Here is a 922,746-nt window from a genome sequence, read left to right as displayed (position 1 = left end):
GGTGCGTGGTCGGAGTTTTCGGTCGGTCAAGACCTGCCCCACACCCCCTCTCCCGGAAGCGCTTCCGTTCGCTCTTGAGCATGCGCAGCTTGAGCGTACGCAGCATCGCCGGGCAGGTTTTCGCTGTTCAAGTACTGCTTGTCGGCCTCCTCATCGTCGCGGCGACGACGGCGCTCATCCTCCAGGCACGTAGCGACAGTGAGCAGGAGGCCGTCCGCCGCGCGACCGCCGTCGCCCAGACCTTCGCCACCTCCCCGGGGATCGCGTCCGCGATGGGGACGGAGAATCCGACCGCCCAGCTGCAGCCGCGGGCCGAGGAGACCCGTAAGCGGGCGCATCTGGACTTCGTGGTCGTGGCGAACGCCAAGGGCATCCGCTACACCCACCCCAAGCCGGAGTTCATCGGCAAGGAACTCGTCGCCGACTGGCGGCCCGTGGTGAAGGGCAAGATCGTCACCGAGTCCGTGCAGGGGCCCCTCGGCCGCGAGGTTCAGGCCACTGTCCCGATCCCCCGGGGCAACGGCACCGTGGCCGGTGTGGTGTGCGCCGGAATGACCGCCGCGGATGTGAGCGGCCGGGTCGAGCGCCAGCTGCCGCTGGTCTTCGGCTCCGCCGCCGGTGCGCTCGCGCTCGCCACCGGCGGGACCGCGCTGGTCGGCGGTCGGCTGCGACGCCAGACGCGAGGGCTCGGCCCCGCCCAGATGACCCGCATGTACGAGCACCACGACGCCGTCCTGCACTCCGTGCGCGAAGGCGTGCTCATCGTCGACAGCCACGGCCGCCTCGTCCTCGCCAACGACGAGGCCGGCCGGCTCCTCGATCTGCCCCGGGACGCCGAGGGCCGCCCCATCACCGAGCTCGGCCTCGAGCCGCGCACCGCCGAGCTGCTCGCCTCGGGCCGGGTCGCCACCGACGAGGTGCATCTGGCCGGGGACCGGCTGCTCGCCGTCAACCAGCGCCCCACCCGGTGGGACGGCGGGATGTCGGGAAGCGTCGCCACGCTCCGTGACTCCACCGAACTGCGCGCGCTGTCCGGCAAGGCCGAAGTGGCGGAGCGGCGGCTGAGGCTGCTCTTCGAGGCGGGCTCGAAGATCGGCACCACCCTCGACATCGTGCGGACCGCCGAGGAGCTGACCCAGTTCGGCGTCCCGTGGTTCGCCGACTTCGCCACCGTCGACCTCGTGGACCCCGTGCTGCGCGGCGACGATCCCGCGGGCAGCGCCATGCGCCGCACCGCCACCAGTGGCATCCGGGCCGACCATCCGCTGTGGCGGGTCGGCAAGATGATCACCTACGCCGGAGGCGTGCCCCAGGCGCTGGGCTTCGGCGCGGGCCGGCCGGTGCTCGATGCGGATCTGCGGGCCTATGAGGGATGGCAGGAGCAGGATCCCGAACAGGCGACGAAGATCGTCAAGTACGGCATCCACTCGATGATCACCATCCCGCTGCGGGCCCGGGACGTCACCCTGGGCATCGCCACCTTCTGGCGCTCCGAGCAGTCCGAGCCGTTCGACGAGGACGACGTGGCGCTCACCGAGGAGCTGGTCGCCCGCGCCGCGGTCGCCATCGACAACGCCCGCCGCTACACCCGCGAACACGCCATGGCGGCCACCCTCCAGCGCAGTCTGCTGCCCCAGGGCCTGCCCGAACAGGACGCCCTGGACGTGGCCCACCGCTATCTGCCCGCCCAGGCCGGGGTCGGCGGTGACTGGTTCGACGTCATCTCCCTGCCCGGCGGCCGGGTCGCCCTCGCCGTCGGCGATGTCGTCGGCCACGGACTGCACGCCGCCGCCACCATGGGCCGGCTGCGCACCGCCGTGCACAACTTCTCCGCCCTCGACCTGCCGCCCGATGAGCTCATCGCCCATCTCGACGAGCTGGCCAGCCGGTTCGACCAGGACCAGGCCGCAGCGGGCACCGACGCCCCGGGCATCAGCGGCGCCAGCTGTCTGTACGCCATCTACGACCCGGTCTCCGGCCGCTGCACGGTGGCGGGCGCCGGCCACCCGGGCCCGGCGGTGGTCCTCCCGGACTCCACCGTGACCTTCCCCGACGTCCCCCTCGCCCCGCCGCTGGGCCTGGGCGGCGAACCCATCGAGACCGTCGAGCTGGAGCTGCCCGAGGGCAGCCGGCTGGCCCTGTTCACCGACGGGCTGATCCGGGACCACGGCCGGGACTTCGACGAGGGCCTCGGCGTCCTGCGCACCACCCTCGCCGGACTGCCCGACGGCACACCGGAGGAGACCTGCCAGGCCGTCTTCGACACCATGGTCACCGCCCACCCCGGCGACGACATCGCCCTCCTGGTCGCCCGCACCCACCTGCTGGATCCCGGGCATGTCGCCGAATGGGAGCTGCCCTCCGACCCCGCCGCGGTCGCCCGCATCCGCAACGAGGCCGCCGAGCAACTCACCGCATGGGGGCTGGAGGAGATCGCCTTCACCACCGAACTCATCCTCAGCGAGCTGATGACCAACGCCATCCGCTACGGATGCGCCCCCAGCCGCGTCCGGTTGCTGCGCGCCCGCACCCTCATCTGCGAAGTGGCCGACGGCTCCAGCACCTCCCCGCATCTGCGGCGCGCCGCCACCACCGACGAAGGCGGCCGAGGGCTCTTCCTCGTCGCCCAGTACGCGCTGCGCTGGGGGACCCGCTACACCCCCAACGGCAAGATCATCTGGGCCGAGCAGCCCCTGACCGACCCGATGCTCCCGCTGGCCGACGCCGAGGACCTCCTCGACCAGTGGGACGACCTCCCCGGCTGACCCCGCCGCCCCATATGGTCGCAACGGGAGCGCCGGACGGACGCTCCGCTGGTCACCGGCGGCGCCCGATTGGCGCTGAGGCGGGGTCAGACGACACCCTCATGGCGTAAAGCGCCGCTCACCACGGGCCGTTGGGCCCGGCGGCGTGATGGGCTATGGAGGAATGCGGCATGCGGAAGAGGCTGCGGGAGCGGCTGCGGTACTGGTTCGACGGGACGATGGACCGTGGTACCCCGGCGCTGATCGGCTGGCTGGGGCTGGCCTCCCTGGCGTTGATCACCCTGGTCTCCGCGGTGGTGGTCGCCTTCGCCCACAAGGACACCGAGGACAACGGCGGTTGGCTCGGCGTCGTCTGGATGAGCCTGCTGCGGACCCTCGATCCGGGCACGATGGGCGGGGACACGGGCCGGCCGCTGTTCCTGGTCCTCATGCTCACGGTGACCATCGGCGGAATCTTCATCGTCAGCGCGCTGATCGGTGTGATGACCACTGGCCTGGAGGCCCGGATCCAGCAGCTTCGCAAGGGCACCTCACGGCTGATCGAGCACGGCCACACCATAGTGCTGGGCTGGTCGGAGCAGGTCTTCACGGTGATAGCGGAGCTGGCGGAGGCCAACCAGAGCGAGCGGCGCTCGTGTGTGGTGATCCTCGCCGACCGGGACAAGGTCGACATGGAGGACGAGATCCGGCGCCGCATCCCGGACACCGGGAAGACCCGGGTGGTCTGCCGCTCCGGCAATCCGCTCCAGCGCGGCGACCTGGAGCTGGTGAGCCCGGACAGCGCCAAGGCCATCATGGTGCTCTCTCCCGTCGGGGATGACAGCGATATCGACGTCATCAAGACGCTGTTGCTGCTCAACGGCCGCACCTGGACCGGGACGCGGCCCAATGTGGTGGCCGCCGTGCAGAGTTCGGCGAACCTGGCGGCCGCCCGGCTGGCCGCGGGGGACGCCGCGCTGGTGATCGACGCCGATGACATCGCGGTCGGGCTGATCGTGCAGTCCCACCGCCAGTCCGGTCTGTCCACCGTCTTCAACGAACTGCTCAGCTTCATCGGCAACGAGATCTACCCCTGGCACGCGCCGGCACTGGCCGGCTCCACCTACGGGGAGTCGCTGAACGCCTTCGAGCTCGGTGTGCCCATCGGTGTGCAGCGCGCGGACGGCGAGGCGCTGGTCAACCCCGCCATGGACACCGTGATCGAGCGCGGGGACCGGCTGCTGATGATCGCGGAGGACGATCTGCTCATCAAGGTGGCGGCCACCCGGCCCCGGATCGCGCGCTCGGCGATGGCCGTGGCCGCGTTCCGCCCGCCGGTACCGGACCGGACCCTGCTGATCGGCTGGAACTCCCGCGCGGAGAAGATCATCGCGCAGCTCGACCTCCTGGTGAAATCCGGTTCGGTGGTGGACATCGCCGCCCCGCGCCCGCCCCGGGAGGAGGCGAACCGGGAGCTGAAGAACCTCACGGTCGGCTTCAAGCACTGCGAACCCACCCGCCGCCCGTCGCTGGAGGCACTCGGGCTGGACGGCTACCGCCATATCGTGGTGCTGACGGACGACGGGATCGACCCCGGGCGGTCCGACGACCGCACCCTGGTCACCCTGCTCCACCTGCGCGACATCGAGATCCAGCTCGGCGATCCGTACTCGATCGTCACCGAGATGCATGACGACGCCAACCGCGAGGTCGCGCAGGTCACCAAGGCCGACGACTTCATCGTCTCCACCAAGGTGATCAGCCTGCTGCTGACCCAGCTCACCGAGAACCGCCATCTGTACACGGTCTTCGCCGACCTCTTCGACCCAGAGGGTTCCGAGATCTATCTCAAACCCGCGGCCGGCTATCTGATACCCGGCGCGGAGGCCAACTTCGCCACCGTCATCGAGGCCGCCCGCCAGCGCGGTGAGACGGCCATCGGCTACCGGCTGGCCCGGCAGAGCGATGAGCCACCGCTCTACGGCGTCCACCTCAACCCGTCCAAGACAGCGCCGCTGACCCTGGAGGAGGGCGATACGGTCGTGGTCCTGGCCGAGGACTGAACCAGCGAAGGAGTCAGCCGAGCGCGCGGTGGGCGCCGGGGGTGTGGCCGAAGGCCCGGCGGAAGACGTCGATGAAGGCGCTGCTGGACGCCCAGCCGCACCGATGGGCGACGGCCGTGACCGGGGCGCCCTCGGCCAGCAGCCGCAGGGCGTGATGCAGGCGCAGTTGGGTGCGCCACTGCGGAAAGGTCATCCCCAGCTCGGCCGCGCACAGCCGGGTCAGGGTGCGCTCGCCGACCCCGACCGCGGCCCCGAGCTGCCGCAGGGTCCGGTTGTCCGCCGGGTCGTCGTGGAGGAGGGCGCACACCGCCGCCAGGCGCGGGTCCCTGGCGGCGGGCACATGCACCGGCTGCTCGGCACAGCGGCGGAGCTGATCGAGCAGTACGGCCCGAAGCCGGCGCCGTTCGGCGCCGAGGTCCGCCGGCCGCGCGGTGTATTCGATGATCAGCTCGCGCAGCAGCGGGCCGACGCCGAGGACCGCGGGCTGCTCCAGCCGCAGCGGATTGTCCGCCACCGCCAGCCCCACCATATGGAGGTCGGTGGCGCCGTACGCGCGCGGCTCATGGACGGTCCCGGCCGGTATCCACAGCGCCCGGTTGGCGGGCGCGATCCAGGTGCCCGCGTCGGTGGTGACGGCCAGCACCCCGCGCCCGGCGTAGACGATCTGGTGCTCGTCATGCCGATGCGCGTCAATGCCGCCACCGGCGGGCAGCGGGCGCAGACCCGTCGTCGCCTGGGGAGTGTGGCGGATTCTCGGCATCGGAGGCCATTCTATCGGCCGCCGGGCTCTTACGAAGGTGGTCAGCGGACGGTCAGCCCGCCGTCCACGTTCATGATGGTGCCGGTGGTCCACCCCGCCTGCGGGGAGGCGAGGAAGGCCGCCGCGGCGGCCACCTCGTGGGGTTCGCCGACGCGGCCCAGGGGATAGGCGTCCCGGGTGCGGCGGTCGTGCCCGTCGCGCTCCTCGGCGCTCATCGGGCCGAGATAGTCCCGTTCGTAGGTGGGGGTGCGTACGGCGCCGGGGGCGATGCCGTTGACCCGGACGCCGGAGGGGCCCAGCTCATTGGCGAGGGCCCGGGTCATCGCGTTGATGGCGCCGCGGGTGGCGGAGTAGGCCGCGGACGGGCGGTCGGCGACCATCTTGTCCGCCCAGTAGCTGCTGATGTTGATGATGCTGCCGCGGCCCTCGACGAGCGCGGGCAGCAGCGCCTGGGCGAGGAGGAAGGGCACCCGGACATTGAGGTGGAGCATGGCGTCGAAGGAGTCGGCCGAGGTCTGGGCGAGCGGGCTGAAGTGTGCCGTGCCCGCGTTGTTGACCAGGGTGTCCACCCGTTCGGTGAGCGCGAGCACCTGACGCGCGGCGGTGGTCACGGCGCCGGGGTCGGCCAGGTCGACGGAGAGGGTGCGTACGGTGGTGCCGCGTCCGGCCAGGGTGTGCCGGGCCCGGTCGAGCTTCTCCTGGTCGCGGGCGAGCAGCACCAGGTCGGCGCCCTCGGTGGCGAAGGCGTCGGCGATGGCGTAGCCGAGGCCCTCGCTGCCCCCGGTGATCACCGCGGTGATGCCGTCGAGATGGCTCATGCCCGTGGCTCCTGTTCGGTCGTGCGGGTGGGACGTGTGGCGAGAGGCCGGTGGGGTAGGCGGGCGTGGTGCCGCTCGCTAAATGGACAGATCTTGTCCGCTTAGAGTTCAGCGTACGGAGGTGGACAGCTTCTGTCCACTTCTGACTAGGCTGGGGACATGACGGGCATGCCCTCCGCTCAGCGGCCCCCCAGACCGCCGCGCGCGGACGCGCGGCGCAACGCCGCCCGCGTCCTGACCGCCGCACGCCAGGCGGTGGCCGCCCATGGCTTCGACGTCAGCTATCACGAGATCGCGCGGCTGGCCGGTGTCGGCGTCGGCACCGTCTACCGCCGCTTCCCCGAGCGGGCCCAACTGCTGGAAGCCGTCCTCCTCGATGTGCTCGGCGAACTCGCCGACAGCGCCGAACAGGCCCTGGGCGAGGACGACTCCTGGCCGGCCTTCACCCGGTTCTTCACCGGCCTCGCCCTGCGCACCGGCGAGAACGCGGGGCTGTCGGACTCCCTCGACGACCGCGGCGGACCCCAGGTGGCCGCCGCCCGCCGCACCCTGCTCGATCGCCTACGGCGCCTGACCGAACGCGCCCAGCGGGACGGTGTGCTGCGCGCCGATCTGTCCTGGCGGGACATTCCGTTCCTGGCCAGGGCGGCCGCCGCCGGAGCCTGTGTGCTGGACATCCCGGCCGACCCGCTCCAGGTCGAACGGTGTGTCACGGTCGTCCTCGACGGAATGCGCGCACCGGCGAGTACCCCACTGCCCGACCGGCTCTGATCACACCTCCGTACCGCACACTGGGGTGTCATGGAGCTGCAGATCACCGCCACCTCGCCCGAGCATCCGGCGTCGCTGCTCGATCTGCCGTGGAACATCCCGCTGGAGGAGTGGCCCAAGGAGCACCTGGTCGCACTGCCCCGGGGCATCTCCCGCCATGTCGTCCGCTTCGCGCAGGCGGGCGGCGAGATCGTCGCGGTCAAGGAGGTCGGCGAGTGGGCGGCGGTACGCGAGTACGGGCTGCTGCGCGACCTGGACCGGCTCGCGGTCCCCGCGGTGGACGCGCTCGCGGTGGTGACCGGGCGCACCGACGAGCACGGCGAACCGCTGGAGCCTGCGCTGATCACCCGCCATCTGGTGGGCTCGCAGCCATACCGCTCGATGTTCCAGACGACCATGCGGCCGAGCACCATCCGACGGCTGCTCGACGCGCTCGCCGTGCTGCTGGTGCGGCTGCATCTGGCCGGGTTCGCCTGGGGCGACTGCTCGCTGTCCAACACCCTCTTCCGGCGCGACGCGGGCGCGTACGCCGCCTATCTGGTCGACGCCGAGACCGGGCAGATCCAGCCGAAGCTCACCAGCGGACAGCGGGATTACGACGTCGAGGTGGCGCGGGTGAACATCGCGGGCGAGCTGATGGACCTGGAGGCCAGCGGTTCCCTGCACCCCTCGGTCGACCCGGTGCTCTTCGGCGAGGCCATCGCCGAGCGCTACCGCGACCTGTGGCATGAGCTGACCCGCCAGTCGGTCTATCCGCTCGCCCAGCGCCACGCCATCGACCAGCGCGTCCGGCGCCTGAACGACCTCGGGTTCGACGTGGCGGAGATGCAGATCGAGCGCTCACCCGACGGCGACACCGTCACCTTCGTGCCCAAGGTCGTCGACGCGGGCCACCACCAGCGGCAGTTGCTGCGGCTTACCGGACTCGACGCGGAGGAGAACCAGGCCCGCAGCCTGCTGAACGATCTGGAGACCTGGATGGCCACACAGGACGACTACGCGCCCGGCGATCCGCTCGGCGCACGCCCGGAGGTGCTCGCCCACCGGTGGGTCCGCGATGTCTTCCGGCCCACCGTGCGGACCGTTCCCAAGGATCTGCGCGGTGCCACCGACACCGCCCAGATCTACTACGAACTGCTCGAACACCGCTGGCTGTTGTCCGAGCGGGCCGGGCGTGACGTGGGCCTGGAAGCCACCGTCGGGGACTACATACGAACCGTCCTGGCGGACCGGCCGCACGGCTGACCGCCCCGCGCCCCGGGCTCGGCCACCTCGGACCTGCCGGGCCGCCGTGGGTCCCGCGGCGCCGCCCGCACACCCCTGCCGGGCCCTGTCCGCCGAAGGTCCGCCGGACCGGGCCCGGGCGCTGGCCTGCTGTTCACCAACCGGCGCCGCGCCGCGCCCGAGGCAGCCGCCATCAAACTGGTGAGCCGGGTCGTCGCCGCCGACCGGCCCCACGAGGAGGCCCTGCGGGCGGCGGGGTTACTGCGGGACGGGTCCACCGCGGCCCTTGCGCGCGCCCGCCGGCTCGTCGCCGCGGCCTGGCCGAATGGCCCCGCCCATCGTGCCCGCCCCGGGCGGGCTATCCCGCGGCGGCCGGCCGCGGCGGGAGCTCGAAGCGCAGCAGGGCCCCGGTCAGATGGGTGCGCAGCTCCGTCTCCGGCTCGATATGGCGGATCTCGCCCCCGTCGTCGATGACGGTTTCGGCCAGCGCATCGATGATGTCGGGGACCTCGCGCAGCGGATCGCCGCACAGCGGACAGCTCTCGCCCGAGCGCGCGAGAAGCCCGTCCCGGTCACAGACGACCCCGGGGGCGGCGGCCTCCTCGTCCGCCGCCAGTGTGCCGACCGCGGCCAGCGACGCCGCCCACAGCGTCTCGTCCAGCCCCACGGCACTCGGCGGCCGCCCGGCCGCCTTCGCCTCCAGGATGTCGCCCACGAGCTGCCGTTGTTCCTGGTGGGCGTGGTCGGAGACGATCTTCTGCACCCGGTTCCTGATGTCCGCGGGGCTCGCGGTCTCACGGTCGACGGTGAAGTCGCCGATCAGCCGCTCCCGCAGGTCACGCGGGAGGAACTGAAGGAAGTGCGGCACCTCGTAGGAGTGCCCGCCGACCACGAGCACATCGAAGGCCCGCCTCCCGAACAGCTGCTTGAGCTCGCCGATGAGCTTCCGGAAGTGGCGTTTGCTCAGCTCATCGGCCTTGTTGCGGACCCTGTCCTCGGCGAGCCCCGCAGCGTAGTCGGGCTTGCGCAGCGTACGGTCGCGGATTGCCTCCAGCTGCCGGGCCTGGTCGAGGTAGTGCTCCCAGATCTGGCCGGTGCCCCGGTCCACGATGACGGCGCAGGCGCGGTCGTACTCATCCAGCACGGCCAGCATGGGGCGGACGTACGGATCGGAGTCCACCACGATGCGCTCGCGGGTGGGGCGTGGCAGCCACACCTCCTCGTACACATCCTTGCCGCTGCAGGCGAAGACGGCGACGGCGCCGGGCTGGTGCGGCTCGAAGGCCAGCGACTTCTCCAGCTTCACGATGTCCTCGCGGAGCGAGAGCCGCGCGGCATGATCGAGCGAGCTGTCCAGTGAGAGCGGCCGGATGCCGTCCAGCAGACTGGCCACCCGGGTCATGAATGTGCTGCGGCCGGGCTGCTCGGGCAGCACGGGGACGTAGAGGGACACACACGGAAGACCGTTCCCGTTCAACCGCAGGACCCGGTCGACCTGCTCTTGCGTGATCATGGCCGCTCCTCGCCGCGACGGTGTGCCTCACTGCGCCTCATTCCAGGTAACGCGGTGGTCGCGGGAGAGGCAAACGCAACCCGGGGATCGACTCGCGACCGAGTTCAGGTTGGGGCTACGCTCAAGGGAATGGGACACGGTGTGACCGCGATTCCCTGCGAGGCTTCCCGTCCGAATTGAACTGAACTCGCATCGGTCCCTGGTTGACGACACCATGCTCGGCACGATGGAGCGGCCGATCGAGGACAACACCGCCGCCGTCGCCGGTACGGACGGCGCGGGAGAACCTCCGCCGGGCCGTGGAGGCGCATATCCGCTGCCACGCCCGGCATCGGCTGGAGGTGTTCGACGGCAACCGCGAGGATCGGCAGCCTGGAAGAGCCCGGCCAGGAGCGGGGCCGCGCCGCCGTGGCAGCTACGAGCGCGGGTTCCGCGAACCACCTACGGCGGCGCGTCGGCGGGGCGGCCACCCCGTGACCCTGGCCAGGCGGGCGCTCAGGACTGCGCGGTCAGCACCTTCCGGATGGACGCGATGACCCGCGGGGCCTCGTCGTTGAGGTAGAAGTGGCCGCCGGGGTAGACCTGGAGGTCGAAGCCACCGGTGGTGTGCTCGCCCCAGGCGCGGGCCTCCTCGACGCTCGCCTTGGGGTCGTCGTCCCCCACATGCGCGTGGATCGGCGTCGCCAGCCGCGGGCCGGAGGTGTAGCGGTAGGTCTCGGCCGCCTTGTAGTCGCTGCGGATGGCGGGCAGCACCATCCGCAGGATCTCGTCGTCGCCCAGGAGCTGGGTGTCGGTCCCGGCGAGCGCCTTCACCTCGGTGATCAGCCCGTCGTCGTCGCGGAGGTGGACGGACTCGTCACGGTGGCAGGAGGGGGCGCGCCGCCCCGAGGCGAACAGCGCCACCGGCACCACGCCCTTCTGCTCCAGACGCAGGGCGACCTCGAAGGCGAGGGTGGCGCCCATGCTGTGGCCGAAAAGCGCCACCGGCTTGTCCGTGAAGGGCAGCAGCTCCGGCACCAGCGCGTCGGCCAGCTCGGGGATATTGTCTATGCACTTCTCGTTGCGCCGGTCCTGGCGCCCCGGGTACTGCACGGCGAGCACATCGACCGTGGGCGAGAGCGCCTTGGAGACCGGGAAGTAGTAGGAGGCGGACCCGCCGGCGTGGGGCAGGCAGATGAGTCGCGTCGCCGCGGCCGGCGCGGGGTGGAACTGCCTGATCCACAGGCTTGTGCCGGTGGGGTTTGCGGTCACGTGATGTCCTTTCGCGCCGTTCGTTCTACGGCGGCTGTCGTGTGGCTGTCGCGCGCGTGCCTCGGGTCGCGCGGAGACCAGTAGACCACCCTGCCGGACCGGTCCTACCTGCGACCACCCCTATTTCGGACCGGAGTCCCCTAGTATTTCCCTCGTGTCGGTCATGTGCGGGGCGCGGTGAGTCCGCCCCGTTCGGCGGTCCGCAGTGCCAGGGCCGCCAGCGCCTCGGGGGCACCGGCCTGACCGCGGATGCCCGGGAAGGCGTTGATGTCCACGATCAGCGGGGCGCCGCGGCCCGCGTCGATCAGATCCACGCCGTAGACGTCCAGCGAGAACACCGGACCGACGCGGCGCACCGGATCCAGCCAGCCGGGTGGCAGCGCGTCCAGGGCGAGCGGCAGGCTCGGACCGCGGCCGCCGGCCGCCAGCTCCGACCGGCGCAGCGCGGCGAACACCCGGCCCGCGATCACCCACAGCTTGTGGTCCCAGCCGTCGTTCGGGGTGAAGTCCTGCACCACCACGGGCTCATCCGCCCAGTCGGCGCTCAGGGCGCGCAGCCGTGCGGTGTCGTCGACACGGGCCACCAGATCATGGCGGCGGCTGTGGCGGCTCTTGACGACGACGGGGCGAGGCAGCCGCTCCGCCGTCAGCCCGGCGAGTGAGGCCACGGTACGGGTGGGGGCGAACGGCAGACCGGCGCGGAGCGCCAGTTCGGCCATCGCCGTCCGGTCCTGGCACAGCGCGGTGGCCGCGGCGGAGTTCACCACCGGGGCGCCGCGCCGCTCCAGGGACCGGGCGAGCGCCAGCGCACGCGGCGTCCGGGCCTTCAGCAGATACACATCGGCGAGCTTCCCGGGGTCGGCCGGGTCTTCCCCGGGGGAGACCCGGGCCCGCGCCCCGGCCCCGCGGCCGCCAGGGTCGAGCGCCACCACCTCATGGCGGGGCGTCAGCAACTCCGCCGTGTCGGCGAGGAGTTGATGACCGGGGTCGGCGGTGATCAGACCGATCCTCATCGGCCGCCGCTCACCGTCGCGCTCATGACCGGCCTGTGGCCACGGCCCGCGGTCATATCCGGCCCGTGGCCACGGCCGGGAGCGGCTCCGGAGCCGGCACCGGCTCGGTGAGGGCACCGACGAGCGCCGCCCCGGACCGGGCGCCGCCCCTGCGCGCCAACTCCAGCACCGCACGCCCCACCCGGGCCGCCGCGTCCGGCACCTCCTTGAAGCTGGGGAAGTCGTTCACATCGACGACCACCGGCCCGTCCGGGCCCAGCAGCACGTCCACCCCGTACAGATCGAGGCCGTAGACCGCACCCACCTCGGCGGCGATGGCCGCCACTTCGGCGGACAGCCGCACCCGACGGCCGCGTGCGCCCCCGTCGGGGCTGAGTGGTGAGCTCCGCTCGGTCGCGTGCAACTCCCCGTCCACGCAGTACACCTTGAGGTCGATGCCCGAATTCGGCACGTAGGGCTGGGCGATGAGCATGCCCTCCGCGGCCAGTTCGGCGCGCAGCGCCCGCAGCCGGTCCGGCGTCGGCACCAGCCGTACGGCCCGCCCGGAGCTGCCGTCCGCGGGCTTGACCACCAGCGGGAACTCGGCCTCCGGTATCTCCTCCAGCGCCTCGGGCCGGGCCGCCGCGTAGGTGGGCGGCAACGGCAGCCCCCGGCCGCGCCCGATGGCGGCCGCCAGCGCCTTGTCCCGTACGCCGCGGATGGCGCGGGCGTCGTTGACGGTGGTCAGCCCGACCGCCGACGCGGCCTCCAGCAGCGTCAGCCCGGGGCCCCCGGACACCGTCTTGAGCACCCAGGCGTCATGGCTGCCCGCCCGCACCGCATCGGACATCCGCAGCAGGGAAGTGCCCGGCCGGACCACGTCCACCTGGTGGCCCCAGGCGGAGAGCTGACGGATCACCTCACGGGGCATCCCGTCATGGCGATAGCGCTCCTCCACCAGAAAGCAGAGTCTCATCGGCCTTCTTCCTCGTCACCGGACAGGTTCCCGGGCCGCTGCCGAGAGTGTCCGGCGCGCCATGGCTTCCCAGGATGTCATCCGTCGTTCTTTTACGATCTCCTGGGCCAACCCATGAGTGTCGGTGGCCTGTTTATCAAGCTAAGGGTCCTTTACTCTGCTGAGCATGATGCTGACGCGCAGGGAACGGGAGATTCTCGCGCTGCTGCGGCGGGACCCGCTGGCCGGGGCCCAGTCCATCGCCGACGCCCTCGGGACCACCCGGGCCGCGGTCAACGTCCATCTCTCCAACCTGGGCAAGAAGGGCGCCATCCTGGGACGCGGCTACATCCTGCGCCAGGAGCACGCGGTGGTGGTCATCGGCGGGGCCAACGTGGACATCAAGGTGCGCAGCCTCGCACCCGTCGCGTACCGCACCAGCAATCCGGGCCGGTCCCACACCGGCCCCGGCGGGGTGGCCCGCAACGTCGCCGAGAACCTCGCCCGGCTGGGCACCCCCACCCATCTCATCTCCGCGGTGGGTCAGGACGCGGCGGGGGAGCGGCTGTTGACCGAGACCCAGGCCGCGGGCGTGCGCATCGACCATGTGCACCGCGGCCCGCACCCCACCGGCACCTATACGGCGGTGCTGGACGCCGACGGCGATCTGGTCGTGGCCATCGCCGACATGGCCGCCACCGACGCGCTCAGCCCCGAGCATCTGCACGCCGCGCGTGAGCTCATCGGCCACGCCGGTCTGCTGGTGCTGGACGGGAACCTCTCCCCACGAGTGCTCTCGTACGTCCTGGACATCGCCGCCGCCACCGGCGTCCAGACGCTGATCGACCCGGTGAGCGTCCCCAAGGCGGCGCTGCTCGCCCCGCTGTTCGCCACCGGGCGGCCGGTCTTCGCCGTCACGCCGAACGTGGCGGAGTTGGGCGCGCTCACCGGCCGGGACCTCGACGGGGACGCCGACGCGGAGGATCCGGAACTGCTCGGGGCCGTGGCCGTCCTCCACGAGCGCGGCGTGCGGCATGTGTGGGTGCGGCTCGGTGCGCGCGGCTCCCTGCTGAGCACCCTCGACGAGGGCCGGGTGCCGCTGGAGGCGCCACCGGCCGAGGTGCACGACGTCACCGGGGCCGGCGACGCGATGCTCGGCGCGTTCGCCCACGCCCTGCTCGGTGGCGCCGACCCGGTCGACGCCGCCCGCTACGGCCACGCCGCCGCCGCGCTGACCGTGGCCACCCCCGCCACCGTACGACCCGACCTGACCTCGCGTCTGATCGAGGACGCGCTCAACGCACCGCCGCGGAGGACCACATGACCACGCCCCACCCCCGGCTGACCCTCACCGAGGAGGTCGCGGAGGCCCTGCGCGACGGCCGTCCCGTGGTCGCGCTGGAGTCCACGATCATCAGCCACGGCATGCCGTATCCGCAGAACGTCGAGATGGCCACCGAGGTCGAGGAGATCATCCGCGCCGAGGGGGCGGTCCCCGCCACCATCGCCGTCCTCCACGGCACGCCACGTGCCGGTCTGGACCGGGCCGCTCTCGAACTGCTCGCCACCAGCCCCGACGTCGGCAAGGTCAGCGTGCGCGATCTCGCCCATGTCATCGCGCGCGGCGGCCACGGCGCCACCACCGTGGCGTCCACGATGCGGCTCGCCGCGCTCGCCGGGATCCGGGTCTTCGTCACCGGTGGCATCGGCGGCGTGCACCGGGGAGCGGAGCACTCCTTCGACATCAGCGCGGATCTCACCGAACTCGCCACCACCCCGGTGGCCGTCATCAGCGCCGGGGTCAAGAGCATCCTCGACATCGGACTGACCCTGGAGAAGCTGGAGACCCTGGGCGTTCCGGTGCTCACCTACGGCACCGACGACTTCCCCGCCTTCTACTCGCGGGTGAGCGGCTTCCGCTCTCCGCTGCGCGTCGACTCGTCCGAGGAGATCGCCGCCACCATGCGCGCCCAGTGGGAGCTGGGTATGACGGCGGGGCTGAGCATCGCCAATCCGGTGCCCGAGGCCGAGGAGATCCCCGCCGAGCGGATCGACGGCATCATCGAGCAGGCCCTCGCCGAGATGGCGGAGGCGGGAATCGGCGGCAAGGACGCGACCCCGTATCTGCTGGGCCGGATCGTCGAGTTGACCAAGGGGGAGAGCCTGCGGACCAATATCGCCCTCGTCAAGAACAACGCGCGCCTCGGGGCGCGGATCGCGATCCACTACGCCCGTACGGACTGACCACGACGGCCCGGACTTCCGCCGGGCCGTCGTGGTCAGGACGGCCGCCGGGCCGGCACGTCTCCGCGAGGGGCCTACAGCGAGCGGACCTCGGCGAGCTCGACCCGGCCACCGATCTCGATGGAGCCGTCCGGCAGGGGGCCGGTCAGGATCTGCGACCCCACGCCCTGGGTGATGTTGAGGGCACGGCCCAGCTCGCCCGAGAGAATCAGGGCGGCGGCGCCGGTGGCCTCGTCCTCGACGATCCCGTCACCGCGGCGGGGAAACGCGCGCGCCCGCACCCGGCCCGCCGCCTCGTCCTGCCACGCCCAGGCGTAGAGCCAGCCTTCGCCCTCGGGAGGGGTGGGCAGCGCCTCGACCTCCTCCGGGGAGGCGTACCGCTGGGTGCGCCGCCCGGCCGCCCACGCGGGCCGGCCGGTGATCCAGGTGAACTCGCCGTCCTGGCGCGTGGGGACCTCACCGGCGGGCGGCAGCAGCTCGGGCAGGTCCAGCAGCCAGGCGGTGCCCACCAGCGGATGGCCCGCGAAGGGCAGCCGGACGCTCGGGGTGTAGATGTCGACGACGCCGCGCTCCGGGTCGTCCACGAACACGGTCTCGCTGAACCCCAGCCGGGCGGCGACCCGCTGCCGCTCCGCCTCGCCGACCACGGCGGCGCCGTCCCGCACCACGCCGAGTTCATTGCCACCGCGGCCGTAGGGCCCGCAGAACACCTTGAGCACGTCCAGATCCGTCACCTGGGCATTCAAGCACGGGCACGCTTGTCGGTGGGGTGTTCTACGGTCGGGCCATGACCACCTCCGACGATGTCCGTGCCGTCGCCCTGTCGCTGCCGGAGACCACAGAGAAGATCGCCTGGTCGATGCCCACCTTCCGGGTCGCCGGGAAGATGTTCGCCACCTTGCCCGAGGACGAGACCTCGATGGCCGTCAGATGTCCCAAGGAGGAGCGGAAGGAGTTGGTGCTGGCGGAGCCGGAGAAGTTCTGGGTCGCCGCCCATGAGGCGAGTTCGGCCTGGGTGCGGGTGCGGCTCGCCGCGCTGGAGGACGTCGATGAGCTGCGGGACATCCTGCTGGACTCCTGGCGGCAGGCCGCACCGGCCACGCTGCTCGAATGATCACACCACGGCGGCCGGTGATTCCTCGAAATGCGGCGATATGTGTGTTCGAGGAGATAACCGACACGGGTGAAAGTATAGACTTTTCCCGGTAATCGGAGTGTCGTCTTCCGCTGTGCGGGGTTCCCTGGAGGGGGATCGGCGAGGGAGGCCGCATGGTGCACGGCCGCGACACGAACCGCCCCGCGGTGTGCGGCGGCCCGTGCACGGCCGCCGTCCTTCTGCTGCTGGCGGTCACGCTGCTGCATGCCGTGCTGGCACTGGGGGTCGTCCGCGACTCGCCGTCCACCGGGCCGGACCAGTGCGCGGCCGGGCCTCCGAGCCCGGCCACGGCCCTGGTCCCGGCCACGTCCACGCCCGGTGACGCCGGTGCCCCCGCCCCCGCCCCGGCCCTGGGCCTCGCCGCGTCCGCCCCCGTGGGTGCTCCCGTCGTCCCAGCGCCTGTTCCGGTGGCGCCGGAGACCGAGGACGAGCGCTCCCCCGCTTCGGCGTCGGCCAAGCTCTTCGCCCGGGACGGTGCCGGGCATCCGGCGCGGCATGCCGGGCGGGTGGTCCACGGCGCCTCGTTCGGCGCCCATCGATCCCTCTCGACGTCCCTCGGCCCCCTCGTGCTCGTCGCGGTCCGCGGTCGCCCCGCCGACCCCGCGCCGGGCGTCGCCCCGTTCGCCGCCGGTGGCGGCATCCCGGCCGATCGGCTCTCCTCACGGTCCGTCGTCCTGCGCTGCTGACCGGGCCCGGGCACGTCCGTCATCCCGATTCCGCGGCTGCCGCGCGGATCCCGGATGCGGTGTGCCCTGCCCGCTCAGCCATCGGACGTCCGAGACCGCAGGAGTATCCGCATGCCCATCGATGTCTATGCCGCCATGCGCGCGATGATGCGCGCAGAAGCCACCCGGCGCCCCGTCACCCCGCAGGCCCTGACCACCGATCCGTCGCCGCCCCCGGCCGATCCGGCCGCTCCCGATCCGGTGGACGCCACCGCTCAGGACGTGTCCGTAGCCGAGGCCGTACCGGCTCCGGCGTCCGCACCGGCCCCGTCGGCCGTACCGGCTCCATCGGCCACAGCGCGCCCGGTCCGCCGGTCCCGCCCGGCCCGGTATCTGTCGCGCTGCCGTGCCGTGCTGCGCGCAGTACGCCACGCCGTGTCGTCCTGCATCACCCGGGGCGTGTCACGACAGGGCCGGTGACCGGCCGCGGAGGGAGAGGAGCCGGAAGCGCGGGTGCCGGGAGGTCACACCGGTCCGTCGTTCCGTCCGCCCTCCGGTGAATCCCCGCCGAGCAGCAAACGCTCGCGCTGCGCCACGGCCCAGGCGTAGCCGGGATTCAGTTCCACCGCCCGGTCCAGGTCCGCCAGCGCCTCCGCGCGTCTGCCCAGGGCCTCGTTGGCCATCGCGCGGCTCCCCAGGGCCCAGGCGTAGCCCGGGTCGAGGGCCAGCGCCCGGTCGTACGCCGCGATGGCCTCCTCGTAGCGGCCCGCGAAGCGGTGGACATCGCCGCGCTCGCCCAGCGTTCCCGGGACGCCCGGCTCCAGCGCCTCCGCCCGGTCCAGGTCCTCCAGCGCGCCCGCCGCGTCCCCCAGGGTGCTGCGGACACGGGCCCGCCGGACCAGCGCCCAGGTGTAGTCGCCGTGCCGCTCGATGGCCCGGTCGAAGTCCGCCAGGGCCTCCTGGATCCGGCCGAGCGCCATCATGGTCTGGCCGCGGCTGCCCAGGGCCACATGGTCCGCCGGATCGGCCTCGACCACCGGGTCGAGCAGGGCCAGCGCCTCCTCGTACCGGCCCGCCCGGCGGCAGGTCTCCCCGCGCTCCCGCTGAACCCAGGTCGAGCCCGGCTCCAGCGCCTCCACGCCGTCCAGCGCGTCCATCGCCGCGGTGAAGTCCCCGGTCGCCCGGTGGACCACGGCACGCCCGAAGTGCGCGCGTACGTTCCCGGGGTCCAGCTCGATCGCCCGGCGGAAGTCCTCCAGCGCCGCGTCGTACTCCTCGACCGACCGGCGGTGCCACCCCCGTACGACGAGTGCCGCGACCCGGTCGGCGGCGTCCAGCCCGGCCCGTGCCAGCAGCAGCCCCAGCGCCTCGATACCGCGCCGCCGTTCGTCCGCCAGCGCCTCCACCAGGCGCCGCCCCCAGGTGCGCACCGCGTCCGAGTCGGCGTCCTCGCCCGCCTCGACCAGGGTGGACGCCCAGCGCCGGGCCACCGCCGGACCCGCGTCGCAGGCGTCGATCCCGTCCCGCAGCGCCCCGGGCAGCGCCGCCGGCGGCCGTGCGCACAGCAGGTGGTACCACTCCTCCAGACGCGGTCCGCTCCAGGCGTCCAGCCGCCACCCGTCGCGCGCGTCGAGCCCCCCGGCGGCCGACTCCCGCCACCCGGCGAAGGTCTCCGCCAGCCGGGTGTGCGCCGCGCTCCACCGCTGCGGTGAGGTGCTCCACTGAAGCCGCAGCATCGGGGCGCGGACCACATCGTGGTAGCGGGCCGCCCCGTTACGGTCGCCGATGAAGGGCAGCGACCGCAGCCAGCCGAACAGCTCGGCGCCGTCCTCGTCCGCCGCCGCCCTGAACACGTCCTCGTTCAGCCGCCGGGGCAGCGCGCCCGCCAGGGCGGCGGAGCGGCGCACCGGATCGCGCTCCCACTTCAGGAACCGGTCGACGGCGGTGGCGCTGGGATCGTCCAGGTCGCCGCTGGTTCCGGGATTCTCGGCGAGGGTGGACACCAGCACCGGCAGCCGGCCGGAGAGCCGCAGCACCTCCCGCACCACCGGCTCATCGGTGATCCCCTTGGCGGTGAGCAGTTGCCGGGCCTCCGCGTCGGTGAACGGCTCCAGCGGCAACTCCGCGACCACATCGGCCAGGTCGCCCCAGCAGCCGGGGTCCGGGCGGGTCTGCCCGGCCAGCACCAGCACGGTGTTGGCGGGGAGGGTGCCAAGGCGTTCGCTGGTCAGCAGGGTGCGCAGCCAGGGGTCGAGCAGCGGGCCGAGGCGCTCGTAGGTGTCGAAGAGCAGCACCAGCCACGGCACCGCCGCTGCCGCCTCCGACAACTCCCTGACCAGCAGCGGGGTCAGCGTCTCCACCGGGTCCAGCACGAGCTGGACGTCCTTGTGGTCGCGGAACCGCGAGCTGAGTGCCGCGCGCAGCCGGTCGGTGCCCTCGGCGATCGGCACCGGGTCGACGGCGCCCGCCAGTGCCCCGACCCCCGGCACCAGGCCGAGGCCGGTGAGCCCGGCTCGCGCGGCGACCATGCTGCCGGTGCTGGGCCCGGTCCGCTCGCCCTCCACCGGTACCGACTCCGCCTCATGGCGGCGCTGCCGATACGTGGCGAGCCGCCGGTCGAACGCCGTGAACTCCCGCCCCTGGCGGGCGAATTGCTCGCTGATCGCGGCCATCGCCTCGGGGACGGAGCCCGCCGCCTCGTCGACGCGGGCGGTGAGCGCGCCGTACTCCTGGCGGGCGGTCTGTTCCAGCCGGCGCGTCAGCCAGGTCTTGCCCACGCCCGCGTGGCCGTGCACATGGAAGACGAAGCGATGCCGCCCGTCCTCCGGCGGCAGCCCGAAGTTGTCCCGGAACGCGTCCAGTTCCCGGTGCCGCCCCACGAATCCGGCGTTCCTGCGCCGCTGGATCAGCTCCTGCATCGACGGCCGTCCCCGCCCCATCGGCCCCCTCCTCCGGTCCCGGACCAGTCTGCCAGTACGATCAGCGCGTAGGCTTATTGCGTACGATGCGCAGGTGCCCAGCTATCGCATCAGAACCGCGACCCCCGATGACCTCGACGCCGTCCGCAGCGTGATGCTCGACACCGTCTATCGCGACTTCGGAACCGGCTATGTGCCTCGTTGGCACGCCGACGTCATCGATCCCGCCGCCGCGTATCTGGACGGTGCGCGCCACACGCTGCTGGTGGCGGTGGACGAGAGCGACGGGGCGGTCGTGGCGACCGCCGCGCTCGACTCCCGGGGCCCGGCCCATCCGCCCAACCCGTCGTGGCTGGCCGCGCGGTACCCGTCGGGGGAGACCGCCCAGTTGCGCCGGGTCTATGTGCGATCCGAACATCGGCGCAATGGGCTGGCCCGGCGGCTGGTGCATGCGCTGCTGGACTTCGCCGTGGCGGACGGCGGCTATCGCGCGGTCTATCTGCACACCGATCCGGGGGTGGCGGGCGCCGAGCCGTTCTGGCGGTCCCTGGGGAAGGTCGTCTGCGATGAGCGGGAGGCGCCCGGGGGCGGCCAGGGCATCGTCCACTTCGAGGTCCCCATGGGGCCGGGGATGCCATGAGTTGATGGAAATGATTATCATCTAGCATTGGTGTTTCGCCGTCCCCGCGCAGCCCCTGGAGAACCACGCCCATGCACTCTGTCCGCCGCCGGTGGGCCGCCGCGCTGCTGCTCGTCCCGCTGCTCGCCGGATGTTTCGCGGCCCGTGACGGTTCGCCGTACGACGCCGGGGCCGGTGCGGGCGGCGGACGCCTCCGGGTCGCGATGGCCTTCCCGCCCGCCGAGCGCTTCTCCCCGTACGGCGCCGACGCCACCCTGCTCAGCCGGCTCGGGGTCACCGAGGGGCTGACCCGGCTGGACGGCAACGGCGGCGCGGTGCCCGCCCTCGCCGAGTCCTGGACCCGGGAGAGCGGCGGCGGCTGGGTGTTCACCCTGCGCGAGGCGCGGTTCCAGGACGGCACCGAGGTCACCCCGGAGGCGGTGGCGGGCGCCCTCACCCATGCCACCCACGCCGATCCCGGGCCCGCCGCGCTCACCGGGGTCACGCTCACCGCCGAGGCGGTGGGGGAGCGGCGGGTCCGGGTCACCACCGCCACCGCCGACTCCGCTCTGCCGCTCCGACTGTCCAGCCCTAGCCTGGCCGTCCTCGCGCCCAAGGCGTATCGCACGAAGGCCGGTACGAGGACGGCCGGTACGGATAAGTCCGGTTCGGCGAAGGCGCGTTCGGAAGCGGCGGACGGGAAAGCGGCCGTCGATCCGGCCGGCACCGCAACCGGTCCCTTCACCCTGGCCAGGACGGGCGGCGCCACCCGCGCCACCCTCCACCGTTTCGACGACTACTGGGGCGGCCTCGCCCACGCCTCCGGTCTCGATGTCCGCTTCATAGCCGACGGCACGGCCCGCACCAACGCGCTGCGCAGCGGCGAGGTGGACATGGCCGAGGCGGTCCCGGTATCCCAGGCGGCCACCCTCGACCAGCCGACCGTCCGCGAGGTGCCCACCGCCCGCACCACCGCCCTCTTCCTCAACACCCGCTCCGGCCCCTTCGCCGACCCCGCCGTCCGCGCCGCAGCCCGCGAGGCCGTCGACGCCTCCGCCCTCGCTGAGGACGTGTACGAGGGGCATGCCGACACCGGCCGCGGCCTGTTCGGCCCGGCCCTCACCTGGGCCGCGGGTGAGCGCCCCCGGCCGTCCGGCCGCCCCGCCGCCAAGCGCGCCGGGAACACCGCGCTCACCCTCGCCACCTACGACAACCGGCCCGAGCTGCCCGAGGTCGCCCAGGTGCTGCAACAGCAGCTACGCGAGGCCGGGTTCAGTGTGCAGCTGGAGGTGCGGGAGTACTCCCGGCTCGAAGGCGACGCCCTGGCCGGGAAGTTCGACGCCGTGGTGGCCGCCCGTAACACCATGCTCGACACCGGCGACCCGGTCTCCTATCTCGCCGACGACTTCACCTGCGACGGCGGCTACAACCTGGCCCGGGTGTGCGACAAGGCCGTGGACCGCGCGGTCGCCGAGGCCGGGTCCCGCGCCGAGGGGGCCGCGCGTCATCGCGCCGCCCTGGCCGCGCAGACCGCCGTGCTGCGCACGGACGGGGTCGTCCCGCTGGTCCATCAGCGGATCATCCACGGCGTCGGCGCCTCGGTGCGGGGTGTGATCCTCGATCCGTACGAGCGCACGCTCGTCGGCACCGGTACGCGGCGTTGAGCGGCGCGCGGACCAGGGCGCGGTCCACCGGGCCGAGCGCGGGCGGGCGGTCCACCGGACTGGGCGCCGGGCGGTCCACCGGGCCGAGCACGGCGCGGTTCACCCGCCTGAGCGCCGGGCGGTCCACCGGCCTGAGTGCGCTGTGGCGCCTCGCGCTCGCGGGGGCGCTGCTGTGCGGCATCGGGCTGCTGCCCTGGCTGTCCCGCACCGACCCCGCCCGCACCGTCCTCAAGGCGCGCGAGGCCGACCGCGAGCCCAGCCCCGAGCTCCTGGAGTCCCTGCGCTCCCAACTCGGCCTCGACGCCGGGCCGTTGACGCTGCTCGGCCGGTGGCTCGCCGGACTGCCGCACGGTGACGCGGGCCGGTCCTGGATCTCGGGGACGGCCGTGGCCCCCTCGGTCGCCGAGGCGCTCGGCGTCTCGCTGCTGCTCATGGGCGGGGCGCTGGTGGTCGCGGCGGTCACCGCGGGCGCGGTGTGCGGGCGCACGCTGTGGCTCGGGCCCAGGGTCCTTCTGACGGATCTGCGTGGGCGAAGGAGCGGCGTCCGGTGCGTGCTCTCGGCGTGCCGCGCGGAGGCCCTCGTAGCGGAGCTACTTGGGTTTTCGCGCGGTGCGGCGAGAAGGCATGCCGGGCGTCGCGACGCCGCGGAGATCCGCCAGAAGGGCCCTGGGCGGCGGGCAGCCCGGCGCGGGGCCGGTGCGGGAAGTGGTGGCGCGCTGTTCGCCGCGCTGCCCGAGTTCCTGCTGGCGTCCGTGCTGGCCGCCGTGGTCGGGGTGCGGCTCGGCTGGCTGCCCGCGGTCGGCTGGTACGGGCCTCGGTGGATGGTGCTGCCCTCGCTCGCCCTCGGCCTGCCCGCGGGCGCCCTGCTGGGCCGGGTCCTGGACGACGCCCTGCCCGGCGCGTTCGCCGAGCCCTGGGCCCGGGCCGCCGCCGCGCGCGGGCTGCCCGCCGGGCGGATCGCTCGCCACGCGCTGCGGCGTGCCGTGCCCGGAGTGCTGCCGAACATCGGGCTGTTCGTGGTCGGGCTCACCGGCGGGGCGGTCGCCGTCGAGCAGGTCTTCGACATCCCCGGGCTCGGCCGGCTCACCCTGCAGGCGGCCATCGCCCAGGACCTGCCGATGCTTCAGGCGGGCACCCTCGTCCTCGTCCTGCTCGCGGCCGCAGCCGGAGGTCTCGCGGGGCTCGCGTCCCGGCTGTTGCTCGGGCCCGCGCTGCGCGACGGGGCGCTGCCCTCGCTCCACCGGCCGTCCGCGCCGTCCGCCCGCTCCGTTCCGCTGCTCTACGGCGCGCTCCTGCTCGCCGTCGTGGCGCTCGGTGCCCTCCGGGACCCCCTCGCGGTGGACACCTCCGCCCGGCTCACCTCCCCGTCCTGGGCGCATCCGTTCGGCACCGACGCGCTGGGCCGCGATCTGCTGGCCCGGGTGGGGCACGGCGCGCTGTCCACGCTCGCGCTCGCGGTGGCGGTGAGCGCCGCCGCGCTGGTGGCGGGGGTGCTGCTCGGCCTGGTGCCCCGGCTGTCCGGCGGACTCGTCGAGATCGTGAACGCGGTGCCGCCCGTGCTCGCCGGGCTCCTGGTCGCCGGAGCGGCCGGCCGTGGCCCGTACACCCCCGCGCTCGCCGTGGCCGCCGTCGCCTGGGCACCGCTGGCCGCGCACACCTCCGCCCTGCTGCGGCAGCAGCGCGCCGCCACGCATCTCGCCGCCACCCGCGCACTGGGCGCCTCCCGACGCCATCTGCTGCGCCGCCACGTCCTGCCCGCGGTCCTGCCCCCGGTCGTCCGGCACGCCCTGCTGCGCCTGCCCGCCGTGGCGCTCGCCCTGGCCTCGCTGGGCTTCCTCGGGCTGGGCGCGCAGCCGCCGTCCCCGGAGTGGGGGCGGCTGCTGGCCGAGAACCACCCCTACGCCGAGCGCGCCCCGTGGACGGTCCTCGCCCCCGCCGCGGCACTGGCCCTCCTGGGCGTCCTGGCGGTGACGGCGTCCGGCGGGGTGCGGTGGCCCCGCCGCCGCCTCCGCATTGACGACGGCCCGGGGCGCGGCGGAGACTGACGTCCGCCATGGTGAACTGAAGTTCATTCCGCGAACACGCCCTTGGGGCGAGGGACCGCAAAGGACATCCGACATGACCCTTCACCGCGACCTGTTGATCGATGGCAAGGACACCCCGGCCACCTCGGGGCGCACCGCCGAGGACCTCAACCCCTACACCGGTGAGGTGTTCGCCACCGTCGCGGCGGCGGGGGCCGAGGACGTGGCGCGGGCGGTGGCCGCCGCCGACGCCGCCTTCCCGGCCTGGGCCGAGCTGGCCCCGTTCGAGCGCCGTAGGATCTTCCTGACCGCGGCGGACCTGCTGGAGTCGCGCGCCGACCGGGCCGCGGAGATCATGGCCCAGGAGACCGGGGGCACCGCGCCCTGGGCGCACTTCAACGTGGGCCTGGCCGCGGCCATCCTCCGCGAGGCCGCCGCCGCGATCACCGCCCCGCGCGGTGAAGTGCTCAGCGCCCAGGAGGCGGGCGCGCTCGGCCTCGCCGTCCGCGAACCGGCCGGTGTCGTCGCGGCCTTCGCCCCCTGGAACGCGCCGGTCATCCTCGGTGTCCGCGCCGTCGCGGCGCCCCTGGCGGCAGGCAATACGGTCGTACTGAAGCCCAGCGAGGACGCCCCGCTCGCCTGCGGGCTCTTCGTCGCCGATGTGCTGCGCGACGCCGGGCTGCCCGACGGGGTGCTCAACGTGGTCACCAACGCCCGAGAGGACGCCGCCGAGGTGGCCGAGGCGCTCATCACCGATCCCCGCGTACGGATCGTCAACTTCACCGGCTCCACCGGAGTCGGCAGGACCATCGGCTCACTGGCCGCGCAGCACCTCAAGCCGGCGGTGCTGGAGCTGGGTGGCAAGAACGCCATCATCGTCCTGGACGACGCCGATGTGGACCACGCGGTGGACGCCGCCACCTTCGGCGTGTTCATGAACTCCGGTCAGATCTGCATGTCGGGCGACCGGATACTCGTCCACGAGAGCCTCGCCGAGGAGTTCACCGCGAAATTCGCCGCCAAGGTGGCCGCCCTGCCGTGCGGCGACCCGGCCGACCCGTCCACCGTGGTCGGCCCGCTGGTCGCGACCACCTCGGCGCGCCGGGTGGCGGCCCTGGTGAAGGACGCGGTGGACAAGGGCGCCACGGTGCTCACCGGCGGTGGCGAACCGGACGGCGCGGTCCACCCGGCGACGGTGCTCAGTGGTGTCACCCCGGACATGGACATCCACCACGCCGAGGCGTTCGGGCCGGTCTGCGTGGTCGCCACCTTCGCCGACGACGATCGGGCCGTGGCCCTGGCCAACGCCACCGACCACGGCCTGACCTGCGGCATCATCACCGAGAACGGGACCCATGGGCTCAAGGTCGCCCGCCGTATCCGGACCGGCATCGTGCACATCAACGATCAGTCGGTGGCGGACGAGCCACAGGCCCCGTTCGGTGGCATCAAGCACTCGGGCTACGGGCGGTTCGGTGGCCGCTGGGGCATCGAGGCGTTCAGCGACACCCGGTGGATCACCCTCGCCACCCAGCACGCGCACTACCCCTTCTAGCGGCTGGGCGGCCCCTCGGCCCATTCCGGGGATTCAGCCCGTCCCCGGGATTCAGCCCGTCCCCGGGATTCAACTCATCCCGGGGACTCAACTCAGCCCAGGGATTCAGCTCATCCCGGGGATGCGGGGCACGGCTCCGGGGCGGCGCGCCGCCAGCCGCAGCATGCTGACCGTGGAGCGCACGACCCGCTCCTTGGCGCGTGCGGCCAGGCCACCGCGCAGCACCCGCTCGCGCGGGGAGTCGTCCGCCCGCACCATCTGGATCAGCCCGTCCCGGCGGCCCAGGCTCACGCACTGCACCACAAACCGGAAGCGCAGCGGCTCCGGCTGCCGCCCCCGCGTCTCGGCGATGATCGAGGAGGCGGCATGCGAACCGGCCGGGAGCGCGGTGGCACAGGCCATGCGCAGGGCACCGGCGGCCGGGGTGGTCATGGCCGCCGAGTCGCCCACCGCGTAGATCTCCGGATGGGACACCGAGCGCAGGGCGCCGTCGACGCTGATGCCGCCGGTGGGGTCAAGGCTGATCCCGGCGGCCTCGGCCAGGGCGGTGTTCGCGGTCATCGCGGTGGCCCAGACCACCGCGTCGGTGTCGATGTCCTCGGGGCCCGCCACCCGGCGGCCCTCCTCGATCCGGACACCGAGCCCGGTGAGCGTCGCCCGGACATGGGCGCGGCCCTTCGCCGACAGCCCCGTGCCGACCTCGTCGCCCGTGATCAGCCGGACCTTCCAGGTGTGCTGGGACTCGGCGATCTCGGCCGCGAGCTCGATGCCGGTGAGTCCCCCGCCGACCACCGTCAGCTCACCCGGGCCGTCCAGCAGCCTCTTGTGCAGTTCAGCCGCCGTCTCCGGGGTGTAGGCCCGCTCACCGGGGTCGGGGGTGCGGCTGCCGAGCGCGTACACCAGCCGGTCGTACGGAAACCGTCGGCCGTCGTCGGTGGTGACCTGCCGGGCGGCCGGGTCGATCCGGGTGGCGCGGGCGGCCACGTGGACGATGCCGGCCCGCCGCGTCAGCGCGTCGAGCGGATGCGTGATGTCGGGCCGTCCGGCGGCCCGCTCGTGCAGCCGGACGCGTTCGGTGAAAGCGGTGCTCGGATCGACCAGGGTGACGCGGGTGTGCGGGGCCAGCCGCAGAGCGGCCATCAGCCCCGCATAGCCCGCGCCGAGTACTAGGACCTGCTGCTTCTCCATACCGGCGGCCTCCTTCTCGGGTGGTGTTCACGAGGAGGACGACATAGCGGCTCCAGATGTGACGGTGATGCCGGTCACAGGTTCGGCAGGTCGAGATGGCGGAGCTTGTCGGGGTTGACGACCACGTCGATCTCGGTGATCAGACCCTGGTGCACGGAGAACGCGAAGACCACGGCCTGGCCGGCCGTGTGGTCGGCGATGACCAGGCCCGGGGCGTCGTTGACCGCGCAACGGTGCACCACCATCGTGGCCGGGTCGAAGCCCCGGGCGAGACCCTGGGCGAAGCGGGCCACCTTCTCGTTGCCCAGCACCGGGACCCGGGCCGCCGCCACCTTGCCGCCACCGTCCGAACGCCAGACGACGTCCGGGTCCAGGATCTCCAGCAGCCCGTCCATGTCACCGCCCAGGACCGCCTGGAGAAACGCGTCCACGGCCCGCCGGTGCTCCCCGCGGTCCACCGAGCGCCGCGGCGCCTCCTCCCGGACCCGCTTGCGTGCCCGGGAGGCCAGCTGCCGTACGGACTCCGGGCTGCGGCCCACGACCTCGGCGATCTCGGGGAACGGCACCGAGAAGACATCGTGCAGGATGAAAGCGGTCCGCTCCGCCGGGGTCAGCCGCTCCAGCACGGTGAGCAGCGCCAGCCCCACCGACTCGTCGAGCGTCACCCGGTCCTCAGGACCGCCGGTCGCCACCACCGGCTCGGGCAGCCAGGGGCCGACGTACGCCTCGCGCCGCACCCGCGCCGAACCCAGCAGGTCGTAGCAGATCCGGCTGATGACGGTGGTCAGATACGCGCGGGGGTCGGCGACCTCGTCCGCGGGCAGCGCCTGCCAGCGCAGCCAGGTCTCCTGCACCGCGTCATCGGCGTCGGCGACCGAGCCGGTGATGCGATAGGCGACGGCCCACAGCCGGTCGCGCTGCTGTTCGAAGTCGGTCAGCTCTGCCATGTCCTGATCCTCTCGTCGGCCTGAGAGGGAGGACGAGATGGCGGCCGGAAGTGTGACAGCCGCCTCCCGGGTGCGGCGGGGGTCTCCCTGGCGAGGCCGCGGCCTCGTGGGAGGTCCGGGCCCCTTCCGGTGGAACGTTGTGCCCTGCCGGGCGGGGCGGGGCTGGCGCGGGGGCAAGGGCAGGCGTAAGCAGTAGATGTGCACATACGGCAGGGTTATTCGGATCTGCGTCGGCCAAGATGGCGTGCCCGCGTCCTGGTCGTGATCCCCCTGCTGCTCATCGGGCTGATCACGCTCGGCGATGTGCTGTCCCCGGCGAGCGTCCGGCTCAGCCCGCTGCTGATCGCGGCACCCGCCATGACCGCCTCGTTCGCCGGCCCCCTGCTCACCGCGTGCGTCGGGCTCCTGGCCGTCGCCGCACAGATCGCGGTGAACGCCTCGGAGGGCCTCCTCGGCCATCCCAGCCGTCTGACCGAGGTGATCACTCTGGCCCTGGTCTCGGCGATGATCGTGCTGTTCCGCGCGGTCCTCGACCGGCATATGCGCGAGCTGAACCGGGTGCGGGCGGTGGCCGATGTGGCGCAGCGGGTCCTGTTGCGTCCGCTTCCCGCCCGGGTCGGCCCGCTGCTGATCGCCTCGGTCTACCTCGCGGCCGAGCCGGGGGCGGAGATCGGCGGTGATCTGTACGCGGCGGCGCGCACCTCGAACTCCACCCGCCTGATCATCGGCGATGTCCGGGGCAGCGGGCTGACCGCCGTCGCGGACGCCTCCCTGGTGCTCGGTGCCTTCCGCGCGATGGCCCACTGGCCCGTACCCCTGACTGATCTGGCGGCCCACTTGGACACCGCCCTGTCCGCCGAGCGCACCGAACCCCCCGACAAGGCGCCCGGGGCGGGGGAGTCGTTCGTCACCGCCGCCGTGCTGGAGATCCCCGACGACCAGCCGGTGGTCCGCCTCGTCAACTGCGGACATCCACCGCCGATCGTGCTGCGCGACTCGGGTGTGAAGACGCTGGAGGGCCATGCGCCCGCCCTGCCGCTGGGCCTTGGCCATCTGGTGGCCGACCGGTACCACAGCGAGGTCTTCCCCTTCGGCGAGGGCGATCAGTTGCTGCTCTACACCGACGGGGTCATCGAGGCGCGCAACAGCGAGGGCACCTTCTACCCGCTCGCCGAACGGCTCCCCGGATGGAACGGCGCCGGACCCCAGCACCTCGTCGACCGAGTGCACCGCGATCTGCTCTCCCACACAGGCGGCCACCAGGGCGATGACGCCGCCCTGGTCGTCCTCGAACGCCACCGGATGGAGCCCTGACCCCGCCGGACGGAGAGCCGAGGCGGCCTGGCGGAGAGCTGGGCGGGGTCTGGCGTCGCCGAGGCCCGCCGCCCACGAAACCGCCCACGAACGGACATCAGTGTCAATCGCCCTTAAACTGGTCGCATGGGTAGCGGGAATGAGGGCCCGAACCAGGGCCCCGAGGACTTCGGGCCGGATCCACTCGGCGACTTCCTCGCACGCTTCCTCGGGACCGGGCCTGCCGGGCAGCGTCCCGATTCACGACATGTCGACTTCGGCCGGCTGATGAGTGAGAACGCGCGGCATCTCGTCTCGGCCGCCGCCTCCTACGCCGCCGAACACGGCAGCACCGACCTCGACACCGAACATCTGCTGCGGGCCGCGCTCTTCTCCGAGCCCACCCGGACGATGGTCTCGCGTGCCGGAGCCGACCCCGACCGGATCGCCGCGGATATCGACCGGGAGGCGGGGGGCGGTCCGCCGCGCAACTCGGTCGCCGTCACCCCGGCCGTCAAGCGGGCGTTGCTCGACGCCCATGAGATAGCCCGCTCACGCGGCTCCTCGTACATCGGCCCCGAACACGTACTGATCGCGCTCGCCGCCAACCGCGAGTCCACCGCCGGGCAGATCCTGGGCGCCGCCCGCTTCGAACCCCGGGCCCCCGGGCCGCCCCAGACCGGCGGCCTCACGCCGAGCGCCCCCACCACCGACCAGCGGCCCGTCGTGGACCAGCGGAAGACCCCGAACCTCGACCGGTTCGGCCGAGATCTGACCGAACTGGCCCGCGAGGGGCGGATCGACCCGGTGATCGGCCGCGATGAGGAGATCGAGCAGAGCATCGAGGTGCTCGCCCGGCGCGGCAAGAACAACCCCGTGCTCATCGGCGAGGCCGGAGTCGGCAAGACGGCCGTCGTCGAAGGGCTCGCCCAGCGGATCACCGACGCCGATGTGCCGGACATCCTGCTCGGCCGCCGGGTCGTCCAGCTCGACATCGCGAGCGTCGTGGCCGGCACCCGCTTCCGCGGCGACTTCGAGCAGCGGGTCACCGGCATCGTCGATGAGATCCGTGCCAACACCGACGAGTTGATCATCTTCATCGACGAGCTGCACACGGTCGTCGGCGCCGGCGGCGGTGGCTCCGAGGGCGGCCAGATGGACGCGAGCAATCTCCTCAAGCCCGCGCTGGCCCGCGGCGAACTGCATGTGATGGGCGCGTCCACGCTCCGGGAGTACCGCCAGTACATCGAGAAGGACGCCGCGCTCGCCCGCCGCTTCCAGCCCATCATGGTCCCCGAGCCCACCCCCTCGGACGCCGTCGCGATCCTGCACGGTCTCCGGGACCGGTACGAGGCCCATCACCAGGTCCGCTACACCGACGAGGCGCTGCTCGCCGCCGTCGAGCTCTCCGACCGCTATCTGACCGACCGTTTCCTGCCCGACAAGGCCATCGACCTCATGGACCAGGCCGGGGCCCGGGTCCGGCTGCGCTCCAGCGGCCGCGGCACCGATCTGCGCGCCCTGGAGCGTGAGGTCGAGCAGCTCACCCGGGACAAGGACCAGGCCGTCGCGTCCGAGAGCTACGAACACGCCACCTCCCTGCGGGACCGCATCGCCGAACTGAACACCCGGATCGCACAGGCATCCGGTACGCAGTACCACGGCGGGCGCGTCGCCGAGGTCACCGTCGAGGACATCGCCGAAATCGTCTCCCGGCAGACCGGAATCCCCGTCGCCAGCCTCACCCAGGAGGAGCGCGAACGCCTGCTGGGCCTGGAGGAACACCTCCATCGCCGGGTCGTCGGGCAGGAGGAGGCCGTGGCCGCCGTGGCCGACGCGGTCCTGCGCGCCCGCGCCGGACTCGCCGACCCCAACCGCCCGAGCGGCAGCTTCCTCTTCCTCGGCCCCACCGGCGTCGGCAAGACCGAACTGGCCCGCGCACTGGCCGAGGCGCTCTTCGGCAGCGAGGACCGCATGGTCCGCCTCGACATGAGCGAGTACCAGGAGAAGCACACCGTCAGCCGGCTGGTCGGCGCGCCCCCCGGATACGTCGGGCACGAGGAGGCCGGGCAGCTCACCGAGGCGGTCCGCCGCCAGCCCTACTCCCTGCTGCTCCTGGACGAGGTGGAGAAGGGGCACCCCGATGTCTTCAACATCCTGCTCCAGGTCCTCGAAGACGGCAGGCTGACGGACGCCCAGGGCCGCACCATCGACTTCAAGAACACCGTCATCGTGATGACCAGCAACCTCGGCTCGGAGGCCATCACCGGACGCGGCGGCCCCCTGGGCTTCGGTGGCGGTGACGACGAGGCCGACGAGGCGGCGCGCCGGGAGCGGGTGCTGCGCCCGCTGCGCGAGCACTTCCGGCCGGAGTTCCTCAACCGCATCGACGAGGTCGTCATCTTCCGCCGGCTCGCCGACGACCAGCTCCGGCAGATCGCCGATGTGCTGCTGGAGGAGACCCGGCGCCGGCTGCGCGCCCAGGACGTCAGCGTGGAGTTCACCCCGCCCGCCGTCGAGTGGCTGGCCCGGCACGGACACCAGCCGGAGTACGGCGCCAGGCCGCTGCGCCGCGTCATCCAGCGCGAGGTCGACAATCCGCTCTCCCGGATGCTGCTCGGCGGCACGCTGCCGGCCCACAGCCATGTCCGCGTCGATGTGGAGAACGAAAACCTGGCCTTCCACACGCAGGAGGCGGAGCGGACGGGGCAGCCCGGCCCGCCGGGGCAGGCGGAGCAGGCCGGGGGTCAGGCGGAGCGGCCGGGCCGAACGGAGCAGCGGGACGAGCCGGGCGGGCCGGACCAGCGCGAGTGGTAGCGCCAGGTGGCACGGGGAGCGGGTCGGGTCAACGGCCCATCGTCAGGCCGTCCTTCTTGGCCCCCCGGCTGAGCACCGCCTCCTGGATGGTGCTCAGGGCGCTGGTGTAACCCGCGTTGCCGGGGCTCTTCTCCAGGGCCCGGGGAAGGTTCACCAGGGAGATCGGATCGTTGTCCACGGCGTGCGGGATGTACTCCGCCTTCTTCACCTCCCACGCCTTGCCCTGGGCGGTGGGCGGGGTGAAGGTGAAGCGCGCCGCCGAGCCCATCTGACCGCGCTTGTCGGGCATGACCCCCGCGATCTGGTCCCCCATGCCGTAGACCACCCAGGTGCCGTTGACCTTCTCGTACGCCTGGGGGATATGGGCGTGGGTGCCGATGATCAGGTCGATGTCGCGGCGGCCCCCGTCCTTGGAGGCGGTCAGCTTCTTGGCGAGCGCGAGCTGCAGCTTGTCCGGCGCCTGCTGCCATTCGGTGCCCCAGTGCACGCTGACGACGACCACATCGGCCCCGGCGCGCCGCGCGGCCCGCGCGTCCTTGATGATCCGCGCCGGGTTGATGAGGTTGACCAGCCACGCCTTCCCCTTGGGGACCGGGATGCCGTTGGTGCCGTAGGCGTAGGCGAGCTGGGCGACCTTGGCGCCACCGGCCTCCATCATCGTGGGACGGGCGCTCTCCGCGGCGGAACGGGCCGATCCGGCGTGCTTGAGCCCGGCCTTGTCCATGGCGTCGAGGGTGCGGACCACTCCCTCGGGACCGGCGTCGAGGGTGTGGTTGGAGGCGGTGGAGCAGGAGTCGTAGCCGAGCCTCTTCACGGCCGAGGCGAGCTGCGGAGGCGTTTTGAAGGTCGGATAGCCGGTGAACGGTCCATGGGCGGCCCCGTAGACGGTCTCCATATGGCAGATGGCCAGGTTGGCCTGGGCGACGACGGGCGCGGCCGCCCGGATCATGCGCTGGAAGTCATAGCCGTCACCGCCCGCGTCCGCCTGTGCCTGCCGGATGACCGAGGCGTGCACCAGCAGATCGCCGGTGGCCACCAGGGTGAAGCCCTTCATTGCCCCGCTCCTGGCCGGTGCGGTTCTCGACGGCTTCTCCTCGGCCTTGGGGGGTGCCCCGCTGCCGCACGCGGTGGCGGCACCGAGCAGGGCGACGGCGAGCAGCGCCGTCCGATGGCGTGGGTGATGGGACACGGTGTACTCCGCACTGGTCCGGGCCATGCCGGACCCTTTTGTTCTAATTGTCGGATTGTCATATTTATATGCACGACATCCGGAGGGGCTGCGGAGTGATGGGGAGCTTCACCGGTTCGGCCGATCGGATGTACCCGATGGGCCCGGCTGCCCCCTGTTCGGCGCCCATCGATGGGACAATGCGCGGCTGCCGAGCGGCGCCGCGGCCCGGGCGGTCCCCAGGCCGCCGTCCATCGCGTAACTCCCTTGTGAACATGGACGATTGGCGATGCGCGGGGTGCGGAGCTGACACCATAGGGTGTGCCGCCCGCGACATACGGCGGGACCTCGGGGGAGGACGCTCCATGCAGATCGGCCGGCCCAGCATCACCGCCCGCGGCGCCGCCGCGTTCCGCGCGGCCCACCAGGAGCTGGAGGGCGGCCGGGTGTTTCACGATCCGCTGGCGCTCCGTATCCTCGCCGCCGACGCGGACGACCCCCTCCTCGAGGCGGCCTTCCGGCCCGAGCGCGAAGATGTGCGGCTGTCCGTGGCCGCCCGCGCGCGGTTCGCCGAGGACGCCGTAGCCGCCGCTGTGACGCGCGGGGTGCGGCAGGCGGTGGCGCTGGGGGCGGGGCTGGACACCTTCGGCTGCCGCGATCCGTACGAGGCGGCGGGCTTGCGGGTGTTCGAGGTGGACCATCCCGCGACCCAGGAGTGGAAGCGCGGCCGGCTGGCCGCCACGGAGATCCCCGTACCGCCCTCACTGACCTTCGCACCGGTCGACTTCGAGCGGCAGAGCCTGGCCGACGGGCTGACGGCGGCGGGCTTCGACCCGGCCCGCCCGGCGTTCTTCATCTGGCTCGGGGTGGTGCCGTATCTGACACACACCGCCGTGCTGGACACGCTCGGCTTCATCGCGGGCCTGCCGGGCGGCTCCGGAGCCGTCTTCGACTACGGCGAGCCGCCGGACACACTGTCACCGGAGCACCGCGCCGTGCACGAGGCCCGCGCGGCATGGGCCGCCGAGGCCGGTGAGCCCTTCCTCAGCTTTTTCACCCCGGAGGAACTCGCCGGTGACCTGCACCGGCTGGGCTTCTCCGCGCGGGAGGACATCCGCTACGGCGACCTCACGGCCCGGTACGAGAGCGGCCACCGCATGGCCGACGGGTACGCGGACCTGGGCGCCCATGTGATCCACACCTGGATCCAGGGCTGAGCCCGGACCGCCGGTGGACGGCCCGGGAATCGCCAACGTGCCTATGAGCGAAGGGACTTGGTGATTCCACCGGTGGCGGTCACCGGTACGGTGACACGGCTGCCGCCCAGGTCAACCGTCACCTTCGACCCGGTCGGATCCTCGAAGTAGAGGAAGTCGGCGTCGGTGCCGCCGAGGACCAGCCCCAGCCGATGGCCCGGCTTGATCTCGTAGTCGTTCGGCAGTGTCTTCCAGGTGATCCGGTAGGACCGGCCGGGGGTCATCGGCTCGGGGGTGGTGACCGAGTGGCGGTTCTGGGCGTCCATCCAGCCGCGGGCGATCACCTCCGAGGATTTGCGCGCCGTCACATTGGCGGTCTTCTGGTAGCAGGCGTCGTCCTGGGTGGTGCTCTCCCCGTGGCAGGATTCCTCGTCCAGCCCCCGCAGACCGTCGTGGATCCTGTTCTGGGGCTCGTTGCGGTTCCAGTCGATCCGTTCGTCCTCGCCGTAGTCCACGAGCAGCGCGGTGAGGTTCGAGGTCGGTTTGTCGAGCGTGACCCGCAGATCCGCGGTGGGCGTGCCGGAGAGCCGTACCCCGGTGCGCAGCGGTGGGGTGAGGAACGCCAGCCGGCCCGGACGGCTCGCCGACGGGTCGGCCGTGAGATCCGCCTCGCTCAGCTTGGTGTCGGTGAAGGTCCCGGTGCCGCTCGCGGGGCTCAGCGCCAGCGAGCCGTCGGGCCCGGGGTGCAGAGGCACCGAGGAGGTGCGCGCGGGCCAGTCGGCCTGGGTCGTCCAGGTGGTCGGGCCGGTCTGCAGATCGACCCGGGGCTCGTCCATGATTCCGTTCTGGACGCCGTACAGCCAGTGGTCGAACCACCGGTGCACGGTGTCGACCCACTGTGCGCGCCGACCGGGCCAGTCGAACGGATCGGTGTGCCCGTAGCGGCCCAGCCACAGCTTGCGCGGCACATCGCGCTCGGCCAGCGGGGCCCACCAGTTCGCGAACTGGTCGATCCGGACGTTGTAGTCGCTGAGGTCGTGTGCCGCGAGGACGCTCGCGCGCACCTTGCTCACCTCGGGCGCCGGCCGCGCGAGGTAATTGCGCTCATGCCAGTGGGCGTTGTAGTTGCCGGTGGCGTCGTCCTCGCCGGCCTGCAGCCGGTCGCGCACCGCCTGGCACTTCTGGGGTGGGTCGGTGTCCAGCGCCGTCGTCAGATAGGAGGCGAAACCATTCCAGTGCTTGGCGCCGTTGGTGCGGGCGAAGTCGTACCACGAGCTCATCCCGGAGATCGGGACGATGGTCTCCAGCCCCTCCACACCGGTGCCGGCCACGGCGTTGGCCAGCATGCCCTCGTACGAGTGGCCGATCATGCCGACCTTGCCGGTGGACCAGGAGGCTTTCACCTCGCTGCCGTCGGCCGCGTACGCCGTGGCCCGGCCGCCCAGCCAGTCGATCGTCGCCTTGGCTGCCGCCACGTCGGAGGCGCCGCCGACCGTCAGACAGCCGTCGGATCTGCCGGTCCCGGTCACATCCACATCGACCACGGCGTAGCCGCGCGGCACGAAGTAATTGTCGTAGAAGAGAGGGAACTTGGCCGGGGCGCCCTGGGCGTCGTAGCTCTTCCGCTCCGACTCGAACCCGCGGCCCACGGTGTCGTTGTAGGGGCTGGCCGACATGATGACCGGCACCTTGAGACCCTGCTGGGTCTCCTTGGGCCGGATGATGTCCACCGCGACCCGGTCCTTGTGTCCATCGCCGTCACTGTCTACGGGCGTCTGGACCATGAGGTGCTCGCGCACGGCATCCGGATACGAGAACACCGGCTGGGTACGGCCGTCCACCACCCGGGCACCGGGCTGGGCGGACGTCCGGGCCGAGGCGGGCCCGGCGGGCAGTGCGGCAAGGGCTGTCGATATCGCGACCGCGGCGATCACGGCGCCGCGCCATCGTGAGGTGAGCATACGGACCTCCTGGCCACGGCCCCCGCCCCGGGATCAGGAGTCGGCGGCGACCGGTCGGCGATCCCGGGGTTCCGGGGCCATGGAGGCTACTCGGCGATTTTCGTACGCATGGTCCAGCGAAAGATCGCTGTGGTGATGTCAGCGGAATCGCTGACGAGTTCGAAGTGCTCGTATCCATCGCGATGCTGGATTTTGAGCTTTTTGCTGGTGAGGGTCGATCGCCCGGTCTGGAATGCCCGGGGCAGATCGTCCGGTCCGCCTTCGAGGACGACCTCGATCGGGCTGCCGTCGCACAGATAACTGACGTGATCGCTCATATGTCCACCTCCTTACGCGGTCTTCCTCATGCGGGAACATGCAGTTCCAGCCGGTCATCCGAGGTGAGGATGGCTCGCTGCATGTCCTGCAGGGCCCGGCACGGTTCGAGCCCGAGTTCCTCATTGAGCGTCTTGCGCGCCGCTTGATACACATGCAATGCGTCCGCCCGGCGGCCACAGCGGTAGAGCGCCAGCATCAACTGACGGTGGAGTGCCTCCCGCAAAGGATGCTCGGTGGTCAACTGGTACAGGTCGCTCACCAGTTCACGATGGCGGCCGAGCATGAGGCGGGAATCGGTCAGCATCTCGATGCATTCCAGCCGGGCTTCCTTCAGCCAGGTCTGAAAGCCTTCGAGGATCGGCCCATGGCATACATCATCCAGCAACGGATCGCGCCAGAGATCGAGTGCGCTTTCGAAAGTGTCCGTGGCCTGCTGGTAGCGCCGCTCCCTGAGATGATCCCGGCCCTCGCACACCAGTCGTTCGAAGCAGTGGAAGTCGAGGCGATCGGGGCCCAGCCGCAGGACATATCCCGGGGGGCGGGTGAGAACGGGGCTTTCGCTCTGGCCGGGCCGGCGCAGGAACTTACGGATCTGGGAGACGTACACATGGAGCCCGGCGATCGCCCGGCGCGGCGGATACTCCCCCCAGATCTCCGCGATGAGCTGGTCGATCGGGACCACTTGATCGGCGCGGACGAGAAGAACGGTCAACAGGACCTCGATCTTCCGCGCCCTGATGGTTAATTTCCGCTCTCCTTCTACCACCCGGAGAGGTCCCATGATCTCATATCGCACGATGTGCCCCATCCGAGTCGCCGACGTGTGCGGTCATGGGACAGTCGGCGCCTTTGCCGGAAGTGCCCGTGGTGTTTTCTGGGTGTTTCCTCGATTTCGAGGGCGATGCCCGTCTGCTTCCGGAGGCGCACACATGTGCGGGGCGGGCTCTGGTGGCTCTGGTGGTCCGCGCGGATCGCCGCCCCGGGCCGTCCGGGTGGCGCGCGGCAATTGTCACGTCCCCGGAGTCCGGCGACCCCGGAGGGGATGGGAAGTGGGCGCTTGCTGAGCCGCTTGCGTGTGGAAAGTGGTCCGGTCGCGCCCCTCTGCGCGGGGACGGGCGGTGCCGCCGGATCCACTGACGCACGCCGTTCGCGACTGCCATTACTCACCCCTCTTTTATCGCGGGCCCTGCCGAGGAATCAGAGAACGGACAAGATCGGACGCCTTCGGCGGGTGCCCCACATCGTAAGCAAGTCCTATGACTACCCACCTCACCTAGAATCCGGATATACGCGCCCTCGAGGCGGCGTCCTCGACGGTGCGGAGCGGGTATTCGCAATACGTCCGGAAGATCGGAGTCCGGATACCCCGCACTTGAGGTGGTGCAGTCCGCGAATGAGAATACGCGGATCGCATCGGCCGGGACAAGCGAATCTTGCGAGATCATGGGCCCCTTGTCGCCGCTTTGATGAGGAGCGAGGAATTCCGGCTCCGCGGGACCCATGAAGGGGATGTCGAATAACCGTCAGGTTTGTTGGTGATTCAGGGCTTGTGGGCCACCACGATGGCGCAGCCGGCGCTCGGCACGGTGGGGAGCGCCGACTTGGCGGTGTCCAGCACCTCCTGGACGCTGACCCCGTGCCGCGCCTCGAACTCCCGGCGGCAGCGCAGGATGCCGTCGATCATCCGGTTGGCGGTGTCCTTCGTGTTCTCGGTGACATCGGTCAACTCGTCGAGCACCAGCCCCGCGTCATCGATCAGACCGGGCCAGTCCTCCAGCCGGGTCAGCGAGGTGACCACATCGGGATCGGCGTCCGGCTGATAACTGCCGTCGCTCGGCGGGGTGACATCCGTGAGCACCACCCGGCCCCCGGATCCCAGCACACGGGCCATCTCCCGCAGCGCCGTCGGGCGGTCCATGTGATTGATCGATTCGAATGCGAGTACGGCATCGAAAGCCGCGTCGTCGAAAGGCATGGCCATGGCATCGGCGTATTGGAATGCCACCTGGTGGGACAGGCCGGCCAGCCGGGCGGATTCGGTCGCCTGTTTGACCTGGAGCTCGCTGATCGTGATGCCCAGGACATCGGCACCGGTGGCGGTCGCCACGCGCATCGCGGGTTTCCCGATACCGCAGCCGACATCCAGTACTCGGTCCCCCGCCCCCACCCGCAGCCGTTCGATCAGCAGATCCGTGAAGCGATCGGTGGCCTCCTGGACCGAACGGGTATCGGACGGGCCGTCCCAGTAGCCGAAGTGGAAGTTGTCGTCCCACGCCATCTGCAGAAGCGGTCCCAGCGAGCTGTAGTAGTCCGACACCGTGCCGCCTGGCGGCACGGCCGATGGAGATGTCATGGCACTCCTCCTGTGTGCTCGGAGATCGGGTCGGCCAAGGGCACATAAAGGGCTCACCCGCTCAGCGATGGTCATGGGTTCCGGTAACGCGTCTCTAAAGTCACCGGCCGCGGCCTATTTGGTCTTGCTTTAGAGCCGCGCCCCACGATGGGCCACGTGCTCGCACCGATCATCAATCCGGAGCGGGAGTGCCGCCCATGACCCAGAACACGCAGATGTTCTCCCAGCGCCATATGGGGTGCGATGGATAGCGCCGCGCCCACCCGGACACCTCAGCAAGCGGAGCCCATCGCCGTGGTGGGAATGGCCTGCCGCCTGCCGCACGCACCCAGTCCGTCAGTCTTCTGGCGGCTGCTGCGGCAGGGCGGGAACGCCGTCACCACCATGCCGGACGACCGCCGCTGGACCGGCACCGCGGCCACCGGCACCGCGGCCACCGGCGGCCCCGACCGGCCCGCCCCGACCTGGTACGGCGGCTTCCTGGACCGCGTCGACACCTTCGACGCCTCCTTCTTCGGTATCTCGCCCCGCGAGGCGACGGCCATGGACCCCCAGCAGCGGCTGATGCTCGAACTCGCCTGGGAGTCCTTCGAGGACGCGGGAATCCGCCCCGGAACACTGAAGGACACCCCGACCGGTGTGTTCGTCGGCGCCATCTGGGACGAATACGCCACCCTGCTGCGCCGGGACACCACCGCGGCCACCCGGCACGCCATGACCGGTGTCCACCGCAGCATCATCGCCAACCGGGTCTCCTACGGATACGGTCTACACGGCCCGAGCCTCACCGTGGACACCGCACAGTCGTCCTCGCTGGTGGCCGTCCACACGGCCTGCGAGAGCCTGCGGCGCGGGGAGTGCGCTCTGGCGCTGGCCGGCGGTGTCAACCTCATCCTCACCGAGGACAGCATGACGGCCGCGGCCGCCCAGTTCGGCGGGCTCTCCCCGGACGGGCGCTGCCACACCTTCGATGCCCGCGCCAACGGCTTCGTCCGTGGTGAGGGCGGCGCGGCGGTCCTCCTCAAACCACTCGCCGCGGCCGTACGCGACGGCGACCCGGTGTACTGCGTCATCCACGCGGGCGCCGTCAACAACGACGGCGCCACCGACGGGCTGACGGCCCCCAGCCCGGCGGCCCAGGAGGACGTGGTGCGCACCGCCCACCGGCGGGCCGGCGTCGCACCCGACGACGTCCAGTACGTCGAACTGCACGGCACCGGAACCCCCGTCGGCGACCCCGTCGAAGCGGCGGCACTCGGCGCCGCGCTCGGCACCGCCCGGACGGACGGCACACCCCTGCTCGTCGGCTCCGCCAAGACCAACGTGGGCCACCTCGAAGGCGCCGCCGGCATCGTCGGCCTCCTCAAGACCGCCCTCGGCATCCAGCACCGACTGCTCCCGGCCAGCCTCCACTTCACCACTCCGAACCCGCGGATCCCGCTGACCGACCTCGGACTGCGGGTCCATGACCGGCTCGGCGACTGGCCCCGCCCGGACCGGCCGCTGCTCGCCGGGGTCAGCTCCTTCGGCATGGGCGGCACCAACTGCCATCTCGTCCTCGGCGAAGCGCCCGCCCCAGTGCCCACGCCCGCCCCCTCGTCCGCACCGGCCGACACCCCCGCGCCCCCTGTGCCCCCCGTGGTGGCCTGGCCGATCTCCGCCAAGACCCCCGCGGCGCTGCGCGCCCAGGCCGGGCGGCTTCGTGACCATCTGGCGGACCACCCCGACCTCTCCCCGGCCGACATCGCACACTCCCTGGCCACCACCCGGACCGCCTTCGACCACCGCGCCGTGCTCCTCGGCGAGGACACCGACGAGCTGCTGAGCGGGCTGGACGCGCTGGCCGATGGCGCGGAGACCGCCGGAGCGGTGCGGGGCAGCGCCGTGGACGGCGGCCTCGCCTTCCTCTTCAGCGGCCAGGGCAGCCAGCGAGCGGCCATGGGCCGTGAGCTGTATGCCGCCTATCCGGTCTTCGCCGCGGCGCTGGACGAGGTGTGCGACTGCCTGGACGCACGGCTGGCGGAGCCGCTGTACGAGGTGATGTCCGCCCAAGCCCCCTCCCCGCGGGCGGCGTTGCTCGACCGGACCTCGTACACCCAGCCCGCGCTGTTCGCCATCGAAGTGGCCCTGTACCGGCTGGCCGAATCCTGGGGACTCACCCCCGGCCATGTGATGGGCCACTCGGTCGGCGAGATCGCCGCGGCCCATGTGGCCGGTGTGCTCACCCTGCCCGACGCCTGCGCTCTGGTGGCCGCACGCGGTCGGCTGATGCAGTCGGTCACGGCGAAGGGGGCCATGGCCGCGCTGCAGGCCGACGCGGACGAGGCCGCCGGACTGCTCGCCGGATGGGAAGACCGGCTGGACATCGCCGCCGTCAACGGGCCCTCGTCCGTAGTGATTTCGGGCGACCACGACGCCGTCCACGCGGCCGCCGCCGTCTGGCGTGAGCGTGGCCGCAAGGCCCGGCTGCTGAAGGTCAGCCATGCCTTCCACTCGCCGCATATGGACGGCATGCTCGACGAATTGCGTGCGCTCGCCTCGGAACTGACCTTCTCCGCACCGGCCATCCCCGTCGTCTCCAATGTGACGGGACGGCTCGCCACCGCCTCACAACTCGCCTCACCCGAGTACTGGGCCCGTCACGCCCGCCACGCGGTGCGCTTCATGGACGGTGTGCACACCCTCCTGGACGCCGGTGTCACCACCTTTCTCGAACTCGGACCGGACGCCCCGCTCACCGCCATGACCCGCGAATGCCTCACCGCACTGCCGGGACCGGCCCCCGGGAGGCCGCGCCCGGCCGCCGTGGCCGCGCTGCGCCGCGACCGCCCCGAGGCGCGCACCTTCGCCACCGCCATGGCCCAGGCGTATGTCCGCGGCGCCGAAGTGGCCTGGGACCGGGCCTGCGCCGGGCATCCCCGGAAGCGGGTCGACCTGCCGACGTACGCCTTCCAGCGGGACCGCTACTGGCCCGGCGCCCCACCCGAATCCACCGCGCCGGCCACCCACGCCACCGGGACGGACGGCGCCCCGGACCCGGCACCGCCCACAGGTGAGTCGGCCGAGCCTGCCAACGCGGCGTGGCACCGCGATCCGCTGGACACCGTGCGGACGCACGTAGCCCTCGTCCTCGGGCACTCCGCGCCGGGCGCCATCGATCCCAGCCTCACCTTCAAGGAGCTGGGCTTCGACTCCCTCGCGGCGACCGAACTGAGCGAGCGGCTCGGCGCGGCCACCGGGCTGCCCTTGACCGCCACGCTCACCTTCGACCACCCCACGCCGCTGGCCGTCGCCGACCACCTGAGGGCCCACACCACCCCCGCCACCGGCCCCTCCGCCACCCCACCCGCGGCCACGGCCACCACACCGGGCGACGCCGGGGAGCCGATCGCGGTGGTCGCCATGGGCTGCCGCTTCCCGGGCGGGGTCGACTCGCCCGAGGCGCTGTGGCGGCTGGTGGCCGAAGGCGCCGACGCGATCGGGGAGTTCCCCCGGGACCGCGGCTGGGACCTGGCCGGACTCTTCGACCCCGACCAGGACCGCCCCGGCACCAGCTACGCCCACGAGGGCGGCTTCCTCTACGACGCACCGGAATTCGACGCGGAGTTCTTCGGCATCAGCCCCCGCGAGGCGCTGGCCACCGACCCCCAGCAGCGGCTGCTGCTGGAAACCGCGTGGGAGACCTTCGAACGGGCGGGCATCCGCTCCACCGCCCTCCAGGCCAGTCCGACCGGGGTGTTCGTCGGCGTGACGGCCCAGGACTACGGCCCCCGGCTGCACGAGGCGCCCAAGGGGCTCGACGGCCATCTGCTGACCGGCGGCACCCCGAGCGTGGTGTCCGGCCGGGTGGCGTTCACCTTCGGCCTGGAGGGGCCCGCGGTCTCGGTGGACACGGCGTGTTCGTCGTCGCTCGTGGCCGTCCATCTGGCGGTACGGGCACTGCGGCAGGGCGAGTGTGCGCTGGCCCTGGCCGGAGGGGTGACGGTGATGGCCGCACCCGGCATGTTCACCGGCTTCTCCCGCCAGCGGGGGCTGGCCCCCGACGGGCGGTGCAAGCCGTTCGCGGCGGCGGCCGACGGCACCGGATGGGGCGAGGGCGTCGGCCTGCTGCTCCTGGAACGGCTCTCCGACGCGCGGCGGGAGGGCCACCGGGTACTGGCGGTGATCCGGGGCTCGGCCGTCAACCAGGACGGCGCCTCCAATGGGCTGACCGCGCCCAACGGCCCCTCCCAGCAGCGGGTGATCCGCCAAGCCCTCGCCGACGCCCGGCTGTCGCCCTTCGAGGTGGACGCCGTCGAGGCCCATGGCACCGGAACCACCCTCGGCGACCCGATCGAGGCCCAGGCCCTGCTCGCCACCTACGGGCAGGAGCGGACCGGAGACCGGCCCCTGTGGCTGGGCTCGCTGAAGTCCAACATCGGCCACACCCAAGCCGCCGCCGGCGTGGCGGGCGTCATCAAGATGGTGATGGCCATGCGACGCGGACTGCTGCCCGCCACTTTGCACATCGACGCGCCCAGCCCGCATGTCCACTGGGACAGCGGCGCGGTGCGCCTGCTGACCGGGCCGGTGGAGTGGCCGCGTGACGAACGCCCCCGCCGCGCGGGCGTGTCCTCCTTCGGCATCAGCGGCACCAACGCGCATCTGATCGTGGAACAGTCGCCCGAGCCGGAACCCGCACCCGCCGAGGCGCGGACGGACGAGGACGACTGGCCGGTGCCCTGGGTGCTCTCCGCCCGGAGCGCCGAGGCCCTTCGAGGACAGGCCCGGGAGCTGGCCTCCCGCATGGCCGCCGACAACACGCCGTCACCCCGGGAGGTGGGCTGGTCACTGATCACCACCCGGACGGCGTTCGAGCACCGCGCGGTGATGGTCGGCGACGACAGCGACGAACTCACCGCCGCCCTCCAGGCGTTGGCGTCCGAGGGCACCCACCCGGGCGTGGTGCACACGGGCACGGCGGCCACCACAGGCGGCGCGGGTCCGGTGCTGGTCTTCCCCGGGCAGGGCTCGCAGTGGGCCGGGATGGGTGCCAACCTGCTGGACTCCTCGCCGGTGTTCGCCGCCCGGGTGGCGGAGTGCGAACGAGCGCTCGCACCCCACGTCGACTGGTCGCTGACGGATGTCCTGCGGGGGGCCGAAGGCGCCGCCGAGCTGAGCCGGGTGGACGTGGTGCAGCCGGTGCTCTGGGCGGCGATGGTGTCCCTGGCCGCCGTATGGGCCGAGTACGGTGTGCGGCCCGCCGCCGTGGTGGGCCACAGCCAGGGCGAGATCGCGGCGGCAGTGGTGGCGGGAGCGCTGTCCCTGGAGGACGGCGCGAAGGTCGTGGCGCTGCGCAGCCGGGCCCTGCGGCGACTCGCCGGCGGCGGGGCCATGGCCTCCCTCGGCGTAGGTGAGGAACAGGCCGCGGAGCTGCTGTCCGGGCTCGGCGACCTGGCCGCCGCGGTAGTGGTGGCGGTGGTGAACGGGCCCGAGTCCACTGTGGTGTCCGGGCCGCCGGAGCACGTGGCCGCTGCCGTGGCCGCCTGCCGGGAGGCGGGCGAGCGGGCGCGGATGATCGAGGTGGACTACGCCTCGCACAGTCCCCAGGTCGACGAGATCGCCGAGGAACTCACCGAGCTGCTCGGGGGAGTTGAGCCGGTCGGGGCGTCCGGGTCCGGCGTTGTCTTCTACTCCACCGTGACCGGTGGCCGGGCCGACGCCTCCGTGCTGGACACGGGCTATTGGGTGCGGAATCTGCGGGAGCGGGTGCGGTTCGCCGAGGCGGTTCAGGCGCTGCTGGCCGATGGGCACCGGGTGTTCATCGAGGCCAGCACCCATCCCGTCCTCACCATGGCGATGCGGGAGAGTTTCGAGCACGCGGAGAGCGGCGCCGCCGCGGTGCCCACCCTGCGGCGTGACCACGGGGACCTGGCACAGCTCACGAAGTCGGTCGCGCGGGCATTCATCGCCGGGGCCGAGGTGGACTGGTCGGCTGCCTTCCCGGCCGACCCCACGCCTCGTACGGTCGATCTGCCCACGTACGCCTTCCAGCGCCGGCGCTACTGGCTGGACACCCCCGGCGGGACCGGCGGGGACCCCGGCGCCCTCGGTCTGGTCGCCGCGGACCACCCTCTGCTGGGCGCTGCGCTGCGACTCGCCGACGGCAGTGGCCATGTGCTGACCGGACGTCTCTCCCCGCAGACGCACGGCTGGCTCGCCGACCATGTGGTGGCGGGCGTGGCCCTGGTCCCCGGAACCGTGCTGATGGAGTGGGCGCTGCGGGCGGCCGACGAGGCGGGCTGCGGTGCGGTGGAGGAACTGGCGCTGCGGCTGCCGCTGGTGATGCCCGCGACGGGCGGCCGGTGCGTCCAGGTGGTGGTGGGCCCGTCCGCCGACGACGGACGCCGCGACCTCGCGGTCTACTCCCTCCCCGACGACGCCCTTCGCAAGGGTGGGGACACCGACTGGATGTGCCATGCCGTGGGCGTACTCGGCGCCGCCGTACCGGAGAGCCGAGCGGGGGAGCTGCCCGGGACATGGCCGCCGCCCGGAGCGCGGCCGGTGGACACCGACGGCTTCTACGAACGGATCGCCGCATCCGGATACGCCTACGGAGCCGCGTTCCAGGGGCTGCGCGCGGTATGGCGGGACGGCGCCGATCTGCTGGCCGATGTGGAACTGCCCAAGGCCGCGGGAGAGCCCAACGGGTTCGGTATTCACCCCGCCCTGCTGGACGCGGTGCTCCATCCGACGCTGCTGCCCGGCCCTCCCGATTCCGGGCCGGAGCCGGACAGGGAGCGGATGTGGCTGCCGTTCACCGCGAGTGGCGTGTCCCTGTGGGCGGCCGAGGCCACCGCCGTACGGGTCAGACTCACCGCCCGTCCCCAGGCCGCCGAGGGCGAGCGGGAACTGCGGGTCGTCGTCGCCGACGCCGTGGGCGCCCCGGTGCTGACGATCGACGCGCTGCTGCTGCGCCCCGCCGAGGCCGATCAGTTGCGAGCCCTGAACACCGGCCGGGTGGCCACCGACAGCGGCGGTGGCGGAAGCGTACGGCGGCGCACCGCTGCCGCCGCCGAAGCGCCGTCCGTCGACTGGGCCGCCCGGCTGGCGCGGCTGTCGGCCCTCGACCGGTATCGCACGCTTCTCGGCCTGGTGCGCGACCACGCCGCCACCGTGCTGGGGCACACCGATGCCGAGGCGGTGCGCGCCGACGCCAGCTTCAAGGAGCTGGGCTTCGAGTCCCTGACCGCTGTCGAACTGCGCGATCGCCTCGCGGCCGCCACGGGTCTGCGGCTGCCCGCGGCCCTGATCTTCCGGCATCCCACCCCGGAAGGCATCGCCCACCACCTTGTACGACGGCTGACCTCGGACGGCACCGCCGCCACCCCCACCGCGATCGTCCCGCCGAGCACGCAGGTGCCACGGCAGCCGACGGATGAGATGAGCGCGGCCCAAAGGCTGGAGTCCGCCTCGGCGGATCAGGTCCTTGAGTTTATTGACAACGAGCTTGGAGTGTCCTGAATGTGCCGGGCGCGACGATCGCTGAAGGCCGGGTGACCCTCATGGCGAACGAAGAGAAGCTGGTCGAGTACCTCAAGCGTGTTTCCGCCGATCTGCACGATACGCGTCTGCGTTTGCGCGAGATGGAGGAGCGTTCCCACGAGCCGGTGGCCGTGGTCGGCATGGCCTGTCGCTTTCCCGGCGGGGTCACCTCCCCGGAGGAGCTGTGGGACCTGCTCGTCTCGGGTGTCGACGCGATCGGGGACTTCCCGACGGACCGAGGCTGGGACCTCGAGAACCTCTACCACCCCGATCCGGAGCACTACGGCACCAGCTGTGTCCGGCAGGGCGGATTCGTCGAAGCGGACCGGTTCGACGCGGCGTTCTTCGGCATCAGCCCCAGGGAAGCGCTCGCCATGGACCCGCAGCAGCGGCTGGTGCTGGAGATGGCCTGGGAATCCCTTGAACGGGCCGGTATCGATCCGGTGTCGCTCAAGGGGACCCGCACCGGTGTCTACGCCGGTGTGTCCAGCCAGGACTATCTGTCCCGGGCCCCGCGCATCCCCGAGGGGTTCGAGGGCTACGCCACCACGGGCGGACTCACCAGCGTGATCTCGGGCCGGGTGGCCTACACCTTCGGTCTGGAAGGCCCGGCGGTGACGGTGGACACCGCATGCTCGGCCTCACTGGTGGCCATGCATCTGGCGGTACAGGCGCTGCGGCAGGGGGAGTGCACCCTGGCCCTGGCGGGCGGTGTCACCTCGCTCGCCACCCCCATCATGTTCACCGAGTTCTCCCGGCAGCGCGCGCTGGCCCCGGACGGCCGGTGCAAGTCCTTCGCCGCCGACGCGGACGGCACCGGCTTCTCCGAAGGCGTCGGCCTGGTGGTGCTGGAGCGGCTGTCGGAGGCGCGGCGCAACGGCCATCGGGTGCTGGCGGTGATCCGGGGCTCGGCGATCAACCAGGACGGCGCCAGCAACGGCCTCACCGCGCCCAACGACGTGGCCCAGGAACGCGTCATCGGCCAGGCGCTCGCCAACGCCCGGCTGACGCCGGGCGATGTGGACGCCCTAGAGGCACACGGCACCGGCACCAAACTCGGCGACCCGATCGAGGCCGAGGCCCTGACCGCCACGTACGGCCAGAACCGCCCCGCCGACAGACCACTGCTGTTGGGCTCGCTGAAGTCCAACATCGGCCATACGCATGCGGCGGCCGGTGTGGCAGGCGTGATCAAGATGGTGATGGCGCTCCAGCACCCACAACTGCCCGCGAATCTGCACCTCGACGTCCCCACCCCGCATGTGGACTGGGAGGACAGCGGGCTGCGGCTGCTGAACGAACCGGTGGAGTGGCCCCACCTGGAACGACCCCGCCGGGCGGCGGTCTCCTCGTTCGGCATCTCCGGTACGAACGCCCATCTGATCCTGGAGCAGGCGGCTGAGGACGATGCGCCAACGGACCCGGGCTGCTCCGACGTGAGCACGGTTCCGTGGGTGCTCTCGGGGCGGAGTGTGGAGGCGTTGCGGGGGCAGGCGGCGGCGTTGGCTGAGCGGGTGGGTGGCGTGTCCGAGTTGTCGTCCGTTGATGTGGGGTGGTCGTTGGCCACGACGCGGTCGGTGTTTGAGCATCGGGCGGTGGTGGTGGGCGGTGACCGGGCCGAGTTGTCGGCTGCTGTGGGGGCGTTGGCGGGGGGTGTGTCTCATCTGGGTGTGGTGGAGTCGGGTGGGGCGGCGTTGGTGGGTGATGTGGGTCCGGTGTTGGTGTTTCCGGGTCAGGGTTCGCAGTGGGTGGGGATGGGTGCGGAGTTGCTGGAGGTGTCGGCGGTGTTCGCGGCGCGGGTGGGGGAGTGTGAGCGGGCGCTTTCGGCGTATGTGGACTGGTCGCTGATGGATGTGTTGCGTGGTGTGGAGGGTGCGGCGGATTTGGGGCGGGTGGATGTGGTGCAGCCGGTGTTGTGGGCGGTGATGGTGTCGTTGGCTGCGGTGTGGGCGGGGTATGGGGTGTGTCCTGTGGCGGTGGTGGGTCATAGCCAGGGTGAGATCGCGGCTGCGGTGGTGGCGGGTGCGCTGTCGTTGGAGGACGGCGCCAAGGTGGTGGCTTTGCGGAGTAAGGCGTTGCGACAGCTGGCTGGGGGTGGGGCGATGGCGTCGCTCGGTGTGGGTCAGGAGCGGGCTGGGCAGTTGCTGTCGGAGCTTGGCGGTCAGGCGGCTGGTGTGGGCGTGGCGGCTGTCAATGGGCCCTTTTCCACGGTGGTTTCGGGTCCGCCGGAGCAGGTGGCCGCTGTCGTCGTGGCGTGTCAGGAGGTGGGGGAGCGGGCGCGGTTGATCGAGGTGGATTATGCCTCGCATGGTCCTCAGGTGGAGGAGATCCGTGGGGAGTTGAATGAGGTTCTGGGTGGTGTTCGTCCGGTTGGTGGTGGGGCGGATGAGGTGGCGTTCTATTCGACGGTGACCGGTGGGCGGGCGGACGTTTCCGTCCTGGACGCGGGTTATTGGGTGTCGAATTTGCGGGAGCGGGTGCGGTTTGCCGATGCGGTCGAGGCGTTGTTGGCGGATGGGCATCGGGTGTTTATCGAGGCCAGCAGTCACCCTGTGCTGACTCTCGGTTTGCAGGAGACGTTCGAGCAGGTGGGTGTGGACGCGGTTGCGGTGCCCACTTTGCGTCGTGATCACGGTGGGCAGGCTCAGCTTCTGCAGTCGCTGGGTCAGGCGTTCGTTGCTGGGGTCGAGGTGGACTGGAGGGCCGCGTTCCCGGCCGATCCCACGCCTCGTACCGTCGACCTGCCCACGTACGCCTTCCAGCACCAGCGCTATTGGCTCGATGGCCTCAGCAGCGGCCGGGGTGCCGATCCCACCGACCTCGGCCTGGTCGCGGCGGGGCATCCGTTGCTGGGTGCCGCCGTGGAGCTCGCCGACGGCCAGGGCCATCTGCTGACGGGACGGCTCTCGGCACAGTCCCATGGCTGGCTCGCCGACCATGTCGTGGCGGGCGCGGCCCTGGTGCCCGGGACGGCCCTGGTGGAGTGGGCGTTGCGGGCCGCCGATGAGGTCGGCTGCGGTGGTGTGGAGGAGCTGGCGCTTCAGGTACCGCTCGTGCTGCCGCCCCACGGCGGGGTGCGTCTGCAAGTGGTCGTCGGCGGGCCGGGTGCCGATGGCCGACGCGATGTGCGGATGTACTCGCGTCCCGACGACAGTGGCGACACGGTGGCCGGGTGGGTGTGCCATGCGGAGGGCGTACTGAGCCCGCCTCCCGAGGGCCCCGGGCCGGTGGAGGAGTTGGGCGGGGCGTGGCCACCGGCGGGCGCGAAGCCGGTGGACCCCGTGGACTTCTACGAGCACATCGCGGCGTCGGGGTATGCGTACGGCCCGGCCTTCCAGGGGCTGCGCGCCGTGTGGCGGGACGGCGCTGACCTGCTGGCCGAGGTGGCGCTGCCCGAAGCGGCGGGGGAGCGGACGGGGTTCGGCATCCACCCCGCGCTGCTCGACGCCGCGCTGCATCCCGTTCTGCTGACCGAGGGGTCCACGAGCGACGACGCCGAGTCGGCCGGTGGCCGGGTGTGGTTGCCGTTCACCTGGAACGGAGTGTGGCTGTGGGCGGCCGGGGCGACCACGGTACGGGTGCGGATCTCTCCGTACGAGCCGAGCGCGGAGGGAGAGCGCACGCTGCGGGTGACGGTGGCGGACGCTCTCGGTGCCCCGGTGCTCAGTGCCGACGCGGTGGTGTTGCGATCCGCTGACCCTGATCAGCTGCGTACGGCCCAACACCCGGGCACGGATGGGCTGTTCGTCATGGAATGGGTTCCCTTGCCCGTTCCCGCGCTGACTGACGACGCCGGGCAGTCCACGGAGCACACGGCCGATGACGCCGGCTGGGCGATCCTTGGGCCCGGGGACAGGGTTCCGGCCGGGGCCACCGCCGTATGCCATCCGGGTCCGCAGGCGTTGATCAGCGCACTCGACGCGGGCGTGCCCGCCCCCGTGGTCGTATTGGCACTTGAGCCCGCCAAGTCAGTGGACGCGCGGGGTGGCGGCATCGCGGCCGACGGTCTGGCCTCGGCGGAACGGGTCCTGGCGCTGCTGCAGGACTGGCTGGCCGAGCCGCGCTTGGCGGAGGCCCGGTTGGTGGTGACGACGCGTGGCGCCGTCGCGACGGGTGACGCGGATGGCGTTGACCCCACGGCCGAGGGTGTGGATGCGGCGGGGGCCGCGGTATGGGGTCTGGTGCGCAGCGCGCAGGCCGAGAACCCCGGCCGTTTCCTGCTGCTCGATCTCGACCCGCACTCCGAGGTGTCCGCCCGCCTCGTGGCCGAGGCCGTGGCGCACGCCGTGGAGATGGACGAGTCGCAGCTGGCGCTGCGCGCGGGGCGGGCGCTGATGCCCCGGCTGGTGCGCGCCGCGCGAAGCGGGGGCCTGGCGGCCCCGGTGGGGCGGTCCGCGTGGCGGCTCGGGCTGGAGGGCGCCGGGACGGTGGACGGCGTGCGGCCGGTGGCGTGCCCGGAAGTGCTGGAACCTCTGCGGGCGGGCCAGGTGCGGATCGACGTCCACGCGGCGGGCCTCAACTTCCGTGATGCGCTGATCGTGTTGGGGATGTACCCCGGGGACGCGGTGTTCGGGGGCAGCGAGGGCGCCGGTGTGGTGCGGGAGATCGGCCCCGAGGTGACCCATGTGTCGGTGGGCGACCGGATGATGGGCCTGTTCGAGGGCGCGTTCGGCCCGCTGGCCGTGGCGGACGCCCGTACGGTCGTGCCCATCCCTGACGGCTGGACCTTCCGGCAGGCAGCCGCGGCCCCCGTCGTGTTCCTCACCGCCTGGTACGGGCTCGTGGAGCTGGGCGGGCTCCAGGCGGGTGAACGGGTGCTGATCCATGCCGCGACCGGTGGTGTGGGGACGGCCGCGGTGCGGATCGCGCGGCATCTGGGTGCGGAGGTCTACGCCACGGCGAGTCCGGGGAAGCATGCGGTGCTGGAGTCGATGGGCATCGACGAGGCGCATCGGGCCTCCTCACGCGATCTGGACTTCGAGGAGACGCTCCGGGGAGCCACCGGCGGCCAGGGTGTGGACGTGGTGCTCAACAGCCTCGCCGGGCCGTTCGTGGACGCCTCGCTCCGCCTCCTCCGCGAGGGCGGCCGGTTGCTGGAGATGGGCAAGACCGATGTCCGCGACCCGGAGCGCATCGCGGCGGACTATCCCGGGGTCCGCTATCACGCGTACGACCTGATCGCTGATGCCGGTCCGGATCGCATCGGCCAAATGCTGCGGGAGCTGGGCGAGTTGTTCGCCTCCGGACTGCTGGAGCCTCCTCCGGTGCGGGCGTGGCCGCTGAGCCGGGCGCGTGAGGCGCTGCGGTATCTGAGTCAGGCCAAGCACACCGGCAAGCTGGTGCTGGACGTCCCTGCCCCCGTGGATCCTGAGGGCACCGTGCTCATCACGGGTGGCACCGGCACCCTCGGCCGACACGTCGCCGAGCACCTCGTCCGCGCCTGGAAGATCCGCCATCTGCTGCTGGTGAGCCGCAGCGGGCCCGAGGCCCCCGGCGCACCGGAGCTGCTGGCCCACCTCACCGACCTGGGCGCCGACGTACGTATCGCCGCCTGCGACATCGGCGACGCCGCCCAAGTGGCCGAGGCCCTCGCGGGCATCGACCCGGCGCACCCCCTGACCGGTGTCGTGCACGCGGCGGGGGCGCTGGACGACGCCATGCTGCCCTCGCAGGATCCGAAGCGGCTGGCGCGAGCCTGGGCGGCGAAGGCCGCGGCGGCGGCCCAACTGCACACCGCCACCGCGCATCTGCGGCTGGGCATGTTCGTCCTGTTCTCCTCCTTCGCCTCCGATCTCGGCACCCCCGGCCAGGCCAACTACGCCGCCGCCAACGCCTTCTGCGACGCCCTGGCCACCCGCCGTCAGGCGGCCGGGCTCCCCGGGCTGTCGGTGGCATGGGGACTCTGGGCGGCCACCAGTGGTCTCACCGCGCGGCTGGCCGAGGCCGATCTGGCCCGGATCGGCCGTCTGGGCATCAAGGCCAACAGCACCGAGGAGGGGCTGGCGCTGCTGGACGCGGCCTGCCACCACGGCCATCCGCATCTGCTGGCGCTCCACCTGGACACCGGCTCCCTCGCCGCGCAGACTCCCGGCGCCCTCCCCGCCCCCTGCGGGCCCTCGCCACCGTCGGCGGCAGCGGGCGGGCCCGGCCCACGGCGGCCGCCGGTGGACAGACCACCGACTGGGCCGGCCGACTCCGAGGGTTGCCGTCCACCGAACAACACCGACTGCTGCTCAACCTGGTGCGTACCCAGGCGGCCACGGTGCTCGGCCACGCCGATCCGGGTGTGGTGCAGCCGGACGCGTCGTTCAAGGACCTCGGCTTCGACTCGCTGACCGCCGTGGAGCTGCGCAACCGGCTGGCCGCGGCCACCGGACTGCGGCTGCCCGCGGCCCTCGTCTTCGACCACCCGGAGGCGGCGGTGCTGGCCGAGCATCTGCGCCAGGAGCTCTCACCGGACGGTGAGCCGGGCGCCCAGGGCCCCGGCGTACCCCGGCCCCACCCCGTCCTCAACGAGCTGGTCAGGCTGGAGAACAGCCTGTCGGCCGTCGTCGTCGAGGATGTGGACTCCGGCGCGGTCACCGCCCGGCTGGAGACCTTGCTGTCGAAGTGGAAGGCGATGTGCTCGCCGGCGGAGGCGGACGACGGCAATGCCGTGGAGCGGTTGCAGGTGGCGACCGCCGATCAGGTTCTGGAATTCATCGACAACGAACTTGGCCTGTCATGAACAACGTGGCGCGCCCTTCGCTGAAGGCCGGGTGACCCTCTGTGACGCACGCTAATGAAGAGAAGCTGGTCGACTATCTGAGGCGAGTGGCAGGCGATCTGCACGAAACGCGTCAGCGGCTGCGCGAGTTGGAGGACCGCTCCCAGGAGCCGGTGGCCGTGGTCGGCATGGCCTGCCGCTACCCGGGCGGGGCCGACTCGCCCGAGAAGCTGTGGCGGCTTCTCGCCTCCGGCGCGCACGCCATGGGGGAGTTCCCGGCCGACCGCGGCTGGGACCTGGAGGGACTCTTCCACCCGGACCCGGACCACCCCGGCACCAGCCATGCCCGCGAGGGCGGTTTCCTCTACGACGCCGATCAGTTCGACCCCGAGTTCTTCGGGATCAGCCCGCGCGAGGCGCTGGCCATCGACCCGCAGCAGCGGCTGCTGCTGGAGGTGTCCTGGGAGCTGCTCGAACGCGCCGGAATCGACCCGCTCTCGCTGAAGGGCACCTCGACGGGCGTATACGCCGGGACCGCGCTTCCCGGCTTCGGCACCCCGCACATCGAGAAGAGCGCCGAGGGCTATCTGGTCACGGGCAACGCGCCCAGTGTGCTCTCCGGCCGGGTGGCGTACACCCTCGGTCTGGAGGGACCCGCGGTCACGGTGGACACCGCGTGCTCGTCCTCGCTGGTGTCGATGCATCTGGCCGGTCAGGCGCTGCGGCAGGGCGAGTGCACCCTGGCGCTGGCCGGCGGGGTGACGGTGATGGCCATCCCGAACGTCTTCACCGAGTTCTCCCGGCAGCGCGGGCTGGCTCCCGACGGCCGGTGCAAGGCGTTCTCCGCCGACGCCGACGGCACCGCCTTCTCCGAGGGCGTCGGCCTGGTGCTGCTGGAGCGGCTGTCCGACGCACGCCGCAACGGCCATCAGGTGCTCGCGGTGATCCGGGGCTCGGCCATCAACCAGGACGGCGCCTCCAACGGCCTGACCGCGCCCAACGGCCCCTCCCAACAGCGCGTCATCCTGCAGGCGTTGGCGAACGCACGGCTGTCTCCGGCCGAGGTGGACGTGGTGGAGGCACATGGCACCGGAACCCGCCTCGGCGATCCCATCGAAGCCCACGCACTGCTCACCACCTACGGCCGGGACCGGTCCGAGGACCGGCCGCTGTGGCTGGGATCGGTCAAGTCCAACATCGGGCACACCCAGGGCGCCGCGGGCGTGGCCGGCGTCATCAAGATGATCACGGCGATGCGGCAGGAGACGCTGCCCGCCACTTTGCACGTCGACCAGCCCACGCCCCATGTCGCCTGGGACACCGGCACCGTGCGCCTGCTCACCGAAGCCGTCGACTGGCCGCGTGGCGAGCGGCCCCGCCGGGCGGCGGTGTCCTCCTTCGGCATCTCCGGGACCAACGCCCATCTCCTGCTCGAACAGCCCCCCGCCGACGAGCCCTCCGCCCCGGACCGGACCCCCGACCCGACCGCCGTGGACACCGCGGCAGCGGTCGGCCGCGTGGTGCCGTGGGTGGTGCCCTGGGTGGTGTCCGCCCGAACCGACCAGGCGTTACGGGACCAGGCCGAGGCACTCGCCGCACATCTCACCGCCCACCCCGGGCTGCCCGTGGCCGATGTGGGCTGGTCGCTCGCCCGGACCCGCTCGGCCTTCGAACACCGGGCCGTGGCCATCGGCGAGGACCGTGACGAACTGCTGGCCGCCGTGCGGGCCCTGGCCGAGGACCGGAGCCACCCCGGGCTGACCAGGGCCACGGTGGCGGCCCGCTCCGGCGGGACCGCCTTCATGTTCACCGGGCAGGGCAGCCAGCGGCCCGGTATGGGCCGTGAGCTGTACCGGACCTTCGATGTGTTCGCCGCCGCCCTCGACGACGCCTGCGCCCATCTGGACCCGCTGCTCGGCCGCTCGCTGCGCGACACCCTCTTCGCGGCCGAGGACACCGACCAGGCGCGGGCGCTGCACGACACCGGTGTGACCCAGGCGGCCCTCTTCGCCCTGGAGACCGCGCTCTTCCGGCTCGTCGAGTCGTTCGGCCTCACCCCGTCGTTCCTCACCGGCCACTCCGTCGGCGAGTTGGTGGCCGCGCAGGTGGCGGGCGTGCTGTCCCTCCCCGACGCCTGCGAGCTGGTGGCCGCCCGCGGCCGGCTGATGCAGGCGCTGCCGTCCGGTGGCGCCATGACGGCCGTCGAAGCCACCGAGGAACAGGTCCTCCCCCTGCTCACGGGCCGTGCGGACCGCGTGGCGCTCGCCGCGGTCAACGGCCCCACCTCGGTCGTCGTGTCCGGAGCCGCGCAAGACGTCGACGAGATCGCCCGCAGCCTGAAGGAGCGAGGGCACCGCACCAAGCGGCTCCGCGTCAGCCACGCCTTCCACTCGCCCCTGCTCCATCCCATGCTCGACGACTTCCGCGACGTGGCGCGGCGGCTCACCTACCACGTACCGCGCATCCCGGTGATCTCCAACGTCACGGGCCGGCCGGCCGACCCCGAGCAGCTCCGCGACCCCGAGTACTGGGTACGCCACGTCAGCGAGCCCGTACGGTTCCACGACGGTCTGCGCACCCTGCACGGCGAAGGCGTGACGCGCTATCTCGAACTCGGCCCGGACGCCGTCCTCACCACCATGGCCCAGGACGCCCTCGCCGCCACGACATCCACCGCCGATGCCTCCGACGCGCCCGATACTCCCGACGCCGCGCCCGTGTTCGCCACCGCCCTGCGCCCGGGCCGCGACGAGCCCCGTACGCTGCTGACCGCGCTCGCCCTGACGCACATCGACGGCGCCGCGGTCGACTTCGCCGCCGCCCTCCCCAAGGACGCGGGCCGTGTCGACCTGCCCACCTACCGGTTTCAGCGGCAGCGATACTGGCGGCCCATCCCGAACGCCACCGCCGACGTACGCGCCGTGGGCCTCGGCCCGACCGGTCATCCCCTGCTCCAGGCCGCCGTGGAGACACCCGACGGCGGGCTGCTGCTCACCGGCCGGCTGTCCTCGCACACCGACGCCTGGCTCGCCGACCACACCATCGCGGACAGCGTGCCCCTGCCCGGTACGGCCCTGCTGGAGCTGGCCCTCCTCGCCGCCGCGCACACCGGCTGCGAGCTGCTCGACGACCTCACCCTGGAGGCGCCGCTGATCCTGCCCGCCTCCGGTGCGGTGCGGATCCAGCTCGCCGTCACCGCGCCCGACGAGACCGGACGACGGACCGTCACCGTCGCCTCGCGCCCCGCCGACGAGGGCTGCGACGCACTGGACGCCCCGGCCACTTGGCGCCACCACGCCACCGGCGTACTGGCCGACCAGGTCACGCCACCGCCCGACGACGAACCGCGGGCCACGGTCTGGCCACCCGCCGGGGCCGCCCCGGTCGACGTGGCGGACCTGTACGAGCGGCTGACCGCGCAGGGATACGCCTACGGGCCCGCCTTCCGCGGCCTGCACACCGCGTGGCGGCTCGGCGAGGAGATGTTCGCCGAGGTACGCCTGGCCCCGGAACAGCGCGGCGAGGCCGAGGGCTACGGACTGCACCCCGCCCTGCTCGACAGCGCCCTGCACCCGGTGGAAGAGCTCTTCGGCGGCGACCACGCGCCGGACGGCACCGAGGGGACCGTCAGACTGCCGTTCTCCTTCAGCGGGGTACGGCTCTTCGCCACCGGCGCCACCCGGTTGCGCGTGCGCATCACCCCCACCGCCCCGGACACCGTCACGCTGCGGCTGACCGACGACCACGGCGCGCCCGTGGCCACCATCGACGCCCTCGGGCTGCGGGAGGTCTCCGCCGACCGCTGGCGCTCCGCCCGCGCCGCCACGGCCGACACCCCGCTGTACCGCCTGGACTGGCAGCCGTATCCGGTCTCCGCCGACTCGGCCCCGCCCAAGGCGAGTTGGGCGCTCGTCGGATCCCAGGACCCGGACTCAGCCCTCCCGGCACATCCGGACTTCGCGGCACACCCGGACCTCCCGGCATATCCGGACCTGGCCGCCCTGCGGGCCGCCCTCGACGGCGGACAGCCCGCCCCCGACGTCGTCGTCCTCGCATGCCCCGGCGCACCGGACACCGCAACGCCCCCGGACGAGACGCCCGCCCGTGTACGCGCGGCGGTCCACCACGTCCTCGGCGTACTGCGCACCTGGCTGACGGACGAGCGGTTCAGCGGGGCCCGGCTGGTCATCGCCACCCGTGGCGCGGTCGCCACCGGCCCCGGGGACGCCCCCGCCGACCTGGCCACCGCGCCCGTATGGGGCCTGGTCCGCGCCGCCCAGGCCGAACACCCGGAGCGCATCCTGCTGCTCGACCTGGACGACGACACCGCGTCGCGCGATGTCCTGCGCACCGCCCTTCCGGCCGTCGTCGCCGGTGCCGAATCCGAGGTGGCGGTACGGGCGGGAACGGCCCATGTGCCCCGTCTGGTCAAGGTCCGCCCCGACCAGGACACCCCGCCCCGCGCCCCCCATCAGGACACCCCGCCCCGCGCCCTCGACCCGGACGGCACGGCGCTGATCACCGGTGGCACCGGAGCGCTGGGACGGCTGGTCGCCCGGCATCTGGTCACCGCACACGGCGTCCGCCATCTGCTGCTGGTCAGCCGGCGCGGGGGCATCACGGAGGAGATCGACGCCTTCGCGGACGAACTGACCGCGCTGGGCGCCGCGGACGTACGCATCGCCGCGTGTGACGCCGCCGACCCCGAGGCGCTGGCCGCGCTGCTCGCCGCCCTCCCCTCGGCGCATCCGCTGACGGCCGTCGTCCACGCCGCGGGGGTGCTCGACGACGGCGTGGTCACCGCCATGACGCCCGAGCAACTCGACGCCGTACTGGCCCCGAAGCTGGACGCGGCATGGCATCTGCACCGGCTGACCCGGGACATGGCTCCGGCCGCGTTCGTGATGTTCTCCTCCGCCGCCTCCATCATGGGCAACGGCGGCCAAGCCAACTACGCCGCGGCCAACATGTTCCTCAACGCCCTCGCCGAGCACCGCCGCGCCGAGGGGCGGACGGCCCATACGCTGGCCTGGGGCTGCTGGCGTCCGCCGGTGGCATGACCGGCCACCTGGACGACGCGGACCTCGCCCGGATGGCCCGCTCCGGGATCGCCCCCGTCTCCAACGAGCAGGCGCTCACGCTGCTCGACACGGCGCTCACCACCGACCACCCCACGCTCGTCCCCGCGCGCTTCGACCTCGCGGCGCTGCGCAACCGGGCGGCTGCCGGACCACTTCCGCCCGTCCTGCGGCGGCTGGTGCACGTCCCCACGAAGGCCGCGCGGAACACTGGGACGGCATCCTTGTCCGGGCGGCTCGCCGGGCTGTCCACCGAGGAGCAGGACCGGCTCATCGGAGAGCTGGTACGCGACCAGGTCGCCACCGTGCTGGCCCATCCCGCGCCGGAGGCCATCGAACTGGGCCGGGCCTTCCAGGACCTCGGCTTCGACTCGCTGACGGCGCTGGACCTGCGCAACCGGCTCAACGCGGCCACCGGCACCCGGATCCCGGCCACCGTCATCTTCGACTATCCGACCCCCGACGCCCTGGTGCGCTTCCTGCGCGAGCGGCTGGTCGGGAACGCGGCCGAGACACCGCTCCCGCCGACGGCCACCCTCGTGGCCGCCGACGACGACCCGATCGCCATCGTCGGCATGGCCTGCCGCTATCCGGGCGGCGTCGGCTCCCCCGAGGAGCTGTGGCGGCTGGTGGCCGAGGGTGTGGACGCGATCGGGGAGTTCCCCGCGGACCGCGGCTGGGACCTCGCGGGCCTCTTCGACCCCGACCCGGACCACACCGGCACCAGCTACGCCCGCGAGGGCGGCTTCCTCTACGGGGCCCCGCGGTTCGACGCCGAGTTCTTCGGGATCTCCCCGCGCGAGGCGCTGGCCACCGACCCCCAGCAGCGGCTGCTGCTGGAGACCGCGTGGCAGGCGTTCGAGAGCGCGGGCATCGACCCGGTCAGTCTCCGGGGCAGCCGTAGCGCGGTGATCACCGGGGTCATGTACGACGACTACGGCAGCCGCTTCCTGGGCCGCACCCCGGAGGGCGTCGAGGGCCGTCTGATGACCGGCAGCACACCGAGCATCGCCTCCGGCCGGGTGGCGTTCACCTTCGGCCTGGAGGGGCCGGCGGTGACGGTGGACACGGCGTGTTCCTCATCGCTGGTGGCCATGCACTTCGCGGCGCAGGCCCTGCGGCAGGGGGAGTGCACCCTGGCCCTGGCCGGCGGGGTGACGGTGATGGCCACCCCGAACACCTTCGTGGAATTCTCGCGGCAGCGCGGACTGGCCCCGGACGGCCGCTGCAAGCCGTTCGCCGCGGCGGCCGACGGCACCGGCTGGGGCGAGGGCATCGGCCTGCTCGTCCTGGAGCGGCTGTCGGACGCGCGCCGCAACGGCCGTGAGGTGCTGGCGGTGATCCGTGGATCGGCCGTCAACCAGGACGGCGCCTCCAACGGCCTCACCGCCCCGAACGGGCCCTCCCAGCAGCGGGTGATCCGCCAGGCCCTGGCCACCGCACGGCTCTCCCCGGCGGACATCGATGTGGTGGAGGCCCATGGCACAGGCACCACGCTCGGCGACCCCATCGAGGCCCAGGCGCTGCTGGCCACGTACGGGCAGGAGCGGCCGGAGGGACGTCCGCTGTGGCTCGGCTCCATCAAGTCCAACATCGGGCACACGCAGGCCGCCGCGGGCGTGGCGGGTGTGATCAAGATGGTGATGGCCATGCGCCACGGCCTGTTGCCCGCCTCCCTCCACATCGACGCACCCAGCCCGCATGTGGAATGGGACGACGACGGAGTGCGGCTGCTGACCGAGGCGGTCGAGTGGCCACGGGCCGAACGGCCCCGGCGCGCGGGTGTCTCCTCCTTCGGTATCAGCGGCACCAACGCCCATGTGATCCTCGAACAGGCCCGACACACCGGGCGCGAGCCCGGGCCCGACGGCCCCCGGGTGGTGCCCTGGGTGCTGTCCGCGCGGGGCGCCGAGGCACTGCGGGACCAGGCGCGGGCCCTGTCAGCGCGGTCGGCCACCGACCCCACGGCCTCGCCGGTCGAGGTGGGCTGGTCCCTCATCCGCTCCCGCACCCTCTTCGACCACCGCGCCGTGGTGGTCGGCGAGAGCCACGCCGAACTGATGGCGGCTGTAGAGGCGTTGGCGGCTGACGAGACCCACCCGGGCGTGGTGCACACGGGCACGGCGGCCACCCCGGGTGGCGCGGGCCCGGTGCTGGTCTTCCCCGGCCAGGGCTCCCAATGGATCGGGATGGGCGCCGGACTGCTGGACGCCTCGCCGGTGTTCGCCGCCTGGGTGGCGGAGTGCGAACGAGCGCTCGCACCCCACGTCGACTGGTCGCTCACCGACGTGCTGCGCGGCGTGGACGGCGCGGGCGATCTGAGCCGGGTGGATGTGGTGCAGCCCGTCCTGTGGGCGGTGATGGTATCCCTGGCCGCCGTCTGGGCTGGCCACGGAGTGCGGCCCGCCGCCGTCGTGGGTCACAGCCAGGGCGAGATCGCCGCCGCCTGCGTGGCCGGGGCGCTAACGGTGGAGGACGGCGCCCGTATCGTGGCCCTTCGCAGCCGTGCGCTGCGCCAACTGGCCGGAGGCGGGGCCATGGCCTCCCTCGGCGTAGGTGAGGAACAGGCCACGGAGCTGCTGTCCGGGCTCGGCGACCGCGCCGCCGCCGTGGTCGTGGCCGCCGTGAACGGCCCCGCCTCCACTGTGGTGTCCGGGCCGCCGGAGCACGTGGCCGCCGCCGTGGCCGCCTGCCGTGACATCGGGGAACGCGCCCGGACGATCGAGGTGGACTACGCCTCGCACAGTCCCCAGGTCGACGAGATCGCCGAGGAACTCACCGAACTGCTCAGGGGAGTTGAGCCGGTCGGCGCGTCCGGGACCGGCGTTGTCTTCTACTCTACCGTGACCGGTGGCCGGGCCGACGCCTCCGTGCTGGACACGGGCTATTGGGTACGGAATCTGCGCGAGCGGGTGCGGTTCGCCGAGACGATTCAGGCGCTGCTGGCCGATGGGCACCGGGTGTTCATCGAGGCCAGCACTCACCCCGTCCTCACGGTGGGCATGCAGGAGAGCTTCGAGGAGGCGGGCGTTCCCGCCGCCACCGTACCGACCCTGCGCCGGGACCACGGCGATCTCGCCCAGCTGGTGCGATCGCTGGCCCAGGCGTTCACCGCGGGGGCCGAGGTCGACTGGACCACCCTGTTCCCCGGCGACCCCGCGCCCCGCACGGTGCCGCTGCCCACCTACGCCTTCCAGCGCGAGCGCTACTGGCTCGAAGGCACCGCCGGCCGGGGCGGCGACCCCGCTGACCTCGGCCTGGTTTCCGCCGATCACCCGTTGCTCGGCGCGGCCGTGGAGCTCGCCGACGGCAGCACCCATCTGCTCACCGGACGGCTGACGGCCGGTGGCGGCGAGGGCTGGCTCGGCGAACACGTGGTGGCGGGCGCCCGGCTGGTGCCGGGCGCGGCCCAGGTCGAATGGGCGCTGCGGGCCGCCGACGAGGCGGGCTGCGGCGCGGTCGAGGAACTCGCCCTGCAGGTCCCGCTCGTCCTGCCCGACACCGGCGGGCTGCGCGTCCAGGTGGTGGTGGGCGAGGCCGCCGACGACGGCCGCCGCGACGTACGGGTGTACTCCCGGCCCGACCGCGACGCCGAAACCACCGCGGACCCGGTCTGGGTATGCCATGCGGTCGGCGTACTCGGCCCCCACGGAGAACCGGCACCCCAGCCCGCCGGAGCCTGGCCCCCGGCGGGCGCGGAGCCGGTGGACACGGACGGCTTCTACGAGCGTGCCGAGGCCGCCGGATACGGATACGGGCCCGCGTTCCAGGGCGTACGGAAGCTGTGGCGCGACGGCGCGGATGTGCTGGCCGAGGTGGCGCTGCCCGAAGCGGCGGGCGACCGGGCCGGATTCGGCATCCACCCGGCGCTGCTGGACGCCGCGCTGCACCCGGCGGGCATGCTCACCGCCGGGACCGAGCAGGAGCGCGACACCGGCCAGGTGTGGCTGCCGTTCGCCTGGAACGGGGTGTCGCTGTGGGCCGCCGGAGCGACCACCGTACGCGTCCGGCTGTCCCCGCGTGAGCAGGGCACGGACGGCGAGCGGGCGCTGCGGCTGACCGTGGCCGACGCCGTCGGCGACCCGGTCCTGACGGTCGACTCGCTGGTGCTGCGCCCCGCCCGTACGGATCAGTTGCGGACCGCCGGCCGAGGCGCCGTGGACGGACTGTTCACCCTCGACTGGATCCCGCTCCCCGAGGCGGCGCCCGGCGCCGACACGGGGCTGCGTGAGCCGGTGGCCGGGGACGGCGGCTGGGTGGTGCTCGGCGCCGAGGACGCGGCGTTGGGCCTGCCGGGTGTGGTCCGCCATCCGGACCTGGAGGCGCTGGTCGCCGCGCTCGACGCCGGAACACCCGCGCCCTCGGTGGCGCTGACCGCCGTACCGCCCTCGACGACGGCCGTGGACATGGGGGCCACCGAAGCCGATGCCCTGGCGGCCGTGGGGCGGACCCTGGACCTGCTGCGGGGCTGGCTGGCCGAACCCCGGCTGGCCGACAGCCGCCTGGTCGTGGTGACACACGGCGCGGTCACCGCCGGTGGCCCGGTGGCGGAGGACTCCTACGCCGGGGCCGTGGACGCGGCCGGTGCCGCGGTGTGGGGGCTGCTGCGCAGCGCGCAGGCGGAGAACCCGGAGCGGTTCGTCCTGCTCGACCGCGATCCGCAGGGCGTGCCCGACGCCGACGAGAACGGCGCTGCGGTGCTGGACGGTGTGCTGAGGGCCGTTGCCCTGGACGAACCGCAGGTGGCGGTGGGCTCCGGCCGGGTGTGGGCGCCCCGTCTGATCCGTGCGGGCGGCCCCGGCAGCGGCGGCCTGGTGGGCCCGGTGGGACAGCCCGCGTGGCGACTCGCCGTGCGGGGCGCGTCCACCGTTGACAATGTGGCGCCCGTGCCGTGCCCCGAGGCGCTGGCGCCGCTGGGGCCGGGAGAGGTCCGGATCGCGGTGCACGCGGCGGGCATGAACTTCCGCGATGCGCTGATCGTCGTCGGGATGTACCCCGGAGGCGGGGTGTTCCGCGGCAGCGAGGGCGCGGGCATCGTCGTGGACATCGGCCCGGAGGTGACCGGGCTCGCGGTGGGCGACCGGGTCATGGGCCTGTTCGAGGGCGCGTTCGGCCCGTGGGCGGTGGCGGACGCCCGCATGGTCGTGCCGATGCCCGCCGGCTGGAGCTTCCGGCAGGCGGCCGCCGTACCGGTGGTGTTCCTCACCGCCTGGTACGGGCTGGTGGACCTGGCCGGGCTGCGGGACGGCGAAACGGTGCTGATCCACGCCGCGACCGGCGGTGTAGGCATGGCGGCCGTCCAGATCGCCCGCCACTTGGGCGCCGAGGTCTATGCCACGGCCGGCCCCGGCAAGCACGGGGTGCTCGAGGAGATGGGCATCGACCAAGCGCATCGTGCCTCGTCGCGCGACCTGGACTTCGAGGAGGTGTTCCGCGAGGCCACCGGCGGGCGTGGCCTCGATGTGGTGCTCAACAGCCTCGCCGGGCCGTATGTCGACGCCTCCCTGCGGCTGCTGGCCGACGGCGGACGGCTCTCCGAGATGGGCAAGACCGACATCCGCGACCCGGAACACCTCGCGGCCACGCATCCGGGCGTCCGCTACCGCGCCTTCGATCTGGTTCCCGACGCCGGTCCGGACCGCATCGGGGAGATGCTGCGCGAGTTGAGCGAGCTGTTCGCGGCCGGAGTGCTGCGGCCCGCCCCCGTACGGCCCTGGCCGCTCAGCCGGGCGCGGGACGCGCTACGGCGGCTGAGCCAGGCCCGGCACACCGGCAAGCTGGTGCTCGACGTACCCGCAGCGGTCGACCCGGACGGCACGGTGCTGATCACGGGCGGCACCGGCACTCTCGGCGCCTATATCGCCGAACACCTCGTGCGCACCTGGGGGATCGGCCACCTCCTGCTGGTGAGCAGGCGGGGGCCGGACGCTCCCGGCGCCCGCGACCTGGCCGCCCGGCTGGAGGAGCTGGGCGCGCGGGTGCGCCTCGCGGCGGCGGATGTCACCGACGCCACTGCGGTGGCGGATCTGGTGGCGGGCATCGACCCCGAGCATCCGCTGACCGGAGTCATCCACGCCACCGGTGTGCTGGACGACGCGGTGGTCACCTCACAGACCCCTGAGCGGCTGGCGCGGGTCTGGACGGCCAAGGCCACGGCCGCGGCCCAGCTGCACACGGCGACGGCCCATCTGCGGCTCGGCATGTTCGTCCTCTTCTCCTCCGCCGCAGGCACACTCGGCAGTCCCGGCCAGGCCAACTACGCTGCGGCCAACGCCTTTTGCGACGCACTCGCCGCCCATCGGCGGGCCGCCGGGCTGCCCGGCGTATCGGTCGCCTGGGGCCTGTGGGCCGACGCCAGCGGGATGACCGGACACCTGGCCGAGGCGGATCTGGCCCGGATGTCCCGTACCGGCGTCGCCGCCCTGAGCACCCGGCACGGCCTGGCCCTGCTCGACGCCGCCGTCCAGCACGGCGGTGTCCATCTGGTCGCCGCCCAGGTGGACACCCGCACCCTCGCCGGACTGCCCGCCGACAGCCTGCCCGCCACGCTGCGCGCCCTGGCCGCCACGGGCGGCGGCGGTATCGGTGCCGGGCGGCGCACCGCGGCGGCGGCCGGGGAAGGCCGCCAGGTCGACTGGGGCGCCCGGCTCGCGGGCCTGTCCACGGCCGAACGGCACCGACTCGTGCTCAACCTGGTCCGTGGCCACGCCGCCACGGTCCTCGGACACGCCGATGTGGACGCGGTGCAGGCCGAGGCCAGCTTCAAGGAGCTGGGCTTCGACTCCCTGACCGCCGTCGAACTGCGCAACCGACTCGCCGCCGCCACGGGTCTGCGGCTGCCCGCCGCCCTCGTCTTCGACTATCCGGAGGCGGCCGTGCTCGCCGACTACCTGCTGGAACGGCTGGCACCGGGCGACGGAGCCGCGCCGGGCCGGGACGCCGTCGACCCGGTCCTGGGCGAATTGGCCAGGCTGGACACCACCTTGGCCACCCTCGTCACGGACGACGAAGGCCGGCAGCGGATCGCCAAACGGCTGGGCGCCTTGCTGGCGACATGGAACGGCGGCGGGTCCGGCGCCCCGGCCGACACGACCGACTTCGACGCCCTCGAAGCCGCCTCTGACGACGAGATGTTCGAGCTCATTGACCGTGAACTGCCCTGATGGAGGCGCGGAACTGATGTCGGGTACCGAAGAGAAGCTCCGCCAGTACCTCAAGAAGGTCACGGCCGATCTGGGGCAGACACGTCGGCGGCTTCGCGAGATGGAGGAGCGGTCGCAGGAGCCGGTGGCCATCGTGAGCATGGCCTGCCGGTTCCCCGGCGGGGTCGCCTCGCCCGAGGACCTGTGGGAGCTGGTCGCCTCGCGCGGGGACGCGATCGGGGAGTTTCCGACCAACCGCGGCTGGCGTCCCGAGGCCCTCTACCACCCGGACCCCGATCACTCCGGCACCAGCTACGTCCGCCACGGCGGATTCCTGGACCGGGCCGACGGCTTCGACGCCGCCTTCTTCGGCATCAGCCCGCGCGAGGCCCTGGCGGCCGAACCCCAGCAGCGCCAACTGCTCGAAGTCTCCTGGGAGTTGCTCGAACGCGCCGGAATCGACCCCACCTCACTGAAGGGCACCCCCACCGGGGTCTACGCGGGCGCCGGAATTCTCGGCTTCGGCACCCCGCAGATCGAAAAGAGCGCGGAAGGATATCTGCTCACCGGAAACACCCTGAGCGTCGTCTCCGGCCGAGTGGCCTTCACCCTCGGCCTGGAGGGGCCCGCGGTGACGGTGGACACCGCATGCTCGTCCTCGCTAGTCGCGATGCATCTCGCCTGCCAGGCGCTGCGCCAGGGCGAATGCACCCTGGCCCTGGCCGGTGGCGTGACCGTGATGACCACCCCGAACACCTTTGTGGAATTCTCCCGCCAGCGCGGCCTTGCCCCCGACGGCCGCTGCAAGCCCTTCGCGGCCGCCGCCGACGGCACCGGCTTCTCGGAGGGCGTCGGGCTCCTGCTGCTGGAGCGGCTCTCCGACGCACGCCGCAATGGCCACCAGGTACTCGCCGTGCTCCGGGGCTCGGCCATCAACCAGGACGGCGCGTCCAACGGGCTGACCGCGCCCAACGGCCCGTCCCAGCAGCGGGTGATCCGCCAGGCCCTGATCAACGCCCAGCTCTCCTCCGCCGAGGTGGACGCGGTGGAGGCACATGGCACGGGCACCACGCTCGGCGACCCGATCGAAGCCGAGGCCCTGCTCGCCGCGTACGGCCAGGACCGGCCGGAGGACCGGCCGCTATGGCTCGGGTCGCTGAAGTCCAACATCGGCCATACGCAAGGTGCTGCGGGTGTGGCCGGTGTGATCAAGATGGTGATGGCGCTGCGCCATGAACTTCTGCCCGCCACGCTGTACGTCGATGAGCCGACCCCGCACGCGGACTGGTCCGGCGGTGCGGTGCGGCTGCTCACGGAGCCGGTGGAGTGGCCGAGGAACGAGCAGCCGCGCCGGGCCGGGGTCTCCGCGTTCGGGATCAGCGGCACCAATGCGCATGTGATTGTGGAGCAGGCGCCTGAGAGGGTGGTGCCGGGGGTGGGTTCCTCTGGTGTGGGTGGGTTGGTGCCGTGGGTGGTGTCGGGGCGGAGTGTGGAGGCGTTGCGGGGGCAGGCGGCGGCGTTGGCTGAGCGGGTGGGTGGCGTGTCCGAGTTGTCGTCCGTTGATGTGGGGTGGTCGTTGGCCACGACGCGGTCGGTGTTTGAGCATCGGGCGGTGGTGGTGGGTGAGGGCTGTGGTGAGTTGGTTGCGGCGGTGGGGGCGTTGGCGGGGGGTGTGTCGCATTCGGGTGTGGTGGAGTCGGGTGGGGCGGCGTTGGTGGGTGATGTGGGTCCGGTGTTGGTGTTTCCGGGTCAGGGTTCGCAGTGGGTGGGGATGGGTGCGGAGTTGCTGGAGGTGTCGGCGGTGTTCGCGGCGCGGGTGGGGGAGTGTGAGCGGGCGCTTTCGGCGTATGTGGACTGGTCGCTGATGGATGTGTTGCGTGGTGTGGAGGGTGCGGCGGATCTGGGGCGGGTGGATGTGGTGCAGCCGGTGTTGTGGGCGGTGATGGTGTCGTTGGCTGCGGTGTGGGCGGGGTATGGGGTGTGTCCTGTGGCGGTGGTGGGTCATAGCCAGGGTGAGATCGCGGCTGCGGTGGTGGCGGGTGCGCTGTCGTTGGAGGACGGCGCCAAGGTGGTGGCTTTGCGGAGTAAGGCGTTGCGACAGCTGGCTGGGGGTGGGGCGATGGCGTCGCTCGGTGTGGGTCAGGAGCGGGCTGGGCAGTTGCTGTCGGAGCTTGGCGGTCAGGCGGCTGGTGTGGGCGTGGCGGCTGTCAATGGGCCCTTTTCCACGGTGGTTTCGGGTCCGCCGGAGCAGGTGGCCGCTGTCGTCGTGGCGTGTCAGGAGGTGGGGGAGCGGGCGCGGTTGATCGAGGTGGATTATGCCTCGCATGGTCCTCAGGTGGAGGAGATCCGTGGGGAGTTGAATGAGGTTCTGGGTGGTGTTCGTCCGGTTGGTGGTGGGGCGGATGAGGTGGCGTTCTATTCGACGGTGACCGGTGGGCGGGCGGACGTTTCCGTCCTGGACGCGGGTTATTGGGTGTCGAATTTGCGGGAGCGGGTGCGGTTTGCCGATGCGGTCGAGGCGTTGTTGGCGGATGGGCATCGGGTGTTTATCGAGGCCAGCAGTCACCCTGTGCTGACTCTCGGTTTGCAGGAGACGTTCGAGCAGGTGGGTGTGGACGCGGTTGCGGTGCCCACTTTGCGTCGTGATCACGGTGGGCAGGCTCAGCTTCTGCAGTCGCTGGGTCAGGCGTTCGTTGCTGGGGTCGAGGTGGACTGGAGGGCCGCGTTCCCGGCCGATCCCACGCCTCGTACCGTCGACCTGCCCACGTACGCCTTCCAGCACCAGCGCTATTGGATGAACGGCTCGGGCGCTGTCGGCGACCCCAGCGGCCTCGGCCTCGTCGATGCGGACCATCCCTTGCTTGGCGCCGCCGTGGAGCTGGCCGATGGAAGCACCCACCTGCTCACCGGGCGTATCGCGGCCGGTGGCGATGACGACTGGCTCGGCGAACACATCGTGGCGGACGCCGTCCTGGCCCCGGGCGCGGCGCTGGTGGAGTGGGCGCTGCGGGCGGCCGACGAGGTCGGCTGCGATGGGATCGAGGAATTGGCGCTACAGGTGCCGTTGGTGCTGCCGGAGTCGGGCGGGTTGCGCGTCCAGGTGGTGGTGGGCGCCGCGGCCGAGGACGGGCGGCGCGATGTGCGGATCTACTCCCGTCCGGACGGCGAGGCCGACTCGGGCGCCGATGTGGGCTGGGTGTGCCACGCCGAAGGGGTGCTGAGCCCGGCACCGGAAGGTGCGGGCCCGTCGGCCGAGGGGCTGGGCGGAACATGGCCTCCGGCGGGTGCGCAACCGGTGGATCTGGAGGGGTTTTACGAGCGTTCCGAGGCGTCCGGCTATGCGTACGGGCCGTCGTTCCAGGGGCTGCGTGCCGTGTGGCGGGACGGCGCTGACCTGGTGGCCGAGGTGGCGCTGCCCGAAGCGGCGGGGGAGCGGACGGGGTTCGGCATCCACCCCGCGCTGCTCGACGCGGCCCTGCATCCGGCTCTTCTGCTCGACACCGGATCCGAGCGGGAGCGGGACGGCGGCCAGGTGCTGCTGCCGTTCGCGTGGAACGGGGTGTCGTTGTGGGCCGCTGGAGCGACCACTGTACGCGTACGGCTCACCCCGCATCGGGATGGCGCCGAGGGCGAGCGCGGGCTGCGACTGGTGGTGGCCGATGCCGTGGGCGACCCCGTTCTGACGGTCGACTCCCTGGTGACGCGACCGGCATCCGTAGAGCAGTTGCGGGAGGCCGCGGCGGCACGTGGTGTGGACGGCCTGTTCGTTCTGGACTGGACCCCACTGCCGCAGTCGACGGGGGCTGAAGGGCCGGTGGCCGATCGCGACACCTGGGCGGTGCTGGCGACCGAGGGGGCACATCCGGATCTGGAGGCGTTTCTCGCCGGGCTCGATGACGGGAAGCCGGTTCCGGCCGTGGTTCTCGCCGAGTTCCCGCGCTCGGACGCCGACTCCGCGACCGACATGGCGGCCGCTGGTCTGGCGGTGGCGCAACGCGCCCTGGAGCTGGTGCAGAAGTGGCTGGCCGAGCCGCGACTGGCCGATGCCCGGTTGGTCGTGGTGACACGTGGCGCGGTCGCCGTCGCCGATGCCGAGGGCGGTACGGATGTGGCCGCCGCCGCGCTGTGGGGTCTCTTGCGGAGCGCTCAGGCGGAGAACCCGGGGCGCTTCCTTCTGCTCGACCTCGAACTGGATGTAGATCGAGACCTCGCCCTTCACCTGCGGGACGCCATCACACAGGCGGTGGACCTGGAGGAGCCGCAGTTGGCCGTACGGGATGGCCGGGCGTGGGTGCCACGGCTGATCCGTGTATCCGCCGACAGCGGTCCGGAGGAGCGGGACACCCCGGCGGCGATTGCCCCTGACGGCACCGTGCTGGTGACGGGCGGCACCGGCACCCTGGGCGGCCTGGTGGCCGAACATCTGGTGCGCACGTGGCAGGTCGGCCATCTGCTCCTGGTGAGCCGTCGCGGGCCGGACGCGCCGGGCGCCCGCGACCTGGCCGCCCGCCTGGAAGGGCTGGGTGCGCGGGTGCGGATCGCCGCCGTGGACGTCACGGACGCGTCGGCGGTGGCCGAGCTCGTGGCGGGGGTCGAGGCCGAGCACCCGCTGACCGGTGTCATCCATGCCACGGGGCTGCTCGACGACGCGGTGATGACCTCGCAGACACCCGAACGGCTGGCCCGGGTGTGGGCGGCCAAGGCCACGGGCGCGGCGCATCTGCACACCGCCACCGCCGACCTTCCGCTGTCCCTGTTCGCGATGTTCTCATCGGCCGCCGGGGTCATGGGCAGCCCGGGGCAGGCCAACTACGCGGCGGCGAACGCCTTTTGTGACGCCCTCGCCGCACACCGTCAGGCCCGTGGCCTTCCCGGGCTGTCGGTGGCCTGGGGGCTGTGGGCCCAGTCCAGCGAGATGACCGGAAAACTCGCCGCCACGGACCGAGCACGGATGTCCCGCTCGGGCATCGCCGCGATGTCCAGCGAGAAGGCACTGGGCCTGCTCGACGCCGCCTGTGCACAGGGCGCCCCCCTGTGTGTCGCCGCCGCCGTCGATCCGGCCGGAGTGCCCCGTGGGGACCTTCCGGCGGTGTTGCGGGGGTTGGTGGCCGGTCGTGCCGGTCGGCGGTTGGCGGCTGGTGAGGTGGGGGTTTCGGGGTTGGCGGGGCGGTTGGTGGGGTTGGGGGTTGGTGCTCGGTTGGATGTGGTGGTGGAGGTGGTGCGGGGTGGTGTGGCGGTGGTGTTGGGGTTTGGTTCTGCGAGTGAGGTGCGGGTGGATGCTGCGTTTAAGGAGTTGGGTTTTGATTCGTTGACGGCGGTGGAGTTGCGTAATCGGTTGTCGGTGGTGACGGGGTTGCGGTTGCCGGCGACGATGGTGTTCGACTATCCGACGCCTCGGGTGCTGGCGGAGTATCTGTGCACCCGGCTGACCGGCGAGACCGCCGGTTCCCGTGCACCTGTCGCGGCGAGGGCCGATACGGACGATCCCGTGGCGATCATCGGCATGACCTGCCGTTTCCCGGGAGGCGCGAACTCCCCTGAAGCGCTGTGGGACCTGGTCGCCTCGGGGAAGGACGTCATCGGGGAGTTTCCGACCGGCCGAGGCTGGGATCTGGACGGGCTGTTCCATCCGGACCCCGATCACCCGGGCACCAGCTATGCCCACGAGGGCGCCTTCCTGTATGACGCCGATGCGTTCGACGCGGCGTTCTTCGGGATCAATCCGCGGGAGGCGCTGGCCACTGATCCACAGCAGCGGTTGCTGTTGGAGGCGTCGTGGGAGGTGCTGGAGCGGGCGGGGATCGACCCGGTGTCGTTGAAGGGCAGTCCGACCGGTGTGTACGCGGGCGTGATGTACCACGACTACGCGGCCGGGCTGAGCGGTGCCGCTGATGTGAAGCTCGAGGGCTACGCGATGCTCGCGGGTTCGGGCAGCGTGGTCTCGGGCCGGGTGGCGTACACGCTGGGCTTTGAGGGTCCTGCGGTGACGGTGGATACGGCGTGTTCGTCGTCGTTGGTGGCGATGCATTTGGCGGCGCAGGCGTTGCGGCAGGGGGAGTGCACGCTGGCGTTGGCCGGTGGGGTGACGGTGATGGCCACTCCGGATGTGTTCACCGGTTTCTCCCGTCAGCGTGGTCTGGCCCCCGATGGCCGGTGCAAGCCCTTCGCGGCGGCCGCCGACGGGACGGGCTGGGGCGAAGGCGTGGGCGTACTGCTGCTGGAGCGGCTGTCGGACGCCCGGCGCAACGGTCACGACGTCCTGGCCGTGATCCGTGGCTCCGCCGTCAATCAGGACGGTGCGTCGAACGGACTCACCGCGCCGAACGGACCCTCACAGCAACGAGTCATCCGACAGGCGCTTGCGAGTGCGGGGCTGTCGGTCTCGGATGTCGATGCGGTGGAGGCGCATGGTACGGGTACGACGCTGGGTGATCCGATCGAGGCGCAGGCGCTGCTGGCCACCTATGGTCAGGATCGCCCTGACGGGCAGCCGCTGTTGCTCGGCTCCATCAAGTCCAATATCGGGCATACGCAGGCGGCGGCGGGTGTGGCGGGCGTCATCAAGATGGTGCAGGCCATGCGTCATGGAACGCTGCCCGCCTCTCTGCACATCGATGAGCCGAGCCCGCATGTGGACTGGGACAGCGGTGCGGTGCGGCTGCTGACCGAGGCGGTGGAGTGGCCGAACGGTGAGCGGCCGCGCCGGGCCGGTGTGTCCTCGTTCGGCGCCTCCGGCACCAACGCCCATCTCCTTCTGGAGCAGGCCCCCGAGCCGGTCGAGCGTGTCACCACCGAACCCGTGATCTCCCCCGACACGCGGGCGGTGCCATGGACGCTGTCCGCGCGGAGTGCGGAGGCGCTGCGCGGCCAAGCCGCCGCGCTGGCCGAACGCGTCGCCAGCTGCCCGGAGCTGCCGACGGTCGAGGTGGGCTGGTCACTTGCCACCACGCGATCGCTGTTCGAGCACCGGGCGGTGGCGTTGGGCGATGACCGCGCCGAGCTGTTGGCCGCCGTGGCGGCACTGGCGAGCGGTGAACCACATCCGGGTGTAGTGCTCCCCGCCAGTGGCGCGGCGACGGGCAAGACCGTGTGGCTTTTCAGCGGTCAGGGCAGCCAGCGCCAGGGGATGGGGGCCGGGCTGTACGAACGGTTCCAGGTGTTCGCCACGGCCTTCGACGAGGTCTGCGGCCTGCTCGACCCCCACCTGGAACATCCGCTCCGCGACGTGGTCTTCCACGGGGTGGCCGAGCGGCCGGGGCTGCTGGACCACACCACCTACGCCCAGGCGGGGCTGTTCGCCCTGCACATCGCCCTGGCCCGGCTGCTCGACTCGGTCGGAGTACGCCCCGACGCCGTCATCGGTCATTCGATCGGCGAGATCGCCGCCGCCCACATCGCCGGAGTCTTCGACCTCCCCGACGCCTGCCATCTCGTCGCCACCCGCGCCACCCTGATGGGAGGGCTTCCCGAAGGCGGAGGCATGGTCACCATCGCGGCCACCGCCGATGAACTCGCCGAGGACCTGGCCCGATACGAAGGCCAGGTGGGCATCGCCGCCCTCAACACCCCTGGCAACACCGTTGTCTCCGGTCCGATCGAGCTGGTCGCCGATATCGGCGCCAACTGGGCGGCCAAGGGCCGCAAGACCAGGACCCTGACCGTCAGCCACGCCTTCCACTCCCCGCTGATGGACCCCATCCTGGAGCCGTTCGCGCAGGCCATCGACGGCCTGACCTTCCACCGGCCCACCCTCCCAGTGCTCAGCAACCTCACCGGTGAGCCGGCCGACGAGGAGATGGCCACACCGGGCTACTGGGTGTGCCACATCCGCCAACCTGTCCGTTTCCACCCCGCCGTCGCTCATATCGCGCCCGAAACCGGCCTCTTCCTCGAACTCGGCCCCGACCCCGTCCTCGCCACCGCGACCCAGCACACCCTTCAGCACCTCACCCCCGACGAGGCGACGACCGACGCCGACGCCGACGCCGATGAGGGCGAGGCCGGGGCCGGGGCCGGCGCCGAGCGGCCGACTCCGCTGGTGACGGCCACCCTGAGCCGTAAACGACCCGATGTGCACGCACTCGGCCACGCCCTCGCCCAACTGCACACCCATGGGACCGATGTCGACTGGGCCCACTGGTTCCCGGCCGGCCCGGCGCCTCGGACGGTCGACCTGCCCACGTACGCCTTCCAGCGCGAGCGCTACTGGCTGGCCCAGGGCGGTGGCGTGGGGGATGTGGGGGCCGCCGGGCTGCAGCGGGTGGAGCATGCGCATCTCCCGGCGGTCGTCGGGCTCGCCGACGGCGGGCTGGTGCTCACCGGCCGGATCTCGACCGGTGGCGGCACCGGGGGCTGGCTGGCCGAGCATGTGATGGCTGGCGCCGTGCTGGCGCCGGGCGCGGCGCTGGTGGAGTGGGCGCTGCGGGCCGCCGATGAGGCGGGCTGCGGCGGGGTGGAGGAGCTGGCGCTCCAGGTCCCGCTCGTGCTGCCCGCGTCCGGTGGGCTGCGCGTTCAGGTGGTGGTCGGCGTGGCCACCGAGGACGGGCGGCGTGATGTGCGGGTGTACTCCCGGCCCGACCGCGATGTCGAGCCCGGTGCCGAACCGGGCTGGGTATGCCATGCCGAGGGCGTCCTGAGTCCGCCGTCCCCGCAGAGCCCCGCGCGGGAGCCGGTGGACGAGCCGGGCCGGGCGTGGCCCCCGGTGGGCGCGGAGCCCGTACGGCTGGACGGGTTCTACGAGCGCGCCGCGGCGTCGGGATACGCCTACGGACCGTCGTTCCGTGGCCTGCGGGCCGTGTGGCGGGACGGCGAGGACCTCCTGGCCGCAGTGGCGCTGCCCGAGGCCGCCGGAGACCCGGACGGATTTGGTATCCATCCGGCACTGCTGGATGCCGCGGTCCATCCGGCGTTCCTCCTCGACCGGCCCGGGCAGGAGCACGACGACGGCCGGGTGTGGCTGCCGTTCGCCTGGAACGGGGTGTCGCTGTCGGCGGGCGGTGCCACGACGGTACGAGTCCGGCTCTCGCCCCAGGAGCAGGAGGCGGGTGGCGCCGAGGGCGAGCGCGGTCTGCGGGTCGCGGTGGCCGACGCACTGGGCGGTCCGGTGCTGACCGTCGACTCGCTGGTGATGCGACCGGCCGCCGTCGACCAACTGCGCACCTCCGGCGGGCCCGAGGTGGAGGGGCTGTTCACCCTGGAGTGGACGTCCCTGCCCGTCCCCGCACCGGACACCGGCGCCGGACACCAGGGGCCGGATCCGGCGGACGGCGGCGAGTGGGTGGTTCTGAGCCCGCAGGAGTGCGGGCCGATCGTGCCGGGCGCGGTACACCATCCGCATCTGGAGGCGTTGGTGTCCGCCCTCGACGGTGACGGCCCCGCCCCCTCGGTGGCCGTCGCGTATCTGCCCGCGCTCGGCGGCTCGTCCGGCGGGGACGCGGGTACGGACCTGGCGGCCGCCGGTCTGGCGGCCTCGGAGCGGGCGCTGGAACTGGTGCGGGGCTGGCTGGCCGAACCGCGGCTGGCCGAGACCCGGCTGGTGATGGTCACGCGGGGCGCGGTCGCGGTCGACACCTTCGAGGCGGTCGACACCTTCGAGGCGGAAGGCGCCTCCGAGGCGGACGGCGCCGGAGACGGCGGCCTGGACGTGGCCGGGGCCGCCGTGTGCGGACTGGTGCGCAGTGCGCAGGCGGAGAACCCGGGGCGATTCCTTCTGGTCGATCTCGACCCGGACTCCAAGCCGCTCGAAGAGAGTGTGCGCAGCGCCGTGGCCTGGGCGGCGCACCTGGACGAGCCGCAGGTCGCGCTGCGGGCGGGGCGGCTCCGGGTGCCCCGGCTGATGCGTACCGGTGGTGTGAGCAGTGGGGGTGTGGCCGCACTGGTGGGACAGCCCGCATGGCGGTTGGAGCTGACCGGCGCGGCCACGGTGGAGAACGTGAAGCCGGTGCCGTGTCCGGAGGTGCTCGAGCCCCTCGGACCGCGTCAGGTGCGGGTCGCGGTGCACGCGGCCGGTATCAACTTCCGCGACGCGCTCATCAGTTTGGGCATGGTCCCCGGCCAGACCGGGCTCGGTGGCGAAGGCTCCGGTGTGGTGCTGGACGTCGGCTCCGAGGTAACCGGGGTCGCGGTGGGCGACCTGGTCATGGGGGTCTTCGACCGCGCGTTCGGCCCGACGGCGGTGACCGACGCCCGCATGGTGGCGCCCGTTCCCGCCGGGTGGACCTATCCGCAGGCGGCCTCGGTGCCGGTGGCGTTCCTGACCGCCTGGTACGGACTCGTGGAACTGGCCCGGCTCCGGGCCGGGGAGACGGTCCTGATCCATGCCGCGACCGGCGGTGTGGGCATGGCGGCCGTACGGATCGCCCGGCATCTCGGGGCGGAGGTCTACGCGACGGCGAGCCCCGGCAAGCATGAGGTGCTGGAGGCGATGGGCATCGACGAGGCACACCGGGCCTCCTCACGCGATCTGGACTTCGAGGAGGCGTTCCGCGAGGCCACCGGCGGGCGTGGTGTCGATGTGGTGCTCAACAGCCTCGCCGGACCCTTCGTCGACGCCTCCCTGCGGCTGCTGGGCGAGGGTGGCCGGCTGATGGAGATGGGCAAGACCGACCTCCGTGACCCCGAGCGCGTCGCGGAGGAGTACCCCGGGGTGACGTACCAGGTCTACGACCTGATCACCGACGCCGGGCCCGAACACATCGGCCGGATGCTGGGCGAACTGGGCGAGCTGTTCACCACCGGAGCCCTGCGGCCACTGCCGGTGCGGACGTGGCCGCTCAGCCGGACACGTGAGGCGCTGCGCCATCTCAGCCAGGCCAAGCACACCGGCAAGCTGGTCCTGGACGTCCCCGCCCCGGTGGACCCGGACGGCACCGTCCTCATCACCGGTGGCACCGGCACCCTGGGCGCGCTGGTCGCCGAACACCTCGTACGCGTCTGGCGGATCGGGCATCTGCTGCTGGTGAGCCGCCGTGGCCCGGAAGCGCCGGGCGCCCGGGACCTCGCCGACCGGCTGGCCGCCCTGGGCGCGCGGGTACGGATCGTCGCCGCCGATGTCACCGACGCGGCAGCCGTGGCGGAGCTGGTGGCGGGGGTCGACCCCGGGCATCCGCTGACCGGAGTCATCCATGCGGCGGGTGTGCTGGACGACGCGGTCGTCACCGCGCAGACTCCCGAGCGGCTGGCGCGGGTCTGGGCGGCGAAGGCCACCGCCGCGGCGCATCTGCACGCCGCGACGGCACATCTGCGCCTGGGCGCGTTCGTGCTGTTCTCGTCGGCCGCCGGGGTCATGGGCAGCCCGGGACAGGCCAACTACGCGGCGGCCAACGCCTTCTGCGACGCGCTGGCGGCCCACCGTCAGGCCCTTGGCCTGCCGACGGTCTCGGTGGCCTGGGGCCTGTGGGCCGAATCCAGCGAGATGACCGGCGGCCTCGCCGACGCGGACCTGGCCCGGATGTCCCGCTCGGGGGTCACCGAGATGGCCGCCGACCATGCCCTGCGGCTGCTCGACGCGGCGGCCGAGCACGGCGGCCACCAGCTGATCGCGGCGGACATGAACACCAGTGTCCTGGCCGCCCAGCCCGTCGACGGCCTCCCCGCCACGCTCCGTGCCCTCGCCGCATCGGGCGCCGGTGGCGCGGCGGCGCGGCGTACGGCGGCGGCAGCCGATGCGCGGCCGGACGGCTGGGCCGGGCGGCTGGCGGGCCTGTCCGCGGCGGAACAGCACCGCACGGTACTCCAGTTGGTCCGTGGCCATGTGGCCACCGTGCTCGGGCATGCCGACGCCGAAGCGGTACAGGCCGACACCAACTTCAAGGAGCTCGGTTTCGACTCCCTGACCGCCGTCGAACTGCGCAACCGGCTCGCCGCCGCCACCGGTCTGCGGCTGCCCGCCGCCCTCGTCTTCGACTATCCGGAGGCGGCCGTGCTCGCCGACTACCTGCTGGAACGCATCGCCCCGGCGGTCGGCGCCGCCACGGGCCGGGACGGCGCCGATCCGGTCCTCAACGAACTGGCCAGGCTCGAAGCCACCCTGATCGGCCTCGAGATGGAAGACGACGATTCGGGGGCGGTCACGGCACGGCTCGAAAGCCTGCTGGCGAAGTGGAAAGCGACACGAAAGCCGGCGGAGGAAGAAATGACCGCCGCGGAGAGGCTGGAGTCCGCGTCCGCGGCCCAGGTTCTCGACTTCATCGACAACGAACTGGGTGTGTCCTGAATGTGCCGGGCGCGACGATCGCTGAGGCCGGGTGAAACCTCATGGTGAACGTGAATGAAGAGAAACTGGTCGAGTATCTCAAGCGCGTTTCCGCGGATCTGCACGATACGCGCCTGCGTTTGCGCGAGGTGGAGGAGCGATACCAGGAGCCGATCGCGGTCGTGAGCATCGCGTGCCGGTTCCCGGGCGGGGTGAACACGCCCGAGGACCTGTGGCGGCTGGTCACCGGCGGTGTGGACGCGATCGGGGACTTTCCCACCGACCGCGGCTGGGATCTCGACAGCCTCTATCACCCGGACCCGGACCACCCCGGCACCACGTATGTCCGCCGGGGCGGATTCCTCTACGACGCCGACCGATTCGACCCCCAGTTCTTCGGCATCAGCCCACGCGAGGCGCTCGCCACCAGCCCTCAGCAGCGACTCCTGCTGGAAACCGCCTGGGAGGCATGCGAACGGGTGGGAATCGACCCGGTGTCCCTCAAGGGCTCCCGGACGGGCGTCTACGCCGGTACGGCGACCACCGGCGGCGCCACATCGGGTGACCTTCCGCAGAAGGGATCCGAGGGATACGCGGGCAACGCACCGAGCCTGCTGTCGGGCCGGGTCTCCTACACCTTCGGCCTGGAAGGACCGGCCGTCACGGTGGAGACGGCGTGCTCGTCATCCCTGGTCGCGATCCATCTGGCCTGCCAGGCACTGCGGCAGGAGGAGTGCACCCTGGCCCTGGCCGGCGGGGTGACGGTGATGGCCACTCCCGAGGTGTTCACCGGCTTCTCCCGGCAACGGGGGCTGTCCCCGGACGGGCGGTGCAAGGCGTTCTCGGTGCACGCGGATGGCACGGGATGGGGCGAAGGCGTCGGACTCGTCCTGCTGGAGCGGCTGTCCGACGCCCGGCGCAACGGGCATGAGGTGCTCGCCCTGATCCGTGGCTCGGCCATCAACCAGGACGGCGCCAGCAACGGATTCACCGCGCCGAACGGCCCCTCCCAGCAGCGGGTGATCCGCCAGGCCCTCGCCAGCGCCCGGCTGGCCCCGTCCGAGGTGGACGCGGTGGAGGCGCATGGCACGGGCACCAAGCTGGGCGACCCGATCGAGGCCGACGCGCTGATCGCCACCTACGGCCGGGACCGGCCTGAGGACCGGCCGCTGTGGCTCGGCTCGCTGAAGTCCAACATTGGCCATACGCAGGGCGCGGCGGGTGTGGCCGGTGTGATCAAGATGGTCATGGCCCTGCGATACGGCGTACTCCCCGCCACCCTCCATGCCGAGGAACTGACGCCCCATGTGGAGTGGGACGGCGGCGGTGTGCGGCTGCTCACGGAGGCGGTCGAGTGGCCGACGGGCGAGCGCCCGCGCCGGGCCGGTGTGTCGTCCTTCGGGATCAGCGGCACCAATGCGCATGTGATCGTGGAGCAGGCTCCAGAGGGGGATGTGGAGTCGGCGTCCTCCGAGGTGGGCGGGGTGGTGCCGTGGGTGGTGTCGGGGCGCAGTGCGGAGGCGTTGCGGGGGCAGGCGGCGGCGTTGGCTGAGCGGGTGGGTGGCGCGGCCGAGTTCTCGTCTGTGGATGTGGGGTGGTCGTTGGTGACGACGCGGTCGGTGTTTGAGCATCGGGCGGTGGTGGTGGGCGCTGATCGGGCCGAGTTGGTGGCGGCGGTGGAGGCGTTGGCGGGGGGTGTGTCGCATTCGAGTGTGGTGCAGTCGGGGGTGGCGGCGTTGGCGGGGGACTCCGGTCCGGTGTTGGTCTTCCCCGGTCAGGGTTCGCAGTGGGTGGGGATGGGTGCGGAGTTGCTGGAGGTGTCGCCGGTGTTCGCGGCGCGGGTGGGGGAGTGTGAGCGGGCGCTTTCGGCGTATGTGGACTGGTCGCTGATGGATGTGTTGCGGGGGGCTGATGGTGCGGCGGATCTGGGGCGGGTGGATGTGGTGCAGCCGGTGTTGTGGGCGGTGATGGTGTCGTTGGCTGCGGTGTGGGCGGGGTATGGGGTGTGTCCTGTGGCGGTGGTGGGTCATAGCCAGGGTGAGATCGCGGCGGCGGTGGTGGCGGGTGCGCTGTCTTTGGAGGATGGCGCCAAGGTGGTGGCTCTGCGCAGCAAGGCGTTGCGGCGGTTGGCCGGTGGTGGGGCGATGGCTTCCCTCGGAGTCGGCCAGGAACAGGCGGGCCAACTGCTCTCCGACCTGGGAGACCAGGCCGCTGGTGTGGGCGTGGCAGCCGTCAATGGGCCTTCGTCCACGGTGGTTTCGGGTCCGCCGGAGCAGGTGGCCGCTGTCGTCGTGGCGTGTCAGGAGGTGGGGGAGCGGGCGCGGTTGATCGAGGTGGATTATGCCTCGCACGGTCCTCAGGTGGAGGAGATCCGTGAGGAGTTGAACGAAGTTCTGGCCGGTGTCTGCCCGCTCGATACGTCCGGTTCGGGCACGGCGTTCTACTCGACCGTGACCGGTGGTCGTACCGCTACCACCGACTTGGACACCGGCTACTGGGTGACCAATCTCCGTGAGCGGGTGCGGTTCACCGATGCCGTTGAGGCGTTGCTGGCGGACGGGCATCGGGTGTTCATCGAGGCCAGTACCCACCCGGTGCTTACGCTCGGCCTGCAAGAGACCTTCGAGGAAGCCGATATCCCGGCCGTCACAGTGCCCACCCTGCGCCGTGACCATGGCGGACAGGCTCAGCTCCTCCATTCGCTCGCCCAGGCGTTCACCGCCGGGGTCGATGTCGACTGGTCGGCCGCGTTCCCGGCCGACCCCACCCCTCGTACCGTCGATCTGCCCACGTATGCCTTCCAGCGCCAGCGCTACTGGGCCACCGCCACCGGCGGGGTCGGCGATGTGGGTGCCGCGGGGCTGCAGCGGTTGGAGCACCCGTTGTTGCGGGCGGCGGTGGGCCTCGCCGATGGCGGGTTGGTGCTGACCGGACGGGTGTCGGCCACCGGCGGCGACGGCTGGCTCGGTGACCATGTGGTCGCCGGAGTGCCACTGGCGCCGGGTGCGGCGTTGGTGGAGTGGGCGTTACGGGCGGCCGACGAGGCGGGCTGTGGCGGCATCGAGGAACTGGCGCTGCAGGTCCCGTTGGTGCTGCCGCCGTCGGGTGGGCTGCGGGTGCAGATCGTCGTAGGCGAGGCTGCCGAGGACGGGCGGCGCGATGTGCGGATGCACTCCCGGCCCGACCGCGATGCCGAACCCGGCGCGGATCCGGACTGGGTGACCCATGCGGAGGGCGTCCTGAGCCCGCCGGCCGCGCCGGGTGCGGCCGAGGAGCTGGGGGGAGTCTGGCCTCCCGAGGGCGCGAAGCCGATGGATGTCGAGGGGTTCTACGAGCATGCCGTGGCGTCGGGGTATGCGTATGGGCCGTCGTTCCAGGGGCTGCGTGCCGTGTGGCGGGACGGCGCTGATCTGGTGGCCGAGGTGGCGCTGCCCGAGGCGGCGGGGGACGCGGACGGCTTCGGTATCCACCCGGCACTGCTCGACGCCGCCCTGCATCCGATGCTGCTCGCCGCCGACATCGAGGCGGCGGACGACGGGGGCATGAGACTGCCGTTCGCCTGGAACGGCGTCTCCCTGTGGGCCGCGGAGGCGACCACGGTCCGGGTCCGGCTCTCGCCCCGCCAGCCCTCTCCCCATCAGGACGGTGCGGTGGGAGAGCGTGGGGTGCGGGTGGTCGTGGCCGATGCCATGGGCGCCCCGGTGCTGACGGTCGACTCCCTGACGATGCGCCCCGCCGACCCCCATCAGCTGAGGGCCGGGGACGGACGTGGCGTCGATGGGCTGTTCACGCTGGATTGGATCCCGATGCCCGGCGTGTCGGAGGCGGAGACCTCCGACGCCATGGGCTGGGTCGTGCTGGGTGAGGACGCCCTGCACCTGGCCGAGGAGCCGGGACTCGGTGATGGGGGAGTGGTGTGTCATCCGGGTCTCGAAGCGTTGGCCGCCACGCTCGACGAGGGGGCGTCGCCTCCCGCCTTCGCCGTGACCCACCTGCCCGCAGGCGGTGGCCTGCCGGGGGCCGGAGCTGCGGCGACGGCCGCTGATGGCTTGGCTGCCGTCGGTCGAGCGCTGGAGCTGCTGCAGGGGTGGCTGACCGAACCGCGGCTGGCCGAAATCCGGTTGGTGGTGGTGACACGCGGCGCGGTGTCGACCGTCGGCCCTGAAGACGGGGATTTCGGCGACGAAGAGCTGAATGTGGCCGCGGCGGGGCTGTGGGGCCTGCTGCGGAGTGCGCAGGCGGAACACCCCGACCGGTTTGTCCTCCTCGACCTTCACCAGGGCACCGAATCGGCCGCGGGTGATGTGGCGAATGCCGTCGTCCGTGCGGTACGGGCTGATGAATCACAGGCGGCCCTGCGCGCCGGGGGGCTGATGGTGCCCCGACTGACGCGCGCACGCGACACTGGCGGCGCCGACGAGCCGGATTCCGGAGGGCTGGCCCCTGGTGGGCTCGACCCCGACGGTACGGTGCTGATCACCGGTGGTACGGGCCTGCTGGGCGGTCTGGTGGCCGAGCATCTGGTGCGTACGTGGCAGGTCAAGCATCTGGTCCTGGTCAGCCGCCGTGGCTCGGACGCGCCCGGCGCACCGGAGTTGGCCGAGCGGCTGGGCGACCTGGGCGCGCAGGTGCGGATCGCCGCGGTGGATGTGACGGACGGCGACGCGGTCGCCGACGCGGTGGCCGGTATTGACCCGGCGCATCCGCTGACCGGTGTCATTCATGCGGCGGGGCTGCTGGATGACGCGGTGGTCACCTCGCAGACCCGGGAACAGGTGGCGCGGGTATGGGCGGCGAAGGCCGCGGCGGCCGCCCATCTGCACACCGCCACGGCGGACCTTCCGCTCCGCATGTTCGTGATGTACTCCTCGGCTGCCGGAGTCGTGGGCAACGCGGGTCAGGCCGGATACGCGGCGGCGAACGCGTTTGTCGATGCCCTGGTCACCTATCGGCGGGCGCTGGGACTGCCGGGGCTGGCGGTGGCCTGGGGGCTGTGGGCCCAGTCCAGCGAGATGACCGGGCATGTGGGCCGGGCAGACCTGACGCGACTGCGCGGGATGAGGCCGTTGTCGTCCGAGCGCGGGCTGGCCCTGCTGGACGCCGCATGCCGGTTCGCGAGTCCACTGATGGTGGCCGTGGACCTCGATCCGGCCGGGGCGGCCGGTGAGGATCTTCCGGCGGTGTTGCGGGGGTTGGTGGCCGGTCGTGCCGGTCGGCGGTTGGCGGCTGGTGAGGTGGGGGTTTCGGGGTTGGCGGGGCGGTTGGTGGGGTTGGGGGTTGGTGCTCGGTTGGATGTGGTGGTGGAGGTGGTGCGGGGTGGTGTGGCGGTGGTGTTGGGGTTTGGTTCTGCGAGTGAGGTGCGGGTGGATGCTGCGTTTAAGGAGTTGGGTTTTGATTCGTTGACGGCGGTGGAGTTGCGTAATCGGTTGTCGGTGGTGACGGGGTTGCGGTTGCCGGCGACGATGGTGTTCGACTATCCGACGCCTCGGGTGCTGGCGGAGTATCTGTGCACCCGGCTGACCGGCGAGACCGCCGGTTCCCGTGCACCTGTCGCGGCGAGGGCCGATACGGACGATCCCGTGGCGATCATCGGCATGACCTGCCGTTTCCCGGGAGGCGCGAACTCCCCTGAAGCGCTGTGGGACCTGGTCGCCTCGGGGAAGGACGTCATCGGGGAGTTTCCGACCGGCCGAGGCTGGGATCTGGACGGGCTGTTCCATCCGGACCCCGATCACCCGGGCACCAGCTATGCCCACGAGGGCGCCTTCCTGTATGACGCCGATGCGTTCGACGCGGCGTTCTTCGGGATCAATCCGCGGGAGGCGCTGGCCACTGATCCACAGCAGCGGTTGCTGTTGGAGGCGTCGTGGGAGGTGCTGGAGCGGGCGGGGATCGACCCGGTGTCGTTGAAGGGCAGTCCGACCGGTGTGTACGCGGGCGTGATGTACCACGACTACGCGGCCGGGCTGAGCGGTGCCGCTGATGTGAAGCTCGAGGGCTACGCGATGCTCGCGGGTTCGGGCAGCGTGGTCTCGGGCCGGGTGGCGTACACGCTGGGCTTTGAGGGTCCTGCGGTGACGGTGGATACGGCGTGTTCGTCGTCGTTGGTGGCGATGCATTTGGCGGCGCAGGCGTTGCGGCAGGGGGAGTGCACGCTGGCGTTGGCCGGTGGGGTGACGGTGATGGCCACGCCGGATGTGTTCACCGGTTTCTCCCGTCAGCGTGGTCTGGCCCCCGATGGCCGGTGCAAGCCCTTCGCGGCGGCCGCCGACGGGACGGGCTGGGGCGAAGGCGTGGGCGTACTGCTGCTGGAGCGGCTGTCGGACGCCCGGCGCAACGGTCACGACGTCCTGGCCGTGATCCGTGGCTCCGCCGTCAATCAGGACGGTGCGTCGAACGGACTCACCGCGCCGAACGGACCCTCACAGCAACGAGTCATCCGCCAAGCGCTGACGAGCGCCGGGCTGTCGCCGTCCGACATCGACGCGGTGGAGGCGCATGGTACGGGTACGACGCTGGGTGATCCGATCGAGGCGCAGGCGCTGCTGGCCACCTATGGTCAGGATCGCCCTGACGGGCAGCCGCTGTTGCTCGGCTCCATCAAGTCCAATATCGGGCATACGCAGGCGGCGGCGGGTGTGGCGGGCGTCATCAAGATGGTGCAGGCCATGCGTCATGGAACGCTGCCCGCCTCTCTGCACATCGATGAGCCGAGCCCGCATGTGGACTGGGACAGCGGTGCGGTGCGGCTGCTGACCGAGGCGGTGGAGTGGCCGAACGGTGAGCGGCCGCGCCGGGCCGGTGTGTCCTCGTTCGGCGCCTCCGGCACCAACGCCCATGTCATCCTCGAACAGGCGCCCGCCACGCCTGAGGAGGATGGACAGACGGAGCCGGTCTCCTCCGACATGGGCACGGTCTCGTGGGTGCTCTCGGCGCGGAGTGCGGAGGCGCTGCGCGGCCAGGCCGCCGCCCTGGCTGAACGTGTGGGCGGCGCGTCCGAGCTGTCGTCCGGTGATGTGGGGTGGTCGTTGGCCACCACGCGGTCGGTGTTCGAGCATCGGGCGGTGGCGTTGGGTGATGACCGCGCCGAGCTGTTGGCCGCCGTGGAGGCGTTGGCGGCGGATGTGTCGCATCCGGGTGTGGTGCAGTCGGGTGCGGCGGCGCTGGCGGGTGATGTGGGTCCGGTGCTGGTTTTCCCCGGCCAGGGTTCGCAGTGGGCCGGTATGGGCGCCGAGCTGCTGGAGGTGTCGCCGGTGTTCGCGGCACGAGTGGAGGAGTGCGAGCGGGCGCTGGCGCCGTACGTGGACTGGTCGCTGACGGATGTGCTGCGCGGCGCGGAGGGTGCGGCGGATCTGGGGCGGGTGGATGTGGTGCAGCCGGTGTTGTGGGCGGTGATGGTGTCGTTGGCTGCGGTGTGGGCGGGGTATGGGGTGCGTCCTGTGGCGGTGGTGGGTCATAGCCAGGGTGAGATCGCGGCTGCGGTGGTCGCGGGAGTGCTGTCCCTGGAGGACGGTGCCAAGGTGGTGGCTCTGCGCAGCAAGGCGTTGCGGCGGTTGGCCGGGGGCGGGGCGATGGCCTCCCTCGGTGTGGGTCAGGAACGGGTGGGTGAGTTGCTCTCCGGTCTGGGCGATCAGGCCGCTGGGGTAGGCGTAGCCGCAGTCAACGGGCCTTCGTCGACCGTGGTTTCGGGTCCGCCGGAGCAGGTGGCAGCCGCCGTCGCAGCGTGCCAGGAGGTGGGGGAGCGGGCGCGGCTGATCGAGGTGGATTATGCCTCGCACGGTCCTCAGGTGGAGGAGATCCGTGAGGAGTTGAACGAGGTTCTGGCCGGTGTCTGCCCGCTCGATACGTCCGGCTCGGGCACGGCGTTCTACTCGACCGTGACCGGCGGTCGTGCCGTCACCACCGACCTGGACACCGGTTATTGGGTGGCGAACCTGCGGGAGCGGGTGCGGTTCACCGATGCCGTTCGGGCGTTGCTGGCGGACGGGCATCGGGTGTTCATCGAGGCCAGTACGCATCCCGTGCTCACCCTCGGCCTGCAGGAGACCTTCGAGGAAGCGGAGGTCACGGCCGTCACCGTGCCGACCCTGCGCCGCGATCACGGTGGCCAGGCCCAGCTCCTCCACTCGCTCGCCCAGGCGTTCACCGCCGGGGTCGACGTCGACTGGACCACGCTGTACCCGAGTTCCCCGGCACCCCGTGTGGTCGCACTGCCCACCTACGCGTTCCAACGCGAGCGCTACTGGCTCGACGGCCACGGTGGACGCGCCGGCGACCCGGCCGACCTCGGGCTCGTCTCCGCCGGACATCCGCTGCTGGGTGCCGCTGTGGAGCTCGCCGATGGCCGTGGCCATGTGCTGACGGGCCGGATTTCGGCGCGTACGCATACCTGGCTCGGTGAGCATGTGGTGGCGGACGCGGTGCTGGTCCCGGGCGCGGCGCTGGCCGAGTGGGTGCTGCGGGCGGCCGATGAGGTCGGCTGTGGCGGAGTGGATGAACTGGCGTTGCGGGTGCCGCTGGTCCTGCCGTCGTCGGGCGCCCTGCGGGTGCAGGTCGTCGTGGGCGAGGCCGCCGAGGACGGGCGTCGTGATGTGCGGGTGTACTCCCGGCCCGCTGGTGAAGGAGACTCCGCCACGGGATGGGTCTGTCATGCGGAGGGCGTGTTGAGCGCACCCGCGGACCGTTCCGACGAGGGGCTGGGACTGGGCGGGGCGTGGCCCCCGGCCGGTGCGGCTCCGCTCGGCGTCGAGGGGTTCTACGACCGGGTCGCGGCCTCGGGATATGCCTACGGACCGTCGTTCCAGGGACTGCGGGCCGTATGGCGGGACGGCGCGGATGTGTGCGCGGAGGTGGCCCTGCCCGAGGCCGCCGGGGAGCAGGCCGGGTTCGGCATCCACCCAGCACTGCTGGACGCCGCGCTGCATCCCGCACTGCTGATCGACCAGCTCGACGCGGACGACACCGACACCGACACCGAGCCCGGTACCGAAGCCACCGACGGCCAGATCTGGCTGCCGTTCGCCTGGAACGGCGTGACGTTGTGGGCGGCCGGGGCCACCACGGTCCGGGTTCGGCTCTCTCCCCAGCCGGAGAACGCCGAGGGCGAGCGCGCACTACGGCTGACCATGGCCGATGCCGTCGGCGCTCCGGTGCTGACCGTGGACTCCGTGGCGATGCGGCCCGCGAGCGTCGAGCAGTTGCGGGCGGCGGTGGCTCACGGCAGCCACGGCACGGACAGCCTGTTCACCGTCGATTGGACGCCCCTGCCGCTCGCGGCCGGGGCCGAAGGGGCAGCGGCCGGGGACGACGGCTGGGCCGTCCTGGGCGCCGACGGCCACCCGGATCCTGCCGCGCTGATCGCGGCACTCGGCGATGAGAAACCCGTCCCGCCGGTCGTTCTCGCCGATATGACCGCCCTGGCCAGCCCCACCGGTGCGGGCGCCGAGGAGGCGTCGACCGAGGCGCTGTCGGCGACGGAACGGGCGCTGGAACTGGTGCGAAACTGGCTCGCCGAACCGCGGTTGACGGACGCCCGGTTGGTGGTGGTCACGCGAGGCGCGGTCGCGGTCGACGGTCCCGAGAGCACCACCCGGGTGGACCTGGCCGCGGCCGCCGTGTGGGGCCTCGTACGCAGCGCACAGTCGGAGAATCCCGGCCGGTTCGTCCTCCTCGACCGCGACGACGACCTCGATGCCAACCCCAACCCCAACGCCAACGCCAACCGCAACCCTCACACCGAAGCCGTGCGCATCGCCGTGGCGCGCGCCGTGGAGATGGACGAGCCCCAGCTGGCCTTGCGTGCCGGCCGGGCGCTGGTGCCCCGTCTGGTCCATGCCGGTACCGGGGGCGCGGGGCTGGTGGGCCCCGTGGAGCAGCCGGAGGCATGGCGGTTGGACACGGCGGGCACGGCGACCCTCGAGAACGTCGTCCCCGTGCCCTGCCCCGAGGTGCTGGAGCCCCTGGGCGCCGGCCAGGTACGGATCGCCGTACGCGCCGCCGGTGTCAACTTCCGTGATGTGCTGGTCGGTTTGGGCATGGTGCCCGGCCAGACCGGACTCGGCGGTGAGGGCGCCGGAGTGGTGGTGGACATCGGCCCCGAGGTGACCCACGTGTCCGTGGGCGATCGCGTCATGGGTGTCCTCGACCAGTCGTTCGGACCGCTGGCGGTCACCGACGCGCGGTTGCTGGCGCCGATCCCGGACGGCTGGAGCTTCCGGCAGGCGGCGGCCGTACCGGTGGCCTACCTCACCGCCTGGTACGGACTGACCGACCTCGCCGGGCTCCGGCCAGGGGAGTCGGTGCTGATCCATGCCGCGACCGGTGGTGTGGGGACGGCCGCGGTGCGGATCGCGCGGCATCTGGGCGCGGAGGTCTACGCCACGGCCAGCCCGGGGAAGCATGCGGTGCTGGAGTCGATGGGCATCGACGAGGCGCATCGGGCCTCCTCACGCGATCTGGACTTCGAGGAGACGCTCCGGGCAGCCACCGGCGGCCAGGGTGTGGACGTGGTGCTCAACAGCCTCGCCGGGCCGTTCGTGGACGCCTCGCTCCGCCTCCTCCGTGAAGGCGGCCGGTTGCTGGAAATGGGCAAGACCGATGTCCGCGACCCGGAGCTGATCACCGCCGAATACCCCGGGGTGACCTACCGGGTCTACGACCTGATCACGGACGCCGGTCCGGATCGTATCGGCCAAATGCTGCGGGAGCTGGACGAGTTGTTCGCCTCCGGTGTGCTGGAGCCTCCTCCGGTACGGGCGTGGCCGTTGAGCCGGGCGCGTGAGGCGCTGCGGTATTTCAGTCAGGCCAAGCACACCGGCAAGCTGGTGCTGGACGTCCCCGCCCCCGTGGATCCTGAGGGCACCGTGCTCATCACGGGTGGCACCGGCACCCTCGGCCGACATGTCGCCGAGCACCTCGTCCGCGCCTGGAAGATCCGCCATCTGCTGCTGGTGAGCCGCAGCGGGCCCGAGGCCCCCGGCGCACCGGAGCTGCTGGCCCACCTCACCGACCTGGGCGCCGAGGCCCGGATCGTGGCCGTGGACGTCACCGACGGCGCCGCGGTGAACGACCTCGTCGCGGGCGTCGACCCGGCGCACCCCCTGACCGGTGTCGTCCACGCGGCGGGGGCGCTGGACGACGCGGTGGTCACCTCGCAGACCCCGGAACGTCTGGCGCGGGTGTGGGCGCCCAAGGCCACGGCCGCGGCCCATCTCCATGCCGCCACCGCCCATCTGCGGCTCGGCATGTTCGTGATGTTCTCCTCGGCCGCGGGGGTGATGGGCAGCCCGGGCCAGGCCAACTACGCGGCGGCCAACGCCTATTGCGACGCCCTGGCCACCCACCGCCAGGCCATGGGCCTCCCGGCGGTCTCGGTGGCCTGGGGGCTGTGGGCCGATGCCAGCGGGATGACCGGGCATCTGGACGAGGCGGACCTGGCCAGGATGTCCCGTTCCGGCATCGCCGCGATGTCCGGCGAGCAGGCGCTGGGGCTGATGGACGCCGCCTGCTGGCACGGTGCCCCGCAGCCCGCGGCCGTCCAGCTCGACCTCCGGGCGCTGGCCGCTCAGCCCGCGGACACCCTGCCCGCCCTGCTGCGCACGCTCCTCGACAACGGAACGACCACACGTCGTACCGCCGCCACCGGGGCGCCCGCCGCCGGTCTGGTCGCCCAGCTCGCGGCGGTGCCCGTGGAGGAACAGCACCGGATCCTGCTCGCGCTGGTGCGCACGCAGGCCGCGGCGGTCCTGGGCCACACCGACGCCGGGGCGGTGTCCGCTGACACCCCCTTCAAGGATCTGGGCTTCGACTCACTGACCGGTGTCGAACTGCGCAACCGGCTCGCCGCCGCCACCGGGCTGCGGCTCCCCGCCACCGTCGTCTTCAGGCATCCGACGCCCTCGGCCATCGCCGCCGAACTGCGCGAAAAGCTGTGCCCCGCGCAGGCGGACAGCTCGGCGCCCGTCTTCGGCGAGCTGGAGAGGCTGGAGGCGGCGATGGCACGCCTCGTGCCCCACGACGAGGTCCGCGACCGGCTGGCGAAGCGCCTGGAGGCGCTGCTGTGGCGCCTGACCGACGACACGTCGGCCGAGGCCACCGGCCGGCACCACCCCACCGTGGACGACGGCGCCCTCGACTCCGCGTCGGACGACGAGTTGTTCGAGTTCATCGACAGGGAACTGCCCTCTTGATCGTGAGTGAGGACTGATGTCGGGTACGGAAGAGAAACTCCGCCAGTATCTGAAGCGGGTCACGGTGGATCTCGGGCAGGCTCGTCAGCGGCTGCGCGAGATGGAGGAGCGATCCCAGGAGCCGGTGGCCATCGTGAGCATGGCCTGCCGCTATCCGGGTGGTGTCGGCTGCCCCGAGGAGCTGTGGGAGCTGGTGGCTTCCGGTGGCGACGGCATCACCGCGTTCCCCACCGACCGCGGTTGGGATCTGGAGGGCCTCTACCACCCCGACCCCGACCACCCCGGCACCAGCTACGTCCGGCACGGCGGATTCCTGGACGGCGCCGACCGCTTCGACGCGGACTTCTTCGGGATCAGCCCGCGCGAGGCCCTGGCGATGGATCCGCAGCAGCGGTTGCTGCTGGAGGTGGCCTGGGAGCTGTTCGAGCGCGCGGGCGTCGACCCGGTGACGGTGAAGGGCAGCCGGACCGGTGTGTACGCGGGCGTGTCCAGCCAGGACTACATGTCCCGGATGCCCCGGGTCCCCGAGGGCTTCGAGGGCTATGCCACCACCGGCAGCCTCACCAGTGTGGTCTCCGGCCGGGTGGCGTACACCTTGGGTCTGGAGGGCCCGGCGGTGACCGTCGACACGGCGTGCTCGTCGTCGCTGGTGGCGATGCATCTGGCGAGCCAGGCGCTGCGTCAGGGCGAATGCGATCTGGCGCTCGCGGGCGGGGTCACCGCGCTCACCACTCCGACCGCCTTCGCCGAGTTCTCCCGGCAGCGCGGGCTGGCCCCGGACGGCCGCTGCAAGTCCTTCGCATCGGCCGCGGACGGCACCGGGTTCTCCGAGGGCGTCGGGTTGGTGCTGCTGGAGCGGCTGTCCGACGCACGCCGCAACGGGCATCGAGTGCTGGCCCTGATCCGGGGCTCGGCCGTCAACCAGGACGGTGCCAGCAACGGTCTGACCGCGCCCAACGACGTATCGCAGGAACGGGTGATCCGTCAGGCGCTGGCCGACGCGCGCCTCGCCGCCGACCAGGTCGACGCGGTGGAGGCGCACGGTACGGGGACCTCCCTCGGCGACCCGATCGAGGCACACGCGCTGCTGGCCACCTACGGACGGGACCGGCCCGGTGAACGGCCCCTGTGGCTGGGGTCGCTCAAGTCGAACATCGGCCATGCCCAGGCGGCCGCCGGAGTGGCCGGTGTCATCAAGATGGTGATGGCGCTCCGGCACGAGACGCTGCCGGTCACCCTGCACATCGATGAGCCGTCCCCTCATGTGGAGTGGGAAGGCGGCGGGGTACGGCTGCTGACCGAACCGGTGGCGTGGCCGAGGAGTGAGCGAGCCCGCAGGGCCGGGGTGTCCTCCTTCGGGATCAGCGGCACCAACGCCCATCTGATCCTGGAACAGGCCCCCGAGCCCAGCCCCCCTGACCAGCCGGAGCCCGCCGACCCCGCTCCCGAGGCAGCGGCGACGGCGACGGCGGTGGTGCCCTGGGCGCTGTCCGCCCGTGGCGCCCAGGCCCTGCGGGGACAGGCGGCGGCGCTCGCCCGGCGGATGGCCGCCGATCCGGGGCTGTCCATCGCCGATGTGAGCTGGTCGCTGGTCACCACCCGGTCGGTGTTCGACCACCGGGCCGTGGCCGTCGGCGAGACCCGCGAGGAGCTGATGGCGGCCGTGGAGGCACTGGCCACCGGCGGAACACACCCGGGCCTCGTCCACCCCGGTGGCGCCGTCGTGGCCGGGGACCTGGGCCCGGTGCTGGTGTTCCCCGGCCAGGGCTCGCAGTGGGCGGGCATGGGCGCCGAACTGCTCGACGCCGCACCCGTGTTCGCGGCCCGTGTGGCGGAGTGCGAACGGGCGCTTGCGCCGTACGTCGACTGGTCCCTCACCGATGTGCTGCGGGGCGCCGACGGGGCGGCCGACCTGGGCCGTGTCGATGTGGTGCAGCCCGTCCTGTGGGCCGTGATGGTGTCGCTCGCCGCGGTGTGGGCAGGCCACGGCGTACGTCCCGGGGCGGTGATCGGGCACAGCCAGGGCGAGATCGCGGCGGCCGTGGTGGCCGGGGCCCTGTCGCTGGAGGACGGCGCCAAGGTGGTGGCGCTGCGCAGCAAGGCGTTGCGGCGGCTCGCCGGTGGCGGGGCGATGGCCTCCCTGGGAGTGAGCCGGGAGCGGGCCGGGAAGCTGCTGGCCGCTCTGGGCGACCAGGCGGCGGCCGTCGGCGTGGCGGCCGTCAACGGCCCCTCCTCCACGGTGATTTCCGGTCCGCCCGAGCAGGTGGCGCACGCCGTGGCGGCGTGTCAGGAGGCGGGCGACCGGGCGCGGCCGATCGAGGTGGACTACGCCTCGCACAGCCCCCAGATGGACGAGATCGCCGACGAGCTGGCGGAGGCACTGGCGGGCGTCCGGCCGGTCGCGTCCCAGGTGGCGTTCTACTCCACGGTCACCGCCCGGCGGATCGACACCACCGGGCTGGACACCGCGTACTGGGTGACCAACCTCCGTGAGCCGGTGCGGTTCGCCGACACCGTCCAGGCGCTGCTGGCCGACGGCCACCGCGTGTTCATCGAGAGCAGTACCCATCCCGTACTGACCGTGGGAATGCAGGAGAGCTTCGAGGAAGCCGGGGCCGACGCGGTCACCGTGCCCACGCTCCGGCGCGACCACGGCGGCCCGGCGCGGTTGATCGAGTCCCTCGCGCTGGCCTTCACCGTGGGCGTCGCCGTCGACTGGACCACCCTCCACCCCACCGGCCCCGCCGCCCCGCACACCGTCGCACTGCCCACCTACGCCTTCCAGCGGGAGCGGTACTGGCTGGCCGACTCGGTGTCCTTCGCCACCGAGTCCCCGGCGGACGAGGAGGAGTCCCGGTTCTGGGCCGCGGTGGAGGGAGAGGACCTCAGCGCGCTCTCCGAGACGCTGAGCCTCCCGGACGGCACCGGCCACCGGACCTCGCTGGGCACCGTGCTCCCCGCGCTCTCGACATGGCGTCGCGGCCGTCGTGAGCGCTCCGCCGTGGACTCCTGGCGCTACCGCGTCGAGTGGCGGCCCATCACCGATGCCGCCCCCGCCACCGCGGGCTCCTGGCTCGTGGTCCACCCGAAGGGCGCCGCCGACGGCTGGACGGATGCCTGCGTACGGGCGCTGGGCGCGGACGGCGGCCAGGTGCGCAGGCTGGAGCTGGCCGAGGACACCGACCGGGAGGTGCTCGCCGAACTGCTGCGCTCCCGGTGCGCCGAGGAGACGCCACCGACGGGCGTACTGTCGCTGCTGGCCCTGGACGACGACGCGCGGCCGCTCCCCGGCGTGGCCCCCGGCCTGACCGGCACGCTCACCCTGCTCCAGGCCCTGGTGGACGCCGCCGTCACCGGGCCCCTGTGGTGTGCCACCCGCGGCGCGGTCGCCATCGACGACTCCGACCCCCTGAGCGCTCCCCACCAGGCCCAGCTGTGGGGGCTCGGCAGGGTGGCCGCCCTGGAACACCCCGATCGGTGGGGCGGGTTGGTGGACCTGCCCGCGAGCCCGGACACCCTGGAGGCGGGGCGGCTGCGCGCCGTGCTCACCGGGGCCTGTGGCGAGGACGAGGCGGCGCTGCGCCCGACCGGTGCGTACGGCCGACGGCTGGTCCCCGACCCGATCGGTGGCCGTGCCCCGCGGCGCACCTGGAAGCCCCGGGGCACCGTGCTCATCACCGGAACCGCCGACGGACCAGCCGCCCATGTCGCCCGCCGGCTGGCCGCCGACGGCGCCGAACACATCCTGATGCTGAGCCCCGGAGGTGGCGACGCCCCCGGCGCCGTGGAGCTGAAGGCCGAAGTGGAGCTGAAGGCCGAACTGGACGCGCTCGGCACCGGACTCACCGTGGCGGACCACTCACCCGCCGACCGGGACGGCACCGCACGCCTCGTCGAGCGGGTGGCGGAGGCGAGTGGACGCATCGGGACGATCATCCACACCTCGGCCTCCGGAGAACTGGCCCCGCTGATGGACCTCACCCCACAGCGGCTGACCGAGGAGATCCGCGCCCATCTGGACGACACCGGGCGCCGGTTGGACGAACTCTGCGGTATGGGCCCCGAGGACACCGTGGTCTACTTCTCCACCGTCGCCGCGTCCTGGGGCAGCAAGGACCACGGCTCCTACGCGGCCGCCACCGCCTGCCTCGACGCGCTGGCGCGGCGCGACCGGGCCGACGGCCGCCCCACCGTCTCGATCGCGTGGGGGCTGTGGGATCTGCCGTACGGCGGTGACACCCCGGACGGGCCGGTGGCCGCGCACACCGAGCGCTCCCGGCGGCAGGGCCTGTCCCCGCTGGACCCACGGCCGGCGCTGACCGCACTGCGCCAGGTGCTCGACCACGACGATCCGCGCGTCACGATCGCCGATGTGGAATGGGAGCGCTTCGCGCCGCTGTTCACCCTCGCCCGCCCCAGCAGGCTCCTCGACGACATCCCGGCCGCCCGCCGGGCCATCGAGGCCGCGCGGGGAGCCGCGGAGGACACCGGCACCGATGAGGCGTCGGCGCTGCGGCGGGAGCTGGGCCCCTTGGCCGAGGACGAGCGGGTCGAACGGCTGCTGGCGCTGGTACGCGCCCATGTGGCCGCCGTACTGCACTATCCGGCGCCGGAAGCGGTCGAGCCGGACCGCCCGTTCAAGGAGCTGGGGTTCGACTCCATCGCGGCCGTCGAGCTCAGGAACCGGCTGCGCGCCACCACGGGGCTGAGCCTGCCGATGACGGTGGTCTTCGACTATCCGACCCCCCGGGCGCTGGCGGGCCATCTGCTGGCCGAGGTGGACCCGGGGGAGACCGGTGCGGCACATCCGCTGTCCGGACACCTCGACGAACTCGAGGCCGCGCTGGCCGGGCTGCCGACCGGCGACCCGCGGCGAGCCGGCCTGGTGAACCGGTTGCAGGCCCTGGTGTGGAAGTACACCGCCACCGAGCAGGAGGCCGGCGGACCGGCGGACGAGCAGGACCTGACGGCGGCCACCGCCGACGAGGTGTTCGCCCTCATCGACCGCGAACTCGGAGTCTGACCGGTGGTCGCGGGCCCCGCGCCCGCGACCACCGAGCACACGAACTCCCCGTACGGAGACCGTACGGGGAGTTCGTGTGCGGGGAGTCAGTGAGCGCCGCGGGCCGGCTGGACGCCGCGGGCCAGGTCGAGCAGATCGTCGGCCACCCGCCGGGGACGCTGGGCGTGCAGATCGTGCTCGGAGTCGAGATATTCCCGCATCGTGGCGTGGCGCAGGTTGGCCGTGGTCTCCCTGATACGGGAGCGGATGCGGTCCGCCCACTTCCCGTCCGCGCCCTTGGGAATGGCGGGCATCAGCAGGGTGGGCACCGTGATGGCCGCGTACCACGGCCTCGGCGGCTCGTTCCAGATGCTGTGCAGGATCGACATGTGCTGCTCGGTGGACATGCGCCGGGACAGCGACCCGTCCGGGTTCACCAGCATCGTGTCCACCGCGGCCTCGATCGCCGCCGGGGACCAGTCCGGGTGGATGGCGCGGAAGTAGTCGCGCACGCTTTGCACGGTGGCGCCCTCCAGGGACGCGGGCCGCAACGCCCCGACGAACGCGTCCCAGGAGGCGAACGCCTTGGCCGGCTCCAGCCAGCCGCCGTCCACGAGCGCCAGCGCGGCCACCAGTTCGGGGTGTTCGGCGGTCAGCCGCACCGAGACATTGCCGCCCCAGGAGTGACCGGCCACCACCACCCGGTCCAGCCCGAGGGCGGCGGCCGACGCCACCAGATCCGCGACCGCGGTCGGGGTGTCGTAGCCGGTCTCCGGTGTGTCGGAGTCCCCGTGGCCGCGCAGATCCACCGCGTACACCGCATGGCCCGCGGCTGCCAGATGGTCGGCGACCTCGTCCCACAGCCGGGCGCTGGAGGCCATGCCATGGACCAGGAGAAAGGGAAGCGACGCCGTTCCCGGCCGGTGCCGGAAATGCAATTTCACATCGTCGGTTACGGGCACGGAAAGATCCATGCCGGAATTCTAGCCGGGCCGCCCAATCCGATTCGACCGCTGGGGATGTGATGTATGCGCAGATTAGCGGCGCTTAAGCGGGGCGCGAGATGCTGGACCGCCGGGCGATTTATGCTCTCATGCCGATCCAACTCTTTTGCCGACCGTAGACTCCGAGCTGAAGTGAGGCGCTGTGTATCCCCCGGAATCGAGGCTCGCCCATGTCGACAACATCGACCTCACCGACTTGTCCTTCTGGGCCCAGCCCTACGGCGACCGTGACGCCGCCTTCGCGGCGCTGCGCCGGCGGCCGGAGCCCATGCTCTTCCGCGAACCGGTCATGCCCGGGTTCGGGCGTGGGTCCGGCTATTACGCGATGGTCAGGCATGCCGATATCGCCGAGGTGAGCCGGCGTCCGCAGGACTTCGGCTCGCTGCCCACCGCGATCAGCATCATCGATCTGCCGGAGGAGTTCAACAGCTTCTTCGGATCGATGATCAATATGGACAATCCCCAGCACGCCCGGCTGCGCCGGCTGGTGTCCCGCGCCTTCGGCCGGGGAATGGCCGCCGAGTTCGAGGTGGCCTCCCAAAAGGCGGCCCGAAAGATTGTCGACGACCTCATCGCGGACGGCCCGGGCGACTTCGTCCGGAACGTCGCGGCGATCATGCCGATCGCGGTGCTCAGCGGCATGATGGGGATTCCCGGCGACGACTACGAGTTCATTTACGACCGGTCCAATGTCATCGTCGGCACCTTCGACCCCGAATACGTTCCCCGGGCCGATCAGGCCACCGCCGCCCTGCTGAAGACCTCACATGAACTCGCCGACTACATCTCACGGCTCGCCGCCGACCGCACCCGTAACCCCACCGGAGATCTGGTCACCCGGCTGGTACAGGCGCAGATCGACGGTGAGCGGCTGAGCCCCGAAGAGCTCTCCTCCTTCTTCATCCTGCTCGTCGTCGCCGGAATGGAGACCACCCGTAACGCGATCTCACGTGGTCTGGTGCTGCTCACCGAACATCCGGAGCAGCGGAAGCTGCTGCTCTCCGACTTCGAGACCTACGCGCCGGGCGCGGTCGAGGAGATTCTGCGGGTCGCGACCCCCATCAACTGGATGCGCCGAACCGTCAAGCGGGACTGCGAGGTGAACGGCCACCGCTTCCAGGAGGGCGACAAGCTGCTGCTCTTCTACTGGTCCGCCAACCGGGACGAGGACGTCTTCACCGACCCCTATCAGTTCGACATCACCCGGGACCCCAATCCGCATATGACCTTCGGGTCGGTCGGCCCGCACTTCTGCCTGGGTGCCCATCTCGCCCGCATGGAGGTCACGGTGCTCTTCCGGGAGCTGTTCAGCCGGCTGCCGGAGATCCGCACGGTGGGGGAGCCCCGGCGGCTGGTGGCCAGCTTCGTCGAGGCCATCAAACACGTGGACTGCGCGTTCTGACGCACAGGCGGAACCGCGTACCACCGACAGGAAAACGCCGCGCGGGAGGGGGTTTGTCCCCCTCCCGCGCGGCGTTGTGCCCTGCGGCCCGGACTAGGCCGTGGCGCCGTCACCGGAGTTGACCGCGGCGTACGCCTCGGCGAGGTAGTGGCCGAGCTGGGCGGGGGTGGGGTACTCCAGAATGGCGACGAGGGGGATCTCCACGTCGGTGAGCGTCATGAGATTGCGGGTGAGTTCGAGAGCGGTCAGCGAAGTCAGCCCGTTCTCCAGGAAGTTGCTGTCGTCGTCCACCACGGCGGGTGCCAGGATGTCGGCGAGCTGCGTCCGTACGGTCTCCCGCAGGATGTCCTCGCGCTCCTCGGCCGTGGCGATGGCGAGCGCCTGGTGCAGCGCCGCCCCGTCCAGTGCGGTCTCGCTCTTCTCCGTCTGCATCGCGGATCCGTCTCCTTGAGGGCCGGCGTCGCCGGGGGTGTGGTTGTTGACGGTGGTGTGTGCGTTCATCGGTACTCCCGCCTGGTTGGGGCCGGTCGGCGTGATCACCGACCGCGGTGCGTATACGCCGTGGCCGAAGGGCCGGAAAGGTCATCGAAGAGCCGATGTCTTCCCAGCTCGGAGGCGTGTGCGGTCATCCAGCTCCAGTCGATGTCCGCGATGACCACGGCCGCCGTGTCCGCCATGACCGCCTGCCGCAGCAGGCCGGCGGCCGAGCGCTGGGGCAGTGCGGGCATCCCGTTGGTCCGGAGCTGCTTGGCGGCGCCGACGGCCGTGTCGGGGTCGTCGATCGAACCCCAGCACACCGAGGTCGCCGGAACGCCCCGTGCCCGGCACTCCTGGGCGAGCGCGCTCAGATAGGCGTGGGCCGGTGCCTGGTTGCCCAGACCCGGGCTGGGCAGGACGCCCACGATCGAGCACCCGAGCACCAGGGCCGACAGCTCATGGCTGCTGCCGAGGGCGCAGAGGCTCACCGCGCCCGCCACCGTCGCCGCCCACTCGCGCTCGATCCGCGCCGTCTCCAGCTGCCCCGCCTCGGCGGCCAGCGGTGCCGTGAGATGCAGAACGGCCGTCAGGGGGAACTCCGCGGGGAGGCCCGCGACCGTCGTGGCGAGCGCCTCCGGGTCCGCCACATCGACGGTGGCCGCGGACACTCGTACGCCCATGGCGCTCAGCTCGGCCACCAGGTCGGCGGCCGGTGGTGCGGTGTCGACCAGCAGCAGGTGTTCGGCGCCACCCTCGGCCGCCCAGCGGGCGGTATGCGCGGCCAGAGTGGTGGCCGCGCCCGTGACGAGGACCGTTCCCCGGAGCCGCCGGGCAGGGCTGGTCAGGGCCGTGGGGATGTCGCGCACCAGGCGCCGGGCGAAGCAGCTGTCGCCGCGTACGGCCACCTCCACTTCGCCGTACGCCCCGGCCAGGACCCCCGCGAGCCGCCGTCCCGCCCGGTCGTCGAACCGCTCCGGCAGGTCGACCAGCCCGCCCCACCAGCGCGGACGCTCCATCGCCAGCGCACCGCCCAGACCCCAGAACCGGGCCTGCTCCGGACGGGACACCGGATCGCCCAGGTCGACGCCGACGCCACCACGGGTGGCCAGCCACACCGGGGCCTCGATCCCGGCCCGCCGCAGCGTCTCGAACAGGTCGAGGGTCGGGGCGAGCGCCGGGCCGCGCCCGTCGTCGGCCGGTGTCTCCACCGCCAGCAGGGAGAGCACCCCCACGACCGGCCGCCCCCCGACGGCCTCGGACATCCGCCGGGCCCGCGCCTCGTCGTCCGGTGATGTGGTGTCCGGGGCGAACACGACGGTCTCGGCGCCATGGTGGCGCAGCGCGTTGGTCACGGCGGCCACCGTGGCGTCGCCGCTGCTGTCACCGGAGCTGCTGTCTCCGGACCCGTTGTCACCGGACCCGCTGTGGCCGGCCGTCACGACCAGCCAGGTGCCGGTCAGCCGTGGCGCCGACGGGTCGGCGAGGGGCTTCCAGGCGATGCGGTAGCGCCACTCCCGCTGCCGCCGCCAGGTGGCCAGGGCGGGCAGGATCTCCGCGAGCACCTCCCGCCGGCCGGCGGGGACCTCGAGAGCCCGGGTCAGGGCCGCCGTGTCCGTACGGGCCACGGCATCCCAGAACTCGGCGTCCGCCCAGGTCTCCACCCGGGACTCGGCATCCGCCGGAGCCTCGTCCTCCAGCCAGAAGCGCTGTCGTTGAAAGGCGTAGGTGGGCAGGGCGACGGTGCGGGGAGCCGGATCGCCGTCGAACAGCGCGGCCCAGTCCACGGTGGCGCCCATGGTGTGCACACGGGCCAGGCCGCACATCAGCCCCCGCACCTCGGACCTCTCGGACCCCTCGCCCCGGAAGGGCGACAGCACCAGCGCCGCCGGGGCGGAGGCCGGCATCGCCTCCGGCCCCAGCTCCCACACCGCACCGGCCTCGTCCAGCGAGGGCAGGGACGGCCGCTCGTACTCCACCGTGCTCGGGTCGGTGCCGGTGGCCACCATGCGGCAGGCGTGGGCGAGGTCGAGAGCACCGGCGATGTGCGCCGCGGCGATCTCACCGACCCCACAGCCCACCACCGCGTCGGGGCGCACCCCCACCGAGGCCAGCAGCCGGGCCAGTGCGACGTAGAGGGCGAACAGCCCCTCCCGGGAGGACGCGTCACGGTCCCCCTTCATGCCCAGCAACTCACCGGCCTCGTCGAAGGCCGTGGCGAAGACGGGGAACCGGTCGTACAGCTCGGAACCGGTCTGCGGCAGGTGGCCACCCTCGCCGCCGAAGACGAACACCGTCCTGCCCGCCGAGGCCGCCGCCGTGCCGGTACGGGCCGCCTCGGGCCCCACCACCGAGGGATGTGGCTCACCGGCCGCCAGCGCCGCCAGCCCCGCGCTCAGCTCGTCCGGTCCCCGGCCGACCACGACCGCCCGGTGGTCGAAGGCCGACCGTGTGGTCACCAGCGACCATCCCACATCGGCGGGGGACAGCCCCGGACCGGCCGCCGCCGTATGCGCGGCCAGCGCACGGGCCTGTCCGCGCAGCGCCGCCGCGCCCCGCGCGGACAGCACCCACGGCACCACCCCCGCATCGCGGGCGCCGCTGTCGTCGGCAGCGGCCTCCACCGATTCGGTGAACTCCTCGAGAATCACATGGGCGTTGGTGCCGCTGGCGCTGAACGAGGACACCCCGGCCCGCCGGGGCCGGTCCATCCGCGGCCAGTCCATCCGCTCGGTCAGCAGCCGCACCGCGCCCTTGCGCCAGTGCACCAGCCGGGTCGGCCGGTCGATGTGGAGCGAACGCGGCAGCACGCCCCGGCGCATCGCCATCACCATCTTGATCACACCGGCCATTCCGGCGGCGGCCTGCGTATGACCGAGGTTCGACTTGATGGATCCCAGCAGCAGCGGCCGGTCGTCCGGACGGTCCTGGCCGTACGTGGCGAGCAGCGCCTGGAGCTCGATGGAGTCGCCGAACGCGGTACCGGTGCCATGCGCCTCCACCGCGTCCACGTCCCCCGTGGAGAGCCGGGCGTCCGCCAGGGCGTCGCGGATGAGCTGCTGCTGGGCGGGACCGTTGGGAGCGGCCATGCCCGTACTGGCACCGTCCTGGTTGATCGCCGAGCCGCGGATCACGGCCAGCACCGGGTGCCCGTTGCGCCGCGCGTCCGAAAGCCGTTCCAGCAGCACCAGACCGGCGCCCTCCCCGTACACCATGCCGTCGGCGGCGTCCGCGAACGACCGGCACCGGACATCGGGGGACAACTGCCGCTGGCTGGAGGCCACTTGGAAGACGCTCGCGGTGTACATGATGGCGGCGCCACCGGCCAGCGCCAGCGTGCACTCGCCCCGCCGCAGCGATCCGGCCGCCAGATGCATCGCCACCAGCGACGACGAACACGCGGTGTCCAAGGAGACCGCCGCGCCCTGCAGACCGAGGGTGAACGCCACCCGGCCCGAGGACACACTGCCCGCGTTGCCGTTGCCCACATGGCCCAGCAGGCCCTCGGGGATCTCCTCCAGACGCGAGGCGTAGTCGTGGTACATCACCCCCGTATAGACGCCGGTCCGGCTGCCTCGCAGGGTGTGCGGATCGATGCCCGCGCTCTCCGTCGCCTCCCAGGCCAGCTCCAGCAGCATCCGCTGCTGCGGTTCGATGGCCGCCGCCTCCCGGGCGCCGATGTCGAAGAACTCCGCGTCGAAGTCGGCCGCGTCATAGATGAAGCCGCCGGCCCGGACGTATGAGGTGCCGTGGTGCTCCGGATCGGGGTGATAGAGGTTCTCCAGGTCCCAGCCCCGGTCGGTGGGGAAGCTGGAGACCGCGTCCCGCTCGTCGGCCACCAGGTCCCACAGCTGTGCCGGGGTGCGCACTCCGCCGGGAAAGCGGCAGGCCATGCCGACGACGGCGATCGGCTCCGCCAGTTCCGCCCGGACCTCCCGCAGCCGCTGCCGGGTCTCATGGAGCTCGGCCGTGGTCCACTTGAGGTAGTCGACGAGCTTTTCCTCGTTGCTCATGAGCCGCCCGCACTCACCGTGCTGCGCGGAGTCAGATTCACCAGGGCGAGCTCATCGGCGGTCAGCGGCGGCTCGGTGAGCTCCGGAAGGACCCGGTCCTTGTGCATGAGCGACAGAAAGCGGCTGGACGCCAGCTCGGACTGCGGGGCGGTCAGGCTGATGACATCGGTCACCACATCACACACCGCCGAGGAACGGATCGACCGGTCGGCGATCAGATCGGAGAAGCGCTGCCGGGCCACGGCCCCGCCCGTCAGCCGCGGATCCGTCGTGCTCATCCGGCAGTTGACGTACTCCACATCCTTGGACGCGGCCATGATCCAGGGATCGTCCACGGTGGCACTGATCGCCTGCTGAGCCCGGCGGGTCGCCCCCGCGCCGGCCCCGGACCGCTGCAGCGCGGTGTCCAGCGCGGCGGCCGCACGAGCCGCGGAGCTCATCCCATGGCCGTAGATGGGGTTGAACGCGGCCAGTGCGTCGCCGAGCACCAGCAGCCCCTCCGGCCAGATGTCCAGTCGCTCCGGATACAGCCGCCGGTTGGCGCCGACACGCGAGACGGCCACCGAGGTCAGCGGCTTCGCGAGGTCGATGAGATCGGCGACCAGCGGATGGCGCAGCGTCCGGGCGTAGGGCAGGAAGTCGTCGTCGTGCGCGGGCAGTCCGGCGCCCCGGGTGCACGACAGGGTCACCATCCAGGTGCCGTCCTCCTGCGGATACACCACCCCGAACCGGCCCGGCTCGCGCAGCCGGTGGTCGGCGGCCACATTGACGGCGGGGAATCCGGCGGCGGCACCCGGCGGCGCCTGGTACACGCGGGTGGCGTACGCGATGCCCGCGTCGACGATGTCCTCCTCGAGCGGCGGCACCTCCAGCGCCGACAGCCAGTGCCGGAGCCGGGAACCGCGCCCGGAGGCGTCGATCACCAGATCGGCCTCCAGCGTTTCCTGCGCACCGGTGTCCATGTCGCGCACCCGGACCCCGGTGACCCGTTCGGCGTCGCCGACCAGATCGAGGATCTCGGCGCGCTGGCGTAAGGTGATCCGCCCGGTGGCCAGAACGCGGTCGCGGACCTTCCAGTCCAGGAACGGGCGGGTGCACATCAGGGCGTACTGCCGTGGTGGAAAGCGGTGTTGCCAGCCGTGGGACGTCAAGGTCACCAGGTCCTGATGGAATCCGATCCGGCGGGCGCCCGCGTCGAGCAGTTGGTCGATCATGCCCGGCAGCAGCGTGTCCACGATGCGCGCACCGCTGGACCACAGCACATGGACATGGCGTCCCTGCGGCGATCCCTTACGGTGCCGGGGGCCGTCCGGCAGCACATCGCGCTCCACGACGGTGACGCGCTCCAGATGGCGGGCCAGCACATGGGCAGCCAGCATTCCCGCCCAGCCTCCGCCCAGAACGATTCCGTGCTTGGGTTCGGTCATGGTTCTGCTTTCGTCCCTTCACCGCTTACGGCCTTTTACATCGGACTGGGGCTGCCCTTGGCCTGGACCATCTTGGCGAGGTTCTGGGTGACCGCCATGAAATGCGCGACACCGCTGAGTTCGGGGCCGTCGCCCACTTTCGTATCCGTGATGCCCCAGAACGCCTGGGCGTGATGGACCAGACCGTCATCACCGAGTTCGATCACGCCGATGATGCTGAAGGTGAGTTTCGCCGGTGCGTACACCGTGACCGTGGTCGGCACCGCCACCCTGCGGCCGTCCATCGAGGTGACCGGACGGCCCGGGGTCTCATGCACCTGGCATTCGATGGACCAGGCGATGTGTCCGCGAAGGGCGTCCTTTCCGATGAGCGGGGGCGCGCCGACCGGGTCTTCGAAGACGATGTCGTCCGAGAACAGCTCCAATACGGCCTCGACATCACCGGCGTTCATCCGCCGCGCGTATTCCAGGGCCATCTTCTTGAGGGTTGCCTCATCGGCCATGAACGCCTCCTGTGCGGTGCCGGGGTCGTGGGGGATCAGCCGGTGATGTCAATGTCCGACCTCCCCCAGAACATCTGCAGTTCCTGAATGAGACCGCCGGCCCCCGCGCGCATCATCAGGACGTAGTCCCAGGTGATGCGGGAGTCCTCCGGGGTGTCCGGGGCCGTCAGCCAGCCGCGCTCGGCGAATCCGGGGCCTTTGGGCAGATAGTTCATGGTGGCCGTCACCGGCACCAGGACATGCACACCGTCCTGTCCCGCGACCGGCTCACCGGGAATCTCGCTGATATCCGCCGCGGCGAGCTCCTCGAAATGCTCACGAAGGGCGTCCCGCCCGGTCCTCCGCCCCGATCCGACCGGATCCTCGAAAGTGACCTCGTCCGCGTAGAGTTCGAGAAGCCCGTCGATATCCGCGGCGTTCATCCGGCGGCTGTGCTCGAGGATGAGCTTCTTCCGGCTTCGCTCATCAATCACCGTGTGCCCCCATGTGCATGCTCTCCGTTGCTGTCGCTTCGGCCAAGGTCCTGGTCGATGAACTGGAAGATCTCGTCGGCCGTGGCGTCCTGAATGCGGCCGGCCGCGGGCCCTTCCTCCGTTCCGCCGCCGTGCAGGGCGCCCAATTTCGACAGCGTGCCCTGAAGGCGCTTGAGCAGCGCTTCCTGCGCCGCCTCGTCCTGGGCCACGGAAAGCAGCGCGCTTTCCATCCTGTCGATTTCGCCCAGCATCGGGGCGAGCGGATCCACGTCCTCGGGCGCCAGTTCCGTATGCAGATGCGCGGCGAGCGCGGCCGGATTCGGATGGTCGAAAATCAGGGTGGTGGCCAGCCGCAGCCCGGTCACGGCGGTCAGCCTGTTCCGCAGTTCGATCGCGGTCAGCGAGTCGAAGCCGAGCTCCAGGAAGCCGCGCTCGGTCTGGATCCGCCCGGGGTCGGAGTGGCCCAGCGCCGCCGCGGCATGGGTGAGGACCAGACTGAGCAGCGTGCGGCGCTGCTCCTCCAGCGGCAGCGCGGCCAGATGACCGGCCCAGTCGGTGTGCGGCCGGGCGGTGGCCGCGGTGCGCCGGGCCGTGCCGCCACCGGTGAGCGCCCGCAGCGGAGCGGGCAGGGTGAGCGCCGGCTGTCCCGTCAGGGCCCGTACGTCCAGATCGATGGCGATCAGATGGTGGTGGCCGTGGCGCACGGCGGCGTCCAGCAGCCCCAACGCCCGCTCGCCGGACATCGCCCCGATGCCCGACTGGGCCATCCTGGCCCGGTCCGCCTCCCCGAGGTGCCCGGTCATCCCGCTGGCGTCCGCCCACAGGCCCCACGCCACCGAGAGACCCGGCAGGCCGAGGGCACGGCGCCGGGCGGCCAGGGCGTCGCAGTAGGCGTTCGCCGCAGCGTAGTTGGACTGCCCGGAGGCGCCCAGCGTGCCCGCCGCGGAGGAGAACATCACAAACAGGGACAGCGGCAACTCTGCCGTCGCAGCGTGCAGATGGGCCGCGGCCGTGGCCTTCGGACGCCACACCCGCGCCAGCCGCTCCGGGGTCTGGGTGGTGAGGACGGCGTCGTCCAGCACCCCGGCCGCATGGACGACACCGGTCAGCGGATGCGCGGGATCGACCCCGGCCACCAGAGCGGCCACCGCGTCCGGGTCGGTGACATCGACTGCGGCGATCCGCACCTGAGCGCCCAACTCCGCCAACTTGGCGGTGAGTTCATCGGCACCGGCGGCCTCCGGACCGCTCCGGCTCACCAGCAGCAGATGCCCGACTCCCCAGGTGCGCACCAGGTGCTCGGCGACCAGAGCGCCCAGGGTGCCGGTGCCACCCGTGATCAGCACGGTGCCGTCGGCGCCGAGTCCGGGGGTCTTCTCCTGCTCGTCCTGGTCGTCGACGGCCGGGCCCGGTGTGGCCGTCGCTGCCGTCGCGCGGACCATACGGGGCACCAGCACCCGTCCGTCCCGCAGCGCCACCTGGGGCTCATGCGACTCGATCGCACGCACCACGGCCGCCACGAGGCCCTCGGGACCCTCATCGAGGTCGAGCAGGACGAACCGGCCCGGGTTCTCCGACTGGGCGCTGCGGATCAGCCCCCACGTCCCGGCACCGGACGGATCCGGCGCGGTGACACCGGTGTCGTCGATGTGATCGCCGGGACGGCCCGCCGCCATCGCACCCCGTGTGACGACCACCAGCCGCGCATCGGCCAGGGCCGGCCGCCTCAGCCAGGACTGCACCAGCCCCAGCAGCTCCTCGGTCGCCCCCAGCCCGTCCCCGTGGCCGCCCTCAGCGGCGTACGGATGGGCAAGGACGACGGCAGGGGCGGGCTCACCCGCGTCCACAGCCGCGATCAGTGCCTCCAGGTCGGGATGGCACACCGTGGCATCGGGGCCCACCCCGGCCGCGACCGGCTCCGCCAGCCCCAGCCGGTCCTCGCCCAGCACCACCCAGCCGCCCTCGCCGACCACCGACGTGGGGAGCGGTGCGGTGGCCGGAACGGGCAGCGGCGTCCAGTCCAGGGTGAACAGCCCGTCCACGGTACGGGCGGCCCCGGCCGCGCGCAGCCGGTCCGTCGCGGCCGGACGGGTCACCAGCGAATCGACCGTGAGCACCGGAGCGCCCACCGTGTCCGCCACCGTCAGCCGCAGCGACTGCCGCTCCTCGTCCCGCGACAGCCGCACCCGTACCGTGGCCGCCTCGGTGGCCCACAGGGACACGCCGTTCCAGGCGAACGGCAACCACACCTGGCCGTCGTCCTCCTGACCCTCGGGCCGGTCCATCAGCAGCGACGGATGCAGCGCCGCGTCCAGCAGCGCCGGATGGATGCCGAAACCGTCCCGGCCACCCGCGGCATCGGGCAGTGCCACCTCGGCGAGGACATCCCGGCCATGACGCCACGCGGCCGTCAGCCCCTGGTACGCCGGGCCGTATCCGTAACCCGCCGCCATCACCTGTTCGTAGAAGGCGCCGACGTCCAGCGGCTCGGCGCCCCGTGGCGGCCACACCCCGCCCAGGCCCTCCACCGGTGCGGGTTCCTCGGCAGCGGGCGCGAGCACGCCCACCGCATGACACACCCACCCCGCGTCCGGACCGGAATCGAGGGCCAGGGCCTGGCCGGGGCCGTCGAGCCGGTCGGGGCGGGAGTACATCCGCACCTCGCGCCGCCCGTCCTCGGCCGCGGCACCCACCACCACCTGTACCCGCAGCGCACCGGACTCGGGCAGCGCCAGCGGAACCTGCAGCGCGAGCTCCTCCACCTCGCCGCAGCCGACCTCGTCGGCCGCTCGCAGCGCCCACTCCACCAGCACCGCGCCCGGTGCCAGCACCGTATCCGCCACCACATGCTCGGCGAGCCACGGGTGGGACCGTGCGGAGAGGCGGCCGGTGAGCACATGGGTGGTGCCGTCGGCGAGTTCCACGGCGGCGCCGAGCAGCGGATGGCCTGCGGACGTCAGACCCAGATCGGCCGGATCGCCACCCGGCCCGCCCGCTCCGTCCAGCCAGTACCGCTCACGCTGGAAGGCGTAGGTGGGCAGGTCGATGGCGCGGGGTGCGGGGTCGGCGGGGAACCAGCGGGTCCAGTCGACCGCGACTCCCGCGGTGAACGCCTGTGCCACCGACCGCGCCAGCTGGTCCGGGCCACCGTGGTCGCGCCGCAGGGTCGGGACGGTCACCGCGTCGACCCCCGCCTCCTCGATGCACTCCTGCATGCCGATGGTGAGGACGGGGTGGGTGCTGGCTTCGATGAATACGCGGTGGCCGTCGTTGAGGAGTGCTTGTACGGCGTCGGCGAACCGTACTTGTTCGCGGAGGTTGGTGACCCAGTAGTCGGTGTCGAGTCCGCTGGTGTCCATGCGGGCGCCGGTCACGGTCGAGTAGAACGCCACGTGGCCGGGCACCGGCTTGACCCCGGCCAGAAGCTGATGCAACTCCATGGCGATTTCGTCCACTTGGGCGCTGTGGGAGGCGTAGTCGACGTCGATGAGCCGGGCCCGGCGGCCCGCCTCTTCACACGCGGACACGGCGTGGGCGACCTGCTCCGGCGGTCCGGAGACCACCACGGACCCCGGCCCGTTGACGGCGGCCACGCCCACCCCTTCGGCGCGTTCGCCGAGCCCGGTCAGGAATTCCTTCGCCTGGTGGTGGTTCATGGTGAGGGAGGCCATGGCGCCGTGGCCGGTGAGGCGGCGGAGGGCGTGGGCGCGGAGGGCGACGATGCGGGCGCCTTCGTCGAGGGAGAGTGCTCCGGCGACGCAGGCGGCGGCGATTTCGCCTTGGCTGTGTCCGACGACGGCGGTGGGGGTGAGGCCGTGGTGGTCCCATACGGCGGCGAGGGAGACCATGACGGCCCATAGGACGGGTTGGACGACGTCGACGCGGGCGAGGTCGGCGGCGTTGACTCCGCCGCGTAGGACGTCGGTGAGGGACCAGTCGACGTGGGGGGTGAGGGCTTGTTCGCATTCGGTGATGCGGGTGGCGAAGGGGGGTGAGGTGTCGAGGAGTCCGGCGCCCATGCCGAGCCACTGTGAGCCTTGGCCGGGGAAGACCAGGACCGGTCCCGTACTGCCCGGGGTGGCGGTGGTGTCGGGTTGGATGAGGGTGGGGTGGGTGTCGCCGGTGGCCAGGGCGTGGAGTCCGGCCAGGAGTTGGTCGCGGTGTTGGCCGATGATGACGGCGCGGTGGTCGAAGACGGACCGGGTGCTGATCAGCGACCAGCCGATGTCCGACGGTGTGACTTGGGGGTTGGCGGTCACTCGTTCGGCCAGTGCCGCGGCCTGGCCGCGTAACGCCTCACGGCCACGTCCGGACACCACCCATGGCACCACACCACCCGCCGCAACACCGCCCGGTGAGGTGTCCGGTGCGGGGGTGGCCTCGGCCGGTTCGGGGGCCTGCTCAAGGATCAGATGAGCGTTCGTACCGCTGATGCCGAACGACGACACACCCGCACGGCACGGCCGTCCGTTCGCCGCCCACCCGACCGGCTCGGTCAGCAGCCGCACCGCGCCCGCGCCCCAGTCCACATGCGGTGTCGGCTCGTCGATGTGCAGTGAAGCGGGGAGCACCCCGTGTCGCAGGGCCTCCACCATCTTGATGATGCTCGCCACTCCGGCGGCGGCCTGGGTGTGCCCGATGTTGGACTTGACGGAGCCCAGCCATAGCGGATGTCCCTCCGGCCGGTCCTGGCCGTACGTGGCCAGCAGCGCCTGTGCCTCGATCGGATCGCCCAGCGTCGTGCCCGTTCCGTGCGCCTCCACCGCGTCCACCTCGGACGGCGACAGCCCCGCGTTGGCCAGCGCCTGCCGGATCACCCTTTGCTGGGAGGGCCCGTTGGGCGCCGTAAGACCGTTGCTTGCGCCGTCCTGATTGACCGCCGAACCCCGGATCACCGCCAGCACCCGATGCCCGTTGCGCCGTGCGTCGGACAGCCGCTCCAGAAGCACCAGACCGACGCCCTCGGAGAAGCCCGTGCCGTCCGCCGCCGCGGCGAACGCCTTGCATCGCCCGTCCGGGGACAGTGCGCGCTGACGCGAGAACTCGGTGAACCCACCGGGCGTGGCCATCACCGTCACCCCGCCCGCCAGAGCCAGCGAACACTCGTCCTGCCGCAGCGCCTGCACCGCCAGATGCGTGGCCACCAGGGACGACGAGCACGCCGTGTCCACCGTGACCGCGGGCCCCTCCAGGCCGAACGAGTACGACACCCGGCCCGAGACCACGCTGCCGAGGTTCCCGGTGGCCACATAGCCCGCCGAGTCGCCGGTCGTCTGGCCGATGAGCGACAGATAGTGGTACGAGTCCACCCCGGCGAACACCCCGGTGGCGCTGCCGCTCAGCGCCTCCCGCGTCAGCCCCGCGCGCTCGAACGCCTCCCACGCCGACTCCAGCAGAAGCCGCTGCTGCGGATCCATCGCCGCGGCCTCTCGCGGGTTGATCCCGAAGAACTCGGCGTCGAAATCGGCCACATCGCGCAGAAACCCGCCCTCGCGGGCGCTGCTGGTACCGGCATGCTCGGGATCCGGGTCGTAGAGGTTCTCCAGGTCCCAGCCACGGTCCTCGGGAAACGAGGAGATGACATCCACGCCCTCGTCCACCACCCGCCACAGGTCCTCGGGGGTCGCCACATCGCCGGGGAAGTGGCAGGCCATCCCGATGATGGCGATGGGCTCCCGGGCGCGGTCCTCGACCTCGCGCAACTGCCGCCTGGCCAGACGCAGATCGGCGGTCGCCCGCTTGAGATAGCTGCGGAGCTTCTCGTCATCCGTCATATCGCATCAACCCGATCGTCACGGCGGTCCTGATTTCACGTCCTGTTAGGGGCCCTGTTCGGGGTCCTGATTCAGCGGTCCTGATTCAGCGGTTCATCGGAGACTGTCGTCGGAGGGGACGGTCAGCTCGTTGTCGAGCGCCTGGAACAACTCCTCGTCGCTGGCCGACGCCAGATCCTCCTCGGCGGGGTCGTCGCCGTCGTCGCCCTGCCACGGGCCGTCCACCTTGCGCAGCAGTTCCCGTAGCCGCACCGCGATCCGGGCCCGCTGCTCGCGGTCGGCGATTCCACCAGTCAAGGCGGCGTCGAGGGCGTCGAGGCGGGTGAGGAGCGAGCCCCCCGGCGCCACTCCGGCCGGGACCAGGAGCTCCCGCAGCAGCCGTACCACCGCGCTGGGCGTGGGGTGGTCGAAGACCAGCGTGGCGGGCAGCCGCAGACCGGTGGCGGCTCCCAGCCGGTTCCGCAGCTCCACGGCGGTCAGCGAGTCGAAGCCCAGCTCCCGGAAGTTCTGGGCGGGGTGGATGGCATCCGCCGTGTCATGGCCCAGCACCGTCGCCGTGGCGTTGCGCACCAGCTTGAGCAGCGCCTGCTGCCGGTCCTCCTCGGACAGGGTGGCGAACGCCTCCGCCGGTGCCGCTCCGCCCGGGCCGGCGGCTCCGGTGGCCGCCTGCGGGGCGGCGCCGCGCACCAGGCTCCTGAAGAGGGGCGGCAGATCGTCGGCGTGGGCCTCCCGCCGCAGGGTGGCCAGGTCGAGCCGGATGGGCGCCAGGGCCGGAAGACCGCTGTCGAGGGCGATGTCGAGCAGTGCGAGACCCTGTTCGGTCTCCAGGCCCATCATCCCGGCCCGCGCCAGCCGCGCCCGGTCGGCGTCGGTCATCCCTCCGGTCATCCCGGTGGCCTGCGCCCAGTATCCCCAGGCCAGGGAGGTGGCGGGCAGGCCCTGGGCGTGACGGTGCGCGGCGAGCGCGTCCAGGAAGGCGTTGGCCGCCGCGTAGTTGCCCTGTCCCGCGGCGCCGAGCAGCCCGGCGGCCGCGGAGAACAACACGAACACCGACAGCCCCGCGTCGCGGGTGAGCTCATGCAGATTCCACGCCGCGTCGGCCTTGGCCCACAACACCTCATCGAGCTGATCGGGCGTGAGCGCCTCGACCGTGGCATCGCGCAGCAGCCCGGCGGCGTGGACGACGGCGGTGAGCGGATGGTGGTCGGGAACGGTCTCCAGCAGCTTGGCCAGGGCGGCCCGGTCGGCCGCGTCACACGCCGCGATGGAGACCCGCGCGCCGAGCCCGGTCAGTTCGGCCGCCAACTCTGTGGCCCCCGGGGCGTCGAGGCCCCGGCGGCTGATGAGCAGCAGCCGCCGTACGCCGTGCTGGGCCACCAGATGGCGGGCGGTGGCGGCGCCCAGGGTGCCCGTGCCACCGGTGATGAGCACGGTGCCCTCCGGGTCGAGGGCGGTGGGGAGCGTCAGCACGATCTTGCCGATATGGCGCGCCTGGCTGAAGTGGCGGAATGCCTCGGGAGCCCGGCGGATGTCCCACAGGGTGGTGGGCAACGGCCGCAGCGTCCCGTCCTCGAACAGGGCCGACAACTCGGCCAGCATCCGCTGGATACGGTCCGGGCCCGCGCCGCCGACCAGGTCGAACGCGCGGTAGACGACCCCCGGATAGCGGGCGCCGACCTCCTCGGGGTCGCGGACGTCGGTCCGGCCCATGTCGATGAAGCGACCGCCGGGCGCCAGCAGCCGCAAGGACGCGTCCACGAAGTCACCGGCCAGCGAATTGAGCACCACATCGATGGAACCCGCGGCGGCGCGGAACCCCTCCTCGAAGTCGAGAGTGCGAGAGGAGGCGATGTGACGGTCGTCGAATCCGCGCTCCCGCAGAGCATGCCACTTGGTGGGGCCCGCCGTGGCATACACATCGGCCCGCCAGTGGCGTGCCAACTGCAGGGCCGCCAGGCCCACCCCGCCGGTGGCCGCGTGCAACAGCAGCTTCTCCCCGGCCCGCAGCCCCGCGAGATCGGCGAGACCGTAGTAGGCCGTGAGAAAGGCGGACGGTGTGGTCGACGCCTGGGCGTACGACCACCCCGCCGGGATCCTGGTGATCATCCGGACATCGGTGACGACCAGCGGCCCGGTGCCGTTGAACAGACCCATCACCCGGTCGTCCACCGCGAACGCGTCCGTTTCCGGACCCACCTCGACGACCATGCCCGCACCGTCGCCACCCAGCGGCCTGGGATCCTCCACCATGCCCAGCGCCACGACGACGTCATGGAAGTTCACCCCGCCCGCCCGCAGCGCCACCCGGACCTCGCCACGGCCCAGCGGCCGGGTGTTGTCCGGGCAGTCGACCAGCGCGAGCTGGTCCAGGCTGCCGTGGCCGGTCAGCCCCAGACGCCACGCGGCCGACCCCTCCGGCGGGGTGAGTCGCTTGGCCGCGTCGTCGTGGACCAGCCGCGGGACGTACGCCACACCGTCGCGCAGCGCCAGTTGGGGCTCGCCCGAAGCCACGACGTCGGCCAAGGCGCCGAGCGAGGCGTCCCGTTCGTCGAGGTCGAGCAGCAGGACCCGGCCGGGGTTCTCCGACTGGGCGCTGCGCACCAGACCCCACACGGCCGAGGCGGGCAGATCGTGGACATCGTCATGGCTCTGTGGGGCGACCGCTCCACGGGTGACCACGGCCAGCCGGGCGTCGGCGAGTTCGGGGGCGGCGAGGAACTCGCGCAGCACCCCGAGGGCCTGCTTGCCGAGGTCATGGGTGTGCTCCACCGGATCGCCGCGCCCATCGGCGGGAGAGCCGAAGAAGGCGAACACCACATCGGGGGCCGGGGCCCCGTCCGCCACGGCCGCCCGCACGGCGGCGAGATCCGGAAGGCCAGTGGCGCCGGGCAGCGCATCGGCCAGGGGGCCGCCGTCCGGACCGATCACGGCCGAACGGCACGTGGGGGCGGACTCGGCCGGTGTCAGCCGTGTCCAGGCGACCTGGAACAGCGCGTTCCTGCTCGCCGCACGGGCCCGTCCCAACTGCCCGTCCGGCACCGGGCGCAGGATCAGATCGTCCACGACGGCCACCGCGGCGCCGGTCGGATCGGCCGCGAACAGCGTGAGCCGGTCCGGTGCCGTCGGGGTGATGCGGATCCGCAGGGTGTCCGCCCCGGTGGCGCGCAGCCGCAGCCCGCTCCAGGTGAACGGGAGCAGGACCCGGTGCGCGTCCTCGGAGTCGGGGGCGACGTCCAGGGCCCGGGCGTGCAGCGCGGCGTCGAAGAGGGCGGGATGGATGCCGTACGCCGCCGCGCCGTCGCGCTCCCCTTCGGGCAGGGACACCTCGGCGTAGACGGCGCCGTCCAGCCGCCAGGCGGCGATGAGGCCCTGGAAGGACGGTCCGTAGTGGTAGCCGTGGTCGGCGAGCTGCCGGTAGAAGTCCTCGACGGGGAGCGGTGTGGCCCCGGGAGGTGGCCAGGCGCCCTCCAGGGCCGGGGAGTCGGCCGCGGACGAGATGGCGAGCGCCCCGGTGGCATGCCGGATCCAGGCCGCGTCGCCCGTGTCGGCCGCCGGACGGGAATGCACGGTGATCGGACGCTCCCCGGTGTGATCGGGAGCGGACACGGCGATCTGCACATCGACCGCCTCACCCTGCGGAATCACCAGGGGCGCGTGCAGGGTCAGCTCCGACACCTGGTCACAGCCGGTCCGCGCGGCGGCGTGCAGGGCGAGCTCGGCGAAGGCGGTGCCCGGTAGCAGGACGGTGTCCAGGACGCGGTGGTCGTTCAGCCAGGGGTGGGTCCGCGGCGACAGCCGGCCGGTCAGCACATGCGCTCCGCCCTCCGCGAGTTCCACGGCGGCGCCGAGCAGCGGATGACCGGCGGGCCCCAGCCCGAGGTCGCCCGGGTCACCGCTGTGGCCACCCCGCCCGTCCAGCCAGTAGCGCCGTCGCTGGAAGGCGTAGGTGGGCAGGTCGATGGCGCGGGGTGCGGGGTCGGCGGGGAACCAGCGGGTCCAGTCGACCGCGACTCCCGCGGTGAACGCCTGTGCCACCGATCGCATCAACTGGGCATGGTCGCCGTGGTCCCGTCGCAGAGTCGGCACCGCGGCCGCGGGAACACCGGCTTCCTCGAAGGTCTCCTGCATGCCGATGGTGAGGACGGGGTGGGTGCTGGCTTCGATGAATACGCGGTGGCCGTCGTTGAGGAGTGCTTGTACGGCGTCGGCGAACCGTACTTGTTCGCGGAGGTTGGTGACCCAGTAGTCGGTGTCGAGTCCGCTGGTGTCCATGCGGGCGCCGGTGACGGTCGAGTAGAACGTCACCTCGGCCTGGACGGGTTCAATCCCCGACAGCACCACCCTCAGCTCATCCGCGATCTCGTCCACCTGGGCGCTGTGGGAGGCGTAGTCGACGTCGATGAGACGGGCCCGGCGGCCTGTCTTCTCGCATGCGGCAACCGCGTGGGCGACCTGCTCCGGTGGTCCGGATACGACGACGGATCCGGGGCCGTTGACGGCGGCGATGCCGACTTGGTGGGCTGCTTCGCCGAGGCCGGTGAGGAACTCTCGGGCGTGGTGGTGGTTCATGGTGAGGGAGGCCATGGCGCCGTGGCCGGTGAGGCGGCGGAGGGCGTGGGCGCGGAGGGCGACGATGCGGGCGCCTTCGTCGAGGGAGAGTGCTCCGGCGACGCAGGCGGCGGCGATTTCGCCTTGGCTGTGGCCGACGACGGCGGTGGGGGTGAGGCCGTGGTGGTCCCATACGGCGGCGAGGGAGACCATGACGGCCCATAGGACGGGTTGGACGACGTCGACGCGGGCGAGGTCGGCGGCGTTGACGCCGCCGCGTAGGACGTCGGTGAGGGACCAGTCGACGTGGGGGGTGAGGGCTTGTTCGCATTCGGTGATGCGGGTGGCGAAGGGGGGTGAGGTGTCGAGGAGTCCGGCGCCCATGCCGAGCCATTGTGAGCCTTGGCCGGGGAAGACCAGGACCGGTCCCATGGTGCCTGGGGTGGCGGTGGTGTCGGGTTCGATGAGGGTGGGGTGGGTGTGGCCGGTGGCCAGGGCGTTGAGTCCGGCCAGGAGTTGGTCGCGGTGTTGGCCGATGATGACGGCGCGGTGGTCGAAGACGGACCGGGTGCTGATCAGCGACCAGCCGATGTCCGACGGTGTGACTTCGGGGTTGGCGGTCACTCGTTCGGCCAGTGCCGCGGCCTGGCCGCGTAACGCCTCACGGCCACGTCCGGACACCACCCATGGCACTACACCACCCGCCGCAACACCGCCCGGTGAGGTGTCCGGTGCGAGGGTGGCCTCGGCCGGTTCGGGGGCCTGCTCAAGGATCAGATGGGCGTTCGTACCGGAGATACCGAACGCCGACACACCGGCCCGGCGCGGACGCTCCCCACGTGGCCAGGGCACCGGCTCGGTCAGCAGCCGCACCGCACCCGACGCCCAGTCGGCATGGGGCGTCGGCTCGTCGATGTGCAGCGAGGCGGGCAGCAGCTCATGCCGCATCGCCATCACCATCTTGATCACACTGGCCGCACCGGCGGCGGCCTGGGTGTGCCCCAGGTTGGACTTGATCGAGCCGAGCCACAGCGGCCCGTCCTCCGGCCTGCCCTGGCCGTATGTGGCCAGCAGCGCCTGCGCCTCGATCGGATCGCCGAGCGTGGTCCCGGTGCCGTGTCCGTCGACCGCGTCCACCTCGGCGGCGGACAGCCGCGCGTTGGCCAGCGCCTGCCGGATCACCCTTTGCTGGGAGGGCCCGTTGGGCGCCGTAAGACCGTTGCTTGCGCCGTCCTGATTGACCGCCGAACCCCGGATCACCCCGAGAATACGGCGGTTGCGGCGCTGCGCCTCACACAGGCGCTCCAGGACGATCAACCCGGCGCCCTCGCCCCATCCGGTGCCGTCGGCGGCCGCCGCGAACGGCTTGCAACGGCCGTCCGGGGCCATGCCACGCTGACGGGAGAACTCGATGAACGCGCCGGGCGTCGCCATCACGGCCACCCCGCCGGCCAGGGCCAGATCGCATTCGCCGTGGCGCAACGCCTGAGAGGCCAGGTGGATGGCGACCAGCGATGAGGAACACGCGGTGTCCACCGTGACCGCCGGACCCTCGAGGCCGAGCGAGTACGCGACGCGGCCGGACACCACACTGCCGAGGTTCCCGGCGCCGACGTAGCCTTCCACCTCGCTGGTGATGTTGCCGATGACCGACAGATAGTCATGCGAACCCACCCCGGCGAACACCCCGGTGTTACTGCCGCTCAGCGACTTCCGATTGAGCCCGGCGCGTTCGAACGCCTCCCACGCGGTCTCCAGCAGCAGCCGCTGCTGAGGGTCCATGGCCTGGGCCTCGCGGGGGCTGATGTCGAAGAAGGCCGCGTCGAATTCGGTCGCGTCGTAGCAGAATCCGCCCTGGTCCACATAAGACTTCCCATAGCTTTCGGGGTCCGGGTCGAACAGCTCCTCGGTGCCCCACCCCCGGTCCGTGGGAAAGCCGGAGACGGCGTCCTCCCCGTCCCGCACCAGTCGCCACAGCTCCTCCGGCGACCGCACGCCCCCCGGATAGCGGCAGGCCATGCCCACGATCGCGAGGGGCTCCGGCTCGGCGGACTCGGCCTCCCGCAGACGCTCACGGGTCTGGCGCAACTCGGCCGTGACCCACTTGAGGTGGTCGAGCAGCTTCTCTTCGTTCGACATCTAGCGGAGGCTCCTTGGCGCGTCGCGGAGGATGGGGGTCATCGGGCTCACGACTTTCCGAACTCGTCGGAGATGAGGTCGAAGATGTCTTCTGCCGTCGCCGTCTCGAGCTCGCTGTGGGCCGCGGAACGCTCCGTTTCCCGTTCCGTGTCGCTCCACTTGGCCAGCAGCAGCCGAAGTCGCCCCGTGATCCGCCGACGGGCCGCCTCGTCCACCGTCGAGGGCGCCGAGACCGCGTCCCACCGGTCGAGCTCCGACAGCAGATGTCCCTCGGAGCTCAGCTCCCCCTCGACGAGCCGCTCGCGCAGAAAGTCGGCCAGCTCCTTGGGGGTGGGGTGGTCGAAGACCAGGGTGGGCGGAAGATCGAGACCGGTGGCGGCGGAGAGCCGATGCCCGAACTCGACGGCCGTGAGGGAGTCGAATCCCAGCTCCTGGAACGGCTGGGCGGGTGGAACGGCATCGATGGTGGGGTGGCCGAGGATCGCCGCGGCATGCGTCTGGATGTGATGGAGGAGAAGCTGATGCTGCTGGGTGGGGGTGCCGGTGGCCAGCTGCCGCTGAAGCGAGCTGCTCACGACCGCGGCGTCGTCCGGGGCGGCATCGGCGCCTGGCGACGCGGCGGCGGCCAGGTCGGACAGCAGCGGGCTGGGCCGCTGTGCGGTGAAACCGGCCGGGAACCTCTCCCAGTCGATGTCCGCGATGGTGACCGTGGTGTCGCCGTGGTCGAGGGAGTGCTGGAGCGAGGCGATGGCCAGATCGGTGTCCAGGGGACGCATCCCGCGCCGGCGGTAGTACTCGACGACGGCCTCGTCGGCGGCCATGCCCGCATCGCTCCACGGTGCCCAGGCGAGGCTGGTGGCGGGGAGTCCCCGGGCGCGGCGGTGCTCGGCGAGGGCGTCGAGATAGGCGTTGGCGGCGGCGTAGGAGGGCTGTCGGCTCCCGCCCCACGCGGCCGCGCCGGACGAGAAGAGCACGAAGGCGCTGAGGTCGAGATCCTCGGTGAGTTCATGGAGAAGGGCGGCCGCGAGCGCCTTGGGCCGCAGCACCGCCTCGATCCCCGGCAGATCCACCTCGGCGAGCGGGGTGTTCTCCGCGACCCCGGCGGCGTGGATGACGGCGGTGAGGGGGTGTTGGTCGGGGATGGTGTCGAGGAGGTGTTGGAGTGCGGTGCGGTCGGTGACGTCGCATGCGGTGATGGTGACGGTGGTGCCCAGGGTGGTGAGTTCTTGGGCGAGTTGGGTGGCGCCGGGGGCGTCGGGTCCGGAGCGGCTGATGAGGTGGAGGTGGGGTGCGCCGTGGCGGGCGAGCCAGCGGGCGACATGGGCGCCGAGACCGCCGGTGCCGCCGGTGATCAGGGTCGTCCCGGTGGGGCGCCATGCGGTGGGTGCGGTGTCCGGGCAGGCGGCGCGATCAAGGCGGCGGGCCAGGGCGGTGGAGCGGATCGCGACCTGATCCTCGGGCTGCCCGGGCACCAGCACGGCGGCGATACGGGCGGCGGTGCGGGTGTCCACGACGGCCGGGAGGTCGATGAGACCGCCCCAGAGATGCGGGTGTTCCAGCGCCGCGACCCGGCCCATACCCCAGATCTGGGCCTGGTGCGGATGGGGGAGCGGATCGGTGGCGACGGCGGCCACCGCACCCTGAGTGACGCACCACAGGGGCGCGCCCAGCGCCGTCCGGCTGAGGGCCTGGACAAGCGCGGCCGTCGCGGCCAGGCCGAGAGGGACGGCCGGGTGGTCGGGGTGGGGCGTCTGGTCGAGTGCGAGCAGACTCAGAACGCCCTCGGGTGTGCTGCCGTCGGGCAGATGCGAGACCAGTGGGGCAAGGGCATCGCGCCGGGCGTCCGCGCCATCGACCGACAGAAGCTCATGGGCCGCGCCATGGGCGTCGAGCGCCTGGACGGCGGCGTGGACGGCAGGGTGGTCCTCCAGCCCTGAGGGGACGAGCAGCAGCCAGGTCCCGCTGAGCGTTGGCGCGGTGGCGGGGTCCTGCAACTGCCTCCACGCGACGCGATAGCGCCAGGAGTCGATGGTGGATCGTTCGCGGTGTCGACGCCGCCAGGTCGACAGTACGGGGAGCGCGGGCAGCAGGGCGTCGACGCCGGGGCTGTCCTTCTCCAGCCGGAGTGTGCTGGTGAGGGCATCGACGTCGAGCTCCTCGATGGCGTCCCAGAGCCTGGCCTCGGCCGGGTCATGGCCGTTGGCATGAGCGTTGGCGCGCGGAGCGGGCGGGGCGAGCCAGTAGTGCTGGTGTTGGAAGGCGTAGGTGGGGAGGTCGATGGTGCGGGGGGTGGGGGTGGCGGGGTACCAACTGGTCCAGTCGACTTCGACACCGGCGGTGTGGAGTTGGGCGAGGGTGTGGGTGAGGGCCTGTGTGTCGGGCCGCTTATGGGTGAGGGTGGATGTGGTCAGGGGTGTTGGGCGGGCGGTGGGGTTTTCGGTGGTGTGGTGGTGGAGGGTGTGGTGGGTTGCGGTGGTGAGAATGGGGTCGGGGCCGAGTTCGAGGTAGGTGTTGGTGTGGGGTGCGGTGTGGGTGATGGCGGGGTGGAAGTGGACGGGTTGGCGGATGTGTTGGGTCCAGTAGTCGGGGGTGGTGATGTGGTTGTCGGCTGGTTGTCCGGTGAGGTTGCTGATGAGGGGGATGGTGGGTGGGTGGTAGGTGAGCCTGCTGATTGCCTCCTTGAAGGGCTCGAGGATGGGTTCCATCAAGGGGGAGTGGAAGGCGTGGCTGACTGTCAGTGTCTTGGTCTTACGGCCCTTGGCTGCCCAGGAGTTGCTGATGTCGGTGACGAGGTCGATCGGTCCGGAGATGACGGTGTTGCCGGGGGTGTTGAGGGCGGCGATGCCCATTTGGCCGTCGTATCGGGCTAGGTCTTCGGTGAGTTCGTCGGGGGTGGCGGCGATGGTGGCCATGCCTCCGCCCTCTGGGAGTCCTCCCATGAGGGTGGCGCGGGCGGCGACGAGGTGGCAGGCGTCGGGGAGGTCGAAGACTCCGGCGATGTGGGCGGCGGCGATCTCGCCGATGGAGTGTCCGATGACGGCGTCGGGGCGTACGCCGACCGAGTCGAGCAGTCGTGCCAGGGCGATGTGCAGGGCGAACAGTCCGGCCTGGGCGTAGGTGGTGTGGTCCAGCAGTGCCGCCTCTGCGGGGTTTTGGCTGAAGACCAGCTCCCGCAGTGGGTGCTCCAGATGCGGATCGAGAAGGCCGCAGACCTCGTCGAAGGCTTCGGCGAAGACGGGGAAGCGGTCGTAGAGTTCGGCGCCCATGCCGGGGCGCTGGCTGCCCTGCCCGCTGAAGAGGAACACCGTTTGGCCGGTCGCCTCGGGGGTCTCTCCGGGGTGCACCAGACTCTGATGTGGTTCCCCGGCGGCCAGTGCCTCCAGCCCCGCCACCAGTTCGTCGCGATCCTGGCCGATGACCACAGCCCTCTGGTCGAAGAGCGTCCTCGTCCGCAGCAGTGACCAGCCCACCTCGGCCGGTGTCACCTCGGGGTCGCTGCTGATGTGCCCGGTCAAGGCTCGCGCCTGGCCCCGCAGAGCCGCCTCGCTCTGTGCGGAGATCACCCACGGAGCCACCCCGGCGACGTTCGATACCGGGGCGGGCTCGATCGGCTCTGGGGCCTGCTCAAGGATGAGATGGGCGTTCGTACCGGAGATGCCGAAGGAGGAGACCCCCGCCCGCCGGGGCCGTTCGCCCTGGGGCCATGGGACGGGTTCGGTGAGCAGGCTCAGGTCGCCCGCGTTCCAGTCGACATGGGGTGTCGGTTCGTCGATGTGCAGTGAGGCGGGCAGCACTCCATGCCGCATCGCCATCACCATCTTGATGACCCCGGCCACGCCGGCGGCGGCCTGGGTGTGGCCGATGTTGGACTTGATGGAGCCGAGCCACAGCGGACGTCCCTCGTCCCGCTCCTGCCCGTACGTGGCCAGCAGCGCCTGCGCCTCGATCGGGTCACCCAGCGTCGTGCCCGTTCCGTGCGCCTCCACCGCGTCCACCTCGGACGGTGACAGCCGGGCGTTGGCGAGCGCCTGCCGGATCACCCGCTGCTGCGACGGCCCGTTCGGCGCGGTCAGGCCGTTGCTGGTGCCATCCTGGTTGACCGCCGAGCCACGGACGACAGCCATCACCCGGTGGCCGTTGCGCCGCGCGTCCGACAGCCGTTCCAGCAGTACGAGACCGGCGCCCTCGCCCCACACCATGCCGTCCGCCGCTGCCGCGAACGGCTTGCAGCGCGCGTCGGGCGCCAGACCGCGCTGGCGGGAGAACTCGATGAACGCGCCCGGGGTGGCCATCACCGTCACGCCGCCCGCCAGGGCCATCGTGCATTCGCCCTGCCGCAGCGACTGGGCCGCCAGATGCATGGCCACCAGCGAGGACGAGCACGCCGTGTCCACCGTCACCGCAGGGCCCTCGAGACCGAACGAGTACGCCACCCGGCCGGATACCACGCTGCCGATATTGCCCGTGGCGACATAGCCTTCGACGTCGCTCGCCGTATCGCCGGTGAGGGACAGATAGTCCTGCGATGTCACCCCCGCGAACACTCCCGTGTTGCTGCCCGCGAGGGTGTCCCGGTCCAGGCCCGCGTTCTCGAAGGTCTCCCAGGCGGTTTCCAGAAGCAGGCGCTGCTGGGGGTCCATGGCGACCGCCTCGCGCGGGCTGATGCCGAAGAACCCGGGATCGAACTCGGCCGCCTGATAGAGGAAACCGCCCTCCCGGACATAGCTCGTCCCCGCGCGGTCGGGGTCGGGGTCGTAGAGCGCGTTCAGATCCCAGTTGCGGTCGGTGGGCATCTCCGCGATGGCATCGCGATGGGCGGCGACCAGGTCCCACAGGTCCTTCGGGGAGTGCGCGTCGCCGGGGTAGCGGCAGGCCATGCCGACGATCGCGATCGGCTCGTCCTGGGCGGCCGTGGTGGGGCTGTGAGCGGCGACGGCGATCTGCTGGCCCGTGAGTTCGGCGCGCAGGTACGTCGCGAGGGCGTTGGGTGTGGGGTGGTCGAAGACGAGCGCGGGCGCGAGATCGATTCCGGTGGCGGTGGCGAGCTGGTTGCGCAGCTCCACGGCGGTCAGGGAGTCGAACCCGAGCTCCTGGAACGGCTGGCCGGGCGGAATGGCGTCCGGCCCGGAATGGCCCAGGATCGCGGCCGCGAGGGACTGGATTCGTTCGAGCAGGAGTTGGTGCTGCTGCTCGGGGGTGCCGGCCGAGAGCCGCTGCTGGAGGGAGGTGCCGGTGGAGGGGTCCGTGGACGCGCTGCTGGTTCGCTCGGTCGGGTTCTCGGCGGCCGTAGTCAGGTCGTCGAGCAGCGGACTGGGCCGCTGGGCGGTGAAGGCCGCCGGGAACTTCTCCCAGTCGATGTCCGCCACGGTGATCGTGGTGTCACGGTGGTCCAGGGCGTGTTGCAGCGATGCCACGGCCAGTTCGGGGCTCAGCGGAGACAGCCCACGTCGGCCGTAGAACGCGAGCGCCGTCTCGTCGGCGGCCATGCCCGCGTCGCCCCATGGGCCCCAGGCGAGGCTCGTGGCGGGGAGCCCCCGGGCGCGGCGGTGCTCGGCGAGGGCGTCGAGATAGGTGTTCGCGGCGGCGTAGGCGCCTTGCCGACTGCCGCCCCACGCGGCCGCGCCGGACGAGAAGAGCACGAAAGCGCTGAGGTCGAACCCCTGCGTCAGCTCATGCAGATGAGCGGCGGCCAGGGCCTTGGGCCCGAGCACATGCTGCAGTCGCTCCGGCCCCAGATCGGCGATGAGCTCGGTGTCCGACGTTCCGGCGGCGTGGATGACGGCGGTGAGGGGGTGTTGGTCGGGGATGGTGTCGAGGAGGTGTTGGAGTGCGGTGCGGTCGGAGGCGTCGCATGCGGTGATGGTGACGGTGGTGCCCAGGGTGGTGAGTTCTTGGGCGAGTTGGGTGGCGCCGGGGGCGTCGGGTCCGGAGCGGCTGATGAGGTGGAGGTGGGGTGCGCCGTGGCGGGCGAGCCAGCGGGCGACATGGGCGCCGAGACCGCCGGTGCCGCCGGTGATGAGTGTGGTACCCGTGGGCTGCCAGGTAATGGGGGCAGCGGTGGGGGCAACGGCCCTCCGGAGGCGCCGGGCGTAGCTGCCGGTGGCGCGGATGGCGGACTGGTCCTCCGGTCGGCCGGGGGTGAGCAGGGCGGCCAGACGGTCGGAGGTGTGGTGGTCGATGACGGTCGGGAGGTCGATCAGGCCACCCCAGCGGCGAGGGTGTTCCAGGGCCGCGGCGCGGCCCAGTCCCCATGTCTGAGCCTGCCGCGGGCTCGGGAGCGGATCGCCGGGACCGGTGGCGACGGCGCCCTGGGTGAGGCACCACAGGGGTGCCGGGATCTCGGCGTCGCCGAGGGCCTGGACGAGCACGGTGGTCGCGGCCAGCCCGGAGGGCACGGCGGCGTATGTGGGGTGCGGCTCCTCGTCGAGGGCGAGCAGGCTCAGCACTCCGGAGGGTTCGCCCTCCGCGGTCAGGCGGGTGAGGTGGTCCGCCAACGCGTCGCGATCGACGGTGTGGGAGTCGAGCACATGGCGGCGCGGGGTGGCGCCGTGGGCGGTCAGGGCCTCCTCGGCGGTTGCCACGGCAGGATGGTCGGATTGACCGGCGGGGACGATCAGCAGCCAGGCGCCGGCGAGGGCCGGAGGCGCGGACGGCGCGGAGAGGCGCTTCCAGGTGGTCTGATATCGCCAGGAGTTGATGACCGACTGCTCCCGGTGATGCCGCCGCCAAGCGGAGAGCGTCGGGAGAACAGCGCCCAGCATGGGCTGCTGGTCCGCCGGTGAATCAATGGTCGCCGCCAGGGCTTCCAGATCCTCGCGCTCCACTGCCTCCCAGAACTTCCTGTCGACCAGAGCCGCCTCGGTGGGCGTCGGGTCCGAGGAGGAAGCCGACGACAGCCAGTAGTGCTGGTGTTGGAAGGCGTAGGTGGGGAGGTCGATGGTGCGGGGGGTGGGGGTGGCGGGGTACCAGCTGGTCCAGTCGACTTCGACACCGGCGGTGTGGAGTTGGGCGAGGGTGTGGGTGAGGGCCTGTGTGTCGGGTTGCTTGCGGGTGAGGGTGGATGTGGTCAGGGGTGTTGGGCGGGCGGTGGGGTTTTCGGTGGTGTGGTGGTGGAGGGTGTGGTGGGTTGCGGTGGTGAGAATGGGGTCGGGGCCGAGTTCGAGGTAGGTGTTGGTGTGGGGTGCGGTGTGGGTGATGGCGGGGTGGAAGTGGACGGGTTGGCGGATGTGTTGGGTCCAGTAGTCGGGGGTGGTGATGTGGTTGTCGGCTGGTTGTCCGGTGAGGTTGCTGATGAGGGGGATGGTGGGTGGGTGGTAGGTGAGCCTGCTGATTGCCTCCTTGAAGGGCTCGAGGATGGGTTCCATCAAGGGGGAGTGGAAGGCGTGGCTGACTGTCAGTGTCTTGGTCTTACGGCCCTTGGCTGCCCAGGAGTTGCTGATGTCGGTGACGAGGTCGATCGGTCCGGAGATGACGGTGTTGCCGGGGGTGTTGAGGGCGGCGATGCCCATTTGGCCGTCGTATCGGGCTAGGTCTTCGGTGAGTTCGTCGGGGGTGGCGGCGATGGTGGCCATGCCTCCGCCCTCTGGGAGTCCTCCCATGAGGGTGGCGCGGGCGGCGACGAGGTGGCAGGCGTCGGGGAGGTCGAAGACTCCGGCGATGTGGGCGGCGGCGATCTCGCCGATGGAGTGTCCGATGACGGCGTCGGGGCGTACGCCGACCGAGTCGAGCAGTCGTGCCAGGGCGATGTGCAGGGCGAACAGTCCGGCCTGGGCGTAGGTGGTGTGGTCCAGCAACCCGGCACGCTCCGCGTCGGGGTCGAAGACCACCTGCCGTAGGGGGTGTTCCAGGTGGGGATCGAGAAGGCCGCAGACCTCGTCGAAGGCTTCGGCGAAGACGGGGAGGTGGTCGTACAGTTCGGCGCCCATGCCGGGGCGCTGGCTGCCCTGTCCGCTGAAGAGGAACACTGTCTGCCCGGTCGCATCGCCAGTCGTCTCCCCTGGCCCCACCAGGCCCGGATGCGGCTCTCCGGCGGCCAGTGCCTCAAGTCCCGCCACCAGCTCCGCACGGTCCTGGCCGATCACCACGGCCCGCTGGTCGAAGAGTGTTCTGGTCCGCAGCAGGGACCAGCCCACCTCCGCAGCGCTCACCCCCGGGTCGGCGTTCACGCGTGTGGCCAGCGCCCGGGCCTGGCCCCGTAGTGCCTCCGTACCGCGCGCCGACACCACCCACGGCACCGGCCCGCCCACCGGCTCCACCGCGACGGCTTCGACCGCCACCGGCTCCTCGGGGGCCTGCTCCACGATGACATGCGCATTGGTCCCACTGATGCCGAAGGAGGAGACCCCTGCCCGGCGTGGATGTTCGTCCCGTGGCCACTCCCGCGCCTCGGTCAGCAGGTGGACATCGCCCGCGTTCCAGTCCACATGGGGTGTCGGTTCGTCGATGTGCAGTGAGACGGGCAGCACCCCGTGGCGCATCGCCATCACCATCTTGATGACACCGGCCACGCCGGCGGCGGCCTGGGTGTGGCCGATGTTGGACTTGATGGAGCCGAGCCACAGCGGACGTCCCTCGTCCCGTTCCTGCCCGTACGTGGCCAGCAGCGCCTGCGCCTCGATCGGATCGCCGAGCGTGGTCCCGGTGCCGTGCCCCTCCACCACATCGACCTCTGCTGGCGACAGCCGGGCGTTGGCGAGCGCCTGGCCGATGACCCGCTGCTGTGAGGGTCCGTTCGGTGCGGTCAGGCCGTTGCTGGTGCCGTCCTGGTTGACCGCGGAGCCCCGGAGGACGGCCAGCACGCGGTGGCCGTTGCGCCGCGCGTCCGAGAGCCGCTCCAGCAGCAGCAGCCCGGCACCCTCGCCCCAGCCGGTGCCGTCGGCCGCCGATGCGAACGGCTTGCACCGGCCGTCGGCCGCCAGACCGCGCTGGCGGGAGAACTCGATGAAGGTGGTCGGCGTGGCCATCACCGTCACGCCACCCGCCAGGGCCATCGTGCATTCGCCCTGCCGCAGCGACTGAGCCGCCAGATGCATGGCCACCAGCGAGGACGAGCACGCCGTGTCCACCGTCACCGCAGGGCCCTCGAGGCCGAACGCGTATGCCACCCGGCCGGACATGACACTCGGTGTACCGCCCGCGAGCAGATACCCCTCGACCTCCCGTGCCGAGGAGCTTCCGGAGGCGCCGTAGCCCTGATAGGTGCCGCCCGCGAAGACGCCGGTGACGCTTCCGGCGAGCGTGTCCCGGTCCAGGCCCGCGTTCTCGAAGGTCTCCCAGGCGGTTTCGAGGAGCAGGCGCTGCTGGGGGTCCATGGCGAGCGCTTCGCGCGGACTGATGCCGAAGAACGCCGCGTCGAACCCGGCCGCGTCGTGGAGGAAGCCGCCCTCGCGCGCATAGCTGGTGCCCAGACGCTCGGGGTCGGGGTCGAAGAGGGTGTTCAGATCCCAGTTACGGTCGGTGGGCATCTCCCCGACGGCGTCCCGACCCGCGGCGACCAGCTCCCACAGCTCCTCCGGTGAGCGCACGCCGCCCGGGTAGCGGCAGGCCATGCCGACGATCGCGATCGGCTCGTCGTCGGCGGCCGCGGACGCCGTATGGCTGGTGATGGCGGCCTTCTGACCCGTCAGTTCGGTGCCCAGATAGGTGGCGAGCGCATTCGGCGTCGGATGGTCGAAGACCAGCGCCGGGGCGAGCGGGAGGCCCGTGGTGGCGGCGAGCTGATTGCGCAGCTCAACCGCGGTGAGGGAGTCGAAACCCAGCTCCTGGAAGGGCTGCGCCGGGGGAATCGCGTCCAGACCGGAGTGGCCGAGGATCGTCGCGGCCAGGGTCTGGATATGGCGGACCAGGATCTGGTGCCGCTGTGCGGCCGGCGCCGCGCTGAGCTGCTGCCGCAACGGATTGTCGTCGGCGGTGTCCGTGGGCGTGGCGGGCTCCGCGCTCGACGGCATCAGACGGGCGAGGAACGGGCTCGGGCGCTGCGCGGTGAACGTACCGCCGAACCTCGCCCAGTCGACATCCGCGATCGTGACGGCGGTGTCGTGGTGTGTCAGGGCGTGATGCAACGACGCGATGGCGAGGTCGGTGGGGAGCGGCGAGAGACCGCGCCGCTTGAGGTGGGAGAGCGTGTGCTGGTCGGCCGCCATGCCCGCCTCGCCCCACGGGCCCCAGGCGAGGCTGGTGGCGGGCAGGCCCCGGGTGTGGCGGTGTTCGGCGAGCGCGTCCAGGTAGGTGTTCGCGGCGGCGTAGGCGGCCTGTTGTCCGCTGCCCCAGGTGGCGGCGTTCGACGAGAAGAGAACGAAGGCCGTCAGATCGAGGTGCTGGGTGAGGTCGTGCAGATGAGCGGCGGCCAGGGCCTTGGACCGCAGAACGGACTGCAACCGCCCGGGGTCCAGCTCGCTGATCTGCCCGAGTTCCATCGTGCCGGCGGTGTGGAAGACGGCGGTGAGGGGGTGTTCGGCGGGGACGGTGTCGATGAGCTGCCGGACCGCGTCGCGGTCGGAGGCGTCGCAGGCGGTGATGGTGACGTCTGTCCCCAGAGCGCTGAGCTCCTCGCTGAGCTCGGACGCGCCGGGCGCGTCGGGTCCGGAACGGCTGATGAGGTGGAGATGGGGCGCGCCCCGGTGGGCCAGCCAGCGGGCGATCTGGGCGCCGAGCCCCCCGGTGCCACCCGTGATGAGCGTGGTACCCGACGGCTCCCAGGGGGCGGGGGCGGGGGCGGGGTCGACGGCGGGCACACGGGTGAGGCGGCGCGCGTACGTTCCGGTGGTGCGGATGGCGGCCTGGTCCTCGGGCTGCCCGGATACGAGAAGGGCTGCCAGCCGACCCGCGGTGTGGTGGGTCATGGTGGCGGGCAGATCGATGAGTCCGCCCCAGCGCTGCGGATGTTCCAGCGCGGCCACGCGGCCGAACCCCCAGATCTGCGACTGCTCGGGATGGGGGAGGAGGTCGCTGCGACCGGTGGCCACGGCGCCCTGCGTAACGCACCACAGGGGCGCGCTGATGTCGGCGTCACCGAGAGCCTGGAGGAGAGCGACGGTGGCGCCGAGCCCGGCGGACACCGCGGAGTGGCCGACGAGCGGTTCCTGGTCGAGGGCGAGCAGACTGATGACTCCGGCGGGCTGGGACTCCTCGGTCAGCCGACCGAGGCGCTCGCGGAGCGCGGCGCGGTCGACGTCATGAGCGTCGACCGCCAACGGGAGCGCCGTGGCGCCGTGCGCCCGCAGCGCCTGGACGGTGACCCGGACCGTCGCGTGCTCCTCCTGCCCGGCAGGGACGACCATCAGCCAGGTGCCCGTCAGGGCCGGTGTGGCCGCGTCGGGGAGCTGTTGCCAAGTGGCCCGGTAGCGCCAGGAGTCGATGGTGGAGCGTTCACGGTGCTGACGCCGCCAGGCGGACAGCACGGGGAGCGCGGGCAGCAGGGCGTCGATGCCGGGGCTGCCCTTCTCCAGTTGGAGCGTGCTGGTGAGGGTGTCGACGTCGAGCTCTTCGATGGCATGCCAGAGCTGCGCCTCGGCCGGGTCCTCCGCAGTCCCCTCGAAGCTCGTACGGGCGGCGGGCGGGGCCAGCCAGAAGCGCTGGTGCTGGAAGGCATACGTCGGCAACCCGACCACCTGGGGCGCCGGTTCGACGGGGAACCGACTGGTCCAGTCGACTTCGACACCGGCGGTGTGCAGCCGGGCGAGGGCGTGGGTGAGGGCCTGTCCCTCGGGCTGCTTGCGGGTGAGGGCGGACGTGATCAGCGGTGTCGGCCGGTCGGTGGCGTTGTTCTGCTCGCTATTGGTCGTGGTGTGGTGGTGGAGGGTGTGCTGGGTTGCCGTGGCGAGAACGGGGTCGGGGCCGAGTTCGAGGTAGGTGCTGGTGTGGGGTGCGGTGTGGGTGATGGCGGGGTGGAAGTGGACGGGTTGGCGGATGTGCTGGGTCCAGTAGTCGGGCGTCGCGATGTGGTTGTCGGCTGGTTGTCCGGTGAGGTTGCTGATGAGGGGGATGGTGGGCGGGTGGTAGGTCAGCCTGCTGATTGCCTCCTTGAAGGGCTCGAGGATGGGGTCCATCAAGGGGGAGTGGAAGGCGTGGCTGACCGTGAGGGTGCGCGTTTTGCGGCCACGTTCGGCCCAGGAGTTGCTGATGTCGGTGACGAGGTCGATCGGGCCGGAGATGACGGTGTTGCCGGGGGTGTTGAGGGCGGCGATGCCCACGTGGCCGTCGTATCGGGCCAGGTCTTCGGTGAGTTCGTCGGGGGTGGCGGCGATGGTGGCCATGCCTCCGCCCTCGGGAAGCCCACCCATCAGGGTGGCGCGGGTGGCGACGAGGTGGCAGGCGTCGGGGAGGTCGAAGACTCCGGCGATGTGGGCGGCGGCGATCTCGCCGATGGAGTGTCCGATGACGGCGTCGGGGCGTACTCCGACCGAGTCGAGCAGTCGTGCCAGGGCGATGTGCAGGGCGAACAGTCCGGCCTGGGCGTAGGTGGTGTGGTCCAGCAGCGCCGCGTCTGCGGGGTCGCGGCTGAAAACCAGCTCCCGCAGCGGGTGCTCCAGATGCGGATCAAGAAGACCGCAGACCTCATCGAAAGCCGCCGCGAAGACGGGGAAGCGGTCGTAGAGTTCGGCGCCCATCCCGGGGCGCTGACTGCCCTGCCCGCTGAAGAGGAACACGGTCTGCCCGACGACGGCCTCGGCGGCCTGTCCGGAGTGCACCAGGCCCGGATGCGGCTTTCCGGCGGCCAGTGCCTCCAGTCCCGCCACCAGCTCCGCACGGTCCTGGCCGATCACCACGGCCCGGTGGTCGAAGAGTGTTCTGGTCCGCAGCAGGGACCAGCCCACCTCCGCAGCGCTCACCCCCGGGTCGGCGTTCACGCGTGTGGCCAGCGCCCGGGCCTGGCCCCGTAGCGCCTCCGTACCGCGCGCCGACACCACCCACGGCACCGGCCCGCCCACCGGCTCCACCGCGACCGCAACCGGCTCCACCGCGACCGCAACGGGCTCCGCCTCTGCGGCCACCGGTTCCACCGCCACCGGCTCCGCCTCGGCGGCCACCAGTACCCCCGCCACCGGCTCCGCCCCGGCGGCCACCGGCTCCGCCCCGAGGCCCCCGAGCGCCGTCTCGGCCTCCTCGGGGGCCTGCTCCAGGATCAGATGGGCGTTCGTCCCGCTGATGCCGAACGAGGAGACCCCCGCCCGGCGTGGATGTTCGCCCTGCGGCCACTCCCGCGCCTCGGTCAGCAGATGGACATCGCCCGCGTTCCAGTCCACATGGGGTGTCGGCTCGTCGATATGCAGCGAGGCGGGCAGCACCCCATGCCGCATCGCCATCACCATCTTGATGACCCCGGCCGCACCCGCCGCCATCTGCGCATGCCCGATGTTGGACTTGATGGACCCCAGCCACAGCGGACGTCCCTCGTCCCGCTCCTGCCCGTAGGTGGCCAGCAGCGCCTGCGCCTCGATCGGGTCACCCAGCGTGGTCCCCGTGCCATGCGCCTCGACCGCGTCCACCTCGGACGGTGACAGCCGGGCGTTGGCGAGCGCCTGCCGGATCACCCGCTGCTGCGACGGCCCGTTCGGCGCGGTCAGGCCGTTACTGGCGCCGTCCTGGTTGACCGCCGTGCCCCGGATCACGGCCAGCACCTGGTGGCCGTTGCGGCGCGCGTCCGACAGCCGCTCCAGCAGCAGGACGCCCACGCCTTCGGCCAGTGTCATACCGTCGCTGTTGGCCGAGAACGCCTTGGACCTGCCGTCCGGGGCGAGCCCTCGTAGCTCGCTGAAGCCGATGAACGGCGCCGTGGAGGACATCACGGCGACGCCCCCGGCCAGCGCCATATCGCATTCGCCCTGCCGGATCGCCTGGCAGGCCAGATGCATGGCGACCAGGGAGGAGGAGCACGCGGTGTCCACCGTCACCGCGGCGCCCTCCAGACCGAGGGTGTACGCCACCCGGCCGGACACCACACTGGCGGAGTTGCCGATGGTGAAGTAGCCGGCCGAGCCCTCGGGCACCTGGGAGGCGTCGGAGCAGTAGTCGAGGTGATCGCAGCCGATGAAGGTGCCCGTCCGGCTGCCACGCAGCGACTCCGGATCGACACCGGCGTGCTCGATGGCCTCCCAGGACGCCTCCAGGGCCAGCCGCTGCTGCGGGGCCATCCCGAGAGCCTCGCGGGGGCTGATGCCGAAGAACGTGGCGTCGAATCCCGCGGGGTCGTCGATGAAGCCGCCCTCACGCGTATAACTCGTCCCCGGGTGCTCCGGGTCGGGATGGAAGAGATTCTCCAGATCCCAATTGCGGTCGGTGGGGAGCTCCGAGATGGCGTCCCGCTCGGTGGCGACCAGTTCCCACAGCTCTTCGGGGGACCGTACGCCTCCGGGAAAGCGGCAGGACATTCCCACGATCGCGACCGGCTCATGCCCCGCGGACTCGACATCCTTGAGACGGCGCTGGGTCTGACGGAGATCCGCCGTCACCCGCTTCAGATAGTCGAGCAGCTTCTCTTCATTGCTCGCCATGGTCGGCCACCCCCACTTCCCTCGGTCCGGAACGCTGAACGCTATTGGCGGCGGCAGTCGTAACTGCCGTGCAAGACACTTCCGTCGGGGAAGGTGAAGCTCGTGGAGTTCTTGAAATGCCCTCGACCGAGCACCTGGTAGTCATCCATGAGGTCCAGCTTCACGCCCGATGTCTGTCCCGTGGCATTCGGTGTGATCACCTGGGTGAGGGGACCCTTGAATATCAGGTGGCCGTCCTTCCAACCGGACGAGGTGTAGTTTCCGGACGAACCCCAGTTGTCGTGGTACTGGTTGATGAATTTCCCGTCGACGGGATTCCAGCCGAAGGTCGAACGGCCGACCACGTTTCCGGGTTCGAGGGTGGCGTCCGTGTAGAAGTAATGTCCGCCCATCGCCCGCTTGGTGGTCAGCTTCAGCACCGCCGCCGTGCCACCCGGCGGCGGGGTGTACTCGCAGGTGTAGGAGCCGAGCAGAAAGTCGAGATCGCGGATCTGCGGAGGAGCGGGCAGCGGATTCCTGTCGCGCGGCGGTTTGGCTCTGGTATCGGGCTCGGCGTTCACCGGGGAGACGGTGAGCGCGATCAGGCTCACGGCGGCCACGCCCACGACACCGGCCGGGACACGCCGGATCCACTTCCTCCGCCGGGCCGTGCCATCCGGTTCCCGTTCCTCTGACTTCTCGGTGCGCACACTCGACTCCCAACCGTCAATCGGGCGCTGACCTGCGGCTGAATCACCTGCCAGGCGGCCAGTCCGGATACGGCGACCATCATTTGCGCCGTCACCAAAGTGGGCCTAACGCCCGGCTTGGCCTCCTCCCTGATACGACCCGATCGATACGAACCGATACGGAAAGAGGGGGACCCGCGAAAAGAGGCGCACTGGGCTCGCGTTAGCCCAGCTTTAGCCCGCCCGTCGAGCATGAATCCGGACCGTGGCGATGAGGAGGATGACGATGAGCGGCTGGCCGGCGCTGGAGAAGTACCTCGATCGGGCACCCACGTCGAAGGAGATGATGGCCTGGATCGAACTGATCGTCGGCCAGGGCATTCGCCGGGCGGGCTATCCGGCCGACGGCTGGACCGAGGAGTGGGCCGCGGAACAGTTCCGGGAGACCGGGCTGGCGGACGTACGGCTGGAGCCGCTGGACACGCCTATCTGGCGGCCGCGGTCCGCCGCCTTCGAGATCTGGCCCACCGGCCGCCCCGATGAGGTCATCCGCTTCGAGGGGCTCGCCCTGCCGTACACCACCCCGACCGAGGGCACCGAGGGTCGGCTGGTGCGGATGGAGGACGGGGAGGTGCGGGGCTCCATCGCGGTCCAGGAGATCGGCTTCACGCGGCTGCCGCAGACCGAGGTGCAGGCCCGGGCCACCGGTTCCTACGACCCCGAGGGCGTGTTCCCCGACCTGGTCCAGACCGTGCCGTTCGACCTTCCCCATGTGCTGGACTTCGACATCGCCATCAAGGACGGTGCCACGGCCTACGTCGGCCTGCTCACCGGACTGCCCTGGGAGACCAGCGACTTCTACTGGCCCTATGACGCCGAACGGCGCCCCATCCCCGGCATCTGGCTGAGTGGCCAGGACGGGCAGCGGGTCCGCGAGCTGATGGCATCGGGGGAGTGCGAGGGCCGGATCGTCTCCGACGCCACCATCACCGAGGAGACCACCCACAATGTGGTGGGCACACTGCCCGGCGCCTCCGACCACTGGTTGATCATCGGCTCACACCACGACGGCCCCTGGGCATCGGCCGTGGAGGACGCCTCCGGGGTCGCGCTCGTCCTGGCGCAGGCCAAGTTCTGGGCGTCGGTGCCCCAGGACCTGCGACCGCACAACATGCTGTTCGTGCTGACGTCCGGCCATATGGCGGGCGCCGCGGGCACACAGGCGTTCATCGCGGCGCATCCCGAGCTGTTTCCCCAGGTCGTCCTCGAAATGCATCTGGAACACGCCGCACGCCAGGCGGTGGTGGTCGACGGGGAGGTGGTGCCCACCGACGACCCCGAGGTGCGCTGGTGGTTCACCACCCAGGCGCCCGAGCTGGAGCAGCTGGTGGCCGAGTCCCTCGCGGCGGAGGACCTGCGCCGCTCGTGGATCCTGTCGCCGACCGCCTTCGCGCCGAACCCGGCCACCGACGGCGCCTACTTCTACTACACGGGTGTGCCGCTGGTGCAGCTGATCACCACGCCCATGTACATCTTCGATCCGCGGGACACCCCGGACAAGGTGGACGAGCAGAGCCTGGTGCCGCTCACCAAGGGGGCGGCGCGGATCATCGCCGGTACGGCCGGCTGCGAGCCCGACACCCTCCGGGTGCCGATCCAGACCGCGGCCGACGAGACGGAGTAGGGCCACCGAGCACCGACGGCCCGCAGAGCAGGGACGGCCCGCCGTATGCCGGCGGGCCGTCACCCGTTTCACACGTTCACCTGTCACCCATCGCCCTACCGGCGGTTCGTCAGCCGGCACAGCGCCTTGGCGGTGCGGTGCGGATCGCTTTCGGAGCGGGCACTGAGCACGACCGCCCCCTGCCGCGTGGCGCCCTTCTTCGCGGCCACGGCCACCTCGACATCCACCGATCCACCGGCCCTGGCGGTGGCGAGCCGGTTGGGCAGCCAGGCGGACCAGCCCCGGCCCACGGCCTTCGCCGACAGCCGGTAGACATCCGAGTCCACCGAAGTGGCCGCCGCATCGGCCCGGTCGCCCGTAGCGCGCCCGGTGTTGTCGAGGCCGAAGGTGCACACGGCCCGGGAGCGGGTGGCGTCCCCCTTGGCCTCGCCACGGTGGAGGGCCAGTCCGCGGCGCTGCGGTCCCGCGCCGTCGAGGGACTTCACGGCGATGGTGTACGAGAGCACTCCGGACCGGTCGCGCTTGAGGCCGAGCACATAGAAGTGCAGCCGGTTGGCCCGGTCGAGGTACTCGTACTGGCTGCCGGAGTCGGCTCCGGCGTGGAAGAGCGCATCGCTGAGCTGCCGGTAGTCGCCCATGGTGATCTTCTGGGTGGTGCCGTCGGGGCGCCGGAAGTCCACCAGGTCGATGTCCTCGGGGTGCGCGTCGACCACCCAGGCGAACGGGGCCCGGTCCTTGTTCTTCGTCTTGGTGAGCAGTACCCCGTGATCCGGGGTGAACGAGTCCATGCCCATGCGGTCGACGATCTCGACGGTGTAGTTGTCGTAGCCACCGCCGTCGCACAGCGGGTCGGTGGCGTTGTCGCAGGACGGCGAGAGATCGTGGCCCAGGGCGATGTTGACCCCGGAGAGCCCCTTCTCACCCGGTGGCGCCGAGCGTGCGGTGACCCGGGCGACGACGAGGCCGGAGCTCTTCAGGGCGTCGCGGTCCAGCCGCAGGACGTTCTTCTCGTCGACGATGCCGAGCTTCAGCTTGTCGCGCAGCACATGCTGGGAGCCCATCGAGCCACCGGCGGTGGCGGGGATCTGCCAGCGGGTGTGCGGCCCGCCGGGGCCGTTGAACGAACCGCGGGAGAGCATGCCCCAGATACCGGTGTACGAACGGCTGAGGGGGGTGCCGTACGGGTTGTTGTAGTTGTCCCCGATGCCCAGGATATGGCTGAGTTCATGGGCGTACACGGCCATGCCGGAGCTCTCGGCCTGCACCGACGACCCGTCGGCGGCGTTGGGCCAGATACGGGCGGCGGACTGCCAGGACGTCCACGGTACGTAGCGGGTCCGGGCGGAGTTGTCGCCCGCGGTGGCCGGCGGCCCCCAGGCGGCGGGTATGTCCGCCGCGCTCGGGAACTTCATCTGGCCGAACTCCTGCCAGGTGGACGACTCGTCCTGCCCGGCGGTGAGATAGAAGACGAAGTCGAACGAGTCCGCCTTGTCGGCGCCGGCATCGGCCACCCAGGCGGCCTTGCCGTCGGCCCGGATGTCCTGGTCGCAGGTGTCCCCGGCCGGGCAGGCGCCCGGGTTCATCGAGTCCTCGATGCCGTACTGATAGGACTTGCCCGGCATGCGGTACACACCGAAGGCGGTCAGATCGACACCGATGCGGCCGCCGGAGTCCTCCATCCAGTACTCGTTGATGGTGTGACCGTTGTTCAGCGGCCCCGGTGTGTTGAGGAAGTCCTGGTAGAAGCGCGGGAGGCGAGCGCGGGGGATATCGGAGGCACTGGCCTGCGGATTGCCGAACAGGGTGGATCCGGCCGGGCGGCTGACCGTGAACTCCTCGTCCGGATAGTCCAGGAGCACCAGCGCGCCCTTGAAGGTGCGCTGTGTGGGCTTGACGTCGGGGTCCGCCCAGCGTGTTCCGGGGACCGCACGGTAGTCGGCCCAGGTCATGTCGTCGGGGTTGCGCCACTGCTGCGGGTCGATCGGCCGCACCAGCGACGGCCGGGCGGGACCGGCCGCCGGTAAGTCATCGGGGGTGGCCCGCGCGGGTCCGGCGGCGATGGCCGCCGCGGTGGCGAGGACCGCGGCGACGACGGTCAACCGGCCGACGGGTCTTCGGGGGAGTAACAAGGCTCACCTCGTGTCGGGCGTCTCGGACTTCAGACATGACAAGCCGTACGAGCGGTATGCCTACCGCTGCCCCAAGGTAAGGCGGGGAAAGAGGGGGCGCCAGAGTGCGTCGGTGACGGCCGGGACCGCCGCCCGCCGGTCCCGCCCCGGGTTCCGCTCCGGGCCCCGCATCGGCTCCGCTCCGGCTCGCGGAGGTCGTCCCGGTCCCGGTACCGGAGGACGGCTGCCGGACCGGTGGGAAAGCGCGATAGCGTGTACAGGCCAACGGGAGCTGCCGCCTGGGACTACGGCTCAGCGCAACCCGGGAACAGCCCACCCCGGAAGGCGAGATGCGTCCGCGCCCCCGAGGTGCGTCCGCGCTCGCCCGAAGCCGGGCACCGACCCTGGCTCCCGTCCGGCGCGATTCGTGGATACCAGCACTAGGAGCCCTCTTGACCAGCCCGGAACAGCGCATGGCTGACCTGCTCAAGACCTTCGGTGAGCCTGCGGCGAACACCGCGTACCTGCTGTGCGACAGGCACCCGGACGACGCCGTCGCGTTCACGGTGGTGGGCAAGGACCTGACCGGCCACGACATGACGTACGGGGAGCTGAGGGACCGTTCGTCGCGGATGGCCGGTGCCCTGGCCGCCCTGGGAGTCGGAGTGGGCGACCGCGTCGCCACCTTGATGGGCAAATCCGCCGACCTGCTGGTCGCGAGCCTTGCGATCTGGCGGCTCGGGGCCGTCCAGGTGCCGCTGTTCACCGCGTTCGCCCCGCCGGCCATCGCGCTGCGGATCGCGGGCAACGCCACCAAGGTCGTGATCAGCGACGCCGACCAACGCCCCAAGCTGGACCCGGAGTCGGGCTTCCCCGGCGAGCGCCCCTGGCGGATCGTCACCACCGGGCCCGTCACCGGGTCGGACCTGTCCTTCGCGGAACTGGCCGAGGGAGACGCCACGCTGCCCGAACCGGTGGCCGTGGGCGGCGACGGGCTCATCGTGGAGCTGTTCACCTCGGGTACCGCGGGCACCCCCAAGGCCGTCCCGATCCCGCTGCGGGCTGTCGCGGGCTTCTCGATGTACCAGCAGTTCGGCCTGGACCACCGGCCCACCGACGTCTTCTGGAACGCCGCCGACCCAGGCTGGGCGTACGGCCTGTACTACGCGCTCATCGGGCCGCTCGCCCTCGGGCAGCGCGCACTGCTGTTGAACGGCCTGTTCTCCGCGGAGTCCACCTGGGAGGTGCTCTCCCGCTTCGGGGTCACCAACTTCGCCGCCGGGCCCACCGTCTACCGCAAGCTGCGCGCCTCCGGCATCCCCGCCCCCGGCGACCTGCGGCTGCGCTGCTGCTCCGCGGCGGGCGAACCGCTGCCCCCGGACGTCGTCGACTGGGCGCTCGAGACGCTCGGTGTTCCCGTGCGCGACCACTACGGCTCGACCGAACTGGGCATGGTGATCGCCCACGCCTGGCACCCGGCCCTGCGCGACGACATCAAGCCCGGCTCCATGGGCCGTCCGTTGCCCGGCTGGGGGATGAAGGTGCTGCGCGAGGACACCAACTCCGCGCTGGCCCGCGTGGACATCCCCGGCCGGGTCGTGGTGGACATCGAGAACAGCCCGCTGATGTGGTTCAAGGGCTACCGCGACGCCCCCGAGCAGACCGCCGAGAAGTTCAGCCCCGACGGACACTGGTTCTACACCGGTGACACCGCCTCCCGCGACGAGGAGGGCGATCTGTTCTTCTCCGGGCGCGGCGACGACATCATCCTGATGGCGGGCTACCGCATCGGCCCCTTCGAGGTGGAGACCGTGCTGCTGGAGCACGCCGCGGTGGCGGAGGCCGCCGTGGTCGGCGTACCGGACGAGGAGTACGGCGAGGTCGTGGAGGCGTTCATCGTGCCGCGGCCCGGGACGGAGGCGGACGACGCGCTCGCGGCCGAGCTGCAGCAGCTGGTCAGGGAGCGGTACGCCAAGCACGCCTATCCGCGGAACGTCCACTTCGTGGCCGAGCTGCCGAAGACCTCCAGCGGTAAGACGCAGCGGTTCCTGCTGCGCCCGCAGGAGCACTCGCCCCGGAGCCGCTGAGCGGCTCCCGCGCCCAGGAGGCGTCCACAGGGGCATCGCGCACGCCCCGGAGCCGTACCGCGCACGCCCGGCGTCCCGTGTCGTCACACGGGGCGCCGGGGGCGTCGTGCCCCTGGCCTTGAGGTCACTCGCGGGACCGGGACAGCGCCTCCCGTACCGCCTCCTCCGTGCGCCCCACCACCGCCGTACCGTCGTCCGCCGTGATGATGGGCCGCTGGATGAGCTTGGGGTGCTCGGCGAGCGCCGCGATCCAGCGATCCCGAGCGCTCTTCTCACGCGGCCAGTCCTTCAGCCCCAGCTCCTTCGCGGCCGCCTCCTGGGTCCGGGTGATGTCCCACGGCTCCAGCCCGAGCCGGCCGAGCACCTCGCGGATCTCGTCCTGGCTCGGCACGTCTTCGAGATAGCGGCGGACGGTGTAACCCGCCCCCTCCGCGTCGAGCAGGGTGAGCGCGCCACGGCACTTCGAGCATGCCGGATTGATCCAGATCTCCATGCCGCACACGGTATCGCGGGACCGCTTCGGAATGGCGCCTGACCAGGGGCCTTTGTCAGTGCCCGGCCGTAGAATGGAGGCAGTTGAAGGGAAGGTTTCCCGACCATCTCAGGAGGCTGCCGATGGCCGTTGCCGCACCCCCTCTCCAGGAGCTGCCGAGCTTCCCGACCCTGCCGAAGAAGCGGATGCCCGCCGGGCGTCCGCGTGAGTGGTACGAGTCCCACAACCGCCGTCTGAAGGCCATGCGCCTGGCTATCGCGCTGCTCAACTCCGGTGTCTACCGCCCCGAGCAGGCGCCCAACCGCAAGATACGCTCCACGGCCGCCCGGATCGGGGTGCATCCGCCCTCCGACACCACCTGCCGGATGGTGCGTTCCCTCATCCGCACCGATCACACCGACCGCCCCGACCGCCCCGCCCGCCGCTGAAACCGCCGGCCCGCCGCGCCTCCTCGGAGCGCGGCGGGCCCGGCCCGTCGGCGCGCGGTCACCGCGTCAGCGTCAGCCGTTCCCACGGCCACGACCGCTGTCAACGGTTAACCGAAAGAGGGAGCGGGCCCATGCACCGACAGCGCGAAAGGAAGCGGCCCCTTCCGGGAATGGCGCGGTCTCGTGCCCGGGTGGGAAATGAGGGGCGAAGAGTGGCAGGGAGAAGAGCGAAGAGGGCCGGGGAAATGTTCCGCGGATAGCCGCGCCGGCGTTCCGGATATCCGGCCGCGCGGACCATCTATCGGAGGTTCCGCCGCTTTCCCCGCGCCTCTCCCGTTGCGAGGGGACAGGCGCGGGCGCACGCTCTCCTTGACGGAGGGAGACGGCGATGACCCAGCAACCGCCGTCGGAGATGGTCGACCGCCCGGTCGTCGGCTCGTTTCCGACCTACGCCGGCGCCCAGCGCGCGGTCGACTTCCTGTCCGACAACAAGTTCCCGGTGGAACACATGGCGATCATCGGCTCGGACCTCCGCATGGTCGAGACGGTGCTCGGGCGGATGACCAGGGGTCGTGCGGCGCTGGCGGGGGCGGGTACGGGGGCCTGGTTCGGGCTGCTGGTCGGGCTGCTGCTGTCCGTGTTCGCCGCCGGGGCCAACAACGTGATCGTGCTGCTGGTGAGCGGTCTCGTCTACGGCGCGGTGTTCGGCGCGATCTTCGGTTTCGTCGGGCATGCCATGACCCGGGGGCAGCGCGATTTCTCGTCCCGCAGCCAGATCGTGGCCGCGCGCTATGACGTGGTCGCGGACGCCGAGGTCGCCGATGAGGCGAAGAACATGCTGGCCAGGATCGCGATGCGGGAGGGCTGAGCGGCTTCCGAGGGTCTTCCGGGGGTCCGTGCACATACTAACGGCATTAGGAGTAGGGTGTGGCTCCGAGAGATCACACCGACCCCCGAGGAGCGACGGTGACCACCGGCAGGAGTGTGCGCGCGGACGGAGTCCTTCCGCGGGTCCTGCTCGTCGTCGTGCTCGCGCTCGGTGTCTTCGTCATGCACACCCTGGGTCATCCCGACGGCGGATCCGGTGCGGGTGGGAGCCACTCGGCACACCACGCCTCCGGTGAGCCGCGCCCCGCGCCGTACGGCGGCGAGCCGTACGGCGGCGACCGCGACGGCCGTACGGCCGCCACCGGCTCCGGGTCGCACCGGGCCGCGCCCGCCCCGTCCGGCGAGGCCGAGCATGCGCCGGCCGCGCCCGAGACGAAGCCGCGCGCGCCCATGACCGGTATGGACATGGCCTCGCTGTGCGTCGCGGTGCTCGGCGTCTGGATGCTCGGGGCGCTCCTGAGCGCGGCCCTCACCCGCCGGGGCGGTCCCCCGCTGAGGCTCCCCGTGGCGTCGGCCGCCGTCGCGCGGCCCGACCCGCCGTCGCGCGGACCCGACCTCACTGCCCTGTCTGTTCTGCGGATTTAGGCCGAACCGCGCGTAAAGCGCCGGTACGCCCCACGGAACAGTCAACACTTGGCAAAAGAGGTATATCGACATGACCGCATTGACGCATGCCCCGCGTCGGCCGCTCCATCGCCGTCTCGCGCTTGTGGCCGCCGTCGCCGCCGCCGGGCTGCTGCTCGCCGGTTGCGGCGGGAGCGACGACATGAAGGACATGGACCACACGGGCGCGAAGGAGTCCACCGCCTCCGAGGCCACCGCGGCCTCCTCGGCGGGCGCGTTCAATGACGCGGACGTCCGCTTCGCGCAGATGATGATCCCGCATCATGAGCAGGCTCTGACGATGGCCGCACTGGCCGAGGACCGGGCCTCGGACTCGCGGATCACGAGCCTGGCGGGGCAGATCGAGAAGGCGCAGGACCCGGAGATCGCCACCCTGAAGTCCTGGCTCAAGGGCTGGGGTAAGCCGGAGAAGGCGTCATCGGGCGGTATGGACGGCATGGATGGCATGGACCACGGTTCGAGCGGTAAGGGCGATATGGGCGGAATGATGTCCAAGGAGGACATGCGGAAGCTCGAGGTCGCCAAGGGGCCCGCCTTCGACCGTGCCTTCGCGAGCCTGATGATCGACCATCACCAGGGCGCGATCGCCATGGCGAAGGACGAGAAGAAGAACGGCCGTAACGCCAAGGCCAAGAAGCTCGCCGACGACGTCGTCAAGAACCAGTCCACCGAGGTCGCCACTCTGCGGACCCTCCTCGACCGGCTCTGATCCGCCTCCCGCCCCGCCGCCCCGGGTCCCGCGGTCCCTCCGTGTGGCCCCGGGGCGGCCCCCGAGGCGTGCCGGGGCGTTATCCCATCCCGGGGGCGCAGCCGAGCAGAGGGGGCAGCAGCGGTACGGCCACCGCGGCCGCCACCACCAGGCCACGCAGCGCCGGATGTGGACGCCGCCGGGCGTCCAGCATCCGCCGCAACCGGACCAGGACGTCCGGTCCGCCGACGCTGAAGGCCCCGCCGGGAGCATGGCCCGCCGCCATCGCGTACAGGGCTGAGACGAGCGCTTCGCGCGGATGGCGGCGCAGGGCCCGGTCGTCCGCGGCCATCTCCAGCAGAAGTGCCGTCTGTGCCTTGGCTTCGCGCGCCAGCGGCAGCCACCGGAACACCCGGGCGAACGCCTCGGTGGCCGCCAGTGCCAGATGGTGGCGGCCCGCGATATGCGCGCGCTCATGCTCCAGTACGGACTCCAGTTGGGCGGGGGAGAGGAGTCTCAGCGCGCCCGCGCTCACGACGATCCGCGGCCTGCGGCCGGGCAGGCAGTATGCCGCGGGCGTGTCATGGTCCAGCACGGTGGCGCGCCAGTGCGCCGAGCGCCGGCCGACCATGTCCAGCACGCTCCGGTGCCGGGCGCGAACGCGCCGGGCCCGCAGCAGCTCATGGCCGAAGCGGATGAGCGGAAGCAGTACCACCAAGGCCGGTGCGGCGATGGCCGGAACGCCGACCGGGCCCGGGATGCGGGCGTCCAACGTCAACCCACAGAACCGGAGCAAGCCGGACATTCCATTATGAAGATGCCAAGTTGGGGTGACGAGGTGATAAGTGGTCATAGCCAGCGCGATGGTGAACGACAGGACCAATCCATGCCAAACGGCAACCGCCAGGCCGGGTGCGCGATGCGGCCAGGCGCTGCGCGCCAGCGCCTTCGGGGCCAGCGAGCCGACCGCGGCGGCGTAGCAGCCCAGGGCGAGGGCGGCCGTCACGCCCGGGTCCGCCGCCCCGTGGCCCGCAGTGCCTTGCGCAGCGCGCTGACCTCCTCCGGGCCCATCTGCTGGACGAAGTGGGCGAGGGCGGCGGAGCGGTCCTCGCTGGTGCCGAGCGCGTCCTCCATCAGGGCGGCGGTGTACTCCTCGCGGCTGCGGACCGGTGAGTACACCCACGCCCGGCCCTCCTTGGCGCGCAGCAGCCAGCCCTTGTTGTAGAGGATGGAAGCGACGGTCATCACCGTGGTATAGGCGACCGGGCGGTGCTCATTGATGTCGTCCACGATCTCCCGCACTGTGGTGGGACGCTGCCAAGCCCAGAGGCGGTCCATGATCTCCGCCTCGAGCTCCCCCAACCGTCGCATGGACGCTTCCTTCCGCCGTTAGTACGGAGGCCCATAGTAGAGACCCCTCAGGGAGGCCCCGCACGCGGCCGTCGGGAAATCCTCAACTCGCCCTGCCCGCGATACGCTTGACGCCACGCGCATTCAACATCCGCACGGTTCTAGGGAAGGGAAGTCCGGGTGACTGGTCTCAACAAGGGGCTTCGGAAAATCGAGGTGGCGCTCAAGTGGGATCCGAGTCCCGCTGGTGAGCCGCCCCATGATCTCGACATCGTGGCGGGGACGTACCGCGCTGCCGATCCGTACGGTGAGCCCGCGTATCTCGTCCACTTCGACAGCCGCTCACCGGACGGCACCATCAACCTCAACAGGGACAGCCGCACCGGTCAGGGCTTTGGCGTCGACGAGTCCATGACCCTCGAACTCGAACGGCTGTCGTCCGAATACTCGCGGGTGGTCGTCGGGATAGTCATCCAGCGGAGCTCGGGACGGAAGACGTTCGGAGATGTCCCGAACACCAGCGTCCGGATTCTCAACGGATACACCGAGCTGATTACGAGCGACTTCACCGGTGTCTCTGGAGCCACTGCCGCCACGGTGGCGGTATTCACCCGGGACGACTCGGGGGAATGGGGAATGCGGAGCGCTATTCGTGGATTCGACACGGATCCCGAAGACTTTGGGCGGCTCATGGGCCAGGACTATTCCTGAGGGTCCGGGCGGCCGGGGTCCGGTGTGGCGCGCGGCCCGCACGGTGAAGGTGCGGGCCGCGCGCCGATTCCGGATATCAGGTCAGATATCGGGTCAGGCGTCGCTCGGCGGACGGCCGGGGAAGCGCGGCCCCCGGGTGAGGGTGTAGCCGCCCACCCCGGCGAGCGCCGCCAGCGCCGCGCCGATCACGGTCCACACCCACCGGTCCGACCACCAGCCGGAGCCCCAGTCGTCCTCCGGCTCGGCGACCGCGTGCGGGATGTCCCCGCTCTTGTCGTCCGCGGAGTCCGAGGACGTGTCGCCCGGTGGCTCGGAGCCCGTGCCCGGGGCCGTTCCGGACCGCAGCACCGGATTGAGCGGGGTCACGTCCCCGCCGTCGGCGTGCGCCCCGCCCGCGTCCGGTACGGACGCCTCCACTTCAGCGTCGATCGGCAGCCCGAGGTCCTCGGCGGGCAGATCGACGACGGTGAGCCGCACGTAATAGGCGCCCTGCAGCGGGTCATTGGCCCAGCGCTCGGACCAGGACCGCACCTGGCGCAGGGTGCAGCTCACGGTGACCGACCGGTCCTGCCGGCCCGCCCGGCGCGCCGGGGTGCCCGAGGCGCACGCCTGGTGGCGGCGCAGACCGTCGTAGACATCGAGCTGCCAGGTGGCGCTGCCGTGCCGGCTCGAACCGTCGGGCAGCCTCAGCTCCGCCTCGACCTTGGGGATCTGCCCGGCGGCGGCCGGGAACACCCAGTACAGATAGTCGCCGGTGGAGGCCGCCGCGGTGGCCTTCTGGCCGGGCTTGATCTCGGTGGCGGTACGGAAGTTCGTGCCCGCCTCGGTGGGGGCGCCGTCCTTCTTGTCGTCCGTGCCGTCAGCGGCGGCCGGGGCGGCGGCGGTCAGCCAGGCGGCGGCACACAGGGCGAGCGCGGCGCCCACGGTACGCAGGGCTCGCATCAGTTGGACCTCCAGACGGTGACACGCCAGCGGGCCAGCCAGCCCCACAGCAACCCCGCGAGCAGCCCGCCCACGGTGAGCGCGCCCAGCAGCATCCAGCCGCGGCCCAGGCCGAAGGCGGCCACATCGGCGGGCGGATCGTCGTTGCCGACCACATCGACGGCGAGCTCCACCGGAAGGCCCGGAGCGCGCTTGACGGAAGCGGGCGCGGAGAAGGACTGGCTCAGCTCCAGGCACACCGTCCGCGCGGTCTCGTCCTCGTCGTCGTCCACATCGGCGACCGGATAGCGCAGCCCGCTGGACATGACGTCCGTACGGCCGCTGCCCGCCTCGCTGCCGCGCACCAGCTCCCGGCCGCCCGGGGTCATCGCCCGCAGCAGAACGCCGTAGTCCGGGTCGACGGCGCGGTCCACGGCCACGCTCGCCGAGGCCCGCAGTTCCTGACCGGGCGCCACCTGCATCCGGTACCAGCGGTGTTCGCCGAAGCTCTCCCGGTCGCTGTAGAGGCCGGAGCCCAGGTAGGGGGCCTTCGCGCACTGTGCGGCGCCTCGCACCGGCGTGGGCGTCTGCACGGGGGTGTCGGCGGAGCGCCGGACCAGTTGCTTGATACGGCTGGAGAGCTGGTCCCGGTGCTGGATCGCCGTATAGGTGCCACCGGTGGCCTCGGCGATGCAGCTGAGCTGCTCGCGGACCTTGCGGTCCAGCGTCAGCCCGAGCGTGTCGACGACCAGATGGGTTCCCTGGGCGGCCAGTTCACGGGCCACATCACACGGGTCGGGCTGACCGCAGGAGTCCTCGCCGTCCGTGATCAGCACGATCCGGCGGGTCCCCTCGCCACTGGAGAGGTCCTTGGACGCGCCGCGCAGCGCGAGCCCGATGGGCGTCCAGCCGGTGGGGCGCAGCGTGGCGACGGCCGCCTTGGCCTCGGTGCGGTCCACCTGGCCCACCGGGTAGAGCTGCTCGCTGTCCCGGCAGCCGGCCACGCGGTCCTTGCCCGGGTAATTGGCGCCGAGGGTGCGGATGCCCAGCCGCACCTCTTCGGGCGTGGCGTCCAGCACCTCGTTGAACGCCTGTTTCGCTGCCGCCATCCGGGTGTCGCCGTCGACGTCGCGGGCCCGCATGGAGCCGCTGACGTCGAGCACCAGCTCGACCTTCGGGGAATCGGGAGCCGGTTCGCCGGCCATGGCGGAGGGAGGGGATATCAGGCCGCAGGCGAGGGCCGCGAGCAGCCCCAACGCGCCTGTCGCCAGACGTTTCTTTATGATCACCGGCGCATCTTATGGAGCTTCATCTGACTGATCCAAAAGCCCGGCCGCCGCGGCCGGTGGCATACCGCGCCGGGTGTACGGCAGGTGTCGGGGTACTCCCCCGGGAGGGGACGAGAATCCGTCTGGTGTCAGCTCCGGCGTTTGCATCCTCCTCTTAGGGTTGCGGGTATGGATCTCCGAAAGACCCGGCTGCGAGGCCGGCGCCTGGCCGCCGCCGTGGCCGCCGCGGCCGTCCTCGCGGGCGCGGGCACCTGGGCGGCCGCCGCCTCCGACGACCGGCCGGCCGTGCACCGCCAGGACCGCGTGCTGGACATGCCGGGCGCGCGTATCGACACCTCCTACTTCACCTCGGGCACCGGCCGCAGGCCCGCGGTCCTGCTCGCCCACGGCTTCGGGGGCAGCAAGGACGACGTACGCGACCGGGCGGAGGAGCTGGCCCGCGACGGATACGCCGTGCTCACCTGGTCGGCGCGTGGATTCGGCAGGTCCACGGGGAAGATCGGGCTGAACGACCCGGAGCATGAGGTGGCCGATGCCCGGCGGCTGATCGACTGGCTGGCGAAACGCCCCGAGGTGCGGCTCGACGGCCAGGGCGACCCCCGGGTGGGCGTCGCCGGCGCCTCCTACGGCGGGGCGATCTCCCTGCTCGCCGCCGGATACGACCGCCGGGTGGATGCCATCGCGCCCGAGATCACCTACTGGAACCTCGCCGACGCGCTCTTCCCGAACGGTGTCTACAAAAAGCTCTGGACCGGGCTGTTCTTCACCACCGGCTCGGCCGACCTCACCCAGGCCCAGGGCGGCCAGGAGGATGCGAACGGCGGGGGAGGAGCGGGCGGCGGAATGGGCCAGTCGGGCCCGGGAGGCGAGAACGGCGGGGCGGGCCAGGGAGCCCAGGCGGACCCGGGAGACGCGAACGGCGCGGGGGACGAGAACGGCGGGAAGACCCTGGGAGGCCAGGGCTGCGGTCGCTTCGAGAAGCGGCTGTGCGAGATGTACGAGCGGGTCGCGGTCGCCGGAAAGCCCGACGCCGCCGCCCGCCGGCTGCTCGAGGCCCGCAGCCCCTCCGCCGTGGCCGGCCGGATCAAGGTCCCCACGCTGATCCTCCAGGGACAGGCCGACTCCCTCTTCCCCCTCGGCCAGGCCGATGAGATGGCGAAGTCGATCCGAGCCGCCGGGGCGCCGGTCGCCGTCGACTGGACGGCCGGAGGACATGACGGCGGCGACCGCGAGACCTCGCGGGTGGCGGCGCGCACCCGCGCCTGGTTCGACCGCTACCTCAAGGGCGACAAGGGCACCGACACCGGGCCCGCCTTCCGGATCAGCCGCACCGGCGGCATCGACACCACCAACGGCGCGGTCCAGCTGCGCGGCGCCACCGGCGACCGCTACCCGGGCCTGGGCGACGGCACCCGGAAGGTGGCACTGCCCGGACGCGAGCAGTCGTTCGCCAACCCGCCCGGGGCGGGGCCGCCCTCCATCTCCACGGTGCCGGGCGTGGCCGGGCTGTCCCAGGCGTCCTCGCTCGGCGTCGGCCTCTCCCTCGACGTCCCGGGCCAGTTCGCGCGGTTCGACTCGGCGCGGCTGGACCGCCCCCTGCGGATCACCGGATCGCCCGAGGTGAAGGTGCGGGTCAAGGCCGACACGGACGACGCCGTCCTGTTCGCCAAGGTCTACGACGTGGGGCCGGACGGACAGCAGGTGCTGCCCGAGCAACTGGTCACGCCACTGCGCGTCACCGGCGCGAAGCAGGGCCGTACCGTCACCGTCCGGCTGCCCGCCGTCGACCACGAGCTCATCGCGGGCCATCGGCTGCGGCTCGTCCTCGCCTCCACCGATCTCGGCTACGCCTCCCCGACCGAGCCCGCCACCTACACGGTCGGGCTCGTGGACGGCGGCCTGACGGTTCCCACCGCACCCGCGGCGCACACCCAGCCCGCCCCGCTGCCCGCCTGGGTGTGGGGGCTGCCGCTCGCCGCGGCCGTGGTGGCGCTCGCGCTGGTGCTGACCGGCAGGCGGCGTGCGGCCACTCCCGCGCCCGACCCCGAACTGGCCGAGGTGCCCCTGCAGATCACCGGTCTCAGCAAGCGCTACGCCAAGTCCGCCGACCGCTACGCGGTACGCGAGCTGTCCTTCCGCGTCGAGAAGGGGCAGGTGCTCGGGCTCCTCGGGCCCAACGGCGCGGGCAAGACCACCACCTTGCGCATGCTGATGGGGCTCATCGCCCCCGACGAGGGCGAGATCCGGGTCTTCGGCCAGGCCATCAGGCCCGGCGCCCCCGTGCTCTCCCGCGTCGGCGCCTTCGTCGAGGGGGCGGGCTTCCTGCCGCATCTGACCGGCAGCGCCAACCTGGAGCTGTACTGGCGGGCCACCGGCCGCCCCGCCGCCGACGCCCATATCGAGGAGGCCCTGGAGATCGCGGGCCTGGGCAGCGCGCTGGAGCGTGCGGTGCGCACCTACTCCCAGGGCATGCGGCAGCGGCTCGCCATCGCCCAGGCCATGCTGGGCCTGCCCGATCTGCTGATCCTCGACGAACCGACCAACGGCCTCGACCCGCCACAGATCCGCGAGATGCGCGAGGTGATGATCCGGTACGCCGCCGAGGGACGCACGGTGATCGTTTCCAGCCATCTCCTGGCGGAGGTCGAGCAGTCCTGCACCCATCTGGTCGTCATGGACCGCGGCCGGCTCATCCAGGCGGGCCCGGTCGGCGAGATCACCGGCAACGGCGGCAGTGTGCTGGTGGGCCACGACGGCGAGCTGAGCGAGGCCCACATCGACAAGGTGAACACGCTGCCCGGTATCGTCTCCGCCGCCCGCACCGCCGACGGACTGCTCGTCCAGCTCGACGGGACCACCCCGGCGCGGCTGCTCGCCGAACTGGTGCGGCTGGAGATCCCGGTGACCAGCTTCGGGCCCAACCGGCGCCTGGAAGACGCCTTCTTGACGCTGATTGCAGGAGGATCCGCGTGAGCTCCCTGTCCCAGGTCGCGCCCGGCTACCGGGCCCATCACACCCTGCCGCTGCGGGTCGAGGCCGTACGACAGCTACGCCGCCGCCGGACCCTGGTCATGGCGCTGGTGCTGGCGCTGCTGCCGTTCGTCCTCGTCGCCGCCTTCGCCATCGGCGGCACCCCCGAGGGGCGGGAGGACCGGGTCACTCTGATGGCCACGGCCACCGCCTCCGGCGCGAACCTCGCCGCCACCGCGCTGTTCGTCTCGGCCGCCTTTTTGCTGGTGGTGCCGGTGGCGCTGTTCTGCGGTGACACCGTGGCCTCCGAGGCGAGCTGGTCCTCGCTGCGCTATCTGCTGGCCGCGCCCGTGCCCCGGGCCCGGCTGCTGGGGAGCAAGCTGGCGGTGGCCCTCGCCTTCAGCGCCGCCGCCATGGTGCTGCTGCCGCTGGTCGCGCTCGCGGTGGGCGGCGTCGCGTACGGCTGGGGGCCGCTGCGGATGCCCACGGGCGGTGAACTGCCGATCGGGGACGCCCTCGTCCGGCTCGCCCTCGTGGTGCTGTACATCTTCCTGTCCCAGCTGGTCACGGCCGCTCTGGCGTTCTGGCTCTCGACCGTCACCGACGCGCCGCTGGGCGCGGTGGGCGGCGCGGTGGGGCTCACCATCGTGGGCAATGTGCTGGACGCGGTCACGGCGCTCGGCTCCTGGCGCGACTTCCTGCCCGCGCACTGGCAGTTCGCGTGGGCGGACGCACTCCAGCCTCATATGGAGTGGGGCGGAATGGTGAAGGGCGTCTCGGTGTCCGTCGCCTACGCGCTGGTGTTCCTCGCGTTCGCCTTCCGTGGTTTCGGCCGCAAGGACGTGGTGTCCTAGACGGCCACGAGGCCACGAGGCCACGAGGCCACGGCCACGGCCGTCGGGCGGCCCGGTCAGTAGTCCTTGAGGGTGTAGGAATTGACCACTTCGTAGAAGCCGTCACCGATATCGGTCGGGTTGGTGTCGGGCTCCTGCCCGCGCGATGTGGTCTCCGCGTCCTTCCGTGCCTTGTTGTCCAGCGCGAGCTGCTGGTTGGCCGCCGCATAGCCCCGCAGCTCGCGCTCATAGGCGGCGAAGGCCGCGGTGTGGTCACCGCCGGCGGCCTTGAGCTCGCCCGCCAGGACATAGGCGCCGACCATGGCCACACTGGTGCTCTGCCCGGACATCGGCGAGCCGCAGTAACCGGCGTCGCCGACCAGGGCCACCCGGCCACGGGACCAGGAGTCCATATGGATCTGGGCCGCCACGTCGAGGTGGAAGTCGGGCGCCCCCCACATGTACTCCAGCAGCCGTGGCATCTCCCAGCGCGCGTCCCGGTACCGCTCGGCCACCAGCCGCTTCTGTTCCGAGACGGTCCGGGAGCCGAGGAGTTCGGCGGGCGGTTCGTCCGAGTCGATGCCGATGTAGACCCGTGCCTCGGTGTTCTCGCGGACACTCATCACCATGCCGCCCCAGACGTCGCCGGGCATCTGGTAGATGACCTCCCAGCGGTCGAGGCCCAGATAGTTCGGCACCGTCCACACGCCCAGATAGCCCCCCATATGGTGAAGGAATTTCTCCTCCGGGCCGAAGACCAGCGCCCGGGTGGAGGAGTGCACCCCGTCGGCCGCCACCACGATGTCGAAGGCGCGCGAACCGCCCCGGTGGAAGGTGACCGCCACCTCATCGGGTCCCTGGGCGAGCGAGGCGATCGAATCGTTGAAGAGGTACTCGATCCCGTCGCCGCCCGCGGCCAGCAGAACCGAGGACAGATCGTCCCGGAGAATCTCCACGTCGGGGCTGTCGAGCTGTCCGCCACTCGCGGTGCGCTCGGTGGTGCTGAACAGCTCCTTTCCGTCGCCGTCGACCATCGACATACCGCGCAGCCCGGTGCGGCGCGCCCGGATCTCCGCCAGCACACCCATGCGCGCGCACACTTCCAGCGCCGGACCTCGTACGTCGATCGCCTGTCCGCCCGGGCGCGGCCCCGCGGCGCGCTCCACCACGGTGACCTGGCAGCCATAGCGGTCCAGCCAGTAGGCGAGGGCGGGCCCGGCGATACTGGCGCCGGAAATCAGGACCCGGGTATTGCGCATGGTGTTGTCCCTTCCGAATTCAACCACCGAATGTGGTGCCTGGAAAAAGACTGGCCGGAGGTACCGACACCGCACCGACGTGGCCGATGCCGGGTCGATGGCGCACCGACGCCGTACCGACAGGGCTCCGACACCGGCCCGCCGTAGGCAAGTTGAGACCGGTGGCGATCGGCCCGCAGGAACGCGGAACTCTCTCATCGGTTAATGAGAGTGTTACTTCGATGTGTTGTGTGGTTCCGTAGTGATCGATGAGACTAAGGATTCCGACCGGTCAGCCCAAAAGATCGGTCGACCCGCACTGGTGACGTTCGGTCCGCCCCCCACGATCCGAACAGGATGGGACCTTATGCGCAATTCGCTGGAGCACGTTCGCGTGTCCCCCGCCGCCGTCGCGTCCGTCTGCCCGAGACCCCGCCGGAGACCTCACCTCTCCCCGCGCGGATCGGCCACGGTCGCGGCGTAGCCGCCTCTCACCACTCACCGAACGGCGGATCGCCCCGGCCTTCCCGGCGACGCCGTCCTCCGGCCTGCCCGTAGACGCATGCCCATGCGCGCATGCCCGCGGGCCACGCGGTCTGCCCTGACCCCGGCCGGAACGTCCGCGCGCCCACGGCCCGTTCGGTGACGCATGTCTTTCAGAAAGGAACCCCTCAGGTGCTTACTTCGCACCACCCACGATCACGCGAATACCAGCAACCCGTGCCCGCCGCTCGCGGCGATGTGGCGGGACCGAGCGGGCATGTGCTGGCGGTCGGCACACCGGGCCCCAGACTCGATGAGCTGACCCGGACACTCGTCTCGACCGGGCATGAGGTGAGCCATGCGGAGCCCGGCGACGTCAGCCGTCAGATGCGGCAATCCCCTCCGGACGCGATCGTCGCCCTGGACGACGCCGACGACGGGCTGGACCTGATACGCGAGGTCCGCGCCGTGCCCGCGGGACGGGCGCTTCCCCTGCTCATGGTCACCTCCGACCCCGGCCCCGCCGGCGTCGCCGACATGCTGCGCGGCGGCGCCGACGACTGCCTGCCGGACAGCTCCGACCCCGTCGAGCTCTCCGCCCGGATCGAGGCCAAGCTGCGCCGGGTCCCGGTCCCCGTCGAGAACCTGCTGCTCGACCCGCGCACCGGCCTGTACTCCCAGCCCCACTTCCTGGGCGAACTCGACCGGGAACTCAAGCGGGTCGACGACAGCCGCGTCGGTGGTGTCGTCGCCATGGTCGGCGTCGCCGAGATAGCCGCCCTCGAAGCCCGGCTCGGGCCGCGGGTGCGCCGTGAGGTCGCCGAACGTCTCGCCGGAGTGGCGGAGAAGCTGGGCGGTGTCTGCGACCGGCTCGGCTGGGACGACGACGGCCACCTGCTGATGCTGATGCCCGGTGTGGACGAGGACACCGCGCGCGGTGAACTGCAGAGGTTCGCCAACGCCGTGGCCGGGACCCGCTTCGTGGTCGCCGATGAGAACGTACGGCTGACCCCGGCGATCGGATGGACCCCGCTGGCCGACTGCCCGGACCGCGCCCAGGCCGTCGCCAACTCCCGCAACGCGGTGGACGAATCGATCCGCCACCGGGATCTGCGGCCGGTCAAGTACGCGGCGTGGATGCGCGGCAGCGACCGCCGCCGTCGCCGTCCGCTGGCCACCGCGCTCCGCACCCTGCTGTCGGCGCTCTCGCCCATCCTGGTGCTTCTCTTCGGCGTGGGCATCCCCTTCGTCTTCTACCAGCAGATGTACGAGCTGGGCTGGGACGTCGGCTCGGCCGCCTACTGGGTCGTGGTGTCCGGGCTGGTGCTCTCCGCCGCGATGATCGTGCTGGAGTGCCTCTTCTCGCTCGACGCCAAACCCCGGCCCGAACAGCCCGCACAGCCGTATCCGCCGGCCAGTGCCGTCATCGCCGCGTATCTGCCCAATGAGGCGGCGACCATCGTCGACACCATCGAGTCCTTTCTGCGCCTGGACTACCCCAACGAGCTGGAGATCGTGCTCGCGTACAACACGCCGCACCCCATGCCCGTCGAGGAGACCCTGCGGGAGATGGCCCGCCGCGACCCGCGGCTGGTGCTGATGCCGGTGGCGGGCAGCACCTCCAAGGCGCAGAACGTCAACGCCGCCGTCACCCGGGTGCGCGGTGAGTTCGTCGGCATCTTCGACGCCGACCACCACCCGGTGCCCGACGCCTTCCAGCACGCCTGGCACTGGCTCTCCCATGGCTACGACGTGGTCCAGGGCCACTGTGTGATCCGCAACGGTGAGAGCTCCTGGGTCTCCAAGCTGGTGGGCGTGGAGTTCGAGGCCATCTACGCCGTCAGCCACCCCGGCCGGACCCGGCTCTACACCTTCGGCGTCTTCGGCGGCTCCAACGGCTTCTGGCGCACCGATCTGCTCGCCAGGACCCGGATGCACGGCACGATGCTCACCGAGGACATCGACTCCTCGATGCGCGCCCTGCACGAGGGGGCCAGGATCGCCACCGACCGCACGCTCATCTCGCGCGAACTGGCGCCCACCACCCTCAAGGCGCTGTGGAACCAGCGGTCGCGCTGGGCCCAGGGCTGGCTCCAGGTGTCGCTGAAATACCTGTGGCGCGGGCTGCGCTCCCCGGCCTTCACCGTCCGCCAGAAGGCGGGGCTGCTGGTGCTGCTGGGCTGGCGTGAGATCCAGCCGTGGCTGACCCTGCAGATCCTGCCCGTGCTGCTGTACTCGGCGTGGCGGGCGGGCGGAGTGGACCAGCTCGACTGGGCGGTGCCGGTCTGCCTGCTGGCCACCTTGTTCACCCTGTCCGCCGGGCTGGTCCAGGCGCTGTTCGCATGGCGGCTCGCGGTGCCCGAACTGCGCCGCCGCAGGGCGTGGTTCTGGCGGTATCTGCTGGTGTCCACCTTCTTCTACAGCCACTTCAAGAACATCGTGGCCCGTCAGTCGCTCCTCAAGGAGGTGCTGCGGGACCGCCAGTGGCGGGTCACCCCGCGGCCCGGCGAGAAGGCGGTGAAGCGGACATGAGCACGGTGTCCACGACCCTCACCACCGCGCCCGCCACCGTTCGCCGGCCGGTCAACGGCACGCCCGCCAAGGGCGCGCCCGCCCGGAACCGGCGGAACGCGGAGATCCAGGGCTTCCGGGGAATGGCGGCGCTCCTCACGGTCGTCTTCCACGTCTGGCAGCAGTACTTCACCTACGACCGGGACGGCGCCCACTCACCGGTGCCCAACCGGTACGCGAACGCGCTGGTGTCGCTGGAGGTCATCGACTTCTTCTTCGTCCTGTCCGCGTATCTGCTGACGCTGTCCTACGCACGGGCGGCGATCGACGGGGGCTCGACCCGCCCCGGCCGGGTGTTCCTCTTCCGGCGCGCCATCCGGATCATCCCGCTGTACTTCCTGGCGGTCCTGTGCGTCTGGGCCACCCGCAACCCCACCCTGCCCGGCGAGTGGTCCGATCTGGTGCACCATCTCACCTTCACCCAGGTCTTCGACCAGGAGCAGATCTTCTACACCATCGGCCCCACCTGGTCGTTGTCGCTGGAAATCATGTTCTATCTGGCGCTGGTGGGACTCGGCCCCCTGGCCGCCCGGGCGTGCCGTCCGCTGCGCCGGCGGGCCTCCCGGGTGGCGGTGTGCGCCGCGGGATGTGCCCTGCTGTACATCGGGCCGTTCATCTGGATCGCGGTCGCCCGCTATGTGCTGGAGATCCCGCACACCGAATGGCCGGTGTACTTCGGACCGCAGGCCCGCTTCGGAGGGTTCGCGGCGGGCATGGGCCTGGCCGTGATGATGGTCGCCCTCGGCGACCGGGGCCGGCTCCACGCGAAGGTGGCGATCCCGCTGCGGGTGGCCGCGCTCCTGGGGCTGTATCTGCTGTCCTGGTCCGGTACGGAGGCGGAGGACTTCCCCACCACCTTCTACCATCCGCTGTCCGCCCTGCTGTGGACGGTGCTGCTGTACAGCACCATCCATGTGCGGCGGCAGGGGCGGTGGCACACGTGGCTCACGGCCCGCTGGCTCACCGGCGCCGGGCTGGCCAGCTACAGCCTCTTCGTCTGGCATGAGCCGATCATGCTGGGCCTGTACAACGCCGGGCTGCTGCCCCCCGACGGCCAGGCGGGCTTCCCGCTGGCCGTGGTCATCGTGCTGGTGGTGGCCGTGGCCGCCGCCGCGGTGAGCTACTGGCTCATCGAGTACCCGGCGAGCCTGCTCGGCAAGCTCAAGGACGGTAAGGGCGGTTCACGCGACTTCTACCCGGAGGCCGCGCGCTAGCCATGGACAAACGTTCCCCGGTGTACGGGTGGCCGTACACCGGGGGGCCGTGGTTATCATCTGGCTCATTCTTTACTCTGTAACACGTGTGCGTCGGACATCAGTTCCACTCGGAACCGGGCCTTCCGGTGCACTGCACCCAACCCATGCCATAACGGGGAGACCAGCGAAATGGGTCGACACAGCCGACCGACCGCCGCTCAGCAGGCGCGTACCACGACGCTCAAGGCGGCTACCGCCCTCGGCGTGGCCGGAACCATAGCCTTCGGCCTCCACTCGACGGCCGGCGGTGACAAGTCCGTGCAGGCCCGCTCCGATGTGAACACACAGCAGGAACAGGCGCCGCACATCGATCCCGCCGTCGACCACTCGCCCTCGCAGAGCCATGTCTCGCCCAGCGAGTCCACGAAGCCGAAGCTGATCTCCGACGACACGGACGCCGCCACTCCCGGTGGCGGGGCGACGGACCGGGGCGCCGGCGCGCAGCGGCCCACCACCCCGGCCACCCCCGACGCGGCACCCTCCAAGGCCGCGACCACCCACGCGGCCCCCACCCCGGCGCAGCGGGACGACCAGGTCCCCTCGGGGCACTCCTCGCCGAGTGAGACGACCCCGAGCGCCGATCCGACCACCCCCTCGCAGCAGCCCAGCCAGCCGCCGCAGTCCACCCCCGGTGAGGGCGGTCACCACGGCAAGGGTCTGGTGGGCGGTCTGGTGGACGGTGTCGGGGACACGCTCGACGGTGTGCTCGGCGGTGTGCTCGGCGGCTGAGCGCCGCCGCCTCACCCCGTGGCCAGCGCCTTGAGGCCCGCCAGGCTCCCGTTGAACCTGTTGTGGTCGCCCACCAGCGGACCGGTGGAGGTGTACTGCCACAGGGTGTGGGCCTCCCAGCCGGCCGGCAGGGCCCCGGGGGTGGTGGCGTACCGCGCCAGCCACAGGGGGTTCCGCTCGGCGAAGGCGGCGCTGTTACCGGTGCACGTCTTCCACCAGCCGGTGGCCGTGTAGATCACCGGCTGACGTCCGGTGCGCTCCTTGACCCGCGCGGTGAAGTCGCCGATCCAGTCCACGATCTGGGATGCGGTCAGGCCGTAGCAGGTTGCTCCGTACGGGTTGTACTCGAGGTCCAGGACGGGCGGCAGCGTCTTGCCGTCGTCCGACCAGTCGCCTCCGTTGCTCACGAAGAAGTCGGCCTGGCGGGTGCCGCTGGAACGATCCGGCAGGGCGAAGTGGTAGGCGCCGCGGATCATGCCCTGCTGGTAGGAGCCGTTGTACTGCGCGGAGAACGAGGGGTTTCTGTAGGTCGTGCTCTCGGTGGCCTTCACATAGGCGAATCGGACGTTGTCGTCCCACAGGGCCGCCCAGTCGACCGAACCCTGATGGTCGCTGACGTCCACACCCTCCACGGAGGCCGCTCCGGCGGCCCTGGGTGAGACGCCGGGGTCGGCCTTCTCGTGGCGGGCGATCGTCGAGCCCATCCAGTCCCGCTCGGGGTGCGGGACGGACGATGCGGGGGCCGGGTCGGTACCGGCGTCGTGGTCGGGGTCGGTCGTCCCGGCCGTGGCCGGGACGAGGGTGGCGAGGACGGCGGCGGTGACCGCCACCCCCAGTGCGCCGATGGCGTGCGGCGAGCGCAGACGCGAAGGCGCCCGGTGGGCGCCCTTACCGGATTTCAGGGACATCTGTTCCTCCGATCCGTTCCGCATCGACGGTATGCGCGCCGAACGAAGAACGTGAAGCGGAACGGGAAATTCTGTCCCTCCGTCAGCGGTCCCGTGCCACCTCACCGACGGGCCCCGAAGGCACGCCGTAGCCCGCCACCAGCGCCCGCGCGGCCTGGGTCGCACGGGTGGCGACCCCCTCGACCACGTCATCCGGATCGCCGAACTTCCCTTCCAGCAATTGGGCGACATACCCCCGGGCGAGTGCGTGCAGCGCGTCGAGCAGCGCCACGGCCGTCGCAGGTCCCTCGCCCGGAGCGATCACCGCGAAGGCGCTCGGCAGCAGCAGATCGACGAACTCCCTGGTGCTGTCCCGTAGCTCCGGATGGGTGGCCCGCAACCCCGGGGCGAACAGGATGTCCAGCCCGCCGCGGTAGCGGGCGGCCGCGCGCACGAAGCTGCCCGCCACCGTCGCCAGCCGCTCCTGAGCGGACCCGGTCTCGGCCGCGGTCTCCAGGTAGATGGCCCGCAGCCGCCGCGAGACCTCCAGCGCGGCGGCGGCGAGCAGCGCGTCACGGTCGGCGAAGTGGCGGTACGGGGCACCGGGGCTGACACAGGTGCGGCGCGCGGCCTCCGCGACGGAGAAGCCGCGCACCCCGACCTCGTCGATGATCTGCAGGGTTACCTCCACCAGCGCGGCGGCCAGGTCGCCGTGGTGGTAGGTGGCGCGTCCCTTCGGGGTGGCTGCCATTCGGGTGACCCTACCCGACCCGAGGTTCCGGCTTGCCCGCCCCTGGCCTGCGCTTTTCGGCGGACCTGGCCGCCCGCAGCGCCTCCCGCGAGCGCTCGATGCGGATCGGCAGATCCCGCACCCGTTCTCCGGTGGCATGGTGGAAGGCGTTGCCGATGGCCGCCGCCGCGCCCACGATGCCCAGTTCGCCGATGCCCTTGGCACCCACCGGGTTGGAGGTGTTGTCGGTCTCCTCCAGGCACACCACGTCCAGCCGCGGGACATCGGCGTGGGCGGCGATGTGATAGCCCGCGAAGTCATGGTTGGCGAAGTCGCCGAAGACCGGATCGACCTCCCCGATCTCCAGCAGCGCCATCGACAGACCCATCGTCATGGCTCCCAGGAACTGCGAGCGCGCGGTGTGCGGATTGACGATCCGCCCGGCCGCGAACACGCCCAGCATCCGGTCCACCCGGATCTCACCGGTGTCGGCGTCCACCCGCACCTGGGCGAACTGCGCCCCGAAGGTGTGCCGCGACAGATCCGCCCGCTGCCCCAGGTCCTCGGTGGTGTCGGCCACCACCTCGAGACCGCCGTCCGGGACCACACCCGCGTAGCCGTCCAGCTCCTTCAGCAGCGCACGGCACGCCTTGTCCACCGCCCAGCCCCAGGAGGCGGTGCCCAGCGAACCGCCCGCGAACGGCGCCATGCCCAGGGACGCGCGGCCGATCTCCAGCCGCAGCCGCGACACCGGAATGCCCAGCGCGTCCGCCGCCACCTGGGTGAGGGCGGTGCGGGCACCCGTGCCGAGGTCGGCCGCCCCGATGCGCACCCGGTACGTGCCGTCCTCCTCGGCGCGCGCCACCGCGGAGGAGGGGAAGGTGTAGTCCGGGTGGTGCGAGGCGGCCACACCGGTGCCGACCAGCCAGCGCCCCTCGCGCCGGATCCCCGGCGTCGGATCGCGGTGTTCCCAGCCGAAGCGCGCCGCGCCCTCGCGCAGGCAGGCGACCAGGTTGCGGCTGCTGAACGGCTTACCGCTCTCCGGGTCGTTCTCCGGCTCGTTGCGGATCCGCAGCTCGATCGGGTCCATGCCCAGCGCCTCGGCCAGTTCGTCGACGGCCGACTCCAGCGCGAACATCCCCGGCGTGTGGCCGGGTGCGCGGAACCAGGCGGGCGTCATCACATCCAGCGGCGCCACCTTCACCGTCGTACGGGCGTTGGGCGCCGTGTACATCATCCGCGTCGAGGACACCGTCTGGTCGGCGAACGGCACCAGGGCCGAGCGCTGCTGCACCGAGTCGTGCTGGATCACCGTCAGCCGGCCGTCGCGTCCGGCCCCCAGCCGCACCCGCTGGATCGTGGGGGAGCGGTAGGGGATCAGCTGGAACATCTGCTGCCGGGTCAGGGAGATCTTCACCGGCCGTCCGACGGCCCGTGCGGCCAGCGCCGCCAGCACCGTCGGCGAGCGCGGAATGCCCTTGGACCCGAAGCCCCCGCCGATGTTCTCGGCGACGACCTCCACCGCACTCAGCTCGATCCCGAACAGCGCGGACAGCAGCTGCGCGCTCATGTACGGGCCCTGGTCGGAGTTGAACAGCGTCAGCCGCTCCTCGTCCCACACCGCGATGGTGGCATGCGGCTCCATCGGGCTCACATGCTCGACCGGGGTGGTGTACGTGTTGTCCACCCGCACCGGAGCGGCGGCCCACGCCGCGTCGGCGTCACCGCGCTCGACCAGGCCAGGGCTGCCGTCGGTCACCGTCTCGGCGATCTCCAGCCGCTCGTCGTCGGCGCGCAGCACCACATCGTGCGGCTCCCGCTCATAGCTCACCCGGACCGCCGCCGCACCCTCGCGCGCCGCCTCCAGCGAGGTGGCCACCACGGCGGCCACCATCTGGCCGTGGTAGGCCACCTGAGGGGACTGCAGCACGAAGAGGTCCGCGCTCGCCTGTGCCTCGGCGTTCAGCCGCGGGGCGTTGGTGTGGTCGAGCACCGTCAGCACACCGGGCAGGGCCAGCGCCGGGGCGGGATCCACCTCCGTCACCCGGCCGCGGGCGACGGTCGCCTGCACCGGCCACACGTAGCTGACGCCCTGAGTGGGGTACTCATAGGCGTAGCGCGCCGCGCCGGTCACCTTGTCCAGGCCGTCGACCCGGGTCATCGGGGCGCCGACGCATCGCTCGACGGTGGTCATGCGCGATCCTTCCTCGCGACGAGGTCGCGGACGCCCGCGACGATCAGATCAATGGCCAGGTCGACCTTGAAGGCGTTGTCCGGCAGCGGCCGCGCCTCGGCCAGCTCGGCCCGGGCCGCCTCCCGCAGCGTCTCCTCGTCCGGCCGGCCGCCGCGCAGCCGCTCCTCGGCGATCCGGGCCCGCCACGGCCGGGGCGCCACCCCGCCGAGCGCGATCCGTACGTCCCGGAGCGAGCCGTCCTCGGCCACGGACACCGCGGTGGCGGCGCTCACCAGCGCGAAGGCGTACGACCAGCGGTCCCGCACCTTGCGGTAGCGCATCCGGGCACCGTGCGGCGGCGGGGGCAGCTCCACGGCGGTGATGAGGTCGCCGTGGTCCAGGACGGTCTCCCGGTGCGGTGTGCCGCCGGGCAGCAGATACAGCTCCGCCACCGGAACGGTGCGCGAGCCGCCGTCCACGGACCGCAGATGCGCCACCGCGTCGAGCGCCACCAGCGCCACCGCCATGTCGGAGGGGTGGGAGGCCACGCACTGGTCGGAGGTGCCCAGCACGGCCAGATCGCGGTGCGCGCCCTGGATCGCCGGACACCCGGTGCCCGGTTCGCGCTTGTTGCATGGCTTGGTCACATCCTGGAAGTACCCGCAACGGGTGCGTTGCAGCAGATTGCCGCCCACCGTGGCCACCGTGCGCAGCTGCCCGGACGCCCCGGCCAGCAGTGCCTGGGACAGCAGCGGGAAGCGCTCGCGGATGCCCGGATCGCCCGCCAGAGCGCCGTTGCGCACGGTGGCGCCGATGAGCACGGAGCCGTCGGCGCGGTACTCGATCCGGTCGTACGGCAGCCGGGAGACGTCGATGAGCAGCCCGGGGCCGGTGACGCCGAGCTTCATCAGATCCACCAGATTGGTGCCCCCGCCGAGATAAGCGGCATCGGGGCGCTCGGCGATCAGCGCGGCCGCCTCGTCGGCGTCGCCCGCGCGGGCGTAGGCGAACTCCTTCATCGGGCGCCTCCGACCGTGGCAGTGTCCTGGGCGCCCTGCGTGCCCGCGGCGTCCAGCACGGCCTCCACGATGCCGTTGTACGCACCGCAGCGGCACAGATTGCCGCTCATGCGCTCGCGCACCTCACGCGCGTCCAGCTCCGAGACATCGGCCACCCCGGCGGCGGTGTCCTCGGTGACATGGCTGGGCCAGCCGCGCCCGGCCTCGCCCAGCGCCCCGATGGCGGAACAGATCTGGCCCGGGGTGCAGTAGCCGCACTGCAGCCCGTCGTGGTCGAGGAAGGCGCGCTGCACCGGGTGCAGTTCCGCGCCGTCCGACAGCGCCGCCACGCCCTCGATGGAGACGATCTCGCGCTCCTCGGCGGTCACCGCGAACACCAGGCAGCTGTTCACCCGCTCACCGTCGACCAGCACCGTGCAGGCCCCGCACTGACCGTGGTCGCAGCCCTTCTTGGTGCCCGTGAGTCCCAGCCGCTCGCGCAACACATCGAGCAGGGTCGTCCGGTTGTCGATCGTCATCGAGTGGGACGTGCCGTTGATCCGCAAGATGATGTCGCTACTCGGTGATTGATGTGAGAGGCTCATACATTGAATGTATCAACCTCTTACATGGGTCGGCGAGGAGATTTGGATTCCATGCGAGACGTCGTAGCGCAGATGCACCGATGGTGGGGCGAGGGCGAGCCGTTCGCCCGTGCCACGGTGGTGGCGACCTGGCACTCCTCCCCGCTGCCGCCCGGGACGAGCATGCTGGTCGGGCCCGATGGCGCCGCGATCGGCAGCGTCTCCGGCGGCTGCGTCGAGGGCGCCGTCTACGAACTGGCCCAGGAGGTGACCGACAGCGGCACGCCCGTGCTGGAGCGCTACGGCGTCAGCGACGACGACGCCTTCGCGGTCGGGCTGACCTGCGGCGGAATCATCGATGTGTATGTGGAGCGGGTCGACCCCGAAGGCTTCCCCGAACTGGGCGAGGTGGCCACCGCGGTGGCCGCCGGGGAGCCGGTGGCCGAGGTGATCTGCGTGGCCGTCGACGGTCCCGACCCGGAGGGGCGGCTGGGCCGCCGGCTGGTCGTACGGCCCGAGGGCACCTCGGGATCCCTCGGCTCCGGACGGCTGGACGCGGCCATCGCCGAGGACGCGCGCGGACTGCTGGCCGGCGGGCGCACCGAAACCCTGCGCTACGGCTACGACGGCACGCGCATGGACGAGGAGCTCACCCTGTTCGTCTCCGTCCACGCCACCCCGCCGAGGATGCTGGTCTTCGGCGCCGTCGACTTCGCGGCGGCCATGGCCCGGATCGGCGCGTACCTCGGCTACCACGTCACCGTGTGCGACGCCCGGCCGGTCTTCGCCACCGCGCGCCGCTTCCCCGATGCGCATGAGGTGGTGACCGACTGGCCGCACCGCTACCTGCGCACCGAGGCGGAGGCGGGCCGGATCGACGAACGCACGGTGGTCTGTGTCCTCACCCACGACCCGAAATTCGATGTGCCGCTGCTGGACGTCGCCCTGCGCCTGCCGCTGGCCTACGTCGGCGCCATGGGCTCCCGCCGCACCCACGACGACCGGCTGCGCCGGCTGCGCGCCACCGGTCTCGGCGAGGAGGCGCTGACCCGGCTCGCCTCGCCGATCGGCCTGGACCTCGGCGCCCGTACCCCGGAGGAGACCGCCGTCAGCATCGCGGCCGAGATCATCGCCGACCGCGGGGGCGGCAGCGGCACCCGGCTGACCTCCCTGAGCGGCAGCATCCACGGCCGGCGGTCGATGCGGCCCGCGGCCGGAGACTGAGCCGGGGCCACGGCGCGGGCCGGGGGTCGTCACAATGGTTCCCGGCCCGAATGGATGTAGGAGGAATCGAACCAGCCGTGGAGACCGCCAGAAGCAGCGACGACGAGATAGAACCCACCGCCCGGGACGACGACACGCCCCCCGGAGCCGGGGACGGCGCCCCCGCCCCGCCGCCGAAACCCGGCTGGCGCCGCTGGGTGATGGACACCCGGCCGCTGCGCCACCGCCCCTTCCGACGGCTGTGGACCTCCACCACCGTCACGGCCGTCGGCAGCCAGCTCACCGCCGTGGCCGTCCCCAAGCAGATCTACGACATCACCGGCTCATCGGCGTGGGTCGGCTACGCCAGCTTCGCGGGGCTCCTCCCGCTGGTGGTCTTCGCGCTGTGGGGCGGGGTGGTCGCCGACCGGATGGACCGGCGCACCCTGATGCTTGTCACCAACGTGGGCATCGCCGTCACCTCGCTGCTGTTCTGGGCGCAGTCCTTCGCCGGTCTGGACTCGGTGGCGGTGCTCATGGTGCTGCTCGCCGCCCAGCAGGGCTTCTTCGGCATGAACTCCCCGGCCCGCAGCGCCTCCGTCGCCCGCCTCGTCCCCGCCGACGAACTGCCCGCCGCGGGCGCCCTGCAGTCCACCGTCGCCCAGACGGGCATGATCATCGGCCCGCTGCTCGCGGGCGCCCTGATCCCCGTCCTCGGCCTGCCCACGCTCTATCTCCTCGACGCCGTGGCGCTGTGCATCACTCTGTGGGCCGTCTGGCGGCTGCCGTCCCTCCCGCCCCTCACCGAGGGCGCCGCGGGCGGCGGGCGGCGGGCCGGATGGCGCGATGTGGTCGAGGGCTTCCGGTACATCGCCGCCCACCGCATCCTGCTGATGTCCTTTCTCGCGGACATCATCGCCATGGTCTTCGGCATGCCCCGCGCGCTCTTCCCCCAGCTCGCCTCGCACACCTACGCGCCCTGGGGGAGGGGTTCGCGCTCGGCCTGCTCTTCGCGGCGATCCCGATCGGCGCGGTGGCCGGCGGTCTGCTGTCCGGCACCTTCTCCCGCGCCCGCCGCCACGGTCTGATGGTCATCGCCGCCGTAGTGGCCTGGGGCGTGGCCATCGCCGGGTTCGGGCTCAGCCCGAACCTGTGGTGGGCGGTGGCCTTCCTCGCCCTCGCGGGCGTCGCCGACATGGTCTCGATGGTCTTCCGCGGGGCGATCCTCCAGTCGGCCGCCACCGACGACATGCGCGGCCGGATGCAGGGCGTGTTCACCGTGGTGGTGGCGGGCGGCCCGCGCATCGCCGACCTGCTGCACGGCACCGCGGGCTCCCTCCTCGGAGCCCGCGCGGCGGTCGCCGCGGGCGGGCTGCTGGTGGCCGTCAGCACGCTCGGGCTGGCCGCCGCGGTGCCCGCCTTCCGCCGCTACACACCCTGACGACGCGGCGGCGGCGCGACGGCACGAGGGGCGTGGCACAGTCGCACGACGGGCGCGCCCGCGGCATACAACGTCACGAGGGCCGTGTCCCCCCGCCGGAATCCGGCGCGGGGACACGGCCCTCGTGACGTCGCGACGTCAGGCCGTACGCTCGTCGCGGTCGGCGCCCCACATCGTGTGGAACGAACCCTCGCGGTCCACCCGCCGGTAGGTGTGCGCGCCGAAGAAGTCCCGCTGCCCCTGGACCAGCGCGGCGGGCAGCCGCTCCGAGCGCAGCGCGTCGTAGTACGCCAGCGCCGCCGAGAAGCCCGGTGCCGGCACGCCCAGCTCGACCGAGGTGGACACCACTCGCCGCCAGGCGTCCTGCGCCGCGCCCAGCGCCTCCGCGAAGTGGGCGTCGGTCAGCAGCGTCACGGGCTTGCGGTCCTTGGCGTACGCCTCGGTGATCCGGTTCAGGAACCGCGCCCGGATGATGCAGCCGCCGCGCCAGATCTTCGCGACCGCCCCCGGGTCGATGTCCCAGCCGTACTCCTGGCTGCCCGCCTCGATCTGGTGGATGCCCTGCGCGTACGCCACGATCTTCGAGGCGTACAGCGCCTGCTCGACATCGTCGGCGAACCGCTCCGCCGCCTCGCCCGTGAGCTTCTTGCCGGACGGCCCCGGCAGCCCCTGCGAGGCGTCCCGCAGATCCGCGTGGCCGGACAGCGAACGGGCGAACACCGCCTCGGCGATCCCGCTCACCGGCACGCCCAGGTCCAGCGCGGTCTGGACGGTCCAGCGGCCGGTGCCCTTCTGCTCGGCCTGGTCCTGCACCACGTCCACGAACGGCTTGCCGGTCGCGGCGTCGGTGTGCCCGAGCACCTCGGCGGTGATCTCGATCAGATACGACTCGAGCCGGCCGCCGTTCCAGGTGCGGAAGACCTCCGCGATCTCACCCGGCGTCATGCCCAGCGCCCGCCGCAGCAGGTCGTAGGACTCCGCGATGAGCTGCATGTCCGCGTACTCGATGCCGTTGTGGACCATCTTCACGAAGTGGCCGGCCCCATCCGGGCCGATATAGGTGCAGCAGGGGACGCCGTCCACCTTGGCGGAGATGTCCTCCAGCAGCGGGCCGAGCGACTTGTAGGATTCCGCCGATCCGCCGGGCATGATGCTGGGCCCGTTGAGCGCGCCTTCCTCGCCGCCGGAGATGCCGGTGCCCACGAAGTGCAGCCCGCGCTCGCGCAGGGACTTCTCCCGGCGCCGGGTGTCATCGAAGTGGGCGTTGCCCCCGTCGATGATCACATCGCCCTCTTCGAGGAGGGGTGCGAACTCCTCGATGACGGCGTCGGTGGGCGCACCCGCCTTGACCATGATGACAAGCCGCCGGGGCCGCTGCAGGGCTGCGACGAACTCCGCGGCGCTCTCGGCCGGCACGAAGCTCCCCTCGTGGCCGTGCTCCTCCATCAGCGCCTTGGTCTTGGCGAACGTGCGGTTGTGGAGAGCGACGGTGTGCCCGTGCCGGGCGAAGTTGCGGGCGAGGTTGCTACCCATGACGGCGAGCCCGGTGACGCCGATCTGGGCGGTCGCCTGGGCGGTGGAAGAGCTGGGCATACGGTGTTCCACTCCTGTCACGCGCATCGAAAGCTTATGCGAGGTGGCAACGACGAGGGGAGCGGGGATCTTCCCTCACGGTCAGCCGGGCATCGCCCGGCCATAGTTGCACGATGTTCCCGACGGCGGACGCGTGTCCGAAGAAAGCGGCCGAGGTGTGTCATTTTTCTCCCACCCGGACGGTGTATCGGTTTGTGGGGTATCCACAAGGCGGTTGGTGGACAGGTGGTGAGCGTGCGATGGGTGCGTGAGCAGCGCTCTGCCGTCCTCGCCGGGCAGTTCGGCGTCCACGGCGATGCTGCGCGGTACTGGCGCGGAGCAGTTGTTCCGCAGGTGTCGTATGCCTGGTCTCTGAGCGCGGGTGAATCCTCAACTCGCTGAGCGATGCCCTGGGTTGAAGCGGACTGCCGAGCCGGTGGGGTCCATCGAGTCGGCGTCTTGATCGCTGCCGAGCCGCTGGCTAACTTGACTGGCGTGACCGACCTCAGACCCCTCGCCTGGCCACCTGCCCCGATAAAGACCGAGCGGCTCGTACTCCGCGAGTCCGAGGCCCGGGACCGCGCAGCGGTCATCGAGCTGAACGCCTCGCCAGAGGTGGGCACCTACCTCGGTGGTCCTCGACCGCGTGCCGAGCTCGAACGCACGGTGCCCGAGGTGCCCGGGCGGCGCCCTGGCTTCTTCGTGGTCGAGCTCGATGGAGCGACGATCGGCACCATCCAGCTCGACCCGCAAGACCTCGAGCGTCCGGATAACCGCCTGGAGGCAGGGGAGACCGAGCTCGGCTACCTGTTCCTGCCGGAGGCGTGGGGACGCGGGTACGCCACCGAGGCGTGCACGGCGGCACTCGACTGGTTTGCGGGCGTGCTCCCCGGTGAGCCGGTGGTGCTCTACACCCAGACCGCCAACGTCCGCTCGATGCGCCTCGCGGCGAAGCTCGGGTTCAGCGAGCTGGAGCGATTCGAGGCGTACGGCGCCGAGCAGTGGTTCGGCGTGTGGTCTTCGGCCGCGCCGCTCGCTTGAGCCCGTGCTCGACGGCGCGGATCTACGAGGCCACGGCCCGAGGGGCGGCTGCCGGTTTTCCAAACCGCCAAGGGCCACGAGCGTGCGCAACATTCCGTGTCCGCCCGGACTGCGGCCGCTGTGAGACCGACCACAGGGTCGGGGCCCGCCGGGTGGCCGCCGCCGGGCCGCGAGCGAGACCAGAGAATCCGCCTCCTACCAGGCACGATACGAGAGGGACGGCGGCGGTTGGGAACGGCGTGCCACCGTGCCGCGCGGCCACGGGCTCGGGCCACCGACGCCTCGGAAGCCGACGGGCTCCTGTTAACACTGGGTAAACTGCCTGTTCGGCGTATGCGGGCGTCGGTTCGACCGGAGGGGCGGAACATGCCCGCCCGGCCACCGGTGCCCGCGATTCGAGCCGGCCGCTGGACGGCCGCGCCGAGTGGTCGCCCTCGCGGAAACCATCAGCCGCGAGCGGGTGTTCGGGACCCGGCTCAGTGTGGAGCCGGATGGCAGAGGCCGATGGTCCGGGTTGACCGGGCGGTGTCGCCGAACATTCGGTCCACCGACTGCGGAGAGGCCGAATGGCCGTAATAGACGAGTCCCAAGCACTGATCGACCCGCTGCCGGCACCCGCCGAGGAGGAGCCCGCGGTACCGCCCGCCCTGTTCCCCGGACGCGGCGCCCACGCCGAGCGCACCCTCATGGACGTCCTCGCAGAGACGGCCCGGCGCCACCCGAACGCCCCTGCCGTCGACGACGGTACGGCGGCACTCAGCTACCGTGCGCTCCTTGCCGAGGTGGAGAGGGTGCGGCTGCGGCTGGTCGAGGCGGGCCTCGGTGTCGGTGACCGGGTGGGCATCCGCGTCCCGTCCGGGACCGCCGACCTGTACGTCGGGATCCTTGCCGTGCTGGCCGCCGGCGCGGCCTATGTGCCGGTGGACGCGGAGGACCCGGACGAGCGGGCCGAGCTGGTCTTCTCCGAGGCCGGGGTGAGCGTGGTCCTCGGCGACGGGCTCGAGATGACGGTGCGCGCCGAGCCGCACGGCGTCCCCGGCCGCCCGGGGCCCGGCGACGACGCGTGGATCATCTTCACCTCAGGGTCGACCGGCAAGCCCAAGGGCGTCGCCGTCACCCACCGCAGCGCGGCCGCGTTCGTGGACGCCGAGGCCGGGCTGTTCCTGGCCGATGAGCCCATGGGGCCGGGCGACCGGGTGCTGGCCGGCCTGTCGGTGGCCTTCGACGCGTCATGCGAAGAGATGTGGCTCGCCTGGCGCGGGGGCGCCTGCCTGGTGCCCGCGCCCCGGTCGCTGGTGCGCACGGGCGTCGACCTCGGCCCCTGGCTGGTCGAGCAGGAGATCACCGTGGTCTCCACGGTCCCCACGCTGGCGGCGCTGTGGCCGGTGGAGGCGCTGGACGACGTACGGCTGCTGATCTTCGGCGGCGAGGCGTGCCCGCCGGAACTGGCCGACCGGATGGCGGTCGAGGGCCGCGAGGTGTGGAACACCTACGGTCCGACCGAGGCCACTGTCGTCGCGTGCGCCGCGCAGCTGACCGGCGAGGGCCCGGTGCGGATCGGGCTGCCGCTCGACGGCTGGGAGCTGGCGGTCGTGAACTCCCGGGGTGAGGCCGTGCCCATGGGCGAGGTCGGCGAGCTGGTGATCGGCGGGGTCGGGCTGGCCCGGTATCTCGACCCGGCGAAGGACGCCGAGAAGTACGCCCCGCTGCCGTCGCTGGGCTGGTCGCGGGCGTACCGCAGCGGTGACCTGGTACGCGCCGAGGAGGAGGGGCTGCTGTTCGTCGGCCGAGCCGACGAACAGATCAAGCTGGGCGGCCGCCGGATCGAGCTGGGGGAGGTGGACGCCGCGCTGCAGGCGCTGCCGGGCGTGGCGGGCGCCGCGGCGGCGGTGCGGACGACCAAGGCGGGCCACCAGTTGCTGGTGGGCTATGTCGTACCCGAGGAGAGCGCGGCGGAGGACGGCGGCTTCGACCAGGCGGACGCGCTGCACCGGCTGCGGCAGGCGCTGCCCGCCGCGCTGGTGCCGCTGCTCGCGGTGGTCGGCACGCTGCCCACCCGTACCTCCGGCAAGGTGGACCGGGCGGCGCTGCCCTGGCCGCTGCCGGGTGTCGGCACGGACGGACCGGCGGACGAGCTGACCGAGACCGAGAGCTGGCTCGCCGAGCTGTGGGGCGAGGTGCTGGGCACCCCGGCGAGCGGGCCGGACGCCGACTTCTTCGCGGCGGGCGGCGGCAGCCTCGCCGCCGCCCAGCTCGTCTCGCGGATCCGGGACCGCTACCCCAGCGGATCGGTCAGCGACATCTACCAGAACCCGCGGCTGGACGCGCTCGCCCGGACGCTGGAGGCGTCGGGCGGCGAGACGACGGCACCGCGCACCGTACGGCCCGTACCCGGGCGTACCGGTGTCGCGCAGACGCTGCTGATGCTGCCGCTGCTGACGGTCGCCGGGCTGCGCTGGGGCGTGGCGGCGGCCGCGGTCATCAACGTGCTGAACCTCTGCGGTGCCGCCCCTTACGCGCCCACCGTCTCTTGGTGGTGGATCCTGCTCGGCTGGCTGCTCTGCGTCTCGCCGCCCGGCCGGATCGCGATCGCCGCGGGTGGTGCGCGGCTGCTGCTGCGGGGTCTGAAACCGGGGACGTACCCGCGCGGCGGTGGCGTCCACCTGCGGCTGTGGACGGCCGAGCGGCTGGCCGAACTGAGCGGTGCCACCGGCCTGTCCGGCAGCTGGCTCACCCACTACGCCAGGGCGCTGGGCGTGCGCGTCGGCGACGATGTCGATCTGCACGCGCTGCCGCCGGTGACCGGGATGCTCAAGCTCGGCAAGGGCAGCGCGGTCGAGCCCGAGGTCGATCTGTCCGGCCACTGGCTGGACGGCGACCGGCTGCGGATCGGCCGGATCCGGATCGGCGCGGGCGCCACGGTCGGCGCCCGCAGCACGCTCTTCCCCGGCGCCCGGATCGGCAAGCGCGCCGAGATCGCCCCGGGGTCCGGGGTGACCGGTGCGGTGCCCGCGGGGCGCCGCTGGGCGGGCGTGCCGGCGGCCAAGTCCGGCAAGGCGGCGGACCGTCGGCCCGAGGGCCGGCCGGCCCGCACCCGCCGCTGGGCGTTCGTGTACGGGCTCACCTCGCTGGGGCTGACCCTGTTGCCCGCACTGGCGCTGCTGCCCGCGCTCGCCGTCATCACGCTGTTCGTGCGGGGCACCCGCGACGCGGGCACGGCGCTGCTCCACGCGCTGGCCGCCGTGCCGCTTGCGACGGTGGCCGGAATGGCCTGCTACGCACTGTTTGTCCTGGCTGGGGTGCGGACGCTCGGCCTCGGCCTGCGCGCGGGTCACCATCCCGTCCACGGGCGGATCGCCTGGCAGGCATGGGCCACCGAGCGGTTGATGGACATGGCGCGGGTGCATCTGTTCCCGCTGTACGCCAGCCTGTTCACCCCGGTGTGGCTGCGGGCGCTCGGGATGAAGGTCGGGCGCGGGGTCGAGGCGTCCACCGTGCTGGCCCTGCCGTCGATGACAACCGTCGGCGACGGCGCGTTTCTCGCCGACGACACCATGGTCGCCTCCTACGAACTGGGCGGCGGCCGGCTGCGGATCGCGGAGTCGCGGGTCGGCAAGATGGCGTTCCTCGGCAACTCGGGGATGGCCGTGGGCGGCAGTTCGGTGCCCAAGCGCGGTCTGGTCGGCGTGCTGTCCGCCGCGCCCAGGGGTGCCAAGGCGGGCAGCTCGTGGCTCGGGATGCCGCCGATGAAGCTGCCGCGGGCGGCCGAGGAGGGCGACCAGAGCCGTACGTACCGTCCGGCGCGGCGGCTGAAGTGGGCCCGCGGCGTGGTCGAGCTGTGCCGGATCGTCCCCGTGATGGGTGGTGCGGCGCTCGCGGTGCTGGTGCTGGCCGCCTTCGGGACGGTCGCCGCACGGTGGGGATTCGCGGCGGCCATGGCGGCCGGCGGGGTGCTGCTGCTCGCGGGCGGTCTGGTCGCGTGCGCCGTGGCGGTGCTGGCCAAGTGGCTGCTGGTGGGCCGGTTCAGGGCAGCCGAACGCCCGCTGTGGAGCTCGTTCGTGTGGCGCAACGAGCTGGCGGACACCTTCGTGGAGGTGCTGGCCGTACCGTGGCTGATCGGGGCCGTGTCCGGTACGCCGCTGATGAACTGGTGGCTGCGGGGCCTCGGCGCGCGCATCGGGCGCGGGGTGTGGTGCGAGACGTACTGGCTGCCGGAGGCCGACCTGGTACGGATCGGCTCGGGCGCGAGCGTGAACCGGGGGTGTGTGGTGCAGACCCATCTCTTCCACGACCGGATCATGCGCATGGACCAGGTGGTGCTGGAGGAGGGCGCCACCCTGGGCCCGCACGGCATCGTGCTGCCGGGCGCCACGGTCGGCACCTGTGCCACGGTGGGTCCGGCGTCGCTGGTGATGCGCGGCGAGACGCTGCCCGCGGGCACGCGGTGGCTCGGCAACCCGATCGCGGCGTGGAAGACGGAGAAGGTGCGGGACATGCGGAAGACGGAGGGTACGGCGAAGTGAGCAGGGGCAAGAGCGGCCGGGCGCAGGCCGCGCCCGGCGGCGGCGCCGGGGCGGCCCGGTCCGGGGACTCCTATCTGCCCGAGCACGGCAACGCCGGCTACCGGGTGACCCATTACGACCTGGAGCTGACCTACCGTCCGAACACCGGCCGGCTCTCGGGCCGCGCGCGGATCTCGGCGGTCGCCGAGCCGGGCGCCGCCGGCGAGCCGCTGTCCGGGTTCAGCCTCGACCTCGGCGCGTTCCGGGTCGACGGGGTGCTGGTCGACGGGGCCCGCGCGGCCCGCTACACCCACCGGGCGGACAAGCTGCGCATCCGCCCGGCGCGCCCGCTGGCCGCCGGGGCCCCGTTCACCGTGGAGGTGCGGTACGTCGGGGTGCCCCGGCCGGTGAAGACCCGGCATTGGGGCGACCTGGGCTGGGAGCAGTTGGAGGACGGGGCGCTGGTGGCGGGCCAGCCGATCGGCGCGCCGTCCTGGTTCCCGTGCAACGACCACCCCGCCGACAAGGCGTCGTACCGGATCGAGGTGACCGCGCCGTCGCCGTACGCGGTGGTCGCCGCCGGGACCCTGGACTCGCGCACGGTCAGCGCCTCCACCACGACCTGGGTGTACGAGCACCCGGCGCCGATGTCCACCTATCTCGCCACCGTCCAGATCGGCCTGTACGACCTGGTCGAGCTGACCGATCCGGCCGTGAGCCCGGTGCCCCAGCGGGCGGCGGTACCGCCGCGGCTGCGCGACCGCTTCGACCACGACTTCGCCCGCCAGCCCCGGATGATGGCCGCCTTCGAGGACCTCTTCGGCCGGTATCCATTCGACGAGTACGCCGTGGTGGTGACGGACGACGAGCTGGAGGTGCCGGTCGAGGCACAGACGCTCGCCATCTTCGGCGCCAACCATGTCGACGGGCACCGCGGCTGTGAGCGGCTGGTCGCCCATGAGCTGGCCCACCAGTGGTTCGGCAACAGTCTGAGCGTCGCCGACTGGCGCCACATCTGGCTGAACGAGGGCTTCGCCAAGTATGCCGAGTGGCTGTGGTCGGAAGCCTCCGGCAGCGTCCCCGCCGCCGTCATCGCGGCCCGCACCAGGGCCAAACTGGCGGATCAGCCGCAGGACCTGCTGGTCGCGGACCCGGGCATGCCGCGGATGTTCGACGACCGGGTCTACCAGCGGGGCGCACTGACGCTGCACGCGCTCCGTACGGTCCTCGGCGACGACAGCTTCTTCGCGGTGCTGCGGGAATGGACGGCCACGTACCGCCACGCCACCGTCACCACCGAGGAGTTCACCGCTCTCGCCCGGCGCCGCGCCGCACAGCCTCTCGACGCGCTGTTCACCGCCTGGCTCCACGCCCCGCGTCTGCCGGAACTCCCCGCCCCCAGGTGATCGGCTCCCACGCCCCGGGCGGGGCCGTGGTGCGCATGGTCACCTGGGTGCGCTGGCTCCTCGGTGATCAACGGCGCCAGGGCCTCGGCCGCCGCGGCGACGTCCGGTGCGCGGGCCGGTGCGGTGGCCGTGGTGGAGATCGTGGAGTGGCGCAGGGTCTTGGACACGCATCGAGGAGGAATAGTGTGCCAAGCTGCGGCAGTATCCCGGGGCGTCCCTCCGGTCGCGAGCGTCCCTCGGCAACCGGTCACCGCCTTGTTCCTCGGAGCGGGGGAGGCGAGGACGGTGTGACAGCCACCGCTCTCCACGAGGTGCCCGTGTCGAGGCCAACGCCGTCGTCGTGCGCCCCGGCGATGGGTGATCACGCCCGGGCGGCACCCGCGCTCGTCCGCGCCAGTGTTGATGTGGGCCGCCGAACGCGTTCCGGACTGTGCGGTCACGCTCCGTCGCCGCCGGAGCTGGGCGTGCCGGACCACGCGGCGGGCAGGACCTCGTCGACGGGCCCGCGGCGCACACAGCGGCCACCCTCGAACAGCGCGGCCTCCTGGGTCAGCGCACGGACTGCGGGCAGGTCGTGGCTGATGAAGAGCAGGGCGGTCCGGGCCGGGGCGAGGAGGCGGGGCAGCGCGTCGAGGACCTGCTGGCGGGAGACGGTGTCCGCGCTCGCGGGGCTTCAGGCCGTCGGGGTAGCCACGCAGGCCCAAGCCGAACAGGTCGTTCCCCGGCTCGCCGTGCCCGGCGAGGGCGACGCGCACCAGCGCCTGACGGTCGAGCCCGAGCTGCACGGCGCGCACCAGCCGCGGGTCGTCGAACGGCTTGCGGCCGGTGCGCAGCAGCAACTGCTGGGCGGTGGCCCGTTTCACGGTCAGCAGCCGCGTCGAGCCCTCCACCTTCAGCCGGTTCACAGAGGCGCCGGCCATGTCGGCGGCGTAGTGGACCTGTCCGGACAGCAGGGCGTTGAGGCCCGCGGCGTCTTCGGTGCGCGGGCACCGGGTGGTCAGCCCTCGGGGCTCAGCAGTCCGCGCCGGTAGGCGGGGACGAGGTTGCGCGGCACCCGGTGTTCGCGGCCGTCGAGGGCGATCGTCACCAGTTCCGGCTGCTCGCCTTCCACTGCGCGCGGCGGTGGCGGGTGTTGCTCCGGGACATCTTCCGCTTGGGCACGGCCATGACGTAAGGGTCCTTTCCTGTTCGGCGGGTGGTCGCCTGCACCGTATATGAAAATGGGTACCGTTTCCATGTAGTCTCCGTGGTGACACTGTGGCGTCGTCACGCTGCTCCGGCCATCGGCGGCGACGGGCGCACCGTGCTTGGCGGACGGCTGGGGAGGCGGGGGATCGGCGTGCCGGGCGAAACTCCCCGAGTTCTCCCCAGGGCTTATGGCAGCGGATTCCACGGTTTGTTCCTGCCCGAAGTCCATCGTGGATTGCAAGGTCAGTAAGTCGGATAGCCTGGGAAAATGTTGACCGAAGTCACCGCGATCCGCTATGTCACGCCATTGCGTGAAGGCGGATCGCTGCCGGGCATCGTCGAGGCCGATGATCTGGGCACCTATGTCATGAAGTTCACCGGCGCCGGGCAGGGCCGCAAGACCCTCGTCGCCGAGGTCGTCTGCGGTCAGCTGGGCCGTCGTCTGGGGCTGCGGGTCCCGGATCTGGTGCGGATCCAGCTGGACCCGGTGATCGGTCTGAGCGAGCCCGACCAGGAGGTGCAGGAGCTACTCAAGGCCAGTGGCGGGCTCAACCTGGGCATGGACTACCTCCCCGGGTCGCTCGGCTTCGACCCGCTCGCCTTCGAGGTGGGCGCGGAGGAGGCCGGCCGGGTCGTGTGGTTCGACGCGCTCATCGGCAATGTGGACCGCTCCTGGCGCAACCCCAACATGCTGGTCTGGCACGGGCAGTTGTGGCTCATCGACCACGGCGCCACGATGATCTGGCACCACGGCTGGCGCGGCCTGGACAAGGCCGCCACCAAGCCGTACGACGCCTCCGAGCACGTTCTCGCGCCGTTCGCACCGGACGTCGCCGCGGCGGCCGAGGCCCTGGCGCCGTTGATCACCGAAAAGCTGCTCACCGAGGTGGTGGCGGACATCCCCGACGAGTGGCTGACCGACGAGCCGGGCTTCGACGGCCCGGACGCGGTGCGCCGCGCGTATGTCGAGGTGCTGCTGGAGCGGGCGGCCACGGTCGGGGCGAGGATCACGCTCGGCGAGCGCGCCGGTGAGGAGCCGTCCAGGGCCCCGGAGTGGCTGCGGGTGTGGGTCGATGGAAAGGCGTCGAAGTGAGCGGGTTCCACAACGGCCGGGATGTCTTCGAATACGCCGTGCTGCGGGTCGTCCCTAGGGTCGAGCGCGGTGAGCAGATCAACGCGGGTGTCGTCGTCTACTGCCGCGCCACCTCCTTCGTGGCGGCCCGGGTCCATCTGGACGAGGACCGGCTGCGCGCCCTCGACCCCTCGGCGGACGTGCGGGCGGTACGGGCCGCGCTGCGCGCGGTGGAGTGCGTCTGCTGCGGGGGAGAGCAGGCCGGTCAGGCGGCGGAGGACGACCCGGGACGGCGCTTCCGCTGGCTGGTCGCGCCGCGCTCCACGGTCGTCCAGCCGGGGCCGGTGCACACGGGGCTGACGGCGGACGCGGAGGCGGAGGTCGAGCGGTTGCTCGAGCTGCTGGTGCGGTGACACACCGGGTGAAAGCGCCCGGAGGTGAGCGAGTACATAAGGGCGGTCGTTGACAGGCGGTGGCGGGCCTCATAGCGTCTCGTGCGCAGGAGAGACTAAGCGGTTGCTCACTCCCGGGGCCGGGACGGTGAGCCGCCATCGATGCGAGGGAGAACCCGCATGTCCACCACCGAGCAGCGCGTTGCCATCGTGACGGGCGCGGCCCGCGGCATCGGCGCGGCGACCGCCGTGCGCCTGGCCGAGGAGGGTCGCGTCGTCGCCGTGCTCGACCTCGACGAGGGGTCCTGCGCGGACACCGTGGAGAAGATCACCGAGGCGGGCGGCAAGGCCATCGCCGTGGGCTGCGATGTGTCGGACGCCGAGCAGGTCGAGGCCGCCGTCGCGCGGGTCGCCGAGGAGCTCGGCGCGCCGACGATCCTGGTCAACAACGCGGGCGTGCTCCGCGACAATCTGCTCTTCAAGATGAGCGAGTCCGACTGGGACACCGTGATGAACGTGCATCTGCGGGGCGCGTTCCTGATGTCGCGCGCCTGCCAGAAGCACATGGTGGACGCCGGCTTCGGCCGGATCGTCAACCTCTCCAGCAGCTCGGCGCTGGGCAACCGCGGCCAGGTCAACTACTCCGCGGCCAAGGCCGGAATGCAGGGCTTCACCAAGACCCTCGCCATCGAGCTCGGCAAGTTCGGCGTCACCGCCAACGCAGTGGCCCCCGGGTTCATCGCCACCGACATGACCGCCGCGACCGCCCAGCGCGTCGGCATGGGCTTCGACGACTTCCAGAAGGCCGCCGCGAGCCAGATCCCGGTGCAGCGGGTCGGCGAGCCCGGCGACATCGCCAACGCGGTCGCCTTCTTCACCGGCGAGGCCGCCGGTTTCGTCTCCGGCCAGGTCCTGTACGTGGCCGGCGGCCCGCTCAACTGATCAGGAGTCACCCACCAGATGACCGCGCAGATACAGGACAGCGGCAAGACCGCGCTCATCACCGGGGCGAGCCGGGGAATCGGCTACGCCATCGCCGAGGTGATGGTGGCCCGCGGCGACCGGGTGTGCATCACCGGGCGCAACGAGGACGCGCTCAAGGAGGCCGTGGAGCGGCTCGGGCCCGACCGTGCGATCTACGCCGCCGGGAAGGCCCATGACCAGGCGCACCAGGCGGCCGCCGTCGAGCGGACGATGGAGGCGTTCGGGCGGATCGACCACCTGGTCAACAACGCCGGCACCAACCCGGTGTACTCGCCCATCGCCGATCTCGACCTCGATGTGATCCGTAAGGTCTTCGAGACCAACGTCGTCTCGGCACTGGGCTTCGCCCAGCGGACCTGGAAGGCATGGCAGCAGGAGAACGGCGGCACGATCGTCAACATCGCCTCGCTCGCCGGGATGTCGTCCTCGCCGTTCATCGCGGCGTACGGCATCAGCAAGGCCGCCATGATCAACCTCACGGTGCAGCTCGCCCAGGAGTTCGCCCCGCGGGTCCGTGTCAACGCCATCTCGCCGGCGGTGGTGAAGACCAAGTTCGCCACCGCCCTGTACGAGGGGCGGGAGGAGGAGGCCGCCGCGGCCTATCCGCTGAAGCGGCTCGGCGCGCCGGAGGACATCGGGGGCGCTGCCGCGTTCCTCACCTCCGACCAGGCGGCGTGGGTCACCGGCCAGACGCTCGTCGTGGACGGCGGCATCCTCCTGGGTGCCGGGATCGGCTGACCGGCGCCCGGTCCGACCCCGCGCCATGGGCAGGCAGGTCGGTGCCCGGGTCCACATGAGGCCGGGCACCGCGGGCCGGTGCCCGGTCCACATGAGGCGTTGTCAGTAGCCGCCGGTAGGTTTCTGTGCCGTAGACGGAACACGACCGGAGGTTGTAGACGTGCCCTATGTGCTGCCCGAGTCCTGGCGCGGGGTCCTCGGCGAGGAGCTGGAGAAGCCCTATTTCAAGGAGCTCCACGAGTTCGTCGAGGAGGAGCGGGACAAGGGGCCGGTGTACCCGCCGCGCGAGGAGGTGTTCGCCGCCCTGGAGGCCACGCCGTTCGACCAGGTGAAGGTGCTCGTCCTCGGGCAGGACCCGTACCACGGCGAGGGTCAGGGCCACGGTCTGTGCTTCTCGGTGCGGCCGGGCGTCAAGACCCCGCCGTCGCTGCGGAACATCTTCAAGGAGATGAAGGAGGAGCTCGGCCACCCGGTGCCCGACAACGGCTATCTGATGCCATGGGCGCGGCAGGGTGTGCTGCTGCTCAACGCGGTGCTGACGGTCCGGGGCGGCGAGGCCAACTCCCACAAGGGCAAGGGGTGGGAGAAGTTCACCGACGCGGTGATCCGCGCGGTGGCCTCGCGCCCCGATCCGGCCGTCTTCGTGCTCTGGGGGAACTACGCCCAGAAGAAGCTGCCGCTGATCGACGAGTCGCGGCATGCGGTGGTGAAGGGGGCGCACCCGTCCCCCTTGTCGGCGAAGAAGTTCTTCGGCTCGCGCCCCTTCACCCACATCGACGAGGCGGTCAAGGCCCAGGGGCACACCCCGATCGACTGGCGGATCCCGGACCTCGGCGCCTGACCGGACCTCGGCGCCTGACCGGACCACACGGCTAGAGCGTGTAGTCGAAGCTGTAGGGGATCTCGGTCTCCCCGCGTACTGCGGCGAAGGTGCCCGATCCGGTGAGCCCGGTCAGCTCGCCGGTGCCGGATCCGGGCACCACCTCGAAGGTGCAGTGGACGGTGGCGTCCTCGCCCCAGCTGCCGTGCTGCAACACGACGAAGCTGCCCGCGCGCCCGTCGAGGGTGCCGGTCAGCAGCTCGTAGCCGCAGCAGACGCCGGTCTTCTCGGACAGATAGGTGATCGCGTAATCGCAGCTCGTCCGCGGTGCCTCGATGCCGCCCGAGAAGGCGTTCGTCACCACGGCCTGGGCCAGCTTCGCGCCGCCGTCCGGGGCCTCTTCGAGGGCGGTCTCCTTCCAGTCGGCGTAGGTGAAGTGGCCGGTGGTGTGCGTGGTCATGGCGGGTCCTTTCAGGGGCCGGTCAGGGCTGATCAGGGGCCGGATCGGCTGTCGATCGGCTGTGGAAGCCACTCTGGCCGCCGTACCTGACATCTTTTGTCAGGTACGGCGGCCACAATGGACCGCATGCGCGCCGACCGCCTTCTCTCGCTGCTTCTGCTGCTGCAGAACCGGGGCCGGATGACCGCGCCCGAACTCGCCGCCGAGCTGGAGGTCTCGGTGCGCACCGTTTACCGCGATGTGGAGGCGCTGAGCGCGTCCGGTGTGCCGGTGTACGCAGACCGCGGCCCGGCCGGGGGCTACCGGCTGCTCGACGGCTACCGCACCCGGCTGACCGGGCTCACCGGCGACGAGGCCGACTCGCTCTTCCTCGCCGGGATGCCGGGCCCGGCCGCCGAGCTGGGCCTGGGCGCCGACCTCACCACCGCCCAGCTCAAGCTGCGGGCCGCGCTCCCGGCCGAGCTGGGGGAGCGCTCCCGCCGCATCCAGGAGCGCTTCCACCTCGACGCGCCGGGCTGGTTCCGGGACGCCGAGCCGGTGCCCCATCTGGCGGCGGCCGCCGAGGCCGTATGGGAGCTGCGGGTCCTGCGGGTGCACTACCGCCGCTGGCGCGGCGAGGTGCGGCGGGAGCTGTGCCCGCTGGGCCTCGTCCTCAAGGGCGGCATCTGGTACCTGGTGGCGAGGGTCGAGGACACGGTGCGCAGCTACCGGGTCTCCCGGATCCTTGCCGCCGAGGTGCTGGAGGAGGTCTTCGAACGGCCCGCCGGGTTCGACCTCGCCGCCTACTGGGAGGAGTCGTCCCGCCGCCTGGAGTCCTCGCGCTTCCAGGGCGAGGCCGAACTCCTGCTCTCCGAACGCGGGGCGAAGCTGCTCCCGATGCAGTTCGGGGCGGTGGGCGCGGAGGCGGTGGCCGCGGCGGGCCCGCCCGACGACCGGGGGCGCCGGCGTGTCGTCCTCCCCGTGGAGTCGCTGCCGGTCGCGGTCCACGACATGCTGCGGCTGGGCACCGACGCCGAGGTGCTGGGGCCGCCCGAGCTGCGGTCGGCCGTGGCCGGCGCCGTCGCCGAACTGGCCCGCCGCTACGGCGCGCCGAAGGACGACACCCCCGGGGCCCCGCCGAACCACGACACGCCGAACGGGGCCGGGCGAACGGTGCATGATCCGCAGGACACCCCCAAGCTTCGCTCGAAGGACGGGAGGCCGCGATGACGGAAGCGCAGCGGGAGGCGCCCCAGGGCGATGCCGTACTGACCCGGATCGGGCAGGCGGTCATGCTGCACCGGGGCGGTGACCGGGAGGAGGCACGCAATCGCCTCGCCGCGCTGTGGCAGGAGATCGAACGGGACGGCGCCCCCTTCCACCGCTGCGCCCTCGCCCACTATCTGGCCGACACCCAGGACGATCCGCTCGACGAGCTGATCTGGAACCTGCGGGCGCTCGCCGCCGCCGACGGACTCACCGGGGCCCTGGCGCCGCGTGCGTTCTTCCCCTCCCTCCACCTCAATGTGGCCACCGGCCATCTGAAGCTGGGCCAGGAGGAGGCGGCCCGGGGCCAGTTGGCGCTGGCGCGGGCGGCCGCCGGTGCGCTCGGCGAGGACCCGTACGGCGACGGGGTACGGGCCGCCATCCTGCGGCTGACGCTGGCTCTGGAAGGCGCCGTCGAGGACTAGAGGCCGACCAGAGGCCGACCACAGGCCAGAGGCTCCGGCTGCTGCTGCTGCTGCTGCCGCCGCTGCCGTGGCGACGGCTACTCGGCCGCTCCGTCGCGGGTGCGCTGGTAGTGGCGCCTGGCCTTCATCCTGTTGCCGCAGACCGCCATCGAGCGCCAGCGGGCCTTGTTGGTCTTGCCGCGGTCGAGGAGGAAGCGCCGGCACTCCGGGTTGGCGCACGGCCGCAGCCGCCCGGATATCGTCTCCCGCAGCGCGCTCCAGGCCATCACCGGTCCAGCAGTGCTTCCGCGACTCCCGGGTCCCGCTGCTGGCGGTCTGGGGTGCCAATGACGAGATCTTCGGCCCGGCGGGCGCGGAGGCGTTCGGCCAGGACCTGCCCGACGCCGAGGTCCACCTGCTCGACTCCGGGCACTTCGCCCTCGAAAGCCATCTGCGGCCCATCACCGACTACATCCGCGACTCCCTCGGGCGCGTCCTGGTCTGACCCTCCCGGGTGCCGGGGTCGCGGCGTTCGGGTGCGGTCCCGGGGCGTTCGCGGCGCCGTCAGCGCTGCCCGGATGACACTCGTCGCATACGCTTCAGGTGCATAGTTCCGTTATGTGGCCATGTGGGGAGGTGTGCCATGGATGGCATCGCTGATCTGGGCGGCACCCCGGGATGGGGTCCCGTTCATCCGCCGAGGCGCGACGAACCGGTCTTCGAGGAGCCCTGGCAGGGCCGGGCCTTCGCGCTGACCAGTCTCTCCGGCCGTATCGCCTTCGGCGGCGTCAACCTGGACGCCTTCCGGCACGCGCTCGAGCGCCTGGATCGCGCCGCCTACCTGGACGACGGCTACTACGGGCGTTGGCTGAACGGCGCGGAGCTGATGCTCACCGACAGTGCCGTCCTCGCGCCGGGCGCGATCCACGCCCGCGCCCGCAACCTGCGGGGCGAACACGTGGAGGAGCCGCCGATCCCCGAGCCCGCCGTGCCCGACTACGCGCCCACGGCCGAGGGCTCGCTGCGTTCGGTGGACACCGCGCCCGCCTTCGCTGTCGGCGAGCGGGTGCGGACCAAGTCGATGTCGGTGCCCGGGCACACCCGGCTGCCGGGCTACGCACGGGGACACACCGGAATCGTCGAGGCCGTCCAGCCCGCCTTCGTACTGCCGGACACCAACGCCCACTTCCAGGGTGAGAACCCGCAGTACGTCTACTCGGTGCGCTTCGACTCACGCGAGTTGTGGGGCGCCGACGCCGAGCCCTTCGCGGTCACCGCCGAGCTGTTCGAGAACTACCTGGAGACCACCTCATGACCCCGACCCATGGCGGACCGGGCGAGGCCCCTCCCGTGGCCCTGCGCACCGAGGCGCTCGAGCAACTGCTCACCGAGCGGGGCCTGATCGACCCGAAGGCGATGAACGAGGTCATCACCACCTACGAGACCAACGTGGGCCCGCTCAACGGCGCCAAGGTCGTCGCCAGGGCGTGGACCGACCCGGAGTACCGGCGGCGGCTGCTCCGGGACGGCACCGCGGCCATCGATGAACTCGGCTTCTCGGGGCGGCAGGGCGAGCACATCGTCGTCGTGGAGAACACCGCGACCACCCACCATGTGGTGGTGTGCACGCTGTGCTCCTGCTACCCGTGGCCGGTCCTCGGCCTGCCGCCGAGCTGGTACAAGGACCCCGCCTACCGCGCACGCGTGGTCAAGGAGCCCCGTACGGTGCTGTCCGAGATGGGACTCGAACTTGGCGACGACGTACGGATCACCGTCCACGACTCCACCAGCGAGGTGCGCTGGCTGGTGCTGCCCGAGCGTCCGGCCGGCACCGAGCACCTCTCCGAGGAACAGCTCGTGCCGCTGGTGACCCGGGAGGCGATGGTCGGCGTGGCCAAGGCGGCGGCACCATGACCGCACCACTGGACATCGAGGGCCCGGCCGCACCACCGCGCTCCAACGGCGAGTTGGTGTTCGCCGAGCCCTGGGAGAGCCGCGCCTTCGGCATGGCCGTCAGCCTGTACGAGGCGGGCGCGTTCACCTGGCCGGAGTTCCAGGCCGCGCTGATCGCCCGGATCGCGGCCTGGGAGGCCGCGGCGGCACCCGACGAGCCGTATCACTACTACCGGCTCTGGCTGGTCGCCCTGGAGGACACGCTCGCCGGCCGGTGCGGCGTGACCGCGGACGAAGTCACCGCCCGCACCCTCGCCCTGGCCCAGCGCCCCCCGGGCCACGACCACCGCGACGGTCACGACCACGGCCACGATCACGCGCACCACCACGCCCACTGACCCCGGGGCGCCCTCGATACGTGCCTATTCGCCGGTGACGCCGTCGATCCGCTCGCGTATGAGGTCGGCGTGGCCGTTGTGGCGGGCGTACTCCTCGATCATGTGCAGATAGATCCAGCGCAGGTTGTAGTCCCCACGGCCGGGACGGGTGACGACATCGTCCAGGGAGCGGCCCGCGGCGGCCCCCTTCGCCTTGGCGATCTCGTCCCGCCAGATGGCGAAGGCACTCTCCGCGGCGTCCCCGTCGCTGAGGTGGAAATCCCCGTCCGGGTCCTCCTCGCTGTACCAGATCGGCGGCGTGTCCTCGTGGGCGAACACCCGCCGGAACCAGCTCCGCTCGACCTCGGCCATATGCCGTACGAGGCCGAGCAGGGTCAGTTCGGACGGCGGCGCCGACGCCTCGCGCAGTTGCTTGTCGTCCAGCCCCTCGCATTTGAGGGCGAGGGTCGCGCGGTGGAAGTCCAGCCACCCCTCCAGGCTGGTGCGTTCATCCGCGGTCCGGGGCGCTTCATGGCGTTCTGTGGTCGTCATGGCGGTCATGATGGCCGTCCGGTCGCCCGGCCCGCCACGCGTTATTCGTTCAGCATCCCGCGCAGCAGCTCCGTGAAGCCGGTGCGCAGCGTCGCGCGGTCGGGTACGGCGTCGTGGTCGGCGCCCGCGGCGCAGCTGAACATCAGCCCCTCGCACCAGGCGACCAGCGACCGCGCGTGCCGCCGGGGCTCGGTGGAGCCCAGCGCCGTCATCATCGCCTCGAGCGGCTCCCGGAAGCCGCGCCCCGTCGCGTCGTAGAACTCCCGCAGCTCGGGGCGGCGGGTCGCCTCCAGCGCGAGCTCGTAGCGGGCGATCAGCAGCTCGCGCTGGGCGGTGAGCGAGCGGTGCAGGGCGAGCGAGAGCGCGTCGGCCAGCTCGGCGACCGGATCGGCCCCGTCCGGCGCCGCCTCGGCCGAACGCGGCATCTCGTCCGGCGTCAGCACCTCCGCCTCCCGCTGGGCCAGCCGCCGGACCGCCGCCTTGAGCAGGGCGGCGCGGGTCCGGGCGTGGTTCGAGGTCGAGCCGAGCGGCAGCCCGGCCGCCTCGTCCACCGCACGGTGCGTCAGCCCCCGCATCCCGCGCTCGGCCAGCAGCCCCAGAGCGGTGTCGGCGATCAGCTCGGCACGGGAGGCGGCGGACGCGGCCGGTGCGGAGACGGACGCGGCCGATGCGGAGGCGGCGGTTCGATCAGCGGTCATGGGGCCAACCTAAGCCCATCCGCCGCCCGCACTACAAATGTAGTAACGTAATGAGTACTACACCTGTAGTTGCCTTGGAGGAGTCATGCAGCAGCCCCGTGCCGTCGTCATCGGTGCCGGAGTCGGCGGGCTCACCGCCGCCGCGGCCCTGCACCGCCGCGGCTGGTCGCTCACCGTCCTGGAGCGGGCCGCCCGCCTCGAGCCCGTCGGCGCCGGTATCTCGCTTGCCCCCAACTCCCAGCGCGCCCTGGACGCCATCGACCTCGGCGACGACGTCCGCGCGCTCGCCGCCTGGCAGGGCGGCGGCGGACTGCGCACCCCCGGCGGGCGCCGGCTCTCCCGGATGGACAGCGCGGCGACGGCCGAGCGCTTCGGCGGTCCGCTGGTCCTCCTCCACCGGGCCACCCTCGTCGACCTGCTCGTCTCCCGGCTCCCCGAGGGCGTGGTCCGCACCGGGGCCGCCGCCCGGCTGGCCGACCCCGGCGGCGCCGGCCGCCCGGCCCGGGTCACCACCGAGGACGGCGCGTACGAGGCGGATCTCGTCATCGGCGCCGACGGCATCGACTCGGCCGTCCGCCGCACGCTCTTCCCCGACCACCCCGGGCCCCGCTACGCCGGATTCACCACCTGGCGTGTCGTCATCCCCGCCCCCGAGCGGCCGTTCGAGCCCCATGAGACCTGGGGGAGGGGCCGGATCTGGGGCACCCAGCCCCTCAAGGACGGCCGGGTCTACGCCTACGCGGCGGCCGTCGCCCCGCCCGGCGGCCACGCCCCCGACGACGAGAGGTCCGAACTGCTGCGGCTCTACGGCGACTGGCACCGGCCCGTCCCCGACGTCCTGGCCGCCGCCGCGCCCCAGGACGTGCTGCGCCATGACATCCGGTACATGGCCGAGCCCCTGCCCGCCTACCACCGGGGCCGGGCCGCCCTCCTCGGCGACGCCGCCCACGCGATGGCTCCCACGATGGGGCAGGGCGGCAACCAGGCCATCGAGGACGCCGTCGTCCTCGCCCACCATCTGGCCCCCGACACCGCCGACCCCTCCGCCGCCCTGGCCGCCTACACCCGCGACCGGCTGCCCCGCACGATGGACGTGGTGCGCCGCTCGGCGCGCACCGCCCGCATGGTCACCCTCACCAGCGCCCCGGCCGTCGCCCTCCGCGATGCCGCGATCGCCGCCGTCGGCCGCCTCGTCCCCGGTCTGGCCCTCCGCTCCTTCGACGGCATCGCCGACTGGCATCCGCCCGCCCGCACGTATCCTTCGGGGGGCACAGCTCCTTCGAGGGGCACAGCCGAAGGCATGACCGAGGATTGCGGGGAGCACATATGAGGGTCGGCTGCGTCGGGCTCGGCGACATCGCGCAAAAGGCGTATCTGCCCGTGCTCATGGCCCGCCCCGGCCTGGAGCCGCATCTGCACACCCGCACCCCCGCCACCCTCCAGCGGGTCGCCGACATCTATCGCGTCCCGGACGCCCAGCGCCACGCCGACCTCGACTCGCTGCTCGCGGCCGGGCTCGACGCCGCCTTCGTGCACGCCCCGACCGACGCCCATGCCGACCTCGTCACCCGGCTGATCGAGGCCGGGGTGCCCACCTACGTCGACAAGCCGCTCGCGTACCACCTCGCCGACAGCGAGCGGATCGTGCGGCTCGCCGAGGAGCGCGGGGTGAGCCTGATGGTCGGCTTCAACCGGCGTTACGCGCCCGGCTACGCGCAGTGCCTTGACCATCCGCGCGATCTGATCCTGCTGCAGAAGAACCGCGTCGGCCTCGCCGAGGACCCGCGCACCCTGGTGCTGGACGACTTCATCCACGTCGTCGACACGCTGCGCTTCCTCGCGCCCGGGCCGGTGGACCACATCGATGTGCGCGCCAGGATCCGCGACGGGCTGATACACCATGTGCTGCTGCAGCTGTCCGGGGACGGTTTCACCGCGCTCGGCGTGATGAACCGGATGAGCGGCTCCACCGAGGAGGTCCTTGAGGTCTCCGGCCAGGACACCAAGCGGCAGGTGCTCAACCTCGCCGAGGTCATCGACCACAAGGGCCAGCCGAGCGTGCGCCGCCGGGGCGACTGGGTGCCGGTGGCGCGGCAGCGCGGGATCGAGCAGATCACCGACGCCTTCCTGGACGCGGTGCGCTCCGGGCGGCGGATCGGCGCCGAGGACGCGCTGCGCACCCATGAGCTGTGCGAACGGGTCGTCAGGGACGCCCTGGAGTCGGCTGGTCTGTCCGCTGGTCCGACGGCCGGTCCGTCCCCTGATCCGACGGCCGGTCCGTCCGCCGTCTGAGCACCCGGCCCCCCTCGGCCGCGCAGAAGACGGCGAGCGCCGCCATCGCCCCGTACACCGGCCAGGGCCCGATCCGCACATACGGGCTCGTGCCCTGCCCCAGCGGCACCGTGTAGACGGTGGCCGCGCTGGTGTTGGTGGACATCCGCGGCCCCACCGGCTCGCCGCGCGGCCCGAATACCGCGCTCTCCCCGGTCAGCGTGGCATGCACCATCGGCCGCCAGGTCTCGGCGGCGCGCAGCGCGGCCAGCGAGGCGTGCTGCGCCGGCGCCCAGCTCTTCTGGAAGGTCGAGGTCGAGGACTGGACGACGAGCACCTGCGCCCCGTCCCGCGCCAGGTTCCGGCTCATATCCGGGAACGCCGACTCGAAGCACACCAGCGGCCCGATCCGCAGGGCGTCCGGGAGCTTCATCACCACCGGCTCGGTACCCCGGTGGCGGTCCTCACCGGCCGCCTTGCCCACCGAGGTGGCCCAGCCCAGCAGCGGCCGGGCCGGGATGTACTCCCCGAAGGGGACCAGCCGCATCTTGTCGTAGCGCTGCCCCGTCGGGCCGTTCGGCCCGATCAGCACCGAGCTCTTGTAGATCCCGGGCATATCGCCGCGCCGCGCGTCCACGTTGACCAGCAGATCCGCGCCGACCGTCCGGGACAGCCCGGCCAGCCGCCGGCCCAACTCCGGATGGGTGGTCAGATCCTGGGCCACGCTGCTCTCGCCCCACACCACCAGATCGACATGGCGGTCGGCCAGCTGCCGGGTCAGCGCCGCGCTGCGCTCGAAGCGCGGCCCCGGCCCCTGGATGACCCCCGGCTGCACCACCGCGATCCGTACCGTCCCGGGCTCCTGGGCCTGTGGCACCCAGGCCCACACCCCGGCCGCCGCCGCGCCGCACGCGGTGAGCCCGGCCAGCGCCACCGTACGGGCCCGGGCCACCGCGATCAGCACGGTCACCGCGACATTCACCACGACCAGCAGATAGCCGAGCAGCCATACCCCGCCCACCGAGGCCAGCCGCAGCGCGGGCGCCACCTGCCACTGGCTCGCGCCCAGCAGCCCCCAGGGCCCGCCGAGGTACTGCCAGGACCGGACCAGCTCGGCCATCAGCCATACGGACGGCAGCAGCACCAGCGCCGCCGTCATCCGCCCGGGACCCGGACGGCCGTGCAGCAGCCGGTGTGTCAGCCACCCCCAGGGCACCCACAACAGCCCCAGCAGCAGCGCCAGTATCACGATGAACACATGCAGGCTCGGGATCAGCCAGTGGTGCACCGCGAGCAGGAACCCGGCGCCGCCGAGCCAGCCGTCCAGCATCGCGCGGCGGGCGGTGGGCGCCGCGCGCATCAGCAGCAGCCAGGGCACCAGGGCGACATACGCCCACCACCACAGCGAGGGCTCGGGAAAGGCCGGCGCGGGCAGCGCGCCGGCCAGCAGCGCCATCGCGCCGCGCCACCACGGGGAGGCGAGCCGCCGCCCCCACAGATTCCCGCCGCCGACCGGCCTCCGCACCTCGGGCGCCCCCCTCCTGTTGGCACAGGGCCAGTGTGCGGGAGTCAGCCGATCATGAATAGGGCGGGGGTGCGCCGGAGCGTGGTTCATGCCGGTTCCGGGAGGTCTTGTTCGGCCCAGATGAGCTTGCCGCCCTCGGTGTAGCGGGTCCCCCAGCGGCGGGTCAGCTGGGCGACGAGGAACAGCCCGCGGCCGCCCTCGTCGGTGGTGCGGGCGTGGCGCAGCCGCGGTGAGGTGCTGCTGGTGTCGGCGACCTCGCAGATCAGCACGTCGTGCCGGATCAGCCGCAGCCGGATGGGGCCGATGCCATGGCGGATGGCGTTGGTGACCAGTTCGCTGACGATCAGTTCCGTGGTCGTCATCACCTCCTCCAGACCCCATTCGGCGAGCTGGCGCATCGCCAGGGAGCGGGCGCTGGCGACGACGGCCGGATCGCAGGGCAGGTCCCAGGAGACGACGTGTCCGGTGCCCAGAGCGCGCGTACGGGCCAGCAGCAGGGCCACATCGTCGGTCTGCGGGGAGGTCAGCAGGGTGTCGATCACCATGGAGCAGAGCTCCTCCAGCGGCAGCGCGGCCTGGCCGAGGGCGTTGCTCAGCCGGCCGAGACCGACGTCGATGTCCTGGTTGCAGGTCACGATGAGCCCGTCGGTGTAGAGGGCGATCAGGCTTCCGGCGGGCAGCGCCAGCTCCGCCGACTCGAACGGCAGCGACCCGAGGCCCAGCGGGGGACCGGCGGGCAGCGCGGGGAAGGAGACCTCGCCCGAGGGGTCCACGATCGCGGGGGTCGGGTGTCCGGCCCGCGCCATCGTGCACCGCTGGGTGACCGGGTCGTAGATCGCGTACAGACACGTGGCGCCCAGCACCGCGGCCGCCACGCCCTCCTGTCCGGTCTCCTCGTCGGTGAGCCGGATGACCAGGTCGTCGAGGTGGGCCAGCAACTCCTCGGGCGGCAGGTCCATATCGGCGAGCGTGTGTACGGCGGTGCGCAGACGCCCCATGGTGGCGGCGGCGTTGATGCCGTGCCCGACCACATCGCCGACCACCAGCGCCACCCGGGCACCGGACAGCGGGATCACATCGAACCAGTCGCCGCCGACTCCGTTGCGCGCGTCCGTGGGGAGGTAGCGCGAGGCCACCTCGACGGCCTGGCCGCCGCTCAGGGCGTGCGGCAGCAGACTGCGCTGCAGGGCCAGCGCGGCGGCGTGCTCACGGCTGTAGCGGCGGGCGTTGTCGATGTTCAGCGCGGCCCGGGCGACCAGCTCCTCGGCGAGCAGCAGATCGTCCTCCTCGAACGGGTCCGGATGGCGGGAGCGGACGAACGAGGCCACGCCCAGGAGGGCGCCGCGCGCCCCGATCGGCGCCACCATCAGCGACCGCATCCCGAACTCGCGCGCCTTCGCCGTCCGCGCCGGATCGTCCCCGGACCAGGCGCTGATGGAGCTGTACATCACGGGGTCGAGCAGGGCCTCCCCGGAGAAGAAGCAGCAGGCGAAGGGGGATGTGGCGGAGATGGCGACCGCGTCCCCGGGCCTCGCGATGGACTCCGGGCAGCCCTCCCGGATCGATGCCTGACCGGTGCGGCGGAAGGCGGGCAGGGTGTCGCCGGTGGGCTCCATGGGCTCCTCGCCGCGCAGTACGGAGTCCAGCAGATCGACGGTGACGAAGTCGGCGAGCCGCGGCACCGCGAAGTCGGCCAGCTCCTGGGCGGTGCGCATGACGTCCAGGGTGCTGCCGATGTTCGCGCTGGCCTCGTTGAGCAGCGCCAGCCGCTCCCGGGCCCGCCAGCGGTCGGTGACGTCGATGCCCATGTAGCACACGCCCACCGGACGGCCCTCGGCGTTGTCCAGGCGGAAGAAGGAGGTCGAGTACGCGTGCTCGCGGTGCGGCTGGGCCATCGTCCAGCCCCGGTATTCGTAGTCGATCACCGGCTTGCCGGTCTTCAGCACCTGCCGCATCTGCGCTTCGAGCGCCTCGGTGTCCAGCCCCGGCAGGCACTCCGCCATCCGGCGCCCCATCCGCTGCTCGCGCGGCAGCCCGCCGTAGCGCTCCAGCGTGTCGTTGATCCACACATATCGCAGATCCGGGCTGAGCACGGCCATCCCGATCGGCGACCGGGTGAGGAACGCCTGGAGCAGCGAGCCGCTGAGCGCCCAGGCCGGGACGGAGCCCACATCGATCCCGGAGACCAGCCAGGAGACATCGCCACCCGGATTGCGCATGGCGCCCACCCGCAGCCCCACCTCGATCCGGCGGCCGTCCCGGTGCCGGAGCCGCCCCAGGCCGCCCCAGCCGTCGTGCGCCTGGCACCAGGAGCCGATGGCCTTGGCCTGCGCCGCGTCCTCGGGCGCCACCAGCAGCATCCTGGCCGGCTGCTTCATCGCGTCGGCCGCCGGATAGCCGAGCAGTCTCTCCGCCGCCGGGGTCCAGCCGATGATGATCCCCGTGGCGTCGATCAGCGCCGAGGCCGCATCCGCCATGTCGAACGGGACATGCGTCTCGGTCGGCGCGATTCCCTCGGGGATGGCCATCGCACCCGTCCCATCTGCGGATATATTTCTCTTAATACTATGACTTCTGTGCCTCCCCGGTGGTGAGCCGTGCGACGACGAGTGCGCTGATCCCGCGCGCCTCGGCCGGCGGGGGCGGCTCCTCGGTCATGCCTGGTTGCCCCACAGGGAGCGGTTGTCGACATTGGCCCGGGTCACCAGCGGGGCGGGCAGCTGATCCTCCAGATTGCCGCCGGGCAGCCGGACGATGGTGCTGTCGTGGCGGGTCGGCCCCACCTTGAAGGGCTTCTTGGCCATGGCCTGCTTGATGTAGCGCATGGCGTAGACGGCGTAGAGGTTCGCCGGCTGGGAGACGGTGGCGTCGATGAGGCCCTTGCGGATCGCGGCCAGCTCCTGCGGGATCCCGTCGTTGGACACGATGGTGATGTGGCCGCGGCGGCCCACCGGGACCAGGGCATGGTGGCTCTGGAGGGTGCGCAGGGTGGGCGCCAGATAGACGCCGCCGGCCTGGAGGTAGATGCCCTTGATGCCGGGGTGGGCGCTGTAGAGGGCCTCCAGCCCGGCCGCCGCCCGTTCCGCCTGCCAGGCCGCGGGGACGTCCAGGACCTTGATGTCCGGGTAGTGCCGCGCCATGCAGCGGTCGAAGGCGGCCGTGCGGTCCCGGCCGTTGACCGAGGCCAGATCGCCCTGGATCTGCACCACCGTGCCCCGTCGCACGGCGCTGCCGAGGCTCCGGCACGCCTTGACGCCGTACGCGCGGTTGTCGGCCCGTACCACGATGGCGACCTTGCCCCGGTCGGGGGCCACATCGACGGCGACGACCGGCACATGGGCACGCTGGGCGGCGTTCAGACCAGGGCCGATGGCGGCGGAGTCGATCGGGGAGACGACCAGGCCCTCGACCTCCTGGGCCAGCAGATTGTCGATATCGGTGATCTGTTTGCTCGGATCGTTATTGGAGTTGACCGTCGGCAGGATCCGCACGCCCGCCTTGGCGGCCTGCTTCGGGATGTCGTTGTTGTACGCCTCCCAGAAGGGCGAGGTCAGCAGCGGCAGCACCACGCCGACCCGGTCCGGGTCCGCCTCGCCGCCGCAGCCCGCGGCGGCCGGGCCGCACAGCAGGAGAAGGGCCGCGGTGGCGGTGGTGAGGCGGTGGCGCATGGTGCTCTCGGCTCCTGAATCCGGCTCGGTGGAACGGTCCCGGACACCGCGCCTTGGTCGTCGGCCGCGGGCTCAACGGTCTTCGGCGTTCGGGATGAATACCCCATATCAACACAGAACGGTCGGCGGGGAGGGGAAAGCCGACCCTTGACAACCCTCCGGTGTACGCCCGAGGATCACCGCGTGAACTTGTCAGACAGCCAGACAGGTGGTTCAGGGGTCGACTTCCCTCGCCGCATCAGCGCGATGGAAGCGGTCCTCACCCATCTCCGCGAGGCGATCGAGCGCGGCGACTACGCGGTGGGGGACAAACTCCCCTCCGAGGCGGAGCTGTGCCGTCGCCTGGAAGTCAGCCGGCCGGTGCTCCGCGAGGCCCTGCGGGCCCTGCAGACCATGGGGCTGACCGCCTCACGCACCGGCAAGGGCACCTTCGTCATCTCCAGCGGGCCGGTGGAGGATCCCACCTTCGGCGACTACGCCGCAAGTGACCTCCTGGAGGTGCGCCGGCACGTCGAGATCCCGGTGGCGGGCTACGCAGCCCTGCGCCGCTCCGCCGAGGACCTCGACCACCTGTCCCATCTGCTGGAGCGGATGGAGCGGGAGACCGACACCACCGCATGGGTGGCGATGGACACGCTGTTCCATCTCGCCGTCGCCCAGGCGGCCCGGAACCCGGTCTTCCGTCGGGTCATCGAGGAGATCCGCGATGCCCTGGCCCGGCAGTCGGCATTTCTCAATGAGCTCGGCGGCCGCCGAGAGCAGTCGAACCGAGAACACCGGGCGATCGTCGAGGCGCTCGCCGACGGGTCCGAGCACGACGCGGTGGAAGCGATGACCCACCACCTCGAACGCGTGGAGACCACCCTGACCTCCATCGTGCGGCCCGCCACGGCGGACGACCGGACGACAGTACCGACGGAAGGCGGACAGCAGGCGTGAGCGAGCAGTCCCTCCGGCAAGAAGACCGCCAACAGCAGCAGGCCGGGCACCCCGCGCATGTGGACGCGGGCGACGCCGGTTACAGCAAGTCCCTCAAGGCCCGGCATGTCAACATGATCGCCATCGGCGGCGCGATCGGCACCGGCCTCTTCCTCGGCGCCGGCGGGCGGCTCAAGGACGCCGGGCCGTCACTGGCCGTGGCGTACGCGGTCTGCGGCATCTTCGCCTTTCTGGTGGTGCGTGCCCTGGGCGAGCTGGTGCTGCACCGGCCGTCCTCCGGCGCGTTCGTCTCCTACGCCCGTGAGTTCCTCGGCGAGAAGGGCGCCTTCGTCGCGGGCTGGATGTACTTCCTGAACTGGGCCACCACCGGGGTCGCCGACATCACGGCCGTGGCGACCTACACCCACTACTGGGGGATGTTCACCGAGATCCCCCAGTGGGTGATCGCCCTGATCGCGCTCGCCGTGGTGCTCACGGTCAACCTGATCTCGGTGAAGATCTTCGGTGAGCTGGAGTTCTGGTTCGCGATCATCAAGGTCGGCGCGCTCGTCGTCTTCATGGCGATCGGCATCTTCCTGCTGGTCACCCGCGAGCAGGTGGCCGGCACCAGCACCGGGCCCAGCCTGATCACCGACCACGGCGGCGTCTTCCCGCACGGTACGCTGCCGATGCTGCTGGTCATCCAGGGCGTCGTCTTCGCCTACGCCTCCGTGGAGCTGGTCGGCGTGGCCGCCGGTGAGACCGAGAACCCCGAGAAGATCATGCCCAAGGCGATCAACTCCATCATGTGGCGCGTGGGCCTGTTCTACGTCGGCTCCGTGGTGCTGCTCTCGATGCTGCTGCCCTCCGACTCCTACTCGAGCGACCAGAGCCCCTTCGTCACCGTGCTGTCCAAGATCGGCGTCCCGGCGGCCGGCGGCGTGATGAACCTCGTCGTGCTCACCGCCGCGATGTCCAGCCTCAACTCCGGTCTCTACTCCACCGGCCGGATCCTGCGCTCGATGGCGATGTCCGGCTCCGCGCCCAAGTTCACCGGCGCCATGAGCCGCACCCAGGTGCCCTACGGAGGCATCCTCCTCACCGCCTTCTTCTGTGTGCTGGGCGTGGGCCTGAACTATGTGGTGCCGGACAAGGCGTTCGAGATCGTGCTCAACTTCGCCGCGATCGGCATCCTCTCGACCTGGGCCGTGATCATGCTCTGTCATCTGCTGTTCTGGCGGCGCGCCCAGGCCGGCCAGCTCACCCGCCCCGGCTACCGGCTTCCCGGTTCCCCGTACACCGAGATCGTCACCTTGGGCTTCCTGGCCTCCGTCCTCGTCCTGATGTGGGCGGACGGCGGACCCAGCCGGCTCACCGTGATGGCGCTGCCGGCGATCCTGGCGGCGCTGGTCATCGGCTGGTTCGCGTCCCGCGGCCGGGCGAAGGACCCCCGGTGAGCCCCCGCCGGTGAACCTGTGCCGGTGAACGCACACTGAGGAATCGTTTCTCCGGGCGGCCGTGGCCACCCCTCGGCCGCCCTGCCCCTCCACCACCTCCTGGAGGAATCCCACCCCGTGAACACCCCCGACCACGAGAGCACCACCATGAACACCCCCCTCGGACGGACCCTCGACGCGACCCGCCGCACCCCGGCCGAGCCCCCCGCCCTCCGTGAACCCCGCCATGTGCCGCTCGCCCATGTCGTACGCGGCGGGGTCATCGAGGGCGTCCACCACGGCTCGGTCGTCGTCCTGGCCGCCGACGGCCGGGTCGAGTTCCAGGCCGGCGACATCGACGTGGCCTTCTACCCGCGCTCCGCGCTCAAGCCCGTCCAGGCCGTCGCCCTGCTGCGGGCCGGGCTGCCGCTGGACGGGGAGCTGCTGTCGCTCACCGCCGCCAGCCACTCCGGCCTGCGGCGCCATCTGGACGGAGCGCGCCGCATCCTCGACCAGGCCGGGCTCACCGAGGCCGATCTGCGCAACGTCCCCGACCTGCCGTACGGCGCCGCCGAGCGCGACGCCTGGCTGCGGGACGGCGGCGAGCCCACCCGGCTCGCCCAGAACTGCTCCGGCAAGCACGCCGCGATGCTGCTCACGGCCCAGCTTCGTGGCTGGCCACTCGAGGACTACCTGGACCCGGCCCATCCGCTGCAGCGGCTGATCGCCGAGACCGTGGAGGACCTCACCGGACAGCGCGTCGCCCAGGTCTCGGTCGACGGCTGCGGCGCGCCGCTGTTCCCCGTCTCCCTGCGCGGGCTCGCGACGGCCGCCGCCCGGATCGCCTCGGGCGCCATGGACACCCCCGAGGGCCGGGTCGCGGCCGCCCTGCGCGCCCACCCGGACATGGCGTCCGGCCCCGACCGCGACGTGGCCCGGCTGATGCGCGCCGTACCGGGCCTGATCGCCAAGGACGGCTTCGAGGGCGTACAGATCGCGGCGCTGCCCGACGGCCGCGCCGTCGGGGTGAAGATCGCCGACGGCGCGGACCGCGCCCGGATGCCGGTGACCGCCGCGGCCCTCGCCCACTGCGGGATCGACCCCGGTGTCCTCACCGAATTCGCCACCACGCCCGTGTACGGCGGTGGAGTCACCGTCGGCGGTGTGCACCCCACCGACGCCCTCGCCCCGCCCGCCGCCTGACCCTCCCACCCTCCCCGAGGAACCAAGGAAGACCGCACGCCATGACTGCCACCGGCTATCGCCGCGAACACGATCTGCTCGGCGACCGCGACGTCCCCGCCGACGCCTACTGGGGCATCCACACCCTGCGCGCCGGCGAGAACTTCCCCATCACCGGCACCTCCATCTCCGCCTATCCGCACCTGATCAGCGCCCTGGCCGCGGTCAAGGAGGCCGCCGCCCGCGCCAATGAGGACCTCGGGCTGCTCACCTCCGCCAAGGCCGACGCCATCGCCGCCGCCTGCCAGGAGATACGCCGGGGCGCCCTGCACGACCAGTTCACCGTCGATGTGATCCAGGGCGGCGCCGGGACCTCGACCAACATGAACGCCAACGAGGTGATCGCCAACCGGGCGCTGGAACTCCTCGGCCAGGAGAAGGGCGACTACGCCCACCTCCACCCCAACGAGGACGTCAACCTCAGCCAGTCCACCAACGACGTCTACCCGACCGCCGTCAACGTCTCCACGATCATCGCCGTCCGTGAACTCCATACAGCCATGGAGACGCTGCGCCAGGCGTTCGCCGCCAAGGCCGAGGAGTTCCGCGACGTCCTCAAGATGGGGCGCACCCAACTGCAGGACGCGGTGCCCATGACGCTGGGCCAGGAGTTCTCGGCGTACGCCGTAATGCTGGAGGAGGACCAGAGCCGGCTGCTGGAAGCCGCCACTTTGGTGCATGAGATCAACCTCGGGGCGACCGCCATCGGCACCGGCCTCAACGCCCCCAAGGGCTACGCCGAGGCCGCCCGCCGCCACCTCGAGGCCATCACCGGACTGCCGCTGGTCACCGCCGCCAACCTGGTCGAGGCCACGCAGGACTGCGGCGCCTTCGTCCATCTGTCGGGCGTCCTCAAGCGCATCGCCGTCAAGCTCTCCAAGAGCTGCAACGACCTGCGGCTGCTCTCCTCCGGCCCGCGGGCCGGGCTCAACGAGATCAACCTGCCCCCGGTGCAGGCCGGTTCCAGCATCATGCCCGGCAAGGTCAACCCGGTGATCCCCGAGGTGGTCAACCAGGTCGCCTTCGAAGTGATCGGCAACGACGTCGCCATCACGATGGCCGCCGAGGCCGGACAGCTCCAGCTCAACGCCTTCGAGCCGATCATCCTGCACTCCCTCTCCGAGAGCGTCACCCATCTGCGCGCCGCCTGCCTGGTGCTGGCCGAACGGTGCGTCGCGGGCATCACCGCCAACACCGAGCGGCTGCGCACCTCCGTGGAGAACTCCATCGGCCTGGTCACCGCGCTCAACCCGTACATCGGCTACAGCGCGGCCACCAGCATCGCCAAGGAGGCGCTCGCCACGGGGCGCGGCGTGGCCGAACTCGTCCTGGAGAAGGGCCTGCTGCCGCCCGACCGGCTGGCCCAGGTGCTGCGCCCTGAAGAGATCGCCGGCAGTCGCTGAACCACGTGGAGGCGGATGAAACCGCTATATCAGGGGGTTGCTGCGCAACTGGGCGATGGCCGGGGCCGAGCTGAAGGGGAGCAGTTCGGCGGGGTGGTCCGGGCTCGCCACCTCGATGCGGACGCTGTCGGCGATCCGGTAGGGGCGGTGCGCCAGCACCGCCCCGATGCGCCCGCGCAGCCGGGACAGCGCGGCCCGCACGGTCACCGTCCGGGTCGGGTCCCCGAACAGGTCCTCGGCCAGCTGCGCGGCCGTACGCCCCTCGGGGTGCGCGGCGAGCAGCAGCAGCACCTCGGCCTGGCGGGCGCTGAGTTCATGCGTCCAGGCGCCCGACGGGCCCGAGAAGGTCAGGGTCCAGCGGTGCGGATGGCGTACGTCCAGCAGCAGATCGCCCCAGCCGGCCGGACCGCCCCCCTCGGCGGGCTCGCCGTCCAGCACCCGCAGCAGATGGCCGCCGGGCAGCGGCTCCACCGCGCACGCGCCGAGCGCCGGCAGCCAGACCGGCCCCTCGTACGGCGCCTTCGGCAGCAACAGCCGGCGCTCGCGTGGGGTCACCCCGGTCACCCCGGCGATCCAGCCGTGGTGATCGACCACGACGGCCTTGCCGCGAATCCGCGCCAGGAGCGGGGCGGCGACGGCGCGCAGGCCCTCCAGATCCTGGCTGTGGGCGAGGCGCAGTTCGCCTTCGGCCCACCGGGCGGTCGCGGTGACCAGGGAGAGCACCGTCGGATGGGCGGTCCCGGCGGGGCCGCTGACGTCGATGACACCCAGCAGCCGTCCGTCCCGCGGGTCTTGGACGGGGGCGGCGGCGCAGCTCCAGGTGTGGAAGGCGCTCACGAAATGCTCCGCGGAATGCACCCGCACGGGGGACTTCACAGCCAGCGCGGTGCCGATTCCGCTGGTCCCGGCGACGTCCTCGGCCCAGTGTGAACCCTCCACGAGCGCGATGCCGTCGGCCTGCCGGCGGACGCCCCGATGGCCGTCGAGCCACAGGATCCGGCCCTCCGCATCGGCGATGATCATGATGTGGCCGGCCGCCTCCGCCGCCTCCAGCAGCCCGTTGTGCAGGGCGGGCAGCACCTCGGCGAGCCGGGTCTGCCGCCTCCGCAGCTCCAGTTCGTCCAGGCCCAGCGGCCGCGGGGCGCGGCCGCGATCCGGGTCGAGCCCCAGGCGCAGCATCCGGTCCCAGGAGGCGCCGATCACGGGGCGGGCGGGCAGCGGAAGCCGTCCCCGGCTCAGCGCCGCCTCGCGGATCACCGCCATGAGGCGGGCCGATTCGGCGGGGCTCAGCGCGGCCAGGGGACCGGCGTCGCGTGGGTGCTGGGAACGCATGGATGGCAGCCTTCAGCCTCTGCTGAGCGGGGCTTCGTTGCTCCGCGATTGTAGTGAAGCCGTGCGGCGGGAGCTGCTGCCGGGAAACAGTTCAGTGGCGGCCGCTGTCGTGAAGCCTCAGGGCATGGGCCCCTATGGGACCCCCGTACACGACCTCCGTACCCGACGCCCCTACAGAGTGGGCACGGCCAGCTCGGCCCAGATGGTCTTGCCCGTGGCCGTCTGCCGGGTGCCCCAGCTCTCGGTCAGCTGGGCCACCAGCAGCAGTCCGCGGCCGCCCTCGTCGAAGGCGCGGGCCCGGCGCAGATGCGGTGAGGTACCGCTGCCGTCGGAGACCTCGCAGATCAGCGCCCGGTCGTGGATCAGGCGCAGCCTGATGGGCGGCGTGGCATGCCGGATGGCGTTGGTGACCAGCTCGCTGACCACCAACTCCACGGTGAACGCGGCCTCTTCGAAACCCCACGCGGCCAGCCGCTCGGCGGCCTCCCGGCGGGCCCGGGCCACCACGGCCGGGTCGTCCGGCAGCTCCCAGGTGGCCACGTGGTCCGCGCCCAGCCCCCGGGTGCGGGCCAGGAGCAGGGCGACGTCATCGGTGGGGTGGCCCGGAAGCAGCTTGGCCAGCACCGTCCGGCACAGGCCGTCCAGCGAGTCGGCGGGCCGGGCGAGCGTGCGGCGCAGCGTGTCGATCGCCTTGTCGACGTCCTGGCCGCGGGCCTCGATCAGACCGTCGGTGTAGAGGGCCAGCAGGCTGCCCTCCGGCAGTTCGAGGTCGACCGCCTCGAACGGCAAGCTCCCCAGCCCCAGTGGCGGTCCGCTGGGCAGGTCGAGGAGGGTGGCGGTGCCGTCGGGCGTGACCAGCACGGGCGGCGGATGCCCGGCTCGGGCCAGGGAGCAGCGGCGGGAGACCGGGTCGTAGACCGCGTACAGACAGGTGGCGCCGAGCTGTGCGTAGGCCGCCTCCGCCGCGTCCGGATCGCCGGCGCCGCTCTCCGTCTCGGCGGTGAGATGGTTGACAAGATCGTCCAGATGGGTGAGCAGCTCGTCGGGGGGCAGATCGACGTCGGCGAGGGTGCGCACCGCCGTCCGCAGCCGCCCCATGGCCGCCGACGCCCGGACGCCATGGCCCACCACATCGCCGACGACCAGGGCCACCCGCGCGCCCGCCAGCCGGATGACGTCGAACCAGTCGCCGCCCACCCCGGACCGGGAGTCGGCCGGCCGATAGCTGGACGCCAAGTCCACCGCTGCGCTCGGGGGCAGGGTACGCGGCAGCAGACTGCGCTGCAGGGCCAGCGCGGTGTGCCGTTCATGGGTGTACCGCCGGGCGTTGTCGACGCAGACGGCGGCCCTGGCCGTCATCTCCTCGGCGAGCAGCAGATCGTCGTGCTCGAACGGCTCGGGGCGGCGGTGCCGGGAAAAGGCGGCCACGCCGAGGGTGATGCCGCGCGCCCGCAGGGGAACGGCCATCGTCGAATGGAACCCGAACCGGCGGATCATGGCGGCCCGGTCCGGGTCCTCGTCGGCCCACCGGGCGACGGCGGGGTCGGTGTCCCGGTGCAGCATCGCCCGCTCGGCCTTCAGACATTCGGCCGCGGGGGAGAAGTCGGGGTAGGCGGTCACCTGCCCCGGCCGCAGCACGGCCTCCGGGCAGCCCGCGAAGACCGACTGGGCGGCGACCCGGCGCAGCAGCACATGGCCGCCCGGCGAGCCGGGGCGCGGTTCGCCCCCGTCGTGCACGGTGGGCAGCAGATCGACCGTCACGAAGTCGGCGAGCGCCGGGACGGCCACTTCGGCCAGCTCCTGCGCGGTCCGGTCGATGTCCAGCGTGCTGCCGATCCGGACGCTGGCCTCGTTGAGCAGCGTCAGCCGCTGCCGGGCGGTCCGCGGGCCGGTCATGTCGTGAGCGGACAGCATCACGCCCGCCACCCGGCTCTCGTCGTCGAGCAGCGGGGCGAAGACGACGGACCAGGCGAGGGGGCGGGGGTGGCCGGGTATGAGCGTGGTCAGATCCAGATCCCGCCGCTCGCCCGTCTCCAGCACCCGCCGCATCATCCGCTCGGCGGCCTCGGATTCGGGGCCGGGCAGGAGTTCCGGCAGCCGCAGTCCGCGCATCTCCTCCTGGTCCAGGCCCATCACCCGCTCCAGGTCGTGATTGGCCCAGCGCAGCCGCGGCCCGGTGTCGTAGACCGCCATCGTGCAGGGCCCCTGGAGGAAGGCGCGCCGCACCAGCTCCTCGTCCTCGACGGCGTGCACGGGGCGCGGCAGGGCGGAGACGACCAGCCACTCGGGGGCCCCGGCGGCCGAGGTGCGGTGGTGCGCCAGCAGCCCCAGCTCCACGGCGGAGCCATCGCGGCGCAGCAGGGTGGCCCGCCCGTTCAGCCGGGTGGGCGGGGAGGGGGAGCGCAGCGCGGCCAGCACCTCGGCGCGGGTGGGCGAGGCGTCGTGGAGCAGATCGGCCGCGGGCCTGCCCACGATCTCGGCGGGGCGGTAACCGAGCAGCCCCCGGGCCGCCTCGTTCCACCGGGTGACGATGCCGTACCCGTCGACCGTGGCCTTGGCGGTGGCCCCCTTGCCGGGGAGATCGCCCGACCGGACGGACCGCTCGTCCCGCGGGGTGTCCGGTCGCGTCATGGTGTCATCTCAACCCTTGCCCCGGGTCTTCCGCCATCGGCGTATGAGCGGGGTGACGGATCCACTGTGGCGCCCTTGGCGGAGAGTGAACCAATGGTCGCGCCTTCAAGTATGCCCACGGTGAGAGGGGTCGGCACACGCTGCGCGGTGTGCGGATCCCGGCCGGGAGCCGCCGGTCAGGAGTCGACCGGGAACTCGTACACCAGCTGATACCGCCCGGCCGGGACGACGATGTCCGCCGTCTCCACGGCCCGATCGCCGCTGTAGTACGTGCGCTCCAGCGCCTCGACCACCGAACCCGTCGTGATCTCCAGCAGCGATGCCTCCTCCGCCGACGCCGTGCGCGCCACTACCGCCTCCACCGCCCGGTCCACCGGCAGCCCGATGTGCGCCATCCGCGCCACCACTCCGCGCCCCGCCAGCGGGCCCGCCTCCGGGAGCGCGACCGGCGTGCCGCCCGTCAGCTCCAGCGGCTCCCAGCTCGTCGAGATCATGGTGGGCTCACCCGCGGTCCCCGCAGCGCTCCCGCCGCCGCTCCGGAACACATACGCACTGCGCACCACCTGCGCTCCGGGCGCCAGTCCCAGCCGCTCGGCGATCCCCGGCGGCGCGGCCACCGTGGTCGAACTCCCCATGCGCCGGCCGTCGCCGCCGTGCCCCGGCAGATCCAGCACATACGGCGTGCCGCTGAGCCGTCCGTCGTGCCATGAGCGCAGCATCCGGCGCAGCGCCCTGGGCTCGCGCACGTACACCCCGCTGCCGGCCCGGCCGTGCACCAGCCCCTCGGCCATCAGCACCCGCACCGCGGAGTTCGCCACATTCGGGCCGACGCCGTAGCTCCGGGCCAGCTGGGCACGGGAGGGCAGCTGGGCGCCCGCCGGGAGCCGGCCGTCCTCGATCCGGCGGCGCAGGTCCCGGGCCAGGCTCAGATAGGCGGGTGGCTCGGGTGGTTCGGATGCGGTCATGGTCCTGTCGTCCGCTTCTTCGTCTCTCGTGCTTCCGGTGGCCGCGCGGGGCTCCGGCGGCTCCCGGGTGGGTAACTGTGACGGATGCCACAGCGCCGGCCTGATGCACCAGGTGCGCATCGCGCCGGGTTCGCGACGGGCCAACCGGCAGGGGCAACACCCTATTCCCGTCGGCCGGGAAACCTGATGCAACAGATCCGCCCCAGTCCCTTCCGCTCTTCCCGCCCGGAATCAAAGTCAGCATTTGAGATCCCCCAAAGAACCGTTTGACGTGCGAGGACGTCGCCCGCAAGATTTCTTTCCGCCGCTTTCCCGTGCCGCGTAAGAAATGTGACATCTTTATGAACGATTCCGCCGTGCCCGCGCCGGGGCCCGACCGCCGACCGGTCGACGCCGTGGTCGTGGGGGCCGGTCCGCGCGGGGTGTCGGTGCTGGAACGGCTGGTGGCGAGGGCGGTCCCGGGCGACCGTCCGCTCCGTACGGTGCTGGTCGACCCGTATCCGCCGGGCGCCGGACGGGTGTGGCGGCGTGATCAGCCGCCGCAGTTGCTGATGAACACGATGGTGGCCGACAACACCGTTTTCCCCGATGGATCGGTGCGCCTGGACGCGCCCGTCGACACCGGTCCCACGTTCTCGGAATGGCTGCGGGGTATCGCCGGGAAGGGCCATCCCGATTCCACCGCCGGGGAATTCGCCGCCCACGCCGATGACCGCGACTACGCCCCGCGCCGCGTCTACGGGGCGTATCTCACCGACGCGCTGGACCGGATACGGGCGGCCGCGGGGGACCGGATGCGGATAGCGGTCCGCACGGCGGCCGTGGTGCGGGTGATACCCCTGACGGCCCCGGCGGGCTCCTCCGGCACACCCGCCGGATACCAGGTCGTCCTGGACGACGGGGACCGGCTGGAGGCCCGGGCCGTCGTCCTCGCCACCGGCCACCTCGACGCGCCCGCCGCCCCGCCGCGGCGTGAGCCGCTCCACCTCCCCGGCGGCCACCCCACCGACTACGCCCTGGACGCCATCGCCCCCCGCGCCCAGGTGCTGCTGCGGGGCGGCGGGCTCAACGCCTTCGACGTACTCGCCCTGCTCACCCTCGGCCGGGGCGGCCGCTTCGGCGAGCACGGCTACACGCCAAGCGGCCGGGAGCCGCGCATCTGGATCACCAGTCGGCGCGGTGTCCCGTTCCACGCCCGGGTGGACACTCCCGGGGTCGGGGCACCCGTCGCCTTCCTCACCCCCGGGCGGGTCGCCGCGCTCGCCGCCCGCGAACGGCTCGACTTCCGCGCCGATGTGCTGCCCTGGCTGGTCGCCGACCTCGAACTCGCCTGGTACGACCGGGTGCTGAAGCTCCACGCCGGTCAACTGCCCGACCCCGGCGCGCTGCGCCGCGCCCTCGCCGAGCCGCCCGGCCCCGGCCGCGACACCGCCCTGCGCGCCGCCGCCCCCGCCGCCCTCCGGCTGGACCTGGACGCGATCGCCGAACCGTTGCGGGGGCGGAGCTTCGCCCACCACGCGGAGCTGGACGCCTGGTGGGCCGGGCACCTCGACGCCGACGCGGCCGCGGCCACCGATCCCCGGGTGCCCCCGCCCGCCGCGCTCGCCGTCGCCGTACGCCAGGCCCGCCCCGCGCTGCGCACGCTCATCACGGCGGGCGGCCTCAGCGGCGAGTCGTACCGGCGGGACATCCTCGGCTGGTTCAACGGCTTCGCCAACTTCGTCTCCGGCGGCCCGCCCGCGCTGCGGGTCCGCCAGCTTCGGGCGCTGCTGGACGCGGGCGTGGTGCGCCTGCTGGGGCCGGTCCGCCCGGGGACGCGGGCGGAGTCCGCGGTCGTGCCGGGGCTTTCGGTACGGCCCGACGCGGTGATCGACGCCTGGCTGCCCGGAACGGATGTCACCACCGACGGCCCCGGCGTCGTCCGCGGGCTCCTCACCGACGGCGTGGCCCGCCCCCACCGGCTGGCCTCGGCCGGGACCGACGCCGAACCGCTGCCCACCGGCGCGCTCGACGTCCGCCCCGCCGACGGCCGGGTCCGCCGCCCCGACGGCACGGCGCACCGGGCGCTTTTCGCCGTGGGCGTCCCCCTGGAAGGCGTCCGCTGGACCACCGCCATCGGAGCCCGGCCCGGTACGAACGCGGACTTCTTCCACGAGACCGACCGCGTCGCCGCCGAACTGCTCCGCGCCGTCGGCCCACCGGAGTGCCGCCACGTCCCCGTCCCCCGCCGTCCCCTGACCGAGGAGCGTCAGCAGTGACCGTCGCAGAACCCGTCCGGGCCGCCCATCCCAGCCGCTGGCAGGAGTGGGGCCTGGCCCCGGGGTCGGCCGGGGAGTCGGCCGACCCCGCCTATCTCGACCTCTGCGGCGACCCCGCCGAACAGGGCCGGCAGCACGGCCGCGCCGCCCGTGCGGCGATCGCCGCCAATATCGCCGCCGTGCGCCGCGACATCGGCGAACTGTGCACCGACGAGGCGTCGGTGAGCCGCTACCGCCAGTGCCTCACCGCCAACGCCGGCTTCGTGCGCCGCGCGGACCCCGGGCAGTGGGCCGAGCTGTGCGGTATCGCCGAGGGCGCGGACGCGCCCCTGGACGACATCCTCGCGCTCAACCTGCCCGCCCATATGGTGCTGCGCTGGGTTCCGCAGGAGTGCAGCCAGCTCCTGGCCTCCGGCGACCGCGCCGCCGCCGGGCACACCCTGCTCGCCAAGACCCGTGACATGGCCGGGCACTTCGCCGAGCATGTCGTGCTGCGCCGCCGCTACCCCGACGGGCGGCGGATGACCGAGGTCACCGTCGCGGGCAGTGTGCTGTGGCCGGGCAGCGGTATCAACGACTCCGGGCTGGCGATGTCCACCTCCGGCGTCTGGAGCGAGCGCACCGGAGTGGACTGGCGGGCCTCCGGCACCGGATGGATCCTCATCAACTCGCACGATCTGCTGCGTCGCGCCCGCACCGCGGGGGAGTTCGCCGACCTGTTGCGCGGGCAGCCCCGGCTGAGCGGTCTGAACATCGCGCTCGCCGACCCGGGTGAGCGGCTCGCCGTGGAGGCCACCGCCTCCGAGGTGACCGTCCGCGACCGGGCCGACCACCATGTGCTCACCAACCACTACGAGTGCCCGGCCACCGCCCCGCTCGCGCCCGGCCCGGACCAGAACGCCTCCTCGTACCACCGCGCCGCCACCGCGGGCCGCGCCCTGGGCACCTCCCACGGGCTCACCCCGGGGGCGCTCGCCGAACTGCTCGCCGACCACACCGGCTATCCGCAGGACTCGCTCTGCCGCCACCAGGTCGAGGGGGCCGGCTCCGAGACGACCTACGCTTCCATCGCCGTGCTCCCCGAGGGCGCCTTCTACGTGACCCTCGGCAACCCCTGCGCCTCCGACCGGACGGTCTTCACCGATCCACCGGCAGCGGTGGAAACAGGGGGAGCGGCCGGATGAACGGCACACCACGGCTGACCCGGCGCGGCCTCCTCGGCCTCGGCGCCGGGCTCGCGCTCACCCCGGCACTGGCCGGCTGCCTGCCCGGAGACACCCCGCGGGACCGGGCGGACGCCTCGCATGTGGTGATCGGGCTGTCCGCGGCCGTCACCACCCTCGACCCGATGAACACCACCTCGGTCGGCACCGATCTGTCCGTGCTGTCCTCGGCCTACTCCTCGCTGGTCACCCGCGGGCCCGACCTGAGCATCGGCCCGGACGCCGCCACCTCCTGGCGGCGGGTGGAGCCCACCCGCTGGCGGTTCCACCTCCATCCCGGGGCGGCGTTCGCCGACGGCACCCCGCTGGACGCCGACGTCGTCGTCTGGAACGTCCGGCGGCTGCTCGACCCGGACAACGCGCTGCGCATGACCCCCAACTTCCCCGATCTCACCCGGGCGGAGAAGGTGGACCGGCGCACCGTCGACCTCATCACCTCCCGCCCCGACGCCGATCTGCTCGGCGCGCTGTCCTTCCTGTATCTGCTGGAGCCCCACTGGGCGGCGCGCCACAAGCCCGCCACCGAGGCGATGGGATCCGGCCCGTACACGATCACGAGCTACAGCCCCGGTGGCAACGTCGAGCTGCGTGCCCGCGACGACTACTGGGGCCCCGCGCCCGCCATCCGCCGGGTCACCTTCCGGATCACCCCCTCCGAGGCCGCCCGCGTCTCCGGGCTGCTCTCCGGTGAACTCGACGCCGTCGCCGGGCTCGACCCGCAGGACCTGAACCGGCTGCGCGCCGACCGGGCGCTGCGGATCCAGCGGCTGGACACCACCCGGATGGCGTTCATCAAGCTCAACACCCTCAAGGGCCCGATGCGCGACGTACGGGTGCGGCGCGCGGTCAACTACGCGGTCGACAAGCGGGCCATCACCTCCAGCCTGCTGAAGAACACCGTCGACCCCAGCCCCGGCCAGCTGATGACCGACCACTACTCCGGCTACACCCGGGGTCTCACGGGCTACCCGCACGACCCGGACCGGGCCAGGGCGCTGCTGCGCCAAGCCGGTTACGGCACGGGCCGGCCGCTGAGCCTGGAGCTGACCGTCCCCAGCGGCCAGTACGTGGCGGGCGAGCTCGTCGTGCAGGCCGTCGCCCAGCAGCTCCGCGAGATCGGCGTGAACGTGAGGATCAACAGCCTGCCGTTCGCCGTCTACATGCAGAAGTATCTGCAGCAGAAGGCGATGCCCGATATGCAGTACATCACCCAGGCCTGGCCCACCCTCGCCGCCGGCGGGCTCTACGGGCTGTTCGTCGCCGACAGCCCCTACGCCTACTGGGACGACGAGGAGTTCACCGACGCGGTCACCCGGGCGCGCGGCACCGAAGACCGGGCCGAGCGCGACACGCTCTACGGCCGCGCGGCGCGGCGCGCCCGCGACCAGGCCCCGGTGCTCTTCCTCTTCCCGCAGCCCGGTCTCCACGCCACCGCCGAGGACCTGAACTGGCGGGCCAGGCCCGACGACTGGGTCCGCCCCGCCGAGATGTCCTGGAAGGGGGCCGCGGGATGATCCGCTTCCTGATCCGCCGCCTCGTGCTGACCGCGCTGACCGTCTGGGGCGCCCTTTCGGCGGTCTTCTGCGTGCTGCACTCCTCCGGCAACCCCGCCGTGCTGATGGCCCCCATCGGCTCCCCGCCCGAGAAGGTGGCCCAGCTCAGCCACGCCCTCGGCTACGACCGTCCGCTGGCCGAGCAGTACGCGTCGTTCTTCGGTGACGCCCTGCGCGGCCACTTCCCCGACTCGCTCACCTTTCAGCAGCCCGCCATCGACGTGGTGCTGCAACGGCTCGGCGCCACCGTGCTGCTGGCCGCCGTCGCCCTCGCCGGGGCCGCCGCCGCGGCGCTCGTGGTCGGGCTGTGGACCGGGTCGCGCGAGGGCGGCGGGGCGGGCCGCGAATGGCCCATGTGGCTGGTGTTCCTCACCCAATCGGTGCCCGGCTTCTACATCGGTGTCCTGCTGGTGTGGGTCTTCGGTGTCGAGCTGGCCTGGCTGCCCACCTCCGGCGCCACCACCGCCACCTCCATCCTGCTGCCAGCGGTCACCCTCGCCTGCGGGGTGCTGCCGCCGCTGGCCCGGGTGTTCCGCAACAACCTCCGCGGTGAGCTGGCCCGCCCGTACTCCCGCACCGGGACGGCGCTCGGCATGAGCCGCGCCCGGGTGGCGCGGCACGCCGCGTACGGATCGATGCTGCCCACCGTCACCGTCCTCGGGCTGGAGGCGGGCACGCTGCTCGGCGGCACCGTGATCGTGGAGTCGGTGTTCTCCTGGCCCGGCGTCGGCCAGCTCGCCATCACCGCCCTGCAGAACCAGGACTATCCGCTGGTCCTCGCCGACCTGACCTTCCTGATCACCGCCTTCGTCGTGGTCAACCTCGTCGTGGACCTGCTCTATGGGGTGCTCGACCCGCGCGTCCGCCACCAGGGAGGAGAGAGCCGATGAGCCATCCCATGAAGCATGGCCGGCGGTTCCGGCCGGGCGCGGCCGGCGCCACCGGTGCCGTGCTGCTCGCCCTCGTGGTGCTGCTCGCGCTGCTCGCGCCCGTGCTGGCCCCGCACGATCCGCTCGCCCAGGACCTCGCCCACACCGACGCGGCGCCCGGCGTCCCGGGCCATCCGCTCGGGACCGACCAGCTCGGCCGCGATCTGCTCAGCCGGCTGCTGTACGGCGCCCGTACCCCACTGCTGGTGGGAGCACTCGCCATGGTCTGCGGCGGCCTCGCGGGGACGCTGCTCGGGCTGCTGTCCGGGTTCGCCCGCGGCTGGCTGGACCAGGTGCTCTCCCGGCTCGCCGATGTGCAACTGGCCCTGCCGTCCATCCTGCTGGCGCTGCTGGTGCTGACCTTCGGCGGACAGTCCACCGCCGTCCTGGTGCTGGTGATCGCGCTGACCGGCTGGCCCGCGTACTTCCGCCTCGTCCGCTCACGGGTGTTCGCCCTGCGCACCATGGCGTACGTCGAGGCGTCGCTGACCCAGGGCGTCCCCACCTGGCGGGTGCTGCTGTACGACCTGCTGCCCGGGGTGCGCGGTCTGGTCGCCGTCACCGCCACCCTCGATCTGTCCCGCGCCGTGCTGATGGAGGCCGGGCTCACCTATCTGGGCCTCGGCGCCCAGGCGCCCGCCCCCGACTGGGGGCTGATGGTGGCCGAGGGGCAGGGACAGCTGCTCGGCGCCTGGTGGATCGCCGTACTGCCGGGCCTCGGCCTGGTGGCGCTGGTGATCGGCGCCAATCTGCTGGGGGAGCGGCTCGCCGAGCGCGGCGAGGGACGCCGCGCGGCCCGCAGCACCGTGAAGAAGACCGTGACCGCGAGGAGCACCACCGCATGATCCCCGACACCGATACCGTCCGCGCCCGCTGGGCCCGCGTCCAGAACAACCTGCGGGCCGACGGCGTGGACGCCATGGTCGTCGTCAAGCCGCAGAACACCTTCTACCTCTCCGGCTACACGCCGATGATCTACTCACACCCGGTACTGGTGGTGCTGCCCGCCGAGGGCGAGCCGGTGTTCATCCTGCACGCGCTGCGCGCCCACAGCTCCCGCACGGTCTCCCGGATCTCCGACATCCGCCCCTACGGGCGCTGGGCCAAGGAGATCGGCCCCGACCAGTGGTGGCAGGTGCTCGCCGAGGTGATGGCCGAACGGGGGCTGAGCGACGCCAGGATCGGCATCGAGGGCGAGTTCCTGCCCGTCAACTACCAGCGCAGGCTCGAACTCGCCCTGCCCGAGGCGGCCTTCACCGACACCGGCCAGGCCCTGATGCGCGCCCGCTACGTCAAGGACGCCGCCGAGCTCGAATCGCTCCGCGTCGCCTGCGAGATCGCGGACGCGGGCATGGACGCGGCGCTGGAGGCGGTCGCCGCGCGGCGCAGCGAGGTCGAGGTGTCCTCGGTCGCCATGCGCACCATGCAGGAGGTGTGGTCCAGCCTCCACCCCGACCGGCTCGCCATGGACTTCGGCAACCTCGAGGGCGGCGTCTTCAACGCCCTGTGGGCCTACTCCCTGGTCGGCGACCGGGTGCCGATGAACTCCGCACCGCCCACCTCCCGCCGCCCGGTCAACGGCGAGATCCAGTGGACCGTCATCTGGACCGCCATCGACGGCATGCACGCCGAGAACGAGCGCAGCGTCGCCGTCGGCCCGCTGCCCGCCGAGCGGCAGCGCGCCTTCGAGGCGCTGCTGGCCATCCGCGAGGAGGTCCAGCCGTATCTGAGGCCCGGACTGACCTGCGCCGAGGTCTACGAGGCGGCCCGGACAAGCTATGTGCGCCACGGATACGGCGACTACCTCCCCGGCCGCATCGGCCACGGCCTTGGCCTCGGCCCGCATGAGCAGCCGAGCCTGGGCCCGCACGACGACCTGGTGCTGGAGCCCGGGATGACGCTCACCTTCGAGCCGAACCTGCGCATCCCCAGCTTCGGCGGCCTCCAGCACTCCGACAGCCTGGTGATCACCGAAGCCGGTCATGAGCTGCTGACCCAGACCCGACGCGACCTGATCCAGGTCTGAGCGCGCTGAGAGGATGGAACCGGTGACGGATCCGGTGACGGAACGGGCGAAGAGCCCGCTGCTGGAGGTGTCCGGCCTGAGCGTCGCCTTCCCGGACGCCGGCGTCGAGGCCGTACGCGAGGTGTCCTGGCAGGTCCGGCCGGGCGAGACGGTCGGCCTGGTGGGGGAGTCGGGCTCGGGCAAGAGCGCCACCGGACTCGCGGTCCTCGGCCTGCACGGGCCGCGGACGCGGATCACCGGATCCATCCGGCTCGACGGCCAGGAGCTGGTCGGCGCCGGGGAACGCACCCTGCGCGGGCTGCGCGGCCGCCGCGTCTCGATGGTCTTCCAGGACGCTCTCGACGCGCTCAACCCGTACCGCACGGTCGGCGCGCAGATAGCCGAGGCGTACCGGCTGCACCACGATGTGAAGCGGTCCCAGGCCCGCACCCGCGCCGTGGAACTGCTGGAACGCGTCGGCATCGACCGGCCGGAGCGGCGCGCCGGGGAATATCCGCACCAGTTCTCCGGCGGGATGCGACAGCGTGTGATGATCGCCGCCGCGCTGGTCAACGAACCGGAACTGGTGATCGCCGACGAGCCCACCACGGCGCTGGACGCCACCGTCCAGGCCCAGGTCCTGGAACTCCTCGCGGAGCTGCGGCGCGAGATGGGCATGGCGGTGGTGCTGATCACCCATGACTTCGGGGTGGTCGGGCAGATGTGCTCGCGCGTGGTCGTCATGTACCGCGGCCGGGTCGTCGAACAGGGCCCGACCGAGCGCATCCTGACCGCCGCCCAACACCCCTACACCCGTGCCCTGGTGACATCCGTCCCCCGTATGGACGATGTCCCGGGCACCCGCCTCGCCACGGTCCCCGAAACCGTCGCCGCCCTGGTGGGCCCCATGGACGAGGAGTCCCTCGCGGACCCCTCCCTGCGCATCGCCTCCGGCGGCCCGTCGGAGCCCGCGACATCGCCCGCGGCACCGAGCGCTCCGGCCTCGGCCGAGGGGACGTTCCCCGCGCCGGGTTCGCCCTCGTCGGCCGTCGGGACAGCGGACGTGGCGTCTCCCGGGACGCCCTCGGGCGCGGCGCCCAACGCGGGCTCGGGCGGTGGCCAGGAGCCGGTGCCCGCCACCGTGGCGGCTTCGGCGGCCGACGCCACGGCTGGCTCAGGCGATCCGGAGGCCGACGGGCCGCCGTCCGGCGTGGCGGCGGCCGATGGAGCCCGTCCGGCGATTGAGGACCGGGGTCCGGGGCGGAGCCCCGGTGGGGGTGTGGGGGCGAAGCCCCCGGCGGGGTCCGGGGCGGAGTCCCGGTTCGGGAAGGGGCGGGGAGCGGGAGAAACCACCCTGCTCCAGGTCCGTGGGCTCACCGTCACCTACCCCGGCGCCCTCGCCCGCCCCCCGCTCCGGGCTGTCGACGGCGTCGACTTCGCCATCGCACCCGGCGAATCCTTCGGCCTCGTCGGCGAGTCCGGCTCCGGCAAGAGCACCATCTCCCGTGTGCTGCTCGGCCTCCAGCGGGCGGGCTCCGGAAGCGTGCTCTTCGACGGGGAGGACATCACCCACGCCACCCGGCGCCGCCGCCGTGAGCTGGCCGCCGGGATCCAGATGGTGTTCCAGGACCCGTACGGTTCGCTCAACCCCGACCGCCGCATCGGCGACACCATCGGCGCCGCCCTCCCCCGGGGAGCGGCCCGCCGCGAACGTGTCGCCGCGCTGCTCACCGAGGTCGGCCTGGACCCGGAGCTGGCCGGCGCCTACCCGGACCGGCTCTCCGGCGGGATGCGCCAGCGTGTCGGCATCGCCCGCGCCCTCGCGCCGGAACCCCGGCTGCTGGTGGCCGACGAACCGGTGTCCGCGCTCGACGTCTCCGTCCAGGCGCAGGTGCTCAACCTCCTCGCCCAGCTGCGCCGGGACCGAGGTCTGGCCATGCTCTTCATCTCCCATGACCTCACCGTCGTACGGCACATGTGCTCGCGGATCGCCGTACTGCGCCACGGCCGGATCATCGAAACCGGGGACCGCGAGCAGATCATGGACCGCCCGGACAGCGACTACACCCGTGCGCTGATCGAGGCCACCCCGTCCCTGCGCCGCCCGGCATGAAAGGCCCCGCCGTGCACGAAGCCGTGCCGAAGACCGACCACCCCCTCGACGTCCTGGATCACTTCGCGGGTGCCACGCAGGAGCTGGCCCGGCTGCGCGCGCTGCGCCCGGAGCTGATCGAGCTGGAGCAGCGCGCGTACGACGTGCTGTTCCAGACCGCCACCGGCCACGTCACCAGCCCCCGCACCGCCCCCGCGACGGCCACCGGCACGGGCGTCAGTGCCGCCGAACGCGCCGCGGCCGCCCTCGCCGTGGCCGTAGAGCACCGCCGTGGCCCGGCCGTCGACCACTACCGCACCCTGCTCGACACCGCCGCGGGGGACACCACCACCGCGGACCGGATCATCACCCGCGCCCCGCTCGACGGCGATACGGCGACGGCGACGGCGGCGGCGACACCACGCCGTATCGCCGCCGCCGTCGCCCACGCCCGGCTGCTCACCCACACCCCGGCCGAAGGCGGACCGGACGCGCTGCGCGCCGCCGGATTCACCGATCCGCAGATCGTGACGCTCGCCCAGACCATCGCCTTCGCCAACCACCAGATGCAACTGGCCGCCGGACTGGCGCTGCTGGCCACCGGTGACTCCGGTACCGGCACCGACCCCGGCACGCCCTCGACCACCGTGGCCGGGGGGCCGCGGTACACCACCGACGTCCTCACCTGGCGCCCCGCCGTCCGCCCGCTCGCCCCCGAGGAGCTGAGCGAGGAACACCGCACCGCGCTCGCCGGCAAGGCCCGCGTCGACACGCCGTACTTCCGCACCCTCGGCCATGACCTCGGCATCCTCGCCGTACGGACCGCCATCGACCTGGCCGCCTTCACCGCCGAAGGCGGACTGCCGCGCGCCGAACGGGAGTTGGCCGCCACCGCCGTATCCCTGTACAACGGGTGCGTCTACTGCGCCTCGGTGCACGCGCGGCTCACCGCACGGCTGCACGGCGACCCCGCACCGGTGCGCCGCTTCCTGGCGTACGGCTCCACGGCCGTCCTCGGCCGCCGCTGGAAGCTGATCGCCCGGTTCGCCGCGGGGCTCGCCCCGGTCCCGGCCACCGCCGCCGAAGCCGATGTGGAGGCGCTGCGCGCGCTGGGCCTGACCGAACTCGCGCTGGTCGACCTCGTCCACTGTGCGGCGTTCTTCGGCTGGGCCAACCGCCTGATGCTGAGCCTCGGTTCGGTCGAGGGGGAGGCTCAGGAGAACGCGGAGCGGAAGGCCACCGGATGACCCCGGAAACGCCGCCCGCCACCCCCCGCCCCCACAGCTCGCACTGGGGCACCTTCAGCGCCACCCCCCTCCCCGGTGGCGGCCTCGAGGTGATCCCGGACCCCGGCGACCCCGACCCGTCGCCGCTGCTGCGCAACATTCCCGCCGCGCTCGGCCCGCGCGGCCGGGTCCTCGCCCCGCATGTCCGCCGCGGCTGGCTGGAGCGCGGCCCCGGGCCCGACCCGAAGCGCGGTACGGACACCTATGTACGAGTGTCCTGGGACGAGGCGATCTCCCTCCTGGCCCGGGAGTTCGACCGGGTCCGCACCGCCCACGGCAACCGCGCCGTCTTCGGCGGTTCGTACGGCTGGGGCAGTGCGGGCCGCTTCCACCACGCGCAGAGCCAGATACACCGCTTCCTCAACTGCTTCGGCGGATACACCCGTTCGGTGAACACCTACAGCCTGGGCGCCTCCCGTACCCTGCTGCGCCATGTCGTCGGTGACGACTCACCGATCAGTGCCCCCACCACCCTGTCGGTGCTGGCCGAGCACACCGGCCTCTTTCTCTGCTTCGGCGGTATGCCGGCCAAGAACTTCCAGGTCAACGCGGGCGGCCTCAGCCGTCATCGCACCGCGGCGCAGCTGGCCGCGGCCCGCGCCCGCGGTGCCCGGTTCATCCTGGTCAGCCCGGTGCGCGATGACCTCGCGGCCGAGCTCGACGCCGAGTGGCTGGCCATCGTCCCCGGCACCGACACCGCCCTGATGCTGGCCCTCAGCCATGTCCTCATCGAGGAGGGGCGCCACGACGCGGACTTCTGCCGCAGCCACTGCGCGGGCTTCGACACCTTCGCCCGCCATGTCCTCGGCCAGGACGGCTCCGCCCCCAAGACCCCGCGGTGGGCCGAGGGGATCTGCGGCATCCCCGCCGCCCGGATCGCCGAACTCGCCCGTGAGCTGACCCGGCACCGGACCATGATCTCCCTGAGCTGGTCCCTGCAGCGCGCCCACCGCGGTGAGCAGCCCCTGTGGGCCGGGATCGCCCTGGCCTGCCTGCTCGGCCAGATCGGACTGCCCGGCGGCGGCTTCGGCCACGGGTACGGGGCCACCGCCGGTATCGGCGCCGGCACCCTCCCGTACCGGCTGCCCACCCTCGACCAGGGCCGCAACCCCGTCCCCGACTTCATCCCCTGCGCCAGGATCGCCGATCTGCTGCTGCGCCCGGGGGAAACCTTCGACTACGACGGCGGCCGGTACACCTACCCCGACATCCGCCTCGTCCACTGGGCCGGTGGCAACCCCTTCCACCACCACCAGGACCTGGCCCGGCTGCGCCGCGCCTTCGGCCGCCCGGACACGGTCGTCGTCCATGAGCCCCACTGGACGGCCACCGCCCGTCACGCCGATGTGGTCCTGCCCGCCACCACCACCCTGGAACGCAACGACATCGGCGGCGCGAGGCAGGACGCGGCGCTCATCGCCATGCACCGCGTCGCCGACCCGGTCGGCGAGGCCCGCGACGACTTCCACGCCCTCTCCGATCTCGCCGACGGGCTCGGCATCGGCCATGACTTCTCACGCGGCCGCGACGAACGCGGCTGGCTGGAACACCTCTACGAGAGCTGGCGCGCGATGCTCGACCCGCGGTACGCCCCCGAGGAGGACTTCGGCACCTTCTGGCGGGCCGGCCGCATCCCCCTGCGCGGCCTGCGTGAACACCACACCCTCTACGCCGGTTTCCGCGCCGACCCCGACGCCCGTCCACTGGCCACCCCGAGCGGCCGCATCGAGCTGGCCTCGGCCACCATCGCCTCGTTCCGCTACGACGACTGCCCGGGCCACCCGGCCTGGCTGCCCCCGGACCCGGACCCGGGGCCGGACGCCGAGCACTCCCACCCCTACCCCTTCCATCTCGTCGCCAACAACCCCGCCACCCGGCTGCACAGCCAGCTCGACCACGGCGAGCTGAGCGCGTCGTCGAAGGTCGCGGGCCGCGAGCCGGTCCGGCTGCACCCGCGGGACGCCGCGACGCTGGGGCTGCGGGACGGCGACGTGGCGCGGATCCGCAGCGCCGTCGGCAGTAGCCTGGCCGGAGTGGTGATCAGCGACGCGGTACGGCCCGGAGTGGTCCAGCTCGCCACCGGCGCCTGGTGGGACCCCTCCGCCCCCGAGGTGGCCACCTGCGTCCACGGCAACCCCAACGCCGTCACCCATGACATCGGAACCTCGCGGCTCACCCAGGGGTGCACCGGCCAGCTCACCCGCGTCGCCCTCGAACGCCACGACGGCCCCTTGCCCCCGGTCCACGCCCACGGGTAGCTGTCGCCCACTGCTGATACTGTCCCGGATCACAGAGAAACGAACAGAAGTTCTGCAAGGGGTGGGGTATATGGCCATGGTCGTATATAGGGGACATGGCAGAGGCACTCGCGCGGCCGGTGCCGTGCTCGCCGCCGTGCTGCTCTGTGGCGGTGCGGTCGGCTGTGGTTCGTCCGGGGCGGACGGGAAGCCGGAGGGCAAGGCGGGGGAGAAGTCCTCGGAGCAGGTGCGGATGGCCCCGGCCGCGGCCGTGCGGGCGGCCGCGAAGAAGAGCGAGAAGCTCACCTCGTTCCGCTACCGGATGACCGGGCGCACCCCCGAGGACGGGCGGATCGAGGGCGAGGCGGCGATGAGCACCAAGCCCGTCGCGGTCCGGATGACGATGCGCGCGGTCGGCCAGGGCACCGACGCGGCGGTGGAGATCCGGATGGTCGACGGGGCGATGTACCTCGACGGGGGCAAGGAAGCCGCCGGCGAGCTGAACGGCAAGACCTGGCTCAAGCTGGACCTCTCGGCCCTGGGTGAGAAGGCGACCGGCGCGCTGGGCGGCGGTTCGCTCTCCCGCCAGGCCGACAAGAATCCGGCCGACGACTCGGCCTTCCTCTCCGGCGCCGACGATGTGAAGCGGGTCGGTGAGGAGACCATCGACGGGGTGCGCACGACGCACTACCGGGGCACCATCACCGTCCCCCAGATGCGCGAGAGCCTCAAGGACGAGGACGCGGCGACCCGCAAGCGCCGCGAGAAGAACCTCAAGGCGTACGAGGAGATGGGGGTCGACCGGCTGTCCATGGACATGTGGATCGACCCGGACGGCCACACCAAGCGGTTCCGCATGCGCGGCGAGGGGGACAAGGGCCCGCTCGACATGACCATCACCTTCTCCGGCCTCAATGAGCCGGTCACGGTGAAGGCGCCGCCCGCGAACCAGACCATGGACCTCGCCGAGCTGGCTCAGGGGATCGAGGGCTGATCCGGCGGCGGCGCCTCCACCGTGGGTGGCGCGGGGGACTCAGCCGCCCGATGTGCCCGCCCCGGCCGTGAGGGCCGAGTCGTCCTCCACGCGGGCGCCGGGCAGCTGGTGCCGGGCGGCGATGAGGGCGGCGTCCACATCCCGCGTCCCGGTGGAGACGCACAGGGTGTAGGCGAGGTCGTCCATCCGCTGTCGTACCTCGGTGCCGCCCGATTCGGCGTGCAGCATCCGCAGCGTCTCGTACTGCTCGATGAGGTTCTGAAGTACGACCGGGTGGGCCATCAGCACGGCAGTGGTCCTTTCTCAGCCGGAGAGGTGACGCCAGCGCGTATACCCCCATGGCCCGAGGCCATGTGCGTCTTTTCATCGGACGTCGCCGGGCGGACGGCCCGGGGTCAGGCGTCGCGACGAGGCAGCCCAGATGGGTGCGGCGGGCCGAGACCGCGTGGGCCGGCCCGTCCTCGTCCCGGTGGACGGCGCAGTGGCGTCCGTTCACACGGGCCAGGGCCCCGGGTCCGGCCGCCGAGGGGCGGCTTCGGGGTCCGACGCCCGGGGCGCCGCTTCGGGCTCCGCGCCCTGGGCGCGCTGATGCAGATCTTCGAGCGCGTCGAGCACGACAGTGCGCTCATGCCACTCCAGCCACAGCCCCGCCCGGGTGGCGAGCTGGTGGAGTATTCCGGCCTCGGCGTTGGTCAGGCTGCGCCCCGCCTGGGAGACGTGGACCGAGAACACCCCGACGACCCGCCGGGAGGCGCCGGTCATGGGGATGCTGTGCGCGGTGCGGGAGCCGGTCGCCAGGATCACCTCGCGGGCGGTGTCGGAGAAGACGCGGTCGGTGGCGATGTCCGACATCACCGGCCGGGCACGGGCCGCCGCCGTCGCACACGAGGTCTCGCCCTCGCCGACATGGGCGAAGAAGTCGAGGAACTCCCTGCCGAATCCGTGGTGCTGTTCCATCCGCAGCCCGCCCACCGGGTCCGCCAGCTGCACATCGCCCATGTCGGAGCCCAGCACCTCCAGGGCTTGGCTCAGCACCCCCTTCACGACTGTGCCGCGGTTGACCTCGCCGGTCCGCACACCCGGCAGAAACGGCAGCGCGGGGGCCTCCTCGGGGGCGCGCTCCGGAAACCACAGCGGGCTGTCCGGATCGGGCCGTTCCATGCGCAGCAGCGCGGCCGCCAGGGTCCGCAGTTTGACGTTGTGCGTCTGTGAACTGCGCTGGAGCAGGGTGAACGCCGTCTGCGGATCGGGCAGCCGGTAGCGCTCCCGCAGTACGCCCTGCGCCTGTGCGATCAGAGGGTGCGAGCGCAGTCTGGCGCGCAGATCGACGGTCTCCCGGCGCAGCCGTATCACCTCGGGCACCGCCGTTCGGCCACCGTCCCGCGCGGCGGTGTCCGCCCTCGCCGCCGCGCCGCAGGCGGCGACGGCCGCCTCGACGGTGTCGTGGATCCGGATCGTGCCGTCCACCAGCGCCACACGCAGCAGCCGCGCCACGGGTTCGTCGGTCCCGGCGAGGAGCAGTGCGGCACCGGCTTCGGCCAGGGCCCGCGCGCAGTGCAGCAGCCCCCGCACCCCGTCCGCCGTGATCTCCCGGACCCGTGAGAGATCCACGATCACGGCGGCGGTGGGTCTGTCCCGGCCGACCTGCCACGCGCCGGTGAACAGGGGATGGTCCGGCCGGTCGAGGCCCCCGTCGGGGCGCAGCACCCACACCGCGCCCGACGATCCCTCACCCGCCGCCATGTGCGCCCGCACGCCCGGCGCATCCTTCCGTACGGCCTGGCCCTCGGCCCTGCCCGTCGCATCGATTTCGCGCATCTCAGCCTCGTTCCGCAGTCCGCCCGCAAGGGGGCCCTGGTCCATCCCGGGGGCTGCCCCGGACCAGCGCCCACCCTTTCAGAACGGCGGAACGCGTCAACGCGGCCTGGGCGCGCGCATGGCGTGCAGCGGGGCCCGGTGCAGCGGAACCGTGCGCCACCGCGCGGTGAAGACACGGTCCGCGAGGGAGCAGGTGACCACGAGGTGATGCGGGGTCTCCAGGAACGCCACGTCCACGGTGAGGGTGTCCGGGTCCGTCCAGCCCCCGCTCACCGCCGTGGGGACGGGCGCCCGCGGCCCGTCGTCAACCCGCCACCCCGCGCCGTCGAACCCCAGGTTCAGCCGGGATGCCTCCTCGGCCAGCGAGACGGTCCACCCGCCGGAGCCGTCCTCGGCGACGGTGACCCCCGCCAGGGTCGGCTGATCCGCGCAGGCGCCGCCTTCGGGGCCGAACTCCGCGCCCGACCAGGCGCCGGGGTCCGTGAGCGGCGCGGGCTTCGCCGCGAGGGGCGGCAGCGCGAGCCGGGACAGCCGCCGCTCCAGCGCGGCGTCCTCGTCCTCGCGGCCGGTCAGCGGCGCCTCGCCGAACGCGGGCAGCAGATGCTCCCACACCGCGTCCAGAACGGCCTGCATCCGCTCGGTGTCCGCCGTCGTGGCGATCACCACGTCATGCTCGGGCAGCACCAGGCAGAACTGCCCGAACGCCCCGTCGCCCCGGTACCCGTGCCGGGACATCCAGAACTGGAATCCGTACCCCCGCCGCCAGTCCGGGCCCGAGCCATTGACCATGGCCTCCTCGGTCGCGATGTGCTCCCGCGTCGCCTCGGCGACCCAGGACTCCGGAAGCAGCCGCCGGCCCTCCCACTCGCCGCCCCGCAGATACAGCAGCCCCAGCCGGGCGATCGCGTCGGTGGCGGCGAACAGCCCGCTGAAGCCGAGGTCACGCCCGGCCGGCATCTGCAGCCAGGCGGTCTCGCCGATGCCCAGCGGATCGAAGAGGCGCGGCCGCAGATACTCCGTCAGCGACTGCCCGGTCACCCGCTGGACGATCGCGGCGAGGGTGTACGTGACGGGCTGGTTGTAGGCGAAGACGGTGCCCGGCGCGTGATCCGGCGGAATCCGCAGGAAGCCGCGCACGGGTTCCTCCGGGTCCCCGCCGAACGCCCGCTCCACGGTCTCCTCGGCATGTCCGCTGGCCATGGACGCGACATGGCGGACGAGCATGGCCCGGCTGCCCGGGTCGGTGATCTCCGCCTCGAACTCGGGGAAGTACGAGATCACGGGATCGTCGAGGTTCAGCAGCCCCTCGGCGGCGGCCAGCCCCGCCGCCGTGGAGGTGAAGCTCTTGCTGAGGGAGTAGAGCAGATGCGGCCGCTCGGCGGTGTACGGCGCCCACCAGCCGGAGGCGATGAGCCGGCCGTGGCGCAGGATCATCAGACTGTGCGGCTCGATGTCCGGCGCACCCTCGACGGCGTCGAGGAAGGCGTGGACGCCCCGCGCGTCCACGCCCTCGGCGGCGGGGGTGCTGGTGGTCAGCGGATGAGCAGTCATCAGACGGGTCCTCGGGGGTCAGTGATGGGCCGCGCCCACCCTCCCCGGCGGGGCGGCGCGTGTCCAGAGCGTTTTGTGCCGCGGCGCTCGCGGTGCGGGAACGGGGCTCAGCCGCGGCCGGTGTCGATGACGCAGAAGCGGTTTCCGTCCGGGTCGGCCAGGACGATGAAATCGGCGTCCGGCGGATACAGCTCCCAGCGGACCCGCCGGGCGCCGAGCGAGACCAGCCGCTCGACCTCGGCGGCCTGATCGGCCGCGTCCCCCGCGTAGAGATCCAGATGGACGCGTGGGCGCCCCTGGACCGGGGTCTCGCTGCGGCCGAGCGACAGCCGGACCCCGGTGCGCCCGTCCGCGGGGACCAGCACCGCCCAGTCGTCCTCGATCTCCCCGCGCGGGACGTATCCCAGGGCCCGCGTCCAGAACGCCGCCGCGCGCCGGACGTCCGAGACCCCCAGCACCACGGAACCGATCGACAGCATGTGCCCAGTCAAGCAGAGGAGCGGCTGTCCGGGGCCGATGGCCCGTTGAGAGGATCGGCGGTGACGGATCGGTGATGATCCGCGAACGCACCAGACGCCGGAAGGACCCGAACACCCCGTGACCGACTCCGTGACCGACCGCGTGACCGACTCCGTGATCGACGACGACGCCGTGCTGACGCGCACCGAGGGCCGCGCCGGACATCTCACCCTCAACCGCCCCCGCGCCCTCAACGCCCTCACCCCTCCGATGGTGGCCCGGATCGCCGAGGCCCTCACCGCCTGGGAGCGGGATCCGGCCGTCCAGGCCGTGGTGATCGGCGGGGCCGGGGAGCGCGGGCTGTGCGCGGGCGGCGACATCCGCATGATCCATCGGGATGTGACCTCGGGCGGCGGCGCGGCCTCGAGGACGTTCTGGCGCGACGAGTACACGCTCAACGCCCGGATCGCCCGCTACCCCAAGCCGTATGTGGCCCTGATGGACGGCATCGTGATGGGCGGGGGCGTCGGGGTCTCGGCCCATGGCAGCGTGCGGATCGTCACCGAGCGCTCCCGGGTGGCCATGCCCGAGACCACGATCGGCTTCGTACCGGACGTCGGCGGCACCTATCTGCTGTCCCGCGCACCGGGCGAACTGGGGACGCATCTGGCGCTCACGGGAGCGTCGGTGGGCGCCGCCGACGCGCTGCGGTGCGGGCTGGCCGACCATGTCGTCCCCTCCGAGCTGCTGCCCGCGCTGACCCGGGATCTGGCCGCGGACCCGGTGCCGGACGTCCTTCCCCGGTACGCGGTGGACGCCCCGGCCGGGACCCTGGACGGCCGGCGGGAGTGGATCGACCACTGCTACGCGGCGGAGACCGTCGAGGAGATCGTGGACCGGCTGATGGCCGTCGGGGAACCGGCCGCCAAGGAGACCGCCGAGACCCTTCTCGCCAAGTCCCCCACGGCGCTTAAGGTCACGCTGGCCGCCGTGCGCGGGGCCCGCGCGCTCGATTCGCTGGAGCGCGTCCTGGAGCAGGAGTACCGCGTCTCGTGTGCGGCCCTGTCCCGCCCGGACTTCGTCGAGGGCGTCCGCGCCCAGGTGATCGACAAGGACCGCCGTCCCCGCTGGACCCCGGCCGCTCTGGCCGAGGTCACCGACGCGGAGGTGGCCGGCTTCTTCGCGCCGCCCGCCGACGGCGACCTCCGCCTCGCCGACGCCCCGTAGCCGGACGCCCTGTCGGCGCCGGCGGGCGAGAGCCGTCGGCGCCGATGGGCGGACCGTCGGCGTCGGCACAGGGTTAATAGTGTGCCAAGCGGCCACCTCGGCGGCGTGGGCCGGAACGGTCGGGCATCACCAGCTGCTCTTGGTCACCCCCGGGAGTTCGCCCGCGTGTGCCATTTCGCGCAGCCGGATGCGGGAGAGGCCGAAGGCGCGCAGGTGACCGCGGGGGCGGCCGTCGATGGAGTCGCGGTTCCGTACGCGGGTGGCGCTGGCGTCGCGGGGCTGGCGGCGCAGTTCCCGCTGGGCGTCGAGTCGTTCCTGCTCCGAGGCGCGGGAGTCGGCGATGAGTGCCTTCAGTTCGGCGCGGCGCTTGGCGTAACGCGCCACGATCACGCGCCGCCGCTCATTCTTTGCGATCTTGCTCTTCTTCGCCATCAGACCTTCCCTCCCCGGGCGCGGATACGGGCCACGGCCGCTTCGATGCCGATCACGTCGACGGTCCTGATGGCCTTGGCGCTGAGGGTGAGCCGGATGTGGCGGCCCTCGCTCGGCAGCCAGTAGCGCTTGTGCTGGATGTTGGGGTCGAACCGGCGCTTGGTGCGGCGGTGGGAGTGGGAGATGTGGTGGCCGAAGCCGGGCTGCCGGCCGGTGAGTTGGCAGTGGGCGGACATGGTTCCTCCGTTCGGTGGTGTGGTGTGGATGTCGCGGCAGCGTAGCAGCTAGATGAAAATGAAAACCACTATCGTGTATGCTGTGGCTCATGGCACGCAATGAACTACGCCCGATCATCAAGCTGAGGTCCACCGCGGGCACCGGCTACACGTATGTGACCCGCAAGAACCGGCGGAACGACCCCGACCGGATGACCCTCCGCAAGTACGACCCGGTCGCCGGCCGCCACGTCGACTTCCGTGAGGAGCGCTGACCGCCATGAAGCCCGGCATCCACCCCGCGTACCGGCCCGTCGTCTTCCGCGACCGGTCCGCCGACTTCGCCTTCCTCACCCGCTCCACCGCCACCAGCGACAAGACCGTGGAGTGGCAGGACGGCAACACCTACCCGGTCATCGATGTCGAGATCTCCTCGGCGAGCCACCCCTTCTACACCGGCAACCAGCGCGTCGTGGACACCGCAGGCCGCGTCGAGCGGTTCGAGCGGCGCTACGGACGCGGGCGGAGGGGCCGGTGATCGCGGACGAGAACCGGCTGGCCGTCGCGGTCGTGGGCGGACTGCACGCCGATGCCCGCCGCGCCGCCGTCGAGGAGATCCTGCGCACGGTGCCCGGCTCGGTGGCGCTGCACCACGACCTGTCCGCCGCCACCGACCGCGCCGTGCGCCGCACCGTGCGCGATGCCTCGGGCCTGCTGGGCAGTGGCGAGGCGCCGCTGGTGAACGACTGCGCGTGCTGTGCGCTGCGCGAGGACATGGTCCCCGAACTGCTGCGCCTGGCAACGGGCGGCGGGCACCGGCTCGCCGTCGTGGAACTGTGGGACTCGGTCGAGCTTCAGGCCATGGCCGCCGTCATCGCGGCCGAGGGCGCGCCGCTGGAGCTGACCGGGGTGGCCACCGCGGTCGACCCGGCCCTGATGGTGCCGTACCTCGCCAATGGCGACGACCTCGCCGAGGCCGGTCTCGCCGCCGCCCCGACCGACCAGCGCACCATCGCGGACACCTTCGCCCGGCAGCTGGAGTACCCCACCGTGATCGCCGTCGCCGAGGACGAGACGTCCGAGGAGTCCCCGGACGACGGCGACCTGGCTCTGCTCACCCACCTCACCCCGGGCGCACGGCAGAAGCGGCTCGGCGAGGGGGCTCTGGGGCCCGCGCTTCTCCAGGGCTTCGACATCGCGGCGGCGGCCGCCCGGCAGCATCCGGCGTGCGCGCTGCTGCCGCAGGAGGGCGACGACCACGGGGTGGCCACCCTCGTCTGGCGGCGCGAGCGGCCCTTCCACCCGGGGCGGCTCTACGCCGCGCTGGAGGACCTGACCTGCGCCGCGGCCCGCAGCCGGGGCCGGTTCTGGCTGGCGGACCGGGGCGACACCCTGCTGTCGTGGGACGCGGCGGGCGGGGCGCTGTGTGTGGAGTCGGCCGGGCCGTGGCTGGCCGCGCTGCCGGACGCCGCCTGGGAGATGGTCCCGGCCGAACGGCGGGTGGCCGCCGCGCTCGACTGGCATTCCGACCACGGCGACCGCTGTCAGCACCTCACCTTCACCTCGCCCGGTCTCGACCGTGACGGGCTGCTGGCCCTGCTCGACTCGTGTCTGCTGACCGACTCCGAGTACGCGGCCGGGCCGGACGTCTGGCGTCGGCTGCCGCACGCCTTCGACGAACTGCTCGACCAGGTGTCCTGACCGGAGCACGGACACCGCACGCACCACACAGACAAGGACCCGATGATGGCCCGACGCCTCGACCCCACCCGCCGGGACGCCCGGCGCAACCGCGTGAACCCGCTGGACAAGGCGGGGATCACCTATATCGACTACAAGGACACCGAGCTGCTGCGGAAGTTCATCTCCGACCGCGGCAAGATACGCAGCCGCCGGGTGACCCGGGTGAGCGCGCGGCAGCAGCGCCAACTGGCCCGCGCCATCAAGAACGCGCGTGAGATGGCGCTGCTGCCTTACGGGTCGCGTTAGGACCTCACCGGTTCACCGGTTCACCGGCGCGGTGCTGTCGGCCGCGGTGTTCAGATCGCGGTCGAGGGTCTCCGGGGCCATCCGGGTGGCGACGAGGCTGACCGCCGTGACCACCGTCATATAGACGGCGACCGGTATCCAGGAGCCGGAGAACGCGGTGACGAGCGCACTGCAGACCAGTGGCGCGACCCCGCCTCCGATCACCGAGGAGAACTCCCGGCCCAGCGTGACGCCCGCGTAGCGGTAGCGCTTGCCGAACAGCTCGGGGAAGTAGCTCATCTGGACGCCGACCGAGCCATGGCAGGCCAGGATGAAGCCGACGACGATGGCCACGGTGATCGCCACATGGGATCCGGTGTTCAGCGCGATGAAGGTCGGGGCCGGCAGCAGCACCAGCGCGCCCGCGATCGTGGAGTACACCGGGCGCCGCCCGAGGCGGTCGGAGAGGGTGCCGAAGCAGATGGCCGCGAGACCGCCGCACACGGCCCCGATCAGCAGCACCTGCGGGACGAAGTCCTTGTCGACGCCGACGCTGGACACCAGATAGGAGGCCATGAAGACCTGGTAGGTGTAGGACTGAGTGCTGATGCCGAAGTTCATGAACAGCACCAGGAGCATGGGCTTCCGGCCGTGCTGGAAGACCTCCTTCACTGGTGAGGCGGGTCGCTCTCGCTGTTCCTTGAGCTCGGTGAAGACCGGGCTCTCGTGCAGCTTGCGGCGCAGGACCATGGCGATCACGGTCACGAAGAGGCTGCTGCCGAAGATCAGTCGCCAGCCCCAGCTCATCAGGGCGTCCTCGGGCAGGCGTTGGGCGAGGATCCAGGCCACCGCGCCCAGAGCGGTGCCCAGTGCCGCGCCGGTCATGACGAGGGAGGACAGTCTGCCGCGGCGTCCGGTGGCGGCCGTCTCGGTGAGCAGGGTGGCGCCGCCGGACTGCTCGGCCCCGGCCCCGAAGCCCTGCCCCATACGGCAGATCAGCAGCAGGATCGGGGCGAGCACGCCCACCTCGTTGTAGGTCGGCAGCAGTCCGATGGCGAGGGTGGAGCCGCCCATCAGGAGCAGGGTCGCGACCAGGACCCACTTGCGGCCCAGGCGGTCGCCGTAGCGGGAGAAGAAGAGTCCGCCGAGCGGGCGGGCGGCGAAGCCCACCGCGTAGGTGCTGAAGCTGGCCAGGATGCCCACGGACGGTGAGGCGTTGGGGAAGAACAGATCGCTGAAGATCAGCGCCGAGGCGGTGCCGTAGATGACGAAGTCGTACTGCTCGAGCGCGGTGCCGATGAGACCGGCCCAGGCGGCGCGGCGCACCGCGCCGGGGTCGGCGGGTGGCTCGGCGGGGGTGGTGGCCGGCGACGGGGGACGCGCCGTGGCGGGGGTGGAATTGCTGTCCATGATCCATGCCTCCTTGAACGGATCGATGCAGCGGAGCGGGGGAAGGGAGAGCGGGTGGAGGGGAATGGGGAGAAATGGGGACGGGGAACGGAGAGAAAGGGGACGGGGGAACGGGGAGAAAGGGGGCGTACGGGGCCGGTGGCCGTGGAGGGTCAGCGGTGTGCGGGGGCCTGGAGGGCCCCGGCGGCGTCGGCGGCCGCGGCGGCCGGCCCGTGGCGGACGATGAGGTCGATCAGCTCGGAGACCCGGGTGGTGAAGTCCGGGTGGTCCGTCAGTCCGTCGCCGAGCAGCCCGCTGTCCAGGACGGCCTCGACGAAGGACGGCCCGGATGAGGTGGCGCCGCGGCCGGTGATCGTGGCGAGGGTTTCACGGGCGGGGTCAGCCATCGCGGTGGCGTGGGGACCGGGGGAGAAGCCGGGGCGCGGTGCCACGCAGCACAGATAGGCGGCGAGGGTGAGCGCCAGGTGGTGGGGCATGCGGCCGGCTCGCAGGTGGAACAGGGCGGGTTCGGGGACCCGTTGGCGCAGTTTGACCGAGCCGTCCGAGCCGACCTGCCGGGTGCGGTGGCCCAGGGCGGTGTTGGCCCAGCGGTCGAAGAGCTGCCCTGTGTAGTGGTCGAGGTCGATGTCGGCGGGCACGGTGAGGGTCGGCAGATACTCGTCGTGGAGCACCGCGCGGGCGGCTTCGGCGATGAATGGCTGTGCGGTCGCGTCCGGGATGGTCTCCCGTCCGTCCAGCGCGCCGAGGTAGGCGATGAGGGAGTGGGTGCCGTTGAGCAGGCGCAGCTTCAGCAGTTCGTAGGGTTCGACGTCGTCGGTGAAGAGCGCCCCGCCCGTCTCCCAGCGCGGGCGCCCGGCGGCGAAGCGGTCCTCCATCACCCACATGCTGAAGGGTTCGGCCGGTACCGGGACGGTGTCCCGTACGCCGAGGTGGGCGGCGACCGCCTCGCGGTAGGCGTCGGTGGTGGCGGGGACGATCCGGTCGACCATGGAGTTGGGGAAGGTCACCGCGGACTGCAGCCAGGGCGCGAGGTCGTCGCGTTCGGCCGCCGGGAGGGCCTGGGTGAACTCGTGGACCAGCCGCCTGGTCTGTGTTCCGTTGCCGACGAGGTTGTCGCAGCTGAGCACGGTGACGGGCCGGGCGTGGGAGAGCCTGCGGCGCTGCAGGCCGCGGACGAGCTGTCCGATGGTGGTCCGTGGTGGCGCGTCGCCCCGCAGGTCGGCCTGGACGGCGGGCGCGTCGAGGTCGAGGCCGCCGGTGCGCGGGGAGAAGGTGTAGCCGTGTTCGGTGACGGTCAGGGTGATGACGGCCGTGGCGGGTGCCGCGAGGGCGTCGAGGACGTCGTCGGGCTGTTCGGCGGCCACCAGGGCGCCGGTGTGCACGGCGGGGACGGTGACGCGGGTGTCGTCGGGGGAGATCTCCACGACCGCGTAGGCCATCTCCTGGTCGCGCATCGCCCGCACCACGGTGGCGGAGCGGCTGGCGACACCGAGGATGCCCCAGGGGCCGTCGGTGTGGCGTAGTGCCGCCGCGGTGTGGACGGCCTGGTGGGCGCGGTGGAAGTTGCCGAGGCCCAGGTGCACGATGCCGGTCTCGGCGGGCGGGTGCGGGAGGGTGAGGGCGGTTGCGGGGGCGGTGGCGCGGCGGAGGCGGGGGAGGCTGTGCGGCATTGGTGTCACCAGTCCGTCATCGAGCCGTCGAGCCGTCGCGCGACCGGCAGATAGGCGGGTTCGTAGGGGTGGCGGGCGGCGAGTTCCTCGTCGATCTCGACGCCGATGCCGGGTGTGTCGCCGGGGTGGAGGTGTCCGTCGGCGTAGGACCAGGCGTGCCGGAACACCTCATGGACCAGGGGTTCGTAGCCCATGTACTCCTGGATGGCGAAGTTGGGGGTGGCCAGGCCCAGGTGGAGTGAGGCGCCCAGGGCGACGGGTGAGATGTCCGAGGGGCCGTGCGGTCCGAGCCGCACCTGCCAGAGGTCGGCGAGGGTGGCGATGCGCCGCAGATGGCTGATGCCGCCCGCGTGGCTCACACAGGTCCGGATGAAGTCGATCAGCTGCTCGGTGATCACCGTCTGGCACTCCCAGACGGTGTTGAACACCTCGCCGATCGCCAGCGGGACGGTGGTGTGGTGCCGGACGTGCCGCAGCACCTCCTGGTTCTCGGCGGGGGTGACGTCCTCCAGCCAGAAGAGGTCGACCGGTTCCAGGGCTCGGCCGAGCCGGGCGGCCTGGCCGGGGGTGAGCCGGTGGTGCACGTCGTGGAGCAGTTTCAGCTCGGGGCCGACGTGTTCGCGGACCTGTGTGAGGACGCGGGGGGCGTGGCGGAGGTAGGCGTCGGTGTCCCAGGTCTCTTCGACGGGGGCGGCGCCCCGGCCGGCCGGTTCGTATCCGGTGCCGCTTCGGCTGACCCCGTAGACCATCTCCAGTCCGGGGACGCCGCTTTGGGCCCGTACGGCGCGGAAGCCGCGGTCCCGGCGCTCCTCGATGGAGTCCAGCAGCTGGGGGAGGTCCCAGCCGGTGGCGTGGGTGTAGGTGAGGATCCGGTCACGGACCGCGCCGCCGAGCAGCTGGTAGACGGGCTGTCCGGTGGTCCGGCCCTTGATGTCCCACAGCGCGATGTCCACCGCGCCGATGGCGGTCATGGTCACCGGCCCGCGCCGCCAGTAGGCGCCTCGGTAGAGGTACTGCCAGGTGTCCTCGATCCGTGCCGGGTCGCGGCCGATGAGGAGGGGGGCGAGATGGTCGCGCAGATAGGAGGCGACGGCGAGTTCACGTCCGTTGAGGGTGGCGTCGCCCCAGCCGGTGACCCCGTCCGCGGTGGTGATCTTCAGGAGGACGAAGTTGCGTCCGGGGCTGGTGACCAGCACATCGACGGCGGTGATGGTGTCGGTCTTCACGGGGCCACCGCCACCACGTTGTGGAGCGCTTCGCCCGCGGCGAGCCGGCGGATGTTGGCGGTGATGTCGGCGGTGCGGTGGGCGAAGGTCTGGCGGGTGAGGCCCGAGGAGTGAGGGGTCATCAAGACGTTGTCCAGCGTGTCGAAGGGGTGCTTGCTGGGGGAGCCGGTGTGCCCGTCGGCCGGGTACCGGTACCAGACGTCGATCGCGGCGCCGCCGATGGTGCGGTCGCTCAGCGCCTGGTAGAGCGCGTCCTCGTCCACGACGGGGCCACGGCCGACGTTGACGAGGACGGCGCCCGGCCGCATCCGGGACAGTTCGGCCGCACCGATCAGCCCGGTGGTGTCGTCGGTGAGCGGCACGGACACCACCACGGCGTCGGAGCTCTCCAGCAGGCTGCCGAGGTCCTTGACGGCCCCGGACCACAGCAGTCCGTGGGCGGCCGCGTCCACGTTCCCGCCGCGGGTGACGGCGATGCCCCGCGCGCCGAACGCCTGGAACAGCCGCCAGCAGCGGGCTCCGATGTGTCCGAAGCCGATGAACCCGACGGTGGCGGCGGTCAGGTCCTCGGCCCAGGGGGCCCGTGGGTCATGGGCGGGGGTGTCCCAGTGCGCCTCGCGGCGCAGCGCGGTGTGCTGGCGCAGGAAGCCGCGGCGCATCAGGATCGTGGCGGACACCGCGTATTCGGCGATGGCGTTCTCGTGGTGGAAGGTGTTGGCCACTTGGGTGCCCGGCGGCAGCGCGGCGATACCGATGTTGTCCGTCCCGGCTCCGGCGGCATGGACCAGCCGGAGCCGGGTGGCGGCGGCGGCCATGGTGGCGGTGCACCGGCCCGACACCAGGACGTCCGCGCTTTTCATGGCGGCTTCGACCGCCTCGGTGTGCTGGGGGTCGGGCCAGTGGACGACCGTGCCGTGGGGGAGGGCGGCCTCGAACTCGGCGCGCAGCGGGGTGAGATTGGGGTCGGCGACCACCACGGTCAGCGGGCCGGCGGTCATGAGGCGTCCTTCGTAGCGGGTATGGCGGGTATGGCGGGTATGGCGGGCGCGGCGGGCTCGTGCCGGGGGGCGCGGGTGGCGGGGCCGGTGGAGTCGCGCACGATGAGCTGGGTGGGCAGCCGGTGGGTACGGGGGATCTGCCGTTCGCCCGCGAGGACCTGTCCCAGCATCTGCAGGCTGAGCGCCCCGGCGCGGGCCATCGGCACGGAGATGCTCGTCAGGGACGGCTGTGATACCTCGGTGAAGGGGATGTCGTCGACTCCGATGACGCTGAGGTCCTCGGGCACGCTCAGCCCCAGCGCCCGGGCGCCGGTCAGCACGCCGAACGCCATCAGGTCGTTGTGGGTGACGACGGCGGAGGCGCCCGAGGCCATGACGCTCGCGGCGGCGGCGGTGCCGCCCGCCACCGTCTCGGACTGCCATCCGAGCAACTCCAGGTCCAGCCCGGCTCGTTCGGCCTCGGTGCGGATGAGGTCGACGCGGTGGGCGTTGGACCAGGAGCGCCGCATGCCCTGGACGTAGGCGATCCGCCGGTGCCCGAGGGCGGCCAGGTATTCCACGGCCTGGCGCATCCCGTGGGCGGCGTCGGCGATCACACAGTCGGTGCCGGCCGTTTCGCGGTTGACCAGGACGGCGGGGGTGTGGCCGCAGATGTCGAGCACATCGTCCGCTTCGAGCCGGGGAGAGCACACGACCAGGCCGTCCGCCCGCTCCTTCAGGTGCGCGATGACCTCGCGCTCACGGTCCGGGTCGAGGTCGGTGTCGGCGAGGACGACGGTCTGCTTGCGGTGCCGGCACTCGCCCTGTGCGGCCTTGACGAAGGCCCCGAAGACGGGGTTGGCGATATCGGGGACGACGAGCGCGACGGTGGCGGTCTCGGCTCCGGCCGCGGTGGCGGTCTCGGTGGCACGCGCCACGGGCGGTTCGTATCCCAGCTCTTGCGCGACGGTCAGCACCTTGCGCAAGGTCTGGGGACCGAGTCGGCCGGGGTCGCTGAATGCCCGGGACGCCGTGGACAGTGCGACATTGGCGCCCTTGGCGACGTCGGTCAGGGTGGGGGCCATGGCAGCCCGCTACCGGTGCGATGAAGTGGGGTGGATGAACGGCATGTGGCATGGTCTTCACCGTTGCGCAAACTTGTCAATGCTTGCCGAAACATTGGCAAGGCCGGTCGGGCCCGGAAGCTCGATGTGATCCGGGGGAGCCTTCCACGGTCCAATAGGTGCACGCGTGCATGGGTATGCACATAGTGGCGTCATGGAGTCCTGTCATCACGGACGCTGGTCCCATCGTCGGCACCAGCTCGCGCATCTGCTGAAACCGCACTCCCACGAGTCGGCGCGGAAGGTCGACTCCGCGCTGGAGCCATCAGCCGAGGGCGGCATGCGAGCCCTGTGGCTCTCCCTCGCCGCCCTGATGCACACCGACCCGGCCCCTGGACCGGGCGCGCAGGACCCGCATCACCTGCTGGCGCATCACACCGGGCGAGGAGATCCGGCGGCGCGGGGAGCCGGTGCGGTCGGCGTCCACCGCGCCCCCGGCGCTCAGTCGTGCGGCGGGGCCCCGGTGACCATGTGGTCCGCGTGGTTGACGGCCTCGACGACCAGCCGTCGCAGATGGCCGTCGTGAAGGGAGTACACCGAGCGGCGGCCTTCCTTGCGCACCTGGACCAGCCCGGCCAGCCGCAGCTTGGCCAGATGCTGGCTCACCGCCGGGCGGGCCGCCCCGCTGGCCTCGGTGAGGGTGTTCACATCGGCCTCGCCACGGGCGAGGGACCACACCAGATGCAGCCGGGTCGGGTCGGAGAGCAGCGAGAAGACATTGGCGGCCGTGGAGAACTGCGCCGCGCCGCTGTGATGCGCATGCGAACGGGTCGCAGTTGAGGAGGGTTCGCTGACCGGCATGTCCCCATCGTAGAGCGGCGGGCCGAGAGGAGACCCCGCTCGGCCCGCACGGCCCTCAGCTCACGGCGGCCCGGCGGTGGGCCCGCGCCGCCCCCGGCCAGGCGGAGGCGCGCAGCAGCCGCAGACCGTTGAGGCCCACCAGGACGGTGGAGCCCTCATGACCCGCCACGCCGAGCGGCAGCGGCAGATGCCCGAACAGATCCCACACCACCAGCGCACCGATGCACACACACGCGATGACCAGGTTCTGCGCCACCAGGCGGCGGGCGCGCCGGGACAGGGTCACGAGCGACGGTACGGCGGCCAGTTCGTCGCGGACGACGACGGCGTCGGCGGTCTCCAGCGTCAGCGCGGAACCCGCCCGCCCCATGGCGACACCGGTGTGCGCGGCCGCCAGCGCCGGGGCGTCGTTGACCCCGTCGCCGACCATCAGCACCCGCTCCCCGGCGTCCTCCCACCCCCGTACGGTGGCCACCTTGTCCTGCGGCAGCAGCCCGGCCCGTACGTCGGCGATGCCGACCTCCTCGCCCAGCCGGGCGGCGGCACGCTTGTTGTCGCCGGTCAGCAACACCGGTGGTGTGCCGGTGAGCCGGCCCAGCGCGGCGACGGCTTCGGCGGCTCCGTCGCGCAGCGGAGCGGCGATGGCGAGGACGGCGACGGGGCGGCCGTCGACGAGGACGGCGACGGCGGTGGCTCCGCTGTGCTCGACCTCCGCGACGGCCGTGCGGACCGGGCAGTCGTCCGTGGCGGCCGTACGGACCGAGTCGTCCCCGATGTCTGTACGGACCAGGGCGTCCCCGCCGGTGAGCGGTGCCGGGTCGCCGGGGCCCTCCGGATGTGCCGCCACGCCGTCCAGCAGTGCCGTGGGGCTGCCCACCTGGACGGTGTGGCCCGTGACCACCGCCCGTACGCCCCGCCCCGGCGCCGAGGCGAAGTCGGCCGGGGGCTCCAGGCGCAGATCGCGTTCCCGCGCGGCGGCGACCACCGCGCGGGCCAGCGGATGTTCGCTGGGCCGCTCGGCCGCGGCGGCCAGGGCCAGGGCCTGGTGCTCGGTGAGGCCACTGCCCGGGAGGACCTGGATCCCGCGGACCCGCGCCGACTCCTCGGTGAGCGTTCCGGTCTTGTCCAGCGCCACCCGCGTGACGGCTCCCAGGCGCTCCATGGCCGCGGCGGACTTGACCAGCACGCCGTGGCGTCCGCAGGTGGCGATGGCGGACAGCAGCGGCGGCATGGTGGCGAGCACCACCGCACACGGCGATGCCACGATCATGAAGGTCATGGCCCGCAGCAGGGTTGCGGTGAGGTCCGCGCCGAAGGCGAGCGGCACCGCGAACAGCGCGAGGGTGGCGGCCACCACGCCGATGGCGTAGCGCTGCTCGATCCTCTCGATGAACAGCTGGCCGGGGGCCTTGCGCTCGCTCGCCTCCTCGACCATGGTCACGATCCGGGCGATGACCGAGGCGGAGGCGTCCCGGTCCACCGTGACGCGCAGCGCGCCCGTCCCGTTCAGCGTGCCCGCGAACACCTCGTCCCCGGGCCCCTTGTCCACCGGCAGCGGCTCGCCGGTGATCCCGGCCTGCTGGACGTCGCTCGCTCCCTCGCGCACGGTGCCGTCGGCGGGCAGCCGCTCACCGGGCCGGACGAGCACGGTGTCGCCGACGCGCAGCGCGCTGACGGCCACCCGCTCCTCGGCGCCGCCGGGGGTGATCCGCGCGGCGGTGTCGGGTGCCAGGTCCAGCAGTCCGCGTACGGAGTCGGCGGTGCGCCGGGTGGCGAACGCCTCCAGCGCGCCCGAGACCGCGAAGATGACGATCAGCAGGGCGCCGTCGAGGAACTGCCCGATCGCCGCCGCCCCGATCGCGGCCACGACCATCAGCAGATCGACGTCGAGGGCCCGTTCCCGGATGGCGCGCAGCCCCGCCAGGCCCGGCTCCCAGCCCCCGGCGGCGTAGCAGACCACGTAGAGCGGGCCCCACAGCCATGCGGGGGCACCCGCCAGGTCGAGCGGGAAGGCGGGCAGGAACGCGGCGGTGGCCAGTGCGGCCCACCGCACCTCGGGCAGCTCGCGGACGCGGGTCCGGCGCGGCTGTACGGGCGGCGGAGCGTCGGCGGGCGGCCGTTCCTCGATGAGCTCGGCGGACACCGGGGCACACCTCTTCCTCGGGAAATGGGGCGACGGTCGAACCCTGCCACCATACTGGAACACATGAAGACCTCTTCAAGTATGGCTGTGGATACGATGACGCCATGGGACATGGAGCCGACAGTCAGACCACCCCGGCAGCGCATCTGGACGCGGATTCCGCCGCCACCATCGCCGCCACCCTCCAGGCCCTGGCCACGCCCTCGCGGCTGATGATCCTCACCCGCCTCCGCCAGGCCCCCTGCGCGGTCACCGAACTGGCCGAGGCGGTCGGCATGGAGCAATCCGCGGTCTCCCACCAACTCCGGCTGCTGCGCGCCCTCGGGCTGGTCACCGGTTCACGCCAGGGCCGCCGGATCGTCTACAGCCTCTACGACAACCACGTCGCCCAGCTCCTCGACGAGGCCGTCTACCACATCGAGCATCTGCGCCTCGGCGCACGCGATCTGCCGACGAAGGCCGACGTCGACACGGTCGATCTCGACACGGCCGATCTCGACACGGACCGGGACTGAGTGGTGGGCGACACTGCGAACACCCCGGCCGGACCGGGGGAGTTGCGGCGCCGTCTGGGGGTCTTCGACGCGGTCGTGGTCGGCCTGGGGGCGATGATCGGCGCGGGCATCTTCGGGGCGCTGGCGCCCGCGGCGCGGGAGGCGGGGTCGGGGCTGCTGCTCGGTCTGGTCGCCGCCGGAGCGGTGGCGTACTGCAACGCCACCTCCTCCGCGCGGCTGGCCGCCCGCTATCCGCGCTCGGGCGGCACCTATGTCTACGGCCGCGAGCGGCTGGGTGACTTCTGGGGGTATCTGGCCGGCTGGGGGTTCGTGGTCGGCAAGACCGCCTCCTGCGCGGCGATGGCCCTGACGGTCGGCACTTATGTCTGGCCCGATCAGGCACATGCGGTGGCGGTGGCGGCCGTGGTGGCGCTGACGGCCGTCAACTACGTGGGGGTGCACAAGGCCGCCTGGCTGACGCGGGCCATCGTGGCCGTCGTGCTCGCGGTCCTGGCCGCCGTGGTCGTCGCCCTCCTCACCTCCGGGGAGGCGGACGCGGCACGGCTGGAGATCGGTCAGGACGCCACCCTCGGCGGGGTGCTGCGCGCGGGCGGCCTGCTGTTCTTCGCCTTCGCCGGATACGCCCGTATCGCCACCCTCGGCGAGGAGGTCCGCGACCCGGCACGCACCATTCCGCGCGCCATCCCCCTCGCGCTCGGCATCACCCTGGCCGTCTACGCTGCGGTCGCGATCGCCGTACTGACCGTGCTGGGCAGCGGCGGGCTGGCCGCCGCGGGCGCCCCGCTGGCCGAGGCCGTGCGCGCCGCCGGGCTCGCGTGGCTGGCGCCGGTGGTGCGGGCGGGCGCGGCGGTGGCCGCGCTCGGGTCGCTGCTCGCGCTGATCCTGGGTGTTTCCCGGACCACCCTGGCCATGGCCCGCGACCGGCACCTTCCGCCCGCGCTGGCCGCCGTGCACCCCCGGTTCGCGGTGCCGCACCGCGCCGAACTGGCCGTGGGCGCGGTGGTGGCGGTCCTGGCGGCGACGGCGGATCTGCGCGGTGCGATCGGGTTCTCCTCGTTCGGGGTGCTGGCCTACTACGCCGTCGCCAACGCCTCCGCCTGGACCCTCACCCCGGCCGAGGGCCGCCCACCGCGGATCGTGCCGGGGCTCGGCCTGGCCGGCTGTCTGCTGCTGGCCTTCGCCCTGCCCGTCTCCTCGGTGGTCTCCGGCGCGGCGGTGCTGGCCCTGGGCGCCGCGGCCTACGGCGTGCGGCGCGTGGCCACCAGGTAGGCGGCATCGCTGCCGGTGTGCCGCTGGTCGGCCGCCCGTGCGTCCCCGGTCCGGTCCGCTGTCAGGTGACGAGCACGGGCGGCAACTCGGGCGTTCGGCTGACCGGTTCAGGGTGTGCGGCAGCTACGCCCGCCGGTCGCGGGTGGTGATGGCGACTGTCGTGCGGCCGGCAGCGGTTCCGGACTGCGGCTGCCGCGCCGCCGTCTCCAGGGCCTGCCGCGCCTCGGGCGTCGCCGGGCGCGTCGCCCGGCGGTCCGGTCATCCGTCATGGGTGGGCGGTCCGGTCATCCGTCATGGGTGGCGACCTGCCTCTCGTCCCGCCGGAGCTCCTCGTCCGCGCGCTGCCCGTCCACCCGCCGGACGGCCTCCTCGATCCACGGCGGCAGTGGGCGGCGCAGCCACAGTGCGGCCGGCAGCCGGGCGAGCAGATCGCGCAGCGCGGCCCGCGCCACCGGGTCCCTCCCGGCCTCGGTGAGGAGTGCGCCGGTGCGGCGGGCCGCGAGGGGCAGCGGGCGGCGCAGCCAGCAGCCGATCAGCTCGTTGGACCGCATCGCGGCGGTGTGCTCTTCGGCCGGCGAGGGGGCCGGTTCGTGGTGGGCGACCACCTCGGGGCAGTACGAGATGCCCCAGCCCATCGCCGCGAGGTCGTAGGCGAGCAGGGTTTCCTCGCCGCCGGAGAGGATCAGCGGATGGAAGCCGCCCGCCTCCAGGAAGGCGCCGCGGCGCACCACGGCCGCACAGGCGAGGAAGTCGTACACCTCCGGTCCGGGGAGGTCCTCGGCACGGCCGACGGGGGAGGCGGCCAGCGCGGCGCCCCGCGGATCGGGCCGCTCCGCCGGGCCGATCCGCAGCTGGCCGGCCAGCGCCCCCAGCCGCGGATGGCCGTTGAGCAGGGTGGCCGCCCGGGCCAGGGCGCCGGGGTGCCACCAGGAGTCGTCGTCGCTGAAGGCCACGTAGGGGGTGCCGATGGCGCGTACGCCGTCGTTGCGGGCGAGCGCCCCGCGGTCGTCACCCTGGGCAAGGACCCGCACATGGGGATACCGTTCGGCGACCATGGCCCTGGTGCGGTCCGTCGAGCCGTTGTCCACGACGACGACCGGTGGCCGCTCCGGCAGGGCGGTGAGGTGTTCCAGAGCCGTGGCGAGCCGCTCCGCGCGGTCGCGGGTGGCGACGACCACGCCGACGGCGGGGCCTGGGGCGTTCATGGGCCCCGAGTACCCGGTCAACCAGCCACTATGCGGTGCGCGCCCGGCGTCGCAGGGGCTCGGCGCGCCGACGTACGGCGTGATCTGTGTCATGCCGGAGCCCGTCAACGTGATCTACGTCATGTTAGACATCGCCGTCCCGAGGGTACGGTGCTGACACTGATCGCGTACGAGGAGCGGCTTCGTTTGTCCCTGGACCTGGCATCCGTCATAGCGGCGACCACGCGGTGGCTAGTCAGGGCCTATCCGGCGGCCGACGGAGCGACGAACGCGGCGCTCGCCGAGGCCCAGGCGCGGCAGGCCGTGACGGTGGCCGCCTGGCTGCGCTACCCGACCTCCACCGACGGCGCCCCGCTGGCCTTGGCCGGGCCGGATGGGTCCTTCCGGCTGGACTGGCTCGCGGACGCGGAGCCGTACGAGATCAACGGCCCCGATGGCATCTGGCGCACCTATGTGGACGAGGTCGTGGCGAGCTGGGCGGCGGCCCTGCTCACCTGCTCCACGCTGGCGTCCCAGGCCGTGGCGGCGCTCGATGACTGTGAGCACGGCGCCGGGACCCCCGGGGAGTTCCGGCGGCTCACGGCGCCCGACGCGCATGACTGCCGGGCCGCACCGCTGCTGCGCCATCCGGATCTGATGGCGCTCGTCGTGGACCTGCACCGTCCGCAGCTGGTGGAACGTCTGCGGCGGCTGCACAGCGACGACCAGACCCCCACCAGCGCGGTCTGACCGCGACTGACGGCGGTTTCACGGCGTCGCAAGCACCCCTTCCGGGCCTTCACTGTGCCGCAAGCACCCCTTGCGCGTTCACCGTGACGCGCTCCCCGCGGGCGCAGTGGACCACCGTGGACGGGAAGTCCGGGCGCCGGCTCTCCTCCAGGAACGCGGAGAGCGGGCTGCTGAAGGCGGCGTAGTCGTCGTAGTGCACCGGGAGTACCCGTTCTGGCCGTATGGCCTTGACCAGACCGGCCCCCTGGAGCGCGTCCATGGTCACGATGAGCCCGCCCGGAAGCCGGGTGCCGCCCAGGTGGACCACCGCGAGGTGCACCTCCGGGTAGCGCCGGGCGATCTCATGGATGCCCGGGAACATCAGCGTGTCGCCGGTGATGTACACCCGCAGCCGAGGAGGCTGCCCCGGCGCGCCGAAGTCCAGCAGGCTCCCCATCACCGGTGGCAGTAGCTTCTGCCACCGGCCGGGGGCGTGTCTGCCCGGCAGCGCGGTGACCCGCACCTGGCTGTGCTCCTTCACCAGGACCTGATCGTGCCAGGTGGGCAGCCCGGTCGCCCGGCTGAACCCATGGACGCCCTGCAGCCGCCGGGAGGCGTGCGGGGTGGTGATGATGGGCAGTGAGCGGTCCAGCCTCCGGCGCGCCACCCGGTCCCAGTGGTCGCCGTGCAGATGCGAGAGCACCACGGCGTCCAGGTCGGACGGTATGCCGGAGGCGGCCAGGGCGGGCTCGGTCAGCCGCCGGGACATCAGCCCCTTGCCCAGATAGGCGTACTGGCCCCAGTGCAGGAAGTTCGGATCGGTGAGCAACGTCAGCGCGCCGTAGCGGATGAGGAGCGTGGCGTTGCCGATGAAGAGGAACTCGGCGGCGCCGTCCGGCGGAGGCGTCATGTCCCGACCACCGCCTCTCGCGACTCCGCCCGATCGGGGGTGAGCATCGTGCCGGCCGTGGTGTCGTGCAGCGACTCCAGCACCGCGCGCTGCCGCCGCGCCCGGTTCAGCAGCTCGGTGAGCCGATCGGGGTCCAGTCTGGCGTCCTGGCCGGTTACGGCCAGCAGCGACTGCCACAGCAGCGCCTTCCCCTCCACCCCGATCCGCAGCGACTCCAGCTCGACGACTGTGCTGAGCCCGGAACGGCGCCGCAGATTGCCGTTGGGCTTCAGCCGCCCGGCCTTCTCGCCCAGCCAGCCCCCGTAGATCTTGTAGCGGCGTACGGGCACCCCGAGGTCGGCCATGACGGACAGCAGCGCCGCACGGTCCTCCATGATCTGTACGGCGAGGTCCTCCAGCTCGCCGCCGAAGGGCGACCGCCGGTGCTCGCGGGCCGTGCGGCGGGCCAGCTCCACTCCGGCCGTAGCTCCGGCCAGGTGGTCATTGAGGTAGATGCCGAGCATGCGGGGGGATGTCCTGGGCTCGCTCATGATCGTCCTTCCGGCTTCGGCAAGGTCGTATCAGGCCACGCGCCCCCGGAGTGCCCAGCCCCGACCGCCTCAACCAGCTCCCGGGGCCGCGCGGTCCCAGCTCTCCGGGACCACCTGCCGGCGGTAGTGCGGGCACCGGGTGAGGTCGTCGTGCTCGCAGCCGAGGGCGCATTCGACAAGCGCCAGCGAGTCCCGCGCGGCGGCGATGCGGGAGCGCAGCGTCTCGGCCTCGTGCCGCAGGATGTCGCGGCGGGCGGCCGGCTCGGTGGCCGCGGTCAGGGCGCGGATGGTGTCCAGGCCGAGCCCGGCTTCCTTGGCGCGCAGGACGACGGCCACCCGGACGAGGTCGTCCTCGCCGTAGCGGCGGCGCCCGGCGCTGTCGCGCGCGGGGTGCAGCAGGCCCACGGTCTCCCAGTGCCGCAGCACATGGGTGGCCAGTCCGAACCGCTCCGCGATCTCGCCGATGGCCATGACGCCACTTGACTTCATGTCGACGTCAAGTCGCATTCTCGCGGTCATGTCCAAGGAGAAGCACAACGAGCGGGAAGCACGGGAACACGCCACCGATGGCCTTGTCGCGCGGCTCGACCACGCCGAGCGGTCCCCCGGGGCGGAGAGGTTGCGCACCAGGACCTACGAGCTCCTCGCGGCCGAGCCGGGCACCCGGGTGGTCGACGTGGGCTGCGGCGCCGGGCGGGCCGTCGCCGAACTGGCCGAGCGCGGGGCGCGGGTGACGGGTGTGGACGCCGACGCGCGGATGGTGGCCGTGGCCCGCGAGCGGTGGCCCGGCGCCGATTTCCGGGTCGCGGACGCGGGTCGGTTGCCGTTCGGCGACGGCACGGTGCACGGTTATCGGGCCGACAAGGTCCTCCATGAACTCCCCGACCCCGCCGCGGCGTTGGCCGAGGCCCGCCGGGTGCTGGCACCGGGCGGGCGGGTGGTGCTGGTGGGACAGGACTGGGAGGCGCTGGTCCTCGACGCCGCCGACGCGGCCCTGACCCGCACCATCGTGCACGCACGCGCGAGCCTCATCCCCTCGCCCCGTGCCGCCCGCCGCCAGCGCGGTCTGCTGCTGGACGCCGGGCTGAGCGCGGTCACCGCGGAGGCGCACACCATCGTGCTCACCGGGCCCGAGGCGCTGCCGTTGCTCACCGGCCTGGCCGAGGGGGCGTGCGCGGCCGGTGCGATCACCGGGGACCAGGCCGGGGCGTGGTGCGCCGAACAGCGTGAACGCGCCCGCACCGATCGGCTCTTCCTCGCCGTGCCCATGTTCCTCGCGGCCGGAACGGCGGAGTGAGCCAGGGGCCGATGGACCGCCTTTCCCCCCGCAACCGGCCACTTGGGGCGCGCGGTTCCTCCGGCCTCCCGAGCGAGGGGCTCAGGCCCCCACGACCCCGTCCACGCCCTCGCGCAGGAAGTCCGCGTGCCCGTTGTGGCGGCCGTACTCCAGCAGCACATGCACCAGCACCATGCGCAGCGACACCTCCTCCTCCCACCGCGGCTGGTAGCCCACCAGGTCGAGCGATTCCGCCTCCCGTTCGATCCGGCGGGAGGTCTCGACCTCCGCCTCCCAGGCCGCGAACGCCTCGGCCCTGGACGACTCGCTCACGTCGTACGCCGCCTGGAAGTCGATCGTCGGCGACCAGACCATCGGCGCTTCGTGATCCTCGAACACCCGCCGGAACCAGGCCCGTTCCACCTCGGCCAGGTGCCGTACCAGGCCCAGCAGCGTCAGCGTCGAGGGCGGCATCGAACGCTGCCGCAACTCCTCGTCGGTGAGCCCCTCGCACTTCATGGCGAGCGTCGCCCGCTGGTAGTCGAGGAAAGCGCGCAAGGTCGCGCGTTCGTCGCCGAGGAGGGGCGGCTCTGGGCGGCTGTCGGCGGTCATGGTGGTTCGTCCTCCTCGACGGCAGGTCCGGGCGCCGGCTGGCGATGTGACCCCATAGGAGCACGGCCGTTGGGCCGCGGCCGCGCCGGGGAGGCCCAAACGCCACGAAGGGGACCGGAGTTCCCGGCCCGGGAACGCCCCGGGCCGGGGGAGGCGGTCAGTCCTCGTCCTCCTCGTCCTCGAAGGCGTCGCCGATCTCGTCGACGACCTCCGCTGCCACCATTCCGCCGACGACGCCGACCGCGACGCCCGCCGCGACGCCTCCGACGATCGCCGCGGTGCTCGGGCCGGAGCGCCGCCCGCCGTCATGGTGGCGGTCCGCATGGCCGTAGCCGTGGCCGTCGTGGTGGCCGTGACCGGGCGCGCCGTACTCGCCGTGGCCATAGGAGTCGTGGGAGCCGTACGAGCCGTGGGCGGCGCGCCGCTCGACGAGGTGGCGGATCCAGGCGTCGACCTCGGTGTTCCAGTCGCGGTGCTCGACGCCCTCATGGCCGACGGTGAAGAGCGCGAGGGCGTCGTCTCCCGAGGAGAAGGGCCCGCCGCGCTTGTCGGCCTCCAGGACGACGTCCATACCGCCCGGGCTCGCCAGGAAGGTCACCTCGAGCTCGTTGATGGCGTGGGCGTACTGGGGGGCCGGGGTGAGCTCGATCTCCTGGTAGAACGGCAGCCGCTGCCCGGTGCCGCCCACATGGCCCAGCTCCAGATCGGCGGACTTGAAGCCGAAGCCGAGCTGTCCCAGCGCCTCCAGAACGGCCTCCTGGACCGGCAGCGGATCCACGGTCAGCTGATCGAGGTCGCCCTTGTCCTTCGCGCCCGCGATCTCCAGCCCGGTGCGGACGCCGAGGATGATGCCCAGCGGCTGCCCGTACAGCTCGGTGACCGGCGTCTCCCAGGGGAGGTGGGCCGTGAACGGGAGGCTGCGCTGCTCGCCCTCCGCGAGCCGGAAGCCGCCGCCGACGGTGAAGCGGTCGAAGAGGACGACCCCTTCCCGCTCCTCCTCGCCGCGCTCGTCCTCCACCCGGGCCACCAGCTCCAGCGTGATCTGCTCGATCTCGAAGTCCGCCGTGCCGCCACGGAGATGGACCTGACCGGTCAGCGGCCCGCCGGGGCGTGCCGGGCCGGGGTCCAGCACCGTGTCCACGGTGGGCCCGCCGACACCGAGCGAGCCGAGCAGTCGTTTGAACACCATCGTGGCGTTCACTCCTTCGCTATGCCTACTGCACGCGTGAGCGTGGGGGGTTACGGGTGCGTGCGATGGAGGACGGCGGTCGCGCGACAACGGGCGATGGGCCGCGGAACGTTCGCGGCCCATCGCACGTTCACCGTGCGTCCGCCCTCCGTGCTTCTACACGCATGTAGAAGCATAGGGGTGTGCGCCTCCTTGAGATGGCCATCTCCGTGCGTTGGCGGCGGAAGTCTGAAAATGATCACTCGGCGGGCGGGGCGGAGGGCCGTTCGGGGGAGGCGTCTTCGCTCAGGGTGCGGGCCACTGTGTCCGCGAAGGCCCGGGCCAGCGGCGGCAGCGCGTCCCAGCGGCGTGCGGCCCAGCCGACCGGCAGCGGCGGCAGCGCGGGGATCGGGACGAGCCGCAGCGGCCCCTCGCCACCGGGCACCGGCAGCCCCGGCAGGGCGGGCACCACGGCGCGCCCCAGGCCGAGTTCGGCCAGCAGCAGGGCCGTGTCCCAGTCGGCGACGCCGGTATCGGAGCCGGCCCGGATGCCCAGCTCGGCCAGTGCCGCGTGGAGGCGCCCGCCGGAGGTGGAGTTCGGCGGCAGCCGTAAGAGCCGGACGTCGGCGAGGTCGGACACCTCCACGCGCGACCGGGCCGCGAGCGGATCCCCGGCCCGCATGGCGAGCACCCAGGGCAGCTCGGCCACGGGCCGCTGCTCGACACCGCGCACCGGGGCGCCGAGGGTGATCCAGGCCAGATCCAGCCGGCCGGCGATGAGCGCGTCGAGGCAGCCGCGGCTGGAGCTCTCGGTCTGGAACTCCAGGTTCACGTTCGGATAGCGACGGCGGAAGGAGACGATCGCCTCGGCCATGAAGTGCCGCACGGTGGTGCTGCCGGTGGTGATCCGCACGGAACCGCTCTCCCCGTGCACGAGGTCGCTCAGGCGGCGCAGCGCCAGATCGAGCCCGGCGATCCCGTCGGCGGCGGCCTCGCACAGAATGCGCCCGGCCGGGGTGGGCACGACACCGCGCGGCTGGCGCTCCAGCAGGCTGACGCCGGTCTCGCGTTCCAGCCGCTTCACCCGCTGGCTCACCGCCGACTGTGTGCAGGTCAGCTCCCGGGCCACGGCGCTGAGGCTTCCGGCGCGGCACACGGCCACGAACACCCGCAGATCATCCAGAGTCATAACCTCCAAGTTAGAACTTGGAGGTGGCGAGCAATCCCCAGGATTGACTGGGGTGGCACATGGTCGCGACGATCGTTGTAGGGCTCAGGCGGCAACCCGTACGGCGCTCGCACGAGGATCCGGACCGGGTGCCGGTGCGGTACGGGTGCCGACCTGCCCAGCACCGAAAGGACCCGACCTGTGCCTGCTGCTCCCCCACCTGCCGCCGCCGACCGGGCCGTCACACTTCTGCGCCGCCTGGGCGCCGCGCGCATCGCCCACCCCGGCGGCACCCTCCTCGCCCACCTCCAGCGCGTACGGGCCCGGCTCGCCGCCTGGGGAGCCCGTCCGGAACTCCAACTCGCCGGGCTGTGCCACGCGTTCTACGGAACCGACGGCTTTCCCGTCACCCTGCTGCCACTCGGGCGTCGCGGCGAACTCGTGGCGGTGATCGGCGCGGAAGCCGAAGCCATCGTGTACCTCTACGCGAGCTGCGACCGTAAGGCCACGTGTCGGGCGCTCGGGGACGCCGACGTGGTCTTCCACGACCGTTTCACCGGCCGTACGCACACCCCGGAACCCCGGCTGCTCCGGGACTTCGCCGAGCTGTCGGCCGCCAATGAACTCGACCTCGCCCGCCGGGACCCCGCCCTCCGGGAGCGGTGTGGCCCCGAACTCCTGGCCCTGTTCACCCACTTCCGCCCGCTGCTCAGCCGGCCGGCCTGGCTGGACGGGCGCGCGGTCCTCGCGCCGTCGCCCCTCGCCCGCGACTGAGGACCTCGCGCACGGCCGAGAGCCTCGCGCACGACTGACGCCCTGGTCACCAGGCGTGCGGCCCGCGGGCGCGGGTGTGATAACGCCCGGAGCGGGGGACCGCAAAACGGCGCGCCGCACCGTTCACCTTTTCGGCTCGTTCTCGTCGTCCGCGCGCTCCGGACGGAATTTCGTGATCACGAATTGCCGGGAGCGTTCGCGCACGGTAATGGCTTGGTCAACTTTGTGGAGGCCACAAAACGATCTAGTAATTCACCGTGAAAGAGATGACCGGATCAATGCCTTGACCGGAATCATGCTCGGCGCGGAGACTCAAAGCGCACTCACGCATCAGGAGCCGCAAGCGACGTTCCGATTCCTGCGATACCGGTTTCGCGGGGGCGTGCGACCGGGGGAAGTGTACGGAGATAGTGTGTACACGGCGGGAAATCCGTGCGTGTGATCTTCACTTCCCCTCCTCATCTCTTGATGCGCTGAAGAGAATGGAGGGGGAATGCCGACGCCCGCGGGCTATCCCGGTGTCTACATCGAAGAGCTTCCCAGCAGTGTCCGTACCATCGCCTCGGTCACCACCTCGGTGACCGCGTTCGTGGGCCACACCCGGCGGGGCCCGCTGAACACCCCGGTGCGCATCACCAGTTTCGCCGACTTCGAGCGCCGCTTCGGGGGGCTGACCTCGCAGAGCGCGGTCGGCTACGCGGTGCACCAGTTCTTCGGCAACGGCGGCGCCGTGGCGGTCGTCGTCCGCGTGACCAAGGCCGGCACCGGCAAGGCCGCCTGCGTCACCCTCGACTCCACCGAGGGCCACAGCGAATGCCCCGTGCTGGAGGTGCACGCCAAGGAGCCCGGCCACTGGGGCTCGGGCCTGCGGCTGGCCGTCGACTACGACACGCCGTGCCCGGAGGAGACCTTCAACCTCCATGTGCTCGACGCCCGGGGCACCTCCCGGGAGTCCTTCACCAACCTGTCCATGGACCCCGCCCACGGCCGCCACGCCGAGACCGTGATCAACGCCGGGTCGGCGCTGATCCGGGTCAAGGCCGTCGGCGAGGGCCGGCCGGACCCCTCCGGCACGGTCTCCAAGCCGTTCGCGGGCGAACTCCCCGATCTGGGCGTCGAGCTGACGGTCAAGATCGGCGAGGTGGAGCGGTCGTTCACGCTGTACGACCCGGACTGCGACGGCGAGGCTCCGTGCGACGTCACCGAGCTGGCCCTGCTCCTGGAGCGCAAGCTGCGCGCACTGCCCGACGCGCCCGGCAAACACGCCTTCGCGGGCACCGAGGTCACCGCGTTCGGCCGCCGCCTCCAGGTCGTCGCCGGCTCCATCGACCCCGACGACGTGGTGCGCTTCCTGGGCGAATGCGCCAATGACCTCGGCCTGGAGGCATCGGTCAACCCGCCCGTCTTCCCGCTGTCCGGCGGCGAGGACGGCGCCCCGCCCGGCCCCCGCGACCTCATCGGCAGCGAGGCGGACAAGACCGGCCTGCAGGCGCTGCGCGACATCGAGGACGTCAATCTGCTGTCGCTGCCCGAGCTCGCCGGGTACGAGTCCGTCGGCGACATGGTCACCGTGCTGTCGGCGGCCGACCGGCTGTGCCGGGAGCGGCGGATCTTCCTGCTCGTCGACGCGCCCTCCGCCTGGGGCAGCGTGGACGCGGCCCGCGCCGGGATCGGCGCCTTCGAGCCGGTCCGCAGCGACCACGCCGCGCTGTACTTCCCGCAGTTGCGGCTCACCGACCCGCTCACCGGGCGGCTGCGCGCCTTCCCGCCCTCCGGAGCACTCGCGGGCGTCATCGCCCGTACGGACGGCGAGCGCGGCGTGTGGAAGGCACCGGCCGGGACCGAGGCGCGGCTGGCCGGGGTGTACTCGCTCGGCGTCCAGCTCACCGACCGCGAGAACGGACTGCTCAACCCGCTGGGCATCAACTGCCTGCGCACCTTCCCGGTGGTGGGCCCGCTGGTCTGGGGCGCCCGTACGCTGCGGGGCGCCGACGCGCTCGACAGCGAATGGAAGTACGTCCCGGTACGGCGGCTGGCGCTGCATATCGAGGAGAGCCTGCGGCGCGGACTGCAATGGGTCGTTTTCGAACCCAATACCGAGCAGTTGTGGCAGCAGATCCGGCTGAACGCCTCCGGCTATCTGCACACGCTGTTCGAGAAGGGCGCGTTCAAGGGCGGCACTCCGCGTCAGGCGTACTTCGTCAAGTGTGACAAGGACACGACGACGGACGAGGACATCGCCAACGGCATCGTGAATGTCGTGGTCGGTATTGCGCCGGTCAAGCCCGCGGAGTTCGTGATCGTCAAGATCCAGCAGATGGCCGGACAGTTCGAGATTTAGGAATGTGATGGCTGAGTTCCAGGTCAACGCCCATCGCTTCGACCCGTACAAGAACTTTAAGTTTCTGGTCCTCTGGGACGGTCGTACGGTCGCGGGCATCAGCAAAATCAGTCCGCTCAAGCGCACCACCGAGGTTGTCAAGCACCGCAACGGCGGCGACCCCAGCTCGCCCCGCAAGTCCCCGGGCCGGTCCGAGTTCGAGGGGATCACCCTGGAGCGCGGCGTCACCCACGACCCCGAGTTCGACCGCTGGGCCAACAAGGTCTGGCAGGTCGGCGCGGGGCTCGGCGCCGAGGTCTCGCTCGCCGACTTCCGCAAGGACCTCGTCATCCAGGTCCTCAACGAGGCGGGCCAGGTCGCCGTCTCGCACAAGCTCTACCGGACCTGGCCGAGCGAGTACCAGGTGCTCGGCGAGCTGGACGCCAACGCCAACGCGGTCGCGATCCAGAGCCTGAAGCTGGAGTGCGAGGGCTGGGAGCGGGACTACGAGGTGCCGGAGCCGGAAGAGCCCTCGTTCACCCACCCCGCGTAGGCGCGGGACGCGGGACGGGGGACGGCGACGGTTACGGCTACGGCGTGGCGACGGTCACGGGTACGGGAAGCGGACGGCCTGAGACATGGGGAACACGGGGCCCGCGGAGCTGCTGGCCATCTGGGAGGCGGGGCTGGCGCACCACGGCCCCGGCCGCGCCCTGCTGCTGCACCGGGCGGCCCGCCCGGAGTCCGCCGCGGACGAACTGCGGTCGCTGCCGGTGGGCGAGCGCGAGGCGGACCTGTACGCCCTGCGGCGCGCGCTCTTCGGCGAGCGGATGCAGATCCGGGCCGAGTGCGGTGCGTGCGGCGAGGCCATGGAGTTCGACCTCGACGCCCGCGACCTGGGGGTGCGCCCGCGGGAGCGGGACGGGCCGCTCCGGGTGGAAGAGGGCGAGTGGACGGTCGAGTTCCGGCTGCCCACCGTCGCCGACCTCGAAGCGGCCGCGCGTGCGGTGGCCGGAGCGGGCGGTCGTGCGACGGGCGACTGGGGCGGGCCCGGGGACGGACTCCTGGGTGCGGACATGGGCGGGGGCGGGCCCGTGGACGCGGACGGCGGCGAGGCGGCCGAGGCGTCCACGGCCGCGGTCCGCGCCCGGCGGGCCCTGCTCGCCCGTTGTCTGGTCTCCGCACACCGTGCGGGGCAGCCCGTCCCGGCCGACCGCCTCCCGATGGCCGAACTGCCCGAGCCGGTGCAGCGGAAGCTCGCCGAGGCCGCCGAACACGCCGACCCGGCGGCCGACGTGACGCTCAACGTCGCCTGCCCCGAATGCGGTGAGGCCACCCGGGCCGAGCTGGATATCGCCTCCTACCTGTGGGCCGAACTCGACCACTGGGCACGGGACCTGCTCCTCGATGTCCACCTGCTCGCCACCGCATACGGCTGGAGCGAGCCTCAGATCCTGGCGCTCAGCCCGCTGCGGCGCCGTTACTACCTGGAGCTGTGCGCAGATGGCTGACTTCTTCGACCGGCTGCTCGCGCGGCACGCCCCCGTGCCCGCGCCCGGGCCGGCGGCGGGCGGCGGCGCCGGGGACAGCCCGGTCCGGGCCCGGCCGCGGCTGCCCGGCCCGTACGAGCGGATCGAGGCGCTGGGCGGAGAACAGCCGCTGCCGGAGGAGCCCGCACCCGCTCGGGTGGCCCCGCCACCCGGAGCCGACCGCCACCAGGAGGTGGTCCGGTACGAGCGCGAGGTCAGGACCGACCGGCACACCGTCGTCCGCGCCGAGCGCACACCGTACGAGGACGTGGAGCGGTACGCCGAACCCCCGGCCCCGGCACCGCTGTTGCTCCCCAGCACCCAGATCACCGTCAGGCCGCAACCGGCCGCCCCCGACACCCCGGCCACCCGGCGGGGCGACACGGCGTCCCCGGCGCCCGACGCCGCACCGGCCGCCGCCGGGCCCCGGCCCGGCCCGCCGTCCGGAGGCGGGTGGCCCGCGGTGGCCGCCGCGCCACTGCCGCCCCGCGCGGCCGACGCCGCCATGAGCCGGGATGCCGCGCGGCTCCCCGCCGGGCGGCGCCGCGGCCGAACCGCCCAGCGCACGGTGCATGTCCAGATCGGGCGGCTGGAGGTCACCGCCGCCGCCCCGCCCGGCGCCGACCGCGCCGCTGCCGCCCGCCCAGGACCGACGGGACGGCGCGCACCCGCGCTGAGCCTGGACGACTACCTGGCACGCGGCGAGAGGAGGGACTGACACCATGAGCAACGGACTCGCGTTCGCCACCGTCACCCAGGCCCTCGCGCTGCTGATCGCGAACAATCTGCGGCCCGAGATCGATATCGCGGTCACGGTGGACACCCGTAGGCCCCCGACGGAGCCGCCCACCGAACCGACCATCAACATCTTCCTCTACCAGGTCACCCCGAACGCCTCCATGCGCGCCACCGACCTGCCCACCCGGGCCTCGGACGGCACGCTGCTCAAGCGACCGGCCGCGGCGATGGATCTGCACTACCTGATCAGCGCGTACGGGGAGGAGTCCGAGCTGGTCGGGCAGCGCCTGATCGGCAGTGTGGTGCGCACCCTGCACGAGATACCGATGCTGCCGAAGGACGTGATCGAGGAGGCCGCCCGGCGCCCGTATCTGGCGGGCAGCGACCTGGCCGAGTCGCTGCAGCGGGTGCGCTTCACACCGACGCAGATGGACGTGGACGAGACCTCCAAGCTCTGGGGGATGCTCTACCAGACCCCGTATGTGCTGTCGGTCTGCTACCAGGGCTCGTTGGTCCTGATCGAGGGGCGCGAGCAGCCGGTCCCGGCGAAGCCGGTGGAACGGCCCACGGTGCGGGTGCTGCCCTTCGGCGCGCCGGGAGCGCCGGAGCCACCCACCTTGCCGGGGGCCGATCCGGAGCGGCCCGAGGAACCCGCCCGGGCGGAGGCGGCGACGGAGAACGAGACGGCGGCACCCGCCAAGCCCACCAAGAAGCGTTCCGCCGCCGCGAAGACGGCCGCTGCCAAGACACCCGCCGCCAAAACCGCTGCCGCCAAGACCGCCAAGGCCGCCGCCACCAAGTCCGCCGCGGCCAACACCACCAAGACCGCTGCCGCCAAGTCTTCCGCCTCGCCCGCCCGTACGCGCAAGGCCACGCCCCGGCGCCACGGCGGGCGCTCCGAGGACACGGAGAGCTGAGGCACGCGATGGGGGAGAAGGGGGTGGACGACAGCATGGGTACGCGGAACGGCCGCGCATCGGCGACCGCCGATGCCGTCGCGGGTGGGGACGCCATCGTGGACGGGGACTCTGTCGCGGGTGAAGACTCCAGCACGCGCGGGGGCGCCATCGCGGGTGGGGACTCCGGCGCGGCCGAGGACGGTCAGGCCCTGGCCGCCGCCGTTCAGGCCGTGCTGGCCCGCGTCGACGCCCACGCCCGCCGCCCCACCTCCAACGGCTCCCGGCCCGGCGCCGCCCGTTCCGGCGGCACCGCACCCCGCGATGCCACCACCGACGAGCCCACCACCCCCGCCGACGACGGCCATACGCCTCAACGGACCAGGTCCCGGACGACGACCGCCGGGCCCGCACCCCACAGCTCCCGTTCCGACGGGCACCGTACGCACAGCCCCTCCGCGGCCTCGGACGACGCCCTCGCCACGGCTGCAAAGCCGCCCCCCACAGGAGCCCGCGAGCAGCACCCCGCCACCCACCCCGCCCCCACCCGGAAGGCGATATCCGGCCCCGCCACCCTCGACGCGCTCGTGGCCTGCTTCGGCCTCAGCACCTTCGAGCGCCAGCTCGTCCTGCTGGCGGCGGCGGCCGAACTGGACCCCACCGCCGCCGCGCGGTGCGCCGCCGCCAGCGGCGACCCGACGCGTACCTACCCCACCTTCTCGCTCGCCCTCGCCGCGCTCGACGAGCCGCACTGGAGCGCGCTCACCCCCGTGTCCCCGCTCCGCCGCTGGCGGTTGACGGAGCTCGACGACGAGACCCGGCTCACCACCTCCCGGCTGCGGATCGACGAGCGCATCCTGCACTTCCTGGCCGGATCGCCCTACCTCGACGCCCGGCTGCACGGGCTGCTGCGCCGTGCGCAGGCCCCGCGGACCCTGCCCGCCTCCTACGGCCGGGCGGCGGACCGGGTGGCAGCGGGCTGGAACGAGTCCCGCCCGGAGGCCCCGCTGCGCGTCGAACTCGTCGGCGGCGACCTCACCACCCGTACCGACATCGCCGCCACGGCCGCCCGCCGCACCGGACTCGCCCTGTACGTCATGGCCTCGGACGACGTCCCCACCGACGCGGCCGAGCGCGACCGCCTCGCCCGCCTCTGGCAGCGCGAGGCCGTCCTGCTGCCCGCCGCGCTCCTGCTGGAGGTCGGCGAGATGGACCGGGAACAGACTGCCGCCACCGACGCGTTCATCGACGCCGCCGCCGTGCCCCTCGTCGTCTCCAGCCCGGACCCGCGCCCGACCGGCCGCCCGCGCGGCGAGCGCGTCACCGTGCCCGGGCTGGACGACACCGAACAACTCGCCCTCTGGGCGGACGCCTTCGCCGACATCCCGCGGATCCAGGAGGGCCATCTGCGGTCGCTGGTCGCCCAGTTCCAGCTGCCGCCCCATGTCATCCGCTCCGCGGCCGCCGCCGTACGCCGTGACCTCCCCGACGCGGACACCGACGCACTCGACCCCACCGAACTGGCCTGGCGCGCCGGGCTCATCGAGGCGCGCATCGGCCTGGACGAGCTGGGCCGGCGGATCGAACCCGAGGCCGCCTGGGACGATCTGGTGCTCGCCGACCACCAGTCGCGGATCCTGCGCGAGGTCGTCGCCCATGTGCGGCAGCGCGCCACTGTCCACCAGGAGTGGGGCTTCGCCGCGACACTCCGCCGCGGCCTCGGCGTCACCGCCCTCTTCGCGGGCGGCTCCGGCACCGGCAAGACCCTCGCCGCCGAGGTGATGGCCAAGGAGCTGGGCCTGGATCTCTTCATCATCGACCTCTCCCAGGTGGTCAGCAAATACATCGGCGAGACCGAGAAGAACCTGCGCAGGGTCTTCGACGCCGCCGAGCGCGGTGGCGCACTGCTCCTCTTCGACGAGGCGGACGCGCTGTTCGGCAAGCGCAGCGAGGTCAAGGACAGCCACGACCGGTACGCCAACCTGGAGGTCAGCTATCTGCTGATGCGCATGGAGGCGTACCGGGGCCTGGCCATCCTCACCACCAACATGAAGAAGGCCCTCGACCCGGCCTTCATGCGCCGGATCCGCTTCGTCGTCGATTTCCCCTTCCCCGGTGAGAGCGAGCGCGCCGAGATCTGGCGCCGGGTGCTCCCCGCCCAGGCGCCGATGAAGGACATCGATCCCCAGCGCCTCGCTCAACTCACCGTGGCGGGCGGCTCGATCCGCAACATCGCGCTCTCGGGCGCCTTCCTGGCCGCCGAGGAGGGCGATCGCCTTCAGATGCGCCACATGCTGGCGGCGGCGCGCACCGAGTACCAGAAGCTGGACCGTTCGCTCACGCCCTCGGAGGTCCACGGATGGGTCTGAACGATGAACCGCGTGCGGTCCGTGTGGACATCGGCGAGCTGGCGCTGTCCGGCTTCGGTGCCGGGATCGACCCGGACCGGGTCTCGGCGGCGTTCCAGACGGAGCTGGCCCGGCTGGTGCGGGAGCGCGGCGTACCGCTGGCGGCGGCCGGGGACGGCACGGCGATCGAGGCCCTGTCCGACCTGCCCCCGCTCCCCGCCACCACCTCTCCCGCCCGGCTGGGCGAGGCCCTGGCCCGGGCCGTGCACGCGGGCCTGTCCGGAAGGGGGCGGGAGGGGACATGAGCAACACACCATCCGCCGCCCAGGACGACCGCGCGTCCCAGTCCGCCAAGCGCCGCAAGCGCAAGGAGCGGACCGGCAAGGCCCGTGCGCCCGAGCCCAAGGACATCGTCAGCGGTGCGGGGCAGCCGCTCGACCCGAGCGTCCGGCGTGACCTCGAGGAACAGCTCGGCCACGACCTCGGCCAGGTCCGCCTGCACACCGACCGCGACGCCGGCCACCTCACCGAACTGCTGGGCGCGGACGCGGTGGCGGTCGGCCAGGACATCTTCTTCCGCGAGAACACCTACCGCCCCGGTACGGCGGAGGGCCGGCGTCTCCTCGCCCACGAACTGCTGCACACCGTCCAGAACCCCCACGGCCTCGGCACCCTGCGCGCGGGCCGCGACCTGGGCGCGGTGAGCCTCCCGCAGGACGCGATGGAGCGCGAGGCGGAGGGCAAGGCGCAGGAACTGGTCCGCGGTGGGCAACCGGAAGCGGGCGTGGCGCCGGAGAAGTCCACGACCCCGGGCTGGCTCCGCTACGCCACGGTCGACGCCGACCGCAACCGCATGGAGAAGCTCGACCCGGCGACGCTGGTCGACCGCCTCGCGGGCGGCGTGATCCGCTCCCTGCGCGGCGACCCCGAGGACCGCTCCAAGCGCACCCGTATGCAACTGGCACGGATGCCGGACGAGGTGCAGGACGCCGTCCTCGACCGCCTGGAGACCAGGCTGCTCAGCTCGGAGCACGAGCGGGTGCTCGACTTCGTCGACGAGATCGAGGCGGACGACGACCTGGAGCGGGAGTCGCCGGCCGCCCCGGACGTCGAGCCGGATCCGGTCGAGGAGCTGCTGCTCGAGCGCGAGACGGGGCGGCGGAGGGCGGAAGAGCGGCGCGAGGAGGAGCAGCGCCCCGCGCCCGCGCCGGGTCCGGAGAAGGACGAGCCCGCGGCGGAGGGCGCGCCGGGCAGTACGCCGCAGAACGGTGGGGGTGCGCCCGAGCAGGAGGGCCAGGGCGGGAGCGAGGGGCAGCGGCCGGGCGCCAACGGGGGGCGAGAGGGTGGAAGCCCTGCGTCGGGTGGGAAGTCCGGCGGTTCGGCCTCGGCGGCACCGGCCGCCGCGCCCCAGTCCCCGTCCCAGCAGCCGTCGTCGTCCTCTTCCTCGTCCTCGGGCGGGAAGTCCGAGGGCTCCGAGAAGGGCAAGGACGCCAAGGACGGCAAGGCAGGGGGCGAGGGGAAGGAAGGGCAGGACCAGCAGGGCGTCGCGACGTCGAGCAAGGAGGAGTCGGCGGCCAAGAACCGTCCGGGCGCGGCCGATGCGCTCGTGGCGGGCCAGCAGCTGAAACAGCAGGACAAGCGGGGCGCGGACAAACCCACGGGTTCGCCGACGGTGTCCGGCAAGGACACCCAGTCGCCCGGCGCGTTCTCCACGCTCGACGGCGTGCGTGCCCAGGATCTGGATGGCCCGGAGGAGCGGGCCGAGGAGGATCCGTTCGGCTCCGGCAGTGAGTCGGAGGTCGAGGTCGGGGGCGAGGAGAAGAGCGCCTGGGACATCAAGCTCCAGCCGGAGGACTTCCTGCCGGAGCAGGACCTCGATGTGTCCGGTGTACCGACCGCGGACACGCTCGACCCCTCCTCGTCCGCCACCCCTCCCGCCCCGTCGTTCCCCGCCCCACCGGTGACCAAGGCCGACAAGGTGCAGGCCGAACGGGACGCGGAGGACGCCGAGGACGAGGCGGCGGACGCCGAACCCGATGAGGACACCGCGGACTCGGCCGCCGACACCGAGCCGTCGGCGGAGGCGGACGAAGGCGCTCCCGGAGCCGGTGGGCTCGGCGGCCTCGACGTGGAACAGGCCACCGAGAGTCGGCCGGGACCGGGCGCGACGCGTGATCCTAAGAACGGCACCGACCCGAAGGAGGGGCCCGTCGTCGCCCAGACGACGGTGCAGGAGGCCGCGGGCAAGTCCGAGGGCGGCAGCGACGTCCAGGAACAGGCCGCCAAGGAGGAGAAGGGCACTCCTGCGGCGGGCGACAAGTCGGGCGGTGCGCCGGAGAAGGCGTCCCAACAGGCCGCGGGGAGCCAGGCGGCGGCGCAGGAGCCCGCGGCCAAGGAGGAACAGAAGAAGGCGGACGCGGCTCCGGCGGGCAAGAGCGAACCCACGGCGGACGCCCAATCCCCTTCACCCGCGCGGGACACGCAGGTCACGGGCGGGTCTAACGCGGATACGCCCGGCGGGGCGAGCAGCGGGGCGCAGAGCGAGCAGAGCGCGCCGGCGGAGCGTACGGAGGCCCCGGCGGCGGAGGCTGCACCGCCCGCCCCGGAACCCAAGAAGACCGCCGAGCCTGCGGCCGCGCCCCCGAAGGAGACGCCCGCGCCCAAGGCCGCCTCCGGGGCAAAGGCCGCGGCGCCCAAGTCGGCACCGGCCGCCAAGACACCGCGCGGCGGCGGTGGCGGAGCCGGTGCTGGCGGTGGTGGTGGCGGTAAGGCGTCCGCCCCCGCCAAGGGCAAGAAGAAGGGCTCCGGCCCGGCCCCGAACCTCTCCCAGGTGTCCCCGGAAGCGGGCCTGTCCACCGCCTCGAAGCTCAAGCCCCATGTGGCGCTGCAGGCCATGACCGGCGTGAGCGGCTCGGTGGACCGTACCGTCGGCGACGAACACAAGTCGCTGGCCTCCGCCCCGCCGTCGATGCAGCGCCCGGCGGGCGCCCCGCAGACCCTCCAGGGCCAGCCGAACACCGACGCCCCGGCCCAGTACTCGCAGGATCCGGCCCAGAAGTCCGAGGCCCCGGAGAAGGAAGACGCCAAGGTCACGGGCGACAAGCCGCCCGAGGGCCAGATCGAGGCGGAGAAGGCTGAGGAGCCCGGCGGCTGGGACACCTTCAAGATGGCCCTGGGCTTCATCGGCGGCAAGATCGTGAATGGGATCGCGAGCGTCTTCGGCGCCGACAAACCCGTAGTGGACCCGCAGGAGCTGGCCGCGAAGTTCGCCGGCCTGCCGACCAAGGACGAAGCGCTCAAGAAGGCCCAGGCGGGCAACGCGCCGGGCGTGCAGATGCAGGGTGCCGCCGACCAGACGGCCGGTGAGCAGGGTTCCGCCGTCGACACCAAGGGCCAGGAGACCGTCAACACGGGCCGTGACGACGCCGGCCGTGGGATGGGCGAGGACCAGGTCTATCCGAACGCTCCCAAGGAGCAGATGGAGGCGAAGGTCCCCGGCCAGCAGGGCGGTGGAGGCGGCGGCGCGCCAGGGGGCGGCGCGTCGACGGGGGCCGTCCCTCCCGAAGCCGCGTCGGAAGTGGCCGAGCACGAACGCGGACCGCAGTTCCAGGCGGCGTTCACCGATGGCCAGAAGGGCATGTCCGAGGGGCGGCAGACCAAGGACCGCGACTTCCGGGACGGTCAGCAGAAGCACAAGCAGCAGGTCGACGCCGAGGTCGCGGGCAATACGAAGAGTCAGGCGAGCGAGCGCGAGAAGGCGATGACGGAGGTCACCGCCAAGCGCGCGGACTGGCGCACGGAGCAGGACAAGGAGCTCCAGTCCCTCGGCGACAAGAAGACCGAGCGCCACGAGAAGATCCGCAAGGACGTCAAGGACAAGGAAGAGCAGACCGACAAGGACGTCGACAAGGAGAAGGACGACAGCGACAAGAAGATCCAGGACAAGGGCGACCAGGCCGAACGGGACGCCGAGAAGAAGCGCGACGACAGCGCCCAGGAGTCGGGCAACTGGGTCTCCAAGGCCTTCGACTGGATCAAAGACAAAGTCATCGAGATCAAGAACGCGATCGTCCGCGTCATCAAGGAGGCGCGTGACGCGGTCGTTGGCTTCATCAAGAACTTCAAGGAGACCGTCGAGCGCTGGATCAACGATGCCCGCAAGGCGATCGTCGACGCGATCAAGAACTTCATCAACGACCTGATCGAGTTCGCCAAGGCGATGGTGCGGGCCGTCATCGACCTGGCCAAGCGCATCCGGAACTTCATCACGGGCCTGATCAACGCTGCGATCGCCCTCGTCAACAAGCTCGCCACGATGCTCAAGCAGGCCATCACCGATCTGCTGAACGCCCTCGGCAAGCTGCTCAGCAGCATCTTGGACGTCCTGAAGAAGATGCTGATGGACGTCGTCAAGGCCGTCGTGGACGCGGTCAAGGCGGTCCTGGACTTCGCGTCCAAGCTGCTGGGCGCGCTCGGCGACTTCATGCTCATCGCTGTCGACTTCCTCACCGACCCGGGCGGCTGGCTGAGCGGTGCGAAGAACTCGGCGGTGGACGGTGCGAAGAACCACCTGTTCCGTGAGGTCAAGTCGGCCGTCAAGGAGTGGTTCCAGTCCAAGATCCAGGAGATTATCGGCGTCCCCAAGGCCATCCTGGACAAGCTGTTCAAGGGCGGCTTCACGCTGGAGCAGATCGTCAAGGAGACGTGGGACGCGATCGTCCCCCAACTCCCGTTCATCATCGGCGAGATCGTCATCACTAAGGTCATCGCCAAGCTGATCCCGGGCGCGGGCTGGGTGATGGCCGTCATCGACGCGATCCGCACGGCCATCGGCTCGCTCGGGGCGATCCTACGCGCGATGGGCGCGGTCCTCGACTGGCTGAAGGTCGTCCGCATGGGCGGCGCGGGCATCCTCTTCGCGAAGGCGGTCGCGGCGGGCATCGTGGCGCTCCTCGAATTGGCCTACCAGGCGCTGCTGTCGGGGATCGGCAAGTACGTGGCGAAGGTGGGCCGGCGCTTCAAGAACATCGCCGCGAAGCTGGGCCAGGGGAAGGGTGGGAAGGACGGAGCGGGGGGCAAGGGCGGTGCGGACGGGGAGGGCTCGGACGGTCGGGGCGGCAAGCCGAAGCCCGACGAGAAGCCCGAACAACCGGCCTCACCGAAAACAACGACGCGCCCGACGCCAACGGTCACGAAGCCGAAACCGGGTGCCGAACCGACGCCCAAGAAGCCCACAACGCAATCGCACCCACAAACCAAACCCACCAGGCCGGACGCCCCCGGAAAACCCAAGCCCACACCTGATTCCAAGGCCCCTGCCCCCACGACGAAGGACAAGAACGGCAAGCCCAAGCCCGAGGAAGACCGCCCGGACACCCGCCCGACCCCGACGGTAAAGCCCAAGCCCAAGCCGGAACCCCCGGCCAAGCCGAAGCCCGAGCCGCAGACAAAGCCCAACCCCAAGGACGACAAAACCCCGGGCAGCCCCAAGGACGACAAGGGCTCCGAGGACAGGCCGAAGAACGACGACAAGCCCTCGACCAAGGATCCCAAGGACCAGGACCCCACCAAGCCCAAGCCGGACAAGGACGGCGACAAGCCCACCAGGCCGAAGGAAGACGACGGCAAGAAGCCCAAGCCGGACAAGGACGGCGACAAGCCAGGTACCCGAAAGCCCAAACCCGACAAGGACGGTCCTGGCAGGCGGCCGAACAAGAATGGCCCCAACAAGCGCAAGCCCCATCCCGACAAGAGCGGGCCGGGCAGGCCCAAGTCCAAGCCGGACAAGGACAGGCACAAGAAGGAAGAGGAGCAGTCCAAGGACAAGCGGCTAGACGAGATTGTCGGGAGAATTCGCCGAATCCTGAAGGATCGCCTTGAGCCGGGAATTCCGCGAGATTCTCACGCGCGACTACGTGATGCCCTTCGTCGGCACTACAGACTCACGGGTCTGATCACGGCGGGTAGTCCCGACCCCGAGATCACGGCCATATTGAACCCGAAGAAGCACGTGATCGACTACAGCGAGGAGGGCTTGAACGACTATCTGCACAAGCACAAGCTCCCGCGGCCCGACGCGAACAATTTCGCAGACGGAGTTGACCCCAAGGGTTTCAAACGGGACTTCATCAACCCGGGATGGGCGGAGATCAACGGAAAGCCGGCCCCAGGAACCGGGAAACGCCAGGGCATAGTGGGGTGGAGTCATATTGATGCGGCCAATCTCCAGGATTATAGGGGATCGTACTTCCAGTGGGACGCAATGCACCTGCTCCCCAGGGAACTCGGTGGGCCGCAGGAAGGGTCAAACTTCATACCCGCCTACAATCACATCAACAAGCCGTTCTATAGCGATTTCGAATCGACGCCGGCCAAGAAATTCGGGATACCCTTCGCTGGTACCGAGCATGTTCCCGGCTGGTACGAGGTGACCCTGACTTTGTACAAAGGTGCCGCGCCGGGGATGGGATACAACGATGACGTGTACCCCCGGGGATTCCCCGAGACCATGAGTGCCGAATGGGGTGTCTACAAGCGGAAAGAACGGGCTTCGGGAGAGGAGAGGGGCGACTGGACGGTTGACGAAAAAGACTCCAAGGCACTGCCCACGTTCGACCCTCCCCCCTCGGTCCGCAGACAGATACCGAACATCAACACATGTAGCAGGAAAGAAGTGGCCGGCCTGGGATGGCTTCCCTCGGAGTGGGTGGATGCAATCCTTTACGAGCGGGCACGGAGCGATTTCGGTGACATGGCAGATGTCGGCAAGAGACTCCGCGCCTATCGCGTTCCTGGGCAAGGTGCGGGACAAGGGCTCGCCGATCTGGATAAATACCTCGAAAGAATGACCAAGCATAACAAGAAGGGGCGCTTCACCTTCCAGTAGACAAGGTAGAGGAAATGAGTTACTCAAATGAGCTGGAGTCCAGCTACAGGGATTTGATCGGCCAGCTCACCCGAAACAGGAAGCTGAATGTCGCAAACGTGACTTACGGTGAGCCTTCGCTGTCCTTCAAGAATCTCCAAGATCTTTCTCACTTCAATTCCGATTGGGAAGAAGTTGAACTGGATGGACGGATGATCGATGAAGCCCTATCGCTTACCAGTGTGTCCGCTTACTGGGAATCATCGGACCCACTTCCGGGAATTTGTGGTGAATTCTACATGCCGTCACCGGTTGAAATCTTGGGCATGGGGCCGGACCCAGCCGCCGAAATGATGGAGGACTCGTTTCATCGAGAGTTTGTCTCGCAACTTCGCCCCTTCGATATGGCTCAGGTGTCGACCCCCCGCTACATGTCCAGTATTCGAATGACTCCGGTGAGGAAGTCGCTGGAGGTTTGGTTCCATGACCTTACGATCATGGAGACCCCGCCTTATCCGGTTGCATATACGAAACTCGACTTGGCGTTCGTTGAATACCAGGAAGCAGTGCTCCTGACCAAAGGGCTACGTGGCTGGCAGTATCTATTTGCGGACGTCTCGCTCGCCGACCCAGGAATGAGCGATATCGGGGAGACCCTCGAACAGGGTTTTGAGGTGCTCCCGGCTATTTTTCCCGACGATGATTTCTCCCCGTTGATTGAGCGCTTGGAGGCCCGCCTGTGACCCGCTACCCCGACATACCCAAGCCCATCCGCTCCGGAATCGTCCTCGTCGATCCCGACCGCGGCACCCCCCAACGCATCATCGTGCTGCAGTTCAACCCCGACACCCTAGAACGTTCCCTCTCCCCCCAATCCGCCGGAGACCAAGCCGACAGCGGCGGAGGTGGCAGCGGAAGCGGGGACAAGAACGAGGCGCTCCGCCTCAAGGGCCCCGCCCAGGAGACGTGGAAGTTCACGGCGGAGATCGACGCGACCGATCAGTTCGAGGTGGCCGCGCCCGACGGGATACACCCGCAGCTCGCGACGCTCGAAATGCTCGTGCAGCCGACCACCGCCAAATTGCGGGAGGCCATGCGGCTGTCCAAGAAGGGGACCATCGAGATCAGCCCGATCGAGATGCCGTTGACCCTCTTCACCTGGGGTAGCAAGCGCGTCATGCCGGTCCGCATCACCGAGCTGTCCATCAACGAATCGGCATTCGACGTCAACCTCAACCCCATTCGCGCATCCCTCAGCATCGGGCTGAAGGTGCTCACCGTGAGCGACCTGCCCGCCGGCCACCGCGGGGCCGAGCTCTATCTCGCGCATCTCGCGCAGAAGGAGCGGCTCGCCGCGGCGGCGCGTGGGGGAGCGCTCAGTGCGTTGGGGTTGAACAGCGGGGACATCGGGCTGGGGAGGGTCTAGCAGATGGCAGAGCCACAGCCGTACGAAAGCGCGCTCGACGCGATTCCGGGGGCGCACCCTTACCCCCGCTCCAGCCACTACCACGACGCCGAGGTCGGGATCCACACCCAACCCGACGGCACCGCCGTCCGGTACGTCAAGCGTCGGCTGCTGCCGCCCCTCGGCGAGGCGGACGAGGACACCGCCACCCACACCGTCAGCAGCGGCGAACGCCCCGACCACCTCGGTCAGCGCTACTTCGGCGACCCCGCCGCCTGGTGGCGGATCGCCGACGCCAACCCCGTCCTCGACCCCCGCGAGCTGACCGCCGAGCCGGGCGAGGAGATTGCGATCCCGGACGGGTTCCCGGGAGGGGGTGGGCGCTTTGGCTGATGAGCCCGTCGGGCAGGGGCCCATCCACCTCGAATTACGGATGGGGCCCAAGCTCACCCGCCCCGTGCCCCCCGAGGTCACCGAGGCGCTGCTGTCCGCGCAGATCACCACGACCGCGGGCGAACGCAGCGGCTTCCAGATGGCGTTCGACCTCACCAAAAGGGGCGCGATCATCGACCGGCTGCTCCCCGAGGGGTTCTTCGACCCCCGCACCCGCGTGATCGTCACGGCCGCCGTCAAGGGCACGCCGATCGTCCTCCTCGACGGCCTCATCGTGCGCCATGAAATAGGGGCCAGCAATCAGCCGGGGCAGACGACGCTCACCGTCACCGGCGAAGACCTCACCCTCCTCATGGACCTCGAAGAGCGGACCGACCGTTATCCCAACCTCCCGCCTTTCAAGCGCGTCAGCCGTGTCCTCTCGAAGTACACCGACTACGGGATCGAGGCCGACGTCATCGAGGAGAAGATCCTCCAGCCGCCCAACGCGCAACGCCGCGTCGACTACCAGACCGGCACCGACCTCCAGTACGTCACCGACCTCGCCCAGGCCAACGGCTACGTCTTCTACCTCATCCCCGGGCCCGTCCCCGGGGTCTCCACCGCCTACTGGGGACCCGAAAAGCGGATAGGGACACCCCAGCACGCCCTCAGCGTCAACATGGACGTCAACTCCACCGTCGATCAGCTGACGTTCGCCTACGACGGGACCGCACGCGAGGAGCCCCAGGCCCGCTGGCAGGACCCGGCCACCCGCACCTCCACCCTCCTCGCCCAGCCCGACATCAGCCCGCTCCGGCCGCCGCTGGGCAAACGAGCCACGCCTGCCCTCAAGCGCAAGACCCTCTCCGGTACCGCCAAGAAGGACCGGGCGCAGGCGGAGGCCGAAGCCCTGGCGCGGGCCGCCGTTTCCGCCGACGCCATCTCCGGTTCCGGCTCGCTCGACGTCAATCGGCACGGGTACATCCTCCAGCCGCGCCAGCTCGTCGGCGTCCGGGGCGCCGGACGCACATACGACGGCGACTACTACGTCAAGTCCGTCACCCACCATCTCCGGCCCGGCTCTTTCCAGCAGAACTTCACGCTCACCCGCGAAGGGCTGATCGCCCGGAGCGACACCGTTCGGCCCTAGGCCGCAGAAGACGACAGAGCAGGAGCCCCTATGGCGGCCACGCCCAACAACCGCTACCTCGGGAAATTCCGGGGCCGGGTGCGGGACAACCAGGACCCGCTCGGAATAGGCCGGATCACCGTCGAGGTGCCCGATGTCCTCGGCGATGAGCCGTCGACCTGGGCCATGCCCTGCTTTCCCTTCACGGGGGATCAGCTACGGCCCGCCGGGCAGTACGTCGTGCCGTCCGTCGGGGCCGGAGTGTGGGTGGAGTTCGAGCAGGGGGATCCCAGCTTCCCCATCTGGACGGGGTGCTGGTTCGGGGCCAGGGAGCAGCTCCCGGAAGACGCGCGGACCGATCCGGCGACCGCGCACCCCGTGGTGATCCAGACACCGGGGAAGCACAAGATCGTGATGTCCGACGTTCCGGCCGAAGGCATTTTGCTGCAGGCGCCCGGCGGCGCGTTCGTAAAGATCGACGCGACCGGAGTGCATATGGACAACGGCCAGGGGGCGTCGGTTTCCCTGGTGGGGGATCAAGTCGATCTGAACGAGGGCCGGTTGACCGTGCCCAAGAAGCGATAACCAGCCAGAGCACGAGAACGGGGAGGGACAAGGGACGTGTCCGGGAATTCCGGCAATCTCGTCAGCCATACCGCCGTGATCAGTTGCCCGCACGGCGGACGCGTACGGGCGGCATCCGTTCCGTCGTCCGGTGTGCGGCTCGACGGGCAGCCCATGCCATCCGCCGACGACGTCTTCACGGTCGTCGGCTGCCCGCACACCGTCGACCGTGTCCCGCTGCCGTGCACCACCGTCCGGTGGCTTCCGGACCGCGACGCGGTGCTGATCGACGGCGTGCCCGTACTGCTCGACACCTCCTCGGCACAGTGCTTCAGCGCGGGGCTCGTGCCGCAGGGGCCACCCGTCGTCTCCGCCGCGCGGCAAGGGGTGAGGTGCGGATGAGGACACGGACCGGCAGGACCCGCACGGTACGGACCGACATCGCCTTCCCATTCCGGATCGACCGGCGCGGACGCACCGCGCACGCGGACCACGACGACCACATACGCGATCTGATCGAGCAGCTGCTCTTCACCAGCCCCGGCGAGCGTGTCATGCGGCCCGACTTCGGATGCGGCCTCCTCGACCTCGTCTTCACGCCCAACAGCCCCGAACTGGCCTCCGCCGTCGAGCTGTCCGTCCAGGCGTCGCTGCAGCGCTGGCTCGGCGAGCTGATCGAGGTGGAGTCCCTGGACGTGGTCAGCGAGGAGAACGTCGTGCGTGTCCATCTGCGGTATGTGGTGCGCGCCACCGCCAGTCTGCGCGACGAGGTGTTCGAGGGGAGGGGGTCCGCATGAGCGTGTCTTGGCGCGCTGCGCGGGCCGGACTGAGGAGCCGCGCAGTGACGAAGGGGCGACCAGTGACGAAGGAAGCCCGCGCGGGGAAGCGGGCCAGGACTGAGCGGGAGGGAGGGGCATGAGCCAGCGGACCGCCGGGTCACGGCGCGACCTCATCAGGGCCGCCCATCTCAACGGGGTCGACGCCGTCGAGGTCGGGGACAGTACTGAACAGGGCACCACCCTCACCGTCACCTTCCTCGGCAAGGCCCCGCACGGCCTGTGCCTGGAGAACGTACGCATCGACGGTGGCCGCCGGATCACCGGCATCGAGGTCCTCGAGATCTCCGTCGAGCGCGAGGAGGACCCGGAGCTCGACGACAAGCTGTACGTCACCGTCGACCGGGCCGGGGACACCTCCGCCTACCGGCTCTCCATCGTGGACACCGATCCCTACGGGCGGCCGGGCACCGAGCCCTTCCCCGGCTTCGACCAGCGGTATTTCTCCGCCGAGTTCACCTTCCGGCCCGACTGCCCCACCCCCTTCGACTGCAAGGAAGAGGGCGGCGACCTCCCCGCCACCTTCCGGACCGCGCCCGCCCCCGTCATCGACTACACCGCACGCGACTACGACACCCTCCGCCAGGTCGTCCTGGACCGGCTCCGCCTGACCACCCCCGACTGGATCGAGCGCAACGCCGCCGACCTTGGGACCACCCTGGTCGAGCTGCTCGCCTACACCGCCGACCAGATCAGCTACCAGCAGGACGCGGTCGCCACCGAGGCGTATCTCGACACGGCCCGCCGCCGGGTGTCCGTACGCCGCCACGCACGGCTCATCGACTACGCGATGCACGACGGCTGCAACGCCCGCGCCTTCGTCACCGTGGAGACGGTCGAGCCGCTGACCCTGGACGCGGGGGAGTACCGCTTCGCCGCCGTCGACGTCCGTACGCTCGGCCCGCTGGACCGGCCGGACATCGGGGCGGTGCTGGACGACCGGGAGCTGGCCGTGCTCGATGAGCGCGGATCGGTGGAGGTGTTCGAGCCCGTCGTCACCGATCAGCCCCTGCACCTGCGGCCGGAACACCACCGCATCCGCCTGTGGACCTGGGGTGGCGAGGTCTGCTCGCTGCCCGCGGGCGCCACCTCCGCCACGCTGCGCGACGCGTGGGCCGACGAGGAGTGCGCGACCCGCACGATCGACCTGCGCCCGGGCGATCTGCTGCTCTTCGAGGAGGTGCGGGGGCCGCGCTCCGGAACGCCCGGCGACGCCGACCCGTCGCACCGGCAGGCCGTGCGCCTCACCTCCGTCACCCCCGCCGTCGACCGGCTCGCCGAACAGCCGGTGCTGGAGGTCACCTGGGCGCGGGAGGACGCGCTGGCCTTCCCGCTGTGCCTGGCCACCCGGGGCGGTAGGGACTGCGAGCCCATCGAGGACGTCAGCGTGGCACGCGGCAATGTGGTGCTCGTCGACCACGGGCGCTCGTTGACCTTCTGCTGCGGCACACCGGAGACCTTCACCGTGCCGCCCGTCCCCGCCGTCGTCGGCTCCTGCGAGCCGCCCGCCTTCGGCTGCTTCGACAAGGACGCAGGGAACGCGCCCGCACGGCTCATCGACGCCCTGCTGGACCGGACCCGCCACGGGCGGCCACTGACCGCCGACGACGTACGGGAGCTGTTCACCACCGTCGGCCTCGAGGCGACCGGCCGGGCCGGGATCGGCCTGGAGTCGGCCGGGCAGCGGCGCGAGAAGGTCGTGCCCGGCACCGCGTACGCCCAGGCCGAAGCCCTGCGGACACTTCTCGCCCAGTCCGTCTACCCGGGGATCGTGCCGCGCTTCAGGCCCGTACTGCACCAGGCGCCCGTCACCCAGGCCGTGCCCTTCCCCGAACCACGCCATATCGCCGCCGGACAGGCCGAGCACCTGGCCGCCATCCCGGGGCGGGTGCGGCAGCGGCTCACCGAGCTGTGGCGCAGCGCCCGCGACCGCGACGGGCTCTCGGACGAGGAGATCGCCGAGCTCACCGTCCTGTTCGGGCTGCGCGTCCTGGAGCGCCTCCAACTGGCCCGCCACCCCGTCCGCGCGCTGCGCGAGCTGCTGCACCGCCGCGACCGGCCGCTCGACACCAAGCTGAGGCGCCTTCGCGCACTGACCGCCAGGGCCCGGGCGGGCACCGTCCTGGACGGGCACATCGCCTGGGAGATCGCGCACAGTTGGGGCCGGGCGTACGCGGCCGGGCTGCGCCCCGGGGACCCGGTGCTGCACGGGCCGGCGGCCGCCCTCGTCCAGGATCCACGGGCCGCGCTCCCCGCCGTACGGATCGAAGCCGACGGCGAGACCTGGACACCGCGCCGCGATCTGCTGGGCTCCGGCCCCCGGGACCGCCACTTCGTCGGGGAGCTGGAGGACGACGGCCGCATCGCGCTGCGCTTCGGCGACGGCCGGTACGGCGCCGAACCGGCGCCCGGGGCGCGGCTCGCGGTCCACTACCGGGTCGGCGGCGGCACGGCGGGCAACGTCGGCCCCGAGGCCATCAACCACCTGGTGCTGTGCCGGGATCCGGAATCGCGAGGAAAAGCCGCCACCGGGCAGCCCATGCCCGTGGCGGGTGTACGCAATCCGCTGCCCGCCGTCGGCGGCACCGAGCCCGAGCCGGTCGAGCAGGTCCGCCAGCTCGCCCCGCTCGATCTGAAGCGCACCCGGCACCGGGCCATCACCGCCGAGGACTACGCGGCGCTCGCCTCCGGGCTGCCCGGAGTGCAGCGCGCGGCGGCGGAGATCCGCTGGACCGGCAGCGTGCAGGAGGCGCACATCGCCATCGACGCGTACGGGACCGGGGAACCGCCCCCCGCCCTCCTCGACTCGGTCGCGCACACCCTGGAGGGCTACCGCCGGATCGGACACGACCTGGTGGTCGGTCCGGCCCGCGCCGTGCCGTTGGACATCGCGCTCGCGGTGTGCGCCGCGCCCGGGCATCAGCACGGGCAGATCCTCGCCGAGCTCTACCGGGCGCTGGGCAGCCGCCGGGTTTCCGGCGGGCGGCTCGGCTTCTTCCACCCCGACGCCCTGACGTTCGGCGAACCGGTGCGGCTCAGCCGGTTGGTGGCCGTCGCCGCGGCGGTGCCGGGGGTACTGAGCGTCGAGGTCACCCGGTTGCGACGGCTGTGGCACGAGGGGCTGGAGGGACCGAAGGGGCCCGATGGCGGTACCTCGTACGAGACCACGCACGGCGAGGCGCTGGAGGACGGCATCCTGCGCCTCGGCCCCCTGGAGATCGCCCAATGCGACAACGACCCCGACCGGCCCGAGAACGGCCGCCTGGTCATCGAGCTGAAGGGGGCCCGATGAGCGACCACCCCGACCACCCCGGCCACCACCCCGGCCACGTCCGCTCCGACGCCTGTGCCTGCGGCTGCGGCGGCCACGACGAGCGCCGGGCCCCCGCGGCCCCGCACAACCCGCCCGGCCGCACCGCCCTGGACTATCGCGTCGGCGACTACGGCACCTTCCTGGCCGCCATGCTCGACCGGCTCGCCTCGCCCGCCTACCCCGCGCTGCGTGGCCTGACGGTGCGCACCCCGGACGACCCGGCCATCGGACTGCTGGACGCCTGGGCGGTCCTGGGCGACCTGCTGACCTTCCACTCCGAGCGGATCGCCGACGAGGGCTATCTGCGCACCGCCCATGACTACCGCTCGCTCGCCCTCCTTGGGCGGCTGGTCGGGCATGTGCCACGGCCTGGCGTGGCCGCCGACACCCACCTCGCGTACACCCTGGACCGGGATCCGCGTGCCGAGGACGTGGTGGTGACGATTCCGCGCGGGGCCATCAGCCACAGCGTCCCGGCGGCCTCCGACGAGGAGTCGCAGACCTTCGAGACGAGCGAGGACCTGGCCGCCCGCTGGGCCTGGAACGAACTGGCGGTGCGCCGCCGCCGACCGGCCCTGATCGGCGGCGGCGACCTGCGGCGCCGTTCGGAGCTGCTGGTCTCGGGGACCTCGCTCGGGCTGACCGTCGGGGACAAGCTGCTCTTCGTCTTCGGCGGGACGGCGGAGTCCGGGAGTGGCGGTCAGCAGCTGCTGCCGGTCGCTCGCGTGACCGTCGACCGCGATGAGGACGTGACGGCGATCGGGCTGCCGGATTCCGCCCCGCCGTCCCTCAAGGAGCTGGTGGACGAGGTACGCCGGTGGATCACCGACCCGGAGGCGGGCGAGGACCCGGACGACCGGGGGGACGCCGAGCCCGCGCCCGACCACCCCAATCCGCGTCCCGTCAGCCGTCTGATCGAGGAGTTCGACGCGCAGGTGCTGGCACCGCTGCGAGCCGACCTGGACGGGATCACCACGCCCGCGCAGCTCGCCCGGCGGCTCGCCGAACCGCATGACCGGCTGGCGGAGGCGCAGGTGCTGGCCGCCCCGTACGAGGAGGTCGCGGCCTGGTTCGAGCGGCTGGAGGCGGTGATCGGCCAACTGCGCGAGCAGGCGGGGGAGTTGGACTCCTCCGGGCCCGGCGAGGTGCGGCTGAGGTCTCAGCTCGCCGAGGACCGGCCCGCGGCCGACAGCGCCCCCGGGACCCCCGGCTTCGCCCCCGGGAGCGACGGCTTCGGGGCCAGGACCTACGCCACCGGTGCCGCTCACGGTTCCGCAGCCGTACGCGCGCTCGGCGCCGTTCTCCCCGCCCTGCGCACCCGCGTCGTACGGCCCCCGTCCGGCGCCCGCTCCACGGCGGCGCACGATCCGCGGCGGCTCTTCGGGCCGGGCTCCGACCTGGCCGCCGGGCTGCTGTCCGCCCTCGACCCGAGGGTGGCGAGCGGGATGTACGCGGCCTGGCGCCGGGCCGCCCCGGCCGTCACCGCCGCGCCGGGGACCGTCCCGCTCCTGCGCGAGCTGCTGGCGATGCGGGTGACGGCCGCGCCCTTCGGGGCGATGGCGCCGCTCAAGCCGGTGCAGGACGACCGGGGCCGGGTCATCCGGCAGACCGACTGGCCGCTGACCGGCGGTGAGCTGACCGCCGTACGGATCGTGTACGACACGGCGGGCAAGGTGCCGGTGAAGGCGGAGTTCCAGCACATCGAGACCGGGACGTCGTGGCAGCGTAGCGAAAACCTGCCGCAGAGCGCCGAGTTCGACCTCGGCCCCGGGAAGGTCCAGCTCTCCACTCGCCTCGGCCAGGACCATGACCTGGGCTGGCTCAGAAGCCGTCCCACCGACTCGCAGGAGCCCGGTGTCACCGCCACCCTGCTGCCCGGACTGCCCGCGCTCACCCTGTTCGTGTCCCGGCCCGCCGAGGACGGCCGGGTGCATGTGGTCGTGGACAACGGAGAGACCCAGCAGTGGATGCTGAGCCGTGGCGAACCCCCGAAGCAGATCACCTACGGCTCCTACGAACTGACGCTGCGGTTCACCCCCGGCAGTGAGCCCCCGGCCGTCGAGATCGGCATCGCCACCGTGCCGGAGCCCGCCAACCGCTATGTCCTGCCGCTGGATTCGGTCCAGAACTCCATCACCGTCGGGAGCTGGGTGGCCGTCGAGCGCCCCCGCAAGGGCTCCGGCGAGCCGGACGGCATCCCGGGCGACAAGAACCTCGCCTTCGTCACCACCCGCGTCGTCGCCGTGCGCACCGCCGCGTACACCAACTACGGCATCACCGGCCGCGGCACCCAGCTCACGCTCGCCGACCCGTGGCTCGACGAACACGATGTGGTGCTCTCCGCGATCCGCGACACCACCGTGCACGCGGGCGGTGAGCCGCTGCGTCCGGCGGACGAGCCGCTGGGCGAGGACGTGCACGGCAACGAGATCGAGCTCGCCGAGCTGTACGACGGGCTGCGGCCCGGCCGCCGGATCATCGTCTCCGGTGAGCGCACCGACATCCCGGGTCCGGCCGGTCCGGGCGGCCCGACGGGGGTCCGGGGCACGGAGCTGGCGGTGATCGCCGCCGTGGACCAGCGCGTCGACCCAGAACTGCCCGGCGACCACGTCCACACCACCCTCACCCTCACCGCCGACCTGGCCTACCGCTACCGCCGGGAGACGGTCCGCGTCCAGGGCAACGTGGTGCCCGCCACCCACGGCGAGAGCCGTGACGAGGCCATCGGCAGTGGCGACCCCGCCCTGGCCAACCAGACCTTCGCGCTGTGGCAGTCGCCACTGACCTGGCTCCCCGCGGACAACCCGCTGGGCGCCACCCCCGCCCTCGACATACGGGTCGACGGGCTGCTGTGGCACCGGGTGGACAGCCTCGCCGGACGCGGACCGCACGAGCGCGTCTACGTCACCGGGACCACCGGCGACGGGCGCACCACGGTGACCTTCGGCGACGGGGTGCACGGCGCCCGGCTGCCCAGCGGCCACGAGAACGTACGGGCCCGCTACCGCTTCGGTACCGGCAAGGCCGCCAACGTCCCCGCGGACCGCGTCACCCAGGCCCTGACCCGGCCCCTCGGTGTCACCGCCGTCACCAACCCGCAGCCCGCCACCGGCGGCGCGGACGGCGACGGCCCGGGGATGACCCGGCGCACCATCCCGCTCGCGGTCTCCGCGCTCGACCGGCTGGTCTCCCTCCAGGACTACGAGGACTTCGCCCGATCCCGCGCGGGCATCGGCCGGGCCCTGGCCCGCGAACTGTTCGACGGGCGGCGCAAGGTGCTCCAGGTGACCGTGGCCGGGGTGGACGACGCGCCGATCGGCGAGGACGCGGAGGTGCTGCGCGCCCTGCGCACCTCGCTGGCCGCCTACGGGGACACCCGGCTGCCGGTCCGGGTGGACGTGCGCGAGCTCGTGCTGCTGGTGCTGGTGGCGCGGGTGAAGGTGGCGCCGGACCACTCCTGGGAGCTGGTCGAACCCCGGCTGCGCCAGGCCCTGCTGCGCGAACTCGGTTATCCAGGGCGCGAGTTGGGGCAGCCCGCCGTGCTCTCCGAGGTCCTGGCCACCGCGCAGTCGGTGCCCGGTGTGGACTATGTGGACGTGGACGCCTTCACCGGCGTCCCGGCCTCCAGCACCCCGCAGAAGCTGGCCGACCTGGCCGGCCGGCTCACCGAGCCCAGCGCGGTGGTCCCGGCCCGGCCCGCCGAGTACGCGGAGGACACCTACCGGGTCACCGCCACGGACGGCGAGACGCTCACCGACATCGCCGCACGCCATGGCATTCCGCTCGCCGAACTGCTGCGCCTCAACCCCGACATCACCGACACCCGTCGGCTCGCCAAGGGCCGCTCGGTGTCCGTCTTCCGTGGCATCCGCCCGGCGCGGCTCGCGCTGCTCTCACCCGATGTCCCGGACACGCTGATCCTTACGGAGGTCACCTCATGAGCAGGGAGCCGGACGGGCTCGCCGAGCTGCTTCCGCAGTGGCATCGCCTCAGGGACGCCGAGGCGGGCGAGCCCCTGCGCGCCCTGCTCGCCGTGCTCGCCGAGCAGGTCGATCGCGTACGCGAGGGGGCCGAGCGACAGTACGACGACTGGTTCGTGGAGACCGCCAGCGCATGGGTGCTGCCCTACCTCGGCGATCTGGTGGGCTACCGCCCGCTGCCCGGCTACGAACGGGTCCTGGCCACCGGGCTGCGCGACGGCGGACCGCCGGACGCGTCCCGGGCGCGGCTGGCCGAGGCACTGGCGCCGCGCGGCGACGTCGCCGCCACCGTGGCGGCCCGGCGGCGCAAGGGCACGCTCGCGCTGCTGGAGGAGCTCTCCGCCTCGGTGGCCGGATGGCCCGCCCGCGCCGTGGAGTTCTCCCGGCTCACCGCGCACCAGCAGCCGGTCAAGCTCTACGGCGGGACGGGCGGCGCGGCGGCGGACCTGCGCAGGCTCTCCCGGGGCCGGCTCGCCGATCTGCGGGACGGGGCGGCGCTGGACCTGGCGGGCGGGCCGTTCGGGACGGTGGCGCGCTCGGCGGACGTACGGCGCGCGGGCTCCCGCCGCAGGCAGGGCGGCCACACCCCGGCCGGGGTCGGGCTGTTCGTCTGGCGGCTGAAGCCGTACCAGGTGACCAAGGCGCCCGCGTACTGCATCGACCGGGCCCGCAACCTCTACACCTTCTCGATCCTCGGCAATGACATCCCGCTGGTGACCCGGCCCGAACCCGAGCCGTCCGCGGCCCACATCGCCGCCCTCGACAATGTGCCCGCGTACATCGGCCGCCGGCAGCTCGCGGACCATCTCCTCGACTATTACGGGCCCGGCAAGAGCTTCACCATCTGGCGGGACGGCCACGACGAGCCCGTGCCGCCGTCGGACATCGTGGTGGCCGATCTGACGGACTGGCGCTACCGGGCCAAGCGCGGCCAGGTGGTCATCGACCCCGAGCGCGGCCGGATCGTCTTCGGCTCGCGCGCGGCGCCGCGCCATGGCGTCTGGGTCACCTACCACTACGCGTACGCCGACGACATGGGCGGCGGGGAGTACGAGCGGGACGACCGCGAGACCTCCCCGGCCGCGGAGGTCTACCGGGTCGGGCCGGGCTGCGCCCATCAGCGGATCATGGACGCCTACCGGCAGTGGCAGCACGACCGGCGGGGCGGGCGTTGCGGCCCCGAGGGCATCATCGAGATCACCCACAGCGGCGCCTACCAGGAGCAGCTCGACTTCGACCTGGACCCGGGCGACCGTCTCGAACTGCGCGCCGCCGAGGGCACCCGGCCGGTGATCCGGCTGCTGGACTGGTACAGCAACCGTCCCGACGCGCTCAACATCCGGGCGCGGGAGGAGACCGAGCACACCGGTGGCCAGGCGCCGCGCATCGTCCTGGACGGGCTGCTGATCGCGGGGCGCGGCCTCAATGTCACCGGGCCGGTCGGCGCCGTGGTGCTGCGCCACTGCACCCTCGTGCCCGGCTGGTCCCTGGAGCCGGAGTGCGAGCCGCGCTCGCCCGACGAGCCCAGCCTGGTGCTGGAGCGCACCACCGCATGCGTCCAGATCGAGCGCAGCATCCTCGGCACCATCGAGGTCATCGGCGAGGAGGTGCACACCGACCCGCTCGCCCTCCACATCCGCGACTCCATCCTGGACGCCACCGGACACGACCGCCCGGCGCTGTCCGCCCCGGACTGCCGCCACGCCCACGCCGTACTGCACGCCCACCGCACCACCGTCATCGGCGAAGTGCACACCCACGCCGTACAGATCGGCGAGAACAGCCTCTTCGCCGGGCGGATGCACGTGGCCCGGCGCGGTGTCGGGTGTCTGCGGTTCAGCTATGTGCCGCCGGGCTCGCGCACCCCGCGCCGCTACCGCTGCCAGCCGGATCTGGTGGGGGCCGAGGAGGCGTGGCGGGTGCGGCCGCTGTTCAGCGGCGAGCGGTACGGCACACCGGTCTACGGGCAGTTGGCGGCCGGATGCGCGGAGGAGATCCGCCGGGGCGCCGAGGACGGCGCCGAGTTGGGCGCCTTCCACGATCTGTACCAGCCGCAGCGCGAGGACAGCCTGCGGGCGCGGCTCGCGGAGTACGCCCCGGCGGGCACGGACGCGGGAGTCATCGCCGTGACATGACCCGACGTGACACCGACACCCCGGCCCGCTCGTCCGGGCCCCCGCCCGCCAGACTTCCGAACCTTTCGAGGGGGACCCCTTCCATGCACGCCGATCTCTCCCGTCTCACCTTCCGGCCCGACCGGCGCTACTCCGCCGTCGTCGCCCAGCAGGGCCGCGTACAGCTCGACGCCGACGCCAACGAGCAGACCGCGATCCAGCTCCACCAGGCCCGTACGCTGGCCGCCGACCTGATCGGGCAGCACGGCGGCCCGGCCGGGGACGCCGGATTCCACATCACCTTCAAGGGCGGCAGCCGCGATCTGGACGACCTGATCATCGAGGGCGGCCGCTACTACGTCGACGGCATCCTGTGCGACGCGACCCGGCCGCTGCCCGGTGTGCCGGTCGACGACGAGGCGACGGACGGGGCCACCGGCAAGGAGGGCGAGGCCGACGCGCCCGAGCCGGACGAGCCGCCCGCCACCTGGACCTACTGGGACCAGCCCGACGCCTACCGGGACCCGGAGCGGCCGGGCGACCGGCTGCCGGAGCAGCGTCCGTTCCTGGTCTGCCTCAAGGTGTGGGAGCGGTCGGTCACCGCGGCCGAGGACCCGGCGCTGCGCGAGGTGGCCCTCGGCTCGGCGATGCCGGACACGGCGGCGCGGGTCAAGGTGGTCTGGCAGGTGCTGCCGCTGGCGGGCTCGGCCCTGGAGCTGGAGAACCCGGAAGGGGCGAGCAAGGACCAGGTGGGCAAGGCGTTCGAGGCGTGGGCGCGGAAGGCGTCGGCGCCCGGGTCCCGGCTGGCGGCCCGTGGCGAGCGGCCGGAACACGCGGATGAGGACCCCTGCCTGGTGCGGCCGGACGCCCGCTACCGGGGGCCGGAGAACCAGCTTTACCGGGTGGAGATCCACGAGGGCGGTACGGCGAAGGAGGCTACCTTCAAATGGTCCCGGGAGAACGGCTCGGTGGTCTTCCCGGTCGATGAACTCGACGGCACCTGGGTGGAGTTGGCGTCGCTGGGCGGCGACGACAAGCTGGATCTGGGCGTCGGGGACCTGGTGGAGTTCGTGGACACGGCCTACACCAGCCGGGGTGAACCGCTGCCGCTGCTGCGGGTGGAGGAGGTCGACCTGCCGGGGCGGCGGGTGCGGCTGTCCGGTGAGCCGGAGCCGGGCGTCGGACGCCGCCCGGAGCTGCGGCCGTTCCTGCGCCGCTGGGACCACCGGGAGAGCGCCCGGCGCCCGCGCAAGGGCGCTGCGGCGCGGCTCAAGCGCGGTGCGCTCAAGGTCGTGGAGGGCCGCTGGCTGTCGCTGGAGGACGGTGTCGAGGTGTACTTCGCCGCCGATGGCGCCTACCGCTCCGGGGACCACTGGCTGATCCCGGCCCGTACCGCCACCGGCACCGTGGAGTGGCCGGTGAACGCGGCCCGCACCCCGCTGCTCCAGGCCCCGGCCGGGATCCAGGTGCACTACGCGCCGCTGGCGTGGGTGACGGCCGAGCAGGCGGAGCTGGACCTGCGGATGGTGTTCGGGCCGCTGGCCACGCCCGCCCCGGCCGCGGACGCGCGGGCGCTCGCGGCGGAGGCCGAAGCGGAGGCCGAGACCAGGGCCGGCGAGGACGCCGAGCCGGAAGCGTAGGCCCGGTCCGGAGCCGATTGAGTTCCGTGACCGTGGCATCCGTACATCACCATGCCGCATCCCTGAGGAGCATATCCATGGCCACGCCGCTCACCGCCGACCGTCTGCTCAAGGCGCTTCGCGACGAGGGACTGGAAGTTCATGAGTACCGCGACTGGCGCACTCACAACCGCAACTCCAAGGGCCCCTGGGGCCCGGTCAACGGGGTGATGATCCATCACACCGTCACCAAGGGCACGGACTCCTCCGTGGAGCTGTGCTACGACGGACACTCCTCGCTGCCGGGGCCGCTGTGCCACGGCGTCATCGACAAGGCGGGCGCGGTCCACATGGTCGGCCACGGCCGCGCCAACCACGCGGGTCTGGGCGACAGCGATGTGCTCAGAGCCGTCGTCGACGAATCCGCGCTGCCGCCCGACAACGAGGCGGACACCGACGGCAACCGCCACTTCTACGGCTTCGAGTGCATCAACCTCGGCGATGGCGAGGACCCGTGGCCGGAGGCGCAGAAGCTGGCGATCGAGAAGGTGTCCGCGGCCATCTGCCGCGCCCACGGCTGGACCCAGCGGTCGGTGATCGGCCATCTGGAGTGGCAGCCGGGCAAGATCGACCCGCGTGGTTTCACGATGGACTCCATGCGCGGCCGCGTCGCCAAGCGGCTCGGCGCCAAGCCGGACGGCCCGGCCCCCAAGCCGCCCGCGACCTACGAGCCGTTCCCGGGCGCCGACTTCTTCCGCACCGGCCGCGAGAGCAAGATCATCACGGCGATGGGCAAGCGGCTGGTGGCCGAGGGCTGCGGACGCTACGAGGAGGGCCCGAGCCCCGAGTGGACCGAGGCGGACCGCAAGTCCTACGCGGCCTGGCAGCGCAAACTGGGCTACTCCGGCGATGACGCGGACGGCGTCCCCGGCAAGACCAGCTGGGACAAGCTGCGCGTGCCGAACGTCTAGCCGCGGCGCCGGTTTCCCCTGCCCCGGGGGCGGAGCGAGGAGAGGGTCAGCGGTCCTCGCTTCCGCGCCCGGGGCAGTCCGCGTCCAGCAGCGGATCGATACCGGCCCGCAGGAAGCGCAGCAGGGTGTCGTCCGGCGCGGCGGCCAGCGCCGGTGAGCGGATGGCCAGCCGCAGCAGGGTGATGCCCATCAGCCACGCGGCCAGCAACTCCGCCCGCAGCTCGGCGTCCTCGCCCTCCAGGCGCCGCGCGAACCCTTGCGAGAACACCTCGGTGATCTCCTCGCGCAGCCGCCCCACGGTCTCCTCCCGGCTGGAGGAGCGGAGCTTGGTCAGCAGCGGATGCGGGGCCTCTTCCTCGGTGGGCCCCATCGAGACAACATCGCAGATCCACGCCGACACCTCGTCCAGCGGCAGATGGCGCAGCGGTTCGAACAGGCCGGTGCTGGCCGACACGGCGTCGAACAGCGCCTCCTTTGAGCCGAAATAGCGGTAGACCAGGGCGGCGTCCACCCCCGCGTCCTTGGCGATGTCGCGCACGCTGCAGCGGTCGTAGCCGTACCTGGCGAAACGCAGCGCGGCGGCCCCCAGCAGAGCGCTGCGCGTGCCCGCCGCGTCGTATTTGCGGGCCCGCGGGGGGAGATCGTCGCACCCTCGCGGGTCGCTTGCCCGGTTCACCTGTCGTACCTCCGCCTGGACCGTGCCGTACATGCTGCCGGTTCAGCCTCGCATGTCCAGAAGTCATCCACTGTTGTCATCACTTGTTGACCAAGATCGGGGTCAACGCGTTATGTTTTGTCAACGCGTGGTGACTTTGGTCGCCGGCTCGCGCGGTCCCGGCCGGACGAGGGTGTCCGGCCTGCTCGTCTCCCGAGCGGGCGGCCGCCGGGCCGACCCTTGCCACGTGCCCGCATCTGACCCCCAGCAGAAGTGGTGAACCCCTGTGCAGATACGACGCGTGGCCGTGGTGGGCACCGGATACGTCGGACTGACCACCGGCGCCTGTCTGGCCACCCTCGGCCATCGAGTGGTGTGCGCGGACACCGACCGCCACAAGGTGGAGCGGCTCCGGCGGGGCGAGGTCGACATCCTCGAGCCCCGCCTGCCCGAACTCGTCCGCGAGGGACTGGACTCCGGTCGGCTGGAGTTCACCCCCGACACCCGGGCCGCGGTCGCCGACGCCGACGTGGTGTTCCTGTGCCTGCCGACCCCGATGGGCGTCGGCGGCGCCGCCGACCTGGCCGCCGTCGAGGCCGTGGCGGACCAGATCCGCGACGAACTGCCGCACGGCAGCGTGGTGGTCAACAAGTCCACCGTGCCCGTCGGCACCGCCGAGCGCGTCGCCGCGCTGCTGGACCGTCCGGACGTGGCCGTGGTGAGCAACCCGGAGTTCCTCCGGGAGGGTTACGCGGTGCGCGACTTCCTCCACCCCGACCGCATCGTGGTCGGCGCCGCGGACCAGGACGCGGCACGGCGGGTGGCCGGCCTCTACGCCGGGCTCGACGCCCCGCTGGTGCTCACCGACGCCGCGGGCGCCGAACTCGCCAAGTACGCGGCCAACTTCTTCCTGGCCATGAAGCTCTCCTTCGCCAACAACCTCGCCACGCTGTGCGAGCACTTCGGCGCGGATGTGGACGATGTGCTCGCGGGCATCGGCCACGACCCCCGCATCGGCTCGGCGTTCCTCCGGCCGGGCCCGGGCTGGGGCGGCTCCTGCCTGCCCAAGGACACTCATGCCCTGCTGACGATCTGTCAGGAGTCGGGCGTGGACTTCCCGCTGCTGGGCGCCACCATCGAGACCAACGTCGAGCACCAGCGTCGGCTCGTCGAGCGCGTGGTGGCCGGGTGCACACCGGGCGACGGCTCGCTGCACGGCGTACGGCTGGCCGTGCTGGGCCTGGCCTTCAAGGCGGGCACCTCCGATCTGCGCGACTCACCGGCCCTGGCCATCGCCCGGCTGCTCAAGGAGCGGGGCGCCGAGCTCCACGCCTACGACCCCGCCCTCAGCGAGACCCGCCCCGACCTCAGCGATCTGCTCACCCTCGCCGACACCCCCGAGGAGGCCCTGAGGGGAGCGCGCGCCTGTCTCGTCCTCACCGAGTGGCCGGAGTTCCGCGACCTCGACTGGGAGCAGATCGCCGGACTGCTCGGCTCCCCGCACGTCTACGACTTCCGCAATCTGCTCGACCCGGACCGGCTCCGCCGCGCCGGGCTGACCTGCGAGGGCATCGGCCGCACGCTCGCGATGTCGCGCTGACCGCCCCACCGACCCCCTCTCGCCGTACGAGACCCTTCCCACAGAAAGGCCCCTGCGTTGCGGGTTATGTTCACCACGCTCGGCAGCCCCTCCCACGGCCGGGCCCAGCTTCCCCTCGCCCGGTCCCTCGCGGCCGCCGGCCATGAAGTGCTGGTCGTCACCACTCCGGCCCTCGCCTTCGTCTTCGAACGGGAGGAGGTGCGGGTGACGAGCGCCATCGGCGACTTCAGCCCGTCCGCCTTCCTCGGCACCGTACTGGCCGAGGAGAACCCCCAGGGCGGTCCGCCGGAGATGGCCGGCGAGGAGCTGCAGGCGCGCATGCTGCGCCTCATGGCCAAGGCCGTGTCCGGTCCGATGGCCACGATGCTGCTGGACACCCTGCTCCCCGTGGCACACGACTTCCGCCCCGACCTCATCCTGCGCGACGGCATGGACCTCGCCTCCTGCGTCATCGCCGAAACGCTCGGCATCCCCCAGCTCTCCACCCCCTCCGGGGCCTCCAACACCTTCGACCCGGCCGGAATACTGCCGGGCCTCAACGCCCTGCGGAAACGGCGGGGACTGTCCACCCTCGAGGATCCGCTGTCGCTCATCCCGCACGGGCGCATCGACTACGTACCACCGGCCTTCTCCTTCGCCCGCCATCTGCCGGCCTCCTGGTCCTACCGGCAGACGGTGGACGTGGACCGCGGCGCCGCGCTGCCGCGCTGGGTCGCCGAACTGCCCACCGACCGGCCCCTGGTGTTCTCCGCCATCGGCACCGCGATCCCCATGTTCCACGGCAACAATGAGGCGGACGTCCCCGCGTCGCCCCTGCCGGTGCCGGATCCGGTGGACACGCTGCACGCCATGATCCAGGGGCTGTCGCGGCTGGAGGAGTGCACCGTCGTCCTCGCCACCTCCGGCATCCCCGTGGACACCGACGGGTTGCCGCCGCATGTGCACATCACCAAGCGGCTGCCACAGCCCCTGCTGCTGGAATCCGTGGACCTCTTCCTCACCCACGGCGGCTTCAACAGCATCCGCGAATCGATGCGCACCGCGACACCGATGGCCGTGCTGCCCCAGTTCGGCGATCAGCCCGGCAACGCACAGCGGGTCGAGGAACTCGGCCTCGGCCGGCACATCACCGACCCCACGCCGGACGGCATCACCACCGTCTGCCGTGAGCTGCTGGCCGACGACGACTGCCGCGCTGTGGCCCGCCGGGCGCGGCTGGAGATGCTGGCGCTGCCGGAGATCGACAGTGCCGTCGCCGACCTGGAGAAGATCGCCGGATAACACCCGGCTTCCGGAGCCCGGGCCCCGCGCCCGGGCTCCGGGCCCCACTCTTCCCCGGCCTCCGGCCTCCGCACTTCGCCCGGTCTCCGGCCTCCGCACCTCCCCGGCCTCCGGCTTCGAGTCCCCGCTCCGGGCTTCGAGCCCTGGCTTTCCCCGGCCCCCCACGCGCGGCAGAGAAGGTTCGCAGGTACGTATGTCGTCCTCATCCACCACCACCGAGCCCACCGAGCCCCAGAGCCCCGCCCGGCTGTCCCACCGCCAGGTCGTCACCGTGCTGTCCGGGCTGATGCTCGGCATGTTCCTCGCCGCGCTCGACCAGACCGTGGTCTCCTCGGCGCTGCGCACCATCGCCGACGATCTGCACGGCCTCACCGCCCAGGCGTGGGTGACCACCGCCTATCTCGTCACCGGCACCATCGTCACCCCGCTGTACGGCAAGCTCTCCGACATCTACGGCCGCCGGCCGGTCTATCTGACCGCCATCGTGCTGTTCACCTTCGGGTCGCTGCTGTGCGGATTCGCCACGTCCATCCACCAGCTCGCGGCCTTCCGGGCGGTCCAGGGCCTCGGCGGTGGCGGACTGATGTCGCTGGCCATGACGATCATCGCCGACATCACCTCGCCCCGGGAGCGCGGCCGCTACCAGGGCTACATCACGGCGGTGTTCGCCGGTTCCAGCGTCGTCGGCCCCCTGGTGGGCGGGGTGTTCGCCGGGCGCGCCACCCTGCTGGGGCTCGACGGATGGCGCTGGATCTTCCTGGTCAACATCCCGCTGGCGGCCCTCGCCATCGTGGTGATCCTGCGCGTGCTGCACGTGCCCCACCAGCCCGTACGGCACCGTCTGGACTACGGCGGGGCGCTGACGCTGGCGGTCGGGATCGTGCCCCTGCTCATCGTCGCCGAACAGGGGCGGAGCTGGGGCTGGGGCTCTCCCCGGGCGCTGGTGATGTACGCGGTGGGGGTGGTCGGGCTGGTCTCCTTCGTGCTGCTGGAGCGGCGGATGGCGGACGCCGCGCTGCTGCCGGTCAAACTGTTCCGCATCCGCGCGTTCCGGCTGGGCACCGTGCTGCACTTCACCGTGGGCATCACCATGTTCGGCGCCATGACCACGCTTCCGCTGTATCTGCAGCTGGCCAAGGGCATGAGCCCGATGAAGGCGGGCCTGGCCACGCTGCCGACCATGGCGGCGAATGTGACGGTGACCCTGGTGGTGGGCCGGCTGATGTCACGGACGGGCCGGTTCAAGGTCCATCTGGTGGCGGGGGTCGGCTCCCTCACCGTCGCCATGCTGGTGTTCGCCACGCTGAGGGACGACAGCCCGCTGTGGTACGTCGCCATCGGCATGGTGTTCATGGGGGCGGGCCTGGGCGCGGCGATGCAGACGATCACCACGCTCGCCCAGTCCGAGGTGCCCGGACGCGACATGGGGGCGGCCACCGCGTCGGTGAACTTCTTCCGCTCCAACGGCGGCACGGTGGGCGCCGCCGCCTTCCTGTCCATCCTCTTCTCCCTGGCCGGTTCGCGGATCAGCGAACGCCTGGCGGTGGCCTCCGAGGACGCGTCGTTCCGCCGACTGGCCGAGGAACCGGCGAACGCGGAGGCGCTGAAGGGCGTCCTGCGGCCCGACGGCGGGGTGAACCTGGAGGACTCGGTGTTCCTCCGCCACCTCGATCCGGGCGTGGCGCAGCCGTTCCTGGAGGGCTATGTCAGCGCCCTGCGCGTGGTGTTCCTCACCGGGGCCGCGGTGGGCCTGATCGCCTTCGTGATCGCCGCCTGGCGAGTGCCGAACACCCAGCTCTCCGCCGACTGACCCGGTCGGCGGGAGCGGGCGGACCGAGGCGACGGGCGGGGGCGCCACGGCACGGCCCGTACGAAACCCGGGGCCCACCAGGGCACCGGAGCGATCTACCAGGGCACCGGTGTGCCGTCCCAGGAGAAGAACCCGCCGGTGGGCCCGGTGTCCGGCAGGAGGGCGAGCCGGACCGCGCCCGCCGCCGCCTCGGCCGGATCCCCGTCGCTCTCGGCGGCGCGGGCGTTCAGATCGGTCCTGCGCAGCCCGGGGGCCAGCGCGTTGACCTTGAAGCCCTCGGACGCCAGGGCCTGGGCGGTGTAGACGGTCAGGGCGTTCAGGGCCGTCTTGGAGGAGCGATAGGCCGCGCCCGATCCGACGGCGAACTGGTGCTCCGGGTCCGCGCTCCAGGTCAGCGAACCGGTGCCGCTGGAGATATTCACGATCCGGGGGGCGGGCGAGCGGCGCAGGGCCGGAAGAAAGGCGTTGGTGACGGCGAGAACACCGAAGACGTTGGTCTCGTACGTCCGGCGGAAGCTGTCGAGATCCGCCTCGGGCGCCGTGTGGCCGTCCACCATGATGCCCGCGTTGTTGACCAGGATGTCCAGCCGGTCCAGTCGCGCGGCGGCCGTGGCGATACTGCCGGGGTCGGTCACGTCGAGCACCATCGGCCGGGCGCCGCCGCCGATCTCCTCGACGGCCCGCCGCCCCCGCTCGGCGTCGCGCGAGCCCACGTACACGGTGAGCCCCTCGGCGGCGAGCTGATGTGCGATGTCCTTGCCGATGCCCTTGTTGGCACCGGTGACCAGTGCTGTGCGATTGTTCATGACATCAAGGATTCCCCGGCCCCGGCCACCCTGCCAGGGACAACCTGTACCAGGCAGCCGAAGGAGGCAGCATGGCGAGGCACGAACTGGCCCGCTTCCTGCGGGACCGCCGCGAGGCGCTGCGCCCCCACGACATCGGTCTGCCCGCCGACCCCCACCGCCGTACGCCGGGTCTGCGGCGGGAGGAGGTGGCGGAGCTGGCCCATATGTCGGTCGACTACTACACCCGCCTCGAACAGGCCCGGGGCCCCCGGCCCTCGCCGCGCATCCTGGACGGGCTGGCGGGGGCGCTGCGGCTCGCGCCAGCCGAGCGCAGCCATCTGTTCCGGCTCGCGGGGACCAGCGCGCCCCCGGGTGTGCGGGCGGTGCGGCGGGTCCGTCCGCATATCGCCCAGATGCTGCGGCGGCTGCCCGACACCGGGGCGATCGTCACCGACGCGGCCTACGACGTGGTCGCCTGGAACCCGCTGGCGCAGGCCCTGCTCGGCGACGACCTCTGTCGGCACAGCAACCTCGCCCGCCGCCGTTTCCTGGCCCGGGGCCACGCGTACGAGAGCTCCAGCGCCGAGGAATTCGGCCACGTCGTGGTCGCACGGCTGCGCCGGGCCGCCGACCGCTACCCCCGTGACACGGCGCTCACCGCGCTGCTGGGCGAACTGCGCACCGGCAGCGAGGAGTTCCGGCAGATCTGGGACGAGCGTCCGGTCCACGCGCCCGGCCACCGGACCAAGACCATCGACCACCCCACGGCCGGAACACTCAAGCTGAACTGTGACGTCCTGCTGGTACCCGAGGACGACCAGGAGCTGGTCCTGATCACGGCCGACCCCGGGTCGCCCTCCGCCCGTACGATCCGCGGGCTCGCGGGCGCGGCGGCGCCCTGAGGCGTGGCCCGCGCGCCGTCAGTTCCGTGAATTGCCGAACAGCAGGCGGTACACGACGAGGAGAACGAACGCGCCGCCGATCGCCGCGCCCCAGGTGGCGGGGTCGAAGAACTCCTTCTGGACCTCCCGGTCGAAGAACTGCGCGGAGATCCAGCCGCCCACGAAGGCCCCCGCGATGCCGATGACCGTGGTGCCGATCAGCCCGCCCGGGTCACGCCCGGGGAGAAGGACCTTGGCGATGACTCCGGCCAGCAGGCCGAGGATGATCCAGCTCACGATACCCACGTTGTAGTCCCCTTCGTTGTGCTCTGGTGCGGTCGTGCCGTGCCGGGGTGAGCGGCTTGATCTCCGGATGCCCAGGGGAGCGGGCGCCATGCCTGAACAGTGCGTGAAGAACGCCGGTCAGCCATAGGACAGATTGGAGCAGGGGTCGTCGTCGGCGGAGCGGGCGTCCTCGGCCACCTTCGAGGGCAGCGCGGAGGGCGTGGTGGCGCCGGGAGAGGGCGCGGTGAGATACGTCTGCCCCAGGGTGAGGCTGATACCCGGGGTGGTGGCGGGCCGCAGTCCGGCGCCGGGGAAGAGCTGGGCCACGGTCCGGGCCTTGTCCCGCTCGCCGGGGCCGTAGCCGATCACGGTGGTGGCGTGGTCCTGGCTGTCGGCGTTCGTGGCGCCTGCCACGGTGAAGCCATGCGTCGTGAGGGTGTCCGCGGCGCGTGCGGCGAGCCCCGGGGTGGTGGTGCCGTTGTACACGGTGACGCTGATGCCCGCGCCCGCTACGGTGGACGTGGCGCTCGGGGTGCCGCTCGGGGTGGCGGAGGCCCGATGCCCGCCCTTCTTCCCACCGGCCGCCTTCCCGTCGATGGTGCGGTCGGCCCTGATGTCGGCCCACAGCGCATCGGCGTCGGGCTGGACCACGGCCACGCGTTCGCCCTGGTAGCGCCAGGGGATGGTGAGGAACTTGGTGTTGTGCAGATCGATGTCCTTCAGCGACATGGCGAAGGACATCAGCTTCTTGGCCGACCCGAGCCCCGGGTCCACGGTCATGGACTTGGTGGCCGCGTCCGCCAGCGGATACAGCGCGGTCGGGTCGAATCCCTGGCTCTTCACCTTCTTGAACAGACTGGAGATGAACGCCTGCTGCCGCTGTATGCGCCCGATGTCGGAGCCGTCGCCGATGCCGTGGCGGATGCGGACGTAGTCCAGCGCCTTCTGCCCGGAGACCGTCTGCACCCCCTTGCTGAAGATGCGCTTGCCGCGGGTGCCGCGGTTGGGGCTCAGATCGCGTTCATAGACGTTCTGGGGCACGCAGACCTGCACCCCGCCGACCGCGGAGGTCATCCGCGCGAAGCCTTCGAAGTCGATGACGACGGTGTGGTCCATACGCAGCCCGGTCAGCTTCTCGACGGTGTTCTGGGTGCAGGCCGGATTGCCCTGCGCCGTCTCGCCCACGGAGAACGCCGAGTTGAACATGGTGTTCCGCTGCGTCCTGGTCCATTTGCCGTCGGGCAGCCGGCACGGCGGGATGTCGACCAGGGTGTCGCGGGGTATCGACACCCCGACCGCGTGCTTGCCATCGGAGTAGACATGCAGCAGGAGGGCGGTGTCCGAACGGCCCACGTCTCCGGTGCCGCCGCCCAGCTTGCTGTTGTCGCCCGACCGGGTGTCCGATCCGATGACCAGCACGTTCTGGCCGGCGGCATTGCCTTCGGGGCGATTGTCCGAGAGGCCGTCCGCCCCGAAGGTGGTGATGTTGCCGTTCAGCTTGAAGTAGAGCCAGCCCACCCCGCCGCCGAGCAGCACCAGGAACGACACCACGATCAGCAGAGCGATCCGCAGCGGGCGGCGCCCCTTGCGCTGCCCGCCCGCGTCGGCGGGCCCCGTGGTGGCGCTTCCCGTCGTCTCCCCGTCTCTGCCTGTCATGCGCGTCCTTCGTCCGGCGGCTGTTCGCAGGAGAAGACGAACGATGTTGGCTTCAGGTTCTGCGGTTGGTGCGCGGAGGTTCAGCGGGCCAGGGAGACGGCGAACGGCCGGAGTCCGTGGCGGCGCAGCACATGGGGCACGAGCAGGACGAGGGCTTCGGTGGCGCGCGCGGTGGTGATGTCCCCGAGGTCCTCGATCCACTCGGGCTTCCAGCCGAGGCCGGCGAGGAGGTCCGAGGTGATGGCCTTGGCGTCCGCGTCGTCGCCGGAGAGGTAGGCGGTGGGCGCGGTGGACAGGTCGGCGGGGGCGGTCATGACCGGGAAGAGCATGGTGTTGAGGGTCTTGACCACCCGGGTCGCGGGCAGGGCCCGCTGAAGCTGCTCGGCCAGACTGCCGCCGGGATAGCACAGGTCGGAGGGAAGCCCGTCGGCGGTGTGCCGGGTGGCGTTGGAGACATCGATGAGGATCTTGCCCGCCAGCTCGGTGTGCAGGGCGGAGAGGCGTTCCAGGGCGGTGTCGCCCGGGGTGGCGTTGATGACGACCTCGGCGGTGGCGGTGGTGTTGCGCTGGTCGGCGTGGCGGATCGCCGGGACGGTGGTGCCGGTCTCGTCGGCCGCGGTCACCTGGGACGGTTGCCGGTGGCCGAGGGTGATCTGGTGTCCGGCGGTGGCGAGGGCGCGGGCGAGACCGCTTCCGACGCGTCCGGTGCCGAGGATGCCGATGCTGGTCATGCGAGGGTGCTCCTTGCTGGGTGCGAGTGGTCAGGCGAGGTCCGACGGACCTGCTGGGTGCGGGTGGTCAGGCGCGGGAGGACAGGACAGCGATGGCCGCGGCGTGGATACCGGGGGCGGTGGCCAGGAAGTCACGGCCGGCCAGGTCCCATGGATTGCCCCGGGTGTCGGTGACGGTGCCCCCGGCCTCGGCGACCAGCAGGGCCCCGGCCACCAGACCCGAGCGCACATCGGAGAACTGCCAGAACGCGTCCATGCGTCCGGCGGCGACCTGGATCAGCTGCAGGGTGGCGGGCACCGAGACACGGACGACCAGGCCGTGGATCAGCATCTGCGTGACGGAGGCGCCGATCCGGCGGAACGTGCGCTCGTCCTCTCCGGGACGGGCCTGGCCCGTGCCGACCAGGGCCGCGCCCAGGTCCGTCTTGGCCGACACCCGCAGTGGCGCCCCGTTCAGATGGGCGCCCTGACCGGCCACCGCGGTGTACCAGTCGCCGGTCAGCGGAAGGTGGACGACGGTGAGGACCGGGTGGTTGTCGCGGACGAGGGTGGCGGTCACGGCCCAGTCGTCCATGCCGTGCACATGGTTGATATTGCCCTCGGCCGGGTCGACGATCCACCACTCGCCCGGAGGCAGCGCACCACCTTCCAACTCGTCCTCGGCCCAGCGCGCGCCGGGCCTCGCGGCCATCAGCGGCGCCTTCAGGACGTCGAGTACGGCGTCGTCATTGGCGTGGATCTCCGTGACGATCTCGTCGAGGGCCACACCGCGGGCCTGTGGGGTGTGGCGCTGCCGCAGCAGTTCGCCGGCGGTGCGTACGGCGGCGGTGACCCGGTTGAGCAAGGTGGCGTCGAGGCCGGTGTCGGGGTTGGTGCCGGTGGCAGTGGACATGAGGTGCTCCCGCGAGTGGTGAAGAGAGGGGAGGCTCGGCGCGCGCTTCGCCGTCTGCGCCTCGACGGTAGGCAACCTCATCGATGAACGGCAATTGCACATCTGGCACTGCTGGTGTTACCCGCGTGCAAGGGAAGGTGGAGGGCCGCGCGAAGGGCCCGAACCTGGTCCGCCAGGTTGTGCCGCCAAGGCCGGTCTGGGCAGCGGAACGGACCTACGGCAACACATGCGGATCGCCCTGCGCACCACCCCCTCCGCCTATCGGCGGGCATTCCGCTCGACCACCGTCACGCACCGCCCTCGATCAGCTCGCTCCGGCTCATGACGGCGGGCTCTCAGAGCGCGGAGATCACCCGCCTGCGGTCCTCCATGGCCCGGCGGGCGAGCCGGGAGGCGGGGGCGAGCCGGTCGTACTCGTGGATGGCCCCGCTGTGGACATGCAGTTCGGTGGAGACATCGGCCTCGGCGAGCCGCTGTGCGTAGGTGACGGCCTCGGCGCGGAAGATGTCGAGCTCTCCGACCTCGACATAGGCGGGTGCCAGGTCCGCGACGGTGGCGACGCGCGCGGGCGCCGCCTCCGGCGGGACGGCGTCGGTGCCGAATGCCGTGCCCAGCAGGGCGTGCCAGCCCGTCCAGTTGTCGTCCCAGGTCCAGGCGACATACGGGGTCAGCCGTGGATCCGGGGTGAGAGTGCGATCGTCCAGCATGGGATACAGAAGCGCCTGGCGAGCGAGGGGAACTCCCCGCTCACGGGCGAGGATCGCCGTGCCCGCGGCGAGCCCGCCCCCGGCGCTGTCGCCCATGACGGCGACGCGGCTGGGGTCGACCCTCAGCTCGGCCGCCTGGCCGCCCAACCAGGTCAGCGCGGCGAACACGTCCTCGACGGGGCCGGTGCCGGTGGCCGCGTCGGGGGCCAGACGGTAGTCCACGGACAGGAACGGCACCCCGGTCGCCTGGACGTACCCGGCGACGACGGAGTCGTAGAGGTCGACACTGCCGGCGATCATCCCTCCACCATGGGCGTAGACGACCGCGGAACCCGGCGCGGAGTCGGCCTTCTCGTACCAGCGGACGAGGATCTCCGCCCCGTCCGCCGACCGCACCTTGTGCGAGTCCGCCTTCACCAGGGGAAAGCCGGAGGGGTAGGCCGGAAGCAGGGAGGCCAGCCACCGCATCGAGGCCATGCCCCTGGCGCGCAGCGTCCGCCAGTCGTCGCGTGCGGGCGGGGGAGTGGGGCCACCCTGCTCGGCGAGGGCCTGCAGCACCGCGGCGAGCTCAGGGTCGAGGGTGAAGGCCATGGTCGACTCCGTTCGAGGACGGGGGGCGGCGGGGCGGCTACCCCAACTGTCCTCAAAGACTGCTGTGTTGCGCTTGAGAGCCGGTACAGAAACCCGGTGGCGGCAGCGGAAGGCCGGCCGTGGCACGGCGGGAACCCCCGGGGCGGGCGCGCCTTCCCTTCGGTGCGCCCGCCCCTGACCCTCGGCTCTCCCGACCAGCGCCTTCCCCGCGTCCGCTCCCGTACTCCAAGGAAACCCGAGAGTCCGGGCGCCCAAGCACCGGTGCCCCGGCCGGAACGAGTCCGGCCGGGGCACCGCGCTGTCGCCTCACGGGTCTTATGGATCAGTCCCGCTGGGCGCCCTTGGGAAGCTGGCGCCACTTCACCTCGGTGGTGGTGTCGTACGTCCAGTCGAGCATCTTCTTCGCGTCCGGGTAGCGGTCCGCGTCGTTGAGCACGACTCCCACGACCTCCTTGTCACCGCGCTTGGCGGCGAACACCAGACAGGGTCCGGCGGGGGTGGTGCTCCCGGTCTTGACGCCGATCGCGCCCTGGTACGAGCCCAGCAACTGGTTGGTGTTGTCCCAGGAGTAGTACCGGGTGTTGCCGTTGGCCGCCGGTGCCTCCTGCTTGGTGGACACCGACTTGACAACCGTGTCGAACGTCGCGTTGTCCATGGCGCGGCGGGTCAGCTGCGCCAGGTCACGGGGCGTCGAGTAGTTGTCGCTGTCGGCCGAGACGCCGTCGAAGGAGTCGTAGTTGGTGTTGGCCAGCCCCAGGTCCTTCGCCTTCGCGTTCATCTTGGAGATGAAGGACTTGGTGCGCTCGGCGGTGGTGTCGCCGGTGCCGAAGGTGTCGGCCAGCGCCATCGCCGCGTCACAGCCGGACGGCAGCATCAACGCGTACAGCAACTGGTTGACGGTGAGTTTGTCACCGGTCTGCAGGTCCGCCGTGCTGGCGCCCGCCTTGGTGACATAGTCGCGGTATTCCTGCTTGACGGTGACCTGCTGGTTGAGGTCCAGACCTCGGGTCTCGAGCACCACGAGGGCAGTCATGATCTTGGTGGTGCTCGCCATCGGACGCTTGGTGTTGGCGTCCTTGGCCATCAGCTCCTTGTTGGAACCGGTGTCGAGCAGGTAGGCGCCCTGGGCGCTGACCTCCGGTGGCGGCTCGGCCGAAGCCTGGGCCATCGCCACCGGGACCGCGATCGCTACGGCCACCGTGGACGCGACCGCCGCGACTTTCCAGCGGGGGGTCACGATTCCACGACGTTTATGCATCCGCCCTCCTTTTCGGTTGTTGACGATTGGGCGAGCGCATCGTCTCACCAGGCGAAACGCGGCCACGCTTCGGGGTATCGGCCAAGCGATGGCATCGGGGACGCAACTACTCCCCGGACCAGCACGGTTGATCCGCCACGGCCGTGCGGTCCGGTGCGTGCGCCCGTCGGTCTGCGACACTCATCGGATGAGCCGGACACTCGATCACGATGCACTGCGCGGACGTGTCGCCGTCGTCGCCGGGGCGACCCGCGGTGCCGGGCGCGGGATCGCCGCCGCGCTGGGCGAGGCCGGCGCCACCGTCGTCTGCACCGGGCGCAGCAGCGTATCGGGCAGGGGCGGGTCGGACTACGACCGGCCCGAGACGATCGAGGAGACGGCCGAGCTCGTCACGCGGCTCGGTGGCACCGGCATCGCCATCCGCACCGACCATCTCGACCCCGGGCAGGTCGGGCGGCTGGCCCAGCGCATCCGCCACGATCACGGCGGCATCGACGTCCTGGTCAACGACATCTGGGGCGCCGAGCGGCTCAAGGGCGGGCCCGCCGACTGGAACACCCCGATCTGGGAACACAGCCTCGACGACGGGCTGCGCATTCTCCGGCTCGGTCTAGACACCCACCTGATCACCTCGCATCACCTGCTGCCGCTGCTGATCGGCGAGCCGGGTGGTCTGCTCGTCGAGATGACCGACGGCACCGCCGCGTACAACGCCGACCGGTATCGCATCTCGGTCTTCTACGACCTGGTGAAGACCGCGGTGAACCGGCTGGCCTTCTCCCAGGGCCATGAGCTGGCGCCGTACGGGGCGACGGCGGTCGCCATCACACCGGGCCGGCTGCGCTCGGAGATGATGCTCGACGCCTACGGAGTCGGCGAGGACAACTGGCGTGACGCCCTGCTGCCGGACAGGGGCGAGGGCCGCCCGACGGCCCCCGGAGGCTTCGCGTCCTCCGAGTCCCCTCGCTACGTCGGCCGCGCCGTCGCCGCGCTGGCCGCCGATCCCGACCGGGCGAGGTGGAATCAGCGGTCGGTGAGCTCCGCCGAGCTCGCCGGGGAGTACGGATTCACCGACATCGACGGGGCGCGGCCCGACGGCTGGACCGCGACCTGACAGAGACCCCGTCAGGGCTGATCAACGCGTGACGCACGTGGCGCCGGGTGTTCTGGCCGCTCTGCCACCGCCCGGGGCGGCTCGGCGCCACGCCGCGGCTCGGCGCCACGCCGTCGCGCGGCCCGTCGGCACACCGCGAAACCGGCAATGGCCAGCAGCAGATAGGCGGGGACGAGCAGCACCGCGTCCGGCGTCGTCTGCTCGGTGTGCCAGCCCGCACCGCGCCGGTCGCCCTCCAGCACGATCCGGTTGACGGTCAGGAAGGTCAGATGGGTGCCGATGGCGGCCCACAGCGGAGCCCGGCCCACGGCCGTCCGGGCCGCCACGAGCGTCAGTCCGAACACGGTCAGGAGGATGAGGTAGTCGACGGGGTTCTGCCCGTCCGGTGCGAACCCGATCGGTTCCGGATCGCCGCCGACCAGATGCGCGGTCGCGGCCCCGACCACGGTCGATGCCCCCGGCACCAGCAGGAACACCGCCGTCGTGCCGAGGGCCGACACGGCAGCGCCGAACCGTGTGCGGAGTGAGGTCCACGCGTAGCCGCGCAGGGTCGTCTCCTCCGGCAGCGCTTCGAGCAGGAAGGCGACCACCCCGTTCGAGAGGACGAACTCGGCGAGGGTGGCGGGCTCGATACGCGACCAGCGCAGCATGCCCGCGGCGGTACCCGCGCCGAGAACGAGGGCGGCCGCGGCCGCCGTCACCCCCACCCCGGTCAGCAGCGCACGCAGGCTCGTGCCCGCCCCGCCGAACCCGAGCCACGCCGGGGACCGGCGCCCCCGGCGTACGAGGAGGAGTACGAGTGGCACGGTCAGCGCCGTGACCAGCGCGCCCGGTAGCACCCGGGCCGCGAAGCCGGTGAGGCCGAGGGCGTCGGCGCCGACCGGACCCAGGGCCGTGCCGACACCGAGTGCCGTGGCCATCACCAGACCACCGGTCAGTGCCCGGAGCAGGGTGGCGGTGGTCGAGGGGGCGGGCGTACCGGTGTGCGGCTCGGTCATGGGGAGGTCCTCCGGGAAGCGCGATTACTTCCGCCATCCTCACGTCCCACATCGCCACGAAGCTCGTAGCTACTGATGAAACCGCCCATACATCCTTCGACGTACCGCGCGTCCGTGGTCTGAGCCCATCGGCCGGGGCGGACCGCCCACGAAGCCGACCGTCCGCGCACCGGTGCCACTTGGCGCCGCGCCGGTCAGCGGGGGCGGGCGGTAGCGCAGCGTACGCAGGTGTCCGCCGCCGGGCGCACCTCCAGGCGTTCCGCCGGGATCGGCTCGCCACACACCGCGCACCGCCCGTAGTCGTCGCGGTCCAGCCGCTCCAGCGCCTCTTCCAGCGCGGTCAGATGATCGCGTGCCTGGGCCAGCAAGGCGGCGACATGGGCCCGCTCGAAGGCGGTGCTCGACCCCTCCGGGTCGTGCTCGTCGTCGACCGCCACCAGGGCGTTCGACGCGACGATCCCGTCGAATTCACGGTTCAGGGCCGTGATCCGCTCCCTGGTGCCGGCGTGCTCGGCCACCAGCCGTTCACGGATGGACGCACGCTCGGCCCGAGACAGAGCGCCATTACGGGATGAATCGGTCATGTCGTCATAACCTCCGCGCCCCCGTCCGCATTCCGGTTCGCACCGGAAGTCTTGACGTCTCTGGGGTGCGATGCAATGGATGGGAGCGCTCCCAAATTCGCTGGTGCGGATAACGTCACGCGCCCACTCCTTGGAGTCATGATGAGACGGAAGAGATCTCTGGCCGCCTTACTGGCCTTTTTGGTCAGCCTTCTCGGGATCGCGGGTCTCGGCCGGACCGCCCATGCCGAGCCCGCCCGCCCGCAGACCCCCCTGGCTACGGGGCTGCACATCAGCGACGGCCGCCTGCTGGAGGGCAACGGCAACGACTTCGTCATGCGCGGTGTCAACCACGCGCACACCTGGTATCCGGGCGAGACGCGGTCGCTGGCCGACATCAAGGCCCTGGGCGCCAACACCGTCCGGGTCGTCCTCTCCAACGGCCACCGCTGGGCCAAGAACAGCCCCGAGGACGTGGCCGCCATCGTCGCCCAGTGCAAGGCCAATCGGCTCATCTGTGTACTGGAAGTGCACGACACCACCGGCTATGGCGAGGACGCCGCGGCCGCCTCGCTCGACCAGGCGGCCGACTACTGGATCGGCCTCAAGAGCGTGCTCACCGGCCAGGAGGACTACGTCGTCATCAACATCGGCAACGAACCCTGGGGCAACACCGACCCGGCCGGCTGGACCGCCCCCACCGTCGCCGCCGTCCAGAAGCTGCGCAATGCCGGGTTCCAGCACACCATCATGGTGGACGCGCCCAACTGGGGACAGGACCTGCAGAACGTGATGCGCACCAACGCGCGGACCGTCTACGACGCCGACTCCACGGGCAACCTGATCTTCTCGATCCACATGTACAGCGTCTATGACACGGCGCAGGAGATCACCGACTATCTGAACGCCTTCGTGGCCGCCAGGCTGCCCATCCTCATCGGCGAGTTCGGCGGGCCCGCCGACCAGTGGGGCGATCCGGACGAGAACACCATGATGGCCGCCGCCCAGCGGCTGAAGCTGGGCTACCTGGCCTGGTCCTGGAGCGGCAACACCGATCCCATCCTGGACCTGGCCACCGACTTCGACCCCACCAAGCTCACCGACTGGGGCAAGCGCGTCTTCAACGGCCCCGACGGCATCGCCGAGACCTCCCGCGAGGCCACCATCTACGGCGGCGGCTCCGATGCCGGTTGCACGGTCGGCTACCGGGTGGCCAATGAATGGGGCAACGGCTTCCAGGGCGAGATCACCATCCGCAACACCGGCGCCGCCGCCATCACCGGCTGGACCCTGGGGTTCACCTTCGCCAACGGCCAGGCCATCACCAATATGTGGGGCGGTACACCCCGGCAGGCCGGCGCCGCGGTGACCGTCACCCCGGCCTCCTACACCGCCACCATCCCCGCCCGTGGCGCGGTCACCCTCGGCTTCACCGCCGACAAGGGCGGCATCAACTCCGCGCCGACCGCCTTCACCCTCGACGGCGGCGCCTGCGCCACCGGCTAGTACCGGGAATGCGGGGCGGTGGTGAAATGTTAAACTACCTACACACCCCGTGCTCGGCGCCGGCCGGACTCCCCCGTGCCGGCCGGCGCCGATTCCCTCCTCGCCGCGTCACCCGAGCGGGGGCTCGGCTCAGTACAGGGACGCCACCGAGTCCTGGCTGAACGGAATGAGCTCGCTCATCCGGTCGTTCAGGACCTTGTCGGCCCACTGGGGGTCGGCGAGCAGTGCGCGTCCGACGGCGACGAGGTCGAACTCGTCCCGCTCGAGACGGTCCAGGAGCCGCTCGATGGTGTCCACGGCCGCGTTCGCACCGGAGAGGGAGCCGGGTTGGAAGACGGTGTCCAGGCCGACCGAGCCGACGGTGATGACCGGCTTGCCGGTGACCTTCTTCGCCCATCCGGCGATGTTCAGGTCCGATCCCGTGTCGGGGAACTCGGCCTGCCAGTGGCGGCGTCCGGAGGCGTGGAACGCGTCGACCCCGGCCTCCGCCAGCGGGGTGAGCACGGCTTCCAGTTCCTTGGGGTCCTCGGCGAGCCGGGCGTCGTAGTGTTCGGACTTCCACTGGGAGAACCGGAGCACGACGGGGAAGTCGGGCGCGACCTGTTCGCGGATGGCCGCCACCAGGTCGGCGGCGAACGTGGTACGCGAGGCCGGGTCGCCGCCGTAGCCGTCGGTGCGCCGGTTGGTGCGCTCCCAGAGGAACTGGTCGATGAGATAGCCGTGCGCGCCATGCAGTTCCACGCCGTCGAAACCGATCCGCTCGGCCTCCCGTGCGGCCTTGGCGAAGGCGCCGATGACGTCGTCGATGTCGGCGAGGGTCATCGTCCCGCCCGCTCCGGGCGTGCCGTCCAGCGCGATCCCGGACGGTCCCACGGACGGGGCGTCGGGGAACGGCGGGGCTCCCGCGGGCCGCTGTATTCCCACGTGCCAGAGCTGGGGCATGATCGCGCCACCGTGGGTGTGTACGGCGTCAACGACCTTTTGCCATCCGGTGAGTTGTGCCTCGCCGTGGAACCGGGGGATGCCGTCGCGAAAACCGGCGGACCGGTGGTCGACGGTGGTGCCCTCGGTGATGATCAGGCCGGTCCCCGCCGCGGCCCGGCGCGCGTAGTAGGCGGCGACGTCCTCACCGGGAATGCCGTCGGGGGATTGTCCGCGGGTCATGGGTGCCATGACGATCCTGTTCGGCAGCTTGGCCGAGCCCAGTGCGAACGGGCGGGACAGTGCCGTGGCCACGCGGGTGTTCACCGTGTCGCTCTCCTGCCGTGTCGTTCCGGGGTGGTTTCCCCGGAGTTCGAAAGTATGAATCTGAAAGGTACAGTTTTTATGCCGCAAACTGCAACTGTATCGATTGCACTTTAGGGAAACGGTGAAACGGCACAGTCGAGTAGGCTGTGCCACGATCTGTGCGCGGAGGTGGAGACCTTGTTGGACATCCGGTTCTCCCGTGCGCTGCAGCTGATGCTCTTCCTCGCGGTCGCCGCCGAGGACGACGGCGCACCGCTGAGCTCCGCCGAGTTGGCCCGCGTGCTGAACACCAACCCGAGCCTGGTCCGCAAGCTCCTCGTCCCGCTGACGGAGGAGGGGCTGGTCGTCTGCGTCATGGGCCGCACCGGTGGGGCCAGGCTGGGGCGGCCGGCCGACCGGATCACCCTGGCGGAGATCTACCGCTGCGCCGTCGGTGACAAGCCTCTGTGGGCCTGCTCGCCCGGGGTGGAGCCCGTGTGCCAGGTGACCGCGCACGCCGGTGAGTATTTCGCCGCGCTCACCGCGGAGGCCGAGGAAGCGGTGCTCGACTCGCTGGGCGACCGCACACTCGCGGACAGTGTGCGTGAACTGCGCCGCCTCGATACGGGACGCGCGCGACAGCGCTGATTCGCCTCCCCCGAGCCTCGCCTCCTCCGAGCCCCGCGTTCACATCGCCGGAACGCCAGTGCCCCCGTCCGGCTCGGACACGGCCGCCTGGCGCAGGTGTTCGGCGAGTGCCGCGGTGGCGGTGGACGAGGTCCGCGACGCCTTCTCGCCCCAGGCCAGCAGATGGGTGCGGCGTGCCCAGGGATCCTGGAGCTCGCACACGTCGAGTGGCCGGCCGGGGGCGATGGCGCGGCGTGGCACGACCGCGAGTCCCACACCGGCGGCCGCGAGGGAGACAAGGGTGGGGAGGTGGGCGACGGTGGTGCGGTACCGCACCGCTGGAGCGTGCGGACCCAGGTGCTTCTCGATCGAGCGCCGCAGCGAGGAGCCGGCGTCGAGCCCCACGAGCGGGTGCTCGGCGACCTCGCGGTAGGCCACCGCGGTGCGCCCCGCGAGGATGCCGCCGGACTGGCCGATCACCACCAGGGAGTCATCGCAGAGGGGTTCCATGGTGAGACCGCAGTCGCGGGCCTCGGTGTCGAGAACGACGCCCAGGTCCGCCTCGCCGTCCGCGAGCAGCCGCACGGTCCGTGGGGTGCGGCTCTCGGACGCCGTGACGTCGACGTCCGGGTGTGCGCGGAGGAACGAGACCAGGGCCCTAGGCACGAGGTGATGCATCGCCGAGCCGCCGCCCAGCAGGGTCAGTGGCGCGGTCGGGGGCCGGGCGTAGCTCGCCACGGCGCTTTCGAGGCGCGCCGTCTGGGCGAGCACATCCCGTGCGTGGCGGGCCAGCGCCGTCCCCGCCGGGGTGGGGCGCACCCCCCGCCGACCACGGATCAGCAGGGCCACGCCCGCGTGGTGTTCGAGCGAGCGCACCCTGGCGCTGGCCGACGGGAGGCTCAGATGCATCCGGCGGGCGCCCGCCGTGATCGAGCCCTCCGCCACGATGTGAAGGAAGAGCCGCAGGTCGTCCAGGTCATAACGCACCCTGACGAGCCTATGGCACAGCCTTGCGCAGGCTACGTGGATCACGCATTGTGCGCCCACGGGCCGTGGGGCGATGCTCGGCGGGTGTCCGAGATGGTGATTGTCCTGCTGGCGGGTGTGGCCGCCGGGGCGTTGAACGCCGTCGGCGGCGGGGGCACGTTCGTGGCGCTTCCCGCCCTGGTCGCGGCCGGTCTGTCCCCCGTGACGGCGAACGCCTCCTCGACCGTGGCCCTCGTACCCGGGACCGTGGCGAGCGCGTGGGTCTACCGGCGCGACCTCGCCCCCCTCGGGGGCACGTCCACGCGGGCGCTGACCGTGGTCAGTGTGATCGGCGGCGGGCTCGGTGCCGGTCTGCTGCTGACGCTGCCCGCGGTGTCGTTCGACGCCGCGGTGCCCTGGCTGCTCGCCTTCGCCACGGTGATCCTCGCCTTCGGGCGCCATGTCTCCCGTGCGGTGAGCGACGCGAAGGGCCATGCGGTCGGCATGAGCCCCCGGACCGTCCTGACCGGCCAGTTCCTCCTCGCCGTGTACGGCGGCTACTTCGGCGGTGCCGTCGGCATCATGATGCTGGCCGTGTGGAGCATCGGCCTCGGGCTCGACACCTCGGCCGGCAACCCGATGCGAGTCGCCCAGCTCGCGGCCATCTATCTCAGCGCGACCGGACTGTTCCTCATCGCCTCGGACGCGCTGAGCGCACCGTCTGTGCTCATCACCATGCTGGTCGGCGCGGTGGCCGGCGGGGTGGCCGGAGCGCACATCGCCCGTCGTCTCCCCGCGTGGCTGCTGCGCGGCGTCGTTCTGACCACCGCCGTCACCATGACCGTCCTGTACTTCCTCCGGGGCTGAGCAGGTGACTCAGCCCCGCAGGGGAGCGGATGAGCAGGGGAGGGGTGCTACGACAGCGTGTCGGCCACGACATGCGCCGCGTCCGCGATCAGCTTGTCGTCGGACTTGGCGTCCTTGTCAGCGCGGTTCGACATGATCGCCACGACGATGGGAGCGGAGTCGGGCGGCCACACCACCGCGATGTCATTGCGGCCACCGTAGTAGCTGCCGCTTCCGGTCTTGTCGCCGACCTGCCAGTCCTTGGGCACCCCGGCCCTGATGAGCGCGTCCCCGGTGGTGTTGGTCCGCAGCCACTTCGTGAGCTGTGCGCGCTCTCCGTCGCCGAGGACATCGCCGAGCACGAACGCGCGCAGATCCTTTGCCATCGCCCGCGGGGTGCTCGTGTCCTGTGTGGAACCGGGGACCCAGCGACTCAACTCCGGCTCGCGGCGCTCCATCTGGATGACGTCGTCGCCCATCTTCTCGAGCATGGCGTCGAGGCCCTTGGGTCCGCCGAGCTCGTCGAAGAGCAGGTTGGCCGCCGCGTTGTCGCTGTAGCGGACGGCGGCGTCACACAGCGCGCCCACGCTCATCCCGGTGTCGACGTGCTTCTCGGTCACGGGGGAGTTGTCGACGAGATCGTCCTTGGAGTACTTGATCACCCGGTCCAGCCCGCCCAGTTTGACCTTCTGCAGCACTGCACCGGCTTCCAGCGCCTTGAACGTGGAGGCGTAGCCGAACCGCTCACCGTCGCGATAGGCCACCTCGTGTCCGGTGCCGGTGTCGATGGCGTAGACGCCCAGCCGCGCGTCGTAGGAGCGCTCCAGCTTCTTGAACTCGCCGGTGAACGACGCCGGATCCGTGCCCGCCTTCGCCGCCAGATCCGTGGACGTGGACGACGCGCTCGATGTGCTCGACGACCCCGATGAGTCCGAGGATCCGTCCTGGCCGCAGGCCGTCAGCGGGACGAGAAGCGTGAGCGCGGTGAGCGCGCCGAGGGCGGTGTGCCGGGCACGGGGGAATCGCATGATCCTGACCTCCGGTTGGGCCCCCGTCACGCAGGGGGCACAGGGGATGGAACGACCGGGCCCCTCGCCGGGGCGCGGCCGTGGGCATCGGGATCACCTTCGCCGTCGGGCGGCTATGCGGTCCAATACGCTCCTGCGCTTCTTCATGCTGATCTGGCATAGAGTGCGGATGTGGATCTGGTGGGAGCGTGCCGTGCGTTCGTCAGCGTGAGCGAGCGTGGAAGCTTCACCGTCGGGGCGGCCGCTGCCCGGATGTCCCAGTCGGTGGCCAGCCGTCGGGTGGCCGCTCTGGAGGAGCGCTTCGGTGAGCAGCTCTTCGAGCGCACCTCACGGCGGGCCGTACTCACCCCGTTCGGGCGGGAGATGCTGCCGGTGGCCAGACAGCTCGTACAGGCGGCCGATGTGCTGCTGCACGAGGCCGAGGCCGCCAAGCGCAAGCCGTGGCGGCTCGCGATGCCCGGCATCTGTTCCACGGCCGATCTCGCCCGCCTCGTCGCCGAGGCACGCGGGCACGGGATCACGCTCGATCTCCGCGTGGCGGCGCCGGCACGGCGCCTGGAGCTCATCCACGCGCAGCAGGTGCGGGCCGCCCTGCTCGCGGTGCCCGCGGACGAGGCCACGTGGTCCGTGCCGCTCGGGCTCGCCGGAGTCCGGGATCCCGGTGTGCGGCGGGTCTATCTCGAAACGCTGCGGGTCGGCCGGGCCGCTCCGGGCTCGGCCCGCCGTATCTGGATCCAGCCGGAGGACGATGTGCCGCATATCCGCGATCCGCTGACCCGGCTGCGCGACGCGGTCGGTCTGCGGCCCGCCCAGCTCGTGGCCGCCACCGACCTGACGACCGCCGCCGCCGAAGTCCTGTGCACCCGCGACCTGTTGCTGTGCTCTCCCGCGCAGGCGGCGGAACTCGCCTTGAAGTGGCGGCCCATCGGCGAGATCACGCTCGGCCGGGGGTTCGCTCTCGCCGCCGCCGCGGACGGCAATCCGCAGCCCATCGAAGGGCGCCTGGGCGGCGCCATCGCCCGCTGCCTCGGCGCGGACACCCCGGCGGACACCGAGGAAGGAACGGAAGCGTGAGCACCGAGACACTGCTGCGCGATCTGCGCGAGCAGTTGCGCGACGGAGGACTGCACGGCTGCCTGCTCGTACGGGATCTCCACACGGGGGACGAGCTGGGGATCGACCCGGACACCCAGCTGCCGTCCGCCTCCCTGGTCAAGGTCCCGCTCGCGCTGGCGACGGCGGAGCGCATCCGGCGCGGCGAACTCGACGGAGGGACGCTGCTCGACGTACCCCCGGGGCGGATCACCACGCCCGGTCCCACCGGGCTGAGCCGGTTCCGCCACCCCGCCCGGATCGCGATCGAGGATCTGCTCTACCTGAGCACGTGTGTAAGTGACGGAACGGCGGCCGATGCGCTGTTCGACCTCACCCCGCCCGCCCAGGTCGCCGAGATCCTCCAGGAACTCGGGCTGCGCGGCATCACCGTCCGGCACGGTATGCGCGAACTGACCGAAACCCCCGTGGAGCGTTTCGACGCCGAGCAGGTGCATCTCGCCCACGCCCTCGCCATCGACGCGGGCACCAGCGGCCGTGGCCACCGGGTGCCGCAACTCGACACCACCCGCGCCAACACCGGCAGCGCACGAGCCTGGGTGGACCTGCTCGGGGCTCTGTGGACACCGTCGAAAATCCACCCCGACGTGGCGCTGCACGTGCGCGATCTCATGGCCCACAACATGCTGCGGCACCGGCTCGCCCCGGACTTCAGCTCCGACGCCACCACCTGGTCCTCCAAGACCGGCACCCTCCTCAACCTCCGCCATGAGATCGGCATCGTCGAGCACTCCGACGGTCAGGCGTTCGCCATCGCCGTGCTCACCGAGTCACTCGTGCCCGCGAGCACCCAGCCCGGCGCCGACGCCCTCATGGCGCAGGTGGCCCGCACCCTGCGTGACCACCTCCGGCAGCTCTAGGCCCGGTCGCAGGAGGGTGGTGACCAGCGCCGGAAGGTGGTGACCAGCCCGAGGCGGCTGGTCACCGGCCCATGGTCAGAGAGTGCGGCCGAAGAGCTCGAGCAGGGCCTCCCAGTGGCGTTCGGCGGCCTCGGCGTTGTAGGAGACGGTGTCGGCCTGGGTGTAGCCGTGCTGCGCGCCCGTGTAGACCTCGGCGCGGTGGCGGACACCGGCCTCGGTGAGGGCCTTGTCCAGGCGCTCCATCTGCTCGGGCGGAAGGGAGTGGTCCTGGTCCGCGTGTCCGAAGTACAGCTCGGCGGTGACCTGTCCGGCCACCGTGTGCGGGCTGTCCGGTGCCTCGGTGGCCAGGTTGCCGCCGTGGAAACCGGCCGCCGCGGCAACGCGGTCGGGGTAGCTTCCGGCGGTACGCAGGGCCAGCCCGGCGCCCAGGCAGTAGCCGGTGATGCCCACGGGTCCGTCGGTGGCCTGCGGGCAGGAGGCCAGCCAGTCCAGATAGGTGCCGGCGTCGTTCATCGCGCGCTCGGGGGTGAGCTCCTGTGCGATCGGGAGGATGTCCTGGAAGATCTCCGGACGCGCCGCGAAGTCGAGGAAGTCGGGCAACTCCACCACGGGAGCACGCCCGTGGCGGTAGAAGACGTTGGGCGCCAGCACGGTGTAACCGGCCGCGGCCAGGCGGTCGGCCATCCCCCGCAGGTGGGGCCGGAGGCCGAAGGCGTCCATGTACAGCAGAACGGCCGGGTGGCGGTCGGTGTCGTCGGGATGGACCAGATAGGCATCGGCGATGCCGTCCCGGGTGGGGATGTCGACGGCTGTTCCGCGCACTGCGGTCATAAGGGGGTTCCTTTCTTGCATACCGGACGACGCGCATGAGCGCCGCCGACCAAGATCTCCGGGCCATCGTGCCACTCGCCAACAGCGCGTCGTACGACACGCCCGCGATGGCCGATTCGCTCCACCGCTAGAGCCAGCCCTCGGGCAGGGCGGCCCCACCGGCGTATACGTGTCTGATCGCCGCGGCGATCGAATAACAGTCGAAGAGCGCTGAATGCTCCCTGCCGGCCACGGGTTTGGGCAGATTGAGTGCTTCCCATAGCCGACCGGAGTTGGCCGATGCCGTTATCGGTGCGACGCTGTTCAGCCATGGGCGGATATTCAGGAAGCCGGCGCTGAGAAAGCCGTTCTTGATCTCCTCCCCGCGGGCCCGGGCCCATCCCACGTTCTCCCCGAGGACGACCATGTCGTTGCCGTAGGAGAGCACGGACTGGCCCCGGCAGAACGCCAGGAAGTCACTGAGCGCCTCGGCGGGGGCGACTCCCTCGCGGTCCACGGTTTCCTGGTCGATGCCCGTGAGGCCGGTGAAGAAAGGGGACAGCCGCGGGTTGACCACCGGCCTGACCAGCGCCTCGTATTCCTCGACAACCGAGTGGTCGTCAGCGGAATGACCGGTGCTGATGCGCAAGGCGCCGATCTGGACGATTTCGCGAAGCTGCCCCGGCTCCGACCAATCCTGCTCGAGCGATCCCGACCATGAGGTGAACTCAAGGTCGAACACGACAAACGTCGACAACCGGTCTCTCCTCGTTTCGGTGTGGGGCGAACGAACCGTATGAGCCGCTGCGCAGGAGACTACTCCTCTCCGAATACCTTCCCGGGCCGGGATCCCGGTGGGCCGCCGAGCGATGTCGGGGCCGAAGACGGCGGCGGGCTTGGCACCCAATGGCGTCCGAACGCCGGATGGCATGGCGGTGCGGAAACTGCCCCGCCGTCCCGTGCCGGGAGCGGCCAAGTCGTCCACGGCCATTGACGCCGACGGTCGCCGGTTCTACCGTCAGGTTCGATTTCACGGTCAACGTACGAAATATCGAACCAGAATCATGACATGCACCTGACACTCGGCATGCACGGGGAAGGGCACCCCCATGAAGGTTCCTTCAGGTCTCACGCGTCTCGCGAGGGTGAGAAAAGCGCTGCTGTCGGCGGGTACGACAGCGGCCCTCGTCTTCGGGTTCCTGGCCGGCGGCGCGGGCACGTCCCGGGCCGCGGCGTCCCTGCCGTGCGACATCTACGCCTCGGCCGGTACGCCCTGCGTGGCCGCGCACAGCACCACACGCGCCCTCTACGCATCCTTCAACGGCCCGCTCTACCAGCTGAAACGCGCCTCCGACGGCGGCGTGGCCGACGTGGGAACGCTGACGGCGGGCGGATACGCCGACGCCGCCCGGCAGGGCTCCTTCTGTGCCGGAACGACCTGCGTCATCAACGTCATCTATGACCAGTCACCGCGCCACAACCACATGCCCATCGAACCGGCCGGGACCGCGGGTCCCGCCAACTCCGGTGTGCCCGCCGACGCGTTACCGGTGACCGCGGGTGGTCATCAGGTTTACGGCGCGTCCTTCTCCGGCCGCATGGGTTACCGGCACACCGCGGCCTCCGGTGTCGCCGTCAACGGCCAGCCCGAGGGTATGTACATGGTCACGTCCGGCACCCACGTCAATGGACTGTGCTGCTTCGACTACGGCAACGCCGAAGTGCAGATCGCCGACACCGGCAACGGCCACATGGACGCCATCAACTTCGGCACGGAGTGCTGGTTCCCGCCGTGCAGCGGATCCGGGCCCTGGGTGCAGGCGGACCTGGAGAACGGCCTGTTCCAGTCGGACAGCGGCTACAGCGAGAACCCCTCGAACACCGGCAACCCGGCGCCCTTCGTCACCGCCCTGCTGAAGAACAACGGGCAGAACCACTTCGCCCTCAGGGACGGCAATGCCCAGTCCGGCAAGCTCACCACCCAGTACGCGGGGCCGGAGCCGTCCAGGCCGGGCTACTCGCCGATGCACCAGGAGGGCTCCATCGTCCTCGGGACCGGCGGTGACAACAGCAACGGGTCCATCGGGTCCTTCTTCGAAGGCGTGATGACCAGCGGCGTTCCGACCGACGCGGCCGACGACGCGGTGCAGGCCAACATCGTCTCCGTGGGCTACGGCGCGCCCAGCCCGGTCGCGGGCGGCACCCTCAACGCGGGCTCGACGATGTCCCTGCGGGCGACCACCCCCGGCTACACCGACCGCTACATCCGCCACCAGGCCAACAGCGCCGTCACCTCCGTGGTGTCCTCCGGAAGCTCCGCACTCGACAAGGGCGACGCGTCCTGGATCGTGCGGCGCGGCCTCGCCAACGCCTCGTGCGTGTCGTTCGAGTCGCGCAACTACCCCGGTGACTTCCTGCGGCACTACAACTACCAGTTGCTCCGGCAGCCGATGGACGGCACCGCGGTCTTCCGGGCCGACGCGACGTTCTGCCCCCAGACCGGCAAGAGCGGCCAGGGCACCTCGTTCGCTTCGTACAACTACCCCGACCGGTTCATCCGCCACTACGAGAACAAGGCGTACATCGCCTCCAACGGAGGATCCAACGTCTTCGACAGCGCCACGTCGTGGGCCGATGACGTGAGCTGGCAGGTGTCCGCGCCCTGGACGCCGTAGGTCGCCGTAGAGCGCCCTGGCCGAGACCGGCTCTGAGGGAGTCTCAGTCGCGCAGGCTCATGCCGCCACAGACCGACCACACCTGGCCGTTGACCCACTCGGCGTCGTCCGAGAGGAGAAAGGCCACGGTGCCGGCCACGTCCGCGGGCTCGCCCAGCCGCGGACTACGGGCGATCTTCAGCGCCATGGCCTGCAGCCGCTGGTCGTCCCGCTGCTTCTGGGTGTCGCCCATGACCAGCCCGGGCGCCACGGCGTTGCAGCGGATGCCCTCCTTGCCCCACCGGGAGGCGATATGGCGGGTCAGCGCGTTGATCCCGGCCTTGGAGGCGGCATACGCGGGACGCCGGGGCTCCCCACCCCAGGCCGCGCCGGAGGAGGTGTTGACGATGACGCCGCCGCCCTGGGCCAGCAGCCGTGGGATGACCGCCCGGCAGGTGAGGGCGTAGCCGAGCAGGTTCACCTCGTGGGTGCGCCGCCACAGGGCCGGGTCCATCTCCAGCAGGTCGGTGTCCCGGCCCAGGTGGTCGTCCGAGAGGTCGGCGCCGACGTTGTAGAGCCCGTCGACCCCGCCGAACTCGGCGGCGGCCCGGTCGACCAGCGCACCGATCGACTCCTCGTCGGCGAGGTCGAACTCGACGGCGACCGCGGTGCCGCCGGCCTCGGCGATGCGCTGGGAGGTGGCCTTCGCACCCACGAGGTTGATGTCGCCGACGACGACCGAGGCGCCCTCCTCGGCGAGCCGCTCGGCCGTGGCGGCGCCGATCCCGGTGGCGCCGCCCGCGACGACGATCCTCTTGCCCTGAAGTCCTCGCATGCCGCTCTCCCGCTCACAGAGGTCTGGAACCGAAGAATCACCGTGAATCAGCATTCCTAGCATGGAACCCGGTGTCACAACAGGGCTCGGATCTCATGACTGCGATCGTGGTTCAGCCCACCGGTAGAATCGCGGGGTGAACGGAACGGCGCGTACGAGCACGAGAGACATCGCGCGAGCGGCCATCCGGGCCGAGCTGGCCGAGGTGGCGTCCGGCCTGTTCCGGAGCAAGGGCTTCGAGAAGGTCACCATCAACGACCTGGCCGCGGCCGCCGGTGTCTCGCGCAGCACCTTCCTGCGCTACGTCGGCAGCAAGGAAGAGGCCGTCCTCAGCGCCTTCGACGCCTACGGCGAGCGGGCCGCCGACGCCCTGCGGGCCAGGCCCGCCGAAGAGGACGACTGGACGGCTCTGCGGCGCGCGCTGGACGTCGTCCTCGCCTACCACCGCCGGGACCCGGTCAGCGCCCTCGCGACGACCCGTCTGGTCCGGAACACCCCCGCCCTGTGTGCCCGGCTGCTGGAGAAGCAGAACGGCTGGCGGCCCGTGCTGGCCCAGGCCCTCGCCGAGCGGCCCGGCGACGATCCGCGTCCCACCCCCCTGGCCCTGTCGGTGAAGGCCGCCGCCGCACTGGGCTGCCTGAACATCGCCCTCGACCACTGGACGGCCTCCGACGGCCGCCCCGACCTCACCGCCCTCCTGGACGAGGCGTTCGCCGCCCTCGCCGGGTGACCTCCCGCTCGGCATACTGGTCGGTGGGGCATCGTTCGCCGGCCGCCCAGGGCGGAGGGTTATCTCCCTGGTTGCTTTCCTCCCGAGATGGAATTCTCCCCTTTCGGTTACTCGTGAAGGAGGCAGACGATGACGACATGGACCAGCGACGAACTCAACCGGATCGCGACGACGGACGAGCTGGAAATGGCGCCGCTGCAAGGCGACGGCACACCGCGTACGGCGGTGCCGATCTGGGTCGTGCGTGACGGCGACGACCTCTACGTCCGCTCCTACCGGGGCACCGGCGGCTCCTGGTGGCGCACCGCCCACGGGAGCCACGAGGGCCACATCCGCTCCGGCGGCGTGGACCGGGACGTCACCTTGATCGAGGAGGGCGACCCCGGTGTCAACGACCGGGTCGACAACGCGTACCGCTCCAAGTACGGCCGCTACAGCGAAACCTATGTCGAGCCCATGGTCGCGGACACGGCGCGCGCCACGACGCTGAGGCTCGTGCCCCGGTGACGGCGAGTGAGCGGGTCACCGACGACCGCCTTCACCACACCCCGCCATCGCGACACCCCGGCCCCTGAGGCGCCCGAGCACCCGGAGAACCCATGACCACCCTTGCCATCATCGGAGCCGGCCCCGGTCTCGGCGCCGCCGTCGCGCGGCGCTTCGGCCGTGGCCCTGGGGCCGATCGAGGTTCTGCAGTACAGCCCGGTGCCGCAGCGGGAATTCATGCTGCCGGTCCTGGACACCACCGCCGATGACCTCGTGGGCCCGGTGGAGTTCTCCGTGTACGGCCCCGTCACCGCCGTACGGCAGGTGCTCCCCGGTATGCGCGCCCTGGGCCGGGGCACGGTGCTCTTCGTCAACGGAGGCACCGCCGTGGTGCCGCACTCCGAGCGCGCGGGCACCTCCGTCGCCTTCGCCGCCGAGAGCGCGTACGGCCGGCTGCTGCACGACACCCTCGCCGACGAGGGCATCCACGTGGCGCAACTGATCATCCCGGGCGCGATCGTTCCCGGACACGAGAAGAAGGACCCGGCCGTGCTGGCGGACACCCTGTGGACCCTGCACCAGGATCGGCACGGCTTCCGGCACTTCGCCGACGATCTGGAGTCCTGACCCGGTCCGGGGGAGGTGTTCCCGTGAGCTGTGCGGGGCGGCCCGGTGGCCGCCCCGCGCGGTGTCTCAGGAGAAGGTGCCGGGCCCGACGTGGTCGGGGTCGGGACCGCCGCGCGCTCCGGTGTCGAGCGCGTCGATGGCGGCCACCTCGTGGGGGGTGAGGGAGAAGTCGAAGATCGCGATGTTCTCCGCGATGCGGTGTGGTTTGACGGACTTCGGGATCGCGCACAGGTCGTGCTCGATGTGCCAGCGGAGGATGATCTGGGCCGGGGATTTGCCGTATTTCTCGGCGAGGCCGGTGATGGTGGGTTCCTTGAGCGGGTCCCTGACCTTGTCCGGGCTCTCGCCCCCGTAGCGGTTCACTCCGCCGATGGGCGACCAGGACTGGGTGAGGATGCCCTGGCGGACGTCGAAGGCGCGCAGCTCGGGCTGGCTGAAGAACGGATGCAGTTCCACCTGGTTCACGGCGGGCACGACGTCGGTGCGCGCCATGAGATCGGTCAGGTGCGCGGGAGTGTGGTTGCACACGCCGATGGCCCGCACCCGGCCGTCGGCGAGCAGCTTCTCGGCCGCCTTGTACGAGGCCACCGTGGTGTCGAACGCGGACGGGGCCGGCCAGTGCAGCAGATACAGGTCGAGCCGGTCCAGGCCCAGCTTGGTGAGGCTGGTGTCGAAGGCGCGGAGGGTGGCGTCGTAGCCGTAGTCGGTCATCCACACCTTGGTGATGACGAAGATGTCCTCGCGGCCGATGCCCGAGCGGGCGATGCCCTCGCCGACCTCCTTCTCGTTGCCGTAGGCGGCCGCGGTGTCGATGAGGCGGTAGCCGTTCTCGATCGCGGTCGTCACCGCGGGGATGGTCTCGTCGGGCGGGCTCTGGTAGACGCCGAGGCCCAGAGCGGGCATCCGCACGCCGTTGTTCAGGGTCAGAAGGGGGGCTGGTCCATTCATACGGGATCCTTGTGTGCGTCGGAGACCGGCGGGCCCGCCCGGTGCCGTGCCCCGGCATGGGTTGAAGCCCGCTCGTACTGCGACAGGGGTTCCCGATGACGGGCCGTGTGCTCGCTCCGTACCCCGAACGTCACCACGTTGGCGCGATCAGGGCGCTGTGCCCGGCCCCGGAGGCCGCCGCCCCGGCGCCGAATGACAGGGGATCACGGTGAGGTGCTGTTCTCGTCGGCCGTCATGTCCTGTGTGCCGATGACCGAGAGAAGTTCCAGCTGGGCGGCGCCTTCGGTGCCGGGCGGGGCGCTGAACCACAACAGGCGCTGGCGGCCGTCCTCGCTGAACAGGGAGTGGCAGTCCAGCTCGATGACGCCCAGCACGGGGTGGACGATGCGCTTGTGGTCGGTCCGCCGGAGGGCGACGTCGTGGGTGTCCCAGAGGGTGGCGAACTCCTCGCTGTGGCGTCGGAGCGCGGCCACCATCCGCCGTACCTCGGTGTCGCCGCCACGCCGGGCGGCGACGGCCTGCAGGTCGGCGACGAAGACCCGGGAGTGGTGGGGGTGGTCCTCGGGCGGGTAGAGCGCACGGGCGTCCGGATCGGTGAACCAGCGGTGGACGAGGCTCGCCGCGGGCCCGCGGACCGCACGGGGACGGCCGACCAGCGCGGCGGCCAGCTCGTTCTGCACCAGGGTCTGATGCAAGTCGGTGATGACCTGGGCGGGGGTGGTGGCCAGCCGGTCCAGCAGGCCGAGCAGGGCCGGCTGGACCTGCGCGGCCGGGCCGTGCGTCACCGGGGGAACGGGGCGGTCGGCGAGGTGGAACAGATGGTCGCGCTCGTCGCCGTTCAGCCGCAGCGCCCGGGCGAGGGCGGTCAGCACCTGGGCCGAGGGCTGAGCGCCGCGTCCGCGCTCCAGCTCGGTGTAGTAGTCCGCGGACAGCCCGGCCAGCTGGGCGACCTCCTCGCGCCGCAGCCCGGGCACCCGGCGCCGCGGACCGGTGGGCAGGCCCACGTCGGCCGGGCGGATGCGGTCGCGCCGGGACTTCAGGAACGCGGCGAATTCGGAGTGGTTCACACCCCCCATGGTCGCCTGTGCCGGTGGGCTGAGCCAGGGGCTGACAACCCCTGGGTGGGGACAGCCCTGGCTGGCACGGAAACCCCGGCCCAGAGTGGAAGCACCGAAGGGGAACGGCGGCGACACCGCCGACGCCCCGGGGCACGGCCACACCATGTGGCATCCGCCAGTCAGCACCCTGTTCCAGGAGTCTCCATGTCACCCCAGGCAACCGCGCCCCCGCACTCCACCGACCGGCCCCGCGTCGCCATCGTCACCGGCGGCTCCCGTGGTATCGGCCAGGAGGCGGTGAAGCGGCTGGCCGCCGACGGATACGCCGTCGTGGTCGGATACGCGGGCCACCGGGAGCCGGCCGAAGCCGCCGCCCATGACATCGCCGCCGCCGGTGGCCGGGCCGTCGCCGCCCAGGCCGACGTGGCCGACGAGCAGCAGGTGGCCGCGCTCTTCGACACCGCGGAGTCCGAGTACGGCGGGGTCGACGTCGTCGTCCACGCGGCCGGCCGGCTGTACCTGGCCCCCATCGCCGAGCTGGACCTGGCGGAGCTGGACGCGCTGCACCGCACCAACATCCGCGGAACCTTCGTCGTCGCCCAGCAGGCCGCCCGCAGGATCCGCGGCGGCGGGGCGCTCATCACCTTCTCCACGTCCATTGTGGGCCTGGCCCTCCCCGCCTACGGCGCCTACAGCGCCAGCAAGGGAGCGACCGAGGCGCTCACGATGATCCTGGCGCGCGAGCTGCGCGGCCGGGACGTCACCGTCAACACCGTCGCCCCCGGCCCCACCGCCACCGATCTGTTCCTGGAGGGCAAGGACGAGGAGACCATCACCCGGATGGCGGCCCAGCCCCCGCTGGAGCGCCTCGGCACCCCCACCGACATCGCCGAGGTCGTCGCCTTCCTCGCCTCCCCGGCCGGCCACTGGGTCAACGGCCAGGTCATCCGCGCCAACGGCGGCATCGTCTGACCGCCACGGCGCCCCCGCACGACTGCTTTCCACCCCGTTTCCCCGCCAGGAGAGAGAACGACCATGCCCTTCGCGAACTTCAAGGTCCCCGCCGGATCCCTCGACGAGAAGCAGAAGCAGGAGATCGTCACCCGCACCACCGAGCTGTACGTCGACATCTACGGTGAGCGCGCCCGCGCCAACACCCTCGTCGTGGTCGAGGAGGTCACCGACGGCGGCTGGGGCATCGGCGGCAACGTCCTGACCCTCGCCATGCTCCAGCAGCCGCCAGGCCACTGATGCCACCACACACCCACGGCCCCCGGCGCCGCTCGGCGCCGGGGGAGTCCCGGGTGCTAGCCCGCGGTGACCGCCGTGGGGCTGAACGTGACGGGCAGCGATTCCAGGCAGCGGTACCAGAAGGAGTCCACCCACTTCAGCTCCTCGGGCGCGACCGCCAGCGTCAGGTCCGGAACGCGGTCCAGCAGCACCTCGATCGCCGTCTCCGCGATGATCCTGGCCGTCTCGGGGCCGCCCACCGGGCAGCCGTAGTCACCGCCGCTGAAGCTGACGTGCGAGTGGTTCCCGCCGTGGCCGACGGGGGTGTCGGGCCACAGCAGCGGATCGGCGTTGGCGGCGGCCAGGCCGAGGACGACGAGGTCGCCGGTGCGGATGCGCCGGCCTCCGAGGGCGGTGTCCCGGGTGGCGTACCGCCCGATGAGGTTCTGCAGCGGGGAGTCCGCCCACAGCACCTCGTTCATGGCCTCGCCGATGCTGCGGCGGTTGCCCGAGAGGGTCATGGCGAAGCGCTCGTCGGTGAGCATCAGCCGCAGGGTGTTGCCGATCCAGTACGAGGTGAGCGGCAGCGCGGCGGCCATCAGCACCATCAGGTCGGCGGTCTGCTGCTCCTCGGTCAGGTCCGGGGTGTTCAGGATGAACTGCGAGGTGAGGTCGGGGCCCGGCGCCTCTCGCTTGGCCTTCACCAGCTCCGCCACGTACGCGGCGACCTGCTGCTTGCCGGTGATGGCTTCCTCGTTGGAGAGGAACGATACGGTCAGCCCTCCCGCCAGGGCCTCCAGCCCGGCCTCGTCGTCGGCCAGGCCGAACAGCTCGGCCGCGGCGAGGGTGGGCACCGAGTAGATGTAGTCGTACACCAGATCCGCCTTGCCGCTCACGGCGAACTTGTCGATGAGCTGGTCGGCGAAGCGCTCGCAGTGCCCGCGCAGCACGAAGGGGTCGACCGTGGCGAGGGCCTCGCTGGCGGCCGTCGCACGCTGCCGGTGCTCCTCGCCCTCCGTGAAGGGCATCATCGGGCTGTACGCCACCCACGGCATGAGCGGCCAGTCCGGCGGCACGCTGTCCCAGCCGTTCCAGCGGCGCGGGTCCCGGCCGAAGGTCTCGACGTCGGACAGCACCTGGCGCGTCTCGCGGTAGCCGAGGACGAACCAGGCGTCGATGTCGCCTTCGAGCAGGACGGGGGCGACCTGTCCGCTGTCGTGCCGTATCCGCTGGTAGGTCTCGGTCGGCCGGCGCCGGAAATCCGGCCCGTACAGTCGTGCGGCGTGGGCGGGGCAGCCCGGGGGTGGTGCCTCCGGTGTGGGGTGCGGGGCCTGCGTGTCCTGGTCGTCCTGGGGGTTCGTCACTGCATTGTCTTCCTCGGGAGCGGCGGATCTGCGGGGCTGCCGGGAGGCTAACGAAGTGATCGCGTCAGGCCAACTTCCCTGCGGTGACGATGCCTCGGCGGATCCCCGTGGTGCGCCGGGCGAGTCGTGGACGAGATGGGGCGGCGGGCGGTCCGTCGTGCTCCCGTATCCGCTGCGGCGGGCGGTGCATATCGCACTGCGCGGGGCTGCTGTGCATACATGAATGGCCCCTCCATGAATTCAGACGGATAAATGCGAATGCGAATTCCGGACACTGTGGGAGTGGGGTGGACGTCGCCACGGAGGCGGTGGTGGGACGTGTCGTGCGTTGACGCGCGTCGACGCGTCGGAATTCCTCGTTCAATGCGGCACAAGACCCATTCCGCTTTTGCCGGGTAGGGCAGCCCAGGAGCCGGGAGGCGATTTTCCGTACCGCCCGGGCTGTAATACCTGGCCGGATACCGTTCTCGCCGCCCGCAGTCCCTTGCCGTGCGCACTTCACCGCGCGATACCGTGCGGCCGGGATTTCACCGGGGGCATCCGCTCCCTGTCCCGATCAAAATTTGGGGGGACTGGTGCAGATACGCAAGGTCGTTTTAGCGGCGAGCGGAGTGGTTTTCGCGTTCGCCCTGACGATTCCGGCGGCCGCGTCCGCCGACTCGCACAGCACCGTCACACATACCGCGGACACCGCGGTATCCACACACAAGAGTGCGGCGTCCCGCTCATCCGCTGAGTCCGCCCAGAATTACTGGACTCCACAGCGCATGCGCAGAGCCGTCGAGGCCGACACGCCCGCCGATGCCAAGGCGTCCCGGAAGGCGGCCATCGACGCGGCGGCCAAACCCTCTCAGCTCGCGAAACCGCAGAAGGCGACCACTTCGAAGAAGGCCCGCGGGGTCCGGATCGCGACCTCGATCGTGCAGGGGAAGGTCTTCTTCCACAACCCGACCAACGGCGGCGACTACGCCTGCTCCGCCGCGGCGGTCAACAATCCGACGAAGAACATGGTGTTCACCGCCGGGCACTGCGTCCACGGTGGCGCCGGCGGCACCTGGGCAACCAACTGGGTGTTCGTTCCCGCCTACTACAACGGCTCACGGCCGTACGGAACCTGGTCCGCCAAGACGCTCACCTCGTTCAACGGCTGGATCAACAGCAGTGACCTGAACTACGACATCGGCGTGGCCAACGTCTGGGACAACGGCTCCAGCAAGCTGGTCAACACCGTCGGCGGCATGGGGCTCGGCTACAACTACGGGTACGCCAACACCGTGACCGTCTGGGGCTACCCGGCCGCCTTCGGCTATGACGGCGAGGTGCCCTACGTGTGCCAGAACATCGGCACGTGGCAGGACGGCTCCCGGGTGCAGAACGGGTGCACCATGGTCGAGGGCGCCAGCGGCGGCCCCTGGCTGCGGGACTACAACGAGACCACGGGCCTGGGGACCGAGATCGGGGTCACCAGCACCCGGACCGATCCGCCCGCCTACATCGACAGCCCCTACTTCGACAACAAGATCCAAACGATCTACAACAACACCGCCAACGGCTGAGCACCACACCGCCAACGGCTCAGTACCACACCGCACTCGGCCGGGGCCCCGCAGCCAGGGGTCCCGGCCTCCGGCATCGGGAGAGAACGCCATGCGCCCGCTCACTGCAGCCCTCCTCACCGCGGCGATCGCGGCAACCGGCATCGTCGCGGCCCTCGCCGTCACCGCCCGGGGCCAGGACACCGGCGATCCCCCCGTCCCGGACACCCCACGGAGCGCCCCGGACACCCCGCGGAGCCACCGGGCGGATCCGCCGGACCCCTCGTACTGGACCCCGGAGCGGGTGCGCGACGCCCGGCCCGCTCCCATGCCCACCGATCCGCGCACGGGAGGCGGGCGGCAATCGCCGCCATAGGTGCGTAAGGTGGCGCGGGTGCGAATAGCTGTGTCCTCCGGCCGCCGTGCCGGATACCGACCTTGGCCGGGGCGGATCCTGATCTCGGCGCTGGTGCTGTTGTCCCTCTTCTCCGTCTATGGGGACGTGACGGAGCGGATCGTCTTCGACCCGACCTTCGACACGGAGGCATTCGTCGGGGACTGGGTGCCGGTCTGCTCCGGAGCCCTGGCCGGGGGGATGGCCGTGCTGGCCGTGATGCGCGATTCCCGCTGGGTCCCGCGGGCCGCGCTGGTGGCTTGCGCCGGCACCTTCGTGGCCACGGTTGCCTACCACCTGCTGCCGGTGAACATGGTGACCAGCGAGAGCAGCGGCAGCGAACTCATGGGCCTGCTGGTCCTCCTCGCCGTGGCGGTGCGCCGCTGCACGCCCAGGTGGGCACCGGTGGTCGTGGCGGCCCTGGGCATCAGCGTGTTCTCCGTCCCGCTGCTGCGGGACTCGGATCCCGGCGACTTCTCCGGCAGCACCGTGCTGGCCCTGGCCCTGGCCTTCGTCTGCGGCCTGGTACTGCGCCTCTACGACATCCAGCAGGAACGCACCGGACAGCTCGTCCGGCAGGAGGAACGGCTCGCGCTCGCCCGCGACCTGCACGACACCGTGGCCCATCAGGTGACCGCGATCGTGGTGCAGCTACAGGCCGTGCGCCATGTCACCGGCCGGGGCACCCCCGACCCGCGGATGCTGAACGAGATGCTCGAGGCCGTCGAGAACGCGGGCGGCGAGGCGCTGACGTCGATGCGGCGTCTGGTCGGTTCGATGCGCGGTGACGAGACCCCGAGGCATCCCGAGAACCTCGGCGAGGTGCTGACCCGCATCGTGGACGAGGCACGGGCGACGGGGCTGCCGATCCGGCTGGACCTCGGGCGGGACCTGCCGGAGGACGTCCCCACGGAGGTCACCGGCGGGCTGAGCCGCGTCTTGCAGGAAGCCCTGACCAACGCCCAGCGCTATGCGCGCGGAGCGCGGTCGGTGGACGTGTCCGCCCGGGTCGCGGCGCGCCACGCCGAACTGGTCGTCGAGGACGACGGACAAGGCTCCCCGTCCGGACACCGCGGCAGCCTCGGCCGGCTCGGCGGCGGCTTCGGCATCATGGGCATGCGGGAGCGGATCGAGCTGCTCGGCGGCGCCTTCGAAGCGGGGCACCGCCCCGAAGGCGGGTGGCGTGTCCACGCCTCCGTACCGCTGCACCCCGACGAGGCGTCACGGAACGCCCGGGCACGCGGGCGGCACGCCGTACGATCCGGGTTGCGGCTACGGGAGGGCAGGACGGCATGACCATACGCATCCTGGTCGCGGACGATCAGCACCTGGTGCGGGCCGGGTTCCGCATGGTGCTGTCGGCCGAGTCCGACATGGAAGTGGTGGCCGAGGCCGCCGACGGGGCCTCGGCCCTGTCGCTGGCCCGCGAGAGGAGGCCGGACGTCTGCCTCGTGGACATCCGGATGCCTCCGCCCGACGGTCTGGAGGTCACCCGCCGACTGGCCGGCGGCGGTCATCCCGGAGCGCCGAAAGTGGTCGTGGTCACCACCTTCGACCTCGACGAATATGTGTACACGGCGCTGTCGAACGGAGCGTCGGGCTTCCTCCTCAAGGACGCCGGTCCTGCGCTGCTGACCGAGGCCGTCCGGGCGGCCGTCCGCGGGGACGCCATGGTCGCCCCGCAGATCACCCTCCGTCTGCTGCAGCACTTCACCAAGGCGCGGCGACGCGGCGCAGCCGAGCCGGCCGAGCCGCTGACCGACCGCGAGGAGGAGGTCGTCCAGGGCATCGCCCGCGGACTGACCAACCCGGAGATCGCCGCCGAGCTGTACATCGCGCCCAGCACCGTCAAGACGCATCTGGGGTCGGTCCAGGCGAAGCTGGGCCTGCGCAACAGGGTCGAGGTCGCGGCCTGGGCCTTCCGCTCGGGGCGTGCCGAATAGCGGTCCGGCCGGAATAGCGATCTCGCCGAAACAGCGGTCCGGCCGTCATTGCGGTCGGGCCGGAATGGCGGTCCCGCGGCGATCTCCCCCGATCGGGGGATGCGGTGCCGGATGTTCGGGGGATCCGCCGGCGGGTGGCCGAGCGGGAGGCTCATGGAGGTCGCCATCCGCGGCGACTCCCTCTGCTGCGAGGGCATCCACCGAGCGTCCACCGAGGATCGGCATGCACGCGAACCTGCCCCCTTCCGCCCCCGAGAGCTACGCGGCCCACGCCACCGACCTGACGAAGGTGTACGGCACGGGGGACACCCGTGTGGTGGCCCTCGACACGGTCACGGTCGGCTTCGTCCGGAGCCAGTTCACCGCGATCATGGGTCCGTCCGGGTCGGGGAAGTCCACCTTGATGCACTGCATGGCTGGTCTCGACTCGCTGTCCTTCGGATCGGTCCGCCTCGGCGACACGGAGATCGGCTCCCTGAACGACCGTCAGCTCACCCGGCTGCGCCGCGACCGCATCGGCTTCGTCTTCCAGGCGTTCAACCTGCTGCCCACCCTGAGCGCCGAGGAGAACATCACCCTCCCCATGGACATCGCCGGCCGCAAGCCGGAGCGGGCCTGGCTGGAGAGCATCATCCAGACCGTCGGCCTGGCCGACCGGCTCGACCACCGGCCCGGCCAGCTCTCCGGCGGCCAGCAGCAGCGCGTCGCCGTCGCCCGCGCGCTGGCCGGGCGGCCCGACATCGTCTTCGCCGACGAGCCCACCGGCAACCTGGACTCCCGCAGCGGGGCCGAGATCCTCGAGTTCCTGCGTGGCTCCACGAGCGCGCTGGGTCAGACCGTCGTCATGGTCACCCACGACCCCGTCGCCGCCTCCTACGCGGACCGTGTCGTCTTCCTCGCCGACGGGCGCATCGTCGACGAACTCCGCGCGCCCACCGCCGAGGCCGTCCTGGAGCGCATGGGACGCCTGACGCCCGCGTACCAGGTCTGACGCCCAATGCCCCGCGCCTGACGGCCGCTCGCCACGTCTGACGTACGCCCTGCTCCCGAGCACCCCTCACCCGGCACCCTCCCGGAAGGCCGCCCGTGTTCCGCACCGCCTTGCGCAACGTCCTCGCGCACAAAGCCCGCCTGCTGATGACCATGCTCGCCGTGCTGCTCGGCGTCGCCTTCGTCGTGGGCACCCTCGTCTTCACCGACACCGTCGGCAACGCCTACAAGGAGCGCTACCTCACCACCCTGCGCAATGTCTCGGTCCAGGCCACCCCGCCGTTCGACGAGAAGGCCGGCGAGCCCGGAACCGTGGGGGAGGACACGCTGCGGCGTCTGCAACGGCTGCCCGGCGTGGCGTCCGTGACCGGTTCCGTCGAAGGGTTCGCCGCCGTGGCCGCGAAGGACGGCCATCCGCTCGGCGAGGACGACGTGACCATGGCGGGCAACTACTTCCCCCAGGCCGACGGTAAGGACAACCGCCACCCGCTGACCGCCGGACGCGCTCCCACCGGGCCCGACGAGGTGCTGGTGGACACCAGCACCGCCGACCAGGGCGGTTACAAGGTCGGCGACACCGTCCGGCTGGCCGTCGACGGACCGGTGCTGCACAAGAAACTCGTCGGCATCGTCCGCACCGACGACACCTCCGGCTCCGGCGGCACCTTGGTGCTCTTCGACGACGCCACCGCTCAGAAGCTGCTGCTGAAGCCCGGTCACTACGACGCGGTCTCGCTCGAGGCCGACCGCGGCACCTCCGAGCAGCGGCTCGCGGCCGAGGCGCGCGACCTGCTGCCCGAGAACTCCGAGATCAACACGGGGGCCCAACTGCGCGCGCAGCAGCAGGCCGATGCCGCCGAGGGGGCCAAAGGGCTCAGCCAGGTGCTGCTCGTCTTCGCGGCCATCGCCCTGTTCGTCGGCATCTTCGTCATCGGCAACACCTTCACCATGCTGGTCACCCAGCGTTCGCAGGAGATGGCCCTGATGCGGGCCGTCGGCGCCGAGCGCCGCCAGGTGACCCGCTCCGTCCTCATCGAGGCCGCCCTGCTGGGGCTGTGCGCAGGGGCCGCGGGGTTCCTCCTCGGTATCGGCGTGGCCATGGGCATCCGGCAGCTGTTCGCGTCCACCGGATCCGGCTTCCCCGACGGGCCGTTGGTCGTCGCCCCGGGCACCGTACTGGTCTCGTTCCTGGTGGGCGTCGTCGTCACCATGCTCGCCGCCTATCTGCCCGCCCGCCGCGCCGCCGCCGTGCCTCCCGTGGCCGCCATGTCCGCGCTCCACACACCCCCGCCGGTCCGCAGCCTCCGCAGGCGCAACGCCATCGGTGTCGCCCTGATCGTGATCGGTGTGCTCGGCGTGGTGTACTCGGCGTCCAGCGGCGAGCAGGGCCGGACCATCGTCCTCTTCCCGGCCGTCCTGCTGCTCATCGGCATCATCGTGATGACCCCGGCGCTCTCCGGCCCGGCCATCGCCCTGGCCGGCCCCCTCCTGCGCCGCTTCGGTGTCCCGGGCACGCTGGCCCCGCGCAACGCCCTGCGCAACCCCCGGCGCACCGCCTCGACGGCCTCGGCCCTGATGATCGGGCTGTCCATGGTCACCGGCCTCACGGTGGTCGCGGTGTCCGCCACGACATCGCTGCGCCAGCGGGCGGAGAACACCGTCACGGCCGACTTCGAGATCTCGTCGAGGAGCAGCGGTCACCTGCCCGCGTCGGTCCATGACACCCTGGCGAAGTCCACGGCCGTGACCTCCTCGAGCCCGCGGCGCGAGAGCGCCGTCCGGATCGGCGGCGACGAGGTGAACCTGACCGGTGTGGACGCCCGGAGCATCGGCGACCTCCTCGATCCGAGCTTCGTATCGGGGTCGCTCGCGGCACTGGGCGCGGACGGCGGCAAGAACCTGCTGATCGACACCTCCACGGCCGACATCTACGGATGGACCATGGGACAGCGGGTGCCGGTGGTCTACGGCGACGGCAGCCGGGGCACCCTGCGGATCGGCGGCATCTACCGCAACGACGAATTCCTCCCGGCCACCATGATGCCGCTGGCCACCCTCCAGCCCCATCTGAAGGAGATCGAGGACACCTCGGTCCTGGTGCACACCAAGGACGGTGACGGCGAAACGGTACGTCGGTCCCTGCAGCGCGCCCTCGACCAGAACCCCCTCATCCGGCTGCGGAACACCGACGACCTGGCCGAGTCCGCCGGCGGCGAGTCCATCACCCTGCTCCTCAACGTCCTGTACGGGCTGCTGGCCATGGCCGTGGTGATCGCCGTCCTGGGAGTCGTCAACACCCTCGCGATGTCCGTGTTCGAGCGCACCCGTGAGATCGGGATGCTGCGCGCGGTGGGGCTCCAGCCCGAGCAGACCAAGCGGATGATCCACCTGGAGTCCGTCCTCATCTCGTTGTTCGGGGCCCTGCTGGGCATCGGCGCGGGCATCTTCCTCGGCTGGGCCGCGGGCAGGCTCGCCTCCGACAGCATCCAGGGCTACGAGATGGTCATCCCCTGGGGCCGCATCGCCGTGGCCCTCGCGGGCGCCGCACTCGTCGGCGTGGTGGCGGGACTCTGGCCCGCCCGCCGGGCGGCCCGGCTGAACGTCCTCACGGCCCTCAAGGCGGACTGAGGCGCGTGCGGGACGGTTTGGACCCGGGCGGCGGTCGGACTGGTTCCACCGCCGCCACGCGTGCCACCCGGCGCTTTCCCCCGAGCGTTCCGGGGTTGCCCGCCCGAGCGCTCAGGGGTTGCCGTAGGCGGCCACCATGATGTTCCGCACCACCTCGTTCATCTCCTGGCCTTTGGCGTCCGTGGAGTTGACGCTGTAGACCAGGGTGCGCGAGCCGTCGCGGGTGGAGGCGATGGCGGTGTTGTAGCCCCAGCGGCTGCCCGACTTTCCCCACACCTCACGGCCGCCCAGCTTCTTCATCGAGAGGCCGACCGAGTACGAGGCCGGGTCGCCGGTCTTGAAATCCGCCACCTTCGGCAGGGTGAACATCTCCCGCAGCAGCGGGCCGCCCACCACCCGCCCCTGGAACAGCGCCTTGGTGAACCGCTCCAGGTCCGCCGTGGTCGAGACGATGTCACCGGCCGCCCAGCCGTCCGTCGGCCCCCACACCGACACATCGCGCAGACCGGTCGTGCCGTCGTCCAGCCGCATCGTCTGGTACCCGTGGTTGTGCGGGCCGAGGATGCGCGGATCGGTCCCGGGGAGATAAGTGTCGCGCAGCCCCAGCGGCTTCAGGATCCGGCGGGTCACCTGGTGTTCGTACGAGTCGCCCGAGATCCGCTCGATGATCAGACCGGCGATGGCGTAGCCGATGTTCAGATAGTGCTGTTTCTCGCCGGGCGGGAACTCGCGGTTCTTCGACGTCGCCGAGCGGACCATGTCCTCGGGGTCATGGATCCGGAAGCGGTAGGCGTACCACTCCTCGACCGTGTCCCCGGGGAGGTCGGGGGCCGGGATGCCGTGCGTGTGATTGAGCAACTGCCGGACGGTGACCTTCCCGTACGACGCCGGGATCAGCTCCGGGAGATACGAACGAGCGCTGCGGTCCAGGTCGAGCGTGCCCTCGGCGGCCAGCTGCAGGGCGACCGCGGCCGTGAAGACCTTGGTCACGGAACCGGCGCGGAAGCGGCCCGCCGGATCGGCCGGCCGGTTGGTCCTCAGGTCGTGCACGCCCGAACTGCCTCTCCAGACGCCCTCGGAGCCCCCGACCCGTACCAGCGCGGCCGTCGCGTCGCTCGTCGGCAGACCCGCGATGGCGGCTTCCAGCTCGGGAATCCCGGATGGCGTGGGGACCGCCGCGGACGAGGTGGCCGCGAGGGCCGGCGGCACCGCCGGACCCGCCACGACGCCCAGGACGAGCGCCGCGGCCAGCAGCGTGCGTCTGGTGCTCTGCATGGTCAACTCCAGTGATAGGGGCGCGATATGAGCGCCGTATGAGCCGTTGCTCCCGATGGCTCCATCCTGGTGACCGGCGGTCTGTCGCGGATCGCCCGCGCGAGCCTGTTCCGGGTGTCAGTTCCTCGCCGACGCGGGGGAGGAACCGGGCCGGGACGCTCCCCCGGGCGGGGGATCCCCGGCCGTGATCAGGCCCGTCTCGTACGCGCAGATCACCGCCTGAATCCGGTCCCGCAGCCCCAGCTTGGCGAGCACATTGCCGACATGCGTCTTGACCGTGTGATCGCTGACCACCAGCTCCGCCGCGATCTCGGCGTTCGACAGGCCGCGCGCGAGCAGCAGCAGTGTCTCCCGCTCCCGTGCGGTCAGCATGTCCAGGCGGGGATCGGGCCGCCGTGGCCGGACGGTCGCCCGGGTGTACTGCTCCACCAGACGCCGGGCCACCGACGGCGCGAGCAGCGAGTCGCCCCGCGCCACCACCCGTACCGCGTGCACCAGATCGTCCCTGCGCACATCCTTCAGCAGGAAGCCGCTCGCGCCCGCGTGCAGCGCTTCGTACACATACTCATCGGAGTCGAAGGTCGTCAGCATCACCGTCCGGCAGGCGCCCTCCGCGCCGATCTCGCGGCATGCCTCGATACCGTCCATACCCGGCATCCGGATGTCGAGCAGCGCCACATCGGGCGCGTGCCGCCGCACCGCCTCGACGGCCTCGGCCCCGTCGCCCGCCTCCGCGATCACCTCGATGTCCGGCTGGGCGTCAAGGATCATGGAGAAGCCGCTGCGCACCAGCTCCTGGTCGTCGGCCACCACCACACGGATCGTCAACGCGCCACCTCTGCCGAGGAGAGTACGGGGAGGCGGACCCGTACCTCGAAGCCCCGGCCGTCCGGGCCCGGCCCGGTGACCGCCGTACCGCCGTGCGCCGCGGCCCGCTCGCGGACCCCGATCAGGCCGTGGCCGCCGCCGGTACCGGACTGCGGTCCGCGCCCGTCGTCCAGCACCCGGATGTCCAAGGCGCCCTCACCATACGTGAGTTGAACGGAGACGGTACGGGCTCCCGCGTGCTTGACCACGTTGGTCAGCGCCTCCTGGACGATCCGGAACACGGTCGCCCCGGTGGCGTCCGGCAGTGGCCGCACGGCCCCCGCCGACTCGTACGCGACCTCGAGGCCACTTGCCCGTACCCGGTCGAGAAGACCGGACAGACCGGCCAGGCCCGGCTGCGGCTCCCGCGGGGCGGGGCCCGGCTCGTCGCCCGTGCGCAGCACTCCCAGCATCCGGCGCAGCTGGACCATCGCCTCCCGGCCCGTCGTGGAGATGGCGTCGAAGGCGGCCTCGGCCCGCTCCGGAGCCGTCCGCACCGCCACCGGACCGGCCTCCGCCTGCACGATCATCAGGCTCACCGCATGGGAGAGGATGTCGTGCATCTCCCGTGCGATCCTGGCCCGTTCGCGGGCGGCGGCCCGCTCCGCCTCGATCCGGTTCGCCCGCTGCCGGGCATCGGTCAGCCGACCGAAGACATAGGCCGCCGCGAACACGAAGAGGGAGAAGGTGAGCTCGCGCGCCGTCCGGGTGTTCAGCCACACCGAAACCGGCACGGCAACCGCCAGCAGCCCCCCGGTGACCAGCCGCTTCCACGGCGGTGAACCGGCGGCGAGCGTGTAGACGATGACGAGCCCGGTGTACGGCAGCGGCTGCCCGGGGCCCTCCACGGCCGGCTTGTACAACGCGCTCGTCGCGATGATGGCGATCAGCACGGCAAGGGGAGCGCGCCGACGCCAGATCAGGGGGACGACGGTGAGCGTGGTCAGCCCGTAGGCGGGCCAGGTCGCCGGCTCCAGATCGGGTGACCGCGGCACCACGAACGGCATCGTCATGGCCGCCTGGACCAGGAGCGCGATCCACAGGTCAACGGCCTGGGGATGGGCTGCTCCCAGCGCCCGGCCCCGCTCCCACCACCCCCGCACAAGACAGGATGGTATCCGTTATGCCGCCTCCAGCAGGAGGCGCGCGGCCTCTTTCGCCCGGTGCGCGGGTTCGGCGCTGCCGGTGATGGCCGCGGTGGTGATGGCGCCTTCGGCGAGGAGGCCCAAGTGCTGGGCCAGCGAGGCCGGTTTGCCCGCGGCCGCCGTCAGCTCGGCGAGGTACCCGAAGAACGCCTCCTTATGGGCGCGTGCCGTCTCGGCCACGGGCGAGGAGGTGGCGCCGAGTTCCCCGAAGGAGTTGCTGAAGGCGCAACCCCGGAAGTCCGGCTCGCCGAACCACTCGTGGAGCCAGTCGAAGACCGCGAGGACGCGCTCCTCGGGGGTGTCCTGGGCATCGGCGTACGCGGCCAGCCTCTGGCGCCAGCGGATGTCGCGCCGCCGCAGATACGCCTGTATGAGCTCTCCTTTGGACGGGAAGAGCTGGTAGAGCCGTTTGAGGGAGACGCCGGAGGCGGCGCGGATCTCGTCCATGCCCACCGCCTGGAGCCCCCGTCCGTAGAACAGGGTCTCGGCCGCGTCGAGGATCCGGAGTTCCGCGGTCTCGGGACTGATCATTTCGCCGTTCTCCTGGTGCCGGGCGGTCAGAGGCCGAGGTCGCTCAGCCCGGGGTGGTCGTCGGGGCGGCGTCCGAGCGGCCAGTGGTAGCGACGCTCCGACTCCTCGATGGGGAGGTCGTTGATGCACGCGTAGCGCAGGCGCATCAGACCGGCGTCGTCGAATTCCCAGTTCTCGTTGCCGTAGGAGCGGAACCAGTTGCCGGAGTCGTCGTGGCATTCGTAGGCGAAGCGCACGGCGATGCGGTCGCCGTCGAAGGCCCACAGCTCCTTGATGAGCCGGTAGTCCAGCTCGCGCGCCCATTTGCGGGTGAGGAAGGCGATGATCTCGTCGCGCCCGGTGGCGAACTCCGCGCGGTTCCGCCAGCGGGAGTCGACGGTGTAGGCCAGGGCGACCTTCTCCGGGTCGCGGGAGTTCCAGCCGTCTTCCGCCAGACGGACCTTCTGGATGGCGGTCTCCCGGGTGAACGGGGGGAACGGAGGGCGTGGAGCGTCGGTCACAGCGTCTCCTTATGAGCGGTGGAAGCGGGACGGGGAGGGGAGAACGAGCATTCTCCCCTTCCAGGTGCGAGCGTAGGAGAACGATGGTTCTCGCGCAAGGACCGGCCCGCGGCCGTCCTGGTGGCGGGGGTGGTGGGCACGGCTTATCGGGGTGGTGGGTACCGTGCGAGCGGAATGACCGTGCTCGACGACAAGGCAGGGGACCGGGCGTGTTGATCGATGATCTGCGGCAGGAGCTGCCGGACGGCCGGATGGTCGAGGACCCCGGCGTCGCCGCCGGTTTCGTCCACGACGAGGCGGAGTGGGCGCCGTACGGCACGCCCCTGGTGGTGGTGCGGCCACGTACGGCGCTGGAAGTGCGTTCCGTGGTGCGGGCCTGTGTACGGCACGGCGTTCCGCTGGTCACCCGGGGTGCGGGCACCGGTCTCTCCGGTGGCGCCAACGCCGTCGAGGGCTGTGTGGTGCTCTCCACCGAGGCCATGGACACCATCCACGAGATCGACCCTGTGGAGCGCCTCGCGGTCGTCGGACCCGGTGTGGTCAACGACGATCTGCGGGCCGCCTGTGCCGAGCAGGGCCTCTGGTACCCGCCGGACCCGGCGAGCGCGCCCTGGTCCACCATCGGCGGCAATGTGGCGACCAACGCGGGCGGGCTGTGCTGTGTGAAGTACGGCGTCACCCGCGACTATGTGCTCGGCCTGGAGATGGTGACCGGCACCGGTGAGCTCGTGCGGCTCGGCCGCAGGACCGCCAAGGGGGTCGCCGGGTTTGACCTGGCGGGGCTGATGGTCGGCTCCGAAGGCACCCTGGGAGTGATCACCGAGGTCACGGTGCGGCTGCGACCGCGGCGTGAGGCCGAGCGCACGGTCGCCGGATACTTCTCCTCGGTCGTGGCGGCGGGACGCGCGGTCGCCGCGATCGGAGCCGCGGGCCTCACCCCGTCCGCGCTGGAGCTGATCGACCGGCACTGCCTGGCGGCGGTCGACAAGTGGAAGAACATGGGCCTGTCGGTCGACGCGGACGTGGTGCTCCTCGGCCGTACGGACGCCCCGGGCCCGGCCGGTGCGCAGGAGGCCGAGCGCATGCTCGCCTGTTTCGAGGAGGCGGGGGCGACCTGGGCCGCGCAGTCCACGGACCAGGAGGAGGCCGACGCGCTGTTCTCGGCCAGGCGGCTCGCCTATCCGGCGCTGGAGCGGCTGGGCCCGGTGCTCACCGAGGACGTCTGCGTGCCCAAGGCCGCCGTACCCGAGATGCTGGCGCGGATCGAGCGCGCCGCCACCCGCCATGACACGCTCATCGCCAACATCGCCCACGCCGGTGACGGCAACCTCCACCCGCTGCTGATCACCCAGCCCGGCGACACGGCGGCCCGGGAGCGGGCCCAGGCCGCCTTCCACGACATCATCGCGGACGCCATCGACCTCGGCGGCACGGTCACCGGTGAACACGGGGTGGGTCTGCTGAAGCGGGACGGTCTGGAGCGGGAGCTCACACCGGCCGTTCTGGAGATGCACCGTGCCGTCAAGGCGGCGCTCGACCCGCACGGGATTCTCAACCCGGGCAAGGTCATCGCAGGCGGCTGAGCGCGCGGCGGCCGGGCGGACGTCACCCCGGCCCGCCTCACTCCACTCCGCCTCACTCCAGTCCGCCTCGCTTCACGAGCTGAGCCGCGATCACATTGCGCTGGATCTCATTGGTGCCCTCACCGACGATCATCAGGGGCGCGTCGCGGAAGTAGCGCTCCACGTCGAACTCGGTGGAATAGCCGTAACCGCCGTGGATGCGGACGGCGTTGAGCGCGATCTCCATGGCGGTCTCGGAGGCGAACAGCTTCGCCATGCCCGCCTCCATGTCCACGCGCCGCCCCGCGTCGGCCTCCCGCGCGGCGTACAGGGTGAGCTGGCGGGCCGCGGCCAGCGAGGTGGCCATGTCGGCGAGGTAGTTGCCGATCGACTGGTGTTGCCAGATCGGCTTGCCGAACGACTCGCGTTCCTGGGCGTAGGCCAGCGCGTCCTCCAGCGCCGCCCGGCCGACGCCGAGCGCACGGGAGGCGACCTGCAGCCGGCCGGTCTCCAGCCCCTTCATCATCTGGGCGAACCCCTTGCCCTCCACACCGCCCAGGACGGCGTCGGCCGGGGCACGGTAGCCGTCGAACGACAACTCGCAGCTCTCGACGCCCTTGTAGCCGAGCTTGGGCAGATCGCGGGAGACCGTCAGACCGGGCCCGTGCTCGACCAGCAGGATGGAGATGCCCTGGTGCGCGGGGGTGGCGTCGGGGTCGGTCTTGCAGAGCAGGGCGATCAGCCGGGAGCGGCGGGAGTTGGTGATCCAGGTCTTGGAGCCGTCCACCACATAGCCGTCCGTGTCCTTACGGGCGACCGTGCGCATCGCCTGGAGGTCGGAGCCGCCGCCCGGTTCGGTCAGCGCCATGGTGGCCCGGATCTCGCCGGTGGCCATCTTCGGCAGATAGCGGCGCTTCTGTTCCTCGGTGCCGAAGCGCAGCAGGAGGGTGGCGACCACGGTGTGGCCGCCCATCGCACCGGCCAGGCTCATCCAGCCACGGGCCAGTTCCTCGGTGATCAGGACATAACACGGGGTGGAGACGGGGGTGCCGCCGTACTCCTCCGGGATGGCGAGTCCGAAGACACCGAGCTGTTTCATCCGCTCGATCAGGGCCTCGGGGTAGGTGTTGGCGTGCTCCAGCTCCTGGACGACCGGTTTGACGTCGTTGTCCACGAAGTCGCGCACCGTCCTGACGATGAACCGCTCGTCCTCGGACACGATGTCGAGAGTGCTCATGCTCTGACGCTCCTGCGAGACGGGAAGACGGGGGAGACGGGATTGGCTTCCGAGCTCAGTGCCATCATGGACACTCATGGACGTGCCAGTGAAATAGCGATACGTGATACATTCATGCCGGGCGCGGATGGCTGGAGAGCGAGCGTTGGACGTCAGACAACTCAAGGCACTCGTCACGGTCGCCGAGGTCGGCAGCGTCACCCGGGCCGCGGAGTTGCTCCATCTGGTCCAGCCCGCGGTCACCCGGCAGATCCGCACCCTGGAGCAGGAGCTGGGCGTCCCCCTCTTCGAGCGGACCCGGCAGGGCATGCGGCCCACCGAGGCCGGCGCGATCATGGCCGACCGCGCTCGCCGCGCCCACGAGCTGGAGCGCGCCCGTGCCGAGGTCCAGCCGACCCCGGGCGTGGTGACCGGCATCGTCACCGTGGGCCTGCTGGAGAGCACCACCGATCTGCTGGCGGAGCCGCTGGTGTCCGCGCTCGCCCGGGACCACCCCGGAATCGAGCTGCGCCTGATGACGGCGTACTCCGGGCACCTCCAGCAATGGCTGGACGACGGCGACCTGGACCTCACGCTGCTCTACAACCTGGCGGGCACACCGTCGCTGAACCTCCGCCCCCTGGTGCGCGAGCGGCTGTGGGCGGTCGCGCCGCCGTCCGAGGGGCTGCGTGGCGATCAGCCCGTCCCCTTCGTGCGGGCCGCCGAGCATCCGCTGGTCATGCCCGCGGCCGGGCACGCCCTGCGCAGCCTGATCGACGGGGCCGCCGGACGGGCCGCGGTCGAGATGGACGTCGTCGTGCAGACCAACTCCATGCGGGTGCAGAAGCAACTCGTCCGGGCCGGGCACGGCTGGACGATCCTGCCGGGGCTGGGCATCGCCGAGGACGTGGCCGATGGCACACTCAGCGCGGCACCGCTGTGCGCACCCGACGTATGGCGCTCGATCGTCCTCGGGACGTCGAGAGCCGGGCGGACACCACCCGCGGTGGACGCCGTCGCCCGGGAACTGCTCCACCAGATCACCTCGGCCGTGGACCAGGAGAGGTGGCCCTCCGCCCAGCTGCACACGCGGGCCGCACCCATCGAAGAGACCTGAAGCCCGAAACCCGAAAATCGACCCGTGAAGCCCGAAAGGCCAGAGACACCCATGGCAAGCACCGACGTCCATCAACAGGTCAGCGGCCACGCCCGTGCGCTGGACGGCACCCTCCTCGCCTATCAGCACCACGGCACCGGACGACCCCCGCTGGTGCTCCTGGCGGGCCAGGCCAACAACCACCACTGGTGGGACGGCATACGGGCGGACTTCCACGCCACCCACACCACCCTCACCATGGACTGGCGTGGCACGGGGGAGAGCGAAAAGCCCGACCACCCCTACTCGACGCCGGGCTTCGCCGACGATGTGATCGCCGTCCTCGACCAGTTGGGCATCGAGCGCGCCGATCTGTACGGGACCTCCATGGGAGGGCGGGTCGCCCAGTGGGTCGCCGCCCGCCATCCGCACCGGATCCGGCGGCTCGTCCTCGGCTGCACCTCGCCCGGCGGGCCCCATGCGACGGAGCGCGACATGGCGGTGCGGCGCTCCCTGGCCCAGACCGACGCGCGGGCGGCGAACGAAGCGCTGATCGACCTGATGTACACCCCGGCCTGGCGGTCCGCACACCCCGGGCCCTATACGACCCTCGGCGCCCCCGGCATGCCCCCGCACGCCCGGCGAGGCCACCTGGTGGCCAGCAATCAGCACGACGCCTGGGACGCCCTCCCGCTGATCACCGCGCCCACCCTGATCCTGCACGGCGCGGACGACCGGCTCACCCCGGCGGCCAACGCGCCGCTGCTCGCCTCGCGCATCCCCCAGGCGCGTACGCACATCTTCGAGGGCGCGCGGCACGGCTATTTCCAGGAGTGCCGCCCGGCGGCGGCGACGATCGTGTCGTCGTTCCTGGCGGAGGAGCCCTTCCTGGTCTGACCACCTACTCACGAATGAGGAGGGACAGAAGAACCATGCGACCCACCCCGCCCCCGCTCAGCTCGTACGTCGCGTCCTGGGCCCCGGGACCGGTCACGGCCGAGGACGCCCTGCCCGTCGGCCCCGTCGCGGCCCTGTCGGCCGCCCTCGACGAGTCCGCCGCCCCCGACCCCGACGGGACGTGGCAGCTCCCGCTGCACCCGGATCCGACACTGCTGTTCCGGTTCAGCGCGCTCACCGCCAACGCCCACCGCATCCATACGACACGCCGTACGCGCAAGGGGAGGAGGGCTACCCGGGTACCGTCGTCCACGGTCCGCTGCTGGCCCTGCTCATGCTCGAACTCGTCCGCCGCCACGCCCCGGCGCGGCAGGTGGCCTCGCTGTCCTACCGTCTGCGGCGCCCGCTGTTCGCCGGGGAACACCTCCTGGCGTCCGGCACACCCTCCGGCAGCGGCACCGACCTGCGCATCGCCACCCACCGGGAGGCCCGGCACGCCACGGCGGAGGTGACATTCGCGTGAGGGCGTGCCGGGACCGTACGGCCGGGACGTCGCTCAGGGGGCGTCCGCCGTCTGGAGCGACCCGTTGTGCGTGTCGGCGGTGCGCCGCTCATGGCGTATCGCCGTGGAGACGCCGCGCGGTGCGATCCGGGCGCGCAGGGACACCACCGTCAGCAGGGCCAGTGCCGTGCCGACCAGCGGCACCGTGAAGGCGGCGCTCGCGCCGAAACCGTCCGTCAGCTGTCCGGCTGCCGTCACCGCCGCGGCCTGCCCCAGCGCGACCGAGCCGGTCAGCCAGGTGAACGCCTCGGTCCGGGACGTGGCCGGGACCAGGGCCTCCACCAGGGTGTATCCGGTGATCAGCGCCGGTGCGATGCACAGGCCCGCCAGCAGCCCCAGCCCGCCCAGCGGCAGTGGCGCGGGCACCGCCCACAGCGTTGAGCAGATCAGCGTCAGCGCGGCGTAGGAGGTCAGCAGCCGCCGCCGGGGGGAGGTGCGCCAGGCGATGGCGCCACAGGCCACGCCCGCGAGCATGTTGCCCGCCGCGAAGACGCCGTACAGCACACCGTTGAGGGCCGGTTGGCCGTGTTCCTGGGCGAAGGCGGTCAGGGCGACCTGCATCCCGCCGAAGACCGAGCCGACGCCCAGGAAGGCCACGGCCAGGACCCGCACGCCCGGTACGGACAGGGCCGAGGCGGGCCGCTCCCGGGTGTCCGCCCGCGCCGCGCTCAGCGGCGGCGCGGTACGGCGCTGGGCCGCGAAGAACAGTCCGCCCACCAGCGTCAGCGCCGCCTCCGCGATCAGGCCGGACGCCGGGTGCACACCGGTGCTCAAACCGGTCGCGAGCACGGGGCCGATGACGAACGTCAGCTCGTCCGTCACGGACTCGAACGCGGCCGCGGTCGCCAGCAGCGGCCGGCGTCCCGAACGCGGCTCGGGCCCGCCCGGGGCGCCGTCCCCGAGGGCAGCCGCCCAGCGGGCCCGCACCATGGGCCCGACCTGCGGGACGGAAGCGCCCGTCGGCACCGCGGCGGCGATCAGCGCCCACAGTGGCGCGTGGGCCAGGGCGAGCGCCGTCAGCAGGGCGACGGCCGCCGCGTGGAGCAGCACACCCGGCACCAGGACCGCGCTCTGCCCGTGGCGGTCGGCCAGCTTGCCGCTCTGGGGCGCGAACAGCGCCATGGACACGCCGGTGACGGCCGCGACCGCACCGGCGAGCCCGTACGACCCGGTGGTGTGGCGCAGCAGCAGCACGATGCTGATCGTCAGCATCGCGAACGGCTGCCGGGCGGCGAAGCCGGGCAGCAGGAAGGTCCATGCGCCCGGTGTGCGCAGCAGGTGCCGGTAGCCGGCGCGCTGTGCGGGGGGAGGGGTGGTGCTGGAGACCGCGGATGCCACGGCCGACGCCTTTCCGCCGCCTGGTAGCGCACCCGGGCCGGCATGGCGGAGTGCGCCGAGAGCTGTCCTCTCGCGCTGGACCGGGGTAGATACCGGGTCCGCGCCGATGAGGAGGCAGAGGGACCGTGGCCGCCGAGCGGTCGCGCCAGCTCTGCGTCAGGCAGAGTGGTTCGTTGCTTGCCGCGTCATCCTACAGGGAGGCCGCCACCTCGCCGGTGGCGGCAGGTGTCGTACGAGGTCAGGCGCCGGGCAGGGGGCGGACGGTGAGGATCTGCTGGGCGTGTCCGATCGGACCGCGCAGGTCGTGCAGCACGGTGCTGGTGATGCCCTGGCCGGTGGGACCGAAGGTGACCGTGGTGTCCAGCCCGGCCCAGCCGCCCTCGGGCTGGCGGTGGAGGTGGAGGGTCAGGTCGACGTTGGGGAACATCCAGGCGGTGGGCGGCTGTCGTACGGCGATCCCGTTGGCGGTGTCGACGAGCCCGATGTACGAGGCCAGCGGGGTGCTGGTCTGCCCGGCCACGAGGGTGAGCGGGGTGGAGACCCAGACGGTCGCCCGGCCCGGCCGGGGTGGCGCGAGCGGACGGGAGTCCAGGGAGGCGATGTACCCGCCGGGCCACAGGGAGCCCATCGACCAGGGGGCGAGCTTCTCGGGAGGGGTGAGCCGGTCCCCGGCGCCACCGGCGACGGCCGCGGTGTCCACGGCGGCGAGGAGCCACGCACGGGCCCGGACCACGGGGCGGTCGGCGATGAGCACGACGGCCTCGATGAGTTCGATGGTGCGGCCGGGCCGGACGGTCTCCACCCGGATCTCGCACTCGTCGAGGGCGAGGCGCCCGAGGATGTCGAAGCTGATCCGGCTGAGCAGCAGCCCGGTGTGCGGCCGGGTGGAGAGATGGCGGTCGATGGCGTGGACGATGAGACCGCCGAGCGGGCTGAAGTGCTGTTCGTCGGTGTTCCAGGCGCCACTGACGTGTGCGGTGGGCTTGTAGCGGTGCTCATCGATCGGCTCGTAGTAGCTGTCGGTCGTCAACGGGGACTTCTCCTCGGGCGGGAACATCGTGGTGATCAGGGGGCGTTGACCAGGATGACGTATACAGCCGTGTGGACGCCGCCCCGCGTCGAGTGCGGGCGTCCTCGCGCGGGCCACTGACGAGCGCGATCGGAGGGCACCCGGAGGTAGTTACTCAAGATCCTTGAGTAACTGCTCTTGATCAAGGGTTGCGTAACCCCCTAAGTTGAAAGTAACAACAGGTGGCATGAACCTGTTCAGCCGCAGTACCTCCCGTCGCGCGGTCGCCAACGCCGCACCGGCGGTCTCCCCTGCCCGGGCGGCGTCCGGCGCCGTCGCCGTGCCGGATACCGGCCTCGCGGCTCTCACCGGAGAGTGGATCGTCGATCCGGCCCACAGCCGGATCGGTTTCTCCGTCCGGCACGCCATGGTGAGCACGGTACGTGGCGCCTTCACGGAATTCGAAAGCCGCCTCTACTTCGACGGCCGTGACCCGCGCCGTTCCCGGGCCGAGGTCCTGCTGTCCACCGCCAGTGTCCAGACCGGTGTCGAGCAGCGCGACGACCACTTGATGGGCCGCGACTTCCTGGACGCCAGAACCTACCCCCACATCCGGTTCGTGAGTACCGCCGTGGACGTCGCGGGCCCGGACGTCTACCGCATGATCGGGGACCTCACGATCAGAGACATCACCCGCCCCGTCGTCCTGGAACTCACCTATATCGGGTACGTCACGGACCCCTTCGGCTACCAGCGGGCGGGCTTCGACGGCACCACCACCATCAACCGCTCCGAATGGGGCCTGACCTACAACGCCCGACTGGCCGAGGGCGGCGCGCTGGTGAGCGAGAAGGTCCGCCTCCAGTTCGACATCGCCGCCATCCGCACCGTCCCCGCCGCCTGAGGAGCCCCGGACCCGGAAAGGGCGCTCTCCGTCTGCCGTCTGCGGAGGAGGGTGCTGAGGGGGGCGGGCGGCGTCGGAAGGGGACCGGCGCCGTCACATCGGCTTCGCGAGCGCGGTGGTGAGGTCCAGGTTGTCCTCGACCCACAGGCGCAGGCTCCTGAGCGGGACGGACGCGCTGTGGCCCAGGGGAGAGAGCTCGTACTCCACGTGGAGCGGGACGGCGGGGTAGACCGTCCGCTCGATGAGACCGGCGTCTTCGAGGCGGCGCAGCGTCTGGGTGAGCACCTTGGGGCTGATCCCCTGAAGGCGGCGCTGCAGTGCGCCGAACCGGAGAGGGCCGTCCTCCAGAGCCCCGATGGCAAGCGCCGACCACTTGTTCGCGAGCAGATCGAGCATGGCACGGCACGGGCATTGGGCCTCGTACACATCATGATGGTCGTGCTGGCCTGTGTGGCATCGCGTGCTCATGGAGGACCTTCCGGGCGCTGTTACTACCCAAAAGGTAGCAGTGTCCCTTGTGGGTAACCAGGCCCCTGCGGTTAGCGTGCGAGCGCGCCCGGAAGAGCGGGCGTGACGAGAACGATGAGCTCAGGAGGCACACGTGGCCAGGTCCATGATGCGTGCGGTGGTGCAGGACGCGCTCGGCGGCCCGGAGGTGCTGCGGGTCGCGGAGGTCCCGCGGCCGGAGCCGCTGCCCACCGAGGTGCTGGTGCGAGTGCACGCCGCCGGTATCAACCCGGTCGACTGGAAGACCCGTCAGGGCGGCGGTATGGCGGGTGTGCTCGGCGAGCCGCCGTTCACCCTGGGCTGGGATGTCTCCGGTGTGGTCGAGGAAGTCGGATTCGGGGTGACCACGCTGGCTCCCGGCGACGAGGTGTACGGCATGCCTTGGTTCCCCCGTCAGGCCGGTGGCTACGCCGAGTTCGTCACGGCTCCGGCCCGCCAGTTCGCCCGTAAGCCGGCCACCTTGAGCCATGAGGAGGCGGCCGCCGTGCCGCTGGCGGCGCTGACGGCCTGGCAGATCGTGGTGGACACCGCGCATGTGACGGCCGGGCAGCGGGTTCTGGTGCACGCCGCCGCCGGTGGCGTCGGGCACTTCGCCGTCCAGTTCGCACGGCACCTGGGGGCGCGGGTGGTGGGGACCGCCCGGGAGAGCCGGCACGCATGGCTCGGCCGGCTCGGGGCGGCGGAGCTGGTCGACTACACCGCGCAGCGCTTCGAGGACACGGTCGAGGACGTCGATGTGGTGATCGACCTCCTGGGCGAGGAGCACGACGCCACCAGCACCCGTTCCCTGAAGGTGCTCAGGAAGGGCGGACTGCTGGTGGCCGTCCCCAGTGGCGTCAGCCCCGAGGTGCAGCAGGCCGCCGACGCCCGTGGGATGCGCACCAGCGCCTTCCTCGTCGAGCCGGACGGTGCCGCCCTCGCCACGATCGCCGCACTCATCGACAAGGGCGAGGTCGCGGTCGAGGTCGAGGAGGTCTTCCCGCTGGAGGAGGCCGCTCGCGCCCACCGCCAGGGGGAGGACGGCCACACCCGCGGCAAGCTGGTCCTCCGCGTCGGCGCCTGACCCGCTGCGTGCCGACGGCGGACGCCCGAGGCCCTCTCGCACCACCCATCACATCAGCTCGAAGGAGACGCGCATGTTCTACGAGATCCGCCGCTACCAGATCAGGCCCGGCCACCGGGAGGAATGGGTCAGCTTCTTCGAAGAGGTGATCGTCCCCTTCCAGGAGTCGAAGGGGATGAACGTCATCGCCTCGTTCATCGACGAGGAGGATCCCGACGGCTACGTGTGGATGCGGCGCTTCGCCGACGAGGCGGAGCGGGAGCGGCTGTACGCGGCGGTCTACCAGAGCGAGCGGTGGCAGCAGGAGATCGGCCCCCGGGTCGAGGAACTGATGTTCCGAGAGAAGATCCAGGTCACCCGTGCCGTGCCCACGTCGGCTTCCGGACTTCGCTGACCGCGTCGGCCGCACCGATGAGCGCATCATGACGGCCACGGCCACGGCTGTCCGCCGGTGACGCTCGACGGTCCCGTCCCGCCCGGAACCACACGGTTCCGGGCGGGCGCGCCGGGGTCACCCGGAGACGGTCCGGGCGGGGACGGGGGTGGCGGCTTCGGCGTCGCCCTGGCCGCTGCCGCGGCGCAGGAAGTACACGCCGACGGTGGCGAGCAGCGAGGCCGCGGAGAGCGCGTAGAGGCCGCCGTTGGTGCTGCCCGTCGTCTCCTCCAGGTAGCCGAAGAGGGTCGGGGAGACGAACCCCCCGAGGTTGCCGAGGGAGTTGACGACGGCGAGCCCCGCGGCCGTGACCCTGAGGTCGAGCGTGGACTGGGCCAGCGGCCAGAAGAGGTTGGCGGCGCATTTGCTGCCGATGGCGGCCAGGGTGACGGCCGCGAGGCCGAACCACGGGGAGCCGAGAGTGGCGAGGAAGGTGCCGATGGCGGACAGCACCAGGACGACGGCGAGGTAGGGCCGCCGGTCCGGCATGCGGTCGGTGTAGCGGCTCATCGTGTACATCGCGATCACCGCGCAGATCCACGGGATGGCCGTGAGCAGCCCGATCTGGAAGGACGAGAGCCCGCCGATGTCGTCGACCAGGCTCGGCAGCCAGAACGTGATCGCGTATCCGGTCAGCGCCATGGCGAAGAACACGCCGGTCAGCAGCGCCACCTGGGGGTGGACCACCAGGCGCAGCCGGGACACCTGCGGCTCGCGGCTGCGCGCCTCGCGGTCCCGGCCGACCGCCGCGCCGAGGGCGGCCTTCTCCTCGCCGGTCAGCCAGCGGGCGTCCTGGATCCGTGAGACGAGGAAGAAGGCGGCGACGATGCCCACGATGATCGAGATGGCGCCTTCCAGCGCGAACATCCAGCGCCAGCCGGCGAATCCGCCCAGGCCGTGCATTTCCAGCAGTGCGCCGCTGATGGGGCCGGTGACGATGTAGGCGGTCGCGGAGCCACCGAGGAAGAGGGCGCTGGCCCGGCCGCGGGCGGAGTCCGGCAGCCAGGTGGTGAGGTAGTACATGACACCGGGGAAGAACCCCGCCTCCGCGATGCCCAGCAGGAACCGCAGCACGTAGAAGGAGGTGGCCCCGGACATGAAGCACATGGCGAGGGTCACCGCGCCCCAGCTGATCATGATCCGGGTGAGCCAGACGCGGGCGCCGAAGCGCTCCATCAGCATGTTGCTGGGGACTTCGAGCAGGGCGTAGCCGATGAAGAACAGACCGGCGCCGAGTCCGTAGGCGGCGCTTCCGATGCCGATGTCGGCCTTGAGGTCGTCCTGGACGAAGCCGACGTTGGTGCGGTCCATCTGGTTGACCACCAGCATGAGGACCAAGATGGGCATCACACGCCGCAGAAACTTGGTCACGGCCCGTTCGACGAGCTCCGAGGAGGCGGCCGGATCAGGGTCGGGGGCGGGTGGATTCACCATGCCGGCTCTCCTCGCATCGTTCATAAACTTGAACACTCATGAAGTGTGTGCAGACTTTACGATCACCCGTTCCTGCCGGTCAATGACTCCGGAAGCAACAATTCCGTGGGACTGCACATGAGTTATGGCTGGTGGTTTGCCTTCTCCTGACCCGGGCAAGCCCCTTGGTAGGGTTCACACACCTACCATCTGTTCAACCATATGAATGGACGTCGATGTTTGACGGAGCACCCCTGCGCATCACGGATGTCACCATCACCCCCGTCGCCTTCCGCGACCCGGCCCTGCTCAACTCCGTCGGCGTCCACGAGCCCTTCGCGCTCCGCTCGATCGTGCAGATCCACACCGACGCGGGTCTGACCGGGCTCGGCGAGACCTACGCGGACGAGCTCCACCTGGAGCGCCTCGCGGCCGTCCGGCACGAGATCGTCGGGCTCGACGCCTTCGCCACCGAGGAGCTGCACCAGCGCGTCCAGCGGGTCATCGAGCGGGTGGGCGGCGCCGGTGGCTCCGGGCTCACCGGCATGATCACCACCAGCAGCACCGTCGACCGGGTCGCCTCCCCGTTCGAGGTGGCACTCCTGGACATCCAGGGCAAGGCCGTCGGGCGCCCGGTGTGCGACCTGCTCGGCGGCGCCGTGCGGTCCGCGGTCCCGTTCAGCGCCTACCTCTTCTACAAGTGGGCCGCCCACCCCGGCCAGGAGCCGGACTCCTGGGGCGAGGCCCTCGACCCCGACGCCATCGTGGCGCAGGCCCGGCAGATGGTGGACGACTACGGCTTCACCGCGATCAAGCTGAAGGGCGGCGTCAGGCCCCCGGAGGAGGAGATCGAGGCGATACGGGCGCTGCGCCGCGCCTTCCCCGACCATCCGCTGCGCCTGGACCCCAATGCCGTCTGGACGACACAGACGTCGGTGAAGGTCGGGCGCGCGCTCGACGGCGTGCTGGAGTACCTGGAGGATCCCACCCCCGGGATCGACGGCATGGCCGCGGTCGCCCGCGAGGTCCCCATGCCACTGGCCACCAACATGTGCGTGGTCGCCTTCGACGAGCTGGCCCCCGCGGTGGCCGCCGACGCCGTCCAGGTCGTCCTCTCCGACCACCACTACTGGGGCGGCCTGCGCCGTTCCAAGCTGCTCTCCGGTATCTGCGACACCTTCGGCATGGGCCTGTCCATGCACTCGAACTCGCATCTGGGGATTAGTCTGGCCGCGATGACCCACCTGGCCGCGGCCACCCCGAACCTCACCTACGCCTGCGACACCCACTGGCCCTGGAAGACCGAGGACGTGATCGTGGACGGCGCGCTGACGTTCACCGACGGCTCGGTGCCCGTGCCGACCGCCCCCGGCCTCGGTGTGGAACTGGACCCCGACGCCCTGGCGCGGCTGCACGAGCAGTACGTCCACTGCGGACAGCGCAACCGCGATGACACCGGGTACATGCGGCGCTTCGACCCGTCCTTCCAGGCCGACCTCGCCCGCTGGTAGGCGCCCGCTGGTAGCCCGCCGCCACCCCTGCTCACCTGCCCGAATACCTCGATTGAAGGAGGCGGGCCTCGGCCACCTGGTGTACCCGGATTTCGGCTAAGCGTACGAAGCTGCAGGCCAGGACGTTTTCTTAGCCTCTGAGGGACGGAAAAAGACGCCGAAACCCTCGGAAGTGCTGAGACTTGTCTTCTGCTCCTCGCGTACGTACCGCCCCTGATCGGACCGATCGCCGCCGCCGGCGCATGCTGAGCGCGGCGATCGCGGCCGGCCTCGCCGTCGGCGCGCTGACCGCACCCGCGGCAGGCGCCGTGGGCCACCACGCACGGCACGGCTCCGGGACGGCCGCCCCCAAGGCCGACACCGGCTCGCCGGTGCGGGTGAACCAGGTCGGCTATCTGACCCACGGCCCCAAGAAGGGCACCGTCGTCACGACTGCCACCAAGCCGCTGACCTGGACGCTCCGGGCCGCCGACGGCACCAAGCGGGCGAGCGGGACCACCCACCCCGCGGGCGTCGACCCGAGCTCCCGGCAGAACGTCCAGACCTTCGACTTCGGCAAGGTCACCGACGCGGGCGAGGGGTACACCGTCACCATCGGCGGGAAGAAGAGCGAGCCGTTCACCATCGGTGACCACCTCTACCGCTCGCTGCGCAGCGACGCGCTGGCGTACTTCTACCACAACCGCAGCGGCATCAAGATCGACGCGGACCTCGTGGGCCCGAAGTACGCCCGTCCCGCGGGCCATGACAAGGCGGCCCCGCACCGGGGCGACACCGACGTCCCGTGCCAGAAGGGCGTGTGCGACTACCGCCGGAATGTCTCCGGTGGCTGGTATGACGCCGGTGACCAGGGCAAATACGTCGTCAACGGCGGTATCTCGGTGGCCCAGCTGATGTCCGCGTACGAGCGCACCCACACCACCAAGGGCGTCGACCCCGCGCCGCTCGGCGACGGCCGGCTCCGGGTGCCCGAGCGCGGCAACGGCGTCCCGGACATCCTGGACGAGGCCCGCTGGGAGATGGAATTCCTCCTGCGCATGCAGGTGCCCCAGGGCAAGCCGCTCGCCGGGATGGCGTTCCACAAGGTGCACGACAAGCAGTGGACCGGGTTCCCGACCCGGCCCGACCAGGACAAGCAGCAGCGTGAGCTGCACAAGCCGTCCACCGCGGCCACGCTCAACCTGGCCGCCTCCGCCGCGCAGAGCGCCCGCGTCTTCAAGTCCTACGACCCGGAGTTCGCCGCCCGCTGCCTGCACGCGGCCCGGACCGCGTGGGACGCGGCCAAGGCACATCCGAAGATCTTCGCCAGCGACAAGGACTCCACGGGCGGCGGCGCCTACGGCGACCGGTACGTGGGCGACGAGTTCTACTGGGCCGCGGCCGAGCTGTTCCTGAGCACCGGCGATCACGCCTATGCCAAGGCGGTGCTCGACTCGCCGCTGCACCACGACGTCGACGCCCTCTTCCCGCGCGGTGGCGGCATGTCGTGGGCCTCGACCGCGGGCCTCGGCGCGCTCGACCTGGCCACCGTCCCCAACAAGCTCACCGCGAAGCAGCGCGCCGAGGTGCGCACGATGGTGACGAAGGCCGCCGACCGCTACGCCGCGGACTCCGCGAAGTCGGCCTACGGGGTTCCGTACGCGCCGAAGGACGGCAAGTACGAGTGGGGCTCCAACAGTCAGGTGCTGAACAACATGATCGTGCTCGCCACCGCGCACGACCTGACGGGCAAGCCCCGCTACCTCGACGCGGTGCTCCGTGGCATGGACTACGTGCTGGGCGGAAATCCGCTCAACCAGTCCTATGTCACCGGCTACGGCGAGCGGAACTCGCACAACCAGCACCACCGCTTCTGGGCGCACCAGCGTGACCACAAGCTGCCGCATCCGGCGCCCGGTTCGCTGGCCGGTGGCCCGAACTCCGGGCTGCAGGACGAGGTCGCCAAGAAGAAGCTGAAGGGCTGCGCCCCGGCGATGTGCTACACCGACAGCCTGATGGCGTACTCCACCAACGAGATCACCATCAACTGGAACGCTCCGCTGGCCTGGATCGCCTGGTATGTCGATGGCCTGGGCGACGGTGCGACGGGCAAGCCCGTGGGCTGACCCGGCCCGCGCCCGGCCCCTCCGGCGGCGCGGCACCTCCCGAGCGGGGGTGTCGCGCCGCTTGGCGTATGCGGGAGTGGTCAGCAGGTGGCGTTCGTCTGGGTGAGCAGTCCCAGCCGCCAGGGGAGTTGCGAGTTGCTGTCGTGCTGGGTGCGTACGGCGCGTGCGTTCGATATGTCGAATGCTGCCCGGTCTTTCGGACGCCCTGGGTGATAGAGGACTCACCCGGGGCGTCAATACCTCTCGTGCCACCAGGGAAAGCGCACGGCCAGGACGCCCCGTCGAGGGGTGTCCTGGCCGTTGTCGCGCGCTGGAGCGAAGACCTAGTCGGCGCCGAACTCCATCGCGGCGCGGTCGAGCAGCGTGTCCTGCCCGGACACAGGTCCGTCCGAGGCGATCGCCTCGGAGGCGCCCTGTGGCATCGCGCCGATCAGCCCGGTCGAGGCCGCCTGCGCGGCGCCGATCAGCGCCGGATGCGCGTTGCCGACCATGCCAAGACCGGCGTACTGCTCCAGCTTGGCGCGCGAGTCGGCGATGTCGAGATTGCGCATGGTCAGCTGGCCGATCCGGTCCACCGGCCCGAAGGCCGAGTCCTCGGTCCGCTCCATGGAGAGCTTGTCCGGGTGGTAGCTGAACGCCGGTCCGGAGGTGTCCAGGATGGAGTAGTCCTCGCCGCGCCGCAGCCGCAGGGTCACCTCGCCGGTGATCGCCGCACCGACCCAGCGCTGCAGCGACTCGCGCACCATCAGCGCCTGCGGGTCCAGCCAGCGGCCCTCGTACATCAGCCGGCCGAGCCGCCGTCCCTCGCTGTGGTAGGTGGTGACGGTGTCCTCGTTGTGGATCGCGTTGACCAGCCGCTCGTACGCCGCGTGCAGCAGCGCCATACCCGGTGCCTCGTAGATGCCCCGGCTCTTGGCCTCGATGACGCGGTTCTCGATCTGGTCGGACATGCCCATGCCGTGCCGGCCGCCGACGGCGTTGGCCTCCAGCACCAGATCGACGGCGGAGGCGAACTCCTTGCCGTTGATCGTCACGGGGCGGCCCTGCTCGAAGCCGATCGTGACGTCCTCGGCCGCTATCTCGACCGCCGGGTCCCAGAACCGTACGCCCATGATCGGCTCGACGAGCTCGATGCCCGTGTCGAGGTGCTCGAGCGACTTGGCCTCGTGGGTCGCGCCCCAGATGTTGGCGTCGGTGGAGTAGGCCTTCTCGGTGCTGTCCCGGTAGGGCAGGTCATGGGCGACCAGCCACTCCGACATCTCCTTGCGGCCGCCGAGCTCGCTGACGAAGTCGGCGTCCAGCCACGGCTTGTAGATCCGCAGGGAGGGGTTGGCCAGCAGGCCGTAGCGGTAGAACCGCTCGATGTCGTTGCCCTTGAAGGTGGAGCCGTCGCCCCAGATCTGCACATTGTCCTCGAGCATGGCGCGCACCAGCAGAGTGCCGGTGACCGCCCGCCCGAGCGGGGTGGTGTTGAAGTAGCTGCGGCCGCCGGAGCGGATGTGGAACGCCCCGCAGGCAAGGGCCGCGAGCCCCTCCTCCACCAGGGCCGCCCGGCAGTCGACCAGCCGGGCGACCTCCGCGCCGTACGTCGTGGCGCGCCCGGGGACCGAGGCGATGTCGGGCTCGTCGTACTGGCCGATGTCGGCGGTATAGGTGCAGGGCACCGCGCCCTTGTCGCGCATCCACGCGACCGCTACCGAGGTGTCGAGGCCGCCGGAGAAGGCGATCCCGACGCGTTCGCCGACAGGGAGGGAGGTGAGAACTTTGGACACAGCAGGAGTATGCAGTCTTATGCATGATCATGCAAGCGCCCCTGGTAATGCTCGTGATCCAGCGCCGCGTCTCGCGCTTCGCCGGGCCGGGAACCGGGGCGTCCGAGTGGCTCCGGGCGGCTTCGGGCGGCGAAGCGCGGGGGCGAGGGTCACGAGGTCAGGTACGCCTCCACCTCACTGAGCTGGGCCGCCGGCCAGCCCGTGTTGCCGGTGACATTGAGCTTCAGGTAGCGCACCTGCGTGGTGCCGGGCAGGTCGACGGTGACCTTGTTGCCGGTCGCCGGGTCGAAGCGGTAGCCCTGCGAGCCCACCACCGTCGAGTACGCGGAGCCATCGGCGCCGCCCAGCACGGACAGGGTCTGGGTACGGGCACCCCACGCCGAGGAGGGCGGCAGCTTCAGCACCAGCCGGCGGACGGCCTGGCTGGAGCCCAGGTCCACGGTCAGGGCCTGCGGAAAGGCGTTGTTGGCCGACTCCCAGTAGGTCCCGGCGTCGCCGTCGACCACCTTGCCGGGGGTGTAGACGTCCTGGGAGCCGGTCGCGGTGGCCGGGCGGCCCTTGGCGAGGTTGCGGCCCGGGTCGGGGTCCGGGTTGCCCTGGCCGGGCTGGGGCCAGGTGGAGCAGTCCGACCAGGTGCTGCTCCAGCCGGAGTTGCCGCCGCCGTCGGCCACCTCGAAGGTGCCCGAACCGGCCGGGAACGGGCAGTTGTAGACGCCCGCCACGCCGACGCTGGAGGCGGTGACATTGCTGAACTTCGCCGCTCCCTGCGCCTCGGCCTGGACGACGACCGTTCCGGGGTTGGTCACGGTCGCGCCGGTCACATTGACGTTCTTGACCGCGTAGCCCCGGCCGCCGCCGGAGACGAACTCGAAGGCGCTGTACGGGCTGTCCGTGATGGTCGTGTTGGTGATGTTGACGGTGGCGTCGATCGCGCTGTCGTAGGAGTCGACGCGCAGGGCGCCCATCGGGTGGTTCCAGTTGGGGTTCATGGCGCCCGCGCGCACGAGCGTGTTGCCGTCGACCGTGATGGTGCCGGCCAGCGGGTGGAACGGGTCCAGGAACTTCTGGTTGGAGATGGCGATGCCGCTGCCCAGCGCGTTGGTGTCGGAGATCAGGTTGTTCTTGACCGTGATGTCCCTGCCGCCGTAGATCGCGATGCCATTGGCGAGGTTCGGCTGCGAGATGGTGTTGTTCTCGAAGCTGCTGCTCACGTCCGGGGAGTTCAGCGACCACATGGCGAGCGAGTCGTCGCCCTGGTTGCGCAGGAAGTTATTCCGGACCCTCACCTCCTTGGCGCTGCCGTTGAGGTTGAGGCCGTCGGCGGTGGTGTCCAGGATGCGGTTGTTCTCGATCACGAGGTTGTCGTTGTTGCCGGTCAGCCAGAGACCGACCTTCAGATGCTGGATCCACATGCCCGACACACTGGAGCCCGGGCCGAGCGAGCCGTTGACGAAGTTGTCCGGGTTGAAGTCGACGCGCTCGGTGACCTCGCCGATGACCGCGAAGTCCTTGATGTGGACGTTGCCGGAGGAACTGGTCTGGTCGATGAACCGCGAGCTGTGCACGACGGAGTGCCAGCCGCCGGCGCCCTGCAGGGTGACGTTCTGGACACCGCTCAGGGAGGAGGTCAGCTTGTAGTCACCCGGCGGGATCCAGACCACGCCGCCCTGGGCGGCGGCGATGGCGTCCCGGAACGCCTGGGTGGAGTCGCCCTGCCCGCTGGGGTCGGCGCCCTTGGAGGTGACCGAGACCGATCCGGCGGGCTGGCTCGCCGCCGCCGCGACCTGCTCGAAATCGGCCACATCGACGGTGACCTGGGCATTCGTCGCTGCCTCGAAGGCGATCTTGTCACCGGCCTGGACGTTCTGGCCGAGCAGCAGCCGGGCGTTGTCGTAGAAGTGGTGGGTCTTCGAGCCCATGATCCAGCCGGTGTCCACATACGAGTACTTGGACGTGACCGTGAGGGTCTTGGCCAGCTTGGTGCCGTTGACATAGACGTTGAGCGCGCCCGACTGGCCGTCGGGCACGCTGTAGGAGACGTTCACCGCGTTGGCGGCGCGCGGTGCGGTGAACTCGACACGCTGGCCGGTGGCGAGGCGGACGGCCTGGCGACCGGACGCCTCGGAGGCGAGGGTGCCCTGGGTGAAGTCGGGGCCGATCTTCGTACCCGTGGTGGTGGCCGACTCGGCCTCGACCGAGGTGAAGGGCAGGGCGGCGCCCGCCGCCGCGTGTGCGGCCGTGGGGGTCAGGGTGACGAGCATGCCGGCCGCCAGGGCGACGGCCACGCCGATCGCCGACAAGCGCCTGGCGGATGCCGATGCGATGCTGCTGCTGTGCATGTGCTGATCCCTTCGTGGTGGGGGTGGGGATAGCGCGGTGCGGTGGGGGTGGTTCAGGCGAGCAGCCAGGCCGCCGTGTCCTGCGGAAGGCGGCCCTGGTCGTCCAGCGGGCCGCTGCTGAGCAGCAGCCGGGAGGTGCCGTGCAGCTCGGCGGGGGTGTCCGCGAGGTTGACCATGCAGATCAGGCCGTTGTCACGGGCGAAGGCCAGGACACCGTCGGCCGAGGGGAGCCAGGTCAGCGGCCCGTCGCCGAAACCGGGGGTGGCGCGGCGGATGCGGATCGCCTCGCGGTAGAGGGCGAGCATCGACCCCGGGTCCGCCTCCTGCGCATCGGCCGCGTACGCCGGCCAGTGCGCGGGCTGCGGCAGCCACGGCTCCTGGTGCGAGCCGAAACCGGCGTACGGCGCCTTGGACCCCCACGGCAGCGGCACCCGGCAGCCGTCGCGGCCCGGGTCGATGCCGCCGGAGCGGAAGTGCATCGGGTCCTGGATGCGGTCGCGGGGGATGTCGGCCTCGGGCAGGCCCAGTTCCTCCCCCTGGTAGACGTAGACGGCGCCGGGCAGGGCCAGCGACAGCAGGGCGGCGGCCCGCGCCCGCCGGGTGCCGAGGGCGAGGTCGGTGGGGGTGCCGAAGACCTTGGTGGCGAAGTCGAAACCGGTGTCCTCGCGCCCGTAGCGGGTGACCGTGCGGGTCACATCGTGGTTGCACAGCACCCACGTGGCGGGCGCGCCCACCGGAGCGTGTTCGGCGAGCGTCTCGTCGATCGACGCCCGCAGCCGCCGGGGCTCCCAGGGGCACGCCAGAAAGGAGAAGTTGAAGGCGGTGTGCAGCTCGTCCGGGCGCAGATAGCGGGCGAAGCGCTCGCTGTCGGGCAGCCACACCTCACCGACGAACACACCTCCGTGCTCATCGGCCACCCCGCGCCAGGAGCGGTAGATGTCATGGAGTTCGTCGCGGTCGACGTACGGATGCGGATCGCGGCCCTCGACGAAGTCGGGCAGCCGGGGATCCTTGGCCAGGAGGGCGGCCGAGTCGATGCGGACGCCCGCGACGCCCCGCTCGAACCAGAAGCGCAGGATGTCCTCGTGTTCCTGGCGTACGGCAGGGTGCGCCCAGTTGAGGTCCGGCTGCTCGGGGGCGAACAGATGCAGATACCAGTGGCCGTCGGGCAGCCGGGTCCACGCCGGGCCGCCGAACTCCGACTTCCAATCGTTCGGCGGCAGTTCACCGTGGTCGCCGCGGCCCGGGCGGAAGTGGAAGAGCTCGCGCTCGGGGCCGCCGGCGAGGGCGGCACGCCACCAGGGGTGCTGGTCGGAGACGTGGTTCGGCACGATGTCGACGATCGTGCGGATGCCCAGCTCCCGGGCCTCGGCGATGAGCTTCTCCGCCTCGGCCAGGGTGCCGAAGGCCGGGTCGATGGCGCGGTAGTCGGCGACGTCATAGCCGCCGTCCTTCATGGGCGACTGGTACCAGGGGCTGAACCACAGCGCGTCGACGCCGAGTTCGGCGAGGTACGGCAGCCTGGCGCGGACGCCCGCGAGGTCGCCGGTGCCGTCGCCGTCCCCGTCGGCGAAGCTGCGCACATACACCTGGTAGATGACGGCGGAGCGCCACCAGTCGTGGGGCGTCCGGGCAGGGGTGGGCTGGGCCACGGTGGATGCCTTTCTGTCGAGGGGGCGATATCAGCCCTTCGTGCTGCCCGCGCTGATCCCGGCGATGATGTGCCGCTGGAAGACGAGGAACAGCGCGACCATCGGGATGCTGGCGATGACCATCGCGGCGATGAGCACGGTCAGCTGGATGTTCTGCGACAGCTGGACGAGTGCGACGCTGATCGGCTGCTTGCCGGTGTCGGAGAAGACCATCAGCGGCCACAGGAAGTCCTGCCACACCGCGACCAGCGCGAAGATCGACACGACGCCGAGCACCGGACGCGACATGGGCAGCACGATCGACCACAGGGTGCGCAGCTTTCCGGCGCCGTCGATCTCGGCGGCCTCCAGGACGTCGCGCGGGATCTGGTCGAAGAACCGCTTGAGGAGATAGAGGTTGAAGGCGTTGGCCACGGCCGGCAGCCAGATCGCGAGCGGGTCGTTGAGCAGGCTGGTGTGGATCAGCGGCAGATCGGCGACGGTCAGATACTTCGGCACGACCAGCGCCTGGGCCGGGACCATCAGCGTGGCGAGGATGCCACCGAGGATCACCTTGCCGAAGGCGGGCTTCAGTTTGGACAGGGCGTAGGCGGCGGCCGTACAGAAGACGAGCTGGAACAGCCAGGCACCGGTCGCCTGCACCACCGTGTTCCACAGATGCTGCGGAAGCTGCATCAGGTCCCAGGCGTCGGTGTAGCCGGTGGAGTGCCACTGCTTCGGGACGAGGCTGGGCGGGGTCTGCGCCACCTCGTCCGGCGACTTCATCGCACCGGTCACCATCCAGTAGACGGGGAAGAGGAAGGCGATCGCGAACAGCACCACCACGGCCGTGAAGACCGTCCAGTAGACGGCCCGGCCGCGGGGGCGGGCCAGGGCGGCGGGGGAGACGAGGGTCCGGGTGCTCACGCTTCGTCCTCCCCTGAGCGGGTCAGCCGCAGATAGAGGGCGGAGAAGGCGCCGAGCAGCACGAGCAGCATCACGCTCAGCGCACACGCGCCACCGAAGTCGTTGTAGAGGAAGGCGTACTTGTAGATGAGGTAGAGGACGGTGACCGTGGCGTTCTCCGGGCCGCCGCCGGTGATCACGAAGGGCTCGGTGAAGACCTGCATCGTCGCGATGATCTGCAGCAGCATCAGCATCAGGATGACGAACCGCGTCTGGGGGATCGTGACATGGCGGACGCGCTGCAGCAGGCTCGCGCCGTCCAGCTCGGCCGCCTCGTACAGCTCACCGGGGATGGACTGCAGGGCCGCCAGATAGATCAGGACGGTGCCGCCCATATTGGCCCAGGTGGCGACGATGACGAGGGAGACCAGGGCGGTGTCGGCGCCGTTGGACCAGTTCGAGGTGGGCAGATGCGCGAAGCGCAGCGCCTCGTTGGCCAGCCCGGCGCCGGGGTCGTAGAACCACTTCCACAGCAGGGCGCTGACCACCGGCGGGATCATCACCGGCAGATAGACCACGACCCGGAAGAACGCCTTGGCGTGCCGGAGTTCATTGAGGACGAGGGCGAGCAGGAACGGGATCGCGAAGCCGATGACCAGCGCCAGCAGCGTGAAGGTGAGGGTGTTCCGCCACGCCGCGGTGAACTCCGGATCGTGCAGGACCCGGGTGAAGTTGGCGGTGCCCACCCATTCGGGGGACGAGCCGGGCGTGTACTTCTGGAAGGCGATCACGACCGCGCGGATCGCCGGGTACCAGGAGAACAGCGCGAAGCAGACGAGACCGCCGAGGAGGAAGCCGTAGGCGCGGGCCTGGTCGGCGAGGCGGCGCCGCCCCCGACCCCCGCCGGGGGCGGCGCCTGCACTGGGTGGACGGCGATCGCCTCGGCGGGCGGCCGCGCAGCGGTCTTGGTCATCGGGTCAGCCCCGGGCCAGGATGCTGTCGATCTTTCCGGAGGCGTCCTCGATGAGCTGGTCGATGTCGGCGTCCTTCTTGGTCAGGACGGCGGAGACGGCTCCGTCGAGCACGGAGTAGATCTGCTGGGCGTGCGGCGGCTCGATCTTCATCCGCAGCTTCTGATTGCCGTCCAGGAAGGTCTGGTAGTTGTCCACGGGGACATTGGCGTTGGCCTTCTTGACCTGCTGGTCCTTGGCGTCGGCGGCGCCGGTGAACAGCCGCGGCTCGGGCAGGCCCACCGGGGCGTCGTTCTTCTTGGCGCGGACGTAGTCGCCGAGGAAACCCTTGCCGGGGGTCAGGAACATATGGTCGAGCCACTTGAGGCCGGCCCGGATCTGGGCGGGGGTGTCCTTCTTCTGGAACATATAGCCGTCGCCGCCGATGAGCGTGCCCTTGCCACCGGGCATGGGGGCGATGGCGAGGTCCTTGTAGCTGCCGCCCTTCTCCTTCACCAGGATCGGGATGTTGTCGGGCGCGGCGAGGTACATGCCCAGCTTGCCCGAGCCCATCATCTGCTGGGCGTCGTTGATGACGAGGAGCTGCTTGCTGCCCATCGAGTCGTCCACCCAGCGCATGTCATGCAGATTCCGCAGGACGGCGCGCGCCTCGGGGGTGTCGATGGTGGCCTTCTTGCCGTCGGCGCTGATGACGTCGCCGCCCTGTGCGTACAGCTCCGCCGTGAAGTGCCAGCCGCCCTGGTTCTGTGCGCTGTAGTCCGCGTAGCCGACCGTGCCGGCGCCCAGCGCGGCGATCTTCTTGGCATCGGCGCGGACCTCTTCCCAGGTCATCGGCGGCTTGTCGGGGTCGAGTCCGGCCTTCTCGAAGAGCTCGCGGTTGTAGATCAGGCCCATCGAGTAGCCGGTGCGCGGGATGCCGTAGACCTTGCCGTCGACCGTGTAGATGTCGCGTAACTGCTTCTGGAGGGTGGGGTAGCTCTTCAACTCCTTGACGTACGGAGTGAGATCGGCCGCCTGGTTGATGTCGACGACGTGCCGGGCGTCGGTGAAGTACGTGTAGAACACGTTCTCCATCTGGCCGCCGGCCAGCTTGGCGTCGAAGGTCTTCGGGTCCTGGCAGGGGAACGCGTCATGCGCGACGACGTCGATGTCCGGGTTCTGCTTCTCGAAGGAGGCGATGTCCTCCTCGAAGAACTTGCGGTCGACCTTGGCGCTCTTGGGCGGCATGCAGTTGACGGTGATACGCGTCTTTCCGCCCGCCGAGTCGCCGTTCGACCCTCCGCAGGCGGTGAGGGCGAGGGAGCAGGCGCTGAGCGCGATGAGCGTACGGCGGAACCCGGTGCTTCTCATGGGTGGACCCCTCTGTACAGGAGCAGGGAAGCCCCCACGGCCGCGAGCGGGGCGCACACAACCGTGAGTGCGCCGCACACTCAAGCACCGTCGACAACGGGCCGCAAGATGTCGCGTAGATTCTGTAATTATTCAACTGGACTGTGGATCAAGTGGATTGAGCCTGTCGCGCGCCTGCCGACCACCTGTCGCCCCCCTGTCGACCGCATCTCGACAGGCCCCGCGCTCACTCCCGTGGCGCCTGCGCGGTGGAGCCGCGCACCACCAGCTCCGGCTCGAACAACAGTTCCTCGGACGGTACGGCCGCGCCGCCGATCTGTGCGTTCAGCAGCTCCACGGCCGCCCTGCCCATGGCCTCGATGGGCTGGCGGACGGTGGTCAGTGGCGGCTCGGTGCAGTTCATGAACGCGGAGTCGTCGTAGCCGACCACGGACACCTGCGACGGCACGCCGAACCCCTTGCGCCGCGCCGCCCGGATCGCCCCCAGAGCCAGCGGGTCACTGGCACAGATGATGCCCGTGACCCCCCGGTCGATCAGCCGGGAGGCCGCGGCGTGGCCGCCCTCGATCGAGAAGATCGCCCGGGCCACGAACTCGTCCGGCAGCCGGCCGGCGACCGTGCGCGCGGCGGCCAGCTTGCGCGCCGACGGCATATGGTCACCGGGGCCGAGCACGAGCCCGATCCGCTCGTGGCCGAGGGAGGCCAGATGCCGCCACGCCTGCTCCACGGCCACGGCGTCGTCGCAGGAAACGCCAGGGAAGCCGAGATGCTCTATGGCCGCGTTGATCAGCACCACCGGGATATTGCGCTCGGCGAGCAGCCGGTAGTGGTCATGCGGCGCGTCGGCCTGCGCGAAGAGCCCGCCCGCGAACACCACCCCGGAAACCTGCTGTTGCAGCAGCAGGTCCACGTAATCGGCCTCGGAGACCCCGCCCTTGGTCTGCGTGCACAGCACCGGAGTCAGCCCCAGTTGCGCCAGCGCCCCGCCGATGACCTCGGCGAACGCGGGGAAGATGGGGTTCTGCAGCTCGGGCAGGACCAGCCCGACCAGCCGCGCCCGGTCGCCCCGCAGCTGGGTGGGCCGCTCGTAGCCGAGGACGTCCAGCGCGGACAGCACCGCCTGCCGGGTGGCTTCGGAGACTCCGGGCTTGCCATTGAGCACCCGGCTGACCGTGGCCTCGCTGACACCGACCTTCTTCGCCACTTCAGCAAGTCGTCGCGTCATGCACGCAAGCGTAGCGCAAGAATTGCAAGTCGCTTGCGTAATGGGGGAGTAGATCGTACGACCCCGGTGGTGGCCCGGCTCATGTCGCCCGGGTGACGGCCACCGCCGCTTTGAGATCCGCCCAGAACTCGGGCCGGATGCCGATACGGTAGCCCAGCCGGTAGACCGTGGTCCTGGCCCGGCCACGCACCAGCAGATGTACCTCGGTCGGTCCCGGGTGGGCCTGGAGGATCTCCTTGAGCTGCTGGACGGAGCGCGGTGTCACCCGCGCTTCGAGCATCTCCAGGCGCAGCGGGGCATGGCGGGCGCTCAGGTCGGGGACCGCCAGTTCCATCGCCACCAGCCGGGGCACGTCCTCGCGTCTGTCGAGACGGCCCTTGACGAACACCACCGTGTCCTCGACGAGTTGGGCCGACACGAGCTGGTAGGTGGCCGGGAAGACCATGCATTCGATGGAGCCGGCCAGGTCCTCCACGGTGGCGATGGCCCAGGCGTTGCCCTGTTTGGTCATCTTGCGCTGCAGACCGGAGATGATCCCGCCGACCGTGACGACCGCGCCGTCCGCGAAGTCACCGCCGGTGAGCTGCGCGACGGTGGCGTCCGCCGTGCCGGCCAGCAACCGCTCCAGACCGAGGAGCGGGTGGTCGGAGACGTAGAGACCGAGCATCTCCCGCTCCTGGGCGAGCAGATACGGCTTGTCCCATTCGATGTCCGAGAACTCGACGTCGAGGCCGAAGCCCGGCCCTTCGCCGTCCGCGCCGTCACCGGCCATGCCGCCGAAGAGGTCGAACTGCCCCTCGGCCTCCTTGCGCTTGACCGCGACCACATTGTCGATCAGCGCCTCGTAGTGCGCCGTGAGCCCCTTACGGGTGTGGCCCATCTCGTCGAACGCGCCCGCCTTGATCAGCGATTCCGTGGTGCGCTTGTTGCACACGACCGCCTCGACCTTGTCCAGGTAGTCCGGGAACGAGGCGTACTTCCCCTTGGCCTTACGGCCACGGATGATCGCTTCCACCACGTTCTGACCGACGTTCCGGACCGCCGTGAGGCCGAAGAGGATCACATCATCACCCTGAGCGGTGAAGTTGGCCTCGGACTCATTGACGTTCGGCGGCAGCACCTTGATGCCCATACGACGGCACTCGTTCAGATAGACCGCCGACTTGTCCTTGTCGTCACGCACCGAGGTGAGCAGCGCCGCCATGTACTCGGCGGGGTAGTTGGCCTTGAGATACGCGGTCCAGTACGAGACGAGCGCGTAGGCGGCCGCATGCGCCTTGTTGTAGGCGTAGCCCGCGAAGGGCACCAGTACGTCCCAGACCGCCCGCACGGCCTCGTCGGAGTAGCCGCGCTCCCGGCAGCCGTCCCGGAACGGGATGAACTCCTTGTCCAGGACCTCCTGCTTCTTCTTGCCCATGGCGCGGCGGAGCAGGTCGGCCTGGCCGAGTGAGTAGCCCGCGAGGGCCTGGGCGGCCTTCTGTACCTGCTCCTGGTAGACGACCAGGCCGTAGGTGATGTCGAGGACCTCCCGGAGCGGCTCCGCCAGCTCCGGGTGGATCGGGGTGATCTCCTGCTGGCCGTTCTTCCGCAGCGCGTAGTTGATATGCGAGTTCATGCCCATCGGGCCGGGCCGGTACAGGGCGGTGACGGCGGTGATGTCCTCGAACTGGTTGGGTTTCATCAGCCGCAGGAGCGAGCGCATCGCGCTGCCGTCGAACTGGAACACGCCGAGGGTGTGGCCACCGCCGAGCATCTCGAAGGTCCTGCGGTCGTCCAGTGGCAGATCGAGCAGCTTCAGGTCGACGCCCTTGTTGGCGCGCACCATCGTGACGGCGTCGTCCATGATGGTGAGGTTGCGCAGGCCCAGGAAGTCCATCTTCAGCAGGCCCAGCGACTCACAGGTGGGGTAGTCCCACTGCGTGATCGTGACGCCGTCGGTGTGCCGCACCCAGACCGGGACATGGTCCACGATCGGCTCGCTCGACATGATCACACCGGCGGCGTGCACACCCATCTGCCGCACCAGGCCCTCGACACCCTTGGCGGTGTCGATGACCTTCCGCGCATCCGGCTCGTTCTCATACATCGCCCGCACCTCGCCCGCCTCGGAGTGCCGCGGGTGTTCCGGGTCGGTGATGCCGGCCAGCGGGATGCCCTTGCCGCCGACGTCGGCGGGCATGGCCTTGGTGATGCGGTCGCCCATCGCGTACGGATAGCCCAGCACCCGGGCGGAGTCCTTGATGGCGTTCTTGGCCTTGATGGTGCCGTAGGTGCCGATCATGGCGACCTTGTCGGCGCCGTACTTCTCCGTCACATAGCGGATCACCTCGACCCGCCGGCGCTCGTCGAAGTCGATGTCGACGTCCGGCATGGACACGCGCTCGGGGTTGAGGAACCGCTCGAAGATCAGCCCGTGCTCGACCGGGTCGAGGTCGGTGATGCCCATCGCGTACGAGACGATCGAACCGGCCGCCGAGCCACGGCCCGGCCCGACGGCGATGCCCTGCTGCTTGGCCCACATGATGAAGTCGGCGACCACGAGGAAGTAGCCCGGGAACCCCATCTGGATGACGATGTCCATCTCGTACTCGGCCAGCTTCTGGCGGTCCTGCGGTACGCCACCCGGATAGCGCCGGGCCATCCCGCGCCGGACCTCCTCGCGGAACCACGTGACCTCGGTGTGGCCCTCGGGCACCTCGAACCGCGGCATGAGGTCGCGCTTGTCGAACATGCCGGTGGTGTCGATCTGCTCGGCGACCAGCAGGGTGTTGCGGCAGCCCTCCTGCCAGGCGTCCGAGGAGTCGATGGCGTACATCTCCTCCGTGGACTTCAGGTAGTAGCCGGTGCCGTCGAAGCGGAAGCGGTCCAGGTCGGAGAGGCTCTTGCCGGTCTGGATGCACAGCAGCGCATCGTGTGCCGCGGCCTCGTCCGCATAGGTGTAGTGCGAGTCGTTCGTCACCAGCGGCGGGATGTCCAGCTTCTTGCCGATCTCCAGCAGCCCGTCCCGGACCCGGCGCTCGATCTCGATGCCGTGGTCCATCAACTCCAGGAAGTACCGGTCCTTGCCGAAGATGTCCTGGTACTCGGAGGCGGCCTTCAGTGCCTCGTCGAACTGGCCCAGGCGCAGCCGGGTCTGCAGCTCACCGGACGGGCAGCCGGTCGACGCGATCAGCCCCTCGGCGTGCTCGGCGATGACCTCCTTGTCCATCCGCGGCCACTTCTGCAGCCAGCCGTGCGCATACGCGTCCGACGACAGCCGGAACAGATGGTGCAGCCCGGTGGTGTCCGCCGCCCAGATCGTCTTGTGGGTGTAGCCGCCCGAGCCGGAGACGTCATCGCGCTTCTGGTGGGGCTGCCCCCACTGGATCTTGCGCTTGGTGCGCCGCGACTCCGGGGCGACATACGCCTCGATCCCGATGATCGGCGTCACGCCCGAGGCCATGGCCTGCTGGAAGAAGTCGTACGCGCCGTGCAGATTGCCGTGGTCCGTCAGGGCGAGGTGCGACATGCCCATCTCCTGGCAGGCCGCGAAGAGATCCTTCAGCCGGGCCGCGCCGTCCAGGAGCGAGTACTGCGTGTGCACATGCAGATGAGTGAAAGGCGGTGCCACTCCTTCCCCCGGATCAGGCGTCGGACTCGAGGGCCTGGGCGATCCTCCGCAGGCCCGTGGCCACCTCCCGCGCCGAGGGGGCGCGCTCGGGATCGACCAGCCACTGCTGGGTCAGCCCGGCGACCAGGGCCATGTGCACCGACCCGACCGCACGGGCCACTTCGCCCTCCTCCGTGCCCTCGATGCCGTGCAGATCGGCCGCCAGCGCCGTACGGGCCCGTTCGAACGCCTCGGCGAGCTGCTGCCGGACGTCGGCGGAACGTTCGGCCTGCGCGAGGGCTTCCACGCCGGCCACCACCAGCGGCCGGTCCGTGGTCCCGGACTCGATGATCCGGGCCCACATCGACTCCGCTCGCGTTCCGGCATCGGAGTCCGGGGCGGCCTCCGTCGACCCGGACCGCACCTTCTCGCTCCACTCGTCGAGCGATTCCAGGAGCGCCGCGTTGAGCAGCCGCTCCTTCGAGCCGTAGTGGTAATTGATCGTGCCGAGCGGTGCGTTGGCGGCGGCGGCGATGTCACGCGAGGTCGTACGGGCGAATCCCCGCTCCTCCAGGCACCGCTTCGCCCCGGCCATCAACTGTTCCCGATGTCCCATGCCGATCACCCTACCCCAATCTTGAACGCTCGTTCAGAACGATCGTTCAGGACGGATGTTCAGAAGGTTTGAGTCCGAACACTCGCCCAGCCCGCGGATCAGGTGTGGCTCGGCGCCGGTTCCTGCTCGGGACGGGGCGCGCCGTGCTCGTGCCGGGGGAGGAGGAGCGGGGTCGCCAGGCTGAGGAGTCCGGCTGTGGCGATCGCGATCCGGGGGCCGGTGACAGCGGCCAGCAGGCCCCACAGGGCGGTCAGGGTCGCGACGGTGGCCTTGCTGGAGACCGACCACGCGGAGAGGGTGCGGGCGACCCGGTCCGCCGGGGTCCGGTCGAGCCGATAGGTGGCGTACAGCGGGGTGAACACGCCCATGCAGCAGATCAGCCCCAGCTCGACCGCCATGACCAGCACCAGTCCCGCCGTACCCGGGCGGACGAAGGCCAACCCCGGCAACCAGCACGCCCGCAGCGCCCCCGAGATCAGCATGACCCGGTGCCGCCCGAACCGTTCCGCAAGCCGGGGAGCCAGCCGGGAGCCGATCAGACCGCCGATGCAGGGCAGTGTGAAGGCCATGGCGTACTGCCAGGGCGCGAACCCCAGGCTGCCCAGCATGAGGACGGCGAGCAGCGGCGCGGTCGCCATGATCAGCCCGCCCACCAGGACCTGGTTGAAGAACAGCGGACGCAGCGCCGGGTTGGTCAGAATGCACCGCCAGCCCTCCAGCAGCTCACCGGCCCGGAGCCGTGGCGGCGGGCCGGTGCGCGCGGGGCGTGGCTCCGTGCCGCCGATCGCACGGATCCCCGCCGCCGAGAGCAGAAAGCTGACCGCATTGGCCGCCACGGTCATCACCGGACCGAAGAGCCCGATCGCGGCCCCGCCGATCTGCGGTCCGAGCATGGTGGCGGTCCAGGCCGTGGACTCGAACCGCGCGTTCGCCACCAGCAGGTCCTCCCGCGGCACCAGCGCCTTCAGGCACGCCCCACTGGCCGCGGTGAAGGCGATGTCGGCCGCGGAGACGACGATCGACACGATCACGAGCTGGGCGAAGGTGAGCCGGCCGAGCAGAAACAGGACGGGGACGGTCATCAGGGCCGCGAACCGGACCACATCCATCGCGATCATCACCGGCCGCTTGCGGCGGAACTCCATCCATGGCCCGAGCGGCAGCGCCACCGCCGCGCCCACCGCGAGCCCCGCGGCCGCCAGCAGCGACACCTGGGCCGCCCCGGCATGGAGAACAATGATCGCGATCATCGGGAACGCGTCGAACGCGAGCCAGGTGCCGAACGCGCTGACCGCGTACGCCCCCCAGAGCCATCCGAACTGCCGCCCCAGCTTCCGCCTCGCCCCCATGCGCAGCGCACCCCTCCTCGCCGTCCCGCCCGAAGAACCTCACATAGAACGGGCGATATCCAAGCGAGCCTGGGCGGGCGGTTCAAACAACGCCCTCGACATGCCACAACCAGACGTTGTGCGACTAAGGTGGCCGACGTGGACCTCAAGGCCGTGCGCACCTTCGTCGCCGTCGCGGGCGCGGGCCAGTTCCAGGAGGCGGCGGGCGATCTGTCCATCACCCAGCAGGCCGTCTCCAAGCGCATCGCCGCGCTGGAGAAGGAACTCGGCGTGCGGCTGTTCACCCGTACCGCGCGCGGAGCCCTGCTCACCATCGACGGGCAGGCGTTCCTGCCCCACGCCCGCGAACTTCTGCGGGCCGAGGAACGGGCCGCCGCCTCCGTACGCCCCGGCCGCCGCGCGCTGCGCGTCGATGTGATCGGGCGGCGGCTCGCACCGGCCGATCTGCTCCGCGGCTTCCACCGGGCGCACCCCGAGGTCGAACTCGATGTGGTGACGCTCTTCGACGCCGACGCGGCCATCGCCGCCGTGCGCACCGGCACGATCGACGCGTCGTTCCGGGCGGTCACCGTGCCCGCCCGGCGGCTCCCCGGCGGCATCGAAGCCACCCGGGTCCACGACGAGCCCATCCAGCTCCTCACCGGACCGTCCCATGAGCTCGCCGCCGCCCGCGAGGTCACCCCCGCCGAGCTCGCCGGGCACCGGATCTGGATGCCGGGCATCGTCCCCGGTACCGAATGGGCCGCCTACTACGACGACCTCGCCGCCGCGTTCGGGATCACCATCGACGCGATCGGCCCGTACTTCGGGCCCGAGCCGCTCCTCGACACGATCGCCGACTCCTCGACGCTGGCGACCTTCGTCGGCGAACGGACCCGCCTGGTCTGGCCCGCCGACTACGGGCTGCGGCGCATCGAGGTGCACCACCCGACCCCGGTCTACCCGCATTCGCTGATCTGGCACCGCGACAACCCGCACCCCGCCCTCACCGCGCTCCGCGACCACCTCGCCGCCGCGCCGCCCGGCCACCGCGACGCCGGTGCCTGGACGCCGAAATGGGCGTGGTGACCGAAATCACCGCGTCACCGCCGACTGGCGGATCATGCGGGCCGGTGAGTTCGCGCAGGTCGGCAACTCCCGCTATTTATCGCCGAAAAGGTGCGGGTTGACAGCGGATCAGCCAACGATCTAGGTTCACCTCAGGGGACTCGCTGGACGGCGAACGGGGGCTGTGGTGAGTGTTTTGGCGTTGCGCGCATCCGATATCACCGGGATCGCGCGACTGGTCGCGCGTGATGTCTTAATGGACCGAATGACCGACCGGTCGACCTCAGGAAATGCTGTCTTGGATCGCGAGGATCGCGAGGAAAGCGACATCTCACCGCAGCGTGGCGGATTTCGCGGAAATTCCCTTTCCGGCCCTGGCGTCACCGCATGGCTGCCGCCTTATGAATCCGGTAAGAGCCTGGTGGGCGCCGGTGCGCGGGCTGTCGCTCAACCGGCTGTCCGCTCGGAAGAGTTCGAAGTGCGCCGGATGTTCGTCTCGGATATCGACGCCGCTCACCCGGTGAGTTTCAGCCGACGGGTCGGCTTCTCCGGACTCCGGATCCCCATGTGCCGCGCGTCGAATACCGGCGCGGGCCGGGGCGATGGTGCGCCGGTCCTGACTTGTGCACCGTGCTGAGTTCCCTTTAAACGGCGTCCGCGCCATAGCTGGGCAAGCATCAGTGGCAGTATCAGCGAAATAATCGCGCAAAACCATTTCCATCAGTCGTCGGGGAAGGCTGTGTTGTGGGGCAATCAGGCGCGCCCAAATCCCAAGGTCTCAGCGCGGCCATGAGCAATCTCTTCGAGCGCACCAGGCGAAAGGAATCCACGGGTGTGGTGCCGGTCGCCAGGGACCGGGAGCTGAGGGCGTCATTCGCCCAGCGACGACTGTGGTTTCTGGACCAGTTGGAGCCCGGCAACGCCTCGTACAACCTCCCCTTCGCGGTGCGGGTGCGCGGCCGCCTGGACGTCGCCCATCTCTCCCGGGCCCTTTCGCTGGTGGTCGCCCGGCACGAGGCGCTGCGCACCACCTTCACCGAGACCGGCGGACAACCGGTGCAGTCGATCCAGCCCCCCGCCCCCGTCCCGGTGCGGATCGAATCGGTGCCCGAAGGCCCGGAGGAGGAGCGGCTCGCCGCGGTCCGGCGGCTGGCCGGAGCGGAGATCACCGAGCCCTTCGACCTGAGCACCGGCCCCTTGCTGCGGGCCAAGGTGCTGCGGCTGGACGACCACGACCACGTCCTGCTGCTGACGGTGCACCATGTGGCCACGGACGCCTGGTCACAGGGCATTCTGGTGGGTGAGCTGTCCGCCGCGTACGAGGCGTTCGACGCCGGGCGGGAGCCCGTACTGCCGCCGCTGCCCGTGCAGTACGCCGACTACGCGGAGTGGGAGCGCGACTGGCTGTCCGGTCCGACCCTGCGCCGCCAGTTGGACTACTGGACGAAGCGGCTCGACGGTATGGCCCCCGCGCTGGAGCTGCCCACCGACCGGCCCCGGCCCTCGGTCGCCCGCCAGGAAGGCGACGCGGTGCGCTGGGAGCTGCCCGCCGAACTGATCCAGGCCGCCCGCCGGCTGGGCGCCGGTGAGAACGCGACCCTCTACATGACCTTGCTGGCCGCCTTCCAACTGGTCCTGGGCCGGTATGTGGACAGCGACGACATCACGGTGGGCACCCCCGTGGCCAACCGGGGGCGCGCCGAGGTCGAGGGCCTCATCGGGTTCTTCGTCAATACCGTGGTGCTGCGGACCGACCTGTCCGGCGACCCCACCTTCCGCCAACTGCTGGCACGGGTCCGGGACATGGCGGCCGGTGCCTTCGCCCATGGCGACCTGCCCTTCGAGTATCTGGTGGAGCAGGTGCACCCCGAGCGGGACCTGTCCCGGAACCCGCTGGTACAGGTGCTCTTCCAGATGATCAACGTGCCGGGGGAGCGGCTCGCCCTGCCCGGCGCGGAGACCGAGCCCTACGACCACGGCCGGATCCTCACGCGGATGGACCTGGAGGTCCATCTCGTCGAGGCCGAGGACGGAGTGCTCGGTCATATCGTCTTCAGCAAGGCCCTGTTCGACAGGAGCACCGTCGAACGGCTGCTGCACCATGTCACCGTCGTCCTGCGAGGTGTTCTGGCCGAGCCGGACCGGCCCCTCTCCGAGATCTCCCCGCTCGACGACGCCGAGCGGGCGAAGGTCCTGGAGGAGTTCAACCACACCACGGGCCCCGTACCGGCCGGATCGCTGCCCGCGCTCTTCACCGCCCAGGCCGAACGCCGCCCCGGCGCGGTGGCCGTGATCAGCGGCGCCGACCGCATCACCTACGCCGAGCTCGACCAGCGCTCGAACCAGCTCGCCCACCTCCTGGAGAGCCGGGGGATCGGCCCCGAGACCCTGGTCGGGCTGTGTGTCGACCGCGGCGCCGAGATGATCGTGGCGATTCTCGCGATCCTCAAGCTCGGAGCGGCCTATGTGCCGATCGACCCGAACCACCCCCGGGACCGTATCCAGTTCGTACTGGCCGATGCCGGGGTGACCGTCGCCGTCACCCAGCAGCGCTTCAGCAGCCTGCTCGAAAAACCCTCCGAAGCGGAGGAGCCCGCCGGGACATCGCGGATCACCGAAGGGCCGGAGACACCCGGGACAGCCGGGGCACTTGAGACATCCAGGGAGAGCGAGCCATCCGGGACGGCCGGGGTCCGGCTCATCCTGCTCGACGCCGAGCGCGAATCGCTCACCAGCCGGCCCCGGACCCCGCCCACGGCACGGCCCAGCGCCCAGAACCTCGCCTATGTCATCTACACCTCCGGCTCCACCGGAGTCCCCAAGGGCATCCTCATGCCCGCCTCCTGTGTGCTCAACCTGGTGGCCTGGCAGAAGAAGGCCCTGCCGATCGGCCCCGACGCAAAGACGGCCCAATTCGCCACGCTGACCTTCGACATCTCGCTCCAGGAGATCTTCTCGGCGCTGCTGTACGGCGAGACGATCGTCATCCCCGGCGAGGAACTGCGCATGGACCCCGTCGAGTTCGCCCGATGGATCCACGCCCACGAGATCGACCAGCTCTTCGTACCGAATGTGATGCTGCGGGCGATCTCCGAGGAAGTGGATCCGCATGGCACCGAGCTGGCCGCGCTGCGCCATCTCTCACAGGCCGGTGAACCCCTCTCCCTCCACCACGATCTGCGCGAGCTGTGTGCCCGCCGCCCCGAGCTGCGGCTGCACAACCACTACGGTCCCAGCGAAGCCCATGTGGTGACCTCCTACTCGCTCCCCGCCGAGGTGGCCGAGTGGCCGCTCACCGCCCCCATCGGCCGCCCGATCGGCAACACCCGGGTGTACGTCGTCGACCGGCGGCTCCGGCCCGTCCCCGTGGGGGTGCCCGGTGAGCTGTGCGTGGCCGGAGCGGGCCTGGCCAGAGGCTATCTCGGCCGTCCGGATCTGACCGCCTCCCGGTTCGTGGCGAACCCGTTCCACGGCGATGGATCGCGGATGTACCGATCCGGCGACCTGGTGCGCTGGCTGCCCGACGGCAACCTGGAATACCTCGGCCGGATCGACGACCAGGTGAAGATCCGTGGCTTCCGGATCGAACCGGGCGAGATCGAGGCGATTCTCGCCAGGCACCAGGATGTGCTGCACACGGCCGTGATGGTGCGTGAGGACACCCCGGGGGACAAGCGGCTGGTGGCCTATGCGGTGGCCGATGCCACCGCCGCGGACCGGCACGACCAGCTGACCGAAACCCTGCGCCGGCACGTCGAGTCCGCGGTGCCCGAATACATGGTGCCCTCCGCTTTCGTCCTGCTGGACACCATGCCCCTGACCTCCGGCGGCAAGATCGACCGGAAGGCGCTGCCCGCCCCCGACCTGCGCACCGTGCTCGAGGTCGGCTACGTCGCCCCCCGCACCCCCGAGGAGGAGGCCGTCTGCCGGGTCTACGCGGATCTGCTCGGCGCCACCAGGGTCGGTATCGACGACGACTTCTTCGCACTGGGCGGCCATTCCCTCATCGCCACCAGGGTGGTCGCCAGGCTCCGGACCGCCCTTGGCGTCGACGTACCGCTGAAGACCGTTTTCCAGCAACGCACCCCCAGGGAGCTGGCGGCCACCCTCAGCGCCGCCCGGTCCGTTCCCGGACCCGAGCTGCCGCCGCTGGTCCCCACGCGGCGCGATCAGCCCGTACCCCTCACCTTCGCACAGCAGCAGACGGACCTCTTCTTCGGCGATGTCCTCGACGCCGGGCACTGGAACATCCCCATGGCCGTGCGGGTCTCGGGCGAACTGGACCTCGACTGCCTGCGGCGGGCGATGGCCCTGCTGATCGACCGGCACGAGGCCCTGCGCACCACCTTCGTCAGGGAAGCCGACGGATACGTCCAGGTGATCCGGCCGAATGTGCCGGTCCAGGTGGAGGTGGCCGAGGCGGACGACGAGGCCCAAGCCTCCGTACTGGCCGGACAGGAGGCGGCACGGCCCTTCGACCTCACGAGCGGCCCACTGGCGAGGCTGCGCGTGCTGCGCCTGGCCGAGCTCGACCATGTGCTGGTGCTCACCCTGCACCATCTGGTCACCGACGGCTGGTCCCAAGGTGTGCTGGTCCGCGATCTGTCCCTCGTGTACTCGGCCCTGCTGCGCGGCGCCGAACCCGATCTGCCGCCCGTGCCCGTCCAGTACGCCGATGTCGCGAACTGGGAGCGCGAGTGGTTGCGCGGGGATGTGCTGCGACGCCAACTCGACCACTGGCAGCGGCACTTCGATGGAATGACACCCGCCGAACTGCCCACTGACCGGCCCCGCGCCACGTCGGCCCGATACGACAGCGGCATCTACCACTGGCGACTGCCGAAGGACGCCGTGGAGGCGGCCCGGCGGCTGGGCGAATCGTCCAGCGCCACCTTGTACATGACGCTGCTGACCGCGCTGAAGGTGGTCATGTCCGCCCGCTCGGACAACCAGGACGTCCTCGTCGGCGTGCCCATGGCCAACCGTGGCCGGGACGAACTGGAGAACGTGGTGGGCCTCGTCTCCAAGATGCTGGCGCTGCGCACCGAGGTCTCCGGCGCCACGGACTTCGGCACACTGCTGGCCACGGTGCGCGATGCGATGTCGGACGCCTTTACCCACCAGGACGTGCCGTTCGTCTCCGTTCTCAAGCGCTCGGTTCTCAAGCGCTCGGTTCTCAAGCGCTCGGATCTCAAGCACTCGGACGAACCCACCGTCGGCCACGCCGGGACACGGCTGTCGGACGATCCGCCGGTAAAGGTGATCTTCCAGATCGTCAACACCCCACAGCGGCCCCTCATGCTCACCGGGCTTACCGCCGAGCCGTTCCTGATGACCCACCCACCGGTGACCGTCAACGTGGACATGGAGATCGACCTGTACGAGAACGCGGAGGACGGCGGCCTCGCCGGCACCGTGCTGTTCAGCACGTCCCTCTTCGACCGTGCCACCATCGAGCGGTTCTGCGACGACGTGGTGGCGGTGGTCTCCACAGCCGCCGGGGACCCCGGTCGGTCGGTCTCGCAGGTGTGGCAGGTCCGAGGCCGCGATCAGTGAACGACGATCCCGCCCCGAGGAACAGCATGGAACCGGACGAGGCCATCGCCGTTGTCGGAATGTCCTGCCGCTTTCCGCAGGCACCCGACCCCGAGGCGTTCTGGCGGCTGCTGAGCGGGGGCGTCTCGGCGATCGGCGAGGTGCCCGCCGGGCGGTGGGCCGACGACCCGTCCATGCCGCCCGCCATCCGCCACGGCGGCTTCATCGACGACGTCGACCGTTTCGACCCCGCGTTCTTCGGTATCTCGCCACGCGAGGCCGTGACGATGGACCCCCAGCAGCGGCTGATACTGGAGCTGGGATGGGAAGGGCTGGAGGACGCGGGCGTCGTGCCCGCCACTCTGCGGGGAGCCACCGTCGGCGCGTTCATCGGCGCCGGGTCCGCCGACTACGCCTCGCTGATCAGCGCCCGCGGCCGCTCGCACCACACGCTGACCGGCACCCAGCGCGCCATGATCGCGAACCGGCTCTCCCATGTGCTCGGCCTGAGCGGTCCCAGCGTGACCGTCGACGCGGCCCAGGCGTCCTCTCTGGTCGCGGTGCATATGGCCGTGGAGAGCCTGCGGCGCGGCGAGTCGAGGCTCGCGCTGGCGGGCGGAGTGAACCTGAACCTCTCCGCGGAGACCGCCGCCGATATCGCCGCGTTCGGCGCGCTCTCCCCGGACGGCCGCTGCTTCACCTTCGACGCCCGCGCCAATGGCTATGTGCGGGGCGAGGGCGGTGGAATCGTCGTCCTGAAACCGCTGTCCGACGCCCTCGCCGACGGCGACACCGTCTACTGCGTGATCGAGGGCAGCGCGGTCAACAACGACGGCGGCGGTACGTCGCTCACCGCCCCCGACTCCCGCGGTCAGCAAGAGGTCCTCCGGCTGGCCCAGCGGCGGGCCGCGGTCTCACCCGGCTCCGTGCAGTACGTGGAGCTGCACGGCACCGGAACGGCGCTCGGCGACCCGGCCGAGGCGGCGGCCCTGGGTGCCGTCTTCGGCCGGACCGGCACGGGGCCGGTGCAGCTTGGTTCGGTGAAGACCAACATCGGTCACCTTGAAGCCGCCGCCGGTATCGCCGGACTGCTGAAGACGGCACTGGCCATCCACCACCGTCAGCTACCGGCCAGTCTCCATCACCGTACGCCGAATCCCCGCATCCCCCTGGGCGAGCTCAACCTGGAAATGCGCCTGGCACCGGGGGAGTGGCCGAAGGCGGACAAGCGCCTGGTCGCCGGCGTCAGCTCGTTCGGGATGGGCGGCACCAACTGCCATGTGGTGCTTGCGGAACCACCCGCCCAGGTCCCCTCCCACGCCTCCGCACACCCGGAGCCCGGGGCCCTCCCGGTCCCGGCCCCGGCCCCGCTCCCTGTCTCCATCCCGGTCCCGCTCGCGCTGTCGGCGACGACCGCGGCCGGGCTCCGGGGCCAGGCGATGCGGCTACGGCCGTATGTGGAGCGGTCGCCGAACCTCACCGACCTCGCCTTCTCCCTCGCCACCACCCGAACCACCTTCGAACACCGCGCGGTGCTCATCGCCGGGGCGGCCACCGACGCGGCACCCGGCCTGGACACCCTCGCCGAAGGCGGCACGGCACCCCGCCTGGTGACCGGCACGGCGAGGGGGGGAAGGCTCGCCTTCGCCTTCGCCGGCCAGGGATCCCAGCGTCTCGGCATGGGACGCGAACTCAGCGCCGCCTTCCCCGTGTTCGCCGACGCTCTCGACACCGTGTGCACGGCGCTGGACGCACACCTGGACCGGCCCCTTCGGGACGTCATCCACGGCGACGACGCCGAGCTGCTCGATCAGACGGTGTACGCCCAGGCCGGACTCTTCGCGGTGGAGGTGGCGCTCTTCCGGCTGCTCGAGGACTTCGGGCTCGTACCGGACGTGCTGATCGGCCACTCCCTCGGCGAAGTGAGCGCCGCCCATGTCGCCGGTGTGCTGTCGCTGGCGGACGCCGCCGCCTTCGTCGCCGCCCGCGGCCGGCTGATGCAGGCCGTGACGGAACCGGGCGCCATGGTCCTGCTCGAAGCGAGCGAGGACGAGGTCACCCGGACGCTCATGACGGGCGCGGCAGCGGACGACAGCGCTCGGATCTGCGTGGCGGCGGTCAACGGGCCGACCGCCACGGTGATCTCGGGGGATGAGCGGGCCGTACTCGACCTCGCGGCGCAGTGGACCCACCGCGGACGCAGAACGAAGCGGCTCCGGACCAGCCACGCCTTCCATTCACCGCATCTGGACCCCGTCCTCGACGAGCTTCGGCATATCGCCGAGAGCCTCACGTACCGGCCGCCGCGGATACCGCTCATATCGAATGTGACCGGCAGCCGTGCCACGGCGGAAGAGCTGTGTTCCCCGGAGTACTGGGTGCGGCATGTCCGTCGGACCGTACGGTTCCTGGACGGCATTCGGGCTCTGGAAGGCGAAGGCGTCACCACCATCGTGGAGCTGGGCCCGGACAAGGCGCTCACCACCCTGGCCCGCGACTGCCTGACCAGGCCCGGGACGCTGGTGGGCACGCTCCGCCGCGACCGGTCCGAGCCACTGGCCCTGGTCACCGCACTGGCCGAGCTGTATGTCTCGGGCGCCGAGGTGGTATGGGACCCGCTGGTGTCCGGTGGACGGCGGATTCCGCTGCCCACGTACGCCTTCCAGCGGCAGTCGTACTGGATCTCCGCGTCCGGCCCCGAGGGCCGGGCCACGCTCGGACCTGCGGTCACCTCCGGACCTGCGGTTGTCTCCGAGCCTGAGGATACTTCAGGGCCTGAGGACACCTCCGGGCCTGAGGGTTCGGACCTGGGCCGGAGCGGTGGCGAGGTGCTCGGCATGGTCCGGGCGCACGCGGCCGTCGTGCTCGGGTACGAGTCGGTGGCGGCCATCGGCGCCGAGCGAACCTTCAAGGAACTGGGGTTCGACTCGATCACCGCCGTCGAGCTGTGCGAACGGCTCGGCGAGGCGACCGCCCTCCCTCTGCCCAGCACCTTGTTGTTCGACTATCCGACGCCCGCCGCACTCGCCGAGCATCTGCACCGCAGGCTCCACGGCGGGGTGGATGAGCGGACCGTGCCCGCGACGGAGTCGGCGCCCGACAGTGGCGATCCGGTGGTGATCGTGGGGATGGGCTGCCGGTTCCCCGGCCGGGTGCACTCGCCGGAGGATCTCTGGCGAATGGTGGCCGACGGCGAAGACGCCATCTCTGGATTTCCGTCCGACCGGGGTTGGGACCTCGATGGCCTCTACCATCCCGACCCCGACCACCCCGGTACCTCGTACGCACGCGACGGCGGATTCCTTTACGACGCCGCCGAGTTCGACGCGGGGTTCTTCGGCATCTCCCCGCGCGAGGCCGCGGCGATGGACCCGCAGCAGCGGCTGCTGCTGGAGACAGCCTGGGAGGCGTTGGAACAGGCGGGGATTCCCGCGGGGCACCTCAAGGGCAGTGGCACAGGTGTGTTCATCGGAGCCTCGTCGGCCGGCTACGCGGCGGATGCCGGAGAGGCGGCCGAGGGCTATCGGCTGACCGGCACCGCGGCGAGCGTGGCCTCGGGCCGGGTGTCCTACACCCTGGGCCTGGAAGGTCCGGCGGTCACCGTGGACACGGCATGCTCATCGTCGCTGGTGGCATTGCATCTGGCAGCGCAGTCGCTGAGGGCGGGCGAGTGCTCGCTTGCCTTGGCGGGCGGAGTGACGGTGATGGCCACACCGGCGATGTTCGTGGAGTTCTCCCGTCAGCGGGGGCTGGCCGCGGACGGGCGGTGCAAGGCGTTCGCGGCGGCGGCGGACGGCACAGGGTGGGCCGAAGGCGTCGGGATGCTGGTGGTCGAGCGGTTGTCCGATGCTGAGCGCAATGGGCATCGGGTGTTGGCAGTGGTGCGGGGTTCGGCGGTGAATCAGGATGGTGCGTCGAATGGGTTGACGGCGCCGAATGGTCCCTCGCAGCAGCGAGTGATCCGCCAGGCGCTGGCCGGCGCGGGGCTTGTGGCGTCGGATGTGGACGCCGTGGAGGCGCACGGTACGGGGACGACGCTGGGTGACCCGATCGAGGCGCAGGCGTTGCTGGCCACCTACGGCCAGGATCGGGTGCCGGAGCGGCCGCTGCTGCTGGGCTCGGTGAAGTCCAATATCGGTCATACGCAGGCGGCGGCTGGTGTGGCCGGTGTGATCAAGATGGTGATGGCGATCCGGCATGCCGCACTGCCCAAGACGCTGCATGTGGATGCGCCGTCGCCACACGTCGACTGGTCCGGCGGCCGGGTCGAACTGCTCACGGAGGCAATGCCGTGGCCCACGACCGGTGGTCTGCGCCGCGCGGGCGTCTCGTCGTTCGGAGTGAGTGGCACCAACGCGCACGTCATCCTGGAACAAGCCCCGGAGACGGCCCGGCCGACCGATCCCATCGGGGAAGGTGGCCCCGAAGCCACGGCGGTCGCCTGGGTGTTGTCGGGTCAGGGCGAGGCGGGGCTACGGGCGCAGGCCGAGCGCCTCCGCGCCTTCCTGGCGCGCAGTCCCCGTCCCACCCCGGCAGAGGTGGGATGGTCGCTGGCATCGACACGTACGACGTTGTCGCACCGTGCGGTGGTCGTGGGCGCTGACTGCGACGAGTTGCTGCGCGGTCTGGACGCGGTGGCCGATGGGATACCCGCGTCCGGAGTGGTACGGGGTACCGGAGCACCCGGAGACGTGGTGTTCGTCTTCCCGGGTCAGGGGTCGCAGTGGGTCGGGATGGCGTTGGAGTTGATGGAGTCCTCGCCGGTGTTCGCGGGGCGGATGCGTGAATGTGCTGATGCGTTGGCCCCGTTGGTGGAGTGGTCGCTGTCGGATGTGCTGGCGGATGAGCGGGCGCTGGGCCATGTCGATGTGGTGCAGCCGGTGTTGTGGGCGGTGATGGTGTCGTTGGCGGAGTTGTGGCGTTCGTTTGGTGTGGTGCCGTCTGCGGTGGTGGGTCATTCGCAGGGTGAGATCGCGGCGGCGTGTGTGGCGGGTGGTCTGTCGTTGGCGGATGGGGCGCGGGTGGTGGTGCTGCGGAGTAAGGCGCTGCTGGCTCTGTCGGGCCAGGGCGGGATGGTGTCGGTTCCGGTGTCTGCTGATCGGTTGCGGGATCGTCCGGGGTTGTCGGTGGCGGCGGTGAATGGTCCGGCGTCGACGGTGGTGTCCGGTGCGGTTGAGGTGCTGGATGCGGTGTTGGCGGAGTTTCCGGAGGCCAAGCGGATTCTGGTGGATTACGCCTCGCACTCGGTGCAAGTGGAGGAGATTCGGGGCGAGTTGGCGGAGGCTCTGGCGGGTGTGGAGCCGCGTGGCGGGGAGGTTCCGTTCTATTCGACGGTGACCGGGCGGCTGATGGACACGGCGGAGCTGGATGCCGGGTACTGGTATCGGAATCTGCGCGAGACCGTGGAGTTCCAGGGCACCGTTGAGACCCTCATTCGCCGGGGTCACACGGTGTTTGTCGAGGCCAGTCCGCATCCGGTGCTGACCATCGGCATTCAGGACACCGCTGACGCCACCACCACTGATACCGCCGCCGACACCGTCGTCACGGGGTCCCTTCGTCGTGACGACGGCACGATCCAGCGTTTTCTGAGCCACCTGGCCGAGCTCCATGTGCGCGGTGTCCGGATCGACTGGCGACCGCTCTTCGCCGGTGTCTCGGCCGTCGAGCTGCCGACGTACGCCTTCCAGCGGGAACGGTTCTGGCTTGGAGCGGACACGGCCGAGTCCGCCGTGGCCGCGTGGCGATACCGGATCGCCTGGAAGCCACTGTCCGGCGTGGACACCCCGACCCTGCAGGGCACATGGCTGGCGGTGGTCCCCGAAGGAGACGAATGGGCCGTGGCCGGCGCCCGGGCTCTGGCCGAGCAGGGCGGCGCGCGAGTCCGTACCCTTCAGGTGCCGTACGACGCGGAGCGTCAGGGCCTGACCGGGCTGCTGACGGATGTGGTGGGAGCCGATGACATCTCCGGTGTCGTCTCGTTCCTGGCCCTCGACGAGCGTCCGCATCCGACCCATCGGGCCCTGTCCCAGGGGATGGCGCACACCGTCGAGCTGCTGTGTGCGGTCACCGCCGCCGAGGTCGAGGCTCCGGTGTGGTGTGTCACCCGGTCGGCCGTCGCGGCCCTGCCGGGGGATCCGGAACCGAACCCCACCCAGGCGGCGGTCTGGGGATTCGGACGGGTGGCCGGACTGGAGCGATCCGGGCACTGGGGCGGGCTGATCGACCTGCCCACACACTGGGACGCACAGGTACTGCGGAGGTTCGTCGCCGTGCTCGCCGAGACGGTCGGCGAGGACCAGGTCGCTGTGCGGCCTTCGGCGACCCTGGGCCGACGGCTGGAACCGGCGTCCACGACCGGACCGGCCGACGCATGGCGCCCGCACGGCACGGTTCTGATCACCGGAGGTACCGGTGCGCTGGGCGCACACGTGGCACGGTGGCTGGCCCAGGCCGGCGCGGAGCACCTGGTGCTGCTGGGCCGCCGCGGCCCGCAGGCCCCGGGGGCGGCCGCGCTGGAAGGCGAACTGACCGCGCTCGGCATCCGAGTGACCATGACGGCCTGCGATGTGACCGACCGGGCCGCTCTCGCCGAAGTGCTGGCGTCGGTGCCGGACCTCACCGCCGTGGTCCATCTCGCGGGAACCGTGCGGTTCGGCGGTTCGATCGACGCGGAACTCGACGAGTACGCCGCCGTCTTCGACGCCAAGGTCACCGGCGCCCTGCACCTGGACGAGCTGCTCGACCACGCGTCGCTGGAGGCGTTCGTCCTCTTCTCCTCGGCAGCGGCGGTCTGGGGCGGCGCCGGCCAGGCCGGTTACGCGGCGGCGAACGCCCTGCTCGACGGTCTGGCACAGCGGCGCCGGGCACGCGGTCTACCGGCTACCTCGATCGGATGGGGCACCTGGGGCGGCAGCCTCGCGCCCGAGGACGAGGAACGGCTGAGCCGTATCGGCCTGCGCCCGATGCGGCCGGAGTCGGCCATCACCGCGCTGCGTCACGTCGTCGGATCGGACGAGCCCTGCCCGGTCATCGCGGACGTGGACTGGGAGGCCTTCGGCCCGGCCTTCACGGCCGGTCGGCCCAGCCCCCTGCTGAGCGAACTGCCACAGCTGCGAAAGGACTCCGGCGCCCTGGCCCTGCCGGGCGACCGCGCCGGATTGCGGAGGCGACTGGCCGGGGTGCCCGCGGCCGATCAGGACCGGATGCTGGTGGATCTGGTACGGGAACAAGCGGCCGAACTCCTGGGGCATCGCGACCCGGCGGCCATCGACCCGACGGTGCCCTTCCGGCAACTGGGCTTCGACTCGCTGACGGCGGTCGAGCTGCGGACCCGGCTGAACACGAGCACGGGACTGCGTCTCCCGACCACCTTGTTGTTCGACCACCCGAGCTGTCGGGCCGTTGCCGACCTGCTGTGCTCGGAACTGCTCGGCGACCGGTCGGGCTCCCTCGCGGTGCCCTCCGCCGAGGCGGCTGTGCCCGTCGGCGCGGTGGCCTTCGACGAACCGATCGCCATCATCGCGATGAGCTGCCGCTTCCCGGGAGACATCCAGTCCCCCGAGGACTTGTGGCGGATCGTCAGCGAGGGCCGGGAAGTGCTCTGCGACTTCCCCGACGACCGCGGCTGGAACACGGACGCGCTGTACGACCCGGATCCGGACCGCCCAGGCACCAGCTATGCGCGTACCGGCGGATTCCTCTACGACGCCGCGGAGTTCGACCCGGAACTCTTCGGCATCTCCCCGCGTGAGGCGCTGGCGATGGACCCCCAGCAGCGACTGCTGTTGGAGTCGGCGTGGCAGGTCCTCGAGCGCGCCAGGATGGCGCCGACCTCCCTGCGATCCAGCAGGACCGGCGTCTTCATCGGCGGCTGGGCCCAGGGCTATCCCTCGGCATCGGACGAGGGCTATGCCCTGACCGGTGCCGCGACCAGCGTGATGTCCGGTCGTATCGCCTACGCGCTGGGTCTGGAGGGCCCCGCCCTGACCGTGGACACGGCGTGTTCGTCCTCGCTGGTGGCGTTGCATCTGGCGAGTGAGGCGCTGCGGCGGGGCGAGTGCTCGCTGGCGCTCGCGGGCGGCGTGACGGTGATGGCGACGCCCAGCACTTTCGTGGAATTCTCGCGCCAGCGCGGGCTGGCCCCGGACGGGCGGTGCAAGGCGTTCGCCGGGGCGGCGGACGGCACGGGGTGGGGCGAGGGCGTGGGCATGCTGCTGGTGGAGCGGCTGTCCGACGCGGAGCGCAATGGGCATCGGGCGTTGGCTGTGGTGCGGGGTTCGGCGGTGAATCAGGATGGTGCGTCGAATGGGTTGACGGCGCCGAATGGTCCGTCGCAGCAGCGGGTGATCCGGCAGGCGCTGGCGAACGCCCGTTTGTCGGCGGTGGATGTGGATGCGGTGGAGGCGCACGGTACGGGGACGACGCTGGGTGATCCGATCGAGGCGCAGGCGTTGTTGGCCACCTACGGTCAGGACCGGGATCCGGAGCGCCCCCTGTGGTTGGGGTCGTTGAAGTCGAACATTGGTCATACGCAGGCGGCGGCTGGTGTGGCCGGTGTGATCAAGATGGTGATGGCGCTGCGGCACGGGGTGCTGCCGCGAACGCTGCATGTGGATGAGCCGACACCGAAGGTGGATTGGTCCACCGGCGCGGTGGAGTTGCTCACCGAGTCGGCCGAGTGGCCGTGGGAAGACCGACCGCGTCGCGCCGCGGTGTCGGCGTTCGGAGTGAGTGGCACCAACGCCCATGTCATCCTGGAGCAGGCACCGGAGGCGCCTGCCGAGAGCAGGCAGGATCGCGTGGCGCCGGTGGCGGTGCCCTGGGTGCTTTCGGGCGCGAGCGAGGCGGGTCTGCGGGCGCAGATCGAACAATTGCGGGCCTTCGTCGACGACAATCCCGCGCTTGCCCCGGCGGACGTGGGCTGGTCGCTGGCATCTACGCGTGCGCTGCTGCCACATCGCACCGTCGTCGTGGGCACGGACCTCGCCGCACTGCGAAGTGGGTTGGACGCGGTGGAGGTCACGGGCGCGGTCGGGGCGGATCGTGGCGTGGTGTTCGTCTTCCCGGGTCAGGGGTCGCAGTGGGTGGGGATGGCGCTGGAGTTGGCTGAGTCTTCGGCGGTGTTCGCGGGGCGGTTGGGTGAGTGTGCGGATGTGTTGGCGCCGTTGGTGGAGTGGTCGTTGTGGGATGTGTTGGGTGATGAGGTGGCGTTGGGTCGGGTGGATGTGGTGCAGTCGGTGTTGTGGGCGGTGATGGTGTCGCTGGCCGAGTTGTGGCGTTCGTACGGTGTGGTGCCGTCTGCGGTGGTGGGTCATTCGCAGGGTGAGATTGCGGCGGCGTGTGTGGCGGGTGGTTTGTCGTTGGCGGACGGCGCGCGGGTGGTGGCTTTGCGGAGTAAGGCGTTGCTGGCCTTGTCGGGTCGGGGTGGGATGGTGTCCGTCCCGGTGCCCGCCGACCGGCTTCGTGACCGTCCGGGGTTGTCGGTGGCGGCGGTGAATGGTCCGGCGTCGACGGTGGTGTCGGGGGCGGTTGAGGTGCTGGATGCGGTGTTGGCGGAGTTCCCGGAGGCCAAGCGGATTCCGGTGGATTACGCCTCGCATTCGGTGCAGGTGGAGGAGATCCGGGGGGAGCTGGCGGAGGCGCTGGCGGGTGTGGAGCCGCGTGGCGGGGAGGTTCCGTTCTATTCGACGGTGACCGGGCGGCTGATGGACACCGCGGAGCTTGATGCCGGGTACTGGTTCCGGAATCTGCGCGAGACCGTGGAGTTCCAGGGCGCGATCGAGGGGCTGCTGGAGCTTGGGCATACGGCGTTTGTCGAGGCCAGTCCGCATCCGGTGCTGACCATCGGCATTCAGGACACTGCCGACGTCGTTGACACCGACATCGTGTTGACCGGATCGCTGCGCCGCGATGACGGCGGCCTGGTCTCCTTCCTCACCGCGCTGGCCCGGTTGCATGTCCGGGGCGTCGCGGTCGAGTGGCCGGCGGCGTTCACCGGGCTCGACGCGCGCGCGATCGACCTGCCGACCTATGCCTTCCAGCGTCGGCGCTTCTGGGCGGCCTCCCTCCGGTCGACACCCGGCTCGGCCGAGGTTGACCACCCTCTCGTGGGTGCGGTGGTGCCCTTGCCCGATTCGGGAGGTGCTCTGCTCACCGGCGTGCTCTCGCCGGCCGGTCAGCCGTGGCTGGCCGAACACTCGGTATCCGGTGTGGTCCTGTTCCCGGGGACGGGGTTTGTGGAGTTGGTGTTGCAGGCGGGGTTGCGGTTGGGGTGTGGGGTGGTTGAGGAGTTGACGTTGGAGGGGCCGTTGGTGTTTCCGGAGCGGGGTGAGGTGGAGGTTCAGGTTTCGGTGGGCGGTGCTGGTGAGGGGGGTCGTCGGTCGGTGTCGGTGTTTTCGTGTCGGGAGGGTGAGTGGGTCCGGCATGCGGTGGGTGTGGTGGGGGTGGCGGATGGTGGGGTGTCGGCTGTGGAGGTGTGGCCGCCGGTGGGTGCGGAGCGGGTTGGGGTGGAGGGGGTTTATGCGGCGTTGGCGGAGCGGGGGTATGCGTATGGGCCGGTGTTCCAGGGGTTGCGGGATGCCTGGCGCCGGGGAGACGAGGTCTTCGTCGAGGCGGTGCTACCGGAGGAGGCGAGAGGTGATGCGGCTCGCTGCGCGATACATCCGGCTCTGCTCGACGCCGGGCTGCACGGGGTCGGACTGGGTGGCCTGATCACCGACGACGGCGGGGCGTATCTCCCGTTCTCCTGGAGCGGAGTCAGGCTGCACGCGGTCGGCGCGTCCGCTGTCCGGATGGCGCTGGCACCCGCGGGTCCCGACGCGGTGTCGCTGAGGGTGACCGATGAGACGGGTGAGGCGGTCCTGTCGGTGGACTCCCTGGTACTCCGACCCGTCCCGGAGGGACAGCTCGCTGACGCCCGGGTAGGCAGCCGCGATGCGTTGTATCGGGTGGAGTGGGTGGATGCGGGTGTGTGTGGGGTGGGGTCGTTTGTGGAGTGGGGTGAGGTGGTTTCGGGTGGTGTGGTGCCGGGGTGTGTGGTGTTGTCGGGGGTTGATGTGGTGGGTGTGTTGGAGGTTTTGCGGTTGTGGGTGGGGGAGGAGCGGTTTGGGGGTTCGCGGTTGGTGGTGGTGACGCGGGGTGCGGTGTCTGTGGGTGGTGAGGGTGTGGAGGATGTGGGTGGTGGTGCGGTGTGGGGGTTGGTGCGGTCGGCGCAGTCGGAGCATCCGGGGCGGTTTGTGTTGGTGGATGTTGATGGGGATGTGGGTGTTGGTGGGGTTGGGGGTGTGGTTCCGGATGTGGTGGGGCTGGGTGAGTCGGAGGTTGCGGTGCGTGGGGGTCGGGTGTGGGTGCCGCGGTTGGTGGGTGTGAGTGGTGGTGGTACGGCCGGTGGTGGTGTGGTGGCCGGTTTGGGTGGTGGTGTGGCGTTGGTGACGGGTGGTACGGGGTTGTTGGGTGGTTTGGTGGCGCGTCATTTGGTGTCGGTGTATGGGGTGGGTGAGGTGGTGTTGGTGAGTCGTCGGGGGTGGGGTGCGCCGGGTGTTGGGGGTTTGGTTGGGGAGTTGGAGGGGTTGGGTGCGCGGGTGCGGGTGGTGGCGTGTGATGTGGGGGATCGGGGTGCGGTGGCGGAGTTGGTGGGGTCGGTTGAGGGGTTGGGTGTGGTGGTGCATGCGGCGGGTGTGGTGGATGACGGGGTGGTTGGTTCTTTGGATGGGGGGCGGTTGGTTGGGGTGTTGGGGCCGAAGGCGTTGGGGGCTTGGTATTTGCATGAGTTGACGTGTGGGTTGGATCTGTCGGCGTTTGTGTTGTTTTCGTCGGCGGCGGGTGTGTTGGGGAATGCGGGTCAGGGGAGTTATGCGGCGGCGAATGGGTTTCTGGATGCGTTGGCTGCTCATCGGCGGGCGCAGGGGCTGCCGGGGGTGTCGATCGCGTGGGGGTTCTGGGAAGAACGCAGCGAACTGACCACCGATCTGGCCGAGGTGCAACTGTCGAGGATCTCCCGGTCCGTGGGGACGAGCATCAGCAGCCAACAAGGACTGGAACTGTTCGATGCGGCGCTCGTCGCCGATGAGGCGATGGTGCTGGCCACGCCCCTGAACATGCCGGCGTTGCGGGAACAGGCTGCCGCGGGCACATTGCCGTCGATCCTGAGCGGCCTGGTCACCGCCCCCGTCCGTAGGGCAGTCGGGACCGGAGGCACTCCGGCCGGACTGCGGCACCAACTCGCCGGAGCGACGGAGGCCGAAAGGGAACACCGGGTCGTCGGCCTGGTGCAGGAACATGTCGCCGGTGTCCTCGGCCACGTCTCCGCGGAGTCCATCGATACCTCGAGGACCTTCCAGGAAATCGGCTTCGACTCGCTCACCGCGGTGGAACTGCGCAACCGGATCAGCGCGGCCACCGGTGTACGGCTGCCCGCCACCGCCGTCTTCGATCACCCCACCCCCCGGCTGCTGGCCGAGCGTGTGCTGGCGGAGGTATGGGGCGCCCTGCCCGCCGTCGCACCGACCGCGCCCGTGTCGGCCGTCGACGACGATCCGATTGTGATCGTGGGCATGAGCTGCCGCTTCCCCGGGGGTGTCGAGTCTCCCGAGGATCTGTGGCGCCTGGTCGACTCGGCCACTGACGCGGTCTCCGCGTTGCCCACGGACCGGGGTTGGGATCTGGCGACCTTGGCCGGAGCCAAGGACGGCGCCGGTGCCTCGTACGCCCGAGACGGCGGATTCCTCTATGACGCCACTGAGTTCGACGCCGGGTTCTTCGGCATCTCGCCGCGTGAGGCGTTGGCGATGGATCCCCAGCAGCGGCTGCTGCTGGAGGCGGCCTGGGAGGTGTTCGAGCGGGCCGGAATCGCCCCCGACACGCTCAAAGGCAGCCGGACCGGGGTCTTCACGGGCGTGATGTACCACGACTACGGCTCGTGGCTCGCCGATGTCCCGGAGGACATCGAGGGCTATCGGGGCACGGGCATCGCGGGCAGCGTGGCGTCGGGGCGGCTGGCCTATACGTTCGGTCTGGAGGGACCTGCCCTGACGGTGGACACGGCGTGTTCGTCGTCGCTGGTGGCGCTGCATCTGGCAAGCGAGTCGCTACGGCGTGGGGAGTGCTCGCTGGCGCTCGCGGGCGGAGTCACCGTATTGGCGACTCCGCAGGTCTTTGTGGAGTTCACGCGCCAGGGCGGGCTGGCTGCCGATGGCCGGTGCAAGTCCTTTGCCGCTGGTGCGGATGGGACGGGTTGGTCCGAGGGTGTGGGGCTGTTGTTGGTGGAGCGGTTGTCTGATGCTGAGCGCAATGGGCATCGGGTGTTGGCTGTGGTGCGGGGTTCGGCGGTGAATCAGGATGGTGCGTCGAATGGGTTGACGGCGCCGAATGGTCCGTCGCAGCAGCGGGTGATCCGCCAGGCGTTGGCGAGCGCCGGGCTTGCTGCTCGGGATGTGGACGCGGTGGAGGCGCACGGTACGGGGACGACGCTGGGCGACCCGATTGAGGCGCAGGCCCTGTTGGCCACCTACGGTCAGGATCGCGATCCGAGTCGGCCGTTGCTGCTTGGCTCGGTGAAGTCGAACATTGGTCATACGCAGGCGGCGGCGGGTGTGGCCGGTGTGATCAAGATGGTGATGGCGATGCGCCACGGTGTGCTGCCGCAGAGCCTGCACATCGATGAGCCCACACCGCATGTGGACTGGTCCACCGGCGCGGTGGAACTCCTGGGCGAGCAGACGGCGTGGCCGGAGGCCGGGCGGGCCCGTCGCGCCGGAGTCTCCTCGTTCGGGGCGAGCGGTACCAACGCCCATGTGATTCTGGAGCAGGCCCCCGACACGACGGGCGAACCTGAGCACGGGCCGGAGCGGATCGAACTCCCAGCCATTCCCTGGGTGTTCTCGGCCCGGGACGAGGCGGGCGTGCAGGCGCAGGCCGTACGGCTACGGGCCTTCGCGGAGCGGAATCCCGATCTGGATCTCGTGGATGTGGGGTGGTCGTTGGTGGCTGCTCGTTCTGCGTTGTCGCATCGTGCGGTGGTGGTGGGTGCGGATCGTGCGGGGTTGCTCGGGGCTTTGGAGGGTTCGGTGGTTGTGGGGGTTCCTGTTGGTGGTGGGTTGGGTGTGGTGTTTGCGGGTCAGGGGTCGCAGCGGTTGGGGATGGGGCGTGGGTTGTATGAGGCGTATCCGGTGTTTGCCGGGGTGTGGGATGAGGTGTGTGGGGAGCTGGACCGGTATTTGGAGCGGTCTTTGGGTGAGGTGGTGTGGGGTGATGACGCGGGCCTGATTGGGGAGACGGCGTATACGCAGGCGGGTTTGTTCGCGCTTGAGGTGTCGTTGTTCGCGTTGGTGTCGTCCTGGGGTGTGAAGCCGGACTATCTGCTGGGTCATTCGATTGGTGAGTTGGCTGCTGCGTATGTGGCGGGTGTGTGGTCGTTGGAGGATGCGGCGCGGGTGGTGGCTGCTCGGGGTCGTTTGATGCAGGCGTTGCCGTCGGGTGGGGTGATGGTTTCCCTCCAGGCTGCGGAGGCCGAGGTGCTTCCGCATCTGGCCGGTTACGAGGACCGGGTGAGCGTGGCGGCGATCAACGGCCCGGCGGCGATCGTCATCTCCGGTGATGAAGAGGCGGTTCGTGCCGTCGAGGAGGTGTTCAGCGGTCGGGGGGTGCGGACGCGGTGGTTGCGGGTGAGTCATGCGTTTCATTCGTCGCGTATGGACGGAATGTTGGCGGAGTTTGGTGAGGTGCTGGGGTCGGTGGAGTTCCGGGCTCCGAGTGTGCCGGTGGTGTCGAATGTGTCGGGTGTGGTGGCGGGTGAGGAGTTGTGTTCGCCGGAGTATTGGGTGCGTCATGTGCGGGAGACCGTGCGTTTTGCCGATGGGCTGGAGACGCTTCGTGGGCTGGGTGTCGGTTCTTTCCTGGAGCTGGGTCCCGATGGCACGCTGTCCGCTCTGGCCGGTGGCGACGGACTGGCTGTACTGCGTCCGGATCGTCCGGAGCCCCTTACCGCGATGGCCGCTCTGGGCGGGCTGTATGTGCGGGGCGTCCAGGTCGATTGGGCGGCGGTGTTTCCGGGTGCTCGGCAGGTTGATTTGCCGACGTACGCGTTCCAGCGTGAGCGGTTCTGGCTGGAGCCGTCCTCGGTCCAGCCCGCGACCAGTGCCGTTGACGCGGCGTTCTGGGACGCCGTCGAGCGCGGGGATTTCGGTTCGTTCGGTATCGACGCCGGGCAGCCGCTCAACGCGGCTCTGCCCGCCCTGGCGGCATGGCGAAGGGTGAGGCAGGAGCAATCGGTCATCGACGGCTGGCGCTACCGGCTCGGGTGGGCGCCGATTCCGGGGGTCTCCGAGGAGTCCGTCCTCACCGGCACATGGCTGCTGGTGGTCGAGCCGGGCGGCGGCGCCGATGACCTGATAGGTGTGATGCGCGCGGCAGGGGCCGAGGTGCGGATGGTGACGGTGGCAGAGGTCGCGGAGCTCGCAGAGGTCGCGGAGCCGGAGACCGTCCCTGCCACGGCGGGTGTGGTGTCGCTGCTGCCCGTTGAGGAGACCGTCCTCTTGTTGCAGACGCTTCGTACGACTGCACCGTTGTGGTGTGTTACTCGGGGTGCGGTCTCGGTGGTCGACGGGGATGTGGTCGATCCGGATCAGGCGGGCGTGTGGGGGCTTGGTCGGGTGATCGGTTTGGAGCATCCGGATCGTTGGGGTGGATTGATCGATCTGCCACCGGTTGTGGATGAGGGTGTCGGGGCCTGGTTGTGTCGGGTTCTGAGTGGGGGGACGGGGGAGGACCAGGTGGCGGTCCGAGCCGCTGGGGCCTGGGGTGCCCGGCTGACCCGGGTGACACCGGCGGCGGACACGTCCGCCGAGTGGCGCGGTCGTGGGGCTGCTTTGGTCACCGGGGGCACGGGTGCGCTGGGCGGTCATGTGGCGCGTTGGCTTGCGGGAGTCGGCGTGGAGCGGATTGTGTTGGCGAGTCGTCGGGGGGCCGAGGCACCCGGCGTGGCGGAGTTGGTGGCGCCGTTGGAGGCGCTGGGTGTGGTGGTGTCGGTAGTGGGCTGTGATGTGGCTGATCGGCGCGAGGTTGCGGCGTTGGTGGAGGGGATTGCGGATTTGCGTGTGGTGGTTCATGCGGCGGGTGTGCTGGATGACGGTGTGTTGGAGTCGTTGACGTCTGAGCGCATTCGGGAGGTGATGCGGGTCAAGGTTGCGGCGGCGCGGTATCTGGATGAGCTGACGCGGGGTCGGGAACTGGACGCCTTTGTGTTGTTCTCGTCGGCTGCGGGGACGATGGGTAACGCGGGCCAGGGGAGCTATGCGGCGGCCAACGCCGTCCTGGACGGACTGGCCCAGCGGCGCCGAGCCGAGGGACTGGTGGCCACGTCTCTGGCCTGGGGTGCCTGGGCCGACAGTGGCATGGGGGCGGCTCAGCGACAGCTCCCCGGTATGCCCCCGGATCTGGCGATCGCCGCGCTTCAGCAGTCACTGGTCGCGGACGAGACCACGATGATGATCGCGGACGTGGAGTGGTCGAGCTTTGGCTCCCGGTTCACCGCCGTACGGCCGAGCCCGCTGCTGAGTGAACTGCTCACGATCGCCACCCCTCCTATGGAACCGGTCGAGGAATTCGCCACCCGGCTGCGGGGCATGTCGCGGATCGAGCGCGATCGGACGGTGCTGGAACTGGTCCGTACCCACGTGGCGGCCGTGCTGGGACATGCGAAGCCCGCCTCCGTAGACCCCTCGCGGACCTTCCAGGAGGTCGGCTTCGACTCGCTCACCGCGGTGGAGCTGCGGAACCGGCTGGCCACCGCCACCGGCGTACCGTTCCCGGCGTCGGTCATCTTCGACTATCCGACCACCGCGGCGCTCGCCGACCATGTCCGGGCCCAACTCGTCCAGGGCGAGACCGAGGACGATACGACGTCCGTGCTCGACGAGCTGAGCCGACTGGAAGCGGTGTTGTCCGACCTGTCCCCGAGCGACGTGGCCGGCGCCGAGGTCGCCGCGAAGATCAAGAGCCTGCTGTCCCACTGGGGCGCGGCCACCGACCGTGACATTGAACTGGATTCCGCGACGGACGAGGAGATGTTCGACCTCCTCGGCAAGGAATTCGGTATCTCGTGAACCTGCCGTCGAGTTCGACTCCGAGTGAGTCCGGCACCGCGTTGAGAGGGTCGTCCTGTGGAGAATGAAGAGAAACTTCGTCATTATCTCAAAGAGGTCACGAAGGATCTGCGGCAGACCCGCCAGCGCCTGCAGGACATCGAGGCGAAGAGCCACGAGCCCATTGCGATCATCGGCATGAGCTGCCGTTTCCCCGGTGGCATCGCAACGCCGGAAGCGTTGTGGGACCTGGTGCGCGACGGTGGCGACGCGGTGTCGGAATTCCCGGTCGACCGTGGCTGGAAGACGGAAGGTCTCTACGACCCCGAGGGCGGGGCCGGGAAGTCGGTCACCCGCTACGGCGGATTCCTGCACGGCATCGCCGATTTCGACGCGGCGCTCTTCGGGATATCCCCCCGGGAGGCCATCGCGATGGACCCGCAGCAGCGGTTGATGCTGGAGACTTCCTGGGAAGCCTTCGAGCGGGCCGGCGTCAACCGTGACGCCGTGCGGGGCAGCCTGACCGGGGTGTTCATCGGTACCAACGGCCAGGACTACGCGACGCTGCTCAGCGCGGCGCGGGACGATGTGCAAGGCCACCTCGGCACGGGCAGCGCGGCGAGCGTTCTCTCGGGACGGGTGGCCTACGCCTTCGGTCTCGAAGGGCCGACGGTCACCGTGGACACCGCGTGCTCGTCCTCTCTGATCGCGCTGCATCTGGCCGTCCGGGCGCTGCGCAACGGGGAGTGCGAACTGGCGCTGGCGGGCGGCGTCACGGTGATGACGACGACGAACACCTTCGTCGAGCTGTCCAAGCAGGGCGGGCTGGCGCCGGACGGCCGGTCCAAGGCGTTCGCCGCGGGCGCGGACGGCACCGGCTGGGGTGAGGGCGCCGGGATGCTGCTGGTGGAGCGGCTGTCCGACGCTGAACGGCACGGCCACCCGGTGCTGGCGGTGGTGCGTGGTACCGCTGCCAACCAGGACGGCGCGTCGAACGGGCTGACCGCGCCCAACGGGCCCTCCCAGCGCCGGGTCATCCGCGCGGCACTGTCCGACGCCCAGCTGTCCACCGGCGATGTCGACGTGGTGGAGGCGCACGGCACCGGCACCAGGCTCGGGGACCCGATCGAGGCACAGGCCCTGCTGGACACCTACGGTCAGGATCGGGACCTGCCGTTGTGGCTCGGATCGGTCAAGTCGAACCTGGGCCACACCCAGGCCGCCGCCGGCGTCGCCGGGGTCATCAAGACGGTGCTCGCCATGCGGCACGGTGTGCTGCCGCGCACCCTGCACGTGGACGAGCCGACCCCGCATGTGGACTGGTCCGCGGGCGCGGTACGCCTGCTCACGGAGCGGACTCCCTGGCCGGAGAACGACCGGCCGCGCAGGGCGGGAGTCTCCGCCTTCGGCGTGAGCGGCACCAACGCCCACGCGATTCTGGAGCAGGCACCGGAGGCCGAGCGCACTGATCCGCCCCGGACCGAGCCGGTGGCGGTGCCCTGGGTGCTCTCGGGCCAGGGCGAGGCCGGTCTGCGCGCGTTCGCGGCGCGGCTCGCCACCATGGCCACGGAAGCGGACCCCAGCGACCTCGGATGGACCCTTGCCACCACCCGCTCGGCGCTGTCACACCGCGCGGTGGTGATCGGATCCACCCCATCGGACCTGCTGAACGGTCTTGCCGCGGTGGCCGCCGGAGAGCCGGCCCCGAACGTGGTGGAGGGAGTGGCCGGTCCCGACACCGGCGTGGTGTTCGTCTTTCCGGGACAGGGCTCGCAGTGGGCCGGTATGGCCGTGGAACTGCTGGACTCCTCCCCGGCTTTCGCCCGCCGGTTCGCCCAGTGCGCCCGTGCACTGGAGACCCATCTCGACTGGTCCATCGAGGACGTGGTGCGATCCGCGCCCGGTGCGCCCTCGCTCGACCTCATCGAGGTCGTCCAGCCGGTTCTGTTCACCGTGATGGTGTCCCTCGCCGAGCTGTGGTCCTCCTACGGGATCACCCCCTCCGCCGTGGTCGGCCACTCCCAGGGCGAGATCGCGGCCGCCTGCGTGGCCGGGGCGCTGTCGCTGGAGGACGCGGCCAAGGTGGTGGTGTTGCGCAGCCGTCTGTTCGCCGAAGCGCTGGTGGGCAACGGCGCGATCGCCTCGGTCGCCCTGCCGGCGGAACAACTGGCCACCCGGATCGAGTGGTGGGGCGAACGCCTCGCGGTGGCCGGGGTGAACGGGCCCGCGGCGGCCACAGTGGCCGGCGACCCGCAAAGTCTCCAAGAGTTCGTGGCCGCATGCCAGACGGACGGCGTACGCGCCCGTGTCGTGCCCGCCACCGTGGCGTCCCACGGCCCTCAGGTGGAACCGCTGCGCGAACGACTGCTCACCCTGCTGGCCGACGTGGCGCCCCGCCAGTCCACCGTTCCGTTCTACTCCACGGTGACCGGCGGACTCCTGGACACCACCGAACTCGACGCGGACTACTGGTTCTGGAACGCCCGCAAGCCCATCGACTTCCTGGGCGCGCTCCAGGCCCTCTTCTCCGACGGCCACCGCGTCTTCGTGGAATCGAGCACCCACCCCGCCCTGACCATGGGCATCCAGGACACGGCGGACGCCTCCGGCGAGTCCGTGGTGGTCACCGGCTCGCTGCGCCGTGGCCAGGGCGGGCTCGCCCAGTTCTTCTCGGCCATGGCGCGGCTGCAGGTGCACGGCGTACGGGTGGACTGGCCCGCGGCCTTCGGCGAGGCGCGTCGGGTGGAACTGCCGACCTACCCGTTCCAGCGGGAGCGTTACTGGCTGACGCCCCGGCCCGGCCAGGGTGACGCCTCCGCGCTGGGACTGGGCGCGCTCGACCACCCCCTCCTCGGGGCCACGGTCGCGCTGCCCGAGTCCGGCGGCTGCCTGCTGACCGGTCGGCTGTCCCTGGCCACCCACTCCTGGCTGGCTGATCACGCCCTCTCCGGTGTGGTGTTGCTGCCGGGGACGGGGTTTGTGGAGTTGGTGTTGCAGGCGGGGTTGCGGTTGGGGTGTGGGGTGGTTGAGGAGTTGACGTTGGAGGGGCCGTTGGTGCTTCCGGAGCGGGGTGAGGTGGAGGTTCAGGTTTCGGTGGGCGGTGCTGGTGAGGGGGGTCGTCGGTCGGTGTCGGTGTTTTCGTGTCGGGAGGGTGAGTGGGTCCGGCATGCGGTGGGTGTGGTGGGGGTGGCGGATGGTGGGGTGTCGGCTGTGGAGGTGTGGCCGCCGGTGGGTGCGGAGCGGGTTGGGGTGGAGGGGGTTTATGCGGCGTTGGCGGAGCGGGGGTATGCGTATGGGCCGGTGTTCCAGGGGTTGCGGGATGCCTGGCGCCGGGGAGACGAGGTCTTCGTCGAGGTGGCGGTGGCTCAGGAGGCTCAGGGGGACGCGGCCCGGTGCGCGGTCCATCCGGCGCTGCTCGATGCCGCGCTCCACGGGGTGCGATTCGGCGATTTCGTAACCGACGACGGCCAGGCCTATGTGCCGTTCTCCTGGAGCGGCGTCACGTTGCACGCGGTCGGTGCGACGGTCCTGCGCGTCACCCTGACCCCGGCCGGCCGCGACGCGATCGCCCTCCGGGCCACGGACGTCACAGGCGCGCCCGTCCTGTCGGCACGCTCACTGGCTCTGCGGCCGGTCTCCGCCCAGCAGCTGAACGACGGGCGGGGCAACAGGACCGATGCGTTGTATCGGGTGGAGTGGGTGGATGCGGGTGTGTGTGGGGTGGGGTCGTTTGTGGAGTGGGGTGAGGTGGTTTCGGGTGGTGTGGTGCCGGGGTGTGTGGTGTTGTCGGGGGTTGATGTGGTGGGTGTGTTGGAGGTTTTGCGGTTGTGGGTGGGGGAGGAGCGGTTTGGGGGTTCGCGGTTGGTGGTGGTGACGCGGGGTGCGGTGTCTGTGGGTGGTGAGGGTGTGGAGGATGTGGGTGGTGGTGCGGTGTGGGGGTTGGTGCGGTCGGCGCAGTCGGAGCATCCGGGGCGGTTTGTGTTGGTGGATGTTGGTGGGGAGGCGGGTGTTGATGGGGGTGTGGTTCCGGATGTGGTGGGGCTGGGTGAGTCGGAGGTTGCGGTGCGTGGGGGTCGGGTGTGGGTGCCGCGGTTGGTGGGTGTGAGTGGTGGTGGTACGGCCGGTGGTGGTGTGGTGGCCGGTTTGGGTGGTGGTGTGGCGTTGGTGACGGGTGGTACGGGGTTGTTGGGTGGTTTGGTGGCGCGTCATTTGGTGTCGGTGTATGGGGTGGGTGAGGTGGTGTTGGTGAGTCGTCGGGGGTGGGGTGCGCCGGGTGTTGGGGGTTTGGTTGGGGAGTTGGAGGGGTTGGGTGCGCGGGTGCGGGTGGTGGCGTGTGATGTGGGGGATCGGGGTGCGGTGGCGGAGTTGGTGGGGTCGGTTGAGGGGTTGGGTGTGGTGGTGCATGCGGCGGGTGTGGTGGATGACGGGGTGGTTGGTTCTTTGGATGGGGGGCGGTTGGTTGGGGTGTTGGGGCCGAAGGCGTTGGGGGCTTGGTATTTGCATGAGTTGACGTGTGGGTTGGATCTGTCGGCGTTTGTGTTGTTTTCGTCGGCGGCGGGTGTGTTGGGGAATGCGGGTCAGGGGAGTTATGCGGCGGCGAATGGGTTTCTGGATGCGTTGGCTGCTCATCGGCGGGCGCAGGGGCTGCCGGGGGTGTCGATCGCGTGGGGGTTCTGGGAAGAACGCAGCGAGCAGACCGAGCACCTGTCGGTCGACGATCTGGCGCGTTCCCACGCGGTGCCGATGCCCACCTCTCAGGCACTGGAACTGTTCGATGCGGCGCTCGTCGCCGATGAGGCGATGGTGCTGGCCGCGCCGCTGGACCCGCAGGCATGGGCGGGCGCCGACAACCTGCCCGCCGTCCTGCGCGACCTGGTCCGCCCCCGGATCCGGCGCGCTGCCCAGGCAGTCGACGCCCCTGACTCGGCCTCCGCGCTCGGACACCGGCTGGCCGCCGTGGACCGTGCCGAGTGGGATCAGGCCGTACTCGACCTCGTGCGCAATCACATCGCGGCGGTGCTGCGCCACGCGTCCACGGAATCGGTCGACACCGCGCGGACCTTCCAGGAAATCGGCTTCGACTCGCTGACCGCGGTGGAACTGCGCAACCGGATCAGCGCGGCCACCGGCGTACGGCTGCCCGCCACCGCCGTGTTCGACTATCCGACACCGCGTGCGCTCGCCGAGCACCTGCTGGCCGAAGTCCTCGGCACGGACAGCGGCGCCGTCGTCACACCGGCCGGAGGCTCCCTCGTCGCCGACGATCCGATCGTGATCGTCGGAATGAGCTGCCGCTTCCCCGGCGGGGTCACGTCACCGGAAGCGCTGTGGGACCTGGTGCGCTCGGGCGGTGACGCGATATCGGTCCTGCCGACCGACCGTGGCTGGGATCTGGACGGTCTCTACGATCCGGATCCGGATCGTCCCGGTACGTCGTATGCCCGCAGTGGTGGATTCGTCTACGACGCGGCCGAGTTCGACGCCGGGTTCTTCGGGATCTCGCCGCGTGAGGCCGCGGCCATGGACCCGCAGCAGCGGCTGCTCCTGGAGACATCATGGGAGGTGTTCGAGCGCGCGGGGATCCCCGCCACCTCCGTCAAGGGCGAGCGGATCGGTGTGTTCACCGGCGTGATGCACCACGACTACCTCACCCGCCTGTCGACCACTCCCGACGGTGTCGAGGGATATCTGGGCACGGGGGCGGCGGCCGGTGTCGCCTCGGGCCGCGTGGCCTACACCTTCGGACTCGAGGGCCCGGCGGTCACCGTGGACACGGCCTGCTCGTCGTCGCTGGTGGCACTGCACCTCGCCATACAGGCGTTGCGCCTCGGTGAGTGCTCGCTCGCGCTGGCCGGTGGCGTGACGGTGATGTCGACCCCCACCGTCTTCGTGGAATTCTCCCGTCAGCGTGGGCTCGCACCGGACGGCACCTGCAAGCCGTTCGCGGGAGCGGCGGACGGCACCGGCTTTGCGGAAGGCATCGGCATGCTCCTGGTGGAGCGGCTGTCGGACGCGCGGCGCAACGGGCACCCCATCCTGGCTGTGGTGCGGGGTTCGGCGGTGAATCAGGATGGTGCGTCGAATGGGTTGACGGCGCCGAATGGTCCGTCGCAGCAGCGGGTGATCCGCCAGGCGCTGGCCAGCGCCGGACTCACCACCCAGGACGTCGATGCGGTGGAGGCGCACGGTACGGGGACGACGCTGGGCGACCCGATCGAGGCGCAGGCCCTGTTGGCCACCTACGGTCAGGACCGGGCCCCGGAGCGGCCGTTGTTGCTGGGTTCGGTGAAGTCGAACATTGGTCATACGCAGGCGGCGGCGGGTGTGGCCGGTGTGATCAAGATGGTGATGGCGATGCGCCACGGAGTGCTGCCGCAGAGCCTCCACATCGATGAGCCCACTCCCCACGTGGACTGGTCCACCGGCGCGGTGGAACTCCTGGGCGAGCAGAAGGCGTGGCCGGAGGCCGGACGGCCCCGCCGCGCCGGAGTCTCATCGTTCGGCATCAGTGGAACGAACGCACACCTGATTATCGAGCAGGCGCCGATGCCGACGGCCGCGGAGGCGCCCGACGACGCCGAACCAGGCGCGGCGGTCCCGTGGATCATCTCGGGCCGGGACCGGCGCACCGTTCGCGCACAGGCGGAACGGCTGCGCGCACACCTGATGAGCCACCCTGACGGGAGCGTGGCGGACATCGGCTTCTCGCTGTTCACCAGCCGCGCGATGCTGGAACATCGGGCGGTGGTGCTCGGCGGCGATCACACCGCACTGCTGGCCGGGCTGACGGCCCTGGCACAGGACGAACCGGCACCGGGCGTGGTGGAGGCAGCGGATGCGGCCGAGCCGGGACGCTCGGTGGTGTTCGTCTTCCCGGGGCAGGGGTCGCAGTGGGTCGGGATGGCGTTGGAGTTGATGGAGTCCTCGCCGGTGTTCGTGCGGCGGATGGGCGAGTGCGCGGATGCGTTGGCTCCGTTGGTGGAGTGGTCGCTGTCGGATGTGCTGGCGGATGAGCGGGCGCTGGGTCGGGTGGATGTGGTGCAGCCGGTGTTGTGGGCGGTGATGGTGTCGTTGGCCGAGTTGTGGCGTTCGTTTGGTGTGGTGCCGTCGGCGGTGGTGGGTCATTCACAGGGCGAGATCGCGGCGGCGTGTGTGGCGGGTGGTCTGTCGTTGGCGGATGGCGCGCGGGTGGTGGTGCTGCGCAGCAAGGCGCTGCTTGCCTTGTCGGGGCAGGGCGGGATGGTGTCCGTCCCGATGTCCGCCGACCAGTTGCGGGACCGCCCGGGGTTGTCGGTGGCGGCGGTGAATGGTCCGGCGTCGACGGTGGTGTCCGGGGCGGATGAGGTGCTGGACGCGGTGCTGGCGGAGTTCCCGGAGGCCAAGCGGATTCCGGTGGACTACGCCTCCCACTCGCCCCAGATCGACGGGATCCGTGATGAGCTGCTGAACGCCCTGGCGTCCATCGAGCCGCGCACCGGAACGACCCCCTTCCACTCCACGGTGACCGGACGGCCCATCGACACCGCGCAACTGGACGCGGACTACTGGTATCGCAATCTGCGCGAGACAGTGGAGCTCGAGCAGGTCACCCGTGCGGCGCTGGAGGGCGGCCACCACACCTTCATCGAAATCAGCCCCCACCCGGTCCTGACCACGGGCCTGCGCGAAACGCTCGACGACGCGGGCACGAGCGGCGGACTCGTACTGGCCTCACTGCGCCGGGACGACGGTGGCCTCGTCCGCTTCCTCAGCGCGTTGGCCGAGGCGTACGCACATGGCGTCGTGGTCGACTGGCTGCCGCTGTTCCCCGCCGCCCGCCGGGTGGACCTGCCGACGTACGCCTTCCAGCGGGAGCGCTACTGGCTGGACGCCACGCTGCCCGAGCCCTCCACCGGCACGGTCGACCCGGACTTCTGGGACACCGTCGAGCGTGAGGACCTCGAGTCGCTCGCCGGGGCGCTGCGCGTCGACGGGCAGTCGCTGCGCGAAGTGGTGCCCGCCCTGTCCCAGTGGCGGCGCGAACGCCGTGAGGTCTCCACCATCGACTCATGGCGGTACAAGATCCGCTGGAAGCCGCTCACCGCGCCCGCCACGTCGCCGGCCGGCACCTGGCTCGTGGCGGTCTCCCATGCGGAGGCCGAGCACGAGTGGGTCGCGGGGGTGACCGGTGCGCTGATCCGGCACGGTGCCGAGCCGATCATGGTCGTTCTCGGCGAGCCCGAACTGGACCGTGCCACGCTGGCCGACCGGCTGGGCGCCGTCCTGGCCGATACCCCCCGGATCAGCGGTGTGGTGTCGCTGACCGCGCTGGACGAAAGGCCGCACCCCGCGTACCCCTCGGTCCCCCAGGGTTACGCGATGACGCTGTTGCTTTCGCAGGCGCTCGGAGACGCCGGTCTGGAAGCGCCGATGTGGTGCCTCACCCAGCGTGGCGTCTCGCTCGGCTACGGCGACGGCGTCGGTGGCGATGCCCAAAGCGGTGCCAATAGCGGTGCCAATATCGATGCTGAGACCGGTGGCGAAGGCGGTGGCGAAGCCGACCTGGCCGTCCGCCGAAAGCAGGCCCTGACCTGGGGCCTCGGCAAGGTGATCGCCCTGGAACAGCCGTTGCGCTGGGGCGGGTTGATCGACCTGCCGGAGGGCGTGGACCCGCGTACCCAGGACTACCTGGCCGGTGTGCTGGCCGGCACCTCGGGCGAGGACCAGGTGGCGATCCGCCCGAGTGGGCTCTTCGGCCGGAGGCTGGCGCATGCGCCAGCCCGCGAGCGCGGCGGGGCCTGGCAACCGCGCGGCACCGTACTGGTCACCGGCGGCACCGGAGCGTTGGGTGGCCATGTCGCCCGGTGGCTGGCCGACCGGGGTGCCGAACATGTGGTGCTGACCAGCCGCCGGGGCATGGCCGCGCCGGGCGCCGAGCGGCTGGCCGGAGAGCTGGAGACGCTCGGTGCCCGGGTGACGGTGGCGGCGTGTGACGTCGGGGACCGGGAAGCCCTGGCCGCGTTGCTGGCCGAGGTCGGACCGCTGACCGCGGTGGTGCACACCGCGGCGGTGCTCGATGACGGCACCCTGAACTCGCTCACCACCGAGCAACTGCAACGAGTGCTGCGCGTCAAGACCGATGGCGCGGTGCATCTGCACGAACTGACCCGGGACATGGACCTGTCCGCCTTCGTCCTCTTCTCCTCGCTGTCGGGCACACTGGGCGCACCCGGACAGGGCAACTACGCACCCGGCCACGTCTTCGTGGACACGCTGGCCGAGCAGCGCCGGGCCGAGGGCCTGGTCGCCACCTCCATCGCCTGGGGTCTGTGGGCCGGTGACGGCATGGGCGAGGGCGGGGTGGGCGAGGTGGCCCGCCGCCACGGCGTACCGGAGATGGCGCCGGAGATGGCGGTCGCGGCCATGGCACGCGCCGTCGAGCAGGACGACACCGTCGTCACGGTCGCCGAGATCGACTGGGACCGGCACTATGTGGCCTTCACCGCGACCCGCCCCAGCCCGCTGCTGTCCGAACTCCCCGAGGTGCGGGCGCTGATCGACGCCGGAGTCGGTCAGGAGAGCGCCGAACCGGGCCAAGAGCGCTCGGAATTCGCGGAGCGGATCGCCGGGATGGCCGACGCCGACCGGGATCGCGCGGTGCTGGATCTGGTCCGTCGCCATGTCGCGGTCGTGCTCGGGCACACCGGCCCGGACGCGATCGACCCCGGCCGGGCCTTCCAGGAGAGCGGCTTCGACTCGGTCACCGCGGTCGAACTGCGCAACCGGCTCAACCGGGCCACCGGCCTTCGGCTGCCGGCCACTCTGACGTATGACCATCCCACCCCGCTGGCGATGGCGGAGTACCTCCGCGGCGAACTGCTGCACGGTGGCCAGGACCGCTCGGCCCCGGCCGTCCCGGTCCAGGCGATCGGCGCGGTGGACGACGAGCCCATCGCGATCGTGGGGATGAGCTGCCGCTTCCCGGGGGACGTCAGGTCTCCCGAGGATCTGTGGCGCCTGCTCGCCGACGGCTCCGACGCCATCGGCCCGTTTCCCGAGAACCGGGGCTGGGACACCGCGAACCTCTTCCACCCGGACCCCGACCACCGAGGCACCTCCTCCACCCGAGCGGCCGCGTTCGTGGCCGGAGCTGGTGAGTTCGACGCCGGATTCTTCGGGATCTCCCCGCGTGAAGCGGTGGCGATGGACCCGCAGCAGCGCCTGCTGCTCGAGGTGTCGTGGGAAGCGCTGGAACGGGCCGGTATCGACCCCACGACGCTGCGGGGCAGCGAGACCGGCGTGTTCACGGGGACGAACGGCCAGGACTACGCGGCCCTGTTGAAGGCGGACGAGACGGGCGACTTCGAGGGCCGGGTGGGCACGGGCAACTCGGCATCGGTCATGTCCGGCCGGGTCTCCTACGTCCTCGGTCTCGAAGGCCCCGCACTGACCGTGGATACGGCGTGTTCGTCGTCGCTGGTGGCCTTGCACCTGGCGGTACGGGCCCTGCGGTCCGGCGAGTGCTCGCTGGCCCTGGCGGGTGGCGCGAGCGTCATGACGACCGCCGGTATCTTCGTGGAATTCTCCCGCCAGCGCGCACTGGCGGCCGATGGACGCTGCAAGGCGTTCGCGGCGGGGGCGGACGGCACCGGCTGGGGTGAGGGTGCCGGAATGCTGGTGGTGGAGCGGCTGTCCGATGCCGAGCGCCATGGGCATCCGATCCTGGCTGTGGTGCGGGGTTCGGCGGTGAACCAGGATGGTGCGTCGAATGGGCTGACGGCGCCGAATGGTCCCTCGCAGCAGCGGGTGATCCGGCAGGCGCTGGCGAACGCCCGTTTGTCCACGGTGGATGTGGATGCGGTGGAGGCGCACGGTACGGGGACGACGCTGGGTGATCCGATCGAGGCGCAGGCCCTGTTGGCCACTTACGGTCAGGACCGGGATCCGGAGCGGCCGGTGCTCCTGGGTTCCATCAAGTCGAATATCGGTCATACGCAGGCGGCGGCGGGTGTGGCCGGTGTGATCAAGATGGTGATGGCGATGCGCCACGGTGTGTTGCCGCAGAGCCTGCACATCGATGAGCCGACACCGCATGTGGACTGGTCCACCGGCGCGGTGGAACTCCTCAGCGCACGGACGGCATGGCCGGAGACCGCACGGCCCCGCCGCGCCGGAGTGTCCGCCTTCGGAGTGAGCGGCACGAACGCGCATGTGATTTTGGAGCAGGCCCCCGAGCCGGTCGCCGAGCCCGAGGGCTCGCCGGAACGCGACCACTCTGGGGTCGTCCCGTGGGTGGTGTCGGGTGCGAGCGAAGCCGGTGTCCGCGCACAGGCCGAGCGCCTCATGGCCTTTGTCGGCGACCGGCCGGACCTGAGGCCGGTGGATGTCGGCTGGTCGCTGGCGTCGACCCGCGCCGCCTTGCCACACCGAGCCGTGGTCGTCGGCGCTGACCGCGATGACCTCCTCCGTGAGCTGGCGGCCGTGGCCAGTGGCAGCGCCGCGATCGGCGAGGCCCGAACGCACTCCGGAGCGGTGTTCGTCTTCCCGGGGCAGGGGTCGCAGTGGGTCGGGATGGCGTTGGAGTTGATGGAGTCCTCGCCGGTGTTCGTGCGGCGGATGGGCGAGTGCGCGGATGCGTTGGCTCCGTTGGTGGAGTGGTCGCTGTCGGATGTGCTGGCGGATGAGCGGGCGCTGGCTCGTGTCGATGTGGTGCAGCCGGTGTTGTGGGCGGTGATGGTGTCGTTGGCCGAGTTGTGGCGTTCGTTTGGTGTGGTGCCGTCGGCGGTGGTGGGTCATTCACAGGGCGAGATCGCGGCGGCGTGTGTGGCGGGTGGTCTGTCGTTGGCGGATGGCGCGCGGGTGGTGGTGCTGCGCAGCAAGGCGCTGCTTGCCTTGTCGGGGCAGGGCGGGATGGTGTCCGTCCCGATGTCCGCCGACCAGTTGCGGGACCGCCCGGGGTTGTCGGTGGCGGCGGTGAATGGTCCGGCGTCGACGGTGGTGTCCGGGGCGGATGAGGTGCTGGACGCGGTGCTGGCGGAGTTCCCGGAGGCCAAGCGGATCCCGGTGGACTACGCCTCGCACTCCCCGCAGGTGGAGGAGATCCGGGCAGAGCTGGCGGAGGCGCTGGCGGGCGTGGAGCCGCGTGGCGGACAGGTTCCGTTCTATTCGACGGTGACCGGGCGGCTGATGGACACCGCGGAGCTGGACGCCGGGTACTGGTACCGCAATCTGCGCGAGACCGTGGAGTTCCGGTCCACGATCGAGGGACTGCTGGAGCTCGGACACACGGTGTTCGTCGAGGCCGGCCCGCACCCGGTGCTGACCATCGGCATCCAGGACACCGCCGACGCCACCGACACCCCCATCATCACCACCGGATCGCTGCGCCGCGATGACGGCGGACTTGCCCGCTTCCTCAGCACCGTCGGCCGGCTGTTCACCGAGGGTGTGCCGGTGGACTGGCAGCCGCTGTTCGCCGAGGCCGGGGCGCGGAGGGCCGATCTCCCGACCTATGCGTTCCAGCATGAGTGGTTCTGGCTGGATCCGGTGCGCGGCGCGACCGATGTCGGAGGCGCTGGCCTTGTCGGTCTCGATCACCCGTTGGTGAGCGCGGTGTTGCCACTGCCCGAATCCGGCGGTTGTGTGCTGACCGGCTCGCTCTCCACGGCCACCCACCCCTGGCTGCGCGATCACGCCGTGCTGGGCAAGGTGTTGCTGCCGGGCACCGGATTCGTGGAACTGGCCGTGCAAGCGGGGCTGCACGTGGACTGCCGCACGCTGGACGAGCTGACTCTGCAGGCGCCGCTCGTGCTGCCCGCGCACGGAGACGTACAGATCCAGGTGGCGGTCGGCGGACCGGACGGGAGCGGTCGCCGGTCGGTCACGGTGTACTCCAGGCCGGGCCGGGACCGGGCCTGGGTACGGCACGCCACCGGCAGCGTCAGCCCTGGTGACGACACGGTTACCGTGGCCCGGATGGCGTGGCCGCCGGAGGGCGCCACACGGGTCGACCTCACCGATGTCTACGCCGAGATGAGCACCCGCGGTTACGCGTACGGGCCCGTCTTCCAGGGACTGCACACCGCATGGCGGCGCGGCGACGAGGTGTTCGCCGAGGTGGCCTTGGACGAGACGGCCGCGCGCGACGCGGGCCGCTTCGGCGTCCATCCCGCCCTGCTGGACGCCGCTCTGCACGGCGCCGGACTGGGCGCGTTCGTGGCCGAACCAGGCCGACCGCACCTTCCGTTCGCCTGGACCGGTGTCACCCTGCACGCCGTCGGTGCCGGCACCTTGCGGGTCGCGCTGTCACCGGCCGGCCCGGACGCCCTCTCGCTCCTGGTCATGGACGGCACGGGGGCACCGGTGCTGTCGGCGGAGTCTCTGGTCCTGCGTCCGGTGTCCGAGGGCGGGCTGGGCGATGCCCACGACGATTCGCTGTTCCGAGTGGACTGGACCGAGCTCGACCTGCCCGGCTCGCCCGACGGCTCGGCTGAAGAGGACTTCCCCGTCATCGAGTCCGCGGCCCAACTGGCCGGGCCGGCGGCGGTCCAGCCCCAAGCCAGGGCGGTGGTGTTCAGGCTTTCCCCCGCTGAGGAGAGCCCGGAGGGCGTGTACGCGCTCAGCAGCCACGTCCTCGAGGTCGCGCAGGCGTGGCTGGCGGACGACCGGTACGGGGACGCCCGCCTCGTTGTGGTGACGCGGGGCGCGGTCGCGACCATGGCCGGTGAGAATCCGGAGAGCCTCGCCGCTGCCGCGGTCTGGGGCCTCATACGCACCGCACAGACCGAGAACCCCGGCCGCTTCGTGCTCGTGGACACGGCGGACGAGGATCCGTCCACATGGTCCGCGCTCCCGGCATTGCTCACCACCGACGAACCGCAGGTGGCCATCAGGGCCGGGAAGGCGCTGGTGCCCAGGCTGGTACGGGCCACCTCGCCGGCGCTGCCGATCCCCGCGGAAACGGACACCTGGCGGCTGGAGGCCGACGGCGAGGGCACTTTGGAGCACCTGGTCCTCGCGCCCTGCGCGGAGGTGTCCAGGCCACTGGCCGCAGGCGAGGTCCGGGTGGCCATGCACGCGGCCGGGGTCAACTTCCGTGACGTCCTCCTGGCCTTGGGGATGTACCCGGACAAGGCCGGTCTGCTGGGCAGCGAAGGCGCCGGAACGGTGCTGGAGATCGGCTCCGGAGTAGCCGGAATGGCGCCCGGAGACCGGGTGATGGGTCTGTTCTCCGGAGCCTTCGGGCCGGTGGCGATCACCGATCACCGGCTGGTGGCCCCGATCCCGGCCGACTGGTCCTTCCCACGGGCCGCCGCCACCCCGATCGCCTTCCTCACCGCGATGTACGCGTTGGTCGACCTGGCGGATGTGCGGAGCGGCGAGTCGGTGCTGGTGCACGCGGCAGCAGGTGGCGTCGGGATGGCGGCAGTGCAGGTGGCCCACTGGCTGGGCGCCGAGGTGTTCGCCACCGCGAGCCCGGCCAAATGGGATGCGGTGCGCGAATGCGGTGTCGCTCCGCAGCGGATCGCGTCCTCCCGCTCGACGGAGTTCGCGGAACACTTCCGCTCGGGCGCACCGGACGGGGTGGATGTCGTACTCAACTCGCTGACCGGCGAACTCCTCGACTCCTCACTCGGACTGCTGCGCCCCGGCGGGCGGCTGATCGAGATGGGCAGGACCGATCTCCGGGACGCCGAGCAGGTGCTGGCGCGCCACGGCGTGGCGTACCGGGCCTTTGAACTCCTCGACGCCGGCTCCGACCGGATCCACCGACTGCTCACCGAACTGCTCTCCCTGTTCCAACAGGGCGTGTTCACCCCGCTGCCGCTGCGGATCCAGGACGTACGTCAGGCGGATGACGCCTTCCGCTATCTCTCCCAGGCGCGGCACATCGGCAAGCTGGCCCTCACCATCCCGCGACCGCTCTCCGGCGGCACCGTACTGATCACCGGCGGCACCGGGACTCTGGGTGGCCTGGTGGCTCGCCATCTGGTGCGCGAGCACGGAGTGACGGAGCTGGTGCTGGCCGGCCGTCGCGGCAACACCGCCCCGGACGTGGCGGAGCTGGTCGCCGACCTGGAGGCCGCAGGGGCGCGCGTACGCGTGGCCGCATGCGATGTGTCGGACCGGGACGCCACCGCCGCGTTGGTCGACTCGCTGCCGAATCTGCGGGGCGTGGTGCACACGGCCGGTGTCCTCGACGACGCCGTGATCGGGTCGCTCACCCCGGAGCGGCTGCGGACGGTGCTGCGCCCCAAGGCGGACGCCGCATGGCATCTGCACGAACTGACCCGGGACCGGGACCTGGCCGAGTTCGTGTTGTTCTCCTCGGCGGCCGGGGTGCTCGGTGGCCCGGGACAGGGCAATTACGCGGCGGCCAACGCCTTCCTGGACGCGCTGGCCGCACACCGCCGGGCACAAGGACTGCCCGCGACCTCTCTGGCCTGGGGCTTCTGGGAGCAGCGCAGCGGGCTGACCGAACACCTGACCATCGACCGGCTCGCCCGGTCCGGCGTCCGGCCGCTGTCCACCGATGAGGGGCTGGCCCTCTTCGACGCCGCCCGGGCGACCGGCGACACCCTGCTGGTGCCGATGCGGTACGAACCGTCCTCACCGGCCGCCGAGCCGGTGCCCGCTCTGCTGCGCGGCCTCGTACGCGCTCCGCTCGCCCGCGCCCTTCCGGGCCCGGCCGACGCGGTGGACAACGGTGGGTACGACGGTCTCGCGGGGCTGGCGGAGGACGAACGCCTCGGCGCTCTGCTCGACCTGGTCCGCCGGCAGGCGGCGGCCGTGCTCGGCCACGGCGGTCCGGAGTCGGTGACCCCGCAGCGGCCGTTCAAGGAACTCGGCTTCGACTCGCTCTCCGCCGTGGAACTGCGCAACAGGCTGCGCACGGCGACCGGACGACGGTTGCAGGCCACCCTGATATTCGACCATCCCACTCCGGCCGCGCTCGCCCGCCATCTCGACACCGAGCTGTTCGGCTCCACTGATGTGGCGGTGTCCGTACCGGCACCTGCGATTGCGCACCCGGCCGACGAACCGATCGCCATCGTCGGCATGAGCTGTCGGCTCCCGGGCGGTGTGGACTCCCCGGAGTCGCTGTGGCGCCTGCTGGAGAGCGGCGCGGACGCGATATCGGAGCTCCCGACCGACCGCGGCTGGGACCTTGACGCGCTCTACGATCAGGACCGGAGCCGGCCCGGCACGACCTACGCCAGGACCGGCGGCTTCCTTGAGAACGCGGCGGACTTCGACGCGGGATTCTTCACCATCTCCCCCCGAGAGGCGCTGGCCGCCGATCCCCAGCAACGGCTGTGGCTCGAGGCGTGCTGGGAAGCCTTCGAACGCGCCGGTATCGATCCCCTCGCCCTGAAGGGCACCCGCACCGGGGTGTTCGCGGGCGCCGCTTCGACGACGTACGGCGCGGGCCAGGCCGCCACTCCGGACGGCTCCGAGGGGTACCTGCTCACCGGGAACTCCACCTCCGTGATCTCCGGCCGGGTGGCCTACACTCTCGGCCTCGAGGGCCCCGCCGTCACCGTGGACACCGCGTGCTCCTCCTCGCTGGTCAGCGTGCACTGGGCCTGCGAATCCCTGCGCCGTGGCGAAAGCACACTGGCGCTGGCGGGTGGTGTGGCCGTGATGACGACACCGGACCTGCTGGTCGAGTTCTCCCGCCAGCGCGGACTCGCACCGGACGGGCGGTGCAAGGCATTCGCCGCCGCCGCCGACGGCACCGGGTTCGCCGAAGGCGCCGGGGTGCTCGTCCTGGAGCGGCTGTCCGACGCCGAGCGGAACGGCCACCGGGTGCTGGCGGTGGTGCGGGGTTCCGCGGTCAACCAGGACGGTGCCTCGAACGGCCTGACGGCGCCGAATGGTCCGTCGCAGCAGCGGGTGATCCGGCAGGCGCTGGCGGATGCCCGTTTGTCGGCGGCGGATGTGGATGCGGTCGAGGCACACGGCACGGGCACCACGTTGGGTGATCCGATTGAGGCGCAGGCCCTGTTGGCCACTTACGGTCAGGACCGGGATCCGGAGCGGCCGCTGCTGCTGGGCTCGGTGAAGTCCAACATCGGACACACCCAGGCCGCCGCGGGTGCCGCCGGACTCATCAAGATGGTTCTGGCCCTGCGCAACGGTGTGCTGCCACGAACCCTGCACGTCGATGAGCCCTCCCCGCACGTCGACTGGAACGCCGGGGCCGTCGAGCTGCTGACCGAGCAGACCATGTGGCCCGACCAGGGCCGCCCACGCCGCGCCGGGGTGTCCGCGTTCGGAGTGAGCGGCACCAACGCCCATGTGATTCTCGAACAGGCACCGAAGCTTGACGAGAGCCGTGAGCCGGACACCGGCCGGGCGGGGCTGCCCGTGGTGCCATGGGTGCTGTCGGGCGCTGGGGCGGCCGGGCTACGGGCGCAGGCCCAGCGGTTGTCATCCTTCGTGCGGCAGAACCCCGAGCTGGACCCGGTGGATGTGGGATGGTCCCTGGTCGCCACCCGCGCGGCCCTGTCGCACCGGGCCGTCGTCGTGGGCGCGGACCGCGCGGACCTGCTGCGCGAGCTGGACGCCATCGAGACCGGCGGCGCCGCCCAGTCCGGGCGCGAGGTGGTGTTCGTCTTCCCGGGTCAGGGGTCGCAGTGGGTCGGGATGGCGTTGGAGCTGATGGAGTCCTCGCCGGTGTTCGCGCGGCGGATGCGTGAATGTGCCGATGCGTTGGCGCCGTTCGCTGAGTGGTCGCTGTTCGATGTGCTGGGTGATGAGGCGGCGCTGGGTCGGGTGGATGTGGTGCAGCCGGTGTTGTGGGCGGTGATGGTGTCGCTGGCCGAGTTGTGGCGTTCGTACGGTGTGGTGCCGTCTGCGGTGGTGGGTCACTCACAGGGCGAGATCGCGGCGGCGTGTGTGGCGGGTGGTCTGTCGTTGGCGGACGGCGCGCGGGTGGTGGCTTTGCGGAGTAAGGCGCTGCTGGCCTTGTCGGGTCGGGGTGGGATGGTGTCCGTCCCGGTGCCTGCTGACCGGCTTCGTGACCGCCCGGGGTTGTCGGTGGCGGCGGTGAATGGTCCGGCGTCGACGGTGGTGTCCGGTGCGGTTGAGGTGCTGGATGCGGTGCTTGCGGAGTTCCCCGAGGCCAAGCGGATTCCGGTGGACTACGCCTCGCACTCGGTGCAAGTGGAGGAGATTCAGGGCGAGTTGGCGGAGGCTCTGGCGGGTGTGGAGCCGCGTGGCGGGGAGGTTCCGTTCTATTCGACGGTGACCGGGCGGCTGATGGACACGGCGGAGCTGGATGCCGGGTACTGGTATCGGAATCTGCGCGAGACCGTGGAGTTCCAGGGCACCGTTGAGACCCTCATTCGCCAGGGTCACACGGTGTTCGTGGAGGCCAGCCCGCACCCGGTGCTGACCATCGGCATCCAGGACACCGCCGACGCGATGGGCACCCCCATCGTGACCGCCGGTTCCCTCCGCCGTGACGAGGGAGGCGTGGATCGGTTCCTGACGTCACTGGCCGAGGTGTCCATCGGCGGTGCCGAGGTGAACTGGCAGACGGTCTTCGCCGACACCGGTGCTCGGCGCGTCGACTTGCCCACGTATGCCTTCCAGCGTGAGCGGTTCTGGCTGACGCCATCCACACGCACCGGCGACGCATCCGGATTGGGCCTGGGAGCCGTTGACCATCCGCTGCTGGGCGCGGCGGTGCCGCTCCCGGACGCGGACGGCTGTGTGCTGACCGGTGCGCTGTCGCTGGCCGGGCAGCCGTGGCTGGCCGACCACGCCGTCCTGGGCATGGTGCTTCTTCCGGGCACCGCGTTCGTGGAGCTCGCGCTCCAGGCGGGAGCGCGGTTCGGCTGCGACACACTGGAAGAGCTGACGCTGCACGAACCGCTCGTCGTGCCCGACCAGGAAACCGTGCAGCTCCAGGTGTCGGTCGGAGGCCCGGACCACCTCGGCAACCGGCCCCTCACGGTGTTCTCCCGTCGTGAGGGCGACTGGATACGCCACGCGGGCGGCACGCTGCGCGCGGGCGAGCATGGCGATCCGCCCGCGAACCTGTCGATCTGGCCACCGGCCGGTGCCCAGCCGGTCGACGTCACCGAGCTGTACTCGGCGATGGCCGAGCGGGGCTACCAGTACGGCCCGGCCTTCCACGGTCTGCGGGCGGCGTGGATCCATGACAGCGAGGTGTTCCTGGACGTCGCATTGCCCGAGCAGACAGCGGGCGACGCCGCCCGCTGCGGAGTGCATCCCGCGCTCCTGGACGCGGCCCTGCAGGGCATCGGCCTGGGCGCCTTCGTGAGCGAGCCGGGTCAGGCCCATCTCCCCTTCTCCTGGAGCGGAGTGACCCTGCACGCGGTGGGTGCGACCACCCTCCGGGTGGCGATCAGCCCGGCGGGTCCGGATACGGTGGCCATTCGGATGGCGGACACCACCGGGGCTCCCGTGCTGTCCATCGACACGCTGGCGATGCGTCCGGTGGCGGAGAGCCGGCTGCTCGAAGTGGCCGACGGCAGCCGGAGCGATGCGCTGTTCCGGCTGGACTGGAAGGAGCTTCCCCTCCCCACGGAGGCCGTCGGCCCGCAGGCGCTGTCCTGGGCACTGCTGGGCGGCCACGACGAGCCGCGGCTGACCGCCGCGCTGACCGCGGCCGGTGTGTCGCCACAACGCCATCGGGACCTCGCCTCCGTCGGCCAGGTGCCGGATGTGCTGGTCCTGCCGTCTCGGTCCGAGACGGATGACGGTCCGGCGCCGGAAGCGATCTCGTCCGCCCTGCGCCGAGTGCTGGAGGTGGTGCGGGATTGGCTCGGGGACGCGCGATTCACCGATACCCGCCTGGTGGTGCTCACCCGCCGCGCGGTGGCCACATCCACCGGAGACGACGTGGAGGATCTGGCGGCAGCCTCCGTACGAGGGCTCCTGCGCACCGCACAGCAGGAGAACCCCGACCGGTTCGTCGTGATCGACCACGACGATTCTGACCTTGGGGTGCTGCCCGCGGTGCTCGCGACAGGGGAACCCGAAGCGGCCATCCGGACCGGGACGGTACTGGTGCCCAGGCTGGTCAAGGCGCCCGTACCGGACGGGAAGGCCCCCGCCTGGGACACCGGCACCGTACTGATCACCGGCGGGACGGGAACCCTCGGCGGTCTGGTCGCACGCCACCTGGTGACCGCCCATGGCGCGAGTGACCTGGTGTTGGCCGGCCGCGGCGGTGCCACCGCGGCCGGCGCCGCCGACCTGGCCGCCGAACTGGAGGCGCTCGGCGCCCGAATCCGCATCGCCGCCTGTGATGTGGCCGATCGTGCCCAGCTGACCGCGCTGCTTGCCACCATTCCGGCGTTGCGCGCGGTCGTTCACACCGCCGGGGTGCTGGACGACGGTGTCATCGGCTCGATGACCGCCGAACGCGTGGACACCGTCCTACGGCCGAAGGCGAACGCGGCCTGGCACCTGCACGAGCTGACACGTCGGCTGGACCTGGACGCGTTCGTGCTGTTCTCCTCCGCCGCCGGAGTGCTGGGCAGCGCCGGGCAGGGCAACTACGCCGCGGCCAACGCCTTCCTCGATGCGCTGGCCGCCCACCGGCGGGCCCAGGGACTCGCCGCGGTATCGGTGGCGTGGGGCCTGTGGCAGCAGCGCAGTGGCCTGACCGCACACCTGTCGGAGGAGGACGTGGCCCGGATGACCCGTACGGGCGCCGTTCCCTTGTCCGACGAGCGTGGTCTCGAGCTGTTCGACGCCGCGTGCCGGAGCGGCGAAGCCACCCTCGTGGCCACCCCGCTGCACCTGCGGGCGGTGGTGGCCACCGGTACGGTGCCGCCCGTGCTGAGCCTGCTGGCACCGACTCCGCCGCGCCGGGCCGCCGAGGCAGGTGACGGCGGGGTGGCCCTGCGGCAGAGCCTGGCCGAGATGGCGGATGCGGAACGGAGCCAGACCGTACTGGAGTTGGTACGCGGGCAGGTCGCCGCGGTGCTGCGGCACCCGGACGCGTCGGCGATCGATCCGGCGCGGACCTTCCAGGAGATCGGCTTCGACTCCCTGACCGCGGTGGAACTGCGCAACCGGCTGGGTGCCACCACCGGAATCAGGCTGGCCGCGACCGCGATCTTCGACTATCCGACCCCGGCGGCGCTGGCGGAGCATGTGCTCGCCGAGATTGCGCCGGAGACCGCCGACCCGATCGCGGCCCGGCTCAGGGAGCTGGACAAGGTCGCCGCCATGATTTCGGTGATGGCGGAGGACGACACCATGCGCGAGCAGTTGTCCTCGCGAATGGAGACCATCGTTTCGATGTGGGCTGACCTGCACCGATCGGAGCGGTCGAGCAACGTTGAGGGAGACCTGGAATCGGCCTCGCTCGACGACATGTTCGGAATCATCGACCAGGAACTCGATGGGTCATGAGCAGCGAGAACGTCCGACCGGGGATCGAGGGGACTGGCACGGGGATGTCGAACGACGAAAAGGTACTCGAGTACCTCAAGAAGCTCACCGCCGATCTGCGCCAGACGCGTCAGCGCCTGGCGGATGTCGAGGCCAAGAGCCGCGAGCCCATCGCGATCGTTGGTATGAGCTGTCGTTTTCCGGGTGGAGTCAGCTCGCCGGAAGACTTGTGGCGGCTGACGGAGTCGGCGGTGGACGCCGTCTCCGGTTTCCCCACCGACCGCGGCTGGGATCTGGACGGCCTGTACGACCCGGATCCGGATCGCGCGGGCCGGTCGTACGCCCGAGAGGGTGCGTTTCTCCCTGACGCCGGCCACTTCGACCCCGGCCTGTTCGGTATCTCGCCGCGTGAGGCGCTGGCGATGGATCCGCAGCAGCGGCTGCTGCTGGAGGCGTCATGGGAGGCTCTGGAGCGGGCGGGTATTCCGACCGACTCCCTGAAAGGCAGCCGGACCGGAGTGTTCGCCGGACTGATGTCTTCCGACTATGTCTCGCGGCTGTCGGCTGTTCCGGACGAGCTTGAGGGATATGTCGGAATCGGCAGCGCGGCGAGCGTCGCGTCCGGCCGGGTGTCGTACACGCTGGGGCTTGAGGGTCCGGCGGTGACGGTGGATACGGCGTGTTCGTCGTCGCTGGTGGCGTTGCATTTGGCGGTGCAGGCGCTGCGGAACGGTGAGTGTTCGCTGGCGCTTGCGGGCGGTGTCACGGTGATGGCGACACCGGGCACCTTTGTCCAGTTCTCCCGTCAGCGCGGCCTGGCCGTCGATGGGCGGTGCAAGGCGTTCGCGGCGGCGGCGGACGGCACCGGCTGGGGCGAGGGTGTGGGGATGCTGGTGGTGGAGCGGTTGTCTGATGCTGAGCGCAATGGGCATCGGGTGTTGGCGGTGGTGCGGGGTTCGGCGGTGAATCAGGATGGTGCGTCGAATGGGTTGACGGCGCCGAATGGTCCGTCGCAGCAGCGGGTGATCCGGCAGGCGCTGGCGAATGCTCGTTTGTCGGCGGTGGATGTGGATGCGGTGGAGGCGCACGGTACGGGTACGGCATTGGGCGACCCGATTGAGGCGCAGGCGTTGTTGGCCACGTATGGCCAGGATCGGGATCCGGGTCGTCCGTTGTGGTTGGGGTCGGTGAAGTCGAATATCGGTCATACGCAGGCGGCGGCGGGTGTGGCTGGTGTGATCAAGATGGTGATGGCGTTGCGGTATGGGGTGTTGCCGCGGACGTTGCATGTGGATGAGCCGTCGCCGCATGTGGACTGGTCGGCTGGTGGGGTGGAGTTGCTGACTGAGCAGGTGGTGTGGCCGGATGTGGATCGGCCGCGGCGGGTGGGTGTGTCGGCGTTCGGGGTGAGTGGGACGAATGCGCATGTGATTGTGGAGCAGGCGCCTGTGGTGGTGGGGGTGGAGGCTGGGGGCGAGCGTGTGGGGCTGCCTGCTGTGCCGTGGGTGGTTTCGGGTGTGGGTGAGGCGGCGGTGCGGGCGCAGGCGGAGCGGTTGCGGGGGTTTGTGGTGGGCGATGCTGGGTTGGATCCGGTGGATGTGGGGTGGTCGTTGGTGGCTGCTCGTTCTGCGTTGTCGCATCGTGTGGTGGTGGTGGGTGCGGGTCGTGATGAGTTGTTGGGTGGGTTGGGTTCGGTGGTTGTGGGGGTTCCTGTTGGTGGTGGGTTGGGTGTGGTGTTTGCGGGTCAGGGGTCGCAGCGGTTGGGGATGGGGCGTGGGTTGTATGAGGCGTATCCGGTGTTCGCGGGGGTGTGGGATGAGGTGTGTGGGGAGCTGGACCGGTATTTGGAGCGGTCTTTGGGTGAGGTGGTGTGGGGTGATGACGCTGAGTTGATTGGGGAGACGGCGTATACGCAGGCGGGTTTGTTTGCGCTTGAGGTGTCGTTGTTCGCGTTGGTGTCGTCCTGGGGTGTGAAGCCGGACTATCTGCTGGGTCATTCGATTGGTGAGTTGGCGGCGGCGTATGTGGCGGGTGTGTGGTCGTTGGAGGATGCGGCGAGGGTGGTGGCTGCTCGGGGTCGTTTGATGCAGGCGTTGCCGTCGGGTGGGGTGATGGTTTCGGTGGCGGCGTCGGAGGATGAGGTACGGCCGTTGCTGACCGGGGGTGTGGCGGTTGCGGCGGTGAATGGTCCCGAGTCGGTGGTGTTGTCCGGTGATGAGGAGGCGCTACGCGCTGTCGAGGAGGTGTTCAGCGGTCGGGGGGTGCGGACGCGGTGGTTGCGGGTGAGTCATGCGTTTCATTCGTCGCGTATGGAGGGGATGTTGGCGGAGTTTGGTGAGGTGCTGGGGTCGGTGGAGTTCCGGGCTCCGAGTGTGCCGGTGGTGTCGAATGTGTCGGGTGTGGTGGCGGGTGAGGAGTTGTGTTCGCCGGAGTATTGGGTGCGTCATGTGCGGGAGACCGTGCGTTTTGCCGATGGGCTGGAGACGCTTCGTGGGCTGGGTGTCGGTTCTTTCCTGGAGCTGGGTCCCGATGGGACGTTGACCGCTCTGGCCGGTGGCGATGGTGTGTCGGTGCTGCGTCCGGATCGTTCGGAGCCCCTTACCGCGATGGCTGCTCTGGGCGGGCTGTTTGTCCGGGGTGTGGCGGTGGACTGGGCGGCGGTGTTTCCGGGTGCTCGGCGGGTTGATTTGCCGACGTATGCGTTCCAGCATGAGCGGTTCTGGCTGGAATCGGCGGCGGCCCAGCCCGCGACCAGCGCCGTTGACGCGGCGTTCTGGGACGCGGTCGAGCGTGGTGATACGCAGGCGCTGGGCGTTGACGAGGAACAGTCGTTGAGTGCCGCGTTGCCTGCATTGGCGTCGTGGCGGCGGGCGCGGCGGGAAGAGTCGGCGGTCGACGCATGGCGGTATCGGGTGACCTGGACCCCGGTTGTGGGTCCCTCTTCACAGCTATCTGGGCTGTGGTTGGTGGTCATCGAGCCCGACGGAGCGGAGATGGACGTTGTCGCCGCGCTGCGGGCCGCCGGCGCCGAGGTGTGCGTTGTCACGGTCGAGGAGCTGGACGCGGGCCCGGTTGCGGGTGTGGTGTCGCTGCTGTCGGTCGAGGCGACGGTGTCGCTGGTGCAGGCCCTAGGGGTGGCTGAGATCGATGCGCCGTTGTGGTGCGTCACCCGGGGTGCGGTCTCCGTGGCGGACGGGGATGTGGTGGATCCGTACGCGTCGGCGGTCTGGGGGCTGGGGCGTGTTATCGGTCTGGAGCATCCGGAGCGTTGGGGCGGGCTGGTCGACCTGCCCGCCTCATGGGATGAGCGGACCTCCGGTCTGTTGTGCTCGGTGCTTTCAGGCGCCATGCGCGAGGATCACACAGCGATCCGTGGCAACGACGTCTTCGGCAGTCGTCTGAGCCGTGTGACGACGTCGGGTCGGGGGCAGTCCGCTGCCTGGGAAGCGTCGGGGACCGCACTGATCACCGGTGGAACGGGGGCCCTGGGGAGCCATGTCGCCCGATGGCTCGCAGGTACCGGCGTCGCGGAGATCGTGCTGACGAGTCGGCGAGGTTCGGATGCTCCCGGAGCCGGGGAACTGGTCGCCGAACTATCGACCATGGGTGTGTCGGCCCGGATCGTGGCGTGTGATGTGGCCGATCGGGACGCGGTTGCGGAGCTGCTCGGAACAATCCCGGATCTTCGCGTGGTCGTCCATGCTGCGGGAGTACCAAGCTGGGGCCCGTTGAGCGCCCTTACCGCCGAGGACCTTGAGGTCGGGATGCGGCCGAAGGTCATGGGAGCCATCCACCTGGATGAGCTGACGCGCCACATGTCCTTGGATGCCTTTGTTCTGTTTTCGTCGGTGGCGGGGGTGTGGGGGAGTGGTCGTCAGTCGGCGTATGCGGCGGCGAATGCGTTTTTGGATGGGTTGGCGTGGCGGCGTCGTGGTGTTGGGTTGGTGGCGACTTCGGTGGCGTGGGGTATGTGGGATGGGGGTGGTATGGCTGTTGGGGGTGAGGAGTTCCTGGTTGAGCGTGGTGTGTCGGGGATGGCTCCGGGGGCGGCGGTGGTGGCGTTGCGGCGGGCGTTGTGTGATGGCGAGACGGCGATCGTGGTGGCGGATGTGGACTGGGAGCGGTTCGGGCCGAGGTTCACGGCCCTGCGTCCGAGTCCACTGCTGAGCGAGCTGATAGCCGACACCGTCGAATTGGGGACTGGAGCGGGCGAATTCGCGGCCGGCCTCCACACCATGTCCGAGGGCGAGCGTATGCGCGCGGCCGTCGAGCTGGTGCGCGTCTCTGCCGCGGCGGTGCTGGGGCACCCGGGCCCTGAGGCCATCGACCCCGGCAGGACGTTCCAGGAGATCGGCTTCGACTCATTGACCGCGGTGGAGCTGCGCGATCGGGTTGCCACAGCCACCGGTATTCGACCGCCGGCCACCATGATCTTCGACTATCCGACTCCTGCGGCCCTCGCCGAATATCTGAACGTGGAATTGCTCGGCGCGCCGCGGGAGAGTGTGCCGCCGTTGCCGGTGGTCGCACCGGATGACCAAGACCCCATCGTCATTGTCGGCATGAGCTGCCGCTTCCCCGGGGATGTCGAGTCTCCCGAGGACCTGTGGCGGCTGGTCGATTCCGACGGCGACGCCATAACGGCCTTCCCGGCGGACCGTGGGTGGGATCTGACCAGCCTCTTCGACGCGGCTGCGGGGGAGTCGGGCACGTCGTATGCGCGTGTCGGTGGATTCGTTCACGATGCGGGCGAGTTCGATCCGGGCCTCTTCGGGATCTCGCCGCGTGAGGCGCTGGCAATGGACCCGCAGCAGCGGCTGCTGCTGCACGCGGCATGGGAGGCGTTCGAACGGGCGGGTGTCCCGGTCGACTCGGTCCGGGGCAGTCGGACGGGAGTGTTCGTGGGAGCCTCCCCGCAGGGCTATGGCGCCGCCGACGCATCGGAAGGCTACTTCCTCACCGGCAGTTCGGGCAGTGTCATTTCGGGTCGGGTGTCGTACACGCTCGGGCTTGAGGGTCCGGCGGTGACGGTGGACACGGCGTGTTCGTCGTCGCTGGTGGCGTTGCATCTGGCGGTGCAGGCGTTGCGGTCGGGTGAGTGCTCGCTGGCGCTTGCGGGCGGTGTCACAGTGATGGCGACCCCCACCGCTTTCGTGGAGTTCTCGCGACAGCGTGGGCTGGCCGCCGATGGCCGCTGCAAGTCCTTCGCCGCTGGTGCGGATGGGACGGGCTGGTCCGAGGGTGTGGGGCTGCTGTTGGTGGAGCGGCTGTCGGACGCGCGGCGCAACGGGCACCCCATCCTGGCTGTGGTGCGGGGTTCGGCGGTGAATCAGGATGGTGCGTCGAATGGGTTGACGGCGCCGAATGGTCCGTCGCAGCAGCGGGTGATCCGCCAGGCGCTGGCGAGCGCCGGACTTTCGGCGTCGGAGATCGACGCTGTCGAGGCGCACGGCACGGGCACGGCGTTGGGTGATCCGATTGAGGCGCAGGCCCTGTTGGCCACCTACGGTCAGGATCGCGATCCGAGTCGGCCGTTGCTGCTTGGCTCGGTGAAGTCGAATATTGGTCATACGCAGGCGGCGGCGGGTGTGGCCGGTGTGATCAAGATGGTGATGGCGATGCGCCACGGCGTGCTGCCCCGGACCCTGCACCTGGACGAGCCGTCTACCCATGTGGAGTGGTCGGCCGGTGCGGTGGAGTTGCTGACCGAGCAGGTGGTGTGGCCGGATATGGATCGGCCGCGTCGGGTGGGTGTGTCGTCGTTCGGAGTGAGCGGGACGAATGCCCATGTGATCGTGGAACAGGCGCCTGTGGCGGTGAGGGAGGAGGCTGGGGGCGAGCGTGTGGGGCTGCCTGCTGTGCCGTGGGTGGTTTCGGGTGTGGGTGAGGCGGCGGTGCGGGCGCAGGCGGAGCGGTTGCGGGGGTTTGTGGCGCGTGATGCTGGGTTGGATCTCGCGGATGTGGGGTGGTCGTTGGTGGCTGCTCGTTCTGCGTTGTCGCATCGTGCGGTGGTGGTGGGTGCGGGTCGTGATGAGTTGTTGGGTGGGTTGGGTTCGGTGGTTGTGGGGGTTCCTGTTGGTGGTGGGTTGGGTGTGGTGTTTGCGGGTCAGGGGTCGCAGCGGTTGGGGATGGGGCGTGGGTTGTATGAGGCGTATCCGGTGTTCGCGGGGGTGTGGGATGAGGTGTGTGGGGAGCTGGATCGGTATTTGGAGCGGTCTTTGGGTGAGGTGGTGTGGGGTGATGACGCTGAGTTGATTGGGGAGACGGCGTATACGCAGGCGGGTTTGTTTGCGCTTGAGGTGTCGTTGTTCGCGTTGGTGTCGTCGTGGGGTGTGAAGCCGGACTATCTGCTGGGTCATTCGATTGGTGAGTTGGCTGCTGCGTATGTGGCGGGTGTGTGGTCGTTGGAGGATGCGGCGCGGGTGGTGGCTGCTCGGGGTCGTTTGATGCAGGCGTTGCCGTCGGGTGGGGTGATGGTTTCGGTGGCGGCGTCGGAGGATGAGGTACGGCCGTTGCTGACCGGGAGTGTGGCGGTTGCGGCGGTGAATGGTCCCGAGTCGGTGGTGTTGTCCGGTGATGAGCAGGTGGTTCGTGCCGTCGCGGATGTCTTGGCTGGTCAAGGGGTGCGGACGCGGTGGTTGCGGGTGAGTCATGCGTTTCATTCGTCGCGTATGGAGGGGATGCTGGCGGAGTTTGGTGAGGTGCTGGGGTCGGTGGAGTTCCGGGCTCCGAGTGTGCCGGTGGTGTCGAATGTGTCGGGTGTGGTGGCGGGTGAGGAGTTGTGTTCGCCGGAGTATTGGGTGCGTCATGTGCGGGAGACCGTCCGGTTCGCCGATGGACTGGACACACTCCGTGGGCTGGGCGTTGCTTCCTTCCTGGAGCTGGGTCCCGATGGGACGTTGACCGCTCTGGCCGGTGGCGACGGACTGGCTGTACTGCGTCCGGATCGTCCGGAGCCGATCGCGGTCATGGAGGCTTTGGGCGGGCTGTATGTGCGGGGCGTCCAGCTCGATTGGGCGGCGGTGTTTCCGGGTGCTCGGCGTGTTGATTTGCCGACGTATGCGTTCCAGCGTGAGCGGTTCTGGCTGGAGTCGTCCTCGGTCCAGCCCGCGACCAGTGCCGTTGACGCGGCGTTCTGGGACGCGGTCGAGCATGGAGATTTCGGTTCGTTCGGTATCGATGCCGGGCAGCCGCTCAGTGCGGCTCTGCCCGCCCTGGCGGCATGGCGCCACCGTCGCCGGGAGAGGTCGCTGGTCGAGTCGTGGCGGTACCGCCTCGACTGGTCCCCGATCGAGGATGTTCCTCAGCAGCCGCGTCTGCGTGGCACGTGGCTGGTGGTGGGCGCTGCCGGAGACGATGTGGCCGCTGTGCTGCGGGCCGCTGGGGCGGATGTCCGGGTCGTGATGGCGGTGGAGCCGGGCGATGTGGCGGTCGCGGGTGTGGTGTCGCTGCTGTCGGTCGAGGCGACGGTGTCGCTGGTGCAGGTCCTCGTGGCTGCCGGGGTCGATGCGCCGTTGTGGTGTGTCACTCGGGGTGCGGTCTCCGTGGCGGACGGGGATGTGGTGGAGCCTGACCAGGCCGGAGTCTGGGGGTTGGGCCGCGTGATCGGTCTGGAGCATCCGGACCGTTGGGGCGGGCTGATCGATCTGCCGGTGGTCATGGACGATCACGCGGGGGAGGCGCTGGCCGCCATCCTTGCCGGGCACGCCGGTGAGGATCAGATCGCCATCCGTGCCTCCGGGACGTGGGCTGCCCGTCTGACGCGGGCGGAACCGACCGCCGCGGTGTCAGCCGCGTGGCGGGGTCGTGGCACCGCGCTGGTCACGGGTGGTACGGGGGCGCTGGGTCGGCATGTGGCGCGTTGGTTGGCGGATACCGGTGTGGAGCGGATCGTGCTGACGAGCCGTCGGGGGGCCGGGGCACCTGGTGTCGCGGAGTTGGTGGCCGAGCTGGGGGATCGAGTGCGCGTGGTGGCGTGCGATGTCGCCGATCGCGAGGCGCTCGCGGCGCTGCTGGAGACGATTCCCGGTCTGCGTACCGTGGTGCATGCGGCGGGTGTCCTCGACGACGGTGTGCTCGAATCGCTGACCCCGGAGCGGATCCGGGAGGTGCTGCGGGCCAAGGTGGCGGGGGCGCGGTATCTGGATGAGCTGACGCGAGGTCGGGATCTGGATGCTTTTGTGTTGTTCTCGTCGGCTGCGGCGACGGTGGGCAATGCGGGCCAGGGAAGTTATGCCGCGGCCAATGCGGCGTTGGACGGGTTGGCTTGGCGGCGTCGGGCGGAGGGGTTGGTAGCCACGTCTGTGGCCTGGGGTGCCTGGGCCGACAGCGGCATGGGGGCCGGGCACGCACGGGCCATGGCGCCACCACTGGCGCTGGCCGCCCTTCAGGGAGCTTTGGACGACGACGAGACCGTACTGATGGTCGCGGACATCGATTGGGAGCACTTCGCCTCGCGGTTCGTCGGGGCGCGGCCCAACCCGCTGCTTGGTGAATTGCTGGGTGGCGCCGCTCGCCGCGCGCCCGCGGCGGACGAGTTCGTCGACCGACTGCGGGGCCTCCCCCCGATCGAGCGGGAACGGGGGGTCCTTGAGCTCGTACGCGGCCAGGTGGCTGCCGTTCTGGGACATGCCACCCCGGCGGCAATCGACCCCGCGGCCACATTCCAGGCAGCCGGGTTCGACTCTCTGACCGCGATCGAACTCCGCAATCGACTCATGGCGGCCACCGGCGTGCAGACACCTGCCTCGATCGTGTTCGACTACCCCACGCCGGAACTCCTCGCCGGCCACCTGCGGGAGCAGCTGCTAGGGGTGGGATCGGCAGCTCTCTCGGCGACAGTCGCCACGGCTCCGGTGGATGACGACCCGATTGCGATCATCGGCATGAGCTGCCGGTTCCCCGGTGGGGTCGACTCGCCCGAAGAACTGTGGCGGCTCCTGGAATCGGGTACGGACGCCATATCCGCCTTTCCGCTGGATCGGGGCTGGGACCTCGTCGGCGGAACCGATGGTGTCTCGGTCGGGGCGGGTGGTTTCCTCTACACGGCTGCTGACTTCGACCCCGCCTTCTTCGGGATCTCGCCGCGTGAGGCCGTCGCGATGGATCCGCAGCAGCGGCTGTTGCTGGAGGTCTCGTGGGAGGTCTTCGAGCGAGCCGGGATCGCCGCGGACGCGCTGCGGGGGAGCTCCACCGGAGTGTTCGTCGGCACCAACGGTCAGGATTACGCCGCCCTCGTCGGTAGCGCGCCACAGCGTACCGACGGCCATCTGGCCACCGGCAGCGCGGCGAGCGTGGCGTCCGGCCGGCTGTCCTACACCTTCGGGCTCGAGGGCCCGGCCGTCACCGTGGACACCGCGTGTTCTTCGTCGTTGGTCGCCATGCACCTGGCCGCGCAGGCGCTGCGCGCAGGCGAATGCGGTATGGCGCTCGCGGGCGGCGCGACGGTGATGGCCACCTCCACCGCGTTCGCTGAGTTCTCCCGCCAGGGGGCGTTGGCTTCCGATGGCCGGTGCAAGGCGTTCGCGGCGGGTGCGGACGGCACCGGCTGGGGCGAAGGCGTGGGCATCCTGCTGCTGGAGCGGCTGTCCGACGCCGAGCGGAACGGACACCGGGTGCTGGCAGTCATGCGTGGCTCCGCCGTCAACCAGGATGGTGCGTCGAATGGGTTGACGGCGCCGAACGGTCCGTCGCAGCAGCGGGTGATTCGGCAGGCGCTGGCGAACGCCCGTTTGTCGGCGGCGGACGTCGATGCGGTGGAGGCGCACGGTACGGGGACGACACTGGGCGACCCGATTGAGGCGCAGGCCCTGTTGGCCACCTACGGTCAGGACCGGGCGTCGGATCGGCCCCTGTTGCTGGGTTCGATCAAGTCGAATATCGGTCATACGCAGGCGGCGGCGGGTGTGGCCGGTGTGATCAAGATGGTGATGGCGATGCGCCACGGTGTGTTGCCGCAGAGCCTGCACATCGACGAGCCCACGCCACACGTGGACTGGACGGCCGGACGGATCGCACTGCTCACGGAACCGTCCCGCTGGCCTCAGAGGGGAGTGCCGCGACGGGCCGGGGTCTCCTCGTTCGGCGTAAGTGGCACCAACGCGCATGTCATCCTCGAACAGGCATCTGTGGCGGCCGAATCCGAGACAGTGCGAACGACCGCACCCTCAGCCGTTCCGTGGGTGCTCTCGGCACGGAGCGAGGCGGGGTTGCGGGCCCACGCCGCCAGGCTTCGGTCCTTCGTGACCGCCGATGGTGCAGTGCATCCGGCCGATGTCGGCTGGTCGCTGGCATCGACCCGAGCGATGCTGTCTCACCGTGCGGTGGTTGTGGGGGCCGACCGCGCTGAGCTGCTGCGTGCTCTGGACGCGGTGGCGAACGGAACTCCCGACCAAGGAGTGGTGACCGGTGAGGCCGGATCGCCTACCGGAGTGGTGTTCGTCTTCCCGGGGCAGGGGTCGCAGTGGGTCGGGATGGCGTTGGAGCTGATGGGGTCCTCGCCGGTGTTCGCGGGGCGGATGCGTGAATGTGCCGATGCGTTGGCGCCGTTCGCTGAGTGGTCGCTGTTCGATGTGCTGGGTGATGAGGTGGCGTTGGGTCGGGTGGATGTGGTGCAGCCGGTGTTGTGGGCGGTGATGGTGTCGCTGGCCGAGTTGTGGCGTTCGTTTGGTGTGGTGCCGTCTGCGGTGGTGGGTCACTCACAGGGCGAGATCGCGGCGGCGTGTGTGGCGGGTGGTCTGTCGTTGGCGGACGGCGCGCGGGTGGTGGCTTTGCGGAGTAAGGCGCTGCTGGCCTTGTCGGGTCGGGGTGGGATGGTGTCCGTCCCGGTGCCTGCTGATCGGTTGCGGGACCGTCCGGGGTTGTCGGTGGCGGCGGTGAATGGTCCGGCGTCGACGGTGGTGTCCGGGTCGGTTGAGGTGCTGGATGCGGTGCTGGCGGAGTTCCCGGAGGCCAAGCGGATTCCGGTGGATTACGCCTCGCATTCGGTGCAGGTGGAGGAGATCCAAGGAGAGCTGGCGGAGGCGCTGGCGGGGGTGGAGCCGCGTGGCGGGGAGGTTCCGTTCTATTCGACGGTGACCGGGCGGCTGATGGACACCGCGGAGCTGGACGCCGGGTACTGGTACCGCAATCTGCGCGAGACCGTGGAGTTCCGGTCCACGATCGAGGGACTGCTGGAGCTCGGACACACGGTGTTCGTCGAGGCCAGCCCGCACCCGGTACTGACCGTCGGCGTCCAGGACACCGCCGACGCCACCGACACCCCCATCATCACCACCGGATCGCTACGCCGCGACGACGGCGGACCTGCCCGCTTCCTGACCGCGCTGGCTGAACTGTCCGTACGAGGAGTGACGGCGGACTGGCGGCAGGCGTTCGGAGAGAGCGGCGCCCGGCATGTCGACTTGCCGACCTACCCGTTCCAGCGGGAGCGCTTCTGGGTCGAGCCCACCGCCCCGAGCGTGGTCCGAGACGGGGACACCACCGGGGACAGCGAGTTCTGGGCAGCCATCGAGCGCGAAGACGCCGCATCGCTGGCGACCGTTCTGCAGGTCGATGACGCGTCGCTGGGTGACGTGCTGCCCGCCTTGTCGGCCTGGCGCCGACGGCGGCACGAGAGGTCCGCGCTCGAGGCGCTTCGGTACCAGGTCAACTGGAAGCCGCTCGCCGAGGACCGGGCCGCTATGCTGTCGGGCTCTTGGTTGGTTGTGGTTTCCCAGGCCGATGCCCAGCATGAGTGGGTCTCCGGCGTCTGCGAGGCACTCGCTCACCACGGGGCCGAGCCAGTGGTGTGTTCGGTGGATGAGCGACACATGGATCGCGCCGTGCTGTCCGCTCACCTGACGAGCATGACCACTGCGACCAGCACGACCGGCACGACCAGCACGACCGGCACAAGCAGCGCGACGAATGTCAGGGGCGTGGTGTCGCTGGTCGCCCTGGACCAGCGACCGCACCCGGACTTCGCCTCCGTTCCCGTCGGTTTCGCGATGACGGTGCTGTTGACTCAGGCTTTGGGCGACGCGGGTGTGGAGGCCCCGCTGTGGAGCCTGACCCAACGAGCCGTGTCGACCGGCCCCGGGGACACCCTCGTCGCGCCCGCACTGGCATCGGCGCTGGTGTGGGGCGTCGGCCGAGTGATCGCGCTCGAGCAGCCACTGCGCTGGGGCGGTCTGATCGACCTGCCGACCGAGGTGAACCCGAGGGCATGCGCGCAGCTGGCAAGGGTCCTGTCAGGTGCTTCGGGCGAGGACCAGGTCGCGATCCGGGCGGTGGGGACCTTTGGGCGCAGGCTCGCCCATGCCCCCGCGTTGCGGACCGACCTGCCGGCCTGGAATCCGAGCGGGACCGTACTGGTCACCGGAGGCACCGGAGCACTGGGCGGCCATATCGCGCGGTGGCTGGCGCAGCAGGGCGCGGAACACCTCGTGCTGACCAGCCGACGCGGCATGGCCGCGCCCGGGGCCTCCGAGCTCGTCGCTGACCTGGAGGTGGCCGGAACGTCGGTGACGGTGGCCGAGTGCGATGTGGCCGAGCGCGCCCAACTGGCCGCGCTGATAGCCGAGGTCGGCCCGCTGACGGCCGTGGTGCATACGGCCGCCCTGCTGGACGACGCGACGGTCGAGTCCCTGACCACCGAGCAACTGCACCGGGTGCTGCGCGTCAAGGCCGACGGTGCGATCCATCTGCACGAGCTGACCCGCGACATGGAGCTGTCCGCGTTCGTGCTCTTCTCCTCCTTGTCCGGGACCGTCGGTACACCGGGGCAGGGCAATTACGCACCGGGCAACGCCTTCCTCGACGCGCTGGCCGAGTGCCGCAGGGCTCAGGGCCTGGTGGCGACCTCCGTGGCCTGGGGCCTGTGGGCCGGTGGCGGTATGGGGGAGGCCGAAGCCGGTGAGGTGGCCCGGCGGCATGGCGTTCCGGCACTGTCCCCCGAACTGGCGGTGGCCGCTCTCCGTACGGCCGTCGAGCAGGGCGACACGGTGGTCACCGTCGCCGACATCGAGTGGGAACGCCATTACGCCGCCTTCACCGCGACCAGGCCCAGTCCCCTGCTCGCCGACCTTCCGGAAGTACGGCGACTCGTCGACGCGGGGGCCGCTTCCGCCGTCGAGGAGACGGGCGTTGACCGATCCGGACTCGGTGAGCGTTTGGCCGGACTCGACGGGGCCGGGCAGCGGCGACTGCTGCTCGACTTGGTGCGCCGCAACGTCGCGGTGGTGCTCGGGCATACCGACCCGGAGAGCGTGCCGTCCCATCGCGCTTTCCAGGAACTCGGCTTCGACTCCGTGACAGCGGTCGAATTCCGCAACCGGCTGGGTGCCGCGACCGGTCTGCGGCTGCCGGCCACTGCCGTATTCGACTACCCGACCCCGCTCGCCCTGGCGGAATACGCTTGCTCCGAACTGCTGGGGACGGCCGCGGAGCCCGTGCACACCGAGCCGAGCGGGTCCCTCGTGGACGACGATCCGATCGTGATCGTAGGAATGAGCTGCCGCTACCCCGGCGGGGTGAGCTCGCCGGAGGACCTGTGGCGTCTTCTCACCGAGGGCGGGGACGCGATGTCGGCCTTCCCCGCGGACCGTGGCTGGGACCTGTCCGGGCTCTTCCACAGCGAGCCTGGCCACCCGGGAACCTCGTACACGCGGACAGGTGGCTTCGTACATGACGCGACCACGTTCGACGCCGGGTTCTTCGGTATCTCGCCGCGTGAGGCGACCGCGATGGATCCGCAGCAGCGGCTGTTGCTGGAGGCGTCGTGGGAGGCGTTCGAGCGGGCGGGGATCGATCCTCGGTCGCTGAGGGGCAGCACGACGGGAGTGTTCGCCGGTACCAACGGCCAGGACTACGTCAGCCTTTTGGGCGGAGATCAGCCGCACGATTTCGAGGGCCACGTCGGAACGGGCAATTCGGCGTCGGTGATGTCCGGCCGGATCGCCTATGTCCTGGGCCTTGAGGGACCGGCACTGACGGTGGATACGGCATGTTCGTCGTCGCTGGTGGCGTTGCATCTGGCGGTGCAGGCGCTGCGGTCGGGTGAGTGCTCGCTGGCGCTTGCCGGCGGCGTCACGGTGATGGCGACACCGAGTCTGTTCGTGGAGTTCTCCCGTCAGCGCGGCTTGGCCGTCGATGGGCGGTGCAAGGCGTTCGCCGGGGCGGCGGACGGCACCGGTTTCTCCGAGGGTGTGGGGATGCTGGTGGTGGAGCGGTTGTCCGATGCTGAGCGTCTTGGGCATCGGGTGTTGGCTGTGGTGCGGGGTTCGGCGGTGAATCAGGATGGTGCGTCGAATGGGTTGACGGCGCCGAATGGTCCGTCGCAGCAGCGGGTGATCCGCCAGGCGCTGGCGAGCGCCGGGCTTGCTGCTCGTGATGTGGACGCGGTGGAGGCGCACGGTACGGGTACGACGCTGGGTGACCCGATCGAGGCGCAGGCGTTGCTGGCCACCTACGGCCAGGATCGGGACCCGGAGCGGCCGTTGCTGCTGGGCTCGGTGAAGTCCAACATCGGACACACCCAGGCGGCGGCAGGTGTCGCCGGACTCATCAAGATGGTTCTGGCTCTGAGCAACGGTGTGTTGCCGCGGACGTTGCATGTGGATGAGCCGTCGCCGCATGTGGACTGGTCGGCTGGTGCGGTGGAGTTGCTGACTGAGCAGGTGGTGTGGCCGGATGTGGATCGGCCGCGGCGGGTGGGTGTGTCGGCGTTCGGGGTGAGTGGGACGAATGCGCATGTGATTGTGGAGCAGGCGCCTGTGGTGGTGGGGGTGGAGGCTGGGGGCGAGCGTGTGGGGCTGCCTGCTGTGCCGTGGGTGGTTTCGGGTGTGGGTGAGGCGGCGGTGCGGGCGCAGGCGGAGCGGTTGCGGGGGTTTGTGGCGCGTGATGCTGGGTTGGATCTCGCGGATGTGGGGTGGTCGTTGGTGGCTGCTCGTTCTGCGTTGTCGCATCGTGCGGTGGTGGTGGGTGCGGATCGTGCGGGGTTGCTCGGGGCTTTGGAGGGTTCGGTGGTTGTGGGGGTTCCTGTTGGTGGTGGGTTGGGTGTGGTGTTTGCGGGTCAGGGGTCGCAGCGGTTGGGGATGGGGCGTGGGTTGTATGAGGCGTATCCGGTGTTTGCCGGGGTGTGGGATGAGGTGTGTGGGGAGCTGGATCGGTATTTGGAGCGGTCTTTGGGTGAGGTGGTGTGGGGTGATGACGCGGGCCTGATTGGGGAGACGGCGTATACGCAGGCGGGTTTGTTCGCGCTTGAGGTGTCGTTGTTCGCGTTGGTGTCGTCGTGGGGTGTGAAGCCGGACTATCTGTTGGGTCATTCGATTGGTGAGTTGGCTGCTGCGTGTGTGGCGGGTGTGTGGTCGTTGGAGGATGCGGCGAGGGTGGTGGCTGCTCGGGGTCGTTTGATGCAGGCGTTGCCGTCGGGTGGGGTGATGGTTTCGGTGGCGGCGTCGGAGGATGAGGTACGGCCGTTGCTGACCGGGGGTGTGGCGGTTGCGGCGGTGAATGGTCCCGAGTCGGTGGTGATTTCGGGGGATAAGGACGAGGTTGCTGAGATCGCGGGTGTGTTGGCTGGTCGGGGGGTGCGGACGCGGTGGTTGCGGGTGAGTCATGCGTTTCATTCGTCGCGTATGGAGGGGATGCTGGCGGAGTTCGGTGAGGTGTTGCGGGGGGTGGAGTTCCGGGCTCCGAGTGTGCCGGTGGTGTCGAATGTGTCGGGTGTGGTGGCGGGTGAGGAGTTGTGTTCGCCGGAGTATTGGGTGCGTCATGTGCGGGAGACCGTGCGTTTTGCCGATGGGCTGGAGACGCTTCGTGGGCTGGGTGTCGGTTCTTTCCTGGAGCTGGGTCCCGATGGCACGCTGTCCGCTCTGGCCGGTGGCGACGGACTGGCTGTACTGCGTCCGGATCGTCCAGAGCCCCTTACCGCGATGGCCGCTCTGGGCGGGCTGTATGTGCGGGGCGTCCAGGTCGATTGGGCGGCGGTGTTTCCGGGTGCTCGGCAGGTTGATTTGCCGACGTACGCGTTCCAGCGTGAGCGGTTCTGGCTGGAGCCGTCCTCGGTCCAGCCCGCGACCAGTGCCGTTGACACGGCGTTCTGGGACGCGGTCGAGCGTGGCGATGCGGAGGTTCTGGGGGTCGATGCTGAGCAGTCGTTGAGTGCCGCGTTGCCTGCATTGGCGTCGTGGCGGCGGGCGCGGCGGGAACAGTCGGTGGTCGACGGTTGGCGTTACCGGCTGGGCTGGACGCCGGTCACGGGTGTGTCGTCCGGGGAGGTGCTGACGGGTACCTGGCTGGTCGTGGTCGAGCCGGGTGCTGAGGGTACTGACGGTGCCGATGTGGCCGTCGCGCTGCGGTCGGCCGGGGCGGATGCGCGGGTCGTGACGGCGGTGGAGCCGGGCGATGTGGCGGTTGCGGGTGTGGTGTCGCTGCTGTCGGTCGAGGCGACGGTGTCGCTGTTGCAGGTCCTCGTGGCTGCCGGGGTCGATGCGCCCTTGTGGTGTGTCACCCGGGGTGCGGTCTCCGTGGCGGACGGGGATGTGGTGGATCCGTACGCGTCGGCTGTCTGGGGGCTGGGCCGCGTGATCGGTCTGGAGCATCCGGACCGTTGGGGCGGGCTGATCGACCTGCCCACGGAGGTGGATGCGCGTGCGGGCTCCTTGCTGGCCGGGGTTCTCGCCGGGCACACCGGGGAGGATCAGGTGGCAATCCGTGCCGCTGAGGCGTGGGGTGCCCGGCTGACCCGGGTGACACCGGCGGCGGACACGTCCGCCGGGTGGCATGGCCGGGGAGCCGCCTTGATCACCGGGGGTACGGGTGCGCTGGGCGGACATGTGGCGCGCTGGCTGGCCGGGACCGGTGTGGAACGCATCGTGCTGACGAGCCGACGGGGGATCGAGGCCCCCGGTGCGACCGAGTTGGTGACCGAGCTGGAGGAGCTCGGGGTCCAGGTGACTGTGGCCGCGTGTGATGTCGCCGATCGGGACGCGGTCGCGGCGCTGCTGGCCGCCATTCCTGATCTCCGGGTCGTCGTGCACGCCGCGGGGGTGCCAAGTTGGGGTGCGGTGGACAGCCTGACATCCGATGAGTTCGAGGAGAGCGTGCGGTCGAAGGTTGCCGGAGCGGCGCACCTGGACGCACTACTGACGGACGCCGATCTGGATGCCTTTGTTCTGTTTTCGTCGGTGGCGGGGGTGTGGGGGAGTGGTCGTCAGTCGGCGTATGCGGCGGCGAATGCGTTTTTGGATGGGTTGGCGTGGCGGCGTCGTGGTGTTGGGTTGGTGGCGACTTCGGTGGCGTGGGGTATGTGGGATGGGGGTGGTATGGCTGTTGGGGGTGAGGAGTTCCTGGTTGAGCGTGGTGTGTCGGGGATGGCTCCGGGGGCGGCGGTGGTGGCGTTGCGGCGGGCGTTGTGTGATGGCGAGACGGCGATCGTGGTGGCGGATGTGGACTGGGAGCGGTTCGGGCCGAGGTTCACGGCCCTGCGTCCGAGCCCACTGCTGAGCGAGCTGATAGCCGACACGTCCGAGCCGATCGCATCGACGGCGGGTGAATTCGCCGCCACGCTCAGCGGGTTGTCGCCGCAGGAGCGGGATCGTACGGTCGCGGAGCTCGTACGGACCCATGCCGCCGAGGTGTTGGGTCACCCGAACCCCACCGCGGTCGACCTCGACCGGACGTTCCAGGAGCTGGGCTTCGACTCGCTGACTGCCGTGGAACTGCGGGACCGGCTGAGTACGGCTACCCAGCTACGATTCCCGGCTTCCGTGATCTTCGACTACCCGACCCCGGCGGCGCTCGCCGAGCATGTGTGCGGGGAGGCGCTCGGGCTGGCCGAAGAGATACAGATACCGCACACGCCGAGTGCCGTGGACGACGATCCGATCGTGATCGTCGGGATGAGCTGCCGCTTCCCGGGTGGTGTGGACTCGCCGGAGGCGCTGTGGCGGCTGGTCAGCGCCGGCGACGACGCTGTATCGCACTTCCCCTCCGACCGTGGCTGGGATCTGGCCGGTGTCTACGACGCCGACGCCACTCGCTCGGGCCGGTCGTACGTCCGCTCGGGTGGCTTCCTCCATGACGCGGCCGAGTTCGACGCGGGGTTCTTCGGGATCTCGCCGCGTGAGGCGCTCGCGATGGACCCGCAGCAGCGGCTGCTGCTGGAGGCGTCATGGGAGGCATTCGAACGGGCCGGAATACCGGCGTCGACGCTCAAGGGCAGCCAGACCGGTGTCTTCGTGGGCGCGTCCGCGCAGGGTTACGGCGGCGGAGACGGCCAGGCCCCCGAAGGTTCCGAGGGATATCGACTGACCGGCAACGCGAGCAGTGTGGTGTCCGGTCGGGTGGCTTACACGTTCGGGTTGGAAGGCCCAGCGGTCACGGTGGACACGGCGTGTTCTTCCTCGCTGGTGGCGCTGCACTGGGCGGTGCGGGCGCTGCGGTCGGGCGAGTGCTCCCTCGCCCTGGCAGGCGGGGTGACGGTGATGGCGACACCCGCCACCTTTGTGGAGTTCTCGCGTCAGCGTGGGCTGGCCGCCGATGGTCGCTGCAAGTCCTTCGCCGCTGGCGCGGATGGGACGGGCTGGTCCGAGGGGGTCGGCATGCTGCTGGTCGAGCGGCTGTCGGACGCCGAGCGGAACGGCCACCCGGTGCTGGCCGTGGTGTCCGGCTCCGCGGTGAATCAGGATGGTGCGTCGAATGGGTTGACGGCGCCGAATGGTCCGTCGCAGCAGCGGGTGATCCGGCAGGCGTTGGCGAGCGCCGGGGTTGCTGCTCGTGATGTGGACGCGGTGGAGGCGCACGGTACTGGTACGACGCTGGGTGATCCGATTGAGGCGCAGGCGCTGTTGGCCGCCTACGGTCAGGATCGGGATCCGGGTCGGCCGTTGTGGTTGGGGTCGGTGAAGTCGAATATCGGTCATACGCAGGCTGCGGCGGGTGTGGCTGGTGTGATCAAGATGGTGATGGCGTTGCGGTATGGGGTGTTGCCGCGGACGTTGCATGTGGATGAGCCGTCGCCGCATGTGGACTGGTCGGTCGGTGCGGTGGAGCTGCTGACTGAGCAGGTGGTGTGGCCGGATGTGGATCGGCCGCGGCGGGTGGGTGTGTCGGCGTTCGGGGTGAGTGGGACGAATGCGCATGTGATTGTGGAGCAGGCGCCCAGGGTGGTGGAGGCTGGGGGCGAGCGTGTGGGGCTGCCCGCTGTGCCGTGGGTGGTGTCCGGTCAGAGCGAGGCCGCGGTGTACGCGCAGGTGGAGCGGTTGCGCGGGTCTGTGGCGGACAACCCCGAATGGGATCTCGCGGATGTGGGGTGGTCGTTGGTGGCTGCTCGTTCTGCGTTGTCGCATCGTGCGGTGGTGGTGGGTGCGGATCGTGCGGGGTTGCTCGGGGCTTTGGAGGGTTCGGTGGTTGTGGGGGCTCCTGTTGGTGGTGGGTTGGGTGTGGTGTTTGCGGGTCAGGGGTCGCAGCGGTTGGGGATGGGGCGTGGGTTGTATGAGGCGTATCCGGTGTTCGCGGGGTGTGGGATGAGGTGTGTGGGGAGCTGGATCGGTATTTGGAGCGGTCTTTGGGTGAGGTGGTGTGGGGTGATGACGCGGGCCTGATCGGGGAGACGGCGTATACGCAGGCGGGTTTGTTCGCGCTTGAGGTGTCGTTGTATCGGCTGATGGTCTCGTGGGGTGTGAAGCCGGACTATCTGCTGGGTCATTCGATTGGTGAGTTGGCTGCTGCGTATGTGGCGGGTGTGTGGTCGTTGGAGGATGCGGCGCGGGTGGTGGCTGCACGCGGTCGCTTGATGCAGGCGTTGCCGTCGGGTGGGGTGATGATTTCTGTGGCGGCGTCGGAGGATGAGGTACGGCCGCTGCTGACGGAGGGTATGGCTATCGCGGCGGTGAATGGTCCCGAGTCGGTGGTGTTGTCCGGTGATGAGCAGGTGGTTCGTGCCGTCGCGGATGTCTTGGCTGGTCAAGGGGTGCGGACGCGGTGGTTGCGGGTGAGTCATGCGTTTCATTCGTCGCGTATGGAGGGGATGCTGGCGGAGTTTGGTGAGGTGCTGGGGTCGGTGGAGTTCCGGGCTCCGAGTGTGCCGGTGGTGTCGAATGTGTCGGGTGTGGTGGCGGGTGAGGAGTTGTGTTCGCCGGAGTATTGGGTGCGTCATGTGCGGGAGACCGTCCGGTTCGCCGATGGACTGGACACACTCCGTGGGCTGGGCGTTGCTTCCTTCCTGGAGCTGGGTCCCGATGGGACGTTGACCGCTCTGGCCGGTGGCGACGGACTGGCTGTACTGCGTCCGGATCGTCCGGAGCCGATCGCGGTCATGGAGGCTTTGGGCGGGCTGTACGTGCGGGGCATCCAGGTCGATTGGGCGGGGGTGTTCCCCGGTGGTCGGCGGGTCGATCTCCCCACCTATGCCTTCCAACGGCAGCGGTTCTGGCTGGAGTCGTCCTCGGTCCAGCCCGCGAGCAGCGCCGTTGACGCGGCGTTCTGGGACGCGGTCGAGCGCGGGGATGCGCAGGCGCTGGGCGTTGACGAGGAACAGTCGTTGAGTGCCGCGTTGCCTGCCTTGGCGTCGTGGCGGCGGGCGCAGCGGGAACAGTCGGCGGTCGACGCATGGCGCTACCGGCTGGGCTGGACGCCGGTCACGGGTGTGCCGTCCGGGGAGGTGCTGACGGGTACCTGGCTGGTCGTGGTCGAGCCGGGTGCTGAGGGTACTGACGGTGCCGATGTGGCCGTCGCGCTGCGGGCCGCTGGGGCTGATGCGCGGGTCGTGACGGCGGTGGAGCCGGGCGATGTGGCGGTCGCGGGTGTGGTGTCGCTGCTGTCGGTCGAGGCGACGGTGTCGCTGTTGCAGGCCCTCTTGGCCGCCGGGGTCGACGCGCCGTTGTGGTGTGTCACTCGGGGTGCGGTCTCCGTGGCGGACGGGGATGTGGTGGAGCCTGACCAGGCCGGAGTCTGGGGGCTGGGCCGCGTGATCGGTCTGGAGCATCCGGACCGTTGGGGCGGGCTGATCGATCTGCCGGTGGTCATGGACGATCACGCGGGGGAGGCGCTGGCCGCCATCCTTGCCGGGCACACCGGTGAGGATCAGATCGCCATCCGTGCCACCGGGACGTGGGCTGCCCGTCTGACGCGGGCGGAACCGACCGCCGCGGTGTCAGCCGCGTGGCGGGGTCGTGGCACCGCGCTGGTCACGGGTGGTACGGGGGCGCTGGGTCGGCATGTGGCGCGTTGGTTGGCGGATACCGGTGTGGAGCGGATCGTGCTGACGAGCCGTCGGGGGGCCGGGGCACCTGGTGTCGCGGAGTTGGTGGCCGAGCTGGGGGATCGAGTGCGCGTGGTGGCGTGCGATGTCGCCGATCGCGAGGCGCTCGCGGCGCTCCTGGAGACGATTCCCGGTCTGCGTACCGTGGTGCATGCGGCGGGTGTCCTCGACGACGGTGTGCTCGAATCGCTGACCCCGGAGCGGATCCGCGACGTGATGCGCACCAAGGCCGACGGCGCACGCCATCTTCACGAGTTGACCCGTGACACCGGTCTCGACGCCTTCGTGTTGTTCTCCTCGGCCGCCGGGACCGTGGGCAATGCGGGCCAGGGGAGCTATGCGGCGGCCAATGCGGCGTTGGACGGACTGGCCCAGCGGCGCCGGGCCGAGGGACTGGTGGCCACATCGGTGGCCTGGGGAGCCTGGGCCGATTCCGGTATGGCCGCGGGAGTGGCGCGGTCGCAGGGCATGGATCCAAAGTCGGCGCTCTCCGCCCTGGGGCTGGTGCTGGCCGCTGATGAAACCACGGTGATGGTGGCCGATATCGACTGGGCGACCTTCGGGGCGCGGCTCACCGCCTCACGGCCGAGCCCACTGCTGAGGGAGTTGCTCAGGGACGTATCCGTGCCGACCGGTCCGGCCGGCAGCGGGGCGGCCGACGCGTTCGCCACCCGCTTGGAGGCCATGGCCGAGCGGGAACGGACTGCCACCGTGCTGGACCTCGTCCGCACGCATGTGGCCGCCGTACTGGGCCACGCGGCATCCGAGGCGATCGACCCGGCCCGGCCCTTCCAGGAAATCGGCTTCGATTCGCTCACCGCGGTGGAGCTGCGGAACCGGCTCGCCGTGGCCACCGGGGCACGCTTCCCGGCTTCCGTGATCTACGACTATCCGACCCCGGCGGCGCTCGCCGAGCATGTGTGCCGGGAGGCGCTGGGCCTGGCCGGCCGGACACCGGTCCCGGTGGCGCCACGCCCGGTGGACGACGAACCGATCGCCATCATCGGGATGAGCTGTCGCTTCCCCGGCGGGGTGAGCTCGCCCGAAGACCTGTGGGGGCTGCTGGCCGACGGCCGCGACGCCGTATCGGAGTTCCCGGCGGACCGTGGCTGGGACCTGGCCGAGCTGTACGACCCGGATCCCGGCCACCCTGGCTCCTCCTACGTCCGGGCGGGCGGCTTCCTCGATGACGCGGCCGCGTTCGACCCGGGGTTCTTCGGGATCTCGCCGCGTGAGGCGATCGCCATGGATCCGCAGCAGCGGCTGCTGCTGGAGGTCGCCTGGGAGGCGTTCGAGCGCGCCCATATGTCCCCCGCCACGCTCAAGGGCAGCCGGACCGGTGTGTTCATCGGGACCAACGGCCAGGACTACGCCGCTCTGGCGAGCGGGGCCCCGCAGAGCGCGGAAGGCTATCTGGGCACGGGCAGCGCCGCCAGCGTCGCCTCGGGCCGGCTGGCGTACACCTTCGGCCTCGAGGGCCCGGCGGTCACCGTGGACACCGCCTGCTCGTCGTCTCTGGTCGCACTGCATCTCGCCGCGCAGGCCCTGCGCTCCGGCGAATGCTCCTTGGCCCTGGCCGGTGGCGCGACCGTCATGGCCACCCCGGCGGCCTTCCTGGAATTCTCCCGCCAGCGCGCACTGGCGGCCGATGGACGCTGCAAGGCGTTCGCGGCGGCGGCGGACGGCACCGGCTGGGGCGAAGGCGCCGGCATGCTCCTCGTGGAGCGGCTGTCCGACGCCGAGCGGAACGGACACCGGGTGCTGGCGGTGGTGCGTGGTTCCGCCGTCAACCAGGACGGTGCCTCCAACGGCCTGACGGCGCCGAACGGCCCGTCGCAGCAGCGGGTGATCCGCCAGGCGCTGGCGAACGCCCGCATGTCCGCCACCGACATCGACGTAGTGGAGGCGCACGGTACCGGCACCAGCCTCGGCGACCCGATCGAGGCACACGCGCTGCTTGCCACGTACGGTCAGGAACGGCCCGAGGACAAGCCACTGTGGCTCGGTTCGGTGAAGTCGAACATCGGGCACACGCAGGCGGCCGCCGGTGTGGCCGGTGTGATCAAGATGGTCATGGCCATGCGACACGGCGTACTGCCGCGAACCCTGCATGTCGACGAGCCCTCGCCCCATGTGGACTGGACGGCGGGCCAGGTCGCGTTGCTCGTCGAAGCGAGGGAGTGGCCACGGGACGGCGCTCCGCGCCGGGCGGGCGTGTCCTCGTTCGGGGTCAGCGGCACCAATGCCCATGTGATCGTCGAGCAGGGGCCGGTGGCGGCCCGGCCCGATGCGGTGGACGGGCCGGAGCCGGTGCCCGGGTCGTTGCCGGAGTCGGCGTCCGAGCTGTTGCCGGAGTCGGCGCCCGAGTCGCTGCCCGACCAGCACCGGAGGGCGCTGCCCCTGCCGTGGGTGCTGTCAGGCGCCGGAGAAGCCGGGCTGAGGGGCCAGGTCGAACGCCTCACGTCCTTCATCGATGCCCATCCGGAGCTGGATCCCGCCGATGTCGGATGGACGTTGGTGGCCGGCCGTTCGCTTCAGTCGCACCGTGCCGTGGTGGTGGGCGCGGACCTCGCGGAGCTACGACGGGGGCTGGACGCCATCGAGACCGGCGGCGCCGCCCAGCCCGGAAGCTCGGTGGTGTTCGTTTTCCCGGGGCAGGGGTCGCAGTGGGTCGGGATGGCGTTGGAGCTGATGGGGTCCTCGCCGGTGTTCGCGCGGCGGATGCGTGAATGTGCCGATGCGCTGGCGCCGTTCGCTGACTGGTCGCTGTTCGATGTGCTGGCGGATGAACGAGCACTGGGCCGTGTCGATGTGGTGCAGCCGGTGTTGTGGGCGGTGATGGTGTCGCTGGCGGAGTTGTGGCGTTCGTACGGTGTGGTGCCGTCGGCGGTGGTGGGTCATTCACAGGGAGAGATCGCGGCGGCGTGCGTGGCGGGTGGTCTGTCCTTGGCGGACGGAGCGCGGGTGGTGGCCTTGCGGAGCAAGGCGCTGCTGGCCCTGTCGGGCCAGGGCGGGATGGTGTCCGTCCCCGTGCCCGCCGACCGGCTTCGTGACCGCCCGGGGCTGTCGGTGGCGGCGGTGAACGGCCCGGCGTCCACAGTGGTGTCCGGTGCGGTCGAGGAACTGGACGTGGTGCTCGCGGAGTTCCCGGAGGCCAAGCGGATTCCGGTGGACTACGCCTCGCACTCCCCACAGGTGGAGCAGATCCGAGGGGAGTTGGCGGAAGCCCTGGCGCCGGTCCGGCCGGGCGCCGGGCAGATCGCGTTCCACTCGACGGTGACCGGACGGCTCACCGACCCCCGCGCACTCGACGCCGACTACTGGTACCGCAACCTTCGGCACACGGTGGAATTCCAGAGCACCCTCGAAACCCTGATGGACCAGGGCCACACCGTGTTCGTCGAGGTGAGCCCGCACCCCGTGCTGACCGTCGGCATCCAGGACACCGCCGACGCCGTCGACACCGACATCGTGGTGACCGGATCGCTGCGCCGCGACGACGGCGGTCCCGCCCGTTTCCTCACCGCCCTCGCCGACCTCCACACTCACGGCGTCGACGTGGATTGGCGTCCGCTCTTCGCCGGCGCCCGGACGGTCGACCTCCCCACCTACGCCTTCCAGCGGGAACGCTTCTGGCTCGAACCCGTGCGGGCGGTGACCCAGGCGTCCGGTCTGGGGCTCGGCGATATCGAGCACCCGCTGCTGGGCGCGGTGCTGCCGCTGCCCGGGACCGAGGGCGGTGTGCTGACCGGACTGCTTTCCCTGGCCGGACAGCCCTGGCTGGCGGACCACAGGGTGCGGGGCACGGTGGTCTTCCCCGGCACGGGCTTCGTCGAGCTCGCGCTGCAGGCCGGTCAGCACTTCGGCCACCCGGTGGTGGAGGAGCTGACCCTCCAGGCCCCGCTGGTGGTGCCGGAGCAGGGCGGTGTCCAGGTGCAGGTGGCCGTCTCCGCGGCGGACGAGTCGGGCCGCAAGCCGGTCACGGTGCACTCGTGCCGCGCCGGGGAGTGGCTGCTGCACGCCGCGGGCACCCTCGGCGTCACAGACGCCTCGGACGCCACCGCGCCGACTCGATCCCTGGAGGTGTGGCCACCCGAGGGCGCGCGGCCCGTCGACGTCTCGGGGATGTACGAGGCGATGGCGGAGCGCGGTCACGGATACGGCCCCGCCTTCCAAGGGCTGCGTGCCGCGTGGACACGCGAGGACGAGATATACGCCGAGGTGACGTTGGAGCCGACGGCGCAGGACGTGGCGGCCCGGTGCGGTGCGCATCCGGCCCTGCTCGACGCCGCACTGCACGGAGTCGGGCTCGGCCGGTTCCTCACCGACCCCGGCCAGGCGTATCTGCCGTTCTCCTGGAGCAAAGTGGCCTTGCACGCGGTCGGCGCCTCCGCCATCCGCGTGGTGCTGTCCCCGGCCGGTCCGGACGCGGTGTCGCTGGAGGTGGCCGATCCGGCGGGCGCGCCGGTGCTGTCCGTGGCGTCGCTGGCGCTGCGTCCGCTGTCCGGCCGCCAGATCGCGGACACCCGGGGCATGGACCAGGACGCGCTGTACCGCGTGGACTGGGCCGAGACGCCGCTGCCGACCACGACGGCCGCCCAGGCGCCGGTGGAGTTCGACGCTCTGGGAGACGACCTGGGAGACGACCTGGGCCCGGACACCGCCGTCCCCGACGTCGTGGTGCTGCGCTGCGAGTCGGCCGGTGAAGCGGTGTCCACCGTCGTCGGCCGGGCGCTGACGGCGATACGGCGGTGGCTCGCCGACGAGCGCCGCGCCCGCTCGCGGCTGGCCGTGCTGACACGTGGCGCGGTGTCGACCGCTCCCGGCGAGAACGTCGAAGACCTCGGCGCGGCGGCGGTCTGGGGCCTGCTCCGCAGCGCACAGGCCGAGCATCCGGACCGCTTCGTCCTGGTCGACCACGACGGCCACCAGGATTCCGGTACGGTGCTGGCCGCCGCGGTGGCAGCCGGCCATCCGCATCTCGCGCTGCGCCGTGGCCGTGCCCTGACGCCTCGGCTGGCTCCGCTCACCCCTTCGGCCACCACCCCGGCCGCCGAGGACGGGACGCCGTGGCGGATGGACGTCACCAGCCAGGGCACGCTGGAGAATCTGGCCGCCGTCCCCTGTCCGGAAGCCGCCGGTGTCCTCGGCGCCGGACAGGTGCGGGTGGCGATGCACGCGGCCGGGGTGAACTTCCGGGACGTCGTGGTCGCCCTCGGCATGATCCCCGGCCAGGACGTCATCGGCAGCGAGGGCGCCGGAGTGGTGCTCGACATCGGTCCCGGCGTGTCCGGCCTGACGCCCGGTGACCGGGTGATGGGCCTGTTCTCCGGCGCGTTCGGCCCCGTGGCGCTGACCGATCACCGGTTGCTGGCGCGGCTGCCGGAAAGCTGGTCGTTCGCCGACGCGGCGGCCACGCCGGTGGTGTTCCTGACGGCCCTGTACGGCCTGATGGACCTGGCCGGTCTCCGGTCCGGTGAATCGGTGCTGGTGCACTCGGCCGCGGGCGGGGTGGGCATGGCCGCGACGCAGGTGGCCCGCTGGCTCGGCGCGGAGGTGTACGCCACCGCGAGCCCGGGGAAGTGGGACACGCTGCGCGCCGGGGGAGTGGCCGACGACCGGATCGCCTCCTCTCGTACGCTGGAGTTCGCCGAGCGCTTCGACCGGGTGGACGTGGTGCTGAACTCGCTCGCGGGCGAGTACGTGGACGCGTCGCTCGGTCTGCTCGCCGACGGCGGACGTTTCCTGGAGATGGGAAAGACCGACATCCGCGACGGTGAGCGCGTCGCCGCCGAACACGGGGTGCGCTACCAGGCGTTCGATCTCATGGACGCGGGCCCCGACCGGATCGGGGAACTGCTCCAGTTGCTGGTGTCGCTCTTCGAGCAGGGGGTCTTCACCGCGCTGCCGACCCGGTCCTGGGACGTCCGGCAGGCGGGCGACGCGCTGCGTTACCTCTCGCAGGCGCGCCATATCGGCAAGCTGGTGCTGTCCGTTCCGCAGCCGCTGCGGGAGCGGGACACCGTGCTCATCACGGGCGGCACCGGCACCCTGGGCGGGCTGGTCGCCCGTCACCTGGTCGAACGGCACGGGGTACGGGACGTCGTCCTGGCCGGACGGCGGGGGCCGGACGCCCCGGGCGCGGCCGAACTCACCGCCGCCCTAAGGGAATCGGGTGCCCAGGTGCGGGTGGTGGCCTGTGACGTGGCCGACCGGGACGAGCTGGCCCGGCTGCTGGACACCGTGCCCGGTCTGCGGATGGTGGTGCACACCGCGGGCGTGCTCGACGACGGGGTGGTGGAGTCGCTCACCGCGGAGCGGGTGCGCGAGGTCCTGCGGCCGAAGGTGGACGCCGCATGGCATCTGCACGAGCTGACGGCCGGTCGTGAGCTGGCGGAATTCGTGGTGTTCTCCTCGGCCGCGGGCGTCCTGGGCAGCCCGGGACAGGGCGCCTACGCGGCGGCGAACGCCTGGCTGGACGCGCTGATGGCGCATCGCCGGGCCGCCGGGCTGCCGGGTGTCTCCGTGGCATGGGGACTGTGGGCCGAGCGCAGCGGGATGACCGGCCATCTGTCGGACCGGGATCTCGCCCGGATGGCCAGGGCCGGTGCCACGCCCCTCGCCACCGATCAGGGGCTCCGCCTCCTGGACAGTGCCAGGGCGGCCACCGAGGCGGTCGTGCTGGCGACACCGCTGGACGCCGCGGCGCTGCGAGCGCAGGCCGACGCCGGTGCGCTGCCCGCGCTCTTCCACGGTCTGGTCCGCGCGCCGATCCGCCGCGCGACCGGCGCGGGCTCGGGCGAAGACGCGTCGTCACTGCGCGACCGGATGACCGCGATACCGGTCGCCGAGCGCGAACAGCATGTGCTCGACCTGGTCCGTACGCATGTGGCGACCGTGCTGGGGCACGGCACCCCCGCCGATGTCGACACGGCGCGTACCTTCGCGGAGACCGGATTCGACTCGCTCACGGCTGTCGAGTTGCGCAACCGGCTGCGCACCGCCACCGGGGTCAGGCTGCCGGCCACCGCGATCTTCGACTACCCGACACCGGCGGTCCTTGCCGGTCATCTCCTCCGGGAACTGGACGGCACCGTCGACGAGGCCGTGCCGCCGCCCGCCGCCCCGGCGGCCACCGACCACGACCCGGTCGTGATCGTCGGGATGGCCTGCCGCTATCCGGGCGGGGTGACCTCGCCCGAGGAACTGTGGGAACTGCTCGACACCGGGCGTGACGCGGTCTCGGATCTGCCCGACGACCGCGGCTGGGACCTGGACGGCCTGTACAGCGCCGATCCGGACAGCACGGGCACCTCGTATGTCCGCGCCGGTGGCTTCGTCTACGACGCGGGGGAGTTCGACGCCGGGTTCTTCGGGATCTCGCCGCGTGAGGCGCTCGCGATGGACCCGCAGCAGCGGCTGCTGCTGGAGGTGGCCTGGGAGGCGGTGGAGCGGGCCGGTATCCCGGCGGCGTCGCTGAAGGGAAGCCCGACCGGGGTGTTCGTCGGCGCCGCGTCGCAGGGCTACGGAACGGGAGCCGGCCAGGCGGCCGAGGGGTCCGAGGGCTATTTCCTGACCGGTGGCGCCGGCAGCGTGGTCTCCGGCCGGCTCTCGTACACCTTCGGTCTGGAAGGACCGGCGGTCACCGTGGACACCGCCTGCTCGTCGTCGCTGGTCGCGTTGCACCTGGCGGCGCAGGCGCTGCGGTCCGGCGAGTGCTCCCTCGCCCTGGCCGGCGGGGTGACGGTGATGGCGAACCCGGGCATCTTCGTGGAGTTCTCCCGGCAGCGCGGACTGGCCGCCGACGGACGCTGCAAGGCGTTCGCCGACGCGGCGGACGGCACCGGCTGGGGCGAAGGCGTCGGCCTGCTGCTGCTGGAACGGCTGTCCGACGCCCGCCGCAACGGCCATCGCGTCCTGGCGGTCGTACGGGGCTCCGCCGTCAACCAGGACGGCGCCTCGAACGGCCTGACCGCGCCGAACGGACCCTCGCAGCAGCGAGTGATCCGCGCCGCGCTGGCCGGCGCCGGGCTGGCCGCCTCGGACGTGGACGCGGTGGAGGCACACGGCACCGGCACCAGCCTGGGCGACCCGATCGAGGCACAGGCGCTGCTGGCCACCTACGGGCAGGAGCGCGAACGCCCGCTGCTGCTGGGTTCGGTCAAGTCGAACATCGGGCACACCCAGTCGGCCGCGGGGGTGGCCGGTGTGATCAAGATGGTGCTGGCGATGCGGCACGAGGTGCTGCCCCGGACCCTCCACCTGGACCAGCCGTCGACCCATGTGGACTGGTCGGCCGGTGCGGTGGAGCTGCTGACCGAGCCCGTGGAGTGGCCGTCGGCCTCCCGTGCCCGCCGGGCCGGGGTGTCCTCGTTCGGAGTGAGCGGGACCAACGCCCATGTGATCCTCGAACAGCCCCCCGCGGAGTCGGGGACCGATCCGGAGTCGGCACCTGAGCCCGCCCCGGCGGTGCTGCCATGGGTGCTGTCCGGCCGGGGCGAGCACGGACTGCGGGCGCAGGCAGCCCGGTTGCGGTCCTTCCTGGCCGCGCACCCCGGACTCGACCCGGTGGACGTGGGCTGGTCGCTGGCCACCACCCGTTCGGCACTCTCGCACCGCGCCGCGGTGGTCGGCGCGGACCGGGCGGAACTGCTGGACGCACTGGCCGCGCTGGCGGCCGGCGAGCCCACGCCGGGCGTGGTCCTGGGCACCGCCGGCCCCGGCCGGGTGGGCCTGCTCTTCGCGGGCCAGGGTGCGCAACGGGCCGGTATGGGAAGGGAGTTGTACGAGACGTTCCCGGTGTTCGCGGCGGCGTGGGACGAGGTCCGCACCGCGCTCGACCCGTATCTGGACCGTCCGCTCGACGAGGTGGTGTCCGACGCCACCGGCGCGCTGGACGCCACCGCGTATGCGCAGGCGGGCCTGTTCGCCCTCGAAGTGGCGCTGTTCCGGTTGGTGACCTCCTGGGGTGTGCGCCCTGACTATCTGCTGGGGCACTCCGTCGGCGAGCTGGCCGCCGCGCATGTGGCCGGCCTCTGGTCGCTGGAGGACGCCGCCAAGGTGGTCGCGGCCCGGGGCCGCCTCATGGGCGCGCTGCCCGCGGGCGGGACGATGGTGGCGCTGGCCGTACCGGAGGACCAGGTACGGCCGTTCCTGACCGACCGGGTCGCCCTCGCGGCAGTGAACGGACTGTCGTCGGTCGTGGTGTCCGGGGACGAGGACGCGGTGAACGGTGTGGCCGACGCCATGGCCGCCCGTGGGGTGAAGACGCGGTGGCTGCGGGTCAGCCATGCCTTCCACTCGCCGCTGATGGACGAGATGCTCACCGCGTTCGCCGAGGCGCTCGGCACCGTGGACTTCCGTACCCCGCGGATACCGGTGGTCTCCAACCTCACGGGTTCGGTGGCGGGGGAGGAGCTGTGCTCTCCCGCGTACTGGGTGCGGCAGGTGCGTGAGACGGTGCGGTTCTCCGACGGGCTGGACCGGCTGCGGAAGCTCGGCACCGGCACCTTCCTCGAACTCGGACCGGACGGCACCCTCACCGCCCTGGCGCAGGCCCAGGTCACCGGGGCCGACGCCGAGTTCATCCCCACCCTGCGCGCCGACCGGCCCGAGCCGGTCACGGTCACCACCGCCCTCGCCCAGCTGCACACCCACGGGGTGGAGCTGGACTGGGCGGCCGTCTTCCCCGGCGCCCGGCGCGTCGAGCTGCCGACCTACGCGTTCCAGCGCTCCCGCTTCTGGCTGGAGCCCTCCCGTACCCCCGGCGACGCGGCCGGTCTCGGGCTCGGCGCGCTGGACCATCCGCTGGTCGGTGCGACGGTGCCGCTGCCGGACGCGGACGGTGTCCTCCTCACCGGCCGAATCTCCGCCGACGCGCACTCCTGGCCGACCGGTCAGCGGGCCCTGGGCGTGCCCCTGTTCCCGGCGACCGGCTTCCTGGAGCTGGTGCTCCAGGCGGGGCTTCAGTTCGACTGCCGGACGGTGGACGAACTCACCCTCCATGAACCCCTTGTCCTCCCCGAACGGGGCGGGGCCGAGGTGCAGGTGTCCGTCCGCGACGCGGACGAGTCCGGCCGCCGCCCGGTCACCGTCTACTGCCGCCGGGACCGGCGGTGGGTCCGCCACGCCACCGCCGTCCTCGGCGCCGGCCGGCCGCCCGCGCCGGCGCCGCACACCGAGAGCTGGCCGCCCACCGGCGCCCGCCCGCTGGAGTCCACCGCGACACCGGCGTGGCGCCGCGGCGACGAGGTCTTCCTCGACATCGAGCTGCCGGAGACCTCCGGGGCCGAGGCCGGGCGATGGACCCTGCATCCCGCCCTGCTCGACCGGGCCTTGTGCGCGGAGGCGCTGGCCGGGCTGGTCACCGAGCCCGAGCGGACCCATCTGCCGTTCTCCTGGACGGGGATCACCCTGCACACGGAGGGCGCCACGAGACTGCGGGTCACCCTCGCGCCCACCGGACCGGACACGGTCTCGCTCCAGGTGGCCGACACCGCCGGTGCGCCCGTGCTGTCGGTGGACTCGCTGGTGCTGCGCCCGGTGTCCGGGCAGCGGCTGCGGCAGGCCAACGCGTCGCTGTTCAGGACGGCGTGGACGGTGTGTCCTACGCCGTCCGAACCGGACCTCGGCCTTGTCCGGTGGGGGCTCGTCGGCGACCCGGACGCCTGGAAACCGGACACGCTCGGCGCGCCGGTCACGGTCTATCCGGAGCTGTCGGCCATCGAGGACGTGCCGGACATCGTGCTCCTCCCGTGCGTGTCCGAGGGCGCGACGGCGTCCGAGGCGGCCCTCCGCGCCGCCGCTGCCGTACGGACGTGGCTGGACGAGGAACGCTTCACCCCCGCACATCTGGTGCTGGTGACCCGGCGCGCGCTCGCCGTGGCGTCCGGTGAGGAGGTCGGGGACCTGGCCGCGGCCGCGGTGTGGTCGCTGGTCGAGGGCGTCCAGGCGGCCCACGCGGGACGGATCACACTCGTCGACACCGATGCGTCCGATCTGCGTCTGCTGCCCGCCGCGGTGGCCGTGGGGAGGGGCCGGATCGCGGTCCGGGCGTCGGCGGTGCTGGTACCCGAGCTGGCCGCGGCGGCGGTCACCGAGCAGAACCCGTCCGCCTGGGGCCCGGGCACGGTGCTGGTGACCGGCGGGTCGGCCACGGACGTGGCCCGGCACCTGATCGTCGAGCGAGGCGTGAACGACCTGGTCCTGGCCGGGGATGGCGGCGCAGTCGGGGACGGCGACACGGCCGGGCTGGAAGCCCTCGGAGCGACGGTCCGGATCGCCCCGTGCGATCCGGCGGACCGTCAGGCGCTGGCAGCGCTGCTGGAGACGATTCCGCGACTGCGGAGCGTGGTGCACACCGCGGCCGAGGACCTGGAGCGGACCCCGGCCCACGCGCTCTCCCCGGAAACCCTGCGGGCACGGCTGCGGTCGGGGCTGGAGGCGGCGTGGAATCTGCACATCGCCACGCGGAACCTGGAGCTGGACCGCCTTGTGCTGCTCACCTCCGCCGACGGGACGCTGACCCCCGCGTACGCGGACGCGCTGGCCGCATACCGGCGGGCCCTCGGACTGCCCGCGGTCTCCGTCTCCACCGACCTGGGCCTCGCCCTGTTCGACGCGGCATGCGCCGGGCCCGGGGAGGCGGTCCGGGTCACCACCGCGGCAGCGGCCCCGGCCCGCACTGAACCGGCCCAGCGGCCGGTGGATCAACCCGTGGCGGCCGAGGTGTCCGCGACCACGCTGCTGGAGCGGCTGGCCGGGCGGTCGGAGGACGAGCAGGAGGAGATCCTGCTGGAGCTGGTCCGCGACCAGGTCGCGATGGTCCTCGGCCATCCGGAGCCCGCCATGGTCGACCCGGACCGGGGCTTCGTCGACATGGGCTTCGACTCGGTGGCGGCCGTGAAACTGCGAAACCAGCTGGCCCGGGCCACCCGGCTCGAACTGCCCGCCAGCCTCACCTTCGACCACCCCACGGCCGTCGAGCTCGCCCGCCATCTGCGCACCGAAATGCTGCCGGACGACGCGGCGGCCGCCATTCTCGTGCTCGAAGAGCTCAACAAACTCGACGAGTCGATCCTCGACCTCGACCCGGCAAGCGCGGCACGGGTGCGGATCTCGACCCTGCTCCAGGATCTGTCCGCGAAATGGATCGAGCGGACGGATCATCCATGACCACATACGAGCGGACACACCGCATCGTCCCTGACGCACCATCCGCCCCTGAGGCACATACGAGGGAGTCAACAGTGAGCGAGACCTTGCCCCTTCCCGGGACCGTGAAGGCCGAACGGCGTTGTCCGTACGACCCTCCGGAGAACCACCGCCGCCTGCGGGACGCGGGTGAACTGGGCAAACTGGAGCTGCCCGGCGGCCTGGTGATGTGGTTCCTGACCAAGCACGACGACATCAGGGCCATGCTGGCGGACTCCCGGTTCAGCGGCTCCAGGGTGCCGTTCCCGGCGATGAGCCCGGAGATACCGGCGGGCTTCTTCTTCTCCATGGACCCGCCGGACCACACCCGCTACCGCCGCACGCTCACCGCCGAGTTCTCGGTGCGTGGTGCGCGCGAACTGACCGGCCGGATCGAGCGGCTGGCCGACCAGCACCTCGACGCGATGGAGGCGATGGGCACGAGCGCCGATCTCGTGTCGGCCTATGCCAACCCGGTGCCCGCGATGGTGATCTCCGAAATTCTCGGAGTGCCGTACACGTACCACCAGAAGTTCGACCACGAGGTACGCACGCTCAGGGAGACCGGCGGCGACGACCAGGCCGTCGGCGCGATGGCGACCGCGTGGTGGGACGAGATGCGGGGATTCGTACGCGCCAAGCGGGCCGAGCCCGCGGACGACATGATCAGCAGGCTGCTGCACGGCGAGGTCGAGGGCGGGGCGCTGACCGACGAGGAGGTGGTCGGCATCGCCATGACCATCATTTTCGCCGGTCATGAACCCGTGGAGAACCTGATCGGCCTCGGCATGCTGGCGCTGTTCCAGGACCGTGAGCAGCTGACCCGGTTGCGTGAGAACCCCGACCTGCTCGACGACGCCGTGGAGGAGTTCCTCCGCTACTTCCCCGTCAACAACTTCGGCACCGTGCGCACCGCCACCGAGGACGCCGTGATCAACGGTCATCCCATCGCGAAGGGCGAGATGGTGGCCGGTCTGGTGTCCACCGCCAATCGGGACCCCGAGCGCTTCGCCGACCCCGACCGCCTCGCCCTCGACCGGCCGCACGCCTCCCATCTCGCGTTCGGACACGGTGTGCATCAGTGCCTGGGCCAGCAACTGGCGAGGGTGGAACTGAAGGTGCTCCTGCAGCGGTTGCTCGCCAGGTTCCCCAGCCTGCGTCTGGCGGTGGCCCCGGAGGAGATCCGATACCGGGAGAACACCTCGTTCTACGGTGTCCACGAGCTGCCGGTGACCTGGGCGGCCGAGTAGCCCCAGCCGGTGGCCGGAAGGCCGGCGGCGGGCGGCGGTGGCCGGCGCGTGGGGAAAGAGGCCGCGTACGCCGAGGGCGGACCTCAGACCCCGAGCCGGCCACCGGTCAGCCGTGCGAGCGGGCGGCGGCGACGTGCGGCACGCCTGCGCAGGACCACCGCGGTGGCGCCCGCCGCGGCGGCCCCCGCACCGGCGACGGCTGCCTGGACCTTCCGCGCCTTGAGCGCCATCCAGGCCGAACCCGCCGCCGCGGCAGCCTTCTTGGGGGCCTCAGCCGCCACGGTACGACCGGTGGCCACGGCCTTCTCGGCAGCCACATGGGCCTTGTCGGCGGCGACATGAGCGGTGTGCGCGGCCGTCGTCGCGGCGCTCGCGGCGGCGGTCTTCGCCGTCGTCTCCGCCTCGCCCGCGGTGTCCTTGGCCTTTGCCGTCGTCTCCTTGGCCTTGGTGGTGGTGGCCTTCGCGTGCGCGTTGGCGCTCCTGACACTTGTGTGTGCGTTCTTCTTCTCGGTCATGTCCACCGCGTTACCACTCGGCCCGACAGCAAACCCGGGGCGCCGGACCGTCGGCGCGGCGGGACGCCGCCTCGGCTCATTCCGTGCCCGAGCCGCGCCGCTGCTGGAACAGCACGAAACCTCCGGCCAGAGCGACCAGACAGACGCCGATGATGACTCCCACGGCGGGCCACGGGGACCCGTTGTCCGACGTCGCCGCCTTCGAGGGCGACTCGCCGTCCGGGTCCGGCGCCTCGCTCTCCGGCCGTGTAGAAGCCGAGGGTGAGGCGGACGGGGCGGCGCCGGCGGCCACGGGCTCGAGCTTCAGCAGTGAGGCGGCATTCCCCGGCTCCGACTCGAACGTCAGTGCCACTTTCTTCGCCAGGGTGTGCGAGTCGGAGGCTTTCGCTTCGGTGTGGGCCAGGGCGGGGGAGGCCGTGGCGAGGACGAGCGCCGACGCGGCGATGGCCAGGGCGCCGGACCGCCGCGTCCGCGGGCGGGACGGCAAATGATGTGCGTTCACGGTATCTCTCCTCGTCATGGGGGCACCCGAGCTCTCCGCACCCGGCGCCGGGTGCGTTCATCAGGTGCGCCACCCTTCCCGATACGTACGGCCCGGACACGATGTTCACCGTGTCCGGGCAGGGGTTCGTCCAGGCGTCGTTCGTCGGGCTCGTGGTCTCGGTCGACGCCATGAGGGCGCACCCTTCGCGCGGAATGGGGAGACGAGGGGGTCAGGCGGTGGTGACGGGTACGGCGGGCGGGTTGGCCTCCCGTGGCGCGTCGGGGCGCTTCGGCGCGGGTCCTCGCAGCACGGTGAACGCCACGGCGAAGGCGGCCACGATGAGCCCCGCTCCGACGGCGAAGGCCAGGTGGTAGCCGCCGGTCAGTGCCTCGGCCCGGCCGTTGCCCCGGGCGAGCAGCGCGTCGGTGCGGGAGGCCGCCAGGGTGGACAGCACCGCGACGCCCAGCGCCATGCCGATCTGCTGAGTGGTGTTGAACAGCCCGGAGACGAGCCCGGCCTCGTCCTCCTTCGCACCGGACATCCCGAGGCTGGTCAACGCGGGGAGAGCCAGCCCGAAACCGGCGGCGAGCAGCATGACCGGGAGGAGGTCGGGGAGGTACCGGGCGTGCACGGGGACGCGGATGAGCAGCCCGAGGACCCCGGCCAGCAGCGCCAGCCCGGCCAGCAGCACCGCGCGATCGCCGAAGCGGGCGCTGAGCCGCGCGGAGACGCCGAGTGACACCGCGCCGATGGCGAGGGCGGCCGGGAGCATGGCCAGACCGGTCCTGGTGGCGCCGTATCCCAGGACGTTCCGCAGATAGAGGGCGACGAGGATCTGGAACGAGAAGAGCGCGGCCACCATCAGGACCTGGACCAGATTGGCCCCCGCGACACCGCGCGACCGCAGGATCCGCAGGGGCATCAATGGGGTGCGGGCGGTGGCCTGGCGGACCAGGAACAGGGCGAGCAGGAGGAGCGAGACGGCGCCGAGGCCGAGCGTATGCGCCGCCGTCCAGCCGTAGTCCGCCACCTTGACGACGGTGTAGATGCCCAGCATCAGTCCGGCCGTGACGAGCAGGGCGCCGAGGACATCGGCACCGGCCGCGAGACCGGGCCCGCGGTCGGCGGGCAGGACGGATAGGGCGACCGCGAGGGTCAGCAGTCCGATCGGCAGATTGATCAGGAAGATCCAGTGCCAGCTGAGCGCGTCGGTGAGAAGGCCCCCGAGCACCTGGCCGATTGACGCTCCGGCGGCGCCGGTGAAGCTGAACACGGCGATGGCCTTCGCGCGTTCGGCGGGCTCGGTGAAGAGCGTGACGAGCATGCCCAGGCTGACCGCGGACGCCAGCGCGCTGCCGACCCCCTGCAGAAACCGGGCGGCGATCAATGCCGCGGGGGAGGTGGCCACGGCCGCCAGAAGCGAGGCCGCGGTGAACACCGCGGTGCCGGCCAGGAACATGCGCTTACGGCCGATGAGATCGCCGATGCGGCCCGCGAGCAGCAGCAGACCGCCGAACGCGATCAGATAGGCGTTGACGACCCAGCTCAGCCCGGCGGCGGAGAACCGCAGATCGCTCTGGATGGCGGGCATGGCCACGGTCACGATGCTGCCGTCGAGGATGACCATCAGCATCCCGGTGGCGATGACCCCGAGGGCCAGTTGGCGTGATGGAGGGACGCGGGAAGAGGGCGGGGCGGACTCGGACGCGGTGGCGGACATGCGGTCACTCCTGTCGGTAGACGCGACAGGAGTGACCGTAGCAGATGGTTTCGTTGCAGACTATTTGTTTCGGCTCTACTTTCAGCTCCAGGTGTGGTTCCAGGTGTGGCTCTGGGTGCGGCGCTACTTCTCGCTCTGGCGCGCCCGCCGGGCCGGGCGGGGGCTCTCGGCGGGCGCGGCCAGATGTCCCTCGGTCAGCCGGGTCAAGGCCCGTAGCAGGGCGGCGCGTTGGGTCTCGGGCAGCGCCGTCAGCGCCTCCCGGTGAACGCGGTCCACGATGTCCTGGCTCTGCTCGGCGATCCGCGCGCCCTCCTCGGTCACCGCGATGATCCGGGCCCGGCGATCCCGGGTCGAGGCGCGCCGCTCCGCGAGACCCGCCTTCTCCAACGCGTCCACCGTCACCACCATCGTGGTCTTGTCCATGTCGCCGATCTCGGCGAGCTGTGCCTGGGTGCGCTCCTCCTCCAGAGCGTGGACCAGTACGCAGTGCATCCGTGCCGTCAGTCCGATCTCGGCGAGCGCGGCCGACATCTGGGTGCGCAGGACGTGGCTGGTGTGGTCGAGGAGGAACGACAGGTCCGGTTCGTTCTGGGTGGGCGCCATCGCGGTCATATGGCCCAGGGTAACAATTCGATCCGTACTGGATTATCCGGAACAGTCCATACCTGGCGGAGTCAGCCGTTGCGGTAGAGGGCGGTGAGCAGCTCGATCGCGGTTTGGGTGGCGGGGTGCGGGTCGTCCCGCCACCAGGCGAGGCGTACCGCGATCGGCTCGGCGTCGCGGACCGGCCGGTAGGCGATTCCGGGCCTCGGGTACTGGTTGGCGGTGGACTCCGCCGTCATGCCGACGCAGCGGCCCGCGGAGATCAATGTGAGCCAGTCCTCCACGTCGTGGGTCTCCTCGGTGGCCGGCCGGGAGTCGGGCGGCCACAGCTCCGCGGTGGTGGTCCCGGTCCGCCGGTCGACCAGCAGGGTGCGTCCGCTGAGGTCGGCCAGCCGGACCGAGCGGCGCCTGGCGAGGGGGTCGTCGGCGGCCACGGCGCACAGCCGCCTCTCCAGTCCGACGATGGCGGAGTCGAAGCGGCGCTCGTCGAGGGGTCTGCGTACGACGGCCAGGTCACAGGCGCCCTCCGCCAGCCCGGCGGTGGCGGAATGCACACGGACGAGGTGCAGATCCGTCTCGGGATATGCCTGGGCCCAGCGGCGCTGGAAGGCGGGGGTGTGGCGGCCGAGCGCGGACCAGGCGTAGCCGATCCGCAGATGCGCGTGGCCCGATATGGCCTCCCGGATCAGGCCGTCCACCTCGGCCAGCACCCGCCGGGCGTGTGCCACCACGCGCAGCCCGGTGCCCGTAGGGGTCACCTCGCGGGAGGTCCGCCGCAACAGCCGTGTCCCCAGGGCGCGTTCGAGCGAGGCCAGGGTCCGGGACACGGCCGCCTGGGAGACGCCGAGCGCGATGGCGGCGTCGGTGAAGGTGCCCTCGTCGACGATCGCCACGAGGCAGCGCAGTTGCCGCAGCTCCACATCCATACGTCCAGCGTATAGATAAGGCGCCGAACGCATTATGTGCATGCGTGTGCCCGGCGCACGATCGACACATGCGACCAGCTCCCGCGTCACGTATCGCCACCGCACGATCGACGGGAACCGCACACCGGATCCCACCGACCCCCGCCGACTCCGACCCGGGCCCCGGCCTGGATTCGGTCCCCGGCCCGGGTCCGCGCCCGGGACCGAGCCCGGACCCGGACCCGGCCTCGGACCCCGATCGGCAGCCGACCGCGCGTCGCTTCGCCGGTGTGGCCACGATGATCGGCAGCGGGCTGTCCAACCAGACCGGCGCCGCGATCGGATCCCACGCCTTCCCCGTCCTCGGCCCGATCGGGGTCGTCGCCGTCCGCCAGTACGTCGCCGCGATCGTCCTGCTGGCCGTCGGCCGGCCCCGGCTGCGGAGCTTCACCTGGTGGCAGTGGCGGCCGGTGGTGGGTCTTGCCGTGGTGTTCGGCACCATGAATCTCTCCCTGTACACCGCCATCGACCGCATCGGCCTCGGGCTCGCGGTGACGCTGGAGTTCCTCGGCCCGCTGTGCATCGCGCTGGCCACCTCACGGCGCCGGGCGGACGCGTGCTGTGCGCTGGTCGCGGCCGCCGCCGTGGTGACACTGATGCGTCCGCGGCCCTCGGCCGACTACCTGGGCATGGGGCTGGGGCTGCTGGCCGCCGTGTGCTGGGCGTCGTACATCCTGCTCAACCGCACCGTGGGCCGACGGGTCCCCGGCGCTCAGGGGTCGGCGGTGGCCGCGGGGCTCTCCGCCCTGATGTTCCTGCCGGTCGGGATCGCCGTCGCCGTCCATCAGCCGCCGACCGCGAGCGCCGTGGCGTACGCCGTCACCGCGGGCGTCCTCTCCTCGGCCGTGCCGTACCTCGCGGACCTGTTCACCCTGCGCCGCGTGCCCGCCCAGGCGTTCGGGCTCTTCATGAGCGTCAACCCCGTCCTCGCCGCCCTGGTCGGCTGGGTCGGCCTGGGGCAGAACCTGGGGTGGACGGAATGGACGAGCGTAGGCGCCATCGTCGCGGCCAACACACTGAGCATCCTCACCCGGCGCGGCTGAAGGACCGCATACCGCCGCGCACGGCCGGTGCGCGACACCGCTGACGGTCCCGTCCAGGCGGGTACGACGCCACCGCTCACAGCGCGGTGCTCGGGTGTGGGTGGAGGCTCAGGTCCACCCGGGGTGGACCTGTGGGTTGACGTGTGCGGCGGGGGCTGCGGCCGAGCATGGCGGCATGGATATCAAGGACTGGCTGATCGATATCGCCCTCGTGGGCATGGTGCTGCTGCAACTGCGCGGCCGACGGTTGACGGCGAAGGCGCTGCTGCTGCCGGTGGCGCTCGTCGCATGGGTGGCGACGAAGTACCTGCACGAGATCCCGACGTCGGGCAACGATCTCCTTCTGATCGTGGCCACGACGCTGACCGGGCTCGCTCTGGGCGCGGGGGCCGGGGCGCTGACCCGGGTGTACCACAACGACGCCGGTGAGGTCATCGCGCGCGCCACGGCCACGGCGGCCGTGCTGTGGGTGGTGGGCTGCGGCTTCCGTATGGCCTTCCAGCTGTTCGCCACGCAGGGTGGCGACGAAGCGATCGGCCGCTTCTCCACCGACTACCACCTCGATCCGACGGCCTGGGCCCCGGCGATTCTCCTGATGGCGCTCGCCGAGGTGATCGCCCGCACCGTCATCGTGGCCTGGCGCGGACGGGAGGCGCTCCTCGGGTCGGACCGGGGCCGGCTGGGCGTCCGGTGAGCGACGGGCCACGATGCGAGCGGTGGCCCCTGGGGCTGGGCAGGTCACGGGCACGGCATGCTGGTCGGATGAGTACAGGTGATCTCCGGTCGGGCCCCGGCGGACCGTCCGTCCGGCCGGACGGCAATGAGCCGACCGCGGAATGGGCCGTGGGCCTGCTCGCCCTGGGCGGCTTGATCTACGGGGCGGTGCGGGCGACACATCCTGGGCTCGACGCCCGCGGCCTGGTCGCGCTGGTGGTCACCGTGGGCCTGGGCCTGGGCTGGGTCGGCTGGCTGGTGGGCATGCGGAGAGGCCGGCCGACGGTCGGTGTGTGCGCGGTGGCCCTGGTGGCGGTCTGTGGCGGGGTGGCGGGGGCGTGGGCGTCGTTCGGCGCGGTGGTCGTGGGGGTGGCCGCGATGTGCGCCGTCATGCTGGTGGGGCTGCTCCCCGCCACGGCCCTGGCCGGCCTCGGCATCGCGGCCGACGCCGTCGCCCTCGCCATCGACGGACAGGACGTCGCGAAGCTCGCCGCCGTGGGGGTGGCCGCGCTGCTCGGCCTGCTGCTGGGCGTCGTACGCCGCCAGCGCCGGGAACGGCTGCGGTCCGAGGCCGAGCTGGCGGTGGCGTGGGAACGTGGCGCCGTCGAGCACGAGCGCGCGGAGCTGTTCGCCGAGCGCAACCGGATCGCCCGGGAGGTGCACGACGTGCTGGCCCACACGCTGTCGGCGCTGTCGGTGCAGATCACCGCTCTTGATTCCATCGTTGAGGACGGCGCCGGCACCGACGAGGTGCGGGCCGCGATCGGCCGGTCCCGCCGGCTGGTCGTCGAGGGCCTGGACGAGACCCGCCGGGCGGTGCGGGCGCTGCGCGAGGAGCCGGTCGCCCTCGACGAACAGCTCACCGCCCTCGCCACGGACGAAGGCGCCGACTTCCGGATCGCCGGTTCCGTACGGCCGCTGCCACCGGCGGCCGGAATAGCCCTGCTGCGGGTCGCCCAGGAGGCACTCACCAACGCGCGCAAGCACGCACCGGGCGCCGCCGTCACGGTCACCCTGGCCTTCGGCGAATCGTCCACCCGTCTGACGGTCACCAATGAGGCGACGGTACGATCTGGCGTCGATCCGGCCGGAGAGCTTGCCGAGACCGGCGGTGGTTTTGGCCTCACCGGCATGCGCGAGCGCGTGGAACTGCTCGGCGGCACACTCGACGCAGGTCCCGAAGACGCAGGTCCCGAAGACGCAGGTCCCGGAGACGTGGGCCCCAAGGACGCAGGTGCCCAAGCCGGTGGCTGGAGTGTGGAAGCGGAGGTCCCGGCGTGAAGGTGATCATCGTGGACGACCAGACCATCGTCCGCGACGGACTGGTCACCATCTGCGAGCGCCTGCCCGACGTCGAGGTGGTCGCCGCTGTCGGCGACGGTCGGCAGGCCCTGGCCGCGGTCGCCGAACATTCCCCGGACGTGGTGCTGATGGACCTGCGCATGCCGCACATGGACGGCATCGAAGCCACGCGGCACATCACCATGGACCATCCCGCGACGCATGTCGTCGTGCTGACCACCTTCATCGACGACGAATCGATCAACGCGGCACTCACCGCCGGAGCACTGGGCTACCTCACCAAGGAAGCCGGGCGCGAGGACGTCGATCGGGCGCTGCGGGCGGCCGCCCGCGGGCAGGCCCTCCTGGACCCCGCCGTACACGCCCGCCTCGTCGCACTCGCCCGGCAGCAGCCCGCCGCCGGGTCGGGGGAACTGCCCGCCGGGCTGACCGCACGCGAGGCCGAAGTGCTCATCTGCATGGCCAAGGGCCTCTCCAACCGCGAGATCGCCCGATCGCTGTTCGTCAGCGAAGCCACCGTCAAAACCCATGTCAACCGCGTCTTCGCCAAGACCGGCAGCCGTGACCGCGGCCAGGCCATCGCCTACGCGCACCGGCACGGACTCGGTTGAGCCCGGGTGAGTCGTTCGCCCTCACCGCGAGCCTTCGACCTGGCGTGGGGGTAGCAGCGGATGCCTGTGTCGAGGCCGCCGGTGTGCGGGTGCAGCGCGGCGTTGCCGAGGCGCCGCGCTGCCAACGCGCCCAGGCCACCGCTCAGTCGGCGGCTGCGAACAACGCCTCCGCGTCGGCGACCGCCTCGGCCAGGGCGGCGGGCTCCGGCCGCAGCCCTGCCACGATCGTGTCGATGCCGCGCAGGCCCGCCCGCTGCAGGAGGCGTTTCTCGTTGGTGGCCCACTCGCCCCGCGCCGCCAGCACCGCGTGCGCCGTCTGCAGGGCGGCGGTCGCCACCGCCCCCGCCACCTCGGTGGCCTGGCCACGTCCGACGTACGCGGCCGAGGCGTACCGCAGTGTCAGAGCCGCGCGCCCGCGCCACATCGGGGGCGCCGCCTCGCGCAGCGCCGCCGGGTAATCGGGGCGGGGCAGGGCGCCCCGCAGCACCTGGTTGAGGGCGAGTTCGGCCACCACCAGATAACTGGGGATGCCTGCCAGGTGGAACATCAGCGGCTCCCAGCGGAAGCGGCCCAGCCGCGACTCGGCGAGTTCGTGTTCCACCACCTCGAGGTCGCGGTAGTGGACGTCCACGCGCCGTCCGTCGATCGTCAGCCAGGCGCCCCCGTTGAAGACACCACCGCCCCACTCGCCGATCTCGGAGACCTCGCCCTCCCAGCCGACGGCCCGCAGGTCGGCCGGGTCGAAGCCGTCCCGGTAGTACACGGCCAGGTCCCAGTCGCTCTCCGGGGTGTGGGTGCCTTGCGCACGCGAGCCCCCGAGGGTGACGGCGCGTACGGCGGGCAGGGCGGCGAGCCGCCCGGCGACATCGTCGAGGAACATGGCGTCGGGCATGCGGGGAACCACGTCGTCGGTCATTCGGATCCGATCGTGTGAAGTGGATGATGGATGCTGCGGGCACACCACGCGGACGCCGGAGCACGGGCTCGGACGGCGTTCGCGCGGATCGGTGTGCCGGGTCATCACTCCATGACGGCGACCTTACCGCCCCCACCGGGACATGAGCCGGTGGGGGCGGAACAGCCGACGGACGGCGGGCGTACCCGCCAGAGGGCGGGTCAGCCCTTCACCAGGCCCAGGCGGAACAGACTCTCCGCGGTGTCGAGGAAGGTCGTCACCGTGTCACGCGGGCTCCAGCCGAAGACGGAACGCGCCTTCGCGGTGCGCAGGATCGGTACGCTCCCCGCCTGCCCCGCCGCTTCCCGCACCGACGGGTCGGAGCCGGCGGCCACCCGCGTCTCTTCGTCACTCAGCTCCCGCGTGGGCACTCGGGCGGCGCGCTCGCCGAGGTGCTCGGCCAGCACCCCGGCGATCCACAGGAAGCTGACGGCCCGGTCGCCGCTGGCGAGGAAGCGCTGTCCCGTCGCCGCGGGATGTGTCATGGCCCGCAGATGGAGGTCGGCCACATCGCGCACGTCCACCACGCCGAAGTGGGTACGGGGGACGGCGGGCATCTCTCCCGCCAGCATCGCCCGCACGAGCTCTGCCGAGGCGGACAGCCGGGGGCTGAGTGTCGGGCCGAAGATCCCGGTCGGGTTGATCACCGTGAATTCGAGGCCGTCCCCCTCCTTCTCCGCGAATTCCCAGGCGGCGAGCTCAGCGATGGTCTTCGACCGGATGTAGGGCGCGTTGTCGTCCGCGGGGTCGGTCCAGTCGCTCTCGTCGTACTCGTCCCCGTCCTTCGCGCTATATCCCACCGCCGCGAACGAGGACGTCATCACGACCCTCTTCACACCGTGGTCCCGTGCCGCCCTCAGCACACGAAGGGTGCCGTCCCGAGCGGGGACGATCAGGTCGTCCGCGTTCTCCGGCTGGACGGAGGGGAACGGCGACGCGACATGAAGGACGCGGGCGCACCCCACCATCGCGTCGTCCCAGCCGTCATCCGCGGTCAGATCGGCGCTGACGACATCGAGCCGCCCGCCGGGATCGACACCGGAGGCCGCGATGGCCGACCGTACGCTCGCTTCGGCGCTCGTGGCCCGGCCGTGCGAACGGACGGTGGTGCGGACCCGATGGCCGCTCCGCAGCAGGCCGCTGATCACATGGGTGCCGACATAGCCATTGCCGCCGGTCACCAGGACGAGTTCGCCACCACCGGTGTCGGTGTCGGTGTCGGTGTCAGCGGACACGGGGACAGGCTTGCCTTCCATGAATTTCTTGCATCCTTCCCAAACGCATTTCTCACAGCGCGTCGATGAGGCCCGTGACCTCTTCGATCGCCCGGCGCTCCGCATCGGCGTCGGCGCGCTCCCTCGCGTCCCACATCTCCGCCTTGAGTCGCAGATAGCGCAGGCGGACCTCCATGAGCGCCATCTCCCGCTCCAGACGCTCCGCGTTGCGCCGGAAGAGGTCGCGCAGGGGAGCGGCGCCCTGCGTGCCCTCGTCGAGGTGGCGGAGGTAGGCACGCATGTCCTGCACGCTCATGCCGGTCGATCTCAGACACCCCAGCGCCTTGATCGTCTCCACCACGGTCGGGTGGTAGCGCCGGTGGCCACTGTCCCGGTCGCGGTCCACCGCGGGGATCAGGCCGATCTTCTCGTAGTAGCGCAGCGTCGGCTCCGAGAGGCCGCTCAGCCTCGACACCTGCTGGATGGTCATCGGGGAGCCCCGGGCCTCTGTCCCTGTCGTTGTCATATGTCGAGCATCCGACACTTGAAGCGCTTGAGGTCAAGTGCGATCGACAGGCCGTCCCGCAAGCGGCCGGCCGGTGGCTACCGGGACGTCCTGGGCGTGGCGACGGCGGAGGGGGCAGCGGGCGCGCCGGGGCGCCGTCCGGGCGTGGAGATGGGGATGTCGCGCATGAGGAGCAGCGCCCCGAGGGCGAGGAGCCCGGCGGCGCTTCCGCTCCAGGCGATGGTGGAGCCGATGGCCGTCGCGGTGGGCGCGGCCGTGCCGGAGTGGCCGATCAGGGACTGGGCGCAGGCCAGGCCGACCGCGCCACCGAGCTGCTTGGTGAGGGCGGAGCCCGCGGTGGCGGTGCCCATGTCGGCACGCGGGACGGAGTTCTGGGTGGCGATGGTGAGCCCGCCCATGGCCGGTCCGGTGCCGAGCCCGACGAGTAGCAGCAGAACGGACGTCAGCGCGAGCGGTGTGGTGGCCCTCAGGGCGAGGAAGGCGGCGGTGCCAGTGGTGAGCAGCCCCGCTCCGGTCAGCAGGACCGGTTTGACGTGTCCGCTGCGCAGCACGGTGGCGGCGGTGAGCCGGTTGCCCAGGGTCATGCCGATGAGCAGGGGGAGCAGCAGCAGACCGGAGGCGGTGGCCGAGTGGCCGCGGATGTGCTGGAAGTACAGCGGCAGGAAGATCCCCACCGGCAGAGCGGCGACCTGGAAGAAGAAACCGGCGGTCAGCAGGGCCGTGTAGGTGCGGTGCCGGAACAGCCGCAGGGGCAGGACGGGGACGGCGGCCCGCCGCTCGACCGGTACGAGCGAGGCGAGCAGCGCCAGACCGCCGAGCAGGCAGCCCATGACGGCCGGATCCGTCCAGGAGGGCGCGTACCCAGCGGTCGCGTTGCCTTTGAGGCTGAGGCCGGTCAGCGCGAGGGAGAGCCCGGCGGCGAGGAGGAGGATCCCCGCCGCGTCGAGCCGTCCGGACGGCGGGGTGGCGGGACGGCGGTCGGGCAGGGCCAGGGCGATGACGGCGATGGCGGCCAGCCCGAGGGGGAGATTGAGCCAGAACGCCCAGCGCCAGCCGACATGATCGGCGAGCAGCCCACCGAGGAGCGGGCCGCCGACCATGCCCGTGATCATCATGGTGGCCATCGCCGTCTGCATCCGGATCAGGCCCTGGGGGCGGGACGGTGGGTGAAGGTCGCGGACCAGGGCCATGCCGAGGGTCAGCAGGGCTCCGGCGCCCAGGCCCTGGAGCGCGCGGGAAAGGATCAGCGTCGGCATGGAGGCGGACAGGCCGCAGGCGATGGAGCCGATCAGAAAGACGGTGAGCCCGCCGATCAGCAGCCGGCGGCGGCCGTAGAGGTCGGAGAAGCGGCCGTAGACCGGCACGCTGACGGAGGAGGTCAGCAGATAGGCGGTGACCAGCCAGATATACCAGGCGTCCCCTCCGCCGATCTGCTCGACGATGCGGGGCAGCGCGGTGCCGACCACGGTGCCGTCCAGCATGGCCAGGAAGGCGCACCCCAGCAGGGCGAGGGTGGCCAGGGTCCGGCGGCGGGGCGGGAGTTCCTCGTACGCGTCGGGTCCGCTCACCTGGCCTCCCCGGACGCGGCGAGCGCGCCGTGCAGGAAGAGGTCCACGACTTCCTCGGTGGTCAGCGGGTCGGGGGCGCCCAGCCGCCCGGCCGACATCAGCGTCAGCTGGAAGGCGTCCGCGAGCCGTTCCGGGGCGATCCGCAGGCGGTCCCGGTCGGGTTCGAACAGCGCGGCCAGCGCCGCGCGCGGCCGGGCCAGGCTCGCCTCGCGGTCCGGGAGGCGTCCGTCCTTACCGGGCTTGGGGGCGACGCGTTCCAGCCGCCCGGCCGCCGCGAGCGCTCCGGCGACCGCGCCGATACGCGCCATGTGCCCGCGCACCACATCGGCCGCCTCGGCGAGCCGGTCCGCCAGCGGCTGGTCCAGGGCGATCGACTCCAGATGGGCCACGGTGTCATCGGGCCGCACGGCCTCGGCCATACAGGCCGCGAGCAGGGCGTCCTTGTCCTCGAAGACGCGGAAGATGGTGCCTTCCCCGATGCCCGCGGCCCGGGCGATCTTCGCCGTCGTCACGGAGGCGCCGTATTCGACGACGAGGGGGAGCGCGGCGGCGACGATCATCGCGCGGCGCTGGTCGGGATCCATGGCCGGCGCACGGCGCCGGGGCGGGGTGGAGGAGTTCTCTGCCATGCCGGTACCGTACGGAGTGAGTACTCACTCCGTCAATGCGTTTGTGGGGAGCCACGAGGGGAGTGCCTGCGGGGGGGTACCCGGCGCTGAGCGCAGGGCGGGCGGAGATGCCACGGCGCCGGGCACGGCCCGGCGCCGATGGCCTCATCCGTTGACGTCGTGCCGACACCTTCCAACGGAGTGTCGCCGCGGCCGCGACGTCATGTTCCGGGCCCGATCACACGAGCCGCCACAGATGGTCATCGGTTCCGTTGTCGTCGTACTGCACCACCTGGGCGCTGTTGGCGGTGGACATGCCGTCGACGCCCAGCACCTTCTGGCTGTTCTTGTTGAGGACGCGGAACCAGCCGTCGCCGTTGTCCACCCTCCTCCAGAGGTGATCGGCCGTGCCGTTGTCCTCGTACTGGACGACGATGGCGCTGTTGGCGGTCGACATCCGGTCGACGCCCAGGACCTTGCCGCTGTGGCCGTTGCGGATCAGGAACCAGCCGTCGCCCCGGTCGATCCACTGCCAGGCGTGGTCTCCCGTCGGCGTGTTGTCGAACTGCACCACGCGGGCGCTGTTGGCCGTGGACATCTCGTCGACCGCCAGCACCTTGCCGCTGTGCTTGTTCCGCAGCCGGCGGAAGGGCGGCTCCGGGGTCCATGTCCGGCCGTCCGGCGAGGCCGTCGGAAAGCAGGTGATGCGCAGCCGGGCCGCGCCCATGGGGATGAGGGTGACCGTCTCGGCCGGTGTGTCGGCCCGGGCCGGGCTCTGCTGCAGCGGGGTGACCACCTGCTCGTCGTCGGAGACCCACTCGGGGATGCGACGCGCCTGGGCGGTCATGCGGACCGGGGTGCCCTCGTGAGTGAAGGGATTGGCGGCGAGCGGACCGTCGTCGCGGGTGAGGACGGGAAGGGCTCCGGGGGTGAGGCCGTAGTTCCACGGCGTGGTGGCGTGCACTTCGTACTCGGGAAAGGCGTCGGTACCGGCATAGCGCACGAAGTCCTCGCCGATGCGCAGGGAGTACGTCAGCGGGCCGTGGTCGACGCTGACCGCGTCGTGCTGCCCGGACCACGTCCGCAGGGTGGTGCGCTGCGGCAGGCGGATCGTCACCACATCACCGTCCGACCAGCTCCGGTCGACCTTGACGAAGGCCGGACCGCCGCCCGCGGCCACCGCCCGGCCGTTGACCTCGATGCTCGGGTTCTCGCACCAGCCGGGGACGCGCAGATGGAGCGGGAAGGCCACCTTCTCGCGGGTGGACAGGGTGAGCCTGATGGTCTCGTCGAACGGATAGTCGGTGTCCTCGGTGAAGGAGACCGTCGTACCTCCGGCCACCTTCGCGCTCACCTGGCACGCGGCGTAGAGGGAGGCGGCGAGTCCCTTGTCGGGAGTGGCCAGCCACAGCTCCTCGGCGAAGTACGGCCAGCCCATGCCGTAGTTGTGCGGACAGCAGCGGTACTGGTCGACGCCCGGCTGGTACGACTGCATCGCGAAGCCGTTCTGGAACTGCCCCTGGGACTTCACCGCGTTGTTCAGATCGATGCTGTTCGCGCTGGTGATGTAGTGGGTGCCGGTGCCCTGGGGGTCGAGGGCGGCGGGCAGCATATTGAAGGCCAGATCTTCGCAGCGGTCCGCCCAGACCGGGTCGCCGGTGATCCGGGTCAGCAGTTCATGGCTGGCCATGAACTCGACGATGCCGCAGGTCTCGAACCCCTGCCGGGGGTCCGCGAAACCCGGGCGGTAGTTCTCGTCGCCGGCGATGCCACCGCCCGGGAACTGGCCGTATGCGCCGAGCACCGACGCGTAGGTGCGGTAGGTCGCCTGTCTGAGCTCGGCGGAGCCGGTCACCTGCGCGTACTGGGCGGGCTCGCGGAAGCCCTGGGCGATATTGACGTTGTGCGGACTCGGGAGATTGTCGACCCAGTTGGCGCCGTACGTATGCATCTTGCGGACGAGGTCGAGGAGGAACGCCTCGCCGGTGCGCCGGTACAGCCACATCGCGGTGTCGAGCCCGTCGCCCCAGCGGTAGGAGACCCAGCTGGAGTCGAAGGCGCCCGGCCCCTGCGCGTTCATGAAGCTCAGGAAGCGGGTCAGGAAGGGGACGACGCGCTGGTCGCCGGTGAACTCCTCATGGGTGCGCAGGGCCATGAGAAGGGGGAGGAACGGCCAGAAGTCGGGGCCGCCGTTCAGCTTTGTCCGCAGGGAGCGCGGCCCGAAGAAGCCGTCGCTCTGCTGGGTGGCGAGGATGGCGTCGATCCACCTACGGGAGTTCGCGAGCGCTGCCTGGTCACGGGTGGCCACGGCCAGCGGGACATAGCCACGCAGCCAGTAGGGCACCTCCTCCCAGCCGTCCTGGTCCGGACGGGTCCACCCGGTGGCGTTGACATCGAGGAAGTGCGAGCGCTCCTCGTACCGGCCGCAGAGCCCGAGGAGTTGGAGACGAAGCTGCTCGGCCAGCCATCCGCGCGGGGTGATGCTCCCGGACGGGAGCCGGTCGAAGGCGTCGGCCAGCGGGGCCCTCGGCCGCTGGGCCGGGGATGCCACGGCGGCCGGGGCCAGGTGGGCGGCGAGCGCGGGGGCGCCGAGGGTGAGGGCGCTGGTGCGGAGGAAGCGACGTCGGTCGAGGGGCATCGTGCGGCTCCTGTCGGTGGGGTGCCGAGGAAGTGCCGAAGAATTGCCGAGGGATGTCAAGGTGGACGCGTCGTGCCTGACATCGTTGTCGGGCATCACAGCACGCCACCGGCGCCCTGTCCAGGTGCATGACAGGCCGGGAGCGCGACAAGCCGGGAGTACGGCAGGCCGCGAGTGTGACAAGCCGGGAGTACGGCAGGCCGCGAGTGTGACAAGCCGGGAGTACGACAAGCCGGAGTACGACCGCCCTGCCCCGGTGGGGCTCTATGCTGAGCGTGATGTCCGCACCCCAGGGCCCCACCTTCCGTGAGCTCGTCGTCCAGGCGCTGTCCTCCGTCGAGCACGGCTACGATCTGCTGGCCCCGAAGTTCGACCACACCGGGTACCGGACCCCGGCGTCGGTGCTGGACTCGGTGGCCGGCGCACTGCGCGGGCTCGGGCCCTTCGACAGCGGCCTCGACGTGTGCTGCGGAACCGGCGCGGGCATGGGCGTGCTGCGGCAGGTGTGCCGGAAGCGGATCACCGGCGTCGACTTCAGCGCGGGCATGCTGGCCGCGGGCCGGGCCCGTACCCCGGTGGTGCCGGAGGCACCGCGCACGGGCTGGGTACGCGCCGACGTGCGCGCCCTTCCGTTCGGGCCGGTGTTCGATCTGGCGGTGAGCTTCGGGGCGTTCGGCCACTTCCTGCCGCGGGAGCTGCCGGGGCTTTTCGCCCAGGTCCACTCCGTGCTCCGCCCGGGCGGCCGGTTCGCCTTCCCGATCGGGGCACCGGCCCGTCCGGGATCCCGGCAGTACTGGGAGCTCCTGGCGTTCGACACCGCGATGCGGGTGCGCAACGCGGTATGGCGGCCGCGCTTTGTGATGTACTACCGGACCTTCCGGCTCGCGGAGGTGCGGGAAGAGCTGGTCCGGGCCGGGTTCGAAATCGAACTGCGGGCACTGGAGGAGCTCGGCCGACGGGCGGACGGCAGCCCTCGCTGCCGACTGGTCGTGGCCACCCGGCCCGGCTGAGCGGGCCCGTTGGCCACCGGCCGGTCTAGCGGGCCCGTTGGCCACCGGCTGGTCCGGAGCGCGCCCCACACGGTACGCGGCGGATCGCAGGCACGGCGGCAACCCAAGCGGCGGTGGCGGCGACCTGAGGCTGACAACTTGTCAGCTACTCAAGGGAGTTCACAGTGCGCTCATTCCTCGCGCGCCTGGCCACCGTGCTGGCCGCCCTGGCCGCGCTGGTCGCCGCGCCCGGCGTCGCGACGGCCGCCCCGTCGCGGGTCGCCGACGACTGGAACCCGCCCGCCAACCTGGTGCAGCCGCTGGGCGAGGTGTGGAACCACGTCGAGTCGACCTACCCGGATCTCTACGGCTTCCGCAACTACGGCTGGGACCAGGTCATGGCCAACAGGGGAAGCGTCAACTACTGCGTCCGCTGGGAGTCCGACGCTCCCGTCAGCGCCGCGCTGCGCGACCAGATCCACGCCGCGGTCAAGAAGCAGTACGCCAAGTGGATGGCGGCCATGGTGGAGAACGGCAAGGGACACAACGCCTGGCCCTACACCAACGTCCCGGTCAACATCGTCGGCTGGGCCGTGAAGAACCGCTCGACACTCCAGTGGACCGACAACTCGGTCGACATCTACGCCGGGAACCTCGACAGTGGCGGCGCCCCGCAGTGCTCACCCGACTGTGGACGCTTCTTCCACCAGGACGGTAACTACTCGCGCTGCCCGGGCGGTGCGGCCCGCCACTACGACCAGTCGCTGTGGCTGACGAAGGGCTTCCAGGGCGGTGCCGGCGGAGACTGGGGCCAGCGTGTGGGACAGGAGTACTTCACCGGTGCGCTGAACCAGGACAACATCCACATCTACCTGCATGAAGTCGGCCACACCTTCGGCCTCGACGACTTCTACGACTGGACGCCGACCGGCCAGTGCTGCTTCCTCATGAAGGCGGGAAGCGCCACGCAGATCACGGAGTTCGACAAGTGGATGCTCCGTGACTTCTGGCGCCATCTGAAGAGCCGCTACGGCCTCTGAGCGGACGGTGTCCGCACCCGCTCACCATGCCCCTGGCCTCGTCAGCCGAGCCGTACCGGGCCTTCGGCGACGTCCCCTGTCCGGCCGGCAGGGGACGTCGGCCCGTTCAGTCGTCACATTCGCCGCGCCAGGTGAGGCTGGTCAGGGTGGCCCTGGAACCGATGATCAACTTGTAGTCGCCGGGGCCGGGGTTGAAGTGGAGGCACCTGCCAAACGTCTGTCCGTTGAAGACCCAGGTGGCCTGGATGTGATCGTGGCCCGGCTGACGGGTGCCGTTGTTGAAGATCGTGCTGCCGACGATGCCGGTCGGGTGGGAGCCCCTCCAGTTGCCGGTCGTCTTGATCACGGCCGGACCGTCGGTGCCCACGTTGCTGTCGAAGACACAGACGTTCCCTGAGGGACAGTCGGGCGGACTGGGCTCGGCCGACGCGGTGGGCGCACTGGCGAGCACGGCGACGAGGGCCGCGGACAGGGCTGCCGTGACGGCGATGCGCTGGTGCATGGTGTTCCTCCCGGCTACCGCTGGGGGCGCCCTCCTGGGTGCCCCTTCCGCCGACAGGGCATCACGAACCGGCGGGGACTGGTCCCGAAGGCCCGTCCCCGGCCGGCTACGAGGAAAACGGTCCCACCCGGAACCAGTCGAACTCCGCCACACCGCCCCTGCCGCCGGTCGCCGGACCGGTGGCGAAGAGTCCCACGGTCGCCCCGATCCACTTGCCCGCGGTCGCCGGGAACGGCTCCCCGAGCGGTGTGAACCCCCGCCCGTCCACCTCGGCCGCGAACTGGCACACCGCCCCCGGCCGCACAGTCACCCGGAGCCGTACGGCAGAGCGCCCCCTCCGCAACGGCACCGGCGTGACGGCGTCCACCTCGGCGGCGTCCTGGGCCGCGGTGCGACATACGAGGACGATCCGGTCGCCGTCGTGACGCAGGCCCACCCAGGCGTAGGTCTCACCCAGGACCACCAGCCCGGCCCGGGACCCCTCCGTCATGGCCGACAGGCTCATCGAGGTCGTCGCGGTGAACGATTCGGCGGGCAACCGCTGGGTCAGCACATGGGGCAGCAGCCGTAAGTCACCGGCGACCGGGCTCGGTTGGCAGACCAGGGCGAGCCGGCCCGGGGAGCGGCGCAGCGACCACCACGCCGGGTCGGCGTTCGCCTGCCACATCCACTGCCCGCCCAGCTCCGCCCCGGTGAACTCGTCGCTACTGGCCGGCGCGGTGACCTCCGTCCGGCCGTTCACCCGGGGCTTGGTGTGCACCAGCACCGGCGTACCCCGGCCACTGCCGTCGTCGGTGCCCATCACCGGCCAGCCATCGGTGCGCCACCGCATCGGCTGGAGGTGCACCACCCGTCCGTAGGCATCGCGGTCCTGGAAGTGCAGGAACCAGTCCTCACCGCTCTCCGTGGTCACCCACGCTCCCTGATGCGGCCCGTTGACGGGGCTGTCGCCCTGGGCGAGGACGATGCGGTCCTCGTACGGGCCCCAGATGGAGCGGGAGCGGAACGCCGACTGCCAGCCGTTGGTGACGCCTCCGGCGGGTGCGAAGATCCAGTACCAGCCGTCCCGCTTGTAGAGTTTCGGGCCCTCCAGCGTGGTGTAGCCGGGGAGGTCATCGCCGTTGATCACGATCCGGCCCGCGTCGAGCAGCTCGGTCCCGTCCGGGCTCATACGGTGCAGCGTGAGCCGGTTGTTGATGCCGCTGCGGCTCTTCGCCCACGCGTGGACCAGATACGCCTGCCCGTCGTCGTCCCACAGCGGACACGGGTCGATCAGCCCCTTGCCCGGTTTGACCGGACGCGGTGCGCTCCATGGCCCTCGCGGATCGGTGGCGGTCACCATGAAGATGCCGAAGTCGGGGTCGGGATAGAAGATCCAGAACCTGCCGTCGTGATGGCGCAGGGCCGGAGCCCACACCCCTTCGCCGTGCCTCGGCTCGCTGAAGTGGTCCTTTGGCTCCAGCTCGGTCAGGGCATGACCGATGACGCTCCAGTTGACCAGGTCGACCGACCGCAGCACGGGCAGTCCGGGAACGCGGTTGAAGGTGGAGGCGACCAGATAGAAGTACGGGCCCACCCGGATCACATCGGGGTCGGACCAGTCGGCGTTGAGCACCGGGTTCTGATAGCGGCCGTCCCCCAGGTCGGCCACCCATGGCAGATGTGTCCGGGCCGAGGCCGGTTCACTTGCCGTCACCGCGCCACCTGCCTCGATCGGCCCGCCTGGCCGTGGCGTCGCCGAGGCCGGGGTGGTGGCGCCGACTCCGCCGAGCACCGTCGATCCGGCGACCGCGCCGAGGCCGGTCCGTAATACCTGCCTGCGACCGTGTTCGCTCACTGTTCCCTCCGGGGCGACTCATGGGGGTGCGTCCGTCGGTTGGGTGGTGCGTCCGTTGGTAAGCGCTTTCCGTCTTCCGCCGGAGTCTGTCAGCGCGCCATGGCCCGGGCAAGACCGGCGAGAATCCGCCACCGGACAATCGGCGGACCCGGCAACCTCCTGCCGCGCGGTGGCGACAGTCGCACGGCAGATGTCGTCGAGCAGTGGGAGTGGTGGGCCATGGAAGCCGAACGTCGGGTGGTGGGGCGCGGCAGGCGTCGTGGGCCGGCAGTGGTCGTCGGGGCCCTGATGCTGGCGGGCGCGGTCGCTCTGCCGGGGGCGGGGGCATTCGCCGAGGGCGCGCGCGGACCGGCCGCCGCGTCCTGGAGCGCCGATGTCGCCGACGGGTTCGCATCCGTCAGCGCGCTGGGGCAGAACGGTACGTACGGGGGCCGGGACGGCCGTACGGTCACCGTGCGCACCCTCGCCGATCTCGAGAAGTACGCGACGGCGGCCGAGCCGTACGTCATCGTCGTGGCCGCGGCGATCACGATGGATCCCAAGGGCAAGGAGATCAAGGTCGCCTCCGACAAGACCATCGTGGGCTCGGGCACCTCGGGTCAGATCGTCGGTGGCGGCTTCTTCCTGGGCCAGGGCGTGCACAACGTCATCATCAGGAACCTGACGATCCGTGATTCCTACGAGGGCACCTGGAACGACAAGGAGCACGACTGGGACGCCATCCAGATGGACGGTGCCCACCATGTGTGGATCGATCACAACGAACTGCGGCATATGGCCGACGGGCTGATCGACAGCCGTAAGGACACCACCTACCTCACGGTGTCCTGGAACCGGCTGCAGCAGAACAACAAGAGCTTCGGGATCGGCTGGACGGAGAACACCACGGCCGACATCACGATCCACCACAACTGGTTCCGCGAGAGTGAGCAGCGCAACCCGTCCGCCGACAACATCGCCCATGCGCATCTCTACAACAACTACCTGCAGGACGACCCCGGGACGGACATCAACTCCTCCTACGGCAACTACGCCCGGGGGAACACCAAGATGGTGCTGGAGAACAGCTACTTCCAGGGCTTCGAGAACCCCGTCATCAAGGACGCCACCGCCACCCTGATTCAGCGCGGCAATGTCTTCGTCAACACCACCGGCCGCAACGAGAGCGGCGGCACCGCGTTCGACCCGAAGGCGTATTACTCCTACTCCCTCGACCCCGCCGACCGGGTGCCGTCCATCGTGACCTCCGGCTCGGGCCCCACCCGGGCCATCGGCACCACCGGCTGACCCGGCTGGCGCCGATATCGGCGTGACCTGCCCTTACGCTGCGTCGTAGCCGGGGAGAGCCAGCGCCGAGTGCGCCTTCCGGCCCGTGCTGTTGAGCACGGGGGACGGGTCGCGCAGCGCCTCGTTGCGCCGTGCCAGATCCTCGGGAGTGCGGGGGGACACACTCGCGCTCCCTTCGGTGGCGAGTGCCTGGTTCATCTCCACGAACGACCGCACGGTGCGCTCGTACCTCTCGTAGGCGTCGGCGTGGTCGGGGCCCGTGGCCAGCTCGCCGGCGAGGACGTACGCGCCGACCAGCGCCAGGCTCGAGCCCTGGCCGGAGAAGAACGACGGCGCGTAGGCGGCGTCGCCGACCAGGGCGACCCGGCCGGTGGACCACCGTGGCATATGGATCTGGCTGACCACGTCGAAGAAGAGGTCGTCGCTGTCGCGCATGGCGGCGACCATGCGCGGGATCTCCCAGGCGTATCCGGCGAACGTCCCGGCCACGAGGTCGCGCTGGGCGGCGGGGTCGCGGAAGGCGTCGAGGGGCGGGTCGGGGCGCAGGAAGCTGAGGAAGGCGTGCACCCGGTCGCCGTCGCGGGGTGCGTAGAGGACGGCGGTCCTGCCCGGCACGTTCCAGGTGAGACCCTCGTGGGCGAGCCCGAGGTGGTTGGGCATGGTGAATCCGGCGAAGCTGTGGCCGAGATAGCGGTGGTAGGGCTCCTCGGGGCCGAAGGCCAGGCCCCTGGTGCGCGAGTGGATGCCGTCGGCGCCGATGACCAGGTCGAAGGTGCGCCGGGCGCCGCCGCGGAAGGTCACGTCCACCCCGCCGTCGTGGTCGTGGAGGGTGGCGATGGAGTCGTTGAAGAGGAGTTCGGCGTCGTCGCGGATCGCCCCGTAGAGGATCTCGGCCAGCTCTCCGCGAGGGATTTCGAGGTCGTGGCCTTCCTCGCCGCCGGAGATGGCTTCGGGCCGGAGGGCGGCTATCGGACGGCCTTCCACGTCGACGAAGGAGATCCGGCGGATGGCGACGTGGGCGTCCTGGAGCCGGGGGAGCACCCCCATGCGCCGGACGACCTCGACCGCGGTGCCGCGGATGTCGATGGGGTAGCCGCCACCGCGTAGTGCGGCCGCCTTCTCGACGAGTGTGACCGCGAAACCGTACCGGTGGAGCCAGTAGGCCAGCGCGGGGCCGGCGATGCTGGCCCCGGAGACCAGGACCGTGCGCTTCGGCGCGGTGTTCATGCCGCTCATGGGCACTCCTCTCCGGCCCTCCTGCGGGGAGGGCCTGGCGTATACCTAACTCAGGTATCCTTTTTAGTGGCGTGAAAGGGCCCTGGATGCGGGGCCGATGGGATGACTATATACCTAACTTAGGTAGATGTGGAGGGCGGGCATGACCGCCGAGGAACCGGAGGCCGGGCAGGGCGGCGACGGTGAACACGACCTGCTGGCCATGCTGCCCCGTCTGACGCAGCTCAGCGGTGCCGTGAACCGGGGCCGCCTGACCGAACGCGCCATGGAGGCCGCCGGTGTATCCGTGGACCGGCCCGCGATGTCGGTGCTGATCTCCCTGCATGTGGCGGGCGGTCCACTGCGCGTGGGGGAGATCGCCGCACGGATGCAGGTCGTCGGGCCCCATGTGACCCGGCAGGTGAACGAGCTGGCGCGGCGCGGACTGGTCCACCGGGTCACCGATCCGGACGATCAGCGCGCTCGGCTCATCGAGCCGACCGCCGAGGGAGCGGCGGCGACCGACCGCTATATGCGGACCGTCCTCGGATGGTTCGGCGACGCCCTCGCGGGCTGGAGTCCGCACGACCGCGAGGTCTTCGGCCGGCTTCTGGCGCGCTTCGTCGACGACCTCACCGCCCATCTGGACTCCCTCGACGACGATCGGCCCGCATAAGCGGACACGCGCCCGGCCGGAGGTCCTCCTACCCGGACGCCCGGCCCGTCTCGACGAGGTCGGCCAGCTTGTCCAGGCTCATACGGGTGCCCAGCTCGTTGTCGGCGGCCGGTACGGCGTCGGGGAGCCCCTCGTGCAGGATGTGGACGTCCGTGCCGCCGCCCTCCGCGTCGGTGAGCGTGGTCGTGATCGTCATCGTGGTGCGCAGGGCGGGATCCGTGGTCTCGAACTCGGACACCTCGACCACCTGCTCGTCCGGCACCAGCCGGCTGAAGCGGCCGTGGTAAGTGTCCGTATGGCCGCCCGACTTGCCGGTGCTCGCCGGGTCGTCGTAGATGAGCGAGATGCGGAAGGTCCCGCCTTCGTGGGGGTCGAACTCATGCACCCGGCAGGTCATGCCGTCGGGCACCCGCCAGGCCGCGACGGCGCTCGCGTCGAGGAGCGCCCGGTAGACGGCCGAGCGCGGAGCGTTCATGCGTCGGGAGACTCGCGTGGCATACATGCGCCCAACCTAGCGGCCGGGTGGCGGGCACATAAGCCGGTGGCCCGGTGCCCGGCCGCTGGGTTGGGCGGCGGCGGAGGTCTAGCGTCCGGAAAGACCTCCGCCGCCGGGACACCCCATCCACGGAGCGCTGTCGAGGGGTGCCGTTTTCGGGGGAGTGCGGGTCAGCGCTTGACCTTGCGGGTCGCCCGCAGCCACTCCTTGTTCATCGCGGTGATGGAGAACAGGGGGATGCCCTTGGGGCAGGCGGTGGCGCACTCACCGGTGAGGGTGCAGCCGCCGAAGCCCTCGGCGTCCATCTGGGACACCATGTCCAGCACCCGGGTCTCCCGCTCGGGAGAGCCCTGGGGCAGCACATTGAGGTGGTTGACCTTGGCCGAGGTGAACAGCATCGCCGCACCGTTGGGACAGGCCGCCACGCAGGCGCCGCACCCGATGCACTCGGCGTGCTCGAACGCGAAGTCCGCGTCCGCCTTGGGCACCGCGGTCGCGTGTGCCTCCGGCGCGGCCCCGGTCGGGGCGGTGATGAAGCCACCGGCCTGGATCACCCGGTCGAAGGCGGAGCGGTCCACCACCAGGTCCTTGATGACCGGGAAGGCGGAGGCACGCCACGGCTCGATGTCGATGGTGTCGCCGTCCTGGAAGGACCGCATATGGAGCTGGCAGGTGGTGGTGCGCTCGGGACCGTGGGCGTCACCGTTGATCACCAGGCTGCACGCACCGCAGATGCCCTCACGGCAGTCGTGGTCGAAGGCCACCGGCTCCTCACCCTTGACGATGAGTTCCTCGTTGAGGATGTCGAGCATCTCCAGGAAGGACATGTCCTGGGAGACGCCGTCGAGCTGGTAAGTGGCCATGGCACCGGGGGTGTCGGCGTTCTTCTGGCGCCAGACGCGCAGGGTGAGCTTCATGCGTAGCTCCGCTGAGTGGGGTGGACGTACTCGAAGGTCAGGTGCTCCTTGTGGAGCACGGGGGCGGCGCCGGTGTCGGTGAACTCCCAGGCCGCGGCGTAGGTGAACTCCTCGTCCCTACGGGCGGCCTCGCCGTCGGGGGTCTGGGACTCCTCGCGGAAGTGGCCACCGCAGGACTCGGCCCGGTGCAGGGCGTCCAGGCACATCAGCTCGGCCAGCTCCAGATAGTCCACGACCCGGTTGGCCTTCTCCAGCGACTGGTTGAACTCCTCGCCGGTGCCCGGCACCTTGATCCGCCGCCAGAACTCCTCGCGGATCTGCGGGATGCGGTCCAGCGCCTTGCGCAGCCCCTCGTCGGTGCGGGCCATGCCGCAGAACTCCCACACCAGCTCGCCGATCTCGCGGTGGAAGGAGTCGGGGGTGCGGTCGCCGTCGACGGCCAGCAGCTTGGCCAGCCGGTCCTCGGTCTCCCGCACCGCCTCCACGGCCGCGGGGTGCCCGGCGTCGACCTCTTCCTTGTGCGGGTGGCGGGCCAGATAGTCGTTGATCGTCGACGGCAGGACGAAGTAGCCGTCGGCCAGGCCCTGCATCAGCGCGGAGGCGCCGAGCCGGTTGGCACCGTGGTCGGAGAAGTTGGCCTCGCCGATCGCGAACAGCCCCGGCACGGTGGTCTGCAGGTCGTAGTCGACCCACAGCCCGCCCATCGTGTAGTGGATCGCGGGGTAGATGCGCATCGGGACCTCGTACGGGTTCTCCGCCGTGATCCGCTCGTACATGTCGAAGAGGTTGCCGTACTTCTCCTCGACCGCCTTGCGGCCCATCCGGGCGATGGCGTCGGCGAAGTCCAGATACACGCCCTGGCCGCCGGGTCCGACGCCGCGGCCCTCGTCACAGACGTTCTTCGCGGCGCGGGAGGCGATGTCGCGCGGCACCAGATTGCCGAACGACGGATAGATCCGCTCCAGGTAGTAGTCGCGCTCGTCCTCGGGGATCTCGGCCGCGGGACGGGTGTCGCCCTTCGCCTTGGGCACCCAGATCCGGCCGTCGTTGCGCAGCGACTCGCTCATCAGGGTCAGCTTGGACTGGTGGTCCCCGGAGCGCGGAATGCAGGTCGGGTGGATCTGGGTGAAGCAGGGGTTGGCGAAGTACGCGCCGCGCCGGTGCGCCCGCCAGATGGCGGTCGCGTTGGAGTTCATGGCGTTCGTCGACAGATAGAAGACGTTGCCGTAGCCGCCGCTGGCCAGCACCACCGCGTCGGCGAAGTACGTGGAGATCTTGCCGGTCACCAGATCGCGGGCGACGATGCCACGCGCCCGCCCGTCGACCACGATCAGGTCCAGCATCTCGGTGCGGGCGTGCATCTCCACATTGCCCGCCGCGATCTGGCGGGACAGCGCCTGATAGGCGCCGAGCAGCAACTGCTGGCCCGTCTGACCGCGGGCGTAGAAGGTGCGGGAGACCTGCACACCGCCGAACGAGCGGGTGTCCAGCAGACCGCCGTACTCCCGGGCGAAGGGCACGCCCTGGGCCACGCACTGGTCGATGATCTCCACCGAGATCTGCGCCAGGCGGTGGACATTGGACTCGCGGGCGCGGAAGTCGCCGCCCTTGACGGTGTCGTAGAACAGCCGGTGGATCGAGTCGCCGTCATTGCGGTAGTTCTTCGCCGCGTTGATCCCGCCCTGGGCGGCGATGGAGTGGGCCCGGCGCGGCGAGTCCTGGTAGCAGAACTGCACCACGTGGTAGCCCTGCTCGGCCAGGGTGGCGCCGGCGGCGCCACCGGCCAGGCCGGTGCCCACCACGATGATGGTGTGCTTGCGGCGGTTGGCGGGGTTGACCAGCTTGGCCTGGAAGCGGCGGGTGTCCCAGCGCTCGCTGACCGGCCCGGAGGGGGCCAGCTCGTCCTCGATCGGCTCGCCGACGGTGTACTCGGTGTATTCGCTGTACGAGGTCATGGTCAGCTCACCACTCCGGTCATGACACCGACGGGTATCGAGATGAACCCGGCGGTGAGGACGATCGCCAGCCCATTGGCAGTGGCCTTGAGGGCACGGTCACGGGTGCGGCTGCCCGCGCCCAGGGTCTGCGCGGCGCTCCAGAAGCCGTGCTGGACGTGCATGCCCATGGCCAGCATCGCCACGATGTAGATGACGTTCCCGTACCAGGTGGAGAAGGTGTCCACCACGTTCTGGTACGGATGGCCCTCTTGGAATCCGCCGCTGTGCGTGGTGCCGGTGGTGAGGTCCAGGATGTGCCACACGATGAACAGGGCCAGGATCACCCCGCCCCAGCGCATGGTCCGGGTGGCATAGCTCATCCGTGGCTTGGCATGGACGTAGCTCTGCGGGCGGGCCTTGATGTCGCGCCTGCTCAGCTGGTAGGCGGACACACCGTGCAGGATCACCGCGGCGACGAGGACGATACGGGCGATCCACAGGCCCCATTCATGGTGCAGGACGGGCGCCCCCATGACACGCAGCCAGTGTCCGTAGCCGTTGAACTCCCCGGGACCGAAGAAGATCTTCATGTTTCCGAGCAGGTGGGCACAGAGGTAGCCGATCATGATCAGACCGGTCACGCCCATGACGATCTTCTTGCCGAGGGTCGATTGCCAGAATGTGAGCGCCATGGACGGCCGTCGCTCCGCCCGCGTCGGACGCTGCTCCGGCCGCGTTGTCAATGCCATGGACACGACGGTAGAACCCGGCGGGTCGAAAGGGCCAAGATATGATTCTGATCATCTCGATAGTCAGCGTCTATCGAGGGCCGCTCAGATCCGGCCACGCTTGGCCCGGCCGTCCCCCTGGCCGTCTCCCGGCCGGGTGAAAACGGTCAGCGGAAGCCCTCGCGGGTGATGCCGATGGCCTGCCGGAGCAGGTCCACGACATCGCGCTCACGGCGTTCGAGAGCCGTCTGCCCGACGACGCGGAAGGCGGCGAGCAGGGTCGCGGCGAGGACCTGGGCCCGCAGCGGGGTGTCCGGTCCGGCGGGGAGGCGCTCTTCGGCGGCCTCGGCGAGATCGCGCTCGGCGGTGGCGTAGGTGGCGACCAGCTCCGGGAGCAGCGCCGGATGCAGGCGCAGGGTCCGGTAGTGCTCCTCCTGCGCCGGGTCGGCGGCGAACTCGGTGGAGTGCTGCTCGGCGGCGTGGATGACCGCCGTCATCAGGGATTCCCCCGCCGGGCGGGCCCGGATCAGCTCGACCAGCCGGACCGTACGCGCACTGTCGTGATGCAGCAGCGCCTGTTCCTTGCTGGCGAAGTAGTTGGAGAAGGTGCGCCGGGAGACGGTGGCGGCATCGGCGATGGCCTCCACCGTGAGGTGCTCGACGCCGTGCTCGGCGGCGAGGCGCACGGCGGCATCGTGCAGCGACTGGCGGGTCGCCGCCTTCTTGCGCTCGCGCAGGCCGGTAGTCATCGCCGAGGAGCATACGCGAGAAGGCCGATTCTTGCCCACTGGGAAATCTTGCGCAATGAGAACGTTTTCTGTGAGGCTGAGCCCGCGCCGCCGATCAACGGACCCCGGGCAGTGCCCGAGCCCCGCAGACCTTCCGACGACAGAGGCACGAGGACCCCCTATGTCCACCCCCCACCATCCGCCCACCGCCACCACGTCCATGGACGCCGAGGAGCTGGGATTCGACCCGGACGCCCTGCGAGCGAAGTACCGGGCCGAGCGTGACCGCCGCATCCGCCCCGACGGCAGGAAGCAGTACCGGCGCATCGCCGGCGACTTCGACTCCTACGCCCAGGACCCGTACGTGGAACCGGAATTCACCCGGGAGCCACTGCACGACCGGGTCGAGGTGCTGATCATCGGGGGCGGATTCGGCGGACTGCTCGCCGGTGCGCGGCTGCGGCAGGCCGGTGTGCGGGAGATCCGCATGATCGAACAGGGCGGGGACTTCGGCGGCACCTGGTACTGGAACCGCTATCCGGGTGTCCAGTGCGACATCGAGTCCTATGTCTATCTGCCCCTGCTCGAGGAGATCGGCTACGTACCGCGGTGGCGCTACGCGCCGGGCGAGGAGATCAGACAGCACGCGCGGGCGATCGGGCGCCACTTCGACCTCTACCGCGATGTCCGCTTCCGGACCCAGGTGACAGAACTCCGCTGGGACGACACCGAGTTGGAGTGGACCGTCCACACCGACCGGGACGACCGCATCCGGGCCCGCCATGTGGTGATCTCCAGCGGAACACTCAGCCGGGCGAAACTCCCCGGCATCCCCGGGATCGAGACCTTCAAGGGGCATACGTTCCACACCAGCCGCTGGGACTACGACTACACCGGCGGCGACGCGAGCGGCGGACTGCACGGGCTCGCCGACAAGCGCGTGGCCCTCATCGGCACCGGCGCCACCGCCATCCAGGTCGTGCCACATCTGGGACGGGACGCCGAGCACCTGTATGTGTTCCAGCGCACGCCCTCCTCGGTCGATGTGCGTGGCAACCGCCCCACCGATCCGGGGTGGGCCGCATCGCTGACGCCCGGCTGGCAGCGGCGCCGCAGGGACAACTTCCTCGCCGTCGTCACCGGCGGCCAGGCGGCCGAGGACCTGGTGGACGACGGCTGGACGAGCACCGCGCGGCTGCAGCAGAAACTCATCCCGACCGACAGCTACGCGGGCCTGCCATCCCAGGAGCGCGAACGCCTCTACGAAATCGCGGACTTCCAGAAGATGAACGGGATCCGCGACCGCGTGGACTCCATCGTCGAGAACACGGCGACGGCCGAGGCGCTCAAGCCCTGGTACCGCTACATGTGCAAGCGCCCCACGTTCAGCGACACCTATCTGGACACCTTCAACCGGGCCAACGTCACACTCGTGGACACGGCCGACCACGGGGGCGTCGAGCGCATCACCGAGAACGCCGTCGTGGTCGACGGGGTCGAGTACGAGGTCGACTGCGTCATCTTCGCCACCGGCTTCGAGGTCGGCGTCTCCGGCGTCACCTCCGGACTCCTGCCGGTGCACGGCCGGGGCGGTGTCACCCTGACCGAAGCCTGGCGCGACGGCCCGAAGACACTCCACGGCTTCTACAGCCACGGCTTCCCCAACCTCTTCCAGCTCGGCCCGCTGCAGAACGCCAGCGCCGTCAACTATGTGCACATCCTCGATGAGCAGGCGATCCATGTCGCCGAGGTGCTCGCCGAGGCGCGCAAGCGCCGGGCCCGGTATGTCGAGCCGACCGCCGAGGCCGAGGCGGCCTGGCGCGCCACCATCCGTGAGAAGGCGGCGGACCTGTACGCCTTCCAGGCCGAGTGCACCCCCGGCTACTACAACAACGAGGGCATGCCCAGGGAGCGCAGCGAGTCCTTCGGCGACGGGCCGATCGCCTTCCATGAGCTGCTCAGGCGCTGGCGCGCGGACGGCGGCATGAACGACGTGCTGGTGGACTGACACCGATGGATATCACCCACTCCCAAGGAGCGACGATGCACCCCAGCCGGTTCGACGACACCGGCCGCGGCCGGGCCACGAGCGACCGTATGGAGGTGCGTCGACTCACCAGGGCGAACCGGCTGTGGGGATCCAACGGCGTCACGTTCGGCCCCGACGGGCGGCTGTACGTGGCGCAGTTCCTCGCCGGGCAGATCAGCGCCGTGGACCCCGCCTCGGGCGATGTCGAGGTGGTGGTGCCGCTCGACGGCCCGGTGGAGGCGCCGGACGACCTGGCCTTCGGGGCGGACGGCTCGATGTACATCGCCGATCTGACCCCCGGCCGGGTATGGCGGCGCAGCTCGGAGGGCGCGTACACCCTGGTCTCCGACCAGGTGTCGGTGCCCAACGGCATCACCTGCGTCGGCGACCGCCTCTTCGTCAACGAGATGAAGATGAACGGCCGGCTGATGGAGCTGTTCCCCGGCGGCGGCGACCCGGCGGTGCTGACCGACGGGCTGGCCCTGGGCAACGCCATGCAACTCGGCCCCGACGGCTGCCTGTACTACCCTCAGATGATGCGCAACCAGGTCTGGCGGATCCCGCCCGACGGCGGGGTGCCCGAACTGGTCGCCGAGGAGGTGGACGACCCCGTCGCGGTGCGGTTCGACCGGGGCGGCGTGCTCGTCGTGCTGTCCCGTGGCATGGCCGGTCTGGTGACCCGGATCGATCTGAACACCGGGGCCCGGGCGGTCGTGGCAAGCGGCATCGTGGGGCTGGACAACGCCGCGTTCGACCACGAGAACCGGATGTTCGTCTCCAGCTTCGCCAGTGGCGGGATCGCGGAGGTGCACACGGACGGCAGGACGCGGGTGGTGGTCCCCCAGGGGTTCGACGGGCCGTTCGGCATCACGGTCGACCTCGGTGGCACGGTGTACGCGGCCGACCACTTCCGCCTGGCGAGCCCGGACGTCTCCGGCTCCGGTCCTGGTCTCGGTCCCGACTTCCGTCCCGGCTCCGGTCCCGGCGCCGGTGAGGACGGAGGCGAGCCCGGTGTCGTCACCCACGAGCTGATATACGCCGTGCACAACGTCACCGCCGACGACGGCCTGCTGCACCTCACCTCTCAGCTCGGCGATGTACGCACCCACGACCCCGTCAGGAAGACCACGCGGGTACGGGCCACCGGGCTGGACCAGCCCACCGGAATCGCCGTCGCACCGGACGGCTCCCTCGTGGTCGCCGAGACCGGTGCGGGCCGCATCCTGCGCATCGACGACACCGACACGGTGAGCGTGCTCGCCGAGGGACTCGACCACCCCCTGGACGTCGCCTTCGACGGCGAACGGCGCTGCTACGTCAGCGACGACCGGCGCGGCGCGGTGCTCCGGCTGGAGGACGGCGCGGCGGTGGTCGTCGCGGACGGGCTCGGCGCACCGCAGGGCCTGGCCGTGCGCGGTGACGAGCTGTTCACGGTGGAGGTCGCGCAACGGCGGCTGCGGGCGATCTCGCCGGACACGGGTGAGAGCAGGATCGAGGCCGAGAACCTGGCGGTCGGCCTGCCGCTCGGGATCACGCGCACCGAACCCGAGCCGATCCCCGGAGTCCCCGGCCGCCCGCGTCAGTTCGCCGGACTCGCCGTCGCCCCGGACGGGGCCCTCCTCGTATCGGCCAATGGGGAGGGGAGTGTGCTGCGTCTGATCGAGCCGGCCGAATGAGGTTCGCCGCCTGAGCGGCTGCGCCGGAGCCGTCGCTCAGGTGAGGTCGACCCACACCTCAGGAGAGGTCGACCCACACCTTTCCCGCCGCGGTGTACGCCGCGGTGAACGCCTCCTGGACGTCCTCCAGGGCATAGCCGTCGCTGACCACCGCCCCGAGCCGGGGTGGTGTCCGCGACTCCAGGGCGCTGACGGTCTGTGCGAAGTCCACCGGATGGTCGTAGATCATGCTGCCGATGAGGGTGATCTGCCCCGCCACCAGATCGCGGGGCGAAACCCCGAGAGGAGAGGTGTTCATCCCGATCAGAACCGCGGTGCCGGGTTTGGTGAGCCGCCGCAGCCCCTGCTCGATGACTCCGGGGGCGCCGGAGGTCTCGAAGAGACAGGGGAGCCCGTCCGTGTCCGGTGGCAGGGGCGTCGCGCCCAGCGAACACGCGCGGTCGAGCCGGGCCTCGTTGGGCTCCTGGACGAACACCGTCACACCGTGGTCGACCAGCGCCTGACACAGCAGCAGACCCTGGGAACCGGCCCCGATCACCAGGCAGCTCTGCCCCGGCGCGATGCCCGAGCGCCGCATCGCCGCCCGTGCCACGGTCGCCGGTTCCACACAGACCAGGTCCTCGAGCGACAGCCGCGGGGCGACCGGCCAGACGAACGCGGCCGGCGCGACGACGTAGTCACTCAGCAGACCGGGAACGGTCAGTCCCACAGCGGCCCGGCCGGCGCAGGCCGACGTCCGCCCGGCCCGGCAGGGGGCGCACGCCAGACAGCAGTAGTCCGGTTCGATGACCACGTCCTGGCCGGTGCGCAGACCGCTGACCGCACTGCCCAGCTCGACGATCCGCCCCGTCCCCTCGTGGCCCAGGATCCAGGGCAGACGCGGTGGCCGCCGGTGTCCCGCGTGCACCGCGAGATCGGAGCCGCACAGCCCCGTGCCCCGCATCCGGATCAGCACGTCCCCGGGGCCGCAGGACGGCTCCGGCACGGACACCACGGACAGCACACCGGGCTCCGTCAGCACGGCGGCCCTCAAGGGATCGCCTGCTTTCCGGAAAGACGCGCCGCCAGCATCATGCCAAGAGCGTGCCACACATGATCCGCGCGGCGGTAGACCACGTCACCGGCGCACCTGACCAAGTCTCAGCCGCCGCACACCACCTACGCGTACGCTGAGGACGCGACTTGCCATACCGTGAGCAAGGAGTGGAACGGCCATGTCGGACAGCACCCTGGCCCCCGATATCGATCAGGCCCTGTACGCACTTTCCCCCGAGGGGCGGAAACTTCTCTTCACCGAAGCCAAGACGGCCTATGACTTCAGCGACAAGCCGGTGGGCGACGACCGCGCGAAGTGGTCGCCACGGCCCGGACGATGCTGATCGCCGGATACGAGCTGACCGGCAGCTTCATCAGCAACGCGGTCTTCTCCCTGCTGTCCCGGCCGGACCAGCTGGAGCTGCTGCGCAAGGACCCCGAACTGGCCGGGCGCGGCCTGGAGGAACTGCTCCGGCACGCCGGGCCGGGCATCTCCTCGTCGTGCGCTTCGCCAACGAGGACGTGGAGATCGGCCCCGTACAGATCCGCGCCGGCGACCAGGTGCTTCTGGACATGGACGCCGCACACTCCGACCCGGCCCACTTCACCGACGGCGAGCGGCTGGACCTGACGAGGGATTCCGGCATGCATCTCCAGTTCGGCCACGGCATCCACTGCTGCATCGGTGCGCCACTGGCCAGGGTGGAGGGGCAGATCGCCCTGGAGAGCCTGGTCCGGCGGTTCCCCGGCCTGCGGTTGAGCGTTCCCGCCTCTGAGATCAGCCACAGCAAGAACCCGTTCATCCGCTCGCTGACCGCGCTCCCCGTCGAGTTCGAGGCTCAGCGGCCAGAGGGGTGATCGCTGGACGACGTCGGATCGGCCAGGCCGGTGACCCGCATGGTGATGTTCAGCCGTCCGGACCTCAGTCCGGTGGCCGGGTCGCCGGTTCCGGGCAGGATCTTGGGGACGGCATGGTAGGCGTAGCGGGAGGGGCCTCCGAAGACGAACAGATCCCCGGAGCCGAGTTCGAGATCGGTGTACGGCTTGGTACGGGTCTCGGTGTTGCCGAAGCGGAAGACGCAGCTGTCGCCGATGGTGAGCGAGACCACCGGGGCGGATGACCTCTCGTCCTTGTCCTGGTGCATGCCGAGTTTCGCCTGGGCGTCGTAGAAGTTGATGAGCGCGGTGTCGGGGGTGTACCCCTCACCGGCCGTCTCGTCGTCGTATGCGTCGGCCAGGGCGCGACGGCCCAACTCGACCATCCAGTGCGGGAATTCGGCGACCCGGGCGCAGTTCACATCGTCGGCGGTGCGGGTGTACGCATAGGGCTGCCAGTGCCACCCGATGCACACCGTCCGCACCGACATGACGCCCCCGCGCGGCAGCTTCGTGTGCCGGATCGGGACCGGGCCGGTGGCCCAGCCCCGGCAGGCGATGACCAGCTCCCGCTGCTGTTCGAGGGTGAGCCAGCCCGGCACGTGGACGGCGCCGGGGGCCACCTCGAGGCGTGGGCGGGGGATCAGGGCGTTCATACGGCGTTCTCCGCGGGCGGGTTGGCGATGTCGGGCCGCGATGTGGGGGCGGTGGTCTCGGGCCGCGACGTGAGGCGGTGGGTCCGGCCGCGATGTCGGCGGCGGCGGTGTTCCGGCCGCCGCGTCAGGCCGCGTCGTGGAAGACCAGGCCAAGTGCGTGGCGGCGCCCGGAGCGCACCGTGCTGACCCCGTGCCGCATGACACCGGCCGACCAGCCGCGCTTGGTGGCCACGGGGCGGTCACGGGTGGTGAAGATCAGCCCGTGGCCCTGCTGGAGTACGGCCGTGGTGCCCCGGGACTGGGCGCGAGGCCGCTGCTCGACCAGCAGGAACTCCCCGCCCGTGTAGTCCGTGCCGTACGCGTCCAGCCCGATCACCACCTGAAGCGGAAAGAGCATGTCGCCGAACACGTCTCGGTGCAGGGCGTTCCAGTCGCCGGGGCCGTATCGCAGCAGGATCTGCGCGGAGCGGTCCTGTCCGGCCTCATGGCACATGGCCAGCCACTTCTCCAGGCTGTCCGGCCAGGGCGCCGGGCGGCCGAGCCGCTCCGCCCAGTCACGGGCGATGGTCAGCAGCCGCGGGTAGAGCGCGGCGCGCAGCTCGGCGACCGGCTCGGGCAGGTCATGGGTGAAGTAGCGGTACTGACCGGAGCCGAAGCGGTGGCGGGCCATGTCGATCGTGCTCCTGAACCGCTCCTCCCGCTCATAGAGCCCGGCGATACGGGCGCACTGGGCAGGGGTCAGCAGCCGTGGAGTGAGCGCGCACCCGTGGGTGTCCAGCTCTTCGGCCAGCTCTGGCCAGTCGGCCGCGGCCACGCGCTGGTGGAGGCGTGCGGTGTCGGTCGTGGTGCTCATCGGTGTTTCTCCGGGATCGTGCTCATCGGTGTTCTCCGGGATCCGGGAAGGATGCGGTGCGGGCCCCGACCGGTGGGCGCGAGGCCCGGTGGGTGCGAGGCCCAGTGGGTGCGAGGCCCGCGCTCAGGCGTTCTGGAGGGCGCCTTCGTGGACGAGGAGTCGCTGCTTGCGCTCCAGCCCGCCCGCGTAGCCGGTCAGCGCGCCGGTGGCGCCGATGACACGGTGGCAAGGCCGTACGACCAGCAGCGGATTGCGGCCGATCGCGGTGCCGACGGAGCGAACCGCCGTGCGCGGGGCGCCGATCTGCCGGGCGATGTCGCCGTAGCTCACCGTCGTGCCGTACGGAATGGTCTCCAGCGCCTGCCACACCCTGCGCTGGAAGTCCGTACCGCCCTCGACGCACTGGATGTCGAACCGGATGCGCTCGCCGTCGAAGTACGCGCGTAGCTGGGAGATGATCTCGGTGAATGCCTCGGCATCCTCGTTCCAGCCGTCCTGGACGACGGCCCCGCCCTTCTGGCCGGGCACGGACAGGGAAACCAGCGCGGTGCCCCCGGGCGCGGTGGCGGACCTCTCGCCCACCAGCAGCAGCTCGCCGAGCGGGCTGTCGATCGTCGTGTGGACCGTCATGGCTGTGGTCCCTCTCTTCTTCTCGCTGTTCTGTCGTGCGCTGCTCCCAGCATGAGTCTTCAGGCAGCGGAAAGCTGGCGGGATTCGGACATGGTGTTTCCGGTGCCGGGCACCGGGCGCGCGGCGCGCGGCTCTTCGGCGTCAGTGGCCGTCCAGGGCCGTCTCGGCCCAGATGACCTTGCCGTACGGGGTGTAGCGGGTACCCCAGCGCTGGGCGAACTGGGCGACGAGGAACAGCCCGCGCCCGCCCACGTCGGTGGTCGCGGCCCGCCGCAGATGAGGCGAGGTGCTGCTGCCGTCGGAGACCTCGCAGATCAGGTCGCGGTCGCGCAGCAGCCGTATGCGCACGGGAGGTGTGCCGTACCGCAGGGCATTGGTGATCAGTTCACTGATGACCAGCTCGACGGTGCACACGGCGTCCTCCAGGCCCCACGCCCGTAGTGTCCGGGCGCAGGTGGCGCGGGCCGGGGCGACCGCCGCCGGGTCGAACGGCACATCCCACTCGGCCACGTCCTCCGGGTCGAGCAGGCGCGTGCGGGCCACCAGCAGTGCGACATCGTCGCTCGGACGGTCCGGAAGCACGGTGTGGAACAGGCTGCGGCAGGTCTCGTCCGGGCCGAGGTCCGGCTCGGCCTTGAGGGTGTGGCGCAGCAGGTCCAGGCCGGGGCCGGCGGTTCGGCCGTGGCCTTGGAGGAGACCGTTGGTGTACAGCACCAGGCGGCTCGCGGCGGGCAGCGAGAGGCTGACCGCCTCGAAGGGCTCTCCACCCCGGCCCAGGGGCGGGGAGGCGGGCATCGCGGGGATGTCCACAGAACCGTCCGGGCGGGTCAGAACGATGCCCGGATCGCCGGCCCGGGCCAGGGTGCAACGGCCCGACACCGAGTCGTAGATCGCGTACAGGCACCCGGCGCCGGTGGTCCGGCTGCCCTGCGAGTCGGCGTCATGCTCCAGGTCGAGACGGGTGACCAGCTCGTCCAGATGCGAGATGAGCTCGTCCGGGGACACGTCCAGGGCCGAGAAGTTCTGCACCGCGGTGCGCAGACGGCCCATGGTGGCCGCGGCGTGCACACCCTGCCCGGGCACCTTCCCGACGACCAGCGCGACCCGGGCGCCGGAAAGGGGGATCACATCGAACCAGCTTCCGCCCACCGCGCCCTGCGCGGGCAGATAGCGGGACGCCACCTCCACGGCGTCCTGATCGGGCAGACCGCTGGGCAGGAGGGTGCGCTGCAGGGCGGCGACCATGGCGTGTTCGCGGGCATAGCGGCGGGCGTTGTCGACGCACACGGCGGTGCGCACGGCCAGCTCCCCGGCGATCGCCAGATCCGCTTCGTCGAACGGCTCGGCGCGCCGGGTCCGCCAGAAGCTGGCCAGGCCGAGGGTGACGCCGCGGAACCGCAGGGGGACGGTGATCAGCGAGTGGACCCCGCGATCGAGGAGGTGCCGGGCCTCGGCACCGTCTCCGGCCGACCACTCGGCGGTGCCGGTCAGATCGGCCTGGAGGACGGCGGCTCCGGCCTGCACGGCCCGGCTCTGCGGTGTGGCGGATGCGTAGACGACCCGCTCGCCCACGCGGAAGACGGGGGCTTCGGGGGGAACCCCGCCGACGGCGGTCCGATGCGGTGCCAGGGGCTCGTACGGCGGCTCGGGCTCTTCGCCGCGCAGGACGGGTTCCAGCAGCTCGACGGTGACGATGTCGGCGAACCGGGGGACGGCCACGTCCACCAGCTGCTCGGCGGTACCCGTCAGCTCCAGGGAGGAGCTGATCCGCACCCCGGCGTCGGACAGCAGCTTCAGCCGCTCACGGGCCTCCTCGGCCCGGCCGGACAGCACCCGCAGTGCGGTGGTGTCCCTCAGCGTCACCACGCTTCCGGCGGGATCGCCCGCACGGTCCGTGGACCGCATATTGACCACCAGTAGCCGGTCCCCGCAGGGGTGCACCTCGTCCGTGACGCGCCGTCCCGACGTCAGCAGCTCTGCCAGGTGCGGTTCCAGGCCGAGCTCGCCGATATGCCGCTCCTCCGCGTCCGGAGCCAGCCGGAGCAGCCCCCGGGCCTCGTCATTGACCAGCAGCAGCCGCCCGTCCTCCGCCAGGACCAGCACCCCTTCGCGGACCGAGTGCAACACCGCGTCATGGTGTTCGTACATCCGCCCCATTTCCGCGGTGCCCAGGCCGTGGGTCTGCCGCCGCACCCGCCCGCTCAGCAGCGCCGTCCCGCCCGTGGCCAGGGCCAGCGCCCCGGCGCCACTGCCGAGCAGCAGCGGCAGCCGGTGGTCCACCGCGCTGTTCACGCTCTGGACCCTGACCCCGACCGACACGCCGCCGATGAAGGCCCCGTCGGCCTTGGTGACGGGGACCGCCGAGACGACGGACGGGCCCTGGCTGGCCCGGAAGGTCTCCGTGATCGTCTTTCCGCTCAGCTCGTCCCGCACCAGCCCGGCCGGTCCGACGATCCGCTTGCCGATCAAGGGCGTCTCGGGGTGGGTGAGGCGGATGCCATGAGTGTTGAACACCACCACGCTGTCGACGCCGGAGCCCTTCCGCGCCGCCTCCGCATGGGACTCCAGCTGCGCCGTCGGCTTGTCGTTGCTGATGGCCCGGGCTATTCCGGGGGAGTGCGCGAATGTCTCGGCCACCGCGAGGGAGCGTCGGCGAGCGTCGAGTGCGCTGTGTTTATGGGCATCCGCCGCGACGGCCACCACTGCGGCGGCCACGAGAACCAGGGTCAGCAGAAGCTGCAGGATGAACGCCTGCCCGGCGACGCTCCGCACCTTCGACCGGGGCCCCAGCCGACTCCGGGTCGCACGAGCATATCGGCTCATATCGGCATTTATAACATCCTTCTCGTCGTAGGCGAGAAGCAGAGTGCGGCATCGTTTTGATCGATCAATGTGCTGATCAAGGCCGGTTTTCGACGCCCCGGGAAGGTGGGTTACGCGTCCGCCCGTACGCGGGCACAATGAGGCGGCTGGACCAACTGACGGCCTTTTCAAGGAGGTTCGGGTGAGAACAGCAGGCCGTACCAGGAGACGTGGTCGGCTGATCGCCGCGATGTCCGGTCTGTTCGCCACGGCAGCCCTCGCGACAGTCGGCACGAGTGCGGCCGCTTCCTCCGCGTCCACCGCCCCGTCCACGCCCCCATCCCCGTCCACGTCTGTCTCGACGCCGTCCGTGTCCGCTGCCGCCTCGGCCGTGGAATCCCTGGATGTCCCGGACACCGCCTGGACCGTGGACGAGCGCACCGGAACGCTGCGTGTTCTCGTCGGCTCCACGGTCCGGGGAGCCGACCTGGCCAGGCTCGACCGCACCGCCGAGCGATTCCGCGGCGCCGTCACCGTCGAGCGGCTGGAGGGTCCGCTGCGGACCCTTCTCTCGGGTGGCGACGGGATCTACTCCTCCATGGGGATCCGCTGTTCCGCGGGGGTCAATGTGCAGAGTGGCGCCACGTATTACTTCATCACGGCCGGCCACTGCACCGATGGCAGCCCCACCTGGTACGCCGACTCCGGTGCGACCACCCCGGTCGGCCCGACGACCGGCACCAGCTTCCCGGGTAATGACTACGGCGTCGTCCGGTACACCAACACGGCGGTTCCGCACCCCGGGACCGTGGGAACGGTCGACGTCACCGGGACCGCCACCGCCTACGTCGGCCAGCAGGTCTGCCGCCGGGGGGCCACGACCGGTGTCCGGTGCGGTCAGGTCACCGCGCTCAACGCGACCGTCAACTACGGCGGCGGTGACGTCGTCTCCGGCCTGATCCAAACCAATATCTGCGCCGAACCAGGTGACAGCGGCGGTCCGCTCTACGCGGGCGACAAGATCATCGGCATTCTCTCGGGCGGCTCCGGGGACTGCTCCTCCGGTGGCACCACCTTCTACCAGCCGATCCAGGAAGTGCTGAGCGCCTACGGCCTCACCGTCTACTGACACCGGCCACCGCCTACCGGCCGCGGCGGCCCTGTGGCGCGTCGCCGGGCCGGGACCGCCCGCCAGAGGTCCCGGCCCGGGCGACGGAGGTAGCCGGTGGCCCGTGAAAACCGCCGTCACAGGCCGTGGCGGCGGTCACCCAACACCGCTTCGCAGACCCGCGATTCCATCTCCGGAGAGAACGGCACCTCGCCGCGGGCCCGGGCGGCGACGGCCTGGCGGGTCTCCTCGGCGATCAGATCCGCGTTGATCTGGGCCGCCGCGGCCGCGCCCGCCGCCGCGGCGCCACCGACCTGGGCGGCCAGATCGGTGACATTGCCCGCGGCCCACACCCCGGGCACCTCGGTGCGGCCGGTCGCGTCGGACGCGATGTGCTCACCGCCACCACTCGGATGTTCCACCGCCCGCAGCCCGAGCGCGGACAGAAGGCCGGTGCGCGCCACCATCCGCGACGCGACGGCCAGTGCCTCGCGCTTGACCACGCTGCCGTCGGTCAGCCGCACGCCGACAAGGCGGTCATCGACGATCTCCAGGGACGCCACCTCGCCGTCCACCACGCGGATGCCACGAGCGGCCAGCTGCTCCGCCTCCTCGCCGGCCGGCGACGGCAGGGTGTGGGAGAAGAAGGTGACATCGTCGCTCCACTGACGGAACAGCAGCGCCTGGTGCACCGACAGCGGCCCGCTCCCCAGGACGCCGATGGCCTGGTCACGGATCTCCCAGCCGTGGCAGTACGGACAGTGCACCACATCCCGGCCCCACCGGGACCGCAGCCCCGGGACGTCCGGCAACTCGTCGACCAGCCCGGTGGCCAGCAGCAGCCGGCGCGCACGGACGCTCCGGCCGTCGGTCAGGGCCACCTGGAACCCGGTCTCTTCCCGGGCGACGATGCCGACCTCGCCGGACACCACGTGACCGCCATAGCCGCGGACCTCGGCCCGGCCCCGCTCCACCAGCTCGGCCGGTCCGATCCCTTCCCGGGCCAGCAGTCCGTGCACCCCCGAAGCGGGGGCGTTGCGCGGGGCGCCCGCGTCGATCACCACCACCGACCGCCGCGCCCGAGTCAGCATCAGCGCCCCGCTCAGCCCCGCGGCGCCACCGCCGATCACCACCACGTCATAGGTGTTCTTCAGCTCATCGGTCACTTCGACCACCTCCACGGCCACCATGCGAGCTCGCCCACCGTGAGCGCAAAGCTTGTTGCCGAGATGGCAAAGCGATGGTCAGGCGGCGGAGGCGGCGCGGCGCCGGCGGGCGATCTCGCCCGCGACGATGTCGACGGCCAGGAAGGCGGCCAGTGGGATACCGAGGAGGGGCAGGTAGTAGCCGATCACGGCGGTGGCCGCGGCCAGGGGGACGAGGACGTACAGCGGTACCCGCCGCCACGCGCCGCGGGGGATCGGGCGGCCGAGGGCGGAGGCGCGACCGCGCTGCCACCACATGCGATAGCCCCAGACGATCAGAAGGATCAGCGCGAGCGCGAGAGCGGCCAGGGCGATCTGATTGACGAGGCCGAAGAGGTTTCCGGTGTGGAGGTCGATGCCCCAGCGGGTGAGCTTGGCGAGCACCGGGTAGTCGGCGAACCGCTGGACGTCGGTCACCTCGCCCGTGGCCGGGTCGACGGCCACCGAGTCCTGCTTCTCGGGCCAGCTCCGCTGGATCTGGCTGACGACATACGCACTGCCCGGCTCCGCGGGCGCCACGATCTCGACGGGGTTGTCCAGGTCCTTGGCGCGGGCGGCCGCCAGCACGGTGTCCAGGCCCACATCGGCGGTGTGCCCGGCCGCCTCGTCCGTACCGCCCATGTCCATGCCCGGCATGGAACCGGAACCCATGTGGTGTCCGGCGTGTTCACCGCCGCCGACGGTGGCCGACACGGTCGGGGTGGTCTGGCCGAGGGCGGTGCGCAGGTCCTCCACGTTGGCCCCCGCGTAGGTGGACCAGGTCAGGCCGGTGGCGGACAGGAACAGCAGCCCCAGCGCCACCCACAGCCCGACCGCGCCATGGAAGGACATGGTGCGCTTGCGGCCGGTGGCGGCGCGGTCGGGCAGCGCGACCGCCCGCAGCGTGCTCTCCTTACGGCGACGGCTGAGCCAGAGCACCACACCGCCGAGGGCGATGACCCACAGCCAGCTGGCGGCGAGTTCGCTGTAGAGGCGGCCGGTCTGCCCGAGGTGCAGATCGCGGTGGAACTCATCGATCCAGGTGCGCAGCGGGAGGGCGCCGGTGGAGCCGTACTGCTCCAGCGCCCCGCGCACCTTCCCGGTGTACGGGTCGACGAACACGGCCAATGTGTGGTCGGGATCGACGCCCTTGACGCCGGAGAGCAGCACCCGGGTGGTGGCGCCGTCCTCGGGGGAGGGCCGTACGGCGCTGATCTCACCCTCGGGATGGGCCTTGCGCGCGGCTGCCACCTGTGCGGAGATCGGCAGTTCACGGTCGCCGACGGGGACGCGCAACTCGTGGGCGTAGACCAGCTTCTCGGCCTGGAACGATCCGGCGTACAGCAGTCCGGTCACCGTTGCGACCAGCAGGAACGGCGCGACCAGCACCCCCGCGTAGAAGTGCAGCCGCAGCACCAGCGGCCGCAGGCCAGCCCATACGGACCCGCCGGACCCGGACCCGCCGGACTCGGCCTCGGCGAGGGAGTGTGGCTCCCTGTCGGCGACATCATCCGGGGAATCGCCCGTGGCCGGGGCGAGCGGTTCAGCGGACATGGACGACTCCTGGCTCGGGGCAACGGCGGGAGGCGGACGCATATCGGGCCGCCGGTTGAGTTGTCGGCCGCACGCACGGCTGAGTTCCGGGCATCATCTGTGAACTGGCTCACATGGACACATTCGGGGGCGGCCCACACGCCACGCTTGTCACCGGCGTGATGAAGATTGAGCCGTCGTCACGCGCACCGGTGACGGCTGGCACCATGGCTGCCATGTCCGCCGGGCCACCCTTCCGTCTCGCACGAGCCGCCGTGTTCGCGGCGGTGTGCGTCGTGGTGACCGCGCTCGGGCACACGCTGATGTCCAGCGACGCCCTGCCGGTGTGGGCCGTGGCCGCCGCGTTCGCCGGGACGACGGCCGCCGCGTGGTGGGTCGCCGGGCGCGAGCGCGGAGCGCTGGTCGTGACCGGTGCGACGGTGGTCGCGCAACTCGGCCTGCACATGGCGTTCCGGTTCGCGGAGATGACCGTCGCTCCCGCCGCGGGAAGCGCCATGGGCCACCGGATGCCCGGTATGCGGGACATGGGCACCGCCCCGATGAGCGGCGGCGCCATGGGCCATATGCACCATGGCGCGGACGCGATGTCCTCCGCCGCGCCGTCGATGGGCCATCTGCCGTGGCCCTGGGCGGGCCCCGGCGGGGCGGGCATGGCCACGGCCCACCTGCTCGCCGCGCTGGTCTGCGGACTGTGGCTGTGGCGCGGCGAGCGCGCGGCCTTCCGCCTCGGCCGCGCGCTCGCGGCCCTGCTGTTCGTCCCGCTCGTCCTCGCCCTGCGCATCCTCGGCGCGGGCGCCACTCCGCTGCCCGCATGGCCGTCCGCACCGGCCTTCGCCCGCAGGCCGCGCGGAGTTCTGCTACGGCACGCCATTCTCCGCAGAGGGCCACCGAGGCGGTTCGCCGTCCGCTGAACCGCCCGTCCTTCCCCCGCCCCGACCTGGGGTGAGTGCCGGTTGACGGGCGGAGTACCGGCGCCTGCCCGGCGTCGGCCCCATCCGTCGGCACCGCCGGCTCCTCGCCGCCCCGCCGCGCCCGCGCGCGGCCGGTGGCGCATGCCGGTGTGCCGTTCACCGCCACCCGAAGGACGTGTGACGATGCCTTCCGCCACGCTGCCCGCCGCACCGATGAGAGCCATGCACGGCTTCACCACCGCGGCGAACGACCGCCAGGTCACCGCATGGGCGCTGGCCGCCCGTGACGGCGACCGCGACGCGGTCGACCACTTCATCCGCGCCACCTACCGCGATGTGCGCCGCTTCGTACTCCATCTCAGCGCCGACCCCCACGGCTGTGAGGACCTCGCCCAGGAGACGTATCTGCGGGCGCTGACCGGACTCTCGCGCTTCGCCGGCCGCTCATCGGCCCGCACCTGGCTGCTGTCGATCGCCCGCCGGGTGGTCGTCGACCGCTACCGCATGACCGCCGCCCGCCCCCGCACCCTGGAGTCGGACGACTGGCAGGAGGTGGCCGAACGGGCGCAGCCCGTCGGGCTCCCCGGGTTCGACGAGGGGGTGGCGCTGATGGACCTGCTGGCTGGGCTCGCCCCGGCGCGCCGCGAGATGTTCCTCCTCACCACGGTGCTCGGCCTGCCGTACGCGGACGCCGCCACCGCGACCGGCTGCCCCATCGGCACCGTGCGCTCCCGTGTGGCCCGCGCCCGTGAGGAGATCACCGCACTGCTGGCCGCGGCCGAGAAGGCCGCGGAACCCGTGCGGCTGGCGGGCTGAGCCCAACGACGATGCGGGACACGGCGGGTGGCGGGCCATCGGTGGCCGCCACCTGCTGCGTCCCGTACGTCACCACTGTCACCCCCCGCCCGGCCGGTGACGTACGGGGGCGCGCGTCTTGATCAGTGGCCGGCCACACCGCCGGGAGACGGCGGGGAGGCGAACGCCGGCCGGGCGCACCGGCGGCAGGCGCGGGCCGGGGGAGCCACCACGGCGTGTGACACGGCGGCGAAGGCCCCGGCGGAGGTACCTGCACGGACGTGGCGCGCGGAGCTACGGAGCCGTCACCTCGGGGCAGAGCGCCAGCAGTTCGGCGGGTTTGTGAAGGATCACATCGGGCTCCGCCGCGAGCAGGGTCTTCTCGTCGGTCTCACCCCACATCGCCGCCACGGCGGTGATCCCGGCCCCCCGCGCGCTGGCCAGGTCGGTCACCGCGTCCCCGACCATCACGGTTCGGTCGGGGTCGGCGTCCATCAGGTCCATCGCCTTCAGCACGATGTCCGGCGCGGGCTTGGGCCGCGCCACCTCGTCGGAGCCGAGGACCACGTGGAACTGGCCACGGATGCCCAGCGTGTCGAGCAGCGAACGCGCCCGGGGTCCGCTCTTCCCGGTGGCCACGGCGAGCCGCAGCCCGCGGTGGCGTAACTCCGACAGCAGCTCGGGTACACCGTCGAACATCTCCACCAGGTGGGCGAGCCGGTAGCTCTCGCGGACGAACGGGGCCTCCATCTCCAGCGGAAGGCCCATGATCCGCATGATGTCGGGGAAGTAGCGGCCCAGATGCCGGTTGTACTCCTCGAAGGGTGGCTCACCCTCGCCGACGACCTCGGCGTAGGCGAGCGTGAACGCCTCGCGCATCACCGCGAAGCTGTTGACGAGGACACCGTCGAGGTCGAAGACCACCGAGGTGACCGGGGCGATACCCGCGCCGGAGAGCGGGGCGCCGTGACTGATCGGATGGCTGGTCATTGAAGACTCCCGTGGTGCGGGCCGGTTCGGCGGACCGCCGGTCCGGGTCTCGGGCCGGTCCGGGTCTCAGGGCGGTCCGGAGAAGGGGTTGACGACGCCGAGCAGGGCGAGACGGCAGGGGTTGACGACGGCGAGCAGGGCGAGACGGCAGGGGATGACGACGCCGAGCGGGATGGGGCGGCAAGGGATGACGAAGGCGAGCGGGTGAGGCGACAGCCGCCCGGTGCGGTCACACCGGCGCCGACACCGACTCCCGGACCTCCTGGGGGATCCGGGCCGAGGTGTAGACCCGTTCGATGGCGCCGATGGTCCGTCGGACCTCCTCGATCACCCGGCCCCGCCCCGCCGGGTCGCGCAGCTGCGCGGGAACCATGTCGAGCTGCCGGTCGTACTCGGTGCCGATCGGTTCGGTGGGTACCGCCACCGGACGGGTCGTACCGTCGAGGGTGCGGGTCAGGGTGGACTTCTCGAGGCGGTTCGGGCTGAATCCGAAGGTGCAGTGCAAGGTCGCGCTGCCCGCGCTGCCGTCGATCGTGACCCGCGTGGTGTCCAGCGCCTCGTGCGAGGCCCAACTCGCGTGCAGCACGACCGAACGGCCGTCGTCGGTGATGAGGAATCCGCGCGCGGTGTCCTCCACATCGGTGCCGCCCGAGAGCACCGGGCCGCCGTCGTCGCCCCGCCACGCGGCCCGCGAGGACCGCTGGGTGATGAAGTCGGACGACACGGTGCCGATGGCATGCCGGAACGCGGCGGTGCCCAGCAGCGGAACCGCGATGTCGAACAGATGCCAGCCCAGGTCGACCAGCGCCCCGCCGCCCGCGAGCGACCGCTGGGTGAACCAGCCGCCCCGGTCGGGTACGCCGCGCGCCCGTACCCAGGCGAGTTCGACATGGCGGATACGGCCCAGCCGGGCGGCGATCCGGTACAGCCCGCGCACATCGGCGCGGTAGCGCGCCGCGCTCCCGGCCAGCAGCACCGCGCCACCGGAGCGCTCCGCGGCGGCCAGCCGCTCGGCCTCCTCGGAGGTCAGGCACACCGGCTTCTCCAGGAACACCGGAATACCCTTGGCCAGCAGCTCGGTGGCGACATCGCAGTGCAGATGGTTGGGCACCGCGACCACCGCCAGGTCCACCTCCGCGGGGTCGAGGTCGTGGACCGCCGCCAGCACCGGCAGCCGGTCCGCGCCCTCCGTCTCGGCGACGGCCGCGCGGCCGCGCTCGTCGGGATCCACCGCGGCGATCACGGTGAAGGCGGGGTTGCGGCGGAGCCGGGGCAGCCAGATCGAGCGGGCCGCCCACCCCAGCCCCACCACGGCGGTCCGGATCGGCGTCCCGTCGGCGGGCGGGGCGCTCATGAGCTCGCGAGCACGTCGGCGACGACGGCGGCCACTTCGTGCATCTGCTCCTCGCTTCCCAGCAGCACCCGGTGGTGCAGCCATAGGCAGTCGCGGGTGAGCGCCTCGGAGTGCGGGCAGCGGCGGGCGAGCTCGTCCACCGTCAGATCCGGCGCCGCGATCTCCCAGAATGCGTCCGTACGGTAGACCGCGCGGAAGGCGACGAACGCGGGCACCCCGCGCTCGATGAGCAGGTCGACGATCTTCGCGCGGCGCTCCTCGGTGAGGCCCGGCACCCGGAACATCGCCATGTAGTGCGGGTTGCGGTCACCGCGGTCGTCGCGCGACTGCGGTACGACACCGGGGATCTCGGCGAGCAGTCGGCTCAGCACCGGCCAGCGCTGCTCACGCGTGGTGATCTGGTCCTCCAGGCGGCCGAGTTGGGCGCGCAGCACCGAGGCGGAGAACTCGTTCAGCCGGAAGTTGGAGCCCGAGGTGCGGTGGAAGTAGCCGCGGTCGGAGGGCGGACGTCCGCAGCTGTGCCGGACGAAGCCCCGCTCGTACATCTCGGCGTCGGGGAAGAGCACGGCGCCGCCCTCACCGGCGGTCATCAGCTTCCCGTTCTGAAAACTGAACGCGGCGACCGAGCCCAGCTCACCGACCTTCTTGCCGCGCCACTGAGCTCCGTGGGCGTGGGCCGCGTCCTGGATCAGCGGCACCCCCGAGTCGGCGGACAGCTTGCCCAGCGCGTCCATGTCGCACATCTGACCCGCCATGTGCACCGGCATGATCGCGCGGGTCCTCGGGCCGATGGCCGCCTCGACCGCCGACGGATCGATGCAGTAGGTGTCCGGGTCCACGTCCACGGGAACGGCCACCGCGCCCAGCCGCTGCGCGGCCTGCGAGGACGAGATGAAGGTGAACGCGGGAACGATCACCTCGGTGCCGGCTCCGATGCCGAGCACCTCGAGGGCGAGCTCCAGTGCGTGCGTTCCGTTGGTGACCGCGAGGGCGTGCTCGCTGCCGTGGGCCGCGGCGAACTCCGCCTCGAAGGCGTCGACCTCACCGCCCCCGATGCGCCACCACTGCCCCTGATCCAGGGCCCGAATGAGCCCCTCGCGCTCCTCGTCGCCATACTGAGGCCATACGGGCAGCTCGGATCCCAGGCGCACATCATTGCTCATGATTTCCCTACTCCCTTAATGCGTTATGGAGGCAGGTCCGCGGCGGACGCATTAGCACGCTAACCGGCCGACGGGGCAATCGTCATTCCCCCTCAGGGCCCCCCTACAGCCCCCTTAAAAACGGAGTTGACCAAGCTCTCGGGCCGAGGTCAAGGGGGCCGTGCTATAAATGCACTTCCGTGATGAGCCGCTGTAATTCAGTCGACCCCACATGGCGAGGTGCGCATTGAGCAGGCTGTTGTTGGTGAACGGACCGAATCTCGGCATACTCGGGAAGCGACAGCCCGAGATCTACGGCACGGATACGCTGCAGGACATCGAGCGCTGGGTCGGAGAAGAGGTCGCGGAGCGCGGCTGGAAAGTGGATTCCTACCAGTTCGACGGCGAAGCGGAGATCATCCGCACCATTCAGGGGAACTACGACACGGTCGGCGCCATCATCAATCCGGCCGCGCTCATGATGGCCGGCTGGGGCCTTCGGGACGCACTGGCCAACTATCCGCGGCCCTGGATAGAAGTGCATCTGTCGAATGTCTGGGCCCGCGAGCAGTTCCGCCATGAGTCGGTGACGGGCCCGCTGGCCGCGGGTGTCATCTTCGGGCTCGGCGCCCTGGGGTACCGGCTCGCCGCACGCGCCCTGCTCGAGAAGGTGCCGGACTGAGCGGCCACTCCGCCGTCACTCCACACCGCCGTCACTCCACACCGCCAAAGCCGACGAGCCGGGAGGCGACCATCAGTCATCTGGGAATCGACGTCGGCGGCACCAAAGTGGCGCTGCGCCTCGAACACGACGACCTGAGCATCAGCGAATCCTCCTTCCGCTGGGCCGAGCCGGACGGTACGGACGCCATGACGTCCGGCGACCCCACCCTCGACCTGGACCTGCTGGCGCATCACGTCACGGAGTTATGCACCGGCGCCCCCGAGCGGCTCACCGGCGTCGGGGTCGCGATGCCCGCCACCCTCGATGCCACCGGCACGGTCACCGCCTGGCCCGGCCGCCCCGGCTGGGCCGGAGTGGACCTGGGTGGCGCGCTGTCCGTGCTTTTCGGCGACGCCGAGGTGCGCTGTGCCGACGACGGCGATCTGGCCGCCCTCGCCGAAGCACACGAGGCCGGCTGCCCCGATCTGCTCTACCTCGGCGTCGGCACCGGGATCGGTGGTGGCATCGTGCTGAACGGAAAACCCGTCCCCGGCCTGGGCCGCGGCTCCTGCGAAGTCGGCCACCTGGTCGTGGACCGCGACGGACCGCTGTGCGACTGCGGCCGGCGCGGCTGCGTCCAGGCGGCGGCCTCGGGCCCGGCGACCCTGCGCCGGGCGGCGCGGCGGCGGGGCGAGGACGTGACCTTCGCCGCGCTGCGCCAGGCCGTCGCCGACGGGAAGCCATGGGCCATGGCGGCGCTGCGGGAGAGCGGCAGGGCCCTGGCCGCTGCCGTGACCGGCGTATGCGAACTGGTCCATCCCGCGCTCGTGTTGATCGGCGGAGGGTTCGCCGCGGCGATGCCGGAGCTCGTGGCGATGGTGGCCGAGCGGACGGCGGCGCTGGGGCGCCCGGGGCATCCGCTGCCACCGGTCCGGCCCGCGCAACTGGGCGGGCTGTCCTCACTGCACGGCGCCGTTCTGCTGGCCAGGGGGCTGCCGGACTGAGCCGCGTCCGGTTCTACCGGCGGTTGTCCGAGCCGGCCCGGTCCATCCCGGCCAGCGCCGTGGCGACCGTCTCCTCCGCGAGGCCCGAGACCAGCTCGGGACCGCCGGGACCGTCCAGGACGAAGGTGAGCCCATCCGTCGCCTTCTTGTCCAGCCGCATCACCTCGATCAGACGACCCGGATCGGCATCGGCGGGCAGCGCGAACGGCAGCCCGTAACCCCGCACCACCTCCAGATGCTCCGCCGCCCGCGCCTCGTCGATCCGGCCCAGGGCCAGCGCCAGACGGCCGGCGAAAACCGTGCCGATCGCCACCCCCTCACCATGCCGCAGCCGGAAATCGGTCACGATTTCCAGCGCATGGCCCAAGGTGTGGCCGTAATTGAGCACATGACGCAGCCCGGAGTCCCGCTCATCCGCGGAGACCACCGACGCCTTCAGGGCCACGCTCGCCGCGATCTGCTCCGCCAGCGGCAGCCCGCGCAGATCACCGGCGCCGATGAAGTGGCAGCGGGCGATCTCCCCATATCCATTGAGCATTTCCGCCGCGGGCAGCGTCTCCAGATAGTCGGTGTCGCACAACACGGCGGACGGCTGCCAGAAAGCACCCACCAGATTCTTCCCCTCGGGGAGATTCACCGCCGTCTTCCCGCCCACGCTGGCGTCCACCTGGGCCAGCAGCGAGGTCGGCAGATGCACCACGGGCACACCCCGGTGGTACAGCGCCGCCGCGAGACCCACGACATCGGTGGTGGTCCCGCCACCGCAGGAGACAACCGCATCCGACCGGGTCAGCCCGAAACGGACGAACTCCCGGCACAGCTCCTCCACCGTGGCCAGCGACTTGTCCGCCTCCCCGTCACGGGCCCGCAGCACCACCGAGGGCACGCCCGGGTCGGGCAGCCAGCCGTCCGGCCGGGCGGAGACCATCGCCACCCGCTGAGCACCGAGCCCCGCGACGACCCCGGACAGCGCATGCCGGACACCCGGCCCGATGTCGACGGGATAGGAACGGTCGCCGAGTTCCACCATGACGCGGGTATGCGGATGAGCCGACGCCGTCATGCGCTGTCCGTCCCTCCATGGGCGATGACCGGGAATTCTCTATTGTCGAATGTAGTGCCTGAGTCGAGGGTTGACCCTCACACCGTGTGAGGCGCTGGACTCGGAGACATCATGTTCACCATCGGAGACTTCGCCCGGCACGGCCGCGTATCGGTCCGGATGCTGCGCCACTACGACGCCACCGGACTGCTGCGCCCGGCCCATGTCGACCCCGCCACCGGCTACCGCTACTACGCGGCCGCCCAGCTCAGCCGCCTGAACCGGGTCATCGCGCTCAAAGAGCTCGGCTTCACCCTCCAGCAGGTGCGGGACATCGTGGACGAGAAGGTCGGCACCGAGGAACTGCGCGGCATGCTGCGGTTGCGGCGGGCCGAGCTGGAAGCCACCGTGGCCGCCGTGGCGGCACGGCTGGTGCAGGTCGAGGCGAGGCTCCGGTCGATCGAAAGCGAAGGACACATGCCCACGAACGACGTCGTCATCAAGGAGATCCGGGCAGTGCGGGTGGCGGAGCTCACCGCGACCGCCACCGGCTTCGACCCTCGGGACATCGGCCCGGTCATCACACCCCTCTACGACGAGCTGTTCCGGCGCCTCGATGCGGCGGGCATCACCCCGACGGGCCCCGGTGTCGCGTACTACGAGGACGCCCCGGAAGGCGGCGGCGCCATCACCGTCCACGCCGCCGTCCAGGTCTCCGCCCCGCTCCGGGACGGTGAGGACCTCCGGATCCTCGATCTGCCGCCCGTCGACCGGGCCGCGACCATCGTCCACCGCGGCCCGATGGACGCCGTGGTGCCCACGGCCCAGGCCCTGGCCCATTGGATCGACGGCAACGGCTACCGGTCGTCCGGCTACCCCCGGGAGGTCAACCTGGAGTGCCCGGAGAACCGCGAGGAGTGGGTCACGGAACTCCAGACACCGGTGGTCGAGGTCTGACGGCCGGGCCGTAGCGGGACGGCGAGCCCCCTCGCTCGGCAGTACGAGGTGTTCAGGGAGCCTGTGCGCGGTTCCTTCTGCGGGACCGGCCGGGCCCCGGTGGTTCGGCGCGCGGGGTCACCCCCAGCTGTTTGAGCCGTTCGAAGTCGGCTGTGTCGATCTTCTCCAGGATCTCCAACTGCCGTGCCAGTGCCTGAGATTGCCCGTCGACATCGTCATGCCGCCGGAGCGAGGTCGCCGTGGTGATGTGGAACCGAGCCAGCGCCACCTTCAGACTGCGGCTCTCCAGGATCATCCGGTAGATGGTCTCCTCCGCCAGCGCGTCCTGCACGGATCTGACCGGCCGGGTGAAGAACAACGTGACGATCTGCCCCACACCGAGTGCGCCGAGCACGGCGGGGCCCTGCCACCCGACACGGCCCGGGAGGAAGACCCCGACGAGCGACAGCACAAGCGCGGTGAGCAGCAGACACGCGCCCAGTCCCAGCAGGAACTTGCTGGCGAAACCGACCGTGTGCTGTGCCCGCCGGAGGCGTTCGGAGGTCTGGATGCGGTAGTCCCGCAGCCTGGCGTCCTCGTACGACAGGATGCCCTGCTTGTCCTGGATGTACGAGGAGTAGCCCGCGAACTCCGCGTCCCCGCCGCGGGACAGCCGCCGGTCGTCGTCCGGCCGGGAACCCAGGAAACGGGCCAGCTCCGCCAGACCGGTCATCACCTCGGTGCGCAGCACACGCTGGCAGAAGTCCAGGGCCGTCAGATGGCGCTCCAGGGTCCTGCTGGCGGTGAGCGCGTCGGAGACCACGAGCTGCCGGACGTCGTAGCGGGAGCGGATACCGGTCAGCAGCAGCTGGACCTTGATGTCGGTGAGAACACCGATCACCACGACATGCGCCGTCTCCTGCCGTCCGTCGCCCAGCAGACCGTCCAGCAGCGTCGTCAGCGGCGCCGGTTCGCTGAGGTCGGGACGTCCTCCGGAGCTGTGCTGGAAGTCGAAGAGCGTGTTGGACCGCACATGGTGGACGCGGAGTCTCCCGCCCCAGCCGTCCTCGCTGTCCGCCGGGGCGCACCGATCCGGGGCCAGCAGATCCGTGAGCCCGTCGACGTACGCCGCTCCCCAGGTGCCGGCCTCGCAGTGTGCCCCGTACTGCCTGCGCTCCAGGTCGTACGCCTCTCCCGGGACATGCCAGTCACGGATGTTGATCAGATGCAGAACCCCGTCCCCGTGTCCGCGCGTCCGGGAGCCGACGGTGGCGTCCAGGAAACGGGCCAGCGGTGAACGGTGCAGCTCCGCCTCGGACAGGACCCTGCGGTGGCCCTCCGTGCGGAGGGCCGCGCCGCTCTCGCTGTCCAGCAGCAGCTTGGAGACCGCGCTGTCCGGCAGGGACAACTGGCAGTCCAGGTTGAGGAAGAAGTCGTTCTGCAGACACTGCGTGATGAGTATGTACTGCGCCGGTGTCGTCGGATCCATCGCCACCCCCGTGGGTTTCCACCTGCGTTCGGTGTGCCGCACGCACTCAGTGCGGCAGCAGCGGCCACTGTCGGGACAGCCGCATGGCGGCCTCGGTCACCGCCGGATCGCCGGACTCCATGGCCACCCCGTCCAGATAGGCGTGCGCCGCGGCTTCGTACAGGTCGTCGACCGCGTACAGCCGCGCCTCATGGGCCGCGCGGCGGGCGCCCCCGCGGGCGCCCATGGTGGCCTCGGCCTCCTTGGCGCGCTCCGAGCCGGCCAGATCCGTCTCGATCTCCTGCTCCAGCTCCCGCAGCCGCTCGGCCGTGGTCCGGTACGCCGCGAGATACGGGTGCTCCTCGCCCAGCCCGATCAGGAAGGCGATACCGCCGGAGAGCAGCAGCAGCGCCACGAACATCCAGGTCACGCTCTGCGGGTCCAGATGCAGCGACTCGATGAGGCTCGGCGGATTGCGCACGTCGTCCCCCACGTCCGCGGCCACATCGGGGGGCAGATCCAGCGGAGGCTCCTCCCGGAACGCCACCTTGGCCCGCAGATCGCCCAACGCCCAGGCGCCGTACGCCCAGACGCCCAGCAGGGCGAGGGCGGGCACGGCCGACAGCCGGACCGCACCGGTGGCGGAGCGCCGCCGCATGATCCAGCCCGCGATATGCGGGGCGAGGATCATCGCCACGGCCACGGCCACCATGAGGCTGTAGGAGAGCAGATCGGCGAAGCGCCCGACGCCGTGCAGATTCTCGAACACCGAGTAGTAGACGGGCAGTTCCACCACGATCAGCGCGGCCAGCACCCCGAGCTTCATCCAGCGCGGCATGCCGGGGCGCGCCGCAGCGCCCTCCCATGCCGCTCTGGTGGACAGTGCCCGGTCGGCCGCGTCCGCCTCCGCCACCGGATCGTGGTCGGACACCGCCTGCCAGCCGGCGTGGCCGCCGGCGGTCTCCGGCTCGTCCTCGCGCCGCGTGGTGCCAGGCCGCCCGGGGTCGGCGCCGTCGTTCCAGCCGGCGGGCATACGGGCGCGCAGCCACCGGCGCTCGAAACCGCCTCGTACCGTGTCACGGAAGGTCTGCCACCGGTCGGCCCGCCGCGCCAGCCGGTCCAACTGGGCGGTGGTGACCATCTGCTGCTGCTCCAGGACGGCCCGCCGGCGGCCCGCCCGCTCCAGCCGCTCACCGGCGGCGGTGGCGGCCGCCCTGACCCGGCTCGCCTCCAGCGCGCCGTCCTCCTCGGCCCGCGCCTGTTCCTCGGCGAGCCGGTGCCTGACCCGGTCGCGCAGGCTGGCCAGCTCGGCGAAGTAGGGCACCCGGTCAGGGGTGGCCAGGACCCAGGGGTCGAAGACCTTCCGGCCGGCCGCCGAGGCGCCGTGCTTGCGCGCCCGGTCCAGAAGCCAGGCGCTGTCCCCGGCCCGGATGACATCCGATGCGACGGGGTCGGGCTGGGGCAGCGCGCCGTCGGGGAACCGCCGTGCGGCGGCCCGCCCTCCCCGGCGCCCGCGGTCGGCGTCGGCCCTGCGGCGGCGCAGCCTCAGCCGACGCGGCGTCTGGTCGTCACCGGCGGTAGGTGGTGTCGACATGTGCCTTCACCCTCCCCTCCAGAAGCTCGGTCCAGAAGGCGTTGAACTGCTCGTAGTGGGAGGTGTTGGTGTGGTACTTCATGCCGTAGCCCACCGGATAGATGTCCGCGCCGGACAGCTTCGGCGCGCCGTGCGACTTGAGGAAACCGTCGATGACGGTCCGGCGGCTCGCGGCGGTGGAAAGGTCCTGCCGCCCCAGCCGGAAGTCGGTGTCGCCCTGGTCGAAGTCGCTCACCACGAGAACGTCGAACGACGCGTCGCCGCCGGACGGCTTGGACAGTGCGATGCGCGACAGCCCCCCGAGCACATCGGAGCCGGGCTCCTCCTTCTGGGCGCAGCGCAGCAGCTTCAGGGCGTTGGAGAGGGCGATCGCGCGCATGGCGGTGCGGGCCCGCTCGCGGTTGGCGGTCTTCGAGGTGTCCGGGTCCAGGTCGAGCGGGCTGACCTGGCACTTGGACGCCTTGGAAACCTTGGTGATGGGGGCGAAGGACGTCTTACGGCACTTGTGGTCCGACAGGAACGTCTGCAGGGTCGCCCTGAGCTTGGCCTCCGCGTCGAAGCCGGTCCGGGAGGCGGCGGCCGAGCCCGAGCCGTCGACCACGACGCCGCACGTCCGGGAGTAGCGTGACGGCTCGTCGGAGCCGCAGGCCGTGATGGCGGCCGCCAGGGCGAGCACCAGCGCGGCGGGCAGGGCGCGCCGCGGGTTCCGGCGCCGCCGGGCGCCGGGGTGCTCCGGAGCGGGACTGTGGACGGTCATCGCGCGGTCCTCCCGTCGAGGCGGTCGGTGTTCTGCCGTTCGAGTAGCTGCAGCGCCCGGGAGGTGGCCGTGCGGGCACTGTCGTCGTCGGCCAGCAGCCAGACGTCGGGCTGCTGCCAGGACCGGTCCAGCTCCACCCGGCCCGGCAGCCAGTCCCCGGGCGGGCGCCGGGGGAGGCGGGAGAGCTGGGGGTGGGTCTCGCGCACCGCGTCCCAGTAGCAGGCGAGTCGCTGATTGGCCTGGTCGACGACGGCCTGGGCATGCGACCGGCAGCGGTCCACGCTGGTGCGCCACTGGCCCACCCAGTGGCCGTACCGCGCGAGCGCGGCGGGCCGGGGGTCCTCGCGGACGTCGTACTGGGTGACGACGCGCACCGACTCGGCGCGCACCCGGCTGAGCAGGGCGTGCTCCCGTCCGATGAGGGCGGAGCGCATCTGCTCGGTGGCCCGGCGGACGCCGGTCCGCACCTCCATCACATACGGCGTGATGAGCAGCTCGGGAGCCGGTGGCTCGATGGGCGGCGGCGGTATCTCGCCCCGCTGCTCCTCGGGCGGCTCCGGGAGCGGGATGCGCGGTACGCCGCGCGCGCCGTCGCGCTTGCCCCGCCGGCGGGCCGCGAAGCGGGCGGTACGGCCGAGCCGGCCCCGGCGCACCACCCCGTTGACACTGTCAGATGTGATCATGGAAATGGATCCCCCGTTTTCCCCGGTGCGCAATTCCCGCACCGGACAGCCGCATTGCGGACAGCGGAATTCCGCTTTCCCCGCGAACGGCTCGCAGTCGATGTCGATGACGTTGTCGATTCGATTCCTTGTCAGACCGTATCGGTGAGGTCGTACCCGGGAATGCTCCCCATAGGGCCCGCTCCCGAAAACGCCCGGAAGTCGACCGGAGAACGCCCTCGTCGATGCCTGACGCCGGGTCATACTGGAACGGTTCCGGGGCCACGCCTTTTTGATCATGGATCTTGGAAACACGACCTCGGGGGAATAGGAGACGGGTCGGTGGAGAACGTCCCAGAGTGCGCGGAGCCCACGCTCCGGATCAGTCAGACCCACTTCCCGGTGGAGACCCTGGGCCCGGGGCGGCGCCTGGGCATCTGGTCCCAGGGCTGCGGCCTGGCCTGCGCCGGCTGTATGTCACGGCACACCTGGGATCCGCTGGGCGGCGCCTCCCGTACGGTGTCGTCCCTGCTCGGGCTGTGGCGCGAGGCGTTGGCGCGGGGCGCCGACGGGCTGACGGTCAGCGGCGGCGAGCCGCTCGACCAGCCCGCCGCGCTGGGGGCCCTGCTGGCCGGGGCGGCGCGGGCCCGTGCGGAGGCGACGGCACCGGGCGGCCCGGCGGCGGGCCGCGAGATCGACATCCTCCTCTACACGGGATACGAGCAGGAGGAAGTGGAGGGCGACGCGGCGCGCTCCGCCGCCGTCCGCCACGCCGATGTGCTGGTGACCGGGCGCTTCCGGGCGGCCGAGCCCACCGCCCTGGTGTGGCGCGGCTCGGCGAACCAGCGCATGCGGCCACGTACGGCGCGGGGGCGGGCGCGCTATCAGGAGCATCTGGCCCGGACGGAGAGCGGGCCGCGTCTGCAGATGGTCGAGGGGGAGGGCGATGTGCGGCTCTACGGAGTGCCGGGGCGGGGCGAACTGGCCGCGCTGGAGCGTCGGTTGCGGCGGGCGGGGATCGCCCTCACCGGTGCGAGCTGGCGCCCCTGAGCGGGCGCGCCCGCCCGGACGGCATGGCGCGCGGCGGCCCCGGCGGGCGTGGTCACCGAGGGCCGACGGTCTCGGTCGGTGGTGGTCACGGAGCCCGGACCGTCTCAGCCGTTGGCGGTCACAGAGCCCCGACGGCCTCGGCTATCTTCCGGCTGCGGACCACCAGGTGCACCCGCCAGCGGGAGTCCCGGGCGAGTTCGTCGCGGATCGCCCAGCGCAGCCAGGTCGCGCTGACCGCCGGTGCCAGACCGCCCCGGCCCGCACCGAGCAGCGGAAAGCAGATGGAGGACAGAGCGGGCTCGTACCGGTCACGCTCCGCCCGGGCGAGCGCGAAGCACGCACTGACCGCGCGGGCGATGCTCTCCGGGCGGACCTCGTACGTATCGTCCCGTGGGGTGGCGACCGCGGCGTGGTAGATCCGCCGGACGCCGCGCGCGGCGAGCGCTCCCGGCGCGGTGGGCACCACCGTGCCCGGCCGGATCGGCAGCCCCGGGCGGCCGTGGGCGCGCAGCCACCCGGCCAGTTCACGGGCCAGCACATCGTCGACGATCTCCCCGGCGGGGTCGCGTACGGCGGCGGCCAGGCGCAGCGCGCCGGATACGGTGGGGCGGAAGGTCTTGGACATCTCCAGGTAGACGTTCTCCGAGGAGACCAGCACTTCGATGTCCCGCAGCAGTTCGATGGGCGAGACATGCAGGGTGAAGGTGCTCCGCGCGTCCACCGGCACGCTGTCGACGCGCAGTGGAGGCTCCTGGCCGGCCCGGCCGCTCCGTGCGATGGTGCTCTGCCCGGTCGGGCTCGGTCCGCCGGAGTTCTGCGGCCCGGCGCCCGGCCCGGTGCTCTGTTCCGTCGCGCCCGGTTTCCCGGGGAAGGGCGGCGGCTCCCGCAGGATGGTCAGCACGGCCTCGGCGAGCTGCTGGATGACCTGCGGTTCCTGCTGCTTGCGGAACCGCTCGGGGGTGACTCCGTACACGGCGGCGGCCATCTTACGGCGGTCATGGGCGGGCGCGCCCCGGCGGTCGGGGAGCAGTCCGAAGGTGTGGGCCGCGGCCTGGCCGAGCAGATCCCGCTCGCCGAGCCGCCGTACCGCCTCCCTGAGCAGCGCCTCGATACCGGCCGGGGCGTCGTCGGAGCCATCGCAGAAGCCGCCCGCCACGGCCGCGGCGCGCAGCGCCGGCCGATCGGTCCTGCGCAGATCCGGCAGTCCGGGTCTGCGTATGCCTTTCAGTTCTTCGAGGAGTTGATCGTATGTGGGCGAATTTGATGCAAATGGCTCCTGACTCATGGTCACCAGGCTAGCGACCGGCCGGGAAAGAGGAAATCGTTCTCTCAGCGGCCGTACCGCGCCGGGCTTTGTACCGCCGGTAATTACGCCGTGCTGGAACAGATTTCCGATTTCCGAGGTTCCGCTTTCTTGATCCATGGTGCGGCGGTCACCGGCCGCCCCTGTCGCCGCCATTGAATCCGAGACCGCCCACCCGTTCACGAGGTGACCTTTGTGACCCATCCGCACGAGCAACCGCCCCCCACGGAATCCGAGGACGACGAGGACTACGGGGCTTACGGGGACGACGAGCAATACGCAGCCCACGGGGACCACGGATACCACCGGGACCAAGGGAAGCCCGAAGAGCACCGCGCGCATGACGCCGGGCCGCCGCCCACCGAGTACGAGGAGCCCCCTCCGTCTGCGGCGACCACGGCGGTCGGGCTCACCGAACACGAGGAGCCGCCCCCATCGGTCGGCGCCACGGCGGTCGGGCTCACCGAACACGAGGAGCCGCCCCAATCAGCAGCCGCCACGATGGCCGGGCCCACCGAGGACGAGATCCCCTCGGCGGCGCCCGCGCAGGTCGCGCACGGGGGTCGCGACCTGCGCGGGGACACCGGAGCGCTGCCGGTCTCGCTGCGCGGCCGGTTCCGCCTGAGGGCCGTGCTGCGCCGCCCCGACCATCCGCACCAGGCGGCCGTCTACCGCGTCGAGGACGAGCGCGGCAGCCACATCCTCAAGTGGTACCACCTCGGCCACGCCCCGGACCGCCGGGTGTGGGAGCTGCTGGGAGACCGGCCGCGCCGGCATCTCACCCACTTCACCGAGAACGGCGACACCGGGGCCGACGGCCATCCGTACGACCTCGCGCCCTCCTACGGCGAGACCGACCTGGCCGGATATCTGAGGGACAGCCCCGGCCCGGCCGACCCCGTGCTCATCCACAGCGTCGTACGGCAGCTGCACGAGGCCCTCACCACCCTGCACGAACTGAACATCGTCCACCGGGACATCAGCCCGGCCAACATCGTGCTCGGCAGCCTCGACCCGGCCGCCCCGGACCTCGTCCTCGTCGACTTCGCCGTCTCCGCCCACGAACCCGCCGAGCGTTACACCCGGGACGAGCGCTGGGTCGGCACCGCCCTCTACATGTCCCCGCAGGCGTCGCTGCGCCACCAGCTGATCCACCCGCCCGCCGACTGGTGGTCGCTCGGCATGATCGTCGCCGAGATGGCCGGTGGACGCCATCCCGTCCGGTTCACCGACAACGACTTCGTCCGCGAGGAGATCAGCTCCCGCGCCCCCGATCTGTCCCTGGTCACCGACCACCGGCTGCGGCTGCTGTGCATGGGGCTGCTCACCCGCGACCCCGACCACCGCTGGGGAACCGACGAGGTGGCGCAGTGGCTGGTGGGCGGCTCGCCGCCGATCGCCCCCTGGGAGGCGGGCACGGCCCCCGGCGCCTCGGACCCGGAAGACGCCCCGGACATTGAGCCGTTCGCCTTCCTCGATGAGCGCTACACCAGGCCGAAGCAGCTGGCCAGGGCGTTCAGCGAGAACTGGCGGCCCGCCCGGCAGCTCCTCTCCCGACGGCGCGGCCGGGGCGAATTCACCCGCTGGCTACGGCAGTTCGAGGGCGCCCCGGGCCGCGACACCGGTGAACTGGCGGCGCTGCTGGACCTCCTGGAGCCGCAGCACCCCGCGGCTCCGCCGCGTGAGCCGAAGCCGGTCACGATGGTGCGGCTGATCTCCTGGCTCGGCCCCACCCTCGACGCGTCCTACCGCGGGGTGCCGCTGGACCACGCGGGGCTGGGGGAGTTGCTGCGGGAGGCCGGGCGCGGTGATGAGTTCGCCCTCTCCGTCGTGGCGGACCTGCGGGACCACACCATCCTGCCGCTGCTGGACTCACGGCCAGGCGGCGATGGGCTCGCCGAGGTGCAGCAGCGCTGGCTGACGGCCCGCTCCCGCTGGCAGCACACCGTCGACGAGGTGCTCCACGAGTCGCCCCGGCTGCGTGACCGCCGTGCCGAGGTGCGCGCCGCCGCCCGGCTCGACCGCTCCCGGCTCGCCGCCCTCCTGTCGCTCGCCGCCGCTCCCACCGCGCACCGGCGCAGGCTCCAGGAGCGGACCGCCGGCATCCAGGCCGCGTTGCCGCAGCCGGTGGCCTGGTACGGGCGGCTGGTGCGCGACCCCGAGGATCTGGTGCGGCTGCAACTGGCCGAGTGGCTGGCCGGATTCGCCGAGCAGGAGTCCTCGGAGACGCAAGGGAGGCTCGACGGCGAGCGGGCCCTCCTCCGCCAGGAGCGCGACCTGGACGTGGCCACACTGTGGGTGCGCAGACAGGACATGCTGCCCACACTCGGCTGGGCCCTCGGCGGAGCCGTCGCCTTCGTCTTCCCGTGGATCTTCGTGATCGGCCTGGGCGATCTGGTGGGATGGCCCGCCCAGCGCGCGGTGGTGACGGCGTGGATGCTGGCCGTCCCGGCGGCCGCCGCCGTCCTGGCCCTGGAGCTGTGGACGGCGTACCGCATCGGCAGCCCCGGCTACCATCCGGACCGGTCCCTGGCCGGGCTGCTGATCGACCGTGCGCTGCCCGTGGCCCGGTTCATCCGCCGCCCCGGCTCCCGCTTCCCCGTCCAGGGCCTGCTGATCCTCCCGGTCATCGCCCTGTTGTGGGCCACCGTGGCCTACGCCCCCTGGGTGTGGCCGCTGGCCACCGTGGCCGTCCTCGTCTGGTGGACCTGGCACCGGCTGCGGTGCTGGCGCCGCTATGTGGCGGAGCTGCGCGGCCGGGACGAACGGCACGGCCCCGGCCGCCCGAGGGCGGTCGCCCCGCCGACGTCAGGGAGGCTCACATGAGTTCGGGACAGGCGATTGCCAGCATCGGCGATGTGATGCCGGATGTGTACTTCCCCCAGCCGCCGGTCGCCGAGACCCTCCAGCACACCGTCCAGGACACGTTCCACGACACCGTCACCAACACCTTCCCGAACGCCGGAGTGCCGCACAACGCGGTCCAGGGCACCGGGCTGTCGGACCACGTCGGCACCCAGGCCGGGCAGCACATCGCCGCCGCCGTGCACAACACCACCGGCCATGCGCTGAACGCCGCCATGGACCAGCTGCACGACCTGATGGTGCCCGCCCTGATCGGCCTCGGCTCGCTCAGCGGGGCGCTGCTCGTCGGCCGCGCCACCATGGCCGGGGCGCAGGTGCTCGCGGCCGCCGCCATCCGCGCCGCCGAGGACCAGGCCGAGCTGCGTCAGCGGCAGTTGGACGCCCGGCAGGCCGCCGCGTGCTGGCGGGACGCCGCCTTCGCCGCCGTCCGGGCCAACGCCCGCATCGACACACTGCGCGCGCGGATACGGCGGGCCGGCCCCGACGGGCCACCGGAACCGCCCGACCTGCCACCGCCGCTGACCCTGGCAGGCAAGAATCTGGACGAGGCATGGCGACAACTGGCCGACATCGACCGCGGGTTGCGCCACGCGGAGGCCGCCTACGCACGGGCCACCATGGAGGCAGCCGCCCGCCCGGCGGCCGGAGCGCATCCCGAGGACACCGGCTGGCACGCCACCCTGCGCGCCCGCCGCCGCCAGACGCTGGAGGCGTACGAGGAGGCCGCCACCGAAACCGAGGCGCGCGGTTCGCTGCCGCAGCCGCCGCCCGCCGCCACCGCGGCCCCCACCGAGGAGGAGGTGCTGCGGCTGGGCGGGGACCTGCTGGCCATGCTTCCGCAGAACGTGTCGGTGGCCGACTACCGGCTGGTGGAGGAGATGGTCACCGTCGCCGCGGAAGTCGCCGCCCGGCGGCCCGCCGCGGCCAAGCGTCATCTGCGGGAGGCCGCCGGGTTCGCCGAGCGGATGACGCGCGACGCCGAGCGGCGGCAGGAGACCGAGGAGTGGGCCGCCCAGCAGCTCGCCTTCCTCCGCGACGACCACCCCGGCACACCCGCTGACGGCCACTCCGGCACACCTGTTCCGCTGCCCGATGCCAGGGCGGAGATCGCGGTCCTGGAGCGCTTTCTGTACCAGGGCGGGACGCTGGCGGAGGCCGAGCGCGTGCGCGTCGCGGTCCGCGTCGGAGAGCGGGTCGACGCGTATCAGCGGATGTACGCCACGGAGGTGATCCGCGCGGCGGTCCGGCGGTCGGAGCCCGAGACGGCCGGATACACCACCTCCGGAGCGGCGCAGATCATCGACTGGACCCCGCCGGGCTGGGGGGAGGAGCACTGGCTCCGCGTCAGCGTGGACGCCGGGGGCACCGCCCGGGTCGCCACCATGCACCGCGAGCGCGACCCCGCCGAGGAGACCGACGACGATCTGGAGCTCGACTGGCAGCGGTGCGACGAGGCCCCCGAGCATCTGGAGAAGCTGCGCGAGCTGGCCGAACGGGCCGGGCTCAGCGTGCCGTTCGCCTTCGGCAAGCCACCAGCGCGGCCGGTCCGGCGCACGGCGGACCCGCCCGCTCGACGCAGCCGCACCGGACCTCAGGCCCGCCACCATGACCAGGAGAGGCAGTCATGACCGAGCCAGTGACGTCCCCGGGCCGCGACGACCGCAGCCTCCCGGCCTTCGCCGAGGAACTGGTCGGCACGCTCAGCGTCCAGTCCCAGTACGTACTGCACGGCAGCATCCGGGACATCCACCTCGTCCGCCACGACAAGGACCCCGACGAGGGCGGTCCCGAGGCGACCTACGACGCCCACCACACCCTCACCGAGGTCCTGTGGAACGCCCTGTGGCAGGAGGGGTACGAGGCACTGATCCGCTTCGACATCGCGGACGGCTTCACCGTCGTCGTGGGCCCGGCGGCCAAGGAGATCCGCGAGCTGCTGCACGGGCGGGACGCCGCCAGGCCCGGGCGCGCCCGGCGCGCCGACACCCCCGTCCACCTGGCCGACGCGGAGCGGACGCTGCGCGACATCGTCACCGGCTGGAAGCAGCAGGGGCGGCAGCCGAAGACACCGGACGGCCGGCCCCGCCCGGACCCGGCACCGCGCCAACAGCCCTACCGGGTGGTGCTGTTGATCGACTACGCCGCCCGGATCCCCACCGATGTCACCCGGCTCAGCGATCCGGAGCGGGACTTCTTCCTCAACTGCCTCAAGCTGGCCGAGGACGCACGGCCGATCTCCTCCCCGGGAAGCGGACGGCGGCTGTTCAACCCCGTGATCTGGCTCGCCGACGGGGAGCGCGATCTGCCCACCTGGCTGGTCGCGGGCAGCGAACGGGTCCGTACCATCGGCATTCCGCTGCCCGACCTGGGCAGCAGGCGGCGCATGGCCGAGCTGCTGGCCGAGGAGCACACCGCCGCGTCCGCGTCCGAGGGCGAAGACGACGACGGGCCGGTCCGGCTCGACAAGCGACGGCCGCTGGACGAGCACGACATCGACACCTTCGCCCGGGCCACCGCCGGGCTGACCCTGCGCGCGATGCGGGAGAGCGCCCGTATGGCGCTCGATCGCGGGCTGTCGTTCGCCGAGATGCGGGACGCGGTCCGGGTCTACCAGCTCGGCGTCAAGGACAACCCGTGGCAGGCGGACTACATCCGCAAGCAGATCAAGAAGGGCGAGGCGGACCTGCGGGCGCGGGTGAAGGGCCAGGAGAAGGCGGTCGGCAAGACCCTCGACATCCTCAAGCGCGCCGCGCTCAGCCTGTCCGGCGCCCAGGCGTCCCACCCCGGCAGCCGGCCGCGCGGTGTGCTGTTCTTCGCCGGGCCGACCGGCACCGGCAAGACCGAGCTGGCCAAGTCGGTGGCCAAGCTGCTGTTCGGCACCGAGGACGCCTGTCTGCGCTTCGACATGAGCGAGTTCTCCGCACCGCATTCGGTGGACCGGTTGCTCGGCGCACCGCCGGGATATGTGGGCTACGAGGCTGGTGGCGAGCTGACCACGGCGGTGCGCAACGACCCCTTCCGGGTGGTGCTGTTCGACGAGATCGAAAAGGCCGACAAGGGTGTGCTCGACAAGTTCCTCCAGGTGCTGGAGGACGGTCGGCTCACCGACGGGCAGGGGGTCACCACGTACTTCAGCGAATGTGTGCTCATCTTCACCTCCAATCTCGGGGTCAGGAAACGGACCGGTGAGGGCGGACGCGGACACGAAGGGCGGGTGGCCGAGCCCGGGATGCCGTACCACCAGTTGGAGGAGATCATCCTGGCCAATGTGAAGGAACACTTCGTCGAGGAGATCGGCCGCCCGGAGCTGATGAACCGGCTCGGTGGCAATGTGGTGGTCTTCGACTACATCGACGCCAAGGTGGCCGCCGAGATCTTCGACTCGCAGGTGGGCAACATCCAGCGGGTGCTGCGGGAGGAGCAGGGGGTGCATCTGCGCCTCTCCGACGAGGCGCATCAGGCGCTGTCCGCCTACTGCACGGCGGATGTCGACAACGGCGGCCGGGGGATCGGCATGCTGCTGGAAACGCATCTGATCAACCCGCTGGCACGGGCGCTGTTCGACCAGGAGCGGCCGGCGGGCACGGCGGTCACCGTCACCGGTGTGCGGCCCGCCGGGGACGGAACGGTGGCCCTGGACCTGCGGGTGGTGCACACGGGGGCCGCGGATCCCGGTCCCGGCGGCGGCCGATGAGCGAGCGGGACACTCCCCGGGGGTGGGTTCGCCTGCCGGACGACGACGAACTGGAAGCACCGGCGGAAGGGGAGACAGCGGAGAAGCCGGGCGAGGCGCCGGAGCCGGAGCCGACGGCAGAGCCCGCACCCCGGCCCGCGGCGGGCCCGGCCGGTGTCGAGGTGTCCGCGCCCTGCTGGAACTGCCGTGCGCCGGTGGCCCACCGGGACGCCCGCTGCCCGTCCTGCGACCGTACGCGCACCCATGTGCTGCTGGTCTGCGCCGAGCCCTGTCTGGAGCTCCGCCACGGCCCGGGCCCTCCGTTGCACATCGGCCGCCACCCGGACTGGGCGCCGCGGACCGCCGCCGCGTTCGCCGACTGGAACAAGGTCTCCCGGCGTCATGCCTCGCTCACCGTGGAGCCGGACGGAAGCGCCTGGGTCGAGGAGCCCGAGGCGGGCACCCGCAATGGCACGTATCTCAACGGCGCCCGGATCGCGGCGGGCGTGCGCACCCCCGTCCGCGACGGCGACCAGCTCCGGCTCGGGCTGCGGGTCGGCTTCGCCGTACGGCTGTACGGGCCGGGGCCCGGCACCGGCTGAGCCGGTGCCGGGCGGTGTCGCGGGGCGGCGACCCCCGGACCGCCCCGCGTGCTCATGCCCGCGTACCGGGCGGAATGACGATCGCCCGCAGCGGCGCCAGCAGCCGGTTGGCCTCGCCCGCCCCCTCGAACGTGCCCAGGTTGTGGGCCTGGCCGGGCACCGCCTTCAGCGGCTCCTCGCCGCAGCGGTCGCCGAACAGCACCATGGCGGGGTGCGGGCGGTGCCGCCGCGACTGCCACACCAGCCCCTGGGCGTCCGGCACCTGGCGCCGGATCTCCCGCGCCCAGGCGCGGGTCTGCGCGTACTCGTCGGTCTCCAGCAGCCAGGAGGTCTGGAACACCGCGGCCAGATCCTCCTCCTGGATCAGCCGCACCAGGACCAGATCCTCGGTCACCCGCACCTTGGACAGCGAGCGGGCGGCCGCCAGCGCCCACGGCACCTGACGCCGGGCCTCCGGCCCGGTGAACTCCATGTCCCGCAGCATCACTTCGGCGAGGGTGGTGGCCGGTTCCACGGCCGCGTACAGATACGGATACCGGTCCTCGGCGGTGGCGTCGAAACGGTTGCCACCGAAGAACGAATGCGCGGGCTTCGGGTTGAACTCGGTGCAGGCGTAGGCGGTTTCATGGCACCTCCACAGCTCGGTGCCCGCGCTCAGGGTGCACAGATTGGGGCTCATGCGCGCGCCCTCGGGGGGCGCCTGCCTCACCATCCGCCGTCTCCCAACAGCGCGGCGGCGGCCTCGGTCAGCCGAGTGTCCGGCACCTGCCCCACCAGGGCGGCCGGCGCGTCGCGCAGCCAGGTGTTGCCGCCGAGCCACCAGTCCGCGGCGCCCCAGGGGTCCTGGTCCGACAGCAGCATTCTGTTGATCCGCTGCACCACCGGCCGTGGCTCACCGGTGTCCGGGTCGAACTGGAAGTCCGGGTAGCGATCGCCGTGCTCCGGGTCGGAGAGGCGGATGAGCCCGGCCCCGGCGGGATTCTCGGCGGCGGTGCCGGTGAGCTGCTCCGGTCCGCGCGCGGGGACGGTCAGCAGCCGGTTCCGTACGGCCCGGGCGATCTCGGCGCTCGCGGGGTCCAGCGTCGGCCAGTCCACGGACTCCAGCAGCCGGATCAGGTCGGCCAGCCGGTCGGCGTCCGGCAGGACCGCTGAGGGAGCGGCGCCCCGGACCTGGTCCAGCTTTCTGCGCAGTTCGTTCTCGCGGGGGAGGGGCCGCAGTGCCAGCCGCACCTCCCGCAGCGCGGCGCGCACGGCCCTGGCGTCGTCTCCGGCGGCCCGCAGCCGCAGCACGCTGTCCTGGAATCCGCTGAACTGCGCGGGGGTCAGCGAGGCGCGGATCTCCGGCAGATGCCGGCGCAGCAGCTCCAGGAGATCGTCGGTGGTCATGGCTGTCGTCCTTCCGCGGGTGCGTGGGGAGCGGGATTGCCCTGGTGGATGAATCCGGCCCAGGAGACGATCCGGGCCAGGCCCCCCGTATCGCTCTGCGTCTCGGCCAGCAGAAGGCCGGTCAGCCCGGGGACGGGGTGGCGGTCGTGGTCGAGCATCCACAGCTGGGCGGCGCGCAGGGCGTCCGGCGGGGCCAGTCCGGCGACGGTCAGATGGTGGTGGAAGACCACCATCAGGGCGGCGGACGCGCTGTCCGACACCTTCCACCGCGAGCCGACCACATCCGTGGCGCCACGCGCCAGCAGTGCTGTGGTCGGGGTCAGCGCCTCGTCGTGGTCGCGGCTGCTGAGGTCCGTCTCGCAGGCGCTGAGCACGATCAGCGGCCCGGTGGCGGCCCGTTCCCCGGCGGGCACGTCGAGAATGCGCGTCACCGTCAGCCTGCCCGGGTCCGGGGCGCCTTCGGGCTCCGGGGCGTCTTCGGGGTCCGGACCCGCCAGGTGGAGGGCCGAATCGGTGGGCCGCAGCCCGGCCAGGCCGTGCACCACCAGATGCAGCAGCGAGGCGGCGGGCGCGGCCGGGCCTCCGGGGAGGTGGGAGAGCACATCCTCGGGGGTGCCCAGCGCGTTCTCGGGCGCGTCCTGGTGCCAGCCGTAGAGCAGGGCCGTGGTGTAGTACGCGGTGCGAAGGGCCGACACCTCGTCCTGCGCCCACGTCAGATCCCCGCTCGGGTCGGCCACCAGCACCGCGCGCTCGCTCGCGGGCACCCGGCCGCGCCGCGCGGCCCGCACAAACTCGCCGCCGGACGCGGCGTACGAGATGACCGCGTCTTCGCAGGCGTAGGTGTACGGACGCCGCGCACCGGCCCGTGGCCCGGGGAGGCGGGCGGCGTGCCAGGGAACGGCACCGAGGTTGCCGCACGGCACGAGGACCAGCCGGACCGGTGTGTTGTGCTGCGGGGACCCGTCCTTCCCCGGACGCCCAGCGCGTCCAGTACGGGGGCGAGGACGGCCGGGCCCGCCCAGTCGCACAGCCCCTCCAGCGCCGCCTCCCAGTGCCGATGGGCCTCGGCGTAGGCGTCCATGCCGTGCCCGGACACGGCGGACCGCCGGGCGCCCGCGTCCAGATAGCGCTCCAGCGGCTCCCGGCCGGGCGAGCCTAGCCCCGGCAGCGCCAGCGCCGTCGGCTCACCGGCGTTCGGCACCAGGACGGCCACGCCGTCGACGGTGTCCTGCCCGGGCACCAGATACACCAGGGCGTCGGTGCCAGTGGCGCGCAGCCCCTCCCGCAACTCCCCGATGCCGGGGGCGCCGAGCAGCCCGCGCAGCGGCGCCGCGCCGCTGTCCCGCCGCAGCACGTCCAGCGCGCGACGGCGCAGCCTGCTGGGGATCTCGACACCGGGGGCGGCCCTGACCCGCGCGAGCGCGCTCCGGACCTCGTCCGGGGTACCGCCGCCGATGCCGGGCGCGAGTCCGCCGCCGCTCGGCGCGGCCTGGGGCGGGAGGTCCCGTACGGCGGTCCGCCACTGCTCGGCCAGCTCCGCCTCGCCCCTGGCGGCCAGCTGCTCGGGGACCCCGGCGGCCGCGGCCGCGGCCCGCAGCACCAGGCCACGCCCGTTCTCCAGCGACGCCACGGCCTCCTCGATCCGGCCGTCCACGGCGGCCCAGTGGGCGGCCAGCAGCCCACGGCTGGCCCCCGACCTGGCCACCTCCAGGCCGTGCTCGGCGCCCAGTTGCAGCAGCACATCCTCGGCCAGCACCCACAGCGAGGCATGGGCGGTCGCGACGGCCGCCCCTGTGTCATCGCGCTCACGGTCGTCGCGCAGCCGGTACGCCTCGGCCAGCTCCCACAGCAGCTTCTGCCGGATGGCCGGGCTGGTGCGCTCGGTGAGTTCCCGCCTGGCCTGTTCCAGCTCCCCGACCGCCTCTTCCAGGTCGGAGTGGTCGCCGGTCGACCTGTGGATGGTGAGCAGCGCCATCCCGATGCCTTGCCGGATCCACACCCGCTGGTCGGGGGTCGAGGCGGGGCCGTCGAGGGCCCGGCGGGCCCGGGTCACGGCCTCGGAGACACGTACGGGATCCGGTTCGATCATGGAGAAGAGGGCCAGCAGGGGCGCGCATTGCGCGTCCATGAGGGGCTGTGCGAAGGCCGGGAGCCTCGGGTGGTTCGCCGCCTCCTCGAAGTAGGCCACGCCGGCCCGCAGCGCGGGGATCCCGCCGTCCAGCGTGGCCAGGCTCAACTGCGCCTGGCCGAGCAGGAAGAGCACCAGGAACTGCCATTCGCTGCTCTCGCCTGCCTCCTCCAACAGGTCGAGCAGCTCGTCCAGCAGCTCCTCCAGCCTTTCGGCGTCCCGCTCGTCCAGTGCTTCGTTGAGGCGCAGCTGGAGGTGCATGCTCCGGGTGCACAGCCTCAGCCCCTCGGCGCCGGGCCCGGTCGCGTGGGCGGAGTCGAACACCGCGGAGGCGGGGCCGAAGAGCGCGTCGAGGCGGGCACGCGCCTGGTCGCGGTCCGTGAGGTTGCCGCCCAGGGTGTTGGCCGCGGCGAGCAGTCCGGGCGAGATGACCCCGGCCATCCAGTCCACCCGTCCGGATCCCGTACCGGCGGCTGTGCCGATCAACTCGGCCGCCTCGGCCAGCCGGTCGGCGTCACCGGTGCGCACACCGTGGGCCATGCGGCTCATCGCGGCGCGCATCGCGGTCTCCGCCTCTTCACCGGCCGGCCCCTTGCTCACCTGATTGACCAGGGCCTCCAGATCCTCGGTCCGGACGGTGCCGGGCACTTCGAGCTCCAGCATGAGGGCGGCCTGTGCGTAGGTGAGGGCGGTCTCCTCCGCGGTGAGCTCCTCCAGCAGATCCGTCTCATCGCCTCGGCCCGCCCCGGCCGTGGCGAACTCGGTGATCAGCCCGCTCAGGGCCCGCAGCAGCGGGGAGTCGCGGTTCGGCATCCGCTCCGCCAGCTGCGCGGCCAGGTCGGCCATCTGCTCGAAGTCCCCGGAGCGCGCGGCGGCGGGCACCCGCTCCAGGGCCTCGGCCGCCCACGACAGGGATTCGGTCATTCCCTCGGGCAGGGTCGGCGCCAGGTCGGTCAGCAGCCCGTGCAGCTCGGTCAGATCGGCGGTGAGTTCGGGGTCCCCCACCATCACCTGGCGGCCCACATCGAAGGATTCGAGGAGGCGGGGCAGCGTGCCGTCCCATCCGGCCGTCATGCCGGGCGTCAGCAGCAACCGCACCAGGTGGACGGCGGAGGCCCGCTCGTCCGGTGGGTCGAGCGTCCCAGGGGCGCGCGCCGCCCTCAGCACCCGCAGGCCCCGACTCCGGTCGTCGTCCGTGGGGTTGCGCCGGTAGCGCTCGGCGTACAGGCCGCCGAGCCGGGCGCGCAGGGTGCACAGCAGCGCGTCCCCGTCCGGCACGGCCGTCGCCAACGCGGCCTCCAGCTCGTCCAGTTCGGCGATGAAGCGGTCGAGTGACGCGGGGTCGGCGTCGGCGGGCGGCCGAGTGCCGCCGGACGATCCCTCTGCCCCGATGCCGTCGGACGGTCCCTCGGCCGCCGGGCCGTCCGGTGGGGGCGGGGGCGGGGCGAGCCACGCTGGCGTGTCGGCCGCGGCTCGTTCGGCTCGGTCACGTAATGCCGCGAGATCCCTGCTGTGCATGAAACGTCCCCCTTCGTCATGCCCCACTCATCATCAGCCCGTCCGCGCGAGCACAGGAGCCCTTTGATCGCTCTTTCCGGAAACCGCCCGGAAGACGTCCGCGAATCGCCCAGTCGGATACGCGTGTTCGGGGTCGCGCGGGAACTCCCGCCCCGTGGCCGAGGCGAAAACGGACATGAGGTGAATGATGCGACATCCTGTCACGCCAGGTGAGACACCTTTATCGATGCGTGACCAAATGTGTGGGTGGCGTGCTTGCGCGCGCCCTACCCTCGCCGGTGAATCAACGTTTCTGCACAGAATCCCCGCGACGAGAAGGACGGAACATACATGTACGGCACGATCGACGGGTTCAACTACGGGGCCACCACCCCGCTGGTGGCCTACCTCATGGCCTGTCTCGGGGGAGCCCTCGGCTTACGCTGCACCGCCCGTTCGGTGCGTACTCAGCGTTCCTGGAAGCCGGGCTGGCTCGCGCTCGGATCCGCGTCGATCGGCTCGGGCATCTGGACGATGCACTTCATCGCCATGATGGGGTTCCATGTGAAGGAAACCCCGGTCGGCTTCGACATACCGATCACCCTTCTCAGCCTTCTGGTGGCGATCGTCGTCGTCGGCATCGGTGTCTTCATGGTCGGCTACCGGGGCGCTTCCCGAGGGGTGCTGCTCTCGGCCGGTGTGTTCACCGGACTCGGCGTCGCGGGCATGCACTACATCGGGATGTCCGCGATGCGCATGCAGGGGCATCTGGAGTACTCCGTGCCGACCGTCCTGCTCTCCGTCCTGATCGCGGTCGTGGCCGCGACCGCCGCCCTCTGGGCCGCCGTGACCATCCACGGTTTCCGCGCCAGCCTGGGATCGAGCATGGTGATGGGGGTCGCGGTGACCGGCATGCACTACACGGGCATGGCCGCGGTCAGTGTGCGGCTGGACGATGTGCTCGGCGCCTCCGTGGGCGGTAACGCGCCGGCTTCGCTGATCCTCCCCATGCTGATCGGCCCGGTGATCTTTCTGGTGGTCGCGGGGACCATCATCATGTTCGATCCGCTGCTGGTCCTGGGCGAGGGGGAGTGGAACGAAAAGAAGGCGGACAGCTCGCGCCTGCCCCCGCCGCCACCGCCTCGGCCGGTCTGGCCGGCCCGGCCGCCGGAAGACCCCATGCGGGCCCCGGCGAGCCGCCCGGCTCCGCCCCACAGCGGTCAGGAATACGGCGGTTGGTGAACCCGCGGCCGGCCGGTCCGGGGTGCGACGAGGCGGGCCGTGACCGTGGGCGCCGGAGCGGACACCGATCCGCCGCCGACGGCCACTCCGCCGCACCCCGTGGGACCTAGTGGAACCTGCGCGTCCCCGACCAGCCCGGATCCCCGGTGGTGGCGAACCGGACCCACGCGCCGTGCATCTCCGTGGCCAGCGACGGCGGGATGTCCGGTCCGAGCAGTCCGTTCGCCGTACGGAGCGCGGGCAGAGCGGTGTTGTCGAAGACGAACGGGAGTTCCGCGGTGTGGCACGCGCCGAACGGCCCGCCCCGCCAGTCGAAGTCGTAGCTGAACACCTTGTCGTAGCGGGACACCAGCCGCTCACGGGCGTCGCGGAACATGGCGTCGATGCCCGCGCTGTGTTCCGGCCGCTGGTAGAGCAGCGACTCCTGGGTGTTCGTGCCCACCAGCAGGTCCACCGGATGCGGCGGGGCCACCTCGTCGGGCTCATCGAGCACCACACCGAGCGGCGAGAGCCTCGGACCCAATCCGGGCAGGTCGGCGAGCGCGGACACCAGGCGCTCGTCGGGGACGGCGGCGAACGCCTCGGCCGTGGCGGGTACGCCCAGCCGGTCGGCCAGGGCCCGGGTCGTCTCCGCCGCCTCCGCGCCGGTCAGGGTGTGCAGCCCACCGCTCTGGCTGATCGCACCCCGGAACAGCCCGGCGGCCTCGGGCGTCACCAGCAGCGCGCTGACGATCATTCCTCCCGCCGACTGCCCGAACACCGTGACCCGGTCCGGGTCCCCGCCGTAGTCCGCGATGTGCTCGCGCACCCACCGCAGCGCCGCGAGCACGTCCAGCAGACCCCGGTTGCGCGGGGCGCCCGGCAGGTCCAGCCAACCCGGCGCGCCGAGACGGTAGTTGAGGGTGACCAGGACCACGCCGTCGCGGGCGAAGGACGTTCCGTCGTACAGCGGCGCCTGGCCGGTGCCGGAGAGGAAACCGCCGCCGTGCACGAAGACCATCACCGGGGCGTCGCCATCGGTCCGGGGCGTCCAGACGTTGACCGTCAGATAGTCCTCGCCACGCACCCAGCCCTGGCCCAGCACCGGGCTGAGGTCCGCCGCGAACCGCCGCTCGGGCACCGGAGCCGTCGGCCCCGGCCCATCGGCGCCGGGCGCACCGTGTACGGGGATCGGCGCGGCGAACCGCGCGGCGCCGGTGAGTGCGGCCGCGTACGGGATGTTCCGGAACACGCTCACCGCCATGCCGCCCACTCCTTCACCGCGAACCGCTCGCCGTCCCGCCGCACTTCGGCCGCTCCCGCGCCGGGGAGGTGCGCGGGGAAGAGCAGCGCGCCCTGGTCCGCGGCCTCGCCCAGCACCCGGCGCCGGGCGACCCGTGCCCGGGCCTCGTCCTCGTCGAAGCAGGGGCAGAGGTCCGGCTCCACGATCTGCAGCGGGCTGTGGAGCAGATCGCCCGCGAAGATCGCCCGATCCGTACCGGACCGCAGCCGCACCACGCAGGATCCGGGGGTGTGGCCGGGGGCGGGCTCGAGGCGAAGCTGGGCGTCGACGTCGTAGTGGTCGCCCTCCCAGAGCACGGTCTGCCCGGCCTGGTGGACGGGGGCGACGCTGTCCTCGAACACGTTCGCCATCCGGGGGCCGGAGCGGGTCCGGTGTCCGTTCTCCGGGTTCCAGTAGTCGAAGTCGGTCCGGGGGAGCACATACTCCGCGTTGGGGAAGGTCGGCCGCCACTCACCGTCCGTCCACGAGGTGTTCCATCCGACGTGGTCCCCGTGCACATGGGTGCAGATCACCAGGTCCACGTCGGCCGGGCGGATCCCTGCCGCGGCCAGTTTCCCGAGGTAGTCCGTGCGCAGATGGTGGAAGTGCGGCACATCCGGCCGCTCCCGGTCGTTGCCGATGCCGGTATCGATCAGGATCGTCCGGCCCTCGCTGCGAAGCAGCCAGGTCTGGATCATCGTGCGTACCTCATCGGCGGCCGGATCCAGGAATTCGGGGGTCAGCCAGCCCTCGTGCGCGCGCCAGTGCTCCATGGCCACGTCGGGAAAGATGAAGTCGCGCGGCAGGCCCCTTGGGGCCACCTCTACCACGCGGGTGATCTCGACGTTTCCAAGCGTGATGGTGTCCATGATTCCAGCCTGCGCTTCGGCGGGCGCCGGCGGTATCCGTCATATGACTGCACCACGGGCTACCGCACCACGGGCTAGAGTCGAGGGATGACCATGGTCGGGCGGGAGAGTGAGAGCGCGGCCGTACTCGGTCTGACCAGCGGTGTGCTGATCCTTACGGGTGAACCGGGTGCGGGCAAGAGCACTCTGCTCGGCCTCGCGGCGGATCGTCACCCGGGCCGGGTGCTGCGGATGACGGGCAGCGAGAGCGAGGCGAACCTGACGTTCGCGGGGCTGCACCAGCTGCTGCGGCCGGTGCTGGGGGAGACCGCCGGGCTGTCGGCGCGGCAGCGGTCGGCCCTGCTCGGCGCCATCGGCCTGGCGGACGCCGAGTCCCACGACACCGGCCTTGTGGGGGCCGAGCCCCAGGCCACCGGCCTTGCGCTCACCAATCCCCACGACATCGACCTCGCGGAGGCCGGGCCCGGCGGTGTCGACAGCGGACACGGTGGCCCGCCCGACCGGCTCCTGCTCGGCGTCGCGCTGCTCACCCTGCTGTCGGACCTCGCCCGGCGATCGCCCGTCCTGGTGGTCGCCGACGATCTGCAGTGGATCGACGCCGGTTCGCTGGAGCTGCTCGCCTTCGCCGCCCGGCGCATCGACGACGAACCCCTCGCCGTGCTGGCCGCGGCCAGGGACACGGCGGGCGAGGGCGCCCAGGGCGGGGCCACGGCGCCGCTCTCCGGCTTTCCCCTGCTCACGCTGGGCCCGCTGGACGCGACCGCCGCGGGCCTCCTGCTGGACCGGCAGCCGCATCCGCCGACCGGCCGCGGTCGGCTGCGCATCCTCGACCAGGCCGCCGGGAATCCGCTGGCGCTGGTCGAACTGGCCCGGGCGAACGGCGCCTGCGGCGCGGACTCGGCCGACTCCGCCGAAGGGGAGCTCCTGCCGCCCACCGACCGTCTGATGCGGGTCTTCGCCGCCGACCTCGAAGCCCTGCCCGAGACCACCCGGCAGGCGCTGCTCCTGGTCGCGGCGGACGACCGGGCGGTGGCGGGCCGGGTCGAGGCGCTGGCCCCGGCCGAGGCCGCCGGACTGCTGCGGCTCACCGGTGGCGGCCACGACGGCTGGCGGGCCCGCTTCCGGCATCCCCTGATCAGGTCCGCGATCTACCACTCCGCACCGCTGGCGGCCCGCCGTCAGGCCCACCGCGACCTCGCCGCGCTGCTCAGCGCCGAACCCGACCGCCGCGCGTGGCATCTCGCCGCCGCCGCGGAGGGGCCGGACGAGGAGATCGCCGCCGCCCTGGAGGAGTCGGCGGCCAGGGCCCGGGAGCGTGGCGGATACACCGCCGCCACCACCGCGCTGGAACGTGCCGCCGAGCTGAGCCCCGGGCGCCGCGACCGCGCCCGCCGCATGGTGGCCGCGGCGGGTGCGGCGGTGTCCACCGGACAGCCGCACTGGGTGCGCCGGCTCGCCGCGCGGGCCGCGGAGCTCACCGACGACCCGGCGCTGTCGGCCGAGGCATCGCTGCGGGTGGGCCAGGTGCTCACGCTGAGCACCGAGCACGACACCGCGCTGTCCCTGCTGCTGAGGGCGGCGGAGGATCCCGGGCTGCGCCGGGTCGCGCTCGCCTCCGCGTCGGTGGCGGGCTTCTACTCGGGCGACGAGGAATACCGCCTCGCCGTACGGGCCCGGGCACAGGACGACCCCTGGACGCTCGCGGTGACCGACCCCACCGCGCACCGGTCCGAGCGGGTGGCGGCGATCCCGGCGCTGGTCGAGCGGGCGGACGGCGACCCCGCCCGGCTCATCTCGCTCGGCGCCATGGCCTGGCTGCTCGACGAGACCGCACTCGCGGTACGGATCTTCGATGACGCCCTCCACCGCTGGCGGCTCGGCGGCACTCTGCCCATCGGTCTCGGCTGCTCGGCCGGGTGGGCGTATCTGGACCACGGGCTGTGGGCGCAGGCCCGTACCGCCGCCGTGAACAGCAACTCCGCGGGCGCCGGGCTGCCCCACCTCGACGCCGCCGCAAGGTCGCTCGAAGCCGCCGCCCTGGCGCTGACCGGCCGGACTGACGAGGCCCGCACCGCGGGCTCCGCCGCGCTGGCCCTCGTCGACCCGCACCGCAGCCGCGCCGTCGCCGTCCGGGCCCGGTGGGCGCTGGGCATGGCCGCGGTGGCCGACGGCGACCACGTCGGCGCGTACGAGCAGTTCCGTCTGCTGTTCACGGCCGACGGCGACCCCGTCCACTACGCGTGCTCCTTCCCCGGGGTCGCGGAACTGGCCGCCGCGGCCGTCCGCACCGGCCACGGCGCCGAGGCCGCCGCCATCGTGGAGCGCACCGCCGACCGGCTCGCCGAGGACCCCTCGCCCCGGATCCGCATCCTGATCCACCGCGCCCGTGCGCTGCTCGAACCGTCCCGGGCCGAGGCGCACTTCGCGGCGGGCCTCGCCGAACCCACGGGCGGCCAATGGCCCTTCGAACGCGCGCAGCTCCTGCTGGACCACGCCGAATGGCTGCGCCGCCGCCACCGCATCACCGAGGCCCGCCACCAGCTGAACACCGCGCTCGAGACCTTCCGCCGCCTCGGCGCCCGCCCCTGGATCGACCGCACCCAGGCCGAACTGCGCGCCGCCGGGATCGAATCCGCCCCCACCAGCCCCGACGCCCTCACCTCCCTGTCCCCGCAGCAGCAGCACATCATCCGCCTGGCCGCGCAGGGCCTGAGCAACCGTGAGATCGGCGAACGGCTCTTTCTCTCCCCCCGCACCGTCGGCTCGCACCTCTACCGCAGCTTCCCCAAACTCGGTGTCACCGCCCGCTCCCAGCTGCGCGATCTGATCGAGGCTTCCTGCCCGTCGTAGTGGCGGTGGCCACGCGGGCTCCCGGCGATCGCCACCGGCAGGGCAGCTCCACCGCGACGGCCGTGGGCCCGCCCCGCGGGCTCGTCACCGTCACAGTTCCATCGAGCGCGGCGACGCGGCGACGTATCCCGAGCAGTCCGGAGCCACCTCCGGAGCTGCCGGAACCACCGCTCTCCGCGGCGCCGGACACGCCCGCGACCACCTCGGCGCCACCTCGTCCCTCGTCACGCACCGAGACCCGCAACCCGCTCGGTGTACGGGCCAGCCGGGCCTCGGCCCGGTCGGCGCCACTGTGCCTCGCCACGTTCGCCAGCGCCTCCGCCACGACGAAGTACGCGCCCGCCTCGACCGCCGCCGGGGCCCGTGTCCCGTCCTCCAGACCGTCCACCCGCACGGTGACATCGAGCCCGCTGCTCGCGGCGAGCGCCCGTACCGCCCCGGCCAGGCCACGGTCGGTGAGGACCGGCGGATGCATGCCACGCACCACCTGGCGCAGCTCGGCCAGCGCCGCTTCGGCCAGGTCCTGCGCGTCGTCCAGCATCCTGCGCGCCGCCGTCGGATCCCGGTCGTACGCCCGCTTCGCCAGGCCGATCCGCAAGGACAGGGAGACCAGCCGCGCCTGGGTGCCGTCGTGCAGCTCCCGTTCGATCCGCCGTAGTTCGGCACCGTGCGCGGCGATGGCACCCGCCCGGGTTTCCGCCAGCTCCGCCACCCGCTCGGTCAGCCGCGCCGTGTCCGTTGCCGTGTCCGTCGGGCCGGGCCGCCGACGGCGCAGGTACGAGCCGAACGCCAAGGCGAGCACGGACACCAGCAGGGCCATGGCCCGCACCGCGTGCCGCATCGTTCTCCCCATGCCGACGAGGCTAGAAGACCGGCCGGACACACGCGGGAGAGCGAGCCGCCCCATCGACGGTGGAGCCCGCTACACCCCCGGCCCGGCGGCGAGCCCACGCCCGCCCGCGCGGTCCGGGATTCACCGGCATGGACGCATCAGGGTGCGGTAGCGTGCCGAGGAAGCCATGGTGGACGGACCGGTCCGCCGAGAAGGGCACCCGATGACGGATCTTCAGGATGTGGACCGCATCGCCACGGCCGACCACCACTTGGCGGTCGTGACGACGACGCGCGCCGACGGCTCGGTCCAGGCATCAGTGGTCAACGCCGGGATCATCGACCATCCGGTCTCCGGTGAGCAGGTGGTCGCCTTCGTCACCTACGGCCGCGCCAAACTCGCCCATCTGCGGGCACGACCGCGGGCCACCCTGGTCTTCCGCGCCGGATGGAACTGGGCCGCCGTCGAGGGCCGCACCGAGCTCGCGGGGCCCGACGACCCGTTCCCCGGGGTCGACCAGGAGCGTCTGCGCCTGCTGCTGCGCGAGATCTTCACCGCCGCGGGCGGCGCGCACGACGACTGGGGCGCCTACGACCGGGTGATGACCGAGCAGCGCCGCGCCGCGGTCTTCGTCCACCCCGAGCGCGTCTACAGCAACTGACCCCCGGGGCACATGACCGGGCGGGGCCGATCACGTCGTGACGGTCCGGCGACGGGGCGAGAGCGGAGAGCACGGAGGGAACCCGGCGACGTGAGCGATCCACTGTGGGCCCTGTCTCCCGCTGAGCGCCGACTGCTCAGGCTCGTCACCCACGGCCATGGGCTCGAAGGCCGCGAGCCGATGCTCGCGACCCTCACCCACGAACGCTTCTCCGACGAGCGCTGGCTGTACGAACGCAAGCTGGACGGCGAGCGCTGCGTCGCCGTCCGCGCAGGGGGCCGCGTCGACCTGTTCAGCCGCAACGGCCTTTCCGCCGCCTCCGCCTATCCCGAACTCATCGACGCCCTCACAGAGCGAGCCACGGTCGACTGGGTCCTCGACGGCGAGGTGGTGGCCTTCGAACACGGACGCACCAGCTTCGCCCGGCTCCAGCCGCGGATGCACGTCAGCTCCCCCGAACAGGCCCGGCGCACCGGCGTGACCGTGTACTTCTACCTCTTCGACGTCCAGGCCATCGGCGACCACGACGTCACCGCGCTGCCACTGCGCCGCCGTAAGACCCTGCTGCGCTCCCCTGCTCACCTGGAGCGATCCGCTGCGTCTGACCGCGTACCGCTACCGCGACGGCGAGACCTACTACCGCCATGCCTGCGCACACGGATGGGAGGGACTGATCGCCAAGCGCGTCGATTCCCCCTACCAGCACGGCCGCTCCCGCGACTGGCTCAAGTTCAAGTGTGAGCGGCGGCAGGAGCTGGTCATCGGCGGATGGACCGATCCCCGGCGCACCCGCCCCGGGCTCGGCGCCCTGCTCCTCGGCTACTACAGCGACGGCGACCTCGTCTACGCGGGCAAGGTCGGCACCGGCTTCGACACCCGCACCCTGGAAGCCCTCGCCCGACAGCTGACCGAGCTGCGCACTCCCACCTGCCCGTTCACCCGCGGCGCCCCGCCCACCGGGCCCGGGGTCAACTGGGCGCGCCCCGAACTCGTCGCCGAGATCGCCTTCACCGAGTGGACAGCCGAAGGCCGTCTGCGCCACCCCCGTTTCCTGGGGCTGCGCCGTGACAAACCGGCCCGCGAGGTCGTCCGCGAGGAGCCGTGATCGCGGCTGCCACCGGACGGTTGCCCAAGCGATTCCAGGGAAGCTCGTTCGGAGCGCCGCTGATGGGTTCGTCGGCCAATGTGCCAGCGAGCCAGCACTCGACGTGTCCACCGCGCGTGGCCCGAGTCACGGCACCCGCGATGTCCACTCCGGTGAGCCGAACTTCCCGGCCGTCAGCAGCCGCGCCGCCGCCGACTCCTCGTCCGTCACCTTGCCGTCCGTGAGCCCGTATCGCCCGCGGAACGAGGCCACCATGCGGTCGATGACGGCCGGGCGCGGCAGCCCGGTCTGGCGGCGCAGCGGGTCCACCCGCTTGTCGGCGCTCGCGATGCCCTTGCCGGACAGCTTCTCCCGCCCGATGCGCAGCACCTCCACCATCTTGGCGGCGTCGATGTCGTACGACATGGTCACGTGGTGCAGCACCGCGCCGCCGTGTGCCGCGATCCGCTTCTGGGCGGCCCCGCCGACCTTCCCGGCCTCCGTCGCGATGTCGTTCAGCGGCTGATACCACGCCTTGACGCCCATCTCGCCCAGCGCGCCGAGCACCCAGTCGTCCAGATAGGCGTAGCTGTCGGCGAAGGACAGGCCGGAGACGAGCGACTGGGGCACGTAGAGCGAGTATGTGATGGTGTTGCCCGGCTCGACGAACATCGCCCCGCCGCCGCTGATCCGCCGGACGACCGTCACCCCGTGCCGCTCGGCGCCCGCCGGGTCGACCTCGTTGCGCAGGGACTGGAAGCTGCCGATGATGACGGCCGGACGGTCCCACTCCCACACCCGCAGCGTCGGTGGCCGCCGCCCGGCGGCCACCTCGCCGGTCAGCACCTCGTCCAGGGCCATGTGCAGCGCGGGATCCTGTGGCTCCTCGTGGATCAGCTGCCAGTCGTAGTCCGTCCAGTCGGTGGCACGGGCCACCGCCCGCCGCACCGCGATGCCCACGGCCTCGGCGGAGAAACCGAACATCACGGTGTCGGCGGGCAGTCCCGCCTCGACGCGGGCGGCGAGCGCCTGCGTGTCGGCGTCGGCGGGCGCGCCCTCCAGGGCCCGGTCGATGGCGTGCAGCGCCTCGTCCGGTTCCAGGAAGAAGTCGCCCGCGACCCGCACCCCGCGCAGCGCGCCGTCGTGGACATCGAGATCCACGACGACCAGCTTGCCGCCCGGCACCTTGTATTCACCGTGCATGCCCTGCACCGCCTCCTGTTTCCGCCCTGGCGCTCTCGATCATTATCCCGCGCCGGGGGCGGCTTCGGTCGGCACCGGTGATCCGGCGGGGTCAGGCTCCCGTGGTCGAGCCCGGGCGGACGATCATGAGAATGGTCACCGTCGCCCACAGCAGGTTGAACGCGCCCGTGAACATGGCGAGTTGGGCGGTATCGGTCCGCTCCAGGGCCTTGCCCGCACCGAGGCTTTCGATGAGCTCGTCCTGGCGGGGCAGGACGAACGCGATCAGGACGCCGGCGGCCGCGGCCGTCAGCGCGATGGAGGCGGTGAGCCAGCCGCTGCTGAGGACACCCATCACGGCGGCCGTGGCGAATCCGAAGACGGGCACGGCGAGGCCCATCTTGGCGTAGACGCGGCAGATGCGGTGCAGAAGCCGGACCGTGCCCAGGTCCGCCTCGCTTTCGGCGGCAGTGGCAGCGTGGGCGTTGCGGGCCGCGGGCGGGAACATGCTGGCCGCGACGGTGACGGGGCCGATCGCGACAATGGCGGCCAGGACATGCAGGGAGAGCAGGATCTTGGTCATCGGGTGGTGTCCGGCTCCCTTTCGAACGTGGCAGGCACCGCGTCTCCTTCCGGGCGTGGGGCGGCTGGTGCCCGCCCCACGCTAGGGAGCCGCGAGAAGATCACCCAGGGGCTGGAACGACAGAAGTCAACGGATTCTCGCCATGCCGAGCCCCAGTGGCTCAGTGGCTCAGTGGTCTGGCGAGAGAGGGGGGACGTGGTCATCCGTCGATGTACTGCGCCACCCCGTGGCCGAACGACCAGTCGGCCGACTCGTTCTCGGTCAGGGTGATGAAGACGTTCCGCGGCTCGGTCCCCGCGTACTCCTGGGCGAGCTCGGCGATCCGCCGGTACAACGCCTGCTTCTGTGCCGGTGTGCGCCCCGAGCGCATCGTGAGCGCGATGTAGACGATGCCGTCGTCGCGCCGCACACCGAGGTAGTCGTCGTAGCGCAGCATGCCGCTGGTTCCGTCATGGCTGGTCAGGACCTGGAACCGGTCGTTGGGCGGGAAGCCGATGGTTTCCACCAGGGCGTCGTGCACGGCACGGCCGAGCGCGTCGAGCCGGTCGGGTTCGGCCCGCAGCGCGTCAATGCGGACGAAGGGCATGTCGGGGCTCTCTTTCGGGTGAGTGGCGAGTGGCAAGTGGCGAGCGGAAGCTCAGTGGAAGGTCGGCGCATGCTCAGCGGACATGGGCGGTGAGCATGCCGAGCGCTCCGTCCATGGCCCGGGCGTACACCTCGGCCGAGTCGGCGGCGCGGGCCAGCACATAGCCGCCCTGCAACACCGCGACCAGCGCGGTGGCCGTGCTCGCCGGGTCGAGCCGGGTGTCGAGCTCACCGTTCGCCCGGCCCTCCGCCAGCAGCCCGGCCAGCCGGTCGGTGAGCCAGGCGAAGGTCTCCTCGACCGGTCGGCGCAGGTCCGGATCCGCCATCACATCGGGGTCCTGGGTGAGACGGCCGACCGGGCAGCCCTTCAGGGCGTCCCGCTCCCGCCGCAAATAGGCGCTGATCCGTTCGACCGTGGTGCCGGGACCGCTGAACTCGGCCTCCGCCCTGCCCCTCAGCTCCTCGGCGCTGCGGCTGATCGCGGCGAGCGCCAGATCGGGCTTGCCGCGGAAGTGGTGGTACATGCTGCCCTGGCCCGCTCCGGATCGCTCCTGGATCGCCTTCGGGCTCGTGCCCACATAGCCGCGCTCCCACAGCAGCTCGCGGGTGCTTGCGATGAGTCGTTCCCGGGTGTCCATGGGCGAGATCATACATACTAGTAGGTACAAATTGAAGCGCGCGGACGGCCCCCTCGGTGAGAGGATCCCTCCGCAGCGGGCGGGCAAGCGGGCCGGTCCGGACGGTGGAAGGTGACGATGTACGCGATACCCCTGGGCGAAGACGGCGCGGAGCTGCGCCCGCTCGAGCCGTGGCAGGCCGAGGAGTTCCTTACGCACATGGACCGGGGACGGGAATTCATCGGGCGGTACATCGGGCTGGCGGACGCCGTCTCCGACCTGGAGTCGGCCCGGGCGTTCCTCCAGGGATACGCGGACAAGTCGGCGGCCGACGCCGGGCGGATCTACGGCATCTGGACGGACGGCAAGCTGGTCGGCGGAGTCCTCTTCCGGACGATGGACATCAACCAGGGCACCGCGGAGGCGGGCTGCTGGCTGGAGCCGTCGGCGGTGGGCAAGGGGTTGGTGACCCGGGCCGCGCGCGTGATCATCGACTGGGCCGTCGAGGAGCGGGGCATCCACCGCGTGGAGTGGATTGCCGCCGCCGCGAACGAGGGAAGCATCGCCGTGGCCCGGCGGCTGGGGATGACGAAGGACGGTGTGCTGCGGGAGAGCTATCTACGCCGGGGCGAGTGGCAGGACAGGGAGATCTGGTCGGTGCTGGCACCGGAGTGGCGGGCGGCCCGGAAGCCCTCCTGAACCGCGTGTCAATCACGCTGATGGCGAGGGCGGCGGGCGACGGTGATGATCTCCGGGCTGGTGTCGGTCAGCGGCCCCCGGTCCCAGTCCCCGAACTGCTCCGCCACGACCAGCCCCGCCTCGCCCAGGAACCCCGCCAGCGCGTCCGGGCCGAGAAACCGCAGCGTGCTGCGGCTCAGCAGGGGCCGCTCCCAGCCCGCGCCGGTGTAGGTGTGCGTGGCCGAGACGAGATCGTCCCGCACCGGCGTCTCCACCTCGCACACACACCGCACCACGGCCCCGGTGGAGTCCACCACCTCGCCCGAGTACCGCACGTCCCAGTCCGCCCACTCCCGCACCAGCGGATTGCGGGTCTCGAACACAAAGCGGCCGTCGTCGGTCAGTGCCGTGGCGATCGCGGCCAGCGCATCGCGTAACTCGTCGTCGCCGAGAAGCCCCTGGAAGGCATGGCCGGTCATCACCACCAGATCGAACGCGCGGCTCCACCCCGGCACCGAGGCCAGGTCACCGAGCACCCACTCCACATCCGGGCACGCCCGCGCCACCTCCAGCATCCCCACCCCGGGATCCAGTCCGCACAGCCGCCCCTCGTGCCCGTCCTCCCGCGCCCTGCGCAGCAGCGCGCCCGTTCCGCACCCCACGTCCAGAACGGATCGGGCGGACATCACCAGGGGCAGGTAGAACGTGAAATCGCCGCGCTCGTCCCAGGGGCAGAACAGGTCGTACAGCGCGGCCAGCCGGCGATCGGAGAACTGTGTGTCCACCATGGCCGTCACAGTGCCCTTGGTCCGGCGGGGCCGCAAGGCCCGGTACCCGTCCACGGCGTCGTGGGCGGGACGTCTTATGATCGAAAGTGGCTTTTGCCGTCTCCGGGAGCTTTAGATGTCCGACCCGACGCCCGACCCGTCCGACCCGACGCCCGACCCGCTGCCTGAATCGCTCGACCAGCGGCTGGAGGCCATCGCGCGCCATCCCTTCCGTGCGAAGTTCCATCTGCGCGGTCGTGATCGGGCCACGGCCGAGCTGAGTGGCCCGTCGGCGATGCGCTGGCACGCGTACGACCTGATCGCCAAGCGGCTGGCCCCCGCCGAGCCGTACAAGGACGGCAAGCAGACGCCCTACCGCGGCCACCCCGTGTTCGTCGCCCAGCACGCGACCGCCACCTGCTGCCGTACCTGCCTCGAGCGCTGGCACCGGATCCCCAAGGGGCGGGAACTGAGCCGTGCGGAGCGGGCGTACGTGGTGGGGGTGATCTGCCGTTGGATCGAACGCGAGGTGGCGACAGGCGGGCGGTGACGGATCAGCCTGGGACGCCGTCGAGCCCCAGTTCGCGGGCGACTCGCGCGAGGGAGCCGCTCTGCTGCCGCTCGTAGAGCACGAAGGGGTCCAGGACATCGCGGCCGATGGCGCCGGAGAGCCATGCGGCCTCGTGGACGGTGCCCTCCTGGCCGTTGTCCCGTACGCCCTCGCCACTGAGGTTGGACTGGAAGATCCCGGCGGCGGAGCGGGGCAGGAAGTCCTCGTAGACGATGGGCTCGGCCCGCACCCAGCCCCGCTCCAGCAGTTCGCCGATGGTGGTGGGCGGACGGCCGCCGTCGCGCGGACGGTCCGGTACCACGTGGTAGGTGAACCAGCCCAACCCCCGTGCGGCCAGCTCCCGTTCGGTGTAGGGCAGATGCTCCTCCCATACGCCGCGGGCCAGTTCGCCCCGGTCCATGTCCGGCCGGCGGGCCACTTCATGGTCGACGAGGGTGAGCAGCCTGTCGTACAGGGCGCGGCCGTCGTGGGTGAGGGCGATACCGCGAGCCTCGACCTCGCCGAAGCGCACCCGCAGGGCGCCGGTGGTGACGCTGCCGTCCGCGAGGCGCATCGCGCGGGGTTCGTCGAGGGCGCGGAAGGACGTCTGGCGCAGCAGGACGTCCGGGCCCTTCCAGGCCGGTGGCCCCTGGATGGTGTCGATCATCTGGATGCCGCGGTCGGTCATCCGCCGGTAGAGCTCGTCGATGTCCAGGACGCGCGGGGTGAGGTGGTTGATGTGGGTGCTGCGGACGCCGCCGATGTCCGCGGCGACGGCGGAGATCCTCTCCAGGGTCTCGTACCAGACCTTGTCCACCGGCTCGGGTGACAACTCGAAGGCGGACACGGCGAGGCGGAGGAAGCGTTCGGCGTCCTCCTCGGGCAGTCCGTGCTCGGCCGCCGCGCGGTCGGCCAGGGCGAGCAGCTCCGGCGGGAACAGCTCGCGGCCGGCCAGGAAGGTTTCCAGCCGGGAGCGCAGATCGGCGTCGAAGAACCGCGGGTCGGCGGTGGTGAGGAGAGAGGTGAAGACGTGGAAGGGGTTGCGCGCCAGCTCCTCACCGTCCACCGGGCGGAAGGCGGTCGAGACCACGGGGACCGCGCTGGCGGCGGCCTCGCGCAGATCGTAGAAGCCGACCGGGTGCATGCCCAGCGCGCCGAAGACGCGCGCCACCTGCCCCAGCTCCTGAGGTGTTCCGACCCGGATGGCACCGTGGCGTTCGGCGGTCACCCGGCCGATGGACCCCAGACGCTCGGCGTCGGCGCCCCGTGCGCGCAGCACGTCCTCGTTGACCTCGCGTGAGACGTCCACGAGCGTGGTGTACGCGGGGACTTCCCGGCCGTACATGTCGGAGAGCCGTGCCGCGAAGGCGGCGCGCAGCTGCCACTGGCTGATCATGGGTGGTTTCTGCCTTTCCGTCGGGGACCTGCCGGATCGGGGCGGGGGTGCCGAGCCCGGTCCATAAGTTTTTGCCACCCGCGGAGCCGGTGGGTAAACCTCCCCGGCCCCGGTCGCGTCTTGATCGGCAACGGACGCACAGCACCGGTGACCTTGGCGGGGTCGGTTTCCTGTCACCTATACACGACATGTATACATGGAGTGCATACTCGCGGTGTATGCACTCGGTGTATGCACTCGGTGTATAGCGGACAGTCGCGTGCTCCTGGGAACAACAGACGGAAAGGCATCCATGTACGGCAAAGCATTCGCTCCTGAGTACCAGGGCTCCCTCACCACCCTGTCCGTGAACTCCTCGCTGGTCGACGTGCTGGCGGCGGGCACCGAGCAGTTGCGGGCGGCCGAGCGGGGCGGCTCCCCGGGCGAGGCGGCCCGCGCGGGGCTCGCGGTCGCCGAGGCGCACCGGAGGCTGGGGCAGGTGGGCGAGGCCGACCGCGAGTGGAAGGCCAGTTACCGGGCGGCCCGTGCGGCGGGGGACGTTGGAGCGATGGCGTGGGCGCTGTGGAGCGGAGGCACGCTCGCCCGGCAGCGGGGCGCGCTGGCGCTGGCGTGGCGGCTGCTCGGACTCGCGGCCGAATTCGGCGAACGCGGCGGGGACATCGTCGTCCGTGGCTACTCGCTTGCCGGGATGGCGGAGACCGGCCGCATCCAGGGCGACTACGAGGCCGTGGGCGCGCTGCACGAGCGGCTCCTCGCCGAGGCACGGAAGCGCGGCGAGGCGCGGCACACCGTATGGGCGTTGGAGGGCATCGCCCAGATGCACCGCAACACCGGGTCGTACGACTCGGCCTACGCGATGTTCCAGGAGGCCGCGGAGATAGCCGCGGACGCCGATGACCGGCGCGGACACGCATGGGCGCTGCGGGGCATGGCCGACATCGTCTCGGTACGCGACGGGGACGTGGAGCGCGCACTGGAGCTGCTCTCCGGGGCCGAACTGACCTGCCGCGAGATGAACCTGGTGAGCGCGCTCGCGTACAACCACAAGATGCGCGGCAACGTGTTCTATCGCGCGGGCCGTTACGAGGAGGCCCGCGCGATGTACGAGCAGGCCCTGGAGGAGTTCCGCGACATGAGCGAGCCACGCGGCGAGGGTCTCGCCCGGCTCGGGCTCATCAAGTCCCTGGCCCGACTGGGCCGCGACCGGGCCCGGACCGACGAGGACCTGTCCGAACTGGCCGGTGTGCTGGAGCGGATCGGGCTGCGGCACGCCCGCCGGATGGTGGACCGTGCCCGGGAGGAGTTCGGCCTCGCGGAGGTCATGGAGGTGGCACTGTGACGACGGCGTTCCCCGTGCTCCTCGGGGCATACGAGACACCTGCGACCGCGGACGAGACCACGGCGACCGCGCACCAGACCGCGGACGAGCCCACCGCGACCGCGCACCAGACCGCGCACGAGACCACGGCGACCGCAGGCGAGCCCATCGCGACCGCGGGCGAAATCCTTGGCCGCTGCCGGGAGTTGGTGCGCCCGGCGCTGGCCGAGACGGTCGGCCGGCTGCACCCATGGGTCGGCGAGATGGCCGCGTACTCCTTCGGCTGGTGCGATGTGGGCGGTACGCCCGCCGAGGGAGCGGGCGGCAAGGGCGTGCGGCAGGCCCTGGCCGTGCTGTGCGCGGAGGCGGCCGGGGCATCCGGCGAGGCGGCGGTGGCCGGAGCGGTGGCGGTGGAGCTGGTGCACACCTTCTCGCTGCTGCACGACGACATCATGGACGGCGACCAGACCCGCCGCACCCGCCCCACCGTGTGGAAGGCGTATGGGACCGGCCCGGCCGTGCTCGCCGGTGACGCCCTGTTCGCGCTGGCCGTGGAGGCGCTGGCCGCCGTACCCGGCGCCGGAGCCACGGCCGCGGTGCGGCGGCTGAGCGTGGCCCTCGGCGACCTCGTCCGCGGCCAGGCGGACGACCTGCTCTTCGAGTCGCGCCCCTGGACGGGAGCTACGGCGGTGGGGCCTGAGGAGTACCGCAGGATGGCCGAGCACAAGACCGGCGCGCTGCTCGGCTGCGCCGCCGCCTTGGGCGCCGCGCTCGCCGGGGCGCCGGAGAGCACCGCGACCGCCCTGGACCGGGCCGGACGGCATATGGGCGTGGCGTTCCAGGTGGCGGACGACCTGCTGGGCATCTGGGGCGACCCCGCGGTCACCGGCAAACCCGTCCACCGCGATCTGCGGCAGCGCAAGAAGACCTTCCCGGTGCTCGCCGCCCTGAGCGCCCGCGGCCCCGGTGCCTCGGCCGCCGGGCAGTTGGCCACGCTGCTGGAGGAGTCCCCGGACACCCCGGACGACGCCACCACGCACCGGGCGGCCGATCTGATCGAGCAGGCCGGTGGCCGCTCCGCGGCCCTGGCGGAGGCCGACCGTCACATCGCCGCCGTGGAGAGGTGCCTGGAGGGTCTGCCGCTCGCGCCTCGCGCGAGCGCCGAGCTGCGCACCCTGCTGGGCTTCCTCGCACGGCGCGACATCTGACCCGGCGGGGCATGGTGTGCCCCCTTGCGGCGGGCGCCCGGCTCCGGGACCTTGCGGCATTCCAGCATCTCGGACCTCAGCGGCGACCGGCGCGGGCCGCTGCGGCTCGCCCTGGCGCTGACCGTCGTCGGCCTGCTCGGCGGGGTGCTGCTTCCTCCGGTCCCCGCCATCGTGGCGGTCGGCGTGTGCGCGGGCACCACCCTCCGCTGGGTAGGAGGACTGACTACACCGTCACGAGAGGAGAGGACGACAGGTGACACGCATCGTGCGCTTCGCCGATGACGCCGGGACCGTCCGGACCGGAGTGGCCGACGACACCGGCGGGGTACGGGCCTTCCCCGGGGCGCCGCTCATCGCCGAGCTGCTGCGGCTGTCCGTGGCGGAGCTGCGGGCCCTGGTGGAGAACACCGCCGCGGGACCGGCGGCCGTCCATGAGCCGGACGTCCTGCCGCTGCCACCGCTGGACGGGCTGATGGAACTGTGGGCGGCGGGGGTGACGTATGAACGCTCGCGCGAGGCCAGGGTGGAGGAGAGCACCGAGCAGTCGGTGTACGAGCGGATCTACGACGCCGAGCGCCCCGAGCTGTTCTTCAAATCGCCGCCCTGGCGGGTGGTGACCGACGGCGAGCCGATCGCCGTACGGGACGACTCCGCGCTGAACGTCCCCGAGCCCGAACTGGCGCTGGTGCTCAACCGGTACGGCGAGACCGTCGGCTATCTCGTCGCCGACGACGTCAGCTCACGGTCCATCGAGGGCGAGAACCCGCTCTACCTCCCCCAGGCCAAGATCTACGCCGGAAGCGCCGCCGTGTCCTCGGCCATCGTGCCCGCGTGGGAGGTCGACGCGCCCGACGCGCTGGACATCACCATGGCGGTATGGCGCGACGGCGAGGCGGCCTACCGGGCGTCCACCTCCACCGCCGCGTTCCACCGCACCCCGCAGGGGCTGGTGGACCACTTGTGGCGCTCCCAGCCCTTCCCCGACGGCGCCGTGCTGTCCACCGGCACCGGCATCGTGCCCGCGCTCGACTTCACCCTCCACGCCGGGGACGTCGTGGAGATTTCCATCGAAGGGGTCGGCACCCTGCGCAACCCGGTACGGGCCCAGCAGTCCGACCTGGACTGGCTGGTGGAGGCCATCAACCATCCGCTGACCCGCCGTGCCCACCGCAGCGGCTTCCCGGAGTGATCCGCTGCCGTGACGGCGGTCACCGCACCGGTGCTCCGCCGTGCACGGCCCGGCGCTCAGCGTTCCAGTGACGCCGCGGCCCCCATGACGACGACGGGCTCACGGGCCGGGTCCAGCGCCCGGAGCAGCTCCTTCATGGGGCCCTCCCCGAGGCTGACACAGCCGCGCGTGGGGCCGCCGTGGTCGACGGGCAGCCAGATGCCGCCGCCCCGCTCCGGACCGAGGGGGCGGGTCCGAGGCGTCGTGCGGCGGGCCGGTGCAGGGGCGGCGACCGGCCGCTGACCTGCGGTGTCACCCCCGAAGGAGCCAAGGCCGGGATCTCCGCATCCACCTGTAGAACGTTTGCTCGATTACGCGAGTAGGCTGCACACATGGGTGCGTATCTCCAGGGCTCGCTCTTCGACCAGACCGACGACATCGGTCTCGGCTCGCTGCGCGGGATGCGCAGGACCGAGCTCGGGTCCGGGGCCTGGATCGATCTGCTGCCCGGGTGGCTGAGGGGAGCGGACGACCTGTTCTCCCGCCTCGTCGCCGAGGTCCCCTGGAAGGCCGAGCGGCGGCACATGTACGAGCAGGTGGTGGACGTCCCACGGCTGCTCGCGTTCTACGGCGCCGAGGACCCGCTGCCGCATGCCGTCCTGTCCGGGGCCCGGGAGGCGCTCTCCACGTACTACGCCACCGAGCTGGGGGAGCCCTTCACCACGGCCGGGCTGTGCTACTACCGCGACGGCCGGGACAGCGTGGCCTGGCACGGCGACCGCATCGGCCGCGGCAGAACCGAGGACACCATGGTCGCCATCCTGTCCGTGGGTGCGCCCCGGGACCTGCTGCTCCGCCCGCGTGGTGGCGGCAGCGCCATGCGACGGCCGCTCGGCCACGGCGATCTGCTGGTGATGGGCGGCTCCTGCCAGCGGACCTGGGAACACGCGATCCCCAAATCCTCCCGCGCCACCGGACCACGGATCAGCATCCAGTTCCGTCCCAGCGGCGTGGGGTGAAGCCGACTGCCTGACCACGGCCGTCCGCCGTGCGCGCCCGTCGTGATTGTTACGCTGCGGCGGTGATTCTGCCGACCGTCGACGAGGTGCGTGCGCTGCACGAGAAGTACGCGCCGACGCGTGGGGCCCTGGACTTCGTGTACACCCACTGCGAGATCGTCTGCCACATCGCGGAGCAGCTCATGGCGCGCGCCGGGCCACGGCTCGACGCCTCCCTCGTCCGCGCGGGGGCACTGCTTCACGACATCGGTGTGTATCGGCTCTACGACCCCACGGGCTGGCTCGACGAGGGCAACTACATCCGCCACGGAGTCCTGGGCCACGAGATCCTCCGCCAGGAAGGCTTTCCGGAGCCCCTGTGCCGCTTCTGCTCCCACCACACGGGCGTCGGCATCACCCGGGACGACATCCGCGCACAGAAGCTGGCTCTCCCTCCGGCCGATTACACGGCCGACACCAGCGAGGAGCAACTGGTGATGTACGCGGACAAGTTCCACAGCAAGACCTCGCCACCGAAGTTCCTCACCGCCGACTCCTACGCCACCTATGTGCGGAGATTCGGCAGCGACAAGGTCGATGCGTTCCACCTCCTGCGTGACCGGTTCGGCGAGCCCGACCTCACGTCTCTCCAGGCGCGGTACGGCCACCCGCTGGCCTGAGCCGGGGCCGGGTGCGGCTGGTTTTGGTCCAGACCATTGACATATATGGCTCGGGGCGCTGTCATGGGGGACCGTCAGCTCTGGAGCGTGCCTTCAGGCGGATGTCCTCGGGCGGATGCCCTCACGTGGATGTCCTCATCTGGGGCCGGACCTCGGAGAGTTCTCGTGCGTCAAGGTTGTCATGATCGTGACAGCGGCGAAAGAGGCAACATGCGGAAAATCATGATCGCCCTGGCCGTCGCGGTCCTGGTGGCCCTGAGCCCCCAATCCGGGACCAGCGCGGCCGCCACCCCCGGCACCGGCGGGGACCTGCCGTCCCGCGCCGCACCGGCCGTAGCCTCGGCGGTCGATCACACGGTCACGTTCGTCAACGACACCGGGAAGACCGTATGGATCGGCAGTGATGTCAACAACGACGGATCCAAGCCGTTCGCCACGTTACCCACCCTGGAGCCCGGACAGTCCGGCACGGTGACGATTCCCGAAACGGCGGAACCCGGCCACTGGCGTGGCAAGTTCTTCGCCCGTCAAGGGTGCACCGGGACATCGGGCAGCACCTTCCACTGCCTGGTGGGGGACTGCGGCGCATTCGCCGACCACTGTGAGCGGAGCGAACAGCCCACCAGCCTCGCGGAGTTCAACTTCGACACCAAGGACACGCTCGCTCCCTGGTACAACGTCAGTTACGTCAACGCCTTCTCGCAGCCGGTCACCATCGCCCCGAAGAACGCCACGGGCGGCGGAGGATGCGACACCATGGGCTGTTCGGAGAACCTGCTCCCGCTGTGTCCCCCCGACAATCTGACGCGCTGGCCGGACGGCAAACCGATGCTGTGCACCAGCCCCAACCGGGACGCCAAGACGCCCTACAGCGACATGATCGCCGCCCAATGCCCCAAGGCTTACGGCTGGTCCAAGCAGGACCAGGAGCCGGGCAACCAGGTGATGCAGCAGTGCGCCCAGTGCAGCGGTTTCACCGTCACCTTCCACAGCGCCGCCTGACCGGCCGGTCCGCCGCTTCACCCCAAGACCGGATGAGCAAGGGAGGGACGACGTGCACAGGATGCGCGGGATACGCGTTCTGGCCGTACTGCTGGCGGTGCTGACCCTGCTGACCGCGGGCAGTCAGACGGGCGCCACCGGCGCGGCCACCGCCGCGGCGCAGAAGAAGGGCGTCAGCGCCTGGAACTTCAACGGGGTCACCGCCGCGATGTCCGACGCCAAGGTCGGCTGGTTCTACACCTGGGCCTCCGGCCGGGAACAGATCAACGCCCCGGCCGGTGTCGAGTTCGTGCCCATGATCTGGGGTCCGGGCTCGGTGACCGACGCGGAGCTGGACCGGGCGAAAAGCGAGGGCACGACCCTGCTCGGATTCAATGAGCCGGACATGGCCGGCCAGGCGAACATGACCGTGGAGCAGGCCCTCGACCTGTGGCCCCGGCTGCAGTCGACCGGTATGCGGCTCGGTGCCCCCGCCGTAGCCTACGGCGGCGACGTCGCCGGTGGCTGGCTCGACCGCTTCATGAAGGGCGCCGCCGACCGCGGCCACACGGTCGACTTCATCCCGCTGCACTGGTACGGCGCGGACTTCGACCCCACCCGCGCGACCGACCAGCTGCGGAGCTATCTCCAGGCCACATACGACCGCTACCAGAAGCCGATCTGGCTCACCGAATACGCGCTGATCGACTTCTCGACCGGTACGCCGAGGTATCCGACCCCGGACCAGCAGGCCGCCTTCGTGACCAAGTCCACCGCCATGCTCCAGGGGCTGTCCTTCGTCGAGCGGTACGCGTGGTTCACGCTGTCCGCCGATCGTGGCGGCACCGGTCTCTACAACGGCGCGACGCCCAACCAGGCGGGCGTCGCCTACCGCGCGGCCGGCTGACGAACGGTCCACCCGCGCTCACACCACACCACGACAACCCGAAGTGAGGTTCTCCGCCATGCGCAAGGGAACGCTGATCGGCCGAGTGGCGGCCGCCGCCGTCGCACTGACCGCCGTGCTGGGTGCCGCCCCGGCGAGCACCGCCGCGACCAGCGACACCCCGCCGGCCGGTGAGAACTGCTGGGCGACGCACTACGGCTACATACCCCCCGGCGCCTACACCGCCAGCGGCGAACTCTTCGACAACAACGCGGACACCGCGGCGACTTCTCTGAGTCGCGATCCGCAGCTGCCGTTCGGGACCAGGGTGAAGGTCACCAACGTCGCGAACAACGCGTCGCTGATCGTGCGCGTCAACGACCGCGGCACCTTCGCGTGGACCCCGTCGGTGCCCAAGTGCCTCGACCTGACCGACGGGGCGTACGCCCGGCTCGGCGGCGTGCTCGACCCGGACTCCGGCCACATTGTGGTCAAGGAGGAAATCGTGCCGTAAGCCGAATGAGACCGCTCTCCAACACCGGCTGTCGGCTCGGGGAACCGACCGTTGTGCGCCGGAGGCTTCCCTCTTTCCGGGGGCATCCAGGGGAAGCGCTACCCACCCACGTCGGGGCCAAGCACTCTCCGTGGCGACACGGGAACGTGATTCGCGCGATGAAACGGGGTAGCGGGGGTGCGGGTGATGGCGGAGGCCGGTGACAGGGTCGCCGACCGATATCTCCTCCAGGAGCCCATCGGGAGAGGCGGAATGGGCGTCGTCTGGCGGGCCCACGACGAGCTGCTGGACCGCCAGGTCGCGGTGAAGTGTGCCCGTCCGGACGATGACCGCGCGGCGCTGCGACTCACCAACGAGGCACGCAACGCCGCACGGCTGCACCATCCGCATATCGTCTCGGTGTTCGACTTCGTGGAAGAGGCCGAGGTCTGCTGGATCGTCATGGAATACGTGTCCGGGGGCAGCCTCGCCGACATGGTGCGCGACCGTGGTGCGCTCACCCCCGAGGAGGCGGGCGCCATCGGCTGCCAGATCGCCACCGCGCTGGCGAAGTCGCATGGCGAGGGCGTGGTGCACGGCGATGTCACCCCGGAGAACGTCCTGATCACCGAGGACGGCGTCGCCAAGCTGACCGACTTCGGCATCTCCCGGGCGCTGTGGAGCGAGGCCACCATGACCCGGACGGGCGGGGTGCGCGGCAAACCGCCGTATCTGCCGCCCGAGGTGGCCAGGGGAGACGCGGCCGACCGGAAGTCCGATGTCTTCTCCTTGGGCGCGACGCTCTACGCGGTGATCGAGGGACGGTCCCCGTACGGCGAGGCATCGCACCCCATGGCCTATGTGGCGCGGGCCATCGAGGGCTATATCGAGACCCCGCACCGGGCCGGTCCGCTGGTTGACCCGCTCACCGCGCTGCTGAACGTGGAGCCGAAGCGGCGCCCCGCCGCCGATCAGGCCGCACGGCTGCTGCGGCGGGTCGCCCCGTCGTCCCCCCATCTCGAACACATCGAGGACACCCACGAGGACCCGCACGACGGCGACACACTGGACCGCACCCCTTTCACGATGCGGCTGCTGCCGCCGTCGGTCCGAGGGGCGTGGCGCCGCCCGAGCCGCCGGGTGGTGATCACCGCGACCGCGGTGGGCACCGCCGCGGCCCTGGTCGTCTGGGCCGCTCTCTTCGGCCCCTGGGGCGGCGGGCACTCGGACGAGAGCGGCCGGTCCGGGCAGGACGGCGGGCGTGGCGCGTCCGGCACGGCCGACGCGCTGTCACAGGCGGGACGGGCCGGCACCGTGGGCGACGCGCGGACGGCCGACCCCTGCAAGCTGCTCAACGCCGCATCGCTCAGCCGCTTCGGCGAGACCGTCATCGACCCGGACTACGGCGAGGTCGATCGATGCGATGTCCTGCTGCACGGCGAAAGCGGCGATGACATCGCCGACGTCCAGCTCAACTTTGACGCCGACCCGCCGGAGCCGGGCGGCGACGCGCCCACCCGAAGGATCGGCAACGTCACCGTCGGCACGTTCCAGCGCGAGGGGGACGAGTGCGTGCGGAACATCGCCTCCGCCGACCGGATGCAGATCTGGATCATCACCGAGCGGCTGGACACCCCGGCACCCGACCCGTGCCAACTGGGCGACGCCGCCACCGACTACGCGATCAGCGTGCTGGACCGCGGCCAGGTCCCCCGGCGCTCGGGGCAGCCGGTCGCGAGCTCCCTGGTCCGCGAACACGCATGCCGGCTGCTGGACGGCGACGAGCTCCAGCGGATCGCCGATGTCCGGGTGAAGGACCGCGACCCGGGCTTCGGGGACTGGCGGTGCGAGTGGGCGGACGGCTCGGACGACGCGGGAGTGGAGCTGGAGTTCACCCGGGACAATGATTTCTCCCCGGGGGACGGGCAACCGGCGGAGATCGACGGGAAGTTGAGCTCCGTGTCCCCGGAGGAGTGGGGCGACGACTCATGCCTTGTCCGGATGCTGCACCGCTCGTACCGCAACTACCTCGGTGACGACACCGTTGAGTTGATGTCGTTGAACGTCTACGGGCCGAAGCCCACCGCAAAGCTCTGCCAGACCGCCAAGGCGCTCGCCGCCACGGCCGCGAAGAAACTCCCGAGCTCATGACCACACCTCCCGGCAGCGACCGCCGCACCACCGGCCGGGCCCCCGCCGCCCGCCACCCCGCCACCGGCCGTCCCGCCGCGGGCGGCCGTCTCCTGCCCGCCGCACACGGCAGCCTGGCCCGCGGTGTGACCGCGCCGGTGCCGGGCACCGCCTTCGCCCTCGCGCTGACCGGTGGCATGACCCTGGGCCCCGGCGACGGTCGTGAGCTGCTCTTCGGGCGGAACCGCCCCGAGGTGCATGTCTGTGTGGGCGAGGACGACCCCCAGGTCAGCCGCTGCCAGGGCAGACTGACCCACCGCCATGGCCGCTGGTGGGTCGCCAACAGTGGCCGGCTGCCCCTCCGCTTCCCGACCCGGCTGCTCTTCACGGGGGAGGAGCCGCTGCCCCTCGAAAGCGGCTACACCCCGCTGTTCGTCCGGGGCTCGCGCGACCGTGAGCATCTGCTGGAGGTCTTCGTCAGCGGCCCCGAGGCCGAGCACCCCGTAGCCCTGCCCGGGGAGGTCACCCGCCCGCCTCGGGTATGGGTGCTCACCGACGAGGAGAAGCTCGCGCTCGTCGTCCTCGGCCAGCGGTATCTGCTCCACGAACCCCGGCCGCAGCCCCTCACCTGGAAGCAGACGGCCGCCCAGCTCGCGGAGTTGCGCCCAGGCGAGGGCTGGCGGGAAAAGCGCGTCGAGCACCTGGTCAACCGGGTCCGCATGATGCTGTCCCGGGACGGAGTGCCCTGGCTGACCCGCGAGGAGGTCGGTGAGCCGGTCGGTAACGCGCTCAACGACCACCTCATCCGAGCCCTGATGATGTCGACCACGCTGGTCCCCCCGGACCTGGCCCTGATCGACGCCGCCTGACCGCTCACCCCGCGTCCGCCGCCGCGCCGGTCATTCGGTGTCCGCGCCGATGGCCTCCAGCATCGGGAGGCGGGCGGCCTGACGCCCCGGCCAGAGCGAGGCGAGAACACCGATCGCGGCGCTCGCGACGAAGAAGAGGGCCGCCCGGTCCCAGGGGATGACGAGCGGAACGACCTCCTGGCCGAGGACGGCCGCCGCGCCGATGGCCGTACCGGCGACGACACCGAGCGCGGAGCCGAAGAGCGAGATGGTCACCGCCTCCAGGCGCAGCACCGATCCCACGTCGGCGCGGTCCAGCCCGATGGCCCGCAGAAGTCCGATCTCCCGCACCCGCTCGAACACGGCCATGCCCATGGTGTTGACCACCCCGAGGGCGCCGATCAGCACGGTGACGCTGAGCATGGCGTACATGATGTTGAGGAACGGCGCGGTCCGCGCGGTGGCGGCGGCCCGCGCGTCGGCGTGGTCCTGGACGAGCAGCGCCGGGTTGTCCAGGGTGCGCCGGATCTCCTCCCGGAGCGCGGCGGTGCGGCCGGGGGCGGCCTTGACCAGGACCGAGCTGATGGTCGGCCGGTCCTCGGCGCCGGCCGGACGCGGCAGGGCGCGGTCGGAGACGAGGGCGGGGGTCAGATCGTCCGGGCCGTCGTAGATCGCCACGACGGGCAGGCTCGTCGGGGTGCCCGGCTTACCCGAGTTCGCGCCGGTGAAGCTGCCGGTGACGCGGGAGCCGAGCCGCCAGCCGCGGGCGGCGGCCAGCTCCTCGGTGACGGCGATGCCCTGGCCGAGGCGGTCCAGCGACCCCTCGCGGACGGACAGCGACGCCGCACGTTCCACCGCGGCGGCGTCGACCGCGGTGACCTCCAGGAACGTCTTGTGGGGGACGTCGAGGTAGGTGTGGATGACGGGCGTGACGGCCTCGGCGTCGGCGAGCCGCCCCACCCGGGCCGCCGTGTCCTCGCCGATCTCCCCGAAGTCGACGGCCGTGATCCGCAGGTCCGAGGTCATGGAGCTGTCCACCTCCTGCTCGTCGAAGCGGTTCACCGAGGTAACGGCCACGGTGACGGCGGTGACCATCGCCAGACCGACCATCAGGGTGGTCGCCGTGGCCGCCGTACGCCGCGGATTGCGGCGGGCGTTCTCCACCGCCAGCTTGCCCCGGATGCCCGCCAGCCGGGTCAGCGGGGACCGCAGCAGCCCGGTGACGCCCAGGGCGAGCAGCGGGGTGAGGACGATCAGACCGACCAGCAGCAGGGGTGCGGCGCCGAAGAGGAGGTTCGGCTCGCCGACGGCGGCGGCGACCAGCAGCGCCCCGCACGCGGTGACGATCAGCCCGATGGTGTTGCGGCGGCGCAGCGAGGCGGCGGTGGACGGCTGGACGGTCCGCAGTGCCGCTACGGGCGGTACGGCGGCCGCCCGGCGGGCCGGGAGGTAGGCGGCGAGGACGGTGACGCCGATGCCGACGGCGAAGGCCGCGAGAAGCGGTTTGGCGGACAGCGCCTGCACGGCGGCACCCCCGACACCGGAGGCGTCGAACAGGCTGCCCATCAGGTTCGCGGCACCGATGCCCAGCCCGTAACCGATGGCCGAGGCGGCCGTGCCGACCAGGGCGGCCTCGGCCAGGACCATCCGCATCACGTGGTTCCTGGTGGCGCCGACCGCCCGCAGCAGTGCGTGTTCCCGGGCACGGGCCGCGCTGAGCATGGTGAAGGTGTTGGCGACCAGGAAGGTGGAGACGAACAGGGCGACGCCGGCGAAGCTCAGCAGCAGTGTGGTGAGCTTGTCCGTGTCCTCCTCGGAGGCGGTATCGGATTCCAGCTCCGCGTGGGTGACCGCCCGCAGCCCGGACGGCAGCAACTTCTGTGCCTGCTGGGCGAGTTGGGCATCCGATGTGCCGTCGGTGGCGGTCAGGGTGATCGCCGAGTAGCCGTTCGGCGTGGGGGCGAAGTGCCGTTGTGCGGTACCGGTGTCGAAGGCGGTGAGCGTACCGCCGGAGTCCACACGGCTGTCATGGGCGGTGAAGACGCCGACCAGCCGCGCGTCGCGGGCCGTGCCGCCCACGACGATGCGCACCTTGGCACCCACCCGGTACCCGGCGCGCTCGGCGGTCCGCCGGTCGACGGCGATCTCGTTGGCGCCACGGGGTCCGTGGCCCGCGGTGAGCGGATAGCGGACGTCCTTGCCGTTCTCGTCGGGCACGTAGTTGACGCCCGCGGCCTGGTACAGATCGCCCACCAGAGTGCCGTCGGAGCCGACGAGGAACGAGGGGCCCTCCACCACACCGCGTGCCGCGGCCGCCGACGGCAGCGCCCGCAGCCGCCGCAGAAGCGCGTCATCGAGCGGGTGTGCTTCGGAGGAGTCCGCGGCAGAGGAGTCCGCGGTGATCGAGACGGACGCATCGGGCTGGGAGTTGGAGTGTGCGCGGTTCACGGCCGCTTGGACGGAGTCGCCGTAGAGCAGCGACCCGGTCACGAAGGCCACGCCGAGCACGACGGCGAGGGCGGGCATCGCGAAACGGAGCCGATGGGATCGGAGGGTGCGCAGAGCGGTGCGGAACATCGACGGCCTTCGGAAGGGGTAACGGTCGGAAGGGGCGTGGCGCATCGCGCTCGAGCGCTCTCCGGCCGCCCCGGATGCCATCCTTCGCGAGAGCGCGGCGCGGCGGATCCACCGGATTGCCGAGGCGATCCGCGCACCTTCCCCGGCTTCCTCGGCCGAAAGTCTGATGTGGCGACGGCGGCCGGGCCGTAGCGTGACCTGCCATGATCTCCGAGTTCCGGTCCCGCTTCCGGTCCCTGTCCGGGTCCCGCTTCCGTTTCCGGCATCTGTGGCTGGGCCTGGTCGGCGTCAGTCTGGTCGTCCTCGTGGTCCTGGAGGGGCTGAACGCGCCGCATCCGCCGATGGCCGCGGCGACGATGGTGTCCGGGGTGCTGTGCCTGGCCGCGCTCGCCGTGCCGGAACGCCTCTTCGCGCGCTACGCCATCGGCGCGGCGGCCGTCTCCTGCGCGCTGACCTTGGTGGAAGCGCAGCTGTCCCAGCGTCCCCCGAACACCCCGGGCCTGGTGGAGCTGGGTGTGCTGCTGCTGCTCATCACCCGCGCCGTACGGCGCTGCCCGCCCCTGCGAGCGGCCGGGCTGGCCGCGGGATCCACACTCGCCGCCGTGGTTCTTCCCCTGCGGATCGAGGAGAGGAACAGCAACCTGCTGAATCTGATCGCCGTCATCGCGGTCTGCGCCGTGCCGTTCATGGTGATGGTGGGGCTGTGTCTGCGTCTGTACGACACGCTGCGGGAGCGGGAGCGCGAAGCCATCCGGCAGGGGCAACGCCTTGAGCACGCAAGGGAGTTGCACGATTTCGTGGCCCACCACGTGACGGCGATCGTCGCGCAGACCAAGGCCGCGCGCTTCACGGCCGCGGCCGGTCACACCCAGTCCCCGGAGGACCTGGACCGGATGCTCGCCCAGATCGAGCGGGCCGGATCCCAGGCGCTGGGGTCGATGCGCGCCATGGTCTCCAGCCTGCGGGACCACACCACCGCCTCCGCCACGACCCGGCCCACGGGTGATCCGGCGGGGCTGCGCGGTCTGCGTGACCTCACCGAGGAGTTCTCCGAGGTGGGACCGCCCGCCGAGCTGACCCTCGCCCCGGAACTCGCCGACCGGCCGCTGCCGCCCGGCATCCTCACCACCGTCCACCGGGTGGTGCAGGAGTCGCTGACCAACGTGCGCAAGCACGCCACCGGGGTCGGCCGGGTCGAGGTGCGGATCGGTGTACGGCCCGGCGCCCCGGAACAACTGGAGGTGTCGGTCGTGGACGACGGGCAGGGTGGCGCCTCGCCCGCAGCCGAGCGGTCGGTCGAGGGGAGCGGCTACGGTCTGGTCGGCCTGGCCGAGCGGGTCGAGAAGGTCAATGGGCGTATCACCACTGGGCGACGGGACGGCGGCGGCTGGCACGTCGTGGCGGTCCTCCCGTTGAACAAGGCGAACACGGCGGACAGCGCGTACGCGCCGACCCTGGGCAAGGTGGCCCCGAACGCGGCCTCCCCCGGCTGACGGCCCGCGCGCCTGCGATCATGCATGACATGACGATCCAGGTGCTCATCGCCGACGACCAGGAGATGGTCCGTGCCGCCTTCCGCATGATTCTGGACTCCCAACCGGACATGCGGGTGGTCGCCCAGGCGGCGACCGGTGTCGAGGCGGTCGAGCAGGCCCGGCGGCTGCGGCCCGACGTCTGCCTCCTGGACATCCGTATGCCCGAGCTGGATGGTCTGGAGGCCACCCGGCTCCTTGCCGGGCCCGATGTGCCGGACCCCCTCAACGTCCTCATCGCCACCACTTTCGACCTCGATGAGTACGTCTACCGGGCGCTGCGCAACGGCGCGTGCGGCTTTCTGCTCAAGGACGGCGCGCCCGGCCTGCTCACCGAAGCGGTGCGGGCCGCGGCCTCGGGCAACTCCCTGATCTCCCCGTCGGTGACCGTCCGCCTGCTCGCGCACATAGGACCCCACCGCGACCGGTCGGCCCCCTCCGAGGCCCGTCCGGCCGGCCGGGGGAGGGGCGGGCCGGAGGGTCTGATCGAGCCGCTGACCCAGCGTGAACGCGAGGTGGTCCGGCGGGTCGCCCGCGGCCGTACCAATGAGGAAGTGGCCGTCGATCTGCATGTCACCCTGTCCACGGTCAAGACCCACCTCGGCAACGTCCAGCGCAAACTGGCCGCCCGCAACCGCGTCGAGATCGCGGCCTGGGCCTGGGAGCACGGCATGGTGGACCAGTCCTCACCGAGTGGCGGAGGGTGACGCGTTCGGCGGATTTCCCTGATGCGTGCGCGTTACCAGGTGCGGGCGGCGCGCTGAAGCCGCTCGCGGACCCGGGCCACGTCCGGGTTGGCGTCGGCCCCCGGCCGCTGTACGAGGAAGAGGGTGTTGAGCGGCGGCTCATCGGGCTCATGGAGCAGGACCAGCCCGCCGGACGTGAGTTCGTCCTGGCACAGGTAGCGGGGGAGCACGCTGTAGCCCGCGCCCGCGGCGACGGCCGACACGGCCCCGCGCAGATCCGGCACGGTCACCGCGGCCTGCGCGGTGAGCCGCTTGCCGAAGACATTGCGCCAGTACCGGCGGGCGATGGGGAGGTCCTCCGCGTACGTGATCAGCGGTACGTCACGGACGGCGGCACACGGCCCGTCGGCCGCCAGCCGCTCCCCGATGCGCCGGGCCCAGTCGGGCGAGGCGACCAGCACATAGTCCTCGTCCGCCAGCGGCAGCGAGGTCAGTGCGCGGCCGCCGGGGCGTCTGGTGGCGATCACGAGATCGTGGTGTCCCGCACCCAGCGCGTCCAGCAGCGGATCGGTCAGCCCCATCGTGATCCGCAGCCGCAGACCCTCGGCGACCAGCGAGGCGAGTGCGGGCAGGGCGCGGGCGCACAACAACTCGGCCGGCCCGGCCAGATGGACCGGGATGGCGCGTCCGGTGAGTACGGTGCTGCGGCCGCCGAGGGAGGCGAGGGCGTCGAGTGGACCGGCGATCTGCTCGGCCAGATCGTGAGCGAGGTGAGTGGGTTCCGCACCGCGCGGCAGCCGGGTGAACAACTCGCGCCCGGTCTGCTGCTCCAGGGTGCGGATCTGGGCGGTGACAGTCGGTTGAGAGAGCCCGAGCAGCGGCGCCGCGGCGGTGAACGAGCCGGAGCGGTAGACGGCCAGAAAGGTGCGCAGCAGATTCAGATCGGCAGGCGGCGGTGTCCGCCCGCCGCCGATGACGAGGTCGCCGTCCTGGGGTGTTCCGCCCTCCACGCCGTCCAGCATAGAGAGGCGTACGGCTCTTCCTTCCATCGGAATCCCGATGCCGACGATCGACTCGCCTATTGGCATTTCGATGCCCAGTGGATCTACCTTCGAGCACGCCGCCAGGACGGCGGCGACACATGGGGGCGGCAACGCCCCAGGAGATCCCAGCGATCACACGTACGGCGGGTGATCGCACCGAGGAGTGAGTATGGCGAAGATCCTGTTCGTGATGACCGGTGCCGACCAGTGGACACTGGCCGACGGTACCAAGCACCCCACCGGCTACTGGGCCGATGAGGCCGTTGCCCCCTATGAGGCGTTCAAGGCCGCGGGCCACGAGATCACCGTGGCCACCCCGGGCGGTGTCGTGCCGCCCGTCGACGCCGCCAGCCTCAGCCGCGAGGCCAACGGCGGCCCGGAGAACGCCGCCAGGATCAGGAGCGTCGCCGAGACCGCCGCCGAATTCCGCGCCGCCATCGCGCTGAGTGAGGTGCGCCTGGACGAATACGACGCCGTCCACGTCCCCGGTGGCCACGGCCCCATGGAGGACCTCGCGGTCGACGCCGACTCGGGCCGGATCCTCACCCAGGCGGTACGGAGCGGTATGCCGGTGAGCGTGGTCTGCCACGGCCCGGCGGCGCTGCTGGCGGCGGTCACCGAGGACAGCACCCACGCCTACGCCGGCTACCGGATCACCGCCTTCACCAATGAGGAGGAGACGATGGCCGGCAACGCCGACAAGGCCAAGTGGCTTTTGCAGGACCGCCTGACCGAGGCGGGCCTGACGGTGCGGGTCGGCGAGCCCTTCGCACCGCATGTGGAAGTCGACCGCAATGTGATCACCGGCCAGAACCCGGCCTCCTCCGGCCCGCTCGCGGACGAACTGCTCAAGAAGCTCGGCTGACCTCTCATCCCTCTTCCCCGTCCACCGCACCGGTGGACGGGCCGTCGACAGCGGGGTCGCCCCTACTGGTTCAGCCGCCCATGCCCTCGGACGCACGGTCGCGCACCGCCCTGGCCTCGGTTGTCCGCGGATGGGGGCCGCCGAAGGCGCGCTCACAGGCTCGGACGGCGTCGTCGCAGAGACTTCGCACGTCGGCCCAGGTGAGTCTGTCCGGTCGAGTGGGGGTGACCGTGCGCCCCAGCCACTTCACCACCGGGGCCGGAAACATCCCGACGCCTCGTGTGCGCTGCCTGTCGCCTCGCTGGCGAGAGGCCACGATCTCGGCCGTCACCTCGGCATGCGCCAGGCGGATGAGCGCGTCCGTCTCCGGGCTGTCCTGGTCGAGCCGAAGCCGCGCGGCCCAGGGGATCACATCGTGCACCAGCCCCAGTGCCTCTTCCCACCGATGTTGCCGCGCGACCGCTTGGGCTCGGTGCATCTGGGCGAGCATGCGACCCGGATTCTCCGCCCCCTGGGTTCTCCAGAGCAGCCCTACGGCGGCTTGCAGCAGCCTTTCGCTTTCGGGGTACCGCCGCAGGCCGTAGAGAGCGTTGCCCAGGGCGTGCTGAACTCTGGCGGCGAATCCGAGCACGTCGCATTGGGTCTGGGAGAGATCTCGGGTGAACGGGCCTTCGGCGTCGTTGGTGAGAACGTCCCTCATGCTGGGACCGGTTCGCCCGGCCAGCGACAGCCCGTGTTCGGCGGCGTCCTTCTCCGCTTTGGCGAGGACCCGCCGGAGCACGACTTCGGCTTCGCCGAAGTCCCCCCGCCCGCTGTGGAGTTGGCCGAGGGCGAGGTCGTCCTTGAGGCCACCCTGGCCGCTCATCACCAGCTGGACGGCGAGGGGCAGCCCGTCTTCGTAGCGGCCGCGCGCCAGGTACGCGTCCCGCACTCGGCGCGCGGCCGCGATGGGCCGTGCCGGATCGCCGTCGCGGCGCCACAGCAGGGCCAGTACGTGCGGCGCCAGGAGGGGCAGGCCGGAGTCGTCCGGGGGCGCCGCCACGGCGTGATCCAGAAGCGCCCCCGCATACGTGCACAGGCGGGCACGTTCGTCGGGCGTTGCGCCTGCGGCGTCCACCGGCGTTGCGGCGCCCGCCCTGATACAGGGCACCATGGGTGCGCCGGGTTCCCCGGACGCCGTGACGGGCTCGACGGTGAACTCACTTATCTCAGCTGCCACCCGGTCAGCGGAGAGCTCCGGTATGCCGACTGCCGAGATTGCCGCGGGGGAGAGCACATAGAGCGGCAGCGGTGCGTCCGCGAAGCATGACAACAGGTGCCGGAGCGACAAGGGCGTTCCGCTCCGGGGAGAGCCGGGAAGGCCATCCCGGTCCGAAGAGGGAGGCGCTGCCCGGCTGTGTGGGGCGGACGGCGCTTGGGGCGGTGGCAGATGCCGTATCACGGCGACCGCTGCTGCCGCGGCATGGGCGGCGGCGCGAGGCTGGTGCTCGGTGTCGGCCTCCGCGTATTTATTGCCATCGGCCATGTCGCTGATGCCACGGACGGTCAGGGCCTCGACACGGCCGATCTGGGCGGCATGCGCCATTCCGGCGCTCTCCATCTCAATGGCCACGGCGTCGTTGTAGTAGGTCCGCAGCTGCTGGCGCAGTACGGAGGTGGCGGAGTTGAGCACGACGTCGCCGGCCGCGATGGGCTTGAAGTGTACGCGTGGGTGCCGCTGCCCCTCGGTGTCGCCCGGTGCCGACTCGGTGTGCCATGACTGGTCACGCAGCGCGTGCTTGGCCGACTGCACCAGCTCATGTGAACCGGCCCAGCCCTCCGGACGGGCCAGAAATCCTTCGGGGGCGTCCTTGCCGCCGTGAACGGAATGCACCCGAGTGGCGACGACGACATCACCGAGTGCCAGGTCGTCTTTGATGGCGCCCGCGACACCCACGAACAGGAGTGCTCTGGGCGAGAAGAGCTGGCGGGCCTGCTCGGTGACGACGGCGGCCGCGTCATTGCCCGCTCCGACCTCCGCCAGCGCCATCCGCCATGCGGTCCCGGCGAGCGTGCCCACTTCGAAGACGGTGCCGGTCTCATGGCGGACGAAGTCCCGTTCCCTGAGGTACGCCCGCACCGCGTCATACTCCAGGCCCAGTGCAGTCAAGATGACTACTGTGTCGCTCAACCGCGCTCTCTCCAGGGATCGAGGGACATTCCCGGGCACTCTATCGCCGCGTCGCCGCGGTCCCGGGGAGCCATCCGCGAGTACCCGCGCAAGCGCGGCGTCCGCGCGGTGATTTCCGTCTCCGCGGATGCCTAGGAGCTATGGGGCGCGGACGACTTGGCCGGCGGTTGCCAGCCCTGTGTGAGGATGTCGAAGATGGCGTCGACGGCGGCTCGGCGGTCCTGTTGACCGCGGGCCAGGGCCGGGATCTCGAGTACGAATCGGGCAAGAGCCACACATGAGAGGTCGTCGTGGTCGACGCCGAGCTCGTCGGCGATGGCCGCGCTGAGGCTGTCGGTGTGCCGGGTCCACATGCGCTCGGCGTAGGCGCGGAGTGCCGGCGTGGAGTCCACCAGGTTGGTGAACTCGGCCATTCGCGGATGCGCCGTGATCGGCAGCCAGGTGTCCAGGACGTGCTGCCGGAGGGCATCGAGGATGCTCTGACCGGCGGCTCGCTGCCGCACCGCCGCGATCAGTTCCGACTCCCGGTCCTGCTCCTGGTCGAATACCAGCGCTTCCTTGCCGGTGAAGTGCTTGAACACCGTAGTGGTCGACACATCGGCCGTGTCGGCGACGTCACGGATGCTCACCTGGTCATAGCCGCGTTCCAGGAAGAGCTGCAGCGCGGCGTCGGCGATCGCCTGGCGGGTGGCCGCCTTCTTGCGTTCGCGGCGGCCGACGGGGGGCTCGGTCATGGCTTGAGCATATCCGATAGTTGCATCGAGGGCTAAGTGGACTCATTGCACTTTTCTGCTGGGTCTGCTTTTCTGGGGTCCGCGAGAACCCGAGCGGCACCTCTTCCTCGGCACGCTCCCCGTCCGCACCGCATCGCTGGTCGCCGTCCTGTGCATCACGAAGGCCCGGTGCGAGGCGTGTCCGAGGCCGAGGGGGATGCCGGAACGCCCGGCCCTGCTCGCCCCATGCCCCTCTTCGCCGGTGAAAGGAACCACCATGACCTCCCCGGAGCCCGCCCACGCCCGCATCAGCGTCATCGGCGCCGGGCCCGGCGGCCTGACCTGCGCCCGCATCCTCCAGCAGCGCGGCATAGCGGTCACCGTCTACGACCGCGACTCAGGCCCCGGTGCGCGCAACCAGGGCGGCACCCTCGACCTGCACGCGGACAACGGCCAGATCGCCCTGCGCGAAGCGGGCCTGCTCGACGAGTTCTTCGAGCTGGCCCGCCCGGAAGGGCAGGAAATGCGCAAGTTCGACCCGGCCGGCACGATGACGTTTCATCACGTCCCGGAGGCCGACGAGCTGTTCAAGCCGGAAATCGACCGCGGCCAGCTGCGCACCCTGCTGCTGGACTCCTTGCGGCCGGGAACCGTGCAGTGGGGCCGCGCCCTCGACAGGGTCGGCGGCCCCGCCGATGGGCCGCGGCAGTTGTCCTTCGCCGACGGCACCACCATCGAGACCGATCTGGTCATCGGCGCCGACGGCGCCTCTTCCCGGGTGCGCCCGGCCGTGTCCCCCGCCGTCCCCGAGTACACCGGGATGAGCTTCGTGGAGGCATGGTTCTCCGACGTGGAGAACCGGCACCCCGACATCGCCGAGCTGGTCGGCTCGGGCAGCGCGGGCGCGGCCGACGGCGAGCGCGCCCTGTTCGCCCAGCGCAACAGCGGAGACCACATCCGCGTCTACGTCATCCGGCGAGCCCCGGTCGACTGGCTCGCCATGAGCGGCCTGACCGCCGACGACACCGACGGCATCCGCGCCCTGCTCCTCGACGAGTACGCCCACTGGTCGCCCCGCATGCGCCAGATGATCACCACCAACGAGGGCCCCTACGTCGACCGCCCGCTCTTCGCCCTCCCGGTCCCGCACACCTGGGAGCACAACCCGACGGTGACCCTGCTGGGCGACGCCGCCCACCTCATGCCTCCGCTCGGTGTCGGCGTCAACCTCGCCATGCTCGACGCGAGCGAAATCGCCCTCGCCCTCGCGAACGCGGCCACCGTCGATGACGCCATCCGCGTCTACGAGAAGACCATGCTCCCCCGCTCCATCGAGATGGCCAAGGCCCTCGAAGGCGCCGCCGAGCACCTGCTGTCCGCCGACGTACCCGACTTCGGCGACGACAACGGCCCCCGGTCCTGAGCGCCCCGTCCCGCGAGGACGGCACCACCGAAACCCTGTCGAGTGACCGCGTCCGGGACGCTCACCACAGGCCGGAGGAAGACCGGCGCGGCGAAGAAGGCAACAGCTAAACGCCCCAGTCGTCGCGTATCAGGCGGGCCCGGCCGTCGTGCCCCGGATGACGAGGTGCGGAGCGACCACCGCCTCCCCGGTGGGCGTCCGCTCGCCCTCCAGGCGGGCGATGGCCCGGCCGACGGCGAGTTCGGCGAGGCGGGGGATGTCCTGGCCGACGGTGGTGAGATTGATATGGGCCAGGCGCGCCAGATGGCTGTCGTCGAAGCCGATGACGGAGACCTCGTCGGGGACGGAGACCCGGGCGCGGAGGAAGGTGTCCAGGACACCGGTGGCGGAGCGGTCGTTGAAGGCGAGGACGGCCGTGGGCAGAGGAGTGGCATCGAGGAGGGCGTGGGCGCCCGCGGCGCCGTCCTCCTCGGTGAGCCCGCCGGGCAGCACGTGGACGCGGTCGGCGAGGCCGTGGCGGCTCATGGCGGTGCGGTAGCCACGGCGCCGGTCGGCGGCGCCGGGTGCCCTGCCGCCGTCGATATGGGCGATGTCGCGGTGGCCGAGGGCCACCAGGTGGTCCACGGCCTGGCGGGCGCCCTCGTCATCCGCGGTCCGCACCACCTCCACACCCGGGGCGGTCCCGCGCAGCCGGCGGGCCACGGAGACGACCGGGAGCTGCCCGGCGAGTTCCGCCAGCCGCGCGGCCGGGGCCTGCGGGCCGAGCAGGATCAGGGCCTCGCAGCGGTCGGCGAGCAGGGCGTCGGTCGCCCGCTGCTCGCCACGACCGGCGGCCACGGCGCTCAGCGCGATCTGGTACCCGGCGGGCTCGGCCACCGCGTAGATGCCCTCCAGCAGATCGGAGTGGAAGGGGTGCTGGAGGCCGAACTGCACCCCGAGGAGATGGGACCGGTGGCTGCGCAGCAGCCGGGCCCGGGCGTCCGGCCGGTATCCGATCTCCTGTGCCGCCTCGAGGACCCGCTCGCGGGTGGCGGCGCCGGCGCCCTTGGCGTCCCGCATCACGATGGAGACCAGCGCCGTGGACACACCTGCCCGCGCCGCCACGTCCGCGAGGGTGGGGCGCTTCCCATGGGGGACGGCCGGCGTCGGTGGCACCACTGGTCTCCCTGGTCGAGGTGTCGTCTTCGGGCGGGGGCGGTCGGGGTTTCGCCTTCCGGGCGACGATCGTAGCCCAGGGCGCGATGCGCGGCGCCCGGATTCTATAACGTTCTAGTGATTCAGCCGTCGCCCTTGACAGGGGTGCCCGGTGGCTGGCGTACTGCTGCTCGTCACTAGAACGTTCTAGTAGCTGGAACGTTCTAGTTTCTGCCGGGGTCGTCGTAGAGAGGGCGAGCAGCGATGTACACATTGGCGGTCTGTGCCGAGATGGTCTGCCGGGATCTGCCGGTCCAGGAACGGGCACGGCGTATTCACGACGCCGGCTTCCAGGTCGAGATCTGGGACTGGGGCCGGCACGATCTGGCCGCCCTGGAGCGGACCGGTGCGGTCTTCTCCTCGATGACCGGCTATCTCCGCGGCAGCCTGACGGACGAGGCCGGGGCGGCCGAACTCCTGCGCACCGCCGAGGAGTCGGTCAAAGTCGCCGAACGGCTCGGCTGTCCCCGGCTGAATCTGCACGGCACCGGGCTGGACGGCGACGGCCTGCCGGTGGTGCCGGTGGCGGGCCCGGCCACCGGCCCGATGTGGATCGCCGCCCATCGCACCCTCACCCGCCTCGCCGAGCTGGGCGAGCGCGCCGGGGTCACCTTCACCCTGGAGAACCTCAACACCGCCGTCGACCACCCCGGCGTGCCGTTCGCGACGGCCGCCGACACCCTGGCCCTGGTCGAGGCCGTGGACCGGCCGGGCCTGCGGATGAATCTGGACCTGTACCACGCGCAGATCGGCGAGGGAAACCTGACCGAGCTGGTCCGAAGGGCCCACAGCCGGGGCCTGATCGGCGAGATCCAGGTGGCCGACGTACCGGGCCGTTGCGAGCCGGGAACCGGGGAGATCAACTACCCGGCCCTCGCCCAAACCCTCGTCGACCTCGGCTACGAGGGCACCGTGGCCATGGAGGCATGGGCCTCCGGCGACAGCGACCTCGCCCTGGAGCGCTTCCGCTCCGCCTTCACCCGCTGACCTCGCGATGGCCTCGGCCGGCGGCCGCGACGCCGTACCGCCCTGATCGCACCCGTTCTCACCCGTTCTCACCTGCGGAACTACGGAACCTACGGAACAACGGAACCCACGGAACAACGCACTCACGGAATCTACGGAGCATCCGCATGACCACGCGACACCCTCTCCCCGTCGGTCTCATCGGCGCCGGCCGCATGGGCTCCTTCCACGCCGAGACCCTCGCGCGCCGCCTCCCCGGCGCCCGTCTCGCGGCCATCGCCGACCCGGCCCCGGGCGCCGCCCAGGGGCTCGGCGACCGGGTGGGCGGCACCACGGTGTACACCGAGATAGACGAGCTGCTCGCCGACCCCGGAATCGAGGCGGTGGTCATCGCCACTCCGGCCCGCACCCACGCCGGGCTGGTCGAGGCGGCGGCCCGGGCGGGCAAGGCCGTCTACTGCGAGAAGCCCATGGCCGTCACCCTCGATGAGGCGGACCGCGCCATCGCGGCCGCCGCCCACGCGGGCGTCCCCCTCCAGGTGGGCTTCAACCGCCGCTACGACACCGGCTTCCACACCGCCCACGAGAAGATCCGCGCAGGCGCCATCGGCACCCCGCAGCTGCTGCGTTCGCTCACCCGCGACCCCAAGCTGGCCGACCCGGGCCGCATCCCGCCGTGGACCATCTTCCTGGAGACCCTCATCCACGACTTCGACACCCTGCGCCACCTCAACCCCGGCGCCGCGCCCGTCGAGGTCTTCGCGTTCGCCGACGCCCTGGTCCGCCCCGACTTCAAGGACCGCGGACTGCTCGACACCGCCGTGGTCACCATCCGCTTCGACAACGGCGCCCTCGCCACCGCCGAGGCGAACTTCCAGGCGGTGTACGGATACGACGTCCGCGGTGAGGTCTTCGGCTCGGCCGGCATGCTCACCATGGGCGACATCCGCCGCAGCCATCTGACCGCCTACGGCCCGGACGGCCTCACCGCCGCATGCGTCACCTACGACCAGGATCTCTTCCACGACGCCTATGTCGCCGAACTCGCCGACTTCGCCGAGTGCGTGCGCACCGGACGTGCCCCCTCCGTCACCGGACAGGACGCCCGCGTCGCCCTGTCCGTCGCGCTCGCGGCCATCCAGTCGGTCACCACCAACGGACCCGTCCGGGTCGGCGACACCGTGGCGTAGGCCCTCACACCGCCTCGGCGGGCTTCCGGTAAACCACGACATACCCGCCCTCCGCGGTGAAGGGCGCCCGCGACCAGCCGTCCCAGCGCCCTTCCAGCCGGAGGCCCGCCAGCCGTGCCATCAGGTCCAGCTCGGTGGGCCATGCGTAGCGGAACACCATGGGGTACAGCTTCGTCCCGCCCTCGGTGATGGCGACGTACTGCCGGTTGACCGTCTGCGTCACCCGGTCGAACTTCGAGACCCGCAGGACCACCTGGTCGAGTGCCACATGAAGGGCGTCACTGGCCTGCGGCTGGATCAGCCGGTGCGGATCGGGGACGAAGAGCTGGAGGACGAAGACGCCACCGGGGGCCAGCCGCGCGGCCACGTTCTGGAAGCAGCGGATCTGGGTCTCCTGGTCGCGCAGCAGGAAGAACGTGTGCTGGACGGCGTAGACGAGGTCGAAGGTCCCGTCGACGGCGGCCTCCGCGAAGTCGCCCTGGACGGCCCGCACCCGCGCGCTGCCCGGCTTGTCGGCCATCTGCCGGAGCATGACGGGGGAGGCCTCGATGCCGGTGACCCGCACCCCTCGCTCCGCCAGCGGCAGGGCGACCCGCCCGGTGCCCACCCCGAGCTCCAGCGCATGGCCGGGCTTGGCCACGTCCACGAGGAACCCCACCGCCGCGTCCTCGTCCTTCGCGGCCGGCCAGCCGATGGCGTCGTGGTCGGTCATGTGGTCGCCGTAGGTCGACGATTCGTATCCCTGCACGTGCGCACTCCTCTGGCTATGCGACTCGGCGCGGGCCCAGCAGGCCCTTGGCGGCGAACGGAACGAGAACGAGGGTCAATGCCGCGGAGAGCAGCAGTCCGCCGCGCGCACCGAGCGCGCTCACCAGCGGGCCGCTGAGCGGCAGGCCGATCGGGGCCGCCAGCGTCGAGCCGGTGGTCCAGAGCGTGATCACCGGCTGCTGCTCATGGGGCGGGAGCTCCGACTGCACAAAGGTGTAGGCGATGGGTGTGAACGGGGCGTAGATGAGTCCGCCCAGGGCGAAGGCGCACATCGCCACCGGCCCGGAGGGGGCCAGGGCGAGAAGCACCACCGAGCCGCCCCACAGCGCGATGACCGCCACCAGGACGGCCTGCTGGTGCAGTTTCCGCAGGAAACCGGTGAGCGCCCCGCCGATCAGCGCCCCGGCGCCGAAGGCGGTCCAGATGATGCCCAGTGTGTTTCCGTCCCCGTGGAGATCTCCGTTGACCAGCACGGGAAGCGCCACTTCCACCGGCATATAGGACAGATTGAAGAAGAAGACCACGAAGAACAGGCGGGCGGCCACGGGACGCAGCCGCAGGATTCGCCACCCGGACTCCGTCGACCGCTCCGCCCGGGGCGCTCTCGGCTGTGGCGGCACGACGAGCGCGACGGCCCCGAACAGCAAGAGGAAGCTGAGCGCTTCGAGGAGGACGGCCACGTCCGCTCCGAACGCGACCGTGACCGCGCCACCGACCGCCGGCCCTACGACGTAGAGCGCCAGGCTGTTGGCGAAGCCCAGCAGCCCGTTGACGGTGAAGAGCTCGCCCTTCCCGGCCATACCGGTGGCGACGAGGCGCCGGCTGCTGGACGCCGTCTGATGCAGAACGGACCCGAGGAGCAGCGCCACCACCAGGAACCGGATGTCGATCCGGTCGGCCATGGCGGCGAGGCCCACCACCGTGAAGAGGACGGTGCGCAGCGCGCTGTCGGTGATGACCACGGCCCGGGTGGGCAGTCGCAGCCGTCCCAGGCCGATGCTGAGGGCGAGCACGGTCGACAGCACATACGGTGCGGTCATCACCAGGCCGACCGCCACGGGGGCGGAGAGCTGCCCGTGGTGGCGTATGGCCAGCAGCGGCAGGACGATCAGCAGGATGCCATCGCCCACGCTGGAGATCACATACCCGGCGAGCAGTACGGCCAGGCGCGGGTTCCCCGTCAGCACCTGGCGGTAGGACCGGTGGCCGGCGGCCCCGCCCGCCGTCTCGTCCGTGGTGTCCGTGCTCATGGGCGGTCCATTCGCGCTTCGCGGGGCGGGCGGAAGGACAGGTCCGCGATCCACAGGGTGTCGGGCACCAGCAGGGCCCAGCGGGTGCCCCGGGCGGACGGGTCGTCGCGCAGGCTGAACCGGGCGTCCCACAGCTCTTCCCGCTCGCCCAGGTACCGGGTGAGCTTGCGGCGGCCCCGGTCCGTGTCGAAGTTCACCACCCGGCCGTGGCCACGGGCGATGACCTGGTGAACGGTGCCGGTCGCGAGGTCGCACGAGTCCACCACGAGTTCGAAGACCGGGGCGCGGTCCAGTCGCTCCTCCAGCCGGGCCCAGGGGCCCGTGAGCACCCAGAAGGCGTGGTCCTCCCACAGGAACCACACGGGCCGCACCCGTGGGCCCTCGGTGGCCAGCCGGGCCACCAGGGGCCGGGCCAGGAACGCGTCCACGTCGAACGGGGCCTCGTCGAGGCCCGGGAAGGTTCCGGCGTCGTCCCTGGTGAGCTTCATGAGCGGGGTCCCTTGCGCAGGGTCCGCCACGCCCGTTCCAGCCGGGCGACGCCTTCGACGATGTCCTCGGCACGGGTGCAGGAGAAGGACAGCCGGAGGGTGGACGGGTCGGGCCCGGTCGCGTAGAAATCGGTCCCCGGTACGAAGGAGACACCTTCCTCGACCGCGGCGGCCAGCAGTTCGGTGGCGTCGGCGCCCCCGGGAAGCCTGGCCCAGACGAAGAAACCACCGTGGGGCACCTCGAACTCCAAAGCCCCCTCGAAGGAGTCGGCCAAGGCGCTCACCAGTGCGTCGCGGCGCTTGCGATAGAGATGACGGGAGCGCTCCAGCCGGGTGGCCAGAAAGCCGGGCTCCTGGACGAGCTCATGCACCACCTGCTGCATCAGAAGCGAATTCCCCAGGTCGGCCGCCTGTTTGAACTTCATCAGCACATCGGTGAGAAACGGCGGGACGACCAGATGGCCCAGGCGCGCCGCAGGGAAGAGCACTTTGGAGAAGGTACCCATGCGTACGGCGCCGGCCACGGCGGAGGTCGCGGCGGCCGACCGGGGCGCGACGGTGTCGTAGCCGAGATCCCGGTATGGGTCGTCCTCGACGAGGAGGCAGCCGTACCGCCGGGCGAGGGCGGCCAGACGGCGCCGGTGCGCGGTGTCCAGGGTGGCGCCCGTCGGGTTGGCGAAGGTGGGTACCACATAGATGATTTTGGCCCGTTCCTCCACCGACAGTGCTGCTTCGAGCCGGTCGAGACCCTCGTCCGACCCCAGGGGAACGTCCACCACCCGGGCCTGGAAGAGACGGAAGACCTGCAGCGCTCCCACATAGCTGGGCCGGTCCACGAAGACCACGTCCCCGGGATCGAGCAGCGCCTTGCACAGCAGGTCGAGGCCCTGTTGTGAGCCATGGGTGAGAAGCACCTGCCCCGCGTCGACCGGACGGCCGAGCTCGGCGGACTCCCGGGCCGCGATCCACGACCGGAGCTCGGGCAGCCCGCTCGCGTCGCCGTACCGCAGCGGCAGGCCGCCCTGGCTCAGCAGGCGGGTGGTGGCGTCGGTGAACTCCTGGTGGCAGTAGGTCTCCGGCGCCGGGCTGCCGGCCGCCAGAGCGATCACATCGTGGCCGTCGGTCAGCCGGAGCACGGCGCCGACGGCGGAGTCCGCGAGCTGGTCCGTACGGCTCGCCAGAGCCGGAATCCTGCTGGGCGCGTCCGTGAAGGTCACCGGGGCTCCTCCCCGCCATCGCTGGCGGCCGTACAAATCCGGCGCGGGGTCCGCTGACGGAAGATGAGGGTGTAGGGGACGTCGATGCCGTGCCGTTCCAGGAGGGACTGCCGCACCCGGGCGACACCCATGGAGTCCCCGCCCAAGCCGAAGAAGTCGTCGTGGGCGCCGATGTCCGCGCGGCCGAGGACTTCCCGGAAGACGTCGATGACCCGCTGCTCGGTCTCGTCCCGCGCCGTGGCCCGACGACCGCGGAACACGATGTCCGCCGTGGGTTCCGGGAGCCGGCCGCGGTCCACCTTCCCGCTGGACAGCAGCGGCAGGGAGGTGAGGCGCACCAGGACGCCGGGCACCATCTGAGGGGGCAGCCGCCGGGCGACCGCGTCGATCACCTCATCGGGGGCCGGCCGGTCGTCGTCCACGACCAGATACCCCACCAGCCGTGGCCGCTCCCCGTCGTGGACACGGATCGAGGCCGCGGCCCCGGTGACCCCGGGCGAGGCGAGCAGCGCGGCCTCGACGGCCGCGAGGTCGACGCGGACACCGCCGACCTTCGGGTCGTCGTTCAGCCGGCGGACGAATTCCACCCGCCCCTTCTCATCGACGCGCACCAGATCACCGGTGCGGTACAGGCGCCGCCCGCCGCCGTGGAACGGATCGGGTACGAAGCGCCGTGCGGTCTGTTCCGGGTCGCCGAGGTAGCCGCGGGCCAGTCCGACACCGCCGATGAACAGCTCCCCGACCTCCCCGTCGGGCACCGGGGCCAGTGCGTCGTCGAGCACATGGACCCGGGTACCGCGGATCGGACGGCCCACCGAGGGCAGATGTCCGGTGGAACCCTCGGAGGGGCCGAGCCGGGCCGCGAGGCGGACGCTGGACGCCTCGGTGACACCGTAGGAGTTGACGACCTCGAACGGCAGCCCGCGGGGCCAGACCCGCAGTTGCTCACCGCCCGTCACCAGCAGGCGCAGCGGGCAGTTGGCCGGCCAGGGGACGCCGAAGAGCCGTTCCGCGAGCCCGGTCACCACGATGCTCCAGGTCACCCCCTGGTCCAGCAGCCAGTCACGGAGCGCCCCCGGCTCGCGGACGGCGCCTTCCTCGGAGACGGCGATGGCGGCGCCCGCGGTCAGCGGAGTCCACAACTCCCATCGAGAGATGGCGAATCCGGGGGAGGCCAGCCAACCGCTGCGGTCCTCGGGGCGGATCGAGAAGGCGTCATGGGACCACAGCGCCTCGTTCACGATGCCCGCGTGCGTGAGGCCCACCGCCTTGGGGCTGCCGGTCGAGCCCGAGGTGAAGTAGACGCAGGCGACGGCGCCGTCCTCGCCCTCCGGAGCCGGGGGCAGACCGGCGAGTGGCTGGTCCACGGGGGGATCCGCGACCTCGCTGATGGTCAGTCCCGGACCCACCGCCAGTCGCACCCCGGCGATCCGCAGCATGTCCGCGATCCGGGCCGGGGGCAGATCCGTCGCCAGTGGCACACAGACGCCACCGGCCTTCCACACGGCGAGCGCGGCGATCACGTGCTCGGCGGAGCGTGGCGCGCTGACCCCGATGGTCATGTCGGGGGCCGCGCCCCGCGCCACCAGGGTCTGGGCCAAGTCCTCCGCGCTCCGGTCGAGTTGGCGGTAGTTGAGGACGGTGTCGCCCTCGATCAGCGCCGGGCGGTCCGGCCACCGTAGTGCGGCGTCGCGCACCAGGTCGTGGGTGCGGGCCGGACGGCCGTGTCCGGGTGGGTCAGCGGCCGCTGTCATGCCACACCTCCCCGATCCGCGTCTGGGGGTCCTTGAGCATGTGCTCCAGGTTCTGGCAGTGGCGGTCGACGTAGCGCTGTGCGCCGCTCGGGGTGAAGGCCGCGCGGTTGTACGTCATCTCGCCCTCCAGCCCGGTCGGGCCGGCGTAGAGGGTGGGCACCACGTTCTGGCCGTAGACATGCGCGTACCGATCGCCGTCCAGCTCGATGGGATAACAGGTCTCCCTGGTGAACTCGAAGGGATGGACCTCGGCGTCGCCGATGCGCTCCGGCGGGCCCAGGTCGGCGTTGAGGACGCTGCCGCGCACCCACACGTGGTACAGCGCCCTCGCCGGCCAGGGCCGTCTGGCCGTGAAGTCCGGGTCGATCGTGTCGGCGATGCGCAGATACGGCAACTGGTTGTCGTAGGCGTCGAGTGTGGCGTCCCTGACGTGTTCCAGAAGCTCGCCGAAGGTGTGCTCGGGGCGCACCTCGACCGGCAGCAGCACCAGATCGGCGAAGTGCCCGACCGTATGCGGATCCGGTTTGAGCTCCAGACGGGTCAGCGTGGATCCGACCACGACGCGCCGCGCCCCGCAGAGGTCCGCGAGGGCGGCCACATAGGCCGCGACATGAATCAGATAGGGGGTGACGCCCGCCCGGCCACGGAGCCCGGCGAGGGCCGCCGGATCGGCCTCGGCCCGGAACGGCGTCGTCTCCCGCAGAAAGACCGGCGGTGGGGCCGCGGGGTAGTCGGTGCGGACGTCGAGCGGGGCGGGCAGGGGGCTGAGCACCCGGCGCCAGTGCTCCAGACGCCGGTCGGCGTCCGCGGGTGGCCGGGCGGCCCGCCGCACGAAGTCGCGGTACTGCTCCTGCCGCGCCGGAGGGGCGGTCCCCTCGTACGCCTCGGCCAGGTGCCGGACGACCGTCTGCACCGAGGGGGCGTCCAGCACCAGATGGGCGGCGGACAGGACCAGCACATGCTCCGTCGGGGAGCGGCGCACCAGCGTCGCCCGCCACAGCGGGCCCCGGACGTAGTCGAAGACGCGGTGCTCCTCGGCGCCGGCCACCAGCTCGCAGTAGGTGTCCCGATCCTCCGGTGGCACGCCGGAGAGATCCACCAGGGCGAGGCGGGGCGGATGCGAGTCCTCCGCGTCCTGGACGTGGGTGCGGGGCGCGGTGCCCAGGTCGCTGAGGCTGGTGCGCAGCGCCTCGTGCCGTCGGCGGACGTCGGCCAGCGCCCGTTCGAGCCGCCCGGTGTCCAGGGGGCCGCGCAACGTGAACGCCAGACAGACATTGGTCCTGGTCATCGCCGCGTCGTCCGGGTTCATGAAGCGCATGCTCTCCCAGATCCACTCCTGCTGCGGACTGAGCGGAACCGGATCGCCGGACGCGGTCATACGCCCTCCATGAGCTCGGGCAGCACTCGCTCCCCGAGCAGCCGCACCGCCCGCGTGGCCTCTGTGTGCGAGACGGACCCGAACCGCAGCTGCAGGCTCAGTTCGGCGCCGGGGTAGAGCTTGCCGATGCGGCGGATGGTGGCGGCGGTCTCGGCCACCCCGCCCACGATGATGTTGTCGGCGGCCATCAGACCGGCCACCGTGGTCGTGCGAGCCGCCTGTTCCATGCGCTCATAGCCCTGGTACTGGTTCGAGGTGATGCCGCGCCAACTCCCGTAAGCCTCAAGCTGTTTGGTCCGATACGCGGCGTAGTGCTCCTCGGCTCGCGCCACCGCCTCGTGCTGGCTCTCCGCCACATAGCAGTGGTAGCTGACATGCAGTCGGAAGTCGGGGGAGTGGCCGTGCTCGATCCGGGTGGCGCGGTACAGATCGAGCAGCCCGGTGAGCTTCTCATGGCTGGCCACCACCGGGATGATCATGAGGTGGTACCCCTTGGACGCGGCCCAGGTGAAGGTCTCCGGAGAGGTGGTGGCGGCGATGAACACCGGTGGCCGGGGCCGCTGTGCGGGGCGGGGCAGCATCGCGGGCAGCGGGCCGAAGCGGTGGAAGCGGCCCTCCCAGCGGAAGCCCTCGTCCGTCCAGAGCCGCTCGACGGCCTCGACGTTCTCCTCCAGCAGGGCCCGGCTGTCGGCCATGTCCACCCCGAACGCCTCGAACTCCGAGGGCAGGAACGCCCGGCCGAACCCGGCGTCGAGGCGGCCGTGCGAGAGGTTGTCGAGGACCGACAGTGAGGCGGCCAGCTTGATGGGGTGGGTGAACGCGGGGGTGACCGCCCCGGTCACCAGCCGTACGCGGGTGGTCCGCCGGGCGATGGCCGACAGCAGCGCCACCGGGTCCGGACTGTATCCGCCCCACTCGTGGAAGTGGTGCTCGACCAGCTTCACATGGCTGAAGGAGAGCCGGTCGGCCAGCTCGCTGAGCTCGATGATCTCGTCGTAGAACCGCTCGGCCGGCATCTCGCCGGGGCCCACGGTGGGCAGGAAGTTGAGCCCGACCTTCATGGTGTCACTTCCCGCGTCGGCAGGTCGTCTCGTACAGATTCCGGTACTGCCGGTCGGCGAATTCGAGCTTGGCCAGCGCGCGTCCGGTCTCCAGGGCCGTCTCGTGCGGGATCAGCCGCGGTGTGCCGACGGCCTCGGCCATCAGCTGGGACGCGGCGGCCCGTTCCATGACGATGAACAGCCAGATCGCCTCGCCCAGGGAGCGGCCCCCGGCCAGGAAGCCATGATTCTGCATGATCACGGCAGTGCCGTCGCCCATGGCCTCGATGACCTCCTTGCCCTCCTGGCGTGCGTTGACCAGACCGGTGAACCGGTCGTACAGGCCGTGCCGCCGGTAGAGGACGCAGGCGTCCTGAGTGATCGGATCGAGCAGTCGGCCCAGGGACGACCAGGTCTTGCCGTACATCGAGTGGGTATGGGCGAAGGCCACCAGGTCCGGCCGGTTGCGATGCAGTTCGCCATGGAGCGGGTCCACCGAGGGATTGAGCTCGCCCGAGCCCTCCAGGACGGTGCCCTGCGCCCCGACGAGGAGCAGATCGTCGACCCTCACATGGTGGAAGTCCAGACCGAAGGGATTGACCCAGTAGGCATCCGGGTCCTCCGGGTCGCGCACGCTCACATGGCCCGCGATGCCCTCGCTGTAGCCCAGCTCCGCGAGCAGATGGATCCCCTCCACCAGAGACTGCCGCAGCACATCGCGCTCGCCTCGGTCCGGCATGGTGCAACCTCACTTTCCAGAAGCGTCGTATACGCAGCGAAAGCCGACTTCGTTGTGCCGGTCGGTGAGCAGGTCCTTACCTCGGTAGAAGGTCGACAGGCAGACCGGAGGCGAGGTCCACGTCCCACCGCGCAGCACATGGAAAGCCTCGGGACGGTTCATGAATTCCTGTCCTGAACGCCCCTTGAAGAAGGGGGCCATATCGGCCCGGGTGAAGAAATTGGTGCGGGTGAGCTCCCAGACGTTCCCCGCCATGTTGAGGACGCCGTAGGGGCTCGCGCCGGCCGGATGGGAGTCGGCCGCTGCCACCGGGCGCGCGGGCCAGGAGACGGTGGTGGTGACGAGCAGCTCCTCCAGTTCCGCGAGATTCCGGATGTCGTCGCGGCCGTATGCCGTGAAGACGCTTTGTGCCTTGTCATTGCTCCATTCGTCGCCCCATGGATAGATCCGGCCGTCGGTTCCGCGGGCGGCCTTCTCCCATTCGTTCTCCGAGGGCAGCGTGCCGCCGGCCCAGCGGGCGAACGCGTAGGCGTCGTACCAGTCGACCCCGACCACCGGGAAGTCCGGCCCGTTGAACCGAGGATCGTGCCAGTGCGCCGGGGTGTAGTCCTTGCCGTCGGGCTCATCGGGGTGGGAGAACTCCCTGGAGCCACCCACCGCGTCGAGGAATTCCGCGTACCGGGCGTTGGTCACCGTGGTCCGGTCGATGTAATACGCGGGAAGGTCCTCGACGCGCAGCGGATTGTCGGTGTTGTCCATCTGGAAGGGGCCGATGTCGTTCACCCGGGCCCCGGCGATGAAGGGCCCGGCCGGAATCAGCACGGCATCGCGCAGGTCCGGTTCGCGTCTGGCGGAGTCCACAGTGGCCCGCAGCCGGGCGAAGTGGCGGTCCTCCAGCTCGCGGAGCTCGTCCGGGTCGGTGGAGTCGAAGAAGTCGAGTAGCGCGCGCTTGGTGAAGGCGGCACCGCAGCCCACGGGTTTGCGGGCATAGGCGGGCTTGGTGAAGTTGCTGGGCCAGCCGGAGATGCGGATCATGTGGGCCACCGCCTCCGGGACCCGGTGCTCTCCGGCGACCTTGATGGCGGTGAAGGCCACCCAGTCGACGTCGTCGTGGATCGCCTCGGTGATCGCCGCCCGTGCCTCGGGCGCGTCGACGAACCGGGCGGCGAGGGTCTCCACGGCGAGGCGCCTGACGTTCCAGTCCCGGTGCCCGACCGCCCACTCGGCCAGTTCCTTCAGTGAGAGGTCGCCGTCGGCGGCATCGGTCAGCGCCTTTTCTATCCGCTGGATCCGATCGCGATACTCCTGGCCCTGAAGTGAGTTTATCGATTCCTCGTTCAAGAGTCCGTGCAGCATTGTCCCACCCACCCTCGTACACACTGCCCTGACGGGGTGCCGGGCGAATACGGAGATCCGCCCGGCACCCCTTACCTATCGGTCGCGACGATTACCACTTCGTCGCGGCCTCGCCCGCCTCGCGGGAAGCCAGGAAGTCCTCGGCTGTCATTGTCAGTCACCTCCATTCGCTCGCCGGTCGGAGTTTTTCAAGCCACGCGCACAGCGTGGCCACTCATGGGCGCCCGAGGGCGCGATGACGAGAAGGTCTCCCGTTTCAAGATTCCTGAGCGAGATGCTTACCGGCCGTGATCGCACCGGGCCGGGATCTTGTCACTGACAGGCGCTGTGGGTCAGCAGCGCACCATGCTCATCTGCATCTTCGAAAGAGTCCGAGGGGATCGGACCCCCAGGAAATCAGCGGCACTACACTTCCTCCGTTGCGTGACGTCCAGCATCCGCCCGGGGAGTCGCATGTACACCTCACGGCACTATAGGCATCCGTCACCTCTGCCACAACGGATGCGAGCCAAAAAGCTTTTCGGATTTATGGGATCTTGGTACTCAAGCTGAATTGAGTATTCCATTCCGGTTGTGTTTCGATCTTCGCTTCGGCTCGCGGTCGCCGAGGTGAGAGGTCTGGATGACCTGGCCCTCGAGGCAGGGCACCCTTCGAGGGAATCGCCATATTCTGGCTATACGGAACGACGTCGGCGGCCTGTGGTCCGTGCGGCACCCGTCCTCCGAGGGGCACCCGTCTCCCGAGGGGGCGGCCGTCGCCCGAGGGGACGGGGCCCGGGTGGTGCCCGCCGGTGCGGCCCACCACCGTCACGCTCTAGGATCGGTCGGTGACCGCCGTGAAACAGCAGACCACCAGGGATCAAGCGGCACCGGGGCGGAAGCGCTCGGACGGTGCCGGCCGGAGCGCCACCGTCAAGGACGTGGCGACGCTCGCCGGGGTCTCCCCGAAGACCGTGTCGAATGTGATCAACGGCTTTGTGCATGTGTCCCCGGCGACCCGGGAGCGGGTCCAGCGGGCCATCCGGGAGCTCGGCTACCGGCCCAACCGGGTGGCCCGCAACCTCCGCCGCGGCAGCACCGGCATGATCGGGCTGGTCCTGCCCGAACTGGACGTCCCCTACTTCGCCGAACTGGGACGCCACTTCCTCACCACGGCCGAGGAGCACGGCCGCACCCTGCTGATCGAGCAGACCCTCGGTGACCGCGAGCGGGAGGCGGCGGTGATCCACGGCCTCGGCGACCAGGTCGTGGACGGCATGGTGGTGAGCCCGCTCGCGCTGCACGGCAGCGCGCTCGCGAACCACCTCGGCACCGTGCCGCTCGTGCTCATCGGCGAACGCCCCAGCGGCGGCCTCGCCGACCATGTGGTGATCGACAACGTCGCCGCCGCGCAGCAGGCCGTGCGCCATCTGGTGGCCGGCGGGCGCCGCCGGATCGCCGCCATCGGGGTGCAGCCCGAGCCGTACATCGGCACACCGCTGCTGCGCAGGACCGGCTACCGCCAGGCGCTGGAGGAGGCCGGGCTGCCGCTGGACCCCCGGCTGGAGCGCGAGACCCCCCGCTACCACCTGGCCGAGGGCGCCCGGGCGATGGCGGCCCTGCTCGACCAGGCCGAACCGCCGGACGCCGTGTTCTGCTTCAACGACGCGCTCGCCCTCGGCGCACTGCGCACCCTGTACGAGCGCGGGCTACGGGTGCCGGACGACATGGCCGTGATGGGCTTCGACGACATCGAGGCCGCGCGGTACAGCACCCCGAGCCTGAGCAGCGTGGCACCGGACAAGACCGCCATCGCCCGGCACGCCATCGATCTGCTGCTGGAGCGGATCGAGGCACCGGACCGCCCGCCCCAGGAGGTCGTCGTCGGGCATACCCTCCACGCCCGCGAGTCCACCGAGGGCGGTGTCGCCCGGACCGCTCACTGACCTCCCAGACCCGTGGTGGCCACGGACCTCACGATCTGACGCTGGAACAGCATGAAGACGATCAGCAGCGGGATGGAGCCGAGGATCGAGGCGGCCGACTCCTGGGCGTTCCGCAGCCCCGTGGAGTCCTTCACGGTCGACAACCCCACTGGCAGCGTCATGAGCTGCGGATCGCTTGTGCTGATGAACGGCCAGAGGAAGTTGTTCCAGGTGTTGATGAAGACGAATATCGCCACGGCCGCCAGGATCGGCCGGGACAGCGGCAGCACCACACTCCAGAACACCCGGAAGCTGCCCGCCCCATCGATCCGGGCCGCCTCCTCCAGCTCACGCGGAATGCCATCGAAGAACTTCTTCAGGATGAACACCATCGCGGGCGCCACCACCTGCGGCAGGATCACCGCCGCGTAGGTGTCGACGAGGTTCATCGCGAGCATCTGCCGGAAGAGCGGCACGATCAGGATCTGCGGCGGCACCATGATCGAGGCGATGGTGAGGGCGAAGAGCACGCGGCGACCGCGGAAGAGCGTACGCGAGAAGGCGTACGCCGCCATCGCCGAGATCGTCACGGTGATCGCCGTGACGCATACGGCGATCACGACGCTGTTCACCGCCCACACCGGGAGATTGCCCTGACCGAGGATGGTCCGGTAGGCGTCGAGGGTGAAGCCCGCCTTGGGGATCCAGTCGGCGCCCGACGCGCTCGCGTCGACCTCCGTCTTGAACGAGGTATCCACGCCCCAGCCGAATGGCACCAGCCAGATCATCGTCATCAGCGCCAGCGCCAGCAGCGTCAGCACACGGGGGAGAGGACCCGTTCCGAGCGTGGGGTGCCAGGCATGGCCGCCGTAGCGACGCCGCCGGACCACCTCCCGGGGCATGGTCGAGCGGGGTTTTCCGGGGGTACGGGGGGAGAGTGTCTCGGTGGTCATGGCGCGATCAGTCCTCCCTGCGCGAGAAGATCTTCAGCTGGGCGAGCGAGAGGATGATGATGATCCCGAAGAACACGTACGACACCGCCGAGGCGTAGCCGAGCCGGTAGTTGGTGAAGCCGGTGTCGTAGATGTACTCCAGGATCGGCCGGGTGGCGCCGTTCGGGCCGCCTTTGGTCAGCAGATAGATCTGGTCGAACACCTTCAGCGACGCCATCACCTGCAACACCGCGATCAGCGCGGTGGTCCGGCGCAGCTGGGGGAGTGTGACCGACCACAACCGGCGCCACGCACCGGCGCCGTCGAGCGCCGCCGCCTCGTAGAGGTGGTCGGGGATCGCCTGCAACGCGGCAAGGTAGAGCAGGAAGTTGAATCCCACCGTCCACCACAGGGTCACCAGCCCGATGGACCACATCGCGTACTTCTCGTCCGTCAGCCAGGCGATCCCGTCCATCCCGAACGTCTGGAGCACGCTGTTGAGCATCCCCCGGTCCGGCTGGAACAGCATGCTCCAAATCTGGAAGACCACCGCCACCGGCAGCAGATGTGAGGCGAAGAAGGCCAGCCGCCACAGCCACTGCCCCGGCATCCCTGTGTACACCAGCAGGGCCATCACCAGGGCGACGATCACGAGGGGGACGGTGGTCAGGACGGTGAACCAGACCGTGTTGCCGAGGGTCTGCCACACCTGGCTGTCGCCGAACGCCTCGGTGTAGTTGTCCAGGCCGACGAAGACGCCGTCACCGTGTCCGGTCAGGCTGGCGTCGGTGAAGCTCATCCACAGGCCGATGCCGATCGGCACGAGGAGGAAGAGCGTGAAGAACACCAGGAAGGGGGTGGCGAAGAGCCACCCGGCGCCGCCCGGGGACCGTCGTCGGTCCGTGGCAGCGGCCCATCGGGATCCGGCGCGCCGGGATCCGGCCGCGGCCTGCCGCGAGGGCGTGGAGACGGAAGCCATCACTTCGCTCCTTTCTGCGATTCCGTCGCGATCAGGCCGGATTCGGCTGGGCCATCAGGGTGTTGATCTGGGAGACCATCGTGCGCACCGCACTCGCCGGGGACGACGAGCCGCCGAGCGCGGGATCGAGCGCCTGGCACATCCGCGTCTGGAAGTCCGAGCCGGAGCCCGCGAACCACACCGGCGGGTCGAGCACGAGCTGCTTCGCGGCGCCCGCGTACTCGGACTGCGGACGCAACTTGGCGTAGCCCGCGGACGAGACGGCCGGTGTGTACGCGGGGATATGACCCGCCGACGCCCACGTCAGCCCGGATTTGACCAGCTCGGCCACGAACTGGTGGGTGCGCCGCCGGTGCTCCGGATCCGGGTTGTCCTGGTGCGGCAGCACCAGCGCATGGCTGTCGGACGCCCCGGCCGGACGGTCGTAGAAGGTGGGAATGGGGGAGCCGCCCAGCCTGTCCTTGAGCGCCGTCTTGTAGGTGGCCATGTCCCACTCGCCCGAGAAGATCATCGGGGAGCGGCCGTTGGCGAAGGCGGCGATCGCCGTCTGGACGTCCATGGTGCGGCTGTCGCGTGCCAGGTCGGCCATGAAGCGCACCACCTCCACGGCGGTGTCCTCGTCGATCTCGGCGCGCTCGCCCGTGAGGTCGAAGGTGGCGCCGGTCTGGCTGAACAGCGTCCAGAACATCCGCCAGCCCATCGCCGCGTCATTCGCATGGCCGAAGACGGGCCCGAGCTTGCCGGTGTCCTTGCGGAGCTTGTCCATCAGCTCCAGGGCGTGCTTCGGCGATTCGAAGGGCACGAGCCGGCCGTCGCCCGTGAGGAGACCCGCCTTGTCCATGACGTCCCGGTCGAAGAAGACGACGAAGGGGTGGGTGTCCAGCGGAATGGCGTACGGGGTGCCCTCGAACAGACTCCGCTTGACCAGCGTCTTGTTGAGGTCGTCCGGCTTCAGGCCGAACTCCGCCAGCAGATCCGTGTCCCAGGGGTCGAGCAGACCGCCGGGGGCGTAGCCCGCCAGCCGGGTCAGGTGCATGATCGCCACATCCGGCGAGCGCCCGCCCGCCGAGGCCATCGCCAGCTTGGTGTAGTACGGCGGGCCCCAGTCCAGCACCGTCGTCCTGACCTTGAGATCCGGGACGCGCTTCTCCACGTTCCGGGTCATCGTCTTCATCAGTTCGCCGTCGGGGCCGGTGAACAGGGTCCAGTACTGGATCTCGTCGGCGCTCGCCACGCTCCCGGCGATCGATCCGCAGCCGCTGAGCGCGGACGCCGACACGGCGGCACCCGCCCCGTACACCGCGCCTCTCAGCAGCCCACGCCGTGACAGACCGCTCATCGCCCCTCCTCAGCGGCCGGGCGCTCGAAGGCGGCGGGGCGCTGCTGGGCCGCGCGCACCCGGGCCACGTCGAGCTTGCTGCTCCGGTCGAAGCGGTAGACGCCGTTCTGCTCCTGGAAGACATCGGTGAGCTGGGTGTAGCAGTAGCCGAACATCAGGGGGTCGTCGAGCAGCGCCGCGGTCAGCCCCGCGAAGCGCGTGTGGAACTCCTCCTCGGTCCGCGGCCGCTCCCCGTAGCCCCAGGACACCTCGCGGTCGTCACCGGCCGCGGCCTCCGCCTCCTCCGGATTCCACCAGATGCCGCCGAACTCGCTGCAGAAGTAGGGCTGGCCGCGGTACGGCAGTGACCACACCGCGTCGGTGTCCCGCTTGCCGGGGTTTCCCCGGTTGTCGGGGTTGAGGAACGGGTCGTTCTTGTCCAGCCCCGCCATCTGGCGGCGGAACGCCTCCGGGTCCTGTTCATAGCTGTGCGAGTCGTATACGTCGGTCTCGGCCACGCGGTGGGAGTAGCCGGAGGCGTCCAGGACCGGACGGGAGGTGTCGGCGGCCTTCGTGGCCAGGAACATGCCCCGGGTGACATCGTCCAGGACGCTCTGCCGGTCGTGGAGTTCCTGGTGTGTCTCGTTCAGCGGGCACCAGCCCACGATGGACGGATGGGAGTAGTCCCGCTCCACGGCCTCCAGCCACTGCGCGATGAATCCGGCGGTGGGCTGCTGGTTGTCCCGGGTGGTGCGCCCGGTGCCGGCTCCCCAGTCGCCGAACTCGCCCCAGACGAGATAGCCGAGCCGGTCCGCGTGGTGCAGGAACCGCTCCTCGAACACCTTCTGGTGCAGCCGCGCCCCGTTGAACCCCGCGGCCAGCGACAGCTCGATGTCCCGGACGAGGGCGGCGTCGTCGGGCGCGGTCATCAGCCCGTCGGGGTACCAGCCCTGGTCCAGGACGAGCCGCTGGAAGACGGGGCGCCCGTTGAGCAGCAGCCGTTTGCCGTCGATGGCCACCGACCGCAGCCCGGCGGTGCACTCGGCGCGGTCCACGGCTTCGCCGTCGCCGTCCAGCAGCTCGATCCGCACCCGGTACAGATGGGGGTCCTCCGGAGACCACGGCCGGCGCCGGTCCTCCGGCAGCGCGAGCACCATACGGGGTGCCATATCGAGGTCGGCGCGCACGGTCGCCTCGGTCACCGTCCCGCCGTCCGCGTCGCTCACCCGGGCCGTGATCCGGTGGCCCGGGCGGCTGGCGCTGAGCGGCAGTTCGAGGTGGAAGGCCCCGGACGCGAGGTCGGGGGTGATCCGGGGCCTGCGCAGATGGACCTCGGACACCGGCTCCATCCAGACCGTCTGCCAGATGCCGGTGGTGCGGGTGTAGTGGCAGTCGCTGTTGGCGTACTCGGTGGCCTGCTTGCCGCGCGCCTGAGGGCCGTGCCGGGCGTCCCGGGCCCGTACCACGATCACCACCTCAGCCCCTTCGCCGGCCGGGTCCGCCACCGCGCCGAGGTCGGCGGTGAAGGAGGTGAAGCCGCCGCTGTGCCGGGCCACTTCGCGGCCGTCGGCCCAGACGGTGGCGTCGTGGTCGACGGCCCCGAAGTGCAGCAGCACCCGCCGGCCGGCCCAGTCCGCCGGTATCCGGACCGTGCGCCGGTACCAGATGGCGGGGTGGAAGTCGGTGTCACCGATCCCCGACAGCTCGGACTCGGGGCAGAACGGGACCAGGATTCGCCCGTCCAGTTCCTCGTGCACCAGACCGCGTTCGAGTCCACTGTCACCGGGGTCGAACGCGAACTGCCAGGTGCCGTTGAGATTGAGCCAGCTCTCACGGACGAAGCTGGGACGGGGATATTCGGGTCGTGGAACGGCGTTCGACAGGTCGGGCAAGGGGGTGTCGGTGTGAGCCATGGGGTCTCCGGGGCGGGGCGGGGATTCGGCCGGGCAGGGGTATGCCATCACCCGTTTACATCGTTGTAAAGATCCCGCGCACCATCTTTTGCCTCGACCTCGTGCGGCCGCCGGTGGGCGTGGCTAGATCTCGCCCTTCTTCACCTTGTACAGCTCGATGTCAGTGTTGGCGAAAAGGTGCACATAGCCGCAGTTCCAGCAGATCAACCCGGTGGCCGATTCGTTGGCCCAGCCGAACTTGAACAGTTCCATGCCGGTGCTGTTGAGCTTCACCTCGCGGTCCCGGAAAAGGTCGCCCTTGCAGAACACACATGTGATCCACACGTCCCCGATCGCCGCACGTACCGGCTTGGCCACGCTCGCTCACCTTCTCCGGCCGCCGAAGCGGCCCCCGTCGCGCATCAACAAAGTGATCAGCATAGGACGGGGGCTCGCTCGGAACGTCAGCGGCGGTAGGTGTGCACGTAGTCGAAGCGCGCGACCGCGCCCGCGGTGTTCTGCGCGACCAGCCCGATCCTGAGCTCGCTTGACGTCGACAGCGTCCAGACGCCGGTGTGCACCCAGTGCACACCGTCCGTGCTGGTGGCGGCGCGTACCTCGGTCTCGTCCCGCGCGGTGTCGGCGTGGTACGACAGCCGCATCCACAGCGTCTCCGCGGGCGGGCCGCCGAACATCGGCCCGTAGGCCACCGGCGTCGGCGGTGTGGTGGTGGGACGCTCGCCCTCCTTCGCGAACTCCGTGACGTGCGTGGCCTTCCCGTCGGTGTGGCTCACCGGGAGCACCGCGTGCACCAGCTTCAGATAGCGGTCGTCGTTCCCGTAGAGCACCAGCCCGGCCTGCTGATTGGTCCGCCCCGGAGCGAAGCGGAGCCTGGTCTCCACGGTGTAGTCGCCCGGGGGAGCGTCGCGGGTCAGCACCGACGCCGTATTGGTGCCGAGATAGAGCTCGCCACCCTGAGTCGGCCAGGACAGGGCGCCATCGGCCATCGTGACCCCGGACGCCGGTCCGCGCACCCATGACCACGGCGAATCCGCCGTGGTGCCGGGGACGGTGGCGGTGTCGAAGTCGTCGCTGTAGGCGGGCAGCAGCGGGCCCGGCACCCGGTCGGGGATGCGCGTGGTGACCGGCGTGTGGAGCGCCGCCGCCCCCACGTTGTCGGCGGCCGCCCCGGCGCCGCGGGCGGCGACGCCGACCTTGCCGGAGCGGACCGCCGCCGCGGGCAGCGACCGCTCCTGGGTGGCCACCGCGTCCCGCAGCCGGTCCGCGCTCACCTCCACGGTCATCCGGGTGCCGCGGATCTCGGCCGCCACGTTGTGCCAGGTGTCCCAGGCGAAGTCCGCCGGGAGCGGGGTCGTCCGGGCGCCGCGGCTTCGGCCGCCGATCCGCACGTCCGTCACCAGCGCGTTGCGCGCCCTGTCCAGCCACGCCACCACGACGTCGTCCGGGCCGGTGTAGCGGACCAGCAGCCCGGCCGCGCCGGTGGCCGAGGTGACCCGGAGGTCTGCCTCGGCGCGCCGGGCCGCCGGGGCGGACCGGTCCGAGACCAGAGCGGCGCCGGTGGGGTTCCCGCGCGGTGTGACGAAGCCTCGCGCGTCCTGCTCGTGTCCGACACGCCACCGTCGGTGCCGGAGCCGCCACCGCCGTGCCACCCCTTCAGCGAGCCGTCGTTGAACGTGCCGCCCGCGGCCCAGGAGGCCACCGGGGCCCGCTGCGCGCCCTGGGAGGCGCCGGCCCCGGCCCGTACGACCGGCCAGCCGCCGATCCAGTCCAGCCGGTCCATCAGCATCGGCCGCTTGGACAGCTTCAGCGTGCCGCCCGCGGCCGGCTTGAGGTCCGGGTCGTCGGAGGCGATGGCGTGGTAGACGAGCCAGTCCTGGCCGGACAGATCAGTCTGCAGGGCGTTGTGCCCGGGGCCGATCCAGCCGTTGCCGTTCGCGGTCAGCGCCACGCCGCCCTTGCTGGTGGCGGCCGTCAGCGGAACGCCCGCGTCGTCCACGAAGGGCCCGGTCGGGCTGGTCGCCCGGCCGACCTTGACCTGATAGCCGCTGTAGGCGCCGTCGCAGCATCCGGCGTCGGAGTAGAAGAGGTAGTAGTGGCCACCGCGACGGACGACGAACCCGCCCTCCATCCGGCGGCCCTGCGCCACTTCGGTCACCGCGCCCTCGATGCGGGTGCGGGCGGCGTTCAGCTTCGCCACGCAGATCGTGTCGTAGCTTCCCCAGTACAGATAGGGCTGCCCGCCCTCGTCCGTGAACTGGGCCTGATCGATGTTGCCCGTGGCGCAGCCGCTCGGCGAGGGCAGCACGGCTCCCTGGTCGGTCCAGGGGCCGGTGGGGGTGGGCGCGGTCGCCACTCCGACGGTGTTCTCCGAGGACACCGAGTAGTACAGGTTGTAGTGGCCGTTCACATAGCGGATGTCGGGGGCCCACAGCCGTGCGCCCTTGTGCCAGGCGGGTTTCGTCTGAGGGGTGAAGACCTCTCCGGCGTACTCCCAGTGCGCCATGTCGGCCGAGCGGAGGATGGGCAGCATCCGCTCACCGTCCTCGCCCTTGCTCTGGAACACCGGGTTCTGGGTGCCGTACGCGTACCACAGGCCGTCCTTGCCCCGGATCATCACCGGGTCGGGGAAGGTGTCGACCACTCCGGCCGTCAGGGGGTTGCGGTACGTCGGCGCCTCGCGGGCCGTCGTGGTGTCCTCCGTCGCCGGGCGCGCGGCGGCCGTCGCCTGGGCCGCGGGCAGCAGCCCGGCCAGCAGCGCGCACAGCAGCGTGGCGACGAGGGTGCCAGGACTTCGTCTCATCTACGCGGTCCCTTCCGGCTCGAAGGAACTCAGGCTCGGGTCGTAGTCAAGGTCCCCGATGTCGAACATGGGGGTCATCCAGTGGTAGAAGTTGTCGCCGCGCTCCCGCAGCAGGTCGTACAGGCGGCGCATCAGGCGGCGGCGCACGGGCAGCAGCTCGGGGTGCTCGTAACGGTTGGTCAGCTCATCGGGGTCGGCGTCCAGGTCGTACAGCTCGTTGACCGACTCGGGATTGACGATGAGCTTGTAGCGCTCGTCGCGGATCATCCGCTGCGGATACGGGAAGTGGTGGCCGTGGAATTCGGCGAGCAACTCGGTGGGCCACCGTGGATGTTCGCCCCGCACCAGCGGCACCAGGCTTCGGCTGTCCACGGCCGGTGAGGTGTCGCAGCCCGCGAGGTCCAGGATGGTGGCCGTGCAGTCGGTGAGGCTGACGAACTCCTGGCGGACCTGCGGGGCCGCCCCGGGGACGCGGATGATGCCGGGGATGCGGTAGATGTCCTCGTACATCGCCGGGCCCTTGTCGTGCAGCCGGTGGGCGCCGGTGAACTCGCCGTGGTCGGCGGTGAAGAACACCGAGGTGTCATCGGCCAGCCCGAGCTCGTCGAGGCGGGTGAGGATGCGCCCGATCTGCTCGTCGATCAGCGTGACATAGCCCCAGTAGACCGCGATCAGCTTGCGGGTCACCTCGATCGGGATGGTGTCGAAGGTCCAGTGGGCGCTGTAGTTGCGCTGCACCGGTGGCTTTCCCTCGAAGGTCTCGGCGATCGAGGCGGGCAGCTCCACCAGGCCGGGGTCGTAGGCGTCGAAGTACGCGTCGGGCAGCAGATACGGCAGATGCGGCCCGAAGAAGTGGGTGGCCAGGAAGAACGGCCGCCCGTCCGCGGCGTATCGCTCCAACTGCTCGATGGCGCGGGTGGCCAGATAGTGCTCGAAGGTGGCTTCCACCGGCTGGTGCAGCCGCGCCGCCAGCAGATTGCCCGGATTGCCGTTGGGCGTGGTGCCGCGGATCGGATCGGATATCCGGTACGGCGGCAGGCCCCGTTCCTTCAGATATGCCGCGTAGTCCGGATGGTCCACGGGGTTGTGCCAGCCGGGCAGATCGGGTCCGTCGAAGCCGTACGAGGCGGCGTTGCGGTGGGTGCCGACATGCCACTTGCCGACCAGGCCGAGCTGGTAGTCACGCTCGGCGAGGGCGGTGGGGAAGGTGAAGGCGTCCTCGCGCAGATCCTCCAGATAGCCCACGTTGCGCTCGTAGTTGGCCAGCAGCCGGTGGCGGAACGGCGCCTGGCCGGTGAGCAGACTGGCGCGGGCCGGGGTGCAGATGGCCGTAGGGGTGTAGAAGCGGTCGAAGCGGGTGCCGGTCGCCGCCAGCCGGTCCAGGTTCGGCGTGGCCACATGCGGATTGCCGTAACAGCCGAGGGTGTCGACGCGATGCTGATCGGTCATCAGGAACAGCAGGTTCATCGGGCGGCCGCCTTCGTGTAGAGGTCACCGGCGTAGAACGAGGACGGGGCGGGCGACTTCCGCAACTGCCCGGTACGGACGAAGAAGCGGCTCATGGCGTCCAGCCACTTGTCGACGGTGCCGTCCTTGGTTCTGGCGACGAGCTCGGCGGTCGTCATCGTCTTCACATGCTTCGCGTCCGCCGCGACCTTCGCCTCATCGGCCTTGAGCAGCTTCGCCGCCAGCGCGATGGACTCCTTGGGGTGCGCGGCCCGCCAGTCGTTGGCCTCCTGCAGCACCTGGACGACCTTCCGGTCGCGCTCCAGTTTCGCCTTGGCGCCGGAGACGAAGGCGGTGGGGAAGGTGGAGCCTGGGATGTCCTCGGTGCTCGCCACCTCCTTCATGCCCGGCACCTTCTCCTTGATGGTGTCGATGAGGGGGTACCAGATCCCGGCGCCGTCGATCTGCCCGGAGGCGAACGCCGAGACGACGGTGGGCGCGTCCATCACCACCTTCGAGATGTCCTTCATGGTCATCCCGGCCTGTTGGAGCGCCAGGTTGAGCGCCATCTCACCGGATGTGCCCTCGGGAACGCCGACCTTCTTGCCCTTCAGATCCCGGATCGAGGCGATTCCGGGCCTGGCGATGACCCGGTCGGCGTAGGTGAGCGTACTGACGGCCACGATGGTGGCCTTGCCCGAGGCGGGCAGCCACAGGGCGCCCGGCCCGATGTAGCCGTAGTCCAGGTTGCCGGTGCGCAGGGCCTGGATCTGGACCGGGCCGTTGACGAACACCTTGGGCTCGGCGGTCAGGCCGTGTTTCTTCCACAGGCCCCGGTCCTCGGCGATGGCCAGCAGGCTCGCGCCGTTGTAGTCGGCGATATAGCCGAACCTGACCGCGGAGCCGCCGCCGTTGCCGGAGGACGAGCATGCGGCTACCGAAAGTGCCGCTCCTGTCGCGGAGAGTGTGCGTATGAAGTCGCGCCGGCTCATCCTCATCTCGGCTGAGTCCCTTCGGAAGTGGGGTGGGGATGGGTGTGGAAGGAGGAAGGAGGAGGGGGAGGCAGGTCAGGCGGCGGAGCCGGCCGGTGACTGGTGGTAGACCTGCGTCCAGACGTCGTTGCGGATCCGGGCGAACTCCGCGGAGAGCCGTATCTCCTCGGTCCGCGGATAGGGCAGGTCCACGTCGATGATCCGGTGGACGCGGCCCGGCCGGGCGGCCATCACGACCACCCGCCCGGCCAGATACACCGCCTCGTCGACGTCATGCGTGATGAACAGGACGGTCCGCCGCTCCTGAGTCCAGGTGTCCAGGAGCTGGTCCTGCAACTGCACCCGGGTCAGCGCGTCCAGCGCCCCGAACGGCTCGTCCATCAGCAGGACTTCGGGGTCCACGGCGTAGGCCCGGGCGATGGCGCAGCGCTGTTTCATCCCTCCGGAGAGGGTCTTGGGCAGAGCGTCCGCGAAGTCGGCGAGCCCGACCAGCTCAATGGCGTGTTCGGCGCGCCGCCTGCGCTCCGCGGCGGGGACGCGGGCCAGCTTCAGCCCGAACTCGACATTGCCGCGCACCGTCAGCCACGGGAACAGCGCGTACTGCTGGAAGATCACCCCACGGTCCGGCCCCGGCCCGGCGACGGGCGCGCCATCCACCGTGACCGTGCCGGAGGTGGGTTCCACCAGTCCGGCCACCATGCTCAGCAAGGTGGACTTGCCGCACCCGGACGGCCCGACCACCGCGACGAACTCCCGGTCCCCGATGTCCAGTGAGACCTGGCCGAGTGCGGTGAAGGTGGTGTTCTTCATCGGGTAGGTCTTGACCACGTCCCGGAATGAGATCTTGGGGCTCATCGGCGCTCCTGCCACGCGGTGAGACGGCGTTCGGCCACCAGCAACAACCGGTCCATGACCAGGCCGATGACGCCGATGCTGATCAGGCCCACGAAGATCGTGGGAACGTCGTAGTAGGTCTGGGCGTGGACCATCTCGAAGCCCAGCCCCTTCTGGGCGCCGATCATCTCGGCCGCCACCACGGTCGCCCAGGCCGCGCCGAGCCCGATGCGCATGCCGACCAGGATGAACGGCGTGGACGCGGGGATGACCACCTTGAGGAAGACGGTCCGGTCCGAGGCGCCGAGGACCCGCGCCGCGTCGATCAGCGTCCGGTCCACGCCGGTCACCCCCTGGAAGGCGGCCACCACACAGGACATGAACGCGGCCAGGAAGATGACGAAGATCTTCGGTGTCTCGCCGATGCCCATCAGGACGATCACCAGGGGGATCAGCGCCAGCGGCGGGATCGTACGGAAGAACTGGACGTACGGCTCCAACAGGCCCCGGGCGACCGGGTACCAGCCCATCAGAAAGCCCACGGGCACGGCGACCAGAGTGCCCAGCGCGAACCCGAGGAGCACCCGCTGCAGACTGGCCAGCGCGTCCTGGGTGAGGGTTCCGTCGGCGAGCAGTTCACGCGCCCTGGAGCTCACGGAGAGCGGTCCGGGGATGTCCGCGAGCCCCGCGGCGGCGGTCAGGGCCCAGATGGCGACGCCCAGGACGAGAGCGATCAGGTTGAACACGAGGGGGTGGACGGTACGTCGTGCGCCGCGTGGCGCTTCCGGTGTCGTGGGGGTCTTCTCGGGCGCGGTGACCACCGTCATGGACGCCTCGCGGGGTTCATGGGTCCTCCTCTTCAGCCCGGACGGGCCGGTTCAGCCCGGACGGGCCGGGTAATGGCTGAGCAGGGGGGATTCATGCAGGACAAGGGCGATGGCGCCCAGGGCGCCACCGGCCTCGCCGAGCGTCGCCGGCCTCAGGTCCACACGGTCCCGTGAGATCGGCATGATGTGTGCGCGCAGCGCCCGTTCGACCGGCTCGAAGAGCGGTGTGCCGGCCGCGGCGAGTTCGCCACCGAGCACGATGACGCCGGGGCCGACCGCGTTGCACACCGCCGCCAGCACGGTGCCGATGTGGACGGCGGCTGCCTCCAGCGTGCGCAGTGCCACCGGATCGCCGGCCTCCAGCGCCCCGAGGAGCGTGGCCAGGCCGTCCGCGTGTCCGCCCGCGCGGCGGTAGGCGGCGAGCACGGCGCCCACCGAGGCCACTGTCTCCAGGCAGCCGGTGGCGCCGCACGAACATCGCCCGTCGCCCGACTCGACCGCGATATGGCCGAACTCGCCGGACAGGCCGTACGCCCCCCGGTGCAGGGAGCCGCCCACGACCAGCCCGCCGCCCACGCCATGGGACAGCCGCAGATACAGCACGTCCTGACCGCCCGCCGCCGCGCCCCAGGTGGCCTCGGCGAGCGCGGCGAGCCGGGTGTTGTTGTCCACCAGCACCGGGGCCTCGAAACGCTTGCGCAGCAGGGCGGGCAGATCGGCGGAGGGGCAGGGGTCCGGCGGCCCGGTGTCGGGGTCTCCGACCGGGCCGACCACACCCACCCCGATGGCGTTCAGCGCGCCCAGCCGCAGGGCGCCGTCGGCGAGTGTGCCGACCAGCCGCTCGGCCAGGGTGATCCGCTCCTCCCAGGGCAGTCCCGGGTCGTGCGGTTCACTGGCCGACCCGATCACCTCGTGTGCGACGTTGACCGCGGAGACATGCACCGCCCGGCGGGCGAAATCGATACCGATGGCCTGGCCCGCGCTGGGGTTGAGCGTCAGCGCCTCCACCGGCCGTCCCCGCCTGCGCGGGGCCGTTTCCGGCGCCGTGGCGACCACGGCGCCGCTCTCGATCAGCTCGGTGACGATGTCGCTGAGGGTGGTCCGGGAGAGGCCGCTGTGCTGTCCCAGTTCGGCCCGGCTGAGCGGGCCGTGTTTGCGCAACAGCTCCAGTACCAAGTCTTCGTGGCCCCGCCGCAGCCGGGCCAGCGGGCCGTCCTGATGGGGGTGCATGCCGAACAGCATGGGCACGCCACGCTATTTCGTCAACACCCCGGAATAAAGAGGGCTCAGGTGTCGCGGACGGTGCGGAAGCCGAGGTCGCCGGTGGAGCCGTCGGGGTGTCGGAGGCGTGGGCGGCCACACGGTAGAGGCGTGGGCGGCCGCGCGATAGCGGTCGCGGTACGGCTGATGGCGAGACATGGACCACCGGCCGGAGGCCGCGCTCACCGACCTGGCTGCCCGGGCCTTCCGGCCCCCGCGGCCCCTCCTGGGCGCCACCCCACTCCACCTGCTATAGCTGTTGGCTGACACTTCATCACGGCGACATCTCCCGCCGCCGCTCAAGGAATGCGATCATGCTGACCTGAGCATGCCAACCACCCCCCTCGTGGTGCTACGCCGCGGTCGTTCAGGAGGACGCAGTGAAGAAGAGTTCGCGGATCCGTAGGGGATCCGCCATCCTCGGCAGCGCCATCGCGCTCGTCGTGGCCTTTCCGGGCAGTGCGCTCGCGGACCCGCCCACGGCTCTGCCCGCCAACGCGGACGGCACGGAGCAGACGTTCCAGCCGGCGTTCGACTACGACACCGACGGCTGCTACCCCACCCCCGCCATCGGGCCCGACGGGACGATCGCGGGCGGGCTCAACCCGAGCGGCGCCCTCAACGGCCAGTGCCGCGACTCCTGGGACCTCGACAACACCAACGGATACTCCCGCTCCAAGTGCAACAACGGCTGGTGCGCGATCATCTACGGCCTGTACTTCGAGAAGGACCAGGCCGTGGCCGGGAGCGGGCTCGGCGGACACCGCCACGACTGGGAGCACGTCGTGGTGTGGGTGCAGGACAACGAGGCCAAGTACGTCGCCACCTCGGCCCACGGCAACTTCAACATCTACAACCGGGACCAGATCCGCTGGGACGGGACCCACCCCAAGGTCGTGTACCACAAGGACGGTGTGAGCACCCACTGCTTCCGCCCGGCGAACGCCAACGACGAACCGCCGGAGAACCACCACCAGACCTGGCAGTACCCCGCGCTGGTCGGCTGGAACGGTTACCCCGCCGGGCTGCGCGACAAGCTGAGCCAGGCCGACTTCGGCAGCGCCACCCTGGGCCTCAAGGACAGCACCCTCGCCTCGCACCTCGCGAAGGCCAAGCCGTCCGAGATCCCCTTCGACCCCAACGCGTGAGCGGCACCGCCCCGGGAGGTGGCGTGGCATCACAGCCCGCGCCTCCCGGGCCGGTTCGGCCCAGGTCAGGTCAGCGCCGGGGAGGCCCGGCCGGGGGAGGCTCGACCTCGAGGTAACGGTGGCGGCGCGGCCCCCGGTACTCCAGCGCCTCCCAGCCCAGCCGCCGCAGCACGGCCGCACAGTTCCGCAGCGCGTCCTCCGCCGCGTGCCCGGCACCACTTCCCGGCGGCCCCAGCCACTCGACCCGCACCACCCCGGTCCGCTCCGCCGCGCCGAGACAGTATCCGGCCGCCATGCGGCGGCCCTCCGCGTCGGTGGCCGACGGCGGAACACCGGCGGCCTCCAGGGCGAGGGCCACGGCCCGCACCGGCTGCCGCCGCTCCCACTCGGCGGGCACACCTTCGGGGTCGGCGGCGTCCGCGTTCATCAGCCGGCGGATCTGCAGCAGCCCCTCGAACGCGGTCCGTACCGCGGCCCGGCGGCCCTGGCCGTCGCCGTCGGGGACCCCCGCGGCGCCGGTGGCCACCTCGAACTCCGCCATCCCCTGCCCCCTTCGGACGTGGCGGCCCGAGGTCCGGCGGCGGTGTTCAGCGCCGTCGCAGACCGTCGGCCTCGACCACGGCATCGGCGAAGGCTTCGGGAGCCTCCTGGGGGACATTGTGGCCGATGTCCTTCAGCGTCCGGTGGGCGTACGGACCCGAGAACTTGTCCCGGTAGGAGGCACCGCCCCCGGCGGGGGTGAAGGGATCGCGCCCGCCGTCCAGCGTGACCGTGGGCACGCCGATGGCGGGACCCTTGGCGAGGCGCCGCTCCAAATCGTCGTACCGGGGATCACCCGCCGCGAGCCCCAGCCGCCAGCGATAGTTGTGGATCACGATGCGGACATAGTCCGGATTCCGGAAGGCGGCGGCCGTGCGCGCGAAGGTGGCCTCGTCGAAGTGCCATGTCGGCGAGTTGAACCGCCAGACGAGCCGCGCCAGTTCACGCCGGTACTCCGGGTTCTCCAGCCCGAGCACGCCCCGTTGCGTGGCGAAGTAGTACTGATACCACCAGGCCCATTCGACCTTCGGTGGCTGCGGTTGCTTGTTCTTCTCCCGGTTGGTGATCAGATAGCCGCTCACCGAGACCAGGGCCTTGCAGCGCTTCGGCCACAGGGCCGCGACGATGTCGGCCGTCCGCGAGCCCCAGTCGTATCCGGCGAGGATCGCGCGCTCGATCCCGAGGGCGTCCATCAGGGCGAGGAGGTCGAGGGCGAACACCGACTGCTGGCCGTCGCGGGACGTCCGGGGCGACCGGAAGCGCGTCGTCCCATAGCCGCGCAGATACGGGACCACCACCCGATAGCCCTCTGCGGCCAGCAAGGGCGCCACATCGACATAGCTGTGGATGTCATAGGGCCAGCCGTGCAGCAGGACGACCGCGGGGCCATGGGCCGGACCGGCCTCGGCGTAGCCGACGTTCAGCTCCCCGGCCTTGATCTGCCGCAGGGCGGCGAAGGATGTGTGTGGCCGCGCGGGCGGCGTCCCCGGCTCCTCCGGGAGGTCCCCCGTGGCCGTGGCCGAGCCGGTGGCGCGGATGGCGAACGGCGCCCCGACCGCACTCGCGCCCACGATCTTCCCGAAACTGCGCCTGTTGAACATCCGCACCCTCCACCAGTGCGACCGCTCCCGGGCCCTGGCATCCACCATGGCGCACGAGTGCGCTCCTCGCACGCCGTGCGTCACCTGCCGGAGAGGTGATGTGCGGGGGGCGAGGGAGAGGGGCGCGCCCTACTCGGCGAGCTCCTGCTCGTCGACGACCCCCTGCTCCTCGGCGAGCTCCCGCTCCGTGGTCACCGCGATCCGGCGTCTGATCACCGCGGCCGCCGTGAGCGCGCTCATGGTGAACGCCGTCGCGATCAGCCACGGCTGGTCCAGCACATGGCAGGTGAGGTGATCGAGCGAGTAGCGGCCGGGCCCCGCGATCCCGAGCGCCGCCGCCGAGCATCCCAGCAGGGCCGGGAACTCATAGCCCCCGGACTCGGCGAAGAACCCGGCCGGCGCGTTCACCGACACCGCGCCCGCCATCGTCCCCGCGGCCGCCGCCCCGGCCGCGGGAGTGGCGAAGCCGAGCGCGAGCAGCAGCCCGCCGCCCGCCTCGCCCAGTCCGGCTGCCAAGGCACTGGCTCGCCCCGGACGGAAGCCCATCGCCTCCATGGCCTGGCCGGTACGGTCCAGGCCGGCGCCGCCGCACCAGCCGAAGAGCTTCTGCGTGCCGTGTGTGGCCAGGACCCCGCCCACACCGAGGCGCAGTGCGAGCAGTCCGAGATCCTTGCGGTGGTGCATGGGGTCTCCTCCGCTCCCGTACGGGCACACCACGGGCGGCCGCCCGGCGTCTCACCCAGTCTCGGTACTCATCCCGGGGCCCGCTGTCGCTGCTACGCCATCGGAGTGCATCAGCTCCGTCGCGGTGACCGCGTGCAGACCGCGCCCGCGCACACCTTCGAGGACCGCGGACAGCGCGGTCAGCGTTCCGGTGTGACCGAAGTGCAGACTGACCACGGAACCGGCGCGGACCTGGCCGAGGATCGTGTCCCGCACCGCGTCCGGCCCCGGGTCCTGGAAGTCCTGGGAATCCACGTCGTAGGAGAGGACGTGCGGGTACCCGGCGCGGGCCGCCAGACGGGTCACGAGGTCCGTGGCGGTGCGGGCCTGCGACGGACGGAACCAGCTTCCGATGGTCCCGGTGAGGCGGCGCAGCCGGTCGGCGCATTCGGTGATCTCCGCGTACGCCTCGTCGGCGGGCAGTGCGCAGACGGCGCGGTGCCGCATGGTGTGGTTGCCCAGTTCATGGCCGCCGTCCAGGACCCGCCGGGCCAGCTCCGGATGCTCGTCGAGCCAGGTGCCGACGGCGAGGACGGTGACCCGGGCCCCGGCCCGCTCGGCCTCGGACAGCAGCGAGCGGGCGAGCTCCGCGTCGCCCTGGCCGTGGAAGGTGAGGGCCACCGCGCTTCCGCCGCGCGGGCCGTGGACGATCTGGGGTGGCAGTCCGGGGAAGCGCACCGGTCCGCGCGGCGCGTGTCCGGCGGGCGTGGCCCGGTCCGAGGCCGCACCGGAGGAGGGTGTCTCGGTGGCACCGGCGGGTCTGGACGACGAGGACACGGCGTGGTGGCCGCAGCCGACGCCGCACGTCGTGGCCGCCACGGCACCACTCGCGGACCGCAGGACATCACGGCGGGAGGGAGAGGACACCTGAAGCATGAGAACACGCCCCTGGCCGATATGCGGCGATTTCTCGCTGGTGAGGTGTGTTTTTCCGTCGATCGCCGGGCATGGCCATGGGCTCTCACCCGCGCCTGGCCATGGGCTCGCACCGAGGTCCGGGGCGCGTCGGGGGCGCCCGTCGGCACGCATGGCACGCTGGGCCTTTGTATGTTCGTGCACCACCGAGGAGACGAGCCACGTGCCGCAGAACCACCCACCGGAGTCCAGCGCCGCCCCGGCGGTGGTCGCCGAGGAGCGACGACTCCATAAGGACCTCGGATTCTGGGGCCTGACCGCGATCGGGTTCTCCAACATCCTGGGGTCCGGGTGGCTGTTCGCGGCCATGTACGCCGCTCAGACCGCCGGCCCCGCCGCCCTGCTGTCCTGGATCGGGGCGGGTGTGCTGTGCGCCCTGATCGCCCTGGTCATGGTGGAACTCGGCGCCACCCGCCCCGAGGGCGGCGGCACCGTGCGCTGGCCGCTGTACGCCAGCGGACGGCTGGTCGGCACGATGATCGGCTGGTCCGTGCTGCTCTCGGTGGGCGGTACGGCGGCCGAGATCAGCGCGATCATGCAGTACGCCGCGCACTATCTGCCGGGGCTCTACAGCGGCGGCACACTCACGGTCTCGGGCCTCGCCGTGGCCGTCGCGCTCAGCGTCGTGCTGACGGTGTGCAACTGGTTCGCCGTTCGGATATTCGCCCGGCTGAACAACCTCATCTCGGTGTTCAAGGTCGTCGTCCCCGTCCTCACCATCGTCGCGCTGTTCCTGTCCGGCACCCACTCCGGACGCCTCACGGATCACGGCGGTTTCGCGCCGTACGGCTACGCGGCCTGCCTGACCGCGCTCGCCGGTGGCGGCATCGTGTACTCCGTCAACGGCTTCCAGGCCCCGCTCGACTTCTCCGGAGAGGCGCGCAACCCGCGCCGTACCGTTCCGGCCGCGGTGCTCACCGGCATCGGCCTCGCCGTGCTGGTCTACCTCGGGCTCCAGTTGGCCTTCCTGTTCACGGTGCCCGAGTCGCTGCTGGGCCACGGCTGGAAGGGAGTCAACTTCGAGTCGCCCTTCGGGCAGCTCGCCCTGGTGCTCAATCTCCACTGGCTGGCCACGCTGCTCTACGCCGACGCCGTGATCTCACCGGGCGGATCGGCCTATGTGGGCGTGGCCATCGACGCTCGCCACACCTACGCCCTGGCCAAGAACGGGCTGCTGCCCCGCTTCTTCATGCGCATCCACCCCCGGTCCGGGGTGGCGCGCCGGGCGCTGCTGCTCAACCTGGCGGTCATCGTGGTCTTCATGCTGCCGTTCGGCGGCTGGCAGGACATCGTGAGCGTGATGGGCGACATGTATCTGCTGATCTACGCGGCCTCGGCGGTCGCCGTCGCGGCGTTTCGGGCACACGACCGCGAGCGGGGAGTGACGCGGGCCGAGGGGCGGATGCCGGGGGTGCGCTGGATCGCGCCGGTGAGCTTCGTGGTGGCCAGCGAGTTCGTCTACTGGTCCGGTTGGCACGATCTGCGGCTCGCGCTGCCCTTCGTGCTGGCCGGCGCGGTGTTGTTCCTGTTTCAGCGTCGTGAGGACGGCGGCGCGTCCCTGGGGGAGGAGCTGCGGCGCGGCGCCTGGCTGGTCTTCCATTTGGCCGCGCTGACCGTGCTGTCGTGGCTCGGCACCTTCGGCGGTTCCGCCCGCCTCCCGGCGCCGTACGACACCGTGGTCGTGGGCGTCCTCGCCCTCGCCGTGTTCGTGTGGGCGGTCCGCGCGGGCGCCCGGCACCTGCGCACCTCGCAGGTCAGCGCAGCGTCGCCGTGAAGCTCCGGCCGTAGGCGTGGCGGGTGGTGACGACGATCCGGGTGCCGCCGGGCACCCGGCCCACCCGGACCCCGTCGTCCGCCGCGACGGCCCTCATTCTGCGGCCCCGGATGACGACCGAGACCGTGTCGCGCTCGGTGGTCGGATCGGACACCGCGATCGCCAAGGCGCCGTCCCGGGCCTCCCGCAGGAGCACCGAGCCGGGCCCGCGCACCGACAGCCGCCCGGCGCGATGGATGCCGGGGGCGAAGGCGTTGAGCGCGGTGATCCGCAGACCCCGGTGGGCCACGGCCTGCAGCCGGGTGGTGTTGGCCAGGACGGCGAGCGGCCGACGGGCGTAGGCGCCCAGTTGGCGTTCGGTGGCGCCCGGGACGAGGGCGTACGCCATCGACGTGTGCGGCGCCCCGGCCGGCCGCTCCACCGTGACGGCGAAGAGCTGTTTGGTCACCGGGAGGTCGGGGTTGGCGAGGCGGACGGCGCGGCGGCTGCGGGTGACGGTGTCGAGCGTGACCCTGGGCGGTGGCCCGTCGAGGAAGACATAACCGACCGAGGCGGCCCGGGTGGCATTGGCGTACCGCAGCCAGGCGAGCGGGGCCGTGCCGGTGCCGGACCAGGGCGCACCGCCGCGGAGCCGCCCGGTGAGCGCGAGGGTGTCCGAAGGGGCGGCGATCCGGGTGTCGAGGGTCGTCGTCACCGCGCGCCCGGCGGCGTCGCCTACCCCCGCGGCCAGCACCACGATCTCGTCGTCGAACAGGAACCACGACTTGGTGGCATCGGCGTTGCGGTACACCACGAAGTCGTCGGGGAGGTCGCCCGCCTGTTTCGCGGCGTACGCCACGTCGTCGGACTGGACGAGCCCCGCCACACCGTACGTGCCCAGGGCGGCGCCACCGGAGAACGGGTGGGTGCCGCGCGGGAAGTAGACATAGCTGTTCTGCGCCTCCGACGAGGAGGTGAAGCCACGCTCGGGGTTGTCGTACCAGAGCGTGCCGTAGAGCTCGGGGACGGTGCGGCGGGTCTCCACGGGGGCGGTGACACCGGCGAGGCGGTGGGGCGGGACGGTGGTGAGGTAGTCGATGCCGAACGCCGTGGTCTGGTCCTGGCCGGAGAGATACAGATAGTGGGCGCCGTCCCCCTGGAACCAGGGCATCAGGTTCTCGCCGCTCATGTACTCGTATCGGCTGATCCTGGACGAGCTGCGGGACAGGGCGAAGGCGTAACCGGGGCGCCGGTGGACGGTTTTGTCCATCGCGTTGAACGCGAGATGGCGCTCGGCGGGCCCGAGGTCCCGCGCCGGGATCGAGGAGTCGGCGAGGATGTCGGCGTAGCGGGCGATGCTCACCGGGGACACGAACGCCGAAGGGTCGAGTGTGGCCTTCGAGGTCCGCCGCAGATACGAGACATAGCCCTTCAGCGCCGTGGCGTCGGCGCCGGTGGCGTGGGCGGACAGGCCCACCACGGCCTCCACCACCTCGGCCGCGTCGGCGTATCCCGTCGCCGGGCGGGACACCCCGCGCCCCTTGACGATCTCCATCAGCCAGCCCTCGAAGATCAGTGGGGCGAAGCCGTCCACCACCCACCCCTGGGCGACGCGGACCAGCCGGTCGTCGGTGGTGTAGCCGGTGCCGTCGAGCATCTTGACGGTCTGCACGACGCGGGTGAGCAACCCCTTGCCGTAGGAGCCCGTGTAGGCCACGGACGCGTGCTGGATGAAGGATCCGTCGGCGTAGAAGCCGTCGGTGACGCCGTGCCGCAGCGCGTACGGGTCGATCGTGGCCAGGACGGTCAGCTGGTCGGCGAGGGCCTTGGTGATCCGGGCGTCGTCGCCGAGCACGGCGCCCTGGAGGATGCGGTTGGTGGTGATGTCGGCGAGGTTGGCGCCGGTGTGGAAACGTGAGTCGAGGTCGACGTCACCGGCCTTGCCGTTGCGTAGATACGCGTCCATCGAGGCGACGTAGGTGGCGGCCAGCTCGGCCCGGTATGCGGCGAGTTGGTCCACGAGCAGCGCCAGGATCTTGCTGACGTGGGTGGAGATGCCGATCTCCCAGGTGAACCAGTTGCCGTAGTAGCCCTTCGACTGGTCGCCGTAGTAGTGCTCGTGGAGCCATATCAGACCGTCGATGACGCGCCGCTGGACACCGGTGTCACCGTACAGCCCGGACGGTGTGCCGCCTTCCGGCGTGCGGGTGGCGAGGGCGATCTCGTAGAGGTACTGGAACGAGGTGATCAGGTTGGGATCGCTCGTGCCCAGTGCGAGGCCCTGGAAGAGCTCGCCCTGCCCGGCGCGGTCCATCGCGGTGAGCCGGGAGCGGGCGGTGGCGGTGATGGCGGCGAGTTTGGCCCGCACCTCGGGGCGGGTGCTCACCTCCCGCGTTCCGGCGAAGACGGCCACGGTGTTGTCGATCAGCCGGGTGTGAGCGGCCCCGGACGCTTCACCGTCCGCCGTCCCACCGGACGCGGCCGGACGTCCCGCCGCCCGCGCGTGCAGCGGCAGGGCCATGGCCGACAGGGTGGCGGCCGGGAGCGTGGAGACGAGGGCACGACGCGAGAGAGGCACGGGCACGCTCCAACGGTCGACGGGGTCCGATGGGGAACCGCCGCACCATTCAAGCAACCCCGGCTTCCCCTGTCACGGGACCGGAATCGGGGGAACGCGGGCGGGTTTATGTCGCCAATATGGGCAACAGAATCGTTGACAATCTTGTTGGCCTAGATTTACCTTCGACAGGCACTCACTCAGGGAGGGCACACGATGCCGAAGGAAGCTCGTCCAGGCACCGGAGAGCAGGCCAAGCAGCATGCGATGGAGCGGCTGCGGCAGGCGATTTTGCGCGGGGAGATGGCACCGGCCCAGCGGCTGGTGGAGAACGAACTCGCCGAGCAATTCGAGGTGACACGGGCGAGCATCCGCGCGGCGCTGATCGAGCTGGCGTCCGAGGGGCTGGTCGAGCGGATCCGCAACCGTGGCTCACGGGTGCGGGTGGTGAGCGTGGAGGAGGCCGTGGCCATCACCGAATGCCGCATGGTCCTGGAAGGGCTGTGCGCCGCCAAGGCGGCTGTTCAGGCCGGCGATGAGCAGCTGACCGAACTGGCCGACCTGGGCACGGCGATGTCCAAGGCGGTCGCCGACGGCGAACCGCTGACCTACTCCGACCTCAACCACCAACTGCACGCCCGCATCCGGGAGCTCTCCGGTCAGCAGGTGGCGGTGGAGCTGCTGGAGCGGCTCAACGCACAGCTGGTGCGCCATCGGTTCCAGCTCGCGCTGCGGCCGGGGCGTGCCCAGCGGTCCCTGGGTGAACACCTGGCCGTGATCGAAGCGATCAGGGCCAGGGACCCACAGGCGGCCGAAGCGGCCGTCCGTGCCCACCTCGCCAGTGTGATCGACGCCTTGAGTGAAGCGCCGGCGTCGACGCCGTGAGCATAAGGCGCGGGGCTCGCGCCGCGGGGTGGGTCACCGACCTGTCCAGCAAGGAGATATCAGCAATGACGCACGGTAACGCGGGTGACGCGCCCGCTGCCGCACGGCCGGCCGGTGTGATCGTCACCGGTCCGCCACGCGCCGGGGCCGAGTACGTGGACGCCCTGGGGGCGTACGGCGTGGCCACGGTGCACGAGGCCATGGGCCGCACCGGATGCCTCGGCCCCGGGCTGCGCCCCGTCCAGCAGGACGTGCGCATCGCGGGCACCGCGGTCACGGCGCTGTGCTGGCCCGGCGACAACCTGATGATCCACGCAGCGGTCGAGCAGTGCGCCGAGGGCGACATCCTCGTCGTCGCCACCACCTCGCCGTCCGCGGACGGCATGTTCGGCGAGCTCTTCGCCACCGCGCTCCAGCACCGCGGCGTCCGCGGCCTGGTCATCGACGCCGGGGTGCGCGACACCGCCGAACTGCGCGCGATGGGCTTCCCCGTGTGGTCGGCGGCCGTGTGCGCGCAGGGGACCGTCAAGGCCACGGCCGGATCCGTCAATGTGCCCGTGGTGGTGGGCGGGCAGTGCGTACGCCCCGGTGATGTGATCCTCGCCGACGACGACGGGGTGATGTGCGTACCGCGCGAGTCCGCCGCCACGGCCGTCGAGGCGGCGAAGGCCCGCACCGCGAAGGAGGAGGCCACCCGGGCCGCCTTCGCCGAGGGGCAACTGGGCCTGGACCGCTACGGGTTGCGGGAGACCCTCGACCGGCTCGGGGTGCGGTACCAGCCGTACGCCGAGCCTGCCGCGCACGCCCGCGGCGGGGCCGTCTCATGAGTGGCCCGGAGGGGGTGCGCTGCATGCTGATGCGCGGCGGCACCTCCAAGGGCGCCTATTTCCTCGCGGCGGACCTGCCGTCCGACCCCGGTTCCCGTGACGATCTGCTGCTGCGGATCATGGGCAGCCCCGATCCACGGCAGATCGACGGCCTCGGCGGAGCCCATCCCCTCACCAGCAAGGTGGCCGTCGTCTCCGCCTCCCGGGATCCGGACACCGATGTCGACTATCTCTTCCTGCAGATCGGTGTGGACCGGGCCGAGGTCTCCGACCGGCAGAACTGCGGCAACCTCCTGGCCGGGGTCGGCCCCTTCGCCGTGGAACGTGGCCTGGTCGCCGCCCGGGACGGGCGGACACCGGTGCGGATCAGGATGGTCAACAGCGGTGACCACGCCACCGTGACCGTTCCCACCTCGGACGGGCGCGTCGACTACACCGGCTCGGCCGAGATCTCGGGGGTACCGGGATCCGCCGCCCCGCTGGTGATCGGCTTCCAGCAGGGCAGCGGCCCGCTGCTGCCCACCGGCCACGCCCGTGACGTCATCGGCGGCACCCCGGTGACCTGCGTGGACAACGGCATGCCGACCGTACTGATCGCCGCGCCCGCCCTGAACGTCACCGGCTATGAGGACCCCGGGGAGCTGGAGGCGGACGCGGTGCTCGCCGCCCGGCTACAGGAGATCCGGCGGGCGGCGGGCCGGCTGATGGGCCTGGGCGATGTCAGTGCCGCGACCGTGCCCAAGCTCAGCCTGCTGGCCCCGCCCGCCCACGGTGGCACCGTGATGACCCGCACCTTCATCCCGGTCCGCTGCCACACGGCGATCGGCGTCCTGGGAGCGGCCAGTGTCGCCGCCGGGCTGTGCGTCGAGGGAAACGTCGGCGAGTACGTGGCCCGGCTCCCGGCGACGGGGGAGCGGCTGCGCATCGAACACCCCACCGGCTTCCTGGACATCGACACGGCCGTGGACAACGGAGCCACTCCCGTGGCACGGGGTACGGCGGTTGTGCGCACCGCGCGGAAGATCTTCGACGGCACGGTCTTTCCCCGCCCCGCCTGATCCGGCGCCCCGTGGCGCCCGCACCACCTCTCCTCTTCGGCGCACGCCGCACAGCGGGGTCACAGGAACGTCCCATCTCTCTGAAAGGTTCGCCGTCTAGCCTCCGGGCATGCCCATGACCCGCTCCACGGATGAGGCACTGGCGCGGGCCGCCGTGCTCGCCCTGATCGCCCAGGCGGAGCTGACGCCCAAACCGGGCCTCGCCGACACCCGCGATCTGCAGGCCCGCGCCACCGGTGCGGACCTGCTCGCACTGCGCTGGTCGGCCAAGGCGCTGGCGCCCGGGTTCGCGGCCATGGCCGCCGCCGCCCGCCGTCCCGGGGAGCCGTCCCGGGCGCTGCGCGAGGAACTGGGCGCCATCGGCCGCTGTGCCGAGTGGACGATGGCACGGGCCGGTGGCGGCGCGGCCACCGGCCCCCTGCACCATGGCGCGCTGTGGGTGATGGGCCTGCTGGTGGCCGCCGCCGCGCTGCGACCCGGCGCCGGGCCCGATGAGGTGACCGCCACCGCCAAGCGGCTCGCGGACCACCCCGACCGTGGCGCACCGCGCCGGCCCTCACCGGGCTCGCATGTCTCGGCCACCTACGGCGCGCCGGGGGTGCGCGGTGAGGCACGGGCCGCCTTTCCCCATGTGCGCCGCGCCCTGGGCGCCCTGTCCCGGGCGCGTGCCGCGGGGGCCACCGAGAACCAGGCGCGCCTGGACGCGCTGCTCACCGTGATGAGCACCCTCCAGGACACCGGTCCGCTGTACCGGGCGGGTCCGCCGGGCCTCAGGCGGGTCAAGGAGGGGGCGCATACCGTGCTCGAGGCGGGCGGCGCCGCAACGCCCGAGGGAGCCACCGCCCTGGCCGTGCTGGACGCGGACCTGCGGGAGCTGGGCATCGCGCCGCGCGGAAGCGCCGCACTGCTCGCGGGGGCCCTGTTCCTGGACGGTCTCCCGGCATCGGCGGTCACGGCCTCGCCCGTACGGTAACGCCGTCCGGCCGGGTGTTTTCGCGGGGTCAGTCGTTCGCCGGTGGTGTCAGTCCGTGGCGGTGGAGGAAGGCGTCCACGAGCCGGTCGGTGAACTCCTGGCCGACGGGTTCGTCGGTCACCAGCACCCGGTAGTAGACGGGGCCCATGAGCTGGTCGGTCTCGGCCGTCAGGTCCAGGCCGGGCGGCAACTCCCCGCGCTCCATGGCCCGTTCCAGCGGGAGGCGGTCGCGGCGGCGCTGGTCGTCGAGGTACCGGGACCGGAAGTCCCGGGCGAACGCCGGATCGTGCTGCGCCTGGGCGACCAGGGCCTTGAAGACGGCGCCGGAGTCGGACCCGCTGAGGAACCCGGCCAGGTCGCACAGATAGCCGCGCAGGTCCAGGGCGAGGTCACCGCGGTCGCGCACGGGCAGGTCCTCGGCCACGTCCTGGAGAAGGGCGTCCATGAGGATGTCGGTCTTGGCGCTCCACCAGCGGTAGATCGTCTGCTTGGCGACCCCGGCCCGGGTGGCGATCCCCTCCATCGTGACGCCCGCGAAACCCTTCTCGGCCAGCAGGTCGTCGGCCGCGTTCAGCACCGACAGCCGGGCCTGTTCGCTGCGCCCGTGCCGGTTGCCGTGGTGGCGTGGTGCCGGTCGGCCGGTGCCGCTCGTCCCGGCGGTCTGTGTCGCGCGTGCCATCTCGCCTCCCCGGTCAGGATAGTCGCCGCCCAGGACCGCTCCGCCCGCCCGCACGGCTGGGCCCGCCGGCCGGTGGGACATATCCGGCGGGCGGGCCCGGGTGCCGAGAGGGGCGGTGCTTAATCCCACCGTTCCCCTTCGGCCTGTGAGGGAGTCGTCCTCTGTACGTCGGGGTGGCCGGTGTCCCGTTCGTCGTCGCGCTCGCCCTCGGCCTGTGAGGGGGTCGTCCACGGCACGTCCGGGTGGTCGGCTTCCCGTTTGTGTTCGGTGTGGGAGGGGGCCGGCTCGGTCATGTGATGCCTCCGCTCCTAGTGCGGACGATGCCGATTTTACGCCTAAATATCCAGGTTGGTGCAGTGTGGTCGAGTCGACGGGCGCTCGTGCACCGATGCCGGTCGTGATGTTGACTCTGATGTCGGTATGTACATGAGTATGTCTAGACCAGTGTCATGTTCACTGCCATGATGACCCCGCACCCCTCAGCACCATGAGCCCCCCATTCCCCCCGCTGACGCGGCCGTGGCGCCGCGCGAGAGGTGATGTATGTCCAGACGCGTCTCCACCCGAATCCGGACCCTGCCCTGTTGGGCATCAGCCCTGCTGCTCGCCCTGGGCATGACCGCGCTGGCCCCCGAGGCGTCCGCCCGGACGGCCGTGCCGAGCACGATCCCGCTGAAGTTCACCAACAACTCCGGGCGCGGCGACCAGATCTACGTCTACACGATCGGCACCCTGCTCTCGACCGGGCAGCAGGGCTGGGCCGACGCCTCCGGCACCTTCCACCCCTGGCCCGCCGGCGGCAACCCGCCGACCCCGGCCCCCGACGCGTCGATCGCCGGTCCGGCAAACGGCCAGGCCCTGACGATCCGTATCCCGAAGCTCTCCGGCCGGGTCTACTTCTCCTACGGCCAGAAGCTGGACTTCAGGCTCACCACCGGCGGCCTGGTGCAGCCCGCCGTGCAGAACCCCTCCGATCCCAACAGGAACATCCTGTTCAACTGGAGCGAGTTCACCCTCGACGACTCCGGCCTGTACATCAACAGCACCCAGGTCGACATGTTCTCCGCGCCGTACGCGGTGGGTGTGCAGGGCGCCGACGGCGGTGTGAAGAGCGCCGGCCACCTCAGGCCCGGCGGCTACAACGGCGTCTTCAACGCACTGCGAGCCCAGCCCGGCGGCTGGGCGGGCCTCATCCAGACCCGCCCGGACGGCACCCTCCTGCGGGCCCTCGCGCCAGGGCACGGCATCGAGGCGGGCGGCCTGCCCGCGAACACGATGGACGACTACATCAACCGGGTGTGGCAGAAGTACACCAGCGCCACCCTGACGGTCACGCCCTTCGCGGACCGGCCGAACACCAAGTACTTCGGGCGGGTCTCCGGCGACGTCATGAACTTCACCAACGGCGCCGGAGCCGTGGTCACCAGTTTCCAGAAGCCGGACTCCGACTCCGTCTTCGGCTGCTACAAGCGCCTGGACGCACCCAACGACGAGGTGCGCGGCCCGATTTCGCGGACCCTGTGCGCCGGCTACAACCGCACGACCCTGCTCACCAACGCCAACCAGCCCGACACCAGTGACGCCGGGTTCTACACCGACGCCGTGACCAACCACTACGCCCGTGCGATCCACGCCCAGATGGCCGACGGAAAGGCGTACGCCTTCGCCTTCGACGACGTCGGCCAGCACGAGTCGCTCGTCCACGACGGCAATCCGCAGCAGGCGTCCATCACCCTGGACCCCTTCAACTAGACCGGCAGGAGGCACGGCATGAGACGTACCAGACCGCTGCGCACCCGCCTGGCCGCCCTCGCCACCGGAGCACTCGCCCTGCTGGCCACGCAATTCCTCCCGGCCACGGCCGAGGCGGCGCCGTCCGCCACCATCTGCAACAAGTACTGCGACGCCCGTGACCCGGCGCTCGCCCCGCAGAGCCGCAACCCCGTCACCGCCACCCTCTTCTCCCGCTCCATCGCCCTGCACTTCGACGACGCCGACGCGATGGGCTGGGCCTCCATCGACAACGGCAGCCCCGGCGACGAGGTATGGCTGGACCGCTCGTTCGACGGCGGCCGGAGCTGGTCCTCGGGCAGCCGCCTCGGCAGCACCGCCATCCCGTCCGGACAGCGGGGCTGGCGCACCCTCATGTACAACGTGGACGACTGGGGCGCCCATGGCGTCGGCGCGCTGCGGGCCTGCGGCAAGGCCGGTGACCGCCCCGACATCGCCTGTACGCCCTGGGCCCGCACGACCTGGAACGCATGGGACCGCCGCACGGCCGCCGCCACCGCGCAGATGGCGTTCTACTCCTACGGGACCGGGCTGTTCTCCACCACCGGCTGGTGGAACTCGGCCAACGCCCTCACGGCCGTCATCGACAACATCCGCGTCACGGGCATGCACAGCTATGAATACGCCATCGCCCGCACCTATGACCTCAACCTCGGCGCGCAGGGCGGGCAGTTCCGCAACGACTACATCGACGACACCGGCTGGTGGGGCCTGGCCTGGGTGGCGGCCTACGACCTCACCGGGGACTCCCGCTATCTCGCCACCGCCCGCGCCGACGCCGACTACATGGCCTCCTACTGGGACTCCACCTGTGGCGGCGGCGTGTGGTGGAGCACCGCGAAGACCTACAAGAACGCCATCGCCAACTCCCTCTACCTCCAGCTGAACGCCGCCCTGCACAACCGGATCCCCGGCGACACCGCCTATCTCCAGCGGGCGAAGGCGGAGTGGTCCTGGTTCCAGGGCACCGGCATGGTGAACGCCTCGAACCTGGTCAACGACGGCATCGACCTGGGCACCTGCAAGAACAACGGCCAACCGGTCTGGTCCTACAACCAGGGCGTTCTGCTCGGCGGCCTCACCGAGCTGCACAAGGCCACCGGTGATGGTGCCGTGCTGGATACGGCCCGCCGCATCGGCACCGCCGCCACCACGTCGTCCCAGCTCAACACGGCCGACGGCATCCTCAGGGATCCCTGCGAGACCGGCGACTGCGGTGCCGACGGCCCGTCGTTCAAGGGCGCTCATGTGCGGGGGCTGGCCAAGCTGGACGCGGCCCTGCCCGACCACCCCTTCACGGCTTATCTGAAACGGCAGGCGGACCGCGCCTACGCCGTCGACCGCAACGCCCTGGACCAGTACGGACTGCGCTGGTCAGGACCGCTGGACAAGACCGACGCGGCGCGACAGCACAGCGCACTCGACCTGATGAACGCGTCCCCCTAGACCCGGGCAGCGCCCATCAGGGCCGCAGGACGAGCTTGCCTCGGCTGTGGCCGGTCTCGCTCTGCTCATGGGCCTCGGCGGCGTCCGCGAGCGGGAAGCTGCGCACGACGGGCACCCGCAGCTTGCCCTCCGCGGCGAGCCGGGCGTAGTCGGCGATGGCCTCCAGAGGGCGGTTGCCGCCGCCTCCGGAGAACGTGACACCGAGATCGGCGGCCGCGGGGTCGGCGATGGTGACGATGCGGTCGGTCGTGCCGCCCCGCAGCTCGATCGAGGCGGGCAGGGCGCCCTGGCCGGCCGCGTCGTAGACGGCGTCGACACCACCCGGGGCCACCGCGCGCACCCGCTCGGCCAGGCCCTCGCCGTACGCCACGGGGATCGCGCCGAGCGAGCGCAGATAGTCGTGGTTGGCGGGGGAGGCGGTGCCGATGACGGTGGCGCCCCGGGCCACCGCGAGCTGGACGCCGACCCCGCCGACCGCACCGGCGGCCCCGTGCAGCAGCAGCGTCTCGCCCTCGGCGAGCCGCAGCAGGTCGAGGACGCGTGCCGAGGTCTCGGTGGCCACCGGCAGCGCGGCGGCCGTCTCCCAGCCGAGCCCGGCGGGCTTGGGCGCGACATCGGTGGCCAGGGCGTACGGGGCGTAGGCGCCGGTGGCCGTCCAGCCCAGCACCTCGTCGCCCCCCGACCAACCGGTGACCCCCTCACCGATCTCGTCGACGACCCCGGCTGCCTCCGAACCCGGGATCGCGGGGAAGGAGGCCGGGCCCATCTGCGGCATCCAGCCACGGCGGATCTTGTAGTCGATAGGGTTCACCCCGGCGGCCATGACCTTCAGCCGCACCTGCCCGGGACCGGGATGGGGCTCCTCCGTCTCCTTCAGCCGCAGCACCTCGGGGCCGCCGTACTCCGCGTAGACGATCGCCTTCATCTCTCTCACTCCCGTCAGCCCCGTCAAGGGGGCGTTTGTAGCGACAACGCCATCCTCGGCCGGGACATGCCCCTCCCCGGCCGTTCCTTCGGCCGGTTCCGCCTGGCCGAAGGAACGGCCGGGGCCGCGAAGAGGGCCCATTACGCTGACGGACATGGACCTCACGGCCGCAGTCGATGTGATCCGGGCGCCCCTGGGCGAGATCCTGCCGCGCCTGTCGGATGCCCTCTCCGAGACGATTCCGCACCGGGCGCTGGCCGAGCTCTCCGGCAACTGCCCGCATTCACCGTTCAAGACCCATGGACACCCGCCCGGCGACCCCGGATCCGCCATCACCACCGTCGAGATGGCCGCCCTCTCCCCGGGGGCGCGCGCCGAGGGAAGCCGGCAGGGCCCGGCGCGGATGGCGGGGGCCGAGGTGCCCGTTCTGGCCCTGCACAGCGACGCCACCGCGCGGGGCGCGCTGCTCGTCCTCGTCCTGACCGAGGAGACCCCCGTCCCGGCCGAGTCGGTGGCGGCCGCCCGTACCCTGTGGGACCTGGTGACCGCGCACCGCGACCGGATGTCGGTGGAGGCGGTCCCCGGGACGCCGGCCCAGTCGCGGACCGCGGCCGCGGCCCGGGCCACGGCCATCGCCGAGCTCGTGGACGCCCACGGTGCCGCCCTGTCCGCACTGCTCGGCGTGTTGCGCCGACGCGATCTGGACGACTCGACCGCCCGGGCCCGCGCGGTGGACCTCGCCGTCACCGCCCTGGCCGAGCTGCGTGACCGGACCGACCGGGACCAGGCGCTGGTGGAGGAGTCGGCCGGTGACGCCTTCGCCCGGCTCGCCGAGACCCTCCGCCCGGTGCTGCGCGGCCTGGCCGTACGGCTCGACCTGGGCCCGCCCGGCACGGAGGAGGGCGCCGACCGGCTGCTCCCCGCCGATGTGGCCAATACGGCCCGCGCGGTGGTGCACGCCGTGGTGCACGCCATGCTCGACGAGCAGGGACCGGGCCAGGACGGCGCGCCGCGCCCGGTGCGCCGCGTCCACGTCGGCTGGAAGGTCGCCGACGGCGAGCTGCGCGCCACCGTACGCGACGACGGCCCCGGCGTCCTGAGGCGGACCGCCCTGGACGCCCGCCGGGTCGGGGAGCGGCTGTCCGCGCTGGGCGGGCGGCTGGACGTGGACGCGGTCCCGGAGTGGGGCACCATGGTGACGGCCACCGTGCCGCTGGGCCCGCCGCAGCCGGCCCGCAAGGATCCGCTGTACGTCCTGGGGGCGCGCGAACTGGAGGTGCTGGAGCAGCTGGCCCGCGGGCGGCGCAACCGGCAGATCGCCCAGGAGCTGCACATCAGCGAGTCGACGGTGAAGTTCCACGTGGCGAACATCCTGGAGAAGCTGGGGGTCACCTCGCGTGGCGAGGCCGCCGCGCTGGCCCACACGTGGGGGGCGACCGGCTCCTGAGCGGCCGGTGAGAGGGCGGACACCGGAGGACACGTCGGCGGACAGCCCCGCGCTCGCGACGTATCGTTGCTGAGGGACGGCGAGCGGAGCGTTTCATGACCACACCGCGGGACCTGTTGATCGTCACCCTGGACGTGGCGCCCATGCGCCCCCTGGAGCGGGGCGATCTGTCGCTCGCGCTCGCGGGAGCCGAGCTGATCGACCTCCTCGACGCCGAAGCGCTCGGGATCGAGGACGACCGCATCGTGCCGGGCCTGTGCCCGCCGACCGGGGATCGCCTGCTGGACGATGCCGCGTCCTCGTTCGTCGGCCGGCCGCCGTACGAACCGGTGGGCGATTGGCTGTGGCGCAGAGGCCGCGGTCTGTCCCCGGCCTATCTGGACGCCCTGGAGTCCGCGGGACAGATCACCCGGCGACGGCACGGCTGGCTGCCGCTCCGCGCCGGTGAGGCGGTGCCGGTGGACTCGGCCGCCCGCCGCCACGCGATGGACCGCTGGGCCTCGGACGAGCCCGTTCTCGCGTCCCTCGCGGCGGCCATCGGGGTCCGTGAGCAGCCCGCCGGAGACGCCGCGGGCGCGGCCGGCGACGCGGCCGTGACCGTGCTCGCCGCAGTCAACGACGCCGTGATGGAGCTGGAAGCCGAACGGCAGCGGCGGGCCATCGAGGAAGCGGCCTTCGACAACATCTGGCGCGGCGAATGACCGCGTGACGGTGAGGGCGGCGCCGGGAGAGTGGCGGATGCCGCCGGGCGTTCCGCGTCGCCGTTGATGATCCCGAACTCCGGCCCCGGGAGGGCCGCGCCGCCGTATCGTGTCCGGTGATCCACCACGTCCCAGTGGGCACCACCCCCGAACGGAGACGCACATGGACACGTTAGCCGGAGCGTCCGGTCACAGATCCCCCCACGACGCCGAGTCCCTCCCGGCGGCCTTCCCTCAGGCCCTCATCGACGCCTTCCACACGCGGCCGGAGCTGCCCGCCTTCGAACACCGCTCACGCGTCCTCTCACGCGGTGAGGTGCTGGAGCTGATCGGCCGGTGCGCCGAAGGGCTGCGGGCGGCCGGACTCGGCCCGGGGCGGCCGGTCGCGGTGGCCACCGATGTGACGCCCGAGGGTTTCGCGGTGCTCATGGCAGCCTACCTATTGGGCTGCCGGGTGACCGGGCTGCGGCCCGGTATGACCCCGGCCCATCTTGGCCACGTCCTCTCCGACGGAATCGACGTCCTGGTGGCCGACGAGACCGGCGCCACCCCCGAACTGCTGGACGCGGCGCGCGAGGTGACCGTGGTGCGGCTGGGCCCGGACCTCCTGGACGCCCACCCGAAGGCCACGGGGGAGCTGACCGCCCAGGGCCGTCCCGACGACATCGCCATGGTGACGCTCACCAGCGGCAGCACCGGACAGCCCAAGGGCTGCACGCAGACCTACCGTTCGCTCACCCTCAACTGGTCGTGGCAGCCCGCGCGTTGGACCGAGGGGACCGCACGGCTCGCGGAGCGCTATGAGCGGTATTTGCTCTTCGGCACCCTGACCAGCGCGGTGATCTTCGAGCATCTCGGAGCCTGTCTGATGGGTGGCGGCACCGCCGTCATCCCAGAACCGCCGCTCGCCTTCCCTCAGGTCTTCGAGCGCCACCGGATCACCGCGTGTCTGATGACCGTGCCCCGGCTGCACCATGTGCTGGACGTGCTGCGCACCGACCGCGTGGACACCAGCAGCCTCCGGGCGCTGCTCGTGGCCGGGTCCCCGCTCGCCCCGCACCGGCTCGCGGAGGCGGCCCGGCGGCTGGGCCCGGTGGTGCACCAGGGGTACGGGCAGACAGAGACCGGCATGCTCACCCTGCTCGCCCCGGACCATATGGCCCAGTGGCCGGACCAGGTGTACGACTCGGTGGGCCGGGCGTGGTCCGGTGTGGAGTTGGACGTCCGTGACCCCGAGGGGCGTTCGGTGCCCGCCGGGACCATCGGCGAGATATGGGTGCGCACCGACTCCGCGATGGCGGGCTACTGGAAGGACGAGGAGCAGACCCGGGAGGTGCTGCGGGCGGGGTGGGTGTGCACTCGCGATGTCGGGCACCTGGACGAACACGGCTTTCTGCGGCTCACCGGGCGCGCCCGGGACGTGGTCATCATCAACGCGATCGTGCACTACGCCGGGGCGATCGAACGCGCGCTGGCGGCACATCCCGATGTCGACCAGGCATATGTGGTGGGCGCGCCCGACGAGCGCACCGGCGAAGCCGCACACGCCTTCGTCGTCCCGGCCGAGGGCCGTGAACCGGACCTTGACGCCGTACGTGCCCTTGTCGCGGCCGAGTTGGGGGAGGCGAGTGTCCCCGCCACCGTCACCGTGGTGACCGAAGTGCCGGTGGCGCCGGGCGGCAAACCGGACAAGCGGGCGCTGCTGTCGCGGGTCACCGGACCGCTGGAGACGGCGTGACGGCGCGGGTCAGCCGGTCCGGCCGGGAGACGCCGGCCTGCGACGAGTCGCGGCCGGCCGTGGCCTGACACGCCAGGACGTCCCGGCATGCCGAGTGCATACCGGGACGTCTTCCGTGCGCTGGGCGGTGTTCAGCTCCCGGCCGGCACCGCCGCCGCGGTGTCGCTCGGCTCCCCGGCCGTTCGGGATCTGGCGTCCCGGCGGTCCAGCCAGTTGAGCACCGGGACCGTCATCACCGTGGTCGCCAGCGCCACCAGGACCAGCGCCGCGAACAGCTCATCGCCGACGATCCCGGCCGACAGCCCGATGTTGAGCGCGATGAGCTGCATCAGCCCGCGGGCGTTCATCAGGGCGCCGACCCTGACCGCCACCGAACCCGGCTCCCCGCACAGCTTGGCGGCCGCCCAGCAACCGCCGAACTTGCCGATCGACGCGAGCACGACGCAGACCGCGCCGAACGCCATCACGGCCGGGTCGGCGAACACATCGAAGCGGGTGTTCAGACCCGAGTACGTGAAGAACATCGGCACGAAGATGACCTGGGTCGCCCCCTGGATGGTCCGCACCACCCGCTCGGACGCCTCGTGGCGGGGCATGGCCAGCCCGACGCAGAACGCCCCGAAGACCGCGTACAGCTGGATGGTGTCGGTGAACCAGGCGCCGCAGAACAGCACCGCGACCGTGAACAGCAGCCGGGTCTCGTCGCTCAGCCCCGGCCTGGTCATGATCCACGCCAGCAGGCGCCGACCCACCAGGAGCAGGACGGCCACGAAGACCAGCGAACCGCCCAGCGCCTTGACGATCGGTCCTGTCTTCTCCGAGGCCACGCTCAGCACCCCGGCGAGCATGAGCCAGGCGGCCGCGTCGTCGGTGGCCCCCGAGGCGAGGGACAGCGAACCGTGCCGGGTCCCGGAGATCCCCTGCTCGGTGATGATGCGGGCCAGCATCGGGAAGGCGGTGATGGCGAGGGTGACCCCGACGAAGGCCGCGGTCACCCAGACCGAGACCCCGTCGACGAAGATGGGGACGTGGCCGTGGGCGGCGAAGGTCAGTCCCACGCCCAGCAGTAGCGGGACCACCACCCCGGCGGCGGAGACCGTCACCGCGGTTCCGGCCAGCCCCTTGCCCGCGTGGGCCCGGAATTCGTACCCCGCGTGGAACATCAGGGCCACCAGGCCGATCTGCCCGGCCACGTACAGCACCGGTATGAGCTCCGGCGGAAAGACCGCGTCCGAGGCGCCCGGAGCCACCAGCCCGAAGAGCGACGGGCCGAGCAGCACACCGGCGATCATCTCCCCGACCACCGGAGGCTGGCCGAACCGGCCGGTCGCCATCACCACCAGACGGCAGGTCAGCAGGATCACCACGGCGGCGATGAAGAAGGCAGGGGCGAGCTCAGTGGGACTCATCTCTCATCCTCCTCAACGGCTGACCGCGACGGCGGGTTCGGCGGTGTCGCCGGACGCTGTGGCGAAGTAGTTCCGGCACAGTCCCTGGCGCCGGGCGTCCCACACCATGTAGCCGCCGAGCACCAGTTGGGTGAGGCTGCGCGGGATGGCCGCCCATCGGTCGCCCAGCCGCATACCGGTGAGCCTCGCCGCCCGCCCGGCCGGTCTCCGGCCCGCCGGGGCCGACCGGTCGGTGTGCGGGATCAGCAGACAGGGGCCGCGGCTGGGCAGCGACCGGGTGTGCTCGGCCGTGGACTCCAGCCGGAAGCGCCGCAGTATCTCCTCGGCCGCGACCCGCATGGTCAGCACGGCGAAACCACGGGCCGGGCAGGGCCGGTTGGCGGTCACGCCGAACGGGATGAACGCCGAGGGCCGGGTGTCGGCGGACAGCCAGCGGCCGGGGTTGAACCGCTGTGGGCCGGTGGCTCCTGACTGCTGATACTCGGGGTAGTTGAACAGCAGGACCGAACCCGTGGGTAGCGGAGGTCTGTCGGCCCGGGGGATCTCCCCGGTGGTGATGCGGTGGGCCACGCCGAACAGCGGGAAGTGCTGGAGCGTCTCGTTGATGACATGGTCCAGGTAGTCGGCGTCCTCCTCGCCGGAGAGCAGTCGGTCCTGGACGCTCTGGTGCGTGGCGAGTGCCAGCAGCAGATGGGCCATCGCCTCCGACGTCTGCACCACGGCGGTGTTGAAGAACGTGCCCTGGAGGTAGTACGCCTGCTCCCGCCGGCTGAGCAGCGACGGCAGCGCGACCGGCGGGGGATCGCTCGCCAGCCGTTCGCGCAGATACGCGGTGAGCCGGTTCCGCCGGTCCATATGGCGGAGGCTGGTGCACTTCAGGGCGCTGACCACGTCGTCGGCGTTGCCGACGATCAGGTCCCGGACATGGCGTGGGCACGGTTCGCGGAACACCACTTCGTAGTAGACCTCGGCCCACACCGGCATCATCAGATCGCGCAGCCGCACCCGGTGCTCCCGGGTGCCGTATCCGCCGGTGTCCTGGTCGAGTTCATCGAGCACCCGCCGGGTGCAGCGGCCGACCAGTTCGCTCCACCGCTCCCGGGAGAGCCCGGCGAGGATCTGCCGGGTCGTCCTGGCCACCTCGTCGTACCGCGGGCCGGGTTCCAGGTGCTCCTGATGGACCTCGGGGCCGGGGGAGAGCCAGTACCAGAAGAGGTCGGATAGGGCGGCGCCGCGGCTGCGGCCGTTCGCGGCCGGATGCCCGTAGACCCGTTTGAACTCCTCGACGGGCACCTCACGGCCGGGTGCCGGAATTCCCTCCTCGCCGTTGACCTGCGCGAAGAGGCGCACCCGCAGGTCGATCACCAGCCGGGGCAGCCAGTGCGGCAGGCTGGCCGTCAGCGCCACGGCCGCCGCACCGGTGGCCGCCCGTCCGAGGCGGCTCATGAGACCACTCCACCGGGCGGAGTGGCGGAGGCGTCGGTGGGAGGCCATACCGGGGCGCGCACCAGATCCGGGGTGAGGTCCTGGACACCGGAGGCGCCGCACAGCGCGAGCGCCTGGTCGAGCTCCTCGCGCAGCAGCTCCAGCAGCCGCCGTACGCCCTTTTCGCCGCCCTCGGCCAGGGCCCACATCACCGGCCGGCCGATGCCCACGGCGGACGCGCCGAGCGCCAGCGCCTTGACCACATCGGTGCCCCGCCGCACACCGCCGTCCAGCACGATCGGGATCCGTCCGGCCACCGCCGCGTGGATCTCGGGGAGGAGCTCGATCGTGGCGGGCACGGTGTCCAGCTGACGGCCCCCGTGGTTGGACAGCAGCAGCCCGTCGACGCCGTGGCGCACCGCCAGCCGGGCGTCCTCGGGGTGCAGGGCGCCCTTGAGCAGGATCGGCAGCGAGGTGATCCCGCGCAGCCAGTCGATATGGGTCCAGGAGATCTCCGGCGACATGGCGATCGGCCGCACCCGGCCGCCCTCGCGCGGATCGACCATGTGCTCGCAGCGCAGTCCTTCCGGGAGGTCGAGGAAGCCGTTGCGCAGATCGCGCTCGTGTGCGCCGCGCACCGGGGAGTCCACGGTGACCACCAGCGCGGTGCACCCCGCGTCGGTGGCCCGCCGCACCAGGGACCGGGTGAACTCCAGGTCCGGCTGGAGGTAGAGCTGGAACCACAGGGGCGCCGGGTCGCCGCCCCCACCGGCGCCACGGGTGGCCTCCGCGATGTCCTCCACCGCCACTGTGGACGCCATGCTCACGATCATGATCGCGCCGAGGTCGGTGGCGGCTCGTGCGGTGGCCAACTCCCCTTCCTCGACGAGGAGTTTGTGGAAGGCGGTCGGTGAGAGCAGGATCGGCGTCCGCGCGCGGCTGCCGAGCACGGTGATGTCCAGCGACCGCTCGGTGTTGCCGCGCAGCACCCTGGGCAGCAGCCGCAGCCGCCGGAAGGCCTCTTCATTGGCCCGTACGGTGATCTCGTCCCCGGCGCCACCGGCGATGAAGTCGGCGTGGACGGGGTCGAGTCTCGTCCGGGCGGCGGTTTCGAAGTCCTGGACGGTCATCAGCATGGCGCGGTGTCACCGCCCTGCGCCGGCGGGTTGCGCGTCCAGCTCACGCGCGAAGAACTCGACCAGCGGGGCGTGGTGGACCTTCGGATGGTTCCACTCGTTCTCCAGGTTCTCGGCCATGTGGTGGGTGCCGAGGAGTTCACCGCCCCGGAAGTGGCGGATCACTGGATGCAGATAGGAGGCGTCCAAGGCTTCCCCGACCGAGTTCTGGGCCGCCCGGCGCACCGTGATGTCGAAGGGATCGACCTTGTCGTGGTCGGGGCCGTACTCCAGGGTGACGATGAAGTAGTCGGCGCCCGCCGTCAGGGGGCTTTCATGGGCGTAGGCGACCGGCACCTCCTCGTGGTGGCGGGCCTGGCCGCCGTTGGCCGCGACCAGCAGGTCGCCGATCACACCGAACTGCTGCCACAGCGCGGAACTGCGGTTGACCCGCGCCACCACGGCGTCCGCCAGCGCGGACGGGTCGGTGGCCAGCGGCTGGGCCGGCCAGGCCCGGTCATGGTGGCGTTCGTCGAGAATGCGGCTCAACGCCCGTACACCGTAGCGGAATCCATGGATGAAGCCGTTGGTGGACTTCTTGAAGTCGCGCTGCTGGGTGAGGGTGCCGGCGAAGTACAGTCCGGGCACATTGACCGACTCGTACGCCGGTGTGAGGGCGGCGAAGCGGTCGTTGATGACCAGGTCGGGGCGGCACTCGGGGTCGAACGGCGAGGCGTCGAAGCGGAAGCCGGTGCACACGATGATCCGGTCGTAGGGGATCTCCTTCACGACCTCGTTCGCCCGGGAGAAGCTGAACCGTACTCGGTACTGGCCGCCGTCGCCCGGCTCCTTCTCGATCGAGAGCACATTGCCGTCGAGTATGGCGTTCTGTGATTTGAGCTGGTATGTGTCGAGGAAGTTGTTATTGACGGCGCGCAGATGGCCCACATAGTGGCTCTTCCACGCCAGCCGCAGGCTGTGCGGTCCGGCCACATGGATGACGGCGGCCGTCTCGATGAGGTTGTCGGCCGTCTCCAGCGCGGAGTTGCCCTTGCCGAGGATCAGGACGCGCTGGTCGGTGAAGTCCTCGGGGTCCACCGAGACATCGGAGTAGTCCTCGGCGGTCTCGATACCGGGCACATCGGGGATATGGGGCCGGCTCACCCCGGTGGCCATCACCAGCCGGCGGCCGCGGTGGTCGCCGCCGTGCTGATCGGTGACGGTGAAGCCGTCGTCGTCACGGCGGATCCGCACCGCCCGGGTGTCAAAGGCGATGTCGAGGTCGAACGCCTCGGCGAAGTCGGCCAGATAACGCACATAGTCGTCGGCGGCCGGGAAGTAGCGCTTGCTGTAACGGGTGAACAGCAGCTCCGGATCGGGGGACAGCAGGGAGTTCCAGTCCATCCGGAGGTTGAACTCGGGGTCGTCGATACCGGTGTGCACCTTGTTGCTGGAGATTAGCTGGCGGTGGCGGGGGAACTTTTGAAAGAAGGTGCCCGGTCTGTTCCCGGCTTCCAGGATCCGGTAGGTGTGGCCCGCCGTCGCCAGCAGATGCCCGAGCTGGAGGCCGGCGGGGCCGGCACCGATGACAAGGTAGTCAAGAGCCTCGGAAGAGTGGAGAGGTTGGTTGTGCACAGTGCCTTCCTTTCAAGAGCGCGATGCCGTGGGGAGCGCGATGACAGGGGAAAGCCGTGACAAATTTCCTTTAATTCTCAACAACCACTCTAATGAGCCGCCGTCACCTTGAGCAACATCGAAAACAGGCCAGTGTGATCGGCCCGGCATCGGATCAGACGGCCGACCAGCCGTTGTCGACGGGCAGGATGACGCCGTTGACGTTGCTCGCGGCCTCGGAGGCGAGGAAGAGGATGGCGGCGGCCTGCTCCTCGGCCGTGGCGATCCGGCCGGCGGTCGCGACATGGGCTCCGATGACCGCCGGGCCATGCTCGCCCGGCCGGGCGTCGACCCGGATGGCGGTGGCGGTGCCGCCGGGGGCGATCGCGTTGGCCCGGATCCCCTGGTCCCGGTACATCACCGCGAGGGACTTCACCAGGCCCACCACACCGTGCTTGGCGGCGGTGTAGGCGGCACCGGCCGTACTGCCGCGCAGCGACGCCTCCGAGGCGGTGAAGACGATCGCGCCCCGGCCCGCCGCCAGCATGTGCGGCAGCGCGGCCCGGGTGAGCATGAACGGGGCCGTCAGATTGACCCGCAGCACACGGTTCCATTCGGTGTCGTCGGTGTCCGCGACCGCCGAGAAGCGGTCCATGATGCCGGCGTTGTTGACCAGGACGTCCAGGCCGCCGAACTCCTGCACGGCCGTGGCGACGACCTCGTCCACCACCCGCTGTTCGCCCAAGTCGCCGACGACCGCGCGGGCGACTCCGCCCGCCGCCCCTATCGCCGCGACGACCTGTTCGGCGCCGTCCCGGTCGAGGTCCGCGACCAGCACCTTCGCCCCCTCGGCGGCGAACCTCAGGGCCGTGGCCCGGCCGATCCCCGATCCCGCTCCGGTGACGATGGCGCCGCGATCCTGAAGATCGGTGCTGCTCACGGATGTCTTCCCTTCCTCATGTCTTCCGAATGTTGTACCCGGCCCTGGAACCGGCCCTGGAACCGGTCCTAATCCTGGATTTCGATGGCCAGGGCCGGACAGACGGCCGCGGCGTGCCGGACGTCCTCGGCCTGCCCGGCCGGGGGCTCGGCGTTGAGCAGCACGACGATGCCGTCCTCGTCGCGCTGGTCGAAGACCTCCATCGCGGCGACCACACACTGGCCGGAAGCGACGCACTTGTCCTGATCGACGGTCACCTTCATGAGCTTCTCCTTTGTCACCAGGTCACGGGCAGTTCGTAGACGCCGTAGACGGATCCGTCGTGTTTGAACGGGATCCGCTCCAGCTCGGTGGCCGGCCGCAGGGTGGGGATGCGGCGGTAGAGGGTGTTGTAGACGACCTGGAGCTCCATCCGGGCCAGCGGCTGGCCCAGGCACTGGTGCACCCCGAAGCCGAAGGCCACATGGCGGCGGGCGTCACGCCGCAGGTCCAGCCGGTCGGGCTCGGCGAACACCCCGGGGTCCCGGTTGGCGATGTCATTGGCCAGGATCAGCCCCTCGCCCGCGCGGATGACCTCCCCGCCGATCTCGATGTCCGCCACCGCCACCCGGCGCCGCCCGCTGTGGGTGATGTGCAGATAGCGCAGCAGCTCCTCCACCGCCGAGGAGATCAGCTTGGGGTCGTCGGAGTCGCGCAGCAGGGCGAGCTGATCGGGGTGCTCGAAGAGGGCGAGGGTGCCGAGCGCGATCATGTTCGCGGTGGTCTCATGTCCCGCGATCAGCAGCAGCACACCCATCTGCGCCGCCTCGTCGCGGGCCAGTTCGCCCGCCGTGACCCGCCCGGCCAGCCCGGACAGCAGGTCGTCGAGGGGATGGGCGATCTTCTCGCCCATCAGGTCGTCCAGATAGCCGATCAGGTTCCCGTGGGCGGTCGACCGCTGCTCGGGCGTGACGTTCCGATTGATGATGACCTTGCTGTTCTCCTGGAAGAAGTCGTGGTCGGCGTAGGGCACTCCGAGCAACTGGCAGATCACCAGCGAGGGCACCGGCAGGGCGAACGCCTCGACCAGGTCCACCGGGTTCGGACCGGCCAGCAGCTCGTCGATCAGATCGTCCACGATCTTCTGTACGCCGGGCCGCATCGCCTCCACCCGCTTGATGGCGAACGGCGCGGTCACCATGCGCCGCAGCCGGGCGTGCTCGGGGTCGTCCTTCAGGATGAAGCTGACCCCTGTGCCTCCGGGCGGCATCGGGGCCTGCCGGGGATAGCCGGGCCGGTTGATGTCGGCGCTGACCCTGGCGTCGCCCATCAGCGCCCGCTGATCGGCGTACCGGGTCACCAGCCACGGAGTGCTGCCGTCCCACAGCCGGACCTTCGCCAGCGGGCCCTCCTGCTGCATGTCCCGCAGCCCCGGGGGCGGGTCGAATGGGCAGCCCGCCGCCCTGGCCATCGGAAACTCCGGGGCCTGCGCGGCACGTTCGTCCACCGGGTTCACTGTGCTGGTCATCGCTCCCTCAATTCGTTGAGGCGTGTGGTGGAACCCCCGTTGTCCCCCGACGGCCCTCACGGACCGCTGGTGTGCGGAGCCGCGCTCAGCGGGTGACGGGCGCCAGCCACAGCCCGACGATGCCGTCGATCAGGCCGGTGGCGGCGTCGTGCCAGCTGGACCGGGGCGTGGCGGTGTTCTCGGCGAGCGCGCGCTCCCGCTCGGCGCACATGTGCAGGATCAGGTTGCGCGCCATGGCGCCGCGCTCGAGGTGCACCTCGAGCGGCAGCTCCGGAAGGCACCGGTTGAACCCTTCGAGGGTGTGCCGCAGCGCCGGAGAGGCCAGGGACTCCTCGGTCATGATCTCGTGGAGCGCGGGGTCGGTCATCACCTGGGCGCAGAACCGCGCGTACCAGGTCGGACTGGGCAGCTCCGCCAGATGCTCGAGGACCGGGCGCACCAGACAGGCCACCCAGTCCCGTACGTCGGTGGAGTCGCCGATCTCGCTCAGCAGCCGCTTGCGCAACCGCTCTACCTGCTCGGCGTGTTGCCGGGCGATCGCCCGCACCAGGTCGGCCTTGGTGCCGAAGTGGTATCCGACCGCCGCGTTGTTGCCCTGTCCGGCGGCCTCGCTCACCTGGCGGTTGGAGACCGCGTACACCCCGCGCTCGGCGAACAGCCGCTCCGCGGCGGCCAGGATCGCCTCACGCGTGGCATCGGCCCGTTCGTGCCGTAGCGTCCTGCCCGCCACGGTCACCACCTCACCGGCAAGAGCAGCGGCTCGCCGTTTCCTCGATCCACGACGCTCTCCCTCGGTTCCGGGGTGGTCATCGACATGATCAGGCAACCTCATGGGCTACGTTAAGTCAAGCGACTGATTTAAGTCAGGGTGCCATCGGAACCGTGCGCACCACCGCTGAGACCCCGGCGCGTGAGGAGCGTCGGTCAGCCGCTGTCCGACTCGCCGGCGTCGTGGACCAGCAGGGCGATCTGGACGCGGTTGTTGAGGTCGAGCCGGGTCAGGATGCGGGACACATGGGCCTTCACCGTCGGCAGCGCCAGATGCAGCTCGCGGGCGATCTCCGCGTTGGAGCGGCCACCCCCGACCGCCCGGGCCACTTCCCGTTCCCGCTCGCCCAGCAGCGCCAGCCGGGCCCGGGCGGCCGTGGCCCGGTCCTCCTGCCCGCCTCCCGCCACCTGCTCGATGAGGCGGCGGGTGACGGCGGGGGAGAGCACCGGATCCCCGGCGGCCACCGTCCGGATGGCCGCGACGATGTCCCGTGGCGGGGTGTCCTTGAGGAGGAACCCGGCCGCCCCGCCGCGCAGCGCCCGCAGCACATGCGCGTCGGTGTGGAAGGTGGTCAGCACCAGCACCTGCGGGGCTCCGGGCCGGGCCCGGAGCTCGGTGGTGGCGGTCAGCCCGTCCACACCCGGCATCCGGATGTCCATCAGCACCACATCGGGCCGGTGCGCGGCGACCAGGGCCGGCACCTCCGCCCCGTCGGCGGCCTCCGCGACGACCGCGATGTCCGGGGCGCCGCCCAGCATCAGGCGCAGCCCGGCCCGTACGATCGCGTCGTCGTCCACCAGCAGGACATGGATCACCCGCGCCGTCCTCCCTCACCCCTGGCCCATGGCGGACACCGGGTCCGCCGCAGGCCAGGGTAGCCAGGCGCGGACCCGGAAACCGTCGTGGGCCGGTCCCGCGCTCAGCTCACCGCCCGCCAGCCGGGCCCGTTCGGCCAGCCCGATCAGCCCCTGCCCGCCGCCTTCGCCATCGCCGGTGTCCGCGGCGGCTCCGGGCTGCGGCGCGTTGCGGACCTCCACCGTCAGCCGGCCGGCCGGGCCCCCGGCCACCCGTATGGTGACCGCCGCGCCGGGCGCGTGTTTGCGCGCGTTGGTCAGCGCCTCCTGGACGATGCGGTACGCCGTCCGTCCCACCATGGGCGGCGGGGCCGGTCCGTCGGGCGGCCCGGTCAGCTCGATCCGGCCGCCCGCCGCCCGTGCCTCCGCCACCAGCCGGGCCAGGTCGGCCAGTTCGGGCTGGGGCCGCTCGTCCTCCGCCGGTCCCGCGCGCAGCACTCCGATCACCTCGCGCAGATCGCGCAGCGCCAGATGGGCACTCTCCCGGATCACCCCGGCGGCCTTTCCGATCTCCTCCCGGGGCGCTTTCGTATGGAACTCCAGGGCCCCCGCGTGCACGCTCAGCAGTGTCAGCCGATGCCCCAGCACATCATGCATCTCCCGCGCGATCTCCTCCCGCGCCTCCCGGCGGACCCGCTCGGCCCGCAACTCCGCGTCCGCCTCTGCCAGTTCGGCGCGCTCCCGCAGTGAGGCGATCAGCTGCTGCCGGGACCGCCGGAACAACCCCCAGCCGATGGCCCCGGCGATCAGCGCGAAGTACGTCAGTGCCGAGCTCTTCCGGTCCCCGGACACCTCCGGCAACTGCCACAGGAAGACGGGAAGCGGTACGAAGGCCACCGCCGCCACCCATGCCGTGGCCCGCCACGGCCGGGTCGCGGCCACCGTGAACACCGCCACCATCGCCGGACCGGTCAGATAGTGCGACACCTCGCTGCCCGCCAGCAGCAGCACCACCGCCAGCGCCACCGGCCACCGCCGCCGCAGCAGGACCGTCGCACACCCCAGCCCGCCGGCCACCTGGTCGATGGTCCGCCACAGCGGATCGAGGCCGTCCTCGATCGGTATGGAATCCGAGCTGGCGGCGGCGAAGCAGGCGGCGAAGAGCATGAGCCCCAGATCGGCTGCCCAGTCCCGGCGGGTGCGGTGGATGCGGCGCATGTCCCGGCAATCTACGCGGACCCGGCGGGCGAGCGGGGATGGGCGCCGCGAGCGGATACTTAAGTACGACTCGCCGGTGGCGGGCGGTGGTCTTTGGTCATCGCCCGGTCGCCTTGTGCCCGATCCGCCGCCCGGGGCGGCCCGCCTAGGTTCGGGCCATGACATCCACCAAGGACACCTCCCCGCTCACCGCCGTGTCGCATCTGCTCTCCTTCACCCTCGTCGTCGGTGGCGGAAGCGGTCTGCTGCACGAATGGTGGGGCTGGCTCCACTTCATGGGTTTCGTCCGCTTCGTCGTCCCCGATGGCTATGAGGTCTACGGCTATGTGGTGATGGTCGTCCTCGGCCTGACGGTGGGCGCGGCGGGCGGTGCGCTCGGCGATCGAAGCCGCGGCCGGTGACCACCCCGGTCACCGGCCGCGGCTTATGCGTCGTTACTTCCGCATCGCGATCCGCATGAACGTGATGGAGTTCGCCGGGAAGGTGTGACTGAAGGTGGTGTCCACACCGTCGAGTGTGGAACTGCTCGGCTTGATGGGCTGATCGGTGGCGCTGTTCACCGCGTCCGGGTCGCCCTGGAGCGTGGTCAGCCGAGCGGTGCGCCGGACCTTGACCCCTTGGCCGAGGTCGATACGGGTGCGGGCGGCCGCGTCCTGGGCGTTGACGACCTTGACGATGAGTTCACCGGTGGCCTTGTCGCGCGTCACCACCTGGCGGAACGGCTCGGCGGCCTTGTCATCGGTGAACGCGCCCCACTTCTTCCCGTCCAGGTACAGGGTCACCTGCCGGCCGCGGACCTCGATCCGCACGTCGTACGCCCGGCCCGTCTCGATCTTGGTGCCGTCCTCGGCCATCGTCTGCTTGGCGCCGTCGGTGGCCTTCTCCACGGCGGATCGGGTGTTGCCCCAGCCGCCGAGGTTCCACCAGTAGTAGTTGCCGGTGTCCTTGACCCCGAAGGCGATGAGAAAGCCCTCGCTGCCCGCGCGCTTGGTGGCCTTCAGCTTCAGGTCGTAGTTCTGCCAGCCGCGGTCGCCCGCGGTGACCATGGGGTTCTCGGCACTGGTGTCGGACTGTTCATACGCGCCGTCCCGCACCTGCCAGGAGCCGGTCCCGGTGGCCTTCGTCCACTTGCCGTCGCCGCCGGAGAAGTCGTCGCTGAGCAGGGTGGCCCCGTCCGCCGAGGTGACTTGGACATCGTCGTACGCGGCGCTGGTGGCCCAGGTGGACAGGCCGACGGCGCCGGTGATCGGGCCGGAGGGGAGGGACGGGGTGGCGGACGCCTCGCTCGGCACGACCTGATCGCCGACGTTGTTCATGAACAGCTTCTGGGTCTCATAGCTGGTCGAGCCCCAGGCGGCGGCGTTGTCGTACCAGATCAGATCCGGCCGCCACTGGACGTAGTCCTTGTTGGCCAGCAGCGGGGCGTAGGAGGTCATCTTCACCACATCGGCGTTGCGCTCCAGGCCGGTCATGTACGCGGCCTCGGCGAGGGAGTTGCCGAAGCGGTTGTCCTGTGAGGCGTATTCGCCGAGGAACACCTTCGGGCCCTGGCGGTCGTAGGAGTCGTAGCGCTTGTTGTTCTCCAGGAACCACTGGGGGCTGTTGTAGTAGTGCTCGTCGACCATCTTCACCTTGGCGGCGCGGTTCAGCTCCCACGCGCGGTCGAAGGTGACGCCGCTGTCGTCGGGCCCGGAGTTGCTGATCACCGTGATCTCCGGGTGCTTCGCCTCGATGGCCTTGCGGAATTCGGTGAAGCGCTCGAAGAAGGCGTCGGGGAGGTTCTCCTCGTTGCCGACCTCCAGACGGTTCAGCCCGAAGGGCTTCGGATGTCCCATCTCCGCACGCTTCTTGCCCCAGGTGGAGGTCACCGGGCCATTGGCGAACTCGATCAGGTCGAGGGTGTCCTGGATGTGCCGCTTCAGCAGCTCCGGATCGTCGGTGGCTTTGTTCTGGCCGCAGCCGGTGACGAGGGCGGGCACCACGGGCAGTGGTGTCGCGCCGATGTCCTCGGCGAACTGGAAGTACTCGTAGTAGCCGAGGCCGTAGGACTGGTTGTAGCCCCAGAAGTTGGCGTTGGTGGGCCGCTCCTCGACCGGGCCGACGGTGTCCTTCCACTGGTAGGACCGCTTGCGCTCCCAGCCCGGTGCCTCGTACGCCCGGTGGCTGCCGGTGTTCACCAGACAGCCGCCGGGGAAGCGCAGAAAGCCCGGCTTCAGCGCGGCGATCTTCTCCGCGAGGTCCTTGCGCAGCCCGTTCGGATGGCCTTTGTAGGTGTCCCGGGGGAAGAGGGAGACCATGTCGAGCCGGACGGTGCCGCCACCGCCGGCGGTCACCGCGAGCCGTCCGGTGGTGTCCGTGGCGCGCGCGGTGAGCGTCCCGGTGTACTTCGTCCAGCGATCCCCGCGCACGGTGGCGCGCAACGGCGTGGCGAGCGCGGTGGTGCCCGAGGCGGTGTGCAGGCCGATCGTCAGCGGGGTGCCCGAGGGGTTGTCGGTGCGGGCCCACACCGAGAAGTCGTACGTCTTTCCGGCCTGGACGGCGATGCCGGTGTTGTATCCGGCGTTGGTGACGCCGTACCCCGCCCCGGCGCCGCTGCCGTCCCCGCGCAGATCCAGCCGCAGGTAGTTGCGGTTCTTCTCATGGAGCCGCGCCTCGTCGTTCACCACCCGCGCCGTGCCGGTGGCGCCGCCGGTCGTGGTCTCGTTCCACGAGGTGAGCGGTGTGTACGAGGCGTGGTCGGCGGTGTCGTACTCGAAGGACCGGTTCTGGACCAGCTCGGCGTACAGCCCGCCGTCCGCGGCGCGGTTGATGTCCTCGTAGAAGATGCCGTACATCGCGTCGTCGATCTCCGGGCCCGCGCGGTCCGGATCGACGGTGATCGAGTAGTCGGTCACGGCCGCGGAGGAGGCTCCGGCGGCCGTGGGATCGGTGAGCGACGCGGCGGCGAGCGAGGTGGTGAGCAGAGCGCTCAGGGTGAGGCCGAGGCCCGGTCTGACGCGTCCCATTGATCGCATGGCGACTCCTGTACCGCAGAATGTTCGAAATATCGGACACTGCTCAGTACTTCGGACGGACGATAGGCAAGGGACCGACGGGGCGTCAATGGGCGGTGCGCGATGGTCAGTCAGCCGATCGCGGCGGTGCGGTCGTACCGCGGATCTCGAGGGCCGGAGCGGTGAGGGCGACCTCGCCGGGGCGGGCGGGGTCGGCGATCCGGTCGAGCAGGCGGCGTGCGGCGCGACGGCCGATGTCGTGGTTCGCGTTGTCCACGGTGGTGAGCCACAGATGGCGCAGCCGCGCGAGATAGGTGTTGTCGTAGCCGACGAGGGAGAGGTCGTCCGGCACCCGGAGGCCGAGCTCCTCGGCGGCCGACAGGGCGCCGACCCCCGCCATGTCGTTGAACGCGAAGACGGCGGTGGGCCGGTGCGGCGCGGCCAGCAGCCGGACCGTGGCCCGGTAGCCGCCCTCCTCGGTCAGATCGCCCTGCTCCACGGCCGCCGGCCCGGCCAGGCCGTGCTCGCGCATGACCGCCTCGAAGCCGCGGCGGCGCAGCTCGCCGACCACTCCCTGTCCGGCGATATGGGCGATGCGCCGGTGGCCGAGGCCGATGAGGTGCTCGGTGGCGAGGCGGGCGCCCAGCTCGTCGTCGCCCGCGACGATGTCCACGTGGGGCAGCACGGGCTCGCGGGTGCCCGCGACCACCGTGGGCACCCGCGCGGCCGCGGTGCGCACCGCCGCCGGGTCCGGGAGCGTGCCGACCGCGATCAGGCCGTCGACCCGCAGCTCGGTGAAGGTGTGGGTGAGGTCCTCGCCGAGCCGCCGGTTGAGCCGGCCGTCGGCGAGCAGTGTCCGCAGGCCGCTCGCGTACAGCTGGGAGTTGAGGCCGTCCAGCAGCTCCACGAACCAGGGGTTGCGCAGGTCGTTGAGGAGCACGCCGACGGTCCGGGTGCGCCGCTCGCTGAGGCTGCGCGCGGCGGCGTTGGGCCGGTAGCCGAGCTCCTCGACGGCGGCCAGGACGGCCTGCCGCTTCTCGGGGCGCACCTGCTCGGAGCCGCGCAGCACCAGGGAGACCAGCGACTTCGACACTCCGGCCCGTTCGGCGACATCGCGGATCGTCGGTGGTCTCATGTTCTGGACCGTTCCACAGGGCGGACGTGGTTGTCAAAGGGGTTGACACCCTGCGGATAGGGCTTCCAGTGTGGGCCGGGATAGTTCTGGAACGGTCCAAAGAAGGGCAGTCATGGTGAGTACGCTCGGGGTCGCCGTCGTGGGGTTCGGCTGGATGGGACGGGTGCACACCCAGGCGTACGTCCGGCTGCCGCACCACTTCCCGCAGCTGTCCGTACGGCCCGAACTCGTCGCCGTCGCCGACGAGGTGCCCGGACGGGCCGAGGAGGCCGCCGGGCGGTACGGCTTCGCCACCGCCGTCCGGGACTGGCAGGAGGTCGCCGCCGACCCCCGGATCCAGGCCGTGAGCATCGCCGCGCCGAACTTTCTGCACCGCGAGATCGGCATCGCCATGGCCCGGGCGGGCAAGCACATCTGGATCGAGAAGCCGGTCGGGCTCACCGCCGACGACGCCCGCGCGGTCGCCGCCGCCGTGGCCGAGGCCGGGGTCCAGGGCGCGGTCGGCTTCAACTACCGCAACGCGCCCGCCGTCCAGACCGCGCGCGCCATGATCGCAGCCGGGGAGATCGGCACCGTCACCCACGCCCGCGTCCGCCTCTTCAGCGACTACGCCGCCCACCCCGAAGGTGCCCTGACCTGGCGGTACGAACGCGCGCGTGGCGGCAGCGGAGTGCTGGGCGACCTCGCCTCGCACGGGGTGGACCTGGCCCGTTTCCTGCTCGGCGAGATCGACGCCCTGACCGCCGACACCGCCGTGTTCGTGCCCGAGCGGGCCCGCCCCACCGGCGCCACCGCCGGACACACCCGGGCCACCGGCGGCGAGCTGGGCCCGGTGGAGAACGAGGACTACGTCTCCTGTCTGCTGCGCTTCACCTCCGGCGCCCGCGGGGTGCTGGAGGCGTGCCGGGTCTCGGTCGGCGAGCAGAACACCTACGGCTTCGAGATCCACGGCACCAAGGGCGCCGTCTTCTGGGACTTCCGGCGCATGGGCGAACTCGGCATCAGCCACGGCAGCGCCTACCAGGACCAGCCCGTCTCCACCGTGTACATCGGCCCCGGACACGGCGAGTACGCCGCCTTCCAGCCCGGCGCGGCCAACAGCATGGGCTATGACGATCTGAAGGTGATCGAGGCGTACCACTTCGTGCGCTCCATCGCCGAGGGCACCGCCTACGGCGCCACTTTGGACGACGCCGTGCACAGCGCCACGGTGCTGGACGCCATGGCCCGCTCCGCCGAGCGGGGCACCTGGGTGAACCCCGGCTGAGCGGAGCGGCTCAAGGACATCCGGACCGTGGTGGGCACAGGCCATCCGGCTCATGGGTGGGAACGGTGAGCACTCGGGGCCGAACCGGCGTACTGGAGGGCGCGGGGAACCGCGCACGCGCCCTCGACGCCGGAGGTACCTCAACCGTGAGCACCACGACCAAAGCGGCCCCGACCCGGGCCGGCCGTCGCGACGCGGGCGATCCGCGGGGCGGGCGGTTCGATTCCTCCCTCGGCCTGATCATGCTGCTGGTCCTGGTGGTCACGGCACAGGGGCCGATCCGGCGGGCGCTGTCGGCTCCGGTGACGCAGAGCTGGATGACCGTGTTCGTCGCGGTGGTCCTCCAGGCCCTGCCCTTCCTCGTGCTCGGGGTGCTGCTGTCGGCGCTCATCGCGGTGTTCGTCCCGCCGTCGTTCTTCGCCCGCGCGCTGCCGCGGCGGCCCGCCCTCGCGGTGCCGGTGGCGGGGGTGGCCGGGGCGGTGCTGCCCGGCTGTGAATGCGCCTCGGTGCCGGTGGCCGGGGCGCTGGTGCGCCGGGGCGTCACCCCCGCGGCGGCGCTGGCGTTTCTGCTGTCCGCCCCGGCGATCAACCCGATCGTGCTGACCGCCACCGCCGTCGCGTTCCCCCGCGACCCGCAGATGGTGCTCGCCCGGTTCCTGGCCAGTCTGCTCGTGGCGTGTGCGATGGGCTGGCTGTGGCAGCGGCTGGGACGGGCCGACTGGCTGCGCCCACCGGCCCGCCCCTCCTTCCACGGCCACGGCAGGGGCGCCGCGTTCTGGGCGTCCGTACGCCACGATGTGATGCACGCCGGCGGTTTCCTCGTCGTCGGCGCGATGGCCGCGGCCACCCTGAAGGCCGTGGTGCCGGCGAGCTGGCTGCGTGGCGCGGCCGATGACCCGGTCGTATCGATCCTCGCCCTGGCGGTCCTCGCGGTGCTGCTGTCGATCTGCTCCGAGGCCGACGCCTTCGTGGCCGCGTCCCTGTCGCAGTTCTCGCTCACCGCCCGGCTGGCGTTCCTGGTCGTCGGGCCGATGATCGACCTGAAGCTGTTCGCCATGCAGACCGGTACCTTCGGCCGCGGGTTCGCGCTGCGGTTCGCCCCCGCCACCTTCGTCCTCGCCGTGCTGATGTCGGTCCTGGTCGGGGCGGTGCTGCTGTGAACCGGAAGGCTCAGGCGATCGTGCTGTTCCTCATCGGCGGGGCGGTGCTGCGGGCCGGTTTCACCGGCCTGTATCTGCGCTATGTGAAGGCGGGGCTGCGCCTGTTGCTCCTCGCGGCCGGTGTCGTCCTGATCGCGGCCGCCGTCGCCACCCTCTGGTACGAGCGGCCGCGCACGGCCGATGGCGCCCCGCACGCGGAGGAGGGCGACGGCGGCCACGCCCACCGGGAACCACGGGTCTCCTGGCTCCTCGTGCTCCCGCTGTTCGCCCTCATCCTGGTGGCGCCGCCCGCGCTGGGCTCGTACACCGCCATGCACACCGGCACGGCGCTGCAACGCCCCTGGGGCTTCCCCGCGCTCCCCGCCGGTGACCCGTTGCCGCTCAACGTGGCCGATTACGCGGGCCGCGCGGTGTACGACCACGGTTACTCCCTCGAGCACCGGAGGATCGAGGTCACCGGCTTCATCGCCCTCGACGGACACGGCGCCCCCTACCTCGTCCGCATGGCCCTCAACTGCTGCGCCGCCGACGCCCAGCCCGTGAAGATCGGGCTGGCCGGACGGATCCCGCCGGTGCTGCAACCCGACACCTGGCTCCAGGTCATCGGCACCTACACCCGCAAGCGGACCAATGACCCCGTGGGCGGTGGCACCATTCCGTACCTCGAGGTCAGCAGCTCCATGCCGGTCCCGGCCCCGCACGATCCGTACGACGAGAGCTGGAACGGCTGACCGCCCGGTGCCTGGATCGAACCGGCCGTCGTGCCGCCACCCGGCCGGTAAGATCGTCCGCGCGGCGGTTGCTCTTCGGGCAGTGGGCAGTGAGCGGTCGGCGACGGGGGATTTACGTCACCACGACCCTGGGAGCCGACCATGGCGAACACCTCCCCCGACCCTGCGGCCACGGCGCCGCTCGGGCCACCGCCGCCGTTCGACCCGGAGCTCATCGCGCCACTCGCGGCCATCAGCGAGATACTGCGGCCCGGCGGGTCCGGGGCCGATCCGGAGGCGGGGGACGGTCAGGGCGTGCCCGGTATGGAGACGCTGACGAACGAGGATCTGGAGCGCGACGGGGCCTTCCTGGTCGAGGAGCGGTCCGTCCCCGGCCCGGCGGACGCGCCGGAGGTCTCGCTGCTGATCTGCCGGTTGGCGGACGCGGCCATTCCCGCACCGGCGCTGTATCACATCCACGGCGGCGGCATGACGGTCGGCCACAACCGCCTGGGTATGCCGGAGTTGCTCGACCTCGCCCAGGAACTGCGGCTCGCCGTGGTGTCCGTCGAATACCGCCTGGCGCCGGGGACCCGGCATCCGGGGCCGGTCGAGGACTGCTACGCCGGGCTGCGCTGGACCGCCGAACACGCCGAAGAGCTGGGCATCGACCCGGGGCGCATCGTGGTCGTGGGCGGCAGCGCCGGTGGCGGCCTCGGCGCGGCCGTCACACTGCTGGCCCGGGACCGCGGCGGCCCGGCCCTGTTCGGGCAGCTACTGATGTGTCCCATGCTGGACGACCGCAACGACACACCGTCCGCCCGGCAGATGACCGGGATCGGGGTGTGGGACCGCACCGCCAACGAGGCCGGATGGAACGCACTGCTCGGCGACGCACGCGGGGGCGACGACGTCTCGCCGTACGCCGCGCCCGCCCGTGCCACGGATCTGTCCGGACTGCCGCCCGCGTTCATCGACGTCGGCTCGGCGGAGACCTTCCGCGACGAGGACGTGGACTACGCCGGCCGCATCTGGCGAGCCGGGGGATCGGCCGAACTGCACGTCTGGTCCGGGGCCTTCCACGGCTTCGGCGGCATGGCGCCGCAGGCCGCCGTCTCGCGGGACGCGCGGGAGGCGCGGCGGCGGTGGCTGCGCAGGCTCCTGGCCCACTGACGGCGCCCGTGCGCGGGCCGTACGTACGGCCCGCGCACGGGCGCCGCGGGAAGACCGCCGCGGGAACGATCCGACCGCCGTCGGCGGTGGCCGCGAGAGAGGGTCAGTGGGACTCGCGGGGCACCTCGTGTCCGCTGGAGCCGACCAGGAAGTCCAGGTCCAGACCCTGGTCCGCCTGAAGCACATGCTCGGTGTAGAGCCTGCTCCAGCCCCGGGCGGCGACCGGCGGCGGAGGCTGCCAGGCGGCCCGTCGGCGCTCCAGCTCGTCCTCGGCCACCTCCAGGGTGAGCGCACGCGCCGGGACGTCCAGGGTGATCCAGTCGCCGTCGCGCACCAGCGCCAGCGGGCCGCCGACGGCGGACTCGGGGGCCACATGGAGCACTACGGTGCCGAAGCCGGTGCCGGACATCCGGCCGTCACAGATCCGCACCATGTCCTCGACGCCCTTGCGCAGCAACTTGGGCGGCAGCACCACATTGGAGACCTCGGGCATGCCCGGGTAGCCACGGGGGCCGCTGCCCCGGATCACCAGCACGGTGTTCTCGTCCACCGGCAGGTCCTCATCGGCGTGCACGGCGATGTAGTCCTCCGGTGTGTCGAACACCAGGGCCCGGCCGCGGTGCCGGAGCAGGTGGCGGGATGCGGCGGACTGTTTGATCACCGCGCCGGCGGGTGCGAGATTGCCGCGCAGCACCGCGGTGCCGGTGCCCGCCTCCTGGAACGGGTCGTCCAGTGTCCGGATCACCTCACGGTTCCAGCACTCGGCGTCGCCGACGTTCTCCGCCACCGTGCGCCCGTTCACCGTGGCCGCCCCGGTGTGCAGCAGCGCGCCCAGCTCGCGCATCACCACCGGCAGGCCCCCGGCGTAGCAGAAGTCCTCCATCAGGAACCGTCCGGAGGGCTGCAGATCGACCAGTGTGGGCACCTCCCGGGCCAGCGCGTCGAAGTCGTCGAGGCTCAGCGGCACCCCCAGCCGCCCCGCGATGGCCAGCAGATGGATCACCGCGTTGGTGGAGCCGCCGATGGCCGCGTTGACCCGTATCGCGTTCTCGAACGCCGCCCGGGTCATGATCTGCGACGGCCGCAGATCCTCCTCCACCATGGCCACGATCCGCTGTCCGGCGCGCTGCGCCGTCTCGTACCGCCGCGAGTCCACCGCCGGCCAGCTCGCCGAATAGGGCAGTTGCATGCCGAGCGCCTCGGCCATCGACGCCATGGTGGACGCGGTGCCCATGGTCATGCAGTGCCCGTTGGACCGGGCCATGCAGCCCTCGGCGAAGAAACACTCCTCCTCGGTCATCCGCCCGGCCGCGAGCTCGGCCTCGAACCGCCACACCTGCGTGCCCGAGCCCACATCCCCGCCCCGGTACTTGCCGTTGAGCATCGGTCCGCCGGTGACCATGATGGCCGGCAGATCGACGCTGGAGGCGGCCATCAGCAGACCGGGGGTGGTCTTGTCACAGCCGGACAGCAGCACCACACCGTCCAGCGGATTGGCCCGTATCAGCTCCTCGGCCTCCATGGCCAGCAGATTGCGGTACAGCATCGCGGTGGGCCGCATCAGCGTCTCGCCCAGCGCCATCGCGGGGAACTCCAGCGGAAAGCCACCGGCCTGCCAGACCCCGCGCTTCACCGACTCCGCCACCCGCTGCAGATGGCTGTTGCAGGGCGCCAGCTCCGACCACGTCGTGGCGATGCCGATCACCGGACGGCCGTCGAACACCTCCCCGGAATAGCCCTGGTTGCGCATCCAGGACCGGTAGACCATGCCGGACCGGCCCTCCGCGCCGAACCAGGCCGCGCTGCGCCGCCGACCGTGTGTTCCCGTGTCAGTCACTTCTGCACTCCCTCTGGCGAACTCTGGCGAACGGTGATGGCGTCTGGACGAAGAGCGGTCTTGGCGAAGGCCGTCTCGGCGAAGAGCCTTCTCAGCGAAGGATGATGACGTTTCCGGTGATGAGCGCGGCCTCGTCCGAGGCGAGGAAGACGATGGTCTTCGCGACCTCGGCCGGATCGGCGACATGGAAATGGGTGGGGCTGGAGGCGACGAACCGCCGGACCTCGTCCGTGACCCACCCGGTGTCGGTCACGGGCGGCTGCACCACATTGGCCGTGATGCCGAGGGCGGCCAGCTCCGCGGCGGCCGACAGGGTGTAGTCGGTCTGCGCGGCCTTCGCCGCACCGTAGGACACCTCGCCGGGGAAACCGAGGTCCCCTCCCGACGTCAGGCCCACGATCCGCCCCCAGTCGGCACCGCGTGCCCGGTGGCGGCGGGCCAGCTCAGCGATCAGCAGCGCCGGCGCCATCGCGTCCACCGCGAACTGCCGGGACCAGGTCTGCGCGGTGACGGGGCGCAGCGGCCGGTCGAACCGGTCGGCCGGACCGGGGGTGAACGTATCCTGGATCCATCCCGAGGCGTTGTTGACCAGGATGTCGACCGGGCCCAGGCGGTCCTCGGCGAAGTCGAAGAGCCTCCCCGGAACCGCGGGGTCGCCGAGGTCCGCTTCGAACGCCTGGGCCCGCCCTCCGGCCCGGCGGATCTCCGCCGCGACCTCTTCGCCGTCGATGGACCGCGCGGCGTGGTACGGATCCGGGGCCTCCCCCTCACCGGGGTCGCTCGGGCGCAGATAGGCGCAGAGCACCGCGGCGCCGCGGGCCGCCAGCGCTCGTGCCGTCGCGGCGCCGATTCCCTGGTTCGCCCCCGTCACCAGGGCGACATGGCTGGTTGACGATGTTTCCCGCACCCCCGCAGTACAGCAAAGACCAGCGCCACGCGGAAGATCGTGTCAGCCGCGGAGCCGCGGCCGTCGTCGTCCGGCCTCGGGCGGATGAGCGGATATGGCGTCACGTCACCGGGCCGCCGCGTCCGTTCAGCCTCAGCGGCGGCGAGCCGTCCGGCCCGGCGTGGGCGGGTGCGGTAATCATCCGGTGCGTGCGGTGTGGATCGGTGTCCGGCACACGGTGAGGAGTGTCCGCATGAGTGGTGAGCTGTCCGGAGCCACGGCCCTGGTCACGGGCGCCACGGCGGGGATCGGCCGCGCCGTGGCGCTGGGCCTGGCGGCGCTGGGGGCCGAGGTCGTCGTGCACGGCCGGGACGCGCGGCGGGGTGCGGAGGTGGTCCAGGAGGTGTCCGCGGCGGGCGCCACGGCCAGATTCGTGGCGGCGGATCTCGCCGAGGCCGACGATGTGCGGCGGCTGGCCGCCGAGGCGGGGGAGGTGGACGTCCTGGTCAACAACGCCGGTGTCTACCGGTTCGCGGACACCGCCGGGACCTCGTCCGAGATGTTCGACGTCCATATGGCCATCAACGCCCGCGCACCGCTGCTGCTGGTCGGGCGGCTCGCACCGGGTATGGCCGCTCGGGGCCACGGGGCCATCGTCAACCTCAGCACCGTCGCCGCCGGTGCTGCCGCCCGCAACGCGGGGGCGTACGGCGCCTCGAAGGCCGCGCTGGAGCTGCTGACCCGGGTGTGGGCCGATGAGTTCGGTGGCCGGGGAGTCCGGGTCAACGCCGTGCGTTCGGGCCCGGTCCGTACGCCGGGCACCTCCGAGATGGGGGAGGAGGCCCTCCGGGCCGTGGCGCGGAGCACGGTCCTGGACCGACCCGCGGCGCCCGAGGAGATCGCCGAAGCCGTTCTGTTCCTCGTCTCCTCGCGGGCGAGCTACATCACCGGCGCCATCCTGGAGGCCCGGGGCGGCGAACTCGCCATCGGTTGACGCGGGCCGCCGTACTCCTAGACCGCGCCGCCGCAGGCGATGGGCTGTTCCGTCCAGATGCACTTGCCCTCGGCGGTGTAGCGGGTCCCCCAGCGCTGCGAGAGCGCGGAGACCAGTTGCAGCCCCCGCCCGCCCTCGTCCGTCTCGGCGGCCCGGCGGATCCGGGGAGTGGTGGAGCTGGCGTCCGAGACTTCGCAGATCAGCGATCTGCCACGGATCAGCCGGAGCCGGGTCGGCCCCCTCGCGTGCCGCACGACATTGGCCACCAGCTCGCTCACCAGCAGTTCGGTGGTCATGACGAGATCGTCGAGATCCCATGCCTCCAGCTGTTCGCGGACATGGGTGCGGGCGAGACCGGCGGCCACCGGGTCCTCCGGCAGCGGCCACCCGGCGGTGTTCCCGGAGGGCAGTCCGTGGAGCCGGGCGATCAGCAGGGCGGTGTCGTCGGCGGTCAGCCGCTGGGCGGGCAGCATCGTCCCGACCAGGAGGTCACAGAGCCGGTCGAGCCGGTCGTGGTCCTCGCCGTGCTCGCCGCCCGGCCCCCGGCCATTGGTACGCGGACGGCGCGGCGGACAGGTGAGGAGCCGGCCGTACTCGCTGGTGAGCACCTGGGTGCACTCGGCGATGCCGGTGTCGATATCGCGCGCCGCGGACTCCACCAGACCGTCGGTGAACAGCACCAGCAGACTGCCGTCGGGCAACTGGAGATCCACGGTGGAGAACGGCGGCTCGGCGGCGCCCAGCGGCGGATCGGGCGTCGGATCCAGGCACTCCACGCTTCCGTCGGGGCGCACGATCAGCGGCGGGGGATGACCGGCGCGGGCGAGGGAGCAGCACCCCGAGACGGGGTCGTACACCGCGTACAGACAGGTGGCGAAGGAGTCGTCGCCCAGATCGCTGACGACCTCGTTCAGATGGGCCAGGACCTCCTCGGGAGGCAGTTCCAGGTTGGCGAGCGTGTGCACGGCGGTGCGCAGCCGCCCCATGGTGGCGGCCTCGGCCAGACCGTGGCCCATCACATCGCCGATGACGACGGCCACCCGCTCCGCGGACAGCGGAATGACGTCGTACCAGTCGCCGCCGATGTCCGTACCGCTGCTGGCGGGCAGATAGCGGACGGCGGGGGTGAGGGCGGCCGGCGAGGGCAGGGTCCGGGGCAGCAGTCCGCGCTGGAGCGCCTGGGCGCGGGCGTGCTCGGTGTCGTAGAGACGGGCCCGGGCCAGCGCCTGGGCGACCATTCCGCTGAGGGCGGTGAGCAGGGTGCGCTCATCGGCGGTGAGGCGGCGGGGCTCGTCGAAGGAGACGGTGCAGGTGCCGATGGCGTTTCCCGAGGCGATCAGGGGAAGCACGGCCCAGGCGTTCTTCCGGGCCAGGGCGGGGCTGCCGGACAGGTCCGGGAAGAGCCGCACGTACTCCTCGGTCGAGGAGATGAAGAACGACCGCCGTGAGCCGAGCACTTCGTTGAGCAGACGGTAGCCCCCGAAGGCCGGGACCCCGTCGATCCTGCGGAGGAAGGCGCGGGGATAGCCCACGGAGCCCACTACGTTCAGCCGGCCGCCCTCCAGGAACAGCACCAGCAGACCCGAGGCGCCGAACGGCGGCAGTACATGCGCGGCGACGACCTGGACGACGTCCTGGGTGGTCACCGCGTCGGCCAGCGCGCTGGCCAACTCGCTGATCCTGGCGGCCTGTTCGGCACCGGCGCGCTCGGCCTCCGCGCGCCGCGCGGCCTGGGTGCGCCGTTCGGTCGCATCGGTGAGATAGGCCGTCAGCCCATCGGGCACGGAGACCAGCCGGATGTGGTACCAGCGGTCATCGGTGGGCCACTGGATGTCGAACCCGGTCGGCCTGCCGTCGGCGGCGGCGCGCCGGCAGCGCTCCTCCAGCTCGGGGACCGTGCCCGCGGGGCCCTCCCAGAGCGGCCTGCCGAGCACCTCCGCGGCCGGGCCGACCAGGCGCTCGGCCTCGACATTGAGGAAGGTGATCCGCCAGTCCTGGTTCACCGCGAAGAACGCGTCGCTCATGTACCGCAGCGCCTGCCCCACCGACTCCCGGGCCATCCGGCTCTCGGTGGTGTCCCAGACCTTCCCGATCATGCGGACGGGCTCGCCGTTCTCGTCCAGCTCGAGATGGGCGCGGCTCTGCACCCACCCGCTGGTCCCGTCGGGGCGGCGGACCCGGTACTCGGCCTCGTACCCGCTCCGCTCACGGAGCGACTTCTCGGTGGCGGCCATCACCCGCGGCATGTCCTCGGGGTGGATCAGGTCGATCCAGCTCTCGATCCGCCGCTCGTAGCCGCGGGGGATGCCCAGGAGTGTCAGGCCCGCCCGGTCCCACCACATCTCACCGGTGCGGATGCCCCATTCCCAGGAGCCGACGTTGACCACTTCCAGGGACTGCTGGAGCACCGAGCCGCCCGGCCGTTGGTGCCACCACGGGTGTTCGTCGCAGTCGCCGATCCCGCCCGCCGAGCGCGAGAGACGGTGCTCCGCCCAGCGTCCCACCGCCTCGAGGAAGGCGGCCTGTTCCGGGGTCGGCTCCCGCGGGCCGGTGAGGACGGACAGCGCGCCCACCGGCCCGTCCGGCCCGGTCAGCGGAACGGATGCCACCGTGGTCGCCGCCGGCAGGGCCCCGGAGGAGGCGCGGCTGGTCTCCCCGGGCCCGAAGGTCGCCCCGGGCCCGAGGGTCTCGCCGGGCCCGAGGGTCTCGCCGGCGGCCGCCGGCAGCCAGACGAAGCGGCCGTCCCGCACGGCCCGGGCGGGGGCGAGTGGGGCCTCGTCCTGGCGGATCTCCTCCCAGCCCCCGAGGGCGGCCGGCGGCAGCCCGCTGGCCAGGACCAGGCGCAGCGTACGGCTGCCGGCCGGGCCGCAGGACCAGTGCATCAGCCCCGCGAGTCCGCCCAGCTCGGAGACCGCCTGGTCCAGGGCGTGCTGCAGCACCTCACGGTCGTTGAGCTCGGCGCCCACCGTCGAGAGCAGGGAAAGCCGTTCGTCGCCCCATGAGTGGGAGCGCCCCACCGCGTCTGTTTCGCGCCGCTCCTCCATCCCCGGACCTCACCTCATGGAATAGGGCATTCTCGGACAAACGTAGCACTGGCATATGTGGAACATCCCTCACTGGACGTCCGTGGCCAGTTTCCCTATTTTCCCTACTGGAAAAATAGGGAATGATGAAGCCCGGCCGGATGGAGGGGAGCGGGCGTGACGGTGGTGGATGCGATGGCCGAAGCGCCCGACCGAGCGTGGTGGCTGCAGATCGCCGGCGAGGCGGCGGACGACCTCGCCACGGACGCGGTCATCCGCGACCAGGCCGGCAAGACGCCGTACGACGAGGTCGCCCGGTTGCGCGAGGCGGGGCTCCTGGCGCTGCTGATCCCCGTCGAGCACGGGGGCGGGGGAGCGGGCTGGTCCACGGCCTGCGCCGTGGTGCGGAAGATCGCCGCGGCCGATGGCGCGATCGGCCAGGTCCTCGGCTGCCACTACCTGCTGTCCTTCAGCGCCCGCTTCTTCGGCGGGGCCGATCTGGCCGCCCGGCTGGAGCGGGAGTCGGCGGCGGGGCAGTGGTGCTGGGGCGGCGGGCTGACCGCCCGTGAGCCACGGCTGACGCTCACCTCCGGGAGGGACGGCCGGGTGGTGAACGGACGCCAGGGGTACGCCACCGGCGTCCTGGTCGCCGACCGGCTGGCCGTCCGCGCCACCCATGCCGACACCGGTGAACCCCTCGCCGTGCTCGTCGACCCCGCCGATCCCGGTGTGGTGTGCGGCGGCGACGACGGGGACACCTTCGGGCAGCGGCTGGCGGCCGGCGGAAGCGTGGAGTTCGACGCGGTGCCGGTCGAGGACGGTGCGGTGCTCGGCCCGCTCTCCTGGGACGAGGACACCCCGTCGCCCTTCAGCGGTCTGGCCGCGCCGACCGGACGTCTGGTCTCGGCGCAGATCTGTCTCGGGATCGCGCAGGGGGTGCTCGCCGAGGCCCGCGAGTACACCAGGGCCGTGCACGCGCCCTGGCCGCACACCTCCCCGCGCGATCCGTACGCGCTGACCACCTACGGGGAACTCACCGTGGCCACGCTCTCCGCCGCCGCCCTCGCCGACCAGGCGCTGGAGGCCCTGGACGGCGGGCTGGCGCGGGGCGAGGACCTGACCGACGACGAATGCGCCGAGATCACCGTGCTCGCCGCCGCGGCCGAGGCCGCCGCCTCCCGGGCCGCCCACGACGCCACCGCCCGCGCCCTGGACGTCGTCGGCGCACGCTCCGCCTCCTCCGCCTACGGATTCGACCGCTTCTGGCGCAACGCGCGCACCCATACGCTCTACGACCCCGTCGCCCACCGGCTCCACGAGGTCGGGGACTACTTCCTCAACGGCGAGCACCCCCCGTTCACCCTGCCCTTCTGACGGCCCGCCGCGCCGGTGGCGGATAATCGGGGCATGCGGATCTCGGCGAAGGCGGACTATGCGGTGCGGGCGGCGTTGGAACTGGCCGCGGTGGGGGAGGGCACCTCCGTCAAGGCTGAGGTGATCGCCGGTGCGCAGGGCATACCGCACAAGTTTCTCGAAGGGATTCTGGGCGATCTGCGCCGGGGCGGGCTGGTGGCCAGCCAGCGCGGGGGCAATGGCGGCTACCGGCTGGCCCGCCCGGCGGACACCATCAGCATCGCCGAGGTGATCCGGGTGGTCGACGGACCCCTGGTGTCGGTGCGCGGAGTGCGCCCGCCCGAGCTGTCGTACTGCGGGCCGGCGGAGTCGCTGCTGCCGCTGTGGATCGCGGTGCGGGCCAATGTGCGCAAGATCCTCGGCGAGGTGACCCTCGCGGAGGTGGCCGCGGCCCGGCTGCCCGGCGATGTTCTGGGCCTCGCCGAGGATCCCGAGGCATGGACCAATCCCTAGCGGCCTCCCGCCGCCGCGTTACGACCCCGCGTCCAGGCCGTCGACCATGCGGTCCAGCAGACGGGCGAACGTGGCCTCGGGGGTGAGCGGGCGGGCGGGGGCGGAGAGCGCCTCGGCGAGCTCAGGGTGGTGTCCGTCGGCGGCCACCGCGGTGAGGTACCGGGCATCGGCGGCGGCCCGGTCGGGTGAGTCGGCGAGCGCGGCCTGAGCGATCTCATCGGCGACGAGTCCGGCGACGAAACCCGTGATCAGGCTGAACACCTCCAGCTTCGCGCCGCCGTCCAGCGCGGTGGGCCGCAGGGCGGCGAGCGCGTGTTCCACGAAGGCCAGGGTGTTGGGCCCGAGGGACCAGCGGCGGTTGAACAGCGCGCCGGGGAGCCATGGGTGGCGCAGCATCAGGGCGCGCTGGGTGTGGGCGATGGTCTTCAGATCGGCGCGCCAGTCGCCGGTCAGCGGGGCCGGTGGTGACAGCTCGCCGTTGACCTGGTCGACCATCAGCCGCAGCAGCGTCTCCTTGTCGGGAGCGTAGCTGTAGAGCGACATGACCCCGGCGCCGACCTGCGACGCCACCCGCCTCATGGTGACCGCGTCGATTCCCTCGGCGTCCGCCAGGGCGACGGCTGCGGCGGTGATCGCCTCACGGCTGAAGGCGGGTTTACGCCCCTTGCGGGGCTGCTGGGGGCTCTGCCACAGCTGCTGGGGGTCGACGCCTCCGGCGCCGGACCCGTCACCGCGAACCACGACCTGATCGCTCCTTCCCGCCATGACGACTTGCGGAATCCATCCAAGCATCTACTATTCTCGTACGTGGTACGGGAATGCAGGGAGGGGAACGCGGGATGACGTCACCTACGCGTGATGGCGGGTCCGGGGCCACCGACGGAGCGGCCGCGGCCGCCTGGATCGCGCCTTCGGGCAGGCCACCGCTGGCGGCGCGGATGATGAGGGCGACCTGGCGCTCCCTTCCGGCCAGGCGGTACGAGGCCGGACGGGAGGCGGACCTCGAGGTGCCGGCCGCCGACGGCAGCACCCTCCGCGCGGACCACTACTTCCCCCGCGCCGAGGGCGACTTTCCCACCCTGCTGGTGCGCTCGCCCTACGGCAGGGGAGTGCCCTGGTCGCCCATGTACGGGATGCTCTTCGCCGAACAGGGCTTCCATGTCGTCCTGCAGAGCTGCCGCGGCACCGGTGGCTCGGGCGGCGAGTTCGACCTGTGGCGCAACGAGGCGGCCGACGGCCAGGCCACCGTGGCGTGGCTGCGGGACCAGCCCTGGTTCAACGGCGCGCTGGGCACCATCGGTCCCAGCTATCTCGGCTATGTGCAGTGGGCGCTCGCCCTGGACCCGCCGCCGGAGCTGCGGGCGATGGTGGTGCAGGTCGGGCTGCACGACCCCCATGCCCTGTTCCACCGCGGCGGCGCGCTCCAACTGGAGAACGCCCTGCTCGTCGGCTCCGGCATGACCGCCCAGCACCGGGGGTTCGGCCCCTTCGTACGGGCCACGCTGCGCCTCCGGCGCCATCTGAAGCACATCACGCGGGCGCTGCCGCTGCGCGGATCGTACGCGCGTGGCCTCGGGGGTGAACTGCCCTGGCTGGACGGCGTGATGTCCCATCCGGACGCCGGTGACCCGTTCTGGAAAGGCGCGTCCACCGGTGGTGCCGCCGACGGCCTGCGCGTCCCCACCTGCCTGATCAGCGGCTGGCAGGACGCGCTGGTGGACCAGACCTTCGAGCAGTACGGCAGGCTGCGCCGGTCCGGCTGCGACACCTCCCTGCTCGTCGGACCCTGGACCCACACCTCCGCGCTCCAGCGGGGCTGGCCGGAGGTATTCGCCGAAAGTCTCGCCTGGCTGCGCGCGCATCTGTGCGGCGCCCCCTCGGGGCTGCGCCCGGCCCGGGTGCGGGTGCACATCGGCGGTCAGGGGCACTGGCGGGACCTCGACGACTGGCCGCAGTCCCCGGACACCGCCTCGTGGTACCCCGCGGAGGGCGGGCGGCTCACCCGGCAGTCGCCCGAAACGTCCGCCTCGCTGGCCTCCTTCCGCTACGACCCGGCCGACCCCACCCCGTCCATCGGCGGGCCGCTGCTCTCGCCCACCTCCGGGAGCCGGGACAACGGCGATCTCGAGAAGCGCCCCGATGTGCTGACGTTCACCGGCGAGCCGATGGCCGAGCCCATGGACGTTCTCGGCCCGGTCGCGGCGCGGCTGCGGATCTCCACCGACACCGGGTACGCCGATGTCTTCGCCCGCCTGTGCGACGTCGACGAACAGGGCCGTTCGGTCAATGTGTGCGACGGGCTGGTGCGGCTGCCGACCGGGCCGGGGCAGCCCGTGGCGATCACCGTGCCGATGAGCTCCACCGCCCACCGCTTCCTCCCCGGCCACCGGGTCCGTCTGCAGATCAGCGGCGGTGCCCACCCCCGTTACGCCCGCAACACCGGAAGTGGCGAGCCGGCGCTCGACGCGACCACCCTCACGCCCGTGCGCATCACCGTGCACGGGGCCTCGGTGCTGGACCTCCCGGTGGTCCGCGCCGAGCGGTGAGCCGGTGACTGGCGCGCGCGGGGGGCGTGCCGGCCGCCGATGCACACCGCCGCCCGGCACCGGGCGGACACCCGGCCGCGGTCAGGAGCCCCGCCCCGGCGGGCCTCCTACCGTGGCCGGGCCGGATCGTCCACCACATAGCCGAGGGCCTTGTCGACCACATTGCGCAGCGGACGGCCCTCGCTCCGCCGGATCAGATTGTCGAGGAACAGCTCGCCCAGGTCACCGCGCCAGTCCGTCACCTCGCCCGCGGTGTGCGGGGAGACGATGACGCCCGGCATCTCCCACAGGGGCGACTCCACGGGCAGCGGCTCGTGGGTGAAGACGTCCAGCGCCGCCCCGGCCAGCCTGCCCTGGGCCAGGGCGTCGACGAGGGCCTGCTCGTCGACCAGCGGGCCACGCCCGACGTTGACCAGCCGCGCACCCCGCTTCATCGCCGCCAGCACGGGCGCGTCGACCATGCCACGGGTGGCGGGGGTGAGCGGGGCGGCCAGGACCACATAATCCGCCTCGCCCAGCGCCTCGAGCAGGGCCGCCGGGCCGTGCACCACGCCGAAGTCCGGGTCGCCGGTCCGCGGTGTACGGCCGGCACCGCTGACCCGCATGCCGACCGCGCGCAGCAGACGGGCGACGGCACGCCCGATGGAGCCGGTGCCCCAGACCAGGACCGTACGGTCGCCGATGCGGTCGCTGTCCGAGGGCCGCCACTCCCGGCGGCGCTGATGCTCCCAGGTGCCGGGGAAGTCCTTGGCGAGGGAGAGGATCAGCCCCAGGACGTACTCGGCGATGGGCCGGTCGTAGACGCCCCGCGCGTTGGTGAGCACCACCTCGGGATTGCCGGTCAGCGCGGGGAAGAGAAACGGGTCCACCCCCGCCGCCGCCACATGCACCCAGCGCGGCGCCTTCGCCGGATCGCCGGGCCAGGCGGCGGCCACCGCGGTGGACAGCGGCCACCACGCGAGCAGGGCGTCCGCCCCCGGGAGGAACAGCGGCAGCTCCTCCTCGGTGGCGTACACCGTCTCGGCGAGGGACTCGATCCGCGCCCGGTTGGGCGGCAGATGGTCCCGGTACAGGACGACCAGCCGGTCAGCCACGTCCGGCCCCCACGGGCCGGTCGGCGGGAAAGCGCACCTGCCCGCCTGGAACACCTGCCGCGGCGGTGGCATCGGTCATGACGGGTCTCCCACGGGCGTGACGGATACGGGCGGACGCCTCAAGCCTGACCGCCGCCACGCCGGTGGACAACGGACAGAGTGTCCACCCGATGACGAGGGACGGAACACGGTGGACGTTGACGGTGGCCGTCGGCTGAACCAGGGTGATGGCCAGCCGGAACGCGCCACCGGTCGCTCCGGAGCCCATCCCCGTCCCCGGGCCACACCCCGCCCACCGCGCGGTTCCCCCGCCGCATGCGTCCCGACCGCGTACACCGCCGTGCGTGCCCACCGAATGCTTGACACACGATGCCCGCCACCGCCCCGCCACCCCCGGCATCGGCCCGCGCCGCAGCGCCCCTCCTCGTCCCCAGGAGAAGCAAGCATGTCCCTTCCCAGAACCTCCCGAGAGCCCCACCAGAACTCCTCGCCCACCCTGGACAACGCCCCCGTCACCGCCTTCCACCGCAGGATGGTCCTCGTCGCCATGGGCGGTCCGTTCTGCGACGGCTATCTGCTCGGCATCATGGGGGTGGCGCTCAGCCTGATCACCCCGGCCCTGGCCCTGGACACGCTGTGGACCGGGCTCGTCGCGGCGTCCGTCCTGGTGGGCGTCTTCCTCGGTGGCGTGGTGTTCGGCCCGATCACCGACCGGGCGGGCCGCCATCTGATGTATGTGATCAACCTGGCGGCGTTCGTGATCGGCTCCGCGCTGCAGTTCTTCGTCACCGAGGCGTGGCAGCTACTGGTGCTGCGGCTGTTCATCGGCATCGCCATCGGCGCCGACTACCCGATCGCCTCGGCCCTCACCACCGAGCTGGTGCCGCGCCGGATGCGTGGCCCCGCCCTGTCCGGGCTGGTCCTGGCCTGGTGGGTCGGCTACGGGGTCAGCTACTGGGCCGGGTGGCTGCTGCTGGGCACCGGCGACGACGCATGGCGCTGGATGCTCGCCTCCGGAGCGGTCCCCGCCGTGCTCTTCCTCCTCCTGCGGGCGGGCGTTCCCGAGTCGCCACGGTGGCTGGCGTCGCGGGGACGGGTGGAGGAGGCCAGAGAGGTCGTACGCCGCCACCTCGGCCAGGAGGTCAGCGCCGAGGAACTGCTCGTCGAGACCCGCCAGGACCGGCGCGGCGGCTCCGGGATGGGCAATCTCGCCGAGATCTTCCGCCGCGGCTACGGGATCCCCGCGCTGTTCTGCTCGCTGTTCTGGATCTGTCAGGTGGCGCCCGCCTTCGCGGTGCGGTCGTTCCAGCCGCAGATGCTGGAATCCTTCGGGGTGACCGGCACGTTCGGCGCCAGCGCGCTGATCACCACGATCGCGGTCGCCGGAACGGGCCTGGGACTGGTCGTGGTCAATCGCATCGGCAGGCGTCCGCTGCTCATCGGCAGCTTCCTGTGCATCAATGTCTCCCTGATCGCGCTCATCGTGCTGCCACTGCACTACGCGGTCCTGGTGGTGGGCCTCTTCGCCGCCTTCCAGTTCTTCGAGGCCGCGGGCAGCGGACTGCAGTTCGTCTATCCCAGCGAGCTGTTCCCCACCGATCTGCGGGCCACCGGCGTCGGGGTCGCCACCGCCATGAGCCGGGTGGGCTCCGCCTCCAGCACCTTCCTGCTCCCGATGGCCACCGCCGACCTCGGGGTGCGCGGCACCCTCGCCATCGGGGTGGCGATCACACTCATCGGCCTGGTGGTCTCCGTCCTCCTCGCCCCCGAGACCAAGAACCTCGGCCTGGCCGAAGCCAGCAGCCGCGCCTGACGCTCCACCAAATAGTTACCTGACGCATCGTCAATAACGTTGTCACCGCCTCGGAAAGGACGCACCCATGCGCAAGCTGGTCTCCTTCGACTGCTACCGCACGCTCATCAACTTCGACACCCGCACCGCCACTCACGAGATCGTCAAGGACCGGCTCGCCGAGTTCGGTGTCGACCCCGAACAGTTCCACCACGACGCGTATGTGATGCGTTTCCAGGGCGTCCTGGACGAATACCTGCCCTACCGGGAGATCGTCCGCCGCACCCTGCGCAACGTCATGACACTGCACGGCCTGGAGTACCGGGACGAGGACGGCGAGGCGCTGATCGAGGCCATCAAGAAGTTCACCCCCTTCCGCGAGGTCCCCGACGCGCTGCGCCGCCTCAAGGGCGAGTACGACATCGCGATCCTCTCCAACAGCGAGGACGACCTGATCGCCTACGCCGTCGAGGCACTGGGCGTGGACTTCGACCATGTGCTCACCGCCGAGCAGGCCGGCGCCTACAAGCCGCTGCCGCAGGCGTTCGAGTACCTCATGAAGGCCACCGGCCGCGGCCCCGGGGACATCATCCACACCGCCCAGGGCTGGGAGTACGACATCATGCCGACCAAGCGCTACGCGGGCATGCGGCGGATCTGGGTGAACCGCTACGGCTTCCCCGGCTCGCCCGCCTTCCAGCCGTACGAGGAGATCAAGGACCTGTCCGAGCTGCCCGGACTGCTCGGGGTCTGACCCCCGCCCCGGCCACTCCCGCCACCGCCCACCCCGCGAAGGGAATCCATGACCGCCACCACGGCCGGCCGTCCGGCACCGGTCAACGGCCGCGTCGCCCACTGGTTCGCCGAACTCCCCACCCCGCGCCCGGCGTTGCCCGGCGACCGCGACGCGGATGTGTGCGTCGTCGGCGCCGGACTGACCGGGCTGTGGACCGCGTACTACCTCAAACACGCCGACCCCGGTCTCCGGATCACCGTCCTGGAGGCCGAGTTCGCCGGATTCGGTGCCTCCGGCCGCAACGGCGGCTGGGCCTCCGGACTGATCCCCGGCGCCCGCGACCGGATGGCCAGGGCCTATGGCAGGCCCGCCGTCCTGGACTGGCAGCGGGCCATGAACGAGGCGGTGGACGAGGTGATCGACGTCGCCTCCCGCGAGGGCATCGACGCCGGCATCGTCAAGGGCGGCACCCTGCGCGTCGCCCGCACCCCCGCCCAGGCCACCCGGCTGCGCCACAAGGTCGAACAGGACCATGAGTGGGGGGTGGCCGACTCGGTGCTGCTCACCCCCGCCGAATCCGCGAGGCGCATCCGCGTCGACGGGGTCACCGCCGCCGCCTTCACCCCCCACTGCGCCCGGCTGCAGCCGGCCGCCCTGGTCCGCGGCCTCGCCGACACCGTCGAACGGCTCGGTGTCACCATCCATGAGAAGTCCCCGGTCACCGCCATCGAACCGGGCCGTGCGATCACCGCGCACGGCACCGTCCGGGCCCCCGTCGTCCTCCGGGCCACCGAGGGGTTCACCGCGTCCCTCAAGGGGCTGCGGCGGGCCTGGCTGCCCATGAACAGCTCCATGATCGTCACCGAACCGCTGCCCGCCCGGATCTGGCGGGAGATCGGCTGGGAGGGCCGGGAGACCCTCGGGGACACCGCCCACGGCCATATGTACGCCCAGCGCACCGCGGACGACCGGATCGCGATCGGCGGCCGCGGGGTGCCCTACCGCTTCGGCTCGCGCACCGACCACCAGGGGCGGGTCGGCGAGCGGACGATCGGTCAGCTCATCCGGACCCTGGAGCGGATGCTGCCGCAGACGGCCGGGGTCCGGGCGGACCACGCGTGGTGCGGGGTGCTGGCCGTGCCCCGCGACTGGTCCGCCACGGTCGGCCTGGACCGGGCCACCGGGCTCGGCTGGGCCGGCGGATACGTCGGCCACGGAGTCACCTCCACCAACCTGGCCGCCCGCACCCTCACCGATCTGGTCCTGGAGCGCGACACCCGGCTCACCCGGCTGCCGTGGACCGGCCACGCCCCGGGCACCTGGGAGCCCGAGCCGTTCCGCTGGCTGGGGGTGCGCGGCCTGTACGTCGCCTACCGCCTCGCCGACCGCCATGAGGCGGGCGGACGTGTCCGTACCTCACCCATCGCCACCATCGCCGACCTCATCGCACGCCGTCCGTGAGGCCGCCCGCCGCCGCGTCCGGGCCCCGTTCGGTGGCCCTGGGCGCGGTGGCCCGGCTCTGCGATGATGAGCGGTATCCGGAGGGAGTCCGTCCAGATGCCGTTGCTCACGGTTGCCGACGTCCTGCGCCTTCCCGTCATCGTCGCGGGACTTCCCCGTGTCATGGCCGGTGAGGGGGAGCTGGCCCGTGCGGTCCGCTGGGTGCATGTCACCGAGCTGCTCGACCCCGCCTCGTTCCTCGAGGGCGGAGAGCTCGTACTGACCACCGGCATGCCCCAGCCCAACGACCCCAGCCGGTTGCGCGGCTATGTGGACCAGCTGGCCGACATCGGCGCCGCGGGGCTCGTGGTGGAGCTCGGCCGCCGCTACCAGCAGGTGCCACCGGACCTGGTGGCCGCCTGCCGCGCACGGGACCTTCCGCTGATCGTCCTGTCCCGCGGCATCCGCTTCATCGAGGTGACCCAGACCGTCCACGCGCTGATCCTGGACGCGCAGGGCGAGCTGCTGCGCCGCTCCCAGCAGGTCCATGAGATCTTCACCGCGCTGACGCTGCGCAACGCGGAGCCGAAGGAGCTGGTCCGCGCCGCCGCCGATCTGATGGGCCGCCCGGTGGTTCTGGAGAACCTGCTGCACCACGCGGTGGTCTCCGGTACGGCGGGCGGCACGGCCGGCAAAGTCCTGGAGGCGTGGCCGCGCCGCTCCCGTGCCACGCCGACCCCCGACACCGCGGGGGCCAGCGGACCCGAGGACTGGCTGGTGGCCCCCGTCGAGCACAACGGCCGTCGCTGGGGACGGCTGGTGGCGCTGCCGGACGCGGCCGCCCCCGCGGCCGACCCGGAACACACCATGATCCTCAGGCGCGCCGCCACCGCGCTCACCCTGGCCCGGCTGACCGGCCACACCCAGTGGGACCGCCAGGCCCACACCTGCGCGCTGCTGGAACTGCTGCGCTGGAGCTACCGCGGCCGTACCGAGGCGCGCATCCGCATCGAGGCCCTCGGCATACCCGTCGTCGGCCACCGCCTCATCGCCCTCGCCATCGGCCACCACGGCGCCACCGCCGACGAGACGGGTCTGGACGACCGGCTCGCCGACGCCCTGCGGGACTCCGGCATCAGGGCCCTGGTGGGGCGGCTCTCCCCGGACCGGACCGGGGTGCTGCTCGCGCTGGCCCGGGCCAGCGCCTGGCAGCCGGTGGTGGAGCGGGTCAGCCGGCTCACCGAGGAGACACTGGGCGAGCCGGGGGTGGTGGCGGTCGGTCCGGGAGTGACGGAGATCGACCAGGTGGCACGGGCGTTCCGGGAGGCCGAGGAGGTCGTGGACGCCATCGGCCCCGGCACCCCGCACCGGCCGTTCCATGTGCCCTCCGACGTCGGACTGCCCGAGCTGCTGTACGCGCTCCGCGACGACGTCCGTGTGCAGAAGTACGTAGAGCACCAGCTGGGCAGGCTGATCGAGTACGACGAGCGGCATGCGGGCGATCTGCTGAGCACGCTGCGCCACTATCTCGCCGCGGGCAACAAGTCCATCGCCGCCAAACAGATCGGCCTCTCCCGCCAGGCGTTCTACCAGCGGCTGCACACCATCGAACGGCTGCTCGGCCGCGACCTGGAGTCCGGTGTGCAGCGCACCCAGCTCCATGTCGCCGTCACCGCCCTGGACACGCTGACGGCGGCCCGCACGGGAGGATGGGACGCATGACATCCGAGACCGGCTATCTGCTGGACAACCGGCAACGCGAGGCCGGGCGGCGCTTCGACGCGCTGGCCGAGCTCTTCGACCCGTGGACCCTCGACCACCTCGACCACCTCGGCCTGGCCGCCGGTTGGCGCTGCTGGGAGGTGGGAGCGGGCGGCCCGTCGGTGCCCACCGCCCTCGCGGAGCGGACCGGGCCCACCGGACAGGTGCTGGTGACCGACATCGACACCTCCTGGCTGACGGAGCTGTCCGGCCCGGCCGCCGCCCCGATCGAGGTGCGGCGCCATGACGTGGCCCGCGACGAGCCACCGGGTGGCGGCTTCGACCTCGTCCACGCCCGGCTGGTGCTGGTGCATCTGCCCGACCGGGCCGAGGCGCTGCGGCGGATGGCCGAGGCGGTACGGCCGGGCGGGTGGCTGGTGGTGGAGGACGCCGACCCGGCGCTCCAGCCCCTCGCCTGCCCCGATGAGCGCGGCCCGGCCGAGGAGCTGGCCAACCGGATCCGCCGCGGGTTCCGCGCGCTGCTCGCCGAGCGCGGTGTGGACCTCGCCTTCGGCCGCACCCTGCCCGCCCTGCTGCGCGGCGCCGGGCTGCACGACGTACGCGCCGAGGGCTGCTTCCCGCTGACCTCCCCGGCGTGCCGGGAGCTGGAGGCGGCCACCGTGCGTCAGCTGCGCGGGCGGCTGGTGGCGGGCGAGCTGGCCACCGAGGAGGAGATCGAGCGCCATCTGGACCACCTGCGCGGCGAGGGGATGGACGTCACCACCGCCCCGCTCATCACCTGTTGGGGCCGGCGCCCCCACTGAGCGGATGGCAGGGCCGGGGTGCTCAGTCGAGCAGGCCGAGCTGTCCCGCGGCCCGGATCGCCAGCCAGACCTCGGCGAACGCGCCGGTGCTGGACAGATCGCGGCCGGTCAGCTCGCTGAAGCGGCGCAGCCGGTAGGCCAGCGTATTGGGGTGCACATGGAGCGCCGCGGCCGCCTCGTCCGTACGGCGATCGCGCTCCATCCAGGTGCGCACCGACGGCAGCAGCCGTGAGCCATGCCCCGCGTCGTAGCGCTGCGCCTCGCCCAGCACATGCTCGACCAGGTCGGTGAGGGCTGCCGGGTCGTCGGGCAGCCAGCGGCCGGTGACATCGTCGCCGTACCGTACGAGGGCCCGGCCGGACGCGACGGCGTGGGAGGCCGCCCACAGCGCCTCGCGCTGGGCGATCCGCAGCGGGGTGCCCGGGCTGAACGGGCGGCTCATCCCGGCGGCCACGCCGGGCAGCGTCTCGACCGCGTCACCCAGGCCCGGTGAGCCGAGCAGATAGCGGTCCTCGCCGCGCTTGAGCAGCAGACACGGCTGATCCTCCAGCGCCCGCAGCACGGCGTCCTCGGTGGCGCCCCGGACCACCGCCAGCACGGTCTCGCCCTCGATGGAGTGGCGCAGCAGATGGCGCCGCGCCACCGCGGGTTCGAGCGCGCCCTGCAGCAGCTCGGCGAGGATCTCCGCGCCCTCGCGGCGCAGCGTCTCCCGTTCGGTGCGGACCATGGCCACCTGGAGGGCGGCCACCGTGGCGATGTGCTGCACCACCGCGAGCCCCGCCGGGCGGGCGCCCTCCCGTTCGAAGGCGATGAGGAAACCCGCCGGGCCACCGGGGGAGGGGACCGGGAGGGCGAAGCCGCCGGGGATGGTCGGCGGGGCGTCCGCCGAGCCGGGGATCACGGATGTGTCGGGCGCGGGCACACCGGGCAGCAGCGGACGGCCTTGGGGGGTGCACAGATAGATGTCGTAACCGGACAGCTTCTCCAGCCGGCTGAACAGCGTCGCGGTGTCCAGATTCTCCGAGGTCAGCCAGCGCAGCGCGCCGAACACCTGCAACTGGGCGCCCAGCCGGTGGCGGGCGTCCTCCTGGACGGCGGCGGCCACTTCCTGCGCCACCGCCATGAACGGCACGGCCAGCGGGATCTCCAGGACCGGCATGCCCCGCTCCTCGGCGGCGTCGAAGAACGCCCGGCGCAGCGGGGGCATGCGCAGCTGGGCGGAGACGGCCAGGGCGGCCACCCCGGCGTCGTCGAGCCGCTCGAGATAGCCGCGCTGTCCGGCCGCCGAGCGGGGCATCGCTATCCCCGTCGTCATGATCATTTCGGAGCCGAGCAGCCACGGCGTGGGGTCGTCCAGCTCGCTCACATGGGCCCAGGACACCGAGCGGTGCAGCCCGGCGCCACCCGCGATCAGACGTAGCTGGAGGGCCGGATACGACAGCAGATCGTCGACCGTCACACCCTGCTCTTTGTTGTTCACCACAAATTGAGCCTAACTCTTTGTCTCAGCAACGATTGTCGCGCGGTTCCTCCGCTGTGCAGACTCGCCCGACCGGACCCCACCGGCGCACGTGAAGAAGGGACTGCGAGAACCATGACCGAACCCCGAGGGCCCGTCGACTCCTCCCGGGTCCCGCGCTTCGCCGGCCCGGCCACCTTCGCCAGGCTGCCCCGCCTCGACGAGGTGTCCGGCGCCGACGTGGCCGTGGTGGGTGTCCCGTTCGACGGCGGTGTCTCCTACCGCCCCGGCGCCCGCTTCGGGCCCGCCGCGGTGCGCGAGGCCAGCCGACTGCTGCGCCCCTACCACCCGGGCCTCGATGTGTCGCCGTTCGCCACCCAGCAGGTGGCCGACGCCGGTGACATCGCCGTCAACCCCTTCGACATCGGCGAGGCCATCGAGACCATCCAGGACGCCGCGAACGGCCTGCAGGCCGACGGCACCCGACTGGTCACCATCGGCGGCGACCACACCATCGCGCTCCCGCTGCTGCGCGCCGCCGCACAGCGGCACGGCCCGGTCGCGGTGCTCCACTTCGACGCGCACCTGGACACCTGGGACACGTACTTCGGCGCCGAGCACACCCACGGCACCCCGTTCCGCCGGGCCGTGGAGGAGGGTGTCGTCGACACCTCCGCCCTCTCGCACGTCGGCACCCGCGGCCCGCTGTACGGCAAGCAGGACCTCACCGAGGACGAGAAGCTGGGCTTCGGCATCGTCACCTCCGCCGATGTCTACCGGCGCGGCGCCGACGAGGTGGCCGACCAGTTGCGCCAGCGCATCGGCGACCGGCCGCTGTACATCTCCATCGACATCGACTGCCTCGACCCGGCCCACGCCCCCGGCACCGGCACCCCGGAGGCGGGCGGCCTGACCTCGCGCGAACTCCTGGAGATCCTGCGCGGACTGGCCGGCTGCCGACTGGTCGGCGCCGATGTGGTGGAGGTGGCGCCCGCCTACGACCACGCCGAGATCACCTCGGTCGCTGCCTCCCACGTCGCCTACGACCTGATCAGCCTGCTCGCACTACAGGGGAAGCGGGAGACAACGGATGAGTGACTCCCCGGCACTGACCGAGGTCGAGAGCTACGGGGTCGAGCGCATCCCCGACGCGGACCGCAGCGCGACCCCCTTCGACCTGTTCCGCGTGGCGTTCGGTGGCGCCAACACCTTCGCCACCTGTGTGCTCGGCGCCTTTCCGATCCTCTTCGGGCTCTCCTTCTGGCAGGGCCTGGCGGCGACCGTGCTCGGCGTGGTGGGCGGGTCCCTGATCCTCGCCCCGCTCGCGGTGTTCGGCCCGCGCAACGGCACCAACAACGCGGTCTCCTCCTCGGCACACCTGGGGGTGCACGGGCGGATCGTCGGCTCCTTCCTGTCGCTGCTCACCGCCATCGCGTTCTTCTCCATCTCGGTGTGGTCCTCCGGAGACGCGCTGGTCGGCGGCGCCCACCGGCTGATGGGCGTGGAGCAGAACGACGGGGTGTTCGCCCTCGCGTACGGCATCTTCGGGCTGCTGGTGCTGACGGTGTGCGTGTACGGCTTCCGGTTCATGCTCTTCGTCAACAAGATCGCGGTGGTGGCGGCCTCGACACTGTTCGTCCTCGGCTTCTTCGCCTTCGTGGGGGACTTCGACCCCGGCTACCAGGGCTCGTTCGCCTCGGTGTCCACGGCCGGATTCTGGCCCGCGTTCATCGGCTCGGCGCTGATCGTGCTGTCCAACCCGGTGTCCTTCGGGGCCTTCCTCGGCGACTGGGCGCGCTACATCCCCGCCGACACCCCGCGCCGGAAGGTCGTCACGGCGGCGTTCGCCTCGCAGATCGCCACCATCCTGCCGTTCTTCTTCGGTCTGGCCACCGCCTCGATCATCGCCAAGAAGGCCGCGCCGTACATGGACGCGGACGCGCCGAACTACGTCGGCGGGCTGCTGGCCATCTCGCCCGGCTGGTACTTCCTGCCGGTGTGCCTGCTCGCGCTCATCGGCGGCCTGTCCACCGGCACCACCTCGCTCTACGGCACCGGCCTGGACTTCTCCAGCGTGTTCACCCGGTTCAGCCGGGTGCAGGCCACGCTGTTCGTCGGAGTGCTCTCGATCGGGTTCATCTTCCTCGGCCGGTTCGCGGCCAATCTGTCCCAGTCCATCTCCACCTTCGCCACGCTGATCATCACCTGCACCGCCCCGTGGATGATCATCATGGTGCTCGGCTATGTGACCCGGCGCGGCTGGTACGACCCCGATTCACTCCAGGTGTTCAACCGGCGCCAGCGCGGCGGCCGTTACTGGTTCCACCATGGCTGGAACTGGCGTGGCATGGGCGCCTGGCTGACCGCGGCGGTGCTCGCCCTGATGTTCGTCAACGTCCCCGGGCAGTACGTCGGCCCGCTCGGCGATCTGGCCGACGGCGCGGACATCTCGCTGCCGGTCGGTCTCGCCACCGCCGCGCTCCTCTATCTGACCCTGCTGTGGATCTTCCCCGAGCCGCGCGAGGTGTACGGGCCCGAGGGGCCGCGGCTGGTCCGCGCCTCGGACGCGCCCGTTCCGCCGATCACCACGGAGACCGGCGCGCCCGTGACCGCGGTGGCGGAAGGGGCGTGAGGCCGCCGTGCGCCTGATCGACCTGTCCGTCCCGATCGCCACGGGAATGCCGGTCTACCCCGGCGATCCGCAGGTGGCCATCGCCCCGGCGCTGAGCGCCGCCGCCGACGGGGTGAACGTGCTGCACCTGGACATGGGGTCGCAGTCCGGCACCCATGTCGACGCGCCGTTCCACATCGACGACGCGCTGCCCACCCTGGATGCGCTGCCCCTGGAGCGCTTCTGGGGCCGGGCCGTGGTGGTGGACGCCCGTGGCGCGGAGCCCCGGACCCCGCTCGGACCGTCCCTGTTCGAGGGATGCCTGTCCGAGGGCCGCCCGCGGGCCGGAGACATCGTGCTCGTGGCCACCGGCTGGTCACGGCACTGGGGCGGCGACGACTACCTCGCCCATCCGTATCTGGCCCGGGAAGCCGCCGAACTCCTGGTGGCCGCCGGGATCCGCACCGTCGGCATCGACGCGCTGAGCGTCGACCCCACCCCCGCCGACGACTTTCCCGCCCACCGGATCCTGTGCGGCGCCCACGCCGTCATCGCCGAGAACCTCACCGGTCTCGACCCCCTGCTCGACGCACAGACGGCGGGAGAACCCATCGAGGTCTCCCTGCTGCCGCTGCGGCTCCCCGCGGCCGACGGCGCCCCCGTACGGGCCGTGGCCCGCGTCGGCTGAACCACCCACGCAAGGAGCACCACCCCATGAACGACGAGGTTCTGCAGGCCGCCGACGCCGTGGTGGCGGCGTTCGGCGAAGGCCGCCTCGACGACTACTTCGCGGCGTTCGCACCCGACGCCACGTTCGTCTTCCACACCACCTCCGAACGGCTCACCTCCACCGCGGAGTACCGGGCGCTGTGGGACCGCTGGGTCGCGGAGGACGGCTTCCGCGTCCTGGCCTGCGCCTCCACCGACCGGCTGGTCCAACTCCTCGGCGACACCGCCGTGTTCACCCATCTGGTGAAGACCACGGTGAGCACCACGGCCGGTGAGGAGACCACTCACGAGCGCGAGACCATCGTCTTCCGCCGTCAGACCCACGGCCACTGGCTGGCCGTGCACGAACATCTCTCCGCAGCACCCGGCACGATCATGGAGACGGAACGATGAGCGAGCTTCTCGCCCTGCGCAACCACATCGACGGCACCTACACCGACGCCGCCGACGGCCGCCGCCTGGAGGTCACCGACCCCGTCGCGGGCGAGGTGTACGCCTCCTCGCCCCTGTCGGGCGCCGCCGACGTCGACGCCGCGATGGCCGCCGCCGCGGCGGCCTTCCCCGTCTGGCGCGACGCCACCCCGTCCACCCGGCAGAGGCTGCTGCTGAGGATCGCGGACGCGGTCGAGGCCCGGGCGGAGGAGATCGCGGACGCGGAGTGCCGCAACACCGGAAAGCCGCGCGCCCTCACCCTCACCGAGGAGATCGCCCCGATCGTCGACCAGCTCCGGTTCTTCGCCGGTGCCGCGCGGCTGCTGGAGGGCCGGTCGGCGGGCGAGTACATGGAGGGCCTGACCTCGATCATCCGGCGCGAGCCGATCGGGGTGTGCGCGCAGGTCGCGCCGTGGAACTACCCGCTGATGATGGGCGTCTGGAAGTTCGCCCCGGCTCTCGCCGCGGGCAACACCGTCGTCCTCAAGCCGTCGGACACCACCCCCGCCTCCACCGTGCTGCTCGCGGGCATCATCGGCGACATCCTGAAGGAGATGGGCCTCCCGGCCGGCATCTTCAACGTGGTGTGCGGCGACCGCGAGACCGGCCGGCTGATGGTCGAGCATCCCACCCCGGCGATGGCGGCCATCACCGGCTCGGTGCGCGCGGGCATGCAGGTCGCCGCGTCGGCCTCGAAGGACATCAAGCGGGTCCATCTGGAACTGGGCGGCAAGGCCCCGGCGGTGGTCTTCGAGGACGCCGATGTCGCGGAGGCCGTGGAGGGCATCTCCCTCGCCGGATTCTTCAACGCCGGACAGGACTGCACCGCGGCCACCCGGGTCCTGGTCCACGAGTCGGTCCACGACGCGTTCGTGACCGCGCTCGCCAAGGCCGCCGCCGCGATCAGGACGGGCGGTGGCATCGACGACGAGGAGGTGCTGTACGGGCCGTTGAACAACGCGGGCCAACTCGCCCAGGTCTCCGGCTTCATCGAGCGGCTGCCCGCACACGCCACGGTGGAGACGGGCGGCCACCGGGTCGGCGACAAGGGCTTCTTCTACGCGCCCACCGTGGTCTCCGGACTCAGGCAGGACGACGAGATCATCCAGAACGAGGTCTTCGGCCCGGTCATCACCGTCCAGCCGTTCCGTGACGAGGCTCAGGCCGTCGCGTACGCCAACGGCGTGGAGTTCGCCCTCGCCTCGTCGGTGTGGACCAAGGACCACGCCCGCGCGATGCGGATGTCCAAGGCACTGGACTTCGGCTGCGTATGGATCAACACCCATATGATCCTCGCCGCCGAGATGCCGCACGGCGGCTACAAGAAGTCCGGCTACGGCAAGGACCTCTCCGCGTACGGCTTCGAGGACTACACCCGCGTCAAGCACGTCATGACGGCCCTCTGACGTCCGCCGCTCTTCCGGCCCTCATCACCGCGCCGCACCGATCTGGCGCGGTGATGAGGGGAAGGCGGCCGCTCGCGCCGATCACCCGTAGGTGAACGAGCCCCCGCGGAAGCCTGGTTCAGCCCGCTCGGGGCCTGCCCGACTAGGGTCTGTTGTGAAAGTGCTGGTCACAGCCACTCGTTGATGGCCGCGACCAGCACGGTGGCTTCGTAGCGGACGGATAGTTTGTCGTACCGTGTGGCCACGGCCCGGTGGCGTTTCAGCCGGTTGATGCCGCACTCCACGGCATGGCGTTGCTTGTAGTCGTTCTTGTCGAACTTCGGTGGGCGTCCGCCGTGAGAGCCGCGCTTCTTACGGTTGCGGACCTGGTCGGCCTTCTCCGGGATGGTGCAGTCGATCCGGCGTCGGTGCAGGTAGGAGCGGTTGGCGCGGGAGCCATAGGCCTTGTCCGCGCGGACCTTGTCGGGTCTGGTGCGGGGCCGGCCATGACCGGTGCGGGGGACCCGAATTTTCTCCAGCACCGGCTGGAACTGCGGGCTGTCGTGCCGGTGTCCGGCCGTGATGATCAGGGACATCAGTTTTTGTCCCTGCTCGGTGGCGAGGTGAATCTTCGTGGTCAGTCCGCCGCGGGACCGCCCGAGGCCGTGGTCGTCGGGCTCGGTATCGACGCCGCCGGGAGGCTCCTTCTGGAGGTCCCCTTTTTACGGGCGCCCGCGGCGTGCTGATGGGCACGGCAGACGGTGGAATCCACGCTGACGTCCCAGGTGATCAGACCCTTCGCGTCGGCCTCGGTCTGGAGCTGTTCCAGGATCCGCTTCCATGTGCCATTGCGCTGCCATCGCCGGAACAGCTCGTACACCCGGTCCCACGGGCCGTACCGCTCGGGCACGTCCCGCCAGGGCGTCCCGGCCCGGGTCCGCCACCGTATCCCGTCGATCAGCTGCCGTCTGGTCCATATCGGCGGCCGCCCCGGCTTCTTCCCGCGCGGCAGCAGCGGCTCCAGCCGCGACCACTGCGCATCCGTAAGATCCCCACGCGCCACAGCGCATGATCATCCACGACCAAGATCCACTTTCGCAACAGACCCTAGTACTGCAACGGTGCTTGCCGTGACTGCTGGCCAGCTCAGTCGTTGGTCCGGTTATGGGTGGGGACCTTGCTGATGTCAGGTTGTGGGCCGGGGAACTGAGTGCGGTGCACGAGCGGTTCGTGCACCGGTTCAACCGGGAGGAGCCACGTCAGTCGGCGCTGGCCTATATGCGGGGGCTGATTGCTCCGCTGGAGCGGAAGAACGGCTGGACGCTCGCGGAAGAAGCCGGGCACACGGGGCCCGACCGCATCCACCGGCTGCTGAACCGGATCGACTGGGACGCCGACGAGGTCCTGGACGACGTACGTGACTACGTCGTCGAACAGCTCGGAGACCGGGAAGCCGTTCTGATCGTCGATGACACCGGCTTCCTCAAGAAGGGCATCCGCTCGGCCGGCGTGCAAAGGCAGTACTCCGGCACCGCCGGACGCACCGAGAACAGCCAGATCGGTGTGTTCCTCGCCTACGCAACGAATCGTGGACGCACGCTGATCGACCGCCGCTTGTATCTGCCCACGTCATGGACGGACGACCGGGAAAGGTGCCGACGGGCCGGCATCGACGACAGCGTCGCCTTCGAGACGAAGGTGACCATGGCCAAGGCGATGATCCGCCGGGCGATCAGGGACAAGATCCCGTTCGGATGGGTGACGGCGGACGCCGCCTACGGCTTCAGCAAGGGCTGGCGCTCCGAGCTGGAACAGGCCGATGTCTTCCACGTCATGGCCACCACCCGGCACGACACCGTCGTCACCCGCTGGTCCATCGACCACCCCGTCCACGACCTGTTCCCCGGCCTCCCACACCAGAAGTGGAAGCGCCGCTCGTGCGGCAAGGGGGCACATGGCCCGCGGATCTATGACTGGGCCCGCGTCGAGGTCCGGCCCTGGCACCGCGATGACCGCCGGCACTGGGTCCTCGCCCGCCGCAGCGTCAGCAGGCCCGAGGAGATCTCCTACTACATCGCCTACTGCCCGGCCGGTACCACTCTGGACGAGCTCATCCGCATCGCGGGCAGCCGATGGGCCGTTGAGGAATGCTTCCAGACCGCGAAGCAGGAATGCGGCCTGGACGACTACCAAGTCCGCCGCTACCCCGGCTGGCACCGCCACATGACCCTGGCCATGGCCGCCCACGCCTGCCTCACCATCCTGCGCGCCCGTGAACTCGACGCCGACAAAGCAGAAACGGATCCTCCCAGCTCATCCACCTCAGCCTCGCCGAGATCCGACGCCTGATCACCCGACTCACAAACCGCCACCCCACCCCGGTCGACCACATCCTGCACTGGTCGACATGGCGCCGCCGACGCCAGCACCAGGCCCGAATCAGTCACCACAAACGACGCGGACACAGCCCCTGAAACTGGCCAGCAGTCACAGCAAGCACCGTTGCAGTACTAGTCTGGTGCGGTATGAGCGAGATGACACTGCGCCGGGCCCATGTCTCCGACCACGGGACCATCGTCGAGTGCGTGCGGAGCTGGTGGGGCGACTCACGCACCCCCGAGCAGGCGCGCGAGCTGTCGCTGCTGGTGCCCAGGCTGTTTCTGCAGTTCTTCTCCGGCACCAGCCTGGTGCTGGAGGACGGGGACCGGATCAAGGCGTTCCTCGTGGGCTTCCACGCCGCGGACAACGACGACGAGGCGTACATCCACTTCGTCGGGGTCGACCCCCAACTGCGGGGGCAGGGCGTGGGCGGCAGGCTCTACACGGCCTTCTTCCAGCGCGCCGCCGAGGCGGGCCGCCGGGAGGTGCGCGCCATCACCTCGCCCGCGAACACCGGATCCGTGGCCTTCCACCGAGCCATGGGGTTCACCGTCGAACCGGGCGATCAGGAGATCGGCGGCGTTCCCGTGCACAGCGACTACGACGGCCCCGGGCAGCACCGGGTCTGCTTCCACCGGCGGATCGCCGTTCAGCCGTAGCGGACGCGAGGGCTGGGCGGACGCGAGGGGTTGACGGTGGGGGAGTGGTGCCCTACACCGATATGGGAGCGCTCCCATGACTCCGCTGGCTCCCATGACTCATGGACCGAACCTCATGGACCGCCTGGACCGCCTGGACCGCCGAAAGGAAAGCCCATGACACGCACCAGACATCCGCTCGCCGCCCTGATCCCCTTACTCGTGTTCCTCGCCGTCTTCGCCGTGCTCGTCCCGCTCGGCGCCGGTACGGCCCGCGCCGAGTCCAACGGCGGGGTGAAGGTCATGCCGCTGGGAGACTCGATCACCGACGGGTTCAACGTTCCGGGCGGCTACCGCGTCGGCCTGTGGCAGAAGTTCACGGCGGGCCGTTACAAGGTCGATCTCGTCGGCTCGCTCTTCAACGGCCCGGCGGGTCTGGGCGATCACGACCATGAGGGGCACTCGGGCTGGACGATCCAGCAGATCGACGACAACGTCGTCAACTGGCTCCGCGCCCAGAACCCGCACACCATCCTGCTGCACATCGGCACCAACGACATCTACGGCAGCGACCCCGCCGGGGCGCCCGCCCGACTCTCCACCCTGATCGACCACGTCACCGCCCAGGCGCCGAACGCGGAACTCTTCGTCGCCACCATCACCCCGCTGGGCTTCCTGGACTCGACCGTGCGGGCCTACAACGCGGCGATCCCGGGCATCGTGCAGAGCAAGGTCAACGCGGGCAAGCGTGTCCATCTGGTTGACATGTACAGGGCATTGACGCCCGCGGATCTGGCCGACGGGGTGCATCCGAACGCCGGTGGCTACGACAAGATGGCCGACGTCTGGTGGAGGGCACTGCTGTCGGTGCCGGGCAGCATCGGCACCCCCTCGTCCACCACCCCCTCGTCCACCAATGCCGGGTCCACGGCGTATGGCAACGGGTCGGCCGCACGGGCGGCATGAGCCGCATAAAGGCGCATGAGCCGCCCCCCTCACCGTCTCAGTCCAGGAAGGACAGCCGCATGAACCACACCCCCGCGTCCGCGGGAACCACGCGCATACCCGGACGGCGCCGGAGGACACCGAGGTCGATGGCCGCGGCGTTACTCGGCGGCGTACTGCCGCTGCTCGCCTCACTGTTCCTGCTGGCCCCGACCCCCGCGGCGGCGGCCTCGCTCACCGAGGTCACGGGCTTCGGCACCAACCCGAGCAACCTCCGCATGTACGAGTACGTGCCGAGCAACGTCGCGGCACGGCCGGCCGTCCTCGTGGCGGTGCACTACTGCACCGGCTCGGGGCCCGCGTTCTACTCCGGCACCGAGTTCGCCTCCCTGGCGGACCGTTACGGCTTCATCGTCATCTATCCGTCCGCCACCAGAAGCGGCGCCTGCTTCGACGTCTCCTCCCCGCAGGCACTGCGCCACGACGGCGGCAGCGACCCGGTGGGCATCGTGTCGATGGTCCGCTACGCCCAGCAGCGCCACAACGCCGACCCCAACCGGGTCTATGTCACCGGCGCCTCATCGGGCGCCATGATGACCAACGTCCTGCTGGGCGACTACCCGGATGTGTTCAAAGCGGGCGCGGCGTTCGCGGGCGTGCCCTTCGGCTGCTTCGCCACCACCGACGGCTCCGGCTGGAACAGCGCCTGCGCCAACGGCACCATCACCCAGACACCGCAGGCGTGGGGCGACCTCGCGCGCGGGGCCTACCCCGGATACCAGGGCGCCCGGCCGAGGATGCAGCTGTGGCACGGCACCGATGACGGCACCCTGCGCTATCCGAACTTCGGCGAAGAGATCAAGCAGTGGACCAACGTGCTCGGGGTGAGCCAGACCCCCGTCCTCACGGACCGTCCGCAACCCACCTGGACCCGCACCCGCTACGGCGCCACGGGCAACCAGGCCCCCGTCGAGGCGATCAGCGTTCAGGGCACAGGACACTCCCTCCCGGCCGCCGGCATGGCCGCACGGGCCATCACCTTCTTCGGCCTGGACGCTGGCTGACCTGCTGACCTGCTGACCTGCTGACCTGCTGACCTGCTGACCTGCTGACCGGCGGGGACGACTATGAGAAAGTCGCCGAGGGGTCGGTGTCGCCGGCCCCTCGGCGGCCTTCGAGCTGCGCCGCATGCACGACGAGCCGTCCGAATCCCCGCTGTTCGGGGAGCCGTTCCTGTGGGCAGCCCTCTTCCGCCGCGCCACGGAGGCCGGGAGCACCGTGGTCTGAGGGCGGCAATGCGGGGGCCGATGACGGTCACCGCGCCGGGGCGGGCCCCGATACGGAAACATCGGCTGAGGCGTCGGCGTGGCCGGCGGTCCACCGCTGGTCGTTCCGGTCGTCGGCCGAGCGGAGCTCGACCTGGCTGTCGGGGTCGTCGCCCGGGGTGACGGCGAAGTCGGGTGCGATATGAGGGCGTATCAACCCCTGGCGGTCGACCACGAACCGCAGGTTCTCGCCGTTGTCGCCCTCGGCGGAGGAGCACGGCCAGATGCCGACACCCCGGTCGGTGTCCCCACGCGAGTCCAGGCAGAAGTCGGGGTCGGCCTCGGTGTGCAGCAGCCCCTCGGAGTCCAGCCGCCACCGCTGGGTGTCGGTCCCGGCGCACTGGGCCAGGACGGCGTCCGTGCGCTTCTCCAGCCGCTGGTCGCGGATGTCCAGACAGAGCCCGGAATCGGCGTTGATCACCGCCGTGTAGGTGTCACCCGGAATCGGGGCGTCGGGCGGCGGCGCGGTGCTCGGGGGAGGTGTGGCGGGGGCGGTCGTGGGCGGTTCGGTCATACCACCGGGGTTCGGCGGGCGCTGTGGCCGTTTCGTCGGAGCCGGCGAATCCGTCGTCGGCTGAGCCGAAGGAGCCGAAGGGGTGGCGGACGCGGGCGGAGGTGTGTTCGTGCGACCGGCCGGGGTCATGTCGTCCCCGCCGGACACCAGGACAGCGACCGTGGCGGCCACCGCCGCCACGGCCGCCACCGCGATCAGCACGGTCGTCGCGGGCGGCCGGGAGCCCGTCCAGGCCGGTCGGCGCCACCGGCCCGCGGATCCACCGTCCATCGGCATGTTCGGCACGTCCGGCGCGATGCCAGTGCCTCCGGCGGCCCCTGTGACTCCGGTGGCCCCCGCGACCATCGCGCCCTCCGCGGTCTCGGCGGGGGATACGGTGGCGGGGGAGCGGGGACCAGGGGCGGGTCCGGCTGCCGCGGTTGCGCGGGCTTCGGCGTCGCCGATCCCACCGAGGGCAGTCCGCCGACCGGCCCCGCCGTGACATAGGCTGCCCCGCCCCACCCCAGGAGCCCGTCGGCGATTACGGTCCGGGGATCCTCGTCCATCCGTATCAGGTCGCCGTACACCCCGGCACACGACGGGCAGGTGGACAGATGGCGGTCCAGGTCGTCGCAGCGCCGGGGGTTGTCCGGCCGTACCGCCGCCTCGATGAGGCCCCGGAACCCCTGACAGGTCTGCTCGCCGCCACGCTCCAGATGGGTCCGCAGCCACGCCTCGCGCAGGGCGCCCCGTGCCGTCTCCCGGAGCGTGGGAACGGTGTGCGGCGCCAGCCCCGCGAAGGTGGCCACCGCCGTGTCTGGATCCTCGTCCACCACGCTGTACCACAGGACATCACGGGTGCGCGCCGAGAGGCTGAGGAAGCCACCGAGCATGGCCGAACGCTCCCGCGCCCTCCGGTGTCCGGCCTGGCGGTCCGCGGTGATACCGGAGCGGCCGAGCCACTCGGCGAACGTGGGGTCCAGCCTCTCCGCCCGGTTGCCCTCCGCCCAGGTGGCGGCCACCCGCTGGACGAGCAGCAGCAGATGGTGCCGCCACGGTCCCCAGGGGTCGATACCGCGACAGGTCTCCTGCGCGGCGAGGCCGAAGGACAGGTCGGCGAGTTGGTCGGCGTCGGTCCGGGTCCTGGCGCAGAGCCGGGCGTAGGACAGCACCGCCGGCAGGTGGCGCTCCCGCAGCTGCTGCGTGGCAGGGAGAGCGGTGGGCGCCCCGGAGCGGATGCGCTCAGTGAGTTCCGCGTCGGACAGTTGGGCGTACGGCCGCTGCCCGGCGGTGGCATCGGGCTCGGCTCCGTGCTGGTCGGTCACCCTCGCGACTCCTCGCGTCACCGGCAGTGAGACGAGTGCCCATACTGGTGGAGCGCGCGGGTGCGGGTAAAGGTATCCGGCAGGAACTCCCTTGAGACGACAATTAATTACGGTCCGTGGTGAAGCGGCCGACGAGTTCACGCTTGAGTACCTTGCCGCTGGGGCCCAGGGGGAAGGCATCGATGAACTTCACCCGGCGCGGGTACTTGTGTCCGGCGAGCCGCTCCCTGGCCCACTCCACGATGCCGGAGCCCAGGGCCGCGTCCGGGGCCGTCCCCGGTCGTGGCCGCACCACGGCGCACACCTCCTCGCCGTACACCTCGTCGGGCAGTCCGATGACGGCCACCTGAGCGATGTCCGGGTGGCGCATGAGCACGTCCTCGACCTCGCGTGGGTAGACGTTGTATCCGCCGCGCACCACCAGGTCCTTCTTGCGGTCCACGAGGGTGAGATAGCCTTCCGCGTCCTTGGTGCCGAGGTCGCCCGAGCGGAACCACCCGTCGACCAGCACCTCGGCCGTGGCCTCCGGACGGTTGAGGTAACCGGCCATCACATTGTGGCCACGGATGACGATCTCACCGACCGTGCCGGTCGGCAGCAGCTCGACGCGGTCCTCCACATCGGCCGCGGCGATCTCCGCCTCGACGCCCCAGATCGGGCGCCCCACCGTCCCCGGTTTACGCGGCCACGCCTTCTGGTTGTAGGCGACCACCGGTGACGCCTCGGTCAGGCCGTACCCCTCGTAGATCGGGCAGCCGAAGACCTCCTGGAAGTCCTCGAGCACCTTCACCGGAAGCGCCGAGCCCCCGGAGAACGCGCGGTCGAGGGCGGGGCGGCGGGGGTTCTGGGCGGCGGCGTCGAGCAGTGCCAGAAACATGGTGGGCACCCCCATGAAGACGGTGCACCCCTCGGTGACCATCAGGTCCAGCGCCCGGGGGCCGTCGAACCGGCTCATCAGCACCATCGTGCCGCCCGCCAGGAAGGTGGTGCCCATCCCGCAGGTCTGCCCGAAGGTGTGGAACAGGGGCAGACAGCCGAGCAGCACATCGTCGGGGCCGAGGTCGAAGGGCGAGAGCATCGTGGTGCTCACGTTCATCACCAGGTTGAACTGGGTGATCATCGCGCCCTTGGGCCGGCCGGTGGTGCCCGAGGTGTACAGGACCACGGCGAGGTCGCCGGGCTCGCGCGGCACACAGCGGTCCAGCGGATCAGCGTGTTCGGCGAGGGCGTCCAGGCGCGGTCGGCCGCCGTCGTGCTCCTCCATAACGGTGATCAGCGGGACCCCGGCCACCTCCGCGCCCTTGGCGCCCTCGGTCAGCATCGGCGCCCCGCACACCAGTACCTTCGACTCCGAGTCGCGCAGCACATGGACGATCTCGTCGGCGCGCAGCAGACCGTGCACCGGGACGGCCACGGCGCCGAGCGCCAGCACCCCGTAGTACACCATCGGGAAGTGCGGTGTGTTCGGCAGCAGCAGCGCCACCCGGTCGCCCGCACCGATGCCGTGGTCGCGCAGTACGGCGGCGTACCGCCGCGTGGCGTCCCACAGCTCGCGGTAGGTGATGCGCTGCGAACCGAAGACGAGCGCGGGGTGGTCCGGGCGCCGCAGCGCGGACTCGGCGAGCACCGCCGCCGCCGTGAGCGTCACGCCCCGGCCCTCTGGGCGGCCAGCCGCTGCTTGTCCGGCTTGCCGGCACCGGTCAGCGGAAGGTCGCCATGGAAGGTGATGGCGGCAGGTACATGCTTGGGCGACAGCTCACCGGTCACATGGTCGAGCAGCGAGGTGAAGTCGGCGGCGCCACCGGGGCGGAGCACGACCGCCGCGTGGATGTGTTCCACCCGGTCCCCGTCGGCCACTCCGTACACCGCGGCCTGGGCGACATCGGGGTGGGTCAGCAGCGCGTTCTCCACGGCGAGGGGATGGACCTTGATCCCGTTGGTCTTCATCACCTCGCCCACCCGGCCGTGCAGACGCACATAGCCGCGCTCGTCGAGGGAGCCGAGGTCGCCGGTGTACACCCAGCCGTCGCGTACGGTCTCCGCGGTCAGCTCCGGCTCGCGCCAGTAGCCGAGCATGTTGAACGGCGACCGTACGCAGATCTCGCCGATCTCGCCCACCGGCAGATCACGCTGGTCGTCCTGGTCGCGGATGCGCACCTCGGCGGTCAGCCGGCCGGCGGTCATCCGCAGCTCGGGGTCGAAGTGGTCCGGCGGGACGAGCACGCTGATACCGCTGGTCTCGGTGGTGCCGTAGAACTGCAGCAGCACCGGGCCGAACACCTCGACCGCCTCGGCCAGCCGGGCCGGGGAGGCGGGGCAGCCGCCGTAGGAGATGATCTGGATGCTGGACAGATCGGTGCCCTTGATGGCCGGGTGGTCCACCAGCATGTACAGCTGCGGAGGGGTGAGGGTGAGCGCGGACACCCGGTGGCGCTCCACCGCGCCGAGCACCGCACTCGCGTCGAAGCCGTCGTGCAGGACCACCGTGCCACCGGAGGCGAGGGCGAGGTCGGCGCCCGAGCCGTTGGAGTGGCTCACCGGCAGCGTCGACAGGTAGGTGATCGGGGCGGGTGCGTCAAGTCCCGCCCGCAGATAGAGCGTTCGGACGCGGAAGGGAAGTGTCACACCCTTCGGGGTGCCGCTGGTGCCACTGGTGAACAGGACTACGGCCGCACGCTCGGGGTCGGTCTCCACGACCGTCAGGTCGAAGGCGTCCGCGTCGCCCGTGGTCAGGTCCAGCACATCCGGGCCGAGGGAGCCCAGCGCGGCGAGCCGGGGCGGATCCGGCAGCCGCTCGCACAGCTCCCGGGCCAGGCCCAGGTTCTCCTCGTCGACGGCGAGGAAGGTGGCGCCCGTCCTCTTCAGGATCTCGTACCGCTCGCGGGTGGCCAGCTGATCGGTGGGATCCACCGCGTTGGTGGAGTGCAGATGGACCACCGTGGCGCCGACAAGGTTCGCCGCATAGCGCAGAATGATGGTGGCCGGGGTGTTGGAGACCGTCAGCACGGCCACTACCGGAATTTCTTCCTCCGCTATCTGGCGGCGCAGGAATTCCGCCGCCGCGACCACGGTCCGGGTGAACTCGCCGGCGGTGTACCGCTCATCGTCCCGGAGCAGGGCCACCCGCTCCCCATCGGCTGATAGAGCCTCGAGGACCCGTCGGACGTAATTGTCGGTCGGAGACATCGAAACTCCAGTTCGCCGTTTGCCGATGAGTTCAGGGAGCCGTTTCCCGCTGAAGGATGACACCCCGCCCCCGGCATGGCAACCTTCTTCCATCCGCCTGTCAGTTTCTTGCCGTGAAACCGAGTTGGGCGCCCTCAGGTTGCCATTCGGCATACCGATTGACGGCCCACCGCATGTAGATTGGCGCCGACGGGGGGTCGACACGGCTCATCCCGCATTCTGCACGGTCCCCAGTAGCCTAAAAGCGAAGTGAGTGGACGTGACGACTCAATATCTGGACCTGTTTTCGCGCCTCACCGAGGGTTCTGACGGTGGAAAGCGCGAGTTCCTGGAGATCGGACGGCTCGCCGGTCAGTTCCCCGCCGCCAGCGTCAGCGGCGTCGAGGACGCCTCCCAGATCAGCGTCTGGTGCAGCAACGACTACCTCGGCATGGGCCAGCACCCCGCCGTCCTGGACGCCATGAAGGAAGCCGTCGACCAGTACGGGGCGGGTGCCGGCGGCTCACGCAACATCGGCGGCACCAACCACTACCACGTGCTGCTGGAGAAGGAGCTCAGCGCGCTCCACGGCAAGGACGACGCGCTGCTGTTCACCTCCGGCTACACCGCCAACGACGGCGCGCTGTCCGTCGTCGCCGGCCGCATGGAGGGGTGCGTCGTCTTCTCCGACGCGCTGAACCACGCCTCCATCATCGACGGCCTGCGCCACAGCGGCGCACAGAAGCGGATCTTCCGGCACAACGACACCGCGCACCTCGAGCAGCTGCTCGAGGCCGCCGACCCCGACGTGCCCAAGCTGATCGTCGCCGAGTCCGTCTACTCGATGAACGGCGACATCGCGCCGCTCGCGGAGATCGCCGACCTCGCCGAGCGCCATGATGCCATGACCTTCCTCGACGAGGTGCACGCGGTGGGCATGTACGGTCCGCAGGGCGCGGGCATCGCGGCGCGCCAGGGCCTGGCCGACCGGTTCACCCTCATCATGGGCACGCTGGCCAAGGGCTTCGGCACCAACGGGGGGTACATCGCCGGCCCGGCGGAGGTGATCGAGGCGGTGCGGATGTTCTCCCGCTCCTTCATCTTCACCACCGCGATGCCGCCCGCCGTCGCCGCGGCCGCCCTCGCCGCCGTCCGCCATCTGCGCTCCTCCGAGGTCGAGCGGGAACGACTGTGGGATAACGCACAGTTGATGCACCGTCAACTCAAGGAGCGCCGGATCCCCTTCATCTCCGACCTCACCCACATCGTGTCCGTGCTGGTGCGGGACGAGGCCCTGTGCAAGCGGATGTCCGCGGCGCTGCTGGAGCGGCATGGCATCTATGTGCAGGCGATCAACGCGCCGAGCGTGCGGGCCGGCGAGGAGATCCTGCGGGTGGCACCCGGAGCCGTGCATTCCACTGCCGAGGTGGAGATGTTCGTCAAGGCCCTTGACCAGGTCTGGGAGGAGTTCGGCGGCCCCCGTGAGGGCGCGGAAATACGGTTGCGCAATGAGGGCGACCGGGGCTAAACACGGGTGACCCGAGGCATGTCGATCTTGCTTGACAGGCCTTGGCGACGGGATGTTTGATGACACCACGCGAACAGCTGGGCGATTCTTGGGACCCGCTTGCGTAACGGGGATCTCGGGGGCGCGGGGGAGCAGTTACATGGGATGCCGCGGTGATGCGGCATGCTATTGCCCGGTGCGAACGGGCGGAAACGGGGGTTTCGGGGTGACGCTTGCGTATGTCCTCGACGGTGGTATGAACGATCAGCCGGGAGCCGGCGCGGAGCTGTATGAACTCTTTCCGAGCGTGCAGCACACCTATCAACAGATCGCCGAGTGGACGGGTATCGACGTCCAGCGCATATTCGAAGAAGAACGGCAACCCGGACAGGAACACCGACAAGGTGTCGGCGCCATACGTCAGGCCGCTGCCGTATTAGGAATTGCGGATGTTCTCGCCGAGGAATACGGCATAACACCGGCCGCTGTATGCGGACTGAGTTTCGGCGCACTGGTCGGTGCGACTATCGCCGGAGCCGTCGAACGTCAGGAACTCTTCACCCTTCTGATGCGATTGCGGGAAGTTCCCCCGCCGGCCGCGGACGCCGGCCCGCAGGCCGTCGCCATGCTGCGGGTCCCGTACGACACCGCCACCGACGACCTGCTCGCCGACGTCGCCGATGTGTATCTCTCCGCCGACCTCGGCAAGGTGGGCACGGGCCACGAGCGCATGGTGCTGCTGGGTGGCTACCGCTCGGCCCTCCAGCGGTTCGGGGCCGGGTTCCCGGCCGGTGCCCTGCATGTGTCCGACGACCACGGTGCCGCCTTCCACTCGCCGCTCCAGCAGCACATCAGCGACTACCTCGAGCCCACGCTGGACGCCATGACCTTCCATGACCCACGGGTGCCCGTGCACTCGTGCATGGAGCGCAAGGCCCTCACCACCGCTGAGGAGATCCGCGATCTCTTCCGCCGCAACCCCACCGCCCCCGTGAGCGTCCCGCACATGATCGGCGGCCTGGAGGACAGCGGCACCGAACTGGGCCTGGTACTCGGCCCCGCAGCGTTCGGCACCTTCCAGAACGCGTCGTTCCCCGTGGTCCACGTGGAATCACCGGACCATGTCTTCGAGGCGATGACCGCGGTCTACGACTTCGGCATCGAACTTCCCTCCACGGAAGCCGGGGTGACCCAGTGAAGGACGTGACCGAGCAGATCGACCAGTGGCTGTCGCAGGACATCGACGCCTGGACACGCCGGGTCCTCCGCCGCCACTTCGACCCCGACACCGGCACCCCCTACTGGCTCAAGCGCGCCGCCGAACTCGCCATCGACCCAAGGGACATCACCCGCTACGACGAGCTGTCCGCGTTCGGCCCGATGCCCTTGGGCGACCTGCGCACCCTGGACCCCGCCGAGCTCGTGCCCCAGGCGGTGCCCCGGCCTCTGACCGGCCGGGTCTGGGACTCCGGAGGCACGACCGGCAACCCCTGCCGCGTCTACTACACCGAGCCGATGCTCGAGCACCGCGCCGCATGGCGACGCTGGGTGATCGAGCGCGAGGGATTCGAACCGGGCCGCAACTGGCTCCAGGCCACCCCCACCGGCCCGCACCTCATCGGACACGGCGCCGTGGACCTGGCGGACCTCTACGACGGCCGGGTGTACGGCATCGACTTCGACCCTCGCTGGGTCAAGCGGCTGCTCCGCGACGGCAGGCTGAAGGAAGCGCAGGAGTACACGGTCCATCTCACCGAGCAGATGGCCTCGGTCCTGGAACATCAGCCGATCGACTACCTCGTCACCACCCCGGCCCTGCTGCAGGCGCTGATCAAGGCAAGGCCAGACCTGGTGGCGCGGCTGAAGGGCGTACGGCTCAGTGGCACACATGCCACCCCCGCCATGCGCAGGTCCTTCCACAAGGCCCTGGGCGGCGGACTGGTCGTCGTCACCTACGCCAACACCTTCGGCAACACCGTGGGCCTGCCCGCGGTGGACGACGGCACCCTCATGCCATACCTGCCGAACTACCCGCAGGTGACCATGGCGGTCGTCGACAAGGACGACTGGTCCAAGGTCGTCGCATACGGTGATCAGGGCCAGGTCCGGCTGAACGTCCTGCACGACGACCTCTTCCTGCCCAATGTGCTGGAGCGCGACCTCGCGGTGCGGTACGACACGGGCGCGGAGTGGCCGTGTGACGGCGTCGCCAATGTCAAGCCACTGCAGGTCGTGCGGTCGGCGCCGGAAGGCATCTACTAGGCCACGCGCAAGCCCCCCGAAGACAACACGAAGCCTGGGGAAACACGGGCCAGGGGTCACGGCCCACGGGATACGGGACACGGTTTACGGGTCACCGCCCACGAGGAACCCGCGTGGCATCCGCCACGCGGGAGGACCCTGCCCACCCATGCCCCGTCCCTTCCCCGTCCGCTTCGTCATCTCGTTCTCCTGTCCCGTTTTCCTGCCCGGACGCGGCGCAGACCTTCGCCTTGCGCTGGTGTGCGCCCGGCGTCCTACGTTCCTGAATCCAGGGAGTCACGCTCATGAAGGGTTCCGACGGCACCTCGCCGCGCACCACGGACGCGCCGATCGCGGTCGTCGGACTGTCCTGCCGCCTTCCCGGAGCACCCGACCCCGCCACGTTCCGGCAACTGCTCCTCGACGGCGCCGACGCCATTACGGAGGCCCCCGAGGGACTGTGGGGAATGGGCACGGACGCGGACCTCGGCCGCCGGGGCGGATTCCTGGACCGGGACCGGATCGACCACTTCGACGCCGCCTTCTTCGGCATATCGCCACGCGAGGCCGCGGCCATGGACCCCCAGCAGCGACTGACCCTGGAACTGACCTGGGAGGCCCTCGAAGACGCCGGAATCATTCCGGACCGGCTCCGCGACAGCCGTACCGGCGTGTACATCGGAGTGATCGCGGACGACTACGCCACCCTGATCCGCCGGGGCGGCCCGGCGGCCATCGACCGGCACAGCTTCACCGGACTCCACCGCGGCATCATCGCCAACCGCGTCTCCTACCACCTCGGCCTGCGCGGCCCCAGCCTCACCCTCGACGCCGGCCAGGCATCATCGCTGGCGGCCATCCACCTGGCCTGCGAAAGCATCCGCCGCGGCGAGACGTCCCTCGCGATCGCCGGCGGTGTCCATCTCAACCTCGCCGCCGAAAGCGGCGTCAGCGCAGAGCGGTTCGGCGGTCTGTCGCCGAACGGCGTCACCTACACCTTCGACGCCCGCGCCAATGGCTTCGTACGCGGCGAGGGCGGCGGCGCCGTCGTCCTCAAGCCCCTCGCCGACGCCCTCGCCGACGGGGACGCCGTGTACTGCGTCATCCGCGGCAGCGCGCTCAACAACGACGGTGGCGGCGACCACCTCACCACGCCCCACCAGGCCGCCCAGGAGGACCTCCTGCGGCGCGCCTACCGGCAGGCCGGAGTCGACCCCGCCCGGGTCCAGTACGTGGAACTCCACGGCACCGGCACGAAGGTCGGCGACCCGATCGAGGCCGCCGCCCTGGGCGAGGTGCTGGGCGCGGCCCGGCGGCCCACGGATGCCCCGCTGCTGGTGGGGTCGGCCAAGACCAACGTGGGCCATCTGGAGGGCGCGGCCGGTGTCGTCGGCTTCATCAAGACGGCCCTGGGTCTCAAGCACGGCGAACTCTTCCCCAGCCTCAACTTCCGGACGCCCAACCCGGACATTCCGCTGGACCGGCTGAAGCTGCGCGTCCAGACGACAACCGAACCGTGGACCGCTGACTCGGGCACGCGAGAGGCGCTGACCGCTGGGGTCAGCTCCTTCGGAGTGGGCGGCACCAACTGCCATGTGGTGCTCTCCGGGGCCCCGGATCAGGCGGCGGCTCGGGACGCGGCGCAAGCCGCCCCGGGGGGCACCGCGGGCCGGATCCCCTGGGTGGTGTCGGGGCGCTCCGAAGCGGCGTTGCGGTCGCAGGCTGGTCGGCTGGCGTCGTATGCGGAGGACCGGCTTGAGCTGTCGGCCGAGGATGTCGGGTTCTCCCTGGCGGCGACGCGTAGTGCGTTCGAGCATCGTGCGGTGGTGTTGGCCGAGGACCGGGGTGGTCTGGTCGGTGGTGTGGCCGCGGTGGCGGAGGGCCGGGATGCGGCGGGCGTGGTGCGGGGTGTGGCCGGTGCTGATGGGCGTGCGGTGTTGGTGTTTCCGGGTCAGGGGTCGCAGTGGGTGGGGATGGCGGCGGGGTTGTTGGAGTCTTCGCCGGTGTTCGCGGAGCGGGTGGGTGAGTGTGGGGAGGCGTTGGCGCCGTTTGTGGACTGGTCGTTGGTGGATGTGTTGCGGGGTGGGGAGGGTGCTGCGGAGGCGTTGGAGCGGGTGGATGTGGTGCAGCCGGTGTTGTGGGCGGTGATGGTGTCGTTGGCGGAGTTGTGGCGTTCGTGTGGTGTGGAGCCTGCGGCGGTGGTGGGTCATTCGCAGGGTGAGATCGCGGCGGCGTGTGTGGCGGGTGCGTTGTCGTTGGGGGATGCGGCGCGGGTGGTGGCGTTGCGGAGCAAGGCGTTGCGGGCGTTGTCGGGGCGTGGCGGCATGGTGTCGGTGTCGTTGCCCCTGGAGGCGGTACGGGACCGCCTGGTGGCATGGGGTGAGCGGCTGTCGGTGGCGGCGGTGAACGGGCCCTCGGCGGTCGTCGTCTCCGGCGATGCCGACGCACTGGACGAGCTGCTGGGGGTGTGCGAGGGCGGGGAGATCCGGGCGCGTCGCATCCCTGTGGACTACGCCTCGCACTGTGCCCATGTCGAGGCTATCGAGGGCGAGTTGCTGCGGGAGTTCGCGGGGATCAGCCCGCGCTCGTCGTCGGTTCCCTTCTACTCGACCGTGACCGGTGGCGTGCTCGATACGACCGCGCTGGATGCCGGGTACTGGTACCGGAATCTGCGTCAGACGGTGCGCTTCGACGAGACCGTCCGGTCCCTGTTGGCGGATGGCTTCGACACGTTCATCGAGGCCAGCGCCCATCCGGTGCTCACCATGGGTGTGGAGCAGACCGCCGAACATCATGGCTATGAGGTGGCGGCTGTCGGGTCGCTGCGCCGTGACGAAGGTGGCCTGGACCGTTTCCTGACGTCCGTGGCCGAGGCATACGTGGGCGGGACCTCTGTCGACTGGGCGGGGGCGTTCGCGGGGACGGGGGCTCGGCGGGTCGAGTTGCCCACGTATGCCTTCCAGCGCAAGCGGTACTGGCTGGACACCCAGGCCCTGCCGCAGCCGAGCCCGCACAGCGAGGCCGATGCGACCGACTCCGATGTCAAGGAGACCAGCACATCGGCGACCGATGCGGCGTCCCTCCTGCGGACACGTCTCGCCGCGCTGAACGATGTCCAGCAAGGGGAGATGCTGGCGGATCTGGTGCGTGACCAGGTCGCCACCGCGCTGGGGTACGAAGGGCCGGAAGCCGTCGACCTCGGTCGGACCTTCAAGGAACTGGGCTTCGACTCGCTCGGCGCCGTCGATTTCCGAAATCGCCTGAACACCACCACCGGACTGCGACTGTCGACCACGCTGCTGTTCGACCACCCCACGCCCCGGGCACTCGTACGCCATCTGCGGGGCACCCTCCTGGGCGACGATGGACGCGAGGAAACGGCGTCGGTGCCGGTCGGCGTGGCCCCGGACGAGCCGATCGCGATCGTGGGCATGAGCTGCCGTTACCCCGGTGGTGTGCGGTCGCCCGAGGAACTGTGGCAGCTGATCGCCTCAGGCGGCGACGCCATCGGGGCGTTTCCGGAGGACCGGGGTTGGGATCTGTCCGGCCTGTATGACGCCGATCCCGGGCGAGCGGGGACGACGTACACCCGCGAAGGCGGATTCCTCTACGACGCCGGGTACTTCGACGCCGACTTCTTCGGGATCTCGCCGCGCGAGGCACTGGCGATGGATCCGCAACAGCGGCTCTTGCTGGAGACCTCATGGGAGGTCTTCGAACGTGCGGGGATCGACCCGGCCGGCCGGGAGAGGAGCCGGACGGGTGTCTTCGTGGGCGCGATGTCCCAGGACTACGGACCGCGGATGCACGACGCCTCGGACGAGCTGCAGGGCTACCTGCTGACCGGCAACACCGTGAGCGCCGCTTCGGGCCGTATCTCCTACACCATGGGCTTCGAGGGCCCGGCGATGACGGTGGACACCGCCTGTTCGTCGTCCTTGGTGGCCCTGCATCTGGCAGTCCAGTCGCTGCGCCAGGGCGAATGCGCGCTCGCGCTCGCCGGTGGGGTGACGGTGATGTCGACGCCAGGACTGTTCGTGGAGTTCAGCAGGCAACAGGGGCTGGCCCCGGACGGCCGGTGCAAGCCGTTCGCGTCGGCGGCGGATGGCACAGGATGGGCCGAGGGCGCCGGGATGCTGCTGCTGGAGCGGCTGTCGGACGCGCGGCGGAACGGCCATCAGGTGCTCGCGGTGGTGCGGGGCAGCGCCATCAACCAGGACGGTGCGTCGAACGGTCTGACCGCGCCGAACGGGCCCTCACAACAGCGGGTGATCCGCGCTGCGTTGGCGAACGCGGGGCTTTCGCCCGCTGGCGTGGACGCGGTCGAAGCACACGGCACGGGCACGGCCTTGGGTGACCCGATCGAGGCCGAGGCGCTGCTCGCGACCTACGGGCGGGAGCGGAGCGCCGAGGACCGGCCGTTGTGGCTGGGGTCGGTGAAGTCGAACATCGGTCATACGCAGGCGGCTGCTGGTGTGGCGGGTGTGATGAAGATGGTGTTGGCGATGCGGCATGGTGTGTTGCCGAAGTCGCTGCATGTTGATGAGCCGTCGCCGCATGTGGAGTGGTCGGCGGGTGCGGTGGAGTTGTTGACGGATGCGGTGGTGTGGCCGGAGACGGATCGTCCGTGGCGTGCGGGTGTGTCGTCGTTCGGCATCAGCGGCACGAATGCCCACGTCATCGTGGAGCAGGCTCCCGTAGAGACGGGCGTCGCCGAGCCGGTGACCGACGAGCTCGAGGAATCGGCGCTGGTGCCGTGGGTGGTGTCGGCGAAGTCCGAGGGTGCGTTGCGGGCGCAGGCGGAGCGGTTGTTGTCGGCGGTGCATGGCGGCATTGACACCGCGGCGTCGGTCGTTGACGTGGCCTCCTCGCTGGTCACGACTCGGGCGGCCCTCGATGAGCGGGCGGTGGTGCTGGCGGGTGACGGTGCGGGGTTCGCGGCTGGGCTGGGCGCGTTGGTGGATGGCGTACCGGTGGCGGGTGTGGTGCGGGGTTCGGTGGTGCCGGGGAAGCTCGCGGTGTTGTTCTCGGGTCAGGGTAGTCAGCGGGTCGGAATGGGGCGGGAGTTGTATGAGGCGTTCCCGGTGTTCGCGGAGGCGTTTGATGAGGTGTGTGGGTATTTCGAGGGGGTGTTGGCGCGCCCGCTGCGGGAGGTCGTGTTCGGGGATTTGTCGGGGTTGGATGAGACGGTGTTTGCGCAGTGTGGGTTGTTTGCGGTGGAGGTGGGGTTGTTCCGGTTGGTGGAGTCGTGGGGTGTGCGGCCGGATTTTGTGGCGGGGCATTCGATTGGTGAATTGGTTGCTGCGCATGTGGCGGGTGTGTTGTCACTCGCGGATGCGTGTGTGTTGGTGGGGGCCCGTGGGCGGTTGATGCAGGGGTTGCCGTCGGGTGGGGTGATGGTGTCGGTGCAGGCCGCCGAAGCCGATGTGTTGCCGTTGCTGGCGGGTCGTGAGGCTGAGGTGAGTGTGGCGGCGGTCAACGGTCCGCGTTCGACGGTGATCTCTGGTGCCGGGGAGGCGGTGTCTGAGGTCGCCGGGCTCTTGGAGGCTCGCGGGGTGAAGACGAAGCGGCTGCGTGTTTCGCATGCGTTCCACTCGCCGTTGATGGAGCCGATGCTGGCCGAGTTCCGGCAGGTGGCGGAGGGGTTGTCGTATGCGTCTCCGCGTATTCCGGTCGTGTCGAATGTGACGGGCGCGGTCGCGGATGCCGAGGCGTTGTGCTCGGCGGAGTACTGGGTGCGGCACGTCCGTGAGGCTGTGCGGTTCGCGGACGGGGTGCGGAGTCTGGTGGACGCGGGAGTCACCACCTTCCTGGAGCTCGGCCCGGATGGGGTGCTGTCCGGGATGGGGCAGGAGTGCGCGTCCGACGCGGTGTTCGCATCGGTGCTGCGCGATGGTCGGGGCGAAGTAGCCTCCATGCAGGAGGCCCTCGCCGAGATCTATGTACGGGGGCGGCACGTCGACTGGTCAGCCCTGTTCGCCCCGGCCCGCCCTCGCCGTGTGGAGTTGCCGACGTATGCGTTCCAGCGGGAGCGCTTCTGGCTGGAGCCGGTCCGTACCGCCACGGCCCCGGCGATGATGCATATGGCCGATCGCTGGCGATACCGGGTGTCGTGGTCGCCAGTTTCGGACGTGGTGGGTTCGCTGACAGGCACGTGGCTGGTGGCGGTGCCCGCTGGGCTGGCCGGGGATGTGTGGGTTGCGGACTGCGTGGCCGCGTTGGCCGGACGAGGCGCCCTGCCCATCGTCGTCGAGTTTGGGCATGGTGACGCCGATCGTGCGGTGATGGCGGACCGGCTGCGCCAGGCTCAGGATGAAGCCGAAGTCTCCGACGCCGCAGGTGTGCTGTCGCTGTTGGCGCTGGCGGAGGGACGGCATGGCGAGCACAGGGCGGTGCCGTTGGGCCTGGCGTTGACGTTGTCCCTGCTGCAGGGCGTCGGAGATGCGGGTGTGGGTGGCCGTGTGTGGTGTGTGACGCGGGGTGCGGTGGCGACAGGCGGTGCGGAGAGTCCGTCGAGTGTGGAGCAGGCGGCGGTGTGGGGCCTGGGCCGGGTCGCCGGGCTGGAGGCCCCGGAGCGATGGGGTGGCCTGCTCGACCTGCCCGAGGTGTGGGATGGGCGGGTGGCGGATCGGCTGGTGAGCGCGGTGAGTGGCCGTGCGGGCGAGACCGAGCTGGCGGTGCGGGCGTCGGGTGTGTTCGCTCGCCGTGTGGTTCGTGCGGCGGAGGGTGCGCAGGGTGGGGAGGTGTGGACGCCGTCGGGGACGGTGCTGGTGACCGGTGGTGCGGGTGCGTTGGGTGCGCATGTGGCGCGGTGGCTGGCGGGTGCGGGTGCGGAGCATCTGTTGCTGGTCTCGCGCCGTGGTCCTGGGGCTGAGGGTGTGGATGGGCTGTGTGCCGAGCTGCGCGGGTTGGGCGCTCGGGTGACGGTTGTGGCGTGTGATGTGGGTGATCGGGAGGCGCTGGCCGGAGTGTTGGGCGGGGTGCCGGAGGAGTTCCCGTTGACGGCGGTGGTGCATGCGGCGGGTGTGCTGGATGACGGTGTGCTGGATGGGTTGTCGGTGGGGCGGTTCGAGGGTGTGTTGCGGGCGAAGTCGGAGGCGGCGTGGCATCTGCATCAGCTGACGCGTGAGCTGGATCTTTCGGCGTTTGTGCTGTTCTCCTCGTTCTCGGGGACGGTGGGTGCGGCGGGGCAGGCGAACTATGCGGCGGCGAACGCGGTTCTGGACGCGCTCGCCGATCAGCGTCGGGCCGAGGGCCTGCCCGCCACCTCGGTGGCATGGGGGCCCTGGGCCGACAACGGCATGGCTGAGACCGTCGCGGACCGGTGGCGGAGCCACGGCCTTCCCACGATGGACCCCGAATCGGCCGTCACCGCCCTGGAGAAGAGCGTCAACCACCCGGCGGCAGCGTCTCTGATCGTCGCCGACGTTGAGTGGGACACCGTTGCCCGGACGATGGCGGACGCCCGTTCGCGCCGACTCCTGCAAGACCTGATGGCACATGGCTCACCCGCCACTGCCAACGAGGCCACCACCACTGACGGATCGCTTCGCCGGCGCCTTGCCGGGCTGGGAACGGCGGAACAGGACCGGGTACTCCTGGAGTTCGTGCGGTCCCATGTGGCAGCGGTCCTGGGACACCACCGTCCCGAGGCCATCGACGCCGATCGGGCCTTCAAGGAACTTGGCTTCGACTCCCTCGCGGCGGTGACTCTGCGCAACCGGCTGAACGCGGCCACCGGGCTGAGCCTGCCGAGCACCCTGCTCTTCGATCACCCCACCGTGACGGCGCTGGTGAAACTGCTGCGCACCGAGGCGCTGGGGCTGCGGAACGGCGCGGCTGCGGCGGTGCCCGTCGCTGTGGTCACCGACGACGAGCCCGTCGCCATCGTGGCCATGAGCTGCCGTTTCCCCGGCGAGGTGCGGACGCCGGAAGACCTGTGGCAGTTGCTGCTCGCCGGACGCGAGGTGCTGAGCGAGTTCCCCGCCGACCGCGGATGGGACCTGGACACGCTCTACGGGCCGGACCCGGACGAGCATGGCAAGAGCTACGTCCGGGAGGGCGGATTCCTCGATGGAGCCGGCGACTTCGACCCGAAGTTCTTCGGCATCTCGCCGCGTGAGGCGGTGGCGATGGATCCGCAGCAGCGGTTGCTGCTGGAGACATCGTGGGAGGCGTTCGAGCGGGCGGGGATCGATCCCACACTGCTCCGGGGCAGCCAGACCGGCGTCTTCGTGGGCAGCAACGGTCAGGACTACGGGACAAGCCTGCGCCAGGCGGCATCGGAGCATGTCGAGGGACACCTGGTCACCAGCAGCGCCGCCAGCGTCGTCTCCGGCCGCATCTCCTACACCTTCGGCTTCGAGGGCCCGGCGGTCACGGTGGACACCGCCTGTTCGTCATCACTGGTCGCCCTGCATCTGGCGGCACAGTCCCTGCGCCAAGGCGAATGCTCGCTCGCACTTGCCGGCGGTGTCACCGTCATGTCCACCCCCGAACTCTTCGTGGAGTTCAGCCGACAGCGCGGTCTGGCGGCTGACGGCCGGTGCAAGGCGTTCGCGGCGGCCGCGGACGGCACGGGCTGGGGTGAGGGTGTGGGCTTGCTGCTGCTGGAGCGGCTGTCGGACGCGCGGCGCAACGGACACCAGATCCTCGCGGTCGTCAAGGGCTCTGCCGTCAACCAGGACGGAGCGAGCAACGGTCTCACCGCGCCGAGCGGCCCGTCGCAGCAGCGGGTGATCCGCACGGCGCTGGCGAACGCGCGGCTGTCGGCCGCCGACGTCGATGTGGTCGAGGCGCACGGTACGGGAACGACGCTGGGCGATCCGATCGAGGCGCAAGCGCTGCTCGCCACGTACGGGCAGGAGAGGCCCGAGGAGCGGCCGCTGTGGCTCGGCTCGGTCAAGTCCAACATCGGGCACACCCAGGCCGCGGCCGGTGTGGCCGGGATCATCAAGTCGGTGCTGGCCATGCGCCACGGCCTGCTTCCGCAGACCCTGCACATCGATGAGCCGTCACCACACGTGGACTGGTCCGCGGGCGCGGTGGAGCTCCTGACCGCCCCGACCGCATGGCCCGAGACCGGCCGGCCCCGTCGGGCGGGCGTCTCCTCCTTCGGCGTGAGCGGCACCAACGCCCATGTGATCCTGGAGCAGGGCCCGGTGGAGTCCGATGTCGACACGGAAGGCACTTCGGAACCGACGGTGGTGCCGTGGGTGGTTTCGGCGCGGTCCGAGGCGGGACTCCGGGACCAGGCCGCGCGCTTGCTGTCGGTGGTGGGTGACGAGAGCGGTCCGGCGTCCGTGGATGTCGGTCTGTCGCTGGTCACCACGCGTGCGGCGTTCGAGCGGCGGGCGGTGGTGCTGGGTGGTGACCGTACCGCGCTCGTCAGCGGCCTGACCGCACTGGCCGAGGGCCGCGAGGCGACGGGCCTGGTGCGCGGGGTGGCTTCTGGGGCCTCGGACCGCGTCGCGTTGGTCTTCCCTGGTCAGGGGTCGCAGTGGGTGGGGATGGCGGCTGGGTTGCTGGAGTCCTCGCCGGTGTTCGCGGAGCGGATCGGTGAGTGTGCGGCGGCGTTGGCGCCGTTCGTTGACTGGTCGCTCGGGGATGTGTTGCGGGGTGGGGGGGGTGCTGCGGAGGCGTTGGAGCGGGTGGATGTGGTGCAGCCTGCCTTGTTCGCGGTGATGGTGTCGCTGGCGGAGCTGTGGCGTTCGGTGGGTGTGGAGCCGGATGCGGTGATGGGCCACAGTCAGGGTGAGATCGCGGCGGCGTGTGTGGCGGGTGCGTTGTCTCTGGAGGATGCCGCGAAGGTGGTGGCGTTGCGGAGCAAGGCGCTGCGGGCGTTGTCCGGGCGTGGCGGCATGGTGTCGGTGTCACTGCCGGTGGAGGCGGTGCGGGAACGGCTCGCGGCGTGGGGCGAGCGGCTGTCGGTGGCGGCGGTGAACGGGCCCTCGGCGGTCGTCGTCTCCGGTGACGCCGACGCACTGGACGAACTTCTGACGGCCTGCGAGGCAGACGAGATCCGGGCGCGCCGCATCCCGGTCGACTACGCCTCGCACTGCGCTCACGTGGAGGCCATCGAGGACGAACTTCAGCAGACCCTTGCGGGGATCGCCCCGCGCTCGTCGTCGGTGCCGTTCTACTCCACGGTCACGGCAGGTGCCCTGGACACCCAGGAACTGGACGCCGGGTACTGGTACCGCAATCTGCGCCAGACGGTCCGTTTCGACGAGACCGTCCGCGCCTTGTTGGCCGAAGGCTTCGATACGTTCGTCGAGGCCAGCGCCCACCCCGTCCTGACGATGGGCGTGGAGCAGACGGCTCAGGACCACGGCACGCCTATCACCGCCGTCGGTTCCCTGCGCCGCGACGAGGGTGGTCTCGACCGCTTCGTCGCCTCTCTGGCCGAGGCATACGTCGGCGGCGTGTCCGTCGACTGGACGGCCATGTTCGCGGGCACGGGTGCCCGACGCGTCGACTTGCCGACCTATGCCTTCCAGCACCAGCGCTACTGGGTCGAGCCCTCATTTGCGGCGGGCGATGTGTCGTCGGCCGGACTGGTCTCCGCCGACCACCCCCTCCTCGGTGCGGCGACCGCGCTGCCCGACTCGGACGGATGGCTGCTGACGGGCCGCCTCTCGCTCCGTACGCATCCGTGGCTCGCCGAACACTCCGTGCTCGGCCGGGCCCTGCTGCCCGCGTCCGCCTTCGTCGAGCTGGCGCTGCGAGCCGGTGACACGGCCGGATGCGACCACGTTGAGGAGCTGACGCTGGAGGCGCCTCTGGTGCTGCCCGAACAGGACGCGGTGCTGGTCCAGTTGACCGTCGGCGCGCCCGACGAGGGCGGCGGGCGCCCCCTGCGGGTGTACGCGCGGGCGGAGGACACCGCGGACCGGCCGTGGATCCGGCATGCCTCGGGAACGCTGGTGCACAGCGAGGCCCACGGCGAAACCCGCAGCCACGCCACGGACCCGAACCCGGTCGCCGACCTCGGCGTATGGCCCCCGACGGGCGCGGAGGCCGTCGATGTCGCCGGGTTCTACGAGCGGCTGGCCGACGCCGGGGTGGCCTACGGGCCTGTGTTCCGCGGCGTGCGCGCGCTGTGGCGCCGCGGTGACGAGCTCTTCGCCGAGGTGGCGCTGCCGGAGGAAGCCCGTGGTGACGTGCCCCGGTTCGGCATTCACCCGGCTCTGCTGGACACCGCCTTGCAGACGGGCCTGGCACCCCTCTCGGGCGATGCGGACGGCATCCGCCTGCCGTTCCTCTGGAGCGGTGTGTCGTTGCACGCGACCGGCGCGTCGATGCTCCGCGTGCGGCTGACCCGCAAGGGCACCGACACCCTGTCCGCGCTGGTCGCCGACCCGGCCGGAACACCGGTGGCCACGGTGGACGCGCTGGTGGCGCGGCCGGTGACAGAAGAGCAGTTCGCGGCCGCGACAGCGAAGCCCGGCGACGGCCGACCGGAACGGGCCACTGTGGTCCGGCGCGCACTGGCCCAGGCGGCGCCCGGAGCGGAGGAGGCGTCACTGCGGCAGCGCCTGCTGAGGGTGGGCGACACGGAGCGGGAGCGGATGGTGTTGCGCCTGGTCCAGGAGCAGGCCGCCACCATCCTCGGCCACAGCGCACCGGACGCGGTCGAGCCGGAGATCTCTTTCAAGGAGCACGGCTTCGACTCCCTTACGGCGGTGGAGCTGCGGAACCGGCTGAACGCCGCCACGGGGGAGCGGCTGCCCGCCACGCTCGTCTTCGACTATCCGACCCCTGCCGCGCTCGCGGAATACCTCCGCGCGGAACTGCTCGGCATCCGGGAGGGCGACGCCCCCTCGGCACCCGCGCCCGTCACCCGGGCCGAGCCGGACGACGATCCGATCGCCATCGTCGCGATGGGGTGTCGTCTGCCCGGCGGCGTCCGGTCCCCGGAGGAACTGTGGGACCTGCTGACCGAGGGCCGTGACGCGATATCCGGCTTCCCCGAGGACCGTGGCTGGCAGCTCGACGGACTTTACGACGCCGACCCCGACACCCCCGGGAAGACCTACACCCGGCACGGTGGCTTCGTCGACGCCGCGGGCGAATTCGACGCGGCGTTCTTCGGTATCTCACCGCGCGAGGCGGTGGCGATGGACCCGCAGCACCGGCTGCTGCTCGAGACGTCCTGGGAGACCTTCGAGCGCGCGGGCATCGACCCGGCCTCCCTGCGCGGCAGCCAGACCGGTGTATTCGTGGGCGCCGGATCACACGGATACGGCGCGGGCCCGATCCAGCCGTCGGGCGGCGTCGAGGGCTACCTGCTCACCGGCAACGCCCTCAGCGTCACCTCCGGTCGGCTCGCCTATGCGTTCGGCTTCGAAGGGCCGGCCGTCGCCGTCGACACGGCGTGCTCGTCGTCGCTGGTGGCGCTGCACCTGGCCGCGCAGTCGCTGCGACAGGGCGAGTGCTCCCTGGCCCTGGCCGGTGGCACCGCCATCATGTCCACCCCCTGGACCTTCGTCGGCTTCAGCCGCCAGCGGGGGCTGGCACCGGACGGGCGCTGCAAACCCTTCTCCGCCGCCGCCGATGGCTTCGGCCCGGCGGAGGGCGTCGGTGTGCTGCTGCTGGAGCGGCTGTCGGACGCGCGGCGCAACGGCCATCAGGTGCTGGCGGTGGTACGCGGCACCGCCATCAACCAGGACGGTGCGAGCAACGGCCTCACCGCGCCGAACGGTCCGTCTCAGCAGCGGGTGATCCGCGCCGCGTTGGCGAACGCCGGGCTGCCGGCGGCCGAGGTGGACGCGGTCGAGGCACATGGCACCGGCACCCAGCTGGGCGACCCCATCGAGGCACAGGCCCTGCTGGCCACGTATGGCAGGGGCCGCCCCGAGGAACGGCCGCTGCTGCTGGGCTCGGTGAAGTCGAACATCGGGCACACCCAGGCGACGGCCGGCGTGGCCGGTGTGATCAAGATGGTGCTCGGCATGCGACACGGCCTGCTGCCGCGCACACTGCACCTGGACGAGCCGTCGCCGCATGTGGACTGGTCCACCGGTGGAGTGCGCCTGCTGACGGACGATATGCCCTGGCCGGAGACGGGACGGCCGCGGCGTGCGGCGGTCTCATCCTTCGGGATGAGTGGAACCAACGCCCACGCCGTGCTGGAACAGGCCCCGCTCGACGACGCTCCCAGCCCCGCCGTCGACACCTCGATTGGCGAACCGCCGGAGATCACGCCGTGGGTGATCTCCGGACGGTCGGAGACCGCGGTCGAGGCACAGGCGGAGCGGCTGCTGGCGCAGGTGCGTGAGCGCCGAGAGGTCTCGCCCGCCGATATCGGGCTGTCCTTGGCGACCACGCGCAGTGTGTTCGAGCACCGCGCGGTGGTGCTGGCGGGCGCCGGGGACGGCCTCATCAACGCTCTGGGCGCGTTGGCCGAGGGGCAAGTGGCACCTGGTGTGGTGCGAGGGATGGCGACTGCCCGGAATCACGCGGTGTTGGTCTTCCCTGGTCAGGGGTCGCAGTGGGTGGGGATGGCGGCGGGGTTGCTGGAGTCTTCGCCGGTGTTCGCGGAGCGGATTGGTGAGTGTGCGGCGGCGTTGGCGCCGTTCGTTGGCTGGTCGCTGGTGGATGTGCTTGGCGATGTGGCCGCGTTGGAGCGGGTGGATGTGGTGCAGCCGGTGTTGTGGGCGGTGATGGTGTCGTTGGCGGAGTTGTGGCGTTCGTACGGTGTGGAGCCGGCGGCGGTCATTGGTCATTCGCAGGGTGAGATCGCGGCGGCGTGTGTGGCGGGTGCGTTGTCTCTGGAGGATGCGGCGCGGGTGGTGGCGTTGCGGAGCAAGGCGTTGCGGGCGTTGTCGGGGCGTGGCGGCATGGTGTCGGTGTCACTGCCGGTGGAGACGTTGCGGGAGCGGCTCGCGGCATGGGGTGAGCGGCTGTCGGTGGCGGCGGTGAACGGGCCCTCAGCGGTCGTGGTCTCCGGTGACGCCGACGCGTTGGACGAGTTGCTGGCCGTATGCGAGGGCGAGGGGATCCGGGCGCGTCGTGTGCCGGTGGACTACGCCTCGCATTGCGCCCATGTCGAGGCCATCGAGGGCGAGCTTCGACAAGCCCTCGCGGGAATTGCTTCCCGGGCTGGGTCGGTGCCGTTCTACTCCACGGTCACAGCAGGTGTGCTGGACACCCAGGAACTGGACGCCGGGTACTGGTACCGCAATCTGCGTCAGACAGTGCGCTTTGACGAGACCGTCCGTGTTCTGCTGGCCGACGGCTTCCAGGTGTTCATCGAGGCCAGTGCCCACCCCGTCCTGACGATGGGGGTGGAGCAGACCGCCGAGGACCACGGCACCCGCGTTACCGCCGTCGGTTCGCTGCGCCGCGACGAAGGCAACCTGGAACGCTTCCTGACCTCCCTGGCCGAGGCATATGTCGGCGGCGCGTCCGTCGACTGGGCGGGGGTGTTCGCCGGGACGGGTGCGGAGCGGGTGGATCTGCCGACGTATGCCTTCCAGCGCACGCATTTCTGGCTGGAGTCCGAGACGTCCGGACTCGGCGACGTGGCGTCGGTGGGGCTGGACCCGGCCGGGCATCCGTTGCTGGGGGCCGCCGTGCCGCTGCCCGACTCCGATGGGTTCTTGCTGACCGGTCGGCTGTCGCTGCGTACGCATCCCTGGCTGGCCGACCATGCGGTGCTGGGCCGGGTCATCCTGCCCGGTACGGCGTTTGTCGAGTTGGCGTCGCGGGCCGGTGACGCGGTCGGTTGCGATCGGTTGGAGGAGCTGACGCTGGAGGCGCCCCTGGTACTGCCCGAGGGTGGGGCGGTCCAGGCGCAGCTGGTTGTGAGCGGGCCCGAGCCGGACGGGCAGCGTGAGTTCAGCGTGTATTCCCGCCGTGACGATGGCCCGGACGCGTCGTGGACGTGCCACGCGAAGGGCATGCTGGCCCTGGCGTCCGCTGCCGATGGGGCGACGGGTCCGGTGGGCCTGGAGGCGTGGCCGCCGGTGGGGGCGGAGGCGGTCGGGACCGAGGGCTTCTACGAGGATGTGGCGGCCACCGGGCTGGCGTACGGTCCGGTGTTCCGGGGGCTGCGCGCCGTCTGGCGCAGGGGTGATGAGGTCTTCGCGGAGGTGGCGCTGCCGGAGGAGTCGCGGGCGGAGGCGGCCCGGTTCGGGCTGCACCCCGCGCTGCTCGATGCGGCGCTGCACGCCTGGCTGGTGTGCGCCGCCGCGGACGGAGGCGGGAGGGCCGAGGGGATCCGGCTGCCGTTCGTGTGGAGCGGCGTGTCGCTGTATGCCACCGGCGCGACCTCTCTGCGCGTGCGGCTGGCCCGCACGGGCGCCGAGGGGATGTCCGTGCTGGTGGCCGACGCCGCCGGAACGCCGGTGGCGTCGGCGGAGGCACTGGTCACCCGGCCGGTCTCGGAAGCACAGCTCGCCTCGTCTCCCTCCGACGACGAGTCGCTGTACCGGGTGGAGTGGGTCGCAACGTCCATTACGGTTCCGGCGTCCGCCACCAACCCGGAGCGCTCCACCGACCCGGCGCCCGCCACCGACCGGTGCGCCGTGGCCGGACCGGATCACTTCGGCCTGGCCGCGGCGTTGAACGCGGCCGACGGGTCGGTGGAGGAGTACGCCGACCTGACCGCTCTCGCGGCGCATGTGCGGTCGGGCGCTCCGATGCCGGATCTGGTGCTTGTCCCGGTGTCCTCCGTCTCCGGCGAGGACGTTGTCCCGGCGACGCGGGCGGTGGCCCACCGGGCCCTGGAGATGGTGCGGGCATGGCTGGCCGAGGACCGGTTCGCCGAGGCGCGGCTGGTGTTCGTCACCCGGGGTGCGATGGCGACCGAGGACGGTGCGGATCCGCGCGACCTGGCGGCGGCCCCGGTGTGGGGGCTGGTGCGGTCGGCGCAGGCGGAGCATCCGGACCGGTTCGTCCTACTGGATGTGGACGGCGGCGAGGAATCGCTCGCGATGGTGCACCAGGCGGTGTCGATCGGGGAGCCGCAGCTCGCGGTGCGCGCCGCCGAGGTGCTGGTGCCGCGTCTGGCCCCTGGCGCCACGACGGCTGTGCTGATCCCACCGGTCGACACGGAGGCGTGGCGGCTGGAGGCGTCCGGGGCGGGCACGCTGGAGGGGCTGGCGCTGGCCACGGCTACGGACGCCACCCGGGAGCTTGGCGAGCACGAGGTGCGGGTCGCGGTGCGGGCCACGGGCCTGAACTTCCGCGATGTCCTGATCTCTCTCGGCATGTATCCGGGTGAGGCTCTGATGGGTGGCGAGGGCGCCGGTGTGGTCGTGGCCACCGGTCCCGGTGTGACCTCCCTCGCCGTCGGCGACCGGGTGATGGGGCTGTGGGAGGGCGGTTTCGGGCCGTTGGCCGTGGTGGATCACCGCACTCTGGTGCGGATTCCGGAGGGCTGGTCCTTCACCGAGGCCGCCTCCGTCCCGGTCGTGTCTGTGACGGCTTTGTATGCGTTGCGGGAGCTGGCGGGCGTGCGGCGTGGTGAGTCGCTGCTGGTCCATTCGGCTGCCGGTGGTGTGGGGATCGCGGCGGTGCAGTTGGCGCGGGCCTGGGGCGTGGAGGTGTTCGCGACCGCGAGTGAGGCCAAGTGGGATGTCCTGCGCGGTCTCGGACTGGACGAGGCGCATATCGCCTCGTCGCGGACGCTGGAGTTCGAGGAGCGGTTCAAGACCGCCTCGGCCGGTCGTGGTGTGGATGTCGTTCTGGATTCCCTGGCCGGTGAGTTTGTCGACGCGTCGCTGCGGCTGCTGGGCGAGGGCGGGCGCTTCATCGAGATGGGCAAGACGGATGTGCGGTCGACTGGCGAGGTGGCGGCGGCGCATCCGGGCGTGATGTACCGGGCGTTCGACCTGGCGGAGGCGGGCCCCGAACGCATCGGGGAGATGCTCGCCGAGATCGTGGCCCTGTTCGAGCGAGGTGACCTGGAGCCGCTGCCTACCCGGGTGTGGGATGTGCGCAGGGCTCCCGAGGCGTTCCGGTTCATGAGCCAGGCGCGCCATGTGGGCAAGCTGGTACTGAGCGTTCCGGCCGCGCTGGACCCGGAGGGGACGGTACTGATCACCGGCGCCGGAGGCGTCCTGGGCGGACTGGTCGCCCGGCATCTGGTGGCCGAGCACGGCATACGCAGGCTGCTGCTGGTCAGTCGCCGTGGCCGCGCGGCCGAGAGCATGGCAGCGCTCGAGACGGAGCTGACGACCCAGGGGGTCTCGGTCACGGTTGCCGCTTGCGATGTCGCCGATCGCGCGGCATTGGCGGATCTGCTGGCGGGGCTGCCCGATGGACATGGCCTGACCGGTGTGGTCCATGCCGCGGGTCTTCTGGACGACGGCACGGTGGCCTCGCTGACACCGGAGCGGCTGGATGCGGTGCTGCGGGCCAAGGTCGATGGGGCGTGGCATCTGCATGAGTTGACGCGCCGTTTCGATGTGGCCATGTTCGCCCTGTTCTCCTCGGCCGCCGGTGTCCTGGGGTCCGCGGGACAGGCCAACTACGCCGCGGCCAATACGTTCCTGGACGGACTGGCGCAGCGGCGCCGGGCGATGGGCTTGCCCGGGGTGTCGCTCGCCTGGGGCCTGTGGGCCGAGCGCACCGGGATGACCGGACACCTCGGCCAGGCGGACCTCTCTCGTATGACGCGGGGCGGACTGGTGCCGTTCTCCTCCGAGGAGGGGCTGCGGCTGTTCGACACGGCCGGGCGGCTGGCCGAGGGCGTGGTGGTGCCCGCGCGGCTCGACCTCGGCCACTTGGCAGCCACCGCCAATACCACGCCCGTGCCGCCGTTGCTGACCGGGCTCGTACGACGGCCTGTCCTGTCCCGGCGCGCCTCGGCCCAGGAAGAGCCTGGTTCGCAGGAGGCGCCGCTGGTGCGGCGGCTGGCCGGGCTCGGCCAGGGGGAGCGGCAGCGGACGCTGCTGCGCCTGGTCCAGGAACACGCCGCCACGGTCCTCGGCCACGGGACGGCGTCGGCGGTGGTCACCGATCGCGGCTTCCTGGAGCTGGGCTTCGACTCGCTCACCGCGGTCGAGCTGCGCAACAGGCTGAACTCGGCCACCGGGCTGCGGTTGCCCGCGACCCTCATCTTCGACTACCCGACCCCCGCCGCGCTGGCCGCACACCTGGATGCGGAGATCGCCCCCGTGGCGGCGGACGACCCGTCGGGCACGGCCGCCGAACTCGACGGACTGGAAGCCGCGTTGCCCGGGACGGACACGGCGGACGACGACGCCACCCCCGCGATGGTGACCGGCCGGCTCCGGCGGGTGACGGCTGATCTGCACCAGACGCGGCAGCGTCTGCGGGATGTGGAGGCCGCGGCCCGCGAGCCGATCGCGATCGTCGGGATGAGCTGCCGCTTCCCCGGCGGGGTGCGTTCTCCCGAGGAGTTCTGGCGGCTGCTGAGCGGGGCCGAGGACGCCATCACGGCGTTCCCCGAGGACCGTGGCTGGGACCTCGACTCGCTCTACGACGCGGACCCCGACCGGCCGGGCACCTCCTATGCGCGCGAGGGCGGATTCCTGCACGACGTCGGCGACTTCGACGCCGACTTCTTCGGGATCTCACCTCGTGAGGCGCTGGCGATGGATCCGCAGCAGCGGCTGCTGCTGGAGACCTCGTGGGAAGCCATCGAACGGGCGGGCATCGACCCGGGCTCACTCAGGGGCAGTCGGTCCGGAGTCTTCGTAGGGGCCGTGGCCCCCGACTACGGGCCGCGGGTGCACGAGGCCACCGACGGTGGTGTCGAGGGTCACCTGGTGACCGGCAGTGCCATCAGCGTCGTGTCCGGGCGCGTGGCCTACACCCTGGGTCTGGAGGGCCCGGCCGTCACGGTGGACACCGCGTGTTCCTCGTCGCTGGTCGCCCTGCACCTGGCCGTACAGGCCCTGCGCCAGGGGGAGTGCTCGCTCGCCCTGGCCGGTGGTGTCACCGTCATGGCCACCCCCGGCACCTTCATCGGGTTCAGCCGTCAGCGGGGCCTGGCGGCCGACGGCCGGTGCAAGCCCTTCGCGGCGGCGGCCGACGGTTTCGGGGCCGCCGAGGGCGCGGGCATGCTGTTCCTGGAGCGGCTCTCCGACGCACAACGCAACGGGCATCCCGTGCTGGCCGTCGTCCGGGGCTCGGCGACCAACCAGGACGGTGCGAGCAGTGCGCTGTCCGCCCCCAACGGCCCGTCCCAGCAGCGGGTGATCCGCCAGGCGCTGGCCAACGCCGGGCTCACGGCCGGGCAGGTCGACGCCGTAGAGGCGCACGGGACAGGCACGAAGCTGGGCGATCCGATCGAGGCGCAGGCGCTGCTGGCCACCTATGGCCGCGAGCGCACCGCGGATCGTCCGCTGCGTCTGGGGTCGGTCAAGTCCAACATCGGCCATACCCAGGCTGCCGCCGGCGTGGCCGGTGTGATGAAGATGGTGTTGGCGATGGAGCAGGGCACGCTGCCCCGCACCTTGCACATCGACGAGCCGTCGCCGCATGTGGACTGGTCGACGGGTGCGGTCGAGCTCCTCACCGAGGCCGCCGCGTGGCCCGAGAGCGATGGACCGCGCCGGGCCGGAGTGTCCTCGTTCGGCATCAGCGGCACCAACGCCCACGCCATCATCGAGCAGGCGCCACCACGGCCGTCCGCCACCCATGACCCCGCCGACGTCACCTCCGGCTCCGAAATGGCGGGGGAGACGGAGGGGACGGAGGCGGCCCGGACGGCGCTGCCGCTCGTCCCCTGGCCGCTGGCGAGCAAGTCCGAGGCGGGGCTGCGTGCCCAGGCCGGGCGGCTGCTGGAGCACGTGGAGCGGCACCCGGAGGTCGTGGGCGGGGACATCGGACTGTCCCTCGCCACCACCCGGACCGCCTTCGAGCACCGCGCGGTCGTACTGGCCCCGGACCGTGCGGAGGCGGTACGGATCCTGGCCGATCACCTCGCGGGCCGAGGCGCCTCCGGGCTGGTCGAAGGCGTCGCCAGGCGCAGCTCCGGAGTCGCCTTCGTCTTCCCTGGTCAGGGGTCGCAGTGGGTGGGGATGGCGGCTGGGTTGCTGGAGTCCTCGCCGGTGTTCGCGGAGCGGATCGGTGAGTGTGCGGCGGCGTTGGCGCCGTTCGTGGACTGGTCGTTGGCGGATGTGCTCGGCGATGCGGCCGCGTTGGAGCGGGTGGATGTGGTGCAGCCCGTGTTGTGGGCGGTGATGGTGTCGCTTGCGGAGCTGTGGCGTTCGTACGGTGTGGAGCCTGCTGCTGTCATCGGCCACTCCCAGGGTGAGATCGCGGCCTCGTGCGTGGCGGGTGCGTTGTCGCTGGAGGATGCCGCGAAGGTGGTGGCGCTGCGCAGCCAGGCGATCCGGGCGCTGTCCGGGCGCGGGGGCATGGTGTCGGTCTCGCTGCCCGTGGAGGCGTTGCGGGAGCGGCTCGCGACGTGGGGTGAGCGGCTGTCGGTGGCGGCGGTGAACGGGCCCTCGGCGGTCGTGGTCTCCGGCGACGCCGACGCGTTGGACGAGCTGCTGACGGCGTGCGAGGCGGAGGGGGTCCGGGCACGCCGCATCCCCGTGGACTACGCCTCCCACTCCGCCCACGTCGAGAGCCTCGAAGAGGAGATCCGGCGCACTCTCGCCGGGATCGCCCCGCGACCCTCCTCGGTGCCGTTCTACTCGACGGTGACCGGCGGTGTACTGGACACCACGGAGCTGGACGCCGGGTACTGGTACCGCAACCTGCGCCAGACCGTGCGTTTCGACGAGACCGTACAGGTGCTCCTCGGCGAGGGCTTCCAGACGTTCGTGGAGGCCAGCGCGCATCCCGTGCTGACCGTGGGCATCGAGCAGACCGCCGACGACCACGGCACCCCCGTGGCGGCCATCGGCTCGTTGCGCCGTGACGAAGGCGGCCTGGAGCGGTTCCTGACCTCCCTGGCCGAGGCCCACGTCGGCGGCATCGCCGTCGACTGGCGGACGGTCTTCGCCGGGACCGGTGCGCACCCCGTCGAACTGCCCACCTACGCCTTCCAGCACCAGCGGTACTGGCTCACCGCCACTGCGCGCCCCGCCGACAGCACACCGGCCGAGGACGGGGCGGACGCCGACTTCTGGCAGGCCGTGGAGCGCGAGGACGCCGAGGCGCTGGCCGCCACCCTCCAGGTCGAATCCACCGAGCAGCACGCCTCGTTGGGCACCGTCCTGCCCGCTCTCGCACAGTGGCGCCGGCAGCGGCGCTCCGAATCGACCGTGGACGAGTGGCGCTACCGCGTGATCTGGCGCCCCATGAACGGCACCCCGTCCCCCTCGCTCCCGGGGCCGTGGCTGCTGCTGGTCCCGAGCTCCCGTGCCGGCGACCCGCTGGTCACAGCCTCCCGCGAGGCGCTCGCGGCACACGGCGCCGATGTCGTCCTCGTCGAACTGGGTGAAGACGACGCACACCGCGCCACGGTGGCCGAGCGGCTGCGCGCCGCCACCGCCGACCACCCGCTGGACACGCTGTCCGGGGTGCTGTCACTGCTACCGCTGGACGAGCGCCCGTACCCCGACCATCCCGTGGCCGGCACCGGCCTGACCCTGACCCTCGCCCTGATCCAGGCCCTCGACGACCTCGGCGTTCGGGCGCCGCTGTGGTGCGCCACTCAGGGCGCGGTGTCGATCGGCAGCTCCGACCCGCTCACCAGCCCCGCCCAGGCGGCGGTGTGGGGCCTGGGGCGGGTGGCCGGAGTGGAGTACCCGGACAGCTGGGGTGGGCTGATCGACCTTCCGCGGACCATGGACGCCCGGGCCGGGACCCGGCTCGCCGGAGTGCTCGCGGATGGCGGCCCCGAGGACCAGGTGGCGATCCGCGGCTCGGGGGTGATGCTGCGGCGACTCGAGCCCGCACCCCTGGGGAACACCCCACCGCGGCGCGCCTGGAAGCCTCGTGGCACGGTCCTCATCACCGGTGGCACCGGTGCCCTCGGCAGCCATCTGGCCAGGTGGCTCGCGCACAACGGCGCCGAACACCTGGTGCTGACGAGCCGCCGCGGGCTCGCGGCCCCCGGCGCCGAAGACCTGGTCGCCGAACTGGCCGAACAGGGCACGCTGGTCACCGTCGCCGCCTGCGATGTGGCGAACCGCGCCGCGCTTCAACGCGTCCTCGCGTCCGTACCCGACGACCGGCCGCTGACCGCCGTCATCCACGCCGCCGCCTATATCGACCTGGCGGGGCTTGGCGCGACGACTTCGGCGGAGTTCGCCCAGGTCATGGACGCGAAGGTGGCGGGCGCGGTCCATCTCGACGAGCTGCTGGGCGACAGCCCGCTGGACGCGTTCGTGCTGTTCTCCTCGGTTTCCGGGCTGTGGGGCGTGGGCGACCACGGCGCGTACGCCGCCGCCAACGCCTACCTGGACGCGCTCGCCGAGCGACGGCGGGCGAACGGCCTGCGGGCCACCTCGGTGGCCTGGGGGGTGTGGGACGCCACCGGTGACAACATGCCCGAGGCCCTGGACCTGGATCAGTTGCGGCGGCGTGGACTGCGGTTCATGGACCCGGCGCTCGGCGTCGCCGCCCTGCGGCAGACACTCGACCACGACCAGACCCACCTGGCGATCGCCGACATCGACTGGGACAGCTTCATCCCGGTCTTCACCTCAGCCCGCCCCAGCCCACTGCTGGACGAGCTTCCCGCGATGCGACGCATCCAGGAGGGCGCCGACGGTGCAGGGGCGGTCGGGGACGCCTCGGCCGACGCCTCCTCGGGCCTGCGCCAGCGGCTGACCGGGCTGACCCCCACCGAGCGTGAGCACACCGTCCTGGAGCTGGTGCGTGCGCAGGTGGTGACCGTCCTGGGACACGCCACCTCGGACGCGGTGGATTCCGAGCGTGCCTTCAAGGACCTTGGCTTCGACTCGCTGACAGCCGTCGAGCTGCGCAATCGGCTGAACGCGGCCACCGGGCTGCGCCTGTCCGCCACGCTGGCCTTCGACTACCCCAGCACCGCCGTATTGAGCGAGCACATCCTCACCGAGCTGCTCGGGGCGACGGCCGACGACGGCGAGGCGGACGGCCCCCTCCTCCCGCGGCCGGCGGCAGGTGCGGCGGCGACCCGCGCGGCGTCCGTGGACTCCGACGACGACCCCATCGCCATCGTCGCGATGAGCTGCCGCTACCCGGGCGGGGTGTCCTCGCCCGAGGAGCTGTGGCAGCTGATCGTGTCCGGCGGCGACGCGATCGGCGGGCTGCCCACCGACCGTGGGTGGGACATCGAGGGCATATACGACCCGGACCCGGACGCACCCGGCAAGACCTATGTGCGCGAAGGCGGCTTCCTCTACGGCGCGGGTGACTTCGATCCGGCGTTCTTCGGGATCTCGCCGCGCGAGGCGCTGGCGATGGATCCGCAGCAGCGGCTGCTGCTGGAAACCTCGTGGGAAGCCTTCGAACGCGCCGGTGTGCCCGCGCTCGCGCTGCGCGGCAGCCGCACCGGCGTCTTCATCGGCTCCAACTACCAGGAGTACGGGCCCCGAGTGCATGAGGCGCCCGAGGGCTCCGAAGGCCACCTCATGACCGGAAGCGCGGCCAGCGTCGTGTCCGGACGCGTCGCGTACGCCTTCGGCTTCGAGGGCCCCGCGGTGACGGTGGACACCGCGTGTTCATCGTCGCTGGTGGCGCTGCACCTGGCGGCACAGGCGCTGCGGAACGGGGAGTGCTCGCTGGCGCTCGCCGGTGGCGTCGCCGTCATGCCGAACCCCGGTGCCCTCATCGGCTTCAGCCGCCAGCGGGGCCTGGCGCTCGACGGCCGCTGCAAGGCGTTCGCGGGGGCCGCGGACGGAATGGGGCTTGCGGAGGGCGTCGGTGTGCTGCTGCTGGAGCGGCTGTCCGACGCACGGCGGAACGGGCACCGGGTGCTGGCCGTGGTGCGGGGCAGCGCGGTGAACCAGGACGGTGCGTCGAACGGTTTGACGGCGCCGAACGGACCCTCGCAGCAGCGGGTGATCCGGGCGGCGTTGGAGAGCGCTCGCTTGTCGGCGGCCGAGGTGGATGCGGTCGAGGCGCACGGTACGGGAACGAAGCTGGGCGATCCCATCGAGGCGCAGGCCCTGCTCGCGACATACGGACAGGAGCGGGCGGACCGGGACCGGCCGTTGTGGCTGGGGTCGGTGAAGTCGAACATCGGTCATACGCAGGCGGCTGCTGGTGTGGCGGGTGTGATGAAGATGGTGTTGGCGATGCGGCATGGTGTGTTGCCGAGGACGTTGCATGTTGATGAGCCGTCGCCGCATGTGGAGTGGTCGGCGGGTGCGGTGGAGTTGTTGACGGATGCGGTGGTGTGGCCGGAGACGGATCGTCCGTGGCGTGCGGGTGTGTCGTCGTTCGGCATCAGCGGCACCAACGCACACGTCATCCTGGAGCAGGCCGCCCTCTCCGAGGAGGATGGTGACGGCTCGGACGAGGCGCCGGAGCAGCCGTCGGGCCTGATGCCGTGGGTGGTGTCGGCGAAGTCCGAGGGCGCGCTGCGGGCACAGGCGGAGCGGTTGCTGCCGTACGCCCGGGGTGAGGCCGGGGCCGAGGCGTCGATGGCCGATGTGGCGTTGTCGCTGGTCACGACTCGGGCGGCCCTCGATGAGCGGGCGGTGGTGCTGGCGGGTGACGGTGCGGGGTTCGCGGCTGGGCTGGGCGCGTTGGTGGATGGCGTACCGGTGGCGGGTGTGGTGCGGGGTTCGGTGGTGCCGGGGAAGCTCGCGGTGTTGTTCTCGGGTCAGGGTAGTCAGCGGGTCGGAATGGGGCGGGAGTTGTATGAGGCGTTCCCGGTGTTCGCGGACGCGTTTGACGAGGTGTGTGCGCGGTTCGACGGGGTGTTGGAGCGCCCGCTGCGGGAGGTCGTGTTCGGGGATGTGTCGGGGTTGGATGAGACGGTGTTTGCGCAGTGTGGGTTGTTTGCGGTGGAGGTGGGGTTGTTCCGGTTGGTGGAGTCGTGGGGTGTGCGGCCGGATTTTGTGGCGGGGCATTCGATTGGTGAGTTGGTTGCTGCGCATGTGGCGGGTGTGTTGTCGCTGGGGGATGCGTGTGTGTTGGTGGGGGCTCGTGGGCGGTTGATGCAGGGGTTGCCGTCGGGTGGGGTGATGGTGTCGGTGCAGGCCGCCGAAGCCGATGTGTTGCCGTTGCTGGCGGGTCGTGAGGCTGAGGTGAGTGTGGCGGCGGTCAACGGTCCGCGTTCGACGGTGATCTCTGGTGCCGGGGAGGCGGTGTCTGAGGTCGCCGGGCTCTTGGAGGCTCGCGGGGTGAAGACGAAGCGGCTGCGTGTTTCGCATGCGTTCCACTCGCCGTTGATGGAGCCGATGCTGGCCGAGTTCCGGCAGGTGGCGGAGGGGTTGTCGTATGCGTCTCCGCGTATTCCGGTCGTGTCGAATGTGACGGGCGCGGTCGCGGATGCCGAGGCGTTGTGCTCGGCGGAGTACTGGGTGCGGCACGTCCGCGAGACCGTGCGCTTCGCGGACGGCGTGGAGTGCCTGGCCGGGCAAGGAGTCGTCACCTACCTGGAGTTGGGCCCCGACGGCGTCCTCTCCGGGATGGGTCAGGAGTGCGTGCCGGACGCCGTATTCGCTCCTGTTCTCCGCAGCGGCTGGGACGAGACAGCCTCGGTCATGGAGGGGCTGGCCCAGATCCATGTGCGGGGTCGTTCCGTGGACTGGACGGCGTTGCTCGCGCCGACCCCCGTACGCCACGTCGATCTGCCCACGTACCCCTTCCAGCGGGAGCACTTCTGGCTGGAGTCGTCCGTCACCACGGCGGAGGCTGGACCCACGGACGCGGTGGACGCCGACTTCTGGGATGCGGTGGAGCGTGAGGATCTGCCCGCGCTCACGGACACGCTGGCGGTCACTGACGAGAACGGCGCCGGTGAATCGCTGGCGGCGGTGTTGCCGGTGCTGTCGTCGTGGCGTCGCCGTGGACGTGAGCGCGCCACCGTGGACAGGTGGCGCTACCGCGTGTCGTGGTCGCCGGTGTCCGACGGGTCGGGGACGGTGACGGGTCCGTGGCTGGTGGCGGTCCCCGCCGGTATGGCCGCCGACCCATGGGTGTCGGCATGTGCGGACGCCCTCACCGGGCGTGGTGCGCGGCCGGTGGTGGTCGAGCTGGAGCCCGATGAGGCCGACCGTGAGGTGGTGGCGGCGCGGCTGCGCGCGGCCCTGGCCGGACCCGAAATGGCCGATGTCGCAGGGGTGTTGTCCCTGCTGGCGCTGGCCGAGGGCCGACACGGGCAGTACCGGGCGGTGCCCCTGGGCGTGGCATGGACGCTGTCGCTGGTGCAGGCCGTGGGCGATGTGGGCGTGGCCGCTCCGCTGTGGTGTGTGACGCGCGGCGCGGTCGCTGTCGCTGGTTCCGAGGGCGTGCGCGAGGTGGAGCAGGCGGCGGTATGGGGCCTGGGCCGGGTCGCCGGGCTGGAGGTGCCCGAGCGGTGGGGCGGTCTGCTCGATCTCCCCGAGACGTGGGACACGCGGGTGGCGGATCGCCTGGTGGATGTGGTGAGCGGTCGTACGGGCGAGAGCGAGGTCGCGGTGCGCGGCTCCGGGGCGTTCGCGCGCCGTATCGTCCGGGCGTCGGCCGGCGGACCGGACGTCGAGGGCTGGAAGCCGTCGGGGACGGTGCTGGTGACCGGTGGTACGGGTGCGTTGGGTGCGCATGTGGCGCGGTGGCTGGCGGGTGCGGGTGCGGAGCATCTGTTGCTGGTCTCGCGCCGTGGTCCTGGGGCTGAGGGTGTGGATGGGCTGTGTGCCGAGCTGCGCGGGTTGGGTGCTCGGGTGACGGTTGTGGCGTGTGATGTGGGTGACCGTGAGGCGTTGGGTGGGGTGTTGGGCGGAGTGCCGGAGGAGTTCCCGTTGACGGCGGTGGTGCATGCGGCGGGTGTGCTGGATGACGGTGTGCTGGATGGGTTGTCGGTGGGGCGGTTCGAGGGTGTGTTGCGGGCGAAGTCGGAGGCGGCGTGGCATCTGCATGAGCTGACGCGTGAGCTGGATCTTTCGGCGTTTGTGCTGTTCTCCTCGTTCTCGGGGACGGTGGGTGCGGCGGGGCAGGCGAACTATGCGGCGGCGAACGCGGTTCTGGACGCGCTCGCCGATCAGCGTCGGGCCGAGGGCCTGCCCGCCACCTCGGTGGCATGGGGGCCCTGGGCCGACAACGGCATGGCCGTCAGCAGCACCGAAGTCAGCCGTACCATCCGCCGCCATGGCATGACCGCGATGGATCCGCGGCTGGCCCTGGCGGCGCTGGAGCGCGCCGTCAGCCACGCGGACGCCGCTGTCGCCGTCGTCGACGCCGACTGGAAGCGTTTCGCCGACACCTTCGAGGCCCGGCGGCTGTCCCGGCTGCTCAGCGCAGTCCCGGAAGTCCGGGAGCTGACCGTGACCACCCGGCCCGGCGACACCGACACCGCGCACACCGAGGGGTCCTCGGCACTCGTCCGGCGTCTGGCGACACTCTCCGAGGCCGAACGGCAGCGAACCCTGCTGGAGCTCGTGCGTGCCCATGTGGCCGCCGTACTCGGTCACAGCGGTGTGGACGCCATCGGGCCCGGCCGCGCCTTCATGGAGATCGGCTTCGACTCCCTGACCGCGGTGGGCCTGCGCAACCAGCTCAGCGAGGCCACGGGCGTGCAGCTCCCGGCCACCCTGGTCTTCGACTACCCCACGCCGACCGCGCTGGCCGGATATCTGCTCAGCGAACTGCTCGGCAGCCGCGAGCAGACGGACAACACGACCGCGGACGTGGCCACGACCGCGTCCATCGCGACGGACGAGCCGATCGCGATCGTCTCGATGAGCTGCCGCTTCCCCGGCGACGTACGCTCCGCCGAAGACCTGTGGCGGTTGCTGGCCGCCGGAGAGGACGCCGTCTCGGCCTTCCCCACGGACCGTGGCTGGGACCTTGAGGGGCTGTACGACACGGACCCGGACGCGATCGGAAAGAGCTACGTACGCGAGGGTGCGTTCCTCTCCGAGGTGAGCGGCTTCGACGCGCACTTCTTCGGCATCTCGCCGCGCGAGGCGCTGGCCATGGACCCCCAGCAGCGACTGCTGCTGGAAACCTCGTGGGAGCTGTGGGAACGGGCCGGAATCGACCCCGAAGCGGTGCGCGGCAGCCGCACCGGCGTGTTCATGGGCACCAACGGGCAGGAGTACGTGTCCCTGCTCGACCGGGCCCCGGAGACCACCGAGGGCTATGTGGCCACCGGCAATGCGGCCAGCGTCGTCTCCGGCCGCATCTCCTACACCTTCGGCCTCGAGGGCCCGGCGGTCACGGTGGACACCGCCTGTTCGTCGTCGCTGGTGGCGCTGCACCTGGCGGCACAGGCACTGCGGCAGGGCGAGTGCTCGCTCGCGCTCGCCGGTGGCGTCTCGGTGATGGTGTCACCGCGTGGCTTCGTGGAGTTCAGCCGCCAGCGGGGCCTCGCGCCGGATGGCCGGTGCAAGCCGTTCGCGGCGGCAGCGGACGGCACGGCCTGGGGCGAGGGTGTGGGCATGCTGCTGCTGGAGCGGCTGTCGGACGCGCGGCGCAACGGCCATCAGGTGCTGGCGGTGGTACGCGGCTCCGCCGTCAACCAGGACGGTGCCAGCAACGGGCTCACCGCGCCCAACGGGCCGTCCCAACAGCGGGTGATCCGCCAGGCCCTGGCCAACGCCGGGCTCGCGGCCGGACAAGTCGACGTCGTGGAGGCACACGGAACGGGAACGAAGCTGGGCGACCCGATCGAGGCGCAGGCGCTGCTGGCCACATACGGCCGTGAACACACCGACGACCAGCCCCTGTGGCTCGGCTCGATCAAGTCCAACATCGGGCACACCCAGGCGGCCGCCGGTGCGGCGGGTCTGATCAAGATGGTGCTGGCCATGCGGCACGGACTGCTGCCCGGGATGCCGAACGTGGCCGAGCCCAGCCCGTACGTGGACTGGTCGCCCGGCACCGTCCAGCTGCTGACCGAGGCCACGTCGTGGCCCGAGACCGGTCGGCCGCGGCGGGCGGGCGTGTCCTCCTTCGGCGTCAGCGGTACCAACGCACACGTCATCATCGAGCAGGCACCTCCGCCGCGGCCGGAGCCCGAGCGGCCCGCCGTGGACGAGCCCGTCGGCGGTGCCGGGCGGATACCCGTCACCCCCTGGCTGGTGTCGGGCAAGTCCGAGGCCGCGCTGCGGACGCAGGCGGACCGGTTGCTGGCCCATGTGCGCGAGCGGGCGGAGCTCTCGGCCGAGGACATCGGGCTGTCGTTGGCGGCGACGCGTAGTGCGTTCGAGCATCGTGCGGTGGTGCTCGCCGGGGACCGGGACGGTCTGGTCGGTGGTCTGGCGGCACTGGCGGAGGACCGGGACGCCGCGGGGCTGATCCGGGGCGTGGCCGGTACTGATGGTCGTGCGGTGTTGGTCTTCCCTGGTCAGGGGTCGCAGTGGGTGGGGATGGCGGCGGGGTTGTTGGAGTCTTCGCCGGTGTTCGCGGAGCGGGTGGGTGAGTGTGGGGCGGCGTTGGCGCCGTTTGTGGACTGGTCGTTGGTGGATGTGTTGCGGGGTGGGGAGGGTGCTGCGGAGGCGTTGGAGCGGGTGGATGTGGTGCAGCCGGTGTTGTGGGCGGTGATGGTGTCGTTGGCTGAGTTGTGGCGTTCGTACGGTGTGGAGCCTGCGGCCGTTATCGGTCATTCGCAGGGTGAGATCGCGGCGGCGTGTGTGGCGGGTGCGTTGTCGCTGGAGGACGCCGCGCGCGTAGTGGCGTTGCGGAGCAAGGCGCTGCGGGCGTTGTCAGGGCGTGGCGGCATGGTGTCGGTGTCGTTGCCCCTGGAGGCGGTACGGGAGCGCCTGGTGGCGTGGGGTGAGCGGTTGTCGGTGGCGGCGGTGAACGGGCCCTCGGCGGTCGTCGTCTCCGGCGATGCCGACGCGTTGGACGAGCTGCTGGCGGTGTGCGAGGGCGGGGAGATCCGGGCGCGTCGCATCCCTGTGGACTACGCGTCGCACTGTGCCCATGTCGAGGCTATCGAGGGCGAGTTGTTGCGGGAGCTCGCGGGGATCAGCCCGCGGTCGTCGTCGGTTCCCTTCTACTCGACGGTGACCGGTGGCGTGCTCGATACGACCGCGCTGGATGCCGGGTACTGGTACCGGAATCTGCGTCAGACGGTGCGCTTCGACGAGACCGTCCGTGGCCTGCTGGCCGACGGCTTCCAGGTGTTCATCGAGGCCAGCGCCCATCCTGTCCTGACGATGGGAGTGGAGCAGACGGCCGAGGATCACGGCACCCGCGTCACTGCCGTCGGTTCGCTGCGCCGTGACGATGGCGGTCCCGACCGGTTCGCCACCTCCCTTGCCGAGGCGTATGTCGGCGGCGCCCCCGTCGACTGGGCGGGGGTGTTCGCCGGAACGACGGCCAGGCGCGTCGATGTGCCGACGTACGCCTTCCAGCACCAGCGCTACTGGGTCGAGCCCTCAGCCGTGGCGGGTGATGTGTCGTCGGCCGGACTGGTCTCCGCCGACCATCCCCTGCTCGGCGCGGCGGTCGCGCTGCCCGAGTCCGGCGGGTATCTGTTCACCGGTCGACTCTCCCTCCGGTCACACCCCTGGCTGGCCGACCACACCATTCATGGCACCGCGCTGCTTCCCGGATCCGCCTTGGTCGAGTTGGCGCTGCGGGCCGGCGACGCGGTCGGCTGCGGCCACCTGGAGGAGCTGACGCAGGAAACGGCCCTCGCTCTTCCCTCGAGCGGTGCGGTCCAACTGCAGCTCACGGTCGGGGGCCCGGACGACTCCGGGCGACGCACCGTGAACCTCTACTCGCGCTTCGAGGACGGGCCCGCCGACCTGCCGTGGACGCACCATGCCACCGGTGCGCTGACCACGGAGCGGCCCACGGCGCCGGCGGAGACCGGGCTCGACCTGTGGCCACCGGCGGACGCCGAGCCGATCGAACTCGCCGACCCGTACTCGAGCGTGGCCGCGCTCAGCGGCTTGGAGCACGGTCCCGCTTTCCGCGCCCTGCGCCATGCGTGGCGTCGCGGTGGGGAGATCTTCGCCGAGGTGGCGTTGGCGGAGGACGCACGCTCGGACGCCGATCGCTTTGGTCTGCATCCGGTGCTGCTCGACGCGGCTCTGCACGCCACGGCCGACCTGGCGGCCGACGACGGCGGCCGCGTCCGGCTCCCGTACCGGTGGACCGGGGTGTCCCTGTACGCCACCGGCGCGACGACCCTGCGCGTACGGCTCTCCACGGAACGGCCCGACGGCGTGGCGATCCTGCTGGCGGACGAATCGGGCCACGCGGTGGCCGACGTGGACGCGGTGATGACCCGCAGCTTCACAACCGAGCAGCTCACCGGGGGCCGGATGCCCCATGAGTCGCTGTTCCGGGTGGAGTGGATGAGTGTCCCGGCAGGCTCCTCCGGCGTCGAGCCGGACCGGGCCCACTGGTCGATCGTCGGCCCTGACGGTGCCGAACTGCGCGCCGCGCTCGAATCCAGCGGTGGCCGGATCGACGAGTACGACGACATGGGCGCCCTGCTCCTGCCTGACGCATCGGCCACGGCCGAGCCCGACCTCGTCCTCCTGCCCTTCCTCACCGCCTCGGCAACCGACTCCGCCACAGCGGAAGAGGACCTCGTGTCCGTGACACACCAGGCGACGCATCGCGCGCTGGACGCGCTCCAGGCATGGTTGGCTGAGGAGCGGTTTGCTGGTTCGCGGTTGGTGGTGGTGACGCGGGGTGCGGTGGCTGCTGTGTCGGGTGAGGGTGTGCCGGATGTGGCGGCTGCCGCGGTGTGGGGTTTGGTGCGTTCGGCGCAGGCTGAGCATCCGGACCGATTCGTTCTGGTGGATTTGGAGAGCGTGGAGTGGGCTGCCGAGGTGATCGGTGCCGCGGTGGCGTCCGGAGAGCCTCAGCTTGCCGTGCGTGGCGGTGGTATGCATGCCCCGAGGCTGGTCCGGGCTCTGGTACCTGTGGTGCCTCAGCGGGGGGTGGTGTGGGATGTCGATGGTTCGGTGCTGATTACGGGTGCCAGTGGTGTGCTGGGTGGTTTGGTGGCGCGTCATGTGGTTGTCCGTCATGGGGTGCGGAGTGTGGTGTTGGTATCGCGTCGTGGTCGTGAGGCGGTGGGTGCGGCGGAGTTGGAGGCCGAGCTTGCCGAATTGGGTGCGCGTGTGGTGTTCGAGGCGTGTGATGTGGCGGATCGTGGGGCGTTGGCGGGGGTGTTGGGGCGTATTCCGGTGGATCGTCCGTTGCGTGGTGTGGTGCATGCGGCCGGTGTGCTGGATGACGGTGTGGTGGAGTCGTTGACGCCGGAGCGTATTGATGTGGTGTTGCGGCCGAAGGTTGATGCGGCGGTGTATTTGGATGAGTTGACGCGGGGTCTGGATCTGTCGGTGTTTGTGGTGTTCTCGTCGGCTGCTGCGACTTTTGGTGCGGCGGGGCAGGGGAACTATGCGGCGGCGAACATGTTCCTGGATGGTCTGGCGGCGCGGCGTCGGGCGCGTGGGCTTGCGGGGGTGTCGTTGGCCTGGGGTTTCTGGGCCGAACGCAGCGATATGACCGGCCACCTGGGCGACGTCGACATGGCCCGGATGACCCGGTTCGGGATGACCCCCCTGCCTGCCGACGAGGGGCTGGCCCTCTTCGACGCGGCACACACGACCGGTGACCCGCTGCTGGTGCCGACCCGTATGGACGTCGCGGTGCTCCGCGCACACGCCCGGCCCGGCACCACACCCGCTCTGCTGCGCCACCTCATCGGCGCCCCGGCCCGGCGGGTGATCGACGCCGCCGCCGACGACCAGGGCGGCGCCACCGCCCTCGTACGGCGTCTCACGGGTCTGGCACGGACCGAGCGGGAGGACGTCCTGCTTGAGCTGGTGACCGATCACGCGGGATCCGTCCTCGGCCATACGGAATCGGACGCGATCGCTCCCGACCGTGCGTTCAGCGACATCGGCTTCGACTCGCTCACCGCGGTCGAGCTGCGCAACCGCCTCAACGCCGCCACCGGTCTCCGGCTTCCGGCCACGCTGGTCTTCGACTATCCGACACCGACCGCGGTAGCCCGCCACATCTTCAGCGAGGTAATGGGCTCCGAACCGGCCGATGACGACACCCCGGCTCTCGACCCGGCCCAGGACACGTCGTCGGTCCGCAGGGCCGCGACCGACGACGAGCCGATCGCCATCGTCGGGATGGGCTGCCGCTTCCCGGGCGGTGTGCGTACGCCCGAAGAGCTGTGGCAACTGCTCATCAGCGGTGGGGACGCGATCTCGGGGCTGCCCGACGATCGTGGCTGGGACCTGGAGGGCCTGTATCACCCGGATCCCGATCACAGGGGCACGGCGTATGCGCGTGAGGGCGGTTTCCTGTATGACGCGGGTGATTTCGAGCCGGAGTTCTTCGGTATTTCGCCGCGTGAGGCGTTGGCGATGGATCCGCAGCAGCGGTTGCTGCTGGAGACGTCGTGGGAGGCGCTGGAGCGGGCCGGTATCGACCCGGCGTCGGTACGCGGCAGCCAGACCGGCGTGTTCTGCGGGCTGACCTACCACGACTACACCGATGCGGTGCAGCAGGCCGGCGAGGCCACCGAGGGTTACCTCATGACGGGCAACGCCGGGAGTGTCGCCTCAGGGCGTATCTCCTACACCTTCGGCTTCGAGGGACCCGCGGTGACCGTGGACACCGCCTGCTCGTCGTCCCTGGTGGCGCTGCACTGGGCCGCACAAGCGCTGCGGCAGGGCGAGTGCTCGCTGGCCCTCGCGGGCGGCGCGACGGTCATGGCCAGCCCGGTCGCGTTCGTGGAGTTCAGCCGTCAGCGCGGACTGGCCCCGGACGGCCGCTGCAAGCCCTTCGCGGGGGCCGCGGACGGCACCGGCTGGGCCGAGGGCGTCGGGATGCTGTTGCTGGAGCGGCTGTCGGATGCGCGGCGCAATGGCCATCGGGTGCTGGCGGTGGTGCGTGGTTCGGCCGTCAATCAGGATGGCGCGAGTAATGGGCTGTCGGCGCCGAATGGTCCGTCGCAGCAGCGGGTGATCCGTCAGGCGCTGGGCAATGCCGGGCTCACGGCCGGGCAAGTCGATGCCGTGGAGGGGCACGGTACGGGTACGAGGCTGGGTGATCCGATCGAGGCGCAGGCGTTGTTGGCGACGTATGGCCAGGAGCGTGCGGCGGAGGGTCGGCCGCTGTGGTTGGGTGCGGTGAAGTCGAACATCGGTCATACGCAGGCGGCTGCTGGTGTGGCTGGTGTGATGAAGATGGTGCTGGCGATGCGGCACGGCGTACTGCCGAAAACGCTGCATGTCGATGAGCCGTCGCCGCATGTGGAGTGGTCGGCGGGTGCGGTGGAGTTGTTGACGGATGCGGTGGTGTGGCCGGAGACGGGCCGTCCGCGACGTGCGGGTGTGTCGTCCTTCGGTATCAGCGGCACCAACGCACACGTCATCCTCGAACACGCCCCCGAGGAGACGCCCGTCGCCGAGCCGGTGACCGAAGGGCCCGAGGAGTCGGCGCTGGTGCCGTGGGTGGTGTCGGCGAAGTCCGAGGACGCGCTGCGGGCACAGGCGGAGCGGTTGCTGCCGTACGCGCGGAGTCAGGCCGGGGCGGAGGCGCCTGTGGCCGATGTGGCGCTGTCGTTGGCCACGACACGGTCGATGTTCGAGCACCGGGCGGTGGTGCTGGCCGGTCACCGTGAGGGGTTTGCGGCTGGGCTGGGCGCGCTGGTGGATGGCGTACCGGTGGCGGGTGTGGTGCGGGGTTCGGTGGTGCCGGGGAAGTCGGCGGTCGTGTTCTCGGGTCAGGGTAGTCAGCGGGTCGGGATGGGGCGGGAGTTGTATGAGGCGTTCCCGGTGTTCGCGGACGCGTTTGACGAGGTGTGTGCGCGGTTCGACGGGGTGTTGGAGCGCCCGCTGCGGGAGGTCGTGTTCGGGGATGTGTCGGGGTTGGATGAGACGGTGTTTGCGCAGTGTGGGTTGTTTGCGGTGGAGGTGGGGTTGTTCCGGTTGGTGGAGTCGTGGGGTGTGCGGCCGGATTTTGTGGCGGGGCATTCGATTGGTGAGTTGGTTGCTGCGCATGTGGCGGGTGTGTTGTCGCTGGGGGATGCGTGTGTGTTGGTGGGGGCTCGTGGGCGGTTGATGCAGGGGTTGCCGTCGGGTGGGGTGATGGTGTCGGTGCAGGCTGCTGAGGTGGATGTGTTGCCGTTGTTGGCGGGTCGTGAGGCTGAGGTGGGTGTGGCGGCGGTCAACGGTCCGCGTTCGACGGTGATCTCCGGTGTCGGGGAGGCGGTGATGGAGGTCGCTGGGCACCTTGAGGTTCAGGGTGTCAAGACGAAGCGGCTGCGTGTTTCGCATGCGTTCCACTCGCCGTTGATGGAGCCGATGCTGGCCGAGTTCCGGCAGGTGGCGGAGGGGTTGTCGTATGCGTCTCCGCGTATTCCGGTCGTGTCGAATGTGACGGGTGCGGTCGCGGATGCCGAGGCGTTGTGCTCGGCGGAGTACTGGGTGCGGCACGTCCGTGAGGCTGTGCGGTTCGCGGGCGGGGTGCGGAGTCTGGCGGACGCGGGAGTCACCACCTTCCTGGAGCTCGGCCCGGACGAGGTCCTGTCCACGATGGGCGAGCAGTGCCTGCCCGATGAGACCGCTGACGTCGCCGTCTTCCTACCGGCCGCACGCTCCGGCCGCGGCGAGGTCGAGACCGCGCTGACGCTCGCCGCCGTGGCCCATGTACGGGGTGTGCCGGTGGACTGGATGGCCGTGCTCGCGGCCACCGCCGGACGGCCGGCGCGGCGCGTGGAGCTGCCGACGTATGCCTTCCAACGCAAGCGCTACTGGGTTGAGACAGCGGCGGCGCCGGGAGCCCATCACGGCACGGCAGACGCCCGCGAGTCCGCCGACGCCGACTTCTGGGACGCGGTGGAACGCGAGGACCTGTCGGCGCTCGCGGGCACGCTGGCCGTCGAGAACGAGGCCGATGCGGGTGAGTCGCTCGCGGCGGTGCTGCCGGTCCTGTCGTCGTGGCGGCGTCGTAGCCGTGAGCGGTCGCAGGTCGACGCGTGGCGCTACCGGATCGCATGGTCGCCGGTCTCGGAGGCGGCGGGTGCGCTGACGGGATCCTGGCTGGTGGCGGTGCCCGCTGGGCTGGCCGGCGACGCATGGGTCGCGGACTGCGTGGCCGGCTTGGCCGCGCGGGGCGCGCTGCCCGTGGTCGTCGAGCTGGAGGATGCGGACGCCGGCCGTGAGGCGGTGGCGGCGCGGTTGCGCGAGGCTCTGGGTGCGGACCGGGCCGCCGATGTCACGGGGGTGTTGTCGCTGCTGGCGCTGGCGGAGGGGCGGCATGACCGGTATGCCGCGGTGCCGCTGGGCCTGGCGTTGACGTTGTCCCTGCTGCAGGGGATCGGGGACGCGGGTGTGGGTGGCCGTGTGTGGTGTGTGACGCGGGGTGCGGTGGCGACAGGCGGTGCGGAGAGTCCGTCGAGTGTGGAGCAGGCGGCGGTGTGGGGTCTGGGCCGGGTCGCCGGGCTGGAGGCCCCGGAGCGATGGGGCGGCCTTGTCGACTTGCCGCAGACGCTGGACGGCCGGGCTCTGGAGCGTCTGACCGCCGCCATCAGCGGTGCCACCGGTGAGGATGAGCTGGCGGTGCGGGCGTCGGGTGTGTTCGCCCGCCGTGTGGTTCGTGCCGCGGTGGGTGCGCAGGGCGGGGAGGTGTGGACGCCGTCGGGGACGGTGCTGGTGACCGGTGGTACGGGCGCGCTGGGCGCCCATGTGGCGCGGTGGCTGGCGCGGGCCGGTGCGGAGCACCTGCTGCTGCTCTCGCGGCGTGGTCCGGCGGCTGAAGGTGTGGACAAGTTGCGGGCGCAGCTAGCGGAGTTGGGCGCTCGGGTGACGGTCGCGGCGTGTGATGTGGGCGACCGGCAGGCGCTGGCCGGAGTGTTGGCCCGGGTGCCCGAGGAGTTCCCGCTGACAGCGGTGGTGCATACGGCGGGTGTGCTGGATGACGGTGTGCTGGATGGGTTGTCGGTGGATCGGTTCGAGGGTGTGTTGCGGGCGAAGTCGGAGGCGGCGTGGCATCTGCATGAGCTGACGCGTGAGCTGGACCTTTCGGCGTTTGTGCTGTTCTCCTCGTTCTCCGCGACGGTGGGCGGAGCCGGACAGGGCAACTACGCGGCGGCGAACGCCTTCCTGGACGCGCTCGCCGAACACCGCCGGGGCGAGGGCCTGCCCGCCACCTCCGTGGCCTGGGGGCCGTGGGCCGACGGTGGCATGGCCGCCCAGGACGCGGCCGTCAGCGGCCGTATGGAGCGGTTCGGCCTTCCCGCGATGGAACCCGAGCTGGCCGTCACAGCGATGGCGCGGGCCGTCAACCAGTCCGACACCTGCCCGGTCATCACGGACATCGACTGGCCGCGGTTCACAGCCGGTGTCGACGGCACCCGGCTCGGTCTCCTCTTCGGCGACATCGCCGAGGTCAGGGCGGTACGGCAGGCCGCCGAGGCCACCTTGGACGGGCAGACCGCCGACACACACCGGCCGGCGCTCGCCACGACCCTCGCGGAGCTCTCGGCGGCGGAGCGCGAACCCGCCCTGCTCGACCTGGTGCGTACGCAGACGGCGGCCGTCCTCGGATACGCCACGCACGAGGGCATCGACGGTGAGCGTGGCTTCTTCGACATGGGCCTTGATTCGCTGACCGCCGTGGAGCTGCGCAACCGGCTGAACGCGGCCACCGGGCTGCGGCTGCGGCCGACGGCCCTGTTCGACTACGGATCGCCGTCGGCGCTGGCCCGCCATCTCAAGGGTGAGCTGGTCGAGGACGAGGCCGCCCCGGAGAAGTCGTTGCCCGCCGAGATCGACCGGCTCGAATCCGTCCTCTCGGCCATGGAGCAGGACGACATCGCCCGGACGAAGGCGATCGTCCGGCTCCAGTCGGTGCTGGCCAAGCTGAGCGAACCCGTCAGCGGCGGCGGGAGCGCCGTACGGGACGACGTCGCCAACGACGACGACCTGGAAAGCGCATCGGTGGACGAGCTCTTCGACGTCATCGACAGAGAACTCGGAGACGCCTGACATGAACGAGAACCACGTGGTTTCTTCGAGGGGGCAGGGCCAAGTGTCAAACGAAGAGAAGCTCGTTGAGTACCTCAAGCGCGTCATGGCTGATCTCCGGCAGACGCAGCGGCGGCTCCGCGATGTCGAGGAGAAGTCCCGGGAGCCGATCGCGATTGTGGCGATGAGCTGCCGGTTCCCCGGCGGTGTGCGGTCCCCGGAGGAGCTGTGGGAGCTGCTGGCCGGTGGCGAGGACGCCGTGAGCGCGTTCCCGGAGGACCGCGGCTGGGACCTGGCGGAGCTGTACGACCCCGACCCCGACCGCTCCGGCACCTCGTACGTCAAGGAGGGCGCGTTCCTCTCCGACGCGGGCGCCTTCGATCCCACCTTCTTCGGCATCTCGCCGCGTGAGGCGCTGGCGATGGACCCGCAGCAGCGGCTGCTGCTGGAGACGTCATGGGAGGCCATGGAGCGGGCCGGTATCACCCCGGCGTCGTTGCGCGGCACCAAGGCCGGTGTCTTCGTGGGCACCAACGGTCAGGACTACACCGTCGCGCTGCGACAGGCCCCGAAGGGTGTCGAGGGCTTCCTGGCCACCAGCGGTGCGGCCAGCGTGATGTCGGGTCGGCTCTCCTATACCTTCGGCTTCGAAGGGCCCGCGGTGACGGTGGACACCGCCTGCTCATCGTCTCTGGTGGCACTGCATCTCGCGGTGCAGTCCCTGCGGCAGGGGGAGTGCCCGCTCGCCCTCGCCGGTGGCGTGACCGTGATGTCCACGCCCGGTCTCTTCGTGGAGTTCAGCCGTCAGCGCGGTCTGGCGCCGGACGGCCGGTGCAAGGCGTTCGCGGCGGCCGCCGATGGCACGGGCTGGGGCGAGGGTGTGGGCATGCTGCTGCTGGAGCGGCTGTCCGACGCGCGGCGCAACGGTCACCCGGTGCTGGCGGTGGTACGCGGCTCCGCCGTCAACCAGGACGGCAGCAGCAGTGGACTGACCGTGCCCAACGGCATTTCCCAGCAACGCGTGATTCTCCAGGCCCTGACCAACGCGCGGTTGTCGGCCGCCGAGGTGGACGCGGTCGAGGCACACGGCACGGGTACGACGCTGGGCGACCCGATCGAGGCGCAGGCGCTGCTGGCCACCTACGGCCAGGACCGCGCGGACGGTAGGCCGCTGCTGCTGGGGTCGGTGAAGTCCAACATCGGCCACACGCAGGCGGCGGCCGGTGTGGCCGGCGTGATGAAGATGGTGCTGGCCATGCAACACGGTGCGCTGCCGAAAACGCTGCACGTCGATGAGCCGACGCCGCACGTGGAGTGGGCGGCCGGCGCGGTCGAGCTGCTGGCCGAGAAGGTCGCATGGCCGGAGAACGGTGGGCCGCGACGGGCCGGTGTGTCGGCCTTCGGCGTCAGCGGCACCAACGCCCATGTCGTCCTCGAGCAGGCGCCGGTGGGCGATGAGGACGACGCGGCGGACGAGGGCACGGGCGGGGCTCCCTCTGCCACGGTCGGTGCGATGTCCGTCGAGCGTGCGGTGGTGCCGTGGGTGCTGTCGGCCCGCTCCGAGGCGGCCTTGCGGTCGCAGGCGGATCGGCTGGCGTGGTACATGGAGGAGCGGACAGAGCTGTCGGCTGGGGACGTCGGGTGGTCGCTGGCGACGGCTCGTACCGTTTTCGAGCATCGTGCGGTGGTGTTGGCCGAGGACCGGGACGGTCTGGTCGGTGGTGTGGCCGCGCTGGCGGAGGGCCGGGATGCGGCGGGCGTGGTGCGGGGTGTGGCCGGTGCTGATGGTCGTGCGGTGTTGGTGTTTCCTGGTCAGGGGTCGCAGTGGGTGGGGATGGCGGCTGGGTTGTTGGAGTCTTCGCCGGTGTTCGCGGCGCGGGTGGGTGAGTGTGCGGCGGCGTTGGCGCCGTTCGTGGACTGGTCGTTGGTGGATGTGCTCGGCGATGCGGTTGCGTTGGAGCGGGTGGATGTGGTGCAGCCGGTGTTGTGGGCGGTGATGGTGTCGTTGGCGGAGTTGTGGCGTTCGTATGGTGTGGAGCCTGCGGCGGTGGTGGGTCATTCGCAGGGTGAGATTGCGGCGGCGTGTGTGGCGGGTGCGTTGTCGTTGGGGGATGCGGCGCGGGTGGTGGCGTTGCGGAGCAAGGCGTTGCGGGCGTTGTCGGGGCGTGGCGGGATGGTGTCGGTGTCGTTGCCGGTGGGGGAGGTTCGGGAGCGGCTGGTGGCGTGGGGTGAGCGGTTGTCGGTGGCGGCGGTGAACGGGCCTTCGGCGGTTGTTGTCTCGGGTGACGCGGATGCGTTGGAGGAGCTGCTGGCGGTGTGCGAGGGCGAGGGGATCCGGGCGCGTCGCATTCCCGTGGACTACGCCTCGCACTGCGCTCACGTCGAGGCCATCGAGGACGAGCTTCGGCACGCCCTCGTCGGGATTGCTCCCCGGTCGTCGTCGGTGCCGTTTTATTCGACGGTGACTGGTGGGGTGCTTGATACGGCGGGGCTGGATGCCGGGTACTGGTACCGGAATTTGCGTCAGTCGGTGCGCTTCGATGAGACGGTCCGGTTCCTGTTGGCGGATGGTTTCCAGGTGTTTGTCGAGGCCAGCGCCCATCCTGTGCTGATGATGGGTGTGGAGCAGACGGCCGAGGATCACGGCACCCGTGTCACCGCCGTGGGTTCGCTGCGCCGTGACGAGGGTGGCCTGGACCGTTTCCTGACCTCCGTGTCCGAGGCGTATGTCGGCGGGGCTTCTGTCGACTGGTCCACGGTGTTCCGCGGGACGGGCGCTCGGCAGGTGGAATTGCCGACCTATGCCTTCCAGCACCAGCACTACTGGATCAAGACTCCTCCGTCGGGCGTCGGCGATGTGACATCCGCTGGTCTGGGTTCGGCTGATCATCCGTTGTTGGGTGCGGTGGTGGGGTTGGCGGGTGTGGATGGGGTGTTGTTGACGGGTCGGTTGTCGTTGGTTTCGCATGGTTGGTTGGCTGATCATGTGGTGTTGGGTGTGGTGGTGGTGCCGGGGACGGCGTTGGTGGAGTTGGTGTTGCGGGCGGGGGATGGGGTGGGTTGTGGGTGGTTGGAGGAGTTGACGTTGGAGGCGCCGTTGGTGGTGCCTGAGTGTGGTGGTGTGCAGGTGCAGTTGTCGGTGGGTGTGCCGGATGGGGTGGGTCGGCGTGTGGTGGGTGTGTTTTCGCGGTTGGAGGGTGAGGGGGAGGAGTCGTGGACGCGGCATGCGGTGGGGGTGTTGAGTGCTGGTCTTTCGGGTGGGGTGGTGGAGGGGTTGGGTGTGTGGCCGCCTGTGGGTGCGGTGGCGGTGGATGTGGGTGGTGTGTATGAGCGGTTGGCTGGGGTGGGTTTGGAGTATGGGCCGGTGTTTCGGGGGGTGCGGGCTGCGTGGCGTCGTGGTGATGAGGTGTTTGCGGAGGTGGCGCTTGGGGAGGAGGAGCGTGCGGAGGCGGGGCGGTTCGGTCTGCATCCGGCCCTCCTCGACGCCGCCCTCCATATGGCCGGGGTGGGCCCGGACGGCGAGGAGACGGGCCCCGCTCGTCTGCCGTTCGCCTGGACGGGTGTCTCCCTGTATGCCACGGGTGCGACGGCGCTGCGGGTGCGCTTGTCGCCGTCGGGAGCCGAAGGGATCTCGGTGCTGGTGGCGGACGCCGACGGGGTACCGGTGGCCTCGGTCGACTCACTCGTGGGGCGGCCGGTGGTGGCCGAGCAGCTCACCGCGTCCCCGCAGGTGGTCAGGGACTCGCTGTTCACCGTGGAATGGGATCGCGTGCCCTCCGAGGACATGCCGGGGGTTGCATCCCAGGCTCAGTGGGCGATCGTCGGGTCGGACGATCTCGGCCTCACCGCTGCCTTGGATGCGGCAGGCCACGACGTAATCAGCTGCCCGGAACTGGCCACCCTGGCAGGTTCCCCGGACGTCGTCCTCGTGCCATGCGTGTCCGAGTCGGGCTCGGGTGCACAGGATCTGTCGTCCGCCACGCGCCACCTCGCCCATCGTGTGTTGCGGGTGGTGCAGGGGTGGTTGGCTGAGGAGCGGTTTGCTGGTTCGCGGTTGGTGGTGGTGACGCGGGGTGCGGTGGCTGCTGTGTCGGGTGAGGGTGTGCCGGATGTGGCGGCTGCCGCGGTGTGGGGTTTGGTGCGTTCGGCGCAGGCTGAGCATCCGGACCGATTCGTTCTGGTGGATTTGGAGAGCGTGGAGTGGGCTGCCGAGGTGATCGGTGCCGCGGTGGCATCCGGAGAGCCTCAGCTTGCCGTGCGTGGCGGTGGTATGCACGCCCCGAGGCTGGTCCGGGCTCTGGTACCTGTGGTGCCTCAGCGGGGGGTGGTGTGGGATGTCGATGGTTCGGTGCTGATTACGGGTGCCAGTGGTGTGCTGGGTGGTTTGGTGGCGCGTCATGTGGTTGTCCGTCATGGGGTGCGGAGTGTGGTGTTGGTATCGCGTCGTGGTCGTGAGGCGGTGGGTGCGGCGGAGTTGGAGGCCGAGCTTGCCGAATTGGGTGCGCGTGTGGTGTTCGAGGCGTGTGATGTGGCGGATCGTGGGGCGTTGGCGGGGGTGTTGGGGCGTATTCCGGTGGATCGTCCGTTGCGTGGTGTGGTGCATGCGGCCGGTGTGCTGGATGACGGTGTGGTGGAGTCGTTGACGCCGGAGCGTATTGATGTGGTGTTGCGGCCGAAGGTTGATGCGGCGGTGTATTTGGATGAGTTGACGCGGGGTCTGGATCTGTCGGTGTTTGTGGTGTTCTCGTCGGCTGCTGCGACTTTTGGTGCGGCGGGGCAGGGGAACTATGCGGCGGCGAACATGTTCCTGGATGGTCTGGCGGCGCGTCGTCGGGCGCGTGGGCTTGCGGGGGTGTCGTTGGCTTGGGGTTTCTGGGCCGAACGCAGCGATATGACCGGCCACCTCGCAGACACCGACGTTGCCCGGATGGAGCGGAGCGGCGTGATCCCACTGTCGTCGGACGAAGGTCTCGCGCTCCTCGACGCGGCGGGTGCCGTGGACCAGCCGCTGCTGGTCCCCGTGCGGATCGCTCCGATGGTGCTCCGTGGTGGCGCAGGGACCGTTCCTCCGTTGCTCCGACGGCTGGTGCGTACCCCGTCGCGGAGGGCGCTGACGGATGCGGCTACGGGCATGGACACGTTCCTGCCGGGTGACCTCGTTCGCCTCGCGGGGCTTTCGGAGGCCGAGCAGGAGGAGACGCTGCTGGATCTCGTACGCGCGGGGGTCGGCGCGGTGCTCGGCTACTCCGGTGTGGACGAGGTCGAGCCGGAGCGTGCGTTCAAGGAGCTCGGGTTCGACTCGCTGACGGCGGTCGAGCTGCGCAACCGGCTGAACACGGCCACCGGACTGCGCCTGCCTGCCACGCTCGTCTTCGACTACCCCTCGCCCCTGGCGCTCGCCCGCTATCTCCGCGACGAACTCCTCGGCAGGAGCGACGATGCGGCTGTCGACGCTGGACGCCCTGCGCCGGTGGCCGCGTCCCAGGACGAGCCGATCGCGATCGTGGGAATGAGCTGCCGCTTCCCGGGTGGGATCAAGTCCCCCGAGGACCTGTGGAGGCTTCTGTCCCGCGGCGGAGACGCCATCGCAGGCTTTCCGGATGATCGTGGCTGGGACCTGGAGGGCCTGTATCACCCGGATCCCGATCACAGGGGCACGGCGTATGCGCGTGAGGGTGGTTTCCTGTATGACGCGGGTGATTTCGAGCCGGAGTTCTTCGGTATTTCGCCGCGTGAGGCGTTGGCGATGGATCCGCAGCAGCGGTTGCTGCTGGAGACGTCGTGGGAGGCGCTGGAGCGGGCCGGTATCGACCCGGCGTCGGTGCGCGGCAGCCAGACCGGTGTCTTCGCCGGAATCATGCACCACGACTACGGCTCGGCTGCGGTGCCGGACGGAGTCGAGGGCTACATCGGCAACGGCACCGCCGGCAGCATCGCCTCGGGCCGGGTCTCCTACACCTTCGGCTTCGAAGGGCCCGCGGTGACGGTGGACACCGCCTGCTCGTCGTCGCTGGTGGCGCTGCATCTCGCGGCTCAGTCGCTGCGCCAGGGGGAGTGCGCGCTCGCGCTCGCGGGTGGTGTGACGGTGATGTCGACCCCCGCCCTGTTCGTGGAGTTCAGCCGTCAGCGGGGGCTGTCGGCGGACGGACGGTGCAAGGCGTTCGCGGGGGCCGCCGACGGTACGGGGTTCTCCGAGGGCATCGGCATGCTGCTGCTGGAACGGCTTTCGGACGCACGGCGCAACGGCCACCGGGTACTTGCCGTCGTCCGCGGGTCCGCCGTCAATCAGGACGGCGCGTCCAACGGGCTGACGGCCCCCAATGGCCCGTCGCAGCAGCGGGTCATCCGGGCCGCCCTGGCGAGTGCCCGGCTGTCGGCCGCCGAGGTGGACGCGGTGGAGGCACACGGTACGGGCACGACACTCGGTGATCCCATCGAGGCACAGGCGCTGCTGTCGACCTACGGACGGGAGCGGGGCGCCGAGGACCGGCCGCTGTGGCTGGGGTCGATCAAGTCGAACATCGGCCATACGCAGGCGGCTGCCGGTGTGGCGGGTGTGATGAAGATGGTGCTGGCGATGCGGCACGGCGTACTGCCGAAAACGCTGCATGTCGATGAGCCGTCGCCGCATGTGGACTGGTCCGAGGGCGCGGTGCGGTTGCTCACGGACGCTACGCACTGGCCGGAGACGGGCCACCCCAGGCGTGCGGGTGTCTCCTCCTTCGGCGCCAGCGGGACCAATGCGCATGTGATCGTGGAGCAGGTCCCCGAGGAAAGGCCCGTCGCCGAGCCGGTGGCCGAAGGGCCCGAGGAGTCGGTGCTGGTGCCGTGGGTGGTGTCGGCGAAGTCCGAGGGTGCGTTGCGGGCACAGGCGAGGCGATTGCTGTCGTCCGTACGTGGCGAGACGGACGCCGAGGCGGCGGTCGTGGACGTGGCTTCGTCGCTGGTGACCACGCGCTCGGTGTTCGAGCACCGGGCGGTGGTGCTGGCCGCTGACCGTAAGGGCTTCGCCGCCGGGCTGGAAGCCCTGGCGGATGACCTACCGGCGGTCGGTGTGGTGCGGGGTTCGGCGGTGCCGGGGAAGTCGGCGGTCGTGTTCTCGGGTCAGGGTAGTCAGCGGGTCGGGATGGGGCGGGAGTTGTATGAGGCGTTCCCGGTGTTCGCGGACGCCTTTGACGAGGTGTGTGGGTATTTCGAGGGGGTGTTGGAGCGTTCGCTGCGGGAGGTGATCCGTGGGGATTTGTCGGGGTTGGATGAGACGGTGTTTGCGCAGTGTGGGTTGTTTGCGGTGGAGGTGGGGTTGTTCCGGTTGGTGGAGTCGTGGGGTGTGCGGCCGGATTTTGTGGCGGGGCATTCGATTGGTGAGTTGGTTGCTGCGCATGTGGCGGGTGTGTTGTCGCTCGCGGATGCGTGTGTGTTGGTGGGGGCTCGTGGGCGGTTGATGCAGGGGTTGCCGTCGGGTGGGGTGATGGTGTCGGTGCAGGCCGCTGAGGTGGATGTGTTGCCGTTGTTGGCGGGTCGTGAGGCTGAGGTGGGTGTGGCGGCGGTCAACGGTCCTCGTTCGACGGTGATTTCCGGTGCCGGGGAGGCGGTGATGGAGGTCGCTGGGCACCTTGAGGTTCAGGGTGTCAAGACGAAGCGGCTGCGTGTTTCGCACGCTTTCCACTCGCCGTTGATGGAGCCGATGCTGGCCGAGTTCCGGCAGGTGGCGGAGGGGTTGTCGTATGCGTCTCCGCGTATTCCCGTCGTGTCGAACGTGACGGGCGCGGTCGCGGATGCCGAGGCGTTGTGCTCGGCGGAGTACTGGGTACGGCACGTCCGCGAGACCGTGCGCTTCGCCGATGGCATGGCGGCTCTCGCGGAGGCAGGCGTGACGACTTCCCTGGAACTGGGCCCGGACGGGGTGCTCTCCGGCATGGGACAAGAGACCGCGCCGGACGTCGAGTTCGTCTCCGCACTGCGGAGCGGCCGGGACGAGATCGCCACGCTCCAGGAGGCGTTGGCCCGGATCTTCGTCCGTGGGGCTCAGGTGGACTGGACGGCGTTGCTCGCGCCGACCCCCGTACGCCACGTGGAGCTGCCGACCTACGCCTTCCAGCGGAAGCGGTACTGGCTCGAGGCCGGTGGGGCGGCGGGAAACGTGGCCTCGGCGGGGCTGAGCTCCGAAGAACACCCCCTGCTCGGTGCCGCGGTGACGCTGCCCGACTCCGACGGGTGCCTGTTCACCGGCCGGCTGTCCGCGCGTACGCACGCCTGGCTGACCGACCACGCGGTAATGGGCTCGGTGGCGGTGCCGGGGACGGCCTTCGTGGATCTGGCGCTGCACGCGGGTGGCCGTTTCGGCTGTGACCGCGTGGACGACCTGGTGCTGGAAGCGCCCCTTGTCCTTCCCGAACGCGGTGCGATCCAGCTCCAGGTGATGGTGGCCGGAGCCGAGGACGACGGCCGTCGACCCGTCACCGTCCATTCCCGGCAGGAATCCGGTGATGAGGACCGGCCCTGGACGCGTCACGCCACCGGCGTCCTGAATCAGGCCGGGGGACCGGAAGCGGCGATCTCGGCCGAGCTGAGCGTGTGGCCGCCCGCGGATGCGGAGGCGGTCGACATCAGTGGTATGTACGAGCGTTTCGCGCTGGGCGGGCTCGCGTACGGGCCGGCGTTCCAGGGCGTGCGGGCTGCCTGGCGGCGCGAAGGCGAGGTGTTCGCCGAGGTGGCACTGGCCGAAGAGCAGTGGCCGGACGCGACCCGATTCCGTGTGCACCCCGCGTTGCTCGACGCCGCCCTTCATGTGGCGGGGCCCGGTGGCCTGGTGGACTCGGACGCGGAGCAGGTCCGTTTGCCGTTCGCCTGGAACGGGACGTCGGTGCACATCACCGGCGCGACCACGGTCCGCGTACGGCTGGCGGCGGCAGGGGCCGGCGGTCTGTCGCTCGCCGTGGCCGATGAGACGGGCCGGTTGATGGCCTCGGTGGCAGAGCTGGTGACGCGTCCGGTCTCCGCCGAGCAGATCGACGCCGCGCGGGGCGCCTCCCATGAGTCGCTGTTCCAGCTGCGATGGAACGCCATGCCGCTCCCGGCCGACGCGCCGTCCTCCGCGCACTGTGCGCTGATCGGTGCGGAGGACGGTGGGCTGTCCCTGGCGCTGCGGTCGGCGGGCTGGCAGGTACGAACACACCCTGATCTGAAGGCTCTGGCCCAGTCCGGTGCCGAGGGTGAGCCCGTGCCGGAGTGGGTGCTGCTGCCCTCCGCGACCGGCGCCGGTGGCGACGACCACGGAGGTGTACGTGGCGCGGCGCACCGGGCGCTGGAGTGGGTGCAAGAGTGGCTTGCTGAGGAGCGGTTCGCCGACGCCCGCCTGGTCATCACCACCCGCGGCGCCGTGGCCACCTCCTCGACCGAGGGCGTGGACGACCTGGGAGGGGCGGCGATATGGGGCCTGGTGCGGTCCGCGCAGGCCGAACACCCCGATCGCTTGCTCCTCCTCGACGTGGAGGATCCCACAGAGCTCGGCTCCGTTCCGTTGGCCGCGGCCCTTGCCTCGGGCGAGCCGCAGTTGGCCGTACGCGGAGGGCGCGTACTGTCGGCGAGGCTGGTCCGAGCCGAGGAGCAGGCGGAACGGGGCCCCTCGGCGGCATGGGACTCCGAGGGAACGGTCCTCATCACCGGGGCCAGCGGCACCCTGGGCGGTCTGCTGGCCCGGCACCTGGTGGCCAACCATGGTGTGCGTCATCTGGTACTGCTCAGCCGCAGGGGATCGGCGGCCGAAGGCGCGGCCGAGCTGACCGATGAGCTGACCTCGGCCGGGGCATCGGTGACCTGGGCAGCCTGTGATGTGGCCGACCGGGACGCCCTCGGCGCGGTGTTGTCGGACATCCCCGCCACGCATCCGCTGAAGGGCGTTGTCCACGCCGCCGCCGTGCTGGACGACGGTGTGATCGCGTCGTTGACTCCGGAGCGGCTGGACACCGTACTGCGACCGAAGGCGGAGGCGGCCCTCGCCCTGCATGAGATGACGGCCGGGTTCGACCTGTCGGCGTTTGTGGTCTTCTCTTCGGTGGCGGGCATGTTCGGGGCCGCCGGGCAGGGCAACTACGCCGCCGCCAACGCCTTCCTCGACGCGCTGATGTCACAGCGCCGGGCGCAGGATCTGCCCGGCCTCTCGCTGGTCTGGGGCCTGTGGGAGGAGCGCAGCGGGATGACCGCGGGGCTGGCCGAAGTGGACAGGCGGCGGATGGACCAGGTCGGCATCTCCGGCCTGTCGTCGGCCGAGGGGCTCGCGCTGTTCGACGCCGCCTGCGCAAGCGATGGCCCGGTCGTCGCCGCCGCACGGCTGAACACGACGGTCTGGAGGTCCGCCGGACATGGCGGAGTCGCCGAAGTACCTCATGTCCTCCGGGAGTTGGTCCGCATGCCCGTCCGCAGGGCGACAGCGGAAGCCACCGGAGCGGCGGAGGCGTTGCGGGCACGCCTGGCCGGAGCCTCGTATGCGGAAGGCGAACGCCTGGTGCTTGACACGGTACGGCGGAATGTCGCCGCGGTGTTGGGTCACGGCGGCCCGGAAATCGTGGAACCGGGCCGTGCGTTCAAGGATTTCGGCTTCGATTCGCTGACGGCGGTGGAATTGCGCAACCGGCTCGGCACGGTGACCGGACTCCGTCTGACCGCGACACTGGTCTTCGACCACCCGACACCTACCGCCCTGGCCCAGCATCTCCACCACGAGCTGACGCGGGACGCCGGATCCGCCGCCACTTCGGTGCCCGTATCCGTGGGCCTCGATCAGCTTGAAGCCGGTCTATCGACGATGACCTGGGAGGAGATCGGCCGCACGGATGTGGCGTCACGCCTGCGGGAGCTCTTGGCAAAGTACGGCGACGCACGGGAAGTCCCGAACGACAGTGTTGCTCTCGTCGACCAACTCGAATCGGCGACGGATGGCGAACTCTTCAAAATGGTGGACGAGGATCTCGGAATTCTCTGAAGCAACAACCCTCCGCAATTTGCCGGCAGCCTTGTGATTGGGAATGCGCGATGAGCAACGAAGACAAACTCCGGGATTACCTCAAGCGAGTCATTGCCGAACTCCACCAGACGCGCCAGCGCCTTCAGGACGCGGAGGCCGCGGACCACGAGCCGATCGCGATCGTGGCGATGAGCTGCCGCTACCCGGGCGGGCTGCGCTCGCCCGAGGAGCTGTGGCGGTCGGTGGCCGCCGGCGAGGACGCCATCTCGGGCTTCCCCCAGGACCGCGGCTGGGATGTGGAGGGGCTGTACGACCCCGACCCGGGCTCGGTCGGCAAGAGCTATGCGCGCGAGGGCGGATTCCTGGACGGCGCCGGTGACTTCGACCCGGCGTTCTTCGGGATGTCGCCGCGCGAGGCGCTCGCGACGGACCCCCAGCAACGGCTGCTGCTGGAGACGGCTTGGGAGGCGTTCGAGCGGGCCGGTATCGATCCGGAGTCGGTGCGGGGCAGCAAGACCGGTGTCTTCACCGGTGTCATGTACCACGACTACGGCACCGGTCTGACATCGCTGCCCGCAGGCGTGGAGGGCTATCTGGGCAATGGCACCGCGGGCAGCATCGCCTCCGGCCGGGTGGCCTATACCCTGGGTCTCGAAGGCCCGGCGGTGACGGTCGACACGGCGTGCTCCTCGTCCCTGGTGGCGCTGCACTGGGCCGGTCAGGCCCTTCGGCGCCAGGAGTGCACACTCGCCCTCGCGGGTGGCGTCACGGTGATGTCCACCCCCGGAACCTTCGTGGAGTTCAGCCGTCAGCGGGGCCTTGCGCCGGACGGCCGGTGCAAGCCGTTCGCGGCGGCCGCCGATGGTACGGGCTGGGGCGAGGGCGTGGGCATGCTCCTGCTGGAACGGCTCTCGGACGCGCGGCGCAACGGCCACCCAGTGCTCGCGGTGGTACGCGGCTCCGCCATCAACCAGGACGGTGCGAGCAACGGCCTCACGGCGCCGAACGGTCCGTCCCAGCAGCGGGTGATCCGCCAGGCCCTGGCCGACGCCAGGCTCTCCGCCAAGCAGGTGGACGCCGTCGAGGCACATGGCACGGGCACCACGTTGGGCGACCCGATCGAGGCACAGGCCCTGCTGTCGACATATGGGCAGGACCGGCCCGAGGACCGACCGCTGTGGCTCGGCTCCGTCAAGTCCAACATCGGCCATACGCAGGCGGCGGCGGGCGTGGCCGGCGTCATCAAGATGGTGCAGGCGATGCGGCACGGACTGCTGCCACAAACCCTGCACATCGACGAGCCGTCGCCCCACGTGGACTGGTCGGCGGGCACGGTCAGGCTGCTCACCGGCGTCACACCGTGGCCGGAGCGCGACGAGCCCCGCCGGGCGGGTGTGTCGTCGTTCGGCATCAGCGGCACCAACGCACACATCATCCTGGAGCAGGAGCCTTCGGCCGAGCCGGATGGCGAAGCGCCGGCGGAGACAGGGCAACTGCCTTCCGGCACCGTGCCGTGGCTGGTCTCGGCGAAGTCCGAGAGCGCCCTGCGCGCCCAGGCCGAACGGTTGCTCGCCCACCTGGACACGCGGCCGGAGACGGTCCCCACCGATATCGGGTTCTCCCTCGCGGCGACGCGTAGTGCGTTCGAGCATCGTGCGGTGGTGCTGGGATCGGACCGGGCGGCTCTGGACGAGGGGCTGCGGGCGCTGGCTGATGGCAGTCGTGCTCCGGGGTTGGTGCGGGGTGAGGCTGTGGGTGGTGATGGGCGTGCGGTGTTGGTGTTTCCGGGTCAGGGGTCGCAGTGGGTGGGGATGGCGGCGGGGTTGTTGGAGTCTTCGCCGGTGTTCGCGGAGCGGGTGGGTGAGTGTGCGGCGGCGTTGGCGCCGTTTGTGGACTGGTCGTTGGTGGATGTGCTTGGCGATGCGGTTGCGTTGGAGCGGGTGGATGTGGTGCAGCCGGTGTTGTGGGCGGTGATGGTGTCGTTGGCGGAGTTGTGGCGTTCGTATGGTGTGGAGCCTGCGGCGGTGGTGGGTCATTCGCAGGGTGAGATTGCGGCGGCGTGTGTGGTGGGTGCGTTGTCGTTGGGGGATGCGGCGCGGGTGGTGGCGTTGCGGAGCAAGGCGTTGCGGGCGTTGTCGGGGCGTGGCGGGATGGTGTCGGTGTCGTTGCCGGTGGGGGAGGTTCGGGAGCGGCTGGTGGCGTGGGGTGAGCGGTTGTCGGTGGCGGCGGTGAACGGGCCTTCGGCGGTTGTTGTCTCGGGTGACGCGGACGCGTTGGACGAGCTGCTGGCGGTGTGCGAGGGCGAGGAGATCCGGGCGCGCCGCATCCCCGTGGACTACGCCTCGCACTGCGCTCACGTCGAGGCCACCGAGGACGAGCTTCGGCACGCCCTCGTCGGGATTGCTCCCCGGTCGTCGTCGGTGCCGTTCTATTCGACGGTGACTGGTGGGGTGCTTGATACGGCGGGGCTGGATGCCGGGTACTGGTACCGGAATTTGCGTCAGTCGGTGCGCTTCGATGAGACGGTCCGGTTCCTGTTGGCGGATGGTTTCCAGGTGTTTGTCGAGGCCAGCGCCCATCCTGTGCTGATGATGGGTGTGGAGCAGACGGCCGAGGATCACGGCACCCGTGTCACCGCCGTGGGTTCGCTGCGCCGTGACGAGGGTGGCCTGGACCGTTTCCTGACCTCCGTGTCCGAGGCATACGTGGGCGGGGCTTCTGTCGACTGGGCGAGCATGTTCGCGGGGACGGGGGCTCGGCGGGTCGAGTTGCCCACGTATGCCTTCCAGAAGGAGCGGTACTGGCTGGAGTCCGCGGGTGCGGCTGTCAGCGCGGGTGCGGCGGCGGGCCTTGGTCTGGGTTCGGCTGATCATCCGTTGTTGGGTGCGGTGGTGGGGTTGGCGGGTGTGGATGGGGTGTTGTTGACGGGTCGGTTGTCGTTGGTTTCGCATGGTTGGTTGGCTGATCATGTGGTGTTGGGTGTGGTGGTGGTGCCGGGGGCGGCGTTGGTGGAGTTGGTGTTGCGGGCGGGGGATGGGGTGGGTTGTGGGTGGTTGGAGGAGTTGACGTTGGAGGCGCCGTTGGTGGTGCCTGAGTGTGGTGGTGTGCAGGTGCAGTTGTCGGTGGGTGTGCCGGATGGGGTGGGTCGGCGTGTGGTGGGTGTGTTTTCGCGGTTGGAGGGTGAGGGGGAGGAGTCGTGGACGCGGCATGCGGTGGGGGTGTTGAGTGCTGGTCTTTCGGGTGGGGTGGTGGAGGGGTTGGGTGTGTGGCCGCCTGTGGGTGCGGTGGCGGTGGATGTGGGTGGTGTGTATGAGCGGTTGGCTGGGGTGGGTTTGGAGTATGGGCCGGTGTTTCGGGGGGTGCGGGCTGCGTGGCGTCGTGGTGATGAGGTGTTTGCGGAGGTGGCGCTTGGGGAGGAGGAGCGTGCGGAGGCGGGGCGGTTCGGTCTGCATCCGGCCCTCCTCGACGCCGCCCTTCACACCGCGGCATTGGGAGGGGACGGCTCGGAAGAGGATTCCTCCCGCCCGGGCCCGGGACTTCCCTTCGTCTGGAGCGGTGTGTCCCTGTACGCAACGGGCGCGGACGCCCTGCGCGTGAGGCTCGCCCCTGCCGGACCGGATGCCGTCTCGCTGCTCGTCGCCGACACCTCCGGGGCGCCGGTGGCCTCGGTGGCGTCGCTGGTGACCCGTACGGTCTCCTCTGGGCAGCTCCACGCCGCGCGGAACGTGACGCATGACACGCTGTTCCACACCACATGGCGGGAGGCGTCCGCCCAGCATGACGTACCCGCGACCAGGGGCCGATGGGCGGTGCTCGGAACCGGAGCGCCGCACCTTGACGACGTAGGCGAAGGTGGACCGGCGGACCCGGTGACGTATCCGGAACTGACGGATCTGATCCAGGCCATGAACGACGGAACGGTCACCCCCGACACCGTTCTGGTCTCCTTCACGGCCGATTCCGGAGCCCGCGTCGGCGACCCGGCCGAGGTTCGGGACATGGCCCATCGTGCTTTGGGTGTGGTGCAGGGGTGGTTGGCTGAGGAGGGGTTTGCCGGCTCGCGGTTGGTGGTGGTGACGCGGGGTGCGGTGGCTGCTGTGTCGGGTGAGGATGTGCCGGATGTGGCGGCTGCCGCGGTGTGGGGTTTGGTGCGTTCGGCGCAGGCTGAGCATCCGGATCGGTTTGTCCTGGTGGATGTGGACGATGGTCGGGTTTCGGCTGGTGTGCTGGGGACGGTGCTGGGGTGTGGGGAGCCTCAGGTGGCTGTGCGGTCGGGGGGTGTGTTGGTGCCTCGGCTGGTGCGGGCGGTTGCTTCTGCGGGTGTTGTTGAGGGGACTGGGTCGGGGTTTGTGCGGGATCCCGAGGGGTCGGTGCTGGTGACGGGTGCGTTGGGGACGTTGGGTGGTTTGGTGGCGCGGCATTTGGTGGCCGAGCGGGGGGTGCGGCATTTGGTGCTGGTTTCTCGGCGGGGTCGGGAGGCGGCTGGTGCGGCGGAGTTGGAGGCGGAGCTGACGGAGCTGGGTGCGTCGGTGACCGTGGCTGCCTGCGATGTCGCGGATCGTGAGGCGTTGGCGGGGGTGTTGGCGCGTATTCCGGTGGATCGTCCGTTGCGTGGTGTGGTGCATGCGGCCGGTGTGCTGGCCGACGGTGTCATCGAGACCCTGACTCCCGAGCGTGTCGACACCGTGCTCCGCCCCAAGGCCGACGCCGCCTTCCACCTCCATGAGCTGACCCGGGACCTGGATCTGTCGGCATTCGTGGTGTTCTCCTCCGCGGCCGGCACGTTCGGCGGCGCCGGACAGGGCAACTACGCCGCGGCGAATGCCTACGTCGACGCCCTGGCGGCCCACCGGCGCGCACTCGGCCTGCCCGCCGTCGCGCTGGCCTGGGGGTTTTGGGCCGAGCGCAGTGGCATGACGGGCCACCTGGACGACGAGGACGTACGGCGCATGCGGCGCGGCGGCATCGCCCCGCTGACGTCGGAAGAGGGCCTTGCGCTGCTCGACGCCTCCGGGACCATGACACAGCCCGTCCTGCTGCCCGTGCGCCTGGACCTTCCGGCGCTCCGTGCCCAGGCGGCGTCCGGTGCGGCACCGGCCCTGCTCCGCGACCTGCTGTCCGTTTCCACCCGTCGTACCGTGCGGCCGTCGAGCGACGGTGCGGGCGAGTCGGACCTGTGGCGGCGGCTGGCGCCCCTGTCGGCGGACGAGCAGGAAGAAGTCCTGCTGAACCTGGTGTGCACCCATGTCGCCGAGGTGCTCGGACACGCGGGGGCGGACTCCATCGAGGTGGGGCGTGCGTTCAAGGAGCTCGGGTTCGACTCGCTGACGGCCGTCGAGCTACGGAACCGGCTGAACACGGCCACCGGACTGCGCCTGCCCGCCACCCTCGTCTTCGACTACCCCACGCCCGTGGTGATCGCCCGCCATCTGCGCTCCGAGCTGGCCGAGGCGTACCAGGGCGCCACCGTGTCGGTCTCGCCGTCCGGCTCCGCCGGTACGGGCACGCTCGCGACCCACGACGAGCCCATCGCGATCGTGGCGATGAGCTGCCGCTTCCCCGGTGGTGTGCGTACGCCGGAGCAGCTGTGGCAGCTTTTGGAGCGCGGCACGGACGCCATCTCCGCCTTCCCGGAAGACCGTGGCTGGGATGTGGAGGGGCTGTACGACCCGGACCCGGATGCTGCGGGGAAGAGCTACGCGCGGGAGGGCGGCTTCCTCTACGACGCGGGTGACTTCGACCCGGCGTTCTTCGGGATCTCGCCGCGTGAGGCGTTGGCGATGGATCCGCAGCAGCGGTTGCTGCTGGAGACGTCGTGGGAGGCGCTGGAGCGGGCCGGTATCGACCCGGCGACCCTGCGCGGCAGCCAGACCGGCGTCTTCGCCGGTGTCATGCACCACGATTACGGACTGCTGCAGGGCCCGGGCGGCGGCCCCGGCGCCCCCAGCGCGGGCAGCATCGTCTCGGGACGGATCTCCTACACCTTCGGTTTCGAGGGCCCGGCCGTGACGGTGGACACCGCGTGTTCATCGTCGCTGGTGGCGCTGCACCTGGCGACGCAGGCGCTGCGGCGGGGTGAGTGCTCGCTCGCGCTCGCCGGCGGTGTGACGGTGATGTCCACGCCGGGTCTGTTCGTGGAGTTCAGCTGGCAGCGTGGGCTGTCGGCCGACGGGCGGTGCAGGGCCTTCGCGGGAGCGGCGGATGGTACCGGGTTTTCCGAGGGCGTCGGGGTGCTGTTGCTGGAGCGGCTGTCGGATGCGCGGCGCAATGGCCATCGGGTGCTGGCGGTGGTGCGTGGTTCGGCCGTCAATCAGGATGGCGCGAGTAATGGGCTGTCGGCGCCGAATGGTCCGTCGCAGCAGCGGGTGATCCGTCAGGCGCTGGGCAATGCCGGGCTCACGGCCGGGCAAGTCGATGCCGTGGAGGGGCACGGTACGGGTACGAGGCTGGGTGATCCGATCGAGGCGCAGGCGTTGTTGGCGACGTATGGCCAGGAGCGTGCGGCGGAGGGTCGGCCGCTGTGGTTGGGTGCGGTGAAGTCGAACATCGGTCATACGCAGGCGGCTGCTGGTGTGGCTGGTGTGATGAAGATGGTGCTGGCGATGCGGCACGGCGTACTGCCGAAAACGCTGCATGTCGATGAGCCGTCGCCGCATGTGGAGTGGTCGGCGGGTGCGGTGGAGTTGTTGACGGATGCGGTGGTGTGGCCGGAGACGGGCCGTCCGCGGCGTGCGGGTGTGTCGTCCTTCGGTATCAGCGGCACCAACGCACACGTCATCCTCGAACAGTCGCCCGTGGTGTTGCCCGACACCGAATCCCCCGACGAACGACGGCCGTTGACGCCTTCCGTGGTGTCGTGGGTGGTCTCGGGACGGTCCGAACGCGCGCTGCGGGCTCAGGCGAGTCGGCTGGCGTCGTTCACAAGAGAACGGTCCGAGCTGCCGATCGTGGATGTGGCGCTGTCGTTGGCGACGACGCGAAGCGCGTTCGAGCATCGTGCCGTGGTGCTGGCCGCTGACCGGGTCGGCCTTGTCGATGGCTTGGAGGCACTGTCGATCGGCGACCCAGCGCCGGGCGTTGTTCAGGGATCCGATGTGCCCGGCAAGTTGACGGTGTTGTTCTCGGGTCAGGGTAGTCAGCGGGTCGGGATGGGGCGGGAGTTGTATGAGGCGTTCCCGGTGTTCGCGGACGTCTTCGACGAGGTGTGTGGGCACTTCGACGGGGTGTTGGAGCGTTCGCTGCGGGAGGTGATCCGTGGGGATTTGTCGGGGTTGGATGAGACGGTGTTTGCGCAATGTGGGTTGTTTGCGGTGGAGGTGGGGTTGTTCCGGTTGGTGGAGTCGTGGGGTGTGCGGCCGGATTTTGTGGCGGGGCATTCGATTGGTGAGTTGGTTGCTGCGCATGTGGCGGGTGTGTTGTCGCTCGCGGATGCGTGTGTGTTGGTGGGGGCTCGTGGGCGGTTGATGCAGGGGTTGCCGTCGGGTGGGGTGATGGTGTCGGTGCAGGCCGCTGAGGCGGATGTGTTGCCGTTGCTGGCGGGTCGTGAGGCTGAGGTGGGTGTGGCGGCGGTCAACGGTCCTCGTTCGACCGTGATTTCCGGTGTCGGGGAGGCGGTGATGGAGGTCGCCGGGCACCTTGAGGTTCAGGGCGTCAAGACGAAGCGGCTGCGTGTTTCGCATGCGTTCCACTCGCCGTTGATGGAGCCGATGCTGGCCGAGTTCCGGCAGGTGGCGGAGGGGTTGTCGTATGCGTCTCCACGTATTCCCGTCGTGTCGAATGTGACGGGCGCGGTCGCGGATGCCGAGGCGTTGTGCTCGGCGGAGTACTGGGTACGGCACGTCCGCGAGACCGTGCGCTTCGCCGATGGGGTGAAGAGCCTCGTGGACCAGGGCGCCACGACCCATCTGGAGCTGGGACCGGACGGAGTGTTGTCCGGGATGGGTCAGGAGTGCGCTCCCGACGCCGTCTTCGCCCCGGCCCTGCGTACCGGTCGTGACGAGGCCACCTCGCTGTACGAAGCGCTGGCGCAGATCCACGTCCGGGGGCGCTCCGTGGACTGGGCTGCCCTGCTCGCCCCGGCGCGCCCCCGGCCCGTCGAGCTGCCGACGTATGCCTTCCAGCGGGAGCGGTACTGGCTGGAGTCGGCCGCGTCCAGGGCGGATGCGGCCTCGGCGGGGCTGGAGCCGGCGGAGCATCCGCTGCTCGGTGCCGCGGTGACGCTGCCCGACTCCGACGGGTGTCTGTTCACCGGCCTGCTGTCCGCGCGGACGCATGCCTGGCTGGCCGACCATGAGGTGCTGGGGGCGGTGATGCTGCCGGGGACGGCGTTCGTCGAGCTGGCGCTGCACGCGGGCGACCGCGTTGGATGCGCCCGGCTGGAGGAGCTGACGCTCGAGGCACCCCTGGTCCTCCCCGAACACGGTGGCGTACAGGTGCGGGTGACGGTCTCGGACGCCGATGACTCGGGGCGCCGGGAGCTGACCGTGCACTCACGCGAGGACGGCGGGGAAGGGCCGTGGCTTCGACACGCGACGGGCAGTGTCGCGCCCGAGCCGTCCACCTCCGCGCGCGCCGCTCTCCCCGCCTCCGTATGGCCGCCGCGGGACGCCGAACCCGTGTCGCTGGAGGGGCATTACGAGCGGGTTGCCGAAACGGGACTGCGGTACGGGCCGGTGTTCCAGGGACTGCGTGGCGTGTGGCGGCGCGGGACCGAGGTGTTCGCCGAGGTCGCGCTGCCCGACGAGGCGGAGCAGGACCCGCGCCGTTTCGGCCTGCACCCGGCCTTGCTGGATGCCGCCCTGCACGCCGTGGGTGCCGCGGCCACCGGCACGTCGGAGGGCGCTGGCGCGTTGGAGGCCACCGGCGCGTCGGACGCCGCCGGCCACCTGGGGGAGATCCGGTTGCCGTTCTCATGGAGCGGAGTGTCGGTGCACGCGGCGGGCGCTGCCACGCTGCGCGTACGCCTCAGCCCGACGGGAGCCGATGGCATGGCGCTGTCGATGGAGGTGAGGGACGGGACCGGTGCGCCGGTCGCGACGGTGGAGTCGCTGGCGACGCGCCCCGTCTCCCCGGAGCAGGTCAACGCGGCGCGCGGTGCGGTGCACCAGTCCCTCTTCCGGCTGAACTGGAGCGTTCTGCCGGGCGCCGAGGCGCAGGTGCACAGCGCCGTGGCCGAAGTGGCGCCGCTTGACGGCGTCGGCTGGCACGATCTGACGGCATTCGGTGAGGCGATCGGCATTGCAGGGGCCGTGCCTCCGGCGGTGGCATGCGTGGTCCCGTCCGTGTCCGCCGCCGAGGGCGAAGAGTCGGCCGAGGGCGACGAGATACGGGACGTGATGCTTCGGGCGCTGGAACTGGTGCGAGGGTGGCTGACCGAGGAGCGGTTCGCCGAATCGCGACTGGTGATCGCCACGCAGGGTGCGGTGACCGTCGAGGACGACGAGGACAACCAGAGCAATAAGGCCGCGGTGGATCTCGCGGCGGCCGCCGTATGGGGCCTGGTACGGACCGCGCAGACCGAGCACCCCGACCGGTTCGTCCTGGTCGACCTGGACGGTGCGGAGCAGGGACCGCGGGAGCCCGGGCGTCGGTCACTGACCCCTGAGACCCTCACCGTGCTGTCCGCCGCGGTGGCGAGCGGCGAACCCCAGGTGGCGGTGCGCGGCGGGCGGCTGCTGGCACCTCGCCTGGGCCGGGTGCGGACCGCCGCATCCTCGGGCACCACCGGCACCACCGGCACCACCGGCACCACCGGCACCACCGGCACCACCGGCACCACCGGCACCACCGGCACCACCGGCACCACCGGAACAGCCGGAACCACCGGAACAGCCGGAACCACCGGAAAAACCGGGGCCACCCCGGCCGCCCAGGCCGCGATGCCCTCGGCGGTGTGGGACGCGGAAGGCACGGTCCTGGTGACCGGTGCCACCGGCACACTGGGCGGGCTGGTCGCCCGCCACCTCGTGGCCGAGCGCGGCGTACGCCATCTGCTGCTGGTGAGCCGTCGGGGCGCGGACGCCCCCGGCGCCCACGCGCTGGAAGCGGAGCTGGTGGCGGCGGGCGCCTCGGTCAGCTGGGCCGCCTGCGACGTGGCCGACCGGGACGCGCTGACCGCCGTGGTGAAGGGCGTCTCCGAAACACATCCGCTGCGCGGAGTCATCCACACGGCCGGGGTGCTCGATGACGGCGTCATCGCATCCCTGACGCCCGAGCGCGTGGACGCGGTGCTGCGCCCGAAGATGGACGCGGCCATCACCCTGCACAAGCTGACCGAGGCGATGGACCTGTCGGCGTTCGTCGTGTTCTCCTCGGCCGCCGGGACCTTCGGCACGGCCGGGCAGGGTAACTACGCGGCCGCCAACGCCTTCCTCGACGCGCTGATACGGCGCCGCCGGGCCTCGGGGCTGCCCGGCCTGTCGCTCGCGTGGGGACTGTGGGACGAGCGCGGCGGAATGGCCGGTGGGCTGGCCGAGGCGGATCTGCGGCGCATGGGCCGGTCCGGAGTGGACGGGCTGTCGCCCGAGGAGGGCCTGGCCCTGTTCGACGCGGGATGTGCCGGGGAGCTGCCCGTGGTCGTCCCGATGCGGCTGGACCCGGCCAAGGCACGTGGCGCCGACGGTGAAGTGCCGCACATCATGCGGGGGTTGGTGCGGCATCCGGCGCGCCGGGCGGCGGAGGGCACCGGTGCCGCAGGTGACCTGCGGGAGCGGCTCGCCGCCGTGGCGTCGTCGGAGGACGGCGAACGCCTGGTGCTGGACCTGGTGCGGCGGTGCGTGGCCACGGTGCTCGGGCACGGTGGGGCGGCCGCGGTGGAGCCGGGCCGCGCCTTCAAGGACTTCGGTTTCGATTCGCTGACGGCGGTGGAGCTGCGCAACCGCCTCGGTACGGCCACCGGACTGCGCCTCACGGCCACGCTGGTGTTCGACTACCCGACCCCGATCGCCCTGGCCCACCATCTCCACCAGGAGCTGACCGGCGGGGGCGACGGCGTACGTCCCGCCCAACCCGCTCTGCCCACCGGCAAGCCGGACACTGGCCACGAGCAGGTGGCGGGCGACGACCTGGTGGCGATCGTTGGCATGGCCTGCCGTTTCCCTGGTGGCGCCCGGTCACCGGAGGAGCTGTGGCGGCTGCTTGCGGCGGGCGAGGAGGCCATTTCCGGCTTTCCCGCCAATCGTGGCTGGGATGTGGCGGGGCTGTACGACCCCGACCCGGAGGCGGATGGCAAGAGCTATGCCCGGGAGGGCGGCTTCCTGCACACCGCCGGCGAGTTCGACCCGGCGTTCTTCGGCATCTCGCCGCGTGAGGCCCTGGCCATGGACCCGCAGCAGCGGTTGCTGCTGGAGACGTCCTGGGAGGCGTTCGAGCGGGCCGGAATCGACCCGACGACCCTTCGGGGCAGCGCGACCGGTGTCTTCGCGGGCCTGATGTACCACGACTACGGGTCCCAGCTCCGCAGCGTGCCCGAGGGCGCCGAGGGCTACCTCGCCACGGGTGGGTCCGGAAGCATCGCATCGGGCCGGATCGCCTACACCTTCGGTCTCGAGGGCCCGGCCGTGACCATCGACACCGCCTGCTCGTCGTCGCTGGTGGCGCTGCACCTTGCCGCGCAGGCGCTGCGGCAGGGCGAATGCTCGCTGGCGCTGGCGGGCGGGGTGGCCGTGATGTCCACCCCCGCCACCTTCGTGGAGTTCAGCCGTCAGCGGGGTCTGGCGCCGGACGGCCGGTGCAAGGCGTTCGCGGCGGCCGCGGACGGTACGGGCTGGGGCGAGGGTGTGGGCATGCTGCTGCTGGAGCGGCTGTCGGACGCGCGGCGCAACGGACACCAGATCCTCGCGGTGGTACGCGGCTCCGCCGTCAACCAGGACGGTGCGAGCAACGGGCTCACCGCGCCCAACGGCCCCTCGCAACAGCGGGTGATCCGGGCGGCGCTGGCCAACGCGCGCCTGTCGGCGGCCGAGGTGGACGTGGTCGAGGCGCACGGTACGGGTACCACGCTGGGCGACCCGATCGAGGCGCAGGCGCTGCTGGCCACGTACGGCCGTGAACACACCGACGACCAGCCCCTGTGGCTCGGCTCGATCAAGTCCAACATCGGGCACACCCAGGCCGCGGCCGGTGTCGCGGGCATTATGAAGATGGTGCTTGCCATGCGGCATGGTCTGTTGCCGCAGACGCTGGGCGTCGACGAACCGTCGCCGCACATCGACTGGACGGCGGGAGCCGTCGAGCTGCTCACCGAGGCCAGGCCCTGGCCCGAGACCGACCGTCCACGCCGGGCGGGCGTCTCGTCCTTCGGCCTCAGCGGCACCAACGCTCACATCATTCTCGAACAGGAGCCGCCGACCGAGGCCGACGAGGAAACCTCCGAGGAGGACGCGCAACTGCCTCCCACCGTCGTGCCATGGGTGCTGTCGGCGAAGTCCGATGCCGGTGTGCGGGGGCAGGCCGCGCGACTGCAGTCGGCGGTGGCCGGGGATACCGGCCCGGCGATGACGGACATCGGTCTGTCGCTGGTCACCACGCGTGCGGCGTTCGAGCGGCGGGCGGTGGTGCTGGGTGGTGACCGTGCCGCGCTCGTCAGTGGCCTGACCGCGCTGACCGAGGGCCGCGAGGCGACGGGCGTGGTGCGGGGGGCCGTGGTCGGCTCCGACGCCCGGGTGGCCTTTGTCTTTCCTGGTCAGGGGTCGCAGTGGGTGGGGATGGCGGCGGGGTTGCTGGAGTCTTCGCCGGTGTTCGCGGAGCGGGTGGGTGAGTGTGCGGCGGCGTTGGCGCCGTTCGTTGACTGGTCGCTCGGGGATGTGTTGCGGGGTGGGGAGGGTGCTGCGGAGGCGTTGGAGCGGGTGGATGTGGTGCAGCCTGCCTTGTTCGCCGTGATGGTGTCGCTTGCGGAGCTGTGGCGTTCGTACGATGTGGGGCCTGCTGCTGTCATCGGTCATTCGCAGGGTGAGATCGCGGCGGCGTGTGTGGCGGGTGCGTTGTCGCTGAAGGACGCCGCGCGCGTGGTGGCGTTGCGAAGCCAAGCACTGCGGGCGTTGTCCGGCGGTGGTGGCATGGTGTCGGTGTCACTGCCCGTGAAGGCGGTACGAGAGCGGCTGGTCCGGTGGGGTGAGCGGCTGTCTGTGGCAGCGGTGAACGGGCCCTCGGCGGTTGTTGTCTCGGGTGACGCGGACGCGTTGGACGAGCTGCTGGCGGTGTGCGAGGGAGAGGAGATCCGGGCCCGTCGCATCCCCGTGGACTACGCCTCGCACTGCGCCCATGTGGAGGAGATCGAGGAGACGTTGTTGCGGGAGCTGGCGGATATCGCTCCCCGGGCGTCGTCGGTGCCGTTCTACTCCACGGTCACGGCAGGCGTGCTCGATACGACCGGACTGGACGCCGGGTACTGGTACCGGAATCTGCGTCAGACGGTCCGCTTCGATGAGACCGTCCACACCCTCCTGGCCGACGGCTTCCAGGTGTTCATCGAGGCCAGCGCCCACCCCGTCCTGACGATGGGAGTGGAGCAGACGGCCGAGGATCACGGCACCCGCGTCACCGCCGTCGGTTCCCTGCGCCGCGACGATGGCGGTCCCGACCGGTTCGCCACCTCCCTCGCCGAGGCGTATGTCGGCGGCGCGCCCGTCGACTGGGCGAGGATGTTCGCCGGAACGGGCGCGGAGCGAGCCGATCTGCCGACGTATGCCTTCCAGCGCACGCACTTCTGGCTGGAGTCCGAGACGGTCGAGGCCGGTGATGTGGCATCGGCGGGGCTGGACTCGGCCGGGCATCCGTTGCTGGGTGCCGCCGTGCCGCTGCCCGACTCCGACGGTTTCCTGCTCACCGGCCGGCTGTCGCTCCGTACCCATCCCTGGCTCGCCGACCACGCGGTGGCGGATGTCACGCTGCTGCCCGGGACGGCCTTCGTGGAGCTGCTGCTGCGGGCCGGTGACGCGGTCGGCTGCGACCGGGTGGACGAACTGACCCTGGGAGCACCGCTTGTGCTGCCCGAGCAGGGCACGGTCCGGCTGCAGGTCGCCGTCGGCGGCCCCGACGAGGCGGGGCGGCGCTCGGTCGGTGTGTACGCGCAGACGGAGGACGGCCCCTGGACGCAGCACGCGACCGGTGTGCTCGGCGGCGGTGTGCCCGGCGGCGGCAGCAGCTCGGCCGATCGCGCCACTGAGACGGAGGCATGGCCACCGACTGGTGCGGAGGCCGTGGATGTCGCCGGGCTCTACGAAAGGTTCGCACGGACCGGACTCGGCTACGGGCCATCGTTCCAGGGGCTGCGCGCCGTCTGGCGCAAGGGCGAGGAGGTCTTCGCGGAGGTCGGCCTGGCGGAGGAGGCACGGCAGGACGCCGAGCGCTTTGGCCTCCATCCGGCCCTGCTGGACGCCGCGTTGCACGCGATGGCGTTCGGAGGCTTCGTCCGCCTCCCCGAACCCGATGGCAAGACCCGCCAGGATGGCGGGTCCGGCACCGGGCGGGTCCGGCTTCCCTTCGCCTGGAGCGGAGTGGCGCTGCATGCCACGGGCGCGTCCGCGCTGCGGGTGCGGCTGGCCCCGGCCGGGGTGGACGCGGTGTCGCTGACCGCGCTCGACGAGTCGGGACGCCCGGTGGCCTCGGTGGATTCGCTCGTCACCCGCGCGGTGGCCCGGGACCAGCTCGGCGCGGCGCATGGCGCCTTCCACGAGTCGCTTTTCCACCTGGAGTGGACGGCGCCCACGGTGGTGTCCCCGTCGTCCGTCGCTCCCGGCCGCTGGGCCGTGCTCGCCGAGGGCGACACGGGGCTGTCGGCGGCGCTGAAGTCGGCGGGCACGGCCGGTGCCCTGGCCGAGACGTACGCGGATCCGTCCGCTCTGGGAGAGGCTGTCGAGGCGGGGCGAACGGCGCCGGATCTGGTGTTCGCCTGCCTGTCCTCCCAGCCTTCCCTCTCCTCGGCCCTTTCCCACACGTCCGCCTCGCGCGACCACACGTCCGCCTCGCGCGACGAAACGGACACGGTGGCACTCGCACCGTCCGCCGAGGCGGTCCGCGCCGTGGCGCACCGGGCCCTCGCGCTGGTGCAGTCGTGGCTGGCCGATGAGCGGTTCGGACGGTCCCGGCTGGTGCTGGTCACCCGTGGGGCGGTCGGCGTCCGGCCCGGGGAGCCGGTCGCCGATCCGGCCTGCGCGGCGGTGTGGGGGCTGGTGAGGTCGGCGCAGTCGGAGAATCCTGACCGGTTCCTGCTGCTCGACCTGGACGACCAGGAGGCGTCGTTCGCCGCCCTGCCGCAGGCTCTGTCGGGCGACGAGCCGCAGATGGCGGTGCGCGGCGGTGCGGTGCTGGTGCCACGGCTCGCCCGGGTCCCTGCGGCCCGCGCGGCCGCGTCCACGTCGGCCGGGGAGCGGGACGGCGAGCCCGTGGCCACTCCGCTGTGGGACCCGGAGGGAACGGTCCTCATCACCGGCGCCACGGGCGTGCTGGGCTCCCTGGTGGCGCGTCACCTGGTGGCCGAGCACGGCGTACGCCATCTGCTGCTGACCAGCCGCCGGGGCCGCGAGGCCACGGGCGCCGCCGAGCTGGTGGACGAGCTGACCGCGTCGGGGGCTTCGGTGTCCCTGGCCGCCTGCGACACGGCCGACCGCGCCGCGCTGGCGCGGCTGCTGGCCTCCGTACCGGCCGAGCATCCGCTGACCGGGGTGGTGCACGCGGCCGGTGTGCTTGACGACGGGGTGATCGGGGCGCTGACTCCGGAGCGCGTCGACACGGTGCTGCGGCCCAAGGCAGATGCCGCCATCAACCTCCATGAGCTGACGGAGGACCTGCCGCTGTCCGCGTTCGTGCTGTTTTCCTCGGCGGCGGGCGTGTTCGGTGGCAGTGGCCAGGCCAACTACGCCGCGGCCAACGCGTTCCTGGACGCGCTGGCGCAGCGGCGCAGGGCCGGGGGGCTTCCGGCGGTCTCCCTGGCCTGGGGGCTGTGGGCCGAACGCAGCGCCATGACGGGGCACATGGACGACAGCGACGTCGAACGGCTGAACCGGGCGGGAGTGACCGCACTGTCGTCCGAGGAGGGCCTGGAGCTCTTCGATGCGGCGACGGCGCAAGCGCATGCCCGGGCTGCCCGGTCCGGGGACCCCGGTCCGGGCGAGGGCGCCGATGCGAGCGGCGGCGGCCGGCCGGAAAGCGTCACTGACGTGCACCCGGAAAGCACCACCGATCCGCGCCCGCTCCTAGTACCCATGCGCCTCGACATCGCCGCGCTACGAGTGCAGGCCGCCTCCTTCGGCGTCCCGCATCTGCTGCGCGGGCTGGTCCGGGTCCCGGCCCGGCGTACCGCCCATAACGGCGCCTCCGGCTCCGCCACCGGCGCCGGTGGAGTGGAGCCGATCGGGCAGCGCCTGAACGGGCTCTCGGTCAGGGAGCAGACCCAGCTCCTGACCGAGCTGGTGCGCACCCATGCCGCCACCGTGCTCGGCCATGACTCACCGGACCTGGTGGAGGACGACCACGCCTTCCTCGAGCTGGGCATCACCTCGCTCACCGCCGTGGAGATCCGCAACCGGCTCAACCTCGCCACCGGTCTCAATCTGCCCGCCACGCTGCTCTTCGACCACACCACACCCGCGGCGCTCGCCGCCCACCTGCGCGCCCAACTGGTCCCCGGCGCCCCCGACTCCGCGCCCCAGGGCGAAGCGCCCGCCGCCGGAGCGCCGCACCAGACCACGACCATGGCCACACCCCCCGGTGCGGTCAAGGCCCCGACCGGCTCGACGATCGAGGAGCTGTACCGGCAGGCATGCGCCGATGAACAGTACGTGGCGGGCACCCAGTTGCTCATGGCAGCGGCCCGGCTGCGCCCTTCGTTCCGTACGGCGGCGGAGCTGACCACCCCGCCCAAGCTGGTGCGGCTCTCCAAGGGCAGTACGGCGCCGGGGCTGGTGTGCTTCCCGTCGCTGGTCGCCATCTCCGGACCGCGTGAGTACGCCCGCTTCGCGGCCGGGTTCCGGGGCCGCCGCGACGTCTCCGTGCTGCCAGAGCCCGGTTTCGGCAAGGGGGAGCTGCTTCCGGCGAGCGTCGACGCCGTCGTGGAGATGCAGGCGGAGGCGGTGCTGCGCTGTGTCGGAGAGAAGCCGTTCGTGCTCGTAGGACGCTCGTCCGGCGGCTGGATCGCCCAGGCGGTCGCCGGGCGGCTGGAGGCGCGTGGCAGCGCGCCCTCGGCGGTCGTCCTGCTGGACACCTATCTGCCGCGCAGCGAGGCGTTGCCGTGGATCCAAACGAATCTGTCCGGCAAGATGTTCGACCGGGAAAAGATGTTCGGCGTGGTGGACGAGGGCAGGCTGACCGCGATGGGCGGCTATCTGCGCCTCTTCTCCGACTGGGGGCCGACGCCGATCGACGCGCCGATTCTCACGGTGAAAGCGGAGGAATCCTTTCCGGGATCCGGGGAGGGGAACGACGAGGAATCGGCATGGGGTGCCACGCTCACCCGTATCGACGTTCCCGGCGACCACTTCACCATGATGGAGGATTTCGCCGGCGTGGCCGCCGAAGCGGTCCTCAACTGGCTTGCGGAGAACGTGTGATTCGCATTGCCTGACATCCTGATAGGCTCGCGCTCATTCGAAGCGCGGAAGAAAAACGGGGAAGGCGCTCGCGGATTTCTGATGTCGCCGAAGACCTTTCCATTACTGCGGGAGGAAACATCATGACGTCCAATGTCAGCGCGGTCGGTGAGCGGGTCGGAGAGTTCTACGACCAGCTGGTGGGCATGTTCGACGCCTCGCTGTACGGCCCGAACATCCATGTCGGCTACTGGAACAGCCAGGAGGACAGCACCACCCTGGAGGATGCCGCCGACCGGCTCACCGACATGATGATCGCGCGGCTGCGCATCGGCGCCGGCTCCCGGGTCCTGGACATCGGCTGCGGCTTCGGCGGGCCCGCGATCAGGCTCGCGCAGAAGACGGGTGCCGAGGTGGTGGGCATCAGCGTCAGCCGTAAGCAGGTCGAGAAGGCCAATGAGCTGGCCGAGGCCGCCGGGGTGAGCGGCAAGGTCACCTTCCAGTACGGCGACGCGATGGACCTGGCCTTCGACGACGGCTCCTTCGACGCCATCTGGATGCTGGAATCCGTGATGCAGATGCCCGACCGGGCGGCGGCGCTCGCGGAGGCCGCCCGCGTTCTGCGCCCGGGCGGCCGGCTGGCGCTCACTGACAACTACGAGCGCGAAGAGATATCCGAGGAGCGGCGGCCGGTCATCGAGAACATTCTCCAGCGGTACATCACCCAGCCGCCCGCTTCTTTCGAGGCATACCCGGCGATGCTGCGCGAGGCCGGGCTGCGCTGTACGGAGCTGCTCGACGTCAGCGAAAGCACCACCAAGCAGTCGGTCAGGCGGCTCGGTGAGGCCATGGCCCAGAACATGGAGAAGCTGGCGTCCAAGGTCGACCCGGAGGTCTTCAATAAGTTGAAGCCCGCGGAGGGCGAGAACATGGAAATGCCCGAGCTGGGTTATCTCATCGCCACCGCGCGCCGCCCCGAAACCGCGTAAGTTCTCGGCGCCGGAATTTCCCGGCTCTCGTCAGGGAGGCATTCAGGGGCGGGTCGACACATTCGGCCCGCCCCTCGGCGCGGAGAGGACCGCGACCGCCCCCGGGGCCACACGGCGCGGACGTCGCATGGCGCATGGCTTCGCCTACCGTGGGAGGCAGCCGGAGAACCAGGGAGGCGGACAAGATGACCAGCGCACCGGACACCGTCCCGCTGCCCTCGGGGGAGCGGATCCCGCTGCTCGGCCAGGGCACCTGGCACATCGGTGACCACCCTCGGCGCCGCGCCGATGAGATCGCGGCGCTGCGGCGTGGACTCGACCTCGGCATGACCGTCGTGGACACGGCCGAGATGTACGGCAGCGGCGCCTCCGAGGAACTCGTCGGAGAGGCGATCGCCGGCCGCCGCGACGAGGTATTCCTGGTCAGCAAGGTACTCCCCGGCCACGCCGACCGCAGTGGCACCATCGCGGCCTGTGAGGACAGCCTGCGGCGGCTTGGCACGGACCGGCTGGATCTGTACCTGCTGCACTGGCGGGGGCGGGTCCCGCTGGAGGAGACCCTCGAAGCCTTCGCCGAACTGACCGACAGCGGCAAGATCCGCCACTGGGGTGTGAGCAACTTCGACGTCTCCGATATGACAGACCTCGTCTCCACCCCCGGTGGCGACGGTGTCGCCGTCGACCAGGTGCTCTACAACCTCACCAGGCGCGGTGTCGAGTACGACCTCATGCCCTGGTGCCACCGGCGCGACATCCCCCTGATGGCCTATTCGCCCATCGAGCAGGGACGCCTGCCGCGCTCCGGTGCGCTGCGGGAGGTCGCACGGGCCCACGGCGCGACGCCCGCGCAGGTGGCGCTGGCGTGGGTGCTCAGGCAGGGGGTGGCGGCGATCCCCAAGGCCGGGCGGGTCGACCATGTCGAGGAGAACCACGTCGCGCTGGATCTCGAGCTCACCCCGGAGGACCTGGACGCGCTGGACCGCGCCTTCCCCCCGCCCACGGGGCCCGTGCCCCTCGAGGTCCTTTGAGCCCGAGATCCTCGGAGGCTTTGGGCGCACCGGCTTTACGTACGCGGGTCTTACGCGTCTGAGCCGTGATGCGGGCGCGGCGGACCTCACGTATACGGGTCGTGGTAGCGCAGCAGCACCCCGACCCCGTCCTCCAGCGACAGCTCCTCACGCGGGACCGTGATCAGCTCGGCGCCGGTGCTCACCAGGGCCCGTACCACCACGGCCCCGGCGGGCTCCTGCCGTCCGGTGTGCACGCCGAAGGTGTGGAGGTCCGGCTCCGTCAGCGTGACGTGGGTGGGCTCGGGCCCCGCCCACAGCGACTCCGGAAGGTTCACAGGGCGGGTGAGCAGCAGGCAGTGGGCCTGGCCACGCTGTAGGGCGGTGATGGCGGCGGACAGCCCTTCGGAGGTGTCCGGGTGCCGGGCGCGCTGCGCCATGTAGCGGTGCGTCAAGGTCCGGTCCCGTTCGTTCACCGTGGCACGCAGCGTGTCGTTCAGCTCCGCCTCCAACAGGGCCCGGCCGGGTCCGGCCACCGGTCGTCCGCTGTCGGGCACGGTGACGACGCGCTGTTGGGTGGACTCGGGCAAATGGTTGACCAGCACGCCGCGCAACCACACGTCCTCCGCCGCGCACCGCAACACGATCGTCTCGGCATCGGTCCAGCGGCGCAGATTCTCCAGCTCGTGGGCGACCGCGAATGCGTTCGCCGGCCAGTCCCGGGCCGCGCCGATGTGGTTGTAGCGGGGCTCCGGTGCCACCCGGCTCATGGGCCACCGCCCGGCTTGGTAGTGCACCACCACATCCTCTTCCAGGTCGGTCTCCGCGAAGGCCCGGGAGAGCGCCACGGCCACATAGGGGATGTCCGGGGCGTGTTGCAGCACCAGGGGCAGCACATCGGGGATCGAGGTGAAGCGGGCCGAATCGGCCGCCGGCGGCTCGGGGAGCCCCTCGGCCAGTCCGAGCCGTCCATGGGCGGCGAACAGGGCCTGTCCGTGCCGTCCGGACACCTCCCGGTCGCTGCCCACGGCGGTGTGTAGGGCGGAGAGGGTGGCGTTGTCCACGCCCTGGCCGGACAGCGCGTCGCGCAGGTGCCGCCAGCGCAGCTCGATCGCCTTCTCCGGATCCTCGATGTCGCGGGAGGTGTCCAGGTAGACGGCGGCCCATGGGCCGGGCCGCGCGTAGAGCGGGTCGAGAAACGACAACTTCATATGCGCTCCGTACCTTGTCGGGCGACCTGACGGGGCGGCCCGACACGAGCGGGTTTCCCACTCAGGCCGGATGAAACCGCTCGAAATCGCTGGTTCCGGTCAGTGGCGGGGCGGGGGTCGACCTGCCCCGCGACGGGCGACTGGGCGACGCACGCGTCCGGCAGGTCCTTCCCCTGCGACCACGCCACCCCCTCCGCGATCGCCGCGGGCCTGCTCATCGGCGCGGCACTGGTGCGCGCTCCGCGTGCCAGACGAACGGTGGCCGCCCTGATCGGATGCCGGGGCGCGGCAGTGGGCCTGACCCGCGTCCACCTCGGTGTGCACTGGTTCAGCGATGTCATCGGCGGATGGCTCTTCGCGGCCGGCTCGTCCTGTGCGCCTGCCTGTCCCGGTGGCTGAGGCCGGGCACACCGCCGGGAGGAGAGTGATCCGGCGGTCCATTGTCGGACCCCCGCGCTACCTTGCCGCCATGACGGAATTCGTACTGGTGGCGGGTGCGTGGCTGGGGTCGTGGGCATGGGACGGGGTGGTTCCGGAGCTGCGTGCTGCCGGACACGGCGGCCATGCCCTCACGCTGTCCGGACTCGCCGAGAAGCAGGGTGTGCAGGCCGGGCAGCAGACCCATGTCCAGGACATCGTCGGCGAGATCGAGCGCCTCGATCTGCGCGATGTGGTCCTGGTGGGGCACAGCTATGCGGGCATCCCGGTCGGTCAGGCCGCCGAGCGCATCGGCGACCGGCTGGCCCATGTGGTGTTCGTGGACTCCAACGTTCCGGCGGACGGTGAGTCGTTCCTGTCGGCCTGGCCCGGCGGGCAGGCCATGGTGGAGGCGTCGATGGCCGCGAACGGCGGCTTCTGGGCGCCCCTGACCGAGGCCGATTACCACGGCCAGGGGCTCACCGAGGAGCAGATCGCGCGGATCGTGGGCGCCACGCCGCATCCGGGCGCCACGCTGTCCGAGCCGGCCGCCCTGGCGCGCCCGCTCGGCGGGCTGCCGGCCACGTACATCAAGTGTCTGCTCGACGGCGCCGAGCCGACGGACGACGTGGCCGAGCTGCTGAAGAGCGAGCACTGGCGGCTGGTCGAGATGGACACCGGCCACTGGCCGATGTTCTCCCAGCCGCGCGAGCTGGCCCGGATACTGCTCCGGTGTGCCGGGCCGTCGTGACGCGGCACTACGCCTGACCGGGTCCCGGGCGGCGTTCGCCCGGGACCCGGTCACCCGCCTCGCGTGAGGCGGCGGCCACATCGTGTGCTACCGCGCCGCCAGTGCGGTCACTCGCACCCGTACCGCCAGTTCCACCCCACGAAGGTGTGCCGCAGCTCCACATCGAAGCGGCAGCTCGCCGTCCCGTCGGCCTTCAACTGGACGTAGGAGTGGTGGGTGTTGTTGTACCAGTCGCCGGTCGGATCGAAGACACCCTGGTACGCGAAGTCGGCGTGCGCCTCGGAGTTGACCTCGGCGCAGTCGGTGACACAGTCGTCCTTCGCGGTCTGCGAGGTGAGCGACCAACCGGCGTCCCACGGCTCACGGTTCCACTCCTGGGTGGCCGTGGTGCCGGCCGTGGTGACGCGGCCGTTCGCCGTGTCCCACGAGGAGGCGGTGTACAGACCCGTCATCCGGATGTTGCAGCAGTCGTACATCTCGTTCCAGCCACGCAGCTGATGCCCGGCAGCGGCGGCGGTGGCGGTGCGGGCCGAGCGCTCCGATGCCGGGCCGTGCTGGACGGAGACCGGTTCCGGCTTGCAGTCGGCGCCTATGGTGATCTGTCCCGAGACGGCCTGGCCGGGCGCCGGAACGGGAAGCTCGCCGGTCAGCCGGACACCGTCACAGGACTTCGGCGCCGGGTCGGACTCCTGGGCCGTCGCCACCGTCGTACCACCCAGGAACGCCACCAGGGAGACGGCCGACACGGCCGCGATACTCAACCGGCTATTCACTTCTCACGCCCTTTGATCCGATGCGATCCGAAACGGGCGGCGCGCCTCGGAACCGGTGCGCCGCCAGGTCACGCGGGTGATCGTAACGGCGGTCGTCCGCGGAAGCGGGGGGCGCGGGAAAGGTTGGCAGGAAGGTGGCACGGCGGCCCCGCCCGGCCGCGCACACGACATCACGCACCTCGGCTGCGCTACACTTCCCGGGTCCTGTTGTCTCCGATAGAGGTGGACGTTGCGTATCTGAGGTTCGCGATCATCGCGCGGTACGGCACAAGCCGTAGCCCGTCACGTCGTAGTCGGCCTTCTCGCCGCCCGTGACCCGCGTGAATGCGACCTCGGTGCATCAGCCGTCCCTCACCCTTCGGAGGGCCGCACCCGTTTTCCCGGCTTGGTCGCCGCGTGGTGCTCGCATACGTAGCCCCTTTTCACAGCGCTTGCGAATGCGAGAACACCATGGCAGCAACCCCCACCCCCAGCGTCTCCGTGACCTGCTCGGCCGTGTCCTTCCAGTGGCCGGACGGCACGAGCGTCTTCGACGGGCTCTCGCTCGGCATCGGACGGGGCCGCACCGGCCTCGTCGGCACCAACGGCAGTGGCAAGTCCACCCTGTTGCGGCTGATCGGCGGCCGGCTGCGCCCTGCGCAGGGGTCGGTGACCGTCGGCGGCAGCCTCGCCTACCTTCCGCAGAACATCACCCTCGACACCACTCTCCGCGTCGACCAGGCCCTGGGCATCGCCGAGCGGCGCGCCGCCCTGAGCGCCATCGAGGCGGGAGACGTCGACGAGGCCCACTTCGAGACGATCGGCGACGACTGGGACGTCGAGGAGCGGGCCCTGGCGACACTGGGCTCACTCGGGCTCGGCGATGTCGAACTGGACCGCACCATCGGCCACCTCTCCGGCGGGGAGACCGTACTGCTGCGCCTGGCCGCCCTGCTCCTGGAGCGCCCCGACGTCCTGCTGCTCGACGAACCCACCAACAACCTCGACCTGTTCGCGCGGCGGCGGCTCTACGACGCCGTCGACTCCTGGCGCTCCGGTGTGCTGGTCGTGGTCAGCCACGACCGTGAGCTGCTGGAGCGGGTGGACCGCATCGCCGAACTGCGGTCCGGGTCGGTGACCTGGTACGGCGGCGGCTGGTCCGCCTACCGGGAGGCGCTGGCCACTCAGCAGGAGGCGGCCGCGCGGATGCTGCGGGTCGCCGAGGCGGATGTGCGTCGGCAAAAGCGCGAACTGGAGGAGACCCACATCAAACTGGCACGCCGGCAGCGGAACAGCAAGAAGATGGACATCGAGCGGCGGGCCCCGAGAATCGTCGCCGGTGCCCGCAAGCGGTCCGCGCAGGAGTCGGCCGGCAAGCTCCGCGACCTGCAGGAAGACCGCCTCCACGAGGCGCGCGAGCGGCGTGAGGAGGCCGCCGGGGCGGTACGCGACGACGCCGAGATCCGGGTGAGCCTGCCGCACACCGCCGTGCCCGCGGGCCGCACCGTGCTCAGCCTGAGCGAACTGAGCCCCCGGTACGGCGCCCTGCGCGAGGCCACCCTCCATGTGCAGGGGCCCGAACGCATCGCACTGGTGGGACGCAACGGGGCGGGCAAGACCACACTGCTGCGTACCCTCACCGGCCAGCTCGCCCCGCTGTCCGGGGAGGCCAGGGCGTTCGTGCCGCTGCGGTTCCTCCCCCAGCGGCTGGATGTGCTGGACGACGAGCTGAGCGTGGCGGCGAACGTGGCACGCCGGGCGCCCGGGATCACCGACAACCAGATCCGCTCCCAGCTCGCGCGCTTCCTGTTCAAGGGGGCGCGGGCGGACCAGCCGGCGGGCACCCTCTCGGGTGGCGAACGTTTCCGGGCCGCCCTCGCGGCCACCATGCTCGCCGCACCGGCCCCGCAGCTGCTGCTGCTCGACGAGCCGACCAACAACCTCGACATGGCCAGTGTGCGGCAGTTGACGAGCGCGTTGGACTCCTACGAGGGCGCGCTCGTGGTCTCCAGCCACGATCTGCCGTTCCTGGAATCGATCGGCATCACCCGGTGGCTGCTGGTCGGCGAGGAGCTGCGGGAGACCGCTGCCGATGAGGTGCGGGATCTGCTCGAGGCGTCGTCCGCGACGGAGGTGACCGACTGAGACGCCCCCGGGAGGGCGGCCCACGTGGCCGCCCGCCCGAGCCACCCGAGAGGCGTGGCCGCCCGCCCGGGCCGCCCCGCCTCTCCTGCCCGTACACGAAATTCGCGACAGCGAAATCAGGATCTGGAGTCCGCGCAGGTTAAGGCGCAATCAAGGTTCACTCATGCGCCCCGGCATACCTTCGGCAGCGATCTCTTTCACCTGAGATATATGAACATTTAACAGAGGGGGAGGAGGTGGCAACACCGCCGATGTCTTCGCGTCTGGCGAGAATCAGCCCGTCGTGGCGCGGGCTTGCGACTGCTTGTTGACTCTTCAGTAATGAAGTGGCTAATTTCAGCCCCGCGCCGTTTCGCGAGATTCCCGTGCCATACGTTCGACATGCGTGCCCGAATTATCTCCCTTTCCTGCTGCGCTAGCGATTTTCGGAGAAAACATGTCATCCGCCGTGGACGCCGGCGATCTTGTCATCGGCATCACTCCCTTCGGGGAACCGGACGCCAGACTCGCCGCAGCGGTCAGCCGCGCGGGCGGTCTCGGCGTTCTCGACCTGGGCACAACGGGCCGCGAGGCCCTCCAGGCGTGGGAGGACGTCGGCGAGTGGGTGGCCGACGGGCGGTACGGCGTGCGGGCCGCGGCGGGCTGCCGCCTCACCCCCGCGGACCTGCCGGACGCCCCGGCCACCGGCAGCCCGGAGGGTGGCGCGCCCGGTCCCCATACGGTGGTGCTCGGGGTGGACTCGCCCTGGCCGGTGGAGGCCGTATCCGGCCGCTGCCGAGTGCTGGCCGAGGTCACCGACCTGGACGAGGCGCTCGAAGCCGTCCGTGCCGGAGCGCACGGGCTGATCGCCCGGGGCAGTGAGAGTGGCGGGCGGATCGGGGCGTTGGGCACCTTCGTCCTGCTGCAGCGGCTCCTCGCCGACCCCCGGGTGTCGTTACCGGTGTGGGCCTGCGGCGGCATCGGCCCACACACCGCCGCGGCGTCGGTACTCGGCGGCGCGGCCGGGGTCGTGCTCGACACTCAGCTGGCCCTGCTCGCCGAATCGGGGCTCCCGGAGGACCGGGCCGTCGCCATCCGCTCCATGGACGGCTCCGAGACCACCGTCCTCGACGGGCACCGCGTCCTGCGGCGCCGGGGGCGCGCCACCCAGCACATCGAGCCAAATCTGACGGTGGGTCAGGACGGCTTCCTGGCAGCCCAGTTCGCCGAACGATGGCGAGATGTGGGCCGCACCGTCCGGGGCATCACCGACGCCATCCGGGAGTCCGCGCACGAGGCCGGACGGAACGGCTCCGCCGTCTCGGCGCTGTGCCCCGGCGCCCCGCTGAGCACCCGCCTCGGCACCCGGCTGCCCATCGCACAGGGTCCGATGACCAGGGTCAGCGACCAGGGCGCGTTCGCCTCCGCCGTCGCCGCCGGGGGAGCGCTGCCGTTCATCGCGCTCGCCCTGGCCGGACGTGAGCAGGCGCGCACCATGCTGGAGGAGGCCGCGGCCGCGCTGGACGGACGCCCCTGGGGCGTCGGGGTCCTCGGCTTCGCACCCGAGGAGATCAGGAACGCCCAGCTCGAGGCCGTACGGGAGATCCGCCCCAGCCACGCCATCATCGCGGGCGGACGGCCGTCCCAGGCCAAGGCGCTGGAGCGGGACGGCATCGCCACCTATCTGCATGTGCCCTCGCCGGGGCTGCTGCGCCAGTTCCTTCAGGCCGGGGCCCGGCGGTTCGTCTTCGAGGGCTCCGAATGCGGCGGCCACGTGGGGCCGCGCAACAGCTTCCCGTTATGGGAGGCCCAGATCGCCGTCGTCGAGGACTTCCTCGACGACACCGCGCACGACCCGCGTCATACGGCGAACACCCACGGCACCGACGGGACCGACGGCAGCGAGGGCGCGGGTATCGAGATCCTCTTCGCCGGGGGAGTGCACGACGAACGCTCCGCCGCGATGGTGGCCGCGCTCACCGCCCCGCTCACCCGGCGCGGTGTCGCCATCGGCTCGCTGATGGGCACCGCCTATCTCTTCACCGAGGAGGCGGTGGCGCACGGCGCCGTACAGCCGCTCTTCCAGCGCCACGTGGTGGCCGCCGAGCGCACCGTGCTGCTGGAGACCGCCCCCGGCCATGCCACACGCTGCGTGCCCAGCCCCTTCACCGAGAGCTTCGACACCGTCAAGGAACGGCTGCGGAACGAGGGCCTGCCGGACCGGGACGTCTGGGAGCGGCTGGAGCGGCTGAATGTGGGACGGCTGAGGATCGCCAGCAAGGGCATGGACCGCGGGCCCGACGGCGCGTTGGCTTCGGTGGACGAGGAACACCAGCTCAGCGGCGGGATGTTCATGGCCGGACAGGTCGCCGTGCTGCGCTCGGCCACCACCACGATCGGCGCCCTGCACCATGCGGTGGGCCCCGGCGCCGCCAACTTCCTCACCGCACGCGCCGAGGAGGTGTGCGAGCGCCTGGGCGTGGCCTCGGCCCCAGCGGCGGCCGAGGCGCCCGCGCCGCTGGACGTGGCCGTGGTCGGCATGGCGTGCATGTTTCCGCAGGCGCCCGACCTCGCCTCGTTCTGGGCCAATGTGGTGGGCGGTGTGGACGCCGTCACCGAAGTGCCCGCCGAGCGCTGGGACCCGGCCGTCCACTACACGGGCGACAAGGACGGTGCCTCCGCCTCCAAATGGGGTGGCTTTCTGCCACCCGTCCCCTTCGACCCGCTGCGCTACGGCATCCCCCCGGCCTCGCTCGGCAGCATCGAACCCGTCCAGCTGCTGGCCCTGGAGGCCGCCCGCCGGGCCCTGGACGACGCCGGATACGGCGCACCCGGCGACGGCGGCCGGACCTTCGACCGCTCCCGCACCTCCGTGGTCTTCGGCGCCGAGGCGGGCAGCGATCTGTCCAACGCCCAGACGCTGCGCGCCGTCCTGCCACGCTACGTCCGCGAGGTGCCGCGGGACCTGGCGGACCAGCTCCCGCGGCTCACCGAGGACTCCTTCCCCGGCATGCTCGCCAACGTCATCTCCGGGCGGATCGCCAACCGGCTCGACCTCGGTGGCGCCAACTACACCGTGGACGCCGCATGCGCGTCATCGCTGGCCGCCGTGGACGTGGCCTGCAAGGAGCTGACCGCCGGCACCAGCGACCTCGTACTGTGCGGCGGCGCCGATCTGCACAACGGCATCAACGACTATGTGCTCTTCTCCTCGGTGCACGCCCTCTCCCCGACGGGCCGCTCCCGCACCTTCGACAGCTCGGCCGACGGAATCGCGCTCGGCGAGGGCGTCGCCTGCGTCGTCCTCAAACGGCTGGCCGACGCCGAACGGGACGGCGACCGCGTCTACGGCGTCATCAAGGGCGTCGGCTCCTCCAGCGACGGCCGCTCGCTCGGGCTGACCGCCCCGCGCCCCGAGGGACAGCGGGCCGCGCTGGAGCGCGCGTACGCCAATGCCCACCTCTCGCCCGCCGACGTCGGCCTGCTCGAGGCGCACGGCACCGGCACGGTCGTCGGCGACCGCACCGAACTCACCGTCCTGGGCGAGGTGTTCACCGACGCCGGGGCCGCACCGGGCGGGTGTGCGCTGGGCTCGGTGAAGTCCCAGATCGGGCACACCAAATGCGCCGCGGGGCTCGCCGGACTGGTGAAGGCCGCGATGTCGCTGTACACCGGCGTCACACCGCCGACACTGCATCTGACCAGGCCCAACGAGGCATGGGACGCGGACCGCAGCCCCTTCGCCTTCCATACCCGGGCCCGGCCATGGGCCGCCGCGCCCGCCGAACGGGTCGCCGGGGTCAGCGCGTTCGGCTTCGGCGGGACCAACTTCCATGTGGTGCTGGCGGCACACGGCCGGGGAGCGCCGCCCGCACAGGGGCTGGACGCCTGGCCCGCCGAGCTGTTCCTCTTCCGCGGGGCCGACCGGGCGGCGGCGCTGCGGGTGGTCCAGGAGACACTCGACCAGCTCATGGCCAATGACACGGCAGGACGGCCATGGCGGCTGCGCGACGTCGCGCTGACCGCCTCCCGGCGGGCCGACGCCGGGCAGGAGCCGGTCCGGGTGGCCGTGGTGGCCTCGGACCTGGACGACCTGGCCGCACGATTACGTCAGGTGCTCGCGGGCGATCCGCCGGGCCCGGGGCCACGCGGAACGGACGGGCCGCACATCGCCCCGGACGCGGCCGAAGAGGCTGGGGGTGAGCCGCGGCGCGGCAAGGTCGCCTTCCTCTTCCCCGGGCAGGGCAGCCAGCGGCCCGGGATGTTCGCCGACGCCTTCGTCACCTTCCCCGAACTCCAGCGTCAGTTGCGCCACGGACGCGCCTACGCCGACGCGCTGTATCCCCCGGCCGCCTTCGACGAGGCCGGGCAGGCGGCACAGCGCACCGCCATCACCGACACCCGGGTGGCCCAGCCGGCACTGGGTATGGTCGGGCTCGCCGCGTACACCCTGCTGACCTCCGCCGGGGTCCGGCCCGACATGGCGGCCGGACACAGCTACGGCGAGCTGGTCGCACTGTGCGCCGCGGGCGCCCTCGACCCCCGTACGCTGCCGCAGTTGAGCGCCGAGCGGGCGGCAGCCATCCTCGGCGCGGCCGAGGCCGCCGGGGAGGAGCCCGGCACCATGGCGGCCGTGACCGCGGCCCCCGGCGAGGTCGAGCCGGTGCTGCGGACGGCCGGGCTCGCCGAGCGTGTGGTGACCGCCAACCACAACGCGCCACGGCAGACCGTGATCTCCGGGCCCGAGCGGGACGTCCAGGAGGCGGTGCGGCTGCTGCGGGCGGCCGGGCACTCGGTCAAACGGATCCCGGTGGCCTGCGCCTTCCACAGCCCGCTGGTGGCCGGGGCGGGTGCGCGGTTCGCCGAGGCGCTGGCCGGCCATCCGGTGCGGGCGGCCGAGTTCCCCGTCTGGGCGAACCGCACCGCCGCCCCGCACGGCGCGGAGCCGGACGCCATCCGCGCCGAACTCGCCGCCCAGATCGGCGCGCCCGTCCGCTTCGTGGCGCAGATCGAGGCCATGTACGAGGCGGGCGCGCGGATCTTCGTGGAGGCCGGTCCGGGGACGGTGCTCACCCGGCTGGTGGGGGAGATCCTCGACGGCCGTCCGCACCTCGCCCTCGCCTGCGAGGGACGGCGTAGCGGCTCCGCCGGACCGCGGGGGTTTCTCGACACCCTCGCCCGGCTGGCCGTCGCCGGTGTTCCGGTGCGTACGGCCTGGCTGTTCCACGGCCGTGACGCAGTGGCGGCGGGATCCGCCCCACCACCGAAACGGCCCGGCTGGACGGTCGACGGACACCTGGTCCGCACCGCGGACCGTGAGCTCCTTCCCGGTGCGCTGGCACCGGCCCGACGTGTCATGGAGGCGACCGTGAGCCAGACCGATCGGACGGGTGGCGGCGAGTACGAGGGCAGGGACGCCCTGATCTCGGAGTTCCTGAGGACCAGCCGGGAGATGATCGCCGCCCAGCGCGATGTGCTCCTCACCTACTTCGGAGGGGCGCCGGGCGAACGGCACGCGTCGCCACCAGCTCCGGTCGCCACGGCCGCGTCCCTACCCGCCGAGCTCGGCCCGGTGGCCGCCGTGCCGGTGGCCACTGCTGCGGTGGCCGCCACCTCAGGTGCCGCCGGGCCGGTGGCCGCCGTGTCTCCCGCCTCTGCCCCGCCCGCGCCCGCCACCGGGCCCGATGTGCTGCGCGCGGTCTCCGAGATCATCAGCGAACGCACCGGCTATCCGGTCGACATGATCGAACCCGACCTCGATCTCGAAGCCGATCTCAGCATCGATTCCATCAAACGCGCCGAGATCGCGGGCGAGTTGGCGCGGCGCCTCGGTGTCGCGGGCGCGGACACCGCCGCTCTGGGCGATGAGGAGCTGGAGGAGCTGGCCAAGGCCCGTACCACCGCCGCCGTCACCGACTGGCTCAGCGCCCGCCTTGCCCCCGCCCCCGCGGCCTCCGCCACACCGCCCGACGAACCGGAGCCGGTGGCCGAGGATGTGGCGGCCGAGCCCGTTGCCGTGGTCGAGCCCGAGCCCGAGCCCGTGGTCGTGGCCGGTGTGGCGCCCAAGCGGCTGCGGCTGGTGCCCGTGCCCCTCGGCGCACCCGACGACGGTGCCACCGCACCGCCCGATCTGACCGGCCGGCGTTTCGCCCTGCTCGGCGGGGAGGGTGACGGGGTGGCCGAGGCGGTGGCCGCCCGTCTCGTCGAGCGCGGTGCCGAGGCCGTCCGCCTCGCCGCCGGGCATCCGCTCACCGAGGGCGACGGCCGGGTGGACGGTGTGCTGCTGCTCGACCCGCTGGCTACTTCCGGCGCGCCGGTGCTGCCGGAGGCGTTCACGGCCCTCCAGTCGGCCCTGCGGCGCGCCCCGCACTGGCTGCTGGCGCTCCGCCGAGCCGACCCGCTCGCCGCGCGCACGGCCGGGTTGCGCGGGGTCTTCCGCACGGTGGCCAGGGAGTACCCGGACCTGGTCACCAGGCTGGTGGAGTTCCCCGCCGACGCGGCCGGGCCCGCACACGTGGCCGGGTCCACCGACGCGGCCGGTTCCGCCGACGCGCCTGGGTCCGCCGACGTGGCCGGTGCGGCGGACGTGGCTGGGTCCACCGAAGCCCCCGGTTCCGCCGCCGCAGCCGGATCCGCCGAAGCCCCCGGTTCCGCCGCCGCGCCCGGATCCCCCCAAGCGCCCGATTCCGCCGAAACGCCCGGGTTCGCCGACGCCGTGGCCGACGGCCTGCTCGACGAGTTGCTCGCCCCGGCCCGTACGCCCGTCGTGCTGCGCACCGCGGAAGGGCGGCGCCACCGGCTGGACCTCGTGGAGGCCCCGCTGGGCGCGCTCGCCGGTTCGGGCGCCGGGCCCGCCGGGGCCGGCGCGGCGGAGGCCGCCGCGCTCGGCCTGGACCGGGACGCGGTGGTGGTCCTGGTCGGCGGGGCGCGGGGCATTACCGCGCGGTGCGCCGCCACTCTCGCGTCCGCCGCCCGCTGCCGGATCGAGCTGCTCGGCCGTACGCCGGAGCCCGTCGGCCCCGAGGACCCGGCCACCGCCGGGGCCCGCGACGAGACGGCCCTGCGCGCGGCGCTCGCGGCCCGGGGCGGGCTGGGGCCCGCCGAGATCCAGCGGGAGGCCGCACGGATCCTGGCGCGGCGGGAGGTTGCCGCGACCATCGAGGAGCTGACCGCCCTGGGCGGCCGGGTCCGCTATCGCTCGGTGGACTTCCGCGACGCCGAAGCGGTGCTCCAAGCGGTGAAGCAGATCCACGCCGACCACGGACGGCTGGACGGTGTCGTCTACGGGGCCGGTGTGATCGAGGACCGGCTGATCGCGGAGAAGTCCGCCGAGTCCTTCCAGCGGGTGTACGGGACCAAGGTGGAGGGGGCCCGGACGCTGCTGGACGCGCTGGCGGAGCTGCCCGAACCCCCGGCGTTCGCCGTGTTGTTCGGCAGCATCGCCGCCGCCCTCGGCAACCGCGGCCAGGTGGACTACGCGGCGGCCAACGACACGCTGGAGACCCTCGGCGCGCGCTGGCGGGACCGCACCGGCCGCCGGGCGCTGACCGTGCACTGGGGCCCATGGGCACCGACTGGCGCCCATGGCGGGATGGTCACACCGGAGCTGGGCCGCGAGTACGCCCGGCGCGGCATCTCGCTCATCGACCCCGAGGAGGGCACGCTGGCGCTGCTGCGCGAGCTGGCCTGGGGCGAGGAGTCCATCGGATCCGTCGTCTACACCGCCTCGGACTGGTGAGCGTGACGGACGAGCAGGCGCACCGGCAGCCGCCGGTGGCCATCGTCGGCATGTCCGTGCTGCTGCCCGGCTCCCCGGACCTGGACACCTACTGGCGCAACCTGGTCGGCGGCGTGGACGCCATCAGCGACGTCCCGGACGGGCGGTGGGATGCCGGTTTCTACGCCCCGGACGGCGATGGCGACACGCCCGCGGCGCCCGACCGGGTGTACTGCCGTCGGGGCGGGTTCGTGGACGAGTTCGCCCGGATCGAGGCCGCCCGGTTCGGGATCATGCCGAACTCGGTGGCCGGCACCGAACCCGACCAGCTGATCGCCCTGGGCGTCGCGGCGGCGGCCATCGCCGACGCGGGCGGTGCGGACCGGCTCCCCGACCGGCAGCGGGTGGGCGTGGTGCTGGGCCGGGGCGGCTATCTCACCCCCGGGCTGGTCCGGCTCGACCAGCGGGTGCGCACGGCTCACCAGCTCGTACGGACCCTCGGCGAGCTGCTGCCCGACCTCGACCCCGGCCAACTCGACCTCGTACGAGCCGCGTTCACCGAGCGGCTCGGCCCGGACCGGCCCGAGGCGGCCATCGGCCTGGTGCCCAACCTCGCCGCCTCGCGCATCGCCAACCGGCTCGATCTGCGCGGCCCCGCCTACACCGTGGACGCCGCCTGCGCCTCCTCGCTCGTCGCCGTCGACCAAGCGGTGGGCGAGCTGGCCTCGGGCCGGTGCGATGTGATGCTCGCGGGCGGAGTGCACCACTGCCACGACATCACCTTGTGGAGCGTGTTCTCGCAACTGCGCGCGCTGTCACCGACCCAGCGGATCCGGCCCTTCCACCGCGCGGCCGACGGCCTGCTGATCGGCGAGGGCACAGGTGTGGTCGTCCTCAAGCGGCTCGACGACGCACTCCGCGAGGGCGACCGCGTCTACGCGGTGATCCGCGGCACCGGTGTGGCCTCCGACGGCCGCGCCACCGGTCTGGTCAACACGGACCCGGGCGGTCAGACCCGGGCCGTACGACAGGCGTGGCGGGCCGCGGGCCTCGATCCGCGCGAGCCGGGCGCCATCGGGCTGCTGGAGGCGCACGGCACCGCGACGCCCGCCGGGGACACGGCTGAACTGGCCACGCTGGCCGAGGTGTTCGGCCCCGGTGGCGCGCAGGGTGAGACGGCCGTCATCGGCTCGGTGAAGTCGATGATCGGCCACACCATGCCCGCCGCCGGTGTCGCCGGTCTGGTGAAGGCCGCCCTCGCGGTCCACCACGGCCGACTGTTGCCCACGCTGCACTGCGACGACCCCCATCCGGCGCTGGCGGCCACCCGCTTCTCGGTGCTCGGCGCGGCCGAGCCCTGGGAGGCACCCGTACGGCGCGCCGCCGTCAACGCCTTCGGATTCGGTGGGATCAACGCCCATGTGGTGCTGGAGCAGCCGCCGGTGTCGGTGGCGCAGCGCGCCACGACCGTCGTCATCGAACCGGAGCGGGTGCTGGCCCTGGCCGCGGACACCCCGGAGCGGCTGGCCGAGGTGCTGGCGGTGGACGACGCGACCGTACGGACGACGGTGACGGGGCGGGACGCCCGTACCCGGCTCGGCATCGTCGACCCCACCGCCAAACGGCTCGCTCTCGCCCGGCGCATGGTGGCCAAGGGGCGTCCCTGGCGTGGCCGCAACGACATCTGGTTCACCCCCGCGCCGCTGCTCGGCGCGGGCCCGGCGGCCACGGAATACGCGGGTACGAGAAAGGCGGCCACGGGAAAGCTCGCCTTCGTCTTCCCCGGCCTCGAAGCCGAGTTCGTCCCTCGGGTGGACGGCGTCGCCGAGTACTTCGGGCTTTCCCGCCCCGCCGGGGACCACGTCGGTGAGGCGGCCCGCGTGGGCGACATCGGCCGTCATGGTGTCGGTGTCTTCGGCGTCGGCCGGCTGCTGGACGCGGCGCTGCGGCGGATGGGGGTCGTACCGGACGCGGTCGCCGGGCACAGCGTGGGGGAGTGGACCGCGCTGGCCGTGGGTGGCCTCTACGCGGGTGAGGAGGTCGACTCCTTCCTCGATTCCTTCGACCCCGACGCGCTGCGAGTGCCCGGCCTGGCCTTCGCCGTCCTCGGCGCCGGTGCGCCACGGGTGCTCGCGGAGCTGGAGGCGCGGGCGGACGGCCGGATCGTGCTCTCGCACGACAACGCGCCCGGCCAGTCGATGGTGTGCGGACCGCGCGACGATGTCGAGGAGTTCGTCCGGGCCCTGCGCGCCGAGGGCGTGATCGCGCAGCTCCTGCCCTTCCAGTCCGGTTTCCACACCCCGATGCTGGCGCCCTACCTCGACCCCATCCGAGCCGTGACGGAACGCTTCGAGCTGCTCCTGCCGCCCAGGATCCCCGTCTGGTCCGGAACGACCGCCGCACCGTATCCGGCGACCGAGGCGGAGGTGCGCGAGCTGTTCATCCGCCACTTGCTGGAGCCGGTGCGCTTCCGGCTGCTGACCGAGGCCCTGTACGAGGCGGGCTTCCGCGCGTTCATCCAGGTCGGCACGGGCCAGCTGGGGTCGCTCATCGGCGATACGCTGCACGGCCGCGACCACCTGGTGGTGGCCGCCAACTCCCCCCACCGCGACGGCGTCTCCCAGCTCCGCCGCGTGGCCACGGCCCTGTGGACGGAGGGGGCGGAGGTGGATCCGGCACTGCGAAGCGAGGCTGAAGCCTCGCGAGCGAAACCAGTGCTTCCTCCGGTGCGGCTGGACCTGAACGGTTCACTGGTCTCGTTCAGCGAACCGAGGCTGAGCGAATTGCGCGATGAGCTATCGCGAGCGGTGCCCTGGGGAGCGGGGCCGCGCCGTGGTGCTTGGTCGCCGTCGCCTGGTGCGGGTCGGGTGGCGCCCACCCGTTCCGCCCCGCGGAACGATTGCCCACCACCATTGTGGGAAGCCGAACTACTCGCCCTGCTCGACGAGACCGCCACCACCGCGACAGCGGTCATCGCGGCAGGCCGCCCACCGATCCCGCGCACCCACGATCTGCGGGTCTCCACCGAGACCATGCCCTACCTCCATGACCACTGCTTCTTCCCCCAACGCCCCGGCTGGCCGGATGAGTCGGACCGCTGGCCCGTGGTCCCGGCCACCACGATCGTCCAGCACCTCATGGACGCGGCGGAGCACACAGCGGCGGAGCAGACGGCCGGAGGCGCCGTGGCCGTCGCCGTCCACGGCGCCCGCTTCGACCAGTGGGTGACGGCGGCACCCCCCAGCACCGTCCCCGTCACCGCGACCCCCGCCTCGGCGGCCCAGTACACCGTCACCTTCGGCCGCAGCGCCCGCGCCACCGTGGAAGTCGCTCCCCACCATCCCGCGGCCCGACCCACCCCCTGGCCCGCCGACCCCGCCACCGAGCGCAGGCCCGACCACACCGCACATCTCGTCTACGCCGAGCGCTGGATGTTTCATGGCCCGGCCTTCCAGGGGCTCACCGCGCTCACCGCGATCGGCGAGTCGCACATCCGCGGCACGATCACCACGCCCCCCGCGCCCGGCGCGCTCCTGGACAACGTCGGACAGCTCCTCGGCTACTGGATCATGGCGACCCGCACCGAACGGACCGTGGTCTTCCCGGTCGGCATGCGTCTGATGCGCTTCTTCGGCCCGCATCCGAGCCCCGGCACGCCGGTGGAGTGCCTGATCAGGATCACCTCGCTGACCGATACCGCGCTGGAGGCCGACGCCCAACTGCTGATCGGCGGTGAGGTGTGGGCGGAGCTGTCCGGCTGGCAGGACCGCCGGTTCGACAACCACCCCGTGGAGCGCTTTCCGCAGCGCAACACGCTGTCCCGGCCCCAGCCGGGCGGCTGGGTACTGCTCCATGAGCGCTGGCCCGATCTCGCCTCCCGCGATCTGATCATGCGTAACCACCTGAGCAGCGACGAGCGCACCGCCTACGAACACCAGCCGCCACGCGGCCGCCGACAGTGGTTGCTGGGCAGGATCGCGGCCAAGGACGCCGTACGGCGATGGCTCTGGGACCACGGCGAAGGCCCGGTCTTCCCCGCCGAGATCGGCATACGCGACGACGCCCACGGGCGCCCGTGCGCCATCGGCGTCCACGGCCGGACCCTGCCCGAGCTGGCCCTCTCGCTGGCACACCGGGCCGAGGCCGGGGTCGCCCTGGTGGTGCCGCGCGCACACGGGACCCCGGGCCCCGGTATCGCCATCGAAGAGGTTGCCGACCGCGACGACCACGCCCTCGCGGCCGCCTTCGGCCGGACCGAGCGGGAACTCCTCGCGGCCGCGACGGCCGGGGGCGGTGGATCGCGCGCCCGCTGGGCCACCACCTTCCGGGCCGCGAAGGAGGCGGTCGCCATGGCGGAGGGCCCCGGCCCGCGCGCCCGGCCACGTGACCTCACCATCGCCGCGGTACGGCCGGGAGCCGATGACCGCGACGCGGCACCGGCGGCCCGGCTCATCGTCGAGGTGGCGGCCACCGCCCCCGGGCAGCGCCGTCGCCGCTACCAGGTCCACTGCATCACCATCGCCAACCCGCCCGGACTGCCGGACAGGGACTACGCCGTGGCCTGGACGACCGGCCCGGACCACCAGGAACAGGACGAGGAGAGCGATCAGTGACCACCGTCAATCAGACCGCCTCGGCACCCCCCGTCGACGCACCGGCCGTGCTCGCGGAGATATCTGGGATGCTCCGGACCATGCTCGACGAATACGGCCTCGACGAGATCGAGGTCACCATGCGGACCCGCTTCACCCAGGATCTGGAGCTGGAGAGCATCGACCTGGTGACGCTGGCCGGCAGCCTGGAGGCCCGGTACGGCAGACAGGTCAACTTCGCCGAGTTCGTGGCGGGCCTGGAGCTCGACGAGATCATCGACCTCGCCGTGGGGCAACTCGTCGAGTACGTCGTCCGGAGCCTCAGGGCAGCCGGGGGGAGCTGACCCATGGCGATGATCGACACCGGCCGCGACACCTGCGAGGGCACGGGCAGCGGCACAGGCAGCGGTACGGGCGACGACGCGGACCACGCCACGGACCATGACGGTCCGGATACCGGGCCGGACGGCGTCCGACTGCATGTCCAGCGGCTGTCCCCGCCCGACGGCCGTCCGCCCAACGCCACCGCCGTGCTCATCCACGGTCTGCTCACCGACTCCCTCGCCAGCTGGTACTTCACGGTGGCCCCGGACCTCGCCGCCGCCGGGCTGGAGGTGGTGATGTACGACCAGCGGGGACACGGCCGCAGCGAGCGCCCCGGCTCCGGCTACCGGCTGGACACGTTCGTCACCGATCTGGAGCGGCTGCTCGACCGGCTGGACATCACAGGCCCGGTCCATCTGGTGGGCAACTGCTTCGGCGGAACGGTGGCGTTCGCCTACGCCATGCGCCATCCGGAGCGGGTGGCCGGGATCGCGGTGATCGAGGCGAAACCCGCCACCGAGAGCTGGCTGACCGAGATCAGCGGAATCCTCCGGCGCGTCGCCGCCGAACTGGTCGTCCATGAGGCCGAGTCGCTGGCCTGGGTCAGCGCCCACCGGGGCGCCCACACCGCACGGCTGGCCAAGTCGGCCGCCCGCCTGGTCCGTACGACCACCATCGCCGAGGACGTACCGGCGAGCCGGGTGGTGAGCGAGGAGCAGGTCGGCGCGGTGCGCTGCCCGGTGCTGGCCGTCTACGGCGCCGATTCCGAACTCGCCGGGCAGGAGCGGTGGCTGGAGTCGGTACTGCCCGGCACTCGGACCGTCGTCCTGCCGGGACAGGGGCATTCGGTCCTCGCCGAGGCGCCCACGCGCATCCGCGAACTGCTGCTGTCCTGGATCCACGGGTGCGAACCGGGCACCGGCGCCCCGGTGGCGGACGCACCCCTGGAGGCCGATGCCTCATGAGCGAACCCAGCAGATCGCAGGCAGCCCCACCCCGCGTACCCCGCCGCTTTCTCTTCGTCGTGCCGCCACTGGTCGGCCACGTCAACCCCACCCTCGGCGTGGCGGCCGAACTGACCGCCCGGGGACACCAGGTGGCCTGGGCCGGGATGCCCGAGGTCGTCGGGCGGCTGACCGGGCAGGGGGCGACGGTCTACCACTGCGCCGGGCCGGTGCTGGGCGAGGGCGGAGCGGACCGGCCACCGGACGTACGCGGCCCGGCGGCGCTGAGGTTCCTGTGGGAGCGGTTCCTGGTGCCACTCGCCGAGGCCATGGCCCCGGGCGTCGCCAAGGCCATCGAGGAGTTCCGCCCGGATGTGGTGATCGCCGATCAGCAGACCGTGGCGGGTGGACTGGTGGCCGAACGGCTGGGGGTGCGCTGGGCCACATCCGCCACCACCTCGGCGGAGTTCACGGGCGCGCTGGACGGTCTGCCCAAGATCGACGCCTGGCTGGACGGGCAAATGGACGAGGTGCGGGGCCGGATCGGCGATCCGGAGAGCACGGCCGATCCCCGGTTCTCACCGGATCTGGTCCTGGCCTTCACCACCGAGGAACTGGCGGGACGGCCGGCCCGGGCGGGCGACCGCATCCGTTACGTGGGCCCGTCGATCGCCGAGCGGCCGGCCACGACGGACTTCCCCTGGGAGTGGCTGGACCCCGCGCGCCTGGCCGTCCTGGTCACGCTCGGCACCGCGAACACCGATGCCGGGGCGCGTTTCCTCACCGAGTGCCGGGAGGCCGTACGGGCCCGGGCCGGTCGTTTCCAGACGGTCATCGTCGACCCGGAGGGCGTACTCACGCCGGACGGCCCGGATGACGAGGACGTCCTGGTGCGCCGCTACGTCCCGCAACTCCCCCTTCTGGAACGAGTGAGCGCGGTGGTGTGCCACGCGGGCCACAACACGGTCTGCGAAACCCTGTGGCACGGCGTTCCGCTCGTCGTGGCCCCCATCCGGGACGACCAGCCGGTGGTGGCCGCGCAGGTGGTGGACGCGGGCGCGGGCGTCCGGGTCAGGTTCGGCCGGGCGAGGGCGGCCGGGCTCGGCGAGGCGCTGGACACCGTCCTGTACGAACCGGGGTACCGCATCGCCGCCGAGCGCGTCGGGGCCTCGTTCCGCGCGGCGGGCGGCGCCGTCGCGGCGGCCGGACATCTGGAAGCGCTGGCCGCGAAGACCGGTGGCCATGCCACGCCGACTCCCGAGGGGGACCGATGAGCCGCACGTCCGACGCACCACACACGCCCGCGAAGCCGTCGCGCGCCGAGACCGTCGCCGCGCTTCGCCCCGGCTACCAGGCCGATCTGGTGCGGGGCACCGGGCGGTTCTTCGAACCGCGCCGTACCGACTGCCCCTGGTGCGGCTCGACGCGGCTGAAGCGGCGGCTGCGCACCAGGGACCGCTACCAGAGCAAGCCGGGCCGCTTCGCGCTCGACGCGTGCGCCGACTGCCGCCACGTCTTCCAGAACCCCAGGCTGAACGGCGACGGCCTGGAGTTCTACTACCGCGACTTCTACGACGGGATGGGGGAGATGGAACTCGGCAACCTCTTCGCCGGGCGGGACAAGGTGTACCGGCGGCGCGCGATGTTCCAGGAGCCCTCCGCCGAGCCCCCGAAGACCTGGCTCGATGTCGGCACGGGACACGGCCACTTCCCCGCAGTGGCCCGTACCGTCTTCCCCGCCACCCGCTTCGACGGACTGGACTTCACCGACGGCGTCGAACTGGCCGAGCGGACGGGGCGCATAGACCGGGGCATCCGTGGCAGCTTCCCCGAGCTGGCCGAGGAGAGCCTGGCCGGGGGCTACGACGTGGTGAGCATGTTCCACTATCTGGAGCACAGCACCGATCCCCGCGCCGAACTCCGCGCGGCCCGGCGGGCGTTGCGCCCCGGTGGCCATCTGCTGATCGAGGTGCCCGATCCGGAGTGCTGGTTCGCCCGGCTCCTCGGCCGCTTCTGGCTGCCCTGGCTGCAGCCCCAGCATCTGCACTTCCTGCCGGTGGCGAACCTCCGGAAGGAACTGGACGCGCTCGGCTTCACCGTCGTCGCCGAGGAGCACCGCGAACCGTCCGACACGGTCGATCTGCTGGGCGCCGTATGGCTGTCACTGAACGCGGTCATCCCGCCCGACGACGCCCCTTCGCTGCCGCGACCGCCCGGCCGGGCGCGCTGGCTGCTGCGCTGTGCGCTGCTGCTCGCGGCCGTCCCCGCGCTGGTCCTCGCGACCACATTGGACCGGCTGTTGCTCAAGCCGCTGGCGGGGTGGGGGAAGGTGTCCAACGCCTACCGGGTGGTGGCCCGGTGCGATGCGCCGATGTGATGCCCCGGCCCGTCCCGGCCCCCGCTGAGGTGCCCCGCTGACGTGTCCCCCGGGTCCCGCCTCGGGGCCCGGGGGAGCGGATGGTGCCCGCGTCAGGGGAGGATCGAGTCGACGTAGCCACCGTCGGCACGCACGGCTCCGCCGGTGGTGGCCGAGGCGAGCGGCGAGCTGAGGTAGACCGCCATGTTGGCGATCTCCTCGGGCTCGATCAGCCGCTGGAGCAGCGACTGCGGCCGGTACTTGGCCATGAACTCCCGCTGGGCCTCGTCCCAGGGCAGCTCAGGGTCCACCAGTTCGTACACGAAGTCCTCGACACCGCCGGTGTGGGTCGGCCCGGCGATCAGCGAGTTGACGGTGACGCCCGTACCGGCGGCCTCCTTGGCGAAGCCGCGGGTGACCGCGAGCAGCGCGGTCTTCGACATCCCGTAGTGGATCATCTCGGCCGGGATGACGACGGCGGAGTCACTGGCGACGTTCACGATCCGGCCCCATGCCCGGTCCTTCATCCCGGGCAGCAGGCTCCGGATCATCCGGACGGAGGCCAGGACGTTCACCTCGAAATAGCGCCGCCACTCATCGTCGCTGATCTCCAGCGCCGGAGTGGCCCCGAAGATGCCGAGGTTGTTGACCAGGACATCGGCGTCCGGCACGGCGCCGGTGACCTCACGGGCGCCGTCGTCGGACGTGATGTCGCCGGGGGCGGGGATGAACGAGCCGCCCTCCGTGTCCTCCTCCAGCTTCTGGATGGCGGCCTCGACGGACTCCTGCCGGCGCCCGTTGATGGCGACACGGGCGCCCGCCCGCGCCAGGCCGGCGGCGATGGCGAATCCGATGCCCTGCGTGGAGCCGGTTACCAGGGCGGTCCTACCGGAAAGGTCGATCTGCACGGCGCTCCTTCGTCGATGCCTTAAAGCTTGCGTGCGCCATTAGTTGCACACGCGCCATACTAGCGTAGTCCTCGTATGCGAAGGCGGCCACGGCCGACGGGACTTCGGCCACGGCCGGGACTTCCGGCCACGGCCGACGGGACTTCCGGCCACGACCGGCCTAGGCCCCGTGGCGGATCTCGATCTGCCCGCGCAGCTTCGGATCGCGGGAGGAGGAGCCCACTTCCACGGTTCGGCGCCCGGTGCCCAGCACCCAGCCATGGCGTTCGGTGTCCCAGGAGGACAGCGTCCGGGCGGCCACCCGTACGGTCACCTGCCGCGCCTCACCGGGCCGCAGATGGACCCGCCGGAATCCGGCCAGGGCGCGCTCGGCCTGGTCGGGCGGCAGCTCGGGGGAGGGCCCCACATACACCTGGGGCACCTCCGCCCCGGCCCGCTGCCCGGTGTTGCGCACGGTGAAGACCGCCTCCAGCCCGCTTCCGTCTCTTCGCAGCCGCAGCCCCGCATAGGCGAAGGTGGTGTACGACAGGCCGTGGCCGAAGGGGAAGAGCGGCCGCACGCCTTCGGCGTCGTACCAGCGATAGCCGACCTGGATGCCCTCGGAGTACTCCTCACGGCCGTTCACCCCGGGGTAGCGCCGGGGGTCCTCGGCCATCGGATGGCGGTCGTCGGAGACGGGGAAGGACTGGGTGAGCCGGCCGCTGGGGTTCGCGTCGCCGAAGAGCAGGGCGGTGGTGGCGGCGGCGCCCTCCTGGCCCGGGTAGTACATCTGGAGGACGGCGCCGGTGCGGTCCAGCCATGGCATCGAGGTGCACGAGGAGGTGTTGAGGACCACAGTCGTGCGTGGGTTGGCCTCGGTGACGGCGGCGATCAGCGCGTTCTGATGGCCGGGAAGGGCGATGGTGGTGCGGTCCCTGCCCTCGGTGGCGTCCTCGTGGGCGAAGAGCACCACACTGTGCGCGGCGTGGGCGGCGCGCACGGCCTCGGCGACATCGGTGGCGCTAGTGGCGGAGGTGGTGCGGCGCAGCCGGAAGGTCAGCCCCTCCCCGCCGCCCTTGGCGGTGACCTTCAGCCGGTGCTTCCCCGCCGCCAGCGCGACGGCCGCCCGGCGCACGGCGAGCCCGTCCGGGGCGGCGCTGAGGAAGCCACCGGTGAAGTACTCGCCCAGGCCGGGCCGGAACGGGAACAGCTCCTCGCCGTCCAGCAGGACCTTCGGGCGGCCGGTGGGCGGGCCACTGAAGTGCAGGACGAACGTCCACTCATCGGCCTCGGCGACGGTGAGGGTGCCGTCGTAGCTCCAGCTCTTCCCCGCCGCCACCTTCCGCTCCTCCAGCCCGGTGGCCGGGGAGAGCGCGGCGGCGGGGAGCCGCTTGCCGAACACGTCCTCGCCCAGGGCGTAGTCCACCCGGGCCCCCTTCCCGGCACGCTCGCGCATCGCCTCCAGCGGGCTCGCGGCGTGGTCGGGGACCACCTGGGCGCTGCCGCCGCCACTGACGAAGGGGATGGAGCCGGCGGGCCCGACGACCGCGATCGACCGGGCGGCGGGCCCGGTCAGCGGCAGTGTGCCGTGCTCATTGCGCAGCAGAATGCCGCCCGCCGTCGCGACCTTCAGCGCGGTGCGCGCCCCGGCCTCGGGATCCCGGCCGGGCCTCGGCGGGGCGCCGCCGTCCAGCAGTCCGAAGCGGTCCATGACGGTCAGGACGCGACCGGCCGCGCGATTCACCTCGGCCTCGGGTACGGTCCCGTCGGCCACCGCCCTGAGCAGGGCGGCGCCGAAGTACTTGCCGTCGGGCATCTCCATGTCGAGCCCGGCGCCGAGGGCCGCCGCGGTGCTGTGGGCGGCGTGCCAGTCGGTCATCACCCAGCCGTCGAAGCCCCAGTCCTCACGCAGCACTCTGGTCAGCAGCGGCCCGCTCTCGCAGGCGAAGGCCCCGTTGACCTTGTTGTAGGCGCCCATGACCGCCCCGGCGCCCGCCCGTACGGCCGCTTCGAAGCCCGGCAGTTCCGTCTCCCGCATCGTCCGCTCGTCGGCGATGACATCGATCGACTCCCGCTCGTACTCCTGGTTGTTCAGGGCGAAGTGCTTGACGGTGGCGATCAGGCCCTCGCCCTCGATGCCGCGGACCTCCTCGGCCACCAGCTCGGAGGCGAGCAGGGGGTCCTCGCCGAACGTCTCGAAATTGCGCCCGGCATACGGGGTGCGGATGAGATTGACCATGGGGGAGAGCAGCACATCCTGGCCCAGAGCGCGGCCCTCGCGCCCGATGGTGCGTCCGTACTCCCGCGCCAGCGCCGGGTCGAAGGCGGAGGCGAGCAGTACCGGCGCGGGCAGCGCGGTGGCCCGCCGGGCGACCCGCACGCCGGCGGGCCCGTCGGCGAGGCGCAGTGGTGGAATGCCGAGCCGGGGGACACCGGGGGTGTAGCCCGCCTGCCCGAGGCTCTGGGGATCCTTCGCGCCGTGCAGCAGCGAGACCTTCTCCTCGAGCGTCATCCGGCCGATGAGGGTGTCCACCCGGGAGGCGGGACCACTTGCGGGACCGGGCGCGGATCCGGGGCCGGAAGCGGGATCGGCCGCGGCCGCCGGCCGGCCGCCCCCACCGGTGGCGGCGACGGCCATCGCCCCTCCCAGGAAGGACAGGGCGGAACGTCGTGACAGGGCGCCCGGCATGGCGTCACTCCATCTCTCGCGGCTCGAAGACGTGTGTGTACGCAGGCGTGCTGACGTTGCTTCGGTGTCCGTCGGGTGAACACCGTGCGGACATCACATCACGCGGTCGGCCGCTCGCCGGTGTGCGCCGGGTTTCGGGACCGAGGTGTCGGGGTCAGCGCGCGGCGATCCGCGCGGCCACGCAGAGGTCCTCGTTGCGGTAGCCGAGGCGGGTGTAGAGCCGTTCGGCGGGGGCGTTGTCGGCGAGCTGCCACAGTGTGCAGAAGCCGTACCGGCGTACGGCGTACCGGGTGAGCCAGGAGGTCAGCGCCGCGCCGAGCCCCTGGCCGCGCTGCCGGGCGTCGGTCGCCACGGACGCCATCAGCGGGGCGCCGCTGTCCCGCAGGCTGCTCAGGGCGCCGCAGGCCACCAGCCGCCCGTCCTCGCCCCGGATCCCGGCCCACAGGCTGATACCGGAGGAGCCGGGGCCGGTCGAATGGGCCGGGCTGTGCTCCCGGAGGAAGGCCTGCAGCTCCTCGTGGTGGCCCTCGCCGAGCTCGACCACGCGCTCCTCACCCGGATGGACGGTTGGCTCGTCCGGTGTCCAGCGGAAGACCCACTCGACCACATCGGCCAGCGGCAGATGGCGGGCGACCAGGGCGTCGGTGCCGCGGGGACCCGTGAACTCCTTCACATCGTCGGGAAGGCGCTGTGCCGCGCCCAGCACCAGACCGGCGGCGGCCACCGGCTTCCCGACGCTCCACACATGGCCCCGGGGGCCATCGAGCCAGGCCACGGCTCCGGGGCCGGACCAGCTGAGCCGGCCGGCCGGGCGTCGGCGTGCCGCGCCGAAACGCAGCAGGGCGGAGCCCGGGCGGTCCTCCAGGCCCTGGGTGAACAGATCCGCGGTACGGGGAGGGAACGTCGTGGACTGCATCACTTTTCGGATGGGTGAGGAGTAGGGGAGGGGCGGTCCACTGTGACATACCGCCCCGGGCCGGGGGCAAATGCCGCGGACCCCGCCCGGGAGGGGCGGGGTCCACGGTCACGGGGAGGCGCGCTCAGGTGCGGTAGGCGTAGTAGGCCGAGGTCGGGTACGAGGCGATGATGCTGGCCACGGACTTCCGGTAGGTGTTGACCGAGTGGTAGGTCAGATACGGGACCCCGCTGGAGCTCCGGTAGGTGACGACCATGGTGTGGTCCTTGGACCCGTCCTTGTCGAAGTCCATCTGCATGACGTCGCCGACGCCCATGTAGTAGACGTTCGCCAGGTTGGTGGCGCGCTTGGCGTCCAGTGTGAACCACGACCACTCGTTGGCGCCCACCCAGGACGTCGACTGGTACGAGGTGTCGTACCACCAGCTGCGGTAGTCCTCGGCGTCGCCGGACTTGTTGGCCCAGCCGCCCGCCTTCAGGGCCTGGCTGACGAAGTTGGTGCAGTCGCCACCGGCCTCGTTGAACTTCCGGTAGGCGGGGTTGTAGTTCTGCCAGTACTTCTCGGCGTACGAGGCCATCGCCGCGTAGTCGTAGCTTCCCGCGGGCTTCGTCTGCGGCCGGGACGGCACCGAGATGGCGGCGGGCGTCGCATCGGGCAGGGCCGTCGTCCTGGCCGCCACCGGCGCCGTGGCGGGCTCGTTGACCGCCAGCGGGCCGTCGTCGGTCGAGGTGAGGCCGGTCAGCTGCCACTTCCCGTCCGCGGTGGCGGCGAAGCTCAGCCGGTGGTGCGCCTGGAAGCCGGTCGTCGCGGGCTCGTCGCCGCGTATCTTCTTGTAGGCCAGCGTCGTGGTCTCGGTGGCCTGGACGGTGGCGTGCCCGGCCTCGACCCGCACCCGGTCCACCGCCACCTTGGTGTCGGCGGATGTGTACGCCTCGCCCAGGGCCGCGAGCCGCGCCTTGCGGGAGCGCAGCGCGGACAGCGCCGTGTCCTCGGTCCGGGTCTGGCCGGCCGACAGGCGGACGTTCTTCTCGGCGAGCGGTGCGGCGCGCCGCACCGACTGCTTGGTGTCCAGCAGCGCCGCCGTGCGCTGGGTCAGCACCGCGTCGGCCAGGCGCCCGAAGGACCGTGCGGTCGCGGTGTCCACGGTGCCGGCCGCCGCCGGGCTCTCCGCCGCGCTCGCGGCGGAGGCGGGCAGGACCACGGCGGACAGGGCCGCCGTCAGCACGGCCCCCACGGCGGATCTGAAGGTCGTTGACTTCACGTTTGTATTTCCCCTCCACACCCCCGGCCCGGACGGGCCGGGGTCACCAAATCATCACATGAACTCCGTGTGCGTGGAGGTCATGTGATGATTTCGGCTGTGTGGAGGTCGGGCCCGCCCGGCGCCGTGTGTGGAGGCCGGGTCGTGCCCGGTGTTGTCACCAGGTGACGGGCAGCCGTGTGCTCCGTGTCACCAGGTGACGGGCAGCTCGTGTGCTCCGTAGATGACCATGTCGCTGCGCATCCGGACCTCCTCCGGGGGCACGGCGAGCCGCAGCCCCGGGAGCCGGCGGATCAGTCCGCGGTAGCCCGACACCAGCTCGATCCTGGCCAGATGCTGACCGAGACACTGATGGATGCCGTATCCGAAGGCCAGATGGCTGCTGCGGGGACGCCCGACGTCGAGCGTGTCCGGGTCGTCCACCAGCGCCGGGTCCCGGTTCGCCGCCGGGACCGAGACGGCCACGGACTGGCCCGCCGCGATGGTGACACCGCCGACGACCACGTCCTCCAGCGCGATGCGGACGGGGAAGGCGTTGACGATGCTGAGATAGCGCAGCAGCTCCTCGACGGCCTGCGGAAGGAGCGACTCGTCGGCCCGCAGCCGCTCGAACTGCTCGGGGCGGCGCAGCAGGGCGAAGGTGCCGAGGCTGAGCATGTTGGTGGTGGTCTCGTGGCCGGCGATCAGCAGCAGCCCCGCGATGCCGCCGATCTCCTCGTCATTGAGCTCGTCAACGGCGGTCAGCAGGGAGATCAGATCGTCCTGCGGCTCCTTGCGCTTGGCCTCGACCAGTGTGCGCAGGAAGTCGTCGAGCGCGGTCTTCCCGGCGACGAACTCCTCATCGGTGCGGTCCTGGCGGAGCAGCCGCGCGGCGACGGTCTGGAAGAACTCCCGCTCCTCGTACGGCACACCGAGCATCTCGCAGATCACCAGCGAGGGGATGGGCAGGGCGAAGTGCCGCACCAGATCGACCGGTTTGCCCGCCGCCTCCAACGCGTCCAGCTGGTTGGCGACGATGTCTTCGACGCGCGCTTCCAGCTCGCGCATCCGCCGCACCGTGAAGTACCGCGTGAGCTGTCCTCGGTAGCGGCCGTGCTCCGGGGCGTCCATGGCCAGGAATGACCCCGCCCCGCTGCTGCGGTCCCGGCGGATCGACTCGGGGACCTTCCGCATCGTGTCGTCGCCACGCCAGCGCTCGGCGCTGAACCGGGAATCCCGCAGCACCTCCCGCGCCTCGTGATATCCGGTCACCAGCCAGCCGGCGCTGCCGCCGGCGAACCTCAACGGGCTGATCGGCGGCCCGGTGAGCAGTGCACGTGCCGGGTTGACGTAGTCGTCCCGGTCGTTCGGATATGAAGGGAGGTCGTGGAGGTCTCGGAGGTCGTCATGGGTCGTGGGCATCGGAGCGTTCACGATGGCTCTCCTTCGTGATTCCTCGAACTTTCCGGGGCGAACTTCCCGGAGCCGTCGGCCGCGGCTTTCAATAGGGAACGCTACCGATAGGGTTCCCTACTGAACAGAGGGGCGGATCGGCTACCGTACGGATCTGGCCAGGTTTCCGAACAACTGGGGGAGAGGGGCACACCGATGCCGCCGCAGCGGTCAAAGACCGTGGAAGCGCTGATCGTCGGGGCGGAGCGGGCGTTCTCCGAACGTGGCTTCCACGGGGCCTCGATCGGATACATCTGCCAGTGCGCGGGCAGGACCACCGGGGCCTTCTACTCCAACTACGACAGCAAGCTGAAGCTCTTCCTCGATGTCTTCCGGCGGCACAGCGACCGCACCGCCGACTACATCGGGGAGCGGATCGCCGAGATGAACACCGGACGGGATCTGGCCCCCCAGCTCGCCCGGACCTTCGCCGAGATCTTCAACGGGGAGCATCTGGATACCCGGTGGGTCTTCATCCACCTGGAATTCCGGCTGATGGCGCTCCGGGACGGCGATGCCGCCTCGGCGCTGGTGGAACACGAGAGGCGGTTCAGCCGCCGCATCGGCACCATGCTGGACGGGCTGTTCGATCGGGCCGGGCACCGGCCCGCCCTGCGAGGCACCGAACTGGCCACGCTGCTCGGCGCGATGACACGGGGCATCAAACTGGACCGGGGCATCTACGCGATGGGCGGTGTCGACGACCCGCTCTCGGCCGACCAGGTGGCGAGCGCGCTGGAGGGCTTGTTCCGCTCGGTGGACTGAGTCCGCGAGCACGTCATGCGCGTCTTCCTCCGCTCGGCCACCGCGGCTCTGGGCTGGCCACCGCGGCCGTTGCCCGCCCGCGGTGGCCTGAGCGCGCCCTGAGGTCAGCCCGCCCGGCGGAAGCTGTCGACGGGACCGCCGAAGCCGCCCTCGGGGCCCTTCCAGTTGATCGCCAGGGCGTCGTCGCCCTTCATCCCCACGGTGCCCTCGCCCCGGCCTCCGTCACTGCCGCCCTTGCACGACAGGGTCAGGGAAGGCTCGTCCTCGCCGCCCTTCTGGCCGGACTTCAGCGTGCCGGTGCAGTCGAGCTTCGGCCCCTTCGCCGTGACCTTGCCGTCCGCGATGGTGAGGGTCTCCAGGGCGTCGTCGGACTTCGCCGCCACGATGGACTTCCAGGACCCCGCCGAACGCTCGATGATCGTGCGCTGGGCCGCCGGGCTCGAACTCGGCGACTTCTGGGCGGCCTGGGTGGCTTCGCCACTCGGCTTCGATTCCTTCTTCCCGTCGTCGCTGTCTCCGCAGCCGCTGACGACAAGAGCGACGATGACCGAAGTGACCGCCATGTGTACTGCCTTGCGCACGTGATCTTCCTTTCCCCGTTCAACTGGGCATGTCAACCTAACAGCCCCGCCACGACCCCCACGCAGGGCCCTGGCCTGCGCGGACACCTCCCCATCCGGCAGGCCCGCCCCGCCGAACCGGCCTGATGTCCACGGCACTTCTCGAGGTCCCGTGAACCGGGCATAAAGTACGGCGGGTGCGCGGACCGCCGATCGGTCCGCGCGACATGGCGCACCACGGGGGTGGGAGGAGCACTGCTGTGGAGGCACGGGCGCACACCGGGCGGCTGGATGAGTTGCTGCACGAGGTGCGGCGGCAGATGAGCCGGGGGGCCGGGGCGGATCCGCGGGCGGTTCTCGACTGGCTGGGCCGGCAGATCGACGCCGATGTCGCGCTGATCGGCAGCGCGGGCGCCGTCGAGACCTCCACCGCCCGCTTCCCGCGCCAGATCCTGCCCTCGCTCGAACCGACGCTGTCCCGGCTGGCCGGTGGTCAGATGGCCGCGGCGGTCACCGAGAGCGGCGCCTTTCAGGTGCGTCTGGAAGCGCTCGGCCCGCGCGCGCCACGCCCCGTCCTGGTGGTGGCCGGCACCTCGGCGCCCACCCGCGAAGCGGCGTCGCTGGTCTCGCACGCCGGAAGCCTCATCGCGCTCCTGGGCCGGGCGCAGGACGCGGACACCACCTTGCGCGGGTATCAGCACAAGGCGCGGCAGTTGCGGTTCGCCGTGTTCAGCGCCCTGCTGGCGGGAGACCTCACCCTGGCCCGCCGCATGACCACCGGCGCCGTCCCCGCGCTGCTGGACGCCGAACGGCTGCGTGTCTATCTGCTGCACTGCCCCTCGGAGGACCGGGACCGGCTGGCGCAGAACTACCAGGACGGATCGGGCTATCACGGCACGGGCCTGATGGTGCACTGCCCAGCCTTCAAGGAACACCTCATCTGTCTCGTCGCCGACGGGTCCGCCGACGAGTTCGCCGACAAGGCCACCGATGAGGCGGACGGCGAGCCCGACAACGAGGCCACTGACGATGCGGGCAACGCCTCCGCCGACGGCCCCCAGGTGACCCAAGGCCAGGGCACGGTGCTGCGCCGCCTGGTGCGGGACAACCCGCACTACGCGCTGGGCATCAGCAGCCCGTATCCGCTCGGCGCGACGGCCGAGGCGTACGGGCAGGCCCTGCACGCCCTGGCCGCGGCGCGCCATACGCCCGAGCGGGTGGCCGCCTACCTCGGCCGGACACCGCTGGTGCCGCTGCTGCCCCGCACGGAGGCGGGTGCCTGGGCCCGTGCCCTGCTGCGGCCACTCGGATCCACCCCGAGAGCCACCCTGGACATCACCCGGCTCGCCGTCACCTTCCCCCGGTCCGCCGTGGCCCGGCTGTTGGACATCAGCCGCAACACCGTCTCCCACCACCTCGGCCGGGTGGCGGCGACCCTCGGCCTCGACCTGGGCGACGTACGCACCCGGGCCGCCCTCGACCTGGCCTTCTGCCTGGCCGGAGGGCAGCCGGACGGCGGCTTCGGCGCCGAGCGCGGGCGGCCGGAGCCCACCTTGGACGAGCTGTTCCGCACCGAGCCCGCACACGCCTGGGCGCGGGAATTCCTCCGCCCGCTCCAAAGCACCCGTGGCCGCGATCTCTACACCACCCTGCGCGCCTGGATCGACGCGAACACCGACGCCCAGCGGACCGCCCGCCATCTCGGCCTCAGCCGGAACACCGTCAGATCCCATCTGCGGGCCGCCGAACACCTGCTCAGCCGTGACCTGCTCACCACCGGCTCCGGGATTCACGACCTGGTGCACGCCCTGCACATCACCGGGCTCCAGCCGGTGGACTGACTGCGCACCGTGCACATATCGCGGGCGCGCGATGCGCACCGTGCACCGTTGCCCGCCCCGGTGATCCGCTTTACCGTCACTCCTGCCGCGCAGCGCGGGAACGAAGCCTCGCCTCCCAGCGTGACGTCGGTCTGCATCACCACGAGGGGAGTGATGCAGACCGGCGCCGTACGGTGCCTCACAGCTCCGAGGGCTTCTTTCCCGCGGTGGGCGCGGTACCCGCTCGGGGACGTGCCGGTCCACGTCCCCGGGTGACGGCGAGCACCGCACCCGACAGCAGCACCAGGGCGCCCAGCGCCTGCAGACCGCCGAAGGACTCGCCAAGGAAGAGCATGGCGCACCCGGTGTTGATCACCGGGACCATGAACATCATCAAGGACGCCGACGCGGGACCCACCGCGCCCACTCCCCGGTAGTAGAGGAGATTGGCGACGGCGGCCGGGCCGATGGCGAGGAACACCACGTTCAGCCAGAGGCCGGCCGGCAGCTCACTCCAGTGCGTATCGCCGAGATCGGGTACGGCGAGCGCCCCCAGCAGCACCGCCCCGGCACACGTCGCGTAGGTCGTGGCGCGCAACGGATCGACACCGGCCAGCACCCGGGGCCCGATGAGCGTGAACGCGGCCCAGCACACCGCGCTGAGCAGATAGAGCAGATCGCCCGTCAGCCGCGTGGCGCCGCCGTGCGCGCTGCCGCCCGCGCCGAAGAAGAACACCACTGCCCCGGCGAGCCCGAGCGCGAGCCCCGCCAGCCGTGCGCCGGAGGGCCGGTCACGACCGGTGACCAGCAGAAAGGCGCTGGTGAGCACCGGGCTCAGGACGGGGATGAGGATTCCCGCGTCGAGCGAGGGCGCCAGCGACAGCCCCCAGAAGAAGAAGCCGTTGTAGGCGAAGACCCCCAGGAGACCCGCGAGCGCGGCCCGCCCGCCACCGCGCGCGGAAGCCGGGGCGGCCGGTCCGCCGAAGAGCGCCACGGCCGCCAGCAGGGCGACCGCCCCGCCGCCGAAGCGCAGCAGCGCCGCCACGGTGTGCGGCATCTGGGCGACCACCGACTTGGAACTGGAGAAGGCGCTGCCCCACAGCAGCATCGTGATCGTGAGCAGGAGATACGGGCTCTTCCAGCCCTTGTTCTCAGGCATGCCCCGACCCTGGCCCCCGGCCTCGCCTCCGGTCTTGAACGCTGGTGCGCCCCCGTAGCGCCACCCTGTCCGATCCGTGAGGAATACCCCTTCCCGGGGCGTGGAACCGAGTAGGTGTCATCCGTGGCGCAGAAGCCTCGGAGGGCAACCCGTGACATGGACCGTGCACGACGGTTCCCGCTTCGGAAGGTGGTAGGTGGTCCCGTTGAACACCGCTGACCAGGAGACACCCAGCGAGCGCAAGGAGTTCCGCCGATCCGGGCCGCACTTCGCCGACCGGATCACCGCCGATGGCCGGGACGGCTGGCCGGTGGAGGCCGGGCGCTACCGGCTGGTGGCCAGCCGGGCCTGCCCGTGGGCGAGCCGGGCGCTGATCTCACGGCGGCTGCTCGGCCTGGAGCCGGCCCTCTCGCTGGCCATCACCGATCCCATCCAGGACGAGCGGAGCTGGCGCTTCACCCTGGACCCGGGGGACCGGGACCCGGTGCTGGGCATCGCCTTCCTCAGTGAGGCGTACGACGCCCGCGAGACCGGCTATCCGGGCGGGGTGAGTGTGCCCGCGGTCGTGGACGTCCCCAGTGGAGCGCTGGTCACCAACGACTTCCACCGGATCACCCTGGACCTCGCCACCGAATGGACCGCCCTCCAGCGCGAGGGCGCCCCGGACCTGTACCCCGAGGAGCACCGCGACGAGATCGACGACGTGGCGGAGGGGGTCTACCGCGATGTGAACAACGGTGTGTACCGGGCGGGCTTCGCCGAGCACCAGGACACCTACGACGACGCGTACCGACGTCTCTTCGCCCGCCTGGACGAGCTGTCGGAGCGGCTGTCCACGCGTCGCTATCTGGTCGGCGACACCATCACCGAGGCCGACATCCGGCTGTTCACCACGCTGGTCCGCTTCGACGCCGTCTACCACGGCCACTTCAAGTGCAACCGCAACAAGCTCAGCGAGGACCCGGTGCTGTGGGCTTACGTCCGTGACCTCTTCCAGACACCGGGTTTCGGGGACACCGTCGACTTCGGCCACATCAAGCGCCACTACTACCGGGTGCACACCAACATCAACCCCACCGGCATCGTCCCGCTCGGCCCCGACCTCTCCGGCTGGCTGACCCCGCATCACCGTGCGGAACTGGGCGGGCGCCCGTTCGGCGACGGCACCGCACCCGGACCGGTGCCGGACGGCGAGGTGGTACCGCAGGCGGGCCGGGCGGTCTGAAGTCGCACATGTCGCATTCCCGTGCCGCCACGTCCTCGCATGCGGCCCTGTCCGCCCGGTCTTCAAGCGATCGGCACACCTGTTACACAGACGCCATGTGTGCCACCCGGCTCATGCGCCACCTCGGCCCCGGCCCCGGCGGTCCGACCCGAAATGACGCGCGTCACATCGCCCGAGGGATGCGATGCCACGTGAGGTCGGTGGCCTTTCTGTGAGGGAACGGCGTCGGCGAGGTGTGCGAATGTGTTCGCCGTGTGATCTGAAAGTGGCGGAATGCCCGGTTCCGGACCGTGGGTGATTCGCCGCGTGGCGGACCCCGTGGTTACATCCCTTCCGCGTTCAGGCATTTCACGGAGCCCGGTGTCCTCCGGACATCCCGTGACCATGCCGCGGGAGCTGATTCCCCTCGGTTCCCGTGCGCTGTTGCAAGCTCAACGAGACGTTCACCCAAGGGAGACGCAACAATGAACAACGCGCCCAAGGTCGCGACCCAGGAGATCTCCGACGCCGAGCTGGACAACGTGGCGGGCGGGATCGGCAGCCCCGTGGGCGACGTCCTCGGCACCGTCGACTCGGTCACCGGCCCGGTGACCGGCGCCCTCGGCACCGTCACCGGCACGGTTGACGGTCTCACCGGCCTGAACACCACCGGCATCGTCGGTGGGGTCGTCGGCACCCTCTGAGGCTGATTTACCGCTCCCGTGTGCCCCGGGCCTGCCTGGTCCGGGGCACTCGGCGGTCCGCGGCCCCCTTCGATCACTCCCTTCGCGGCTGAGGAAAGACTCTCGTGCAGTTCCGCCAGCAGGCCCTCTCCAAGCTGCAGTCGGTAGAGGACATCGATCTGCCGGTGCGCTATGCCCGCCCCCAGGGATGGCTGGCGCTGGCGGTCACGATGGCGGTCATGGCCGGTGCCGCCGTATGGGCCGTCACCGGCACCGTGTCCAGCACCCTTGATGCCACCGGGATCCTCACCCACGGCCAGGGCAGCTATGTGCTGCAGAGCCCGATCGCCGGCCAGGTGACCTCCGTCCTCGCCCAGGAGGGCAGCACCCTCCCGGCGGGCGCACCACTGCTGAAGGTCCGCACCACCCGTGGCACCACGGTCGTGCGCACCATCGCGGGCGGCCGGCTCACCACCCTCACCGCCTCGATCGGCTCCGTGCTGAACACCGGCGCCAACGTCGCCTCCGTGGAGCGGGTCGGCCACTCCGGCGATCCCCTGGTCGCGACCCTGTACATACCCGCGGACCGGGCGGCCTCGGTGCGGCCGGGCGCGTCGGTCGACCTCAGTGTGCAGTCGGCGCCCACGCAGACCTACGGTGTGCTCCGCGGTGAAGTGCGGGCCGTCGGCCGGACCGCCCAGTCGAGCCAGCAGATCGGCTCCTACCTCGGCAGTGAGCAACTCGGCGAGGAGTTCTCGAAGCACGGCCCGCCGGTCGCCGTCCAGGTGCGCCTCAAGCGCAGCTCCGGCACCCGCTCCGGCTACCGCTGGTCGTCCCCCGAAGGCCCGCCGTTCGCCCTCGGCTCCATGACCCTGACCAGCGGCACCGTCCATCTGGCCGACCAACATCCCAGCGATTGGCTGCTCCCGTGACCGCGACCAACCAGGGCGGACCGCCCCGGCCCGCACCCGCCGGAAGCAGCGGAGCGCGCCGCCCCCAGCCGGCCCGCGGACGGCGCCGCGCCCCACGTGGCGGAGCCGGGCCGAGGAAGACCCGGCGCCGGACCGTGCGCACCCCCACCGTGCTCCAGATGGAGGCCCTGGAGTGCGGTGCGGCCTCACTCGCCATGGTGCTCGGCCACTACGGGCGCCATGTGCCGTTGGAGGAGCTGCGGATCGCCTGCGGTGTCTCCCGGGACGGATCGCGCGCCAGCAACCTGCTCAAGGCCGCGCGGAGCTACGGTCTGCGCGCCAAGGGCATGCAGATGGAGCCCGAGGCCCTCGCGGAGGTCAGGGCCCCGGCGATCCTGTTCTGGGAGTTCAACCACTACGTCGTCTACGACGGGATGGGGCGGCGGTTCGGCAAGCGCGGCGTCCACATCAACGACCCCGACAAGGGGCGCCGTTTCGTCCCCGTCGAGGAGTTCGACACCAGCTTCACCGGTGTGGTCCTGGTCCTCGAACCCGAGGACTCCTTCCGCCGGGGCGGGCGCCGTCCCGGGGTAATGGGCGCCCTGCCGCCGCGCATGCGCGGCACCACGGGCACCCTGCTGGCCTCGCTGCTGGCCAGCCTGCTGCTGGTGGCGGTGGGGGCCGCGGTCCCGGCGCTCAGCCGCACCTTCATCGACACCTTCCTGATCGGCGGCCAGGACTCGACGCTGGAGCCGCTGTTCGCGTCCATGGCCGTGGCGGTGGTGCTCACCGCCGTACTGACCGGCGTCCAGCAGGCGAACCTGCTGCGCGGACGCATCATCTCCTCCACCCTCAGCAGCGCGCGGTTCCTGCGGCATCTGCTGCGGCTGCCCGTCACCTTCTTCGCCCAGCGCAGCCCGGCCGACCTGGTCCAGCGGCTGCGCTCCAACGACACCGTCGCCGAAACGCTCGCCCGCGATCTGGCCGCCGCGGCCGTGGACGGGATCGTCGTGGTGCTCTACGCCTTTCTGCTGTGGACCTATGACCCCCAACTCACCCTCGTCGGCGTCGGGTTGGCGCTGCTCAACGTGGTGGCGATACGGGTGGTGGTGCGGCTGCGGGCCACCAGGACCCAGAAGCTGCGGGCCGACACCGCGCGGCTGACCACCACCTCGTACACCGGTCTCCAGCTCATCGAGACGGTGAAGGCCACCGGCGGGGAGACCGGCTACTTCCGCCGCTGGGCCGGACAGCACGCCATCACCCTGGAGGAGCAGCAGCGCCTCGGCGTGCCGAGCGCCGTACTGGCCGTGGTCGCCCCCACCCTCGCCACGCTCAACAGCGCCCTCATTCTCTGGATCGGCGGGCTGCGGGCCGTCGAGGGCCATATCTCCATCGGTCTGCTGGTGGCCTTCCAGGCGCTGGTGACCCGCTTCACCGCGCCCATCACCCGGCTCAACGGAGTGGCCGGACGCATCCAGGACTTCTCCGCCGATGTGACCCGGCTCAAGGACGTGGAGAACTTCCCGGTGGACTCCCTCTACACCCGCGACGAGCCGCGCGAGGACACCCGCCGGCTGACCGGGCAGGTGACACTGGAGAACATCACCTTCGGCTACAGCCCGCTGGACGAACCGCTGCTGCGTGACTTCTCGCTCTCCGTCGGCCCCGGCCGCCAGGTGGCGCTGGTCGGCGCCTCCGGCAGCGGCAAGTCCACTGTCTCCCGGCTCGTCTCCGGCCTCTACGCTCCCTGGGAGGGGGTCATCCGCGTCGACGGACAGCGCCTGGAGGACATCCCCCGCGGTGCGCTGGCCGCCTCGGTCTCCTTCGTCGATCAGGACGTCTTCCTGTTCGAGGGCACGGTGCGGGACAACGTGGCGCTGTGGGACCCGTCGATCCCGGACGAGGCGGTGGTGGAGGCCCTGCGGGACGCCGCGCTCCACGACGATGTGATCACACGGCGCCCGGAGGGGATTCACTGCCGGGTGGAGCAGGACGGCCGCAACTTCTCCGGCGGCCAGCGGCAGCGGCTGGAGATCGCCCGCGCCCTGGTGCGCCGCCCCAGCGTGCTGGTTCTGGACGAGGTCACCAGCGCCCTGGACGCGCGCACCGAGCAGATCGTCATGGACAACCTGCGCCGCCGCGGCTGTGCGTGTGTGGTGATCGCCCACCGGCTCAGCACCGTGCGGGACAGCGACGAGATCCTCGTCCTGAACCGCGGCACGGTCGTCGAACGCGGACGGCACGAGGACCTCGCCGCCGCCGGAGGGTCGTACGCCGAGCTGATGAAGGAGCACTGACATGGCGTCCGTTCACCCGGCCGCGGCGGTGGCCGCGGACGGCGGCGACGCGGTGGTCCAGGCGCTGGGCGCCCTCGGCACGCCCGTCGACTGCGCCGGGCTGCGCAGCCTCCCGCTGGAGGGCCCGCAGGTGCTCTGGCTCGTCGTCGGCGGAGCCCTGGACCTGTTCGCGGTCGACGCCGCGGAGGAGGGGCAGTGGCACTTCCTCGGCCGGCTGGAGACGGGCGCCGCGCTCCCGGGCCCGGTCGAGGGGCCACGCCACACCCTGCTGGGCCGGCCCTCGCAGGACTGCCTGGTGCGCCGCATCCCGCTGCGCGAGCTGTACCGTCCGGAGGCGTACGACGCGTACGGCACGGGCCAGACCCACGACCCGTACGGCACCTACGGGGGCGGCGGATTCCAGGACACCCCGCCCACCCCGCTGGAGCACGCCGTGGCGCTCGGGGTGAGCCGCAGCCTCGGCGTCCTCTTCCAGGCCCCGCTGGACGGCGGGGCCGCGCCCGAGGCGGAGGCGGCCGACGAGGACCTGCTCTGGCTGCCGGTGCCGCCCGGCAGTGTGCGCTACGGCGCCGAATACAGCGCCCAGGCCGCCGGTGACCTGCTGATCGACGGCGCGCTGTGGCAGCGGATGGTCAACCAGCAGTACCGCCTCGGCACCGCGGTGGACCGCTGGATCGAGACCATGGAGCGGGCCCACGCGGACCGCACCGCGGCCGGTATCCGGGCCGGTGAGGCCGTGCGCACCCGCGCCGACCAGGCGCTGATCGCCTCCATCGGAGGGCAGCGGCGGGAGCGGCGGCCGTCGGAGGAGAGCACCGACGACGCGGTGCACGCGGTGTGCCGCCGGGTGGCGGAGGCCGCCGGGATCACCCTGCCCGACCCGCCGAGAGGCCGCGCCACCGAGGACCGTACGGATCCGGTGGAGCGCATCGCCGCCCATGCCCGGATCCGCACCCGCGCCGTCCGGCTGGAGGGCGGCTGGTGGCGGGAGGACGCCGGACCGCTGGTGGGCTACCGCGCCAAGTCCGGGGCCCCGGTGGCGCTGCTGTGGCGGCGCGGCCGGTACGAGGCGGTCAACCCCGCCTCGGGCCTGCGGATCCGCGTCGGCGGGGGCAACGCGGAGGAATTCGAGCCGCGGGCCGTGATGTTCTACCGTCCGCTGCCCGACCGCCCGATGACGATGTGGCGGCTGATGCGCTTCAGCGTGCGCGGCGCCACCGGGGACGTTCGCAACCTCCTGATCGGCGGGCTGGTGACGGTGGCGCTCGGCGCGCTGGTGCCGCTCGCCACCGGCCAGGTGCTGGGCGGCTTCGTGCCCCGCGCCGAGAAGAGCCCCATCGTCCAGATCTCCCTGGCCCTGATCGTCTCCAGCGTCGTCGCGGCCGCCTTCATGCTGCTGCAGAACCTGACCCTGCTGCGTCTCGAGGGGCGACTGGAGTCCACCCTCCAGCCCGCGGTGTGGGACCGGCTGCTGCGGCTGCCCACCACCTTCTTCGCCCAGCGCTCCACCGGAGAGCTGGCCAGCGCGGCGATGGGCATCAGCACCATGCGCAGGGTGCTGTCCGGGATCGCCCCGACGGTCCTCCAGGCCGGCACCGTGGGCGCGATGAACCTCGCCCTGCTGCTGTACTACAGCGCCTCCCTGGCGCTCGCGGTGATCGCCGTACTGCTGGTGGTCTCCGGGGTCTTCCTCGGGATGGGGCTGTGGCAGGTGCGCTGGCAGCGACGGCTGGTGGAGAGCGAGAACAAGCTCAACAACCAGGCGTTCCAGACCCTGCGCGGTCTGCCCAAGCTACGCGTCGCCGCGGCCGAGAACTTCGCCTACGCGGCCTGGGCCCGTGGCTTCGCCCACTCCCGCGATCTGCACCAGCGCACCGGGCGCATCAAGAACCTCACCCAGGTGCTGGACGCCGTCTACCTTCCGCTGGTCTCCCTCACGGTGTTCATGCTGCTGGCCGGTCCGGCACGGGGCAGCATGTCGGCGGGGGCCTTTCTGACCTTCAACACCTCCGTGACCATGCTGCTCACCTCCCTCACGCAGCTCACCAACGCCCTGGTCTCGGTGGTCGCGGTGCTGCCCATGTTCGAGCAGGTCAAGCCGATCCTGGACGAGCCGCCCGAGGTCCGCGGCGGCAGTGCCCAGCCGGGGATGCTCTCCGGTGACCTCCGGGCCAGAAACCTCACCTTCCGCTACGGCGACGACGGCCCGCTGGTGCTCGACGATGTCTCACTGGAGATCCGGCCGGGCGAATTCGTGGCTGTCGTCGGCCCGAGCGGCTGCGGCAAGTCGACCCTGCTGCGGTTGCTCATCGGCTTCGAACGGCCGGTGTCCGGCAGTGTGCTCTACGACGGCCAGGACCTCGCCGCCCTCGACCAGGCGGCCGTGCGCCGCCAGTGCGGGGTGGTCCTCCAGAACGCCCAGCCCCTGGGCGGCACGGTGCTCGACTGCATCCGCGGCGCCGAGCCGTTCACCCCCGAGGAGGCCATGGAGGCCGCCGAACTGTCGGGTCTGGCCGAGGACATCCGACAGATGCCCATGGGGCTCCAGACCATGATCTCCGGCAGCGGCGCCATCTCCGGCGGCCAGCGCCAGCGGCTGATGATCGCCCAGGCGCTGATCCGCCGTCCGCGCGTCCTCTTCTTCGACGAGGCCACCAGCGCCCTGGACAACGAGACCCAGCGCATCGTCATCGACAGCACCCGCCGCCTCCACGCCAGCCGGCTGGTGATCGCGCACCGGCTGTCGACCGTCATGGACGCCGACCGCGTGCTGGTCATGGAGGACGGCCGGATCGTGGAGCAGGGCGCCCCGGCCGAGCTGATGGCCGTCCCGGGCGGAAAGCTGCACGAGTTGGTGCGGCGCCAGATGACCTAGTCAGGCTCTGCGGGGCTACGGGGCTACGGGGCGGCCGGGCTGGCGGCCTCCTCCTCGGCCTTGTGCGGCTGGGCCACCGGGCCGGACCGCCCCCGCAGCGGGACCTCCTGGACGCACAGGGCGGCGATGAAGGCCATGGTGCAGACGACGGCAGCGGTCAGGAAGATCTGCTGGGTGCCGGTGGCGACCGCATGGAGATAGCCGTCCCTGGCGGCCTGCGGCAGCCGGGCCAGCGCCGCCGGGTCGGGCCTCACCTCGCCCGTCTGCGCCCCGGCGGGCGCGTGGCCCTGGACGGCGCTGGTGAAGAGCGAACCGAAGACCGCGACGCCCAGGGAGCCGCCGATGGTGCGGAACAGGGTGACCGACGCGGAGGCGGCGCCCATGTCGCACATCTCCACACTGTTCTGCGCGATCGTGGTGACCATCTGCATCTGGCAGCCCATGCCCGTGCCCACCAGGGCCATGAAGCACCCGGTGGCCGTGCGGGAGGTCGTGGTGTCCATGGTGGCCAGCAGGAACAGGCCGACGGCCATGCAGACGGTGCCGACGATGGGGAAGATCTTGTACCGGCCGGTGGCGGACATGACCTTGCCGCCGACCTGGGACATGATCACCACGGGGATCATCAGGGGGAGCAGCAGCAGCCCGGAGCGGGAGGCGGAGACACCCTGGACGGTCTGCTGGTACAGCGGCAGATACAGCGAGCAGCCGAACATGACCACCCCGCCCACCAGGATCAGCGAGGACGCCAGGGCGAAGTTGCGGTGCCCGGTGAAGATGCGCAGCGGCATGAGCGGTTCGGCCGCGCGCCGCTGCCGGGCCACGAAGGCGGCCACGCCCACCGCGGCCAGGGCGAACAGGCCCAGGATCTGCCATGAGGTCCATGGATACGTGGAGCCGGCCCAGGTGGCGGCCAGGGTCAGGGCGCAGACGGTCGCCGTCATCACGGTGATGCCCGGCCAGTCGATACGGGCCTTGACGCGGGTGGCGGGCAGCCGCAGCATCAGCTGACACCAGACCAGGGTGAGGACGCCGAGCGGCAGATTGATGAAGAAGGCCCAGCGCCAGCCGAGATGGCCGGTGACGAAGCCGCCCAGCAATGGGCCGCCGATGGTGCCGATGGCCATGATGGAGGCGGTCATGCCCTGGTAGCGGCCCCGCTCCCGGGGCGGTGCCAGCGAGGCGATCAGCGCGAAGGCCCCGGCGCCGATCCCGCCGGCGCCCAGGCCCTGCAGCGCCCGGAAGACGATCAGCTGGGTCATCGAGTGGGCCGCGCCGGACAGCGCCGAGCCGAGCACGAAGACGACGACGGCGATCAGGTACGTGTGCTTGCGGCCGTACAGATCGCCGAACTTGCCCCAGACGGGGGTGGAGGCGGCGGTGGCCAGGGTGTAGGCGGTCACCACCCAGGAGATGTGCTCCAGGCCGCCGAGATCGCCCACGATCGTCGGCATCGCGGTGCCGACGATCGTGGCGTCGAGCATCGACAGCAGCATCGCGAGCAGCACACCGAGCAGGGCCGGACGGACGTTCTTCGGGGCGGTCTCCGGCGGGGCGGGACTGCCGGACGGCGGTGCGTCGGATACGGACATGGCTGATCACTTCCTTCTCAACGCGCTCGGCGCGGGGGTGCTCAGGCGGGCCCCGATCAGAAGAGCACACCGGACAAAAATCCCCGAAGCCCTCCGCGAGCACACGCTGCGGATGCACTCCGACGGCCAGCACGACCCCCGGATGGCACGGTTCGGATTGCGGAGTCCGCTCAAGTTTCCCGGCGGATGCCCTGTGCGGTGGCACGAGGGCGTTAGCGTCTGTCGCTATGCGGTGGGCGGGCGTGATCGACAGCGTGTCCAGGACCGTCGGCGGGCCGAAGGGCCGGTGGGCGGCGGGGCCGGGGCGGCATCGGCGGTGGCTGGTGGTGGCCGCCGTCGTGGCGCTCCTCGTTCAGATGGCGGTCGCGATGGTCACCACGGCGGTGGAGCAGACGCCGACCATCGACGAGCCCGTGTACGTCGGCACGGCGGTGGACTCCCTGCACCATCACCGGGTGCGCTACAACCCCGAGCATCCACCGCTGGGCAAGCTCATCATCGAGGCGGGGGTGGCCCTCGCACACCCGCACCTGGACGCCGCCTTCACCGGTGACCAGACGGCGCTCGGACGGCATGTGCTCTACGAATCGGGCAACGACCCCTGGCGGCTGATGCTGTGCGCACGGCTGCCGATGATCGCGCTGACGCTGCTGTTCGGGCTGGTGGTGTTCGCGTTCGCCCGTGAGCTGACCGGACCCGTGGGCGGGGCGGTGGCGCTCGCCCTGTACACCTTCTCGCCGGACATCATCGCGCACGGTTCCCTCGCCACGCTCGACGTACCGGCGGCCGGTTTTCTGCTGACGTCGGTCTGGCTGCTGTGGCGGGCGCGGCGGCGGCCACGGCTGTATCTTCCGCTCGCGGGAGTGGCGCTCGGCGCGGCCCTGGCCACGAAGATGAGCATGCCGGCGGCGGTTCCGGTGCTGCTGCTCCTGGCCGTGCTCTCGGTCTGGTACGCCCGCCGTACCCACGACCGCACCCCGCGCGGCCATGCGCGGTCCCTCGGGATCGGGGTGGCGGCGGCGGTGGCCGTGGCGCTGATCGCGGTGGCCGTGGTGTGGGCCGTCTACTTCCTGGTCGACCCCCGGCTGCGCTGGACGCCCACCGGGCCGGTGCCGGTCGTCCACGGGCTGCGCGGCCTCGCCGTCGACCTGCTGCCGCTGCCGGAGGCGTACCGCGATGGGATGCGTGTCCAGTTCGGCTTCGAACACGACACCTGGCATGGCTTTCTGCTCGGCCGCCGCTACCTCGGGTCGCTCTGGTACTACCTGCCCGTCGCGCTGCTGGTGAAGACGCCCCTGGGCATGCTCGCGCTCTGGGCGGCCGGGAGCGTCGCGATGCTGGTGGTGCCCCGGCTGCGGCCCGCCGCGCCGTATGTCCTGATCCCCGCGGCAGTGCTGCTGCTCGCCGCCCTCGACGGAGCCCGCAACCTCGGGGTGCGGTACGCCATCTTCCTGCCGATGTTCCTGGCCGTGGCCGCGGCCGGGCTGATGGCCGTGCGGCGGCGCTGGGCGTACGGGGCCACCCTGGCGCTGGTCCTGTTCGTCGCGGTCAGCTCGCTGCGGACGTATCCGTACTATCTGCCGTACTCCAACGAGGCGTTCGGCGGCCCGTCCCGGACCCATCTGCGGCTGCATGACTCGAACGTCGACTGGGGGCAGGACCTGGGGCGGCTGGCCGACCGCCTCCGGGAGCGATACCGGGGCGAGCGGATCTGGCTCGTCTACAAGGGCAGCGGTGTGCCGTCCGCCTACGGCATCCACGCGTCCGACCCGCGCCGGGCCCGCCCGGAGGAGGTGCGCGGGCTGCTGGTGGTCTCGGACTCGTCGATCGCGCAGGCCACCGGCCGGCTGGCGGCGCTGATCGACGGCAGCGAGCCGATCGACGAGGTCGGCCACTCGATCACCATCTACCGCCGCTGACCACCCCTGTCATGTCATGACATCTCTCACACCGGGCGCCGTCGCAAAGGGGGCGTAGCGGCTCACATCGACTAGCCGACATAGTGGTTTTATCTTCTCTGTCGGAAATAGCCGGTTCCGCGCCCTCTCGATCGCCGGTGCTCCGGGCCGGTTGTCCACTCGCCTGGTCGCCGCGATTTCTGATGGGGCGTCGGGCAATCTGAGCGCTCCCCGGAACCGGCTCAGCACGTCTCGTCGCTGATCGCAAACGCCGCCCTCGCTACGAACCCTTGTAGTACGAACACGTGTGTTGCCCCACGTGGCGACGGCTCCAAGAATGACGGGCCTCAACCGAGTGTGAGGTCACGTATGAGCAAGCACCGCAACAGCACGACGCACCGCCGCAAGATAGCCATCGCCACCCTCGCGGTGGCCGCCGTGGGTGTTCCCTCGGCCGCGATGGCACAGTCCGCCACCGCGGGCTCCTCCGCCGCCACTTCCGCGGCCGCCACCGACCGGCAGGAAGTGGTGGATCTCGTCAACAGCGAGCGCGGCAAGGCCGGTTGTAAGCCGCTGACCGTGAACGAGAAGCTGACCAAGGCCGCCCAGGACCACAGCGAGGACATGGCGGCCCACAGCAATATGTCGCACACCGGCTCCGACGGGTCCTCCCCGGGCGACCGGATCGAGCGCGCGGGCTACTCCTGGAGCACCTACGGCGAGAACGTGGCCTACGGCTACGAGTCGCCCAAGAGCGTCATGGCGGGCTGGATGTCCAGCCCCGGCCACAAGGCCAACATCCTGAACTGCGACTTCAAGGAGATCGGCGTCGGCGTGGCGCAGCCCGGCCACTACTGGACGCAGGACTTCGGCACTGCCCGATAGCTCATCCCCCGGATGTCCGGGGCAACCGGCCCAGCCCCAGCGGGGCGGGTGGCGGGAGGGGGCGGGCCGGTTCGGCCCGCCCCGCCTCGAAGGACCGCAGGAGGTGGGCCACCAGCCGCCGGGACGCGGCCGGTGCGGTCGCCGGGTCGCCGATGACACCTCTGTTGGCCAGGAAGACGAGGCTCAGGTCGGACACGTCGAAGTCCTCGCGCAGCTGCCCCGCGGCCTTGGCGCGCCGGACCACCTCGGTGAAGCCCTCTCCGATGCGCGGCAGCTCCCGCTCGAAGCCGGCCACGTCGGGGAACGACGACAGCAGGGCCTCGTTGAACTCCCGGCCCCGCGTCTGCGAAGCACACACCGTTTCGATGATCCGGCGGAAGGCCCGCCACGTGTCGTCGTCGGCCAGGGCGTCGTCGACGATCGCCGCACAGACGGTGAACTCGTCCGAGAACACCTCAGTGACCAGCGCATCCCGGGTGGGGAAGCGCCGGTAGAGCGTGGCCACCCCGACCCCGGCATGACGGGCGATGGTGGCCATCGGCACATCGAGCCCACGTGAGACGAACAGCGCCCTGGCCGCCTCGAGGACACGCCGGCGATTGGACGCCGCGTCGGACCGCAACCCCGGGCTCCCGGTGTCCCGAACACCGGCGGCGGACGCTATATGAGAGAGGTGGGCAGGCATGTTTCTCACCTTACGCCGACCGGGCGGTTTCCCCCTTCGCGCGCATTAGCGTGACGGCGACCCCGATGTGCGGAAAGGACGATGAGGGCGATGAGCGAGATGCGCGCGGCGCTGTACGACCGGTACGGACCTCCCGAGGTGCTGTACGTGGGCACACTGCCGAAGCCGGTGGCCGGTCCGGGCGAGGTGCTGGTGCGGGTGCGCGCCACGAGCGTGAACGGCGGCGAGCTCTCGGGCCGGGCGGGCAAGCTGAAGCTGGTGACCGGGCGGAAGTTCCCACAGCGCACCTGCGTCGACATCGCCGGGGAGATCGCCGAGGTAGGTTCCTCCGTGAGCCATCTCGGGGTGGGCGACCGGGTGTGGGGGGCGACGCCGCGCGGGACGTTCGGGGCGGCCGCCGAGTACGTGGCCGTCCGGCCGCGTCAGCTCTCCTTCGCGCCCGAGGGTGTCGATCTGGTCCGAGCCGCTGCCCTGCCCACCGTCGGCACCACGGCCATCACGGCGCTACGCGACAAGATCGGCCTGAGGAGCGGCGAGCGGCTGCTGGTGCGTGGCGCGGCCGGCGGTGTCGGCAGCGTCGCCGTGCAGCTCGGACACGCGCTCGGCGCCCATGTCACCGCGCTCGCCGGAGCGAAGGCGCTCGACCTCGTCCGGGAGCTCGGCGCCGATGAGGCGCATGACTACCGGACCACCGGGCCGACCGCCCTCGGCCTCTTCGACGCCGTACTGGACGCAGTGGGCACCGAGCTCGACGCGTACCGCGGGCTGCTGTCGCCCGGCGGTCGCATGGTGTCCATCGCCTTCGACGCAGACCGTCCGCTGTCTTCGCTGGGCTCCATCCTCGTCTCCACCCTGCACGGCTCACGGCGGGTGCGGGCCTTCTCCGGCAATCCCACGCATGAGCTCTTCGCGGACCTTGCCGCGTATGTGGAGAAGGGGGCCATCCGGCCGGTCATCGACACCGTCCATCCGCTCTCCGGCGTGGGAGAGGCCCACCGCGCCATGGAAGCAGGGGGTGTCCGCGGCAAACACGTCATCCAGGTGGTGTGAGGCCATAAAGAGGCCACAAAACAGAGAAACGCCCCGGCTGCCTTGACGGCCGGGGCGTTTCTCGGCGTATATTGGGGATTTCCATGTGCTAATGAATTTGTGGCATACGGAAACCTGATGAAGTCATCGTATCCCGGCGGGAGTCGAATTGTCAAACGAGGAATGGGACCGTGAGCAAGAATTCCTTGATCTGCTCAACGGGCGCCTCGCCGAGCTCAGGGCACGAGCCGAGGAGTCGGTGACCGAAGCGCTGTCCTTGGCGGGCACCACCTTCCAGGCTCGGCTGGAGCGCGATGTGCTGGTGGCCGAGCGGTCCGGTCTGCTCGCCGCGTTCGAGTCGGGGGAGCGGGGGCTGTGTTTCGGCCGGCTGCTGTTCCGCGACGGCCGCGACCACCACATCGGCCGCATCGGCATCCGGCGCGATGACGCGGACCGCACCCCGCTGGTCATCGACTGGCGGGCCGATGTGGCGCGTCCGTTCTATCTCGCCACCGGGCACACCCCCATGGGGCTGCGCCGCAGGCGCCACATCACCACCGAGGGCCCCAGGGTCACCGGGTTGCACGACGAGATCCTGGATCTCGCGGACACCATACGGACCGGGCATGAGGGGTCCGACGCGGACGCCGTCCTGCTCTCCGCGCTCGATGCCGCGCGCACCGGGCGGATGCACGACATCGTGCAGACCATCCAGGCCGAACAGGACCAGATCATCCGCGCCCCGCACCACGGCGTCCACGTCGTCGAGGGCGGCCCCGGCACCGGGAAGACCGTCGTGGCGCTGCACCGCGCCGCGTATCTGCTCTACGCGCAGCGGGAGTTGCTGGCCCGTCGCGCGGTGCTGATCGTCGGGCCCAACCCGGCGTTCCTCGGCTATATCGGGGAGGTGCTGCCCTCGCTCGGCGAGACGGGCGTGCTCCTCGCCACGCTCGGTGAGCTCTTCCCCGGGGTGACGGCCACCGGCACCGACACCCCCGAGGCCGCCGAGGTCAAGGGCCGTGCGGAGATGGCGGATGTCCTGGCCCGCTTCGTACGGGACCGGCAGACGCTGCCCGACCCCGCGATCGTGATCGACCACGACGACGGCGAACTGGTGCTGGACCGGGACATCGCGTCCGAGGCCGGCCACAAGGCCCGGGAGACCGGGCTGCCGCACAACCTCGCCCGTCCGCACTTCGCGTTCCGCATCATCGACGACCTCACCGATCAGCTCGTCGACCGGATCGGCGCCGACCCCTACGGCGGGCCCAACCTCCTCGGCGCGGACGACGTCGCCCAGCTCGGCAAGGCGATCGCGGTCAACCCCGAGGTGCACGCCGCCATCGAGCAGCTATGGCCGGCCCTCACCCCGCAGCAGCTCGTGGCCGACTTCCTCAGCGACCCCGTCCACCTCTCCGAAGCCGACGCCGCCGCGATCCGCCGCACCGACGGCGAGTGGACCCCCGCCGACGTCCCGCTGCTGGACGAGGCCGCCGAACTCCTCGGCCACGACGACTCGGCGGCCCGCGCCGCCGCGGAGGCCGAGCGCCAGGAGCGCATCGACTACGCCCAGGGCGTGCTCGACCTCTCCTACGGCTCCCGCACCCTGGAGTTCGAGGACCGCGACGACGAGGAGTCGGAGGTGCTGGCCGCCCACGACCTCATCGACGCCGAACGGCTGGCGGACCGGTCCGAGGAGCGCGACCACCGCAGCGCCGCCGAACGCGCCGCCGCCGACCGCACCTGGGCCTTCGGCCACATCATCGTGGACGAGGCCCAGGAGTTGTCCGTGATGGCGTGGCGGCTGCTGATGCGGCGCAGCCCGACCCGTTCGATGACGCTGGTCGGCGACCCCGCGCAGACCGCGGAACCGGGCGGCTGCGGCTCCTGGTCCTCGATCCTGGAGCCGTACGTGGGCGACCGCTGGGAGCACACCCGGCTCGGCGTCAACTACCGCACTCCCACCGAGATCATGGAGATCGCGGCGCGGGTGGCACGCACCGTCGACCCCGCTTTCCAGCCGCCGCGCTCGGTCCGCGCCACGGGGGTGCGGCCCTGGGCGGAGCACACCGGCGATCTGCCCGGCGCGGTGGCCGCGGCCGTGGCGCGGGAGACCCGCACCGAGGGCCGTCTCGCGGTGATCGCCCCGAAGGACCGCCATGACGCGCTGTCAGCCGCCCTCCCGGAGGCGTCCACCGGCCGGTCCCCGGATCTGACCAGCGCGGTGGTGCTGCTCGACCCCCGGCAGGCCAAGGGGCTGGAGTTCGACACGGTGATCGTGGCCGAGCCCGGGGAGTTCGGCACCAGCGACCTCTATGTGGCGCTCACCCGGGCCACCCAGCGGCTGGGCGTGGTGCACACCGGGCCGCTGCCGGAGGGGCTGCGCGACCTGACCGACCTGTCCGAGCTGGCGGACCCGTCCGAGCTGACGGACCCGTCCGACCCCTCCGACCTGGCTGGTCACGAGGGGTCCGACGGCTCCCCGGGGACGGTGATGTCGCGGAACTCCGCCCGGGCGTCCTCGGTGTAGGCGCCCACACTCCCCGCCGCGTACGGGCGTTCCCGGTCGGTGAAGCCCACCACCTGACGGTCGTCCACCGACACCGTCATCCGCGGACCTTGCTGCCGGACCCGTACGTCCGACCAGTCGCCGACCTGGAAGGGGCGGGTGCCGGTGGCCAGGAACCGCTGCCCGCCCCGATAGGCCGGGTCCCGTTTGCCCAGCTCCCAGCCGTTGGGCTTGAGCGCCACATAGTAGAAGTGCTCCGGGTCGGTGTACGCCCACACCAGCCACGCCACTTCCCATGGATTGGGCTCGGGTGTGCGCAGTTGCTTGGCCGTGCGCATCCGGGCCCGGAAGTCCAGGCGCTCGTAGCGGGCGGTGGAGACCACCAGGCAGGCGTGGGTACGGTCCGTACGGCGGGCCGCCCGCGGAGTGAGCGTCAGTTCGTCCACCCCGCCGACGTTCCCGCCGTAGCCGTGGAACACCGACCGCCACGGGCCGTGCACCGAACCGTCCCGCCAGGTCCTGACGTTCTCCGGCCGCCGCTCCCGGTCCCATACGCCGGACAGCGCGAGCGCCCCGACCACCACGAGGGCGACGGCCAGCACCAGCCCCCCGGCCCGCCACCAGGTGCGCCCGCGTAACGACGTCATGCCACCGGATCATACGAGCCGGCCGCGTCGCGCCGTGCGGTGTTCACCGCCTTCTCCTGACCGAAGTCCTCGGTGAGCCGGGCCATGATGCGGTCGGCGGCCCGGCCGTCGCCGAAGGGATTTCCCGCCCCGGCCATCCGCGTGTACTCCTCCGGATCGTCCAGTAACCGCCCGGCGGCGGCGAGGATCGCCTCCGGGTCCGTGCCCACCAGCCGGGCCGCCCCCGCCTCGACCGCCTCGGGGCGCTCGGTGGTGGTCCGGAGTACCAGCGCGGGCTTGCCGAGGCTCGGGGCCTCCTCCTGCAGCCCGCCGGAGTCGGTCAGCACCAGATCACAGTCGGCGAGGGTGGCGGCGAAGTCCAGATAGTCCAGCGGATCCACCACCCGCACCCCCGGATGGGCGTCCAGCTCCGGCAGCAGGGCCTCCCGCACCGCGGGGCTGCGGTGCAGCGGCAGCACGATTTCCACATCACCGCGGTCGGCCAGTCGGCGCAGCGCCGCGCCCATCGCCCGCATCCGCTCCCCCTGGTTCTCCCGGCGGTGCAGGGTCAGCAGCACCTTGCGGTGTGCGGTGCGGAAGGCGCTGTGCCCGGCGCCCTCCTTCAGCACCCACAGCAGGTTGTCGATGACCGTGTTGCCGGTGGTGATCACCTGCTCCGGCGGTACGCCCTCGGCCCGGAGCTGGGCGGCGGACCGGTCGGTGGGGGCGAAGTGCCAGCGGGCCACCCGGCCGATCATCCGCCGGTTGAGCTCCTCGGGAAAGGGGTTGTCCAGGACGCCGGTACGCAGGCCCGCCTCGACATGAGCCACCGGTACGCGTTCGTAGAACGCGGCCAGCGCACCGCACAGCGCCGTGGTGGTGTCGCCCTGGACCACCACCAGATCCGGCCGTTCGGCGCGGATCACCGTGCCCAGCCCGTCCACCAGCCGCGCGGTCAGCTCCGACAGCCGCTGCCGGTCCCGCATCACGGCCAGGTCGGTCTTCACCCCGACCCCCAGCAGACCGAGCATCTGCTGCAGCATCTCGCGGTGCTGACCGGTGGTCACCACCACCGGCTGGAACAGCGTGGAGGCGGCCATCGCCCGGACCACCGGGGCCAGTTTGATCGCCTCCGGGCGGGTGCCGAGCACCAGCATGGTCCGGACGGCGGTGCGGTGCGGACGCGGTGCGGAGGGCTCGTCCATGGACAGGGACACGGGTCTGCCAATGAGGGACATGGGTCTCCTTGACGAGAGGAGTGAAATGAAGCGGAGCGAAAAGGAAGGAGCTGCACAAGCGGGGTGGCGCAGGGCGTGCGGGAAACCGGCAGTGCATGAGGTGCGTCAGCGGTGCGTGCGGTGCGTCAGCGTGCGATGCGTGCGGTGCGTCAGCCGTGCATGAGGTGCCGAAGCCGTGCCTGAGGGTCAGCTGCGGGCGGTCTTGAGCCAGGTGCGCTTTCCGGTGACGGCCCGCCACAACCCCCACCAGCCCGCGGCGAACCAGATGTAGCCGTAGATCACGAAGATGTGGCCGAGCAGTACCGCGTGGAGCGTGCCGAGCGAGGATTCGCGTCGGCGGTAGACGAAGCCGTAGATCCAGGCCGCGGTGAACGAGAGCAGATACGGGCCGAGGAACCACATGGTGGAGACCAGCGGCCGGCCGGCCTGGAGGGAACCGGCGATCGTGCCGAGGACCGCCACCAGGAAGGACAGCGGCAGCAGTGAGGTGAGCAGGATCAGCACCGGGCTGGACAGGTGGTAGATGAGGTCCATCGCGGCCCGGCCGGGCACCTCCCGCAGGATCAGCGGGACCAGGTTGGCCGACTGCAGATGCCCCTGGAACCAGCGGGACCGCTGGCGCACCAGCCGCCGCAGATCCAGTACGGCCTGCTGGGAGACGGCCGCCGTGGTGCAGTGCTGATTGGTCCAGCCCCGGGCGATCAGCCGCACCCCGAGGTCCAGGTCCTCGGTGAGGCTGTCGCTCCAGGGGTCCTCGCCCAGCGAGTCGAGCGCGGACAGCCGCATGAACTGGCCGTTGCCGCCCATGCCGACGCTGCCGATGAACCGGCGGGCGCTTTGGAAGATGTCGCCGTAGACGACGAACTCCATGTCCTGCATCCGGGCCAGCAGCCCGGCCCGGCGGTTGTACATCCGGACGCCGATCTGGGTGGCCCCGGTCCGCGGATCGTTGAAGAACGGGTCGACCGCCTCGATGACATGCGGGTCCAGCCGGCCGTCCGCGTCCACCACACAGACGATGACATCGTCCGGGTCACGGCCGCCGAGCAGCCCCGAAGCGCGCAGCAGTCGCACACCGTCGTTGAGCGCGGCGCCCTTGCCGAGACGGGCGCCCGGCAGCTTGCGCTGATGGAGCCACACCCGTTCGGGGTCCGCGGACCGGGCGATCTCGGGGGTCCGGTCGTCGGAGGCGTCGTCGATGATGAGGGCGACGCACTTTCCGGCGGGCAGGGCGGTAATCCGCGCGAGGCTTTCGGCCAGTACTTTCTCCTCGTTCAGGCAGGCGAGCAGAAAGACATAGAAGCGTTGTTCACCGGAGCCGGAACGGTGCGGCAGCCGGCGCCGGGACAGCAGGAACAGACCGAAGTTGTAGGTACCGGCCATCACGATGATGGCGACGCTGGCCCATATCAGGGGCTCATCGGTCACGTCCGGTCCACCGCGGACAGGTCCTTGGCCACGGGGGGCCTGGAACCGGTCGCGGAGGGGCGGGCACGTAATCGTATTCGAGCCAGCAACAGGCCGAGAACAATGAGGCAGTACAACAGGAATCCCGCCCCGGCGGTTGCCTGCAAAGCCCTGGCAACCGGAATTCCAGGAATCATTTCCGGTGCCGCGGCCAGGCCGACCAAGGGCAGCACTGATCCCACAGCAGACCTACCGTACATCGGTCCCCCCACCTTAGTTGGCGCAGGAGTGCCGGACGCCTCCCCAACGGGCCGACCTCTGCGCGCTTACGGAAGGTACCAGACCCAACACGGCCGAAGGTGAGCTTCAGTTGAACTTTCAAGGCGTAATTTTCTGCCCCATCGGCCCCATTGACAGGCGGCGCGAATCGTCAGAACAATCACCGGATTGTTGAGCTCAGTGATCCCGCTGGTGGAAATTCGGTGGGGAACCGGCCATGATCCATGCGCGGTGTCCGGCCATGATCCTCAGGCCGTAATCGGTCATGATCCGCTGTTTTCCCGCTGTCTCGTTCCCTGCAATGCGGGACCCGAATGAGGGGGGTAAAGAGCATGACGGAACCCTTAAGAAGAGCACGGCCGGCCTGGCTGGCGTTGATCGCCCTCGCCATCACCGCCCTGCTGGGCGGCGGCTTTTTGGCGCCTTCCGCGGCGGCGGCCCGCGAGGGCCGGGGGGACGCCGACAGGTCGGCGGCACAGAGCCCCGCGACCGGTGTGAACGGCAAGGACCTCAAGGGCTGGGCGGCCGCCCAGCGGTCCGCCGACCGTGAGCGCCGCGCCGAGATGGCCGGAAGCCACACCGGCGAAAAGCGGACATCGAAGCAGCTCCGGCGGTCGCTCCGGGCCACCGGACCGCACGCGAAACGCGCACCGCGGGCCCCCGAGCCGGGCCAGGCCAAGACGCTGGTGCTGTACGACACGGCGGGCCCGTACGGACACCTCGGTGAGCTGTACGCGATGGGCGTGGCCAACCTCGGCGGCCACTTCGGCACCGTGACCTCAAAGCCGGTCCAGGAGTACACCTCCGGCCTGATGGAGAGCTACGACGCCACCGTCTACATCGGCTCCACCTACTACGGCGACGAGATCCCCGACGCCGTACCGGAGGACTTCTACCTGGACACCCTGCTCTCCGAGCGGCCGGTGATCTGGGTCGGTGAGAACATCTGGAACATGGCGAACTCCGTCAGCCTGCAGGAGTTCGCGTACCGGTACGGCTGGGACCCGACCTCGTCGTTCTACGACGTGGACGGCAGCGTCGGCGAGATCGCCAAGGTGGCCTACAAGGGCCAGGACCTGACCCGGAAGATTCCGGCGGGCCAGGACGCCGGTGTCCTGCACCCCCACATCACACCCGGTGGGGACAACGCGCCGGTGACCGAGCTGGCCCAGGCGGTCGACACGGCCGGTGGCGCGGAGAAGACCTCCCCGTGGGCGATCCGCTCCGGCAACCTGACCTACGTCGGTGAGATCCCCTTCACCTACGTTTCCGAGGCCGACCGGATCATCGCCTTCCAGGACCTGCTCTTCGACGCGCTGGCTCCCGAGACCGCCGAGCAGCACCGGGCCATGGTGCGCCTGGAGGACATCACCCCGCTCTCCGACACCACCAGCCTGCGGGCGGTCGCGGACTACCTGAAGTCGAAGAACATCGCCTACGGCATCAATGTCATCCCGGTCTACAGCGACCCCAAGGGCGTGCAGAACAACGGCGTGGCGCGCACCGTGCGCCTTGCCCAGCGCCCGGCGCTGGTGAACACCCTCAAGTACATGCTCAACAACGGCGCGGTGCTGATGGACCACGGCTACACCCATCAGTACGGCAACGTCGACAACCCGTACAACGGGCTGACCGCCGACGACTTCGAGTTCTTCCGGGCCCATGTGGACGCCACCGACACGGTGGTCTACGACGGCCCGGCGACCGAGGACTCCGCGGAGTGGGCACAGGGCCGGGTCACCGCCGCCCTGGCCGAGTTCACGCGGGTGGGCCTGCCCACGCCGAAGCTGTGGACCACTCCGCACTACGCGGCCTCGGCCACCGACTACAAGGTGTTCGCGCAGAACTTCGCGGCCCGCATGGAGCGTCCGCTGTACTTCTCGGGCACTCTCTCCGGCGCCCCGACCGACTCCAGCCGCTACCTCGGGCAGTTCTTCCCGTACCCGGTCACCGACGTCTACGGCACCAAGGTGATCCCGGAGAACCTGGGCAGCTACGAGCCCGAGGCCCACAACAACAACCCGCCCCGGCTGGCGGCCGACCTGATCAACAACGCCAAGGCCAACCTGGCCGTACGGGACGGCTTCGCCAGCTTCTACTACCACCCCTACCAGCCGGTCGAGCCGCTGAAGGAGACCGTCGAGGGCATCCTGGCCCTCGGCTACACCTTCGTCAGCCCCGAGAGCCTGATCTGAGCGCCACCTGATCCACCGTCATACCGTCCGCAGGCCGTTCCCGGTCCGCCCCGCGCGGGCCGGGAACGGTCACGTACCACCCGGGCCCGTGCCCGAGGAAGGCCCTGCCCCGATGAGAGCGCTGAGGCGCGCGACCGCGGCGGTCACCGCCGCCGTCGCCGTCCTGACCGGATGCTCGGCCGGTGGGGACGACGACCCGCCCACCCCCCATGGCCAGGTGCGGGGCATCACGCTGCCCGCCTGGAACACCGACGACTACGACCGCCCCGAGGCCCGCCGCTATCTGCGGCAGATCGCCGGCACCGGCGCCGGATGGGTGGTCTTCACCCCCACCTGGTACCAGAACGGGACCCGGCGCGCCACGATGCACACCACCGAGGAGACCGCGAGCGACCGCAGCGTGCGGCGGATCGTCGGCCTGGCCCATGGTGCCGGGCTGAAGGTGATGCTCAAACCGCATGTGGACCTGGTGGACGGCGGCGACCGGGCCGGGATCCGGCCCACCGACCCGGACGCCTGGTTCACCGCGTACCGGCGCTTCATCACCCACTACGCCAGGCTGGCCGACGAACTGGACGTGGAGCAGTTCGCCGTCGGCACCGAACTGGCCGGGACCTCCGCCGACCGGCGCCGCTGGACCGATGTGATCGCCGCGGTGCGCGACACCTACGACGGCCCGCTGACCTACGCCGCCAACTACGACGAGTACACCCGGATCCGGTTCTGGGGCTCACTCGATCTGATCGGCATCGACGCCTACTGGCCGCTGGCCGGCTCCGCCACCGACGACCCCGCGCGGCTGGCGAAGGGCTGGAAGCCGATCGTCGCCGAACTCGCCGCGTTCTCCGCCCGGTGGGACAAGAAGATCCTGTTCACCGAGGCCGGCTACGTCAGCCAGCGGGGCGCCGTCGCCGCGCCGTACTCCTGGACCGTCAGCGAGCGCGCGGCGGTGGATGAGCAGTCCGCCGCGTATGAAGCGCTGCTGACCGCCTTCGACGGCCGGCCTTGGTGGGCCGGGGTGTGCTGGTGGATGTGGGACGACTGGCCGGACAGCGGCGAGACCGCACCGCGGCTGGCCTACACCCCCCATGGCAAACCCGCCGAGCAGGTGCTGCGCCGCTGGTGGCGGGGGTGACGGGGGGTGTGGTCAACTGCCGTCGATTATGACGAGCGTTGGTTATGACGAGCAGTCCTCGCTGGATCCGCTGGTGCTCACCCGCAGTGCGCCGCCAGAGGTGTTGGCGCTGTCGGCGAGGCAGTAGCCCGACACGTCCTGGAGGATGATGTCCGCCGGGCTGTCGCTGCCGCGCTGCGCGGTGAAGCGGTTGAAGCGCAGCGCGGTCCCGGAGTTGGCGATGACCGTCGGACGGCCGTCGTTCTTGGCGAACTTGACCGAGCTGTCGTTGAACGTGATGTGGTCCGCGTTGTGCAGATACCAGCCGAAGGCGGGACGGGTGCCGATGCTCTTCGGGTTGTAGTCGTCGGAGTCATTGCTGGGAACACCGGTGGACATGGTGCCGTTGCCGCCGGGCACGGTGAGATTGACGTGGTTGAAGGTCACACCGCTGATGTGATTGCCACCGGACTCGCCCCACAGCGTCGGGCTGAAGGAGGGGGTGTTACCGGTGCCGGTGATGTTGTCGTAGGTGATGTCGCTGATGTGGCCGACTCCCGGATTTCCCCCGCACCGTTTTCTCGTCCCGATCTTCTGCATGATGGGGGAGTGCACATTGGTCATGGTGATGTCGCGGTAGTGCACATCGGAGATGTTGGCGCCGTCCATCGAGACCATGCCGAGCCCGGACTTGTCCGCACCGGTGATGGTGATGCCCTGGAAGACGTAGTCCGTGAAGTCACCACAGGTTTCGGAGCCGAACATCAGGGCGTTGCAGCATTTCGCGGAGAGATGTGAATCGGTCACCCGCACATGGCCGTTGGGCAGCTTGGCGCCCAGGGCGTAATCGCTCTTGAAGGCGAGCGCGTCGTCATTGGCGGCGATATTGGCGTTGGTGACCGTGACATTGGTGGTGCTGATGATGTTCCAGCCGTCGCGGTCGCTCGCCGTGTCGATGGTGAGATGGTCCGAGGTCACGTTCTTGCAGCCGTTGATGAGGGCCGCGAAGTGGCCACCGCGCCGCAGGGTGATCCCGTCGAGGGTCAGCCCGTCGCAGCGGGTCAGGGAGATGATCTTGTCCGCCTCGCCGGAGTCGGGGTTTCCGGTGATGAGGTTGCCCGCGCCGTCGATGGTTCCCGAGCCGGTGAACCCGATGTCGGTGAGCTTGTCGCCGTAGAACATCGCGTTGTGGAAGTGGCTGTGGCCGTAGTCCTGGTAGTCGTCGTTCGGGTTGGACTCGGCCTTGTCGTAGGTGTCCGCGCTCGAACCGAGAATCGTGGCCCCGGAGTCCAGCTGGAGGGTCACCTCGCTCTTGAGGTGGACGGTGTTCTTGGACTTGTACTGACCCGACGGGAAGCGGACGATCCCGCCTCCGGCGCTGTTGGCCGCCGTGATGGCCTTGTCGATGGCGGCGGAGTCATTGCTCGCACCGTCGGCCTTCGCGCCGTAGTCCATCACGCTGAACACCGGGGCCGCGGCGGCGGCCTCCTCGGGTGCGGGGGCGGCGGTCGCCTGGGGCACCTGCGATAACCCGAAGGCGGCGGCGAGTGCGAGCGCCGCGCCTGCGGCGAGTCTCTTCATCTCTCGTTCTCCTTCTCCTGTGGAGCCGTGGAGATCCGACGTGTTGTTAGGTCTGGACCTAATTGACCTGCAGTGATCCCCCTGTTGGGGTGGCATTTCTCGATGCGAGCCAGGAAAGGTAGGACCTCTCTCCTCTGTGGAAAGTAACAGGCGGATACGAGCTGTCAATGGTCTCCGGCCGCCGATCACCTACGATCCCGCTGTGGCCCACTTCCGTATCCAGCGGTGCACCCCCCTGCCCGTCGGCGAGACCTGGCGACGGCTCACCGACTGGCCGCGCCACGGCGCCCATGTACCACTGAGCGGCGTCACCGTCCGTCCGGCGGGGCCGACCCGGGTGGGCACCGTGGTCGTGGTGCGCACCGGAGTCGGCCGCGCCGGATTCGACGACCCCATGGAGGTCGTGCGCTGGGACCCACCCGCCGGTGACCCACCCGCCGGTGACCCGCTCGCCGGTGACACTCCCGGTATCTGCAGGCTGGAGAAGCGCGGCTCGGTGGTCCTCGGATGGGCCGAGATCGAGGTGCGTCCCCGCGACGGCGGGTCCGAGGTGGTGTGGCGTGAGGAGGCGCGGCTACGGGGGCTGCCCCGGCTGTTCGACCCGCCCACGGTCTGGTCCGGCCGTCTGCTCTTCGGCCGTGTGGTCGACGCGCTGCTCGAGGACTGACGGGCGCGTCGGTCCGGCCTGGCGCCCGGCTCTCACATCATCCGACCCACACGGTAACTGACGACCGGCGACCGGCCCGATCATCCGCGCTCACCGCTGGGTAGGGATGCGCCGAGCCCCGCCGGGGCCCGTACCGCGCACGGCGCACCGCACACGCCCGGCATCACCGCACGGCACCGCACCGCCCCCGAAGGCCACCGAACGCCACGGAGAAGATGTCCCATGCGCAGTCGCTCCAGCACCCTGGCCAGCGTCACGGTGTTGTTCACCCTCCTCGCCCTGCTGCTGCCCACCGGCGTGGCCGCCACCGCGGCCACCGCCCCTGGGCCGCTGCCGGTCGTCACCCCGCACCCGCAGGAGATGTCCCGCATCGGAGCGGACGTCCACGTCCCCGCCCGTGTCCGCCTCGTCGTCGCGGACGGTGTGGACCGTCCGACACGTGATCTCGTCACCTCCGTGCTGCGCCGCGCGGGGGCCTCGCGGATCCAGGACGGCCCCGGGCCGAAGCTGACCGTGACCGTCGGCCGGATCACCGACGCACGGGTGGTGCGGGCGCTCCGGGCCGCCGGGGGCCGGGTGCCCGGTGAGCTTCCCGCAGAGGGCTACGCCCTCGCCGCGGGACGCGCCTCGGTGGCGCTCGCGGGCGCCGACTCGGACGGGACGTACTACGCCGCGCAGACGCTGCGTCAGCTGGTATCCGGCCACCGGACCATCGCGTCCGTCTCCGTCACGGACCATCCGCTGATGCCGCTGCGCGGGGTGATCGAGGGCTTCTACGGAAGCCCCTGGACCCATGCCGAGCGCATGGACCAGCTGGCGTTCTACGGGGACGTCAAGATGAACACCTACATCTACGCGCCGAAGGACGACCCCTACCACCGGGAGAAGTGGCGCGAGCCGTATCCGGCCGCCAAACTCGCCGAGCTCGGCGAGCTGGTCCGGCAGGCCACCGACCACCATGTGCGGTTCACCTTCGCCGTCTCCCCGGGGAACTCCATCTGCTACAGCGACCCCGCCGACATCGCCGCGCTGGAGGCCAAGCTGGACGCGGTCCACGACCTCGGGGTGCGCAGCTTCTCCATGCCGCTGGACGACATCAGCTACACCCGCTGGAACTGCGAGGCCGACCGCGCCACTTACGGAGACCCCTCGTCGGAGGCCGCCGCCGAGGCGCAGTCCGACCTGCTCAACGCGGTGCAGAAGGAGTTCCTGGACGAGCGGGCGGACACCAGGCCGCTCCAGATGGTGCCGACCGAGTACGGGGATGTCACCGACACCCCGTACAAGCGCGTGCTGCGCGAGCGGCTGGACGCGCGGGTCGAGGTGATGTGGACCGGAACCGATGTGGTGCCGCCGCGCATCACCGTCGCCGACGCGGAGCGGGCCGCGGCCGTATGGGGGCGCAAGGTCTTCGTCTGGGACAACTACCCGGTCAACGACTACGGCCAGGCCGAGGGCCGACTGCTGCTCGCTCCTTACGACGCCCGCGAGCCCGGACTGCACCGGCAGCTCTCCGGCCTGGTCCTCAACCCGATGAACCAGGCCGCCGCCAGCAAGGTCGCCCTCTTCGGCGGGACGGACTTCGCCTGGAACGACACCGGCTACGACGCCACCCGCACCTGGCAGGCCGCCGCCCGCTACCTCGCCGGGGACGGCCCCGGCGCGCGTCCGGACCGTACGGCCGCCACCGTTCGCTCACTGCTGGCCTTCTTCGACACCCAGCATCTCGCGCCCACCTTCGGCGCCGAACCCTGGCAGCCGCAGGCCCCCGAACTCGCCGCCCGGCTCGACCGGTTCCACACCACATGGGAGGCGGGGCACGAACGAACGGCCCTGCGGGATCTGCGCCCGTACGCCCGGCTGCTGGCCACTGCCCCCGAGCGCATCCGGGCCGGTGCCGCCGACCGTGGCTTCGTGGCGGACTCCGCGCCCTGGCTGGACGCGGTGTCGCTGTGGGGGAGCGCCTTCGAGCGCACCCTGGACGCCCTGGGCGCCCGTCTCGACGGCCACGAGGCCGAGGCCGCGCGGTGGTTCGCCGAGGCGGCGTCGGACGCGAAGCGCGCCGGGGAGATCCGCACCATCCCGGGCGAGACCCGCCCCGAGGGGCCGGTGCGCATCGCCGACGGAGTGCTCGACACATTCATCGCCGAGGCGGCCGAAACCGCCGAAGGCGCCGAGCCCTCCCAAACCGCCTGAGCCTCCGAAGCGTTGCATCCCGGCGAAGGTGGTGACGCTCGGATGGTTCTGCACTACGCTCCGTAGTATGGGGGTGCAGGGGGAAAGTACGGCGCGAGGGACCGCGGTGGTGATCGGCGGAGGTCTCGCCGGGATGCTGACCGCATGGGCGCTGCGTGGATATGCCGAGCGCATTGTCATAGTCGAGCGCGACCGCTATCCCGAGCGGCCCGCGTTCCGCTCGGGTGTTCCGCAGGGGCGTCACGCACATCTGCTGCTGGAGGCCGGGCATCGGGCGCTGGAAGCGCTGATGCCCGGTGTGCGCGAGGAGTTGACGGCCGCCGGTGCGGTGCGCGTCCCGATGTCGGGCGTGCGCTGGCTGAGCGCGGCCGGGTGGCTCGCGGAGTACGAGAGCGAGGTCGCGTTCCTCTCGTGCACCAGACCGCTGCTCGACCATACGGTGCTGCGCCGGGTGCGCGGCGAGCCCACGGTGCGATGGCTGGAGAACACGGACGTCGTCGGGCTCCTCGGCGCACCGGGCGAGGTGACGGGCGCTCAGGTCCGCGCGCGTGGCGATGCCCGCGCCCAGGTGCGCGAGGTGCGCGCGGAGCTGGTGGTCGACGCCTCCGGGCGCACCTCCGCGCTCCCGGCCTGGCTGGCCCGGCTGGGCTGCCCGTGCGCCGCCGAGGAGCGCGTCGACGCGGGCGTGTCCTACGCCAGCCGGCTCTACCACCGCCCCGCCGGTACGGATCCGGGCTTCGACGTGCTCTATCTGCAGACCAAGGCCCCCGACGCGCCCAGGCTCGGAGTGGTGCTGCCCGTGGAGGACGGCCGGTGGATCGCCAGCGTCGGCAGTATGCGGGGAGCGCAGGCCGAGCCGGGTGCGGCCGGTTTCGACCGGCAATTAGGTCTGCTGCGGGACCCGAGCCTGCGCGAGCTGCTGGCCCGGGCCGAGCCCGCCGGTGCGGTCCGCGGCTTCTGGCCCGGCCCGGGTGTGCGGCGTCACTACGAGCGCCGGGCGCCGCGGGGGCTGGTCGTCATCGGTGACGCCGTGTGCACCTTCAACCCGGTCTACGGCCAGGGCATCACCGTGGCCGCCCTCGGCGCCCGCGCCCTGCGGGCCGCCGCCGAGCGCCACGGCGGCATCGGCCATCGTACGGCGCACACCGCCCGTAAGGGCATCGCGGCCGCCGCGGACACCGCGTGGATGCTGTCCTCCAGCGAGGACGTGCGTTTCCCCACCACCACGGGCGGCCCCGCCGGAGTGTCGGTCCGGGCTCAGCACCGCTACCTGGACCGGGTCATGCGGCGTGCCACCGTCGACCCGCGGGTCTGCAAGACCCTGCACGAGGTGATGTCGCTGGTCGCCGCCCCCACCGCGCTGATGCGACCCGCCGTCCTGGGAGCCGTGCTGCGCGGGGGAGGGAGCGGCCGACCCGCATCCCCCTAGTGATCGTCGTGGCAGCCGGACGGTGCCGGTGGACCGTCCTAGCATCGACAGCATCCGGGTGTTGAAGCCACCCGCACCCCTGCCCCGACGACACGTCAACGGACGTCCAGACGGCCCCATCAGGAGCACAGCGTGCGAGCGACTTTCGCGGATTTCACCATCGATCCGCCTCGATTCGGCAATGGCACGGCCCGCTACGAGCGATGCCATCCCGACCGTGACCGCCTCGCGATCGGCGCGGGCGGACGGGTCGAGCTCGACTTCGCGCTGGACGACGGCGAACTGCCGGAGCAGCTCACGCTGACCCTGATCGCTCGGGTCTCACCGCTGGGTGAATCACTAGGATGCGCGCCGATCGACATCACCGCCAACGGGCATGCGGTGATCGAGCAGTTCACCGTGCCCGGCGGCGCGCGCCCCCGGGAGGTGGCCTTCGCGGTCCCCGGTGAGGCGCTGGTGGCGGGCGCGAACACGCTGTGCGTCCGCGGCTGCGCCGAGGCGCGCGGTCTGCTCTGGCTGTACCGCATCACCGTCGAGCCCTCCAGCATCTGCGCCCGTATCCACCTCATGACGGAGGAGCAGCCCGCCGAGGCGGCGGTGTGCGTCTACCGCACCGAGTCGCGCGCCCCGGGCTCCGCCGAATGGCGGCCCGCCCCGCGGCTGCTGGTCCATCTCGACCGGGGCGAGGGCTCGCTCCCCGCCCGGCTCGCCTGGCGCGGGCAGGACGGCGCGGAGGCGTCGATCGGGTTCCAGCCGGCGATGACGGAGTTCTACGGACACCGCCGGGCCGCTGACGGCACGCTCACCGAGTACCGGGGGGCGCTGGAGGGCCGCTCGGCCCTCCAGGACAGCGCGTTAGCAGAGGTGATGCACCGCTTCCGTACGGAGGAGGGCGGTGCGGCCGGGGGCGGCTGGTACCTCCGCCAGGAGCTGCGCCTGCTGATCGAGGACGGGGGGCCGCCTGTCGAGCGGGTGATGTGGGGCGACCCGTCGGGCCACTCGGGCACGGTGTCGCTGCTCGCCGCCGAGCCCGGCCCGGAGGCCGAGGTGACCGACCTGGTCACCAGGGTCCGGGCGCACAGCGAGTTCACCGAGTCGGGCGAGGTCGCGGAGAACCTGCTGCACGACTCATGGCACAAGTGGCTGGGCCATGGCGGGCGCGCCTGGCTGGAGTTCACCCTGCGGCGGCCCGTCGCCGTCGGCCACTACGTCCTGACCTCGGCGAACGACGTCCCCGGCCGCGACCCCAGGGACTGGACCCTCAAGGGTTCGAACGACGGGGAGCACTGGGTGGACCTCGACTCCCGCGTGGAGGAGAGCTTCGCGCATCGCCATCAGCCCCGGGGGTTCACCTTCCCCGCCCACGCGGCCTACGGCCACTACCGCCTGGAGATCACCCGGAGCGCCGGGGAGGACCATGTCCAGCTCTGCCAGGTCCGGTTCTTCACCTCCGCCCCTCAGCCGAAGGGCTTCATCGGCCACTACCAGCGAGCGGGCGAGGCGCCGACCGGATACCGCGGCACATCGCTGTCTGCCACCCCGGAGCCGGAGTCGGCGAAGGCGCTGCCGCGGACCGTCGAGCAGTGGCGGTCCTATCTGGCGGAGTACAGCGCGGCCATCCTGCGGGTCGCCGACGATGAGGACCTGAGCGGGGTCGGGGACGATCAGCGGGCGGCCGGCTGGCTCGGGTTCGAGGGCGCGGACGAGGAGAGCGTCCGCGCCCTGGAGGAGCGGCTCGGCACCCGGCTCCCGCCGAGCTACCGGGCCTTCCTGGGCGCCTCCGACGGCTGGCTGAACATCAGCCCGTTCATGTGGCGGATGCGGACGGCCAAGACCGTCGGCTGGCTCCGCGAAGCCGACCCCGAGACCTGGAGCGTCATCCGCGGCGGCGAGGGCGAGGACTGGGACGACACCGCGTTCATGGACCGGGCGCTGCTGGTCTCCGAGGAGGGCGACGCCCAGCACTGGCTGCTGGACCCGGCCGATGTGTCCGAGGACGGGGAGTGGGCCGCGTACATCTGGGCGAGCTGGTATCCGGCCCTGGGCGACCGGCACGCCTCGTTCGCCGAGCTGGTCGCCGAGGAGCGCACCGGTTTCGAGGACCAGGCGGCCCTGGAGATCCGCATGGCGCGCCCCGGGAGCGCCGGGGAGCTGGTGGCCGAGGGCCGGGCGCAGGCCCTGCGGGGCGAGGTGCGAAGGGCGATGGCCACCTTCGAGCAGGCCGCGGTCAAGGGCTCGGGCGCCGGTGCGTATCTGGGGGTCATCCTGGGGGCGTTCCTCGACATCAGTGTCGCCCAGCACTGGATCCGCAACCGCGTCCTCGGGGACCCGCATGTGATCGAGGTGATCGGCATGGAGCAGATACGGGCCGAGGCCGCCCCGCTCTATCTGCGCTGTGCGGCCGAGGAATGGACCGGCGCCCCCGGTGGCTATGTCTCGGCCCTCGGCGACATCCTGCCGCGGCTCCCGGACGGCGTGGACGGTGTCGTGGGTGCGGGCGGTGTATCCGCGGGGGGCGCCGCCACCGAGTGCGACGACACCGCCGCCTGGGTGGCCAGGGCCGCCGCCTTCGTCCCGCCGGCCCTGCCCGAATCCCGCACCTTCCAGCAGGCTCTGGATCTGGCCAGGGCGCTGGCCGACCGCGGCGCCATCGATCAGTCCTGGGCCGTGATCGAGGCCGCCCTGCCCCACTGGCACTCCGACTCCCCGCACCGCATCGCCCCGGTCGTGCTGCTCACCGATCCGGCGTTCCGCGAGGTGATCACCCCGGCCCGGGCCCGTCGCGTCGTCACCACGCCCCGGGGAGAATTCCGCGAGTAGGCCCCCGCCCTGCTACGGCCCGCTCTCCTATGGCCTGCCGTCCGTCGCCGCAAGGCCGTCCAGGAGGGTGCCGAGCGCGGCCGTCACCAGCGCGCACACCTCGTCCGGGTCCGCGTCGGCCAGCGGCTCCTTGCCCACCAGCACCCGCATCATCCCTATGCCGAGCAACCAGGACAGCGCCAGATCCGCCCGCAGCTCGTGATTGTCGGCGCTGGACAGGGAGGCCAGCACCCGTGCGTAGTCGTCGCTGATGGCGCGCACGGCCGTACCGATCTCGTCACCGCTGTCCACCGAGCGCAGCAGCGTCGCCAGCGCGCGGGTGCCCGGTTCCTTCGCACCGTGGCCCAGCAGCCCGCGCAGGGCGGTCTCCGGCAGCTCATGGGGTGGGGTGGTGCGCAGCTGCTCCTCCCCGTTGCGCGCGATCACCTCGCCGAACAGCGCTCTCTTCGAGCCGAAATAGCGGAACAGCAGCGCCTGGTTGACCCCCGCGCGATCGGCGATGTCCCGCACCGTCGCCCGTTCATAGCCCCGCTCGGCGAACAGCGCCGCCGCGGCTTCCATCAGCCGCCGACGTGTGTTCCGCGCGTCCCGCCGCTGTCCCTCGGACACGGTCGTCCCCATCACGACACACCCCTCTCGTCAGCTTGCGGCGATGAACCCGTCGGGCCGTCAGATCAACGGCGCAAAGGGGCCGTTGACCGTACCAGCCGACGACTCCTACTTTTGTAAGCACGTGCTTACGCAAGGGAGGTCACGGTGACCACAGCGGAGACGACACCCCTCACCTATCCCTTCAACTCCTCCGACGGGCTGGCGCTCAGCGAGGCATACGAACAGGCCAGGAACCGCACGGGATTACTCCGGGTGTGCTTGCCCTACGGCGAGCCCGCCTGGCTGGTCACGCGGTACGCCGACGCCCGGCTGGTGCTCGGCGACCGGCGGTTCAGCCGTGCGGAGGCGCTCCACCACGACGAGCCACGGCAGTCCGAGGGCCGGCGCGACAGCGGCATCCTGACCATGGACCCGCCCGACCACACCCGGCTGCGCACCCTCGTCGCCAAGGCGTTCACCGTTCACCAGGTGGAGAAACTCCGCCCCTGGGTCAGGCAGTTGACCCATGATCTGCTCGATGACCTGGAGGCGGCGGGGCCACCGGCCGATCTCGTGGACCGCTATGCCCTGCCCATTCCGGTCGGGGTCATCTGCGCCATGCTCGGCGTCCCGGAGGAGGACCGGCCGAGGTTCCGGATCTGGAGCGACGCCGCGCTGTCCACCAGCTCGCTGAGCGCGGAGGAGTCCTCCCGCAACACCGATGAGCTGCGCGCCTATATGGCCGGGCTGATCGAGGTCCATCGCAGCAGCCCCCGGGACGACATCATGACCTCGCTGATCGGGGCGAGGGACGCGGGCGACCGGCTGTCCGAGCTCGAACTCGTCGATCTGTGCGTGGCCATCCTGGTGGCCGGGCACGAGACCACGGCCACCCAGATCCCCAACTTCGTACTGACGCTGCTGGAGCACCCGCAGGAGCTGCGGCGGCTGCGCGAGAACCCCGATCTGCTGAACGGTGCCGTCGAGGAGCTGCTGCGCTTCGTCCCGCTGGGCATGGCGGCCTCCCAGGCCCGCTACGCCACCGAGGACGTCGAGGTGGGCGGCACCCTGGTGCGCACCGGGGAGCCCGTGCTGGTCGCGGTGGGCTCGGCCAACCGCGACGCGCTGCGCTTCGACGAGCCGGGCACCCTGAACGTCGCGCGCCCCGCCGCCCAGCACCTCGGCTTCGGCCACGGTGTGCACCACTGCCTGGGTGCGCCGCTGGCCCGTCTGGAGCTCCAGGAGGCGCTCGGCGCGCTGATCACCCGCTTCCCGAATTTGCGGGCGGCCGGGGATGTGGAGTGGAAGGGCCAGATGCTGGTCCGCGGGCCCCGTGTCATGCCGATCGCGTGGTGAGCGGGATGACCTGGAAGGCGGAGATCGACCCTGGCCGGTGCATGGCGTCCGGCATGTGCGCCGGAATCGCCCCCGACCTGTTCGTCCTCGACGAGGAGCACGCCCGGCCGCGACACGAGGAGGTCCCGGAGGAGGAGCGGGTGCTGGACGCGGCGGACTCCTGTCCCGCGCTGGCGATCACCATCCGCGACGGCGCCACGACCGTCGGACCGCGTCCCTGAACCCTGCCCGTAAACCCCGCGTCAGGACTTCTGGGCGACACCCGCCCAGAAGGACACCTCTTCGTCGGTCACATCGCCGGTCTCCACCTGGGAGTCCGTTTCGGCCAGGTCGGTGCGCCACCGGTGCGGCACCTCCAGGCCCGGTTCGGCCAGCTCCAGCCCGGTGAAGAAGCGTTCCACCTCGTCCCTGGTACGGATTTGCCCCGAGATGCCCCCGCTGCGGTAGACCTGCACGGTCTTCTGGGTGGCCTCGGGGTCGAAGTCCGGGGTGATGTGGCTCAGCACCAGAAAGGAGCCGGGGGCGAGCGCGTCGACCAGCCGCTGGACGATCTCGTACGGGCCCCACTCGTCGGGCACGAAGTGCAGCAGCGAGACCAGGCTCAGCGCGACGGGCCGGGACAGGTCCAGCACCTCGGTGAGATCGGGCGAGGCGAGGATGTTCCCGGGCTCGGTGATGTCCCCGTGCACATAGGCCGTGCGGCCCTCGGGGCTGCTCTTGAGCAGGGCCTGGGCGTGGGCGAGGACGATGGGGTCGTTGTCCACGTAGACGACCCGGGCGTCCGGGGCGATTCCCTGGGCGACCTCGTGCAGATTGGGCCGGGTGGGAATGCCGGTGCCGATGTCGAGGAACTGGCGGATGCCCCGCTCGGCGGCGAGGAAGCGGATCGCGCGGTGCATCCAGGCCCGGTTGGTCCGGGCGGCGATCATGACACCCGGCCAGAGGGTGAGCACCTTGGCCGCGGCCTCACGGTCGGCGACGTAGTTGTCCTTGCCGCCCAGGAAGTAGTCGTACATCCGGGCGCTGTGCGGTCGCCCCTGGTTGAGAGGGGTGTTGGGGGGCTCCGGCCCGCTTCCGGTCTGGGATGCTACCCCTTGCGCGGTCACGTGGTTCTCCTCCGTATCCCGGCGCGATCGCTCGCGCCGCGGTCGACTGTTCCCAGGATGGTAAACCGCCTGCCGGTACGGGGAAGTTGAGGGGCCCGGTCACGGCCGGCGCCGTTACGCGCCGGCCGCACCGCCCCAGGAGGCCCCGTCAGGAGGCCACGTTGTCCATGCGTTCACGCAGGCTGCGCGGCCGCATATCGGTCCACACCTCGTCGACGTACGCGGAGCACTCGTCCTTGGTGCCCTCCTTGCCGACGGGGCGCCAGCCCTCGGGCACCTCGAGGTCGGCGGGCCACAGCGAGTACTGGTCCTCGTCGTTGCGCAGCACCTGGTAGCGGGCGTTGTCGTCCATGGTCGTTGTCTCCTGTCGGTGATCGGTCAGGTTGGTGATGGTCGGTGACGTCACGGATGGCGGTCAGTCGGGTTGGGTCGGCCGCCCCTCCTCATGGCGCCGGGACAGCGTGCGCAGGGTCGGGCTGGCGGTGGCCAGGACGGCCGCGGCGGCCATCCCCGCCGCACAGAGCAGGATCGCCCGGTCGCCCGGCACGGTCTGGGCGAGCGATCCGCCCAGCGCGGGACCCGCCGCGCCCGCGGCACCGCAGGCCAGCACGAGTGTGCTGGTGAGCCTGCCGCGCAGCTCGTCCGGGGTGCGCAGGAGCTGATCGGTCATGATCGCGGTGTTGGCCGTCGGCGGGAACAGCGCCATCAGGGCGAACAGCACCCCGATCAGATAGCCGCTGTCCACCAGTACGGTGACCGGGGCGAACACGGCCAGGGCCCAGAACACCGCGACGATGGAGCCGTACGAGCCCAGCCGCCGGTACAGCACGGGCGCCACCAGCGCGCCGGCCACCCCGCCCACCCCGAGCATGGCCGCCATCACGCCCACCTCCCCGGAGGGCACCCCCCGGGACTCGGCGAGCACGATGACGACGAGATAGAAGGCGCTGAAGAACAGGTTGAGCACCACCGCGCACGCCACGGTGACCCGGATCCGGCGCTCCCGCCACACCCACCGCAGCCCGGCCAGCGCCTCACGGCCCAGCGGGCCCGCCCCGCCGGGGGGCCGTTCGCGCCGGGGCAGCCTGACGAAGAGCAGCGCGACGAAGGAGAGCGTATGCGTCACGGCGTCCACCAGGAAGGGGACGAACCGCCCCACGGCGAAGAGGAATCCGCCGGTCGCGGTGCCCGCCAGCTGGCCCATCGAGGCACGTGCCGTGTTCATCGCCACCGCCGTGGGCAGATGGTCGTCCGCCACCAGGGCGGGCAGCGACGCGTTCTCCGCCGGTTCGAAGAGTGCCGCGCTCGCCCCGAACACCGCCGCCACGGCCACCATGTGCCAGACGGTGGCCGCACCGGCCCACACGGCGACCACCAGGCTGATCGCGGAGACCGCCTGGGCCGCCTCGCAGCCCAGCATGATGGCCTTGCGGTCGTAGCGGTCCACCAGGACACCCGCCGGGAGCCCCACCACCATCTGCGCGGCGGCGATGGTGCCCATGACCAGACCGGAGGCGGCGGCCGAGCCGGTGAGCGCGAGGACCAGCAGCGGAAACGCGATCACCGCCGCGTGGAAGCCGAACTCCGAGAGCGCCTGACTGCCCCACAGCAGCCGGTAGTCCCGGTTGCGCGAGAGGGGAACCGGCGGGGACACCGGCGGGGCCGCGGTCATACGGCGCCCCGGCAGTCCTCGGCGATCCGGCGCAGCGCAGCCGCGAAGTCCCCGGCCACCGCCTCCACGGTCGCGTTATCATGCACATCGGGGCGGTAGCGCCAGGTGAAGCCGAGCCGGCCGTCCTGCACCGCGCCCACCACCTCCAGCAGATGGGAGCCGCCCTCGCGCGGGTCGTGGTCCTGGCCGAACGACCCGTGCTCGGCGTGCACCAGACCGCCCTGGGACCGCGCCGACCGGGCGTCCCACTGGCCCAGGTAGTTGAACACGATCTGCGGCCCGGCGCCGTGCCGGGACAGCCGCTCGCGCAGCGCGGGTGGGCCGAAGGCCCGTAGCGCCCCGAAGCCGAAGCCGTTGCCGGGGACGGTCCGCAGCCGCCGCCGGACCGACTTGACCAGACCGCGCCAGTCGGCCGGGCCGCCCTCGGGGATGTCCGGCAGGTCGAAGGAGACCGGGTACATGGTGGTGAACCAGCCCACCGTACGGGAGAGATCGACCCCGTCCAGGATGTCCTCGCGCCCATGGCCCTCCAGCTCCACGGAGACCCGCTCCTGGCCCGTCCAGCGGGACAGCGCCAGCGCGAGGGCGGCGAGCAGTACATCGTTGATCCGGGTGCGATAGGCGGTGGGCGCCGAGCGCAGCAGCGCCTCGGTGTCCCGCTCGTCGAGCTCGACCGGCACCGTACGGATCTCGGCCCCCGGCGCGGCCACCTGATGGTCGACCGGCAGCGGCCGGGCGTCGAGCGCCCCGCACCAGTGGTCGGCCTCGTGGTCCAGGGCGCCGCCCGCGACATGTTCGGCGAGCCCCCGCGCCCAGTCGCGGAAGGCGGTGGTCCTGGAGCCGAGGTCCACCGGTTCGTCCCGTACGCCCTGCTGATAGGCGATGTCCAGATCGTCCAGCAGGATCCGCCAGGACACCCCGTCGATGACCAGATGGTGCGCGGTCAGGAAGAGGAACGGCCGCCGGCCCTCGCCGAAGCGGAACAGCGCGGCCTTCAGCAGCGGCCCCCGGCCGAGGTCGAAGTCCGCGTGGAGCGCGTCGGCCGCCTTCTCCATCGCCGCGTCCGCCTCCCGCGCCGGCCGGCCGGACAGGTCGTGGCGGTCCAGGACGGCGATCTCGGCCTCCGGTTCGGGGACGTGGCTCCGCCACTCGCCGCCGTCCTCGGTGAACCGGGTGCGCAGCGCGTCATGGTGGACCAGGAGCGCGGCCAGCGCCCCCTCCAGCGCCTTCTCGTCCGGCTCCTGGTGCAGCTCCAGCAGGGTGGACTGGTTGAAGTGGCGCGGATTCACGGTGTGGGTGGCGAAGAACCAGCGCTGGATCGGGGTGAGCGGAAGCGACCCGGTCACCGGCTCCGCCCGGACCTCGTCCCGCTCGGCCGTGGCCACGGCGGCGAGCGCGGCCACCGACTGATGGGCGAACAGATCCTTGGTGGTCAGCCGGAGCCCGGCCTGGCGGGCGCGGGAGACCACCTGGATGCTGAGGATGGAATCCCCGCCGAGGTCGAAGAAGTTGTCGTCCACGCCCACCCGTTCCAGACCGAGCACATCCGCCCAGATGTCCGCGATCCGGTGCTCCATCGGGGTGCGCGGGGCGACATGGCCCGCACTGGAGGTGACGGGCGCCGGATCCGGATCGGGCAGGGCCCGGCGGTCGACCTTGCCGTGGGCGGTGAGCGGAAGGGCGTCCAGGGTGGCGAACGCGGACGGCACCATATGGGACGGCAGGGTCCGCCCCAGGACGTCGCGCAGCGAGGCGGCGGTCGGCGCGGCGCCCGGCGCCGGGACGACATAGCCCACCAGGCGCTTCCCACCGGAGGGCTGCTCCGGGGTCGGGGCGGTCTCCCGTACGGCGACCACCGCTTCCCGCACCTGAGGACTGCGCCGCAGCGCGCTCTCCACCTCGCCGAGTTCGATCCGGAAGCCCCGCACCTTGACCTGGTCATCGGCCCGGCCCAGGAACCTCAGCTCACCGTCGCCGGTCCACCGCACCACGTCGCCGGTGCGGTACATCCGGCCGCCCGCCGGGCCGAACGGATCGGCCACGAACCGTGCGGCGGTCAGCCCTGGGCGGCCCAGATAGCCGCGCGCCAAACTCGCGCCCGCCACATACAGCTCCCCGGCCACGCCCACCGGCACCGGGCGCAGCGCCTCGTCCAGCACATAGACCCGGGTGTTCGGGATCGGCCGGCCGATCGGCGGCGCCCCCGACCCCGCCGTGAGCGGCCCGGACCAGGTGCTCACCACCGTGGCCTCCGTCGGGCCGTAGGAGTTGACCAGGCGCCGGCCCGGCGCCCAGCGGTCCACCAGCTCGGCGGAGCAGGCGTCGCCGCCGACGATCAGGGTCCGCAGATCCGGCAGCCCCGCCCGCCACGCCGCCTCCGGCACGGTGGCCAGCGCGGCCGGGGGGATCAGCGCATGGGTGATCCGCTGCCCGCCGAGCACCTCGGCCAGCCGCTCGCCCAGCAGCGGGCCCTCGTCACCGATCACTAGCGTCGCGCCACGGGGCAGCGAGACGCACAGCTCCAGGACGGAGGCGTCGAAGCTGGGGGAGGAGAACTGGAGCACCCGGTCCCCGGCCCGCACGTCGTAGTGCGCGGCCGCGGCCGACGAGAAGCCGGCCAGCCCCGCATGGGTGACCACGACCGCCTTGGGCACACCGGTGGATCCGGAGGTGTAGATGACATACGCGGGATGGTCCGGCGTCAGGCCACGGCCGGGCGGTGGCCCGGCGGGACCGTCATCGGTCCAGACCGAGGCCGCGTCGTCGAGCACCACCGAGGGCGCGGCGTCCCGCAGCATGAACGCCACCCGCTCCTCGGGATACCCGGGGTCGACCGGCAGGAACGCACCGCCCGCCTTCGCCACGGCCAGCTGCGCCACCAGCATCTCCACCGAGCGCGGCAGCACCAGCGCCACCAGCCGCTCCGGCCCCACACCCTGGCCGATCAGCCGGTGTGCCAACCGGTTCGCGGCCGTCTCCAGCTCGGCGAAGGTGAGATCGCCCTTCCCGTACCGTACGGCCGTGGCATCCGGGGAGACGGCCGCCTGCCGTTCGAACAGCTCGCGCAGCGTGGCCCGGTCCACCTCGCGCCGGGTGTCGTTCCACTCGACCAGGGTGCGTCGCAGCTCGGCCGGGGTGGTCAGCGGCAGCGCGCCCACCGGCCGCCGCGGATCCTCGGCGATCGCGGCGAGCAGCGTGCACAGGGCGTCGCCCATCCGCTCCACGGTCGGGGCGTCGAACAGATCGGTGCTGTAGCCGATCAGTCCGCGCAGCACCCCGCCCTCGGCCTCGGCGAACTCGAAGGTCAGGTCGAAGGCGGCGGTGTCGGTGTCCAGCTCCACGTCCGCCAGCTCCAGACCGGGCAGCTCCAGCGCCCGGCCCGGGGCGTTCTGCAGCACCACCATCGCCTGGAACAGCGGTGTCCGGCTGGTGTCCCGGACCGGCCGCACCTCGTCCACCACCCGCTCGAACGGCACCGCCTGATGGGCGAAGGCGTCCAGGACGGTGCCGCGCACCTCGGCCAGGAAGTCGCCGAACCGGGCGTGCGGATCGACTGTGGAGCGCAGCACCAGGGTGTTGACGAAGAAGCCGATCAGCCGCTCCACCTCGGGGCGCTCCCGCCCCGAGGTGACGGTGCCCACGGCGATGTCCCGCCCGCCCGACAGCCGGGCCAGCAGGATCTGGGACGCCGCCACCAGCGTCATGAACAGGGTGGTTCCCCGTGCCTGCCCGAACTCCTTGAGACGCAGGCTCACTTCGGCGGGAACTGTGAACCCCGCGGTCGCGCCGTGCTTCGTCCGCACCGCGGGCCGGGGCCGGTCGGTGGGCAGCTCCAGCGCCGGGACCCCGGTTAACTGGCGTGTCCAGTAAGCCAGTTCCTCATCCGCGCGGGGAGCGGTCAGCTCGGCGCGCTGCCAGGCGGCGAAGTCCGCGTAGTGCACCGGCAGCGGGGGCAACGCCGCGGGCTCACCGCTCAGCGCCGCCCCGTACAGCTCCCGCAGATCGCCGGTGAGCACACCGGTGGACCAGCCGTCCGTGATGATGTGATGCAGCGTCAGGCTCAGTACGTGCTCCTGGGCGCCGAGCCGGATCAGCCCGGTCCGCAGCAGCGGTCCGCGCCGCAGATCGAACGGGCGCGCCCGCTCGTACGCCAGCAGCTCCACCAGCTCCGCCTCCCGCTCGTCGGCGGGGAGGTGGGACAGATCGGACGGGTCGAGCCGGATCTCCCAGGGGTCGTGCACGATCTGCACCCCGCGGCCGTCCACCGCGTCGAAGGTGGTCCGCAGCGACTCATGCCGGGCCACCAGCGCGGTCAGCGCCGCCCCGAGCGCATCCACATCGAGGGTTCCGCGCATCCGCAGCGCCAGCGGGGTGATGTACTCGGCGCTGTCCGGCGCGAAGGAGTCCAGGAACCACAGACGTTGTTGCGGATACGACAGCGGCAGCTCGCCGTCCCGGGCCACCGGTGTGATCGGGGCGGGCCGGTCCCCGGCGCGGCCGTCCGCGCCACCGAGCGCCTCGGCCAGAGCGGCGACGGTCGGATGGGTGAACACCAGGCGGGGCGAGGGCTCCACCCCGAGCACCTCCCGCAGCCGTGAGGTGAGCCGGATGGAGAGGATCGAGTCGCCGCCCAGCTCGAAGAAGTTGTCTTCGGCGCCGACCCGTTCCACCTCCAGCACCTCGGCCCACACCGCCGCCACGGCCTGTTCGGCTCCCTCGCGCGGTGCGCGGTAGGGCGTACGGCGGATGTCCGGGCCCGGGGCGGGCAGCGCCGCGCGGTCCAGCTTCCCGGTCGGGCCGAGCGGCAGTGCGTCCAGCGGGACGACGGTGGACGGCACCATGTAGTCCGGTAGCCGCTCCGCCGCGTACGCCCGCAGCCGCGCACCGTCCGCCGCCCCGTCGCCACCGGCCACCACATAGGCCACCAGCCGCTTGCCACCGGGACCGCCGTCCTGGGCGACCACGGCGACATCCGCCACCTCCGGATGACCGGCCAGCACCCCCTCCACCTCGCCCGGCTCGATCCGGAAGCCACGGACCTTGACCTGGTCATCGGCGCGGCCGAGGAACTCCACCGTGCCGTCCGGCCGTCGGCGCGCCAGATCGCCCGTGCGGTACATCCGCTCCCCGGCGGGCCCGTACGGATCGGCGAGGAACGCCGCGGCGGTCGGACCGGGACGGCCGAGATAGCCACGCGCCACCCCTTCCCCGGCGATGAAAAGCTCCCCGACCACCCCCGACGGCACGATCCGCAGCCGCGAATCCAGGACGTGGACCCGCATGTTGTCCAGCGGCCGGCCGATCGGCACCACCTCGGGCACCCCGTCGGCGCGGGACATCGGGAAGGACGTGGCGAAGGTCGTCGTCTCGGTCGGCCCGTACCCGTCCACCACGGTCAGCCCGGGGCAGCGCTCCAGCACCCGGCGCACCGAGGCCGCGGGCACCACATCGCCACCCGTCCACACCTCGCGCAGCCCCGCGAAGCAGTCCGGCGCGTCCTGCGCCAGCAGCCGGAACAGCCCGGCGGTCAGCCAGAGTCCGGTGATCCCCTGTGCTGCCACCAGTCGGCGTACCGCGACTGCGTCCAGCTCGCCCGATGTCACCACCACCCGGCCACCGCCCAGCAGCGGCACCCACATCTCGTAGGTGGCGGCGTCGAACGCCACCGGAGAGTGCAGTGGCACCCGCTCGTGCCCGCCACCGGCGAAGGCGCGGTCGAGGGCGAGCGCCGCCACATCGCGATGGCGCACCCCGACGGCTTTGGGCACACCGGTCGAGCCGGAGGTGAACATCACATACGCCAACTGGTCCCGGTGCACCGGCACCACGTGTGTCATCGGCTCGGCCTCCCGCGCGGCGGCCACCTCCTCCGGCGTCAGCACGACCGCGGCGCCCGCCTGGTCCAGCAGCGTCCGCCGCCGATCGCCCGGGGCGCGGACATCCACCGGTACATACACCCCACCGGCCCTGACCACCGCCAGCTCGGCCACGACCAGCTCCACCGACCGGTCCATGAGCAGCGCCACCCGGTCCTCCGGCCGCAGCCCGGACCGCACCAGGTGTCCCGCCAACCGGCCCGCCCAGTCATCGAGTTGGGCGTAGCTGAGCGAGGTGGCGCCGTCGGTGACGGCGACGGCGTCCGGGGTACGGCGGACCCGCTCGGCGAACAGGTCGGCCAGCGAGCCCTCCGGCAGCGGCCGGGCGGTGGCGTTCCACTCGCCCATCGCCCGGAGGCGCTCCGCCGCCGTCAGCAGCGGCAGCTCGTCCAGCGACCGTCCGGCGCCGTCCGCGATCCCGGTCAGCAGCGTCTGAAGATGGGCCGCTGCCCGCTCCACGGTGGCCGCGTCGAACAGCGCCGGATCGTAGGCGATGTCGAAGCCCAGCCGGTCGCCGAGATAGGCGCGCAGACACAGCGGGAAACTGGTGGAGTCCTCGGCCCGCACCTCCTGGACACGGATCCCGGCACCGGCCGCCGACGCCTCGTCGAAGGGGTAATTCTCGAACACCACCATGCTGTCGAAGAGCGCCTCACCGGCCGGAAGCGCGCTGAGGGCCTGGATCCGGGGGAGGGCGACGAAGTCGAAGCGGCGGGACTCGCTCTGCTGCTCCTGAAGCTCCCGCAGCCACTCCACGACCTCACGGCCGCCCTCGGCCACGGCCCGGGTGGGGACCGTGTTGATGAACATGCCGACCATCGTCTCCACGCCCGGCAGCCCCTCCGGACGGCCCGAGACGGTGGTGCCGAACACCACATCGCGCTCACCGCCGTACCGCGACAGCAGCAGCGCCCACGCCCCCTGCACCACCGTGTTGACCGTCAGCCCGCCGCCGCGCGCCGTCTCCCGCAGCCGGGCGGACACCTCCTCGGTCAGCTCCAGCCGGGTCAGCGCGGTCGAGGAGGTGCGATGCGCCTCCCGGGGCGGCCGGTCGTACGGCAGCGGCGTGCGGACGCCGAAGCCCGCCAGCACCCCGCGCCAGTGGCGCTCCGCCCGCTCCTGGTCCTGTCCGCGCAGCCAGCGCAGAAAGTCCCGGAAGGGCCGGCGCGCGGTCGGCCGCGGTGTGCGTCCGGCGACGAGGGCCGCGTAGGTCTCGCACACCTCGGCGAAGATCTGCCCGGTGCTCCAGCCGTCCAGCATCAGATGGTGGGAGGTCCACACCAGCATGACCTCGTCATCGGGCAGCCCGGCCACCGCGATCCGGCTCAGCGGGGCCGAGGTGAGTGCCATCCCGGCGGCGCGGTCCTCGGCCAGCAGCCGGCCCAGCGCCTCCTCGCGCGCGGACGGTGTCAGCCCCCGCCAGTCCAGCCGGGTGGTGAGCAACTCGGCCTGGCGGTGGACGAGTTGGACGGGCTCGGCGAGCCCATCCCAGCGGACGGAGCTGCGTAGGCCCGGCGTCCGGTCCACCACCCGCTGCCAGGCGTCGGCGAAGGCGTCCGGGTCGGCGATCCCGCCGATCCGGATGGCGATCTGGTCGAAGTAGGCGCCACCGGTGGCACCGCTGTCCACGAGGCCATGGAAGAGCATGCCGGCCTGGAGCGGGGTCAGCGGATAGACGTCCTCCACCGCGCCGCCGTCACCGGCGATCAGGTCCACCTGGCGCTGGTCGAGCCGGGCGAGCGGGAAGTCGGACGGCGTGCGCCCGCCCGCGCCGGGCTCCGCGCAGTGCGCCACGATCTCCTTCAGCGCGGCCAGACAGTCGTCCGCGAGCCGGCGCACGGTCGCCTCGTCGTACATCCGGGCCGGATAGCTCCAGCCCAGCTCCAGCCGGCCGTCCTGGACCGCGCCGGTGACCTCCAGCAGACAGGGGCGGGTCTCCCCGGGCGGGGCGTCCTGGCCGGTCACGGGGAGGGCGGCGCGGTAGAGCCCGGGGGCGGCGCCGTCGTCCGCCGCCACCTCCCACTGGCCGTGGTAGTTGAAGACGATCTGCGGTGACGGGCCGTCCCGCAGCTCCCCGGCCGGGGAGCCCTCGGGGGCCAGATGGCGCAGCGCTCCGTAGCCGAGCCCGTGGTGCGGGACGGCGCGCAACTGCTCCTTGACGGACCGGAGGGTGTCGCGCCACCCCGCCTCGGCGTCGACGGCCAGCGCGAGCGGGTATTCGGAGGTGAACCAGCCGACCGTACGGGAGAGATCCAGGTCCTCGAAGAGATCCTCGCGGCCGTGTCCCTCCACGCCGATCAGCACCGTGTCCCCACCGGTCCAACGGGCCAGGCTCCGGCCGAGCGCGCCCAGCAGCACATCGTTGATCCGCGTCCGGTAGACACCGGGGACCTGGCGCAGCAGCGCCTCGGTCTCGGCCCGGCCGAGGACGGTGGTCACCGTGGCCGCCGTCTCATGGGTGTTGGGGCCCTCACGGTCGACGGGGAGCGCGGCGGGCGCGGAGCGCGCAACCCCCGTCCAATACTCCAGATCGCCGTCGAGCCCGCCGGAGCGCACGTGTTCCGCCAGCCGGGCGGCCCAGCGGGTGAAGGCGCTGCTCGCCGGGGGCAGGGTGGCCTGGCCACCGGCGGCGGCGCGGCGGTAGGCGGTCTCCAGGTCGCCGAGCAGGACCCGCCAGGAGACGCCGTCCACCACCAGATGGTGGGCGGTGAGCAGCAGCTCGGACGGCCGCCCGGGACCGAAGGTGAACAGCAGCACCCGCAGCACCGCCCCCTCGGCGATGTCCAGCCCCGTCTGGGCCGCGACCGTGGCCTCCCGTACGGCGGCGGTGCGTGCGGCATCGTCCAGACCGGACAGGTCGTGCCGCTCCAGGACACCGTCGGGGGCGGCGGGAAGGACCTCCTGCCGCCACCGTCCGTCGACGGCCAGGAAGCGGGTGCGCAGCGCCGCGTGGTGCGCCACCAGGGCGTCCACCGCCTGGCGCAGGGCGGCCTCGTCGAGGTCGCCGGTGAGCTCCAGCCGGTGGCTCATGGTGAAGTGGTGCCGCTCGCCGGGCCGCCGCCCGTCCAGATACCAGTGCTGGATCGGGGTCAGCGGCGCCGGTCCGGCCACCGCTTCGGCGGGTTCCGGAAGCGGCTGCCGCCGGGCGGTCTCGACGCTCAGCCCGAGTTCCGCGACGGTCTGGTGGCGGAAGACGTCCTTGGAGGTGAGGGTCAGCCCGGCCTGGCGGGCGCGGGAGACGATCTGGATGCTGAGGATCGAATCGCCGCCCAGGGCGAAGAAGTTGTCCTCCACGCCCACCTGGGGGACGCCCAGCACCTCGGCCCAGACGCCCGCCAGCACCGTCTCGGCCGGGGTCCGGGGGGCCACGTACGGGGAGCCCTGCTCCGGCCGCTCGGGGGGAGCGGGCAGCGCGCGCCGGTCGGCCTTGCCACTGTCGGTGCGGGGCATCCGGTCCAGCGTCACGAAGGCGGCCGGGACCATGTAGTCGGGCAGGGCGCGCTTGAGCCGGGCGCGCAGCTCCACCGGATCCGGGACGGCGGCCGGGTCGGGGGAGTCGGCGGAACCGGTGGCCACCAGATAGGCCACCAGCCGCCGGTGGCCGGTGTCCTCGCGGGCCACGACCACCGCCTCCTGGATCGCCGGATGGTCCAGCAGCGCGGCCTCGATCTCCCCGGGCTCGATCCGCAACCCACGGATCTTGAGCTGCTCGTCGGCGCGGCCGAGGAACTCCAGCGCCCCGTCCGCCGTCCAGCGAGCCCGGTCGCCGGTGCGGTACATCCGGCTGCCGGGAGGGCCGTACGGATCGGCGACGAAATGCCCCGCGGTGAGCCCGGGGCGGCGCAGATAGCCGCGGGCGACCTGGGCCCCGGCCAGATGGAGCTCACCGGGGACGCCGGGCGGTACCGGCCGCAGCGCGCCGTCCAGGACGTACGCCCGCAGATTGCGGCCGGGCCGTCCGATGAGCGGGCGCTCGCCGAGACCGGCCAGGTCGCCGTAGACCGCGTCCACGGTGCATTCGGTGGGCCCGTAGAAGTTGTACGCCGCCACGCCCGGCACCGCGCGCAGTTCCCGCCACAGCGCTGTCCCGAGGGCCTCGCCGCCCACCATGACGATCCGGGGACGGTGGCGGCCCTGGGCGAACAGCCCGGCCGCCATCAGCTCATGGAGGTACGACGGGGTGAGGTCGACGAAGTCCACGCCACGGGCGTCGATCAGCGCCACGAGGGCGGCCGGGTCGAGCCGTACCGCGTCGTCGACCAGATGCACCTCCTGGCCCGCGGCCAGGAACACCGCGCCCTCCCAGGAGGTGTCGAAGGAGAACGCGGCGGTCAGCGCCGCGCGCAGCGGACGGCCCGCCTCGGCCTGGTGCGGTGCGATGAGCTCGGCCGCGTGGTCGAGGCAGAGGTTGACCAACTGGCGGTGTTCGACGGCGACGCCCTTGGGGCGGCCGGTGGACCCCGAGGTGTAGGTGATGTACGCGGTGTGCCCGGGGAGCAGCGGGGACAGCCGGTCGGCGTCGGTGGGATCGGTGTCCGGCAGCCCGTCCAGGGGCGCGTCCCGCAGGACATCGGGGGTGAGGACGACCTCGGGCGCCGCGTCCTCCAGCAGGAATCGCGCGCGCTCCGGAGGCAGTTCGGGGTCGACGTAGAGGTGCGTACCGCCCGCCTTGAGGACGGCGAGCAGGGCCACCATCAGCTCGGCGGTGCGCGGAAGCCTGACCGCGACCACCTTCTCCGGGCCCACCCCGAGGGCGATCAGATGGTGGGCCAGCCGGTTGGCACGGGCGCCCAGCTCCGCGAAGTCGTAGGTGGCGTCGGCGGCCACCAGTGCGGTCGCGCCAGGGGCGCGGGCGGCCTGTTCCTCGAAGAGACGGGGGAAGGTGGTGTCCGCCACCGCGAGCGCGGTGTCGTTCCACTCCTCCAGCACCGTCCGCCGCTCCCCGGCGGTCAGCAGCGGCAGTTCGCCCACCCGCAGTCCGGGGTCCTCGGCCACCGCCTCCAGCAGCAGCCGCAACTGACGGGTCATCCGCTCCACGGTGGCCGCGTCGAACAGGTCGGTGTTGTACTCCACGAAACCGGTCAGGGCGCCGAGGTGCTCCACGAAGTCGAAGCCCAGATCGAAACCGGCGGTCCGGCCGGGAACCCGGACGGCCTCCACCGTGAGACCCGGCAGATCCGGCACCTCCGCGCCCAGATTGTGCAGCGCCACCATGACCTGGAAGAGCGGAGTGCGGCTGGTGTCCCGCTCCGGCTGGAGCGCGTCCACGATCCGCTCGAACGGCACGTCCTGGTGGGCGAAGGCGTCCAGCACGGTGCCCCGCACCCGGGTGAGCAGCTCCTCGAACGGCTGGTCGGCGTCCACCCGGGTGCGCAGCACCAGCGTGTTCACGAACATCCCGACCAGCTGCTCCAGTTCGGGGCGCTCCCGTCCCGAGGTCACGGTGCCCACCGCGATGTCCTCCTGGCCCGACCAGCGGGCGAGAAGCACCTGGCAGGTGGCGAGGAGCGTCATGAAAAGGGTGGCGTCGCCGCGCCGCCCGGCCGCGCGCAGCCGCGCCACCAGCCCGGCGGTCAGGGTGAACTCCAGCAGCGCCCCGTTCTTGGTCTGCACGGCCGGCCGCGGACGGTCGGTGGGCAGCTCCAGCGGCGCCAGATCGGCCAGCCGCGCCCGCCAGTACTCCAACTGCGGCTCCACCGCCGCCGCGCCGCCGAGCGGATCGCGCTGCCACGCCGCGTAGTCGGCGTAACCCAGCGGCAGCGGGGCGAGCGCGGGCGGCCGTGCCATGACCGCCGCGCCGTACAGCTCGCTCAGATCGGCGCCGATGACGGCGGTGGACCAGCCGTCCGTGACGATGTGGTGCATCGTCAGGGTGAGCACGTGTTCCTTGTCGTCCAGCCGGATCAGGGACGCCCGCAGCAGCGGCCCGGTGCGCAGCTCGAAGGGGGTGGCGCCCTCCCGCTCCAGCAGCCGCTCCAGCTCCCGCTCGCGGTCGGCCGCGGGACGGGCCGTGAGGTCGTGCGAGGGCAGCGCCACCGGGTACGGGTCGTGCACCCGCTGCACCCCGCGGCCGTCCACCTCGGCGAAGGTGGTGCGCAGCGGCTCGTGCCGGGCCACCAGACCGTCCAGGGCGGTGCGCAGCGCGCCGATGTCCAAATGGCCGCGCAGCCGCAGCGCGAACGGTGTCACATACTCCGTACCGCCGTCGTCGAAGGAGTCCAGGAACCACAGGCGCGCCTGCGCGAAGGACAGCGGCAGCTCCCCGTCCCGTGGCACGGCCGGGATGGTGTCCGCGCTCCCGCGCTCCTCAGGCACGGTCAGCGCGGCGGCGAGCTCGGCCACGGTGGTGTGGGTGAACAGCGCGCGCGGGGTGACGTCCGCGCCGAAAGCCGTCCGCAGTCGGGAAGCCACCCGGATGGCCAGGATCGAATCGCCGCCCAGGGCGAAGAAGTCGTCCGTCGCCCCGGCCTCCTCGACCGGGAGGACCTCGGCCCACACCCGCGCCACCGTACGCTCGGCCTCGGTGCGCGGGGCGATCCGCTCGGCGCTCGCCGCGAAGCCGTCCGGGCCGGGCGCGGGCAGCGCGCCCCGGTCCAGCTTGCCGTTGGCGGTCAGCGGCAGCGCGTCCAGCGACAGGAACGCCGCCGGAATCATCTGTGCGGGCAGCGACCGCTGGAGGAACTCGCGCAGCTCGGCGGCGTCCGGTGGCGCGGCCGCACCGGCGGCCACCACATAGGCCACCAGCCGCCGTATCCCGGGCTGGTCCTCCCGCACGGTCACCACCGCGTCGCCGACCTCCGGATGGGCCACCAGGGCGGCCTCGATCTCCCCGGGCTCGATCCGGAAGCCGCGGATCTTCACCTGGTCGTCGGCGCGGCCCAGATACTCCAGCTCCCCGTCCGCGCTCCACCGGGCCCGGTCGCCGGTGCGGTACATCCGGCTCCCGGCGGGCCCGTACGGATCGGCCACGAAACGGGACGCGGTCAGCCCCGGGCGGTGCAGATAGCCCCGGGCGAGCCCGGCCCCCGCCACAAACAGCTCGCCGACCGCCCCCGGCGGCACCGGCCGAAGACTCTCGTCCAGCACATACACCCGCAGATCGGGGATGCCGGTGCCGATCGCGCTTCCGGTGGCCGCCGCGACGGACGCGGTGGCGCGGTCGAGCGGGGCGTAGGTGACATGCACGGTGGTCTCGGTGATCCCGTACATGTTGACCAGCACCGGCGCGGTGTCCGGATGCCGCGCGTACCAGCCCGCCAGCCGCCGCGCGTCGAGCGCCTCACCGCCGAACACCACGCGGCGCAGGGCGAGCCGGGCCCCGGGGTTCTCCTCATCCGCGCGCATCAGCCCCTGGAAGGCGGACGGTGTCTGGCTGAGCACCGTCACCCGCTCGTCCGCCAGCAGCCGCAGGAACTCCTCCGGGGAGCGGGAGACGGCGTAGGGGACGACCACGAGCCGGCCGCCGTGCAGCAGCGGCCCCCAGATCTCCCAGACGGAGAAGTCGAAGGCGTAACTGTGGAACAGCGTCCACACATCGCCCGCGTCGAACGAGAACCACGCATGGGTCCGGGAGAACAGCCGGACCACATTGGCGTGCGGGATCACCACTCCCTTGGGCACACCCGTGGACCCGGAGGTGTAGATGGCGTAGGCGGGGCTGTCCGGCAGCGGCCCCGAACCGGCCGGGACGGTGGCGGGCCGGCGCGCCAGATCGGCGATCAGGGCGGGGTCGTCCAGGCACAGCCGGGCCACGGCGGTGTCCTCATCGAGCAGTGCCTGGTGGGCGGCGGTGGTCAGCAGGACGACCGGTTCGGCGTCGGCGAGCATCCGGGCGATCCGGCCGGACGGCTGGTCCGGGTCGAGCGGCAGATAGGCCGCCCCCGTCTTCAGCACCGCGACGATCGCCACGATCATGTCCGGCGAACGGGGCAGCGCCAGTGCCACATACCGCTCCCGCCCGGCGCCCTCGGCGATGAGCCGATGCGCCAACCGGCCCGCCCGCGCGTCGAGTTCGGCGTACGACAGCGATGTCCCGGCGCAGGAGACGGCGATGGCCCCGGGGGTCCGGGCGGCCTGCTCCTCGAACAGCTCCACCAGGGTCCGCTCCGGCGTCGCCGGAGCCGCGCCGCCGCCCCACTCCACCAGGATCCGCCGGCGCTCCTCGCCGGTGGTCCACGGAAGCGCGCGCAGCGGACGATCGGTGTCCGCCGCGATCGCGGTGAGCAGCAGGCACAGCCGGTCGGCGAGCGCGGCCGCGGTCCGGGCATCGAACAGCCCCGGGTCATAGCCGAGATCGAAGCCCAGCCGATCGGAGAGATGCGCTCGCAGACTCAGGCCGAAGTTGGTCGCGTCGACGGACCGCACCTCGACGATTCGCAGGCCCGCCTCGCGCGCCGAGGAGTCGTCGAAGGGGTAGTTCTCGAACGCCACCATGGAGTCGAAGAGCGGGGTCCCGGCCGGTAGCTCGCTCCAGCCCGACACCTGCGCCAGCGAGACGGATTCGTGGCGCCGGGACGCGGACTGCGCCGCCTGGAGCTCCCGCAGCCAGTCACCGGTGTTCCGGGCGGCGTCCACCCGGACCCGGGTCGGCAGGGTGTTGATGAACATCCCCACCATCGACTCGACCCCGGCCAGCTCCGCCGGACGGCCCGAGACGGTGGTGCCGAAGACCACGTCCTCCACAGCGGCGTACCGGGACAGCAGCAGCGCCCAGGCGCCCTGCACGATGGTGTTGACGGTCAGGCCGCCACCGCGGGCCGTACGGCGCAGCTCCTCCGACACCTCGGGGGTGAGCGCCACCGCCACGGTCGCCGAGGACCGGGCCCGGTGGGACTCCACGGCCACCCGGTCGCGGGGGAGCGGGGTCGGCGCGGTGAAGCCCGCGAGCAGCTCCCGCCAGTGGCGCTCGGCCTCCTGCCCGTCCTGCCCGGCCAGCCACTGCAGATAGTCGCGGAACGGCCGACGGGCGGGGAGCGCCGGGGTCTGGCCCGCAGTGGCCGCGGTGTACCGCTCGCACACCTCGGTGAACACCTGCGCCAGGCTCCAGCCGTCCAGGACCAGATGGTGCGAGGTCCAGATCAGCGCCACCCGGGCGTCGGTCAGCCGGGCGATGGCCAGCCGCATCAGCGGCGGCGCGGCCAGGTCGATGCCCAGGGCCAGGTCCTCGGCGCGGAAGCGCTCCAGCTCGGCCTCGCGCCGCTCATCGGACAGCCCGCGCCAGTCCAGATGGGTCACGGGCACCTCGGCCCGGTGGCGGACGATCTGCAGCGGCCGCTCCACACCCTCCCAGACGACGCCACCGCGGAGCACCGGGGTGCGGTCCACCGTCTCCTGCCAGGCCCGGGCGAACGCCTCCGGGTCGCGCACCCCGTCCAGGGTCAGCACGGCCTGGTCGAGGTAGACGTCCTCCGCGCCGCCGACCAGCCGGTGGAAGAGCATGCCCTCCTGAAGCGGCGTCAGCGGATAGACGTCCTCGATCTCCCGTCCGTCGCCCACCAGCCGGTCGAGGGCGGCCTGGTCCAGCCGGGCCAGCGGGAAGTCGGAGGGCGTCCGGCCGCCCGCGCCCGGTCCGTCGCAGTGCGCCACGATCTCCCGCAGCGCCGTGAGCATGCCGTCCGCGAGCCACCGCACCGTAGCCACGTCATGGACCCGGTCGGAGAACAGCCAGGTCAGCTCCAGCTCACCGGCCGCCACCACGGCGGACACATCGAGCGGATACACCGAGGGCTCGTCGGCGGCCAGATCCCGCCCCAGGCTCTCCCCGGTGAGGGTGAACGCGCCACCGTCGCCGCCCGAGCCCCACTGGCCGTGGTAGTTGAAGCAGATGCCCGGCAGCGGCGCGTCGGCGAGCGCCCGCGCGGGGGAGCCCGGGGCGCTCAGATACGCCAGCGCCTCATAGCTCAGCCCCCGGTGCGGCAGCGCGCGCAGTTGCTCCTTCACCGACCTCAGCACCGCGCCCCAGCCGTCCCCGGGCAGCGTCAGCGCCACCGGGTACTGCGTGGTGAACCAGCCCACGGTCCGGGACAGCTCGACGGCCGCGTCCAGCTCCTCCCGGCCATGGCCCTCCATGGCCACCAGCACCCGGTCCTCGCCCGTCCAGCCGGCGAGCACCCGCCCCAGCGCGCTGAGGAGCACATCGTTGATCTGCGTCCGGTACACCCCGGGCACCCGGCGCAGCAGCCCGTCGGTGACCTCGCGCTCGAGCGTCACCCGCACGGTGTGGGTGGACCCGGCCGTGGCCGTGCCCGGGCGGTCCACCGGAAGGTCCGCGCCGCCCGCTTCCCGTACGCCCTCCCAGTACGCCAGATCGCCGTCCAGCAGCCCCTCCCGCACCCGCTCGCCCAGCCGGTGGGCCCAGGTGGTGAAGGCGGTGGAGGCGGGCTCCAGGCGCACCGGCTCCCCGGCGGCGGCCTGCCGGTAGGCGCTCTCCAGATCGCCCAGCAGAATGCGCCACGAGACACTGTCCACGGCCAGATGGTGTGCGGTGAGGAACAGCCGCGGCCGGGCCCCCGCCCCACGCCGGAGCAGGGCGCCCCGCAGCAACGCCCCCTTCGCCAGGTCGAGTTCGGAGCGGACGGCCTCCGCCGCCGCCTCGGCGGCGGCCGTCTCCTCGGCCCCGTCGAGCCCGGACAGATCGTGGTGGCGCAGCAGCGACCCGCCCGCCACGTCGTCCGCGAGCTGGTGCCACCCGCCGTCGTCGCCCTGGACGAACCGGGTGCGCAGGGCCGGGTGGTGCGCGACCACGGCCTCCAGCGCGGCCTCCAGCGCCCCCTCGTCCAGGTCGTGCGGCAGATCGAGCACCATCGACATGGTGAAGTGGCGCAGCGGGCCATGGGTGGCGAAGAACCAGTGCTGGATCGGCGTGAGCGGCGCCGGACCCGCCACGTCCACCGCTTCGTCGGCGGGGGCGCCGGGCGCGCTGCGCGGCGTCACGGCCGCGGCCAGCTCGGCGATGGTCTGGTGCAGGAAGACGTCGCGCGAGGTGAGCGCGAGTCCGGCTTGGCGGGCGCGGGCGACGATCTGGATGCTGAGGATCGAATCGCCGCCCAGCTCGAAGAAGTTGTCGCTCACTCCCACCGTTTGGGCGCCGAGCACCTCGGCCCAGATCCGTGCGAGCTCCCGCTCCGTTTTCGTGCGCGGAGCCTCGGTGGCCCGCTCCCGCCGGTCCGCATCGAGCCTCGGGGCGGGCAGTGCCCGGCGGTCCAGCTTGCCGCTGGCGTTGAGCGGCATGGCGTCGAGGGCGACGAACGCGCCGGGGACCATATGGCCGGGCAGGGTGCGCCCGAGGGCCGCGCGCAGTTCGGCGGAGGCGGGCGGCTCACCGCCCGGGGCGAGCACGTAGTAGGCGGCCAGCCGCGTGTGGCCGCGGTCGCCGGTCACCGCGACGACGGCCGCCTCGGCGACGGCCGGGAGATCGAGCAACGCCGCCTCGATCTCGCCCGGTTCGATCCGGTGGCCCCGGATCTTCACCTGGTCATCCGCGCGGCCGAGGCATTCCAGCTCCCCCTCGGCGGTCCAGCGGGCCAGGTCACCGGTGCGGTACATCCGGCTCCCGGCGGGCCCGTACGGATCGGCCACGAAGCGGGACGCGGTCAGCCCCGGACGGCCCCGGTACCCCCGGGCCACCTGCTCACCGGCCAGATACAGCTCACCCGCCACCCCCACCGGCACCGGCTGGAGCCGGGAGTCGAGCACATGGGCGCGCAGATTGCCCAGCGGCCGGCCCACCACCGGACGCCCGGCGCCGCCGATCCGGGCGGCGAGCGCGTCGATGGTGCACTCGGTCGGACCGTAGAAGTTGTACGCCGTCGTGCCGGGCGTGTCCGCCAGCCGCCGCCACAGTGACGGGCCGAGCGCCTCGCCGCCCAGCATCAGCACCCGCGGGCGGTGCCGGGGGTGGTCCAGCAGTCCGGCCGGGAGAAGCTGCCGCAGATAGGAGGGGGTGAGGTCGAGGAAGTCGATGCGGTGCTCGGCGATGTGCTCCACCAGCGCGGCCGGATCGAGCCGGGTGTTCTCGTCGATGAGGTGCAGCTCATGGCCGTCCGCCAGCAGGAGCAGCCCTTCCAGCGAGGTGTCGAAGGAGAACGAGGCGGTCAGCGCCGCGCGCAGCGGCCCGCTGCCCACCTCGGCCACAAAGCCCTGCCGGTGGCCGACCAGCAGGTTGACCATCGACCGGTGTTCCACGGCCACCCCCTTGGGGCGGCCGGTGGATCCGGAGGTGTAGAGGACGTAGGCGGCGCTGTCGGGGTGCAGTGCGGCGGTCCGGTCCGCGTCCGTGGGATCGGCCGTCGGCAGCGTGGCGGGGACGGCGCGCAGGGCGGCCTCGTCGAGCATCAGCGCCGGTTCGGCGTCGGCCAGGAGGAACGCGATGCGCTCGGCGGGGAGTTCCGGATCGAGGGGCAGATAGACCCCGCCCGCCTTGAGCACCCCCAGGATCGCCACGACCATGTCGGCGGTCCGCGGCAGCTTCACCCCGACGACGCGCTCCGGCCCGACGCCCTGGGTGATCAGATGGTGCGCCAGCCGGTTGGCTGCCGTGTTCAGCCCCGCGAAGTCGTAGGTGGCGTCGGAGGCCACCAGCGCCGTCGCCCCCGGGGTACGGGCCGCCTGCGCCTCGAACATCGCCGGGAACGTGGCCGGTTCGACCGCGAGCGCGGGGCCGCGCCCGGCGGCCGTCATCCGCCGCCGCTCGCCGTCCGTGAGCAGGGGCAGCTCCCGCACCGGCCGGTCCGGATCCGCGGCCACCCCGTCGAGCAGCACCAGCAGATGGCCCGCCATCCGCTCGGCGGTCGCCGCGTCGAACAGCTCGGTGCTGTACTCCAGCAGCCCCCGCAGCTCCGCCCCATCCGACCCGTCCTCGACGAATTCGACGCTGAGGTCGAAGGTGGCCGACCGCCGGGGCACATCCACGCTCGCCACGGCCGGCCCGGCCAGCCGGGGCGCGCTCCGCGGGGCGCTGTGCAGCAGCACCATCACGTCGAACAGCGGATTGCGGCCCGCCTCCCGGCGCGCCCCCACGGCCTCCACCAGCCGTTGGTACGGCGTCTCGTCATGGGCGAAGGCGTCCAGCACCGTGGCCCCGGCGTCGGCCAGCAGCTCACGGTAGGAACGGGCCGTGTCCACCGCGGAGCGCAGCACCACCGTGTTGACGAAGAAGCCGACGGCGCGCTCCAGCTCGGTGCGGCCACGGCCGGAGGTGACGGTGCCGATGGCGATGTCGTCCTGCCCCGACCAGCGGGCGAACAGCCCCTGGCAGGCGGCGACCAGCGCCGTGAACAGCGTGGTCCGCTCCCGCGCGGCAAGCGCGCGCAGCCGGTCCGCGGTGGCGCGGTCCACGGTGAACTCATGGACCGCCCCCGCAGAGGTGGGCGCCGCGGGCCGGGGCCGGTCGGTGGGCAGCTCCAGGGGGACGACGCCGTCCAGCCGCCCCTTCCAGTAGCCGAGCTGCCGGTCCAGGGCGGCCCCCGAGAGCCGCTCCCGCTGCCACACGGCGAAGTCGGGATACTGCACCGGCACCGGGGGCAGCGGGTCCGCGCCGGGCTCCACGCCGTACAGCGCGCACAGCTCGTCCTGGAGCACCCCCATCGACCAGCCGTCGGTGACGATGTGATGGGCCGTGAGCAGCAGCACGTGCTCGTCCTCGGCCAGGCGGATCAGCAGCGCCCGCAGCGGCGGGCCGGTCCGCAGATCGAACGGCCGGGCGTACTCGGCCAGCAGCAGCCGGTCCAGCGCTCCCGGCCCCCGGTCCGCGCCGGTGAGGTCGGCCACCGGCAGGGGGACGGGCGCGGCCGGGCGCACCACCTGAGCGGGCCGGCCGTCGATGTCGTCGAACGTGGTCCGCAGCGCCTCATGCCGCTCCACCAGGGCATCCAGCGCCCCGGAGAGCGCCACCACGTCCAGCGCGCCGGTCAGCCGCAGCGCCAGCGCGCTGTTGTACCCCGCCTCGTCCGGCTGGAGGGTGTGCAGAAACCACAGCCGTTCCTGGGCGAAGGACAGCGGCAGCGGCCGTGCGCGGTCCGCGCGGGGGATGGCGTCGGCGCGTCCGGCCTTGCCCGCGAGGCGGCGGCGGAGCGCCTCCCGCAACTCCTCGGGCAGCGCGGAAGCGCGATCGTTCCTCGAAGACGTCATGTCGTCCTTCCTCACCGGTCGTCGTGGTCGCTGCCGCCGGAAGCGGCGTCTTCGAGTTCGCGCAGGATGTGCTCCTCGACCAGGTCGGCGAGGGCGGAGACGGTGCGCGCGGTCAGAATGTCCCGCGGGGTCAGGTCGACGGCGAACGCCTCCTTGGCGCGGGAGGCGATCAGCAGGCTGCGGACCGAGTCACCGCCCAGCGCGAAGAACTCGTCCTCCACGCCGACCGGCGCCACCCCCAGCACCTCCGACCAGATCTCCGCGATGACCTCCTCGGTGGGGGTACGCGGGGCGATATGGCCGGCCGGTGCGGCGGCGGTGGTGGTGCCGGGGCCGGGCGCGGGCAGCGCCGCGCGGTCGGTCTTGCCGTTCTCGGTGAGCGGCAGCCGGTCCAGCACGGCGAACGCCGACGGGACCATCGGACCCGGGAGCGTGCGGCCCAGATGGGTGCGCAGCTCGGTGTCGGCCGGGGCGGCGGCCCCGGACGCGAGGACCAGATGGGCCACCAGCCGGCGTACACCGGGCTCGTCCTCGCGCACCGTCACCACGGCCTCCGCGACGGCGGGATGGCCGCACAGGGCGGTCTCCACCTCACCGGCCTCGATGCGATGGCCATGCAGCTTCAGCTGGTGGTCGACGCGCCCCAGATGGTGGAGGCGGCCCCGGGCGTCGTAGCGGGCGAGGTCGCCGGTGCGGTACATCCGGGAGCCGGGCGGCCCGAAGGGGTCGGCGAGGAAGCGGGAGGCGGTCAGCCCGGCGCGGCCCAGATAGCCCCGGGCGAGCGACGGACCGCTGACCCACAGCTCGCCGGGCACGCCCACCGGCACCGGGCGCAGCCGCGCGTCGAGCAGACGGACCCGGGTGTTGGGGATGGGCCGCCCGATCGGCGGCGGGGCGGCGTTGGCGTCGAGCGGCTCGGACCAGGTGGCCACCACGGTGGTCTCGGTCGGCCCGTAGGCGTTGATCATGCGGTGGTACGGCGCCCACCGGGCGGCCGGTTCGGCGCCGCAGGCGTCCCCTCCCACGATCAGTGTCCGCAGATCGGGCAGCTCCCGCTCGGTGCCGGCGGGCAGTGTCGCGAGCGCGGCGGGCGGGATGAGGGTGTGCGTGATCCGCTGCCGCCGCAGGATCTCCGCGAGATGGCCGCCCAGCAGCGGGCCGGGCTCGGGCACCACCAGGGCGGCCCCGGACGGCAGCGCCATGCACAGCTCCAGGACGGAGGCGTCGAAGCCGGGCGAGGAGAACTGCAGCACGCGGTCGTCCGGCCGCACCTCGAAGTGCTCGGCCTCGGCGGCGGCGAAGCTCGCGATCCCGCGGTGGGTGACGACCACTCCCTTGGGGGTTCCGGTGGACCCGGAGGTGTAGATCACATAGGCGGGGTCGTCCGGGTGGACGGCGCCGAGGCGGTCCTCGTCCGTGGGGCGGTGCGCCGGGCCGTCCGGGGCCCGGACCTCGGCGGCCCGCTCGATGACGAGATGCGGGGCGGAGTCCTTGAGCATCAACTCGACGCGCTCGGCCGGGTAGTCGGGATCGATGGGCAGATAGGCGCCCCCGGCCTTGGCCACCGCGAGCCGGGCGACGACGGACTCCACCGACCGGGGCAGCACCAGCGCGACGATCCGCCCGGGGCCCACGCCCTGCCCGATGAGGTGGTGCGCGAGGCGGTTGGCCCGGCCGTCCAGCTCCGCGTAGGTCAGCCGCAGGCGCAGGGAGTCCACCGCCACCGCGTCCGGGCCGCGGTCCACCGCCGCCTCGAACAGCTCGGCCCAAGTCGCCTCGGGCACGTGCCGGGCGGTGTCGTTCCAGTCCACCAGAAGCCGGTGCCGCTCGGCGGCCGGAAGGACATCGATGTGGTCCAGCGGCAGATCGTCGGGGGCCGCGGCCAGCGCGCCGAGGAGATGGGTGAGCCGGTCCGCCAGCGCCTCGGCGGTGGCCTCCTCGAACAGCCGCGGATCGTAGCCGAGTTCCACGGACAGTTCGGATCCGGGCGAGACCACCACGGTCAGCGCGTAGTTGGTGGACTCCAGGGCGTTCAGATCGCGCACCCGCAGCCCGTGCTCGGCCGCGGCGGAGCTGTTGATGGGGTAGTTCTCGAACACCACCAGGCTCTCGAAGAGGTCCATCCCGGCGGGGAGTTCGCTCCAGCCGCGCAGCTCGGACAGCGGCACATGGCCGAAGCCGCGCGCGTCCGCCTGCTCGGCCTGCAGTTCCCGCAGCCAGGCGGCGGTCCCGGCGGCGCCCGCCACCGCGCACCGCACCGGCAGGGTGTTGATGAAGATGCCGGTGATGTCGTCAGCGCCGGGCAGCTCCGCCGGCCGCCCGGAGACCGTCGTCCCGAAGCAGACGTCCGATTCGCCGCTCAAGCGGGATACGAGCAATGCCCAAGCGCCCTGCACGACCGTATTCATGGTGAGCCGGTGCCGCCGGGCGAAGTCCTGGAGGGCGGCGGTGTCCTGCTCGCCGAGCCGGTGCGACAGCCAGTGCGAGGACCGGGTCGCGATGTCCGGCGTCGGCCTGCGGTCATAGGGGAGGGGAGTGGGAGCGGTGAATCCCTCCAGGGCCTGCCGCCAGTGCGCCTCGGCGCGCGTGCGGTCCTGGCGGCCGAGCCAGGCGACGTAGTCCGCGAACGGCCTGCGGGCTTGCAGCCTCGGCTGCTCACCGGCGGCCAGGGCGGCATGGGCGGCGAAGACATCGCCGAGCACCTGGAAGACGCTCCATCCGTCCAGCAGCACATGGTGGAAGGTCCACAACACCCGCACCTCACCGGGCGAGAGCCGGGCCAGGGTGACGCGGAGCAGCGGGGCCGCGGCGAGATCGATTCCGCGGTCGCGGTCCTGCTCCAGCAGCCGCTCGAGCGCGGCCGTGCGCTCGTCCTCCGTGAGGCCGGTCCAGTCCAGCTCCTCGACCGGTACGACCGCGGTGCGGCGCACGACCATCAGCGGCTCGGCCACACCGTGCACCACCACCTCGCCGCGCAGCACCGGGGTGCGATCCACGACATGCTGCCAGGCGGCGGCCAGCACCCGGGAGTCGGCGACCCCGTCGAGGACGAATGTCGCCTGCTCCACATAGAGCCCTTGGTCCCGCTGGGCCAGTGCGTGGAAGAGCAGCCCGGACTGGGTCGGGGTCAGCGGATGGATATCGGCCACGTCCCGGCCGTCGCCCGCCAGCCGGTCGACGGTCGCCTGGTCCAGCGCGGCCAGCGGGAAGTCCGAGGGCGTCCGCCCGCCCGCGTCGGGGCGGGTGCACAGCCGGACGATCGCCCGCAGCTCCTCCACCATCTCCTCGGCGAGCCGGCGCACCGTGGCGTTCCGGTGCAGCGACCGGGAGTAGGACCAGCTCAGTTCGAGCCGACGGTCCGTCACCCGGCCGATCACATCGAGGAGATGCGGCCGGTCCGCCTCGGGGCTCATATCGCCCTCCAGCCCACCGGTCAGGGCGTACAGCAGACCATCCGCCGCGGGCGGCTCCCAGTCCTGCTGCCCGAGGTAGTTGAAGCTGATCTTCGGGGCGGCGGGGAGGCCGGAGGCGGCCGTTCCGGACAGATGACGCAGCGCGCCGTAGCCCAGGCCGTTCCCGGGGATCGCCCGCAGCCGCTCCTTGACGGCCTTCAGTGTCCGCTCCAGCCCCCAGTCGGCGGGTGTCTCCAGCGCGACGGGGTACATGCTGGTGAACCAGCCGACCGTACGGGACAGATCGACGCCTTCGAAGATCTCCTCCCGGCCGTGCCCCTCCAGGGCCACCGCCACCCGGTCCCGGCCGGTCCAGCGGGCCAGCACCCGGCCCAGGGCGCAGAGCAGGACGTCGTTGACCCGGGTCCGGTACGCGCCCGGCACCTCCTGCAACAGCAGACGGGTCTCCTCGGCGCCGAGCCGGACGGTCACCTCGTCCTCGAAGGCCGCGGTGTTGGGGCCTTCGCCGTCCGTGGGCAGGTCGGTGCAGCCGTGGGTGGCCGCCCAGTGGTCGCGCTCCGCGTCGAAGCCCCCGGCGGCGGTGTGCTCGTTCAGGCGCCGCGCCCAGGTGCGGAACGACGTGGTCTTGGCGCCCGGTTCCACCGTCCGGCCCGCGGCGATCTGCCGGTAGGCGGTGTCCAGGTCCTCCAGCACGATGCGCCAGGAGACGGCGTCGACCACCAGATGGTGGGCCGTCAGCAGCAGCACGGGCCGTTCCCCCTCGCCCCGGGTGAAGAGCGCCGCGTGCAGCAGCGGCCCCCGGGCCAGGTCGAACCCGGCCCGAATCCGCCCGGCCGTCTCCCGCAGCACCGCGTCCCGGCGTCCCGGCGCCACGGCGGACAGGTCGTGGAGGTCCAGCACCGGCTGGTCCTCCGGCGGCGCGTTGTGCTGGCGTACGGCGCCGTCCGCGGTCCGCTCGAAGCGCAGCCGCAGGGCGTCATGCTGGGTCATCACCGTGGACAGGGCGGCCCGCAGCGCGTTCTCGTCCACCGGCGCGGTCAGCTCGGCCGAGACCGACTGGGTGAAGTGCCCGGCGGTGGTGGGCAGTTGCTCGAAGAGCCAGTGCTGGATCGGGGTCAGCGGCACCTCCCCGACGACCGGGTCCTGCTCGTGAGCGGCCGTCGTGGCCGGGGCCTCCCTGGCAGCCGTGGCCAGGTCCGCCACGGTCTGGTGGACGAAGAGATGGCGCGGGGTCAGCTCGATACCGGCCCGCCGGGCGGCGGAGACGATCTGGATGCTGAGGATGGAATCGCCGCCGAGGGCGAAGTAGTTGTCCTCCACGCCGATTCGCTCCACCCCGAGGACCTCCGCCCAGATGGTGGCGAGGGCCTTCTCGGTCTCCGTGCGCGGCTCCACATGGCCGGTGGTGCGGGCCGCCCAGACGGGGGCGGGCAGCGCACGCCGGTCCAGCTTGCCGCTGGACCCCAGCGGCAGCCGGTCCAGGACGACCACGGCCGAGGGGACCATATGGTCCGGCAGGCTCGTGGTGAGGAAGGCGCGGATCGCGGCGGAGTCGACCGGCGCGGCGCCGGGGACCTGCACCACATAGCCGGCCAGGCGCTTGTGACCGCCGGTGTCGACGACGGCCGCGGCCGCCTCGGCGACATCGGGGTGGCGTGCCAGCGCGGCCTCGACCTCGCCCAGTTCGATCCGGAAGCCGCGTACCTTGACCTGGTCGTCGGTTCTGCCGAGGTACTCCAGCTGCCCCCGCTCGTCCCAGCGGACCAGATCGCCGGTGCGGTACATCCGGCCGCCCGCGGGGCCGAACGGATCGGCCGTGAACCGCTGCGCGGTCAGCCCCGGCCGGCCGAAGTACCCCCGGGCCAGGCCCGGACCCGCCAGATACAGCTCGCCCGGCACACCGACCGGCACCGGCCGCAGCCGCGCGTCCAGGGCGTAGGCCCGGGTGGCGGCGACCGGGGCGCCGATGGGCGGGGTGCGGTCGGGATCGGCGGGGTCGCAGGTCCAGGCGGTGGCGTAGACGGTCGCCTCGGTGGGCCCGTAGATGTTCGCCACCCGGCAGCCGGGGATGGCCGCGCGGACCTCCTGGACGGTGCGGGCGGCGAGCCCCTCGCCCGCCAGCACCACCGTGCCGGCCGTCACCGAGACCGACCCCTTGCCGAGCACCTGCCCGAGCGCCGAGGGCACGGCGCTGATCAGGCTCGCCGTCCAGGCTTCCGTCCGCTCGGCCAGGGTGAGCAGATCGCGGACGATCTCGACGGCGCCGCCGGTCAGCAGCGGGCAGAGGATCTCGAAGACCGACACATCGAAGTTGAGCGAGGTCGAGGCCACCACATGGGACAGCCCCTGGGCGCCGAACTCCTCCCGCGCCCACGCGGCCAGCGCGGCCACGCTCTGATGGGTGACCACGACGCCCTTGGGCGTACCGGTCGACCCCGAGGTGTGGATGGCGTACGCCGGATGGCCGGGGTCCAGCGGGCAGCGCCGCTCGGCGTCGCCGATGTCCTGCGCGGGCAGCTCGGCCAGCCGTCGGCCGAACTCCGTGTCGTCCAGCAGGATCCGGCCGCCCGCCCCGGCGGGGATGCGGTCCGCCACGTCCCCGGTGGTCACCACCGTGTCCGGGGCGATGTCGCCGAGCATGAAGGCGATCCGCTCCGCCGGATACGCCGGGTCGACCGGGAGATAGGCCGCCCCGCTCTTGAGCACCGCCAGTACGGCCACCACCAGCTCCGGGGTGCGCGGCAGCGCGAGGGCCACGAACCGTTCCGGCCCGGTGCCCGAGGCGATCAGCAGCCGGGCGAGCCGGTTGGCGCGCTCGTTCAGCTCCCGGTAGGTCAGCCGTCCGCCGTCGCCCATCACCGCCACCGCGTCCGGGGTACGGGCCGCCTGCGCCTCGAAGAGCGCGGGCAGCACCGCGTGCGGCGCGGCGGCGACCGGGCCGCTGAAGCGGTCGAGGATCCCGCGCGTCTCGCCCTCGCTGATCAGCGGCAGGTCGTCCAGCCGGCGCTCCGGATCGGCGGCCATCTCCTCCAGCAGCGTGCGCAGACACGCCCCCAGCCGCTCGATCGTCGGGGCGTCGAAGGCGGCGGGGTCGTAGTCCAGTGAGATCGACAGCCGCTCCTCGGGCGCCACCACGACGCTGAGCGCGAAGTTGGTGGGCTCCACATCCCGCTCCTGCCGGATGCCGAGGCCGTGAGCCGTGATGGCCTCGCCGTCGAACGGGTAGTTCTCGAAGACCACGATCGAGTCGAAGAGGCTCACCCCGCCGGGCACCTCGCTCCAGCTCCCCAACTGGGCCAGGGACACGGACTCGAAGAGCCGGGCCTCCGACTGCGCCGACTGCAGCTCCCGCAGCCAGTCCAGCAGCCTGCTTTGCCCCGCCACCCGGACCCGGGTGGGGATGGTGTTGATGAACACCCCGACCATGGACTCCACGCCCGGCAGCGCGGCCGGCCGTCCCGAGACGGTGGTGCCGAAGCACAGGTCGTCGGACCCGCTGTACCGGGACAGCAGCAGCGCCCAGGCCCCCTGCACCACCGTGTTCATGGTCAGCCCGCCCCGCTGCGCCGTCGTACGGAGCAGGGCGGACTCCTCGGCGCCGAGGCTGACCCGGTGCGAGCCCGACGAGGCGGTGCGGTGTGCCTCCGACGCGGGCCGGTCGCGCGGCAGTTCGGTGGGCGAGGCGAACCCCGCAAGCGCCGTACGCCAGTACCGCTCGGCCTCCGCCGTGTCCTGCTCACCGAGCCAGCCCAGGTACTCGCGGAACGGCCGGCGGGCGGCCACCACGGGCGCCCGGCCCGTGATGAGCGCCGCGTACCGCTCGCAGACCTCGTCGAAGACCTGCGCCGCGCTCCAGCCGTCGAGCAGCACATGGTGGAAGGTCCAGACGATCCGGACCTCGTCGGCGGACAGCCGGATCAGCGCCAGCCGCATCAGCGGCGCCGTGGCCAGGTCGATCCCCTCGGCCCGGTCCTCGGCGAGCATGCGGAGCAGCTCGGCCTCGCGCCACTCCTCGGACCGCTCCGTCCAGTCGTGGTGGACGATGCGGAGCCTGGCCCCGCGCGTCACGACCTGCAGCGGCTCCGGGGTGTCCGCCCACACCAGATGGGTGCGCAGGATCGGATTGGCGTCCACCGTGTGCCGCCACGCGGTGCCCAGGGCCTGCGGATCGCGCGCCCCGGTCAGTGTCAGCTGGACCTGGTTGACGTAGGTGTCCGACTCCGGATCCATCAGCCCGTGGAACAGCATCCCGGCCTGTGTCGGGGTCAGCGGGTAGATGTCCTCGACCGCCCGGCCGTCGGCGGCGATCCGGTCCACCGCGGTCTGGTCCAGCCGGGCCAGCGGAAAGTCCGACGGGGTCCGGCCGCCCGCCGCGGGGTCGGCGCAGTGGCCGATGATCTCCGTCAGCGCGCGGAGCATCCCCCGCGCCAGCCCGGCCACGGTCTCCTCGGTGTGCGTCCCGGAGCCGTAGTACCAGGTGATCTCCAGGCACCGGCGCTCCACCCGGCCCACGACGTCCAGCAGATGGCTCCGGGCCGTGTCGGGCGCGGCGTCACCGCCCAGACCGTCCCGTACGGTGCGGACGAGACCGGTGTCCTCGGTGTCCTCACCAGTGGCCGACCAGTCGAACTGCCCGAGGTAGTTGAAGCTGATGCCGGGCTCGGCCGCGCCCCGCAGCCCCGAGGCGGGGTCGAGATGGCGCAGCGCGCCGTAGCCGATGCCGTGCGATGGAACGGCCCGCAGTTGCTCCTTGACGGACTTGAGCGTCTCGCCCCAGCCGCCCTCGGCAAGCTCCAGGGCGACCGGATACAGGCTGGTGAACCAGCCGACGGTGCGGGACAGGTCCACCCCGTCCAGCAGATGCTCCTCGCGGCCGTGGCCCTCCAGGTCCACGGCGATCCGGCGCCGCCCGGTCCAGTCGCCGAGCACCCGGCCCAGCGCCGCGAGCAGCACATCGTCCACGCGGGTGCGGTAGACCTCGGGGACCTGCCGCAGCAGCGCGTCGGTGCGCTCCCGGTCCAGCCGGACGGTGATCTGGGCCATGGACGCCACCGTGTTGTCGCCCTCGCCGTCCACGGGCAGCCCGGCGGCGCACTCCGCGGACACCGCCCGCCAGTGGGGGAGTTCGGCGTCGAAACCGCCGGTGGCGGTGTGCTCGGTCAGCTTGTGGGACCAGTCCCGTACGGAGGTGGTGCGCGGGCCGAGGTCGGCCCGCCCGCCCGTGAGCAGCTGCTGGTACGCGGTGTTCAGGTCCTCCAGCAGCACCCGCCAGGAGACACCGTCGACCACGAGGTGGTGGGCGGTCAGGAAGAGCGTCGGCCGCTGCCCGTCTCCGTGGTGGAACAGCCGCGCGGCCAGCAGCGGACCCCGCGCAAGGTCGAATCCGGCCTGTGCCTCCGCCATCGCCGCGTCCTCGGCGGCCCGCCGCTCCGGCGCGCCGAGCCCCGACAGGTCGTCCTCCCGTAAGAGCGCCGGGCTGGTCAGCTCCGGCGGCGGGCAGTACTGCCGGGGGCTTCCGTCGGCCCCGGGCTCGAACCGCGTCCGCAGCGCGTCATGGTGGACCAGCAGCGCGTCGAGCGCCGCGCGCAGCGCGCGGAGGTCCGGATCCCGCTGGAGTTCGACGACCACGGACTGGTTGAAGTGGCCGGGCCGGGCGGCCCGCAGACGTAAGAACCAGTGCTGGATCGGGGTGAGCGGCACCTCGCCGGTCACCGGCCCGGTGTCGGCGGCGGGCGCCGCGGTCGGGGTGGTGACGGTGGCGAGCGAGGCGATCGTGGGGTGCCGGAACAGCTCCCGGGGGGTGAGGGCCAGCCCCGCCTGCCGGGCGCGGGAGGCCACCTGGATGCTGAGGATCGAATCCCCGCCCAGATGGAAGAAGTTGTCCTCGGCGCCGATCCGCTCCCGGCCCAGCAGCGTGCCCCAGATCTCGGCGAGGGTCCGCTCGGCGTCGGTACGGGGCGCCACATATCCCGCCGTCCCGGCCGCCGCCGGATCGGGCGCGGGCAGCTTGCGGCGGTCCACCTTGCCGTTGCGGGTCAGCGGCAGCGCGTCGAGGGTGACGAACGCCGAGGGCACCATGTAGTCGGGCAGCAGGCCACCCAGGAAGGCGCGCAGCTCCCCGGCGCCCGGCACCCCGGCCCCGTGGACCGGCACCGCATAGCCGGTCAGCAGTGTGCGGTCGCCCACGCGGGCGAGCGCGACGACCGCCTGCGCCACGGCCTCGTGGCGGGCCAGCGCGACCTCGATCTCGCCCGGCTCGATGCGGAAGCCCCGGACCTTCAGCTGGTCGTCGGCGCGGCCCTGGAAGCGGAGTTCACCGTCGTCGGTCCAGGCCACGATGTCCCCGGTGCGGTACATCCGGGAGCCGGGCGGCCCGAACGGATCGGCGACATACCGCTCGGCGGTGGCGCCGGGACGGCCGTGGTAGCCGCGGGCCACCCCTGCGCCCGCGATGTACAACTCGCCGGGAATGCCCGGGGGTTGCGGCTGGAGGGCGCCATCGAGGACGTACGTCCGGGTGTTGTCCAGCGGCCGTCCGATGGGCAGCGAGCGCGGCAGCGCCTCCCCGGCGCGGAAGGGGCGCCGGGTGGCGAAGGTCGTGGTCTCGGTGGGCCCGTAGCCGTCCACCACGGTCAGCTCCGGGCAGGCCGCGAGCACCCGGCGCACCGCCCCGGGGGGCACCGCCTCACCGCCGGTCCACACCTCCCGGGCGCCGCGCAGCGCCTCCGGCGCCTCCTGCGCGAGCAGCCGGAACAGCCCGGCGGTCAGCCACAGACAGCTCACCCCGTGCTCCGCGATCGCCCGGCGCACGGTCTCCGCGTCCACGTCCCCGGCGGGCGCCAGCACGGCCCGGCCGCCGCGCAGCAGCGGCACCCACAGCTCGTACGTCGAGGCGTCGAACGCCTGGGGCGAGTGCACCAGTACCCGGTCGTGGCCCGCGAAGGCGCGGTCCGCGACGAGGGCGGTCACATCGCGGTGGCGCACCGCCACCCCCTTGGGCCGCCCGGTGGAGCCCGAAGTGAACATCAGATACAGGGCGTTGTCGGGGGAGAGCGCCACGCTCGGCGGCTCGGACGGGCCGTCGTCTCCGTCGCCGGACTCCACCACCAGCGTCCGCCGGCCGTCCGCGATGTCCGCCGCCGTGCGCTCCCAGGCGCGGTCGGTCAGCAGCACCTCCGCCCCCGCCTCCGCCAGCACGCTCCGCAGCCGGTCCTCGGGGGCGCGGGTGTCCAGTGGTACGTACACCCCGCCCGCCTTGACGACCGCCAGCAGCGCCACCACCAGCTCCACCGACCGGTCCATCAGGACGGCCACCGGACGCTCCGGGCCGACGCCGTGGCCGATGAGCCGGTGGGCCAGCCGGTTGGCGCGGGCGTCCAGCTCCCGGTAGCTCACCGGGCCCGCCTCGCCGTCCAGGGCCGTCGTGTCCGGCGCACTCCGCACCCGGTCGGTGAACATCCCGGCCACCGTGGACTCGGGCAGCGGGATCGCGGTGTCGTTCCACTCCCGGAGCACCTGGTGGCGCCGCACCGAGGTGAGCATCGGAAGGCGCGCCGGCGCCCGGTCCGGGCCGTCGGCCATGGCGGTCAGCAGCACCGTCAGATACTCCGCCAGCCGCCGGGCGGTGGCCGTATCGAACAGCGCCGGGTCGTAGCCGAGCCGCAGCGCCAGCTCCGCGCCGGGGTAGACCACCAGGGACAGCGGGTAGTTGGTGGTCTCGACGCCGTCCAGCTCGCGCAGGGCGAGGCCGTGGGCGGCGGCGAGGTCATCGCCGAGCGGATAGTTCTCGAAGACCACGATGGAGTCGAAGAGGTTCACCCGCTCGGGCAGACCGGTCCAGGACCGCAGCCGGGTGAGCGGTACGAAGTCGAACCGCCGGTCCTCGGTCTGCCCGGCCTGCACCGCGCTCAGCCAGGACAGCAGGGTAGCGCCGGCCGGCACCGTGAGGCGGGTCGGCACGGTGGTGATGAACAGCCCGTTCATCGTCTCCACGCCCGGCAGTTCCGGCGGCCGTCCGGACACCGTGGTCCCGAAGACGACGTCCTCGCGCCCGGACTGCCGGGCCAGCAGCAGCGCCCAGGCGCCCTGCACCACGGTGTTCAGGGTGAGCCCCTCGCCCCGGGCCAGCTCCTGAAGCCGGCCGGTGGTGGCGGCGGGCAGGGTGAGCCGGATGTCCTCGGTGGACTCGGCGTGATGGCTCTCGGTGGGCTCCCGGTCGTACGGCAGCGGGGTGGACTCCGTGAGATCGCCGAGCCGGGCCCGCCAGTGCTCCTCGGCCGGCGCCCCGTCGCGCTCCCGCAGCCACGCCACATAGTCGCTGAACGGGCGGCGGCCGGGCAGACCGGTGGCCAGGTCCGCGCCGGACGCTCCGTCACGCGCCCGCGCATGGCAGTGGAAGACATCCGAGAGCACCTGGAAGAGGCTCCAGCCGTCCAGGATCAGATGGTGGAACGTGCACACCACCTGGACCTCGGTGGCCGACAGCCGGGCCAGCGCCAGCCGCGTCAGCGGGGCGGCGGCCAGGTCGAGACCGCGCTCCCGGTCCTCGGCGAGAAACCCGCGCAGCTCCTCCCGGCGCTCGTCCGGCCCGGACAGCCGACGCCAGTCGAGCAGGGTGACCGGGATCCGCACCCCGCGCTCCACCACCTGGACCGGCTCCGGCACCCCCTCCCACACCACGCGGGCGCGCAACACCTGCGTACGGTCGGCGACCTGCTGCCAGGCCGCGGCCAGCGCCGCCGGATCGGGTACCCCGTCGAGGACGAAACCGAGCTGCTGGAAGTAGGCGCGCCGATCGTCCTGGGCCAGGCTGTGGAACAGCATGCCCGCCTGGGTGGGGGTGAGCGGGTAGATGTCCTCCACCGTGCCGCCGTTCCCCGCCAGCCGGTCCACGGCCGCCTGGTCCAGGGTGGCGAGCGGGAAGTCGGAGGGGGTGCGGCCGCCCGCGCCGGGCGCGCTGCCGTGCCGGGCGATCTCGCACAGCGCCTCGCGGAACTCCTCGGCGAGCCGGGCGACCGTCTCCTCCCGGTGCAGATTCCCGGAGTAGAACCAGGTGAACTCCAGGTCGTCCCCCTCGACCCGGCCCACCACCTCCAGCGGATGCGGGCGCGGCGAGGCCGGGTCGGCGTCCAGGGCCAATTCCCGGTGGAGACCACGGAAGAGGCCGTCGCCACCGCCCGGCGCCTCGAACCGGCCGAGGTAGTTGAAGCTGATCCCGGCCGTGGGACCGTCGGGAAGGCCCTCGCCATCGAGCAGATGACGCCGCACCCCATAGCCCAGACCACGCCGTGGCACGGCCCGCATCTGCTCCTTGACCGACTTGAGGACCTCGCCCCAGCCGCCGTCCGGAAGGTCGAGCGCCACCGGGAAGCGGGTGGTGAACCAGCCGACCGTACGGGAGAGATCCAGGTCCGCGAAGAGCTCCTCGCGGCCGTGGCCCTCCACGTCCACCGGCACCCGGGCGCGCCCGGTCCAGCGGTGCAGCACCCGGGCCAGCGCGCTCAGCAGCACATCGTTGACCTGTGTCCGGTAGACCTCCGGCAGCGTCTGGAGCAGTGCGGTGGTCTCCTCCGGGCCGAGCCGAAGGGTGACCGACCGGGCCGAGGCATACGTGTTCGGCCCCTCCAGGTCCATGGGCAGCGAGGGGTCGCAGGTCCCGGCCAGGCCGGTCCAGTACGCCTCCTCGTCGGCGAACCCGCCCTCGGCCGCATGGGCGCCCAGCTGCAGCGCCCAGCGGCGCAGCGGGGAGGACTTCGCGGGCAGCCCGGCCCCCTCGTCCCGGGCCGCCCGCCGGTAGGCGCTGTCGAGATCCTCCAGGAGGACCCGCCAGGACACCCCGTCCACGACCGCGTGATGGACGGTGAGATGGAGGACCGGGTGCGGCCCGGCGTCCCGGTCGAGCACCGCGCGCAGCAGCGGTTCCCCGGCCAGGTCGAAGCGGCCCAGATGCGCGCCGCCGGTGGTCTTCAGCGGTACACGGACCGCCGCCGCGTCCTCGATCCGCTGGTGCCAGCCGTCGTCCCGGCGGTGGAACCGGGAGCGCAGGGCGTCATGGTGTGCCACCAGCGCGTCCACGGCGTGCCGCAGCGCGTCCTCGTCCACGTCCTCGGGGAGCACCAGGGAGATGGTCTGGTTGAAGTGGCCGGCCCGCTCGGGGTCGGTGGTGAACAGCCAGTGCTGAATGGGGGTCAGCGGCAGCTCCCCGGTGGCCGTCTCGTCCCCGTCGGAGCCGGGCGGCCCGGCCGGGGCCGTGGTGGTGTCCAGATACAGGGCCAGCGCGGCGACCGTCTGGTGGCGGTAGACATCGCGCGAGGTGACGGCGAGCCCGGCCTGCCGTGCCTGGGAGACCAGTTGGATGCTGAGGATCGAATCGCCGCCGAGGGAGAAGAAGTTGTCCTCCACCCCCACCCGCTCCACCCGCAGGACCCGGGCCCAGACCGCCGCCAGGGTCCGCTCGGTGGCGGTGCGGGGCGCCACATACCCCGGTGCCGCGGCCTCGGCCCAGTCCGGCTCGGGGAGCCGGCCGCGGTCCAGCTTGCCGTTGGGGCTCAGGGGCATCCGCTCCAGGACGACGACCGAGGCTGGCACCATGTAGTCGGGCAGCGAACGCCGCAGGAACCGCCGCAGCCCCGCCGGGTCCGGTGCGGCGCCCGCGGCGGCCACCACATACGCGATCAGCCGCGTATGACCGTCCGCCTCCCTTGCGACGGCGGCGGCCTCGGCGATGTCGGGGTGGCGCAGCAGCGCCGTCTCCACCTCGCCCAGCTCGATGCGGAAGCCGCGGATCTTCACCTGGTCATCGGCCCGGCCCAGGTACTCCAGCCGACCGTCGCCGTTCCAGCGGACCAGGTCACCGGTGCGGTACATCCGGCTGCCGGGCCGCGCGAAGGGGTCCGCGAGAAAGCGGTGGGCGGTCAGCCCGGGCCGCCTCAGATAGCCCCGGGCCAGGCCCTGCCCGCCCAGATACAGCTCACCGGTCACCCCGGGCGGCACCAGCCGGAGCGTCGGGTCCAGGACATACGCGCGGGTGCCCGCGACCGGGCGGCCGATCGGCGGGGCCTGCGACGGCGCCTGCCCGTCGCAGAACCAGGCGGTGGCGTAGACCGTGGCCTCGGTCGGCCCGTACAGATTGGCGATCCGGCAGGACGGCATGGCCTTCCGGATGTCCCGTACGGTCTGGGCGGGCAGTGCCTCGCCTGCCAGCACGACGGTCCGGGCCAGGGCCGCCGGGGGATCCTCGCCCAGAAGCCGGGAGAACACCGAGGGCACCCCGCTGAGCAGCCCCCGCGCCCGCGGCCGGCCGCCCGGATCGGTGAGGGCGAGCAGATCCCGCACCACCTCCACACTGCCGCCGGTCAGCAGCGGGCAGAGGAGTTCGAAGACCGACACATCGAAGTTGAGCGAGGTCGAGGCGACCACGTCGGTCAGCCGCTCACGGCCCAGCTCCGCCTCCGCCCAGGCCGCGAGCCCCGCCACGCCGCGGTGGGTGGCCACCACGCCCTTGGGCCGGCCGGTCGATCCAGAGGTGTAGATGACATACGCGGGATGGGCCGGGTCCAGCGGACGGATCCGCTCACCGTCGGTGATGTCGCCGTCCGCGAGCCCGTCCAATTCAGCGCGGACCGCAGGGTCGTCCAGCACCAGCGGTTCGGCGCCCGGGGGCAGGCAGCCGGCCGTCCCGGTGGTGGTGAGGATGGTCGAGGGCGCGGCGTCGTCCAGCATGAACGCGATGCGCTCGGCCGGATAGCCGGGGTCCACCGGCAGATATCCGGCGCCCGCCTTGAGCACCGCCAGCAGGACGACGACGAGTTCGGCCGAGCGCGGCAGGGCGAGGGCCACCAGCCGCTCGGGACCGGCGCCCCGGGCGATGAGCAGCCGCGCCAGCCGGTTGGCGCGCCGGTTCACCGCGTCGTAGGAGAGGCTGGTGTCCTGGCAGGTCACGGCGGTGGCGGCCGGTCGCCGCGCCACCTGGGCGGCGAAGAGATCGGGCAGGGTGGCCTCGATGGCGGTCCGCTCCGGCCCGTTCCAGGCGTCGAGCATCGCATGCCACTCGGCGTCGGCCAGCATCCGCAGCTCGGCCAGGGTGGCGCCCGGATCGGCCACCATGGCGGTCAGCAGCCGGTGCAGATGCCCGGCCATCCGCTCGATCGTGGCCGTGTCGAACAGATCGGAGTTGAACTCGACGGTCAGCCCCAGCGAGCCGTCGTCGCGGGGCAGGAACTCCAGCACCAGATCGAACCGCGCGGCCGGGCGCGGCAGGGAGTGCTCGGTGATCCGCACACCCCCCGCCTCCTGGGCGGGCACCATGGCGCTCTGCTGCACCACGAGCGCCTGCACCAGCGGATTGCGGCTGGGGTCGCGGCGCGGGGCCAGCTCCTCGACGACCCGCTCGAACGGCAGCCGGTCATGGCCGAAGGCGTCCAGCACCGTCTCGCGCATCGCGTCCAGGAACCGCTCGACCGTGCTGTCCCCGTCGACATCGGCGCGCAGCACCAGGGTGTTGACGAAGAAACCGGCGACCGACTCCAGCTCCTTGCGGTGGCGTCCGGCGGTGACGGTGCCGAAGGCGATGTCGCGCTGGCCCGAGTAGCGGGAGAACAGCACCGCGGCGGCGGACGCGAGCAGGGTGAACAGCGTGGTGTCCCGCTCCCTGCCGAGCCGGGTCAGCCCGGCCACCAGCTCGGCGGGCAGCTCGCGGCGGTGCACCTCGCCCGCCGTGGTGCGCACCGGCGGGCGCGGGCGGTCGGTGGGCAGCTCCAGCGTCTGCATCCCGGCCAGCCGGCCCCGCCAGTACTCCAGGTCGGCGTCGTCCGGGGCGGTGGCGGGACGGCCGCGCTCCCAGACCGCGAAGTCCGGGTACTGCAGGGCGGGTTCGGGGAGCGCGGCAGCGGTTCCGGACACTTCGGCGGTGTAGAGCGCGGCCAGCTCGCGCACCAGCACCCCGACCGACCAGCCGTCGGTGACGATGTGATGCTGCGCCAGCAGCAGGATGTGCTCCTCGTCGGCGAGCCGGATCAGCAGCGCCCTGGCCAGCGGCCCCTGTCGCAGGTCGTAGGGGCGGTTCAGCTCGCCGGTCAGGGTGCGGTCGAGCGCCTCGGCGCGCTCCCGTGGCGGATGCCCGCCGAGGTCGACCCGGTCCAGCGGTACGGTCGGCTGCGCGGCCACCTGCTGTACCCCGTGCCCGTCCACGGTGGCGAAGGTGGTGCGCAGGGCGTCATGGCGGGCGGCGAGCCGGTCCAGCGCCCGGCGCAGCGCGGCCGCCTCCAGCGGGCCGTCGAGCCGCAGCCCGGCCCCGGTGTTGTACTCGGTGCCGCCGGAGGTCAGATCGTCCAGGAACCACAGCCGCCGCTGGGCGGAGGACAGCGGCAGCGGACGGTCGCGCGGCGCGGGCGGGATCGGTGCTTCGGGCGCCGCGGGCGCGTCGGTGGCCCCGGCGGGCAGCCGGCCCGCCAGCCGCGCCACCGTCCTGGCGTCGAGCAGGTCGCGCAGCGAGAGCTCCACGCCCAGTTCGGCCCGGACGCGGGTGAGCAGCCGCACTCCGAGGATGGAGTCGCCGCCCAGGCCCAGGAAGTCGTCCTCCACGCCCACCGTGTCCACCGGCAGCACCTCGGACCAGATACGGGCCAGGGCCTCCTCGGCGGGGGTGCGCGGGGCGATATGGCGCCAGGCGCCGTCCGGCGCGGAGCGCGGGGCGGGCAGCGCCTGCCGGTCGATCTTGCGGTGCGGGGTGAGGGGGAACGCGTCCAGCACCACATAGGCGGACGGCACCATATGTGCCGGCAGCACCCGGGCCGCCGCGGCGCGCACCTCCGCGGCCTTCGGCGGGGTCCCGCCGCTGGGCGGCACCAGATAGGCGACCAGCCGCTTCTGGCCGGGCTCGTCCTCCCGTACGGTGACCACGGCCGTGCCCACCTGGGGGTGGCGGGCCAACGCGGCCTCCACCTCGCCCAGTTCGATGCGGAAGCCGCGTATCTTGACCTGGTGGTCGGCCCGGCCGAGGAATTCCAGTTCACCGTCGGCGTTCCAGCGGACCAGGTCACCGGTGCGGTACAGCCGGGAGCCGGGCGGGCCGAAGGGGCAGGCGGTGAACCGCTCGGCGGTCAGCCCCGGCCGGTCGAGATAGCCGCGGGCCAGGCCCGCGCCGCTGACGCAGAGCTCTCCCGTGGCGCCGACCGGCACCTGCCGCGCCGCCTCGTCCAGCACGAACACCCGGGTGTTGGGAAGCGGACGGCCGATCGGCGGGGCGCCGGAGCCCGCCGCCAGGGCGTCCGTCCAGGTGGCCACGACCGTGGCCTCGGTCGGGCCGTAGGAGTTGACCAGCCGCCGCCCGGGCGCCCACAGGTCCACCAGATCGGCGGGGCAGGCCTCCGCGCCCACGATCAGGGTGCGGAAGTCGGGCAGCCCGTCGTGGAGTTCTTCCGGCGGCACGGTCGCGAGCGCCGCCGGGGGGATCAGGGCATGGGTCACCCGCTTCTCCCGCAGCACCGAGGCCAGCTCGGCGCCCAGCAGGGGCCCCTCCGGGGGCACCACCAGCGCCGCCCCGGCGAGCAGGGAGGAGCACAGCTCCAGGACGGAGGCGTCGAAGCTCGGCGAGGAGAACTGCAGCACCCGGTCGCCCGGCCGGACCCGGTAGTGGGCCGTCGTCGCGGCCGAGAAGTTCCCCAGACCGGCGTGCGGCACCAGTACGCCCTTCGGCACACCCGTGGATCCGGAGGTGTAGATGACATACGCGGGATGCTCGGGGAGCAGCGGGCCGAGCAGGTCCGCCCGGCCGGGTGCGTGATCGGGGCCCGCCCCGGCCGCCACCTCCCGGATCCGCGCCGGGTCGTCGAGCACGGTCACCGGCCGGGCGTCGGCCAGCATCATGGCGCGGCGCTCCTCGGGATGCGCCGGATCGATCGGGAGGTACGCGCCGCCGGCCTTCGCCACCGCCAGCTCGGCCACCACCAGTTCGGCCGAGCGGGGCAGGACCAGGGCCACCACCCGCTCCGGCCCCACGCCCTGCCCGATGAGGTGGTGGGCCAGCCGGTTGGCCCAGCGCTCGACCTCGCCGAAGGACCACTCGCGGTCGTCCGTCACCAGGGCCGGCGCCTTGGGGGTGCGCCTCGCCCATACGGCGAAGAGCTCGCCGAGCGGCGCGCGGGAGACGGCACGGTCCGTGGCGTTCCACGCCGCCGGAGGGAGGTCCGGGACATCCTGGGGTGCGGACACCGATGAGGTCGCGTAGTGGTCCGTCATGGCGGGGTGTGGCCCTTCAGAGCGGTTGAACGGGCGGATGGGTGACGGTTCGGGCCTTGCCGGCGCCGAGCCGGGGCGCCCGCATCCGGCCGGGGGAGATGTGGGGAGACGGCCGTGCGGGTGGGCGGTGGGGCCTCAGACCAGGGCGCTCTTACGGGCCATCCGGCCCGAGAGCTGGATCCGGTCGACGGCGCCGGTCCGCGGATCGCGGACGAAGCGTCCGCCGGGGATCCGACGTCCGGAGGACGGGTCCACCAGATCGCAGGTGAGGTCCTCATGACAGACCAGCGGCGCGGGGAGGTCGCCGTCCACGGACAGGGCGAGGCCACCGCCGTCGCCCATGGTCACCTGGTACTCGATGTCGCCGTTGAGATAGATCCCGGTGCACTGCGAGGTCACGGCCATGGGGGTGGCCAGGTGCCGCGGGGTGGGGCTGGCGGGCACCCGGACGCCGGTGATCTCGGCGAGGACATCGGTCAGTTCGTTCCACAGCTCGGTGCCGCCGCCCGCGTTGGCGGTGAAGCCGACCACCACCCCCGTGGCGGGATCGGCCCGCAGCGAGCAGGAGGTGCCCTGGGCGTTGCCGTCGTGTCCGAACCACAGCGTCTCGCCGTGCCGGAAGAGCGCCCATCCCAGGCCCCAGCCGTCGGCCAGCACACCGGGGTCGGCGCCGGGCACGGGGCGGCGCATCTCCTCCGCGAGCTCACGGGGCGGCACCCCCGCGGGCCGTCGCCGAGATGGGCCCGGCCCAGTGCCACCAGATCCAGGGCACTGGCCCGCAGCGCACCGGCCGCGGCCTCGGCGGGGGCGAGGTTCTGCCGCACCGGTCTCGTCCTGCCCGTGGCCGTGTTGGCCGAGTGGCCGCGCGCGGTGGGCCGGTGCGGGGTGGCGGCGGTGCCGATGAAGGACGGCACGGTGCCCAGCGGATCGAGCAGCACGGACCGCATGGCCTCCTGCCAGCTCATCCCGGTGACCGTCTCGATCAGCCGGCCCGCCGCGACATAACCCGCGTTGGAGTAGGAGAAGTCCGTGCCCGGAGGCATCACCAGGGTGCGGTCGGTGCAGTGGTCCAGCAGATAGCGTGCGGCGGTCACCGAGGCCACCTGGTCCGAGTCGGGCCCGGACGGCAGCCCCGCGGTATGGCTGAGCACCTGGCGCACCGTGCACGGCGGACCGGCCCGGCGCAGCTCCGGCACATGGTCGCCGAGCGGGTCGTCCAGCTCCACATCGCCGTCCGCCACCAGAAGCGCCACCACGGTCGCGGTGTACGCCTTGGTGACGGAGCCGATGGGCACGGCCGCCTCGGCGGTGAACGGCTCGCCGGTCTCCGCGTCCAGGACGCCGGTCTCCACGGCGAGCGTCATCCCGCCGCTGTGTACGGCGAGTTGGGCGCCGGGCACCTGATGGGCGCGGGCCAGGGCGGTCAGGCGGTCCTCGAGGACGCGGCGTATCTTCGACCGCTCGACGGACGGTGCCGGGGTCGGACGTAACACGGTGCACTCCTTGCCGGGGGACGGAACGGGATGGGCGACAGGGGCCGGGTCATGGCAGCTGGCTCGTGGCCGTGACATCCCGGGGCACGATCGTGAAGCCCTGCCAGTGGGTGGGCATCGGGTCCTGGTCCTCGTCCCTGGGCACATGGTGGAAATCGACGCTGACCCAGGCGACCGGGTCGGTGAGCTTCTCGCCGCCGGTGTACTTGTCGACCGAGGTGGCGCAGTCCGGGGCGGTGTTGCCGTAGGCCAGCCGCTCGCACTCCCGGTACTGCGTGAAGTACATGTCGTGGTGGGTGAATTCCTCGGTCTCGTGCGGACCCCGGTACTGATCGCTGTGGTGGTTGTCGATCTCCCAGGACTTGGCGTGGCCGTCGGAGTTCTCGGCCGTGGGGTTCACCACCCGCCAGAATCGGGTGGGCGCGAGGTCCGCCGCGGTCTCATGGGAGAGCACGGTGCGTTTGGTGGTGCGCTCGGCCGTGCCGCTGCCCAGGTAGTCGTACTGCTCCACGGTGTTCGCCGACTGTCCGTCGACGTCGAAGTCCAGCCGCCAGAAGATGTTGTGCGAGTGGTTCTCGCTGAACCGGGTGGAGCCCACCCCGGTCGGCCAGCCGCTGCTCGCGTCGGAGAACTGGAACGGCGAGAGGCTCCCGGTGGCGCCCGACCGGGGCGTGATGGAACCGTCGTCCGAGAAGCGCCATTCGGTGATGTAGTCGTACCAGCCGATCTCGGAAACCGAGAAGACGACCAGGTCGGTGCCGTGCAGAACGCCCTTCTCCACCGCGCTCTTGTAGGCGAACGGCCGGGACTGCTCCTCGGCGCACAGCACGGGGGTGTCCCGGAAGTCGTGCAGCCGCCCGTCGGGGCAGTCCTTGGCGCTGAGCGGGGTGAGTGTGCCCTGCTCCAGATCGCCGAAGCCGATCGCGGAGACGTCGTAGAAGCGCGGCTGACCGCTGTCGTAGGGCACATGCACCTCGGCGAGCGAGGCGCTCTCGAGGACACGGGTGGGGGCGCCGCGGTTCGGGGTGTAGATCACATCGCTGAGCACCGCACCGGTGTTGCGGTCGATGTCCCAGCACATCTGCCACCGGGCACCGTTCTTCAGGGTCGTGTCAATGCGATCCGCGGCGGGGCAGGACGGCGCCGCCGAGGCCCTCGCGGGCGCGGCGGACGCCGGGCCCGGCACCCACAGGGCCAGCAATCCCACCGCGGCGACCAGCACACGGGCACGCCGAAACAGACTGGACACGGACGAAGCTCCCCTCACAGGCCGATGACGGCGGCGCGCCTGGCGGACAGATCGATGACGATCCGGCTGGTGTCGATCCACTTGCCACCCGGAAGGCGCACGAAGAGCTGCACACACCGGTGCTCACCGCACCGGGACACCTTCCGGGCGCCAGCCACCCCCTTGGCGCGGGAACCGAGGAACGACATGCTCTGGAGGCGCAGTTGGGAGGGCGAGGTCAGCCGCTTCCCGGTCTGCGAGGTGAAGGAGTCGCGCATCCCCGGGCCGAGCCGGCGGTCGGCCAGGACGACCTTCACCGCCTCACGGGCCTCGGCCAGGGTGGGAGGCGGCTGGACGCCGTGCTGCCGGGCGGAGTCGAGGACCTTCTTGGAGCGCAGATCGACCAGCCGGGTGATGAGGGTGTCCGAGGCGTAGTCGTAGAGCTGGACCTCGGCCCGGCTGTCGGGGGCGGAGGAGGCCGACTTGGCCCGGGGCGGACGGCGGGTGTCCAGCGGCTCGGCGCCGGAACCGCCCGCGGCGTTCCGCTCCCCGCCCCCGGTGTCCTTCTTCGCGGCCTTGCCGCCCCGCGCGGGCGCGGTCCCGGGCCGGGTGGCGGCGTCGACGGCGATGCGGGACGCCTCGCGCGACTCCCCGGGCGTCAGCCGGCCGGAGTGCGAGGCGACGACGGCCGCGGGCTCCGGGGCGTCGGACGCGGGCGATCCGGTGGCCTGGAGGGCGGCGATCCCGCCGCCTGCCAGCACCGCCGTCAGACCCAGAGCCGCGGACCCGCGCCATCGCCGATGACGGCGCCCCCTCGTATCGTCCGCGCCCCTGTCAGTGGCGTTGTCTCTCATCACCCAGCCGTTTCCGTTGTCGGTCAGGAGAGCCCGGTGGGGCTCGCGGTGACAGCACTCGGCCGGATCCCGATTTGTCGATGGTGCGTTCCCCGTCCGCACCGACGGGATTCAAGCCGCTGACGACGGCTCGCGCGGACCCCCCGGACACTTCGCTGTCCACTGATGGCTCACGCTTTCACCACTCCGGGCGGCGTAACAGTCGCATTTGTCATCAAGCGGCTGTGAGAAACGCATGTCTCGATGGGGGGCCGAACGGCCGCAAAGCGATGACGGGGAAGGCCTGTTGGAAGCCGCTCTGCCATCATGCTCACATGAGCCATTCGATCACCATTCGATGTGACATCTGTGGCGCCACGCATTCCTCCTCCGCGGCCGACAGCATCGGTGCGCTCCGCGAAGCCATCGTCAAAATGAGCTGGTCCAGGGCGCGATGGGATGACCGGGTGATCGATATGTGCGGTGGGTGCGGCGTCGGTGAAAAGGCGCCGAGCGAGTCCGGACGAGGCTGCGGTTCCTGTGAGGGTGGCGAACTTTTCGATGCCCTCGGACACGACAGAATCGGACATCGTTTGGCCAATGCATTACTCAGAGCTGGTATCGATAATCTCGAACTACTCTCCAGTTTCTCCGCGCGCCAGCTTCGCGATCTGGAGGGCATCGGCGCCGTGAGCGCACACCACGCACTCAATCGTCTGCACTCCGCACCGAGCGAAAGGCCATCGTGAACGAATATTCCACCGGAACATCCGCGCGGGCCACTCTGTACACCGGCCAACGCCACCGGATGCTGTGGGTGGTGGGCGTGGTGTTCTCCGCCGGGCTGCTGGCGCCGCTGTTATTCCTCGGCGCCGCGCGTAAGGGGATCGTGCCGCGCACCGTACCCGCCGGGTACGCGGTGGCCATCTATCCGATCGCGCTCGGACGCCAGTGGCTGCCCGACCCGGGCGACTGGATCTCATGGACACTCGCGGCCGTGGTTCTCACCGCGGCCGTCCATGCCGTGCTGCTGGACACCGGCCGTACGCCCGGCGGTTGACCGTCGGGTACGGGCCTCAGCTCTGTGCGGTGGGGCGGACCACGATCTCGCCGACGTCGACACCGGCCGGCTGCTCGATGGCGAACGCGATGGCGCGGGCGATGGCGTCCGGCGGCATCGCGATCTTGGCCATGGAGTCCTGGATCTGGCTCTTCGTGTCCGGGTCGGTGATGGAATGCGCGAGCTCCGTCTCGGTGAACCCCGGCGAGACGGTGGTCACCCGCAGCGACTCGCCCGCCTCCTGGCGCAGCCCCTCGGAGATGGCGCGTACGGCGTTCTTGGTGCCGGCGTAGACCGACATCGTCGGGACGATGGTCAGCCCGGCGGTGGAGAGGGTGTGGACGAAATGCCCGAAGCCCTGCTCGCGGAAGACGGGCAGGGCTTCGGCGATGCCGTACAGCACGCCCTTGATGTTGACGTCGATCATCTCCTCCCAGTCCTCGACGCGCAGATCGTCGAGGGCCGAGATCGGGCTGATACCGGCGTTGCTGACCAGCACATCGAGCTTTCCGTATCGCTCACGTGCCGTCGCGACCAGGCGGGACAGATCCGCGCGCCGCTTCACATCCGTGACGACGGGGACGGCCTCGCCGCCCGCCTCGGTGATCCGGGCCGCCAGCGCCTCGATGCGTTCCGACCGCCGCGCGGCGAGGACGACCTTCGCTCCACGCTCGGCGAGCAGCAGCGCGGTGGCCTCGCCGATGCCGCTGCTCGCGCCCGTAATGGCGATGACCTTGCCTTCGATACCGGACATCATGGGGAGTCCTTCCAGGGGGATTGCGGGAAAAAGGGGGGGGCGGCGATGGCCTACAGTGAGAACCGGAGTCGCCTCCACTTCACTGCGTACACACTAAGTGGGTGCGCCTCCACTTAGCAACCGGAGAATGAGGAGAGCCGCCGATGGCCAGGGATCCAGGGCGCCCGCTGCGGGCCGACGCACAGCGCAACCGGGAGAAGATCCTCTCCGCCGCGGTGCGGGTGTTCGCCGAGGAAGGGCTGGATGCCCACCTCGAGCGCATCGCCAAGGAGGCGGGCGTGGGCACCGGCACCCTCTACCGGAACTTTCCGACCCGCGAGCTGCTGATCGAGGCCGCCTACCGCAATGAGCTGGCCCGGCTCTGCGACGCCGCCCCCGAGCTGCTGGCGGCCCTGCCCCCGCGCGAGGCGATGCGCGCGTGGCTGGGCCGCTTCATGGACTACGCGAACGCCAAGCTGGGCATGGCGGACGCGCTGCGGGGCGTCGTCGCGTCGGGCGTCAATCCGTACGCCCAGAGCCACGAGATGATCCAGGACGCCCTCTCGCGGCTGATGGACGCCGCCGTCACGGCCGGTGTGATCCGGTCCGACATCAGCGCGACCGACATGTTCGCCGCTCTTTCCGGCATCGCCCTCGCCTCGGGGAAGCCCGAACAGCGCGAGCAGGCTGACCGCCTCCTCGACCTCACCCTGGACGGACTGAGTGCCGGATCCCGTCCTCAGTAAAGATTTCTGAGTTTTCAGTTCAGACTCTTGTGCCAGCCGCTCAGCGCTCTTAGCGTGTCCGGCCATGGAGAACGAACACCCCACGGACCGGGCCGCCGGTACCGGCGACGAGTCCGTTGGCGATCGGCTGCGTGCGCTGCGCAAGGCACGACGGCTGACGCTGCGGACCGTCGCCGAGGCCGCCGCGATCAGTGAGGGCTATCTGAGCCAGATAGAGCGCGGGCAGGCCAACCCCAGCATCGCCACCCTCCAGCAGGTCGCCGCCGCGCTCGGCCTGAAGGTGGCCGACCTGTTCGGCGACGACTTCACCAGCGGCCCGAGCGTGCTGCGCGCCGAGGAGGCGCCCCGGCTCGCCCTCGGGGTGCTCGGCGGGCGCAAGTTCCGGCTGACCCCTGGGCCGCAGCACCATCTCGAGGTGTTCCTGGGGGAGTTCGACGCCCACGGCTCCACGGGGGAGACCCTCTACAGTCACGGCGACTCGGAGGAGTTCCTCTACGTACTCGAGGGCACGGTCTCCCTCCAGCTCGGCGACCGCTCCTTCACCCTCGGGGCCGGTGACAGCATCCGCTACTCCTCCGCCGTACCGCACCGGCTGCGCGAGACGGCCGCGGCGGCCGCCCGGGTGCTGTGGGTGATCAGCCCACCCAGCTACTGACCCGCACCCCCTGGGTCCACGCTCCTGGGTCCACGCTCCTGGGTCCGCCCTCCTCGATCCGCCCTCCTCGATCCGCGACGAAACCGGGGCCATCCCCAGGCCGCCCGACCAGCGGCCGTACGACCACGATTGGCTGAGTGCCGCAGTGCTGAACGGAAATGTGTCCTTCTGGTACCGCCAGACCGGTTTCCCCGAACGGCGTCCGCCCCTCGACGGCGACCTCGCCACCGATGTGTGCGTCGTGGGCGCGGGCTTCACCGGGCTGTGGACCGCGTACTACCTCAAGCAGGCCGCCCCCGATCTCGATATCACCGTCGTGGACCGGGAGTTCGCCGGATTCGGCGCCTCGGGGCGGAACGCCGGCTGGCTCAGCTGCAAGATCGCCGGATCCGCCGGGACCTATGCGAGGAAGCGCGGGCGCGAGGCCGTCATCGCCCTGCAGCGGGAGATGATCCACACCGTGGACGAGGTGATCTCGGTGGCCCGTACCGAGGGCATCGAGGCCGACATCGTCAAGAGCGGCTATCTCACCGTCGCCCACGGCGCGGCCCAACTCCCCCGGCTGCGCACCGCGTACGACCAGCTCCGGCACTGGGGCGCACAGGACCTGGAGTGGCTGAGCGCACCCCGGGTCGCCGAGCGGCTGCGCCTGGACGGGGCGCTGGGCGGATACCACAATCCACACTGCGCCCGGGTCCACCCGGCCAAGCTGGTGCAGGGCCTGGCCCGCGCGGTGGAGGCGCGGGGCGTACGGATCCTGGAGTCCACCCCCGTCACCGCCATCGCCCCCGGCCGGGTCAGCACCCCGTTCGGCACCATCGGCGCGGGCCGGATCGTCCGCGCCACCGAGGGCTTCACCAGCGGTATCGAGGGCGAGCGGCGCACCTGGCTGCCGATGAACTCCTCGATGATCGTCACCGAGCCGCTCCCCGACGAGCTGTGGAAGCGGCTCGGCTGGGAGGGCCAGGAACTCCTCAGCGACGCCACCCACGCCTACACCTACGGACAGCGCACCGCGGACGGCCGCATAGCCATCGGCGGCCGCGGAGTGCCCTACAAGTTCGGCTCCCGCACCGACCGGGCCGGACAGACCAGCGCGGACACCGTGCGCGCCCTTCGGCGGATCCTCACCGGCCTCTTCCCGGACACCGCCGAGGCCGCCATCGACCACACCTGGTCGGGGGTGCTGGCCGTGCCCCGCGACTGGTGCGCCTCGATCGACTACGACCCGGCCACCGGCCTCGGCTTCGCCGGCGGATACGTCGGCCATGGCGTGGCCGCCACCAACCTCGCCGGACGCACCCTGTCCGATCTGCTGCTCGGCCGTTCCACCAAGCTGACCGCGCTGCCCTGGGTCGGTCACCACACCCGTCGATGGGAGCCCGAACCGTTCCGGTGGATCGGGGTGCACGGCATGTACGCCGCCTACCGCGCCGCCGACCGCTCGGAGTCCTCCGGCCGCACCACCACTTCCCCCATCGCCCGTCTCGCCGACCGCATATCTGGACGCTGACCATGAGCAAGCCCACCGCCACCGCCGCGGCCACGGACCGCGCCCCGGCCACCGACCGCGAGCGGACCGCCCGCAAGGCGGGTCTCGCCTCGTTCATCGGCACCACCGTCGAGTGGTACGACTTCTACATCTACTCCACCGCGTCCGCGCTCGTCCTCGGCAAGATCTTCTTCGGCGGCGGCGGTGGCACCACCGGCGCGCTGGAGGCGTTCGGCAGCCTGTGGCTCGGATTCCTCGCCCGGCCGATCGGCGGCATCGTCTTCGGCCACCTCGGCGACCGGATCGGCCGGAAGAAGACCCTGGTCACCACGTTGCTCATGATGGGCATCGCCACCACCTTGATCGGGCTGCTCCCCGGCTACGACGAGGTCGGCGTCGCCGCGCCCATCGCGCTGGTGCTGCTGCGCATGGTGCAGGGCATCGCGGTCGGCGGCGAATGGGGCGGCGCCGTCCTCATCGCCAGCGAACACGCGCCCAAGGGGAAGGCGTTGTCGTTCGGCGCCTTCGCCCAGCAGGGGTCACCGGCCGGATCGATCCTGGCCACCGGGATGTTCGCGCTGCTCACCCAGCTTCCGGACGACGACTTCGACGCCTGGGGCTGGCGCGTTCCGTTCCTCTTCTCCGCCGTGATGGTGGTCATCGGCCTCGTCGTGCGCCTCAAGGTCGAGGAGTCCCCGGAGTTCGCCCGGCTGCGGGACGAGAAGCGGGTCGCGAAGGTCCCCCTGCGGGAACTGCTCACCCGCCACCCCGGAACCCTCGCCCTCGGCGTGCTCGCCAGCTCCATCGGCATCGCCGCCACCTACTTCATCACCACCTTCGTCCTGTCCTGGTCCACCGGCAGCCTCGGCATGGATCGCTCCACCATGCTGAACGTGCTGCTCGTCTACAGCGTCATCCAGTTCTTCACCCAGCCCTTCGGAGTGCTGCTGGCCGACCGCTTCGGCCCGCGCCGCACCGTGGCGGCCCTGCTGAGCCTCAACTTCGCTCTGGTGCCCGTGATGTACGCCTGTGTCTCGACGACCCAGCCGGTCATCGTGGGGCTCGGCATCTGTCTGCTGGGCATCACCGGCGCGATGAACTACGCGATCCTGGCCGGACTGCTCGCCGCCGCCTTCCCGATCTCCGTGCGCTACACCGGAATCTCCCTCTCCTACCAGCTGTGTTCGGCGCTCATCGGCGGTACGGCGCCCCTGGTCGGCGAGTGGCTGCTGCGCTCGACCGGCGGCTCGATCGTGCCGGTCGTGATCTACCAGATGGGGCTGGTGGCGGTGTCCCTCATCTGCTCCCTGGCGCTGCTGAAACGCTCGCGAGAGACGTAGTCAGCCACAGTGGGGGCGGGGTGGCCCAGCCGCCGTCGGGCCGCGCCGCCGGTCACAGCGCCGAGTACACCGCCTCCACCAGGGCCATCTTCCGGGGGTCGTCGACGATGTGCGGGCCCATACGGTTCATCACGTAGCCGAGGGAAAGCTCCGCCTCCGGGTCGGCCAGCCCGCAGGAGCCGCCGAAGCCGTCATGGCCGACGGCGCGCGGGTTGGGGCCGTACGAGCCGTGCGCGCCGCTCAGCCACACCCCGAGCGCCACCTCCGCGTCCCGGCCGAGAGCCTCGCCCAGGACCAGGTCCCGGCAGGAACCCTGGCCCTCGCGGGCGCGCTCGGCGGCCTCCGCGGACAGCACCCGGCGATCGTCGGCCAGACCGCGGCGGGCGAGGATGCCGTACAGCTCGGCGATGGCGCGGGCCGTGCCATGGCCGTTGAGGGCCGGAAGTTCGGCCTCGCGCCACTCCCGGCTGTTGGCCTCGGCCGCGCCGACCACCGGATTCGCCAGTGCCGCCAGGGCGACCGGGGTGAACTTCAGGCCCGCCGCGGCCTGTTCACCGGCGGGCCGCCCGGCCCGCGGACCGATCAGCTCGGCTGCCCGGCGGGCCTCCTTCTCCGGAAGGCCGATGGTGAAGTCGATGCCCAACGGCCCGGTGACCTCCTGCCGCAGGAACTCGCCGGGCAGCAGCCCGGTGATCCGCCGGATCACCTCGCCGATCAGGAAGCCGTAGGTGAGCGCGTGATAGCCGCTACGGGTGCCGGGCTCCCACCACGGCTCGGCCGCGGCCAGCCGGGCGGTGGTCAACTCCCAGTCGTACAGCTCCGCCACGCTGTGCGGCTCCCGCAACCCGGCCAGCCCCGCCCGGTGCGAGAGGAGATACCGCACCGGCAGCGAGCCCTTGCCGGCCGCGGCGAACTCGGGCCAGTACGCGGCCACCGGCGCGTCCAGGTCCAACAGCCCGCGGTCCGCCAGCACATGGGCACACAGGGCCGCCGGCCCCTTCGTGGTCGACCACACATTGACCAGGGTGTCCCATTCCCAGGGGCGGGTGCGCCCGGCGTCGGCCCAGCCGCCCCACAGATCCACCACGGTCTCCGAGCCGATCCGCACGGCCACCGCGGCGCCCAGCTCGTCGCGTTCGCGGAAGTTCGCCTCGACGGCGGCCCGCACTCCGGCGAACCGGGGGTCGCAATAACCCTGGATCGGGGCCGGGGACTCCGTCATGTGGCTCCTCCTGACACTTTGGGTGGTCGGTGGGGCCGGTGGCGGTCAGGTCCGGCCCGTCGGCGAGCACACCCCGGCCGGTGTCCCGGATGGTGTCGAGCTGTGCCTCCGCCACCCGGACCATGACCTCGCGATAGTGCTCGTCGACCCGGCGCGGGGTGAAGAACCGGGCGGTCTGCCGCCGGTCCTCACGGTGTTCGGGACCATCCCGGTAGAGCACCGGCCGCCGGAACCGGGACGGCAGCTTCTCCACCGTCTCGATGCCGAGCCCGGCCTGCACGGTGGCGGTGCTGCGCAGGACGGCGCGGGCCTCCTCGTAGCCGGACACCTGCCAGATCCCGTCGGGCCCCCGCCGCACCGGGCAGCCGCCTCCGTACGGCCCCCGATCGACCCGGCGCTCCCCGAATTCCCGCGCTCCGTGGCCCGGTGGCCCGTGGTCCGGTGGCCCGTGGCCCGGTGGCCCGTGGCCCGGTGGTCCGTGGTCCTGCGCCCCGTGGTCTCGTAATCCGTCGTCGTGCGATCCGCGGTCGTGTGATCCGCCGCCCATGGGCGGCACCTCCCGGCCCAGACTAGGAGTAGCGCGGCCACCTTACGGGCTCCGGATGCCGCTTTCCCAGGTCTAGGCTCGATTTCATGGACAGCGAGAACCCTCTGGGGCGCTTTTTGCGCGCCCGCCGTGAACTGGTGCGGCCCGAGGACGTGGACATCCGGTCCGCAGGTCGGCGCCGGGTGGCGGGGCTGCGCCGCGAGGAGGTCGCCCTGCTGGCGGGGGTCAGCACCGACTACTACATACGGCTGGAGCAGGGCCGGGAGCGGCATCCCTCGGCCCAGGTGACCGAGGCGCTGGCCCGGGCCCTGGTGCTGGAGGAGGACGCGGTCGCCCATCTGCACCGGCTGGCCCGTCCGGCCCCCGTCCGGCGCCGCCCGGCCGCGCGGCGGGAGCGGGTGAGCCCGACCCTGCTGCGGATGATGGAGGGCTGGCCGCGGACACCGGCCGTCGTCCTGGGGCGCTGTCTGACCGTACTGGCCCATAACACTCTGGGCCGGGCCCTGTTCGACGGGCACACCCACAGCCGGGACCTGATGCGACTGGTCTTCCTCGACCCGGACGCGCGGGAGTTCTACCCCGACTGGGAGCGGGTGGCGGTCAACACCGTGGCCGGGCTCCGCGCGGCGGCCGGAATCGACGAGGAGGACCCCGAACTGATCGCCGTCGTCGGTGAGTTGTCGCTGAAGAGCGAGGCGTTCCGGCGGCTGTGGGCCCGCCATGACATCCGTCAGAAGACCCATGAGACCAAGCGCTTCCGGCACCGCCTGGTCGGGGAGCTGACGCTGGAGTACGAGGCACTGACCGTGAACAGCGCCCCCGGTCAGCAGCTCGTCGTCTACCAGGCCGAACCGGGCAGCCCGTCCGAACAGGCGCTGTCCCTGCTGGGCAGCCTCGCCGCCGACGCGGTGGAGACGCCCCACGACACCATGAGCACCACGACAAAGGACTCTTCCGCATGACCCTCATTGACTCGCCCGTCTGGTTCATCACCGGCTGTTCCACCGGTCTGGGCCGGGCACTCGCCACCGCCGTCCTCGACCACGGCCACCGTGCGGTGGTCACCGCCCGCGACCCCGGGCAGCTGGCCGACATCGTCGCCGGGCACGGGGACCGCGCGCTGGCCCTGGCGCTCGACGTCACCGACAAGGACCAGGTGGCGGAGGCCGTCAAGGAGGCGGAAACCGCCTTCGGCCTCATCGACGTACTGGTCAACAACGCGGGCTACGGCTATCTCGCCGCTCTCGAGGAGGGCGAGGACGCGGAGGTCCGGGCCCTGTTCGACACCAATGTGTTCGGCCTGGTGGACGTCACCCGGGCGGTGCTGCCGGGCATGCGCGCCCGCCGCGCCGGCCACATCGTGAACATCTCCTCCCTCGGCGGCCTGGCCGCCTTCGGCGCCACCGGCTACTACCACGCCACCAAGTTCGCCGTGGAGGGCCTCTCCGAATCGCTCGCCGCCGAGGTGGCCCCGCTGGGCATCAAGGTGACGATCGTCGAACCCGCCGCCTTCCGCACCAACTGGTCCGGCCCCTCCATGCGGCAGTCCGCCGTCACCATCGACGACTACGCCGAGAGCGCGGGCGCACGGCGCACCAGCACCCTCGCCACCTACGGCCACCAGCCCGGGGATCCGGCGCGGGCGAGCGAGGCCATCATCGGCGCGGTGGAGTCGGAGGAGCCCCCGCTGCGGCTGCTGCTGGGCAAGGCCGCCTACGACATCGCCCAGGCCAGGCTGGACTCCCTCAGGACCGCCTTCGATGCCTGGCGCGATGTCACCCTCGGAGCCGACTACCCCGTGGCCGCGCCCTAGGCCCGCCGGGCCGACCACCCCATGGCCGCGTCCTGGGCCGGGCCGTCAGCGCCCCCGCACCCGGCGGCCCCACCGGCGCAGCAGCCCCCGCCGGGTCCGGAAAGCCCGTGGTCCGGAGGGCCGACGGCCACCCGGACCCGCCACGGCGTGGCTCGGCGTCCACTGACCGTCGGGGGAGAGGATCGGCGCCTTGCGCTCCGCCTGCGCCAGGATCTCGTGGTGGGAGTCATGGGCGGTCACTCGGAACGCCTCGTCATGGGAGGCCAGGGCCGCTCGCAGGGCCGTGCCGGTCGCGCCGCGGCGACGGGCGAGGGACGCCACCCAGCCGAGGAAGCCCATGAGCGCGGCGAGCACCCCGGCGACGACCAGATACGGCAGCACATCACTCATGGGCCGAGGCTACGTGAGGCCGCACCTCGTCGAGGAGAGCCAATTCGAGACGGATCAGCCGCCCGAGGTCGGCGATCGCTCGGCGCGAACCCGGCGGTCTCCTCCGCCACCAGCTGGCGGCGGGCGACCCGGGGACGCACGACACCGGCGGGGCGTGCGGCTATGTCGACTATCCGGCCAGTGGCTGGGAGACGGCGTCAGGCGGGTGAGAGCGCCCGCGGCGGCGTCAGAGGTGAGAGCGCCCGCGACGGCGTCAGGCGTTGAGGGCGCCCGAGCCGAGCAGTCCGAACAGCGCCAGGCCGATGACGATCCGGTAGATCACGAAGGCGTTGAACGAATGCTTGGCGACGAACTTCAGCAGCCAGGCGATCGAGGCGTAGGCCACGGCGAAGGACACCACCGTGCCCACCGCGAGCGGCACCGTTCCCACGCCACCGCCCGTGGCGTCCTTGAGCTCGTACAGACCGGCGCCGGTCAGCGACGGAATGCCCAGGAAGAAGGAGAGCCGGGTGGCGGCCAGGCGGTCCAGGCCGAGCATGAGGCCGGTGGCCATCGTGGCGCCCGAGCGGGAGAAGCCGGGGAAGAGCAGCGCGAGGATCTGCGAGGAGCCGACCAGCATCGCGTCCTTGAGGCTGGTGTCGTCCTCCCCGCGCTTGTGGCGGCCCATCCGGTCGGCCAGCCACATCAGCCCGCTGCCCACGATCAGCGAGGCGGCCACCACCCACAGGGAGGCGAGCGGGCCTTCGATCAGCGGTTTGGCCGCCAGGCCCACGACCACGATGGGGATCGTGGCGTAGATGACCCACCAGGCGAACTTGTAGTCGTGGTGGTACCGCTCCTCGCGGTTGACCAGCCCCCGTCCCCATGCGGTGGCGAAGCGCCGGATGTCGCGGAAGAAGTACAGCAGGACGGCGGCGATGGCACCGACCTGGATCACCGCGGTGAAGGCGACGACGGACTTGTCGTCCACCGGGATGTCCATCAGCCCCTCAGTGATCTTGAGGTGGCCGGTGGAGGAGACCGGGAGGAACTCCGTGACCCCCTCGACGACGCCGAGAACCACGGCCTGTCCGATGTTGATCGCGCTCACGTGATCCGTCCCGCCGGTGTCTTTCCGTAACCAGTGAATGTGTACGGGACGGTAGACGATGGATCGGGAAGGTGACCAATCGGCGGGCGGCCCACCGCGGTCCGGCGCGATCGTGGGGGAGGGGGCGGCCGCGGCATCCGGGCATCGCCGCGGCCCGTGCCCGTAGAGAGAAGGGCACGGGCCGCCGCGGCCGAAAAGGTCAGGCGGCCGGACCGGAGCCGCTGAGCAGGCTCCGTACGCCGGTGGCCGAGAGGGTGACGGCCTCCGGGGCACCCGCGTCGATGGTCAGGGAGAGCTCTTCGGAGGGCCATCCCTGGGCCAGCGCGCCCAGCGGCACCAGGTGGTACCGCTCGATCTGGGGCAGGGCCTGGTGCATCCGGTCCGGAGTGGTGAAGACCGGTACCAGCTGAGCGCCGTCCTCCTGCTGGAACACGGGCAGGGTCACGGCCTGGGGGTCGGTCTCCTCTCCGCTTTCGGCGGAGGGGAGGAGGACCTCACTGTTGGCGAGGGTGTTCAGCGCCGACTCGTCCGCCCGGTCGGCCGCCAGCTCGCCGAGGGCCTGCTGGGTGGCGGAGACGTTTTCATCGGAAGGGCTGGTCATGATTCCGTCCATGGATCGGGTTTTGGGTCTTCATGGGTTTCTGGGTCCCAGAGCGACTGGTTTCAACAGCCGCGGCTGGCTCGAATACCCCGCCTCATGGAACTCACACGTCCCCTCGCGCTCGATTCTTCCCCGGGGGCCCGACGGAGCCCGAACCAGCCCGCCCGGGAAGGTGGCCCCGGGCTACGACCTGGCCCAGCCCAGCGACCGCTCGACCGCCCGCTGCCAGTTCTCGTACTCCGCCTCCCGCCGCGCGGGGTCCATCGTGGGCATCCATTGGGCCGCGCGGTGCCAGTTGCGGCGCAGCCCCTCCAGATCGGGCCAGTAGCCGGAGACGAGCCCGGCGGCGTAGGCGGCCCCGAGGGAGACGGTCTCGGAGACCATGGGGCGCACCACGGGCAGGTCCAGGACATCGGCCAGGAACTGCATCAGCAGATTGTTCGACGTCATCCCGCCGTCCACCTTCAGCTGCCGCAGCGGCTGAGGCGAGTCGGCGTTCATGGCGTCGACCACCTCCCGGGTCTGCCACCCGGTGGCCTCCAGAACGGCGCGGGCCAGATGTCCCTTGGTGATGTACGAGGTGAGCCCGACGATCACCCCGCGCGCGTCGCTGCGCCAGTGCGGGGCGAAGAGCCCGGAGAAGGCGGGGACGATGTAGCAGCCGCCGTTGTCCTCGACGCCGCGGGCCAGGGTCTCGATCTCGGGGGCGCTGTGGATCATGCCCAGGCGGTCCCGGAACCACTGCACCAGCGAGCCGGTGACGGCGATCGGGCCCTCCAGGGCATAGACCGTCGGCTCGTCGCCGAGCTTGTAGCCCACCGTGGTCAGCAGCCCGTGCCGGGACCGTACGAGCTCGGTGCCGGTGTTGAGGAGGAGGAAGCTGCCGGTGCCGTACGTGCACTTCGCCTCGCCGCTGGCGAAACACGTCTGCCCGAACAGCGCCGCCTGCTGATCGCCGAGCGCGGCGCAGATCGGCACCTGCGGCAGCAGGGCGCGGGCCATGCCGTAGCGCTCGGCGGAGGGGCGGATCTCCGGCAGCATCGCCCGGGGCACATCGAAATACGCCAGCAGCTCATCGTCCCAGGTCAGGCTGCGGATGTTCATCAGCATGGTGCGGCTGGCGTTGGTGGCGTCGGTGAGGTGCAGTCCGCCGTCGGGCCCGCCGGTGAGGTTCCAGATCAGCCAGCTCTCCATCGTGCCGAACAGCACGTCCCCGCGCCCCGCGCGCTCGCGCAAGCCGTCGACATGGTCGAACAGCCAGCGCAGCCGTGGCGCGGAGAAGTAGGTCGTCGGGGACAGTCCGCAGCGTTCGAGGAAGAAGTCGTCACCGGTGGTCCGCCGCAGCTCCTCGACATAGCCGCTGGTGCGGGTGTCCTGCCAGGTGATGGCGTGGCACACGGGAACGCCGGTGCGCCGGTCCCAGACCACTGTGGTCTCGCGCTGATTGGCGATGCCGATGGCCGCGATCTGCTCGGGCCGGATCCCCGCGCCCTCCAGGGCCCGGGGTACGACGACACGGCGCAGATGGGACCAGATCTCGGCGGGGTCGTGCTCGGCCCAGCCGGGCTTGGAGAAGTACTGCTCATGTTCTCGCTGGCCGACCGAGACCAGCCGTCCCTGGTGGTCGAAGAGGATGCACCGGGTGGACATGGTGCCCTGGTCGATGGACATCACATAGCGTTCAACCATGGCCTGGCCTGCCTTCGGGCGGGTTCGAGCAGGGCACGGGGCGTCACCAGCGGGCCGCTCCGAGATCGCGGGAGATCGCCCGGGCGGCGTCGCGCGTCAGCCCGACGAGTGAGGGATGAGGGCGGCCCTTGCTGTCACAGAGGCGGTCCACGGCGCCGGAGACGCCGACGGCGCCCACCACCAGGCCACCCTGTCCGCGGATCGGCGCGGCGATATCGGCCTCGCCCACCATCATCTCCTCGGTCGCGACCGCCCACCCGCTCTCGCGGATCTCGCCCATCGCCCGGCTGAGCTGCTGGGGAGAGACGAGTGTGTGACGGGTGTAGTTCTCCGGTTCGGTTTCCATGAGCGGCTCCAGCGGGGTCGCCCCGTACGCCAGCAGGATCTTGCCCAGCGCGCTGGCGTGCAGGGGCAGCAGCGAGCCCACGTCCAGGGTCTGGAAGGTGTCGTCGGGCCGGAAGACGTGGTGGACGATGAGGACCTTGCCCTCCAGGGGCACTCCGAGCCGGACCGCCTCACCGCTGCGGGCGGCCAGGGCGTCGGTCCAGTTGATGGAGCGGGACCGCAGCTCGTTGATGTCGAGATAGCTGGTCCCCAGGTGCAGCAGCGCCGCGCCGAGCTGGTACTTCCCCGTCGACTTGTCCTGTTCGACGAAGTCGACGCTCTGCAGCGTGCGCAGAATGCCGTGCGCGGTGCCTTTCGCGAGGCCGAGCGAGGCGGCCACCTCGCCCAGACTGAGCCGACCGGAGCCCTGGGCGAGCAGCCGCAGAATCGCCGCCGCCCGCTCGATGGACTGCACCGGGCCGGCCATGACGCGATCGTAGCTCTTCGGCCAGTGGCACAGCCTGTCGGCGAAAACGCCAAACGTTCGGTAATGCCGACTCGGATTCGTTGACCCCGGTGGATAGGGGCCATAGCGTCCGTATCGGGACAAGGAGACCAGGATGCCAAAAGGCGACCCGAAGGGTGCCCGGCACAGACAACCCACTCGGCTCGGAGCGGACTCGGAGAGGAGGAGACGTGGCGGAACAACTGAGCTGTCCGAAGCCCGGCGTCACCGGGCGGGCCGCGGAGACCGTCGATTTCACCGGCGCCCGTCTCATCGGCTCCCAGGCGCCGGAACCGGACCCCCTGCTGGCGCCGGTGGTGACACGCGGCGAGGTCCCCGACCGGCCCCCGGCGGACGAGGGAGACGGCCATGTCCTCCCGGTCCCGCACATCTGCGAGGCCGTCGCCACCGTGCGGCGGCGGGCGCACGCGCTGCTGACCGAATGGGAGCTGTCGGACGACTGCCTCGACGAGGCACTCATGGTGATCTCGGAACTGGTCACCAACGCGATCCTGCACGCCCTGCCCCCGGCCGTGCTGCGGCTGCGCTGGACCGAGTGCGAGGGCTCCGCCGGCCTGCGCATCGAGGTCACCGACGGCGGCCCGGTGCCCGCCGGTCAGCGGGCGGAGGAGGACATCGAGCCCGATGAGCACGGCCGCGGGCTCGGCATCGTCACCGCGCTGTCCACGCGCCACGGCAGCCACTCCTGCCATGAGGGCATCACCTGGTGGGCGGACCTGCCGGTCGCCTAACCGGCGGCACGGTCCCAGGTGACCGGGAGCCGATGGACGCCGTAGATCAGCATGTCGTGGCGCAGGGGCACCTCGTCGGGCGGGACCGCCAGGCGCAGCGTGGGGAAGCGCCGCAGCAGGGCGGGAAAGCCCGTCCGCATCTCCATCCGCGCCAGATGCTGGCCCAGGCACTGGTGAATGCCGTGGCCGAAGGCGATCTGATCGGCCGTTTCGCGGGTGACGTCCAGGGTGTCGGGGTCGGAGAACCGCGAGGGGTCCCGGTTGGCCGAGGCGAGCGACCCGACGACCGTCTCCCCGGCCCGCACCCGCGCCCCGGCGATCTCAAGATCCTTCCGGGCGACCCGTACCGTCCCGAACTGGACGATGGTCAGATACCGCAGCAGCTCCTCGACCGCGTGGTCGATCACCTCGGGCCGCTCCCGCACCAGCGTCGACTGCCCGGGGTGGCGCAGCAGGGCGTAGGTGCCAAGGGCCAGCATGTTCGCCGTCGTCTCATGGCCCGCGATGAGCAGCAGCAGCCCCACACCGGTCAGCTCCTCGTCGGTCGGCCCGGCCGCCGTGGCGGTGCCGGAGCCGCCGGGCGCGCCCTGCTCGCCGTTGACCAGACGGGAGAGCAGCGCCTCGTCCGGCCGGTGCCGCTTGGTGTCGATCAGCTCCCGCATGTACTCCCACAGCGCGTCCCGGGCCGCGTAGACCTCCTCCTCGCCCTGGCCGATCCGGAGCAGAACGGTGGCCCACCGCTGGAAGTCGGCCCGGTCCTCGTACGGCACCCCGAGCAGCTCGCAGATCACCAGTGACGGGACCGGCTGGGCGAAGGACGTCACGAGGTCGGCCGGCGGACCGGCGCGCTCCATCGCGGCCAGGTGGCCGTCGACGATCTCCTCGATCCGGGGCTGCAGCCGCCGCATCCCCCGGGCGGTGAACCACTTGCTCAGCAGCCGCCGGTAGCGGGTGTGCTCGGGTGGATCCATGCCGATGAACGAGCCCAGCATGCGGCGGTCGTCCGGGCGGACCGGAAACGCGTGCACCGGCGAGGAGGTCCGGCGGCGGTCCGAGCTGAACCGGTCGTCCGCCAGCAACTGCGCCACGTCCTCGTGCCGGGTGAGCAGCCAGCCCGCCTTGCCGTCCGGAAAGGCCAGCCGGCTGGCCCCGCCCTCCTCGCGCAGCGCCTCGTAGGCACCGGGCGGGTCGAAGGGGCAGTCGCGATGTCTGGGCAGCGGCGCCGGAGTCGACGCGCGTGATGTGACGGACACGGAAACGCTCCCTTCGAAGGCGAACCGGGTCCCTCCCTTTTGAGCGTAGCTCGGGCCGCTGGGCCGGGCGACGCGACCGGGGGCTCAAGGCAACCGGCCGTCACCGCGGGTGGTTTCCCCGGCCGACGCGGCATCGCGCGCCGCGCGCCGGAGGAGACGGGGAACCGTCCGGTGGTGGATCGGCGCGGCCAGGGCCCACAGCGAGCGGCCGACGGGCCGGTCGAACCGTACGAAGGTCGCCCACAGGACCCTCCCGTCCTCGACGGCCACGACGTTGTGCGTGAGCACCAGCGGGGAGCGCGCGGTGAGGGTCAGCGAGTGGTCCGCCGCGTCCGAGACGGCCCACCCCAGGACATGGCGCGGCGACGTCCTGGGGCCCAATCGGAGGCCGAGCCCCAGAGTCCAGCCCAGCACGAGGAACCGCCGCAGGGGAGCCGGAGCGCCCTCGAAGACGGCCCGCGCCCACTGCTCGGCGGTCAGGGCCCCGGCTCGCGGGACCGGTAAGGCGAACGCCGAGGCGTAGTGGGCGTCCGCGAGGTCGTCACGGGCCGCCAGCGCCCCGGGCACCGTGGCGCGTCGTGCGCGAGGAGTGGCCGGGGGAGTGGTCATGGGGAAGAGCTCCTTTTCATGACGTGGCCGGGGCTTCACGACGTGGCCGGGACTTCATGACGTGGCTGGGTCGGCGCGGACGCCGGAAGGTCCCGGGAGCGCCGGATGGGGGAGAAGAGCAGGATCAGCCCGGCGAGCGGAATCCCCGCCGTGGTGATCCACATGGCGGCCCGGAGGCCCAGCGCGGTGCCGAGCGCGCCGCCGAGCAACGCTCCGAGGGGCAGCGTTCCGTAGCTGACGAACGCCGATGACGCGGTGAGCCGGCCGAGCAGCTCCGGCGGGCAGTAGCGCTGCTGGAAGCTCGCCTTGATCACATTGCCGGCCACCACACCGGCGGTGACGCAGAAACCGCCCGCCACGAACAGCACGACCCACGGTCCCTCGGCGGTCATCGGCATGAGCAGCGCGCCCACGGCCAGCCCCAGCTCGAACAGGAGCGTCGCCCGCGCGTCGCCGACCCGGGCGGCGACCCGGCGTGCGCAGAACGCCCCGACGACACCGCCGAGGCTGACGGCCGCGATGAGCCCACCGACCAGCCCGGGGGACAGCCCGACGGTCCGGACCAGGAAGACCACCCGGATCGACTGGTAGCCCATCAGCGCCAGGTTGGACGCGGCCGCGAAGAGCGTCAGGGTGCGCAGCCACCGGTCGCGGGCGATCAGCCGCAGCCCCTCGGCCACCTCGCGGGCCAGCGCCCGGGGCGGGCGCTCGGTCCGGGGGACGCGCGGTTCGCGGAAGCCGATGCCGGTCAGGCAGGCAAGGGAGACCAGAAAGGTCGCGGCGTTGACGAACATCCCGTTCACCGCGCCCGCCACCTGTGCGATCAGACCGGCGGAGCCCTGGCCGGCGATCTGCGCCGCGGACGCGCTGCCGTGCAGTTTGGCGTTGCCCTCGGGCTGGTCCTCGGGGTTCAGGAGGCGGGCGAGATACGCGCTGTAGGCGGTCTGGAAGAACACCGCCGCCGTACCCGTCAACAGGGCGACGGTCAGCAGCAGTCCGATGCTCAGCAGGCCGCACCAGGCGGCCACCGGAACACATCCGAACAGCACCAGCGAGACCGCGGCGGCGGCCAGCATGACCGGCCTTCGGCGCCACCGGTCCACCCAGGCCCCCGCCGGAAGGCCGATGACCAGCCAAGGGGCCCAGCTCGCGGCGGTCAGCAGACCGACCTCGAAGGTGTCCGCGTGCAAGGTGGTGACCGCGATCAGCGGCATCGCCACTCCGGTGACGGCCGCACCGTACTTCCCGGCGGTCTCACCGCACCACAGCAGCCGGAAGTCACGGTGGCGACGCAGCAGGCCACCGGAGGTTCTGGGTGTCACGACGGGCAGGCTCCTTGAGCGGGAAGAAGGGCGGCCGCGTGGCGGAGCAGTGCGTGCAGGGCCGGGTTGTCGTTGTTCTTACGCCACACGAGGTTGAGTTCTACCGGCTCAGGAGTGGTCAGCTCCACCGATTTGAAGACGATGTTCGGGTAGCGCGGCCGGGCGGCGGTCTCCGGGACCAGGGCCACGCCCCAGCCGCCGTTCACCAGGGCCAGGATGGTGTGGACCTGGCTCAGATACTGGGAGAAGACCGGGGTGGCGTGTGCGGCGCGGAAGATGCTGATGAGCAGCTCGTTGAAGTAGCGCGCCTCGATGGGCGAGTACATCAGCAGGTCCTGCCCGTCGAAGTCGGCCACCCGGAGCGGCCCTTCGCCCGCCGCCAGCGGATGTTCCGTCGGCAGGGCGGCGAGCAGCCGCTCCCGGGCCGCGGGCCGGGACCGCAGATCCGGTCCGGTGACCGAGGGCCGCACCAGGCCCAGGTCCAGGCTCTGCTCGGTGACGGCCTCCAGCTGGTCCCGGGTGACCATCTCGCGCAGGGTGATCTCCGCGCCCGGCATGGCCGCACGGGCGATCTCCAGCAGGGTGCCGAGCACGGAGTGGGCGCTGGCCGCCGTGAAGCCGATGGCGATGGACCCCGCCTCGCCTGTCGCCACCTGCCGGGCGGCGAGGACGGCGTGCTCGGACTGGCGCAGGATACGGCGGGCCTCGGTGAGGAAGGCGCGTCCCGCGGGGGTGAGCCGCACCGAGCGGTTGGTGCGCTCCAGCAACTGGACCCGCAACTCGGTCTCCAGTAGCTGGATCTGGCGGCTCAGCGGCGGCTGGGTCATCTTCAGCCGCTCCGCGGCCCGGGTGAAATGCAGCTCCTCGGCGACCGTCACAAAGCTGATGAGTTGCATGAGCGTGAACAACGATGCTCTCCCGGTATCAACGCATGCCAATTTTAAGTTAGACGTAGATCGTCTGGCGACCTTAGCTTGCAAAGGAGCTCGCCGGCCGCCCCGGGGCGGATCCGGCGATATCCACTCGCCCCGCATACGGGCCCACACACAGGGACAACACGTGGTGACCACATCGCATACGGCAACGCACACCGCGCAGCAGGCAGGTGAGGCAACTCTCGACCGGGTCTCCTGGATCCGAGTGTCCTCGGTCGTCCTTCCCCTGGCCACGCCCATCAGCGACGCCAAGGTTCTCACCGGGCGCCAGAAGCCGATGACGGAGGTGGCCTTCCTCTTCGTCGAACTCGCCACCGAGGAGGGACACCAGGGGATCGGCTTCAGCTACTCCAAGCGCGCGGGAGGCCCCGGCCAGTTCGCCCATGCCCAGGAGATCGCGCCCACCCTCCTCGGTGAGGACCCGAGCGACATCGGCAAGATCTGGACCAAGCTGGTGTGGGCCGGAGCCTCCGTGGGCCGCAGCGGGCTGTCCACCCAGGCGGTGGCGGCCTTCGACATCGCCCTGTGGGACCTCAAGGCCAAGCGGGCCGGGCTGCCGCTGGCCAAGCTGCTGGGGGCACATCGCGACACCGTCCGCTGCTACAACACCTCGGGCGGCTTTCTGCACACGCCGACCGAGCAGGTTCTGGAGAACGCGACGGCCTCCCTGGCCAGCGGAATCGGCGGTATCAAGATCAAGGTGGGGCAGCCGGACGGCAAGGAGGACCTGCGCCGGCTGACCGCCGTACGGGAGCATCTGGGCGACGAGGTGCCGCTGATGGTCGACGCCAATCAGCAGTGGGACCGGCCCACCGCACAGCGCATGGGGCGCGCCTTCGAGGAGTTCGGCCTGGTCTGGATCGAGGAGCCGCTGGACGCCTATGACGCACCGGGCCACGCGGCCCTCGCCGCCTCGCTGGACACCCCGGTGGCCACCGGGGAGATGCTGGCCAGCGTCGCCGAACACTGGGAGCTGATACGCCACAACGCGGCGGACATCATTCAGCCCGACGCACCGCGCATCGGTGGCATCACTCAGTTCCTCAAGCTGGCCACCCTCGCCGAGCAGCACCATCTGCAACTCGCCCCGCACTTCGCGATGGAGATCCACCTCCATCTCGCGGCCGCCTATCCGCAGGAGCCGTGGGTGGAGCATTTCGACTGGCTGGAGCCGCTGTTCAACGAGCGGCTGCAGATCAGCGACGGCCGGATGCGGGTGTCCGCGCGGCCCGGCCTCGGCATCACGCTCAGCGAGCAGGCCCGCGCCTGGACGCGCGCCGAGGCCGAATTCGGCGCCCGGTAAGTCCGGTTCGCGCCGGCGCCTATAGCGAATCCACGGGCACACCCATTGACCAGCGGTGTTCATCGCTCTAGCCTCCATCTTCATATATAGACGGAGTGCATGTACGTGGACTCCTTGGCCCGTGTGGCGATCCGCTCGAGCCTCCAGCTCACCGGCCGCAGTTCAAAGGGGAACTGAAGACATGCCTCTCGTCGTCGTCGGAATCAGCGTGGTGATCCTGCTGTTCCTCATGACCAAGCTGAAGCTCAACGGCTTCATCGCCCTGCTCCTCGTGGCCGTCGGCGTCGCGCTGGTGCAGGGGGTCGAGGTGGAGAAGATCCCCGATGTCCTCGGAGAGGGCGTCGGGGGTCAGATCGGCGACACCATGCTCGTCGTCGGTCTCGGCGCCATGGTCGGCCGGGTCATGGGCGACTGCGGCGCGGCCCAGCGGATAGCCAACACCCTCATCGACACCTTCGGACTGCGCTGGGTCCAGGTGGCGATGGTGGTCACCGCCATGCTCATCGGCGTGACCATGTTCTACGAGGTCGCCTTCGTCATCATCGTGCCGGTGGCGTTCACCATCGTCCGGGTCACCCGGAAGAACCTGCTGTGGGTCGGGCTTCCGATGTCGATCGCCCTGTCGACCATGCACAGCTTTCTGCCGCCGCACCCCGGGCCCACCGCGGTGGCCTCGAGCTTCCACGCCTCCGTCGGCCTGACCCTGTTCTACGGGCTGTTCATCGCCGTTCCGGCCGGTGCGCTGATCGCCCTGGTGTGGCCGCGGCTCCCGTTCGTCCGGCGGATGGACCCCGAGATCCCCAAGGGCCTGGTCAGCGAGCGCACCTTCACCGAGGAGGAGATGCCGGGCCTCGGCTGGTCGCTGTCGGTGGCCCTGGTCCCGGTGGTGCTGATCGCCGGTGCCGCGGTGACCGACATGGCCGTGTCCGGCGACAGCCCCGCCCTGCACGTCATCACCTTCATCGGCTCCGCCCCGATCGCCCTGCTGCTGACCCTGCTGCTGGCGGTGTGGGCGTTCGGCCCCCGGATCGGCCGGAGCCTGGCCGAGGTCAGCGCCTCCTGCAACTCGGCGGCCCAGGCGATGGCGATGATCCTGCTGGTCATCGGGGCCGGCGGCGCCTTCAAGGAGGTCCTGGTCGACGGCGGGATCTCCGACTACATCAAGGACCTCACGGACGACTGGTCCATCTCGCCGATCATCCTCGCCTGGCTCATCGCCGTCGTCCTGCGGGTGGCGCTCGGATCGGCTACGGTCGCCGTGGTCACCGCCGCCGGTGTGGTGCAGCCGCTCCTGGAGAACAGCGGAGTCCACCCCGAGCTGATGGTCCTCGCCGTCTCCTGCGGATCGATCGCCTTCAGCCATGTGAACGACCCCGGCTTCTGGATGTTCAAGGAGTACTTCAACCTCTCCGTCATCGACGCCATCAAGGCGCGCACCACCTACACCACCGTGCTCGCGGTCCTCGGCCTCGGCGGCGTGCTGGCCATCGAGGCCATCATCTGAACCCTCCCCCTGTGCGACCCCTCCGACACCGACCCAAGGACGCCTCGATGAGCCAGCCGACCGTCACCTCGTTCGCCGTCTATCCGGTCGCCGGCCGGGACAGCATGGAGCTGAACCTCTCCGGCGCCCACGGCCCCTACTTCACCCGCAACGTGGTCGTCCTCGAGGACTCCGAGGGCCGTACCGGACTGGGGGAGGTCCCCGGCGGTGAGAAGATCACCCAGACGCTGCGCGACGCCGAATCCCTCGTCGTCGGGGCGCGGGTGGGCGACTACAAGCGGGTGCTGGGCGAGATCGGGCGGCGGTTCCGCGACCGCGACGCCGGGGGCCGGGGCACCCAGACCTTCGATCTGCGCACCACCGTGCACGCCGTCACCGCCGTCGAGTCGGCCCTGCTGGACCTGTTGGGCCAGCATCTGGAGGTGCCCGTGGCGGCGCTCCTGGGCGACGGTCAGCAGCGCGACGCGGTACGGGTCCTGGGCTATCTGTTCTACGTCGGCGACCCCGACCGGACCGACCTGGAGTACGTCCGCGAACCCGGCGCCGAAGCGGAGTGGTACCGCATCCGCCACGAGGAGGCGCTGACCCCCGAGGCGATCGTCCGCCAGGCCGAGGCCACCTACGACCTCTACGGCTTCAAGGACTTCAAGCTCAAGGGTGGTGTCCTGGAGGGAAACGAGGAGGTCAAGGCGGTACGGGCGCTCAAGGAGCGATTCCCCGACGCCCGCATCACCCTCGACCCCAACGGCGCCTGGTCGCTGCGCGAGGCGATCGAGCTGTGCCGGCCGCTGCTCGGCACGCTCGCTTACGCCGAGGACCCCTGCGGGGCCGAGGACGGCTACTCGGGCCGGGAGATCCTGGCCGAGTTCCGGCGCGCCACCGGACTGCCCACGGCCACCAACATGATCGCCACGGACTGGCGGCAGATGACTCACGCACTGGCGCTGCAGTCCGTCTCCATTCCGCTGGCCGACCCCCATTTCTGGACCATGCAGGGGTCGGTGCGGGTGGCCCAGCTCTGCCATGAGATGGGCCTGACCTGGGGATGCCACTCCAACAACCACTTCGACATCTCCCTGGCGATGGTGGCTCACTGCGGAGCCGCCGCCCCGGGCGAGTACAACGCCCTGGACACCCACTGGATCTGGCAGGAGGGACTGGAGCGGCTCACCGTCGAGCCGCCGCGGATCACCGGCGGTGAGATCGCCATCCCGGACGCCCCCGGGCTCGGCATCCGGCTCGACCGCGACCGGCTCCTCGCCGCCCACGCCCTCTACCAGGAGAAGGCGCTGGGGGCGCGGGACGACGCGGTCGGCATGCGCTATCTCGTTCCGGGCTGGACCTTCGACAACAAGCGTCCCTGCCTGGTGCGTTGAGTGCGGTGACCCCGCGCATGCCGACCGGCCCGGTCGGACGGTGGGGCCGCTCATCGAGCGGCCCCCCGTGCCCGTATCGGGGGCGGTACGGCCCGGACCTCAGACCTCCAGCTCGGCCTCGATCCTGCGGAGCTGGTGCCGTGCCATCGCCAGGTTGGCCCGGTTCTTGTCCAGCGCCAGATAGAGGAAGAGGCCCTGGCTGTCCCGGCTCTTCAGCAGCCGTATCAGGTGGTACTGGCTGCCGAGGGTGATGAGGATGTCCTCGATGGAGTCCTGCAGACCGAGCTGTTCCATGGTCCGCACCTTGGCGCGCACCACATCGGTGTTGCCCGCGGCGGCCACCGTCAGGTCGAGTTCTTTTCCGCCGCCCACGGTGCCGAGGGCCATCCCGCTGGAGTAGTCGACCAGCGCGGCGCCGAGGGCGCCCTCGATGGACGTCATCGCCTCTTTGAGCGCGGTCTGGGTGTTCGCCATGATCGTGGCTGTTCCTTTCGATGTCAGTGATGTCCGGTCGGGTGCCGGCGCGGGTGTACGCGCCGGGCGGAAAAGGTCGTGGTGGTCAGGGCTGCTCGGCCCTGCTGAGGGCGACGCCCACCAGGTCGGCGAGCCGGGCGCCCGAGCGGCGGGCCTCCATATGGAGGCGGCCGACATTGGTGCGGTCACCGGCCAGAACGGTCAGCACGGCCGTGGAACCCGCGGCATAGGTGGCCACATAGCCGTTCTCGCCGCGGACCAGCAGTTCGCGGAAGGTGCCCCGCCCGGTGGCGCCCGCCAGCGACTGCGCCACCCCGAGGGCCGCGGCGGTCAGCGCCGCCACGCCCTCGGCCTCGACGGCCGTGTCATGCGCCAGCACCACGCCGTCGCTGGTGGCGGCCAGGGCGCCGGTCACATGGGTCACCCGGGCCCGCAGCCGGCGCAGCTCCTCCAGTACGTCGGGCTCGGCTGCCAGCAGCCACTTCCGCTCCGTGCGCTGCCGCAGGCCGAGTCTCATGACGCCGCGCACGGGGCGGGCGGGTCGGTCGGGGGAATCACAGCGTTGCCTCCAAGGCGTCGCGGAGCCGGCGCAGCAGGTCGATGTCGGGATCGGTGAAGACGGCCGCGGCTTGACCGCGGTCCGGGGCGGGCGGCGCGGAGACGCCGGACCGGGCGGGCAGATCGGGGCCGCCCGGATGTCCCGGACGGGCGGGCCGTGGTGTGGCGACATGGCCCGCCGCCGCCAGCCGCCGAATGTCGATCAGCGTGTGGAAGGCGGGACGGCCCAGTTGCCGCGCGATACGGGCGGGGGTGCGCACCCCGTCGGCCAGCGCCAGCACCGCGCGCTGACGGGCGGTCACCGCCGGGGCGTGGCCATCGGGGCGGCGGAGCACCACCGGCTCGGTGTCCACCTGCGGATACGGCCACAGGGAGTCCAGCAGCTTGCCGCGGCGCCGGGTCTCGCGCTCGACGGCGACCGCGCCCACCGCGCGCACCGGTCCGAGCCAGTGGGCCGCGCCCCGCTGGAAGCCGCGGGGGCCGCTGCCGTGCCCGAGTGCGAAGTACGCCGCGTCGAACAGCGCACCCAGATGGCAGATCTCCAGCTCCGCGTCCGACAGCCGGCCGCTGTCGACGAGGAACCGCCCGACCCCGCCGGCCGGGCCCGTCCGGCCCACCGCCTCCCGCCAGTTGTCGGCGGTCAGCCGCCCACCGGTGGTGAGCAGCACCTCGATCCCGGGGGCCACGGGGCTTTCGGCGTGCACCACCTGGCCGTCCCGGAGATAGACGGTGCCCGCGTCGCACAGCAGGGCGCCGCTGGCCCGCTCGGCGGCGAGCCCGGTGAGGCTGGGCGCGTGGCCGGCTCGCCCACCGGCCCTGCGAGGCATGCTCATATCAGCGCCAGACGCCCGCACATATCGCGCAGCCGCATCCGGGCGAGCGCCAGATTCCCCTCCCGGCGGTCGAGCCAGAGATAGAAGAAGACGCCGCTGTCGAAGGCCGTGTCGACGAAGCGCAGCAGGTGGTAGCAGGTGCTGGTGGTGACGATGACGTCCTCGACGGCGGGCTCCCCGTCCGTATCGTCCGCGTCGGCGCCGCTGTCCGAGCCGCCCTTCACGCCTCCGGAGCCCAGTGCGGCGAACGCCCGCTGCTCGGCGGCCATCCGGGCCAGCTCGGCCGTCTCCGCCGCCGTGGCCTCGGGGTCCTCGTCCCGCACCTCGCCGACCATGCCGAGCGCGAGTCCGCTGGTCCACTCGATCACGGCGGCTCCGCGCGCGCCGTTCACGGTCATCGCTTCCAGCAAGCACTCGTCGATTCCGGGCATGCGGCCTCCCCTTCCCTGCGTCGCCCGTGGCGGGCGCCCACCGGGGCGCTTCGCCAGTGACGGAGAGGTTACGCAGGGTTCAGCGGTTGGGGGTTAAATCCAGTAATGCTCGGAAATAGTGCGGGGCGTGTAGTAGGGTCCGCCGCCCCATGGGCCCCGTATGCCTCGGCAGCCCTGCCGGGCGCCACGCCGGGCCCGGTCACCGGCCCTCTGATCGGATTCATAGCCGCTTAGGGGCCCACCGGGCCACAGACGGGCGGGCGCATATTCCACCGTCCTATTGCAGGCGTGGTGGATGGGTCAGTAGACGGTCGTGCGATGGTCGAGTACGCATTCGCAGGGAGCCGGAACGCGGCGCGGTGCCCGACAGGGGTGCCCACAAGGCTTTCCCGGGGTCGTTTCACACCCCTGTGCCGCACAGAGTGGCGAGATTTGACGGTACCGATGTGGCGGAAACCGCCCGCGTTTCACCCGGCTTGTCTGCGCTGTCCTGACGGTGCGTTACCGAACGGCGGGTGCGGAGGGGGAGGCGGTGGCGCCCGGAGTGGAGGGGGAGGCCGAGGAGCCCGGGGCGTCGTCGACCGGAGCGGGCGGGGAGGGTGTGGGCGGTTCGCCCTTGCCCTCGAGCGAGGCCGGCTTCTTCAGGACCACCATCGGCTCCCCGGGCTTGGGCATCACCGGCTTGGTGAAGTCCGGGCCCTGGGTCGGAGTCTCGGTGATCTGCGCGGGAAGCCGCTCGTAGTCGACCATCCCGGTGTTCTCCATCTGCGTGATGTGGTCCAACACCGTGTTGTTGGCCTGCGTGGCGAGCTGACGCACCAGGGTGTTCTTGCTGGTCGCCCGGATCTTGGCGATGGAGCTGAAGATCTGGCCGTGGGTGATGCGCAGGATCTGGGCCATCTCGCTGTCGAAGTTCTTGCCCGTGGCGGCCGTGAGCGTGTCCAGGAATCCCTGCTGCTGCGGTGTGGGCTTGTTGGGCAGGGTGATGCCGAGTTTGGGCGCGATGTCCCGTGCCGCGTCGTCCAGTTGCGCATGCCCCACGATCAGATGTTCACCGGCTGTCTTCACCGGCGCCGTGGTGCCCTTCTTGAGGGCCAGCTCACCGACGGGGTACTCCCACAGCCCGGCGAGCCGGACCTTGACCACGAACTCCTTGTCGGCCCCGGTGAGCGGTCCGTACTGCGTCGAGTTCGTCTTCGCCAGGTTCGTCTGGTTCTCCTGCTGCACACCCGTCAGGGCGGGCGACATGATCACGCCGAGGGTGACCACCACGGAACCTATGAGGAGGGAGGTACCTGTCACGAAGTACCGGGATCGCATAGAGCCTCCTGGCGGGGACGCCGGTCGTTGTGCAGAGCAGTGTCTGCCCGTGCTTGCACCGGCGAATACGGACCGCGGCGGGTCTGTGCTCAATGGCGCAGCGGTTGTTTACGCCTCTTTGAGCTGTTACTTCGGCCGTGTATGGCCTATCTCACAGCCACCTCCGGCCTCATGCGTCACGGCGCCGCTCCCCAGGCGCTCCCGGGTGAGGACGTCCACCAGCCGCTGGAGGGCCGGGTTGGGGCTGTCGGGGCTCCAGCAGGCGTGGAGGGTGACGGAGTGGGCGTCGGCGGGGGCCAGTTCGCGGTAGCGGACGCCGTGGACGCCCATGGTCATGATCGAGCGGGGTATCAGGGCGCAGCCGAGGCCCGCGCGGACCAGGGCGAGCATGGTGGGTACCTGGGAGGTCAACTGGCTGACGGCGTAGCGGTCCACGCCGATCATGGCGGCGCAGATGTCGTGCAGATAGCGGGAACCCTCGGGGCTGTACCCGATGTAGTCATCGGCCACGTCCGTCAGGGCGACGGGGGAGCTGTCGCCGACGTGGGCCAGCGGGTGGCCGGCGGGGACCGCGAGGACCAGGTCCTCGGAGTGGACCAGGAGCGACGCGTACCCCTCGGGGATGGGCGGCCGCACCAGACCCAGGTCGATGCGCAGCTCCGAGAGGGCGGCGAACTGGTCGGGGCTGACCAGTTCGGTCAGCTCGACGGTGACGTCGGGGAGGTGGCGGTTCACCAGATCCAGGACATCGGCCAGGATGGCGTACGCGCCGATCGCGGTGAAGGCGAGCCGCAGGGTGCCGGTGCGGCCGTCGGCGGCACGACGGGTGGCGGTCGGCGCGGCGTCCAGCAGGGCCAGGACCCGGTGGCAGTGGTCGAGGAAGACCTGGCCCGCGGCGGTGATCCGGGCACCCCGCCCGGTGCGCTCGAACAGGACGACGTCCAGGGCGCGTTCCAGGGCCTGGATCTGACGGGTCAGCGGGGGCTGGGTCATGTTCAGGCGCGCGGCGGCCCGGCCGAAGTGCTGTTCCTCCGCCACCGCCACGAAGCCGCGGAGCTGCTGCGGGGAGAGGTTCATACCCTCAGAGTATGGGGCGATGCGAAAGTGGGCTTGGACGGGCATGGCGGCCCGCCTCTACGGTCATGACGACCGCCAGGGCAGATCCGCGCCGATCCCGTCCGAGGAGCCAGGTTGTCCAGACTCGCCGTCGCCATGACCCCCCAGCGTGCCGCCGATGTGATCAGCGCCGAGGCCCGGCAGCTGATCGAGAAACGTTACGAAGTGACCTGGGCCGATGAGCCGCTGACCGAGGACGGGGTGGCCCGGCTCGCCGTCGGCAGTGACGTACTGCTGACCAGTTGGGGCACGCCCCGTCTGGACCGGGCGATCTGGTCAGGCGGCGGTGGCCCTCAGGTGGTGGCGCACGCCGCCGGGACGGTGAAGAAGCTCATCGACCGCGAGGTGCTCGACCAGGGCGTCACGGTCTTCTCGGCCGCCGGGCGGATCGCCTGGTCCGTGGGGGAGTACTGCCTGGCGGCGATGCTCACCCTGGCCCGCCGGCTGCCGCTGTTCGACACCGCGATACGGGCCGGCGGCTGGAAGCAGAGCGGTTTCCGGGGCGGTGAACTCACCGGCCACCGGGTGGGCATCCTCGGCGCGAGCTCCACGGCCCGCGCCCTGATCACCCTGCTCCGGCCGTTCGGCTGCGAGGTGGTGGTGTACGACCCGTATCTGGACCAGGAGCGGGCCGCCGCGCTGGGGGTACGGACCGCCACGCTCGAGGAGGCGCTCGGCTGCCCGTTCGTCTCCGTCCATGTGCCCGATGTCGCCGAGACCCGCGGCCTGGTGAGCGCCCGGCTCATCGAGCGGATCCCCGACCACGCCGTGGTCGTCAACTCCGCGCGGGGACCGGCCGTCGACCAGGGCGCGCTGCTCGAACAGGTGCTGGCGGGGCGGCTGTTCGCCGCGCTGGACGTCTTCGACCCCGAGCCGCCGCACCTCGGCGAGTCCGTGCTGAGCTGCCCCAATCTGCTGCTCACCCCACATATCGCCGGGGACACCGTGGACGGGCATCTGGCGCTGGCCGGCTATGTGATGGCGGACGTCGCCGACTGGCTGGACAAGGGCGTCCGCGGTCCCAGTTTCGTCGACCCCGCCTCCTGGCCCATCGCCGCCTGAGCCACCTCCTGAGCCACCTCCGCACTCCGTACCCGACCGTTCGCGTCATCGACCTCATTGACAGGAGTCACTCACCATGTCGCGTATCACGGCGGTCGAGGTCTTCCCCGTGGCCGTGCCGTTCGCCCGGCGGTTCGTGCTGGGCAGCGGCACCGTCGGCACCCCCGACCAGGCGGGTGCGGTCGTCTTCGTCAAGCTGACCACCGAGGACGGGGTCGTCGGCTGGGGCGAACAGCGGGCCCTGCCCAGCTGGAGCTACGAGACCGCCGAGACGATCGCCGTGGTCATCAAGCGCCATCTGGCCCCCATCCTGCTCGAACTCACCCCGTTCGACGTGGAGTTGTTCCACGCCTGGGCGAACCGCCGGCTGAGCCCCGCGGTGTCCAACGGCTTTCCGTTCGCCCGGGCCGCGGTGGACATCGCCCTGCACGACGCGGCCGGCAAACTGGCCGGGCTGCCCGTCCACGCCCTGCTGGGCGGCAAGCTCCGGGACACGGTTCCGCTCTGCTCGGCCATCGGCGTGGGCGAGCCCTCCGCCGTCCGCGAGCACGCGCTCCAGTCCTCGGACTACACCGCCTACAAGGTGAAGATCGGCGGCGATCCCGTCGCGGACACCGCGGCCATCACCGCGGTCGCGGAGGTCGCCGCGGGCAAACCCCTGTGGCTGGACGCCAATCAGTCCTACCGGCCGACCGCCCTGACCCGGCTCATGGACGCGGTACGCGAGGTGCCGCACCTCCACTGCGTGGAACAGCCCGTGCCGGGCACCGACACCCTCGCCCTGCGCCGGGTGCGGGATCTGATCGGCCTGCCGGTCGCCATCGACGAGGGCAGCTTCACCGCCCAGGGCCTGGCCCGCACACTGCGCCTGGACGCCGCCGATCTGGTGGTCGTCAAGATCTGCAAGTCCGGCGGCCTGCGCAACGCCCTCAAGACCGCCCAGGTCGCGCTGGCGGGCGGGCTGGAGGTGCTGGCCAGCGGGCTGACCGACTGCGGGATCGGCTTCGCTGCCGCGCTGCACCTCTTCAGCCAGCTGGAACTGGCCCTGCCCGCCGAACTGAACGGACCGGAGCTGCTGACCGATCTCTACGTGGCGAACCTGGACATCGTCGCGGCCACCGCCACCGTCCCCTCCGGTCCCGGCCTCGGCGTCGAGGTCGACGAGGAACGCATCCGCGCCGAATCCCTGGACCTGGCCTTTCTCTGAACTCGGCCGCACTCCGACCCAGCAGCGAGGAGACGACGATGTCTTCCAGCTTTTCCCGTCGTGCCCTGCTCAAGGGGGCGGCCCTCGGCGGGCTCGCCACCACGGGAGCCCTCAGCGGCTGTTCCTCCGGCCCGCCGCCCGGCACGGCCACCTGGTCCATGTGGTCCAGCAGCCCCGAGGAGCAGCGGGTCTGGACCGACTTCGGGCATTACGTCGAGCGGCGGATGCACATCAGATCGGCCTCGACGCTCACCCCCTCCGACGGCTACCCCACCAAACTCGACCTGCAGCTCGTCAGCGGAACGGCAAGCATGGTCACCGCCCTGAACGGCTGGCTGATCCCCGCCTACGCCTCCCGCGGCGCGCACCGGCCGCTCGACGATCTCATCGCCGCGGACCCCGACTTCGACCTCGACGACTTCTACCCCGCCATTCGCTCCATCTCCTCGTTCGCCGGCCGCACCTACGCCATCGGCTTCGATGTGGCGCCGACCGTGCTCTACTACAACAAGACGCTGCTGGAGCGGAACGGCGTCGATCCGCCCTCCCCGACCGAGCCCATGAGCTGGGACACCTTCCGGCAACTGGCCATCGAGCTGAGCAAGCCGAAGGACCAGTACGGCTTCACCTGCTCGCCGACCATCGACGACCTGGTGTCCTGGATCTACTGCGCCGGTCCGGCCGAAGCCGGACGGCTGCTGCCTCAGTTCACCGCGCGGCTGCGGGCCGAGGGGGTCGAGGTGATCAGCGTGGCCGGCGATCTCGGCGAACCCGTCTTCGCGGCCTGCCAGGAGGCCGGCGTGCCGATGATCCGGGTCATGGCCGAGCTGGGCCCCGACGGCTATGCCGCCTCGGTCCGCCGCGTACGGCGGCGGCTGGAGGACGCGGCGCCCCTCGCGGAGCGGTACGGCGTCCAGGTCGGGGTGCAGCCGCACCACGGGCGCTATGTGTCCTCCGCGCTGGGGGTGATGGATCTCCTCGACGGCCTGCCGGCCCCGCACTTCCGGGTGATCTGGGACGCCGCCCACGACGCGCTGGCGGGCGACGATCCGCGGATCACCCTGCCCCTGGTCGCCGAGCGGCTCGGCATCGTCAACCTCAAGAACATCATCCATGTGCGCACCGAACCGGCCGCCGGAGCCGTCGGCGGGCACTGGAAGCCCTGGTTCGTGCCGGGCCCCGACGGGCTGGCCGACTGGTCGGCGGCGCTCGGCCAGTTGGCGGAGCTCGGCTACACGGGCCCGGTGTGTCTGTCCGGGCAGTACTCCGACTCCGGCGTCCCAGTCGAGGAACGCCTGATGGCCGATCTGGCGGCGGCACGCGACGCGGCGGGCGCCGCCTGACCGGGCGTCCCGCTCACCGGGGGGAGCGGGAGAACCCCGCGCCCCCGCTCCCCCCGGCCCCTCCTCCCAGAGGCTCCTACGGCGGGCCGCCCGGCTCGGGGCCCCGGTAGCCCGCCCTGGACGAATCGTCGATGCCCACCTCGTAGCGGATACCGGAGTGGAGGGTGTTGCCGTCGACCCGGGCGCCGGTCGAGTGGTAGGCGAGGCCGATGGCGTGGTCGGTGGGGGCGGCGAACACATTGCCGGTGATGGTGGCGTTCCGCACGTCCTCGAACATCAGGGCCTGGGAGGCGCGCAGCGTCTCGCAGTGGTTGCCCCTGATGGTGAAGTCGGAGGTGGTGCCCCGGCCGTCGCCCTCGCCGTCGTTCGGGCCCTCGGCCATCAGGCACATGTTGTCCACCTTCTCGCAGCGGTTGTTCTCGATCCGCACGCGATGGCTGGGCGGGGTGTCGCTGGCGAAGGTCTGCATGCAGTCGGCGTGCCGACCGTGGCTGTTGTCGGTGTCGCGGACGGTGTTGTGCGCGATCGTCAGGTCGTCGCCGAAGAACCGGATACCGTCGCCGTCCCCGCCCCTCGGGCCGATCACGGTGTTGTTCCGCACGGTGACGCGGTGGCCGGTCAGCTCGATCCCGGGCGCCTCCGGGCGGACGGACCGGAACCCCTCGACGATCACATCGTCGGCCTCGATGGTGATGCCGTCCACGGCGTCCCCGCCCCCGGCGTAGGTGATCGGGTGCTCCCGGCTTCCGCCCCTGGTGATGACCAGCCGCTGCCGGGACAGATCGCCGTCGAAGCAGACGGTGTCGCCCGGCTTCGCCCGGCGCGCGGCCTCCCGTGGGGTGGCGGCGTGCAGGGTGCAGGGCGCGGCCCCCCGCACGGTGGCGGGCGACCCCGTCGGCGCGGCGGCGCCCGAGCCGCCGTCCGCGTCCCGCTCCCGGGGCCACGACGGACTCGCCAGGGCGGCCATGAGTGCGAGGACCGAGACGGCGAGGAAGCCGAGGACGAGTCTCCATGTGATCCGCATGGCGGGAACCGTAGACCCGGGTCCCGGGGACCGGTCCCGCCGTCAACCGCGCATCGCTGTTGCACGGTTCACTCCACCGTCACCGTGTGCCTCTAGGTTCACATCGACACACGGAAGGGCGTGATCCCCGATGGAGACGCACGGAGCACAGCGAAAGAGACTCAGACGCCGATCGGCGCTGGTCGGCGCTGGTCGGCGGGGGAGTGGCGGTGGCGATCGGCGCACTGCTCGCCCCGCTCGTCGAGGCCCCCGCGGCAAGCGCGGCGCCACGGGCCGACGAGGTACGTCACCCCGTCGACTACGTGGACCCGCTGATCGGCTCGGCGGGCGGTGGCAACACCTACCCGGGCGCCAATCTGCCGTTCGGCATGATCGCCTGGTCGCCGACCAGCACCGCGGGCGACCAGACCAACACCGCGGCGGCCAACGGCTATTCCTACGACACCACCCGGGTCCGGGGCTTCAGCCTCACCCATGTCAACGGCGCGGGCTGCCACCCCGGAGCCGCGGGCGATGTGCCGATCATGCCGTTCGTGGGCGAGGTCGACAGCTCGCCCACCGCCGACACCAAGGACCAGAAGTACGCCGCCGGTTTCTCGCACGACCAGGAGAAGGCCGAGCCCGGTCGCTACCGGGTGGGGCTCGACTCGGGCGCGGCCGCCGATCTCGCGGTGAGCGAGCGGGCCGGTGTCGCCGACTTCTCCTTTCCCAAGGACGCTCCGGCCCGTCTGCTGTTCCGCACCTCCAACTCCCTCAACGGCAGCGAGAACGCGCATATCGAGATCGACGCCGAGCGGCGCAAGGTCAGCGGCTGGGTGCTGACCGGCGCGTTCTGCGGGCGGCGCGCCAACGGCGGTGAGAACAACCGCACGACGTACTACCGCCTCTACTTCAGCGCCTCGTTCGACCGCGCCTTCTCCACCGTGGGCACCTGGGAGAACGACCGGCTCTCACTCGGCGCCACCACCGCCGACGGCGGCGAGGGCTATCTCACCGGCGCCGACCGGGCCGGGCGTGGCTCCGGCGGATACGTCGGCTTCGACACCACCCGGGACAACGATGTCCGGATGCGGCTCGGCATCTCGTACGTCTCCCGCGCGGGCGCCGAGGCCAACCTCCGCGCCGAGATAGCGCCCCGGGCGAGCGTCGCCGACGTGGCGGCGGCCGGACGGGCCGCCTGGGACCGCCGGCTGCGCGCCATCCGGATCAGCGGCGGCAGCGAGCCGCGCCGTACCGCGTTCTACACCGCCCTCTACCACGCGCTCCAGCAGCCCAACCTGATCAGCGACACCGACGGCCGCTACCCGGGCATGGACGGCACACCGCACCGCCTCGAGCGCGGGCAGACGGCGCAGTACAGCAACTTCTCCGGCTGGGACCAGTACCGCGCCCAGGTGCAGCTGCTCGCCCTGCTCCAGCCCCGGGTCGCCGGGGACTTCGCGCAGTCGCTGTTCAACTTCGCCCGGCAGAACGGCGGGGTGTGGGACCGCTGGGTGCACATCAGCGGCGCCACCCATGTGATGACGGGCGACCCCTCCGCCGCCACGCTCGCCACCTTCTACACCATGGGGGTACGGAACTTCGACGCCAAGGGTGCCTTCGACTCCCTCTACCGCCAGGCCACCGTCCCCCACCCCGACGGGCTCTCCGACAAGGGCTGCCCGGGACAGTGCGAGGGCCAGCGCCCGAACCTCGCCCAGTACCTGGACTCGGGGTACGCGGCGCAGGACGCCTGCCACTGCTGGGGCGGCGCCGCGGAAACCCTGGAGGACTCCGTCGCCGATGACGCGCTCGCCCGCTGGGCCCGGCTGCTCGGCCGGGAGAAGGAGGCCGATGAACTCGGCGCACGCGGCGGCTACTGGCGCCATGTGTTCAACCCCGAGGCCACCGGCACGGCGGGCTACATCCAGGCCAGAAACCGGGACGGCTCCTGGGTGACCCCCTTCGACCCGGCGTCCGACCGGGGATTCGCCCAGGGCAGCGCGGCCACGTACACCTGGATGGTGCCGCAGGACGTACAGGGGCTCGCCGAGGCCATGGGCGGACGCGAGAGCGCGGCGGCCCGGCTGGACGGCTTCTTCCACAAGCCCGACGGCTCCTGGTCGGTCCGCGGCGGCGATCCGCTGCGCTACGACCCCACCAACGAACCGGGCATCCACGCCCCCTGGCTCTACAACGCGCTCGGACAGCCCTGGAAGACCCAGGAGACGGTGCGCCAGATCGTCGCCACCGTGTACGGAACCGGGCCGAAGGGGCTGCCCGGCAACGACGACCTGGGCACCATGTCCGCGTGGTACGTGTTCGCGGCGCTCGGCATCTATCCCCAGGCCCCGGGGCGTGCCGAGGCCCTGCTCACCGGACCGCTCTTCCCTCGTGCGGTGATCGCCCCGGCGGGGCAGCGGCGCGCCCTGACCATCGGCGCCCCGGACGCCTCCGACACACGCCTCTATGTGCACGCGGTGCGGGTGAACGGCACACCCCACGCCGCCTCATGGCTCGACGGCTCGTTCCTGCGCCAGGGCGGATCGCTCTCCTTCGACCTGGCCGACCGGCCCGACACCACGTGGGCCACCGACCCGGGCGGGCTGCCCCGCTGACGCACTAGCCCGGCGCGTCGGCGAACACGTCCGCGCGGATATGGGCCATGGGCCGACCCGCCACCCGGTACCTGCCATTGGGCACCCGGCCGGACCGGGACACATGCACGGTGAGCGGGCCGGCCCACTCATAGCCCTTGTCCTCCGCATGACGCGCCAGGCGGTCCGTCAGCTCCTGTCCCACCTGACAGCCACGCCGGGTGAGCTCGTCATGGACCGCGTCGGCGAGCTCGACGTCATAGACGTTGGGCACGACCACCCGGGTCGGTCCGCACACCACGGCGTGGCTGTCGCATTCATGTTTGAGCGCGCCGAGGAGTTCGACGGGCTCGCTGCGGACCACCTTGGCCAGCAGCGATTCCTCCCAGCGCGCTATCGCCCGTTCCCATCGGTTCAGCGTCTGCATGCTCTCCCGCGTTCCCGATACGGATCACCTCATGCCCTCATCGGCGGCGCTCACCGTCGCCGCGGGTCCGCCGGAGCGTGAAGGTGTCCACGGGTTCGGTACGGCCGTAGAGCCCGGTGACCGCGTAATAGGTCACCGTCATCGTGGTGAGGCCGCCCGGTCCGGTGCCGGGGTCGACGGAGAACGCGGCGAAGCCGTAGGGGTTCACCCGGTCGCGCACCGCCGACCACGGGGCCGCCTCCGTCACATAGACCGGGGTCTTATGGCCATTCGCACCGGTGGCTCCGACACCGGTGATGACATTGCACCGCGGGGTGTCGAACAGGACGTCCATCGAAGGGACCGAGGTGCCACCGCCACCGATGACCATATGGACGGTTCCCTCGGTGGTGTCCACCAGATCGGTGCGGGTGGCGGCGGGGGTCGGCGTCATCGTGTCGTTGGGCTCCCGGCCACGGATCGGGTGGGAGCGCTCATAGTGGTGTTCATGGCCGCAGACGACCAGGTCGACGCCGTAGGTGTCGAAGAGCGGCAGCCACTCCTGCCGGATGCCGAGGTCGGCGCCGTTGCCCGGGTGGTCGGCCGTGGAGACGACCACCTGGTGCATGACGACCACGATCCAGTCGATGTCCCGGTCGGCCCGGGCCCGTGCGAGCTCGGCCTCCAGCCAGCGCCGCTGGGCCCCGCCGGAATAGCCCCGCACATAGGTGTTCCCGGCGTCCTGATAGGCCACGTCGTCATTGGCCAGGCTCACGACGCGCACCGAGCCTACGGTGAAGGCGTACCACAGCCCCTGGGTCTCGGCGTCGCCTCCGTTGCCGGGCAGCGAGAAGTACGCCTGGTAGGCGGCGAACCCGATCGGCCCGTTGCCCAGCTCGTTCTCGTGGTTGCCGGCCGCGGGCATCCACGGCCTGAACCGCGAGGACCGGCTGGTCATGTCGAACCAGTCCGACCAGGTGCGCAGCCGGTCCTCGGACAGATTGGCGTAGCACAGATCGCCGTTGATGAGATGGAACAACGGCGCGACCCGCTCGACGGCGGTGGTCACGTCGTTGGCGTATGGCGAGCCCAGGTTGTCGTTGAGGTAGGTGAGCTTCTCGGTGATCTTCGGCGGCTTGGGGCCGTTCAGCTTGCCCACCGTGGGCGTGCCCTGGTCGCCGAAGCTGGTGAAGGTGAACGGTGCCCGGCCACTCGGCCCGGTGTGGAACGACCCCGCCTCCGGGGTCGCCCCGTCGTGGACGGCGGCGTAGACGTAGCCGGTGCCGGGGCGCAGCCGGCTCAGCCGGGCGTGATGGACGTAGATGCGCTGCTGGGATTTGGCGTCCCGGTAGGAGGTGGTCCGCGCGGTGACCTCGGTGCCCATGCCATGGGCCGGGGTGCCGAACATGACACGTGGCCGTCTCACCGGGACCGGTGTCTGCCAGGACACCACGACCTCCCGGGCGGCGTCGGCCCCGAACTGCAGATGCAGCCCGCTCACCGGCGGCATCCCGGATCCCTCCGGCCGGGTCCACAGCACCGGCGAGGCCGCCACTGCCTGCTGCTGGGACATCAAGGTGCCCGCACCGGCCGCCGCCGCGCCGGCCGCGCCCAGCAGCCCCCGGCGGCTCACCCGGGACTCCGTCGATGTGGTGCCCGTGGTCTTCGGTGTCGTCGTCATGGGGCGAAGCTCCCATGCGCTCGCCGCCGCCTGACACCGTGGCGCCGTGAACACCACGGCACGGCGGGCTACCGCCGGACGACCGGACGGCGAACCCGGACAACCATCTCGGTGGACAGTGGCGGATGTGCGTTGCCAGCGGCGGTGGCGGCGCAGCACGCTGTTCCCTGTGAACGATCGGGACGAAGAGCTGCGCGGGCTGGACGCGGTGCTGCGGGAGCTGCGGCACGCCCGGTTCGGGCTGTACGGACCGCTGGTACGGGAGCGCTTCCTGGGCGGGCTGCCCGCGGGTGTCACCCCGACGGGCTACCGGGTGCTGCGCTTCGTCGAGGCCAGCTCCCCGCCGGGCCCCGCCGTGTCCGACATCGCCGCCCTGCTGCTGTCCGACCGGGCTCGCGCCGTGCGCGTGGTCGACCGGCTGACGGCGGCAGGGCTGGTGACCCGGGTGCGGGACACCGTGGACCGGCGGATACGGAGGGTGGAGCTGACCGACGCCGGGCGCCGCCATGTCGCGCTGGCGGCCGAGCGGCGGACACGGCTGCTGGGCGAGGCCGTCGCGGACTGGCCGGGCGAGGACCTCGCCCGGCTGACGGAGTTCCTGGCGCGGTTCAACGCCTCCGTGGCGCGCCATCTGCCAGTGTCCGACGCATCTGACGCATCCGGTGTGTCCGACGGCCGGTGAACGCGGGGCCGGGGCGCCACCGGCCCCGCGTTCACCGCCGCGGGTGTGTCTCGCCGCGGGAGTGGCCGCCGGCTAAGCCTTGGACGCCTGGAAGTTCCGGAACAGCAGATAGGTGTCGAGGATGTCCGACGAGGCGCTCTCGACCGAGCGGTAGATGCCCCACTTGGGCCGCTGGTAGTCGTCCTGGTCCGGCATCTTCACATTGGACATGCTGCCCTGGACCGCGACCGGGGCGCCCGACCCGGTGCCGTTGCGGGCCACGAAGGCCGCCTTGCCGTTCGAGCCGATGGTGAGCGTCCACTCGATGGTGATCCACTTGTTGCGCAGCGGCGACAGATTGGTCGAGGCGATGTCCGGTGATCCGGAGTTGGCGTACGCACGGGCCCGCAGCGTTTCCGTGCTGCCGCTGCGGCCCAGGTCCAGGGTGATGTACGGACCGCCGTTGTCCGCCGGGGTCTTGGTCTGGAAGATGTGCGTGAACTTGCTGGTGCCGTGCAGCGAGGTGGGCATGAACATCTCGTAGCTGATGGTCCATGTCTCACCGTCGCGCATCTTCAGGGCCGTGCCGTCCTGCACCATGCCCTTGGACTCGGTGCGCTGGCGGTCGCCGCCACCTGTGGTGTCCCGGTCGTCCTTCCAGATGTTGAAGCGGTAGTGGTCACCGCCCTCGACGACCACATAGTCCCGGTCGGGGTGTGCGTTGCCGCGGTCGGCCTCGATGCCCTCGAACGCCTTGAGCCCGGCGCTGGACGGGTTCGGATGCCAGAGCAACTGCGCGGCCGCGGCCCGGGAGGCGGCGGAGGCCGGAGTGGCCCCCGAGGTCAGTTGCCCGAGGGCGATCGGTGTTCCGACGGCGGCCGCGGCCATCGAGCCGAGGACCCGGCGGCGGCTTAACGAGCGGGGAACGAGGGGTTCTGCCATGGTCGTTGACTTCCTTCCTGATCCGGTAAAGGAGTGGCGTGCTCATGGCGCACCACGCACCTTGGACCGGACCAAATGGACCGTCAAGGCGAACGGGCGGTTCTTTACCTCAGAATGACAATCACATAGATGAACAAACGTGCCCCTTTTTGGGTGCTTCGCAGGTCCTGTGGTCTCTGATGGTGGGCGTTCATTCGCCATTCTGAACGCGTAGACACTGTCTACTCCTCTCTGGTAGACAGTGTCTATGGATGAGCGTGAGCAGGACTCGGGTCTCCGGTCCCGACTGGTGGACGTCGGAGTGGGGCTGGTGGAGGCGGAGGGGGCGCAGGCCCTTTCGCTGCGGGAGATCGCCCGTCGGGCCGGGGTGTCCCACGGGGCGCCGCGGCGCTACTTCCCGACGCATCTGGCCCTGCTGTCCGCCATCGCGCGCCGCGGCTTCGAGCGCCTGACCGACCAGGCCGGTGAGGCCATCGCCGCTCATGAGGGCGATCCACGCGGGCAGTTGACGGCACTGGCGCGGAGCTGTCTCGACTTCGCGCTGACCAACCGTGGCATGTTCGAGCTGATGTTCCGCCACGATCTCCTGGAGAGCAACCAGCTCGGCCTGCGGGAGACGAGCCTGCCGCTCTTCGCCACCCTCGTCGACCTGGTGGCCAGGGTGCGGCCGGACTCCGGCGCGGAGCCACGGATCGTCGCGGGCGCGCTGTGGGCGAATCTGCACGGCATCGCCCAACTGTGGGGCTGGGGCAGCCTTCAGCTCGCCGTGGGAGTGGATGACGCCGAGCCGCTGCTGCGTGCCGCGCTCGACGCACACCTCGGCCCGGAGGCCCGATGAGCGCCCCGCGGGCACGACGCCTCACCCTCGTCGGCAGCGTCACCGGGGCCGTGATCGTCGCCCTGGACGGCACCGTGCTGACCGTCGCCCAGCCCCGTCTGCAGCGGGACCTCCATGCCACGTTCGCCCAGGTCCAGTGGACCAGTACCGGATATCTGATCGCCGTGGCGAGTCTGCTGGTGTTCGCCGGCCGCCTCGGTGACCGCTACGGGCATCGGCGCGTCTTCGCCATCGGGATGCTGGGCTTCGGCGCCGCCTCGGCGGGCATCGGGCTCGCGGGCGGCATCGGCTGGGTGATCGGGCTGCGGGTCGCCCAGGGGGTCTTCGGGGCGCTGCTGCAACCCGCCACCCTCGGGATGCTGCGCGCCGCGTATCCGCCCGACCGGCTCGGCAGGCCCCTCGCGGTGCGTACCGGCGCCATCGGGCTGGCGGCCGCGGCAGGCCCCCTGGTCGGCGGGGCGCTGACCACCCATCTGGGGTGGCGGGCGGTGTTCTTCCTCAATGTCGCGCCCGCCCTTGCCCTGGGCCTGGCGGCGCTCGCCGTCCGGGCCCCGATGGCGCCCCGTGAGACCGTCCGGCCGCGGCTCGATCTGCCCGGTGCCGCTCTGCTCGCGGTGGCGCTGGCCGGGCTGGTGCACACGCTCGTCGGCGTCCCCGGAACCGGCTGGACGGCGGTGACCGCGCTCGGACCGGCGAGCGCCGTGGTGGCCGGAGGTGTCTTCGTATGGCATGAGCGCCGTACGGAACATCCGCTGGTGCCGCCGGGTCTGCTGCGGTCGGCCACCGTCGGCCCGGCGCTCGGCGTGCTGGTGTCCGCCTCGGCCGCACTGTTCGGGGCGCTCTTCCTCGGCACCTACTATCTGCAGGACGTCCTCGCGCTGGATCCGCTCGCCAGCGGGCTCAGGGCGCTCCCGCTGGCGGTGATGATGGTGCTGGGCGCACCGGTGGCGGCGCTGCTGATGCGCCGTCAGGGACCCCGCCGGACTTCGGTTGCGGGGATGGTTCTGGTGGCGGCCGGTGTGCTGCTGATGTCCTGTCTCGGCCGGGGCTCGGGCGCCGAGGCGATCGGTGGATGCTTTCTCGTGCTGGGTGCGGGTTTCGCCACCGTGATGGTCACCGCGACCACCGTCGTCGTGCGCGACGCGTCCGTGGACACCGCCGGGGTGGCGGGCGGGCTCCAGCAGACCGCCATGAACATCGGCCCCGCGCTGGGGGTCGCGGCCGCGACCACGCTGATGAGCGTGGCCGGGCCGGGCGGCACCACCGGACGGCCGCCCGGCGACGGGCCGGGCTGGGCGGCCGACGTCTTCCTCTCGGCGGTGGGGCCGGCACTGACGGTCCTCGCGGCCGTGGCCGCGGCCGGTGCCCTGCTGGCCACCAGGCTGCCGGGCCGTGCGGCGGTGCGGCCACCCGAGGGTCAGCCGGTGGAGGAGCTCCCGGACGGGGCCCCGAGGTCGGAGATCGCGTCGAGCGCCTGACCCCACTGCGGGTACATCGCCACCTTCTTCAGATGCATCCCCATGACCTGTTCGCCGAGCGCGGGGTCCATGTCGTCCGAGAACTGGAACGCCGAGAGCTTCGCGAGATGAGGAAGGATCTCGTCGTCGCCCGCGATATGCGACGGGTCATGCAGATACCGGTCCAGTGCCGCCAGATCGGCCAACGCCGCGCAGTAGGCATGGGTGAAGCCCTCGGCCGAGTCGCCGAGGAACTGGCCGACGGTGGAGAACGCGACCGGCTCCAGCGCGCCCGTACGGCGCATCGCCGACAGAACCTTGGCCTTGTCCTCCTCGGTCGTGCCGTCCTTGAAGCTGAACCTCAACACGTTGAGCAGCATGGGGAGTTCCCCTCGTAGATGAACTAGCTGGTTCAAATTAATATCCAGTTCCGTCAATGGGCAAGGGAGTTGAGAAATCTGAACCGATGAGTTCAGTACGGCGTGTTGTGAGATACGATGCGCCGATGACGGCAGTGACAGCCTCGTCCGGGCGGAAGGTCTCGCGAGGGCGTATCGACAAGCGGCAGGCGATCCTTGACGCCGCCTTCACCGTCTTCGCCCGCCGGGGCTACGGACAGGCGTGCGTCCAGGACATCGCGGATGAGGCGGGTGTCGCCAAGCCCACGGTGTACAACCACCTCACCGACAAGGAGACCCTGTTCCGCCACGCCTTGGAGGCCGCGGCCGACGCCGTGATGGCGGAGAACCTCGCCGTCGTCGAGCGGCTGCGCGAGCCCGGGGACGATCTGCGCGCCGCCCTGGAGGACATGGCGTACCGGATGCTCCAGGTGTGCTGCGGGGAGCGTTCCCGTGCCCTGCGGCGGCTCACCTACGCCCAGGCGGCCGACTTCCCCGATCTGATCGAGATCGTCCAGGGGCGTACGGCCATCCGGCTCGGTGAGGCGCTGGCGGACCGGCTGGCCCGGCTGTCGCTGGCCGGGCGGCTGCGGCCGGGTGATCCGGCGCAGGCCGCGGAGCAGTTGCTCGCGCTGCTCACCGGCCCCATGGAGGTGCGGTCCCGGCTGGGTACCCGCAAGGTCTCCGCGGCCGAGACGCGCACGGTCGCCCGGTCCGCGGTGGACACCTTTCTGCGGGCATACGAAGCCGCCGCCACCGAGCACCCCTGACCCGAGGGCCGGGGACCGGTGGCGGCGGCTCGTCGACGCTGTCGCTCAGCCGAGGGCGACCAGCAGATCGCCGCCTTCCACCTGCTGGATCGCGCTGATGGCGATGCGCGACACCGTCCCGCTCTTCGGGGCGGCGATGGTGGCCTCCATCTTCATCGCCTCGATCGTCGCCACGGTGGCACCGGCCTCCACCTGATCGCCCTCGGTCACCGCCAGCGTCACCACACCCGCGAAGGGCGCCGCCACATGGCCGGGGTTGCTCCGGTCGGCCTTCTCGGTGGCCGGCACGTCGGAGGCCGCCGAGTTGTCCCGCACCTGGACCGGGCGCAACTGTCCGTTCAGCGAGGCCATCACCGTGCGCATACCGCGCTCGTCGGCGTCGCCGATGGCCTCCAGCTCGATCAGCAGCCGGACCCCGGGCTCGAGGTCCACCGTGTACTCCTGCCGCGGGCGCAGCCCGTAGAAGAAGTCCTTGCTGTCCAGCACGCTGGTGTCGCCGTGGGCCTGCCGATGCGCCTCGAACTCCTTGGTCGGACCGGGGAACAGCAGCCGGTTCAGCGTCGCCCGCGGATCCTTCTCCAGCAGCTCCCGGTCCTCCGTGGACAGCTCCGCGGCCGTCGGCTTGGCGGCCGCGCGGCCCTCCAGCGCCTTGCTGCGGAACGGCTCGGGCCAGCCGCCCGGCGGATTGCCCAGCTCGCCGCGGAGGAACCCGATGACCGAGTCCGGGATGTCGTACCGGCCCGGATCCGCCTCGAAGTCCTCCGGCGACACCCCCGCCCCCACCAGGTGCAGCGCGAGATCGCCGACCACCTTCGAGGACGGGGTGACCTTCACCAGATGGCCCAGCATCCGGTCCGCGGCGGTGTACATCGCCTCGATCTCCTCGAAGCGGTCGCCGAGGCCGAGCGCGATGGCCTGGGTGCGCAGATTGGACAGCTGACCGCCGGGGATCTCATGGTGGTACACCCGCCCGGTCGGCGAGGCGAGGCCCGCCTCGAACGGTGCGTAGATCTTGCGCACGGCCTCCCAGTACGGCTCCAGGCCGCCGATCGCCTCGAGGTCGAGCCCGGTCGGCCGGTCGGAGTGGTCGGTGGCGGCCACGATCGCCGACAGCGACGGCTGGGAGGTGGTGCCCGCCATGGAGGCCACCGCGCCGTCCACCGCGTCCGCACCGGCCTGGACCGCCGCGAGATAGGTGGCGAGCTGGCCGCCCGCGGTGTCATGGGTGTGGATGTGCACCGGCAGGTCGAACTCCCTGCGCAGCGCGGAGACCAGCGTGGCCGCGGCCGGGGCGCGCAGCAGCCCCGCCATGTCCTTGATGGCCAGCACATGCGCGCCCGCGTCCACGATCTGCTCGGCGAGCCGCAGATAGTAGTCGAGGGTGTAGAGCTGCTCCGAGGGATCGGACAGATCGGAGGTGTAGCAGAGCGCCACCTCGGCGATCGCCGAGCCGGTCTCCCGTACCGCGTCGATCGCGGGCCGCATCTGCCCGATGTCGTTCAGCGCGTCGAAGATCCGGAAGATGTCGATCCCGGTGGCCGTGGCCTCCTGTACGAAGGCGGTGGTCACCTCGGTCGGATACGGCGTGTAGCCCACGGTGTTACGGCCGCGCAGCAGCATCTGCAGACAGATGTTGGGTACCGCCTCGCGCAGCTTGGCCAGCCGCTCCCACGGGTCCTCGGCGAGGAAGCGCAGCGCCACGTCGTAGGTGGCCCCGCCCCAGCACTCCAGCGACAGCAGCTGCGGCACGCTCCGCGCCACCACCGGGGCCACGGCCAGCAGGTCCCTGGTGCGGACCCGGGTGGCCAGCAGCGACTGATGCGCGTCCCGGAAGGTGGTGTCGGTGACCCCGATCGTGGGCGACTCGCGCAGCCATCGCGCGAAACCCTCCGGGCCCAGCTCGGTGAGCCGCTGCTTGGAGCCGGCGGGCGGCTCGGCGTCCGGCACCGGGGGCAGCTTGGTGCTCGCGTTGATCAGATGGGGCCGCTCGCCGTGGGGCTTGTTCACCGTGACATCGGCGAGATAGGTGAGCAGCTTGGTACCGCGGTCGGCGGAGTGCCGCGCGGTCAGCAGATGCGGCCGCTGCTCGATGAACGACGTGGTGACCTGCCCGGCCCGGAAGTCCGGATCGTCCAGCACCGCCTGGAGGAAGGGGATGTTCGTGGAGACGCCGCGGATGCGGAACTCGGCCACCGCACGCCGGGCGCGGCCGACCGCGGTCGCGAAGTCCCGCCCCCGGCAGGTCAGCTTGACCAGCATCGAGTCGAAGTGGGCGCTGATCTCCGCACCGGAGTGGGTGGTGCCACCGTCCAGCCGGATGCCCGAGCCGCCCGGGGAGCGATACGCGCTGATCATCCCGGTGTCCGGGCGGAAGCCGTTGGCCGGGTCCTCGGTGGTGATCCGGCACTGCAGCGCCGCACCCCGCAGATACACGGTGTCCTGGGCGAGGCCGAGGTCGGCCAGCGTCTGGCCGGCGGCGATCCGCAGCTGCGACTGGACCAGGTCGACATCGGTGATCTCCTCGGTCACCGTGTGCTCGACCTGGATCCGCGGATTCATCTCGATGAACACATGGCGGCCCTCGCGGTCGAGCAGGAACTCCACCGTGCCGGCGTTGCGATAGCCGATCTGCCGGGCGAACTTCACCGCGTCCTCGCAGATCCGTGCCCGCAGCTCCGGATCGAGGTTGGGGGCCGGCGCCAGCTCGATCACCTTCTGGTGGCGCCGCTGCACCGAGCAGTCGCGTTCGAACAGATGGATGACGTCGCCCTGCCCGTCGGCGAGGATCTGCACCTCGATATGGCGGGGCTCCACCACCGCCTTCTCCAGGAAGACCGTGGAATCGCCGAAGGCGGACTCGGCCTCCCGCGCCGCCGCCTCGATGGACTCACGCAGCGTCTCCCGGTTCTCTACCCTGCGCATCCCGCGCCCGCCACCACCGGCGACGGCCTTCACGAACACCGGGAAACCGAGCTCGTCCGCGGCCCGGACCAGCTCGTCCACATCGGTCGACGGCTCGGAGGAGCCGAGCACCGGCACCCCGGCGGCACGGGCCGCGGCCACCGCGCGCGCCTTGTTCCCGGTGAGCTCCAGGATCTGCGCGCTGGGCCCCACGAACGTGATCCCCGCCTCTTCGCACGCACGTGCGAGATCGGGGTTCTCGGACAGAAAGCCATATCCGGGATACACGGCGTCCGCGCCCGCGCTGCGCGCCGCGCGGACGATCTCCTCGACGGAGAGATAGGCCCGCACCGGATGGCCCGGCTCACCGATCTCATACGCCTCATCGGCCTTGAGCCGATGCAGCGAGTTGCGGTCCTCATGCGGGAACACGGCTACGGTTCTCGCGCCCAGCTCATAGCCGGCGCGGAAGGCGCGAATGGCGATCTCTCCACGATTGGCGACCAGCACCTTGCGGAACATGCCCGATCCCTTCTACCTGCCCGGTACCTACGACACACGCTCGTCGGCGAACACTACTGCCGCCTACCACGCAGGACGCCCGGGGTGTGATCGAGTTCTCGTGGATGGCGTGCGGGATGGCACCCGGTCCTTGTCACCCATCGTCGCAGCGGATACGGAGAGTGACCCTGTGGCCGCGCCGGGTGGTGCCGTACCTGGCCCCGGAACGCCGTTCCGAACGCTGGGACCGAGGAGTGCGGACGCGACAGTAATTGATAAATAACGAGAATTCGCACAAGCCCTCCGATGCCGGGAAGGGCTGCCGAAAAGGACCTTGCGCCATGTCATGGCGAGATCTGGCGATTACGCCCATCATGCCGCCATGACAGCAAATCTGACGCGTCGTCATATTCTCGGTCTGGCCGCCCTGCAGAGCGCGGCGGCCCTCGGACTCACACGCATCGGCCTCGCCCCGGCGGCTGCCGCCGAGCGCGCCGACCACTTCCCCGCCGTCGTCGTCGGCTCGGGCTACGGAGCGGCCGTGGCCGCGCTCCGGCTCGGCGAGGCGGGCATCAGAACCCTCGTCGTGGAGATGGGACGGTTATGGGACACCCCGGGTCCCGACGGCCGGGTCCACTGTTCGATGACCGCCCCCGATCAGCGCTCCATGTGGTTCAAGACCAGAACCGAGGCGCCCCTGTCCACCTTTCTGTGGCTGGACGTCATCAACAAGGACATCACCCCCTACCCCGGCGTCCTGGACCGCGTCCGCTTCCCCGGTATGTCCGTCTACGTGGGGCGCGGGGTCGGTGGCGGTTCGCTGGTCAACGGCGGTATCGCGGTCACCCCGTCACGCTCGTACTTCCAGCAGATGCTGCCGCAGGTGGCCGCGGACCCGATGTACGACACCTACTTCCCGCTGGCCAACCGCATGCTCGGGGCCACCACCGTGCCCTCCGCATGGTTCGAGGCCACGGAGTGGTACACCTACGCCCGCGTCGCCCGCGACCAGGCGGCCAGGGCGGGCCTGAAGACCGTCTTCATGCCCAATGTCTACGACTTCGACTACATGCGGCGCGAGGCCGACGGAACGGCGACCAAGTCCGCGCTCGCCCAGGAGGTCATCTACGGCAACAACTTCGGCAAGCGCAGCCTCGACAAGACCTATCTCGCGGCCGCGCTCGGCACCGGCCAGGTCACCCTGCACACCCTCAGCCGCGCCCGGGCGCTGCGGCGGGCGCCCGACGGCAGCTATGTCCTCACCGTGGAGCGCATCGACACCACCGGCACCGTCGTCTCCACCGACGAGATCACCTGCGGTTCGCTGTTCCTCGGCGCGGGCAGCCTCGGCACCACCGAGCTCCTGCTGCGCGCCCGCGAGACCGGCGCCCTGCCCGAGCTGAGCGCGGAGGTCGGCCGGGGCTGGGGCGGCAACGGGAACGTCATGCTCGGCCGCGCCAACCATGTGTGGCACCCGACCGGTGCCCGTCAGTCCACCATCCCGGTGATGGCGATCGACGACTGGTCCAACACCGCCAACCCGGTCTTCGCCGAGATCGCCCCGCTGCCCGCCGGCCTCGAGACCTGGGTCAGCCTCTACCTCGCCATCACCCGGAACCCCGAGCGCGCCACCTTCACCTATGACGCGGCCAAGGACACCACCGTGCTCAACTGGACCCGCGCCCAGAGCGCGCCGTCCGTCGGCGCGGCCAAGGCGCTCTTCGACCGCGTCAACTCCGCCAACGCCACCATCTACCGCTATGACCTCTTCGGCGACACCCGGGCCATCGCCGACGACTTCTGCTACCACCCACTGGGCGGCTGTGTCCTGGGCCGGGCCACCGACGCGTACGGCCGGGTGACCGGCTACGACGGGCTCTATGTGACCGACGGATCCCTCATCCCGGGCTCCATCGGCGTCAACCCGTTCGTCACCATCACCGCCCTGGCCGAGCGCACCATGGCCCGGGTGCTGGCCGAGGACCGTGTCGGCGGCCGGTGACGCCCGGTCCCGCCGGGATCACTTCCAGGGAAGGGTGAGCCAGGGGCTCTCCGGATCGGTGGTGAGGATGCGATGCGCGGTGAGCATGTCCTCGTACCACTCGCCGAACTCCTCGTCGTCGAAGTGGAGACACCGCCCGAGGATGTACGCGGCGGAGAACTCCTCCCAGGAGCGGTAGTTGGCCTGCGCCGACCGTCCCGCGCGCAGCACCGCGCGCTCGGCCTCGTCGAGGGAGCAGAAACGTGCGGCGAGCCCCCACCGGGCCATCCCCGAGGCCCGCCCGTAGTCCCACGCCTCCACCGTGCGGACGAACTTCCCCTCGGCGAGCAGGCCGTCCGCGCGGAACCGGGCCTCATAGCGGGCGATCCGGCCGATGAGCCGCTGCACGCCCGCCACCTGAGCCTCCACCTCCGCGCTGTCCCGGGGCTCCGCCTTGGTGACCCCGTCGGGGGTGATCCGGACCTCGCCGGGCTCGGCGGCGGTGCGCCGCAGCACCCGCTCGGCCACCGTCCGCCAGTGGTCCACTCCGACCGGGCCGGCGAAGTCCAGGGCCAGGGAGCGGCGCACCCCGAGCGCGAACTCCCAGACACCGCTGATTATTTCGGCGCCCAGCAGCAGTTCCTGGATGCGCTGCCACTCCTCCCGGCCGGTGATGCCCCACCACTCCTTGAGCCGGCTCCGCTCACGGGTGTATCCGCCGCCGTGGTAGGCCATGGCGTTCCACAGCTCGCCGTTCTTGACGAACAGCAGTGCCCCGCAGGCCAGTCCATGGGCCACCGGGCCCTGTGTCGGCCCGCCCACCCGCAGCCCGCGCAGCTCCATGGGCGCGTGTGCGCGGCCTTCGCCGTCGGCGGCGTGCTCGGCGTGGCCGCTCCACAGGGCGCGGTGCGCCGGGGAGGTCGGGAAGAACGTCTCACACGGACTGCCGGGGTTGACCACGATCCACGGCGGGTCGCCGGGCTCCCACTCCGTGGCGAACCACCCCAGGGAGTAGGCGAGATAGACGGTCTCCGGATGGGGCGCGGGGAGCATGCCCTCGGTGAAGATGGGCAGGCAGTTGGCCTGCACCTGGGGATACCAGTACGGGGTGAACAGCACCGTCCCGGGGCGCGCCTGGAGGCGGGAGTACGCATCGGCGACGAACAGTTCGGTGCGCGCCAGCACATCGAAGTACGCCGACCAGTCGCCGCGGGCCTTCGCCTCGTACAGCTCCCGCTCGATCGCGCTCGGCGCCTGCCATGTGGTCTGTGTGCCGCCCTGGACGCCGTGTTCCGGCACGGCGGCCGGCCCCTCCCCGTTCCCCATGGCCGACCACTCTATCCAGCGGCCCTCCGTGCCCGCGTGATCAGCCCAGGGCCCGGTCCAGGTTGAACGCGGCGCTGATGAGCGCGAGATGGGTGAACGCCTGCGGGAAGTTGCCGATCTGCTCACCGGTGCGGCCGATCTCCTCCGCGTACAGCCCGACATGGTTGGCGTAGGTGAGCATCTTCTCGAAGGCCAGCCGCGCATCGTCCACCCGTCCGGCCCGGGACAGCGCCTCGACGTACCAGAACGAGCAGATCGAGAAGGTACCCTCCTCACCGCGCAGCCCGTCCGGGCTGACCGTCGGGTCGTAGCGGTAGACCAGCGAATCGGACACCAGCTCCTCGCCCAGCGCGTCCAGCGTGGACAGCCATTTGGGGTCGGTGGGGGAGATGAACTTGGACAGCGGCATCATCAGCACCGAGGCGTCGAGCACCTCCTCGCCCTCGCGCTGTACGAAGGCGCGCCGCCGCGGCGACCAGCCGCAGCGCATGATCCGGCGGTAGATGTCATCGCGCGCCTTCGACCAGCGGGCCATGTCCGCGGGCAGGCCGCGGTGGCGGGCGATGCGCATCCCCCGCTCGATCGCGACCCAGCACATGAGCTGCGAGTAGAGGAAATGCTGCGGGCCGGCGCGGGTCTCCCAGACGCTCATATCGGGCCGGTCCCAGTTGTCACAGACCCAGCCGACCGCGTCGCTGACGGTGTCCCAGTGGTCGCTGGCCAGCGGTTGCCCCCATTTGTCGTAGAGGTAGAGGGAGTCCACCAGTGCTCCGTAGATGTCCAGCTGGAGCTGGTGGACCGCCGCATTGCCGACCCGGACCGGGGCGGAGCCCTGATGGCCCTCCAGATGGGGGAGCATCTGCTCGGGGATCTCGCTGCGGCCGTCGATGCCGTACATGATCTGCATCGGGCCGCCGGGGCCGTCCTCGAAGCTGATGTACTCGGACAGGAACCGGACGAACGCCTCGGCCTCCTGGGTGAAGCCCAGCCTCAGCAGCGCGTAGATGCAGAACGCGGCATCGCGGACCCACACATACCGGTAGTCCCAGTTGCGCTCGCCGCCGATCTGCTCGGGCAGGCTGGTCGTCGGAGCCGCCACGATGGCGCCGGTCGGCGCGTAGGTGAGCAGCTTGAGCGTGAGCGCCGAGCGGTGCACCATCTCCCGCCACCGCCCGCGGTAGCGGGACTGCGAGAGCCAGCGCCGCCAGTAGCGCACGGTGGCGTTGAACAGCTCCTCCGCCTCCGCCTGCGGACAGTGCCGCGGCTGCACCGTGCCGCCGATCCGGTCGAGCGCGAAGACCGCGGCCTCGCCCTCGACCAGCTTGAACGTGGACACCACGTCGGCCCCGTCGGTCTCCACGGTGACGCTGGAGGTGAGCGCCAGCGACAGCTCCGGGGACTCGAAGATCGTGAGCCCCTCCTCGGCGCGCACCGTATGCGACTGCCGGGCGTAGTCGAACCGGGGCGCCACCCGTGCGGTGAAGGGCAGCGATCCGCGCACGCACAGCACCCGGCGGATCAGCCGGTGCCGGTCCGCCTCGCGTGAGTCGTCCACGATCGGCATGAAGTCCTGGACCTCGGCGACCCCGTCGTCCGCGAAGAAGCGGGTGATGAGGATGTTGGTGTCGGGGAAGTAGAACTGCTTCGTCCGGGCGGGCACATCCGGTGTGAGCCGGAACGAACCGCCGCGGTCGGCGTCCAGGATCGACGCGAACACACTGGGTGCGTCGAACCGGACCGGGCAGTACCAGTCGATGGTGCCGCGGGTATCGACGAGCGCGGCGGTGCGCAGATCGCCGATCAGACCGTGCTCGGCGATCGGCACATAGCGGGACGCGTCCGTCGGGCGGCGGATGCTGTCGGCGACGGTCATCGGAACCTCCCGCGCTGAGGGAGGGGTGGGAAACCCTGGGTAGCGCAGACTCTCGCTTCAGGATACGACCGACGGGCCGGTCCGGCGCAGCGCCGCCCCGCTGCGTAGCCGGCCGCCACGCTCTGTGCGCAGGGGCGCTCGTGGGCGCCCCGGGCCGGCGCGAACGGGGACGGGACCGCCGTCGCACGCCGGCTCGGTGATCACCCGCGCCGCCTCCGGAGGCACGGCTCTCCGGCCCGGTCGTCACCGGTGGGCGGCCCCGGGCGCCGCCAGCCAGGACGCGACCGCCGCCGCGATGGGCTGACCGGTCTCCAGCTCGACAAAGCCGAATTGGCCACCCTGGTTGCACTCCAGGAACCACCAAAGGCCATCGGCGTCCTCGGCGAAGTCGAAGGCCCCATAGGCGAGACCGGTGAGAGCCATGTACTCATGAACGGCGCGCACGATTCTGGCGGGCACATCCACGGCTTCCCAGCGGTGTCCATGACATCCATAGCGCCCGTCCACCTGCCCCGAGGCGGCGGCCTTGCGTGCGGCGAATAACTCGCTGCCGACGCAGATCAGCCGGATGTCGGCCGCTTTGGGAATGTACCGCTGAAGAAGGGTCGCCCCGGCCGCGACATCGGAGAAATCCGTGTCCGGTCCGATACGGGTAGTAGGCAGTGCGACCGGCGGATCGGCGGTCGGCGGACCGGACGCGGATTTCACCACGATGTCCGTGCACTGGACGGCGAAATCGCGCGCCGCGCGCGGATAGGTGGTGACCAGAGTCGAGGGCACGGCGAAACCGCTGTGCTGGGCGACCCGCAACTGGAACGGTTTGTGCCGGGCCGGTTCGGCGGCCGCCGGATGGTTCATCCAGCGGGCCGTTGTCGCGTAGAGCATCCCGTAGAGCGCCTGTCCGCACTCGGCCGTCAGCCACTCCGATGGATTCGCCGCGTGGGCCGCGGGCCGCCCCGGCCTGCGCACCCAGATGGACCGCACACCGTGGATGCTGACGAGGCGTCCCTCGGTCGACAGATATCCCGTGAAGTCACCGCGATCGAATTCGACCGACAGCCCGGCCTGATCCGGAAGGTCGGCGGGATCGAAACGCACCAGAGGGACGCCTTGTTCGCGCAGCTCCGCCACCACCAAGTCGGCGGTGACATCCTGGCGACAGGTCAGGATGAGTACCGTCATCGACGTATGCGCAGGTCAGTCGTCGAAGTGCGTCTTCGAACCAGCTGTGGACGTGGTTGTGCCGGTGGCCAGCAGCACCGCACGGTCGGCGATGGCCGGACGCCCGTCGGAGAGGACATTCAACTGCAGGGCGGCGTCATAGGCGTAGGTAACGCTGACCGACGACCGCTCGGCAGGGATTGCGTGCTTCAGTACGAAGGGCTGCATGAGTGACCTCTTGGTGCTCCATGTATTCGTCTATCCACCACGCAACAGTACGTACTAAAAGTCTACGGCACTCCCTAGCAACGATTTTGTCCTCTGTGTTGCGATATGAAGTGTGTCACAGGATCCCAGTGGAACCTCAAGGCCCGATTGAACGTCAACATATGCCTCAGGTATTGCGTCACCGAATAGTCGGCCACCGCAGAGGGAGCACCAGCTGAGGAACGGCGGGTCAGGACGTCTGCGCGGCCTCGCGGTGGGTGATGCGGATCTTCGACTGGCCGTGCGGCAGCTCCTCCCAGTCCGTCATGAACCGGGCCGCCAGACCGTGTTTCTCCGCCAGCGCGATGAGCGTCTCGGTGCGGTAGTAGAAGTCCTCCCGCAGCACCTGGTGTTCGACGCCCTCGGTGCGGTCGAAGGTGAAGTCGAACCAGCCGCCGGGCGCCATGACGCGGCCGACATGGGCCAGGCACTCCTCGATGACGGGCAGCGGCGAGTGCGAGAAGACACTGTGCGCGTGCACCACGTCGAAGTGAGCGTCGGGCAGGAAACGCAACGTCAGATCGCGGACGGGGGTGAGGGTGGGACGCCGGCCCTGCAGTCCCTCTCGCACCAATGTGTCCTGCGCGGCCGTGAGGATCTCGGGCGAGATGTCGACGCCGTAGTAGTGGCCCGGCTGCAGATGGCTGATGAACCGCCAGCCCGCCCGCAGATTGCCGCAGCCGATCTCCAGCATCCGGTGTTCCGGCCGCAGACCGTGGCCCAGGAGATAGTCGAACTGCATCGCGCCCAGCGCCAGCCACCGTTCATGGTTGCGGCTGCCGACCGCCGCTTCCGGGCTGGTGCGGGTGTCGGACCGCATCACCGCGCGGTAGTACGCGACGTGGTCGGGATAGCGGTAGCGCAGCCAGGCGTCCCGGGTGGCGCGGATCAGATGGCGCGGTACGCGCTGCGGGTGGCGCAGCGCGTAGGAGACCCGGTGGCCGAGGGCGGAGCGGTTGACGCCGAGGTTCTTGGCGGGCATGTGGACTCTCTCGTGGTCGTGGTACGGACGCGGCGGACCATGCGTTCCCGCGTCGCTGTTGTCGGTACCAGCCTCGGCGCCGTGGCGGCGGCGCGGATCGGCGGAGCGGTCCCGGTCCGGACGCGGTCCGGGTGATCGCCGTATCAACCGATCGGATGATGCGGCGTCCGGCCGGGCGCGTTAGGACTGGCTGAGGGAGTGATCCCAGAAGAACCGGAGAGTCCGGAGCGAAGCGAAGAGGTCCGGAGTGAATCCGGAGAGCAGGGAGGGGGCCGGGGTGCGGTCGGCGGTCAGGGCGGTCGGGCGGTCAGGATGGGCGCCGTGGTCGGCGATGTGGTCGGCATGGTCCGGGCGGTCCGGGACCGACGGGGTGGACGATCCGGATGAGCGGTGGCTGACGGCGGTTCTGCACATCGCGTTCTTCCTGCTGCTGGGCTCCTCGCTGGTCCGCTATCTGATCCGGGACACCGGCACCCCGCCGAACGGCTGGGTCGTCGCCCTTTTCGTGGCCTTCGGCGCGCTCTATCTGCCCGGCCGGTGGCCGGCGCCCGCGCCGAGCCCCGGCCACCGGCCCTCCGGCCGCTATCTGGTCTGGCTGACAGCGGTGCTGGCCGCATGGGTCGCGCTGCTGGTCCTCGCGCCGAGCGCCGCATGGTGCGCGATGCCGCTGTTCTTCACCGGTCTGCACACGCTGCCCACCCGGTTCGCGGTGCCCTTGGCCGCCGTGCTCACCGCGCTCGTCGTCGCCTCGAAACTGCGGTTCATGCACGACGGCTTCGACCCCAACGCGCTGATCGCGCCGCCCGCCATCGCCGCCGTGGCCGCCGCCGTCCTCATTCATCTGCGGCGCCAGTCGGCGCGGCAGCGGGTGCTGATCGACGATCTGGTCCGTACCCGCCGTGATCTGGCCGCGACCGAGCGGCGGGCCGGAATCCTGGCCGAGCGTCAGCGGCTGTCCTCGGAGATCCATGACACCCTCGCCCAGGGCCTGTCCAGCCAGCGGATGCTGCTGCAGGCCGCCGACCGCACCTGGGAGACGGACCCGGAGGCGGCCCGAGGCCATATGCGCGACGCGGCGCAGATCGCCTCCCGCAGCCTCGCCGAGGCCCGCCGGTTCGTCCAGGACCTGGCCCCGGCCGACCTCGCCGAGGGCTCCCTGGCCCAGGCACTCGGCGCGCTCGCCGAGCGGGAGAGCGGCGCGGGGCAGACGGTGGACTTCCACCTCGACGGACCCCTCGGCCCACTGCCCGAGCGGGTGGCGGCGGCGCTGCTGCGCATCGCCCAGGGCGCGCTGGCCAATGTGCGGGAGCACGCCGGGGCGAGCCGGGCCGCGCTCACCCTGACCTGCATGGGCGACCAGATCTGTCTGGACATCGCCGATGACGGCCGCGGCTTCGACACCGACGCCGTCCCCGACCCCGGAGCCGACCGGTCGCGCGGACACGGGCTGCCGGCCATGCGGGTCCGCGTACGGCAGCTGGGCGGCACGCTCACCGTCGAGTCCGCACCGGGCGAGGGGACCGTCGTCTCGGCCGCGATCCCCGTCGAGCCCCTTCCCGCCCTCGTCCCCGACCGTCCCGTGGAGGCCACGGCATGAGCCCGATCCCATCCCCGTCGTCCGGCGCTGCCGCGAGCGGGGACGCGGCCCCGTCCCCGTCGTCCGGCCCCGCGGCGAGTCCGGTCCCGCCCGCTCCCGCCATCCGGCTGCTGCTCTGCGACGACCACGCCGTGGTGCGGGCCGGGCTGCGGGCGCTGCTGGCCAGCACCGACGGCATCGAGGTGGTCGGCGAGGCGGGCAGTGGCGAGGAGGCCCTCGCCATGGTCGCCCCGCTCCGGCCCGATGTGGTGCTGATGGATCTGCAGCTCGGGGAGGGCATGGACGGGGTGACCGCCACCCGGCGGCTGGTCTCCGGCGACCCGCCCGCGCCCCGTGTCCTGGTGCTCACCATGTTCGACACCGACGCCGACATCACCCGTGCCATCGAGGCCGGGGCCACCGGCTATCTGCTCAAGGCCGAGCGGCCGGAGGAACTGTTCGCGGCGATCCGCAACGCCGCCTCCGGCCGTACCGCGCTGTCCGCCCCGGTCGCCGACCGGGTGCTGGCCCGGATGCGCAGCCCGCGCCCCGGACTGTCCGAGCGGGAGCGCGACATCCTCCGGCAACTGGCCCGTGGCCTGGGCAACCGGGAGATCGCACGGGCCCTGTTCATCAGCGAGGCCACGGTCAAGACCCATCTGGGTCGGATCTACGGGAAATTGGGGGTCGAGACCCGGGCCGGGGCGGTGGCGGTGGCCACCGAGCGGCGGCTGCTGCCCTGACGGCGTCAGATCGCCGAACGGTCCGGCAGCGGCAGCCGGTCCTGGTCGGGCAGGACGAGCGTACGCGTGGGCAGCGGGATCTCGATGCCCTCGGCGCGGAACCGGCGGTGCAGCTCCTTCATGAACTCATGCTTGATGAGGTACTGGTCGCTGAACTCCAGGGCCCGCAGAAACACCGAGAAGTCGATGCCGGACTCTCCGAAGGTGTGGAAGCGCACGCTCGTCTCGTGGTCGACGACCCCGCCCTCGACCCCGGACATCACCTTCCCGGCGACCTCGATGGTCACCCGCTCGACATGGTCCAGATCGCTTCCGTAGCCGACCCTTGCCTGGACCATGACCGACATCTGCTGCTCGGGCTGGTGAAAGTTGGTCATGATGGTGTTGCCCAGCTTGGCGTTCGGGATGATGACGAGGTTGTCCGACAGTTGCCGCACCGCCGTGTTGCGCCAGTTGATGTCGACCACATAGCCCTCCTCCCCGCTGCTGAGCCGGATGTAGTGGCCGGGTTGCACCGTCTTGGAGGCCAGGATGTGCACCCCCGCGAAGAGATTGGCCAGGGTGTCCTGCAGGGCCAGGGCGACCGCCAGACCGCCCACGCCCAGGGCGGTGAGCAGCGGCGCGATCGAGACGCCCAGCGTCTCCAGCAGGATCAGCACGCCCATCGCCAGGACCGCGATCCGCGTGATGTTGACGAAGATGGTGGCCGTTCCCGCCACCCCGGAGCGGGACAGCGCCAGCGAGCGCACCATACCAGCCACCACCCGCGCCGCGGTGACCGTGCTGACCAGGATCAGCACGGCCTTCAGCGTCTGATTGACGTCATGGCCGACCGTGGCGGTCAGCGGCAGCGCGGCGGCCGCGGCGGCGACACCGGCGGCCATCGATGCCCACGGCGCCAGTGTGCGCAGTGTGTCGACGATGATGTCGTCGCCGCTCCACCGGGTGGCGCGGGCCCGCTCACCCAGCCAGCGCAGTGCCACGCGCAACAGCACACCACCGGCCGCGCCGCAGACCAGAGCCGCCCCGACGACGATGACATCGTGCAACGTCAGGGCCCGGTTCATCGGTCACCGCCCGCTATGCCGGAAAGCGCGTCAGAACCGGCCGTGCGGCCCGCGGTCGTCGGTGCGGCCTCCGGTCTGGAGTTCTGTGGGATCACGTTGTCACCTGCTCGTGCCTGGGCTGTACGGGCTGCGCCGGGCGTACATGTGTACGGCTCCGGCGTGAGGTGCCATCCTGCCGCATGCGATCAGGGCCGAATGACGGGATGCCCCGCTACCGCACGTAACCCGCCAGGAAGGCGGCGGCGCGCCACCGCATTTGACGGTCGTGTGATTTGTGGTGGAATCGGGTCGTATGGAAAGCCGCAGCGACGTGGAGAGGGGATGGCCGTTCCTCGCGGCCGCCTACGCCTTCGTGGTCACGATGTGCGGTACGACGCTGCCCACCCCGCTCTACTCGCTTTATCAGCGGGAGTTCGGCTTCTCCTCGTTCATGGTCACGGTGATTTTCGCCGTCTACGCGGCGGGGGTCATCGTCGCGCTACTGCTGCTCGGACGTATGTCCGACTTCATCGGGCGGCGGCCCGTCCTGCTGGCCGCGCTGGCGCTGTCGGGCCTGAGCGCGGTGTGCTTCCTCCTCGCCGGCGGACTGCCGGAGCTGTTCACGGGCCGCACCCTGTCGGGGCTGTCCGCCGGTCTGGCCACCGGCACCGCCACCGTGATGGTGATCGAGCTGGCCCCCGAGCGCCGGCGCCGTGCCGCCACCCTCCTCGCGACCGGGGCCAACCTGGGCGGTCTCGGTATGGGCCCGTTGCTGGCGGGCCTGCTGGCGCAGTACGCCCCGGCGCCGCTGAAGCTGGTGTTCGTGGTGGACCTGGTACTGGTGGCGGTGGCCACCGCCGTGGTGCTCGCTCTCCCGGAGACCGTACGGACCCGGAAACGTCCGCCGCTGAGGCCGCAGCGGCTGCGGGTGCCCAAGGAGATGCGCGCGACGTTCGCGGCCGCGGCCATGGCGGGGTTCGCGGGCTTCGCCACGCTGGGCCTGTTCACCTCCGTGTCGCCCACGTTCCTGAGCGAGGTGGAGGGGGAGAGCAATCTCGCGGTGGCCGGTGCCGTGGTGTTCTCCGTGTTCGCCGCCTCGGTCGCCGGGCAGGCGCTGGGGCGGCGGCTGGGACCGGGGCGGTCGCTGCCCGGCGGGTGCGCGGTGCTGGTGGCCGGTATGGCGGCCATCGCGGTCTCGCTGGCGATCGCGTCGCTGGCGCTGCTGGTGCTGGGCGCCGTGATCGCGGGGACGGGCCAGGGGCTGTCGTTCCTCGCCGCCGTACGAGTGGTGACCGAGCGCAGCCCGGCCGACCGGCGCGCCGAGGTCACCTCCGCCCTGTTCGTACTGATGTATCTGGGGATCTCGATTCCGGTGATCGGTGTGGGGGCGCTGTCGGTCGCCCTCGGGCTGCGCTCCGCCGGGCTCATCTTCACGGGCTGTGTGGCCCTGCTGGCCGTGGCCGCCCTGCTGCGGCTGCGGGGGATCTCCGACGCGGCATCCAGCCGCTGAGCACGGCCTTCGAGCGCGGAGTGGACGGTGAACCGCTCGATCCGCCCCCCCGGGAGGGGAGCGGATCGACGGCATCACGGCATCACGGCATCACGGCATTCGGCGCGGGCGCCTCGCGTCACAGCTCCAGGACGGTCCGCACCGGCAGATGGTCGCTGGGATATTGGCCGTCCCCGGAGTAGGTGTCGATGACGGCGTGGTGGGTGCGCACACCGGGTGAGGTCAGGATCCAGTCGATCCGGTCGCCGTCCGGGACCAGCGGGCCAAAGCCGTGGAACGTCCCGTACAGCGGGCCGCGCCGCTCGGCGGTGTCCCACGAGTCCACCAGCGTGCCGCCGTTCAGCATCGCGTCGTAGACCGGGTTGCCATGGGCCGCCACATTGAAGTCACCGGTCACGATGCGCGGGAGCGCGGAGTCCAGCCCGCCCAGCCGCTCGGTGATCAGAGCGGCGGCGCGCTCACGGGCGTTCTGGCTGCGGTGGTCCAGATGGGTGTTGAGGGCGTAGAACTCCTTACCGGTCCACCGGTCGTGGAAGCGCACCCAAATGACCATCCGGACCACGGCCCCGCCCCAGGTGTTGGAGCCGATCACATTCGGGGTGTCGGACAGCCAGAAGTGGTCGTACTCCACGGGCTCGAGCCGCCCGGTGTCGTAGAAGACGGCCATGAACTCGTCGCGGCTGCCCCCCATCCGTCCGGTGCCGACCCACGCGTAGCGCTGTCCGAGGTCGTGGGCGATATCGCGTAGCTGGCCGTACAGCCCCTCCTGAGTGCCCAGCAGATGGGGCCGGGCCCGGCGCAGCAGCTCCCGCATGACCGGGCGGCGCCGGCCCCAGGAGTTGGGCTCGCTGTCGCCGGCGTAGCGCAGATTGAAGGTCATGACGGCCAGCCGCGAACCGTCGGCGGGGGCGACCGGGGCGGCGGCGACCGCCGTGGCCACGTACTGCGGCTGGGAGGCGAGCGGAAGCGCGACGGCGGCCGCGGCCGCGACGCGCATACCGTGACGGCGGCTGAACACAGGTGCGGGCATGGCTCCTCCAAGGTCTTGAAGGTGCGGTGACGGATCCAGTATCGGAGCCCGCGGTGTGGGGGGTGTGTCCTGCGGTGGCCGTCCGGTGGAACGTACGGTCACGCAGAGCCGACCTCAAGAGCGTGGGCGGGCCCCACCCTTGGCGGCGGACCCCACCCGGGACGACGAAAGTGGCCGGGGATGCGCGGTGGCGGCGATGGGTAGAGAAGGCCGGTAGTTGTCGAGACGGAAGGGGCACCTGGGGTGACGTTACGGCCGCTGACCTTCGTCGTGGGGACCGGACGATGCGGTTCGACCGCTCTGTCCCGTGTCCTGCGGCTGCACCCGGATCTGCTCAGCGTGAGCGAGCTGATCGCCGCACTGGAGCCGGACGCGCTTCCCGAGGCGCCGCTGACCGGGGCGGAGTTCTGGCGGATCCTCGCCACCCCCAGGTCGTTCGCCAACCGCGTCATCCGCGATGGCATCCCGCTGCCGGAGTATCGGTATCCGCATGTCAAGGGGCGGTTCTCGGTGGCGGGCGGTGGCATTCCGGCCCTGTGCATGATGACGCTGCCGCATCTCACCGACGACCCCGACGCGCTGTTCGACGCGCTGGAGCCGGAGCTGTCCCGGCGGCCCGCCGCCCCGGTGGCCGATCATTACCGGGCGCTGTTCGGCCTGCTGGGGGAGCGGTTCGGCGGGCGGGCCGTCGTGGAGCGCTCCGGCTACTCGCTGCGGTCGGTGCCCCGGCTGCGGGAGGTCTTTCCCGAGGCCCGGTTCGTCCACCTGCACCGGGACGGCGCCGACTGCGCGCTCTCCATGAGCCGCCACCCCGGATTCCGGCTGATCCAGCTGATGACGGAGCGCGCCGAGACCACCGAGGACCTTCCGGCCGGTCTCGAGGCGCTGCTCAGCGACGACGACGCCGATCTGCGTCCGCTGTACGAACGGTCCGTACCCGTCGCCGAGTTCGGCCGACTGTGGTCGCACACGATCGTGGAGGGGCTGGCGCAGCTGTCCCAGCTCCCCGCCGCGATCCGGATGTCCCTGTCGTACGAGAGCCTGCTCGACGCGCCCGAGCGCGAGCTCACCCGGCTGGCCCACCATCTCGGCGTGGAACCCCTCCCGGAGTGGCTGGCGGCGGGAAGCGCCCTGCTCGACGGCGACCGCCGGGGCACGGCCGCCGCGACCCTGCCGCCCGCCGAACTGGCCGCCCTCCGCGAGAGCTGCGCCCCCGGCGCCCGGGCCCTGAGCCTGGCCGGCGCCGGATGAGATAGCTGCTCCGGTGCGCGGATGATGAGGTAAATCCGGCGTGCGGATGCGCTACCTCCGGCATCAGGCCGTCGCCGCCTCGGCGACCTCCCCCGACTGCTCGACGGCCACGGCCCGCAGCGCCTCGAGCAAGGCGGCCACCGCGGGCACCCCCGCGGCCTCCGGTCGCAGCAGCGCGCAGACATGGCGCCGGGGCCAGTCGTCCAGCGGACGCGGCTCGACCCGCGGATCGGGCCGAGGGAGCAGACCGAGGCCGTCCATCAGAGCGATGCCCACCCCGTCGCCCACCAGGCCGAGGGTCGTCGCCTGGTCATCGGTCGTGGTCACCACCCGGGGCTCGAACCCCGCCTCCGCGCAGCGCCGCAGCAGCCGCTCGCGGTCCCGCTCCAGGATCCACCGCTCCCGCGACAGATCGGCCAGGCGGACGCTGCGCCGCCCCGCGAGCGCATGGCCCCGCGGCAGCAGCACATGGCGGCGGTCGACCAGCAGCGGGACCCGGCGCAGCGGGGTGTGCGCGGTCCCCGAGGCGTCGCCGGTCTCATCGTCGGCGACGATCGCCAGATCGGTCTCGCCCGCGTCCAGCAGCCGGTACGCGTCATGGGAGTCGGTCTGGCCCAGCTCCACCTCCACCTCGATACGGGAGGCGCCCAGTCTGGCCAGCGCCGCGGGCAGCACGGCGACACAGACGCTCTGCACCGAGGACAACCGCACCCGGCCACGGGTGCGCGCCGCGAGCGCCTCGAACTCGTTCTCCACATCCCGCAGCCCGGCCAGCACATCCTGGGCGCGCTCGGCGAGTCTGTGACCCGCGGGCGTGAGCCGTACCCCCCGTCCCGCCTTGACCGTGAGCGGCACGCCCACGGCACGTTCCAGCGCGCGCATGTGATAGCTGATGGCCGGTTGGGTGTAACCGAGACGGTCCGCCGCGGCGCTGTACGAGCCGGCGCGACAGACCTCAGCGAGTACGGTGAGCTGGCGAAGATCGATCACTACAGGACGATAAAAATCGTTTATCAATTCCCGTAAGACTCTAATTGGACGCGTGATCGAGAGACCGTCAAAATCATGGTGACGGATTTCGCCCGCACCCGCTCATTGAACTGACCGATCGGACACGGCCTCACCCGCACTGGCTGCCCGTACGGTCACAGCCCGCCCACAACGGTTTCCTCCCCACCAATCCGGCCGGAACGGCCAGGGGACCCGGGCGCGGTGACATTCCTCCCTCCGCCCGAATCCCCCGCTGGAATGGATGGATGGTGCCCGATGCATGATGGCTGGAATCGCATGACTCCGGTGGTCGCGGAGAACAATCCCTTCCACCAGATGGCGCTCAACGAAACCGTTCACCCCCCGCTCCCCGAAGTGGTGGACGCCGTCCTGCGCACCGCGCGGACCGCCCACCGTACCCTGGATGCCCTCGGCACCGGACTCTGTCAGGCCCTCGCCGGACATCTGGGAGTGCGCCCGGAACATGTGCTGGCCGGACCGGGGTCCGGTGCGCTGCTCCAGCAACTGTTCTCCACCCTCACCGGACCGGATACGGACACGGTGCACGCCTGGCCCTCGTGGGAGGCGTACCCGATGATGGCGGCCAACGCCGGATCCACCACCGTCCGGGTGCCGCTCACCGGATACGACCACGATCTGAAGGCGATGGCCGACGCCGTCACCGACCGCACCCGCATGGTCCTGCTGTGCACCCCCAACAACCCCACCGGCACCGCGCTGGACCAGGAGCGCATCCTGCGCTTCCTCGACCGGCTCCCCGCGCATGTCACCGTCGTCATCGACGAGGCGTACCGGGACTTCGCCGACCCCGGCGCCGTCGCCGACGGCATCGCACTGCACCGCGCCGATGAACGGGTCTGTGTGGTGCGGACGTTCTCCAAGTCGTACGGGCTGCTCAGCCTGCGGGTCGGCTATCTCGTGGCGCATGAGCCCGTGCTCGCCCCGCTCCGCTCGGTGCTGCCCTTCTACCGGGTGAGCGCCGTGGCGCAGGAGGCCGCCATCGCCGCGCTCGGCGCCCAGGAGCAGGTGCTCCGGCAGTGCGCCGAGACCGCCGAGGAGCGCGACCGGCTCCACCGGACCCTGCTCGACCAGGGCTGGGAGGCGCCCGCGAGCCAGGGCAACTTCCTGTGGCTGCCCATGACCTCCGGTGTGGAGCGCTTCACCCAGTTCTGCGCGGACCACGGCGTGGTGGTCTGCGGCAAACCGGGCGAAGGGGTACGGGTGACCGTCGCCGAGCCCGTCGCCAACCAGGCGTTCGCGGAGCTCGCCGGGAAGTACCGGGAGGCGTCCGTATGACGCCGCCCGACGTCGCGGTCACCGATGTGGCCGACCCGCTGGCGGAGGCCGCGCCGACCATGGAGCTCCTGCTGCGCGAGCTCGACCGGCGCTGGCCGCCGGAGGCCGAACGCCTCCACCAGATCTCCCGGTACGCCCTGCTCCCGGCGGGGAAGCTGCTGCGCCCGCTGCTCCTCATGGAGTCGGCCGAGGCGGTGGGCGGCGGCGGACCGGCCGTCGTCCCGGCCGCGCTGAGCGTGGAGTACCTCCATGTGGGATCGCTCGTCCACGACGATGTCATCGACGACGACGCGATGCGGCGGGGCCGTCCGTCCGTCGTGGCGCGCTACGGCACCGCCGACGCCATCGTGACCGGGGACGCCCTGATGCTGGGCATGTTCGGCGTGCTCACCGACGGCGCCGAAGAGGCGGGCGGGCTGCCGCCGGGCCGGGTCCTCGGTGCCGTGCGGGTCTTCGCCCGGGCGGGCGTCGACCTGTGCCGCGGCCAGGCGATGGAGGGCGAACTCCGCGGCGACCTCGGCTGCGGACTCGACCGGTATCTCACCATGAGCTCCCTGAAGACCGGGGCGCTGTTCCGGGCCGCCTGCCGGGGCGGGGCGATCCTGGGCGGCGGAACCCCCGCCCAGCAGCACGCGCTCACCGCCTACGCCGAACATCTGGGGCTGGCCTTCCAGATGCACGACGACCTGCTGCCGTACACCAGTGACCCCCGCACCACCGGCAAGTCCGCCCTCAGCGACATCGTGGCCGCCCGCCCCACCTTCCCCGTCCTGCTCTGCCACGCCATGGCCGGCGCCCCGGGCCGCGCCCGGCTGGAGGCGGCGCTCGGCGGCGCCCTGCCCGCCGCCGACGCGCTGCGGACCGTGCACGAACTGCTGGAGACGACCGGCGCGCTCGACGCCGCCCGGGACCAGGCCACCGCCCAGGCGGACCGGGCCAAGTCCTGTCTGGCGGAGCTGCCCCGCTCCCGGGCCACCGCCGTACTCGCGGCGGTGGCCGATCTGTCGGTCAGCCGGGACCGGTGACACCGTGGCTGCCCCGCGCACCGCACTCCTGGCCCATCTGCAGACCTGGCGCCCGTACACCCTGTGGTATCCCGGGCTGGTCGGCCTCGCCGGAGCCACCCTCGCCGGATCACACCCCACCACGGGGCAGTTGGTGGTGGCCTGGGCGGCGCCGACCCTCGGCTGGGTCGCCGGCCACTATCTCGGCGACTACTACGACCGTGACCTCGACGCGCTCAGCAAGCCCCAACGACCCATCCCCTCCGGCCGGTTGAGCCCACGAGCCGCCGTGGCCACGGGCATCGGCTGCGCCATCGCCGTGGCCGCGCTGGCCCTGTGGGCCAACTGGCGCGCCGTGGCCGTGGCCGCCGCCGCCATGGCGGGCATCGTGGCCTACAGCCGGGTGCTCAAGGGGCGTGGCCTGTCGGGCAATTTCATACGCGGCGTGCTGACCGCGCTCACCGTGCTCTTCGGCGCGATGGCCGTCCAGCCGTGGCCACCGTGGCGGGCGCTGCCCTTCGCCCTGGTCTTCCTGGCCCATGACACCGCGTCCAACCTCGTCGGCACCCTCCGCGACGTCGACGGCGACCGCGAGGGCGGCTACGCCACCGTGCCGGTGCGCCAGGGTGTCCGGCGCGCCACCCACACCGCGGCCGCGCTGTATCTGGCCGCCGTGGCGGTGGCCTGCGCCGCCACCGGGCTGGTGCCGGGGGACACGGCCGGCTATCTCGTGCTGCTGTCGGCGGCGGCGCTGTGCGGCGCGGGCGCCTTCGGACTGCTGCTGCGGTCACCGGGGGACCCCGCCCCCGCGCTGGCCCTGCGCGCCCACGCCGTCCTCGTCGCCGAACGCCTGGTGCTGGCCGCGGCGGTGGTGGCCGCGGGCGCCGGTGCGGCGCCCGCCCTGGCGCTGCTGACGCCGCTCCTCACGGTCAGCGTCATCACCCAGAGCCGGATGCGGTCCCGGCATGAATTCCCCGCCCCCCTGGCCGACGGCGGGCCCACCCTCCCCGATCCACGCCCCTGAATCACCGCGCGCCACCAGCAGAAGGGTCCGCTCCCATGCCCGCTTCCGCCTTGACCGAGAGCGTCGGCACGGCCGTCACCGCCGGTACCGAGGCGCTCCTCGCCCACCGGCGCGACGACGGCGCCTTCGTCTTCGGCGCGCACCACGCCTCCCCGCTGAACACCGCCGGAGCCCTCACCGCACTCCACTTCGCCGATCCGGAGGGCTCGGCCGAGACCATCGAGCGCGGTGTCACCTGGCTGTGCGAGACCCAGCGGGACGACGGCGGCTGGGCCATGCGCGGAGTGCCCACCGAACCCCTCACCACCGCGCTCGCCGCCGCGGCGCTCCACCTGCTCGCCCCCCGCCGGGCGGCGTCGGCCGTACACGCCGCACGGGCCCGGTTCGACGAGTTGGGCGGCTCCGGGGCCGTCCCGGAACCCGCGATGACCGCCCTCATCCGCCAGTTCCACACCTTCGCCGGACTGCCCCACGAGGGTGCCCAGCGACGGCTCCCCCTGGAACTGCTGCTCTTCCCCGGCCTCAGCCGCCGCCTGCTGAGCCTGCGGTTGCCGATCTACGCGAGTCAGGCGCTCGCCCAGTCCGCTCACCGCCGCCGCGGCCCGGCCGGCCGCGCCCTGGACCGGCTGGCCCGGCCCAGGGCTTTGGCGATCGTCCACGACGCGTACGAACGCGAGGGCGCCACCGGCGGGTTCAGCACCGACCCCTGGCTCACCGGACTCATCTGCCTCGGCCTCGCCCGCTCCGGCCAGGCGCCCGGCCTGGTCCGCGCCGCCGCCCGCTGGCTCCGCTCGGCGGCGAACCCCGACGGCTCCTGGGATCTGATGCCCCTCGATGTGACCTGGACGAACTTCGCCACCGCCGCGCTGATCGAAGCCGGTCACGCCGACGACCCGCAGCTGATCGGCACCCGCGAGATGCTCCAACGCCACCAGCAGCCCGAGCCGTTCGACGCCCTCGGCTGCCCGGCCGGCTACTGGGGGTTCTCCAGCCCCCGTAGCTGGCCGATGGCCCTGGAGACGGCCGAGTCCAGCGCCATCCTGCTGAAGCTGCCCGGCGGCGCGGACGACCGCCATGTCCGCGCCGGACTGGGGTGGCTGACCGCCGCCCAGGACGCGGCCGGGTCCTGGAGCCTCGCCGTACGGAACAGCAAACCGGGCGGCTTCGGACCCTGCCCCCAGATGACCGCCAAGGTCGTGGGCGCCCTGCTCGACTCCGGGGCCGGGGCCGACGACTCGCGCGTGGCCAAGGCGGTGCGCTGGCTGCTCGGCCGCCAGCGACCCGACGGATCGTTCGAGGCCATGTGGTACCGCGGCGGCACCCCCGGCACCGCCGCGGCGCTGGAGGCGCTCAGCCGGGCGGGCCGCACCGGGGAACACCACCGGGCGGCGGCCCGGGCCAGGGACTGGCTGCTGCGCACCCGCCACCCCGACGGCTCGTGGAGCACGGGCGAGGGCACCCGGCCGGGCACCGTCGAGGAGACCGCCTGGGCGCTGCGCGGGCTGCTGGCCGCCGGGCTGAGCCCGGCCGACCCGGCCCTCGCGGCGGCGGCCCGATGGCTCGTCGACGCCCAGCGGGCGGACGGCGGCTGGACCCCGGGCCCGGTCAACGAGTACGTCCGCGGCTGTGCCCGCTACGCCGACGACGGCATCGCGGCGGGCCTGGCACTGCGGGCCCTCGCCCACTACCGCTCCGCGGAAGCGGCGGAAGCCACGGGCGCAGCCGGCCCAACCGGCACAAGCCTCGGCACCCCCGGCATCGGCGGCACCCCCGGAATCTGCGAAGGAGGCCGGAAATGAGCCCCGATGTGCTCGTGTGCGGGGCGGGCGTCGGCGGTCTCGCGGCGGCCCGCGCGCTCGGCGGCCTCGGACTGGACGTCCTGGTGGTCGACAAGCAGCCGAAGGTCCGCCCGATCGCCAAGGGAGAGGTGCTCCAGCCGGGCGCGCTGCGCCTGCTGCGCTCCTGGGGCGTGGAGAAGCGGCTCGACGCGCAGGGCGCGGTCCGGCTCGGACGGCTGGTCGTCCGCGATCCGCGAGGCACCGCGCAGATGTCCCTCGACTACGGCCAACTGCCCGCCCCCGACCAGTGGTTGCTGGCCCATGACCACACCGTCATCCTCGCCGCCCTGGCCGAGAGCCTCGGGCCGGGGGTCGAGCTGCGCCGGGGCGTCCGCGCGGAGGCGCCGCTGCGCGACGATTCCGGCCGGATCACCGGGCTGCGGCTGGCCGAGGGCGGCAGGGTCTACGAGCAGCGGGCACCACTCGTGGTCGCCGCCGACGGCATCTCCTCACGGCTGCGGTCCTGGGCGGGCATCGAGGCCAAACGGGCCGACTATCCGCACCGGCTGGTCTCCTTCGACATCGGCGACGACGACGCGGCCGCGCGGGCCGACGACTTCTCCGCGTATGTCACCGACCGGGGGCTGCGGCTGCTCTATCCGCTGCCGGGCGGCCGGTTGCGGCTCTACCTCCAGGCCGGGCCCGATGAGCTGCGCGGCGTCACGGCACGTGGCGGACTGGCCGACTGGGCCGCCCGGGCGCTGTCCCAGGTGCCCGCCCTGGAGCCGCTGACCGCGTCCTTGCTCGCCCATCTCGACAGCCGCCAGACGCTGCCCGTCGGACGGCTGCTGTCGCCCCGGCTGGCCGGCCGCGGACTGGCACTGGTCGGCGAGGCCGCGTACGCCGTCCATCCGATGGCAGCGCAGGGCATGAACACCGCCATCACCAGCGCCGGTGCCCTCGCCGAGCGGCTGTCGGGCCAGCTGGAGCGTACGGGCGGGATGTCGGCCGCGGCGGTGGACGCCGCCCTGCGCGACTACCACGAGCGGCAGTCGCCCCTTCTCACCCAGGCGGCCAGGACCAGCGGCAACGCGGCGCGGATGGTCACCGATCTGTCGTGGCGCGGCCGGGTCCTCGGGCGCCGGGCCGTCCGTCACACCGGCGCCAACCCCCGGCTGCTGCACACCGTCACCCACAACATGTCGGGCCTCGGCCCGCGCCCGCTGACCCCGCTGGACCGGCTGCAGCAGCTCGGTCTCCTCCCCGATCCGCGCGCCCACCGAGTGCCGACCGCCCCGGCCGGCCGACCGCAACCCATGTGAGGACGGTTTACCGCATGTCCACTTCCGAATTGATGGTGACTCCCGTCTCCGGAGCACTCGGCGCGGAGATCCGCGGTGTCGATCTGACCGAGCTCACCGATGAACTCTTCGAGCGCGTCCACGAGTTGCTGCTCAAGCACCTCGTGGTCTTCTTCCCGGGCCAGGAACACCTCACCCCCGAGGCGCATATCGCCCTGGGAAGGCGGCTGGGGGAGCTGGAGGTCCATCCGTTCCTGCCGAAGGTCGAGGGCCATCCCGAGATCGTCGTCCTGGACGCGGACCAGGGCGCCAAGGCCGACGAGTGGCATATCGACGTGACCTTCCAGCCCAATCCGCCGGTCGCCTCCATCCTCCATCTGCAGGTGTGTCCCGCCTCCGGCGGCGACACCATGTGGAGCAACCAGTACCTGGTCTACGAGGCGCTCTCCGAGCCGATGCGCGAACTCCTCGACGGGCTCACCGCCGTCCACGTCCTCAACACACCGCAGACCGGCGAGCACTCCGCCGAACACCCGGTGGTGCGGATCCACCCCGAGACCGGCAGGCGCTCCCTGTACGTGACGCGCATGTGGACCTCGCACATCCCGCAGCTCAGCCGCCCGGAGAGCGACGCACTGCTGCAGTACCTCTTCGAGCACTCCGAGTCGCCCCGGTTCAACTGCCGCTACCGCTGGCAGCCCGGCGCCGTGGCGATGTGGGACAACCGCGCCACCCAGCACCTGGCCGTCAACGACTACACCGAACCCCGCAGGGGACAGCGGGTGACCGTCCTCGGCGACCAGCCCACCGGCGACACCCCGCGCTGGAAGGAGTACCGGCCCGCGCCCGACGAGCGCTACTACCCGCGCCACGTCACGGCCCGCCACGGCTACCGGTGACAGCAGCTCGTCAGCGGCTCGGGCGTCGCCGCCGTACAGTGGCGGCGACACCCGCGCCGAGCACCAGCACGGACGCACCACCGGCGAGCAGCACGGGAGTGCTGCCGCCGTCGTCCTCCTCGGAAGTGGCGGAGGCGGCGGAAGTGGCGGAGGTGGCGCGGGAGGCCGCCGAGGCGTCCTGGGACGGCGAGGTGGCGGCCCGGGACGGCGCCGCGGCGGCCTCCGACGAGGGGGCCTCCGACGAGGGGGCCCCGGCGCCCAGCACCACATCGGAGCAGGAGTAGTAGGTGTCCGGAGTGCTGGTGTTCCGCCAGATCGTATAGAGCAGCTGACGGCCGGTCCGGTCGGCGGGCAGCGTGGCCTTGATGCGGTACGCGTCGTCGACCAGTGCGGGGTCCTTGGCCGTGGCGAACGGCTTCGCCTCCAGGTCCGACCACTTCAGCGGCCGCGCGGGATCGTAGCCCTCCTTGGTGAGATACAGCTCGAAGGTCCCCGTGTGCGGGATCGTCGACCGGTAGGTGAGGGTGAGATCGGCCCCGGCCGACAGCCGCGTCGAAGGCCAGTCGGGGCGCGCCAGGTCCAGCCCCCGGTACGCCTCCAGACCGCCGCTGCACAGCTTCCCGTCCGGGACCCGCTCCCGGTCCCTGCCCGCCACCCCCGCGATACGCAGGTTGTCCCAGTCCGCCGCCTCCGGGCCGTTGGCGGCCCGAGCCGCCCGGCACGCCGCCGACCGCGCCGCGCCCCCGCCCTCGGGGGAGCAGGCGAACGTCCGGCTCACCGGGTCCGTCGGCGCCCCGTGCGCCTGGGCGGGCTGTGCGGCCAGCGCCGTGAACAGGCAGGGAAGGGCCCCGAGAAGAGCGCCCACGGCGGCGGTGCGATACGAGGTCATCCGGCGGCCCTCCGGGTCGGTGCGACGACGGGCGTGTCGCCCGTCCCGTCGAATACGGGAAGCCCGGACCGGGCGTTCAACGGCCCGCCGGAAGCCGTCGTGGAATGCCGTACAACCATCCGCGACCCCAACATGTCTCCCTAGTCAGACGCAAACAGCGCCTACGCCCATGAAGAATCATTAAGGGGGACAAATGAATCTTTCTCGCCGTATGGCCGCCACCGCGGTGCTCGCCACCGCCATCGCGGGCACCGTGGCCCTGACGCCGCAGGCATCGGCCGCCACCAAGGCCGCGTACAACGGGGTGTGTGGCAGCGGGTACAAGGTGGTGAACTCGGCGCCCATCAGCTCCAAAGGCACCGTCTTCCTCACCTACAACTCCGCCAAGGGCAAGAACTGCGTGGTCACCGTCCGGAACGCCACGGGCAAGGCGGTTCCGATGTTCGCCTACCTGTACGTTCAGGGCGCCGACGAGTCGGCCGAGGACGGCGGCGCGTACACCTCGTACGCGGGCCCGGTGTACGGCGACGGGCGCGGTAAGTGCGTGGACTGGGCCGGGGGCATCGACAACCAGTCCACCTGGACGTACGGATCGAACTGCGGATCCCTCAAGGCCCACCGCGTGACCAAGGGCTGGTAAGGCCGAAAGTCCGCGTCGGCACAGCCGACGGGGGAAACACACGGGGGAGCGGCGGCCACCTTCTGGGAGGGTGGCCGCCGCGATCGTCGTATCGACCCCTAGCGCTCGGTGAACGCCACCGCGTGGGTGTCCAGCACGGTATGGAGCTCCGCGAGACGGTAGGCGGCGCCGTCGGACCGGACCACGCAGCGGACCACCCCGCTGGCGATCGGAGTCACCTGACCCTCGGTGAGGTTGGTGGTGTACATATACGACACCACCGAGATGTCATCGCCGTCGACCCGCTCGATGTGGATGTTCGAGGCGTTGTGGCGCAGCGGGTAGCCGGCCGCCTCGCGGTGCTGCCGCTGCCAGGCGATCACCTGCTCGCGGCCCCGGTTGTCGGAGGCGATGAACTCCTCGTACGGGGACTTCCCGGTGTCCGAGCGGGAGGTGATGTGGACATCCTCGGTCAGCAGCTCGGGCCAGACGTCGAACTGCCCTTCGTCGAAGGCGAACCACCAGCGGTGGATCAGCTCATGGACCGCCAGACGATCGAGCATGCGGAACTCTCCCCCCGAAGATTCAAGTGATCGACAGCATATCCCGTGAGCGCCAGTACGGTGGCCCCATGCCCGCAGTCCACGACAATCCCCGCCGCGGTGAACGCCGCCTCCGTGATGTGCGGGCCCTGGTGTCGAGCGAGGGCGGGGCGCGGCCGTACGTCCTTGCCTCCGCCGACGTCGAATCGTTGCCGGCCGGCGGGGACCTGGCCGAAGTCAATACGGTCGCGGAAGCCCTGTGCCGCCATGAGGTCCTCGAGGCAGGCCGACGATGACGCCGCCGCCCACCGCGCTGCGGCAGGCCGAGGAGATCTACCGCCGGGTGGCGTTCGATACCTTCGCCCAGGATCTGAAGATGGGGCTCAACCTGGGGTTCTGCCGTACCTTCGCGGTGCCGGAGATCGCTCGGGTGCTCACTGCCACCGGCCGGATGACCCGGCACACCCGGGCCCGCGCCAAGGCGACCGGCGAGTTGATGTATCGGATGTTCCGCCACGGTCTGGACGGCGAGGAGGGCGAGCGGACCGTGACCGCGCTGAAGTGTCTGCACGCCCCGTGGGCCATCAGCGACGACGCCTATCGCTATGTGCTGGCCTGCTTCGACCTCGCCCCGATGCGCTGGTGCGCCGCCTATGCCTGGCGGGCTCCCACCGACGCCGAACGGGACGCGTCCCACACCTTCTATCTCGCCCTCGCCGAGCGGATGGGCATTCCGGACGTCCCGCCGGACCGGCGGGAGTTCGAGGCGTGGACGGAGGCCTTCGAGCGGGCCCACTTCACCTTCACCCCCGAGGCCCACGCACTGTGGGCGGCCACCAGGGATCTGCTCGCCGGGCGTGTCCCCGGTGTGCTCGGCCCGCTCGCGGGCAGCGCCGCCGACAGCCTCCTGGACGAGGAGCTGCGCCGGGCGCTCGGCGTTGGGCGGCCCGCGATGCCGGTCCGCGCCGCGACCCACACCGCGCTGCGGCTGCGCGCCGCCACCGGCCGGGCGCGCAGGAGAATTCGCGGAAGCCACCGACCCGCCGGTATGTCGATGGTGCAATAGCGGGGCAGGCTCTGGTATCTAACCTGGCCGTGGCCTCACGCTGCCGCGTCGAGCTGCGCATTGCCCGTCACAGGTGGAGGAACGTTCATGCACCCAGTCACCGGCTCCCGCGCTTCCGTCCCCGCCATGGGCCGCCCCGTCCCCCGCCTGTCCGCCGACCGGGGGCGGACGCCGCCACGGATGCCCGCCGCCCGTCCGCCGATCCGGTCGCGGGCCGATGCCGAGACCGTGGCGCTGCTGCACCGCGCCGCCCGGGTGCTCATCGAGGAGGTGCCCCGGCTGGCGGACCGTATCGTCGCGCTGATGAAGGAGCGGGAACCCGCCTACCGGTCGCCCTCCCTCGATCCGCATGAGGTGTGGCGGGAGGTCCACGACTCGCTCAGCAACAATGTGCGCTCGCTGGTGCACCCCAAGGAGACGCGCGAATCGGCCAGGTCCTGCGCGTGGCGGATCGGCACCGACCGCGCCGCCCAGGGCTTTCCGCTGGACGCGCTGCTGCACGCGTATCGCATCGGCTGCACCGTCGTGTGGGAGCAGCTTCTGGAGACCGCCTCGAAGGAGGACCCGCTCGGCGCCCAGTCGCTGGTCCACGTCGCCGCCGACGTATGGAACTTCGTCGACGAGCACTGCACCCTCGTCGCCACGGCGTATCAGGAGGTCGAGCGGCAGCTCTCCTGGCACCGGGAGAATCGCTACCGGATCATCGTCGCGGCCCTGCTCGACGGCACCGCCCGGGTGAGCGACTTCCCCGAGGCGGAGGAGGCCCTCGGCCTTCCCGAGCAGGGGCGTTACGCGGTCGTGGCGCTGGAGGACGCCGACACCTCGTCCAGGGCGCCGCACCCCGCCACGGTGTGCGCGGGACTCCGCACGGTCTGGCATGCGGCGGAGGGCACCGCCCACGCCATCGTGCTGCTCGGCGACGCCGGCGCGGAGCGGCTGGTGCGCGGGCTGGAGGTGCCGCCCGGCGCCCGGGCCGGGGTCAGCCCCGCCGTGTCCGGTCTCGCCGCGGTGAACACGGCCCGCTGGCTCGCCGATACGGCGCTGCGCACCCGCCCGGCCGCCGGGGAGGCGGCGCTGCTGGACGAGCGCTATCCGGAGGCGCTGGTGGTGTCCTCCCCGGACCTCGGCGCCGCGCTCGCCGACCGGATGCTCGGACCCGTCCTGGCGCTGGAGTCCGCCGACCGGGAGATGCTGCTGACGACGCTGGCCGCCTGGCTGGAGGGCGGAGGATCGGCGCGCCGCACGGGCGAGCTGCTGTTCTGCCACCGCAACACGGTGCTCAACCGGCTGCGCCGCTATGAGCAGTTGACCGGGTGTTCGCTGGACCACCCCCGAGAGGTCGTGGAGTTGTCGCTCGCGCTGTCCGCGCACCGGCTGCTGACACCCTGAGCAGCACCCCTCGGCCTGAGGTGATGTGGGCGTGCACAACGGCCCTCGACCGATCATGTGCACCCGTCACACGGTCCGCCGGTTGGGCTGTACGCGACCGTGCTGACCTGCTGTCGTGGCGACTCCGCCCCTGTGACATGGGGCGGAACCCGCACAAGGAGCCGCGACATGTCCGACTACGACCAGCCCTGGCGTGCGTCCGTACCGCACCTCGAGCCCCGCACCACGCGCCGCACCATCACCATGCCGCCCCGCCCCACGGCACCGCCTCCGCCCGCGCGGCGCACTCCGTGGCAGCGGCCGTGGCCCTGGCCGGCGCGGGCGGCCTGCACCGCGCTCGCCTGCCATGTGGCCGCCGTGGTGGTGAACTGTGCCGCCGAAGGCGTCGTCAACCTCGGCGCGGGCGGCGGGTTCACCGTGGGTGCCATGCTGATCGGCCTGGACACAGCGGTGCTGCTCACCGTCCTGGCCCGGGCCCACCGCCGGTCCACCGCCACGACGGGGGAGGGGGAGGGGTGAGCTTCCTCGATCCCAGAACGCTCGCGTTCGTGCTCTTCGCGGGCTTCATGGCCATCTCGTTCCTGCTGTGCATCCTCGCGGCCACCGGCAATGACGACCCCACCGAGTTCTACCTCGGCACCGGCGGGCTCAGTCCGATGCAGAACGGCCTGGCCATCGCGGGTGACTACATCTCCGCCGCCACCGTGCTCAGCACCACCGGCACCATCGCCCTGGCCGGATTCGACGGGGTGCTCATCGCCTCGTCCACCGTGCTCTCCATCCTGCTGTTCATGCTCGTCCTCTCCGGACCGCTGTGCGGACGGGGGCGGTTCACCCTCGGCGACGTCCTCTCCGAGCGGCTGAGCGAACGCCCCGCCCGCATCGGCACCGCCGTCGTGGTGCTGGTGGTCGTCATGCCGCTGCTGCTGGTCCAGCTCAACGGCGCCGGCGCCATGCTGGCGGTGCTGCTCGGCATCCCGGGAAGCGGCGCGGTCACCGGCTGCACCGTCTTCATCGGCTCGCTCATGGTCTGCTACGCCGCCCTCGGCGGGATGAAGGGCACCGGATTCATTCAGATCCTCAAGACGGTGCTGCTGCTCGCCGCGTTCGTCCTGCTCGCCTGTCTGGTGCTGAAGCGCTTCTCATGGAACCCGTTCACCCTCTTCGACGCCGCGGCCGACGCCAGCGGCTACGGCGACGGCTTCTGGCAGTCCGGCCGTCAGTACGGCGACTCCTTCAGCGGCCGCCTGGATGTCATCAGCGTCCAGCTCACCCTCGCCGTCGGCGCGGCCTGCATGCCGCATCTCACCATGCGGCTCCACCCGATCCGCGGTATGCGGGCCGCTCGCGCCGCCACCACCTGGGCGGTGGGCGCGGTCACCACCATTCTCGGGCTGATCGTGATCGTGGGCGCCGGAGCCACCGCCGTCGTCGGCGCCCGCGCCCTGCGCGCCTCCGACCCCACCGGCAGCGACTCGCTACTCCTGCTGACCCTCGCCCTGGACCCGGCGGCGCAGGAGGCCCACCGCAGCCTGCTCTTCTCCGTCGTGGCCTGCGCGGTCGTCGCCACCACCCTCGCGGCGGTCGCCGGTCTGACCCTGGCCGCCGCGGCCTCCGTCGCCCATGACGTCCTGGCCAAGGTCGTCTTCAAGGGCAGGCTCTCGGCGAACCGGGAGCTGGCCGCCGCCCGTACGGCCATCGTGGTGGTCGGCGTCGTGGCCGTCGTCCTCGCCATCGTGACCCAGCACTGGAACCGGCAGGTCCTGATCTCCTTCACCTTCGCGGCCGCCGCCTCGGCCCTGTTGCCGATCGTGCTCTACGGCACCCTGTGGCGCGGCTTCACGGTGAACGGACTGCGCTGGGCGCTGTACGGAGGACTCCTCCTCACCGCCGTGACCATGGCCTTCTCCCCGGCGGTCTCCGGCAACCCGCTCGCGGTCTTCCCCGAGCGCGACTTCCACTGGTTCCCGCTCCGTAACCCGGGCCTGGTCACCATTCCCGCCGGTTTTCTGCTCGGCTGGCTCGGCTCCCGCACCGGACGGCGGGCACGGCATGCCCAGGACCCCACGCGGGGGGACATGCCGTACGCGATGCCCACCGGCTGACCCGACCGGCGCCGCCCCGGGGCTCTTACGGGGATCGGGGCCCGGCCTTGGCGCGCCGGTGGGCGGCCACCCGCTCACGGGTCGCGCACCGGCGTGAGCAGTAGCGGCGCTCCGGTCCGCTGCCCACGGTGAGGAAGACATCGCCGCAGCCGGGGGAGGAGCACAGGCCGCCGGGCGGGCGCTGACCGTCCCAGATCAGCACGGTCAGCGCCATGCACGAGGAGGCGAGGAACCATTCGCCCCAGGGCGCCTCGTCATCGCTGTCCAGGTGTGGATGCCAGGGCGAACGGCCGTCATGCGAGCTGAGCCGGAGCGGACCCGTGCCCTCCCGCAGCAGCCGGTTCAGCACCCCGGCGGCGGCGTCGACATGCTCGGCGGCGAACACCTCGCGCAGCCGCAGCGCGGCGGTGCGCATGCCCGCGACATCACCGGTGGTGAGCTCGACCGGGCCGGGCTCACCGTGGTCGAGCAGGACCCCGGCGATCGCGCGGGGATCCGGACTCGGCTCCGCGGTCAGGGCGTTGACGAGGGCGGCGGTGCGCCGGGCGGTGTCCCGCACCGAAAGCCGGATCGGCCGGTCGTCGTTCGAGGGTGGTGACACGAGGCCAATGTAACGCACCTGGCGAATATTTGCGTTACCCCCATAACGTGATCCGCATGCCAGGGCGTTACGCGATGGGGTGCTATCTGGGCGGGGCGGCCGCCGCCCGCGCGGGGGACGAGATGTCCGGGCCCGCGCTGCTGCTGGCCGGACCGGCGCTCACCGGTTCGGCCTCCTCGGGCTCGTCGCTGCTGGCGGGCATCATGATCGCGGCGGCGGTCGGCGGACCGCTCTTCGGGGTACTGCTCGACCGCTCCGCCCGGCCGGGCCGGCTGCTGGCCGCGGCACTCGCCCTCTACGCGGTGGCGCTGACCGTGATCCTCCTGGGCCTGGGGCGGCTGCCGTTCGCCCTCACGGTCCTTCTCGCGGTGGGCGCGGGGCTGTTGGGACCGGCCCTGTCCGGCGGATGGACCTCCCAGCTACCGCGGGTGGCACCGCAGTGGGCCCTGCCCCGGGCCAACGCACTCGACGCGATGACATTCAGCCTCGCCGCGCTGGTGGGGCCCGCACTGGCCGGGGCCGTGGCGGGGGCGGCCGGGGCTCCGGCCGCCGTGGCGGTGTCCATCGCGCTGATCGGCCTCGCGCTGCCCGCCGCCTGGGCGCTCCCCGCGCCTCCGCCGCCCGCCCCGGTCCGGCCATCGGCCACGTCGGTCGTCGCCGATCTCACCGCCGGACTGCGTGCCATCGCCCGCAACCGGCCCCTGGCCCGTGCCACCGCCACCTCCGTCGTCTCCTGCGTCGGCCAGGGCGCGCTGCTCACCTGCTGTCCGCTCCTCGGCGCGGCCGTGTTCGGCGGCGCCGACCGCGGCGCCCTGCTGCTGTCCGCCACCGCCGCATCCGCCCTCGTGGCCAACGCGGTGCTCGCCCGCCGCCCCCGCCCGCCGCGTCCGGACACCGTGCTCCTCGGCGGAGCTCTGCTGCTCGTCCTCGCGCCGCTGCTCGCGGCCACCGGACACCCGGTCGCGGTGATCGCCGCCGTGTTGCTCGCCGGGGCCGCCGAAGGCCCCCAGCTCACGGCCCTGTTCGCGGTGCGCCACCGGGAGGCGCCCGAGCGGCTGCGCGGCCAGGTGTTCACCACCGGCGCCAGCCTGAAGATCAGCGGCTTCGCCGTGGGCGCGGCCTTCGCCGGTCCACTCGCCACCTGGTCGCTGCCCGGTGCTCTGATGGCCGCAGGGGGGTGCGAGGCGCTCGCGGCTCTGGTGTTCGTATGCTTGCCGGACGATGCGGAGGCTGTCGTTCCGGATCTGCCCCCGGGGGCTGTGTGACATAGGCATGTCAGGCATGATGACCTGCATGGAAGACCTGAAAGACCTGCTGCCCGTCGAAGCCGTCCGGCTCGACGTCCGGGCGGCCGACTGGCGTGAGGCGATAGGCGCGGCCGGCCGGCTCATGGTGGAAACGGGCGCCACCACCGACGAGTACACCGGCGAGATGGTCGCCAACGTCGAGGAGAACGGGCCGTACATCGTCATCGCTCCGGGGGTGGCGTTCGCCCACTCCCGGCCGTCCCCGGCAGTGCTCAGGACCGGGATGTCCTGGGTCCGGCTCGCCGAGCCCGTGGAATTCGGGCATGAGTCCAACGACCCCGTCACCCTCGTCGTCGCCCTGGCCGCCCAGGACTCGGCCGCGCACACCTCCGCGATGGCGAGCCTGGCACGGCTCCTGGGCGATCCCGCCACCGCGGCCGCCCTGGCGGAGGCGCCCACCCCGAAGGCGCTGCACGCCGTACTCGCCGGGGAACGGCCGAAGGACGGCTCCGAGACGGCCACCGCTCCCGAAGCGTCCGCCACCCCCGAGCCGCCCACCGCCTCCGCGCCCCGTGCGGTCTCGCTGCACAAGATCCTCACGGTCTGCGGCAACGGCGTGGGCACCAGCCTGTTCCTCAAGAACACCCTGGAGCAGGTGCTGGACCGCTGGGGGTGGTCGAGGTTCGTCACCGTGGAGGCCACGGACACCATCTCCGCGAAGGGCAAGGCGTCCGAGGCCGTGGCCCTGCTCACCTCCCGTGAGATCGCCAGGACTCTGGGGGATGTGGGACGGCCCGTGAAGGTCGTCCAGGACTTCACCAGCACCGCCGAGGTGGACGCGGTGCTCCGGGACACGTACGACGTCTGAACGACGGGGACAGAGGAAGCACCATGGGCTGGTTTGTCACCCTTGCCACGTTTCTCGTCAATGAGATTCTGAGCGAGCCCGCGTATCTGATCGGCATCATCACCGCCGTCGGACTCATCGCGATGAAGAAGAGCACCGGGCAGATCATCGGCGGCGCCATCAAGGCGACCCTCGGCTTTCTGCTGATCGGCGCGGGAGCGGGACTGGTCACCGCCTCCCTCGCCCCGCTGGGCACCATGATCCAGGGCGTCACCGGCGCCCACGGTGTCATCCCCACCAACGAGGCCATCGTCGGCATCGCCCAGGACCAGTTCGGCTCACGGGTCGCCTGGCTGATGATCCTGGGCTTCGTGGTCAGCCTGCTGCTGGCCCGGTTCACCCCGCTCCGCTATGTCTTCCTGACCGGGCACCACATGCTCTTCATGGCGACGCTGCTGACCGTGGTCCTGGCCAACGGCGGCCGCTCGACCGTGGCCGTGGTGGCCGTCGGCGGTGTGCTGCTGGGCATCATGCTGGTCGCGATGCCCGCCTTCGCCCACCCCTGGACCAAGCGTGTCACCGGCAGCGACACCGTCGCCATCGGCCACTTCGGCACGGCCGGATACATCGTGGCGGGCGCGACCGGACGGGTGGTCGGCAAGCGCAGCCGCTCCACCGAGGAGATGAAGCTCCCCGAGGGGCTGCGGTTCCTGCGCGACTCGATGGTGGCCACCGCCCTGTCGATGCTGCTGATCTACCTGGTCATGGCCGTCCTCCTGCTCGTCAAGGAGGGGCAGAAGACCGCCTTCAAGGCGTTCGCCACGGGCACCGGCACGGTGGCCACCGGCACCGGGAACTACCTGATGCAGTCCGTGATGCAGGGGCTGCAGTTCGGCATCGCGGTCGCGGTGATCCTCTTCGGGGTCCGTACGATCCTCGGTGAGCTCGTCCCCGCCTTCCAGGGGATCGCCCAGAAGGTCGTCCCCGGAGCCCTGCCCGCGCTGGACGCGCCCATCGTCTTCCCGTACGCGCAGAACGCGGTGCTGATCGGCTTCATCTCCAGCTTCACCGGCGGCCTGATCGGCCTGGCCCTGCTCACCTGGGTATTCAACCCGGCCTTCGGCCTCGCCCTGGTGCTGCCCGGTCTGGTGCCGCACTTCTTCACCGGCGGTGCGGCCGGGGTCTACGGCAACGCGACCGGCGGCAGGCGCGGCGCGGTCGTGGGGGCGTTCCTCAACGGGCTGCTCATCACCTTCCTGCCCGCCCTGCTGCTCAAGGTGCTCGGCGCGTTCGGCGACCAGAACACCACCTTCGGCGACGCCGACTTCGGCTGGTTCGGCGCGCTCATCGGCAACGCGGGCAAGGCGGGTGGCGCCGCCGGACTCGTCATCATCGTGCTGCTCGGCCTCGCCGTCCTCGGGGGCGCGATCCTGGTGCAGAAGCGCGTGGTGGAAACCGGCTGGGACCCGGGCGCGGCGCGCGACGCCGTGATGCCGCGCGAGAGCGTGGCGACGCCCGCCGAGGCGGGCGCCACCACGGCCGCCTACGCCAAGATCCCGCCGCCCGCGGGCGCTCCCGCACCTCCGCCCGCCGCCTGACGCGGCGCGGCGCCCCGGTGGGCCCGTCCCGAGCTCTCGGCCCGGGACGGGACGGGGACGGGACCACCGGGGCGAGGGAGTTCACGCCCGCTTGACGTAGTCGCGCAAGTGGACGGCGGTGAGGGAGCCGCCGGTGTCCACGAGGTCGGCGGGGGTGCCGGTGAACACCACCTGACCGCCGTCATGACCCGCCCCCGGACCCATATCGATGATCCAGTCCGCATGGGCCATCACGGCCTGGTGGTGCTCGATGACGACGACCGTGTTGCCCGCGTCGACAAGGCGGTCGAGCAGGGCGAGAAGTTGGTCCACATCGGCGAGATGCAGGCCGGTGGTCGGCTCGTCCAGGACGTAGGTCGTGCCGCTCCGCGCCATGTGGATGGCCAGCTTCAGCCGCTGGCGCTCACCCCCGGAGAGTGTGGTGAGCGGCTGGCCGAGACCCAGATAGCCCAGCCCCACCGCGGCCAGCCGATCCAGGATCAGCCGGGCCTGACCGCCTGTGAAGAACTCCCGCGCCTCGGCCACCGACATGCCCAGGACATCGCTGATGTTCCGCCCGCGCAGCCGGTACGTCAGCACCTCGGGCCGGAACCGCTTCCCCTCGCAGTCCTCGCACACCGAGGCCACCTCGGCCATCATCGCGAGATCGGTGTAGATGAGCCCGATGCCCTTGCACCGGGGGCAGGCACCCTCTGAATTGGCGCTGAACAGACCCGGTTTGACGCGGTTGGCCTTGGCGAACGCCGCCCGGATCGGATCGAGGAGCCCCGTATACGTGGCCGGGTTGCTGCGGCGGGAGCCACGGATCGCCGACTGGTCGGCGACGATCACCTCCTCCCGCCCGGACAGCGACCCATGGATCAGGGAGCTCTTGCCCGATCCGGCGACACCCGTGACGACGGTGAGCACACCGAGGGGGATGTCGACGCTCACATCCCGCAGATTGTGCAGCCGCGCGCCCCTGACCGGCAGTTGCCCACTGGGCTGCCGCACCGTCTCCCGCAGCCGCACCCGGTGGTCCAGATGGCGCCCGGTCAGGGTGTCCGAGGCGCGCAGCCCGGCCAGATCGCCCTGGTAGCAGATCCGCCCGCCCGCCACCCCCGCGCCGGGCCCCAGGTCCACCACATGGTCCGCGATGCGGATGGTCTCCGGTTTGTGCTCCACGACCAGCACCGTGTTGCCCTTGTCCCGCAGCTGGAGCAGCAGCCGGTTCATGCGCTCGATGTCATGCGGATGCAGGCCCACCGTGGGCTCGTCGAAGACATAGGTGACATCGGTCAGACTGGAGCCCAGGTGCCGGACCATCCGCACCCGCTGGGCCTCGCCGCCGGACAGGGTCGAGGACTCCCGGTCCAGGCTCAGATATCCCAGGCCGATCTCGACCAGTGAGTCGAGGAGCGCCCGCAGGCTCTCCAGCACCGGTCCGACGGAATCGTGCCGGATCCCGCCCACGAACTCCGCCAGATCGCTGATCTGCAGGGCCGAGCACTCCGTGATGGAGCGGCCGTCGATCCGGCAGGACCGGACGGCCTCGCACAGCCGGGCGCCCTCACACTCGGCGCACTCGGTCAGGGCCATGGCCCGGTCGGCGAATGCGCGCATCCGCGGCTGCATCGTCTCCCGGTCCTTCGCCAGGTACAGCCGGCGGACCTTGGTCATCAGCCCCTCGTAGGTGAGGTTGTTCTTCCCCACCTTGATCTTGGTGGCCGGTTTGTGGAGGAAGTCCTCCCACTGGGCGGGGGAGTAGTCCTGGAGCCTGATATCGGGGTCGAAAAGGCCGGAGGCCGCCATAACCTGCCAGTGCCAGCTGTCCACCTCGAATCCGGGGACGGTGATCGCGCCCTCATTCAACGACTTCTCCCTGTCGATGAGTTGGGCGATGTCGATGTCGGTGACCCTGCCGAGCCCCTCGCACCGCGGACACATGCCCTCGGCCGTGTTGAAGCTGAAGGCGAGGGGAGGGCCGACATAGGGGCTGCCGATCCGGCTGAACAGGATCCGCAGCAGGGTGTGGGCATCGGTGGCGGTGCCCACCGTGGAACGGGAGTTGGAGCCCATCGGCTCCTGGTCCACGATGATCGCCGCGCTCAGATTCCGCAGCGAGTCGACATCCGGACGGCCGAGCGTCGGCATGAAGTTCTGGACGAACGCCGTATAGGTCTCATTGATCAGCCGCCTCGACTCCGCGGCGATGGTGTCGAAGACGAGCGAGGACTTACCGGAGCCGGAGACGCCGGTGAAGACCGTAAGGCTTCGCTTGGGAATGTCCACACTCACGCCCTGGAGATTGTTCTCCCTGGCGCCACGGACCTTGATTTCGCTGACATCCATGCCTTCAAGTGTTTCATTGAAGTGCACGTTGAGACTTTTCGCGGATTTCCTCCCAACACCCGCCGGATACGGTGCGGCAGAGCCACGCTAACCTTCAACTCGCCCGTGAACCCTTGCCGGGAAGGTGACGAACCGTGAGCCGTACGGACGCCGCGCTGCGCCCCGTCGATCTGGCCCGGATGGCGGGTGTCTCCACCCAGCAGATCCGCAACTACGTCGACGCGGGCATCCTGCCGCCGGCCGCCCGCACCCCCGCCGGCTACCGCAGGTTCGAGGACCGGCACCGCAGAGCCCTGGTGACCTACCGGGCCCTGCTGCCGGGATACGGCGCGGAGACCGCCCGCGCGGTCATGCGGGCCGTCCACGCCGAGGACATCGCCCTCGCGCTCACCCTCGTCAACGCCGGCCATGCCGCGCTCCACGACCAACGGCTCTCCCTCCAGGCCGCGGGGGAGGCGCTGGAGACGGTCGCCGGGCAGACCCCGGACACCTCGGCGCCCGCACGCTCCGGGCCACTGCGCATCGGCGAGGTGGCCGCCCGGATCGGGGTGCGCACCTCGGCCCTCCGGGTCTGGGAGTCCGCCGGTCTGCTGCGCCCGCGGCGCGACCGGCGCACCGGCTACCGCGTCTACGGCCCCTCCGACGTCCGGGACGCCCGGATGATCGATCTGCTGCGCCAGGTCCGCTATCCGCTGCCCCAGATCCGGCCCGTCATCGATGGCCTGCGCCGCACCGGCGGCAGCGACGCCCTGCGCTCGGTCATCGCCCGGCGTCAGGAGGGGCTCGCCCAGCGCGCCGCGGCCATGCTCGAAGGCTCCTGCCGGCTGCACCACTACCTCACGGAAAATCGGTCGGCCGAGGACCGATGAGTTCCCGGCGCGGGAGCGGTCGACAGGGGTAAACGCTCCCCAGCCCAGGAGGAACCGATGGCCACCGACGGATTCACCACATGCCTGTGGTTCGACGGCAACGCCGAAGAGGCCGCGCAGCACTACATCTCGATCTTCAAGAACTCCAGGCTCGGACGGATCGCGCATTACACCGGAGGCGAGCCCGGCGGCGCGGCGGGATCCGTGATGACCGTCGAGTTCGAGGCCAACGGACAGAGGTTCGTGGGGCTCAACGGCGGGCCGGAGTTCACCTTCAGCGAGGCCATCTCCTTCCAGGTGCTTTGCGCGGACCAGGACGAGGTGGACTACTACTGGAGCAGGCTCTCCGAGGGCGGCGAGGAGGGGCCCTGCGGCTGGGTGAAGGACAAGTTCGGGGTGTCCTGGCAGGTCGTCCCCACCGTGTTCCTCGACATGGTGACCGGCTCCGACCCGCAGAAGGCCAAGCGGGCCACCGACGCGATGATGAAGATGGGCAAGCTCGACATCGCCGCGCTGCGGGCGGCGTACGACGGCGCGTAGCCGGCCCCGGGAGCGGGCCCGTACGGCATGCGGTCGGGCTGCCGTACGGGCCCGGTCCGCAGTCGTACGGGCCCGGCCCGCGAGCGTGCCGCTAGCGGCCGTGGGTGAGGTCCGCGGGGTCGGTGTTGGCGCCGCAGAGGAGTACGGCGACCTTCTCCCCGGGCCGCGGCCGGTACCCGCCGGAGGTGAGGGCCGAAAGCGCCGTGGCCGCCGCGTGCTCGACCGCGATCCTGCGGTCGTCCCACAGGGCCTGCCGCGCGGAGACGATCGCCTCGTCGGACACCAGGACGGACCGCACTCCGTCCTTGCGGGCCCACTCCAGCGCGTCCGAGGACACATGGCGCGCCCCCAGCGAGTCCGCCGCGACGGAGTCCACCGGGACATCGACGACCGCACCGGCCTCCAGTGCGGCGTTCAGGGCCCGGCACCCGTACGGCTCCACGGCGACGACCCCCACTCCGTGCTCCAGGGCGGACACCGCGGCACCGGTGAACAGCCCGCCGCCCCCGACCGCCACCACCACGGTGTCCAGGTCGGGCCGGGCCTGGAGGATCTCCTCCAGCACGGTGCCCGCCCCGGCGGCGATCAGTGGGTGGTCGTACGCGTGCGACAGCAGCGCACCGGTCTCGGCGGCGTGCTTCTGCGCCGCCTCCCGCGCTTCGTCGTACTCGGTGCCGATCTGATGGACCTCGGCGCCGAGCCGGCGCAACCGGCCGACCTTCACCGGGGGCGCGGTCTCGGGCACGAACACCGTGGCGGGCACGGAGTGCCGCGCCGCCGCCCACGCACACGCGAGCCCGGCGTTTCCGCCGGAGGCGATGGTGACGCCCGTGTCCGGCAGGGTGCCCGCTTCCCGGTGGGCCCTGACGAAGTTGAACGCGCCGCGCGCCTTGAAGGTGCCCGTGTACTGCAGGAACTCCAGGGCCAGCCAACCCTCGGCGGCGCCCCATGCTCCCTGCTCCACCGGAGCGAGCGCCACCGGCCGGATATGTCCCGCGACCCGTTGGGCCGCGGCTCGTACGTCCTCGATGGAAAGAGTCACTGAAACACTGTAACAACCACTGGTACGCTCGGTCTGTGCGAAGCAACCGGGACCGAGCCGATCAGCCCACCCTGGAGGCCATCGCCGAGGCCGCCCTGTCCGTCGTCGACGACGAGGGGCCCGAGGCGCTGAGCTTCCGCAGGGTGGCGCAGCTTCTGGGTGTCTCCCATGCCACGGTCTTCCGCCGCTGCGGCGACTTCGACGGTCTGGTGAACGCGTGCGCGGACCGGCTGGCCGCGCGGATGCCGCGGGTGGGGCAGGACCTGGACTGGGCCACCGCCACCGAGGCCCGCTTCTCCGCGTTCTACGAGGTGTTGATCGAGCATCCCGGGCTGGTGGCGCTGCGGTCGGGCCGCGCCTGGTGGGGCCCGCATCTGCTGAGCCGCCTCGTGGAGCCGCAGCTCGCGCACAGCATCGCCGCCGGAATGGCGCCCGAGGTGGCGATCCGGGTCTACCGGCGGCTGTATCTGCTCACCCTCGGCGCCGTCGCCTTCGTCGACCACCGCGACGCGAAGAAGGTGCGCACCGCCGCGCGCACGGCGCTCGCCGCCCTGGATCCCGAGGAATTCCCGGCCCTCACCGCGAACCTCGGCGTCGTCGTGCCCGCGCTGACCGACCACGAGGTCTACCGCGGCGCGCTGCGGCAGCTGATCGACGCCTCCGTGGCGGCCTGCGCCGGACGGTGACCTGCGCCCGCGGGGCGGGCCCCGACAGGGCCCGCCCCGCTTCGCGCCGCGGCGTGGTTACAGCGTCTGCTGCACCCGCTCCGCCACCAGCTTGATGAAGCGCGACGGATCGCTCAGCTCACCGCCCTCGGCGAGCAGCGCCATGCTGTAGAGCAGCTCGGCCGTCTCCGCGAGACCACTGTCGTCCTTGCGCTCACCATGGGCCTTGCGCAACCCGCTGACCAGCGGATGGGTGGGGTTCAGCTCCAGAATGCGCTTGATCTGGGGCAGGTTCTGGCCCATGGAGCGATAGATGTTCTCCAGGGCCGGGGTGACATCGAAGGTGTCACCCACGATGCAGGCCGGGGAGGTGGTCAGCCGCGTGGACAGCCGCACCTCCTTGACCTGCTCGCTCAGCGCCGTCGTCATCCAGGAGAGCAGCTCGGCGAAGTCCTTCTGCCGCTGCTCGCGCTCGGCCTCCGCCTCCTCGTCCTTCTCGTCCTGGGAGTCGAGGTCGACCTGCCCCTTGGCGATGGAACGCAGTTGCTTGCCCTCGAACTCCGGCACGGCGTCGACCCACAGCTCGTCGATGGGGTCGGTGAGGAGGAGCACCTCGAAGCCCTTGTCCCGGAACGCCTCCATATGGGGCGAGCTCTCCACGATCGAGCGGGACTCGCCCGTCATGTAGTAGATGTGCTCCTGCCCGTCCTTCATGCGCTCGGTGTAACCGCGCAGAGTGGTCGGCTGCTCGGCGTCATGTGTCGAGGCGAACGAACACACCTCGAGGATCGCCTCGCGGTTCTCCAGGTCGCTGAGGAGACCTTCCTTGAGAACGCGGCCGAATTCCGTCCAGAAGGTCGCGTAGCGCTCCGCGTCGGAGGACATGATGTCCTTCACCGTCGAGAGCACCTTCTTCACCAGGCGACGCCGCATCAGCTGAATCTGGCGGTCCTGCTGAAGGGTCTCCCGCGAGACGTTCAGTGAGAGGTCCGCGGCGTCCACCACGCCCTTGACGAAGCGGAGATATTCCGGCATCAGCGCTTCGCAGTCGTCCATGATGAAGACGCGCTTGACATAGAGCTGCACACCCCGCTTGCGGTCCTGCATATACAGGTCCTGCGGTGCGCGGGCCGGAATGAAGAGCAGCGACTGGTATTCGAAGGTGCCCTCCGCCTGCATGCGGATGGTCTCGAGCGGATCGACCCAGTCGTGGCTGATGTGCTTGTAGAACTCGTGGTATTCCTCGTCGGTGACCTCGTCCTTGGCACGGGCCCACAGCGCCTTCATCGAGTTGACGGTCTCGAGCTCGGGCGCCTTCTCCTCGCCCTGCTCGGCCTCGTCCGTCTCGTCCGTCGTGACCGGGGCCTGGGCGGGGGCCATCCTGATGGGCCAGGTGATGAAATCCGAGTGCTGCTTGATGATTTCCCGGATCTTCCAGGGCGAGGCGTAGTCGTAGAGATGGTCCTCGGTGTCCTCCGGCTTGAGCTTCAGCGTGACGGAGGTGCCCTGGGGCGCGTCGTCGGCCGGTTCGAGGGTGTAAGTGCCCTCGCCGCTGGAAATCCAGCGGGTGCCCTGGCTCTCCCCGGCGTGACGGGTCAGCATGGTCACCTCGTCGGCCACCATGAAGCTGGAGTAGAAACCCACCCCGAACTGCCCGATGAGGTCCGCGGAAGCGGCCGCGTCCTTCGACTCCCGCAGCTCCTTGAGGAATGTGGCGGTGCCGGAGTTCGCGATCGTGCCGATGAGCTCCACGACTCCGTCATGCGACATGCCGATGCCATTGTCGCGGACGGTCAGTGTGCGGGACTCCTTGTCGACCTCAACGGTGATGTGGAGATCAGAGGTGTCCGCCTGAAGGTTTCCGTCGCGGAGCGATTCGAGCCGCAGTCTGTCCAGCGCGTCGGAAGCGTTGGAGATGAGCTCGCGCAGGAAGACGTCCTTGTTCGAGTAGATCGAATGGATCATCAACTGCAGAAGCTGCCGCGCCTCGACCTGAAACTCGAAAGTCTCGACCCCTGTAGTCAATTGTTTCCCCTCATGAGATAAGTGTCGACGCCATCAAGCACCGTGCGTCATCGGCAGCTTATCGAAGGTGAGGGGTGCCGAGCGGCCTTCCGGGTAGATCACGGACGGCCGCTCACGGGACACGGATGCGGTGGCCCGGGCGAGGGGGGCCGGAGTGCGTCAGCCGCCGCCGCGCACCCTGCTCCAGTCCAGGGCCTCGGCGGCCTCCCGCTGGATGACCTCGGCCGCCTCCCGGGCCTCGGCGGGGACGTCGCCGTGCTCCGCCACGAGGCTGTCGTAGATCGGCACGAAGTCGGGTTTGTCGGTCGCGGTCATGTGGCGCACTTCCTTGGCTGCGGATTCCGGGTCAGCCCCCCGGCTACCCGATCTGTCAAACGGTCATGCTTTGGCGTAGATCACACAGGGGCTCCCGGCGATCCACAGGGGCCCGGCGCGGCGGGAGGCGCCGGGCCCCGCAGGTCAGTGCCCGGCGGGCGTCGGCTCCAGGACGAAGACCGGGATCTGGCGGTCGGTCTTCGTCTGGTAATCGGCATAGTCCGGGTACGCCTCGACCGCGCGCTCCCACCACAGGGCTTTCTCCTCGCCTGTGACCTCGCGCGCGGTCATGTCCTGCCGCACCGGGCCGTCCTGCAGCTCGACCCGCGGGTCGCCCTGGACGTTGTAGTACCAGACCGGATGTTTGGGGGAGCCGCCCAGCGAGGCGACGACGGCATAGGCGCCGTTGTGCTCCACCCGCATCAGCGGGGTCTTGCGGATCTTTCCGCTCTTCGCGCCCCGCGTGGTCAGGAGGACCACGGGCATGCCCCGCATGGTCGTTCCCTCGGTGCCACCGGAGCTCTCGAAGAGCTCGACCTGATCCCGTACGAACTTCGTCGGGCTCGGCTCGTACTCACCCTGCAACGGCATGATGTCCGTCCCCTTGCTGCGTTGTCCCTGATGCGAAGACTCGCCTGACGTCTCCCCGTGCTCATTCTCAACACGGCGAGTTCGCGAGATCATCCCGACAACACGGGGAGTACGCGAGATCATCCCGACGGGCTCCGGCCGTCGGGGCGGCGACGTGGAAGACGTCCGTTACGCCGCTATGCGGCGCTGGTCCGGGGAGGAAGTGGGGGTGGGGGCAGAGGTGGGGGTTTCCTTGTCACCGTTCCGCTCCGCCGCGCGCTTCGACTCGTCGGACTGACGTCCACGAGCAGGGAAGGTCAGGTCCGGTACGTCGACGACCGGCGGCAGATCGGGAGTGAGCAGAGGCTGCTCATTTCTGTTCATGGGCAGCGGGTACCCCGGCGCGGCAGGCTCACCCTGCGATACCGGTCACAGTCGGACATGGCGGTCAGATCGGCGGTTCACGCCTCGGTGCGGGTCGCGCCCGGGTGAGGGCAGGCCGTGGAGACGTCGGCGATCTGTGACGCGTCCACGGCCTGCCCTCGGTGCCGCCGGCTCAGCCCACGCGTTCGATGCGCGCGTTGCGGATCAGGAATTTGCCCGGCTCGCGAACCTCTTCGAAGGCGGCGTTGTTGAGCAGGGCACAGCTGCCGGAGGTCGAGGCGACGGAGACCGTTGTCGACTTGTCGTTGTCCAGATTGGTCACCTTGAGTTTCGTGCCGACCGGGAATTGATTGCTGGAGGCGGCCGGGGCCCCGCCCTCACCGGACAGGGTGACGGTCGACCCCGCGCAGACGACCTCGCCGGAGGCGCCGGAATCACCGGCACCGGAGTCCGAGGGGGCGGCCGAAGCGGGAGCCGAGGCCGAGGCGCCGTCGTCGGACGGGGCCGTCGCCTCCCCCTGGCCGGCCGCCTCGTCGACGGCGCACCCCGACGCCTGCTGCTTTCGCCTGATCTCCTCGATGACGGCCTGACGATTGGCTATCCGCGCCTCCGACTGCGCGTCCGGGTTGGCCTGCTGGTCCGCGATGAACTTCTGGTTGTTGGCCAGCGCCTGCTCCAGTCCGGTGCAGGCCGTGGAGGACTGCGCCGTGCCGTCCGTACTGGCGTTGCTGGTGGCCGCCAGGACCCCGGCGCCGGTGCCCGCCAGCGCGAGCGCACCGACCAGCAGGCCGAGCTTCTTCTTGCCGCTGAGTGTCCTTTTGCGTGTCATTTCGACTCCTTTTCGAGCTGTCCGTCATCCCATACGGGCGGATGCCGAAGTCGTCTCATGGCCTGCGGAAAATTTTTTGACGAATGTGATTGAGGATTAAACGGTGCTGGAGCCTTCCGGGCCTCACCTTAAAAGGGCCTTAAGGCTTCATGAAGCCTTAAGGCCCTTTCGGGCGTAAGCCGATTTCCTCAGCCCAGCCGCCGGTGCAGGAAGTCCACCGTGCTCCGCCAGGCTGACGCGGCGGATTCCGCGTGATAGGACGGCCGCTCGTCATTGAAGAAGGCGTGACCGGCGGGATAGAGCCGGAAATCCGGCTCCACCCCGGACTGCTCCCGGATGGCCCGGCGCAGCCGCTCCAGACCGTCCAGCGGCACAGTGCTGTCGTTCTCCCCGAAGTGGCCCAGGATGTCGGCCCGCAGCCCCGAGAAGTCCGGCAGATCGCCCTGAATGACGCCGTAGAAGGGCACCGCCGCGCCGACCCGCGTATCGGTGGCGGCCAGGTACAGCACGAAGCCGCCACCCATGCAGAACCCGACCGCCCCCACGGTGGCGGAGGTGACCTCGGGCCGGCCGAGGAGATGGCCGACCGCCCCGGAGAGCAGCTCGACGCCGCGCTCCACCGGCAGATCCGCCATCATCCGGTACGCATCTTCGGCGTCATGGGCGACGCTGCCCCCGTACAGATCGGGTGCCAGCGCGACGAAGCCCTCGCGGGCCAGCCGGTCGGTGACATCGGCGATGTGGTGGTCCAGGCCCCACCACTCCTGAATGACGATCACCCCGGGCCCCTGCCCGGAGGGCGGCAGCGCCAGATGGCCGTGGGCGGTGGTGTCCGCGCTGGGGAAGGTGACGTGTCGACGGGCGGGCGAGCCGGTCGGCTTCGGGGCCTCGGGCATGCGGCATTGCTCCTGTCATACCGATCGTCTCCGGCTCCACTCCGGCCGCGGATCAGGATCCGGCCACGAGTTACGACGTGGCCGACGCGCGGATGTCGTGTCCGTCCGAGGTCAGACAGCGGCCCGTGGTCAGGTCGTAGCGCCAGCCGTGCAGGGTGCAGGTGAGCACCTCGCCCTCGATCTGTCCGAACCGGCCGAGGTCGGCGCGCAGATGGGGGCAGCGTCGCTGGACCCGCCAGCCGTCCAGCACGATGTCCTGGCCGTCGTCCTGGCATGAGTCGTAGTAGTTCTCCACGTACTCGATGCGCTCCATGGACAGGCACTTGAAGAACACATACAGGAACTCGTTGTAGGGCCCGATCCGGCTGGCGGTGAACCGCAGCGACAGCAGCAGGCTGTTGGACCAGTCCACCTCGCGCCGGTCGATGTTGGTGGCCACCAGATCGGCCGAAGTGGACAGCGTGTAGCGGCAGCGCTCACCGTCCCAGAGGCGGACCTCCCGCGCCGGGAAGTCGATCACGATCGGCACCTCGCCCACGTCCAGCCGCGCTGGGCCGCCGACGCCCGCACAGATCCGGTCGGCCCGCGTCAACAGCGGTTCCCACCACTGCTTCAGCTCGGCCAGCAGCCGCTCGCGCGGCAGCGCCGGGGCCCGCGAGGCGCGCTCGGCGGCGAGCACGGGCTGCTGCCGCCGGGCGAAGTCCCGCAGATACGCGCGCTTCTCGCCGAAGATGTGCTCGATCTCCGACTCGGTGTAGCGGTGGGTGAGCTTGCACGCGGTGTCCTCCGGCTCCGCCACCGTCCCCGGCAGCAGCAGATGCGCCCTCACCTCCGGGCGCGCCCGGCCCAGTTGGCGCAGAAACTCCAGCTGGTCCACGAAGATGCTCTCGCCGTCCCGGCCGGTGCCGTTGTGCTCGAAGAGCTCGTCGTCGAGGAAGCACGGCGGGCCCGCGTTGGGGAAGACATGCTTGGCCTCCACCGCTTCGGTATAGCGCAGCGCCCGGTCGAACTGCCCCTGCCGCTTGCGCGCGGCGAACTCCTTCTTGGCGGAGTCCGGCAGCTGGTACACCATCGGATACCAGATCGCCCCGGAGAACTGGACGAAGTACGCGTCCACCTCGCCGAACTCCCGGATCGCCGCGATGTCCAGCGGATGCGCGTCGTTCTGGTTGAGCAGCACCGTCTCGCCGTCGTCCAGCGAGAGCGCCGAGTCGCCGATGGGGCCGTCCCCGGGGCCGGTCAGCGCGGTGATCATGATGCGCAGGCCGTCGCGCTCGACCGGTGTGCCCGCGCGGGTGTGGAGGAAGTTCGTGAAGCCGAGCGCGCTCAGCTCGCGTTCCAGCTCATCGGTGGCGAAGGCCGGAAGCAGCACGGTGATGTCCTTGCGCACGTTCCGGCGCAGATTCTCCGCGTCGAAGTGGTCGCGGTGCAGATGGGAGACATACAGATAGTCCGCCGCGCGCCCGTAGTGCGCCCAGTCCAGATCGGTGTTGTCCGGGAACGGAAACCACGAGCCGAAGAAGGCGGGATTGACCCATGGGTCGCAGAGCACCGACCCCGCCGCGGTTTCGATGAACAGCCCAGCATGTCCAAGTCCGGTCACGCGCATACCACAGCACCCCAACCCGGTCGGTGATGTCCGATATCTCCACCGTGTGGGGGTTCGTGGTGATGCGCATCCGCGGCTGCGCTTGCCGGGTGGCAGGATCCGCCACCCGGGTCACGCCCGGTGTGCCGGAATCTCACCGGGCTTCCGGCACGCCGCCGTCTTGTCATGAGACCGTAGCGCGACGGTCGTCCGCCGCTACGGCGCGGATGCCGGAAGGTGCGCCTCTACGTGGGCGAATGGTGCGGCTGAGGGGATTGGGTGGTGCGGATCACGTTGGTCGCGCCCGCCGTCAACGCGGCGCTGCGGCAGGTGCGGTTCGACGACGCGCCGCCGGACCCGGCCGGGGTGCGTCGGGCCGAGGCGGCGGCCGCGGCGCTGCCCCACCACGACACGGCGTTCACCGCGCCCTCCGCGCGCTGCCGCGGTACCGCCCGGGCCCTGGGGCTCGACGTTGCCGTGGCGCCTGAGCTGGGCGATCTCGACGTGGGCCGTTGGCGGGGCCGTTCGCTGGACGAGGTGGGGCAGGAGGCGCCGGAGGAGGTCGCCGCGTGGCTGTCCGATCCGGCCGCGGCGCCGCATGGCGGCGAGTCGCTGCTGGAGCTGGTGGAGCGGATCGGAGCCTGGCTGGAGGCGCGCCGGGAGAGCCCGTCACCGGCCGCACCGCCCGCCTCGGCCCGTGAGGGGCGGCTGCTCGCCGTCGTGGAACCGGCCGTGGTCCGGGCCGCGCTCGTCCACGCTCTTGGCTTCCCCGCGCCCGCGTTCTGGCGGCTGGATGTCGCCCCGCTGACCGCGACGGAGCTCAGTGGCCGTGCGGGCCGGTGGAATCTGCGCTGCGGATACCCGCTGGCGGGGAGCGTGTCGTAACGGGGGTGTGCCGTAACGGGGGTGTGCCGTGCCGGGGGGCCTGCCCTGAGGGTGGGCGTGCCGTAACGAAATGATCTCTCCGATGGCGTGGCTCCACCGGATGCGCTGTCGTGGCCTGATGGCATCCCCCACCACCAGGCTCCGCCCCGTCCCCGCCACCCTCTGCGCCGCCGCGCTGGCGCTGCTCACCGCGTGCGGCGGTGGCGGTGGAGACGACGCGAAGAAGGGCGGTGACGGGGCCGGGAAGAGCACGGCCTCACCCGTCGTCACCCCCACCGCGACCGCTCCCGTCGTCCGGGGCAAGGGCAGCGCGCTGCCGGACGACCTCAACGGCGACGGCCGCCCCGAGCTCAGAATTCCCCTCGCCTCCGGGCAGGAACTCGGCGGCTTGCGGCATATCGCCTACGTGTACGGCGCGGCGAAGGGCGTCGACCCCGCCGTCCGCACCGTGCTCGGCCGTGCGGACCTCGGTCTGCCCACCGGCGCCGGGTGGCAGGAGCGCAACGCGGGCGAGATGCATTCCGCGACCACCGCGGACCTCGACGGCGACGGCTTCGCCGATGTGATCGCCACCGCCACCAAGGAGCGCGACCCGGCCGGCAGCGAGCGCACCCACATCTCCACCCAGACGCTCCCCTACATCGCCTGGGGTGGCCCCGAGGGGCCGCGCCGGGGAGCCTCCGCCACTTTGGTGCGGCTGACCGGCGCCGACGACGGCCTGGAGATCCCGCGGCCCCTGGCGGCGGGTGACTTCAACGGGGACGGACACCACGATCTGGCCGCCGTGCGCCAGAGCGGCAAGGACTTCCACGTGATGTACGGCCCGTTCGGCCGCGATGGCAAGGCCGCCCGCACCCAGACGTACGCCAATCCGCTCGGGCCCAGCGGCCAGATCGCGGAGCTGTACGCCGACGCCATCGACGGCGACCGGCCCACCGACCTGGTGGTGCACGCACAGGGCGACGACGACCAGATGGAGTCCGCGCTCCTCACGGCGGGCCCGGACGGCCTCGCCACCACCGGCCGCACCCTCCGCAAGGGCAACGCCATCGCCTTCGGCGACTTCGACGGCGACAGAAAGCGGGATGTCGCGGTCGCCGACACCGGCAGCCGCAACGACGAACCGGGCTACGAGACCGAACCCGCGGACGTCAACCAGTCGGTGAGCGTGTACACCAAGCGCACGGCCGGATCGACGCCTTCGCCGTTCAAAATCCCCGCCCTGGGTGGCGATGTCCTCGCCGCGGCCGACACCGACGGAGACGGCACCGACGAGCTGGCCGTCTCGCTGCGCACCGGCGGCACCGAACTGCTGACGATCCGCCCGGACGCCCCCGGCGAGATCGCCCACCGCCGCACCCTCGACCGCACCGTCCAGGCCCGCGCGGACGGCCGCAAGGTGCCGAAGAAGCAGCGCGCCGTCAAGCTCTTCGACGCCGGGGACTTCGACCACGACGGCAAGGACGAGGTCGTGCTGGCCTGGGGACCGGACCCGCTCTTCGCGCTCTACGGGGAGAAGCCGCAACGGTTCTGGGTGACCGACGGCACCCGCGACAAGGTGGTGTTCACCAGCGCGCCGTACGAGAAGGGCGCCTCCTGAGCCGCGGTGCGCCACCGCACTCGTGTCCGTGGCCCCCTTCGCCGGGCCCGGCCGACGCCCTACTGTGGGCATCAGTCGGCTGGTGAGGGGGTGGCGGATGGGGACGACCGGGGGAACATCCGGCGGCGATCGGCACGACCACGGCTCCGAGGGGGGATCGCCCCACGGGAGCGTGCTCGGCGGCCGGTACGAGTTACGCGGGCGCCTGGGCGCGGGCGGTATGAGCCTGGTCTGGGACGCCTACGACGTGGCGCTCGGCCGCCCCGTCGTCGTCAAGGAACTGCGCCCGGGCGGCGACCCGGACCCGGAGGCGTACCGGCGGTGGCGCGAACGGCTGCGCCGTGAGGTCCACGTCCTCGCCGCGACCGTGCATCCGCATCTGGCCGCCATCTATGACCTGGGCGAGAGGGACGGCCGGGTCTGGATCGTCATGGAGCGCCTCGATCCGCGTTCGCTGGCGGACCGGATGCGTGAGTGGGACAGACGGCCGTACGCGCCCGAGATCGCCCGGATCGGCCTGGAGGTGCTGCGCGGGTTACGGGCCCTGTACGCGGCGGGGGTCGCTCATCGGGACGTCAAACCGCGCAATATTCTCTTCCGCCCGGACGGCCCCGCGGTACTGGTGGACCATCTCGGCCTGACCTTCGTGGACGAGGACACGGTGGTCGGAACGCCCCCTTACATGGCGCCGGAGCGCTTCACGCTCTCGCCGTATCAGGCGACCGCGGAAGCGATGCTCAAGGCCGATCTGTGGTCACTGGGCGTGACCCTGTACGAGGCCGTCGAAGGCGTCGTGCCGTTCCAGGGGGAGAGCGTGGGCGAGCTGATGAGCGCGGTGCTCAACGACCCGCCGCCGCCCATGAGATACGCGGGCCCGTTGCGGCCGCTGATCGAGGGTCTGCTGGTCAAGGACCCGGAACGGCGGCTGACGGCCGAGCGGGCCGAGGCGCTGCTGCGCTCCCTGGCCTGGGACGAGCCCAGATCGGCCCCGGCAGCCGGGGCCGCGGCCCCGGCAGGGGCCGCCCCGGCCTCCGCGAGGCCGATGCGGCCGGCCGCCCGGGCGAGCGGTGTGGGCGCCGGAGCCCTCGTCTCGATCGCCGCCGTACTGGCGGTCGTGCTCGCCGTACCTGGGGCGGTGGCCCTGCCCTCGCTGCGCCTCGGTTCCCTGGACGACATTCCCGGATGGGTGGGGCCCGGGTGTCTCGGCCTGCTGTGGCTGGCGCTCGCGGCGCGCGGCTTCGCGTGGGCCAGACAGCGGGACCGGCAGGCCCGGTGGCTCGACGCCCTGCGCCCGGATGCCGGGGAGGCGGCCCACCGGCCCACCGCGCCCTGGCAGGCGCTGCGCGAGGGATATCTGGCGTCCCTGGCGATCCCTCAGCCCCCGGCGCGGCGGGCGCGACGTCCGGTGGAGCGAGAGATGGAGCGGGACATGGCCGACTTCCTCACCGCGCTCGGTCCGCCTCCGCCACGGTCCGCGGCCGCGGATCCCCCATCCCGTCCGAACCGTCCGGGGGAGGCGCCGTGACCGAGAACGCGAGTGAGAACCCCGCCCCGGGCAGCCCTCCGGAGACGGCGGTGCCCTGGGGCGACCGGCTGCCGGTGGAACAGGCCAAGGAGTGGGAGGCGGTCAGGCCCGGCACGGTGGAGTGGATGCTCACCGAACTCCAGCGGGAACGCGAGCACCGCCGCCGCATGGACTGGGTCCACACGGGGCTGCAGGCATTCGGCTCGCTGCTCGGTGCGGGCACGGTCGTGGCGTACATCTGGGTGGCCACGTATTTCCTCGCCCATGACGCCGCCACGCAAGGTGCGGCCATCCTCGGCGGCGGCACGGCCGCGCTGGTCGGGGGGTTCCTCGGCAAGCGCTACGGCGACCGGCGCTGATCCCCGGTTCCCGCGGGCCGCGGCAGCCGTGGCCGCCGCTCCGTCCGGGGAGTGAGCAGGACGCCGCTTCCTTACGTATGAGGGGGAGGGCCTTCGCCGTCCGAGGCCCCGGCCGGATCGACGTAAGGAGACAGGGTGGTGAAGCACATGCGGCGAGGCGTGCGCCGGGTCGTGCGGTTCGCGGCTGTCGGGGCGCTGGTCTGTGGCGGGGTGATGGTCTCGCAGGCCGTGCCGGGCGGATCGGCCCACGGGACGACCGGAAGCGACGGTTCGCGAGCCCTGACCGCGCGCCAGACGGACGATGTGGGCGGGCGGCTGGTGTCCGCGCTCGGCACCTCCCGTACGGCGGGCAACTGGATCGGCGCCGACGGCCGTCCGGTGGTCGCGGTGACGGACGATACGGCGGCGGGCGAGGTCAGCCGGGCCGGTGCCACCGCCAAACGGGTGCGGTACAGCATGGAGCAGCTTGCCTCCGCGACCGAGAAGCTGCGCTCGGCGCCCCGGGTGGCGGGCACCGCGTGGATGGTGGACCCCAAGTCCAACCAGGTCGTGCTGGTCGGCGACAGCACCGTCTCCTCCGCCCGCTGGTCGAGGATGAAGGACCTCGCGGCGGAGGTGGGCGACGAGGTGCGCACGCGGCGGACTACGGACTCCTTCACCACCAGAACCGCGGGCGCCGCCCCGATGTTCACCAACGGCAGCCGCTGCTCGGCCGGTTTCAATGTCACCAACGGCAAGACCGGCTTCATCCTGACGGCCGGGCACTGCGGTCCCCCCGG

Annotated in this window: 569 protein-coding genes and 20 pseudogenes (1 of these 589 running past the window's edge); 304 read left to right on the top strand and 285 right to left on the bottom strand. The window is 71.5% G+C overall.

Annotated features, from left to right (window positions below; translation table 11 throughout):
* Positions 1 to 80: 80 nt before the first annotated feature.
* Both CGL27_RS06790 and CGL27_RS06785 read left to right on the top strand, forming a co-directional pair.
* Complete coding sequence (locus tag CGL27_RS06790) at positions 81 to 2,765, top strand: SpoIIE family protein phosphatase/ATP-binding protein (RefSeq protein ID WP_240450380.1); 2,685 nt, start codon at positions 81 to 83, stop codon at positions 2,763 to 2,765.
* Positions 2,766 to 2,935: 170 nt separating this feature from the next.
* Positions 2,936 to 4,807 carry a potassium transporter TrkA gene (locus tag CGL27_RS06785; RefSeq protein ID WP_119985263.1) on the top strand — a complete coding sequence of 624 codons (1,872 nt, stop codon included), beginning with the start codon at positions 2,936 to 2,938 and terminating at the stop codon, positions 4,805 to 4,807.
* Positions 4,808 to 4,820: 13 nt separating this feature from the next.
* On the opposite strand, the gene CGL27_RS06780 is transcribed toward CGL27_RS06785, so the two are convergent.
* A complete protein-coding gene (locus CGL27_RS06780) occupies positions 4,821 to 5,567 on the bottom strand; it encodes a helix-turn-helix transcriptional regulator (protein ID WP_078638956.1) in 747 nt (248 codons plus the stop codon).
* A gap of 41 nt (positions 5,568 to 5,608) precedes the next feature.
* On the bottom strand, positions 5,609 to 6,385 hold the full coding sequence (locus tag CGL27_RS06775) for an SDR family oxidoreductase (RefSeq protein ID WP_078638955.1): 777 nt from the start codon (positions 6,383 to 6,385) through the stop codon (positions 5,609 to 5,611).
* A gap of 159 nt (positions 6,386 to 6,544) precedes the next feature.
* On the opposite strand from CGL27_RS06775, the gene CGL27_RS06770 reads away from it, so the two are divergent.
* Together CGL27_RS06770 and CGL27_RS06765 are read left to right on the top strand one after the other, a co-directional pair.
* Complete coding sequence (locus CGL27_RS06770) at positions 6,545 to 7,156, top strand: TetR/AcrR family transcriptional regulator (RefSeq protein ID WP_078638954.1); 612 nt, start codon at positions 6,545 to 6,547, stop codon at positions 7,154 to 7,156.
* 30 nt (positions 7,157 to 7,186) lie between these two features.
* Positions 7,187 to 8,401 carry a DUF4032 domain-containing protein gene (locus CGL27_RS06765; RefSeq protein ID WP_119985261.1) on the top strand — a complete coding sequence of 405 codons (1,215 nt, stop codon included), beginning with the start codon at positions 7,187 to 7,189 and terminating at the stop codon, positions 8,399 to 8,401.
* Positions 8,402 to 8,738: 337 nt separating this feature from the next.
* Here the strand turns inward: CGL27_RS06765 and CGL27_RS06760 are convergent, their stop codons facing one another.
* From CGL27_RS06760 to CGL27_RS06745, 4 genes are all read right to left on the bottom strand, one after another.
* Positions 8,739 to 9,893, bottom strand: coding sequence for a hypothetical protein (locus CGL27_RS06760; protein ID WP_119985260.1), 1,155 nt, complete (start codon positions 9,891 to 9,893; stop codon positions 8,739 to 8,741).
* Positions 9,894 to 10,388: 495 nt separating this feature from the next.
* Positions 10,389 to 11,144, bottom strand: coding sequence for an alpha/beta fold hydrolase (locus CGL27_RS06755; RefSeq protein WP_078638951.1), 756 nt, complete (start codon positions 11,142 to 11,144; stop codon positions 10,389 to 10,391).
* Positions 11,145 to 11,305: 161 nt separating this feature from the next.
* Positions 11,306 to 12,157, bottom strand: coding sequence for an alpha-L-glutamate ligase (locus tag CGL27_RS06750; RefSeq protein WP_119985258.1), 852 nt, complete (start codon positions 12,155 to 12,157; stop codon positions 11,306 to 11,308).
* Between the two features lie 52 nt (positions 12,158 to 12,209).
* Positions 12,210 to 13,112: a hypothetical protein gene (locus tag CGL27_RS06745; protein ID WP_078638949.1), complete on the bottom strand. Its 903-nt coding sequence runs from the start codon at positions 13,110 to 13,112 to the stop codon at positions 12,210 to 12,212.
* A gap of 166 nt (positions 13,113 to 13,278) precedes the next feature.
* Between CGL27_RS06745 and CGL27_RS06740 the strand changes: the two genes are divergently transcribed.
* Positions 13,279 to 14,415 carry a PfkB family carbohydrate kinase gene (locus tag CGL27_RS06740; protein WP_119985256.1) on the top strand — a complete coding sequence of 379 codons (1,137 nt, stop codon included), beginning with the start codon at positions 13,279 to 13,281 and terminating at the stop codon, positions 14,413 to 14,415.
* Complete coding sequence (locus CGL27_RS06735) at positions 14,412 to 15,335, top strand: pseudouridine-5'-phosphate glycosidase (protein ID WP_119985254.1); 924 nt, start codon at positions 14,412 to 14,414, stop codon at positions 15,333 to 15,335. The genes CGL27_RS06740 and CGL27_RS06735 overlap by 4 nt, the downstream gene beginning before the upstream one ends.
* 74 nt (positions 15,336 to 15,409) lie before the next feature.
* On the opposite strand, the gene CGL27_RS06730 is transcribed toward CGL27_RS06735, so the two are convergent.
* On the bottom strand, positions 15,410 to 16,069 hold the full coding sequence (locus CGL27_RS06730) for a PhzF family phenazine biosynthesis protein (protein ID WP_078638946.1): 660 nt from the start codon (positions 16,067 to 16,069) through the stop codon (positions 15,410 to 15,412).
* A 53-nt stretch (positions 16,070 to 16,122) separates the two neighbouring features.
* Between CGL27_RS06730 and CGL27_RS06725 the strand changes: the two genes are divergently transcribed.
* From CGL27_RS06725 to CGL27_RS06715, 3 genes are all read left to right on the top strand, one after another.
* Complete coding sequence (locus tag CGL27_RS06725; RefSeq protein WP_059144654.1) at positions 16,123 to 16,449, top strand: MmcQ/YjbR family DNA-binding protein; 327 nt, start codon at positions 16,123 to 16,125, stop codon at positions 16,447 to 16,449.
* Between the two features lie 155 nt (positions 16,450 to 16,604).
* A complete protein-coding gene (locus CGL27_RS06720; RefSeq protein ID WP_119985252.1) occupies positions 16,605 to 17,177 on the top strand; it encodes a hypothetical protein in 573 nt (190 codons plus the stop codon).
* A 111-nt stretch (positions 17,178 to 17,288) separates the two neighbouring features.
* Complete coding sequence (locus CGL27_RS06715; RefSeq protein ID WP_119985250.1) at positions 17,289 to 17,636, top strand: hypothetical protein; 348 nt, start codon at positions 17,289 to 17,291, stop codon at positions 17,634 to 17,636.
* A gap of 44 nt (positions 17,637 to 17,680) precedes the next feature.
* On the opposite strand, the gene CGL27_RS06710 is transcribed toward CGL27_RS06715, so the two are convergent.
* Positions 17,681 to 20,095, bottom strand: coding sequence for a tetratricopeptide repeat protein (locus CGL27_RS06710; RefSeq protein WP_240450379.1), 2,415 nt, complete (start codon positions 20,093 to 20,095; stop codon positions 17,681 to 17,683).
* Between the two features lie 73 nt (positions 20,096 to 20,168).
* On the opposite strand from CGL27_RS06710, the gene CGL27_RS06705 reads away from it, so the two are divergent.
* The 4 genes from CGL27_RS06705 (at position 20,169) to CGL27_RS06690 (ending at position 25,936) form a co-directional block, all read left to right on the top strand.
* Positions 20,169 to 20,714, top strand: a complete 546-nt coding sequence (locus tag CGL27_RS06705; protein ID WP_119985248.1) for a GNAT family N-acetyltransferase — start codon at positions 20,169 to 20,171, stop codon at positions 20,712 to 20,714.
* A 71-nt stretch (positions 20,715 to 20,785) separates the two neighbouring features.
* Positions 20,786 to 22,357, top strand: coding sequence for an ABC transporter substrate-binding protein (locus CGL27_RS06700; RefSeq protein ID WP_119985246.1), 1,572 nt, complete (start codon positions 20,786 to 20,788; stop codon positions 22,355 to 22,357).
* Positions 22,354 to 24,402: an ABC transporter permease subunit gene (locus tag CGL27_RS06695; protein ID WP_240450378.1), complete on the top strand. Its 2,049-nt coding sequence runs from the start codon at positions 22,354 to 22,356 to the stop codon at positions 24,400 to 24,402. Before CGL27_RS06700 ends, CGL27_RS06695 begins: the two co-directional genes overlap by 4 nt.
* A 73-nt stretch (positions 24,403 to 24,475) precedes the next feature.
* Positions 24,476 to 25,936 (top strand): aldehyde dehydrogenase family protein, encoded by a 1,461-nt coding sequence (locus CGL27_RS06690; protein WP_119985244.1) that lies wholly within the window; start codon positions 24,476 to 24,478, stop codon positions 25,934 to 25,936.
* Positions 25,937 to 26,041: 105 nt separating this feature from the next.
* Here CGL27_RS06690 and CGL27_RS06685 read toward each other — a convergent pair whose 3' ends face one another.
* Both CGL27_RS06685 and sigJ read right to left on the bottom strand, forming a co-directional pair.
* A complete protein-coding gene (locus tag CGL27_RS06685) occupies positions 26,042 to 27,124 on the bottom strand; it encodes an FAD-dependent oxidoreductase (protein WP_078638940.1) in 1,083 nt (360 codons plus the stop codon).
* Positions 27,125 to 27,198: 74 nt separating this feature from the next.
* Positions 27,199 to 28,071, bottom strand: coding sequence for an RNA polymerase sigma factor SigJ (gene sigJ / locus CGL27_RS06680; protein WP_078638939.1), 873 nt, complete (start codon positions 28,069 to 28,071; stop codon positions 27,199 to 27,201).
* A 261-nt stretch (positions 28,072 to 28,332) separates the two neighbouring features.
* Between sigJ and CGL27_RS06675 the strand changes: the two genes are divergently transcribed.
* Both CGL27_RS06675 and CGL27_RS06670 read left to right on the top strand, forming a co-directional pair.
* Positions 28,333 to 29,385: a PP2C family protein-serine/threonine phosphatase gene (locus tag CGL27_RS06675; RefSeq protein WP_346345724.1), complete on the top strand. Its 1,053-nt coding sequence runs from the start codon at positions 28,333 to 28,335 to the stop codon at positions 29,383 to 29,385.
* A 126-nt stretch (positions 29,386 to 29,511) separates the two neighbouring features.
* Positions 29,512 to 32,181 (top strand): ATP-dependent Clp protease ATP-binding subunit, encoded by a 2,670-nt coding sequence (locus CGL27_RS06670; protein ID WP_119985242.1) that lies wholly within the window; start codon positions 29,512 to 29,514, stop codon positions 32,179 to 32,181.
* 28 nt (positions 32,182 to 32,209) lie between these two features.
* Here CGL27_RS06670 and CGL27_RS06665 read toward each other — a convergent pair whose 3' ends face one another.
* Positions 32,210 to 33,397, bottom strand: coding sequence for a CapA family protein (locus CGL27_RS06665; protein ID WP_119985241.1), 1,188 nt, complete (start codon positions 33,395 to 33,397; stop codon positions 32,210 to 32,212).
* Between the two features lie 317 nt (positions 33,398 to 33,714).
* Between CGL27_RS06665 and CGL27_RS06660 the strand changes: the two genes are divergently transcribed.
* On the top strand, positions 33,715 to 34,566 hold the full coding sequence (locus CGL27_RS06660) for an SAM-dependent methyltransferase (RefSeq protein ID WP_119985239.1): 852 nt from the start codon (positions 33,715 to 33,717) through the stop codon (positions 34,564 to 34,566).
* A gap of 41 nt (positions 34,567 to 34,607) precedes the next feature.
* Here CGL27_RS06660 and CGL27_RS06655 read toward each other — a convergent pair whose 3' ends face one another.
* The 4 genes from CGL27_RS06655 to CGL27_RS06640 form a co-directional block, all read right to left on the bottom strand.
* Positions 34,608 to 36,506, bottom strand: a complete 1,899-nt coding sequence (locus tag CGL27_RS06655; RefSeq protein ID WP_119985237.1) for a Xaa-Pro dipeptidyl-peptidase — start codon at positions 36,504 to 36,506, stop codon at positions 34,608 to 34,610.
* An 86-nt stretch (positions 36,507 to 36,592) separates the two neighbouring features.
* The gene (locus tag CGL27_RS06650) at positions 36,593 to 36,823 is read right to left on the bottom strand and encodes a DUF5988 family protein (protein ID WP_119985235.1); all 231 of its coding nucleotides are present in this window, start codon (positions 36,821 to 36,823) and stop codon (positions 36,593 to 36,595) included.
* 26 nt (positions 36,824 to 36,849) lie between these two features.
* Positions 36,850 to 37,620, bottom strand: coding sequence for an AfsR/SARP family transcriptional regulator (locus tag CGL27_RS06645; protein WP_078647100.1), 771 nt, complete (start codon positions 37,618 to 37,620; stop codon positions 36,850 to 36,852).
* 744 nt (positions 37,621 to 38,364) lie between these two features.
* On the bottom strand, positions 38,365 to 39,177 hold the full coding sequence (locus CGL27_RS06640; protein WP_119985233.1) for a methyltransferase domain-containing protein: 813 nt from the start codon (positions 39,175 to 39,177) through the stop codon (positions 38,365 to 38,367).
* A gap of 243 nt (positions 39,178 to 39,420) precedes the next feature.
* Here CGL27_RS06640 and CGL27_RS06635 point away from each other — a divergent pair, with 243 nt between their 5' ends.
* The 7 genes and pseudogenes from CGL27_RS06635 (at position 39,421) to CGL27_RS06610 (ending at position 95,031) form a co-directional block, all read left to right on the top strand.
* The gene (locus CGL27_RS06635; RefSeq protein ID WP_240450377.1) at positions 39,421 to 46,680 is read left to right on the top strand and encodes a type I polyketide synthase; all 7,260 of its coding nucleotides are present in this window, start codon (positions 39,421 to 39,423) and stop codon (positions 46,678 to 46,680) included.
* A 41-nt stretch (positions 46,681 to 46,721) separates the two neighbouring features.
* Positions 46,722 to 53,428: pseudogene (locus tag CGL27_RS06630) on the top strand (SDR family NAD(P)-dependent oxidoreductase).
* A 41-nt stretch (positions 53,429 to 53,469) separates the two neighbouring features.
* A complete protein-coding gene (locus CGL27_RS51565; protein ID WP_240450376.1) occupies positions 53,470 to 58,467 on the top strand; it encodes a type I polyketide synthase in 4,998 nt (1,665 codons plus the stop codon).
* The gene (locus CGL27_RS51560) at positions 58,464 to 65,648 is read left to right on the top strand and encodes a type I polyketide synthase (RefSeq protein ID WP_240450375.1); all 7,185 of its coding nucleotides are present in this window, start codon (positions 58,464 to 58,466) and stop codon (positions 65,646 to 65,648) included. The genes CGL27_RS51565 and CGL27_RS51560 overlap by 4 nt, the downstream gene beginning before the upstream one ends.
* 16 nt (positions 65,649 to 65,664) lie before the next feature.
* Positions 65,665 to 77,841: a type I polyketide synthase gene (locus CGL27_RS06620; RefSeq protein ID WP_119985229.1), complete on the top strand. Its 12,177-nt coding sequence runs from the start codon at positions 65,665 to 65,667 to the stop codon at positions 77,839 to 77,841.
* 41 nt (positions 77,842 to 77,882) lie between these two features.
* Positions 77,883 to 90,008 carry a type I polyketide synthase gene (locus tag CGL27_RS06615; protein WP_119985227.1) on the top strand — a complete coding sequence of 4,042 codons (12,126 nt, stop codon included), beginning with the start codon at positions 77,883 to 77,885 and terminating at the stop codon, positions 90,006 to 90,008.
* Between the two features lie 16 nt (positions 90,009 to 90,024).
* Positions 90,025 to 95,031, top strand: a complete 5,007-nt coding sequence (locus CGL27_RS06610; protein WP_119985225.1) for a type I polyketide synthase — start codon at positions 90,025 to 90,027, stop codon at positions 95,029 to 95,031.
* A gap of 86 nt (positions 95,032 to 95,117) precedes the next feature.
* Here the strand turns inward: CGL27_RS06610 and CGL27_RS06605 are convergent, their stop codons facing one another.
* A complete protein-coding gene (locus tag CGL27_RS06605; protein WP_119985223.1) occupies positions 95,118 to 95,984 on the bottom strand; it encodes an alpha/beta hydrolase in 867 nt (288 codons plus the stop codon).
* Positions 95,985 to 96,156: 172 nt separating this feature from the next.
* On the opposite strand from CGL27_RS06605, the gene CGL27_RS06600 reads away from it, so the two are divergent.
* Positions 96,157 to 97,416: a cytochrome P450 gene (locus CGL27_RS06600; RefSeq protein WP_078638926.1), complete on the top strand. Its 1,260-nt coding sequence runs from the start codon at positions 96,157 to 96,159 to the stop codon at positions 97,414 to 97,416.
* A gap of 93 nt (positions 97,417 to 97,509) precedes the next feature.
* On the opposite strand, the gene CGL27_RS06595 is transcribed toward CGL27_RS06600, so the two are convergent.
* The 9 genes from CGL27_RS06595 to CGL27_RS06555 form a co-directional block, all read right to left on the bottom strand.
* Positions 97,510 to 97,917: an acyl carrier protein gene (locus CGL27_RS06595; RefSeq protein ID WP_078638925.1), complete on the bottom strand. Its 408-nt coding sequence runs from the start codon at positions 97,915 to 97,917 to the stop codon at positions 97,510 to 97,512.
* A 35-nt stretch (positions 97,918 to 97,952) separates the two neighbouring features.
* Positions 97,953 to 101,903 (bottom strand): type I polyketide synthase, encoded by a 3,951-nt coding sequence (locus CGL27_RS06590; protein ID WP_119985221.1) that lies wholly within the window; start codon positions 101,901 to 101,903, stop codon positions 97,953 to 97,955.
* Entirely contained in the window at positions 101,900 to 103,330 is a 1,431-nt protein-coding gene (locus CGL27_RS06585) for an FAD-dependent oxidoreductase (protein ID WP_119985219.1), read from the bottom strand. Before CGL27_RS06585 ends, CGL27_RS06590 begins: the two co-directional genes overlap by 4 nt.
* A 35-nt stretch (positions 103,331 to 103,365) precedes the next feature.
* Positions 103,366 to 103,833: a nuclear transport factor 2 family protein gene (locus CGL27_RS06580; protein WP_059149499.1), complete on the bottom strand. Its 468-nt coding sequence runs from the start codon at positions 103,831 to 103,833 to the stop codon at positions 103,366 to 103,368.
* A gap of 35 nt (positions 103,834 to 103,868) precedes the next feature.
* Positions 103,869 to 104,306, bottom strand: a complete 438-nt coding sequence (locus tag CGL27_RS06575; protein ID WP_078638922.1) for a nuclear transport factor 2 family protein — start codon at positions 104,304 to 104,306, stop codon at positions 103,869 to 103,871.
* Entirely contained in the window at positions 104,303 to 110,080 is a 5,778-nt protein-coding gene (locus CGL27_RS06570) for a type I polyketide synthase (protein ID WP_119985217.1), read from the bottom strand. The genes CGL27_RS06575 and CGL27_RS06570 overlap by 4 nt, the downstream gene beginning before the upstream one ends.
* 93 nt (positions 110,081 to 110,173) lie before the next feature.
* Positions 110,174 to 116,767: a type I polyketide synthase gene (locus CGL27_RS06565; RefSeq protein WP_119985215.1), complete on the bottom strand. Its 6,594-nt coding sequence runs from the start codon at positions 116,765 to 116,767 to the stop codon at positions 110,174 to 110,176.
* 47 nt (positions 116,768 to 116,814) lie between these two features.
* On the bottom strand, positions 116,815 to 131,259 hold the full coding sequence (locus tag CGL27_RS06560) for a type I polyketide synthase (protein ID WP_119985214.1): 14,445 nt from the start codon (positions 131,257 to 131,259) through the stop codon (positions 116,815 to 116,817).
* A gap of 41 nt (positions 131,260 to 131,300) precedes the next feature.
* Positions 131,301 to 131,864, bottom strand: coding sequence for a hypothetical protein (locus CGL27_RS06555; protein WP_240450374.1), 564 nt, complete (start codon positions 131,862 to 131,864; stop codon positions 131,301 to 131,303).
* 349 nt (positions 131,865 to 132,213) lie between these two features.
* On the opposite strand from CGL27_RS06555, the gene CGL27_RS06550 reads away from it, so the two are divergent.
* On the top strand, positions 132,214 to 133,611 hold the full coding sequence (locus CGL27_RS06550; protein ID WP_078638917.1) for a M28 family peptidase: 1,398 nt from the start codon (positions 132,214 to 132,216) through the stop codon (positions 133,609 to 133,611).
* A 95-nt stretch (positions 133,612 to 133,706) separates the two neighbouring features.
* Here CGL27_RS06550 and CGL27_RS06545 read toward each other — a convergent pair whose 3' ends face one another.
* Positions 133,707 to 135,710, bottom strand: a complete 2,004-nt coding sequence (locus tag CGL27_RS06545; RefSeq protein WP_240450373.1) for a M6 family metalloprotease domain-containing protein — start codon at positions 135,708 to 135,710, stop codon at positions 133,707 to 133,709.
* Between the two features lie 461 nt (positions 135,711 to 136,171).
* Here CGL27_RS06545 and CGL27_RS06540 point away from each other — a divergent pair, with 461 nt between their 5' ends.
* The gene (locus CGL27_RS06540; protein WP_119985212.1) at positions 136,172 to 137,806 is read left to right on the top strand and encodes an AMP-binding protein; all 1,635 of its coding nucleotides are present in this window, start codon (positions 136,172 to 136,174) and stop codon (positions 137,804 to 137,806) included.
* A 124-nt stretch (positions 137,807 to 137,930) separates the two neighbouring features.
* On the opposite strand, the gene CGL27_RS06535 is transcribed toward CGL27_RS06540, so the two are convergent.
* On the bottom strand, positions 137,931 to 138,299 hold the full coding sequence (locus tag CGL27_RS06535; protein WP_078638914.1) for an arsenate reductase family protein: 369 nt from the start codon (positions 138,297 to 138,299) through the stop codon (positions 137,931 to 137,933).
* Between the two features lie 122 nt (positions 138,300 to 138,421).
* Here CGL27_RS06535 and CGL27_RS06530 point away from each other — a divergent pair, with 122 nt between their 5' ends.
* From CGL27_RS06530 to CGL27_RS06515, 4 genes are all read left to right on the top strand, one after another.
* Positions 138,422 to 138,727, top strand: coding sequence for a hypothetical protein (locus CGL27_RS06530; protein WP_119985211.1), 306 nt, complete (start codon positions 138,422 to 138,424; stop codon positions 138,725 to 138,727).
* Between the two features lie 388 nt (positions 138,728 to 139,115).
* Positions 139,116 to 139,595, top strand: coding sequence for a general stress protein (locus CGL27_RS06525; RefSeq protein ID WP_078638912.1), 480 nt, complete (start codon positions 139,116 to 139,118; stop codon positions 139,593 to 139,595).
* Positions 139,596 to 139,693: 98 nt separating this feature from the next.
* A complete protein-coding gene (locus tag CGL27_RS06520; protein ID WP_119985210.1) occupies positions 139,694 to 140,200 on the top strand; it encodes a hypothetical protein in 507 nt (168 codons plus the stop codon).
* A 70-nt stretch (positions 140,201 to 140,270) separates the two neighbouring features.
* Positions 140,271 to 140,948 (top strand): DUF305 domain-containing protein, encoded by a 678-nt coding sequence (locus tag CGL27_RS06515; RefSeq protein ID WP_119985209.1) that lies wholly within the window; start codon positions 140,271 to 140,273, stop codon positions 140,946 to 140,948.
* 79 nt (positions 140,949 to 141,027) lie between these two features.
* Here CGL27_RS06515 and CGL27_RS06510 read toward each other — a convergent pair whose 3' ends face one another.
* Positions 141,028 to 141,933: a M56 family metallopeptidase gene (locus tag CGL27_RS06510; RefSeq protein WP_119985208.1), complete on the bottom strand. Its 906-nt coding sequence runs from the start codon at positions 141,931 to 141,933 to the stop codon at positions 141,028 to 141,030.
* Positions 141,930 to 142,298, bottom strand: a complete 369-nt coding sequence (locus tag CGL27_RS06505) for a BlaI/MecI/CopY family transcriptional regulator (protein ID WP_078638909.1) — start codon at positions 142,296 to 142,298, stop codon at positions 141,930 to 141,932. The genes CGL27_RS06510 and CGL27_RS06505 overlap by 4 nt, the downstream gene beginning before the upstream one ends.
* 156 nt (positions 142,299 to 142,454) lie before the next feature.
* Here CGL27_RS06505 and CGL27_RS06500 point away from each other — a divergent pair.
* A pseudogene (locus tag CGL27_RS06500) lies at positions 142,455 to 142,988 on the top strand (TerD family protein); the annotation flags it as partial.
* Positions 142,989 to 143,081: 93 nt separating this feature from the next.
* Here the strand turns inward: CGL27_RS06500 and CGL27_RS06495 are convergent.
* Positions 143,082 to 143,930, bottom strand: a complete 849-nt coding sequence (locus tag CGL27_RS06495) for a hypothetical protein (protein WP_119985206.1) — start codon at positions 143,928 to 143,930, stop codon at positions 143,082 to 143,084.
* Positions 143,930 to 145,198, bottom strand: coding sequence for a VWA domain-containing protein (locus CGL27_RS06490; RefSeq protein WP_119985205.1), 1,269 nt, complete (start codon positions 145,196 to 145,198; stop codon positions 143,930 to 143,932). The genes CGL27_RS06495 and CGL27_RS06490 overlap by 1 nt, the downstream gene beginning before the upstream one ends.
* Before the next feature lie 168 nt (positions 145,199 to 145,366).
* Here CGL27_RS06490 and CGL27_RS06485 point away from each other — a divergent pair, with 168 nt between their 5' ends.
* Both CGL27_RS06485 and CGL27_RS06480 read left to right on the top strand, forming a co-directional pair.
* Positions 145,367 to 148,171: an alpha/beta fold hydrolase gene (locus CGL27_RS06485; RefSeq protein ID WP_119985204.1), complete on the top strand. Its 2,805-nt coding sequence runs from the start codon at positions 145,367 to 145,369 to the stop codon at positions 148,169 to 148,171.
* Positions 148,168 to 149,022, top strand: coding sequence for an ABC transporter permease subunit (locus CGL27_RS06480; RefSeq protein ID WP_078638904.1), 855 nt, complete (start codon positions 148,168 to 148,170; stop codon positions 149,020 to 149,022). Before CGL27_RS06485 ends, CGL27_RS06480 begins: the two co-directional genes overlap by 4 nt.
* A 56-nt stretch (positions 149,023 to 149,078) precedes the next feature.
* Here CGL27_RS06480 and CGL27_RS06475 read toward each other — a convergent pair whose 3' ends face one another.
* Positions 149,079 to 150,260 carry an FAD-dependent monooxygenase gene (locus tag CGL27_RS06475; protein ID WP_119985203.1) on the bottom strand — a complete coding sequence of 394 codons (1,182 nt, stop codon included), beginning with the start codon at positions 150,258 to 150,260 and terminating at the stop codon, positions 149,079 to 149,081.
* A gap of 699 nt (positions 150,261 to 150,959) precedes the next feature.
* On the opposite strand from CGL27_RS06475, the gene CGL27_RS06470 reads away from it, so the two are divergent.
* The 3 genes from CGL27_RS06470 to CGL27_RS06460 all read left to right on the top strand — a co-directional run bounded on the left by CGL27_RS06470 (position 150,960) and on the right by CGL27_RS06460 (position 155,278).
* Positions 150,960 to 153,254, top strand: a complete 2,295-nt coding sequence (locus tag CGL27_RS06470; RefSeq protein ID WP_240450372.1) for a glycosyltransferase — start codon at positions 150,960 to 150,962, stop codon at positions 153,252 to 153,254.
* Positions 153,251 to 154,507: an acyltransferase gene (locus CGL27_RS06465; protein ID WP_078638901.1), complete on the top strand. Its 1,257-nt coding sequence runs from the start codon at positions 153,251 to 153,253 to the stop codon at positions 154,505 to 154,507. Before CGL27_RS06470 ends, CGL27_RS06465 begins: the two co-directional genes overlap by 4 nt.
* A 171-nt stretch (positions 154,508 to 154,678) precedes the next feature.
* A complete protein-coding gene (locus CGL27_RS06460; RefSeq protein ID WP_078638900.1) occupies positions 154,679 to 155,278 on the top strand; it encodes an extensin in 600 nt (199 codons plus the stop codon).
* Positions 155,279 to 155,289: 11 nt separating this feature from the next.
* Here CGL27_RS06460 and CGL27_RS06455 read toward each other — a convergent pair whose 3' ends face one another.
* The 5 genes from CGL27_RS06455 to CGL27_RS06435 form a co-directional block, all read right to left on the bottom strand.
* The gene (locus CGL27_RS06455; RefSeq protein ID WP_119985201.1) at positions 155,290 to 156,186 is read right to left on the bottom strand and encodes a lysozyme; all 897 of its coding nucleotides are present in this window, start codon (positions 156,184 to 156,186) and stop codon (positions 155,290 to 155,292) included.
* Between the two features lie 82 nt (positions 156,187 to 156,268).
* Positions 156,269 to 156,916: a TetR family transcriptional regulator gene (locus tag CGL27_RS06450; protein WP_119985200.1), complete on the bottom strand. Its 648-nt coding sequence runs from the start codon at positions 156,914 to 156,916 to the stop codon at positions 156,269 to 156,271.
* 10 nt (positions 156,917 to 156,926) lie between these two features.
* Complete coding sequence (locus CGL27_RS06445; protein ID WP_119985199.1) at positions 156,927 to 159,089, bottom strand: xanthine dehydrogenase family protein molybdopterin-binding subunit; 2,163 nt, start codon at positions 159,087 to 159,089, stop codon at positions 156,927 to 156,929.
* On the bottom strand, positions 159,086 to 160,087 hold the full coding sequence (locus tag CGL27_RS06440) for a xanthine dehydrogenase family protein subunit M (RefSeq protein ID WP_119985198.1): 1,002 nt from the start codon (positions 160,085 to 160,087) through the stop codon (positions 159,086 to 159,088). Before CGL27_RS06440 ends, CGL27_RS06445 begins: the two co-directional genes overlap by 4 nt.
* Positions 160,084 to 160,671 carry a 2Fe-2S iron-sulfur cluster-binding protein gene (locus CGL27_RS06435; RefSeq protein WP_078638895.1) on the bottom strand — a complete coding sequence of 196 codons (588 nt, stop codon included), beginning with the start codon at positions 160,669 to 160,671 and terminating at the stop codon, positions 160,084 to 160,086. Before CGL27_RS06435 ends, CGL27_RS06440 begins: the two co-directional genes overlap by 4 nt.
* Before the next feature lie 51 nt (positions 160,672 to 160,722).
* On the opposite strand from CGL27_RS06435, the gene CGL27_RS06430 reads away from it, so the two are divergent.
* Positions 160,723 to 161,874 (top strand): XdhC/CoxI family protein, encoded by a 1,152-nt coding sequence (locus CGL27_RS06430; protein ID WP_078638894.1) that lies wholly within the window; start codon positions 160,723 to 160,725, stop codon positions 161,872 to 161,874.
* Positions 161,875 to 161,951: 77 nt separating this feature from the next.
* Positions 161,952 to 163,294, top strand: a pseudogene (locus CGL27_RS06425) (MFS transporter).
* Between the two features lie 138 nt (positions 163,295 to 163,432).
* Here CGL27_RS06425 and gndA read toward each other — a convergent pair.
* The gene (gene gndA / locus CGL27_RS06420) at positions 163,433 to 164,887 is read right to left on the bottom strand and encodes an NADP-dependent phosphogluconate dehydrogenase (RefSeq protein ID WP_078638892.1); all 1,455 of its coding nucleotides are present in this window, start codon (positions 164,885 to 164,887) and stop codon (positions 163,433 to 163,435) included.
* 474 nt (positions 164,888 to 165,361) lie between these two features.
* On the opposite strand from gndA, the gene CGL27_RS06415 reads away from it, so the two are divergent.
* From CGL27_RS06415 to CGL27_RS06405, 3 genes are all read left to right on the top strand, one after another.
* Positions 165,362 to 165,907, top strand: a complete 546-nt coding sequence (locus CGL27_RS06415; protein WP_119985197.1) for a GNAT family N-acetyltransferase — start codon at positions 165,362 to 165,364, stop codon at positions 165,905 to 165,907.
* Between the two features lie 566 nt (positions 165,908 to 166,473).
* Positions 166,474 to 170,430, top strand: a complete 3,957-nt coding sequence (locus CGL27_RS06410; RefSeq protein ID WP_119985196.1) for a Pls/PosA family non-ribosomal peptide synthetase — start codon at positions 166,474 to 166,476, stop codon at positions 170,428 to 170,430.
* A complete protein-coding gene (locus CGL27_RS06405; protein WP_119985195.1) occupies positions 170,427 to 171,815 on the top strand; it encodes a M1 family metallopeptidase in 1,389 nt (462 codons plus the stop codon). Before CGL27_RS06410 ends, CGL27_RS06405 begins: the two co-directional genes overlap by 4 nt.
* A gap of 722 nt (positions 171,816 to 172,537) precedes the next feature.
* Here the strand turns inward: CGL27_RS06405 and CGL27_RS51555 are convergent.
* Both CGL27_RS51555 and rpmF read right to left on the bottom strand, forming a co-directional pair.
* A pseudogene (locus CGL27_RS51555) lies at positions 172,538 to 172,735 on the bottom strand (ABC transporter substrate-binding protein); the annotation flags it as partial.
* A 77-nt stretch (positions 172,736 to 172,812) separates the two neighbouring features.
* A pseudogene (gene rpmF, locus CGL27_RS06390) lies at positions 172,813 to 172,982 on the bottom strand (50S ribosomal protein L32).
* Between the two features lie 289 nt (positions 172,983 to 173,271).
* Between rpmF and CGL27_RS06385 the strand changes: the two are divergent.
* The 5 genes from CGL27_RS06385 (at position 173,272) to CGL27_RS06365 (ending at position 177,030) form a co-directional block, all read left to right on the top strand.
* Positions 173,272 to 174,096: a HipA family kinase gene (locus CGL27_RS06385; RefSeq protein WP_078638888.1), complete on the top strand. Its 825-nt coding sequence runs from the start codon at positions 173,272 to 173,274 to the stop codon at positions 174,094 to 174,096.
* On the top strand, positions 174,093 to 174,488 hold the full coding sequence (locus CGL27_RS06380; protein ID WP_078638887.1) for a DUF3037 domain-containing protein: 396 nt from the start codon (positions 174,093 to 174,095) through the stop codon (positions 174,486 to 174,488). The genes CGL27_RS06385 and CGL27_RS06380 overlap by 4 nt, the downstream gene beginning before the upstream one ends.
* Before the next feature lie 159 nt (positions 174,489 to 174,647).
* On the top strand, positions 174,648 to 175,409 hold the full coding sequence (fabG, locus tag CGL27_RS06375; protein ID WP_078638886.1) for a 3-oxoacyl-ACP reductase FabG: 762 nt from the start codon (positions 174,648 to 174,650) through the stop codon (positions 175,407 to 175,409).
* 18 nt (positions 175,410 to 175,427) lie between these two features.
* Complete coding sequence (locus tag CGL27_RS06370; RefSeq protein WP_119985194.1) at positions 175,428 to 176,189, top strand: SDR family oxidoreductase; 762 nt, start codon at positions 175,428 to 175,430, stop codon at positions 176,187 to 176,189.
* Positions 176,190 to 176,349: 160 nt separating this feature from the next.
* The gene (locus CGL27_RS06365) at positions 176,350 to 177,030 is read left to right on the top strand and encodes a uracil-DNA glycosylase (RefSeq protein ID WP_078638884.1); all 681 of its coding nucleotides are present in this window, start codon (positions 176,350 to 176,352) and stop codon (positions 177,028 to 177,030) included.
* Positions 177,031 to 177,061: 31 nt separating this feature from the next.
* Here CGL27_RS06365 and CGL27_RS06360 read toward each other — a convergent pair whose 3' ends face one another.
* The gene (locus CGL27_RS06360) at positions 177,062 to 177,469 is read right to left on the bottom strand and encodes a DUF3224 domain-containing protein (protein ID WP_078638883.1); all 408 of its coding nucleotides are present in this window, start codon (positions 177,467 to 177,469) and stop codon (positions 177,062 to 177,064) included.
* A 117-nt stretch (positions 177,470 to 177,586) separates the two neighbouring features.
* On the opposite strand from CGL27_RS06360, the gene CGL27_RS06355 reads away from it, so the two are divergent.
* Together CGL27_RS06355 and CGL27_RS06350 are read left to right on the top strand one after the other, a co-directional pair.
* Positions 177,587 to 178,678, top strand: coding sequence for a WYL domain-containing protein (locus CGL27_RS06355; RefSeq protein WP_119985193.1), 1,092 nt, complete (start codon positions 177,587 to 177,589; stop codon positions 178,676 to 178,678).
* The gene (locus CGL27_RS06350; protein WP_119985192.1) at positions 178,675 to 179,139 is read left to right on the top strand and encodes a hypothetical protein; all 465 of its coding nucleotides are present in this window, start codon (positions 178,675 to 178,677) and stop codon (positions 179,137 to 179,139) included. Before CGL27_RS06355 ends, CGL27_RS06350 begins: the two co-directional genes overlap by 4 nt.
* 77 nt (positions 179,140 to 179,216) lie before the next feature.
* On the opposite strand, the pseudogene CGL27_RS06345 reads toward CGL27_RS06350, so the two are convergent.
* A pseudogene (locus CGL27_RS06345) lies at positions 179,217 to 179,408 on the bottom strand (CGNR zinc finger domain-containing protein); the annotation flags it as partial.
* A 5-nt stretch (positions 179,409 to 179,413) separates the two neighbouring features.
* Between CGL27_RS06345 and CGL27_RS51550 the strand changes: the two are divergent.
* The 4 genes and pseudogenes from CGL27_RS51550 to CGL27_RS06325 all read left to right on the top strand — a co-directional run.
* Positions 179,414 to 179,623: pseudogene (locus CGL27_RS51550) on the top strand (alpha/beta fold hydrolase); the annotation flags it as partial.
* Positions 179,624 to 179,761: 138 nt separating this feature from the next.
* Complete coding sequence (gene nthB / locus CGL27_RS06335; RefSeq protein WP_119985191.1) at positions 179,762 to 180,433, top strand: nitrile hydratase subunit beta; 672 nt, start codon at positions 179,762 to 179,764, stop codon at positions 180,431 to 180,433.
* Positions 180,430 to 181,032, top strand: coding sequence for a nitrile hydratase subunit alpha (nthA, locus tag CGL27_RS06330; protein ID WP_119985189.1), 603 nt, complete (start codon positions 180,430 to 180,432; stop codon positions 181,030 to 181,032). The genes nthB and nthA overlap by 4 nt, the downstream gene beginning before the upstream one ends.
* The gene (locus CGL27_RS06325; protein WP_119985187.1) at positions 181,029 to 181,409 is read left to right on the top strand and encodes a nitrile hydratase accessory protein; all 381 of its coding nucleotides are present in this window, start codon (positions 181,029 to 181,031) and stop codon (positions 181,407 to 181,409) included. The genes nthA and CGL27_RS06325 overlap by 4 nt, the downstream gene beginning before the upstream one ends.
* A gap of 24 nt (positions 181,410 to 181,433) precedes the next feature.
* Here the strand turns inward: CGL27_RS06325 and CGL27_RS06320 are convergent, their stop codons facing one another.
* Positions 181,434 to 181,940: a DinB family protein gene (locus CGL27_RS06320; protein WP_162952894.1), complete on the bottom strand. Its 507-nt coding sequence runs from the start codon at positions 181,938 to 181,940 to the stop codon at positions 181,434 to 181,436.
* Between the two features lie 41 nt (positions 181,941 to 181,981).
* Positions 181,982 to 182,638, bottom strand: a complete 657-nt coding sequence (locus tag CGL27_RS06315) for a TetR/AcrR family transcriptional regulator (protein WP_119985183.1) — start codon at positions 182,636 to 182,638, stop codon at positions 181,982 to 181,984.
* An 85-nt stretch (positions 182,639 to 182,723) separates the two neighbouring features.
* Here CGL27_RS06315 and CGL27_RS06310 point away from each other — a divergent pair, with 85 nt between their 5' ends.
* Positions 182,724 to 183,968, top strand: a complete 1,245-nt coding sequence (locus tag CGL27_RS06310; protein WP_119985181.1) for an FAD-dependent monooxygenase — start codon at positions 182,724 to 182,726, stop codon at positions 183,966 to 183,968.
* Positions 183,965 to 184,930, top strand: a complete 966-nt coding sequence (locus tag CGL27_RS49850; RefSeq protein WP_162952893.1) for a Gfo/Idh/MocA family oxidoreductase — start codon at positions 183,965 to 183,967, stop codon at positions 184,928 to 184,930. Before CGL27_RS06310 ends, CGL27_RS49850 begins: the two co-directional genes overlap by 4 nt.
* Here CGL27_RS49850 and lnt read toward each other — a convergent pair.
* From lnt to CGL27_RS06285, 3 genes are all read right to left on the bottom strand, one after another.
* Entirely contained in the window at positions 184,842 to 186,365 is a 1,524-nt protein-coding gene (gene lnt / locus CGL27_RS06300) for an apolipoprotein N-acyltransferase (protein WP_078647097.1), read from the bottom strand. The two genes, CGL27_RS49850 and lnt, sit on opposite strands and share 89 nt — an antisense overlap.
* A 155-nt stretch (positions 186,366 to 186,520) precedes the next feature.
* On the bottom strand, positions 186,521 to 188,962 hold the full coding sequence (locus CGL27_RS06295; protein WP_119985179.1) for a SpoIIE family protein phosphatase: 2,442 nt from the start codon (positions 188,960 to 188,962) through the stop codon (positions 186,521 to 186,523).
* Between the two features lie 126 nt (positions 188,963 to 189,088).
* The gene (locus CGL27_RS06285) at positions 189,089 to 190,102 is read right to left on the bottom strand and encodes a sugar ABC transporter substrate-binding protein (protein ID WP_119985177.1); all 1,014 of its coding nucleotides are present in this window, start codon (positions 190,100 to 190,102) and stop codon (positions 189,089 to 189,091) included.
* Positions 190,103 to 190,285: 183 nt separating this feature from the next.
* On the opposite strand from CGL27_RS06285, the gene CGL27_RS06280 reads away from it, so the two are divergent.
* The 4 genes from CGL27_RS06280 (at position 190,286) to aspA (ending at position 195,101) form a co-directional block, all read left to right on the top strand.
* Positions 190,286 to 191,041, top strand: coding sequence for a FadR/GntR family transcriptional regulator (locus tag CGL27_RS06280; RefSeq protein ID WP_078638870.1), 756 nt, complete (start codon positions 190,286 to 190,288; stop codon positions 191,039 to 191,041).
* Entirely contained in the window at positions 191,038 to 192,477 is a 1,440-nt protein-coding gene (locus tag CGL27_RS06275; protein ID WP_119985175.1) for an amino acid permease, read from the top strand. Before CGL27_RS06280 ends, CGL27_RS06275 begins: the two co-directional genes overlap by 4 nt.
* 147 nt (positions 192,478 to 192,624) lie before the next feature.
* The gene (locus tag CGL27_RS06270; RefSeq protein WP_119994268.1) at positions 192,625 to 193,659 is read left to right on the top strand and encodes an asparaginase; all 1,035 of its coding nucleotides are present in this window, start codon (positions 192,625 to 192,627) and stop codon (positions 193,657 to 193,659) included.
* A gap of 41 nt (positions 193,660 to 193,700) precedes the next feature.
* Positions 193,701 to 195,101: an aspartate ammonia-lyase gene (aspA, locus tag CGL27_RS06265; protein ID WP_078638868.1), complete on the top strand. Its 1,401-nt coding sequence runs from the start codon at positions 193,701 to 193,703 to the stop codon at positions 195,099 to 195,101.
* Between the two features lie 24 nt (positions 195,102 to 195,125).
* Here the strand turns inward: aspA and CGL27_RS06260 are convergent, their stop codons facing one another.
* From CGL27_RS06260 to CGL27_RS06250, 3 genes are all read right to left on the bottom strand, one after another.
* Positions 195,126 to 196,433, bottom strand: coding sequence for a GAF domain-containing protein (locus CGL27_RS06260; RefSeq protein ID WP_119985173.1), 1,308 nt, complete (start codon positions 196,431 to 196,433; stop codon positions 195,126 to 195,128).
* A 171-nt stretch (positions 196,434 to 196,604) separates the two neighbouring features.
* Positions 196,605 to 199,064, bottom strand: coding sequence for a SpoIIE family protein phosphatase (locus CGL27_RS06255; protein WP_119985172.1), 2,460 nt, complete (start codon positions 199,062 to 199,064; stop codon positions 196,605 to 196,607).
* A 176-nt stretch (positions 199,065 to 199,240) separates the two neighbouring features.
* Positions 199,241 to 200,029 (bottom strand): GntR family transcriptional regulator, encoded by a 789-nt coding sequence (locus CGL27_RS06250; RefSeq protein WP_119985170.1) that lies wholly within the window; start codon positions 200,027 to 200,029, stop codon positions 199,241 to 199,243.
* Positions 200,030 to 200,370: 341 nt separating this feature from the next.
* On the opposite strand from CGL27_RS06250, the gene CGL27_RS06245 reads away from it, so the two are divergent.
* From CGL27_RS06245 to CGL27_RS06200, 10 genes are all read left to right on the top strand, one after another.
* Positions 200,371 to 202,287 carry an FAD/NAD(P)-binding protein gene (locus CGL27_RS06245; protein ID WP_119985168.1) on the top strand — a complete coding sequence of 639 codons (1,917 nt, stop codon included), beginning with the start codon at positions 200,371 to 200,373 and terminating at the stop codon, positions 202,285 to 202,287.
* Positions 202,284 to 203,471 carry a C45 family peptidase gene (locus CGL27_RS06240; protein WP_078638863.1) on the top strand — a complete coding sequence of 396 codons (1,188 nt, stop codon included), beginning with the start codon at positions 202,284 to 202,286 and terminating at the stop codon, positions 203,469 to 203,471. The genes CGL27_RS06245 and CGL27_RS06240 overlap by 4 nt, the downstream gene beginning before the upstream one ends.
* A complete protein-coding gene (locus tag CGL27_RS06235; protein ID WP_078638862.1) occupies positions 203,468 to 205,024 on the top strand; it encodes an ABC transporter substrate-binding protein in 1,557 nt (518 codons plus the stop codon). Before CGL27_RS06240 ends, CGL27_RS06235 begins: the two co-directional genes overlap by 4 nt.
* Positions 205,021 to 205,953 (top strand): ABC transporter permease, encoded by a 933-nt coding sequence (locus CGL27_RS06230; RefSeq protein ID WP_119985166.1) that lies wholly within the window; start codon positions 205,021 to 205,023, stop codon positions 205,951 to 205,953. Before CGL27_RS06235 ends, CGL27_RS06230 begins: the two co-directional genes overlap by 4 nt.
* Positions 205,950 to 206,837 carry an ABC transporter permease gene (locus tag CGL27_RS06225; protein WP_119985165.1) on the top strand — a complete coding sequence of 296 codons (888 nt, stop codon included), beginning with the start codon at positions 205,950 to 205,952 and terminating at the stop codon, positions 206,835 to 206,837. The genes CGL27_RS06230 and CGL27_RS06225 overlap by 4 nt, the downstream gene beginning before the upstream one ends.
* Positions 206,834 to 208,018 carry a Xaa-Pro peptidase family protein gene (locus CGL27_RS06220; protein ID WP_119985163.1) on the top strand — a complete coding sequence of 395 codons (1,185 nt, stop codon included), beginning with the start codon at positions 206,834 to 206,836 and terminating at the stop codon, positions 208,016 to 208,018. Before CGL27_RS06225 ends, CGL27_RS06220 begins: the two co-directional genes overlap by 4 nt.
* 22 nt (positions 208,019 to 208,040) lie before the next feature.
* Entirely contained in the window at positions 208,041 to 210,110 is a 2,070-nt protein-coding gene (locus CGL27_RS06215) for an ABC transporter ATP-binding protein (RefSeq protein WP_162952892.1), read from the top strand.
* Between the two features lie 11 nt (positions 210,111 to 210,121).
* Entirely contained in the window at positions 210,122 to 211,336 is a 1,215-nt protein-coding gene (locus CGL27_RS06210) for a peroxidase-related enzyme (protein ID WP_119985159.1), read from the top strand.
* Positions 211,333 to 213,633 carry a molybdopterin-dependent oxidoreductase gene (locus CGL27_RS06205; protein ID WP_119985157.1) on the top strand — a complete coding sequence of 767 codons (2,301 nt, stop codon included), beginning with the start codon at positions 211,333 to 211,335 and terminating at the stop codon, positions 213,631 to 213,633. Before CGL27_RS06210 ends, CGL27_RS06205 begins: the two co-directional genes overlap by 4 nt.
* Before the next feature lie 70 nt (positions 213,634 to 213,703).
* Positions 213,704 to 214,606 carry a DUF1396 domain-containing protein gene (locus tag CGL27_RS06200; RefSeq protein ID WP_119985155.1) on the top strand — a complete coding sequence of 301 codons (903 nt, stop codon included), beginning with the start codon at positions 213,704 to 213,706 and terminating at the stop codon, positions 214,604 to 214,606.
* A 39-nt stretch (positions 214,607 to 214,645) separates the two neighbouring features.
* Here CGL27_RS06200 and CGL27_RS06195 read toward each other — a convergent pair whose 3' ends face one another.
* From CGL27_RS06195 to CGL27_RS06175, 5 genes and pseudogenes are all read right to left on the bottom strand, one after another.
* A complete protein-coding gene (locus CGL27_RS06195) occupies positions 214,646 to 214,894 on the bottom strand; it encodes a DUF5133 domain-containing protein (protein WP_078638854.1) in 249 nt (82 codons plus the stop codon).
* Positions 214,895 to 215,009: 115 nt separating this feature from the next.
* Positions 215,010 to 215,123: pseudogene (locus tag CGL27_RS51545) on the bottom strand (FAD-dependent oxidoreductase); the annotation flags it as partial.
* Positions 215,099 to 216,349 carry an ANTAR domain-containing protein gene (locus CGL27_RS06185; RefSeq protein ID WP_240450950.1) on the bottom strand — a complete coding sequence of 417 codons (1,251 nt, stop codon included), beginning with the start codon at positions 216,347 to 216,349 and terminating at the stop codon, positions 215,099 to 215,101. The gene CGL27_RS06185 and the pseudogene CGL27_RS51545, both read right to left, overlap by 25 nt.
* Before the next feature lie 171 nt (positions 216,350 to 216,520).
* Positions 216,521 to 217,975 (bottom strand): serine hydrolase domain-containing protein, encoded by a 1,455-nt coding sequence (locus CGL27_RS06180; RefSeq protein WP_119985151.1) that lies wholly within the window; start codon positions 217,973 to 217,975, stop codon positions 216,521 to 216,523.
* Positions 217,976 to 218,082: 107 nt separating this feature from the next.
* On the bottom strand, positions 218,083 to 218,454 hold the full coding sequence (locus CGL27_RS06175; RefSeq protein ID WP_119985149.1) for a VOC family protein: 372 nt from the start codon (positions 218,452 to 218,454) through the stop codon (positions 218,083 to 218,085).
* A gap of 118 nt (positions 218,455 to 218,572) precedes the next feature.
* On the opposite strand from CGL27_RS06175, the gene CGL27_RS06170 reads away from it, so the two are divergent.
* A complete protein-coding gene (locus CGL27_RS06170; RefSeq protein ID WP_119985147.1) occupies positions 218,573 to 219,661 on the top strand; it encodes an enoyl-CoA hydratase/isomerase family protein in 1,089 nt (362 codons plus the stop codon).
* A gap of 126 nt (positions 219,662 to 219,787) precedes the next feature.
* Here the strand turns inward: CGL27_RS06170 and rpsN are convergent, their stop codons facing one another.
* On the bottom strand, positions 219,788 to 220,093 hold the full coding sequence (gene rpsN / locus CGL27_RS06165; RefSeq protein WP_119985145.1) for a 30S ribosomal protein S14: 306 nt from the start codon (positions 220,091 to 220,093) through the stop codon (positions 219,788 to 219,790).
* Positions 220,093 to 220,329: a 50S ribosomal protein L28 gene (rpmB, locus tag CGL27_RS06160; protein WP_078638849.1), complete on the bottom strand. Its 237-nt coding sequence runs from the start codon at positions 220,327 to 220,329 to the stop codon at positions 220,093 to 220,095. Before rpmB ends, rpsN begins: the two co-directional genes overlap by 1 nt.
* Before the next feature lie 89 nt (positions 220,330 to 220,418).
* On the opposite strand from rpmB, the gene rpmG reads away from it, so the two are divergent.
* The 4 genes from rpmG to rpsR are packed head-to-tail and all read left to right on the top strand — an operon-like array spanning position 220,419 to position 222,297.
* A complete protein-coding gene (gene rpmG / locus CGL27_RS06155) occupies positions 220,419 to 220,583 on the top strand; it encodes a 50S ribosomal protein L33 (protein WP_043238828.1) in 165 nt (54 codons plus the stop codon).
* 5 nt (positions 220,584 to 220,588) lie between these two features.
* Complete coding sequence (locus CGL27_RS06150) at positions 220,589 to 220,846, top strand: type B 50S ribosomal protein L31 (RefSeq protein WP_078638848.1); 258 nt, start codon at positions 220,589 to 220,591, stop codon at positions 220,844 to 220,846.
* Entirely contained in the window at positions 220,843 to 222,009 is a 1,167-nt protein-coding gene (locus CGL27_RS06145) for a GTP-binding protein (protein WP_119985143.1), read from the top strand. Before CGL27_RS06150 ends, CGL27_RS06145 begins: the two co-directional genes overlap by 4 nt.
* A gap of 45 nt (positions 222,010 to 222,054) precedes the next feature.
* Entirely contained in the window at positions 222,055 to 222,297 is a 243-nt protein-coding gene (rpsR, locus tag CGL27_RS06140) for a 30S ribosomal protein S18 (protein ID WP_078638846.1), read from the top strand.
* Positions 222,298 to 222,309: 12 nt separating this feature from the next.
* On the opposite strand, the gene CGL27_RS06135 is transcribed toward rpsR, so the two are convergent.
* The 5 genes from CGL27_RS06135 to CGL27_RS06115 all read right to left on the bottom strand — a co-directional run bounded on the left by CGL27_RS06135 (position 222,310) and on the right by CGL27_RS06115 (position 228,644).
* Positions 222,310 to 223,686 carry an MFS transporter gene (locus tag CGL27_RS06135; protein ID WP_119985142.1) on the bottom strand — a complete coding sequence of 459 codons (1,377 nt, stop codon included), beginning with the start codon at positions 223,684 to 223,686 and terminating at the stop codon, positions 222,310 to 222,312.
* Positions 223,687 to 223,838: 152 nt separating this feature from the next.
* The gene (locus CGL27_RS06130) at positions 223,839 to 225,356 is read right to left on the bottom strand and encodes a mannitol dehydrogenase family protein (protein ID WP_119985140.1); all 1,518 of its coding nucleotides are present in this window, start codon (positions 225,354 to 225,356) and stop codon (positions 223,839 to 223,841) included.
* 5 nt (positions 225,357 to 225,361) lie between these two features.
* The gene (gene manD, locus CGL27_RS06125) at positions 225,362 to 226,582 is read right to left on the bottom strand and encodes a D-mannonate dehydratase ManD (protein WP_119985139.1); all 1,221 of its coding nucleotides are present in this window, start codon (positions 226,580 to 226,582) and stop codon (positions 225,362 to 225,364) included.
* Positions 226,579 to 227,580, bottom strand: a complete 1,002-nt coding sequence (locus tag CGL27_RS06120) for a 2-hydroxyacid dehydrogenase (RefSeq protein WP_078638842.1) — start codon at positions 227,578 to 227,580, stop codon at positions 226,579 to 226,581. Before CGL27_RS06120 ends, manD begins: the two co-directional genes overlap by 4 nt.
* Positions 227,577 to 228,644 (bottom strand): LacI family DNA-binding transcriptional regulator, encoded by a 1,068-nt coding sequence (locus tag CGL27_RS06115; RefSeq protein ID WP_119985137.1) that lies wholly within the window; start codon positions 228,642 to 228,644, stop codon positions 227,577 to 227,579. The genes CGL27_RS06120 and CGL27_RS06115 overlap by 4 nt, the downstream gene beginning before the upstream one ends.
* Positions 228,645 to 228,837: 193 nt before the next feature.
* On the opposite strand from CGL27_RS06115, the pseudogene CGL27_RS51540 reads away from it, so the two are divergent.
* Positions 228,838 to 228,996, top strand: a pseudogene (locus CGL27_RS51540) (cation diffusion facilitator family transporter); the annotation flags it as partial.
* Here the strand turns inward: CGL27_RS51540 and CGL27_RS49845 are convergent.
* Genes CGL27_RS49845 through CGL27_RS06100 form a run of 3 tightly spaced genes read right to left on the bottom strand, consistent with a single transcriptional unit; the run spans position 228,949 to position 231,627 of the window.
* Positions 228,949 to 229,110 (bottom strand): hypothetical protein, encoded by a 162-nt coding sequence (locus CGL27_RS49845; RefSeq protein WP_162952891.1) that lies wholly within the window; start codon positions 229,108 to 229,110, stop codon positions 228,949 to 228,951. The pseudogene CGL27_RS51540 and the gene CGL27_RS49845 sit on opposite strands and share 48 nt — an antisense overlap.
* A 14-nt stretch (positions 229,111 to 229,124) precedes the next feature.
* Positions 229,125 to 229,484 carry a metalloregulator ArsR/SmtB family transcription factor gene (locus CGL27_RS06105; protein WP_078638840.1) on the bottom strand — a complete coding sequence of 120 codons (360 nt, stop codon included), beginning with the start codon at positions 229,482 to 229,484 and terminating at the stop codon, positions 229,125 to 229,127.
* 55 nt (positions 229,485 to 229,539) lie between these two features.
* Complete coding sequence (locus CGL27_RS06100; RefSeq protein WP_119985135.1) at positions 229,540 to 231,627, bottom strand: heavy metal translocating P-type ATPase; 2,088 nt, start codon at positions 231,625 to 231,627, stop codon at positions 229,540 to 229,542.
* A 104-nt stretch (positions 231,628 to 231,731) separates the two neighbouring features.
* Between CGL27_RS06100 and CGL27_RS06095 the strand changes: the two genes are divergently transcribed.
* Positions 231,732 to 232,142, top strand: a complete 411-nt coding sequence (locus CGL27_RS06095) for a metalloregulator ArsR/SmtB family transcription factor (protein WP_119985133.1) — start codon at positions 231,732 to 231,734, stop codon at positions 232,140 to 232,142.
* 3 nt (positions 232,143 to 232,145) lie between these two features.
* On the top strand, positions 232,146 to 233,411 hold the full coding sequence (locus CGL27_RS06090; RefSeq protein WP_119994267.1) for an APC family permease: 1,266 nt from the start codon (positions 232,146 to 232,148) through the stop codon (positions 233,409 to 233,411).
* 284 nt (positions 233,412 to 233,695) lie between these two features.
* Here CGL27_RS06090 and CGL27_RS06085 read toward each other — a convergent pair whose 3' ends face one another.
* On the bottom strand, positions 233,696 to 234,616 hold the full coding sequence (locus CGL27_RS06085) for a glycosyltransferase (protein WP_119985131.1): 921 nt from the start codon (positions 234,614 to 234,616) through the stop codon (positions 233,696 to 233,698).
* A gap of 186 nt (positions 234,617 to 234,802) precedes the next feature.
* Between CGL27_RS06085 and CGL27_RS06080 the strand changes: the two genes are divergently transcribed.
* Positions 234,803 to 235,345 (top strand): hypothetical protein, encoded by a 543-nt coding sequence (locus tag CGL27_RS06080; protein WP_078647094.1) that lies wholly within the window; start codon positions 234,803 to 234,805, stop codon positions 235,343 to 235,345.
* A 49-nt stretch (positions 235,346 to 235,394) separates the two neighbouring features.
* On the opposite strand, the gene CGL27_RS06075 is transcribed toward CGL27_RS06080, so the two are convergent.
* From CGL27_RS06075 to CGL27_RS06065, 3 genes are all read right to left on the bottom strand, one after another.
* Positions 235,395 to 236,234 (bottom strand): MBL fold metallo-hydrolase, encoded by an 840-nt coding sequence (locus CGL27_RS06075; protein WP_119985129.1) that lies wholly within the window; start codon positions 236,232 to 236,234, stop codon positions 235,395 to 235,397.
* Positions 236,231 to 236,764: a hypothetical protein gene (locus tag CGL27_RS06070; RefSeq protein ID WP_119985127.1), complete on the bottom strand. Its 534-nt coding sequence runs from the start codon at positions 236,762 to 236,764 to the stop codon at positions 236,231 to 236,233. The genes CGL27_RS06075 and CGL27_RS06070 overlap by 4 nt, the downstream gene beginning before the upstream one ends.
* Positions 236,765 to 236,833: 69 nt before the next feature.
* Positions 236,834 to 237,271, bottom strand: a complete 438-nt coding sequence (locus CGL27_RS06065; protein ID WP_240450371.1) for a MerR family transcriptional regulator — start codon at positions 237,269 to 237,271, stop codon at positions 236,834 to 236,836.
* Between the two features lie 10 nt (positions 237,272 to 237,281).
* Between CGL27_RS06065 and CGL27_RS06060 the strand changes: the two genes are divergently transcribed.
* Complete coding sequence (locus tag CGL27_RS06060; RefSeq protein ID WP_119985124.1) at positions 237,282 to 238,061, top strand: methyltransferase domain-containing protein; 780 nt, start codon at positions 237,282 to 237,284, stop codon at positions 238,059 to 238,061.
* Between the two features lie 81 nt (positions 238,062 to 238,142).
* Here the strand turns inward: CGL27_RS06060 and CGL27_RS06055 are convergent, their stop codons facing one another.
* The 3 genes from CGL27_RS06055 to CGL27_RS06045 form a co-directional block, all read right to left on the bottom strand.
* Positions 238,143 to 238,652, bottom strand: coding sequence for a DinB family protein (locus tag CGL27_RS06055; RefSeq protein ID WP_119985122.1), 510 nt, complete (start codon positions 238,650 to 238,652; stop codon positions 238,143 to 238,145).
* 157 nt (positions 238,653 to 238,809) lie between these two features.
* On the bottom strand, positions 238,810 to 239,841 hold the full coding sequence (locus CGL27_RS06050) for a sporulation protein (protein WP_119985120.1): 1,032 nt from the start codon (positions 239,839 to 239,841) through the stop codon (positions 238,810 to 238,812).
* A 238-nt stretch (positions 239,842 to 240,079) separates the two neighbouring features.
* The gene (locus CGL27_RS06045; RefSeq protein ID WP_119985118.1) at positions 240,080 to 241,009 is read right to left on the bottom strand and encodes a LysR family transcriptional regulator; all 930 of its coding nucleotides are present in this window, start codon (positions 241,007 to 241,009) and stop codon (positions 240,080 to 240,082) included.
* A 180-nt stretch (positions 241,010 to 241,189) separates the two neighbouring features.
* Between CGL27_RS06045 and CGL27_RS06040 the strand changes: the two genes are divergently transcribed.
* The 21 genes from CGL27_RS06040 (at position 241,190) to CGL27_RS05930 (ending at position 272,764) form a co-directional block, all read left to right on the top strand.
* Positions 241,190 to 241,762 carry a DUF6817 domain-containing protein gene (locus CGL27_RS06040; RefSeq protein ID WP_078638827.1) on the top strand — a complete coding sequence of 191 codons (573 nt, stop codon included), beginning with the start codon at positions 241,190 to 241,192 and terminating at the stop codon, positions 241,760 to 241,762.
* 493 nt (positions 241,763 to 242,255) lie between these two features.
* Positions 242,256 to 244,103, top strand: coding sequence for a phage tail sheath C-terminal domain-containing protein (locus CGL27_RS06035; RefSeq protein ID WP_119985116.1), 1,848 nt, complete (start codon positions 242,256 to 242,258; stop codon positions 244,101 to 244,103).
* A gap of 7 nt (positions 244,104 to 244,110) precedes the next feature.
* Positions 244,111 to 244,635 carry a phage tail protein gene (locus tag CGL27_RS06030; protein WP_078638825.1) on the top strand — a complete coding sequence of 175 codons (525 nt, stop codon included), beginning with the start codon at positions 244,111 to 244,113 and terminating at the stop codon, positions 244,633 to 244,635.
* Between the two features lie 85 nt (positions 244,636 to 244,720).
* The gene (locus CGL27_RS06025; RefSeq protein ID WP_119985114.1) at positions 244,721 to 245,593 is read left to right on the top strand and encodes a hypothetical protein; all 873 of its coding nucleotides are present in this window, start codon (positions 244,721 to 244,723) and stop codon (positions 245,591 to 245,593) included.
* The gene (locus tag CGL27_RS06015; RefSeq protein WP_162952890.1) at positions 245,586 to 246,329 is read left to right on the top strand and encodes a hypothetical protein; all 744 of its coding nucleotides are present in this window, start codon (positions 245,586 to 245,588) and stop codon (positions 246,327 to 246,329) included. The genes CGL27_RS06025 and CGL27_RS06015 overlap by 8 nt, the downstream gene beginning before the upstream one ends.
* 4 nt (positions 246,330 to 246,333) lie before the next feature.
* Positions 246,334 to 247,266, top strand: coding sequence for a DUF4255 domain-containing protein (locus tag CGL27_RS06010; protein WP_119985108.1), 933 nt, complete (start codon positions 246,334 to 246,336; stop codon positions 247,264 to 247,266).
* A gap of 8 nt (positions 247,267 to 247,274) precedes the next feature.
* The gene (locus CGL27_RS06005; RefSeq protein WP_119985106.1) at positions 247,275 to 249,614 is read left to right on the top strand and encodes an ATP-binding protein; all 2,340 of its coding nucleotides are present in this window, start codon (positions 247,275 to 247,277) and stop codon (positions 249,612 to 249,614) included.
* On the top strand, positions 249,605 to 249,898 hold the full coding sequence (locus CGL27_RS06000) for a hypothetical protein (RefSeq protein WP_078638820.1): 294 nt from the start codon (positions 249,605 to 249,607) through the stop codon (positions 249,896 to 249,898). Before CGL27_RS06005 ends, CGL27_RS06000 begins: the two co-directional genes overlap by 10 nt.
* Positions 249,895 to 256,479, top strand: coding sequence for a DUF4157 domain-containing protein (locus CGL27_RS05995; protein ID WP_240450370.1), 6,585 nt, complete (start codon positions 249,895 to 249,897; stop codon positions 256,477 to 256,479). Before CGL27_RS06000 ends, CGL27_RS05995 begins: the two co-directional genes overlap by 4 nt.
* Before the next feature lie 14 nt (positions 256,480 to 256,493).
* Positions 256,494 to 257,201, top strand: a complete 708-nt coding sequence (locus CGL27_RS49840; RefSeq protein WP_162952889.1) for a hypothetical protein — start codon at positions 256,494 to 256,496, stop codon at positions 257,199 to 257,201.
* Entirely contained in the window at positions 257,198 to 257,884 is a 687-nt protein-coding gene (locus tag CGL27_RS05985; RefSeq protein WP_119985102.1) for a hypothetical protein, read from the top strand. Before CGL27_RS49840 ends, CGL27_RS05985 begins: the two co-directional genes overlap by 4 nt.
* A 3-nt stretch (positions 257,885 to 257,887) precedes the next feature.
* Positions 257,888 to 258,256 carry a hypothetical protein gene (locus CGL27_RS05980; protein WP_119985100.1) on the top strand — a complete coding sequence of 123 codons (369 nt, stop codon included), beginning with the start codon at positions 257,888 to 257,890 and terminating at the stop codon, positions 258,254 to 258,256.
* Positions 258,249 to 259,388: a hypothetical protein gene (locus CGL27_RS05975; RefSeq protein ID WP_119994266.1), complete on the top strand. Its 1,140-nt coding sequence runs from the start codon at positions 258,249 to 258,251 to the stop codon at positions 259,386 to 259,388. The genes CGL27_RS05980 and CGL27_RS05975 overlap by 8 nt, the downstream gene beginning before the upstream one ends.
* Before the next feature lie 30 nt (positions 259,389 to 259,418).
* Positions 259,419 to 259,952 (top strand): phage baseplate assembly protein V, encoded by a 534-nt coding sequence (locus CGL27_RS05970; RefSeq protein ID WP_119985098.1) that lies wholly within the window; start codon positions 259,419 to 259,421, stop codon positions 259,950 to 259,952.
* A 36-nt stretch (positions 259,953 to 259,988) separates the two neighbouring features.
* Positions 259,989 to 260,333 (top strand): hypothetical protein, encoded by a 345-nt coding sequence (locus CGL27_RS05965; protein ID WP_078638815.1) that lies wholly within the window; start codon positions 259,989 to 259,991, stop codon positions 260,331 to 260,333.
* Positions 260,330 to 260,728, top strand: a complete 399-nt coding sequence (locus CGL27_RS05960; protein ID WP_119985096.1) for a GPW/gp25 family protein — start codon at positions 260,330 to 260,332, stop codon at positions 260,726 to 260,728. Before CGL27_RS05965 ends, CGL27_RS05960 begins: the two co-directional genes overlap by 4 nt.
* A 118-nt stretch (positions 260,729 to 260,846) precedes the next feature.
* Complete coding sequence (locus CGL27_RS05950) at positions 260,847 to 264,059, top strand: putative baseplate assembly protein (protein ID WP_119985094.1); 3,213 nt, start codon at positions 260,847 to 260,849, stop codon at positions 264,057 to 264,059.
* A complete protein-coding gene (locus tag CGL27_RS05945; protein WP_119985092.1) occupies positions 264,056 to 268,021 on the top strand; it encodes a putative baseplate assembly protein in 3,966 nt (1,321 codons plus the stop codon). Before CGL27_RS05950 ends, CGL27_RS05945 begins: the two co-directional genes overlap by 4 nt.
* Positions 268,018 to 270,195, top strand: a complete 2,178-nt coding sequence (locus CGL27_RS05940; protein ID WP_119985090.1) for a hypothetical protein — start codon at positions 268,018 to 268,020, stop codon at positions 270,193 to 270,195. The genes CGL27_RS05945 and CGL27_RS05940 overlap by 4 nt, the downstream gene beginning before the upstream one ends.
* An 83-nt stretch (positions 270,196 to 270,278) precedes the next feature.
* The gene (locus tag CGL27_RS05935) at positions 270,279 to 271,814 is read left to right on the top strand and encodes a DUF6519 domain-containing protein (protein ID WP_119985088.1); all 1,536 of its coding nucleotides are present in this window, start codon (positions 270,279 to 270,281) and stop codon (positions 271,812 to 271,814) included.
* Positions 271,815 to 271,891: 77 nt separating this feature from the next.
* Positions 271,892 to 272,764, top strand: coding sequence for a peptidoglycan-binding protein (locus CGL27_RS05930; RefSeq protein WP_119985086.1), 873 nt, complete (start codon positions 271,892 to 271,894; stop codon positions 272,762 to 272,764).
* Between the two features lie 46 nt (positions 272,765 to 272,810).
* Here CGL27_RS05930 and CGL27_RS05925 read toward each other — a convergent pair whose 3' ends face one another.
* A complete protein-coding gene (locus CGL27_RS05925) occupies positions 272,811 to 273,440 on the bottom strand; it encodes a TetR/AcrR family transcriptional regulator (RefSeq protein ID WP_240450369.1) in 630 nt (209 codons plus the stop codon).
* A 265-nt stretch (positions 273,441 to 273,705) separates the two neighbouring features.
* On the opposite strand from CGL27_RS05925, the gene CGL27_RS05920 reads away from it, so the two are divergent.
* From CGL27_RS05920 to CGL27_RS05910, 3 genes are all read left to right on the top strand, one after another.
* The gene (locus CGL27_RS05920) at positions 273,706 to 275,019 is read left to right on the top strand and encodes a UDP-glucose/GDP-mannose dehydrogenase family protein (RefSeq protein ID WP_119985082.1); all 1,314 of its coding nucleotides are present in this window, start codon (positions 273,706 to 273,708) and stop codon (positions 275,017 to 275,019) included.
* 66 nt (positions 275,020 to 275,085) lie between these two features.
* Entirely contained in the window at positions 275,086 to 276,300 is a 1,215-nt protein-coding gene (locus tag CGL27_RS05915; RefSeq protein ID WP_119985080.1) for a glycosyltransferase, read from the top strand.
* 193 nt (positions 276,301 to 276,493) lie between these two features.
* Complete coding sequence (locus CGL27_RS05910; RefSeq protein ID WP_119985079.1) at positions 276,494 to 278,110, top strand: MDR family MFS transporter; 1,617 nt, start codon at positions 276,494 to 276,496, stop codon at positions 278,108 to 278,110.
* Between the two features lie 95 nt (positions 278,111 to 278,205).
* On the opposite strand, the gene CGL27_RS05905 is transcribed toward CGL27_RS05910, so the two are convergent.
* Positions 278,206 to 278,916 (bottom strand): SDR family oxidoreductase, encoded by a 711-nt coding sequence (locus CGL27_RS05905; RefSeq protein ID WP_119985077.1) that lies wholly within the window; start codon positions 278,914 to 278,916, stop codon positions 278,206 to 278,208.
* Between the two features lie 71 nt (positions 278,917 to 278,987).
* On the opposite strand from CGL27_RS05905, the gene CGL27_RS05900 reads away from it, so the two are divergent.
* Positions 278,988 to 279,800 (top strand): helix-turn-helix transcriptional regulator, encoded by an 813-nt coding sequence (locus CGL27_RS05900; RefSeq protein ID WP_119985075.1) that lies wholly within the window; start codon positions 278,988 to 278,990, stop codon positions 279,798 to 279,800.
* Between the two features lie 18 nt (positions 279,801 to 279,818).
* Here the strand turns inward: CGL27_RS05900 and CGL27_RS05895 are convergent, their stop codons facing one another.
* The 6 genes and pseudogenes from CGL27_RS05895 to CGL27_RS05865 all read right to left on the bottom strand — a co-directional run bounded on the left by CGL27_RS05895 (position 279,819) and on the right by CGL27_RS05865 (position 285,899).
* Complete coding sequence (locus CGL27_RS05895) at positions 279,819 to 280,085, bottom strand: GlsB/YeaQ/YmgE family stress response membrane protein (protein WP_119985073.1); 267 nt, start codon at positions 280,083 to 280,085, stop codon at positions 279,819 to 279,821.
* A 117-nt stretch (positions 280,086 to 280,202) separates the two neighbouring features.
* Positions 280,203 to 281,720: an LCP family protein gene (locus CGL27_RS05890; RefSeq protein WP_119985071.1), complete on the bottom strand. Its 1,518-nt coding sequence runs from the start codon at positions 281,718 to 281,720 to the stop codon at positions 280,203 to 280,205.
* 80 nt (positions 281,721 to 281,800) lie between these two features.
* Positions 281,801 to 282,463: pseudogene (locus CGL27_RS05885) on the bottom strand (NAD(P)-binding domain-containing protein); the annotation flags it as partial.
* A gap of 55 nt (positions 282,464 to 282,518) precedes the next feature.
* Positions 282,519 to 283,343, bottom strand: a complete 825-nt coding sequence (locus tag CGL27_RS05880) for an inositol monophosphatase (RefSeq protein WP_119985067.1) — start codon at positions 283,341 to 283,343, stop codon at positions 282,519 to 282,521.
* 335 nt (positions 283,344 to 283,678) lie between these two features.
* Positions 283,679 to 284,641 carry an alpha/beta hydrolase fold domain-containing protein gene (locus CGL27_RS05870; RefSeq protein WP_119985065.1) on the bottom strand — a complete coding sequence of 321 codons (963 nt, stop codon included), beginning with the start codon at positions 284,639 to 284,641 and terminating at the stop codon, positions 283,679 to 283,681.
* 322 nt (positions 284,642 to 284,963) lie between these two features.
* Positions 284,964 to 285,899, bottom strand: a complete 936-nt coding sequence (locus CGL27_RS05865; protein ID WP_119985063.1) for a serine hydrolase — start codon at positions 285,897 to 285,899, stop codon at positions 284,964 to 284,966.
* Between the two features lie 187 nt (positions 285,900 to 286,086).
* Here CGL27_RS05865 and CGL27_RS05860 point away from each other — a divergent pair, with 187 nt between their 5' ends.
* Positions 286,087 to 287,013, top strand: coding sequence for an SDR family oxidoreductase (locus tag CGL27_RS05860; protein WP_119985061.1), 927 nt, complete (start codon positions 286,087 to 286,089; stop codon positions 287,011 to 287,013).
* 11 nt (positions 287,014 to 287,024) lie between these two features.
* Here the strand turns inward: CGL27_RS05860 and CGL27_RS05855 are convergent, their stop codons facing one another.
* Together CGL27_RS05855 and CGL27_RS05850 are read right to left on the bottom strand one after the other, a co-directional pair.
* Positions 287,025 to 288,011, bottom strand: a complete 987-nt coding sequence (locus tag CGL27_RS05855; protein WP_119985059.1) for a CPBP family glutamic-type intramembrane protease — start codon at positions 288,009 to 288,011, stop codon at positions 287,025 to 287,027.
* Between the two features lie 194 nt (positions 288,012 to 288,205).
* Entirely contained in the window at positions 288,206 to 288,595 is a 390-nt protein-coding gene (locus CGL27_RS05850; RefSeq protein WP_119985057.1) for a TraR/DksA C4-type zinc finger protein, read from the bottom strand.
* A 141-nt stretch (positions 288,596 to 288,736) separates the two neighbouring features.
* On the opposite strand from CGL27_RS05850, the gene CGL27_RS05845 reads away from it, so the two are divergent.
* Entirely contained in the window at positions 288,737 to 290,080 is a 1,344-nt protein-coding gene (locus CGL27_RS05845; RefSeq protein ID WP_119985055.1) for a cellulase family glycosylhydrolase, read from the top strand.
* Positions 290,081 to 290,209: 129 nt separating this feature from the next.
* Here the strand turns inward: CGL27_RS05845 and CGL27_RS05840 are convergent, their stop codons facing one another.
* Positions 290,210 to 291,328 (bottom strand): NADH:flavin oxidoreductase, encoded by a 1,119-nt coding sequence (locus CGL27_RS05840; protein WP_119985053.1) that lies wholly within the window; start codon positions 291,326 to 291,328, stop codon positions 290,210 to 290,212.
* A 177-nt stretch (positions 291,329 to 291,505) separates the two neighbouring features.
* Here CGL27_RS05840 and CGL27_RS05835 point away from each other — a divergent pair, with 177 nt between their 5' ends.
* Positions 291,506 to 291,955 (top strand): Rrf2 family transcriptional regulator, encoded by a 450-nt coding sequence (locus tag CGL27_RS05835; RefSeq protein ID WP_119994265.1) that lies wholly within the window; start codon positions 291,506 to 291,508, stop codon positions 291,953 to 291,955.
* A gap of 39 nt (positions 291,956 to 291,994) precedes the next feature.
* Here the strand turns inward: CGL27_RS05835 and CGL27_RS05830 are convergent, their stop codons facing one another.
* A complete protein-coding gene (locus CGL27_RS05830; protein WP_078638790.1) occupies positions 291,995 to 292,921 on the bottom strand; it encodes a LysR family transcriptional regulator in 927 nt (308 codons plus the stop codon).
* 84 nt (positions 292,922 to 293,005) lie between these two features.
* On the opposite strand from CGL27_RS05830, the gene CGL27_RS05825 reads away from it, so the two are divergent.
* Entirely contained in the window at positions 293,006 to 293,767 is a 762-nt protein-coding gene (locus CGL27_RS05825) for a sulfite exporter TauE/SafE family protein (RefSeq protein ID WP_162952888.1), read from the top strand.
* Between the two features lie 47 nt (positions 293,768 to 293,814).
* Here the strand turns inward: CGL27_RS05825 and bla are convergent, their stop codons facing one another.
* Positions 293,815 to 294,774 carry a class A beta-lactamase gene (gene bla, locus CGL27_RS05820; protein WP_078638789.1) on the bottom strand — a complete coding sequence of 320 codons (960 nt, stop codon included), beginning with the start codon at positions 294,772 to 294,774 and terminating at the stop codon, positions 293,815 to 293,817.
* A 171-nt stretch (positions 294,775 to 294,945) separates the two neighbouring features.
* Between bla and CGL27_RS05815 the strand changes: the two genes are divergently transcribed.
* Together CGL27_RS05815 and CGL27_RS05810 are read left to right on the top strand one after the other, a co-directional pair.
* Positions 294,946 to 295,848, top strand: a complete 903-nt coding sequence (locus CGL27_RS05815) for a LysR family transcriptional regulator (protein ID WP_078638788.1) — start codon at positions 294,946 to 294,948, stop codon at positions 295,846 to 295,848.
* On the top strand, positions 295,845 to 296,747 hold the full coding sequence (locus CGL27_RS05810) for a serine hydrolase (protein WP_119985051.1): 903 nt from the start codon (positions 295,845 to 295,847) through the stop codon (positions 296,745 to 296,747). Before CGL27_RS05815 ends, CGL27_RS05810 begins: the two co-directional genes overlap by 4 nt.
* A 75-nt stretch (positions 296,748 to 296,822) precedes the next feature.
* On the opposite strand, the gene CGL27_RS05805 is transcribed toward CGL27_RS05810, so the two are convergent.
* On the bottom strand, positions 296,823 to 297,578 hold the full coding sequence (locus tag CGL27_RS05805) for a dienelactone hydrolase family protein (protein ID WP_119985050.1): 756 nt from the start codon (positions 297,576 to 297,578) through the stop codon (positions 296,823 to 296,825).
* A 127-nt stretch (positions 297,579 to 297,705) separates the two neighbouring features.
* A complete protein-coding gene (locus CGL27_RS05800; protein ID WP_119985048.1) occupies positions 297,706 to 298,314 on the bottom strand; it encodes a 3'-5' exonuclease in 609 nt (202 codons plus the stop codon).
* A 352-nt stretch (positions 298,315 to 298,666) separates the two neighbouring features.
* Between CGL27_RS05800 and CGL27_RS05795 the strand changes: the two genes are divergently transcribed.
* On the top strand, positions 298,667 to 300,232 hold the full coding sequence (locus tag CGL27_RS05795) for an alpha-L-arabinofuranosidase B (RefSeq protein ID WP_119985046.1): 1,566 nt from the start codon (positions 298,667 to 298,669) through the stop codon (positions 300,230 to 300,232).
* 43 nt (positions 300,233 to 300,275) lie between these two features.
* Here CGL27_RS05795 and CGL27_RS05790 read toward each other — a convergent pair whose 3' ends face one another.
* Positions 300,276 to 301,046, bottom strand: coding sequence for an SDR family oxidoreductase (locus CGL27_RS05790; RefSeq protein ID WP_078638783.1), 771 nt, complete (start codon positions 301,044 to 301,046; stop codon positions 300,276 to 300,278).
* A 136-nt stretch (positions 301,047 to 301,182) separates the two neighbouring features.
* Here CGL27_RS05790 and CGL27_RS05785 point away from each other — a divergent pair, with 136 nt between their 5' ends.
* From CGL27_RS05785 to CGL27_RS05775, 3 genes and pseudogenes are all read left to right on the top strand, one after another.
* The gene (locus CGL27_RS05785) at positions 301,183 to 301,776 is read left to right on the top strand and encodes a TetR family transcriptional regulator (protein ID WP_162952887.1); all 594 of its coding nucleotides are present in this window, start codon (positions 301,183 to 301,185) and stop codon (positions 301,774 to 301,776) included.
* 129 nt (positions 301,777 to 301,905) lie between these two features.
* A complete protein-coding gene (locus CGL27_RS05780; protein ID WP_119985044.1) occupies positions 301,906 to 302,283 on the top strand; it encodes a DUF2255 family protein in 378 nt (125 codons plus the stop codon).
* Between the two features lie 92 nt (positions 302,284 to 302,375).
* Positions 302,376 to 302,889 (top strand): annotated as a pseudogene (locus tag CGL27_RS05775) (dehydrogenase).
* Positions 302,890 to 302,955: 66 nt separating this feature from the next.
* On the opposite strand, the gene CGL27_RS05770 reads toward CGL27_RS05775, so the two are convergent.
* Together CGL27_RS05770 and CGL27_RS05765 are read right to left on the bottom strand one after the other, a co-directional pair.
* The gene (locus CGL27_RS05770) at positions 302,956 to 303,837 is read right to left on the bottom strand and encodes an aldo/keto reductase (protein ID WP_119985042.1); all 882 of its coding nucleotides are present in this window, start codon (positions 303,835 to 303,837) and stop codon (positions 302,956 to 302,958) included.
* Between the two features lie 203 nt (positions 303,838 to 304,040).
* Positions 304,041 to 304,904: a helix-turn-helix transcriptional regulator gene (locus tag CGL27_RS05765; RefSeq protein ID WP_119985040.1), complete on the bottom strand. Its 864-nt coding sequence runs from the start codon at positions 304,902 to 304,904 to the stop codon at positions 304,041 to 304,043.
* Between the two features lie 195 nt (positions 304,905 to 305,099).
* Between CGL27_RS05765 and CGL27_RS05760 the strand changes: the two genes are divergently transcribed.
* The gene (locus CGL27_RS05760) at positions 305,100 to 305,867 is read left to right on the top strand and encodes an SDR family oxidoreductase (protein ID WP_119985038.1); all 768 of its coding nucleotides are present in this window, start codon (positions 305,100 to 305,102) and stop codon (positions 305,865 to 305,867) included.
* Between the two features lie 63 nt (positions 305,868 to 305,930).
* Entirely contained in the window at positions 305,931 to 306,146 is a 216-nt protein-coding gene (locus tag CGL27_RS05755; protein ID WP_078638778.1) for a 4-oxalocrotonate tautomerase family protein, read from the top strand.
* Positions 306,147 to 306,202: 56 nt separating this feature from the next.
* Here CGL27_RS05755 and CGL27_RS05750 read toward each other — a convergent pair whose 3' ends face one another.
* A complete protein-coding gene (locus tag CGL27_RS05750; RefSeq protein WP_119985036.1) occupies positions 306,203 to 307,489 on the bottom strand; it encodes a cytochrome P450 in 1,287 nt (428 codons plus the stop codon).
* A gap of 767 nt (positions 307,490 to 308,256) precedes the next feature.
* Here CGL27_RS05750 and CGL27_RS05745 point away from each other — a divergent pair.
* The 6 genes from CGL27_RS05745 to CGL27_RS05720 all read left to right on the top strand — a co-directional run bounded on the left by CGL27_RS05745 (position 308,257) and on the right by CGL27_RS05720 (position 314,979).
* Positions 308,257 to 309,045: a hypothetical protein gene (locus CGL27_RS05745; RefSeq protein WP_159037676.1), complete on the top strand. Its 789-nt coding sequence runs from the start codon at positions 308,257 to 308,259 to the stop codon at positions 309,043 to 309,045.
* Between the two features lie 91 nt (positions 309,046 to 309,136).
* Positions 309,137 to 309,400, top strand: a complete 264-nt coding sequence (locus tag CGL27_RS05740; RefSeq protein WP_119985032.1) for a hypothetical protein — start codon at positions 309,137 to 309,139, stop codon at positions 309,398 to 309,400.
* A gap of 18 nt (positions 309,401 to 309,418) precedes the next feature.
* Positions 309,419 to 310,714, top strand: a complete 1,296-nt coding sequence (locus CGL27_RS05735) for a histidine kinase (RefSeq protein ID WP_162952886.1) — start codon at positions 309,419 to 309,421, stop codon at positions 310,712 to 310,714.
* Positions 310,711 to 311,361 (top strand): response regulator transcription factor, encoded by a 651-nt coding sequence (locus CGL27_RS05730; RefSeq protein ID WP_119985029.1) that lies wholly within the window; start codon positions 310,711 to 310,713, stop codon positions 311,359 to 311,361. The genes CGL27_RS05735 and CGL27_RS05730 overlap by 4 nt, the downstream gene beginning before the upstream one ends.
* A 223-nt stretch (positions 311,362 to 311,584) precedes the next feature.
* On the top strand, positions 311,585 to 312,352 hold the full coding sequence (locus CGL27_RS05725; RefSeq protein ID WP_119985027.1) for an ABC transporter ATP-binding protein: 768 nt from the start codon (positions 311,585 to 311,587) through the stop codon (positions 312,350 to 312,352).
* Positions 312,353 to 312,447: 95 nt separating this feature from the next.
* On the top strand, positions 312,448 to 314,979 hold the full coding sequence (locus CGL27_RS05720; protein WP_119985025.1) for an ABC transporter permease: 2,532 nt from the start codon (positions 312,448 to 312,450) through the stop codon (positions 314,977 to 314,979).
* Positions 314,980 to 315,090: 111 nt separating this feature from the next.
* Here CGL27_RS05720 and CGL27_RS05715 read toward each other — a convergent pair whose 3' ends face one another.
* The 5 genes from CGL27_RS05715 to CGL27_RS05695 form a co-directional block, all read right to left on the bottom strand.
* The gene (locus tag CGL27_RS05715; protein WP_119985023.1) at positions 315,091 to 316,254 is read right to left on the bottom strand and encodes a serine hydrolase domain-containing protein; all 1,164 of its coding nucleotides are present in this window, start codon (positions 316,252 to 316,254) and stop codon (positions 315,091 to 315,093) included.
* Between the two features lie 117 nt (positions 316,255 to 316,371).
* Positions 316,372 to 317,082, bottom strand: coding sequence for a response regulator transcription factor (locus tag CGL27_RS05710; protein ID WP_119985021.1), 711 nt, complete (start codon positions 317,080 to 317,082; stop codon positions 316,372 to 316,374).
* Complete coding sequence (locus CGL27_RS05705; protein ID WP_240450948.1) at positions 317,079 to 318,128, bottom strand: histidine kinase; 1,050 nt, start codon at positions 318,126 to 318,128, stop codon at positions 317,079 to 317,081. Before CGL27_RS05705 ends, CGL27_RS05710 begins: the two co-directional genes overlap by 4 nt.
* Positions 318,129 to 318,242: 114 nt before the next feature.
* Positions 318,243 to 318,797 (bottom strand): TetR/AcrR family transcriptional regulator, encoded by a 555-nt coding sequence (locus CGL27_RS05700; RefSeq protein WP_078638768.1) that lies wholly within the window; start codon positions 318,795 to 318,797, stop codon positions 318,243 to 318,245.
* Between the two features lie 26 nt (positions 318,798 to 318,823).
* Positions 318,824 to 319,297, bottom strand: a complete 474-nt coding sequence (locus CGL27_RS05695) for a nuclear transport factor 2 family protein (protein ID WP_119985018.1) — start codon at positions 319,295 to 319,297, stop codon at positions 318,824 to 318,826.
* A 251-nt stretch (positions 319,298 to 319,548) separates the two neighbouring features.
* On the opposite strand from CGL27_RS05695, the gene CGL27_RS05690 reads away from it, so the two are divergent.
* Positions 319,549 to 320,880 carry an FAD-linked oxidase C-terminal domain-containing protein gene (locus tag CGL27_RS05690; protein ID WP_240450947.1) on the top strand — a complete coding sequence of 444 codons (1,332 nt, stop codon included), beginning with the start codon at positions 319,549 to 319,551 and terminating at the stop codon, positions 320,878 to 320,880.
* Positions 320,881 to 320,932: 52 nt separating this feature from the next.
* On the opposite strand, the gene CGL27_RS05685 is transcribed toward CGL27_RS05690, so the two are convergent.
* A complete protein-coding gene (locus CGL27_RS05685) occupies positions 320,933 to 322,096 on the bottom strand; it encodes an acyl-CoA dehydrogenase family protein (RefSeq protein ID WP_119985015.1) in 1,164 nt (387 codons plus the stop codon).
* 145 nt (positions 322,097 to 322,241) lie between these two features.
* On the opposite strand from CGL27_RS05685, the gene CGL27_RS05680 reads away from it, so the two are divergent.
* From CGL27_RS05680 to CGL27_RS05670, 3 genes are all read left to right on the top strand, one after another.
* Positions 322,242 to 323,192 carry a LysR family transcriptional regulator gene (locus tag CGL27_RS05680; protein ID WP_119985013.1) on the top strand — a complete coding sequence of 317 codons (951 nt, stop codon included), beginning with the start codon at positions 322,242 to 322,244 and terminating at the stop codon, positions 323,190 to 323,192.
* Between the two features lie 51 nt (positions 323,193 to 323,243).
* Positions 323,244 to 324,068, top strand: coding sequence for an alpha/beta fold hydrolase (locus CGL27_RS05675; protein WP_078638763.1), 825 nt, complete (start codon positions 323,244 to 323,246; stop codon positions 324,066 to 324,068).
* Positions 324,069 to 324,249: 181 nt separating this feature from the next.
* Entirely contained in the window at positions 324,250 to 324,591 is a 342-nt protein-coding gene (locus CGL27_RS05670; RefSeq protein ID WP_240450368.1) for a hypothetical protein, read from the top strand.
* A 33-nt stretch (positions 324,592 to 324,624) separates the two neighbouring features.
* On the opposite strand, the gene CGL27_RS05665 is transcribed toward CGL27_RS05670, so the two are convergent.
* Together CGL27_RS05665 and CGL27_RS05660 are read right to left on the bottom strand one after the other, a co-directional pair.
* Positions 324,625 to 325,968, bottom strand: coding sequence for an MFS transporter (locus tag CGL27_RS05665; protein ID WP_205587629.1), 1,344 nt, complete (start codon positions 325,966 to 325,968; stop codon positions 324,625 to 324,627).
* A gap of 238 nt (positions 325,969 to 326,206) precedes the next feature.
* The gene (locus CGL27_RS05660) at positions 326,207 to 327,025 is read right to left on the bottom strand and encodes a thioesterase family protein (RefSeq protein ID WP_205587628.1); all 819 of its coding nucleotides are present in this window, start codon (positions 327,023 to 327,025) and stop codon (positions 326,207 to 326,209) included.
* A gap of 199 nt (positions 327,026 to 327,224) precedes the next feature.
* Between CGL27_RS05660 and CGL27_RS05655 the strand changes: the two genes are divergently transcribed.
* Complete coding sequence (locus CGL27_RS05655) at positions 327,225 to 327,881, top strand: YceI family protein (RefSeq protein WP_119985011.1); 657 nt, start codon at positions 327,225 to 327,227, stop codon at positions 327,879 to 327,881.
* A 93-nt stretch (positions 327,882 to 327,974) separates the two neighbouring features.
* On the opposite strand, the gene CGL27_RS05650 is transcribed toward CGL27_RS05655, so the two are convergent.
* The gene (locus CGL27_RS05650) at positions 327,975 to 328,307 is read right to left on the bottom strand and encodes a helix-turn-helix domain-containing protein (protein WP_240450367.1); all 333 of its coding nucleotides are present in this window, start codon (positions 328,305 to 328,307) and stop codon (positions 327,975 to 327,977) included.
* A gap of 190 nt (positions 328,308 to 328,497) precedes the next feature.
* On the opposite strand from CGL27_RS05650, the gene CGL27_RS05645 reads away from it, so the two are divergent.
* Both CGL27_RS05645 and CGL27_RS05640 read left to right on the top strand, forming a co-directional pair.
* Positions 328,498 to 329,451: an NADP-dependent oxidoreductase gene (locus CGL27_RS05645; protein ID WP_119994260.1), complete on the top strand. Its 954-nt coding sequence runs from the start codon at positions 328,498 to 328,500 to the stop codon at positions 329,449 to 329,451.
* Positions 329,452 to 329,524: 73 nt separating this feature from the next.
* Positions 329,525 to 329,845, top strand: coding sequence for an NIPSNAP family protein (locus CGL27_RS05640; RefSeq protein ID WP_119985007.1), 321 nt, complete (start codon positions 329,525 to 329,527; stop codon positions 329,843 to 329,845).
* A 117-nt stretch (positions 329,846 to 329,962) separates the two neighbouring features.
* Here CGL27_RS05640 and CGL27_RS05635 read toward each other — a convergent pair whose 3' ends face one another.
* Complete coding sequence (locus CGL27_RS05635) at positions 329,963 to 331,318, bottom strand: MFS transporter (protein WP_119985005.1); 1,356 nt, start codon at positions 331,316 to 331,318, stop codon at positions 329,963 to 329,965.
* A 215-nt stretch (positions 331,319 to 331,533) separates the two neighbouring features.
* Between CGL27_RS05635 and CGL27_RS05630 the strand changes: the two genes are divergently transcribed.
* A complete protein-coding gene (locus CGL27_RS05630) occupies positions 331,534 to 332,808 on the top strand; it encodes a glucarate dehydratase family protein (RefSeq protein ID WP_119985003.1) in 1,275 nt (424 codons plus the stop codon).
* A 242-nt stretch (positions 332,809 to 333,050) separates the two neighbouring features.
* Positions 333,051 to 334,913 (top strand): glycoside hydrolase family 9 protein, encoded by a 1,863-nt coding sequence (locus CGL27_RS05625; RefSeq protein WP_119985001.1) that lies wholly within the window; start codon positions 333,051 to 333,053, stop codon positions 334,911 to 334,913.
* Between the two features lie 323 nt (positions 334,914 to 335,236).
* Here the strand turns inward: CGL27_RS05625 and argG are convergent, their stop codons facing one another.
* From argG to CGL27_RS05575, 10 genes and pseudogenes are all read right to left on the bottom strand, one after another.
* Entirely contained in the window at positions 335,237 to 336,685 is a 1,449-nt protein-coding gene (gene argG / locus CGL27_RS05620) for an argininosuccinate synthase (RefSeq protein WP_119984999.1), read from the bottom strand.
* A 149-nt stretch (positions 336,686 to 336,834) separates the two neighbouring features.
* A complete protein-coding gene (locus CGL27_RS05615) occupies positions 336,835 to 339,024 on the bottom strand; it encodes a discoidin domain-containing protein (RefSeq protein ID WP_119984997.1) in 2,190 nt (729 codons plus the stop codon).
* Positions 339,025 to 339,077: 53 nt separating this feature from the next.
* Entirely contained in the window at positions 339,078 to 340,676 is a 1,599-nt protein-coding gene (locus CGL27_RS05610; protein WP_119984995.1) for a glycoside hydrolase family 13 protein, read from the bottom strand.
* A gap of 30 nt (positions 340,677 to 340,706) precedes the next feature.
* Positions 340,707 to 341,582: a carbohydrate ABC transporter permease gene (locus CGL27_RS05605; RefSeq protein WP_078638749.1), complete on the bottom strand. Its 876-nt coding sequence runs from the start codon at positions 341,580 to 341,582 to the stop codon at positions 340,707 to 340,709.
* A pseudogene (locus CGL27_RS05600) lies at positions 341,579 to 342,534 on the bottom strand (sugar ABC transporter permease). Before CGL27_RS05600 ends, CGL27_RS05605 begins: the two are co-directional and overlap by 4 nt.
* A gap of 4 nt (positions 342,535 to 342,538) precedes the next feature.
* Positions 342,539 to 343,882 (bottom strand): sugar ABC transporter substrate-binding protein, encoded by a 1,344-nt coding sequence (locus CGL27_RS05595; protein ID WP_119984993.1) that lies wholly within the window; start codon positions 343,880 to 343,882, stop codon positions 342,539 to 342,541.
* A gap of 226 nt (positions 343,883 to 344,108) precedes the next feature.
* Positions 344,109 to 345,107, bottom strand: coding sequence for a LacI family DNA-binding transcriptional regulator (locus CGL27_RS05590; RefSeq protein ID WP_205587627.1), 999 nt, complete (start codon positions 345,105 to 345,107; stop codon positions 344,109 to 344,111).
* 79 nt (positions 345,108 to 345,186) lie between these two features.
* On the bottom strand, positions 345,187 to 348,717 hold the full coding sequence (dnaE, locus tag CGL27_RS05585) for a DNA polymerase III subunit alpha (protein ID WP_119984989.1): 3,531 nt from the start codon (positions 348,715 to 348,717) through the stop codon (positions 345,187 to 345,189).
* Positions 348,718 to 348,730: 13 nt separating this feature from the next.
* Positions 348,731 to 349,312, bottom strand: a complete 582-nt coding sequence (locus CGL27_RS05580) for a TetR/AcrR family transcriptional regulator (RefSeq protein WP_162952885.1) — start codon at positions 349,310 to 349,312, stop codon at positions 348,731 to 348,733.
* Between the two features lie 98 nt (positions 349,313 to 349,410).
* A complete protein-coding gene (locus CGL27_RS05575; RefSeq protein WP_119984988.1) occupies positions 349,411 to 350,661 on the bottom strand; it encodes an MFS transporter in 1,251 nt (416 codons plus the stop codon).
* Between the two features lie 138 nt (positions 350,662 to 350,799).
* Between CGL27_RS05575 and CGL27_RS05570 the strand changes: the two genes are divergently transcribed.
* From CGL27_RS05570 to CGL27_RS05440, 8 genes are all read left to right on the top strand, one after another.
* Complete coding sequence (locus CGL27_RS05570) at positions 350,800 to 351,729, top strand: LysR family transcriptional regulator (protein ID WP_119984986.1); 930 nt, start codon at positions 350,800 to 350,802, stop codon at positions 351,727 to 351,729.
* 166 nt (positions 351,730 to 351,895) lie between these two features.
* Positions 351,896 to 352,345 carry a hypothetical protein gene (locus CGL27_RS49835; protein ID WP_162952884.1) on the top strand — a complete coding sequence of 150 codons (450 nt, stop codon included), beginning with the start codon at positions 351,896 to 351,898 and terminating at the stop codon, positions 352,343 to 352,345.
* A gap of 152 nt (positions 352,346 to 352,497) precedes the next feature.
* Complete coding sequence (locus CGL27_RS05565; RefSeq protein ID WP_119984984.1) at positions 352,498 to 357,264, top strand: non-ribosomal peptide synthetase; 4,767 nt, start codon at positions 352,498 to 352,500, stop codon at positions 357,262 to 357,264.
* A gap of 26 nt (positions 357,265 to 357,290) precedes the next feature.
* Positions 357,291 to 374,345, top strand: coding sequence for a type I polyketide synthase (locus CGL27_RS50800; protein ID WP_119984982.1), 17,055 nt, complete (start codon positions 357,291 to 357,293; stop codon positions 374,343 to 374,345).
* A gap of 57 nt (positions 374,346 to 374,402) precedes the next feature.
* Positions 374,403 to 395,702: a type I polyketide synthase gene (locus tag CGL27_RS51530; protein ID WP_276147810.1), complete on the top strand. Its 21,300-nt coding sequence runs from the start codon at positions 374,403 to 374,405 to the stop codon at positions 395,700 to 395,702.
* Positions 395,699 to 415,267 carry a type I polyketide synthase gene (locus CGL27_RS51520; RefSeq protein WP_276147808.1) on the top strand — a complete coding sequence of 6,523 codons (19,569 nt, stop codon included), beginning with the start codon at positions 395,699 to 395,701 and terminating at the stop codon, positions 415,265 to 415,267. The genes CGL27_RS51530 and CGL27_RS51520 overlap by 4 nt, the downstream gene beginning before the upstream one ends.
* Positions 415,240 to 429,099, top strand: a complete 13,860-nt coding sequence (locus tag CGL27_RS51510; protein ID WP_240450944.1) for a type I polyketide synthase — start codon at positions 415,240 to 415,242, stop codon at positions 429,097 to 429,099. Before CGL27_RS51520 ends, CGL27_RS51510 begins: the two co-directional genes overlap by 28 nt.
* Before the next feature lie 74 nt (positions 429,100 to 429,173).
* On the top strand, positions 429,174 to 430,367 hold the full coding sequence (locus CGL27_RS05440) for a cytochrome P450 (RefSeq protein ID WP_205587626.1): 1,194 nt from the start codon (positions 429,174 to 429,176) through the stop codon (positions 430,365 to 430,367).
* An 83-nt stretch (positions 430,368 to 430,450) separates the two neighbouring features.
* Here CGL27_RS05440 and CGL27_RS05435 read toward each other — a convergent pair whose 3' ends face one another.
* From CGL27_RS05435 to CGL27_RS05415, 5 genes are all read right to left on the bottom strand, one after another.
* Positions 430,451 to 430,882 carry a hypothetical protein gene (locus CGL27_RS05435; RefSeq protein ID WP_162952882.1) on the bottom strand — a complete coding sequence of 144 codons (432 nt, stop codon included), beginning with the start codon at positions 430,880 to 430,882 and terminating at the stop codon, positions 430,451 to 430,453.
* A 76-nt stretch (positions 430,883 to 430,958) separates the two neighbouring features.
* Positions 430,959 to 431,384, bottom strand: a complete 426-nt coding sequence (locus CGL27_RS05430) for a hypothetical protein (RefSeq protein WP_159037673.1) — start codon at positions 431,382 to 431,384, stop codon at positions 430,959 to 430,961.
* Between the two features lie 211 nt (positions 431,385 to 431,595).
* Positions 431,596 to 433,086 carry an MFS transporter gene (locus tag CGL27_RS05425; protein WP_119984974.1) on the bottom strand — a complete coding sequence of 497 codons (1,491 nt, stop codon included), beginning with the start codon at positions 433,084 to 433,086 and terminating at the stop codon, positions 431,596 to 431,598.
* A gap of 123 nt (positions 433,087 to 433,209) precedes the next feature.
* Positions 433,210 to 433,698, bottom strand: a complete 489-nt coding sequence (locus CGL27_RS05420) for a MarR family winged helix-turn-helix transcriptional regulator (RefSeq protein ID WP_119984972.1) — start codon at positions 433,696 to 433,698, stop codon at positions 433,210 to 433,212.
* 62 nt (positions 433,699 to 433,760) lie between these two features.
* The gene (locus tag CGL27_RS05415; protein ID WP_119984970.1) at positions 433,761 to 434,615 is read right to left on the bottom strand and encodes a LysR family transcriptional regulator; all 855 of its coding nucleotides are present in this window, start codon (positions 434,613 to 434,615) and stop codon (positions 433,761 to 433,763) included.
* 68 nt (positions 434,616 to 434,683) lie between these two features.
* On the opposite strand from CGL27_RS05415, the gene CGL27_RS05410 reads away from it, so the two are divergent.
* The 4 genes from CGL27_RS05410 to CGL27_RS05395 all read left to right on the top strand — a co-directional run bounded on the left by CGL27_RS05410 (position 434,684) and on the right by CGL27_RS05395 (position 438,324).
* The gene (locus tag CGL27_RS05410; protein WP_240450366.1) at positions 434,684 to 435,697 is read left to right on the top strand and encodes an EamA family transporter; all 1,014 of its coding nucleotides are present in this window, start codon (positions 434,684 to 434,686) and stop codon (positions 435,695 to 435,697) included.
* Between the two features lie 175 nt (positions 435,698 to 435,872).
* On the top strand, positions 435,873 to 436,391 hold the full coding sequence (locus CGL27_RS05405) for a hypothetical protein (RefSeq protein ID WP_119984968.1): 519 nt from the start codon (positions 435,873 to 435,875) through the stop codon (positions 436,389 to 436,391).
* Between the two features lie 68 nt (positions 436,392 to 436,459).
* Complete coding sequence (locus CGL27_RS05400; RefSeq protein ID WP_162952881.1) at positions 436,460 to 437,692, top strand: histidine kinase; 1,233 nt, start codon at positions 436,460 to 436,462, stop codon at positions 437,690 to 437,692.
* Positions 437,689 to 438,324: a response regulator transcription factor gene (locus tag CGL27_RS05395; RefSeq protein WP_078638731.1), complete on the top strand. Its 636-nt coding sequence runs from the start codon at positions 437,689 to 437,691 to the stop codon at positions 438,322 to 438,324. Before CGL27_RS05400 ends, CGL27_RS05395 begins: the two co-directional genes overlap by 4 nt.
* A 142-nt stretch (positions 438,325 to 438,466) precedes the next feature.
* Here CGL27_RS05395 and CGL27_RS05390 read toward each other — a convergent pair whose 3' ends face one another.
* The 6 genes from CGL27_RS05390 to CGL27_RS05365 form a co-directional block, all read right to left on the bottom strand.
* Positions 438,467 to 439,240, bottom strand: coding sequence for a nucleotidyltransferase domain-containing protein (locus CGL27_RS05390; RefSeq protein WP_240450365.1), 774 nt, complete (start codon positions 439,238 to 439,240; stop codon positions 438,467 to 438,469).
* A 200-nt stretch (positions 439,241 to 439,440) separates the two neighbouring features.
* Positions 439,441 to 440,514, bottom strand: coding sequence for an aldehyde reductase (locus tag CGL27_RS05385; protein WP_240450364.1), 1,074 nt, complete (start codon positions 440,512 to 440,514; stop codon positions 439,441 to 439,443).
* Positions 440,515 to 440,566: 52 nt separating this feature from the next.
* Positions 440,567 to 441,019 carry a MerR family transcriptional regulator gene (locus tag CGL27_RS05380; RefSeq protein ID WP_119984962.1) on the bottom strand — a complete coding sequence of 151 codons (453 nt, stop codon included), beginning with the start codon at positions 441,017 to 441,019 and terminating at the stop codon, positions 440,567 to 440,569.
* Between the two features lie 77 nt (positions 441,020 to 441,096).
* Positions 441,097 to 442,587, bottom strand: coding sequence for an MFS transporter (locus CGL27_RS05375; protein WP_119984960.1), 1,491 nt, complete (start codon positions 442,585 to 442,587; stop codon positions 441,097 to 441,099).
* Positions 442,584 to 443,216 carry a TetR/AcrR family transcriptional regulator gene (locus CGL27_RS05370; RefSeq protein ID WP_119984958.1) on the bottom strand — a complete coding sequence of 211 codons (633 nt, stop codon included), beginning with the start codon at positions 443,214 to 443,216 and terminating at the stop codon, positions 442,584 to 442,586. The genes CGL27_RS05375 and CGL27_RS05370 overlap by 4 nt, the downstream gene beginning before the upstream one ends.
* Before the next feature lie 217 nt (positions 443,217 to 443,433).
* Positions 443,434 to 445,833 carry a beta-L-arabinofuranosidase domain-containing protein gene (locus CGL27_RS05365; protein WP_119984956.1) on the bottom strand — a complete coding sequence of 800 codons (2,400 nt, stop codon included), beginning with the start codon at positions 445,831 to 445,833 and terminating at the stop codon, positions 443,434 to 443,436.
* 278 nt (positions 445,834 to 446,111) lie between these two features.
* Between CGL27_RS05365 and CGL27_RS05360 the strand changes: the two genes are divergently transcribed.
* Together CGL27_RS05360 and CGL27_RS05355 are read left to right on the top strand one after the other, a co-directional pair.
* On the top strand, positions 446,112 to 446,843 hold the full coding sequence (locus tag CGL27_RS05360; RefSeq protein ID WP_078647085.1) for a class I SAM-dependent methyltransferase: 732 nt from the start codon (positions 446,112 to 446,114) through the stop codon (positions 446,841 to 446,843).
* 164 nt (positions 446,844 to 447,007) lie between these two features.
* Complete coding sequence (locus CGL27_RS05355) at positions 447,008 to 447,862, top strand: hypothetical protein (protein WP_078638726.1); 855 nt, start codon at positions 447,008 to 447,010, stop codon at positions 447,860 to 447,862.
* A 106-nt stretch (positions 447,863 to 447,968) separates the two neighbouring features.
* On the opposite strand, the gene CGL27_RS05350 is transcribed toward CGL27_RS05355, so the two are convergent.
* Both CGL27_RS05350 and CGL27_RS05345 read right to left on the bottom strand, forming a co-directional pair.
* Positions 447,969 to 448,364, bottom strand: coding sequence for a hypothetical protein (locus CGL27_RS05350; RefSeq protein WP_078638725.1), 396 nt, complete (start codon positions 448,362 to 448,364; stop codon positions 447,969 to 447,971).
* A 106-nt stretch (positions 448,365 to 448,470) separates the two neighbouring features.
* On the bottom strand, positions 448,471 to 450,201 hold the full coding sequence (locus CGL27_RS05345) for a glycoside hydrolase 43 family protein (protein ID WP_240450363.1): 1,731 nt from the start codon (positions 450,199 to 450,201) through the stop codon (positions 448,471 to 448,473).
* Between the two features lie 219 nt (positions 450,202 to 450,420).
* On the opposite strand from CGL27_RS05345, the pseudogene CGL27_RS05340 reads away from it, so the two are divergent.
* Positions 450,421 to 451,482, top strand: a pseudogene (locus CGL27_RS05340) (pectin esterase); the annotation flags it as partial.
* 39 nt (positions 451,483 to 451,521) lie between these two features.
* Here the strand turns inward: CGL27_RS05340 and CGL27_RS05335 are convergent.
* Positions 451,522 to 452,715, bottom strand: a complete 1,194-nt coding sequence (locus CGL27_RS05335) for an FAD-dependent monooxygenase (RefSeq protein ID WP_119994255.1) — start codon at positions 452,713 to 452,715, stop codon at positions 451,522 to 451,524.
* 151 nt (positions 452,716 to 452,866) lie between these two features.
* Here CGL27_RS05335 and CGL27_RS05330 point away from each other — a divergent pair, with 151 nt between their 5' ends.
* A complete protein-coding gene (locus CGL27_RS05330) occupies positions 452,867 to 453,379 on the top strand; it encodes a MarR family transcriptional regulator (protein WP_078638722.1) in 513 nt (170 codons plus the stop codon).
* 28 nt (positions 453,380 to 453,407) lie between these two features.
* Here the strand turns inward: CGL27_RS05330 and CGL27_RS05325 are convergent, their stop codons facing one another.
* The 5 genes from CGL27_RS05325 to CGL27_RS05305 all read right to left on the bottom strand — a co-directional run bounded on the left by CGL27_RS05325 (position 453,408) and on the right by CGL27_RS05305 (position 458,206).
* Positions 453,408 to 453,881, bottom strand: coding sequence for an SRPBCC domain-containing protein (locus tag CGL27_RS05325; RefSeq protein ID WP_078638721.1), 474 nt, complete (start codon positions 453,879 to 453,881; stop codon positions 453,408 to 453,410).
* A 164-nt stretch (positions 453,882 to 454,045) separates the two neighbouring features.
* Positions 454,046 to 454,792, bottom strand: coding sequence for a succinate dehydrogenase/fumarate reductase iron-sulfur subunit (locus tag CGL27_RS05320; RefSeq protein ID WP_078638720.1), 747 nt, complete (start codon positions 454,790 to 454,792; stop codon positions 454,046 to 454,048).
* Complete coding sequence (locus CGL27_RS05315; protein WP_078638719.1) at positions 454,789 to 456,747, bottom strand: fumarate reductase/succinate dehydrogenase flavoprotein subunit; 1,959 nt, start codon at positions 456,745 to 456,747, stop codon at positions 454,789 to 454,791. The genes CGL27_RS05320 and CGL27_RS05315 overlap by 4 nt, the downstream gene beginning before the upstream one ends.
* A 2-nt stretch (positions 456,748 to 456,749) precedes the next feature.
* Positions 456,750 to 457,478 carry a succinate dehydrogenase gene (locus CGL27_RS05310; RefSeq protein ID WP_078638718.1) on the bottom strand — a complete coding sequence of 243 codons (729 nt, stop codon included), beginning with the start codon at positions 457,476 to 457,478 and terminating at the stop codon, positions 456,750 to 456,752.
* 146 nt (positions 457,479 to 457,624) lie between these two features.
* Complete coding sequence (locus tag CGL27_RS05305; RefSeq protein WP_119984952.1) at positions 457,625 to 458,206, bottom strand: TetR/AcrR family transcriptional regulator; 582 nt, start codon at positions 458,204 to 458,206, stop codon at positions 457,625 to 457,627.
* Between the two features lie 160 nt (positions 458,207 to 458,366).
* Here CGL27_RS05305 and CGL27_RS05300 point away from each other — a divergent pair, with 160 nt between their 5' ends.
* Together CGL27_RS05300 and CGL27_RS05295 are read left to right on the top strand one after the other, a co-directional pair.
* Entirely contained in the window at positions 458,367 to 460,193 is a 1,827-nt protein-coding gene (locus CGL27_RS05300; protein WP_119984950.1) for an NAD(P)/FAD-dependent oxidoreductase, read from the top strand.
* Between the two features lie 35 nt (positions 460,194 to 460,228).
* Positions 460,229 to 461,890 carry a hypothetical protein gene (locus tag CGL27_RS05295; RefSeq protein WP_119984948.1) on the top strand — a complete coding sequence of 554 codons (1,662 nt, stop codon included), beginning with the start codon at positions 460,229 to 460,231 and terminating at the stop codon, positions 461,888 to 461,890.
* A 58-nt stretch (positions 461,891 to 461,948) separates the two neighbouring features.
* Here the strand turns inward: CGL27_RS05295 and CGL27_RS05290 are convergent, their stop codons facing one another.
* Positions 461,949 to 462,911, bottom strand: a complete 963-nt coding sequence (locus tag CGL27_RS05290; protein ID WP_119984946.1) for an alcohol dehydrogenase catalytic domain-containing protein — start codon at positions 462,909 to 462,911, stop codon at positions 461,949 to 461,951.
* Between the two features lie 193 nt (positions 462,912 to 463,104).
* Here CGL27_RS05290 and CGL27_RS05285 point away from each other — a divergent pair, with 193 nt between their 5' ends.
* Together CGL27_RS05285 and CGL27_RS49805 are read left to right on the top strand one after the other, a co-directional pair.
* A complete protein-coding gene (locus tag CGL27_RS05285) occupies positions 463,105 to 463,269 on the top strand; it encodes a hypothetical protein (RefSeq protein WP_240450362.1) in 165 nt (54 codons plus the stop codon).
* Between the two features lie 157 nt (positions 463,270 to 463,426).
* Positions 463,427 to 463,783 (top strand): cytochrome P450, encoded by a 357-nt coding sequence (locus tag CGL27_RS49805; protein WP_162952880.1) that lies wholly within the window; start codon positions 463,427 to 463,429, stop codon positions 463,781 to 463,783.
* On the opposite strand, the gene CGL27_RS05275 is transcribed toward CGL27_RS49805, so the two are convergent.
* From CGL27_RS05275 to CGL27_RS05260, 4 genes are all read right to left on the bottom strand, one after another.
* Positions 463,765 to 464,457 carry an alpha-ketoglutarate-dependent dioxygenase AlkB gene (locus tag CGL27_RS05275; protein WP_119984943.1) on the bottom strand — a complete coding sequence of 231 codons (693 nt, stop codon included), beginning with the start codon at positions 464,455 to 464,457 and terminating at the stop codon, positions 463,765 to 463,767. The two genes, CGL27_RS49805 and CGL27_RS05275, sit on opposite strands and share 19 nt — an antisense overlap.
* A 124-nt stretch (positions 464,458 to 464,581) precedes the next feature.
* A complete protein-coding gene (locus CGL27_RS05270; protein WP_119984941.1) occupies positions 464,582 to 465,310 on the bottom strand; it encodes a 2OG-Fe(II) oxygenase in 729 nt (242 codons plus the stop codon).
* A 123-nt stretch (positions 465,311 to 465,433) separates the two neighbouring features.
* Positions 465,434 to 465,940 carry a methylated-DNA--[protein]-cysteine S-methyltransferase gene (locus CGL27_RS05265; RefSeq protein ID WP_119984940.1) on the bottom strand — a complete coding sequence of 169 codons (507 nt, stop codon included), beginning with the start codon at positions 465,938 to 465,940 and terminating at the stop codon, positions 465,434 to 465,436.
* 141 nt (positions 465,941 to 466,081) lie between these two features.
* Complete coding sequence (locus tag CGL27_RS05260) at positions 466,082 to 468,763, bottom strand: SpoIIE family protein phosphatase (RefSeq protein ID WP_119984938.1); 2,682 nt, start codon at positions 468,761 to 468,763, stop codon at positions 466,082 to 466,084.
* A gap of 181 nt (positions 468,764 to 468,944) precedes the next feature.
* On the opposite strand from CGL27_RS05260, the gene CGL27_RS05255 reads away from it, so the two are divergent.
* Positions 468,945 to 469,871 (top strand): S1 family peptidase, encoded by a 927-nt coding sequence (locus tag CGL27_RS05255; protein ID WP_119984936.1) that lies wholly within the window; start codon positions 468,945 to 468,947, stop codon positions 469,869 to 469,871.
* Between the two features lie 116 nt (positions 469,872 to 469,987).
* Here the strand turns inward: CGL27_RS05255 and CGL27_RS05250 are convergent, their stop codons facing one another.
* Positions 469,988 to 471,040: an NAD(P)/FAD-dependent oxidoreductase gene (locus CGL27_RS05250; RefSeq protein WP_205587625.1), complete on the bottom strand. Its 1,053-nt coding sequence runs from the start codon at positions 471,038 to 471,040 to the stop codon at positions 469,988 to 469,990.
* A 54-nt stretch (positions 471,041 to 471,094) separates the two neighbouring features.
* Positions 471,095 to 472,588, bottom strand: coding sequence for a PepSY domain-containing protein (locus tag CGL27_RS05245; protein WP_119984934.1), 1,494 nt, complete (start codon positions 472,586 to 472,588; stop codon positions 471,095 to 471,097).
* 215 nt (positions 472,589 to 472,803) lie between these two features.
* Between CGL27_RS05245 and CGL27_RS05240 the strand changes: the two genes are divergently transcribed.
* Positions 472,804 to 473,499, top strand: coding sequence for a hypothetical protein (locus CGL27_RS05240; RefSeq protein ID WP_240450361.1), 696 nt, complete (start codon positions 472,804 to 472,806; stop codon positions 473,497 to 473,499).
* A gap of 213 nt (positions 473,500 to 473,712) precedes the next feature.
* The gene (locus CGL27_RS05235; protein ID WP_162953268.1) at positions 473,713 to 474,315 is read left to right on the top strand and encodes a sigma-70 family RNA polymerase sigma factor; all 603 of its coding nucleotides are present in this window, start codon (positions 473,713 to 473,715) and stop codon (positions 474,313 to 474,315) included.
* Positions 474,316 to 474,588: 273 nt separating this feature from the next.
* Here the strand turns inward: CGL27_RS05235 and CGL27_RS05230 are convergent, their stop codons facing one another.
* The 3 genes from CGL27_RS05230 to CGL27_RS05220 all read right to left on the bottom strand — a co-directional run bounded on the left by CGL27_RS05230 (position 474,589) and on the right by CGL27_RS05220 (position 477,801).
* Positions 474,589 to 475,284, bottom strand: coding sequence for an HAD-IA family hydrolase (locus CGL27_RS05230; RefSeq protein ID WP_119984930.1), 696 nt, complete (start codon positions 475,282 to 475,284; stop codon positions 474,589 to 474,591).
* A gap of 229 nt (positions 475,285 to 475,513) precedes the next feature.
* The gene (locus tag CGL27_RS05225; protein ID WP_119984929.1) at positions 475,514 to 476,638 is read right to left on the bottom strand and encodes a Gfo/Idh/MocA family oxidoreductase; all 1,125 of its coding nucleotides are present in this window, start codon (positions 476,636 to 476,638) and stop codon (positions 475,514 to 475,516) included.
* Positions 476,635 to 477,801, bottom strand: a complete 1,167-nt coding sequence (locus tag CGL27_RS05220; RefSeq protein ID WP_119984927.1) for a DegT/DnrJ/EryC1/StrS family aminotransferase — start codon at positions 477,799 to 477,801, stop codon at positions 476,635 to 476,637. Before CGL27_RS05220 ends, CGL27_RS05225 begins: the two co-directional genes overlap by 4 nt.
* Positions 477,802 to 478,027: 226 nt before the next feature.
* Between CGL27_RS05220 and CGL27_RS05215 the strand changes: the two genes are divergently transcribed.
* Together CGL27_RS05215 and CGL27_RS05210 are read left to right on the top strand one after the other, a co-directional pair.
* Positions 478,028 to 478,462, top strand: a complete 435-nt coding sequence (locus tag CGL27_RS05215; protein WP_043236498.1) for a type II 3-dehydroquinate dehydratase — start codon at positions 478,028 to 478,030, stop codon at positions 478,460 to 478,462.
* A 71-nt stretch (positions 478,463 to 478,533) separates the two neighbouring features.
* The gene (locus CGL27_RS05210) at positions 478,534 to 479,448 is read left to right on the top strand and encodes an ROK family protein (RefSeq protein WP_119984925.1); all 915 of its coding nucleotides are present in this window, start codon (positions 478,534 to 478,536) and stop codon (positions 479,446 to 479,448) included.
* A gap of 13 nt (positions 479,449 to 479,461) precedes the next feature.
* On the opposite strand, the gene CGL27_RS05205 is transcribed toward CGL27_RS05210, so the two are convergent.
* Positions 479,462 to 480,511, bottom strand: a complete 1,050-nt coding sequence (locus CGL27_RS05205; protein ID WP_119984923.1) for a 3-dehydroquinate synthase family protein — start codon at positions 480,509 to 480,511, stop codon at positions 479,462 to 479,464.
* A 111-nt stretch (positions 480,512 to 480,622) separates the two neighbouring features.
* On the opposite strand from CGL27_RS05205, the gene CGL27_RS05200 reads away from it, so the two are divergent.
* Positions 480,623 to 481,447, top strand: coding sequence for a MerR family transcriptional regulator (locus CGL27_RS05200; protein WP_119984921.1), 825 nt, complete (start codon positions 480,623 to 480,625; stop codon positions 481,445 to 481,447).
* Between the two features lie 52 nt (positions 481,448 to 481,499).
* Here the strand turns inward: CGL27_RS05200 and CGL27_RS05195 are convergent, their stop codons facing one another.
* From CGL27_RS05195 to CGL27_RS05180, 4 genes are read right to left on the bottom strand one after another with little or no spacing between them, the layout of a single operon-like run.
* A complete protein-coding gene (locus tag CGL27_RS05195) occupies positions 481,500 to 482,915 on the bottom strand; it encodes a hypothetical protein (protein ID WP_162952879.1) in 1,416 nt (471 codons plus the stop codon).
* A 46-nt stretch (positions 482,916 to 482,961) separates the two neighbouring features.
* Entirely contained in the window at positions 482,962 to 484,488 is a 1,527-nt protein-coding gene (locus CGL27_RS05190) for a hypothetical protein (RefSeq protein ID WP_078638696.1), read from the bottom strand.
* Positions 484,463 to 485,245 carry a hypothetical protein gene (locus CGL27_RS05185; RefSeq protein WP_119984917.1) on the bottom strand — a complete coding sequence of 261 codons (783 nt, stop codon included), beginning with the start codon at positions 485,243 to 485,245 and terminating at the stop codon, positions 484,463 to 484,465. The genes CGL27_RS05190 and CGL27_RS05185 overlap by 26 nt, the downstream gene beginning before the upstream one ends.
* Positions 485,242 to 485,928, bottom strand: a complete 687-nt coding sequence (locus CGL27_RS05180; RefSeq protein WP_078638694.1) for a hypothetical protein — start codon at positions 485,926 to 485,928, stop codon at positions 485,242 to 485,244. The genes CGL27_RS05185 and CGL27_RS05180 overlap by 4 nt, the downstream gene beginning before the upstream one ends.
* A 321-nt stretch (positions 485,929 to 486,249) precedes the next feature.
* On the opposite strand from CGL27_RS05180, the gene CGL27_RS05175 reads away from it, so the two are divergent.
* Complete coding sequence (locus CGL27_RS05175) at positions 486,250 to 486,957, top strand: 4Fe-4S cluster-binding domain-containing protein (protein ID WP_119984915.1); 708 nt, start codon at positions 486,250 to 486,252, stop codon at positions 486,955 to 486,957.
* A gap of 118 nt (positions 486,958 to 487,075) precedes the next feature.
* Here CGL27_RS05175 and CGL27_RS05170 read toward each other — a convergent pair whose 3' ends face one another.
* Positions 487,076 to 488,242: an Appr-1-p processing protein gene (locus tag CGL27_RS05170; protein WP_240450359.1), complete on the bottom strand. Its 1,167-nt coding sequence runs from the start codon at positions 488,240 to 488,242 to the stop codon at positions 487,076 to 487,078.
* A 213-nt stretch (positions 488,243 to 488,455) separates the two neighbouring features.
* Between CGL27_RS05170 and CGL27_RS05165 the strand changes: the two genes are divergently transcribed.
* The 4 genes from CGL27_RS05165 to CGL27_RS05150 are packed head-to-tail and all read left to right on the top strand — an operon-like array spanning position 488,456 to position 495,400.
* Positions 488,456 to 491,086 carry a protein kinase gene (locus CGL27_RS05165; protein WP_119984911.1) on the top strand — a complete coding sequence of 877 codons (2,631 nt, stop codon included), beginning with the start codon at positions 488,456 to 488,458 and terminating at the stop codon, positions 491,084 to 491,086.
* A complete protein-coding gene (locus CGL27_RS05160; protein WP_119984909.1) occupies positions 491,083 to 492,753 on the top strand; it encodes a hypothetical protein in 1,671 nt (556 codons plus the stop codon). Before CGL27_RS05165 ends, CGL27_RS05160 begins: the two co-directional genes overlap by 4 nt.
* The gene (locus tag CGL27_RS05155) at positions 492,750 to 494,819 is read left to right on the top strand and encodes an AAA family ATPase (RefSeq protein ID WP_119984907.1); all 2,070 of its coding nucleotides are present in this window, start codon (positions 492,750 to 492,752) and stop codon (positions 494,817 to 494,819) included. Before CGL27_RS05160 ends, CGL27_RS05155 begins: the two co-directional genes overlap by 4 nt.
* A complete protein-coding gene (locus tag CGL27_RS05150; RefSeq protein WP_119984905.1) occupies positions 494,816 to 495,400 on the top strand; it encodes an FHA domain-containing protein in 585 nt (194 codons plus the stop codon). The genes CGL27_RS05155 and CGL27_RS05150 overlap by 4 nt, the downstream gene beginning before the upstream one ends.
* Before the next feature lie 52 nt (positions 495,401 to 495,452).
* Here the strand turns inward: CGL27_RS05150 and CGL27_RS05145 are convergent, their stop codons facing one another.
* From CGL27_RS05145 to CGL27_RS05135, 3 genes are read right to left on the bottom strand one after another with little or no spacing between them, the layout of a single operon-like run.
* Positions 495,453 to 496,079, bottom strand: a complete 627-nt coding sequence (locus tag CGL27_RS05145; protein ID WP_119984903.1) for an RES family NAD+ phosphorylase — start codon at positions 496,077 to 496,079, stop codon at positions 495,453 to 495,455.
* A gap of 26 nt (positions 496,080 to 496,105) precedes the next feature.
* The gene (locus CGL27_RS05140) at positions 496,106 to 496,786 is read right to left on the bottom strand and encodes a hypothetical protein (RefSeq protein ID WP_119984901.1); all 681 of its coding nucleotides are present in this window, start codon (positions 496,784 to 496,786) and stop codon (positions 496,106 to 496,108) included.
* On the bottom strand, positions 496,783 to 497,709 hold the full coding sequence (locus CGL27_RS05135; protein WP_162952878.1) for a CHAT domain-containing protein: 927 nt from the start codon (positions 497,707 to 497,709) through the stop codon (positions 496,783 to 496,785). The genes CGL27_RS05140 and CGL27_RS05135 overlap by 4 nt, the downstream gene beginning before the upstream one ends.
* A gap of 3,053 nt (positions 497,710 to 500,762) precedes the next feature.
* On the opposite strand from CGL27_RS05135, the gene CGL27_RS05130 reads away from it, so the two are divergent.
* Positions 500,763 to 501,653 (top strand): MHYT domain-containing protein, encoded by an 891-nt coding sequence (locus CGL27_RS05130; protein WP_119984897.1) that lies wholly within the window; start codon positions 500,763 to 500,765, stop codon positions 501,651 to 501,653.
* A 106-nt stretch (positions 501,654 to 501,759) separates the two neighbouring features.
* On the opposite strand, the gene CGL27_RS05125 is transcribed toward CGL27_RS05130, so the two are convergent.
* Both CGL27_RS05125 and CGL27_RS05120 read right to left on the bottom strand, forming a co-directional pair.
* Positions 501,760 to 502,896 (bottom strand): carboxylesterase family protein, encoded by a 1,137-nt coding sequence (locus CGL27_RS05125; protein ID WP_119984895.1) that lies wholly within the window; start codon positions 502,894 to 502,896, stop codon positions 501,760 to 501,762.
* Positions 502,887 to 503,783 (bottom strand): MBL fold metallo-hydrolase, encoded by an 897-nt coding sequence (locus tag CGL27_RS05120; protein ID WP_119984893.1) that lies wholly within the window; start codon positions 503,781 to 503,783, stop codon positions 502,887 to 502,889. Before CGL27_RS05120 ends, CGL27_RS05125 begins: the two co-directional genes overlap by 10 nt.
* Positions 503,784 to 503,870: 87 nt before the next feature.
* Here CGL27_RS05120 and CGL27_RS05115 point away from each other — a divergent pair, with 87 nt between their 5' ends.
* Entirely contained in the window at positions 503,871 to 506,633 is a 2,763-nt protein-coding gene (locus tag CGL27_RS05115) for a LuxR family transcriptional regulator (protein WP_240450358.1), read from the top strand.
* A gap of 31 nt (positions 506,634 to 506,664) precedes the next feature.
* Here the strand turns inward: CGL27_RS05115 and CGL27_RS05110 are convergent.
* A pseudogene (locus CGL27_RS05110) lies at positions 506,665 to 507,360 on the bottom strand (histidine kinase); the annotation flags it as partial.
* 328 nt (positions 507,361 to 507,688) lie between these two features.
* Between CGL27_RS05110 and CGL27_RS05105 the strand changes: the two are divergent.
* From CGL27_RS05105 to CGL27_RS51500, 3 genes are all read left to right on the top strand, one after another.
* Positions 507,689 to 508,126, top strand: a complete 438-nt coding sequence (locus CGL27_RS05105; RefSeq protein ID WP_162952877.1) for a TIGR03618 family F420-dependent PPOX class oxidoreductase — start codon at positions 507,689 to 507,691, stop codon at positions 508,124 to 508,126.
* Positions 508,127 to 508,216: 90 nt separating this feature from the next.
* Entirely contained in the window at positions 508,217 to 508,867 is a 651-nt protein-coding gene (locus CGL27_RS51505; protein WP_276147807.1) for an RNA ligase family protein, read from the top strand.
* A complete protein-coding gene (locus tag CGL27_RS51500) occupies positions 508,797 to 509,231 on the top strand; it encodes a hypothetical protein (RefSeq protein WP_346345779.1) in 435 nt (144 codons plus the stop codon). Before CGL27_RS51505 ends, CGL27_RS51500 begins: the two co-directional genes overlap by 71 nt.
* Positions 509,232 to 509,357: 126 nt before the next feature.
* Here the strand turns inward: CGL27_RS51500 and CGL27_RS05095 are convergent, their stop codons facing one another.
* The 4 genes from CGL27_RS05095 to CGL27_RS05080 form a co-directional block, all read right to left on the bottom strand.
* Positions 509,358 to 510,413, bottom strand: a complete 1,056-nt coding sequence (locus CGL27_RS05095; protein ID WP_119984887.1) for a biotin/lipoate A/B protein ligase family protein — start codon at positions 510,411 to 510,413, stop codon at positions 509,358 to 509,360.
* Between the two features lie 91 nt (positions 510,414 to 510,504).
* Positions 510,505 to 510,975: a hypothetical protein gene (locus CGL27_RS05090; protein ID WP_119984885.1), complete on the bottom strand. Its 471-nt coding sequence runs from the start codon at positions 510,973 to 510,975 to the stop codon at positions 510,505 to 510,507.
* Between the two features lie 199 nt (positions 510,976 to 511,174).
* Positions 511,175 to 511,561, bottom strand: a complete 387-nt coding sequence (locus tag CGL27_RS05085) for a tautomerase family protein (RefSeq protein ID WP_119984883.1) — start codon at positions 511,559 to 511,561, stop codon at positions 511,175 to 511,177.
* A 73-nt stretch (positions 511,562 to 511,634) separates the two neighbouring features.
* Complete coding sequence (locus tag CGL27_RS05080) at positions 511,635 to 512,198, bottom strand: TetR/AcrR family transcriptional regulator (RefSeq protein WP_119984882.1); 564 nt, start codon at positions 512,196 to 512,198, stop codon at positions 511,635 to 511,637.
* A 117-nt stretch (positions 512,199 to 512,315) separates the two neighbouring features.
* Between CGL27_RS05080 and CGL27_RS05075 the strand changes: the two genes are divergently transcribed.
* The gene (locus tag CGL27_RS05075; protein ID WP_119984880.1) at positions 512,316 to 512,876 is read left to right on the top strand and encodes a GNAT family protein; all 561 of its coding nucleotides are present in this window, start codon (positions 512,316 to 512,318) and stop codon (positions 512,874 to 512,876) included.
* A gap of 8 nt (positions 512,877 to 512,884) precedes the next feature.
* Here CGL27_RS05075 and CGL27_RS05070 read toward each other — a convergent pair whose 3' ends face one another.
* Positions 512,885 to 513,643, bottom strand: coding sequence for a class I SAM-dependent methyltransferase (locus tag CGL27_RS05070; protein WP_119994252.1), 759 nt, complete (start codon positions 513,641 to 513,643; stop codon positions 512,885 to 512,887).
* 115 nt (positions 513,644 to 513,758) lie between these two features.
* Here CGL27_RS05070 and CGL27_RS05065 point away from each other — a divergent pair, with 115 nt between their 5' ends.
* The gene (locus CGL27_RS05065) at positions 513,759 to 514,172 is read left to right on the top strand and encodes a DUF4186 domain-containing protein (RefSeq protein WP_119984878.1); all 414 of its coding nucleotides are present in this window, start codon (positions 513,759 to 513,761) and stop codon (positions 514,170 to 514,172) included.
* A gap of 4 nt (positions 514,173 to 514,176) precedes the next feature.
* Here CGL27_RS05065 and CGL27_RS05060 read toward each other — a convergent pair whose 3' ends face one another.
* Positions 514,177 to 515,568, bottom strand: a complete 1,392-nt coding sequence (locus tag CGL27_RS05060) for a DUF1338 family protein (protein WP_119984876.1) — start codon at positions 515,566 to 515,568, stop codon at positions 514,177 to 514,179.
* A 292-nt stretch (positions 515,569 to 515,860) separates the two neighbouring features.
* Here CGL27_RS05060 and CGL27_RS05055 point away from each other — a divergent pair, with 292 nt between their 5' ends.
* The 3 genes from CGL27_RS05055 (at position 515,861) to CGL27_RS05045 (ending at position 519,283) form a co-directional block, all read left to right on the top strand.
* Positions 515,861 to 516,907: a tetratricopeptide repeat protein gene (locus CGL27_RS05055; protein WP_119984874.1), complete on the top strand. Its 1,047-nt coding sequence runs from the start codon at positions 515,861 to 515,863 to the stop codon at positions 516,905 to 516,907.
* Positions 516,908 to 517,053: 146 nt separating this feature from the next.
* Positions 517,054 to 518,094, top strand: a complete 1,041-nt coding sequence (locus CGL27_RS05050; protein WP_240450942.1) for a polyprenyl synthetase family protein — start codon at positions 517,054 to 517,056, stop codon at positions 518,092 to 518,094.
* A 253-nt stretch (positions 518,095 to 518,347) separates the two neighbouring features.
* Positions 518,348 to 519,283, top strand: coding sequence for a fumarylacetoacetate hydrolase family protein (locus CGL27_RS05045; RefSeq protein ID WP_119984870.1), 936 nt, complete (start codon positions 518,348 to 518,350; stop codon positions 519,281 to 519,283).
* A gap of 56 nt (positions 519,284 to 519,339) precedes the next feature.
* On the opposite strand, the pseudogene CGL27_RS51495 reads toward CGL27_RS05045, so the two are convergent.
* A pseudogene (locus CGL27_RS51495) lies at positions 519,340 to 519,519 on the bottom strand (hypothetical protein); the annotation flags it as partial.
* Positions 519,520 to 519,654: 135 nt separating this feature from the next.
* On the opposite strand from CGL27_RS51495, the gene CGL27_RS05035 reads away from it, so the two are divergent.
* The 7 genes from CGL27_RS05035 (at position 519,655) to CGL27_RS05005 (ending at position 526,299) form a co-directional block, all read left to right on the top strand.
* Positions 519,655 to 520,281 carry an alpha-ketoglutarate-dependent dioxygenase AlkB gene (locus CGL27_RS05035; protein ID WP_119984868.1) on the top strand — a complete coding sequence of 209 codons (627 nt, stop codon included), beginning with the start codon at positions 519,655 to 519,657 and terminating at the stop codon, positions 520,279 to 520,281.
* Between the two features lie 62 nt (positions 520,282 to 520,343).
* The gene (locus tag CGL27_RS05030; RefSeq protein ID WP_119984866.1) at positions 520,344 to 520,940 is read left to right on the top strand and encodes an HD domain-containing protein; all 597 of its coding nucleotides are present in this window, start codon (positions 520,344 to 520,346) and stop codon (positions 520,938 to 520,940) included.
* A gap of 210 nt (positions 520,941 to 521,150) precedes the next feature.
* Positions 521,151 to 521,942, top strand: a complete 792-nt coding sequence (locus tag CGL27_RS05025; RefSeq protein WP_119984864.1) for a thaumatin family protein — start codon at positions 521,151 to 521,153, stop codon at positions 521,940 to 521,942.
* Between the two features lie 61 nt (positions 521,943 to 522,003).
* Positions 522,004 to 522,828 carry a glycoside hydrolase family protein gene (locus CGL27_RS05020; RefSeq protein ID WP_240450940.1) on the top strand — a complete coding sequence of 275 codons (825 nt, stop codon included), beginning with the start codon at positions 522,004 to 522,006 and terminating at the stop codon, positions 522,826 to 522,828.
* Between the two features lie 58 nt (positions 522,829 to 522,886).
* Complete coding sequence (locus CGL27_RS05015; RefSeq protein ID WP_078638667.1) at positions 522,887 to 523,321, top strand: septal ring lytic transglycosylase RlpA family protein; 435 nt, start codon at positions 522,887 to 522,889, stop codon at positions 523,319 to 523,321.
* A gap of 186 nt (positions 523,322 to 523,507) precedes the next feature.
* Positions 523,508 to 525,451: a serine/threonine-protein kinase gene (locus CGL27_RS05010; RefSeq protein WP_119984860.1), complete on the top strand. Its 1,944-nt coding sequence runs from the start codon at positions 523,508 to 523,510 to the stop codon at positions 525,449 to 525,451.
* On the top strand, positions 525,448 to 526,299 hold the full coding sequence (locus CGL27_RS05005) for an FHA domain-containing protein (protein WP_205587623.1): 852 nt from the start codon (positions 525,448 to 525,450) through the stop codon (positions 526,297 to 526,299). Before CGL27_RS05010 ends, CGL27_RS05005 begins: the two co-directional genes overlap by 4 nt.
* 30 nt (positions 526,300 to 526,329) lie before the next feature.
* Here the strand turns inward: CGL27_RS05005 and CGL27_RS05000 are convergent, their stop codons facing one another.
* The gene (locus CGL27_RS05000) at positions 526,330 to 528,804 is read right to left on the bottom strand and encodes an ABC transporter permease (RefSeq protein ID WP_346345723.1); all 2,475 of its coding nucleotides are present in this window, start codon (positions 528,802 to 528,804) and stop codon (positions 526,330 to 526,332) included.
* Between the two features lie 254 nt (positions 528,805 to 529,058).
* On the opposite strand from CGL27_RS05000, the gene CGL27_RS04995 reads away from it, so the two are divergent.
* A complete protein-coding gene (locus tag CGL27_RS04995) occupies positions 529,059 to 530,348 on the top strand; it encodes a histidine kinase (protein WP_119984859.1) in 1,290 nt (429 codons plus the stop codon).
* Positions 530,349 to 530,377: 29 nt separating this feature from the next.
* Positions 530,378 to 531,094: a response regulator transcription factor gene (locus CGL27_RS04990; protein ID WP_078647075.1), complete on the top strand. Its 717-nt coding sequence runs from the start codon at positions 530,378 to 530,380 to the stop codon at positions 531,092 to 531,094.
* Between the two features lie 32 nt (positions 531,095 to 531,126).
* Here CGL27_RS04990 and CGL27_RS04985 read toward each other — a convergent pair whose 3' ends face one another.
* Entirely contained in the window at positions 531,127 to 532,095 is a 969-nt protein-coding gene (locus CGL27_RS04985) for a LysR family transcriptional regulator (RefSeq protein ID WP_240450356.1), read from the bottom strand.
* Positions 532,096 to 532,285: 190 nt separating this feature from the next.
* Between CGL27_RS04985 and CGL27_RS04980 the strand changes: the two genes are divergently transcribed.
* Complete coding sequence (locus tag CGL27_RS04980; protein ID WP_119984857.1) at positions 532,286 to 532,981, top strand: type 1 glutamine amidotransferase domain-containing protein; 696 nt, start codon at positions 532,286 to 532,288, stop codon at positions 532,979 to 532,981.
* A 70-nt stretch (positions 532,982 to 533,051) separates the two neighbouring features.
* On the opposite strand, the gene CGL27_RS04975 is transcribed toward CGL27_RS04980, so the two are convergent.
* Entirely contained in the window at positions 533,052 to 535,130 is a 2,079-nt protein-coding gene (locus CGL27_RS04975; RefSeq protein ID WP_162952876.1) for a tetratricopeptide repeat protein, read from the bottom strand.
* A 152-nt stretch (positions 535,131 to 535,282) separates the two neighbouring features.
* Positions 535,283 to 535,885 carry a TetR/AcrR family transcriptional regulator gene (locus CGL27_RS04970; protein ID WP_119984853.1) on the bottom strand — a complete coding sequence of 201 codons (603 nt, stop codon included), beginning with the start codon at positions 535,883 to 535,885 and terminating at the stop codon, positions 535,283 to 535,285.
* 256 nt (positions 535,886 to 536,141) lie between these two features.
* Between CGL27_RS04970 and CGL27_RS04965 the strand changes: the two genes are divergently transcribed.
* Entirely contained in the window at positions 536,142 to 537,287 is a 1,146-nt protein-coding gene (locus tag CGL27_RS04965) for an NAD(P)/FAD-dependent oxidoreductase (protein ID WP_119984852.1), read from the top strand.
* A 129-nt stretch (positions 537,288 to 537,416) separates the two neighbouring features.
* Here CGL27_RS04965 and CGL27_RS04960 read toward each other — a convergent pair whose 3' ends face one another.
* Positions 537,417 to 538,442: a LacI family DNA-binding transcriptional regulator gene (locus CGL27_RS04960; protein WP_119994248.1), complete on the bottom strand. Its 1,026-nt coding sequence runs from the start codon at positions 538,440 to 538,442 to the stop codon at positions 537,417 to 537,419.
* Between the two features lie 243 nt (positions 538,443 to 538,685).
* Here CGL27_RS04960 and CGL27_RS04955 point away from each other — a divergent pair, with 243 nt between their 5' ends.
* Together CGL27_RS04955 and CGL27_RS04950 are read left to right on the top strand one after the other, a co-directional pair.
* Complete coding sequence (locus CGL27_RS04955) at positions 538,686 to 539,468, top strand: TIM barrel protein (protein WP_119984850.1); 783 nt, start codon at positions 538,686 to 538,688, stop codon at positions 539,466 to 539,468.
* Between the two features lie 146 nt (positions 539,469 to 539,614).
* A complete protein-coding gene (locus tag CGL27_RS04950) occupies positions 539,615 to 540,637 on the top strand; it encodes a Gfo/Idh/MocA family oxidoreductase (protein ID WP_119984848.1) in 1,023 nt (340 codons plus the stop codon).
* Between the two features lie 4 nt (positions 540,638 to 540,641).
* Here the strand turns inward: CGL27_RS04950 and CGL27_RS04945 are convergent, their stop codons facing one another.
* Genes CGL27_RS04945 through CGL27_RS04905 form a run of 9 tightly spaced genes read right to left on the bottom strand, consistent with a single transcriptional unit; the run spans position 540,642 to position 550,627 of the window.
* Positions 540,642 to 541,385 (bottom strand): class I SAM-dependent methyltransferase, encoded by a 744-nt coding sequence (locus CGL27_RS04945; protein WP_119984846.1) that lies wholly within the window; start codon positions 541,383 to 541,385, stop codon positions 540,642 to 540,644.
* Between the two features lie 16 nt (positions 541,386 to 541,401).
* The gene (locus tag CGL27_RS04940; RefSeq protein WP_119984844.1) at positions 541,402 to 542,655 is read right to left on the bottom strand and encodes an MFS transporter; all 1,254 of its coding nucleotides are present in this window, start codon (positions 542,653 to 542,655) and stop codon (positions 541,402 to 541,404) included.
* Complete coding sequence (locus CGL27_RS04935; protein WP_119984842.1) at positions 542,652 to 543,143, bottom strand: pyridoxamine 5'-phosphate oxidase family protein; 492 nt, start codon at positions 543,141 to 543,143, stop codon at positions 542,652 to 542,654. Before CGL27_RS04935 ends, CGL27_RS04940 begins: the two co-directional genes overlap by 4 nt.
* A complete protein-coding gene (locus tag CGL27_RS04930) occupies positions 543,140 to 544,360 on the bottom strand; it encodes a PLP-dependent aminotransferase family protein (protein ID WP_162952875.1) in 1,221 nt (406 codons plus the stop codon). Before CGL27_RS04930 ends, CGL27_RS04935 begins: the two co-directional genes overlap by 4 nt.
* Positions 544,357 to 546,114 carry a non-ribosomal peptide synthetase gene (locus tag CGL27_RS04925; protein WP_119984838.1) on the bottom strand — a complete coding sequence of 586 codons (1,758 nt, stop codon included), beginning with the start codon at positions 546,112 to 546,114 and terminating at the stop codon, positions 544,357 to 544,359. Before CGL27_RS04925 ends, CGL27_RS04930 begins: the two co-directional genes overlap by 4 nt.
* Complete coding sequence (locus CGL27_RS04920) at positions 546,098 to 547,492, bottom strand: condensation domain-containing protein (protein WP_119984836.1); 1,395 nt, start codon at positions 547,490 to 547,492, stop codon at positions 546,098 to 546,100. Before CGL27_RS04920 ends, CGL27_RS04925 begins: the two co-directional genes overlap by 17 nt.
* Positions 547,489 to 548,553: an LLM class flavin-dependent oxidoreductase gene (locus CGL27_RS04915; RefSeq protein ID WP_119984834.1), complete on the bottom strand. Its 1,065-nt coding sequence runs from the start codon at positions 548,551 to 548,553 to the stop codon at positions 547,489 to 547,491. The genes CGL27_RS04920 and CGL27_RS04915 overlap by 4 nt, the downstream gene beginning before the upstream one ends.
* 4 nt (positions 548,554 to 548,557) lie before the next feature.
* The gene (locus tag CGL27_RS04910; RefSeq protein WP_078638652.1) at positions 548,558 to 549,271 is read right to left on the bottom strand and encodes a class II aldolase/adducin family protein; all 714 of its coding nucleotides are present in this window, start codon (positions 549,269 to 549,271) and stop codon (positions 548,558 to 548,560) included.
* Positions 549,272 to 549,280: 9 nt separating this feature from the next.
* Positions 549,281 to 550,627: an SUMF1/EgtB/PvdO family nonheme iron enzyme gene (locus tag CGL27_RS04905; RefSeq protein WP_119984832.1), complete on the bottom strand. Its 1,347-nt coding sequence runs from the start codon at positions 550,625 to 550,627 to the stop codon at positions 549,281 to 549,283.
* Positions 550,628 to 551,454: 827 nt separating this feature from the next.
* Here CGL27_RS04905 and CGL27_RS04900 point away from each other — a divergent pair.
* Positions 551,455 to 552,552: a LacI family DNA-binding transcriptional regulator gene (locus CGL27_RS04900; protein ID WP_078638650.1), complete on the top strand. Its 1,098-nt coding sequence runs from the start codon at positions 551,455 to 551,457 to the stop codon at positions 552,550 to 552,552.
* Here CGL27_RS04900 and CGL27_RS04895 read toward each other — a convergent pair.
* The 12 genes from CGL27_RS04895 to CGL27_RS04845 all read right to left on the bottom strand — a co-directional run bounded on the left by CGL27_RS04895 (position 552,546) and on the right by CGL27_RS04845 (position 565,814).
* A complete protein-coding gene (locus tag CGL27_RS04895; RefSeq protein ID WP_119984830.1) occupies positions 552,546 to 553,484 on the bottom strand; it encodes a carbohydrate ABC transporter permease in 939 nt (312 codons plus the stop codon). The genes CGL27_RS04900 and CGL27_RS04895 overlap by 7 nt on opposite strands.
* Before the next feature lie 7 nt (positions 553,485 to 553,491).
* On the bottom strand, positions 553,492 to 554,442 hold the full coding sequence (locus CGL27_RS04890) for a sugar ABC transporter permease (protein WP_078638648.1): 951 nt from the start codon (positions 554,440 to 554,442) through the stop codon (positions 553,492 to 553,494).
* Between the two features lie 31 nt (positions 554,443 to 554,473).
* Positions 554,474 to 555,781, bottom strand: coding sequence for an extracellular solute-binding protein (locus tag CGL27_RS04885; RefSeq protein ID WP_119984828.1), 1,308 nt, complete (start codon positions 555,779 to 555,781; stop codon positions 554,474 to 554,476).
* Positions 555,778 to 557,673: a sugar-binding domain-containing protein gene (locus CGL27_RS04880; RefSeq protein WP_119984826.1), complete on the bottom strand. Its 1,896-nt coding sequence runs from the start codon at positions 557,671 to 557,673 to the stop codon at positions 555,778 to 555,780. The genes CGL27_RS04885 and CGL27_RS04880 overlap by 4 nt, the downstream gene beginning before the upstream one ends.
* A gap of 123 nt (positions 557,674 to 557,796) precedes the next feature.
* Positions 557,797 to 558,030, bottom strand: a complete 234-nt coding sequence (locus CGL27_RS04875; protein ID WP_043236480.1) for a hypothetical protein — start codon at positions 558,028 to 558,030, stop codon at positions 557,797 to 557,799.
* 86 nt (positions 558,031 to 558,116) lie between these two features.
* Positions 558,117 to 559,103, bottom strand: a complete 987-nt coding sequence (locus tag CGL27_RS51490) for a hypothetical protein (protein ID WP_240450355.1) — start codon at positions 559,101 to 559,103, stop codon at positions 558,117 to 558,119.
* Positions 559,067 to 560,473, bottom strand: coding sequence for a family 43 glycosylhydrolase (locus CGL27_RS51485; RefSeq protein WP_240450354.1), 1,407 nt, complete (start codon positions 560,471 to 560,473; stop codon positions 559,067 to 559,069). Before CGL27_RS51485 ends, CGL27_RS51490 begins: the two co-directional genes overlap by 37 nt.
* Positions 560,474 to 561,940, bottom strand: coding sequence for a sulfatase-like hydrolase/transferase (locus tag CGL27_RS04865; RefSeq protein WP_119984824.1), 1,467 nt, complete (start codon positions 561,938 to 561,940; stop codon positions 560,474 to 560,476).
* Entirely contained in the window at positions 561,937 to 562,917 is a 981-nt protein-coding gene (locus CGL27_RS04860; protein ID WP_119984822.1) for an aliphatic sulfonate ABC transporter substrate-binding protein, read from the bottom strand. The genes CGL27_RS04865 and CGL27_RS04860 overlap by 4 nt, the downstream gene beginning before the upstream one ends.
* A gap of 69 nt (positions 562,918 to 562,986) precedes the next feature.
* Positions 562,987 to 563,766: an ABC transporter ATP-binding protein gene (locus CGL27_RS04855; protein WP_119984820.1), complete on the bottom strand. Its 780-nt coding sequence runs from the start codon at positions 563,764 to 563,766 to the stop codon at positions 562,987 to 562,989.
* The gene (locus CGL27_RS04850; protein ID WP_119984818.1) at positions 563,763 to 564,572 is read right to left on the bottom strand and encodes an ABC transporter permease; all 810 of its coding nucleotides are present in this window, start codon (positions 564,570 to 564,572) and stop codon (positions 563,763 to 563,765) included. Before CGL27_RS04850 ends, CGL27_RS04855 begins: the two co-directional genes overlap by 4 nt.
* A 51-nt stretch (positions 564,573 to 564,623) precedes the next feature.
* Positions 564,624 to 565,814, bottom strand: a complete 1,191-nt coding sequence (locus CGL27_RS04845) for an ROK family transcriptional regulator (protein WP_119984816.1) — start codon at positions 565,812 to 565,814, stop codon at positions 564,624 to 564,626.
* Between the two features lie 398 nt (positions 565,815 to 566,212).
* Between CGL27_RS04845 and CGL27_RS04840 the strand changes: the two genes are divergently transcribed.
* A complete protein-coding gene (locus CGL27_RS04840; RefSeq protein ID WP_078638639.1) occupies positions 566,213 to 566,980 on the top strand; it encodes an NPP1 family protein in 768 nt (255 codons plus the stop codon).
* A 70-nt stretch (positions 566,981 to 567,050) separates the two neighbouring features.
* Here the strand turns inward: CGL27_RS04840 and CGL27_RS04835 are convergent, their stop codons facing one another.
* The 4 genes from CGL27_RS04835 to CGL27_RS04820 all read right to left on the bottom strand — a co-directional run bounded on the left by CGL27_RS04835 (position 567,051) and on the right by CGL27_RS04820 (position 570,219).
* The gene (locus CGL27_RS04835) at positions 567,051 to 567,521 is read right to left on the bottom strand and encodes a hypothetical protein (RefSeq protein WP_119984813.1); all 471 of its coding nucleotides are present in this window, start codon (positions 567,519 to 567,521) and stop codon (positions 567,051 to 567,053) included.
* 46 nt (positions 567,522 to 567,567) lie between these two features.
* A complete protein-coding gene (locus CGL27_RS04830) occupies positions 567,568 to 568,620 on the bottom strand; it encodes an alpha/beta hydrolase (RefSeq protein WP_119984811.1) in 1,053 nt (350 codons plus the stop codon).
* A gap of 129 nt (positions 568,621 to 568,749) precedes the next feature.
* A complete protein-coding gene (locus CGL27_RS04825) occupies positions 568,750 to 569,304 on the bottom strand; it encodes a DoxX family membrane protein (RefSeq protein WP_119984809.1) in 555 nt (184 codons plus the stop codon).
* 51 nt (positions 569,305 to 569,355) lie between these two features.
* The gene (locus CGL27_RS04820; protein WP_162952874.1) at positions 569,356 to 570,219 is read right to left on the bottom strand and encodes a polysaccharide deacetylase family protein; all 864 of its coding nucleotides are present in this window, start codon (positions 570,217 to 570,219) and stop codon (positions 569,356 to 569,358) included.
* Positions 570,220 to 570,421: 202 nt separating this feature from the next.
* Between CGL27_RS04820 and CGL27_RS04815 the strand changes: the two genes are divergently transcribed.
* Entirely contained in the window at positions 570,422 to 572,032 is a 1,611-nt protein-coding gene (locus CGL27_RS04815) for an APC family permease (protein ID WP_119984807.1), read from the top strand.
* Here CGL27_RS04815 and CGL27_RS04810 read toward each other — a convergent pair.
* Positions 572,013 to 574,589, bottom strand: coding sequence for a polysaccharide lyase family 8 super-sandwich domain-containing protein (locus CGL27_RS04810; RefSeq protein ID WP_119984805.1), 2,577 nt, complete (start codon positions 574,587 to 574,589; stop codon positions 572,013 to 572,015). The genes CGL27_RS04815 and CGL27_RS04810 overlap by 20 nt on opposite strands.
* A 195-nt stretch (positions 574,590 to 574,784) precedes the next feature.
* Between CGL27_RS04810 and CGL27_RS04805 the strand changes: the two genes are divergently transcribed.
* The 4 genes from CGL27_RS04805 to CGL27_RS04790 all read left to right on the top strand — a co-directional run bounded on the left by CGL27_RS04805 (position 574,785) and on the right by CGL27_RS04790 (position 578,311).
* A complete protein-coding gene (locus tag CGL27_RS04805; protein ID WP_119984803.1) occupies positions 574,785 to 575,453 on the top strand; it encodes a GntR family transcriptional regulator in 669 nt (222 codons plus the stop codon).
* A 65-nt stretch (positions 575,454 to 575,518) separates the two neighbouring features.
* Positions 575,519 to 576,280 carry a 4-carboxy-4-hydroxy-2-oxoadipate aldolase/oxaloacetate decarboxylase gene (locus tag CGL27_RS04800; RefSeq protein WP_119984801.1) on the top strand — a complete coding sequence of 254 codons (762 nt, stop codon included), beginning with the start codon at positions 575,519 to 575,521 and terminating at the stop codon, positions 576,278 to 576,280.
* Positions 576,277 to 577,338: a 4-oxalomesaconate tautomerase gene (locus CGL27_RS04795; RefSeq protein WP_119984799.1), complete on the top strand. Its 1,062-nt coding sequence runs from the start codon at positions 576,277 to 576,279 to the stop codon at positions 577,336 to 577,338. The genes CGL27_RS04800 and CGL27_RS04795 overlap by 4 nt, the downstream gene beginning before the upstream one ends.
* 115 nt (positions 577,339 to 577,453) lie before the next feature.
* Complete coding sequence (locus CGL27_RS04790; RefSeq protein ID WP_119984797.1) at positions 577,454 to 578,311, top strand: triphosphoribosyl-dephospho-CoA synthase; 858 nt, start codon at positions 577,454 to 577,456, stop codon at positions 578,309 to 578,311.
* A gap of 28 nt (positions 578,312 to 578,339) precedes the next feature.
* Here CGL27_RS04790 and CGL27_RS04785 read toward each other — a convergent pair whose 3' ends face one another.
* Together CGL27_RS04785 and CGL27_RS49800 are read right to left on the bottom strand one after the other, a co-directional pair.
* Positions 578,340 to 578,990, bottom strand: a complete 651-nt coding sequence (locus CGL27_RS04785) for a TetR/AcrR family transcriptional regulator (protein ID WP_119984795.1) — start codon at positions 578,988 to 578,990, stop codon at positions 578,340 to 578,342.
* Positions 578,991 to 579,109: 119 nt separating this feature from the next.
* Positions 579,110 to 579,283: a hypothetical protein gene (locus CGL27_RS49800; protein WP_159037669.1), complete on the bottom strand. Its 174-nt coding sequence runs from the start codon at positions 579,281 to 579,283 to the stop codon at positions 579,110 to 579,112.
* Between the two features lie 250 nt (positions 579,284 to 579,533).
* Between CGL27_RS49800 and CGL27_RS04780 the strand changes: the two genes are divergently transcribed.
* Together CGL27_RS04780 and CGL27_RS04775 are read left to right on the top strand one after the other, a co-directional pair.
* On the top strand, positions 579,534 to 580,742 hold the full coding sequence (locus tag CGL27_RS04780) for a glycoside hydrolase family 64 protein (protein WP_119984793.1): 1,209 nt from the start codon (positions 579,534 to 579,536) through the stop codon (positions 580,740 to 580,742).
* 18 nt (positions 580,743 to 580,760) lie between these two features.
* Positions 580,761 to 582,227, top strand: coding sequence for a glycoside hydrolase family 76 protein (locus CGL27_RS04775; RefSeq protein WP_119984792.1), 1,467 nt, complete (start codon positions 580,761 to 580,763; stop codon positions 582,225 to 582,227).
* Between the two features lie 16 nt (positions 582,228 to 582,243).
* Here CGL27_RS04775 and CGL27_RS04770 read toward each other — a convergent pair whose 3' ends face one another.
* Positions 582,244 to 583,152 carry an NADP-dependent oxidoreductase gene (locus CGL27_RS04770; protein WP_119984790.1) on the bottom strand — a complete coding sequence of 303 codons (909 nt, stop codon included), beginning with the start codon at positions 583,150 to 583,152 and terminating at the stop codon, positions 582,244 to 582,246.
* A gap of 154 nt (positions 583,153 to 583,306) precedes the next feature.
* On the opposite strand from CGL27_RS04770, the gene CGL27_RS53060 reads away from it, so the two are divergent.
* The 3 genes from CGL27_RS53060 to CGL27_RS04755 all read left to right on the top strand — a co-directional run bounded on the left by CGL27_RS53060 (position 583,307) and on the right by CGL27_RS04755 (position 587,038).
* On the top strand, positions 583,307 to 584,599 hold the full coding sequence (locus tag CGL27_RS53060; RefSeq protein ID WP_119984788.1) for a LuxR C-terminal-related transcriptional regulator: 1,293 nt from the start codon (positions 583,307 to 583,309) through the stop codon (positions 584,597 to 584,599).
* Between the two features lie 95 nt (positions 584,600 to 584,694).
* Complete coding sequence (locus CGL27_RS04760; RefSeq protein ID WP_078638625.1) at positions 584,695 to 585,300, top strand: GPP34 family phosphoprotein; 606 nt, start codon at positions 584,695 to 584,697, stop codon at positions 585,298 to 585,300.
* 163 nt (positions 585,301 to 585,463) lie between these two features.
* Positions 585,464 to 587,038, top strand: coding sequence for a fatty acid--CoA ligase family protein (locus tag CGL27_RS04755; RefSeq protein ID WP_119984787.1), 1,575 nt, complete (start codon positions 585,464 to 585,466; stop codon positions 587,036 to 587,038).
* A gap of 131 nt (positions 587,039 to 587,169) precedes the next feature.
* Here CGL27_RS04755 and CGL27_RS04750 read toward each other — a convergent pair whose 3' ends face one another.
* The 10 genes from CGL27_RS04750 to CGL27_RS04705 form a co-directional block, all read right to left on the bottom strand.
* Positions 587,170 to 588,447 (bottom strand): cation:proton antiporter, encoded by a 1,278-nt coding sequence (locus tag CGL27_RS04750; protein WP_078638624.1) that lies wholly within the window; start codon positions 588,445 to 588,447, stop codon positions 587,170 to 587,172.
* Positions 588,448 to 588,459: 12 nt separating this feature from the next.
* On the bottom strand, positions 588,460 to 589,893 hold the full coding sequence (locus tag CGL27_RS04745; RefSeq protein ID WP_119984785.1) for a cytochrome P450: 1,434 nt from the start codon (positions 589,891 to 589,893) through the stop codon (positions 588,460 to 588,462).
* The gene (locus CGL27_RS04740; RefSeq protein WP_119984783.1) at positions 589,890 to 591,008 is read right to left on the bottom strand and encodes an alpha-hydroxy acid oxidase; all 1,119 of its coding nucleotides are present in this window, start codon (positions 591,006 to 591,008) and stop codon (positions 589,890 to 589,892) included. Before CGL27_RS04740 ends, CGL27_RS04745 begins: the two co-directional genes overlap by 4 nt.
* Before the next feature lie 9 nt (positions 591,009 to 591,017).
* Positions 591,018 to 592,622: an NAD(P)-binding domain-containing protein gene (locus CGL27_RS04735; protein ID WP_119984781.1), complete on the bottom strand. Its 1,605-nt coding sequence runs from the start codon at positions 592,620 to 592,622 to the stop codon at positions 591,018 to 591,020.
* Between the two features lie 154 nt (positions 592,623 to 592,776).
* Entirely contained in the window at positions 592,777 to 593,541 is a 765-nt protein-coding gene (locus tag CGL27_RS04730) for an SDR family NAD(P)-dependent oxidoreductase (protein ID WP_119984779.1), read from the bottom strand.
* 68 nt (positions 593,542 to 593,609) lie between these two features.
* On the bottom strand, positions 593,610 to 593,804 hold the full coding sequence (locus tag CGL27_RS04725) for a ferredoxin (protein WP_078638620.1): 195 nt from the start codon (positions 593,802 to 593,804) through the stop codon (positions 593,610 to 593,612).
* Positions 593,805 to 593,818: 14 nt separating this feature from the next.
* Positions 593,819 to 595,048: a cytochrome P450 gene (locus CGL27_RS04720; protein ID WP_119984777.1), complete on the bottom strand. Its 1,230-nt coding sequence runs from the start codon at positions 595,046 to 595,048 to the stop codon at positions 593,819 to 593,821.
* A gap of 85 nt (positions 595,049 to 595,133) precedes the next feature.
* Complete coding sequence (locus tag CGL27_RS04715) at positions 595,134 to 595,778, bottom strand: TetR family transcriptional regulator (protein WP_119994246.1); 645 nt, start codon at positions 595,776 to 595,778, stop codon at positions 595,134 to 595,136.
* A 194-nt stretch (positions 595,779 to 595,972) separates the two neighbouring features.
* Positions 595,973 to 596,632, bottom strand: a complete 660-nt coding sequence (locus CGL27_RS04710; RefSeq protein ID WP_119984775.1) for a response regulator transcription factor — start codon at positions 596,630 to 596,632, stop codon at positions 595,973 to 595,975.
* A 15-nt stretch (positions 596,633 to 596,647) separates the two neighbouring features.
* A complete protein-coding gene (locus CGL27_RS04705) occupies positions 596,648 to 597,829 on the bottom strand; it encodes a histidine kinase (RefSeq protein WP_119984774.1) in 1,182 nt (393 codons plus the stop codon).
* Between the two features lie 158 nt (positions 597,830 to 597,987).
* Here CGL27_RS04705 and CGL27_RS04700 point away from each other — a divergent pair, with 158 nt between their 5' ends.
* Entirely contained in the window at positions 597,988 to 598,230 is a 243-nt protein-coding gene (locus tag CGL27_RS04700; protein WP_119984771.1) for a hypothetical protein, read from the top strand.
* A 33-nt stretch (positions 598,231 to 598,263) separates the two neighbouring features.
* On the opposite strand, the gene CGL27_RS04695 is transcribed toward CGL27_RS04700, so the two are convergent.
* A complete protein-coding gene (locus tag CGL27_RS04695) occupies positions 598,264 to 600,834 on the bottom strand; it encodes an alpha-L-arabinofuranosidase C-terminal domain-containing protein (protein ID WP_162953263.1) in 2,571 nt (856 codons plus the stop codon).
* A 115-nt stretch (positions 600,835 to 600,949) separates the two neighbouring features.
* Positions 600,950 to 601,957: a LacI family DNA-binding transcriptional regulator gene (locus CGL27_RS04690; protein WP_119984768.1), complete on the bottom strand. Its 1,008-nt coding sequence runs from the start codon at positions 601,955 to 601,957 to the stop codon at positions 600,950 to 600,952.
* 112 nt (positions 601,958 to 602,069) lie between these two features.
* Here CGL27_RS04690 and CGL27_RS04685 point away from each other — a divergent pair, with 112 nt between their 5' ends.
* From CGL27_RS04685 to CGL27_RS04670, 4 genes are all read left to right on the top strand, one after another.
* The gene (locus CGL27_RS04685; protein ID WP_119984766.1) at positions 602,070 to 603,224 is read left to right on the top strand and encodes a Gfo/Idh/MocA family oxidoreductase; all 1,155 of its coding nucleotides are present in this window, start codon (positions 602,070 to 602,072) and stop codon (positions 603,222 to 603,224) included.
* Between the two features lie 146 nt (positions 603,225 to 603,370).
* Positions 603,371 to 604,384 carry a permease gene (locus CGL27_RS04680; protein WP_119984764.1) on the top strand — a complete coding sequence of 338 codons (1,014 nt, stop codon included), beginning with the start codon at positions 603,371 to 603,373 and terminating at the stop codon, positions 604,382 to 604,384.
* Positions 604,381 to 605,115: a TIGR03943 family protein gene (locus tag CGL27_RS04675; RefSeq protein ID WP_119984762.1), complete on the top strand. Its 735-nt coding sequence runs from the start codon at positions 604,381 to 604,383 to the stop codon at positions 605,113 to 605,115. The genes CGL27_RS04680 and CGL27_RS04675 overlap by 4 nt, the downstream gene beginning before the upstream one ends.
* Positions 605,116 to 605,256: 141 nt before the next feature.
* On the top strand, positions 605,257 to 606,267 hold the full coding sequence (locus tag CGL27_RS04670) for an alpha/beta hydrolase (RefSeq protein ID WP_119984760.1): 1,011 nt from the start codon (positions 605,257 to 605,259) through the stop codon (positions 606,265 to 606,267).
* A 103-nt stretch (positions 606,268 to 606,370) separates the two neighbouring features.
* Here the strand turns inward: CGL27_RS04670 and CGL27_RS04665 are convergent, their stop codons facing one another.
* Positions 606,371 to 608,104, bottom strand: a complete 1,734-nt coding sequence (locus tag CGL27_RS04665) for an IlvD/Edd family dehydratase (RefSeq protein ID WP_119984758.1) — start codon at positions 608,102 to 608,104, stop codon at positions 606,371 to 606,373.
* A gap of 91 nt (positions 608,105 to 608,195) precedes the next feature.
* Positions 608,196 to 609,011: an SDR family oxidoreductase gene (locus CGL27_RS04660; RefSeq protein ID WP_162952873.1), complete on the bottom strand. Its 816-nt coding sequence runs from the start codon at positions 609,009 to 609,011 to the stop codon at positions 608,196 to 608,198.
* A gap of 232 nt (positions 609,012 to 609,243) precedes the next feature.
* Between CGL27_RS04660 and CGL27_RS04655 the strand changes: the two genes are divergently transcribed.
* On the top strand, positions 609,244 to 609,984 hold the full coding sequence (locus CGL27_RS04655) for an SDR family oxidoreductase (RefSeq protein ID WP_119984754.1): 741 nt from the start codon (positions 609,244 to 609,246) through the stop codon (positions 609,982 to 609,984).
* 17 nt (positions 609,985 to 610,001) lie between these two features.
* On the opposite strand, the gene CGL27_RS04650 is transcribed toward CGL27_RS04655, so the two are convergent.
* On the bottom strand, positions 610,002 to 613,028 hold the full coding sequence (locus CGL27_RS04650) for a SpoIIE family protein phosphatase (protein WP_240450353.1): 3,027 nt from the start codon (positions 613,026 to 613,028) through the stop codon (positions 610,002 to 610,004).
* A gap of 174 nt (positions 613,029 to 613,202) precedes the next feature.
* Here CGL27_RS04650 and CGL27_RS04645 point away from each other — a divergent pair, with 174 nt between their 5' ends.
* On the top strand, positions 613,203 to 614,381 hold the full coding sequence (locus CGL27_RS04645) for an acyl-CoA dehydrogenase family protein (protein ID WP_119994244.1): 1,179 nt from the start codon (positions 613,203 to 613,205) through the stop codon (positions 614,379 to 614,381).
* Positions 614,382 to 614,414: 33 nt separating this feature from the next.
* Positions 614,415 to 614,873: an Rrf2 family transcriptional regulator gene (locus CGL27_RS04640; protein WP_119984752.1), complete on the top strand. Its 459-nt coding sequence runs from the start codon at positions 614,415 to 614,417 to the stop codon at positions 614,871 to 614,873.
* An 18-nt stretch (positions 614,874 to 614,891) separates the two neighbouring features.
* Here CGL27_RS04640 and CGL27_RS04635 read toward each other — a convergent pair whose 3' ends face one another.
* The gene (locus CGL27_RS04635) at positions 614,892 to 615,614 is read right to left on the bottom strand and encodes a TetR/AcrR family transcriptional regulator C-terminal domain-containing protein (RefSeq protein WP_240450352.1); all 723 of its coding nucleotides are present in this window, start codon (positions 615,612 to 615,614) and stop codon (positions 614,892 to 614,894) included.
* 200 nt (positions 615,615 to 615,814) lie between these two features.
* Between CGL27_RS04635 and CGL27_RS04630 the strand changes: the two genes are divergently transcribed.
* Entirely contained in the window at positions 615,815 to 617,419 is a 1,605-nt protein-coding gene (locus tag CGL27_RS04630) for a CocE/NonD family hydrolase (protein ID WP_205587899.1), read from the top strand.
* 107 nt (positions 617,420 to 617,526) lie between these two features.
* On the opposite strand, the gene CGL27_RS04625 is transcribed toward CGL27_RS04630, so the two are convergent.
* Complete coding sequence (locus tag CGL27_RS04625; protein ID WP_205587622.1) at positions 617,527 to 618,513, bottom strand: D-2-hydroxyacid dehydrogenase; 987 nt, start codon at positions 618,511 to 618,513, stop codon at positions 617,527 to 617,529.
* Positions 618,514 to 618,958: 445 nt separating this feature from the next.
* On the opposite strand from CGL27_RS04625, the gene CGL27_RS04620 reads away from it, so the two are divergent.
* The 5 genes from CGL27_RS04620 to CGL27_RS04600 all read left to right on the top strand — a co-directional run bounded on the left by CGL27_RS04620 (position 618,959) and on the right by CGL27_RS04600 (position 625,006).
* Positions 618,959 to 620,326, top strand: coding sequence for an MFS transporter (locus CGL27_RS04620; RefSeq protein ID WP_119984744.1), 1,368 nt, complete (start codon positions 618,959 to 618,961; stop codon positions 620,324 to 620,326).
* Positions 620,327 to 620,393: 67 nt separating this feature from the next.
* On the top strand, positions 620,394 to 621,059 hold the full coding sequence (locus CGL27_RS04615; RefSeq protein WP_119984742.1) for an HAD-IA family hydrolase: 666 nt from the start codon (positions 620,394 to 620,396) through the stop codon (positions 621,057 to 621,059).
* 48 nt (positions 621,060 to 621,107) lie between these two features.
* A complete protein-coding gene (locus CGL27_RS04610; protein ID WP_119984740.1) occupies positions 621,108 to 622,502 on the top strand; it encodes an FAD-dependent oxidoreductase in 1,395 nt (464 codons plus the stop codon).
* 96 nt (positions 622,503 to 622,598) lie between these two features.
* On the top strand, positions 622,599 to 624,203 hold the full coding sequence (locus CGL27_RS04605; protein WP_119984738.1) for a PucR family transcriptional regulator ligand-binding domain-containing protein: 1,605 nt from the start codon (positions 622,599 to 622,601) through the stop codon (positions 624,201 to 624,203).
* Positions 624,191 to 625,006 carry a methyltransferase gene (locus tag CGL27_RS04600; RefSeq protein WP_078638598.1) on the top strand — a complete coding sequence of 272 codons (816 nt, stop codon included), beginning with the start codon at positions 624,191 to 624,193 and terminating at the stop codon, positions 625,004 to 625,006. Before CGL27_RS04605 ends, CGL27_RS04600 begins: the two co-directional genes overlap by 13 nt.
* Positions 625,007 to 625,028: 22 nt before the next feature.
* Here CGL27_RS04600 and CGL27_RS04595 read toward each other — a convergent pair whose 3' ends face one another.
* A complete protein-coding gene (locus CGL27_RS04595) occupies positions 625,029 to 626,489 on the bottom strand; it encodes a PucR family transcriptional regulator (protein ID WP_119984735.1) in 1,461 nt (486 codons plus the stop codon).
* 111 nt (positions 626,490 to 626,600) lie between these two features.
* On the opposite strand from CGL27_RS04595, the gene speB reads away from it, so the two are divergent.
* From speB to CGL27_RS04570, 5 genes are read left to right on the top strand one after another with little or no spacing between them, the layout of a single operon-like run.
* Positions 626,601 to 627,563, top strand: a complete 963-nt coding sequence (speB, locus tag CGL27_RS04590) for an agmatinase (RefSeq protein WP_014058268.1) — start codon at positions 626,601 to 626,603, stop codon at positions 627,561 to 627,563.
* Positions 627,556 to 629,097: a cytosine permease gene (locus CGL27_RS04585; RefSeq protein WP_078638596.1), complete on the top strand. Its 1,542-nt coding sequence runs from the start codon at positions 627,556 to 627,558 to the stop codon at positions 629,095 to 629,097. The genes speB and CGL27_RS04585 overlap by 8 nt, the downstream gene beginning before the upstream one ends.
* A 7-nt stretch (positions 629,098 to 629,104) precedes the next feature.
* Positions 629,105 to 629,764, top strand: coding sequence for a cyclase family protein (locus CGL27_RS04580; protein ID WP_119984733.1), 660 nt, complete (start codon positions 629,105 to 629,107; stop codon positions 629,762 to 629,764).
* Positions 629,765 to 629,790: 26 nt separating this feature from the next.
* A complete protein-coding gene (locus CGL27_RS04575; RefSeq protein ID WP_078638594.1) occupies positions 629,791 to 630,198 on the top strand; it encodes a nuclear transport factor 2 family protein in 408 nt (135 codons plus the stop codon).
* On the top strand, positions 630,195 to 631,643 hold the full coding sequence (locus tag CGL27_RS04570; protein ID WP_119984731.1) for a gamma-aminobutyraldehyde dehydrogenase: 1,449 nt from the start codon (positions 630,195 to 630,197) through the stop codon (positions 631,641 to 631,643). Before CGL27_RS04575 ends, CGL27_RS04570 begins: the two co-directional genes overlap by 4 nt.
* Positions 631,644 to 631,810: 167 nt before the next feature.
* Here the strand turns inward: CGL27_RS04570 and CGL27_RS04565 are convergent.
* Positions 631,811 to 632,685 (bottom strand): annotated as a pseudogene (locus tag CGL27_RS04565) (IS5 family transposase).
* Between the two features lie 101 nt (positions 632,686 to 632,786).
* Between CGL27_RS04565 and CGL27_RS04560 the strand changes: the two are divergent.
* From CGL27_RS04560 to CGL27_RS04540, 5 genes and pseudogenes are all read left to right on the top strand, one after another.
* Entirely contained in the window at positions 632,787 to 633,971 is a 1,185-nt protein-coding gene (locus CGL27_RS04560) for an IS701 family transposase (RefSeq protein ID WP_119983735.1), read from the top strand.
* Between the two features lie 176 nt (positions 633,972 to 634,147).
* Positions 634,148 to 634,660 (top strand): GNAT family N-acetyltransferase, encoded by a 513-nt coding sequence (locus CGL27_RS04555; protein WP_119984729.1) that lies wholly within the window; start codon positions 634,148 to 634,150, stop codon positions 634,658 to 634,660.
* 156 nt (positions 634,661 to 634,816) lie between these two features.
* Positions 634,817 to 635,605 (top strand): SGNH/GDSL hydrolase family protein, encoded by a 789-nt coding sequence (locus tag CGL27_RS04550; RefSeq protein WP_119984727.1) that lies wholly within the window; start codon positions 634,817 to 634,819, stop codon positions 635,603 to 635,605.
* A gap of 128 nt (positions 635,606 to 635,733) precedes the next feature.
* Positions 635,734 to 636,639, top strand: a pseudogene (locus CGL27_RS04545) (PHB depolymerase family esterase); the annotation flags it as partial.
* A gap of 121 nt (positions 636,640 to 636,760) precedes the next feature.
* Positions 636,761 to 636,871: pseudogene (locus tag CGL27_RS04540) on the top strand (SAM-dependent methyltransferase); the annotation flags it as partial.
* A 27-nt stretch (positions 636,872 to 636,898) separates the two neighbouring features.
* Here the strand turns inward: CGL27_RS04540 and CGL27_RS49795 are convergent.
* The 4 genes from CGL27_RS49795 to CGL27_RS04525 form a co-directional block, all read right to left on the bottom strand.
* Positions 636,899 to 637,423: an RICIN domain-containing protein gene (locus CGL27_RS49795; protein ID WP_162952872.1), complete on the bottom strand. Its 525-nt coding sequence runs from the start codon at positions 637,421 to 637,423 to the stop codon at positions 636,899 to 636,901.
* A 194-nt stretch (positions 637,424 to 637,617) separates the two neighbouring features.
* Positions 637,618 to 638,727 (bottom strand): hypothetical protein, encoded by a 1,110-nt coding sequence (locus CGL27_RS49790; protein ID WP_162952871.1) that lies wholly within the window; start codon positions 638,725 to 638,727, stop codon positions 637,618 to 637,620.
* Positions 638,728 to 638,830: 103 nt separating this feature from the next.
* Positions 638,831 to 640,375: a long-chain fatty acid--CoA ligase gene (locus tag CGL27_RS04530; protein WP_119984721.1), complete on the bottom strand. Its 1,545-nt coding sequence runs from the start codon at positions 640,373 to 640,375 to the stop codon at positions 638,831 to 638,833.
* Complete coding sequence (locus CGL27_RS04525) at positions 640,372 to 641,913, bottom strand: fatty acid--CoA ligase family protein (protein ID WP_119984719.1); 1,542 nt, start codon at positions 641,911 to 641,913, stop codon at positions 640,372 to 640,374. Before CGL27_RS04525 ends, CGL27_RS04530 begins: the two co-directional genes overlap by 4 nt.
* 259 nt (positions 641,914 to 642,172) lie before the next feature.
* Between CGL27_RS04525 and hemA the strand changes: the two genes are divergently transcribed.
* From hemA to CGL27_RS04485, 8 genes are all read left to right on the top strand, one after another.
* The gene (gene hemA, locus CGL27_RS04520) at positions 642,173 to 643,420 is read left to right on the top strand and encodes a 5-aminolevulinate synthase (protein ID WP_119984717.1); all 1,248 of its coding nucleotides are present in this window, start codon (positions 642,173 to 642,175) and stop codon (positions 643,418 to 643,420) included.
* 235 nt (positions 643,421 to 643,655) lie between these two features.
* Positions 643,656 to 644,597, top strand: coding sequence for an ACP S-malonyltransferase (locus CGL27_RS04515; protein WP_162952870.1), 942 nt, complete (start codon positions 643,656 to 643,658; stop codon positions 644,595 to 644,597).
* Positions 644,594 to 645,661 carry an arylcarboxylate reductase gene (locus CGL27_RS04510; protein ID WP_119984713.1) on the top strand — a complete coding sequence of 356 codons (1,068 nt, stop codon included), beginning with the start codon at positions 644,594 to 644,596 and terminating at the stop codon, positions 645,659 to 645,661. Before CGL27_RS04515 ends, CGL27_RS04510 begins: the two co-directional genes overlap by 4 nt.
* Positions 645,662 to 645,945: 284 nt before the next feature.
* On the top strand, positions 645,946 to 683,625 hold the full coding sequence (locus CGL27_RS51475; protein ID WP_119984712.1) for a type I polyketide synthase: 37,680 nt from the start codon (positions 645,946 to 645,948) through the stop codon (positions 683,623 to 683,625).
* Between the two features lie 43 nt (positions 683,626 to 683,668).
* On the top strand, positions 683,669 to 694,585 hold the full coding sequence (locus tag CGL27_RS04500; protein WP_240450351.1) for a type I polyketide synthase: 10,917 nt from the start codon (positions 683,669 to 683,671) through the stop codon (positions 694,583 to 694,585).
* Positions 694,586 to 694,635: 50 nt separating this feature from the next.
* The gene (locus tag CGL27_RS04495; protein ID WP_119984708.1) at positions 694,636 to 712,113 is read left to right on the top strand and encodes a type I polyketide synthase; all 17,478 of its coding nucleotides are present in this window, start codon (positions 694,636 to 694,638) and stop codon (positions 712,111 to 712,113) included.
* A gap of 122 nt (positions 712,114 to 712,235) precedes the next feature.
* Positions 712,236 to 713,081, top strand: a complete 846-nt coding sequence (locus CGL27_RS04490) for a methyltransferase domain-containing protein (RefSeq protein WP_119984705.1) — start codon at positions 712,236 to 712,238, stop codon at positions 713,079 to 713,081.
* Positions 713,082 to 713,266: 185 nt separating this feature from the next.
* On the top strand, positions 713,267 to 714,109 hold the full coding sequence (locus CGL27_RS04485) for an aldo/keto reductase (RefSeq protein WP_119984703.1): 843 nt from the start codon (positions 713,267 to 713,269) through the stop codon (positions 714,107 to 714,109).
* Positions 714,110 to 714,195: 86 nt separating this feature from the next.
* Here CGL27_RS04485 and CGL27_RS04480 read toward each other — a convergent pair whose 3' ends face one another.
* Entirely contained in the window at positions 714,196 to 715,299 is a 1,104-nt protein-coding gene (locus tag CGL27_RS04480) for a hypothetical protein (RefSeq protein WP_078638581.1), read from the bottom strand.
* 102 nt (positions 715,300 to 715,401) lie between these two features.
* On the opposite strand from CGL27_RS04480, the gene CGL27_RS04475 reads away from it, so the two are divergent.
* Both CGL27_RS04475 and CGL27_RS04470 read left to right on the top strand, forming a co-directional pair.
* A complete protein-coding gene (locus tag CGL27_RS04475; protein WP_119984701.1) occupies positions 715,402 to 715,698 on the top strand; it encodes a phosphatase PAP2 family protein in 297 nt (98 codons plus the stop codon).
* Between the two features lie 70 nt (positions 715,699 to 715,768).
* Positions 715,769 to 716,467, top strand: a complete 699-nt coding sequence (locus tag CGL27_RS04470) for an alpha/beta hydrolase (RefSeq protein WP_119994243.1) — start codon at positions 715,769 to 715,771, stop codon at positions 716,465 to 716,467.
* Positions 716,468 to 716,574: 107 nt separating this feature from the next.
* Here CGL27_RS04470 and CGL27_RS04465 read toward each other — a convergent pair whose 3' ends face one another.
* Entirely contained in the window at positions 716,575 to 717,213 is a 639-nt protein-coding gene (locus CGL27_RS04465; RefSeq protein WP_240450350.1) for a hypothetical protein, read from the bottom strand.
* A gap of 477 nt (positions 717,214 to 717,690) precedes the next feature.
* Here CGL27_RS04465 and CGL27_RS04460 point away from each other — a divergent pair, with 477 nt between their 5' ends.
* The 7 genes from CGL27_RS04460 to CGL27_RS04430 all read left to right on the top strand — a co-directional run bounded on the left by CGL27_RS04460 (position 717,691) and on the right by CGL27_RS04430 (position 735,297).
* Positions 717,691 to 719,364: an ABC-F family ATP-binding cassette domain-containing protein gene (locus CGL27_RS04460; protein ID WP_119984697.1), complete on the top strand. Its 1,674-nt coding sequence runs from the start codon at positions 717,691 to 717,693 to the stop codon at positions 719,362 to 719,364.
* 436 nt (positions 719,365 to 719,800) lie between these two features.
* Positions 719,801 to 727,081 carry a type I polyketide synthase gene (locus tag CGL27_RS04455; protein WP_119984695.1) on the top strand — a complete coding sequence of 2,427 codons (7,281 nt, stop codon included), beginning with the start codon at positions 719,801 to 719,803 and terminating at the stop codon, positions 727,079 to 727,081.
* Entirely contained in the window at positions 727,078 to 731,673 is a 4,596-nt protein-coding gene (locus CGL27_RS04450) for a type I polyketide synthase (protein WP_119984693.1), read from the top strand. The genes CGL27_RS04455 and CGL27_RS04450 overlap by 4 nt, the downstream gene beginning before the upstream one ends.
* Entirely contained in the window at positions 731,670 to 731,996 is a 327-nt protein-coding gene (locus CGL27_RS04445; protein ID WP_119984691.1) for a phosphopantetheine-binding protein, read from the top strand. Before CGL27_RS04450 ends, CGL27_RS04445 begins: the two co-directional genes overlap by 4 nt.
* 3 nt (positions 731,997 to 731,999) lie before the next feature.
* On the top strand, positions 732,000 to 732,941 hold the full coding sequence (locus tag CGL27_RS04440) for an alpha/beta hydrolase (protein WP_119984689.1): 942 nt from the start codon (positions 732,000 to 732,002) through the stop codon (positions 732,939 to 732,941).
* Positions 732,938 to 734,194 carry a glycosyltransferase gene (locus CGL27_RS04435; RefSeq protein ID WP_119984687.1) on the top strand — a complete coding sequence of 419 codons (1,257 nt, stop codon included), beginning with the start codon at positions 732,938 to 732,940 and terminating at the stop codon, positions 734,192 to 734,194. Before CGL27_RS04440 ends, CGL27_RS04435 begins: the two co-directional genes overlap by 4 nt.
* On the top strand, positions 734,191 to 735,297 hold the full coding sequence (locus tag CGL27_RS04430) for a class I SAM-dependent methyltransferase (RefSeq protein WP_119984685.1): 1,107 nt from the start codon (positions 734,191 to 734,193) through the stop codon (positions 735,295 to 735,297). Before CGL27_RS04435 ends, CGL27_RS04430 begins: the two co-directional genes overlap by 4 nt.
* A 92-nt stretch (positions 735,298 to 735,389) precedes the next feature.
* Here CGL27_RS04430 and CGL27_RS04425 read toward each other — a convergent pair whose 3' ends face one another.
* From CGL27_RS04425 to CGL27_RS04405, 5 genes are all read right to left on the bottom strand, one after another.
* Entirely contained in the window at positions 735,390 to 736,184 is a 795-nt protein-coding gene (locus tag CGL27_RS04425) for an SDR family oxidoreductase (RefSeq protein WP_119984683.1), read from the bottom strand.
* A 160-nt stretch (positions 736,185 to 736,344) separates the two neighbouring features.
* On the bottom strand, positions 736,345 to 738,852 hold the full coding sequence (locus CGL27_RS04420; RefSeq protein ID WP_162952869.1) for a glycoside hydrolase family 3 C-terminal domain-containing protein: 2,508 nt from the start codon (positions 738,850 to 738,852) through the stop codon (positions 736,345 to 736,347).
* A 154-nt stretch (positions 738,853 to 739,006) separates the two neighbouring features.
* Positions 739,007 to 739,768, bottom strand: coding sequence for a GNAT family N-acetyltransferase (locus tag CGL27_RS04415; RefSeq protein WP_119984681.1), 762 nt, complete (start codon positions 739,766 to 739,768; stop codon positions 739,007 to 739,009).
* Positions 739,769 to 739,892: 124 nt separating this feature from the next.
* Entirely contained in the window at positions 739,893 to 741,029 is a 1,137-nt protein-coding gene (locus CGL27_RS04410; RefSeq protein ID WP_078638570.1) for an amidase domain-containing protein, read from the bottom strand.
* A gap of 189 nt (positions 741,030 to 741,218) precedes the next feature.
* Entirely contained in the window at positions 741,219 to 742,442 is a 1,224-nt protein-coding gene (locus CGL27_RS04405; protein WP_119984679.1) for a cytochrome P450, read from the bottom strand.
* A gap of 174 nt (positions 742,443 to 742,616) precedes the next feature.
* Here CGL27_RS04405 and CGL27_RS04400 point away from each other — a divergent pair, with 174 nt between their 5' ends.
* Positions 742,617 to 743,225: a TetR/AcrR family transcriptional regulator gene (locus CGL27_RS04400; RefSeq protein ID WP_119984677.1), complete on the top strand. Its 609-nt coding sequence runs from the start codon at positions 742,617 to 742,619 to the stop codon at positions 743,223 to 743,225.
* A gap of 104 nt (positions 743,226 to 743,329) precedes the next feature.
* Here the strand turns inward: CGL27_RS04400 and CGL27_RS04395 are convergent, their stop codons facing one another.
* Positions 743,330 to 743,806 carry a hypothetical protein gene (locus CGL27_RS04395; protein ID WP_162952868.1) on the bottom strand — a complete coding sequence of 159 codons (477 nt, stop codon included), beginning with the start codon at positions 743,804 to 743,806 and terminating at the stop codon, positions 743,330 to 743,332.
* A 239-nt stretch (positions 743,807 to 744,045) separates the two neighbouring features.
* Between CGL27_RS04395 and CGL27_RS04390 the strand changes: the two genes are divergently transcribed.
* On the top strand, positions 744,046 to 745,626 hold the full coding sequence (locus CGL27_RS04390; protein WP_240450349.1) for a helix-turn-helix domain-containing protein: 1,581 nt from the start codon (positions 744,046 to 744,048) through the stop codon (positions 745,624 to 745,626).
* 178 nt (positions 745,627 to 745,804) lie between these two features.
* Here the strand turns inward: CGL27_RS04390 and CGL27_RS04385 are convergent, their stop codons facing one another.
* A complete protein-coding gene (locus CGL27_RS04385) occupies positions 745,805 to 746,764 on the bottom strand; it encodes a DMT family transporter (RefSeq protein ID WP_119984673.1) in 960 nt (319 codons plus the stop codon).
* 205 nt (positions 746,765 to 746,969) lie between these two features.
* Between CGL27_RS04385 and CGL27_RS04380 the strand changes: the two genes are divergently transcribed.
* The 5 genes from CGL27_RS04380 (at position 746,970) to CGL27_RS04360 (ending at position 754,737) form a co-directional block, all read left to right on the top strand.
* On the top strand, positions 746,970 to 747,989 hold the full coding sequence (locus tag CGL27_RS04380; RefSeq protein WP_119994240.1) for a glutathione S-transferase C-terminal domain-containing protein: 1,020 nt from the start codon (positions 746,970 to 746,972) through the stop codon (positions 747,987 to 747,989).
* Positions 747,990 to 748,453: 464 nt separating this feature from the next.
* Positions 748,454 to 748,672: a hypothetical protein gene (locus CGL27_RS04375; protein WP_078638564.1), complete on the top strand. Its 219-nt coding sequence runs from the start codon at positions 748,454 to 748,456 to the stop codon at positions 748,670 to 748,672.
* A gap of 104 nt (positions 748,673 to 748,776) precedes the next feature.
* Positions 748,777 to 749,583: an HlyD family efflux transporter periplasmic adaptor subunit gene (locus CGL27_RS04370; protein WP_119984672.1), complete on the top strand. Its 807-nt coding sequence runs from the start codon at positions 748,777 to 748,779 to the stop codon at positions 749,581 to 749,583.
* Positions 749,584 to 749,732: 149 nt separating this feature from the next.
* Positions 749,733 to 751,862, top strand: a complete 2,130-nt coding sequence (locus CGL27_RS04365; RefSeq protein WP_119994239.1) for an NHLP family bacteriocin export ABC transporter peptidase/permease/ATPase subunit — start codon at positions 749,733 to 749,735, stop codon at positions 751,860 to 751,862.
* 1 nt (position 751,863) lies between these two features.
* On the top strand, positions 751,864 to 754,737 hold the full coding sequence (locus tag CGL27_RS04360) for an NHLP bacteriocin export ABC transporter permease/ATPase subunit (RefSeq protein ID WP_078638562.1): 2,874 nt from the start codon (positions 751,864 to 751,866) through the stop codon (positions 754,735 to 754,737).
* 23 nt (positions 754,738 to 754,760) lie between these two features.
* Here the strand turns inward: CGL27_RS04360 and CGL27_RS04355 are convergent, their stop codons facing one another.
* The gene (locus tag CGL27_RS04355; protein WP_119984670.1) at positions 754,761 to 756,329 is read right to left on the bottom strand and encodes an MDR family MFS transporter; all 1,569 of its coding nucleotides are present in this window, start codon (positions 756,327 to 756,329) and stop codon (positions 754,761 to 754,763) included.
* Between the two features lie 227 nt (positions 756,330 to 756,556).
* On the opposite strand from CGL27_RS04355, the gene CGL27_RS04350 reads away from it, so the two are divergent.
* Together CGL27_RS04350 and CGL27_RS04345 are read left to right on the top strand one after the other, a co-directional pair.
* Entirely contained in the window at positions 756,557 to 758,248 is a 1,692-nt protein-coding gene (locus CGL27_RS04350; protein WP_119984668.1) for a phospholipid carrier-dependent glycosyltransferase, read from the top strand.
* A 501-nt stretch (positions 758,249 to 758,749) separates the two neighbouring features.
* A pseudogene (locus CGL27_RS04345) lies at positions 758,750 to 759,112 on the top strand (CAP domain-containing protein); the annotation flags it as partial.
* Between the two features lies 1 nt (position 759,113).
* Here CGL27_RS04345 and CGL27_RS04340 read toward each other — a convergent pair.
* The gene (locus CGL27_RS04340; protein ID WP_119984664.1) at positions 759,114 to 759,797 is read right to left on the bottom strand and encodes a TetR/AcrR family transcriptional regulator; all 684 of its coding nucleotides are present in this window, start codon (positions 759,795 to 759,797) and stop codon (positions 759,114 to 759,116) included.
* Positions 759,798 to 759,887: 90 nt separating this feature from the next.
* On the opposite strand from CGL27_RS04340, the gene CGL27_RS04335 reads away from it, so the two are divergent.
* A complete protein-coding gene (locus CGL27_RS04335; RefSeq protein ID WP_205587620.1) occupies positions 759,888 to 760,847 on the top strand; it encodes an NAD(P)-dependent alcohol dehydrogenase in 960 nt (319 codons plus the stop codon).
* 148 nt (positions 760,848 to 760,995) lie between these two features.
* On the top strand, positions 760,996 to 763,356 hold the full coding sequence (locus CGL27_RS04330; protein ID WP_119984663.1) for an ATP-binding domain-containing protein: 2,361 nt from the start codon (positions 760,996 to 760,998) through the stop codon (positions 763,354 to 763,356).
* On the opposite strand, the gene CGL27_RS04325 is transcribed toward CGL27_RS04330, so the two are convergent.
* The 3 genes from CGL27_RS04325 to CGL27_RS04315 all read right to left on the bottom strand — a co-directional run bounded on the left by CGL27_RS04325 (position 763,287) and on the right by CGL27_RS04315 (position 766,627).
* Positions 763,287 to 763,982, bottom strand: coding sequence for a family 16 glycoside hydrolase (locus tag CGL27_RS04325; RefSeq protein WP_119984660.1), 696 nt, complete (start codon positions 763,980 to 763,982; stop codon positions 763,287 to 763,289). The two genes, CGL27_RS04330 and CGL27_RS04325, sit on opposite strands and share 70 nt — an antisense overlap.
* Positions 763,979 to 765,199 (bottom strand): UDP-N-acetylglucosamine 2-epimerase (non-hydrolyzing), encoded by a 1,221-nt coding sequence (gene wecB / locus CGL27_RS04320; protein ID WP_240450348.1) that lies wholly within the window; start codon positions 765,197 to 765,199, stop codon positions 763,979 to 763,981. The genes CGL27_RS04325 and wecB overlap by 4 nt, the downstream gene beginning before the upstream one ends.
* Before the next feature lie 186 nt (positions 765,200 to 765,385).
* The gene (locus CGL27_RS04315; RefSeq protein WP_119984658.1) at positions 765,386 to 766,627 is read right to left on the bottom strand and encodes a glycosyltransferase family 2 protein; all 1,242 of its coding nucleotides are present in this window, start codon (positions 766,625 to 766,627) and stop codon (positions 765,386 to 765,388) included.
* Between the two features lie 590 nt (positions 766,628 to 767,217).
* On the opposite strand from CGL27_RS04315, the gene CGL27_RS04310 reads away from it, so the two are divergent.
* Together CGL27_RS04310 and CGL27_RS04305 are read left to right on the top strand one after the other, a co-directional pair.
* Positions 767,218 to 769,080, top strand: coding sequence for a polysaccharide deacetylase family protein (locus CGL27_RS04310; RefSeq protein WP_119984656.1), 1,863 nt, complete (start codon positions 767,218 to 767,220; stop codon positions 769,078 to 769,080).
* A gap of 112 nt (positions 769,081 to 769,192) precedes the next feature.
* Positions 769,193 to 770,215, top strand: coding sequence for a hypothetical protein (locus tag CGL27_RS04305; protein WP_078638552.1), 1,023 nt, complete (start codon positions 769,193 to 769,195; stop codon positions 770,213 to 770,215).
* Between the two features lie 42 nt (positions 770,216 to 770,257).
* On the opposite strand, the gene CGL27_RS04300 is transcribed toward CGL27_RS04305, so the two are convergent.
* The gene (locus CGL27_RS04300) at positions 770,258 to 771,775 is read right to left on the bottom strand and encodes a glycosyl hydrolase family 28 protein (protein ID WP_119984654.1); all 1,518 of its coding nucleotides are present in this window, start codon (positions 771,773 to 771,775) and stop codon (positions 770,258 to 770,260) included.
* 202 nt (positions 771,776 to 771,977) lie between these two features.
* On the opposite strand from CGL27_RS04300, the gene CGL27_RS04295 reads away from it, so the two are divergent.
* From CGL27_RS04295 to CGL27_RS04280, 4 genes are all read left to right on the top strand, one after another.
* Entirely contained in the window at positions 771,978 to 772,442 is a 465-nt protein-coding gene (locus tag CGL27_RS04295) for an SRPBCC family protein (protein ID WP_119984652.1), read from the top strand.
* Between the two features lie 222 nt (positions 772,443 to 772,664).
* A complete protein-coding gene (locus CGL27_RS04290) occupies positions 772,665 to 774,638 on the top strand; it encodes a beta-N-acetylglucosaminidase domain-containing protein (RefSeq protein WP_119984650.1) in 1,974 nt (657 codons plus the stop codon).
* Positions 774,639 to 774,705: 67 nt separating this feature from the next.
* The gene (locus tag CGL27_RS04285) at positions 774,706 to 776,067 is read left to right on the top strand and encodes an FAD-dependent monooxygenase (RefSeq protein ID WP_240450347.1); all 1,362 of its coding nucleotides are present in this window, start codon (positions 774,706 to 774,708) and stop codon (positions 776,065 to 776,067) included.
* 132 nt (positions 776,068 to 776,199) lie between these two features.
* Positions 776,200 to 778,887, top strand: a complete 2,688-nt coding sequence (locus CGL27_RS04280; protein ID WP_119984646.1) for an SMI1/KNR4 family protein — start codon at positions 776,200 to 776,202, stop codon at positions 778,885 to 778,887.
* 27 nt (positions 778,888 to 778,914) lie between these two features.
* On the opposite strand, the gene CGL27_RS04275 is transcribed toward CGL27_RS04280, so the two are convergent.
* A complete protein-coding gene (locus CGL27_RS04275; RefSeq protein WP_119984643.1) occupies positions 778,915 to 779,508 on the bottom strand; it encodes a TetR/AcrR family transcriptional regulator in 594 nt (197 codons plus the stop codon).
* 135 nt (positions 779,509 to 779,643) lie between these two features.
* On the opposite strand from CGL27_RS04275, the gene CGL27_RS04270 reads away from it, so the two are divergent.
* Positions 779,644 to 780,834: a cytochrome P450 gene (locus tag CGL27_RS04270; protein ID WP_078638546.1), complete on the top strand. Its 1,191-nt coding sequence runs from the start codon at positions 779,644 to 779,646 to the stop codon at positions 780,832 to 780,834.
* Between the two features lie 5 nt (positions 780,835 to 780,839).
* Positions 780,840 to 781,055, top strand: coding sequence for a ferredoxin (locus CGL27_RS04265; protein WP_059148357.1), 216 nt, complete (start codon positions 780,840 to 780,842; stop codon positions 781,053 to 781,055).
* Between the two features lie 21 nt (positions 781,056 to 781,076).
* On the opposite strand, the gene CGL27_RS04260 is transcribed toward CGL27_RS04265, so the two are convergent.
* From CGL27_RS04260 to CGL27_RS04225, 9 genes are all read right to left on the bottom strand, one after another.
* A complete protein-coding gene (locus CGL27_RS04260; protein WP_119984641.1) occupies positions 781,077 to 781,940 on the bottom strand; it encodes an SAM-dependent methyltransferase in 864 nt (287 codons plus the stop codon).
* 148 nt (positions 781,941 to 782,088) lie between these two features.
* A complete protein-coding gene (locus CGL27_RS04255) occupies positions 782,089 to 782,292 on the bottom strand; it encodes an MbtH family NRPS accessory protein (protein ID WP_046086618.1) in 204 nt (67 codons plus the stop codon).
* Positions 782,293 to 782,355: 63 nt separating this feature from the next.
* Positions 782,356 to 783,612, bottom strand: a complete 1,257-nt coding sequence (locus CGL27_RS04250) for an MFS transporter (RefSeq protein ID WP_119984639.1) — start codon at positions 783,610 to 783,612, stop codon at positions 782,356 to 782,358.
* On the bottom strand, positions 783,609 to 803,615 hold the full coding sequence (locus tag CGL27_RS04245) for a non-ribosomal peptide synthase/polyketide synthase (RefSeq protein ID WP_119984638.1): 20,007 nt from the start codon (positions 803,613 to 803,615) through the stop codon (positions 783,609 to 783,611). The genes CGL27_RS04250 and CGL27_RS04245 overlap by 4 nt, the downstream gene beginning before the upstream one ends.
* A gap of 11 nt (positions 803,616 to 803,626) precedes the next feature.
* Positions 803,627 to 822,265, bottom strand: coding sequence for a non-ribosomal peptide synthetase (locus tag CGL27_RS04240; protein WP_119984636.1), 18,639 nt, complete (start codon positions 822,263 to 822,265; stop codon positions 803,627 to 803,629).
* Between the two features lie 135 nt (positions 822,266 to 822,400).
* Positions 822,401 to 822,796 (bottom strand): hypothetical protein, encoded by a 396-nt coding sequence (locus CGL27_RS51470; protein ID WP_240450346.1) that lies wholly within the window; start codon positions 822,794 to 822,796, stop codon positions 822,401 to 822,403.
* A complete protein-coding gene (locus CGL27_RS04235; protein ID WP_240450345.1) occupies positions 822,742 to 823,758 on the bottom strand; it encodes a serine hydrolase domain-containing protein in 1,017 nt (338 codons plus the stop codon). The genes CGL27_RS51470 and CGL27_RS04235 overlap by 55 nt, the downstream gene beginning before the upstream one ends.
* A 49-nt stretch (positions 823,759 to 823,807) precedes the next feature.
* Complete coding sequence (locus tag CGL27_RS04230) at positions 823,808 to 825,007, bottom strand: copper amine oxidase (protein WP_119984634.1); 1,200 nt, start codon at positions 825,005 to 825,007, stop codon at positions 823,808 to 823,810.
* Between the two features lie 14 nt (positions 825,008 to 825,021).
* Positions 825,022 to 825,747, bottom strand: a complete 726-nt coding sequence (locus CGL27_RS04225; RefSeq protein ID WP_119984632.1) for a hypothetical protein — start codon at positions 825,745 to 825,747, stop codon at positions 825,022 to 825,024.
* Positions 825,748 to 826,154: 407 nt separating this feature from the next.
* On the opposite strand from CGL27_RS04225, the gene CGL27_RS49785 reads away from it, so the two are divergent.
* The gene (locus tag CGL27_RS49785) at positions 826,155 to 826,568 is read left to right on the top strand and encodes a helix-hairpin-helix domain-containing protein (protein ID WP_162952867.1); all 414 of its coding nucleotides are present in this window, start codon (positions 826,155 to 826,157) and stop codon (positions 826,566 to 826,568) included.
* Positions 826,565 to 826,879 (top strand): hypothetical protein, encoded by a 315-nt coding sequence (locus CGL27_RS04220; RefSeq protein WP_119984630.1) that lies wholly within the window; start codon positions 826,565 to 826,567, stop codon positions 826,877 to 826,879. The genes CGL27_RS49785 and CGL27_RS04220 overlap by 4 nt, the downstream gene beginning before the upstream one ends.
* 16 nt (positions 826,880 to 826,895) lie before the next feature.
* Here CGL27_RS04220 and CGL27_RS04215 read toward each other — a convergent pair whose 3' ends face one another.
* A complete protein-coding gene (locus tag CGL27_RS04215) occupies positions 826,896 to 827,633 on the bottom strand; it encodes an SDR family oxidoreductase (RefSeq protein ID WP_119994236.1) in 738 nt (245 codons plus the stop codon).
* 146 nt (positions 827,634 to 827,779) lie between these two features.
* On the opposite strand from CGL27_RS04215, the gene CGL27_RS04210 reads away from it, so the two are divergent.
* From CGL27_RS04210 to CGL27_RS04195, 4 genes are all read left to right on the top strand, one after another.
* Positions 827,780 to 828,361 carry a TetR/AcrR family transcriptional regulator gene (locus CGL27_RS04210; RefSeq protein WP_078638536.1) on the top strand — a complete coding sequence of 194 codons (582 nt, stop codon included), beginning with the start codon at positions 827,780 to 827,782 and terminating at the stop codon, positions 828,359 to 828,361.
* 64 nt (positions 828,362 to 828,425) lie between these two features.
* The gene (locus CGL27_RS04205) at positions 828,426 to 829,016 is read left to right on the top strand and encodes a cupin domain-containing protein (protein ID WP_078638535.1); all 591 of its coding nucleotides are present in this window, start codon (positions 828,426 to 828,428) and stop codon (positions 829,014 to 829,016) included.
* Positions 829,017 to 829,161: 145 nt separating this feature from the next.
* Positions 829,162 to 830,529, top strand: a complete 1,368-nt coding sequence (locus tag CGL27_RS04200) for an FAD-binding oxidoreductase (RefSeq protein ID WP_240450344.1) — start codon at positions 829,162 to 829,164, stop codon at positions 830,527 to 830,529.
* A gap of 2 nt (positions 830,530 to 830,531) precedes the next feature.
* Positions 830,532 to 831,848 carry an MFS transporter gene (locus CGL27_RS04195; protein ID WP_119984626.1) on the top strand — a complete coding sequence of 439 codons (1,317 nt, stop codon included), beginning with the start codon at positions 830,532 to 830,534 and terminating at the stop codon, positions 831,846 to 831,848.
* A gap of 52 nt (positions 831,849 to 831,900) precedes the next feature.
* On the opposite strand, the gene CGL27_RS04190 is transcribed toward CGL27_RS04195, so the two are convergent.
* Positions 831,901 to 833,070, bottom strand: a complete 1,170-nt coding sequence (locus CGL27_RS04190; RefSeq protein WP_119984624.1) for a serine hydrolase domain-containing protein — start codon at positions 833,068 to 833,070, stop codon at positions 831,901 to 831,903.
* An 85-nt stretch (positions 833,071 to 833,155) separates the two neighbouring features.
* A pseudogene (locus CGL27_RS51465) lies at positions 833,156 to 833,437 on the bottom strand (cytochrome P450); the annotation flags it as partial.
* A 266-nt stretch (positions 833,438 to 833,703) separates the two neighbouring features.
* On the opposite strand from CGL27_RS51465, the gene CGL27_RS04180 reads away from it, so the two are divergent.
* Together CGL27_RS04180 and CGL27_RS04175 are read left to right on the top strand one after the other, a co-directional pair.
* Positions 833,704 to 834,579 (top strand): helix-turn-helix transcriptional regulator, encoded by an 876-nt coding sequence (locus CGL27_RS04180; RefSeq protein ID WP_119984623.1) that lies wholly within the window; start codon positions 833,704 to 833,706, stop codon positions 834,577 to 834,579.
* Complete coding sequence (locus CGL27_RS04175) at positions 834,576 to 835,430, top strand: oxidoreductase (RefSeq protein ID WP_078638530.1); 855 nt, start codon at positions 834,576 to 834,578, stop codon at positions 835,428 to 835,430. Before CGL27_RS04180 ends, CGL27_RS04175 begins: the two co-directional genes overlap by 4 nt.
* A 45-nt stretch (positions 835,431 to 835,475) precedes the next feature.
* Here CGL27_RS04175 and CGL27_RS04170 read toward each other — a convergent pair whose 3' ends face one another.
* The 5 genes from CGL27_RS04170 to CGL27_RS04150 all read right to left on the bottom strand — a co-directional run bounded on the left by CGL27_RS04170 (position 835,476) and on the right by CGL27_RS04150 (position 840,011).
* A complete protein-coding gene (locus tag CGL27_RS04170) occupies positions 835,476 to 835,820 on the bottom strand; it encodes a hypothetical protein (RefSeq protein WP_119984621.1) in 345 nt (114 codons plus the stop codon).
* A 253-nt stretch (positions 835,821 to 836,073) separates the two neighbouring features.
* Positions 836,074 to 836,910 (bottom strand): undecaprenyl-diphosphate phosphatase, encoded by an 837-nt coding sequence (locus CGL27_RS04165; RefSeq protein ID WP_119984619.1) that lies wholly within the window; start codon positions 836,908 to 836,910, stop codon positions 836,074 to 836,076.
* 199 nt (positions 836,911 to 837,109) lie between these two features.
* On the bottom strand, positions 837,110 to 837,511 hold the full coding sequence (locus CGL27_RS04160; protein ID WP_078647054.1) for an SseB family protein: 402 nt from the start codon (positions 837,509 to 837,511) through the stop codon (positions 837,110 to 837,112).
* A 183-nt stretch (positions 837,512 to 837,694) separates the two neighbouring features.
* On the bottom strand, positions 837,695 to 839,200 hold the full coding sequence (glpK, locus tag CGL27_RS04155; protein ID WP_119984617.1) for a glycerol kinase GlpK: 1,506 nt from the start codon (positions 839,198 to 839,200) through the stop codon (positions 837,695 to 837,697).
* A gap of 43 nt (positions 839,201 to 839,243) precedes the next feature.
* Positions 839,244 to 840,011: an IclR family transcriptional regulator gene (locus tag CGL27_RS04150; RefSeq protein WP_119984615.1), complete on the bottom strand. Its 768-nt coding sequence runs from the start codon at positions 840,009 to 840,011 to the stop codon at positions 839,244 to 839,246.
* 209 nt (positions 840,012 to 840,220) lie between these two features.
* Here CGL27_RS04150 and CGL27_RS04145 point away from each other — a divergent pair, with 209 nt between their 5' ends.
* Positions 840,221 to 840,781, top strand: a complete 561-nt coding sequence (locus tag CGL27_RS04145; RefSeq protein ID WP_240450343.1) for an ATP-binding protein — start codon at positions 840,221 to 840,223, stop codon at positions 840,779 to 840,781.
* On the opposite strand, the gene CGL27_RS04140 is transcribed toward CGL27_RS04145, so the two are convergent.
* The 4 genes from CGL27_RS04140 to CGL27_RS04125 form a co-directional block, all read right to left on the bottom strand.
* The gene (locus CGL27_RS04140; protein WP_119984613.1) at positions 840,778 to 842,034 is read right to left on the bottom strand and encodes a cytochrome P450; all 1,257 of its coding nucleotides are present in this window, start codon (positions 842,032 to 842,034) and stop codon (positions 840,778 to 840,780) included. The genes CGL27_RS04145 and CGL27_RS04140 overlap by 4 nt on opposite strands.
* A gap of 84 nt (positions 842,035 to 842,118) precedes the next feature.
* Positions 842,119 to 842,643: a DUF2867 domain-containing protein gene (locus tag CGL27_RS04135; protein ID WP_119984612.1), complete on the bottom strand. Its 525-nt coding sequence runs from the start codon at positions 842,641 to 842,643 to the stop codon at positions 842,119 to 842,121.
* Positions 842,644 to 842,678: 35 nt separating this feature from the next.
* Positions 842,679 to 843,965 carry an MFS transporter gene (locus CGL27_RS04130; protein ID WP_119984609.1) on the bottom strand — a complete coding sequence of 429 codons (1,287 nt, stop codon included), beginning with the start codon at positions 843,963 to 843,965 and terminating at the stop codon, positions 842,679 to 842,681.
* Entirely contained in the window at positions 843,962 to 844,873 is a 912-nt protein-coding gene (locus CGL27_RS04125) for a LysR substrate-binding domain-containing protein (RefSeq protein ID WP_119984607.1), read from the bottom strand. The genes CGL27_RS04130 and CGL27_RS04125 overlap by 4 nt, the downstream gene beginning before the upstream one ends.
* 151 nt (positions 844,874 to 845,024) lie before the next feature.
* Between CGL27_RS04125 and CGL27_RS04120 the strand changes: the two genes are divergently transcribed.
* The 3 genes from CGL27_RS04120 to CGL27_RS04110 all read left to right on the top strand — a co-directional run bounded on the left by CGL27_RS04120 (position 845,025) and on the right by CGL27_RS04110 (position 849,083).
* Entirely contained in the window at positions 845,025 to 846,203 is a 1,179-nt protein-coding gene (locus CGL27_RS04120) for a mandelate racemase/muconate lactonizing enzyme family protein (protein WP_119984605.1), read from the top strand.
* 181 nt (positions 846,204 to 846,384) lie between these two features.
* On the top strand, positions 846,385 to 847,707 hold the full coding sequence (locus CGL27_RS04115) for a gluconate:H+ symporter (protein ID WP_119984603.1): 1,323 nt from the start codon (positions 846,385 to 846,387) through the stop codon (positions 847,705 to 847,707).
* A 47-nt stretch (positions 847,708 to 847,754) separates the two neighbouring features.
* Positions 847,755 to 849,083, top strand: a complete 1,329-nt coding sequence (locus tag CGL27_RS04110; protein WP_078638519.1) for an enolase C-terminal domain-like protein — start codon at positions 847,755 to 847,757, stop codon at positions 849,081 to 849,083.
* 99 nt (positions 849,084 to 849,182) lie between these two features.
* Here CGL27_RS04110 and CGL27_RS04105 read toward each other — a convergent pair whose 3' ends face one another.
* From CGL27_RS04105 to CGL27_RS04080, 6 genes are all read right to left on the bottom strand, one after another.
* Positions 849,183 to 849,557, bottom strand: coding sequence for a hypothetical protein (locus CGL27_RS04105; protein ID WP_078638518.1), 375 nt, complete (start codon positions 849,555 to 849,557; stop codon positions 849,183 to 849,185).
* Positions 849,558 to 849,642: 85 nt separating this feature from the next.
* Positions 849,643 to 850,074 carry a roadblock/LC7 domain-containing protein gene (locus CGL27_RS04100; RefSeq protein ID WP_119994235.1) on the bottom strand — a complete coding sequence of 144 codons (432 nt, stop codon included), beginning with the start codon at positions 850,072 to 850,074 and terminating at the stop codon, positions 849,643 to 849,645.
* Between the two features lie 37 nt (positions 850,075 to 850,111).
* Positions 850,112 to 850,948 carry a transcriptional regulator gene (locus CGL27_RS04095; protein WP_119984601.1) on the bottom strand — a complete coding sequence of 279 codons (837 nt, stop codon included), beginning with the start codon at positions 850,946 to 850,948 and terminating at the stop codon, positions 850,112 to 850,114.
* A complete protein-coding gene (locus CGL27_RS04090; protein ID WP_119984599.1) occupies positions 850,945 to 851,379 on the bottom strand; it encodes a hypothetical protein in 435 nt (144 codons plus the stop codon). The genes CGL27_RS04095 and CGL27_RS04090 overlap by 4 nt, the downstream gene beginning before the upstream one ends.
* Before the next feature lie 501 nt (positions 851,380 to 851,880).
* Entirely contained in the window at positions 851,881 to 852,699 is an 819-nt protein-coding gene (locus CGL27_RS04085) for a DUF4142 domain-containing protein (protein WP_119984597.1), read from the bottom strand.
* Between the two features lie 126 nt (positions 852,700 to 852,825).
* Entirely contained in the window at positions 852,826 to 853,776 is a 951-nt protein-coding gene (locus CGL27_RS04080) for a LysR family transcriptional regulator (protein ID WP_240450342.1), read from the bottom strand.
* A gap of 114 nt (positions 853,777 to 853,890) precedes the next feature.
* Here CGL27_RS04080 and CGL27_RS04075 point away from each other — a divergent pair, with 114 nt between their 5' ends.
* The 3 genes from CGL27_RS04075 (at position 853,891) to CGL27_RS51460 (ending at position 857,427) form a co-directional block, all read left to right on the top strand.
* Positions 853,891 to 854,877, top strand: coding sequence for a hydroxyacid dehydrogenase (locus tag CGL27_RS04075; protein WP_119984593.1), 987 nt, complete (start codon positions 853,891 to 853,893; stop codon positions 854,875 to 854,877).
* Positions 854,878 to 854,953: 76 nt separating this feature from the next.
* Positions 854,954 to 856,084 (top strand): enolase C-terminal domain-like protein, encoded by a 1,131-nt coding sequence (locus tag CGL27_RS04070; RefSeq protein ID WP_119984591.1) that lies wholly within the window; start codon positions 854,954 to 854,956, stop codon positions 856,082 to 856,084.
* A 38-nt stretch (positions 856,085 to 856,122) separates the two neighbouring features.
* Entirely contained in the window at positions 856,123 to 857,427 is a 1,305-nt protein-coding gene (locus CGL27_RS51460; protein ID WP_119984589.1) for an extracellular solute-binding protein, read from the top strand.
* Positions 857,428 to 857,503: 76 nt separating this feature from the next.
* On the opposite strand, the gene CGL27_RS04060 is transcribed toward CGL27_RS51460, so the two are convergent.
* A complete protein-coding gene (locus tag CGL27_RS04060; protein WP_119984587.1) occupies positions 857,504 to 858,451 on the bottom strand; it encodes a right-handed parallel beta-helix repeat-containing protein in 948 nt (315 codons plus the stop codon).
* A gap of 209 nt (positions 858,452 to 858,660) precedes the next feature.
* Between CGL27_RS04060 and CGL27_RS04055 the strand changes: the two genes are divergently transcribed.
* Complete coding sequence (locus CGL27_RS04055; RefSeq protein ID WP_119984585.1) at positions 858,661 to 861,048, top strand: GH92 family glycosyl hydrolase; 2,388 nt, start codon at positions 858,661 to 858,663, stop codon at positions 861,046 to 861,048.
* Positions 861,049 to 861,052: 4 nt separating this feature from the next.
* Here the strand turns inward: CGL27_RS04055 and CGL27_RS04050 are convergent, their stop codons facing one another.
* A complete protein-coding gene (locus tag CGL27_RS04050) occupies positions 861,053 to 861,454 on the bottom strand; it encodes a DUF3662 domain-containing protein (protein ID WP_078638505.1) in 402 nt (133 codons plus the stop codon).
* Positions 861,455 to 861,491: 37 nt separating this feature from the next.
* Entirely contained in the window at positions 861,492 to 863,114 is a 1,623-nt protein-coding gene (locus tag CGL27_RS04045; protein ID WP_119984583.1) for a metallophosphoesterase family protein, read from the bottom strand.
* A gap of 169 nt (positions 863,115 to 863,283) precedes the next feature.
* On the opposite strand from CGL27_RS04045, the gene CGL27_RS04040 reads away from it, so the two are divergent.
* Entirely contained in the window at positions 863,284 to 863,796 is a 513-nt protein-coding gene (locus CGL27_RS04040) for a MarR family transcriptional regulator (protein ID WP_162952866.1), read from the top strand.
* 72 nt (positions 863,797 to 863,868) lie between these two features.
* On the opposite strand, the gene CGL27_RS04035 is transcribed toward CGL27_RS04040, so the two are convergent.
* Positions 863,869 to 864,717, bottom strand: coding sequence for a hypothetical protein (locus tag CGL27_RS04035; protein ID WP_119984579.1), 849 nt, complete (start codon positions 864,715 to 864,717; stop codon positions 863,869 to 863,871).
* 247 nt (positions 864,718 to 864,964) lie between these two features.
* Here CGL27_RS04035 and CGL27_RS04030 point away from each other — a divergent pair, with 247 nt between their 5' ends.
* On the top strand, positions 864,965 to 865,555 hold the full coding sequence (locus CGL27_RS04030; RefSeq protein WP_078638501.1) for a TetR/AcrR family transcriptional regulator: 591 nt from the start codon (positions 864,965 to 864,967) through the stop codon (positions 865,553 to 865,555).
* Positions 865,552 to 867,033, top strand: a complete 1,482-nt coding sequence (locus CGL27_RS04025) for an MFS transporter (protein ID WP_119984577.1) — start codon at positions 865,552 to 865,554, stop codon at positions 867,031 to 867,033. The genes CGL27_RS04030 and CGL27_RS04025 overlap by 4 nt, the downstream gene beginning before the upstream one ends.
* On the opposite strand, the gene CGL27_RS04020 is transcribed toward CGL27_RS04025, so the two are convergent.
* Complete coding sequence (locus CGL27_RS04020; RefSeq protein ID WP_078638499.1) at positions 866,973 to 867,392, bottom strand: Dabb family protein; 420 nt, start codon at positions 867,390 to 867,392, stop codon at positions 866,973 to 866,975. The genes CGL27_RS04025 and CGL27_RS04020 overlap by 61 nt on opposite strands.
* A gap of 125 nt (positions 867,393 to 867,517) precedes the next feature.
* On the opposite strand from CGL27_RS04020, the gene CGL27_RS04015 reads away from it, so the two are divergent.
* Positions 867,518 to 868,180, top strand: a complete 663-nt coding sequence (locus CGL27_RS04015; RefSeq protein WP_119984575.1) for a TetR/AcrR family transcriptional regulator — start codon at positions 867,518 to 867,520, stop codon at positions 868,178 to 868,180.
* A 45-nt stretch (positions 868,181 to 868,225) separates the two neighbouring features.
* Here CGL27_RS04015 and CGL27_RS04010 read toward each other — a convergent pair whose 3' ends face one another.
* Complete coding sequence (locus CGL27_RS04010) at positions 868,226 to 871,603, bottom strand: pyruvate carboxylase (RefSeq protein WP_078638497.1); 3,378 nt, start codon at positions 871,601 to 871,603, stop codon at positions 868,226 to 868,228.
* A 361-nt stretch (positions 871,604 to 871,964) separates the two neighbouring features.
* Here CGL27_RS04010 and CGL27_RS04005 point away from each other — a divergent pair, with 361 nt between their 5' ends.
* Complete coding sequence (locus CGL27_RS04005) at positions 871,965 to 873,584, top strand: GMC oxidoreductase (protein ID WP_119984573.1); 1,620 nt, start codon at positions 871,965 to 871,967, stop codon at positions 873,582 to 873,584.
* Positions 873,585 to 873,602: 18 nt separating this feature from the next.
* On the opposite strand, the gene CGL27_RS04000 is transcribed toward CGL27_RS04005, so the two are convergent.
* The 5 genes from CGL27_RS04000 to CGL27_RS03980 form a co-directional block, all read right to left on the bottom strand.
* A complete protein-coding gene (locus tag CGL27_RS04000; protein WP_205587618.1) occupies positions 873,603 to 874,889 on the bottom strand; it encodes a DUF1266 domain-containing protein in 1,287 nt (428 codons plus the stop codon).
* Positions 874,890 to 874,929: 40 nt separating this feature from the next.
* Positions 874,930 to 876,762, bottom strand: a complete 1,833-nt coding sequence (locus CGL27_RS03995) for a glycoside hydrolase family 15 protein (RefSeq protein ID WP_119984572.1) — start codon at positions 876,760 to 876,762, stop codon at positions 874,930 to 874,932.
* Between the two features lie 243 nt (positions 876,763 to 877,005).
* Entirely contained in the window at positions 877,006 to 877,944 is a 939-nt protein-coding gene (tgmB, locus tag CGL27_RS03990) for an ATP-grasp ribosomal peptide maturase (RefSeq protein WP_119984570.1), read from the bottom strand.
* 15 nt (positions 877,945 to 877,959) lie between these two features.
* Positions 877,960 to 878,151, bottom strand: coding sequence for a putative ATP-grasp-modified RiPP (gene tgmA, locus CGL27_RS03985; RefSeq protein ID WP_014058169.1), 192 nt, complete (start codon positions 878,149 to 878,151; stop codon positions 877,960 to 877,962).
* A 229-nt stretch (positions 878,152 to 878,380) separates the two neighbouring features.
* Positions 878,381 to 879,172: a class I SAM-dependent methyltransferase gene (locus CGL27_RS03980; RefSeq protein ID WP_119984568.1), complete on the bottom strand. Its 792-nt coding sequence runs from the start codon at positions 879,170 to 879,172 to the stop codon at positions 878,381 to 878,383.
* A 331-nt stretch (positions 879,173 to 879,503) separates the two neighbouring features.
* On the opposite strand from CGL27_RS03980, the gene CGL27_RS03975 reads away from it, so the two are divergent.
* Together CGL27_RS03975 and CGL27_RS03970 are read left to right on the top strand one after the other, a co-directional pair.
* Positions 879,504 to 880,769, top strand: a complete 1,266-nt coding sequence (locus CGL27_RS03975) for a sensor histidine kinase (RefSeq protein ID WP_119984566.1) — start codon at positions 879,504 to 879,506, stop codon at positions 880,767 to 880,769.
* Positions 880,766 to 881,491 (top strand): response regulator transcription factor, encoded by a 726-nt coding sequence (locus tag CGL27_RS03970; protein WP_240450341.1) that lies wholly within the window; start codon positions 880,766 to 880,768, stop codon positions 881,489 to 881,491. The genes CGL27_RS03975 and CGL27_RS03970 overlap by 4 nt, the downstream gene beginning before the upstream one ends.
* A gap of 5 nt (positions 881,492 to 881,496) precedes the next feature.
* Here the strand turns inward: CGL27_RS03970 and CGL27_RS03965 are convergent, their stop codons facing one another.
* Complete coding sequence (locus tag CGL27_RS03965) at positions 881,497 to 882,558, bottom strand: mechanosensitive ion channel family protein (RefSeq protein ID WP_078638490.1); 1,062 nt, start codon at positions 882,556 to 882,558, stop codon at positions 881,497 to 881,499.
* A gap of 292 nt (positions 882,559 to 882,850) precedes the next feature.
* Between CGL27_RS03965 and CGL27_RS03960 the strand changes: the two genes are divergently transcribed.
* Entirely contained in the window at positions 882,851 to 884,047 is a 1,197-nt protein-coding gene (locus tag CGL27_RS03960; RefSeq protein WP_119984564.1) for an MFS transporter, read from the top strand.
* A 118-nt stretch (positions 884,048 to 884,165) separates the two neighbouring features.
* Here CGL27_RS03960 and CGL27_RS03955 read toward each other — a convergent pair whose 3' ends face one another.
* A complete protein-coding gene (locus CGL27_RS03955) occupies positions 884,166 to 885,077 on the bottom strand; it encodes an endonuclease/exonuclease/phosphatase family protein (protein ID WP_119984562.1) in 912 nt (303 codons plus the stop codon).
* A 243-nt stretch (positions 885,078 to 885,320) separates the two neighbouring features.
* On the opposite strand from CGL27_RS03955, the gene CGL27_RS03950 reads away from it, so the two are divergent.
* Positions 885,321 to 886,328 (top strand): sulfotransferase, encoded by a 1,008-nt coding sequence (locus CGL27_RS03950; RefSeq protein ID WP_119984560.1) that lies wholly within the window; start codon positions 885,321 to 885,323, stop codon positions 886,326 to 886,328.
* A gap of 63 nt (positions 886,329 to 886,391) precedes the next feature.
* Here CGL27_RS03950 and CGL27_RS03945 read toward each other — a convergent pair whose 3' ends face one another.
* Positions 886,392 to 887,318 carry a LysR family transcriptional regulator gene (locus CGL27_RS03945; protein ID WP_159037664.1) on the bottom strand — a complete coding sequence of 309 codons (927 nt, stop codon included), beginning with the start codon at positions 887,316 to 887,318 and terminating at the stop codon, positions 886,392 to 886,394.
* A gap of 297 nt (positions 887,319 to 887,615) precedes the next feature.
* Here CGL27_RS03945 and CGL27_RS03940 point away from each other — a divergent pair, with 297 nt between their 5' ends.
* Genes CGL27_RS03940 through CGL27_RS03915 form a run of 6 tightly spaced genes read left to right on the top strand, consistent with a single transcriptional unit; the run spans position 887,616 to position 894,641 of the window.
* Positions 887,616 to 888,635, top strand: coding sequence for an aminotransferase class I/II-fold pyridoxal phosphate-dependent enzyme (locus tag CGL27_RS03940; RefSeq protein ID WP_240450340.1), 1,020 nt, complete (start codon positions 887,616 to 887,618; stop codon positions 888,633 to 888,635).
* Positions 888,632 to 889,660 carry a polyprenyl synthetase family protein gene (locus CGL27_RS03935; RefSeq protein ID WP_119984556.1) on the top strand — a complete coding sequence of 343 codons (1,029 nt, stop codon included), beginning with the start codon at positions 888,632 to 888,634 and terminating at the stop codon, positions 889,658 to 889,660. Before CGL27_RS03940 ends, CGL27_RS03935 begins: the two co-directional genes overlap by 4 nt.
* A 4-nt stretch (positions 889,661 to 889,664) precedes the next feature.
* Positions 889,665 to 890,663 carry a UbiA family prenyltransferase gene (locus CGL27_RS03930; protein ID WP_205587617.1) on the top strand — a complete coding sequence of 333 codons (999 nt, stop codon included), beginning with the start codon at positions 889,665 to 889,667 and terminating at the stop codon, positions 890,661 to 890,663.
* A 35-nt stretch (positions 890,664 to 890,698) separates the two neighbouring features.
* The gene (locus tag CGL27_RS03925) at positions 890,699 to 892,462 is read left to right on the top strand and encodes a prenyltransferase/squalene oxidase repeat-containing protein (RefSeq protein ID WP_119984554.1); all 1,764 of its coding nucleotides are present in this window, start codon (positions 890,699 to 890,701) and stop codon (positions 892,460 to 892,462) included.
* Positions 892,459 to 893,763 carry an NAD(P)/FAD-dependent oxidoreductase gene (locus tag CGL27_RS03920; RefSeq protein WP_119984552.1) on the top strand — a complete coding sequence of 435 codons (1,305 nt, stop codon included), beginning with the start codon at positions 892,459 to 892,461 and terminating at the stop codon, positions 893,761 to 893,763. The genes CGL27_RS03925 and CGL27_RS03920 overlap by 4 nt, the downstream gene beginning before the upstream one ends.
* Positions 893,764 to 893,777: 14 nt before the next feature.
* Positions 893,778 to 894,641, top strand: coding sequence for a TauD/TfdA family dioxygenase (locus CGL27_RS03915; protein WP_119984550.1), 864 nt, complete (start codon positions 893,778 to 893,780; stop codon positions 894,639 to 894,641).
* 10 nt (positions 894,642 to 894,651) lie between these two features.
* On the opposite strand, the gene CGL27_RS03910 is transcribed toward CGL27_RS03915, so the two are convergent.
* Complete coding sequence (locus CGL27_RS03910; protein ID WP_119984548.1) at positions 894,652 to 895,530, bottom strand: lytic polysaccharide monooxygenase; 879 nt, start codon at positions 895,528 to 895,530, stop codon at positions 894,652 to 894,654.
* Positions 895,531 to 895,723: 193 nt separating this feature from the next.
* On the opposite strand from CGL27_RS03910, the gene CGL27_RS03905 reads away from it, so the two are divergent.
* Positions 895,724 to 896,170 (top strand): spore-associated protein A, encoded by a 447-nt coding sequence (locus tag CGL27_RS03905; protein WP_078638479.1) that lies wholly within the window; start codon positions 895,724 to 895,726, stop codon positions 896,168 to 896,170.
* Positions 896,171 to 896,268: 98 nt separating this feature from the next.
* On the opposite strand, the gene CGL27_RS03900 is transcribed toward CGL27_RS03905, so the two are convergent.
* Positions 896,269 to 896,712, bottom strand: a complete 444-nt coding sequence (locus tag CGL27_RS03900) for a nuclear transport factor 2 family protein (protein ID WP_078638478.1) — start codon at positions 896,710 to 896,712, stop codon at positions 896,269 to 896,271.
* Positions 896,713 to 896,780: 68 nt separating this feature from the next.
* On the opposite strand from CGL27_RS03900, the gene CGL27_RS03895 reads away from it, so the two are divergent.
* The 5 genes from CGL27_RS03895 to CGL27_RS03875 all read left to right on the top strand — a co-directional run bounded on the left by CGL27_RS03895 (position 896,781) and on the right by CGL27_RS03875 (position 901,251).
* Positions 896,781 to 896,987 carry a hypothetical protein gene (locus tag CGL27_RS03895; RefSeq protein ID WP_162952865.1) on the top strand — a complete coding sequence of 69 codons (207 nt, stop codon included), beginning with the start codon at positions 896,781 to 896,783 and terminating at the stop codon, positions 896,985 to 896,987.
* Complete coding sequence (locus tag CGL27_RS03890) at positions 896,984 to 897,757, top strand: oxygenase MpaB family protein (RefSeq protein WP_119984544.1); 774 nt, start codon at positions 896,984 to 896,986, stop codon at positions 897,755 to 897,757. Before CGL27_RS03895 ends, CGL27_RS03890 begins: the two co-directional genes overlap by 4 nt.
* A gap of 87 nt (positions 897,758 to 897,844) precedes the next feature.
* Positions 897,845 to 899,146: a helix-turn-helix domain-containing protein gene (locus tag CGL27_RS03885; RefSeq protein ID WP_205587616.1), complete on the top strand. Its 1,302-nt coding sequence runs from the start codon at positions 897,845 to 897,847 to the stop codon at positions 899,144 to 899,146.
* A 168-nt stretch (positions 899,147 to 899,314) separates the two neighbouring features.
* The gene (locus tag CGL27_RS03880; protein WP_119984542.1) at positions 899,315 to 899,665 is read left to right on the top strand and encodes a hypothetical protein; all 351 of its coding nucleotides are present in this window, start codon (positions 899,315 to 899,317) and stop codon (positions 899,663 to 899,665) included.
* The gene (locus CGL27_RS03875; RefSeq protein ID WP_119984540.1) at positions 899,662 to 901,251 is read left to right on the top strand and encodes a cation acetate symporter; all 1,590 of its coding nucleotides are present in this window, start codon (positions 899,662 to 899,664) and stop codon (positions 901,249 to 901,251) included. The genes CGL27_RS03880 and CGL27_RS03875 overlap by 4 nt, the downstream gene beginning before the upstream one ends.
* Before the next feature lie 25 nt (positions 901,252 to 901,276).
* On the opposite strand, the gene CGL27_RS03870 is transcribed toward CGL27_RS03875, so the two are convergent.
* Positions 901,277 to 901,852, bottom strand: a complete 576-nt coding sequence (locus CGL27_RS03870) for a CGNR zinc finger domain-containing protein (protein WP_240450339.1) — start codon at positions 901,850 to 901,852, stop codon at positions 901,277 to 901,279.
* Positions 901,853 to 901,908: 56 nt separating this feature from the next.
* On the opposite strand from CGL27_RS03870, the gene CGL27_RS03865 reads away from it, so the two are divergent.
* The 3 genes from CGL27_RS03865 to CGL27_RS03855 are packed head-to-tail and all read left to right on the top strand — an operon-like array spanning position 901,909 to position 905,544.
* Positions 901,909 to 903,117 (top strand): MFS transporter, encoded by a 1,209-nt coding sequence (locus CGL27_RS03865; protein ID WP_162952864.1) that lies wholly within the window; start codon positions 901,909 to 901,911, stop codon positions 903,115 to 903,117.
* A gap of 28 nt (positions 903,118 to 903,145) precedes the next feature.
* On the top strand, positions 903,146 to 903,967 hold the full coding sequence (locus CGL27_RS03860; RefSeq protein ID WP_119984537.1) for a PTS sugar transporter subunit IIA: 822 nt from the start codon (positions 903,146 to 903,148) through the stop codon (positions 903,965 to 903,967).
* Between the two features lie 23 nt (positions 903,968 to 903,990).
* Positions 903,991 to 905,544: a PTS ascorbate transporter subunit IIC gene (locus CGL27_RS03855; protein ID WP_119984535.1), complete on the top strand. Its 1,554-nt coding sequence runs from the start codon at positions 903,991 to 903,993 to the stop codon at positions 905,542 to 905,544.
* A gap of 81 nt (positions 905,545 to 905,625) precedes the next feature.
* Here CGL27_RS03855 and CGL27_RS03850 read toward each other — a convergent pair whose 3' ends face one another.
* Positions 905,626 to 907,875, bottom strand: coding sequence for an excinuclease ABC subunit UvrA (locus CGL27_RS03850; RefSeq protein WP_119984533.1), 2,250 nt, complete (start codon positions 907,873 to 907,875; stop codon positions 905,626 to 905,628).
* Positions 907,876 to 908,009: 134 nt separating this feature from the next.
* Here CGL27_RS03850 and CGL27_RS03845 point away from each other — a divergent pair, with 134 nt between their 5' ends.
* On the top strand, positions 908,010 to 908,744 hold the full coding sequence (locus CGL27_RS03845; RefSeq protein ID WP_119984531.1) for a MerR family transcriptional regulator: 735 nt from the start codon (positions 908,010 to 908,012) through the stop codon (positions 908,742 to 908,744).
* A gap of 57 nt (positions 908,745 to 908,801) precedes the next feature.
* Positions 908,802 to 909,284 (top strand): VOC family protein, encoded by a 483-nt coding sequence (locus CGL27_RS03840; protein ID WP_119984529.1) that lies wholly within the window; start codon positions 908,802 to 908,804, stop codon positions 909,282 to 909,284.
* A gap of 91 nt (positions 909,285 to 909,375) precedes the next feature.
* Here CGL27_RS03840 and CGL27_RS03835 read toward each other — a convergent pair whose 3' ends face one another.
* A complete protein-coding gene (locus tag CGL27_RS03835; protein WP_119984527.1) occupies positions 909,376 to 910,326 on the bottom strand; it encodes a serine/threonine dehydratase in 951 nt (316 codons plus the stop codon).
* 35 nt (positions 910,327 to 910,361) lie between these two features.
* On the opposite strand from CGL27_RS03835, the gene CGL27_RS03830 reads away from it, so the two are divergent.
* Complete coding sequence (locus CGL27_RS03830) at positions 910,362 to 911,012, top strand: TetR/AcrR family transcriptional regulator C-terminal domain-containing protein (RefSeq protein ID WP_119984525.1); 651 nt, start codon at positions 910,362 to 910,364, stop codon at positions 911,010 to 911,012.
* A gap of 57 nt (positions 911,013 to 911,069) precedes the next feature.
* Here CGL27_RS03830 and htpG read toward each other — a convergent pair whose 3' ends face one another.
* The 7 genes from htpG to CGL27_RS03805 all read right to left on the bottom strand — a co-directional run bounded on the left by htpG (position 911,070) and on the right by CGL27_RS03805 (position 917,619).
* Positions 911,070 to 913,016: a molecular chaperone HtpG gene (htpG, locus tag CGL27_RS03825; protein ID WP_078638464.1), complete on the bottom strand. Its 1,947-nt coding sequence runs from the start codon at positions 913,014 to 913,016 to the stop codon at positions 911,070 to 911,072.
* Positions 913,017 to 913,175: 159 nt separating this feature from the next.
* The gene (locus CGL27_RS49780; RefSeq protein WP_014058138.1) at positions 913,176 to 913,331 is read right to left on the bottom strand and encodes a hypothetical protein; all 156 of its coding nucleotides are present in this window, start codon (positions 913,329 to 913,331) and stop codon (positions 913,176 to 913,178) included.
* Positions 913,332 to 913,475: 144 nt separating this feature from the next.
* Positions 913,476 to 913,922 (bottom strand): nitroreductase family deazaflavin-dependent oxidoreductase, encoded by a 447-nt coding sequence (locus CGL27_RS03820; RefSeq protein WP_078638463.1) that lies wholly within the window; start codon positions 913,920 to 913,922, stop codon positions 913,476 to 913,478.
* Positions 913,923 to 914,090: 168 nt separating this feature from the next.
* Positions 914,091 to 914,285 carry a hypothetical protein gene (locus CGL27_RS49775; protein WP_162952863.1) on the bottom strand — a complete coding sequence of 65 codons (195 nt, stop codon included), beginning with the start codon at positions 914,283 to 914,285 and terminating at the stop codon, positions 914,091 to 914,093.
* 172 nt (positions 914,286 to 914,457) lie between these two features.
* Entirely contained in the window at positions 914,458 to 915,114 is a 657-nt protein-coding gene (locus CGL27_RS49770) for a hypothetical protein (protein ID WP_162952795.1), read from the bottom strand.
* 188 nt (positions 915,115 to 915,302) lie between these two features.
* A complete protein-coding gene (locus CGL27_RS03810) occupies positions 915,303 to 916,010 on the bottom strand; it encodes a dienelactone hydrolase family protein (protein WP_119984521.1) in 708 nt (235 codons plus the stop codon).
* A gap of 70 nt (positions 916,011 to 916,080) precedes the next feature.
* Entirely contained in the window at positions 916,081 to 917,619 is a 1,539-nt protein-coding gene (locus CGL27_RS03805; RefSeq protein WP_119984519.1) for a Rieske 2Fe-2S domain-containing protein, read from the bottom strand.
* A 258-nt stretch (positions 917,620 to 917,877) separates the two neighbouring features.
* On the opposite strand from CGL27_RS03805, the gene CGL27_RS03800 reads away from it, so the two are divergent.
* The 5 genes from CGL27_RS03800 to CGL27_RS03780 form a co-directional block, all read left to right on the top strand.
* The gene (locus CGL27_RS03800) at positions 917,878 to 918,483 is read left to right on the top strand and encodes a histidine phosphatase family protein (RefSeq protein ID WP_078638459.1); all 606 of its coding nucleotides are present in this window, start codon (positions 917,878 to 917,880) and stop codon (positions 918,481 to 918,483) included.
* A 118-nt stretch (positions 918,484 to 918,601) separates the two neighbouring features.
* Positions 918,602 to 920,083, top strand: coding sequence for a VCBS repeat-containing protein (locus tag CGL27_RS03795; protein ID WP_240450338.1), 1,482 nt, complete (start codon positions 918,602 to 918,604; stop codon positions 920,081 to 920,083).
* 97 nt (positions 920,084 to 920,180) lie between these two features.
* A complete protein-coding gene (locus CGL27_RS03790; RefSeq protein WP_119984515.1) occupies positions 920,181 to 921,608 on the top strand; it encodes a serine/threonine-protein kinase in 1,428 nt (475 codons plus the stop codon).
* The gene (locus tag CGL27_RS03785; RefSeq protein WP_014058130.1) at positions 921,605 to 921,967 is read left to right on the top strand and encodes a hypothetical protein; all 363 of its coding nucleotides are present in this window, start codon (positions 921,605 to 921,607) and stop codon (positions 921,965 to 921,967) included. The genes CGL27_RS03790 and CGL27_RS03785 overlap by 4 nt, the downstream gene beginning before the upstream one ends.
* 147 nt (positions 921,968 to 922,114) lie before the next feature.
* On the top strand, positions 922,115 to 922,746 hold the beginning of the coding sequence (locus CGL27_RS03780; protein ID WP_240450935.1) for a S1 family peptidase. It continues 691 nt past the right edge of the window; the window shows 632 of its 1,323 coding nt (coding positions 1–632); its start codon is at positions 922,115 to 922,117; its stop codon lies off the right edge, out of view.

Origin of the sequence: Streptomyces sp. 11-1-2, assembly GCF_003595545.1 — a bacterium.
In the GTDB taxonomy this organism is placed as follows: Bacteria; Actinomycetota; Actinomycetes; order Streptomycetales; family Streptomycetaceae; genus Streptomyces; species Streptomyces hygroscopicus_B.
This window is presented reverse-complemented; position numbering and strand designations above follow the sequence as displayed.

What these genes read in the sequence shown, in the direction of transcription:
- CGL27_RS03955 (WP_119984562.1), bottom strand. Translation starts at nt 885,077, where the DNA reads ATGCCCGCACCTGTGTTCAGCCGCCGTCACGGTATGCGCGTCGCGGCC.
- CGL27_RS06550 (WP_078638917.1), top strand. Translation starts at nt 132,214, where the DNA reads ATGAGCGGCTGGCCGGCGCTGGAGAAGTACCTCGATCGGGCACCCACG.
- CGL27_RS05235 (WP_162953268.1), top strand. Translation starts at nt 473,713, where the DNA reads ATGAGAGCCATGCACGGCTTCACCACCGCGGCGAACGACCGCCAGGTC.
- CGL27_RS06105 (WP_078638840.1), bottom strand. Translation starts at nt 229,484, where the DNA reads ATGCCGGTCAGCGAACCCTCCTCAACTGCGACCCGTTCGCATGCGCAT.
- CGL27_RS06150 (WP_078638848.1), top strand. Translation starts at nt 220,589, where the DNA reads ATGAAGCCCGGCATCCACCCCGCGTACCGGCCCGTCGTCTTCCGCGAC.
- CGL27_RS05145 (WP_119984903.1), bottom strand. Translation starts at nt 496,079, where the DNA reads ATGAGCCCCAATCTGTGCACCCTGAGCGCGGGCACCGAGCTGTGGAGG.
- CGL27_RS05225 (WP_119984929.1), bottom strand. Translation starts at nt 476,638, where the DNA reads ATGAGCGCCCCGCCCGCCGACGGGACGCCGATCCGGACCGCCGTGGTG.
- CGL27_RS05880 (WP_119985067.1), bottom strand. Translation starts at nt 283,343, where the DNA reads ATGTCCACTGCCACCGGCACCAACCCCGACACCGGCCTCGACGCCACC.
- CGL27_RS05370 (WP_119984958.1), bottom strand. Translation starts at nt 443,216, where the DNA reads ATGGCAGAGAACTCCTCCACCCCGCCCCGGCGCCGTGCGCCGGCCATG.
- CGL27_RS05180 (WP_078638694.1), bottom strand. Translation starts at nt 485,928, where the DNA reads ATGATCACATCTGACAGTGTCAACGGGGTGGTGCGCCGGGGCCGGCTC.
- CGL27_RS04745 (WP_119984785.1), bottom strand. Translation starts at nt 589,893, where the DNA reads ATGAGCCGCCTCGGACGGGCGGCCACCGGTGCGGCGGCCGTGGCGCTG.
- CGL27_RS06050 (WP_119985120.1), bottom strand. Translation starts at nt 239,841, where the DNA reads ATGGTGTTCAAACGACTGCTCGGCTCGCTCGGTGTCGGCGGGCCCACC.
- CGL27_RS05075 (WP_119984880.1), top strand. Translation starts at nt 512,316, where the DNA reads ATGTACGCGATACCCCTGGGCGAAGACGGCGCGGAGCTGCGCCCGCTC.
- CGL27_RS03940 (WP_240450340.1), top strand. Translation starts at nt 887,616, where the DNA reads ATGACTCCGGTGGTCGCGGAGAACAATCCCTTCCACCAGATGGCGCTC.
- CGL27_RS04800 (WP_119984801.1), top strand. Translation starts at nt 575,519, where the DNA reads ATGACGCACGGTAACGCGGGTGACGCGCCCGCTGCCGCACGGCCGGCC.
- CGL27_RS03860 (WP_119984537.1), top strand. Translation starts at nt 903,146, where the DNA reads ATGGAAGACCTGAAAGACCTGCTGCCCGTCGAAGCCGTCCGGCTCGAC.
- CGL27_RS05625 (WP_119985001.1), top strand. Translation starts at nt 333,051, where the DNA reads ATGCTGAGCGCGGCGATCGCGGCCGGCCTCGCCGTCGGCGCGCTGACC.
- CGL27_RS06440 (WP_119985198.1), bottom strand. Translation starts at nt 160,087, where the DNA reads ATGAAGGAGTTCGCCTACGCCCGCGCGGGCGACGCCGACGAGGCGGCC.
- CGL27_RS05380 (WP_119984962.1), bottom strand. Translation starts at nt 441,019, where the DNA reads ATGACAACGACAGGGACAGAGGCCCGGGGCTCCCCGATGACCATCCAG.
- CGL27_RS06635 (WP_240450377.1), top strand. Translation starts at nt 39,421, where the DNA reads ATGGATAGCGCCGCGCCCACCCGGACACCTCAGCAAGCGGAGCCCATC.
- CGL27_RS06760 (WP_119985260.1), bottom strand. Translation starts at nt 9,893, where the DNA reads ATGATCACGCAAGAGCAGGTCGACCGGGTCCTGCGGTTGAACGGGAAC.
- CGL27_RS05655 (WP_119985011.1), top strand. Translation starts at nt 327,225, where the DNA reads ATGAACCTGTTCAGCCGCAGTACCTCCCGTCGCGCGGTCGCCAACGCC.
- CGL27_RS04415 (WP_119984681.1), bottom strand. Translation starts at nt 739,768, where the DNA reads ATGCAGTCCACGACGTTCCCTCCCCGTACCGCGGATCTGTTCACCCAG.
- CGL27_RS06315 (WP_119985183.1), bottom strand. Translation starts at nt 182,638, where the DNA reads ATGACCGCTGATCGAACCGCCGCCTCCGCATCGGCCGCGTCCGTCTCC.
- CGL27_RS06590 (WP_119985221.1), bottom strand. Translation starts at nt 101,903, where the DNA reads ATGAGCAACGAGGAAAAGCTCGTCGACTACCTCAAGTGGACCACGGCC.
- CGL27_RS06605 (WP_119985223.1), bottom strand. Translation starts at nt 95,984, where the DNA reads ATGGATCTTTCCGTGCCCGTAACCGACGATGTGAAATTGCATTTCCGG.
- CGL27_RS04820 (WP_162952874.1), bottom strand. Translation starts at nt 570,219, where the DNA reads ATGCTTCAGGTGTCCTCTCCCTCCCGCCGTGATGTCCTGCGGTCCGCG.
- CGL27_RS04690 (WP_119984768.1), bottom strand. Translation starts at nt 601,957, where the DNA reads ATGAGACCACCGACGATCCGCGATGTCGCCGAACGGGCCGGAGTGTCG.
- CGL27_RS06450 (WP_119985200.1), bottom strand. Translation starts at nt 156,916, where the DNA reads ATGGCAGCCACCCCGAAGGGACGCGCCACCTACCACCACGGCGACCTG.
- CGL27_RS05260 (WP_119984938.1), bottom strand. Translation starts at nt 468,763, where the DNA reads ATGAGCCGATATGCTCGTGCGACCCGGAGTCGGCTGGGGCCCCGGTCG.
- CGL27_RS05205 (WP_119984923.1), bottom strand. Translation starts at nt 480,511, where the DNA reads ATGACGGCGTCGGCTCATCCGCATACCCGCGTCATGGTGGAACTCGGC.
- CGL27_RS04950 (WP_119984848.1), top strand. Translation starts at nt 539,615, where the DNA reads ATGACCACGCGACACCCTCTCCCCGTCGGTCTCATCGGCGCCGGCCGC.
- CGL27_RS04440 (WP_119984689.1), top strand. Translation starts at nt 732,000, where the DNA reads ATGGCGATGATCGACACCGGCCGCGACACCTGCGAGGGCACGGGCAGC.
- CGL27_RS04865 (WP_119984824.1), bottom strand. Translation starts at nt 561,940, where the DNA reads ATGAACCTGCTGTTCCTGATGACCGATCAGCATCGCGTCGACACCCTC.
- fabG (WP_078638886.1), top strand. Translation starts at nt 174,648, where the DNA reads ATGTCCACCACCGAGCAGCGCGTTGCCATCGTGACGGGCGCGGCCCGC.
- CGL27_RS04340 (WP_119984664.1), bottom strand. Translation starts at nt 759,797, where the DNA reads ATGCCTGCCCACCTCTCTCATATAGCGTCCGCCGCCGGTGTTCGGGAC.
- CGL27_RS06260 (WP_119985173.1), bottom strand. Translation starts at nt 196,433, where the DNA reads ATGCGTTCCCAGCACCCACGCGACGCCGGTCCCCTGGCCGCGCTGAGC.
- CGL27_RS04310 (WP_119984656.1), top strand. Translation starts at nt 767,218, where the DNA reads ATGACGGAACCCTTAAGAAGAGCACGGCCGGCCTGGCTGGCGTTGATC.
- CGL27_RS04355 (WP_119984670.1), bottom strand. Translation starts at nt 756,329, where the DNA reads ATGTCCGTATCCGACGCACCGCCGTCCGGCAGTCCCGCCCCGCCGGAG.
- CGL27_RS04105 (WP_078638518.1), bottom strand. Translation starts at nt 849,557, where the DNA reads ATGGCGAACACCCAGACCGCGCTCAAAGAGGCGATGACGTCCATCGAG.
- CGL27_RS04605 (WP_119984738.1), top strand. Translation starts at nt 622,599, where the DNA reads ATGCCGTTGCTCACGGTTGCCGACGTCCTGCGCCTTCCCGTCATCGTC.
- CGL27_RS05400 (WP_162952881.1), top strand. Translation starts at nt 436,460, where the DNA reads ATGAGTACAGGTGATCTCCGGTCGGGCCCCGGCGGACCGTCCGTCCGG.
- CGL27_RS06735 (WP_119985254.1), top strand. Translation starts at nt 14,412, where the DNA reads ATGACCACGCCCCACCCCCGGCTGACCCTCACCGAGGAGGTCGCGGAG.
- CGL27_RS05855 (WP_119985059.1), bottom strand. Translation starts at nt 288,011, where the DNA reads ATGACCGAGCCGCACACCGGTACGCCCGCCCCCTCGACCACCGCCACC.
- CGL27_RS06530 (WP_119985211.1), top strand. Translation starts at nt 138,422, where the DNA reads ATGGCCGTTGCCGCACCCCCTCTCCAGGAGCTGCCGAGCTTCCCGACC.
- CGL27_RS04275 (WP_119984643.1), bottom strand. Translation starts at nt 779,508, where the DNA reads ATGGGGACGACCGTGTCCGAGGGACAGCGGCGGGACGCGCGGAACACA.
- CGL27_RS06720 (WP_119985252.1), top strand. Translation starts at nt 16,605, where the DNA reads ATGGTGCACGGCCGCGACACGAACCGCCCCGCGGTGTGCGGCGGCCCG.
- CGL27_RS04570 (WP_119984731.1), top strand. Translation starts at nt 630,195, where the DNA reads ATGAGCGAGCTTCTCGCCCTGCGCAACCACATCGACGGCACCTACACC.
- CGL27_RS05870 (WP_119985065.1), bottom strand. Translation starts at nt 284,641, where the DNA reads ATGGCCTTCACCCTCGACCCTGAGCTCGCCGCGGTGCTGCAGGCCCTC.
- CGL27_RS51485 (WP_240450354.1), bottom strand. Translation starts at nt 560,473, where the DNA reads ATGAGACGAAGTCCTGGCACCCTCGTCGCCACGCTGCTGTGCGCGCTG.
- CGL27_RS05425 (WP_119984974.1), bottom strand. Translation starts at nt 433,086, where the DNA reads ATGTCCGCCACCGCGTCCGAGTCCGCCCCGCCCTCTTCCCGCGTCCCT.
- CGL27_RS04085 (WP_119984597.1), bottom strand. Translation starts at nt 852,699, where the DNA reads ATGCGATCCCGGTACTTCGTGACAGGTACCTCCCTCCTCATAGGTTCC.
- CGL27_RS05860 (WP_119985061.1), top strand. Translation starts at nt 286,087, where the DNA reads ATGAGCCGGACACTCGATCACGATGCACTGCGCGGACGTGTCGCCGTC.
- CGL27_RS06595 (WP_078638925.1), bottom strand. Translation starts at nt 97,917, where the DNA reads ATGAACGCACACACCACCGTCAACAACCACACCCCCGGCGACGCCGGC.
- CGL27_RS05010 (WP_119984860.1), top strand. Translation starts at nt 523,508, where the DNA reads ATGGCGGAGGCCGGTGACAGGGTCGCCGACCGATATCTCCTCCAGGAG.
- CGL27_RS05630 (WP_119985003.1), top strand. Translation starts at nt 331,534, where the DNA reads ATGTTTGACGGAGCACCCCTGCGCATCACGGATGTCACCATCACCCCC.
- rpsN (WP_119985145.1), bottom strand. Translation starts at nt 220,093, where the DNA reads ATGGCGAAGAAGAGCAAGATCGCAAAGAATGAGCGGCGGCGCGTGATC.
- CGL27_RS05635 (WP_119985005.1), bottom strand. Translation starts at nt 331,318, where the DNA reads ATGGTGAATCCACCCGCCCCCGACCCTGATCCGGCCGCCTCCTCGGAG.
- CGL27_RS05780 (WP_119985044.1), top strand. Translation starts at nt 301,906, where the DNA reads ATGACGACATGGACCAGCGACGAACTCAACCGGATCGCGACGACGGAC.
- CGL27_RS06200 (WP_119985155.1), top strand. Translation starts at nt 213,704, where the DNA reads ATGGCCATGGTCGTATATAGGGGACATGGCAGAGGCACTCGCGCGGCC.
- CGL27_RS04825 (WP_119984809.1), bottom strand. Translation starts at nt 569,304, where the DNA reads ATGCACCACCGCAAGGATCTCGGACTGCTCGCACTGCGCCTCGGTGTG.
- CGL27_RS04855 (WP_119984820.1), bottom strand. Translation starts at nt 563,766, where the DNA reads ATGAGCCCCAAGATCTCATTCCGGGACGTGGTCAAGACCTACCCGATG.
- CGL27_RS05715 (WP_119985023.1), bottom strand. Translation starts at nt 316,254, where the DNA reads ATGCAGAGCACCAGACGCACGCTGCTGGCCGCGGCGCTCGTCCTGGGC.
- CGL27_RS05220 (WP_119984927.1), bottom strand. Translation starts at nt 477,801, where the DNA reads ATGAGCAATGATGTGCGCCTGGGATCCGAGCTGCCCGTATGGCCTCAG.
- CGL27_RS06000 (WP_078638820.1), top strand. Translation starts at nt 249,605, where the DNA reads ATGGGTCTGAACGATGAACCGCGTGCGGTCCGTGTGGACATCGGCGAG.
- CGL27_RS06310 (WP_119985181.1), top strand. Translation starts at nt 182,724, where the DNA reads ATGCAGCAGCCCCGTGCCGTCGTCATCGGTGCCGGAGTCGGCGGGCTC.
- CGL27_RS04430 (WP_119984685.1), top strand. Translation starts at nt 734,191, where the DNA reads ATGAGCCGCACGTCCGACGCACCACACACGCCCGCGAAGCCGTCGCGC.
- CGL27_RS06765 (WP_119985261.1), top strand. Translation starts at nt 7,187, where the DNA reads ATGGAGCTGCAGATCACCGCCACCTCGCCCGAGCATCCGGCGTCGCTG.
- gndA (WP_078638892.1), bottom strand. Translation starts at nt 164,887, where the DNA reads ATGCCCAGCTCTTCCACCGCCCAGGCGACCGCCCAGATCGGCGTCACC.
- CGL27_RS05960 (WP_119985096.1), top strand. Translation starts at nt 260,330, where the DNA reads ATGAGGACACGGACCGGCAGGACCCGCACGGTACGGACCGACATCGCC.
- bla (WP_078638789.1), bottom strand. Translation starts at nt 294,774, where the DNA reads ATGCGATTCCCCCGTGCCCGGCACACCGCCCTCGGCGCGCTCACCGCG.
- CGL27_RS06175 (WP_119985149.1), bottom strand. Translation starts at nt 218,454, where the DNA reads ATGCTGTCGATCGGTTCCGTGGTGCTGGGGGTCTCGGACGTCCGGCGC.
- CGL27_RS04555 (WP_119984729.1), top strand. Translation starts at nt 634,148, where the DNA reads ATGAGCGAGATGACACTGCGCCGGGCCCATGTCTCCGACCACGGGACC.
- CGL27_RS05015 (WP_078638667.1), top strand. Translation starts at nt 522,887, where the DNA reads ATGCGCAAGGGAACGCTGATCGGCCGAGTGGCGGCCGCCGCCGTCGCA.
- CGL27_RS06255 (WP_119985172.1), bottom strand. Translation starts at nt 199,064, where the DNA reads ATGACGCGACCGGACACCCCGCGGGACGAGCGGTCCGTCCGGTCGGGC.
- rpsR (WP_078638846.1), top strand. Translation starts at nt 222,055, where the DNA reads ATGGCCCGACGCCTCGACCCCACCCGCCGGGACGCCCGGCGCAACCGC.
- CGL27_RS04685 (WP_119984766.1), top strand. Translation starts at nt 602,070, where the DNA reads ATGGTGAGTACGCTCGGGGTCGCCGTCGTGGGGTTCGGCTGGATGGGA.
- CGL27_RS04895 (WP_119984830.1), bottom strand. Translation starts at nt 553,484, where the DNA reads ATGACCACCGAGACACTCTCCCCCCGTACCCCCGGAAAACCCCGCTCG.
- CGL27_RS06180 (WP_119985151.1), bottom strand. Translation starts at nt 217,975, where the DNA reads ATGACTGCTCATCCGCTGACCACCAGCACCCCCGCCGCCGAGGGCGTG.
- speB (WP_014058268.1), top strand. Translation starts at nt 626,601, where the DNA reads ATGACCGAACCCCGAGGGCCCGTCGACTCCTCCCGGGTCCCGCGCTTC.
- CGL27_RS04090 (WP_119984599.1), bottom strand. Translation starts at nt 851,379, where the DNA reads ATGCCCGGAATCGACGAGTGCTTGCTGGAAGCGATGACCGTGAACGGC.
- CGL27_RS05190 (WP_078638696.1), bottom strand. Translation starts at nt 484,488, where the DNA reads ATGTCGACACCACCTACCGCCGGTGACGACCAGACGCCGCGTCGGCTG.
- CGL27_RS04515 (WP_162952870.1), top strand. Translation starts at nt 643,656, where the DNA reads ATGAACGATCAGCCGGGAGCCGGCGCGGAGCTGTATGAACTCTTTCCG.
- CGL27_RS06585 (WP_119985219.1), bottom strand. Translation starts at nt 103,330, where the DNA reads ATGACCGAACCCAAGCACGGAATCGTTCTGGGCGGAGGCTGGGCGGGA.
- CGL27_RS04965 (WP_119984852.1), top strand. Translation starts at nt 536,142, where the DNA reads ATGACCTCCCCGGAGCCCGCCCACGCCCGCATCAGCGTCATCGGCGCC.
- rpmB (WP_078638849.1), bottom strand. Translation starts at nt 220,329, where the DNA reads ATGTCCGCCCACTGCCAACTCACCGGCCGGCAGCCCGGCTTCGGCCAC.
- CGL27_RS05120 (WP_119984893.1), bottom strand. Translation starts at nt 503,783, where the DNA reads ATGGACACCATCACGCTTGGAAACGTCGAGATCACCCGCGTGGTAGAG.
- CGL27_RS05940 (WP_119985090.1), top strand. Translation starts at nt 268,018, where the DNA reads ATGAGCAGGGAGCCGGACGGGCTCGCCGAGCTGCTTCCGCAGTGGCAT.
- CGL27_RS06225 (WP_119985165.1), top strand. Translation starts at nt 205,950, where the DNA reads ATGAGCCATCCCATGAAGCATGGCCGGCGGTTCCGGCCGGGCGCGGCC.
- CGL27_RS03820 (WP_078638463.1), bottom strand. Translation starts at nt 913,922, where the DNA reads ATGCCGTTGCAGGGTGAGTACGAGCCGAGCCCGACGAAGTTCGTACGG.
- nthB (WP_119985191.1), top strand. Translation starts at nt 179,762, where the DNA reads ATGGATGGCATCGCTGATCTGGGCGGCACCCCGGGATGGGGTCCCGTT.
- CGL27_RS04700 (WP_119984771.1), top strand. Translation starts at nt 597,988, where the DNA reads ATGACATCCACCAAGGACACCTCCCCGCTCACCGCCGTGTCGCATCTG.
- CGL27_RS04755 (WP_119984787.1), top strand. Translation starts at nt 585,464, where the DNA reads ATGGACACGTTAGCCGGAGCGTCCGGTCACAGATCCCCCCACGACGCC.
- CGL27_RS05020 (WP_240450940.1), top strand. Translation starts at nt 522,004, where the DNA reads ATGCGCGGGATACGCGTTCTGGCCGTACTGCTGGCGGTGCTGACCCTG.
- CGL27_RS05980 (WP_119985100.1), top strand. Translation starts at nt 257,888, where the DNA reads ATGGCAGAGCCACAGCCGTACGAAAGCGCGCTCGACGCGATTCCGGGG.
- CGL27_RS05995 (WP_240450370.1), top strand. Translation starts at nt 249,895, where the DNA reads ATGAGCAACACACCATCCGCCGCCCAGGACGACCGCGCGTCCCAGTCC.
- CGL27_RS04170 (WP_119984621.1), bottom strand. Translation starts at nt 835,820, where the DNA reads ATGAGTGATGTGCTGCCGTATCTGGTCGTCGCCGGGGTGCTCGCCGCG.
- CGL27_RS05565 (WP_119984984.1), top strand. Translation starts at nt 352,498, where the DNA reads ATGAGCAATCTCTTCGAGCGCACCAGGCGAAAGGAATCCACGGGTGTG.
- CGL27_RS06775 (WP_078638955.1), bottom strand. Translation starts at nt 6,385, where the DNA reads ATGAGCCATCTCGACGGCATCACCGCGGTGATCACCGGGGGCAGCGAG.
- CGL27_RS04460 (WP_119984697.1), top strand. Translation starts at nt 717,691, where the DNA reads ATGGCAGCAACCCCCACCCCCAGCGTCTCCGTGACCTGCTCGGCCGTG.
- CGL27_RS04880 (WP_119984826.1), bottom strand. Translation starts at nt 557,673, where the DNA reads ATGGCTCACACCGACACCCCCTTGCCCGACCTGTCGAACGCCGTTCCA.
- CGL27_RS06185 (WP_240450950.1), bottom strand. Translation starts at nt 216,349, where the DNA reads ATGGCGGCGGGTGAGGGATCGTCGGGCGCGGTGTGGGTGCTGCGCCCC.
- CGL27_RS05320 (WP_078638720.1), bottom strand. Translation starts at nt 454,792, where the DNA reads ATGAAGCTCACCCTGCGCGTCTGGCGCCAGAAGAACGCCGACACCCCC.
- CGL27_RS06455 (WP_119985201.1), bottom strand. Translation starts at nt 156,186, where the DNA reads ATGTCCCTGAAATCCGGTAAGGGCGCCCACCGGGCGCCTTCGCGTCTG.
- CGL27_RS03915 (WP_119984550.1), top strand. Translation starts at nt 893,778, where the DNA reads ATGTCCACTTCCGAATTGATGGTGACTCCCGTCTCCGGAGCACTCGGC.
- CGL27_RS05095 (WP_119984887.1), bottom strand. Translation starts at nt 510,413, where the DNA reads ATGCACGGTGAATACAAGGTGCCGGGCGGCAAGCTGGTCGTCGTGGAT.
- CGL27_RS06615 (WP_119985227.1), top strand. Translation starts at nt 77,883, where the DNA reads ATGGTGAACGTGAATGAAGAGAAACTGGTCGAGTATCTCAAGCGCGTT.
- CGL27_RS06485 (WP_119985204.1), top strand. Translation starts at nt 145,367, where the DNA reads ATGGATCTCCGAAAGACCCGGCTGCGAGGCCGGCGCCTGGCCGCCGCC.
- CGL27_RS04645 (WP_119994244.1), top strand. Translation starts at nt 613,203, where the DNA reads ATGGCCGAAGCGCCCGACCGAGCGTGGTGGCTGCAGATCGCCGGCGAG.
- CGL27_RS06270 (WP_119994268.1), top strand. Translation starts at nt 192,625, where the DNA reads ATGAACACCCCCCTCGGACGGACCCTCGACGCGACCCGCCGCACCCCG.
- CGL27_RS06700 (WP_119985246.1), top strand. Translation starts at nt 20,786, where the DNA reads ATGCACTCTGTCCGCCGCCGGTGGGCCGCCGCGCTGCTGCTCGTCCCG.
- CGL27_RS04095 (WP_119984601.1), bottom strand. Translation starts at nt 850,948, where the DNA reads ATGAGCATGCCTCGCAGGGCCGGTGGGCGAGCCGGCCACGCGCCCAGC.
- CGL27_RS06475 (WP_119985203.1), bottom strand. Translation starts at nt 150,260, where the DNA reads ATGCGCAATACCCGGGTCCTGATTTCCGGCGCCAGTATCGCCGGGCCC.
- CGL27_RS03790 (WP_119984515.1), top strand. Translation starts at nt 920,181, where the DNA reads ATGGGGACGACCGGGGGAACATCCGGCGGCGATCGGCACGACCACGGC.
- CGL27_RS06245 (WP_119985168.1), top strand. Translation starts at nt 200,371, where the DNA reads ATGAACGATTCCGCCGTGCCCGCGCCGGGGCCCGACCGCCGACCGGTC.
- CGL27_RS04015 (WP_119984575.1), top strand. Translation starts at nt 867,518, where the DNA reads ATGACGGCAGTGACAGCCTCGTCCGGGCGGAAGGTCTCGCGAGGGCGT.
- CGL27_RS05690 (WP_240450947.1), top strand. Translation starts at nt 319,549, where the DNA reads ATGGTCGAGGACCCCGGCGTCGCCGCCGGTTTCGTCCACGACGAGGCG.
- CGL27_RS04115 (WP_119984603.1), top strand. Translation starts at nt 846,385, where the DNA reads ATGCCTCTCGTCGTCGTCGGAATCAGCGTGGTGATCCTGCTGTTCCTC.
- CGL27_RS06070 (WP_119985127.1), bottom strand. Translation starts at nt 236,764, where the DNA reads ATGAGCGAGCCCAGGACATCCCCCCGCATGCTCGGCATCTACCTCAAT.
- CGL27_RS06580 (WP_059149499.1), bottom strand. Translation starts at nt 103,833, where the DNA reads ATGGCCGATGAGGCAACCCTCAAGAAGATGGCCCTGGAATACGCGCGG.
- CGL27_RS04775 (WP_119984792.1), top strand. Translation starts at nt 580,761, where the DNA reads ATGAGACGTACCAGACCGCTGCGCACCCGCCTGGCCGCCCTCGCCACC.
- CGL27_RS05005 (WP_205587623.1), top strand. Translation starts at nt 525,448, where the DNA reads ATGACCACACCTCCCGGCAGCGACCGCCGCACCACCGGCCGGGCCCCC.
- CGL27_RS04785 (WP_119984795.1), bottom strand. Translation starts at nt 578,990, where the DNA reads ATGGCACGCGCGACACAGACCGCCGGGACGAGCGGCACCGGCCGACCG.
- CGL27_RS04215 (WP_119994236.1), bottom strand. Translation starts at nt 827,633, where the DNA reads ATGTCCGGTATCGAAGGCAAGGTCATCGCCATTACGGGCGCGAGCAGC.
- CGL27_RS05245 (WP_119984934.1), bottom strand. Translation starts at nt 472,588, where the DNA reads ATGTCCGCTGAACCGCTCGCCCCGGCCACGGGCGATTCCCCGGATGAT.
- CGL27_RS05845 (WP_119985055.1), top strand. Translation starts at nt 288,737, where the DNA reads ATGAGACGGAAGAGATCTCTGGCCGCCTTACTGGCCTTTTTGGTCAGC.
- CGL27_RS06785 (WP_119985263.1), top strand. Translation starts at nt 2,936, where the DNA reads ATGCGGAAGAGGCTGCGGGAGCGGCTGCGGTACTGGTTCGACGGGACG.
- CGL27_RS05270 (WP_119984941.1), bottom strand. Translation starts at nt 465,310, where the DNA reads ATGAGCACCACGACCGACACCGCACGCCTCCACCAGCGCGTGGCCGCG.
- CGL27_RS06030 (WP_078638825.1), top strand. Translation starts at nt 244,111, where the DNA reads ATGGCTGAGTTCCAGGTCAACGCCCATCGCTTCGACCCGTACAAGAAC.
- CGL27_RS04150 (WP_119984615.1), bottom strand. Translation starts at nt 840,011, where the DNA reads ATGGCCGGCCCGGTGCAGTCCATCGAGCGGGCGGCGGCGATTCTGCGG.
- CGL27_RS03805 (WP_119984519.1), bottom strand. Translation starts at nt 917,619, where the DNA reads ATGCGCGTGACCGGACTTGGACATGCTGGGCTGTTCATCGAAACCGCG.
- CGL27_RS06690 (WP_119985244.1), top strand. Translation starts at nt 24,476, where the DNA reads ATGACCCTTCACCGCGACCTGTTGATCGATGGCAAGGACACCCCGGCC.
- CGL27_RS04205 (WP_078638535.1), top strand. Translation starts at nt 828,426, where the DNA reads ATGGAGAACGAACACCCCACGGACCGGGCCGCCGGTACCGGCGACGAG.
- CGL27_RS04300 (WP_119984654.1), bottom strand. Translation starts at nt 771,775, where the DNA reads ATGAAGAGACTCGCCGCAGGCGCGGCGCTCGCACTCGCCGCCGCCTTC.
- lnt (WP_078647097.1), bottom strand. Translation starts at nt 186,365, where the DNA reads ATGGCGCTGCTGGCCGGCGCGCTGCCCGCGCCGGCCTTTCCCGAGCCC.
- CGL27_RS06235 (WP_078638862.1), top strand. Translation starts at nt 203,468, where the DNA reads ATGAACGGCACACCACGGCTGACCCGGCGCGGCCTCCTCGGCCTCGGC.
- wecB (WP_240450348.1), bottom strand. Translation starts at nt 765,199, where the DNA reads ATGTCCCTCATTGGCAGACCCGTGTCCCTGTCCATGGACGAGCCCTCC.
- CGL27_RS03895 (WP_162952865.1), top strand. Translation starts at nt 896,781, where the DNA reads ATGCCCGCAGTCCACGACAATCCCCGCCGCGGTGAACGCCGCCTCCGT.
- CGL27_RS06725 (WP_059144654.1), top strand. Translation starts at nt 16,123, where the DNA reads ATGACCACCTCCGACGATGTCCGTGCCGTCGCCCTGTCGCTGCCGGAG.
- CGL27_RS03920 (WP_119984552.1), top strand. Translation starts at nt 892,459, where the DNA reads ATGAGCCCCGATGTGCTCGTGTGCGGGGCGGGCGTCGGCGGTCTCGCG.
- CGL27_RS04385 (WP_119984673.1), bottom strand. Translation starts at nt 746,764, where the DNA reads ATGCCTGAGAACAAGGGCTGGAAGAGCCCGTATCTCCTGCTCACGATC.
- CGL27_RS05305 (WP_119984952.1), bottom strand. Translation starts at nt 458,206, where the DNA reads ATGACTACCGGCCTGCGCGAGCGCAAGAAGGCGGCGACCCGCCAGTCG.
- CGL27_RS06075 (WP_119985129.1), bottom strand. Translation starts at nt 236,234, where the DNA reads ATGACGCCTCCGCCGGACGGCGCCGCCGAGTTCCTCTTCATCGGCAAC.
- CGL27_RS04290 (WP_119984650.1), top strand. Translation starts at nt 772,665, where the DNA reads ATGCGCAGTCGCTCCAGCACCCTGGCCAGCGTCACGGTGTTGTTCACC.
- CGL27_RS04650 (WP_240450353.1), bottom strand. Translation starts at nt 613,028, where the DNA reads ATGGAGGAGCGGCGCGAAACAGACGCGGTGGGGCGCTCCCACTCATGG.
- CGL27_RS04350 (WP_119984668.1), top strand. Translation starts at nt 756,557, where the DNA reads ATGCGGTGGGCGGGCGTGATCGACAGCGTGTCCAGGACCGTCGGCGGG.
- CGL27_RS05760 (WP_119985038.1), top strand. Translation starts at nt 305,100, where the DNA reads ATGTCACCCCAGGCAACCGCGCCCCCGCACTCCACCGACCGGCCCCGC.
- CGL27_RS04135 (WP_119984612.1), bottom strand. Translation starts at nt 842,643, where the DNA reads ATGACCACTCCCCCGGCCACTCCTCGCGCACGACGCGCCACGGTGCCC.
- CGL27_RS06465 (WP_078638901.1), top strand. Translation starts at nt 153,251, where the DNA reads ATGAGCACGGTGTCCACGACCCTCACCACCGCGCCCGCCACCGTTCGC.
- CGL27_RS04740 (WP_119984783.1), bottom strand. Translation starts at nt 591,008, where the DNA reads ATGCTGATGACCGTCCAGGACTTCGAAACCGCCGCCCGGACGAGACTC.
- CGL27_RS51460 (WP_119984589.1), top strand. Translation starts at nt 856,123, where the DNA reads ATGTCTTCCAGCTTTTCCCGTCGTGCCCTGCTCAAGGGGGCGGCCCTC.
- CGL27_RS06060 (WP_119985124.1), top strand. Translation starts at nt 237,282, where the DNA reads ATGTCCAAGGAGAAGCACAACGAGCGGGAAGCACGGGAACACGCCACC.
- sigJ (WP_078638939.1), bottom strand. Translation starts at nt 28,071, where the DNA reads ATGGCAGAGCTGACCGACTTCGAACAGCAGCGCGACCGGCTGTGGGCC.
- CGL27_RS06515 (WP_119985209.1), top strand. Translation starts at nt 140,271, where the DNA reads ATGACCGCATTGACGCATGCCCCGCGTCGGCCGCTCCATCGCCGTCTC.
- tgmA (WP_014058169.1), bottom strand. Translation starts at nt 878,151, where the DNA reads ATGCAGCCCTTCGTACTGAAGCACGCAATCCCTGCCGAGCGGTCGTCG.
- CGL27_RS06650 (WP_119985235.1), bottom strand. Translation starts at nt 36,823, where the DNA reads ATGAGCGATCACGTCAGTTATCTGTGCGACGGCAGCCCGATCGAGGTC.
- CGL27_RS05070 (WP_119994252.1), bottom strand. Translation starts at nt 513,643, where the DNA reads ATGGTGGACACACAGTTCTCCGATCGCCGGCTGGCCGCGCTGTACGAC.
- CGL27_RS05915 (WP_119985080.1), top strand. Translation starts at nt 275,086, where the DNA reads ATGTTCACCACGCTCGGCAGCCCCTCCCACGGCCGGGCCCAGCTTCCC.
- CGL27_RS04845 (WP_119984816.1), bottom strand. Translation starts at nt 565,814, where the DNA reads ATGCTGTTCGGCATGCACCCCCATCAGGACGGCCCGCTGGCCCGGCTG.
- CGL27_RS05335 (WP_119994255.1), bottom strand. Translation starts at nt 452,715, where the DNA reads ATGAACACCGCGCCGAAGCGCACGGTCCTGGTCTCCGGGGCCAGCATC.
- CGL27_RS06535 (WP_078638914.1), bottom strand. Translation starts at nt 138,299, where the DNA reads ATGGAGATCTGGATCAATCCGGCATGCTCGAAGTGCCGTGGCGCGCTC.
- CGL27_RS49795 (WP_162952872.1), bottom strand. Translation starts at nt 637,423, where the DNA reads ATGACCGAACCGCCCACGACCGCCCCCGCCACACCTCCCCCGAGCACC.
- CGL27_RS05285 (WP_240450362.1), top strand. Translation starts at nt 463,105, where the DNA reads ATGTCGGACAGCACCCTGGCCCCCGATATCGATCAGGCCCTGTACGCA.
- CGL27_RS05130 (WP_119984897.1), top strand. Translation starts at nt 500,763, where the DNA reads ATGTACGGCACGATCGACGGGTTCAACTACGGGGCCACCACCCCGCTG.
- CGL27_RS03900 (WP_078638478.1), bottom strand. Translation starts at nt 896,712, where the DNA reads ATGCTCGATCGTCTGGCGGTCCATGAGCTGATCCACCGCTGGTGGTTC.
- aspA (WP_078638868.1), top strand. Translation starts at nt 193,701, where the DNA reads ATGACTGCCACCGGCTATCGCCGCGAACACGATCTGCTCGGCGACCGC.
- CGL27_RS03935 (WP_119984556.1), top strand. Translation starts at nt 888,632, where the DNA reads ATGACGCCGCCCGACGTCGCGGTCACCGATGTGGCCGACCCGCTGGCG.
- CGL27_RS03995 (WP_119984572.1), bottom strand. Translation starts at nt 876,762, where the DNA reads ATGACCGTCGCCGACAGCATCCGCCGCCCGACGGACGCGTCCCGCTAT.
- CGL27_RS06640 (WP_119985233.1), bottom strand. Translation starts at nt 39,177, where the DNA reads ATGACATCTCCATCGGCCGTGCCGCCAGGCGGCACGGTGTCGGACTAC.
- CGL27_RS49785 (WP_162952867.1), top strand. Translation starts at nt 826,155, where the DNA reads ATGAGCCATTCGATCACCATTCGATGTGACATCTGTGGCGCCACGCAT.
- CGL27_RS04830 (WP_119984811.1), bottom strand. Translation starts at nt 568,620, where the DNA reads ATGTTCAACAGGCGCAGTTTCGGGAAGATCGTGGGCGCGAGTGCGGTC.
- CGL27_RS04175 (WP_078638530.1), top strand. Translation starts at nt 834,576, where the DNA reads ATGACCCTCATTGACTCGCCCGTCTGGTTCATCACCGGCTGTTCCACC.
- CGL27_RS04860 (WP_119984822.1), bottom strand. Translation starts at nt 562,917, where the DNA reads ATGAGGATGAGCCGGCGCGACTTCATACGCACACTCTCCGCGACAGGA.
- CGL27_RS04925 (WP_119984838.1), bottom strand. Translation starts at nt 546,114, where the DNA reads ATGACAGCGGCCGCTGACCCACCCGGACACGGCCGTCCGGCCCGCACC.
- CGL27_RS05140 (WP_119984901.1), bottom strand. Translation starts at nt 496,786, where the DNA reads ATGACCACCGACGATCTCCTGGAGCTGCTGCGCCGGCATCTGCCGGAG.
- CGL27_RS04195 (WP_119984626.1), top strand. Translation starts at nt 830,532, where the DNA reads ATGAGCAAGCCCACCGCCACCGCCGCGGCCACGGACCGCGCCCCGGCC.
- CGL27_RS05640 (WP_119985007.1), top strand. Translation starts at nt 329,525, where the DNA reads ATGTTCTACGAGATCCGCCGCTACCAGATCAGGCCCGGCCACCGGGAG.
- CGL27_RS05275 (WP_119984943.1), bottom strand. Translation starts at nt 464,457, where the DNA reads ATGAACGCCCTGATCCCCCGCCCACGCCTCGAGGTGGCCCCCGGCGCC.
- CGL27_RS06685 (WP_078638940.1), bottom strand. Translation starts at nt 27,124, where the DNA reads ATGGAGAAGCAGCAGGTCCTAGTACTCGGCGCGGGCTATGCGGGGCTG.
- CGL27_RS53060 (WP_119984788.1), top strand. Translation starts at nt 583,307, where the DNA reads ATGGACCTCACGGCCGCAGTCGATGTGATCCGGGCGCCCCTGGGCGAG.
- CGL27_RS06410 (WP_119985196.1), top strand. Translation starts at nt 166,474, where the DNA reads ATGGCCGTAATAGACGAGTCCCAAGCACTGATCGACCCGCTGCCGGCA.
- CGL27_RS03850 (WP_119984533.1), bottom strand. Translation starts at nt 907,875, where the DNA reads ATGGATGTCAGCGAAATCAAGGTCCGTGGCGCCAGGGAGAACAATCTC.
- CGL27_RS06665 (WP_119985241.1), bottom strand. Translation starts at nt 33,397, where the DNA reads ATGGCCCGGACCAGTGCGGAGTACACCGTGTCCCATCACCCACGCCAT.
- CGL27_RS05295 (WP_119984948.1), top strand. Translation starts at nt 460,229, where the DNA reads ATGCACCCCAGCCGGTTCGACGACACCGGCCGCGGCCGGGCCACGAGC.
- CGL27_RS04070 (WP_119984591.1), top strand. Translation starts at nt 854,954, where the DNA reads ATGTCGCGTATCACGGCGGTCGAGGTCTTCCCCGTGGCCGTGCCGTTC.
- CGL27_RS05685 (WP_119985015.1), bottom strand. Translation starts at nt 322,096, where the DNA reads ATGAGCACTCTCGACATCGTGTCCGAGGACGAGCGGTTCATCGTCAGG.
- CGL27_RS04970 (WP_119984853.1), bottom strand. Translation starts at nt 535,885, where the DNA reads ATGACCGAGCCCCCCGTCGGCCGCCGCGAACGCAAGAAGGCGGCCACC.
- CGL27_RS04375 (WP_078638564.1), top strand. Translation starts at nt 748,454, where the DNA reads ATGAACAACGCGCCCAAGGTCGCGACCCAGGAGATCTCCGACGCCGAG.
- CGL27_RS03865 (WP_162952864.1), top strand. Translation starts at nt 901,909, where the DNA reads ATGCCAGGGCGTTACGCGATGGGGTGCTATCTGGGCGGGGCGGCCGCC.
- CGL27_RS06005 (WP_119985106.1), top strand. Translation starts at nt 247,275, where the DNA reads ATGGGGGAGAAGGGGGTGGACGACAGCATGGGTACGCGGAACGGCCGC.
- CGL27_RS05170 (WP_240450359.1), bottom strand. Translation starts at nt 488,242, where the DNA reads ATGAGTCAGGAGCCATTTGCATCAAATTCGCCCACATACGATCAACTC.
- CGL27_RS04400 (WP_119984677.1), top strand. Translation starts at nt 742,617, where the DNA reads ATGCCGCCGCAGCGGTCAAAGACCGTGGAAGCGCTGATCGTCGGGGCG.
- CGL27_RS04990 (WP_078647075.1), top strand. Translation starts at nt 530,378, where the DNA reads ATGACGATCCAGGTGCTCATCGCCGACGACCAGGAGATGGTCCGTGCC.
- CGL27_RS04780 (WP_119984793.1), top strand. Translation starts at nt 579,534, where the DNA reads ATGTCCAGACGCGTCTCCACCCGAATCCGGACCCTGCCCTGTTGGGCA.
- CGL27_RS06385 (WP_078638888.1), top strand. Translation starts at nt 173,272, where the DNA reads ATGTTGACCGAAGTCACCGCGATCCGCTATGTCACGCCATTGCGTGAA.
- CGL27_RS06525 (WP_078638912.1), top strand. Translation starts at nt 139,116, where the DNA reads ATGACCCAGCAACCGCCGTCGGAGATGGTCGACCGCCCGGTCGTCGGC.
- CGL27_RS05675 (WP_078638763.1), top strand. Translation starts at nt 323,244, where the DNA reads ATGGCAAGCACCGACGTCCATCAACAGGTCAGCGGCCACGCCCGTGCG.
- CGL27_RS03965 (WP_078638490.1), bottom strand. Translation starts at nt 882,558, where the DNA reads ATGAACCGGGCCCTGACGTTGCACGATGTCATCGTCGTCGGGGCGGCT.
- CGL27_RS04305 (WP_078638552.1), top strand. Translation starts at nt 769,193, where the DNA reads ATGAGAGCGCTGAGGCGCGCGACCGCGGCGGTCACCGCCGCCGTCGCC.
- CGL27_RS04640 (WP_119984752.1), top strand. Translation starts at nt 614,415, where the DNA reads ATGCGGATCTCGGCGAAGGCGGACTATGCGGTGCGGGCGGCGTTGGAA.
- CGL27_RS05700 (WP_078638768.1), bottom strand. Translation starts at nt 318,797, where the DNA reads ATGATCAGTCCCGAGACCGCGGAACTCCGGATCCTCGACGCGGCCGAG.
- CGL27_RS04110 (WP_078638519.1), top strand. Translation starts at nt 847,755, where the DNA reads ATGAGCCAGCCGACCGTCACCTCGTTCGCCGTCTATCCGGTCGCCGGC.
- CGL27_RS06010 (WP_119985108.1), top strand. Translation starts at nt 246,334, where the DNA reads ATGAGCAACGGACTCGCGTTCGCCACCGTCACCCAGGCCCTCGCGCTG.
- CGL27_RS05900 (WP_119985075.1), top strand. Translation starts at nt 278,988, where the DNA reads ATGGCGAGGCACGAACTGGCCCGCTTCCTGCGGGACCGCCGCGAGGCG.
- CGL27_RS06115 (WP_119985137.1), bottom strand. Translation starts at nt 228,644, where the DNA reads ATGGCCCCCACCCTGACCGACGTCGCCAAGGGCGCCAATGTCGCACTG.
- CGL27_RS06655 (WP_119985237.1), bottom strand. Translation starts at nt 36,506, where the DNA reads ATGCTCACCTCACGATGGCGCGGCGCCGTGATCGCCGCGGTCGCGATA.
- CGL27_RS04725 (WP_078638620.1), bottom strand. Translation starts at nt 593,804, where the DNA reads ATGAAGGTGACCGTCGATCAGGACAAGTGCGTCGCTTCCGGCCAGTGT.
- CGL27_RS05230 (WP_119984930.1), bottom strand. Translation starts at nt 475,284, where the DNA reads ATGACCAGCCATCCGATCAGTCACGGCGCCCCGCTCTCCGGCGCGGGT.
- CGL27_RS04995 (WP_119984859.1), top strand. Translation starts at nt 529,059, where the DNA reads ATGATCTCCGAGTTCCGGTCCCGCTTCCGGTCCCTGTCCGGGTCCCGC.
- CGL27_RS06055 (WP_119985122.1), bottom strand. Translation starts at nt 238,652, where the DNA reads ATGACCGCCGACAGCCGCCCAGAGCCGCCCCTCCTCGGCGACGAACGC.
- CGL27_RS05405 (WP_119984968.1), top strand. Translation starts at nt 435,873, where the DNA reads ATGGATATCAAGGACTGGCTGATCGATATCGCCCTCGTGGGCATGGTG.
- CGL27_RS06355 (WP_119985193.1), top strand. Translation starts at nt 177,587, where the DNA reads ATGGACCGCATGCGCGCCGACCGCCTTCTCTCGCTGCTTCTGCTGCTG.
- CGL27_RS06015 (WP_162952890.1), top strand. Translation starts at nt 245,586, where the DNA reads ATGGCTGACTTCTTCGACCGGCTGCTCGCGCGGCACGCCCCCGTGCCC.
- CGL27_RS05390 (WP_240450365.1), bottom strand. Translation starts at nt 439,240, where the DNA reads ATGACCGACGACGTGGTTCCCCGCATGCCCGACGCCATGTTCCTCGAC.
- CGL27_RS03795 (WP_240450338.1), top strand. Translation starts at nt 918,602, where the DNA reads ATGGCATCCCCCACCACCAGGCTCCGCCCCGTCCCCGCCACCCTCTGC.
- CGL27_RS06370 (WP_119985194.1), top strand. Translation starts at nt 175,428, where the DNA reads ATGACCGCGCAGATACAGGACAGCGGCAAGACCGCGCTCATCACCGGG.
- CGL27_RS05725 (WP_119985027.1), top strand. Translation starts at nt 311,585, where the DNA reads ATGCACGCGAACCTGCCCCCTTCCGCCCCCGAGAGCTACGCGGCCCAC.
- CGL27_RS06660 (WP_119985239.1), top strand. Translation starts at nt 33,715, where the DNA reads ATGCAGATCGGCCGGCCCAGCATCACCGCCCGCGGCGCCGCCGCGTTC.
- CGL27_RS51475 (WP_119984712.1), top strand. Translation starts at nt 645,946, where the DNA reads ATGAAGGGTTCCGACGGCACCTCGCCGCGCACCACGGACGCGCCGATC.
- CGL27_RS04100 (WP_119994235.1), bottom strand. Translation starts at nt 850,074, where the DNA reads ATGAGACTCGGCCTGCGGCAGCGCACGGAGCGGAAGTGGCTGCTGGCA.
- CGL27_RS04020 (WP_078638499.1), bottom strand. Translation starts at nt 867,392, where the DNA reads ATGCTGCTCAACGTGTTGAGGTTCAGCTTCAAGGACGGCACGACCGAG.
- CGL27_RS06560 (WP_119985214.1), bottom strand. Translation starts at nt 131,259, where the DNA reads ATGGCGAGCAATGAAGAGAAGCTGCTCGACTATCTGAAGCGGGTGACG.
- CGL27_RS05330 (WP_078638722.1), top strand. Translation starts at nt 452,867, where the DNA reads ATGACCGCCGAGGAACCGGAGGCCGGGCAGGGCGGCGACGGTGAACAC.
- CGL27_RS04760 (WP_078638625.1), top strand. Translation starts at nt 584,695, where the DNA reads ATGACCACACCGCGGGACCTGTTGATCGTCACCCTGGACGTGGCGCCC.
- CGL27_RS04240 (WP_119984636.1), bottom strand. Translation starts at nt 822,265, where the DNA reads ATGACGGACCACTACGCGACCTCATCGGTGTCCGCACCCCAGGATGTC.
- CGL27_RS04335 (WP_205587620.1), top strand. Translation starts at nt 759,888, where the DNA reads ATGAGCGAGATGCGCGCGGCGCTGTACGACCGGTACGGACCTCCCGAG.
- CGL27_RS05575 (WP_119984988.1), bottom strand. Translation starts at nt 350,661, where the DNA reads ATGGGGGCGAGGCGGAAGCTGGGGCGGCAGTTCGGATGGCTCTGGGGG.
- CGL27_RS50800 (WP_119984982.1), top strand. Translation starts at nt 357,291, where the DNA reads ATGGAACCGGACGAGGCCATCGCCGTTGTCGGAATGTCCTGCCGCTTT.
- CGL27_RS05420 (WP_119984972.1), bottom strand. Translation starts at nt 433,698, where the DNA reads ATGACCGCGATGGCGCCCACCCAGAACGAACCGGACCTGTCGTTCCTC.
- CGL27_RS05745 (WP_159037676.1), top strand. Translation starts at nt 308,257, where the DNA reads ATGCGCAGAGCCGTCGAGGCCGACACGCCCGCCGATGCCAAGGCGTCC.
- CGL27_RS04805 (WP_119984803.1), top strand. Translation starts at nt 574,785, where the DNA reads ATGCCGAAGGAAGCTCGTCCAGGCACCGGAGAGCAGGCCAAGCAGCAT.
- CGL27_RS03975 (WP_119984566.1), top strand. Translation starts at nt 879,504, where the DNA reads ATGTGGTCGGCATGGTCCGGGCGGTCCGGGACCGACGGGGTGGACGAT.
- CGL27_RS06250 (WP_119985170.1), bottom strand. Translation starts at nt 200,029, where the DNA reads ATGACCGCATCCGAACCACCCGAGCCACCCGCCTATCTGAGCCTGGCC.
- CGL27_RS03910 (WP_119984548.1), bottom strand. Translation starts at nt 895,530, where the DNA reads ATGACCTCGTATCGCACCGCCGCCGTGGGCGCTCTTCTCGGGGCCCTT.
- CGL27_RS04495 (WP_119984708.1), top strand. Translation starts at nt 694,636, where the DNA reads ATGAGCAACGAAGACAAACTCCGGGATTACCTCAAGCGAGTCATTGCC.
- CGL27_RS04795 (WP_119984799.1), top strand. Translation starts at nt 576,277, where the DNA reads ATGAGTGGCCCGGAGGGGGTGCGCTGCATGCTGATGCGCGGCGGCACC.
- CGL27_RS06610 (WP_119985225.1), top strand. Translation starts at nt 90,025, where the DNA reads ATGTCGGGTACGGAAGAGAAACTCCGCCAGTATCTGAAGCGGGTCACG.
- CGL27_RS05055 (WP_119984874.1), top strand. Translation starts at nt 515,861, where the DNA reads ATGTACGGCAAAGCATTCGCTCCTGAGTACCAGGGCTCCCTCACCACC.
- CGL27_RS04180 (WP_119984623.1), top strand. Translation starts at nt 833,704, where the DNA reads ATGGACAGCGAGAACCCTCTGGGGCGCTTTTTGCGCGCCCGCCGTGAA.
- CGL27_RS05150 (WP_119984905.1), top strand. Translation starts at nt 494,816, where the DNA reads ATGAGCGAGCGGGACACTCCCCGGGGGTGGGTTCGCCTGCCGGACGAC.
- CGL27_RS04720 (WP_119984777.1), bottom strand. Translation starts at nt 595,048, where the DNA reads ATGACCAGCACAGTGAACCCGGTGGACGAACGTGCCGCGCAGGCCCCG.
- CGL27_RS04010 (WP_078638497.1), bottom strand. Translation starts at nt 871,603, where the DNA reads ATGTTCCGCAAGGTGCTGGTCGCCAATCGTGGAGAGATCGCCATTCGC.
- CGL27_RS05435 (WP_162952882.1), bottom strand. Translation starts at nt 430,882, where the DNA reads ATGACCGAGAAGAAGAACGCACACACAAGTGTCAGGAGCGCCAACGCG.
- CGL27_RS04750 (WP_078638624.1), bottom strand. Translation starts at nt 588,447, where the DNA reads ATGAGTCCCACTGAGCTCGCCCCTGCCTTCTTCATCGCCGCCGTGGTG.
- CGL27_RS05950 (WP_119985094.1), top strand. Translation starts at nt 260,847, where the DNA reads ATGAGCCAGCGGACCGCCGGGTCACGGCGCGACCTCATCAGGGCCGCC.
- CGL27_RS06750 (WP_119985258.1), bottom strand. Translation starts at nt 12,157, where the DNA reads ATGAGGATCGGTCTGATCACCGCCGACCCCGGTCATCAACTCCTCGCC.
- CGL27_RS06620 (WP_119985229.1), top strand. Translation starts at nt 65,665, where the DNA reads ATGTCGGGTACCGAAGAGAAGCTCCGCCAGTACCTCAAGAAGGTCACG.
- CGL27_RS04600 (WP_078638598.1), top strand. Translation starts at nt 624,191, where the DNA reads ATGGGACGCATGACATCCGAGACCGGCTATCTGCTGGACAACCGGCAA.
- CGL27_RS49840 (WP_162952889.1), top strand. Translation starts at nt 256,494, where the DNA reads ATGAGTTACTCAAATGAGCTGGAGTCCAGCTACAGGGATTTGATCGGC.
- CGL27_RS05325 (WP_078638721.1), bottom strand. Translation starts at nt 453,881, where the DNA reads ATGTATGCCACGCGAGTCTCCCGACGCATGAACGCTCCGCGCTCGGCC.
- CGL27_RS06350 (WP_119985192.1), top strand. Translation starts at nt 178,675, where the DNA reads ATGACGGAAGCGCAGCGGGAGGCGCCCCAGGGCGATGCCGTACTGACC.
- CGL27_RS05250 (WP_205587625.1), bottom strand. Translation starts at nt 471,040, where the DNA reads ATGGTGGCCGTGGAGGTGGTCGAAGTGACCGATGAGCTGAAGAACACC.
- CGL27_RS04190 (WP_119984624.1), bottom strand. Translation starts at nt 833,070, where the DNA reads ATGACGGAGTCCCCGGCCCCGATCCAGGGTTATTGCGACCCCCGGTTC.
- CGL27_RS04770 (WP_119984790.1), bottom strand. Translation starts at nt 583,152, where the DNA reads ATGAAGGCGATCGTCTACGCGGAGTACGGCGGCCCCGAGGTGCTGCGG.
- CGL27_RS04455 (WP_119984695.1), top strand. Translation starts at nt 719,801, where the DNA reads ATGTCATCCGCCGTGGACGCCGGCGATCTTGTCATCGGCATCACTCCC.
- CGL27_RS04620 (WP_119984744.1), top strand. Translation starts at nt 618,959, where the DNA reads ATGTCCCTTCCCAGAACCTCCCGAGAGCCCCACCAGAACTCCTCGCCC.
- CGL27_RS04835 (WP_119984813.1), bottom strand. Translation starts at nt 567,521, where the DNA reads ATGGCGGAGTTCGAGGTGGCCACCGGCGCCGCGGGGGTCCCCGACGGC.
- CGL27_RS06360 (WP_078638883.1), bottom strand. Translation starts at nt 177,469, where the DNA reads ATGACCACGCACACCACCGGCCACTTCACCTACGCCGACTGGAAGGAG.
- CGL27_RS05160 (WP_119984909.1), top strand. Translation starts at nt 491,083, where the DNA reads ATGAGTTCGGGACAGGCGATTGCCAGCATCGGCGATGTGATGCCGGAT.
- CGL27_RS04850 (WP_119984818.1), bottom strand. Translation starts at nt 564,572, where the DNA reads ATGACGGTGGTCACCGCGCCCGAGAAGACCCCCACGACACCGGAAGCG.
- CGL27_RS04490 (WP_119984705.1), top strand. Translation starts at nt 712,236, where the DNA reads ATGACGTCCAATGTCAGCGCGGTCGGTGAGCGGGTCGGAGAGTTCTAC.
- CGL27_RS06285 (WP_119985177.1), bottom strand. Translation starts at nt 190,102, where the DNA reads ATGCGCCACCGCCTCACCACCGCCACCGCGGCCCTTCTCCTGCTGTGC.
- CGL27_RS03925 (WP_119984554.1), top strand. Translation starts at nt 890,699, where the DNA reads ATGCCCGCTTCCGCCTTGACCGAGAGCGTCGGCACGGCCGTCACCGCC.
- CGL27_RS04480 (WP_078638581.1), bottom strand. Translation starts at nt 715,299, where the DNA reads ATGAAGTTGTCGTTTCTCGACCCGCTCTACGCGCGGCCCGGCCCATGG.
- CGL27_RS04435 (WP_119984687.1), top strand. Translation starts at nt 732,938, where the DNA reads ATGAGCGAACCCAGCAGATCGCAGGCAGCCCCACCCCGCGTACCCCGC.
- CGL27_RS05795 (WP_119985046.1), top strand. Translation starts at nt 298,667, where the DNA reads ATGAAGGTTCCTTCAGGTCTCACGCGTCTCGCGAGGGTGAGAAAAGCG.
- CGL27_RS06565 (WP_119985215.1), bottom strand. Translation starts at nt 116,767, where the DNA reads ATGTCGAACGAAGAGAAGCTGCTCGACCACCTCAAGTGGGTCACGGCC.
- CGL27_RS05035 (WP_119984868.1), top strand. Translation starts at nt 519,655, where the DNA reads ATGGGTGCGTATCTCCAGGGCTCGCTCTTCGACCAGACCGACGACATC.
- CGL27_RS04420 (WP_162952869.1), bottom strand. Translation starts at nt 738,852, where the DNA reads ATGCCGGGCGCCCTGTCACGACGTTCCGCCCTGTCCTTCCTGGGAGGG.
- CGL27_RS06220 (WP_119985163.1), top strand. Translation starts at nt 206,834, where the DNA reads ATGATCCCCGACACCGATACCGTCCGCGCCCGCTGGGCCCGCGTCCAG.
- CGL27_RS04000 (WP_205587618.1), bottom strand. Translation starts at nt 874,889, where the DNA reads ATGGGGAACGGGGAGGGGCCGGCCGCCGTGCCGGAACACGGCGTCCAG.
- CGL27_RS51520 (WP_276147808.1), top strand. Translation starts at nt 395,699, where the DNA reads ATGAGCAGCGAGAACGTCCGACCGGGGATCGAGGGGACTGGCACGGGG.
- CGL27_RS49780 (WP_014058138.1), bottom strand. Translation starts at nt 913,331, where the DNA reads ATGACCGCGACCGACAAACCCGACTTCGTGCCGATCTACGACAGCCTC.
- CGL27_RS04585 (WP_078638596.1), top strand. Translation starts at nt 627,556, where the DNA reads ATGAGTGACTCCCCGGCACTGACCGAGGTCGAGAGCTACGGGGTCGAG.
- CGL27_RS04255 (WP_046086618.1), bottom strand. Translation starts at nt 782,292, where the DNA reads ATGGACGACAACGCCCGCTACCAGGTGCTGCGCAACGACGAGGACCAG.
- CGL27_RS05090 (WP_119984885.1), bottom strand. Translation starts at nt 510,975, where the DNA reads ATGACCAAGATCCTGCTCTCCCTGCATGTCCTGGCCGCCATTGTCGCG.
- CGL27_RS03810 (WP_119984521.1), bottom strand. Translation starts at nt 916,010, where the DNA reads ATGCCCGAGGCCCCGAAGCCGACCGGCTCGCCCGCCCGTCGACACGTC.
- CGL27_RS04560 (WP_119983735.1), top strand. Translation starts at nt 632,787, where the DNA reads ATGGGTGGGGACCTTGCTGATGTCAGGTTGTGGGCCGGGGAACTGAGT.
- CGL27_RS05805 (WP_119985050.1), bottom strand. Translation starts at nt 297,578, where the DNA reads ATGACCGCAGTGCGCGGAACAGCCGTCGACATCCCCACCCGGGACGGC.
- CGL27_RS05705 (WP_240450948.1), bottom strand. Translation starts at nt 318,128, where the DNA reads ATGCCGTTCGTGGTGCCGCGGTCACCCGATCTGGAGCCGGCGACCTGG.
- CGL27_RS04160 (WP_078647054.1), bottom strand. Translation starts at nt 837,511, where the DNA reads ATGACCAGCCCTTCCGATGAAAACGTCTCCGCCACCCAGCAGGCCCTC.
- CGL27_RS04265 (WP_059148357.1), top strand. Translation starts at nt 780,840, where the DNA reads ATGACCTGGAAGGCGGAGATCGACCCTGGCCGGTGCATGGCGTCCGGC.
- CGL27_RS05240 (WP_240450361.1), top strand. Translation starts at nt 472,804, where the DNA reads ATGTCCGCCGGGCCACCCTTCCGTCTCGCACGAGCCGCCGTGTTCGCG.
- tgmB (WP_119984570.1), bottom strand. Translation starts at nt 877,944, where the DNA reads ATGACGGTACTCATCCTGACCTGTCGCCAGGATGTCACCGCCGACTTG.
- CGL27_RS03980 (WP_119984568.1), bottom strand. Translation starts at nt 879,172, where the DNA reads ATGCCCGCCAAGAACCTCGGCGTCAACCGCTCCGCCCTCGGCCACCGG.
- CGL27_RS06130 (WP_119985140.1), bottom strand. Translation starts at nt 225,356, where the DNA reads ATGCCGCACAGCCTCCCCCGCCTCCGCCGCGCCACCGCCCCCGCAACC.
- glpK (WP_119984617.1), bottom strand. Translation starts at nt 839,200, where the DNA reads ATGGTTGAACGCTATGTGATGTCCATCGACCAGGGCACCATGTCCACC.
- CGL27_RS05945 (WP_119985092.1), top strand. Translation starts at nt 264,056, where the DNA reads ATGAGCGACCACCCCGACCACCCCGGCCACCACCCCGGCCACGTCCGC.
- CGL27_RS05080 (WP_119984882.1), bottom strand. Translation starts at nt 512,198, where the DNA reads ATGGACACCCGGGAACGACTCATCGCAAGCACCCGCGAGCTGCTGTGG.
- CGL27_RS05790 (WP_078638783.1), bottom strand. Translation starts at nt 301,046, where the DNA reads ATGCGAGGACTTCAGGGCAAGAGGATCGTCGTCGCGGGCGGCGCCACC.
- CGL27_RS06670 (WP_119985242.1), top strand. Translation starts at nt 29,512, where the DNA reads ATGGGTAGCGGGAATGAGGGCCCGAACCAGGGCCCCGAGGACTTCGGG.
- CGL27_RS04030 (WP_078638501.1), top strand. Translation starts at nt 864,965, where the DNA reads ATGGATGAGCGTGAGCAGGACTCGGGTCTCCGGTCCCGACTGGTGGAC.
- CGL27_RS04285 (WP_240450347.1), top strand. Translation starts at nt 774,706, where the DNA reads ATGGGGGTGCAGGGGGAAAGTACGGCGCGAGGGACCGCGGTGGTGATC.
- CGL27_RS06230 (WP_119985166.1), top strand. Translation starts at nt 205,021, where the DNA reads ATGATCCGCTTCCTGATCCGCCGCCTCGTGCTGACCGCGCTGACCGTC.
- CGL27_RS06780 (WP_078638956.1), bottom strand. Translation starts at nt 5,567, where the DNA reads ATGCCGAGAATCCGCCACACTCCCCAGGCGACGACGGGTCTGCGCCCG.
- CGL27_RS05185 (WP_119984917.1), bottom strand. Translation starts at nt 485,245, where the DNA reads ATGACCGTCCACAGTCCCGCTCCGGAGCACCCCGGCGCCCGGCGGCGC.
- CGL27_RS05195 (WP_162952879.1), bottom strand. Translation starts at nt 482,915, where the DNA reads ATGGATCCGACGACACCGGCGCAGTACATACTCATCACGCAGTGTCTG.
- CGL27_RS05890 (WP_119985071.1), bottom strand. Translation starts at nt 281,720, where the DNA reads ATGACAGGCAGAGACGGGGAGACGACGGGAAGCGCCACCACGGGGCCC.
- CGL27_RS06085 (WP_119985131.1), bottom strand. Translation starts at nt 234,616, where the DNA reads ATGAACGCCCCAGGCCCCGCCGTCGGCGTGGTCGTCGCCACCCGCGAC.
- CGL27_RS03970 (WP_240450341.1), top strand. Translation starts at nt 880,766, where the DNA reads ATGAGCCCGATCCCATCCCCGTCGTCCGGCGCTGCCGCGAGCGGGGAC.
- CGL27_RS49770 (WP_162952795.1), bottom strand. Translation starts at nt 915,114, where the DNA reads ATGACACGCAAAAGGACACTCAGCGGCAAGAAGAAGCTCGGCCTGCTG.
- CGL27_RS04920 (WP_119984836.1), bottom strand. Translation starts at nt 547,492, where the DNA reads ATGACCGCGTCCGGCGATCCGGTTCCGCTCAGTCCGCAGCAGGAGTGG.
- CGL27_RS06505 (WP_078638909.1), bottom strand. Translation starts at nt 142,298, where the DNA reads ATGCGACGGTTGGGGGAGCTCGAGGCGGAGATCATGGACCGCCTCTGG.
- CGL27_RS06715 (WP_119985250.1), top strand. Translation starts at nt 17,289, where the DNA reads ATGCCCATCGATGTCTATGCCGCCATGCGCGCGATGATGCGCGCAGAA.
- CGL27_RS04575 (WP_078638594.1), top strand. Translation starts at nt 629,791, where the DNA reads ATGAACGACGAGGTTCTGCAGGCCGCCGACGCCGTGGTGGCGGCGTTC.
- CGL27_RS06460 (WP_078638900.1), top strand. Translation starts at nt 154,679, where the DNA reads ATGGGTCGACACAGCCGACCGACCGCCGCTCAGCAGGCGCGTACCACG.
- CGL27_RS06495 (WP_119985206.1), bottom strand. Translation starts at nt 143,930, where the DNA reads ATGCGAGCCCTGCGTACCGTGGGCGCCGCGCTCGCCCTGTGTGCCGCC.
- CGL27_RS05595 (WP_119984993.1), bottom strand. Translation starts at nt 343,882, where the DNA reads ATGAGAAGCACCGGGTTCCGCCGTACGCTCATCGCGCTCAGCGCCTGC.
- CGL27_RS04790 (WP_119984797.1), top strand. Translation starts at nt 577,454, where the DNA reads ATGACCCGCTCCACGGATGAGGCACTGGCGCGGGCCGCCGTGCTCGCC.
- CGL27_RS04890 (WP_078638648.1), bottom strand. Translation starts at nt 554,442, where the DNA reads ATGGCTTCCGTCTCCACGCCCTCGCGGCAGGCCGCGGCCGGATCCCGG.
- CGL27_RS04985 (WP_240450356.1), bottom strand. Translation starts at nt 532,095, where the DNA reads ATGCTGGACGGCGTGGAGGGCGGAACACCCCAGGACGGCGACCTCGTC.
- CGL27_RS05935 (WP_119985088.1), top strand. Translation starts at nt 270,279, where the DNA reads ATGCACGCCGATCTCTCCCGTCTCACCTTCCGGCCCGACCGGCGCTAC.
- CGL27_RS06745 (WP_078638949.1), bottom strand. Translation starts at nt 13,112, where the DNA reads ATGAGACTCTGCTTTCTGGTGGAGGAGCGCTATCGCCATGACGGGATG.
- CGL27_RS04005 (WP_119984573.1), top strand. Translation starts at nt 871,965, where the DNA reads ATGACAGCAAATCTGACGCGTCGTCATATTCTCGGTCTGGCCGCCCTG.
- CGL27_RS05025 (WP_119984864.1), top strand. Translation starts at nt 521,151, where the DNA reads ATGCGGAAAATCATGATCGCCCTGGCCGTCGCGGTCCTGGTGGCCCTG.
- CGL27_RS06710 (WP_240450379.1), bottom strand. Translation starts at nt 20,095, where the DNA reads ATGGGGCGGGGACGGCCGTCGATGCAGGAGCTGATCCAGCGGCGCAGG.
- CGL27_RS05360 (WP_078647085.1), top strand. Translation starts at nt 446,112, where the DNA reads ATGTCCGCACCCCAGGGCCCCACCTTCCGTGAGCTCGTCGTCCAGGCG.
- CGL27_RS03885 (WP_205587616.1), top strand. Translation starts at nt 897,845, where the DNA reads ATGCACCCAGTCACCGGCTCCCGCGCTTCCGTCCCCGCCATGGGCCGC.
- CGL27_RS06120 (WP_078638842.1), bottom strand. Translation starts at nt 227,580, where the DNA reads ATGACCGCCGGCCCGCTGACCGTGGTGGTCGCCGACCCCAATCTCACC.
- CGL27_RS05265 (WP_119984940.1), bottom strand. Translation starts at nt 465,940, where the DNA reads ATGACGGTCCACACGACGATCGACAGCCCGCTCGGCGAGCTGCTGCTG.
- CGL27_RS06430 (WP_078638894.1), top strand. Translation starts at nt 160,723, where the DNA reads ATGCGAGACGTCGTAGCGCAGATGCACCGATGGTGGGGCGAGGGCGAG.
- CGL27_RS05350 (WP_078638725.1), bottom strand. Translation starts at nt 448,364, where the DNA reads ATGCACCAGCGCATCGCCGTCACGGCAGCCCTGTCCGCGGCCCTCGTC.
- CGL27_RS04885 (WP_119984828.1), bottom strand. Translation starts at nt 555,781, where the DNA reads ATGAGCGGTCTGTCACGGCGTGGGCTGCTGAGAGGCGCGGTGTACGGG.
- CGL27_RS03960 (WP_119984564.1), top strand. Translation starts at nt 882,851, where the DNA reads ATGGAAAGCCGCAGCGACGTGGAGAGGGGATGGCCGTTCCTCGCGGCC.
- CGL27_RS51560 (WP_240450375.1), top strand. Translation starts at nt 58,464, where the DNA reads ATGACCGGCCACCTGGACGACGCGGACCTCGCCCGGATGGCCCGCTCC.
- CGL27_RS04615 (WP_119984742.1), top strand. Translation starts at nt 620,394, where the DNA reads ATGCGCAAGCTGGTCTCCTTCGACTGCTACCGCACGCTCATCAACTTC.
- nthA (WP_119985189.1), top strand. Translation starts at nt 180,430, where the DNA reads ATGACCCCGACCCATGGCGGACCGGGCGAGGCCCCTCCCGTGGCCCTG.
- CGL27_RS05580 (WP_162952885.1), bottom strand. Translation starts at nt 349,312, where the DNA reads ATGGGACATCGGGAACAGTTGATGGCCGGGGCGAAGCGGTGCCTGGAG.
- CGL27_RS06435 (WP_078638895.1), bottom strand. Translation starts at nt 160,671, where the DNA reads ATGAGCCTCTCACATCAATCACCGAGTAGCGACATCATCTTGCGGATC.
- CGL27_RS06320 (WP_162952894.1), bottom strand. Translation starts at nt 181,940, where the DNA reads ATGACGACCACAGAACGCCATGAAGCGCCCCGGACCGCGGATGAACGC.
- CGL27_RS04360 (WP_078638562.1), top strand. Translation starts at nt 751,864, where the DNA reads ATGGCGTCCGTTCACCCGGCCGCGGCGGTGGCCGCGGACGGCGGCGAC.
- CGL27_RS05060 (WP_119984876.1), bottom strand. Translation starts at nt 515,568, where the DNA reads ATGATCAGCCAGTGGCAGCTGCGCGCCGCCTTCGCGGCACGGCTCTCC.
- CGL27_RS04050 (WP_078638505.1), bottom strand. Translation starts at nt 861,454, where the DNA reads ATGCAGACGCTGAACCGATGGGAACGGGCGATAGCGCGCTGGGAGGAA.
- CGL27_RS05155 (WP_119984907.1), top strand. Translation starts at nt 492,750, where the DNA reads ATGACCGAGCCAGTGACGTCCCCGGGCCGCGACGACCGCAGCCTCCCG.
- CGL27_RS04060 (WP_119984587.1), bottom strand. Translation starts at nt 858,451, where the DNA reads ATGCGGATCACATGGAGACTCGTCCTCGGCTTCCTCGCCGTCTCGGTC.
- CGL27_RS04705 (WP_119984774.1), bottom strand. Translation starts at nt 597,829, where the DNA reads ATGCGCCGCATCCACCGCACCCGCCGGGACTGGGCAGCCGATCTGGGG.
- CGL27_RS04955 (WP_119984850.1), top strand. Translation starts at nt 538,686, where the DNA reads ATGTACACATTGGCGGTCTGTGCCGAGATGGTCTGCCGGGATCTGCCG.
- CGL27_RS04250 (WP_119984639.1), bottom strand. Translation starts at nt 783,612, where the DNA reads ATGACCGCGGCCCCGCCGGTGTCCCCGCCGGTTCCCCTCTCGCGCAAC.
- CGL27_RS04655 (WP_119984754.1), top strand. Translation starts at nt 609,244, where the DNA reads ATGAGTGGTGAGCTGTCCGGAGCCACGGCCCTGGTCACGGGCGCCACG.
- CGL27_RS06045 (WP_119985118.1), bottom strand. Translation starts at nt 241,009, where the DNA reads ATGACTCTGGATGATCTGCGGGTGTTCGTGGCCGTGTGCCGCGCCGGA.
- rpmG (WP_043238828.1), top strand. Translation starts at nt 220,419, where the DNA reads ATGGCACGCAATGAACTACGCCCGATCATCAAGCTGAGGTCCACCGCG.
- CGL27_RS05085 (WP_119984883.1), bottom strand. Translation starts at nt 511,561, where the DNA reads ATGCCCTTCGTCCGCATTGACGCGCTGCGGGCCGAACCCGACCGGCTC.
- CGL27_RS04905 (WP_119984832.1), bottom strand. Translation starts at nt 550,627, where the DNA reads ATGCTGCACGGACTCTTGAACGAGGAATCGATAAACTCACTTCAGGGC.
- CGL27_RS04470 (WP_119994243.1), top strand. Translation starts at nt 715,769, where the DNA reads ATGACGGAATTCGTACTGGTGGCGGGTGCGTGGCTGGGGTCGTGGGCA.
- CGL27_RS04550 (WP_119984727.1), top strand. Translation starts at nt 634,817, where the DNA reads ATGACACGCACCAGACATCCGCTCGCCGCCCTGATCCCCTTACTCGTG.
- CGL27_RS06740 (WP_119985256.1), top strand. Translation starts at nt 13,279, where the DNA reads ATGATGCTGACGCGCAGGGAACGGGAGATTCTCGCGCTGCTGCGGCGG.
- CGL27_RS05125 (WP_119984895.1), bottom strand. Translation starts at nt 502,896, where the DNA reads ATGGCGGTGAGCGTGTTCCGGAACATCCCGTACGCGGCCGCACTCACC.
- CGL27_RS04045 (WP_119984583.1), bottom strand. Translation starts at nt 863,114, where the DNA reads ATGACGACGACACCGAAGACCACGGGCACCACATCGACGGAGTCCCGG.
- CGL27_RS49850 (WP_162952893.1), top strand. Translation starts at nt 183,965, where the DNA reads ATGAGGGTCGGCTGCGTCGGGCTCGGCGACATCGCGCAAAAGGCGTAT.
- CGL27_RS05410 (WP_240450366.1), top strand. Translation starts at nt 434,684, where the DNA reads ATGCGACCAGCTCCCGCGTCACGTATCGCCACCGCACGATCGACGGGA.
- CGL27_RS06205 (WP_119985157.1), top strand. Translation starts at nt 211,333, where the DNA reads ATGACCCCGGAAACGCCGCCCGCCACCCCCCGCCCCCACAGCTCGCAC.
- CGL27_RS05615 (WP_119984997.1), bottom strand. Translation starts at nt 339,024, where the DNA reads ATGCACAGCAGCAGCATCGCATCGGCATCCGCCAGGCGCTTGTCGGCG.
- CGL27_RS05905 (WP_119985077.1), bottom strand. Translation starts at nt 278,916, where the DNA reads ATGAACAATCGCACAGCACTGGTCACCGGTGCCAACAAGGGCATCGGC.
- CGL27_RS05730 (WP_119985029.1), top strand. Translation starts at nt 310,711, where the DNA reads ATGACCATACGCATCCTGGTCGCGGACGATCAGCACCTGGTGCGGGCC.
- CGL27_RS03840 (WP_119984529.1), top strand. Translation starts at nt 908,802, where the DNA reads ATGGCCACCGACGGATTCACCACATGCCTGTGGTTCGACGGCAACGCC.
- CGL27_RS04025 (WP_119984577.1), top strand. Translation starts at nt 865,552, where the DNA reads ATGAGCGCCCCGCGGGCACGACGCCTCACCCTCGTCGGCAGCGTCACC.
- CGL27_RS05645 (WP_119994260.1), top strand. Translation starts at nt 328,498, where the DNA reads ATGCGTGCGGTGGTGCAGGACGCGCTCGGCGGCCCGGAGGTGCTGCGG.
- CGL27_RS05590 (WP_205587627.1), bottom strand. Translation starts at nt 345,107, where the DNA reads ATGACGCGACGACTTGCTGAAGTGGCGAAGAAGGTCGGTGTCAGCGAG.
- CGL27_RS06445 (WP_119985199.1), bottom strand. Translation starts at nt 159,089, where the DNA reads ATGACCACCGTCGAGCGATGCGTCGGCGCCCCGATGACCCGGGTCGAC.
- CGL27_RS05930 (WP_119985086.1), top strand. Translation starts at nt 271,892, where the DNA reads ATGGCCACGCCGCTCACCGCCGACCGTCTGCTCAAGGCGCTTCGCGAC.
- CGL27_RS06095 (WP_119985133.1), top strand. Translation starts at nt 231,732, where the DNA reads ATGGGACATGGAGCCGACAGTCAGACCACCCCGGCAGCGCATCTGGAC.
- CGL27_RS04325 (WP_119984660.1), bottom strand. Translation starts at nt 763,982, where the DNA reads ATGACGTCGTTACGCGGGCGCACCTGGTGGCGGGCCGGGGGGCTGGTG.
- CGL27_RS04910 (WP_078638652.1), bottom strand. Translation starts at nt 549,271, where the DNA reads ATGCCGGACCGAGGCGAGCGCGATGTGCTGCGGCAGTCTCTGGTGGAG.
- CGL27_RS05315 (WP_078638719.1), bottom strand. Translation starts at nt 456,747, where the DNA reads ATGACCTCGTACAGCGAATACACCGAGTACACCGTCGGCGAGCCGATC.
- CGL27_RS03880 (WP_119984542.1), top strand. Translation starts at nt 899,315, where the DNA reads ATGTCCGACTACGACCAGCCCTGGCGTGCGTCCGTACCGCACCTCGAG.
- CGL27_RS04080 (WP_240450342.1), bottom strand. Translation starts at nt 853,776, where the DNA reads ATGAACCTCTCCCCGCAGCAGCTCCGCGGCTTCGTGGCGGTGGCGGAG.
- CGL27_RS06790 (WP_240450380.1), top strand. Translation starts at nt 81, where the DNA reads ATGCGCAGCTTGAGCGTACGCAGCATCGCCGGGCAGGTTTTCGCTGTT.
- CGL27_RS04695 (WP_162953263.1), bottom strand. Translation starts at nt 600,834, where the DNA reads ATGGGACGCGTCAGACCGGGCCTCGGCCTCACCCTGAGCGCTCTGCTC.
- CGL27_RS04670 (WP_119984760.1), top strand. Translation starts at nt 605,257, where the DNA reads ATGGCGAACACCTCCCCCGACCCTGCGGCCACGGCGCCGCTCGGGCCA.
- CGL27_RS05115 (WP_240450358.1), top strand. Translation starts at nt 503,871, where the DNA reads ATGACCATGGTCGGGCGGGAGAGTGAGAGCGCGGCCGTACTCGGTCTG.
- CGL27_RS05755 (WP_078638778.1), top strand. Translation starts at nt 305,931, where the DNA reads ATGCCCTTCGCGAACTTCAAGGTCCCCGCCGGATCCCTCGACGAGAAG.
- CGL27_RS04610 (WP_119984740.1), top strand. Translation starts at nt 621,108, where the DNA reads ATGACCGCCACCACGGCCGGCCGTCCGGCACCGGTCAACGGCCGCGTC.
- CGL27_RS03890 (WP_119984544.1), top strand. Translation starts at nt 896,984, where the DNA reads ATGACGCCGCCGCCCACCGCGCTGCGGCAGGCCGAGGAGATCTACCGC.
- CGL27_RS06570 (WP_119985217.1), bottom strand. Translation starts at nt 110,080, where the DNA reads ATGACGGATGACGAGAAGCTCCGCAGCTATCTCAAGCGGGCGACCGCC.
- CGL27_RS05970 (WP_119985098.1), top strand. Translation starts at nt 259,419, where the DNA reads ATGGCGGCCACGCCCAACAACCGCTACCTCGGGAAATTCCGGGGCCGG.
- CGL27_RS04915 (WP_119984834.1), bottom strand. Translation starts at nt 548,553, where the DNA reads ATGAAGGTCGGGCTCAACTTCCTGCCCACCGTGGGCCCCGGCGAGATG.
- CGL27_RS04935 (WP_119984842.1), bottom strand. Translation starts at nt 543,143, where the DNA reads ATGAAGCTCACCAGGGACGACGCCGGAACCTTCCCGGGCCTCGACGAG.
- CGL27_RS06025 (WP_119985114.1), top strand. Translation starts at nt 244,721, where the DNA reads ATGGGGAACACGGGGCCCGCGGAGCTGCTGGCCATCTGGGAGGCGGGG.
- CGL27_RS05770 (WP_119985042.1), bottom strand. Translation starts at nt 303,837, where the DNA reads ATGAATGGACCAGCCCCCCTTCTGACCCTGAACAACGGCGTGCGGATG.
- CGL27_RS05310 (WP_078638718.1), bottom strand. Translation starts at nt 457,478, where the DNA reads ATGGCATTGACAACGCGGCCGGAGCAGCGTCCGACGCGGGCGGAGCGA.
- CGL27_RS05415 (WP_119984970.1), bottom strand. Translation starts at nt 434,615, where the DNA reads ATGGATGTGGAGCTGCGGCAACTGCGCTGCCTCGTGGCGATCGTCGAC.
- CGL27_RS06135 (WP_119985142.1), bottom strand. Translation starts at nt 223,686, where the DNA reads ATGGACAGCAATTCCACCCCCGCCACGGCGCGTCCCCCGTCGCCGGCC.
- CGL27_RS49775 (WP_162952863.1), bottom strand. Translation starts at nt 914,285, where the DNA reads ATGAACAGAAATGAGCAGCCTCTGCTCACTCCCGATCTGCCGCCGGTC.
- CGL27_RS49800 (WP_159037669.1), bottom strand. Translation starts at nt 579,283, where the DNA reads ATGACCGAGCCGGCCCCCTCCCACACCGAACACAAACGGGAAGCCGAC.
- CGL27_RS04035 (WP_119984579.1), bottom strand. Translation starts at nt 864,717, where the DNA reads ATGGCAGAACCCCTCGTTCCCCGCTCGTTAAGCCGCCGCCGGGTCCTC.
- CGL27_RS04210 (WP_078638536.1), top strand. Translation starts at nt 827,780, where the DNA reads ATGGCCAGGGATCCAGGGCGCCCGCTGCGGGCCGACGCACAGCGCAAC.
- CGL27_RS05365 (WP_119984956.1), bottom strand. Translation starts at nt 445,833, where the DNA reads ATGCCCCTCGACCGACGTCGCTTCCTCCGCACCAGCGCCCTCACCCTC.
- CGL27_RS04940 (WP_119984844.1), bottom strand. Translation starts at nt 542,655, where the DNA reads ATGAGCACGGACACCACGGACGAGACGGCGGGCGGGGCCGCCGGCCAC.
- CGL27_RS06770 (WP_078638954.1), top strand. Translation starts at nt 6,545, where the DNA reads ATGACGGGCATGCCCTCCGCTCAGCGGCCCCCCAGACCGCCGCGCGCG.
- CGL27_RS04525 (WP_119984719.1), bottom strand. Translation starts at nt 641,913, where the DNA reads ATGTCTCCGACCGACAATTACGTCCGACGGGTCCTCGAGGCTCTATCA.
- CGL27_RS06295 (WP_119985179.1), bottom strand. Translation starts at nt 188,962, where the DNA reads ATGGCCATCCCCGAGGGAATCGCGCCGACCGAGACGCATGTCCCGTTC.
- CGL27_RS05660 (WP_205587628.1), bottom strand. Translation starts at nt 327,025, where the DNA reads ATGTTCCCGCCCGAGGAGAAGTCCCCGTTGACGACCGACAGCTACTAC.
- CGL27_RS05200 (WP_119984921.1), top strand. Translation starts at nt 480,623, where the DNA reads ATGTTCACCATCGGAGACTTCGCCCGGCACGGCCGCGTATCGGTCCGG.
- CGL27_RS04980 (WP_119984857.1), top strand. Translation starts at nt 532,286, where the DNA reads ATGGCGAAGATCCTGTTCGTGATGACCGGTGCCGACCAGTGGACACTG.
- CGL27_RS05000 (WP_346345723.1), bottom strand. Translation starts at nt 528,804, where the DNA reads ATGCCCGCCCTCGCCGTCGTGCTCGGCGTGGCCTTCGTGACCGGGTCG.
- CGL27_RS06035 (WP_119985116.1), top strand. Translation starts at nt 242,256, where the DNA reads ATGCCGACGCCCGCGGGCTATCCCGGTGTCTACATCGAAGAGCTTCCC.
- CGL27_RS05865 (WP_119985063.1), bottom strand. Translation starts at nt 285,899, where the DNA reads ATGCATAAACGTCGTGGAATCGTGACCCCCCGCTGGAAAGTCGCGGCG.
- CGL27_RS03855 (WP_119984535.1), top strand. Translation starts at nt 903,991, where the DNA reads ATGGGCTGGTTTGTCACCCTTGCCACGTTTCTCGTCAATGAGATTCTG.
- CGL27_RS04245 (WP_119984638.1), bottom strand. Translation starts at nt 803,615, where the DNA reads ATGACGTCTTCGAGGAACGATCGCGCTTCCGCGCTGCCCGAGGAGTTG.
- CGL27_RS06065 (WP_240450371.1), bottom strand. Translation starts at nt 237,271, where the DNA reads ATGCGACTTGACGTCGACATGAAGTCAAGTGGCGTCATGGCCATCGGC.
- CGL27_RS05105 (WP_162952877.1), top strand. Translation starts at nt 507,689, where the DNA reads ATGACGGATCTTCAGGATGTGGACCGCATCGCCACGGCCGACCACCAC.
- CGL27_RS05300 (WP_119984950.1), top strand. Translation starts at nt 458,367, where the DNA reads ATGTCCACCCCCCACCATCCGCCCACCGCCACCACGTCCATGGACGCC.
- CGL27_RS03905 (WP_078638479.1), top strand. Translation starts at nt 895,724, where the DNA reads ATGAATCTTTCTCGCCGTATGGCCGCCACCGCGGTGCTCGCCACCGCC.
- CGL27_RS04630 (WP_205587899.1), top strand. Translation starts at nt 615,815, where the DNA reads ATGAGGGCGACCTGGCGCTCCCTTCCGGCCAGGCGGTACGAGGCCGGA.
- CGL27_RS05910 (WP_119985079.1), top strand. Translation starts at nt 276,494, where the DNA reads ATGTCGTCCTCATCCACCACCACCGAGCCCACCGAGCCCCAGAGCCCC.
- CGL27_RS04485 (WP_119984703.1), top strand. Translation starts at nt 713,267, where the DNA reads ATGACCAGCGCACCGGACACCGTCCCGCTGCCCTCGGGGGAGCGGATC.
- CGL27_RS05740 (WP_119985032.1), top strand. Translation starts at nt 309,137, where the DNA reads ATGCGCCCGCTCACTGCAGCCCTCCTCACCGCGGCGATCGCGGCAACC.
- CGL27_RS05065 (WP_119984878.1), top strand. Translation starts at nt 513,759, where the DNA reads ATGTCCGACCCGACGCCCGACCCGTCCGACCCGACGCCCGACCCGCTG.
- CGL27_RS05850 (WP_119985057.1), bottom strand. Translation starts at nt 288,595, where the DNA reads ATGACCGATTCATCCCGTAATGGCGCTCTGTCTCGGGCCGAGCGTGCG.
- CGL27_RS06325 (WP_119985187.1), top strand. Translation starts at nt 181,029, where the DNA reads ATGACCGCACCACTGGACATCGAGGGCCCGGCCGCACCACCGCGCTCC.